We start from the raw sequence: 922746 nt of genomic DNA, 5'->3' as shown, positions 1-922746 counted from the left end.
ATATCATGAAAAATGCGCTGATCATGTCGATCAGGCATCTGCCGTCCACAGCAGTGATCGTGATACTTCACGGGGTGCCGCTTTTGCTTTTGCTGTTTTCCATGGAGGTGTTTGTAAGAGGGGTACTGGCGGTGTTGCTTTTTACCGTATCGATATTGGCATATATTCAGTCGAAGCTATTTGTAAAAATATTTAAAAACTATTATCCAAGAGAAAGAACAGGAGATTTGTGTGCATGATGAAGAAAGCGAAAATGATTATTGACAGAGATTTTAAGGTTGCCGAGGTGGATAAGAGAATCTATGGCTCTTTTATTGAGCACCTTGGGAGAGCGGTGTATGACGGAATCTATCAGCCGGGGAATCCTAAGTCCGATGAAAACGGATTCCGGCGGGATGTGATAGAGATGGTAAAGGAACTGGGGTTACCGATCGTGCGCTATCCGGGCGGGAATTTTGTGTCAAGCTTCGTGTGGGAGGACAGTGTGGGTCCTGTAGAGTTAAGGCCAAGGAGATTGGAACTGGCATGGCAGAGCCTTGAGACAAATGCGGTTGGCGTCAATGAATTCGCCGGATGGGCGAAGAAGGCAGGAGCAGATCTGATGATGGCAGTGAACCTGGGAACCAGGGGAATTGCCGATGCGTGTAATCTGCTTGAATATTGTAACCATCCTGGCGGGACGAAGTACAGTGATATGCGTATCAGCCATGGCGTGAAGGAGCCTCATAATATCAAAGTCTGGTGCCTGGGGAATGAGATGGATGGTCCATGGCAGCAGGGCCATAAGACGATGCATGAATATGGCCGGCTTGCGGAAGAAACCGGGAAGGTGATGAAGATTATCGATCCAACGATCGAACTGGTATCCTGTGGCAGTTCTTATCGTGAGATGCCGACATTTCCGGAATGGGAGGCGGCTACTTTAGAGTGTACTTATGATGTGGCAGACTATGTGTCGCTTCACCAGTATTATGGAAATGAAGCAGATGATACGGCGGATTTCCTGGCGAAGTCCGACGATATGGACGAATTTATCAAGACAGTTATTGCAACCTGCGATTACATCAAGGCGAAAAAGCGTGGCAGGAAGAACATCAACTTAAGCTTTGATGAGTGGAATGTATGGTTCCATTCCAAAGAAAAGGAAATGGATATCAGAGAGAATACCCCCTGGCAGATTGCGCCTCCGATGCTGGAGGATATCTATACCTTTGAAGATGCTCTCCTGGTAGGGCTTATGCTGATCACGCTGATGAAGCATGCCGACCGTGTAAAGATTGCGTGCCTGGCGCAGCTTGTCAATGTGATCGCTCCGATCATGACGGAACAGGGCGGCGGTCCGGCCTGGAGACAGACTATATTCTATCCATTTATGCATGCGTCAAGATATGGAAGGGGAATGGTCTTAAGACCGGTCATCCAGACCCCGGTCCATGATACTTCAGAGCATGAGAATGTAACGGATATTGTGAGCGTTGCCGTGTACAGTGAGGAGAAGGAAGAACTGACAATATTTGCGGTTAACCGTAATATTGATGAAGATATTCAGGTTATGATTGATGTCCGCGGGATGGAAGGATATCAGATTAAAGAGCATATTGTATTGGAGAACAGCGATATGAAACTTATCAATGGCGCAGGCGGGGAACTCGTATCTCCCAAGACAACGGATCAGTCAACGCTTGAAGGCGGAATAATCACAAGTATGCTCCATAAAGCTTCCTGGAATGTAATCCGTCTTGGAAAGTAGTTTGAAAAATTAAAATAATTGCAGGAGAAGAGTGGAATGAATATGATGAAAGCATTGAGAATGTATGCCCCTGGGGATTTCCGTTATGAGGATGTTCCGGTACCGGAAGTAGATGAGGATGAAATCCTTGTGAAGATCGAGGGATGCGGGATATGTGCCGGTGATGTGAAGACTTTGCACGGCGGTGTGCGGATATGGGGAACGACACCGGAAAAGCGTTACATAGAGGCGCCGGTTATCGGTGGGCATGAATTCGTGGGACGTGTTGTGAAGTATGGGAAGAATGTGAATGGTGTGAAGGAAGGGGACCGTATGGTCTCGGAACAGATCGTTCCTTGCGGTGAATGTCGTTTTTGTAAAGCGGGTTATTATTCTATGTGCCAGAGACATTATATTTATGGTTTCAAAGAAGAGACGCAGGGTGGATTTGCAGAATATATGAAGTTCAATAAGCAGGGAATACATCACCATGTACCTGATACATTGACGTTGGAACAGGCTGTTTTGATCGAGCCCATGGCATGCGCTATGCATGCGGTAGAGAGAGGGAAGATTCAGCACAATGATGTAGTAGTAATCAGTGGTTTAGGTGCGATTGGCTTGGGAATGGTAAGCGTAGCAAGAAAAATGCAGCCTAAATTAATCATTGGTCTGGATCTTCGTCAGAATCGCATGGACAAAGCGTTAGAATGTGGGGCAGATATGGTCATGAATCCAGCGGCGGTCAACGTTGGAGATAAGATTCGGGAATTGACGCAAGGATATGGCTGTGATGTGTATATTGAAGCCTCCGGCAGTGAAAAGAGAACTGTACGGTTTTGTTGGTGGCGTCCGGGCAGTGGGAGTATTATAATCAGGTATATCATATTTCAGGAGGTAATGCCATGGGGTTAGGGAATCATTTATTTCATGCACGGAAGAAAAAGGGGCTGTCACAGGAAGAGGTTGCTGAAAAGCTGGGGATAAGCAGGCAGACCGTTTCAAAATGGGAAACGGATGAGACGCTCCCTGATATCTGTCAGTCAAAGAGGCTTGCGGTTCTGTATGGACTGTCACTGGATGAACTGGTGGAGTTTGATATTGACATCAAGGAGATACAGGAAGTGATTGACCGGACCAGTGAGGAAGTATCGGATAAGATTGACTGGACGAAGGCATGGAGCAGAAAATATCCGGTTCTGTCCCGGTATCAGGAAGAAGTGGATACGGCCTGTTATGAGGCAGAGCTGGATAAGCTGTTAAGGGAGCTGGAAAAGAAATACGGGTATAGTGAATTGAATTCTATGCTTGTCCTGAAGGATATCCTGGCATCAGTCTGGAAAGGCAGGAAGAAAAGCGGCATTGGCTTATGAAGATGCCAGGACTGCCGCGAGGGTCAAATATCTCGTTGCTCTGCCGCGGGGTATTTGACCTCGCATAATAACATCCAAAAAATCATTGCCGGTGTGAATGTAATTCTCGAATCTGAAATCTGCCGGCTAAACTCTGATACCATCTGCTTGGTCTCCTGGCTGTTCTGTCTCTCCAATATAAGCAGATGGTTTTTCATGTCATGGTACAGAGCACGTACACGCTTCTCATCCTCTGCTTTCTCCCGGTAATAGGAAAACTTCTGAAAAAACTTAATGATACAGCTAAAGCGTCTTTTCCTCTGAAGCGTGACGTTGAAGGGATTTTAGGCCACTTATAAATATTTTTTGACGCAAAATGGCAAAATTTCTGCATAAGAAAAACACTTATGCCAATGCTGGTATAAGCACAAGGTTTCTAACGGTTAATCCTGCCGCAATGACCTCTTTGCCGTAAGCTGTTGTAAAATACTTATAAGTTCCTTGAACCCGTTCAATAATCCCATGGAGACGGAGCCGCTTAAAAATTCTCGACATGGCAGACGGACTGATATCCTCCAGATGGCGGCGGATATCCTTTCCCTGCATTCCAAAAGTCATGTATTCGCCCCGGCTGATCACTTCCAGTACCAACAGATCTTTTGGGGAAAAGAAGTTCAGCCCACGGTAGGAACGGCCTTTCTCCTTAACAGCCTCTGTTGCTTTTGTAAGATTCTTCTTTCCGCCGCTGTGGTCATCAAAGGATGATACGAATTCCAGATACCGGTAGTTGGCGGCTTTCATGATTGTGAATAACTGATACAGGCTATAAATACTTTTTTTCAAAGGCGCTTTTTGTTCTGTGGAACTGCCGTCCCTGTGTTCCACTTTCCGTTTTACACGAAAAGTCCCGATGTCATTGCAAGTACTTTCTATCCGTAAGACACAGCCAAATTTATCATACATTTTAATTGATACATCACCCATATGGTGTTTGATTCTCGTACCGAGAATACGCTGGTTATAGTTTGTACCGACTTCTTTCTTACAGTTATAGGTAATGCGCTGTCCCAGGAATGCAGCGATGTTATCCGGCTTTACCGTAAAGATTGCCGTCCGGATGATCTCATCATAAAGGGGCTCCAGGTCACAGGCCTGTTTGAACATGATATCGGTTGCGCACTCAATCTGTTGGACTGTCCAAGTGTAGCCGAGACCGAGCGATTCCGCAATGGGACAGTAGCGTTTTGCAAATACATCCAGGATTTTATGGAGACCTTCCGGGTTGATTCTGTCAGATAGTTTCTGGGCAGTTTCGACATCTGAGATTTCAAGGAAGGCGTTATCATGCATACGGTAAGTGATCCCTTTCTTTTGCAGCTTATGGGCCAGAAGATTATGACCGTTCATGTAGAACTGTAGTCGGAAGGGAGCCCAGGTGGGGACCCGGAGATAACACAAGCCGAGTTCTTTATCTATAAAATAAAAATAATAATGGAGACATTTGCTTTGGTCAAACTTAAGGAATGTTTTTCCGGTTGTTTTATCATGCCATGGCTTATAAGTATTGCATTGTTCCATGGCAGAAAAGATATGAATCAGCCCCTCAGACTTACCGGTTTTCTGAATGATCTCCTGGATGCGGTCATCTTTTCGGAACGCCCGGAGTTTCCGGATGAACTCAATCTGGATGCCGTTTTCATCTGCAATACGCTGGGCATTGGCACGAACCTGTTCCGTAAGAGGCTGGGAGAAACTAGAAAAATCAAAAATACGGATGTTGTTGGCTTTTAAATAGCTGGTCATACCTTCCGCATAACTCCATCCGGGGATATAGCCCTGGATGATCATACGGTCATAGCAAGTGATGATACCATTCATTTTGTCAGCATATTTATCCGTAAGTAACATGAACACATCCTCCAATAGTTTTCTTGAGCAGTCTCGGAAACTCTTTAAGCCCGAATTTCCGCTCTTTTTTCATGTTCTTCTTTTTTGCTTTCCTCCATATCCCGGAAAACATTTTTGTTAAATTTTCAAAAAAGTATTGACATATAAGTCAAAATGTGCGGCGCGTTTGGTGACCATATACGCCAGTCACCAAACGCGCCCCTTGTAGTTAAGAAGCGTCTGTGCCACACGCACAGCATTAAACTAAACTACTAGGAGGTGCACTTTATGATCAAGTACTGGCAGTCCATGCAAGATTACAAGTACTTTCTCAACGAATCCAAAGTCCATTTCGATTCCTCTGAAAGAGTCCGGCTCCATACGGAGCTTTGGAAACCTTGGCAGAAACTCCGCCTTTTCGATACCGATAAGGCCATGGAGTTCCTTCTGCCCTTTTACTCCAACACTGGCAGGCCCGCTAAGAACCAGCCACAAATCTTAAGGTCTTTTATCCTTTTCTTTCTTCTATTTTCAGAAGGTTTGGCCAAGCTATCCCTTACCCTTTGGGTCGACAGGCTCAAACATGACCGCCTCCTTGCCGCTCTCATCGGCTGCACTACGGATTCCCTGCCGCCCCTCGGTTCTTATTTTGACTTCATGGACAGGCTCTGGACTGCACCGCCAACGGACTTATATGCGCGGGACAAACTGCTTCCGGCTTCCTGGAACACCAAAAAGCCGGATAAGCCCAAAGGCAAAAAACAGAAAGCACAGGAGGCAAAGCCCAAAATCACAGAATCTATCGAAAAACGGCTCATGAGCGGGAAGGATATCCCTTTTAACTTTGAAGGGCGGCTGCAGCGCTTCTTCTATCACGTGGCTGTCCTGCCTTCCATGGAATCCGGTCTCATACCAAGGGAACACCTTACGGTTTCCGGAGACGGCACCGCCGTGCATACCCATGCCTGCCCACGCGGGCACCACAGGGTTGGCGCACCGGAAAACCTGCGGCATTTCCCCGACCCCGATGCTTCCTGGGGCTGGGACAGCGACCTGGAAAAATATTACTTCGGCTACACTTTGTTCCAATTATCCTGCTATAACAGTGAACTCAGGACAGATCTCCCCCTGCTTCTGCGTTTTACCAGTGCAAAGCGTCATGATTCGGTCAATTTCCTTGTCGCTTTCCATGAACTAGAAAAACATATGCCGGCTGTTTCCACCTCGAATATGTGCCTGGATTCTGCAATGGACAATTACCCCACCTACCGGATCCTTAAAAACAGGGGAATACGGGCCTTCATCGACCTGAACGACAAATGCGGCCGGCCAAAAACAATTCCTGATACCATCACCATTGACAAAGATGGAACGCCCTTATGTCAGGAAAAACTGCGCATGAAGCCTAACGGTTATGACAAATCCAGCGGTTACCTCATGTGGCGCTGCCCCTATGGGAAAGATCACTGTTCCAAATGTAAAAACTCCTGCACCGATTCCAAATATGGGAGAGTCGTCAAGACCCGGCCCGAATGGGATATCCGGCTTTACACCGACGTCCCCCGCGGCACAGATGCTTATAAGAAGATTTATAATCAACGCACCGCCACGGAACGTATCAACAACCGCATCCTCAATGATTACGGACTGCACCGTATGTTCATACACACAAAGGAGCATTATTCTTTCATGACGACCATGATTGGAATCTGCATCCATCTGGATGCCCGCTATAAACAGCAGGTGCAGGCAGCGGCATAAACCAAGTTTCCTGCTTCTGGATTCTTTCAGGCCTGTTTTCCGACAGGTTTTAAAGTCATGCACATTTTTATTCTTTACGCTCTCTGGACTGCTCAAGCCCCATAATCATCCATCCCTTATCCCTCTCATTTCTGAAAATCAACCCTTTCCTGCTTATTCTCTATTGAGTTTCCGAGAGTGCTCTTCTTTATTGTACTTGAAATTTGGAGGAAATGCAAAAAACTTTTCCGGTTTATCCGGGTTAGGGAAATAGAGAGTGATTTTTAGCGGGAGACCCTGTATAATGGAAAGCATGGATCAGAATTTGTAGGAGGTACGAAACTATGAGGAATATGATTGCATACTGCGGACTGGATTGTGAGAAATGTGACGCATATCTTGCGACAATCCATGATGATCAGGCATTACGCGAGAAAACTGCAAAACTGTGGGCAGAGTTAAATCATGCGCCTATTTTGCCGGAACATATCAACTGTGAGGGCTGTCGTGTGGATGGAGTTAAAACCGTATATTGTGAGAGCCTTTGCGATATTCGCCAGTGTGCGCTGAAAAAGGACATGACGACATGTGGCTGCTGTCCGAATGTGGAAACATGTCAGACTGTTGGGGAGATTATTTCTAATTATCCGGATGCTCTAAAAAACTTGAAGGGGTGAGGTAGGTAAGGTTCATTCGTAAGTTTATCAGCAATGGCATTTGGAAGATCAGTGAGGAAGGTGATCAGAATGATATTAGAGACAGAACGCCTGATCTTAAGGAAGTTTACAGAAAAGGATATGGAAGCTCTTTTTCTTATTTTGAAAGATGAAGAGGTGAATCGGTTCCTGCCATGGTATCCTGTGAAAAATCTGGAAGAAACAAAGGAATTTTACGAGGAACGGTATGCTTCAAAATATGCACAGTCGCAGGCATATGCCTATGCGATCTGCTTGAAGGAAGATGATTTTCCTATTGGTTACATCAAAGTTGACATGGAAGAGCACCATGATTTTGGATACGGGCTGCGTAAGGAATTCTGGCATAGGGGGATTGTTACAGAAGCAGGAAAGGCAGTGGTAGAACAAGTAAAGAAAGATGGATTGCCCTATATTACAGCGACACATGATAGAAATAATCCAAGAAGCGGTAACGTTATGAAAAAGGTAGGTATGAAATATTGCTATTCATATGAAGAACAATGGCAGCCAAAAGATTTTCCTGTCATATTCAGAATGTATCAGCTTAACTTTGACGGCAACACAGATTTTGTATATAAAAAGTATTGGAATGAGTCTGATAACCATTTTATTGAGGAATTATAAATCGGATTGGCAGCTTCGGATTTGTGGGTGAGGGAATGCCGTATAAATATGGAAAATGCGGTGTATCCCAAAAAACTTGTGATTATAGAGCAGCTCTGACGCTTAAAAAAAAATTAATAAAAAAACCTCCCATTTTATGGGAAGATGCGCGATAATAGAAGTAACCAGACAACTATTTTTTCGCACCACCATAAAAGAGAGGAGGTTTTACTATGAAGCAAGAATAAAAATCAGAAGAAAAGAGGTTAGGGAACACCTGGAACAGTTGAACCTTGCATGTGAATTAGCCAAGCTAATCCGGCATTTTTTCCCAGATCTTTTACCCCTGTTAAAACAGATTCCAGATCCCAGAAACCAGAGCTATATTACCTATCCTGCTGTGTTACTTCTTATGACCCGTATCCTTTCTTCTCTATTTTACATCAGCAGTATGAGGAAAACAAGTGAAGAATTCAATTCCAGTGAAATGATCAAAAACATCTGGCATCTATCCGGGGAGGAACAGACCGTGGAGGAGCTTCCCTACTGGGAAACCATCAACCGGTATCTGGAAAAAGTAGATCCGGAAAAATTGCAGGACATCTTAAACCGCCTTTGCAGCAGGCTTCTTTGCAGCCGGGCTTTTGAAAATATGCGAATCAGGGGCAAGTACTGGCAGGTGATCATAGATGGAACGCAGCTTTGCAGCAGCCGGAGGGAACTGGATGGGAAAAGCCTGCACCGGACCCATAACAAGGGGACGGAAAAAGAGTATCAGGAGAACTATTATTATGTGCTGGAAGCAAAGCTGGTACTGCATCCGAAAATCCTGATCAGTATTCAGACGGAATTTGTGGATAATGAAGAGGGAAAAGAAATGGAGAAACAGGACTGTGAAAGGAAGGCCTGCTGGCGTTTAATGGAAAAGCTGAAAAAAGCGTTTCCAAGGTTGCCGATCTGCCTGTGCGGGGACAGTCTGTATGCCTGTGAAGGTTTCTTTGAGAGATGCAAAGGAAAAAACTGGCGGTATATCCTGCGGTATAAGGAGGGGAGCATCCCGAGCATTGGGGAAGAATACAGAGAACTGAAAGAAATGGAGAAGAATTACCAGGAGCGCGAAACACAGACTGGGAAGGAATGGTATGATTACGTGACAGATATAGATTATAAAGGACATCAGGTAAATCTGGCAGAGTATGGAGAAAGCGGGGAGCATATCTGCAAAAAGGGCAGGAAAAAGGGAAAAGCAGAAACGATCCGGAAAGAATTCTGGTTTCTCACAGATCTGCCAATCACCAGAAAAAATGTGGCAGGACTGGTGGAGCGCGGAAGGATGAGATGGAGAATCGAGAATGATGGGTTCAACGCGCAGAAAAGGCAGGGATACCATCTGGAACACCAGTACAGCAGGAATTATCAGGCACTGAAAAACCATTATTATCTGATCCAGATTGGGCACATGATCAGCCAGATCATGGAGGCTTGGGAAAAAATATGGAAAAAGGTAAAGCAGAGTAGGGAGCAAAAGCACAGGAGGATACTGGAATCCATGAAAGAGACTCCATTGAGAGAATACAAGGAAGAGATCGCTAAAAAGATACAAATACGGTTGATATAGAGGACCATGTGGAAAGGTGGTGAAGGAGCAGATAACAACAAAAGTTAAAAAAGCAGAATACAGGGATTTTATGGCTTAAATAAGATTGCGTTGATAAAGCAAAATGAGAAAATAAAATCCAATGTACTCTGAGAGTGTAAGTATAAATTTAAGCGTCAGAGCTGATTATAGAGTGGGTATTCTTGACAAGGACCGAGCAGAATGTTATTATACTAATGTAATAGTGCTACCGATAGACGGTTAGCCCAGATATTGTTTAGTTAAAAAATAACCGCTCAGTTGTCTAGGCTGGAGGCGGTTATTTTTTATGTGAATTGCTATTTCGACCAATGGTGTAACCAAGGCCAAAACAGCTAATGCATAAGCTTATAACTGCAATGAGACTTTCAATGGTTAGCATTGGTAAAATCCTCCTGAATATAAATCTCCATGAAAATGGGCAATTTATGTAAACGGAGGTCACAGTCCTCCGGAGAAGACTAACCGCCTACCGAGTAGGGTAGCACTAAAGGTATTATATTAAACACTTGCTCATAATGCAAGAGTAATCTGGAATTTGTATGAAGAATAGATGAAAAAATATATTTTGGAAGAATGTTGCGAAATACTTGATTCAAAACGGATTCCGATTACAGAAAAAGATAGTATGCGCATGTATTAAAACCCAAAGAAATGATTAATGTGGATTATTTATGCTATTCTTTAATGTATTATGATGTCGAAGGAATTGTAAATGGAGCAACGAGAAAAAAATTAACTCAGTCAGCTATGAGGCAAATACAAATTCCTAAACGTAGTATGTGTGAGCAATTAGAAATTGTAAAAAAATTGGGGTTATCAAAAATATAATAAAAAAAGAGAAAATTGCAATTAGAAGAGTTTGATAATTTAATCAAATCGTGGTTTGCCGAAGGGTTAATAAACGGAAAATTAATGGCTGCAAGAAGGAGAATGACATGGCGGAATTAACATCTATGATGAATATTGGTAAGGAGATGGCAAGGAAGTTGGATTCCGTGGGGATTGGTTCGGCGGAGGAATTGGTCCGTCTGGGGGCGAAACAGGCTTTCCTGAAAGTGAAAGAAAGGTATCCGAATGTCTGTCTGGTACATTTGTATGCGCTGGAGGGCGCGGTCTGTAATGTGGAGTTCAATAGTCTTTTGGAGAGTAGGAAAAGAGAACTGAAAGAGTTTAGCGATTTTTTAAAGGGATGACGGGAAGGAGAGTTTTACGTTGAGGAAATTATAAGGAAATAGAGAGTGATTTTTAGTGAGATATCCTGTATAATGGGAAGCATGGATCAGAATTTGGCGAGGAAAAATGTATGATTAGAATAAGACCATATAAAGCTTCGGATGCAGATACAATATTATCGTGGTGCCAGGATGAAAAAGCATTTTATCAATGGACAGCAGGTATACTTGGTAATTATCCTATAACACAAAAGGAATTTTGTTTTGCTGAATCTCTAATGCCGTTTACTGCATTTGATGAGACAGGAATTGTTGGCTTTTTTACCCTAAGGAACCCGAATGAATCATTGGATGAATTGCGTTTTGGCTTTGTTATTGTTAATCCTTACAAGAGAGGAAAAGGCTATGGAAAAGCTATGCTCCGGTTAGGTCTAAAATTTGTATTTGAAGTATATGGAGCAAAAAGAGTATCATTGGGCGTTTTTGAGAATAATCTTCCAGCTTATTATTGTTATAAAGCAGTTGGTTTTAGCGATGTAGTTCTTGATACAACAGAAAAATATTGTATTCTGGGTGAAGAATGGAAGTGCAAAGAATTGATTATGGGAAAATAGATTCTTGGGAGAATCAGAATATAAATTTCATCTCCTAAAAGAAGATCAGGTTAATCTCCTTATGGGTTATGATGTCAATACAGGACTTCCGTTGTTTGCAAGAATGTATCGCGGCGCCTGCAATGACAAATCGACAATCGAGGATCTCACTGACCTGATAAAATTTTCAGGGGAGTATTTCGGTGTATATGTCCTTCAAAGTAATAGTGAAATGACTCCCGAAGAAATATTTTCCGGATATAAAAAACGTTGGGGTATCGAAACCTTTTATCAGTATCTTAAGAATCGTGGTGATTACAATGACCAATCAGCACTTGACTAAACTAACTTGAAACATTAATTCCCTGAATGATTGTGTCTAGACAAAGTAAAGACAATACTCGGTCTTAGAAGGCAGCAAGTGGAAAAATTAGATGAATTAATCAAATCAAAGTTGATGGGAGAGACATAAATGAAAAAAGTATTCTCTATTATGTGGAGAAATTATAACCAAGCAACATTTGACACGCTGACAGGAGTGTCGAAAGGACAGTATGATATTAGACTTGGTGCATCGAAGGACTTGCATACTCTTTTTGGCGGGTTAGAAACTAATAATCCTAATGCAAATGGTGGATATGACATTTCTCTTCAGGTTGAAGGATATAGTTTTAGAGGAAATACAGTATCAACTCAAAAATTGCCGCTGAAATATATGGGACCAAATTCGGCAAGAAAGGATTGGATTATTAGTTCTCAGAGACCTGGGACAGCTTATCCAATGTGGATAGATCCTGCTCGTATGCCGGCGGCAGTTGATACAGGCAGTTACGTTATTCTTGTTAGAACTACAGATGATTATTTTTATGCAAGAGTACTCCAAGCAGCGGAATTGGACAATACTCCGATTGAATTTCAAAATGCGGTGTCAGCTTCGCCGGATTGTGGAATATTTTCTCCTGGACTTCACGTTTCAGAACAGTCCGAAAAGATTTATAAAGATTTGATTGATCACACTAATTTATTAATGTATGGGCCTCCAGGAACAGGTAAAACGACTTTAATGCAGGAAGTTGTTCAAATCTTTAATAATGGTGGTGTTACAAGAATGATGTTTGATGAAATGGTTGAGTTTGATTATTTGTCAGAAGCAGGAACAGATGCAAACTCAAAATCATCATGGACAACTTTTCATCAAAGCTATTCTTATGAAGAGTTTGTTATTGGGATGTCAACTAACAGTGCATCAAAAAAACTGATTGATATTAGACCTACACCGGGAAAATTGCTCGAATTAACAGAATTTGCACGTGTAAAGGGAAATAGAGCTTTACTCATAATTGATGAGATGAATAGAGCTAATGTTTCGAAGGTGTTTGGCGAATTTATTACCGTAATTGAACCGGATAAAAGGTTAGATGCTGATGCTAATTCTCAAAGTGGAACTGTGGAGATTCAATTACCATATCTGAAAAATGGAGAAAAACTAGATTTTACAACTTCTGAAGGTAATTTTTCTGTAGAAAATCCATTTTTGATGCCACAGAATGTCTTTACTATCTCGAGTATGAATTCGATTGATAAATCAATTTATCCTCTTGATAGTGCGCTTAGGAGGAGATTTTTTAGGGTGGATATTTATCCGGAAATCAGTGTATTAGATTCACATTTCGATATTAGAGGAAAAAAGTATTCCGAAAATAATTCATCTGATATCTCGTCACATGATCCTAAAATGTTGAGAATTCTGATACGAGATTTTATGGAATATATTAATAAAAAAATACAAATTTTCTTGGGAAAAGATTACACTTTAGGATATTCATATGTGTGGAAACTATCTCAAATCCATGATTCTACGCAGTTAATGAATAGTTTTTCGGCTTCACTATATGATCAGATTTTGCCTCAACTTGAGGAGATTTTTAGAAATCGTGAAGAACAATTGTTTTATGTCATTGGAGCGGAAGCTGGGGAAGTAAGTCCTTATGAGATTATCGAGCCGTCTGATGATGAAATAAATTTGGGCGGTATGCTGTCGTTTGTGGTTAGTGAATTGTCTGAAATCGAATTAGTTAGGTGGATGGAAAGAATATGTGAGCAGGTAAATTAGATGGAACAAGTGTTAGTAAAAGAATTAGTGGAATATAATTTCAATGACCTTTTTCTAAATGCTGGTGATTCGCTTGTTGAGGAGATAGAGGATAAATCCGATGGATTGAAAAGATTATTAGGCCTGAGAATGCAGCCAATTCAAATTTATAGACGTGCGAATAAGCGAAAAGTGAAATTCTTAGGTATTGCTGGTGTTATTTCGTTAAAGAAGATTGAAATAGAAGTGATGCCTAAATTTCTAAAGGAATCTACTACATGGCGCGAAAGTTTATTTAATATGATTTATTGGTCAAAAAGCAGCAGACTGTTTTCGCAAAAATCGTCTCATGTTATTAATGCTTATTTTTCGTTTTATGATCATGTATCATTGATGTTTTATGATGCTATGAGTATGGCTTTGAGTAGTGATAGGATACATATGTATTGTATGATCGAGGATAACTCTAGATATTTAAAAGGCAGGATGCTGTTAAATAAACAATTGCAGAACGTTATAATACATCCGGGTGTTTTGTACTATGAATGTGATTCCTTTGATACGGATAACGAATTTAATTATTTGCTTGATTGGTGCTTAAATTCCCTCTGTGCAAAAACACGGAATGCGCAGATAAAGGTAAAATTGCGTTCTTTATTTGAATTGATGCCAAATGTATCTAAGAAATATCGGATTCCTGTGGAAACAAAACTTCCTCCACAATATTCGATATATCAGGAAGCTGTAGACATAGCAAATAACCTGGCTTTGGGATATTCCTATGTGCATACATCAAAGAATGGATCGGGAATAGGATATGTAGTTAATACGGAGGTAGTATATGAGAAGTTTGTAGAAAAGATTCTGCAAGAACTGAAAGCATCAGCATATACATTGAAATCTGAAGCTCAGAGCAGTAAGTTATTTGCTAAAGGAACATCGGCTGATACTTCATCTTATTATACTGTTCCAGATAATAAAATATTTAAGAATGGCAATCCGCGGTTGTTGATAGATGCAAAATACAAGAATATATATAGTGATGAAAGAAAGAAAAAGCCAGTAAATAGCGATATTTATCAGCTGTTTTGTTCTTTGGTTGCACATAATTGTGATAAAGGAATTCTAATTAGCCCATGTGAAAGCAATGAGCCAATTGTTGAACATTCATGGGAAATATTTGATAATTCGAAGAGATACGAATTATTTAGCATTACGGTAGATATGAGTGACTTATCTACGCCATCAAATATTGAAAGGTTAAAAAGTCGTTTGTTAGCGTATTTAGATTTGAAAATGGTTTGATTAAATGGGTATTGAATATTTGGGAAATAAGAGAAATTTAGAAAACTTTATAATGGAGAATTTGGTTAAACATACTAGTGACAGTTGTCACTCTTGTTTTGATGCATTTTGTGGGACCGGAAGTGTTTCTGCCGCATTGAAAAAGAAAGGGTATTCAGTGACTGCAAATGATTTTTTGGTTGTATCTGCAAATATGACGGCGGCAATATTGTTAAATGATGAGGCGCCATCTTTTTCAGGATTAGTTGAGAATGGTATTATTTCAGAAACAGATGACCCTTATTCAGCGGTACTATGTTATTTGAATAGTTTAAATGGCGTAGAAGGTTTTATTACTATGAATTATTCACCTTTATCAATAAAAAACTGTGATACAGAACGAATGTATTTTTCTGTAGAAAATGCAAAAAAAATCGATGCTATTAGAGAAAAAATTGAAGGATGGACTTGTTTTTTAGCTGAATCTGAGTCGGCTTTGTTATTAGCAGATCTTGTTGATGCTACAGCGGCTGTTAGTAATATTGCAGGTACATATGGCTGTTACATGAAGTATTGGAAGAAGAAAGCTCTTAAACCTATTGAAATGGTAAAAAGAGATTTTGTTGCAGGAAAACCGGGCGCAAGATATGCAATCATGAATGATAATGTCAAGGATATTATTGCAGAGTATGATTTTGACATAATCTATGCAGATCCACCATATACAAAAAGACAATATAGTGCGTATTATCATATACTTGAGACTATTGTTATGAATGATCACCCTAAACTTGTTGGCAGTACTGGGATGAGAAATTGGAAAGAAAAAACATCTGCGTTTTGCTATAAACGTAAAGCCCCTGGTGCATTAAGGTATATGGTTGAGCATGCTAGATGCAAATATTTTCTTTTAAGCTATAATGATGAAGGTCAAATTAAGCATGAGGAGATTATGACAGTACTTTCAGCAAAAGGTGAAGTTGTCGTTGAAGAAATGAAATATAAGAGATACAAGAGTAATAACTCTGATAATCAAAGAAAAGATGTCATTGAGCGATTATATATATTAAGGATGGGGAATAGTGATGCATGATATCAAAGCATTACATAATAAAGTGGTAGATTTTTTGCTGCAAATATACAAAGAGCATGAAGATAGAACATCATTTGAGGAAGTAATATTATTCTTTTTTGAAACTTCTCTGATTCATTATGCTGAAAGTTATGGTGTTATAAATTATAGTGGTGATGTGACAAAAAAACGTTTGAAATTTGTAAAGGAAAACAAGAAGATATTGGTTTCTTCTTTGTTTGAGGATAAGGAACACTGCAATGATGAGTTGTATAAGTGTATTTATGTATTTGTTTGCGGATTAATAGATACACATTTATATTGTATTGACGATATTGGTGAATTGTTTGAGTCATTAATCAATCTTGAATATGGTGCCGATGATGTAAAAGAAAGTATAAAAAGAAGTGATGCTGGAATGTATTTTACTGACCCTGTATTAGTACATAATACATTAAAACTGATGTTAAGGGGTATCAGTAAAAAGGAGATTTTAAATAGGAAATACATTGATCCCGCAATGGGGGCTGGAGCTTTCATATTTGGTTTGCTGGATATTATTCGAGAAAATTCAAGTGATCTGCAATTTAGAGACTTTGTAATTGAAAATGTGTATGGCATTGATAAGAATCCGGTTGTAGTAGATATTTTTAAGTTGTCAATCCGCATCAAATATTGTCTTTCAAAGAAGGAGATTATCTCTTTGAGTAAGCATTTTGTTGCTTGTGATAGTCTGCTGACACCTTTATATGGAAAGAAGAGCTCATGGAACAATATTTTTCCTGATATTTTTGAAAATGGAGGATTTGACTGTGTAATAGGAAATCCACCATGGGGGAAAATTAAGTGCAACGTTCGGGAATTCTATTTAATTAATAGTGGTCTTACTGAGGAGTTCCAGGGTGATGTACTCAAAAAAAGAATAAAAGGTGATGAAAAGAAGTTTCAGGAGTGGGAAGCGTATCAATCTTATATTAAGGGGTATTCAAGAAAGTTGAAAAAGTCCTTAAATTTTGAACATCAACAATATGTTGTAGACGGATCAAAAACTGGAGGAGATTCAGATTTATATAAGTATTTCCTTGAGCTAAGTGTAAAGTTGATAAAACAAAATGGAACATTAGCTTATATCATTCCGGCTTCATTTTATTTGTCAGAAGGCGCTACAGGGCTGCGACACTATTTGCTAGAGAATGGAACTATTGAATATCTATTTAATTTTGAAAATAAAAAGCATATTTTTGCGATTCACCCTTCGTTTAAGTTTATTGTGCTGATATATAGATATAATAAGAAGCCAGGGAAGATTAAGCGAGCATATTTTGATATGATTGATGTTTATAAACTTGATTATTCAAAAATATCAAAAGTTGAGAGCATATCATATAGTAGGAAATTTTTAGAATTGTGCAGCAAAGACTCTTGGGCGGTTCCGGAGTGTAAAACCGCAAATGAGAGAGTCATTCTGGAAAAACTATTTTTGAAATATCCACCATTAGGTAAAAAGGAAAAAAGATTATGGAATATCTCTTTTTGCAGAGAATTTGATATGACAATGGATAGTAATAAATTCCATCGTTCTACTGAATTGAAGAATGCGGATCATTACTTGCCATTATATGAAGGAAGGATGGTTCATCAGTTTAATTCCTCAAAGAAAAAGTATGTTAAGGGAACGGGGAGAACCGCTGTGTGGGAAAGCAATACTTCTTATGACGGAGATATTAAACCCCAGTACTATATCAGTGAAGATGATTGCACTTCGATAAAAAAAAGGTACCGTGCAGCGTATTGTGAAATAACTGGACAGAAGAATGTTAGAACTGTTTTAGCTTCAATGATTGGCCCTGATGCTGTTTGCGGAAATAAGGTCCCGGTAGTTTCGTTTGATGATGATGTTTTGGATTTGCATTTATTCTGGGTCGGTGTAGCGAATAGTTTCATAATAGACTGGATTATTCGAAAAAAAATAAGCATTACTTTAAATTATTATCATTGGATGACCGTACCATTCCCAAGGATTACTTCTAGCGACGATCGTTTTAATAAAATTGCAGCTTTGGCGGCAGTTGCTTTAGCTAGAATAAATCAGTTTTCTTTTGAAAGTCTTGTTACTAATCAAAGCGTTATTGATTACATGAATGTCTATAGGGATTATTCAATTGAGAAAATCAGATTATACATAGATATGATTGTTGCAGATTTGTATGATGTTAGTTCAGATGAGATGATTCATATTCTATATGATTTTAAGTCTCTGGATTTAGGTGTAGCTGGAGTAAAAGGGGATACAAAGTATAATAATGACAGAAATTCTACTTATGTTACTCGTGATAAACTGATTTATGAGATGAGAAAAAAAGAGAACAAATCTGTTGAGATTAGTGTTGATGATATTTTTAGAGAGCAGGGAATAGATATTTTGGACTGCACAGGAGAAATTAAAATTTTAGAGGATAGAATACAATACTATAAAAGGTATAATATCTATGCCTATCAGGATTAAAAGACAAATGACAGATATTTGGAAAGATTCTATCGATCAGTAAAACTTATTAGAATAACCATCAGTCCGGAGCACCAGGCTGGTGGTTATTATAGCTTAGTCGCTGATCTCGCTCAGATAGCGGTATATGGTTGCGGTGGAACAGGAGAACTTCTTTGCAACGAAAGAAATCGCACCCTTCAATTGGAATAATCCCTGCTCCTGGAGCTGCTCAATGATATCCTTACGCTCGTGCTGGTTCAGCCGGTCGATCGGCGTTGTCAGCGATGCGGTGGCGTCATCGAAGATCTTCTGCATCAGTGACGAGATATCCATGGAGAAATTCTCCGTGATCACATCGGGAGAGGCAGGCATTACGGCAGGTGATTCCTGAATCGTATCATGTTCAGCCGGACCGCGTGTCAGGAAAGAGCCGGGATGTACTATATCAAGCATCTTTCCATTCAGTTCCTGAAAGCGGCTGTCATCAAAATTGATACATAAGAAACCGATAGGAGTTCCCTTATCATCCTTAATAAACATAGTAGAAGAACGCAGAACATGTCCGTTTACAGCAATTCCCCTGTAGTTGCATAAAAAATCATTTGACTCATAGGCCTTGGATGTAAGCATTTGAAGTGAGGCATCAGTTAGGGGGCTTCCAACTTGGCGTCCGCTGATGTGACCGTTGGCGATTGCGACAATAGCTTGATGCTCCGGGTTCAGGTCCTGCAGGACAACCTCATAATCCGGGCCGAGAGTCTTTCCAAGAAATTCAACAATAGTAACGTATTGTTGAAGGTTGTTAGATCTCATAACATTACTCCATTTCAATTGTAGCTATATTTGAAAGTTTCTCTAGTCAATTTTATTATCTCACGGTATCTGAGAAAATTCAATACAAAATTTTATATATAAAGCACTATAACTTGACATATTTTCTAAAAAGTGATAAATTATTATTACAATAATAAAATAACCAAATATCAATAAAGAAAGAAGGAAAAACTATAATGAAAACAATTTTAAACACAGACAAGGCACCTGCAGCAATCGGACCATATTCACAGGGGATCAACACAGGAAACCTGATGTTCTTATCCGGACAGCTTCCGATCTGTCCGGCAGAGGGGAAAATCGTGGCAGAAGATATCGAGGGACAGACCAAGCAGTCCTTAGAGAACGTGAAGTCTATCTTGGAGTCTGCAGGATGTACCATGGACAATGTGGTAAAGACGACGGTTCTTCTGAGCGATATCGCGAATTTTGGCAAGATGAACGAGGTGTATAAAGGTTTCTTCAGCGAAGGGAATTATCCGGCAAGATCTGCGTTCCAGGTAGCTGCGCTTCCGCAGGGTGCGTTGGTTGAGATCGAGGTTGTTGCGCTTAAGGCAGAGTAGAGATACTAAAAAGACATAAGATAAAGGAGATGGCTTTGAGATAGAAGAGGCCGTCTCCTTTTTTGATTTGGAAACTATTCCTCTTATATCTTAGATTTATCTTGCACATTCTATAAGAGAATTATAGAATAGTTAAAAAGGTTTTGTAAGGTATGGAGTTAAATAGCGATGATAGAGCATAATATTGAGTGTGGAACCGGCATGACGCCGGAACAAAAACATGCGGTCGACTGTCTGGGTAAGGTAATGGGAGATGTGGATGAGTCTGGAGACATGTTGTGGAATGCGATTATAAAGTTCCAGGGCTATCCTTTCTACACGGCGAAGAATCTGGAATTCTTCTATATTATCAAGGGGAATGAGATGTTCGTGACAAGGAAGGATAAGTCTATCACGAGGGCAAGCGTCATGACGGCGTTCTATAAGGCGTTAGAGCTTGGAGGGGTAGTAACGGGTCCGAAGAAATTAGGAACCTTCGGAGCCAGTTACCTGTACCCGGTTTTTCAGAAGATTGGTGTGATTAAGAATTAAGGAATAGGGAAAGGCAGCATGAGCAGAGGAACAGAATTTTTGGAATATGTGACAGGTCAGTTAGAGCAAAGAATCCGGGAGCTTGACGAGACGATCCAGGAGGTACAGAAGGATATCTCGGAGATGAATGAGTATTACTGGGAGAACTATGCCGAGATGGACCAGTATGGATATGAGGATTTTGATAACCAGCAGGCTCTTCTTACGCAGGTCAACGCAAGCCAGGAGCATCAGAAGCAGCGTCATAGATGGAAGAAGATGTTGGATTCGCCTTTCTTTGGAAGTGTGGATTTTGTATATGACGGTGATGAGGAAGCAGAGAGCTTCTATATCGGAATTGGGAATTTTGCGAGGGAGAGAGGGAGCATGCCGTTGATCTATGACTGGCGCGCCCCGGTCAGCGGCCTGTTCTATGATTATGATAAGGGACTGGCTTCCTACGAGGCCCCGGGAGGGCTGATGGAAGGGGAGATTCTGTCCAAATGGCAGTATAAGATCCGTAATGGTAAGATGATCTATGAATTCGAGAGCGATATCAAGATTGATGATGAGATCCTGAAGCAGGAGTTAAGCGTCAACGGAGACATCCAGCTTAAGAATATCGTCCGGACCATTCAAAAGGAGCAGAATGCGATCATCCGCAATACGAAGGACAAGATCCTGATTATCCAGGGGGCTGCCGGCAGTGGAAAGACCTCTATAGCGCTGCACCGGATCGCATATCTCCTGTATCATGACAGAGGGCATCTGAAATCATCGAATATCCTGATCCTGTCTCCGAACAGTGTGTTTTCGGATTACATTTCACATATTCTGCCGGAGCTTGGAGAAGAGAATATACAGGAGATGAGCTTTGATCTCTTCGCATACAGGGAGCTTAGAGAGACTGCCGCGGATTGTGAGGACCGGTGGGATCAGATTGAGAGACAGATCGCGGCCGGTACGGAAAAGGAAACGGCAAGAGGGGAAGAAGCCAGATACAGATGGAAGCAGTCCGGGGATTATGTATCGGCAGTGGAGGGCTTTCTGGTAGAGCTTGAGGATCGGTTGGTAGATTTTAAGGATATTCAGTATAAAGGTATGGTTAAGAGGGCGGAAGAGGTCCTCCGGATGTTTTATTTTCAATATCAGAATATACCGCTTCTTTCCCGAATGGATGCGGTGATGGAATATTTTGTAGATGAGTATGAGACGCTGCATGGCTGTGAGCTTCCGGATGAGGATATGGAGAGTGTCAGGGAGCAGTTCTACAGCATGTATGTGACCAGAGATCTGTATGAGATCTATAACTGGCTTCTGGAAGAGTATGGATGGCACAGGCTGCCTGGTCTGCCCCGTGAGGAGCGCATGTTGGCTTATGAGGATGTCTATCCGCTCCTTTACCTGAGATACCGTCTGTTCACCGTGACGGGGCACAGGAATATCCGTCATCTGGTCATCGATGAGATGCAGGATTATTCTTATCTGCAGTATGTAATTCTAGAGAAAATGTTTTCCTGTAATATGACCATTCTTGGAGACCGGGCGCAGACGATAGATGCCAAGGTACAGGACGTTATGACATTTCTGCCTAAGCTTCTAGGCAGGAAGGCGCGTAAGATCGAGCTGAACAGGAGTTATCGGAATACCAGTGAGATCACGGAATATGCCGGCCAGATTGCGGGAATAACCGGGATCGAATATATGAAGCGGCATGGGAAGAATGTGGAAGAGATCAAGTGTACAGCCTGTGAGGATGCGGTAGAGTATGTACTCCATAAGATAGCGCTTGGCGAAGGCGGATATGAGACGGCTGCGGTACTGACGCTGACGGAGCGGGAGGCGCGCAGAGTCTATGATGCTGTTAAGGCAGTCAGGAATGATGTGTCTTATATTGACCGGGACAGCAGTAATTTCCGAAAGGGAGTTACGGTCACAACATTCTATATGGCAAAAGGGCTGGAATTCGATCAGGTATTTGTGATGGGCGGGGATAGGGGGAATCCGTTCTTCACACAGTTCCGGTATATCTGCGCGACACGTGCGCTGCACGAATTGTATGTGATGGATTACCAGTAATATTAGAAAAAGTAATGTGGGTATTTTAAAATATAAGGATAGTTATCAAAACAGGATGTCATTTACACTTGTATATTGAAAAAAATTGTGATAAAGTAATACCGTTTGTAAAATTGAGTGGTTAAAGGTCAATTCTGGGAGGGTGTTGCGAATATGGATTACAATAGAATTGTGCAGTCGATTTTAGACGTGGGAGAGGCGATGCTGCAGAGCGGCGCCGAGAATTTCAGGCTGGAGGACAGTCTGTACAGAATGTGCAGGAGTTATGGATTTGTAAGATATGACGTATATGCGATTCCGAGCAATCTCCAGATCACGGTGGAGACGCCGGAGGGAGAGATCATTACACAGATCCGTCATATAGAGTCGACAGACATTGATTTCGACCGTCTGGATTATCTGAACAATCTATCCAGATATGTGTGCGCCAATAAGCCGGATGAGAAGAAGTTCCATGAGGAATATCAGAAGGTGATGAACCGGGAAGGGCAGCACCCGGCAGTGAAATATTTCGCGGGAGTCATGGGAGGAACCGGGTTTGCAGTATTTTTCGGATGTAATCTTATGGATGCGGTCATTGCGGTGCTGGTATCGCTGATGATCGTTGTTGTCGGAGAATGGCTTGGGAAGAGAGAGAGCAACCTGCTGGTTTATAATATGATTCTTTCGTTTCTGTCGGAAATGATCATCCTGTCGGCGGTACGTCTGGGGATCGGGAGTCATCCGGACCGGGTGATGATAGGGATCGTTATGCTGCTGATCAGCGGACTTGGAGTCACGAACGGGATCAGGGATGTGCTGCAGAGAGATTTCATATCCGGCGCGCTGCACATTATGAATTCTATGCTTGGCGCGGCGGGAATCGCCTTTGGGATCGCGCTTGCCATCATGATTCTTGACGGTGCGGCTTCTGATGGGTTTATCCTGAACCACAATATACCGATTCAGTTAATATCCTGTACGGTCGCTTGTATCGGATTTGCGCTGTGGTTTAAGATACGCGGAAGACAGGTTTTATATTCGGGGATCGGCGCGTTCTTTACCTGGGGAATCTACATCGTGGTCTATGCAGCGCGTCCGAGTAATTTCCTGGCAACGCTGGTTGCGGCTGTGTTCGTGGCGTTCTATGCATTTATCATGTCAAGGATCAACAGGGCGCCGTCTACGATCTTCCTCACGGCCTCGGTATTTCCGTTGATTCCGGGACCGAATCTGTACTATATGATGTATGGGTGTGTGAGCAAGGATGTTGAGCTGGCTTTTGGGGAAATGATCGTTCTCTTTGCGACCTGTCTTGCGATCGCATTTGGCTTTATCATTGTGGATGTGGCGTCCAGAAGCATCATGCACATGCTGAAGACAGATTATCATATCGGAAAGAGCGCTGGAAAGAGTTCACATACGGAGACGATTTGACAGATGAGATAAATAATGTATACTTTGTAGTATAAGAAGAAAGGGGAAATGATGATGAAGATTGCAGTTACTTATGAAAACGGTAATATTTTCCAGCATTTTGGCCATACGGAGGCATTCAAGATCTATGACATCGAAGACGGCAGGATTGCAGCTTCCCGGGTTGAGGATACGAATGGCAGCGGCCATGGAGCGTTAGCCGGCGTGTTGAAGGAATGGAAGGTAGACACGCTGATCTGCGGAGGGATCGGCGCCGGAGCACAGATTGCGCTGGCAGAGGCGGGCATTAAGCTGTACGGCGGTGCGTCCGGAAGCGCAGACGCGGCTGTGGAAGCGCTGCTTGCAGGGAATCTTGTCTACAATCCTGATGTACAGTGCGGTCATCATGGAGAGAATCATCATGGCGGCGGATGCGGCAGCCATGGATGCGGCGGAGAACATCACTGCGGATAAAAGAGGGGACGTAGTAAAGGATAATTTTACTACGTCCTAAATTATGTGCTGTCTGATTATTCTTTGATGCGGTCGAGTTCCGAGAGATTAATACCGGAAGAAGTAAGTATAACCTTCAATTCGATGTACCGTATCTTCATGGCCTTATAGATGTCCGACTTTTTGTCTGCTAAAAGCATATAACTTTGTAATCTTGAGAATTCTTCTACGGATAATTTAAGCATTTCTTTTTCAGTCATATTCCACCTGCTTTCTGTAGGAATGTATCATTTGCTTTGCTGATTTCATTATATCAATCGGTAATAGCAGTGTAAAGTCTGAAATCTGTAAAAATAAAAATACCCGCAAGCCTTCTGAAATCGAAGCTTCCGAGCATCCTTGTGTACGTTATAGAACAGGGGATGAGGGAATCGAACCCCCGCCAAAGGTTTTGGAGACCCCTATCATACCACTTGACCAATCCCCTATGTGTCTCAATCACACTAGATATTTATACCACATAATGTCTATATTTGTCAAGTGCCAAATTGCATTATTTATTTGGCACTTGATATTTTTTTGAAATACACAGTCTATTTTGCCGTCTGAGTCATACTTACCATTCCAATGTTTGATTTCTTAAATACACTGATCAGGACCTTTCCAAGCGCCAGCACCAATATCGCCGCGGCAATTGCTTCCGGGATACCGGATGCGGTCACGGTTCCCATTACCAGCCCCCATACGGCGGTCACAGCCACTTCTTTGGCTTCGGCATACTGCTGCGCAAAGAGCAGGTAGATACTTCCCATGACTGTGATGGTGTTGACCATGGAGCCGACGAACCCAACGATTGGAAGGGCGATGATCTGATTCACCTTCAATCTGGCGAAAAGGATCCACAGCCATCCGGCCGCCACCCCGATCAGGATCCTGCAGCCGACAGAAACCCATATGGCCTTGAGCGCTCCCGGAATCCCCGATGTACTCATGAAAGGGGAGAAGGCGAAGGATAGTAGGGTTGGCGCCATGGTATTGCTGATCAGTGAGCAGATACCAAATACCGTGCCGAGAATCGCTCCGGCCGAAGGTCCCAGAAGGACTGCACCGATGATCACGGGAATGTGAACAGTTGTCGCCTTAATGATTGGAAGCTGGATCATACCGAGCGGCGTATTCGCCAGCACGATGACGATTGCCGCCATAAGTGCAACACTGACCATCCAACGAGTGTCATGTCTTTGTTTCTTCATTATTCAATTCCTCCTTGTTATCATTCTCACTCTAGTGAGATACAATACAATTACTGGAATATTATAGCATCCAATCGACGGGAGGACAAGGGACAAAATTCTGTAATTTTTTCACACATTTAACATGATTTTCTGTTATACTGACTAAAATGCTATTTAGATTTCATAACGGAGACAGGGAGGCTTAAATATATGGATAGGATCAAGATATTAGTAGTAGATGATGAGAGCAGGATGCGCAAGCTTTTGAAGGATTTCCTGGAGAGGGAGGGATACCGGGTCATAGAAGCGGCAGATGGATTGGAAGCCATGGAGAGATTCTATGAGGACAAAGAGATCGCGCTTCTGATCCTGGATGTGATGATGCCGAATATGGACGGATGGCAGGTATGCCGCGAGGTGCGACAGTCTTCGAAGGTCCCAATCATCATGCTGACGGCGCGCTCTGAGGAGAGGGACGAGCTGCAGGGATTCGAACTGGGAGTGGACGAGTATATCTCTAAGCCGTTCAGTCCTAAGATTCTTGTCGCCAGGGCAGAGGCGATTCTTAGAAGAGCGCATGCGTTAGACGCGGAGCAGACGCTTAACGCAGGCGGGATCAGTGTTGATAAGTCGGCGCATCAGGTGAAGATAGACGGCGCAGAGACAGAACTAAGTTACAAGGAATTTGAGCTTTTAACTTATTTTATCGAGAATCAGGGAATTGCGTTGTCCAGGGAGAAGATTTTGAACAATGTGTGGAATTATGACTATTTCGGTGATGCAAGAACGATCGACACCCATGTGAAGAAGCTTCGGAATAAGCTCGGAGACAAGGGGAACTATATCAAGACGATCTGGGGCATGGGATATAAGTTCGAGGTGGAATAATTATGAAACATTCAATCAAGCGTCAGATGATGGTTGTTTTTCTCGGTCTGATGATCTGTCTTGTGGCGGCTCTTTTCATTATCAATATTCGATTCCTGGAGCCGTATTATATCGACGATAAGAAGACACAGTTCATCGAGATGTACGAGGCGCTCGATCAAGCTGTGTCCAATGGTGCGCTGAAAAGCGGAAATGCGTCGGGGGAACTGGCTTATCTGGCGGAGAAGAATAACATATCGTTTCTTGTAGAGGATCATTCCGGCAGGTTCTATACGAATGTGCATGATAAGGAGCAGCTTAAGAACCAGCTCTTGGGGTATCTTCTGAATCAGGCACAGAAGAACAGCAGGGTTCTTGAGAGTACGGATAAGTATCAGATCACACAATCCTGGAGTCCATGGAATCAGACGGATTATATCGAGATGTGGGGGAAGTTCGGGGATGGAAGTCAGTTCCTGATCAGAAGCCCGCTTGAGAGTATCAAGGAGAGCGCGGCGATCTCTAACCGTTTCCTTCTGTTGATTGGGAGCGTACTGCTTCTGCTGTCGGTGATTTCTGTCTGGTATTTCTCCAGGAGACTGACAGATCCGATCCTTGAGCTGGCCGAATTATCGGAGAAGATGGCAGATCTGGACTTTGATGCCAAATATACCAGCGGGGGCAGCAATGAGATCGGGGAGCTTGGGGCGAATTTTAACCGGATGTCGGAGAAGCTTGAGAGCACCATATCAGAGCTGAAGAGCGCCAATAACAGGCTGCTTAAGGACATTGAACAGAAAGAGAAGCTTGAAGAGATGCGGAATGATTTCCTTGGCAATGTATCGCATGAACTGAAGACCCCGATCGCGCTGATCCAGGGGTATGCGGAAGGGCTTAAGGAAGGAGTCAATGAGGATGAGCAGAGCCGGGAATTCTACTGTGATGTCATTATGGATGAGGCTGTGAAGATGAACCAGATGGTGAAGAATCTTCTGGCCCTGAACCAGTTGGAATTCGGAGACGAGGACATCGTATTCGAGCGGTTTGATCTTACGGAGCTGGTGAAGGGAGTCCTTAAGAGCATGGAGATCTTAGCGCAGCAGGAAGGGATATCCGTGATCTTCCGGCAGGAAGAGCCGGTCTATGTGTGGGCGGACGAGTTCAAGGCAGAGCAGGTCGTCCGGAATTATGTAAGTAATGCGTTCCATCACGCGAAGCAGGAGAAGGTGGTGGAAGTGAAGATACGAACAGAAGAAGGCAAGGCCAGGGTGACTGTATTCAATACGGGGACGCCGATTGCCGATTCGGATATCAGGCATATATGGGAGAAATTCTATAAGGCAGACAAGGCCCATACAAGAGAGTACGGAGGCAACGGGATCGGTCTGTCGATCGTGAAGGCGATCATGGAGTCTTTTCATCAGAAGTATGGGGTAAATAATTATGACAATGGTGTTGAATTCTGGTTTGAACTTGATGTACAATAGATTCAGTAAATACGAAGGAAGGACGGGTACGAAGGGTGATAGCAATACTTGACTATGATGCCGGTAATATCAAGAGCGTAGAGAAGGCCGTGCAGTTATTGGGGCAGGAAGTAACCATTACTAGAGACAGGAGAGAGGTCCTGAATGCGGATAAGGTCATACTTCCAGGTGTCGGCGCATTCGGAGATGCGATGGGGAAGATCAGACAGTATGGACTCTATGAGGTAATCCATGAGGTGGTGGAGCAGGGAACGCCGTTTCTTGGAATCTGCCTGGGTTTGCAGCTCTTATTCGAACGTAGCGAGGAGTCCCCGGGAGTGGAAGGGCTTGGAATATTGAAGGGTGAGATCTTACGTATACCGGAGACGCCGGGACTTAAGATACCGCATATGGGATGGAATTCACTGGAGTTCAGGAATAACGGGAGATTATTTGAGAATCTTCCAGAAGAGTCTTATGTGTATTTTGTTCATTCTTATTATCTGAGAGCAGCGGACGAGAAGATAGTGACGGCGGTTACGGAATACGGCACACAGATCCATGCATCCGTAGAACAGGGCAATGTATTCGCCTGTCAGTTCCATCCGGAGAAGAGCAGTGATGCAGGGATTCAGATACTTAAGAATTTTGTGGCGATAGAGTGATTGAACGGGGGTTAATATGCATACGAAGAGAATTATTCCATGTCTGGATGTGAACCGCGGACGGGTAGTGAAGGGTGTGAACTTCGTGGACCTTAAGGATGCGGGTGATCCGGTGGAGATTGGACAGGCATACGATAAGGCAGGTGCGGATGAACTGGTATTCTTAGATATTACGGCATCCTCTGACGCGAGGGGAACGGTGGTGGATATGGTCCGCAAGGTGGCAGAGACGGTGTTTATCCCATTTACGGTGGGCGGCGGTATCCGGACGGTTGATGATTTCAAGGCGCTTCTGAGAGAGGGAGCGGATAAGATATCGATTAATTCATCGGCGATCAATACGCCGGAGCTGATCAGCGACGCTGCGGATAAGTTCGGCAGTCAGTGTGTAGTGGTGGCGATCGACGCGAAGAAGAGGGCGGATGGAAGCGGATGGAACATATACAAGAACGGCGGCCGTATTGATGTTGGTATTGACGCGCTTGAGTGGGCGGTGAGGGTCGAGAAGTCAGGCGCGGGAGAGATCCTTCTTACCAGTATGGATTGCGACGGGACCAAAGCGGGCTATGACCTTGAACTTACCAGAGCGGTTGCGGACGCGGTGTCGATACCGGTTATCGCATCAGGAGGCGCGGGAGAGCTTCGGCATTTTCATGAAGCGCTTACGGACGGCAGGGCGGATGCTGCGCTGGCGGCGTCTTTGTTCCATTATAAGGAACTGGAGATCAGGGAAGTGAAGGAGTATCTTCGCGGGAGAGATGTACCGGTGCGTCTATAGAAGGGGGATAAGTGATGGCAGCGATTAATAACGACTGGCTGGAAGCGTTGAAGGATGAATTCCGTAAGCCATATTATAAGCAATTATTTGAAACTGTGAACCAGGAATATAAGACAAAGCTTATATTTCCGCCGTCAGATGATATCTTTAATGCGTTTCATCTGACGCCTCTGCATAATGTGAAGGTCGTGATACTGGGCCAGGACCCGTACCATAATCACGGGCAGGCCCACGGGCTGTGCTTTTCCGTGAAGAAGGGGGTGGAGGTGCCTCCGTCTCTGGTAAATATTTATCAAGAGCTGCATGATGATCTTGGATGCCGGATCCCGGAGCATGGATGCCTTACGAAATGGGCCGAGCAGGGTGTGCTGATGCTCAATACGGTGCTTACGGTACGGGCGCATCAGGCCAATTCCCACCGCGGGATCGGCTGGGAGGAATTCACTGATGCGGCGATCCGGGCGCTTAACGGGCAGGACCGGCCGATCGTATTCATCCTGTGGGGGGCGCCGGCGCAGCGCAAGGAGAAGATGCTGACGAATCCGAACCATCTGATACTGAAGGCGCCTCATCCAAGTCCGCTGTCGGCTTACAGGGGATTCTTCGGGAGCAGGCCGTTCAGTCAGACCAACGCATTTCTTGAGGGGCATGGAGTCGCGCCGGTGGACTGGCAGATTGAGTAAGGAGGCAATAGGATGGGGAAGCAGTATGATCTGGTTATTATCGGCGCCGGGCCGGGAGGTTATGTGGCAGCGAAGAAGGCGGCAAAATTGGGGATGTCCGTCGCAATTATTGATAAAGGGGATGTAGGAGGCACCTGTGTCAACCGCGGATGTATTCCGACAAAGGCGCTGATCTATTCGGCAACGCTGTACCGGGATATGGTTGATTGTGAGAAGTTTGGACTGTATGCCAAGGACGTAGGCTTCGATCTGCAGAAGATCTATGAATACAAGAGCCTGTCCGCGGAAACCATGAGAAAGGATCTTGAACATGAATTTGCCGGGCTTGGTATTATTTCCGTCAGGGGGACGGCGACGGTACAGAATGACAGAAGAGTGAGAGTTGCGCGGGAGGATGGAATGACAGAGTATTTCACAGGGAAATATATCCTGATCGCGACAGGGGCGAAAGCGCGGATGATCGATATCCCGGGGATGGACCTTCCGGGAGTGATGACAAGCGAGGAATTGCTATTGTCAAATGAGAGCAGATATCCAAGGCTCCTGATCCTTGGGGGCGGTGTGATAGGAATCGAGCTGGCTACGGTGTTCAATGCTCTTGGCGGGAAGGTGACGATCGTGGAGGTATCAGACCGTCTTCTGCCGAATATGGATAAGGAATTCTCAGATACGCTGGAAGAGATCTTAACAAAGCGTGGGATACGGATCTATAAGGAAAGCATTCTGGAGGAGGTTGCAAAGAAAGAAGAGGGACTTAAGTGCCGCTACGTGTACCAGGGGAAGAACCGGGAGACGGAAGTGGATGCAGTGCTGGTATCTGTGGGAAGGACGGCGAATACAGAAGGGCTGTTTGACCCGGATGTGCCGATCAGGATGGAGAACGGACGTATCGTGGTGGACGATTTCTTTGCGACGAACATACCGGGGATCTATGCGGTAGGAGATGTTGTTGGAGGAATCCAGCTTGCGCATGTGGCTTCCGCGCAGGCGACTTATGTGGTAGAGCGTATGAATGATGTGCCGCCGTCGGTTATCGTTGAGATGGTGCCAAGCTGCCTGTTTGTCCCCATCTCTATCGTGCCGAGCTGCCTGTATACAGACCCGGAGATTGCGTCTGTGGGGATCACGGAAGAAGAGGCGCAAAGGAAGGGTGTGCCGATTCGCTGCGGAAGATATGTGATGGATGTGAACGGGCAGTCTATCATTTCCAAAGAGGAACAGGGATTTATTAAGATATTATTTGCGGCGGACAGTGATGTAATCTTAGGAGCGCAGCTCATGTGTCCCCGTGCGACGGATATGATCGGGGAGCTTGCCACGGCGATTGCCAACGGCCTGACTTCCTCGCAGCTCATGTATGCGATGCGGGCGCATCCGACTTATAATGAGGCGATATCCTGCGCGGTGGAGAACAGCCGGGACAGCAAGCCGGACAGATCTGCGTACTTGCTGCGCTGATGGAGAGTGTCCGCATGTGATAGCCGAGAACATTGGATAGGGAGGAGAGAAGAAGATGATGGGAAAACCAGAGAGTACAGCGGCAGCAGAAGAGATATTTGCCGGATGGCAGGAAACCCTGATCTGGTCCTGCCTTCAGGGTGTGATGGGTGAGATCTATACAGACCATGCGGTCAATCCGTCATCTGCGATGGCTTTGCTTGGGGACTTCTGTTTTCTGGCGGGAGTCCCAAGCGAGGAGCTTACCCGGTTTCGGCCGGAAGGATGCAGTCAGGAATTTGTCATTATGGTGCCCCGGGATGAAGGATGGGCACAGATGATAGAAGGGTGTTACAAGGATAAGGCAAAGAAGGTTATCCGGTATGCATTTCACAAGGGGCCGGATACATTTTGCAGGAGGAAGCTTGAGGAGATGGTCTCGGCCCTTCCGGCTGAATATACTCTTCGAATGCTTGATGAGGATATATTTCATTGGTGCCGGGAGGATCAGGGAACGAAGGAACGGGAGTGGTGCCGGGACTGGGTATCGCAGTATGCGGATTATGAGATGTACAGGAGATATGGATTAGGTGTTGTTGCAGTGGAAGACGGGGAGCCGGTATCGGGCGCTTCGTCTTATTCCTCTTATCGGGGAGGAATTGAGATTGAGATTGATACCAGACCGGATCATCGGCGGAGAGGGCTTGCCCGTGTCTGCGGGGCGAAACTGATATTGGAGTGTCTTAAGAGGGGCTTATATCCAAGCTGGGATGCGCAGAATCTGTGGTCAAAGGCGCTTGCTGAGAGCCTGGGTTATCGGTTTGACCGTCCGTACACGGCGTATGAGATATGGGGATGGAATCAGCTATGAAGATATTGAGCCGAGATGTAATCAAGTATTTTGCGATGCTTACCATGCTGCTGAACCATATTGCTAATGTATTCCTGACACCGGGAACGCTGTTGTACGAATTCTTTCTGAATATCGGTTATTTTACGGCAGTTACCATGTGTTATTTTCTGGTGGAGGGGTATGGATATACGCATTCCAGGAGGGAATATGCACGCAGGCTGCTGGTATTTGCGGGAGTATCACAGATTCCGTATAGTATGGCGTTTGCCGGGGATAGCTGGATTGAGTTTTCAGGATTCAACATGATATTTACGTTATTCTTGTGTTTTCTGCTTATCTGTATTCTGGAACAGGAGAAGGTGCGGACGATGAGGGTCCTGGGATTCACAGTGATCTTCATGATATGCGTGTTCTGCGACTGGTCCGTGCTTGCGCCGGCATTTACCGTGCTCTTTGTGTGGGCGAAGGATTCCGAGAGGAAGAAGCGGACCGCGTTTCTTACGGCGATGGTATTGTTCGGCGGAATGATATTCTTGGGAGGAATAGGGAGGATCTCGATCGCCATGAATCTGATGTATGCGGTGTTTGGGATGCTTGGAGTCGGATTGTCGGGGATCGTGATCCTGTATTTCTATAACGGCAGGCGGATGGAGAAGGGAAGAAAGTTCTCGAAATGGTTCTTCTATTGGTTCTATCCGGTGCATTTGCTGGTAATTGGGATTGTGAGGACACTGATATGATATATATGAATCATTACGATTCGCCGCTTGGAGGTATTACGGTTTCAAGCAATGGCAGAGAGATTACGGGACTTTGGTTTGACGGACAGAAATACTTTGGAGATACATTGTCAAAGGATTACGAAGAAAAGCCGCTGCCTGTATTTGATGGGGTAAAAGAGTGGCTCGATATTTATTTCGGCGGAAAAGAACCTGATTTTACGCCGCCGATGTCGATGGTTACAACCCCTTTCCGTAAATCTGTATGGGACATCTTGCTTACGATACCATATGGTCAGACGATGACCTATGGTGAGATCGCTGATAAGATCGCGAAGCAGAATGGGACTGCTAAGATGTCTGCGCAGGCGGTGGGCGGAGCGGTAGGGCATAATTCCATATCCCTGGTCATTCCCTGCCACAGGGTTGTGGGGACGAATGGGAGCCTTACCGGGTATGCAGGCGGGATTGAGAAAAAGAAACGGCTGCTTGCTTTGGAAGGGGTAGATATATCGGCATTTTTTGTTCCGAAGAAGGGGACGGCATTGTAAATAGGAGGTAGATGATATGGCTGAAAAGGAGAGAATAGAAAAACAGTTTGATTTTATACGCGAGATTGACAAGGAGAAGTTTATCGGGCGGCAGACGTATCTTTCGGATGCCAGGAGAAAGGAGAATGACGCAGAGCATGCATGGCATATGGCGATCATGACGGTCCTCTTGAGCGAATATTCTAATGAAGAGATCGATGTATTGAAGACGGTGACGATGCTCTTGATCCACGATCTGGTGGAGATCGATGCCGGCGATACCTATGCCTATGACGAAGAGGGCAATAAGACCAAGAGGGCGAGGGAACTGGCGGCGGCGGACAGGATATTCGGCCTTCTGCCGAAGGATCAGGGCAGCAGGTTCCGTGCGCTGTGGGATGAATTTGAAGCAAGGGAGACGGCAGAGGCGAAATTCGCCCATGCCATGGATCATGTTCAGCCCTTGATGCTGAATGCGGCGACAGAGGGGAAGAGCTGGATCGAACACGGAGTGCGGTTAAGCCAGGTACTTAAGAGGAATCAAAGTACGGGGGATGGATCGGAAGAATTGTGGGAGTATGCATATGAGAATTTCATCAGCCCTAACCTTGAGAAGGGGAGAATAGAGAAGGATTAGATATGCTTAAGATTGCAGTCTGTGATGATGAGAAATACTATAGAGAGCAAATACATACTCAGCTTCTTCTGTATCTTAAGACTTGTGGACTGGACGCCTCGGTAGATCTCTTCTCTTCCGGGGAAGAATTCCTTGCAGACAGGGAGAACCTTGTCGGATATGATATTGTCTTCCTGGACATCAACATGGAGGACATAGACGGGATCCAGACGGCGATGGAGATGCGTAAGTTTCAGTCAGAGACTTGTATCGTACTGGTGACCGCATTCCTGAATTATGCGCTGGAAGGATATAAGGTCGGGGCGGTCCGATATATCATGAAGGATGCTCTTGAGATGCAGATGACAGAATGCATGGATGCGGTCTTGAAGAAGATGCAGATCCGTCAGGTTACGTTTCCTTTTGTCGAGGGCGAGAGAACACTGTATACTGATAATATCATCTATATAGAGAGTCAGGGACATAAGTGTATGTTTCTATATATGGAGAAAGAGATTGGGACTTACCAGATCTATGAGAAGTTGGATAAGATTGAAGAGATGCTGTCAGGATATGGGTTTCTAAGGACACATAAAAGTTTCCTTGTAAACATGAAACATGTCAGAACGATCAGTAATTATCTGGTGACCCTGGACTCGGGAGAGGAACTTCCGGTGCCGAGACTTCGGTTTCGCAAGGTGAAGGAAGAGTTTGTAGCGTATAAGGGGGCAATGTAGATGGAGATGATCGTAAGAAGTCTGGCGGGCAGTCTGCTTACAGGGATCGGATGCAGCATCTTTTTCGGGACGGTTTTACCCCGCAGGGGGCGAAGCGAGTGTCTGCCGCCTTTGGCGTTTGCGGCAGGTTTTTTCCTGATTGCCGTGACAGAGGCGCCGGGGCATCTGCTTCAGCCTGTCCGGGTGGTCATACTGCTTGGTATCGTCATACAGATTTTTTATAAGGGGAACCTTGGAAAGACCATACTGCTTGCGGTATTCTGGTGCGCGCTTTACTGGGTAATGAATCTGCTGGCGCTGTCGGTGATCTATGTGATGCCCCGGCCGTATGCGAGTATTCCCGGTCTGTTAGACTGGCTGTGCGATATTCTGCTCATATGCCTGACGCTTATCTTCCACTATAAATGCAGGGATTGGTCGGACAGCTTTGGCAGGACCGGGTGGAGCCGTTTTGGATGGCTTCCGGTGATTAGTATTCTGGTGACAACGCTGTTGTCAATGTATATATGGTATACGGATTCGATCCGTGCGGACAGCGGCGCTCTACTGGCGGCCGCTGTTGGTTATTGCGTGATCAATGTGCTTGCCTTTTATTCTATCGGAAATATCCTGGAGAAGGAGGAGCAGGTGCAAAAGGCCCGTCTTATGCAGGAGAAGCTAGAAAATCAGATGGAAATGTACCGGAATACGCAAGAGAGCGAGACGCGCTGCCGGAGGTATCTGCACGATTACAAAAATCAATTGGGATGTATACACGGAATGCTTAAGGCAGGGAAGGTTGAGGAGGCCCTTGATTACATCGAAGAATTGAACAGCGGCATCCGAAAAGGCGAGGACTGCGTCGACACGAATCATCTGGTGGTCAATACGGTGCTGAACCAGAAGTACCAATACGCCAGAGAGAGAGGCATTACGATGGTGATGTCGGTAAATGATCTGTCCGGGCTTACGATGAGCAAGGAAGATATCGTTGCCCTGCTTGTGAATCTGTTAGACAATGCCGTCGAGGCCTGCGAGAAGCTTGACGGCAATAAGATCATACAGTTTAAGATGATGCTGGAAAAGGAGGAACTGACGGTCTCCGTGCGTAATCCGGTGAAAGAGCCGGTTGTGATAAAAGGAAAGAGAATCCTCACAACGAAGAGGGAAAAGGATGAACACGGGATAGGATTCCTCAATATTAATTCGGTGATCGAGAAGAATCATGGTACAAGCATTCTGAAATGCCAGGACGGCTGGTTTTATTTCTCGGCAGTGCTGCACATTTAGCGCGGCAGCTCAGACGAACTGTTCTGTTTAGCGCCTTTTTATGCTGTCTGACCGTCGGTTCATGCACGGCGGATTGCTATGTCTGAATGGAAGGAATAAGATATACTTGAAGACGGGATTCGGGAATCCGGTTTTTAAGTATATGCAGAAAACGGAGGTTTGGACTTATGAGGACAGTAAAATATGACGGAACGGGAGACTACGGAACAGAAGCAGGCAGGAACAGAAGCACGGAAGGGAAAGCTATGGCGGTTAAAAGGCATGTGAATACACATGTAAATACAGTGGTAATTGCTGTGCTTCTGACAGTTTTTCTTCTTCTTACGGCCTGCGCCGGGAAGATGAAGAATAAGACTGCAGATACCCCAAGGGAGGCGGCGCAGCAGACGATGGAGGCGATAAAGGGGCTGGATCTTAAGACCTTTAATGAATGTACGGATAATTACGAGGGAGCCTGCCTGAATATGATCGGATTTCCGGTTGAGAAGGAGTACAAGGTATTCAGTGAATTATTGCAGACGCATTTTTTTAAAGGCAGGCACTACAGGGAGAACCACAGGTTTGCAGAGAAGGTTGTAGAAGAATTGACCTGGAAAGTCGGCGAGATAGAAGAAGACGGCGATAAGGCCCGGATCAGGATGACGTTTGCCAACAAAGATATGTCGGAAGCGATGGGGCGTTATGCATTAGGGATCGTGGAGGATATGATCGAAGATACAGAGATCGGAGCAGCTTCTCTTATCAGGAATGTGGGAGATATGATCAACTACAGGGATGACGACCTGATCCGCTGTATCGATGAGACGGAGAACACCTGGACAGAAGAGATTGACGTTACGGCGTATAGAGAGGGCGGCGCATGGAAGATTCATCTTAGCGATGAATTGATCAATGCTTTCATGGGGAATATCAATTCGGACGAATACCCGGAAGAGATAGAGGATCGTCTGACGGAATTAGAAGAAGCGTACGAAGAGAAGGCGGCGCGGTGGGCCGAAGAAATGTTTTGGTAGAGAAGGAGCGAAAAGAATATTGGTTGGCTTTGCCTTGTAGAATGGTCCTTGCTGTGATAAACTGAGATACAGAAAATAATTATGAAAGGGCCAGGTAACGAAAGGTGAGTATACAGACATCAGAAGAAAATGCAGGTACTCTGCGGGGGCTGCGGATACAGACGCTTAGCTTATGGATGGTTGCGGTTACGATCATAGTCTCTGTGCTGATCGGAGAAGGGATCGTCCGTGTAATGCACGATTACAAAAAGCTGGCGGACATGACAGAGGAATACATATATATACAGGAGGAGGCGGAGAATTTACTGTTAGGGTCGAATTACCTGACGGATCAGGTACGTCTCTATGCCGTCACGAAAGACTCTGTCTATGTAGAGGAATATTTTACAGAGGTAGAGGAGACAAAGAGAAGAGATACGGCGCTTGAAACGCTTGAAAAACACATGGGCGGGAAGGACGATGAGATTCTGGATGCATCCCGGAGAGCGTTGGAATTATCCAATGAGCTTATGGAGATGGAGATGCACGCCATGAAGCTTGCGGCGTTATCTGCAGATGACGATATAAGTATGTTTCCGCCGGAGGTTAAGGACTATCCGCTGACAGAAGAAGAACTGTCCTTCGCAGATGAAGAGAAGTCAGACGTTGCCGTCGGATTAGTGTTCAGCGGGGAATACAGGGATATGAAGAAGCTGATAGAAGAGAATATATCAGTTGTCACAGAGAGGGTGATCACGATCTGTGAAGAAGGGCAGGCGAAGAGCGAAAATGAGATGAGAAATGCGCTCATCTGCCAGAGTATCTATACGGTCCTGATCGTAGCGCTGGTGATCTTCTCTTATATTATGATCGCGGTCCTGATTCTGAGACCGATCCGTTTATATGTGAACTGTATTAAGAATAATAATTTTCTGCAGATTACAGGGGCTTATGAGTTTAAATATCTTGCGGCCACATATAACAATGTATATGAGATGACTATGGAACAGCAGAATATGCTCCGGCAGAAGGCGGAACGGGATGCGCTGACGGGTCTTTTGAACCGGCAGTCATTCGAGCAATTGAAGGAGCGTCTCCGCAATCCGGTAAAAAAGCTGGCTTTTTTATTGGTAGATGTGGATGTGTTCAAAGCGATCAATGATAATTACGGACATGATGTGGGCGACCAGGCGCTTATTAAGGTTGCGAATCTTCTGGAGGATAATTTCAGAAAAGCAGATTATGTACTCAGGATCGGCGGAGATGAATTCGCGGTGATCATGGAAAAGATGACCGCAGATAAGAAACAGATCATTCGGGATAAGATTGACGCGGTCAACGAGATCCTTCAGAATCCCCAGGGAGATTTCCCCAAGTATTCGCTCAGCGTCGGCATTGCATTTTCCGAGCGGGGCTTCCATGACGACTTGTTCCGTCAGACGGATACTGCGCTGTACCATACCAAAGAGAACGGAAGATGCGGTTATACCTTTTACGATGAGCTGGGGGACGGAGCGTCAGATTAGTGATGCAGGTATTTCGGTTGATGCAGAATACATAGCATGCTAATTGTTTGGATAAACTTTTGTGATTTTATACTATTGTGCAGAAAGCTATAAAATCAAAGGGAAAATATATAGCGTGCTATGCGGTGAAACAAAATTGAAGCAAGGAGTACATCCAGATGGAGCAGATTACATATGAATGGATTCGTTCCCGCCGCAAGACGATTGCGATCCAGATCAAAGAGGGCGGAAAAGTAGTTGTGCGGACTCCATACTCTATATCCAGAAAACAGGTAGAAGATTTCCTGAGAGAGAAGCAAGACTGGATCGTTAAGAATCAAAAACAGCTCCATAGGGCGCAGGAAAATAGGATGGTCATCACGGAAGAGATCCGCCGCGAAGGCGTTGAAAGGGCGCTTTGGGTCCTCCCGGAGCGGACGGAACATTATGCCCGGCTGATGGGAATATCTTATGGCAGGATAACCATCCGGGAGCAGAAGACAAGATGGGGGAGCTGCAGCAGCAAAGGTAATCTTAACTTCAACTGGAAGCTTGTGCTTATGCCGATGGATCTTCTGGATTATGTGGTCGTACATGAACTGGCACACAGAAGAGAGATGAATCATTCTAAAGATTTCTGGAGAATTGTGGAAGAAGTGCTCCCGGACTACCGGGAGCGAAGGAAAAGACTGAACAATTTTTCAAGTATGCTATGATACTAGTACAACGAATATTAAGTAATTGGCAGTTTGACTTGTTTATTTCCCTGATAGCACTACTCCCCAAGCCTCGACGTAGCCACCGCTACGCCTGCATTTGTGAAGCAGCACTCTCAGGAAAATATTCTGCGTCAAACTATCCAAAACTTAATTTTCGTTGTACTAGAAGGCCGTTAAGAAGCAGGAGAGGCAGAGTATAATATGAAAAAGCCGTATTTTCCATTATTTACAGACATATCACAGAAGAAGATCCTTATCGTCGGCGCAGGAAAGATCGCACAGCGGAGGGTAGAGACTCTGCTGGAATTTGCAGATAATATCCGGGTCGCAGCCCCCCAGGCCACCGATCGGATCCGGCAGTTGCATGAAGAGAAACGCATCCTGTGGATACAGGATAGCTACCGCGCAGATCTGATAAAAGGAGCAGACCTGGTCCTTGCAGCCACAGACGACCCCGTATGCAACGAACAGGTTATAGAAGACTGCCGAATGCGCGGGATCCCCGTCAATACATCCCACAAAAAGGAACTATGCGACTTCTATTTTCCGGCGATCGTCCGGCAGGGAGACTTAACCATCGGTATCAGCTCCGGCGGATGCAATCATTCAGAAGTAAAAGAGACCCGTAAGAAGCTTGAAAGAACTCTAAAGTAATATAACACTGTCAGCGAAGCCCTTCAAGTATATCCTTTGCCGCCCGCGACCTCGCATAGATCTGATAATCCGGCTCGCGGATGTCCTCCAGATAGTGTGCGTCCGAACTGCTGAGCATCTTGCATTGCAGAAAATACGGATGTTCCTTCTGTATCTGGTGCAGATGGTCAAATGTACTGATCTCTGCACAGGTAAAACTGCTGTCCGGCGGTACGAACCCTAAGTTAGACAGGAGGCTTGTGGTAGACTTGTCAATGTGGGCGGGATACGCGATACCGCGGTAAGCTTCAACCAGGCCGAATACCTGATCAAAAGAGATATCTGTTGCGCCGATCAGCAGGCGTTCTACATTGCCCGTTACCTGATCGTCCGCGTCCATGATCTGTTGTTTTCCGAAAATATCCTCCCTGTTCTTAATAGGAAGAAGACGCTCATACACATACCCGTCAAATGCCATTGCGTCGTCAAGGGCAGGAAAGAGACAGACAACGTGCACTTCCTCAGCGGTCGTCAATTCCATTCCCGGGATGACGGTGATGCCGTACTCTTCGCCATGCTTCAGGATGGCAGGACAGTTCTTGCAGGAATTGTGGTCGGTCAGCGCGATCACGTCCAGTCCCTTGACGGCTGCCATGCCTGCGATATTGGCAGGGGTCATATCGTCGTCTCCGCAGGGAGAGAGGCAGGAATGGATGTGCAGATCGTAGTACAGAGGTATCATGACAATAGCTCCTGTATCTTAAGCGCGGCGTCAAAGACCGGAAGCTCTGTGGTAAATACGGCGATCCCCTCCTGTTCGGCACAGTCAAGTTCCGTGTCCTGGAATGTTATGCCTTCGGCAAGGACGATGCAGGAGATGTCCGCCAGGGACGCAACTGCCAGGGTATTCCGGTTGCCCATCACGGTAACCCATGCGCTCTTAGAGGGCGCTCTGCCCATGGCAATGCTCAGAAGATCACAGCAGAATACTTTGCCGATATTTTTCGAGGGATCGCCGGCGGTCTTCAGGGTGAACAGGCCGGCGTCGATCAGTGTCTGGGTGGTTATCATAATCATCGCTCCTTCTTGCTTAGTTCAGTGGTAAGCTTCTGGATATAATCTTCCAGAAGGTGTATCGAATCGTCATTATTGCTGCAGCTTAGGTTCAGAGAACGTGTCAGAAATGAGATCTCTTTTGACAAGGAACCGATATATTCATGGAAGATATAGATGCAGTCGTTACGCGTGGCTTCGCCCCGGACGATATCTTCTGCCAGCGCGCGGCAGGTCGGCGCGCCGCAGGAACCGCAGTCCAGTCCCGGAAGCTGTTCCGTCAGTTCTTCAACAAGCCCCATCATCTCCAGACTCTCACGGAAGGATTCTCCAAGCCGGAAGACAGGTTCATATTCGATGCATTCATTCCAGCGGTAGTCGATATCCTTAAGGTCTTCCATATCGTTAGAGTGGGTTCTTGCGACAGGAAGGATCCGGTTCAGCTTCTTGGTCTTGGCAATTGCGATATAAGGATTCTCCACGTTCAGCGGGCCGCCTACACATCCGCCGTCGCATGCGTTCAGCTCTACGAATTTCAATCCGTGGAATTTCTCGTCTTCTATGTCGCTTAATACTCTCAGCGTGCTCATGATCCCGTCGCATGCGAGATAATTGTCAGTAATCAGCCCCGCGGCTTCACCGCCGGCATTATTCCAGCCGATACCGATGCGCCCGGAAGAAGCAAGAGGCTTTAACCGGGATTCATCGTCCGTCATGTGTTCCAGAAGGGCAGGATAGACGTCCTTGATCGCCAGCACCTTGTCGACCGAGCTCTTCCCAATACCCAGCGGAGACTTCACATAGGCGACCTTAGACGGACAGGGCGAGATGAAGAAGATGCCGATCTTCTCAGGAGCATATCCGGTCTTCTTGACAGCTCGTTTCCTTGCGATCTCCGCCGCGATCTCGATGGGCGGCTTGATCGGAAGAAGCCGGGGGATCAGTGTCGGGAATTTCACACGGATCAGCCGGATGACCGCGGGACAGGAGGTGCTTATAAAGGGCGCGTCTTCCATGTGTTCGCGGATATAGGCGCGGGAAGCCTCAGATACCAGTTCTGCGGCGGCGCTGACTTCGAACACGTCGTTGAATCCGATGGAGAGAAGTGCGTTGAGCACGATGTCTATATTCTTCAGATTATTAAACTGTGCATACAGGGAAGGAGCCGGAAGCGCGACCGTATACCGGTAATCGCGGATGTCCCGGATGGAATCATAGGACACGGTCTGCGCGTGGTGCGGGCAGTATCTTAAGCACCGGCCGCAGTCAATGCAGAATTCCGGGGTAATGCTTGCTTTCCCGTTATGTACGCGTATGGCCTGCGTCGGACAGTATTTGATGCAGTTGATACATCCGGTACAGGCTTCCTCATCGAGCTGTACAGAATGGATGAATTTGTTCAAGCTTCTCCCCCCTTGATAAATTGTCAGAGACGGACGTCCATGGTGACGGTGGTGCCGACTCCGACTGTAGAATCTATATTCATATAATCCGTATATTTCTTCATATTGGGCAGTCCCATACCGGCGCCGAAGCCCAGTGACCGGACTTCTTCCGGAGCAGTGGAATAGCCGTTCTCCATCGCCTTGTCAATGTCGGCGATCCCGGGACCGGTATCGGCAAGGATCATGCGGATCTTCTCGGAAGAGATCTCAACCGTGATCGTACCGCCGTCGGCATGGATGACCATATTGATCTCTCCTTCGTACATGGCGATCGAGACCTTGCGGATAGTATTGCTGTCAAGTCCCATCTTCTTTAGTTTGTTCTTCACACTGCTGCTTGCTTCCCCGGCACGGGTAAAATCATCTCCGGGAATCGTATAGTTGAATGTCAGAAGTTCCTCCATGAATTATGCACCTCCAAGTAATCCGTTGCTGTATAGTATGCCGCATGCGGTGAACATTCCGTGGCCTGTGCAGAGGATGACGATCTCTTTCTCTTCTGCCAGGGAGAGGATGTTCTGATCAGGAATCTTATTTCTCACAAATATGATGCAGACGATATCGAGCATCTCGGCGGTCCGAACGACCTGCGGATTGCACAGGCCCGTGATCAGCGCGGAGTGATCGGTGGCAAATGCGAGTACATCGCTCATCATATCTGACGAGAATGCATAGTTGACTTCATGTTCCAGATATTTGCTTCCATACAGAATATCTGCATCCAGTAAGGTTTTGATCGTATCGATTGTCATATATACCTCCATGAAGAGCTGTTTTCCCGCGGGCGCAAACCGGGCGGGAGTGCTTGCATGTACATTTAGCGGCTGCGGGGGAGAACCTGCCCCGGCATATTTTTTAGTATAGCATTGACAAAAGTGAAATTCAACCCAAATTTGTACAAAATATACAAAAATAGAGAAATAAATTTGTATATATTTTAACAAAATAGATAGTGAATTAACAAACAAAATTGTTGGAAAATTAACGCAATTTCAAGAATTTAGTTGTAGATTTTTGAAAATTTGTGTGATAGAATGAAAAACAATGGGATGTAAAAAACGTTACCAAAAAATAACCAAGGGAGGTAAATTACTAATGCTTTCTAACAAATCTACAGTTCAGTTCAATGGAACAGAAGCTCAGGAGAAAGAACTGTTAGAGATGATCCGTGAATTAAAGGATGAAAAGGGCGCACTGATGCCGATCATGCAGAGGGCGCAGGATATCTACGGATATCTGCCTTATGAGGTTCAGAAGATCATTTCTGATGAGACGGGGATTCCGCTGGAGAAGATCTACGGAGTTGCCACATTCTATTCCCAGTTTAATTTGAATCCGAAGGGACGCTACCGCATATCAGTATGTCTTGGAACAGCCTGCTATGTGAAGGGGTCCGGGGATATCTATAATAAGCTGATGGAGAAGCTTGGGATCGTCGGAGGAGAATGTACTCCAGACGGCAAGTTCTCTCTGGATGCCTGCCGCTGTGTAGGCGCCTGTGGCCTTGCTCCGGTTATGATGATCAACGACGAGGTATACGGCCGGCTTACGGTGGATGATATTGACGATATTCTGGCCAAGTATGAATAGGTATGATGACGGAGATCGCATTGAATATTCTGGACGTAACAGAGAATTCTATACGCGCGAAGGCCAGTTACATAGAGATTGACGTGTCGGCGGATACCGCAGAGGACACGCTGAAGATAGAGATCAGAGATAATGGATGCGGGATGAGTAAGGAACAGGCAGAGAAGGTCACAGATCCTTTTTTTACAACAAGGACTACCCGGAAGGTAGGGCTTGGGATTCCGTTTTTCAAGCAGGCGGCCGAAGGGACAGGAGGAAGCTTTGAGATCGTGTCCGAAGAAGGGGAAGGAACGGCCGTAAAAGCGGTTTTCGGTCTGTCGCATATAGACAGGATGCCCTTGGGCGATGTGAATTCTACGATCTATACGTTGGTAGTATTTAATGAAGAAATTGATTTTCACTATAGATATGCATATGATGAGAGGGAATTTGTGTTAGATACGAGAGAGATGAAGCAGATATTGGGCGGTCTGCCGTTTCGCGACGCGGAAGTGTCGGAATTTATCAAAGAATATCTGAACACAAATCAAACAGAAGTAAATGCCGGAAGGATACTGTAATGAAGTCTTCCGACGATCTGCCGCCGCACGAAGGTGAGGGGGCGCTGCAAAAAGGAGGAATTAAGATAGAATGAAATCTCTGGAAGAATTAAAAGCAATTAGAGAAAGAAATCAGGGCAAGGTCGGTGTGCGCTCTGAGAATGAGACGCAGACGAGAGTCGTGGTAGGTATGGCTACCTGCGGGATCGCAAGCGGCGCAAGGCCGGTGCTGACCGCTCTTTCCGACGCGGTGCAGAAGGAGTCTCTGGCAGAGAAGATCAGTGTGACTCCGACCGGATGTATCGGACTGTGTCAGTATGAGCCGATCGTAGAGGTCATAGAACCGGGCAAAGAGAAGGTTACATATATTAAGATGGACCCTGAGAAGGCGATGGAAGTATTCGAGCTCCATCTGAAGCAGGGACAGGCAGTTGCCAAGTATACGCTGGCGGCTCAGCAATTATAGACAAAGGAGGAACAAAGACTTATGTATCGTTCGCACGTCTTGGTATGCGGTGGAACAGGATGTACTTCCTCTGGCAGCCAGAAGATCAGGGAAAGATTAGAAGAAGAGATTAAGAGAAACGGACTGGAGAATGAAGTCGGTGTGGTAAAGACCGGCTGTTTTGGTCTGTGCGCGTTAGGGCCGATCATGATCGTGTATCCGGAAGGCTCTTTCTATGCCATGGTGAAGGAAGAGGATATCCCGGAGATCGTATCCGAACATTTGTTAAAAGGAAGAGTTGTAAAACGTCTGCTGTACGATGAGACAGTGAAGGGCAATGACGAGATATTGCCTCTGCAGGAGACGCAGTTCTATAAGAAACAGCACAGGGTTGCCCTGCGTAACTGCGGCGTGATCAATCCTGAGGATATTGAGGAATATATCGGAACACGCGGCTATGAAGCGCTTGGTACGGTGCTGACGTCGAAGAAGCCGGAAGAGGTGATACAGATCATCTTAGACAGCGGGCTTCGCGGGCGCGGGGGAGCAGGCTTCCCAACAGGGCTTAAGTGGAAGTTCGCGGCGGCGAATCAGGCCGATCAGAAGTATGTCTGCTGTAACGCGGACGAGGGCGATCCGGGCGCGTTCATGGACCGTTCCGTATTGGAAGGCGATCCTCACGTAGTATTGGAAGCAATGGCGATCGCAGGCTATGCTATCGGTGCGTCGCAGGGGTACATCTATGTCCGTGCGGAATATCCGATCGCGGTTGAGAGACTGAATATAGCCATTGATCAGGCGAGAGAGTACGGCCTGCTGGGTAAGAATATATTTGATTCAGGATTTGACTTTGATATTGAGCTTCGTCTGGGTGCGGGCGCATTCGTCTGCGGCGAGGAGACGGCGCTTATGACTTCGATCGAAGGCAACAGAGGCGAGCCGCGTCCGCGTCCGCCGTTCCCGGCTCTTAAGGGTCTGTTCCAGAAGCCGACCATCCTGAATAACGTAGAGACACTGGCGAATATTCCGCAGATCATCTTGAACGGCGCGGACTGGTTCGCATCCATGGGAACAGAGAAGTCTAAGGGGACGAAGGTATTCGCCCTTGGAGGAAAGGTTAAGAATACAGGACTTGTAGAGATCCCGATGGGAACGACGCTCCGCGAGATCGTAGAGGAGATCGGCGGCGGTATCCCGAACGGGAAGAAGTTTAAGGCGGCTCAGACCGGCGGTCCGTCCGGCGGATGTATCCCGGCAGAGCATTTTGACGTGCCGATCGATTATGACAATCTGATCGCCATCGGGTCCATGATGGGCTCCGGCGGATTGATCGTTATGGATGAAGACACCTGTATGGTTGATATTGCGAAGTTCTTCCTGGAATTCACGGTAGATGAATCCTGCGGCAAGTGTACGCCGTGCCGGATCGGAACCAGGCGTATGCTGGAGATCTTAGAGAAGATCACCAACGGCCAGGGAACCATGGAAGACTTGGATAAGCTGGAGGATCTGGCGGCACATCTGAAGTCCAATTCCCTGTGCGCGCTCGGACAGACTGCTCCGAACCCGGTGCTTTCCACCTTACGTTACTTTAAGGACGAATACATAGCGCATATCGTTGACAAGAAGTGTCCCGCAGGCGTATGTAAGGCGCTTCTTTCCTACAAGATCGACGCAGACAAGTGTAAGGGCTGTACCTTATGTGCAAGGACTTGTCCGAATGACGCGATCTCAGGCTCCGTAAGAGAACCGCATGTGATCAATCAGGATAAGTGCGTGAAATGCGGCGCTTGTATGGAAAAATGCCGTTTCGGTGCAATTTACAAAGAGTAATGGAGGATGGAGAATATGGAAAATATTAATCTTAAACTCAACGGTCTTGATGTATCCGCTCCTGCAGGCTCTACGATCCTTGAAGCAGCGCACCTTGCAGGAATCAAGATACCGACCTTGTGTTATCTGAAGGAAATCAATGAGATCGGCGCATGCCGTATGTGCGTGGTCGAGGTAAAGGGAGCAAGAAACCTGGTGGCTGCCTGCGTACACCCGATCAATGAAGGGATGGAGGTATACACCCATACTCCGAAGCTGATCGAATCCAGGAAGAAGACCCTGCAGCTTCTCCTTTCCAATCATGATAAGAAATGTCTGTCATGTGTGAGGAGCGGGAATTGTGAGCTGCAGCAGTTATGCCGTGAGTACGGCGTGGATGATGAGGATTTCTATGAAGGCGCGGTGAATCACTACGAGTTGGATGATTCCGCGGCTCACATGATCCGTGACAATAACAAGTGTATCTTATGCCGCCGCTGCGTGGCTGTCTGCGAGAAGACGCAGGGCATCGGCGTGATCGGCCCGAATAACCGCGGATTTGCGACCATGATCGGCTCGGCATTCGAGATGGGGCTTGGCGAGACAAGCTGTGTATCCTGCGGTCAGTGTATCGCTGTCTGTCCGACAGGCGCGCTGTATGAGAAGGATTATACAAGCCAGATCATCGAGGCGATCGCGGATCCAGAGAAATATGTGGTAGTACAGACCGCTCCGTCTGTCCGTGCGGGACTTGGCGAAGAATTCGGCTATCCTATGGGAACAGATGTGGAAGGCAAGATGGCGGCAGCGCTGAGAAGGCTCGGTTTCGACAAGGTATTCGATACAGACTGGGCGGCAGACCTTACTATTATGGAAGAGGCAACAGAATTGCTCGACCGTGTTAAGAACGGCGGCGTATTGCCGATGATCACTTCCTGTTCACCGGGATGGATCAAATATTGCGAGCATTACTTCCCGGATATGACGGAGAATCTGTCAACCTGCAAGTCTCCGCAGCAGATGTTCGGCGCGATGCTGAAGACCTATTTCGCAGAGAAGGAAGGAATCGATCCGAAGAAGATCGTATCTGTCAGCGTGATGCCTTGTACGGCGAAGAAGTTCGAGATCGGAAGAGACGACCAGAGCGCGGCGGGCGTACCGGATGTGGACATTGCGATCACGACCAGAGAGCTTGCCAGAATGATCAAGCGCTGCGGTATTGAGTTCACAGAGCTTCCAGACGAAGAATTCGATAATCCGATGGGTGAATCTACAGGAGCCGGAGTGATCTTCGGAGCGACCGGCGGCGTTATGGAGGCGGCTCTTCGTACTGCGGTAGAAGTGCTGACAGGCGAAGAACTTGCGAGTCTGGAATTCACGGACGTCCGCGGAACGGAAGGGATCAAGGAAGCATCTTACAATGTAGCGGGCATGGATGTGAAGGCTGCGGTTGCCTCAGGACTTGGCAATGCCAGAGAATTGCTGAATAAGGTGAAGGCAGGCGAGGCAGATTATCACTTCATTGAGATCATGGGATGTCCGGGCGGATGTGTCAACGGCGGCGGCCAGCCTCAGGTATCCGGCGATGTCCGTAACTTTACGGATGTTCGGGGGATCCGTGCGGGCGTATTGTACCGCAACGATGAGGCGAAGGCGATCCGTAAGTCTCATGAGAATCCAGAGATCAAGAAGCTCTATGACGAGTATCTCGGGAAACCGGGCAGTCATAAGGCGCATGAGACGCTTCATACCAGCTATGTGAAGAGAAGTGTGAATTAAGTATCTAAGTATCTTGACGGTACGGCATTGCAGGCGGCGGGAACGCCGCACGGTGCTGTGCCGTCTGTTTGAGATCCTGTACGTCTTGCTGTTTCGGCTGCGCGGTGAAAAGGAAGTTCTCCGTTTGCCGTATAAAAAGATATCTACCGAAAAGCCCGGAACAAGGAGATAGTCACACGCCTCTGCCGGGGAAAGGTGCTGTTTTGCGATCTGACTAATACGCTCTTTTACTTTCCTTAATTCGTTTTCAAGATGATTAACTCTAAGAAGAAGCATTTCCTTTTCATTCTCAACTTTTAACGCCTCATCAAGTTTACGGCTTAAGTCAAGATGTCCTTCTGCAATGCTTCTGATGTTGCGATTAGTTTCATTTTCTAATGTAAGTTCAATACTTTTGATCTCATATCTTATGGGTTCTAATAGTGAATCTATCGCCTGTAAATCCTCATTCGTCAATGCCATTATATCACCCCTTCTGTAACGGCGTTGTCTTGGTGATTTGTATTATATCATGCCAGGGGTATAAAGCATATTTAATTTAGTATGCATAAATGCCTGCAATTCCTGTAATCTTTTTCTTAATGCTGTATGTTCTGTTCCCGTCCTCTGATGATAGTATCTCTGTTTTCACGGCTATTTCTGTTTTTACTAAGTTTTTGGAATCAAGTATAAGAGAGAACATTTATCAATAGAGGCTAGAAGAGTATTGGATATTAAAAAGGTGCAAAGTCTCTGATCATTCATGAAAGACTTTGCACCTTCTAGGTTTCTGATGGTTTAGTTATTAATTACTCTGCATCTGTCAACGGCAGTTTCTGGTAAAGCTTACGCTCTATCAATTTGCGTTCAAATGCAATCTCTTGTAAAATGGGTTCACAATTTTCCCTTTTTGCCACTCTCTCTAATCTGTCTAACAAATTTTTAATTATCGATGTGCCGCAAAGACAGTAAAAACAATGGTTTTGAAATGGAGCATACGGAACTACTCTTTGATTTTATCCAGTTCATTGAGAGCCACGCCTGCGATATTGAGCAATGCTTTCAGAGAGATATATTCCTCTTTCAAATCGGCGTATGTTTCTGGCGCGTTTTCTTTTTTGGCCAATATCATACGTCTTTGTACTTTTGCAAAATCATCAATAGCAGTTTTCACAATTTCAAGGTTGATAGGCATATGCTCACCACCTTTTCATGAGCCATGTTCATTTGGTTCATTCAGTTTCATGAAGCCCCCGCTTAAAACAGACTTCACATGGCTCTGCCTTGCAGAATGGAGCATACGGGACTTGAACCCGTGGCCTCCACACTGCCAGTGTGGCGCGCTCCCAACTGCGCTAATGCCCCATATGGAGATTATAGCACAGATGGGAGCTTGAAGAAAGTAGTATTTTAAAACTTTTAGAATAAATTTTTCAGCACACAACAATAATCTTGCGCGGCGTAGTCTGAGGCGGAATGCTCCTTGTAGTAGTCGTGTAATATACGATCAGAGTCTGCGCCTCAAGTGAACAGTTATAAGGCTGGCCGTTTGATGTGACGATCTCGGTAGAACGTCCGATATTCAACTGCAGTGCGCCGTCGAGAGAGGTAAGGCTCCGGTCGAATTGCCCCGCATAGAGGGTTTCCTGCGGATTTCGCCGCCCAATGAATATGGCCTGGTATCTGGGCGGGAAGATGAGTGGGATCGGAAGGTCGGCATCATAGAACGCCGTGACATTCATCCCGATCCGTAAGCGGACTTCACTGATCACATAGGTGTCGGGACTTACGATGAAGTTCTGGATCCCGTCTGAATTGCGGATCGTGATCTCCTGCATACAGCAATTGTTATCAAATTCGGAGATATTTTGTATCACTCCGTTTACAGGAATCAAATTGTTTGAAGGCATAATAAACACTCCATTTTTCATTAGTATATGCAGGATACGGCTTAGTGTGTGATCAGTGTTCTTCCGGTTTGATAGCGGCGGCTCTTGCGCCTGGCGGCAGGAAATGATATAGCTCCTCATAGGATTCGAGTTCTTCTGCGGAAACCGGTTCGGAAGGGATCAGGCCGGTACAGTCCTGGGAAGAGGCAGCATTAGACAGATAATCATATTCGTCAATGATTTTCTGATTCTCTTTATCTATTTTCTTATCATTCATAGCAATAAATCCTCCGATTTATAAGTTTTAGTTTAGATTGTGTAGAAAAAGAAAAATATATACTGTATAATATTTCCATGTATTGAAGAAAATATGTAATTTAAGGAAAGAAGGATGACAGTTTATGAATATTGAAATTGATACCCATTCCCATACACTGGCCAGCGGACATGCGTACAATACGATCCATGAGATGGCGGCGGCCGCAGCCAATCGGGGGCTTAAGGGCCTTGCGATCACGGAACATGCAGTAAAGATGCCGGGAACCTGCCATATCTATTATTTTCAGAATCTCAGAGTGGTGCCGAGGCACCAGTGCGGGATTGAACTTTTGCTTGGGACGGAGCTTAATATCCTGGACGAAGCCGGAGAGGTGGATCTTGCACAGGAAGTGTTAAGGGAGATGGATATCGCTATTGCCAGCATTCATCTTCCATGTTATAAGGGAGAATATTCAGAGGAACGGATCACGCAGGCATATGTGAATGCCATGCAGAATGAATATGTGGACATCATCGGACATCCGGACGACGGAAGGATACCGGTGGATATGGGAGTTCTGGCGGCAGAGGCGAAGCGGACGGGGACATTGCTGGAGGTGAATAACTCTTCCCTGCGTCCGGAAGGATTCCGGGTGAATACGATGGAAAATTGCCGCAAGATGCTTCTGGAATGTAAGAAACAGGGGGTCATGGTCGTTCTGGGAACGGATTCCCATGTGGACGCGGATATCGCAAATTACGAGTATGCATACCGGATTTTAGAAGAGACGGATTTCCCGGAAGAACTGGTTGCCAACACGACGCTTGCCAAGCTGAAATCGTCATTAAAACGAAATAAAAAGGTATAGACTTTATAAATTCACTGTGCTAAAATGTAACAGTAGTGAAAGTGTTACGGAGGAAATGGTGCTATGAGTAAGAAGATCAGGACGGAGGCGGTAGATTATCTTTTTCGCGCGATATTAAGCCTTGAGAACAAAGAAGAATGTTATACATTTTTCGAGGATATCTGTACGATCAATGAGTTGCTGTCACTGACGCAGCGTTTTGAGGTGGCGAAGATGTTAAGAGAACGCAAGACGTATCTTGAGATCGCGGAGAAGACGGGGGCTTCTACGGCTACGATCAGCAGAGTGAATCGTTCGTTAAACTATGGCAATGACGGGTATGATATGGTATTTGAGAGGATTAACAAGGAAGAATAAGAGATTAAGATCAGGAAGAAATAAGACGGGTAAAGCCTTATTTCTTCTTTTTCTCATGTACCGGTTCAGGAAGCTCGTCTATTAATTTCTCGATCAGCAGCTTCTTCACATATACATCGAAGCTTAGTGAACAGATGAAGGAGAAGATCTGAAGATAATCCCGGTCCTCTTCAGCTGCGTCAGGGAAACTCTCGACAGCCGAATTATAAGATCTGGCAACATCCTTCTGCAGCGTATCAATCCTTGACTTCTCAAGGCGGCAGATCTCTTCGTAGATGGAGGTCATATTGATCTCCTCTCCGGTATCAAAATACTTCTCCGTGACAGGATTCAAAAGCGTCTCAATATCCTTGATCGCCAGGATATTCTTGAAATAATAGATAAATATCATGACCAAGACATGTTCTTTGGAGTATTTCTTCTTGACCGGAGGAGGAAGGAGATTATTCTTGGCATAATTGTTGATCATGGTCTTGGTCAGGATCTTGTCTTCCTCGTGACGCTTGGTGGAACGAAGCTGCTCCTCCATGAAAGTGGTTACCTGATCCATGTACAGGTCTATATTCGGAATATCGCGCGGACGTACATATTCTATACGTGAAATGCTGGACAGAATGCTGTTGAGCATGTCCTTTGTATTAATTGTCATAATATCACCCCAATGCAACTATTATATAGTTTTTAAAACTATATGACAAGGATTTTTTGAATACTATATTAAAATTTAATATTTTATGTTATAACAGATAGGAAGGAGGGAGAATATGAATGCACTGAAGAAATTATTTGCTCCGGTTGATATGACTGTGGGGACACCTTGGGAAGATATTTTGCTTTTTACGGTTCCAATGTTAATTGGGAATATTGCCCAGCAGCTTTACAACACAGTAGACAGTGTTGTGGTGGGGAATTATGTCGGTGATAATGCGCTGGCGGCGGTCGGAAGCGCAGGACCGATCTTGAATCTTCTGATCGTGCTTTTTATCGGGATCAGTGTGGGAGCCAGTATTATGGTGTCCCAGTATTTTGGCGCGAGGAAACGGGAAGATCTATCTATTGCGATCGCGAACAGTATTGTGTTGACAGGAATCTCTTCTGTTATCGTTATGATCCTGGCAACGGTGGCGGCAAGGCCGCTCCTGGTTCTGCTGAAGACGCCGGACAGTATCCTTGACTGGTGCACTTCTTATTTGAGGATCTTGTTCTTGGGCATTTCGGGGCTTGCGTTCTACAACATTCTAAGCGGGATCTTAAGAGGACTTGGAGATTCCATCTCCGCACTGTGGTATCTGATCGTATCAAGTGTGCTGAACATCATCCTGGATCTGGTCTTCGTGATACGGTTCGATATGGGAGTCAGCGGAGTGGCGCTGGCGACAGTGATCGCGCAGGCAATCTCAGCGGTGTTATGTCTGCTCAAGTTAATGCGGATGAAGGATTTGTTTGATTTTAAGGCGCGGTATTTTAAACTGACCAGACAGCATGGATACAATATTATACGTCTGGGGCTCCCGTCCGGCATCACCCAGGCAATCATGTCCATGGCGATGCTGGTGGTACAGTCACTAACCAACAGCTTCGGCGAACAGTTTATCGCATCGAACGTGATCGTCATGCGTGTGGACGGCTTCGCTATGCTGCCGAATTTTTCCTTTGGTACGGCTATGACGACTTATGCCGGACAGAATGTGGGTGCGCGTGCCTATGACCGTGTGACGCAGGGAGCAAGGCAGGGAACATTTATGGCGATCGGATTCTCGGCATCGATCACAGCTTTGATATTGCTTTTCGGCAGGCATCTGATGGCGATTTTTACGAATACGGAGGATCTGGTGATATTGAGTATGAATATGATGCGCATCCTTGCCGTGGGCTATATCGCCATGGCGATCATCCAGAGTTTGTCCGGTGTGATGCGCGGTGCGGGAGATACGATGACGCCTATGTGGATCTCCATTGTGATGACCATATTCCTGAGGGTGCCGATCGCGTATGGACTGGTCTATCTGACGAGAAGCGCAGAATTCCCGGGCGGACGAAGGGAGAGTATCTATGTTTCGCTTTTGATCTCATGGGTACTTGGAGCGGTCATTACCGGGATATTCTATAAACGTGGGAGATGGAGAGAGAAAGCGATTTAGATTTTGTGCGTAAATCACTTGAAATCCCGCTTCCAACGAGTTATAATAATCTACATGAATAGAGAATCTTCAGGGCAGGGTGTAATTCCCTACCGGCGGTACAGCCCGCGAGCCGTAAGGCCGATTCGGTGAGATTCCGAAGCCGACAGTATAGTCTGGATGGAAGAAGATAATGGTATGTATCCGTGTACTTACTTAGTGATTATTGCTCTGGAATGGACTCCCCGTTTCAGAGCATTTCTATATGTAAGGTATTTATTTCATACGATCAGACCCCTGGAGATGATTCTGCCAGGGGTTTTGTGATATTTTCAGATAACAGTTTTTGAATCTATAGAGAGGAGGGCACGTATGACAGACCGGGATTATATGAATCGGGCGATCGAGCTTGCCAGACTGGGAACAGGAGGGACCAATCCCAATCCGCTGGTCGGCGCGGTGATCGTCAAGGACGGCCGTATCATAGGAGAAGGGTACCATCGGCGTTACGGTGAACTGCATGCGGAGCGGAATGCAATCGCTTCCCTCTCCGAGCCGGCAGAGGGTGCTGATATCTATGTAACTTTAGAGCCGTGCTGCCATTATGGAAAGACGCCGCCCTGTACAGAGGCGATTCTTGAAAATGGGATCAAAAGGGTAGTGATCGGTTCCAGGGATCCGAATCCTAAGGTGGCGGGAAAGGGAGCGAAGCTGCTGCGGGAAGCAGGAGTTCTGGTAGAGGAGGACTTCATGAGGGAGGAATGCGACCGGCTGAATCCCATATTCTTTCATTATATTACCCGGCGCACGCCTTATGCGATCATGAAATACGCCATGACGGCGGACGGCAAGATCGCGACGAAGACGGGCGCGTCCAAGTGGATCACCGGGGAGGCGGCGCGGATGGAGGTGCAGAAGCTTCGCAGCCGGTGTATGGGTATTATGGCAGGAATCGGAACGGTCCTGGCAGACGATCCGATGTTGAATGTCAGGATACTGGACAGAAGAAGCCCGGTGCGTATCATCTGTGACAGCAGCTTGAGGATTCCAACCGGCAGCCAGATCTGCCGGACGGCGAGGGAGTACCGCACGATCATTGTCTGCGCGTTTGATCCGTCAAAGGAGCCGGAAGAAGCAGACCGGCAGAAGAGAGAGGAATTAGAGCGGCTTGGAGCGGAGGTGCTGTCGGTTCCGGACGGAAACGGCAGAGTAGATCTTAAGAAGCTGATGGAGATCCTGGGCGGTCAGGGGATAGACAGTATCCTGTTGGAGGGCGGCGGCACACTGAATGACAGCGCCCTGAGAGCCGGGATCGTGCAGGAGATCCAGGCATTTATCGCACCGAAGATCTTCGGAGGGGATAAGGCCCGGACGCCGGTTGCCGGTGTGGGAGCAGAACTCCCGGATGGAGCGGCGAGGCTTAAGCTTCAGAAGGTATCTCAGATCGGAGAAGATCTGTTGGCAGAATATAAGGTGATATAGCGGATGAAGCGGCGGCGGAACAAGAAGACAGGCAGGTGAGAAGATGTTTACAGGAATTATTGAAGAGATGGGGAAAGTACAGAAGATTTCCTTGGCGGGGAGTTCCGGACAGATCGAGGTTCAGGCGCATCGGGTTCTTGCGGGCACCAGGATTGGCGACAGTATCGCGGTGAATGGCGTATGCCTGACGGTGACAGCTATCAGACCGGATGGATTCACGGCGGATATTATGGCTGAGACTTACCGCAGAAGTAATCTGGGACAGGGGAAAGCAGGGGATCTGGTGAACCTGGAGCGTGCGATGGAAGCGGGGAGAAGGTTCGGCGGGCACATTATGTCCGGGCATATAGATGGAACCGGAGTGATCCAATCCTGCCGCAGGGAAGAGAATGCCGTGTGGGTGACGATCCAGACGAAACCGGAGATCTTACGGCTTATTGTGGAGAAGGGGTCTGTCGGTATCGACGGGATCAGCCTGACGGTTGCGGCGGTTGGGGATACGGATTTCCAGGTGTCGGTGATTCCACATACGGGAGAGGAGACAACGCTTCTTAAGAAGCGGCAGGGAGATCTGGTGAATCTGGAGAATGATATTGTCGGGAAATACGTTGAGAAGCTATTGAGACCGGGAAAGTCGGATGAAGCGGCGGAATCCGGGATCACCATGGATTTCTTAAGAGAATACGGGATTTAGGAGGAAGGCAGATGGAACAGCAATATCAATATAATACAATTGAGGAAGCGATCGAGGACTTAAGAGCGGGGAAGATCATTCTGGCAACGGATGATCCGGACCGTGAGAATGAGGGAGATATGATATGCGCGGCACAGTTTGCGACGCAGGCGAATATTAATTTTATGGCGAGTGTGGCAAAAGGGCTGATCTGTACGCCGATGAGCAGAAAGGTGGCGGCGAAGCTTGGATTGCCGCCTATGGTATCGGAGAATACAGACAATCATGAGACGGCATTTACCGTATCGATCGATCATGCGGATACGACGACAGGAATCTCGGCTGCGGAGAGATCCTATACGATGATGAAATGTGTGGATGAGAGCACGAGGCCGGAGGATTTCAGAAGGCCCGGGCATGTATTTCCGCTGATCGCGAAAAGAGGCGGAGTTCTGGTGCGTAACGGACATACGGAGGCGACCGTCGATCTGATGCGTCTGGCCGGGCTTGAGGAATGCGGCGTGTGCTGTGAGATCATGGAAGACGACGGCACGATGATGCGTACTCCCGGCTTATGGAAGCTTGCTAAGGAACATGGACTTAAATTCATCACCATCAAGGAACTGCAGGATTATTGCAGGATCCACGAGAAGCATGTGGTGAAGGAAGCTTGTGCGGATATGCCTACACAGTACGGTCATTTTCAGATACACGGTTATGTGAACGACATCACAGGCGAGCATCACGTAGCCCTGGTGAAGGGAGAGATCGGCGGCGGAGAGAATGTGCTCTGCAGGGTGCATTCCGAGTGTCTGACCGGGGACACCTTCGGTTCTCTGCGCTGTGACTGCGGTAAGCAGCTTCAGGAGGCGATGCGCCAGATCGAAGAGGAAGGCCGCGGGATTGTCCTCTACATGAGGCAGGAGGGCCGGGGGATTGGTCTGATCAATAAGTTAAAGGCGTATCAATTGCAGGAAGAAGGGATGGATACGGTGGAGGCGAACATCAGCCTTGGTTTTGCACCGGATCTCAGGGAATACTGGGTGGGCGCCCAGATTCTGTCGGATCTGGGAGTGAGATCTCTCCGTCTGTTAACGAATAATCCGGAAAAAGTATATGGTTTGAGTGATTTCGGACTGGAGATCAGGGAACGCGTACCCATTGAGATCGAGCCGCAGAAGTATGATATTGTCTATATGAAGACCAAGCAGGAGAAGATGGGACATATTTTCAACAAAATAGAATTATAGGAGGAAATTGAAAGATGAGACAGATTCAGGTATTGGAAGGAAAAGTAGTAGCGCCGGAGGGGCTGAAGGTCGGGATCATAGCGTCCAGATTCAACGAGATCATTGTGAATAAGCTGTTGGGAGGCGCGGTAGACGGGCTGGTTCGCCACGGCGTGGAGGAAGAGAATATCACGGCGGCGTGGGTGCCGGGGGCATTTGAGATCCCGGTGGCGGCTTCTAAGATGGCAAAGTCCGGGAAGTATGACGCGGTCATCTGCGTGGGCGCCGTGATCAGAGGGGATACTTCGCACTATGATTATGTGTGTAATGAGGTGTCTAAGGGAATCGCACAGGTGGGTCTTGCGTCAGGTATTCCAGTATTGTTTGGGGTGGTGACGACGGAGAATATTGAGCAGGCCATCGCCCGCGCGGGAAGCAAGGCAGGCAATAAGGGATATGACTGTGCGCTGTCGGCGATCGAGATGGTTAACTTGATGAGACAGATGTAGAAGGTTAGAGGCAGTCGGAATTACTGGAAAGAGGAGGCGGTACTATCGACGGATTGATATTGGCGGGAGGAAGAAGTACCCGGATGGGAGGGAAACATAAAGGTGATCTCCGATATCAGGATCAGACTTTTCTTGAAAGGATCATTGAAGAGTTTGAGACGTATGCGGACAGGATTCTGATCTCTTACGGAGAAGACATTCGCAAGGAATATCCGAATTGTGTCACGGTCCGTGACGAGTATCCGGGCTGCGGACCTATCGGCGGGATCCATGCAGGGCTTAAGAAGTGTGAGAGCGATTCTGTGATGGTGGCGGCGTGCGATATGCCTTTTGTGAAGATGGAGTTGTATCATTTGCTTGAGCGGGAGCTTGAAAATGCCAGGCAGAAGTCTGGGGAGAGCTATGCAGGCGCGGTTCCGGAGGCGGATGGAAGAATCCATCCTCTCGCTGCGGTCTATCGAAAAGAGATGCTTCCTTGCTTGGAAGAGCAGATTGCCAGGAAGGACTACCGTATCAGAGATGCGCTGGAACGGCAGAACATCTTGTATGTGGATGTCTCCGGGGAACAGCAGATCAGGCAGATGCTTAAGAACGTGAATACGGTGTCGGAATATGAGGAGCTGTCGAAGCAGAGGATCGTCGCTGTCTGCGGTGTGAAGAATTCCGGGAAAACGACGCTGCTTGAGCGGTTGGTCAGGGAATTGTCAGGGCGGGGAATGAAGGTGGCTGTGATCAAGCATGACGGACATGATTTTGACTGCGATATCCCCGGAACAGACAGCTGCCGTCTGGGTGAGGCAGGGGCATACGGAACGGCAGTATTTTCCGGTTCCAGGTGCTTCGTCCATAAGAAAGGAACGGGGGAGCGGGAAGAAGAGCTGATGCGCCTGTTCCCGGAGGCAGATATTATATTCCTGGAAGGGATGAAGGACAGCCGGTATCCGAAGATCGAGGTGATCCGGGAAGGGGTGTCGGTTCACCCGGTGTCGAATCCGGAAGGCAGATTTCTGATCGTGACTGACCGGGATGCGGGGGAATACCAGGAGAAGACGGCGAGATTCGAAGATATCGCCGGGATCGCCGGGGAGATTCTTGGCATCCATGCAAGTAGCCCTTGCACTTTCTGTGCAAAGACACTATAATATATCCAGATTCAGATGTACTGATACGACAAAGAATTTTGGCTGGAGGCCGGAGGAAAAAGAGAGGAAATAAAATATTGGGTATATACGATAAGTTAAATGAACAGCAGAGGGAGGCGGTGCTTCATACGGAAGGACCGCTCTTGATATTGGCAGGGGCGGGTTCCGGGAAGACCAGGGTGCTGACGCACAGGATTGCATATCTGATTGAGGAGAAGCGTGTGAATCCGTGGAATATCCTGGCGATCACATTTACCAACAAGGCGGCGGGAGAGATGCGGGAACGTGTGGACAAGCTGGTAGGCGCCGGCTCAGAGAGTGTCTGGGTGAGCACGTTTCATTCGGCATGCGTAAGGATCCTGCGCAGGCATATCGGACTGCTTGGGTATGATACGAATTTTACGATCTACGACAGTGATGACCAAAAGACGCTGATGAAGGACGTCTGCCGGCTGCTCAAGATCGATACGAAGATGTTCAAGGAGCGGATGTTCCTGGGGGCGGTGTCCCATGCTAAGGAAGAGCTGATTACACCGCAGGAATTCCGGCTTGAGGCGGAAGGGGATTTTACCAAGCGGAAGATCGCCGATGTCTATGAGGAATACGAGAAGCAGTTAAGGGCGAATAATGCCCTGGATTTTGACGACCTGCTGGTGAAGACCGTACAGTTGTTCCAGACGCAGGCGGATGTATTGGATCATTATCAGGAGCGTTTCCGTTATGTCATGGTGGATGAATATCAGGATACGAATACGGTACAGTTTGAACTGGTGCGCATCCTGTCCTCCAAGTACCGGAATCTGTGCGTGGTCGGTGACGACGATCAGTCTATCTACAAATTCCGCGGGGCGAACATCAGGAATATTCTGAATTTCGAACAGTTCTTTGAGGATGCAAGGGTAATCAAGCTTGAGCAGAACTATCGTTCTACCAGCAATATTCTGAATGCGGCGAATGCGGTGATCAGCAATAATATCGGAAGGAAGGACAAGACCCTGTGGACGGCGAACGGCGAGGGCGGCAAGATCGAATTCCGGCAGTTTGATACAGGTTATGACGAGGCAGAGTATATTGTGGATGACATCAGAAAGTGTGTCAAAGAGGAAGAATGTACATATAATGATCATGCGGTCCTGTACCGCACCAATGCCCAGTCCCGCGTGTTTGAAGAGAAGTTCGTGACGGCTAATATCCCATATAAGATCGTCGGCGGTGTGAACTTCTATGCAAGGCGGGAGATTAAGGATCTCTTGAGTTATCTGAAGACGGTAGATAACGGGAAGGACGACCTGGCGGTCCGAAGGATCGTCAATGTACCCAAGCGCGGGATCGGCCTTACGAGTATCAACCGGATCCAGGAATATGCGGCAGCCAAAGAGATCAGTTTCTATGAGGCGCTCATGGGGGCGGACCTGATTCCGGGTATAGGAAGAGGGCTTTCGAAGCTTACTTCTTTTGTGGCGTTGATCGAGCATTTCAAGGCTGACGCGCGGGAGATGAGCGTGTCGGAGCTGATGAAGGAGATTATCGAAGAAACGGGATATATAGAAAGCCTTGAGTCAGAGGATGCAGAGGACACCGAGGCAAGGATAGAGAATATCGATGAGTTGATCAGTAAGATCGTCCTATTTGAGGAAATGTGCGAGGAGACGGGCACGCCGGCGACACTCGGCGGATTCCTTGAGGAAGTCGCACTGGTAGCCGATATTGACAGCCTGGATGAGAACAGTGATTATGTGGTTCTTATGACGCTTCACAGCGCAAAGGGACTGGAATTCCCCCATGTGTATCTGGCGGGCTTAGAGGATGGGATTTTTCCTAGTTATATGACGATCACATCAGAGGATCCGGAGGATGTGGAAGAAGAACGCCGCCTCTGCTATGTGGGGATCACCAGAGCCGAGAAGAAGCTGACGCTGACCTGTGCGAGGCGGCGTATGGTCAGAGGTGAGACACAGTATAACCGGATGTCCCGCTTCCTGAATGAGATTCCGACAGAACTGGTATCGACGGGAGCCGTATTCGAGAAAGAACCGGAAGAAAGCCGAAGGCAGATGCAGAAGAGAAATATTTATACACAGGCAAAGCAGGCATTCCAAACCAAGGTGTATGCCGCCGCGAAACCGGCGAAGCAGTTTGGGGCGCCAAGCAGCCATAACCTGAGCTATGAGGTGGGCGACCGGGTGCGCCATGTGAAGTTCGGAGAGGGAACTGTGACAGGCATTATAGAAGGCGGCAGAGATTATGAAGTGACGGTGGATTTCGACGGGCCGGGTACGAAGAAGATGTTTGCGGCATTTGCGAAGCTTCAGAAGGTATAGCGATATTTTTCAGAAGATTTTTAATAAAATGTAGTAATCTCGGCTTGTAAGTGTTATAATAGGTACAGTATTTGAAGGCGGTCAGGAATCGGCCGTACCGGAAAAAGTATCAGGAAAGGATGTAGAAGCATGAATAAAGTAGAGGAAATTATTGCGGCAACAAGGTTGAATGACCTGATAAACAGGAAGGAAGAAGAAGATAAGAACTGCAAGACTGTTCTCTGGGTTCTTGCAATCATAGGTGCTGTCGCAGCCGTTGCAGCGATCGCTTATGCAGTATATTGTTTCTTTACACCGGATTATCTCGAAGACTTTGAAGAAGATTTCGAGGATGATTTTGATGATGATTTCTTTAACGAGGAAGATCAGGTATAGGAGAGTCATGTCGTTGAAATAGTGCGATAGAGAAAGCAGGTGGAGGCCTATTTGAAGAGAAAAAGGCGTTTTGCCTGCTTTTTTTGTGAGAGTTAAGGGCTTAGCAAAGAACTAATATAGCGAAGCGGTTATGGAAATTGAGAGTTAGAAGTTTGAGAAGATGAGGAGAAGAAGATGGACGAACAATGTTATGCCTTACTGATCGATGCGGATAATGTATCTGCGAAATATATTAAACCGATACTTACAGAGCTGTCGAAGTATGGGGTCATCACATACAAGAGGATCTATGGGGATTGGACAAGCACGCATAATTCCAGTTGGAAGGATGAGCTTCTTACGAACTCGATCATGCCGATCCAGCAGTTCAGCTATACCCAGGGGAAGAATGCTACAGATTCGGCGATGATCATTGACGCAATGGATATCTTGTACACCAATGATGTGGACGGGTTCTGTATCGTGTCCAGTGACAGTGATTTTACACGGTTGGTGACCCGAATCAGGGAGAGTGCGAAGATGGTGATCGGTATGGGGGAGAATAAGACCCCGGAGCCGTTCCGCAAAGCCTGTGACAAATTTACAATATTGGAGAATCTGTTGAATGAGCAGGAGCCGGGAAGCACCAAGGCGGAAGAACCGCATGATAAGCTTAGCCGCGAGCGGATCGAGGATGCGATCATCAAGATGATCATTGAAAATCAGGATGACAATAAGGTGACCGGACTTGGAGAGGTGGGAAGCCGCCTTGTAAGCCTGTATCCAGACTTTGACGTCAGAAGTTACGGTTACAATATGCTGTCGAAGTTTCTGGAAGAATTCTCAAGGATACAGTTGATCAAGCAGGGCAATCTCTTCTCTGTTGCATTGAAGGAAGACTGGGGAATGAAAGAGGATATAGACAGGTACGTCATCTACCTAGTGAAGAAGGCAGGAAAGCATGGTATCGAGCTTAGTACGCTGGGCAATAAGGTGTATGAGAAGTACGGAGAGTTTAAGATCAGTGATTACGGTTATTCTCAGTTTAACCAGTATGTGAAGAGTATAGATAAGATAGAGGTGGAACAGGAAGGGACGATCCTGAAGGCGAAATATCAGAAATTGTTTTAAGGAAACAGTTCAGGCAGGTTTGCGGCATGTTAGAGGAGCGCTTGTCTGAACTGCTGTATTTTGAGAAAATAATCGGATAATTCAAAAGTGAAGTGAAGAAAGGGAGTCAGGATGAAAAAGGGTCAGATATATGAGGGAATAATTGAAACGGTGGATTTTCCTAATAAAGGAAGGATCATGCTGCCGGAAGAGAACAGAACTGTATGTGTAAAAAATGGAATTCCAGGGCAGAAGGTCAAATTCTCCGTCAATAAAGTCCGCAAAGACAAGGCAGAGGGACGTATTCTGGAGGTGTTGGAAGCTTCGCCGCTGGAGGTCCCGTCACCATGTCCGCATTTCGGTCAGTGCGGGGGATGTACCTATCAGAATCTTCCCTACGAAGAGCAGATTAAGCTGAAAGAATCTCAGATTAAGAAGATGATGGACGGGGCGGTAGACGGGGATTATATCTGGGAGGGTATCAAGCCAAGCCCGGTAAAGCAGGGCTACCGTAATAAGATGGAATTCTCATTCGGAGATGAGTATAAGGACGGCCCGCTGGCGCTGGGGATGCACCGCAGGGGGAGCTTCCATGATATTGTCAATGTTCCCGGCTGCCAGATCGTAGATGAGGATTATCGGAGGATTCTATCCTGTACCCTGGAATATGCAAGGGAGACGGGACTTCCATACTATCACCGTATGCGCCATGAGGGCTTCTGGCGGCATCTCCTGGTGAGAAAGGCGGTAAAGACTGGGGAGATCCTGATCGATCTGGTGACGGCCGGGAATGAGAAGTACGGAAGGGATTCTGATGAGAAGCAGTGGGCAGAAAGGCTGCTTGCGTTAAGTCTTGACGGAAAGATTGCCGGAATCCTGCATACGAAAAATGACAGCGTGGCGGATGTGGTCAAGGACGAAGGGACGGATGTTCTCTACGGACAGAATTACTTCTATGAAGAACTGCTGGGGCTTAAGTTTAAGATCACACCCTTCTCATTCTTTCAGACGAATTCACTTGGGGCGGAGGTATTGTATGAAACTGCCAGGGAGTATATCGGGGAGACGAAGGATAAGGTGATCTTTGACTTGTACAGCGGTACAGGGACGATCGCGCAGATAGTTGCGCCTGTGGCGAAGAAGGTTGTGGGCGTGGAGATCGTAGAGGAGGCCGTGGAGGCTGCAAGAGAGAATGCGGCGCTTAACGGGCTTGATAACTGTACGTTCTGGGCCGGGGATGTGCTGAAGGTGATCGATGAGCTCGGCGAGGTGCCGGACCTGATCGTGCTGGATCCGCCAAGGGACGGGGTGAATCCGAAGGCGATTCAGAAGATTACGGATTTTGGGGTGGAGAGGATCGTGTATATTGCCTGCAAGCCGACGAGCCTGGTGCGGGATCTGGAGATGCTGCAGGGACGGGGGTACCGGGTGGAGAAAGCTGGGGGGATTGATTTGTTTCCGGGGACGTATCACGTGGAGACGGTATGTTTATTGTCCAAACTCAATGTCGAGCATCATATTGAGGTTGAACTCACGATGGATGAGCTTGATTTGACTGCTGCGGAGAGCAAAGCCACCTATGAAGAAATCAAGAATTATGTACTGGAACATACGGGATTGAAAGTCAGCAATCTGTATATCGCACAGATAAAACAGAAATGTGGTATTATTGAGAGAGCAAATTACAATCTGCCGAAATCGGAAAATTCCAGACAGCCGAAATGCCCGCCAGAGAAAGAAGTAGCTATAAGGGAGGCATTAGAGTATTTTCGCATGATTTGATAGTCGGATGTTTTTCATGGATTTGTACCTTTGAGTGTCGTCGTCAGTTTCCTGTATAATAGAGCGAAGAAAGGACGGTGACATTTATGAGAGAAAAGAAAAATCATTTGTATGTGGATAGTCAAGAAAGAACATTACTTTTACATAGCCTTGTGGAGTTGAAAAATCAGCTCATACAGCAGGGCAGATATACGGACTGCGTTGACGAACTGATATTCAAAGTCATAAACGCACCGATTAAGAGAATGAAAATTGAATATGTCTAAGGCACATCATTATAAGCCGCTTATTCTTATTTGTTTTTTAGAGTAAGCGGCTTTTTTGCGTTCTCTGGTACTGTTACATAGCCACCTTGACAAAGTGGCTAAATTTATGCGAAAGGAGGACGCACCTATGTCAAATTGCAAAGTAATCGCTCTGACGAATCAGAAAGGCGGTGTCGGCAAGACCACCACAGCGGTCAATCTGGGTGTCAGTCTGGCACAGCAGGGTAAGAAAGTCCTGCTCATTGATGCCGACGCACAGGCAAACTTAACGATGTCCCTCGGTTACGGCAGACCAGACGATTTATCGGATACGCTTTCAAGCATCATGCAGGACGTGATAGACGATAAGCCTGCCAATGTCCAGAAAGCTATCCTGCACCATAACGAGGGCGTTGACCTGCTCCCGTCCAACATTGAACTGTCGGGACTGGAAGTACGGCTTATCAATGCCATAAGCCGTGAAAGCGTGCTGAAAACCTGCATTAATGAAGTAAAAAAGAATTACGATGTGGTTCTGGTGGACTGTATGCCGAGCTTGGGTATGCTGACAATCAACGCACTTGCGGCGGCTGACAGCGTGGTTATCCCGACACAGCCCCATTATCTTTCCGCAAAGGGATTAGAGCTGTTGCTTCGCTCCGTGTCTAAGGTCAAACGGCAAATCAATCCCCATCTGCGGATTGACGGTATTTTAATGACGATGGTAATGCCACGCACGAATATTTCAAAAGAAATCACCGCTACGGTGAAAAGTGCATATGGGCAGAGAATCAAGGTGTTTGATACCCAGATACCTCATTCAATCCGTGCAGTAGAAGCCACCGCAGAGGGAAAGAGCATTTTTGCCTATGACAAAAGCGGCAAGGTAGCCGCAGCTTATGAGCAGTTGGGAAAGGAGGTAGCAGAGATTGGCGAGAAGCAAAAGAACAGAAATCGAGCTGACCGCATACGATGACCTCTTTGAAACAGACGAGAGCCGTGCAGAAGCGAAATTAAGTAAAATAAGGGAGATACCCATTTCCAAAATTGACGAGTTTCCAGACCACCCATTCAAAGTTTTAATGAATGAGGATATGGAACAGCTTGTTGAAAGTGTCAGTCGGAGCGGCGTAATGACCCCTGCCACGGTTCGGCAGAAAGAGGATGGACGGTATGAGCTTATCAGCGGTCACAGGCGGAAAAAGGCTTGCGAGCTTGCAGGGCTTGAAACGCTGAAATGCGAGGTTAAGGAGCTGACCCGTGATGAAGCGATTATTGTCATGGTTGAGAGCAATCTCCAACGCTCTGTTATCCTGCCAAGTGAGAAAGCATTTGCCTATAAGATGCGGCTTGAAGCTATGAAACGTCAAGCAGGCAGACCCCCGAAAGAAAATGCGTCGCCAGTGGCGACTAATTTATCAAAGGGGCGTTCTGATAAAGAATTAGGTGAACTTGTCGGAGAAAGTAAAGACCAGATACGCCGTTTTATCCGTTTGACCGAGCTTGTACCCGAAATTCTGGAAATGGTAGATGAACGCCAGATTGCTTTCCGTCCTGCGGTAGAGATTTCCTATCTCTCCGAGGAACAGCAATACTCGCTCTTAGAAGCGATGGGCTACAATGATGCCACCCCCTCTCTTGCACAGGCTATCAAAATGAAAAAGTTTATGCAGGAGGGAAAGCTCACGGACGAGGTTATCCAGAGCATCATGCAGGAGGATAAGCCGAACCAGAAAGAAAAGCCTGCGTTCAAGGACGAGCGGATAACCAAGCTCATCCCGAAGTCCATCCCCAGAGGGCAGGAAACGGATTTTGTCGTAAAGGCGTTGGAATTTTATAACCGACACCTGCAACGGCAGCGAGGGCAGGAAAGATAACGGCACGCCGAGGGAGAAGTCCGCCTTTTGGGGAGGATAGCAAATTTTTTTCAACTTCCCCCTCTCCACACCTCTCCCCCTTAATACTGCCAGTAACTATCCGAGAAAAGAAATATTAAAGGCTGTCCAGACGGGCAGCTTTTTTCTGTCAGAAAATCAATCAGCAACTATCAACATGAGAACGAACAGGAGGTAACGATGAAGATTCGTAAATTATTGAGGAAGGCTGCGGCGTTAGCGTTGGCTGCGGTCACGGCATTGTCCGTAGTCCCTGCCACGACAGCGTTTGCAGCGGGCGACATCGGCACGATTTCCTTTACCCACACCTATGACGGTGCAGGGAACGCCATGAGGTACAATTCCAGTGCCAATATCGGCGGTCATACCGCAGGAGGAACAGGCGAATATAAATACCGTATGTATGTGGACGGGGAAACGGCGTTCTGCCTTCAGCCGGGCGTACCGTTAAAAACGGGAAATACGCTTGCAAAGGCATCTTCCAACACATGGAACGCCCTCTCCGCAGACCAGAAAAAGGCGGTGGGGCTTGCCCTGCTCTACGGCTATCAGGGCAACAGCGGCAGCTTGTCTGGGAGCGATGACGAGAAATGGCTTGCCACCCAGACCCTTGTGTGGGAGTTTGTGACGGGATGCAGGAATGCCACAAGCCCGTACAGCCAGACAAGCACCACGGTTTACAGCCTGCATTTTGGCTCAAACTATGCCAACAGCGGGGCGAGGGCGGCTTACGACCAGATTGTGTCCCTGCTCACAAGGCACAGCACGATTCCGAGCTTTATGTCGGCAAGAAAGAAAGACATCACAAAGGAGCTTGCCTATAAGGACGGCAAATACTCTCTTACGCTGATCGACAGCAACGGCGTTTTATCCGAGTATTCCTTTACCAGTTCCGACAGCAACGTAAAGGTGTCCAAATCGGGAAATAAGCTGACCATCACATCATCAAAAGCGATTGACGGAACGGCAAGGATTACCGCTACCAGAAATAATACGCCGACCGTCAGCAACGGGGCAAAGATGATTGCCTACGGCGACCCGAACCTGCAGGACGTCATTACAGGCGTGGAGAATGTAGACACCATGATGGCATATATCAACGTGGAAACACCGACAGGGACGGTTGCACTGAAAAAGACTTCTGAGGACGGCGTGGTTGAGGGGATTTCCTTTACCATCAAAGGCGACGGCTTCAACAAGACCGTGAAAACCGACAAGAACGGAGATATAACGGTTGAGGGCTTATTCCCCGGCACTTATACCGTTACGGAGCAGTCCATCGACCGCTATGAGCCGCAGAAAACCCAGACCGTGACGATTATCGGGGGAAAGACCTCTACGGTCACATTCAGCAATACCTTGAAGTGTGGCAGTCTGGAAGTCGTGAAAACATCAGAGGATAATCTGGTGGAGGGTGTAAAATTCCACTTGTACGGAACATCATTAAGCGGCTTGGCTGTTGATGAATATGCTGTTACCAATGCAAAGGGCGTTGCAAAATTTGAGAATGTCCTTATCAGCGGAAAGACCCCGTACACCCTTGAGGAAGTGGACACGGCAATCCGCTATGTTGTCCCTGCATCCCAGACCGCCCCGATTGAGTGGAAGAAAGCCACAAACCGCAGTTTCCACAACATTTTAAAGAAATTCAATGTAACGGTATTAAAGACCGATGTGGAAACAGGAAAGAAGCCGCAGGGCGACGCTTCTCTTGCAGGTGCGGTTTACGGCATTTATAAAGGCGAGGAACTGGTTGACACCTATACTACCGATGAAAACGGTCAGTTCACAACAAAATATTATATCTGCGGCGATGATTGGAGCATCCGTGAAATTACCCCGTCCGAGGGCTATCTGCTTGATGAAACCGTACACCATGTAGGTGCAGAGCCAGAGCTTTATACCATTGAGTACAATTCCGCTAAGAATGATGTGAATGAGCAGGTCATCAAGGGGAATATCGCCATCATCAAGCATACCGACAACGGAGAAACCCAGATTGAAACGCCAGAGGAGGGAGCTGTTTTTGAGGTGTTCTTAAAATCCGCAGGCAGCTTTGACGCAGCGGAGGAAACGGAGCGTGACACGCTCATCTGCGATGAAAACGGCTTTGCCCAGATAAAAGATATGCCGTATGGAATTTATACGGTTCACCAGACTTCGGGATGGGACGGGCGTGAGCTGATGAAAGACTTTGACGTGTTCATCTGCAAGGACAGCCAGACCTACCGCTATCTTATCAACAACGCAAATTTTGAGAGCTATATCAAAATCGTAAAGAAAGACGTGGAAACAGGCAAAGTTATCCCGTATGCGGGTGCAGGATTCCAGATTTACGACCCAGAGGGAAACCTTGTAACGATGACGTTCACTTATCCCGAAGTGACGAAGATTGACACATTCTACACCACGGCGGACGGCGAGCTTATCACGCCGCAGACTTTGGAATACGGCAAGGGCTATTCTCTTGTAGAGGTGCAGGCTCCGTATGGCTATGTTCTGGATTCCGAGCCAGTCTATTTTGACGTGGAGCAGGAAAACTCCGAGGAGGAAAGCGGCATCACTTTAATTAAGGTGGAACGCTCCAACATGGCACAGAAAGGGAAAATCACGGTATCCAAGTCTGGCGAAGTGTTCAGTAGGGTATCGGGAAACAAGGGGCTGTATCAGCCGATTTTTGCAGTGGACAGCCTTGAGGGTGCAGTTTATGAGATTACCGCAGCCGAGGACATTATCACGACAGACGGCACGGTAAGAGCCGAGAAAGGCGAAGTTGTAGACACGCTCACCACAGGAGAGGACGGCACGGCAGAATCCAAAGAGCTTTATCTCGGAACGTATGAGGTAAAGGAAGTGACCGCCCCATATGGCATGGTGCTGAATGGGGAAATCCACGCCGTGGAGCTTGTGTATGCAGGGCAGGAAATTGACGTGACGGAAACAGGCACAGATTTTTACAATGAGCGTCAGCGTGTGGAAATCGACCTTAATAAAACCCTTGAGGTTGACGAAGCCTACGGCGTAGGAAATAACGGAGAAATCAAGGACGTTACGTTTGGTCTGTATGCCGCCGAGGAACTGACCGCCGCAGACGGCACGACAATCCCTGCGGACGGGCTGATTGAAGTTATCTTCCTTGATGAAAACGGTCACGGAAAGGCAATCAGCGATTTACCGATGGGCAGCTACTATGTGCAGGAAATCAGCACAAACTCCGCTTATCTTGTAAGTGACGAGAAATACCCTGTTGATTTTGAGTACGCAGGGCAGGAAACCGCCGTTGTAAACATTACGGCAAATGAGGGAGAAGCCATTGAAAACGAACTGATTTACGGCTCTGTCAGCGGTAAGAAATCCAACGAGGACGGAGAAGATTTAGGCGGTGCTGTTATCGGCATCTTTAAGGTTGGAACAACGGAATATACGAAGGAAAATGCAATCGCAACTGCCACATCCGAAGATGACGGCAGTTTTTCTTTTGAAAACGTACCGTATGGCACATGGATTATCCGTGAAATCGAAAGCCCGAAAGGATATGTACTCTCCGAGGAAGAAATCAGCGTGACAATCAGCGAGGTTGACGAAGTTGTTGAGGTAGAGCTTGTCAACTACTTCATTACGGGCAATATCGCTTTAACAAAAGTAGATAAGGATTACCCAGAAAACAAATTGACGGGTGCGGTATTCGAGGTTTACTCTGACACAAACGAAGATGGAAAACTGGATAAGAAAGACGAGCTGCTCGGCGAGATGGGCGAAGTAGAAAAAGGCGTGTACCAGATGGACGACCTGCGTTACGGCAAGTACCTTGTTCGTGAGAAAACCGCCCCGACAGGCTTCGTGCTTGATGAGAACGTCTATCCCGTATCCATCGAGGAAAACGGCAAGACCTACAACGTGGAGAATGAAGCGGGCAAGGGATTTTTGAATGAAGCACAGAAAGGCAGCCTTAAAATCGTCAAGACTTCCTCTGACGGCAAGGTGGAGGGCTTCTCTTTCCGTGTCATCGGGGACAACGGCTATGACAAGACATTCACGACAGACAAGAAAGGTGAAATCGTAATTGACGGCTTGCGTATCGGTGAATATACCGTGTCCGAGGTCAGCGACAAGGCATCCTCTGGCTATATCCTGCCTGCCGACCAGAAAGTGACAATCAAGACAGATGAAACAGCGACCGTCACCATGCACAATGAACTCCGTGACACGCCGAAAACAGGCGATGATTTCAGTTTGGGCTTGTGGGTGAGCCTTGCGGCTGCATTTACGCTCGGTGCGGGAATCTTCGGGTTTGTCGGTTATAAGAGTGGAAGAAAGAAAAAGGAGGACTAAGCAGAATGAGAATAAAAACAGTGGTAACAGCGGTGCTTGCGGTATTTGTAGTTGGTGCGGTGGCATGGCTGCACATTCGCAGGAAGAAATAAAATAAGACAGGATTGATACGGATTGGGGCGGTTTTAAAGATACCGCCCTCTTTCCATGTATGGAGGTAGCTATGGACAATCTGAAAACCATAGAGGGGAAAGTGAAGTCTGTCCTGCAAAAGAATGTGGATGCAAGAGATGATGACATGGTGCTGTACCTTGCCCTCTGCAATCTTTATCTGAAAGATGCAGGTACGATGCCACTTGCGGAGATAATGACACGGCACAAGGAGCTTGGCTTGCCGAGCTTTGAGAGCGTGGGCAGGACACGGCGGAAATTGCAGGAAAGACACCCAGAGCTTTTAGGAAATGTGCGGCGGCAGAGAATCAGAGCCGCAGGGGAAAAGGCATACCGTAAATATGCCAAAGAATCGTAAGAAAGGAGGAACGCCTATGGACGGTGAAACACGCTCCAATCAGGGCTATGAAATCATAGAGAGCTGCACTATCGGGAACACGGAGCTTGTCATCGGGCATCACCCGAAAGCCCCGAACCCGTATGTATGCTGGTACTGCAAAGGCGGCGACAACTATTACTGGGGCTGTTACTGCAACACCCTTGAAGCCGCAAGGGAGAATCTGAACGAACGCTACCAGTCGGAGTGCCATATGCCGTACAATAAGCCCCCTGCTCCAAAACCGAAAGGCAGGGACGATTATGAGCGGTAGCCAGAAGAAATATGACTGTACGACCTGCCCTTATCCCCGATATAAGGACAGGCACATTATTTTCTGCGATGTCTGTATCCGAAAGATTTTAGATGAAAAGAGAGAAAAAAAGCAGGGAAAGGAGAAGCCAGATGGAGAATGAAGAAAAACGGATGATTAGCTCCTATAAGGTCACGCAGAGCATCCATATCGGTAAAAAGGAAGTAGTGTTCGGCGTGGATTTGAAAGAGGAATATCCCTTTTTAGTATGTTACTGCACTTATGACAACCCTTTCTACGCAGAGTGGGTGACGGATGCGGTCGGCTCTGACGATTATCTCGAAGCCATGCAGATTTTTACAGACAGGGTGCAGGAACAGATAGGGCTTGTGAGAGCCGAGCAGGAACAGTTCAAATTTGACATGACTCCATTTACCATAGACGACTGCATCCCAGATGATAAGGGCGGCAGCATTGTGGGAAAAGTTGTCGTTATCAACGCCGAGGTCAACCGTTACGAGTACCGCCATTCTGCCTATCAGCTCGTGTTGGTGGACGGCGGTCACGGTGCAAGGGGCGGCAGGGGGCAGGCGGTGTTCGGCACGAGCCTTGCGGACGGAAAGCACGCCAGATGGGAAAGGTGCGATGTGCTTGGGGAAATCAAGCCAGAGAAGATGCCCGATTGGGCGAAAGAAGCCGCCGCCAGAATCCAGACGGAGGAAAAGGCGAAGAAATCAAAGAGCAGGGAGGAACGCTGATGGAGATACGAGCTTTGACGCAGCCCGAACAGAAATACACCTACGCCCAGAGTATGCAGCTTGAGGGGCAGACGGGGTGCATCGGGCATCTGCGTGGGGATTTTGACACCTCTGGATATGGATTTTACACTTCTTGGTTTGATACCAGAGAGCAATGGAAAACCGATGAATTTAAGTCGGGGCTTGACGATGTCATCAATGCCCTGCGTGAAGATAAGGGGCTTCTGCACAACCGTTATGACATGGCGGCTTTTGCAAGGGCGAATCCCGAAAGTGCGTTTAAAGATAATTATTATACGGAATACGGTTTCCGTGTAGATACGGAGAAACACGCTTTCCTGTTCCGCTGCAACCCGACAAAGGGCGATTATAACTTTTACTGCTACTGCTATGTGAAAGAATGGCTTGACAAGCACATTTCCAGAGCAGAACAGGGCATCCGTTTTATTGACCCGCATTACAAAGAGCTGTTCCGCATCCCAGACGGCGGCAAAATCATCATCACTTATGATTGGGGCGAAAAGGCGGAAAAGCCCTGCCGCTATATCGACGAATACCATACCGAGATAGGCAGCAACCTCTACCATATCTGCGAATTTGCCGAGCGTATGGGGAAAAACGGACACACCTATGAGCCGAAGCCAGAAGAACCGCCGCAGGTGGCGAAAGCCCCGAAAAAGAAAGCGTATGAACGATAGGAGGATGGAAACATGGCTGTAAACCAGAAAGCGGTCAGAGTGTTAAACAAGGTCTTTGAAGCGGGTTTTACCGATGAAAAGGCGATTGCCGCAATGACGATGGACGACATTCTTTCCATGCAGGGAATCACGGTTGCGGACATCACGCTCATCAATGAGCTGCAAAAAGGCATCAAAGCGAACAAGGTTATTTCTTTTTTAGGCGGAGGTGCGGAATGAGCAGAACAGGGCGGATTTGTTTTACGGACAGTGCAGGCAAAGCACTCTTTTCTATCCCAGACGGCGGTTTTTTACGGCTGTCTTATGGGAATGGGGACGAGAATTTTGCCCTCTGCCACCGTCTGGACGAAACCCATGCGGAGATTGACGGCGTAAGGCAGTCTTTAAAAGGATTTGCACAGAAAATGGAACAGAACAAAATCAGCTTTGCCCCTGCCTAAGCGGGAAACAAAATGATGCAACACAAAAAAAAGGATTTGAATGATAAGGAGGTGTGAGCCTATTGGCTGCAAAGTATCAGCTAATCACGGAGCTGTACCGTCGGACAGGCGTAGCGGTGGCAAAGAACCCGCAGGCGTGGCAGGGCTTTTTATCTTCCGCCTGCCATAATTACAAGTGCCGCTTTGACGAGCAGCTCCTAATCTTTGCCCAACGCCCAGACGCTACCGCTGTTGCCGAAATCGGCACATGGAACAGGCTCTTTAAGCGGTGGGTAAATAAGGACAGCAGGGGCATTGCGGTCTTTGACCCGAAAGGACGCAGGAACACGCTGAAATATTATTTTGACGTTTCCGACACCCATGAGGGCTATTATGGCAGCCGACCCGTACCGATATGGCAGATGGATAAGCGGTACGAGCAGCCTGTCATGGAACGTCTTGCGGGCAGGTTCGGCGAAATGGAGGGCGGCTATTTTTCCACCGCCCTTTTAGAAACAGCGGAGAACGCCGTGGAGGACAACCTGCCCGATTACCTTTCACAGCTCAAAGGCTGTACGAAAGGCAGTTTTTTAGAGGAACTGGATGACTTTAATATAGAAGTGATTTACAAGCGGCTTGCCGTAAACAGCGTGGCGTATATGCTTTTGAGCCGCTGCGGACTGGATGCGGACGGATATTTTGAGCGTGAGGATTTTGCGGACATTACAAATTTCAACACGCCCGCCACCCTTAACGCCATCGGCATCGCAACGAGCGACATTTCCGAGATGGCGTTGCGGGAAATCTCTGCGGCAGTCCGAAATGTGCAAATCGAAGCGAAGCGGCAGAACCGCACATTTGCAAGGGACATCGCAAGCCAGTATGATAAAGGCAGGAAACAACCCGAAAGGAGCGAATACAATGAACGAAATCACTTACACGAAACAGGACGATTACCTTATTCCCGACCTGACATTACCGACAGAGCCAGAACTTCCGCTTGGCAGGTACGCTTTGATGCACAGGGATTATCTGGAACAGTACAAGAGGGTGACGTACCTCAACCTGCTGACAACAGGCGGACTGAACGCACACCTTTACCAGACCGAGCAGACGGCGTTGCAGAGGTTGGAGCTTCTGACGAAGCAGCTCGCAGCGGAGCAGGGCGTGACGGAGGAACTGAAAGAGAAAGCACCGATGCAGTGGGTGCAGGCGATGAACGCCATCCGCAGCCAAGCGGAGGAAGTGATACTGGAAGAACTGATTTACAATTAACAGAACCAGAGAAACAGACAGAAAATGCCGAGGGCAGCGTTGCCAATGAGGAAGAAGTTGCCGCCAATCTCCCGACCGTGGACGAACAGATTGAAATGATTGCTGAAGCAGAGGACGAAAAATCCTCTGCTTTTGCCGTTTCACAGGAGGATATAGATGCCGTCCTTGTAAAAGGGAACAGCGTTGAGCATGGGAAATACCGTATCTACCACCAGTTCCAGAAGCAGGAAGATAAAAAAAGCAACATTGAATTTCTGAAAAAGGAATACGGCACGGGCGGCTTTTTTGTTGACTTTTCGGATGGCACGGAGGGCTATGCGTGGTATGCGGGCAAAGGAATCTCCATTGACCGTGACGGCATTTCCACCGAACATGACCTTGTGCTTAGTTGGGCGAAAATAGAAAAACGCCTGCGTGAACTGATAAAGGGCAACCGCTACCTCAACCCGAAAGAGAAAGACCATTACGCCGATTATCTGGAAAGCATCTCTGCCCCGCAGCATGAAATCGACACCCAGAGGAAGTTAAAAAGACAGCGTTTTATCGAAGAAAAAAAGGAGCTGCCGCCTGCTGATAAAAGGGATACGCTCTCCCTGCGGCTCTCTGATTTTATCCGTGACTTGGACGGTTATGAGAAAGCCCTGCTTGAAAATGTGGGGCGTTCTGACCTTGCCGATGTGACGGACGGGCAGATGGAACAGAATTTGAGCGACCCTGCCACCGTTCAGCAGCTCATGGACTTTTTATCTCTTGTGCAGGGTAAGACAAGCGATGTTTACAGCCGCAGCAACGCTTACCGTTTTTCGCAGGAATTAAAGGAGCTGTACCCGCTCCGCCACCTCTGCCATGAGGGGGATGTGGTGTATATCGGTGCGGATAAATATATCGTGGCAACGCTTGGCGAGGACAGCGTTTACCTGCAAAATGAGCAGTTCCCTATCTTGGGGCAGACTTACAGCAGAGCCGAGTTTGAGGAAAAATTAAAGGAAAACCCTGCGAACGACCATCTGAAAGTAGTCGTGACCGAACGGCAGAAATCGGAAACACCTGCCGAGGAAAAGCCCGACAGCATTACGTTCTCCATTGGATTCTCCGAGCATCCCGCCTTTTATGACAGGGAGCTGAACGACCGATTTACGGAACTTAGCTTTGCACTTGGGAACAGGCTACTTGGCGTTCTGGATGAAAAGCAGCACCGTGAGCGGCAAGACGAGAGCAGACAGGTCGGTTGGTACAAAAAGACTGATTTTGAAATCCATGCAGTTATTGAGGGGAAAGAATTTCATTACGAGGGGCGGTTTGACATCGGGGACGGCGAGGGCGATTTGATTGCCCATATCCGAAACTTTTATGAATACTCCCTCTCTCCCGACTGCCCGTTTGTCCCAGAATGGAAACGGCAGGGGGAAGATTATTACCGTGAGCAGATGGAAACGCTGCATTTCGGGCAGGAGGTGTTTCTACCGTTCTTGGAGCAGCATACGGGGCTGACACCTGAAGATGAAAAGCTCCTTGATGAAATCATGGTTACCGAAGCCGACTGGAACAGGAAAGCGGAGGACAAGACACAGCCCGAAGAAACGAAAAATGCCGAGGAATCCGCTGTTAGTGCAGAGCAGGAAACAGAGCCGACAGAAAGACGGTTTGAGGTCACAATGACTTCCGATGCTTTCCCAGACCCCGAAGATGCGTTTGCCATCTGGGACAACAGCCGAGAGGATTACTGTATTGATGGGGACGGCATGGTGATGACTTACCCCACCGAGGAAGAAGCAAGGAAATTCGCCGACAGTTTGAACAGTGCAGAGCATATCGTTGGGCTGTTTGCGGAGAAAGACGCACAGAGGGCTACACAGGAATCCAATAAGCCTGCAACGCAAGAGCAGACTTCCGAGCCGGCTGCACAGAATAATTCTGATTTAATTGGCAGGGAAATCGTAATCGACAACCGCAGATATATTATTGAAAGCATTGGAGAAATCAGCGGCGATGTTTCCATGCGTGACATCACTTTCCAGAACAGTACGGGATTCCCGATAAACCGTGTGGAGAAAATCGGCTATGTCCGCAGGCTCTTGGAGCAGGCACAGGAGGAATTACCGCCCGAAGAAAAAGTGGAAGTCCCTGCAAAACCGACTGCGGAAAAGCCGTCTGTTTCTGCCGAACGCCACAATTACCGTATTACCGATGATGCGTTAGGCGTTGGCGGTTCAAAAGAGAAATTCCGCAACAACATGGCAGCAATCCGACTTCTCCACGACCTTCAGATAGAAAATCGACTTGCCACGCCCGAAGAACAGGAAATCCTTGCAAAGTATGTCGGTTGGGGCGGTCTGTCTATGGCATTTGATGAAAAAAATGCGTCATGGGCGAATGAGTACAGAGAATTAAAATCCTCACTTTCCGATGAGGAATACCGTGCCGCTATGGAATCCACGCTGACCGCATTTTACACGCCGCCCGTTGTCATCAAGGCGATGTATGAAGCCCTTGACCGTCTGGGATTCTCACAGGGGAACATCTTGGAGCCGTCCTGCGGCACGGGGAATTTCTTGGGGCTTCTGCCCGACAGCATGGGGAAATCAAAGCTGCACGGCATAGAGATTGACCCTTTATCGGGCAGGATTGCAAAGCAGCTCTACCAGAAAGCCAGTATCGCCATCGAGGGATTCGAGGACACGAAGCTCCCAGACAATCACTTTGATGTGGTGCTTGGCAATATCCCGTTCGGGGAGTTCAAAGTCAACGACAGCCGTTACAATGCCCAGAAGTTCTTAATCCACGACTATTTTATTGCAAAGGCTCTGGATAAAGTGCGGGCAGGCGGCGTTGTGATGTTCATTACCTCTAAGGGGACGATGGACAAAACAAGCCCAGACGTGCGGAGGTATATCGCACAGAGGGCGGAGCTTCTGGGTGCTGTCCGTCTGCCAGACAATACGTTTCGGGCAAATGCAGGCACGGAGGTCACGAGCGACATCCTTATTTTACAGAAGCGTGACCGCATGATAGAGATAGAGCCAGAGTGGGTACACCTTGACACCGATGCAAATGGAATCACGATGAACAGCTATTTTGTCCAGAATCCAGAGATGGTGCTTGGCGAGATGAAGATGGAAAGCACAAGGTTCGGCATGGACGCCGCCTGCAAAGCCTATCCCGATATGCCGCTTGCGGGGCTTCTCCATGAAGCCATGCGGCAGATAAGCGGAGAAATCCCAGAGCAGGATTATGAAATTGATGAAATCTCCGATGAGCAGGATGCGGAACTTCCTGCCGACCCGAATGTGCGGAACTTCTCTTTTGCCCTTGTGGACGGAAAAATATACTTCCGAGAGAATAACAGAATGACCCCCGCAAAGGTGTCCATGACCGCAGAGAACCGTATCCGAGGATTGTTGGAAATCCGTGATTGTGTCCGCAGGCTTATCCAGTACCAGACCGACGATTACCCAGAGGAAATGATACAGACCGAGCAGAAAAATCTGAACCGGCTCTATGATGCGTTCACAAAAAAGTACGGTCTGATTAACAGCAGGGGGAATTACCTTGCTTTTGCGGCAGACGAGAGCTATTTCCTTTTATGTTCGTTGGAAGTGCTTGACGATGAGGGGAAATTCAAGAGAAAGGCGGATATGTTCTCAAAGAGGACGATAAAGCCCCACCGTGAAGTGACCTTTGTGGAAACGGCGAGCGAAGCCCTTGCCCTCTCCATCGGGGAGAAAGCCCGTGTCGATTTGGAATATATGGCACGGCTCACATGCAGGACGCAGGAGGAAATCATAAAGGACTTGCAGGGCGTAATCTTTAAAGTGCCATCTTCCGAGCCTGCAAAATATGTGACCGCAGACGAGTATTTATCGGGGAACGTGCGGGCAAAGCTCATTACGGCGAAAGCCGCAGCACACGACAGCCCAGAGTATGAAATCAACGTGTCGGCTCTGGAAAAGGTCATCCCAAAGGATTTGCCCGCAAGCGAAATCTCCGTCCGTCTGGGTGCGACATGGATACCGCAGGAGGATATACAGCAGTTCATGGTGGAGCTTCTAACGCCGTCAAGCTATGCGGCGGACAGGCTGAAAGTACGCTACACGCCGATGAACGGCGACTGGTTCATTGAGAATAAGAGTTCCGATGTGGGGAATGTGAAAGCGGACAGCACCTACGGCACAAAGCGGGCAAGTGCCTACCGCATCATGGAGGATACGTTAAACCTGCGTGACACAAGAATCTTTGACTATGTTTATGATGAACACAATAATAAGAAAGCGGTTTTAAACCATAAAGAAACTACCGCAGCACAGGCAAAACAGGAGGTGATAAAACAGGCGTTTCAGGACTGGATTTGGAAAGACCCAGAGCGGAGGAACCGCCTTGTACGCTATTACAATGACACATTTAACAGCATAAGACCCCGTGAATATGACGGGAGTCATATCACATTCGGCGGCATCAGCCCAGAGATTCAGCTAAGACCGCACCAAGTCAATGCGATTGCCCATATCCTTTACGGCGGCAACACGCTCCTAGCCCACAAGGTAGGGGCGGGCAAGACCTTCGAGATGGTAGCCGCCGCACAGGAAAGCAAGCGGTTAGGGCTATGCCAGAAATCCATGTTTGTCGTGCCGAACCATCTTGTCGGTCAGTGGGCGTCGGAGTACCTGCGGCTCTATCCGAGTGCGAATATCCTTGTGACGACCAAGCGGGACTTTGAAACGGGAAACCGCAAAAAATTCTGCGGCAGGATTGCGACAGGGGCGTATGATGCGGTGATTATCGGACACTCGCAGTTCGAGAAAATCCCCATCAGCGAGGAACGCCAGAGGGAACAGCTCATGCGTCAGCTTGACGATATAGAGCGTGGCATTGACGACGTGCAGGCATCTCACGGGGAGCAGTTCACGGTCAAGCAGCTTATGAAAACGAGGAAAGGAATCAAGGCGAAGCTCGACAAACTGAACGATACCAAGCGGAAAGACAGCGTGATAAACTTTGAGGAATTGGGCGTAGACAGGCTCTTTATAGACGAGAGCCATTTTTACAAGAACCTTTACCTTTACACCAAGATGCGGAACGTGGGCGGCATCGCCCAGACCGAAGCCCAGAAAAGCTCCGACCTCTTTATGAAGTGCCGCTATCTGGACGAAATCACAGGCAACCGTGGCGTGGTCTTTGCCACGGGGACGCCTATCTCAAACTCGATGGTCGAGATGTATTCCGTGCAGAGATATTTGCAGTATGACACCCTCGCAAGGAACGGGTTGCAGCATTTTGACAGTTGGGCGTCCACGTTTGGCGAAACGGTCACGGCTCTGGAATTAGCCCCAGAGGGTACGAATTACAGAGCCAAGACGAGGTTTGCGAAGTTTTATAACCTGCCAGAGCTTATGCAGATGTTCCGTGAGGTTGCGGACATCCAGACCGCCGATATGTTGAAGCTGCCCGTGCCAAAGATCAATTACCATAACATCAAGACAAAGCCGAGCCAGATACAGAGTGAAATGGTGGCAGGGCTTGCCAAGAGGGCTGAGAAAGTAAGGGCAAGACTTGTGAAGCCGCACATTGACAATATGCTCAAAATCACGAATGACGGGCGGAAACTGGCACTCGACCAGCGGTTAGTTGACCCGATGCTGCCAGACGACCCAGAGAGCAAAGTCAACGCCTGCGTGGACAATGTGTACCGTATCTGGGAGGAACACGCCGACACAAAAGCAGCACAACTCGTCTTTTGTGATTTATCGACACCTCTTAACAAAAAGATTATAGAAATGCAGGAAGTCAGAGAAAACGCTTATGAAATGATACCCGACCAGTTTGATAATGTCTATGATGATATGCGGAAGAAACTCATACAGCGTGGAATCCCTGCGGAGCAGGTGCGTTTCATCCACGAAGCGACCACCGATGCACAGAAAAAAGAGCTGTTTGCAAAAGTGCGGAGCGGTGAAGTGAGGGTGCTGTTCGGCTCTACTCCGAAGATGGGTGCAGGTACAAATGTGCAGGACAGGCTTATCGCCATCCATAATTTAGATTGCCCGTGGCGACCGTCGGATTTGGAACAGCGTCAAGGCAGGCTTGAAAGGCAGGGCAATATGTTCCCAGAGGTGGAAGTCTACCGCTATGTGACGGAGCAGACCTTTGACGCTTACCTCTATCAGCTCGTGGAGGGAAAGCAGAAATTCATATCCCAGATAATGACGAGCAAAAGCCCCGTGCGTTCTGCCGAGGACGTGGACGAGGTTGCCCTCTCTTTTGCGGAGGTGAAAATGCTTGCCACAGGTGATGAACGCTTTAAGGAAAAAATGGATTTGGATATGCAGGTGGCGAAGCTGAAAGTCTTGAAGCAGAGCTATCTTTCCGAACATTACGACCTTGAGGACAGGATACTGAAGCACTATCCGAGGGAGATAAAGGACTATGAGGAACGCATTACAGCCTATGGGAATGATGCGGAGATTGCCAGTCGGCATAAGCCGCAGGGTGAGGATAAGTTCTGCCCGATGACATTAAGAGGTGTGACCTACAAAGAAAAAATGGATGCAGGCGAGATGCTCCTTGCCATCTGTAAGGAAAATCCGCTTTCACAGCCGATGGAAATCGGCAGCTATCGTGGCTTTCAGATGGAGGTTTTCTATGATACGGTCAACGCCCACTACTGTTTAAACCTCTGCGGAATGAGGAAACACAAGGTAGATTTAGGCACGGATGCCCTCGGCAATCTAACCCGAATCGAGAATGAGATTGCCAAGCTCCCTGCCAGACTGGAAGCCGCAAAGACCAGAAAGGGGGAAACCGTGGCACAGCTTGAAACCGCAAAGATTGAGGTGGAAAAGCCCTTTGCTTTTGAAGATGAGCTGAAAGAAAAGACGGAGCGGCTGAACAAACTGAATATTGAACTGAATCTGGATGAAAAGGATAATACTGTTATTGATGACGAGCCAGAGCAGAATAACGATGAACCGCCCGAAAGAAAAAATACGGACAGGGAGCGGTAAAATCCTGTTTGCACATTTGTATTGCGTATTTTGGGGAAGTATAATAGGTGACAGTAAGCAAAACGGAGGTGAAAAGGCGTGTTTGATGATTTTAAATTTGAAACCTTTGTAGATGCCCACAGCAGCATCTTCGAGGAATATTTGAGTTCAGTTGTCGCAAAGCTGCCAAAAGAAAACCCAGAATACCGAGCCATACAGGAAAAGATAGAGGATATTTATAAGGAATATCCGAAAGTGTTGGCGGCTCTTGACACGGAGAAAGCAGACGATTTATCGGTGCAGGAGTGCAAGGCTCTGATAGAAGTTGTGGAACTTCGGAATAAGCTCTGCGATATGCAGATGGAATCGGTTTATTTCAGAGGATGTTATGACGGCGTGGGTTATCTGAAAAAGGCAGGGATTTTATAACGGACTGACCGAGAAAAAGGCGGCGTTGGTATGAGTGCTGATGCCGTCTTTTACATAGTTTAGATAGACAAAAAACACTATATCTTGACTTTTTTATTTTGAAATCGCAAAATATTGTTGACAAACTTTGGAAAATAGTTTATTCTGAACCAAAATACAAAAGAACACACATTCTGAAAGATACAATAGATAATGCGATGAAAGTAGCAATCTAATTTTATATTTTTGGAATGTGTTTTTTATTTCTTGATTTATAGTAGAGGAGGTTAAAAGAATATGATAATATGGATTGATGGGACTTATGGTGTTGGAAAGACAGCGGTGGCTATGAAATTAAAAGAAAGTTTTTTTAATGGGAATGCTGAATTATTGGAATCGGATTATTATAGTAACGAAACACTGAAACGTGTAGTAGAAGAAGCAAAATCAAATAATAGTTTTCCGCATATTGGCGGCACTTTGCCCCAAAATAATATGCGATTTATTCGAGAATTCAGAGAGCTTATTGAAGAAAAATCAAAAAATACTGGAAAAAATTTAATTGTAGATATGGCATTAACAATGAAGGAATGTAAAGAGGAACTTTTTGAATATCTGAAAAATAAGGGTATAAATATCATACATATTATTCTTACTGCTGATGAAGATGCCATAAAGTCGAGAATTAAAAATGATGGAAACAGAATGAAAGAAACTGCTTTAGAATGGTTGTCACAGAATGTTACGTTTTTGGATAATAATTTTCCAGATGCCATACGAATAGAAACAAACAACCGTGATATTGATGATGTTGTTTCGGAAATAGTCTTAAAAATATAATGATGAGGTGTAAAGATGCGTGAAGAAAATATGAACGAAAAATATAAACAGATGATAGTAAAAATGCAACAGATAGCAAATGAGTTTGCTAATAATTTTCATATGGATAGTGTATTTCCACAGATGAAAACAGTGCTAGATTCAGTGCCAAGTTTAACAATTTTTCCATTGTCAGAAAAAACAATAGCATTTATTGAAGAAGCAAAAGCCAGTGAAAATCTGTCACATGAGGATTTTTTGGATAAATATGGAGAGGAAATTGATATTTGTAAAGAAGTCGGACAGGCAGGTTGGGTTGTATCAGAACACTCTAATCCAAGAAAAATCAAAGAATGGCATCAGCTTATTGCCCAAGGAAGAGAGAAAGAAATTGTTGATTATTTTGATGCCGATAACGGTCATACGCTAAAGGCTATTAGGAATAACCTATTATTATGTTATGTAGAAGCTCATAGCCGCCGCTATTATAATAAAGGCATTGAAGCATATGATAAAGGAGATTATATGACGGCTGCAATGTATTTAGTCGCATTATTGGAATCAAGGATAAATGATTATATGAATTATCCACGCAAAACACCATATTCAAAAAAATATTCTGATAAAGGTTTTGAGCAGCATTTAAGCCAAGAATTTTTAAAAACAAATTCGTTTTTTACAAAGAGGTTTTTGTTTTTAGATATGTATCCATCGTTAATCGGATATTTGAACAGATTATTTGTAGATGGAGCATATACATTTGAAAGTAAAAAAGAGCCACCCTATATCAACCGTAACTGGCTCTTACACGGAAAATGTACAAGAGATATAGAAAGATTTGAGTGTGTTCAGATTCTTAATGCGTTAAGTGTGATAGAATTTCTATTCAAGTTGGTATAAAATCTTATTCATAAGGCGGCATAGCGTGAGTTTGATTCATTTTTTTGCTATGATGAAACAAAGATTTTTATGTTATTATTTAGCGAAAAAGATAAAATGATTTGAGGTACGATATATGGATTTTATAAAATGGTTCTGGGATAATTGGTATTCTAATTGCTTTACACTCATAACAGTAATATTATCTGGGATAATTTCGTTGGTAATTTCAGCAGTTTATTATCGTAAAGGTAATCGTAATAATTTGAAAATGGCTGTTATCCATCCGTTAATTCGCTTATTGGAAGAAGCTTATACTCGACAGAATTACAAATTGTTATGTGAGATTTCTAAAGAGTATAGTGTTAGGTATATGAGCAAGAATGAAGTAAAAAAACTGACATCTCTTCTGTCTGCCTATAAAGAAGTCAGTTCCTACAATGATACTTATGTAAGTTCTGATATACTGTTTTCATATTTTGAATATACTTTAAAGAAAAATGATATAGAGGTAAAACCCGTCCCATTTGAACATGAGGGAGAAATAATATATTACGATTACCCACCCGATTTGCATTATTTGTCAAATGATTTAGAGAGGTTACTAAATAAAATCGAGCCAGAAATTGAGCCAGATGAATTTAAAGATGCAGTGATTTCACTTTATGAGAACTATTGTAAAAAATATTATTCCTCTAAAAAAATCAAATATTTTGATGATTATACAGTTAAGGAAGTTCTAAAAAAATCAAAAATTCGCCAAGAATGGGATGGAAAATTTGATAACGTAAAAAGAGCAAAAGAACAGTTTATGAATTTAAAGATTGTGAAAGATATTGTATCTGAATAAAGACTGTATTACATAGCCGAGAGGTTTTCATTAACGAAAATCCCTCGGCTTATTTTATTTTTAAGGAGGTGTGAGATTGAATTACCAAGAATACAGACAGTCCCTTAACCGAAAACTGGCTGAAAAAGTACAGTGTGAGCTTGCCGATTTCCGTGAGGATGTTCTAAGCAAAAGCCCGCAGGAGGTTTACGATGCCGCATATCAAATCATCTTAAAGAACGATATTGCAGAGTGCTTTTCCGAAGCGGATTATTCCCCGCAGGCGGCAAAAGCACTTATGAAATCGCCGAATCTTCTGCAAGACATTTACGAAGAATGGCTTGAAAAGGACGATTCCCATATGGAGGATTTACGCCAGACCATCGCTGATTTTAAGTCCTATATGGTTAAGACGGAAAAGATTTTGTCTGGGAAAGAAAGGTGATGTTATTTATTGAGAAGCAGCAGACCCTATGTGCAGATTGACCCAGACGTGCTTGAGCGGGCAAGGCAGATAGACTTGTTATCCTATCTTAGAATCTATGAGCCGAGCAATCTGGTAAAGGTCAAAGGCACGACAAATGTGTACTGTACCGCCGAGCATGACAGCCTAAAGATTTCCAACGGCAAATGGTACTGGTGGTCGAGGGGCTTCGGCGGCTATTCTGCTCTTGACTATCTGATGAAAGTCAAGGAATACGGTTTTGTAGAAGCCGTGGAAATCCTCACAAGGCAGACGATGGCGGACTGGAAACCGCCGCCCCCTGCCGTGAAAAAAGACGAGCCGAAAGTGCTGCTCCTGCCGCCAAAGAATAAGGACTGCGACAGGGTGACGGAGTATCTTTTCGGGCGTGGCATTGACTATTCCCTCATACAAGAGTGTATCTCCGAGGGGATTATCTTCGAGAGTGCCGACTACCACAACGCTGTTTTTATCGGCAAGGACGAAAGCGGAACGCCCAGATACGCCGCCTGCCGTGGCACAGTCAGCAGCTTCAAGCGTGACGCATCGGGCAGCGACAAGCGGTACTCTTTCCGACTTCTGGCAGGAGTGCCGACAGATACCGTGCATCTGTTTGAAGCCGCCATTGATTTATTGTCCTATGCCACCTATTTAAAGTATGAGGGCAGGGATTACAAAGCGGAGAACCTGCTCTCTTTATCGGGCGTGTATCAGCCAAAGAAAGAGATAAAGGACAGCAAAATCCCCATCGCCCTCACGACTTTTTTGAAAGCAAACCCAGAAATAAAGACCATCTATCTGCATCTGGATAAGGACAAAGCAGGTCGGCTATGTACCGCAGCCTTGAAAGAATTATTGCAGAAAGACTACCGAATCGTTGACGAACCGCCGCCAGTCGGCAAGGACTTCAACGATTTTTTAATGTCCTATTTGGGGATTGCAAGGCAGAAAACGAGCCGTGAAAGGGGTGATGCACGTTGATTGTCCGATGATTTTTAGAGCCAGAAATCAAAGAAAATGACGAAGAAAGAGAGGAATCTGCCATTGAAACAGTATGATGTAACGCTCACAGGTCACTTTGAAAAGACCGTTTCCATCTATGCGGAAAGCCCCGAACAGGCGGCGGAAAAGCTAAAGATTATCCTGTTTGACACCGACCTTATCCAGTTTTCCGATAAGGATTTTGTCTGCGGAGAAGCAGATATTAAGGACGAAAATGAGGACGGCGGGGAAGAAAATGCGGCAGAGAATGAGGATATGGAGGACGTATGTTGTCCAGACTGTCCGTGCTTCTGCCCGATGTGCGGAGAATGCTGCTGCGGGGGCGGATGTTAAAGACACGTCTTACCAAGCACTGAATTTGGCTAACCAAATTCGCTTGTTAGGGGACGCCCCTAATACCCCTTAAAAAGAACCGTATCAAAGTATGCCGCCCTGCCGTATTGCGGCACGGCGGTCACAGAAAGGAATCCAAGAATGAGTGAGTTTTTATCGTTTGCCATCGGCACGACGCTCGGCGGCATGGTCGGCGTGGCGTGTATGTGCCTTTTGCAGATTAACAGGCTCTCAAGCAGAGAGGAGGAAGTGGATGAGGAAAAGAAACGTGCAGGTGCTTTTCCGACTGACCGAGGAAGAAGCTGAATACCTCTGCTCCCTTGCAGTAAAGTCGGGACGCTCCAGACAAGCCCTGCTCCAGTCAATGGTCATGGGCTACCGCCTATGCGAGAAGCCAGACCCAGAGTTTTATAAAATCATGCGGGAGCTGTCGGCTATCGGCAACCGCATCAACCAACTTGCGGCAAAGGCGAACGCCTTGAATTTTGTGGACACGCCGATGCTCTATGACGAAGCCAAGCGGTGGCGGGACTTCCGTCTGGACGTGAGCAGGAGCTACCTTGTTCCGAGGAAGATGTCTGGCTGATGGCGGTCTGCGAAATCTGGGACGTGAAAGGCAGGCTCGACCATCCCATCGACTACGCCGAGAATCCAGAAAAGACCGCTAATCCCAAATATACGAAAGCCGACCTGCAGGCGATGGGCGATGTGATGAAGTACGCCACCAACAGCGACAAGACCGAGAAACAGTTTTTTGTCACGGGCGTCAACTGCGACCCGACTACGGCACGGGATGAAATGGTGATAGCCAAAGCCCAATGGAACGACCAGAGTGAAATCGTCTGCTATCACGGATTCCAGAGCTTCAAGGCAGGCGAGGTCACGCCAGAGCAGGCACATGAAGTCGGCGTGAAGTTAGCCGAGAAGATGTGGGGCGGCAGATTCCAAGTCGTTGTTGCGACCCATCTGAATACGGAGTGCCTGCATAACCATTTTGTTGTCAACTCTGTTTCCTATGTGGACGGAAAACACTATCACGATAACAAGAAGAACCTGCGGTTATTGCGTCAGCGTTCAGACGAATTGTGCCGTGAGTATTCCTTGTCGGTCATCGAACACCCAAGCGGCAGGAAGAAGCCCTATGCTTTATACCAAGCCGAGAAGAACGGTCTGCCTACGAGGGACACCGTGGCACGGCAGGCGGTGGATGAAGCAATTTCAAAATCCTTTACGCTTAAAGATTTTGACCGCCAGTTAGGGGAAATGGGATACCGTGTCAACTTTGACCCCAACCGCAAATACTGGACGATTATCGGGAAAGGTTGGGAAAGACCGAAGCGGCTCTATAAGCTCGGAGAAGATTACACCAATGAGAGGATTACGGAACGCATACGGGAAAATTCTTATGCGGTAAAATTCCAGAGCTTTTCCAAGCCACAGCCGCAGGTCAAGGTCTACCGTGTCCGTGGCTCTCTGAAAGACGCAAAGAAAATCGGCGGCTTGCGTGGGCTGTATCTCCATTACTGTTACAGGCTCGGCATCCTGCCAAAAGGGAAGAAACAGAATTATGCACGGCTTCACTATCTTCTGAAAGACGACTTGATGAAGATGGACGCCATCACAAAAGAAACAAGGCTGCTCTGCCATAACCACATCGACACGGCAGAGCAGCTTTTGTCTTATAAAGATTCTCTGGAATCCGAGATGCAGAAGCTGACCGAACAGCGTAAGGGGCTTTACTCCCAGAGCCGCAAAGCAGTCGGCGAAGAAAAAGAAGCGGTCAAGGCTCATATATCGGAAATCACGGGGAGGATGAAAACCATCCGAAAGGAGGTCAGATTGTGTGAGGGAATCGAAGCCCGAAGCGACACCCTCAAGGAAAAGTTACAGACCATACGGGCAGATGAAAAAGAGCTGAAAGGAAAGGAGCTGATGAAGCATGAACACAGGCGGCGAAGCGGCAGAGCAAATCGTGAGGATGAGCTTGGAGGGATTTGAGGTCGCAGCCAGAATCACGGGGGCGGGTGCGAAGAATATCGCCATCCTGCTCTACTCTATTTTAAAAGAAGAACAGAAAACAAAGGGAAAGGCAAGGCTCACAAATATGCTCCGCTCTGGCAAGGAGCTGAAAGTCTTTACCGTCAAGAATGGCGACTTGAAGAAGTTCACGCAGGAGGCGAAGAAATACGGCGTACTCTACTGCGTCCTTGCCGACCGTGGGAATAAAGACCCCAATGCGGAGGTGGACGTGGTTGCCCGTGCGGAGGACGCATCGAAAATCAGCCGTATTGTGGAGAGGTTCAGCCTTGCATCGGTGGACACCGCTTCTATCGTGACAGAAGCGGAGAAATCCAAAGGGGCAAAGGCAAAATCGAAGGACACAAAGACCGCAGAATCAAAGGAGGACGGTCAGCCAGAACCAGACATCGGCGTGCAGGACAAGGCGGAGAAAGACAGGCTTATGGATGCCCTTATGGGCAAGGCAGTCCAGAAAGAGGAAAATGCCCCAAACCCCTCATTGGCAAAGACAGAAAAATCCCCTCTGTCCGAGCCTACCTCAGAGCAGCAAAGGAAGTCCGCAGAGGGGGCTACTATGATTAAGGCGGAAAAGCCGTCGGTCAGAGAAGAACTGCGGAAAATCAAGGAGGGCAGAAAGGAGCAGGAATCGGGTGCTGTCCCTGCAAGAGAGAAATCTCCCGACAGGGCAAAGAAACCGCCCGCAGGAAAGACGGAGCATAAGCAGCCCCAGAAGCGGAAACGGAAACCAAAATCGAAAGGAGCAAGATAAGCATGAGCATTTATGATGTATTCAGCGGCGGCAGCAGAGCCTTTAACAAAGAGGAATGGGCTGCCGCCAAACAGGAGCAGCGGAAAGAAGCCTATGAACTGATTGACAATACCTGTTCTGAAATGATGGCGGACGGCGGTGCGTTTCAGCAGTATCTTGACGTGCAGGGGCATTTTGACCGCTATTCCGTCAACAACGCCATTCTGGTATCGGCACAGATGCCCGAAGCGACGCAGTTAAAAGATTATGGGAGTTGGAAACAGAGCCGTGTCTATGTGGACAAGGACGCACAGAAAGTGACAATCCTTGAGCCGGGGAAAGAATATCAGCGTGACGACGGTTCAAAGGCGGTCGGCTACAACGCCAAAGTGGTATATGATGTTTCCCAGACCTCGGCAAAGGACAGGCAGCAGCCGCAGGAGCAGAAAACCATGCGTGAACTTGTGTCGGCGATGATTGACGCAAGCCCCGTTTCCTTTGTGCCTGTCGATGACCTTGAGCTGCCTGCGTTCTACGACAGCTCACAGCAGACGATATTTATCCGCACAGGCTTAAACGAGGAACAGCTTTTTGTCAGCATGGCAAAGGAAGTGTCGGCAGCGGTCTTTGATTTCAAGCATAAGGAAAGCCGTGATGATTCCGATTTCAAATCGTTCTGCGTCGCCTATATGGTAAGCTCCCGCTACGGCGTGGACACAAAGGGATTTAAGTTTGACAAGCTCCCGAAAGAATTTGAGGGCATGGAAACGCAGGCGTTCAAGGGCGAGCTTGGCTCGATGCGTGACGTCCTCGGAGAAATCCAGTCGGATATGTATAAGAGCCTTGAGAAGAACAAGCCGCCCAAAAGTAAAGAGCAGGAACGCTAATCGGAGGTGCAGCCCATGAAAGAAGAAAGATACCATCTGGCATTGGATAAATATGATAAAAATATTGTCCTAAACGCCCTCAATACCCTGCGGACACAGCAGATACAGGAGGAACGCCCCACCGAACCTGTTGACGAGCTGATAAGCAGGGTGGCATACGCCCCGACCAAGAAAGTAAAGGTCGCCCCATGCAAGTGCCATGAAGAACGGTGACGATTACAAGGCAGGCGTAATCCTCTCTTTATGCGGCATTGTTCCTGTCGTGTGGCTTGCCCTGCTGACAGCACCTTATGTCAGCGGCGGCATCGTGGAGATAATCAGTAACCTGTCCGTGGCAATCGAGAATCCGTTTCAGATAACGGTATGCGGGGACACTCCCAGAGTTGTCCTCATTTTTCTGCTTGCCTACGGCATGGGAATTGGTGTCTACTTTTCCACACGCAGGAACTACCGCAAGGGGGAGGAACACGGCTCTGCGAAATGGGGCAACGCAGGTACGCTCAATAAGAAGTACCGAGATAAGGACGCATCAGAGAACAAGCTGCTGACCCAGAATGTCCGCATCGGGCTTGACGGGAAGAAGCACCGCAGGAATTTGAATATCCTTGTGGTGGGCGGCTCTGGTGCAGGAAAGACCAGATTTTTTTGCAAACCCAATGTCATGCAGTGCAACACGTCAATGGTAATCTTAGACCCGAAAGGCGAGATTGTCCGTGACACGGGCGGACTGCTTGAGAAGAAAGGCTATGAGGTGCGTGTCCTTGATTTAATCAATATGCACCGAAGCCATTGTTACAACCCGTTTGTATATTTAAGGAATGATAATGACGTGCAGAGGTTAGTAACGAATTTATTTAAGGCGACCACGCCGAAAGGCTCACAGTCGCAAGACCCGTTCTGGGACACGGCGGCGAGTATGCTGCTCTTATCCCTCGTGTTCTATCTGAAATACGAAGCCCCGCCAGAGGAGCAGAATTTCCCGATGGTGATGGAGCTACTTCGTGCAGGAGAGGTAAGGGAGGATGACGACAGCTATGTAAGCCCGCTTGACGAACTGTTTGACCGTTTGGAGATGGTAAACCCAGAGCATATCGCTCTGAAATACTACCGTGACTATCACAGCGGAAGTGCCAAGACCTTAAAGAGCATCCAGATAACCCTTGCCGCACGGCTTGAGAAGTTCAATCTGGAAAGCCTTGCTTCTTTGACTGCCACGGACGAGCTTGATTTGCCGTCTTTAGGTGAGAAGAAAGTGGCATTGTTCGCTCTGATACCAGACAACGACACGAGCTTTAATTTTTTAGTGTCATTATTATACACGCAGCTATTCCAACAGCTATTTTACCTTGCCGACCATAAGTACGGCGGGAGCCTGCCTGTCCACTGCCAGTTTATCATGGATGAATTTGCCAATGTTTCGCTGCCCGATGATTTCGATAAGATTTTGAGTGTCATGCGTTCCCGTGGCGTGTCGGTCAGCATCATTTTACAGAACTTGGCACAGTTGAAAGCCCTGTTTGAGAAACAGTGGGAAAGCATTGTCGGCAACGCTGACGAGTTCCTTTATCTGGGCGGCAACGAGCAGAGTACCCATAAGTTTGTGAGCGAGTTGCTCGGCAAATCCACGATAGACACGAACACCTACGGGAAAAGCTCTGGACGGAGCGGCAACTATTCCACCAACTACCAGATTTCGGGGCGTGAGCTTTTAACCCCAGACGAAGTGCGTATGCTCGATAACCGCTACGCACTTCTTTTTGTGCGAGGGGAACGCCCCGTGATGGATTTTAAGTATGATATTTTGAAACACCCGAACGTGAAACTGACAGCGGACGGAGGGAAACCGCCTTATATCCACGGCGAACCTACGCAGGCTGTCGCAACCTTTGTGTTTGACGGCGATATTCCTAAGAACGCTGTTACGCCAGAAGCCGTCAGCACTTCCTATGAGCTTCTGTCCGATGAGGACTTGGAAGAAATATTCAATTTATAAGGAGGATTTACCCTATGAAACTTTTTAAGAAAAACGAGAACAGCCAGAACAAAGCAACCCAGAAGCTGCCGATGGGCAGAAAGACAAAAAAGGCGTTTGCCGTGTATGCCGCTTTGGTATGCTGCATGGTTTTCGGCACGACGACCGCCTTTGCCGCCAATGACCCGATTGCCGTGGTGAACAATCTCTCAAACTTCATCTTCGGACTGATTAAGGCGGTCGGCATGATTATGCTCGGCTTCGGTATCGTGCAGGTGGGCTTGTCGCTGAAATCCCACGACCCGTCCCAGAGGGCGAACGGATTCCTGACCCTTGCGGGCGGCGTTGTGATTACCTTTGCAAAGGAGATTCTGACACTCATCACAGGCTAATGCATGGGAAAAGACAGCAGATAGAAATAACAGGCTGATATAAGACGTGATAACGGGGCTGATCCGCCCTGCGGAACTTCCCCGTTATCCAATTTTAAGAATGGAGGTAGCTAAATTATCGAGAATGTAAAGAAATATGGCATCATTTACGCTGACCCACCGTGGCGTTATAACCAGAAAAATCTTTCTGGGGCTGCGGAACACCATTACAGCACAATGAGTGTTGATGAAATCTGCAAATTAGATGTTGCAGGAGTGGCTGCGGATGACTGCGTGCTGTTCTTATGGGCAACTTTCCCACAAATACAGGAAGCATTGCAGGTAATCAAGGCGTGGGGATTCCAATACAAAACGGTTGCTTTTGTCTGGCTGAAACAGAATAAAAGCGGAAAAGGATGGTTTTTCGGTCTGGGGTTCTGGACAAGGGGCAATGCGGAAATCTGCCTGCTTGCCACAAAAGGAAAACCGCACAGGAAATCCGCCCGTGTGCATCAGTTCATTACCAGTCCTTTGCGGGGGCATAGCCAGAAGCCCGATGAAGCAAGGGAAAAAATCGTTGAGCTTATGGGGGACTTGCCGAGGTTAGAACTGTTTGCCCGTAATGGGACAGACGGATGGGACGTTTGGGGCAATGAGGTTGTATCTGACGTTCAGATAAAAAGTTGCCCAGAAAAGACAGGAGGTGGTTTATGTGTCAGATAACTGGGTAGTTCAGAACTTGGAGAACGCCCTCAATACTTGGAATGAGAAGTTAGCCGAGATATGGCAGCTCATTACCCAATCCCCAGAGAATTTCAAAGGCGGTGCGATATGGAAAGTCATTGTTGACATCCACGGTGCATTACAGGCAATCGGGCTTGCTCTGCTCGTGCTGTTCTTTGTTGTGGGCGTGATGCGTACCTGCGGCGACTTCGCAAGCGTAAAGAAGCCCGAACACGCAGTAAAGCTCTTTATCCGCTTCGCCCTTGCCAAAGGGGCGGTGACTTACGGACTGGAACTGATGATGGCTTTATTCCAGATAGTGCAGGGCGTGATTTCAACCATAATGAAAGCCGCAGGCTTCGGGGCGGCACAAAAGACGGTGCTGCCGACAGAGATTGTGACAGCCGTGGAGGACTGCGGCTTTTTCGAGAGCATCCCCCTATGGGCGGTGACGCTCATCGGCGGGCTGTTCATCACGGTGCTGTCGTTCATTATGATAATGTCGGTGTACGGCAGGTTTTTCAAGCTGTATCTTTATACTGCAATCGCTCCCGTCCCTCTTTCCTCTTTTGCGGGAGAGCCGAGCCAGAATGTGGGCAGGAGCTTTATCAAGAGCTATTGTGCGGTGTGCCTTGAGGGTGCGATTATCGTGCTTGCCTGCATCATCTTTTCGGTGTTTGCGGCATCCCCGCCCGTCGTCAACCCCGATGCGGCTGCGGTCACGATGGTATGGAGCTATATCGGGGAACTGGTATTCAATATGCTTGTCCTTGTTGGGGCGGTGAAGATGGCAGACCGTGTTGTTAGGGAAATGATGGGACTGTAAAGGAGGAACGGATGAAACGTGTTTATATTTTTAAGGACGGAGTACAGCAGGCAAGCACAGCCACAAGGGAAAGTGCGGTTGACCTTATCCGCCAGTATCAGAAACAGGAAACACACCCGATACTTCGGTCAGAGTTCAGCATCATCGTGGGGGAGGAAGAATTTATCCCCTATCCGTCCCAGAAGAAGCCGCCCAAGAGAAAATCTGGAATGGAGCGATAGGAGGTGCTGTTTTGTATGATTTTGAAGCGGAATACCGCAGGATATTTGAAACGCCGATAGAGCAAATCAAGGAGGATGTGTTCTTTCGGGCAGATAATTTTGAAAAGGAATCATGGTATGGGGATTTGCAGATGTATCTGGCAATCGGTGTCTGTAAGCCAGAGAAAGATTGCGTGGCAGATTTGCAGAAAGCCTTAAAGGTGTTAGGCTATCCCACACGCATAAGTGAAAATGACGGGGAGCCGTTCGTACTCCCCCAGAGGGAACGGCAGAAGCAGACCCCGCCCCGCCATAAACAGGAAATGGAACGATAGGAGGTGTGAATGATTGGAAGTAAAGATAAATAAGGAAATCCGTAACTATACGGAGAGTATGTTCTTCGGGCTGTCCATGCGGCAGTTCCTTTTTTCTGTCCTTGCCTGCGGCGTGGCGGTAGGTCTGTTTTTCCTGCTCCGTGGCAGGTTCGGGACGGAAACCGTGAGCTGGATGTGCGTGTTGGGTGCTTCGCCCTTTGCGGTGATGGGATTTGTACGGTACAACGGCATGACCGCAGAGCAGTTCGTGTGGGCATGGATAAAATCAGAGTTTCTAATGCCAAAAAGGGTGCTGTTTCTCCCAGACAACCTCTATTATGAAGCATTGAAACAGAGCATTGAAGCCCATGAAAAGGAAACGCCTGCTGTACAGAAAAAGCGTAGGAAGAAAAAACGCAGGGCGAAAAGGCGGAAGGAAGCAAGAAAGCGGAGAAAGCAGGCTGTAAAAGCAAGAAAGAAGAATGAAAAATCAAGAAAGCGTAAGGAGGCAGACTATGATTAAGACGCTCAGGAACCTGTTCAAGCAGGACAGGGAGAAATTCGCCGTGCCGAAATCGGTGCAGGCGGTCATCCCGTTAAAGACCATGTGGGAGGACGGCATTTTCCTTGTCGGCAGGAACAAATATGCAAAGACCTTTAAGTTTGAGGACATCAATTATGCCGTGGCGAGCCGTGAGGACAAAGAAGCGATGTTCCTCGAATACTCGGAGCTTTTAAATGCCCTTGACAGCGGGGCGACCACGAAAATCACCATCAATAACCGCCGCTTGAATAAAGCGGATTTTGAGCAGACCATCCTTATCCCGATGGCGGAGGACAATCTGGATAAATACCGTAAGGAGTACAACAAGATGCTGCTCGACAAGGCGACAGGGGCTAATTCCATCGTGCAGGACAAGTATGTGACCATCTCCGTCTGCAAGAAGAACATCGAAGAAGCGAGGAATTATTTTGCCCGTGTCGGGGCTGACCTTATCGGGCATTTCAACCGTCTTGGCTCGAAGTGTACGGAACTGGATGCGAATGATAAGCTCCGTATTTTCCATGATTTTTACCGCACAGGAGAGGAAACAGCGTTTTCCTTATGTCTGGCACAGACCATGCGGAAAGGTCACGACTTCAAGGACTATATTTGTCCAGACTCTTTTGAATTTGAAAAAGATTATTTCCGCATCGGAAACCGTTACGGGCGTGTGATTTTCCTGCGTGAGTATGCCGCCTATATCAAGGACAGCATGGTGGCGGAGCTTTGCGAGTTAAACCGTAACATGATGCTCTCGGTTGATGTTGTGCCTGTCCCTACGGACGAAGCCGTGAGGGAGGTGGAGAACCGTCTTTTGGGCGTGGAAACCAACATCACGAACTGGCAGCGGAAACAGAACCAGAACAACAATTTTTCCGCTGTTATCCCCTATGACTTGGAGCAGCAGAGGAAAGAGAGCAAGGAATTTCTTGATGATTTGACGACCCGTGACCAGAGGATGATGTTTGCGGTGCTTACGATGGTGCATACGGCAGACACCAAAGAGCAGCTCGACAATGACACCGAAGCATTACTCACGACAGCAAGAAAGCATCTCTGCCAGTTTGCCGTGCTTAAATTTCAGCAGATGGACGGTCTGAATACCGCCCTGCCGTTCGGCGTGAGGAAGATTGATGCCCTGCGTACCCTCACCACGGAGAGCCTTGCGGTATTTATTCCGTTTCGTGTGCAGGAAATCTACCACAAAGACGGTGTGTACTATGGGCAGAACGTAATCAGTAAAAATATGATTATCGCCAACCGCCGCCATCTCTTGAACGGAAATTCCTTTATTCTCGGCGTGTCTGGTGCAGGCAAGTCATTCACGGCAAAGGAGGAAATGACGAATATTATTCTCACCGACCCTAACGCAGACGTGATTATTATAGACCCCGAACGTGAGTATTCCCCACTTGTGAAAGCGATGCAGGGGGAAGTCATTCACATTTCCGCTACAAGCGAAAACCATATAAACGCTATGGATATGAACTCTGATTACGGCGACGGTGCCAATCCCGTCATTTTGAAATCAGAGTTTATTTTGTCTTTGTGCGAGCAGCTTATCGGCGGTGCAAGTCTGGGGGCAAAGCAGAAGTCCATCATTGACCGCTGCACGGCGGGCGTGTACCGCTACTATCAGCAGGGGAACTATATGGGGACGCCGCCGACCTTGCAGGACTTCCGTGAGGAGCTGTTGAAGCAGGACGAGCCAGAAGCACAGGAAATCGCCCTTGCGATTGAGCTTTTTACGGACGGTTCTCTCAATACTTTTGCCAAGCATACGAATGTGGACACCCACAGCCGCCTTATCTGTTATGACATTCTGGATTTGGGCAAGCAGTTACAGCCTATCGGTATGCTTGTGGTGCTTGACAGCATCTTGAACCGCATCACGATGAACAGGGCAAAAGGCAGGAATACGTTTATCTTCATTGACGAGATTTACCTGCTGTTTCAGCATGAGTATTCTGCGAACTTCCTTTTTACACTCTGGAAACGTGTGCGTAAGTACGGGGCGTACTGTACTGGAATCACGCAGAACGTGGACGACCTGTTGCAGAGCCATACGGCGAGGACGATGCTTGCCAACAGCGAATTTATTATCATGCTGAATCAGGCATCGACAGACCGTATCGAGCTTGCGAAGCTCCTTAACATCTCCGACCTTCAGATGAGCTATATCACGAATGTCGGTGCGGGGCAGGGGCTTTTAAAAGTAGGCAGCTCCCTTGTGCCGTTCGTCAATAAGTTCCCACGCAACACGGAGCTGTATAAGCTGATGACGACCAAATTTGGCGAGGTCTAAAAGGAGGGCGTTTTTGGAGAGGAACCGTATTTATTGTGCCGATTGTGTGGAAGTGCTGCGGGGGCTGCCAGACAGGAGCGTGGATTTGGTGATTGCCGACCCGCCGTACTACCGCATGAAAGGAGGGTTTGACTTTGTGTTCCAGACAGTATCGGAATATCTGGAATGGTGTTTGTTATGGGCAGGGGAATGTTACAGGGTTTTAAAGCCCACGGGTGCGTTTTACTGTTGGGGGAGCTGCCAGATGATAGATAAGCTCTCCGTCCACGTTTTGGATAAGTTTGACTGGATAAAGCGGAATCTGATTGTCTGGAATTACCGAACGGGGCGACCTGCGAAAGCGGCTTATCGGAATGAAGCGGAGTTTTTGTGGTTTTACAGTAACCCCCTGCATGAAATCAATATTGATGCTATCCGCATCCCTTATGATGCGGGCGGCGAAAAAGATAAGAGGAAAAATCCAAAGGGGAAATCCTGCGGGAACGTGTGGGAGTTTCCGAGGATTATGCCCAACTATAAAGAAGCGACAGGGCATCCCACGCAGAAGCCAGAGAAACTGGCGGAACGGATGCTGCTTGCAAGCAGCAGGGCTGGCGATTTGGTAGTGATTCCCTTTGCGGGTTCGGGGAGTGAGATAGTCCAATGTATCAAGAACGGGCGTGATTTTATCGCTTCTGAAATCAATGAATCCTATGTCGGGGATATGATTCTGCCACGTCTGCAAAAAGAAACGGATTGTACTGTATTGGAACAGGAGAAAGGAGGATTTTTATGTCAGAGATAAGGTTCCGCAACGCTGCCCACCGTGATTTCTTTCTGGAAAACATGATGAAATGCAAGGTCAACGACTGTTACCACAGGGCATTTTTTTATGTGATGGGGATTGCGGAGGAAACAAGGAAGAATATCAATTCCATGTTCGACTTTAAGACGGACTGCATCGAGCCAGAGGGGATGCATGCAGGATGGCAGACGAGCGGCACGGTCAAGGTCTGCCACCTTGCCTTTAACCTCTGGAACGGATATGCGGAGGACGGGCGTGAGAAATATTCTACGCCAGAGGAATTGTTCTGCTGCGAGTTTGCCCCGTATTTCATGGAGGGCATCAAGGTAAGGTATCCCGAATATTGCAGGGATTTACCCGCCCCTAAAAAGCAGACGGAGCATACACGGTAGAAATGATATTAAGGAAACACCCTGCGGGCATATCTCTATGCCCAGAAAGCAGGGCAGGGATTAGAGAAAGGAAAAGAAAAGTCTATGAATTTGAAAAACTATAAAACGATTATCTGTACTGCCGCCGCTGTTGCCTTTTTGGGAGCGGCGGTTTTTTGCGGCTTTAAGATTTACAGCCATTATCAGCAGATAGACGAGCAGACCGAAGCTTTTGCGGAGATTGCGGAGGTTGTGGAGAACGCCGAGCCAGAGGAAGAACCGCCCAAAGATAAGGATGAGCCAGTCAGCGAGGGCGAGGATATTCTGGCAAAGTATAAGGAGCTGTATTTGCAGAATGAGGATATGGCGGGTTGGATTGCTATTGACGGCACAACTGTCAATTATCCCGTCATGCAGAGCAAGAACAGCCCGAATTTCTATCTGAAGCACAATTTTGAAAAACAGTACAGCGATTTGGGAGTGCCTTATATCCAAGAAGACTGCAATATTTTGGAAAGCGACAATCTGGTTATCTACGGACACCACATCAAGGGCGGCAGGATATTCGGGGCGTTGGAAGATTACAAGTCCAAGAGCTTTTATGAGAAGCACAAGACCATCCAGTTTGATACCCTCACGGAGCAGGCGGAGTATGAAATCATCGCCGTGTTTAAGACCGTGGCGTACAGCCCACAGGGCTACCGCTATTATGATTTTGTCCATGCGGAAAATGAAAAGGAGTTTGCCGCTTATGTCGCAAAGTGTAAGGAACTTGCCTTGTATGATACGGGCGTGACCGCTGAATACGGCGACAGGCTCATTACTCTTTCCACCTGCGAATATTCCGCACAGAACGGCAGGCTTGTAGTCGTGGCGAAAAAGGTAGATTAGCAAGACCGCAAAATCCTCTGGGAAAGGAGGTCGATTTTTATGGCTGATATAAAGACCAGAGATGCGGTCAAAGGCACGATTAAGACGTTGGACAAAGCCGCCATCGCAGGCGAACGCATGAAATCCGCTTATGCCAAGACAAAGGACAAGGCGGAGCAGGGATATTATGCAGAGGAAAATTCGCCTACGGAATATGCCGCCGATAAGTTTTCCCATACTTCGGGGTGTATCAGGGACGAGGGAATCCACCAATTCAATAAGCAGGGACAGAAGAATGTCCAGACAACAAAAGAGAATATCGGCAGGGCTAAAGATAAAATCGCCGAATTTAAGACCAAACGTGCGGTAAAAGCCGCCGAGCAGAAAAGAGCAAGAGAGTATGCAGAACAGGCAGGCTCGCAGATCCGTCACGGAACTGCGAGCCGTTCTTCTGTCCCCGATGTTTCTGCTAAGAATGAAGCCCCGCAGACAGGGGCAAGCCAGTTGATAAAGACAAGGCAGCAGGGCAAAAAGACAATCAAGACCACTGCCAGAAATGCAGAGAAAACAGTAAAATCCACGGCAAAGGGGACGGTCAAGGCTGCGGAAAAAGGCGTGAAAACCGCAAAGGCGACATCCAAGACAGCGATTAAGACCACAGAGCAGACCGCAAAGACCGCACAGAAAGCGGCAAAGGCATCTGCCAAAGCCACCCAAAAGGCGGCACAGACGGCGAAAGCCACCGCAAAGGCGACAGCCGAAGCAACGAAAGCCACGGTCAGAGCCACCGTTGCGGCGGTCAAGGCGATTATCGCAGGCACAAAGGCTCTGATTTCCGCACTCATCGCAGGCGGGTGGGTTGCCGTTGTGATAATCCTCATTGTCGTTCTGCTTGGATGTGCCGTTTTCTTGTTTGGCGGCGGTAGCGACAGCACTTCCTATACCCCCGTGAGTGCGGAGGTAGAAGCCTACACGCCACTGATACAGAAATATGCGAAGCAGTACGGCATCCCCGAATATGTGGAGCTTATCAAGGCGGTGATGATGCAGGAATCTGGGGGAAAAGGCAGCGACCCGATGCAGGCGGCGGAGGGGAGCTTCAATAAGAAATACCCCCATGAGCCGAACGGCATCAAAGACCCAGAGTATTCCATCGAGTGCGGCGTGCAGGAATTGAAAGCCGCCCTCACGTCAGCCGAGGTGGAAAGCCCGATTGATATGGAGCGTATCAAGCTCGCCTTGCAGGGCTATAACTTCGGCAACGGCTATATCTCATGGGCAAAGACTAACTACGGCGGCTATTCCTATGCAAATGCGGTGGAATTTTCGGCGATGCAGGCGAACCGTCTGGGTTGGGAGAAGTACGGCGACACGCAGTACCCCGCCCATGTGCTACGCTATTACCCATACGGGCGGGCGTTCACAAGCGGCGGCAACCAAGCCATAGTGGAAGTTGCCTTGACACAGCTCGGCAACGAGGGCGGTCAGCCCTATTGGAGTTGGTACGGATTTAACGGGCGTGTGGAATGGTGTGCCTGCTTCGTGTCGTGGTGTGCCGACCAGTGCGGCTATCTGGAGAGCGGCATCATCCCGAAATTCTCCCTCTGCTCGGACGGCGTAAACTGGTTCAAGGGCAAGGGGCAATGGCAGGATAAAAACTATGAGCCGCAGACAGGCGACCTTATCTTCTTTGATTGGGGGCATGACGGCTCAATCGACCATGTGGGAATCGTGGAGAAATGCGAGAATGGAACGGTCTACACCGTGGAGGGCAACTCTGGGGATGCCTGCAAGCAGCAGAGCTATCCTGTCGGGAGCAGCTCAATCTATGGTTACGGCGTGGTTGCCTATTAGAAAAAAGGCGAAAGGGCATACCAGAGGGTTATTCCTCTGGCTCTTTCGCTTTACATATGCCCATAGCTGTTGCTTCAATGATAGTCAACGCTTTCTCATCAAACGTATCTAGCATTTTGTCTATCTGCCTGCGGCGAGAAGATTTTTCAGCTTGTTTGTCAGAAAATATGTATTGGTCAGCCGAAATATCAAACATTGTAATAAGTTCAACAAATAATTGGAATCCTGGATGCTGCCCCTCATTTTCAACAAATTGGAGATGCCTTGGAGTAATGCCGAGTTGTTCAGCTAATTGTTCTCTTGTTAAACCGTTCTTCTCACGAGCATTCTTAATGGCTTCCCCTAAAGGCATAAAGTCAAATGTTTCTGCTTTTTCATTCATAAGTTTACCACCTCGTATTCATAAAATTTCATAATATATTTTACGGAAATCAAAGTTCTCATTAAACGAAATAGATTTTCTACATACAAGAAATACAATTTCCTATATATGGAAATACAGATTCGCATTCGCACAATTGATAAGGAGTGGCTAAATGAGTATAATTTAGAGTAGAAAAATAAGTTTTGAATTGTCGAAAATTTGTCTTTTGGGTTTTATAATAAAACAGACTGCATTCAGAAAGGAGCATTGCATATGAAATATAAGGTACTGATTATAGATGATGAGGAAATGATTCTTACGATGCTGAAAAAATGTTTAGAAGCAGAAAATTTTCTTGTATATACAGCTAATAATGCAAAAAAAGCATTAGAGCTTATGTCAGTTGCACCAGATATTATACTATTGGATATAAACATGCCAGAAATGGATGGGTTGGAATTGTGTCAATTTGTTCGGAAACATATATCGTGTCCTATTATATTTCTAACGGCAAGGGTAACAGAGCAGGATGTAATAAAAGGGCTGTCAGTTGGCGGTGATGATTATATTACAAAGCCTTTCCGTGTGGATGAGCTTTTAGCAAGGATTTTGGCACACCTACGTCGTGAAGAACGAAAAAATAACGCTGATAATTTGAAATTCGACGAGGAACTTATCATTGATTATAATAGCAGACAGGTATTTTTAGGCAGACAGGAATTAGACTTTTCAAATAAAGAGTTTGAGATTATCAGGCTTCTTTCGCAAAATGCAGGAATGGTTTTTGACAGGGAAACTATTTATGAAAGACTTTGGGGCTATGATGGCGAGGGTGACAGTATTGTAGTTAAGGAACATATTCGTAGAATACGAAATAAACTGGCAGATTATACGGATAAAAACTATATAGAAACCGTATGGGGAGTGGGGTACAAATGGATAAAATAAAAAATGTATCAATAAAGCGGTCTATGGCTATAACATTTATCATTACGATTTGTATTATAGGTATGCTTTCTGGAATTACAGTTTTTTTGGCAAATCGGTCACAGCAGGAAATTTTGAGAAATAGATATTTGATGATTAAATCACCCGACTACAAAATAGATAAAAATGCAGACAAGTATACGGTGGATATGGATGGAAGTGTTGTTGAATGGCATGGATTAAGTACAGGAGAAAACATTGCATATTTTATGTGTTATTTTGCGATGATTGGTTTGCCTGTCATTTATATTATTGTTGGTATTGGGAGTGCCGCAGCAATCTATTATCGGATGAAACTTAAAGTTCCAATTTTACAGCTACAAAATGGAATGAAAAGGATACAGGATAACGACCTTGATTTTTGTATTGAGTATTGTGGTGATGATGAATTAGGAGAATTATGCAACTCTATGGAAAAAATGCGTAAGGAACTCTGCTATAATAATAAGGCTTTATGGGAAACACTTAGGCAGAGAAAATTATTGAATGCATCAGTTGCTCATGATTTGCGTACTCCGATTACGGTTTTAAGGGGGTATATTGACTTTCTTGAAAAAAATGTTCCACAAGATAAACTGACAGAAGAAATGCTCATGGATACCATATCTTCCATGCAGGGTGCAGTATTACGTTTGGAGCGTTATGTAGAGTGTGTCCGTGATGTGGAAAAAATTGAGAGCATCGAAATAAAACGGGAACAGCAGGATATGGTTTCATTATTAAAAGAAATGGAAAGCAATATTCATCAGTTGGCAGGGGATAAAAAAATAGATTTTTTGACAGATATTTCTTTTACTTCGGTCAGTATAGATAAAAGTGTACTTTTTCGAGTACTGGAAAATTTATTTCAAAATGCTATGCGGTATATGAATGAGCAAATAATTGTAGAAGTTTCCACAAAAGAAAATCTATTTTTCATGTCTATAAAAGATGATGGAAAAGGATTTTCTGAAGAAGATTTAAGGCAGGCTACAAATATGTTTTATGGGAAAGAAAAAGGAAAGGAACATTTTGGTATAGGACTTGGCGTAAGCAGAGTGCTTTGCGAAAAACATGGCGGATTTCTTAAAATTGGTAATAATAAAATGTCTGGAGCCTATGTAACGGCTGTTTTTGATATTTCTGAATAATGTTGGCGAAAATTTGTCTTTTGGATATTAGAATCTCCTTACAATAAAACGTAAGGAGGTTTTTCATTTATATGGAAATTGTTATTGATAATCTTTCTAAAAAATATGGAAAAAAAGAAGCCATTAAAAATCTTTCTCTGACTATACCGTCGGGAATGTATGGATTGCTTGGAAGAAATGGTGCGGGGAAAACGAGTTTAATGCGGATATTGGCAACTCTTTCCGTTCCGACAAGCGGAGATGTCTGGATGAATGGTGTTTCAATAAAAGAAACAATGAAAATCAGAGAAATGGTGGGGTATCTTCCGCAGGATTTTTCTATGTATAGAAGTATGACAGTTTTTGGGGCAATGGATTATCTTGGTTTGTTATCGAATATTCCTGACAGAATACGGAAAGAAAGGATTGACCATCTTCTTGAAAAAGTGAATCTGGAAGATAATGTAAAAACGAAAGTTAAGGCTCTTTCGGGTGGGATGAAGCGACGATTAGGAATAGCACAGGCACTTCTTCATAATCCGCAAATTCTTATTGTTGATGAACCGACAGCGGGACTTGACCCCGAAGAACGCATACGTTTCCGAAATTTATTAAGTGATTTTGCAGATGATAGGATTGTACTCTTATCGACACATATTGCCTCTGATATTGAATCTACATGCAACGGAGTTGCGGTGTTGAATAATGGCAGGTTAATATTTCATGGAAATACGGAAAAATTGATACAGCAGGCAGATGGAAAGGTTTATATTATCAAAACACCAAAAAAGATAGACAATCGTATAAAAGAAAAATATATTTGTCTGAATATGAGTAACTCTCGTGCAGGCGTACAGTACAGAGTATTATCAGATACTCTGCCAGAAGAAAAAGCGGAGTTGCAATCGCCTACGTTAGAAGATGGTTATATGTATTTGCTGCATCAAATAGAGGGAGGTATCAATTCATGAAATTATATTTAAGAGAATGTCGTAGAATAGCGACCAGTTTGGTATATTTTCTTTTTATTGCTGTATTGGTTTTCAGTTGGTGGGGAAAGTTTCGGGGTGTGACGAAAACAGAGATTGACTGGGCAAATGGCAAGACGCCTGCGAATGTTGGGTTTGACAGACCTTTGCTTACACAGCCAACAGAGGATGACGACTATTTTGGCATGAAAACTTCTGAGGATAATCCAGAAGAGCTTATGACGGGCGTGACCAGAGCTTTATTAATGGAATATAAAAATAATATATATGCTACTTATCCTTTACCTGCCAGAAATTATAAAGCAGTTTCGCTCAGCAATAAAGAACAGGCACGAGTGCTTGAAATATTATGTGAAATAACAGGATTGACAGAAGAACAGCTAAACGATTTGCCGCAGGGGTATTTTCCTGCTGTAACTGGCACGATTATTTCAACCGATGCAGCAGATTTTAATGAGGATGGAAATCTGTATATGTCAGGCAGTGAGGATAAGGTGGCTAATGGCAGTGAAGAAACGGATAAAACTAAAAAATTCATATCACAGGTGACATATGAGCGTTTTAAGGAATTGATGCGAGAAATGGAAACAATGATTGGGGAAGAAGGCTCGCAATATTCAACAGAAATGATGATTACTTATTTTGGCTTATCAGAAATGAGCTATGAGGAAGCATGTGCCGAGTATGACCAGACAATTAAAGGAGATAAGGTGACGGGAAGTTTTGCTCGATTGTTCTGCGATTATATGGGACTGTCTTTAGGATTATACCCAATTTTTATTATTGTGTTTATGTGGTTAAAAGACCGATTAGATAGTGTAACTGAGTTGTTTTATACCCGCAGGGTATCTTCCTTTAAGTTGGTTTTAACAAGATATTTGGCAAGCATTACAATGGTTCTTATTCCAGTTATACTATTAAGTTTTGAATCTTTGATACCACTTGTGTCTTTCGGAAGTAAACAAGGCATTTCTATTGACCCGTTTGCTTATATCAAGTACATCTTATGGTGGTTACTGCCTACTGTAATGATAGTTTCTTCGATAGGTACATTTTTTACATTGTTGACAGATTCGCCAATAGCTGTTCTACTGCAATTTTTATGGTGGATAATTGACAAGGGTGCGACTGGATTGTCTGGAGATACGAAGATTACCACTTTGATGGTAAGGCATAATACATTGCGGGGATATGAGCTGATACAGGATAGCTTTTATGCTATTTGCGTAAATAGATTGCTGATGGCAGGCGTTAGTATTTTGATTCTTATTCTGTCAGCATGGATTTTACAACAGAAAAGGAAAGGAAAAATCAATGTGGCAAATATCTATCAAAGGTTTCTGGGAAATATTAAAAACAAATTTTCATCTATCCATACAAAATAATTTATTACTTGCGATATTGTATTTGTTGATTGTTCCTGTTCTACGGGGAATTGAAAATTTGGATGAAGTCCATTCAGCAGAATGTTTGGAGCAATCGGTAATACTCATTGGAATATTGTTAATTGTACCGCTCTATGCCGCAGAGCAGAAACGGACAATACGGGAAGTGGTGCTTACCAGAAGGATGCCACAATGGATGATTTTATTCATAAGAGTTGTTATGGCTATGATAATGCTTGTCTTATTGACGAGTGTATTTGCAAAAATCATGACAATGAAAAATTGTACTTTCCCTTATGTGAGTTATGTTATAGGAACTGTAATAAGCGAAACGGCTTTGGGAAGTATTGGCTTTCTTGTGGCAGTGCTAAGCAATTCGGTTATAGCAGGTTATTTGGTGTCAATAGGATATTTTTTGTTCAATTATCTTGGAAGTATATCAGACACTAATATTTTATATTTGTTTTCTATGGAAACAGGAAATTTTATAACGAAGATATGGCTTTTAAGTATCAGTGTGTTACTAATAATAGTTGCTTTGTTTTATTCAAAGAAAAAGAAAGTTTGTTAAGCAATTCTTTATTGCCCACCAAATAAAAAAAACGGTGATTTTGGTGGGCGATTTTGCTATGCCCAAATGAATAACGAACTCCCTCCAAACCTGTTTTATATTTTGGAGGGAGTTCTTATGTGTTGCTTTGGAATAGCAGGACAATCGCTTATCCGAAGCGGTTTTTATTTTTGTATATTACATAAAGGATTGGTGGATAGTTTGTTAAAAAAATCCATGTCAATTCGTGGAACACTTATACCCTTAAAGTAGAAGTCATATTTCTACATAATAGAAATAAATATTACCAAAACCGTAAAGGTCTGACATCCTTTGCGGTTTTTATTTTGTCGTTTTTTAGGGAAATACGCCGCAAGGCTGTTTCTGGGACTGGATGCCGTTCACCGCCTGCCAATCTGGATTTTCAAAAAAATTCAGATTGGAGGTACTTACGGTGAAATACGCACCAAGAAAGGTATATATCAAAGAAAATGGCAGCTATACAGAGCTGTCCTATAAAGAATTTTGCAAACGCAGAGAAAAGGATGGGACTTATGCGGACAAGCTCTTTATTCCAGTGCAGGGCTGTCTGATTGAAACGGAACAGACGCACTATGTTGAGTTTTATCGTGATAAGGAGCGTTGGCGTTATCTAAAGAAGCTCGACATAGACAACAGCCTGTTATCCTTAGAAGCTTTTGAAAGCGACGATGACAACAGTATTGATTTCATCGCTGATGAAGCGGTAAATGTTGCGGAAAGCGTTGTCCATAGGATGATGTTGGACAAGTTGCATTCTGCTCTTGCAACATTATCCGAAGATGAACAGAAGTTGGTAAATGCACTCTTTTTTCAAGAAATGTCGGAAAGGGAATGGTCGGGAATTTCGGGTATCCCACAAAAGACAATCAATGACCGAAAAAGGAGAATATTAGCCAAGCTAAAAAAATTTCTGGAAAAATAAAAATTTCTTCCGCTCAAGCCTCTCACTTTTTCCTTTGGAAAAGTGAGGGGCTTTTCAATGGAGTTTCCCAATGTTCATTGACAACCGAATACCCATTCGTCAAACACTTCCTCTTTGTGAATCAGATGGACAAAGCGTGTGCAGCGGTACGCCATGACCTGCCGACAAGCAGAAAGCGATGAAAGGTGGTGAGCGGATAAATGCCGACTCCAAATATCGGGCAGCTCCCGATTTCGCCATGACCCACAAAGAGAACAATGGTACTCCCGTCCAGTCACAGCCCGAACGGTACTCAATCCGTCGCAGGCAATGAGGGCGGCTCTGTCAGACCGACAGTTGGGGTGAAACTCCCGTGGCGTCAGTTCGCTGCTGACCGTTTGGCGACTTCCCTGCGTGAACAACGCTTTTGCATTTTCGGGGTGTCGAGGACAAATAGAAAATGCCTTTTATCATAAAGCCAGATGCAAGGCGGTCTATGGAAACAGAGCTTGTTTATGCTCACCTGACCTTAAATACTTCCTTGTGTCTGGCTGTTACATAGGCAGGACATATCTGCCTAAATTTCAGATAGGAGGTCAGACATTATGGACAGAATTATAAAGCGTGGTGACATTTACTACGCAGAGCTGAATCCCGTTATCGGCTCGGAACAGGGCGGCACACGACCCGTACTTATCATTTCCAATGATACGGGCAATAGGCACAGCCCGACGGTTATTATTGCCGCTATTACGGGCAAGACAAAAGCGAAGTTACCAACACATGCCGAGGCGAAGAATTTTGAGGGGCTTGACAGGGATTCCATTGTTTTGCTTGAGCAAATCCGCACAGTAGATAAGAAAAGGTTAAAACAGTATATGGGCATGATGCCTGCTGAAGCGATGGCAAGGGTTGATAAGGCTCTTGCCATTAGTCTTGCTATAACAGAGTTATAAAGGAGGTGTATCGGGATATGCTCATTGGCGATGAATGGAATGGTTTAGCTGACCTGTTGGCGAATCTGATAGCGAAATATGCTTCGGAGCTGGGCATAGACGATATGCCCGATGGCAGTCATAACAGGGAATATGGCAGTAACTCAGAAATTCCCCTAAATCGCACATTTGTTGTTTCAGGGAATCGCTGATACAATTTTTGGCGTAGGAAGTGAATACCACGGTTTTGGTTTGGAAAAGGAGTTGCTGTTATTATGAAGAAAGAAAAAGTAAAAGTTTACACTTATAAGAGAGTTTCCACAACCATGCAGATTGACGGTTACTCATTGGATGCACAAAGGGCAAGGATGAAAGCATATGCAGATTTCAACGATTACGAAATTGTAGGCGAATATGAGGATGCAGGAAAGTCGGGCAAGTCGATTGAGGGGCGGCTGCAATTCAGACAGATGATGGAAGATGTAAAATCGGGAAAAGATAATATCTCGTATGTGTTGGTGTTTAAGCTCTCACGTTTTGGAAGAAATGCAGCAGATGTCCTTTCTACGTTGCAGGTCATGCAGGATTTTGGAGTAAATTTAATCTGCGTGGAGGATGGAATTGATTCATCCAAAGATGCGGGCAAGCTGATGATTTCCGTATTGTCGGCGGTAGCTGAAATTGAGCGTGAGAATATCCGAGTACAGACAATGGAGGGAAGAATCCAAAAAGCCAGAGAGGGAAAATGGAATGGCGGGTTTGCCCCATATGGATACCAGCTTGTAAATGGTAAATTGGAAATTAACGAAGAAGAAGCGGTTGCAATCCGAACAATCTATGACCAGTATGTGAATACAGACATTGGTGCAAATGGAATTTCAAAGTATTTGGAAAATCACGGAATCCGAAAGATACAGCGTCAGAATGGGAAGAACCCTCTTTTTGATTCCCATTTAGTCCGCTCGATATTGAAAAATCCAGTCTACTGCGGTAAAATTGCTTATGGACGCAGAAAAACAGAAAAAATCCACGGAACACGAAATGAATACCATCTTGTAGAGCAGGATAATTTTCTTCTGGTGGACGGGCTGCATGAAGCTATCATTTCAGAGGAAGTCTGGAACGCTGCACAGGCAAAGTTAATTGTACAGGCGAAAAAGTACGAACACATCAACAAGGGGAAAGATGAGCGGACGCATCTGCTTTCTGGGATTGTGAAGTGTCCATTGTGCGGTGTAGGGATGTATGGGAATAAGAGCATCAAACATAGAAAGGATGGCACTAAGTATAAGGATTTTTTCTATTATGGGTGTAAACATCGTGGTATGCAGCGGGGACACAAATGCGATTATAAAAAGCAGATACGGGAAGAACTTCTCGACGATGCCATAGCCGAGGTAATAGTGAAGTTAGTCAGCAATCCTAATTTTGCGGCGATGATGCAGGAAAAAATCAACATGAAAGTTGATACAACTGCCATAGAGCAGGAAATAACAAATTATGAAAAACAGCTCCGTCAAGATTACTCCATCAAGTCTAAGCTGATAGATGAAATTGATAATCTTGACCCAGACGACAGACATTATATCAGAAGAAAGTCAGACCTTGATGACAGGCTTTATCGGATGTATGACAAGATAGAGGAATTGGAATCACAGTTGATTGATGCCAGAGCGAAAAAGACATCCATTGAAGCAGAGAAAATCACAGGTGATAATATTTATAAGGTATTGATTTGTTTTGACAAGTTATATTTCGCCATGAACGATGTGGAGCGTAGACAGCTTATCGAAGCATTGATAGCAGAAATACAGATTTATGAGGAACGCAAACCCAATGGTCAGTGGCTTAAATCAATTCGGTTTAAGCTGCCGATTATTGAAAAAGATTTCAGAATAGGTTTGGACAATGATACACACGTTGAGACGGTAGTATTGATGTCAAGGGTCGAAGGAAAATAGCCGCGAAAGCCCAGTAATACTGCGGTTTTCGGCTCCCGATGGTTTCGAGCGGGTGGAGACGGTAATCGCTCTGCGGTAACTTATCTATGGCGGCTTGGCTCAAAAAGTGTGAGAGTTGAGTTGCCGGATTAGATGTCACATAGTTGAAGCTGTGGATTAGATGTCAGGGGTGTTGAGTGTTCGAGATAGATGTCAGAGGAGGTTTTGTATTTGTTTAGTACTTATGATATACGATCTTCTGCAAATGCCTGTAAAACATTAGTAGGACTAAGCGGAGTCGACATTTCAACTTGGGAAAAATTTGTAGGGCATGAAAGCGAATACAGATATACAGATGATTTAGTGGAAGATGTAATAAAAAGATTCGGACATCTTCCGAGAACATATCTTGATTTTAATTTTGTGTATTTTCACGTGACGACGAGTGCAAACGAGTGTGAAGCCATAAAGAAATATGGAATCTTAGATTTACAGCAAGCATATCTTTGTGACGAATCAGAACTGAGAGTTTTTTTAGACCGGCACGGGATAATAATAAATATAGAGGACGCATTATTGACATATAAGGGGAAAGCCTTTGATATTTCTTATAACGCTGGCAATTGTCCCAGAACAGGTACACAGGAATATTTATGCTGGTCGATTGGAAGAAAGTTCTATTATGATTTTACGACTTGCGGTTTTTTATCGGTATGGGAAAGAAGTCCTTACGGGGGTCAGGTTCATTGCCGCCCGGAAATACTATGGGATATTGACAACCTATTAAGATTAAATTTATCTGAGGAATGGGAGCAGTCGCATTTCCCATATGAAATAGTAGCTCAAGTAAACGGCTTCGATATTGTTTTTGACGGGGACGATGATCAGAGTGATAAGGACAAAGTATTGATGTATTTAACGATGGCTTACGATACCGCTTTTGGAGAGCCATTTGAACATATCCTTCTGATGAAAAACGGTATTCAGATTTCTCCAGATCGAATAATTGAAATAAAACCTTTAACATGTTGGAGGTAAAGCAAACAAGCATCTCAGATAATAAGTCTGTGATGCTTGCTCTTTTTATGCTTCAGTTTCAATTGTGAGGCCGGACTTGAATTCCACTGTGAAGTGGTCGGCAAAGACGGTGATCTTCTCGATGAGCTTCTTTACCAGAGCCTCGTCGAACTCTGTGATGTCTGTTTTCTGCTTGGCGATAAAGTCCTGCAGCTCCTTGATCCGGTTCATAGCTTCTTCCCGGTGGTGGCTGTCGAGTTCGGATTGTTCCTTCTGGTCGCGGAGCCGGAAAATCTCATCGGCGATGGCGTCATAGTCCTGCTTGTTGTTTGCCTTTTTGATGAGCTCTTTTTGCAGTTCCTCAAGCCTCGCCTGAATGCCGTCCGGTGAGAGTGTGTCAGCATTTACAACGGCCTTGGCGATGTTCTGCTGTAAGGTTTCAAGGAAAAAGTCCCGCTCGGTGAGAATCTGGTTAATGGCCTTGATTGTGATTTCTTGCAGCAGGAGCTCGTTTACCGTCCTGTTGGTGCAGTTCTTTTCAGCGGAGGTGGGCTCCAAGCGACTGATGCAGCGCCAGACGATGGACTTGCAGCCGTGGTTGTTCCAGTGAACGCGCCGGTAAAGCTCGCCGCAGTCTCCGCAGAAAACCATCTGTGCAAAACAGTGATTGCAGGAGAAACTGCGCTTCTTGCCTGTCGGGCTGACGTGGACTACCCGGCGACGGACAAGCTCCGCCTGCACCTGCATGAAGAGCTCCTTCGGAATGATCGCTTCATGGTCGCCCTCGACGTAGTATTGAGGAACGGTGCCGTTGTTCTTGATCCGCTTTTTCGTCAGGAAGTCTGTGGTGTAAGTCTTTTGAAGCAGGGCGTCTCCCATGTACTTTTCATTTCGGAGAATCTTGTTGATGGTGCTGGTGTGCCATTTTGTTTTGCCAGCGCCGGTGAGGATACCGTCAGCCATAAGGCCGTCGGCGATCTTATCCATGCTGGAAGCTTCGAGGTATTCACGGTAAATGCGCTTTACGATTTCTGCCTGCTCCGGATCAATGATCAGGTGCCCATCGTTATCCTTGGTGTATCCGAGGAAGCGATTGTGGTTGACCTGCACCTTGCCTTGCTGGTAGCGGTATTGAAGTCCCAGCTTGATGTTCTGGCTCATTGACTGGCTTTCCTGCTGGGCAAGGCTCGCCATGATCGTGATCAGCACCTCGCCTTTAGCGTCCAGTGTGTTGATGGCTTCTTTCTCAAAATAGACAGGTATGTTCTTGTCCTTTAGCTGCCGGATGTATTGGAGGCAGTCGAGCGTGTTTCGGGCAAATCGGCTGATGGACTTGGTGATGACCATGTCGATGTTACCGGCCATGCACTCGTCGATCATTCGGTTGAATTCGTCACGCTTCTTTGTGTTGGTACCGGAAATACCGTCGTCTGCAAATATGCCCGCCAGCTCCCATTCCGGATTCTTTTGAATGTACTCGGTGTAGTGCGTGACCTGAGCCTCGTAGCTTGTTTCCTGTTCTTCGGAATCTGTGCTGACGCGGCAGTAAGCTGCAACACGGAGCTTTTTCTGATCTGATTGTTTTACTGTATTTCCGACCTGCCGTCTGGCCGGAATCACCATTACATTTCTCATTAGCTTACCTCGCTTTCAATGAGGCTGTAGAGGTATTCTACCTGCAGCCTCGGATCTTCATAATGTTGCTCTGCTGCTGCCATGCGAAAGCCGGTAGGAGACGCTGCAGGTGTTGAGTTCTTTTTCTTGTTCAGCCTGCCAAGTTTTCCGGCGCGTTCAAGTCGGATGGCAGCAGCTTTATCGAAGGTTTCCTGATCGATGATGGCAGGGTAAAAATCGTCTCCGAGGTAGTGCCTGTTTTCCATCAGGCGCTTTGCTGTGCCGTGGTAGGTTTCAATGCCAGCAGCGGCAGCAGCCTTGGTCAGTGCCATCCCGGAGATGTAATTCTCATAGAGCTTTCGTATTTTATTGGCTTCATCCTCTTTAATCGTGGCGCAGCCGTTTTCAATGCTGTAGCCGTATGGTGTATGTCCCATGCATTCACATCCTTTCCCGAAGTGTCAGACCGCATTTCAATTCAAAGCACACTTCATTTCTGGAGCGTACAATGATGCGGTTCACATATTCTTTAAACAGGTCATCATCGAATTCCTGAAGCATTCCGCCTTTTTCTGCAAAGTGCAGAAGCGCTGTGGCTGCGGTGACCTTTGTTACATCTCCGGAAACAGCGCTTTTTAAGGCGTTAATCTCATCCCGGAAACTGTCCGCCTGCGAAAGCAGCTCGTTCGTTTCTTTGTTGAAAAGGATCGGGTCGATGATGCCCTGTGTCATGAGCTTTGTTAGCGTCTCGCGCTTTTCTGTGTTCTGCGCCAACAGGGTCTGTATTTCCTGAATGCGCCGAAGCGAGTCATCAGACGATGTGTTTTTCAATGCGTCCACATATGGCTTTAGGATGATCCTGTGCGCGTAGACCAGCTTGTTCATCATGGTGATGAAAGCCTGTTTCAGATCATCGTCTTTTACAAAAAGCATGTGGCATTTATCCTTATCCTTGATATGGGTATTGCAGCACCACGCAGCGTACTTGTATCTGGTGCAACTGTGTATCCGGCGCTTAAAGGTGTCGCCGCACTCGCCGCAGATGATCTTCCCGGAGAAGGTATAGCGATTCTGGTATTTATCACTTCCTTTGACGACACCTTTTTCCGTTGCCCGCTGGTGAATAAAAGCGTGAGCGGCTTCAAAGTCCTCCCGGCTGATGATTGCCTCGTGATGATTCTTGACCATGTACTGCGTCTGCTCGCCGTGGTTGTTGTGCCGGACAAAGCGTGAATCCGAGTACGTTTTCTGAAAAAGGCAGTCGCCGACATACTTTTCATTGGAAAGCATCCCGCGAATGGTTGTAGCCGCCCAGCGTCCGTTTCGCTTGGTAGGAATGCCGCGCCGGTTCAGGTCGTCCGCGATGGCGTGGGTGCCTTTGCCGGAGAGCAGCGATGCGAAGATTTCCTTAACCACAGCCGCCTGCTCCGGATTGATGACCATCTGCTCGCCATCCCAATCGTAACCGTAAGGTGGGTAGCTGACTTTATAGGTGCCGTTCTCGAAGCGTTTCTGGATTGACCACTTGTTGTTTTCCGATATGGAAACAGACTCGCCTTCGGCCATGCTGGAGAGGATCGTCAGAAAAAGCTCGCTCTCCATTGAACCGGTGTTGATATTTTCCTTCTCAAAATAAATCGGAATGTGCAGGGCGAGCAGTTTTCTTACCAGCTCTAAACAGTCCGTTGTGTTTCGGCTGAAGCGGCTGATGGATTTTGTGATAACAAAGTCCACTTTACCGGCCTTGCAGTCGTCAATGAGCCGTAAGAGCTCCGGACGCTTGTCCTTCTTGGTACCAGTAATGCCTTCGTCGTAATAGAGTCCAGCGAACTCCCAGTCATCACGAGATGTGATGTAATTTTCGTAGTGGGTTTTCTGTGCCTCAAGGCTTTCAAGCTGGGCATCGGAATCCGTAGAGACGCGGCAGTAGGCGGCTACCCTGATCTTCTTGAGTTTAACTTTCGAACTCGCTGTTTCCGCGATTTTCGTGACTTTTTTCAAGGGAAGTCCCTCCTTTCCGTACGTCTATACATCACTCTAAAGCGACTACATATCAAGGGATTTTCGGCATTATTTCCGCGAACAAGGGAGAGAAAGTTTCCCGATTGATGGCGGTTAATTTGTTGAATTCAGCCACAGAAATGAGGCCGTCATCGAGCATCTTCTTTGCGATTGTCTGTGCTGTGCGGTAGTCCAGATCGCCCTGAATTCGCTCCTGCGTGAAATATCCAGATTGAACATTTGTGATTTCGTCTGTCATAACATATCCACCTCCAGTTTCCACTGGAGATGAACCGTCGTTTTGAGCGGAGGAAAATAAAAAAAAGCCTGCGGGCATTCCGAAGAACACTCGCAGGCATACAGATTGGGTATTCAGTTATTTCACTCTGATCTTCCAGCCGGTCAGAATGAGGTTGACGTTTTTGATGAGCGTCGGGTTGAGCTTCTGGATTGCGGAAACCGTGGTGCCGTATTTTTTAGCAATTCCGGAGAGGGTATCGCCGCTTTTCACAGTGTAGTAGACATGAGTAGATTCCTGCTTTTTCACCAGAGCATTGACCTTTGCCTGCACGGCAGAATAATCATACCCGGCAGCGGTGAGGCGCTCTTTGCGGTCGGTTCCGTTTCCCCATTTGCCGTCCAGCACTTCCTGCGCCAGCTCGTCTACGGTCTTTGCCGGAGTGACCGGAGCAGGAGTGGTAGACGTGTTGTCATCATACGCAGCCTTTGTATAGCCGTTGAAGCCGCCGCTCCTGATGATGGTCGGATAATCCACTAAGGCGTAATCCATATCCACGTTTCCATTGATACCGTCAACGGAGCCCTTGGAAGAATACTGCCAGATGCCGTAGTCGCCCTTATAGGAGCATTTGCTGGCATACTGCGCTACCCAGTGAGCGTAGGGCGTGAGCTTCGTGTCATCCATACGTTCTTTGAAGCCGGAAACAGCGGAGCCATAGATCCCGACGAAGTATCCGGCATCCTCCATCGTCTTACAGAAAGCAATGGTGGCCTCAGTGATTCCGGCTTTGGCAGAAGCGGGCTGTGCCTCGTTATCCATATAGACCGGATATTCCAGCTGCTTGCCCTTCAGGATATGCAGGAAGCGCTCGGCATCTGCTTTTCCGGCGGCAGCAGTCACGCAGTCTTTTCCGACAAAGTAATAAGCGCCGATGGGGATACCGGCAGCCTTCGCACCTTTGTAATTTGCTTCCCATTTGCTATCCGTATAAAAACCGGCATCGGAGCCGCCAGCCTTGATGATGGCAAACTCGATACCGGCCTTTTTGACCTTATTCCAGTCAATGGTTCCCTGCCAATGACTGACGTCGATTCCTTTTCTCGTCATGTTATTTTTCCTCCTCATCGTGACGGTCGTGGAGCTGCTCCAAGACCTCCTTTAATTTCTCCGGTACCGGCAGGCCGAGATGTGCTGCGTTCTCCGTCAGTGACAGTCCTTCATTAGACAGGTAAAAGAAGATGATCGCCGTGCGGAGCACTCCCGGATGTCCGAGCACCTGAACATCAATGACGTTCCCGATGCCCACCAGCAGGAAGATCAGCACCTTGCGGCAGATTCCCTTAAAGCCGACCTCGCTTGAGAGCTTTTTGTCGGCAATGGCACACATGATGCCGGTAAGGTAGTCGCAGGTCACAAAGATCACCATCGCAATCAAGAGCCCGTCACAGCCGCCTAAGAAATAGCCAAGCCATCCTCCGACAGCAGCAAATACCAGTTGGATCGTGTTCCAGAATTCTTTCATGAGAAAATCCCTCCTTTGTGCAAAATAAAAGCCGCCTGCATTTTGCAGACAGCCTCGTGAACTGTATCCGTGTATGAAGTTATATCTGTTTTGGTAGCGCCTCCCAGAGCCGCATATCCTCCTGTCCCAGCGACCACATGGCAAAGCCTCTCACTCCCCAGCGGTAGGCCGCTTCATTTGCCCAGTAAACGAGCGAATCCACGTCCTGATAGTAGAGGATGGAAAAGCCGTCAGCATCACCGAGAAAGAGCCTTGCTATCCAGATGTCGATGTCCTTTGGCGTGATGGTCACCGTATAATCGTTGCCACAGGTCAGGGCAAGCTCATGGGAGTGGTAGAACTCATAATCCAGAGAAATGCTCTCGCTGCGTGTCGCATCCTCCTCGATATCCGAGGTCAGCGTAAACACCTGAAATTCCGTATCCCATGTGGCGTTCGACCGGCTGATCCTTCCATACTGTGTAAATGTGCCGTCCGGGAAGGTAACATCAAAGCGCTCGTAGGGCTCGTAAGTCCATGCATCGCCAAGGCGGAGCAGCTCGCAGACCGTCCGGTTATCTGACCGGTATCCGGCATAGCCTCCGGAAAAGCCGCTGACCGTAGCTGTGAAGCGCAGCGTATAGGAAGATCCGGAATAGACACGCACCTTGTTTCCACGGATACGCATCTCGACTGTGTACATGGATGGATTGGTACGAAGGTCGGCATTTGCCGTCCACTCTATGGTCTGGCTATAGCTTCCAAGTAGCGTGCTGCCGTTATATAATTCAACGGCCTGTGTGTTGTAATTCAGGCAGCAGAACAGATCACCGCAGAATACTCCGGCCTTGCCACTTCCTGTCGCAGGGAAGGCCAGCCTTGCCCGCAGGTGAATATCGGAAAAGCCGTCGTATCGCCATGCGAGCTTTCCGGAGCCGTCAAGCTGGGAGTAGACGCGGCTTTCGGAATATTCATCTTCGCGCCATACCGTCCAAGAGCCTGAAAGGGTCGTCCAGTAGTTTGTTTGCAGCACACCGTAGTCCCGGAAATCCTCATACCAGATAAGGGCAGAGTCCGGCTTTCGCCTCAGCATTTCGCAGGTGAGCTTGAAAGCTCTGTCCGGCTGACACTCGTTGCCGTCCACGTCGATAAAGTGGCGTGGAGAGAGCGTAAAGGTCGCAGTGCCCGCAGAGGGAGCCTCCGAAAAGCTGCTGCAAACACGGTAGCCGTAAAACTGTACGCCTTTTACATCTACGGATATCACGATGGTGTGCGTTCCGGCAGATAGTGAAATGTTGCTGGCGAGCGTCGTCCAGAAGGTGCTTCTCCAATATGGCCACCAGAGCCTGCTTTCCGTAAAATGCATCCGATTACCGTCAATCGAAACATAAATTCCGTTTTTATCCCAGAAGGGATAGCAGAGCCGGATGGCAATGTCGTAGGTTCCGGCGCTTGAAACGGAAAAGGTATATGTGGCAGAGCCAGCATCACCGAGAGTGGCCACGCCGTTTTCAAAGGATACAATGCCGGAGTAGGAGCTTGTCGTTCCATCCGCATCCACATAGATGGTGCCGAACTCTGTGTGTTGCTCTTTGCTATAAGCCGTCAGATAATGCCGCCTGTTATAGGTTCCGTTCATCAGAGGATACTCATAGCTTGTGACGTCTCTGCCTTCCATGAAGTCGTAGACCTGCGGAAGCGCCCAAGGTACCATGTCGTAATCGTCCCAGTATGCGAGGATCGGGATGAAGGGCTGCGGTGGAGCATCGTCCGTGAAGTTGTATTGCCCGGTCATCCAGTTCTTTGCCGCATAGTAGGTATTTGATGTGCCGCGATAGGTTTTACCGAGGTTTGCAGGAAGATCATAAATCTGCCAGTTCCAGCCGTATGCAGGAAGGCCGAAGAATATCTTCTCCGGATTCATGACTGTGACCGCGTAGTCGTAAATGCCCTCAAGCCAGTCCCTTGGAGAGACGGCTCCGGGAGCAGAGCCTGCCCACGCCATGCCATAGCTCATGATGGCCGCCGTATCGCAGTAAGCGTTGAGGTCGCCGTAAACGCACCAGTTTTCACCTCCGACCGAGCCGTTGATGGAATTCATACCCGGCAGGCAGATATTCATGAGCTTGCTGCTGTCATAACCTTTTACTGTGTTATAGATATTCCGAAACATCGCCGTAGAGGCAGCGTGCGTGGAATATCCGTCGCCTTTCTCAAGGTCAATGTCGATGCCGTCGCACCACGGGTATTTTTCCATAATGCGGATGATCTCCGAAAGGAAGGTATCCTGAGCGCCGTCGGTGTTATCCCGGAGAGCTGCAAAGATACTGTTCGTGCCATCGTTGGATATCGTCAGCAGCCATTTGATGTGTGGCCATCGGTTGATATAGGTCAGCATATTGGAAATAGCCACGCCGCTTTCCGTGATGATACCGGTGCGCGATACCTTAAAAGAAAAGAGACCCACCTGTGACAGGCGGTCTCCATATGCGGCAAGTGCCTGATACATTCTGGAATTGCCCATGAATGTCCAGACCATGCACTTGCGGCCTTTCAAATAATCATAGCTCACAGGGCATCACCTCCGTCCTGCATTTCCTGAAATTCTACATAGATTCGAGCCGATTTTTTATCCTCGACTGTGATTGGGTGCTTGCTGTCACCGGCAGCAGAGTATTGGAAAAAGCCGTCCTTGGCTGTTGCAGCGCCGTTCTTCAGGCACTCCCTCGTAGAAGCGAAAAGGTCAAATTCATCACCGGCAGCCGCTGCCGCTTTGAAAGTTGCCTTATGAGCACCTTCACCCAGCGCAAGCGATATACTCCCGGCAGCCATCGCCTGAATCGGATAGACCTTGTAGTCAAGACCGGCAGCAGTGGAGCCGAGATTGTAGATAATGCAGGTCGCAGCAGAACGGACGATGCCGTTATAAAATCTCTTGCCTGCTTTCGCATCATCGCCATCATATTTTTCCAGAAGTTTTTCGGTATTGATGACAAAGCCTGTGACTTTATCGCCTTCCTGCAGCATCAGGTCGGTAAACCAGACCGAACCGGTGCAATCTGTGATGGTGGGCTTTACCGTAATGTTTACGACGCGCTTAGCCTGCTTTTTTGTAATTGTCTCTGTAAAGCGTGTAAACTCCGGCATTTATCCATCCTCCGTCCATTGAATTTCTGATACATGTCCTACCCAGCCGGTCGCGATGGAGCCGCCCTGCAGGAGCATATCTGTGATATAGACTGTACCGGTGCAGTCTGTCACGCATACCCGTATGGTGATCTTCGTAACGCGGCCATACTGAGGAGAGATATCCTGTGCCACGTGTGTAAATGAAGCCATAGAAATCCCTCCTTTAGATCAGGTCTATAAATCGTGTTTCCGATGTTCCGTCCTCGTATTCAAAGGTCACCTCAATGCCCACCTGTCCATTCGTACCTTTTGAGAGATTCTCGGAGGCAATCTGCGCCGAAAAGGTATAGCACTGCCGGTTGGCGGGCGTTATGGTCTGTGAAAGACTCTTTGTGGTATTCAGAGCACCTTCGCATTTGAAGGAAGCCATGCCGGATACGCCATTATCTGCATCCACGGCAAATCCGGAGTTTTGCCAGTAGGTAAGGCCGGAATCTGCTCTGGAATTACGCAGGTGATTAAACGGCACCAGATCCTTCATTTCCTGACTGTCTATCAGATCGGTAGACTCCAGAGTATCGGCTGCGCTATCCCAGCGTGAGGAGGAATCGCCCAGCTCCCGGAGCGTGGTGGAAAGCTCCAATACGGTATTCCAAGGCTCCTGCAGGTTGTATTCCCTGCGGACGATTCTGGTCTTTACAGACAGGTTCAGGTCGTCATCCTTCACCATGACCGTATCGCCCAGCTCCCATGTTTCATGTTCATAGCCGGTTAATACCGACAGATCCATCGCCTTTAGCACATAGGAGATACGCGGAGAGGCATAGTCCGCAAGTCGCATGTGGGCATATTCCAGCATCTGATACGGATTGGTGAAGTTCGAGCAATCCAGCGTAGCAATTCGTATTTCGGAAGTATAGGTCGTGTCCTGCACATACTCGTTGCCGCCATTGATCGAAGCAAAAGTCATGCCGTCCTTGCCATAGGCGTAAAGCCTTGTAATCAGGCTGGTTGTATCAATGACGCGCTGGATGGATTTCATATTTTTCTTGTAGCAGAACAGCACGCCGGAATCCTCACCGGAGAAGGTCAGGAGCTTCACGATCCTATTTGCGTTATCGAAAATCAGGTCGCCGCCGTGAATGTTCTGTACTGCCCGCAGGATCGCCAGCGCGTTTTTCTCAGAACAAGTCCAAGTACGCTTTGTGGAGACATTAACCGTGCCCACATCCCAGTCAGTTCCCTGAAGAGCATAAGCTATCGGCACATCTGCAGTGTCCGCGTTAAAGGTAATCTCATCCTTTTTCACAGAGTAAGCAAGATCATAGAATGCCGCCTCCGCATAGACTGTGGTGATGGCCTTGCCACTTTCTTCCTTATCATCCGTAATTGTGCGGATACGATAGGTGTCGCTGACAATACGCACGGTCTTTTCGTTATCGATATAGGCGCGTTTGCTGTCCTGAAACGGTAGCTTAAATTCCAGCTCATCCACGCCGTTGATCTCACTGGTCACGATGATGTCATAGGCGTTATCCAGCACAGCTTCCACATTCCCGTCTGAGTCCAGAATGACTGGTCTTGCATAGCCAAGTTTGGTATAGAGCGGCTTTGGATTATCGTACAGACTGATAGATGTCAGCGTAGGCGTCCTTGCTGTATTTGTGGTAGAAAGCGTGACGCGGTATTTGATGTATTTCTTTGCAGGAGATTCCAGCTCGCCGTTTGCACCGACAGCCTGCCACTCTGTCCAAGTGGAGAGGTCATCTGAGGTGGCTGTTTCCACAAGCGAGATAGAGGTCTCTCCCGGAGAGTAATCTGCCTTCACAGAAACTCTGCCGTTGCCAGTCACACCACAGTCCCTTGCTGCAGTAATGAGCTGTCCGCTTGACGGATAGACAGAGTCCGTGGCTCTTAGCGTGACGACATCTGCTGTTGTCAGGGCGTCCACATCACCGGTAAGATCTGAGCCGTTTGCGGAGAGCGATTCCAGAAAATATTCTGCAAGGTCATCAGCTGTAAGATCAGAATTGCAGTCGAGGAACCAGTCATCAAAGCCGCCTGCATACCAATAGGAGTCCGCATGCATTCCCCAGATGAGGTCTGCCACACAGCTACGATTCAGCTCTCCGGTAAAGGTCAGTACGCCTGACTGCCAAACCGTGCCGGAGCTCTTATCGCCAAGGATATACTGCGCTGTCTTGGCATTTGGCTTAATCACGCAGGCAATAAAGTACCAGTAGCCGTTTAGCAGAGAGAATGATGGCGTTACCGACGTATCGAGGATCAGAGAACCGGAGGAGTTATACAGCATAATCCTCGGTTTTCCTCTGATCAGCGACAGATAGAAAATCGGCTGTCCGGAACCATAGCGGGTATTCAAGATCGGAGTATAGGTGTTGCCGACTGAATATGTCGTAGGCTTCATCCAGCCGCCGACCACGATGGTTTCACCGAGGTTTGAGAAGATGCTGCCGTCGTTTTCCACCTTCAGGTAGGTTTTCTCTGAAGAAGGATTATTGATGTTCATCTGGAAGTAGCGACCGAAATTGCCTGTTTTCATATCAGCGGTGGTGCCGCTCCAGTTATGAATATAAGCCTTGCGATCCTTCCCGGAGGAATCCGCCAGATAATCATCTGCATCCGGTTCTGATTCGTTAAAGCGCCAGAGACCGTCAGGAGCCCATGCAGCCGGGAACTCGCCGGTGAAGGCATCTTGGGTATTCAATATATTTTTAAGAGCCATGCAAAATCACCTCCAGCGGCTTCTGGCTTGAATGTTCAGTTCCGTAAATATTGTATTTGTACCGACCGTAGCAATCACGATGGTGTTATCTCCCGTATTTAAGACCGGGAAGTTCAGCTCCGACAGAAGCGGGAGACCGTTTCGAAGTGTTTCTCCGTTGGAATCAACTACTTTTGCTGTCATAAGGTCGGAGTCAATAATCAATGTTTCTCCGGAGGCAAGCCGTCCAATAATCTGAAGCTCGCTGCCGTTTGTGGTTATGGAGATATACGAGTCCGTCCCGGAAGGAATTACACCCTTCAAGGAGTAGACCGGGTAGGACTCGATATTTCCAAGAGCGCGTGAAGCGGTAAAGGTTCCGGTTTTCGCAAAATCGAAGGTTTCATCTGATATAGCATAGCCATAAGGGTCTGGGCAGAAAAATTCCAGATCGAAGGTGCAGGAATTACGTACTGCCCGGTCAAAGGAGAATCCGGACGTAAGCCTTGCTTCATACACTCGTCCCGGTTCCTTGTCCAGAATGAGCTGGCAGAGGCCGTTGTCCGGATTCAGCCATTCGATAATATCGTCCTTCTTTGAAAGAAACTGTGCGTCTGTACTTCCCGGAGGAATGAAGCAGGAAATCAGTATCTTTCGCTCTGATACCGTTTCTCCGAAATCAAATACGCCGTGCCGTCCGGGCATGGTGATCGTGTTGTTTCTAAGCTCCGGCATCCGGTATTCGTTTGTAATCCTTGTCGCAAGTCCCATAGACTGGGAGGTTGTTCCGTTAAATGAAAATCCCATATTACACCAGTCCTTTCGCCCTGCGTCCGGCAGTCAGCAGTGTGTTGAGCTGCTGAGAAATCTTCCGAATATCGTCGTCGCTTCTGACACTCATTTCCTCGATATTGATGAGAGGCTGGTCGCCTGAAACGCTGAGGGTAGCGCTGCCTACTGCATCCTGAATCATGGAGCGCAGCGAGCTCACACCGACCACAGCTTCATCACCAGCTTCACCGCCGCCAAGAAGTGTGCCGCCGCTCTGGCCGAAGATGGTCGCATCCTTTAAGATCATGCCGCCGGACATCGCCTTCTTATACCAGTCCACAGAAAAGTGCGGTATGGATGGCGGGTTCAGCGAAAAGCTGCCTGTGATGGAGAAGTGCGGCAGCTTGATCTTCGGCAGGCTCCAGCTGAAGTTGAACACGCTCTTTAGCTTGTTTACGATGCCGGATACCGTGCTCCAGATCGTATTGAACACATTGGAGATCGTATTTTTGATCCCGTTTATGATATTGGACACCGTGCTCTTGATCGCATTGAAGCCATTGCTGATGCCGGACTTCATGGTATTAACTACATTCATGACCGCGCTCTTTATGCCATTCCAAACGGAGGTGACCACGCTCTTTACGGCATTGAAAATCGTAGAGGTCGTAGTCTTTATGGCATTCCATGCGGTGGTGATGACCGTTTTTATGGCATTCACGACAGTTTCAACAGCTGTTTTTATCGCATTCCAAACAGTAGTAACCACGGTCTTTATCACATTCAGAACGGTTTCGATGATCGTCTTGTAGATATTGAAATAGGTGGTCACCACAGTTTTGATTACATTGAATATGGTTTCAAAAAAGCTCTTGATGCCATTCCAGATCGTAGAGATAACAGTCTTTATGGCATTCATCACGGTTTCGACCGTGCTCTTTATCGTGTTCCATGCTGTGGTAAGAAAACTGCTGATTGCATTTACCACGGTGGTGAAGGTGTTCTTTATTGCCTCCCAGATACTGACGAAGAAGTCCTTGATCGCCGTCCATACAGTAATGGCGATTTCTTTAACCTTCTCCCAGAGGTTGATCCAGAATTCTCTGAAGCCCTCGCAGTTGTTCCACAGGTAGATAAATGCAGCTACCAGCAGGCCAATGGCTGTAATAATCAGGCCTATCGGATTTGCCGCCATGACGGCATTCAGGCCTGCCATCGCCGTCTTTACTCCAGCCATAGCAGTGGTAACAGTAGGAATAATTGTCATAATCGTACCAACAGCGGATATAACTTTGCCGACGATTACAAGTACCGGCCCGATTGCAGCAGCCACGAGCGCAATTTTTACGATCATCTGCTGCATAGGCTCTCCGAGGTTGTTCCACCATTCGGCGAGGGATTTCAGCTTGTCAGAGAGCTCTTTAAGGACAGGAGCGAGAACTGACATCAGGGAGTTGCCGACCTCCGCACCGGTTTCCTTCAGAGAGTTCATGGTCATCTGAAACTGGTCAATCGGGTCGAGTGTCTCATTGAAGGTATTCTCGACACTGCCTTCAAAATCTCCGAGGAAGCCGGAGAAATCCGACAGGTTGAGCTTTCCGGTCTGCACGGCATTATAAATGGAGGCACCGGCCTTACTTCCGAAGAGGTCATAGGCCGCCTGCAGCTTTTCTGCATCGCTGCCGCTTCCCTGCATAGTAGTAGAGAATTCCGCAAGCACCTGATCCAGCGTTTTGCCGTCTGCCGTTGCATTTTTCATGGCGGTCTTTAAGCCCATCATAGCGGCAGAGGTATCAAGGCCGGACATTTCCACCATGCCCATAAAGCCAGCAGCCTGCTGGGCGGTGAGCCCCATTTCCTTTAGCTGCGCGGCATTGGAGGAGAGGGCGCTTGCCAGTGTATCCATATCAATGCCGGTGGCCTGACCGGTAGCATTTAAGGCATCCAGAAGATTATCTGCCTCGGAAGCGTCCATGCCGAAGGCGTTCATGACGGAGGATACATTGTCGATAGATGTCGAAACATCGGTATCATTGAGCTGGGCAAACTTGATGAATTTTGCCGAGAGGTCATCCAGCGCCTGCCCGGTCAGGCCGAAACGGGTGTTGACCTCGCCGACAGCAGCACCGGCAGTTTCGAAGTCCGTCGGTATCTCTGTGGCGAGGTCTTTTACGATCTGGCACATGTCCTCCAGCTCATCGCCGGTAGCGCCCGTTTTCTGTGCAACGATGTCGAGGCCAGCGTCCACCTCGTTAAAGGCAGCAATGGAGGCAGCGCCGATGGCGACTATGGGAGCCGTGACATGTGTAGAGAGACTTGTACCGACATCAGATATTTTCCCGCCGACCTCTTGCAGCTTGGTGCCGGTTGCCTTGAGTGTCGCGGTGATTGAAGTATCAGTATTTTTACACTGCTGTTCGAGGCTTCTGAGCTCGTTTTCTGTCTCTATGATCTCACGCTGCCATGCATCATATTGCTGCTGGGTGACGGTACCGTTTTTTAGTCCAGCATCCATCTGGTCTTGCACGGACTTCAGCTGTGTGAGCTTTTCCTTCGTTTCGGAGACTGCCTGTTGTAGGAGCTTCTGTTTCTGTTCGAGCAGCGTGGTATTTGTCGGGTCGAGCTTCAGGAGCTTGTTGACATCCTTCAGCTGCGACTGTGTTGATTTGATTTCCTTGTTTACACCGGATAGGGCTTTGGAAAGGCCGGTCGTATCGCCGCCGATTTCCACGGTTATGCCTTTTATTCTGTCAGCCATGCGATGACCTCCTTCCTGTTAAAATCGATCCATCTGCTCCTGTGTCGCGAGCGCAGGATAGTTGTAATCGTCGTTGCTCATTTCTGCGTACATGTCATTGACAGTCCCGATGGTGAGCAGGTCAAGCTCCGAGATGGAAAGCCCGATCTGCACGCACCGGAGTAAAAAGAGCGGGGTTGTCATTTCCCGCTCTGTCGGATGATGTTTTTTTTAGACTCCACCTGCTGTTCCACATTCAGTCCCCACAGCTCGATGATCTGCGGCAGGATTTCATAGATGGAGAAAGTGTTGAACTGGTCGAGCCAGTCCTCCGGAGTATCCGGGACATCAGGATTCTGATGCTTTGCCATCAGCCATGCGATGTTCTCAAAAAGTTCCAGACTGAAAGTGTCCAGATTGGAGCTTTCTGCATCGTTTTCTTCGATGCCTTTCTGTAGCTCGTTTAAATCCTTGTATATGTCCCTGTGGAACTTGTTTCTGTATAGGCGAGGAATGGCGGCAGAGGCGCGGAATTGTACCTCCTTGCCGTCAACCTCGATTGTTTTTGTTACAGCCATATTGCGCCTCCTTACTCACCGTCGTCACCGTTGCTTACCGAAGCACTCGGCTCATATACAGCGTTGTACCATGCGTCGTAAACAGTGCTTGTAGTGTTCGTGCCGGTTTTGACCTTCACAATGCCGGAAGGGAGCGGAGAAGCCGTAATGGAGAGCGTCTCTGTCTGCACCTCAGTAGAGTCCTCCTTGGTGCTGCCGGTGACGGAAGGGCGGGTCGCGCTGCAGTAATACATGCAGTGACGGATCTTTCTCTGATCGCCGGAGAACTCGAAAAGCAGAGCAAAATGCTCCGGCTCCACGTCCTTGTTCTCCACAATGACACCGTTGGCATCTTCGGTCTCGTGCATGACGTCCGTGAGAAAGCTCTCCGGAATCAGCGCCAGCTCAAAGTCGCCGGAATAACCGTTGTTGTTTGAAACCATGTAATATACGGAGTCGTCCGCATAAAACGGATCATTATCTCCCTCAGCATCCAGCGAAAGGGATACGGCACCGGGCATTGCTACAGGCGTGCCAAAGGTAACAGTACCGTCAGCGGCAAGCGTAGCAATTGCGTAGTGGCAGTTTTTAAGGCCGAACTTGACCTTGTTACTCGTGTTAGACATAGTTTTTAACCTCCTATAATCTGTGTTTGATATAAGACCTCGTACAGCTTCTCCGACTCGATCCATACCTCAGATTTCTCATAAGGCAGGTCGTGGGCGATTAAGATGTTCTCGATCTGGGTTTCTGTTTCCGAGTCTTTTACGTCCGTGTATAATTCGATGTTCAGTTCATCAATTTTCTTGAACACCGTGTCATCCGCGAACATATTGTCAGAGCCCGGATATAGAAAAACGAGGAAGGGTGGGTCTGGTGACTCGCCTTCGGCAAAGTGGTCGTAGGCAAGCGGCAGACCGGCTTCCTCTAACATGGTGATTACATCGTCGTATGTCATGATCCACCTCCCAGTTTCTGCTTGATTGTATTGACGAGCTTTTCGTTTCCGCGCTCCTCGGCTGAGGCGATATGAGGCTGCGCCGGAACACGTCCACCGCCACGTTTCACATGCCCGTGCTCCAGAAGGTGTGCCAGCTGATAGCGGTTTCTCGAATGCACCACGAGGCCAATGCTCTGTGAATCCTCATGCATATTCTTGACCGACCAGCTTTTCTTGTATTTGCCGGTATCGACCGGAGCGCCAGTCTGAATATCCTTGCGGACGGAAGCGGCAGTCTCTTTCACGGCAGCCTTCAGGTCATCTGTAGCGAGCTTTGAATATTTTTCGAGTTCCTCCATAATGGCGTCGCCCATCTCGCTTATTGATACATTTCTACTCATGCGTTCTTCTCCAGCTTGCAGTTGAATTTCAGGCTGTTATGCTTATAGCCCATCGGATTCACATAGGTGATGTTGTAGGTGCGGCCTTCCGCGATGATCCGGTATTTTGTCGATTCCACATCCGCAAGCTCAGAGCAGTAGCGGCAGGTGAAGTCCAGCGATTCCTCCGGATTGATGACTACACCGGAAGATTCGGAACCGGAGCTCGTGCCGACAGTCGCCCAGCAGGAAAAATAATCCGCCCAGCCGGTTTTGTGGTTTCCGTATTTGTCGACGATGACCGTATTTTTCTGGAAGGTGACTCGCACCCTCATAGCTGCTATATTCATGAAAACGCTCCTTCCCGTATTGCAAAAAGAAGAGAGCGCAGTGTCATGGTAAGAGCATGGTGGTCGGCTTCCTCCCTGTGCTCAAAGAGATAGGCACAGGTATAGAGGATAGCGACCTTCATGGTTTCACGGATTGCAGACAGCTCCGCCTCGGTATATTCATCAGAAGAAGCGGCATCGGAGTCGATCACTTCCCACTGATCATCCGTAAGTCTTGCAATATCAATACATAAGCGAATTGCGGAGGCCAAGAGGATACCGACCGTGGCATCCTCATCCGACGAATCTACGCGCAGATAGGCCTTCGCATCTTCAGTTGAAATCAAAGCCACGGTCGTTCACCTCCCTGTCTTAAGAACCGGAAGTTGCCTTCATGTCGAGAATCTTGATGCCTTCGGAAAGGATCAGCTTGCCGTCAACACGCTCCGTGCAGGTAAAGCCGACCTGACCGTTGGTAGCGTAAAGCTCGTTGAGACGCTTGATCGTGCGACCGGCTCTATCAGCGATCCAGTAGCAGGAGAAGTCGCCGAATGCGATGGCTCTTGCGCCTGCGGCCATTGTAGGTACCTTCGGAGAGGTGTAGAGCGGATAGCCAAGCAGTCTGTCGGGCTCTCCGGCAGTAAGTGCAGGCTGCCATACATAGACGCCGTTCAGATCCTTGAGCTTTCTGATAGCTGCGACAGTGGCATCGTTCATGAGGAACTTCGCCTTGCTGCGATAAGGAGCCTTGAGAGAGTACACAAGGCTGATCAGCTCATCGGCGGTAATTGCCGTAGCGGAAGCTGCGGTAACGCCGGAAGGAGCACCACCAGCGGCAGAAGGGATGAACAGGCCAGTAGGTCTGTCGATAGCCGTCTGGCCGGTCTGCACAGCACCGTTGATGAAGGCATCCTCTTCAGCTTCACCGAAGGCGCGACCGAATTCCTCAGAGATGTAGCCCTCGATATCAAAGAAGCTGTCGGAAAGCAGCTCGTCGGACACCTTAATGAGGTCAGTCAGCTTGAAAGCGTCAATGCTGGTCTGAGCGAAGGTCGGATTGCTCTCGGTGTAGGCACCGTTCTCGGCAGTCCACGCCGCCTGCGTGTGGCCATTTGCCACAGGGATCTTGCGTTCGTTCTGTGTGGTAATGACCTTGCAGCCGATAGTACGCATGATGTTGTTTTCATTAAGCGCCTGAACAAGGGTGTGCTCGAATTCAATCGGAACAAGGTATCCGCCGTTTGCATCGGTTCCTTCCTCAAGTACATCGCGGATTGCAGGATTGCCGGGATGACGGATGTTGTCCCAGAAGGCCTTCTTGTAGGCTGCAGAAGCTCTGCCGGGCTTATCCTCCGGTTCATCCTTTACACCGGGCTTTCCGGTGAGCGGAGTAGAAGTCGGTGCACTCATCATCTTGTCGATCTGCTCCTGACGCTGCAGGCGCTCGATATCCTTGGTGAGGTCGGTGACTTCCTTTTCCATCTTGTCGTAGGTTGCGGCATCCTCCGCAGAAACCATGCCGCCGTTCTGAGAGTGGCTATTAAGAAACGCCTTAGCGGCCTCCCATGCCTTCGCTCTCTTGTCCATGAGTTCCATAATCTGAGTCATAGTAAAAATCCTCCTTTAATGTGCGAGAAGCGAAAGGCGCTTCTCAAGATCGGTTACTGGTACCATGTGTTTATTTGCTTCCGGCTTCTTCTTAGGAATCAGTCGGGAAAGCAGCGAATCAGTGACAGCCTTGCGGGAGAAAAGCATCTCCGCGTCAGCCGTATCCTCCGGGACAGATTTCTCACCATCCCTGAACAGAATCTCGTCAGCAAAGCCGAGCTTCACGGCCTCCTTGGCGTTCATCCATGTCTCAGTATCCATGAGCTGTGAAATCTTGTGGCGGGAAAGCCCGGACTTGATTTCGTAGGCATTCATAATGGATTCCTTGACTTCGTTTAACATGTCGATGGCTTTCTGCATTTCCTCGGTATCACCGATGGCGATGGTCGCAGGGTTGTGTACCATCATCATGGCCACGGGGCTCATGCAGACCTTTGTTCCGGCCATAGCAATAACAGATGCCGCCGAAGCAGCAAGAGCGTCAATCTTGACCGTCACATCATGCGGGTAATCCATCAGCATGTTGTAGATCTGCGCAGCAGCAAAAACATCACCGCCCGGAGAGTTGATCCAGAGGGTGATGTTTCCATCGCCTGCATGCAGTTCATCACTAAATAGCTTGGGTGTTACTTCGTCGCCGAACCATGTCTCATCGGAAATTTCCCCGTCGAGGTAGAGTGTTCGGTCGGAGCCAAAACTGTCCGGCTCCTCGTTTCGCACCCAGTTCCAAAACTTTCTGGTCATAGTGCCTCCTTCTTACTGAACCGGGTGCGCCCGTCTTCGGGTTCCGGTTCGGTTTGTGTTTCCTTCGTTTCATCAGCTTCCTCCTGCGTCTGTGCCGAGACCGCAAAAATGCCTGCGTCCTTGAGCTTGGTCATATTGCCATTGATCAGGTACAGGTCGCCGCCTTCCTCCTCCGGAATACGGTCGAGGTTTTCAAGCTCCCTGATATCGTTAGCGGACATCCAGCCATTCTGACGTCCGACCGCATAACCGTTCATGCGGCTCTGGTAGTCGCCTCTGAGAAGCCCGTCCACATTGAACTTAAAGAAGTATTCCTTCTTTTCATCCAGAGAGAGCAGGGCTCTCTGCATGGACTGTTCCCAGCGGCATACCCACGGGTCGAGCGTGTATTTTACGAATTCCAGCGACTGTTGCTCGATATTTGAGAAGCTCGATTTCTCAAGGTCGCCGATCATGTGAGGCGGGATACGGAAGATACGTGCGATCTCATTGATCTGGAATTTCCTTGTCTCCAAAAACTGCGCCTGTTCCGGTGAGATGGAGATAGGCGTATATTTCATACCTTCCTCCAGCACAGCTACCTTGTTAGCATTAGAGCTGCCGCCGAAGGCAGAGTTCCAGCTTTCTCTAACACGCTCCGGATCTTTAACCACACCGGGATGCTCCAAGATGCCGCCGGGAGTCGCACCGTTTGCAAAAAACTTAGCTCCGTATTCTTCGCAGGCTATTGCCATGCCGATGGCATTCTTAGCCATTGCAATCGGGCTGTAGCCCACAAGACCGTCAAAGCCAAGGCCGGGAACATGCAGTACGTCGGACGGCTGGAGCCTTACACGACTGCCGTTCATCGTGTGCGCTTCGTCCTGCGATGTTTGGTATTCGTAATAAAGCTCTCCGTTTTCATCACGGTTGACCGTCATACGATTTGGCATCAAAGGATAGAGCGCGACCACTTCACCTTTGCCGTTCCGAATGATCTGCGCGTAGGCGTTTCCCCACAGGAGTAGGTGCGTCATCAATGTTTCCCGGAATACAAAGGATGTCATTTCCGGATTTGGCTCATCGTGAAGCAGGAAGTATAGCGGATGATTTATCGCTTTTTCCTTGCTGCCGCCTTCGCCGTATCGATAGAGGTGTATCGGCAGGCCTGCAATTGCCTCGGACAGAATCCTCACGCAGGAGTAGACCGCCGTCATCTGCATGGCGGAGCGTTCCGTTACCGCCTTGCCGGAGGTAGTCCCGCCGAAGAAGAAGCGGTAGGAGCTTCCGGTTGTTGAATTGGTAGGCTTATCTCTTGAACGAAACAGTCCTGAAAATATGCTCATATTGATCACCTGCCTTTCAGATAAATAAAATGCCTCTGTCGTCATAGACAGAAGCACCGTTGTCATTGCCGCAGCGGATCGCACGGTCAAGCGCCATGATGGTGGCGATGGCTCCGTCGATCTTCTCTGTAGATTTTTCCTTGTCAGCCTTGATATTTCCGGCTGGGTCAGTACGGATGAAGATGTTATCCATATTCCAGCGGAGAACAGGATGACCGCCGTGGGCGAGCTTTTGCTCAAATGTCAGCTTCATGAGCTCCTTTGTGGGCGGGCTCATATCCTTAAAGCCCTGTCCGAAGGGCACGACAGTAAAGCCCATGTTCTCCAAGTTCTGAACCATCTGGACTGCTCCCCAGCGATCGAAAGCTATCTCGCGAATATTGAAGCGCTCGCCGAGGCGTTCGATGAATTTCTCGATATAACCATAATGGATGACGTTGCCTTCGGTAGTCTGCAGCACGCCTTCCTTCTCCCAAGTATCGTAGGGCACATGATCGCGTCTCACGCGAAGATCCAGCGTATCCTCTGGCACCCAGAAGTACGGGAGGATTACATACTTGTCGTCTTCATCCCGTGGCGGGAATACCAGCACAAAAGATGTAATATCCGTAGTGGAGGACAGGTCAAGACCGCCATAGCAGACACGTCCTTCGAGGTCATCCTCATTGACCAGAAAGGCGCAGGCGTCCCATTTATCCATTGGCATCCAGCGTACAGCCTGCTTTACCCATTGATTAAGGCGCAGCTGCCTGAAGGAATTCTCTTCACCGGGGTTTTGCTTTGCCGATTCGCAGGCCGCTTCTACCTTGTCAATGCCGACCGTGATACCGAGAGAGGGATTTGCCTTTTTCCACACCTCCGGATCAGTCCAGTCCTCATCAGGTTCCGCGCCGTAAATGACCGGATAAAAGGTTGGATCGACCTTCCTGCCGTCGAGGATGTCCTGCGCTTTCTGGTGGACTTCATAGCAGATGGTGTTTGTGTCATTCCCTGCAGTGGTAATCAGGAAATACAGCGGCTGCATTCTGGCATCACCGGAGCCCTTTGTCATTACATCAAAGAGTTTCCGGTTTGGCTGGGTGTGCAGCTCATCAAATACCACGCCGTGGATATTAAAGCCGTGCTTACTGTAGGCCTCAGCGGAGAGCACCTGATAGAAGCTGTTGGTAGGCTCATAGATGATCCGTTTCTGGGAGGCCAGTATTTTGACGCGCCGATTAAGCGCCGGGCACATCCTTACCATATCCGCAGCAACATCAAAAACGATGGTGGCCTGCTGTCTATCGGCAGCGCAGCCGTAGACTTCGGCGCGTTCCTCACCGTCACCGCAGCAAAGGAGCAGGGCGACAGCGGCAGCCAGCTCTGACTTTCCCATCTTCTTTGGAATTTCGATGTAGGCCGTATTGAACTGACGGTAACCGTTCGGCTTCAGGACACCGAACAGGTCGCGGATGATTCGTTCCTGCCAGTCGATGAGCTCGAAGGGTTTTCCTGCCCATGTGCCCTTGGCGTGGGTGAGCTGCTCGATGAACATCACAGCGAAGTCCGCCATCTGCTTGCTGTAGTGAGAAGTCTCTGCCATGAAGCGGGTCGGCTTATAGTTTTTCAGTTTTCGCATTGGCACGGTGGCCGCCTCCTTTCAGGGTAAAATAAAAGACCGCTTAAGCGATCCGGTATCAGTACGAGAGAAAGAGCCTTCTGGCTCAGTCTCCCGGAATATTCATATTCAGGGTTTTATGTTTAGTTGTGGTTATCCAGCAGGATGCAAAGCGCCATCTCTGCTTCCTTGCAGGTGGGATGAATGTCCCAGCCTCTGTCGTAGTTGCAAACGGTCTCGCCGTCAATCTTGATCATGAGCTTGCTGATCCTGCCTCCGTTAATGCCGTAGGTCTCGCTTGGCTCGTCGTAGTGTTTTACCCAGTAGTGACACTTGGTGTATTTTTCCTTGTCCTTGGCATCCGGGATGCCGATAACTCCTTCGCTCCACATTTTCCTTACGCCTCCTTTACCGTCATCTTGAAAGCCGGGATGAGGGCGTGCTCGTCGCTTCCGAAGTGGGTGTAGCGCTCCTTGACCTTTACAATTCCGTCCAGTGTGCAGCTGAGCTCCTCAAACTTTGCAATGGTCTCGATAAGGCTTGAGAAGGTGGAGCTGATGGTGAATTCCTTCACTCCGAGCTTCCGGCAATCTGCAAGGATCGCTTCGATGTCGTAATCCCAGATGACTTCGGCGAAGTTCGGCAGGTCGTTTCCAGCTTCCTTACTGTAAAGGTAGGCCTGTCCCAGTGTCCACTGGCATCCGATTTCTTCCCAGCACATTCCGGGCTTCGCGTTTTCTATGGCTTCGATTGTGTACTTCATGGTGGTTCCTCCTTGTGGTTGTTTTCCCTTTTGGTATGTACATATATCACTCTGAACGCCTGTAATAGCAAGCTATTCATCGAAATATATGTGACAATCCTGCGGGAACATTTGAGGCCTAAATTGTGTAGTTTATGCCTCGCCGGACATGATGAATTTCACGTATTCAGACCGGTGATCCTCAAGGTATAAAACCAGCTCGTAGAAGTCCCGTTCATAGGCCAGCCGCTGCACCGTGTTCACATCGAACATATTTGTAAGGCCGGTATCCCGTATGGCGAGGATCTGCTCCTTTACCTTTTCGTCCATATCAGTCCACCACCTTTCGCACACGGTCAATGCCGTAGATGACATTCAGGCCGGAGCCGTTGTCCCAGTTCACCATAAGGCTCCCGGTATCGTCGACTCCCGTAACGGTTCCCTTGGTGCCGATGGGCGGTGCCTGTACATCGTCCATCTGGAGAAGCTCCACGCGGGTGCCTGCCGGGTAGCGGGAGCGGAGCGCTTCAAGCTGCTCTTTCGTGATCATTCGCATGCTGCCACCTCCTTTTCCGGTGCGCCGTTCTTCCAGCTGGAGTTGCCGGAGAGGTTCTTAAGGAGAATCTTGCGCTCTGCCTTATATTCGTTTCCGATGAAGCCAAGCCGCAGGAGGAAGCAGCGGAATGCGTACTTCTCGTTGTCGACTTCCTTTTCGGTGGCACTGATACGCTTCAAATCCCGGCTCATCTTGCCAAGGGCGGCAATGAAGTGGGTGTAGGCCTTGACCTCGTCCGGCTCCGGCAACTCAGGGAACCAAGGGAAGCTGACCGTATCTTCTGAGACCTCAATGCAAAGGTCGTCAATGCCGAGTGCCTTCTTGATGAGGCTTTCCTTGGCTGTGAGTAGGTTGGTGAGATTTCCGACCGCCACCTTGTCGAGCGGGAGGCTGACCGTAAGGCCGGTGGCTTCGTCGGCGCTTTCAACCACCTCGGTATCTTCCGGTGTGAAGCCATCCGAGATCAGGCTGTGGATGATGCGTTCCAGCTTGTCAGCGTCCTCGCAGGTTACGCCGCCTTCTTTGTCGACCGTGACGTCGCCGATCTCGTAAGCACAAGTCGGCATACGCATGTAGACTGCCTTGTCGCCGGTGAGTTTTTCAATGGCCGCGACCAATGCTTTTCTGTCGTTTCCGGTTACGTTGTAATTTGCTTTCATGAGTGTGTTCCTCCTTTGTTAATTAAGGTTTTTAACTGTGCCTTTCGGCATGTATATACATCACTCTGAAAGCCTTATTTATCAAGCGATTTCCGACATTTTCTCAGGTAGAAAATCGCCGAAAAATCCGGGCAGAAATTGTGTATTATACACCCGCTGTCGGAGAGGTCTCGACTTCCTTTGCCAGAGCGGAATAGAAGAGCTTTTCTCCGTTCCTTATTACATACACATTCTCCTCATCGCCGGTATCCTCTACGTAGCGACGAAGGATGACAGAGGCGTATTTCGGATCGAGCTCCATCATGTAGCAGACGCGGTTCAACTGCTCGCAGGCCATCAGTGTGGAACCGGAGCCGCCGAAAGTATCAATAACTACAGAATTCTCCTGAGAGGAGTTCTGGATGGGATAGCCCAGAAGATCCAGCGGCTTGCTGGTCGGGTGATCCTTATTGCGCTTTGGTTTATCGTAGTTCCAGATGGTGGTCTGCTTGCGGTCGGAATACCACGGGTGCTTGCCGTTTTGCAAAAAACCGTAGAGCACAGGTTCATGCTGCCATTGATAATCGGATCGACCGAGCACGAGGCTGTTCTTTACCCAGATACACACACCGGCGAGATGGAAACCTGCGTCAATGAATGCCTTTCGGAAAGTGAGCCCTTCAGTATCCGCGTGGAAGCAGTAAGCGGCTCCGCCTTTTTCGAGGTGGTCAGCCATGTTCTTAAACGCTGCCAGCAGGAACTTGTAAAATTCCTCGCCTTTGAGAGAGTCGTTCTGGATCGTAAGACCATCCGAGGCTTTGAAGGATACGCCGTAGGGCGGATCGGTCAGAACAAGGTTTGCATTCTTGCCGTCCATGAGCTTTTCCACATCTTCCGGCGAGGTGGCATCGCCACACATGACTCTATGTCTGCCGACCGTCCAGATGTCGCCGGGCTCTACGAAGGAAGCTTTCTCAAGGGCAGCGGTGAGGTCAAAATCATCATCGGCGATGTCCTTTTCGCTTCCGGTGCCGAGCAGTTTATCCAGATCACCGGCATCAAAGCCGAGGAGAGATAGGTCAAAGGACTGATCCTGCAGGTCAGATAATTCGACCGACAGCATTTCCTCATCCCAGCCTGCGTTAAGCGCCAGCTGATTGTCTGCAAGAATATACGCACGCTTTTGTGCTTCCGTCAGGTTCTCGGCAAAGACGCAGGGCACGGTTTCATATCCTTCCTTGCGGGCAGCCGTAATGCGACCGTGGCCGACGAGGATGTTGTAGTCCGCGTCAATGACCGCAGGACTCACAAAGCCGAACTCCCTGAGAGAAGCCCGGAGCTGTGCAATCTGTTCTTTACTATGCGTCCGGGCATTCCGGGCATAGGGCACCAGTTTATCAATAGGTACCTGTTCTAATTTCTGTGTGTTCATTTACATATTCCTCCTGCTTCGAAGCAGCTGCTCCATCACGCTGTCCTGCGGGCTTCCCTCAAAGGGCTCGGTGCAGTTCTGCTTCACAATGTCGTAAATCTCATACCAGAGCAGGTTGGCCTGCTTCTGAAAATTCATCAAAAGCTGTGTGAATGGACTCGCAATTGCAGCGCCGGTGGTCGGGTGCTTTCCGAGCATGCCGTATTTGCTGACAGCTTCGGAGCACTGGATATACCGGGCAAAGGCCTCAGAGTAGCTTTCGAGCAGGCGCTTGTTTACCAGCCTCTCGCAGCCGCGCTCCTTGAGCCACAGCCATGTTTCCTTATAGATTTCATCTGCGCCGAGGGGCTTACCGTCCTTCTGAAGAGCAGAGAGGTAATCATCCGGGCTTGGCATATCCATGCCTTCCAGCTCCACGCCGTCACCGATGTCGTCAACATCGAAGTCGGTCATGTCGTCAGTGAAGTCCGGCAGCTCCATACGCTTTGCAGGTGCGCCTTTCATAATTTTGTCGGCGAGGGCGTCCGGCTTGGAGCCAGCTTTGACACGCCGCCCGCCGCGATAGGTTCCGTCTTTCGCCATGTCGATCACTTCCATTTCTGTGGTGCAGGGTTTAATACCCTGTTTGAATTGCAATTTTTGCATAAAAGACCCCGCGCCGTTTTCCGGGGAAAAGGGTCGTAGAGATTTTGACCGCCCTACCGGTCGCCGCGCTCGCGGTGAATCTTCTCGTGACACGAACGACAAAGACTCATAAGGTTGGACTCGTCATTCGATCCTCCGTCAGCAAGCGGCACGATGTGGTGGACTTCCTCGACCGCGACGTAGCGTCCTTCCTTTAAGCACTGCTCACAAAGCGGGTGCTTGTGAACGTAGCGGTCACGGATTCGTTTCCATGCTCTGCCGTAGCGTTTGCCGGTAGAGTAGCCACGCTGGAACTTCTCGTAGTGTTGATCCATGATCTTTGCGTGCTCTTCACAATAAACGCCGTCCGTAAGGTGTGGACATCCGGGATAGCGGCACGGTCGTTGTGGTTTTCTTGGCATAAGCCGTGCCTCCTTTCAGGGCATAAAGAAAGCCCTGCAGGGTGTTCCCGCAAGGCTCGTGTGCTGCGTGTGCAGCTGTTCTTTATTCTGTTTTGCTGATTATATACTATCATAAAGGACGGGTGGACATCTTAGGACAAAGCAGGACATTTCGGGCGCATTTCAAATGATAATCGGATCATCCGGAAGCGTCACATGAAGGAGTGCCTTGCCATGCCAGCGGCGAATGGTACGGGCATCTGCACAGAGCTCCATCCCGATTTGCTCCCATGTATAGTTATGGATGTACCGGTACTTGAGTACCATGCGCTCGTCGGTATCAGGAACTGCCTCAATGACCTCCCGTATCTGTTTCTTGAGGTCTGATAGCATTTCCAGCTCACCGGCGATTTTCTTTTCCAGTGTCCACAGTTTCTCAAGCGTCCGGACAAAGGGAGCTTCCGTATTTCGTGATGTCTGTACGCGGTCTTTATCATATTGGATAGCCGACACGCTGCCTGCCATCTCACGCAGGTTTTGTGCTTCTATCGTGTCGGACTTGATTCTCTGATCAAGGCGGTAGGCCTGATGGAGATATTCTTTTACTGTCATAAGGGCTTCGCCTCCTCTCGTAGTTTTTGTATGAGATACTCGCCGTCTACACTCGTTAAGGTCTTGTACCAGCCGGAGCGGAAGAACCGTTCACATTCCATTGCGTCCGACATGGCAGCTTGATTACCGGGCTTCTTTTTTAGGCGCTTCAGGGCGTCCCGGTAATCCTTTACTGCCTGCAGCACGATGGCGTTGGCGAGATTTTCATAAGGATCGGCCATCACACCACCTCAAGGTCAGCCTTGACCGCGTCAATCAGTGCGGTCTGCGTCATTTCTTTCTTGGATAGCACCTTTACGATCCTTTCGTCGATGGTGCCCTTGGCAATAATGTGTTGGATCACGACAGTGCCGGATTCTTGACCTTGCCGCCAGAGACGGGCGTTGGTCTGCTGATATAATTCCAGAGACCATGTAAGGCCGAACCACACAAGGGTGGAGCCTCCGGCCTGAAGGTTCAAACCGTGACCGGCAGAGGCCGGATGGATGACTGCTACAGGAATCTTTCCCGCATTCCAGTCAGCAATATCGCGGCTGGTCTTGATCTCCCGGACATTGAAGCGGTTCTTGATGCGGCTTAGGTCATGCCGGAACCAGTAGGCCACAAGAAGCGGTTTTTCATTGGCGGCCTCGATAATATCCTCCAAAGCGTCCAGCTTCCTATCGTGGAACTCGATGACCTCACCGGTATCGGCATATATGGCACCGTTTGCGAGCTGTGAGAGCTTGCCCGTAAGCGATGCGGCATTGGCAGCAGTCACTTCACCATCGGGGAGCTGCAATATGAGCTCCTGTTTCAAATCCTCATAACGGCTGCGCTCAGAGTCGGAAAGCTGCACTTCATATTCTGTTGAAACCAGTTCCGGCATCTTCAAATGGTCGGTGGACTTCATGGAAATCGTGATATCTGAGATCCTCTGATAGATGGCATCTTCCGCATAGGGCAGCGGCTTGTAGGAATAGATGATCTCGCCGTTTCGCTTGTCCGGCATGAAGTAATTTGTCCGGTACTGCGTGATAAAGCGTCCGAGGTGCTCGCCCATATCCAGCACTTTAAACTCTGCCCACAGATCCATGAGACCGTTGGAGGAAGGAGTACCAGTCAGGCCGATAATCCGATGAATCCGTGGCCGTACCTTCATCAGCGACTTGAAGCGCTTGGATTTATGATTTTTGAAGGACGACAGCTCATCGATAATCACCATATCGAAGTCAAAGGGAAAGCCGGACTCATCAATCAGCCACTGCAGGTTTTCGCGGTTGATGATCGTGATATCTGCTCCATGCATGAGGGCGGCTTTTCGCTCCTTCGGTGTTCCGACTGCGACCGCATAGGTCAGACCTCTTAGGTGCTCCCATTTCTGGATTTCCGCTGGCCATGTATCGCGGGCGACTCTTAAGGGAGCCACCACTAAAACACGATGCACTTCGAAGCTGTCAAACAACAGGTTATATACTGCTGTCAGGCTGATGATCGTCTTGCCAAGTCCCATATCTAAAAGGACTGCGGCCACAGGGTGCTTTTCAATATAGCGGATGGCATAGTCCTGATAATCATGTGGATTGAAGTTCATCGATCATCCCTCCAATCTGCTTCGGATCGTCAATGACATATACCCGGTAGCCAAGCTCCCGCAGCAGCCTGTGGCGCGAGAGCTGGAGAGGGCGTGGCTTTTTGCCGGGTGCCTTCAGCTCTGCGAAACCGATATGGCCGTCAGGGAGTAAGATCAGGCGGTCGGGCATTCCTGCGAAAGAGGGACACACCAGCTTAAGTGCAATGCCGCCGTTCTTTTTCACCGCCATAGTTAACTTGTTTTCTATCTGTTTTTCTATCATTGCAAACCTCCGTCAGGCGTTAATTTCAGGGGATGTGCAAGGTGTATCAATGGTATTTACCAAACTTTTTCTTAGAGCTATTTTTTAAGGGCTAAGAGAGTTTTTATATAAGACCTTGATACACCTTGTCATAGTCCCGGATTACTGCAGAAAATCTTCCTCTGCACCGCTGTCCTCATGAATCTTTAAACCCTTGAAATAGCGCTTCCGATTCAGCGTCAGCCGCTCGAATCCGGCTTTCTCCAGCGCAAAGTAAAAATCTGCCGTGCTGCGCACATACTCATTGCAGTCCAGCGAGTAGTTGCGGTATGCCTGATAAAGTGCCGATGAGCTTTCCTTAAAGGACTCATCCACATCACACTTCTCGTCCAGAAAATGTCCGAACCAGTCGTTCTGGCTGCGATATTCATCGATGGCCTTTGTTACGCAGTCTGGCACCGGAATCTGGTAGTCCAGCGCGATGACCTTTTTAGCACCTTCGATGATCCATGCCAGAATGCTTTCACCGGCATTTTCATATAGGTACTCACCGTAATTTTTGATGTCGGCCTTGCCCTCGATCTTGGCGTTGAACGGGATCACGATAAGCCTGCGCCAGATACCGTCATCGGAAGCGGAGACGCGAGGCAGGTGGTTCGTATACAGCACCAGCGTATGGCAGGGCTTGAAGGAAAACGGGTCTTTATACTTTTTCTCCGCAAACACATCGTCCGTAGAGCAGAGCTGCTTGACGGTGGAGTCGTTGAGCCTTGCGCCTTCCTGCATTTCCGCAGCGATCAGTAGGCGTTTACCTTTGACCTCAGCCATTTCCGGCTTGATGTTTCTGCGGCAGCCGACGGTCAAGGTATCTGCGGATATATTTCCGCTGTAGAGTCCCAGCACGCGGGAGATCGCATTCCAGAAGGTGGATTTGCCGTTGCGTCCATCGCCGTATGCGATGATGAGCCCCTCCACAAAAACTTTCCCGATAGCAGCAAGGCCGCAGATCATCTGTACATAGTCGATAAGCTGCTGATCCTTCTGAAAAATCAGATTGAGATTATCCTGCCAGAGCTGCGCTCCTTTACTGCCGGGTGACACGGACGTGATTTTCGTAATAAAGTCATCTGCAGAATGTTCGCGGGCATCGGCCATACCTTTGCGAAGGTCGTAGGTCGCCTCCGGTGTGCAGAGCAGGAAGCAGTCTGCGTCCAAGTCTCTCGGCGAGATTTCCAACATCGGGCGCGCCTCTTTGAGGGTAGATGTAATGTTCTTGGAGTCGCGTCTGCGAACGGCAAAGCTCTGGTAGGCCTTGGCGGCAAGGAACTCCTGATAGGCCTCCATCTGCTCGTCGCTCATCAGCTGTTCAGCTTTGGCTTTGGATGTGTTATCAAGGATTTCCTGCGCACCACAGTTTTTGAGCTTCTGCAGAGCCTCCATCATATTTCGATTGGCTTCTGCGAGCTGCCTGCGAGTCAGTTCGTGGGCGACAGCCTGAGCGCCGGGTTCCGTTTCCTGCCAGTAATGGTCGCTGTATCGGATAAAGTGGGTGGCCGGTGAATAGCGCAGCTCGTTTGCGAAATACTTCGAGAGCACCTCGGCCTGCCCGACGTCGGAAAAGTCCTCCGGCTTATAGCTGTTCTCATCGTTGTAAACTTCCGGAGGGACATAACCCTCCTCACGGCTGATCTTGGAATAAAAGCGCTGGGCACTGTGCCAGATTGTATTAAGCTCACTGTTATCCAGAGGCGGCACGCAGATCGCGGCCTTTTCCAGAAAACTTTGGTAGGCTTTTTCCGTATCGCCGTATTTCTTAATGACAATACCGGCAAAGCGGGACATGGTAGCGTTACGGCTTCCTTCAGGGATCACGACATCTTTTTCATGCCCGCCGGGCAGGTCTGCATCGAACTCGTCGTCATTCAAAAATTCCGTGAGGTTCATGCGACCGGGATAGAGCTCCACATTCGGCTCCTGTGTTCCGAAGAAGAAGCGAGCAGCATCCAGAGCCTTCGTATCAAAATACGGAAATATGGAATTGACCAGCTTCTTCATATCGCTATAGAGGGCGGCATCCGTCACTCGGTCGATGGGAAAGAGCACATGGAACTTTGGCCTTGCCGGTCTGCCGTTTTTCTCGCGCTGATTAAAGCGGCTGTAATGGATGGCGAGGCTTACTCCCGGAAATGCCTCCAGCACGTCTGCCGGTGTGATCCAGTCTTTCGGATCTTCTGAATGGTCGTTATCACAGTCCACGGGAAGACAGTCAGCGGAGAGGAAATTGTCGCTGTTGCGGTAGTGATTTTTGTACTCCGCACACACATAGTCGTGACCGACTGCGTCTCTCATGCTGTCCGCGTCCATGACAACGGTCTTATGCGGATAGGAGCAGTTTCCGGGATTGCCGATAAAATCGGCGCTATACAGGGTAAACATCAGTCGTACACCTCCTCCGATTCTTCCTCCAGCACCTTCGTGATAAATTTCAAGGCGCGGATCATGGTTTCCAGTTCGCAGTCGCCGCCAAGGGTAACTTCAAAACCGTTGCAGCCGAATCTGTCCATAAAAGGCCTGACATGGATATCTGTGCTGGCTTCATCGGAAATGCGGAAATAAGTGCGTCCGCCGTGGCCGGTGTCGCCACCTTTGTAGCCGGTCGTCCCAACTTCGACCTGCAGGATATTGGCACTTACCACATCACGGGTGTAGGTAGTGATCTCCGTGCCATCGAAAAGCTCTCTGCGATTTTCTTTAATTTCATACATAGCGTTAAACCTCCTGACATTCTTCTGTGAAATAGCGCAAGTGATAGCCCTTCCACTTGGCGCGTTTGATTTCTGCTTCCATACCGGATGAGATGCGGCTACCGAATACCCAGACCTCAGCACACTTGCTCATGAGGGCATTCCCGAAGAAAAGACCAAGCTCACGTTCTTGCGGATTGTCATCATCAAGGAACTGCGGAAATAGCAGATGCGGTGCGATAGGGATATATCCCTTGTCCACGGCAAAGCGGCTGTAGCGTCTGGCATTGGCCACGTTTGTCTCCACATCTCCGGAAAACGGAGAGCAGATGTAGACGATAGGCCGGAAAGCACGAAGGGACTGCTTTTCATTTGCAGCAATCCGGGAGAGTGCTTCACCTGCAGTTGGGTCAGGATAGCCTTCGCTGTTGCGATAATCGTTGCTCACTCAAAAGTCCTCCTTTCCGGGCAGACTTAAAGGCGTCCACCTCCAATTTCCACTGGAGATGAACGCCTGATTTGAGCGGACGATTTTTAATCTTTTTTGTAAAAGGGCGTGGTGTAACCGTCGGCGCGGAGCTTCAGGCCTTTTGCCCACGGAGGAGTCCTGCCCATCTGTTCACAGAGAACGTCAAGAGACATGCGAGGATCCGCTTCGATAACCAGCTCGTCGTGGATATGCATGACGATGGAGCAGCAGCGCAGCGTCTTCATGGCATAGCAGAGAATGTCGCGGGAGGTTGCCTGCACGATATTTTCCACGAATTTCGGCCCGTATGAATCGAGCCGTTCCCATTTTTTCGTACTGCCTATGCCCTCATAGGTGATACACTCGCCTCCGAATTTATTCGTACCGACCTTTGGCTTTACATAGGCGAGGTTCCGTCCGGAGGGCAGTGTAATAAAGAGCATCCCGGAGCGACAGGAGAAGGTAAGTCCGTAGCTGCTGGTTGCGTGTTTATATTTCACGGCCTCCATAACAGCTCGGTCGACATCCCACCAGAATTTCACGATATTGGGATTTGTCTGCCGCCATGCATCCACCAGCGGAGGAAGCTCATCTTCGGAAAGTCCCATCTCAATAGCGCCCATTGCCTTTAAGGCACCGACCGAGCCGCCGTAGCCGAGCGCAAGTTCCGCGATTTTGCCTTTTTGACGCAAGTGGCCGTTAATGCCATGCTTCTCGACCGGAACATGGAACATCTGACTGGCGCTGGCGCAGTAGATGTCACCTCCGGTTTCAAAGACTTTTTGACGCCACGTCTCACCGGCATACCACGCGATGACTCTTGCTTCGATGGCGCTGAAGTCGGAAACATAAAACTGCGTACCATCCTTCGGGATGAATGCTATCCGGATCAGCTGGGAGAGGGTGTCCGGGACATCCTCATATAAGAGCTTCACGGCATCAAAATCTCCGGATTTTACAAGAGCGCGTGCGTCGGCTAGATCCGGGAGATGATTTTGCGGGAGATTTTGTAATTGTATAAGCCTGCCTGCCCAGCGTCCGGTACGATTGGCTCCGTAAAAAGCGAACATGCCGCGAGCCCTGCCGTCATCACAGACCGCACGCTCCATAGTCTGATATTTCTTGACGGAGGATTTGGCAAGCTGTTGTCGGAGTTCCAGAACGGTCTGAAGTTCTGGCGGAGCGGTTTTGATAAGCTCTGCCACGACCTTCTTTCCAAGGCTGTCAGTTTCGAGCCCGTTATCGGAGAGCCACTGTTTCATTTGCTGGACGGAGTTTGGATTATCAAGTGCTGTCATATCTTTCATGGCAGCAGTCAGTTCTGACCGGGAGCGGGAGTCCATTTCGATGGCTTCCTTTACCAGATCCATATCGAGCCGGACACCTCTGTCGTTGATTTCCTGATCAATGTGGTATTCATCCCAGACCTCATCCGGCACAGGGAATTTGGCAAGACGATCCTTAATGCCGATCTCGGTTTCTACATCGCGGATATTATATTTTTTGAAGGCCTCCCACTTGTCCGGCGCATGGAAAGGGTGATTCCTCGTGCGACCGCCGTTTGCTTTCGTCGGAGCGCAGGGCACGGAGAAGTATTTGATCAGATCTTTTCCCTCAGTGAGTTTCTGCTTTTCAAGACCGAGGACAGAGCCTACGCCTTCCAGAGAAAGCGGCAGTCCCATTGTGGCCGCCCAAACCATAGAGCAGCGCCAACTTTCCGGATTTAAGAAGTGTGCGCATGCGCATTCGCATTCGGTCGAGAGAGGGTGGTTATCATGGAAGGGGTCGAGGCTTACTCCAAGATCACGGAGATATCGGGATAAACACACCCGTTCAAAATTTGCATTGAAAGCCCATTTGATGACAGTATCATCAGTCAGGGCATCTATAATTTCCTGCGGCAGGCGCTCTCCCTGTGCAAGGTCGATGACCGTTACCTCGGAGCCGTCGACGCTGTAGCCAAACAGCAGTATTTCAAAATCCGGTGACTCGGCATATTTATATACGCCGCACTTGGATAGATTCACGTCGCTGTAGGTTTCGATATCAATACTGAGTGTTTGCATAGATTTTCACCTCAATTCAAACAAGCGGCTTAAGATCGCTCCTAAGCCGCCTGCCGGTACTGGATTATTTCAGGGATTCCATACGCTTGATATGGTATTCGTTGTCCTGCGCGGCCTTTTTCTCCTCACGTTTCTCACGCTTGAAGTCGTTGATCACCGTCTGGATGGCGACCACTGCCCAAGACAGGACTACGATGCAGAAGCACCCGATCAGAATGTTGCAGAGAAGGGATGAAATCATAACTGTGCTTTCCATTGTTTTGCGCTCCTTTCCTTAGTTGAGAAAATCTTCATCGTCGTCAGTAGCAAAGTCGGACTCAGCGCTTGCCTTGCCGCCGAGAGGCTCACCATCGCGGATTTTCTGCAGGTTGTTGAGCCCGCAGGCGATTCCCTTGTTGCCGGAAGAGTTGAATGCATAAAACGTGATGCTGGCTCTGCCGTACACGCCGCTGTACACTTCGGAGCGGGTGAGAATCGGATTCAGGTCTGCGTCCACGATACCGGGAGCAGAGGTTGCATTGGCGTTGACGAAGTAGGCGTTCTTGTAGGCCTCGTCGTCCGGACGCTCTGCATCGCCGTCACGCAGAGGAGTCTTCAAAACAGAGAGCGCCGGTACGGACTTGCCGTTGCCCTTGAGCTTGGCCTCGCCCTCCTTGTAGGCAGCCTCGATAGCAGCCTGAATCTTGGCGATGGTCTTGGTGTCGGACTTCGGGATGATGAGACTCACGCTGTACTTGGGAGTGCCGCCGTTGATGGACTTCGGCTCCCAGACGTTTGCGTAGCTCCAGCGGGTGCTGGCACCGGTGATAACCTTCATGGGATTGCTGATTTTTACATTCTTACTCATTGTCGTTTTCCTCCATAAAATCATTTTTTGCTGTATTCATGGCCGGGCGCTTGTCGCTATCCGGCACAAGTGTGGGTTTGCCCTGCGGCTTTTCAATGTAAGCCGTTAGGAGTTCATCAAAGCGGGACTTGCCGAGGAGCTTCTGCATGGCGGTGATGCCGAGCAGCTTTTTCTCATACGGGTCAAAGCCTGCTTTCTCGACCGCGTCAATGACGGCGGCCTCGTTGCTGTATCTGCGGTTGCTGCGTCCTTCAACGAGCTTAAAGCCAGTCCATTCCTTACCGGAGAGAGCTTGCTGCAGGGCGTATTCCTTGATATCGGAAGCCCAGCTAACCAGTTCATCTACCTTGCCGAGAATGACCTCGATCTCGGTATCCGTAAGCAGTGGAGGGAGCTTAAAATCATGCTGCGCGAGCTTCAGATTTGCCTCGGCTCTGGCGCGACATTCATTTTTCGCCTTGCAGAAGCCACACCATTCACCGCATAGGAAGTTCCCGTCACCGGCAAAAGCCAGATCTGCTGTGGGCTTTAAGACTTCATCCGCCCAGCGGTACAAGTCGTCCTTGCTGATTTCGTAGGTGCTGACATTCTGACGCCTCGGTTGGTAAATAGTCATAGAAACCTGTTCGATGTCGTAAATGTCATCGAAAAGCTCCAAAGCGCCGAGAGCGTAACACTGCATCTGCGGATTCTCCTCTGCAGAGACCAAGACACCTAAGCCGTGCTTGTAGTCGATCACTCGGAGCGTACCGTCCGCAATGATGATGCAGTCGGCGGTTCCGAAGCCCTGTTCTACCCAGCGGGAGAAGTCCACACGCTGCTCGATCAGAACTACCGGGTCGGCACAGGTTCCCTTGGCGGCCTCAACCTGTTCCAGCACATATTCGGCATAGCCGCTGGTGCAGTCCTCCATCTCCTCGGAATACCACTTAAGGCCTTCGATCGGATCGTTGGCAGGCATACCGAGTGCGGTCTTGAGCTTGTACTCGCCAAGCGCATGAGCGTCGGTTCCTTCTGCAGCGTAGACCGATCCTTTGTCCTCATAGGTTTCGCAGAGTCTCGCTGACGGCGGGCAGTGCAGCCACCTGTCGGAGCTGGATGCGGACAGGATCGCGTGTGCTTTAGCTGACATTGCCAATCACCTCCGCGTCCTTCATAAGGGCTTCGTAGTTTGCCAGATCGATCTCCGAGAGCTTTGCAGCACCGTACTTCTGGAGCAGGGCGCGTACTTCTGCGGTATGACCGGCACGGGACTTCTCAGCAAGGACGGCTCTTACATCCTCCAGCTTGAGCTCAGGCTTCGGTTTCTTCTTGGTGGGAGCTTCAGTGGCCTGCGCATCATCGTCATCACCGGAAAACTGCTGGTAGAGCCAGTCGGCTGCGGCATTAATAGAAGCAGCAGCGGTGCGGAGCTCTTCGATGGTCTGTGCCATTTCTGCCATCTTTGACATTTTCTTTTCCTCCTTCCTCGGATTGGCTTGCGGCAAGGAGTGAGAGGTTCCTTGCCAGTCTGGCGGATACGTGGCTGATGGAATTCAGGAGTTTGATCTTCTCGTTCAAGTTGCCGCCAGTGTCTGCGTAACTGCGGTACATCATTTGTTCACCTCGCTTTCTAAAGGCTGTGTTCTCTTGCCTTCATCTTCCACTGGAGATGAACTGCCGATTTGAGCGGAGGATTTTATAAAAAAATTCCGACCACCATCCGATTGATGGACAGTGGCCGGAAAGGGTGTGATTCGTGGTGCTTATATTACTTGTCGCCGGTAATTCTGCGCAGGTCGGTGCGGTACTTCTTCATCTGATCCGCAAAAGTCTTCTGCGGGCGACCGAGCTCTCTTGCAATGGCACGGTCGGAGATACCCTCCGGGTGATCCTTCCAAAGCTGAATGATGGTATCGGCCTCCGGGTCGAGCTCACGCAGTCTGGCAAAGAGCTGCTCTAAGAGCATACGGTCGGCGATGACTTCCTCCATCGGCTTACTGCGGTCGGGAATATAGTCACCAAGGGTGCCGTTGCCATCAGGGAGAGGCTGATCCAGAGAAGTAATGTCGCCTGCCGCATGATATTCGCAGCCGATGCAGTCACCGTCGCACTTCCAGATGAAACGGTAGGGACACATGCACCTGCCGTGATCCTGCTCTTTGTGGCGAATACGGTCGGCTTCCTTATAGAAGGAATCGTGCTGCTCTTTGGTGACCAGAACCTTCTCGCCAGTGCTGCGAACGTAGATGAAATAGGTCTTCTGATTGTCGTTGTTTTGCATAATGAAAGCCCTCCTTCGGCTTTTGACGAAATGGAGAGCTCCAGACATGCAAAACCAGACCACAGGCGTGAGGGCATACCGAAGGATTACTCCATTTCGGCTGTACCTCACTTCCGGTGATCGGTACAGTATTTGATTGTCATCGGTAGTCACGTGGAACCGGAAACACCCTGCGCAGATGGCTCCCACGTGCTAAGGCAAGTATGCCATTTTTCGGGATTGGAACCTCAGACACAGGCATGTCCGTTTTTGCGGTGCTGATAGGCAGAAACGAGAAGGCCAAGATGAACTTTATATTGAAAAATGGATAAAAAAAGACCAGACATAGTTGTGTCCGGTGGGGAATTTTAAGAACGCACAAATAAAAAATAATATCAACAAATAACAGCAAACTATTGAAAAATTCACATTTATGGTGTATACTAAAAGAGTTGAGCTGTATTCAGATTCAAATCACGAGGTGAGAGCATGGAAGAAATCATGAATGACAAATGGATAAGCATAGATGAAGCTGCGGAATATTTAGGAATCAAAACAGTTACTCTTCGCAGCTGGATCAGAAATGGTAAGGAAGGTTTGCCTGCTCAAAAAATCGGAAAACAGTGGAAGTTTAAAATTTCCGAACTCGATGAATGGGTTAAGAGCGGTAAGAGCGCTGACTGATTCGCACTGAAAATCAAAGAAAATCATTAGACAAGGAGCAGGCAAAAAAATGGCTGTCAAGAAAACACAATTATATGCATCGCTTTGGGCGAGCTGCGACAAACTTCGCGGAGGCATGGATTCCTCGGAATATAAGGACTATATCCTGACGCTTCTGTTCATGAAGTATGTCACTGATAAATTTAAGAATAAGGGAGCCTACGAGGACATCAAGGTCTTCGATAAGGCACATGACAAAGATCCCGATCCGGAAAAGCGGACGGGCTGCTCCTTTGATGACTTTATCGCGCTTAAGGGAAAGAAGAACATCGGCGAGGGCATGGACAAAATTATCGCCCGTCTTGCTGACGAGAACACCGACCTGAAGGGCGTTATTGATATTGCACATTTTAACGATGAGAAAAAACTCGGAAGCGGTAAGGAAATGGTCGATAAGTTGACCGACCTTATCTCCATCTTTCAGCGCCCGGAATTGGACTTCTCCCGGAACAAGGCCGAAGGTGATGACATCATCGGAGACGCCTACGAATATTTGATGCGCAAATTTGCCACGGAAAGTGGAAAGAGCAAGGGACAATTCTATACACCTGCAGAGGTTTCCAGAATCCTCGCCAATGTGGTAGGAATCAGCCGTTGCACGGATACCAGCGCCACGGTATGCGATCCGGCCTGTGGAAGTGGCAGCCTATTAATTCGAGCTATCGACGCAGCTCCATTCCCAATCATGGGTTATGGTCAGGAGAAGGAAAGCACGACAGCCGGTCTTGCTAAGATGAATGCGGTTCTACATCGCAAGGCTGAAATCACCATCAAGAGCGGTAATACATTCTCGAATCCGCAGTACCTTGATAAATCGGATAACTCTGTACTTGAACGTTTTGATTACATAGTGGCCAATCCGCCCTTTTCCATGAAGAACTGGCGCGACGGTATTGCCGGTAAAGAGTATGGTCGCTTTGAAGGCTATGGGGACACACCTCCTGAGAAGAACGGCGACTATGCTTGGCTCATGCATATCCTTAAGGCATTGAAGTCAGATGGCAAGGCTGCGGTTATTCTCCCTCATGGTGTTCTGTTCCGTGGAAATGCCGAAGCGACTATTAGAGAATCAATTATAAAGAAGCACTGGATCAAGGGCATTATCAGCCTTCCGGCAAACTTGTTTTACGGCACTGGCATAGCCGCCTGCGTGCTCGTGATTGATAAAGAAGGAGCTGCAAACCGACAAGGCATCTTTATGATTGATGCCAGCCGTGGGTGCGTTAAGGACGGCAACAAGAATCGTTTGCGTGAACGTGATATCTATAGAATCATTACGACGTTTAATGAGCAGATAACTACAGATCCAAAGTATGCGCGTTTCGTACCAAACGATGAAATCGAAAAGAAAAACGGGTATAACCTGAACATTACTCGCTATATTGACTCCACAGATCCGGAGGATATTCAGGATATTTATGCGCATATTCATGGCGGTATTCCGGCGGTTGATATTGACAGTCTGTCTAAGTATTGGGAGGTGTTCCCTTCGCTGAAGGCAGAGTTGCTGACGGCGATTAGCGATAAGTATTACAGCCTGAATGTGGAACATGAGAATATCCGTCAAACGATATATAAAAATGCCGAGTTCTCAGAATACGGCGAGAAACTTGATGAGGCTTTCGCAGCTTGGAAGGCCAAGGAATATCCTGCGTTATCTACTCTTGACGAAGATGTATCTGCGAGAGAGTTAATTGTTAGCCTTGCGGAGGATATCCTTGCTGAATTTGAACACCTGACGCTGATTGATAAATACGACGTGTATCAAGTGCTTCTAGCTTATTGGAATGAGGTCATGAACGATGACGTGTCGCTTATCATAAGCGAACCGGATGGCTATGCCAATGCCAGAGCGACAGACAATATCGAGGAAGAGATCACGCAGGGCAAGAATAAAGGCGAGATGAAAGTCACCGGATGGGAAGGCAGATTGATTCCAAAGGCCATAGTTATAGATACCTTTTTCCGTGAAGAGAAGAATGCTATAGAAGAAGCTGAGAATATTGTTGCAGAGACGGAATCCCAGCTTGTTGATTTGATTGAGAGTGCAGACGAAGAATCTGCTCTTGCAGATGTGGCTGAGAACGGAAAAGTTAAAGCGAAGGATATCGAAGCCCAAATAGTCGAGTTGACAAGTACGATTGAAACAGAAGAAACCATAGAGCTGGATGTGATCCGCACGGATCTCCAGCTTGTTAATACGAAGAGGCGGCTGGAAGCATATCTTGTTGGACATCCGCTTTGTAAGAGCGCAGTCAACGAAAATGGAAAAATCACAAAGAGCTCTATTGACTATCGGTTACATATTATTCGTACAGAAGAATGCGTACCTGAGAGTTTGCAGGATGACGTAAACCAGTTGAAGGCAGCTTTAGATCTTTGCAGCAAGGTATCTGATTATAATAAGGTTGTTAAAGATCTAAATAAGGCTCTGGATGAAAAGTGTCGGGCAAGATATGAAGTTTTGACTGACGATGAAATTCTCGACCTGCTTGTGAATAAGAAGTGGTTTGATAGTATTTTCTCAGGTATAAACGATTTGTATACTGCGATTTCTCATTGCCTAACGAGCCGGATTATTGAACTTGCTGAACGATATGAGAATACACTTCCGGAGCTTGATAAAGAAACAATTGAGTATGAGGCGAAGGTAAAGTCTCATCTGGAAAGGATGGGATTCAAATGGGAATGAAAAAGACGGAAATAGGGATGATCCCTGAAGAGTGGGATGTTCAAAGCTTCTCTGACACTTTTCGTGTCCTGAACAACAACACTTATTCCCGTGCTGAGCTTAATTATGATAGTGGTCAATTCAAAAATATACATTATGGCGATGTCCTTATCCTATTTCCGGAGGTGCTGGATTGTACCAGAGAGGATGTTCCGTACATAAATGATGGAGTAAGGATATCAAGTTCAGCGCAGCCTCTCCAAGATGGAGATGTTGTAATGGCAGATACTGCCGAAGATGAAACTGTCGGCAAAGTTACTGAGGTTACAAATACGTCTGACAAACCGGTGATGGCTGGGTTGCATACAATTCCTTTCAGAGTGAAGTCCGGCAAATTTGTGCCTAAATGGCTGGGTTATTACATGAATTCGCATTTGTATCATGATCAGCTCTTGCCATATACCTGAATCCGTGAACTTCGTTTAAAGTAATACTTTGGCATGCTTCTAAAATTCAATATCTTGATATATATCGGCCAAGATATGGTGCTCACCGAATAGGTGGATAATTATTGCCTTTTTTCCGCTGTCGGTGTATAATGATATCATCATCTTATACACACGGAGGCCAACTAAAATGAGCATGAAAGAACATGTTATGTTTGCATATAACACCATAAAGTATACATTCAGCAATTCCAGGATTACACCCTATGGCGGTCTGCTGATTCCAGGACAGATGTTAAAAGCTGTTGATTTTGACACGAAAATTGACAAATATTCTTCGCCATCCAAGGAATATAAGAACAGTGATGTACTAAAGGCCATGCTTATCGGTATACTCTGTGGGAACGCTGACTTCGAATCCATCCATGAAACCGATGATGACCCTGAGTTTTTCTGCAATGCTTTCCATATGCGCCATATCCCATCGGAGCCAACCATGCGGCAGCGTATGGACGAAATCGGCGCCAGTATGCAGGGTGCGCTGCGTCAGATCAATGTGGATCTGTTCAAAAAGTTTGGCGTGGAACCGTCTGCATTGGAAAATGGCTATATACCAATCGACATCGACGTGAGCCCTTTCCTTGATGAGAAATGCAATAAGGAAGGCATTTCGAGAACTTATAAAAAGAAGGATGGCTATGCGCCTATCTTCGCCTACATTGGGACAGAAGGATACCTTATTGCATGCGAACTACGGGAGGGAAAACAGCACTGCCAGAAAGGGACACCAAACTTTCTGGTCGAAGTATTAAAACTTGCCCGTCAGATTACGGACAAACCACTCTTGATTCGTCTCGACTCCGGAAACGATTCTGCGGATAATATCGGCATTTTCATGGAAGAGTGTTTCCGGGGGGACAGGGTGCATTTCATCATTAAGCGCAACATCCGCAAGGAGAATCCGCAGGAGTGGCTGGACAAAGTAGGCGGTGTATGCACAAATGTAAAGTCTTCACGGGAAGGGAAAAAGGAATACATTGGGCAGACATTCCGGGACGTATCTTATAATGTACCTGATGCCAGTTCAAAATCCGGCCATAGCAGGAAGACCGTTGGAATCCGAACCATTTACGATATAACAGAGCGTGCCTGTGACCATGATGGGCAGTACTATATCAGCCCTAAAATTGACTGTGATATGTACTCCGTCAATGTAGATTTTTCGGACGAAGACATCATAGAGCTTTACCATAAACATGGAGAAATGGAACAGTACCACAGTGAAATCAAGACGGACTTATGTGCAGAGCAGTTTCCATCTGGAAAGTTCGAAACAAACGAACTTGTCCTGGAACTGATCCAGCTGGCCTACAATCTCCTGCGGATGATTGGACAGGCATCACTTAGGATCAGCGATATCCCCATGAAAAGACCCGTAAACCGCCGGAGGCTACGCACGGTAGTTGAACGGATCATCATGACCCCCGGGGTTGTGACAAAGCATGCAAGGCAGGTGAGACTTGATCTGGGGCGGAGTAATCCCTGGAGGAACGCAGCTTCACAAATAAGCAGGATATTCCAAGCTGCAAAATAAACGAAAGATATCCTACATTTTCCTTGCCATTGGAATGGTTCGATGAGCCTTAGTTAAGGTATGGCAATTTTAGAGAAATTTTACCTAAGTGGCTGGATAGTAGTTTGATTCAAAGTGTATGATTATCGAAAACAATATTTTATTGGCATGAAATTGGTACAAAGAGTGCCTCATATTTCTTATTTACCGATTTCATTTTATTTTTAGGTTAGGTTCACGGATTCAGGATATATTCATGGGACAAAGGTTTCATCTGTTTCCAAAGGTTCATTAGGAGATACAGTGATACTTCTCCCTAAAACTTCTGAGCAGAAAAAAATTGTAAATGCACTGTCTGATGTAGATGCTTTGATCGAGAATTTGAAAAAAATCATTCGAAAGAAGAAGGATATCCGTAAGGGAACACTGCAGATGCTTATCACTGGTAATAGACGACTGGATGGATTTTCGGGAGGTTGGGTAAAAATCAATCTTTCAAAGAACTCCAAACTTAAAGCGCGTATTGGATGGCAGGGATTGACCACTGCGGAGTATTTGGATGAAGGTTATTCATACCTGATTACTGGTACAGATTTTAAGGATGGTCAGATTAACTGGAATGATTGTCATTATGTGGACTACAACAGGTATGAGCAAGATCCCAATATTCAAGTCTCAAACGGCGATCTCCTGCTTACAAAAGACGGTACCATTGGAAAAGTTGCATATGTGGCTGATCTAACCAAACCGGCGACACTAAATAGTGGCGTATTTCTTGTAAAGCCTATAACGGATGCATATACAGCACATTTTATGTTTTACGTATTAGAGTCGTCAGTATTTAAGGATTTCCTTCAGCAACTGTCAGCGGGGTCGACGATTAATCACTTGTATCAGAAAGATCTTGTGAAGTTCGACTTATATGTACCACCAACGAAGGAAGAACAAGAAGCCATAGCTGGTATCCTTTTTGACATGGATTCAGATATCCATAGACTCGAAAAGAAGCTATCAAAATACCAGAAAATAAAGCAAGGAATGATGGAAGAACTGCTGACCGGCAAGGTTAGATTGATGTAAGGAGGTGTCTGTAAGATGAGTATTGGGGATGCCGAAATCAAAACACAGGAAAGAGTGATCCGCCTCTTTAAAGATCCGGAAATCTTGGGTTATCAGTATATCGGTAACCTGTCGGATTATCAGAATAAGAACATCAAGGAAGATCGCCTGCGCCAGTACCTTCGATTGAAGGGCTATGCAGACAAACTGATTGATGCTGTTGTTATGCAGCTTCAGCAGGAAGCGGGTAATCTTTCACGCGGGTTATATGACGCGAATAAAACTGTATACTCTCGCTTAAAGTACGGTATTCCGGTTAGTGAAAGTCCTGAAAAGCCTCCGGTGACTGTGCAACTTATTGATGAAGAAAATCCGCTGAATAATGACTTTGCAATCGCTGAGGAAGTAACTGTTGTTGAGCAGCAGGAGAAGAGGCCGGATCTTGTCATCTATTTGAATGGTATTGCTGTGGCCGTTATTGAATTAAAACGAAGCAGCATCTCCGTGTCCGAAGGCATCCGCCAGAATCTCACAAACCAGAAGGACTCTTTTATTCGAGGCTTCTTTACTACCATGCAGTTCTGTATGGCCGGAAACGAATCGGAAGGCCTGCGCTACGGCACGCTTCTGACCGGAGAAAAGTTCTATATGGAGTGGAAGGATGACGGCTTCAAAGAACATGAGGAGGAGCGTGATCCAGTAGATGTTCGTATCAGTAAAATCTGCGAAGGCATCGAGAATAAACTCCTGAAGCAGATATATGCCATGTTCGATAAGAAACGTTTTATCGACCTTATCATGAATTTCGTTGTTTTTGATAAAGGTATCAAAAAAGTGTGCCGGTACAATCAATATTTTGGCATCAAGCGCACTCAGCAGAGGCTCAATAATCTGAGGACAGAGCTTCACAATCCGAACAGAGATCCGGATAAACCGATGGGGGGTATTCTTTGGCATACACAGGGTTCCGGCAAAACGCTGACAATGGTATGGCTTGCAAAATGGATTCTGACACATTGGACGGAGCTTAATGCCCGTGTCCTTATCGTGACAGACCGAGATGAGCTTGATGAGCAAATAGAAAAAACATTCACTGGTGTGGATGAGAATATTGCTCGTACCAAGAGCGGTAAAGATTTGCTGAATCGTTTGAATGTATATGATGATTCGCTGATCTGCTCCCTCGTGCATAAGTTTGGCCGTCGTGGCGGAGAAGCAACGGAGAACGATTACGAAAAGTATATTGAAGAACTGAAAGCCTCCCTCCCTGCTGATTTTGAGGCAAAGGGGAATCTTGTAGTATTTGTTGATGAATGTCACAGAACACAGTCCGGTAAGCTCCATACGGCGATGAAGACTATCATGCCGAATGCAGTATTTATTGGCTTTACGGGTACTCCGTTGCTGAAAAAGGATAAAAAGATTAGTATCGAAGTTTTCGGTACATACATCCATGCTTACAAATATAACGAAGGCGTTGCCGATGGCGTCGTGCTGGATTTGCGATATGAATACCGTGATGTTCCGCAAGATTTGTCGTCACAGGATCGTGTTGACCAGTGGTTTGATGTAAAGACCAGAGGCCTCTCTTCTCGCGCTAAGGCAAAGCTCAAAGAGAAGTGGGGCACGATGCAGAAGGTATACAGCTCCCGCTCTCGTCTGGAAAAAGTGGCATGGGACATCATTCAGGATTTTAACATGAAACCTCGTCTGATGGACGGCAATGGAAATGCCATCCTTGTGGCTGATGGTATTCCTACGGCTTGCAAGTACTACGAAATTTTTCAGCAGATGAGCTTTAAGAAGTGCGCCATCATATCTTCCTATACACCGAACAAGGGTGAACTGCGCACTGACACCGTCAGCGATGAGGATGATACCGAAACTTTCCTCAAATACGAGACATATTTGAAGATGCTGGGACTTGATCCGTCTGATCTTCCGAATGCAGGATCGGTTCAGGCGAAGGTGGAGGAATTTGAAAAGGAAGCAAAGCGCAAGTTTGTAGAGGAGCCTGCAAATATGAAGCTCCTTATCGTCGTGGACAAGCTGCTCACTGGATTTGATGCGCCTCCTTGTACCTACCTTTACATCGACAAGAGAATGCAGGATCACGGCCTGTTTCAGGCGATTTGCCGTGTCAACCGTCTTGATGATAGTAAGGACTTCGGTTATATCGTGGATTACAAACAGCTGTTTGGACAGCTCCAGACTGCAATGAAGGACTATACTTCCGGCGCTTTTGAAGGATATGATCCGGAGGATGTAAAAGGACTTGTTAAGGATCGCCATGATGCTACGGTATCCTATTTTGAGGAAGTGTATGATGCCGTCGAAGAACTCTGCGAAGGTGTCGAGGAACCTCGTGGGGAGATCCAGTACATCCATTATTTCTGTGGTGTTTCCGGTCAGTCGGAGGAGAGCGACGAGATTTATGCACGCTTGAGAGAAAAACTCTATCGTCTGGTGAGCAGTCTTGTCAGAGCTTTCGCGGAAGCAAAGCCATATCTGGTTGATGATATCTCATCTGGCAAACTGAATGAATATGACAAGAAGGTCACTTTCTACATTGAGCTGAAGAAAACCATCGGTACGGCCAGTGGTGATTTCCTAGATTTGAAGGCCTATGAGCCTGATATGAGAAAGATGATCGATAACTATATCACGGCAGCGGATGCTGAGAAGATTGGCGATTTTGATGATCTTACCCTATTGGATTTCGTAGCAAAACAGGGCGAAACGCTTACCGGTGAAGGTGATAGCGGCCACAAGGAAGGTGCAGCAGAGGCCATCGAGAATAACATCCGTAAGAAGGTTATCGAAAAGGTTACCGTCAATCCGCGCTATTACGCAAAGATGTCAGAAATCCTTGATAAGCTCATCGAAGAGCGTAAGCAGGGAGTTCTTGACTACGCTGAGATGCTTGAGAAATATATAAAGTTGGCCAAGGATGTTGATTGCCCGGAGGATAACGATAAATATCCGGAAAGCATCCGTAAGAGCAAAGCGCTCATGGCCATTTATGACAACACCGGCGAGGACGAGAAACTTGCTCTTCGCATTCACAAGGCCGTGAAAAAGCAGGCACTGTCTGGTTTCAGGGATAATCAGGTGGTTGTCAGGAGAATAAAAAAGGCTCTCTTTGAGATTCTGGGTGATGACTCCGAGGTGGAACGCATCTATAAGATCATTGAGAAGCAGGAGGAGTATTAATGCGCATTGTCATTTCCGGGATTCCGATTGATGTGCAAAAAAAGAATATAAAGAATATGCACCTTCAGGTGAAGCCGCCGGATGGACATGTGGTAATTTCTGCGCCTTTATCCGTGGACGATAAAGCTATAGAGGCTTATGCCAGAACTCAGCTGGGCTTTATCAAGAGGGCTATTGCGCAGTTTCAGGAACAGCCAAGGGCATCGAGGCGGCAGTATGTTTCCGGTGAGACGATGTATATCTGGGGAAAGCAGTTCTTCCTTGTCTTTAAGCCGGACAATCAGAAGAACAGCTTCGAGATTCAGAACCAGAATATTGTCCTTTCCATGAGTGCAAAAAGCACGGTAAAGCAACGGGATGCCTATGTCAAAGAGGAATATCGAAAGATTCTAAAAGAAGAAATAGAAAAGCGCCTGCCCAAGTGGGAAGCACAGACAGGCCTTAAATGCGATTCTTGGCAAACAAAATATATGGTCACAAAATGGGGCGCCTGCAGCACGGATAAAAAGAAACTATGGTTTAATCTGCAGCTTGCTCAGAAGCCGTATGCTTGCCTCGATTATATTATTTTGCATGAACTGACGCATTTGCTTACAAGAAAACATGACGCCACATTCATCGCGCACATGGACAGGTATATGCCAAACTGGCGGGAGGTTCGTAAAGAACTCAACGACAGCAGACTGGACTACTATGAGGCGCAGGATGAAAGTCCACTGCAGAAACTGATCGACCAATCCCGTTATGATGACATCCGGGATGCGGCCATAGCTTATATTCAAGAGGAGCATTCTGGTGACGCGAAAAGGCTGTCGGTCATTGATATGGAAATTGAGAATGTTATCCATATTGAGCAGCTTGAGGATGGCGTGATTGCTTTCGATGTAATTGCATCATGCGATGTCGAAATGCCGTCCGCATCTCGCAAGGGTTATTTTAATGAGCGCTGGCTGAAGATTCATTGTCAGGTTACTCTTGGCATCGATATGAGTGGGTTCCGAATCATGTCTGTTGGTAATTGTGAGACGCAAGAGGAATCTGATAATGACCGCCTGTCCGGAGAGCTAGTACCTATTATTTCCCGCGAACAGTTTGAAGACGAGGCGGAGAAGTTCCTAACAAGGTATTGTCCTGAAGCGTTGGAAAAACCTATGAGGGTTCCAATCGAGACAATAGCCAGCGATATGAAACTACAGGTTATCGAAGATGTCCCTCTGTCGGATGATCTTACTTACTTTGGGACTATCATATTTGACAACGGGAATGTTCTCGATAAGCACCGGAAGATTACAATTCGCAATGCCAAACGAGGAACCGTATACCTTGATCCGCGCGTTTCCTATGAGAGATCTGTAGGAACAAAGCGTACTACGCTGGCACATGAGTGTTTTCATTGGCATCGTCATCAGCCATACCACGTGCTGATGAAAATGATAGGTGCCGATGACAATTTGGGAAAAGCAATTCAATGTCAGATAGCCGCTAATTCCATGGATTCAGATAAATGGAAGGCTGTAGACTGGATGGAGTGGCAAGCCAAAGGCGTCGCTCCAAGAATCTTGATGCCTGCGAAACCGACGCGCTTGAAGGCAGATCAGCTCCTTGCAGTTTATGGCGGGGCTGATGATGCGAGCATTGCAGCCTACGAGAATGTCATTGATGAACTTGCGGAGCTGTTCGATGTGTCGAGACAGGCCGCAAAGGTTCGCCTGATGGATCTGGGATATTCCAAAGCCGAGGGCGCATATCCATTTGTGGATGGTCAGTATGTTCGCGGATATTCATTTGAAGCAGGTGCCTTGGATAAGAATCAGACGTTCACTATTCCCTATGCCGATTTGTTTAAGGCGTACTGCTTTGATCGTGAGTTTAAGAAGCTGATTGACAGCGGACAGTTTATTTTTGCAGATCGTCATCTCGTTCTCAATAACGAGAAATACATATCGAGAGATCAGTCCGGGAATGCTACGCTGTCAGAATATGCTCTCTCGCACATGGATGAGTGCTGCGTCGTCTTCTCGAAGGGATATAGTTATCAATCGAAATATCAAGGGGCGAGGTATTACACGCAGTTTATGCGTAATTCAGCGCCAGTTGAAAATCAGGTCGAGTATTCCTTCGAGCTTAATGCACACAACAAGGCACTTCTTGATCAGATCAAGAACGCAAAGCGACGTTCTGAAGCATTACGCAGATATCCCGGCTCTTTTGCAGAGACACTAGTCGCGTTGCAAAAAGAGAAAAAGCTCTCAAATAAGCAATTGGCAGACCGCTCGCTTGTTGGCGAAAAGACCATACAGCGGTTGAGAAATGATGAGGAATACCCGACTTCAGTTCAGACAGTTCTTGCATTATGCGTAGGTCTGAAGTTGCCTTTGCCAGAAGCTGAGATGTTTCTCGGTAAAACGGATTTTAAATTGAATTCGATGAAAAACGAAGGTTACGTTTATCAATGTGTTTTAGCGGCCTGCGCTGAGAATACGATTTATGAAATAAATGAAATGCTCAAAGAAAACGGAATTACACCTCTTGGGAGTGATCCAGATCTTCAGTGAGTCAAGGAGGAGGACTAACAATGGCAGTGCCAAAATACGATGAATTGATGAAGCCTTTATTGACAACAGTAAAAGACGGTGAGGTCTATAAAATTAAAGACGTTACTGCCGTGTTAGCTCAACAGCTAAATTTATCAGCGGAAGACCTCGCAGAAATGCTTCCGAGCGGCAGGCAAACCGTGTTTAAAAACAGGGTCGGATGGGCGAAGACTTATCTGAAAAAAGCTGGACTCCTTGATAGTCCTGCCCGCGCTACTATTGTTATTACAGAAGCTGGAAAGAAGGTGGTTGCAGAAAATCCGGAGAAAATAGATTCCAAATATCTGGAACAGTTTCCTTCATTTGTAGATTTTGCATCCGCCTCTGATCCTACAAATGGAGATGATACAGTGCCTGTGATTTCAAAGCAGACGGATCTTACACCCGATGACCAGCTTGAAGACGCATACAAGCAGATTAATGCAAGCCTTGCATCTGATTTGTTGAGTGAAGTTCTGAAAATTTCACCATACACCTTTGAAAAGCTCGTTGTTGATCTTCTTTCGAAGATGGGATATGGAACTGTGGCTTACGGAAGTCATGCAACAGTCGCTTCCGGTGATGATGGAATTGATGGCGTGATCATGGAGGACAAGCTCGGCTTTTCTTTGATCTATATGCAGGCTAAGGAATGGGCACCGGATAGAGTCGTTGGACAGCCGGACATTCAGAGCTTTGTAGGTGCGATTGCCGGGAAGCACGGTGATGGACTTTTTGTTACATCAGCTAAATTCTCGCAGAAGGCTAAGGATTACGCAAATACTCATCACATTATTCTGATTGATGGTGAGAGACTTGCAAATCTGATGATTGAGTATAACTTCTGTGTGTCAACGAGGAAAACGTTTGAAATTAAGGCAATCGATACGGATGCTCTGGCTGAATATCAGGACGAGTAATTCGATTGCGAAAAAGCAGGAAGTTGGAGGGAATACATTATGGCAAATGAGCTGCAGCCATTGTCGCTGCTCTTTCAAAATAGATTATTCCGGATACCGGACTATCAGCGGGGTTATGCATGGCTGCAGCAGCAGTTGGTGGATTTTTGGGATGACCTTGTAAATCTTCAGACTGATCGGTATCACTATACAGGCCTCCTGTCCCTTAAGCCTCTAAAAGGCAAGGAGACCATCAGTTGGGGTGAAGATCTGTGGCTGGTCGAGAACGGATATAAGCCTTGCCATATAGTCGATGGTCAGCAGCGCATTACCACGTTCGTCATTCTCTTGAACGAGATTGTGGGATTCGTGCGCAGCTTGGATGAGAACAAGGGCAAGTCTGATAAGGAAATCACGCTGGGGTATGAAACGGTCGAAGAGATCGTCTCAAAATACATCTGCCGAAAAAGACCACCGAATGGAGTAGTAACAACATACCTTTTTGGTTATGAGGTCGATAATCCCAGCGCGGAATACATGAAATATAAGGTGTTCGATGAGCCGTATTCCGGTGCAGTGAATGAGACCTACTATACAAAAAATCTGAAGTTTGCAAAGAACTTTTTTGCGGAGAACATCAGAAAGCTATATGAGGAGTCCGGAGAAGGCGGACTTGAGGCAGTAAATACTCTGTACAAGAAGCTCACCCAGCGCCTGATGTTTAATCTCCATGAAATCGACGATGATTACGATGTGTTTGTAGCTTTCGAGACCATGAACAATCGTGGTAAGAAGCTGACGAATCTTGAATTGTTGAAAAACAGACTGATCTATTTGACCACGCTTTATGATGATGAGGTGTTTGACGAGAAGGACAAGTCTGCCCTCCGTAAGAAGATAAATGACGCTTGGAAGGAAGTCTACTATCAGCTTGGTAGGAACAAGAGTGTTCCTCTTTCCGATGATGACTTTTTGCGTGCCCATTGGATTATCTACTTCAGGTATTCCCGTAAACGTGGCGATGACTACATCAAATTCCTGCTAAGCAAGTTCTCTTCAAAGGGCATATTTGAAAAGGCACCCGTTCTGGTTGAGACAGAGGCCGAGTCGGTTATCAGCGATGATGTCACTGATGCAGAAGACACGGAAGTTACTGAAACAGAAGAACAGGAAATCATAGAGGTATCCAAACTCCAGCCAAAAGAAATTGAGGACTATGTCAATAGCCTCAAAGATATGGCGAAGTACTGGTATGACACATATTTCCCATTTGAAAGTGTTAATCTTACTCCTGAAGAGCAAAAACGAGTCGATAGGCTTAACCGTATCGGCATCGGACATTTCAGGCCGCTGGTTACTGCGGTCATTAGTCGGCGGGATATTTCTGCGAACAGCAGAGTTAAAATCTTTGAAGCAGTTGAGCGCTTTATCTTTGTTGCATTTCGCTTGGGTAATTTTAATGCATCCTATGGCAGCAGTGATTATTATCGAGCTGCACGTCAGGTGTATGTGAAAGAAACGGATGTGGATGAGCTCTGCAAAGAGATATATGACAGGACAACGAACGATATCGATTTTGCCACGCAGAACTTTGTCACCAGAATTGAGAAATATTTTTCTACAGGGAATGGCTACTACGACTGGAACAGTCTGCGATACTTCTTTTATGAATATGAGGCTAAGTTGGCAGAGAAAAATAATATAGATCGTTTCTGCACGTGGTCAATGTTTACAAAGTCCGAGAAGGATAAAGTGTCTATCGAGCATATTCTCCCTCAGACACCGACGAAGTATTACTGGCGTAATATGTACCGGCAGTTTAAGGATTCAGAAATCAAGATGCTTTCCGGAGCACTTGGGAACCTTCTGCCGTTGTCTCAGAGCGTAAACTCGGCTTTGCAGAATGATAGTTTTGAGGATAAGAAGCATTCCAAAACCACAGGACGTCGCGGGTACGAGAATGGATCTCACTCAGAGATAGAGGTATCCAAGCTGCAGGATTGGACTGCATTTGAGATATACAGCAGAACTGAAAAGCTCCTCGTTTTCATGCAGGAACGATGGAACCTGCAATTCGACGAAGAACAGTTGGAAAAGCTGATCGGCATTTCGTTCGTCAAAGATGGACGAGAAATCCCGGAGGAGTTGGAGGAAGTATCGGCAAACGTACCGGAATCCGAAGAAAGTGCAGAAGGCTCCGGAGATGATCAAAAACTACAATTCTGGATAGAATTCGTAAACTATGCTTATGAGCACGGCAGATCAAGTGATATAGCAAAACAGAAAGCTGCTGGTCGTACATATTACGATGTGCACATAGGCGCGAACGGTTATCACTTATTCTTTTCTATTCCCTATGGTAAACGAATCAAGATGGGCATCTACACCTATAATGTGGATACCTATAACCGTCTGAAGGAATTAAAAGACCAGATTGAGGCCGAATTTGATGAGAACCTAAATTGGGAATACTCAAAATCGACAGGTACAACACGTTCCATCGTTATTGAGGAGAAGGCTGATGTATTCAATCCAGCAGAGCAGCCGAAAATATTTGATTGGATCATCGACCATTTTGACCGGATCACGACAGCGTTATCTATGGCCGGAGAGCATCTCAGTATAAGCGGTGATTCCTCTGAAACGAGGTTTGAGCTCAGAAAACGTTACTGGACGTATGCCCTAACACAAATCCATGAGGCTCATGGTAATCCTGGCTCTTTCAGCAATGTAAATCCGAGTACGGACAATTGGATAAACGGCTTCTTTGGCATTGGAGGTTTCTACCTCTGCTGTGTTGCGAATTTTGACTCTGCACGTTCAGAGGTCGTATTTGCCAGAGCGGAGAGATCAGAGAATAAAGCAGCGTTTGATGCTCTTTACCAGCATAAAAGCGAGATTGAATCGAAGCTGGGAACGGAGCTTCAGTGGAACCGTGGAGATGATATCAAATCCTCAAAGGTATTTATTCAGCTTGATAACGTGAGCATTGAAAACGAGGATGACTGGCCGCAGATGGCAAAGTTCCATGCAGAATGGTCAAAGAAGTTCTACGATTTGATTGTGCCGTATATAACGGTAGATTGGCAATAGTCCACTCAGGACAAGGAGCACTGATGGCAAATTTAAATTCTGAGAATCCGCACGTCGGACGCAAGTTCCAAGAATTTGTGCAAACGATTCTCAAAGAAAAATATAATACATATTTTGAGCAAGAAGCAGCAATCCCTATCGGCAGACCGCCAAAGGAACACAAGTTTGATCTTGCCAATGCTGACAGGTCTATCGTGGCTGAATGCAAATGTTATACGTGGACTGATTCCGGGAATGTTCCGAGCGCAAAGTTGATGGGCTTGGACGAGGCTGTATTTTACTTTGGCTTTCTGCCTTCTGGGACAAAGAAGCTGCTTTGTATGAAAAAAGCAGTGTTTTGTGGCAAGCAGGAAACACTGGCTGAGTATTATGTTCGAGCACATGGGCATTTGCTTGAAGATGTCTCTGTAATAGAAATTTCTGATGATGGAACAATCAAGATTGTCAGAGATGGATCATCGATCCCAGCAGAGGCATATTAGGGCTATGACGGTGAAATCCCATGCACTTGCGGAGCTGTCAAAGGTTGAGGCGATTTAATGCTTGATAATATGAATGGAGAAAATGCATGGTTTTTAATACATTTATAAAATGTCAGGTTTGCGGAAGCATTACCAGAGTCCGATTACAGGTTGGATGGCAAGAAGAACATCCTATTGTTGTGGCTTGCGGTAAATGTGGTACTTCCTTATCTGGCAGCGTTAAGATAGGACAAGACCGACCGGGGCTAAAGTTTTCTTTTGACAATGCGGATGAAATCCCGGATGCTGAAGCTGATTACATGGTTGAATGCTCTGGTGAATTTCCGACCGTGAAACAAGGCAAAGCAGCGGCGTTGGAAGAAGTCGTCATTACTCCGTTTATCCGCTATATGAATCGTATGAAGACGGATGATTCATATGAGCAGTTCGGAAAAGCGGTATCACAGCTTAATGCAACAGAAAAGAAATGGAAGAGCTATAAAAGAATCATTGACCTCTTCAGAAGTAATAGTGAATACCTTGTTCAGGAGATACAAAAGGAATTCTCCGGACAATACTTTCAGTGCAGAGATGAGTCTGAGGTATTGAGAGCTGTTCATATGATTGAGGTTCATGGGTTTTATTCTGCACTCAAAAAAGATATCTTGGATAATCTCTCTTTTAGTGCAGGAATTATGAAACTGGACTCTGTTCAGCTGAAGAGCTTAGTAGACTTCTTAAATTCACATGATGGTTATCATCTTGAGGAGCTACAGGATTTGATATATAAGGTCTATGATGATTTTATAAGAATATACCAGCGCCTCATTCCTGCTCTCGCTTTACAATATTGCAAAGATGATTCTTTTGATTTTGAAGTTGAAGGCTCGACAACAAGTAGCTTTGATAGTGTAAAACAGTTCTATTTGGATGTTTATGAAGCCCTTGGTAATTTGCTTGTTATCCCGGTCGCTCTTAATAACATAAAATACAGGGCTGACGCGAATTCGATGAATCCTTTGGAAAAGAATGTATCTTCTTTAGAGGATTATATAAAGCTCCCAAAGGCATCAAGGTATCATTTTTGCTTGAACACAGAAGTCTATACCGATTTCTTGGATGTTGTAGTAAATGCAAAACTGAGAAATGCGATTGGACACAATGATGTTGAATGTGACGCGGTGAGTCAGGTTATTACTTACATTCCAAATCCAAAAGACAGAACCATAAAGAAAACGGAATACCTTCTCGAATTTGAAAATGAAGCGATGCACATGTTTCAGGCCTTATTGGGTGTTTCAGAATACCTGTATCGACTAAGAGAACTTTCTCTTATGTATGATGGCAAAATACCACTTATGGTTCAGGAAAGAGCAAACTGGCCAAAGAAGATAGGACGTAATGATCTATGTCCATGCGGAAGCGGAAAAAAATACAAATTCTGTCACGGGAAGAATTAAGGTTGAGACGATGGGATTTTAGACCTATTCCGTCAGAGCAAAGTCTTGAAGCGGTTGGCAAATCTGTGTGTTTGCATATTATAAGTAGGAGCAAGGCCTTTGACCTGTTTCCGAGAACGGACAAGGGTAAAAATCGGTGCGTTTTTAGGCAAAACTACGCTTTGATAAATTCCCGCGAACGACCGCAAATATTTGACATCAATCTGGAGCAATCGAGCCATGTGGAGACTGTGGTGTTGATACAAAGGAAAGATACCTAGAAATCCTTGAATTTACGCACTTTGTGACATTTTTCAGTTTCAACAAAATCGGTGAAAATCATAAGGAAAAGATACTTGTGAAGAAAGTAACCGTAGTTGTGGCGTTAGACCTCGGTACGGGGAACACAAAAAATCCTGACAATGAAAGTGAATAGAGAGCTATCAGATATAGTGGTAGATTATAGGGATACTTGAGTGAGAGTGTCCCTATTTTTTATATAGGGCATTCCATAGTGGGATGCTCTTTTCAATTCAATTTTAAAAGGAGGAACAGAAAAATGTCAAACACAGCGTTAAGAGCAAGGAAAGAGAAAGCGATTATTTTTATCAGCGATGCACATGAAAAATTCTACTATGAGAAATTGAAGAAGGTCAGGTATCAGGACGTATACCACAAAGCACTTGTATATTGTCTTGGTATCAGTGATGACACAAGAAGGAACATTTACAGTATTTATGATTTTAAGACAGGCTGCGTGAAAACGGAGTGCCTGCATGAAGGCTGGCAGACCAGCGGGAGCGTGAGAGTGGTCAGGATGGCGTTTAACCTTTACTGCAACGGTACGCCGAGCGTCCTCGACTATGATGATGCGGAGGAACAGGTGGACGAGTGCAAAATGTATACAGTAGAGGAATTATTCTGCTGTGCCTATGCACCTTATTTTTGGCAGGCGGTACAGATACGGTATCCGGAATACGCAACGTATAACCACGATCTGTACGTCATGTTCGGAGGACGGGACTGATGTTAAAGGTTAGGCTTATGGGAACGAAGAACGATATTAAGTGGTTCGGGAAGATTTTACATCGGAACCCGAAAATCGAAGTGACGGAGTTTTCCGATATGTTCCCAAACAAAGGGACAAAGAAATATTACCGGACTTATGTGGAAGTCAGGAAAAGCAACGTAAAAGAAAACCAGTAGAAGAAAAGGAGAACCAATCATGTGTAAAATAATCGCAATCGCAAACCAGAAGGGCGGTGTCGGCAAGACCACCACCACAAGCAATTTAGGAATCGGATTGGCAAAACAGGGAAAGAAAGTGCTTTTGATTGATGCGGACGCACAGGGCAGTCTGACAGCCAGCTTAGGCTTTACAGAGCCGGACAGTCTGGAAGTCACGCTTGCAACCATTATGGGGGATCTGATCAATGACGAGGAAGTAGAGCCGGGGGAAGGTATTCTCCACCATGAGGAAGGGATAGACTTAATGCCGGGGAACATTGAGCTTTCCGGTCTGGAGGTTTCCCTTGTGAATGTGATGAGCCGGGAAACGGTACTCCGGTCGTACATAGAGATTGTCAGGGAGAGCTACGATTATATCCTGATTGACTGTATGCCTTCCCTCGGCATGATTACCATAAACGCCTTTGCCTGCGCCGACAGTATCCTGATACCCGTACAGGCGGCATACCTGCCCGTCAAAGGCTTGCAGCAGCTTATTAAGACGGTGGGAAAGGTAAAGCGGCAGATTAACCAGAAGCTGGAGATTGAAGGGATTCTGCTTACAATGGTGGACAGCCGGACGAACTACGCAAAGGACATCAGCTCCATGCTGAAGGAAGCCTATGGAAGCCGGGTAAGGATATTTGCCAATGTCATTCCTATTTCTGTCCGGGCGGCGGAGATTTCAGCGGAGGGCGTCAGCATCTACAAGCATGATCCGAAGGGGAAAGTGGCGTCAGCTTACGATTCTCTGACAAAGGAGGTGCTTGCAGATGGGCAGTAATACAAAATCAAGAAGCGCATCAAAGGTTGCTCTGGAAAGTTTTGATGATTTGTTCGGCGGGAGTGCCGCACAGGAAAACGGGGTAGAGCAGATTATCAATGCGCCGCTGGCAGAGCTTTACACGTTCAAAGACCACCCGTTCCGGGTGGAGGACGATGAGAAAATGGAGGAAACAGCCGAGAGTATCCGCCAGTACGGGGTGCTTGTGCCGGGGATTGCAAGACCGAGGGCGGGTGGCGGCTATGAGATCATAGCCGGACATCGCCGCAAACGTGGTTCGGAGCTTGCCGGAAAGACGGAGATGCCTGTAGTTGTCCGCAATTATACCGATGATGAAGCTACGATTATCATGGTGGATTCCAATATCCAGAGGGAAGATATTTTACCGAGTGAAAAGGCGAGAGCCTACAAGATGAAATATGAAGCCATGAAACATCAGGGGAAAAAGTCAGGCAGAAACACTCTGGATGAGGTCGGGGAAGCTGCCGGGGAGAACGCTAAGAAGGTTCAGCGGTATATCTGGCTCTCCCGCCTGTCTGATGAACTCCTTGCTATGGTGGACGGTAAGAAGCTCGGCTTTTCACAGGGCGTTGACATTTCCTTTCTGGCAAAGGAAGCGCAGCAGTGGGTACAGGCAGTCATAGAGGAAAAAGGCTGTAACGTCAGCATGGTGCAGTCGGCAAAAATTAAGGAATATGGCAAGACTGGGGAGCTTACCCTTGCAATGGTGCGCCTGATACTGACGGAGGAAAAGCCGAAGGAACGGAAAGTAACACTGAAAGCGGATAAAATCAGTGAATATTTTGCGGAGGATTGCAGCAGTGAGGAAATAGAGGGCATCATCATTCAGCTTCTGGATGAATGGAAGAAAAGACAGTAGAGGGGAGGTGCATCGGCGTGGATGGCACAATAAAATTCGACTATTATTATGGCATCGAAGCGGAACAGTTCTCTTTTTACAGAGTGCCGAGGCTGCTGATAAAAGACGCAAGGTTTAAAGAGTTGTCCAGCGATGCGAAGCTCCTTTATGGTCTGATGCTTGACAGGCTGGCATTGTCAATCAAGAATGGCTGGCTTGACGAAGAAAACCGGGTGTATATCCATTACACCCTTGATAACATAATGGAGGATTTGGGATGCGCAAGGGAGAAATGCGCAAAGGTGATAGCGGAGCTAGACAGCAAAAAGGGCATCGGTCTGATTGAGAAAAAAAGACAGGGACTGGGCAAGCCGGACATTATCTATGTGAAGAATTTTGCGACACTGGATACCGGGAAAGAACCGGAAAAGCCGGATAATGCTGACAGTTCTGCAGAAGTTCGGAAACCGAACTTCAAGAGGTTCGATAATCAAACTTCAAGAAGTTCGGAAATCGAACTTCAAGAGATTCGGAAACCGAACTTGCAGGAGTTCGGAAACCAGACTTCAAGAAATTCGGAAACCGAACTTGCGGAAGTTCGGGAATCGAACCCTAATTATAACAATACTAATTATACCGATCTGAGTTATACCAATCCTATCAATCAATCAGATAGTGGAACAGAAAAACAGAAACCGGGCAAGCCGGATAATGGTATGATGGATGTGATGGATGAATCCAGCGCCTACATGGAAATCATTAAGGAGAATATCGAGTATGAGCATCACATGAAATATGGCGATTGGAGCGAAAAAGGTCTGTATGAGGAACTGTATGAGGTGATCTGCGAGATTGTATGCGTGAAGCGTAGGACGGTAAAGGTCAACGGGGAAGATTACCCGTATGAGCTTGTGAAATCAAAGTTTTTAAAGCTGAACAGCTCCCATTTGGAGTACGTCATCGGGTGCATGAAGGAAACCACAACAAGGATAACCAACATCAGGGCGTACATGGTGACTGCCCTCTACAATGCCCCGAACACCATGAACCATTATTACCAGCAGTTGGTTCAGCATGATATGTATGGCGGCGGATGGGAAGAAAAAGGGATGTTTGAGCGCAAAGCGGAAGGAGATGGATAAATGGAGTCCATGCGGGATATTGACCGGGCAATGGAACGGGAAATCGCAAAGGGGAGCTGCCCATTGAGGTTTGTAAAAATAGAGTTTGGCGATTCCCCTTATCAGGAGATTGCGTCAAGGGAAAAGCTGCTGGAGGTATTGTCCTATCTGTTGCGGACAGGCGATTATGGCAGGTTTGCCGGGAAGGGGACAGGGAATAATGTTTACATGGATATTAAGGGCAGGAAGCCGGCTTTTCAGCGCACCCGTTCTTTTCTTGACCGGAACAGCATATTTTCCGCAATCCGCAGATATGGGAAGAAAATAAAGCCGGATTTTAACGGGCATACTTATCTGGAAACGGTGCGGTGCTGCTTTGAACTGCCGGAAGGGGAACAGGAAAAATACAAAGTAACATATGACGGGCAGGAAACCTTCGCTTTCCCCATGTCAGATAAATATATCCTCGGACTTTACACGCACTGTATCTCGGCAAGGCGGGCGGCATCGGCGGATATGGATATTCCCGGAGCAGGCTTTTCGGGGAAGGAACAGGGCATCGCCAGTCTGGTAGATGTGCGTGACGTATTGTTCCAATGCCTTTTGTTTGACACAATAAAATGCGGGGAAGGCGTGTTATACGCTGACCTCTGCACAATCTACTGTTTAAAAGAAGATAGATAGCTTTTGGACTTTTTGTCCAGAAGTAGGTTAGGAGGTGCGCTATGGCGGAAAAATTTATTACGGAAGAACAGCGGGCAAAATGCCGGAAGGTGGCGGATGCGTTTGCGGAGCTGTATGAGCTGACCGATGTAATGGTGGCGGATGCCGGGAGGTTCGGCTTTGTCCGTCTGCAATGGTTCAGTGAGGGAGAAGGATTTGATTCGGCAATGGCATTTTCGGACAGTGAGGAACTGTTTGAGGAACTCTGGCGGATATGGTATGAACATGAAGTCTTAACGCCAGTGCTTGGTACGCCGCTTGCGGAGCTTGACTATGACGAGATATTCCAGACACTTTCCAAAGACAGGCAGGAGGAAATATTGGAGAAAAAGAGATATTTCATTGCCCTGTGCAAAGACGCTTTCGGTTAAGGCGGCAGATATTTTTTACAATTCCGGGGCGTTTTCTGCTAAAATAGACCGTATCAGGATAAAGGAGTGGTGCGTTTGGGAAACAGGAAGCGGAGGGCGGACAGGACATATAAGGACTTAAAGCAGAAACAGAAAGCCGGAATAGCAGACAGTATGTTCCAAAAGACCTGTGATTATTACAGGGAGCATGGCAGGATGCCGGAAGGAGAGGATGTTGGACGGCGAATTGAGGGAGACATAAACGGCAAATTATTTTTCCAACCTTTTTCGCATTGACTGCGCAGTGCTGTCTACAAATGCATAATACCGCCGAAAATGCAGCACGCTGTTGGTATAGCTTTTCTTTCGAAATCGAAAGGCCATGAATCCCATTATGAGATCCATAGCCACATGATGTATTTGGATTTTTTATTGTTTGTCAGCCAGAGTCGGCAGATAAGCCAAACCGGCAGCAACAGTTACGGCATCTACCTTCCGCATTAGATTGCTGATCCGCCCCTCATTCCAGAAAATATCAGAAAAATCGGATAGTTCACATCCCACATCATGGTTCGGGATGCACAGGTAGTTTCCGTATTTATGCACTCCGGCCAGGATGTGGAAGTATGTCCCCCGTCCATTCATCTCAGCTTCATACCATCCAGGCCGCCATCGCAGCAGGATAATCTCCCCTGTCCAGGTTTCTATGCGGGAACCATCCCTGAAAAAACATCTGTATTCCAAAAACAACACCCCCTATCCAAGATTCTGGCTGCTGACGGAGGCAAGTATGACTTCCGTGTCAATTGCTTTCTTCTCCATCTGTGCGCCAAGGGTAAGGGCATTTGTCATCAGGTTATCCACCAGACGCGGATTCCCCTGGGAATGGCTGTGGACAGCGGAAAGGGCGGCCTGCTCTATGATGGAGGCAGAGCCTCCCGCACAGGAGATCTTGTGGAGTACATACTGCGCCACTTCTGAATCTGTGAGCCCGGTAAAGTTGTAATGCACGGTGATCCTCTGGCGCAGGGCTTCGTGGACAGGCTTGCGCAGGGTATTGTTCAGGTGCGGTTCCCCGCACAGGATGAGCGTAAAGCAGTTCAGGGAGTCATAGCCGTAGTTCATGAGCATCTTAATGTCCTCCAGGATGCCTGTGGAGAGGTACTGGGCCTCGTCAACGGCCAGAAGAAGGGGCTGCTTCTTTTCCCGGTAAAGGTAGAGGATCTGCTCCTGTATGGCCCGGAACATCCCGGGTTTGCCGCCTCTAGGCTCTACTCCCAGTACAGAGCAGAGCTGGCGGTAGAACTCCATGACGCTTACGGTGGAAAGACAGATGTACTCCATATGGTAAAGGTTCGGGTTGAGCCCCTTTGCAAAACAGCGGAGTCCAAAAGACTTCCCCATGCCCGGGCGTGCCGTGAACAGACCAATGCCCCTGGTATCCTTGAGGTAATCCAGCCGGGAGAGCATCTCAGAGATGTCCCTGGAAAGGAAACGGTCTTTTTCCCGGGCCATCTGTTTGTCAAAAGGATTGAAAGACAATCCATAGTAAGAACGGAACATCAACAGCCACCCCCTAACTTTGAGTAGTCGATGCCAGGTGTATTGTTGCGCTTCGTCCTGCAGTTCTCATTCTTATCCGTAGGGCGGATGGGATAATGCACCCCTTCGTAAAGGATGAAGGCGGAGGACATGTCATCCGGGAGGAAGCGGATCTCCACTTTTGATGAGATAAACTGCATAGGGACGTCATAGGATACCTTGTCGATGGAGACGGTAGAATCCTTATTCACTTTCCTTGTAATGCGGTTCAGGAAACATTCCTCCAGCCATTCCCTGGACGCAGGTGTCCGTATGGAAGCGCGGGTCTGCTGGTAACGGGAAAGGGGTGTAGTGCCGATGCCGGAATGGAGGGAAGTATTATAGGAGCGCATGTAATCCTTAAGGAGTCCATTGAACTGTGCCAGGGAGCTTAAGGAATCCAGATCCAGGGTATAGAGCCAGGTTTCCTTGAGTGTCCGGAACTGGCGTTCTATCTTAGCCTTGGATGCGCCATCCCGGATTTTTGTATGTAAAAGGACCGTTCCGATGGAGCCGCAGATGAGGGAAAGCTGCCCGTTCGAGTAGCTGGAACCGTTATCGACATAGAGCTTAGAAGGGATTCCATGTGCAGCCACAGCATCCTTAAGCACTTTCTGGAAGTTATAAGCTGAGTCGTTATAGAAGAGCCCGCCGCCCACCAGGAACCGGGAATGGTCATCGATGATCAGGATGCAGTAGACCCGCCTGCGCAGGCCGTCTTCTGTGATATATGGAAGGTAACAGGTATCAGCCTGCCACATTTTCCCAAAGGCGTCCTCTTCAAAAGCCTTCCTGTCCCGCATGTTCGGGTTACGTGCCGATTTCAGGTCATGTTTCTTTACAAAACGCTGGACAGCACACACGCTGACAGAGGCAGGGATGAACGCCTCTTCCACAAGGTGGCGGTGGATCTGCGTGGAGTTAAGCCTTGGGAAAGCTTCCTTAAGCCGGTAGATCTCCTCGATGGCTGTATCCGTCAGGACCCGTGTGCCGCCCTTGTCGGAGCGTTCCCGGGGCATAAGTGCATCGATGCCGCCGTTCTGGTAGAGAGACACCCACTTGCTGATAGTCTTGGGGCTGTAGCGGAAGGCGGAACCATCAGGCAGGGTGAGCGGGTTCTCGGTGATGCGTTGGTAATAGGCATTTCTGGACGCATCAGGATAAAGGCCATGGATGACCGGTGCGATGAGGGCAAGCCGGAACTGTGCCATGGCGGCAGCGTCCGAAAGGTTCTTTTGTTTGTTGTCCATAAAAATATCCTCCTTAAATGGTTTTCTGCCATTATAAAGGAGTTTCCTCAGGGAGACCATGCCTGGTCGTGTGGTCGTGGAAAAGCAGTTCAGGGACCGAACACTTGTTGGCAGTAAGACGCCGGATTTTTATGGGACTGGAGGAAGGATTTTGCAAAACGGCGGACAAAGGCGGAAGCAAAATCAGAATAGGAGGGCTGGGAGAACAGTGTCTTCAGGAAGGAGAGGGAAGAGACTTCCATAGAGGAAAGTGCCCCGAGCCATTCTTCCTTCTGCACCAGGAAGAGTTCCAGAAAACGGTGCAGTTGGGAAAGGGTGATGGAGAAACGCCTGCAGAGGCCCTCTATAGTAGAGAGGTGCAGGAAATACTCTGCCAGGACACGGAGGATGAAGAACAGGCCGTAGCCGGAATAGGGGATGATGAAATCCGGGAGGATGGCATGGGTATGGCCGCAGGTGCAGATGAGGCGAAGGATGCAGAGGCTGTGTCGGACAGGGGCGCCATCTATGAAATCCACCAGGGAACGGTCATAATAGGCATGGATCTTGCAGCTGCCTGCTGCCCCGCAGAAGGGACAGGTCTGCAGCTGGGGACGGAATCCAACCATGAAAGACTCAAATAGTGCTTTTGATGAAGTTTTTATACGGATCAGCTTGCAAAATAGGGAGTTTTCTCTTATCATAGTATATGTCGGTAGTGCCAAAGCCTCACGAGTGGGACATGATCCCGTATATGGCAGGCACGCTGGTGTGAGAGAAAGAACAAACTGTAGGAGGTTGGTGTTCTTTCTCTTTTTTTTGTTCCAAAAAAAACTATATCGGAACAGGCAGGAATGGTCAAGAGGAAAATGCGCCGTTTCCTACAGCGCGCTCTGATAGACAGTATTAAGAAGATGAGATTTTAATTCGATGTTTTTGTGTGGGAGATAGGAACTTTAGTTTGCTGGGCGACAGAGAGGACTGTGAAAAAATTGCGGGGCAGGTTTACCAGAGGGTAAAGGGGATAGCGGAAAAGGCTTCCTTCGATGAAATATACAGCCTGTATCTTTACCGTCTGCCACGTTATGAAACAAGGATAGCGGAGAACGGGCTTCCCGAAAAGAAGGAAAAGAAGCAGGATGCCGACAAGACGAAAGTAAAGCAGAAGGGCAGGAGCAAAAAGGTATGCCCGAACTGCGGAAGGAAGATGAAACAGCAGTTTATCGGCTTGCAGCATTGTAAATGCGGCATGAGCTGGAAAAAGGATATAGGATATTTTGAGCGTACCGGGGATATGGTTTTCGCTCTGGAACGGAGGAAAGTAGGGAAAAAGACAAAGCAGTGTCCAGTGATCCGGTACAGATAATTACTCATACTTCGCAACCTAAAACTGCTTATCATTACGATTTTATAAGCCTTGCAATAGTAAAAATAAAATAGCTTTATGCCGCAGTGGGCATAGTAAAGCGTTCTCTCCACGGTGTGGGGAGATTGCCGATAAATGTACAGAGCAGTCCGTTGATCTGTTCATCCGAAGCTTTGAAATGCTGTTTCACACTCTGCAGCATGATGTCCAAAATGAGAATGATTGCACAGTCCATCATTTCATTTATGATATCCCGCTGTACCTCATAAAATAGTTCTTCCAGACTTCTGTTATCTGTATTTTGGAAACGCTCAATTGCCAGTATCATGTACCGTATTGCAACGATTACCATATGTGAAGTAATGGCATCATAGCTTGTACTGTGGCATTCCGTACGAAGTTTTAAATAGCTCTTTGACATTTTAAAATAGGTTTCAATTTTCCAGCGCATCGTGTACGCACGGAGGATTTTCTCTTCATCTAAGGTCATGTCAGTGCATACAAAGCATACCCAGTCCTTGCGGTTGCTGTGATTCCGTACGTAGACCAGTTTTGCCTTCATGGCATTCCCGGTACTGTCAGGAATGATAATATCTACAGACAGGAGGTATCTGGAACGCCCCCTGCGCTTTTTGTTCCTGCTGTAGATTTCTTTTACATTCAGTTTTTTCTCCTCGCCTGTTGCGGGATCTCTCCAGATATATTTCGTGCTGTTCTTTTTGATCATCGCTATGACATCTGTTCCTATCCCCTTGAGCGCAGCCAGCTGGGATGGACTGGAAAACCATGTGTCAAACAGGACATAATCGAATGGTATCCCTGCTTTGTGTGCCTGCTTTACCATATGTTGGACAACAAGGGTTCCCTTTGTTTTTGCCATTGCCCGGCGCTTTCCGCGTAGTGTACGGCAATCGATTCGGACATTGGGTCCAACCATTTGTTTCTCATCGCGCGTTGACAAAAGGGACTGTGCAAAAGGAATGAATGTCTCTCCATTTGTCCATCCACCAGTCATCATGCGGTATCCAAGACGGGTCTTATGATCATTATGGTCAAAAACCCTGGCACATAATTCGGTTCCCTTTCCGCCGGTCCGCGCATATAAAGAATCATCAAAAATCAGAGCATTGATATGTTTGTCTGTGGTCTGTGACTCTATATCTAAAATGACATTTTTTGCTGTTTCCAATTGCAGCCTTTCCCAGTTAGCTCCGGGAAGCTTATCAAAACGGTAAAATGTGTCTTGCTTATAATCCCGGAAGAATGTGTCCGTCTTAAACATCAGATACGCACTTGCAGGGGCAAAACACACGAGAAGTTTGTCGATAAGCAGATCCTTGGCACTCACAACTTTCTCAAGGACGGGTGATTGTTTCAGATCACCCAGCAGACGGGAAATCGGGTTATCAAAGTATGTCATCCCGCTGTTGACAAAAATGTCATCGACCATTTTTATGACACCACATTTCCTAAGAAGGGGACGACCAATGTACTTATCAAAAAAATTTTCAATACTATCTAAGAGTTGTTTGCTATTATCAAAGATTTCTGCTATGCTATTCATGGTATAAGCCTCCGTTTTTAAATGGTTTTCGGCTAATTCCATTATAACAAAAACAGAGTGCTTATACCTTTTTATTTTTGATTTTCTCTGTATTTTCAACTAACACAGCACAAATTCAGGTTGCGAAGTATGAGTAATTAAATATTAGAAACAGCGTGAGGGCAGTTATAGACCGTAAACAGCGGTTTGTAGCTGCCCTTTTTGCGTTTCAATAACTTTTGGACTTTTTGTCCAGAAGCAGAATGGAGGATGCAATGAAAAAAAGAGAGTTCCAGAAAAAAGCATCAGCGGAGCTATTGAAAAGGCTGGCGGCGGTCTGTGCGGAGTTGGGGGAGAATCCCAACATTACAGTATCGTCAAAGTTTCACAGCTCCTATTTTAAGATGCGGAATGACTATAACCTGATGCAGATTTCCGTCAAGCAGACCGGGGAGCTTAGTTACCAGCTTACGGATATGCTTGGCAGCACTGGCGGGAAGCGGATTTACTATGAATATCGTGAGAATGATGATTTTACACGCATCATAGAAAAGTTTTGCGGCGATTTCGCAAGGTTTTATAAGGATTTCCTGTTATCCGGCACACTGCATGACTTCTGTGACATAAAGCTGTCATACGGGGAGGACGCAGGCGCAGGACTGGAAGAATACGAATCCTGTATCCGTTCCGGGCGCTTATAGGATAAATACAGCTTTTAGACTTTTTGTCCAGAAGTGGGAAGGAGAGCTTATGAAATATCTGATCCACAGGCTGTACGTCCCACCCTGACGGGCGTACAGCAATAAAAAAAGAAGGAAAACCATGTAGGAGGAAGTGACACAGAAAACCATTGCCCTTGTGTTTAAATCTTCCCGGCTGACTGCCGACGTGCTGAAAAAGGCTATGAAGATGTATCTGGAACACCGGAAACAGGGAAAGCAGATGCCGCATGGGAAAATATCAGTGAAAGAGCTGGTCGGTCAGGGTATGGGCGCTTCGAGCATTGAGGTGACGGATAACAACATCAAATCCTTTGAGAGAGTGGCAAAGAAGTACAACGTGCAGTTCGCTGTGAAAAAGGACAAGACGGAGAAGCCGCCGAAGCACATCGTATTATTCAAGGGCAGGGATGCCGACGTGATAACGCAGGCATTTAAGGAGTTTGTAAAAGTTAATGAGAAAAAGCATAACCGCATCTCCGTAAAGGAGAAACTGGCAGAGTTCCGGGAGCAGTTAGGCAAGGACAAGAACAGGGAGAGGGCAAGGGAACACCAGAAGGACAGGGGGCAGTCATTATGAGTAAAATCGTAGAGGGCATTGCCAAAGACCTAAAGTCAATCCCTGAAAAGCTCAAAGCAAAGACGGGAAATGTTGACAAAAAGAAACTTTTCCTTATGAATCTCCCCTATATGCTTGCCGGGTATTTCTGCGACAAGATTGCGTGGCTGTGGCGGGTATCGCCGGGGCAGGACGTTTCCGAAAAGGCGATGGCGGTCATGTCGGGGATGGAGGACTTATTTTCCAACCCGTTACCAAGTTTCCACCCAAAAGATTTGCTGATAGGGATAGGGTGCGGCATTGCGCTCCGCCTTGTGGTGTATTTCAAAGCCAAGAACGCCAAGAAGTTCCGGCATGGCATGGAGTACGGCTCTGCAAGGTGGGGAACAGCGAAAGATATTGAGCCATATGTCGATCCGGTGTTTGAGAACAACGTGTTACTCACAGAAACGGAAAGACTGATGATGTCCGGCAGACCGAAACAGCCGAAGTATGCGAGGAATAAAAATATCCTTGTTATCGGCGGTTCCGGTTCTGGCAAGACGAGGTTTTTTGTAAAACCAAACCTTATGCAGATGCACAGTTCCTATGTTGTCACTGATCCGAACAGATAAGTATAATAAGGTTATAGGGAAGCGCGCACCCTCAAAGAAAGGAGGTTACACACCATGAAGAAGCAGACAGAGAAAGACAAACTCACCGCCTTATACGAAAGACTCTCCCATGACGATGAGCGAGCCGGGGAATCCGTAAGCATAGAGAACCAGAAGCGGATTTTAGAGGACTATGCAAGAAAAAACGGCTTTACCAATATCCGGCACTTTACAGATGACGGAATCCGGGGAACTACGTTCAAGCGTCCGGGGCTGGACGCTATGCTGGACGAAATCCGGGCGGGGAACGTGGCAACGGTTATCATCAAAGACCAGAGCCGAATCGGGCGTGACGTGGTTGAAGTGGGGCTTTTAAAGCGCACCTTTGATGAATACCATGTGCGTTTTATCGCCGCCAATGACAACCTTGACACCGCCAACGGCTTTGATATTATGTCTATCTTCCGTGACGTGATAAACGAGTGGTATGTTGCCGACACCAGCCGCAAAATCAAAGCTGTTTTCAAGTCAAGAATGGAAAAGGGCTTGCGCTGCTCTGGCAGTGTCTGCTATGGCTACCGCGCTTCCAAAGAAGAAAAAGGCGAGTGGATAATTGACGAGGAAGCCGCCGCCGTTGTGCGCCGCATCTTTCAGAGCGTTCTTGCCGGGGAAACCGTAGCCAGCATAGCAAAGGCACTCCGCGCCGAGAAAATCCCTATCCCGTCCGAGCATTGGAAGCGGACAGGCGAGCCAGTCCGTGCGGCAAAATACACCGACCCTTACGCATGGTCAGCGACCACTATCGGCTACATACTGAAACGCCCGGAATACACAGGGCGCAAGGTACTGGGGAAAACCGTATGCGAGAACTACAAGACCAAGAGCAGCCGCAAGACCGCGCCGGAGGAACAGTATATTTTTGAGGGCGCAATCCCCGCCATTGTGGACGTGGAAACGTGGCAGACCGTACAGAAGATACGGGAAACGGTACGCCGCACACCAAAGCGGCAGAACGCCCCGAACCGTTTGACAGGGCTTCTCTACTGCGCCGACTGCGGCTCTAAACTCACACACCGCTATACCCTTGTGCAAGGGAAATGGATTGAGGACGCTTTCATCTGCTCCGGCTACCGCCATTTAATCCATGACTGCACCATGCACCATATCCCCACGGCAAAGATTGAAGCCGCTATCCTTGCCGTTATCCAGCGTGTAAGCTGGTATGTGCGGCACAACGAAAAAGAATTTACCGAGCGTGTCCGGGAAGCGTCCGACCAGAACCAAGAGAAAACCGTCAAGGAATGTAAGCAGAAAATCAGCAAAGCACAGAAGCGGCACAAAGAGCTGGACGGGCTTGTGAAAAAGCTGTACGAGGGCAACGCCACGGGCAAGATACCCGACAAACATTTTACCCGGCTTCTTGCTGAATATGACGAGGAACAGACCGGGCTTGAAACGTCCATAGCGGAATGGCAAAGGCAGATTGAAAGCTGGAACGCTGATAAGCTGAAAACAGACCAGTTTATCCAGCTTGTGAAACGCTATACCGACTTCTCCGAATTGACAACGCCCATGCTCAACGAGTTTATCGAGAAAGTGATTGTGCATGAGGGCGAGGGGCGGGGGAATGACCGCCGCCAGCGGATAGACATTTATTTAAACTTTATCGGCGCATTTGAAGTACCCGCCCATATCGTCACCCCGGCAGAGGTGGAGGAACAACGCCGCCAGCAGGAGGAACAGGCGGCAAAGGAAGCCCGTTCAAAGGAGCTTCAAAAGGCGCGGTATGAGAAGCGCAAGGCAGAGAAACGGGAATTTACCGCAAGGAAAAAAGCGGGGCTTCTCACGCCGGAGGAACAGGAAGCGGAGGAAAAACGGCTTGCACATAACCGGGAGTGGCAAAAGGAATGGAGGGAGAAACGAAAAGCCACAGAGCCGCCCAAGCCGCCTAAGAAAAAATCCATAAAGGAACTTATGGAACTGGAAAAGACCGGGGCAGAGCTTACGCCGGAGGAAACGGAACGGCTTGCGGAATACCGCCGGAAAAAAGCCGCACAGCATAAGGCATGGCGCGAAAGGCAGAAAGCCGGACAGCCAAAGACAAGGACGCTCAAAGAGCTTGCCGCCGCCCAAAAAGAGGGGGAATCCTTAACGCCGGAGGAATCGGAACGTCTGGAAGCCCACAAGAGCCGGAAAAAGATAGCAAGGGAAAAGCTGGTACGGCAAGCCGAAACCGACCCGGCAGCGGCGGCAGAGCTTGCGAAAAAGCGGGCGTATGCTTCCGAAGCCACCAAGAAATCCCGGCAGAAAATGTATGAGGAAGCCGCCACTGGAAACCCCGAAGCGGTGGAACGCTATGAGAATTATCTTGTCGCAAGGAGGGAAGCATACCACAGGAAAAAACAGGAAGCAGAGAGAACCGCATAGCCTCCCCGTCTGAACATCAAGAGCCGGAAAAGCAAGGGCGCATTGTGGAAATGTGCATAACAGGCTATGGAATCATGGATAACTCTGTTCACAGCACATGGAAAAGCAAAGAGCAGCTTTCCCACGTCCTGCAAACAGAGTTACCCACAATTCCATAAGATAGCCAGTTATACACATTACGGCACAATGCCGACTACTACGGAATCCCTCTTTTTCTTTATCTTTTAAAACATATTTTTATTTTACGGAATATAGGTTAGCCCCCATTTTGTCATAGCGTAAAAGACAGGCAATAATGCTGCGCCTTTATCAGTCAGAGAATATTCTACATGGGGAGGAATTTCGTTAAATTGTATTCGTGACACCAACCCGTCTTTTTCCAGTTCGCGCAAAGAAGAAGTGAGCATTGTATTTGTAATGCCGTCAATGTTTTTTCTCAATTCGCCAAAACGTATAGGGGATTTAATACACATTTCGTAAATAATCTGAAATTTCCATTTGCCTTGTAACATGATAATTAAAGATGTTACCGGGCAATTACCAGCTTCGGTGAGAATACCGATTTTAACTTTTTGTGTCCATTCGTCATAAGTTAAATCCTTATCCATACTGAATCGTCCTTTCTTTAGGATATGAATATATCAAATATGTGTTTAACAGTATGGTCTACCATACTATGTAAGAATATTCTGCGTACTTGAAGAACATTTCAAACTAAGTATAATTATCTTATCAGCAAAAGTCAACAAAGGCTCTGCTGTAATTCAAAAATTTTATCAAAGAAAGGATAGTTTTATCATGAAAGAAATTAACATTGAACAGGCAACAGCAGTTACCTCACCAGACCCGCTTATGCTGCTTTGCACAACAAAGGAAAATGGAAGCCTTAATATGGCTCCGGTATCGTTCTTTATGTACTCATCTTATAACCCGCCTATGCTTGCATTTGCAATGGGAAAAGAATCTAATTCCGGCAGTAACATTCGCCGGACAGGAAAAGCGGTTTTTGCTGCTCCGGGTGTCAGCTTAAACAATGCAGTAATGGCATATGGTTCTTTCAGCGGCAACGAGCAGGACAAGCTGAAAGAAACACCGATTGTGTTACAAAATATTGAGGGAAGCAATATTCAAATTCCAGAGGATACACGAGTTGCCTTTGTGGTATCCCTTGCACAAACTATGGAATCCGGCGACCATTACTTGTATCTTTGCAACATTGAGAAAATCGTTGCAGATGAATCAAAAGACGCATTATTTGCATGGGACGGTTATGCGAAAGTTGCTCCGGCACAGGAAAAATAAATTAGTGTAACAAAAAAGTAGACAAATCAATCAACGGAAAACAAAAGTTATAAGCACCATTGTGGACAGCCTATTCAATTTTAGGCTGATAATTCAGAGGGGCGATAGCTTAAAGTGCTACCGCCCTTTTGAATATAATAGGCAATTAATAAAAATGTATATTTCTGTTTGTTTTATGGAGGTGATTTATCTTGAGCATAATAGAAAAAGAAATTGTTACAAAAGACTTGATTACAAAATCGAATTTACCAGCCAGTGATTATGTAATCAATCCTTATGTTGGCTGCCCTCACGCTTGCAAATACTGCTATGCCCGTTTTATGAAACGATTTACAGGACATACAGAAGAATGGGGAAATTTTATAGATATAAAGCGTTGTGATAAAACAATTAGTGTAAAAAAGCTGTATCAAAAATCTGTATTTATTTCTTCTGTAACGGATTGTTATAATCCTTTTGAAGCAAAATATCAAGTGACAAGAAATGTTTTAAAGCAGCTAAAGAAAGCGGATTGTTTGATTACTATTTCCACAAAGTCTGATTTGATACTAAGAGATATTGATATATTAACAGAGCTGAAAAATTTAGTAGTTGCAATTTCTATTAACACTTTAGATAACGATTTTCAAAGTGATATGGATAACGCCAGCAGCATTACACAGCGGATTACAGCATTAAAGGAATTACATAAACAGGGTATTTATACAGTTTTATTTATGTCACCCATATTTCCGTATATAACAGATTTAAAAAAAATCATTGAAGCAACAGCAGCGTTTGTATGTGAATATTGGTTCGAGAATTTGAATCTTCGTGGGAATTACAAACAGGATATTTTTCAATACGTTTCTGAAAAATACCCACAATATTTAAGTGGTTATAAAGACATATATAACAATAAGAACATGGAATATTGGAAACAATTATCCGCTGATATAGATAGTTATTGCGCTCAAAAAAATATCAAGTATACAAATTATTTTTATCATAGTTTACTTGTTGCAGAAAAAAAGCAGTCAAACGCTAAAGACAATCAGAGGGCGACAATATAAAATTGCCGCCCCTCTGGATTATAAATGCAACCGTAAACCAAGCACCGCCCCATGTGGGAGAAAGGAGGATTTTTCTATGGCTTGTACAGAAGCATACAAAGAACATATCGTGTATTCTTTCAACGCCTTTTGCAAAGTTGTCATACGCTATGCCGCTATCAACGCATGGCGCGATAGGAACAGGCGGCGGCAAAAAGAAATATCCTTTGAATACCTCACAGAAGAAAAGTTCTACCCTCTAAGCACATCAGACGAATTTCTCAAATCACCCTACGAACAATACCCCGTTACGATATGCGGTCAGACAATCATACTCACCAATGGGGAGCTTGCCGCCGCCCTGTTATCATTGCCGGAGAAAAAGAGGGAAATCATTTACCTTTACTTTTTCGGGAATTACACACAGCAGGAAATCGCGGATTTATACGGGCATTGTAAAAGTACGGCATGGCATTACATACACAGTGCGTTACAGATGTTGCAGAGAGCACTCTCGGAAACTCAATAGAGAATAAGCAGGAAAGGGTTGATTTTCAGAAATGAGAGGGATAAGGGATGGATGATTATGGGGCTTGAGCAGTCCAGAGAGCATAAAGAATAAAAATGTGCATGACTTTAAAACCTGTCGGAAAACAGGCCTGAAAGAATCCAGAAGCAGGAAACTTGGTTTATGCCACTGCCTGCACCTGCTGTTTATAGCGGGCATCCAGATGGATGCAGATTCCAATCATGGTTGTCATGAAAGAATAATGCTCCTTTGTGTGTATGAACATACGGTGCAGTCCGTAATCATTGAGGATGCGGTTGTTGATACGTTCCGTGGCGGTGCGTTGATTATAAATCTTCTTATAAGCATCTGTGCCGCGGGGGACGTCGGTGTAAAGCCGGATATCCCATTCGGGCCGGGTTTTGACGACTCTCCCATATTTGGAATCGGTGCAGGAGTTTTTACATTTGGAACAGTGATCTTTCCCATAGGGGCAGCGCCACATGAGGTAACCGCTGGATCTGTCATAACCGTTAGGCTTCATGCGCAGTTTTTCCTGACATAAGGGCGTTCCATCTTTGTCAATGGTGATGGTATCAGGAATTGTTTTTGGCCGGCCGCATTTGTCGTTCAGGTCGATGAAGGCCCGTATTCCCCTGCTTTTAAGGATCCGGTAGGTGGGGTAATTGTCCATTGCAGAATCCAGGCACATATTCGAGGTGGAAACAGCCGGCATATGTTTTTCCAGTTCATGGAAAGCGACAAGGAAATTGACCGAATCATGACGCTTTGCGCTGGTAAAACGCAGAAGCAGGGGGAGATCTGTCCTGAGTTCACTGTTATAGCAGGATAATTGGAACAAAGTGTAGCCGAAGTAATATTTTTCCAGGTCGCTGTCCCAGCCCCAGGAAGCATCGGGGTCGGGGAAATGCCGCAGGTTTTCCGGTGCGCCAACCCTGTGGTGCCCGCGTGGGCAGGCATGGGTATGCACGGCGGTGCCGTCTCCGGAAACCGTAAGGTGTTCCCTTGGTATGAGACCGGATTCCATGGAAGGCAGGACAGCCACGTGATAGAAGAAGCGCTGCAGCCGCCCTTCAAAGTTAAAAGGGATATCCTTCCCGCTCATGAGCCGTTTTTCGATAGATTCTGTGATTTTGGGCTTTGCCTCCTGTGCTTTCTGTTTTTTGCCTTTGGGCTTATCTGGCCTTTTGCTGTTCCAGGAAGCCGGAAGCAGTTTGTCCCGCGTATATAAGTCCGTTGGCGGTGCAGTCCAGAGCCTGTCCATGAAGTCAAAATAAGAACCGAGGGGCGGCAGGGAATCCGTAGTGCAGCCGATGAGAGCGGCAAGGAGGCGGTCATGTTTGAGCCTGTCGACCCAAAGGGTAAGGGATAGCTTGGCCAAACCTTCTGAAAATAGAAGAAAGAAAAGGATAAAAGACCTTAAGATTTGTGGCTGGTTCTTAGCGGGCCTGCCAGTGTTGGAGTAAAAGGGCAGAAGGAACTCCATGGCCTTATCGGTATCGAAAAGGCGGAGTTTCTGCCATGGTTTCCAAAGCTCCGTATGGAGCCGGACTCTTTCAGAGGAATCGAAATGGACTTTGGATTCGTTGAGAAAGTACTTGTAATCTTGCATGGACTGCCAGTACTTGATCATAAAGTGCACCTCCTAGTAGTTTAGTTTAATGCTGTGCGTGTGGCACAGACGCTTCTTAACTACAAGGGGCGCGTTTGGTGACTGGCGTATATGGTCACCAAACGCGCCGCACATTTTGACTTATATGTCAATACTTTTTTGAAAATTTAACAAAAATGTTTTCCGGGATATGGAGGAAAGCAAAAAAGAAGAACATGAAAAAAGAGCGGAAATTCGGGCTCAAAGAGTTTCCGAGACCGCTCGCAGAAAGAAATGGAGGGATTTTCGCATGGGGAATACTAACCTTGTGCCATATGAAACCATTGTCCGGGCGACCAGCGGAGAGCCGGAAGCCGTGGACGAGGTTTTACGGCATTACAGCAAACGAATCCGCTTTGCCGCCCTTGAAAACGGACACGTCAACACAGACACCGAGGACAGCATAAAACAGCGGCTTATCACCGCCCTGTTCCAGTTCCGCTTTGACTGAAAAGGGCTGCATAACGGGAGGTGGTATTTGTCGGGAAAATAGTCATGCTTACATTCAGCGACACCGAAGAAAAAGCGGTTGAGAAAGTCATAGCCGCCCTTGCCGATATGATACCGCTGGAAGCCATACAGCCACCCCATTCCCCGGCGCTTATTTTTCCGGGATTGGAAATCAGATTGGTGTTAGTCAATAAATATGTTGGTCTAATCTCATTACAGTATTACCAGACGATAATTGCGTACATCATAGACACCATGCCAATAGCAACTGTTTCCAATATTGCACAATGAAAGAAACAGAGAAGTTGCTAAACCTCCTGCACACCGGAAAGCTATCGAAAATAGTGCATTGTAACGATTGAGATATTTTGTTGCCACTCCGCGGTAATGGTTGTATGTTTCCTTAATATAGGAATGCATGCTGTTCACTGTATTCAGATTAAACAGCTTCTTATTTTCTTCATGGTTTACATCCATAACCGTACAACCCGTCGCTGCCCTCAGACTGTTATAGCTTCGAAGTCCATCTGTAAGTATTAGAGTCTCCTCGCAGATATGTGTGCCAAATATTTCATACAATTCCTTGCCAGATGGCTTTGCGCGGTTTACGGTCTCTGCTATTGCCTTGCCATCACGCTGGATACCTGTGCAGATTGCGATATATTCATTTGAAATCCCTCGTTTTGCTGCTATAGCTCCATGCTTACGGGCAGTACGGTTCGCTTCCGTTGGAACGGTCTTTCCTTTATAGCAGTCAAGGACAAATGTTTCATCCAGTTCAGCGATACCAGAAAGAAGAACAGGCTCTTTTTCAAGCATGTCCTGAAGTGCCATAAGAACTTTATGCCTCATATTAAATGCTGTTTGATGAGAAAATCCGAACTTTTCAGCAGAGAAGTCCAGAGATGCACCAACCAGTGTGTCATGAATGAAATCGGCCCAAATGGATCGGCTAAAATGCGAATTGGCCGTCAGTGTACCGGTTGAGTATAGGTAGGTCTTTCCGCATTCATGACAATAGAAACGCTGTTTCCCATTTGCATGACCATACTTGATAACTTTTGAACTCTGACAGTACGGGCATTGGGGTCTGTCAGCTAGGCTTTGATTAACGGAAATGATCCCCATTACAAAGTTAATGATGCGTTCCAAGTCCGAGTTACATAGGTTTTTAATGCAATCAAACAGCGTATTGATTTTATCTTTCATATGATTATCACCTCAAAATTCATTAGATAATCATATGATACTACTTTGGGTGTCCCAAAATCTGGACACTCAGCAAGACCAACATATTTTTTGACTAACACCATCAGATTACACCAACGCCGGGTATTAAAAGACGGCACGGACATTTACCTCACCCGTTTAGAATACGGCGCACTCTGTTACCTTGCCGCCAGTCCGGGGAGGGTGTTCACAAAGGCGCAAATCTTTGAAGCCGTGTGGAGCATGGAAAGTGAAAGCTGCCAGTCAAACGTGGCAAATGTGATATGCAATCTACGGAAAAAGATAGAGCCGGACAGCCGCCGCCCCACCTACATAAAGACCGTTTTAGGCATAGGCTACAAGTTTACTTCCGGGGAATAGCAACAGGATAACCGCCGCTATTGGCGAAGATACGAAACAGGAAATCAAGGAAAAAGGTTTCCTGTTTTTTTACGCTTATTTTTCCTGTTTCCGGCTTTACTGCATGGGAAAATACCGCCGCAAAATTGGCAGAATCCACGCCGCGCAAGCCGGGGGGATAACGGCAAAAGCCAGCACAGCGGAATCCGTCAGTTTCTTAGAGCAAGATTCTACCACAGTACCAAATTTCGCCTATCGGCTCATTTTGTCCTGCGGGAATCTTGTTGGGGTTGCCACCCCAAGCCCGCCTTTTGCGGCTTGCGCCGCTTGAAAAAATCCACCCACGAAAGGAGGTTCACAGCCATGAAAAAATACAATACGCCCCACCGCCGCCGGGTAATCAAGACCCGCTTGACCGAGGAAGAATACGCCGAGTTTTCCGAGCGTGTCACCCTCTGCAAAATGAGCCAAGCCGAATTTATCCGGCAAGCACTTATCAAGTCAAGCATACGCCCGGTCATTACCGTTTCCCCGGTCAATGATGAATTACTTTCTGCCGTTGGGAAACTCACAGCCGAATACGGGAAAATCGGCGGCAACTTGAACCAGATTGCCCGATGTCTGAATGAGTATGGCGCACCTTATAACGCCCTCTCCCAAGAGGTACGAGCCGCCACAGTGGAGCTTGCCGCCTTGAAGTTTGAAGTCTTGCAGAAAGTAGGTGAAGCCGTTGGCAACATTCAAACATATCAGCTCTAAAAATGCCGACTATGGGGCGGCTGAACAGTACCTAACTTTTGAGCATGACGAGTTTACCATGAAGCCCACACTGGACGGAAACGGGCGGCTTGTTCTCCGTGACGATTACCGCATATCTTCCCTTAATTGCGGTGATGAAGATTTCGCCATAGCGTGTATGCGCTCCAATCTGAAATACGGAAAGAACCAAAAGCGGGAGGACGTAAAGAGCCACCATTACATTATCAGTTTTGACCCCCGTGACGCACCAGACAACGGCTTGACCGTAGACCGGGCGCAAGCGTTGGGCGAGCAGTTCTGTAAAGAGCATTTCCCCGGACATCAAGCGTTGGTATGCACCCACCCGGACGGGCATAACCACAGCGGAAATATCCATGTGCATATCGTCATAAACAGCTTGCGGATTTCCGAAGTTCCGCTGTTGCCGTACATGGAAAGACCAGCCGACACAAGGGAGGGCTGCAAGCACCGCTGTACAGACGCAGCTATGGAATACTTCAAAGCGGAAGTCATGGAGATGTGCCACCGGGAAAACCTCTATCAGATTGATTTACTCCACGGGAGCAAGAACCGTGTCACCGAGAGGGAGTATTGGGCGAAACGGAAAGGACAAGCCGCACTGGATAAAGGGAACGCTTCCCAAGCCGCCACAGGAGAGCCGCCCAAGCAGACCAAGTTTGAAACCGACAAGGAGAAGCTACGGCGCACAATCCGAGCCGTCCTGTCCTCTGCCGTTTCCTTTGAGGATTTTTCCGGGAAACTGCTACAACAGGGCGTGACCGTCAAGGAGAGCCGGGGGCGGCTATCCTATCTCACGCCGGACAGGACGAAGCCCATCACCGCCCGGAAATTAGGTGATGATTTTGACTGTGCCGCCGTGCTGGAAACACTCACCATAAACGCACAGAACGCCGCCAGAGCCGCCGAAAAGACCCTACCCAGAACAGGAATACCCCCACAGCATAAAAGACCGCTTACAGCGCAAAAAAGCCGCTATAAACGCACCGAAACAAGACGGCGTACAGCGCATGGTAGACATAGCCGCCAAGAAAGCCGAGGGCAAGGGGAAAGGCTACGAGAAATGGGCGACCTTGCACAATCTAAAGCAAATGGCGGCGACCATGAGTATTTACGAGGAATCCGGCTTTTCTTCCCCGGAAGAACTGGAAGCCGCCCTTGCCGCCGCCAGTGCGGAACTGAACAGCGTCCATGCGGAACTGAAAGCCGTGGAAAGCACTTTGCGGGAGAAAAAGGACTTACAGAAACAGCTATTGGCGTACATCAAGACCAAACCCGCCCGTGACGGGCTGAAAGCACAGAAAACAGAAAAAGCCCGCAGGAACTACCGGGAGCAGCACGAAAGCGAGTTTATCATAGCCGAAGCTGCCACCCGGTTTTTTAAGGCACAGGGAATCCAAAAGCTGCCAGCGTCCAAGACCTTACAAGCGGAGATTGAGCAGCTTATGAGGGAGAAGAACAGCCTTTACAACGAGTACCGGGAAAAGAGGGAACGCACAAAGGAATTGCAGACTGTAAAAAGCAATATCGACCAAATCTTACACCGTGAGCCGGAACGGGGAAAGGGGCGGGAAAATGAACGGTAAACGCCCCTACATGGACTACCCACAGCACAGAGCCGCCCGCCGCCTTGTGCATGAGTGCTGTAACTATGATAACGGCAACTGCCTTGTGCTGGATAACGGCGAGCCTTGTGTATGTGTGCAAAGTATCAGCTATTCGCTTCTCTGCCGCTGGTTCACTGCCGCCGTGCTTCCCCTTGACTGGAAACTGGAAGCCGCCCTACTCCACCGGGCAGAACTGAAACGCTGTACCGAGTGCGGCGGTCAGTTTCTCCCAAAATCCAACCGGGGGAAATACTGCCCCGATTGTGCCGGACGCATGAAAAGAACCAGAGCCGCACAGCGCAAGCGGAAACAGAGGGGGAAATGTCACGCTTTAGAAAACACAGAACCCCCGTAAATCAAGACTTCCCGGCTACTGCTCAACGGGTATGCGGTACATTTATCCTTTACCCCCAAAAAAGCCGTTTTAAATGCGTAACAGAAGCCACAGACAGGAGGTGAAAACCATAACCGAATACATTACAGCCAACACCACAATGCCGCCCTTTTTCCCCTATCCCCGATTTCTGCTGAAAATGGACTTGTCACAGACTGCAAAGCTGCTCTATGCGCTGCTCCTTGACCGTTCCACCCTCTCACAGAAGAACGGCTGGCAGGACAATGAGGGCAGGACGTATATTGTCTACCCCATAGCAGAGATAGCGGAAATACTGGATAAAAGCACCATGACAATACAGAACTCCCTAAAAGAACTGGATATTGCCGGGCTTTTAGAGAGGGAACGCCGGGGATTTTCCGCGCCGAACCGCCTTTATGTGAAAGTGCCGGAAGTAGTAAAGGTTTCTTTAGATATGACACAAAGAAATCTTGATGTCAGTCCTAAAGAAAACTGTACATCAGACACAAAGAAAACTTTACCTATGATACAAAGAAAACTTTACCCTAACCAACTAAATATAAACAAACTAAAAGAGAGCCAACGAATGGGAGCGAGTGGAGAGCCGCCCGCGCCCTATGGCAAATACCAGAATGTTTTCCTCACTGAAAGCGAATATGCGGAGCTGAAGCAGGAATACCCGGACTGCCTTGAACGGCTTATCGAGGAAATGAGCCGGTATATTGCTTCCAGCGGGAATGACTATGCGAACCATGCCGCCACGCTTTACAGGTGGGCGGACAGGGAGAAAAAGGAGAACCCGAAAAAGGGAATCCCCGATTATTCTTTCAAAGAGGGCGAGAGCCTTTGACAGCGGAGATAAAACGCCCCGTAAACAGGGCGTGAATAAGACCATGAACAAGGAGGACGATTTTATGTGTGATTATGATAACGCCATTTTCCGGCTTGCCACAGAAACAGAGCCAGAGCCGGAGGACTACACAGGCGAGGACGGGCTTTTATATTGCGGGAGCTGCCGCCAGCCCAAAGAAGCCTATTTCACCGAGGGAAAGGGGCTTTTCGGACATGACCGACACCCGAAAGAATGTGACTGCCAGCGCAAACGCCGGGAAAAACAGGAAGCCGCCGACCGGGAGCGCAAGCACCGCGACACCGTGGAAGAACTGAAACGCCGGGGATTTTCCAACGCCGCCATGCGCCAGTGGACTTTTGAAAATGACAACGGCAAATGCCCCCAAATGGATAAGGCTTTATTCTATGCGGCGAACTGGGAGGAAATGAAAGCGGAAAATATCGGCTATCTGCTATGGGGCAAGGTAGGCACAGGCAAGAGCTATTTTGCCGGGTGTATCGCCAACGCCCTTATGGAGCGTGAGATTTCCGTGTGCATGACGAATTTTGCCTTGATACTCAATGACCTTGCCGCCAGCTACAAGGGCAGGAACGAATACATAGACCGCCTTTGCCGCTTCCCTCTGCTTATCCTTGACGATTTCGGCATGGAGCGCGGCACGGAATACGGGCTTGAACAGGTTTACAACGTGGTTGACAGCCGATACCGAAGCCGGAAGCCGCTAATTGTCACAACGAATTTGACGCTGGAGGAATTACAGCACCCGGAGGACACCGCCCATGCCCGGATTTATGACCGTCTGCTTGAAATGTGCTGCCCTGTCTGCATTACCGGGGAGAACATCAGGAAAGCCACGGCACAGGGGAAAATGGAACGGTTAAAAGGACTGATGAACGGAAAGGAGAGCCTATGAACAATGACACCAGCAAGACCAGCCGCACCGCCGCCCCTCTGAACGTGAAGCCCGACCTTGTGAAGCGGATAGGGAACACCACCTTTGACATTCATATCCATTTCAGCGAAACCAGCCGGGAAACCTTTACGGACAAGGTAGTGCGGCTTATTGAGAATGACAAGGACAGTGTAACCAACTGAAAAGAAGATACACTTTTTCTTGTTCCCTACTTGACATTACCAAAAGGCGAGATTGTCCGTGACACGGGCGGGCTTTTGGAAAAGAAAGGCTATGAGGTGCGGGTGCTTGATTTAATCAACATGCACAAGAGCCACTGCTACAACCCGTTTGTGTATCTAAGAAACGACAACGACGTGCAGCGGCTTGTGACGAATCTCTTTAAAGCGACCACGCCGAAAGGAAGCCAGTCGCAAGACCCGTTCTGGGACACGGCGGCGAGTATGCTTCTCCTGTCCCTCGTGTTTTATCTGAAATACGAAGCCCCGCCAGACGAGCAGAATTTCCCGATGGTGATGGAGCTTTTACGGGCGGGCGAGGTACGGGAGGACGACGACGGCTATGTAAGCCCGCTTGACGAACTGTTTGACCGTTTGGAGATGGTGAACCCAGAGCATATCGCCCTTAAATACTACCGTGATTATCACAGCGGAAGTGCCAAGACATTGAAGAGCATCCAGATAACCCTTGCCGCAAGGCTTGAGAAGTTCAATCTGGAAAGCCTTGCTTCTTTAACCGCCACGGACGAGCTGGATTTGCCGTCTTTGGGCGAGAAGAAGGTCGCACTGTTCGCACTGATACCAGATAACGACACCAGTTTTAATTTTTTGGTGTCACTTTTATACACGCAGCTATTCCAACAGCTATTTTATCTCGCCGACCACAAGTACGGCGGGAGCCTGCCCGTCCACTGCCAGTTTATTATGGATGAATTTGCGGTGCGCTCGTAAGCGGAACCCATTCGTTCCGCGCGGGCTTGTTTGTAATCTATCTTTAGCAAGATAGTAGGTTCAATGTGAGGGCTTCATTTGAAGCCTAATTCCTATCATCAACCGACTTATCCGAAAGGGAAACCCGACGGAGAGTATAGCATGTCGGCAACGGTGCTATTCAGCCAGTTATCAGGCTGTGAACGGGCATCAAGATGAAATGTCATGTATGAGGTTAAACAGCTACACTGCTTAAATGACAGCCAGAGGGGCTTTATCGTCAGCACTGACGGAAGATAGCTATTATACGTCAGGCAGTGCAGGGTGTACGCAGAGTTTGCGAACTGCGTCTACACATCACATTCCGCACTGACCAGCCGCAATAAGCGGAAAACGGCGAACGTCATAGCCGACAGCATGACACGCTTGTACAGACAAGCCTAAACGAGGATAGCCTAAACAGGAACGCTTACCATTTTAAGCTATGGCATACAGTGTCTGAATATCCTGCATGGCTACGGAGTCTCCATAGTAGTCCGAGGCGGTAATACCGTTCACATGGCGAAGGGAGACAGCTATACGACTGAAATAATTTAGGAAAGGTGTGTGAGACATCATGAGAAGTCCAAAGATTATTTTGGAGAATCTACAGAAACACTCGAAAGAGGAAAACTACAGGTATGAGAGACTGTACAGGAATCTTTATAATGAGGATTTCTACTTGCAGGCTCTCCAAAACATCTACGCCAACAAGGGCGCAATGACACCCGGCATAGATGGGCTGACACTCGACGGTTACGGTAAAGAAAGAGTGGAGCGAATCATCCATGCGGTGAAAGACCACAGTTATCAACCGAACCCTGTCCGCAGACAGTATATCAAAAAGAAAAACGGGAAAATGAGACCGCTTGGGATATCGTCGTCAGACGACAAACTGGTGGAGGAAGTCATTAAGATGATTCTTGAAAGTATTTATGACCCGACATTCTCCAACTATTCCCACGGTTTCAGACCCGGCAGGAGCTGCCATACGGCACTCTTACAGTTACAGCAGAACTTCACGGGTGTGAAATGGTTTGTGGAGGGGGATATAAAATCGTACTTTGATACGATAGACCACCACAGCCTTGTAAATATCCTGCGCAGGCGGATTAAAGATGAAGCCTTTATTGAGCTGATTTGGAAATTCCTGGGTGCAGGTTATATGGAGAACTGGGAGTACAATGCCACTTTCAGCGGCATAGCCCAGGGTTCTGGCATCAGCCCAATCCTTGCAAACATCTACCTTAATGAGTTTGACCGATTTATGCAGGACTACAAAAAGGGATTTGATAAAGGCACGGGCAGAAAAAGGAACAATGAGTACTCCAGAAAACAGTCATACCGCCAAAGGTGCAAAGCCAAAATCCGAAAAGAATGGGACGGCTACTCTGATACAGAAAAGCAGGAAGCAGTACGCCGACTGGCAGACTTAAAGAGGGAGTTCCAGAAAATCCCTATGGGCGACCCAATGGACACAGGCTATAAGCGGATACAGTATGTGCGTTACGCCGATGATTTTCTTATCGGCGTAATCGGAAGCAAAGAAGATGCTGAAAAGATTAAGTCCGATATTGGGAGGTTCTTTGAGGAAACGCTGAAACTGGAATTGTCTGCGGAAAAGACGCTCATCACGAACAGTGACGACAAAGCGAGGTTCCTCGGCTATGACGTTACGGTATGCAACGACAGTGCGCTGAAAAAAGCCAAAGGAAAAGGGACTGTTAAAGCCTACACCGGCAAAATCAAGCTGTACCTGCCAAAAGAGAAATGGGTGGGGAAGCTGTTAAATTACGGTGTGCTGAAAATCGTTTCAAGGGCAGGGGAAAAGGAAGTCTGGAAGCCGTTACAGCGGAACGACTATATTTTCCTGCCAGTGCATGAAATGGTGCGGAAGTACAATGCGCAGATTCGGGGGATTTACAATTACTACCGTCTTGCGAGCAATGTTTCCGTATTAAATAAGTTCCATTATGTCATGGAATACAGCCTGTACAAGACCGTTGCGGCAAAATACCGTATCACAATGACAAAAGCAAAGCTAAAATATACCAAAAACAAAGAGTTTAAAGTGCCGTACAAAACACAGAAAGGTACAAAGTATGCAGTCCTCTATAATGAGGGATTCCGCAGGGTGAAATATGCCCTTGGGAGTTATGCAGACATCATACCCGAATATGAGCAGATGAACAAGCCAAAAGAATTGTTTTTCAGATACAAGGCGAACGTCTGCGAAATGTGCGGTGCATACGTGTCAGCGGTCAAAGTGTATCAAGTAAAAAGTATGAGCGACCTTGATGTTAATACAGAATGGGGAGCGATCATGAACAAGAAGAAAAGAAAAACGCTTGTAGTGTGTGGAGACTGCTATGACAGAATCCATAAATAATTGTAGAGGATGTATAGTGGGGAGCCGTATACATCGAGAGGTGTACGTGCGGTTCCGGGGCGAGGGTTCGGAAACCTGCTGTCGTGAGGCAGTAAGGCGCCGGATTCTTAGCCTACAACGTCAGTTTGCCTGATGACTTTGACAAGATACTGTCAGTCATGCGGTCAAGGGGCGTGTCCGTTTCGATTATCCTGCAAAATCTGGCGCAGCTTAAAGCGTTATTCGAGAAACAGTGGGAAAGCATCGTCGGAAATGCCGATGAGTTCCTCTATCTCGGCGGCAACGAGCAGAGTACCCATAAGTTTGTAAGTGAGCTTCTTGGGAAAGCCACGATAGACACGAACACCTACGGGAAAAGCTCTGGGCGGAGCGGCAACTATTCCACCAACTACCAGATTTCGGGGCGTGAGCTTTTAACGCCAGACGAGGTGCGTATGCTAGACAACCGCTATGCACTTCTTTTTGTGCGTGGAGAACGCCCCGTCATGGATTTGAAGTACGACATCCTGAAACACCCGAACGTGAAACTGACTGCCGACGGTGGGAAGCCGCCGTATCTTCACGGTGAGCCGACGCAGGCGGTCGCAACCCTTGTGTTTGACGATGCTTTGCTGATGGATGCAAAGAGCATGGAAACGGTCAGCACATCCTACGAGCTTCTGTCCGATGAGGACTTGGAAGAAATATTCAATTTATAAGGAGGATTTACCCTATGAAACTTTTTCAGAAAAACGAGAAGAAAGCAACCCAGAAACTGCCGATGGGCAGAAAGGCAAGAAAAGCGTTCGCCGTGTATACAGCCCTTGTACTCTGCATGGTTTTCGGAACGACTACCGCCTTTGCCGCCAGTGACCCGATTGCCGTTGTCAACAACCTTTCCAACTTCATCTTCGGTCTGATACGGGCGGTCGGGATGATTATGCTCGGCTTCGGCATCGTGCAGGTCGGCTTGTCGCTGAAATCCCATGACCCATCCCAGAGGGCAAACGGCTTTTTGACATTAGCGGGCGGCGTTGTGATTACCTTTGCAAAGGAGATATTAACCCTCATCACAGGCTAATCCAAAACAGACTGAAATAACAGACTGACACAAGACAAGATAACGGGGCAGATCCGCCATGCGGAACTTGCCCCGCTATCAAATTTTAAGAACGGAGGTGGTCGAATGTCAGACAACTGGGTAGTCCAGAACTTGGAGAACGCCCTTGACACATGGAATGAAAAGTTAGCCGAGATATGGCAGCTCATCACCCAATCCCCCGAAACCTTTAAGGGCGGTGCGATATGGAAAGTCATCGTTGACATCCACGGGGCGTTGCAGGCTATCGGGCTTGCCCTGCTCGTGCTGTTCTTTGTCGTCGGCGTGATGCGTACCTGCGGCGACTTCGCAAGCGTGAAGAAGCCCGAACACGCCCTGAAGCTGTTCATCCGCTTTGCCCTTGCGAAAGGTGCGGTCACTTACGGCTTGGAGCTGATGATGGCTTTGTTCAAAATCGTGCAGGGCGTGATTTCCGCCATTATGAAAGCCGCAGGCTTCGGCTCGGCACAAAAGACCGTCTTGCCGACAGAGATAGTGACAGCCGTGGAGGACTGCGGCTTTTTCGAGAGCATCCCTCTCTGGGCGGTCACGCTGATAGGCGGGCTGTTCATCACGGTGCTGTCGTTCATTATGATAATGTCGGTGTACGGCAGGTTTTTTAAATTGTATCTTTATACCGCCATCGCCCCCGTGCCGCTGTCCTCGTTTGCGGGAGAGCCGAGCCAGAGCGTGGGCAAGAGCTTCATCAAAAGCTACTCCGCCGTATGCCTAGAGGGGGCGATTATCGTGCTTGCCTGCATCATCTTCTCGGTGTTTGCGGCGTCCCCGCCCGCAGTCAACCCCGATGCGGCGGCGGTCACGATGGTGTGGGGCTATATCGGGGAATTGGTGTTCAATATGCTCGTCCTTGTCGGTGCGGTCAAGATGGCAGACCGTGTGGTAAGGGAAATGATGGGGCTTTAAGGGAATGAAATTTAAGTGCGTTTGTAAGGACAGAATCAAGCAGGCTCACCGCAGAAAAAATCGAAAAATCACTTGACATATGATTGTCGGATGATTATGATATAATGATTTAGATTTTAAAGTCTAAATGGCAGGCTTGGGGATGAAAGGAGATTTTATGTTTGACTATGTAGAACCTGAATCCGTGAACCTAACCTAAAAATAAAATGAAATCGGTAAATAAGAAATATGAGGCACTCTTTGTACCAATTTCATGCCAATAAAATATTGTTTTCGATAATCATACACTTTGAATCAAACTACTATCCAGCCACTTAGGTAAAATTTCTCTAAAATTGCCATACCTTAACTAAGGCTCATCGAACCATTCCAATGGCAAGGAAAATGTAGGATATCTTTCGTTTATTTTGCAGCTTGGAATATCCTGCTTATTTGTGAAGCTGCGTTCCTCCAGGGATTACTCCGCCCCAGATCAAGTCTCACCTGCCTTGCATGCTTTGTCACAACCCCGGGGGTCATGATGATCCGTTCAACTACCGTGCGTAGCCTCCGGCGGTTTACGGGTCTTTTCATGGGGATATCGCTGATCCTAAGTGATGCCTGTCCAATCATCCGCAGGAGATTGTAGGCCAGCTGGATCAGTTCCAGGACAAGTTCGTTTGTTTCGAACTTTCCAGATGGAAACTGCTCTGCACATAAGTCCGTCTTGATTTCACTGTGGTACTGTTCCATTTCTCCATGTTTATGGTAAAGCTCTATGATGTCTTCGTCCGAAAAATCTACATTGACGGAGTACATATCACAGTCAATTTTAGGGCTGATATAGTACTGCCCATCATGGTCACAGGCACGCTCTGTTATATCGTAAATGGTTCGGATTCCAACGGTCTTCCTGCTATGGCCGGATTTTGAACTGGCATCAGGTACATTATAAGATACGTCCCGGAATGTCTGCCCAATGTATTCCTTTTTCCCTTCCCGTGAAGACTTTACATTTGTGCATACACCGCCTACTTTGTCCAGCCACTCCTGCGGATTCTCCTTGCGGATGTTGCGCTTAATGATGAAATGCACCCTGTCCCCCCGGAAACACTCTTCCATGAAAATGCCGATATTATCCGCAGAATCGTTTCCGGAGTCGAGACGAATCAAGAGTGGTTTGTCCGTAATCTGACGGGCAAGTTTTAATACTTCGACCAGAAAGTTTGGTGTCCCTTTCTGGCAGTGCTGTTTTCCCTCCCGTAGTTCGCATGCAATAAGGTATCCTTCTGTCCCAATGTAGGCGAAGATAGGCGCATAGCCATCCTTCTTTTTATAAGTTCTCGAAATGCCTTCCTTATTGCATTTCTCATCAAGGAAAGGGCTCACGTCGATGTCGATTGGTATATAGCCATTTTCCAATGCAGACGGTTCCACGCCAAACTTTTTGAACAGATCCACATTGATCTGACGCAGCGCACCCTGCATACTGGCGCCGATTTCGTCCATACGCTGCCGCATGGTTGGCTCCGATGGGATATGGCGCATATGGAAAGCATTGCAGAAAAACTCAGGGTCATCATCGGTTTCATGGATGGATTCGAAGTCAGCGTTCCCACAGAGTATACCGATAAGCATGGCCTTTAGTACATCACTGTTCTTATATTCCTTGGATGGCGAAGAATATTTGTCAATTTTCGTGTCAAAATCAACAGCTTTTAACATCTGTCCTGGAATCAGCAGACCGCCATAGGGTGTAATCCTGGAATTGCTGAATGTATACTTTATGGTGTTATATGCAAACATAACATGTTCTTTCATGCTCATTTTAGTTGGCCTCCGTGTGTATAAGATGATGATATCATTATACACCGACAGCGGAAAAAAGGCAATAATTATCCACCTATTCGGTGAGCACCATATCTTGGCCGATATATATCAAGATATTGAATTTTAGAAGCATGCCAAAGTATTACTTTAAACGAAGTTCACGGATTCAGGTAGAAGATAAGAAATTTCTAAGCCGTATGCGGAGTTTATGTGGTGAGATAATGCAGGATTTCTGCCATTACTTGAAAGAGGACTATGATATTGGCGCAGTATTCTTTCTTGTAGGGAGCGGCGCACGAAACCTCATCGTACAAAACGCTTCGTTGCCGATTGATTTGGATTACAACCTTGAAATTGTAAGATGTGAGGATTTTGAGGATTGTAGGTTTTTAAAAGAATGTGCAAGGAAGTCCTTTAATAAGGCGTTAAAGGAACATGGTTGGGGAGATTGCGATGATTCAACATCTTCTCTGACTACGAAAAAAGTGCATTTTGTTGAAGGCAATCCTACCGAGTTTTCGATGGATGTCTGTATTGTTTGCAGGGATACAAAGGAACATTTTTACAGACTAAAACTTAAAAAGACAGGGTTCACTTATCTGGATGAATACTATTGGAACGAAGCCCCTCATTCTGCGGGAATACAGAAAAAGGCTAAGTATATCAAGAAAAGGGGAAAATGGCAGCTTGTCAGGGCGCAGTATCTGGATATTAAAAACAGATACCTGCGGCAGAACGACCACGACCATCCCTCTTTCATATGCTATATCGAAGCCGTGAACAACGTATATAACGCAAGAATGAATTGGAAGTAAACTGAATAAATTTTAAGAATCGTCATTTTCCCAAAGATGGCGATTTTTTTGTGCCAAAAAGGAGGTGTTTATGGATTGGAAGTAAAGATAAATAAGGAAATCCGCAACTACACGGAATCCATGTTCTTCGGGCTGTCGATGCGGCAGTTCCTGTTTTCCGTGCTTGCCTGCGACGTGGCGGTCGTCTTGTTTTTCCTGCTCCGTGGCAGGTTCGGGACGGAAACAATGAGCTGGATGTGCATCTTGGGGGCTTCCCCTTTTGCGGTCATGGGATTTGTAAGGTACAACGGCATGAACGCCGAGCAGTTTGTGTGGGCATGGATAAAGTCGCAGTTTCTGATGCCGAAGAAGATTTTATTTGTCCCAGAGAATTTATATTACGAAGCGGTGAAGCAGGCACTGGACGCACATGAGAAAGGCTTGCCCGCCGTGCAGGATAAGAAAAAGAAAAAACGCAGGAGGGCAAGGCGCAAGGCGGCGAGGGAACGGAGAAAACAGGCTGAGAAAGCCAGAAAGAAAGATAAAAAATCAAGAAAGCGTAAGGAGGTAGACCATGATTAAGACGCTGAAAACACTGTTCAAGCAGGACAGGGAGAAATTCATTGTGCCGAAGTCGGTGCAGGCGGTCATCCCGTTAAAGACCATGTGGGAGGACGGCATTTTCCTCGTGGGCAGGAACAAATACGCAAAGACATTCAAGTTTGAGGACATCAACTACGCCGTTGCGAGCCGTGATGACAAGGAAGCGATGTTCCTCGAATACTCGGAGCTTCTTAATGCTCTCGACAGCGGGGCGACCACGAAAATCACGATAAACAACCGCAGGCTCAATAAAGCGGATTTTGAGCAGACAATCTTAATCCCGATGGCGGAGGACGATTTGGATAAATACCGCAGAGAGTATAACAAGATGCTGCTTGACAAGGCGACAGGGGCAAACTCCACCGTGCAGGATAAATATGTAACCGTTTCCGTCTGCAAGAAGAACATTGAGGAAGCGAGGAATTACTTTGCCCGTGTCGGGGCTGACCTTATCGGGCATTTCAACCGCTTAGGCTCGAAGTGTACGGAACTGGACGCTAACGACAAGCTGCGTATCTTCCACGACTTCTACCGCACGGGCGAGGAAACGGCGTTTGCCTTTGACATGGCGCAGACTATGCGGAAAGGACACGACTTCAAGGACTATATCTGCCCCGACTCCTTTGAGTTCGAGAAAGATTTTTTTAAGATGGGCAACCGCTACGGGCGTGTGATATTCCTGCGTGAGTACGCCGCCTATATCAAGGACAGCATGGTGGCGGAACTTTGTGAATTGAACCGTAACATGATGCTCTCCGTGGACGTCGTGCCTGTCCCGACGGACGAAGCCGTGCGGGAGGTGGAGAACCGCCTGCTCGGTGTGGAAACCAACATCACGAACTGGCAGAGGAAGCAGAACCAGAACAACAACTTTTCCGCCGTCATCCCCTACGATTTGGAGCAGCAGAGAAAGGAAAGCAAGGAATTCCTTGATGATTTGACGACCCGTGACCAGAGGATGATGTTTGCCGTGCTTACGATGGTGCATACCGCAGACACCAAAGAGCAGCTTGACAATGACACGGAAGCCCTGCTTACGACGGCAAGGAAGCATCTCTGCCAGTTTGCCGTGCTGAAGTACCAGCAGATGGACGGGCTGAACACCGCCCTGCCGTTCGGCGTGAGGAAGATTGATGCGTTGAGGACGCTGACAACGGAGAGCCTTGCGGTATTTATTCCTTTCCGTGTGCAGGAAATCTACCATAAGGACGGCGTGTATTACGGGCAGAATGTCATCAGTAAAAATATGATTATCGCCAACCGCCGCCACCTCTTGAACGGAAATTCCTTTATCCTCGGCGTGTCTGGTGCGGGCAAGTCGTTCACGGCAAAGGAGGAAATGACGAACATTATTCTGACCGACCCTAATGTAGATGTAATCGTTATAGACCCCGAACGAGAATATTCCCCGCTTGTAAAGGCGATGCAGGGCGAGGTCGTCCACATCTCGGCGACGAGCGACAACCACATCAACGCAATGGACATGAACTCTGATTACGGCGACGGGGCGAACCCCGTCATCTTGAAATCAGAGTTTATTTTATCCCTCTGCGAGCAGCTTATCGGCGGTGCAAGTCTGGGTGCAAAGCAGAAGTCCATCATCGACCGCTGCACGGCGGGCGTCTACCGCTACTACCAGCAGGGCAACTATATGGGTACGCCGCCGACCTTGCAGGACTTCCGTGAGGAGCTGTTAAAGCAGGACGAGCCAGAAGCGCAGGAAATCGCCCTTGCGATAGAGCTTTTCACGGACGGCTCTCTCAACACCTTTGCCAAGCATACCAATGTGGACACCCACAGCCGCCTTATCTGTTACGATATTTTGGATTTGGGCAAGCAGTTACAGCCTATCGGTATGCTTGTGGTGCTTGACAGCATTTTAAACCGCATCACCCAGAACAGGGCGAAAGGCAGGAACACATTTATTTTCATTGACGAGATTTATCTGCTGTTCCAACATGAGTACAGTGCGAATTTCCTCTTTACCCTCTGGAAGCGTGTGCGTAAGTATGGGGCGTACTGCACGGGCATCACGCAGAACGTGGATGACCTCTTGCAGAGCCATACGGCGAGGACGATGCTTGCTAACAGCGAGTTCATCATCATGCTGAACCAAGCGTCCACAGACCGTATCGAGCTTGCGAAGCTCCTTAACATCTCCGATTTGCAGATGAGCTATATCACGAATGTCGGTGCGGGGCAGGGATTATTGAAAGTCGGCAGCTCCCTTGTGCCGTTTGTCAACAAGTTTCCACGAAATACGGAGCTGTATAAACTGATGACGACGAAATTTGGGGAGTGCTAAAAGGATGGCATTTTTGGAAAAAAATTGTGTTTATCCTGCCGACTGTCTGGAAGTGCTGCGGGAACTTCCAGACAGAAGCGTGGATTTAGTGATTGCCGACCCACCGTATTACCGTATGAAAGGGGACTTTGACTTTGTGTTCCAGACAGTTGCGGAATATCTGGAATGGTGTCTGGCGTGGGCGGGGGAATGCCACAGGATTTTGAAGCCTACGGGTGCGTTTTACTGTTGGGGGAGCTGCCAGATGATAGACAAGCTCTCTGCCCACGTTTTAGACAAGTTCGGATGGATAAAGCGGAATCTGATTGTCTGGAATTACAGGACGGGGCGACCTGCGAAAGCGACCTATCGGAATGAAGCGGAGTTCTTGTGGTTTTACAGTAACCCCCTGCATGAAATCAATATTGACGCCGTCCGCATCCCGTATGATGAGGGCGGCGAAAAAGACAAGCGGAAAAACCCAAAGGGGAAATCCTGCGGGAACGTGTGGGAGTTTCCGAGGATTATGCCCAACTATAAAGAAGCAACGGGGCATCCCACGCAGAAGCCAGAGAAGCTGGCGGAACGGATGCTGCTTGCAAGCAGCAGGGCGGGCGATTTAGTGGTAATCCCCTTTGCAGGCTCTGGGAGCGAGGTAGTCCAGTGCATCAAAAATGGGCGTGATTTTATTGCTTCTGAAATCAATGAATCCTATGTGGGGAATATCATTCTGCCACGGCTGCAAAGAGAAACGGATTGCAGCGTATCGCCACAGGAGAAAGGAGGATTTTTATGTCGGAGATAAGGTTTCGCAACACAGCTCACCGTGATTTTTTTCTGGAAAGTATGATGAAATGCAGGGTAAACGACTGCTACCACAGGGCGTTTTTCTATGTGATGGGGATTGCGGGGGAAACAAGGCGGAACATCAATGCCATGTTCGATTTTAAGACGGACTGCATCAAGCCAGAGGGGATGCACGGCGGATGGCAGACGAGCGGAACGGTCAAGGTCTGCCACCTTGCCTTTAACCTCTGGAACGGTTACGCCGAGGAGGGGCGTGAGAAACTCTTTACGCCAGAGGAATTGTTCTGCTGCGAGTTCGCCCCGTATTTCATGGAGGGCATCAAGGCACGGTATCCCGAATATTGCAGGGACTTACCCACGCCCAAGAAGCAGACGGAGCATATACGGTAACTGAAAACAAGAAAAAAGGAAACACCCTGCGGGCATCCCTATATGCCCAGAAAGCAGGGCAGGATTAAGGAAAGGAAAAGCCTATGAATTTAAAAAACTATAAACCTATTATCTGCATCGCCGCCGCTGTTACCTTTTTAGGAGCAGCGGTTTTTTGCGGCTTTAAGATTTACAGCCATTACCAGCAGATAGACGAGCAGACGGAAGCCTTTGCGGAGATTGCCGAGGTCGTGGAGAACGCCGAGCCAGAGGAAGAACCGCCCAGAGATAAGGATGCGCCCGTCAGCGAGGGCGAAGATATTCTTGCGAAATACAAAAAGCTCTATTTGCAGAATGAGGATATGGTCGGTTGGATTGCCATTGACGGAACAAGCATCAACTACCCCGTCATGCAGAGCAAAAATAACCCGAATTTTTATCTGAAGCACAGCTTTGAAAAAGAGTATAGCGACTTAGGAGTACCGTATATCCAAGAGGACTGCGACATCTCTACAAGCGACAATCTGGTTATCTACGGACACCACATCAAAGGCGGCAGGATGTTCGGGGCATTGGAAGATTACAAATCCAAGAGCTTTTATGAGAAGCATAAGAGCATCCAGTTTGACACGCTTACGGAGCAAGGGAATTATGAAATCATCGCCGTATTTAAGACCGTGGCATACAGTTCGGAGGGCTACCGCTATTATGATTTTGTCAATGCGGAGAATGAAAAAGAATTTGATGCTTATGTCGGGAAGTGCAAGGAGCTTGCTTTGTATGATACGGGAGTGACAGCCCAATACGGCGACAGGCTCATTACCCTCTCCACCTGCGAATACTCGGCACAGAACGGCAGGCTTGTCATCGTGGCAAAAAAGGTAAATTGACATGACCGCAAATCTTCTGGGAAAGGAGGTCGGATTTTATGGCTGATATAAAGACCAGAGATGCGGTCAAAGGGACGATTAAGACGCTTGATAAGGCGGCTGTTGCAGGGGAACGAATGAAATCCGCTTACGCAAAGACGAAGGACAAGGCGGAGCAGGGATATTATGCAGAGGAAAATTTCCCCACGGAATATGCCGCCGACAAGGTTTCCCATGCTTCGGGGCGTATTAAGGACGAGGGCATCCACCAATTTAATAAGCAGGGGCAGAAAAACGCCCAGATTACAAGGGAGAATATCGGTAAGGCAAAGGATAAAATCGCCGATTTTAAGGCAAAGCGGGCGAAGAAAGCCGCAGAGCAGAAAACAATGCGGAACAAGGCGGGACAGAACGCCATGCGTACAATGGGACAGGACGGCTTGCAGGAAATACAAGGGACTGCAAGCCGTCCCGCTGTTTCCGCTGCTCCTGTCAAGACCGAAACGCCCCAGACGGCGGCAAACTCGCTGATAAAGACCAGACAGCAGGGAAAGCGGACGATAAAGACAACCGCCAGAAATGCGGAAAAAACCGTCAAGACCACAGCCAAAGGCACGGTCAAGGCGACGGAAAAAGGCGTGAAAACCGCAAAGGCGACATCCAAGACAGCGATTAAGACCACCGAGCAGACCGCAAAGGCGGCACAGAAAACGGCGAAAGCATCTGCCAAAGCCGCCCAGAAAGCGGCGCAGACGGCAAAAGTCACTGCAAAAGCGACAGCCGAAGCGACGAAAGCCACGGTCAAGGCGACCATTGCGGCGGTTAGGGCGATTATCGCAGGGACTAAGGCGTTAATTTCTGCCCTTATCGCAGGCGGCTGGATTGCCATTGTGATAATTCTTATCGTCGTCCTGCTTGGAGGCGCCGTTTCCCTGTTCGGGGGCGGCAGCGACAGCACTTCCTATACCCCTGTCAGTGCGGAGGTCGAAGCCTACACGCCGCTGATACAGAAGTATGCGAAGCAGTACGGAATCTCCGAATATGTGGAGCTGATAAAGGCGGTGATGATGCAGGAATCTGGCGGCAAAGGCAGCGACCCGATGCAGGCGGCGGAGGGGAGTTTCAACAAGAAATACCCCCATGAGCCGAATGGTATTAAAGACCCCGAATATTCCATCGAGTGCGGCGTGCAGGAACTGAAAGCTGCACTTGTTTCAGCCGAGGTGGAGAACCCGGTTGACATGGAACGCATCAAGCTCGCCTTGCAGGGTTATAACTTCGGCAACGGGTATATCTCATGGGCAAAGACCAACTGCGGTGGCTATTCCTATGCAAATGCGGTGGAATTTTCCGCTATGCAGGCACAGCGGCTCGGTTGGGAGAAGTACGGCGACACGCAGTACCCCGCCCATGTGTTACGCTACTACCCATACGGGCGGGCGTTTACAAGCGGTGGCAATCAAGCCATCGTAGAAGTGGCTCTGACGCAGCTTGGCAACGAGGGTGGACAGCCTTATTGGAGCTGGTACGGCTTTGGCGGGCGTGTAGAATGGTGCGCCTGCTTCACATCGTGGTGCGCCGACCAGTGCGGCTATCTGGAAAGCGGCATTATCCCGAAATTCTCCCTCTGCTCGGATGGTGTAAACTGGTTTAAGGGCAAAGGACAATGGCAGGACAAGAACTATGAGCCGCAGGCAGGCGACCTTATTTTCTTTGATTGGGGGAGCGACGGCTCAATCGACCATGTGGGAATCGTAGAAAAATGCGAGAATGGGACGGTCTACACCGTGGAGGGCAACTCTGGGGATGCCTGCAAACAGCAGAGCTATCCAGTCGGGAGCGGCTCTATCTACGGTTACGGATGCCCTGCCTATTGATGGCAGAATGGGTAAAAGAAAAACCAGGGGTCAATCCTCTGGCTGCTCTTTTGCCTTACATAGCCCGTTTACAGTTGCTTCTACAATCGACAGTTCTTTGTCGTCCAGTTGGTCGAGCATAGCATCCAAATGTCTGCGGACAGAGCTTTTTTTGGTTTTTTCCCCAGTATGTATATGTTCGTCAACCGATACATCGAACATTGTAATAAGTTGGAGAAACAGCTCTATGCTTGGATATTGCCCCTCGTTTTCGACAGCTTGAAGATGTCTTGGATTATAGTCGATGATATTTGCAAGCTGTTCTCTGGTTACACCTTGAGCTTTACGGGCTTTTTTGATTGCCAGCCCTAGCGGTCTGAAATCAAAGTCAAAATCGTTGTTTCTTTTGTCCATAAGTTCACCACCTGTTCTTTGAATTGTTTACCTTTACATTTTACAGAGATGTAATCTCCTATTAAACGATGTGAAATCTCCTATAATGAGAGATGTAATCTCCTATTACGAGAGATAAAAAAGCTATTTTTGAGCACTCTCGGAAACTCAATAGAGAATAAGCAGGAAAGGGTTGATTTTCAGAAATGAGAGGGATAAGGGATGGATGATTATGGGGCTTGAGCAGTCCAGAGAGCGTAAAGAATAAAAATGTGCATGACTTTAAAACCTGTCGGAAAACAGGCCTGAAAGAATCCAGAAGCAGGAAACTTGGTTTATGCCGCTGCCTGCACCTGCTGTTTATAGCGGGCATCCAGATGGATGCAGATTCCAATCATGGTCGTCATGAAAGAATAATGCTCCTTTGTGTGTATGAACATACGGTGCAGTCCGTAATCATTGAGGATGCGGTTGTTGATACGTTCCGTGGCGGTGCGTTGATTATAAATCTTCTTATAAGCATCTGTGCCGCGGGGGACGTCGGTGTAAAGCCGGATATCCCATTCGGGCCGGGTCTTGACGACTCTCCCATATTTGGAATCGGTGCAGGAGTTTTTACATTTGGAACAGTGATCTTTCCCATAGGGGCAGCGCCACATGAGGTAACCGCTGGATTTGTCATAACCGTTAGGCTTCATGCGCAGTTTTTCCTGACATAAGGGCGTTCCATCTTTGTCAATGGTGATGGTATCAGGAATTGTTTTTGGCCGGCCGCATTTGTCGTTCAGGTCGATGAAGGCCCGTATTCCCCTGTTTTTAAGGATCCGGTAGGTGGGGTAATTGTCCATTGCAGAATCCAGGCACATATTCGAGGTGGAAACAGCCGGCATATGTTTTTCTAGTTCATGGAAAGCGACAAGGAAATTGACCGAATCATGACGCTTTGCACTGGTAAAACGCAGAAGCAGGGGGAGATCTGTCCTGAGTTCACTGTTATAGCAGGATAATTGGAACAAAGTGTAGCCGAAGTAATATTTTTCCAGGTCGCTGTCCCAGCCCCAGGAAGCATCGGGGTCGGGGAAATGCCGCAGGTTTTCCGGTGCGCCAACCCTGTGGTGCCCGCGTGGGCAGGCATGGGTATGCACGGCGGTGCCGTCTCCGGAAACCGTAAGGTGTTCCCTTGGTATGAGACCGGATTCCATGGAAGGCAGGACAGCCACGTGATAGAAGAAGCGCTGCAGCCGCCCTTCAAAGTTAAAAGGGATATCCTTCCCGCTCATGAGCCGTTTTTCGATAGATTCTGTGATTTTGGGCTTTGCCTCCTGTGCTTTCTGTTTTTTGCCTTTGGGCTTATCCGGCTTTTTGGTGTTCCAGGAAGCCGGAAGCAGTTTGTCCCGCGCATATAAGTCCGTTGGCGGTGCAGTCCAGAGCCTGTCCATGAAGTCAAAATAAGAACCGAGGGGCGGCAGGGAATCCGTAGTGCAGCCGATGAGAGCGGCAAGGAGGCGGTCATGTTTGAGCCTGTCGACCCAAAGGGTAAGGGATAGCTTGGCCAAACCTTCTGAAAATAGAAGAAAGAAAAGGATAAAAGACCTTAAGATTTGTGGCTGGTTCTTAGCGGGCCTGCCAGTGTTGGAGTAAAAGGGCAGAAGGAACTCCATGGCCTTATCGGTATCGAAAAGGCGGAGTTTCTGCCAAGGTTTCCAAAGCTCCGTATGGAGCCGGACTCTTTCAGAGGAATCGAAATGGACTTTGGATTCGTTGAGAAAGTACTTGTAATCTTGCATGGACTGCCAGTACTTGATCATAAAGTGCACCTCCTAGTAGTTTAGTTTAATGCTGTGCGTGTGGCACAGACGCTTCTTAACTACAAGGGGCGCGTTTGGTGACTGGCGTATATGGTCACCAAACGCGCCGCACATTTTGACTTATATGTCAATACTTTTTTGAAAATTTAACAAAAATGTTTTCCGGGATATGGAGGAAAGCAAAAAAGAAGAACATGAAAAAAGAGCGGAAATTCGGGCTTAAAGAGTTTCCGAGACTGCTCTTTTTTGAAAATGGAGGAATTAACAAGGAGCGTGTGATTTGTGAATATTTTGTAAATCCGTAAGTAACGACTTGACAAAGAGAGAAAAAATCCGTATAATGAACAAAGGTTCAATAATGGAGTGTGAGAAATGGCTCAAGTTCTGAAAGATGAAATAAGGGAAAACATATTAAAGGCTGCTTTACAGGAGTTTTTTGATAAGGGATATAAATCGGCTGCTATGCGGAATATTGCTCAGCAAGCTAAAATCCCCACAGGACTTATTTATTCCTACTACGAAAATAAAGAAACTCTTTTTGATGCAGTTCTACGACCTGTCCTATATGATTGGGAACGGGTACTAACCGCAGGAGAAGAAGATAAAAGCGGACATACAAATAACGAAATTTATGGACTTAGCAAGGCAGAAGCCGAATGTATATTAAATCTTTTTGACCATCGGAAGGAGTTTATCATTTTGATTGATAAGAGCGATGGCACAAAATATGAGAATGAAAAGGAACGCTTTATTAAGGACATAGAAGAACATTTGAATAAGCATCGGAACGATGACATTGATGATGAAATATTCTCACATATTATTGCAAATAATTTTGTGGATGGATTGATGCAGATTATGTATCATTATAAAAGAAAGGAATGGGCGGTTATGATATTACATAAACTATCAAAAATGTATTTGTCGGGAATTGGTCTTTAGACCAGTTCCTTTTTTTATCGAACAATATTGAATTTTTGTTCAATTTTGAAAGGAGAGATATTATATGATGTCACTATTTATGCGAATGTTTATCAAGAATAATGAGGATGTTTCAAATCCAAGTGTAAAGAAAGCCTATGCTACCTTATCAAGTGTTGTAGGTATCCTGCTGAATCTGTTTTTGTGTACGGCGAAAATAGTGATTGGCTTATTAAGCCGTTCTGTTGCCATTTCAGCAGACGGATTTAACAATTTGTCAGATGCGGGGACAAATCTGGTATCACTTTTGGGATTTAAGATTGCAAGATACGGCGGAGGAAGTACACATCCCTTTGGGCATGGAAGAATTGAGTGGATAATGGGTATTTTTGTATCTATCGCCGTTCTGCTTATGGGGATAAAACTGGCAGGAACTTCGGTGGATGCAATAGCAAATCCACAAGAGCCGATGTTTAATACTGCCGTAGTGATTGTGTTGGTACTTTCTGTTCTGGTTAAGATTTATATGTATTACTACAATCGACAATTTGCGAAAATTACAGACTCGGAAACACTCAAAGCCACTGCCGCAGATTGCATAAGTGACTCGATTGCCACTATTGCGGTTCTGGCGTCTGCTATCGTTTCTCATTTAACAGTTTTTGAGATTGATGGTTATTGTGGCGTACTGGTGTCGGTATTCATTATGTTTGCAGGCGTGAAAAGTTTGTGGGAAGTATTGGGGCGTATCATGGGAAAAGCCGCAGATGCGGACACAAAGGATATTATCTTGAAAATGGTTAAGTCACATTCAGAAATCATTGCAGTCCATAATTTGATGCTGCATGATTACGGATTTGGATATTTTGTAGTTTCTATGCGTGTGGAAGGATGCAGGAAAGACAGCGAACAGCTTTATATAGGGATAAATCAAATATCCTATGAATTGTTTCAAAAGTTCCATTGTGACTGCTTCATACAGATTGATTACCTTTTGGAGGATAAGGAATTAACAAACAATATTACAGAACAAATTTATTCTGTAATGAAAAAGTACAGTGATGCAATAAGAATTGATAATTTTAGACTTATCGAAAACGGCTCTTACATCAATGTAGCTTTCGATATGGTCTATCCTGCCGAACTGCAAAAAAGAGAAGAAGAAATATATAAAGATATTAGAGATAGATTGGAGCTTAAAAATCCAAAGTACCGCATCATTATTAAAGGTATTATACGGCGTGAGCGTTTCAGCCTGCACCGATAATAATGCATATACGTTCTGCGAATATGCGATACTTCTTGATTTGTGGAAACAAATCAAGGAGATACACAAAATATTAAACTTAAGGAGGACATTCAAATGGCAGAAAAATCAAATCGTATCTATTTATTAGAAGAAGCAGGGGTTGCTTCTGCGCTACTTAAATTGGGAATACCAACGATGGTTGGAATGTTGATTTCCGCACTATACAACGCTATTGATGCTTATTTTGTTGGCGGTCTGGGAATGAGCCAGATGGGAGCTGTATCCGTTGTATTTCCAATCGTGCAAATCATTATAGGTCTGGGAATGATGTTTGGGGCGGGAGCTTCCTCATACATATCAAGGCTGCTCGGAAAGGGAGATAACAGACAGGCAGACAAAACAGCCTCTACCGCTCTTTTTTCAGGGCTTTTTGTAGGAACAATTATCATTATAGGCATTATGGTTTTTCTTGACCCCGTGCTTACCTCGTTAGGCTCAACTGAAACAATTTTACCCTATGCAAGAGTCTATGCAAAAATCTATGTGACTGGCTCAGTCATCAATGTCTTTACTGTTATGATGAATAATCTGCTTACTGCTCAAGGAGCTACAAAGTTTACGATGATTGCCATGCTTACGGGAAGCATTGCCAATGTGATTTTAGACCCAATCATGATTTATGGCATGGATTTAGGTATTGAGGGCGCAGCTATCGCAACAGTTATCTCTTTGTGTATCAATATGGCTCTCTACATCTGGTACATCGTAAAAAAGAAAGGCGTTTTAAGATTTTCGGTTAAAAACATAGCACCGTCAAAGACCATTTATGCGGAAGTTTTGAAAATCGGTATCCCTGTACTTTTGTTTCAGCTTCTTGCAAGTGCAGCTATGGGAAGCATCAATACAGCGTCAAAACCTTATGGGGATTATGCAGTAGCGGCTATGGGGGCTGTTACCCGTATCATGACGGTTGTAACTTATGTTGTTTTCGGATTTCTGAAAGGTTTTCAGCCGTTTGCAGGATACAATTATGGCGCAAAGAAATATGACAGATTAAAAAAATCTATAAAGCTCTGCATGATTTGGTCAACGGTGTTTTGTGTGATTGCCGCCATTGTACTCGTTGTATTTGCAAATCCGATTGTTGCCCTATTTGGTACAGATGCAGAAATGGTTGGTTTAGCAGAAAAGGCACTCAGATTAAATGCGGTATTATTCATTACATTTGGCTTTCAAATGGTTTATGCGTCCCTTTATCTTGCTATTGGTAAAAGTTTGGTGGGAAGTGTACTCAGCTTAAGCAGACAGGGTATTTTCTTTTTCCCTCTGGTTTTTGTATTACCTCGCCTGCTCGATTTAACTGGCGTGATATGGGTGCAGCCTATGGCAGACCTTTTGACCACAATTATTACCATAATTTTTGCGGTTAAGATAAGCCGTGTTTTATCGACGGAGGTTACAAAGGAGGTAGATTGATATGGAATTAGGGCAATCAAAAGAAGATTATTTGAAAGCAATTTTTATCTTACAGTTAAAGTTAAGAACTGTCTACTCAGTAAATGTTGCTGAATACTTGGGCTTTTCCAAAGCAAGTGTTTCTGTTGCGATAAAACAGTTACGAAATAAAGATTACATAAGGGTGGATGATGAATGTGGACTGCATCTCAGCCCAAAGGGAGAACTATTAGCGTCGCAGGTCTATGAAAGATATAACTTTTTTACCAATTTATTTTCTCGGATGGGTGTACCCATTGAAATTGCTAAAAAAGATGCCTGCTCAATCGAACATGTAATAAGTACCGTTAGTTATGAGAAACTCAAATGTAATTTTTTATCAAGACATCAAATTTAACAGACTAAAAATCCATTAACGGAATAAATTACTTTTTTGATAAAAGTAGCTTCTAATTGAGCCATATAAACTCTCTTACATAACAAAAAATTTCCTAAATGTAAGGGAAAATGAAAATTTCATAAAAAATAGGATTTGACAAACGGCTGATTTTCATGCTATAATTATTTGCACTAATTTAAAGGAGAACAGTTTCATGAGCTTTTACATTACAAACGAACTTCCGCCTAAAAAGAAAATCAGCTCTGTACAATCAAATCCGATGAAACATTGTACAGAGTATAGCGTAATATAACACGTTAGGATTTCATCGGGAAATATAGCAGTACATGAGAGGGATTTTATATCTTTTTTCATATATTGTTTCTTTTCCCGTACAAATTTGTGTGCAGCAGGCTATGGACAGTGTTTTGTCCGTAGCCTTTTGTTGTATATGGACTGTTTCCTAAAAGCGGTTTGTGATGGAACGGATATAGCAGAAGGCATGATACCAAGAGTATCTGGCTTCTGCTATTTTTTTGCCCATTTTGGAAAATCAGACAGGAAAAAGAGAGGACAATGATTATGAGTTTATTAGAAGTTACGGGATTAACACATTCTTTTGGAGAAAATTATCTGTTTAAAAACGCAGATTTTACATTGAACAAAGGGGAGCATATCGGAATTGTCGGTCAGAACGGGGCGGGAAAAAGCACATTCATAAAGATTTGCACAGAGCAGCTTATCCCCGACTCTGGCAGGATAGTATGGCAGCCGAACACAAAAATAGGGTATCTCGACCAATACGCCCAAATTGAAAAAAGCGTGGCAATGAGGGAGTTCCTACAATCCGCATTTTCTGGGCTGTATGAGATAGAAAACAGGATGAATGAGTTGTACTGCCAGTCTGCGGATGGGGATATGGCGAAGCTAAGCACGGCGGCAAGGTATCAGGAAGAATTGGAGCGTAAGGAGTTTTATTTGATTGACACAAAGATAGAACAGGTGGCAACAGGTCTGGGCTTGACGGCAGTCGGGTTAGATAGACCGATTGAGCAGATGAGCGGCGGGCAGAGGGCAAAGGTCATACTGGCAAAATTACTGCTTGAGAAGCCAGATATTTTGCTTTTGGACGAGCCGACAAACTTCTTGGACAAGGAACATGTTACATGGCTTGCCGAATATCTTTCCAGCCTGCCAAACGCTTTTCTTGTAGTATCGCATGACTATGACTTTTTAGAGAAAATATCCACAAGGATATGCGACATTGACAACGAGAAGATTACAAAATATTTTGGCACTTATTCAGAGTTCACGAGAAAAAAGGCACTGCTCCGTGAGGATTATATCAGACAGTATGCCGCACAGCAGAAAACCATCAAAAAGACGGAAGAATTTATCCGCAGGAATATTGCAGGGAGAAAGTCAAAAATGGCTCGTGGCAGGCAGAAACAGCTTGACCGAATGGATAAGATGGAAGCTCTGGAACAGAAAGAAATCAAGCCACATTTTCGGTTTGAAGCTCTCCCGCTGACTACGACAGAGCATCTAAAAGTAAAACATCTGGATGTTGGCTACCACTATCCTGTTTTGTCGGACATCAGCTTTTCCATAAAAGGGGGAGAGAAAATTGTTATGACGGGATTTAACGGCATCGGCAAATCCACCCTGCTAAAAACGCTTATCAGTCAAATACCCTCATTAAGCGGGAGTTTCCGTTTTTCGGAGCAGGTAAAGATAGGGTATTTTGAGCAGGAGTTGGCATGGGCGGATATAGAAAAAACGCCTATTCAGATTGTTTCTGATGCTTACCCATCGCTTACGATAAAAGATGTGAGAAAGCGTCTTGCAGGCTGCGGCATCTCAAGCAAACACGCCATGCAAGAAATCGGGACTTTGAGCGGAGGGGAACAGGCAAAGGTTAAAATGTGCCTGCTCATAATGAAGCCGTGCAATTTCCTTATCATGGACGAGCCGACAAACCACCTTGATGCACTGGCGAAAGAATCGTTGAAAACAGCACTGGAAGAATTTGAGGGAACAGTGCTGTTGGTGTCGCATGAGGAAGCGTTTTACCGAGAATGGACGCAGAAAGTGATAGACATAGAAAAGAAAATATAGGTGAAAGGCACATCTTTAAATAGTGCCAGTGGTAAGGGGAAGCCCACCAAATAAAAAAAACAGTGTTTGGTGGGATGCTTTGCCATGCCAAAAATAAAAGTCCTTCCAAATCTGTTTTCAGTTTGGAGGGATTTTTATTGCCTGAAAATAGCAATTTCCTTTTACATATATCATATCGGGGATGGGTGGACAGCCTGTTAAAAAAATCCTTGTTAGCGCAAGGGGGCTTTGCACTCTAAAAGTAGAGGTCAAATCTCTACATATTAGATATAAAATCTCTATAAACCGTAAAGGTACGACAGCCTTTGCGGTTTTTCTTTTGTCGTTTTTGTAATATCACGCCGTAAGGCTGTTTCTGGCGTGGGATGTCGTTCTCCGCCTGCCAATCTGGATTATTCAAAAAAATTCAGATTGGAGGTAACGGATGATGGCGTACAACAAAGCCAGAGAAGAAAGAAAATGGCGGATATGGAAAGAAGCCGAGGAAAAGCAGCTTAGGAGCTTAGGTGTCAGCGAGGGCGATATTGAAAAGCTCCGTGTCCATGATTGGGCGATATTCAATTCCGACAGACGGTACTATGAGAAATTACAGGATGTGGGTACATATCTTGAGGAAGTCGCAGAGGACACGGCACAGCCCGAAATAAAAACGGTTGAGGAATTTTTGGACAGCATTGAAAATGCAGTGCTGTACCAAGAGCTGCATCAGTTGGACAAGCTCACGCTCCAAGCGTTGCTGATGAAGACGCAGGGCTTTTCAGTCACTGAAATTTCAGTGAAATTAAGTTTAAACAAGGAAGTCATTTACAAGCGTTTGAACAGGTTTAAGAAAAAAATTAAAAAACTTTTGGGATAGTGTCCAAAATTGCACTTTCCCATCGGCTGCTGGGTGAGAGGGCAAAAACCTCTTGCCCAGTTTTCTTTATATCGGAAACGGGACGGCTCTTTGAAAACCGAATACCCATTCACCAAATACAGTCTCTTTGTGATTGCAATAAGCATAAGCGTGTGCAGCGGTACGCCATGACCCGCCGAAAGGTGGCAAGCGAAAAATACCGACTGAAAATATCGGGCAGCTCCCGATTCCGCCATGACACACAAAGAGGACAATGATACTCCCGTCCAGCCACAGTCCGAGCGGTAACCAGCCCGCCGCAGGCAATGGGGGCGGCTCTGTCAGAACGACAGTTGGGGTGCAACTCCCGTGGCGTCAGTTCGCTGCTGACCGTTTGGTGACTTCCCTTGCGTAATCACGCATCAGCATTTTCGGGGTGTCGGGGACAAATAGAAAATGCCTTTTATCATAAAGCCAGATGTGGGGCGGTCAATGGAAACAGAGCTTGTTTTATGCTCTCCCGACCTTAAATACTCTCTTGCGTCTGGCTGCTACATAGGCAGGGTATTCCTGTCTAAATCCAGATGGAGGTTATAAAGAATATGGAAAGAAAAATTAAGCGTGGCGACATCTACTACGCAGAGCTTAATCCCGTTGTCGGCTCGGAGCAGGGCGGCACACGTCCCGTACTTATCATTTCCAATGATATAGGAAACAGGCACAGCCCGACAGTGATTATTGCTGCCATTACAAGCAGGGTGCAGACAAAAGCGAAATTGCCGACACATACCGCAGTAAAGGATTTTGAGGGGCTTGATAAGGATTCCATTGTACTTCTTGAGCAAATCCGAACAGTAGATAAGAGAAGGCTGAAACAGCATATGGGCATGATGCCCGTTGAAATTATGGCGAGGGTTGATAAGGCTCTTGCCATTAGTTTATCCATGAAACAACAGAAAGCGGGGTGTGGCGATGGAGCAGAATAGGGAGCAGGATTTTGTACATTACAGCATCCAATTCGCATGTTTGCAGAAGCTGAAAAAAAGAAGTTTAATTACAGTAGATGAATACGAAGCCATAAAGAAGCGGCTTATGAGTGATTACAATGTCGTTACGAACCTTGCGGCTTGACATTCATCAATAAATATTTTGGAGGTAAATCATATGAGCGATGTGCAGGTAATCAAAGCGAACCGTAGTGAAAACCGTATCCGTGGCAGAAAGGTCGAAGTATTAAGGGTAGCCGCCTATTGCCGTGTCAGCACGGATAGTGAAGACCAGCTCAACAGCTATAAGTCACAGGTCACATATTACACGGATTTGATTAAGAAGAAACATGAATGGACACTGGCGGACATATACGCTGACGAAGCCATAACAGGCACGCAGGTGGCGAAGCGTGAGGATTTCCAGAGAATGATTAACGACTGTATGAATGGGGATATTGATATGGTAATTACAAAATCCATTTCAAGATTTGCCAGAAACACACTGGACACTCTGAAATATGTCCGTATGCTGAAAGAGAAAGGCATTGCCGTTTTCTTTGAAGATGAAAATATCAATACCTTAACGATGGACGGCGAGCTGCTGTTAGTGGTACTAAGCTCCGTTGCACAGCAGGAAGTTGAGAATATTTCTTCTAATGTAAAAAAAGGATTGAAGATGAAAATGCAACGAGGGGAGCTTGTGGGCTTTCAAGGCTGTCTGGGGTATGACTACCATAAAGATACGAAAAGCATATCCGTAAATGAAAAGGAAGCTAAAATTGTAAGGTATATCTTCAATCGGTATATTGAGGGTGCGGGCTGTACGGTCATCGGAAACGAACTGGAAAACTTAGGGTACAAGACAAAGTATGGCAGTTCAAAATGGGTGCAGTCCACGGTAATCGGCATCATCAAAAATGAAAAATATAAGGGCGACCTGCTTTTGGGCAAGACATTCACGGTTGACCCGATTTCAAAAAGACGGTTGGAGAACTTTGGTGAAGAAGATAAATTTTATATCCGTGACCATCACGAAGCGATAGTCAGTGAGGAAATTTTTGAGGAAGCACAGAAGATACTGGCAAAACGTAATACAAACCGCAACACGCATCAAGAGGGACAGAAAAGAAATAAGTTCAGCAGGAAATATGCTTTTAGCTGCATGATAAAATGCGGATTTTGCGGTGGCACTTTAACACGGAGAAACTGGCACAGCAGTTCCGCATATACCAAGACAATCTGGTAGTGTGTTACCGCTACCAAGCACGGGAAAAGACATTGCCCGCATTGTAAGGGAATCCCCGAAGAAGTGATTGAAAACGCTTTTGTAAAGAGCTATCAGCTTTTATGCACAGACCAACAGGAGGTTGTCGATGAGTTCCTGCAAAAAGTTGAGGGTATTCTTAATGACGATACTTCTCTGAAGCGTCTGCCTAAGATTGGAAAGGAAATGGCTGACCTGCACAGGCGAAAGGAAAAGCTGCTTGATTTAAGGCTTGATAATAATATCGACAGGGACATTTACGAAAAGAAGAACCAAGAACTGTCCGACCAGTTGAAGAAGCTCCAAGAGGAACAGCAGCAGTTGATGGAGCTAAGCGAGAATCAGGAAAACACCAGAACACGGTTAAGGGAGTTCAGAAAAGTCTTAGGCTCTGGAGAGATACTGGAGAGCTTCGACAGGGTTGTTTTTGAGAGTGTGGTTGAAAAAATAATCATCGGAGGTTATAATGATGAGGGAGTGGAGGAGCCTTTGAAGATAATCTTTGTGTATAAAACTGGTATCCACTCTAATTTTAATGGGAAGGATTTTAAGCCAAAGCGTAAAAACGCTGCGGCTGTACATAATGACACAGAATTGTGTTCCTATACGAGTGACGAGGATAAAAAATTGTGTTTACATAGTAGCTCCGACACATGTGGAGACGGTAGTAATGCTTTCCCACAAAAAACCCGACAGCGTAATTAACGTAAAAGTGGAGTTTGGCGAGGGCGAGGGCAAAGTGCCGCTTGATAATATTGCCAAGAGAGCCGAAGCGTACAAGCCGAAAGAGCGAGTTACATATAAGATGATTAAAGAGTACATAGAAGCGAAGTATGGCTTCAAAGTACATACCGCATATATCGCAGAGGTAAAACGAGATTTAGGATTGCCGATGTATGATGCTCCTAATGCGGTAGAGGAACTGAAACAGCCGAGGAAACATCCAACAGCGGAGAAAGTGGAAGCGATAAAGGATGCTTTGGGATATTTTGATTTAATTTGAAATATAAATTTAGTGATTATATGACGAAGGAAGGAAATGCATTATGAGTGGTTTTATGTACGTTTTTCAAAATTATATTTGGGTTCCAATCATAAGCGCAATAATTGGAACAGTATTAGGGTGGGGAGGTCCTAAAGTAATTATATATTTTCAAAGGAAAAGAGAAAAAAGGGTTAATGAGAGTGTTAATGAAATTTCAATAGAAGGTGACTGGAACTCTTTTTTTGGAGAAGAAAAAAATTTACAAATGGAAGACGTGCATTTGAATCAAGTGGGGCGAGAGGTTACTGGAAATATGAAATTGAGTAATAGAATATATGAGTTTAAGGGAGAATTCAAAAATCAAATTTTATTAGGAACATATGAGTCAAAAAATCGTCGAAAAGATGAGAGAGGAACAATTGTATTAAGATATATTAATGAAAAAATGTTGAGCGGTTATTGTACATTTGTATATAAACCTGAAAGTCGAATAATAGTCACTAAATACTGATTCTACCGAATTAAAAAAGCGATAAAAACCTTGAAAATACGGCCCTTTTCCTTTGAAAAAATACTTAGTATCTGTTATAATATAAGAGAAAGATAGATACTAAGTATTTGGAGGGAAATATGGGCCGTATAGCTTCTGGAAAAGAACGTGTGGATCTGATCGAAAAGGATCAGGGGAATGGAACCGTATATGTCTATAGGCGGGTTAGCATCTACAATAAAGAAAAAGGATATTATGTCTCAAAAGAACAAAAACTGTTGGGGAAGAAAGTGAATGGATCCGATGAGATCGTACCCACGCGGGCCAAGGCATCCAATGGATCCCGGAAAAAATGTGCGGCAGAAAGTACAATGAGCGAAGTCGGCGTCACAGCCGCACGTATTCGGATTGGCGCATCAGCAATCATCGGCCATATCGGTGCAGCCAGCGGAATAGATGACGATGTGTATAAAAGCTGTGACACGGCGGTAGCCAAAAAGATTATTGCCTTGGCGAGATATTATCTGCAGAGTGACGGCGAGGCTACTTCGCACATTGAAAAGTGGCAGTTGACACATATTATGGAACCCTATGGTTATCCCATTTCTGAAGACACGGCTCATGACTTGTTTGAACGTGTCGGGGCAGATGAGACGATCTCGCAGAGCATTTTCTTTAACAGGGCCGCCCGTTTGGAAAACGCACGGGTTCTGGCGTATGATTCTTCTACGGTTTCGACCTATGGATTGAACCATGGCAGGGCCAGGCAAGGATATAATAAGGATAGGGACGGGTTGGAAACGGATAAACTCTTTACGTTTTACTCCATATCTACCAGGCAGCCAGTGTGTTACATGTCAGTCCCGGGAAATATACCGGATGTGATTGCAGTGGAGAATGCCACAAAGCAGTTAAAAGCATTGGGGCTTGAACAATCCGAGGTGATTTCCGATTGTGGGTTTTATTCCGAAGATAACCTGTCACTATTGTTACAATCATCCTTTGATTTTATCACTCGTGCACAGTACGATGTGAAATGGATACGGCCTGAAATTGACAAAGTTCTCAGGAAGCTGGAGGATACGGGGAACATGTGCCCGGATGAAGCCGGGACGTATGGTGTCAGCACCTGTATCATGCATGAATTTACCAGGACAAGGAAGTATGCCAGCAAAAAGAAAGGGCTGGAGGCCGGAGATACAGAATTATTCAACCGTAGGGTATATCTGCATATTTATTTCAATGATGTCAACCGCATAAAGAAGAACAGGGCATTTGATGAAACGCTCAATAAACTTAGGAATGCTTATCTGGAGGGAGAAAGAGACTTTAAACCTGCAGCTCGGAGAATGATCGACCAGTTTTTGGATATCAAAGAAAAGCGGAATGGAAAGCCCGTAATTACATTCAAAACGAAAGCGGTAAGAGAGGCAAAAAAGTACAACGGAGTATTTGTACTTGTAGCAAACAAGGAAAAAGATCCGTTCGAGTCGTTAAGGAAGTTTCGCAAGAGGGAATGGATTGAAGATTTTTTTGAAGAATATAAGCAGCGGGTTGGAGGCAGGAAACACCGTGTATGGGATGACCTGACAGTAGATGGTAAGAAATTAGTCCAATTTGTCGCGCTATGTTACTATGAACATTTTTCGGGTGAGATTACCCGGATGAAAAATACTCTGGGGGTACCGAACGGCGAACATGACCATGATTTGAAAGTGAATCTGGATAAAGAAAAGCAGTTAAAAACATGGTTAGAGAATAATTCTATCCAGGAAATATTTGATTGGTTTGATGCTGTGGAGAAGATAGATGTAACCACGCCATATGCAAAACAGATATGGACGACAGAAGCGATAGCAAGAGACCAGTTATTTTTAAATAGGCTTGGAGTGGAGTTATAGGAAATTTTCCGCCTGTATGGTTAAAAATTATTCCAGTGCGTAGGAAGGGTATCCCCGACTTCCGTTTCTCGAACAACAGTTCAACCATACAAGTGGAAAATTTTTAGTGTCTATTGCTCGACTTTCAGGATATAAAAATAAACAGGTTTATAATAGCCCATATGTATTGACATTAAGTTCAGAGCATAAAGTAAATAAGGGAACATATCAATTTTGTAATGGTTGCATTGGTAAATTTAATTGTTGTTGTAATTGCGAAGAGATAGATATGTCAATCTTGCTGCCATTCGAGGCAGAAAATATTTCACGAATTACAAAGAGAAGTATTGATTCATTCGCTATAAAATTAACAAATAATTTATATCAAATGAGACGAGTAAATGGTGACGAAAAGAAGGAATGTGTCTTTTTTCAAAACAGTAAATGTTCTATTTACGCTAATAGACCAATAGATTGTAGGATGTTTCCTTTTGACTTCAAAGAGATAGAAGGAGAGTATTGTGTAATATATTATAATAAAGTTTGTCAAGCTATTCCATCAAATAAGGATGAAATTGAAATGTGTGCTCATAACATGCGTCCTTTGTTAAATATAGTATTGCCATATATGTCTGAATGTTCAGATCCGATTTTTAGTAAACGTTTATTAGAGCAAGAATACATAAAGTTATTCCCAATTAATAAGATAATTGATGATCAAGGAATATAGAGAATATACGGTTATTGTTTCATAAAAATATTTTTATGGTTAGAGCAGTAAGAATCTTATGTTTTGTGGGAAAAGGGATGCATGAGCAGTATTAGTACTGTATAAATATTGCCCATATTTCTGCAATTTTGTGGGGATATGTTCTAATTTTGTACTCATGTGGAAACCATTGTACTTTTGTCCCACAAATCACCAGATAGTGTCATTAGTGTTACGGTGGAATTTGGAGAAGGTGAAGGGAAAGTACCTTTAGATGCAATAGCAGAACGAGCAAAGAAATATCAGCCGAAACCGAAAATTACATATAAAATGATACAAGAATATGTTGAGAAGAAATATGGATTTAAAGTACATACTGCTTATATTGCGGAGGTAAAGAGGTCATTAGGTCTGACAATGTATGATGCGCCAAATGCGGTAGAAGAATTAAAACATCCGAGGAAGCGTCCACCGAAAGAGAAGTTAGAAGCGATAACGGATGCACTTAAATATTTTGAGGTAATTTAATGGATGAAAGGATTTATCAGATTGCAGAGCAGATAGTTGAAATACATCAAAAAGCTTATGAGTTTTATTTGCCGTTGGTTGAAGATGTGTGCAGCAGAATTGTGTCAGAAGATGAATTGTCACATTTGCTTGATTATGTACTGGATTTTGCTTGTGATGAGAAAATACGGGGATTGTATAAAAGAGTGTGTAGAAGGTATTTGTATATATATCCTAGCTGTATTAAGAGTTATATTGAAGCATATCGGGAAATGTGGGAAGGTGAGGACAGTTGTTCAATAGAGTTTTTTGATGAGAAAGAAGATAAGATGTTTTAAGAGGATTATGATGTGATTGTAGGAGGAGAAATGGGGAAAATAATTAAAGATACAATTCATGCTAATGGAATAGATATTGGAATTTATACGCAGGATTTTGAAAATGAATTTATTTCATTGACGGATATTGCCCGGTATAAGAGCGATGACCCAACGGCGGTTATTCAAAACTGGATGAGAAATCGGGATGTGATAGAATTTCTGGGACTTTGGGAAAGACTACATAATTCAGATTTTAAACCCCTCGAATTCGAGGGGTTTAAAAAGCAGGCAGGTGCCAATGCCTTTACAATGTCACCAAAGAAGTGGATAGAAGCTACGAATGCCATTGGCATTGTTTCAAAATCAGGACGTTATGGCGGAACATATGCTCATAGTGATATTGCTATGTCTTTCGCAACTTGGATTTCGCCTGAGTTCCAGCTATATATTATGAAGGATTACAGGAGATTAAAGACAGATGAAAATAGTCGGTTATCTCTAAATTGGAACCTAAATAGAGAGATTTCCAAGTTAAATTATAGGATACATACAGATGCAATTAAGTACAATTTGATTCCACCAGAACTAACTCCTGCACAGGTATCTTATACATACGCCAATGAAGCAGATATGTTGAACGTTGTTTTGTTCGGAAAAACAGCGAAACAGTGGAAGGACGAAAATCCAACCGTAAAAGGAAACATGAGAGATGTGGCAACACTAAACCAATTATTAGTGCTTGCCAATCTGGAAAGCTATAATGCTGTTTTGATTAATCAAGGGAAGAACCAAAGAGAAAGAATGGAATTACTTCGACAGTTGGCAGTGCAACAGTTGCAGACATTGGAAACAGTGAGTTTAAATAACCTACCGGGATTGAGAAGTGAAATTAGTAATTAGGATTTTCAAAAATTATTATGGACACGGTATAGGAAAATATCTTGTTTTGATCTGCTGTAAAAAGGAGAAAAATAATGGATAATTTAAGAGGGTATCAACAGAAAGCTGCTAGGGTAATATATGATTTTTTCAATTCCAATGAAAAGAAAGCAAAAATATATTTATCAACAGGGTTGGGAAGAACTGCGATAATAGTTTCATCCATACAGTTAATACTGCAGAATAGGAATGTATCAGTGGCAATATTGTCCCCTAAGCGCATATTGTGTGAGCAACTACAAGCTGCGTTTACCAATTCGTTTGTTAATAATGGAGTTGCAATGCATTTACATGAATTTAAGGGACAGGAAATATTGATAACCACATATCAAGAGGTTATAAAAACAAAATTTGATTTGGGTGTAGTTGATATAGTAATTTGCAATGATGCACAATTTTTGAAAACAGATAGTTATATTTCGTTATTAGGAGGAAGTCGGACAAAGTTCTTAGGAATTTTGCAGAATAATGAATCTTCTAAAGAATGGTTTAGTGTTGCAAAATGTTTGTTTTCTTATACTGTAGCAGATGCTTTGAGAGATGGATATAGCGGCTACTTTTCAGAAAGAGATTTTATTCAACAATTTTTGATTTTATTGCTAAAAAAATATGGGTTTAATAATATTTTGCAAGAGGTTAAGCTTGGAAATAAAAATAGTAATAGTTATAGGGCAGATATAGTAGCTAAAAAGGGAACAAGTGATGTTGTGATAAGGCAAAGCTATATAGGAATTTATATGTTTCACAAACAATCATTAGTAATGCACTAAGCCAGATTTTAAACTATAAGGAATTAGTATTACAAGACAGAAAAAGGGAGGAATTTGTATTTATATTAGTTTTGCCGTGTGAGGTTGATGATAAATTACAAGAAGAGTATTTTAAGAAAGAAAATATTGTGATATGGGATATCAATAATTTATTATATATGTGTTATGGAGATAAAGAACTTTCAAATTTGTTACCATACCGCCTGCGGCGGCACAAATGATGACGAAAGCCTCGATTCCATATTTCCATATAGACTAAATGGGTGTATTCTTATTTTCAGAGACGCCAGCATACTACAGAGCACGTTGTAACGCCTGGAGATCCAGAGCCCGAAAATTTATCAGTTGCCGCCATCCTTCTTGCACAAATGATAGGCGCTTTTAAAGCCCGTATACTTATGAATAAACCCGTCCTTAAAGGGTTCCCGCAGGGATAGCAGTCACTGCGGCGTCTCTTTTTCAGCCCTTCCATTTCTGAAAGGAGGCCCCTATGGCATCAAAAAAACGCAATACACAAAAGAAACACATCCGGTCTGAGGGAACCTATTCTTCCGAAGAACTCAAATGCCTTACACTTGATGACGGCACCCGCGTCATCACATCTGCTGACGGTGATATCAAACGCCCGGTCTGCGCGGGCATTGATGTCCACAAGGAAATCCTCATGGCCGCCGTCTGCCGGACGGATCCCGAAACCCTGAAAGCAGTCTTTTACGTCAGACAGTTCCAGTCGACAAACAAGGATATCCGCAATATGGCGCAATGGTTCAAAGCCCATGGTGTACGAGATGTCTGCATGGAATCTACCGGCAAATATTGGATTCCTGTTTTCAATATCCTGGAGCAGTGCGGTCTCAAGCCCGTCCTGACACATCCGAAATACGTCAAACAGGCCAAAGGGCGGAAAACGGATTTCCGGGATGCCATCCATATCGCCAGCCTGTTCCGGATGGATCTTGTCGTGGCATCCTTCATCCCACCAGCGGACATCCGGGATTTGAGGGAACTGTGCCGCTACCGTCTGAAGCTTACTTACATGCGGACTTCCGAGAAAAACCGTTTCCAAAATTCCATGACTGTATCCAAGGTGAGGCTGGACTGCGTGTTCTCCGATCCCTTTGGAAAATCTGCATCTGCCATCATGGAATATCTGATCGAGACAGATCCGGACCAGGTCAGCGATGAGGAGATACTGAACCTGGTGGACCGCCGGGTTCAGGCATCCAACGAAGATATCCTTGAAAGCATCCACGGCTATGAATTCATAGGAGTCCAGCGCGACAAACTGAACATCATCCAGCTACATCTCGGGCAGCTGAATGAATGCATCCGGTTGATTGATGAAAAACTGGAATATTACCGTCAAAAATACTTCCGTATCATCCGCCATCTGGTAACGATGGTAGGTATCACGGACATATCCGCCCTGTATATCCTGGGTGAGATTGGGACAGACATGTCCGTTTGGAAGGATGATGCCGCTCTTTCCTGCTGGGCGGGTCTCTCTCCGGCAAATAATGCAAGCGCAGGGAAGAAGAAGTCCACAAGGACGGGGGACGGCGGGCATTATCTGAAGCCCCTGCTCGTCCAATGTGCGCTTGCGGCTGCAAAAAGCACGCGGAAAGATCCCTATTTCCATTGTAAATACGAAACGCTGAAAAAGCGCCGGGGCCACAAAAAAGCGATCATCGCTATCGCAAGAAAAATGCTTGTGGCCATTTACCATATGATCCGGGATGATGCAGATTTCCTCCCGGTGGATTATGAAGATACCATACAAAACACCAAGAAAACTAAAGGGCTGAATTTAAACAATGTCATCGCTTTCTTAAAAGAACAGGGCGCTGATGAAAGCACGATCCACCTGATTGAGACACAGTGCTGTGGCAAGGAGACAGAAACGACAGATACCTGCAGCAAGTCACCTGTTGTCCAGGATGCAAAAGAAAAGCAATCCACTTCAGGAAGTGCAGATATATCCCAGCCAATACAGGAATCTGTAAATGGAAGTCCGGTACTTATCTCCGGCTCCCAACAGGGTCATGCCCTAAATTGTCATCCAAAAGATCCTGCGGTGGCAACTGCTACAGCCTAAACTGGATTGCTGTAGCTTATTGTATCATATCGTATCCCATTTAAAAAGCCCCTTTTCATGGGGAGGGGGATTTTATGCCCTTTTGCACTCTACAAGTCCTACAAAGCTTTCATACTTATTGGTTAAATGTATGCCATATCCCTTGATGGATTTGAAACTTCAATAGCCATTATATTTGAAAGATATTGAGAGAGAAGAGTGTGATATTAGTTCCTCAGTAACAGAATCTTATTTTTATAGATTACAAAAATGTAAACCGGGGAAAGAAAATCAATCCGATAAAGAATATGAACGGATTTGTACAGATATAATAAAATTCTTGTTTGAGACAGAGTTTTATAAGGTATCTGAACAACATAAAACAGAGGACGAAATGTTCCGTATGGATTTACTGTGCTCTTTGAAAGGTACAACGGAATTCTGGCGATTCCTAATTAGTTTTTATCATACAAGATTTGTAGTTTTTGAATATAAAAATTATAGGGAACCTATATCTCAAAATTTAATTTATATTACAGAAAAATATTTATTTCCTGTAGCATTAAGAAATGTAGCATTTATTATTTCCAGAAAAGGATTTGACTTGAATGCCCAAAAGGCAGTATTGGGATGTTTGAGAGAAAGTGGTAAATTAATTATTAGTATTGATGAAGAGGATTTGATAAAAATGGTATCATTAAAAGAAAAGGGGGAAGAACCATCAGATTATCTTTTGGATAAGGTTGAAGATTTGTTAATGTTAGTAAGTAAATGAAATGATATGTGAAGATTGAAATTACTAGTGAATAAACAATATTCAACTCTTTTGATGCTAAGAACACTTATTTTGTGGGAAAGGGGTAATACCGTTGAGACTATTGTGTCGATACAAAAGAAAACCTCGTAGAAATCCTTTATTTTAGGCACTTTGCGAAGCATTTCATGTTCACTTCGGAGGGTGAAAAAATCCGAAATAAGCACCTCAAAAACTACTTTGACGTTTCGGCGGTAGTTGATATCGGGTGTGGGAACACAAACGGAAAATAAAGGGTTTGGGCAATCAACGTGTCTATGTAGTGTCCACCTTGCTGATAAAAGCGGGCAACAGGCTCTGAGTATTGTGAGAAGGATACAGGATTTCATCACGGAGAATCTGTACATCTGTTCTGATAAAATTTTGAGCGGATTGGGTAAGATGTATTCGGGCGGTGGAGACTTTACCAAGAATATTGATGAATATGGTGGTGAAGGAACGGCAGAGTTTGTTGATAAAGCAATTCAGATTTACTGCGAGAAAAATGAAGAAGTAGAATAAACACTACTTCATAGTAAGTAGGAAATAATCCGTATCTGTCAATTCATGTGTATTTCTGATACAATCACTTCAAATTATGGAGGTATTGCCTATGGATAAAAATGAACTTACAAAGACAGAACTCTGGACAAAACGTATCCAGGACTTTCATGAAAGTGGTTTATCCCAGAAAGAATGGTGTCAGGAGCATCAAATTCCACAATCAACTTTTGGCTATTGGATCCGGAAGCAAACAAAAGAACAGCCAGATGAACCTATTTTTGCAAAACTTCCTTCCCAACAGGAAATCTCATCTGATCTTTCAGTCGGCGGTGTGCCTGTAACGATCTATCTTCCCGGAAGCATCCGGATTGAAATTGGTGCCGGGTGTCCTGTCGGACTTATGGCTTCTTTGATCCATACACTGAGTGCTTATGCTTGATCTGGCCGGCGGAACAACTGTGTATCTTGCATGTGGTGTCACGGACTTACGAAAGAGCTACCAGGGATTGGCGGCTATTATAAAACTAAAATTCCATCTGGATCCGTATTCCCGTTGTATGTTTGCCTTCTGTAATCGCAGACGCACATCAATCAAAATCCTCCAATGGGACGGGTCAGGATTTTGGATCTTAATGAAGCGGCTGGACCATCATTCCTTTCACTGGCCGGATACACCAGATGAGTTGAAAAAAGTTACGTTAAAAGAAATACACTGGCTGTGTGACGGATTATCCCTGGATCCCAAGGGCGCTTTCAAGGAGCACCATCCCAAGATTGTCATCTAGCCAAAAACGGAGTCTGTCAATTCGCAAAAAGCTGAAAATCTTAGGATTTTCAGCAATTTTTCCTCTGTTTTTCTAACGCATTTCCCCTCGAAAACAGCACGGTTTTATGGTATTCTTTTCTTAGCTTAAAACAATCAGGAGCACCGGACTATGGAACCACTTTTTTCTAAGAAACAATTACAGGAAATGAGTAAAGAAAATATAATCACACTGCTTACAACCATGCAGGCGCATCAGCAAAAGCAGGAAACTAAGATCCAGCTCCTGACGGAAAAAATGAAGGAGCTGGAGTTCATGAATGCGCTGCTTTCTGACAGGCTGGCGCTTGCCCAGCGGAAACAGTTTGGTGCCTCCAGTGAAAAGTACGCGGATGGATATACGCAGATGGATCTGTTCAATGAAGCAGAGCAGGAAGCGGATCCGAATGCAGCGGAACCGGAAATGGAAGAGATCCATCCGAAATCTTACAAACGCAAAAAACCTGCTGGAAAAAAGGAAGAAGATCTTTCTTCTTTTGAGACGACAGAGGTGATCGAACATAAGCTGGAAGGGCAAGAACGGTTCTGCCCGGAATGCGGGACGAAATACAAAGTAGTGACGACAGAGAAAGTAAAATATCTGAAATTTATACCGGCCCGTTTCGAAGTCGTAGAAGAGATCACATATATTTACAGCTGTCCAAAATGCGGAAAAATGCAGCGGCCAGAGAAGGCCCAGGCACTTATGAAAGGGAGTGTCGCCACACCATCCCTGGTTGCAGGTATCATGAATGCCAAATATGTAAATGGGATGCCGCTTGCACGCCAGGAGCGGGAATTCGCGCGGTATGATCTGAATCTGTCAACCAAAACGATGGCAAACTGGATCATCCTGTGTGCCGGGCGGTATCTCCAGCCGGTCTATGACCTGATGAAGGAGGAATTCCTTTGCAGTAGGTATGTCCATAGCGACGAGACACGGATCCAGGTCATAGGCGAACCGGGGCAGAAAGGTACGACACAGAACTGGATGTGGGTGTATCTTACGGATGAGAATAGTGGATCTCCGAGAATGGTACTCTTCCAGTATGAGAGAACCCGGGGCGGCTACCACCCGGTGGAGTTTCTGGGAGATACATTTGAGGGTTATCTTACCTGTGATGGATACCAGGCGTACCATAGTCTCCCGGAGAAGATCACCGTGACAGGGTGTATGGCCCATGCAAGGCGACGTTTTGATGAAGCCCTTACAACATTGAAAAAGGATTTCACCAAAGAGCAGCTGAAAGAAACAACTGCATATCAGGCAATGGAGCGGATCGGCATGCTCTATAAGATAGAAGAAATGCTCCGAGGCAAATCGCCGGAGGAAAAATATACCGAGCGTCAGAAGCAGTCAAAACCGCTTTTAGATGCCTTCTTTGAGTGGCTGCATTCCCTGGAGGATGCAGTAGACAGATCATCGAAAATAGGAGAAGCGGTATTGTACACGATAAACCAGGAACAATACTTAAGAAGATACTTGGATGACGGACATTTGAGTATCGACAATACGGCCGCTGAGAGAGCCATTAAGAACTTTGCGGTAGGACGCCGCAACTGGCTGTTTTCTAAGAGTATCAAAGGAGCAGAGGCCAGCGCAACCGTATACAGCATAACAGAAACGGCGATCCTGAACGGACTCAAGCCCTATAATTATCTGACCTACATATTGGAAAAGATGAAAGATTTGGCTCCATTTCCGACAAAAGAAGACATTCTTCCACTATTGCCCTGGTCAGAAACAATACCGGAAAACTGTCGTACCAAACGACCAGAGGGGACATCCACTTAGCAGAAACTGTTAGGTGGATTTTTTTGTCAAAGTACGGATGAATCTCTATTCATCTTTAAGGAATATTTTACCAAATGCGTAGATTTATGAACAGGTACGGATTATTTCCTACTTACACTTCATATGGTTTTAGGGAGAGTCGGTTAGATCGGCTCTCCTTTCATGTCTGGAGGGAGGTGATCTGGTGTATCCGGTAAGTGCGGTGTTTCTGGAAGCCGTGAAGGCAAATACAAGAAAATATTATTAGACAGGCAGGATCACTACGACTGCCGGGACGGTTTATGAGCTTGAGCAGGATGATATGGTTAAGGGCAGCGGATATATCACAAGCCAGTGTTGTGGAAGTACAGAAATTGAACTGGGAACTGTTTACGCTGCAGAGATGGGAATTTCGCTTTTCTCTGAGATAGACAGATATATGCTGGAGGATGCTATGGTCACATTGTCCTATCATCTGCAGGTCAAGGGCGGAAGCTATGAAGAGATTCCGATGGGAATCTTCGAGGTGTCAGAGGCGAAATGTAAGGCGAAGTGGCTGGAGATCAAGGCGTATGATTATATGCTTCGATTTGAAAAGAACTTCAATGAGACTGCTGAATACTATGCCTTGGAAACCGATGACGGGCTGACCATGAATCTGGGAGTGAATCCGCTCCTGCAGATTGGGCTGGATGAGACAAGGCGTGATCTGATCACGAATATCCTGAATGACATAGCGGCGGTGAATGATGTGCCCTTTGATTCAGGCACGATAGGAAATCCGGCGCTTGATCTGGGAGATGTGCTTCAATTTACCGGAGGTCAGGCGGATGCGGAAAAGATATCTGCGGTCACTTCCATGAGTTGTAAGATTGGCGTCAAGATGAGCCTGAAGGGTGTTGGTAAGAATCCAAGGCTTGCCAGGGTGAAGAGCAAGAACGATAAGAACATCTCCGGGCTCCTGAATCAGATTGAGGCAGGAAAGATTGGGATCCATACCTTTACTAAGGTATCTGCCTTTACAGTGAATGATAAGGATGTAAAGATTATCAGCATTCAGTTTGCTTTTTCAGAACAGAATCATGCCCAGTTCTTTGGTCAGAACAGGTGTCAGAACGGGTGAGGGGAATGTCTGTGATGTTTTTAAATACCCGGTGTTGGTGCAATTTTATTTCCAATCCCGGAAAAGTAAGTGCAGAGGAGTGGGGAAACAGGGCAGCGGAGAATCAAATCCACGTACAGCTCCAAGGAAAGTCAAACATCATTACAATAACAAGACTACACACTAATACCATTTAAGTAATAGACAGTTATTATTTAACATCCCAAAAGTCGTATAATATGCACTAAAAAACTTAGTGCATAGACATCCCCAATTTCTCAAGATATAGAGCATCCCGCGCGGTAATCTCTGTGTTCCATCGTTTGTTACGCAGTTCGGACGATACCTTTACCTCTTCCACAGTGTCAAACCATTGCAGCTGAAGATAAACCGGCGTATTCTCCATCCATCTTAACAGTTTCTCTTCAAGGTCAACCGTCTCTTTTGTTCTGATACCATCCTTATTCTGTTTGCCCAGAGTAGGCTTAATCTTACGTAGCTGATCACTGAAATACTCGTAATAACACAGCGATACGAATTGTACAAACATTCTGCCCCGCAAAGTATCTGGACTCCAAACACGGATACGGCTTCCATCCGCATGTTGCTTTTCCGCTTCAAAACAAGCTTCGATGGTCTCCCTTTTCCGGTAGATCCTTAAGCATTCAAAACAGTCTTTCTCCCGGTTGGAGACCAGGGTGAAATAGCCATGATATTTGTATGCCTCCTGACATTCCTTGTCCTTAAAACGAACGGTCGTCTTCTTTCCCCAGGTGCTTATCGACATATACTTTTTTACCTTCTCCTGCGCACTCCTGGAAAGCTCATCTACAGGTATGCCGTCTTCTATCATTGACTTTAATTCCATAAGGTCTGTTTCAAATTCAATCCGGTCTTCCGCCTGCCGTGAAGCATTAAAATAAATGTGAAGATACATCCGTCTTTTGAATCTTTCAACAGCGCCCTTTTCAGCGCCGCTTTTGTGGCTGGCATACTTGCGCACCTTGTCAAAATCATGCATTAACATAACTGTAACACCATGGGTTGTGGGGTCAAACGGACATACACTGTATATAGAAGAAAGTTCCTCTATACGTGCTTCTATTTCCGGCCGGATCCATTTGATGTTTGTTTTTGCCAGCGTGACAAACCCGAATCCTTTTTGGAGCATCTCAGAAAGGTTAGACTCTGAGTAGTAACCGTTATCTGTTACGATCTCGGCATGATCCACGCCAAGGACAGAAAGTTGTTTTAATGCGTTTTCGATTGACGACACATCAGGCAGGTTGCCCGGCTGTTTGGTAAATGCGATCGGCTGTCTGCTTTCAATAGAATACAGCGTAAGCAGTTTGACCGTCTTCAGTCCGTCTTTTGCTTTGTTGTATCCGTACCGTGCTTCCGGCTGCTGTCCGGAGTAAGTCGATATGGTGGTGGAATCATAAGCAATCGCTCCATGGTCCCCAAGCAATGCACAGCGCTCGTGAAAGAAATTTTGCTGCAGCGATTCATCCAGCCCGATGTCATGGAACAGGGCATGGTATACATCCTCTGATATGCCGTTCACATAGGGAAGCGGATGGGTATACTGCCAGGTCTGTATTCCCGGGAGTGTTTGTCCATTTGTTGCCAGAAGATATCTTGCGAGGGAAATGATCTTCTGGGCGGTCCCGATATCTGTGGATGCATATATAGCTGCATCAATACCGGAAATAAATCCTATATGTCCTATGATATCCATCATTCCAACACGTTTTCTGGAAGCAGATACTTTCTGTGGTTTTATTGGGAGTTTGCTCCCATTAGGTCTTTTTGGGCGTGTAGGCACCTGAATTTTTTCGCCTTTCGGAATTTTAGCGATGAGCTTACTGCTCACAACTTTGTTATATTTTTTAACCGGGTCATACAAGGTCTGACGCTCCATAACGTAGATATCACCGTTCTTCTGCTTAACATTTACACGTGATGTTTTGATCGTACCTGATGGTTTTGCTGGCATAACAATCTCCTTTATTTGAGTGTATATTTATATCTATCATTATTATAATACACACTCAAATAAAAATCAAGCAAAAATGGCGTAAAATCGGCACTTTTTTAAGGTTCAAAGGGTGTTATGACCAATTGAAAAAGGTTTTTAGTACGTATTATCCTACTTTAGGGTTACTCCAACACTGGCAGGCCCGCTAAGAACCAGCCACAAATCTTAAGGTCTTTTATCCTTTTCTTTCTTCTATTTTCAGAAGGTTTGGCCAAGCTATCCCTTACCCTTTGGGTCGACAGGCTCAAACATGACCGCCTCCTTGCCGCTCTCATCGGCTGCACTACGGATTCCCTGCCGCCCCTCGGTTCTTATTTTGACTTCATGGACAGGCTCTGGACTGCACCGCCAACGGACTTATATACGCGGGACAAACTGCTTCCGGCTTCCTGGAACAGCAAAAGGCCAGATAAGCCCAAAGGCAAAAAACAGAAAGCACAGGAGGCAAAGCCCAAAATCACAGAATCTATCGAAAAACGGCTCATGAGCGGGAAGGATATCCCTTTTAACTTTGAAGGGCGGCTGCAGCGCTTCTTCTATCACGTGGCTGTCCTGCCTTCCATGGAATCCGGTCTCATACCAAGGGAACACCTTACGGTTTCCGGAGACGGCACCGCCGTGCATACCCATGCCTGCCCACGCGGGCACCACAGGGTTGGCGCACCGGAAAACCTGCGGCATTTCCCCGACCCCGATGCTTCCTGGGGCTGGGACAGCGACCTGGAAAAATATTACTTCGGCTACACTTTGTTCCAATTATCCTGCTATAACAGTGAACTCAGGACAGATATCCCCCTGCTTCTGCGTTTTACCAGTGCAAAGCGTCATGATTCGGTCAATTTCCTTGTCGCTTTCCATGAACTGGAAAAACATATGCCGGCTGTTTCCACCTCGAATATGTGCCTGGATTCTGCAATGGACAATTACCCCACCTACCGGATCCTTAAAAACAGGGGAATACGGGCCTTCATCGACCTGAACGACAAATGCGGCCGGCCAAAAACAATTCCTGATACCATCACCATTGACAAAGATGGAACGCCCTTATGTCAGGAAAAACTGCGCATGAAGCCTAACGGTTATGACAAATCCAGCGGTTACCTCATGTGGCGCTGCCCCTATGGGAAAGATCACTGTTCCAAATGTAAAAACTCCTGCACCGATTCCAAATATGGGAGAGTCGTCAAGACCCGGCCCGAATGGGATATCCGGCTTTACACCGACGTCCCCCGCGGCACAGATGCTTATAAGAAGATTTATAATCAACGCACCGCCACGGAACGTATCAACAACCGCATCCTCAATGATTACGGACTGCACCGTATGTTCATACACACAAAGGAGCATTATTCTTTCATGACGACCATGATTGGAATCTGCATCCATCTGGATGCCCGCTATAAACAGCAGGTGCAGGCAGCGGCATAAACCAAGTTTCCTGCTTCTGAATTCTTTCAGGCCTGTTTTCCGACAGGTTTTAAAGTCATGCACATTTTTATTCTTTATGCTCTCTGGACTGCTCAAGCCCCATAATCATCCATTCCTTATCCCTCTCATTTCTGAAAATCAACCCTTTCCTGCTTATTCTCTATTGAGTTTCCGAGAGTGCTCCATGTAGCATTTGCAAGGCACTGTGTATGTGATGCCATGCCGTACTCCGGCAACGTCCGTACATTTCCCTGATTTCCTGTTGTGTATAACGCCCAAAAAAGTAAAGATAAATGATTTCCCTCTATTTCTCCGGCAGAGAGGACAGGGATTCGGCAAGCTCCCCGCTAGTTAGCATAATTGTCTGACCGTATATGGTGACTGGATATTCTTCATAGGGATTTATGAAAAGCCCGTCCAATACGCTTAAAGGATGATATTTTTCTTCGGTTAGATATTCAAAAGATATTTCCCTTTGTCGACGTCTGCTCCGTTCCCGCCATGCGTTGATAGCTGCATAAAGAATGACAATTCTGCAAAAAGCGTTAAATGTGTATTCGATATGTTCCTTGTATGCTTCTGTGCAATCCATGAAAATTTCCTCATCTCTGGATAATGTAAGAGGGCGGCAGCACTCCTTGCTGTCGTCCTCTTGATTACCCCAACAGCAAAGACAGGCGGGGCTGTCAACGGCGGGCGAAGCCCGTTCATTTTATCGGTGACTGGATCGGCTAGTTTTGCTATCTGTGTTGTATTTACCTTGTTCTTACTATCTTTCAACCATACTGTAATGTTCCGCTTTATTTCCATAAGCATTTCTCATTTTATATCTTGCTTTTCAAAAAATATTGTCGTTACCGACATTAAAATCACTGTTAAAACCACTACGACAAATACAGAAGTTAATACAGGTATCGTTGAAGCTGTGCCATTCAGAATAATTTGATTACTCCAATAATTCGGAAATAGCCTTGAAACAAAATTTTCAGCACCAGCCAGATAATTTCCAGCATACATAATTACTATCGTTAAGATAAAAGTAACGAATGGATTGGCAAACAGTCCAACCAAAAAAGTAATACCAATCAAGAGCAGATACATCATCATCTGCAAAGCAATGGAACTCAATATATTTATAGTGGAAAAGCCATCCATTGTAGATGCGAACATTCCCGTTCCCATTGGCAGGCGAGACACAAACAGATAATAAGAGCCAATACAGACCAGAATCGTTCCCACAACAAAAACAACTGTCGCAATAATAACAGCCAAATATTTTCCCCAGACTACGGTTGACCTTTTTCTAATCCGCAAGAGCATCAATTTAATCTGACCACGTTCAATCTCCCCTGAGAATTGAAATGCTGCAAATAGAATGAGCAATATTCCTATGATGCCTAGCCCGGACAATACATTCCAGACAATAAAAACAAAATCCATGCAGGAGTAAATGCCTGTGTCGCCAGTTATTAGATTTAGTTCAATTACCCCATGCGCATATCCAAATGTAACAACGATTGCTAACAGCATAGGGATAAACAACATCAAGCTGCTCTTTCTCCGGCTGTTCTTATATAGTTCTGTTTTGATAACCTGTGCTAAACTCATGTTAGTTTTCCTCCCTATCTCATCAACTCTACAAAAGACTTGCCACTGTTTTTCATATCCATATATGTGTTGGAATACGCAATGATGCCATCATTCAAAATAATGATATCATCGGCAAGGTCGCAGACCTCGGTAAGCTGGTGGCTGGAAAAGATGATAGATGTTTCATTTTCTCGGCAAAGTTTACGCAACAGGTTTTTTACATCTTCAATCCCGATAGGGTCAAGCCCTACGAACGGTTCATCCAAAATCAGCAAAGCAGGTTTGGTAATGATTGCCTGCGCAAGTGCCAGCCGCTGCTTCATTCCAAAGGAAAATGAGCGGACACTTTTTTTGCTGGATGATTCCAGTCCCACAAAAGAAAGAAGTTCATGGATTCGTTTATCCTGCTCTACAGCGTGAACGGCTTTTGTCAACATCATAATAACTTTCAAATTCTGATATGCAGTCATATCATCGTAAAAACTTACATCCACAAGAGAGCCAATTTCCGCTTTCAGCGTTTCATCTGAAAGTTCTATCTTTTTTCCATGAAAGATGATTTCTCCTTGATAATTGGTATTCAATCCAAGAATGGACTTCATCAAAGTTGTTTTCCCTGCGCCATTCTTTCCAATCAAGCCAAGGATATGCCCCTGCTTAATTTGAAAAGATACGTCTCTCAGTACAGGATATTTCTTGTATCCCTTTCGAAGATGCTGGACATCCAGAATAATATTTTCATTCATACAGTGATTCCTCCTATTTCTGTTTGAAATAAACTAGCACGGCAATAACAGCCAGTACAATCAAGATTAAAATTGCAAGAATTAGTTTCGGCATTCGTTTCCCTCCCTTCGTTATATGTATACTTTAACACACAAAAAAGCAGCTACCGCAACTGTCCTCAAAGCAACGGGTAACTGCCCTCGAATTTATTGATAAAAAAGCATAACGCTTACGGTAAACATATTCTTGTTATATTCATACTCCATCGTTCCGTGATATTTTTCTACTGCTAGTCTAACATTTTTCATTCCCCATCCATGATGTCTTTTATCTGTCTTGGATGTTTTAAAATTTCCTTTGCTGATAACTGGTTCTTCTATACAGCTATTCGCAATTTGTATAATAATGAATTGGTTAATACGCCGGATTGTTACGGACAGTATTTTTGCGGATGCTTCTGGCAACTTTCCACATGCTTCCATCGCATTATCCAGCAGATTTGTTAAGATTGTACATAAATCAACCGGGTCTATCTTACAGTCTTTTGGATATTCCGCATGAATACTTGTTTCTACATTCTGTTGTCTTGCAAACGCGGCTTTCTGGCTCAAAATATAATCAACAGCCTCAATGCCAGTAAACCGCTCTACAGAATAAGCAGCTCTGTCTTTGCCAAGCCTGTCAAGATATGTTCTTGCTTCCTCAACCTTACCGTCTGCCAGATAGCTTTGAATCATGGAAAAATGATTTCCCATATCATGATATAGACGGGCATTTGATTCATAAGATTCTTTTGCAACTTGATAATTCTTTGCCAGCAGCTCATTTTGCAGAGCAATATTTTCCTGTTCTTTCCGTATCTGGCACAAACGATAATAGAAATAAGCCGAACAGATAATAAAGACAAACGCCAGTGCTAAAATTGCTTGGAACAAATCCGTCTTAAAATTTGTTACGATATTTGTTGACATCCAATAAGTTGCGCTGACAAATCCTAATACAGCTCCCGCCAATGCAATTCTAACTTTACCCAATTGTACCGTTGCCCTTTTTAATATAAAACGGACAATCCATATAATAAGACTATCTACCAATTTAAATAAGATAATCAAATATAAACGCATATTGCTGAAGCCAGCCTGAAGTTGTGCTGAAACCGCATAACCAGTAATATCCTCAATGAATCCTAAAATGGAACCTTCCACAAAATTCAGTCCTGTAAGATAAACCACCGCCACAAAAAGAAAACTAAAATAATTTCCTTGAAACAGTATACATGCACCAAATGAATATGCAAAAACACCATAAACAATCGTTACGAGACTAAATGAAATATCTATAAAATTCAACAAAATAACTCCAACAGTAATAATGTTTGCTACTGCCAAAAACATAATAATCTGCTTTTCCTTTTTGAACTGTGTTGGTGCTAACACATGGATAATTGAAAAATAAAATAACGATTCAACGAATGTTACCAACCATTCTACACATATTTGAATGCCAATCATATTTGCTTCCTCCAAAAGCGGAGCATTTTTATCTTAAAATCGGAAATGCTCGCTTTACTGATTACAACACATTGATTGTCCGAAAAGAGTATACTAGCATCATCTATACCAATCACATTTACCAGATTTACGATACACCCTCTGTCCGCAAAACAGAAATATTCCCTGCTTATTTCCTCAAAGACCTGCGACAGTGTTTTTCGTACCGATTGCGTTTTTCCTCCCGCCAAATGAAATACGGCATATTTTCCATCTTTTAAAATATACAGTATTTCTCTATATGGTAACTGCTCAACATGATTTTTAATCTCAATCGTGTAAAATTCATTTCTTTCCAGACGGTACAGTTTATAATAATCCTCCAACGCAAACGGTAATTTTTCGTCTATGACCGTTTTGGGAATATACCGAAACACCGAAAATTCATAAGCTGTAATCGCATACTCCAAATGAGATGTGATAAAAATGATTTTCGCAGCGGGCATAGTATCGTAAATCACTTTTGCTAAATCCATCCCGTCCATTCCGGGCATCTCTATATCCAGAAGAAGTAAGTCATAATGGATTCCATCCTGTAAGTCGTACAGCAGATTCTCACTGGATTGGTATGTCTGAATTTTACAGTCCACACAATGCTTCTTAAAAAATTTATCGGTAATGGTTTCAGCGCAGGAAACGCTTTGTTTGTTATCATCACAAATTGCTATATGTATCATTCTGCTTTTCTCCATTTTCCTATATTCCATTCGATATTATACTGTACTTTGACACGGTTCTCAATGGTAATCTTAAAGAAGATAGGAATAGGCGATCCTACTCCCATACTGTATGTTACTGCATAAGCATGGAAACGTTTTATTCTGTAAATGTAATCACATCTTAAATACTTTATAGTTTGGAATAGTGTGGTTCTGGCGGTCTATCTCTTGTTTTCGGTTGCTTGGTTCTTTACCGTACATGAGCATTATGTTACTGGTGGCCGCTTAAAAGCGGCTTCTGTTGTACTTACTTTGAGGGCTCTCCTTCCAGTCGATCCCTCTCATACTGCTCTTTGATATACTTTGTTATCGTTTCTTCATTTACATTACCGACTGTCTCGCAATAATACCCTCTTGCCCAAAAGTGACGGTTATATCGGTCTCTATACTCCGGATGTCTGTCGAAAAGCATAAGGCTACTCTTCCCCTTAATCCTACCAACTACCTTCGCCACGCTCGCCTTAGGCGGAATCGACACGTACATATGCACATGATCCGGCAGTGTTGCTACCTTGATAATTTTGACTTCTTCCATCTTGCATATCTTGCTAATGACTTCTCCTACCTCTTTCCTCAAATCCCCAAACATCACTTTTCTACGATATTTCGGGATAAATACTATGTGATACGTGCAATTATAGCGACTATGTGATAAACTTTGAGTATCCATGAATATACCTCCGTTGTGTTTTGTGCGGTTTGCCAGACCTGCATCTATTATACAACGGGGGATATTCTGGTACTCTGTTTATCGCCACTTGCGTCTGCTAGTACACTGAAAAATAAGTTCCTAGTACAGCATTGCATTAATTTCGAAGTAATAGGTGACTGAATTTTGTGTAAGCGCAAGGCGGAGGTTTTTATGGTTCAAAAAGAATGGGATATGCAATCCCTCAGTGATGTTTTCCTACAAACCGTCAGAAGTTACGGCATTAAGGAAGTAAGCCTGGAACAGTATGAAGCTGTCTGCAAAAAGATCATCCGCTTTTCATCAGAGAAGGGCTTCCGTACCTACTATCAGGGACTCCGGGCGGATTATGATGCATGGATTGATGAAAAGATCCGCAATCAATCCATCTGTTACGAATACGGAAGGTTTCAGCATCGGGTTATTCGAATGATGGAATCTCTTGCTGAAACAGGGCAGACAGATTTTTCCAGCCGCTTTTATTCACCCAGAGAGTATGTGGTTTCCGGCCAGTCTGGGGAACTTATTGAAAAAGCACTTGATTATCACTCATTAAAAGGGGAATCCAGGACAGAAATGTCAACGGTAATGAGGCATTTCTTCAAATACGCTGAAGATAAGGCAGAAACGGATGGCGTGAAAGTAACGGATGACCTTCTGATGGATTTTTTTGTAGAAGTGCTCCCAAAAACTAATAAAGGCAGCATGGGAAGGTCATTACGGACAATCAAATATCTTTCCGTGTATCTCAAAAATAATAGTAATTCTGACCTTGTGCTTGATTTTACACAACTAAATGCAATCAAGTTCTTAATGAACCGAAGTATATAAGAATTATAAGTTCAAAACTGGAAAGGCTCATAGAATCCTGGAGCTATTCATTATTAGAGATGGAGGACTGTGGGAGGTGTCCTTCGCATTGAAAGAATTTAAAAAAAGGTGTTGACTCCTACGTTGCGTAATAGTTTATATTGATATTACCAAGCGAATGGAGGATATGCCAATGATGACAGTACATGAAGTGAGCAAGCTTGCAGGGGTGAGTATACGTACTCTTCAATATTATGACAAGATCGGTCTTTTGCATCCGACGGGATACACCGATGCGGGATACAGATTGTATGACGATACGGATCTGGAACGCCTTCAACACATATTACTGTTTCGTGAGTTGGAGTTTCCGCTGAAGGACATCAAGGCAATTATTAACAGCCCGGATTTTGATAGAGGCAAGGCTTTAGAGCAACAGATAAGACTGTTGAAGTTGAAGAAGGAACATATTGAAAACCTGATGAATTTTGCGCTTGGAATAAAAATGTTAGGAGTAAGACACATGGATTTCAAGGTATTTGATAGAAGTAAACTGGATGAGTATTCCAAACAGGCAAAAGAACTGTATGGAAATACACCGGAATACAAAAAGCTGCAGGAGAAAACAAAGAATCGTACCAAAGAAGAGGATAATCTTCTGGCTGACCGTTTCATGCTACTATTCAGGGAGGCAGGAGAGATAAGGAACACAGATCCGGCATCACCTGAAGCACAGAGTATTGTGAGAAGGATACAGGATTTCATCACGGAGAATCTGTACACCTGTTCTGATAAAATTTTGAGCGGATTGGGTAAGATGTATTCGGGCGGTGGAGACTTTACCAAGAATATTGATGAATATGGTGGTGAAGGAACGGCAGAGTTTGTTGATAAAGCAATTCAGATTTACTGCGAGAAAAATGAAGAAGTAGAATAAACACTACTTCATATGGTTTTAGGGAGAGTCGGTTAGATCGGCTCTCCTTTTATGTCTGGAGGGAGGTGATCTGGTGTATCCGGTAAGTGCGGTGTTTCTGGAAGCCGTGAAGGCAAATACAAGAAAATATTATTAGACAGGCAGGATCACTACGACTGCCGGGACGGTTTATGAGCTTGAGCAGGATGATATGGTTAAGGGCAGCGGATATATCACAAGCCAGTGTTGTGGAAGTACAGAAATCGAACTGGGGACTGTTTACGCTGCAGAGATGGGAATTTCGCTTTTCTCTGAGATAGACAGATATATGCTGGAGGATGCGATGGTTACATTGTCCTATCATCTTCAGGTCAAGGGCGGAAACTATGAAGAGATTCCGATGGGAATCTTCGAGGTGTCAGAGGTGAACCGTAAGGCGAAGTGCCTAGTACAGCATTGCTGAAATAACAATGAATAAATATTGCTTTTTTATTGTAGTCGGTGCATAATAATTCTATCACTAAAGAATGGATGGATTACCTCATACTTCGCAACCTAAAACTGCTTATCATTACGATTTTATAAGCCTTGCAATAGTAAAAATAAAATAGCTTTATGCCGCAGTGGGCATAGTAAAGCGTTCTCTCCACGGTGTGGGGAGATTGCCGATAAATGTACAGAGCAGTCCGTTGATCTGTTCATCCGAAGCTTTGAAATGCTGTTTCACACTCTGCAGCATGATGTCCAAAATGAGAATGATTGCACAGTCCATCATTTCATTTATGATATCCCGCTGTACCTCATAAAATAGTTCTTCCAGACTTCTGTTATCTGTATTTTGGAAACGCTCAATTGCCAGTATCATGTACCGTATTGCAACGATTACCATATGTGAAGTAATGGCATCATAGCTTGTACTGTGGCATTCCGTACGAAGTTTTAAATAGCTCTTTGACATTTTAAAATAGGTTTCAATTTTCCAGCGCATCGTGTACGCACGGAGGATTTTCTCTTCATCTAAGGTCATGTCAGTGCATACAAAGCATACCCAGTCCTTGCGGTTGCTGTGATTCCGTACGTAGACCAGTTTTGCCTTCATGGCATTCCCGGTACTGTCAGGAATGATAATATCTACAGACAGGAGGTATCTGGAACGCCCCCTGCGCTTTTTGTTCCTGCTGTAGATTTCTTTTACATTCAGTTTTTTCTCCTCGCCTGTTGCGGGATCTCTCCAGATATATTTCGTGCTGTTCTTTTTGATCATCGCTATGACATCTGTTCCTATCCCCTTGAGCGCAGCCAGCTGGGATGGACTGGAAAACCATGTGTCAAACAGGACATAATCGAATGGTATCCCTGCTTTGTGTGCCTGCTTTACCATATGTTGGACAACAAGGGTTCCCTTTGTTTTTGCCATTGCCCGGCGCTTTCCGCGTAGTGTACGGCAATCGATTCGGACATTGGGTCCAACCATTTGTTTCTCATCGCGCGTTGACAAAAGGGACTGTGCAAAAGGAATGAATGTCTCTCCATTTGTCCATCCACCAGTCATCATGCGGTATCCAAGACGGGTCTTATGATCATTATGGTCAAAAACCCTGGCACATAATTCGGTTCCCTTTCCGCCGGTCCGCGCATATAAAGAATCATCAAAAATCAGAGCATTGATATGTTTGTCTGTGGTCTGTGACTCTATATCTAAAATGACATTTTTTGCTGTTTCCAATTGCAGCCTTTCCCAGTTAGCTCCGGGAAGCTTATCAAAACGGTAAAATGTGTCTTGCTTATAATCCCGGAAGAATGTGTCCGTCTTAAACATCAGATACGCACTTGCAGGGGCAAAACACACGAGAAGTTTGTCGATAAGCAGATCCTTGGCACTCACAACTTTCTCAAGGACGGGTGATTGTTTCAGATCACCCAGCAGACGGGAAATCGGGTTATCAAAGTATGTCATCCCGCTGTTGACAAAAATGTCATCGACCATTTTTATGACACCACATTTCCTAAGAAGGGGACGACCAATGTACTTATCAAAAAAATTTTCAATACTATCTAAGAGTTGTTTGCTATTATCAAAGATTTCTGCTATGCTATTCATGGTATAAGCCTCCGTTTTTAAATGGTTTTCGGCTAATTCCATTATAACAAAAACAGAGTGCTTATACCTTTTTATTTTTGATTTTCTCTGTATTTTCAACTAACACAGCACAAATTCAGGTTGCGAAGTATGAGGATTACTATGCGAAGGAAAACAATTGATACTATCCCAGTTTTATCTGATGCCATGAAAAGCATCTTATCTGCTTTTTCAAAAAGCCGCTCCCTTCCGTCTGGACTGGTCAAAAGAGCCGGCATTGTCCTGCTTGCGTCACAGGGGGAACTCAACCAGAATATTGCATCACAGGTCGGACTTCATTATAATAATGTTGCCACCTGGCGCAGCCGATTCCTCGCGGCGCTCCCCGCCTTGCGGAAGATTGAAATGGACGATCCGGAAAAGCTCGAAGATGAGATACGGGCAGTCCTGTCCGATAAAAAGCGTCCCGGTGCCCCGTCTGTTTTTACGCCGGATCAGATTATGCGGATCATCGACCTTGCATGCAGTAACCCAAATGATTTTGGGTACGAAGTAAGCCAGTGGAGCCTCCCGCTGTTAGTGGCAGAAATTAAAAAGCAGGGGATCGCTGAACAGATTTCTGAGAAATCTGTCAGCCGTTTTTTAAAAATGAGGTAGATTTACATCCCCACAAAATCCGTTATTGGCTCCATTCTTCTGAAAAGACGGAATCCCCGGAATCTTTTGCGTGTAAAGTAAACGAAATCTGCGGCCTGTACCAGAGCGCCCCGGAACAAAACCGGGAAGGTGCACACGTTGTTTCCACGGATGAAATGACGGGGGTACAGGCGTTGGAACATAAATATCCTAATAAGCTCCCATTACCCGGCCAGTGCGCCAAAATGGAGTTTGAGTATATCCGCCATGGCACGACCAGTCTCATCGGGTTCTTTGATGTTGCAACGGGCCGTATGGAAATGCCATATCTAAACTCCACACGCACAGAAGAGGATTTTGTGGAAGCTGTAAAAGCATTGACAGAAACAGACCCGCAGGCTCCATGGACATTTATATGTGATGGCCTGAACACCCATAAGTCGGAAGCCCTTGTCCGCTTTGTGGCAGAGGCCTGTGTCCCTGGTGTGGAACTGGGCAAAAAAGGAAAGACAGGGATCCTCAAAAGTATGAAAAGCCGGGCAGATTTCCTGCATGACCCTTCCCACCGGATCCGCTTTGTGTATACTCCGAAACACAGTTCCTGGATGAACCAGATTGAGATATGGTTTGGCATCATTAACCGAAAGCTGCTGAAGCGGAAAAGCTATCTGTCAATAGAAGAACTGGAAGCAAGCATCTTGCGCTTTATTGAACAGTACAATCTTACAGCACACCCATTTAAGTGGACATATGCTGGGATACCATTAGCAATTTAATCACTGATATTTAAGCAATGATGTACTAGTACATCATTGCATTAATTATTGAGTAATAAGCACTTGCTATACATGCCATCTGCACGCCTTCGAACCTAGATGTAGCCCGCTACACCGTCGGTTCGTAGACGCACAGCTGACACGAATATCAAGCACTATTACTTCAAGATTAATGCAATAATGTACTAGAGATCAAGGCGTATGATTATATGCTTCGATTTGAAAAGAACTTCAATGAGACTGCTGAATACTATGCCTTGGAAACCGATGACGGGCTGACCATGAATCAGGGAGTGAATCCGCTCCTGCAGATTGGGCTGGATGAGACAAGGCGTGATCTGATCTCGAATGTCCTGAATGACATAGCGGCGGTGAATGATGTGCCCTTTGATTCAGGCACGATAGGAAATCCGGCGCTTGATCTGGGAGATGTGCTTCAATTTACCGGAGGTCAGGCGGATGCGGAAAAGATATCTGCGGTCACTTCCATGAGTTGTAAGATTGGAGTCAAGATGAGCCTGAAGGGTGTTGGTAAGAATCCAAGGCTTGCCAGGGTGAAGAGCAAGAACGATAAGAACATCTCCGGGCTCCTGAATCAGATTGAGGCAGGAAAGATTGGGATCCATACCTTTACTAAGGTATCTGCCTTTACAGTGAATGATAAGGATGTAAAGATTATCAGCATTCAGTTTGCTTTTTCAGAACAGAATCATGCCCAGTTCTTTGGTCAGAACAGGTGTCAGAACGGGTGAGGGGAATGTCTGTGATGTTTTTAAATACCCGGTGTTGGTGCAATTTTATTTCCAATCCCGGAAAAGTAAGTGCAGAGGAGTGGGGAAACAGGGCAGCGGAGAATCAAATCCACGTACAGCTCCAAGGAAAGTCAAACATCATTACAATAACAAGACTACACACTAATACCATTTAAGTAATAGACAGTTATTATTTAACATATTGGCGGTATGTATCCAAGTTGAATGGCTTTTGTTACGGCTTCTACAACAGAGGAAACATCTAACTTTTCAAAAATGTGTTGCAAGTGATTAGAAAGTGTCCTCTCACTCATATATAGCTCATCAGCGACACATTTCCGTTTTTTACCGCTACTAATAAGCTGTAATATCTTCTTTTCCATACTTGTTAAATTTTCAATTATTATCTCGTTACTTTCGGATGGAAAGCAAGTGTTTCCGCGAGAAACATGAATTAACGAAGAAATTAAATCATCTGGGCTGATATTTTTGTTAAGAAAGCCGCTGATACCGGTTTTCTTTGCTTCGTGTCTATATACAGGCAGGTCATATCCTGTAAGAACAATTATCTTCACCATAGGAATTGATTTCAGTAGATTTGATGCTATTTCCAATCCATCTGTATCGCTTAAATTGCCGAGATTAATATCCATTAAAATAATATCTATGTTTTTATCGCGAACCATTTTCTCTATGCCTTGAATGTCCTGTGTTGAATAGAAATGTTCAATTTCATTATACTCATCTAAAGCAACTGAAAGACTTCTGGCGAAAAGTGTATGGTCATCAACTAACAAAATATTGATAAGAAACATCCCCTTTCATTGGTAGTGTAATTTGTATGCAAATGCCGTGTGGCGAGTTATCTGAAATAGTTATTGAGCCGCCCATATTATTTACTTGCTCGGTAATAGAAGCAATGCCTTTATGTTTCGATTTGTCAATTGCAAGTAAGCTGTCTGGGACAGCGTTTCCATCATCGCTGACACATAACTCAATAATGCCATTTTCCTGCGTGAGCATCACCCAAGCTCTATTGCCTGCTGAATGCTTAAAAACATTTGTGAGAAGCTCCTTGAGCAACCGATATATCAGCATATTATATGGATCGACTAAAAACAAGGAGTCGGAACAATCAAAGGATACCACAATATTTCGCTGAGGAAAAGACTGCGAAATAGCTTCAATTAGATTTTGATAGTTTTCTCTAACGGTTAAGTTTTTCAAAATAACAGGATGGTAGTCCTGCATTTGTTCACGGATATGCGTGTTCAAATTATCAAGCGTTTCAATAATAATGTCCTGTATATCTGGACGATGAGCTTTCGTCATCATATTTTTAATTGAGAGAAGGTCTTGAAGTACATCATCATGAAGATAATTTGAAAATTCTGTTTTTAACAATTCCTCTTGCTGCAACTGCCGCAAAGAAAAATTGTATTTACTTTCTTTGATTATTCTGCTTTTACCTTGTTTTAAGCTCACCCCCAATATGATATTGCAGATATAGATAAAAGAGAATAGTGCATTTACCACAACAAACAGTTCTTTATCACTTCCGCCTATTAACGCAGCCATCAGCCAAAGAGCAAGTAGTGACAGACAAAGGATTAGTGCTGTTTGTCTTTTGGTGAATACGGTAGAAAGCGGATAACTGCCATGTTCTTTAACGACTATACCATGAATGCTCATAAGAAACAGAAGCATGGGCAGATATATCCCAAAATTGGCAATGTGATTTTTCACATTGATTGTAGCATTATAATATGCAATGAAAAATGTTGTAATGATTACAACGGAAAATAGAATACACTTCCATTCGCTCTTTAAGACAAATGCAACTCTTTTTCGGTGACAGGTCAGAACCAAGAAAAAGGATAACCATCCCGCCAAAAACTGTATTCCAAACAAACAGGCGAACGCCCTGTCAGATATGGCAATGCCGACAAGAGAGCCAACGCAGGTTATAAAAAGCAAAAGATTAGTTACCTTTCTAAATTTATATCCGCTTCCTTGAAACAAAAACATCAGAATAAATTTAATGGACAAATAACATATGACAGGATGTAGTGCGGTAAGAATGACCTGTGTGGCTTGTCCTTCTTCAAAGGACAACAGCAGATACCAACTGTCTAAAGCCAATAACCCGCAAAACAAATTCATTACTTTGCTTTCTCTGATATTGCAGGAACTGATGTAGGTTACATCAATCAGCATCAAACTGGATATAAGAAGTGGAACACCGCTGCCTATGACAGTCTGTTTCTCATTTATATTCCAACTCATATAAAAGATAAGCAACAGGTAATTCGTTAGGAATAGTGATTTTGATACCAAGCTTTTCATTTTTATCACTCCCTTATGAGTTTTCTGTATTATACAATATTTTCACGATAAAAAAAAGAGTATCAAGCTGCCGACACTCTACCGACAGCTTGGTTATGGTTAATCCTTTAGCGCTGTTTTATAGCAAGTACGAACAGTAAGAAAATAGTATATCAAATATATGAGAGTTGTCAGAGCGACTGCAATCATAGTAGGGAAATAAAGAGTAATCGTATTTCCAAGCAAATCCTGCATGAGCCCCGTTTTATAAACAATCGTTGCGAATATACAATCTATCAGACCAAAAAGGAATGGGATGCCGAAAAAGGTCAAAATCTGCTTTCTGAGAATCCTCATCAGCTTTCTGTTTGAGTATCCCATTTTACTGAGTATTTCATAATCTGCTTTTGAATCCGAAACAGCAGAAATATTATTAAAATATAAGATACTGCCTGTTGCAATGAAAAACAGTACAACCAAAAATCCAATTAAAAGGAAAGTTGAGCTGTTTGCTGACATAATTTCATTCACTCTATGGGAATGTCCCTGCAAATATGGGCTATTATTAAGCAGATTACTCATGTCCTCGAACAATTTTTCGTTATCTTCAATGACCTCACCGTTTATACTTATAATACTGCTTTCTAAAGCTGTACTCAATTTTATCTGCTCATAGACATTATCGTTTACAACCATTGTCCCTACACTGTTCGCAAAAGAAATCGGATTATTGAGTGTTGTTGCCTTTACGGTAAGCGGTATGCTGCCGTTATTGATATTCAAGGAATAGATACTGCCAGTTTCATCGCTCCCGTCAGCATTTGGCTGATACTTTACCAAAATACATTCATCACCCTGCAATACCGATAGCTTACCCGCAATATCATTTCTCCCTTGAGCCTGTAACAGGGAAATATATTGCGAATATGAAATGCACTCAAAGCCCGCTTCCCGAAAGATATTTTCATTTTCAGCGCTACCTTTTGAAGTTCCCACACTATATTCCATAGGGAGTTTTTCGGCAGATGCAGTTACTTTATAAATATCAGTTTGAATATAAGTTACGGAATCATCGGGTGCATATTGGCTGATAAGCAGTTTTGCACTGCTTAGTTGTCCCTCTTCCTCAATTCTAAATTCCAATTCAGAGGGAGCTATCCGTGCAACTGCGGCAATAGGATAGAAAAGCGATAGTGCCATTACACTTGATACAGTTAATGTCGCCGCTGATAAAAGCGTAAGCATTATTAAAGTCTTAGCATTAGAGCGTATGCGATAAATAAAATTGGGAGCGGTCACAATCTTTGTTTCGGTATAAAATGTTTTCTTGTGCTGCTTGCTTTTCTGAACCGCATAAGGAAGAAAGGATGCAATGAACAGAACAGTTCCCGCCGCAATTAACATAGCAGTCAATAGCCCTGTTGGGTAAAATCCAACAGTAAACCATAAGGAATCAGAACCACGGAAAATATCCAATGCCAGTCCATACCCGATAATAATTAGAATAAAGCCGAATATGGCAGGTGTTTTTTTGAATACCATCCTTTTCTCCGCACTTTTTTCAAACCGAACTAAATCCATGAGCGAAGTTTTGAAAAGAAAAAGGGCATTTGATATAGCCATTACAAACATTATCAAAAAAATAAAAACGACAGTGTTTGTAATAGCGTCAAAATTAAAGAAAGGGATTTCCGAATTGTCTATTGATAAATTCAAAAGAGCTGTTGTCCCATATACGATACCCTTATGCATAATGGCTCCCAATACCAAGCCTACAATAAGAGAGCCGCAACCGATTAAAATATTTTCAGATACAAGCAGGGAAAGCATCCTTGATTTTCTGTAACCTAATAATGCATAAATCCCAAGTTCCTTCGTACGGCGTCTCAAAAAGAAGCGATTTGAATATGACATATAAAAAATCACAAAGGCTACCAGAAATACAGAAATGACATTGCACATGGATTCTACCCGACCATCACCTGATATTTTCTCAAGCATTACACTGTTCATTGAAAATGATGTAAATGCAAAGTAGACCGTAATAACAAGGGATACAGATAGCAGATAAAGAGCATAAAACGAAAAATTTTTCCTTAAATTCTTAAATGCCATAGATAAATTGTTCATAGTTTTCCCCCTTATCTTTCGGTATCTAATCTGGTAACTTCCGCCGCAATTGCTTCATAGAAGTCACGCCTGTTACTGCCGCGTTTGGTAAGTTCCCTGATTATGCAGCCGTCCTTAAAAATAAGAATGCGGTTTGCAAAACTCGCTGCATAAGCGTCATGCGTAACCATCAATATGGTAGTATGCAGTTCTTGGTTGGCTTCATACAAAGTATTCAACAGTTCAGTAGCTGAGCTTGAATCTAACGCTCCTGTTGGCTCGTCTGCAAACAATATGCTTGGCTGCTTTACAATTGCCCTTGCTGCGGATGCCCTTTGCCGCTGTCCGCCAGACAATTCAAGGGGATATTTGCCTAACTGCGACGCTATGCCGAATCTCTCCGCCAAACTTCTTACCATATTTTCGATTTTTTGGGGTGGAAGTTTTTGAAGGGTAAGTGGAACGGATATATTTTCACGGATAGTAAGGCTGTCAAGCAGAAAATACTCTTGAAAAATAAATCCTAAATTGTCTTTACGGAAATCGGCAGCACTTGTATGGTTGAGATTTTTCAAGTTCACGCCGTTAATCCAGATATCTCCGCTTGTAGGAGTATCTATCGTGGAAAGAACATTGAGCAAAGTGGTCTTCCCAGAGCCGGATGCTCCCATAATACCAATAAATTCACCCTCGGCAACACGAAAGGATACCTTGTTTAAACTGGGATGTTCCGCTTTACCATAGATTTTTGTTATTTCTTTTGCTTCCAATAATGTACTCATAGTAAATCTCCTTTTCATTTTGATACCCACATTCTACTCTTGTGAATGAAAAAGCGAATGAGTAAATCAAGCAATTGTTTTTCCTTGTGATTTGAGTTTGCGGATCAGCTCGTGAAGTGAAACCCTGCCAAGGGCATCAAGCCCCGCAGCCGGCTCATCGAGAAAAATGATATCTGTATACTTTTTAAAGTTGACGGTCTGTATTTGCAGCACTTATTCTTTTAACTGTTCTATCGCTGTCAAGGAAGCGGTTAGCTGTTCGATCTTTTCCCGTATGCTGTCTGCCTGTTCGGTAAGGGCGGTTGCCACATCCGTCGGTGTTTCCAGAGAAATTAAGCGATGCTTAATATCATCCAAAGAAAAACCCAGTGATTTCAAAGATATAATTTGATGAAGCATTACTAAGTCTTTATCTGTATAAAGCCTGCGTCCGCCTTCGCTTGCTGCTGAAGGGGATAACAAGCCTTCTTTGTCATAGTATTGCAATGTACGGACAGTAACTCCCAGCTTCTTAGCAGCCTCTACTACTGTCATAAACCCAAGCGGTATTGCTCTGTGTTTTGCCATAATGATCTGCCTCCTGTCATGTATTATACATTATTACGCTGCGTCACATACAAGACCTTATTAAAAAAATTTGCGGCAGAGATTTCTCCCTGCCGCCTTTTTACTTATACATATAGGGAAAAATCGAATTGATATACTGCGCTGTCTCTGTTATGATAGGTCTAAGAAAACGAGGCAAAGATAAAAGAAGGTTATAGAAGGAGAAGATGAATGAAAGATTTAGTACAAAAAGCAATCGAAGATATCACGGTCAGATCAAAGAGATTCCCAGAGGAACCGTTCCGGATCATAAGCGAGAATCAGGAGCTTGCCGTACCGTATTTGAACTCTGCAATTGAGAAAGCAATCTTTGAGAAAGATGATCTGGACGAGGATTATCAGCTTCATTTTTATGCATTATATCTACTGGGTCAGTTTCGGGAGAAGAAGAGTTTTCCAAAGATTATGGAATTAATATCGCTTCCAAGTGAAGTGGTAGATTATTTGATCGGAGATGCGGTGACTTCTAATTTGTGCGACATTCTTTATAATACATATAACGGAGATATGGAATTGCTGAAAGAGTCCGTGAAGAATCCGGATATTGACGATTATGCCAGAAGTTCAATGATGAAAACAATGGGGCAGCTGTATCTGGACGGAAGCTTGGAAAAATCGGAATTTCAGGATTTTATCAGACAGATCGTCTATGAGAAAGAAGAGATCGGCGAATATATTTATACCGAACTGATCTATATCATATGTGAATGTTCTTATGTTGAGATGTTTCCAGAGATTCGGCGTCTTTTGGAGGACGGACGGGTTGAACAATATACGATAGGGGAGTATGCGGAATGTGTGGATATGATGTTTGATGACAAGGAGGATATCTGTAAGACTCCGATCAATGCGGCGGATCTGCTGCGGGGATGGGCAATGTTTGAACAGCCGAAGAAGAAAGAATTCAGCAAAAAAGATATGAAAGCTTTGATCTCTGCAGTAAATGCGGAATATGAAAGACCCCAAAAGAAGGTTAAAATAGGGAGAAATGATCCTTGCCCTTGCGGGAGCGGGAAGAAATATAAGCATTGCTGCCTGAACAAGCCCAATGAGCTGACAGATGAGGTACAGGCAGAATCAGAACAGGAGAGGAAGAAATGGCTGAAGTATTATCCTGTCTCGGCCAGTAACCGGGAGGAAGGAAGAATCTATCTGGAGGATTTCTTTGATTCAGAGAGTATTGAGATTGACAAGCTGCTTTATCTGGCTTTGAGGCATCGCCCGATTCCGATGTGGCGGAGGGAAGAAGAAGAATTGGCAGATAACAGGAAACGAATCTATCTGTCGGAGGCTTTCGCGAAGTTTGGAGAGAAGGTAGAGAAGGAAGATATTAAGACATTTCGAGAGTACGATGAAAAGCATTCTATCCATTATCAGTGCAGAGAATGGATGGGGGTTCTTCAGATGTTATTAGAGAAGAACGGAGACTGTGAACTTTTAGAAGCTGTTTCACAGTGCCGTAAAAATATGAACGGCTGCGGTTAAGAAGGAATTGAGGAATGGATAAATGTAAAATACTGATAATAGAAGATGACAGCGACTTAAGAGAAGGGCTATCCTTCTCTTTTTCCGGTGACGGATATGACGTCGCGGAAGCCGGGACGAAAAGGGAAGGATCAAGAGAGATCGCGAAGGGCTGTTATGATATCGTGCTTCTTGACTGCAATCTGCCGGACGGAACAGGCTTTGAATTATGCAGAGAGGTTCGCAGCTACAGCAATATACCGATGATCATGCTGACTGCCCGCGATACGGAGATGGATGAGATTAAGGCGTTGGAGCTGGGAGTCAATGACTATGTATCGAAGCCGTTTTCTCTCGGCGTGCTGAAGGCGAGAATGAAGAGGATCCTTCAAGACAAATCAGAGACGATGAAGATCGTCTCCGGTTCTGTCACTATCGATCAGGATATGTGCAAAGTATACAGGCACGGAGAGGAAGTTAAGCTCAGCAAATTAGAATACCGCCTGCTTCTGTATCTGATCGAGAATAAGAACCATATTCTTTCTAAGGAACAGATCTTAGACAAGATCTGGGACAGCGACGGCAAATACGTGGATAACAATACGGTGTCGGTCAATATCAGCAGGCTTCGGACCAAGATAGAAGATGATGCGTCAAGTCCGGTACGGATCAAAACCGTACACGGGATCGGATATATCTGGAAAGAATAGGATAAAGAATAGGATAAGGAATAGAAGCATGTGGATCACGAAAATTTTGGCGGTACTTTTGTGCCTGTCGGCGGGCTGCTGCATTTACCAAAAGAGAAAGACCTACCGTATGATCGACCGTCTGCTGGACAGTGTGTTAAGCAGGGAGACGGTTGTTCATTCTGATGTGGAGGAGGGGGAATATTCCGCCCTTGTCAGTAAGATCAACCAGATACAAAGGGTGCTTGACAATCACGCCAAGAGTGCCGAGAAGGAAAAAGAACAGGTAAAAAGCCTGGTGTCCGATATGTCCCACCAGCTGAAAACGCCCCTTGCCAATCTTTCGCTTTATGCGGATATATTGGGAAGAGGAAAGATCGAACCGGGGCAGAGGGAAGAATTCGCCGGTAAGATGCACAGACAGGTGGAGAGGCTGAACTGGATCGTGGAATCTCTGTCTAAGATGGTAAAACTGGAACAGAATATTGACGGTTTTGAAGTCAGAGATACGCAGATCAGGCAGACGATCCTGGATGCGGTTGATACGGTCTATGAAAAGATGGAGAGCAAGAAGATCGATTTTATCCTGGAACCGTTTGAGGATATGAAGCTGTATCACAACCGGAAGTGGACGGCGGAAGTATTTGTCAATCTGTTGGAAAATGCGGTCAAATATACGGCAAAAGGCGGATCGGTTTCCATCCGTGTCCGTTCCTATGAATTATATACAGAAGTTATGATCGCAGATAACGGGAGAGGAATCCGCCGGGAAGAGCTGACGGATATATTTAAACGGTTTTACAGGAGTCCGGAAGTACAAGATGCGGAAGGCTCCGGCATTGGCCTCTATCTGGCCAATCTGATCCTGGAAAAGGAGAAGGGATACATGACGGTAGATTCTGAGTATGGGGAAGGGAGCTGTTTTTCTGTGTTCTTACAAAACTGTAAGAACTGACCATCCGTTTGTAAAGAAGTTGCAAGATACGGCAGTTATACTGATAGACAAACGTATCAGGAAAAGGAGCGATGACGGATGAGTATATTAGAGCTGCGGCATGTAGAAAAAATATACGGAGAAAGGGAGAATCAGGTAAATGCGCTGAAGGATATCAGCCTTCAGGTGGAGGAAGGTGAATTTGCCGCCATTGTAGGAACCTCCGGTTCAGGCAAGTCTACGCTGCTCAATCTGATCGGCGGCCTGGACAATCCGACGAAAGGGGAGATCTTCGTTAAAAACAGAGAGATCGGTTCGCTTTCGAGGAAGGAGCTTACCATATTCCGCAGAAGGAATATCGGTTTTGTGTTTCAGAATTACAGTCTGATGCCGGTGCTGAACGTGTATGATAACGTGGCGCTTCCGGTGACATTTGACAGGGGAAAGCATATCAACCGGGAATATATCGAGGAATTGCTGCGGGAGCTTGGTATCTGGGAGAAGCGCGGGAAATATCCCAATGAGTTGTCAGGAGGGCAGCAGCAGCGGGTAGCGATCGCAAGGGCGCTTGTGAACAAGCCTCATATGCTGCTTTGCGACGAACCGACGGGCAATCTTGATTCGGCCACAACCATTGAGGTGATGGGATTGCTGAAGGCAAGCAGCAGAAAGTATAAGCAGACGATTCTTATGGTGACCCACAATGAAGCGATCGCGCAGACCTGCGACAGGGTGATCCGCATTGAGGACGGGCGTATCGTCACGGGGAAGAGAAGATTCCCGGCAAAAGGCGGTGATGACGCATGTTAAAGCTGGCATGGAAATATATGCGGTATTATAAGAGCCAGACTGCGGCGATCTTCGCGGGCATCCTATTGACAGCGTCGCTGCTTGCCGGAATCAGTTCGCTTATCTACAGCAGTCAGAAGAGCGACCTTCTCAACAGTAAGACCATATACGGAGACTGGCATTACTGTGCAGAGACCGATAAGGAGCAGTTTCAGAAGACCCAAAGCGGGGAAAAGGGCGAAGGATATCATCTGAAGCGGTGCGGGAAGATGGAGATCCGGGATGTGGCTGAAGAGGAGTTTTTGATTTATTTTATCAGTACCGATGAGACCTACCGCCGGATGGCGCACAGAGATCTCTTAGAGGGGACGTATCCCAGAAGAGAGGATGAGATCGCGGCGGACGGATTCGTATTAAGCAACCTTGGATTTTCCGGTAATCTTGGGGACTCTGTTCATATCGGAGCACGGGATTATACGGTGACAGGAGTGTTAAAAAGCGAATGGGCGGCAAGTGCGGGCGAGATGGAGGTCTTCGTAAGCGATTCTTTTGCGGGACGGATAAGTCAGACGTTTCTATATCTCGGGTTCGATGAAGATGAGAAGCTGTACAGACAGTTGGACGCTTTCCTAAGAGAGCACCGGATATCTTCTGACGCGGTTGAGGGAAATGATGAAGTGACAAAGTATCTTGCAGGCGAGGAGCCGGGCAGTATCTATGATATCGTGAAGTTTGGCCTGACCGATGAAGAAGGCAACTTCACCTACATTGTCCTGAAGTTACAGAGCGACTATAATCTGGCTTATAACGGAATGCTGGTCCTTCTATGCCTGTTCAGCATATTCGCCGTGTACAGTGTCTTCAATATCTCTGTGGCAAAGAGAACGTCCGAGTACGGGATCTTGCAGACCTTAGGAATCAGCGGGAAGCAGATCGGTATAACATTGCTTCTGGAACTTTGGATGCTGTTTATCGTTGGATATCCGCTGGGGTGTTTATTGGGAAATGGCTTCTTAAGCCTGGTATACCGCAGCTTCGGCGGGGTATTCGGCGGGAAGGGCGCAGGAGTAACGGGAAATGGCCTGTCGGCTGCGGACCAGACGCTGGCAGAAGGAACGAGTACCCTGCAATTCTATCTGGCGTGGGACGCTATGATATTCGGTTTTGTATTCCTGCTGGCCGCGTTGGCTGCTGTCGCGTTTCTTGTTGTCCGTTCGCTTGGGAAGCAGACCTTAAAAGAGGTTATGGGCGGAGACACTTCATTTACGGCAAAGAGAAAAATATATGCCCTGCATCATGTGAATATGGCGGGAGTGGTTGTCCGAAAATTCATGTTTGCGAACAAAAGGAAAGTGATCGGGATCCTGTTATCCCTATCGATGGGCGGCAGCATCTTCTTATGTACGGTTTATATGGTAGAGAATCTGAAGGTCCATGCAGAGCTTTCGTTAAAATCAGACGACGGGCTTGGCAGCGAATACCGCATTTCCTTAAAATCCAATTCGCTTAAAGATACGATCCCGCAAGCGGCGGGGGATAAGATCAAAAATATGCCGGAAACAAAGAATGTCTATCCGACGAAATTTACTCTCGGGGAAGTGACTCGTATCGAATCGTTAGAAGAGTGGGATTCCTTTTTTGATTACCAGAATGCGGATCATTATTTTGTCCGGCGGTACGGGGGGATCTGCCTGCGGCAGGAGGACGGCACGTATAGGATCAAATATGACGTATATGGTTATGAGGACGGATTGATCGGGCAGCTTAATGAATTCATCCTGGAGGGGGATATTGACCCGGCGGCGCTTAAGGAGGGCAATAAGATCATTGCGGTTGCCAACATGGACGGACAGGGGAATTATTATTTTTACGGCAAGAAGTCTGGAGATACGATCAGTCTGCGCGTTCCTAAGATGGACGGTTATGCGGATGAACTGCTGAAGTTCCAAAGCGGCGAAGAGAACTATATAGAGAAAGAATTTGAGATTGCAGCTATTGTAAGCCGTCCGCTGGCGCGGGAGCAGGGATTTCTGCAGGAGGGATTCTATAAGGACAGCGTGATGCCGGGCCTGATCATGACGAATGAGCAGATGGAAGAGAATTTTGGAATCACCGATTATAGCTTTATCAATGCCTCGCCGGCAGAGGATGCAGAAGCCGGGAAGGTGAGCGGCCAGATATTGCAGATCATCCGTGATGTTCCCAAGGCGGTATTGGTGGATTACAGCGCTGCGATCAGGACACAGAAGAACTACTTAAGACAGCAGCAGATATTTTTTTCTGGTATTGCAATCATTCTGCTGGTCATTAGTTTATTCCATATCGTGAACAGCATGAACCATACGATTCTTGCGAGGAGGAGAGAGTACGGGATCATCAGGGCTATGGGTATTACGGACATTGGTTTTTACAAGATGATCTTACAGACCGGTATCTTATACGGACTGCTTGCGGATGCGGTGATCTATTACATTTACAATTGGATTCTCCGAAGGGCGATGGATTACTATATGGCACATATACTGCAGTTTTTACATGTTCAGACAGGGGTTCCCAATCGGGTCTTATTCGGCATCATGATCCTGAATATGGTGATAGCGGTCGCGGCGGTCATGTTCCCCGCAAGGAAACTGGTAAGGGAAAATATCGTCAGTGAGATTACACGGTAGACAGCGGGGAAAACAGCGATTTTAATAATGTCTTGACTTCAAGCTGATAATATGATTTCATAGAGGAAACAACATAATATATTTATGAAAATCAGGAGGGAATAATGGAGAAATCAACGGTATATTTTACAGATTTCAGATGCCCGGTAGGGACTAGCCGGCTTGAAAAGCTGAGAAAGCTGTGTATCGCGGCAGGTATCAAGGATATCGATATGGAAGGGAAGTTCGCAGCGATCAAGATGCATTTCGGAGAACTTGGCAACATGGCATTCTTAAGGCCGAATTATGCGAAGGTTGTGGCTGATCTGTGCAAGGAGCAGAAAGGTCTTCCATTCCTGACAGACTGCAACACCCTTTATCCGGGAAGCAGGAAGAATGCTCTTGAACATCTGGACTGTGCGAATCTCAACGGATTCAACACGGTGACTACGGGGTGTCAGATCATTATCGGAGACGGACTTAGGGGAACCGACGAGGTAGAGGTTCCGGTGGAGAACGGAGAATACTGTAAGACTGCTCTGATCGGAAGAGCGGTCATGGATGCGGATATCTTCATCAGCTTAAGCCATTTCAAAGGGCATGAGGCGACCGGATTCGGCGGTGCGATCAAGAACATCGGAATGGGCTGCGGCAGCCGCGCCGGCAAGATGAAGCAGCATGCCGACGGGAAGCCTGCCGTAAGTGAAGAGCTTTGCCGCGGATGCGGCCGCTGTGCGAAGGAATGCGGAAGCGACGCGATTACATATGTGGATAGGAAGGCTGTGATCGATTATGATAAGTGTAAGGGCTGCGGCCGCTGTATCGGCGCATGCAGCTTTGATGCGATCGATAATCCGAACAGCAGCGCCAATGAATTGCTTGACCGTAAGATGGCGGAGTATGCGCAGGCAGTCTGTCATGGCCGCCCGTGTTTTCACATTTCGCTGGTGCAGGATATAAGCCCGAACTGTGACTGCCACGGAGAGAATGACGCGGCGATCCTGCCGGATATCGGAATGTTCGCAAGCTTCGATCCGGTTGCGCTGGACCAGGCATGTGCAGACGCCTGCCTGCGCGCTAAGCCGATTGAGAACAGTCAGCTTGGCGAGCATCTGGCCGAAGAGGGATGGCATTGTCATCACGACCATTTTAAGGATTCTAATCCAAACATCGAGTGGAAGGCTACCCTTGACCAGGCTGAGAAGATCGGTCTTGGGAGCAGACAGTATGAGTTAAAGGAAATCTAATCAGCGGCGGATGAATTGGGGAAGCTTTCGGGCTTCCCCTTTTGCAGGCTTTGTTCTGATTGATAAGATAGCTTATTTCTGCTATGATGGATAGTAGAAAAAGAGTACAGTTCTTGAAAGGCGGTATGATATATGGCTACATCGAAGGAATTTCATGATTATATTGTAGAAAATCTGCAAAAAGCCGGTAAGGTGACTACAAGAAAGATGAGTCTGCTGTTAAAACCGACAGAGACGGTGCTTCGGCTGATGCCTGATGCTAAGAGGGCTTATCCTTATGAAGGTTCCAGAACGTTGATGGTGGCAGTTGAAGACGTAGAGAATACAGAGCTTATGACAAAGGTGTTGAATGGGATGTATAAGGAGCTGCCGAAGCCAAAAAGGAAATAAGATGATAGGGATTATTGAGGATGACAGATTGCTGAACCAGGCGCTGAAACTGACGCTGGAAAAAGCAGGCTATGAGACTATGACCGCGCACACGAAGAAGGAGGCGTTATCGCTGCTGGGGAAGGGAGAGGAGCTGCTTCTTGTGGATATCGGTCTTCCTGACGGGGACGGGATCAGTCTGTATCAGGAGCTTCGGGGAAGACAGAAGACTCCGGTGATCTTCCTTACTGCCAGGGATGAGGAGCGGGATATGCTGGCGGCATTCGATATCGGCGCAGACGACTACGTGGTAAAACCATTTTCCATGAAGGTGTTGTTGAAGCGGATCGAGGCGGTATTAAAGCGGAACGGTGAAGCCAGCCCGCTTACTTTTCGGGAGCTGAGTCTGTATCCGGCAAAAAAGCAGGTCTTCATGAAGGGGCAGGAGATCAGGCTTACGGCAAAAGAATATCAGTTATTGGAATATCTGATGCTGAACCAGGGACAGGTGCTCACGAAAGAAAATATTCTGGAGCGGATCTGGGGAATTTCCGGTCAGTTTGTGGTGGATAATACGGTCAGTGTCACGGTTGGCCGTCTGCGGAAAAAGATTGAACCGGATGCGAGACAGCCGGACTATATTAAGAATGTGTTCGGGCTTGGATACCGGATAGGGGATTAATAGCATGTATATGGAAGCTGTGGCGGCTCTGGCGGGATTAGCGGCAGGTGCGTCTGCCGTATATGTCCGGCAGAGAAGATGCCGGGAACGGGAATTAGAAGAGATTGCCGGGCTTACGGAGAAGATCTTAAACGGGCAGAGGATCGAGGCGTCATCATCAGGAGAAGAGACGCTGTATGCGAAGATCGAGAATCGGCTGGTGCGGGTGCAGGAATCGATGCAGGGCAGAACAGATGCGGCAGAGAGAAGCCGGGACGAGATCAAGAGGCTGATCTCGGAGATCGCCCATCAGATGCGGACGCCGCTTGCGAATGTAGAGACGTATCTTGGACTTATGTTAGACGGGCTGACAGAAGAAGATCTGACAGAGGAGACGGCGGCAGAATATGCGGATGCGATGAAGAGAAGCGCTGAGAAGCTGCATTTCCTTGCGGAGAACTTCATTAAGATGTCAAGGCTTGAGCATCATATCATACAGATCAGGAAGGAAGACGCGGACATATTAAGGACCGTTCGGAATGCGCTTGGACAGATACACAGCCAGGCGGAGGAGAAGGGGATCGCCTTCGAGGTAACGCTGTCAGGCGCAGCGGCCTGCCTGCACGACCCGAACTGGCTTGGCGAGGCGGTCTATAATCTTCTTGACAATGCGGTGAAGTATTCTTTGCCGGACGGCAGAGTGGAAGTGACGGTGTCAGTCAATGAGATGTTTCTGAAAATCCAGGTAAGAGATTTTGGAATCGGTATTGAACCGGGGGAAGAGAACGCTCTTTTTCAGCGTTTCTATCGGGGAAAACGTGTCACGGACCAGGAAGGGTTCGGAATCGGGCTTTATCTGGCAAGGGAGATCGTGAACCTTCACGGAGGGTTCATAGCGGTGAGAAGGATGCGGGAAGGGATCATGATGGAGATTGATCTGCCGGTTGGGAATCTGTTTTAAGGGAGAGATTGTTAGAAGTTTGTTAGATTTATCCTGTACAATAATTGGTACAAGTATTAGACAGGAGGATAATCTATGGAGATCGTAAAAGCTGTTGGGTTGAAGAAATACTATATCACGGACACCTATGAAGTCCGTGCGTTGGACGGCGTGACATTTTTTGCTGAAGCCGGAGAATTTGTGGCGATCGTTGGAACTTCGGGGAGCGGGAAGACGACGCTTCTGAATATGATCGGAGGGTTGGACGTACCGACAGAGGGAGGTATCTGGATCCGCGGGAACAGCCTGAGGGATATGGAGGCCGAAGAGCGGACGGTGTTCCGCAGGCGGAATATCGGCTTTGTATTCCAGCAGTACAATCTGGTGCCGGTGCTCAGTGTGTATGAGAATATCGTACTTCCCCTTCGTCTGGACGGCGCCGGGATAGATGATGCGTTCTTTGATGAGGTTACGGCGCTTCTTAGTATCAGGGAGCAGTTAGACCGCCTGCCGCAGATGTTATCCGGCGGTCAGCAGCAGAGGGCGGCGATCGCCCGGGCGCTTATGACCAAGCCTGCGATCCTTCTTGCCGATGAACCCACCGGGAGCCTGGATTCGGTTACCAGTATGGAGGTTGTGGGGCTTATGCGTTCTTGCGCAGAGAGATTCCATCAGACGGTGATCGTGGTGACACATCAGGAAGAGGTTGCTCAGATGGCGGACCGTGTGGTGCGGATAGAGGATGGAAGGCTCTGCGGCCATGAGGGAAAAATGGCAGAGGAAGAGAGCATTTCCGGCAACATACCGCTGATACGAGGGAGGGATAGATGATGAATGGAATTCAATTTATCCCGAATAACAATCGGTCTGTGATCCGCATGCTGTCAAGAGAATACGAACGTTATAACAGAGGAAGAAACCGGATTCTCATGGGAGCGGTCTGTCTGTGTATTATCACGCTGACGATGGTGTTTGGGATTGCGGTAGGCAAGGTGCAGGCGGAATATTTGAAAGAGGCAAGGGCGGCGGGAACGACGGCGTCCGCCAGTATCGGCGGTGCAGGGACTTCCGTCTATCAGAAGGTGCGCTCTCTTGGATATGTAAAGCAGGCAGGGAGAAGAGTGTCTGTCGGATGGGCTTCTGCCGCGAAGTCCGCTGAAGGAGACGGAGAGATCACCATTCAACTGTTGGACGGACCCGCATGGGAACGGATCATAAGTCCCGCGTATACGGATATCCACGGACATTACCCGGCAGAAGAGCAGGAGATCATGCTTCCTGTGCGGGCAATGGAAGTATTAGGAATCGACGGGCCCGTAGAAGGAATGAAAGTCGGACTTACGGTCAGTATCGGGTTGTTTCGAAAGGAGCAGGAGGAATTCATCTTAAGCGGATGGTATACGGATTATGCAGACTTATCAGCGGATCGGGGAATCGGATATATCTCGGAAGCAAAATATAAGGCCTGGGGTTATGATATCGGGAATGAATCGGACATTCTGATCTGCCAGTCTGACAGCATGGATTGGCGGGAGACGGAAGAGCGGCTTTATCAGGATGCTGTAGGGAAGGGGTCAGATCTTAGGGTTACCGCCTGTAACACTTTTGCCGGGGATGCGGTGAACCGGATGACTGGAAGCTATGAGATGGCAATACTCGGCGCGCTTATCATCTTAAGCGGTATGTTCTTCCTGATCCATAACGTGATGCAGATCTCTATGGCAAAAGATGTGCGGCAGATGGGGCTTCTCAACACGATCGGCACAACGAAAAGGCAGCTTCACAGGATCTATTTGGGGCAGATCCTAAGGCTTCTGGTTCCGGGCGTGTTATCGGGGGCGGTATTATCGGCGTTCATCCTGCTGGTTTTGATTCCTGAGATGTTAGGGGGACAGTATTTGAGCAATTACGGGGGAGCGGAAGGTCTTCGGATCTTCCGGCCGGGAATCCTGGCGGCGGCAGTTGGATTCGCGGTGCTTCTCACCCTTTTAGCGGCGGCAGGCGTGATCTGCCGTGTGGTAAATGTATCCTGCGTGGAAAGTATGAATTATGTATCTGCCAGAGTAAGCATACAGGGCGGGAAGGGAGGTATAAGAAAGGGGAGATTAAAACGGACGGATTACCGGAGATGGAGTGCAGGCCGGGAGCTGTGGTATATGGCGTGGCAGAATATAAGCAGAAATAAGGGCCGGTTTTTGCTGACCGTTTTTTCCCTGTTCCTTGGTTTGGAAGCTTTTCTTGGGACGATCGTCATTACAAAGGGCAGCGATTACAGCCATGTGATCGAGAGCAGGCCGGATTTCCTGATCGCGGGAGAGTTCAGTGATTGGGGACAGGAAGAAGGCTATGGGAATGAATATGAGACGAGAGACGCGGGAGAAGATCCCTTGGAGACGGAAGGGGATAACTTCGTCTTGCTATATGGGAATCGGTATGATGAGTTCTCCCCCATTTCCCGGGAGGCAAGAGAGAGACTTTTAAGTCTTGACGGAGTAGACCGCAAGAAGTCCTATGTGATGGAAGGGGCCTATATGTTATCAACGATGTCCGGGAAAGGAATAAAACCGCTGACCACTCCTGGTATATTGGGGATTGCGGAGACGAAAAAGGCGCGTGAATCGGAAGCTTCTATGATGGAGGTTTTCTCAGAAAATGTTGTTCAAATCCTGCATGATGAAGAGCTTCTTGAACTGCGTAAATATGTACAGGAGCGGGAGCTTCCGGTAGATATGGACAGCCTGGCAGACGGAACGGGGGTGATGATCCTGCATGATCATCGGCTGACACCGAAGCAGGAGAAGCAGGCAATGGCAAGTGTGGGGGAGCCGGTGTATTTTACGACCTTGCAGTCCAAAGAAGACTGGATCCGCTGGAATCAGGCAACCGGCGAAGAGCGGGATGTTATGGAGGATACGAGAAAGCAGTCGGAGACATTGACCTTAAGCGGCTATCTGGATAACCGTGAGGAAGGATTCCCGCGGATACGGCAGACCTGGCACGGTTCGGAAGGAACCGTCTATTATCTGATCAGCGAGAAGGGATTTGAGAAGCTGCCCACAGAGCGAAAGACACTCTATATGGAACTGAATGCGGACGAGGAGAAGGAAGCGCAAGTAAAAGCAGGGATCCATGACATCATATCCTGGGAGAATCAAAGGCGCAGGAGGAACAAGACAGTTCTTGGAACGGGCAGCGATCAGGAGGAGGTGGAAGAGGCCGGAATCTTCTGCATCAGCAAGTCTGATATTCGCTCTGAGGCGGCAGATACGATCAGGGGCAGCAGGCGGATCCTTGGATGCATCAGCATCGTTTTGCTTCTTGCGGGATTGACGAATTATTTTAATGTGATGGTTACGGGAATATTTGCGAGAAGAAAGGAATTCGAAGTCATGGAGAGTGTCGGAATGACACAAAGGCAGAAACGAAGGCTCCTGATCGCGGAGGGGATGTATTATTGTATGATCGTGGGAGTCCTGCTGCTTACGGCAGGAAGCGGCATATGGAAGCTGATCAGCCTTTATATGAAGGGAAAACTCTCGTATTTTGCATGCGGCTATCCGCTTTGGTGGGTGACCGGAACGATCACGGGACTGGCGGTTATCTGCATTGGTCTGTCAGCCGTTATATCTGAATTTGAATAACTCCATAACAAAAAGTATGTTGAAATTTTATAACTCAGCGTGTATATTGAAGACGAATGGTTGTTTTTGGGAGGCAGGAACTGCTGATAAGAGAGAAAGCTATGAGATGTTGGAGGTATGAAGCGTTATGGAGATGGTTATGGAGTTGGTGGCTTCAAGAAGGAGTTCTTTGCCCTGGGAATGTATTGTAAGAGGAGGGCTGGTGCTGCTGATGATCGGGCTGCTGTGTGTCGGCAGCAGGAGCTATGCGAAGGACTGTACGGCAAAGCCGGCGGGATACATTGTGAATCCTGAGGCCGGCGAGAATATCCTAAGTCCGAAGGCAAGAGAGTGTGAGCAGAATGCCAGAGCAGCAGCTATGAAGCTGGGTGATGAGACTGGAATTTTAGAGTATACCTGGAAGGAGGATATGGTAAATGCGTTAGTCATGCCGGGCAAGACGGCAGATACAGATGGGATCATAGAAGAGACAAATGCAGAGGATAAGGAGCCTGTTGCTAAGATAGAAGCAGAAGAGATGCCGGTGATCACAGAGTTGGAGCCGATCGGCGATGATTTTGACGTACTGGAAATGCTGCATCCAAGTGAGAAGGCCAAAGCAGAGCCGGACGCCGGAATCACACCGGATGCAAAGGAAGTACCGCCTATAGCTCCGCCTGTTATCGCAGGGGATGAAAAGAATACGGATATTCCGTCTATATCTGTGAAGGAGGAAGCGCCGCCGGTTGAGGAAGATAAGGAAACGGATATTCCGTCTGCCGGTGCGGAGGATGATAAAGCAGTTGACGGAAGTGACGAAAGTGAAGAGGAAGGTGGAGGGGATTACGGACTGAGAGAGTTCGCCGGTTTTCTGATAGATGAGGAGGGATATATCGCAGGAGTTACAGAGCGGGTCGATCTGACCGATGGCATCCTGATATTAATCCGGGATGCGGAGTGCATCGGAGTCAGGGAAGGCGCATTGTCAAATCTTGCAGGATGTGTGGCGGAGATCTATATTCCGGCGAATATCCGTGAGATCGAACCAGGCGCTTTTGATGCATTCGCATCCGCGGCATATATAGAGGTGGATGAGGATCATCCTGGTTATTACAGTGAGAGTGGAAGATTGTATCCCAGGGAGTAAAAAGTGGAATATGAGGAGAATCGGATTGGTCGCAAGTCCGGTTGCGGGAGCCGTGAAGGTAGGATAGCCTTTGCGGCTTTTTTCTGATTATTTTTGAAATTTCCTGTGGCTGTGGAGATTTTGGGACACCTGGTTTGATAAACTAAGGAAGAACAAAAGGAAGTAATACAAAATCCAGCAAAAACAGGAGGTGCAGATGATGAAAGGCTATTTTGTAGATAATGGTTATATGGGATATGTGAATGGAAGCTATCTTCTGTTTGCAGACGAGAGTGACTATCGGGAATTTCTGGAGGAAGAATAATGAGAGAAATATTAGGATTTATGTACGATTATAATAATGACGAGGATATGAGGGTATTTGATAAAGTGACCGAGGTCTTGTTCCTGGCAGATCCGGTCGGAGAAGATAAGACAGAATTTGAATTGTCAGGCTTGATCGCGGAAGAACTGGAAGTGATGGGAGGGAAGGAACGGAGGGCGGTTATGATGAAGGCGGGATTGAATCCTGATGAGTATGATTTTTAGATTTGATATGTTATAATCTACCTTGAGAGAAGTATATTGCTCTTGAGGTATTTTTTTGGAGATAGTAAAACTTATAATTGCGGAGGAGTGCAGATGGCAGTTTCACAGGTAAAACTAAGAATATTGTATATTATAAAGATACTTCTCGAGAAAACAGATGAGAAGCACACCATGTCGGCGTCGGATATTGACAAGGAGCTGCGTAGATATGGGATGTCGATCGACCGGAAGACCGTGTACAATGATATTGAGACATTGAAGGCATTTGGGATGGATATCCTGCAGGCGAGGGGGGCTAACAGCGGTTACTATATCGGCAGAAGGGATTTTGAATTGCCGGAGCTTAAGCTTCTGGTAGATGCGGTGCAGGCATCCAAGTTCATCAGCCGGAGGAAATCCGAAGAACTGATCGGGAAGCTGGAGGGTCTTGTGGGCGAGCACGATGCAAGGAAGCTTCAGAGGAATGTCTTCATCTATAATCGTCCAAAGACCGGGAATGAGACGGTCTATTATAATGTGGATCAGATACATACTGCCATTATGGAGAACAGGCAGATTCAGTACCAGTATGCGGAATGGACGATGCAGAAGGAATTAAAGCCAAGGAAGAAAGGGGCCGTCTATACGGTCAGTCCATGGTCGCTTACCTGGGATGACGCGAATTATTATCTGATCGCATATGATGAGGATGCAGACTGTATCAAGCATTACCGGGTGGATAAGATGCAGCAGGCTTGTGTGATCAGGAAGGAACGTATCGGCAAAGAGAGATTCCAGGATTTTGATCTTGTAGAATTCTCTAAAAAGACGTTCTCCATGTACGGCGGTCATGACGAGGAAGTCACCCTGCAATGTGATCAGGATATTATAGGGGTGATTCTGGACAGATTTGGTACGGATGTGATGATCGTTCCCGCAGAAGACAAGCAATTTCGGGTGCGCATATTGGCGGCGGTCAGTCCGCAGTTTTTTGGATGGGTCACGGGGATCGGAAGCAAGCTGTGTATTGCCGGGCCGGAATGTGTAAGGAGAGAATATAAAGAGTATCTGAAGGACATTCTGGAGAAGTATTGAATAGATATTGCAAATCTATTATACTGTTATTAGGAAATATGTCAGTAAATGTAAAGGAGATTGAGATGGATTTTGTACAATATAAGTGTCCCTGCTGCGGGGCGGCGCTGCAGTTTTCTCCGGAAACCCAGAAGCTTTCCTGCAAAAGCTGCGGAAACCATTATGATTTGGAGACGATACAGCAGTATGAGCGGGAAGAGCAGTCTAAGGGAGAGCAGGACTTGACCTGGGAGTACCGGCAAGGAGCGGAAGGTGCGAAGAAGACGGAGGACGGACGGTATATCTGCCCTTCCTGCGGAGCCGAGATCGAGGCGGATGAGCAGACGGTAAGTACGGTCTGTCCTTATTGTGATAATGTGGTAGTGATCCGGGCTGCCGCGGCAGGAGATTTGGAACCGGATGTCATGATCCCGTTCCGGGTGCAGGGGGACCAGGCCAGGCAGATGTTAGAGAAGTTCTGTAAGGGGAAGCATCTGCTGCCGAAGAATTTCCGTGACAGGAGTTATCTGAAGAATCTGAAGGGATGCTATGTTCCGTACTGGCTGTTCGACTGTAAGGCAAGCGCGGATATGAGCTTTAACGCCACGCGCGTGAGGGCGTGGAGTGACAGTGATTATGACTATGTGGAGACCTCATATTATCTGGTACAGAGGGCGGGAACTATGGAGTTTTATCATGTGCCGGTGGATGGAAGCGTAGAGATGGATGATGATACGACGGAGTCTATCGAACCGTTCAACTACAGTGATCTGACTGAGTTTCGTCCGGAATATCTGGCGGGTTATGAGACGGACAGATATGATGTAGACGCGAAGACGGCGGAAGTCAGGGCCAAGGAGCGGCTCTATAACAGTGCGGAGCAGGTGCTTCGGAGCACGGTTCAGGGTTATCAGTCCGTGAGTGTCAAGAGAAGGCATCTTGCGTCCCAGAGAGGGCAGGTTCAATATGCGCTGCTTCCGGTGTGGCTGTTCGAGACGGTTTACCAGGATAAGAAGTACCAGTTTGCGATCAACGGACAGACGGGGAAGATGGTAGGAGAGCTTCCGGTGGATAAGGGAGCCTTTTGGAAATATTTGTGCGGATTCACGGCTATTGGAACGGCGCTGTGTTCCATTCTTGGAATCTTGTTGTTTGGGGGTGTGTTGTAATGGGATACTGGTTTAGAGATGTCTGTGCCGGGAGGAGCGCTGTGATGGGAGCCAGGTTCGGAGACATCTGTGCCGGGAGGTGTGTTGTGATGAAGAGGCCTAGACAGAAAAATGCTGCTGCAGGGATGGTATTCATGATAATGTTTCTTGTTTCAGCCGTTCTTTCTGTCATTTACCCCGGTATGTTTGGCGCAATAGGCGCCGCTGAGGTATCTGCGGCAGGAACAGCGCCGGAATTTACCGGGTGGGTGCAGGACGATGCGAGTTTGCTGTCATCGGAGGAAGAGGATGCGCTTGAGAAGGAGTGCGCCAGAGTGTCTGAGGTGCACGGAATGGGAGTTTACATTGTCACAACGCAGGATTTCGGCGGAGGGGATATCAAGAACTGGCAGCGGCAGATATTTACGGAATACGGACTTGGTGCCGACTGTGCCGACAGCGGCGTAATGCTTGCCATCAGCATGGCGGCGCGTGACTGGGGGCTGGTTGGCTTCGGAGAAGCCCAGGGAGCATTCACTACATATGGAAGAGAGCGGATGGGAGAATTGATTCTCGACGATCTGTCTGACGGCGAATTCTACGATGCATTTGCCCGGTATGTATTTATGGCGGACGACTATCTGACGGCATACGAGGAAGGGAAGCCTTATACAGAAGATCATCATTACGGAGAGGGGTGGAGGATCCCGCTCATTATCGGGGTATCTTTCCTGTTATCGCTGGCGGTTTCGCTGGTTATTGTGCTGACCTGGAAGAAGAGTATGAACACGCGTGTCAGAAGGGACGGAGCGCTGGAGTATATGCGGGAAGGAAGTTTTCAGCTGTCGAATCGGACGGACCGGTTCTTATATCATACGGTGAGCAGGACCAAACGCCAGAAGGAGAGCAGTTCAGGCAGCGGAAGCGGCGGGATGCATTCGGACCATTCCGGAACCAGCGGAAAGTTTTAATATAATGTCAATAATACTATAAGAAGGAGACAGATATTATGGGATTGATCAAAGCAGCATGGAATGCGGCAAGCGGAACGCTTGCAGACCAGTGGAAGGAATATTTTTATTATGACGCGATGGATGCGGACGTATTAGTGGCGAGGGGAGCAAAACACGTGTCAGGCCGTTCCGCCAACAGGAAGGGCGAAGACAATGTGATTACGGACGGCTCTCATATTGCCGTGGCCAACGGGCAGTGTATGATTATTGTAGAGGATGGTAAGGTGATCGACGCGTGTGCGGAGCCGGGGGCATATACTTATGATACCAAGACCAGTCCGTCTGTGTTTGGGGGCTCCTTCGTAGAAGGACTTAAGGGAGTCGCCAGGGAAGCATGGCGACGTTTTGAATTCGGAGGCGGCGCAGGGAGAGATCAGCGGATCTATTATGTGAATATCAAAGAGATTCCTGGGAACAGATACGGTACGCCGAATCCGGTGCCATTTCGGGTAGTGGACCGCAATATCGGCCTGGATGTGGATATTTCTATCCGCTGTAACGGAGAGTATTCTTATCGGATCGTGAACCCGATGGTATTCTATGCCAATGTCTGCGGAAATGTGGGTTATGTCTATACCAGGGATCAGATTGATTCTATGCTGAAGTCAGAGCTTCTGACGGCGCTGCAGCCGGCATTTGCAAGAATCTCGGAGATGGGAATCCGTTACAGTGCGCTGCCTGGACATACGATGGAACTGTCAGATGCATTAAATGAAGTTCTGTCAAAGAAGTGGACGGAGCTTAGGGGAATTATGGTATATTCTCTTGGGGTCAACAGTGTTACGGCGTCGAAGGAAGATGAGGATATGATCAAGCAGCTCCAGAAGTCGGCTGTGATGCGTGATCCTAATATGGCGGCGGCGACACTTGCCGGCGCGCAGGCAGATGCCATGCGCATGGCGGCAGGCAACACAGGCGGAGCGATGTCAGGCTTCATGGGGATGGGTATGGCACAGCAGACAGGCGGAGCGAATCTGCAGAATCTGTATGCCATGGGGCAGCAGCAGGCGGCAGCCCAGGGAGCAGGAGCAATGATGGCAGGCGGCGGATCGGCAGTGTCAGGAACAGGAAATGCGGCGGCACCCTGGAGTTGTGCCTGCGGAGCAGGAGGCAATACCGGTAAGTTCTGCGTGGAATGCGGCGCGCCAAGGCCAGGCCAGGCAGCAGGATGGACCTGCGCTGCCTGCGGGATGGTGAATAAGGGTAAGTTCTGTTCGGAATGCGGCGCTCCAAAGCCGGCGGGAATTCCGCAGTACCGGTGTGACAAATGCGGCTGGGAGCCGGAAGATCCGGCGAAACCGCCGAAGTTCTGTCCGGAGTGCGGGGACCCATTTGACGACGGCGATGTAGTTGGTACATTGAACAGTTAACGGATATACCGTGTGAGAAAGAGGGAGGGCTGTGATGCACTGTGAATGTCTGATCATTGATGATGAGAGAGTGCTTGCCGATAGTACGGCAGAGTATTTTAACCTGTTCGGAGTTAAGACGTCAGCCGTATACAGCGCCTTGGAATGCAGGAAATTCTTCGAAGAGAACGAGACGGAATTGGTGCTGCTTGACATTAATCTCGGTGACGGCAGCGGGTTTGAGTTGTGTAAGGAGCTCCGCAGGAAGACAGAGATCCCGATCATCTTCATCTCTGCGCGGACGAGTGACGACGACAAGATCATTGCGCTGAATATCGGAGGCGACGATTATGTACAGAAGCCCTATTCTCTCGGCGTTCTTCTGGCGAAAGTAAGGGTGGTGCTTAAGCGTTACGGGCAGAGTGCAGGCGGCGGATATTCTGAGCAGGGATATTCGGATGGGAGGCTTGCGGTGGATCCCTATGCGAAGCAGGTGACGGTGGACGGGAAGCCTGTGAAGCTCACGGCGCTTGAATATAAGCTGTTGTCTTACTTGATTCGGAATGCGGACAGGGTGGTCCCGAAGCAGGAGTTATTCGAGAAGGTGTGGGAGGACCGGTTCACGGGAGACGGAACGCTGAATGTACATATCCGTAAGATCAGGGAGGCTATCGAGCGCGAGCCCGGGAACCCGGAATATATCATCACGGTCTGGGGAGATGGATACAGGTTTCACGGAGGAGGACAATGAAGAAGCAGATATTCCTGATCAGTATGTTGGTTATCTTTGCGGCAGAGATTGCTGCGCTTGCCGCCTTCGTGTCAGATGATTCAGACTTTCTGCGGGATGTTGTGAAGATGAATGAAGCGGTGCATTCTGTACAGGAAGACTGGGACAGGATGGAGACACACATCAACAAGACAGAACTTGATTATACAGTCCTTGATAAGAACGGAAAGCTTGTGTTTTGCACGAGGCAGGGTCTGAGCGAGAGTGTGAATTCGGCTGCTGCTCACGGGGATACGATTCTGGATCTTGAAGTGCAGGGAGGAATAGTTGGAAAGATCATCATTTATAATGACAGTGTACGGATACTTAAGGAGCAGAAACAGACGGCAGCCGCTATCATGGCGGCTGCCATCATCTTGCAGTGTGCAGTCTGTGCCGGATACATGGCTTATCTGAACCGCCGGATCATCAGACCTTTTCGGAAGCTTGAGGGATTCGCCGAGCGGGTTGCCGGAGGGAATCTGGATATTCCGCTGGAGATGGATAGAGAGAATCTCTTTGGTGCATTTACGGAGAGCTTCGATCTAATGCGTTCTGAGCTTAAGAAGGCGCGGCTTGCCGAGGCGAAAGCCAACGAGAGCAAGAAGGAGCTTGTGGCGAAGCTTTCTCACGACATTAAGACGCCTGTCGCGAGTATCAAGGCGGTTTCGGAAGTGGGGATCGCGCTTGCGGGAAATGAAAAGGACAAGGGGAACTATGGGCAGATCATCTCCAAAGCAGATCAGATCAATTCGCTTGTCACTAATCTGTTTACGGCGACATTAGAAGAACTTCAGAAGCTTGCGGTAACTCCTGCGGATATGGAGAGCAGAGAGATAGAGAAGATACTTAAGGGAGCGGACTATCTGAATAGAGGAATATTTTCAGATGTTCCAGATTGTCTTCTGTATGCAGACGGGCTTCGCCTGCAGCAGGTGTTCGACAATATTTTTATGAATTCTTACAAATATGCGGATACTGAGATCGAGGTATCCGTGACGAAGGAAGAGGGATATCTCGCTGTCGGTATCGAAGATTATGGAGGCGGCGCCGGCAGTGATGAACTGCCGCTGCTGAAAGAGAAGTTCCGGCGCGGCAGCAATGCTAAGAACAAAGAAGGAGCGGGGCTTGGACTCTACCTGGCGGATTATTTTATGAAGGAGATGCGGGGAGGGCTTTCCGTGAAAAATGGACGGCGGGGGCTGCGGGTAACGGTGAGGATCAGGCTTAGCGGGAGGATTTAAGGAATATTTAAATGAAATAGATTCTCAAATAGCCTTGAAAATACGGTAAAATGTGCGTGAATCCCTCTGTTTTCAAGGCTTTTAAGAGATTTAGACACATATGAAAAAACAGCTAAAAATATGAATAAACATGAACCGTTAGTAACACGTTAGCGACAAACTTTTATTTGTTCGATTTGCTTCCTCAGTTCTTCTAATTCCCGATGTCGGTATACTTTATTTGTAACGTCAGTGAAGGCGTGACCTAGCATTGTCTTTTTATCGTTTTCGTTTACGCCATATTTATCACAAAGCATCGAAAAGGTGTGTCGGCAGTCATGGGGAGTGTGCTTTTTGATTCCTAAAGACTTCAAAATTCCATACATAGCTTTACGGAAGTATGAAAGCTTTGTAGGACTTGTAGAGTGCAAAAGGGCATAAAATCCCCCTCCCCATGAAAAGGGGCTTTTTAAATGGGATACGATATGATACAATAAGCTACAGCAATCCAGTTTAGGCTGTAGCAGTTGCCACCGCAGGATCTTTTGGATGACAATTTAGGGCATGACCCTGTTGGGAGCCGGAGATAAGTACCGGACTTCCATTTACAGATTCCTGTATTGGCTGGGATATATCTGCACTTCCTGAAGTGGATTGCTTTTCTTTTGCATCCTGGACAACAGGTGACTTGCTGCAGGTATCTGTCGTTTCTGTCTCCTTGCCACAGCACTGTGTCTCAATCAGGTGGATCGTGCTTTCATCAGCGCCCTGTTCTTTTAAGAAAGCGATGACATTGTTTAAATTCAGCCCTTTAGTTTTCTTGGTGTTTTGTATGGTATCTTCATAATCCACCGGGAGGAAATCTGCATCATCCCGGATCATATGGTAAATGGCCACAAGCATTTTTCTTGCGATAGCGATGATCGCTTTTTTGTGGCCCCGGCGCTTTTTCAGCGTTTCGTATTTACAATGGAAATAGGGATCTTTCCGCGTGCTTTTTGCAGCCGCAAGCGCACATTGGACGAGCAGGGGCTTCAGATAATGCCCGCCGTCCCCCGTCCTTGTGGACTTCTTCTTCCCTGCGCTTGCATTATTTGCCGGAGAGAGACCCGCCCAGCAGGAAAGAGCGGCATCATCCTTCCAAACGGACATGTCTGTCCCAATCTCACCCAGGATATACAGGGCGGATATGTCCGTGATACCTACCATCGTTACCAGATGGCGGATGATACGGAAGTATTTTTGACGGTAATATTCCAGTTTTTCATCAATCAACCGGATGCATTCATTCAGCTGCCCGAGATGTAGCTGGATGATGTTCAGTTTGTCGCGCTGGACTCCTATGAATTCATAGCCGTGGATGCTTTCAAGGATATCTTCGTTGGATGCCTGAACCCGGCGGTCCACCAGGTTCAGTATCTCCTCATCGCTGACCTGGTCCGGATCTGTCTCGATCAGATATTCCATGATGGCAGATGCAGATTTTCCAAAGGGATCGGAGAACACGCAGTCCAGCCTCACCTTGGATACAGTCATGGAATTTTGGAAACGGTTTTTCTCGGAAGTCCGCATGTAAGTAAGCTTCAGACGGTAGCGGCACAGTTCCCTCAAATCCCGGATGTCCGCTGGTGGGATGAAGGATGCCACGACAAGATCCATCCGGAACAGGCTGGCGATATGGATGGCATCCCGGAAATCCGTTTTCCGCCCTTTGGCCTGTTTGACGTATTTCGGATGTGTCAGGACGGGCTTGAGACCGCACTGCTCCAGGATATTGAAAACAGGAATCCAATATTTGCCGGTAGATTCCATGCAGACATCTCGTACACCATGGGCTTTGAACCATTGCGCCATATTGCGGATATCCTTGTTTGTCGACTGGAACTGTCTGACGTAAAAGACTGCTTTCAGGGTTTCGGGATCCGTCCGGCAGACGGCGGCCATGAGGATTTCCTTGTGGACATCAATGCCCGCGCAGACCGGGCGTTTGATATCACCGTCAGCAGATGTGATGACGCGGGTGCCGTCATCAAGTGTAAGGCATTTGAGTTCTTCGGAAGAATAGGTTCCCTCAGACCGGATGTGTTTCTTTTGTGTATTGCGTTTTTTTGATGCCATAGGGGCCTCCTTTCAGAAATGGAAGGGCTGAAAAAGAGACGCCGCAGTGACTGCTATCCCTGCGGGAACCCTTTAAGGACGGGTTTATTCATAAGTATACGGGCTTTAAAAGCGCCTATCATTTGTGCAAGAAGGATGGCGGCAACTGATAAATTTTCGGGCTCTGGATCTCCAGGCGTTACAACGTGCTCTGTAGTATGCTGGCGTCTCTGAAAATAAGAATACACCCATTTAGTCTATATGGAAATATGGAATCGAGGCTTTCGTCATCATTTGTGCCGCCGCAGGCGGTATGGTAACAAATTTGAAACACCTGTAGGAAGATAGACATCATATCTATCTAGTCTTTTATGTACCAATGGTAAGAGGGCGCTGTGGATCGGAACGATGCGGTCCTTCCCTGCAGCTGTCTTCACACCGCCTTGGAAATATCTTTCTTCCAGATTTGTCTTCATGTTCTCATAAGCTGAGATCCGGAACCCGGAATAGCACATGATCAAGAGCATTTCAACTACTTCATTTTCCTGGTGATTCCATAAAATTCTAAGATCATCTTCGGAGAACGGCTCTCCATGTTCATCATCATCTACTTTATTGATTTTCACGAATTTAGAATAGTCCTTGTCTGCCAGATCATTGGCTTCTGCGTATGCGTACATCTGGTGGAAGAGGATAATAATCAGTTCCAAAGAAGAATGCTTTTTAGGGCAGTTATCTACAACTTCCTGCAGATCGTTGGCCGTAAGGGAGCGGAATGATCTGTCATGGATGGAATTGCAGTTTTTGTAAGCGGCGCGCATACTGTTTTCCATTGAGGATTTCTTTTCTGTATGGTCATGCGGCTTCTGGAACTTCCAGCGGTAGTATTCCTGATAGATTTCTTCAAAAGTCTTCTGATCGGCAATCTCACGTTGTCCTTGGTTGTACTTTGATAGGATCCCGATAATCTGCTTCTTTAGTTTTTCAGAATCAGATGAAAGCTCCTTTTCACGGCCCTCATAATATTCCCCGTTCCGGTACCAGGTGAGCACAGTGAAGCCCTTATACCAGTCATCCACATAGCAGATAGCCTTTTGCGGTACTGGGATGCCGTTTTCGTCGAATTCTTTCACTGGAGGGTAAACTCCATAGGGATTGGTGCGGTTCTTGCCTGAGAGTCGTTTAATGCTGCCGTAGCCGTTGGGGAGCTTGGGGTATTTCTTGCGTTTTGGCATGGTATCATCCTCCTTAAAAATGAGTACAAAAATAACAGCCTGTATCTTGCAGACCGTCAGCGGATTTGTTATACTTTAACTTGCGAGGGAAAAGTATAACTGTCCGCATGGTGGTTATACAGGGACCGTTCGATGTTGATAGCGTCGAGCGGTTCTTGACATTTGAGGTATATTTGCTATAATATACTTAACAAGACAGCCGACACGATAGAGCAAACCTATCCGTTCCCGGCGAAGTTTTCAATGATTAGAGATAGCACCTCAAACTTGGCCAGAGCAGGGGTGCTATTTTCTATGTGTATAATTCAGAATTGCTATTAGTAAACTACAAGCTGTCAAAATAATCATGAATTCTTCATAAGTACTCATATTAACCACTCCTTCCTGCAAGACTCGGAAACGGTGGTATACACCCTGTCGGCTGTCTGGGTAAATATATTGTTGTCAGTGTGCAGAGTGTGTCTGGCGCGATCGGCGCTGGGCTGACGGCCAGACATTATTATAAATTTTTCATTTTTGATTGATTTTTATTCTTGCCTGTGGAATACTATAATTATAAGGAGGGCAAAGGTATGTTCAATCGAAAACAGTTATTATCTCAATATGCTAAAAATGCAGAGACATATGATAAAAGGCATTCTTCTACTCAAAGTAAAATGGAAGAGAGAAGAGTAGAAGCCGCAAATATGAAAAAATTATATATGGAGAAAACGAATTCTCTTACTCGGCTTCGAAATAAAGGGCAATAGGTTTGATGACTTTATCGTTGTCATGTAGCATATCAAAATTTGAGAGCATTATGTCAAACAATATTGATGAAACTTTATCTAAATCGTTGGATTTAAATTGGCTGTATATTCCTTGAGGATGAGTTTCGTTTTTTATAGCAGATACCACCCCGAATACATGAAGTTTTCTATTAGACTCATTCTCAAAAGATATTTGTGCTTTATTTAAACGAAGTTTGTTCCGCTGTTCCTCTCTTTCTTTTGTTCGACCTTACATTGAGAAATTTATATAAACGCCGGAGCGGTTATACTTTTTATCAGGCGTACATTAACCGTCCTTTAGGTTCAGGAACTTCAAGCCCTCTTTCAAGAGTGACTTCTATCCATTCTTTTATAATGATTTCAGCATTGGCAATTGCTTCTTCAATAGTTTTGCCATCTGCCATACATCCGGGAAGTTCAGGTACTTCCACGATAAAGGAATTGTCATCATTAGACCAATAAATAATTCGTTCGTATTTGTACATACGGTACCTCCTAAAATCTGATTTGATATTTTTGTAAGAAGTTTCTAACCTGCTTAACTTGGTAAGGTTTCGCCATATTGCCAGAAGGCTGTATATTTATATTCTCACGAAAATTATCGTAAGAATATATGAAGTGATCGCCTCTTATGCGGCAGTCGAATCCCAAGATATCTAATAATTTTTGCAAATCTTTGAATTTTATGTTTTTGTCTTGTAATCCGTTTATGATTGAAAAATATAATTTTTCGGTTGTAGACATCTATATTATACTCCTTTTCTATGGAATAAACGCCGAAGCGGTTATATAATTTTTATTACAGCGAGATTAGGAATGAAGTATATCATATAATTGTCAACGCTCTTCATTTTCCCGTATTTATCCCGGTAACATTCGATACATTCCAGAAGATACTCTTCTGTTACACTCAGGTAGTCCGCAATTTCATGTTGGTTTTGGCATCCGGATTCATAGGCTCTGACTATACCGATCAGCCCAATCATGCGGTTATATCCGTTTAACCTTGCCCGCCGCTCTTGTTTTCGGTTCCATGGGTTGGACATATCCAGAATATCGCCAACCGTGGTTTCATAGTGGCCAATCTCTTCTGCCAGGACACAGGCTTTTTCCGTGATAGTCATATCTTTGCGGATGGCAATTCGATTTCCCTTTATTCGACCGTTATTTCTTGTTAAGCGTTTCTCTTTCACTATAAGACCTTTTTTATTAGCCGTATCTAATAATTCATCGTATGTCAATGAAATCACTCCCATTCACTATCATCGTTCATAATTGCATCGTCATGAGCCTGATCTTCGTCGGTAGGTTCTATATCCGTACGAGCGTGAGCAGCATTTACTTCCAAATGTGGCTGGATGTCTATGACGGTGGCTTGGGAGGATTCCAGTTCAGTCATACGTTCGGCTTCTTTATTAAGTACCATATTGACCATATCTTTTCCATGAAGGTCGAGGGTGCGGTATTTCTCCACTAAGTCAATTTCATTTATATTGAGTTGAATACTTCCATCATCCTTATATCCGCCATAGCCAAAAGTTGCTAAAACATCAGTTATGCCATATTCTCCACACATGATAAGAAGTGCTCCCGGGGTGGGTTGGCTGTTTCCGTTTTCCCAACTATAAATAGTTGATTCCGATGCTTTAAATCCTTCTTGAGTTAAAATGTCGGATATTTGTTTCACTGACATATTTGCTTTATTTCGACTCTTTTTTAAAATCATTCCAATATCTGACATTATCCAACACCTCCTTATAGTAGAATGATATCACAATATTTTTATGAGGTCAATAAAATATCACAAGATTCTAATAAATACTATTGACACCATAAGAAACTAATGATATTATACAAATATCACAAGATTCTAATGAAATGGAGGGAGAAAATGGATATTCCAACAAAGAACTTATCAAGGTATGTAAAAGATAAGGGAATTAATATTTCTAAAATGTCTAGGGATACGAAAATTCCTTATATTTCGCTATATGACAGCTTGATAAATGAATCGAGAGATAGAGATTTAAGAGTTGGGGAGTTTTTTACAATCTGCAATTTCTTAGACGTTAAATGTGAAGACTTTTCAGAAAAGAAAGGAAAATAGTATGAATGATATTTTTAAAGAAACATTTGGTACGGCAGATACCAGTAAGCAGACACCGATTGAGATCGCATTAGGTGTTGACGGACAAGGGATGACTACAGCAAAGAAGCTGTATGAATTTCTTGAATTGGATGCAAGTAATTATGCAAAATGGTTTAAGAAGAACATTATTGAAAATAATTTTGCGGAAGAAAACACGGATTATTGGGTTTTCGTACCAAAAGACGAAAACCCCCTTGGCGGACGTCCTACACAGGATGCAAAACTCACAGCTAGTTTTGCGAAGAAACTTTCTATGATACAGAAGAACAAGAAAGGTGAAGCGGCAAGGAATTACTTTGTTGGCATTGAGAACGGCGCAAAGAAATTATTTGAACAAATCTCCTCAACAGAAATCCAAGTAGGGGAGATTGCCAGTTATCTGAAAGCAATGGATAGAGTTGCTGTTCGGCAGAACCTTGCACCACACAAGATTGCAGAGAATTTCAAGAGGGTGTCAGAACAATTCGGAATACAGCTTACGAATGATTTTGTAAAGATTCCAGAGTATGAGCAGATGCATCTGACATTAGAGTGAGGGGGGAGGAAACGTATGAAATTTGTTAAAGATTTAGATAAGGAATATGAGAATTATTGTGAAAACTTTGCAAAGGGCTCTAAAGAAATTACGGATGCATACCAGACAATGCGTAGTAGCTTTGAAGAGTACCTTTGTGCCATTGAAGAGCATGCGTGGAAAGAGGGGGTTAATCATGCAATGCGCTTGATGTTGGGAGATGGAGCCAAGTGATAGAAGAAGATTACATAAAATCACTCCAAGTTTGCACAGATCATAACTTGATTTGTTTTGAGTTCCACCGCAGGCACAGGAAGGAAAGGAGGCGATACAGGAGTGTACGAGATTCTGAATGCGGCGCAGACTGCCAGGGTGATCGGCTGCGGTCCGCAGAAGGTCAGGGAACGTATTAAGCGTGGAATCTGGACTTTTGGCAGTGTTGTAACAGCAAAGCAGTCGGGTAATACCGAGAATTCTTATGAGATAAATAAGGGAGCTTTAGCGGAATGGCTGAAGATCCCAGTTGAAGAGGTGGAAAGGAGGGTGACAGGTAAGTGAAACTGAAAACTCACAAGAGAAGGAAAAGATTGTGCCCGGTTTTTCGAAGGAGGGCGAAAGACCTCATCCGGATCGGGATGCTCTGGACGGTATGGATGTCCTTAAGCATCATGGTGGGGATGTCTCCGGACCGGCATGCGGGATGGGTACTGGCAGGCGTAGTCACTGTAACGATAGGCTATGTGCTCGGGCGTACTGTCAGATACCTGGAGAAGCGGGGCATGTTCTTTCGCAGGATAACAAAAAAGAGCGCTTGTAAAAGGCGGCAACCTTAAGCGCTCCAATGAGTAACTACCGCTATTATAGCGGAAAAGGAGGAAAACGTCAAATGAAAAATAAGGCGGTGAATGCACTGATAGAGATGGGAATGCCGGCAGATATAAAAGGTTTCCATTATATTGCCGAAGCTATGGAGCTGATGGAAAACGAGGATATGCCAAGATATTGGGGATGGATGACAGTATTGTATGGGAGGTTGTCTGAAATGCACGATGATACGCCATCAAGAGTAGAAAGGGCGATTCGTCATGCGTTTTCGATCGTATTGACATCCGGGTATTTGGAAGCAGTGGAGAAATATCTGACACTACAGAAAACAACGAATGGGAATCTGCTGGTAACGTTTTTTTTGAGATTGTCACAGGTAGGAAAGTGATGAATAAATTTTAGGAGGAACAGAGCAGTATGGAAAGTATTAAGATCAATAAGCTAGAGATTGAGAATGTCAAGCGGATCAAGGCGGTGAAGATAGAGCCATCAAGAGATGGGCTGACGATTGTCGGTGGTAATAACAATCAGGGAAAGACTTCGGTTCTGGATTCTATTGCATGGGCATTAGGCGGGGAGAAATATCGCCCATCCCAAGCAATGCGTGAGGGGTCTGCGATACCGCCGAACCTGCGTATTGTAATGAGTAATGGACTGGTGGTGGAAAGGAAGGGAAAAAACAGCAGCCTGAAGGTGACAGATCCGAATGGAAACAAGAGTGGACAGCAGCTTTTGAATGAATTCGTAGAGCAGTTGGCGTTGGATTTGCCTAGATTTATGGAGAGTTCTGGAAAGGAAAAGGCACAGACTCTTCTTAGGATCATCGGGGTAGGGGAACAGCTTGCAGATTTGGAGAAGAATGAAAAGGAGCTTTTCAGTCATCGGCATGCGATTGGACAGATTGCAGACCAGAAAAAGAAGTTTGCAGATGAGCAGATTTATTATCCGGATGCACCAAGAGAAGTGGTATCTCCGTCAGAATTAATCCGGAAACAGCAGGAGATTCTTGCCAGAAACGGGGAGAACCAGAGGAAAAGAGACCGATTGAATGAGATTACAGCTGGTAAGCACAGGATTTTTGATGACCTGAACCGCATTGATGACCAGATTGCGGAACTACAGGTGCGTAAGGATAAATTAAAACTGGAGTATGATCAAGCGGTTTCTGATGAAGAGATTGCAATGAAAACAGTTCTTCAGTTGCAAGATGAATCGACTGCCGAATTGGAAGCGAATATTGCAGACATTGAGGAGATCAATCGGAAGGTACGGGCGAATCTGGACAAGGATAAGGCAGAAGATGATGCAAGACAGTATAAGGATCAGTATGCAGCCCTTACCAGGCAGATTGAAGATACACGAAAGGCAAAGACAGATCTGCTGCAGACGGCAGATCTGCCGCTTCCGGAATTGTCAGTGAAGGATGGGGAACTGGTTTACAGAGGGCAGTTGTGGGATAACATGTCCGGATCGGACCGGTTGAAGGTGTCTACAGCAATTGTCCGAAAACTGAACCCGAAGTGCGGTTTCGTCCTTCTGGATAAGCTGGAACAGATGGATATGCAGACTTTGAATGAATTTGGCCAGTGGCTCCATCAGGAAGGGCTGCAGGCGATCGCTACCAGGGTGAGCGTAGGTGATGAATGTAGCATCATCATAGAGGACGGTTATGTGAAGGGACAGGAAATTCTGGAAGAAGATATGCAGGAGATGAAGAAAATGCCTTCATGGAAAGTGGGTGAATTTTAATGGAGATAACAAGAGGGAAGGTCAAGAGCGCTAAGAAGGTTGTGTGCTACGGCCCTGAGGGTATTGGGAAATCAACGTTTGCTTCCAGGTTTCCCAATGCAGTATTTATTGATACGGAAGGAAGCACGAAGGATATGGACGTGGCAAGGCTGCCGCGTCCGAGCAGCTGGGAATATCTATTGCAGGAGATCCAGTATGTAAAAGATAATCCGGGTATATGTGGATCTTTGGTTATTGATACGGTTGACTGGGCAGAGCAGCTTTGTGTGGAGCATATTTGTGATAAACACCATAAGGATGGCATTGAGAGTTTTGGCTATGGAACCGGCTATGTATATACAAAAGAAGAGTTTGGACGGTTTCTGAATAAGCTGGAGGATCTTGTGGAAGCGGGGATCAATGTAGTGCTGACAGCGCATGCCCATATTAAAAAGTTTGAGCAGCCGGATGAGATGGGGGCATATGACCGATGGGAATTGAAGTTAGGTAAAAAAACTTCTTCCCAGACAGCGCCGTTAGTGAAAGAATGGGCGGATATGTTGTTGTTCGTCAATTATAAGACTTATTCGGTTGCAGTGGATGATAAGGGGAAGAAGCATAAGGCCCAGGGTGGAAAGCGGATTATGTATACATCTCATCATCCATGCTGGGACGCAAAGAACCGCTATGGGCTCCCGGATGAATGTGAGTTTGAGTACGAGGTAATCCGCCATATTATAGAATCCTCAGTTACGAGAAAGAAGGAACATACCAGCCGGGAAGAAAAGAAAGCAGAAAATTCCTTACCGGATTTCATGAGCCTTCTGGAAGCAGATGTAGATGAAGAGATAGATTTTAATACTGGAGAAAAGCTCCAGGAAGGGAAGAAGGGACAAAAGGAAGAGAAACCGGAGAAGAAAGGAGCAAAACCGGAAGCTGATATGTCCCGTAGCGAGGTGTTCCGTCTGAATGATTATATACCGAAGGCGCTGCAAGATCTAATGTATGTTAATCTGGTGTCGGAAGAGGAATTGCTGGAAGCTGTGTATCAGCGTGGGTTCTTTCCCCGCAGTACACCGTTCCAAAACCTTCCGGATGAATTTATTGACGGTTGCCTGATCGCGGCATGGCCAAAGGTAATGGCAGTGATCAATGAGATAAGGAGTAAACAGGAGATTCCATTTGATTAGAGAATAGATGTATGAGTGAAGATGATAGAGGAAAAGAGATTGACTGGGATGAAGAAGTAGAAAAAGGAAGTGAGTATACTCTTCTCCCGGCAGGAGATTATGATTTTACCGTGGAAAGCTTTGAAAGAAGCAGATATGAAGGCAGCGACAAAGTACCGCCATGTAACCGGGCATTATTAAAGATCCGTATAGATGCTCAGGAAGGAACAACTGTTATGAATGAAAGTCTTTTGCTCTATGATAAGATGCAGTGGAAACTTGCAGAATTCTTTCTGTCAATTGGTGCAGAAGAAAAGGAAGGCAGGGTAAAAATGAATTGGCAGATGGTGCCGCAGTCTACAGGAAGGGCAACCATTGAGGTGCGACCAGATAAGAATGATCCAAATAAAAAGTATAATCATGTTAAGAAGTTTTTGCCGAAGCCTAAAAAACAGTTTAAGGCAGGTGAGTTCTAATGGAGCTCAGACCATATCAGAGAGAAGCGAAAGAAGCCATTTTTGAAAGCTGGGGGAAGGGAACCAAGAAAACTCTTCTTGTGCTGCCTACCGGATGCGGAAAGACGATTGTATTTGCTAAAGTAACAGAAGAATGTGTCAGGAATGGAGACCGGGTATTGATCCTGGCACACCGGAGCGAACTCCTGGAGCAGGCAGCGGATAAGATCGCACGGTCAACCGGGCTTGGCTGTGCAACGGAGAAGGCAGAAGAAACCTGTCTTGGTAGCTGGTTCCGTGTCGTGGTCGGTTCGGTACAGACCATGATGCGGGAGAAGCGGTTGATACAGTTTCCGGAAGATTATTTTGATACGATTATCATTGATGAAGCACATCACTGTATCTCTGACAGTTATCAGAAGGTGCTGCAGCATTTTTCAGAGGCCAAGGTACTTGGTGTTACGGCAACCCCGGACAGGGGGGATCTGAGAAATTTGGGCAGTGTGTTTGAAAACCTGGCTTATGAGTATGCGCTGCCAAAAGCCATTAAGGAAGGATACCTATCACCGATCAAGGCAGTTACAATCCCGCTTAAAGTGGATCTTACAGGCGTTGGGATGCAGTCGGGTGACTTTAAAGCAGGGGATCTGGGTACAGCCCTGGATCCGTACCTGCACATGATTGCGGAAGAGATGAAGGAGTACTGCAGGGACAGGAAGACGGTCGTGTTCCTTCCGCTTGTAAAGACAAGCCAGAAGTTCAGGGATATCCTGAATGAAAATGGGTTCTGTGCTGCCGAGGTGAACGGGGACAGCCAAGACAGGGCAGAGATCCTGAAAGATTTTGAAGAAGATCGATACAATGTGCTGTGCAACTCTATGCTGCTAACAGAGGGGTGGGACTGCCCATCTGTGGATTGTGTTGTTGTTCTCCGACCGACAAAGGTCAGGAGCCTTTACTGCCAGATGGTAGGACGGGGAACCAGGTTAGCGCCAGGAAAGGATCATTTATTACTGTTAGACTTCCTGTGGCATACGGAGCGCCATGAGCTGTGTCATCCGGCACACCTGATCTGTGAGAGTGAGGATGTTGCCCGGAAGATGACAGAGGATCTGGAAGAGGCTGGATGTCCAATAGATATCGAAGAGGCAGAACAATATGCAGCAGAGGATGTTGTAGCACAGAGGGAAGAGGCGCTAGCGAAACAGCTGGCGGAGATGAAGCGGAGGAAGAAAAAACTGGTGGATCCGCTTCAATTTGAGATGAGCATCCAGGCAGAGGATCTTGCAGGATATGTCCCGGCATTTGGCTGGGAGATGGCACCGCCGTCTGACAAACAGAAAAGTACTCTTGAGAAGTTGGGTATCCTTCCGGATCAGATTGATAATGCCGGTAAGGCATCCAAGCTATTGGATCGTCTGGATAAACGGCGGCAGGAAGGATTGACAACACCAAAACAGATTCGTTTCCTGGAGGGAAAAGGATTCCAACATGTGGGAACGTGGCAGTTTGAGACTGCGAAAAATCTGATAGACCGGATTGCGGGGAATGGATGGTGTGTGCCTCCTGACATCAATCCGCAGGAATATATAGGAGCGTAAATATGGAGCGGCAGACAGACTTAACAGAAATCATTGAGTATATAGATCCTTCCGGATGTGATTACCAGGAATGGGTGAATATTGGAATGGCATTAAAGCATGAAGGATATCCGGTGTCTGTCTGGGATGCCTGGAGCCGCAGGGATATGGGCAGGTACCATGCGCAGGAGTGTGAGAAGAAATGGCGGAGTTTTCAGGGAAATGCATCTCCGGTCACTGCGGGAACGATCGTACAGATGGCACTTGACCGTGGATGGAAGCCTGCCCATGGAGGGCATGAGTTAGATTGGGATGATGAGATCAGCGCAGAGGATTATAGGGTTGTAGACAAGAACTGGGTGGAAGAAAAAGAAGTGCATGAGCCTGATAAATGGGATCCCGCAAAGCAGTTGATCAAGTATCTGGAGATATTGTTTGAAGCATCTGAGAGAGTTGGCTATGTGACCCGGACCTACGAAAGGGACGGCAGATTCCTGCCGTCAAAAGGCTGCTGGGATAGAACTGCAGGGCAGTTGATCCAACAATTGAGTAAGTGTGGGAATGATATTGGTTCAGTGCTTGGAGACTATAATCCGAAAGCAGGGGCATGGATCCGTTTTAATCCATTGGATGGCAAGGACTGTAAAAATGAGAATGTCACGGAGTTTAAATATGCACTTGTGGAATCAGATACGATGGAGATTGAGAAACAGAATGCGATCATCAGAGAACTGGAGTTGCCAGTAGCATGTCTAGTCCATAGTGGAGGCAAGAGCTTGCATGCCGTTGTGCGTGTAGATGCATCGGATTACAAGGAATATCGAAGCCGTGTTGATTATCTGTATAAAGTGTGTGAAAAGAATGGCCTGAAAGTGGATAACCAGAACAGGAATCCTTCCAGGTTGTCCAGGATGCCAGGTGTGACTCGCAATGGGAAAAAGCAGTTTCTGGTTGATATGAATATCGGGAAGCAGTCATGGGAGGAATGGCATGAATGGATTGAGAGCATCAATGATGATCTTCCGGAGCCGGAGCGGCTGGAGGATGTATGGGATCAACTGCCACAGTTGTCTGCGCCACTGATTGGAAATCTTCTGCGACAGGGGCATAAGATGCTGATTTCAGGGCCATCCAAGGCAGGAAAATCGTTTGCATTGATAGAGTTGAGCATCGCGATTGCGGAGGGTGTGAAGTGGTTGGGATGGGAATGTACCCGGGGAAAGGTGTTATATGTGAATCTGGAACTTGACCGTGCGTCTTGTCTCCATCGTTTTCGTGATGTATATGAAGCATTAGGGATAAATCCAGGTCATTTGGACAATATTGATATCTGGAACTTAAGAGGGAAAGCGGTACCGATGGATAAGCTGGCCCCCAAACTGATCCGGAGAGCAGTAAAAAAGAACTACATAGCAGTAATTATCGATCCGATCTATAAAGTTATCACGGGAGATGAGAACAGCGCTGACCAGATGGCAAATTTCTGTAATCAGTTTGATAAAGTTTGTACAGAGCTTAATGCGGCAGTGATCTATTGTCATCATCACAGTAAAGGGAGTCAGGGAGGTAAACGTGCTATGGATCGTGCGTCGGGATCGGGGGTGTTTGCCCGGGATCCTGATGCGATTCTGGATCTGATTGAGTTGGATGTGACGGATGAGTTGTTGAAGCAGGAGACGAATAAATATATCTGTGATGTCTGTGCGGCTTATTTGAATGGTTTGTATGAGGAATGGGAAGATGATGTGTCCCAGGATGATTTGTGCAGCCAAGTGCAGATGATGACGTATTGTAAGAAGAAGCTTTTTAAGAAGCAGTATGAAGAACTGAATGAGCAGGTTCGGCTGGCAGAGCAGCAGGCACGGGCAAGGACAGCTTGGAGAATCGAGGGAACATTAAGAGAATTTCCGAAGTTTGAATCTGTCAATGTTTGGTTTAATTATCCGGTACATTGTATCGATCGTGTAGGTGTACTGAAAGATATCCAGCCTGAAGCGGAGAAGGCGCCGTGGCAGAAAGCAATCGGGAAGAGAAAGACGCCTGCGGATAAGAAGAAGGAGCGGAAGCAGGCGATAGAGACCGCTTATGAGGCTTGTGGGATTAATGAGAATGTGACAGTTGAAGACTTAGCAGAGTATATGGCGGTCACGGAAAAGACCGTCAGAAATCGTCTGAAGGAGCATGGAGGATTCGTGATCGAGGAGGGAAATGTAAGGAAAAATACATAATTTTCCCTTTCCCTCACAGGGAAAATCTGAGGGAAAAAAACATCACGTATTTTCCTTTCCCTCTGGGAAAAAGTGAGGGAAATTTTGAGGGAAAAAAACATCACGTGTTTTCTGTTTCCCTAGGGAAGAAAATGACTATATATACTACGTATATATAAAAGCGTTTCTTTCCCTGACGGTCAAGGGGGAAAGTAGTCGTGCGGTAGCTTACGCACGACGACTCCTTCCCCTGGTCCTTGACTTAAATTGATTTTCTCTTAAACGGAATTTTGCACGTTAAAGGGGTGAAGTAAACATGATTGAGTTCTTTATGCCGATGATACCGCCTACCTGCACACACCAGGAGAAGAAAGTGGCGGTCATTAAGGGGAAGCCGGTGTTCTATGATCCGCCGGAAGTAAACCAGGCAAGGATTAAGTTGTGCGGGCATCTGGCAAAGCATAAGCCAGAGAAAATGTATAATTGTGGAGTCCAGCTGATAACAAAGTGGTGTTTCCCGAGGGAAAAGCATCAACAGGGAGAATACCGGATCACGAAGCCAGATACGGATAATCTCCAGAAACTTTTGAAGGATTGTATGACAACAGTTGGATTCTGGAAGGATGATGCATTGGTGGCATCTGAGATTATAGAGAAATTCTGGGCGGATCCACCAGGAATTTATATCTTGATCAGGGAGCTGGCAGAGTTATGATAATGGGATTCAGGGAAGCATCCCGTATGTTTCGGGATGTATGGAGCCTGTATAAGGGATATGCGGCCAGACAATTGAACGAAAAGGAGTTGGAAGAATTTGTGAATAAAGCCAGTGGCGTATATGAAAAGTATCGGATGCCGCTTGCAAAAGATGTAATTACAGCAGTAGTTGGAGAGATTGAGAGAACAGCGAAGTTTTATGATAATCGGGCAAAAGGGTAGCGGGAGTGATGGATAGGAGAACGGGTAGGAGAGCGTTTGACCCTTATTACCCACGGATCCAGGAGCTTTTATTTTCTGGTATGTCTATAAAAGCAACGTATGATTATGTGGAGAAGTATTTTCGGGTGTACAGCACGTATAGTGCATTCTGGGGATATGTGAAGCGGCGGAAGCTGGATTGGTTTATGCCGGGGAAGGTGTGAAGGAAGGTGAGGGATTATAGTGAGATATACGGAATATCATGCCGGTGTTCCGGTGATCAGGGATAAGGAGCTTTTGCCAGAGGCGATGAAAAGGCTGGCGGTGATGGAGGATCATCTGGAAGAAACAATGGAGAAAATGTGTGATGAGTATTGCCAATATCGGGCATCAGCGTTAACGCAAGGGATGCTGGATCGAATCTGCGGAGAGTGTGAGCTGGCAAAATTGTTTGAGGCGTTGAAGTGAAAATGGAGAAGTGTAAACTGAATTGTGTTTTGAAATATCCGGGGAGTAAGTGGAGGATCGTGGATAAGCTTGTAGAACTGATTCCACCGCATCATACATACTTGGAGCCATACCTTGGAAGTGGTGCAGTATTCTTCAGGAAAGCGCCATCAGACATAGAGACGATCAATGACCTGGACTGGGATGTGGTGAACCTCTTCCAGTGCATCAGGGAGGATTCGGAAAAGCTGGCGCGGTTGATTATGACAACGCCGTACAGCCGGCAGATGTATGATGATGCGTTTAAGAGTGATCCGATTATGGAAGTGTTGTCGGAAGGAAATAGATTTCTCAAGGCTTGTCAGTTCCTTGTCCGGTGCTGGCAGGGGCATGGATTTCGATCGAATGGCTATAAGGTCGGTTGGAAGAATGACGTGCAGGGACGGGAGCGGATGTATGCGCTGTGGAACTGGTACCGTCTGCCGGAATGGGTGATCGAGATCGCGGAGCGGCTGCGAAGGGTGCAGATCGAATGTTCCCCGGCGTTGGAGCTGATCGTAAGATATGATTATGAAAATGTGTTTATGTATCTGGATCCGCCGTATCTTCTGGGGACCAGATGCGGGAAACAGAAGCAGTATAAGCATGAAATGTCGGACGATGAACATGAGGAGATGCTTCAGAAAGCGCTCATCAGCAAAGCAAAGATCATGATCTCGGGGTATGCATCAGAGATGTATGACGATATGCTTGCTGGATGGAGAAGGAAAGAATTCAGGTCCCATGCGGAGATGGGGAGTAAAAGAACAGAGGTTGTTTGGATGAATTATGAATCTGGACAGATGGAGTTGAGGTTGGATTAAACTGAAAGTTAGTGGAGGTAGATTTGATAAAGATTCAAGAATGTAAACGGCACGGTGTCTGTAATGACTGCGGAAAGCAGCAGGAAGCAGATACTCAGATATGGGAGATAAAAGTATCTACAACGGGTCAGGGATGGACAACTCTTATGATGTGCAAAGGGTGTCTGGCGGCACTTAATGCGGCAATAGCAATCACAGTGTTTAACAGTAGAGTACATTAAAACGGGTTCTAAAAGTTAGTGGAGGAAAGTAGATAATGAAAGGATTATGTGATAAATGTGAGTATATGCATAAGTCAACTATATCTGGAGATATGAGCGGGAAAAGATATAAATACTGTGGTTTATACAATAATTTTTGTAAATCTGTAGCAAGAAATTGTCGGTTTAATCCAGATAGACCGCGCAGTTAAATGGAGGGTTAGAGTAGCAGATCCAGAAGACTAGAGACATAGAAAGGAGCCAGCCTCCGGCCGGGGTGACGTGTACACGGGCTTCTTTGGAAAAATGAAAGAAACTTATAAAAGTAAAGTTTATACGGAAAGACCTGATTATGCAGATTTTGATGCACCGGCAAAATTCCAGGCAATTGAAAGTATTATTGCTAAACGTCTGCGGGAACATCCGAAGGCAATATGTTCATATTCCGGTGGATCTGACAGCGATATCTTAATTGATCTCATTGAAAGAGTCAGGATGATATTTAGCCTTCCGTCTGTCGAATATGCGTTTTTCAACACAGGTTTGGAGATGAGGGCTACAAAGAACCATGTAAAAGAGATAGCAAAGAAATACGGGGTAAAAATTGAAGCACATCGGCCAAAGACAGGTATTGTGACAGCATCCAGAAAATACGGGATACCATTTGTTTCAAAGATTATGTCTGCAGGATTAGAGGAGTGGCAGAAGAAAGGGATTCCGTTATCCATTTCAAAGGAGTACGAAGAGGCGAAGGACAAAGCGGCAAAGAGGCAGGAGTTAAAAGAGCGATATCCGAAGTGTGAAAGCGTGATCAATTTCTTATGCTGTTGTAATTCCGAAGGAGAGCCGAGACCCAAGATTCAACTCGTGATCAACAGTTCCAAGTACATGCGTGATTTTATTGATGAGTATCCGCCGGATTTTCAGATCAGTGCGAAATGCTGCGATTATTGCAAAAAGCAGGTCGCGCACGATGTACAAAAAGACTTTGATATGATCATTACTGGAGAACGCAGAGATGAGGGAGGCATGAGGTCTGTGCCGCGTAAGGACAACACAGCGCTATGCTTCACAGAAACAAGCGAAGGACAATACCGCTTGCGCCCACTGTATTATGTATCGGACGCAGACAAGGCTTGGTATAAAGAATACTACGGGATCAGGTATTCTGACGCTTATGAAGTATACGGACTTACAAGGACTGGGTGCTGTGGTTGCCCGATATCATATAAGGCGGTAGAGGATCTGGAAATGATACGTCCGCATGAACCGAACCTTGTAAAAGCTGCATGGAACATATTTGGAAAAAGTTATGAATATCGTGCGAAATATAACAGGTATAAGGCTGATCGTTTTATGGCTGAGCGAGAAAGAAAGAGGAATGTAGAAGGACAAATGTCTTTTGAGGATTTCCCGGAGGTAATGCCATGAGAAAGAGAAGGCTGAGAGGATAGAGAACAGCGGGAAACAATTAAGGTTTGCATAAAGAAAGGAAAACATTATGAAAGTAGAGAAGATGAACATTGAAGTGGAGAAGACAGTAAAGGAGCAGCAGGGGAGCAGGCTGAATGCATATAGGGATAAGCTGAGAGCTGCGCAAAGACACAGCTTCTGAAAGGGAAAAGACGGGTGATTCAGATGGGCAAGGGAGAGAATAAGGAATACTGCACCCAGGTAATCAAGGAGATCCTGGAGACCTGGGACAGGGATGTGTGCAAAACGACGAATCAGGAAGGAGACAGGGAAGATGAGTAATGATCTGATTAGTAGAAGTCTTGTAATGGATTACTTAAGAGAGCAGGAGACGAATATCATCACGGAAAAGAATAAAAAAGGATTTGTTTCGGCAGATGTATGTGACGGTATGATTTCTGCGATAGGTGCTTTCAAGAATTATATTATGCAAGTACCTGCCGCATATGACTCAGATAAGGTCATTAAGGAATTGGAAGAGTATGCCCACAGTGATATCTGTTACCAAAATCACTGCAGATATATTAATGCAGATGATATCGACTGTGAGAATTGCGGTGCACTTGGTGCACTGGAGATTGTAAAGCGGGGAGTGACAGCGTGAGGAAGCAGCATAAGGACCGTCATACTCTCAGCCAGGAACACAGGCACCGTCTGGCGGAAATGGCAGGAACGAAGCCGGACGCTAAAGCGGTGAAGGCCTTCGTCCGGAAAGCTTATGAGCGGTGTGATGTGATTGGCTATATGGCTAAGAACGAGTACGATATAAAAGGGGAGATTGGGATTGGACAAGAAGATTCTGAATGATTACATAGATGCCTGCGAGCTGATTAAGGAGACGGAGAAGGATATCCGGCGTCTGAAGAAGAAACGGAAGACCGTAATCCAGACCAATGTGAAGGGGAGTAACCCGAGGTTTCCTTATCAGGAGCAGCATTTCAAAGTCCAGGGCACAACCTTCACTTATCAGGATGACGGGAATCTCCGCCTGGAAGAGAAGCTTCTGGAGCAGCGGAGGGAGCACGCAGAGGAGATCAAAAGGCAGGTGGAAGAGTGGATGCTGACGATCCCGGTCAGGATGCAGCGGATTATCCGGTATAAAGTCTTTGAAGAGATGACGTGGGAGCAGACGGCGGCGAAGATCGGACGGAAGGCTACAGGGGACAGCGTAAGAATGGAATTTGAACGTTTTATGAGAGATTTATAAAGTTTGCTCGTTTTGTTCACATTGTTCGTTTTCAAAATGTTATAGTATATACTGAGATCAGTGGATGATTGCTATCTGATTCCTCCCACACATAGAAAGGGCGCTTTGCTTCGGCGGGGCGTTCTTTTTTGTCGAAATTTTTAGATTGATAATAAGAACAAATGTTCTTGTTTTGGATTGACATTTTTATGATTGTATGATATTATAAGTAAAACAACAAGGGTGTATATGGGAGGTGAAGCTATGGTATCTGCATTGAATGTTGCTAACAATATTCTAGAGAGGGGTTTTTCAGATGGTATTGATATAACTCCGATGAAATTGCAAAAACTCACCTATCTGGTATACAAAAAATATTATCAAGATACAGATAGAATATTATTTTCAGAAAATTTTGAGGTATGGAAATATGGTCCAGTAATAAGAAGTATCTATGATGAATTTAAAGATTATAAGGGGAATGCAATTAAAACATATTGTGAAGAGGCTGATGGTTCGATTCTTATAGTAAATGAAAAAACGTCATCGTCCTTTAAAAAAGCGTTAGATACAATATGGGGAAAATACAAATCTTACGATGGAATACCATTGTCTGCAATGACACATAGAGAAGGATCAGCTTGGTATAAGGCTGCAAAAAGAAATGATGTATATTTGTCAGATGCAGATATTAAAGCGGAGGAGGCATTTGTCTAATAATGGTTACAGATGAGGATTTTTTGTTTGGGAAACCAGTAGAAGAAGTAGATGAACCATTGGATACAGCGCCTTCTGTTGATATTAATTTAGAAGTAAAAAAATTAGAAGAAAAAGATAAAGATCGAAAAGAAAAGAGATACTTTTCTGCTTTTAAGTTAATTGTTGGATGTTTGGTTTTTCTAGGAATTATTTATATAATAGATACAATAGTTACAATTGCATTTGGAAAAACAAGTGATGCAACAAATTCGATTATAGAAATTATAAAAACATTGCTATTTACTTTGAGTGGGTATTTGTTTGCTCGAAAAGAAAATGGTGATTAGTCAAAGGCATTCTTTATAGAATGTCTTTTTCTATGTGCAAAACCAGTATCCTTAACTCAGCAGGCAGAGCATCCGGCCCATAACCGGAAAGTTACTGGTTCGACCCCAGCAGGATCCATTCATAACTACAGAGAATTGAGAGGTGGTGGTATGCCAAGAGCCAGAAGCCCTAAGCGAGATGAGGCATATAGGATATGGCTTGATTCGGGCGGAAAGAAGAAGTTAAAAGACATCGCTTCTGATCTCGGAGTATCAGAGAACCAGATCAGGAAGTGGAAGAATTTAGATCAATGGAATGGTAACGTTACTAATCAGTCGAAAGGTAACGTTACCAAACGAAAAAGGGGCGGGCAGCCGAGTAATCACAACGAGGCAAAGCAAGCAGTTGAACAGGTGATAAAGAATGAAGATTTAACCGATAAACAGAGGCTTTTCTGCCTGCATTATGTTCGTTGTTTTAATGCTACAAAGGCATATCAGAAAGCGTATGGAGTAGATTATAGTACGGCGGCTGCAATCGGTTACAGGATGTTGGAAAATGATGGTGTAAAAGATGAAATCCTACGCCTAAAACAGAACCGTCTCAATCGTGAGATGCTGGATGAGGCAGACGTATTCCAGTGGTATCTTGACATAGCAAGGGCAGACATTAAGGATTATGTGGAGTTTGGCAATGAAGAGATTGAGGTTGAAGATAAGAATGGGAATGTACGTACCGTAAAAGTCTCTAATGTAAATATCAAGAATGATTCAGATGTAGACGGTATCCTGGTCTCTGAGATATCAAAGGGGAGAGATGGGGTAAAGGTCAAACTTCTGGATAAACTTAAGGCGATGGAATGGATTGCTGAACATATGGATTTGGCTACTGAAAAACAGCAGGCAGAGATCGATGCGTTAAGGGCCAAGGTAAAGGATAATGGTCAGGTGTCTGCAGAAGATAAGGTGAAGAAGCTGTTTGAAATGATTGGAGGAGTATTGGATGATGAAGCCGGATCTGAGTAAAGCGTATTCTTCAAAGCAGATAGAAGTGCTGAAAGCTTGCAGAGCTTCAGATTGGTTTATGCTAATTAATCATGGTGCGAAGAGAAGTGGTAAGACCCAGGTGGATAATGACCTGTTTCTTCAGGAACTGATCCGGGTAAGGGGGATCGCAAATAAACTGGGGATCGATACGCCGCAGTATATCCTTGCAGGGTACTCTCTGGGGAATATACAGGACAATATCCTTACGGAGCTGTCGAATAAATATGGTTTTGAATTCCGGTTCGACAAGTATAATAACTTTACCCTGTTTGGCGTTAAAGTGGTACAGACCAGTCATGGCTCCATCAGTGGACTGGGGCGGATCCGTGGTATGACGTCTTTTGGAGCATACATTAATGAGGCTTCGTTGGCGAATCAGGAAGTATTTGATGAGATCAAGGCAAGGTGCAGCGGTCCGGGTGCACGGATTATCGCGGATACGAATCCGGATCATCCGGAACACTGGCTGTTGAAGGATTATATTGAGTCTGAGGCGGGCGGGCTCTTGAGCTTCCATTTCCAGTTGGAGGATAATACATTTCTGGATGAACGTTATATCAGAGATATTAAGGAGACAACACCGAAGGGAATGTTCTATGACCGGGGCATCAGGGGATTGTGGGTGTCTGGTGCCGGGGTGGTGTATCCGGATTTTGATAAGAGTGTGCATGTGATCTCACCGGAACAGGCGAAGGGAATGATCTTTGACCGGTATCTGGCTGGTGTCGATTGGGGCTGGGAGCATTTTGGAGGCGTTGTGGTCATTGGCGTGAAGGGGGATGCTTATTATGTCATAGAGGAGCATGCGGCACAGCATAAGTATATTGGAGAGTGGATATGTATAGCGAAGGATATTATCAGGCGGTATGGTAATATCCCTTTTTATTGTGATCCGGCGCGGACGGAACATATTGCCGCATTTCAGAAGGCGGGGATCCGGGCGTATCTGGCAAATAACAGGGTGCTGTCAGGGATTGAAGAGGTAGCGACTCTGATGACCAAGAAAAAGTTTTTCATTGTGTATGAGAGGTGTCCGCGGTTTCGTGAGGAGATCTATAAATATGTCTGGAAGAAGAATACGGGTGAACCGTTGAAGGAGAATGATGATGTGCTCTGTGCAATCAGGTATGGTATTCATTCTGATATGACGGTTGGATCGATTGAGACGCAGGAGAACCGGATGAAGAAGGCGAAGAAGATGAAGGGGATGTTGTAGGATGGCTGAGGATTTAAAGGTAAGTGAATTTGAGAGCGGTACAGACAGAAGGATGTATCATACGCACAGGAATCTGCAGCAGGCTCATGGGCCGGAAGCGAATTTCCATTACCGTGCGGAGAGTGCGGATGAGATTCTGGGGGATCTGAATAAGCTGAGGAATATGATCCTGGATCATTATCGGATACAGTGTCCCCGGCTTGCCGCCCTGGATAATTATATGAAGGCAAGGAATGACGGGATCTATAATGATGAATGCCGACGGACGGAAGAGGGGAAAGCGGATCATAGGGCAGCTCATAATTTTGCCAAGATCATCAATGTTTTTGATGTGGGGTATAATACTGGGATTCCGATCAAGAAAGCCAGTGACAATGAGCGGATCAATGAGCTTGTCAGGGAGTATGACCGGCGGAATGATATTGAAGCTTTGGACAGTGAGTTATGGCGGGATTTCCGGAAATATGGACGGGCGTATGAGCTGCAGTACCGGAACCAGGATGACGAAGATTGCTCTGTTGTCAGTAACGTGTTTGAGACGTTTGTCTGTTATGGACTGGATGTGGAGAGGACGCCGCTTTTTGCGGTCAGGTATCCGAAGTATTGGACGGGTATGGAGGAGCGGACAAGGGTGATCGTTTATACCGATACGGAGATCATTACTTACAGACCGTGTTCTCTGAGTGTGATGGTACAGGAAGAAGAGGGACGGGAAGGGCATTACTGGGGAGAGGTCCCGGTAACGGAGTATTCTCCGGACAGATACCGGCAGGGGGGATATGAGGATGTGGCGTCTTTGATCGATCTGTATGATGCTGCCCAGTCGGATACGGCGAATTATATGACGGATTTTAATGAGGCGACGCTTGTGATATCCGGGGATCTGGATATGGGGAGGTATTCGGTCAGGGATGTGATCGAGATGAAGAAGGCGAACCTGCTTCTTTTGGAGAATGGGATTAACCCGGACGGCAGTAAGACTCAGACGGATGCGAAGTATGTGTATAAGCAGTATGACGTGGCTGGAACGGAGGCGTATAAAGAGAGGCTGCAGAAGGATATCCACAAGATCTCGTTTGTGCCGGATCTGACGGATGAGGCTTTTGGCGGTACGCAGTCCGGGGAGGCCATGAAGTATAAGCTGTTTGGATTTCAGCAATTGGCTAAGACCAGTCAGAGAGGATTTAAGAAGGGATTGATGCGAAGGTATCGTCTTCTTCTGAATATCAAGAATTATGTCAATGAAGCGGATAATGTGGATCTGGGAGACTTTACGATCACATTTACGCCGAATCTGCCGAAGGCTGTTCTGGAGGAGTTGAAGGCGCTGGCGGATGCCGGTGCGCAGTTCAGCCAGGAAACGTTATTGGAACTGGCTTCTTTTGTGGAGGATGCGCAGACGGAGATTGACAGGGTGAAGGAGGAGCAGGAGAGTTCGGATGATGACGCTGTTATGCGTCGTGCATTTGGCTTGATAAAGAAAAGGGATGGAGCTGATGTGAATGGACAGCAGGGAATATTGGAAGCACAGGGAGCGGGAGCAGCTGAAGCATAATATTACCGAGGAGACGGAATACCGAAAGAGTATCGGGGAGATCTATGATTATATGATGGACCAGATCCAGAGGGAGATCAATGGATTCTATGTGAAGTATGCGAAGAAGGAAGGGATCACGCTGTCGGAGGCTAGGAAGCGTGTTTCCAAGCTGGATATTGAAGAGTATGGGCGCAAGGCTGCCAAGTATGTGAAGGAAAAGGATTTTTCTGATGTGGCGAATGAGGAGATGCGCCTTTATAATGCTACGATGAAGATCAACCGTCTGGAGATGCTGAAAGCGAACATCGGGTTGGAACTGGTTGACGGGTTTAATGAGTTGTTACTATTCACAGTCGGTTTGATGGATCGACAAATAAAGCGGAGCTGCAACACCGCTTTCAATGTTCTGATGTGTTTTTAGGAAGATTAGACCGAGAAGATTTCGGCAACCGTATAAGGATTCCCTTCGCATAATCGTTGCAACGCTTCGATTTCATTGATGCCATTACGACGGCAGGTTTCGATGTATGTTCGGTTGAGCGCATGGTTATCGGCCGCTGTCTCTGATTCAAACTGTCCCGATATTTTCATGTGGGATTTTACACCTCGAAGCCCGCGTTCACTGAGATTATTGGTGGTCGGCAGACTGAAATCCTCAACCCACAGGAAATAGTTTCTGCGGTATTGGGCAATTCTGGTAAGCAGAGTCCGCTCAAAGGATGCCCCGTAGTTGTTTGGATCAGACTCATTTTCACTCCATCCGTTTTTAAGGTATTCATCTATTTTATGATGAAACTCGTTTATGCAGGCTTCGCTGAAAGAACCCTCGCCCCGGGCTATGGCATCATTGCGATCCTTGATGGTTGCGCTGATATGCTTTTTCAGATCATCAGACCATTGATGGCAGGTATCATCCGTATTCTTCTGGCAGTCACGCTGAAGATGCTGATTACACTCGATATTCTCAAAGCTGTACTTTTCATTGTAGTTTACGGTGTTATGGTCGTGCATGGTTTTGGTATCCGATGTCAGGAGATTCAGTACATTGTCGTCATCAAGGCTTTCCATGTCTTTGTGTGCATGCGCTGTATAGTAGGCAATAGACTCGTCTCCATAAAATCGGAAACATGCTCTTTGCGCAAGAATGAAGATGACCGTGTCGTCCCAGTAAACGATCTTTCTTGTGATCAGGACAAGCTTCAGATCCTGGCGAAACTGGCGGAGCCCATTTGCGGCACGGGCCTGGAGTTTCGCAATGTATCCCTCACAGGGCATTAATTCACCGCCGGTGATTCCGGCAAGAAACATGGATGCTTTGTTCATAGCGGCATTGACGGTATTTGTGAGTGATAAAGCAAAAGCCTGCAATCCGCTGCCATACTGAACCTTCTCCTTGAGGTTTGGGGGTATCTGTGACCGGAATACAGTGCCGCAGTTGCTGCATTCGTAATAAAAGAATTCGTGTTTGATCTTAACGACTTTAATGCGTACATCGTATTCAAATTTAACTTCGGACTCGCCGGTTGGGGCGCAGTCTGTAAGCCCGCATTTTGGACAGCATTCATCGTCCTGTAATGGGTGCCCAACGGTATCTGTGATCTCAGATTCCTCCGGCGCTTCAAGGGCTGCTTTGGGATGTCCAGGCTGTCCGCCTTTCTTCCTGCCTGAACTGCGGCGGGAGTTTGGGATAACCTTGTTTTTATTTATCGGTGTCTGCGATGTTGGGGTACCGGTATTGCTGCCATCATGGTTAAGGAGAGCCTCCGCATGGGCAAGACGGTTCTGCAGTTCCTTGATAATGGCATCTTTTTCAGCGAGGGATTCCTGATAATTCTTTTTATGGAAATCGTTGGACTGCTTAAGGCTCTTAACTGAAGCCCGTAGTGAAGCTATCTGCTCCTGGTATCCCACGATGCGGTCTTTGAGTTTCGTGATTTCTGCCGTTGCTTTTTCAAAGTCACAGCGCAGATCGCCGGTATATTTAATCATAGATCACAGGGGCCTTTCTTAAAGTATTGGAGATGGAAGTGCATACTTTTTCATATGCCCTGATAGTAGCTTTTAGGGTTTTCACCTCAGACTGTAAAGAGGCGATTTCTGTTTCTTTCTCGGAAATGATTTTTTGAAAATCTCTGTTCCTTGCAGAAGCAGTATCTTCTTCCGTGGTGGTAACATTTTTCGAAGATGCTGTTCTGCCCCTGCGACCGGAAGATGGGATCAATTCCTTTGTTTCGGGATCGAGGGTACCAAGATATTTCCTCTTCGGTCTTGATTGCTTGGTAACAGGGTCATAGTGGGGAGTAGATTCGTAAACCCGGGTCTTTCCTGATTTTTTATCGAAGTGTTTAACAATAGTAGGCATAACGGTTTCTCCTTTCAATAGTGGCTATATATATTATATTACAACCACTACAAAAAGTCAATATGTAGTGGCTATATTTATTAATAAATAAAACCACCAAAAACAGTGCATTATGCCAATAAAAAAGCCACAATGGGAATTCATGAAACATCAGAAATTAAAATGGCTGTGAATGGTAACAATGAGTTGCAGAAGTATTTCGACCGGATATTGACAAAGCGGACGCTGGATGAGTTTGAGAGGCAGGCGGGGATCCTGGGGAATACGGTAGGGAATAATGAGAAGGCGGCACATGCGATCGTGAATGCGTCTTTTCACAATGCTAGTTTTTCTGACCGAATCTGGATGTACCAAGATATGATGAAGGCGGAATTGTCTAAGCTTCTGCAGGTAGGATTGATTCAGGGGAAGCATCCCAGGGTGTTGGCCAGGCATCTCGTGAAGCTGTTTGGAGTACGGAGGTCTGACGCGGAGCGGCTGATGCAGACGGAGCTTGCAAGGGTTCAGACGGAAGCTCAGAAGAGGTCGTTTGAACGGAATGGATATGACAGGTATGAGTTTATTGCGCTGGAGACTGCATGCAAGATCTGCAAGGCGATTGATGGGAAGCATTTTAGAACAGAGGATATGATGCCCGGGGAGAATGCGCCGCCGATGCATCCGCGTTGCCGGTGCAGTACGGCAGCGTATGTGGACAGGGAAGAGGTTGAAAAATGGTTGGAAAGTCATGGCGAAAGTGATATAATAGAACCAGAAGACAGAGGTGACGTATTTACTGACTTGAACAATTTATCTGATAATCTTCTGGAACAGTCATTGCAAGTAAATAACTTTCTGAACACACTTGGGGTGCGAGATAGTAAATGGAGCGGTATTACGACAGTAGTAGATGACAGAAAATTGCCAACAGCACTCGGGCGAACGAAAGCAAATGGAGATATTTGGCTGAGAAATGATGCTGGTATTAAAACAATACTTCATGAGCATTTGCATACACGTTCCAGTAGTTGGATGTCAAAGAAGTCAAAAAAAGATTTAGGATTTGAGGAGGGAGCGTGCGAATTACTTGCTGAAGAAATTTGCAAAAAGGAAGGTGTTGCATATCGAGCAACGTATGCAAAGTATGTGGATCCATTAAGAAAGTATAACGAATTGCTGGGGAAGTATGATTCAGACTATGACTTTGCAGTAGATTTATTTAATGTAGATATGGATAAGAGGGAACAATGGCTTTTGGATTTGGCTGATGAATATGGTTCTCTGAAAGCTTTGGCATTAAAGAAATTGGTAAGAAAGATGAGGAGAGGCAGTGAAAAGTGAGTTAAAAGAACTTGAAGATCTCATTCTATTTGGAGAACATTCAGATGATGAGTGGTTATTGCTGAACAAAAGATTAGAGGAAGAGTTCAAAAAGGCATCAGACAAAGAAAAACAGGATTTTATAGATAGTGGTGCAGGGGATTTGTTAGGGCAAATAATTGAATTTATGGATTAACCACCAGTCATTACGGCAGGTGGTTTTCTTATGCCCATTTTAGGAGGAATGCTGATTGATTGAGGTAAGTGTCCGTAAGGACAGGATTACTGTAACCGGCCATTCTGGCTATGACCAACCTGGCCGGGATGTAGTGTGCGCCGGTGTGACGGCGTTGTGTCAGACTATGATCCGATCGGTCGAGGGGCTGACGGAGGATGTAATTGAATATGGGATATCGCCCGGAAGGGCTGATATACAGTATGGGAATCTGTCGGAGAAGTCAAGAACTCTGGTGGATTCCTTTTTCATTGGCATCTGTATGATCGCCGATGAGTTCCCGGACTATGTCCGGATAGTATGAAAGAAAGTGAGGTAACAGAGATGTGCAGTAGGAAAATGAGGATACTGATGTCGAGAGCGCAGAAGAGATGCGGCATTCCGTATAGCGGTCTGCAGTTGTTTGCTGAAGATGGAGACGGCGGTGGCGCTGATGGAGACGGCTCTGGCGGTGATGATGACGACGATGACGATGACGACGATGGCGGCGGAGGCGGTTCTGGAAATGGCGGAGAAGGAGGGGCGGTATCGTTTGATGACTTCCTTGGCCAGGAAGGAAACCAGACAGAGTTTGATAAGCGTGTGCAGGCGGCTGTGGATGCAGCAGTGAAGCGCGAGCGGGAAGCATGGGAGGCCGCGGCGGATGATAAGGTGTCTGAGGCGGAGAAGCTGGCGAAGATGACCAAAGAGGAGCGAGAGAAATACCTGCAGCAGAAGGAGCGAAGGGCGTTTGAGGCGGAGAAGGCGGCTTTTGAACGGGAGAAGCTTCTGGTTGAGGTCAGGAAGGAATTGCAGGAGCAGACGCTGCCTCTTGTGTTTGCGGAGTCCCTTGTGACTATTGCGGATGCGAAGAAGATCAAGGATGCAATTGTGGATATCAAGAAAGCGTGGGACGCTAAGATCTCGGAGGCGGTGAAGGCGAAAGCCAGACAGTCTACCCCGCAGGAGGGCGGCCATGTGGTGGATAGCAGGAGAGGGTTGTCTTCTATTAGAAAGATGGCTAATGAAAACAGGATTATTAAGAATTAGGAGGGTGTAGAAGATGAATAAGAACAGGAAATTAGGTTGGAAGTTGCAGTTGTTTGCCCAGACCTGGAGCCCGGACAAGGTGACTGTGTTTGAGCATAAGGACGGGACTATCCCGGAGAAGTATCAGAACATGATCTTGAAGGAGGTCATGGAGAACAGCAAGGTGATGCAGCTTGCGAAGTATGAGGAGATGGATTCCAAGGAGAAGAAGTTTGAGTATTTTGCAAAGGGGCCGGGCGCTTACTGGGTAGGTGAGGGGGAGAAGATCAAGACTTCTAAGGCCCAGTGGCTTCAGGTGAAGATGGTGGCGAAGAAGCTGGGTGTCATTATTCCGTGTTCCAGGGAGTTCCTGCATTATAAGATGTCGGATTTCTTTGAGGTGATGAAGCCGAAGATTGCGGAGGCGTTCTATAAGAAGTTTGATGCGGCGGCGATCCTTGATGTGGAGAATCCGTTCCTTCATGCGGTTGAGAAGTCGGTCAAGGCTTCGGGGAATGTGATTGATGGGGTTTTGAATTATGATAACATTCTGGAGATGGAAGACTTGCTGACGGATGAGGATTATGATGTGAATGCGTTTATCTCTACGAAGAAGAACCGGAGCACGCTGAGGAATACGCACAGGATTGAGAACGGTGTAATCGTGGAGAGCCTGTATGACAGGTCTGCCAATACTTTGGACGGTCAGCCTGTGGCGGATCTGAAGGCGTTGGATAAGGGGACTATCTACGCGGGGGATTTTGACTATATGTACTATGGGATCCCTTATGGGATGTCTTATAAGATCTCGGAGGAGGCGCAGTTGTCTACGCTTACCAATGAGGATGGTACTCCGGTGAACCTGTATGAGCAGGAATTAGTAGCGCTTCGGGTCACGATGGATGTGGGCTTTATGATCGTGAAGGATGAGGCTTTTGCGAAGCTGACTTCTGGAGGGTTAGGAAAACTGACGGTAACGAGTACGGCGGGAACGAAGGCAGGAGATACGAAGATCGCGGTTACCCCGGCGCTTACGAGTGGGAATTCCTACAAATACAAAGTAGGGGATGAAATGGATGTACCGGTAAAGGGCCAGAATGTGAAGGGTTGGAAAACCTGGGATGGCGCGGCGGATATCACGCCGGGTGAGGGAAGTGAGATTGTAGTTGCTGAGTGTGATGCTTCTTATCGCGTGGTGAATGCAGGAAAGACCGATGTGACGGTGAAAGAGTAGGAGATAGATCATGAACAGGGAAAACCAGATAGCAGAAAGAGATGGGATGCTGAAGGATTTGAAGCTGCTGTTGGGAATGGATCCGAAGGATGATTCCCAGGACGATAAGCTTCTGTGGATCCTGTCTTCCGCCAGGGCAAGACTTAAGGTTTTGCTTGGCGGTGTAGACCCGCCTGCGGAGATGGAGCATATCATTACGGAAGCGGCGGTGATCCGGTTTAACCGTATTGGATCTGAGGGAATGACAATCAATACTGTTGAGGGGGAGAACCTGCATTTTAACAGTAATGATTTTGCCGGGTTTATGGATGAGATCAATGCATGGCTGGATGCCAGAAATCAGAATTCCAAAAGAGGAGGGTTTCGGTTTCTATGAGGTTTGATGTGCCGATATATTTTCAGAGGATACAGCCCGGGGAGTATGATGAGTCTTCCGGCGACTATGGACCGGACAGTGTCAGTGAGGATATGCGCTATGCGAATGTAACGGATGCCGGAACAGAGACTCTGAAGCTGGTCTACGGGGAAATCCGGCAGGGATGTAAGGTGATCCGGCTGCAGACGTATTATGACAAGGTATTTGACCGGATCCGTATTGGGGAGAGGGTCTACCGGGTAGATTTCTCTAGGAGGCTTAGGGTCAAGCAGGTGTTTATTGTCAGTGAGGTGCAGGGATGTCGGTAAAGTTTAAAGGTGTGAAGGAACTTAAGGTTGCTCTTGAGAAGAAGGCGGATATGGGGGCGGTCAGGCAGATCGTCAGGCAGAATGGGGCGCAGCTTCAAGCGAAGGCGCAGAGGAATGCCCCGGTGGATACGGGAACTTTGAAACGGAGTATTGGTCTTGATATCTCTGACGGGGGACTGACTGCCGAGTCTAAGGCCGGGGCGGAGTATGCACCTTATGTGGAATGGGGGACTAGGTTCATGGAGGCGCAGCCGTACATGAAACCGGCTTTTCATGAACAGAGGGAGCAGTTTAAGCGGGATATGGACCGGCTTGCGAAGTGAGGTGATGGCGGATGGATCCGCAGCAGGAGTTGTTTACCTGCCTGTTATCAGAGATCAGGAAACGGGGATATGACGTGTATGACGGCGGACTTCCGCCGGAGGGTGCGCCGTATCCTTTTGTGTATCTGGCGGATTGCAGGCAGACGGACCGTTCCAATAAGAATGCTGTGTTTGGAACGGTGTACCAGACCATCCATGTGTGGGACGGTACGGTGAGGAGGCGGGGCAGGGTCTCTGCCATGCTGGCGGATCTGAAGCAGATCTGCCGGAGATTGGAGCATACGCCGGGTTTTTCCTGGATGGTGGTGAACATCGACCAGAGGATCCTGGCGGACACAACGACGAAACAGCCGCTTCTCCACGGGTTTCTGGAAGTGGAGTTTCGGTTCTGTTAGAAGAAAGAGAGGGTTAATGATGTATCAGTTACAGTTATTTGCGGAAGCAGTACAGGGGAAGAAGATGGTGTATCTGTACCGGATCCAGAAGGATGCGGCAACGGCCGACGGAACGATACTTGCATTTACGACGGAGAACGGGCGTTCCAAAAGTAAGGATGCGGATTCAACTGCCACGAAAGACGGTTCGATCCGGACTCCGGGAACGGCGGAGGTTGAGATCACGGCTACGAGTATTCTTGCCAAGGGGGACAGGATGATCGATAAGCTGGAGGATGCGATGGATCATGATGATCTGATTGAGGTCTGGGAGGCGAATCTGTCAGAACCGGCGGATTCGGGTGAGAATAAGTTTAAGGGAATGTATTTCCAGGGGTATCTGACGGAGTTTGAGAAGACTTCTTCGGCGGAGGATTATGTGGAGTGTTCTCTGACGTTTGGGATCAACGGAAGTGGGAAGCGCGGAGATGTGACGGTTACGGTGGAGCAGCAGGAAATTGCAGATTATGTATTTGCAGATACGAAGAAAACAGGGGCTTAGGAGGAATAGAAATGATGGAACTTACAATTAATGGGCAGGTGTATCAGTTTCACTTTGGGATGGGTTTTCTGAGGGAGGTAAATAAGATAGTGAATGCCCCGGTTGAGGGAATTCCTGGAATGAAAAAAGATATCGGCGCCAGATATATGTTCGCAAGGGTCATTGACGGTGAGGCGGATGCCCTGGTTGAGGTTTTGAATCTGGCGAATATGGGGCAGGATCCAAGAGTGACCCGGGCGTTGCTAGACGCTTATGTTGACGATCCGGAAACAGATATCGACCAGTTGTTTGAGGATACTCTGGATTTTTTAGAGAAAGCAAATGCTACAAGGAAGACCGTGCAGAAGCTGATGGAGGCAATCAGGAAATCCGAGGAGGAGAATCAGTAGCATTTGAAGAACAATATCGTGAGGCAGCGGTAAACTGCTTCCGGTATTTTGGTTTTACGTCATTTGAGCAGGTTGACCGATTGACAATCGCGCAATATGAGATCCTGATGGAGGCGCTGTCACTTAAGTCTGTTGACCAGGATTTCCATGAACACCGACAAGCGTTTCTGAATTTTGCTGTTCAGGCAGAACGCCAGGTCGGTAAAGGGAAAACGAAGCCCGTATACCGGAAGTTCAGCCAGTTCTATGATTATGAGCGGGAATTGCAAAAGGTTAGGGCCAGAAAGAAAAAGTCACGTTTTTCTGGAATAGGGAAGCTGCTGAAGAAAGGGGAGTGATGGCATGGGGGAATCTTATAGTGTAAAAGCGGTCTTGTCGGCGGCAGATAAGAATTTTTCGTCAACTTTGAAGGCTGCAGCTGGTTATGCGGATAATCTGAAGAATGTCATCACGAGCGGTTTTGGTTTTGGAGCTATGATGGCGGTCGGGCAGAAGGCTGTGTCTGTTGTGAGTAATGGAGTTTCTGGTCTTGTGGGAGAGATGAACGCTGCAAGTGCAGCATGGAAAACCTTCCAGGGTAACATGGAAATGAATGGGAAAGCCGTAGAAGAGATCCAGGCGACTAAGAAGGAATTACAGAGTTTTGCAGAGCAGACTATTTACAGTTCCAGTGATATGGCGAGCACCTTTGCGCAGCTTGAGGCTGTCGGGACTAAGAATACGACGAAACTGGTCAAGGGCTTTGGCGGTCTGGCTTCTGCGGCAGAAAATCCGACACAGGCAATGAAGACGCTGAGCCAGCAGGCAACGCAGATGGCCGCGAAACCAAAAGTTGCATGGGAAGACTTCAAGCTGGTTCTTGAGCAGACACCCGCGGGAATTGCGGCAGTGGCCAAAGAGATGGGGATGTCTACACAGGACATGATCAAGAATGTCCAGGATGGCAAAGTTGCAACAGAGGACTTCTTTGATGCTATCGCAAAAGTAGGCAATAATGAAAATTTTACAAAGCTTGCTACGCAGTATAAAACTGTAGACCAGGCAATGGATGGGCTGACAGAGACGCTTTCTAACAAGCTTTCCCCTGCATTTGACGCGGTTTCGGCGATAGGAATCAGTTCTATTGATAAACTGATCAATAAAATGGGGAGTCTGGATGGTGAGGCGATTGCAGGCAAGGTCGTTGAATTTGTAGGAAATGCAAAAAAGTACTGGGATATATTCAAGGAAGATGTATCAGAGGTTGCGTTGGCATTCGGCAGTGCTGTAGGGGCGATTGTGGGAGATCTGACGGAGATCACGGGAGCTTTTGGCAGTACGAAGAATGTGGAGAATTTTGCAGATGTTATGGATGTAGCTAAGAATGCATTGGTGAAATTTGCGGGATTTCTGGAAGAACATTCAGAAGTGATTGCTAAGGTGTTGTCTGAATTGCCGAAATTATTGCTTGCATATCAAGGGTTTCGGATTGTGGGAGCGATAGCGCCGGGTGTTAAAATATTTACGGGCGCTATTCTCGGTCTTGCGGGGAAAGGCATATCCGCACTTGCGGGAAAACTGTTTGGAATTGCGGCAGGGCAGAAGGCGGTGGGTTCGGCCAGCGCTGAGTCCGGCGCAGGTATGTTAAAGTCTGCAGCCGCTTTTATGGCAATGGGTGTGGGAATCGCATTAGCAGCAGCTGGTCTTGGGATTCTGGCCTATTCTGCGGTACAGATTGCGGAGTCAGGGCCGGCAGCGGCGGGCGTCTTATTGGGGATGGTTGTTGCGTTGGGAGCACTGATGGTTGTTGCGAAGTCTGTCGCACCGGCTCTGACCGCCGGAGCAGCGGGGCTTCTTGCGTTTGGCGGGGCTGTGGTTTTGGCTGGAGCCGGAATGCTCTTATTGACAACTGCAGCTGTCAGCCTGGCAAACGCGGGACCGCTGGCTATTGGCGTAATGGTTGGATTAGTTGCTGTAGTTGCGCTGCTTGCGGCCGGAGCGGCAGCCCTTGGCCCGGCGTTAACTGTCGGAGCAGTAGGTTTTATTGCTTTTGGAGTCGCAATTGTATTGGTTGCCACGGGAGCATTGATTGCAGGTGCTGCGCTTGCAATCGTGGCGGCAGTGCTTCCGACGATAGTGCAGTATGGTCTGCAGGGTGCTGTTGCTATTGCGGCTCTTGGCGCCGGTATGCTTGTTTTTGCTGCGGGAGCAGCATTAGCGGGGGTTGGATGCGTGGCACTTGGTGCAGGGCTTATGATTGTGGCTGTTGGCCTGGGCCTGGTTGGGGCTGCGGTAATGGTCGCGGCGGCCGGTGTTCTGCTTTTGTCAGCCGGGGCCGTAACCCTGGGAGCGGCTTTGCTTTTAACGGGAGCGGCGCTCCTGATGATGGCGGCAGTCTTGCCCACTGTCGCGGCTGGCGCTGTGCTTAGTACAGCAGCACTTGCAGCGCTTTTGGCCGTATCAGCAGGGCTTGCGGCGGGGCTTGTGGCAATGGGGCTTTCGTTGGCTGCGGTTGGGCTTGCATCCGCTGCGTCTGCTATAGGGATTGCTGCGTTTGCTCTGGCTATGACAACGGGAGCTGTAGGAGTGGGTGTGATGGCATTGGCTTTAAAGGCTGTGAATTCCAGTATGAAGTCGATTGCTAGTAATGCAAAGAATGCACAGAAATCTCTTAGTAGTATGAAAGCATCCGTCAGCTTTGTGAATGAAGGGTTGGATGCGCTGGGAAACAAGGCGAAATCTGCGATCAATGCATTGGTGAGTCAGTTTTCCAGAGCGGAAGAGAAGGCAAAAAGCTCGGGGAAGGCTGTGGGTAATCATTTTAATACCGGAGTTTCCAATGGAATGCAGCGTGCAGTGGTTACTGCGGATGCGATGTCGGTGTCCGTGGTAGCAACCATGAGATCAGCATCTGGCGGAGCATTCAGCAGCGGCGTCTATATTGGACAGGGACTGGCCAATGGTATGCGTTCGCAGCTTGGTTATGTAAGGAGCGTGGCAGCACAGCTTGCGTCGGCAGCGGAAGCGGCGATCCGCGCAAAGGCAAAGATACACAGTCCGTCAAAAGTCTCCACGAAGCTTGGGGGGTTTTGGGGAATCGGATATGCTGAAGGTATTCTGGATCAACTAAAAAGGGTGTGGCAAGCTTCTATGGAATTGGTAAATATTCCTAGGCTAGCAGTCTCTTCTGGCGATACGATAAGAGTTTCAAGTGGGACTAGGGAACTGAATGATAATTATCAGTATACTCCAAATGCCAAATATACGATTATTGTGCCATTGGAGGTGGAAGGCCGGGAGATTGCCAGAGCCACTGCTGTTTACACGAAGGAAGAGCTGGATGATATGAAGTTTTTTGAGAATTACAGGAAGGGGTATCGGTGATGGGAATGTATGATTTTATTGATGTTACAGAATCACAGGGTGAGGATACCCTTCCTGCAGAAGCTGTCAAGTTCAATGGAAAATGGCTTGACCATGAGGTGGAAGGGTTCCGGACCCTTCGTGTTAGCGGAAGGGAGTTGATGGACTGTGAGATCGAAGATGTACAGATGGGCAGCATGGATGGTACGCAGTATCAGTATAAGAGGTATCCGGCTAGACAGATAACGGTTACTTATCGATTGATGTCAGAATCTGATACTGCATTCAGGGAAGCGTTTAACAGATTGAATGGCCTTCTGGATGCGGAAGAGGCAGAATTAATCTTTAACGATGAACCGGATAAATATTTTATCTCGACGAAGGCGGGAAATAGTGAAGTGGCTGCCGGAAGGAACAGTGTGACGGGAGAGATTGTATTTTACTGTACAGACCCATCTAAATATTCTACAGTTGAGAAGACGTTTCCTGCTTCGCTTAATGCGGAGGGAATCCTGGAGGCGACGATCGTCAACCGGGGTACGGAAGCCGTCCCGGTCAGTTATGAGTTTGTGCATAAGCATGAGAACGGGTATCTTGGTATTGTGTCGCAGTATGGCGTGATGCAGTATGGACGGGTGGAGGAGACGGACTGGGAGAATTATAAGCAGAATGAGAAGCTTGTGAGGCTGTCGGATCTGTCTGCCCTGCCGGATGATCCTGGAACGAACTATATGCATCCGAATCATGTGATGGGCGGTTCCCTGGTGAAGGAGACCATCGGCGGGAAACCCTGCCTGCGGCTTCGGTCGACAGGGGCGGTCAGTGCGGGGAAGTGGATCGGGGCCATGAAGACGCTGACGGTCCCGGCGGACTCGGAGGGGCATGCGGGGGCGAAGAACTTCTATTGTTATCTGAATCATTGGTTTGAGACGGGCCTGATGGGGCAGACGGCGGAGCAGTCCATTGCGTTCCTGACGGGAGATAATAAGGTGATCTGCGGGTACAGCCTGTTTAAGTCGGATATGACGGGGAATACAGCGTGTCTGGAGTTCTGGCTGAATGGGAAGATCGTGCGGTCGATCTCGTTTGCTCCGTCCAGTTCAGACGGTGCGAATCCTTTTAATCATGGAAGGGGGCACAATGACATCCGTAAGGAGGGGGATAAGGTGACCTTCTATTGGTTCGGGAATTATCCGAGTTACCGGTCTTCTGCCATCCGGAACATGGAGTGTAAGAAGATCCAGGTTGCGTTTACCCAGTTTGATTCCCGGGGGCTTGGGAATAAGTATGTGACCCGGAATTATCTGCGGTCTCTGGAGTTCCAGAAGATGGGCGTGGAGAAGTGGAGGGATGTGCCGAACCGTTACCAGGAGGGGGATGTGGTGAGTATCGACGGGGAGGCGGCGCGGGTCTATGTGAATGGGATGGCGAATACGGGGGATGAGATGATAGGGACCAAGTATTTTCATGTGCCGCCTGGGGAGACGAAGGTGCAGTTTTATTATTCGAGTTTCTGTAACCCGGCTCCGGTGGTGACGGCGAGGATTAAGGAGGCGTTTTTGTAATGGAGAATGTAAGGATCGCGGTGTTGAGCGCGTATGATAAGGTGTGTGCGTTTCTGGATAACGGGGCGCCGTCTGCGCTGCATTATTATGGGGATGAGCTGCATTCCTATAGGGAGGGCTCTGCCTGTACTTATGGTTTTAAGGCTTCGGCCAGGCATGGGGATGCCCAGTATCTTGTAGAGGGGAATAAGCTGGCGTTCCGGTATGGGGGCAGGGATTATTATTTTAATATCATGAAGGTGGTGAAGACGGAGTATGTGGTGGAGGTTGTTGCGTATTCTATGATGTTTGAGCTGCTGAATGAGGATGCGGGGGAATATAAGTCGCCGAAGGCTATGAGTTTTCAGGAGTATCTGGATGTGTTTGATCCGGAGCATACGTTGGAACTTGGGGTGAATGAGGTGGAGGATAAGACGGTCAGCCATGAGTGGACGGGATCGTCGACGATCCTTGCGAGGATCTTTTCTCTTGCGAATGTGTTTGGCGCGGAGGCGGAGTTTGTGCCGGTGCTTGCGGATGATTACTCTTTGGAACGGCTTGTGATGAATGTGTACCGGGAGCATGACGGGGAGAATCAGGGGATCGGTAAGGACAGGCGGGATATGACGCTCCGGTATGGGGTGAATGTGAAGGGGATCCGGAAGTCTTCGGACATCACGGGGCTGTATACGGCGATCCTGCCGGTGGGGACGGATAATCTGATGATCTCGGCGCTTGATAAGACGGAGCTTGACGCGGACGGAAGGGTGGAATACCGGTCTGCGCCTGGGGATGGATGTATCCGTGCGGTGCAGGCGATGGAGCGTTTTCCGTCGAATCTTAAGACGGATGACCGGTATATATTGAAGCGGTGGTCTTATGATACGGCCAATGTGAATGTGCTGTATGGGCAGGCTCTTGCTGAGCTTAAGAAGGTGTGTGTGCCGCAGGTGAGTTATGAGGTGGACGGCTTTTTTGATACGGAGATGGGGGACACGGTGGTGGTGACGGATGAGGAGTTTGTACCGGCGCTGTACCTGGAGGCGCGGGTGACGGAGCAGGTCAGGAGTCTTACGGATCCGGCGCAGAATAAGACGACGTTTGATAATTTTCATGAGTTGAAATCTCAGGTGGATACGTCGCTTCTGGATAAGATGAATCAGCTGATCCGGGAGTATAAGGTCTATGCCTGTACGATCTCTACGGATAACGGGATCGTGTTTAAGAACGGGGAAGGGTCTACGACGCTGACGGCGAATGTGAGGGATGCGGGAGCGGATGTGACGAATCTGTTCACGATCGTTTGGATAAAGGATGGCGTAGAGCTTGCAGTAGGGAAAAATGTTATCGTAAATGCGGGGGATATCTCTGGAAAAGCGGTCTATGGCTTTGAGGCTAGGGATGCTAATGGAGCGGTGCGCGGATCGAATGAGGTTACAGTAAGCAATGTGACAGATGGAGCGAATGGAAAAGATGGTGTAAACGGTAAGGATGGAGCGACAGGGCCACAGGGTCCGACTGGTGCAACAGGTCCGCAGGGACCAACGGGTGCAACGGGTCCCAAGGGGCCGGCTGGATCAAACGGGGCGGATGGCCAGATGTTGTATGCGACCTGCGGCACGGCTGCAGGTACGGCTGCGAAGGCGGCGACGCTGAAAGCGGGGACTCTGGTGCTGAAAGCGGGCGCTACGGTTTCGGTGCAATTTACTTATGCGAATACGGCGGCGTCTCCGACGCTGAATATCAACGGTACGGGGGCGAAGGCGGTCTATACGCAGGGTGTGAGGTATGCGTATTGGGCTGCGGGTGCTACGGTGGTGTTTACTTATGACGGGGCGAACTGGAGGGTTGCTTCGGAGCCGGTGTATGCCAGTACGGCTACGATTGGCAATCCGGCTGGTAAGAATGTGTATATTGATGGTGATGGGGTAAATATTAGAAATATATCTGAGATATTGGCTTCGTTTAAAGCGAATCTGATTAATATTGGCAGATCAATAAAAAGTGCCGGCGCTGGGACGAATGCATCCATTAGTTTATTTGGCGGTGCAGGAACCATAAAGACGACAATAGGCAGTACGAGGGATACTATGGAGCTACGTGCAGGAGAGCTTTTATTGCAAGGGTATAATTCTAATATTCTATTAAGTAATATAGTGAATATGACTGCATCGGATTTGGTTCTTTCGGCGGGAGGCAGAAATGTCAGTCTGGCGAAGCTTAACAGTGGTTTTGTCTCAAAAACCTTCTCTAACGTATCACTTGCTTCTGGAAGTTACCGATATGAGACTGTGACTACGGTTAGTCAGAGCGGAGTTTATCTGATCTGCTGCAGCTCGGTTACGCAATCGACGTCTACGAAGGGTACTGCAAAAGTTGGCGTCCGGATCAATGGCTCGGCTTCCCATACGGTTGGGGCAAGCCCGATCAGGGGAGATTACCCGGAGATTTATGGGGTGAAGATTCTTTCTCTAAGTGCGGGAAGTTCAGTGCAGTATTGGAATTACCAGAACGGAGGGTACGGGGAGACGATATCTTCCAGGGCGATCCAGATGATTATGCTGTGTCAAGCGTAGAACGGAGGGCGAGATGATAGAAATCAGGGCGAGACCGTAGAGCGGTCTTATTTTGTTTGTGAAAACGATATAGTGAGGTGTTATGTTATGCAGGATACGATTGTGGTTGCTATCCTGTCCCTGATCGGGACGCTGGCGGGGAGCTTCGGCGGTACGCAGTTGATCAAGTACAGGATAGAGCAGTTGGAAAAGAAGGTTGAGAAGCATAATTCGGTGGTGGAAAGGACCTTTCTTTTGGAAGAGAAGATGAAGGTGGCGAACCATCGGATTGAGGATCTGGAAGGGAAGGTGGAATAATATGGATCTTACATACTTATTTGAATATGTGAACCTGTTGACCTTGGGAATCTGCCTGTGCGTAGGCTACGCCCTTAAGACGGCGTTTGTCTGGTTCCCGAACAAGTATATCCCGTTGGCGGCGTTAACGATGGGACTCATTGTCAATGTCCTGATCAATTTGGAGACCGGGATCAATGCAATGGTCGTACTTGGCGGTATGATCTCTGGTCTGGCCAGTACGGGATTGTATGAGATGCTGCGGAATCTGTTGGATAAGGATGGGAGTTTACCGGGAAAGAAATGATGTTGAGGACGTGTAACGGCGTCCTCTTTTTGCGCCGGCGCAAGAGCCCGGCAGGAAGGAGAAGAATATGAACATTCAGAAACCAAGTTTACAATTTAGAAATTCGTTGTCAGTAAGGAAGAGTACCAGATGTATTGTTCTGCATCATGCAGATGCGGAGAAATTCAGTGTATATCAATGTCATGCATGCCACTTAAATAATGGTTGGGCCGGTATCGGATACCACTATTACATCACAAAGGACGGTACGATCTGGGAAGGCCGGCCGGATAACACTGTCGGCGCACATGCGTCCGGAGGAAATTCGGATTCTATAGGGATCTGTTTTGAGGGTGATTATGATGTGGAGCGGACGATGCCGGATGCCCAGAAGAAAGCAGGTAAGGAACTGGTCGCGCATCTGAAAGCAAAGTACGGCATATCGACCGTAAAGAAACACAAGGACGTCACGCCGACCACCTGTCCCGGCAGTTTCTTCCCATTTGATGAGATAGCCGGTGCTAAGGCGAACGGTGTAATACATGTGACGGCGGTCAGTGATAAAGTACCAGTCCAGGCTCCTGGATCTATCGCAGAGCTTCAGGCGGAATGCAACCGACAGGGCTTTAGTGCTCAGAAGGTCGATAACATAGCAGGGCCGATTACGCTGGCAGGATGCCCGATGATCAAGAAGGGAGCTTCTGGAAATATCACCAGATGGCTGCAGCGCAAATTGAACTCTCTTGGTTTTGACTGCGGGAATGTTGACGGTGATTTTGGAGTTAAGACCAAGGCCGCAGTTATGGCATACCAGAAGGCAAAAGGTCTTGTTGCAGACGGTATTGTGGGTCCGAAGACGTGGAGTAAGCTGCTCGGGTTGTCATAGAAAGAGAGAAGCGGCCGTTATGCCGGTCCGGGAGAGCATAACGGCCGTTTCTTCTGTTCAGAACCCCACTTACATAGTATAGGGGTTGTCCTGTGAAGATGCCAGGAATATCGAACATCAAATTTCGACATCAATAAATATCCTACTTGATTTTATGATAGATAAGTAAAGTATTCTGTGGTAAAATCATCTAAACTGTCACACATTAAAATGAACGGTTAGTGACACGTTAGCGACAAATATAGCGGAAATACGCAGTTTTCGCATATAATATTTAAGGAATATTTAAGGATTACCTAAAGTCATTTAAGAATTAGAAGGGTAAGATAGGAGGTGTTAGAAGGGAGGTTTTACGGTATGAAGGATATATTATTGAAGACTGACAGCCTGAGCAAATCATTTTCCAGCGGCGGGGCGCTGCAGCATGTTCTTCGGAACATTGATCTTGAACTTTACAGGGGGGATTTCACCGTGATCATGGGGGCGAGCGGCGCGGGGAAATCAACGCTTTTATATGCACTCTCAGGAATGGATACGCCGACGCTTGGCACGATCACATTCGGAGACGAGGATATATCGGATCTGAGTCAGGATGGACTTGCGGTGTTCAGGCGCAGGCATTGCGGATTTGTGTTCCAGCAGATCTATCTGATCGACGGGATGAGTATTATGGACAATGTACTGGCGGCGGGGCTGCTTGTGAGCAAGGATAAGAAGGCGCTGGCCGGGCGTGCGAAAGAGTTATTCGAGGCGGTAGGCATCTCCCCGGAGACTCAGAGGAAATTCCCCACGCAGATCTCCGGCGGGGAAGCGCAGCGGGTCGGAATTGTCCGGGCGCTGATTAATTCTCCCCAGATCTTATTTGCCGACGAGCCTACGGGCGCGCTTAATTCTAAGACGGGGCTTGACGTCCTTGATATGCTTACCGGGTTTAACGAACAGGGACAGAGTGTGGTCATGGTGACTCACGATATGCGTTCGGCGCGCCGCGGCAACCGTATCTTGTATCTGAAGGACGGAGTGATCTTAGGAGAATGCAATCTGGGCAGATATGTGCACGGGGACGGGAAGAGGCATGAAGAGCTGTCGGCGTTCCTTGCAGAAATGGGGTGGTAGCATGAGAAGAAGTCTGTTGATCGCGCGTGCCAATCTTCGCAGGTCGAAGGCGCAGACGGCGGCGATCCTTGTGCTGCTATTGGCGGCGTCTGCTATGCTGAACCTGTGGCTGATATTGGCCATGGATTATAAGAGTAATTTCGACCGCTGTCACGACAGGCTCAACGCCGAGCATGTAACTCTTGTGTTGAACGGTGAGGCAAACGAGCTTAGAGATTATGTCAGGGAAACGATCGAAGAAGACGAAGATACAACCGAATATTATATGGACGACGCGTTATGCATGGTGGGTTCATTTCCTTATAATGAAGGGGAAGTCAATACGGAATTTGTGATCCTTGAAAAAGAGGCCGCTCTGAAACGTCCGATCGGGAAGATCGAGATCGTGGAGGAGGGCGCATACACAAGCGGAGTCTATCTTCCCATGATCTACGGCATGGAAGGCGGATATTCGGTGGGAGACAGGATCCATATTACAATTGGGAGCAGCGAGGTAAGCTATACGGTATGCGGATTCCTTAACAGTGTTATGGCGGGTTCACACAATTGCAGTATGAGCGCTCTGTTACTCACAGAGGACCTGTATCAGGAGCTTGAAGAGAAGGGATATGCGCTCGGTTCTATGCTGGCGTCGGTAAGGATCCGCGACAGAGCACAAAGCGAAGATTATGAAGCTGCTCTTAAGAATGCGGTATCTTCGCGCTACCCGGATATCCGTATGCTGAGCAATTCTTATACGCTGGTGTCGTCTACCAGATATATTTCACAGATGATCTGTGCAGGAATCGTCAGTGCAATGGCATTCTTGGTCCTATTGATCGCGCTGGTGGTGATATCTTCCAATGTGATCCACTATATCCAGGAGAATATGAAGAATCTGGGCGCGCTGAAGGCCATCGGTTATAAGAGCAGGCAGATCGTCCTGGCTTTGCTGATGCAGTTTGTGGGAATTACATTGATTACGGCTTTTGCCGGGATTGGATTGTCCTATGCCTTGTTCCCGGCGGTCAACGATATGATGATATCTCAGACCGGCATTCCGTACGAGGTCAGGTTCCTGATTCTCCCCTTTGTGATCACAGCCGTAACGGCGGGCGGAGTTGTTGCTCTTGCGGTGTGGCTTGCGGCGCGCAGGATCAAGAAGATCGAACCGATCACCGCGCTGCGTCAGGGAGTTCAAACACATAATTTCAGGCGCAATCATGTTCCGCTTGCGGATACCCGGGCGCCCCTTTCTATGGCTCTCGCCCTTAAGACGGCTCTCTCCGGGATCAAACAGAATGTCACGGTGTGCATTACGATGCTGGTACTCTCTCTAATAGTGGTCTTTACGGGAGTTATGGCAGAGAATATGATCGTTGATATGGAGCCTTTTATCCAATTGATCGTAGGAGAGACGGCGGATTCCTGTATCAGTGTCAGAATCGAGGCTGAGGATGACATCCTGCAGTGGATGCGGGAACAGGAATGCGTTGAGAAGGTCTATCTGTATCACTCGGAGGAAGTGCGCCATAAGGGAGGGATCGCGCTGATGGCAACCATGTCGGACGATTTCTCGGATGTAAACAACCAGAATGTCTGTATTGAAGGAAGATTTCCCAGGTATGAGAACGAGACGGCTATTGCCGTAAAGTATGCGGGAGAGAAAGGGCTTAAGGTAGGAGATGAGATTACGCTTACTGCGGAAGGGAAAGAGGCAGAATATATCATCTCTGGGTTTACGCAGATCAGCAATAATCTGGGGAAGGACTGCCTGCTGACCCGTGCAGGTTATGCGCAGATGGGCGAATTCCAGAATGCAGATTACTATATCAATCTCACAGAAGGGACGGACATAGATGCATTCAATGAGAAGGTGAGCAGCCGTTTTGGAGAGCAGATCAATACGTCTGTAAATGTTCTGGCGGTGGTGGAAGGATCGTCGGCTGTCTATGTTTCTTTGATGACGATCATAGATGCCGCGATCCTGGTATTAAGCGGAATCGTCGTTGCGTTCGTGCTCTATCTCCTTGTCCGGACGATGCTGACGAGCCGGAAACGGGATTACGGCGTCTTGAAGGCTCTCGGATTCACGACAGGGCAGTTGATCTTGCAGACGGCGCTTTGCTTTATGCCTGCGGTCATCATATCTACGCTTATAGGGATCATGGTCAGCGCCGTTGTGATCAATCCGCTGATGGCACTGTTTTTAAAGGAAATCGGCATTGTAAAATGTACCTTTGCCGTTCCGGCCGGATTCATCACTGCGGCAGGGTTTGGACTGATCTTATTCATTTTCGGGATAGCGTGCCTGCTGTCGCTTGGTATCAAAAAGATTACTCCGAGAGCGCTGCTTGCCGGAGAGTAGAGGCTGCCGCCGTTGCAGCGGCGGCCGGCGCGGCACTCACGGCAGATTTTATCGGCTGTGAGTATATCTTTGATAGAATTGTTCCAGATATTCCATCCGGGATGACAGATTCGCGATCAGCAGGTCTGCAATTGTGACTGCCGCCATGGATTCGACGACGACGACGGCTCTTGGTACGATCACCGGGTCATGGCGTCCGGTAATGATAAGGCTTGTGTTTTTGCCTTTCTGGTCCACTGTTTCCTGTTCCTGCGAGATGGAAGGGGTGGGCTTGACCGCGGCCCGAAGGATGATCCGGCTTCCGTCGCTTATACCGCCGAGAGTTCCGCCGGCATGATTGGTCTTCTTTGAGATATGACCTTCATCGGCGCAGAAGGCGTCATTATTCGAACTGCCTGCTGCACAGGTAACCGCGAAACCATCGCCGATCTCCACGCCTTTTACTGCGCCGATAGACATCACGGCCCTGGCAAGGTTCGCATCCAGCTTGTTGAATACGGGCTCGCCGACTCCGGCGGGCATACCGTCGATCACACATTCGATCATACCGCCGGAGGAGTCCTGTTTATGGATACAGTTGTCCAGATAATCAGCGGCAGCTTCGGCGTAGCTGTTATTAGGCATGTACAGCGGGTTGGTGAGGATGCATCCGTAGTCGTAATCAGATTCCGGTACTTCAATATTGCCGATCGCCTTGGTGTAGGCGGTGATACGGATCCCAAGCTGCTGCAGGAGCCTGGATGCCACGGCTCCGGCGGCAACGCGTCCGATGGTCTCCCGCCCGGAAGACCGGCCGCCTCCCCGGTAGTCCCGGAATCCGTACTTGGCGTCAAAGGTGTAGTCGGCATGCCCCGGACGGTAACATTCCCTGATCCTGCCGTAATCCCTGGAGCGCTGGTCCTGATTGCGGACCAGCAGGGAGATGGGCGTTCCGGTAGTCTTCCCTTCAAAGATGCCGGAGAGTATCTCTATCTTATCGGATTCATTTCTTGCGGTAGTATATTTGTTCTGACCGGGTTTCCTGCGGTCTAAGAATCTCTGTATATCTTCTTCGGACAGGGTTAGTCCGGCGGGGCATCCGTCGATGACTGCGCCGATTGCCGGTCCGTGGGATTCTCCCCAGGTTGTGATTGAAAATGCGGTTCCATAAGTTGATCCAGCCATAGATGAAAGTCTCCTTCTTAAGTTTTAGTTTGGAATATTTTAGCATATACTCTTGTTACATGGAAGAGAAAAGAGAAAAGTAGTTGTAATATATTTGTAATAAAGATGCAATAACTTCAGGAAATCTTCATTATTTTTTTCGTTGATTTTCCTGTACTTTTGAATATATGCATATTATAATGTATAAGTGTGAAAATTTTTCAGAGGAGTAAGGTTAATGAGTAACAGGGATGAAGATTATGAAATTCCACGTAAAAAGAAGGCTCGTAAAGTGCGCCCTGACGGCGCTGATATATCTTCTCATGACCATATTTCTGGAGCAGACGGAACAGCTAAGACTCTGAAGAGGAGGGAGGGAGATTCTTCGAAGGCTGTCAGAAGGAAGCCGCAGACGGGTGATCCGAAGAAGCGAAAGACAGGAGAATCTTTATCTGGTGATTCTATAGAACGTAAGAAGAGCGGGAAGAGGGCCAATGGTGACGGCAGCCCCCGCAAGAAGAAGGTACAGGAAGAGAAGAACTCTTTGGAAGAGGGACAGAAGAAGCGAAGGAAGAGCGAGGTCCAGAATGAAGGAACAACAAAGAGCAGTAAGAAGAGATCTTTAGAGGAAGAACCCGGCAGAAGTGTGAAGAGCGAGTCTCTGGAGGCTGATGCGCCAGAGATTACTTTTGATACAGACCAGACTGGCAGCAGGAGGAGACGCAGGGAGAAGAGGATGGAAGATTTCGACGATTACAAAGAGGATGAGATGGGAAAGAAGAGTAAGAAGAATAAGGGAGCAAAGATAGCGTTGATCGCGCTTGGAAGCGTGGTCGGTTTGTTGGTGCTGGTATATGCGGGATTTGCGGTGTATTTTAGCAGCCATTTTCTGTTCTTTACAGAGATTAACGGGATGGATTTTGCTTTTAAGGATGTGGAGCAGGTAGAAGCCTATATGAAGAAGCAGGTGTCAGATTATACACTGACTCTTGAAGAGTCTGACGGCAGTAAAGAGCAGATCAACGGCGATGATATTGCGATCGAATATATTGCCGGGGAACAGCTTGAGAAGCTTATGGAGGATCAGGATAATCTTCTGTGGCCGAAGTCTATCTGGGAGCATCCGAAGATCGATTCCAAGATCGGTGTGAAGTATGACGAAGCGGCGCTCGCGGCGGTGACGGCGGGCCTTAACTGTATGAATCCGGAGAATCAGACGCCTCCTGTGGATGCCCGGCCGGAATTCCAGGAAGGACAGTTCGGGGTGGTGCCGGAGGTGATCGGGACACAGATCAATCCGGAAGTATTCAACGCGAAGATTGCGGAGGCGATCAATGGATTCCAGCCGACGCTGAACCTGTCGGATACGGGATGCTATGTGATGCCAAGGTTTAAGTCGGATTCACCGGAGGTACTGGCAGCGAAGGATGCGATGAACAGCTATCTCCGCGCGAACATTACTTATGATTTCAATCCGAATACGGAAGTCGTAGACGCGTCGGTGATCTCTCAGTGGGTCAGGGTAGACGGCGATATGAACGTGACATTCGATGAAGCGCAGGTCAGGGCATATGTTCAGTCCTTGGCTGATAAATATAATACCAAGGGGCGGCCCAGGAGCTTTACGACGGCTACAGGGAATGTCGTGACGGTAGAGGGCGGCAGTTACGGATGGCTGATCGACCAGGAAGCGGAGTATAATGCGTTGATCGCTAATATTCAGAACGGTGAGACTGTGACGAGGGAAGCGAATTATGCCAGCCGCGCGGCCAGCCATGCGGGCAATGACGTGGGAGGTACTTATGCGGAGGTCGATCTGTCGGCGCAGCATATTTATTTTATCCAGAACGGACAGGTGGTGCTGCAGTCCCCTTGCGTTACGGGTAATCCTAACAAAGGGAACGCTACGCCCCAGGGAGTGTATACGCTGGCATATAAGGCGCTGGATCAGACACTTAGGGGCACGAAGAGGCCGGACGGCACGTATGAGTATGAGACGCCGGTGAAGTATTGGATGCCGTTTAACGGGGGGATTGGGTTCCATGATGCGACATGGCAGTCAGCATTTGGAGGAAGCCGTTACCAGACCCATGGTTCTCATGGGTGTGTAAACCTGCCGTATGACGTCGCGGCGCAGTTGTATAATCTGATATCCGCAGGAATCCCGGTTGTGTGTCACTATTAAGCAGAGATAAAGAGGAGAAGGCCATGTATGAATTATTAAAAAGAGACGGCCTTGCCAAAAGAGGAAGATTGCATACTGTACATGGGGTCGTTGAGACCCCTGTATTTATGAATGTGGGAACTGCGGCGGCCATCAAGGGCGCCGTGTCTACAACGGATCTTCGGGAGATAAAGACTCAGGTGGAGCTTTCCAACACTTATCATCTTCATGTCCGTCCGGGCGACGAGGTGGTGAAGAAGCTAGGAGGGCTTCATAAGTTTATGGTTTGGGACAAGCCGATCCTGACGGATTCGGGAGGGTTCCAGGTCTTTTCTCTGGCAGGCTTAAGAAGAATCAAGGAAGAGGGAGTGTATTTTCATTCCCATATCGACGGGCGTAAGATATTCATGGGTCCGGAGGAGAGTATGCGGATTCAGTCGAATCTGGCGTCCACGATTGCTATGGCATTTGACGAGTGTCCGTCCAGCGTGGCGGACAGGGATTATATTGAGAATTCCGTGGAGAGGACGGCAAGGTGGCTTGTCCGCTGCAAGGCTGAGATGGAGCGCCTGAACCAGCTTCCGGACACCATCAACCCCAAGCAGATGTTATTTGGGATCAACCAGGGCGGCATCTATGAGGATATCCGTATCCGCCATGCGCAGCAGATTAGGGAGCTTGACCTTGACGGGTATGCAATCGGTGGTTTGGCGGTTGGGGAATCACATGAGGATATGTATCGTATCCTGGATGCGGTGGTGCCGCATCTCCCGGTGAATAAGCCGGTCTATCTGATGGGAGTGGGAACTCCCGCCAATATCCTGGAGGCTGTGGAGCGGGGAGTGGACTTCTTCGACTGTGTATATCCGAGCCGCAACGGACGGCACGGGCATGTGTATACCAACCAGGGGAAGCTCAATCTGTTCAATGCGAAGTATGAGCTGGATGAGGGTCCGATCGAGGAGGGCTGTCAGTGTCCGGCGTGCAGAACCTATTCCAGGGCCTATATCAGACATCTGCTGAAGGCGAAGGAGATGCTGGGCATGAGGCTGTGTGTGCTCCATAATCTATATTTCTACAATACGATGATGGAGGAGATCCGTCAGGCGATCGACGAAGGGAACTATCAGGAATATAAGGCAGGGAAGCTTGCAGGTATGCAGGGGATGTGAAGTATATGACAGAGCGGCTTGCCAAAGCTGTTGCGCCGAGATTCGAAAAAGAATATAAAATAAACCGAAATTGCTTGATGAATGACGGATTATTGTGTATGATAGGAACAGTGTTTTATTACAGATATTTATAGGAGGAAGGATTATGTACGCATTAGCTACGCAGAGCGCAGGAGGAAGCTGGGCATTACTGATCGTTGTATATGCAGTTATTTTCGGCGGTTTTTACTTTATTTTCCTGAGACCGCAGAAGAAGGAGCAGAAGAGGGTTCAGGCCATGATCGCCGACATAGAAGTGGGGGATACCGTGCTTACTACAAGCGGTTTTTACGGAGTGATCATCGACATCAGCGACAGCGATGTGATCGTTGAATTTGGAAGCAACCGGAATTGCCGTATTCCGATGCAGAAGGCGGCGATTGCCCAGGTGGAGAAGGCGGCAGCAGAATAAGAGAGAACGGACGTGTTGTGCGGAGGATTCCGGCGGCACGTTTTTCTTTTAGGACAGAAATGTGAAAAAATTGCCAATCCTGTTAGACATTGGGAGTAAGTTGTGATAAAGTAAGAGGTGGACAAATTTATATAAGATGAATGGAGGAAGAGTATGATAGAAAATGAGTTAACTGCTCTGATTCAGACAAAATTTGGAAAAAGTTTACAGGATGCAAGCGATCAGGAACTATACTATGCCCTGCTTGCGTACACCAAGGAAAAATTAAAAGAAACGCCGGATATTACGGGAGATAAGAAGTTATATTATATTTCCGCAGAGTTTTTGATAGGAAAGCTGCTGTCTAATAATCTGATTAATCTTGGGATCTACGATGAGGTTGCTGAGCTGCTTCAGAAGAACGGGAAAGAGTTATCAAGGATTGAGGAGGCAGAGCCGGAGCCGTCATTAGGGAACGGCGGACTTGGAAGGCTTGCGGCATGTTTCCTGGATTCTATCGCAACTCTGGGACTTAACGGAGACGGAATCGGGCTGAATTATCATATGGGACTGTTCCGTCAGGTATTCGAGGCGAATAAGCAGAAGGAGGTTCCGAACCCATGGATCGAATCGGAATCCTGGCTTGAAGATACCGGTATCCGTTTCCAGGTGCCGTTCAAGGATTTCACCCTGACATCGAAGCTCTATGATATTGATGTGGCAGGTTATGAGAACGGCAAGAATAAACTGCATCTGTTTGATGTGGAGGGTGTGGATGAGAGTATCATCGGAGACGGGATATCGTTTGACAAGAGAGATATCGGCAGGAATCTGACGCTCTTCTTATACCCGGACGACAGTGACTGGGCGGGGAACCTGCTACGCATCTACCAACAGTATTTTATGGTTTCGAACGGCGCGCAGTTAATTCTCAAGGAATGTGAGGACAAGGGTTATGATCTTCGCAAGCTTCATGAGCATGTGGCGATCCAGATCAATGACACCCATCCGTCTATGGTGATCCCTGAACTGATCCGCCTGCTGGTTCAGAGGCAGGTTGACTTCAACGAGGCGATCGAGATCGTCCAGAAGACCTGTGCTTATACGAATCATACCATCCTCGCAGAAGCGTTGGAGAAATGGCCGCTCGATTACCTGGAGCAGGTTGCGCCTCAGATCGTGCCGATCATCAAGGATCTGGATGCACGTATGAAGGGAAGGCACAGAGATCCGAGAGTTGCCATTATAGACGGACAGAACAGGGTGCATATGGCCAATATGGATATCCATTTCGGATACAGTGTCAACGGTGTGGCGGCGCTACATACGGAGATTTTGAAGAATTCAGAACTGAAGCCGTTCTATGACATTTATCCGGAGAAATTCAACAACAAGACCAACGGTATTACCTTCCGCAGATGGCTTCTGCACTGTAATAAGGAGTTGGTTCAGTGGATCAGCGGATATGTGGAAGAGGACTTTAAGAAGGATGCGAATAAGCTTGAAAAGCTTATGCGTCATATAGACAGTGACATTGCGCTTGAGAAGCTTCTGGATGTGAAGCATACGAAGAAGGTACAGCTTGCAGAATACTTGAAGGAGACGCAAGGGTTAGAGCTGAATCCGGATTCTATCTTCGATATCCAGGTGAAGCGTCTGCATGAGTACAAGCGTCAGCAGATGAACGCACTGTATGTGATCTACAAATATCTGGAGATCAAGGCCGGGAAGAAACCGGCAACGCCGATTACCATGATCTTCGGGGCGAAGGCGGCGCCAGCGTATGCCATTGCGAAGGATATCATCCACCTGATCCTGTGCCTGCAGGAATTGATCGACAAGGATCCGGATGTTTCTCCGTATCTGAAGGTCGTAATGGTGGAGAACTACAATGTAACTATGGCGGAGCACCTGATTCCGGCATGCGATATCTCCGAGCAGATCTCTCTGGCGTCCAAGGAGGCGTCGGGAACCGGCAATATGAAGTTCATGCTGAACGGCGCTGTGACTCTTGGTACGGAAGACGGGGCCAATGTTGAGATCCATGAGCTGGTAGGGGATGAGAATATCTATATCTTCGGTGAATCCAGCGAACAGGTGATTGAACATTACGCGAAGAGTGATTACCGTGCGGCGGATTATTATATTGAGGATGAGCAGATCCGTGCGTTGGTGAACTTTATCATCAGCCCGGAGATGATGAAGATCGGCGATCCTTATCACCTGCTGCAGATCCATGCAGAGTTGATCTATAAAGACTGGTTTATGACGCTTCTGGATCTGAAAGAATATATTGCGGTGAAGAACCGTGCTTATGAGGATTATGCAGACCGGAAGGCATGGAGCAGGAAGATGCTGGTGAATATCGCGAAGGCGGGATATTTCTCATCTGACAGGACGATCGCAGACTACAATAAGGATATCTGGCATCTGAAATAAATATATGATCGATTGGGGACATAGTAAAATTGATTTTTACTATGTCCCCAATATTGCCTTAGGAATGGAATGCAGGCAAACCGCATAAGGTGAATGTAAAGGGATGTAAAGTGAGGATTTGCGCCTATGAAGAGACATACGGCTGTATTGCTCCTATGCATGGCAATCGTCGCGGCAGGCATGCGATGGGCGCCAAAGGACGAGGGGACGCTCTCGTATATGAGCGGCAAGGCGGCGATGCGGGGACCGGGCACAGGCAGTGAAAATGAGGACGAACCGGAGGCGGAAGGCGAAAAGGATTATATAAAATGGGTGGAATTCAATGTGACCTGCGAGGCCATGAAGCGGGCATATCAGTATGATCTGGATACATATGAGAAGGAAGTGCACCTGAACTGGGTGGATCTGCTGGCCTATCTGGGAGCGAGATACGGCGGGGATTTTAGCGGATATCGGGAACAGGATCTGGAAGATATGGCGAAGATGCTGATAAATGGGGAGAAGACGATAGCGGAGCTAGCTTCGGATATGCAGTATTATGCCTATTATCGGGAAGCGTATGGCGCGGTACTGGACGGGATGGTGGGCGAGTATGAGACGGAGGAAGCTGCCAGGCCTGTGTCCAAAGAAGCAGGGGCAGATAAAAGGATGAAAAGAGTGTATGGCTTAAAGGCGTTTCATCCGATCGCGAAGAGCTTTCCCTATTCGGATTATGATGATTTCGGAGTGTCCAGGACGTACGGTTATCGGAGGAATCATCTGGGGCATGATATGATGGGGCAGGTAGGCACGCCTGTGATCGCGGTGGAATCAGGATATGTGGCGGAGCTTGGATGGAATCAGTACGGCGGATGGCGCGTCGGGATCAACAGTTTTGACGGGAAACGATACTATTATTACGCACATCTCAGGCAGGACCGCCCTTACGCAGAAGGGTTGAAGAAAGGGGCTGTCGTGCAGGCGGGAGATGTGATCGGGTATATCGGCAGGACCGGGTACAGCAAGGAAGAGAACGTTAATAATATTGATGAATACCATCTCCATTTCGGATTGCAGCTGATATTCGATGAGTCGCAGCGTGACGGGAACAATGAGATCTGGGTAAGCTGCTATGAATTGGTCAGATTCTTATATCAGCATCAGTCGGAGGTGACAAGGAACGATGAGACCAAGGAATGGGTCCGGAGTTACCGGATTAAGGACCCTGCGGCTGCCAGATGATTTGATTAAATATAACATAAATTTCATTAGGACTTGATAATAGAAGCTTTAAAGTTTATATTATTAAGGAGCTGTCATGAGATTCATGTAAAAGGAGAGGATGATTGTGGGAAAATTTAAGAAGGTCGAGATTATCATTCTGGCAGTATTGGTCGTAGTTTTAGCGGGGGCCATAGGCGGCAAAGTATTCTTGAAGAAGGAAGAGCCGGTACAGACGAAGAAGGTGGAGAAGCCTAAGGAACCTGAGCCGGCGGAAGAGCCTGAGCCCGAGCCAGAACCTGAGCCGCAGCCGGAGCCGGTCGATATCCCGGTGGATTTCGCTGCATTGAAGGCGCAGAATCCGGATGTATACGCATACATAGAGATCCCGGGGACGCAAGTCTCTTATCCGATTCTCCAGAGTGCGGACGGAAGCGTGGATTATCTGAATACGACGCTTCAGAGAACGGCGGGGCTTCCGGGCTCGATCTATACGGAGAATATCAACAGCCAGGAATTTACGGATTTTAATACGGTGATCTACGGGCATAACATGAAGGACGGATCCATGTTCGGAAGCCTTCACAGTTTCGACAACGAACAGTTTTTCAGGGAACACTCGGAGATCAATGTCTACATGCCGGATAAGGCGATCAAATACCATATCTATGCGGCGCGGTGGTTTGACGACCGGTATATTCCGGCGAGTTACCCGCTGGAGACACCGGAGGGCAGGAATCAGTTTTTAAGCGACGTCAGGAATATAGGGCTTTCACCGGCGTATTTCAACGATCAATATACGCCTACAGAGCAGGATTGCCTGATTACCTTGTCAACATGTACGTCCAATCCTACGAACCGGCTGTTTATCATTGGAGTTCGGGGAGAGACGCATCCTGCGGCGGGAACGGCCGAACCAGAAGGGGAGAATGTGGCCGGGGCGGAAGCCGCAGAGAGGAAGAGTCCGTCCTGATCTGTGCAGTCTGAAGCCGCAGGGACAGAAGGTGCGGCCGAGCCGGAAGCTGAAGGGGCAGAATGCAATTTAGCCAATTAAAGTCTTGAAACATGCTCTGAAATGCGATATTATAGATGTTAAAGTTTTTAACGGATGAGAAAATGGAACATAAGAAGAGGAAGGAAGAGGAATATGAATCTGAAAATCGGAGTGATCAAAGGTGACGGAATCGGACCGGAGATTGTAACAGAAGCCATGAAGGTGCTTGATAAGATATCAGAAGTCTATGGACATACCTGTGATTATACGCAGCTCTTGATGGGCGGCGCTTCTATCGATGTGCACGGCGTGCCGCTGACCGATGATACGGTGGCAGAGGCGAAGAACTGTGACGCAGTATTGATGGGATCCATAGGAGGGGACGCGAAGACATCGCCGTGGTATCAGTTAGAACCGTCAAAGAGACCGGAGGCGGGGCTCTTGAGAATCCGCAAGGAGCTGAATCTTTTTGCCAACTTAAGACCGGCGGTGCTCTATGATGAACTGAAAGGAGCATGCCCTTTGAAGGAAGAGATCACAGCGGGCGGATTTGATATGATGATCATGAGGGAGCTGACCGGAGGCCTGTATTTCGGAGAACGCAAGACCGTCAGCGAGGACGGAGTTATGACGGCGTATGATTCTCTTACATATAATGAGAATGAGATCCGCAGGATCGCGAGACGCGGATTTGATATTGCCATGAAGCGCAGGAAGAAGGTAACCAGCGTGGACAAGGCGAATGTCCTGGATTCTTCCAGGCTGTGGAGGAAGGTCGTGGAGGAAGTGGCGGCAGATTATCCGGAGGTGACATTAGAGCATATGCTGGTGGATAACTGTGCCATGCAGTTGGTCAAAGATCCGAAGCAGTTCGACGTAATCCTGACGGAGAATATGTTCGGAGACATATTATCGGACGAGGCGAGTATGGTGACCGGTTCTATCGGAATGCTTGCCAGCGCAAGCCTGAATGAGACGAAGTTCGGTCTGTATGAGCCAAGCGGCGGCTCGGCGCCCGATATTGCAGGCAAAGGCATTGCTAATCCGATCGCGACGATATTGTCTGCGGCGATGATGCTTAAGTTCAGTTTCGATCTGGATAAGGAAGCAGACGCTATCGAGCGGGCAGTTGCGAAGGTGTTGGAGGAAGGATACCGGACGATTGACATTATGTCTGACGGGAAAGAACAGGTCGGTACAGAGAAGATGGGCGATCTGATCGCAGGATATATCGAGCAGAAAGGGGATTATTATGAGAAGTGATACAGTTACAAAGGGAAAACAGCAGGCGCCCCACCGTTCTTTATTCAACGCGTTAGGGCTTACACCGGAGGAGATGGAGCGTCCTTTGGTTGGGATCGTAAGCTCCTATAATGAGATAGTTCCGGGACACATGAACCTGGACAAGATCGTCAATGCAGTAAAGCAGGGAGTAGCCATGGCGGGCGGTACGCCGATCGTATTCCCGGCCATTGCCGTATGCGACGGGATTGCCATGGGACATCTCGGTATGAAGTATTCGCTGGTAACGAGGGATCTGATCGCGGATTCTACAGAGGCGATGGCAATCGCGCACCAGTTTGACGCGTTGGTGATGGTGCCGAACTGTGATAAGAATGTGCCGGGGCTTCTGATGGCGGCGGCAAGGATCAATGTGCCGACCATCTTCGTAAGCGGCGGTCCGATGCTCGCAGGCCATGTGAAGGGAAAGAAGACGAGCCTTTCCAGTATGTTCGAGGCAGTAGGAGCGAACGCGGCGGGCCTGATCTCTGATGAGGATCTGTGTGAATTCGAGAATAAGACCTGCCCAACCTGCGGTTCTTGTTCCGGTATGTATACGGCGAACAGTATGAACTGTCTGACGGAGGTCCTTGGAATGGGCCTTGGCGGCAACGGAACGATTCCGGCTGTCCATTCCGCAAGGATCCGTCTTGCCAAGCAGGCAGGCATGAAGGTGATGGAGCTGTGGGAGAAGAACATCTGCCCAAGGGATATCATGACTGAGAAGGCGGTCCTGAATGCCCTCACCGTAGATATGGCGCTTGGATGCTCTACCAACAGTATGCTGCATCTGCCGGCGATCGCTCATGAAATAGGTATGGATTTTGAGATTGATTTCGCGAACGGCATCAGTGAGAAGACACCGAACCTCTGCCATCTTGCACCGGCAGGTCCCACATATATGGAGGATCTGAATGAAGCGGGCGGCGTCTATGCGGTTATGGCAGAGCTGAATAAGAAGAACCTGCTCTATACGGATTGTATGACCGTTACGGGCAAGACTGTAGGGGAGAATATCAAGGATGCGGTCAACAAGGATCCGGAAGTGATCCGGCCTGTCGAGAATCCTTATACGCCGACCGGAGGGCTTGCCGTATTGAAGGGTAATCTTGCGCCGGACGGCAGTGTTGTGAAGCGTTCTGCAGTGGTAGAAGAGATGCTGGTGCATGAAGGTCCGGCGAGAGTATTCGACTGTGAGGAGGACGCGATCGACGCCATCAAGGGCGGCAAGATCGTGGCGGGAGACGTGGTCGTAATCCGCTATGAGGGGCCGAAGGGAGGCCCTGGTATGAGAGAGATGCTTAATCCTACCTCGGCGATCGCGGGTATGGGGCTTGGCTCCAGCGTGGCGCTGATCACGGACGGACGCTTCAGCGGCGCATCCAGAGGGGCGTCTATCGGACACGTATCTCCGGAGGCGGCAGTGGGCGGACCCATTGCGTTAGTGGAAGAGGGAGATATCATCAAGATCGATATCCCGAATCTCTCTCTTACGCTTGCAGTATCCGACGAAGAGCTTGAGAAAAGAAGACAGGCATGGCAGCCGAGAGAGCCGAAGGTTACGACCGGTTATCTGGCGAGATATGCGTCTATGGTAACATCCGGCAACAGAGGAGCGATCCTCACTGTTCCGGGAAAGTAAGGACCAAGATATACAATATAGAGAACAGGAGAATGACAGATATGCAGTTGACTGGATCAGAGATATTGATCGAATGCCTGAAGGAGCAGGGCGTGGATACCGTGTTCGGTTACCCGGGCGGCGCGATTCTGAATGTCTACGATGAATTATATAAACACAGAGATGAGATCACGCATATCCTGACCTCCCATGAGCAGGGAGCCGCCCATGCAGCCGACGGGTATGCAAGGGCGACAGGGAAGACCGGCGTGTGCTTTGCCACCAGCGGACCGGGGGCGACCAACCTTGTTACGGGGATTGCCACCGCGTATATGGACTCCATACCGATCGTGGCGATCACCTGTAATGTAGGGGTAAATCTTCTGGGAAAAGACAGTTTCCAGGAAATCGACATTGCAGGAGTGACAATGCCGATCACGAAGCATAACTATATAGTGAAGGATGTGAACGACCTCGCCGACACCATCCGCAAATCTTTCGCTATTGCGAAGAAGGGAAGGCCGGGGCCGGTCCTTATCGACATTCCGAAGGATGTGACGGCGAATAAGGCAGAATATGAGAAGAAGACGCCAAAGCCTGTGCTTCCGTCCAGGGAGATCAGCGAGACAGAGATCGAGGCGGCGCTTAAGCTGATCCGCGAGTCTAAGAAGCCTTATGTATTCGTAGGCGGCGGTGCGATCCTCTCGGATGCCAGCGAGGAGCTTCGTACCTTCGTCGGGAAGGTGGATGCACCGGTGACCGATTCCCTGATGGGGAAGGGCGCATTTCCGGGAACGGACCCGCTTTACACAGGGATGCTTGGGATGCATGGCACGAAGACGTCGAATTACGGGGTCAGCGAGTGCGATCTGCTGATCGTTGTCGGCGCCAGATTCAGTGACCGTGTGACGGGCAATGCGAAGAAGTTCGCGAGCAACGCGAAGATCCTTCAGTTTGATATCGATCCTGCGGAGATGGATAAGAATGTCCTGATCACCCAGGGAGTGACCGGGGATATCCGCGTGGTGCTTGAGATCCTGAATGAACGGCTGGAACAGCAGGAACACAGGGAATGGATCGAGAAGATCATGGAATATAAAGGGCGGTATCCGTTAGTCTATCATCCGGATATCCTTACAGGCCCGTTCGTGGTGGAAGAGATCTACCGTCAGACCGGGGGAGATGCCATCGTGGTAACCGAGGTCGGCCAGCATCAGATGTGGGCGGCGCAGTTCTATAAGTACACCAAGCCAAGGACGCTGCTTACGTCCGGCGGTCTGGGAACCATGGGATACGGCCTTGGTGCTTCGCTTGGAGCGAAGATGGGGATGCCGGATAAGGTGGTTGTCAATATCGCGGGAGACGGCTGTTTCCGCATGAATATGAATGAGATCGCAACGGCTGTGCGCCATAATATACCGGTGATCCAGGTGGTTATCAACAACCATGTGCTTGGTATGGTGCGCCAGTGGCAGAACCTGTTCTACGGACAGCGTTATTCGGCAACGGTGCTGAACGACGCCGTGGATTTTGTGAAGCTTGCCGGGGCGATGGGAGCCGAGGGAATCCGTGCGGCGACGCAGGAAGAATTCAGGGAGGCGTTTGCAAGGGCGCTGACGCTTGGCAGGCCGGTAGTCATTGACTGCCAGATCGACGCGGATGACAAGGTGTGGCCGATGGTGGCGCCCGGCAAAGCGATCAGCGAGGTATTCGACGAGAAAGATCTCGAAGAAGGCAGATAGAACTAGGTCAGAAAATGGAGGAATGAATATGAGCAGAGTGTACAATTTTTCAGCAGGACCTGCGGTATTGCCGGAGGAAGTGCTAAGGGAAGCGGCAGAAGAGATGTTAGACTATCAGGGAACCGGGATGTCCGTGATGGAAATGAGTCACCGCTCGAAGGCATACAAGGATATCATCGAAGAGGCAGAGGCGGATCTTCGTGATCTGATGGGGATTCCAGATGATTATGAGGTATTATTCCTGCAGGGCGGCGCGTCCCAGCAGTTTGCCATGATCCCGATGAACCTGATGAAGAATAAGACGGCAGACTATATTGTGACCGGACAGTGGGCGAAGAAGGCGAGCGAGGAGGCGAGGAAGTACGGAAGAGTCAATATCATAGCTTCTTCCGCAGACAAGACATTCTCCTATATTCCGGACTGCAGTGATCTTCCGGTTTCAGAAGATGCGGATTATGTATATATATGCGAGAATAATACCATTTACGGGACGAAATACAAAGAACTGCCCAATACGAAGGGTAAGATATTGGTAGCCGATGTCTCCTCCTGTTTCCTTTCAGAGCCGGTCGATGTTACGAAGTACGGAGTCATATACGGCGGCGTGCAGAAGAATATCGGCCCTGCGGGTACAGTGATCGTGATCATCCGCAGGGACCTGATCACGGAAGACGTGCTTCCCGGCACGCCGACCATGCTTAAGTATAAGACTCACGCGGATGCAGGTTCTCTCTACAATACGCCGCCGACATACGGTATATACATCTGCGGCAAGGTGTTCAAGTGGCTTAAGAAGCAGGGCGGTCTTGCAGCCATGAAGGAGAGGAACGAGAAGAAGGCGAAGATCCTGTACGATTATCTGGATCAGAGCAGGATGTTCCGGGGAACAGTAGAAGCGAAAGACCGTTCTCTGATGAATGTTCCTTTTGTGGCGGTGGATGAGGAGTTGGACGCTAAGTTCGTCAAAGAAGCGAAGGCGGCAGGATTTGAGAACCTTAAGGGGCACCGCACGGTGGGCGGAATGCGTGCAAGTATCTATAACGCGATGCCTGTGGAAGGTGTGGAGGCTCTGGTGGCATTTATGAAGAAGTTTGAAGAGGAGAATCTGTAATCATGTATAAATATCATTGCTTGAATCCGGTCTCTGACGTAGGGCTGGAACAATTTACGGAAGAGTATGTCCCGGTAAGTACGATGGAGAATGCGGATGCCGTGCTGGTTAGAAGCGCTGTCATGCATGACATGGAATTTACGCCGGATCTCAAGGTGATCGCGCGCGCCGGCGCCGGAGTCAATAATATACCGCTGGAGAGATGCGCTGAGGAAGGGATCGTGGTATTCAATACGCCGGGCGCCAATGCCAACGGTGTAAAGGAGCTTGTGATCGCTGGGATGCTTCTTGCATCCAGAGACATCATCGGCGGCATTAATTGGGTTCAGGAGAATGAAGAGGACGGCAATATCGCCAAAGACGCAGAGAAAGCGAAAAAGGCGTTCGCAGGCTGTGAACTAGAGGGTAAGAAGCTTGGAGTCATAGGGCTTGGAGCGATCGGTGTGCTGGTGGCTAATGCGGCTACGGCTCTTGGGATGGATGTGTACGGCTATGACCCGTATGTGTCGGTAGATTCTGCGTGGAGGCTGTCGCGAAGCATCCATCACGCGAAGACGGTAGATGAGCTGTACGGAGATTGTGACTATATTACGATCCATGTGCCGGCGATAGAGAGCACCAAGGGGATGATCGACAAGGATGCCATCGGTCTGATGAAGAAGGGTGTCGTCGTATTGAATTTTGCAAGAAATGTTCTTGTGGATGAAGAAGCCATGGTGGACGCGTTGGTGTCCGGTCATGTGAAGCACTATGTATCGGATTTCCCAACGCCCGTTACCGCCGGAGTCAAGGGGGCGATCGTGATACCGCATCTCGGCGCGTCTACGGAGGAGTCTGAGGATAACTGCGCGAAGATGGCGGTCAAGGAGCTGAGGAATTACCTGGAGAACGGTAATATCAAGAATTCCGTGAACTATCCGGACTGTGATATGGGAATGAGAGGGGATAATACCAGAATCCTCCTTCTGCACCGCAACGTTCCGAATATGATCGGCCAGTTCACGAAGATCCTGGCGAATGACAATATGAATATTGCCGATCTGACCAATAAGAGCAAGGGGAAGTATGCCTATACGATGATCGATGTTGACAGTCCCGTTTCTGACAAGGTTGCAGAAGAACTCAGTGCGGTGAAGGAAGTTCTCCGCGTTCGAATTATTAAGTGATTTTTAAGAATAATTAAAAAATCTTAACATAAGATGCATTGTAATATATTTGGAATTCCTGTATACTCAATATAACAAGTTTAGTTTTTAGCGGGTTGTGAGACCATAGGGGAGATATACAGATGACAAGTCAGCGAATTAAGGAAAGGGAATTATTAAAAGAGAGAAGAATCAGAAAAGTAAGGAGAGCAAGGATGTGTCTTCGTATTCTTGCTCTTTTTCTGATTGCCGGGATACCGCTGTTTTGTATGACGACCGCTTCAGCGTCCAGACAGGAAGCGTCGGTCTACCTGAAGCTTAAGGATACAGCGATTTTGCAGGGCGAGGAAGTTCCGGAGTTTGAGACGGAAGTGGAAGTGGTAGGGAATTCAGAGATCATTCTGGATGAGAAGAGCGGCTTCACGGTGAAGAATCTGGAAGAGGAATTCAAGGAAGGGCATGGCTATACGGTGGCGTGTGATGCAGATACGGGCGTGGAAGGCGAGTATTCTATGCATTTAGAACTCAGCGACCGCATTAAGAAGTGCCTCAGGAAGGAATGGTTCGGAGTACTGACCATAGATACTCTTGACGCTTCATTTCTGGTCAAGAATCCGTTGGGCGAGTGGGACAAGGACCGGTTCAGGCGTTATGACGGCACATATGTGAAGAATGAGTTCGTGGTATCGAAGGGGAAGACCTATTATTTCGGGGAAGATGAGAAGATGGCGACCGGCTGGCAGAATGCAGGCGGAGCTGATTATTTTCTGGATTCCGAGGGAGTCCTTCAGACCGGCTGGCTCGATCAGGAAGATTCCAGATATTATCTGGAGGCAGACGGCCGTATGGTGACCGGCTGGAAGGATATTGACGGGAAGACTTATTATTTCGGGCAGGACGGTAAGATGGTGACCGGAGAGACTTACCTTGGGATGACCAAATGCGACTTCGGGAAGGATGGGGTATTAGTGTCCATGGAAGAGAGTGAAGTGGATCCGAACAAACCGATGGTGGCGCTGACCTTCGATGACGGTCCGGGGCAGAGGACCGGGGAGCTTCTGGATGCGCTCAGCAAATACGGCGCTCATGCGACCTTCTTCATGCAGGGTAAGAATGTCAGTGTCTATCCGGATGCGGTAAGGCGTATGAAAGAGGTGGGATGTGAGATTGGAAGCCATACCTTTGATCATCCGGATCTTACGAAGATGGATGCGTCAGGCATTAAGGATCAGGTTGACCGTACGGATCAAAGCCTTCATGATATTATCGGACAGGGAGCGACAGTGCTGCGCCCTCCGTATGGAGCGATCAACGATACAGTGAAAGCAACGATCCGCAAGCCTCTGATCTTATGGAACATAGATACGCTGGACTGGAAGACAAGGAACGTTCAGATGACGGTTAATGAAGTCATGACCAAGGCTCAGGACGGCGACATCATATTGATGCACGATATCCATTCGGAGAGTGTGGATGCGGCGATCGAGATGATTCCCAAGCTGATCGCACAGAATTATCAGCTTGTGACGGTGTCGGAGATGGCGGCGGCTAAGGGGATCAAGATGGAGAACGGCGAACGGTATACGGATTTTTAATACAGCAGTCAGCAAAGAGGCTGCCGGGAAGTGATAGAAGTTTATCACATTTCCCGGCAGCCTTCTTAACGGTCGGCGGTCAATCTGCGGTATGCGCCTTGAGAAGGGCATGGATCTTATCGGTAGGATTCAGGACCTTGCCGATGGAGACATCGTGATTCATGGAATCAATGATCAGCGCCATGAATTTGCACATATCTGCCACTACAAAATAAGGCTTCTCATAGGCTGCAGGCGGCAGATAGGTCAGGTTCGTAGTGATTACTCGGTCAATATATCCCTTGCTGTAGTAATCGTCGAAGATCCCAAAGCCTTCGGTAAACAGACCGAAGGTAGTGCAGACAAATACCCGGTTGGCGCCGCGCTCCTTAATCTGTTTCGCCACATCCAGCATACTTTCTCCGGAAGAGATCATATCATCCACGATGATCACATCCTTACCGTGGATGTCGTCACCCAGGAATTCGTGTTCAACGATGGGGTTCTTGCCGTTTATGACGGTAGAATAATCCCGGCGCTTATAGAACATACCCATGTTGACTCCCGTTACGTTGGAGAAATAGATGGCACGGTGCATGGCTCCCTCATCGGGGCTTATGATCATCAGGTGCTCCTTATCAACGATCAGATTCGGTTCTGCGCGGAGCAGTGCCTTGATGAACTGGTACGGCGGGTTGAAGCTGTCGAACCCGTGGAGCGGGATGGAATTCTGTACCCTGGGGTCGTGGGCGTCGAAGGTGATGATATTGTCCACGCCCATATCCGCAAGCTCCTGCAGCGCCAGGGCACAGTCCAGGGACTCTCTCTTGGTGCGCTTATGCTGGCGGCTCTCGTATAGGAAGGGCATGATTACATTCAGCCGGTGCGCCTTGCCGTTGGCGGCGGATATGATGCGTTTCAGGTCTTGGTAGTGATCGTCCGGGGACATATGGTTCGGATGTCCGTTGACGGTGTAAGACAGGCTGTAATTACATACATCAACCATGAGATACAGATCCTTGCCGCGGATCGATTCGTCGATCAGTCCCTTGGCTTCCCCGGTGCCAAAACGCGGACAATGACAGCTTACCAGATAAGAGTCCTGCCGGTAACTCTGATAAAGCGGAGAATCCAGAGATTCCTCCAGGGTAGCCTGGCGGAAGCCTACGATATAATCATCCACTCTCTTCCCGAATTCCTTACAGGATTCCAGGGCTGCGATTTTAAGAGGTGCTGCCGGAAGCAGCTTTTCCATTAATTTGATATTCTGCATATCTCTCTCCTATGTGACGGTTTGTGTAGAAGTTCCTAAGATATTTATAGCACTTTTGGCAGGGTAAGGTCAACTACAGATTGCGATAATGAAAAAATGTGTTATACTTGTTATAAAGATATTGGGGTCAAGAGGTGGAATATGGGGCGAAAGCATATCATAAAGGAAGTAATGCAGGACAGTATCGCATGGGAGCTTGGGATCGAGGCGGGGGACCGTCTGATCACCGTCAACGGGCAGGAGATCGAGGATGTATTTGATTATCATTTCTATGTGAATGACGAGGAACTGGTGATTCTGATCGAGAAACCGGACGGAGAGGAATGGGAGCTTGAGATCGAGAAGGATTACGACGAAGATCTGGGGATCGAATTCGAGCAGGGATTGATGGACGAGTACCGTTCCTGCAGGAACCGGTGTATCTTTTGTTTTATCGACCAGATGCCGCGGGGAATGCGGGAGACGCTGTATTTTAAAGACGACGACTCCAGGCTGTCGTTCCTACAGGGCAATTACGTGACATTGACCAATATGAGCGACCATGATATCGACAGAATTATCCGCTACCATCTGGAGCCGATCAATATATCCTTCCATACGACGAATCCGGAATTGAGATGCAGGATGCTTCACAACCGGTTCGCGGGAGATGCGCTTGCGAAGGCGGACAGGCTCTATGAGGCCGGTATCCATATGAACGGCCAGATCGTGCTCTGCAAAGGGATCAACGACGGGGAGGAACTGGAACGAAGCATCCGGGATATGGCGAAGTATCTGCCGTACCTGCAGAGTGTATCTGTGGTGCCGGTGGGGCTTACGAAGCACAGGGAGGGCTTAGAGCCGCTAGAGCCTTTTGGGAAGGCAGATGCAGAAGAGGTGCTGTCGGCGGTCCATAGATGGCAGGAGAAGCTCTATGAGGAATATGGAACACATTTTATCCATGCGGGCGACGAGTGGTACATCCTTGCAGAGAAGGAACTGCCGGGAGAAGAACGGTACGACGGGTATCTCCAGCTTGAGAACGGCGTGGGGATGCTCCGCCTCTTGATGAATGAATTTGAAGAGGCATACGAAGAGGTTCAGGACGACGGCATACAGAGGGAATTATCTGTGGCGACGGGGTTGCTTGCCCATCCCTATATTCAGAAGATGGCAGACAGGCTTATGATGAGATGCCCGGGGACAGATATCCGTGTCTATCCCATCCGCAATGATTTCTTTGGAGAGCTTATTACGGTGTCGGGGCTTATTACGGGCCGGGATCTGATCGCACAGCTTCGCGGGCAGGAATTAGGAGACAGGCTCCTGCTTCCCTGCAATATGTTCCGAAGCGGCGAGGAGGTATTTCTGGATGATGTTAGCCTTGCAGAAGTGGAGGAGGCTTTACAAGTGCGCGCAGATATTGTAAAATCAAGCGGGCAAGACTTTATAGATGCAGTATTGACTTCAATAGATGAGGAGATAGAAGATGAGTAAACCAGTAGTAGCAATAGTGGGAAGGCCCAATGTGGGCAAGTCGACCCTTTTTAATGCGCTGGCCGGTGAGATGATTTCGATCGTGAAGGATACGCCTGGTGTGACCAGGGACCGGATCTATGCGGACGTCTCATGGCTTGACAAGGAATTTACCCTGGTGGATACCGGGGGGATCGAACCGGAGAGCAAGGATATTATCCTGTCACAGATGCGGGAGCAGGCACAGATCGCCATAGATACGGCAGACGTGATCATATTTCTGACGGATGTGCGCCAGGGCCTTGTAGACGCCGACTCCAAGGTGGCGGATATGCTGAGGCGTTCGGCGAAACCGGTGGTATTAGTGGTGAACAAGGTAGATCATTTCGAGAAGTTCATGCCGGATGTGTATGAGTTCTACAATCTGGGAATCGGGGACCCTATGCCGGTGTCGTCCGCATCACGTCTTGGGATCGGCGATATGCTGGATGAGGTGGTGAAGTATTTCCCGCAGGGAGCGGGGGAAGAAGAGGAAGACGACCGTCCGCGGGTGGCGATCGTGGGTAAGCCCAATGTAGGCAAGTCATCCATTGTCAACAAGCTGCTTGGCGAACAGAGGGTGATCGTGTCGGATATCGCCGGGACGACCAGAGATGCCATAGATACGGAGATCAAGTACAACGGCAGGGAGTATGTGTTCATAGATACGGCGGGGCTTCGCAGGAAGAACAAGATTAAGGAAGAGCTGGAGAGGTACAGTATTATCCGTGCGGTGTCTGCCGTAGAGCGTGCAGATGTGGTGCTGATGGTGATCGACGCGTCGGAAGGTGTGACCGAACAGGATGCGAAGATTGCCGGGATCGCCCATGAGCGCGGGAAGGGCATCGTCATCGTAGTCAATAAGTGGGACGCCATCGAGAAGAATGATAAGACCATGAAGGAGTATGAGAATGAGATCCGCCGTGTCCTGTCGTTCATGCCTTACGCGGAGATCATGTATGTGTCCGCCGTGACCGGCCAGAGGTTGGTGAAGCTCTATGATATGATTGATATGGTGATCGAGAACCAGTCCATGCGGGTGGCGACCGGCGTGCTCAACGAGATCATGATGGAAGCAGTTGCCATGCAGCAGCCGCCGTCAGATAAGGGCAAGCGGCTGAAGCTTTATTATATCACGCAGGTAGCGGTGAAGCCGCCGACATTCGTGATCTTTGTAAATGATAAGGAGCTGATGCATTTCTCCTACACCAGGTATCTGGAGAACAGGATCCGGGATGCATTTGGATTCAGAGGAACTTCGCTTAAGTTCTTCATCAGAGAAAGAAAAGAAAAGGGGCGTTAATAATGGAACGAGTCATAAGCATATTGATCGGATATGTGTTCGGGCTGCTGCAGACGGGATATCTGTACGGGAAGCTGCATCATATAGACATCCGCCAGCAGGGCAGCGGCAATGCAGGCACAACCAATGCACTGCGTACTATGGGCTGGAAAGCCGGGGCGGTGACCTTCCTTGGTGATTGTTTCAAATGTGTGTTCGCGGTGGTTGCAGTGCATCTGATCTACAAGGGATCCCATGGGGATATGTTGCCGCTTCTGTCCCTCTATGCAGGTATGGGAGCGATCCTTGGACATAACTTCCCGTTTTACATGAATTTCAAGGGAGGGAAGGGAATCGCGGCGACGGCAGGGCTGATCGTAAGTACTACCAGCGTATGGGCGGTAGTGCTGTTCATCGTCGTATTTGTAGGAATCGTGGCGCTGACGAGGTATGTGTCTCTGGGATCGCTGGTGGTGGTGGTCCTTTATCTTGCGGTGGTCATTTTCCTTGGACAGACGGGAGTCTATGGTATTGCGCAGAATTATCTCTATGAGATGTACGGTATCGCCGTATTTCTAATGGCGCTGGCGTTCTTCAAGCATCGGGCGAATATCAAGCGGCTTATGACCGGGACAGAGAATAAGCTGAGCGTGGGGAAGAGTAAATAAGAAATCTATTATTAAATATATGAAACAGGGAGGAAGTTGGATTATGGCGAATGTAGGTATTATGGGAGCTGGAAGCTGGGGGACGGCGCTGGCGCTTCTGCTTCACAGGAACGGACACCAGGTTACGGTGTGGTCGGTCAGTGAAGAAGAGGTTGATATGTTGTCCAGGAAACGGGAGCATGTGAGTAAGCTGCCGGGAGTGAAGATTCCGGAGGATATGCAGTTTACTACGGATGTGGAGAGTACGGTCAGGGACAAGGATTTTATCGTCCTGGCGGTGCCGTCTCCATTCACCAGGAGCACCGCGCGCAGTATGAGCCCGTATGTGGCGGATGGACAGATCATCGTTGACGTGGCGAAGGGAATTGAAGAAGACACTCTGATGACGCTTTCTCAGCAGATCGAGCAGGAGATTCCCCAGGCGGATGTGGCGGTACTGTCAGGACCAAGCCATGCCGAGGAAGTGGGAAGAGGTCTTCCGACGATCGTGGTGATCGGAGCGAAGAAGGAAGAGACGGCCGAATATCTGCAGGAGATGTTCATGAATGAGGTGTTCCGTGTGTACACAAGTCCGGATATGTTGGGAATGGAGCTTGGGGGCTCTCTTAAGAATGTGATCGCGCTGGCCGCCGGTATCGCGGACGGTTTGGGATATGGCGACAATACGAAGGCAGCGCTGATCACCAGAGGGATTGCGGAGATCGCAAGGCTGGGTGTGAAGATGGGCGGAGCAATCGAGAGCTTCACCGGGCTTACCGGCATCGGCGACCTGATCGTTACCTGCGCAAGCGTCCACAGCCGTAACCGCAAGGCGGGCTATCTCATGGGACAGGGCAGGAGTATGCAGGAGGCCATGGACGAGGTCCAGATGGTGGTAGAGGGTGTGTATTCCGCAAAGGCCGCGGTAAAGCTTGGAAAGAAGTATGATGTATCTCTGCCGATCATTGATAAGGTAAGCGAAGTATTATTTGAAGGGAAGGATCCGAGAGAAGCGGTGAATGAACTGATGCTTAGGGACAGCAAGGCAGAACATCATGCGCTGCCGTGGAAGAATGATCAGGAATGACAAAAGAGAGGGGTTTCCCTCTCTTTTATTCTTTTGAGTGGTCGATCTTATTGCGGATCTGCTGCATCTGCTGATCCAGCTTCTCAATGGAGTCGGCACATTCCTTGAGCTGATGCACGATCTCATCGGTATCGTTCACATTTTTTTTGTATTTTAATTTGTGTTCCAGGCTTGCCCAGAAATCCATGGCTATGGTGCGGAACTGGATCTCTACCTTCATATATTTCTTCCCGTGGGACAGGAAGATAGGCACGTCAAGGATCAGATGGAGACTCCGGTAACCGTTGGATTTGGGGTTCTTTATGTAGTCCTTCCTCTTGATGACCACGATATCGTCCTGTTTGGCGAAAAGCTCTGCGAGGCGGTAGATGTCGTCGGGGAAAGAGCAGATCACACGCACCCCCGCTACATCGGTCAGATTCTCCCGGATGCTCTCCAGAGTGACAGGGAAGCCTTTCCGCTCTAACTTCTCATAAATACTCTCCGGTGATTTCAGCCGGCTCTTGATGGACTCAAAAGGATTCCGGTTATATTGATGGGAGAATTCCGCGTTTAATACCTTAAGCTTCGTCTCCACCTCGATAATTGCAGAATTGAATTCCATCATCAGGATGTTGAAAGGCTTGGCTTCTCTCAGCTTCTCGGCCTGTAACTGAATGATCTGATATTGCTTCTGTATCGCCGCAGCCTGTTCCTCTACCTTTTGTTCTAACTGATTCTTATAAGAGAAGAGCTTGATCGCGTTCTTCACCCGGTTCTTGACCAGAGAGCTCTCGAAAGGCTTGTGGATAAAATCAGAGATCCCCAACTGGAAGCAGAGATTCTCAATCTCTATGGCATGCTCGCTGCTTATGATGAGAGTGGGGATCTGCTGTATAAGCCCCTTCTGCTGCATCTCTTTGATCACGGCGAAGCCGTCTATCTTCGGCATTCGAAGGTCCAGAAGGAGGGCGGATATCTCATGATGGGATTTCCTGAGATGTTCAAGCGCTTCTTCCCCGTTGGCAGCCATCTCAATCATATAGTCGTCTTTCAAGATGTCATATAATAATTCGCGGTTTAGTTCTGCATCATCTACGACCAGTATTTTTTTCATGATTAGTACCTCTTTTTCCTGGTGTATTCATTATCACTGACTATAGTATACTCGATTCCCGGAGAAATGAAAAGGTTTATGATCATTCTTGTCGAAAAGAAAGGAAAATGAAAAGAAAAGATAGGATTCATTATATTGACATTAATTTCACTAAGTGTTATAGTAGAACATAACAAAATATAATGGATATATAATAAAAATTTATGGACATTATGTTTTCAGTTACAGAGAATAAGTAAAGGAAATGAGGTGTGATTTATGAGTGGTATTAGTATTATTATTCTGTGTACGATTTTTGCATATATGTGCCTGCTGGTCGGCATCGGTGTCTATAATGCAAGAAAGAACAGCAGCAGTGAAGATTTCTACCTTGGCGGCAGGAAGATGGGTGCATTGGTCGTTGCCATGAGCGCGGAGGCGAGCGATATGTCAAGCTGGCTTCTGATGGGGCTTCCGGGTGTTGCATACCTAACCGGCCTTGCGGATGCTTTCTGGACTGCAGCGGGTCTGGCGATCGGTACATATCTGAACTGGCTCTTTACATCAAGGAGACTGAGACGTTATTCAGAGCAGATTGGCGCGATCACAGTGCCTACGTTCTTCGCGAAGAGATTCCATGATGAGAAGAATATCATTACGGCGATCTCAGCAGTGATTATCGTAGTATTCTTCGTTCCGTATGTAGCGTCTGGTTTTGCGGCGTGCGGTAAGCTCTTTAACTCATTGTTTGGATTAGATTATATGGTTGGCGTGGTTGTATTTGCGGTTATCATTGTTGTCTATACGATTGCGGGAGGATTTACAACGGTTGCAACGAATGACCTGATTCAGAGTATTGTAATGTCAATCGCACTGATTTCTATCGTAACCTTTGGTGTGGGCAGCGCCGGCGGTATGGGGGCTGTAATGGATAACGCCAAGTCCCTGTCGGGTTATATCTCACTTTCCGCGATCCATGATGCGGTTGCAGGTTCGGCGATCCCGTATTCACCGCTGACTGCCGTATCTCTTCTGGCATGGGGAATCGGATATTTTGGTATGCCGCATATCCTGGTAAGATTCATGTCTATTGAAGACGAGAATAAGCTGGTGCTCTCCAGACGAGTTGCTTCTATCTGGGTAACCTTCGCTATGGGTGTTGCGATCTTCATCGGTATCGTAGGCCTTGCAGTTGTCAATGCAGGCGGTATGCCGGCATTGGAGGACAGTGAGCGCGTGATCATAGCTCTCACCAATGAGCTTAGCAAGAACGGCTTCCTCGCAGCGGTGCTTGGCGGTGTGATCCTTGCGGGTATCCTTGCGGCGACGATGTCTACCGCGGACAGCCAGATGTTGGTAGCGGCTTCCGGTGTATCTGAGAACATTGTACAGGATTTCCTTGGTAAGAAGCTCACCGAGAAGCAGGGACTTAATATTGCCCGTGCAACGATCCTTGGAATCGCAGTGATCGGTGTATTCCTGGCAAGAGATCCGAATTCCAGCGTATTTGGTATCGTATCCTTCGCATGGGCCGGTATGGGAGCTGCGTTCGCAGGTGTTATGATCTGTGCGTTGTTCTGGAAACGTACCACTTTGCAGGGTGCGCTGGCCGGAATGATCGCCGGCGGTGTAATGGTATTCGTATGGAAATATGCGATCCGTCCTATGGGCGGTATCCTTGATATCTATGAATTGCTTCCGGCATTCCTGATCTCTCTGGCGATGATCATTATTGTGAGTCTGGCGACCAAAGCGCCGTCAAAGGAGATCGTGGATGAGTTCGAGCAGGTGAATGTTAAGAGATAATGTGCGGATCCTGCGAGATTAATAGAATAGTATAGCGTATAGAGAAACAGTCTGTGCAGATGAATGGCACAGACTGTTTCTTTTCTGCGTTAGATATGCTGATATCTTTTCTTCCAGATGGGGAATCTCCTTCTTGCCTCTGGTTTCAGCATTCCCTTCAGCTTATACTCATGCATGATCCGGAAATACATTCCCAACAGAAGTATGGATGCCAGGACCCAAGCCACCGGACTTGCCATACAGATTCCAAGGAAGCTCTTATAATGGGATGCTGCAAGCGCCGCCCCGCATCTTCCGATCAGTTCAGCGATTCCGGCGGTCATGGGAAGGATGCCGTAGCCCATCCCCTGTATCCCGTTCCGATAGATATTGACGACTGCCAGGAATACGAAGGAAACAGCCGCACACCGTAGGCTTACATCGACGAGAGACATAAGTTGCCGGACATTTTCAGAGACGAACAGTACGGTCATATATTTGCCGGCGAAGAAGATCAGGATACCGGTAAATACGGCGTAAATAAGGCCCATCCAGGTCGCGCTCCGGAATCCCTGCCGGATCCGGCTGATCTTGCCCGCACCCGCATTCTGTGCGCAGTAGGTCGACATGGTCGTTCCCAGTGCGACATAGGCCTGGGTAACGATCTGTTCGATCTTGACAGCTGCGGAGTAGCCGGCGACTGCTACAGAACCCAGCGCATTCAGCGCGGACTGTACCACGATTGTTCCGATCGCAGTGATAGAATACTGGAATGCCATGGGGAATCCGATCTTCATCTGCCATAGGGCAAGGTTCCAGTCCATCTTCCAGTCGTCCTTATGAAGATGGAGCAAGGGAACGCTCTTTATAATATAGAAGAGACAGGCGAGACCGGAGATCCCCTGGGAGATCACGGTCGCGTAAGCGGCTCCTGCCGCACCCATATGGAATACGATGATGAATACCAGGTCGAGCAGGATATTCAGGAGCGCCGCCAGGATCAGGAAATACAGCGGCCGTTTGCTGTCCCCGACCGCACGTAGGATACTTGCCAGCAGGTTATACATTACCTGAGCCACGATTCCGGCACAGATGATCATTATGTAGGAATACGCCTGATCGAACATATCAGCCGGTGTATTCATCCAATGCAGGACACTTCGCATCAAGACCATGCTTGTCACAGTGAGCACAATGGACACGATACCGGACAGGATCGCGGCAGATGCAACAGACTTACGCATTGCCCGGTGATTGCCCGCCCCGTAATGCTGCGCGGTAACGACTGTGAATCCGGCTGTCATCCCCATTAAGAATCCCAGGATCAGAAATGTCAGCGTGCCGCAGGCTCCCACGGCGGCCAGCGCCGAGTTGCCGACGAATTTGCCGACGATGACCGTATCCGCCATGCTGTAGAACTGCTGGAATACATTTCCGATAAAAATAGGGATCGTAAAATTCAGAATAATCTTTGAAGGTTTTCCTATTATCATATCTCTTTCCATGCCTGTACCTCCTAGTATTCGTACTGATTCAATAGAAAACTTTGTATATTATATAAAATATAGATTGTGGATGCAAGACATATTTTGACGAAAAAATATGAAAATATCGGGCATTTCCCGGCAGTTTTCCGGCATTTCCCGCGGGCAGTGTTGACTTAAGGGGCTATGTAGACCATAATAAACTGGAAAGAAAATGAAGGGAAGGAAGAACGGTGAGACAGCTATGAGAATTTTATTGGTTGAGGATGATATAGAGATCAGCAGGATGCTGAGAGATTATCTTAGCGTTGAGAATTATGAGGTGGTATGTGCAGGAGACGGGGAAGCGGCCAGGGTTCGATTTGACAGCGGCAGCTATGATATCGTCCTGTTGGATCTGATGCTGCCGAAAGTCGGCGGAATGGACGTTATGAAATACATCCGTCAGGCCAGTACCGTGCCGATCATCATCATATCCGCGAAGGATACGGACTCGGATAAGACTCTGGGATTAGGTCTTGGGGCGGATGATTATATTACAAAGCCCTTCTCTGTCACCGAGGTACTGGCAAGGATCAAGGCGAATATCCGGCGGAGCACAGAGTATGCCGGGACCCGTAAGGAGCCGGAACAGCTTGCGGCAGGTTCCCTGGTTATGGATCTGACCACACATACGGTCAGGAAAGCAGGGACCGGTATTGAGCTGACAGCCAAAGAATTTGACATACTAAAGCTCCTGCTTCAGAACCCGAAGAAAGTATATACCAAAGCGCAGATTTATTCCCTGATCTGGAACGATGCTTATATGGGGGATGAGAATGCAGTCAATGTACATATTAGCCGTCTTCGCAACAAGATCGAGGATAATCCAAGAGAACCTAGATATGTTATTACGGTGTGGGGGATCGGCTATAAGTTAGGAGACGTGCTATGAGGGCGGATACGGTCATATTCCTTTTGTCCCTGTGTATTGTTCTGCTAGTTCTGATTGTGATCTACCAGAGGTTCTGCTTCCGGACGGGAATACAGGCGAAGCTTAAGGAGATCAGTAAGAAATTAGAATGTATATTAGATACCAACAGTGATGAAGAAATCATGGTTTTCACCGATGACCGGGTCCTGCAGGGATTGGCGGCGCAGATCAACAGGCTGTTAGAGAGCCGCCGGAAGGCGAAGGCAGATTACAGACGCTCCCAGATTGCTTCTAAGAAGATGCTGTCCAATGTCTCGCATGATATCAAGACGCCCATGACAGTCATACTGGGTTATCTTGAGATCATCCGGCTGAACGGAGATCCGGCACAGGAGATGCTGCTCAAGGTGGAAGCGAAGGCGCAGCGGGTTATGGAGCTGATCGGCCAATTCTTCACACTTGCCAAATTAGAAGCCGGAGATATGAATATGGAACTGTCCCGCGTTAATATCAACGAAGCCTGCCGTGAAAATATCCTGGACTTCTACGAGTTGCTTTCACAGAGAGAATTTACGGTGGATATTGACATTCCGGAGCAGACGATCTACGCCGGCGCCGACAGGGAAGCATTGCAGAGGATTATGTTCAACCTGATCTCCAATGCAGTCCGATACGGCGCTGACGGGAAGTATCTGGGGGTAAGCCTGAGAACCGACAGAACGAAGGTATATATTGATATTACAGACAGAGGACACGGGATCAGCCCTGAATATGCGGATACGGTGTTTGAACGGCTGTTCACAATGGAAGACTCGCGCAACAGCCAGATGCAGGGAAATGGCCTTGGGCTTACGATCGCCAAGAATCTTGCGATGCAGATGGGCGGGGATATTACACTGGAAAGCCAGCCGCATATCAGGACCGTATTTACCGTCATATTGAAAAAATATTCTATTAAGTTGTAAACGAAAGAAAATCGTAAGATTTATTCAAGAGTTTTGAAAATCTGTCTCCCTATAATGGTAAGTAGAAAGGAGGCAAGAATATGCCATACATTTTACAAACCAGCCAACTTACAAAGAAAATCAGAAATAAAGAACTTGTGTCGGATGTTGATATCCATATTTCCAAAGGTGAGATCTACGGATTCCTTGGCCCAAACGGCGCAGGGAAGACGACAGTAATGAAGATGATTACCAATCTATGGAAGCCTGACAGGGGGAGCATTGAGATCTTTGGCGAGATGCTTACGCCTCATTCCTATGAGATCTTAAAACGTATGGGCAGCATCATTGAATTCCCGGTCTTCTATGACCACATGACAGGGCGTGAGAATCTTACGCTTCATTGTGAGTATATGGGCTACTACAATGTGAGCAGTGTGAAGGATGCCCTGCAGATGTTGGGGCTTGACGCTGCCGCGGACCAACCTGTGAAAAGCTATTCGCTGGGAATGAAGGAACGGCTGGGAATTGCGCGGGCTGTGATATGCAAGCCAGAGATTCTTATCTTAGACGAACCCACCAACGGCCTTGACCCTGCCGGAATGAAGCAGATCCGGGAATTGCTTAAGACCCTGTGTTCGGAATACGGAATTACGATCATGATCTCAAGTCATATACTCTCGGAGATCGAGAGCATCGCAGACATGGTAGGTATCATTGACCATGGCCGGATGATGAGAGAAGTGCGGATGAGAGATATCGAAGAAATCAACCTGAACTATATGGAACTTGCTGTCTTAGATGAGAGGAAGGCCGCTTATGTGCTGACGGAGAAGTTAGGGATTGCGAACTTCAAGATCATCGACAGCGGCAGATTCCGCATATACGATCGGTCCGTTTCCAGCGGTCAGCTATCGAAGGCGCTCGCCTTGAACGATGTGGAGGTTGTAGCAATCGGTAAAAAAACAGAGACATTGGAAGATTATTTCCTGAAAATGACTGGGGAGGCGAAATAAATGATGCTGAAATTGATTAAACTTGAATGGAAGAAAAATAGTATTGCGAAATATATCAGAAATGTTGTCATTCTGGCGGCGGTTCTCTGTCTGTTCTTATTTGCCCTCTGTTATCTGGGTATCGCCGATAGTCCAGACAGCGGTATTCCGGACGCTGCGCCGGGGAATGATATGATCTCGTCCTCGATCGAATTATTTACGAGTATGGCATTTCTGGTGTTCACCGGCGTGATGCTCTCAGGCTTCATCGTCAGCTCTTATAATAACAAGACTATGAACCTGATGTTCCTGTATCCGATCAAACGGCATAAGATACTGGTTTCCCAGATGTTGGCCGTATGGATATTTAATTTCACAGCGCTGGTCGCTACAAAGCTTCTGATCTATGGATGCGTGCTGCTTGGATCGCAGTTCATGGTATCTTCCTTTCCGCTGGATTATAATATGGCAGAACCGGGGTTCTATGTTCAGCTTCTTGTCAGATCCATTGTTACCGTTACCATGGGCTTTATCGCACTGTTTATCGGCATGGCGATGAAATCGTCAAAGGCGACGATCGTCGCATCCTTCCTGCTGATCCTGCTTACGCAGGCCAATATGGGAGATCTGACCTTCAGAGACAACGCTGTGATTCCGGTTATATTGACGGTTGTCTCTCTGGTGTTTGCGTTCCTGTCCGTGCGGGAGGCGGAGACGAAGGATTTGAATTAATGCAATACTGTACTAGACCCCCTGCAGACCTGTGGGAATCGGAAGATTTCTATGGAAAAGCTGCTGCTTAGTTGTTATAATGTATAGGAATAGAATCTGAGGCAGAAAACAGCTTGAAAATGACGGAAGGAGTGTGTGAAGAGATGGAGATGAGGAAGAAGAAACTTCCGATAGGAATTGAAAATTTTGAAAAACTTCGTTCCGATAATTTTTACTATATTGATAAAACTGGGCTGATCAGGGAACTTCTTAACAACTGGGGAGAGGTAAATCTGTTTACCCGCCCCAGAAGATTTGGAAAAACGCTGAATATGAGTATGCTGGAACACTTTTTCTCGCTGAATGGGGATAAGCATATTTTTGACGGGCTGGATATTTCAAAGGAAACGGCGCTCCGTGAGGAGTATATGGGGAAATATCCGGTTATTTCCGTTTCCCTGAAAGGGATTGACGCAAGATCCTATGAGATCGCTTATCAAATGGCAGTCCAGATTATCATTGAAGCGGCGGCAAAGTTCTATTTCCTTTTAGAAAGTGGAAAGCTGAATGAGCATGATAAAGCAGCGTACAGAGATCTTTTGGATAAAAATATGAATGAAGGTATGTTTGGCAGCAGTTTAAGGAAGTTATCGGGGATGTTGGAAAAACATTATGGTACAAAAGTGATTGTGCTGATAGACGAATATGATGTCCCGCTGGCAAAAGCTCATGCGAACGGATACTACGACCAGATGATCTCTTTGATCCGAAGCTTGCTTGGTGAAGTATTGAAGACGAATAGCAGTCTGAAATTAGCGGTATTGACCGGGTGTCTCAGAATTTCAAAGGAGAGTATCTTTACCGGGCTTAACAACCTGAAGGTATTGACGATTGCGGATGAGCGTTTTGATGAATACTTCGGTTTTACTGACAAGGAAGTGAAAGGCCTTCTGGAGTATTATGATGTATTGGATCATTATGAGGCAGTAAAAAGATGGTATGACGGTTATCAGTTTGGGAATGTAGAAGTGTATTGCCCGTGGGATGTGCTGAACCATTGTGACAGGATCAGAAGCGAGCCTCATGTGCAGCCGGAAAATTATTGGCTCAATACCAGCAGCAATGACGCGGTGAAACGGTTCATTCAAGAATCGGCAAATATTACGACGAAACGGGAGATTGAGCGTCTGGTGGCAGGGGAAGTCATTACAAAGGAAATCCACCAGGAACTTACGTATGCGGAAGTTTATCAGTCCATTGACAATATCTGGAGCCTTCTTTTTACCACCGGGTATCTGACCCAGCGCGGGAAGGCTGAGGGGAGACGGATGAAACTGGCGATTCCTAATCTGGCGATCCGGGATATTTTTGAGACGCAGATCATGGAATTCTTTAAGGAGAATGTCCGGGAAGACGGGGACATGCTGAACCGCTTCTGTGACGCTTTGCGGAATAAAGACGCGGAAAATGTAGAAAAGATATTTACGGAATATTTAAGGAAGACCATCAGTATCCGGGATACGGCCGCAAGAACAGAGATGAAAGAGAACTTCTATCATGGTGTTCTGCTTGGAATCTTAGGCGTGAAAACCCGGTGGGGGATTTCTTCCAACCGGGAGATGGGAGAGGGATATGCGGATATCCTTGCAGAACCGGATACCGGGGATATGGGGATCATCATAGAAGTAAAATATGCTCATGACGGAGATCTGGATGAGGCATGCAAGGCGGCATTAAGACAGATCGAATATACAAAGTATGAAGATGACCTTGAAGATGATGGGGTAGAGAATATCCTGAAATATGGAATTGCATGTTATAAAAAGCGCTGTAAGGTCATGCTGGCAGAAAAATAAAAGATGATAAAGGTGCGTTTCATAATGTAAATGGGGGAAATATTATATTCTTGCGGAATGAAAGTGCGGATTTAGAATTTTTCACAGTCAAAAATGAGTTTTTAAGGACAATAGGATGAAAAAAATTAATTTATGGTATTTTTATAAGTGTAAGGTGGATGGAATCGACGGGTTCTGATGGATAATTAGTTTGTACAGGGGGAATCTGTAATGGGTATTAAGGCTAGATTGGATAATTCTATATGCAAGTATTGTCGGGAATGGTATAAATTTAGGGGAAATCGTAGTCTGATATTTTTTCGCAGATTGCATTTATTGTATAAGGGAAGGCCAATATCTGTGAAAAAGGATAAAATGAGACATGGATACGGATTAAAAAATGTGGAACGAATTTTGAATAAATATGATGGTACGATTGCATATTTAAGTAGAGACAAAGCTTTTCAAATTGAGCTTCTGTTCTTATAGAACAAATGAAATATTAAGGAGGAACACCGCATAAAGATGTTGCAACGATAAAGTCGGGTGTTTCTTTTAATAACAGTTCGATGCCATGGAGGTGGCAGTACCACATCTTCTTAAGGTGTGAAATGGGAAGGAGAACTTAAAGAGAATTATGAACACCTTAAGAAAGTGTCGGAATTGCCAATACTCCAGATAATCTAAAGACAGAGCTTTCATATGTATACAAATCAGGATTGGGGTTATCGGAAGATCAAATAAAGGTTTTGAGAGATGCAGTGGAAAAGAAGATAGATAAGAAGTTGGAGAATACAAGGCTGGCGCTGGAGGATGCAGCAGCAGACAGATTCCAGGAGTTAATGTGGCCGTGGGAGACGACTTTCGCGAGTTATGTGGCAAAGCAGGCGCCAGGTTACGCGAGTTCTTATGTACAGGGGAAAGAGTATAATTCCAGGGCAGATTATCAGGCTATTTGGAATGGGACATATTAGGAAAAGATGTTGTAATGGTGTTTCTTTCCATTTAGGGAGGTCGTGTAATGCAAATTAATAACAGTTCTGGAAACATTGATAAATTATCTGTCCTTTGGGGAAAGGTATTGCGTTGGTGGCATGGTGATATCTGGGAATTCAATGAGAAGGAGGGGAGTATCCGGGGATAAGTAGTGAGTGGTCAGAGCTTTTCTGTGTTGAAAGGTGTAGAAATTTATAAAAAGTTCATGTAAATATACGTTAAAAATAGATAAAAATTTATTGATATTTACGGGAATATCCGCTATACTAAAACCAATATCTTTAAGGGGGACAGGTTTATGTATAGAAAAGTTATGAGTTTTCTGGAAGAATGGAAGGACAGCAGACACCGGAAACCTCTGATTCTGCAGGGGGCAAGACAGGTCGGTAAGACATATTCCATCTTAGAATTCGGACGCATCCATTATGAAAATGTAGCGTATTTTAACTTTGAAACAAATCCCAGATTAAATGAAACCTTCGAGGAAAATATCAGCCCTGATTATCTGATCCCGATTTTGTCCCATATTGCGGGTCAGACTATTGTCAGAGACAAGACACTGATTGTATTTGACGAGGTGCAGCTCTGTGAGAGAGCTCTGACTTCTCTGAAATACTTCTGTGAGGATGCTCCGGGTTATCATATTATTGTGGCGGGCAGTCTGCTGGGGGTGGCAGTAAACAGGGCGAAGTTCTCCTTTCCAGTGGGCAAGGTGGATATGAAAACTCTGTATCCCATGGATATGGAGGAGTTTATGCTTGCCATGGGAGAGCGGGAGCTTGTGGAGCAGATCAAAAAAAGCTTTGCTGCAGATACACCGCTGCCCGGGGCTCTCCATGACGCGGCTATGCGGCTCTACCGTCAGTATTTGATAGTAGGCGGTATGCCGGAGTGTGTGAAGCTGTTTGCAGAGACAAAAGATTATATCCTGATCCGCCATGCCCAGGATACAATTCTTGCGAGTTATCTCAATGACATGAGCAAATACAATAACCTGAATGAAATTAAAAAGACGCGTCTTGCCTATGACAATATTACCGTCCAGCTATCCAAAAAGAATACCCGTTTCCAGTATAAGCTGATAAAAAAAGGGGGGCGCGCTTCAGAATTTGAAAATGCTATTGAATGGCTCTGTCTGTCCGGGATTGCATCCCAGGTCTATAAGGTGGAACAAATTAAAAAACCGCTTGAAAATTACCGCGATATCGATACATTCAAGATCTATGTGTCGGACATGGGACTGCTTCTTGCCAAGAAGGATCTGGTAGCAAATGACATTCTCTATATGGTGGAGGATATCAATGATTTTAAGGGCGGAATGACAGAGAATTATGTGAATGTGCAGCTTGTAATAAACGGGTACAGTACCTATTACTGGATGTCTGAACGAGGGGCTGAGATAGACTTTGTGATTCAGCGAGGCGGAAAACTGATACCTATTGAGGTTAAGTCAGCAGATAACACCAGAGCCAAGAGCCTGAAGGTTTATATGGATACCTACAGGCCTGACTATGCCATCAAGCTTTCCGGGAAAAATTTTGGTTTTGAGGACGGAAAAAAGACAGTTCCTCTTTACGCTGCATTTTGTATTTAACTTACAGATCTTGAATCAATTCCTCGTTTGATCCGGAACAGCAGGATCACATAGATGGTCTCTATGACGGCTGTATAGAATAAAGATAATGTAATCTGCGCAAGGCCGGGTCCGATCGAAGTAAGGTCTTTAGATAGTTTAGCAGAGAGAATAATCCGATCAATGCGAAGAGGGCCCCAATGGTCAGTGATAACGCACCGGCGTATTTGACGGCTTGCAGGGATGCTTGTATTTCCTTTGCTGATAATTTCGTTCCTGGCAGACATAATTTCCATGCATTGATATAATCATGGAATCGATTGGAGAACGATATGATCAGAAATTTTGAACCGAACAGATAGAACATAGTAGGCATATCGAAGATATCAATGATCCTGCCCACGGGAAGGCTGGAGACAATGAGTCCGGCAAAAGCCAGAGCAATACACAGAATGCCTGGCGGTACTGGATGGGCAGTGCAAGGAATACGCTCGAAGAATTAAGGAAGAACATAGGAATTATGTTCTTAAATCATATGGTCAATACAAAGTTCCTTTTCTTTTTGCGACGAACGGCAGAGGATATATCAAGCAATATGAAGAAATGTCGGGGATATGGTTTCTTGATGTCAGAGAGCAGTTTCATTCAGCAAAAGCATTGTCGGGATGGCCAAGTCCCGAAGGATTGGAACAGGATTTGGAAAAGGATATCACCGAAGCGGATAAGCAGCTCGCAGCAACCGGATATGAGATCTTACAGGATCCGAATGGATTGGGATTACGTGATTATCAGATAGAGGCGATTAAAGCAGCAGAAGAAGCAATTGCAGAACATAAAGACAGAATACTTCTGGCAATGGCAACGGGAACAGGAAAGACACGAACAGTATTGGGGATGATATATCGTTTTTTGACTGCAAAAAGGTTTAAGAGGATATTATATCTGGTGGATCGGAATACTCTTGGCAATCAAACTATGGATACGTTCAAAGACGTTCGTTTGGAAGGTTTGATGTCACTTGACAAGCTATATGATATAAAAGACCTGAAAGAAAAGAATTTTGAGAAAGATACGAGGGTTCATATAGCTACGGTGCAAAGTCTGGTTAAGAGAATTATGTATAATGATTCAGACAGTAGATTGGGAGTCTCAGATTATGATTTGATCATCGTGGACGAGGCTCATAGGGGATATATACTGGATAAGGACATGGGAGAGGATGAGGTTCTTTATCGTAATCAAGATGAATTTCGAAGCAAATACAGAGCAGTTATTGATTATTTTGATGCGGTAAAGATTGCGCTCACAGCAACACCGGCGTTGCATACGACGGAGATTTTTGGAAAACCGGTCTATACTTATGATTATACGACTGCTGTTATAGAAGGTTATTTGGTAGATCATGACGCACCGCATTTTATCAGGACACAATTGAGTGAAGAAGGGATTATTTTTGAGGCTGGAAGTACGGCGTTTATGTACGATCCTGAAACGGATCCGGATACAGTAATCGAAAGTGGAGAATTAGAAGATGATTTGAAGTTTGAAATAGAAGATTTTAACAGGCGTGTTGTGAATAAAAGTTTTAATGAAACTGTGCTTCAGGAAATAGCGAAAGATATTGATCCGAATGAGAAGGGGAAAACACTTATTTTTGCGGTTGATGACGCACATGCTGATATGATTGCCAGGATTTTAAAAGATTATTATACAGAACAGGGAATCAGTGAAGAAGCGGTAATGAAGATTACAGGTTCTATTGAAAATGGGAATTCTGAAAAGATCAAAGAAGCAATCCGTAGGTTTAAGAATGAAGATTTTCCAAGTATTGTTGTGACGGTAGATTTGCTCACGACAGGGATTGATGTGGAAAGAATTGTAAATCTGGTGTTCATGCGTAGAATCCGTTCCCGGATTTTGTTTGAACAGATGTTGGGAAGGGCAACGAGACTGTGTCCGGAGATTGAGAAAACACATTTTGAGATTTACGATGCGGTGGGTATATATAATGCGATAGAGCCATTGTCTTCTATGAAGCCGATTGTAGCAGATCCTAAAACAACGTTTGAGGATCTGATTAATGGTATAGACAGTTTGGAAAGTGATAAGAAACGTAAGAGACAGATTGATAGGATTGTTGTTAAAATTCTTAGGAATAAGAATAAAATGACAGACGAATTTAGGGAACATTTTCAAATGTTGGCAGACGGACAATCACCGGAAGTATTTGTTGAAAATCTTCGTAAGATGCCGGTCGATCAGGCGGTGGAGACAGTTAAAAGATGTAAAGAGGCCTTTTCATATGTACATGGCGTGTCCAAAGGAAGAATGAAATATATCAGTGATGCAGAGGATAAAATTATCAGTCATGAGCGGGGATATGGAAATTCTGTGAAGCCTGAGGATTATCTGAAGGAATTTCGAGATTTTATAGATACGCATTTGAATGAAATTGCAGCGCTGAATATTGTGGCTACGAGACCGAAAGATCTGACGCGCCAGTCCTTAAAAGAATTGAAACAGATATTAGGAAATCAATGTTAACAACCTAACTCAAGCAACTACAACATATAGTGTTTCTTTTAATTGGCACGGGATTCCCTGTGCCTTTCTTTATTTATAACCACTAATACGATTAAAATATTGCACAAAATTCGCCCATAAAAACCAGCATATTTACTATTGACATAAGCTCCAAAAAATGCGGCGCAGCCCTTGTTTATATTACTTTTTTAAGGGGGCTGCATCGTATGAATTTAATTCAAATCTTAGTCGATATTATCTGTAACACATTACTTGATCCACATGTCCTTGAACGGGCCAGAAACAGAAAAGGGGCTTTTACACGCAATTGCGGGAAACTTCCCTATTGGACATTGATCAAACTGTTATTAAGAAATTCCAAGAAAACTATTTCTTCATCACTGGATGAATTCTTTACCGAATTGCGGCATATATCAGGAATTCCAATCTCTGATACTGTGAAATGTTCCCAACAGGCTTTCAGCAAGGCCCGTTCCGGCATTGATCACTCTATTTTCAAAGAATGCTTCGAACGTGTACTTGACTTCCTTTGCAGCAGGGATTCCCTGGATTTCCATTCACGTTTCATGGGTGTATGGGGACGGCAGATCATTGCTGTTGACGGCTCTAAAATACCTCTTCCTAACCGTAAGACTCTTCTTGATAAATACGGCAGCATAGGGAGAGGCCAAAACTCTCCCACTGCCATTGCCAGTGTTGCTTTTGATGTACTGAATCACCGCATCCTTGATGCACAGCTCGAACCCATGAGCGTCGGTGAACGTACCCTTGCCATAAGGCATATGCAAAATATAAAAAGCAAAGCACGGACGAATCTATTATACACCATATTTGTCTTCGATAGGGGATATGCTTCAAAAAATTTATTTTCTTTTATCGAAGACACCTTACATGCCGGATATCTCTTCCGGTTAAGGACTAAATTTAACACGGATATTGATGCACTCCCTGTACCGGCGGATCGAAATGGAATCAGTGACTATATCTTTTTCCTTGATGGCAGGAAAGTACGCATCCTTAAATTTTACCTCCCAAGTGGGACGGTGGAAACGCTGATCACAAATGATTTTGACCTTGCCAAAGAACTGTTCCGCCAGTGTTACTTCCTTAGATGGCCGGTGGAGGAGAATTATAAGCTTGTCAAAGAAAAGATCGGGCTCACTAATTTCCGGGGCTATTCCGAGAACTCCGTTCTCCAGGAATTCTGGATATCGGTATTGCTTGCAAACCTGGCTCTTGCCATAAAGCGGGAGACGGACGGCATTGTTGACAGCACCATAAACCAGAAAGGGAATCAGAACAAATATATGACAAACATGAATGAGCTTGTCGGATACCTGAGCCGTCATATAGGAGAATATATGGATACTGATACAGACACAGAAAAGTATGGCATCATCCGCTGTATATTTGATTTTGCCGTATCTCACCGGGTGCGTGACAAAAAGGGCAGCGGGGAATCAAATCTACGTACAACTCCAAGAAAAGTCAAACATCATTACAATAACAAGACTACACACTAATACCATTTAAGAAAGGTGGTGGTGCCAGTTTCTTTATATTCTACAATACAAACGCCATATCTAAAAAAACAGCTGATAGCAACCAAGGGGAAAGTCTGCCCTTTTTTCAGTGTATTTTAATCATTTCTATCATCTGCTATTATTGGTTTAATAGCTTAATCCTATTGTGATATCATGCCACTACTAAGTTGTTAACATTGATTAGGAAATAATAATTTTAGAGAAACAATGCTTCAAACTGCCTGGAAAGAGATGACAAATGAAGATATTGCGGCTGACATTATCAGCTTTATCAGACAGAGAAGTGCAGGAGATGTTCTAATTAGTAAAGATGACAGAATACATGGTGCGATTGAGAGATTAAAAGAGTCTCACCCTGAACTGGGTAAGCTGCAATTGAACTGGCTTGAAAGAATAGAGTCATATCTAAAGAAAGAAACGGTGCTTAGCAGAGAATCATTCGATGCGGAGGCATTCAGGAATAAAGGTGGATATAATGCTGTCAATAAGGCATTTGGGAACAAGTTAGACAGCATTATTGATGAAATTAACACCTATATGTATACAGCATGATAATAGGGAGGATTTGAGATACAATGACAAACAATGAAATTGTAGCTAAACTTTGGAATATGTGTAATGTACTCAGGGATGATGGGATTACCTATCATCAATATGTAACAGAGCTTACGTATATTTTATTCTTGAAAATGGCAAAGGAGACGGAATCAGAGAAGAATATTCCTGAAAAATATCGTTGGGATGAATTAAAGAAAAAAGAAGGAATGGAACTAAAGAGGTTCTATGAAGAACTCCTGCGCGAATTAGGGGATAACTGTACAGGGCGTATTCAGGAAATATACAGCGGGGCTAAAAGTAATATTGAAGAACCAGCTAATTTGAAGAAAATAATAACAAATATTGACAGTCTCGACTGGTATAGCGCAAAAGAAGAAGGGCTTGGCAATCTCTATGAAGGGCTTTTGGAGAAGAACGCCAGCGAAAAGAAATCTGGAGCAGGCCAGTATTTTACTCCGCGTGTTTTGATTGATGTTATGACAAAGTTGATTGCACCGCAGCCAGGAGAACGATGTAATGATCCGGCCTGTGGAACATTTGGTTTCATGATTGCGGCAGATAACTATATTAAAAAGAATACCGATGAGTTGTTTTCTTTGGATGAAGAGACGGCGAGATTTCAGAAATATGAAGCATTTACTGGCGGTGAACTGGTTCATGAAACGCATAGACTGGCGCTTATGAATGCAATGTTGCACGATATTGAAGGGAAAATTCATTTGTGCGATACCCTGTCAAACCAAGGAACGGTAATGAAAGATTTTGATGTGGTTCTTACTAATCCGCCGTTTGGTACAAAAAAAGGCGGAGAACGAGCAACGCGTAGTGATTTTACATATCAGACAAGTAATAAGCAGTTGAATTTTTTACAGCATATCTACCGAAGTTTAAAGAGAAATGGGAAATCCAGGGCGGCAGTGGTATTGCCGGATAATGTTCTTTTTGCAGATGGAGACGGGGAGAGAATCCGCCGTGACCTCATGGAAAAATGTAATCTTCATACAATTCTGCGACTGCCTACGGGGATATTTTACGCACAGGGTGTGAAGACAAATGTATTGTTTTTTACTCGTGGAGAAACAGATCAGGGGAATACAAGGGAAGTGTGGATCTATGATCTTCGTTCAGAGATGCCTTCCTTTGGAAAAACAAATCCATTGAAAATCAGCCATTTTGATGAATTTGTGGAGTGTTATAAGGGCGCAGATCTATCAGCGCGTAAAGAGACTTACAGTGAAGAAAATCCTAACGGCAGATGGCGTAGATTCACATATGAGGAGATCCTTGCCCGCGATAAGACAAGCCTGGATATTACGTGGATTAAGAGCGATGCAGAGGGAGAAGATTTTACATTGGCTGAATTACTGGAACAAATTAAGGAAAAATCAGCTAATATAGCGAATGCAGTTGCCGAGTTAGAAAAATTAATTGGTGAGGTAGATGAATAATGGATACAAAAGCATTGCGGCAGAAGATATTGGATCTTGCTATTCGCGGGAAATTGGTACCTCAAGATCCGAATGATGAACCGGCTTCTGTCTTGTTGGAGAGAATCAGGGAAGAAAAACAGCAGATGTTGAAAGAAGGGAAGTTAAAGCCGAAGGATGTGAAGAATGATACGATTATCTTTCGGGGAGAAGATAATTTGCATTATGAGAAGTTCCGGGATGGGACGATGAAATGTATTGAAGATGAGATACCGTTTGAGGTGCCGGAGGGGTGGGAGTGGTGTAGGTTAGGAGTTTTGTTTAATCATAATACAGGTAAAGCTCTAAATAAAAACAATTCTACTGGCACTTTATTATCATACATCACAACATCAAATCTTTATTGGAATCATTTTGAGTTAGATTCAATTAAAGGAATGTATTTCTCCGACACAGAAATTGAAAAATGTACTGTTAATAAAGGTGATTTATTGGTATGTGAAGGTGGTGATATAGGTCGAGCAGCAATTTGGAACTATGATTATGATATTAGAATTCAAAATCATATTCACAAATTGAGACCATTCACTAATATCAGTGTAGAATTATATTATCATATTTTTTGGTGTTAGTCAAAAAATATGTTGGTCTTGCTGAGTGTCCAGATTTTGGGACACCCAAAGTAGTATCATATGATTATCTAATGAATTTTGAGGTGATAATCATATGAAAGATAAAATCAATACGCTGTTTGATTGCATTAAAAACCTATGTAACTCGGACTTGGAACGCATCATTAACTTTGTAATGGGGATCGTTTCCGTTAATCAAAGCCTAGCTGACAGACCCCAATGCCCGTACTGTCAGAGTTCAAAAGTTATCAAGTATGGTCATGCAAATGGGAAACAGCGTTTCTATTGTCATGAATGCGGAAAGACCTACCTATACTCAACCGGTACACTGACGGCCAATTCGCATTTTAGCCGATCCATTTGGGCCGATTTCATTCATGACACACTGGTTGGTGCATCTCTGGACTTCTCTGCTGAAAAGTTCGGATTTTCTCATCAAACAGCATTTAATATGAGGCATAAAGTTCTTATGGCACTTCAGGACATGCTTGAAAAAGAGCCTGTTCTTCTTTCTGGTATCGCTGAACTGGATGAAACATTTGTCCTTGACTGCTATAAAGGAAAGACCGTTCCAACGGAAGCGAACCGTACTGCCCGTAAGCATGGAGCTACAGCAGCAAAACGAGGAATTTCAAATGAATATATCGCAATCTGCACAGGTATCCAGCGTGATGGCAAGGCAATAGCAGAGACCGTAAACCGCGCAAAGCCATCTGGCAAGGAATTGTATGAAATATTTGGCACACATATCTGCGAGGAGACTCTAATACTTACAGATGGACTTCGAAGCTATAACAGTCTGGGGGCAGCGACGGGTTGTACGGTTATGGATGTAAACCATGAAGAAAATAAGAAGCTGTTTAATCTGAATACAGTGAACAGCATGCATTCCTATATTAAGGAAACATACAACCATTACCGCGGAGTGGCAACAAAATATCTCAATCGTTACAATGCACTATTTTCGATAGCTTTCCGGTGTGCAGGAGGTTTAGCAACTTCTCTGTTTCTTTCATTGTGCAATATTGGAAACAGTTGCTATTGGCATGGTGTCTATGATGTACGCAATTATCGTCTGGTAATACTGTAATGAGATTAGACCAACATATTTATTGACTAACACCTATTTTTTATTATTATAAGCTATGTGGAATGATTAATGGAAAAGGTATCGGTATTCAAGGATTATCTTCTAATCAACTTCATTCAATCCCCATGCCTTTACCTTCATTATCCGAACAATACCGCATAGTAGAAAAACTCAACGAACTTTTATCTTTCGTTGATACTATCGAATCTAACAAAACCACCTTGCAAGACCTCATCAAACAGACCAAATCAAAAATCCTCGACCTTGCAATCAGAGGTAAACTTGTTCCTCAGAACCTAAATGACGAGCCAACTTCTGTTCTCCTTGAACGCATAAGAGTCGAGAAAGAAGAACTTATTAAGCAAGGCAAAATCAAGCGTGATAAGAAGGAATCCATTATCTTCCGAGGTGATGATAACTCTTATTATGAGAAGATAAAAAATGAAGTGCATTGTATTGACAGTGAACTTCCTTTTAAATTGCCTGTCGGTTGGGCATATGAACGACTTGGTAATATTTGTTCCGTGGCTAGGGGTGGTTCTCCAAGACCGATAGAAGACTATTTGACAGATGATGAGAATGGCTTGAATTGGATAAAAATCAGCGATACAAAACAGGGTGGCAAATATATATTCTCAACGAAAGAGAAAATACGCCGGGAAGGCCTTAGTAAAACAAGACTTGTAAAATGTGGAGATTTTCTTCTTACAAATTCAATGAGCTTCGGTCGTCCTTATATTCTACAAACAAATGGTTGTATACATGACGGTTGGCTTGTCATTGGTGATACGGAAAGTGTTTTTCAGCAAGAGTTTCTCTACTATTTGCTGAGCTCAACTACTATGTTCAATACTCTAAATTCACTTGCTGTAGGATCAACTGTTAAAAATTTAAAATCTGAAAGTGTTAAATCTCTTATTGTACCCATTCCGCCACTTCAGGAACAAGCAGCTATTGCACAATACATAGAAACAATTTTTGATGCTATACTTCCAATAGAAAAGAGCCTCAAATAAGGCTCTTTTCTATTACTGATATAATTGCGAATATTTCGGTTACTGTTACGACAATTCGTCTTTGTTCGGGGTAGGGCGGTATTGGGATAAGCATTTCTCTTAGTGTGATAGATTTTAGCTCTTTTTGATTTGTGGATCCCTCACCCTTTTTCTCAAATTCACCTTGATTTGCTTTCATGAACACGTACATGTAAAATTTTTTAATGCCAAGGTAAGTTCGGATAACTGTAACATGGGAATCGGGAACTATTGGAAGATTTTTACAGTTATCTGTCGAGCGGTAAAATCCAACACGGCCAAGGGTTCCTATGCCGGTTGAATTAATTACGACATCGCCATCCTGCAAATATTCATCATCTGAATATTTGCTCAAAGTGCTTTCATCGAGGTACAATGCTAGACTTGTATCAATACCACTCTGTTTTGTATTACACTTTTGAGCAAAAACGAGTGTATAACTATGATTAGCATACTTAGGCGATTTCCCTCTACGGATTTCTTTAATACAACAGTTTTCAAGCCGCATCCATTCCCATGTGTTAGGTATTTCAAATGGTATCTCCTTATTTATACAAAAAATACTATCACTTGTCTTCTCATAATAAGAGATATGAATATTTAAGGCTGTCAAAATAACTTTTTTCAAAAAACTTTTGAGTAGAAAATGAAATGACTATATTTTAACATATTTCTGGTTTCTACTATTGGGCTTATCAGGAATAGTAGGTCTAATCATTTTATTTTTAATCATTGGATTTATAATATTTTTTCTAAAGTATTCTGCGGTTTTTATTCCACAAAATGTTTGTAGTTCCTTTCGACTCTTTGGAGTGGAACAATATACCAGTAATTCTGCCAATTTTTCGGAGGATAATTTGATCTGTGCAGTGATTTCTGGATTAACTTGCGTAGTGACTTCCGTACTAACTTGCGTAGTGACTTCCGTACTAACTTGCGTAGTGACTTCCGTACTAGCTTGTATATTCGAATTTTCTATTGGTCCAACAGTAGAGGTCGCCGCTTCACTTAATGGTACAATAATGCGGAAAATATCCCCTTCTTTGAATTCTGGTTCAGCATTCGAATATAGTTGGGTATACTTATAGGTGTTTCTCATTCCAGAACCAAGTTCATCAGCAAGCCCTATTTCTCGGAAAACTTTTGAAATAGAAGGATTTTTCGGAAATGGTTCAAAGGTAGCGAGATCCAAATTTCCATATCCATGTGAGCGATTGCTGTTTTCCGTGAAAATACGCTCTTTTTCTATAACCAATTTGGCTACATAAGCATTCGAAAAGTCTCTGTGAGCTAATAAATTTGAAATAATTTCACGCAGAATCTTATCTCTTGCACTCACACTTATGATTCCATCCATAGCAAATAAGTCATTTAAATGACGTTTCCCAAAACCCATCAAACGATCATAGCTATCTAACAAATTCGTGATAATAACATCACGATCATCATAACGGTCTGTATTATATACACGGAATATTGCATCAGTTTTGTGATGTGATAAAACTGATAATATCATATTATCAGTACCAAACAAGAGAATAGAAGCTAATGTAATACCTTCCTTACCACTTGTAATATCTGTAAGGATTAGTCCGGCACTTCGTAACATTTCTTCGTCAGTCATATTGAGCCAAGGATGCATGTCTATCCGTACTTTTGTCATTTCACGCGCACGTTCTATCAAATCATGACGAAGATCCATGACTGAAAACACAGGAAATACTTTATTGACGTAATAAGTATCCTGCTTTCTGGCATAAAGTTGATAGACTAAGCCTTCATTGTTAGTAATATCAATATCAGCTTCGTGATTCCTGTCATAAATGCGTCCACTGCAACGACATACATTTGAGCTTACCGGAACGCGGATATAAAGAATAGTCTTAGCCTCCCATTCGTACTCTATAGGTATAAGATATAGGGGCGGATACATTTTATTCCCATTGTTGATAGTAGTTACAAAATCTTTTTTCATTTGATCAACACAATCTGGTTGTATTCCGATAATTGTTCCATTATCTTTTACTCCAAGAAAGATATGTCCACCATCACGGTTAGAAAATGAACAAACAGTCTCATAAGTATCTTTGGTAATATCCGCAGTCGACTTTTTAAATTCCACAGTATGTGTCTCGCCCTGTTCAATCAATGCTAAAAGTTCAGATGGTAAAATCATAAATCATACTCCTTCCGTGTTGATGTAATGATAAAATTATAATAGGAAACTTACATTTTGACAAGGAATTTCGCATATTTTTGGAGGTAAAAGATGACATTTGCAGAATATTTAAAAAAAGAAAACTTGTCCAATCGGACTATTTCAGCTTATTTATGGACAGTAGAATATTATACTCAAAATTATGATTCATTGACAAAAGAGAACCTTCTGGCATATAAGGGGTATTTATTAGAATATTTTAAGCCTAAAACGGTAAATTTAAGAATCCAGGCAATGAATAAATATTTAGATTTTCAAGGGTTAAAGAATTTAAGATTATCATCTGTCAAAATTCAACAAAAGAGCTTTTTAGAAAATGTAGTTAGTAATGCCGATTATAATTTTCTTAAAAAGCAATTAAAGAAAGACGAAAATATGCAATGGTACTTTGTTGTATGGTATCTGGGAGCTACTGGCGCCAGGGTAAGTGAATTAATCAAAATAAAAGTGGAACATGTAAATATAGGATATTTTGATCTTTATAGCAAAGGCGGTAAGTTACGAAGATTATATATTCCTAAAAAACTACGCGAAGAAACGTGTAAATGGTTGGAAAACGAAGAACGAACATCTGGATATTTGTTCCTAAATAAATTCGGAGAGAGAATTACAACTCGGGGAATCTCCCAGCAGTTGAAGAATTATGCGGATAAATATGGGTTGGACAAAAAAGTTATATATCCACATTCATTCAGACATCTGTATGCAAAGAATTTTTTGGAAAAATATAATGATATCGCTTTATTAGCAGATTTGATGGGACATGAAAGTATTGAAACCACAAGAATCTATCTTAGAAGGACAGCTACAGAGCAGCAAGCTTTGATTGACGAGATTGTTACTTGGTAGAAAAATTAATATTGTTTTATTGAGTGGCATAGTTTCCGAAACAGAGACTATGCCGCTTATTTCAATTGTATTTATTATGATATTTTATTGTATAAAATTAAAAACTCAGGGAAGAAAAGATCTTGCAGTTAAGTGAACTACAGCTCCATTATACAGACAATAAAGCATCTGCCATTGTATTTAAGTAACTGAATAAATCTTCAAGCTGTTTGATGATACGATGTTGTTCCTTTATAGGTGGAATAGGGAAATAGGTATTTTCAATATATGCTTTTCCAATTCGTTGTTGACCTACAGCACCCGATAAAGTTTGCTTTCCATTTTCTATAAATTGATTAGTTTTTACATACGCTAATAAATATTCTGGTAGAATAGTATCCTTATATGGACGTAATACGTGGAGTTCTGTTGTTCCTGCTCCATATCCATTACAAAGATTTTTGAAAATAGTTGATTTTTTGTTTTCAAAACATGGAGTGATTTTAGCGAAGCCAATGTCTCCTTCCTTAAAATGAGTAAAACCCATTTTAACTTCTTCCCATTTTCGTGTTTCTGAAGTATGCCTACCGCTATACCCATCTTCAATTAATGGCATTGGAATGAAAGAAACTTCTGTATCATCAGCTAATTTATTGCGTGGATTAATGATTACAATATCTTTAAGTATTCCCCAACACCAAGAATTAGGAATGGTAAAAGGAAGTTCATCACTGATATCTATTGTCGCATTTTTGTCATCTCGATAATAAGAGTTATCATCATCTCTAAAGATAATAGATTCTTTCTTATCACGCTTAATTTTACCTTGTTTGATAAGTTTTTCTTTTTCTGATCGGATACGTTCCAAAAGAATGGAAGCCGGTTCATCATCAGGATTTTGTGGCACAAGTTGTCCGCGGATAGCAAGATCGAGAATTTTAGATTTAGTTTTGTTAACCAGTTCATTGACAGCTTGTTTATTCATTTGAATCGTTAATATCGCAGGTAGTAATTGGGTAATTCTTGTAGCAATTTTCTCTTGTTCAAACTTACTGGGAATAGGAACTAAAAAATTTCCTAATTTTTGGGCATTGATATTTGATTGGTTTACGCCGTCTGTTCTGATTGAGTTACAATAATCTTTTGCATATCCACTATTCATTACTGCATTCAAATATTCTGCATTGATGAAGCTTCGTATTCGGATCAGATAACTCGCATAGATTGCAGGAATATTTCCACGATAAATTGCTGTTTTTCCAACCAACTCGGCACTATTGGTTCGGTTGAAAAGAAGGTCATCCTTATTTAGCCAATATTTTCGAATGTTCTCTTCATCTGAAGAATAAACCAGATCAGTATAGTCTATTTCACCTGCCTGAATATTTCCCATACGAATTACTGCCACATTTCCAAAACCGGTTGATTTCCTTGCTGTTCCATATGGTAAGTCATTAGAAATCGAAATCATTCTTGCCCACGCCCACCCCTCTGGCACCTCAAACGGTATCTCATCTTCAATACATTTCATCGTCCCATCCCGGAACTTCTCATAATGCAAATTAGACAAGGTACAAATTCTTGTCGAAAACGGAAAAAATTCGATTGGTAGCAAATGTATGATATTATCGTTGTTGCAAAAATATAAGTATGATAGAATAGAAAAAACAAAAAGAATTGATGATTATGCTGAATATTATTTTTAACAGGGGAACTAAGGATATAGAGAACGAGAATTATGTATTTAGCCCGGATACTTATTTTAAATATAATTAAGAAGATGAATGGTTTGAGGATGAGTTGGTGAAAGAGATGGTCTTGGATGTAGACAGTTCAGTGGTAGAATCAGCCCATGCCATTAACAGTCCCGTACTTGGTATCATTGCTCTGGAGAGGCTATCGGGCAGTGTAAAAGCTCTCATTATCATGTACAAAGAACCTGATCTCATTGTAAATGCATCTGCTTGTGGGAATAATTGTGCGAAATGGATCTTAGAGATAGGGAAAAGACAAGATCTTACAGTCAGGCTTGGATATGAGATGGAATTTGAGGAGCCCTTTGACATATGTATTAAAAATAGTGGTCGTGTGATTCATGAATATATAGATTTTTAATGGAGTTCCAGGAGGTGGAAATAGTTTAGGGAACAGTGCCAGAGGTAAGACAACTTTAGTTCAGATAATTGGCGATTATTTATCTGGCAGGACTGGACTGGGAACGGAAATTATACGTGATAAGAGATGGGGTGTTCTGTCAGGGGAGGAGGCAGCAATTCTTCGGCTTCAAATGTTAATGGCTTCAGTTGTGTTTGTGGATGAACAAGAAAGGTTTTTATATTCGAAGGTTTTTGTAGAGGCAGTGTTAAGTTCGGGGTGTTATTTTGTATTTGTTACGAGAGATGGGCTGGTTATTATCAAAATACCAAACAGGTGTATAATTCTATGCATCAGGTATATCCGGAAGCTGGTATGAAAGAGAAGATCGTGCCGTTAGCAGCATTGGAATCAAGTCAGGGATTGTACAAGCAGAAGGATTGGGGGATATTCTGAATGCCCCGGAAGATTTTATTGAGAGCGGAGAAGAAAAGACTTAATCCCAATTATCTTACAAAAGGAAACAGAGATAAAATAAGAATATTGGTGGATGAAGCGAGGAATTTATAGTTAATGTGACAGCTATATGTCATATTGGATATGTTATAGTCTATAGCAAGAGGCGAAGAGATGCAGATAGAGCGCTTGGTCCAGATGGTTTTCTATATAATCAATCATGGACATGTTACCGCCAGGGAACTGTCTGATTATTTTAATGTATCGACGAGAACGATCTATCGGGATATCAACATCCTGACGATTGCAGGGATTCCGGTATTATCGGCAAAGGGAACCGGAGGAGGGATATCCCTGATAGAAGGGTATACGATTGACAGGTCTCTATTGTCCAAAGAAGAACAGCAGAGTGTTTTTCAGGGCTTGCAGATATTACAGGCTGCGAAATATCCGAATGCGGAGATGGCATTGAGTAAGATCAGCGCTGTTTTCAGAAATGCACGGGATTCCCAATGGCTTGATATTGATTTTTCTTATTGGGGAAGTGATGAAAAAGAAAAAATAAAAATATCCGACTTGCAATACGCGATACTCGATAAGCATGTTATCAGGTTTCAATATTTTAACACGGAATTGAAGAGATCGGAGAGAGTCATAGAACCTCTGCGGCTGCTCTTCAAATCGCACGCCTGGTATATTGTTGGGTATTGCAGATCTAAAGAAGAGATCAGAACATTCCGTCTCACCAGAATAAAAAAGCTTCAGATTATGCCAGAGATATTTGAGCGTGAATTGCCTTTGGATTATTCCATGGTATCTGAAGGCAGAGAAAGATGCAAGCTTCCTGTGCTGAAGCTTAAATTTTCTCCTGAAATTGCACATAGGGTATTCGATGAATTTCAAGAAGATCAGGTTAACATAGGTGAGGATGGGAATTATTATGTTGCCGTTCAATATGAATTGAATAACTGGACTGTTCATTATCTTCTGTCTTTTGGGAAGTATGTCGAGGTCGTAGAGCCGGAATCAGCGCGGATCATGCTCAGAGAAAGAGCGGAAGAATGTAATGATGATAAAGAAGGGAAAGACATATAACAAGGTTACGAAAGCGGTGATCACAAGGCATGTAGAGAATCTGAAGAGTCTGGATGCCGATGGGAAGATAGAATTATGCGGGCCGTTCAAAGGTTATCCGGGGGTTGCAGGTATGGTGGTCTTTAAGACGCAGAGCTACGAAGAAGCGGACGCCCTGTGTAAGCAGGAACCGCTTGTAGCTGAGGGATTTGCAACATATACACTTGCGGCGTTGCAGGTGGCAGATAAGGAGAATAATTATTTGCTATAATTGACTGTATCTTGCGTACTTGATTTTCAGGTGATAAAACGACTATAATAGGATTATAGAAACAAGGCGGAACAGGTTTCACAGGATGAGAAAGGAGTTTGTTATTATGTCAAAAAGAATCATCGCCATAAACCGAATGTACGGAAGTAACGGAAGAAGGATTGGGAAGGCTCTGTCGGAAGAACTGGGAATTCACTGCTATGACAAGGATCTGATCAGGATCGCCAGCGAGAAGGAAGGACTGCCTTATGAGGAGCTTGTCAAGGTTGATGAGAAGCGTGCCAGCGGGTGGCGCTATCCGCTGGATGAACCTGCACAGATGGCGCCGCAGTACAGGCTCTATCCGATGAACGATGTACTCTTTCAAGCAGAGAGTGAGATCATCCGGACGATCGCAGATCAGGAGGACTGCATCATCATCGGGCGCTGTGCCGGTCATATTCTGGGAGAGCAGTGTCTGAAGGTATTTATCCATGCGCCGTTTGAATACCGGGTCAAGGTGGCGGCCGAACGCATCGAGATTCCGGAGAGTGATGCCCGCGCATTTGTGAAGAAGACGGATAAGGAACGCCGCAGCTATTATGAGTATTTTACAGACGAGAAATGGCTGGATATGGGTGCTTATGATCTCTGTATCGACAGCAGCCGGTTTACTGAGGCGCAGATTGTCAGGATGCTGAGAGAAGCCTATGAAGGTATGGAGTAACAGTTTAGACAGGTCTACGCATTCACTGCGCTGACCGTGCCATTGAGTAGCGCATGAAAGCATCCGGCCCATCGCGAAGCGATTGTTAATGGCCGGATGTCTGTAACAGTGAAGGTATCTGAACTGTTGAGCACTCTCGGAAACTCAATAGAGAATAAGCAGGAAAGGGTTGATTTTCAGAAATGAGAGGGATAAGGGATGGATGATTATGGGGCTTGAGCAGTCCAGAGAGCATAAAGAATAAAAATGTGCATGACTTTAAAACCTGTCGGAAAACAGGCCTGAAAGAATCCAGAAGCAGGAAACTTGGTTTATGCCACTGCCTGCACCTGCTGTTTATAGCGGGCATCCAGATGGATGCAGATTCCAATCATGGTTGTCATGAAAGAATAATGCTCCTTTGTGTGTATGAACATACGGTGCAGTCCGTAATCATTGAGGATGCGGTTGTTGATACGTTCCGTGGCGGTGCGTTGATTATAAATCTTCTTATAAGCATCTGTGCCGCGGGGGACGTCGGTGTAAAGCCGGATATCCCATTCGGGCCGGGTTTTGACGACTCTCCCATATTTGGAATCGGTGCAGGAGTTTTTACATTTGGAACAGTGATCTTTCCCATAGGGGCAGCGCCACATGAGGTAACCGCTGGATTTGTCATAACCGTTAGGCTTCATGCGCAGTTTTTCCTGACATAAGGGCGTTCCATCTTTGTCAATGGTGATGGTATCAGGAATTGTTTTTGGCCGGCCGCATTTGTCGTTCAGGTCGATGAAGGCCCGTATTCCCCTGTTTTTAAGGATCCGGTAGGTGGGGTAATTGTCCATTGCAGAATCCAGGCACATATTCGAGGTGGAAACAGCCGGCATATGTTTTTCTAGTTCATGGAAAGCGACAAGGAAATTGACCGAATCATGACGCTTTGCACTGGTAAAACGCAGAAGCAGGGGGAGATCTGTCCTGAGTTCACTGTTATAGCAGGATAATTGGAACAAAGTGTAGCCGAAGTAATATTTTTCCAGGTCGCTGTCCCAGCCCCAGGAAGCATCGGGGTCGGGGAAATGCCGCAGGTTTTCCGGTGCGCCAACCCTGTGGTGCCCGCGTGGGCAGGCATGGGTATGCACGGCGGTGCCGTCTCCGGAAACCGTAAGGTGTTCCCTTGGTATGAGACCGGATTCCATGGAAGGCAGGACAGCCACGTGATAGAAGAAGTGCTGCAGCCGCCCTTCAAAGTTAAAAGGGATATCCATCCCGCTCATGAGCCGTTTTTCGATAGATTCTGTGATTTTGGGCTTTGCCTCCTGTGCTTTCTGTTTTTTACCTTTGGGCTTATCCGGCTTTTTGGTGTTCCAGGAAGCCGGAAGCAGTTTGTCCCGCGTATATAAGTCCGTTGGCGGTGCAGTCCAGAGCCTGTCCATGAAGTCAAAATAAGAACCGAGGGGCGGCAGGGAATCCGTAGTGCAGCCGATGAGAGCGGCAAGGAGGCGGTCATGTTTGAGCCTGTCGACCCAAAGGGTAAGGGATAGCTTGGCCAAACCTTCTGAAAATAGAAGAAAGAAAAGGATAAAAGACCTTAAGATTTGCGGCTGGTTCTTAGCGGGCCTGCCAGTGTTGGAGTAAAAGGGCAGAAGGAACTCCATGGCCTTATCGGTATCGAAAAGGCGGAGTTTCTGCCATGGTTTCCAAAGCTCCGTATGGAGCCGGACTCTTTCAGAGGAATCGAAATGGACTTTGGATTCGTTGAGAAAGTACTTGTAATCTTGCATGGACTGCCAGTACTTGATCATAAAGTGCACCTCCTAGTAGTTTAGTTTAATGCTGTGCGTGTGGCACAGACGCTTCTTAACTACAAGGGGCGCGTTTGGTGACTGGCGTATATGGTCACCAAACGCGCCGCACATTTTGACTTATATGTCAATACTTTTTTGAAAATTTAACAAAAATGTTTTCCGGGATATGGAGGAAAGCAAAAAAGAAGAACATGAAAAAAGAGCGGAAATTCGGGCTTAAAGAGTTTCCGAGACCGCTCCTGTTACGGTATGGAGGTAAAGGGAAGATTGCTTTTTTCTAAGGATCATTGGAAGAATGAATGGACGGCGATTGAGAGGAAGGAACAGCGTTTCTTAGACAGAATGAGTAAGGAGAAGCCTTCTGCATGGAAGGAGAAGATCGCAGATAAGATACCGGAGAAGCTGGAGGGCACATTGAAGGCAGCCTTTCGCAAGGCATTTGAGCTTGTCTTTGAGAAGGGCACGGGATTGATCGAGAAGACTTATGACAAAGAGAAGCAGGTGCAGACGTTTCAGATCAATGAATATGCAGCCTGTGTCCGTAAGGATCGGAAGAGTGTCAGGGCATTTGCCAGACAGGCAGGGAGCGGGCGCGCCAGGAATCTGCTTCTGTCGGGGATCGAAGGGGCTGGACTTGGTATCCTGGGCATCGGGATTCCGGATATCCCGCTTTTTACTGCCATGTTATTGAAGAGTATCTATGAGATAGCGATTAGTTATGGTTGTTCGTATGAGACGGAAGAGGAGCAGTGTTTCATTCTGAGCGTGATTGAGACGGCGCTGACTAGAGGAGAAGAACTGGTACAGGCTAACCGGGAACTGAATGAATGGATTGATTCAGGAATTGTGCGCGGGCCGGATAGGCAAGAACAGATAATCAGGACTTCGGATGCATTGGCAGAAGCGCTGTTATATATGAAGTTTGTACAGGGGATTCCGATTGTGGGTCTGGCAGGAGGAATGGCGGACGCTGTATATTTGAAACGGATCACGGATTATGCGGATCTGAAGTACAGGAGGAGATGCAGTCGGAGATATTTAGTATAAGCAGCGAAATATTTTACGATCAATAAAGCGAGACAATACGGGAAGACTACGACGCTGCTGGCATTAGAGCAATATCTGCAAAAGGATTACTATGTTGTGTCTTTGGATTTTCAGATGCTTGGAGCCGGAGAATTTGATAATGAAAATACGTTTGCACTTTCGTTTGCCAGATTGTATCTGCGAGCCCTGAAAAGGTATATTCGAATATTTCCCGATGAATGTAGAGAGGTTTTAGAGGAGCTTTCTCAGATTGTAAAAAATGAACCTGTCAATTTCAGGCTTCAGAGACTTTTTGAATATCTAAGCGATATCTGTGATGCCGCAGACAGACCTATGGTTCTGATGATCGACGAGGTGGACAGTGCAAAAAATAATCGGGTTTTTCTTGATTTTCTATCTCAGATACGTGCATATTATATCAGACGAACATCTCTGCCGGCATTTCAATCTGTTATATTGGCTGGAGTATATGATGTGAAGAATCTGAAAAGGAAATTTCGTCATAGTCCGTGGAATATGCGCGAAGGCAGTCGTCAAACGAATGCTTGCATTCATTTGACGACTGCCCGTGTGATCATAGAATGCTTGCATTCTAAGAATACCCGGATATTGAATATCTGGGAGAAGTGATCGAGCATAGTTGGGGCCATCGGGTGATTCGGTTTTACGATTTGGACGGACACATCATTGAGGTTGGCGAGGAAATGAAAATGGTGATAAAGCGTTTTCTTGCTTCCGGCATGACTATGGAAGAAGTTTTTGTGAAAATGGACGCTTCTATTGAGGATTTGACAAAACTTCTAAACAGATAATACATGGGACGAATAAACAAATCAGTATTTGCAATATTGTAGTAGGGAGGTAAAAATGCGTCGTTCAGATAGGGAAGTAAAAGAGTTTGAAGATATTGTAGCTATCATGGAAAAATGTGATGTATGCCGAATTGCCTTAAATAGTAATGGCTACCCATATATATTACCACTTAATTTTGGAATATGTATAAAAAAAGGTAAAATCGAGTTGTATTTTCATGGAGCTATGGAGGGTACAAAATATGATTTAATTTCCAAGCGCAAGGTTAAATCCACCGCCTTTTAGGCGGTCAAGCTTTAGCGGCATTTCCTTTCAGTAGCAATTGTGATAAAATACAGCAGTAGGAGGTGCTGTAGAAATGGCAGAATATAGGAGCAGTAGTCATACCGTATATGATATTAAGTATCATTTTGTGTGGATAACGAAGTATAGATATAAGATACTAAGAAAAAATGTAGCCTTTAGGCTACGGGAACTGCTGCAGCAAGGATGTGATGCACGGAACATAAAGATACTGAAAGGCAGTATAGGAGTGGATCATGTGCATATGCTGCTTTCGTGTCCAACCAATCTGGCGCCAAGTCAGATCATGCAATATCTGAAAGGAAGGTCGTCAAAGTTGTTACAGGATGAGTTCCCGGAGTTGAGAAAGAGATATTGGGGACAGCATATGTGGGGAAGAGGATATTTCTGTGGGACAGTAGGAGAAGTAGATGAAGAGATGATAAGAAACTATATCGAAAATCAGGGAAAAGAAGAAGATAATTTCAAAATCGAGGAACAATAGCTACTTAGAGTAGAGCTTTTAGGCGACTTTAGTCGCAAATGAAACAGGCTTTAGCCTGCAAGCGACTTTCAGTCGCAAAAAGTGGTCTTTAGACCACAACAACCCACCGTCTTCAGACGGTGGTAGTTGAGTTGAAAAGGACAATAGAGCCAGTTTTGAAATGGATTGTGAACATAAATTAGTGACAGAGGTTGAACACGGAAGTTGCACAATGGAATATGAGAGTGTTATTGGACAAGGGCGTGTTGAAATGCTTTCTGATGATGAAAAGTGCAATGCATTATATATTTTGATGAAGCATTATGGTCAAGAAGAATTTTCGTTCAATAAGGCAGTAATGCCCCGTACAAAAGTTTTTAAACTGGTAGTAGAAAAAGTAACAGGCAAAATAAGACTGAAGAAAAATGACAAACATTAAAATTACAGTTGATTGGGCTAAAACAAAAACTGCGAATCGATATCATTAGGCCACTTATCAATGACTTTTGTCGCAAAATGGCAAAATTTCTGCGTAAGAAAAATGCCTATGCCAATGCTGGTATAAGCACAAGGTTTCTAATAGTAAGTCCTGCGGCAATGATTTCTTTGCCATAGGCTGTGGCGAAATATTTGTAAGTGCCCTGTACCCTTTCAATAATCCCATGAAGACGGAGCTGTTTAAAAATCCTGGACAGGGCTGACGGACTGATATTTTCAAGATGCTGGCGGATATCCTTTCCCTGCATTCCAAAAGCCATGTATTGGCCACGGCTAATAGCTTCCAGCACCTGCAGGTCACGCTCTGCGAAGAAATTCAGTCCGCGGTAAGAGCGCCCCTTGTCCGCAACGGAATCTGTAACCTTTGTAAGGTTTTCCTTCCCGCCGCTGTGGTCATCAAAGGATGAGATAAATTCCAGGTATCGGTAGTTTGCTGCTTTCATAATCGTGAATAGCTGATAAAGGCTATAAATGCTTTTTTTCAATGGAGCCTTTTGTTCCGATAAACTGCCGTCCCTGTGCTCCACTTTTCGTTTTACCCGGAAAGCCCCAATGTCATTGCAGGTGCTTTCTATCCGTAAGACATGGTAAAACTTATCATACATTTTGCAGGTTACCACCCATATGGTGTTTGATCCTCGTTCCGAGAATACGCTGGTTATAGTTGGTGCCCACTTCTTTCTTACAGTTATAGCCTAATCTCCCGAAAAAATTATACACAGATTGACTGTATGATAGTATGAATCCATTGAAAATACGGGGTTTTTAGGCGCTCCCTCTTTACAAATATGTGTATAAGTTTTATAATATAAGTAGAAATATTATACACATATTTAAAGGAGCAACGGCATGTCATCACTTGTTTACGTCAAAAATCCAAATGGTAAAACCTATGTTTACAGCAACACTTCAATTTATGATAAGGAAACTAAAAAAGTCAAACACATCCGCAAGAGCATTGGGCATCTGGATCCAGTAACAGGTGAAGTGGTTCCCAACCGCAGGAAAGGCGATGCTGCCCGTAAAAGGGCTCAAACGGAAGAACCTGCTGGCCGCTGTGTTGTGAAAAATACCGGCATACAGTCCCTTTTGGATAAAGCTGTTTCAGACATAGGGCTGATGGAACCGCTCAGTACAGTCTTTCCGGATGACTGGAGATGCATACTGACATGTGCGTATTACCTTGTCAGCGAAGGCGGGGCATTGCGCCACGTTGACCAGTGGCAGCGGATGTATCCATCACCGTGCCGTTCCCTGCTTGCAAGCCAGCGGGTGAGCGAACTCCTTGTAAGGATTACGCCCACACTGCAACAGGACTTTTTCAGCAGGTGGATTGATGTAAACAGCCAGAAGGATGTCTATGCAATGGATATCACCAGTGTATCTTCCTATAGCGAACTGATCGACTTTGTCCGCTGGGGATACAACCGTGACGGGGAAAAACTGCCACAGATCAACCTCCTTATGCTCACTGGTGTCACTTCCCATATGCCGCTGTATTACAGGATCATTCCCGGCAGCATTAAAGATGTGAACGCTCTGGAAGACAGCATAGCTAATATATCCGTTCTGGAGAGCCCAACATGCCATTTTGTCATGGACAAAGGCTTTTATAGTGAACCGAACCTTGACGCAATGTATGCCAGCCATAAAAAGTTCCTGATTGGAGTACCTTTTACTGTCGGTTTTGCCTGCAAGGCAGTGGAACACCACAGAGACAGCATCCGTTCCCATCATAATTACTGTACAGTCTTTGGGGATGGACTGTATGCGGTCACGGAATCTTCCAATTGGAAAGGGCATCGGTTCTATATCCACATCTACCACGATATTTTCAAGGCGGCGTCAGACGAACGGAATTTTGACCATACCCTGCACTGCTGTTATGAAGAACTTATGGCCGGCAGGCATGTAAAGGAGCATGCCTCTTATTATGATAAGTTCTTCTTGATCCATAAAACTCCTATAAGAGGCATCAGGGTGGATTACAATGAGGAAGCCATTAGCAAGCATAAAAGGAACCATATCGGCTGGTTCGTGCTTGTAAGTAATCACATTAAGGATACGACAAAAGCTCTTGAGGTGTACCGGAGCAAGGATGCTGTTGAGAAATGTTTCGATGATCTCAAAAATGATCTTGATATGAAACGTTTGCGTATCCATTCAGCGGCAGCTATGGAAGGCAGAATCTTCATACAGTTTATTGCACTTCTGATCACAACTCGTCTAAAGCAGGTGATGAATGAAGCCGGATGGTATAAAAATCATGATCTTCAAAAAGTAATAAGTGAAATGAAAACTGTCCGTAGTGTCAGTATAAATGGAACACGAAAAAAATACACAACGGAACTTACGCCATTTCAAAAAGACATATATGAGTTATATGGGCTGACACCTTAAACATGTGTATAATTTGAACGGGATTTTAGGTTATAGGTAATACGCTGCCCCAGAAATGTGGCGATATTGTCCGGCTTTACCGTAAAGATTGCCGTCCGGATAATCTCGTCATAAAGGGGTTCCAGGTCACCGGGCTGTTTGAACATGACATCGGTTGCGCACTCAATCTGCTGGACAGTCCATGTGTAGCCCAGACCGAGTGTTTCAGGGACTGGACAGTAACGTTTTGCAAAAACATCCAGAACCTTATGGAGGTCTTCCGGGTTGATCCTGTCAGAGAGCTTTTCGGCGGCTTCCACATCCAGGATTTCCAGGAAAGCATTATCGTGCATGCGGTAAGTGATTTCTTTCTTCTGCAGTTTACTGGCAAGGAGTTTGTGTCCATTCATATAGAACTGTAGACGGAAAGGCGCCCAGGTAGGGACACGGAGGTCATAACAAGTGATCGTACCATAAATCTTATCAGCGTATTTATCCGTGAGTAACATGAACACATCCTCCAACATTTTTGTTGAGCGGTCTCGGAAACTCTTTGAGCCCGAATTTCCGCTCTTTTTTCATGTTCTTCTTTTTTGCTTTCCTCCATATCCCGGAAAACATTTTTGTTAAATTTTCAAAAAAGTATTGACATATAAGTCAAAATGTGCGGCGCGTTTGGTGACCATATACGCCAGTCACCAAACGCGCCCCTTGTAGTTAAGAAGCGTCTGTGCCACACGCACAGCATTAAACTAAACTACTAGGAGGTGCACTTTATGATCAAGTACTGGCAGTCCATGCAAGATTACAAGTACTTTCTCAACGAATCCAAAGTCCATTTCGATTCCTCTGAAAGAGTCCGGCTCCATACGGAGCTTTGGAAACCTTGGCAGAAACTCCGCCTTTTCGATACCGATAAGGCCATGGAGTTCCTTCTGCCCTTTTACTCCAACACTGGCAGGCCCGCTAAGAACCAGCCACAAATCTTAAGGTCTTTTATCCTTTTCTTTCTTCTATTTTCAGAAGGTTTGGCCAAGCTATCCCTTACCCTTTGGGTCGACAGGCTCAAACATGACCGCCTCCTTGCCGCTCTCATCGGCTGCACTACGGATTCCCTGCCGCCCCTCGGTTCTTATTTTGACTTCATGGACAGGCTCTGGACTGCACCGCCAACGGACTTATATGCGCGGGACAAACTGCTTCCGGCTTCCTGGAACACCAAAAAGCCGGATAAGCCCAAAGGCAAAAAACAGAAAGCACAGGAGGCAAAGCCCAAAATCACAGAATCTATCGAAAAACGGCTCATGAGCGGGAAGGATATCCCTTTTAACTTTGAAGGGCGGCTGCAGCGCTTCTTCTATCACGTGGCTGTCCTGCCTTCCATGGAATCCGGTCTCATACCAAGGGAACACCTTACGGTTTCCGGAGACGGCACCGCCGTGCATACCCATGCCTGCCCACGCGGGCACCACAGGGTTGGCGCACCGGAAAACCTGCGGCATTTCCCCGACCCCGATGCTTCCTGGGGCTGGGACAGCGACCTGGAAAAATATTACTTCGGCTACACTTTGTTCCAATTATCCTGCTATAACAGTGAACTCAGGACAGATCTCCCCCTGCTTCTGCGTTTTACCAGCGCAAAGCGTCATGATTCGGTCAATTTCCTTGTCGCTTTCCATGAACTGGAAAAACATATGCCGGCTGTTTCCACCTCGAATATGTGCCTGGATTCTGCAATGGACAATTACCCCACCTACCGGATCCTTAAAAGCAGGGGAATACGGGCCTTCATCGACCTGAACGACAAATGCGGCCGGCCAAAAACAATTCCTGATACCATCACCATTGACAAAGATGGAACGCCCTTATGTCAGGAAAAACTGCGCATGAAGCCTAACGGTTATGACAGATCCAGCGGTTACCTCATGTGGCGCTGCCCCTATGGGAAAGATCACTGTTCCAAATGTAAAAACTCCTGCACCGATTCCAAATATGGGAGAGTCGTCAAAACCCGGCCCGAATGGGATATCCGGCTTTACACCGACGTCCCCCGCGGCACAGATGCTTATAAGAAGATTTATAATCAACGCACCGCCACGGAACGTATCAACAACCGCATCCTCAATGATTACGGACTGCACCGTATGTTCATACACACAAAGGAGCATTATTCTTTCATGACAACCATGATTGGAATCTGCATCCATCTGGATGCCCGCTATAAACAGCAGGTGCAGGCAGTGGCATAAACCAAGTTTCCTGCTTCTGGATTCTTTCAGGCCTGTTTTCCGACAGGTTTTAAAGTCATGCACATTTTTATTCTTTATGCTCTCTGGACTGCTCAAGCCCCATAATCATCCATCCCTTATCCCTCTCATTTCTGAAACTCAACCCTTTCCTGCTTATTCTCTATTGAGTTTCCGAGAGTGCTCTTGTTTATTGTACTTGAAACTTGGAGGAATTGCAAAAAAACTTTTCCGGTTTATCCGGGTTAGGGAGAGCTGTTCAAATGAAAATAGACAGACTGTTGAAAATTGTCATTTATCTTTTGAATCATGAGAATGTATCCGCCAGAGACCTGGCAGAACGGCTCCATGTTTCTGTTCGCACCATACAGAGAGACATGGTCAGTATTGCAGAAGCAGGGATTCCTGTATATTCCAATCAGGGAAAGGGTGGAGGATACTCCATTTTGCCGTCGTATAAGGTTAGAAACTGCAATATCCACCAGGAAGAACAGCAGTTGATTCAGCAGGCGCTGGAAAGCCTGGCAACCTCATATGCAAATGAAACGCTGGCAGGTTTAATTGAAAAGTATCATGCACTTTTGGACAGGGATCAGGAACAGAGTATCTTTTTTGATTTTGGAATCGCCATGGAGAATCAACAGGTGCAAAAAGTGAATCAGATGCTGAAACGGGCAATTGAGACAAAGGCACTGGTTGAATTTTTTTACAGGGATGCGCAGGGAAAAGAAACACAGCGGTTGGTTGAACCTCTTGCTATCCAGTATAAATGGTATTCATGGTATTTATTTGCATGGTCTGTTCCACAGGAGGCATATCGTACCTTTAAAGTTGCACGAATCCGCAAGCCTCAAATTACATCGGAAAAGTCTGACAGAAAGCATCCGGCGGTAAAGGAGCTTATGGAGCAGTCAGACAGGGCATATGGTGAAACTTGTATTACACTGGAGGTAGCGTTTGATAAGAAAGATACGTGCCTGATGGAAGAGTACTTTCCGGACAGCCAAATAGAAGAATGGTCGGAGGAAAAATCAAGAATATGGATTTAGGTTCCGCCTGGAGAACGCTCGTGGAAAGCCCTGCTTTTGAGTATGGGAAACCGTGTGGAAGTCATTTCTCCGGAAGCCTGTCGAAATGAACTGATCGAGGCTGCTCAAAAATTTTTATCTAATTACGACATATAGCTGTCGCAGAAGTATGGTAGGATGGAGATGTTCTATGGCACATGGAGTATTCTGCGCGTATGGCGGAAGGTAAAAAAGAGAGGAGCATAAGATGAGTGAATTTGTGAAAGTGTTACTTGGAGATCAGGGAACTTTTGAGGACGTGTATCAGGAGTGCCCGGTTTTTGACGATGGAAAATACTGCTTACGTCTGGTCGCAGAAAGTGATGCGGAGGATTTACTGAAGGTTTATTCGGACGGGAAGGCGGTTCCTTTTTTCAATAGTGATAATTGCGGTGGGGATGACTTCCATTATACATCCCTGGAAAGAATGAGGAAGGCTGTCAGCTATTGGCTTTGGGAGTATGAAAGAAGAGGATTTGTGAGATGGGGTATTTTCAGCCATAAAGAGGAAGAAGTTATAGGAACGGTTGAATTATTCCACAGGGATTCTGAGGATTATTTCAAAGACTGCGGGCTGCTGCGTCTGGATCTGCGAAGTGATTACGAAAAAGCAGATGTGATAAAGGAAATTTTACAACAGATAGAAACTCTAGCGTTTGACATGTTTTCCTGCCGGATGCTGGCAACAAAAGCGGTGCCAACCGCAAAAGAACGTATTCAGGCATTGTCGGTACTGGGGTATGAAGAATCAGATCATGCGCTGACCGGACATGATGGCACTCAGTATAAATACTATTGGGTTCTTAATAAGAAATAGGAAACATTATGGATTAATTCTGTTGCTACAGTATGATGACGGGTTCTGCCGTTTTTTGTATTAGCGGTGGGAGGGCAAACGGACAGAATTTATTTTACGAAAAAACAGGCGCGGCAGTTTTTGTTATTAAAGCATGGCTTGCTGGGAGATTACAAATTTGTTGGAAAAGAAGGCGTCCTTTCTTTTGTCCGACAGACAGGATGCATTCAGTTTGATCCGGTGGATGTCTGTGGCAGAAATGCGGATCTGGTTTTGCAGTCCAGAATCAAAGACTATCAAAAGACGATGCTTTATGAGCTTTTATATATCGATCGGAAACTCGTGGATTATTTTGATAAAAATCTCGCGATTCTTCCAATAGAGAACTGGAAATATTTTGCCCGGGAGCGGCAGGCTCACCGAAGCTGGGAGAGAAGCCATACAGAAATTGTGGAAGTACAGGAACGGGTGCGTGAGGAAATTGCACGGCGGGGACCACTGTGCAGCGCAGATTTGGACATAGTGGAAAAGGTATCCTGGTATTGGAGTGATACCAGGTTGTCGAGAGCGGTGTTGGAACATATGTATTTTGTCGGAGAACTGGGAATCCATCATAAGAGCGGAACACTGAAATATTATGATCTGATTGAAAATTGCATTCCGGCAGAGTTTTTGAATCAACCAGAGCCCTATCCTTTGGATTTTAATTATAGAAAATGGCTGGTGTCAGAGCGCATTGGTTCGGTGGGACTTTTGTGGAACCGTGCTTCTGACGCATGGCTGGGTATACAGGGACTTAAGGCTGCACAGAGAAATGCTATATTCGAGATGCTGTTAAAAGAAGAGAAGATTATTGAAGTAAAAGTGGAAGAGATTGGGGAGCAGACGGACTTAGAAGATGCAGCCGGAGATATCAGGACGGAAGATCAGGAATGTAGAATAGCTGCCGGGGTACAATAGGTACTTCCCGGCAGTTTTTATCTTGAATGATCTATCATCAGACATACCAAGGCTGATAGACTCTTAAGATCAGTGTTTCGCGTAGGCTACATCCTGTTTCAGCCCAGGTGCGGCGGAGGTCTGACCGTCGTTTGGGACATCTTCCCGTTCGCGGTTGCTTAGAGTTCCTACTTCCATTGCATCTGCGAAATTGATCGGGTGGTTGCGCATATGCACCTTCAATATCTCGAAGAGCCTGAGTGTCGGCCGTTTGGCTTCCAGTACGCCGGAGACGTCTACATACTTGCAGCCGGTCTGGGAAGCCAGGCTTTTAAGCCGCTGGTTGATCTTGAAGGCGGCGGGGCTGCCGGAGACGATGGGGACGATATAGATCGAGGCCTGTGTCTTCGTGTGGATCATGTAGAGAAGCCACTCGTATTTGGAAATGAAGTTGTCTATGTTGACATTCTCGTCGAGAACGTCGATATCTCCCATGTTCACGAAGATCTTGCGCGGATTCAGATCGTACAGGCATATCTTAAGATAGCTTTCAATCTGGTCGATGCGCACGTCACGGATGCTCCGGTTATAGATTGGTTCTGTGATCCGGAAGGCCTGTGTCAGTTCTCCGATCGGAAGAGAGGCGAACGTGTTGGAGCCAAATAAGACAACACCGCCTGCTTCTGTAATGCTGTTCAGCTCGCGATAAGTTTCCATTTCATCTTCTCCTTGTTTCTGAATTGATGGTTTGAAGGATGCATTAAATGATGTGTTTTCGGAAGGATTCTCTGTATTTCCGGCCGAAAATTCCTTCGCATGTCCGGATATCTGTCTGCTAAGTTCGGCGTTTGCCGTCTGCATCTGTCTGTCATAGCGCCGGTTGATGAAGTAGACCACCACGTTGGCGGATACGACGACCAGATTCAGGAGATATACTACCAGTACATAATTGAATCTGTGGTTATAGATTTTAGCCGAGATTCCAGCCACATATCCGGTGATGATAAGAAGTATGAACTGGAGACTCATGTTGCGCGCTGATCTTGCCTTGATGTTCTTGGCAAGATTCATTGGCCAGGATAATCCAAAGCAGATCAGCATAGTAGATTCAAGAAGTTCAGCCATTGTTGTTTTCCTCGCTTTCATTTTGAACTGTAACTTTATCTTACATATTTAGTTTATCATTGACGTATGATTATGTCTAATATATAATATTTATCAAAATCATAATGTTGACATTATAGATAGGAGAAATGATAAATGGAACTTATGCAGATCCGTTATTTCCTGGAGACGGCGAAGACGAAGCATATGACCAACAGTGCGAAGAATCTGCACATCACACAGCCGGCGCTGACCCAGGCGATCCGGAGGCTTGAGAAGGACCTGGGGGTGCCGCTTTTCGTGGCGAAGGGGCGCAATATCGTACTGACAGAGTACGGGAGATATCTCCAGAAGAGATTAGAGCCACTGATGGAGCAGATGGATGCGATTCCGGAGCAGCTTAAGATGATGGTCGCCCTGGAGGGGGAGACGATACATATGAATGTGCTGGCGGCATCGGGGCTTGTGATGGAGGCAATCATTGAGTATAAGAAGGAGCATGAGGATATTAATTTCCAGTTACAGCAGAATTCGGAGAGTGAACTCTATGACATAGCAGTGACGACGAAATTATTCTACCTGGGGGAGGATGAGAAGAACCGCTTCGCGTGCGCGGAGGAGATCTATCTGGCGGTGCCCAGGAACCCAAGATACCGGGACAGGACGTCGATCCGTCTTGCCGAGGTGGAGGAGGAGGGATTCATAAGCCTCCTTGGTTCCAGGGAGTTCCGCTATATCTGCGACCGGTTCTGCCAGCATGCCGGCTTCACGCCCAAGATCATCTTCGAGAGTGACAATCCTTCTGCCGTTAAGAATATGATCGCGGCCAATATGGGGATTGGCTTCTGGCCGGAATTCACCTGGGGCAGTATCGAGAATGAGCATGTCAAGATGCTGAAGATCGAGGAACCGATCTGCCAGAGGGATATCATCATTCATTATAATAGGAATAAGACAGACAGCCGTAATGTAGTAGACTTCTATTCGTTTCTGACGGAATTTTTTGAGAACAGGAAGAGGAATATACGGCACAGCGATAAGGGATAAGGAGGAGCATATGAGATTCAGACCATGTATAGACATTCACAACGGAGCGGTGAAGCAGATCGTCGGCGGCAGCCTCAAGGATAAGAACGACCAGGCGGTTGAGAATTATAAGGCAGAGCAGGGAGCGGATTACTTTGCACATTTATATAGAAGAGACGGGTTGAAGGGCGGGCACATCATCCTTCTTAATCCGCCGTCTTCCGAATATTATGAGAAGACTAGGGAGCAGGCGATGAAAGCGCTTGCGGCGTACCCCGGCGGACTGCAGATCGGCGGCGGGATCACGGATGAGAATGCAGAAGTCTACCTGGAAGCCGGGGCAAGCCATGTGATCGTTACTTCTTATGTATTCCGGGACGGGGAGATCCGTTGGGAGAACATGGATAAGCTATGCCGGGCCGTAGGCAGGGAGCATGTGGTGATCGACCTAAGCTGCCGCAGGAAGGACGGCGGCTATTATATCGTGACGAACCGCTGGCAGACATTTACCCAGGTGAGGCTGACCCGCAAGATCTTAGAGGAGATCGCAGGATACTGTGATGAATTCCTGGTGCACGGTGTTGACGTAGAGGGGAAGGCGTCAGGGATTGAGGAAGAACTGGTGAAGCTTCTCGGCAGCTATGCTAAGATACCGACGACCTATGCGGGGGGGATCGGAAGCCTTGATGATCTGAAGCATTTCCGCAAGATTTCAGGCGGGAAGCTTGACTATACGATCGGGAGTGCGTTAGATCTTTTTGGGGGAAATATTCCCTATCAGGCGGTCAAACATCCTATTACGGAAAATTAAACAGTTTGTTAACAGTTCATAAATTAGTTGAATTGGCCTATGGATAGTGCTAGAATGGAGGATAAAGTGGTCATTCTAGGGCGTTTTGGAGCGTGTCCTGGTATCAAATTAATGATAAGGAGTAATTATCATATGGGTTTAATGCAGAAAATATTCGGAACACATAGTGAGAATGAATTGAAGAGGATCTATCCGATCGTGGATGAGGTTGAGTCGCTTGAGCCGGTGATGCAGAAGTTGTCGGACAGTGAATTGAAGGATAAGACGAGAGAATTTAAGGCAAGGCTCGCCGACGGCGAGACGTTGGACGACGTGCTGCCGGAGGCATTTGCGGTAGTGCGGGAGGCATCGGTGAGGGTACTTGGGCTTCGGCACTTCCGGGTCCAGATCATCGGCGGCATCATCCTCCATCAGGGGCGTATCTCCGAGATGCGTACCGGTGAAGGTAAGACGTTGGTGTCCACGCTCCCGGCATATCTGAATGCCCTGACCGGCGAAGGCGTACATGTTGTAACGGTCAATGATTACCTGGCGAAGCGTGACGCGGAGTGGATGGGACAGGTACATGAATTCCTGGGACTTACGGTCGGCGTCGTGCTGAACAGTATGGATAACGACGAGAGACGCGCGGCCTATAACTGTGATATTACTTATGTGACGAATAACGAGCTGGGCTTCGATTACCTGAGGGATAACATGGTGATCTACAAGGAGCAGTTAGTGCAGAGAGGGCTTAAGTATGCCATCATCGACGAGGTGGACTCTGTGCTGATCGACGAGGCGAGGACTCCTCTGATCATATCCGGACAGAGCGGGAAGTCCACGAAGCTCTATGAAGCCTGCGATATCCTGGCGCGCCAGTTAGAGCGCGGAGAAGCCAGCGGGGAGTTCAGCAAGATGAATGCCATCATGGGCGAGGATATCGAGGAGACCGGAGACTTTATCGTCAATGAGAAGGAGAAGAACATCAACCTGACCGAGGACGGTGTCAAGAAGGTAGAGCAGTTCTTCCATATTGAGAATCTGGCGGACCCGGAGAACTTAGAGATCCAGCATAATATTATCCTGGCGCTCCGCGCCCACAATCTGATGTTCAGGGATAAGGACTATGTGGTGAAGGAAGACGAGGTCTTAATCGTCGATGAATTTACGGGACGTATCATGCCGGGGCGCCGTTATTCCGACGGTCTGCATCAGGCCATTGAGGCGAAGGAGCACGTGAAGGTGAAGCGGGAGAGCAAGACCCTTGCGACGATCACCTTCCAAAATCTGTTCAACAAGTTTGCGAAGAAGGCGGGTATGACCGGTACGGCGCTGACAGAAGAGAAGGAGTTCCGTGAGATCTACGGGATGGACGTTATCGAGATCCCGACCAATAAGCCGGTTGCACGTAAGGATCTGGATGATGCGGTATATAAGACCCAGAAGGAGAAGTTCCGGGCGGTGTGCGACGCCATCGAGGAAGCGCACGCAAGACATCAGCCGGTGCTTGTGGGTACCATTACGATCGAGAATTCCGAGCTTCTAAGCGGTATGCTTAAGAGGCGGGGGATCAAGCACAATGTATTGAATGCCAAGTTCCATGAGATGGAGGCGGAGATCGTTGCCCAGGCGGGTGTACATGATGCGGTGACGATCGCGACGAACATGGCGGGCCGTGGTACGGATATCAAGCTGGACGACGAGGCCAAAGAGGCCGGAGGCCTTAAGATCATCGGTACAGAGCGGCACGAGTCCAGGCGTATCGACAATCAGCTCCGCGGACGTTCCGGACGTCAGGGAGACCCGGGAGAGTCCAGGTTCTACATTTCCCTGGAGGACGACCTGATGCGTCTGTTTGGTTCCGAGCGTCTGATGAGTGTATTCACAGCGCTGGGCGTGGAAGACGGGGAACAGATCGAACATAAGATGCTCTCCAGCGCCATCGAGAAGGCGCAGCAGAAGATTGAGGCCAATAACTTTGGTATCCGTAAGAACCTGTTGGATTATGACCAGGTAATGAATGAGCAGAGAGAGATCATCTACGAGGAGAGACGCCGTGTGTTAGACGGCGAGAATATGAGGGATTCCATTTTCCATATGATGAATGAATATGTGGAGAATGTGGTGGATATGGTGACGGGCAAGGATCAGGATTATGACGAATGGAACCTGTCGGAGCTGAATCTTACCATCCATAATACGATCCCGATCGCGGCAGTTACAGAGGAAGACGTGCGCGGGATGGGCCAGAAGGAATTGAAGCATCTGCTGAAAGAACGGGCCGCGAAGGCATATGAGGCGAAGGAGTCTGAGTTCCCGGAGGCAGAGCATGTCCGTGAGGTTGAGCGTGTGATCCTTCTGAAGGTGATTGATGCGAAGTGGATGGCCCACATTGATGATATGGACCAGCTTCGGCAGGGGATCGGCCTGCAGGCGTACGGCAACAGGGATCCGAAGGTCGAGTACAAGATGTTAGGCTACGATATGTTCGACGAGATGACGAAGAGTATCGCGGAAGATACGATCCGCGCGCTGTTCCATGTAAGGATCGAACAGAAGGTAGAGAGGGAACAGGTGGCGAAGGTGACCGGAACGAACCGGGATGATACCGCTGTGCGCGGACCTAAGAAGCGTGCGGAGAAGAAGGTATATCCGAACGATCCGTGTCCGTGCGGAAGCGGCAAGAAGTATAAGCAGTGCTGCGGCCGGAAGTGATAGCTACAAGCGTCCAAAAGGCCGGGCCATTATAATATAGACAGAAAGAGGTGATGAGATGGTTGAATTAGATCAGTTTAAGACTTTGATGAATGCGTACGAAGAACCTCTTGCCGGAATGAGGGATTCACTTTGACCTTGCAGGCAAGGAGAGACGTATTGAGGAGCTGCAGAAGAAGATAGAGGAGCCGGGCTTCTGGGATAACCCGGAGGAATCGCAGAGTTTGATGAAAGAGCTTAAGAGTCTCCAGGAGCTTACAGATACGATTAAGAAGCTGTATACTTCCTATGACGATATCAATCTCCTGATCGAGATGGGCTATGAGGAGAACGACGCTTCCATGGTGAAAGAACTGGAGTCGGAGATCAGGGAGTTCGAAGAGGAGTTTGAGGCTCTCAGGATCCGGACGCTTCTGTCCGGAGAATATGATTCCTGCAATGCGATCGTGACGATCCATGCGGGGGCGGGAGGAACCGAATCCTGCGACTGGGCAAGCATGCTCTATCGGATGTACAGCCGATGGTCGGAGAGGAAGGGATTCTCGATCCAGGTGCTCGATTATCTGGACGGGGATATTGCAGGGACGAAGGCGGTCACTTTTGAGGTGAGCGGTGAGAATGCTTACGGCTATCTTAAGTCCGAGAAGGGTGTACACCGCCTGGTGAGGATCTCTCCGTTCAATGCGGCGGGGAAGAGGCAGACGTCCTTTGCTTCCTGTGACGTGGTTCCGGATATCGAGGATGAGATCGATATTGAGATCGCGGACGATGAGCTGAAGATCGACACATACCGCGCAAGCGGGGCAGGAGGCCAGCATGTCAATAAGACATCTTCGGCGATCCGTATCACCCACCTTCCTACGGGAATCGTAGTGCAGTGTCAGAATGAGCGTTCTCAGCATTTTAATAAGGAGAAGGCCATGCAAATGCTGAAGGTGAAGCTTAAGCTTCTTAAGGAACAGGAGCAGGCGGAGAAGGTATCGGATATACGAGGGGAAGTCAAGGAGATCGGATTTGGGAATCAGATCCGTTCGTATGTGATGCAGCCTTATACGATGGTGAAGGATCACAGGACCAATGAGGAGAACAGTAATGTGACGGCGGTGCTGGACGGCAGTATCGATATGTTTATGAATGCGTACCTTGCGAAGCGGTGCGACATACAGTAGATGCGGGACGGTTATGAGAAGGAGGAACAATAGATGGTAAATATAGCAGTTATGGGATACGGAACAGTAGGCTCCGGAGTTGTGGAGGTCGTGAATACCAACGGCGCCCGCATCAACCAGAGGATCGGTGATGAACTGAATATTAAGTACGTGCTGGACTTAAGGGACTTCCCGGATGATCCGATCCAGGAGAAGATCGTCCATGATTTTGAGAAGATCGTGTCGGATGACGAGATCAAGGTCGTGGTGGAGGTGATGGGCGGGATCGAGCCGGCATATACCTTCGTCAAGAGATGCCTTCAGGCGGGGAAGAGCGTGGCTACATCGAATAAGGCGCTGGTGGCCAAACACGGTGCGGAGCTTCTGTCTATTGCCAAAGAGCAGAATATTAATTTCCTGTTCGAGGCGAGCGTGGGCGGCGGGATTCCGATCATCCGTCCGCTGAACTCTTCTCTTACGGCGGATGAGATCGAGGAGATCACCGGTATCCTGAACGGAACTACGAACTATATGCTGACGAAGATGTTCTATGAAGGGGCAGATTACGATACGGTCCTTAAGGAGGCGCAGGCCAACGGGTACGCAGAGCGCAATCCGGAGGCAGATGTGGAAGGATATGATGCCTGCAGGAAGATCGCGATCCTTTCATCCCTGATCTCGGGGCAGCAGGTTGATTTTGAAGATATTTACTGTGAAGGAATCACGGAGATCTCGGTGGAAGATATGAAGTATGCGAAGGCTATGGGGACGACGATCAAGCTTCTGGCGTCCAGTAAGCGCCATGCGGGGAACCGTCTTCATGCCATTGTAGCGCCGTGTATGCTGTATCCGGAGCACCCTCTTTACAATGTCAATGGTGTGTTTAATTCTATTTTCGTACACGGCAATGTCCTGGGCGACGCAATGTTCTACGGGAGCGGGGCAGGAAAGCTTCCCACAGCGAGTGCGGTTGTGGCGGATGTGGTGGATGCGGCGAAGCATCTGAACAGGAATATCATGACCATGTGGAAGCAGGAGAAGCTGCAGCTGGAGGACAAGGCGGACGCGAAGCGCCGGTTCTTTGTCAGGATCAGAGGGAATGAAGAAGAACTGCTTCCCAGGCTTCGCGACTCCTTCGGAGAGGTTGAAGTCGTGAGGGCAGAAGGATTGGAAGGAGAATTTGGTTTCGTGACTCCTGTGATGATGGAAGGCGATTATGTGACAAGGGCGAATATCTATAGGGATCAGATCCTTCACATGATCCGTGTAGAGGGTTAGGAGTGAAGAATCAATGAAATATGTAATCATTTTAAGTGACGGCATGGCAGGCAGGCCGCTTGAAGAGCTGGGAGGGCGGACGACACTTCAGGCTGCAAGGACGCCTGTGATGGACAGTCTTGCGCCGGTGTCGGAGCTTGGCATGGCGTCCATGGTTCCGGAGGGTATGGCGCCGGGAAGTGATACGGCCAATCTCTCGGTCATGGGCTATGACCCGAAGATCTATTATACAGGCAGATCTCCGTTGGAGGCGCTTAGTATCGGGGTACAGATGGAGGATACAGACGTATCGTTCCGGTGCAACCTTGTCTCTGTGACGGAGGAGGAAGGGGAGTATGAAGACCAGGTCATCCTCGACCACAGCTCCGACGAGATTGATACGGAGGATGCGGCGGTTCTTATTGAAGCTCTGAAGGATGGGCTTGGAAGAGAAGGTTATGAATTCTACGCGGGCACCAGTTACCGCCACCTGTTGATCTGGAAAGAAGGGAAGGTGATAGAATTGACGCCTCCTCACGATATCCTGACACGCCGGATCGGGGAATATCTTCCCAAGGATGAGGTGCTGCGGGATATGATGAAGAAGAGTTATGACATCCTGAGAAACCACCCTCTGAATGTAAAACGTAAGGAGCAGGGATTAAAACCGGCGAACTCGGCATGGTTCTGGGGAGCGGGGAAGAAGCCGGCCCTTACATCCTTCGGGGAACGTACCGGGAAGAAGGGCGTGATGATCTCTGCGGTAGATCTGCTCAAGGGGATTGCAGTCGGTGCAGATATGGACCGGATCCTGGTAGAAGGAGCCAACGGCGGACTCCATACGAATTATGAGGGCAAGGCCGGCGCGGCTGTGGAGGCTCTCACCAAAGGCGGGTATGATTTTGCTTATATCCATGTAGAGGCTCCGGACGAGATGGGGCATCAAGGAAGGATAGAAGACAAGATCACTGCGATAGAATATGTGGATGAGAAGATATTGGGAGGCGTACTGAATGGACTTCGGAAGGCAGGAGAGGATTTCCGCATCTTACTGCTTCCGGATCATCCGACACCGATAGAGGCGCGCACCCATACAGGCGAGCCGGTTCCATATCTTCTGTATGACAGTACCAGAGATTCCCAGGGAGCGGCAGTCTATTCAGAGGAGACGGCAGCGCTGACGGGGAGAAAATGGCAGGACGGATACCTCCTGATCGGACATTTGTTAGAAGAGGTGAATCCGGAGGAGGAACTATGCTGATAGTTAAGAAATTTGGCGGCAGCTCCGTGGCGAATAAGGAGAGGATCTTTAATGTTGCCAGGAGATGTATAGAAGATTATAAAGCGGGAAATGATGTGGTCGTTGTGCTGTCCGCGATGGGGGATACGACAGACGAGCTGCTGGCGCTTGCGGATACGATCAATCCCAGGGCCAAGAAGCGGGAGATCGATATGCTCCTTACCACGGGCGAGCAGGTATCCGTATCCCTGATGGCTATGGCCATGCAGTCCCTTGATGTGCCGGCGGTGTCCCTGAACGCGTTCCAGGTGCGGATGCATTCTACTTCCAGGTACGGCAATGCACGGTTTAAGCGTGTGGAGACAGAGCGGATCCTTCATGAACTGGATTCCCGGAAGATCGTGATCGTGACCGGATTCCAGGGTGTGAACAAATACGAGGATATCACGACTCTTGGCCGCGGAGGGTCGGATACTACGGCGGTGGCCCTGGCTGCGGCCCTGCATGCGGACAGATGTGAGATCTATACGGACGTGGACGGCGTATATACGGCAGATCCAAGGGTGGTTAAGAATGCCCGGAAGATCGACATGATTACCTATGATGAGATGCTGGAGCTTGCAAGCCTGGGAGCAAGAGTTCTCCACAACCGTTCAGTGGAGATGGCGAAGAAATACAATGTCGAACTGGTTGTTCGGTCCAGCCTGAACCGTTCAGAAGGAACCGTAGTCAAGGAGGCAAAGGGGATGGAGAAATTATTAGTGACCGGTGTGGCTGCCGACAAGAATACAGCCAGGATCTCTGTGATCGGAGTGGAGGATAAGCCGGGAATCGCGTTCCGTATCTTCGATACGTTGGCGAAGAATAACATCAATGTAGATATTATCCTGCAGTCTGTGGGAAGAGAGGGGACGAAGGATATCTCCTTTACGGTGGCATCCGATGATCTGGAGGCTGCGATCAGGAACTTAAGGGAGAACCAGGAGAGACTTACGATACAGGATATCACCTGGAATGAAGACGTGGCGAAACTATCCGTCGTGGGAGCGGGGATGATGAGCAATCCCGGCGTGGCGGCGAAGATGTTCGAAGCCTTGTATAATTCCAGGATCAATATCAATATGATCTCGACCTCTGAGATCCGTATCACGGTGCTGGTACCGGAGAAGGATATCGACAAGGCGATGAACGCCGTCCACGACGGCTTCGCATTGGCGGACTGACGCCGGTAAGGGATCACGGACAGGATGCCATACCGGCGAGACGGCTGTTGTGGTATTCCCCGGAGAAGGTTACATCTTCCCCAAACCAGGAAGGCGGGACGAAGGACAGGGCGTCTTCTTCGCTTTGGAATTCAACCTCCACAAGCAGAAGAGGGGCAAGCTGCTCCTCGAAGACGTCAAGTTCCGCGGTCAGACCGCACTTAAGGGGGATCATGTAACGTTTCTTGCGGATCAGGTATCCGTCGATCTTGGAGAGAAGATGTTCGTAGGCTTCCTGGGTCAGAGGAAGGTTATATTCCTGTCTTGCCATAAGGCCCTTGGACTTATAGGTGAGTTCGTACTTATCATTGTCCCGGCGGATCCGTATCACAGGGGAAGTGTTCAGATACCCTTGCGTGATCGTCCGGCAGGGATAATCCGTAAGATGTTCGGGCAGCCGATGTACGAGATATTTGCGTTCGATTTCCAATATTTTGTACCTCCTGTCTGGAATCATTATAATACAGTTTAGGATGAAAGTAAATTATAGAATAAATTAAGAGGAGGGATTGCCATGAAAAAGGTAAGTGTGCTTCTGGCAGACGGATTTGAAGAGGTTGAGGCTCTGACGGTGGTGGACCTGCTGCGCAGGGCGACGATATATGTAGATACGGTTTCGATCACGGAAGAGTATACGGTGCATGGCTCTCACGGGATCAATGTACAGACGGAGGATCTGTTTGAGGAAGTGAACTTTGTGGAGTCAGACATGATCGTACTTCCGGGAGGGATGCCGGGAACGAAGCATCTGGACGAGCATGCGGGAGTCCGCAGGGTTGTGAAGGACTTCTTCGAGGACGGGAAGAAGATCGGGGCGATCTGTGCGGCGCCGACGGTTCTAAGTAATCTGGGAATTCTGAAGGGGAAGCGTGTCACCTGTTATCCGGCCATGGAGAAGGAGATCCAGGGAGCCGCGCTCACCGGAGCGCCGGTGACGGTGGACGGGAATATCATTACCAGCCAGGGAGTCGGAACGGCGATTGATTTCGCGTTGAAGCTGATCGAGGTCCTATCAGGAAAAGAGAAGGCAGAGGAAATTGCAGAGTCAATTGTATATGAGAAGAAGAAAAAATAACAGAATAAAAAGGATCAGAAGATTGCTTGGGAGCTGTATCCTGTGCGCGGTCCTTCTGGCCAATGTGACCGGATGCGGCAGAGATTTTGACGCGGCGGGCTATTCACAGGCATTGCTTGACCTTACCTTTCAGGCAGATATCACGAAAGCGGCAGCCTTCATGGAGGATGCTTCCGCGGAGGCTCTGATGCAGGCGTACAGGGATTCCATTGACCGGTTTGTAGAAGCCAATGTCACCAGCGGTCTTGAGATCGGTGAGCTTAAGACCACCCGGTTCGCGGAGCTGGTATCCAGGATATTCATGGTCATGCGTTATCAGGTGGGAGAGGCCAGGAAGACCGGGAAGAAGGAATACGAGGTGCCGGTTGAGATCTGGCCGGCGGATGTGTTCGTGAACTTCCAGGAGATGCTGGTTGAGGATTCGCTTAAGATGGCGGAGAAGATCGAGAAAGGGGAATACGAGGGCGCCGAGAAGGAAGAGGCGGACCAGCAGATCTTGCTCGATATCATCAATCATGCCTATGAGTTGTTGGATACGGCTTATATGGATATTGAATACGGCGAAGAGGAGACGGTGATCTTTCATGTGAGGGCAGAGACGGGATCCGAGTATTCTGTGGACGAGGATGATATGGACAGCCTGATCCGAAAAATACTTCGTTTAGATGAAATTCAATCAATGTAGGACTGGATATTTAAAGAGGTTTGTGTTATACTTCTTTGGTGAATGTAAAGTAGAATAGTATGCCCATCTTTTTGACTACCGAAGGGTGGGATAGAAACAGGAGGAAATAGCAAATGAGCTTACAGGTAGAGAAGTTAGAGAAAAACATGGCGAAGCTTACTATTGAGGTTTCTGCCGATGATTTAGAGAAAGCACTTCAGAATGCATATAAGAAGCAGAAGAACAGAATCGCGATCCCCGGTTTCCGCAAGGGGAAGGTTCCGCGCCAGATGATTGAGAAGATGTACGGGGCGGAGATCTTCTATGATGATGCGGCGAACGAACTGATCCCCAAGGCATATTCAGAAGCCTATGACGAGAGTGAGATTGAGATCGTATCCAGACCGGAGATTGATGTGGTCCAGATTGAGAAGGGGAAGCCGTTCATCTTTACAGCGACGGTAGCTACGAAGCCGGAGGTAACGCTTGGGCAATATAAGGGACTGGAAGTCGAGAAGATATCCACAGACGTGACGCCGGAAGAGGTTGAGGAGAAGATACAGGAAGAGGCTGAGAAGAATGCCAGGACCATCACGGTAGAGGACCGTCCGGTACAGGATGGAGATGAGATCATCCTCGATTATGAAGGCTTCGTGGACGGAGTTCCGTTCGAGGGCGGCAAGGCTGAGAATTATCCGCTGATCATCGGTTCAGGATCATTTATTCCCGGATTCGAGGAGCAGCTGATCGGTGTGGAAGCCGGAACAGATGTAGAGGTTAACGTTACATTTCCGGAGGAGTACCATGCAGAAGATCTTAAGGGCAAGGCAGCGGTATTCCAGTGTAAAGTACATGAGATTAAGGCGAAGGAGCTTCCTGAGATCGACGACGAATTCGCTGCAGAAGTATCAGAATTTGATACATTAGAGGAATACAAAGAGGATGTTAAGGCAAAACTTGAGGAGCAGAAGGCTTCTGAAGGCAAGGAGAAGCAGGAGGATTCTGCTGTTGAACAGGCTGTTCAGAATGCACAGTACGAGCTTCCGGATGCTATGATCGAGACTCAGGTAATGCAGATGGCTGATGATTTCGCTCAGAGAATGCGGGGGCAAGGCCTGACTATGGAGCAGTATTTCCAGTTTACAGGCATGACCTCAGAGAAGCTGTTAGCGGATATCAGGCCGCAGGCCGTTAAGAGCATCGAGACTCGTCTTGTATTAGAGGCGATCGTTGAGGCAGAGAATATCGAGGTCAGCGATGAGAAGTTCGACGAAGAGATTGCGAAGATGGCGGACATGTACAAGATGGAAGCTGATAAGTTCAAAGAGTACATGGGCGACAAGGAAAAAGAACGTATGAAGAAAGACATAGCAGTCCAGGAGGCGATCACATTCCTGGTAGAGAATGCTGTTGAAAAATAAGGGTTGAATCGCAAGGAGGCATATGCATGAGTTTGGTACCTTATGTCATTGAACAGACGAGCCGCGGGGAACGTTCCTACGATATTTATTCGAGGCTTTTGAAGGACAGGATCATATTTCTCGGCGAAGAAGTATCGGATGTGTCGGCGAGCGTTGTAGTCGCACAGCTCCTGTTTCTTGAGGCAGAGGATCCGGAGAAGGATATCCATCTGTATATCAACAGTCCGGGCGGCTCTGTTACGGCAGGTCTGGCGATCTATGATACCATGCAGTATATCAAGTGTGATATAGAGACGATCTGCATCGGTATGGCGGCAAGTATGGGATCATTCCTTCTGGCAGGAGGCACGAAGGGCAAGAGACTTGCGCTCCCGAATGCCGAGATCATGATCCATCAGCCGTCAGGCGGAGCGCGGGGTCAGGCAACGGAGATCCAGATTGCCGCGGAACATATATTGAAGACCCGTCAGAGATTGAATCAAATATTATCAGAAAACACAGGACAGCCGATAGAGGTGATCAGTGCTGATACGGATCGGGATAATTTCATGTCGGCAGAGGAAGCGAAGGAATACGGCTTGATCGACGAGGTCATCAAGAACCGTTAAGGAACTGAAGCTTTTGAAGATGTCCTTGGACGAGGTGAGAGAATGGTAGGAAGGAACGACAATCAGGTGAGGTGTTCGTTCTGTAACAAGACGCAGAATCAGGTGAGAAAGCTGATCGCAGGTCCTAACGGGGCATATATCTGTGATGAGTGTATTGATGTGTGCACCGAGATTCTGGAGGAAGAATTCGAGTACGGCGATGACAGGCAGTGGAATCCATTCGCGGATATCAATCTGCTTAAGCCGCAGGAGATCAAAGAATTCCTGGATGAATATGTAATCGGGCAGGATGAAGCGAAGAAGGTTCTGTCAGTCGCGGTGTATAATCATTATAAGCGCATCATGGCGGGAAGAGACTTGGGAGTGGAGCTAGGCAAGAGTAATATCCTGATGCTCGGCCCTACTGGCTGCGGCAAGACGCTGCTTGCACAGACGCTTGCACGGATCTTGGGCGTTCCGTTTGCGATCGCTGATGCGACGGCGCTCACGGAGGCAGGATATGTGGGTGAGGATGTGGAGAATATCCTTCTTAAGATCATCCAGGCTGCCGACGGCGATATTGAGCGCGCGGAATACGGTATCATCTATATTGACGAGATTGATAAGATCACAAGGAAGTCGGAGAACCCGTCGATCACGAGGGATGTATCCGGAGAGGGTGTACAGCAGGCGCTGCTTAAGATCATAGAAGGAACGGTTGCCAATGTGCCGCCTCAGGGCGGAAGGAAGCATCCGCATCAGGAATTGATCCAGATTGATACGACGAATATCTTATTTATATGCGGCGGTGCATTCGAAGGGATCGATAAGATCATAGAGAAGAGGATCGACCGCAAGTCCATCGGATTTAACGTGGAGATCGGAGAGAAGCATGTGGATGATGTTGACAGGCTTCTGAAACAGGTGCTCCCGCAGGATCTTGTGAAATTCGGGCTGATCCCGGAGCTGGTAGGCCGTGTGCCGGTTACCGTTCCGTTGGAGATGCTGGATAAGGATGCTCTGATCCAGATATTGACGGAACCGAAGAATGCTATTGTGAAGCAGTATCAGAAGATGCTGGAGCTTGACGGTGTGCAGTTGGAGTTCGACGGGGATGCGCTGGAAGCGATCGCAGAGACTTCTCTGAAGAGGAAGACCGGAGCCAGAGGCCTGCGTGCGATCATGGAGAGTATCATGATGGATATCATGTACAGGGCTCCGTCAGACGATTCGCTGAAGGCCTGCAGGATCACGGAGAATACCGTGAAGGGAATCGGAGAGCCGCTATGCGAACGCATCTCTGTCAGATCAGAGAGCGCATAGTATGCGGAATGTGTGATTGCAATTAGAAAGAATAACAGGCAGACGGGTACGGTGGGAAGTTTATCGTACCCGTTGCAAAGCGGAGAATCTCGAAAGCGAGATTCTTTTTCGTAAGGAGAATTGCTTATGAGTAGAGAGATAATGAGCCTGCCTATGGTGACTCTAAGAGGGATCACCATATTACCGGAGATGGTCCGCCACTTTGATATCAGCAGACCCAAGTCTGTCAAGGCAATAGAAGAGGTTGTGGAAGGGAACCAGAAGATATTCCTGACCGCCCAGAAGGATCTTGAGGTGGAGGAGCCGGGAATGGCAGATGTATACCGGACAGGCTGTATTGCGACTGTCCGGCAGATCATTAAGCTTCCAAGGAAGGTGAGCCGGGTTCTGATCACAGGAGAAGAGAGAGCCTGTATCAATGCCATAGAATTTGAGGAACCCTATCTTCGCGCCAATGTAACGGTCGTACCGGATACAGATACATCCAGGGAAGATACGGGTGCGGATGAGCATCCGCTGAACCTGGAGGGGATGCTTCGCGGGATGAAAGACATCTTCAAGGAATATATGGGGAAGAACCCGAAGCTTTCGAAGGAGCTGGCAGCGCAGATCGAGAGTATCAATGAGTTAAAGAAGCTGGTCGACGTAGTCGCGGCGAATGCACCGTTCTCTTACACGGACGCGCAGCAGCTTCTTGAGGAAGCAGATCTGATGCGCCGCTATGAGCTGCTGGCATTCAAGCTGATGAATGAGATCCAGATCATGAATGTCAAGGATGAGATCCATGCGAAGGTCAAGGAGAGAGTGGACAAGAACCAGCGGGAATACATCTTACGGGAAGAGGCGAAGCTGATCCGTGAGGAGCTGGGATACGACAGCACACTGACGGATGCGGAAGAATTCGAACAGAAAACAGAGGCGCTTCAGGCTTCGGATGAAGTAAAGGAGAAATTAAAAAAAGAGATCCGAAGATTCCAGAATTCCATGGGAAGCCAGGCAGAGAACGGAGTGATCCGTACCTATATTGAGACGATGCTTGAGATGCCGTGGGATAAGATGTGTTCGGAGCATGAAGATATCGAATATGCGAAGCAGATTCTTGAAGAAGACCACTATGGTCTTGAGAAGGTCAAAGAGAGGGTGCTCGAGTTCCTTGCGGTAAGAGCGCTTACGAAGAAGGGCAATGCGCCGATCCTTTGTCTGGTGGGACCTCCGGGAACCGGTAAGACTTCGATAGCCAGGTCTCTGGCCAGAGCGCTCAAGAAGCCGTATGTGCGCATTTCGCTTGGCGGCGTGCGTGACGAAGCGGAGATCCGGGGACACAGGAAGACTTATGTGGGGGCGATGCCGGGAAGGATCGCCAACGGTCTGAAGCAGGCAGAGGTGAAGAACCCGCTGATGCTCCTGGACGAGATCGATAAGGTCAGCAATGATTATAAGGGAGATACCTTCTCAGCGCTCCTCGAAGTATTGGACAGCGAGCAGAACCGCAAGTTCCGCGACCATTATCTGGAGGTTCCGGTGGACTTGTCCGAGGTATTGTTCGTCACGACGGCGAATACGCTGCAGACGATCCCCAGGCCGCTCCTGGACCGTATGGAGGTGATCGAGGTCAGCAGCTATACGGAGAATGAGAAGCTTCATATTGCGATGGAGCATCTGATTCCCAAGCAGCTTAAGAAGCACGGGCTTAAGGATGATCAGCTTACTATCAGCAAGAAGGCGCTGTGGAAGATGGCGCGCAATTATACCAAGGAAGCGGGTGTCCGTCAGTTAGAGCGCAAGATCGGTGATATCTGCCGCAAGACGGCACGGGAGATCCTGGAGACGAAGAAGGAGTCTGTGCGTGTGACAGAGCGTAATATCGCCCATTATCTCGGCAAGGAGCTGTATATTTACCAGATGGCAAATGAGGCGGACGAGGTCGGGATCGTGCGGGGGCTGGCGTGGACCAGCGTCGGCGGGGATACGCTGCAGATTGAGGTTAACATCATGCCGGGTGAAGGCGAGGTACTTCTGACCGGGCAGATGGGCGATGTGATGAAGGAATCGGCGAGGACGGGAATCAGCTATATCCGTTCCGTGAGCAAGGAGCACAAGGTTGACGAACATTTCTTCAAGGAGCATGATGTGCACATCCATATTCCGGAAGGGGCGGTTCCAAAGGACGGCCCGTCGGCGGGAATCACCATGGCGACGGCCATGATGTCGGCGATTACCGGAAGGAAAGCAAGGGCGGATCTGGCTATGACCGGAGAGATTACACTGCGGGGGCGGGTGCTTCCCATCGGAGGGCTTAAGGAGAAGCTTCTGGCTGCTAAGAACGCGGGGATCAAGATGGTACTCGTGCCTAAGGAGAATGAGTCTGATGTGGAGGAACTGTCCCATGAGATCACCAGGGGACTTAAGATCATTCCAGTATCTCATATGGACGAGGTGCTGAAGCTTGCGCTTGCGCCGAAGAAGAAAGTAAAATAGTGTAACAGTGAAGGTATCTGAACTGTTACAAAATAGTAACAGAGAAGGATGAAGAATGGTTATTAAGAATGTTAATTTGGAGACGGTATGCGGAATCACAAGCAAGCTGCCGGAGAATACGCTGCCGGAGATCGCATTTGCCGGCAAATCAAACGTAGGAAAGTCATCGCTCATCAATGCTTTGATGAACCGCAAATCCTACGCGCGCATCTCTGCTACGCCCGGGAAGACGCAGACGATCAATTTCTATAATATTAATCAGGAATTCTATCTGGTAGACCTTCCGGGGTATGGATATGCGAAGGTGTCAGAGCAGGAGAAGCAGAAGTGGGGACAGATGGTGGAGCGTTATCTGCACGGCTCGAAACAGCTTCGCGCCGTGTTCCTGCTGATCGATATCCGGCATGATCCTTCTGCCAATGATAAGCTGATGTATGACTGGATCGTGTCGCAGGGATATCATCCTATTATTATCGCGACGAAGCTTGATAAGATTAAGAGAAGCCAGAGGGATAAGCAGGTCAGGACAATAAGGCAGGGGCTGGGGCTTCTGCCGGGATCGATCGTGATCCCATTCTCTTCTGTTACCAAGCAGGGGAGGGACGAGATCTGGGAGCTTGCAGAGCGTGAGTATCTGGTGTAGGGCAAGAAGGTGAAATAAACGCATGGAGATGAATTGTAAAGAAAAGCTGCGGGATGAGCGGTCTTACTGGAAGGTAGCGGTGAGCCTGGGATTCAGCCTGGTTGGGACCTGCCTGTTCCTGTATTTTGGATATAAGCTGCTTGGCTTTTTCATGCCATTTGTGATCGGATGGTGTATCGCGTCTATTGCAAGCCCTGTGGTGAACTGGCTTGAGAAACGGTTGAAGATCATCAAGAAATGGGGGTCTGCGTTGATCATTATCGGTGTGCTTGGCGCGGTAGGATTACTCATCTATCTCCTTGTCAGTACGCTGTCGCGTGAGATCGCGGGTCTGATCCAGAATATGCCGGATATGTATGAGGATCTGGAGGCTGGTATGGCGACGGTCGGAGACAGTTTGAACGGCATCTTCAAGCTTCTGCCCGAAGGAGTCAGGGAAGGATGGCATACGATGATGGAGAGCCTGGAGAATACGGCGGGTGATCTGATTGGGAAGCTCAGCGAGCCGACGGTATCGGCGGCGGGAAGATTCGCAAAACGGATCCCCTCGGCGCTGGTGGCGGTTATCGTGACGTTTATTTCGGCGTACTTCTTTATCGCGGAGCGGGAGGATGTGATCCGTTGGTCGAAACGGATCGCCCCGGACGCTCTTGTGAGCCGGATGACCATGGTGGTAGATAACTTCAAGTACGCGGTCGGGGGATACTTCAAAGCCCAGTTTAAGATCATGGGAGTGGTCTATGTGCTGTTATTGGCAGGTTTCCTGATCCTGAGGGTTCATTTTGCCGTGCTGCTTGCGCTGTTGATCGCTTTCCTGGATTTCCTGCCTTTCTTTGGTACGGGTACGGCGCTGCTTCCCTGGGCAGCTTATAAATTCATGGTAGGGAATTATCGGATGGTAGTGGGCCTTCTTATATTATATGGGGTTACACAGCTTGTGCGTCAGTTGATCCAGCCCAAATTAGTCGGGGACAGCATGGGATTGAAGCCGTTGGTCACACTGGTATTGCTGTATATCGGCTACAAAACGGGAGGTGTGTTCGGCATGATCTTCGCGGTTCCGATCGGAATGATCGCGATCAACCTGTATAAGGCGGGCGCTTTCGACTATATCCTGGATGATGTGAAGATTCTGGCGGAAGGGGTTATGAGCCTGCGTAATTGATGCCTGTACGGCCAGAGTACTGACCTTTATAATAAGAATAGTTGATAGTATAGAAATGATAATAGGAGTGAAGCAATATGGAACAGATGTTGAAGGAGTTCAAGGAAGATCTCACAGAATTTCGTGAGGTAACCGACAGGTTTTATGCAAAAGAAGTCAGTACGAAAGAGTACAAGGGATTCTCCGGCGGATTCGGAAGCTATGCCCAGAAGGGCGGTAATGCGAGCATGCTGAGGCTTCGGATACCGGGAGGGAGACTGACGAAGGAGAAGTTAAGATTTGTTGCCGGCGCAGTCGCCGAGTATGGGGTAGAGAAGGCGCATTTCACGACGTGCCAGACCATACAGTTCCATAACCTGAATGCAGAGGCGGTCTGCGGTATCATGGAGAAGGCCCTTGACGCCGGGATCGTTACCAGGGGCGGCGGCGGAGATTTCCCCAGGAATGTCATGGTATCCCCGTTGTCCGGTGTGGAAGAAGGCGAGTATTTTGACGTACTGCCGTACGCTGAAGCCGTATCGGACTATCTGCTTGGCTTCATTAAGACGGTGAAGATGCCGAGGAAGCTTAAGGTGGGCTTCTCCAATTCTCCTGCCAATGAGACTCATGCTACGTTCCGTGATCTGGGATTTGTTGCCGGGAAGGATGGAAGCTTCGACGTGTACAGCGCGGGCGGCTTGGGGAATAATCCCCGCATGGGCGTGAAGGTAGCGGAGCAGGTGCCGGGAACAGAGGTGCTGTATTATGTGAAGGCCATGGTAGAGACCTTCATTGCCTACGGTAATTATGAGAACCGCGGGAAGGCAAGGACACGCTATATGCAGGAGACTTTAGGCGCGGACGGATATAAGATGGCTTATCTTGAGAAGCTTGAGGCCGTGAAAACGGGTGAAGATCTTAAGCTTGAGGTTATTGAACAGCCGGTCAATAAGAGGGGGAACGGCACGGAAGCTTCCGGCAGACGTGTGATCCCGCAGAAGCAGGAAGGCCTGTATGCCGTGACATATCATCCGATCGGAGGGGTTCCGAAGGTCGATTGGTTTGCCGCTATCTATGAGACCGTGAAAGATATGGAAGAGGTTGAGCTTCGGATTGCGCCGGATGAGACCATCTATATCATCAATCTGAACGGAGATGAGGCGAAGAAGGTCTTAGAGGCTACGGCTGACGGTGCGAGGGATCTGTTCGAGACTTCGGTCGCCTGTATCGGGGCAACGATCTGTCAGGTAGGTCTGCGGGATTCCCAGGGAGTTCTGGCGCAGATCATAGAAGAAGTAAGGAAGCATGATTTCGCGGACGGCGTGCTGCCAAGGATCCATATCTCGGGATGTACTTCTTCCTGCGGAACGCATCAGATCGGAACGCTTGGTTTTCACGGCGGAGTAAAGAGGGTGAATGATGTCGTGGAACCGGCATTTACCTTCCATGTGAACGGATGCGATCTGGCAGGCGAGGAGCGTTTCGGCGAGCAGTGGGGCATGATGCTGCAGAAGGATATGCCGGCATTCTTCGTGGAGCTTGGACAGGCAGTGGAGTCGGCGCATACGACCTTTGACGCGTGGTATACCGAAGATCCAAAGAGACTTAAGACGCTGGCAGAGAAATATTTGTATTAAAATGACGAGAGGACAGAGACTTGCGGGGGAAGAACTTTCCCTGGCAGGTCTTTTTCGTGTTGTTTTTCATATTTGAATTCGTTAAATTTGCGCTTGACTTTATTGTGGTAAATTGGTAATATAGTAGCGTACTGTGTTGACCTGATTATTTTCAGCGGATGAGAATTCAGGCAAGTCATTTAGCAATCAGAATATGAATATTGAGGTGGAAGATTATGAAAAAATTAGTTGTTTTTATGCTTACGATGGTGATGGTATTCTCACTGACCGCATGCGGCGGTTCGGATGATAAGTCTGATTCCGGTTCAGACGGCGGTGCAAGCTCCGGTACTGAATCCGGCGCAGATTCCGGCTCCGGTGCTTCTGACGGAAGCGATCTGGAGTATGTGAAGGACAAGGGAACCTTGGTAGTCGGTATCACAGATTTTGAGCCGATGGATTACAAGGGAGACGGTGACGAATGGATCGGCTTTGATGCGGATATGGCGAAGGCATTTGCCGAGAGTATCGGTGTCGAGGCGGAATTCGTAGAGATTGACTGGGATAACAAGATCATGGAGCTGGACGGCAAGACCATCGACTGCGTATGGAACGGTATGACCCTCACAGACGAGGTGACCAGCGCTATGGAGTGTTCCAATGCTTATTGCAACAACGCGCAGGTAGTGATCGTTCCGGCCAGTGAAGCGGACAAGTATCAGGATACGGACAGCCTGTCTGACCTTTCATTCGCGGTGGAGGCAGGCAGCGCGGGGGAAGCCGCGGTGGCCGCTCTGGAGCTTGAATATACGCCGGTGAAGGCACAGTCGGACGCTTTGATGGAAGTAGCGGCAGGGACGTCGAGCGCGGCAGTGATCGATTCACTGATGGCAGCCGCTATGGTAGGGGAAGGTACAGGATACGCGGATCTGACCTATACCTGCGGACTGAATGACGAGGAGTACGGCGTCGGCTTCCGCAAAGGCTCCGATCTTGCAAAAGCGCTGAATGATTACTTCGCGGCTGCTTACGCGGACGGAAGCATGATGGAGTGCGCAGAGACTTATGGGGTACAGGCTGCGATCATTGAGCAGTAACAGAATCAGTGGGCGAATGTTTTCGCTCACTGTTTTTGCCGAGTATGAGGCATTCTATGATAGAATCGAGAGAGAAAGCAGGATACAGATATGGGACAGATTATGGAACAGATGCCGATCGTTGTGGACGCGTTGAATATCGGCTTTTTACAGACGTTAAAACTTTTCTTTGTAACATTGATCGGTGCATTTCCGCTGGGACTGGTGATCGCATTTGGTTCGATGTCCCGATTTGGACCGCTTAAGTATTTTTCGAAATTCGTTGTATGGATCATAAGGGGAACGCCGTTGATGATCCAGCTTCTGATCATCTATTATTTCCCGGGGCTGGTATTACATACTCCGATCTGGGGCGGCGGTGAGTCCGGGCGTTTTCTGGCGGCAGCCTTTTCATTTGTACTGAATTACGCCTGTTACTTCTCCGAGATATACCGCGGAGGGATCCAGGGAGTGCCGATCGGTCAGGAAGAGGCGGGGCTGGTGCTTGGTATGACAAGGAGACAGATATTCTTCAAGATCACCCTGCTGCAGATGATCAAGCGGATCGTTCCGCCCATGTCCAACGAGATCATCACTCTGGTCAAGGATACCTCTCTTGCGCGCATCATCGCGCTGCAGGAGATCATCTGGGCAGGACAGGCGTTCATGAAGGGATCTCACGGTATCTCAGGCGCTATCTGGCCGTTGTTTTTTACTGCGGTCTATTATCTTATATTCAATGGTATCCTGACGCTTCTGCTTGGACGGCTGGAGCGCAGGCTGGATTATTTCAGATAGAGGAGGGCGGATGTGATGTCAATATTAGAAGCAGAGCATATATGCAAATCTTTCAATCGGACGAAGGTGCTGAAGGATATCAGTTTTTCACTGGAGAAAGGACAGGCGCTTTCCATCATAGGTTCCTCCGGGAGCGGGAAGACGACCTTACTTCGATGCCTCAACTTCCTGGAAACTCCTGATAAGGGAATTATCCGGGTAAATGATGAGATTCTCTTCGACGCAGAGGATCCGTCTACCAGGTTAGAAGCGTCGATCCGTAAGAAGCGGCTTCATTTCGGGCTCGTGTTTCAGTCGTTCAATCTGTTCCCGCAGTATACGGCGCTTCGGAACGTGATGCTGGCAAGGGAGCTTTTGGCTTCAGAGCAGCCGGACTATAAGGCGAGGAAGAAGGAGATCTTAGAGGAGATCCGTGTGCAGGCGGAAACTTTGCTTGATCAGATGGGACTTGCGAACCGCAAGGATAATTATCCGCATCAGCTATCCGGCGGACAATGCCAGAGAGTTGCTATCGCCAGGGCGTTGGCGCTGCAGCCGGATATCCTGTGTTTTGATGAGCCGACGTCCGCTCTGGACCCGGAATTGACCGGAGAGGTCTTAAGAGTGATCAAGGAGCTGGCAGACGAGAATACGACGATGGTGATCGTTACTCATGAGATGGCATTCGCCAGAGATGTGGCGGATCATGTGATCTTCATGGACGACGGGAGTATCGTGGAACAGGGAGAACCGATGCAGGTGTTCGAACATCCCAAAGAAGAGAGGACCAGACAGTTTTTGCAGAGATTCACACAGGGGTAATGAAACTGCCGCATTAAGAATGATCGGGTATCGTTCTTAATGCGGCAGTTGTGATAATTATTTTAAATAGCCTAAGACTTCATTTGCTCGTTTCCCCTGTATCCGTTCGGAATCTCCTACCGTACTGTTGACTGTCCAGGAGAATTTTGTGCCGTTCAGATACTTGGATGCGTCTACGCTCTGTCTTCCTTCGCCGCCGAAGCTTGCCCACCACTGAGGATAGTTCTGCTGCATGAAGGAACTGGCAAGCCTTGAGGCTTCCGACGACCCGCCGCCGGTTACGGTGCCGCTCACTTGTACGCCGCCGTTCGGTGTGCTGTGCAGGATGAGGACGCTGCCGTCGCTGCACTGTCCGAGACTCAGGTAACAATGGCCGGATATGCTGATGATGTCGCCCGGTTTAAACACGCTGTTCGGTGTACATGACGATACAGAGCCATAACCGTATCCTGCCAGGGAGGAAGCGAAACGGGAGGCATCCACCACATAACCGGCTCCGTTCCTTCCGCTCTGGACGGAATTATAGACGACCCATCCCAGATAACCGGAACAGTCCAGTCCGTAGAACCGCCACTGCCGTTCTCCTCGTTCCCACGCTCTTTTTCCCGGCAGATAAGAATACCCCTGCCGGTTGCTGCTGAAGTACCGCTCCCATTCTGGGTACACACCTATGGTACGAGCGGTCTCGCCTGCCGCTGTATCTGCTTCATTCCATCCGCCGCCCCAGACATACAGGGTCTTTCCTGCAGGTTTTCCTGCATTCCTGATTACATCCGCGATCTCAATCCCATTCTTTTTTAATTGGTAAGACGCCGATCCTGCAAAGGCCCCGTCTGTATATATGTGTGTGATATATTCTCCCGAATGCCGGTGGTTCGCGCTGTTCACGATCACGCTCCATTCTCCGTTCCCTTTGCTGCGCCCTTCATACCAAACGATATCATCCTGTCCGTCCGTCTTGCTCCAGGTCGGAAACTGGACTCTCCTTGCGGATATACCGATGATCCCGATCTCCTGCTGTGACCCGTTTAACGAACGGCTGTACACATAATTGCGGGGAGAAATATTCGCGGACGCCGATCCTGCAAAGGTCTGTACACCGTTGCCGGCAGTAATATATACATGGATCTTATACGTTCCGAAATGGTTGCCGTGCTGGGATACCCGGACATTGGCAGTGTAGATTCCCTCGGAAACTCTTGCTGCATTGTACCATACGATGTCACTCTGATCATCCGCGCACCATACAGGGATCTGGACCTTCTTTATTCCTGAGGAAGACGCGGCGCCCTTGACCGTCACCTTGAAGGTTCCCGCGGTCTGATTGATATCAGAGACCTGTACCTGGGCTGCAAGCGCCTTCTTTGTTACTTCGAATCCTGACGCGCCGATAAACTGAATCGTATTCCCGCGTGTATTACAGTAGGCATGGACAATATATTTGCCGGATTCTCCGTGGTCGGCTGTCCTTATGTCGCAGATATACTTTCCGCCGGACTGGCGGGCGTTGTACCATCGGAGGTCGTTCTGCCCGTTCGCAGCTCCCCATACGGCGAATTGCACATTCCGCTCCCCTGCGGGAACCTCCAGGCCGTTCAATGTGATCCGGTATGTAGATTCCGTACCGCTGATATCACCTGCCGAAAACGACTGATACCGGAGATTCATCTCACAGGCGGCGGCACCTGCGAATTGCTGCGCGCCCGATACGTCTGTAAGATAAGTGTGCACATGATAGGTGCCGCAGTTGAATCCGTGGCGGGAGATATCGACATTGACGATGTAATCGCCCTTGCTGTCTCTTGACGCCGTATACCATACGATATCGCTCTGGTCCCCCTTGGACCACACCGGGACCTGGAGCTGACGGATGAGTCCGCCGTTCTTCACACCGGATATCCGCACTGTAAATCTGCCTCTTGTCCGGTCCGCAGCAGAAGCCTGGACCTGTCCGACCGACGGAGCCGCTGTTGTGAAACCGGCTGCGCCGAGAAATATATTAGAATTGTCCGGCATCTGGGCATATGCATGTACGATGAATTGTCCGAGTCCTCTGTGGTTCGCAACGGATATCCGGCAGCGGTATACCTGGCTGCTCACCCGCGCTGCCGAATACCAAACGATATCATCCTGACCGTTTACATTGGACCATACGGGGAACTGGATCTGCCTGATCCCGCCCGGTACGTTCACGCCTATAAGTTCAAGGGTGTATTCCTTCTCATTATTCTTCGTTACGGTAAGTGTTCCCGGCGCCATATCGATCTCCTGCTCTGCGGAGCACGCAAAGAACTGACGGCCGGTGGCGTCTGTGATATAAACGTGGATATAGTAGGTGCCCGTGGAGTAATGATGGTTCCTGATATCCACATCTATGTAATAATCTCCGCCGCTGCTCTTATGGGCAGTGTACCATATGATGTCATCCTGGCCGTTCGCCTTGCTCCACACAGGAATCAGTACCTCCCTGATCCTGTCAGAGGCAGTGATACCCGACACCGCAGCACGGAAAATGCCCTGACTGGCATTGTATCCGCTTATCTTCACGTTATATCCCGCTGTGCTTCGGGCCATGGCCGCTGTATCCTGTGCGGATGACGGTTCTTCTGCCGTCTCTGGCTGTGTCTCAGAAGAGCCGGAAATGATAGTCCCTTGCTCTGCTTCTGGTTCAGCCGCTTCTGGTTCAGCCACACCTTGTTCAGCCGCTTCTGGTTCAGCCGCAGTTTGGTTCTTTTCGGAGGGAGGATATCCGGCGAGACCGTCTGACAAGCCGTCTAAAGAGATGACTGCTTCACCCGGCAGCTCCGCCGCGGTGCCGTCTTCTCTGCCTGTATCTTCGCCTTCAGCCCTGGCATTGGCACAAAACATCATGGATAGTATCATGATCAGAAGAGTTTTTCTGCCAAAATTCCATATCTTTTTCGACATATTATTCAGATTGCTCCTTTCATTCGCTGTATAATCCCTATTATACCATCTTCATTTCCTGTTTCAAGAGAAACTATTCGACAAATATCCATATTACATCTTTAAAAAATCCGATATCTATTGTATAGTAGGAAGGTAATATTTTTTTGGAATACACAGTAAGCAAAATATCAGAAAGAGGGATACCACATGAAGCCAATCAAAGAAGGAAAAGTACGTGAGATCTATGATAACGGCGACAGCCTGATCATGGTTGCGACTGATCGTATCAGTTGCTTTGATGTCATTCTGAAGAATGATGTGACCAAGAAGGGGACGGTTCTGACTCAGATGTCTAAGTTTTGGTTCGATATGACAAAGGACATTCTCCCAAACCACATGATCTCAACGGATGCAGGGGATATGCCGGAGTTCTTCCAGTCTCCGCAGTTTGACGGGAACAGTATGATGTGCAGGAAGCTTAACATGCTCCCGATCGAGTGTATCGTCCGCGGTTATATTACCGGCAGCGGATGGGCCAGCTATCAGAAGGACGGCACTGTATGCGGGATCAGGCTGCCGGAAGGCCTGAGAGAGTCCGATAAGCTGCCGGAGCCTATCTATACGCCGTCAACGAAGGCGGAGATCGGAGATCATGACGAGAATATTTCATATGAGCAGAGTATCGCCCATCTGGAGAAATATTTCCCGGGCAAGGGAGAGGAATATGCTGCGAAGCTTCGCGACTGCACCCTTGCGCTCTATAAGAAATGTGCGGATTACGCGCTTACACGCGGCATCATTATCGCAGATACCAAGTTCGAGTTTGGTCTGGATGAGAAGGGCAATATCGTCATCGGCGACGAGATGCTGACGCCGGACAGCTCACGGTTCTGGCCTGCAGACGGATATGAGCCGGGGCACGCCCAGCCGTCCTTTGACAAGCAGTTTGCCCGGGACTGGCTGAAGGCCAACCCGGACAATGACTGGACATTGCCTGAGGAGATCGTGCAGAAGACGATCGACAAGTATCTGCAGGGGTATGAGATGCTGACAGGCGAGAAGCTTATGTAATCGTTCGGACAGATCTGCGCCGTTATTAAGGTTATAGTTATGTCTACCGGAGGGTGAAACCAAGCCTGATCACGAAGGTTTCATCCTCCTGTTTTACATCCATCTGACCATCCAGCAGTTCGATCATCTTCCCGACATTCTTCATACCGATATTGTTGCTGTCAGAGTGGGAGCGCCCGGCTTTGACAGAATTCGATATTATTATATAGAACATCTCTTTTTTCAATTCTGCAGTTACAATCACATTATCACACTTATCCCCGTATTTTAAGATATTGGAGAACAGGTTATTGAAGATCCGCTTAAGCATAGTCTTATCACTTAGCAGTACGCCGGAGGTCTCAGGCAGGCGCAGGTCGTAAGCAAAGCCTGCAAGCCGGATATAATCGCAGTTCTCCGACAGGCATTGCTGAATAAAATCCGTAGAGATCCAGGTGATATCGGGGGTCTCCGTTTCCTCTGCCACCAATGCGTACTCAAACATCCGGTCGGTCAGTTCCTTGATGTCCTCCGTCTTCTTCAGGCAGCGGTCCAGGTACTCTTCCTGCGACTTGGGATTCCGTTTTAACTTCAGCACTTCCAGATAGCCGTGCAGGACGGTGAGGGGAGTCCGAAGGTCGTGGGAGAGGGCGGTGATCAGATCCTGGTTTGCCTTGCGGCTCTCCTGCTCCTTCTGAATGTTGTCGCTGAGAGATTCTCTTAAGAGGTTCAATTCGCTGGCAAGAATGCCGATCTCATTCTCACCGAAATCAGGTACCGCATGAGACAGATCCCCGGAGGACATAGTAAGGATCTCGTCTTTCAGGATCAATATCTGCCTCATCTTGCGGTTTAAGAAGAAGAGAACGATAACAAGGAAGAGGGAAACGGACAGGAGAAAGCAGACAACCAGAAAGGGATAGATAAATAAGGTCCGCTCGTAGTTGTATATCATGACCTGTGCGCTTCCGTTAGCAAATTCCAGCATGAAGTCCATCACATATTCTCCCTGGCCGCCGGTAAGCTGGTAGCCGATATTGAAAAAGAAGAGGAAGCTTCTGGTATCCATAATGGATGCGAACTTGCCTGTGCGGTACAGGCTGTCTTCTTCGCCGTAGATATAGATGGAGGTATATTCGTTGGCAAGATCAAGGAATGGCTGCAGGGCTTCGACTGCTTCTTCGTCGTCTTCTGATTCAGGGATATTATAGTTAAGAGCCTCTTCGGCAAGGGTCTCCTTAAAACTATCGTCACTGATCTGGGTGTAGAACAGATCCAGATCTTCGGCAGCTTCGCAGAACTTCCATTTGTTCAGCCACAGCAGTTCGAAGAACGCGAAGGCGGCGATAATGGCACACAGGATTACGATTGCGGACTGTGTGCGGATCTTCATATTACGGAATCGTCTAATCACAGCGGTACCCCTTTCCCCATATGGTCTTAATAAGCGTCGGATTCTTCGGGTCCTTCTCGACCTTAAGCCTGAGATTGCGGATGTGGACCATGACCGTGTTGTTGGCTCCGTAGTAATAAGGTTCATTCCACACGGATTCATAGAGATGCTGGGCGGAGAAGATCTGCCGGCGGTGCTTCACTAAGAGGAGCAGCATGGCGTATTCGGTGTCCGTCAGTACAAGGAGCGTGCCGTTAGAGGTTACCTCTTCCTTAGCCTCATCAATGATAAGGTGATGAAAGACCAGGGGCTCTCCTGGAGGATTCTGCTGTGCTGCTGCATCTGATGCCGTAACGCCGGAATCGTCTTTCCCGCGATAGATCTGGTAACGCCGGATCAGCGCTTTGGCGCGGCTGATCAGCTCATTATAGGAAAATGGTTTCGCCAGGTAATCGTCGCCTCCGCTTGAAAATCCCAGAGTCTTATCGCTGTCCTTGGTGCGCGCGCTTAAGAATAAGATGGGGGCGTTGCTGCATTTGCGGATCTCAAGGCAGGTCTGATAGCCGTTGAGCCCCGGCATCATAATATCCAGGATGATCAGGTCGAAGGTAAGTTCCTCTGTCAGGGCAAGGGCGGTCTGTCCGTCGCCGGCCTCTTGGATCTCAAAGCCTTCTCCTTCTAATAAGATATGGATGATCTCCCGGATCTCCGGGTTGTCGTCTACGATCAAGATGCGTGATTTTTCCATGGGTGTAAATACTCCTGTATCTGAATTGTCAGCGTAACACTCGGTAGCTGCTGCGGACTCTACACTTGTGCTGCGGGTCCGTTTTCTAAAATTAAGTATAACATTTTTTTGAAAATTCTTAGAAGTTCTTAAGAATTTTTAAGATTTATTTTTGGGGTTTCTTAAGAGAAGCCGTGTAAAGTATCTGAATGAAGGGAAAAATAGTAACATGTGGAAGATTCTTCCAGGGGAATTATAGGAGAGACAAAGGAGAGATGTAAGATGAGCAGAATAAGCGTTGTAATTCCGTGCTTTAACGAGGAGGAGGCTTTGCCCTTATATTATCGGGAAATGTGCCGGGTGATGGGTGAGATGTCAGGCGAAGAGTTCGAACTGATCTTTGTGGACGACGGTTCGTCGGATCGGACCCTTTCTATATTAAAAGAAATGAATGAGGCGGACAGGCGGTGCCGGTATCTGTCGTTCTCCAGGAATTTCGGAAAAGAGGCGGCGATCTACGCCGGGCTTAAGAATGCGGCGGGAGACTATGTGGCGACAATGGACGTGGATATGCAGGATCCGCCGGGACTGCTGCCGGAGATGTACAGGATCTTACAGGAAGAGAATTACGACAGCGTGGCGACCAGACGGTCTACACGGGCAGGAGAGCCCAAGATTCGTTCTTTCCTGTCAGAGAGCTTTTATAAATTTATCAACCGCATTTCCAAGACGGAGATCGTGAACGGCGCCAGGGATTACCGTCTGATGAAGCGCAAGATGGTGGATGCGGTGCTTGGGATGAGCGAATATAACCGCTTCTCGAAGGGAATCTTCGAGTGGGTGGGATTCCGGACCAAATGGCTTGAATTCCAGAATGTGGGACGCTGCGCCGGGCAGACGAAGTGGTCGGTTGGGAAGCTGTTCGCTTACTCACTGGAAGGGATCACAGGCTTCTCTGTAGCGCCGCTGTCTCTGGCGTCGGTGGTGGGAGTATGCTTCTGTATACTGTCATTCCTCATGATACTGGTCATCATCGTAAGGACTCTGATCTGGGGCGATCCGGTGTCAGGCTGGCCGTCGCTGGTGTGCATCATCTTCATGGTAAGCGGGATCCAGCTCTTCTGTACGGGGATCGTGGGTGAATATCTGTCCAAGACATATCTGGAGACGAAGCACAGACCGATATTCATTCTGAAGGATTCCAGTGAGGAGAAGAAGGGAGACAGGCATGAGGCGGCTTCAGTGTAAAAGATATCTTTTCCTTGGAATCCTGACCGCGGTGTTCTGCTATCTGTTCTGCTTCCGTTACGGGGTATTCGGTTCGAAGGTAGACTGGATCAGCCAGCACAGCGTACTGCCGGATTATTTCCGGCAGCAGTTCTATGAGACGGGAGAGCTGTTCCCGGAATTCGCGGCCAATATCGGGGGCGGTCAGAATATCTATAACTTTGCCTATTATGGACTGTACAATCCCATTCTGATGCTGTCCTATCTGCTTCCGTCTGTGAAAATGTCCGATTATATGATGGCGGTTCAGTTCTTAAGTCTTCTGTCTTCCGTGCTTCTGATGTATGCGTGGCTTGGAAGGAGAGGATTCCCGCAGAGGATCCGTGCGGGGGTGACGGTGATGTTCCTGCTGTCCGGGCCGATGATCTATCATTCCTACAGCCAGGTTATGTTTGTGAATTATATGCCGTTTCTGATCACGGGATTGTGGGGAGCGGACCGGTATTTTGAGTGTGAAGAAGCTTGTACAGGCGGTCTGGTATTGATGCATGGCAGCAGGATACATGGCGGCAGGCATGCAGGAAATGTCAGGCGAAGATCGGGCATTTGGATCGCGGCCAGTGTCTGTCTTATGATCATGACCAGCTTTTATTTCAGCATCGGCGGGATGCTGGTACTGGTGCTGTATGGAATTCACAGGTTTTTGGCGGTATGTGAGGAAGAAGGGAAGAAGGTTACTCCTGGAATATTCCTGACGGCGGGGATCAGATTCGCAGTTCCGTTTATATTGGCGGTGCTGATGAGTTCTGTCTTGCTGGTGCCGACGGCGCTTACACTGACCGGACGGGGCGGGGAGAGTGCAGGGCTCAGTATTGCAGAGCTGTTGATACCGGGGGTGTCTGCGTCCAGATTTTGTTATTCAACGCACGGGATCGGACTTACCACCCTTGCCCTTACGGCCCTGCTTGCCATACCTTGCCGGACGATAGTCCGCCTGCCCCGGAAGCGCCATGTATCGCAGGGGATCCGAAAGGATGTGTTTTTCGGAAGGAATCTGAGTGATAAGGTGCTGGCGTGGGGGTGCATAACAGTGCTTACGGTTCCGGTATTCGCGTACCTGCTAAACGGAGGACTGTATGTGCGGGATAAGGCGATGATCCCGTTTCTGCCGCTTCTGTGCTATGTGATGGCGTGTTATCTGAATGATCTGGGATCTCGGGGACCGGTTGCGGAACTGCTGCCTTATGCGCTGACGGCCGTGCTGATCTATGTGTTCCGGCGGCAGGGGGAGGCCGGGAAATACTGGAAGCTGCTGCTTCTGGACGGCGCAGTGATGTTCGTATGCTATGCGGTCATCCTATGCTGCCGGAAATGGCTGTTTCCGGCTATGTCTCATGGGCTGTCAGGCCTTAAGATCAGGCAATGGAGCACTACTGTCTTAATGGCAGTGGGGATCGCTTTTCTTATCGTGTTTGGCAATGGGTGTCATGCGCAGGGAGCCCATGCGGTGAGCAGAGAATTTTACCAGAGTGCGACGGATGCCCGGATCGGAGAGCTGATCGGAGAGGCAACGGAAGAAGAGAAGGGATTCTACCGAACGGAGCAGTTAGGCGGCGAAGAGGAGAATGCGGCGAATCTGAACCGGATCTGGAATATGGATCAGTATATTTCCTCTATCTATTCATCCTCTTATCATAAGAAGTATAGAGAATTCCGGGAGGATACGTTTCAGATCGAAGAGCCTTTCAGGAACTTCCTGATGCAGTCTGCGGTACATAATCCGGTGTATCAGAGATTCATGGGAGTGAAATATATAGTTTCGGATGAAGAGGTGCCGGGGTATGAAGAAGCGTCAGGATATAAAGAGGTAGCAGGATATGAGGATACAGAGGATAAGACAGGTCTGAGAGTATATCAAAATGACCGGGTGTCGCCGGCTGCCTATGCAACGGACCGGGTGATCACAGAGGAACGATACAGAGGACTGGAATTTCCCTGCAATCAATTGGCGCTGCTTCGTTATGCGGCGGTGAAGGACATTTCCCCGGACGGAACCATTGTAAATGACGCGAAGGAGAATGCCGCGGCTGAAAATACTGCTGTGAAGGAGATAGAGATACATTTGCCAAAGGAGACGGACTCGGAAGAGAAGGAGACGATATATCTTGATCTGCCGGATCCGCAGGCAAAGGAGCGGGAAGCGGAGGTCTTATTCTTAAAGTTCCGGGTAAAGAACTTAAGACCGTCGAAGGATGTTGCGGTCTGGGTGGAAGGGATACGGAATAAGCTGACGTCGATAGATCATTTCTATTATAACGGCAATACGGAATTTGCCTATGCCGTTCCTCTAAGAGACGGGCAGAAGTCCGTGGAAGTGATCCTGGGAGAGGGACGGTATCAGATATCGGATGCAAAGGCATATCTGGGAATACTTCCCGATAAAGAGGAAAGCATTGAGCTGTATCAGTCGGAACTTCGGGTAGATAAGGAGAGAACGAAGGGAAATTGTATTGCAGGGACTATAGATGTGAAGCGGCGGGGGTATCTTATCACAACGATCCCGTATGATGAGCATTTTGAGATTCTGATAGACGGTCAGTCGGCGGAAGAAGAAGAGGTGAACACGGCTTTTCTTGGGTGCCGGATCGAGCCAGGCGAGCACGATGTTGAGATACTTTATCATGCGCCGGGGGTGAGATTAGGGAAGATGATCTCTTTGGCAGGGTGTTTATTATTTATAGTTTACATTCTGAAGATCTACGAGAAGTTCTTAAAAAAGATTAGAGATTCAATGCTGTTGTTTTTGAAGAATTGTCCGTCTTAATTGAGGAATTACAAAAACTCGTTAATTGAAGCATAAATGTATGCAGAAGTAAGAAATAGCATCTGCAGCCCTGAGCGGGTATGTACGATGCTATTTCTTATTATAGAATTAGAGAAATGAATAGCGTTAATATCCTTTATCTATATCTTCCGGGGTCAATGTGACCAGTGCGTGTTCATCAGGATCTTTCTTGCGGTACTGTCCCATTATCGCATACATCAGCATACCCAGGATGCAGTAGATTACAAGGGATACATAACCGCCGATTGCAAGCTCCAGACAGGAGCCGATGATCACCCATAGAGAGATGATCATGCCGAGTACAAAGACCACATTCCCGCACGGAACCTTGTACGGACGCTTCCACTCGGGATGCTTCTTTCTAAGCGCCATGGCATCCAGACAGCACATGAAATACACCAGGCCCGCCGCGATACAGGAAACGGCATAAATATACTGGACCCAGTTATCCCCGCTGAATATGCAGAAGAAGATAGTAAACACGAGAACCAGCGTATTAGCGACTACCGGCTGTCCCTTCTGATTCAGTTTGCCGATTACCTTGGGGAGCTGGTTTAACTGCGCCGCTCCGTAGAGGACGCGTGCGGAGGAAGTCCAAAAACCCATCAGTGTAGTCAGCGCATGAAGGATTCCCGCGGTGATTGCCAGCATTGCCACAATCTTAGGGAGCGAGAACTGTGCGATAAATTCCGGTTCCGGCATCCCCATGCCTGCGACAATGTCCCAGGAACCCATACCGCCGATCGCTATTACTACGATGAGGTAGAGGACTGCCGGTACAAACAACGCAGACAGAATAATCTTCCACATTTTTGCCGGCGGGAAATTCGTCTCTTCGATCATGGTAGGCGTCATCTCGAATCCGATAAATTTTAAGGAAAATACAGCCATTGCGATGAAGATACCCTTGAAACCCTGCGGAAACATTCCGCCGTTTGCAGTCAGGTTCGACGCCTCCCAATGACCGCTGAAGAACAACGTTGCGCTTACGATCAGAGACATAATGATCATAGCGAAGAAAAATATATTCGCCAGCATTCCGGTAAGTCCTACATTAAAGTTCGACATAATATACCATAGCACTACGATCCCGATCGCGATCGGAAGATTCATGCTTGACGGTATCGGAACGAAATAACCGATTGCGGTAATGAAGATAAACGCCATCATAGGAGGTTCCACCACCTGTACCAGGAACATCATCCACTGTACGGCGAACCCTGTCTTATGGCCGAATGCGCTCGTGGTCCAGATATCTACGGAGGAAGCGAACGGCAGCATCGCCGTCAGTTCGGAGAATGTCAGTCCGATCGGTATCAGCAGAATAGCCAGAATCGGGAAGATAACCGCCGCGCCCGCACCTGTTACCGAAAACCAGTAGGGCGCTTCTGCAAGCCAGCCTCCAATTACGGCGCCTGATGCCAGCGCTATCATTGATATAAAACTAAGATTTCTTTTTAATTTCTGTTCACCCATCGCAAATCCTCCTTCTGTTATTTATCAAGCGCTTCCAGTAATTCTTCAGTATTGATCACATGACAGTAGATATTATTCAGGATTTCCAGTTCATTATCCTGTATCTTCTGTGTGGACGCTCTGCAGGCGTCCTCGATCAGCCATACCTTGAAGCTCTCATCGGCCAAGCTTCTTACCGTGCCTGACACGCATTGGTCCGTGAGTACGCCGGTACACACTACGGTGTCGATACCCATATTGTGAAGCCACAGCCTGAGTGAAGTACCTGTAAGGGTGCTGTCAGTCGTCTTCGTGACCACGATTTCGTCATCCATAGGCGTAAGCTCCGGAACGATCTCGGCTGACGGTGTTCCCGGCGGCAGGCAGAGTTCGTTATAGCCGGTGGCTTTCTGGTCCAAAGAGCGGTCCGCGCCGTTTTTCTTCTGGCACTGGATTTTTGCGAAGCATACTTCCATTCCCTTCTTGCGGAACGCCGCGAGTATTTTCTGATTATTAGGCAGGACCACCTCGTCGATAGCTTTGTAAAATTGTTCCCATCTTGCGGCTTCTCTTTTTTCTTCTTCGGTAGGATCTTCATATGCGGGACGCGTGATAAACACATGCTGCATATCGATGATCAGCAGCGCGGTCTTCTCCCTGTCAATTAAGATTTCCCCCATGTCATGATCATTTTCATAATAGAATGATACATGCCTGTCGTTTACTCTCATACTTCTTAGTCCTCCTTTTTTGAATTTTTTTGGATATTCTTTTATGATATCGATATTTTATATTTCTTTAGCGTTAATGTCTATTCTGTTGGTCATACAGCGGATAATATGCAAAATACTTTGCGTTTTTTGATTATCAATTTGCATTTTTTGTCTATTTTTTCTCTATTTTATAATCAAAATGAATTTTCAGAGGTATTATGATATACTAATAAAAGATTCAGAAGGGAGGCGGTATCTATGATAAAAATATTGTTGGCGGATGATGAAGCTGTTGAACGCAGGTATTTTAGAAATCTTTTTCACCGTCATATGGAATATCAGGTCGTCGGAGAGGCGCAGAACGGTGTGGAGATTGCGGAATTGGCAGAAAAAGCACAGCCGGACGTTATCATCATGGATATCCATATGCCCTTGATGAACGGCTTAGAGTCTGCGCATAAAATCAAAGAAAGATTCCCAGGTATGATAATTATCCTGAATACGGCATATGCGGATTTTGAATTCGCAAAAAAGGCGCTGGACTATCGGCTGGACGCTTATCTGCTGAAGCCTGCCTCAGAAGAACAGATTATCGAAACCATTCAGTCTTGTATGGCACATTCTGCCGGCCGTGATTTGGCGGCTGCCTCCCAGCTAAATGCCTGCCGTTCTATCAAGAACAGTCCCGAACAGCCGGAAAATATCGTTGATATTTTGATGAAATATATAGATGAGAATTGTTACAGGAATATTACATTGAATGAGCTTGCCGAACTGGCTCATTTTACGCCTTCCTATGTCTCCAAACAATTTCACAGGGAGACCGGGCAGACCATAAAATCCTACATTAATCAGAAAAAGATTGAAAATGCAAAATATCTGCTTGCAAATACAAGACGGACCATACAGGAGGTTGCACAGGATTCTGGTTTTAATAATACTTCGCATTTTAACAGGACCTTCAGGCAGATTACCGATATGACGCCCCTTCAGTACCGGCAGTTTATACAAAGCGAGAAAAGGAGAAGCAATGGATTATGAAGAAATTGAAGTTAAATGATGTGATTACAGAAAAATCCCAGAATGAGATCCAGGATTCCTTTTCTGTGGCAACAGGATTCGGTGTTATTTTCACGGATGCACAGGGCAATCATGTCAGTTCAAAGAGCAATTTCTGCCGCTTCTGTACGAAGATAAACGAGACGGAAAAAGGCGCTTTTTATTGTTCGTGCACGAATAAAAATGCCATTGCTATCGCGTTGAAAACGAAAAAGCCCTGTATCTATATCTGTCACGCAGGACTTATCAATATTGAGATACCGCTGATATATGAAGATGAGTGTATCGGAGCGATTACCGCCGGCAATGTGCTGTGTTCAGAGGACAACCTTTATCCCCACGATCCGGCTCCGAAAGATATTAACTGGCTGGACGATCCGGAGCTTGCTGCCTACTACAGAGAGATTCCGGTCGTAACGCCTGAGCAGATCGACGGAACAACAGCGGCCTTGTCTAATATTACCAATTATATTATACAGACGGCCGCCTATGCCCAGGTTCAAAAGCAGTTGGCCAAGAGATCTGAAGAACTGCTTGATATGGAGATTCGCCGCAGCCGTCTGGAAAAGCAGTTGAAATTAGCGCAGCTCGACGCGCTGCAGAAGCAGGTGACGCCGCATTTTATTTTTAATGTCATCAATTCTATCTCGCGTCTTATGTCGCTGGAGGAATATGATACTGCGAAGGAAATGCTCGATTCCTTTGCGCGTATGATGCGCTACAGCCTGGCAAATATCAAAAGCTATGTGACGGTTCGCCAGGAGTTGGATTATATTGAAAGCTATCTGGCTATCCAGAAAATAAGATTTGGCAGCAGGATAGACTATACTATTCACTGTGCGAAAGAGCTTGAAGGTATGTTTATTCCCTTTTTCTCAATACAGCCGTTGGTGGAAAACGCGATCGAGCACGGCATTCTCGGCAGGCCGTGCGGAGGGAAGCTGATACTGCAGTGTTTGTCGTTGGAAGAGTATGTCTATATCAGGATCAAGGATAACGGAATTGGGATTCCGTCCAAACGCCTTGCGAAGCTTTGTGCGGATATGAAAGGCTCTGAGCCTCCGGAAGCACAGCACGTGGGACTCTATAACTGCTATCACAGATTCCATATGTCTTTTAAGAAAAGAGTTTCTTTCAATATAAAAAGCCAGCCTGGCAAGGGGACGGTTATTACAATTAAAATACAGAAAGAATGAAGTCAGTTTCTCATCCGATCAAAATGGTCTTCCCTTCGAATGCAAACCCATATTTTCGAATATGATCTGATGTAAACCCCTTCGCCTCCAGTATAGCAGAGTATTTCTTCCGTTCGATCTGCTCCAGTGCTTTCTGCAGAGTATCTGCAAGTGTATCCTCATCTGTAGGATCGTGAACCTTAAATTCCATAATGATTGCGTCATCTGCATCCGAAAGAGGTTCCAGTAATACGTCGTACCGCCCGAAACCGCTTTCCCTGTTCGAAGTGATGGAATATCGTTCTGCGAGATCTACCATCAGTCCAAGGATGAATCCGTGGTAAAAGCGTTCCGGCTCCGATTCTTTGGATGGGTGTTTCCCTGTATCAAAATAGCTGAAAGTTGTAAAGGCGACACGGTTCATATATGTGTTCATGGCTTTTTTGTCATCAGCTAAGAGAGCCTTGATAAAATCATTGTATGCCGGAGTAAATTTAGAGAACCATCCGGTGATCAGTTGTCTGAATGTAAGACGGACTTCTTTGTTGGTGATGGCCAGTTCATATTTCTCGATCCCCCATTCTTCATCCATACAACAATTTATCAGCCGCAGGTAACCACAGGCAAGGAGAAGGCTCCAGACTGCGTTTTCATCGTAATCTAATTGATTGAATGCGATCTGTTCATCAATCTCAGTATGGAATGTTTTCCCGGACAGAAGATCTTCCATGATTACCTTGGTATTTGCGCTACCTTCGCGGATTAGTTTTCCGACCAGACTGTTGCTGCTGGTATTGGCCCAGTAAGCGGAGAACTTTTTCTTATTCAGATAATTGATGATTGACCAAGGATTGTATATGTCAGTTTTTGTGCCAAAAGTAAAGCCGTCATACCAGGTCCGTACCTGTTCTCTATTTTCGTATAATCCATATTCTTTCAATGCATCCCAGACCTCTTCCTGGGTAAATCCAAAAGAAGCTTCATATTTTTCTGAGGTTGTGGTCACTACTTCCAGATTATTGAGGTCTGAGAAAATAGATTCTTTGCTGACTCTGGTGATGCCGGTCATAATAGCTCTTTCAAGAAAGGAGGTAGTCTTAAAGGCGGCATTGAACAGGCTGCGGATAAAAGAAGACAGATCATCCCAATAGCCGTGTACATATGCTTCCTGCAAAGGAGTATCATATTCATCCAATAAGATAATGACCTTTTTCCCATAATAGCGCATCAGATAATCAGATAAGGCATTCAGGGAATCCGTGGCCAGATAGTCCTCCATATCGGCGGATATTTTTTGATACGTTTCCTTTTCTTTTTCGTTTAAACAATCACATTCCAGAAGAAAGTCATATTTATTATACAGTTTTTCTATAATCTGGCAGATCCTTTTCTTCGTACTCTGGAAAGAGGTTTCCTTTACATTGGCGAAACTTAAGGATATTACGGGATAGGTTCCCTGTAGTTTCCTATATTTTTCCTCCTGCCAGATAGACAGATTGTGGAACAGGTTACTTCTCCCGGAATAGTTGACAGAGAAAAAATGTTCCACCATGTCCAGGTTCAGAGTCTTGCCGAAACGTCTGGGGCGGGTAATCAGGGTTACAACGTCGTTGTATTCCCACCATTCTTTTATGAATGAGGTCTTATCAATATAAAAATTATTTGTAGTAATCATTTGTTCAAAGTCCTGAAAACCGATACCGACAGATCTTGCCATAATTGCACCTCACAATCTTTTCTTGTATCTTAGCATTATTTTGAAGGAACTTCAAAGGACCAACGGCCATTCTGAAGGCGAAGTAACTCTGCCTCAGTCAGTCCAGTAACTTTCATAATTTTAATAAGGTCGTCACCTTCATCCATCAAAGATTTAGCCATTTCTATGGCTTTTTCTTTTGCTTTCTGATTTCCATATTCAATCTTTTCTTTTTCATACATCTGCCCTAACTGTGTCATATTGATTCTCCTCCTTATCTGCTCTAAATATTCTCTGTTGATGAATTTGTCACTTGCTACGATCACGCCGGACAGGGTAAAAATCCGCTGTTCTTCGTTTGGTATCTGTTCAGCCAGGATAACAATCCTCTCCAGCATACTCTGTTTCCCCTCTGTACCAGGAATCGTAAGCGGCAGGATCACCAGCCGCATCAGGTCATTATCTGTCAAAGGGATGCCGGAGTAGATTTTGCCCTGAATTTCACGGAAAGCTGCTTCGCCGTCTATATGGGACAGGAAAGCCTGCTCGGTACGCAGGGTAAAGCAGTCTGTTTCAAACGTTGATTCCGCGCTTTGTACATCGCTGGTGTAGATGACGATTAGGCGTAGGTTGAATGTTTCATTTTCTTTAAAGTATTTTTCCATTACCCGTGCGATATAATTCAGATATTTTATCTTATTCGCTTTTTTGTATACCGATTCATAATCTACAATCGCATAAGTGCCGTCTTCCAACAGAAACAGGTTGTCAATGCTTTTTTCATTTGCAGCAATCTTCGGCAGGTCTGTGGGAAGTAGCGCCCTGATCGGCGGAAGGTCAATGCCATACGCCGCAAAACTTTTTTCTTTATATGTCTTACCAAGGATCTTAAATAAAATATCCTTATTCTGATAAACGATTCCTTCTGACATTATATTCCTCCCTGCATCTGTAATAAATTCATATACTGGAGTTCCATATTCTTGTCCAGCTTTATTCAGTTACTCTTTTATGGATTGTTTTGACAAGCTGGCTGGAGGTCTGCTGCGCACAGGCATCAGTGCTGTTTTCGATATAAGCCAGAAAATCCTTTATCTCATCATCCTTTTTACCCTTGGTGTTTAGGAATATTTCAGTGTTCAGAGTCTTGCCGAAACGTCTGGGGCGGGTAATCAGGGTTACAACGTTATTGTATTCCCACCATTCTTTTATGAATGAGGTCATATAAAAATTATTTGTAATTGCACCTCACAATCTTTTCTTGTATCTTATCATTATTTTGAAGGAACTTCAACGTAAGTTTCTAATATGGAATTGTCTAAATTCATCTGGGTACTATTTTCAAGGTTGCAAATTCGAGGCTTGGATAGTATAGAAGGTGTGGGATAAACGTAATAGATTTTATTATCAGTAAAGATTTATTTGAAAATAGGATAAAAGATGGAGCCGGTCTGCCCAATTCCTTATCCTAATATTTAGTCAAAGTTGGAATATAAATTTTCTGCCCTATTTACTTAACATAAAAATCTGTAATGAAGTACCATACTTCATTACATTTTTTAGGCAAAAAATATGTCAAAAATGTGTTTTGTTTACGTTATATTACCATGCAAAAATGGTTTTGTCAACATTTTGGAGGACTGCAAGGTGTGTTTCTGTTGGCATTTCTGTAATTTTCTCCCAAAAAGTCATGGAAAATCAGAAAAATGAATATCCTTTCATTTTCTATTTAACAAAAAATCAAGGAAATCAAAGAGATTTTTGTTTTATTGCCGTCAAAATTCTAGTCAAATTCAGTAAATCTTCAATTATTACTAAAAAATGAATGAAATATAGACGCTAATCTAAGGTTTTTCGAAAGAGATTCCGGATTATCCGCCGTCAAAATTCTGGTCAAGCCAATAGAACGCAACGGAAAACAGGGGATTATCGGCATAATGTAATGAAGTATGGTACTTCATTACATTTTTGACGAGGATACGGCAATGAGAAATTGCTGATTCTGCTTGGGAAAAAGCTTTTCATACAGTATGCAGAAAATAGTTGGCAGCAGGAGAAATGGTAACAGAAAGGAGCCGAGGATATGAAAATCAAATTATTTGAACATAATCAAATCGCATACCAGGCGGCTCTTACCATGATGAAATCAGCGGGGAAAGCGGCAGTCGTGCATCCTACGGGCACGGGGAAGTCTTTCATTGGATTTAAGTTATGTGAGGACTTCCCGGATCGAGTGATCTGCTGGCTATCGCCGTCGGAATATATTTTCCGGACACAGGTGGAGAATCTTGCGGCGGGCGGAGCGTTTGAGGAGGAGCATAAGGACTCTTTGGTAAACACGGTTGCAAAGGAATATAGCAACTCCTTTGCGGAGAATGGCCTGCCAAATATCAGATTCTATACGTATGCGAAGCTGACTACTATGTCTGAGGCAGAATTAAGAGAGATTCAGCCTGACTATATTATATTGGATGAATTCCACCGTTGCGGTGCGAAAGTCTGGGGGCAGGGGGTAGAAAACCTGCTTGCGATGTACCCGGATGCACCGGTGCTGGGACTTTCGGCAACGGCGATCCGCTATCTGGATAATCAGAGAGATATGTCCGATGAGTTATTTGATGGAAATGTCGCCTCGGAGATGACCTTGGGTGAGGCGATTGTGCGGGGAATCTTGAATCCGCCCAAGTATGTATTGTCTGTTTTCTCTTATGAAAAGGATCTGGAGAAATTTCAGAGGCGGGTGCGGGCCGTGAAGAATCAGGCGGTTCGGGAGGAAGGCGAGAAGAGGCTGGAGGCTCTTAGGCGTGCATTGGCGCAGGCAGATGGGCTTGAGGAAATCTTCCGTAAACATATGGAGAATCCCGAGGGGAAATATATTGTCTTCTGTGCGAATTATGAGCATATGACGGAGATGATCGGGAAAGCGCCGGAATGGTTTGCAAAGGTGGATGGGGAACCGCACATTTATTCTCTATATTCTGATGATCCGTCAACAAGTCGGGCATTTGCAGATTTTAAAGAGGATGAGAGCGGGCATCTGAAGCTGCTGTATTGTATCGATATGCTGAACGAGGGAGTACATGTGGAGGATGTGGACGGCGTAATTCTGCTCCGGCCTACGGTGTCGCCGATCATTTATAAACAACAGATCGGACGTGCATTGTCGGCAGGTAAGAAGCGGGATGCAGTCATCTTCGATATCGTGCTGAACATAGAGAACTTGTACAGCATTGGAGCGATTGAGGAAGAGATGCAGATTGCCGCGTCCTATTATCATTTCATGGGACGGAAGGAAGAGATTGTCCATGAACACTTCAAAGTAATCGATGAGGTGAGGGACTGCCGCGTATTGTTTGAGAGATTGAATGAGACACTGACTGCTTCCTGGGATCGGATGTATGAGTACGCGAACCGGTATTATCAGGAGCATGGGAATCTGGAGGTGCCGATACGGTATCAGACGGAGGAAGGGTATGGGCTTGGCAGGTGGCTTTTGACGCAGCGGAAAGTTCGTGCCGGAGAGAAATACGGTGTGCTTGGTGCGGAGCGGATACAGAAGCTTGACCGGATCGGGATGGTCTGGGGAAACTACCGGGACCTTTCCTGGGAGAAGTATTACAAAGAAGCAAGGAGATACTACGAAGAGCATGGAAATTTGAATACCAGTGTAAATGATGTGACGGATTCAGGAATCCGGCTTGGCGCATGGATCTGCCAGCTTCGGACTTACCGGAAAAGCGGAATCCAAAAAAAATATCTGACAGAAGAGCGGATTCGGGCGCTAAGCGGGATAGGGATGATCTGGGATGTGCCGGATTATCTGTGGGAAGAGAATTTCATGGAATGCCTGCAGTATTACCGGGAACATGGGAATCTGGATATCCCCAATGCATATATTTCCCCGAAGGGACTTAAGATCGGCGGGTGGATCCGAAGGCAGCGATTGCTTCGCAGAGGGAAGACCAGCGGGGCTAAGCTGACGCAGGAACAGATCGCGCGGCTTGATGGGATCGGCATGGTCTGGAAGACGAAGCCGGAACAGCAGTGGGATAAGGGCTATGCGGAGGCAAAGGCTTATTATGATGCGTATGGGAATCTGAATGTGCCGGTATCTTATGTAAGTCCGTCCGGGTATAAATTGGGACACTGGATCGTGGACAGACGGGAAAAAGGGAAAGCAAAACATTCGATAGAACGGCAGGAGCAGCTTAACGCACTTGGAATGGTGTGGGTAAAACCGGATTCCTGGGAAGTGCGGTATGGGCTTGCGAAAGCTTATTACGAAGCGCATGGAAACTTAAATATTCCTTCGAAGTACCGGGCGAATGGTATATGGCTCGCAAAATGGGTCAATGAACAGAAGCAGATCTATGCCGGGAAGCGCAGAGGAAAAACGCTGCGGGAAGATCAGGTGAGAAGACTTGAAGCGATTGGGCTGAAGTTAGTACAACATGGATGTGATAAGGATTCAGATCACGGCAGTCAGGAGAACCCATCGCAAAAGAAGGAAAGTCAGAGTCAGAAGAATCAGGATGCAGGAGCTTCTTTGGGCGTTTTGACCGTTAATAAGAAAAACAACGGAAATCAGGGTGATGTAAGAAGGATCGGCTGCGAAGGGTATCAGGAAGCAGTATAGATCGGCATTGCTCATAAAGAAGATGTAATAGATAAATGAATGACCAGGATTACGATTTGGATATCCTTGCAGCAGGGGCACTTGGATATTCAGGAGTATGATATATTCGGTGTCTGGAAGTATCTGCGGATAGATGATTTGTGATCCGCAGTGCGGCAGACAGATGACTGTGGCGGCAGAAGAATATCTGCAGGCATGGATGGCGAAGCCTGCCTTATCGGATGAAGTCCAGTGTACTGTTATGACCGGATGCCGGATAAGGGGAGGATTATTTTGTATTATGTGATGCAGGTAGTTACAGGGACAGAAGATAAAGTAGAAGAACAGGTCAAAGTAATGGTAGGAAAAGAATTATATGATTCCTGTTTCCATCCAATGCGGCGGATGAAGAAGAAATTCCGGGGAGAATGGAGAGAAGTCCGTGAGAAATTACTTCCGGGATATGTGTTCATAGAAAGCGACCACGTTCAGGAGTTATATCAGGAACTTAAGCATATGCCCGCATTTACAAGAATGCTGGGGAAAGATGGGGAACAATTTGTCCCGCTTTCAGAACATGAAGCCGAGTGGCTGAATCGGCTGGCAGCAGTCCCGTTGCAGGATTCGGGGCTAAGTTCGGATCAGAATATGGAAGTACAGCTTTCTAAGGTGTCGGTATCCGAAGACGATGCAGTTACAATCCTGTCGGGACCGCTGAAAAATATGGAAGGGTACATCAGGAAAATTGACCTGCACCGTAGAATTGCGAAGGTGGAGGTCGATTTTATGAACCGGAAGACGTTGATACATCTTGGGATAGAGATGGTAGAGAAAAGGATGGATTCCCGGAAGTGTTAAACATATTTATGGGGAAGATACGAGGGTGGAACAGGGTCGTATCACAGGAAGGAGAACTTGGCTGATGGAAGGAAATCAGGAAGTCTATGAAATTAATCTGATAGATCTGATGTTCTATTGTCTGAAAAAGTGGAGATGGATTGTGATATGCATGGTATTCTTTGCAATTGCCGCAGGAGTATATAAATATCAGGCGGCAATTACGGATAATCAGGCAAAGAAAGAAGAATTATTACAACGGTCAAAGCAGCCTGTTACGGAACATGCTGAAGGAGAAACTGCGGGAAAGGCTGAGAGTGAACCGATCGTATTGGAGGATCCGGTGCCTTCGGCTGTTTCCTTTGCTGTGGTCGGAATGATCGGCGGAGCATGCTTGGCCTGTTTGATCTTCTGTATGCGCTATGTAATGAGCGGGAAACTGCAAAGTGAAAGGGATTTTCAGGGGAAATTCGGCATGCCGCTATTAGGAATTGTCCGTAAAAAAGATACAAAGAAAAAGATATTCGGATTCGTTGACCGGTGGATTCGCCGGTTGGAAGAAGGGCCGTATGCGAAGATTCCAAGAAAGGAACAGATAAAGATTGCGGCGGTGAATATTCAGTCCGCAATTCATAGATATCAGGATGAGAAAATACGGAGAGTAATGCTGGCGGGGACTATTGCGGGGGACGACGTGTCGGAGATCTGTGAGCAGTTGGCGGAGGAGATCGAGGATGTTACATTTTCGCCTTACAGACAGATTGTGTTCCATGCGGCAGCGCTTAAGAAGCTGGAATATTATGAAGGAATTCTCTTTATCGAGAAGAAGGGGGAATCCTATGAGAAGTTAATCAGGCAGGAGAAAGAGCTGGCAGACCATAGGGATGTGAAGGTATTGGGAATGGTTATATGCGGATAGCAATGGTAAATGAGGTATGGGAGTGTTACGAGATTTTAATTACTACGAGGTCAAGGAATATATGTCGCGTGACAAGAATAAAGCCTCTGAGGCTCTGAATGATTTTATTAACCCAATGGAAGGGAAAAAGGTAGTATTTGTTGAAGATAAAGATGATAAGAAGAATGCAGATGGTGTATGCGGTCATTTAGTGGCCGTAGGTAATAGTGATTATAAGCCAAGGATTTATGAGAAGTTTATTAAGAGAATAGCTGATTTGGTTCTTTCTGGTATGGGTCTTGTTCTGTTATCACCAATTTATCTGGTTATTATCTTGGCGATAAAAGCTGATGATCCCGGGCCGGTGTTTTTTACGCAGAAAAGGGTTGGAAAAAACAAACGTTTTTTTAGGCTTCATAAATTCAGATCAATGAAGATGTCTACACCGCACGATGTTCCAACACATATGCTTGATAATCCGGATCAATATATTACTAAAGTAGGTCGCTTCATGCGACGGACCAGCATCGACGAATTGCCGCAGATTTGGGATATTTTCATGGGAAATATGTCCGTTATAGGACCAAGACCGGCACTATGGAATCAGGATGTTTTGGTGGCTGAAAGAGATAAATACAATGCAAATGATGTTAAGCCAGGACTTACCGGCTGGGCTCAGATCAATGGCAGAGATGAATTGGAAATCTCAGATAAAGCAAAGCTGGATGGAGAGTATGTGAAAAAAATCAGTTTTCTGTTTGATGTGAAATGTTTTATAGGAACGATTTTTTCTGTTGTTAAAAGCGATGGCGTTGTTGAGGGTGGAACAGGAGAGATGAAGAAGAAAATAGTACACGAGGAACAGAAATGAAACGAGTTCTGATTACTGGAGCTAAATCATATATAGGCGAGTCTGTTAGAGATTATCTCATGAACACATCGGACTTATATGAAGTTGAAATCAAGGACACCACGGGCTGGGAGCCGGTTATATCTGATTTCGATGGTTTTGATGTTGTTTTCAATGTTGCCGGTATTGCCCATATTAGGGAAACATTTGAGAACCGGTATTTGTACTATGAGGTCAACCGTGATTTGGTTATTAAGATAGCGAAGAAAGCGAAAGAAGCAGGTGTTAAGCAGTTTATATTGCTTTCTACAATGTCTGTGTATGGAATGACCACCGGTAGGATCACTAAAGACACGCCTGTGAATCCTGTGAATGCTTATGGCAAATCGAAGGTTGAAGCAGACGAGGCTATTGAAAAGATGGCAGATGATAGCTTTAAATTCGCTTGTCTGAGGCCGCCGATGGTCTATGGTAAGGGATGCAAGGGTAACTATCAGAGTCTTAGGAAGTTCGCTCTGAAGTCTCCTGTGTTTCCGAACTATCAAAATGAACGCTCTATGATCTACATCGGAAACCTGTGCGAGTTTGTAAAGGGATGTATCGACTTCGAGAGGTCTGGGCTATTCTTCCCACAGAATAGGGAATACACTAGAACATTGACCATGGTGAAGGAGATAGCGAATATTCACGGGAAGGAGATTAGGCTGACTAAAGCATTTAACTGGGCAGTAAAGATTTGCGGAGTAAATGTTGTTAAGAAGGTATTTGGTGATTTAGTTTACGAAAAGGTAGACACAGTTGGTAAATACGGGCTTAGCGAGAGTATAAGATTGACGGAGGATTAACTTGTGGCAATGGTAGAGAATAAGGGCAGTTCAAATCATTTAAAGCTTGAACATGTAATAAAACACAATCCGGTTATCCAAGGTTTATATAGATATGGCATGAGTGGTGTGTTTCAGTTATTTGGAAAGTTTATAAGAATAGATGACAATCTAGTTCTTATGAATGGTCATAGTTATAAGTACAATGATAGTCCACGAGCAATTTATCGCAAAATGTGTGAGCTTGGATTAGATAAGAAATATCATATCATATGGGCACTTAACGAACCAGATGGTGAGGATATTCCAGGCAATGCAGAGAAAATCAAAATGGACACATTTCAGTACTTTAAAACTGCACTTAAATCGAAATATTGGATTTCATGTGTTGGAATTGAGAGAGGGCTACATTTCAAGAAGAAAAAGCAGATTTATCTGAACACATGGCATGGAGCGGCAATTAATATTAGTGGCAATGGTGTTCCGGGTAGAAATGACTTTCATTGGGGACACATTGACTACTTCTGTATGTGTGGAAAGTTTGATGAACTCAATTTTGGTCGAGATATGGAATTGAACCCCAAATCATATCTTCGATGTGGATATCCAAGAAATGATGTATTGAGCAATGTTACTCCTATATTACAAAAAGAGGTTAGAAAGAAATTAGGGCTTTCAGAGGGAAAGAAGTATATCTTATACGCTCCTACATGGAGAGACAGTCAGGATGGTGGCGGTTCTTTTCAAATTGTTCCTCCAATAGACTGGAATAAATGGAGGGAAAAACTCGAAGATGAGTACATTGTCTTGCTGAGAACTCATCCCTATACTACAAAGCTTATGAATATGAAGTTTAATGATTTCGTATTAGACTTCACTTCATATCCAGAAGTGAATGACTTATTAATTGTTGCAGATATTCTTATATCTGATTATTCAAGTATTTTGCTCGATTACTGCATTACGGAGAAACCTATGATCTGCTTCGGATATGATATTGAGGAATATAAACGAGTTCGTGGTGGCTTTTACTATGATCTGGACAAGGAAATGCCGAATGGAGTAATGAAGAATGAAGACCAGATAATTGAGCATCTCCTGAATTTAGATTATGAGACAGAATGCGAAAAAACAAAATTCTTCAAAAAGAATCATTGTGAATACGAAAAGGGACATGCAACTATAGATTGTATTAATACAGTATTTGGAACAAACTATTAACGGAGGCGTACATGTTTAATTTTACAGTAGGACCGGTAATGTCAGATCCTGACATCATAGAAGTAGCTAATCATTCAACACCGTACTTCAGAACACCTGAGTTTTCGGAAATTATGAAAGAGAACGAGGCACTTGTTCTTAAGTTTTTTAATGCACCAGAAAATTCCAGATGCATCTTTCTAACAGCATCTGGGACAGGAGCGATGGAATCTTGTGTTATGAACGTTCTAAATGATCAAGACAAGGTTATTGTTATAAATGGTGGCAGCTTTGGTTATCGTTTTGTTGAACTGTGTCAGCTCCATAATCGTAATTATACAGAGGTAAGATGTGAATTTGGAAAACAACTGAAACGAGAACAGTTAAAGGGTCTTGAAGATCACACAGCATTTCTTGTCAATATGCATGAAACTTCTTCTGGCGTTCTCTACGATATGAAAATGATATCAGAATTCTGTAAAGAGAATGGAATACTATTGATTATTGATGCCATCTCAGCATTTTTATCTGATGAACTCGATATGGATGAACTTGGTGCGAGTGCTGTAATCACTGGTTCTCAGAAAGCTCTGGCAGTTCAGCCGGGTATTTCATTAGTTGTTCTTGCACCGAAGGCGCTTGAGCGAATATATAACAATGAGGAAGTTTGTATGTACCTTAGTATGAAAGAGGCTTTGAAAAACGGGGAGAGAGGGCAGACTCCGTTTACTCCTGCAGTAACAATTCTTCTCCAGATTAATAGAAGATTGCGCACAATTAATCAGGGGAGGGTACAGCAGGAGAGGACAAATATCGCTTCAGTGGCTGAGGACTTCAGAAACAACATAAAAGATTTACCATTTGAATTTGTTTCAGAGTCCCCATCCAATGCAGTTACCTGTCTTAGGCCAATTCATGGTGGGGCAAAAGAAATAGTCAGAATTCTTAAAGACGAATATCAGATTTGGGTATGTCCAAATGGTGGAGAGTTGGCAGATGAAGTTTTCCGTATTGGGCATATAGGATATATAACCAAAGAAGTTAATAAGAAACTGATTGATGCGCTGCATGATTTGAATCGTAGAGGGCTGCTATAGAGAAGTATCACTTTTCTCTCGGTTCTGGTAGCTGTAGCGATAGGGTGCTCCGAAAAGAGGTTAGAAACCTTGGAAGGAGACCACATGTACTACTTAGACCCAAAGGTTAAAAATATATACCGTATTTTTGATCAGAATGAGAGAAAAGATTACCTCAGGTTTGATTTGAACGAGAACCCAGGAGGAGTATCCGGAGACTTTACATTTTACAGAAGTTTTAGCTGAGTTCTCCGGAACTGATATCAGCCATCTCCATCTGTGTTTAGTCAATGGCTCAGCGGAAGGTATCCGTTATATCATTCAAGCATTCACAAGTCCTAATGAACGCATTGTTGGTGTAGTGCCATCTTACTTCATGCTTCAGGTTTATTCTGAAATGTATGGACGCAACTTTGTGAAGGTTCCGTACAATGAAGATTTGAGCATGGATGTGAATAATATCATCGAAGAAATGATGGATGATACGGAATTACTTATTTTGCTTAATTCCAATAATCCTATGGGCAATGTTTATTCGAATGAAGAGTTTGAGAGGATTTTGAGAGTAGCACAGGAAAAACAAATTATCGCGTGAGTATTGGTGAAGAAAAGTATATGAAGCAGTTTACGGCAGCATTAGAGGATATTGATTGCTGAAAGGAGAAAAAAGTCTGATATGACTAAAGTTATTACTTATGGAACATACGATTTATTGCACTACGGTCATATTAGACTGCTAGAAAGAGCGAAAGCACTTGGGGATTATCTCATTGTCGGAGTTACATCTGATGATTATGATAAGACAAGAGGAAAGATTAACAACAAGCAGTCTTTAATGGAAAGAGTCGCAGCAATAAGAGCTACGGGAATAGCTGATGAAGTAATCGCAGAAGAATATGATGGTCAGAAAATAGATGATATAAGAAAATATGGAGTCGATATCTTTGCTATTGGATCTGATTGGATCGGGAAATTCGACTATTTAGGTGAGTATTGTAAAGTTATTTATTTACCAAGAACAGAAGGAATATCAAGCTCCGAAATCCGTGCTAAGCAAAGTCATATTCGACTTGGATTAATCGGTGAAGCGGGGAGTGAATTAACTAGCATAGATAAGTTTGTGCGCGAATTGAAATATGTAAATGGTGCTGAAGCGATATGCGCTAATGTTAAAAATGAAGGGATAGCTTTTGAAGAGGATTTTGATGCAGTTATGGATTCGTCTGATGCTTTATATATAGCGTCACATCCAACAAAGCATTATGACCAAATAAAGAAAGCCCTGATAAACGGTACACATGTTCTTTGCGAAACTCCAATATCACTGTCAAAGGAGGAGTGTTCAGAACTATTCGAGCTTGCTGAAGCACACAACTGTATATTGATGGAAGGTGCAAAAACGGCGTACACCACAGCATTTGAGAGATTGGTTTTGCTGGCTAAAACAGGAAAGATTGGTGAAATAGTGTCCGTAGATGCGACTTGCACAAGTCAGAAAAACCTGAAGAGTTATAAGGAAAATGAAATTAACAATAATTGGAATACTATTACCGAATGGGGGCCATTAACACTTCTTGCCGTTTTTCAGGTTCTTGGTTGCGACTATAAAGATATACGAATTGAGACAAAACTCCTTCCAGAAACTAAAGACTTTGACATATTTACACGAGTGTCATTTATTTATGACAAAGCTGTAGCGAGTATTAAAGTTGCTAAAGGAGCAAAATCAGAAGGGGAATTAGTCATCACTGGAACTGAAGGATATATATATGTTCCTGCCCCCTGGTGGAAAACCGATTATTTTGAGATTAGGTATGAAAACCAATCTGATAATAAAAGGTATTTTTATCAGCTAGAAGGTGAAGGTATTCGTTATGAGATAGTTGCTTTTGTTAAAGCAATAGAGAATGGCAACGGATCATTTTATATAGGTCAGGATGTATCCAAAGCTATAGCTGGTGTAATGGAAGAGTATTACAAAGGGAAAAAAGTCCTACTTATATAGGACTCTTGAGGTTGGAGATTAGAAATGAGATTATTGTTTGGCTTTGATATAGGCTTTGATAGAGGTGGACCATCAGTTCATCTATTACAGGATGTGCTGAGAGCGGCATTGAACAAGGGGCATGATGTCAATGTTATTCTTAAAAGCACAGGTGGACCAGATAAGGAAATGCCGGAGGAGTTTTCTGCGAATCAAGATTTCCATTACACAATTATCAAAGACAATGCAAAAAAAGGCGGATTCTTTTCTCGATATTTAAATGAAGTTAAGTATGCAAAGCAATGCGGTGATATAGCTGGTAAGCAAGGAAAATATGATGTTGTGTTTCTTCAATCAAATGTGGTCGCATATTTCTATATGAGAAAGCTGAGGAAACTTGATTGCAGAATTGTATTCAATGTTCAGGACATCTTTCCTTACAATCTTAAGTTTTCCGGGCAGTTGCCGATGGCTGGTATTACTTTCCCAATATTTAGAAAGCTCCAGAACATGGCTTATAAAAAGGCCGATACGATTATTACCATTTCAGACGATATGAAGCAGACATTAGTCGAGGATGGTGTAGATGCCGATAAGATTGAGGTTGTTTATAACTGGAGCTATGCAGATACACCGATAACATTAGAAAGCATTGATCCGAAGAATGTATTTGATCTGCATCTTGATCACAGTAAGTTTAATGTGGTCTATGCCGGAAACATAGGCAAAATGCAGAATGTCGAGTTGGTGGCAGAAACTGCCATAAAGATGAAAGAAAACCCGAATGTTCATTTCTATATTATAGGTGATGGAGCAAACAAGGCACACATTGAGGAAATGACAAAAGGGATTGATAACATAACGCTTCTGCCTATGCAACCATCAAGGTATGCGGAGAGTATATATGCACAGGCTGATGTGAACATTATTCCTTTAATGCCCGGTGGAATAAAGACAGCTTTGCCGAGTAAGACAGCGACGGTCTTAAGAACAAACAGGCCGGTTGTGTTTTGTATTGATAGAAATTCTCTTTTTTCAAAAAAGTTTAGTCAGGCTGAGGGAGTTTATTTTTCCGATTGTAGATTGCCGGATACACTTGAGATGGAGATTTACAGTGTGATGGAAAAAAACAATAGAGTTTGTAGTAGAGAGCAGAATTCCTTTATTTTTCAGAAAAATGCATCTGAGTACATTGATATAATGATAAAGATTGTGTAGTTACGGAGAGATAGATAGCCAATGAAAGTATTGCAAATCAACACAATTGCTGGAACAGGAAGTACTGGCAGAATTACAGAAGATATATTAGAAATGTTATTGTCTCATGGTAAAGATGGATGCATTGCGGTATCGATTGACAATTCGAGTGAAAATTATGCCAATAAAGTATATCAGATTGGCCAAAAAACATACTCTAGATATTTTCATGCACTTGCAGCAAGGTTTACAGATCGGTGTGGTTTTTTCTCATCTACGGCTACACAAGAATTAATAACATATGTTCAGGAAGAAAAATTTGATATTATTCATTTACATAATCTCCATGGCTATTACATTAATCTTCCGATTTTAATTAACGAACTAAATAGAATGTCTGTAAAGATTGTCTGGACATTTCATGATTGCTGGCCTATCACGGGACATTGCACATATTTTGACTATGTCGGATGTATGAAATGGAAAACGCAGTGCAATCAGTGTCAACAAAAGAGCAAGTACCCTAAATCGATAATTATAGACAGATCTAAGAAAAACTACTTAGATAAAAAGAGACTATTTAATAAGTTAGATTGTGTAATTGTAACACCGTCTAAGTGGTTAAAAACAGTATGCAAGCAATCCTTTCTTGCAAAAAAAACCATAGAAGTGATTCCGAATGGCGTGGACTTAAAAACATTTTACCCTAGGGAAACATCGCATTTAAGGGAACGGTATGGTCTTGAAAATAAGTTCGTAGTAATGGCGGTTAGTGCGCGTTGGATGATGTATGATCCAGATGATAGAAAGGGATTAAAAGATATTATAAAGTTGTCAAAGATTCTTGATGATACATATCAAATAGTTATTGTCGGATTTTTGAATGATAAGGCAATGAAAGGTTTGCCAAAAAACATAATGGGTGTAAAAAGGACAAACTCTCTCGAAGAACTTGCAGAATGGTATTCTTTAGGTGATGTTTTTATCAATCCAACAAAAGAAGAAGTCCTTGGAATGGTAAATATTGAATCCTTAGCTTGTGGAACACCTGTATTGACTTATGACTCAGGTGGAAGTCCGGAGACAATAACTAATGAAACTGGTATGGTTATCAAAAAAGGTGACATCAGAGAATTGGCGAAAGCAATTAAAAAGTGTAAACATAATAATTTTACAAGGGATGACTGCATACAGAGAGCGCAAAACTATGAAAAATTAGCGTGTTATGAAAGATACTATGATCTGTATCAACGCATATTAAATTCTTAGTAAGAATGGCGTTCATTAAGTGGAGGACAATGTATGAAAATTGTACATGTTGAGGATGTTTTTCACCCAGATACGGGTTATCAGCTGAATCTTCTTTCCAAATACATGGTTGCTGCTGGAAATGATGTAACAATTATTACGGCAGAGACAGATAAATTACCAAAGGAATTTATGTTTTTTTTTGGAGCGGAAAAAATAAAAGAGCGCGACAATGAGTTTACGGAGAGATATGGAGTTAAAATTATAAGAATCCCAACAAAGGGATACTATAGTGGGCGAGTTTTTTTATCTAACAAACTATATAAGACAGTTAGAGAAGAACAGCCCGATGTCGTTTATGTACATGGAAATGATACTGTGACGGCAATGAGATATTTACTACATAGAAAAAGTATGAATTATCCACTTGTATTGGACAGTCACATGTTGGAAATGGCAGCCAAAAACAGATTTAGGAAAGTTTTTAGAAAGTTTTATCGGATGTTCTTTACGCCTATAATTGTAAAAAATAATATCCCAGTCATTCGCACACAGGATAGTAATTTTATTGAAAAAGCATATAGAATACCACTAACAAATGCTCCTTGGATTTCTACAGGTTCAGATACTATGCTTTTCAAGCCAGATGAAGTAATTAACAACCAAATGCGCATTGCAAATTCAATTGCAGACGATACATATGTAGTTACATACGCGGGGAAACTGGATGAAGCTAAGGGTGGGATGTTATTAGCGGACGCATTATTAGATCGATTTGAGTGTGATCGCGACATTGTTTTCGTCATTATTGGGAGTGCAACTGGGAATTATGGAAAGATGGTGGAACAAAGATTTTCCGAGTCGCAAAATAGGATACTCCGTTTTCCAACACAGAAATACGTGGATTTAGCAAAATATTTCCAAATGTCCGATTTGATTGTGTTCCCGAAGCAATGTAGCTTGAGCTTTTATGACGCTCAGGCTTGTGGAGTGCCTGTTGTTTTTGAGGAAAATGAAATCAATTCAAAACGAGCGATGTATAAGAGCGCAGTAACGTTTACCAGCGATAGTAGCGAGGACATGAGAAATAAAATAGCAGATATGGCGAATCTGCCAGAGGATGAATATATTAAGATGAGTGAAGTGGCTTTTAATATGATAAAGGAATCGTATGATTACAAAGATATATGTGATATTTATATGAAAGTAATTGATCAAGAAATTGAGAAGTATGAACATTTAAGCTGAATTGAGTCTTGTGTATTTATTGCTGTGACTAGATGGTGTATGCGCTAAAGAGCTTAAAATGTTTAGGTGTTAGTCAAAAACTATGTTGGTCTTGTTGGGTGAAGAGATTGTTGAACCCTCAAAGTAGTGTCATATGATTATTTAATGAAGTATGAGGTGATAATCATATGAAAAATAAAATGAATAGTTGGTTTGTTGGCGTATAGGAGGTAGTTATTACAATGTTAATAATTAAAATACGAAACAATAAAATATGGCCATGGCTATTATTATATACAGGAACGACAATTTTTATATATTTGTTCTCAGTGTCACCTTTGTTTAGCTACTCATACTTAACAACACATATTAATATGCAAAAATGTATTATTTGTTTTCTTCTTTACATAATAACGCTATTATGCCTTCCAAAGGATGTGAAAAGAGCATCTACTTACTTATTTTATTTAATATATCTTATAACATATGTTCCAACATTAATGTACACATGGATGAATAATGAGGACATAAGATATATCGTGTACCTCACAATCAGCATTCTAACAATAGAAGTTTTGATTAGAAAATTCAAAGGAATATCATTGTCGGTACCGCATGTGGATCATTTATTTCTTTTAATATTTGGAGTATATATTATATCCTCCCTTTTTCTTGTTATCAGAAATGGGGGCATAAATCCAAATACTCTTCTGATTTCTCGAGTATCATCAACAAGAGAAGGTATTGAAGGAGGAGTTTGGGGGTATTTGCTGAATTGGTGTGCAAAATCATTTAGTCCTATGCTTTTTGCGTATTTTGCATACAAAAAAAAATGGCTTTGGGTTTCTGTCGTCTGTGTTATACAAGCGTTATTATATTTTTCGTTTGGGTTTAAGGCGTTTCTATTTTCAATTGCTCTCTTAATTCTTATTTCGTATGTATTAAGAAAAGGAACTGATTATTTTAGGTTGATGCCAGGATTTTTCGCATTAATAAATATTATTTCTTATTTTTTTTATAAATTCGATATCTCAAAATTGCCTTTATTTACTTTCGCCTATAGGACATTATTTATACCAGCTCAAACTCAATTTCAATACTTTAATTTCTTCTCAACTAATAAGCATCTGCTTTTTTCTGAAGGAATTATTGGAAGGTTGTTTGGAATAAAATATCCATATTCAATGCCAATAGGTTACATCGTAAATCAATCAGTGTATGGAGCGAATCATTATAGTAACGGAAATACAGGCATATTTGCTTATGGATATGCTGATTGTGGATTGTTTGGTATGATTCTTGCGTCGTTTGTGCTTGTAAGCATTTTTTTAATCGTTGATGGATTAACAAAAAAATTACCACTTCATATTGTTGTTGCTGCAATGTCTTATCAAATGTTTATTTTGAATGATACAAATATTTTAATCTCACTTAACACAGGAGGGATACTATGGACTGTGCTTTTGCTTATTATCATTGATCCAGTTATTTCTCGGAATAATAACGATAGCATATCAAACAATAAACTACTTAAATCAATATTGACATAGGTAATAAAGGAGAATGAATCAAATGATTAATGTAATTGGTCTCGGGTATATTGGACTTCCTACGGCCCTCATGATGGCATCTCATGGTGTAGAGGTTATCGGTACGGACTCTAACAAAGAACTTGTCGCAACTCTGAATGTCGGTCATGCGACTTTCAAAGAGGGCGGCCTTGACGAACTGTTCCAGGATGCTCTAAAAGCTGGGATTAAGTTTACTACGGAGTATCAGGTAACGGATACTTATATTGTTTCTGTTCCGACTCCCTACGACAAATTTAGCAAAAAAGTTGACGCTTGTTATGTTGTGGCTGCTGTTATAGACGTTTTAAAGGTAGCTCCTAAAGGTGCAACACTGGTTGTAGAATCGACCGTGTCACCTGGAACTATCGAAAAGAGCGTAAGACCAGTGTTAGTGGAGGAGAACAGAGAGGACATTAACCTTGTCCATGCTCCAGAGCGCATTATCCCCGGTAATATGGTGTATGAGCTATTGCATAACAACCGTACCATCGGCGTAGATGATAAAGCCATCGGTGCAAAGGTGAAGGACTTGTACGCCTCGTTCTGCCAGGGCGAGATCGTTGTGACCGACATCAAAACGGCTGAGATGACCAAGGTTGTGGAGAATACATTTCGTGCAGTCAATATCGCTTTTGCCAATGAGCTAGCGAAGATCTGTCGCCACGATAACATGGATGTCTACGAGATCATCAAAATATGCAACATGCATCCTCGTGTTAACATTCTGCAGCCGGGCCCTGGTGTTGGTGGTCACTGCATTTCAGTCGATCCATGGTTCCTTGTAGGTGATTATCCGTCTCTGGCAAAAGTCATCGATGAATCTATGAAGACTAACGACGGTATGCCTGATTTTGTCCTTAACCGGATTTATGAAATCATGAAGGAAAAGGGCATGACTGACATTACGAGAGTTGGATTGTACGGTCTTACCTATAAAGAGAATGTGGATGATATGCGCGCGTCTCCTACGTTGCAGTTGTTGGAAAGCCAGGAACGTCACCTTGCGACAGGGCTGAAGGTCTACGATCCCTTCATTACGAAGGATGTAGTAGCTAACCAGTATCATGACTTGGACACCTTTCTTTCTGCTGTCGATTTCGTGGTCATCATGGTTAAGCACAACGAGATTAAGGAAAACATAGATAAGTTGGCGGGGAAGATCGTTCTGGACTGCTACAATATTTGCAAACAAGAAGGTACTTATCGTATTTAAAATTCAAAGGAGAAAAAGCGACATGAAAAAGGTGATGCTAGTCTTTGGGACCAGACCAGAGGCAATCAAGATTTGCCCACTTGTCAATGAATTGAAAACGAGAAAGGGTATTCAGACTGTGGTTTGTGTCACAGCCCAGCATCGTCAAATGCTCGATCAGGTGTTGGAGACATTCAACGTTGTTCCAGATTACGATCTAAATATAATGAAAGACCGTCAGACGCTGTTCGATATAACCACAGCCGTTTTGAACAGTATCAAAGAGGTGCTGGAAAAAGAGAAGCCGGACGTAGTTCTCGTCCACGGTGATACCTCCACAACATTTGTCACAGCTCTTGCTTGTTTCTACCTCCAACTCCCGGTTGGACATGTCGAGGCAGGACTACGGACTTATAATATATACTCACCATACCCGGAGGAATTTAATCGAGAAGCCGTGAGCATTGTATCACAATACAATTTTGCTCCAACACCTTTATCTCGCCAGAATCTTCTGAATGAAGGACGCAAGGCTGAGAATGTATATGTGACCGGAAACACCGTTATTGATGCCATGCAGCACACGGTTCGAGAGGATTACACACATCCTGAACTTGACTGGGTAGGCGATGGTAAGCTTATTTTTATAACGGCACATAGAAGAGAGAATCTTGGAGAACCAATGCATTGCATGTTTAGAGCTATCCGTCGTGTTCTTGATGAGCATCCTGAGTGTAAAGCGGTTTATCCGATCCATATGAATCCGCTTGTTCGTCAAGCCGCTGAGGAGGAATTGGGCGGATGTGATCAGATTCATATTATAGAGCCGATTGAAGTGTTCGATTGTCACAATTTTGAAGCCCGGAGCTTCCTGTGTTTAACAGACTCTGGCGGAATTCAGGAAGAGTGCCCTTCATACGGAGTTCCTGTTCTCGTTATGAGAGATACTACTGAAAGGCCTGAAGGTGTTGATGCTGGCACTCTGAAGTTGGTTGGTACAGATGAGGAGACGATATATAGGACATTCAAGCTTTTACTTGAGTGCGAGGAAGAATATAACAAGATGAGTCACGCTTGTAATCCTTATGGCGATGGATATGCTTGTGAAAGAATTGCTGACATTCTGGAAGGTAAGGAGTACAGTCCTTGGATACCTGGCTAAAGAGGAGCAGTTAATGAAAGAAAAGACTATGCCATATCTGTTGTAAGATTGATTGCCTTCAGTATGGTTATTATTTGCCACATATTTAATTTTTATGATAATGAATTAGTGTACTGGTTCAACTGTGGTGTCAAAGTGTTTCTGGTAATATCAGGATTCCTATATGGACAGCATGGAATAATCCAATGGAAATCTTTTTATAAACGCAATCTGCTTAAGATACTGATAGATTATTACCTATACCTTGCTATTATGATTTCGATTTATCTGTTAATAGTTCGCCAGAGCATTAGTAGTGGAGATTATATAAGGCTGTTGTTTGGAATTGGTACGGATATTCCTAAAACAAAATGATTCAGTCTTGTATCTCTCTTTGCCATAACGGAAGTATTGTTTGTTCTGAGTCCCGGATTTACAGGGATCTGGATCAACTGTTATGTAATCGGACTTCTTGTGGGAAGAGGCTGTAAAGAATCTGACAATAAAGATCGATTCCTGTCAAGGACGATGTTTGTTTCATTACCTTTACCAAGTAATTAGTTGTGGAATAGAAATATTTTTAGAGTATATTTTGCAATATCCTATGATCGGCATAATTAGTAGAGGGGCAAACATTGTATTCCATTATGGACACATCGCTCTGGCGTTTGTCTTATTTGCTGGACTGATCATGCTTATACACCGAAGTTTGAATAGTTTGAAAAATCATTCGATTTTGGATGTAACAGATAAATACTCTTACGATGCGTATCTAGTACATTTTTTGTGTTGGGACTTTATTCGTCCTTCAAAGGCCGAGTTGATACACTGGATACAGTGTGCGCGAGTATGAAAATACTATATATAGTGATGGATGTATGTTTGATTAGATTATTGGCCAGATTAATTGAGAATTTGTCTTACAAAAAGAAAGCAGCGGACTAATCATAGGGAGGTACTTTCCTGCGGAATGAGTAATATAAAGAAGAATTTGGGGCTTCAAACGGCATATCAGGTCCTATCAGTTTGTATGCCGCTAATTACAGCACCATATTTAGCGAGAAAACTCGGAGCAAGTCAGCTTGGAATTTTCTCTTACACATCGTCCATAGTAGCATATTTTACTATGTTCGCAATGCTTGGAACAATAAACTATGGAACAAGATGTATTGCCTCTGTAAAAAATGACAGAGATAAAAGGAATGAAGTTTTTTCAAGTATATTCGTCTTACAGATAGCAGTTACAGTCATTGTCATTCTTGCTTATGGAATATACTTACTGTTTTTCTGTAAAGATAACGAGTTAATAGCTGTACTACAGGGAATAGCGCTTATAAGTTGTCTGGCTGATATTAATTGGTTGTTTTTCGGAGTTGAAGATTTTCAAATAACAGTCACAAGAAGCATTGCTATAAAGCTTGCAACGGTTGCCCTGATCTTACTTTTGGTGAAAGCACAGAGTGATCTATGGATATATACCTTAATAATGTTGGGAGGAACACTATTAAGTAATCTGATCCTTTTCCTATATCTACCAAGGTATGCATCCTTTGTTAAGGTTTCGGCAAGTCTAATTAAGAAACATATAATTCCCAATTTGGTGTTGTTTGTTCCACTGCTTGCAATGTCAATTTACCACACGATGGACAAAACAATGCTTGGTGCATTAAGTACATACGAACAAAGTGGATTTTATTATAACTCGGATAAGATAGTTCAGATTCCGCTATTAGTTATAAACGGAATAGGTACGGTGATGCTTCCACGGATGTCGGCTTTGTTGAGCGAGAAAAAACAAAAAGAAGCTGACGAATTATTCATGACTACACTTGAAGGCGTGGCTATAGTAAGTATTGCTATCGCTTATGGTATTGCTGCTATTTCGAATGAATTTGTTCCATTTTTCTTTGGCCCCGGCTATGATGCATGTATTGCTATTACGATTATATTTACCCCAGTGCTTTTGATAAAGGGATTTTCAGTAATAGTAAGAACTCAATATCTTATCCCTATGGAGATGGAAAAGAATTTTACTAAGTCAGTTGTAGGGGGAGCGATTGTTAACCTAATTATGAATTTCATCTTGATTCCACAATGTGGTGCTATGGGTGCGGCAATTGCCACGGTGATTGCAGAATTAGTTGCTTGCATATTACAGTTCTTTTCTATTCGAGGCAGAGGGCTTGGAATCAAGAAAATGCTTGTTAAAACAAGCCTATATCTTGTTATTGGATTGCTGATGATAGGAATTGTACGAGCTGTTGCATTGATAGATATAAACATTGTACTAAAGATAATAGTTGAGGTAATTACCGGAGCTTCTTTCTTTAGTATTATCTGTATTACTTTTTGGAAGAAAACAAACAATCAATTTTTTGCTATTATTTGTAAACCTATAATTCAGAAGTTTAAGAGATAAGTATGTGATAATTCATAACCACAGTCCTATAGCTAGAGAAGAATAAAATAGATTGAGAATAGCGACAGAAAAGATTTATAAGTTGCATTATCGCTATAAAATTTTAGGTTGAGCAATGTTCTTCCCTGGGCAAGGCAGAGAATAGATGAAGTCGGGATTAGCAGGGATGCGAGGAAAAACTGGAGATTTCAACCGTTATATCTGGGCCCTAGTTCATTCGTTCACAATGAAAGCAACAATAGATGGCCAGGTGGTCAATTACACACATTTTACAAACCGGCCAAACTGAATCGGATATGCAACTATTATAGCGTACATTATGGGACTGGCTGAGAAGACGAAAGAGCCGTCCAAAGAATAAAGAGAGATACGCATGAAAATATTTGAGGAATTTACTAAAGAATCGAAGAGGAGTACTCGCACTGTTCGATTATGGATAAAGAACGGTCTTGTAAACGGAGCGGCGTTCATTGATGACAACTATAGAATCTTTGGGTTAGCTCGTCTACCATACACACGAGCCAGTTCTAGAAATGCAGCTTCGATTCGCAAAGGGATTGTTGTTAGTTGTAAACGACAGCTGAGTGTAAATGCTAAAATTTTCAAAGGTGTGTCGGAATATGAGTTTAATGTCTATTTGGATCAAGTTATTGCTCTGGAGTTTGTAGAGAAACGGGTTGTGGACGAGGTTACATACTATTATGCTACTCCGAAGGCAGAAGACCTTACAGAGACACAGGTTTATCAAGTTGCAAAAGGTTTGGCAGAAGCATCCGCGGGAGCAGTCACCGAGAAGATGTTTGCTGTTCCAGGTTAATCGTAGCTTGTCCTACCGGAGAAAGAGAAATACAGGAATATCTGAAAAAGCAAACACCACAGCCCAAAGAGACTGTAAAAAACCAGCCAATGGCCGTGGAAAGAGAGGAACAATTTAATATGAAAAAAATAACAGAAGCCTTCAAAGGGAAAACTTTAGTCATAACCGGCGGAACAGGTTCATTTGGTTCAACCGTCCTCAAGCACTTTCTGACCACAGATATCGGTGAGATTCGTATAATATCTCGAGATGAGAAAAAGCAGGATTGGATGCGGCACACATTACAGGCGCAATATCCAGAGCACTGCTCTAAGGTACAGTTCAATGTTGGTGATGTCCGCAACCTGGATTCCGTAAAGGATGTAATGTACGGAGCAAACTATGTGTTCCATGCAGCTGCGCTTAAGGAAGTACCTAGCTGTGAGTTTTTTCCCATGGAGGCTGTAAGAACTAATATCATCGGAACGGATAATGTGATTACAGCTGCTGTCGAAGCTGGTATACAGAAGGTTGTGTTCCTCTCTACCGATAAAGCTGCCTACCCAATCAATACAATGGGAATGACAAAGGCTGTCGGTGAAAAGGTTGTTCAGGCAAGAGCGCAGAAGGCATTTGAACGTGGGGGAACGGTGCTGGCATGTACGAGGTATGGCAATGTAATGTGCTCTCGTGGTTCTGTTATTCCGTTCTTCATCGACCAGATTAAGAGGAAAGTTCCTATCACTATCACTGACCCGAACATGACTCGTTTTCTGATGAATCTGGACGAGGCTGTGGATCTGGTTGCCTTTGCATTTGAACACGCAGAGCCGGGGGATTTGTTTGTGCAGAAAGCGGATGCTTCCTCTATTGGTGACTTAGCTGATGGCGTGATGAAAGTTTTCGGAGTAACCGAGAAGAAGATCATCGGCTCCCGTCACGGCGAAAAACTTTTTGAGACCCTAGTCACCCATGAAGAGATGCTTCGGTCTGTAGATATGGGACATTATTATCGTATAGCTCCTGATGCAAGAGGCCTGAATTACGATAAATTCTATGTTCAGGGCACTGTGCAGACACAAGACGACGAGGCGTACACAAGTCATAACACAAACCGACTTGATGTAGACGGAGTAGTTGCTAAGATTATGACAACAGATTACGTGAAGGAAGAGCTGGAAGGCAGACCACATGCTGTAGAAGCATAGATTATAGAAATAATAGGAGCACATAGTCAAATGACATATCCCACATGGAAAGAAAACGGAAAAATCAAGTTGATGATTATTGTTGGCACAAGGCCTGAGATCATTCGCTTGGCTGCTGTGATAAATAAGTGTAGAAAATACTTTGATACAATTTTGGCTCACACCGGGCAAAACTACGATTACAACTTAAACGGTGTGTTCTTCAAAGACTTTGGACTCGCTGATCCAGAGTTATACTTGGATGCTATCGGGGCGGATCTGGGAGAGACAATGGGAAATATCATCGCAGCGAGTTACAAGGCGATGATAGAGCTTAATCCGGATGCCGTATTGGTTCTGGGAGATACAAACAGTTGCTTGTCTGTTATAGGAGCAAAGAGATTACACATCCCGATATTCCATATGGAAGCTGGGAATAGATGCAAGGATGAGTGTCTGCCGGAAGAAACAAATCGTCGTATTGTAGATATTATTTCTGACGTGAACCTGACATATTCAGAACATGCACGCCGATATTTGGCAGATTGCGGATTACCGAAGGAGAGAACCTATGTTACCGGATCGCCGATGGCTGAAGTATTGACGGAGAATCTGGAAGCAATAAAGGCTTCGAATGTACATAAAAAGCTAGGATTAGAAAAGGACAAATATATTCTTCTATCTGCACATAGGGAGGAGAATATTGATACAGAGAAGAACTTTGCAAGCTTGTTTACTGCCATTAATAAGATGGCTGAGAAGTATGATATGCCGATTCTCTATTCCTGTCATCCAAGATCAAAGAAGAGATTGGAGGCATCAGGATTTAAACTTGATCCTAGAGTGATACAGCATGAGCCGCTTGGATTTCATGATTATAATTGTCTGCAATTGAATGCATTCTGCGTTGTGTCTGACAGCGGCACGCTTCCGGAAGAGAGCAGTTTCTTTACATCTATCGGGGATCCGATTCCTGCGGTATGTATCAGAACATCTACAGAAAGACCAGAGGCACTTGATAAGGCGTGTTTTATTCTTTCAGGCATTGACACTAAGGGATTAATTCAGGCTGTTGATATGGCGGTGGAGATGGTGAAGGAAGAGAAGAACGGTGGAGCAATACCGGTTCCGGATTATACGGATATCAATGTATCGGATAAAGTTGTGAAGATTATTCAATCCTATGTTGGTGTTGTGAATAAGATGGTATGGAGAAAAGAAATATAGGATGGTGAGCTATGAATATACTGGTTACGGGAGCAGCAGGATTCGTTGGCCGCAATCTTGTGGAGAACCTTAAGAATATTAGAAATGGTAAGAACAGAACCAGACCGGGTATAAAGATAAATGAGATATATGAGTATGATCTGTCATCTACTCTGGAAGAGTTGGATGAGTATTGCAGAATAGCAGATTTTGTATTCAATCTCGCAGGTGTGAACAGACCAAAAGATTCAGAAGAGTTTAAGAAGGGTAATTTTGGATTTGCTTCAACACTTCTGGATACACTGAAGAAGTATAACAATAGAGCACCTGTGATGCTGTCAAGCAGCATTCAGGCAACTTTGTCTGGACGGTTTGGAACATCGGAGTATGGTCTTAGTAAAAAGGCAGGGGAAGATCTTTTCTTTCAGTATGGAGAAGAGACCGGAGCAAAGGTGCTAGTATATCGTTTTCCCAATCTTGTAGGGAAATGGGTACGCCCGAACTATAACAGTGCCGTAGGTACTTTCTGTAATAATATTGCAAATAATCTTCCGATTATAGTGAATGATCCTACTGTAGAACTGGAAATGCTGTTCATTGATGACCTACTTGAAGAAATGTATGATGCTCTGGAGGGAAAAGAACATCATTGTGAGTTTGAAGGAGTGGAGACTATTCAGAGAGAAGACGGACGGTACTGCTGTGCACCGGTAACTCATAAAGCCACTCTGGGTTATATTGTAGAATGCTTAAATAAATTCCATGATCAGCCTAAGACTCTGCTCATGCCGGCAATACCGGAAGGATCTTTCGTGAAAAAGTTGTATTCAATGTATCTGAGCTACCTTCCGAAAGAAAAGGTTGCTTTCGACCTGAATATGAGCAAGGATGACAGGGGTTCCTTCACAGAACTTATTAAGACTCTCGATCATGGTCAGATTTCCGTCAATATCAATAAGCCGGGCATGACAAAAGGTCAGCATTGGCATAACGGAAAGTGGGAGATATTCATTGTTGTTTCAGGACATGGTCTCATCCAGGAGCGGAAGATCGGTACAGATGAAGTAATTGAGTTTGAGGTCAGCGGAGACAAGATCCAGGCAGTGCAGATGCTGCCTGGGTATACACATAATATAATCAATTTATCAGAAACAGAAGATCTTGTAACAGTGCTGTGGGCAAATGAGATATTTGATCCTGAACATCCTGATACATATCACGAAACGGTGTGAGCTGTTTTGTTCTTTTTATAAATTGGAGTGAAACGAAAATAGGTATGTGATAATATGCTTTTAAGTTGGATTGAAATAGAAACTTAGAAGCGAGTATTTGATAATGGATAGCCCAAAAAGAAACCGGCATATGATGCAGAAAAGATTCTAAAGGAGTTGATGGCAGCGATTGCGGAGTCCTATGAAGAAACCGGGGAAATAAAACCTAAAATCCCGACAAATTATACACAAGTCATATTGTAATCGGGTATAATTTTATAACCTCTTATCATTCCAAAGTATTAGAGTATTTAACTCAAACTTCCCACATTTAAAATAGGATTTGCACTTGGTGAGTAGGCACTTATTAAAGTGCGAAGTTTGAGATTCTAAGGGAAAATCCACGAGGAAATCATCCGTGCTGTTAAGAACAGCGGGCGCACGTTCCACCTCTTCGTGATCTTTGATGGGATAGTAGTGGCTGTCACTTTTTAGCAACAACGGGATCTGGTCTGTCTCTATAAGCATCCGGTTTGGATTAAATCCACATTTTTCACAGGCATTCATGATTTCTCATCTCAGGATGCCCGCAATAGAGCAAGCCGCAAAGCTTATGTAACGTATAAACCTCATAGCCCGAATAATGGAAATTGAGATTGCCCCATTGTCTGTATTGATATTTTTTGTTATAGTAGAACTATATTTTGCAGGACGGCAGTCTGACCGCCCTGCACAGGGCATGCATTACGGGATGCCCCTTGGGTATACCATACAAGTATAACTCAATTTAATTATCCTTATGTTTCACTGGCCTGCTTTCCCGATAGCACGTGTGTAAAAGCCTTGACGTAGCCCGCTACGCCTGCGTTTTTACACACGCACTCTGGAAAAAGCATGCTCACCGAAACAGTAAGGTAATTAAATTGGGTTATACTAACTATAGGAAGGAGGCGCACGAATGGGGATTTACCTTAATCCCGGGAACAGCGGGTTTGCACAGATATGTAGAGGTGAATATGTCGATAAGACAGGACTTGTCGAGTTGATCAATCAGAGAATTAACGGGCCGGAGAACCTGCTTTGTATCAGCAGGCCTCGCCGCTTTGGGAAATCTTACGCTGCGAAAATGCTTGTTGCATATTATGACCGTTCCTGTAATTCTCATGTATTGTTCGACGATAAGAAAATTGCAGAGACAACGGACTATAGGAAGCATTTGAACAAATACAGCGTGATCTATCTGGATATCACAACCTTTATATCGGAAGCTCTGACGCAGAACCGTCTGTTGCAGGATGTTCCAGGTATGATCCAGGAGGCGCTTCTAAAGGATCTGGCAGAGTGTGGATTCCAGGTCAGGGAGGGAGACAGCCTGAACGATAATCTGGTACGTATTGCGGGGCAGCCGGATGGAGGGAAATTTGTATTTGTGATCGATGAGTGGGATGCAGTGATCCGGGAGGCGAAAGACGATCCTGAAGCACAGAATAAATTTCTGACTTTTCTCAGGGGATGGTTTAAAAATGGTCAATTTACCCCAAAAGTTGTGGCGGCTGCCTATATGACCGGGATTCTTCCGATTAAGAAGGATGGTTCTCAGTCGTCGATCTCTGAATTTGATGAATATTCCATGGTCAAACCATTGTTTTTTGACAAATATGTTGGTTTCACTGAGGATGAGGTGCGTTGTCTATGTGAAAAAAATAATGTTGACTTTAAGACCATGAAGCAATGGTATGACGGATATGTTTTCAGGAATGTTGGATCTGTGTACAATCCCAATTCCGTAATGAAATCAATCCGCTTTGATGAGTTTGATTCTTACTGGACAGAAACCTCTGCAGCAGAAGGATTGATGGATTATATCAGTAAAGGATACAAGGCTCTTACGAGAACCATTGCCGAGTTGATCGGAGGCGTTGCGGTAAAGGTCAGTATCACCGGGTTTGCTAATGATCTTACAACATTTAGAGGAAGAGACGATGTTTTAACCTTAATGATTCATCTTGGTTATCTGGCTTACGACGCCGAGAATCAGACAGTCAGAATTCCGAATGAGGAGATTAAACTGGAATTCCAAAAGGCTGTCAGAGACGTAAAGCATGAGGCTACGATGAAACGTTTAGAAGAAAGCGATCAGTTGTTCTTTGATACCATACATGAGAAAGCAGACGCAGTTGCCGCACAGATCGAGAAGATTCATATGGAAGAAAACGTACCGCTGCACTATAACAAGGAAGACAGCCTAAGGAGTGTGATCAAGCTGGCATATTACACATATCGGGATCATTATGTGCAGTTTGAAGAACTTCCCGGCGGTGAGGGATTTGCAGATGTGGTTTACTTTCCGCGTCACGATTCGGACTGGCCAACCCTGGTCATAGAGTTAAAGTGGAATAAAACTGCCAGAGGAGCTATTGACCAGATCCTGAATAAGAAGTATGCGAATGTTGCGGAGAATTTTGGAACAGATATCTTGCTGGTTGGGGTTAATTATGAGAAAGATGCTCCCCCTGGTAAGAGAAAGCACACGTGCAGCATCGTCAGATACGAGGTAAAATAGATAAATTGTGCAGATCGCAATGATAAAATGTTATCCTGTAGTTAAAATCAGTTTGTGTGGGGGAGTCACTTTGTGGCTCCCTTTTATGTTGCTCATCTCTAGTACACCGAATAATAAGTAACCAGCCATATAACTTGCCTGATTTTCCATCTGCGTCGTTGTTGTCAATCGGCGTAGCGCCGAATTCATTTCAAAGACCGCTTCATATGTTCTTTCAGATCATGGATAAATTTCTTCTCGCGGATACTGATCTGGTACGACTGCGATTTCATCAGATATACCCCTATATATTGGTCGAATTCCAACGGCAGGGCGATTACGCCGGCTCCCTTGTTGATAGATATGGAACTTTTCACGATAACAGAGATATATTGTCCGGTTTTGATCGTGTCGAACAGGCCTCCACGGTCAAAGATATAGGTAATGTTCTCCTCATCGTTCAGACCCAGAACATCCAGCCAGTCGGCGGCGTCAAAATTCTCATAAGTAACAATGTGTTGGTTTTGAAGATGCAGATAGGATATGGAATCCAGTTTCGCAAGTGGGTGGGATGTACTCATGATCACTTCCAACGGAATGTGGAGCCTAAGCGGTATCAGATCCATATTGTATCTGTTGGCGGTAAGCCTGTGGAAAGGCTCGCGGCTCTCGAAGCAGTAGAAGATAGCCATCCGGTATCTCTGTTCCACCACATCCTGCAGCACTTGGATCAATCCGGTCTCCTTGAAGATATCCCGGCAGCCCTGCGCCGGATTCTGATTCAGGAATTGAATAAAGGTCTGCATAAATAGGGCGGAATAGGTACAGGAGACGGAGAGATTCTCATGGTGGTTGAACTGAGTGGGAATCTTCTGGATCTTCTTGTATTCGGATAAAATAATTTGCGCGGACTGTACAAAGCATTCACCTTCCTGTGTCAGTTCGATTCCCTTATTGCTGCGCGCGAAAAGAGAGAAGCCTAATTCTGTTTCCAGGGCACGGATCGAATGGCTGAGGCTAGACTGTGAGGTGAACAGATTTTTGGCGGCTTTGTTGATGGAGCCGCATTTCCAGATTTCCAGTACGCATTTCAGATTGTGAAAATTCATTAGATCATCTCCTATATGGAGGTTAGTATTGATCGATTCTGCAAATATTAATATATAATTCCATATTATATAGTTTTTCTATAAGTATATCAATAGAATCGGGGTATGCGAATTCATTCATACTCTGATTGATTCCTGTATAACCGTGTTTTAACTCTCCATGTTACAATTATAACAATAAAAGAGTCGACTCCAAGAATAAATATTATGGAGGTAATTGAATATGGCAGAAGTAAAACAACCGGCAAGTGCTTTATCATCACCGAGGTTTTGTAACATGGGGACATTTATGCGTATGACGAAGGTGGATTCCGCGAAGGGACTGGATTTTGCGATCGCGGGCGCGCCCTTTGACACGGCTAGTTCTTTCCGTTCAGGGTCACGATTCGGGCCGAATGCGATCCGTAACATTTCTGCTATGATGAAACCGAACAATGTAATTCTTCAGGTAAACATCATGGAGAACTTAAAAGGCGGAGATATTGGGGATTTTAATGTAACTCCGGGATATATCCATCCGACGTACGATGCGATCGAGGCGGGGGTTGCCGGGATCTTAGAAGAGAATGCGGTGCCGATCGTCCTGGGCGGGGATCATTCGATTACGCTGGCGGAACTGCGTGCGGTCGCGAAGAAATACGGTCCGGTTGCTCTGGTGCATTTTGATTCTCATTCCGATCTGTGCGACGAGGTATTCGGCCAGAAATATAACCACGGCACTCCGTTCAGACGTGCGATCGAGGAAGGCCTGATCAATCCGGCGCACTCGATCCAGATCGGTATGCGAGGTTCCTTATATGACCCGAATGAGCATAAGATGGCGGCGGATCTGGGGATGCTGCTGATCCCGGCCCATAAGGTGCGTGAGATGGGATTTGAGGCATTGATCAGGACGGCTATGGAGCGGGTAGGTGATAAACCGGTATTTCTGACTTTTGATATTGATTTTGTAGATCCTGCGTATGCACCGGGAACAGGAACGCCGGAAGTGGCGGGTTTCACTTCTTATGAGTCACTGTCGCTGGTGCGAGCCATCAAGGATATGAATTTTGTGGGATTTGATATCGTTGAGGTTCTGCCGGCATATGATTCCGGGGAGGTAACGGCATATCTTGCCGCAAATATCGTATTTGAATATCTGTCCATCCTTGCTGCAAAGAAAAAAGATTAACAGCACAGACGGAGGGCAGAATGGAAGAAAAGAAAAAAGTTATTCGTGTAGAAGAAGTCACAGATCCGGATATGATGTCCAAAGAGCTGGACAGCGTGGTTCTTGAAGGCGGCAATAAGACCAAAGGGATTATCCTGTTTCTTATATGTTCGATTATAGGAATTGCAGTATTCTTCGGACAGATAGAGGGAAGCACTATTTTCGGAATCATTTATAATGGATTCGTTGATCTGTTTGGGCAGGCGATATACTGGATTCTGTCGATTGTGATTACGGCAAATTTTATCTGTCACATATATTTTAAATATATAGATAAAGGAAAGACAAAAAACGCATTTGCGGATGTTTACGGAAATGATAAGATTATTCATACAGTCTTATATGGATTGGGCGCCGTCTATGTAATTATTTACACATTGTGGATCGTTCACGGCATGAATATGCCGGAGATCGTTATCAGTGATGCAACGGGCGGCAATGTTATTCCGCCGATCGTAAAGGGTGTGTTTGGTATCGTACTGGCAGGAGCAGTATTTATGCCGTTCTTGCTGAATTACGGTATTCTGGAGATCATTGGCGTGCTTCTGGAGCCTTTGATGCGGCCGCTTTTCAAGGTCCCGGGTAAGTCCGCGCTGGATGCTACGGCATCTTTTGTAAGCTCATCGTCTCTCGGCGTTCTGATCACAAACCGCTTGTGGAAGAACTGTGTCTATACAGAGAAGGAAATGGTTGCGATCATGACCGGCTTCTCAGCGGTATCCATAGGGTTCGCCCAGTTGGTTATTGATACAGCGGGATGCGGAGCCCAGTTTTTCGAGATCTATGCGGTAAGCTTTGTGATGGTATTTCTGATAGAGATGATTACGGTGCGTATTCCGCCGGTCTCTAAGAAAAAGGATGTCTATTACAACGGAAAGGTTCAGACGGAAGAGGAGCGTAAGGAAGGCGCGCGTTATTCGGTTCAGACCATTCCGACGGGAATCTGGCGTTCAGTGAAGCGTGCTGCGATTGCTCACAGTGTTCCGAAGAATGTGAGTCTCAGTCTGAAGGACAGTATACTGGTGCTGCCGCAGGTATTGACGATGCTGTCCGCGATCGGTGTGTCCGCTATGATTCTTGCGGAGTATACGCCGGTGTTTAAGTGGTTGGGTTATATATTCCAGCCGGTTCTGATGCTGTGCCAGGTGCCTGACGCGGCAGCCATCGCGCCGTCTATGCCGGTGGGGATCGCGGAGATGTTTCTCCCGGTTCTCGTCATGAACAGTACGGCGGCTGCGGTATCGATCAGTATGCAGGCGAGAGTGTTCGTCTGCCTGGTGTCCATGTGCCAGATCATCTTCTTCTCGGAGACGGCTACGGTTATGATGGCGACAAAATCACCGATCAAGTTCTGGGAGATCATTGTATGCTTCATTGAGAGAACGCTGATAGCGATCCCGCTGGCATCATTGGCGGTACACCTTATATTTTAGACAAACGGATATTGAATATAGACTGTTCATCAAATAGAACCTGCAGGATGCATCGGCTTATGAGAATTGCATCCTGCAGGTTCTATTGTTTGCAATTATTCTGCATTTCTTTCCATTCCCCCGGCTTCAGATTCTCATCCAGTACAATATCATCAATGGCAATGCGCTTCAAGGCGACCACACAGCAGCGGACAGCCTTCATCATCCGGCGGATCTGCCGCTTCCGTCCTTCCGTGATGATGATGGTTCCGCTGGTGACCGGATGGTCCGGGCGGTTCCTTCCTATGGCAGCCTGTACCTCTGAAGGGAGTGAGGGCATGATCTCCGATAACACCGAGCGAGCTGTGACTGTGATCTTACAGGGCAGTGTCGGTATGTCGGAGCCGTTTAACAGGATACCATTCTCAAGCTTCTGAAGATTCATAGGATCTAAGTCACCTAAGACGGTGAATTCATAGATTTTCTTCTTCTGATAATCCGGGTGTGTCATCATCTGATTCCATTTTCCGTCGTCCGTAATGATCAGCAGTCCTTCCGTCTCGCGGTCTAAGCGTCCAACAGGGGAGAGACGGTCGTTTTGAAGGTCTTTAAAATAATCCATTACGGTAGGGAAGCGTCCGTCACGGCGGGCGGTGACGCAGCCGAAGGGTTTGTTGAACATATAATAGTGATACATCAGCTTACTTTATCCTCGTTCAAATTTGAATTATTATATGTAAAAAGTAGTTATTTGTCAAGTGATTGACGGTATTGAATCGAAGTGCGGATATGCTTATAATAGACATAAGAGAACATTTTAACATATTAGCAGGAATACAGGGAGCGGGATAGGAATGATGTGTGAGAAGAAGTGTATATTAATAGCAGATGATGAGCCGGGAATCATCCAGTTATTAAGGGATTATTTTGAGATACAGAACTATCAGGTAATAGAGGCGAGAAATGGACTGGAAGTATTAGGACAACTGAATCGCGGGCCGGATATCATACTCCTGGATGTCAATATGCCGATGCTGGATGGATTTGAAGTGTGCGAGCGGATCCGCGCCCATGTCTCGTGTCCGATCGTGTTCCTGTCTGCGAAGGTCGAGGAGGCGGACAGGATCAGGGGTCTGATGCTGGGCGGGGACGACTATATCCTGAAGCCGTTCAGCATCGAAGAGCTGGGTGCGAGGGTAGAGGCCCATCTTCGGAGAGAAGAGCGCAGGAGGACGGACCGGGCGGTGAAGGTATTCGACCGGCTGGCGATCCATTATGGCGACCATTGCGTATATTATGAAGAACAGCCGCTGAATCTGACGAAGACAGAGTATGGGATCGTGGAGACACTTTCATTAAATGCCGGGCAGGTATTTAGTAAAGACCAACTGTATGAGAAGGTCCGCGGATTTGACGGGAGCGCCGACAGCAGTATTGTTATGGAGCATATACGGAGGATTCGGAGTAAGATCGGCAAGTATACGAGTCATGCTTATATAGAGACTGTGTGGGGAGTGGGATATAGATGGATTGGTTAGAAGAGCGAGTAGTAAGACTGCAGAGATATATCCGCGATCTTTCCTTCCGTAAGGCGATGATCGCGTATATCCTGGTGCTGTCTGTGGTTGTGTTTGGCCTGTCATATTTGACCATCATTGTCTGCTGGCAGTGGGAGATGGAAGAATGGGTGCGGTATGAGAGGGCAGATCTGGCAGATCTGGTCTACAGGAAAGGTCCTTTGTGGGGATTTCATTTTCATTTCGCAGAAGGAACGGATTATTGGAAGATATTATTTTTGGATTTGATCAGGGTATGGTGTCCGTTTTTTTATGCATTTGCAGGGATGATATTGACAGTCTGCATCTTCTACAAGAAAAGGCTGGCAAGGCCTTTGTCCATCCTTGAGGACAGTGTAGGGCGGATCTGGAGAAATGATCTCGAATTCAGGGTCTGCTATGAGAGCAGGGACGAGCTTGGAAGCCTCTGTGATTCGGTGGAGGATATGCGTACGGAGCTGGTCAGGGGAAAGGAAGAGATGTGGCGGCTCGTGGAGAGGCAGAAGGAATTGAATGCCGCGTTCGCCCATGATCTCCGCACTCCGCTCACGGTGCTTCGGGGTTATACGGATTTCCTTTTGCGTTATATTCCGGAGGGGAAGATCAGCGAGGAGAAGATGCAGGATACACTGGCATTGATGTCCGATCACATAAGGAGGCTTGAGAATTACAGCCGCACCATGAAGGGGATCCGGAGCATTGAGGAGGTTCCGTTCTTGCCGGAGAGGACAGAGCTTGGAAGCCTCCAGAAGAAGATCGGGGAGGTGGTATTTGCATTAGATCAGGCGGGAGATGTCAGGGTCATTTATCAGAGACGAGATGCGGCGGGCGCCGTCAGAGTAGAAGCGGATGATAATATTATCGTAGAAGTCCTGGGAAATGTACTCTCCAATGCGATCCGCTATGCAAAAGAAGAGATCGAGGTCGTGTCGGATTATGACGAAGCGAAGGAGGAATTCCTGCTGACAGTCCGGGATGATGGGAAGGGATTCTCGGAAGAACAGCTTCAGAAGGCATTGCAGCCGTACCATAAGGAGTATGAAGAGAAACCGGACGAACACTTTGGGATCGGGCTTCATATCTGCAGGGAATTCTGCAGGAAGCATGGCGGGACTTTGAATGTTGCGAACAGTATAAGGGGAGGGGCGGCTGTCACAGCGTCGTTTATCTGCAGGGTATATTCGGAGAATATTTCAGATATCCTTAGTGATTCTTAATTTTTTGTAGAGAAATTATAGGGATTTGCGTTTTATTATATTTATATCAGGAAGGCAGATGCAGAGTATTTATCAAGATGTCTTCTGAAATAAGGAGGATGAAGGCGTATGTCCACTACAATCGAAATCAGGAATCTGAATCAATATTATGGCAAGAAGCAGGCGTTAAGAGATATTAATCTTACGATCGAGACAGGCATGTTCGGTCTCTTGGGGAGAAACGGTGCGGGAAAGACCACACTGATGAAGGTGATCGCGACACTTTTGCCCCGGTCGGAAGGAGAAGTGACCGTGTGCGGCAGAAGTACGTTAAGAGCACAGGAGGTCCGGCGGATCGTTGGGTATCTCCCGCAGGATTTCTCTATGTATCCGAACATGACAGTGTACGAGGCGATGGATTACTTAGGCGTGCTGTCCGGATTGAGTAAGGCGAAGCGCAGGCAGCGGATCCCAAGACTTCTTGAGAGAGTGAATCTTCAGGATGACCGGAGGAAGAAGGTGAAGGCGCTGTCCGGCGGGATGAAACGGCGCCTCGGTATCGCGCAGGCAATTCTTCATAACCCTAAGGTACTGATCGTGGATGAACCAACGGCAGGACTAGACCCGGAAGAACGGGTGCGTTTCCGTAATCTTCTGTGCGAGATCGCAGAGGATCGGATTGTGATATTATCCACCCACATCGTGGGGGATATCGAGGCGACTTGTGAGGATATTGCGGTTCTGGACGAGGGGAACGTCATTTATCAGGGGACGGTGTCAGATCTGATCGCTATGGCAGAAGGGAAGGTATATTCAGCAGAGATCAGCAAGCGCGAATTAGAAATCTTGAAGAAGGACTATCTTGTGACCAGTATGCTCACCCTGGGAAATAATGTGATGGCACGTTTCCTGGCAGAAGAGAGACCCTTTGCGTCAGCGAAGCTCTGTGAAGCAGGTGTGGAAGATGCTTATATGTATCTGATGCATGCAGAGAGGGGGGAGTACGGATGTTAGGACAGTTATTTGTCAGGGAGTGCAGGCAGACGGCAAGGAGTCTTATATTCTGGCTGACAGTTTTGATACTGATCTTCGATTTTACCACGCAGCTTGGTGAGATGGAGATTGATGAAGAACCGCAGCCAGGGCAGGAGAGCTATGGTCACCGGCAGAGCAAGGATCCGGATATCATTATGAGAAGTACGCTTGGACAGCTGACAGAGGAGTATGTCCGGGAGAACTATACGACTTATCCCATTGGTTTCTATAAGAGTGTGACGCTGAATGAGAAGGATGATGCGAGGATCGGGGAGATACTGGAAGAGACGGCGGGTATTGCAGGCCGTGAATCGGCGGAACAGATAATCGAAGAGTGGTATGCCGCCCGGAATGAGCCGGGATTGGCAGGCGAGCCTTTGAAGGTGGAACCGGCAGATGGTATGACCTATGAACATTTTACCGAACTTATGGATGAAGCAGATAAGATTCTTGGCGGAGGCTCGAACTATGGTAAGGAGTACAGGGAGAAGAATGCCCAAGTTCCTATGACTTACGAGGATGCGGTGAAGGAGTACGATGCGCTGATAGAAGAGGATCGGCTGACCGGCGGATACGCCAGGCTGTTCTGCGATTATATGGTGATCTTCCTGGGGATTTTGCCGGTCTTCCTGGCGGTGACGAGGGGGCTCAGGGACCGGCGTTCCATGATGCAGGAATTGATCTATACGAGGAAATGTTCTTCGCTGACGGTCATAGTGAGCCGCTATCTGGCCATGCTCGTGATGCTGACGCTGCCCGTGCTTATATTGTCTCTGAATCCGCTGCTGAAATGTATGAGCTATGCCGGTAAGGCAGGGATTGCGGCGGATACGCTGGCATTTGTGAAATACACTTTCGGATGGCTGTTTCCGACGATCATGATCGTATCGGCGCTTGGAATGTTCCTCACAGAGCTTACCGATACGGCGGCTGCGGTGCTGGTGCAGGGGGCATGGTGGTTTATTGCCGTATTTGGCGGCGTGGACAGATTGTCGGGAGGAATGTATGGCTGGAATCCGATGCCAAGACACAATACAGAGCTTAACTGGCAGGGCTTCCATGATGGATTCGCACAGCTTGCCGCGAACAGGCTGCTCTATACGGCCGCTGCATTGCTGCTGGTCCTGCTGACTGTTCTCATATATTCTCAAAAAAGAAAAGGGAGGCTTCATATCCGTGGAAAGATACTGGCAAATCGAAAAAGTAAATCTTAAATATCATATACCGCTGCATATCCTGGTCTCTGCCCTGCTGCTTCTGATGTCGCCGTTTCTGATAGGAGTGGCGAATCTTGGGGCACAGGATACGGCAAAAGCCCTGGAGATGTATGTCGCCCTTATTGGGATCGTGCTTCTGCCTCCGGTATTCCTGCCGGAGCAGAACCATGATATCCGTGATCTTGTTTACACCAAATATCTGAACGGTCCGGCGATATACTTGGTGAGGATTCTTGGAAATATTCTGCTTATGGCAGTATTACTCGGATTGTATATCGGGATGCTCGTATATAACGAATGTGAATTCCCGGTCGGCAAATATTTCTGCGGAACATTGACGGAGATGCTGTTTTTGGGAGGCCTGGGGGTATTCTTTTATGGCTTGTGCGATAATCTGGTCATCGGATATATGGCTCCCATTGTCTACTATATAGCTGCAATCGGGGGCGGAGAGAAATATATGAAGATGCTCTATCCATTTTCCATGGTCAGGGGAAGCTATGGGGAGAAGGTATGGCTGGCCTTTGGGGCAGTGATTCTTGTGATCGGAGGAGTGTGGCTTCGATGCAGAAGGAAGCGGCGGCTTGTGCGGTAACCGTTAATATTTCGTATACATATAGAAGACCGTCTTGAAAATGCCCATGAATCGTGATACTATTGAAAGCAGTGATATGGCCTGTCATCAGCAGTTGGCAGGCGGCGAGAGAAATGGAGATTAGTAGTATGAGTAAAGTTACATTAGTGATCATGGCGGCCGGGATCGGGAGCAGATTTGGAGGCGGGATCAAGCAGTTAGAGCCAGTGGGGCCGAATGGCGAGATTATTATGGATTATTCCATCTATGATGCCATGGAGGCAGGGTTTAATAAGGTGGTATTTGTGATCCGTAAGGATCTTGAGAAGGATTTTAAAGAAGTGATCGGCAACCGGATCGAAAGGGTCGTGGATGTGGATTATGCATATCAGGAGTTGGAGAATATACCGGAGCGGTTTCGGGGCAAATTAGAAGGAAGGACGAAGCCCTGGGGAACCGGGCAGGCGATCCTCTGCTGTAAGGATGCGGTGGACGGGCCGTTCCTTGTGATCAATGCGGATGATTACTATGGGAAAGAGGCGTACAGGGAAGCTTACCGGGAGTTGGTAAAGCCCCATACAGGATCGGAGGTCAGCATGGTCGGATTCCGGCTTAGGAATACTCTGAGTAAGAACGGAACCGTGACCAGGGGCGTATGTAAGATTGACGGGGCATCTATGCTTGAGGAGATCGAAGAGACTTATGAGATTGAGGCGAAGGGAGATCATGCGGTGGCGCAGAAGGCCGGAACAGAGATCCGGCTGGATCTTGAGTCTCCGGTATCTATGAATATGTGGGGACTTCAGCCGGAGTTCTTCGAGATACTTAAGAGCGGCTTCGCGGAGTTCTTAGACAAGGTAGAAGAAGGGGATGTCAAGGCGGAGTACCTTCTTCCAAGGATCATCGGACAGCTTCTTGCGGATAAGAAGGTGCAGGTGAAGGTCTTGAAGTCCCATGATCAGTGGTTCGGCGTTACTTACAAGGAAGATAAAGGAGCGGTGGTAGAAGCAGTCCGGGAGCTGATCGCGAAGGGGGTGTATCCGGAGAGATTATTTCCTTAAGGAGAGTGTAAGATGGAACTTGTGACCCGTGAAGAGCTTCGGCTCTGATATGATGGTTACGAGATGCGGCCGGGTAAGAGGCTGTATAATCCCTGCTCGATCGTCGGGGCGCTGAGAGGAAGGATATATGAATGCGATATATCAGCGGGGTAGGGGTACTCCGCTGATTTTATGGAGAGGATAATATTGTGAAGGAATGGTTGACGAATAGAGTAGATCTTGCGGAAAAATTAATCTGGAATCTCCTGCTGTCATCAAGCTGGGCATTGATCATAGCAGTATTTTTTACAGGGCATTTATGGCAGTTGAATAATATCAGGCAGAATATGGCGTCCTTACGCATATGGGTAAGTCTGAACAGAGCGTTTCTGCTCTTTTTTGTTTTGTTCTTTATCGGTCTGCATTTTATCTTACCGGTTAAGAAGATGTATGACCGGATCTTTGAGAAGAGATGGCTTGTCGGTATATTGCTGTTATTGTTCCTAACGGTGAATCGATATCATGGAGATTCTATTACTTATTATAATGAGACGATTCAGCCGGAAGCGTGGGAAGACGATGCCTCTGTACCGATCTTTGGGAAGACGAGGGCGATACGGTCGGATGAATATATCGTAGATACGCCGTCTGCTCTGGCAGCAGGATACGGCGAACATCCGTATGGAGCCCGTAATGAGGTCATGCGGGGAGCGGAGACGTCGAATATCGCGGCGGGAGTATATGTGGGATATATGACACTGGCAAAAGCGCCGTGGGAACTGTCCTATAAGCTCCTTCCCCGGGAATATGCGTTCAGCTTTTGTTGGTATGCTAAGATTATTCTCGGGTTTTTGATGTCCATAGAATTGTTCTATCTGATCACGAAGAAGAACCGCTTGTTATCGGTGACCGGCGCTTTTTTGATTGTGTTTTCTTCCTTTTATATGTGGTGGAGATTTTCGATCCATTTTATCTCGGCGCCGGGGACGATCGTCTGTGTACATTATTTTTTGAACAGTGATAAGTTCTGGAAGAGGATATTGCTTGGACTGGGGACGGCATTATGCTTCGGTAATTTTATTCTTAATCTGTATCCGGCATGGCAGGTTCCTCTGGGATATATGTTCTTAGCCATAGGGATCTGGTGTCTGCATGAGAATTGGGAGAAGGTGAAGAAGCTTAAGCTGCGGGACTGGATGGTAATCGCTGGTGCGCTCGCATTGGTGGCAAGCTTTGTACTTTCTTATTTTCTTGTAGCTTCGGAGTATGTGGAAGTTATCAATGCGACTGTATATCCGGGGAAACGGATCAACGCGGGCGGATTCAAGCTGCACAAATTATTCTACTATGCGCAGGCTCCGTTTTATGCGTATCAGGACGTGGGAAATGCAAGTGAGGCGGGAGTCTATTTTAACCTGTTTCCAATCCCAACGCTAATGGCGGTCTATTGTTTCCTCAGAGAGAAGAAAAAGGACTGGCTTACCGGCGGGTTATTGTTGGTCCAGATTCCCATGTTGATCTACGTGACGGTCGGGTTTCCGGAGATGATAGCGAAGCTTTTGCTCTTCTCACATTCTACTCCTAAGAGACTGGTAGATGTGGTTGGGTTGATGCAGGTGTATTTGATTGTGATCTTACTGTCGCATTATAGAGATGCGGCGAAGCTTCCAAAGACGGCGGCAGGATTCATAGGAGCGGTCACGGCGGGCTTTGCCATCTGGGTATCTTCTTATAATTATCCGGATTATATGAGTCTCATCCAGAAGGTTGTGATGTTTGTCATCATCGCAGTGTCGGCGGCCTGTCTGATGATTAGTCTAAGGAGAAGGACGCAGATACTTTTTATGGCGGGCCTGATTGCCGTATCTCTGTTTACAGGGAGTTATGTCCGTCCGGTGATCAAAGGCTTTGATGCAATCTATGCGAAGCCGGTTGCCAGGGAGATCCAGAAGATTGCTGCAGATGATAAAGAGGGGAAATGGATCACGCAGGGAGTGGTCGGACTCTCGGCCTATACTGTGGCATGCGGAGCGCCCACGGTCAATTCCTGTAATGTATATCCGAATCTGGAATTGTGGGAAAGCTTAGATCCGGAGCATAAGTATTCGAATATATATAACAGGTATGCGCATGTAGATGTAGAATTTACGAACCAAAAGACTAGCTTTGAACTGGTTTGGGGGGATCATATCAAGGTAAATCTCTCATATAAGGATATAGAGAAAACAGGAGCGGCGTATCTATTGTGTCAGGGAGAATTAAAGCCGGCGGCAAATAAATACGTACAATTTGACAAAATATACGAAGAGAATGGAATGACTATTTACCATATCTTGTGTGAATGAGGTGAAAAAGGGGACGTAGTAGAATGGAATTCTACTACGTCCCCTTTTGGGCATTTTCTGATTTTAAAGTTTCTAATTCTTTCTGATACAATGCTAGTTCCTGAGCGATCTTCTTCATTCGGACCGACATCCGTGATATTGCTATTGTCAGAACAAATGTAAGTCCTAGGGAAAAGCAGAAGCCTAAAAAGAACAGCATATTTGCCGGAGTGTCGATTCCCATGATATCTGCGATTGTCTTGATCAGATCAGGGAAGAGATCCAGAATCAGGATCCCGATTCCCGCAGTAAGCCATGACAGGGCATAGCGCAGTTCCAAGGATTTCCTGCGGATCATATTGATGATGATACAGAGCGCGGAGATGATTGTGATCGCAACTATGATCTGTAGTTTTAAGGTTAACATAGATTCTCCTTTCTACTGTTGTCCCGGATCCGGGCGATCAGCATCGCCAGAGTCACCTTTATCATATAATAGGCGGACTTGTTCATAGAGATAGAAGAGTTTCCTCCGTTTCTTGCCCGCATTACTACGGGAATCTCTATGATCTTTTTGCCGTTTCGAAGGACTGTCACGACGCTCTCAGGCTCGGGGTAATCTTTGGGATAATCTTCGGCAAACTGCTTCATGACGCTCTGGCTGACCATGCGTAAACCGGAAGTGGGATCCGTGATCGTCTGACCGGTCAATAATCTGATCAGTATGGTAAAATACCGGATGCCGATACGCCGGATACCGGATGACTGGAATCCCTTCTTGTCGATAAAGCGGGAACCGATCACCATGTCTGCCTGGCTGCGTTCCATATAGTCTGCCATCTTACTTAAGAATGCCGGGTCGTGCTGCCCGTCTCCGTCTACCTGTACCGCCAGATCGTATCCGTTTCTGTAGCCGTAGATATATCCGGTCTGAACGGCGCCTCCGATCCCCAGGTTGATGGGGAGATGGATTACATTATAGTTATTCTGAGTACAGATTGTACGGGTCTTGTCCGTAGAACAGTCGTTGATGATGATATAATCGAATTCCGGTGCGTTCTCTTCTATATCTTTCACGGTTTTTTCTATATTTGCTTCTTCGTTGAACGCGGGAATAATAATAAGTTTTCTGGGATAGTCTTTCTGCATCCTGACCTCCTTGGCTGTTGTTTTCTTATTTTTTGAAAATAAAACATTTACTTAGAATATAATTTACTAACACAGCTAAAAATGCAAGAGAAATCTTGGCAAGAAGTATGCCGTTTAGAAAAAGGAACCGGCAGCTGCCGGCGTTGAGGAATTCTACTGCGATCCAGAGACCTGCTTCTTCGATGATCAGAAAGGTTCCGACTCTTGCTGCGGTGAAGGATAGAAGCTCTGTTATCAATGTATTCCAAGCCCAAGTCTTGCTCTGAAAAACAAATTGCTTATTTGTGACAAAAGCAAATAGTGTTGCTATGATAAATGTAAATATATTAGAGAGTAAATAATATCGCTCTCCGAATATTTGATTAAAGACAATAAATGTGCCGAAATTCACAATTGTAGTCATGATTCCGAAGATTAAGTAAGAGAGAGTCTCTCTGTTGGCTATCTGTTTAAATATTTTTTTCATTTTTTCCTTTCTGTATGCAGGCTATAGCGGTATTGATGCCGGCAATTTATTGTACTATATTTTAAGGGATTTGTCCATGCGTCGCAGCAATCATAAACTTTTAAGAAAATCTTAATTTTGTAATTGCAAACTGAGAAACCTTCTTATATAATAAAAAATGTCGAAAAATGCAGAAGATTAGGAGAATACGTTGAATCATGAAAAGATTTGTATATTTTCTGAAAAAGATATTATTTGTATTAGGTACGGTGCTGTCAGTGCTCCTGATGGTAGCGGCAGTAGTGATCTGCACCAGTATCCGGTGGATGTTTGATACCTGGAGTAATCTGACGATGGATGAGCTGGTGTTCCATCTGACGGCGCCCTTGGAAGGAACCAACGGGGAGATGATCGCGGAGTATTTAAGCGTGTGCGTTGCACCGGCCATATTGATCATGCTTCTGGCAGTCGTCTTGTTTGTTGCGTGGCATGATAAGAAGAGAAGATATCTGGTGCTGATGGGGGGCGGGATGGTCGTCTCGCTGACGGTGTCGGCGGTGTCTGTCCATGGCGCATGGAATAAGCTGGATGTAGGGAATTATGTAGCCGATCAGGGTACATATTCTACGTTTATAGATGATAATTACGTGGATCCGGCAGAGGTGCAGCTTAAGTTTCCGGATCAGAAGAGGAATCTGATCTATATCTTTCTGGAATCTATGGAGACCACCTATACGGATAAAGAGTCCGGAGGGGCATTTGAGGAGAATGTGATCCCGGAGCTTACCAGGCTTGCTCAGGAGAACGAGGATTTCTCCGGGTCAGACCCGCTTATTAACGGCGGTTATGCAATGCCGGGGGCAACCTGGACGATTGCGGCGATGTTCTCCCAGACTTCGGGAATTCCGCTTAGCATCTCTATCGAGGATAACAGCATGGATACCCAGGATTCCTTCTTTGCCAGTGCGATCACGCTGGGAGATATCCTTGAGCAGGCTGGATATTCGCAGTCGCTGCTGGTTGGCTCTGACGCAACCTTCGGAGGAAGGAGACTGTATTTTACAGAGCATGGGAATTTTGATGTCATAGATTATATGTATGCCAAGGATAACCAGAAGATCCCGGAAGATTACCGGGTATGGTGGGGATATGAGGACCAGAAGCTGTTTGAGTTCGCCAAGGAGAGGCTGACGGAGCTTGCCGCCGGGGAGCAGCCGTTTAATCTGACCATGCTGACGGTTGATACGCATTTTGAGGATGGATATCCCTGTCAGATCTGCAGGAGTACATATGGGGACGACCAGTATTCTAATGTAATGGCATGCTCCAGCCGTCAGGTGGACCGCTTTGTCAGATGGATCCAGCAGCAGGATTTCTATGCGAATACGACCATTGTTCTGGTTGGGGATCATCCGACGATGGATTCGGATTATTGCGAAGATGTAGACAGCGATTATGTACGCAAGGTCTACACTTCCTATATTAATCCGGCGGCGGGTGTCGCGACGGATACCAGAAGGAATTATACCACTTTTGATCATTTCCCGACTACATTGGCGTCTCTTGGCGTGCAGATCGAGGGAGAACGGCTGGGGCTTGGAACCAATCTGTTCTCCGGCAAGCAGACCTTAACGGAGCGTTTTGGGCTTGACTATCAGAAGCGGGAGATCGGAAGGAAATCCGAATTGATGGAGAGACTGGCGAATCTGGACGAGAATAAGCGGGAGCTGTTGATGCGGGAAGGAGAATTGGCGGATATCACAGTTGGAGAGTATGATATCATGGCGGGAGTGATACCGATAGAAGTGAGGGATATCGCCAATGTGCCGGAAGGAGTCGAGAGTGTCCAGATGGCGGTGTGGACGGCAGGCGACCAGACGGATATGCAGTGGATCCAGATGGGGATGCAGGAAGACGGGAGTTATCTTGCACAGATCAATGTGCCGAGCTTTGGTTATAAATCGGGTGAATATCGTGTGCATGTGTATGTAGTGGACAGAACAGGAGCACAATACTTACTGGGCGCAGTTGAGGCGTATGTGCGGTAAATGAGAGGAGTATCGGGTCACCTCTTTCTTGGGCAGACATTCGGGAGCATTGCCTGGTCTGTGTGAGAAGGGGTGGCCCGAACCCTTGTCTGAACTATTACAAGGAATATTAGGGAGTGGCAGATATTATGAAGAAATTAATAGAACAGATCATGAAGTTTGGAGTGGTAGGAGTTCTTTGTTTCCTGATCGATTATGGGTTGATGATACTTTTGACGGAGCGGTTTGGAGTGGCATACCTGATATCTTCGGGAATCTCTTTCTCTGTGTCAGTGATCGTAAACTATATACTGAGCCTGACGTTCGTGTTTGACACGGGCAAGGATAAGAATAAGATCGCAGAGTTCGTGATCTTCGTGGTATTAAGCGTCATTGGACTGGGGATCAACCAGGTTCTGATGTGGGTGTGTGTGGAGAAGCTTCATATATATTATATGATCTCCAAGATCGGAGTGACCGGTGTGGTGATGGTTTACAATTTTATCACGAGGAAACTGATCTTAGAGAAAAGGGAATCGTGAATAATGACGAATTGTTACAAACTTGTTACGAATTTCGGTTCAAATCTTGAAATGTAGGTAATTCTGATATATAATATAGAAGTTAACGTAAGAGTCGTAGGATTCCCCTGCGACGGGCATAACAAGGAGGAAGTGACATGATGAAACGAATAAGGGGAAAGATTGCAGGAGTTCTGACTGCTGTATTGTTAGGTATGGCGATATTTCCTAACACTGTAGCGGCGACGGGGGAGCTTCCCGGGGAGACGGTTGCCGAGGGCGGTACAGAGAATCTTCCTGCAGATCCTTCAGGTACGGATGAAGGAACTGCGCCGGTTGATGAAGCGGGCGAACCGATCGCCGCACCGGATGCAGAGCCGGACACACAGAGTCCGGATGCGCAGGAACCGCAGAATCCAGAGGAGTCTGGTGAGCCGGAGGCGCAGAGTCTGGAAGACGGGACGGAGGGAGAGCCGGAAGCGGAGGCTCCGGGACTGATCAATTACATAGGAGTCGATCTTCCGTATGTTCAGGCGCCGGCAGAGCAGAAGCTTGCGGTATCCTACGGAGACGGTACGGAGAATGTGACGGATGCGAAGCTTGTCTGCGCAAGGCCTGACGGCAGCGAGATGGAGCTTGGCCTGACGAACAGGGAAGAGAGCCTCTATCTGTTCGGACGCACATTCGAGGAGAGCGAAGCCGGAGTGTACAAGCTGTTACGCTTCGTGTATGTACAGGACGGCGAAGAGCAGGTAATCAATCTGCCGGATATCGGAATCGACGCGATGTTCGGTGTTAATGAATATTATCCGGGATATGAGAATTCGGAGGCGGTCGATATCGCAGAAGAGGCCGGAGTGGCGGTGCCCGCAGAGGAAGCAGCGGCAGAGCCGGCGGCATTGGCAGCGATGGAGGAAGCCGGGGTTACGCCGGAAGAGGTTGAGGTATCGGTAGTCAGTGTTGATGTGAATGATGTGGGAAGCGCTGAGACGGATGTTGAGGAGACTCTCGAGACAGTTGCCGAGGAGGTTGACGCTGATCAGAAGGTGTCGAAGAATTCCGGCGTTGGTTTTGCTGATACGGCGGCAGCTGTGTTATCATCAGTGGCGGATATCATTATGCCGGCATCGACGGCTAAGGCCGCGGGGAATAAGGTGGTAGTGCTCGATCCGGGCCACGGCGGATCGGACGGCGGAGCAAGCGCTAACGGACTGACAGAGAAGAATCTGACGCTTAAGATCGCTCAGTATTGTAAGGCGGAGCTAGAAGGTTACGGCGGTGTGACCGTCTATATGACGAGAACCGGTGATAAGGCCGTTGGCCTGACAGAACGTGTCAATATGGCGAAGAGCTGGGGAGCGGATGTATTCGTCAGCTTGCATATTAATTCGGCTACAGCGTCGGCAAAGGGTGTTGAGGTATGGTATCCGAATAAGAATTACAAACCTGAAATACACGAAGACGGCAAAGAGCTGGCAAAGTATATCCTGGACCAGCTGACAGATCTGGGATTATATGACCGCGGAATCAAGATAAAGGACTACCAGAGCAGTGACGGAAGTGATCCGGTCAAGTATCCGGACGGATCATTGGCAGATTATTATTCTGTGATCAGAGACAGTAAGAGAGCAGGTTTTCCAGGTATCATCGTGGAACATGCGTTTATAACGAATACACAAGACGCTCAGCTTCTCGCACAGGACAGCAAGCTTAAGCAGATGGGTATTGCCGATGCAACAGGTATTGCCAATTACTTAGGATTATCCAAGGGTACCAGCGTCAGGGTCACGAACCAGAACGATTTCGCCGGAACGGCTGATATCAAGGCGAACGGCCTTGGAAGCAACGGGAAGGTCAAGGTGACGCATCAGTCGACCGGTACGACTAAGAGATATTCCCTTTCCAGCGGAACCGGTACGATTCAGTTCAAGGTCAGTGATTTTGGCAATGGGCGCGGATCCTATCTGGTAGAGGGACAGAATTCGTCAGGAAGGGTGCTTCATACGACTTCCTTCAACATGGCGGATACAAGCTGTAATGTATATGTGGATCCGGTCGGCAACGACAGAGAATATAAGATCGTAGCCAAGTTCAACGGGAAGACTCCTTCCGGGATATCGGCGGTTCAGATACCGGTATGGAGCGAGGAGAACGGGCAGGACGATATCATATGGTATTCGGCAAAAGAGGTTTCAAGCGGGAACTGGCAGATAACGGTTGATGTCAGCAATCACAGATCCGCCGGCAATTATGTCGTACATAGCTATGCACTGATGTCGGACGGACGGACGCAGAATTTCCTTGGAGCAACCTCTTTCAATGTATCTACGCCGGCAGTAGCGCCGACGCTTACGGCTATGACAGAGAATTATGACGAGAAGGCAGGAACCTTCGACGTTATCATCAAGAATGTCAGCTCATCAGCGGGTGTTAAAGAGGTTCATGTGCCGGTGTGGTGTGCTGCCGATCAGAGCGATATCCATTGGTACACGGCGAAGAAGCAGAGCAACGGCGACTACAAGGTGACGGTAGATGCGGCGAACCATGGGTATGCAGCAGGTAATTATACGATCCATGTCTACGTGACAAGCGGAAATGGTGTCATGACCTTCGGAGGAACGGCGCCGGGTGTGAATGTGAAAGCAGTGGAGCGGGATATGAAGATCACTGCCGTAGATACTGACGGCAAGGAGATGAAATATCAGCTTACCGCAGCGAATGCAAGCAGTCTTGGTTCCGTGAAGGCAGTACAGTTTGCGACCTGGAGCGAGGAAGGCGGACAGGATGATATCCGCTGGTATAACGGAAGCAAGGGGGCATCCGGCAAATGGACTGCGACGGCGGATATTAAGAACCATAAGACAGCAGGAAGATATAATGTACATGTATATGTAACCCTGTCCAACGGTTCCATGAAGTTTCTGGGATCAACGACATTTACGGTATCTAAGCCGACACTGTCTGTTGTCTCAGGCGGATATGACAAGGGCAAAGGAATCTTTGATGTTACGATCACTAACGTGGCGTCCGTGTCGGGAGTGGAGAAGATCCAGATACCGGTATGGTGTGCGAAGAACCAGAGTGATATCAAATGGTACGACGCAGAGAGGCAGAAGAACGGAAGCTATAAGGCGACGGTAAGAATGTCGAATCACGGCTATTCCGTAGGGAAGTATCAGGTACATACCTATATTACAGCAGGAAACGGAGTTATGGCGTTCGGCGGTGCGGCGGCGGCTGTTGATGTGACGCTGCCGAAGGTGGATATTACGGCGTCCGATCTGGATGGAAACGGAACCAATTATGCGCTGAGAGCATCCAATACCGATATCTTCGGTGCGATCCGAGGCGTACAGTTTGCAACCTGGAGCGTTGAGAATGGCCAGGATGATATAAGATGGTACAGCGGTACCAAGAATGCGTCCGGACAGTGGGCGGCAACGGCGAACGTGAAGAATCATGGATCTGCCGGAAGATATAACGTGCATGTATATGCGACACTGGCTGATGGACGGCTGAGTTTCTTAGGTTCTACCGTATTCGATGTGCCGAAGGCATCTGTATCAGACATTAAGGTGGAAGGATATAATACAAGCTCCGGGGCGTTCAAGGTTGTAGTATCCGGCGCAAAAGCACCGGGTGGAGTTTCAGAGGTTCAAGTGCCGGTATGGTGTGCGGCGAACCAGAATGATATCAAGTGGTATAAAGCAGAAAAACAAAGCAACGGTACCTATGTAGCGAATGTGAATCCAACAAACCATAAGAACAATTCAGGACTTTATAAGATTCATGTATATATTACAGCGGGGAATGGGGCATTATCTTTTGTAGGTAATACTTCACAGATTGTAGAAGCTACCGGGTATTCGATTATGGGGCAGACCTCTGTGAACAAGAGTCAAATGGTAGCATATTACAAGCAAAGTGGTTATACTTATCCAGGCGTAGAGTTAGGTAAAGGTGGAGCGCTTACTATTGAAGATTTCTGTCAGATTGTTCTGGATGAAGCAGCTGCAGAGGGGGTTCGTGCAGAAGTAGCTTTTGCACAGACTATGAAAGAGACTAAGTGGTTGCAGTATCCTCAAAGTGGTATTGCTTATGTCCATCAGTTCAATTTCGCGGGACTTGGAGCATTAGATGGAAATAAAAAAGGAGATTGTTCAAGTTTTAAGGATGTCAGGGAAGGTGTAAGAGCACAAATTCAACATCTGAAAGCTTATGCCAGTACTGAACCGTTGAATCAAGCGTGTGTTGATACAAGATTTAAATATGTGAAAAGAGGGTGTGCCCCATACGTTGAATGGCTTGGTATTAAAGAGAATCCTAATGGGGTGGGTTGGGCGTCAGATCCGACCTACGGCAGCTCACTTGCTGGTATGATCAAGAAACTAATCACCATGTAAAAGTTGCAATCAATGGGTAGAAGTGATATAATAGTCGGGAATTGCAGAGAATGTATGCTTAGGAACATAGGTGTTGAACAATGAATAGGAATAGATACACATCTGTAAGTACAGATTATTGAACAGAATTATAAATCGTAAACCGGCAGTATCAACTGATACTGCTAGTTTGCGTTTTGATAAGCATCAATAGATCATTATATTCATCTGGGAATAATCAGGGCAGGAGACAGCTTGTTTCCAGATGAATGCAATGATTTGGCGCAGTTCATTATTATACTAGGAGGAAGAGTTTTGTCTGCATATATACAGAATTTTATAAAGTTTCAGCCATTATTAGGAGAATTGATAGCAAGAGATATTAAGATCAAGTACCGCCGTTCGGTCCTGGGGGTTTTGTGGACGCTGCTGAACCCTCTGTGTATGATGATCGTGCTGTCGGTCGTCTTCTCGAATATCTTCAAGTTCGATATTGAGAATTTTCCGCTCTATATCTTAAGCGGGCAGTTGATCTTCAACTTTTTCTCCGATGCGACGACCAGTTCCATGTCATCCATCGTATCGAGCGCGTCATTGATCAAGAAGGTATATGTTCCGAAGTATCTTTTTGTACTTTCGCACATTTTTTCGAGTTTTATTAACCTGATGGCGTCCTTTACGGCGCTTTTGCTGGTCATGATGGCCACCAGGACAGAGCTGCACTGGACGACGCTGCTTGCACCGGTGCCGTTGCTTTTGCTGGTTTTATTCTCACTGGGAGTGGGATTGGTCCTTGCGGCTGTTACCGTCAAGTTCCGGGATATCATGCATCTGTATTCGGTATTTATCACGGCGCTCATGTATCTGACGCCGGTGATCTATCCGATGGCGATGCTGCCGGAATGGCTGACAGGCTTCGTGATGCTCAATCCGATCACGAATATCGTACTTATGTTCCGTAACGTGATGCTTTACAATACTTTCTTTGGGTGGAGGTCATTGTTCGTGGCGGTGGTAGAGACAGGAATTATGCTTATGATAGGTTTCTGGGTATTCTATAAGAATCAGGATAATTTTATATTGAATCTATAGGAGAGAATATTAGGAGAGAATATATGAGTGACAAAGTGATGGTCAAGGTGGAGCATGTATCCATGAAGTTTAATCTGTCTTCCGAGAAGTTTGACAGTTTTAAGGAATACGTGATCAAGAGCCTTAAGAACCAGGTGTCTTTTGAGGAATTCTGGGCGTTGAGGGACGTGTCCTTCGAGGTGATGCAGGGAGATGCCCTGGGGTTGATCGGACTGAACGGGAGCGGTAAGAGTACTATGCTCAAGACGATCGCAGGTGTCTTGAAGCCCACGGAAGGCTCCGTGCATGTGAACGGAAGCGTCGCCCCGCTGATCGAGCTTGGAGCCGGTTTTGATATGGATCTGACGGCGCGGGAGAATGTCTTCCTGAACGGGGCGCTTCTGGGGCATTCGAGGCGAGAGATGGAAGCTTTCTATGATGATATCGTGAGTTTCTCGGAGCTTGAGAATTTCATGAATGTTCCGGTTAAGAACTTTTCGTCAGGGATGGTGTCAAGACTCGCATTTTCCATTGCCACTATCGGCGTACCGGATATTTTGATTGTGGATGAGGTACTCTCTGTGGGAGATTTCCGGTTCCAGGAGAAGTGTGAACGGCGCATTCAGGCTATGGCGGATCAAGGAACTACGATTCTGTTCGTATCACACAGCATCGCACAGGTGAAGAAGATCTGTGATAAGATCGCATGGCTTGAGAGCGGGCAGTTGAAACGGTTTGGCGCGGCAAGTGATATCTGTAAGGAATATGAACAATCATAGATGATGAGGTTGACAATGAAGAAAAGGGTAAGTTGGATCGTGATGATCATCCTTGTGCTGGTGTTTGCATACTGGTATGCGCATATCGCAAAGATGAACATGATATATGACAAGGGTGTGGATAACAGCGAATATATAAGCATGGGTATCCTGGAGGATCAGCGGGTAGAGCAGAAGTTTGTATGCCGTGAGGATACGATGGATGGGATCTATGTGAAGTGTCAGGTCACCGGGGATGTGACGGATGTGAATGTCTGTTACAGGATCACAAGCGGATCGCCCAATACGCCTGTTGCAAGCGGAAGCTATCCGGCCAGTGAGCTTAAGGCATCCAAGTTCAATAAGCTTACGTTTGACACGATAGAAGACAGCAGGGACAAGGAATATACTCTATCTATATGGTCTGATCCGGTTTCAGCCAGGAAGGGAGTTTCGTTCTATTATCAGCCTGAGACGGAGGAAGGGACGGAGCTTACCATCGGCGGCAGTGCGGTGAATGGAACCATGATCATGCGGACGGTCACGAATCGGTTTGATATGGAGACGTTCTGTGTAGTCATTATATTTATTGCATTTATTACTGCATTTATGAAGATTTTGTATAAATTATTTGAATAGGTGAGATTATGAATAGTGAGAAGAATGAGTTTAGAATTATCAAATACCGGCTGAAGGTGGGCAATCCCAATATATTGCTGGTTCAGTGCTGGTTTTCCAACAATGAGATGGGGGATAATAAGCTCTTATTCCTGTTGGATGATAAGAGGCTGGTGCCAAAGATATCGATCAAAGAAGGAATCGAGATCAGGAAGCGGCATTTGACGGATTCTTACGGGATCGACAGGGAGTATTATTTCTGGCTTCCGCTGCCGGAAGCTATGAACAGCCGGAAGTACATCCGTATCTTTGAGGAGGCGGAGGGGAAGAAGCGGCTGGTCTATGCGATCCCCTGCCGTAAGATCATGAAGCTTCGGGGAAGAGTGGAGAGCTTTATCGAGGAATCCCAGGCCAAAGACGGTAAGGTGGAGATCAAGGGATGGTATATCGCAAAGGATCGCCCGGTTCGGATCACGGCCGCAGATGAGGGCGGGAAACCGATTGAATTCGACACAGAGGAGATGTTCAGGCAGGATGTAGTGGCGGAATTCCCGGAGACAGCGGCAGAGGATGCACATGGGTTCAAACTGATCCTTGACGATGCCGGCAGCAAGAGAGTGAAGATCGTCTTAAGCGACGGGAAGAACCGGACAGAGTATGACCATGAGATCTATCCGTCGGTGGTGAAGAAGGGAGTAACAGAAGCCAGGAAGATTAAGGCGAAGACGGTAAGTTATCTTAAGACGGAAGGTGTAAGGCGGACTGCAAGACGCGCTGTTGTCAAGCTTTTCAGGCTGAATGAGAATAACTATATGTCCTGGTGCAAGGCGAACGGGCCGACGAAGGACGAACTGGATGCCCAGAGGGAGGCGCGGTTTGACCGTATGCCTAAGATCAGTATAGCGGTTCCGCTGTATAAGACGCCGCTTAGTTATCTGGAGGAGCTGATCTGTTCTGTTAGGGAGCAGACCTATGGTAATTGGGAATTATGTCTGTCGGATGGAAGCGGTGAAGAGAACAGCGCTCTTACAGAAGCGCTTAAGAGATATCAGGAGTCTGATAGAAGGATCAAGACGGTGATAAGCCCTGTTCCGCTTAAGATCTCTGAAAATACGAATGAAGCGCTCCGTGTGTCAACAGGGGATTACATTGCGTTTGCCGACCATGACGATTTGTTGACTCCAGACGCATTGTATGAGTGTGTGAAGGCGCTCAATGAAGATCCGAAGATCGATGCGCTGTATTCGGATGAAGATAAGATCTCTATGAACGGGAAGGAATATTTTGAACCGCATTTTAAGACGGATTTTAATATTGATCTTCTGTGTTCTATGAATTATATCTGCCATCTGTTCGTGGTGAGCAGGAAGATCATGGATCAGGTGGGAATGCTTCGAAGCGAATTCGACGGGGCGCAGGATTATGATTTTGTCCTGAGAAGCGTGGAGGCGGCCGGATCTGTGCATCATATTCCGAAGGTATTGTATCACTGGCGGGCGCATAAGGATTCCACGTCAGAGAATCCGCAGAGCAAGATGTATGCATTTGAGGCGGGTAAGAGAGCGGTGCAGGCGCATTACGACAGGATCGGAATTGCGGCGAAGGTACATCAGGGAGAATATCTGGGACTTTATAAGACCGAGCATATCTTGAAGGAGCATCCGCTGATCTCTCTGATCATACCGAACAAGGACCATATCGAGGATCTGGACAAATGCATCAGTTCTATCGAGCAGAAGAGCACATACGACAATTACGAGTATATTATCGTAGAGAATAACAGTGAGAATGAAGAGACCTTCCGCTACTATAAGGATCTTGAGAAGGAGAACCCAAGAGTTCATGTGGTATGCTGGGAAGGAGAGTTCAACTATTCTGCCATTAATAATTACGGCGCCAAGTTCGCAAAGGGCGAGTACCTGCTGCTTTTGAACAACGACACGGAGATCATTAACGGAAGCTGCTTGGAGGAGATGATTGGGTATTGTATGCATGACAATGTAGGCGCTGTGGGAGCAAGGCTTTACTACAGCGACGAGACCATACAGCATGCCGGGGTGATCGTCGGCTTCGGCGGAATCGCGGGCCATGCATTTATCGGGCTGCCGCGCAGCGCCAACGGTTATTTCTCAAGGATCATCTGTGCACAGGATATGAGCGCTGTCACGGCGGCGTGTATGATGGTGAAGAAGAGTGTCTTTGAGGAAGTGGGCGGCTTAAGTACGGAATTACAGGTAGCGTTCAACGATATTGACCTGTGTATGAAGATCCGTGAAGCAGGATACTTGATCGTATATAATCCATATGCGGAATTATATCATTATGAATCAAAATCAAGAGGCCTTGAGAATACGAAAGAGAAGGTAGACAGATTCAACGGAGAGATCGCTACGTTTGCTCAGAAATGGCCTGAGATATTGAAGAATGGAGATCCATATTACAATCCGAACCTGTCTTTGGAAAGATGTGATTTTAGTTTAAAATAGATGAGGATTGGAGATAGGAAATATGCGTGATAGAAGAACGAAAGTTTGTAGGTGGGGGATGTATGCAGCTGGTGCGTTGCTGCTGGCTCTGGTGGCGGGAATATATGCATTTTGGCTAGAAGGTGTCGCGGATGCGTCCAGAGCAGGGAATATGCTGTTCTACGTCAGGAGGGCATGCGTCTCCAAAAAGGTCTGCCTTCTTGCCGTTCTTCTGTTTGCGATATTTCTGTTATATGATCATTACGGTGCAAGGTTCGTGTCGTTCCTGTATGCCTGGAGATTTGCCATAGCGGCGGCCTTGTTCGTATTGTGTGTGGTCTGTGAGCTGAACGGTTCATCCATCGGTGTGTGGCAGGCGTATATGGGAGGAACAGATACGGGAACGCTCCTTGGGGCTGCAAGGCCGATCCGTTCGGATGAATGGGCGGTCTCAACGCCTATGATGCTGTCCCAGTACCGCAACGCAGCCGGTGCATTTCCCTATTACAGTGATACGGTCCGGGGGGCTGCGACCGATATGTTCATGGTCTATGGGCAGCCTGTCAGGGATATTGCAATGATCTTCAAACCCTTCTATTGGGGGTATCTTTTTCTGCCGGCCGGAATGGGTCTGGCTTTTTTCTGGTATGGCAGATGGATTGCGCTGTTTCTGGTATCCTTTGAGATGGGTATGCTTCTGTCCGGAGGGGATAAGCGGCTGGCTGTGTCCGGTGCTTTCCTTGTTGCTTTTGCCCCTGTGGTCCAGTGGTGGTTCGCGATCAACGGACTTGTAGAGATGCTGGTCTTCGGGCAGTTGTCGGTACTGCTTCTGCAGAAATACATGACAGATACAAGGACATGGGTTCGGGGGATTTGTGCGTCGGTGATTGCAGTCTGCGCGGGCGGATTTATCTTGATACTGTATCCGGCGTGGCAGTTCCCCATGGCATATGTGATCCTGGGTCTGGGAATCTGGGTGATCCTTGAGAATTACCGGGGATTTAAGATGAACATGGGAGATGTCTTATGCCTTGCGGCGGTTCTTGCAGTTTTTGCCGGAATCATGCTCCACGTTTGGAACAACTCTAAGGAGACCATTGAACTGGTCCTGAATACGGCTTATCCGGGGAAACGGCTGGATACGGGCGGAGGGATCGGTCTTGAGTTCTTCAATTATGCTTCCAATATCTGGTATGCGCTTTTGGGAGAGGGAACAGGCGCGAATGCATGTGAGAGCGCACAGTTTATAGATTTCTTCCCGCTGTGCTATATCATTCCGCTGTATGTTGCGGTAAAGAAAAGGGATAAGCTGATAGGGATCCTGCTTTGTGTGGATGTATTCCTCCTGATCTGGTGTATCGCCGGATTCCCGGCGATGCTTGCGAAGGTGACGCTCATGAGTTATTCGACCGCGCCAAGAGCTTTCGTGATACTGGGATTCGTCAATATACTGATGCTGATCCGCGGCGTATCCCTGTTGGAATGGAGCTGTCCGGCGGCAGTCGGCGGAGCGTTAGCCGTGATCGGCGGATACGCTGTCGTTAAGATCGGCAGCCTTATTAACGAGGACTTCTATCCGGAAGCGGGATATTATATCTTTACTGTTGTGTTGTGGATTTTGATGTTCTACCTGCTGATTCGGTATCATGACAATAGATGCAGGAAGTTTTTCGGAGTTCTCTGTATGGGTGTGATGATATTGGCGGGGGCGCTGGTTAATCCGGTAAGACGCGGAGTGGACAATATCTATGATACCGAGCTGGTTCAGACCATAGAAGAAGTACACGGGCAGGAACCAGAGGCGCTGTGGGCTGTGGAAGGGTTAGGTTTTCCCTGCATCAATATAGGGATCATGGCGGGGGCGCCAACGGTCAATTCGACGAATGTGTACCCGAACCTTAAGAGGTGGGAAGCATTGGATCCGGACGGTGTCAATGCAAAGATATATAACCGGTATGCGCATATTGCAGTTTCTTTGAAGGAGAGCGGGAAACCCGAATTTCTTCTGAACCAGCCGGATGTATTTACCGTATCATTGACGGCGGAGGATTTGAAGAAGTTGGGGGTTTCATATTTAATATCAGGCAGGGACAAATTAAATCTTATAAAAGTAAAAAATGTTGGCAATTATTATATATATAGGATAGAATAGGAGTAGAGGAAGAAGAGCTTTGAGATTATCGGAGAGAAAGAAACAGAGAAGGCAGAGACAGTTGATCATGCGATTCCTGCTTTTCGCGACGCTTTTTCGTCTGTTTTTGTTCTGGCAGACGCCGTTATCTTATTGGACAGAACAGGTATATGACGACCAATTGATGTATCATTATGCAGATAGCCTGGCGGATTTTCAGTGGTTGGGGGATTATTCCCATCTGACGTTGGTGAAGAGTGTATCTTATCCTCTGTTTACAGCGTTCTGGCATATTATCAGGGTACCGTATTCCGTTGCTATAGGTCTCTTATGTATTGTGTCTTCTGCGGTGTTTGTCAAGTCTGTCTACAGACTGATTCCTCATATAGAGTGGAAAGCGGCGATCTATTTGCTGCTTCTCTATTCACCGATCGGATTTAAGGAATTGGTGGTGCAGAGGACCTATCAGATGGCGCTGGTTCCATATGCGGTAATATTGGTTTTTTCCTGTATGATCGCGCTCTTTCTTGGAAGAGATGATGAGAGCCGACTTCGCAGATGGGGGATCGGCGGTGCAGTTTGTCTGCCGTTCTTCTATTATATAAGGGACGATTCCATATGGATTATGCCTTTTGTGTCTGTGGTGACAGCAGTGACTCTTGCCTGCCTGATCTGGGAGAACAGGCAGATTACAAGGCAGATAATAAGAAAGGCCGTATGGATTCTGCTGCCGGTCGTCTCGCTTGGTATCGTTACCCTGGGAATCTGTACCATGAATTTTATTTATTATGATGAATTTGCTGCAAGTGAGAGAACAGGATCAGAATTCGCGGAATTGATGGACTGTCTGTATAAGATAGAAGACAAAGACGCCTCCCCGGATGTATGGTGTTCCAATGACGCTATCGCAGATGCGATCCGTGTTAGCCCTTCGCTTCGTTCCATCAAGGAAGAGATCCTTGGTCAGGAAGCCAATTGGAGCCAGGGGAAGAATAAGGATATGAAGGGCGATATGCCTATGTGGGTTATGCGCTGTGCCCTCAGCGATGCGGGATATTTTAAGAGCAGCGCGAAGATGAGAACTTTCTGCGGCAAGGCTGTGGAGGAATTGGATGAAGCTTTTGAGAGCGGCGCTTTGAAAGAAGATGGATTAATCCACTTAAGCAGTGTAGAGGTACAGGAGGAATATATAGAGAACGGCAAATACTGGAAGGATTTCTGGAAATATTTTACAGGCGTTATGAACTATAAGGGACCGGCGGTCAAACTCTGCAAAATGGGTATCAGTACGGGAAAGGCTGATGTGATCAGGGAGTGGGAAGATTTCTTCTACAGCGATACTACTTATCCTGCGAAGTATGCAAGGACAGATAAGGCTATGGATACTTCTTTTGGACTGACGGACCGTTTGGTCCAGGTATCTGTGACAGTTATCCATGCGCTCTACAGGATATTGAGTGTGATCGTCAATATCGCGGCCATAGCAGGGCTTGTATATATAACGGCGGCCCTTTTCCGTGACAGAAGGCATATAGAGATGTGGCTGTGTATTATGGGGATGCTGTTGTCTGCTGTTTTGTTGGTGACAGCCGTTGTGCTGTTCAGCAGTTGGTTTGGTACGGAGATGGAGCCCTCCGTCTATATGTATCTGGCCGGTGTATATCCTCTGCTTCAGATCGCGAAGTATCTGGTCATATACCAGAGCTTCAGACTGATGGCGCACCAGAGGATTTCAGAAATGACCTTGAATGACAGAGTAAGGAGAATATAGTATAATGGATAAAGTTGCAGTGTTAATACCCTGCTATAATGAGAGTATTACAATAGAGAAGGTTGTAAGAGATTACAGGCGTGTGCTGCCGGAAGCGGTCATCTATGTGTATGACAATAATTCCACCGACGGAACAGACCGGATCGCAAGGGATGCCGGTGCGATTGTCAGATATGAATATCGGCAGGGCAAGGGAAATGTGATCAGGAGTATGTTTCGGGATATTGAGGCACAGTGCTATCTGATGATCGACGGAGACGATACTTATCCGGCGGAGGATGCCCCTCAGATGATCGACCTGGTTCTTAACAAGGGAGTGGATATGGTGATCGGCGACCGATTGTCTTCCACATATTTTACAGAGAATAAGCGGCCTTTTCACAATTCGGGGAATCTTGTTGTGAGAGGCCTGATCAATAGACTGTTCAGGAGCAATGTCAAGGACATTATGACAGGTTACCGTGCGTTCAGCCGGCTCTTTGTCAAGAGTTTTCCGGTTCTGTCCAAGGGCTTCGAGATTGAGACGGAGATGACTATCCATGCGCTGGATAAGAATTTCCTGCTTGAGGAGGTTCCGGTTTCTTACAGGGACAGGCCTACGGGAAGTGAATCTAAGCTCAACACGGTAAGCGACGGCGTCAAGGTGTTGAAGACGATCATGAATCTGTTCCGGGATTACAAGCCGTTGTTGTTTTTTACGACTTTGTCCGTGATCTGTGTCATTAGCGCGCTGGCATTATTCATTCCGGTGCTTCTGGAGTATTTTGCCACCGGCCTGGTTCTTCGCTTCCCGACTCTTATTGTGTCGGGTGTGCTTGCAACGATCGGGATTCTTCTGTGGATCTGCGGTCTGATCCTGCATGTTACGGTGAAGAAGCACCGGCAGTTGTATGAGATATTGCTGAATCAGATTAGTATAGGAAGATAGACGAAAGGAGGAGTTTTTCAAGGGGATTAGAAGGGGAAGACAAGAAAGGAGATTGAGTTATGCGGGGAAGAATGACAAGATTATTAAAAGGAGCGGGCGTGTATGTACTATTGCTTGCATTGCTTGGTACGAATGTCTGGGCGGTTGAGGAGCCCGGGAACGCTACGGTACAGTTGACGGAAAATGGGATATCCTTTGGAACAGGCAGCACCTCCGATCCTGAACAACAAGAGCCGCAGGAGACGCCTGTGGTTTTGGACGGGCAGGAAGGTCCGGCAGGAGATGCGGCGGATGATCAGGCAGAACCGGATGCCGTGAACCAGACGGAACCAGAGACCGAAGAACCGGATGCCGGAATCATGACATTGGATGAAGCACGTCTGATCGATGACGGTCAGATCAGAGTAACGGATTATAACAGCGGGAAGGGCACCTTCCGGGTTGTGATCTCAGGTGTGGATACAGAGCAGGTGAAAGAGATCCTTGTGCCGGTCTGGAGTGTGGTGAACGGCCAGGACGATATCGTATGGTATCCGGCGCAAAGGAGCAGTAACGGCGTCTATTACACGGATGTAGATCTTAAGAATCATAAGTATTCTACGGGAACCTATAATATCCATGTGTACGTTACGGATAAGGCCGGCAAGCAGTATTATCTGGGTTCTGCGGCCCAGGACGTGCAGCTTAACAAGGGGAAGCTTACCGTAACCAAGAACAATGAGAGAGACTTTACCGTTGAGCTTACAGGAATCGAGATTCCGGGAGCGAAGAATATCCAGTTTCCAACCTGGAGTGCGGTGAACGGTCAGGACGATATCAAGTGGTATACACTTCCGAACAATGGGGGCAATACATACAGATATAAGATCTCCGTTATGGATCACACAGGGCTTGGAAAGTATAATGTGCATGCATATGCACAGATGCCGGATGGATCCATGATCTTCCTTGGCTCATCAGGATTCGAGACAGAAGCGCCGTCAGGCGGAAGCGTTGAGGCTTCCGTGGGCAGTAATTCCGGCGGACAGTTTCAGGTGAAGGTATCGGGTATCAAGAATGTCGGATTGATCAGACAGGTTCAGGTTCCGATCTGGTCAGATCCGGGACAGAAGGATATCGTATGGTATACCGCGAACCGTAACTCCAACGGCGATTATATCGTGAATGCCAACATCGCGAACCATCAGTATAACTGTGGGAAATATACGATCCATGCTTACATGACGGATGTGACGGGCGCGCTGAATTTTGTAGGCGCTACAAGCTGTGAACTGAAGCCGGGATATCAGTCTCTTAGCGCGGCGGATATCAGCGGTACAGAATCCACTTACCGGATCTCGCTGTCGGGACTGGTAGTTCCGGGCGGAGAGAAGGGTGTCAGGTTCGCCGTATGGGGCGCAGCAAATGGCCAGAATGATATCAGATGGTACAGTGCATCCGGTAAGAACGGCAGCTATACCTGTGATGTGCAGGTTGCGAATCATGGAGAATTTGGGAAATATATTGTACATGGATATTATGAGACGGCAGACGGCAGCCTTCATTTCATAGGGGCGACCGGATTCGATGTGACGAAGAGACCAATGGCGGCACGTGTACAGATCGGTAATATTAACCGTACGGCAGGTACCTTCCAGGTGACGGTCAGCGGTGTGACCGCAGTGTCAGGAGTTAATAAGGTGCAGATCCCGGTTTGGTGTGCAAGCAACCAGAGCGATATCGCATGGTATACGGCAGGAAGGATTTCAGAAGGCGTATACGCTGTGAATGTAAGGGTTGCAGATCATGCGCATCATTTTGGAAACTATACGGCGCATGTGTATGTGACGGCGAACAATGGGGCGCAGACCTGTGTAGGCGGTGCGACAGCCAATATATCACCGCTTAACTATGTCTATAATATGCCGATCAATTCTACACAGTATGAGGTCGGTATCATGGGTGCATCGGGTAACAGGGTGCAGTTCCCGACATGGAGCAATACCAACGGCCAGGATGATCTCGTGTGGTACGAGGGTGTGAACAGAGGAAACGGTAAGTGGAATGCAGTTGTGGACAGTGCAAGGCACAACAGCGGCGGCGCATACACGACTCATGCATATGTCTATTCCGGGAATTCTATGAATGGATTCGGCAAGACTTCTTACTCTCTGTACAAGGTACCGACCCAGCAGGGTCAGATGTTGAATCGGGCTAATCTGTACAGCAGTCCGACGCCCTATTTGTTGATGGTGAACCGGAGCACTCATAAGGTGGGTGTCTTCCAGAGAGGCGCAGGCGGCTGGGAGTTCGTCCATTACTGGGACTGCGGCGACGGTGCACCGGGTACGCCTACGGTAGAGGGAGTCTTCTCCGTGGGAAGCAAGGGGTATTATTTTGATTCCGGAGCGGCGAGATGCTACTGGTATACACAGTTCAGAGGGAATTATCTGTTCCACTCCGTACTGTATAACAAGAACGGAACCTTGCAGGACGGAAGGGTCGGCATGGCGTTGTCACATGGCTGTGTCAGACTGCTGATCGAGAATGCGAAGTGGATCTATGATACGATTCCGACCGGAACGACGGTTGTTGTATACCATTAAGACCCAGATGAGGTAATATATGAAGAGAGTGATTACGTATGGCACGTTTGATTTGATTCATTACGGACATATTAATCTGTTAGAAAGAGCCAGGCGATTAGGGGATTACCTGATCGTCGGGCTCTCTACAAATGAATTCAATGCCATCAAGAATAAGAAATGTTACTTTTCTTATGAGGAGAGAAAGCGGCTTTTAGAGGCGATCCGGTATGTTGATCTGGTCATTCCGGAGGAAGCGTGGGAGCAGAAGGCAAGTGATATCAAGTTATATCAGATCGATACATTTGTTATAGGGGATGACTGGGAGGGCAAGTTTGATGAATTAAAGAGCCTGTGTGAAGTCGTCTATCTGAATCGGACACCTGAGGTTTCGACAACAAAGATCAAGAGTGAACTAAAGATATTTTGAGAGGAAGAAACAGAATGGGGCAATTTGTTGATAAGAAGTTGATGGTGTTTGGGTCGACACCGGATTTTGCGGATAATTCAAGAGCATTATGGGAATATGTCACGAAGAATACCGATTATGATACATTTTGGGTCATACAGGACAGGAAGATGCTGGAGGCATTAAGAGAGAAGGGCGTCGCCTGCGGCTTGGAGGGCGAAGAGACGACGGAGCTGATGATCGACAGGGCACGTTTTCTGATCACGTCCTCTTTTCAATTTGCGGACCGGAAGAGACCGGATCAGATTCATGTTGCGGCATGGCATGGCTTCCCGCTCAAATTGATCGGATTCTTTGACAGTGCGGCTGCGGATTCCGATGATTTCCGGCTGCTGAAGACCATCACGACACAGACCGATCTTATTACGGCTCCTTCGAGGCTGTCGCAGCTTACGCTAAGCGGCATGTTTGCAGTAGATCCTCGTAAGGTTAAGGAGACCGGTTATCCGAGAAATGATATGATGTTCTGGTCTGACGGCAAAGAAGAGCTTAAGAAGCTTACAGACATAGATGTAGAGACGGATAAACTGATCTTCTATCTGCCAACCATGCGCAAGGGCTTGAAGGATGAAGGAGAGCAGTTTGAGAATAATATTTTCAATTATCCGGATTATGATGCGGATCAGATCGATCAGTTTCTGGAGGCGAATCACGCGTACATTTTCGCGAAGGTGCATTTTGCTGATAATGAATTCTTTAAGGGAGAGAATGTGAAGCTTCCGAAGCGAATGATTTTCCTGGATACGGACATACTGAATAAGAATTTCCTGACGATCTATCATGTTATGAATGGATTTGATGCTCTGATCACCGATTATTCGTCGGTGTATGTTGATTTCCTTCTGCTTGATAAGCCGATCATATTCTCCTGCCCTGATCTGGCAAAGTATCAGGCGGACAGAGGATTTATCGTGGATGACCCGAAGCTTCTCATGCCGGGACCTGTGGTCGGCACGCAGGATAAGCTTTTTGAGATATTGGGAGATATCTTGGCGGGTCGGGATGGATTCCGGGAGGTGCGAAAGGAGAAGATGGCATTCTTCCACAGGTATCAGGATGCGGACTCTTCCAGGAGACTGCTTGAGGAGATGGAAAAGGCGGATGAATGCGGGATTGCAGATTCTGGGAAGGATATAGGATATTCATTCATGGATGTGCTGTCGCCGCTGCACCAGTATGTGGACAAGACCAGGGCGGAGTTCTTCTTCGATACAGGCGATGGATTCTGTGAAGAATCGAAGACGGTTGTGGAATACAAGGCCAGAGAAGGAGGACAGCCGGTTGCATTTGTGTTAGATATTCCGGATTCCTGCAGAGCGGTCCGTTTCGATCCGGACGATGACGGAAGATATGGACTTAGGAATCTGATAGTATTGCTTGACGGTGCACCGGCGGAGTATGAAATCATTCATGGGTTTAAGGCGGAGGAAGATACCTTCTTCAATGAGAAGGATCCGCAGATTGTGATAGCTCTGGGTGATAAGGCGTATTGTAAAGTCCGGATCGAATATGAAAGTATTGATCTGCATTCGGAAGCGGGTAAGATCATATGGCAGATGTACAGGAAGGCAGCCGCGGCAGGCAGAGAAACGGCAAAAGCCGTTAAGAGATTATCAGAGATCAGCACGTCGCGTTCATGGAAGCTTACGAGACCGCTCAGGGATGCAGGACAGGCGGTGAAGAAGATACGAACGAAGCGGTAACAGATGAAGTATTGTGAAGCAAGAGAAGGGAGTATATGGAGTATGAAGAAGAGACTGTTATTATCAATGTTATTTTTAGCCGGGATGCTCTGTCTGACAGGCTGTGAACAGGGGCAGACCAAGGAAGTGAATGCATCGGAACAGGAAGAGAGTGAGACGCCGGGTCAGGGGGATCAGGAGGAAGAAGAGGACCAGGATCAGGATGACCAGGAGAAAGACAGCCAGGAGGAAGAGGGGCAGGATCAGGAGAATCAGGAATCCGATCAGTCAGAGGTTGACAACAGTGTGCAGCATTCGCCGGATATCACGGTTTATTACAGCAATGAGGATGCGACGGCATTTGATTCTGAGGAGATTCAGATGGGATCGTTCTCAGCAGAGAATATCTTGACCGCTCTGGTTGATAAGGGCGTAGTGACGGCAGATGTCAAGATTCTGTCTCTTGAGGTCAAGGAGGTAGACGGAAAGGATACGATTGAGATTGATTTTAATAATGCATTTGCTTCCTATATCTCCAGTATGGGAACCTCAGGGGAATACTATATCATGGGCGGTGTGTGCAACACATTCCTGGATGCATATGAATGCGATCAGATCAAGATCACAGTCGAAGGCGGGACGCTAGAGACCGGGCACGCCGAATATCCGGGTTATATGACCCAATTTTCATAATGAACAAACCGGGTTACTATTCATCCGGTAAATTTGCCCGGATGGCGAATGTTACTTTGCGGACAATACGCTACTATGACAAACAGGATATCTTAAAGCCCTCCTTTGTCAGTGAATCGGGAGCGCGGTTTTATACAGACGAAGACTTTGCAAGGCTTCAGCAGATCTTGCTGCTGAAATACCTGGGATTCTCGCTGGATGACATCAGAGAGATGACCATTGATGATGCGGATTATCACTTCATGCTGGATTCCCTGAACATTCAGCTCAAGCTGGTGCGGGATCGTATCGAGCAGATGCAGCTTGTGGAGACCGCGATCATGGAGACCTCGGACGCGATACAGAAAGAGCGGACCATCGACTGGAACAAGATGCTGAACCTGATCCATCTGACTGGGATGGAGAAGAGCCTGAAAAACCAGTATCAGAACGCATCCAATATCTCGGCGCGCATCCACCTGCACAGCCTGTATTCACAGAATCAGCAAGGGTGGTTCCCCTGGATCTATGAACAGTTGGAAGTATGTCCGGGTATTCGGATCTTGGAGTTAGGCTGCGGGGACGGAACGCTCTGGGTCGAGAATCTAAAGCATCTGCCGAAAGAGGCGGATATCATACTGTCGGACATCTCGGAAGGGATGTTAAGAGACGCCCGCCGTGCGATCGGTGCGAAGGACGGACGGTTTTCCTACGAGGTGTTCGACTGTCAGCATATTCCCTTTGCGGACGGAAGCTTCGACCTGGTGATCGCCAATCATGTTCTGTTCTATTGTGAGGATATCCGCCGGGTGTGCGGTGAGGTGCGGCGGGTGCTTCGGCCGGACGGAAGGTTCTTGTGCAGTGCTTATGGGCAGGAACATATGAAAGAGGTGAGTCTCCTGGTGCAGGGATTCGACGATCGGATCGTGCTGTCGGCGGATAAGCTGTATGATCGGTTCGGGAAGGAGAATGGTGCCGGGATTTTAGAGGAATATTTTCCGGTCTGCCAGTGGAAGACGTACGAAGATCAACTGATCGTTCCGGAGCCGGAGCCTCTGATCTCCTATGTGCTCTCCTGCCATGGCAATCAGGGGCAGTATATTACGGAGCGGTATAAGGAATTCCGATCTTACGTGAAGCGTAAGACAGATAAGGGGTTCCGGATCACGAAGGAGGCGGGAGCGTTCCTGTGCCGGATATGATTATAATTAGTTGAGGTTAGACAAAGGAGACGCGAACCTTGTAAGGTGCCGCGTCTCCTTTGTTTAAACCTGCTCCTTTCCCTGTAAGGAGGGATTCTGATATAATTTGCGTTCGATCTGCCGCCGTTCAATGGCTATCTGTTTTAATGCCTTTTCATCATCTGTAACAGCTTCGATTCGTTCCAGGATAGATAACTGATCAAATAAATAGCCATTATATTCTTTTTCATTTGTTGGCATTTTTGTTCACCTCCTATAAAAAAGTAATCTTGTTATGTCTTATTATAGCATACCTTACCGGACGAAATACAAATATTTACTTAAATATGGAAAAAATGCTTGAAGGTGACCTAAGGTCACCATTTATAATGTCTAAAGACGGAATGAAAATGCATGAATATATGAACACTATGAGTAAATGGGTAACAGGAGGTTTCAAATGAAAGGAATTATATTAGCAGGAGGATCCGGCACGCGTCTGTATCCCCTCACCATGGTGACATCCAAGCAGTTGTTGCCGATCTATGATAAACCGATGATTTATTATCCCATGTCGGTGCTGATGAATGCCGGGATCCGGGAGATCCTTATCATCTCCACACCGCAGGATACGCCCAGGTTCAAGGAGCTCTTAGGAGACGGGCATCAGTTCGGTGTTCAGTTGTCCTATGCGGTACAGCCAAGCCCCGACGGACTTGCGCAGGCATTCATTATCGGGGCGGATTTTATCGGAGACGACACGGTTGCCATGGTCTTGGGCGACAATATCTTCGCGGGCCACGGATTGAAGAAGCGGCTGAAAGCGGCGGTCAAGAATGCGGAATCCGGAAAAGGCGCAACCGTATTCGGTTATTATGTGGACGATCCGGAGCGTTTCGGAATCGTGGAATTCAACCATGAGGGCAAGGCGATCTCGATCGAGGAGAAGCCGGAGTGCCCTAAGAGTAATTACTGCGTGACAGGGCTGTATTTCTATGATAATCAGGTGGTAGAGTATGCCAGGGATTTAAAGCCAAGCGCCCGGGGCGAGCTTGAGATCACGGATCTGAACCGGGTGTATCTGGAGTCGGAGAAGCTGAATGTGGAGCTTCTGGGACAGGGCTTCACCTGGCTTGACACGGGAACCCATGAGAGTCTCGTGGACGCGACGAATTTCGTCAAGACTATGGAGTCCCATCAGCACCGCAAGATCGGCTGCCTGGAGGAGATCGCTTACCTGAACGGATGGATTTCCAAAGAAGAGGTGCTCAAGGTGTACGAGATCCTGAAGAAGAACCAGTATGGCCAATATCTGAAAGACGTCCTGGACGGGAAATATCAGGACGGACTATATTAACAAAGCAGAATGGAGAATGATTATGAATATTATAGTGACCGGCGGAGCCGGATTTATCGGAAGCAACTTTGTATTTCACATGCTTGGCAAGTACCCGGATTACAGGATCATCTGCCTGGACTGCCTGACTTATGCGGGGAATCTGTCTACGCTTGAACCGGTGATGGATAATCCGAATTTCAGATTCGTGAAGGAGAGCATCACAGACCGGGAGGCAGTGTATCGGCTGTTTGAAGAAGAACATCCGGATATGGTGGTGAATTTTGCGGCGGAGAGTCATGTAGACCGTTCCATCGAGGACCCGGAGGTGTTCCTGGATACCAATATCAAGGGAACGGCTGTGCTGATGGATGCCTGCAGGAAGTACGGCATCACCCGCTATCATCAGGTATCTACCGACGAGGTGTACGGAGATCTGCCTCTTGACAGGCCGGACCTGTTTTTCACGGAGGAGACGCCGATCCATACCAGCAGCCCATACAGCTCATCCAAGGCGGCGGCGGACTTGTTGGTTCTGGCGTATCACAGGACCTATGGCCTGCCGGTGACCATCAGCAGATGTTCTAACAACTATGGGCCGTACCATTTCCCGGAGAAGCTGATCCCGCTGATGATCGCCAATGCGCTCAACGATAAGCCGCTGCCGGTATACGGGAAGGGTGAGAATGTCCGTGACTGGCTCTATGTGGAGGATCACTGCAAGGCGATCGATCTGATCATCCATAAGGGACGCGTGGGAGAAGTCTATAACATCGGCGGCCACAATGAGATGAAGAATATTGATATCGTCAAGATCATCTGCAAGGAGCTGGGGAAACCGGAGAGCCTGATCACCTATGTAACCGACCGCAAGGGACACGATATGCGCTATGCGATCGATCCGGCGAAGATCCACAGTGAGCTTGGATGGCTTCCGGAGACGAAGTTCGCGGACGGGATCAAGAAGACGATAGAGTGGTATCTGAATAATAAAGAGTGGTGGGAGACGATCATCTCCGGCGAGTATCAGAATTATTATGAGAAGATGTATGCAAACCGGTAAACAGGAGGGACCAGCATGAAGATATTAGTGACAGGAGTGGCGGGACAGTTAGGCCATGATGTGATGAATGAGTTGGCAGGACGGGGCTATGAAGGAATCGGCAGTGATATAGCTCCCGGGTACAGCGGGATACAGGACGGGACGGCAGTTACTTCTATGCCCTATGTTCAGATGGATATTACGGACGCAGACGCGGTGAGGACGAAGATTGAGGATGTGAAGCCGGATGTGGTAGTTCACTGTGCGGCGTGGACGGCGGTAGACCTGGCGGAGGATGAAGATAAGGTAGATAAGGTGCGCGCCATCAATGCCGACGGTACCAGGTATATAGCCGAGAGCTGTAAAAAGCTTGACTGCAAGATGGTATATCTCAGCACGGATTATGTCTTTGACGGACAGGGAAGCACCCCCTGGGATCCGGACTGCAAGGATTATAAGCCGCTGAACGTCTATGGCAAGACCAAATTAGAAGGAGAGCTTGCGGTGGCGGAGAATTTGTCTAAGTATTTTATCGTGCGGATCGCCTGGGTGTTCGGCAAGAACGGGAAGAACTTTATTAAGACTATGCTGAATGTAGGCAAGACCCATGACAGGCTTACGGTTGTCAACGATCAGATCGGGACTCCGACCTATACCTATGATCTGGCAAGGCTTCTGGTGGATATGCTTGAGACGGAACGGTACGGCTATTATCATGCCACCAACGAGGGAGGTTACATCAGTTGGTATGATTTCACGAAGGAGATCTTCCGGCAGGCGGTAGAGCTTGGTCATCCGGAATATGCAGAAGACCGGCTCAAGGTTGTTCCGGTCACGACGGCAGAGTATGGTATATCCAAGGCGGCAAGGCCATTTAACAGCCGTTTGGACAGAAGCAAGCTTGCAGGCAGCGGATTCACACCGCTTCCGACCTGGCAGGATGCGCTTGGAAGGTATTTGAAAGAGATAGAATTCTAAGAGAGGATAAGTATTATGGGACAGATCAAAGTAGAGAAGAACGCAGGCGGGATCCAGGGCTTATGTGTGATCGAGCCGGCAGTCCATGGAGATGCCAGGGGATATTTTATGGAGACTTACAACCAGCGTGATATGGAAGAAGAGGGGCTTACCATGAAGTTCGTGCAGGACAACCAGTCCTGCTCCGCCAAGGGAGTCCTGCGGGGGCTGCATTTCCAGAAGGAATACCCCCAGGGGAAGCTGGTCAGAGTGATCAAAGGCTCTGTATTCGATGTGGCGGTAGACCTGCGCAGCAGCAGTGATACTTACGGCAAATGGTTCGGCATTGAGCTTACTGAAGAGAACAAGAAGCAATTCTATATCCCGGAAGGCTTCGCCCACGGCTTCCTGGTGTTGAGCGACATCGCAGAATTCTGTTATAAATGTACGGATTTCTACCGCCCGGGCGATGAAGGGGGAATGGCGTGGAACGATCCCGAGATCGGAATCACCTGGCCGAAGGTTCAGGGCGCATATCCAGGCAGCGCAGAAGCCCAGGGCTATCACTTAGAAGACGGCACACCGCTGAACTTAAGCGACAAAGACCAGAAATGGGAAGGCTTACGGGATACATTCCATTTCTGATAAAATCATGCTTGTCTGACTTATTGTTCAAGGTGATACAATTACGCCAATAAAAAGGCAGTACAGGGAGTAGTATATTCTTCCCCGTACTGCCTTTTTCTTAAATTGATATAATTTCCTTACTTCTTATAGAGCTTCCGCAGCCCCCAATCCTTCACATATGCGAAGGTATGTCTTATAAGCTCCAGTTCAATGCGCACGTAATTCGGCAGATGCCGCATCCGGAAGCGCACCTTCTTCTGCACCTTCCTCTTGCGAAGACCCTCTAAGATCCCTTCTTTATAGTCTATTCCGAATCCGATCTTCATGAAGAAAGCATACTTGACCAGGTATCCCATAAGCAGAGGAATGAAATTAAGCGCAAGCTGTCCTGCCGGCATATTCTTATAGTTCAGATAGACACTGTTCCTTGCGGACAGGCGGACCTTGAAAGAATTATACTTAGAACCGCTTGTCCCGCTCCCCACATGGAAGACCAGAGCAGTGGGGCAGTACAGATTCTTGTAGCCATAGATCTTGGCGCGGTAAGCCACGTCTATATCTTCCAGATAGGCAAAATGATTCTCGTCAAAAAGCCCGATCTTTTTAAAAGCGGACCGGCGGTAGATTGCCGCGCCGGCACAGGCGGAGAAGACCTCGTCCGCTTCGGTGTAATTAGATGCCGGCCTGCCGCATCCCCGGGCGACGCCCCAGCCCACCAGGGTGTAGAGATCCCCGGCTCCGTCGATCAGCTCCGGGTGATACATCTGCAGCATCTTGCTGGCGACAGAGAAGATACGGGGCGACTGTTCTATAGCATGTACCATCTTTTCCAGAAAATGAGGATCCACGGTGGTGTCGTTATTCAGCAGCAGGACATAAGGCGTCCTGGCATGCCGGATCCCGATATTGACGGCCTTGCTGAAACCATAGTTCTTATCAAGGGCAAGAACCTCGATATCCGGATAGTTCCCGCGCAGATATTCGAGGCTTCCGTCCGTGGAAGCATTGTCTACGATAAGGATACGGCAGTCCTTGAAGGTCTGTTCTTTCAGGGAAGCCAGACACGGCTCCATGAAGCGGCAGCCGTTATAATTAGGGATTATGATTGTAACTTTCATATGTTAAACTCCTGTTTAATTCCGATTCTTTGTCTTAGATTATTGGTTTATTATAGCAAATATTTATATTATGTGCTATATTAATTTTCATAATCGTTTCCAAATATTACAATAGAGTTAATATATTAATAAATTGTTAAGAAAAAGTACCCGGTGACGGGTTGTCGACTTTGATGTTTTGTTGTATGATAAAGTGTAATGCAAAAAAGGAATTTATAGGTAAATATATATGATCAAAGATAATCAGAAATTATTGAATACACTTCATGTATTAATAGATGCGGTTGTGATCGCGTTTTCCTATGTGGCATCGTGGTATATCAGATTCCGGAGCGGGATATTCGCGCCGGCGGCGTGGTACCTGACCCTGCAGGAGTATACGAAGGCGCTTACCTTCCTTGTTCCGGGATATCTGATCCTTTATTATGTGTTCCAGCTTTATACACCGAAGCGGGTGCAGGGCAGGAGGCTTGAGGCATGGCGGATCATCCAGGCGAATACGATCGGGCTTATGGCATTTATCCTGATCCTGTATCTGGCGCATCAGCCGAACTTTTCCAGAACGATGATGTTTATCTTCTTCTGTGTCAATGTATTTACAGAGGTAGTGGGCCGTAACATCTTAAGAGAAGGGCTCCGTGACATCCGCAGGAAGGGTTATAACCAGAAGCATATCCTGCTGATCGGCTACAGCCGTGCGGCGGAGCAGTATGTAGACAGGATCAAGGCGAATCCGGGCTGGGGATATATCGTGAGGGGTATCCTTGCGGATAATGTGCCCAGGGGGACGGAATACAGGGGCGTGAAGGTTCTTGGAAGAACGGAGAATCTGACCATCATTCTCCCTGAGAACCGGCTGGATGAGATCATCATTACCCTGGGACTGGCAGAGTATCATAAATTAGAGCATATCGTGAGCATGTGCGAGAAGTCCGGCGTGCATACGAAGTTTGTTCCGGATTATAATAATATTATTCCGACGAAGCCTTATACGGAGGATCTTCTGGGGCTTCCGGTGGTGAATATCAGGCATGTCCCGCTGAGCAATATATTGAACGCGGTTGTCAAGAGGGGAGTCGACCTGTTTGGCGCTGTCTTCGCTCTGGTTTTATTTTCACCGGTCATGCTGGTTATCTCTGTTGTGATCAAGACTACTTCTCCGGGACCGCTTATATTCAGGCAGGAGCGGATCGGATTCCAGAATAAGCCGTTTCTGATGTACAAGTTTCGTTCTATGGTGGTGCAGGATGAGAAGAAGGAGAGGGGCGGATGGACGACGCAGAATGACCCGAGAGTCACAACCGTCGGCAGGTTCATCCGCAGGACAAGTATTGATGAGCTGCCTCAGTTATTTAACGTGTTAAAGGGCGATATGAGCCTGGTCGGGCCAAGACCGGAGCGCCCGCAGTTTGTTGAGAAATTCAGCGAAGAGATCCCGCGGTACCGGGTGAAGCACCAGGTGCGTCCAGGTCTGACCGGATGGGCGCAGGTGAATGGATTCCGGGGGGATACTTCTATATACAGGCGTATTGAGTGCGATTTGTACTATATTGAGAATTGGACATTGGGGTTTGATTTTAAGATCATTTTCCTGACATTTTTTAAGGGCTTTGTAAATAAGAATGCATATTAGCCCGCTTAGGAGAGGTAATATGAGCAAGAAGAGAAGCATGAATAAAAAGATGTCGCCAAAGGAGAAGCAGCGGATCAGGCGTAAGAAGCGCAGAAGAAAGAGACTGATCATCCTGATCGTGGAGCTGATCATATTAGCGGCTCTGTGTGCGGTTGCATACGGGATGCTGAAGCTTGATATGCTGGATATCAAGATGCTGGATCAGGAGAAGCTTGAGGTCTACAGAGATACGGGGCCGTATACGAATATCGCGCTGTTCGGCCTTGATTCGAGAGAAGGAGAGCTGGAAGGCGGAGTACAGAGCGACTGTATCATGATCGCGAGCATCAACAATGAGACGGATGACGTGAGACTGGTGTCCGTATACCGTGATACGCTGCTGCAGTTATCGGACGGCGCCTACGGCAAAGCGAATTCGGCGTATAATATCGGAGGGCCGGAGGAGGCGATCAGTCTGTTGAACCGGAATTTCGATCTGGATATCCGTAATTATGTCAGCGTGAATTTCAGCGCTTTGGTGGATGTTATTGATGCGCTTGGCGGGATCGAGGTGGATATGACGGCGGAGGAAGCGGTCTACTGTAACGGTTATGCGTTCGAGACTGCCCAGGTCGTGGGCAAGGATATGCAGCCTATCGAGATATATCCGGGAGTCCATCTGTTAGACGGCGTCCATGCCGTAGGCTATGCAAGGATCCGTTATACGGAAGGAATGGATTTCAAGAGAACGGAGCGGCAGAGGGAGGTGTTCCAACTGACGGCGGACAAGGCGAAGAAGGCGAATATCTTCACGTTGAACCAGATCGTCAATGAAGTATTTCCGCAGATCTCTACGAGCCTGTCAGTAAGTGATATGCTTGGATTTGCTGCTAACATTTTGAATTATAACATTGTGGGTACAACGGGCTTCCCATACGCCGTGACGACGTCGGAGGATATCAGGAACCATGAAGGATCGTTTGTAGTACCTATTGATTTTAACAGCAATGTGACACAGCTTCACCAGGAGATCTTCAGTGAAGATTATTATGAGCCGTCAAGCAAGGTCAAACAGATCCATGACGATATCATCTATCTGTCAGGGATTACGGAAGGCACGGCGGCGATGCAGACCACATTTGAAGGGGATACACAATGAGGCGAAGAAGACGCGACGATATTATAATGGAATATGGTACTTATATGCTGATGTTTCTTGCGAGCTATATAGCAAGTCTTGCAAGGCTTTACTATGTTTCAGGGATCCTGCTGATCGTAGAGGCGTTGTATCTGTATGTGCATCTGGCGAGAGAGGCTGAGAATCTTGTGGAATTAAGGGCGCTGTTTACTCTTGCGTGGGTCGGCGGGCAGGGATTGGCCTGTCTGCGGCTGAGCAGGCTCCAGGGAGACTGGAGTTATGTTACCTGGATGTGCTTTTTCCTGGCCTATATCGGCTTTGGAATCGGATATGAATGGGGGCGTCAGTATCGGGACGAAGAGAAACGCGAGATCGAAAGGGATGCGGTGTTGGCAGGAAGGCTCTATTTGTGTATCGTGGGGCTTTTTGCGGTCTCTGTATTGTGTTTTGTGTTCGAGGCGGTGAAGGTCGGATTTATTCCGCTGTTCTCAGACAAGCCTCACGCTTATTCTTATTTTCATGTATCGGGCGTACATTATTTTACGGTGAGCTGTATCCTGATCCCGGCGATCACGGTGCTGTACCTTAAGGCCGGAGGAGGGAAAGGCATGGGGAAGAAGGCGGTGCTTGTGCTTGCCAACCTTACGGCGGCGGCGGTGCCGATCCTGTGCGTGTCCAGATTCCAGCTCCTGTTCGCCGCAGGTTTTGCGGTGGTTACATATATTATGGTCAATAAGACGGTGCGGCTAAGGACGATCGCGGCGGTGGTCCTGGCTTTGATCCCGGTCTATGTCATACTGACAGTATTCCGGCACCATGATGTGGCCTATCTGAACAGTATCTTTGAGATGAAGTATGGGAAGATGCCGATCTTCGTTACGCAGCCTTATATGTACGTGGCGAATAACTTCGAGAATTTTAACTGTATGGTAGAGCAGCTTACCGCTCATACCTGGGGGATCAGGATGCTGTTCCCGGTATTTGCGCTTACAGGGCTTAAGTTCGTCTTCCCGGAGCTTACAGGTCAGGCTCTGTATCTGACCAAGCCGGAGCTTACGACGCTTACCATGTTCTATGACGCGTATTATGATTTTGGAATTGGCGGGGTGTTCCTGCTTGCAGTGCTTATAGGCGTTGCGGCCAAGCAGTGTATCCGTCTGGTCAAAAGAAGCAGCAATCCAGTGTCCTATCTGTTCTATGGGCAGATGGCGATCTATCTGGGGCTTGCCTTTTTTACCACTTGGTTCAGTAATCCGACCACTTGGTTCTGGCTGGCTCTGACAGGGTTGATGTACTGGTTTACAGGATATGATAAGAAAAAGAAAAGGGATGATAAGATTGAGGAATGCTTGGATACAAGTGGATGTGGCGATTCCGACATTCAGGCCTGACGGGAGACTTGATCAGATCATACGGAGATTAGGGAAACAGAGCTGTCCGGTGCGGCATATCTGGCTGCTTAATACGAGGTCAGGGGATTTCCCGGAGAAGTATGAGAAGATGGAGAAGGTTACAATGAAGCAGATCGAGCCGGAGGAGTTCGACCACGGCGCGACACGGGATATGGCATTCTCGCTGTCCGATGCGGAATATATGGTATTCATGACCCAGGATGCGGTGCCGGCAGACAGGAGGATGATCGAAGAATTATTGAAGCCTCTGCTTTCGTCGGATGAGGTGGGTATCTCTTACGCCCGTCAGCTTCCGGCGAAAGACTGCGGCGTGATCGAACGCTATACCAGAAGCTTTAATTATCCGAAGGAGAGCCGTATCAAAGGGCAGGAGGATATGGAGGAGCTTGGGATCAAGACCTTCTTCTGTTCGGATGTGTGCGCGGCATACCGAAGAGATATTTACCGGGAGATGGGCGGATTTACCCGGAAGACAATATTCAACGAGGATATGGTCATGGCTGCGAAGATGGTGAAGTCCGGTTACAAGATCGCCTATGCGGCAGACGCCCGGGTGATACATTCCCATAATTATTCGGGAATACGGCAGTTTAAGAGGAATTTTGACCTGGCCGTATCCCAGGCCGACCATCCGGAGGTATTTGCCGGGATTCGCTCGGAGAGCGAAGGGATCCGCCTGGTCGGTAAGACGATGGAGTATCTGCTGAAGAGTAAGAGAGGGTATCTGATTCCGTCTCTGATTTACAAAAGCGCCTGTAAATATGCGGGTTACCGGATGGGAAAAAGCTACCGCATCTTACCGTCTTTTATTGTCGAAAGATGTTCGGCGAGTCCGGGGTATTGGATAAAAAGGTGAAAAAACCATATTTTCGTTGCAGTTTTATGAAAAATAGGGTAGTATTATGTATGGTATTATCAGAAGCGGACTGTAATAGTTTGGCAGTGAACGAAGCAGAAAGGACATTGGATAATGGCGAGGGATAGGAAACACTATAGACGAGGACGCAGATCTAAGAAAGGCAGATCACTTGGAAAGACGATAGGTATTATCCTTGGCGGTACAGTAGCATTTGTAGCATTGGCAGGAGTCGGGATCCTGGCGAGCAAATTATCTAAGATAGACCGGGTCAAGCTGAACCCGGAAGAACTGAATGTATCTGTGGAGGCGAAGGAGACGAAGAAATCCAGAGCAAGGGGAACGGGTTATCTGAACGTCGCGTTATTCGGGCTGGATTCCCGCGACGACGGACTGGCAGAAGGGAACCGGAGCGATACAATTATGATTGCCAGCCTGAACCGGGAGACACTGGAGGTGAAGATCTCGTCCGTCTACAGAGACACGCTCTTAGAGCAGAAGGACGGAACGCTTGACAAGGCGAATGCGGCGTATTCCTACGGGGGGCCGGAGGATGCGATCGCGCTTCTGAACAGGAATCTGGATCTGGATATCGAGCATTATGTGGCGGTGAATTTTAACGCGCTGATCGACGTGATCGATGCGGTGGGAGGAATCGAGATCGACGTCCAGAAGGAGGAGCTGTCTTATATCTGCGGGTATGCGACGGAGATCATGAAGGTTACCGGGAAGCTGTCGCCCGGTGTGACGGAGCCGGGCCTGCAGCTTCTGAACGGAGTCCAGGCGACTGCTTACGCGAGGATCCGGGGAACTCTTGGAGATGATTTCCGAAGGACGGAGAGACAGAGAGACGTACTTACCAAGATCGTGGAGAAGTTGCAGAGCGCTTCGCTCATGCAGCTGAACGCGGTTATCGACCAGATATTCCCGGAGGTGTCTACGAATTTCACTCTGGCAGAGATACTGGATTATGCCCAGGATGCATTTGAGTATAAGCTGGGAGAGAATATAGGATTCCCGTTTGACAAGACGACGGATACATTGTCGAATATCGGAAGCGTTGTAATACCGGTGACCCTTGAGGACAATGTGAAGAAGCTTCATGAGTTCCTGTTTGGGAGCAGTGAAGGATACACGGTCTCTTCTGACGTATCGATCATCAGCAATAACATAATAGATAAGGCGGGCGACCGGGATGCGGACACGAACGAGAGCAGCCAGGGCTACCTGGAACAGCCGGATGAATATTATAATTCCGATGGTTCATATTCCGGAGGCAATTCATATAATGATAACAGCGGTAATGATTATTCCGGCACGGGAAGCGGAACAGGAAACGGAGACGGAACAGGCATGGGAAGCGGCGGTGGAACGGGAAGCGGAACAGGAAACGGAACAGGTAATGATCCGGGCGGCGACGATGATCCGGATGGTACCGGTGATCCGGACGGCGATAATGGTTCGTTGGGAGGCGGAGATTCTTCCGGCGGTGATACCGGCGATGGTGACGGCGAAGGCGTATAGTAGCCGGTAAAGTGAAGAACGAGAAAGAATATGAGGTAATGTGCATGAGAAGGCTGAGGAAAGCAATATTTTTAATCCTTTTAGTGGGTATGTTATGTCCGTGTATTTCTATAGTCGCTGATGCGGCATATGCAGACCTGCATTTTACAGATCCGTCTACGACCGTAGGGGCAGAGGTGGAGGTGGTAGCGAATTTTTCTTCAACGTCTACCAGTCTCCAGTCGCTGAATGCCGTCCTGACTTATGATACAAGTATGCTCAGGTTCGTGAGCGGCGACAGCGCGTCGGGAGGAGAGGGTACGATTACCATAGCAGGAAGCGGAGGCGGGTCTTCGATGGATTTCTCGCTGAAGTTCCAGGCGCTTCAGGAGGGAACTACAACGATTGAGGTTTCCCAGGCATCCGGAACCGACGCCACCGGAGCGGAATTAGACGATATCACACAGGGCAGTTCAACAGTCAGCATAGGACCTGGTGATCCGTCGCTGATCGCGCCAGAAGGAGCAGAAGGCGGCGGTGGGATGGCGATCAGCGCTGACGGACCGCAGGTGGAAGTGGACGGGGTTCAGTATCAGATTACGAACGGCTTCCCGGATACCGTGATTCCGGGTGGATTCGTGAGAGCCGAGATGACCTATGAAGGAACGCCCTGCCAGGTGGTCACGCAGGAGACGCCCAACGGCTTATCGGCGCTGTTTTTAACCCCGGCAGCAGGGGGAGATCCCAAGTTCTTCCTGTACAGCACGGACGACGGGTCATTTACGCCTTTTGAACAGGTAGAGATTGCCACGGACCGTTATATCGTATTGCTCAGGAACGATGGTTCGGTCAAGCTTCCGGAGAGCTTTCAGGAGACGAGGCTTACCTTGAATGACCAGGAGTTCCCGGCATGGCAGGATTCGGATAATCCGGATTATTATGTGGTGTACGCGTTGGGTTCAGATGGGCAGAAGACCCTGTACCAGTACGATACGGTGGACGGAACCTACCAGAGATATGTGCAGCAGGCGGGAGCGGCGGAGCCTGAGAAGAAGGCCGCGAAGGGAGTCTGGGGTAAGATTCTTCGGTTTATCGAGAATATGCTGGATATTGTCGTGATCGTGGTCGGCCTGTTGATCGTGGTCCTGGTCATCATTATGATCGTGATCGGGGTGAAGCTTTATCACCGCAATCTGGAGTTGGATGACCTCTACGACGAGTATGGGATAGATATGGATGACGACGACGAGATACCTGGAACACCCAAGTCTCAGAAGCCGCAGAAGTCTCAGAAACCGCAGAAGACACAGAGTTCTTCCGGCGGCAAAAAAAAAATCTCAGCCAAAAAAGGAGAGAGTAAGCCGGCTGTAAGAGTACCTGTGAAGACGATGAATCTTCGGGAAGAAGGCGTGTTTGAAGACTTCGATGATGAAGACGATTATGACGACAGCGATGATGATTACTATGACGATGATGATTATGGCTACGACAGCGAGGATGCCTCTGAGATGATTGATGATCTGGATGAACTGTTAAGTAAGCAGCCTAAGAAGAAACGGGGGCATATGGAGAAGGATGACGCGTTCCAGGTCGATTTCATAGATTTGGATTAAGAATTATGGAGTGAGAGATATGTGCGGAATAGTTGGCTATATTGGCAATCAACAGGCGGCGCCGATCCTGCTGGACGGTTTGGCAAAGCTGGAATACAGAGGTTATGATTCGGCGGGCATTGCCGTCTGCAATAACGGCGAGATCGATATGATCAAATCAAAGGGCAGGCTTAAGGTGTTAAGCGAGTTGACCCATGACGGCGCGACGCTGCCTGGGATGATGGGGATCGGACATACACGGTGGGCAACCCATGGTTCTCCGTCGGATGTGAACGCTCATCCTCATTTTAATCAGGATCAAAGCATCGTTGTCGTTCACAACGGTATCATCGAGAATTATCTGAAATTAAAGAAAAAGCTTGAGAAGCACGGGTATCAGTTTGTGTCCGAGACGGATACGGAGATCATTGCCCATCTTCTGGATTATTATTATCAGGGGAATCCGCTGCAGGCGATCACCAAGATCATGCACCGTATGGAGGGGTCTTATGCCCTGGGAATCATCTTCAAGGATCATCCGGAGGAACTCTATGCGGTGCGCAAGGACAGTCCGCTGATTGTAGGGCATACGGACGGGGGCAGCATCATTGCCTCCGATGTGCCGGCGGTGCTTCGGTATACCAGAGAGGTATATTTTATTGAGAATGAAGAGATCGTCCGCATGACAGAAGAGTCGATGGAGTTCTTCAGTGTGGATGAGGAACCGATCAGCAAGGAGTCTGTCAGGATCGAGTGGGATGTGAACGCTGCCGAGAAGGGCGGCTATGAACATTTTATGCTCAAGGAGATGTATGAACAGCCGAAAGCGGTTATGGATACATTCTCACCAAGGATGAAGGATAATAAGATCGTGATCGAGGAGCTGGGGATGACGGATGAGGAGATCAGGAAGATCCAGAAGATTATGATCGTGGCCTGCGGATCGGCTTCCCACGTGGGTTATACCAGCAAGTATATCCTGGAAGGGCTGGCCAGGATTCCGGTTGAGGTGGATATGGCATCGGAGTTCCGTTACCGCAATCCGATCCTCAATGAGAATACCATGGTGGTAGTGATCAGCCAGTCAGGGGAGACGGCGGATACTCTCGCTGCTCTCAGGGAAGCGAAGGAGCAGGGGGCGAGAGTCCTTGGAGTTGTGAATGTGGTGGGCAGTTCCATCGCAAGAGAGGCGGACAATGTCATGTACACCTGGGCGGGACCGGAGATTGCGGTTGCAACTACCAAGGCATACTCTGCACAGCTTATCGCCATGTATCTTCTTGCCATGAAGTTTGCCTGTGTCAGGGGAGAACTGGGCGATGTGGAATTAAGTGAGATGTTGGGAGAGATGAAGGCTCTTCCTGCCCAGATCGAGATGATCCTGAATAACCGGGAGAAGATCCAGAGATTCGCCAACCGGTATCTGGCGGCGAGGGATATCTTCTTCATCGGACGCGGGATTGACCATGCCATTTCAATGGAAGGGTCATTGAAGCTGAAGGAGATCTCCTATATCCATTCGGAAGCCTATGCCGCAGGCGAGCTGAAGCACGGCACGATCTCTCTTGTGGAGGAGGGGACGCTGGTTGCGGCGGTGCTGACTCAGAAAGACCTGTATAAGAAGATGATCAGCAATATGGAAGAGGTGCGTACCAGAGGTGCGTTCGTGATGGCGGTCACTGTCGAGGGCAATACGGAGGTTGAGAAGGCGGCGGATTATGTCATCTATATACCAGAGACGAACAGGTATTTCACCAATTCGCTGGCGATTATTCCGCTGCAGCTGTTCGCATACTATATCGCGGTGGGACGCGGGTGTGATGTGGATAAGCCAAGGAATCTGGCGAAGTCCGTGACGGTAGAGTAATGCAGTTGGGGACATAGTAAAATTCAATTTTACTATGTCCCCAACTGTGTTTTTCCCTGTACCTGTTTGCATGTTAGTTCATTTTATCAATCAGGTGATCAAGACTCTGGAAGGTATAGCCCATCTCTTCCCATTTGCCCAGCAGTTCGTCTAATATCTCGCCGTTGGTGCTGGAGGTGCTGTGCAGCAGTACGATCGCGCCCGGATGGATGCGCCCTAAGAGCTTGTCGAAGGCTTCCTCACGGGAAGGCTGCTTATCCTGATACCAGTCCACATAGGCGAGGCTCCAGAAGAATGTGTGATAGCCCATATCCTTTGCCATCTGAAGATTCTCAGTGCTGTATTTGCCCTGGGGAGGGCGGTAGTACCGGGTCATCTCTTCTCCGGTGATCTCTTTGTAAGCGTCTTCCACATCCTTTAATTCCTTTTCGAATGCTTCTTTTGTGGAGATCTTCGACATATCCGGATGGTTATAGGTATGGTTGCCTACAGTATGGCCCTCCTCATGCATACGCTTGATCAGGTCAGGGCTTGTGGAGATAAAATTGCCGACGACGAAGAAGGCGGCGTTGGCGTTGTGTTTTTTCAGGGCGTCCAGGATCGGCGCGGTATTTCCGTTCTCATAGCCGCAGTCGAAGGTCAGGTAGATCACCTTTTCATCGGTATCTTCCGCATAGTATGTATCATATTTTTCCAGTTCGCCGAAGGTGGCGTTGGCGACCGGCGGCTGCCCTTCTTCCTGGAAGCTTAGTCCCCAGTTGTCGGCGGCGGGTGCGATGGCGGAGGATACGGCGGCTGAATCTGATTCGTCAGAGCCTAGGACGCCTGGGTCGATCTCCTGGGGAGCGAACTGCATGGCGGCAAAATGGCCGGCAAAGTAGGATGCGATCAATAGAAGGGCAATGCCGGCGATCTTGAGCTGTTTTTTGTGAAATGGCATAGGTACTCCATTCGTTTTTAGTAATATATGTCTGTTATCCGGAAACTATTCGTCTCACAGTTGCTCTGCATTGCCTTGCAAAGTTGTCCGAAAGAGTGTAGAATGAGTAACAGTTTAGTACGTCTGAATAATTGGCATTAGGAGGAAGAAGGATGTTATTGGTACATTACAAGAAATGCAGCACCTGCCAGAAGGCAAAGAAATGGTTGGAGGAACATGGTTTTGAATTTACGGAGAGGGATATCAAGGAGCAGAATCCGACCAAAGAAGAATTGAAGGAATGGCATGTTAAGAGCGGGATGCCTCTTAAGAAGTTCTTTAACACCAGCGGGATGCTCTACCGTGAGATGCAGCTTAAAGATAAGCTACCCGATATGACAGAGGAAGAGCAGTATGAGCTGCTGGCTTCGGACGGGATGCTGGTGAAGCGTCCGGTTCTGGTGACGGATACAACTGTTTTGACCGGTTTTCGTGAGAAGGAATGGGAGAAGCTGTAAGAATGAGTGATTTTATGGAGAAATATGGACGGATAGACCTGCATCTGCATCTGGACGGATCCTTGCCTGCGGGAACGATCCTGAAGCTTGCGGATAAGGATAATATTGCGCTTCCGGCGCAGACGGAGGAAGGATTGAGACCATATATTACAGCGCAGACGGAGTGTCAGAATCTCAATGAATATCTCCGGTGTTTCGAGATCCCGCTGATGATACTGCAGACGGCGGAGAATATTGAGACGGCGTCTTATGAACTTGGGAGAGAGCTTGATAAGAAGGGTCTTAGTTATGCGGAAGTCCGTTTCGCGCCGCAGCTCCACGGGCAGCTTGGACTTACGCAGGATGAGGCGGTACAGGCGGCGCTTGCGGGATTTGGAAAGGTCATGGAAGAGAGCCGGGGACGGATCTTGCTGAAAGCGGTCCTCTGCTGTATGAGAGGGGATGCAACTCATGAGGCGAATCTTGAGACGGTGCGTACCGCGGCAAAGTATCTTAAGAAGGGTGCGGCAGCGGTAGATCTGGCTGGGGCGGAAGGATTGTATCCCACAGGGGATTTTAAAGAAGAATTTAGCTTGGCAAGAGAACTGGGCGTGCCGTTCACCATTCACGCGGGAGAGGCGGATGGGCCGGAGAGTATCTGGAAGGCGTTGGAATTCGGCGCTGTAAGGATCGGGCATGGAGTGCGCGCCGCAGAAGATGAGAAGCTGATGGAAGAGCTTGCGAGACGAGGGATCGTCCTTGAGATGTGCCCGTCCAGCAATCTGCAGACCAAGGCGGTAACGAGTCTTTCGGATTACCCGCTTCGGGAATATCTGCGAAGGGGAATCAAGGCGACGGTGAACAGTGACAATATGACTGTGTCGGATACTTGGGTAGGCAGGGAATTCGCATTGCTTGCACAGGAATACGGCCTGACCCGGGCGGAAGCGGAGGTTCTTCTTAAGAATGCCCGGGACGCGGCGTTTTGACAGCCATAGAGGGAGTTTACAAAAGAAGGGAGCAGTAATATGGGAGTCGCGGAGTTATTTCTGATCGCGGTGGGGCTTTCGATGGATGCGTTCGCCGTATCCGTCTGTAAGGGGCTTGCAATGAAGAGATGTACGTGGAGCAAGGCGTGTCTTGTAGGAGCGTATTTTGGAATATTCCAGGCGGGTATGCCTCTGGCGGGGTATTTCCTGGGGGTGCAGTTTCGTGATATCATCACCTCCATTGATCACTGGATCGCATTTATCCTGCTTGGCTTTATAGGCGGCAATATGGTCCGGGAGGTTTTTAAGAGCGGGGATGAGGAATGCTGCCAGGATACGGATGCGTCCCTGGATGTGCGGACGATGCTGGGGCTTGCGGTGGCCACAAGTATCGACGCGCTTGCGGTGGGAGTGACATTCGCCTTTCTGAAGGTGGATATCGTACCTGCAGTCAGTTTTATCGGGATGATCACATTTACTTTATCCGTTGCAGGTGTTAGAATAGGCAATATATTCGGGACAAGATATCAGGCGAAGGCGCAGCTTTTAGGCGGGATCATCCTGATCCTTATGGGGGTGAAGATTCTGCTTGAGCATTTGGGCGTATAAGTCTGCGATAGAACAGGTGTAAGTGAAGGAGAAGAATCATGAGATGGAATCAGTTTCGGTTGACGACGACCGCAGAGGCAGAGGATATTGTAAGCAGTATGCTGATGGACCTGGGGATCCAGGGAGTCCAGATCGAGGATAAGGTGCCCCTGACGAAGGAGGATAAGGAGCAGATGTTCGTGGACATCCTTCCTGACATCCCGGAGGATGACGGGAAGGCTTATTTGACCTTTTATCTGGACGAGGGGGAGGACCAGGGAACCATATTGATGAAGGTCAGGAAAGAACTGGAGGAGATGCGGGACTTCCTTGATGTGGGGGAATGTACCATCGAGGAGTCACAGACGGAGGATGTAGACTGGGTAAATAACTGGAAGCAGTATTTCCACCAGTTCTATATCGACGATATCCTGGTGATCCCGTCCTGGGAGAAGGTGGAGGCAAAGGATGAAGACAAGCTGGTCATCCACATTGATCCGGGAACGGCGTTTGGGACGGGAACGCATGAGACGACCCAGCTATGCATCCGCCAGCTGAAGAAATACGTTACAGAGGGAGCGCGGATTCTGGATGTGGGATGCGGCAGCGGTATCCTTGGCATGCTTGCGCTTAAGTTCGGGGCAGCTTATTCGGTGGGAACGGACTTAGACCCTAACGCCATTGACGCGGCCCATGAGAATATGGAGGTCAACGGCATCTCAAGTGAGCAGTACGAGGTCATGATCGGGAATATCATAGACGATCAGGCGGTGCAGGATGCCGTTGGATATGAGAGATATGATGTGGTCGCCGCCAATATCCTGGCGGAAGTACTGGTACCGCTGACGCCGGTCATCGTCCGTCAGATGAAGACGGGAGGGATCTATATCACCAGCGGGATCATAGACGGTAAGGAGACGGCCGTTGCAGAGGCAGTGAAGGCAGCGGGGTTAGAGGTTCTGGAAGTGAACCGTCAGGGAGAATGGGTATCTGTGACGGCGAGAAAGAATTAGGAGAAGAGATGCAGCACTTTTTTGTGACGCCCGCCCAGGTTCGGGAAGGGCAGATCTATATAGAAGGTTCGGATGTGAACCATATGAAGAATGTTCTTCGCATGAGAATCGGCGAGGAACTGATGGTAAGCGACGGGGATAATCTGAAGTACCGGTGCGCGGTAGAAGCATATAGGGAGGATACGGTCTTCCTTCGGATCCTTGAGAAGATGCAGGCGGATACAGAGCTTGCTTCCAGGATCTGTCTGTTTCAGGGGCTTCCTAAGCAGGACAAGATGGAGCTGATCGTACAGAAGGCGGTAGAGCTTGGGGCAGCCCAGGTAATTCCGGTCAGCACCAGACGTTCCGTAGTGAAGCTGGATGCGAAGAAGGCGGCGAAGAAGACAGAGCGGTGGCAGGAGATTGCAAGGAGTGCGGCGAAGCAGGCAGGGCGGGGGTATATCCCCAAGGTGACGCCGGTGATGTCTTACCGGGATGCGCTTGAGTACGCGAAGGAACTGGATGTGCTGTTGATCCCTTATGAGCTGGAACGGGGCATGAACGAGACGAAGAGTGTCATCAAGTCGATCCGGCCCGGGCAGTCCGTCGCAGTATTCATCGGCCCTGAGGGCGGATTCGAGAGGGAAGAGGTGGAGCAGGCCTTAGAACACGGGGCGAAGGCGATCACACTTGGAAGGCGTATCCTGCGGACGGAGACCGCCGGTTTGGCGGCGCTGTCGATCCTTATGTTCCATTTGGAGGATTAATGCATATTCTGGTAGTAAGAAAATAATAATCAGGAGTGAAATGAATGGAAGAAGTATATTTAGATAACTCTGCGACGACGATGGCTTATGAGTGCGTAGGCGATATTGTCAGGAAGGTCATGTGCAAGGATTACGGCAATCCGTCCTCCATGCATGCCAAGGGAGTCGAGGCAGAGCAATATATAAAAGAAGCAAAAGAAACATTTGCGAAGCTTTTGAAGGTGAAGGATAAGGAGATCTTCTTTACTTCCGGAGGTACGGAGAGCGATAACCTGGCGCTTCGCGGCGCTGCACATGCAAACCAGCGGGCAGGGAAGCATCTGATCACCTCAGCCATCGAGCATCCTGCCATCATCAATACCATGCGCCACCTGGAGGAAGAGGGGTTCCGTGTGACCTATCTCCCGGTGGACCGTTACGGAAGGATCAAGCTGGAGGCGCTTAAGGAGGCGCTGTGCGAGGATACGATCCTGGTGTCCGTCATGTACGTGAACAACGAAGTCGGCTCCGTACAGCCAATCCAGGAAGCGGCGAGTATCGTGAAAGCATACAATAAGAACATCCTGTTTCATGTGGACGCCGTACAGGGCTTTGGCAAATACCGGATCTATCCCGGGAAGCTTAAGGTAGACCTGTGCTCTGTAAGCGGCCATAAGATCCATGGACCAAAGGGAACGGGAGTCTTATATATCGGGGAGAATGTGAAGATCAAGCCCATCGTGTACGGCGGGGAGCAGCAGAAGAATGTCCGCTCCGGTACGGAGAACGTTCCGGGGATCGCGGGGCTTTCGCTTGCCGCGAAGACGATCTATCAAGATCTGGATGTGAAGGTTGCGAAGATGAGAAGCCTTAAGAAGCATTTTATCGAGGGAGTCGGCGGAATCGAGGACACGACGATCCACGGCCTGTATGACGAGACGTCGGCCCCGCATATCATCAGCGTCGGCTTTGCGGGTATCCGAAGCGAAGTGCTCCTGCATGCTCTGGAGGAAAAAGGAATCTATGTATCCTCCGGTTCGGCATGCGCGTCCAATCACCCTCAGGTCAGCGGCGTCCTCAGAGGCATCGGGGCAAGACAGGAATTCCTGGATGCCACATTAAGATTCAGTATGTCAGAATTTACAACACTGCAGGAGATTGACTATACTTTAGATACCCTATATAATATAGTACCAAGGCTTCGGAAATATACCAGGCGTTGAAGAGAATTTGAGATCAGAGGAGAAAGGATATGAGATATCATACTTTTTTAATAAAATACGGTGAGATCGGGATCAAAGGCAAGAACCGCTATCTGTTTGAGGACGCGCTCGTCAGGCAGGTGCGGTTCGCACTGAAGGACGTAGACGGCGAGTTTGAGGTTCATAAGTCCCAGGCCAGGATCTATGTGGACTGCGGGGAAGATTATGATTATGAGGATGCGGTGGAGCATCTGAAGAGGGTGTTCGGGATCGTGGGGATCTGTCCGGTAGTCCGTATGGAGGATCAGGGTTTTGAACAGCTTAAGAAGGATGTGGTTGCTTACATGGACGAGGCTTATCCGGACAAGCGCCTGACCTTCAAGGTGGAAGCCAGGCGCGCAAGGAAGTCTTACCCAAGGACTTCTATGGAGATCAACTGTGATTTGGGCGAAGTAATTCTCGAGGCGTTCCCGGAGACGAAGGTGGATGTGCATCATCCTGACGTGATGCTGAATGTGGAGATCCGTAACGAGATCTATGTCTATTCTCAGATCATTCCCGGAGCGGGCGGGATGCCTGTCGGAACCAATGGGAAGGCAATGCTTCTGCTCTCCGGCGGGATCGACAGTCCGGTGGCGGGCTATATGATCTCCAAGCGGGGAGTCGGGATCGAGGCGACCTATTTCCATGCGCCTCCATATACAAGTGAGCGCGCGAAGCAGAAGGTGGTGGATCTGGCGAGGATCGTGTCGAGATACGCAGGTCCGGTGAAGCTCCATGTGGTGAATTTTACAGACATCCAGTTATATATTTATGACCAGTGCCCTCATGACGAGCTGACCATTATTATGCGCCGGTACATGATGCGGATCGCGGAGCATTTTGCGAAGACGGACGGGTGTCTCGGGCTGATCACAGGCGAGAGCATCGGACAGGTGGCGAGCCAGACGATGCAGAGCCTTGCCGCGACCAATGATGTGTGTACGATCCCGGTGTACAGGCCGGTGATCGGTTATGACAAGCAGGAGATCGTGAATATCGCGGAGAAGATCGGGACCTATGAGACTTCCATCCTGCCGTTTGAGGACTGCTGTACCATATTTGTGGCGAAGCATCCGGTGACGAAGCCCAATGTAGAGGTTATCCGCCGGTCGGAGGAGAAGCTTGAGGAGAAGATAGACGAGCTGTTCCGGCAGGCGATAGACACTGCGGAGATTATTGAGGTAAAATAGATACAAATGAAAAGGACCGGGTCTGCAAAGCAGACCGGCCCTTACTGCCAAAGCTTATATGCGTGCCATGCACGGCGGTTATTCACAGATATAAGCCTTCAACGCTTCGAGGATCGTGTCGATCACTGCGGTGTCGGCGTGGATGTTAAGGTCGATCGGCTTGGAGAGATCCAGGCTGAAGATACCCATGATGGATTTGGCGTCAATTACGTATCTGCCGGATACCAGATCGAAGTCATAATCGAATTTGGTGATATCATTTACAAAAGATTTTACCTTGTCAATAGAGTTTAATGATATCTGAACTGTTTTCATTGGAAAATACCTCCCTGTCAATGATTCTATATTGTGTTTGTTATTTACAGCAGACTTGCGAGCAAGTAACTGTTGTATATCCATCTTAAGAGGAAGAGGTGGAAAAGTCAAGAAACAATTTGCAAAAGTTGGAAAAAAGGAGAAATTATGAAAAAGGCGGCATTACATAATCTGGGGTGTAAGGTGAACGGGTATGAGACGGAGGCAATGCAGGAGCTGTTGGTGAAGAACGGATATGAGATCGTACCGTTTCAGGATACGGCGGATGTCTATATCGTGAATACCTGCACGGTCACCAATGTGGCGGACCGCAAGTCAAGGCAGATGCTGCATCGGGCGAGAAAGAAGAATCCGGATGCGGTTGTGGTGGCATGCGGCTGTTATGTGCAGGCGAAGCAGGGGGAGTTAGACGAGAGCGTGGATATTGTGATCGGGAATAACCGGAAGAAGGATCTGATCGAGATACTTAAGGCTTTTGAGGAAAACAGGCAGGGACAGATCAGGTCAGAAGCAGGAAGGTTCTGTGACAGGCGTGTGGAACTGGCGGATATTAACCGTGTCAGGGAGTATGAGGAGCTTAAGCTTGAGAGCACGGCAGAGCATACCCGTGTCTATGTGAAGGTCCAGGACGGGTGCAACCAGTTCTGCTCCTACTGTATCATCCCCTATGCCAGAGGGCGTGTCAGAAGCCGTAGCAGGGACAGTGTGACAGGAGAAGTACGGCGATTGGCAGACAACGGCTATAAAGAAGTGGTGTTGACGGGAATTCACCTAAGCTCTTATGGCGTTGATACGGGAGACAGCCTGTTAGGGCTGATCCTCGCGATACATGAGATCCCTGGGATCAGGCGGATCCGCCTGGGATCCTTGGAACCTGGGATCATCACGGAGGAATTCACGGCTGCGATCGCGAAGCTTCCCAAGATCTGCCCGCATTTCCATCTGTCTCTGCAGAGCGGCTGCGATGCAACCCTTAAGAGGATGAACCGCCGGTATACATCCGGAGAATATTATGAGAAATGTACCCTCCTGCGGAAATATTTCGCCCGTCCGGCCTTGACGACGGATGTGATCGTTGGATTCCCCGGCGAGACGGAAGAAGAATATGCGAAGTCCAGGGCGTTTATAGACAAGGTGGATTTCTATGAGACCCATGTGTTCAAATATTCGAAGCGGACCGGAACAAGGGCGGCTATGATGGAGAACCAGGTACCGGAGGAGATCAAGAACAGAAGGAGCAGCGACCTGCTTGCCCTTGGAAGAAGAAAACGCGGGGAATATGAAGAAGAGCTGATCGGGACGGTGCAGGAGGTTCTGATGGAAGAAGATATCCTTGTAGAGGGAGAGCGGTATCAGGTCGGTCATACCAGAGAATATGTGAAGGTTGGACAGAAAACGGACGAAAACAGGGTGAATCAGATAGTAAATGTAGAAATTAAGAATCGTTTGCAAATAATGCATTGAATTTTTCCGGTCAATGGGTTAGAATAACAGTGAAGTATTTTTGGAGGACGTGAGTATATGAGAGATTTAAGCAGCACACAGTTTTTTCAGGTAGAAAGCGGTCCGCAGATTCAGGCAAAAGATATACTTGAGATTGTGTACAGGGCATTAAGCGAAAAAGGATATAATCCGGTGAACCAGATTGTGGGATATATTATGTCAGGGGATCCGACATATATTACAAGTTACGACGGCGCGAGAAGTCTGATCATGAAGATGGAGCGGGATGAACTGGTAGAAGAGATGCTCAGGACGTATATCGAGCATAATAAGTGGGTATAATCTATGAGAATCATGGGACTGGACTACGGTTCTAAGACGGTGGGCGTAGCGATCAGTGACCCTTTGGGGATCACTGCCCAGGGAATAGAGACGATTTGCCGTAAGGATGAGAACAAGCTGCGCAGAACCTGTGCGCGTATTGAGGAACTGATCAGCGAGTATGAGGTGGGGCAGATTGTACTTGGACTTCCGAAGCACATGAACAATGATATCGGAGATCGGGCCAGACGGTCCATGGAATTCGGGGAGATGCTTAGACGGCGGACCGGCCTTGAGGTCGTGATGTGGGACGAGCGTCTGACTACTGTAGAAGCAGAGCGGACTTTAATTGAGAATAAGGTTAGGAGAGAGGACCGCAAGAAATATATCGATAAGATTGCGGCTGTTTTTATATTGCAGGGATATCTGGATTATAAAGCAGGAGTTCAGATCCAGGATCATTTTTGAGGTGTATATATGGAGAAGATAAGATTCAGGTCGGAAGAGATGCAGGAAGAAGTGGACCTTTTTGTACTTGAACAGACGAAGGTGAACGGAGTATCCTATATTCTGGTGACAGATTCAGACGAGGGCGACGCGGAGTGCCTGATCCTGAAGGAGATGACGAAGGAGACGGCGGCAGACAGTATCTATGAGATCGTGGAGGATGATGTGGAGCTTACGGCTGTTTCTAAGGTATTCGAAGAGCTGCTTGAGGATATTGAGATCGAAAGGTAATATACTATGTCCATCAGTAAAGAGAATTTCAAAAAAATGCTCAAAGATAAGGGTCTTAAGGTAACCAATCAGAGGTTGCTTGTATTAGAGGTACTTGCAGATCATCGCGACAAGCATATGACTGCAGAAGACATTTATGAGCTGGTGAAGGAAGACTATCCGGAGATCGGACTGGCTACCATTTACCGGACAGTGCAGTTGTTACGGGAAATGCAATTGGTGGATCGGATCAATCTTGATGACGGATGCCTGCGCTATGAGATCAGCGATTTGTTTGACGGGGAAACAAAGCATCATCATCACCATTTGATATGTAAGACATGTGGGAAAGTGGTTCCGTTTGAAGAAGACCTCCTGGATGAACTGGAGCGTCTGGTTGAGCAGGAGACGGGCTTCCAGGTGTCAGACCACGAATTAAAGTTCTACGGACAATGCGAAGAGTGCTTGACAAAGCAGAGATAGTAAGAACGGAGACGCACGTGGAGGTGTAAACTTGAAGAAAGAAAACAATGGAAAATTGCGAATCATTCCGCTTGGAGGCTTGGAGAAGATAGGAATGAACATCACTGCCTTCGAATATGAAGACAGTATTATTGTCGTGGATTGCGGTCTGGCATTCCCGGAGGACGATATGCTGGGGATCGACCTTGTGATCCCGGACGTTACCTACCTGAAGGATAATATCCAGAAGGTGAAAGGGTTTGTGATCACCCACGGACACGAAGATCATATCGGGGCGCTGTGTTATGTGTTAAGGGAGATGAATCTTCCTATCTATGCGACGAAGCTTACAATGGGAATCATCGAGAGGAAGCTTACGGAGCATAACCTGCTCAGGACAACACGCAGGAAAGTGGTGAAGCATGGGCAGTCGATCAACTTGGGACAGTTCAGGATTGAATTCATCAAGACAAACCACAGTATCCAGGACGCGGCGGCGCTGGCGCTTTATTCCCCGGCTGGTATCGTCGTGCATACGGGAGATTTCAAGGTAGATTATACTCCGGTATTCGGAGATGCGATAGATCTGCAGCGGTTTGCGGAGATCGGGAAGAAGGGCGTGCTTGCCCTGATGTCGGACAGCACCAATGCGGAGCGTAAGGGTTTCACACAGTCGGAGCGGACGGTCGGGATCACTTTTGACCATATTTTCGCGGAACATCAGAACACGAGGATCATTATTGCGACCTTTGCGTCCAATGTGGACCGTGTGCAGCAGATCATCAATTCTGCCTGCAAATATGACCGCAAGGTAGTGGTTGAGGGGCGCAGCATGGTGAATATCATTCAGGTGGCCCAGGAATTGGGGTATCTGAATGTACCGGACAAGACACTGATCGAGATCGATCAGCTTAAGAATTATCCGCCGGAGAAGACTGTTCTGATCACGACAGGCAGCCAGGGAGAATCTATGGCGGCGCTGTCCCGCATGGCGGCGGATGTGCATAAGAAGGTATCGATCATGCCGGGCGATACGGTGATTTTCAGTTCGAACCCGATCCCGGGCAACGAGAAGTCGGTGTCCAGAGTGATCAACGAGCTGTCGGCGAAAGGGGCGAATGTTATCTTCTCGGACGCTCATGTATCAGGCCATGCATGTCAGGAAGAATTGAAGCTCATCTATTCTCTGGTTAAGCCTAAGTACGCGATTCCGGTACATGGAGAGTACCGGCATCTGAAGGCGAATGCGGGCGTTGCGACGACTCTGGGAATCCCTAAGGAGAATGTATTCATTCTTCATTCAGGCGATGTACTGGAGCTGAATGCTCAGGAAGCGAAGGTGGTGGACAAGGTACACACAGGGGAGATCCTTGTGGACGGCCTTGGCGTAGGCGATGTAGGCAATATCGTGCTGCGCGACAGACAGCATCTTGCAGAGGACGGTATCCTGATCGTGGTACTCACCCTGGAGAAGGGAAGCAATCAGCTTCTTGCAGGGCCGGATATCGTATCCCGCGGTTTTGTGTATGTCAGAGAGTCCGAAGGCTTGATGGAAGAAGCCAGGAAGGTTGTGTCGGATGCGGTGGAGGATTGCCTTCTGCACCAGCGCAATGCGGATTGGAGTAAGATCAAGATGGTGATCCGGGATACCATGAATGAATTTATCTGGAAGAGGACCAAGAGGAAGCCGATGGTGCTCCCGATCATTATGGATGTGTAAAAATATATAAAAGTCAGGGGGCTGCCGAAGAGGATGTGATCTTTAGGCAGCCTTCGGTTTTTAATGCCAACTATAGTTTTGACATTATGATACAATGGTGATATATTAATAGAGTAGTAGTTTGGTTTTATATACGGGGAATGATTGGCGATTCCTAAGGTGAACTTGCAGTATGAGAGAGATAAAGAGAAGAAAAAGAGCGCGCAAAAGTATTATCTTGCTTATTATTTTTATTATGGTTTTTGCTGTCCTGGGGACGGTGGTATTTTCTGTTACGTCCAGGATATCCAGGGAGATGTCTGCCTCGGCGATTGATAATCTGAGCGAGAGTCTGAAGCTGATCAAGAACACCATAGAGACGATCCTGCATAAAGAAGCGGAATTTCAGAAGCTTCTTGCGAAGGAGATCGTGAATTCAGGAGATTTGGATGAATTTCTTCTTTCATGCGAAGACAATGATACGATGGTGAAGATATCGCTGATACGGTCGGGAGAGACGGAAGGGATAACTAGCAGGGGAGAAGAGTTTTCAGAAGAAGGGCTTGATTTTTCCGCGGGGAAGACGGTCGACGGCCTGCCGATATCCAAGTCGTATGTGAACAGCATGGGAACCTGGGCCTACACGATGAAGTGCCCGATCACAGAAGACGGTGAAGAGATCGCGACGCTTTATATAGAATATATCTATGATTCACTGGATGAAGCGCTGCCGGACAAATTTTACAATAAGAGCGCGAAGCTGTACATTATGGATGCATACAGTGAGCGGCTGGTGCTTAAGCCTAAGGGGATCGGTGAACGTGACGCAGGGCATCTGAATCTGGAGGATTTCTACCACGCTAACAAGATCCTTGAAGAGGACGTCCAGAATCACATCAACGAGAGCGTGCGGACCGGACAGAACGTAATGTTCTACCATGAGATACAGAACAAGGATTCGCTGATCTATATGTGGGGGGTGAACCAGGGGACGCTCTATCTGATCGGATATGTGCCGATCGAGGCGATACAGAGGGAAGGCGACGCGGTCAACCAGAACATGTTTATCGTGGTGGCCGTTATGCTGTGCGCGTTCCTGGGATGCTGCGTAGGATATTTCTTGTATGAGAAGCAGCAGAGGAAGATCAGGGCGGAGAGAGAGGCAGAGAGGGAAGTCCATAACAAGCAGCTTACGGAAGCGCTGCAGACTGCGCAGATTGCGAATAATTCCAAGACCATGTTTCTGTCGAATATGTCGCATGATATCCGAACCCCGATGAATGCGATCTTAGGATTTGCAACATTGCTTGCGAAGGATGCACAGGATCCGGATAAGGTAAAGGAATATACGAAGAAGATCACGGCGTCAGGGCAGCATTTGCTCAGCCTGATCAATGACGTACTGGATATATCTAAGATAGAGAGCGGTAAGGTCGTGCTCACGATCGGAGAGTTTGCGCTGAATGACATGATTTCTTCCGTGGACGCGATCATACGTCCGGCCGCCAAGGCAAAGGGACAGAAGTTCAGTATCTCGGTGACGGGGATCAAGCATGAGCGTCTGATAGGAGATGAGACCAGGATCAACCAAATTCTGATCAATCTTCTGTCGAATGCTGTAAAGTACACACAGGAGGGCGGAAGTATCTGGCTTCGTTTTATCGGGATGAATCAGCATTCCAATCAGTATGAGCATATCAGGATCGAGGTTGAGGATAACGGGTACGGTATGACCGCGGAATATCTGGAGACGATCTTTGACGCGTTTACCAGGGCGGAGAACAGTACGACGAATAAGGTCCAGGGCACCGGTCTTGGCATGGCGATCACGAAGAATATCGTCGAGCTTATGGGAGGTACCATTGCGGTTGTAAGCGAGATGGATCAGGGAAGCCTGTTCACGGTAGATCTGGAGCTTCGGATACCGGATGTAGAGGCGGATGAGCAGTTCTGGGAGCAGAACGGCGTCGCGAGGATCCTCGTAGTGGATGCCGAGGAGGATGTCTGCACAGGCATTCAGATGTTGATGGAGAAGACCGGCGTACAGGTAGAGATCGCCCAAAACGGAGAGGCTGCGCTTGGTATGCTTGAGCAGGCTTCTGATCAGGGAGAAGAATATCAGGTGATCTTGGTAGACTGGAATATATCGGGGATGAAAGGAATCGAGACGGCAAGACGGATGCGGAAGGTACTGCCGGAGCATACGCCGATCCTGCTTCTGTCAGCCTTTGACTGGGAAGAGATAAGAGAAGAAGCACTTGAAGCCGGAATCAGCGGTTTCCTCGCCAAACCGTTTTTCGTATCAGCCTTCAAGGAAAAGCTTATGGAGCTCCTTGCGGAACAGAGTGACAAGGGAGAGTACGAGAAGCTGTGCGAGGAAGGAGGTCTTGAAGGAAGACGGTTCCTTGTGGCAGAGGATAATGAGATCAATGCGGAGATCTTATCGGAGCTGCTGGATATAGAAGAAGCGGTCTGTGAGATCGTAGAAAACGGCAAGCTGGCAGTTGAACGGTTTAATGAGACAGAACCGGGAAGCTATGACGCGATCCTGATGGACGTCCAGATGCCGGTAATGAACGGATATGAAGCAGCCAGGGCGATCAGGGCGCTGGAACGCGATGACGCGAAGCTGATACCGATCATCGCGATGACGGCGAATGCTTTTGCAGAGGATGTAAAGGACGCCATGGATGCAGGGATGGACGCACATATCGCGAAGCCGATAGATATGCTGGTATTGAAGAGGACGTTAAGTCTCTATCTTGCCAGGGATGATGCTTGAATCGGGGATTGCAAAAAGCGTCAATTTTATAGATATAACGGGAAAGGGAATAATATATGAGAAGGAGAGTCAAAGAATCAGCCGTTGCATTTATAGCTACGATTATGGTTTTTGCCGTAGTTTCCTGTGCGCAGAGGGATTTACCGGGGACGAACCTGATCGACAATGAAGAGGAAGAGAAGACGACGATTCTGCTGTTTGTGCCGATGGAGAGATCGAAGCCGGATGCCAAGAATGCGGCGAGAACGGCTTTTGATAAGACCGTTATTATGGCGGAGGAACAGCTGAATCTTACGGTGGAATACAGAACCTATACTTCCGCCGATTATCAGGAGAAGACTTATGATGATGTATCGATCGACAGGATACGGCATGATATGGATGATTTTTATTTGCTTAACCCGGACGTTCTTCAGAAAACAGGGGAAGAAGGGAGACTTGCCGACTTGTCTGATCTTGAATGCGCCAAGAATCTAAGGGAGGTCGTCAAATTGGCGAATACAGTGGACGGAAAGCTTATGGGTATACCTCAGGAAGTGGTGGTCTACGGACTCTTTGTGAATAAAGATATGTTCGATCAATATGATCTTGAGATGCCGAATACGCCGGAAGAATTCCTGGAGTGCTGCCGGGTATTCAAGAAGAATGGGATTGAGACGCCGATAGGGGCGAACCGTTGGTGGCTTGAAACGTTCGTTTTTGCACAGGCATACGCTGATCTGTATAATGGAGACGATCCTGCGGCAGAGATCGAGGCTCTCAACAATGGAGAGCGCAAGTACAGTGATTATATGCGCAAGGGGTTCGAGTATCTGAAGGAGTTGATCGATCTGGGATATATTGATGCCGAGACGGCCTTGACATATGAAGCGATCGAAGGAGAAGGGGCTGATTTTCTTGCTCAGAAGATGCCGATCGTGATGGCGTACTGGGGAGCCGCGAATGCCGAGACGGCTTACGGGAAGCCCGATTTTAATATGGAGGTGATCGGATTCCCAAGCGACCGGGGGCAGATGCCGGTGGTATCGATGACAGGAATCTCGGTTTTGGAAAATTCAGAGCGCCGGCAGGAGACGTTGGATGTCCTGGAGGTAATGCTTTCGGATGAGGCGCTTCGGGTATATGCCGAGACTAACAAGGTGATCTCCCCTTCTGAGAATGTCGAGGTGGAGTGTATTCCGGCGCTGAAGCCTTTGAACGACTTGGTTGATGAAGGGAAATATGTTCTTGCAAGCAATGCCGGGATGAGGGTTGAGCAGTGGGGGAATACATGCCTGATCGTGCGCAAGCTGATGGAGGGTGCGTCTGTGGACGAATGCATGGCTGAGTTTGACAGACTCCAGGAGGAATCGAATGATAGTCAATAACAGGATGACAACATATATACATTCTTTGGAAAGCCCTGAGAGCCCGCTTCTTGAGCAGATCGAGCAGGAAGCGCTTGCGGGGTATGTACCTATCATCCGTAAGGAGACCCAGAGCTTTCTGAAGGTGCTTGTGATGATGAAACAGCCGTCCCGGATTCTTGAGATAGGGACGGCGGTTGGTTTTTCTGCGCTTCTGCTGAGCGAGTACATGCCGAAGGGCGGACAGATCACCACGATTGAGAAGTATGAGAAGAGGATCCCGGTTGCGAGGGAGAACTTCCGGCGTGCGGGAAAGGAAGATCAGATCACGCTGATAGAAGGAGATGCATTGGAAGTCATGCGGACTCTTGAAGGGCCGTATGATTTTATTTTTATGGATGCTGCCAAGGGGCAGTATATCCATTATCTGCCGGAGACAGTCCGGCTGCTTGCGGACGGCGGAGTGCTTGTGTCAGATAACGTGCTGCAGGACGGAGATGTGATCGAGTCCAGATTCGCCGTGGAACGGCGCAACCGCACGATCCACAGCCGTATGCGGGAGTATCTGTATGAATTGAAACATCACGGGCAGCTAACGACCTCTATCATTCCTTTGGGGGACGGAGTGGCAATTAGTGTGAAGAAGGAGAGAATGGTATGAATAAGAGACGACCTGAGCTGTTGATTCCGGCGAGCAGCCTGGAGGTATTAAAGACGGCGGTTATATTCGGCGCTGATGCGGTCTATATCGGAGGGGAAGCCTTTGGACTGCGGGCGAAGGCGAAGAATTTTTCGAAGGAAGATATGCGGGCCGGAATTGAGTTCGCCCATGAGCACGGCGCAAGAGTCCATGTGACGGTGAATATCCTTGCCCATAATGATGATCTTGAAGGCGTAAGTGAATATCTTCATGAATTAAAGGAGATGGGACCGGATGCGCTGATCATTGCGGATCCGGCGATCTTCGATCTGGCAGGGGAGATCTGTCCCTCAATTGACAGGCACATCAGTACCCAGGCCAATAATACCAATTACGGAACCTATCGTTTCTGGCGGAGGCTGGGAGCGAAGAGGGTGGTATCCGCCAGGGAATTGTCTCTTGATGAGATCAGGGAGATCCGGCGGCAGATTCCTGACGAGATGGAGATCGAGAGCTTCATCCATGGGGCAATGTGTATCTCTTACTCGGGCAGATGCCTTTTGAGCAATTATTTTACCGGACGGGACGCCAATCAGGGCGCGTGTACCCATCCGTGCCGGTGGAAATATTCGATCGTGGAGGAGACGAGACCGGGGGAATATATGCCGGTCTATGAGAACGAACGCGGGACATTTATCTTCAATTCCAAGGATCTGTGTATGATCGAGCATATCCCGGAGATGATCGGCGCGGGGATCGACAGCTTTAAGATCGAGGGGCGTATGAAGACGGCGCTCTATGTGGCGACGGTGGCGAGGACCTACCGCAAGGCGATCGACGATTACCTGGAGGATGAAGCGAAGTATCGGGCGAATATGCCCTGGTATCTGGACCAGATCTCGAACTGCACGTACCGTCAGTTTACGACGGGGTTTTATTTCGGCAAGCCGGATGAGACAAGCCAGATCTACGACAATAACACCTATGTGAAGGAGTACACCTATCTTGGGATCATCGGAGATGAGAAGGATGGGATGTACAGGATCGAGCAGAGGAATAAGTTCTCCGTGGGTGAGAAGATCGAGATCATGAAGCCGGATGGCAGGAATATCATAGTAACAGTCCAGAGGATTATGGATGAGGAGGGGAATGAGCAGGAAAGCGCCCCTCATCCGAAGCAGGTGCTGTATGTGGACCTGGGAGGTAAGGCGGACAGGTATGATATTCTGAGAAGGGCGGAAGAGTAGTTCAAATACTTTTAGATGGAAAAGCACAAATAACGTGGATTTCACATAGACTATATCAAATATGCCCAGAGGTGCTTCTCTTGAAATCATTTCCCCAACCCCTCACAGCCGCGGAAGAAAGATATTATATGCAAAAATATACGGAGGGTGACCTTGAAGCAAAGCATATCCTGATAGAGCGGAATCTGCGACTTGTCGCGCATATCGTGAAGAAATACCAGTCCTCCCCGGAAGATACGGAAGATCTGCTGTCCATAGGTACGATAGGGCTTATCAAGGCGGTTGTGACCTTTAACCCGGACAAATGTGTCAGGCTTGGGACTTATGCCGCGCGCTGTATCGAGAACGAGATCCTGATGTATATGCGGGCAAAGAAGAAATCATCGAAAGAGATATCCCTGTATGAGCCTATCGGAACCGATCGGGAGGGTAATGAGATCCAGCTCTTTGATATTATCGAGACGGAAGAGGATGACGCACACAGGAAAGTAGAGTTAAACGACGATATCCAGATGTTGTACCATAAGGTGGAATCAGAACTGTCGCCGCGTGAGCGGCTGGTGCTGAAGATGCGGTACGGTCTGTATAATGAAGAAGAATATACCCAGCGGGAGATTGCAAAGCAATTGGGCATCTCCCGATCTTACGTTTCACGGATAGAAAAGAGTGCGATCGAGAAATTGCGGGGGTATTTCTAGTACATCATTGCATTAATTATCGAGTAATAAGCACTTGCTATCCATGCCATCTGCACGCCTTCGAACCTAGATGTAGCCCGCTACACCGTCGGTTCGTAGACGCACAGCTGACACGAATATCAAGCACTATTACTTCAAGATTAATGCAATGATGTACTAGTTGAATAGGATAACAGGGATCAGGCGAGCTGTTTGCCGGGTCTCTTTTTTTGGTTTCCTTATTAAAACAATCTTTGCTTTCTTAAGAGAATCTTTAGAAATAGAAGAAAGGGGTTCGGATATCTTCAGAATATGTTTAGAAATACATAGTGGGGTTCTTTAGATTTTCAGAGTAGAATAATACTCACAAGGACAGCCAGAGAGTTTTACAGCTATGAAAGTGAAGGGGGATCCGTATGAAGGTATTGATATTAAGCGGAAGATTTGGATTTGGACATAAGATGGCAGCTAATGCAGTCAGGGAAGAGCTTGAGCGGCAGGATAAGAGTATTGAGATCGTACAGAAGGATCTGCCGGAATATTTTTATCCTCATATCAGCAAATTGATCTATAAGGTGTTCGGGCTTGTGGCAGAGCGCTGCCACGGAATCTACAATCTGATATACAAGATATCAGGGAGGATGAATTCCGGGACCAGGCCGGGAGGACCGCTGATCTATCGCAAATTCCAGAAAATGATGGAAGAATATATGCCGGATGTGATCGTGTGTACACATCCATTCTGTATGAAAGCGGCGGCAACCTATAAGGCGAAATCGGACAGCCGGATACCGCTTGTCACCTGTATCACCGATATCAGCATGCACAAGGAATGGTATGCGAAGCAGACCGATCTCTATCTGGCGCCGACGAAGGAGGTTAAGGATAATCTGGTAAGCCTTGGAGCGGCGCCGGAGAATGTGATGGTAACAGGAGTGCCGGTACGGCAGCAGTTTTTGAAGGACGCGGACAGTGATAACCATGCATACAGGGCAGACCTGTATGAAAGAGACATCGACCATGGATATGAGAAGCATGTGTTGATCATGGGAGGCGGTTTAGGTATTATGCCGGGGCTTGAGAAGCTTCTGTACACGCTTCATGAGATGACGGGAGTCCACACGACGGTGATCACCGGAAAGAACCAGAGACTATATGAGATGTGGGAAGGCCGGTTTGATGATGTGGAAATGAAAGGATATGTTGAAAATATCGGGAAATATATGCGGAATGCAGATCTTGTCATAACGAAAGCCGGAGGGATCACGCTCTTTGAGCTATTACACAGTAAGGTCCCTATGTTCATCATTCGTCCGTTCCTGGAGCAGGAGACCGTGAATGCGAGATACGCCGAGAAGAAAGGATTCGCCAGGGTGGTATGGGATAGTAAGGAAGATTTTATCGGAGGACTGCGGGCGCTTCTTAATGACCCGGGGCAGTTAGAAGAGATGAAGGCGTGTATGCATAAGGCCAAATGCGAGATGATAGATTGTGAACTGTCCCAGGCAGTCTGGGCAATCATAGAGCGCGGGTTTGAATATCTGTCTGCATTCGAGTTCGTATCTTCCGAACGGAGTCTCTTTGGCAAGGAATTGCCGCAGTTGCCGGTCTGTTCCGGCTGGTGCGAAACAGGTATTTCCAAAGCTGCTGTATAGTCTGAGATGACAGAGGAGGGAATCGGAATGGGAACATATATTACAGTGGGTATCATATTACTCGGTGCTTCAGCGCTATGCTACAGTCTGCTGCCGTCAGCCGGTCTCAAATACCTATGGAAACAGAAGAGCAGGCAGAGAGCAAGAGGCGGCAGTGCGGACCGCAGGCTGTATCTCACATTCGACGACGGGCCAAGCAGGGCGTATACCGGAGAGCTATTATGCCTGTTGAAGCAGTATCAGATCAAGGCTAGCTTCTTCGTAGTTGCAGAATTTGCCGGGAAGAATCCGGATCTGATCGAATGGATGGAAGAAGAAGGGCATCTTGTGGGAATCCACTCCGTACAGCATAAGAATGCACTGTTCCGCGGAAGACGTTTCATCTGTGAGGATCTGAGGGAATCTGTTGAGACATTGGAGAAAATGGGTCTGAATATCCGATACTATCGGCCGCCATGGGGGCATCTGAATCTGTGGACCCTGTTCTATATCAGGAATCAGAAGCTTAAGCTGATCCTGTGGGATGTGATGGCAAACGACTGGTCGGCCAGGGAGACGGCCAAGTCTATCAAGGAGAAGCTGTTGAGGCGGGTGTTCCCGGGAGCGGTTGTGTGTCTTCACGACGGAAGAGGGGCGGCCGGGGCGCCGGAAAGAACCATAGAAGCGCTGAAAGAATCGATTCCGCTCCTTCTGGAGCAGGGATATTCCTTTGAAAGGATGGACGCCTATGAATGCTAATATTTCCATGCAGAAAATGGTCAGGTGCGGCGCGGGCTTTCTTGTGTTTGCAGCGGCTGTATTATTCCTACTGCTTCGCGGGACAGATATCGGGACGGTCGCGGATGCTCTGGCCGAAACTTCATTGCCGTATCTCATTGCGGGAATTCTGATGGCAGAGGTATTCCATCTGTCAGAAGGGATCAATTTACGGATCCTGCTCCGTTCCTTTGGGTATCCGGTTACATTCTGGCAGGGAATGAAATATGCATATATAGGCTTCTTCTTCAGCTCCATTACCCCGTCTTCCACAGGAGGTCAGCCGGCGCAGTTATATGCGATGAAAAAGGACGGAATCGAGATCGCGCACGGAACACTGGCGCTCATTGCGGAGCTGACGAGCTTCCAGATTGCGGTATTCTTCATGGAGATCATGGCTGTCAGGGCAGTTCTTATGGGCTGGATCCGTCCAAGCGGAGAACTTATGGTACTTGCAGGACTAGGATTCCTTCTGAACATTCTGTTTATTGCAGGTCTTTTGTCGGTCATGTTCTCCCGCAAGCTGAAAGACAGGCTTCTTAAGTGGCTCTATAGAGTAATCGACCGGGTTCCGGTAAAGGATAAGAAGAGATGGAAGAAGAAAATGGACGGGGCGTTCTGTGATTTTCAAGAATGTGCAGAACTGATCCGAAGAGACCCCAAAGCCATGTGCAAGGTCATTTTGGTCAGTCTGTGTCAGGTAGTCAGTTGGTTCAGTGTTCCCTTCATGGTATCTCTTGCCATGGGCGAGCGCGGGACCGGATATCCGCAGATCTTCCTGCTTCAGACCGTACTCTTCATGACAACGGCGCTGCTGCCATTCCCGGGAGCGGCAGGAATCAGCGAATACGCGTTCGTCAGACTGTTCTCCGGCGTATTTACGAAGCATCCCATGGCAGTGGCGACTCTGGTGAACAGAGGGATCAGTTTCTATTGCCTGCTTGGGGTCAGTGCAGTGATGACAGCCGTCTTATGGAAATACAAAGGCACAACTTGTCGAAATATGTCTAACAGTAATTCTTGCAATTCTTCTTCCTATCTATTAAGATAAAATATACACAGCGGATGGATCGATTCTCCTATATCCGGGAGAATCCATTCCGCGTTTTCCAGACGGTAGATTTTCTATCGTTATCAGGCCGGATCGGCCAAGTATCAGCAATCAGAGCCAATATTTCAAGGAGTAAATGATGTCATTCAGTACAATTTTATCTGCGGCCATTCAAGGGCTGCATGTGGATATGATCCATGTGGAGGCAGATGTAAGCAACGGCCTGCCCGTGTTCCATATGGTAGGCTATCTCTCCTCGGAGGTCAGGGAGGCTTCCGAACGCGTAAGAACCGCGATCCATAATTCCGGTTTCCAGATCCCGGCGAAGAAGATGGTCGTTAATCTGGCTCCGGCAACCGTCAGGAAGAAGGGATCATCCTTCGATCTTCCGATCGCGCTGGCAATCCTGTCTTCCATGGGGGTATTTCCGGGGGAGCAGCTTAAGGAGACGCTGGTGATCGGGGAATTGAGCCTTGACGGAAGCATCAAAGAGGTGCCGGGAATCCTTCCGATCGTGATGCAGGCCAAGGAAGAAGGGTGCAGAAGATGTATCATCCCCAGGCAGAATGTACGGGAGGGCGCATTGATCAGGGGAATGGAGATCATAGGCGCGGCGCATCTTAAGGAGATTTGCCGGTATCTGAATCAGGAAGAAGAACTGGAAGCCATAACGGGAGGAATGCAGGAAGGAATGCAGGATGTACAGGAGAAGGAAGCCCTGGATTACAGCGATATCAAGGGACAGGAGGCAGTGAAGCGCGCCATGGAGGTTGCGGTGGCAGGAGGCCATAATCTGCTTCTTATAGGGCCGCCCGGAAGCGGGAAGTCCATGATGGCAAGGCGGGTACCGACGATACTTCCGCCGCCGGCACTGGAAGAGAGCATTGAGATCACGAAGATCTACAGCATCCTTGGTATGGTAGACAAGGAGCGCCCGCTGATAACGGGCAGACCGTTTCGCAGCGTCCATCATACGGTGACGAAGACGGCGCTTGCCGGGGGAGGGATGATCCCGGTGCCGGGGGAGATCAGCCTGGCGCACGGAGGAGTATTATTTCTGGATGAACTGACAGAGTTCCAGAAGCCGGTGCTGGAGGTGTTAAGACAGCCGCTTGAGGAACGGCAGATCAGGATCACAAGAGCCCTGGGGAACTTCGTATTTCCGGCGGATTTCATTCTGATCTGCGCTATGAATCCCTGTCCGTGCGGTAATTATCCGGATTATAACAGGTGTACCTGCACGCCGGTGAAGATCCAGCAATATCTAAGCAGGATCAGCCAGCCGTTCCTGGATCGGATCGATATCTGTGTGGAAGCGCCAAGACTCCAATATGAGGCGCTTACAGACGGGGGAGGGCAGGAGAGCTCTGCGAAGATCCGGGGCAGGGTATGCGCGGCGCGGAAGGTACAGCAGAAGAGGTATGAGGGCAGGAGGATTCTTACGAATTCCGTGCTGGGGGTAAATGAACTGAAGGAATTCTGTCATCTGGGAAAGGATGAAGAATCATTGATGCGTCAGGCATTTGGAGCTCTCGGACTCACGGCGAGGACCTATCATAAGATATTGAAGGTGGCAAGGACGATCGCCGATCTGGACGGGAGTGAGAGAATCCGGGAGCAGCATTTGAAAGAAGCGATCGGATATCGGACGATAGACAAGAAGTACTGGAGGTGACAGGAAGTGAGATATGAATACTGGCTTGCGGCAATTCCCATATTGACAGACCGGAAAAAAAGATTGCTCAGAGAAGAATACGGAGACGCCAAAGCCGTATATTATATAGAAGAAATACAGCTCAGGTTTCTGGATTATATCGAAGAAAGGGAAGTTGAGGCGATTCTTCGGGCCAAAAAGACCAAAGATGTCGAGAAGGAATGGGAGCTGCTGGCAGATCAGAATATCCGGTTTGTTCCGTATTATGACGGAGAATATCCAGAACGGCTCTTGCAGACGGCAGATCCGCCCTACGCGCTGTATGTGAAAGGCAGTCTTCCCAGACAGGAGAGCGCGTCCGTTGCAATCGTGGGCGCAAGGAAATGCACGTCCTACGGGGAGCAGATGGCGCTTGAGTATGGGGAATATCTGGCATCGAAAGGTGTACAGATCATAAGCGGCATGGCAAAAGGGATCGACGGGGCAGGACAGAGAGGCGCGTTAAACGGAAGAGGGAGGACTTACGGAATACTGGGGTGCGGCGTGGATATCTGCTATCCAAGGGAACATATCGGCCTGTATATGGATATTCAGGCGTCCGGTGGGGTGATCTCTGAGAAGCCGCCCGGATGCCCGCCGCTTCCCATGTATTTTCCTGCAAGGAACAGGATTATCAGCGGTTTATCGGATGTGTTGTTAGTGATCGAGGCAAGACAGAGGAGCGGTTCGCTTATTACGGCGGATCTGGCGCTGGAACAGGGAAGGGACGTATATGCGCTGCCGGGTCCTGTGACCAGCCAGTTAAGCATAGGGTGTCATCAGTTGATCCGGCAGGGTGCGGGAATCCTGATTTCGCCGGAAGAATTGCTTGCGGATCTGGGGATCGGAGACATGAGCGCAGAGCATAAAGCAGAACAAAAATCTGACAAAATTAAAAAAACGCTTGAAAATCACGAAAATGTGGTGTATAGTTGTCTCGATTTGTTCCCGAAGGGGTTGGATCAGTTGACGGCAGAGACGGGCCTTGGCGCCCGTGAATTGTTAGACGGACTGATCTCGCTGGAATTGAAAGGATATATACGGGAAATATCGAAGAATTACTATATCAGAGTCCGATATGAGGACAAATGCTAGTTATATGGAGGAAGCAAGGTTATGGCACGCTATCTTGTAATCGTGGAGTCACCAGCTAAGGTGAAGACAATTAAGAAATTTTTAGGAAGTAATTATGTGGTTACCGCATCCAACGGACATGTAAGAGACTTGCCTAAGAGTCAGCTTGGGGTCGATGTGGAGCATGATTATGAGCCGAAGTACATCACGATCCGTGGGAAGGGAGATATCCTTGCCGGACTCCGCAAGGAAGTGAAGAAAGCGGATAAAGTCTATCTTGCAACTGACCCGGACCGCGAGGGAGAGGCGATATCGTGGCATTTAAGCCAGGCGCTTAAGTTAGAGGGGAAGAAGACTTACCGCATCAGTTTCAACGAAATTACGAAGAATGCGGTAAAGGCATCCCTGAAGAACGCAAGAGAGATCGATATGGATCTTGTAGACGCCCAGCAGGCGCGCAGGATCTTAGACAGAGTTGTGGGATACAGGATCAGCCCGCTTCTGTGGGCGAAGGTAAAGAGGGGCTTAAGCGCGGGCCGGGTACAGTCGGTGGCGCTTCGGATCATTGCGGACAGGGAAGAAGAGATCAATACGTTCATACCGGAGGAATACTGGTCGCTGGATGCGAAGCTTAAGGTAGATGGCGAGAGGAAGCTTCTGACCGCCAAATTCTACGGCACAGATAAGAAGATGACGATCCATTCCAAAGAGGAGTTGGATGAGATCCTGAAAGAAGTGGAGTCGGCAGAATATACGGTGGAGGAGATCAAGAAGAGCGAGAGGACGAAGAAGGCCCCGGTGCCTTTTACAACCAGTACACTGCAGCAGGAGGCGTCCAAGGCGCTGAATTTCGCTACCGCGAAGACGATGCGGATCGCACAGCAGCTCTATGAAGGAATTGATATCAAGGGAAATGGGACCGTGGGGCTTATAACCTATCTGCGTACCGATTCCACCAGAGTTTCCGAGGAAGCAGACGCGAATGTGCGGGGATATATCGCAGCCAGTTACGGAGAGGAATATGTGGCGGTAAGCGAGGGTAAGGGCAAGGATAACAATAAGAATATCCAGGATGCCCATGAAGCGATCCGTCCCACGGATGTGAGCCGTAGCCCGGCAGCAGTGAAGGATTCCTTAAGCAGAGACCAGTTCCGCCTGTATCAGTTGGTGTGGAAGCGTTTTGTCGCCAGCAGGATGCAGCCTGCCAGGTACGAGACGACCTCCGTCAGAATCGCGGCAGGAAAGTATCGGTTCACGGTAGCGGCATCCAAGATCGTGTTCGATGGTTTCCGGACCGTATACACCGAGGCAGGAGAAGAGAAGGAAGAGAACAATGTGCTGATGAAGGGGCTTGATAAGAGTTCCAGGCTTACGAAGGCAGACTTCGATACCAAGCAGCATTTTACACAGCCGCCGGCACATTATACGGAAGCAGCCCTGGTCAAGACATTGGAGGAATTGGGGATCGGGCGTCCAAGTACCTACGCGCCTACCATCTCCACCATCATTGCCAGGCGTTACGTGGCGAAGGAGAATAAGAACCTGTATCTGACAGAGATCGGAGAGGTGGTTAATCACATTATGCTTCAGTCCTTCCCCAGCATTGTGGATGTGAATTTTACGGCCAATATGGAGAGCCTGCTGGACGGCGTCGCCGAAGGGAAGGTCCACTGGAAGACGATCATAGAGAACTTTTATCCGGATCTTGAGGCAGCGGTAGAGAAGGCGGAAGAAGAGCAGGAGCAGGTGAAGATCGAGGATGAGGTCACAGATGTGATCTGCGACCAGTGCGGACGGAATATGGTCATCAAATACGGGCCCCACGGGCGTTTCCTTGCCTGTCCGGGATTCCCTGAGTGCAGGAACACGAAGCCGTATCTCGAGAAGATCGGGGTCGCCTGTCCGGTGTGCGGCAAGGACGTGGTGATACGCAAGACGAAGAAAGGAAGAAAGTATTACGGATGCGAGGATAATCCGGAATGTGAATTTATGTCCTGGCAGAAGCCTTCAACGAAGAAGTGTCCGCGGTGCGGCAGCTATATGGTGGAGAAGGGCAGTAAGCTTCTCTGCGGCGATGAGAAATGTGGTTATGTAGAGAATATGGAGAAAAAAGAGAAATAGGAATAAAATATTTACGAAATTAATTGAAAAAAAAGAAATTGTATGATAATATTACTTCCAAAGGACGGAGGATTGCCAATGAGTGTACAATTATTAGATAAAACCAGAAAAATCAATAAATTACTGCACAATAACAATTCAAGTAAGGTAGTATTTACTGATATCTGCGAGGTACTTACTGAGATCTTGGATTCCAATGTGCTTGTTGTCAGTAAGAAGGGGAAGGTGCTGGGCGGAAGCAAGTGTGATGCGGTACCTTATATCCGGGAGCTGATCGAACAGGAGGTTGGCCGGCATATTGACGGTATGCTGAATGAACGGCTGTTAAGTATCCTGTCCACGAAGGAGAATGTGAATCTGCAGACATTAGGCTTCTCAGAGGAGGCTGTTGCGGGATATCAGGCGATCATTACGCCGATTGATATCGCAGGCGAGCGTCTCGGCACATTATTTATCTACAAGAAGGAACAGATGTATGAGATTGATGATATCATACTGAGCGAATATGGGACGACGGTTGTGGGCTTAGAGATGCTCCGGTCCGTGAATGAGGAGAACGCGGAGGAGACCAGGAAGGAGCATATCGTGCAGTCGGCGATCAGTACCCTGTCCTATTCAGAGCTAGAGGCGATCATCCATATTTTTGAAGAATTAGACGGGACGGAAGGGATCCTTGTTGCCAGCAAGATTGCCGACAGAGTAGGGATCACCAGGTCGGTCATTGTCAACGCCCTCAGGAAGTTTGAGAGTGCGGGCGTTATTGAGTCGCGTTCTTCCGGTATGAAGGGAACCTATATTAAGGTTGTGAATGATTATGTATTCACTGAATTGGAGCATATCAAGGCAGAGCGTATGAAATGATCTGTAACAATAAGGGTATCGGGGAACTGATACCCTTATCTGTGATTGGAGAGCAGAAGGGAATGTGACAGCATGTATGAGGGATGCCGGGCGGATATCAGAATGAACCGTATGGTACTCAAAGAAGGCAGGTTTGATGAGAAAGTCCATCGCTGCAGTATTATCACGTATAAGCCGGAAGAAGAAAGCATATACTTGATAGCGGAGGATACGGATATTACGGAATTTTCACTGGACGGGAACTATGAGTGCAGGATCGACACACCGGAAGGTGAGATGGCGTGTATGGGCGCCGTTGTGGAGAGGTATTGGAATAAGTCTGGGAAGGTACTTAAGTTTAAGATCAAGAATGGATTTTATAAAAATCTTGTAAACTAAATATAAAGTGTGTTGACAAAGTCGGAAGAGAGTGCTATTTTATATCTAGAGTCTTTTAGCACTCTCTTTTTATGAGTGCTAACAAAATTGTAATTATTAAAGGAGGCATAAATTTATGAAGTTAGTACCATTAGGAGACAGAGTTGTATTAAAGCAGTTGGTTGCAGAGGAAACCACGAAGTCAGGGATCGTGATTCCCGGACAGTCCAAGGAAAAGCCGCAGCAGGCAGAGGTTATCGCTGTTGGGCCGGGCGGAACCGTAGACGGCAAGGAAGTGAAGATGAATGTAGCAGTCGGACAGCAGGTGATCTATTCCAAATATTCTGGAACAACCGTAGAGATCGATGATGAAGAATATATCATCGTAAAGCAGGATGACATTCTTGCAATCTGCGAGTAGACGTCTGACCATCATGATTTAGAATATTACAGATAGAAGATACAGTTAGATCATTCAATAATTTAGATTATAGGAGGCATAATAATTATGGCAAAGGAGATCAAATACGGCGCAGAGGCAAGAAGCGCACTTGAATCAGGAGTAAATCAACTGGCAGATACAGTCAGGGTAACACTTGGACCTAAGGGACGCAACGTTGTCCTGGACAAATCTTTCGGCGCACCGCTTATCACGAATGACGGTGTGACGATCGCGAAAGAGATCGAGCTTGAGGATGCATTTGAGAACATGGGTGCACAGCTTATCAAGGAAGTTGCATCTAAGACCAATGATGTTGCCGGTGACGGAACAACGACAGCGACAGTTCTTGCACAGGCTATGGTGCATGAGGGTATGAAGAATCTGGCGGCAGGCGCGAACCCGATCATCCTGCGCAAGGGTATGAAGAAGGCTACAGATACGGCTGTAGATGCGATCGCGAAGATGTCAAGCAAGTTGAAAGATAAGGATCAGATTGCAAGAGTTGCTGCGATCTCTGCAGGTGATGACGAAGTGGGCGAGATGGTTGCAGACGCGATGGAGAAGGTTTCTAATGACGGAGTTATCACGATCGAAGAATCCAAGACCATGAAGACAGAGCTTGACCTGGTAGAAGGTATGCAGTTTGACCGCGGATATGTATCTGCGTATATGGCTACGGATATGGATAAGATGGAAGCAATCTTAGAGGATCCGTATATCCTGATCACAGACAAGAAAATCTCCAATATCCAGGACATTCTTCCGCTGTTAGAGCAGATCGTACAGTCCGGTGCAAGACTGCTGATCATCGCTGAGGACGTAGAGGGCGAGGCGCTCACCACATTGATCGTGAACAAGCTGCGCGGCACATTTAACGTAGCGGCAGTTAAAGCGCCTGGATACGGTGACAGAAGGAAAGAGATGCTTAAGGATATCGCGATCCTGACAGGCGGCCAGGTAGTATCAGACGAACTTGGAATGGATCTTAAGGAGACGACCATGGATCAGCTTGGACGTGCGAAGTCTGTGAAGATCCAGAAGGAGAACACCGTGATCGTTGACGGTCTGGGAGATAAGAAAGAGATCTCTGACCGTGTAGCGCAGATTAAGATGCAGATCGAAGAGACTACTTCTGATTTCGATAGAGAGAAGCTTCAGGAGAGGCTTGCGAAGCTGGCAGGCGGCGTAGCCGTGATTCGTGTAGGCGCGGCAACCGAGACAGAGATGAAGGAAGCGAAGCTTCGTATGGAAGATGCTCTTGCAGCTACAAGAGCGGCAGTAGAAGAGGGTATCATCGCCGGAGGCGGTTCTGCGTATATCCATGCTGCGAAGGAAGTTGCTAAACTTGCAGAAGAGCTTAACGGAGATGAGAAGACCGGCGCCAACGTAGTATTGAAGGCTCTGGAATCCCCGCTGTTCCACATTGCAGCCAACGCAGGCCTGGAAGGCTCCGTTATCATCAACAAGGTGAAAGAGTCTGCTCCTGGTTCAGGATTCGATGTGCTGACAGAGAATTATGTAGATATGGTTGAGAGCGGAATCCTTGATCCTGCTAAGGTTACAAGAAGCGCTCTGCAGAACGCGACAAGCGTTGCTTCTACATTGCTGACGACAGAATCTGTTGTTGCCAATATCAAGGAAGAGACTCCTGCAATGCCGGCAGGCGCAGGCGGCGGAATGGGTATGATGTAAGAATCATTAATTTTTTGAAAACTCCTCATATGAGGAGTTTTCTTTTACCCCTAAAGTATGATACAATACATATAAATCATCATACAGGGTACCGGGATGAATAATCCGGCCTAATAAAGAGTACGGAGGAGTAGAAGATGAATGATTACTATACAGAACAGATGGTGAAGAAGCAGACGGATATGAAGGACATTGTGATCAAGGCGGTACTGGTGGCGGCGACGATCGTTTCGTTTCTGGCTATTATGATGTTTCCGGGGATCATTATCCTGCCGGTTATTATGATCGCGCTTGACGTGTTCATATTTGGGCGGCTTAAGGTGGAGTATGAATATCTGTTCGTGAACGGTGACCTGGATATTGATAAGATCATGAACAAGGCGAAGAGGAAGAAGCAGTTCTCCATGAATGTAGCGGATATGGATCTGCTCGCGCCGGCAGATGCCGCAGAACTTCATCAGTATCAGAACGCGAGGACTTATGACTTCAGCTCCAGGACAGGACAGGCTAAGCTGTATGCGCTGATCGTGTCGGGACAGGGGGAGAAGAAGAAGATCATATTCGAGCCGAATGATACGATTATTGAAGGATTCTATATGCTTGCGCCAAGGAAGGTAATCCGCCGTGACAGTTCAGACAGGTCTGCGCATTCACTGCGCTGACCGTGTCATAGAGTAGAGCCTGAAAGCATACGGCCCATCGCGAAGCGATTTTTAATGGCCGGATGCCTGTAACAGTGAAGGTATCTGAACTGTTACAATCCGCTGTTAAAGATATGAGAAAAGCCTAAGAAAATAGTTGACAAGTGGTATCATAATTGGTTATTATAGCAGTTAAATATATTGTCGGCAGGTTGCCGAACCAATTCAAACAGAGAAAGAGAGGAATGATGATCATGGGAAAGATAATCGGAGAAGGAATTACATTTGATGATGTTCTTTTGGTGCCGGCTTATTCAGAGGTGGTGCCGAACCAGGTAGATTTGTCAACGAATTTAACGAGAAGCATCAGACTGAATATACCGATGATGAGTGCCGGGATGGATACGGTTACGGAACACCGGATGGCGATCGCCATGGCACGTCAGGGGGGTATCGGTATTATTCATAAGAATATGTCTATCGAGGCTCAGGCAGAAGAGGTAGATAAGGTGAAGCGTTCTGAGAATGGCGTCATTACGGATCCATTCTATCTGTCGCCGGAGAATACTCTGGAGGATGCCAACAATCTGATGGGGAAGTTCAGGATTTCAGGCGTTCCGGTTACAGAGAACGGGAAGCTGGTAGGTATTATTACGAACCGTGATTTAAAATTCGAAGAAGATTTCTCTAAGAAGATCAAGGAGTCGATGACTTCCGAAGGTCTGATCACTGCCCGTGAGGGTATTACTCTGGAGGAGGCGAAGACGATCCTTGCGAAGGCAAGGAAGGAGAAGCTTCCGATCGTAGATAAGGATTTCAACTTAAAAGGCCTGATTACTATCAAGGATATTGAGAAGCAGATCAAGTATCCGCTGTCAGCCAAGGATTCGCAGGGGAGGCTGCTCTGCGGTGCGGCGATCGGTATCACTGCCAATTGTCTGGACAGGGCGAAGGAGCTTGTGGATGCGAAGGTGGATGTAGTTGTGATGGATTCTGCACACGGACATTCTGCCAATGTGATCCGAACCGTGGATATGATAAAGTCCAAGTTCCCCGAACTCCAGGTGATTGCCGGCAATGTGGCAACGGGCGAAGCTGCAGAGGCGCTGATCAAGGCAGGCGTAGATGCCGTGAAGGTAGGGATCGGACCAGGTTCTATCTGTACGACACGTATCGTGGCGGGTATCGGTGTCCCGCAGATCACCGCAGTCATGGATTGTTATGAGGTGGCAGATAAGTATGGAATACCGATTATTGCAGACGGCGGGATTAAGTATTCCGGTGATATGACCAAGGCAATTGCAGCCGGAGCGAATGTCTGCATGATGGGAAGTATCTTCGCAGGATGTGATGAGAGTCCTGGAACATTCGAACTGTTCCAGGGAAGGAAATACAAGGTATATCGCGGCATGGGTTCTATCGCGGCGATGGAGAACGGAAGCAAGGACCGCTATTTCCAGACTGATGCGAAGAAGCTGGTTCCGGAAGGCGTAGAAGGACGCGTTGCCTATAAGGGTACGGTTGAGGATACCGTATTCCAGTTGATGGGAGGACTCAGATCCGGTATGGGTTACTGCGGCGCACATACGGTGGAAGAGCTTAAGGAGAACGGAAGATTCGTGAAGATCTCTGCTGCTTCTCTTAAGGAGAGCCATCCTCATGATATACATATCACCAAAGAGGCGCCGAACTACAGTGTTGACGAATAAGAACGGCAGATTTATGAGAGAGGTTTAAGAGATGAGAAGTGATTTCGGAACGACGTCTAAGGGCGAGAAGGCAGCATTATATACCCTGAAGAACAGTAACGGTATGGAAGCGGCAGTGTCAGACTACGGCGCTGTGCTGGTGAAGGTACTGGTCCCGGACCGGGAGGGGAAGCTTAGGGATGTGGTGCTTGGATATGATGATGTGAGCGGTTATGAAGCCGGAACCCTGTATTTCGGTGAGACAGTGGGGAGAGTGGCGAATCGTATCGGCGGCGGCAGCTTTGAATTGAACGGCAGGACTTATGGGCTTACACAGAATGACGGTTCCAATACCCTGCACGGCGGCAGGGATTATTATGGGAAGAGGATGTGGACGGCAGAAGAAGCGGATGACAGTCATGTAACTTTTATGCTGCGCAGTACTGACGGCGATCAGGGGTTCCCGGGGGCGTCGGACATCCGCGTGACCTATACGCTGACGCAGGAGAATGAGGTGAAGATACATTATCATGCGGTGCCGGAAGCAGATACGCTTTTGAATCTCACGAACCACAGTTATTTTAACCTGTCCGGGCATGCGTCAGGTCTGGCGTTAGATCAGGAGGTTATGATCAATGCCGATGCCTATACAGAAGCGGATGCACAGTCTATACCGACTGGAAATGTGATTCCTGTAGAAGGGACGCCTATGGATTTCCGGAAGGCGAAGACGGTAGGACAGGAGATTGAGTCGGATTACGAGGCACTGATCTTCGGCCAGGGCTATGACCATAACTGGGTACTGAACGGGAGCGGATACCGTCAGGCCGCGTCCATGTATTCGAAGAAGACAGGGATTGAGATGAAGGTATATACAGATCTTCCCGGCATGCAGTTCTATACGGGCAACTTTATCGTAGAGGAAGCAGGTAAGGAAGGAGCCGTCTATAAGAAACGTCAGGCCGTATGCTTTGAGTCTCAGTATTTTCCAGATGCGGTGCATAAGGAACGGTTTGCCGGTCCTGTGGTGCGGGCCGGTGAGGTCTATGATACTACTACGGTCTATCAGTTTGGACGGAGATAAGATATGTGCATAATACCCTCAGTGTACAGGGAATCCGGGCAGTCTGCCGGGGTTCCGGTATGCTGGGGGTATCTCGATATGATAAAGAGGTCATCAAACAGACGTCTGATGGCATATTATGTTACTGTCAGAATACAAAACGGAGAAAGTCATGAAGAAAAAGAAGAAAAAGAGCCAGAAAAAGAAAAGAATCCAATTATATCTGCGTGCAGGGCTGGCCCTATTGATCGTTGCGTTGGTGATATTGATACTGATCAAGATATTCAAACCTTCCTGGCTTACCAACAAATATTTTGAGAAGACAGGAGAGAAGATCGAAGCGGTAGAACCGGAAATCGATGTGGAGCTTCTGACGGTGAACCCTTATTCAAGACCGGGTACGCCTACGGAGAAGATTACCGGTATTGTCGTTCATTATACGGCGAATCCGGGGTCGGATGCCATAGATAACCGGAATTATTTTGAGAGCTTAAAGGATGGCCATGACACCCAGGTGAGCAGTAATTTCGTTGTCGGCCTGAACGGCGAGATCGTGCAGTGTGTTCCGACCTGGGAGGTAGCTTATGCCTCGAACAGCCGTAATATAGATACGGTATCCATAGAATGCTGCCACCCGGATGAGACGGGGAAATTCAACGACGCGACCTACACATCCATGGTTCAGTTATGTGCGTGGCTGTGTATGAAATTTGACCTGAATGAAGACAATGTGATCCGGCACTATGATGTGACGGGGAAGATATGCCCCAAATATTTTGTCGAGGACGAAGAGGCGTGGAAGAAATTCCGGGAAGACGTGGGAAAGACGCTGGCAGATTTTAAGGACAATAAATAAAAGACGAAACGGACAGGAGAGAACAAGATGGGCGGATTTGACTATAACATTGTGTTGATCGGTTTCATGGGAACCGGCAAATCCACGGTTTCAGAATACTTGAGCGCCAGGTTTGCGATGAGGACCGTAGAGATGGATCAGGTGATCGCAGAGCGCGAGAAGATGAGCATCCCGGAGATCTTTGCTGTACATGGGGAAGAGTATTTCCGGGATCTGGAGACGGGACTGCTGGTTGAGATGCAATCCCACAAGAATACGGTAATCTCCTGCGGAGGAGGAGCGGCCCTGCGGGAGAAGAATGTTGTACAGATGAAGAAGAACGGGAAGGTGGTGCTCCTTACCGCAAGCCCGGAGACGGTCTATGAGCGTGTGAAGAACAGTGAAGGCAGACCGGTATTGGACGGAAGGAAGAATGTAAAGGGAATCTTGGAGTTGATGGAGCAGCGGCGGGACAGATATGAGGCTGCTGCGGACATCGTGGTCAATACGGATAATAAGACGGTGCCCCAGGTTTGTGAGGAGCTTGTGCAGCGTCTGATGGAGATAGAAGAGTAATGTTTGATATGTTTTTTCCAGACAGATATGTGGCGTCCACATATGTGATTGATTTTGAACAATTATACGAGGAAGGATACAGGGGGCTGATCTTTGATATCGATAATACGTTAGTGCCCCACGGAGCGCCGGCGGACAAGAGGGCGACAGCTCTATTTGACCGGCTTAAGAGTATCGGTTTTCGATGCTGCCTGATCTCGAACAATCAGGAGCCAAGGGTGAAGATGTTCAACCAGGATATCGGGGTGGATTATGTCTATAACGCCCACAAGCCGTCCACGAAGAATTATGTGAAGGCCATGGAGATTATGGGGACAGACAAGGAGAATTCCCTGTTTATCGGCGATCAGCTTTTTACGGATGTGTGGGGGGCGAAGCGGGCAGGGATCCGCAATATCCTTGTGAAGCCGATCCATCCCAAAGAAGAGATCCAGATCGTGTTGAAGCGTTATCTGGAGAGGGTTGTGCTGCATTTCTATAAAAAGAACCTGAAAAAGGGTAATCGCCGTTAGTCGATTACCCGAATGGTCTTGATCACAGGCTGGTCACCGGCGTCTACCGTTCCGTTGTCATCCTGTACCGGTGTGTTCTCGCAGATCTGGTCTACGATCTCTATACCGGAGGTTACATGCCCAAAGGCAGCATAGTCCCCGTCAAGATGAGGGCTGTCCTGATGCATGATGAAGAACTGGGATGATGCGCTGTCGGGATTCTGGGATCTGGCCATGGAGATGACGCCCCGTTCGTGGGCGATGTTATTCTCTACGCCGTTGCTTGAGAATTCACCCTTGATCTCTGTGTCAGATCCGCCGGTCCCATTGCCCAGAGGGTCGCCGCCCTGGATCATAAATCCGCTGATGATACGGTGGAAAGTAAGCCCGTCATAGAATCCTTCTTTGGCAAGGGTTACAAAGTTGGTGACCGAGACGGGAGCGGTATCGGCATCAAGCTCAAGGGAGATGGTGCCATAATCGTTGATCTCGATCTCAGCGTGGTGCAGGCCGCTTAGAAGGTCTTCCTTGTGATCGGCCGTCTCATCGCCGGAATGATCGGAAGCTTCGTCCGATACCTGACCGGATGTGTTCTCTTCGGCCGCGTCCTCGGATTTCTTGCCCGAACCGCATCCGGTGATGACAGCGGCAAGAAGGGCTGTACATAGAAGAAATAAGGTTGCTTTTTTCATAATCATGCCTCCAGAAAATATAATTTTTGTTAGATTACATACTCATTTATTGTAGAATGTATCATGCAGAAATGTCAAATGAATTTTTGTGAAGAAAAAAAGGTTGAAAAAAGGCGTAATCTATTATAGAATGAAAAAAGGAAAAATGAATGTATGAATGCGCGTTTGGCGCGGCTAAGGAGGATTTATAGAATGGCAGATGCTTATATTGAGAAGGGTACTACTTACGAGATTGACGGGAAGGTGTATGAATGTCTGGAATTCTTACACGTAAAACCAGGAAAGGGTTCCGCGTTTGTCCGTACGAAGTTAAAAGACGTGATCAACGGCGGTGTAGTTGAGAGGACATTTAATCCGTCGAAGGATGTGCTGAAGAAGGCGTTTATCGAGAGGAAGGAAGTACAATACCTGTATAATGACGGTGACTTGTATTATTTTATGGATATGGAGACTTATGAGCAGACACCGGTGGGCAAAGACGATGTCGGCGACGCTTTGAAGTTTGTGAAGGAGAATGAAGTGGTTTCCATGAAGTCTTATCAGGGGAAGGTATTTGCGATTGAGCCTCCGTTCACAGTTGAGCTTGTGATCACAGAGTCTGAACCGGGAGTGAAGGGGAATACGGCGACAGGCGCGACGAAGCCGGCGATCGTTGAGACAGGCGCTCAGGTTATGGTTCCGCTGTTTGTGGAGCAGGGGGAGAAGATCAAGATTGACACCCGTACCGGACAGTATTTATCCAGAGCATAGTATAACAGATACGAAATATGTCGAAATATGGCATACGAAAAGCCTTGCAATTTCTGCAGGGCTTTTTTATAATGGTTATACCATAATATTTCAATTATATTCTAAATGATTCTAAGGCAGGATTCATGCCGATTTCCATGAGAAAAGACATGCAGCTATTTAAGAAAGGAGAGGAATGACATATTTTCAGTTTATCCATGAGGTAGAAGTTAAGGTGAAGGAAGAAGTAAGGGATGATGTAACGGTATACATACATTCGGCGGTGAAGAACAACGGGACAAAGAGACATGGATTGACGATCGCACAGAAAGGGATCAATATCTTTCCGACGATCTATCTGGAGGAATACTATCAGCAGTTTCAGGGCGGAAGTTCGGTGGAGCATATTGCCGGGGAGATCTTAAGGCTGTACAAGGAAGTACGGTTCCGGCGTTCATTTGAGGGAGAATTTATCAAGGATTATCAGAATGTAAGAAGGAAGATCATCTATCGTCTGGTGAACCGCGAGGCGAATAAGGAACTGTTGAAGGAAGTTCCCTATGAGGAATATCTGGATCTTGCAGTGATCTTCTATGTGCTGATCGAAGTGAATTCACACGGAATGGCGTCTTTGATGATCAGAGATGAGCATCTGGAGATGTGGAATGTAACGAAGAGCGAGATTGCAAGGAAGGCTAAGGAGAATACACCCAGGCTTCTTCCCTATGAATTTGGGACCATGTATGCTCTGATCGAAGAGCTGACAGGTGAGGATGGGGGAAGCTTTGAAGATGTTATGTATGTGATGAGCAACCGGCTCCGCAGTTATGGCGCTGCGGCGATCCTGTACGAGGACAGGCTTGAAGGAATCGGAGATTATCTTAAGGAGAATTACTATGTGCTGCCAAGTAGTGTGCATGAGGTGATCATTGTGCCGGAGAGTGCTGCCCCGGGGTGGGAAGCGCTGAATGCACTTGTGGCGGAAGTGAACGAGACACAGATCGAAGCAGAGGATATTTTGTCAGATCGTGCATATTATTACGACAGAGGGAAGGGAAAATTACTCTTATAAAGGATAAAATAAAAAAAGTGAAGGAAATGTGAGAAAAGTCGATATCATTTCCTTTACTTTTTCGGATAAATGTGGTAATATAACATTTGCAATTTCATATTACATTATTTGTCGGACATGCATCATGAGAAAGGTCATGCCTGGCAGAGACAGATTATGCACCCGTAGCTCAGGGGATAGAGCACCGCCCTCCGGAGGCGGGAGCGGCGGTTCGAATCCGCCCGGGTGTGTATTTTTATACGAATAGGCAGACAGATCTGCCGTGAGTATCATGTTTTTAAGTGCATATGGAGGTAGTCTTTATGGAAGGAACGAAGAGAGACTGCCCTTCCGTCCGCAGGAGAAGCAAGGGAGGATATCTGCTGGTATTCTTGGTTGCGTTGGCAGCGGCGTTGGTGGCAGCCGGATCGAGTCTAACCGAAGCGAAAGTCCAGAAAGCACAAAAGACAACTTCTGACCGTTTGTATGTGGAGAACAGAGGATGCGAGGTCATGGAACTGAATCCGCTCAGAACGGAAGAATATCCGGAGATTACCGAGGCTGTCAGGGAGTATTACCGGCAGCAGGGAGAGGAAGCCAGTTTTGCGGAGTCGTATGATGATATCCATATCTATACCAAAGAGGGCAGATACCGGGGTACATATGTGGTGTTTGTGGCGTATGATATGAAGATCAAGGATATTTATACGAAGGTTCCCGGGCTTGGTACGGTGTATGTGGAAGACGATGAGGAAGGCGGATGCCGGATCATTGCCGATGTTAAGGACCAGGAGATCAAGGAATATATTCAGATGGTCGCACAGCATGAAGATGTACAGAAGCTTATGACGAAGACGCAGAAGGCATATCAGGAAGCGGTCAGGTCAGACGCGCTGCTTCAAGAAGCGTTGCTGGATCTGAAGAATGCATATGAGAATTCTACCGGGAGTTAGAAGATTGCAATGAGTTTCAAGGGGTCAGATCCCTGTAGATTACAGAGGTCTGGCTTTTTTTTGTACATATTGAGATAGAGGAGGAGAACGAAGATGAAGAAGATCATGGAGCTTATCACAGAAGAGCTGGCCGAGGCATTTCAGGCAGCCGGCTACGATAAGGAATATGCGAAAGTAACCTTATCTAATCGGCCGGATCTGTGTGAATACCAGTGCAACGGGGCGATGGCGGGAGCGAAAGCATATAGGAAGGCTCCGGTCATGATTGCAAATGATGTGGCGGCAGGATTAGAGGGCAGCCGGTGTCTGGAAGAAGTGAATGTGGTGAATCCGGGGTTCATTAATCTGAAGCTTAACAGGGAATATGTGGCAGAGTATCTGAATCAGATGTGTGCGGATGAGAATATGGGTCTTAAGACGGCAGAAGAGCCCAGGACGATCGTTGTTGACTACGGCGGACCTAACGTGGCGAAGCCGCTCCATGTGGGACATCTGCGCTCTGCGATCATCGGCGAAGGGATCAAAAGGCTTGCAAGGAAGATGGGACATAAGGTATTGGGAGATATCCATCTGGGCGACTGGGGCTACCAGATGGGACTGATCATCACTGAACTTAAGGAGCGTAAGCCTGACCTGCCGTATTTTGATGAAGGATTTGGCGGGGAGTATCCGGCGGAGGCGCCGTTTACCATAGGCGAGCTGGAGGAGATCTATCCTACGGCAAGCGGCAAGGCGAAGGATGACGAGGAATACAGGAGAGAAGCGCTTAAGGCGACGTATCTCCTGCAGAATGGACACAAGGGATATATGGCGGTGTGGCGGCATATTATGAATATTTCCGTGGAAGACCTTAAGAAGAATTATGCGAGCCTGAACGTGCACTTTGATCTTTGGAAGGGCGAGGCGGATGCCCAGGCCTATATTCCGGATATGATCGACAGATTGAAGAAGGAAGGATATGCCCATATTGACGAGGGCGCGCTGGTGATCGATGTGCAGGAGGAGACGGATACCAAGGAGATTCCGCCGTGCATGATCCAGAAATCAGACGGGGCGTCGCTCTACGGGACGACAGATCTTGCGACGCTGATCCAGAGGGAGCAGGATTATCAGCCGGATCAGATCATCTATGTTGCGGACAAGCGTCAGGAGCTGCATTTTCTCCAGGTGTTCAGGGCAGCGAGGAAGACCGGTATTGTGCCGGAGGGAACGGATCTTGCATTCCTGGGGTTCGGTACGATGAACGGTAAGGACGGCAAGCCTTTTAAGACCAGGGAAGGCGGAGTGATGCGTCTGGAGAATCTGATCGCGGAGATTGAAGATGAGATGCGCAGGAAGATTGCCGAGAATCGGACGGTTGCAGAAGATGAAGCAGATGAGACGGCGAAGATCGTCGGAATGTCCGCGATCAAGTACGGAGATCTGTCGAACCAGGCGTCCAAGGATTATGTGTTCGACGTAGACCGCTTTACCTCCTTTGAGGGGAATACTGGTCCCTATATCCTGTATACCATCGTGCGGATCAAGTCGATCCTGAGCAAATATCAGGCGGACGGCAATGGACTGGAAGGCCTTGCGATCAGATGTGCGCAGAACGATAGTGAGAAGGCGCTGATGCTGGAGATCTTAAAATACAATGACGTGATGGAGACGGCATTTGAAGAGCTGGCGCTTCATAAGATCTGTGCCTATATCTATGATCTGGCGAATGTGTTCAACCGTTTCTACCATGAGACGAAGATCCTCGCAGAGGAGGATGAGACAAAGCAGAAGGGATATATCGCTTTGCTGATACTGACGAGAAGGGTGCTGGAAGCCTGTATAGATGTGCTGGGCTTTACGGCGCCGGAGAGGATGTAGGAGATGACGGAGAAGTTATTCTACCAGGACAGTTACGTCAGAGAATTTGATGCAGAGGTCCTGGAGTGTGAGAAGACGGCCCAAGGGTATAAGACGGTGCTTGACAGGACCGCATTTTTCCCGGAGGGCGGAGGTCAGTACGGGGATATTGGCTGGATAGACGGGATCCGTGTCACGGATGCCCATGAGAAGGACGGGATCATATACCATACCATGGAAGGCCCCCTGCCGGTGGGCGGACATGTACATGGGAAGCTTGACTGGGAGGAACGGTTTGAGCGGATGCAGCAGCACACAGGAGAGCATATCATCTCAGGGATCGTTCATGCCAGATTTGGCTATGAGAATGTAGGATTTCATCTGGGGAGTGATTACTGTACGATGGATTTCAACGGTCCGATCACCAGGGAACAGTTACGAGAGATCGAGATGGAAGCGAACCGTGCCGTATTCCGGAATCTGGCGGTTGAGGTGACATATCCGTCTAAGGAAGAGCTTGTGCACATGGAATACAGGAGCAAGATTGAGATCGAAGGGCAGGTCCGTATCATAACAGTACCGGGATATGACGTATGTGCGTGCTGCGCGCCCCATATGAAGAGTACCGGGGAGATCGGCCTCATCAAGCTGGTGGATATGATGAACTATAAAGGCGGGGAACGTATCACGATGCTGGCGGGTTTCCGCGCGCTCAGGGATTACAGTATCAAGGATGAGAATACGAAGACAGTTTCCGCACTTCTCTGTGTGAAGGAGTATGAGACGGCGGAAGCGGTATCGCACCTCAAGGAAGAGATGGCAAGTCTCAAGGGGAAGAATGCGTCGCTGCAGCAGAAGCTTCTGGGATACCGGGCGGCAGAGATACCTCTTGGGGAGGGCGTGACGGCCGTATTCGATCCGGAGCTTTCGGGAAATGAGCCGAGAGAATTGATGAACCTTCTGCTGGAGAGGGGCGCCGCATGCTGCGCCGTATTCGCGGGGACGGATCAGAGCGGGTACCGCTATGTGATCGGTAGCCGTAAGAAGGATGTAAGACCGTACAGCAAGCTGCTGAATGAAGCATTTAACGGCAGAGGCGGCGGGAAGCCGGAGATGGTGCAGGGATCTCTTGCGGGGACAGAAGAAGCGATCCGGACGAAATTATTATAAGTCAATATTTTATCACGGTTCTGTCACAGTTTGAACACAATTTGGCGGTAGAATAGTCATCAGAAGCAGAGAAAAGTAATTTCGAAAGGAGATATCAATATGGATCACCAATATACTCATTATACGCCAGGACAGGAACCGAATATGCAGGATGACAGGAATCAGGGACACCCGCATAGGAAGGGAGGAGTTCCCAAGTGGATGAAGACGGTATGCTTCGGGCTGATATTCGGAGTGACCGCAAGCGCCGCGTTTCAGACCAGCAACATCGTAGCAGACAGAGTGTTCGGTACGGCGGAACACGGAGAGGATACGAAGAAGACGGAGAGTGTAGGCAATACGAAGCTTACGACAGCTTCCAGCGGTACGGTAGATTCCAATGTAGCGGATATTACGAAGAATACCATGCCGTCTGTAGTCTCGATCACGAATATGAGTGTCCAACAGGTACAGAGCTTCTTCGGAGGCGTACAGGAGCGGGAGAGTGAGAGCGCCGGTTCCGGTATCATTATCGGTCAGAATGATACAGAGCTTCTGATCGTGACGAACAATCATGTCGTTGAAGGCAGCGATACGCTTACGGTGTCTTTCATAGACCAGGAGAGCGTGGAGGCGAATATAAAGGGAACGGATGCGAACCGGGATCTGGCAGTGGTAGCGGTAGAACTCAGTAAGGTGAAGGACAGTACCAGAGAGAAGATCGCTGTAGCGACGCTGGGGGATTCCGAGCAGATTCAGGTAGGAGAAGAGGCTATTGCCATTGGGAATGCGCTTGGATACGGACAGTCTGTAACCAGAGGGATCATCTCTGCTACAGACAGAACGATCGACGGAATAGACAGCAGCCTGATCCAGACAGACGCAGCGATCAATCCTGGAAACAGCGGCGGCGCCCTGCTGAATGCGAACGGCGAGGTGATCGGGATCAATACTGCGAAAGCAGCGATGGATGCGGTAGAGGGCATGGGCTATGCCATTCCGATCTCTGAAGCGAGAGAGACCATTGAAGGACTGATGAACCAGGAGACAAAGACGAAGGTTGCAGAGAGTGAGAGAGGCTTCATCGGCATTGAGGGAGTGGATGTGTCCCAGGATACTTCTCAGATGTATAATATGCCGATGGGTGTATATATATCCAATGTCACCAGAGGCGGCGGTGCGGCGAAAGCAGGTATCACCAAGGGTTCTGTGATCACGGCGCTGAACGGGTCTTCGGTGAACAGCATGGCGGCACTTCAGGAACAGCTTCAGTATTACAGAGCCGGAGAGACGGTGACGCTTACTATAGAGACGCCGGGTAATAACGGTGAATATACGAGTCAGGATGTGGAAGTAACACTTGGAAACAGTACGAAATAAAAGATAATAAAAGGCTGGGCAGGGTGTCCGGCCTTTTTGATATAATTAGGATATAATTAAGAAAATATTTTTTGAAATTTTAGAAGGGATGTAGTATAATGACCATATACGTGAAAATAAGAGGAGGAACACATACTGATGAAATGTCCAATATGCGGTCAGGAATTAAAGCAGGGAAAAAAAGACCCGAACTATCTCTTATGCTATAATTGCAAGAAAAAGTTCAAGGTTCCCCAGAAGACAATAGAGAAGAATGATGATGAAGATGAGGAGGAACAGAGATACTCCAATATACCTCCGAAGCAGGTTCGGAAGAAACGGGAAGAAGAGATGCGCAGGGCATACGACGAGATGCTCGCGGTAGGGGACGGCAAGAAAAAGAAGAAAAAGACGAGACGTCAGGAAGAGATCGAAGACGACTATGATGACGACTATGATGATGATTATGACTATGACGATGATGAGAAGATGTCTAAGCTTCCAATCATCATCCTTGCAGTTGCAATTGTGATCGTGGCCGCGTTGATCGTGTTTGTCCTGTTAAAATAGTGCTTCCATACTTAAATGATTGGGGCTGCCTGGGATTCCTTTCCCAGGTAGCCCCCTTTTAGTTTTAGCGAAGCTGGAACTTCTGAACAGACTGTTTCAGCTCCTCTGCCTGTTTATGAAGTTCGCTTGCGGAGGCGGCTGATTTCTCTGCGGTTGCAGTGTTGGTCTGGACGACATCGGAGATCTGCTCTACGCCGTCTGTAAGCTGCTGAAGAGACAATGCCTGCTGCTGTGCGGAATCGGCGATCTTCTGGATCAGATCGGCGGTACTCTGGGAACCGGATACGCCGACTGCGAGAGCTTCGGTTGTATCACCGGACAGAGCGGTTCCGTGCTGTACGAGTTCCAGAGAATTCTCGATCAACTTCGTGATATCCTTAGCGGCAATGGAGCTCTTGTTGGCAAGGCTCTGTACCTCGTCGGCGACAACGGCGAAACCTCTGCCGTATGTGCCTGCACGGGCAGCCTCCACGGATGCATTGATCGCCAGAATATTAGTCTGGAAGGAAATGTCTTCAATCGTCTTAATGATCCCATTGATCTTCTGGGAAGACTCGGAGATATCTGCCATGGCTGACGTCAGTTCTTCCATCTTCTTACTGCATGCAGTAAGCTGTGCTGCCGAATCCATGGAAGTCTTCCGTGCATTGTCGGCATCCTGTGAGGTCGAGGATACCTGACTGGATAAGGACTGGATATTGGCAGAGAGCTCCTGGATGGCAGATGCCTGTTCGGCGGCGCCGGAGGAGAGAACCTGGGCGTCAGACGCCATCTGTTCTGACTCGTCAGACACCTGGCGGGCCGTATGGTTGATCTGGGATAGCGCAAGATTCAGAGAATCCAGAATCTGTCTAAGAGCGTTCTGGATCGGCAGGAATTCTCCGCGGTAATCTGTGTCGATGGACAGGTTCATCTTGCCTTGCGCCATCTGGGCTAGCTTGGAGTCAATGTCATGTATGTAATTCTTCAGCTCTTTCTTCGTCTCATGGATGGAGGCGACAAGCATACCGATCTCAGAGGTATCAGACTCAAGCGGGAATTCTGCCGAGAGATTCCCCATAGATATCTCACCCATCTGATCCCGGACAGCGATGATCGGGTGAAGGATCTTGCGGCGTGTGACGGACATCACAACGAGCTGAATGACACCTACCAGAACCAGAGCCGTATATATGAGGATACGGATGATCGTCAGGCGCAGGTTCAATGTCCTGATCTCTTCGGCAGTCCGTGTATCCAGCGCCGAGAGGAACTGTTCCTTGAGGGAATTGATCTGCGCGATAGAAGTACTGTATTCTTCGCCGTAGACATAATCCAGCGCTTTCTGAAGTTTCTTCTCCTGCACATTGTTCATGGCGTCCTCCTCAAGAGGAACCAGCTTATTGGAGAGCGCGGACATCTCGTCGATCATGCTCTGCTCCCCGGAGGTAATTCCGATCTCCTGCATGGCGGCGACACCCTGGTCGCGGTTCTTGAGGTTGTTGATCTCGTTCCAGTAGTTGTCATAGTGTACCTGATCTCCGGTTGCCGCGTAAGCGCGGACCTCATTGGTCAGATAGGCAGAACCGTTCATGAACCGGTTGGCGTTGTAGGTCAGGTTAAACCGGTCTTCGTTGTTCTGTGAAAGCTTCTTATCTACGTTGGCGTAGAAGAGAAGAAGCAATGCCATTAAGATCAGCGCAAAGATGGATATGCCATTCAAAACGGCAATAAGTTTGGATTGTTTCATTGCTTTTTTCATTTGAAAATCTCCTTTGACATTAAATAATACCTATTCTTAGTGTATAGAAAAAAGAGGGAAATTTCAATGATATATTTTATAATCAAAAGTATTTCTGCAGTATTGTTATGAAGGACTCCCAGATTGCCGATTATATTAATAGCAGCGTAATAGTCGAGACACCGTTAAGGAGGAAGGATATGCGGATCAGCACACAGAATCTATTTTGGATGAATACTGCACGCGGTCAGAAGAGCCTGAATCAGTTATTACCCGGAGCTGTAAGGACGGCGGACGCACGGAGGGCCTTGGAGCAGAAGGAGATCACTGAGAAGGCGTCGGCCCTTACAAGGAACGGAGAAGAGAAGAGGATAGATATCGGGCTTGAGAATACGGGTACGGCGGCGCCTCTGTCAGCATTCATCGTGGCGAAGGGGGATGTGCCGGTAAAGGCGGCTCAGAAGATAGAAGAGTTTTATCAGGTGGCAGGTTCTTTGACGGACAGCGTTACCTACAAGGAAGCAAGGCTTCGCTATCTGCAGTCAGAATATGAGAAGATTGCAGACAGCGGTTCGAAGAAGCGTGCAGATAAGCTGAAGGAATTGATGGAAGAAGAGTACAGGGATATGGCGGAGATCTTAGAATGGAGAGCAGATCTGATGGATGAAGGCTTCCGTAATTCCGACGCCGTATACGGGAAGTTATTCGGCGAAGAATTCCGGACGGTGCTTGGGGAGATCCCGGACAGGATCAGAAGTATCGCAGACAGCTTGAAGGGTACAGACAATATGGAGGAAGCGTTGGAGTATCTTGCATCAGCCAAGGAACAGCTTCTAAAGCTTGCGGACGGGCTTAAGACCAAGTATCAGGGGTATACGGGGCAAGAACTGGCAGGATATGAATATTCATCGGAGGATGATTTCGCAGGAGTGGTGAAGTCGTACGGGCTTCTCTGGAACTTCGATGAAGTGACTGTGGATACTGCTAATATGCAGAATTTGGCAGATTACGGCGTGGATATCAACAATCTGAGCGCGATCCCAGAGGCGGTCAATCTAATTGATACGAAGGCGTAAGTTTTATCAAGTTACCGGGAAAGGTTAAGGTATTCCCGGTGTTTTTCTTGTGACGGTATGTCCGTTTGGCAGCAAAAGGTCTCTGACATCGCAGGAAGCCTACTTTATGGGGAATTTCGAGAGTGGGAGCACAGGGTGGAGAAAGGATTGGAGAAGGTGTTCAGTAAGTGACAAGAATGTCACGGACGGATTCACCGTACTGTCATCAATCTCGTGTATGATAGAATATATCGAATATACAGGAGGTGTCTTATGGAGATTCTAAGATGTGAACATCTTTCAAAGATCTACGGTTCAGGAGATACAAGTGTAAATGCACTAGACGACGTATCATTTAGTGTAGAAGCAGGAGAATTCGTATCCATCGTAGGCCCGTCCGGAAGCGGCAAGTCCACACTGCTGCATATATTGGGCGGGGTAGATAAGCCGACGAAGGGAAGGGTGATGATCGGAGGCACGGACATTCATGCCTTGGGTGAGAGTAAGCTTGCGGTATTCAGAAGGAGGCAGATCGGGCTGATCTATCAGTTCTATAACCTGCTTCCGGTGTTGAATGTGGATGAGAATATCGTATTGCCGCATCTTCTCGACGGGAGGAAGTTCGACCAGGAGCGGCTTGATCTGGTGGTGGAGCGGATGGGGCTTACGGACCGGAGAAATAATCTGCCAAGCCAGCTCTCCGGCGGGCAGCAGCAGAGAGTGTCTATTGGGCGGGCATTATACAACCATCCGGCGATCATTCTGGCGGATGAGCCAACCGGCAACCTGGACCGGAGGAACGGGGAAGAGATCGTGCGTCTGCTAAAGGAGTCCAACCGGAGCCAGAAGCAGACCCTTCTGATCATTACTCATGACGAGAGTATCGCGCTGCAGGCAGACCGGATGCTCAGCCTCGAGGACGGATGCATCACGAGAGACGAGCGGATTCGGATGACTGGAGGTGGCATGTGATGAGACAGAATATTGTATTCTATGTCACCAGACAGCATATGAAGCAGAACAAAGGCCGCACATTCGTGACATTTATCGGGATCGTATTCATGGTGATCCTGATGACAGGAGTATTCATCGGCAAAGAGACTGGGATTGGATATCTGGAAGAGATCGCAGCACTAAAAGACGGCAAATGGCATGTGAGCATGTATGATGTCACAGAGGAAATGTGCGAGGAGGCAGAAGCGCTCCCTTATGTCCGTGAAACAGGAAGATCCCAGGCTTTGGGAGTCACCGGATTCGCACAGTCGGCGAATAAGGAACGTCCCTATCTCAATATCAAGGCATATTCGCCGGTCTGCTTTGACTGGATGAATATACATCTTACAGAAGGAAGACTTCCAGAGAATGGAGAAGAGCTGGTACTGAGCAAAAGTGCGGTTGACGACGGCGCCAAAGTCCAGGTAGGGGACTGGATCGACGCAAGATTTTTCAAACGATCTGTCACTAAGATCGATGAAGGGGCCAAGGAGATAATCTTTCCATTTTTCGGGATTACTTTAAAGGATGGGGAGACGAAGGCTGTGCCGGAATCTTTCCCCTATTATGGCGAGAATGACAGCTTTCGGGAGAACATAGAGTATACGGGCAAGACCGGGAGGTACCAGATCGTCGGCGTGATAGAGACACCGTCCTATGAAGACCCCGGTGCGGCGGGCTATACTGCGATTACAGGGCTTGGCGGCCAGGCAGAGACAACAGGCGGGACAGGCTTAACGGAGCAGTCAGAAGAGCGCAGCAATCTGAATCTGTTATTCGATCTTGAGCTTCTGCCGCCAGATTATGGTATAGAGATTTATGATATCGCTGACGGCTGCGAGGTAGATTACAATGATTATGTGCTCGGTTTTTCGGCCAATTCTTCGGAGTCTTCATTGAATATGGTGATCCGGTATCTGACGGTCATATTCGTGGTTCTGATCATGGGAGCGTCGGTGCTTCTGATCTACAATGTGTTCAATCTGTCGTTTCAGGAACGGAGCAGATACCTGGGAATGCTATGTTCAGTCGGCGCTACGGGGAGACAGAAGAGAAGCAGTATCTATTACGAATCCTTCTGCCTGCTGATCTTCGCTCTTCCAACAGGAATCCTTGCAGGTATCGGGATCATTAAGCTTGCCATGCTGGTATTTCGCCCCATGCTGGGTATGATGGTCGGGATACAGGAAGCCGCAGAATTAAGTCCGGTATCCGTCCGGATATCGGGTGAGAATATGGCTGCGGTGATTCTGGTGAGCGTCTTTACGGTTATGATCTCTGCATGGCTTCCGGCAAGGAAGATCGGGAAGATCGGTCCTATCGAATGTATCCGCGGAAATACAGAGAAGAAGAGCCGGCAATATGCCATGAGGTCTTCGGTGATCCGAGCATTCGGTGCAGAAGGGATGTTGGCCAGGAATATGCTGACGCGTCAGAAGAGGCGGCCAAGGGCGGCGGCGGTATCTGCGGCAGTATTCATGGTGATCCTGATCGTCACGGTGTACGGGACGAGTACGATCCATGAGATCCTGGATGTGAAGATCAACAGATCTGTGCTCGATATCCAGACTGACGATTATGATTATGCGCTTTATTCATACGGATACAGTGCGGAATATGAAGCGCTGAAAGAAGAGATAGCCAACAGCCCGGACGTAGTAAGTACGGCAGAGTGGGGAGAGGGTATGTTCACGGGACAGGTGCCGTCTGACACCTACAGTGCAGAATACTGGGAGGCATTAAGAGAGATCTTCAGTCTGTATTATCACAGAGACATTACGGAAGAAGAGTTCCGGAAGGAGCATCTGCAGGATAAGTCTGTGGTAAATATCCTTGCCGTAGATGACAAGAGCCTGCAGGAGATAGCAGAGCGGGCCGGAATATCCGCCGAGCGGCTGATGGATGCGGAGCGCCCGGCGGCGCTTATGGTGAAGGAGGGCGTGATCTCTACGGATACCTACCGGGTCTCCGAGATGGAGCCAAAACGCTACCGGATCTTCCATATAGAAAATATGTCGGATCTTGAACCAGGGGATGAGGTAGCCTTAGAATTGTATGATTCGGACCGTGAGGAGAATGTTACCGTGCCGATTGAGAACGCCGGGATCGTCTCGGAGGAAATGCTGACAGATTATATGATCTTTGGAAATGATAACCAATATGTCTGGCTGCTTGTGAGCACTGGCGTAGCAAAAGAGATTGACGGTATTGCGGGCGGCAGAAAAGAATCGGCAGGCATCAGCCCTACGCTCTATATGAAGATGGACGGGAAAGACGGGGAACTGATTGACAAGCTTGAGAGGCTGAACGACATAGAGGACTCGGATTATATATTTGCGAAGCTGGGATCTCAGGAGAATCTGATGAATACACTGGTTCAGATCGCGGACGTGTTGTTGGGATGTTTTGTAGTGCTTACGTCGGTCATCTGTCTGCTGAATCTGTTCAACTCTATACGGGGATGGAGAGATGAGAGCAGGCAGGAGTGGGCGGTGCTGTATTCTGTGGGCATGACGAAAGGACAGCTGCGCAAAATGCTGCTCTATGAATGTCTGGGGATCTTCCTGCGGGCGGTTTTGTGGGCAGGGATCTGTTCCGGTCTCTTATATACGCTGATTCAGGCGGGAGTGACGAAGATCTTCGGGAATCTTAGATTACCGTTTCCGATAGCAGGGGCGGCATTCTCCGTAGTCCTTGCGGGAGGTGTGCTGGCAGTATTCACGCTTCTGGTGCATGGCTGGAAGAGCGGTATAGATTCGATGCAGAATTAAGGAAGAGAGGCAGATAAGAAATGACGGTTTTGGTTGTGGAGGATGACAGTGTGATCCTGGAAGGGCTGAGATTTGCTCTGACACAGGAGGGCTATCAGGTGATGACGGCAGCTTCGGCGGCAGAGGCGATGGAGGTGATAGAGGGCGGAGATTCCATCGGTTTCTATCTGTTGGACGTTATGCTGCCGGACGGCGACGGCTATCAGATCTGCCGGGCAGTCCGGCAGATAAGCCAGGCGCCGATCCTGTTCCTGACAGCGTGTGATGACGAGGTCAATACGGTGATGGCGTTAGAGCAGGGGGCGGATGATTATATTGCCAAGCCCTTCCGCATCAGGGAATTGACGGCACGGATGAAGGCCATCTTGCGGAGAACCTCAAGGAACCCGGAGGCTGCCGCGAACATTCTGACGGTGGGGCGTAATCAGGTGAACCTGCAGACCGGGAGAGTGTATCTTGATCAGGAGGAGATCGTGCTGACAGCCATGGAATATAAGCTTCTGCTGATCTTTTTGAACCATCGGGGGCAAATACTGACCAGACGGCAGATCTTGGAGCATATCTGGGATGAGGCAGGAGATTTTGTCAATGATAATACTTTGAGCGTCTATGTCAAGCGTCTGCGGAAGAAGCTTGGGGATACGGCAGAAGGAGAACTGATCCAGACGGTGCGGGGAACAGGGTACCGGCTTGTGTGATCGCATATATGCGGTATTACATTGAAGAGATGAGAAGGAGAAGAGATGGATAGTATCGTATATTTCCTTATGATCATCATATCGGCTGCGGCCTGTGCCGTATTAAGACAGCCAGAGCCGGTCTGCATCGTTCTCGGCGTCTGTATAGCCGGGATGTTCCTTGCGTCTGTATTCTTCCATTACCGGAGAGAAAAGCAGTTGGCAGAGCTTACCGCATACCTGACGCGCCTTCAGGATCAGCTTACGCTGCCGGATCTCGCCAGGTGCCGGAGCGGCCAGTTTGGTATTCTGGAGAGTGAGATCTATAAGCTTGTGGTCCTGATCAGCGAGCAGCGGTCAGCGTCAGACCGCAAGAAGAGACAACTGGCAGATCTGCTGTCAGACATCTCCCATCAGATTAAGACGCCGCTTGCGTCTGTCACGATCATGACAGATCTGTTGAAGAAGCCGGATCTTCCGGAAGAGAAGAGAGAGGAATTCACAGACAAGATTGAGTCTCAGGTGAACCGGATCACGTGGTTGATCCGGAATCTTCTGACGCTGTCGCAGTTGGACGCGGATATGCTCAGGCTTAAGAAGGAAGAGGTGATGGTGAGGGATCTTCTTTTCAGGTCCTGCCAGCCCTTTGAGATTCTGGCGGAGCTTAAGGGGGTGGAGCTTCACATCGCTGCAGAAGGTGCTATGAGGATCATTTGTGACGAGCGTTGGACGGAAGAAGCCATTTCCAATATCGTGAAGAACTGTATCGAGCATACGCCCCCGGGCGGATGGGTGAAGCTTACGGCTGATCAGAATAATTTCTCGACTAACATAAAGATCAGAGATAATGGGGAAGGGATCTCGAAAGAACATCTTCCCCATATATTCGAGAGATTTTATAAGGGCGGAAGCCGCTCACAGGATAGTGTGGGGATCGGGCTTGCCATGTCAAAGCAGATCATCATGAAGCAGAACGGAACGGTCAATGTGAAGAGCGAGACAGGGAGGGGAACAGAATTCCATATCAAGCTGTACTCGGAAGTGGTGATCTAAAAGTCAGCAAATACTTCCATCTGCTTCTTTAATTCATCTACAATCTCCCGGTTCGTATCCATACGGCCTGTGATATCTGCCATGTCTGCAACCAGGCTCTTTGTGCTGCCTGCGACTCCATTGATCCCGTCTGCACCCTCGTCGATCGCCTTAGAAATACTGTCGATAGAATCGGCGATCTCAACCATAGAGTTCCTGAGCCGGTCGGTCCTGCTGTTAAATGCATCGATCATTTCCTTAACATAGTCGGCGTCTTCTTTGTATTGTCTTCCGGAACGAATGAATTCCTGGAATTCCGTAAGAATCGTTCCGCTCAGATAATCCGCCATATCCTGTGAGTGCCTGGACAAATTGTGCACGGCATTCGTAACGATCTGATTGACCTCCTGGATACGGCCGGCAGTCTCACTGCAGGAATTGGCAAGAGTCTTGATCTCACTGGCAACGACGGCAAAGCCTTTGCCGGCTTCGCCCGCCCGCATAGCTTCTACGGAAGCGTTAAGGGCGATCAGGTTTGTTGTGGATGAGATTGCTACGATATCTTTGGTCAGGCTGTTCACCTGATTGACGCTTTTGCTGTTCTCGATTGCTTCCTCTAATACGTCTAAGATATCAGATGCTTTCTGTTGGATTGCTTTTGTATTCGTCTGTGCCGACGCTTCCATCTCATTCGCACGGACCTTCATAGCAGAGGAATAATCCATGATCGTACTGCATTCATTGGCCATATCATGGACATCCCCTTTCATGTCGGACGCGCTGTTGTTGATGATCGCCGCGTTGTTTGCTACCTTCTGGATCGCCGTGGACAGGGAGTCGGCAAGAGAGGAGAGCCCCCGGGCGCTTCTGCCCGATGTACGGGTGTGTTTCAGCACTTCGCCGGTTACTTCGTCAAGCTTCTGTGAGCTTTCCTGGAGAGTATCTACCGTGTCCTTGATCGGTGCTATCACATATTTTTTGATGATCCGGATGGCGGCAAGCACTAATATCAGACATGTTATGATAGAAGCAGCCGCGATCACCAGTGAGATGATATAGACCATCAGCAGTTTGTGCCTTGCGCTGTCAGTTCTTTCGCTGACGGCGGCATATAATTCATTGGTATTATCCGCTATGGCGGAACCAAAATGAGCTACGTCGCCGTTGGCATAAGCGTAGGCATCCGCGGTATGACTGTCTGCGCTTGCGCATACAAGATAGACCAGGGCGTGCTTGAAGGAATCGTAATTCTGCAGAAGCTGTGCATAGACTGCTTCTTCATCCTCTGTCACGTAGTTTTTATATTCTTTTAGATATTCTTCCAGAATCGCTTCTTCTTCCTTGATCTGTGCCACGACAGTGATCATGGTATTATAATCCGTTGCGACAATGTGTGACAACGCCATCTTATGGATATCAGTGGTAGAATGACGGATGTTCTGCAATGTCTCTGAGCCGACCATATAGTTGTCTACAATCTTAGAGGCATTGGAATTGACGTTATTGATGCTGAAAACCGACAGGACATTCGAGAACAATGCCACAACACCCAGAAGGATGATCGGAAGTATCAGACGCTGTTGTATGGTGAGTTTCTTTTTCATCTTATGTTAACAGATCCTTTCGACATATTATTATCATTAACGTGCGGAAACACTTTCCGCCATCTCGTCCAATTGCTCTTGCAAATCCTGGCCGGAAGGGTTGCCGGCGGCCATATTTTCGGCAAATTTTGTAACCGGGTCCCAGAATTTGCCTCCGATCCGCTGAAGCTGAGAATACTCAGACTGTTCTAAGAGAGCGGAGATTGCAAAAGATTGCTGGATCTCCTTAGACTCTGCTACGGTGATGTTAGAGGGGCCCTGTCCGCGCATTTCAAATCTAAGCTGCTGGTTCTCTTCGTTGGTGATCCACTCTGCCAGTCTGGCCGCCCATTTCGGATGTTCGGAATAAGCATTTACCCCGATCAGCTTACAGCCAGAGAAAGAAGCCATCTGTATCTGTTCCCCGTTACAGGTGTAGGTCGGCAGCTTGGCGGCTGCGGCATCCGCGCCCCAGGCTTCTTCCACTGCAACAGAATTCCATACGCCGCTGACACCTGCGATCACAGATCCATTCTTGACCCCGTCAAGGAATTCTGTATCTGTCCGATTGGCGAAGCCTGGATTCCCTGCGATCCGAAGCATCGCCCGGGCTACGTCGATGCCTAGGATATCGCCTTCCGTCTGGTTCCAGGTGCAGTAGTTGGTGATTCCGTCGTCGTTAAGCCCGACCTTAAGCCCGGTATTCCCATAGAAAGAATATACATACCACGCTGAGGACCAGTCCATGGTGAATTCTCTGCCATTCGACGCCGCGGCTTCTAATATGCCGTCTAAGGTCTTCACCTGTTCTTCTGTGATATAATGCTTGTTATAATATAAGAAATATCCGTTATCCGCAGTCAGCGGATAAGCGTAGAGCTGATTGTTTACTGTGGCGGCTTCTACCGCGCTCGTAAGATTCTTGCTGATGATCTCATCTGCGTTCTCGATCGGGTCCAAGGCTCCGGCCGCCGCCAGTGCATTCAACTGATCGTCGGCAAAGGTAAATATATCTGCGCCTTCTTCCAGTCCGCCAAGCAATTCGTCCTTGCACTGGGATTCTCCTTGTACCTCAAATGTTATCTGAAAATTGGCCTGTCCCTGATAGTTAGCCTGAAAGCTTTGGATGAGCTGGTTCATCAGTTCGGCATCTTCTTCGGCGCCCCAGACTACCAGTTCGACCTTCTGCTTTTCCGCAGCCGGAGAGTCTGTCTTATCGGCTGTATCACATCCTGTAAGCGCTGCGGTACAGAGCATACCCAAAAACAGCCTGTATACTCGTCTTCTCATATGTAATCCATCCTTTTCTGTTCGTTAACAGTTCATTCCCGCGTTATTCGTAAAACGCCGTATCAGAGTATAAACTGCAATAATATTATATCATTGAAAGAGCGGTGAGGCAACTTTTACTTGGCAGAGAGCGAAAACAGTGAAGAATAGTTGTAACAGTTCAGACAGGTCTGCGCATTCACTGCGCTGACCGTGTCATAGAGTAGAGCCTGAAAGCATACGGCCCATCGTGAAGCGATTTTTAATGGCCGGATGCCTGTAACAGTGAAGGTATCTGAACTGTTACGAATAGTTTTGTGACAGAATCACAGAAAAGCTTTCTATACTCAATTATAATGATTTTATCAAGAGAAGATGGAGGTATGGAGGATAATATGAAGGTTGTAATTGTAGGCGGGGTGGCAGGCGGAGCGACTGCCGCCGCCAGAATCCGGAGATTAGATGAACAGGCAGAGATCATAGTATTTGAACGGTCAGGATATGTTTCTTACGCAAACTGCGGTCTGCCGTATTACATAGGGGACGTCATTACAGATCAGGAGGAGCTGACGCTTCAGACTCCAGGGAGTTTCTTCTTACGTTTCCGCGTGACGATGAAGGTACGCCACGAGGTGATTGCACTGCATCCTGAGGAGAAGACGGTATCTGTTAAGAATCTGGAAACAGGAGAAGTGTTTGAGGAGAGCTATGATAAGCTGCTTCTTTCTCCCGGAGCAAAGCCGACTCAGCCAAGGATACCGGGTACGGGGATTGGAAAGCTTTTTACCTTGCGCACGGTAGAAGATACCTTCCGCATCAAAGAGTATATCCGGCGGAATCATCCGAGATCCGCGGTGCTGTCAGGCGGAGGATTTATCGGGCTTGAGCTTGCCGAGAACTTGAAAAACCTTGGCATGGAGGTTACGATCGTCCAACGTCCGAAGCAGTTGATGAATCCATTTGATCCGGATATGGCATCCTTTATTCACGGAGCGATGCGCAGACACGGTGTCAGGCTGGCTCTGGGCCAAACTGTGGAGGGCTTCGAGGAGAAGGAGGGCGGCGTAGATGTTCTTCTCAAGGAGGGGGAGCCTCTCCATGCGGATATGGTAGTGCTCGCCATCGGTGTTACGCCAGATACGCAGCTTGCAAAAGACGCAGGCCTTGAACTTGGGATCAAGGGCAGCATTATCGTCAATGACCGGATGGAGACATCTGTTCCCGATATCTATGCCGTTGGAGACGCGGTGCAGGTGAAGCATTTTGTTACGGGGCAGGAGGCTCTGATCTCGCTTGCCGGTCCTGCGAATAAGCAGGGACGTATCGCAGCGGATAATATTTGCGGCGGCGACAGCAGATATCAGGGGGCTCTTGGAAGCTCTGTGATCCAGGTGTTTGATATGACTGCCGCGGCTACAGGGATCAATGAGAAGACTGCGGTAAAAGCAGGGCTTAAGGTAGATAAGGTAATCTTGTCTCCTATGAGTCATGCGGGCTATTATCCGGGCGGAAAAGTCATGACGATGAAGGTAGTATTTGAGAAGGAGAGCGGACGCCTGCTGGGGGCTCAGATCGTGGGATATGATGGAGTGGATAAGCGTATCGATGTTCTGGCCACAGCAATCCATGCGGGCATGAAAGCAGCCGGCTTAAAGGAATTGGATCTTGCCTATGCGCCGCCTTATTCTTCCGCGAAGGATCCGGTCAATATGGCTGGTTTTATGATCGATAATATTTCCAGGGGAATTCTAAAGCAATTCCATGCAGAGGACGTCGGCAGTCTGCCACGTGACGGGAGTGTGATCCTGCTGGATGTCCGGACGGAAGGGGAATATGGACGCGGGCATGCCGAAGGTTTTGTCAATATTCCGGTAGATGAGCTGAGAGAGCGGGTCGGCGAGCTTGAGAATGGGAAGACAGTCTATGTGATGTGTCAGAGCGGCCTGCGCAGTTATATCGGGGCGCGGATCCTGGCGGGGTATGGATATGATGTATACAATTTCTCAGGCGGTTACCGTTTCTATGACGGGGTGATGAATGACAGATGCCTGATTGAATCGGCAACGGCATGCGGCATGTGAGATTGTAGTTTGTGTGGGCACAACGTCTGATTTACAGACGAGTGCCCGGAGGAGCAATATGAAAACAAACAAAATAAAAATATGGATTTTAAACATTATGTATTTCACGCAAAGGATCTGCCGATGATTATTTCGGTTTCTTTCACATGCGTTTACATAGTTTCTCTGTTTGTCATGCTTTTTATCTATGCAGGTAAAAAGCAGAGACAAGCGGAAGATTTTCTCTGAATATTTACTGTACCGATATGACCATGACAATCAGGCAGATGAAGAAGTTGCAGCCCTGGTAATCTGTTCTAATGGCAGAGCCATTTGTTGATACAAGGTATCAGATAAATATTTGTTCAATTCTTCCTCTAAGACGTTTAATTACTCTGGATTTTTGCAATAAACAGCAACTTTGGCGTAACCGTCCGTTTCAAATAAATCCGAGTAGGAAATGTTATCTATGAATATCTGGTTTTCAATACGGTTTACAGAATCCATTCCTTCTGGCTGCTTGCTTTCATTTCCAGATAAAAAGATACCGACAATTTCCAAGGGAACCCGCTTTCCATTGGTATTTTCTAATTCTATCAAGTCTCCTAATTTTAATTGATTGGCATCCGCAAGATAAGAGTTGATAACAATCCCTTTTATGTCCTCCGCAATATAACTGCCAGATACAAGACGGTACACTCCTTCTGAAAACCCGCTGTCATTTTCCAGATTATCGTAGGATAGAAGGGATGCTTTCTGATTGGATGCTTCTGTAGAATCGCTGCCCGTAACCAATTGGAAATTTACAGGGAACACATCGTTTTTTGCCAGACAATTTACAGTGGAAACTTCCTCCAAATCCTTTATCCCTTCCACGTCATCAGGCGTAATTCTGTCATCCTCTTTCAAAATCTCCATGACAACTTTTGCTTTTGTTTTTTCTCCAATTGCTGTTTTTGAATCAGCCGTTGCACGGAGAATCATGTTTGTGCTTATGTCTATGCCTTCCTCCTAGTTATATTGGGTGATGATTACTTTTGCAGCTGTAAAATTTTCTGTATCGTCAAAATTCCCATAAAGCAGCAATAATGTTTTTTTCTTGATATCCTCTTTGGCAGCTTCACTGACCGTGGCTTCTCCAGTCGCTATGCTTATCACTGCTTTTTGGAATATGCAGTTATCTCCATATACAGGAACTGCTTGCCCGTGTGAGGGCTTTAACAAGGCGTCCAAGCGAAATAAAAGCAGAAGATAAACTCTGCTATGCAGACTTGTGTTTGAATAAATCAAATCGTGAACTGACTTGCAGCCTAAAGACTATTTTTTTAACAGCAAAAGAGTCTGAATTGTTATATGTCCTTATGAAAAGCCCGGAAACACTTTTTCAAAGAGAACAATTGATATTGAAAATATGGGGTACATCATCGGAAGTTGAACGGGGGAATGTTGATAATTACATTTCTTTTTTACGGAAACGGTTAAGGGAATTAAAGAGTATCTGTGAAATAAAAACGGTATATGGGGCCGGATATTCTCTAACCCAGAAACGGAAATAAGATTGGAGACCACAAATGCTGAGACCTTTGTCAAAAAATTAAACGCCTTTTTTATAACGACTATTATGTATTCTGCTATATTCAAGATACCTCTGGAAAGATGATATACCAGACTTCTTTGTCAAACTTCCTTTGAAATAGCCGGATTGCAACTTGTGATTGCTTTTTAGAACTTTCCGACCAGGAAGTGCCGGACTATATCTGTCATAAGCTGGAACTGGCATGGTAGAGGCCGCCTTCTCCTTGAGAATCAGGATCTGGTAGTGGAGCAGGCTGGGAGCTTCGGGAACCGGAAGATTTCTATGGAAAAGCTGCTGCTTAGTTGCTATAATGTATTTAATAATCTAAAGCAGCCAATGGCTTAAGGAGGATGGAAGGAGCGTGGAAAGAGATGGGGATGCGAAAGAAGAAACTTCCGATTGGGATTGAAAATTTTGAAGAACTTAGGAAAGAAGATTTTTACTATATCGATAAAACAGGGCTTATTGTGGAATTACTCCATAACTGGGGAGCGGTAAATTTATTTACCCGCCCCAGAAGATTTGGAAAAACACTGAATATGAGTATGCTGGAACACTTTTTCAGGGTGGATGGGGATAAGCGTATTTTTGACGGGCTGGATATTTCAAGAGAAACCGTGCTTTGTGAGGGACATATGGGGAAATATCCGGTTATTTCAGTTTCCCTGAAAGGGATTGACGCGCGGGTATATGAGACAGCATATCAAATGGCAGCCCAGGTTATTATTGACACGGCGGCGAGATATTATTTCCTTCTGGAAAGTGAAAAGCTGAATGAGCATGATAAAGCAGCATATCGAAAACTTTTGGATGATAATATGAATGAAGGCACGCTTGGCAGCAGCTTAAGACGGCTATCAGGAATGCTGGAAAAACATTATGGTACAAAAGTGATCGTGCTGATAGATGAATATGACGTCCCATTGGCAAAAGCCCATGCGAACGGATATTATGATCAGATGATCTCCCTGATCCGAAGCCTGCTGGGAGAGGTACTCAAAACAAACAACAGCCTGAAATTAGCGGTGCTGACCGGATGCCTTCGGATTTCAAAGGAGAGTATCTTTACCGGGCTAAATAATCTGAAGGTGTTGACGATTGCAGATGAGCGTTTTGATGAATACTTTGGCTTTACAGACAAAGAGGTGAGGGAACTTCTGGAGTATTATGAGGTGGCCGATCATTACGAGGAAGTAAAAAGGTGGTATGACGGATACCAATTTGGAAATGAGGAAGTGTACTGTCCGTGGGATGTGCTGAACCATTGTGACAGGATCAGGAGCGAGCCTCATGTGCAGCCAGAAAACTACTGGATCAATACCAGCAGCAATGATGCAGTGAAGAGATTTATTCAGGAATCAGCAAATGCTACGACCAAACGGGAGATTGAACGTTTGGTGGCAGGGGAAGTCATTATGAAAGAAATTCATCAGGAGCTCACTTATTCGGAGATTTACCAGACGATTGATAATATCTGGAGCCTGCTTTTTACCACTGGTTATCTGACCCAGCGTGGGAAGGCAGAGGGAAGGCAGATGAAGCTGGCAATCCCCAATCTGGAGATCCGGGATATTTATGTGACGCAGATCATGGAATTCTTTAAAGATAATGTCCGGGAAGACGGAGATACGCTGAACCGCTTCTGTGATGCTCTGCAGAATGAGAATGCAGAAAACGTAGAAAAGATTTTCACTGATTATTTAAGGAAGACCATCAGTATCCGGGATACGGCTGTAAGAACTGACATGAAAGAGAGCTTTTACCATGGCGTTCTGCTTGGAATTTTAGGTGTGAAGAACCGATGGGGAATTTCTTCCAACCGGGAAATGGGAGAGGGATATGCGGATATCCTTGCGGAACCGGATACCGGGGATATGGGGATTATCATAGAGGTGAAATATGCACACGACGGAGATCTGGATGCTGCTTGCAAAGAAGCATTAAAACAGATCGAGTATACCAGATATGAAGATGACCTTGAAGACGACGGGGTAGAGAATATCCTCAAATACGGGATTGCATGTTATAAAAAGCGGTGCAAGGTCATGCTGGCAGAAAAGCAGATAAAATAAATACAGATACAGGAAAGCTCTGGGGAAAATATTTTCCAACAGCCTATGGCAAAGAAGTCATTGCTGCAGGACTTGCTATCAAAAATCTTGTGCTTATACCTGCCTTGGCATAAGCCTTTTTTCCATGCAGAAATTTTGCCATTTTGCGCTAAAAATAATTTATAAGTGCCTAATAGAAGAATTTTTCTGAGCGGTACTTCGTCATAAAAGTGTTAAGAAAATTCAACAAAGATACGCTGGAGAATAAAGCAGCATGGTGGAATCCGGAAGTGCCGGAAGGCCCTGGGAAAGAACCAAAGAAAGGGAAAAAGGAGAAGCAGCATAAAAATTGTGTATTTTATTCAGTTTTCAAGGTCAGGTAAAAGATTCGTGAGAGGATCTGGGAATACCTGATTTTTTAGTGCAAAAATTCAAATTTGATTGTTAGATTAATGCAATTTTTGGACAATCTGGGGGGGATCTGTTTCAGGTATGGAAGGCTTACCATGAGGCAGCTGTTGGATATCAAAAACTTCAAGAATTTATCATTGAGAAGCCGGATACAGAAATAGAAATCAAAATAAAAATATAACTGGAATCCGAAAAGAATCGATTCTGTCCAGGTTACCCTTGTGGAAAGCTCTCAGATATCTGCCTCCGGGCGACATATGCAGGCCCTTCTGGTATGTGAGCAGGGGTATCTCTATGAACAGTTTGGAATAATCATCGAAATTACCGTTAAGAAGGCTGGAAACAGAAATCATAGAGCCATAGGCAGCGTTCTCTTTTTTCTATTACGCTGATCTCAGAAAGATCCATTGTCAGCAGGGCGGCCATATTCTGGCGGTGTGTGCAGAGGGTTTCCCGGACGGCCTGCAGATGGGTGATTTTGAGGTCAAGGTCAGCTATCTTTTCATCCAGAAGGTCTTTCAGGTTTTCGGCGGAGCGGTTCTTTATATAATCCTGTATGGCTTGGATAGGGACTTCCAGTTCCCGGAGCAGGAGAATGGTTTCTAGCAAGGGACTCTGGTGGTAATTATAGCAGCGGTATCCATTTTCAGGGTTGACGGCGGCAGGTCTGAACAGACCGATTTCATCATACCACATCAATGTTTTTTTTCAAAATGTCCTTGACCGTACTGTTACTGTACGGTCTATGATACCGTATACAGGAAGAAAATACAAGGTGACTGGAGGAAAAATTTATGGAGAACTCAAATGCTTACGAGAAGCCCGTAACTCTGAAAAATATTGTAAAATTTGCTGTGCCGACGATTGCCATGACGGTGTTTATGTCCTTCTATACAATGGTTGACGGCCTGTTTGTGTCAAACCTGATCGGTACAGACGCGCTTTCAGCGATCAATCTCACGGCGCCTGTGATCCAGCTTGTCACGGCAGTCTCGACTATGCTCGCCACCGGAGGCAGCGCGGTCATTATGAAAAAAATGGGAGAGCAGAAAACGGATGAAGCAAAAGAAGATTTTACTTTCCTGATTATCGTAAATGTTATTGTGGGACTTGTCATGTGCGCGGCAGGGTATCTGGCAATGGATTTTATTTTTGCCGGGATGAACCTTTCTCCGGCTGTAGAAGGATACTGTGTGGAATATCTGAGCCGTTATCTGATATTCACTGTGCCGATCCTTTTGATGAACAACTTTACGCTTTATATGATTGCCAGCGAAAAGGCGGTCCTTTCCCTAGTCTGTTCTGTGACGGGCGGCATTTTGAATATGGCGCTTGATTATGTGTTTATTGCCGGATTGGATATGGGGATCGGCGGCGCGGCTGTTGCAACGGGGCTTGGATATTCTGTAACTGCGGTTGCCGGTCTGTTTGTCTTCAGCCGGAAAAAGAGCCTGCTGCATTTTAAGAAACCGGTATTCCGAATCAGGGTTCTTGGGAGTGCGGCTTCAAATGGATGTTCTGAGATGGCGACGGCACTTGTTACAGGTATTGTTACAATGATGTTCAACTGGACGATGCTGCATTACGTGGGGGAAGACGGAGTTGCGGCCGTTACCATCATCATGTATGTGCTGATGTTTGCAAGCTCCCTGTATACGGGATATTCTTACGGGGTTGCCCCTATGCTGAGCTTCTATTACGGAGAACAGAACAGAGAAAAACTGAAAAAGCTGGTTGGGTTGAGTATGAAAGTGATCGCGGTGATTTCTGTGATCACGGCTGCGGCTTCCTTTGTGATGACAAGGCCGCTGGTATCCGTATTTGCCAGAACGGATAATCCGGTGTATGATCTGGCGGTAACAGGAAACCGGATATGTACGGCTGCGTTGTTCTTTATTGGATTTAATATTTTTGCCAGCGGGATGTTTACCGCATTATCCAACGGAATTGTTTCGGCTGTCCTCGCATTTTCCAGATCGTTCGTATTTATGCTGATTACGATGATCGTGCTTCCTTTGCTCCTTGGCGTGAACGGGATCTGGCTGGCAACGCCGGCGGCGGAACTGATGGCGCTTGGTTTGTCATTTTTCATGCTCCTGAAATATAGAAAGAGGTATGGATACATGTCGGGCAATGGATTAGATGATAAGCGGAAATGAAGAGTGCTTCGTCATAATGCATTTCACGTCAGCAGATAAACATTTCACGGCAATCAAATTGTTTTTTTGTTTTGGATAGGATATAATAAAATGTCTGTTTTGATGATAATTAGGAGGTGGTACATTGATCCATATTGCAATCTGTGATGATGAAAAACAGATGTCCGATCATATAAGGTTACTGGTCTCCGATTTTTTTCGTAAAAAGAACAGGGAAATCAGCCTTCGGACATTTCTAAGCGGCGAAGAGCTGCTGAACTACGACGGGCAGATCGACATCCTGTTTCTGGATATCCAGATGAAGGATATCGACGGTATGGAAACAGCAAGGAGACTGAGGGCGGATAAGTTTCAGGGATTTCTGATCTTCATCACGGTATTAAAAGAGATGGTATTCCAGTCTTTTGAGGTGCAGGCTTACGATTATCTGGTCAAGCCGGTGGAAGAAAAACAGTTTGAGAGAACCATGGAGCGCCTGTTAGCTTCCATGCACAGCGTCGGTGAAGACAGCCTGCTCGTACAAAAGGGGCATGAAGGGCGTATTATCCGAAGGGATGAGATTGTCTTCTGTGAGATCATAGACCGGAAAATATATCTGAACCTGGTATCAGGCGAAGTTCTTGATTATTATGAGCGGATTGAGAATCTGGAAACGAAACTGGGAGGCCGTTTTTTCCGATGCCACAGGAGCTATCTCATCAATCTGAAGCACTTAAAAGGCTATAAAAACGGGACTGCCTATATGGATAACGGCAAAGAGGTTCCCGTATCACGGCTGCGTAGTAAGGAGTTTTCTAATGTTGTTCTGCAGTATATGAAGAACATCTGAGATTCGAATGGGAGGTAGAATGGCTGAGTATTTAGACTTTTTTAACAGATATATTATGGGTGTTACCGAGATATCTATCCAGCTTTATTTTCTGGCAAAAATCTTGAAAAAGAAAATATGGATTCCATTTTATTTCCTGTTTGCAGTATGTGCGGTGGTTGTCAATGATTTTGTTTCAGTCGGCACGATAACGGGCTTCGTGGTGTTTGTATTCCTTCTTACGGTATACGGGAGGTTGGTCTGTCGCGCGGATTTTAAGTTTTCTATTTTGTATGCGGCATTGATGAATGAAATCATGCTGCTCTGCTTTGGGATTGTGAACTCCCTGACGGGTCTTTTATATTCATGGAGGCCAGATTTTTTCCATGGTACGGCAGGCATCGCGGTCATGCTGGGCAGCGAGGCGGCGTCACTTTTGCTGGCAGGGTTTTGTTATTATATGGTATACCGCTATTTTTCCTATTATACAGCAGCGGAAATGCAGCAGATGTTTCTGGTTTTCATCCCGATCCTGATGATCTTTATTATGAGTGAGTACATTAATACGATCGCATTTGAGTACGGGTATGAGCTTATAGGGGAGGAAGAACCTTACATGTATCTGTTCAACCACTGGCAGCTGCTCGTCATGCAGTTTTTTGGACTTTTAAGTGTGTTCTGCATCCTGTTCTCTTATAAGAAATTGCAGCAGAATTTCCGCCTTAGCACAGAATTATCATTACTGGAGCAGGAAGAACATTTCCTGAATCAGTATGTAGAGGAGGCGAAGACCCGTTACGATGAAACAAAGTCATTCCGCCATGACATCAGGAACCACATCACAGTGGTAAAAAATCTCTTGCAGAGCGGGAACGTGGAGGAAGCTGTAACCTATATGGAAGATATGGATGATATGGCAGAAAAAATGTCATTCCCCTGCAGCACCAATAACCCGGTAGCGGATATTTTGATGGGAAACAAGCTGGGGATTGCCCAAAGTATGGGGATAGATGTGGACTGCTCCCTTCTTCTGCCTTACCCCTGTGACCTTAAGGACATTGATATCTGCATTGTCCTGTCAAATGCACTGGATAATGCGATTCAGGCAGTGAAAAGTCCGGATGCGGGTATAGAAAGATTTATCCATGTGTCCGGGCGTATCCAGGGGGATTTCCTTATGATAGAAGTGGAGAACAGCTTCCATGGGAAAGGCGCGTTCAAAAAAGGGACAGGTCTGTCAAATGTAAAAAAGGTAGCCGAAAAATATGGCGGCGCCATGAGTATAGAGACACAGGGGAATGTATTTATCCTGCAGGTGCTGCTGATCATCCCACAGCATCCAGAAAGCATCTCACAGCAAGTGGATTAACCTGCCGTTTCTCGCTGTCGAAAACCAAAAAAGGGAGCTGTTTGCAAATGTAAAACAGTTACCCGGCAATATCAAATGAAAGGAGAAACATACTTATGGCAATGCAGATCAATGGAAATTACGCGCAGTCTAAAACCGACTACGCAGAGAGGGTGAGGGAGAAGCAGGCAGCCCTGAAAGCGGAAAAAGCAAAAGAAGCAAAGGAAACAAAAGAAGCTGCAGAAGAAAAAGGATCAGGTAAGCTGTCTGAACCACAGGATGTATACATCAGAAGTGAAAAGTCGGGGAAGGAGCCCGTCGGACTGTACCGGATAGGACAAGACGAGAACGGCGGCCGGAAAATCTTTTTTGAAGATCCGGATAAAGCAGACCGTGCGGATGGAAAGGAAGAACCGAAAGCAGAGAAAGCAGATGGTAAAAAGCCTAAGGTAGACGGGGACAGCCAGGGAAAGCCGGCAGAAGTTTGTATCGGCAATACAGATAAGGTAGACCGGGAGATCGAAAAACTGAAAGAGAAGAAAAGGGAGCTGGAGCAGCAGATCCGGTCGGCCTCCGGGGATGAAAGAAAGATCCAGGAGCTGGAGAAAAAACTGGCGCAGGTAGAGCAGGAATTAAGCCAGAAGGACAATGATACGTACCGGAAGCAGCATTCTGAATTTTCCCGGCTGGCATAAATCAAGGGAGGGATCATTATGCATGCGAAAACGATGGAAGGCCTTGCAGGGGCAAGCATGAATATGAAAATGATGAATACGCCTTTCCGCGTCTACCAGGAAGCAGAAAGGAGAGGCGATACATCTGTCATGGAGCAGGCAATGGGGTATGTTGGTGAGACCGCAGATAAAGCAGAGGACTATCAGAAGAAAATTGAAAAGGGAATGAAGGAAGAAGCAAAGGAGGCGCGGGAAAAAGCGAAATCAGAGCAGGAAAACGCTGTCCGGAAGCGAAAAGAAGAACGCGGGGAACAGGAAAAGAGAATAGCGGAAAGCAGGAATGGGAACACAGATACAGTCAGCATCAGTGAAAACGGGAAGGCAATACTGGGTGATAGATCTGATCTGGCTCAGGCTGGTATGGTCAGCAATATGCCTGTAGAAACAGCAGATGCTGTTAAGACAGAGCCGGTAATCTACACGAAAACCGGAGAAGCCGCCAAGTCGGAATCCGGTACGAATATTTCTGTTTCTGCATAGAAGGAATTGATCCCTGGCAGCAAAGCTGCCGGGGAAAATATGTTTTTTTCAGCTGTTCGAAAGATTTAAATAGGAGAAGAAAAATGAATAAGAAAAAATGGATACGTATTGTGTCGGTTTATTCGATGATATACACGGCAATCACATTGGTGAACAGTGTTTTGTATCTTTGCAATGGTACTTATGAAGATCCAAGCGGGAACTGGCACGAATTAGACAGGGCTATGATTCTTTTGATTGGGATAGCAGCATTTGAGCTGTGTACGAATCTGCCTGTTAAGCCTTTGGTTCTTAGATATGTGTCTGCGTATATCCCCTCCTTGTTGTTAGCGTTCGCATATGTCTGGTTTACCGGACTGCGGGAACCACTGGCAAAAACAGCATACAGGGATATTTGGATTAACTTTACAAGCCTTTTTGTGCTGCTGTCTATCATCAATACTGCCGTTCATGCTTATAAGAAAAAAGAGAGGGCAGTTTTGACTCTGTAATGCTTTGGTGGAGCGATAAATTTGGCAGGGGAATAGGTTATCAAAGGGAAGTTTCATTTGCCAGAAATGCCGGAAGAATTAGAGGAATTAAAAACACGCTTGCGGATAGAATTAGACAGATTACAGTGCGGGAAGGATCCATTATTATAAAACGGATTCGGAAATAGAGAGGAAATATTTTGCAGGCAGACGGACAGGAAGGAATCTGTATTGCGGAACTTGACTTAAAGCAGCTGCGCAATTATCGTGAAAAAGAGGTGCACGGAAATGCATATCGGCATCCGAAGAAGTATGGAATGCTGGTTGATGCAAAAATTGATAAACCGTTCGTCAGAAATGATTATAGAGAGAAAGAGAGGGCAACCCAGAATTTATGGAGGAGAATATGAAAGAGTATAAATATGTCACTTTAAGGCAGCAGCCAGAATTAAAGGACAGGGCGGCCGAATGGTTTCATTGCAAATGGGGAGTACCACAGGAAGCGTACCTTGAATGTATGGAATTATATCTTGACAATGAAACCGAGTATGGCTGGTATCTCTGTTTCGATGAGGACAGAATCATCGGAGGTCTTGGAGTAATTGAAAATGATTTTCATGACAGAAAAGACCTCGCAGCGAATGTCTGCGCCGTGTATACAGAGGAAGAATATCGCTGCAAAGGAGTTGCAGGACATTTGCTTGATATGGTTGTAGATGATTTAAAATCGAAAGCGATAACCCCGATTTATTTGCTTACTGACCATACAGGCTTTTATGAGAGATATGGTTGGGAATTTTTGTGTCTGGTCCAGGGAAATGATGAACCCGAAATGTCAAGAATGTATATCCACAGATAACTTCCAGTTGTCGTTTCACTGAAGGGATATTACAAGAATAGGAAGGAGCTGCGGATGATGAAAAAGATGTTGATTCTGATTGGTCTTTTGGCGACACTGCTTACAGGGTGTGGGAAAACGGATATTGTCAAAACGTATGAGAAGTCAGAGGATGCCGGGATTACAGTCACATATTATGAAATAGATAACGGAACATGGAAATGTGATGGTGTAACATATCAATTTAGATTGGAGTTAAGCGGCAGAATGCCCAACGCTGAATCAGATAGTTATTATACTATTCTTACGGACAATAAGAATTTAACTTTCGAGGATGTCTCAAAAAGTCTGTATGGCAGTTTACTTGAGGATAGTAAGATTATGGAAGGCTCTATTATTGTAGAAATGAGATAAAAATCCAGTTGATCGAGGTAACTATATTATGGAGAGAAATACAAAATACAAACCAGATCATTAGTGCATTGTAATATTCACGCTTTGTTTATCCGTGAGGTTTGTAGAATATTTTCTGATCGAAACAGATCAAACGGCTATTGGAGAAAATGTGCTTCATAAAGTAGTTGGTATTATCATATTAGCTTTGGTATTAAAATGGGTAAATCTTTCATGGAGCGATATTGGATTTCAAAGAAACGGTTTTGCAGGCGGCATTTTGAAAGGATTGTTATTGGGAAGCGCCTGTTTTACCATTTCATATGGGTTGGAATTGGCGGTTTTTATTCTGCAAGGCAATCCTGCACATTTAGAAATATATATCAGCAGTTTTTCTTTAACCGGTTCTCAAATAAAAAATACGGATTTCGTATTTTTTCTGTTATGTGTGCTATTCAATATTATCAATGTATGGATGGAGGAAGGTGTTTTTCGCGGACTGTTCATCAGGACACTTTCCGAGACAAAGCCATTTGTGCAGGCGAATTTTATTGCCGCATTTTTATTTGGTATTTGGCATATTGTAATGCCGATCAGAAGTTATATCCATGGCGAAATGTCATTTGCGGCAATGGTTTTTATGGGTATCGGTTATATGATCCTTGCCGGGATTATGGGAATCAAATGGGGACTTCTTTACCGCATAACTGGAAATATATGGGCAGGGCTTGGAGATCATTTATTCAATAATACCGTTGCTGCAAATATGCTGCATGTCATTTCTGCAAAGGGTACAGACGAATTACAGATTGTCCGGATTATGGCTGCACAGATTATTTCCTTTGTTTTTGTGTTGATAATTCATTATTACAAGAACAGGAAGGGAAGAAAGAAACCCAAAAATCAGAGTTAGATTTTCTTATTGTCATCAAAGATGAGGGGATTAACCGCCGACAGAACCATTCTGTCTGGTAGGAGATAGTAAATAAGTAGGAGGACAAAAATGATTCAATTAGTCAGACCAACAGAAGAATTGAAAGAGCAGGCGTTCGAATTCAAACAGGAATTTTTTGATCATGGGGAATTCGTTATTAACGGAAGTGAATTATTTGATAAAACGGATGATTATACAGAATGGTGCAGATCCATAGACGCAAACACAAAAGAGGAAACGGTTAATCCCGCGTTGCCTACGGGGGAAATCCGATATATCAGAAGTGATGTTCCGGAGAATTTATCGGATAAGGAAATTCGGTGGCTGTTGGAGAATCATATCATCACAATTGTAGATTTGCGGTCAGATGAAGAAGCAGCCGAAAAACCATGTATTCTTAAGAAACAGAAAGGATTCAGATACTTTCATCTCCCGGTTACAGGAGGCGGCGATACTCCAAAGTCGCTTGAGCATCTGCATACTATATATCAACAGATGGTGGATGAACAGATGGAATTATTCTGAAACGGCTTGGATTCAGTGATGAAGTAATCATTGATGATTATATGCAATCAAAGGATAATTTAATGGATATGCTTACAGCATATGTTTGTGTTCATCCAGAGATAGATATAGAAATTATTATTCCGCATAGAGAAAATATGGAGCAATTACTGAAGCAGTTATCAGGAGGAGACAATCGATTATGGAACTTGTAAAACTGACACACGAAAATATTGATAAGGAACACATTTGCTGTGCCATATCCAATAACAAGGATATTCAGGTCATATCCAAAAAGAACTGGCTGAAGGAGCGTCTGGAGGAAGGACTTGTATTCTTAAAAGGCAATGTCCGGGGAAAATGCTTCATTGAGTATATTCCAGCGGAATACGCATGGGCGCCTGTCGAGGCGGAAGGTTATATGTACATTGACTGCCTGTGGGTATCCGGACAGTTCAAGGGGCACGGATACTCGAACCTTCTGCTGGATGCATGTATCCGCGACAGTAAAGCGCAGGGGAAAAAGGGGCTTGTGATCCTGTCCTCCAAAAAGAAAATGGGATTCCTCTCTGACCCAAAGTATATGGGCTATAAAGGATTTCAGACAGCAGATACGGCAGAGCCTTATTTCGAGCTGATGTACCTGCCCTTTGAGGAGGGCGCCCCGCTTCCCCGTTTCCGGGATAGCGTGCGCGGGCATGAAGATTTGCCGGAAGGGTTTGTGCTGTATTACACAAACCAATGCCCCTTTACGGCAAAGTATGTACCGCTGCTAGAGGAGATGGCAAAATCCAGGAACGCAGTGTTTCAATCGGTACAGCTCCAGACCAGAGAGGAAGCGCAGAATGCGCCCTCTCCCTTTACAACCTTCTCTCTTTTTTATGACGGGCAGCTTGTGACCCATGAAATCCTGTCGGAGAAGAAATTTGATAAAATTTTAGTGAGCAAAGGACTGTGAACCGGAATTACGCAAGTCAATAAATTTAAGGAGTGCTGCTATGAAAAAGAAACTGTTCATAATTATAACGGGTGTCGTATTGGTTGGGATTATATGTATCTGGCTTTTGGTAAAGAACAAGTCTGCGGAGCAAATGATTGTTGACCGTTTAAACGAAGCAGTATCTCACTATATGGATATGAATATAAAAGAGGATAAAGCATATTCGCTGAAAGTTTCTGACATGGAAATGCTTGTGACGACATATGTGCCTGAATATACGGTTTTTGGAGTTTCTGCCGATGCGTATACGGTCCGGCCAGGCAAAATAGATGAGACTTTAACGACAGAAAAAGAGCAGGATCTGCCAATCTGCAATTTTAATTATGTATTGATTTACGATGAAAAAACAGATAAGTTTTATAATGTAAAATTCCAGGGAAAAGGAAAACCAGTCATTCCAAAGGTTACAGACGCAAAAGAATTGGCTTATGAACTTGAATTACCAAACGTGGAGGAAGTAGAAAATATCTCTCTCAAAAAGAATTCTGACAGTCCAATCTTGATAAGCAGCAAAGATGATATGGAAGACATATTGGGCATTTTAGAAGGTACGAAACCGACCACAAAGAGCGGTGAAATAGGTACGCCCGTCCGTGTCGAGAATATTATCAATGCTGACTTTATCAGAAATGAGAATGTGATATGCAGATTATTCGTATATGAAGATGAAGGAAAATATTTTATCGAACAGACGGACAATGGAGTATATACGATTTCCAAAGAGGATTATGATTTGATAGAAAATTATATGAAAGGCAATTGATTATTGAGAAGGGTATCTTTGCGGCGGTATTTAGACGCACTCATTAACTGGCCGGTTTGGCTGCCACACACTTTGGGTTAAAATAATTGCATACATAGATGAAGACAAGCAGGAATTCATAGAACGCCTGCTGAAAGAAGCGTATGTATGGAGACAGCGGCAGGATACATAGAGAAAGCAGAGATAAGATGAAGGAGGTAAGAAAATGCGTCATATTTATATCCGCGGAATCATTGGACTGATCTGGCTGATTGCTGCTATTATATGCGGGGGATCGGGGAACTTCCAGATGACGGGACTTTACATCATTTTAGCAGGTGTGTTCCTGTATTCTGCATACACAGCATGGAAAAGAGAAAAAGACGGCAAAGGGGGAAGGTAAGATGGGACAAGCGCTTCTGACGATTCAAAACTTAAGCGCGTGGTACAGTAACGAGAAAATGATACTTTCAGATTTTTCTTTTGTGCTGGCCGAGCATGAAGCAGTGGGACTGATCGGGCTGAACGGAGCCGGAAAGACCACATTTCTGAAGGTGCTTTCCGGACTGCTCCCTACCTTCCGTTCAGAGGGTATCTGCTTTTGCGGATCCCCTGTGGATTTCCGGAAGCAGGATTTTAAGCTCTGCCGCTATACGGTGTTTGCCGAGGACAATTCGTTTTCGTATTTTACCTTCCGGGAATACCTGGCCTATGTATGCGCCGCCTATGGGAAAGAGATTCCGGATGTGTCGGAACTGATACAGGGCTTCCATTTTGAAGAGTATGCGGATACCCTGCTGCGGGAACTGTCAACCGGAAACAGGAAAAAAGCATTCCTGATCACGGCTTTTGCCCTGCAACCAAGGCTGCTTCTTCTGGATGAGCCGGTCAATGGGTTGGACTTCCAGAGTACGGAATACCTGTACCAGCAGATTTCAGAGTATAAGATTCATGGAACCGTACTGTTTTCCTCCCACATTCTGGAGAGCATCACGCTGACCTCTGACCGGGTATTTGTCCTTGAGAACGGCAGGATCCGGCAGACCTTTGAACGCGGGCAGATCAATGCCGAAGAGATCCGGGAGGCTCTGCATGATGAAAATGACAGGTAAAGCCTTTGCCAAAAAGCTGTTCGGGGCAAAATATGAACGGCTGCCCCGGACTCTTTTTATGGATGTGATTGTATTTTGGGGACTATATATTGCCGGATTTCAGGTGCAGATTGCGTCGTTTGTCCGGGTTCTGATGATCAGTGCCTTTACTGCAGGCGTGATGTGGCAGGCTCTTTCTTCCAAAGATAATGCCGCCGAACTTCAACATATGCTGATGCTGCCGCATAGATGCCGGGAGTTTGTTTTCTCTTATGTGGGGGTGCTGGGCGCCTATACGGTTCTCACAAAGACAGGACTGCTTCTGGCGGCCTTGCTGGCCGTTTCTGTCTGGAAGCCGGTAGAGATCATGGGAATGGTCATCTGCATGATCCATGCGGTTCTTATGGCTGCCGCGGTTTATGACCTGAGAAAATACTGGTATGCGGGCGGTCTCTGGATTGTTGTCATTGTAGCTGCCATTCTGTTTTTGGGAGGCAGGTTATGGTTTTGCCTGTTGCTGCTTGTGAATAGTCTGTTTGCTGTCTTAATTTTATGGAGAGCAGACGGATACGTTTTTTATCAGAAGGAGAGTAAGAAACACCCTTCGGGCATCCCTTTATGCCAGAGGCTGCCCCAGCGAAAGCGAGCGTATTCAGCAATGAGCAGGAAAAGTCATGCGGTCCGGCAGAGAAAGAGGGCAACACTTTGGCGGTACTTTTTCCGGTACCTGATCTGCCATAAGAATTATCTTCTCAATACCGCTGTGATGTGGTGCGTCGCCTTGGTACTGCCTTATTTCTTAAGAGAAATGGCAGGGCTGTCCGTGGTTCCGGTGGGGTTTGCGATTCTGTCCTTAAATACGCCAATCTGTATCCTGCTGTCTTGTGACCCTGATCTGGAGCAGGCAGTCCGTTTCCTGCCTGGGCAGAAAGGTTGCTTTTGCATTCCATACTGCCTGTTTATCTTCCTTTGTAATATGGCTGCAGATATAATATTCCTCTTAAGCTGGAAGATTCAGAACGGCAGCGTCACTGCCCAAATGATTGCAGGGGCTGTTTTCTTTGCCCTGCAGAGCGCGGTGTTGTCGGTGTTGCTGGAATGGTTTTATTCTATCCGGGGCTTTAAGATTGAAAGCGACCTGTGGCATCATCCGCGGAAATATGTGGTTCCGGTGGCAATGCTGCTGCTCGCGGGGGCAGTATCTTCCTGTCCGGTGTTGCTGCCTGTGCTGTTGGCTTTACTGGCTGTAGAAGTCACAGTTTTACTTTTAATATTTTAAGGGTATCCTAGTACACCGAATAATAAGTAACCAGCCATATAACTTGCCTGATTTTCCATCTGCTTCGTTGTTGTCAATCGGCGTAGCGCCCACTACGCCTCATTCCTCCGCCTTGCATATGAAAAGTCATTCTGCGTTATATGGCTAGGAACTTATTTTTCGGTGTACTAGCCAGTAATGTGGTGGTTTTCAGCATCCAGCCCTTCGCTGAAAGCGACCGTTCAATGGGTTGGATTGTTTCATAAGAGAGAATGGCAGTTTCTTGGTAGGTTGGAGGATAGCATTATGAAAATCTTATTGGTGGAAGATGATATGGAGATCGGCGCCATGTTAAAAAGCTTTTTGACGACAGAAAATTATGAGTGATTACTGCGTCAGACGGGGAGATCGCCTGCGAGAAGTTCTTTTCCGATGATTTTAATCTGGTTTTGCTGGATCTGATGGACGAAAATGCTGTGAACGTCCATATCAGCAGGCTGAGGACGAAAATCGAGGACGATCCCCGTAACCCCAGATACATTATTACCGTATGGGGGATTGGGTATAAGGCAGGAGATTTATAACATGAGTGATCAGATAATTCTTTTTCTCCTTTTGATCGTGATCGCTGTCCTGGCTTTTGTCGTCCTGTACCAGCGGTTTGCTTTCAGGAGAGGAATTCGGATCCAATTAATACAGATCAGCCGGAAGTTAGAAGACATTGCGGAATCTGACAGCGACGAAAAAGTAATGGTTTTATATCCCATGATATAAAAACGCCCCTGACCGTGATATTGGGGTATCTGGAGATCATGCGTCTTGCCGATACTGACGATGAAATGTTAAAGAAGGTGGAATCAAAAGCAAAACAGGTGGTGGATCTGATCAATCAGTTCTTCACTTTGGCAAAGCTTGAGGCAGGCGATGCCAATATCACCCTATACCGGGTACAAAAACAACATTTACGGTCAGACTGAAAAAAATATATTCCTTTATGCCCCCAAATCGTGGGCAAACTCTTGATGTGGAAAACAAAGATTTATTGTAATTGTTCAGAATCGGAGGGATAGTATGAGCAGAGTATTGGTGATTGAAGATGATGAGATCCTAAATGGAGGATTGTGTTATAACCTGCAGAAAAGGGGGATCACCCCTTTTTCTGCTTACACCTTAGAAGAGGCAAAGGAACTTCTTTCAAAGGAAGCGTATGATCTGATCGTGCTGGATGTGAATCTGCCGGACGGCAGCGGATTTGAGTTTGCGCAGGATATCGCCGCTCTTTATGAGATACCGTTTATTTTCCTGACGGCTCACAATCTGGAGGATGAGATTATCGGCGGTTATCACATGGGCGCGGAGGATTATATTACGAAGCCCTTCCGGATTCAGATCGCTATGGAGAAGATACAGGCGGTTCTTAGAAGGTGTGGGGGAAGGCATGAGGAACCCTGTTATTCGTGTGGTAATCTTGATATTGATTTCGAAAAAAGAATTGTCAGGAAGAGCGGGGAGCTGTTAGAGCTTACGCCGACAGAATTTGACCTTCTTCAGTTTTTCTGTAAGAACCGGAGAAAGATACTGACGAAGGATATCCTTCTGGAAAATATATGGGACAACAGAAGGCGCTTTGTCAGCGAACATACGCTGTCTTTGAATATCAGCCGTCTGCGGAACAAAATAGCCGACGATCAGTTCGATTATATCAAGACCATTTATGGAATGGGATACCGGTGGATCGGAGCAGGGGAGGCGGGAGTATGAAAGCGTTGATGATCCTGTTTCTTTTTTGTGTTTTGAATCTTGGATATTATCTGCATTTCCGAAGAAAATATGTGAGGTATTCCGAAGAAATACTTCGGAATACCAGACGTATCATGGGGAATGAAAAGGACTGGTCTTTATACCGGGAATATAACAGGGAGACTCTTACTTCCAAGGTGGTTATGGAGCTAGAAAAGACAGAAGAGATACTCAGAAACCGGATGCTTAAGAGCGAACAGGAGAAGGAGAAGCTGCAAAAGACGATTTCTGAAATTGCCCATCAGGTAAAGACGCCTCTGTCGAATATCTGCATGTATCATGATATGCTTTCGGATCCGGATATTTCTTTTGATGAGGCAGAGAAGTTTAAGGAAATTATAGGGCGGCAGCTTGAGAAGCTGGAATTTCTGATTGATTCGCTGATCAAGTCTTCACGTCTGGAGAGTGATATGATTAAGCTGAATATGGGAAAGGTCAATATTTTCCATGTTTTGGAACTGGCGGTAAATGATGTTGTCCATAAGGCGGACAGAAAAGAGATGGAACTGTCGATCCAGTGCGGGCAGGATATGACTGCAGTCTGTGATGTGAAGTGGACGGCGGAGGCGATCGGCAACATTCTGGATAATGCGGTGAAATATACGCCGGAGGGAGGGAATATTTCTATCGACGTCAGTCCGGGAGAGATGTACACGAAGATTCAGATTCGGGATACGGGAAAGGGAATTGCTTCTGGACATTATAACGATATATTCAAACGGTTTTACAGGGAAAGCTCGGTTTCTGAAGAGGAAGGGCTTGGTCTTGGCCTGTATATTGCCAGAAATATTATTACGCTTCAGAGGGGATATATTATGGTACATTCTGCGCCGGGGCAGGGCTCCTGTTTTTCCGTATTTCTTCCAAGGCAGGGTTAAAATTGTTTCAGCTGGAAATTGTTTCAGTTTTGATAATATTTTTTCAGCATTTGAAACAGGATTGATAGAATCTCCTTTTAGAATAGAACTATGATCAGGAAGGAGAGATGACGCATGGATATCTTACAGACAGAGAATCTTACGAAGTATTATGGGGAAGAGCCATTGGTTGTGAAGGCTCTGGATGGGATTACCCTTCAGATTGAACAGGGAAGCTTTACGGCAATCGTGGGAACGTCCGGTTCCGGGAAAAGCACCTTGCTTCATATGCTGGGGGGCTTAGATACGCCGACCGGGGGAAGCGTTGTGGTAGACGGGCAGAGCCTTGGCAACATGAGCCGGAGCGAGCTGACGATTTTCCGCAGAAGAAAGATCGGATTTATTTTCCAGAACTATAATCTGATTCCGAATCTGAACATTTATGATAACATTGTTCTTCCGGTGGAGCTGGACGGGAGGAGTGCGGACCGGCAGTATTTGAGTAATATCGTATCTGTACTCGGACTGGAAGGGAAATTGGATAGAAAACCCAATAAGCTTTCCGGCGGCCAGCAGCAGAGGGCGGCCATTGCCCGGGCGCTGATTACCAAGCCGGCCCTGATACTGGCGGACGAGCCTACAGGCAACCTGGACAGCCGCACAAGCCAGGAGGTTGTGGGACTTTTGCAGGCGACGGGAAGGCAGTTCCATCAGACCATTGTGATGATTACGCATAATGATGAGATTGCTCAGATTGCGGACCGCACAATCCGGATTGAAGACGGGCGGATAGCGGAAGGAAGGTGGCAGGGATGAAACTAGATGCAAATAATAACGGCAGAATCATCTACCGTATTGCAAGAAGCAATCTGACGGATAGTAAAGTATATACCCTGTTTTCAGGCCTGACCATTATTCTTTCGATTACATTTATTATGGTGATGTCGTTATTTCTCCAAGGGACACAGACAGCGGAGGAACGGATGCTTCAAAATATGCAGCATGTGCTCTATATGAACGTACCGAGAGAGCGGATGGAAGAGCTTGCTGCAGATGAGAGGACAGAGCTTGTCATTCCATATAAAGATAGCGGCGCTGAGTTTGAAACCAGCGGCGTAAACTATAAGCTTATTTATATGAAAAGCCAGAAGGACAAGATACAGACGTATGTGCCGGCAGAGGGAAAAGAGCCGGAAAAATATAATGAGATCGTTGTAGACAAAAGCTTCCTGAACAGTATTGGAAAGGAGTGCAGGATCGGCGAAAGGCTCTCTCTGAATACGGAAAATGGAGCGGAGGAATTTGTAGTCTGCGGATATACCGGCAGAGAGCAGGAGTTATCGTCCTATACGGTTTATGTATCCGAAGAATTTGCAGAGAAAAATCCTTCCATGAGGGCAATAGAATATACGGCTCTTGCCCGGATTACGGGCGCCCAGGATATGGAATCTTCCGGGTTTGAGTCGGCGGTTTATCAGATCGCAGATGATTATGGCGTAAAACGCCAGAATGTGAATATCAACGGCAAGTTTGAGGAGTCTCTGCGGGGAGATCATACGGCCGGATATGCAATCGCCTTTGTATCCTTATTTATCATGGCGGCCAGCGGGATTGTCATTTACAGTATCTTTTATCTGTCGGTTTCATCACGCACACGGCAGATCGGGCAGCTTCAGACGATCGGAATGACAGAGAAGCAGCTTCGGAAAATGGTACGGCGGGAAGGGGGATATCTATGCGCCGCAGCAATCCCTGTGTCTTTCATTCTAGGCGGAATCCTTGCGTACATTCTGCAGCCGGAAGGATGGAGTACGCCCGGTTATCTGACGACGGCGGCAGTCACCGGTGTATTTGGTTTTTTTGCCGTGCAGATCTCTGTCAGCAAGCCGGCCGCTCTTGCAGCTAAGGTTTCTCCTATTGAAGCGTCAAGGGATTTGTGGGACGGCAGAGATGATAAGGAGGGGAATGCAAAGCATAAAAAGCTGACGGCATTTGTAATGGCGCAGCTGGGACAGAGCCGAAGCTATAAGAAACGGCGGCTTATGACGGCGTCTATTGCTTTTGGAGGAATCGTTTTTATGATCGCGGCCTCGTATCTGTACGCCTGGGACGAAATATCCTTCTCAAGAGAAGGGGTTTTTTCCGATGCAGAATATATGGTTTCTTATCAGTATAATGCGCACGATCCGTCAGCATACGGACCGACGGATATGCAGCTTAAGGGGCATCTAAGCGAAGAATTGAAGAAACGGCTGTCCGGGCTTCCCCATGTGCGCTCTGTCCGGACAGAAAACAGTGTATTCGGAAGTATTGAGTATCAAGGGGCGGTCTGGAGCGATGGATTTTACCGGCTGACAAGAGATTCTGACGCATATTTTCAGTTGAATGCAGAAGGCAATAACAGCTATGATTATCTGTGTGAATCAGACGGTATCATGATTACAGACAGCGAATTTGTTTCCGGAATCAACGGCATATCCCCGCAGGTTGGAGACTTCATCACACTGCACTGGTCTGACGGGGCGGAACATACTGCAAAGCTTAAGATTGCGGCAGTCAGTCCGGATCCTGCGCCGGTAAAAGGCGGCTATAATTTTGCAATGACGGACCAGACGATGGAAAAGCTGTGGGGTGATATGAATACGATAAGCGCCTTCTACATTTCTGTGGAGGATTATGAAACATATGGAGAACAGACAGAAGAAGCAATTCGTTCGCTGACAGATGATGATCCCGATCTATCCCTGGCGACACTGAGGGAGCAGATATTGGATGATTCAGCAAATGTGAAGAGGATCAAAATGCAGATTTACGGAATCGCAGCCTTTGTTACCTTATTTGGGATCCTGAATCTGATTAATATGATGATCGGAAATATTGCCACGCGTAAAAGGGAATTATCCGTGCTGGAATCCATCGGTATGGAAGTGAAACAGATAAGAAATATGCTGTTCTGGGAAAGTGTTATGTATGTGTTCCCGGCAATCCTGGTCACGCTTTTTGCAGGCGGCGCAGCCGGGTACGGATTTGTTGCCGCTTATAAGCGGATCGCGGGATATATGAACTACAGATTTCCTCTGATGCCCTGTCTTCTGTATGCGGCAGTGATGCTTCTGATTCCGCAGTTGATTTCCTGCGTCAGTCTGGGCAGGCAGAAAAAGCAGTCTCTTGTGGAGCGGATAAGGTTATAAAAGCTTTGATACCCCGCGGCAAACCTAAGCATTCCGAATCAGAACTGTCACTGTAAAGGAAGCTTCAGTATAAGATATATCCAGAGTACCGTTATATTTTTCTACCATTTCCCGAACATTTGACAGACCAAGACCATGGGCGGCTATATCTTCCTTATCGGATCTCAGCCGTCCATCCTGTTCTGTGATACGATTTCTTTTCGTATTCGTAATCTCATAGGTGAAATAGCTATTATCGGTTATCCGTGCCTTCACGGAAATATGCCGCTCCTGAATATCAGGGATTTTCAGAGAGGCTTCAATGGCATTGTCTAAAGTATTTGAAAAAAGGCAGCAAAGGCTGATAGCATCAATACCGATTAATTTATCCATCTCGATATGGAAAAAGCAGTCGATCTGATGCTCCGCCGCCAGATTATATTTGGAATTGAGGACGGCATTGATAATGCTGTTTTTACAGAAAACCCGGCTGTGTACCTGAAGCTGCGTTGCTATCCCTTTCATGTATTGTTCTGCTTCGTCATGATTGCCCGAGCAAAGCAGAGATTGGATGACAGTCAGATGATTGTTCATATCGTGACGGATCTTCCGAATCGCCGTTTGGTTCTGTTCCAGCTCTTCATAATAGCTTTTCTGCAGCATCAGATTTTTTCTCTCCATATTTTGCCGGACACTGATAATAAAATATTCTGCAAGGGCGACACATCCAAGGTTGGTGGTAAAGCATGCGAATGCGGCAGGCCACATCTTGTAGGTCTTGCGAGGCGTAAAATAGATACAGGTGGTGATACTCACCAGGGAAGCCAGACAGATAGCAGTCAGCAGTATCCAGATCTTGTCATCGAACAGTTGTCTTGTCTGAGCAAGGTGCTTTATAAAAAATCTATAAATAGCGTACCAGATTATAAGATGGAGACAGGGATCGGCTATGGTACAGAAGATATCCATAGCCAATGGCCATCCAAACCAGGATCCCAGTGTACCCATCATATTCATAACGAAAAAATTCTGGCTTATTATCAGCGGATAGAGAACTGCAACGGCAGCCAGTCTCTGCCAGATACTTCCCTGAAAAGCGATCAACATTAAAAAAATCAACCAGATCAGGTCTAACGTTATATTAAAAAAATCATTCGGAAAGATGACCATGCCGGAGCACACCGTGCAGGAAATATAGACGAGGACCTGCCAGAATCTTCCGGTCCGCCGTTTGGCAAAGTGGGAAAGGATCCGGTAGATCAAAAAACCATATATAAAGTTGACTATATTACTGATATAAGATATAGCAGATATGATATCCATAGCGTTCTCCTATCATATACTCACAGCCGAAGAAATCTGAGCTTAGTATAATTCAACCGCAAGTTTACTGTAACAAAAGGCGGGCAAAAGCAATCTCCACAGACTGCCGGTAAGCGCGGCTTACAGGAAAGCTCTGTGACCTTAAGGTGCAGCCGTCTTTTTCCAGTGCGGTGACGTAGTTCAGGTTCACCAGATGACGGTTATGGCAGCGGATGAAGTAATCCGGCAGGTCAGTCTCCACAGCGTCCAGTTTCCCATAAAATTCAAGTTTATTTCCATCTTCTAAAGAAATGATGATTTTTCTCCTGTCACTGGAAAAGGCAAGTATTTTTTTTGCAGGGATCTTCGTGGTTCCCGATTTTTGTTCCAGGGTAAAGTAGTGCTCCCGGTTTTGTCCAAGCTCTTTTATCGCCTGTTCTAATACTTTCATGATCTTCTGATTCTCATATGGTTTCAGGATATAATGAAAGGCATGGACTTCGTATCCTTGGAATACAAAGTCAGGATATGCCGTCACGAAGATCAGGAGCGTATGGGAATCTCTTTTGCGCAAATTTTTGGCGGTCTCCATGCCGCTTAATTGTTTCATCTCTATATCCAGAAATAAGATATCCAGCCATTCCGTTTCCGGGCGTGTGAGAAGCGTTTCGCCGCAGTCATATTCAAAGATCCGGTAATCCGCCCCCAGAAGCTGCAGCTTTTGCTCTAAAGGAGCGCGTAACAGTCTGCGCATGGAGGCTTCATCATCACAGATTCCAATATTGATCATAGGTATTCCCTCTTTACAGATTACATTTCAGTTCCCGTAGGATATTGTACAGAAGAATTCCGCTTTTGTAAATAGGCCGGAGGGCGAACAGAATTTTACATCATCTATGTCAGATATGACATTTGGCAGAATGCAGCCAGGAGGATCTTTTTCTATAATGAATGACACAAAGGCAATTAAGGGAGGTATGATCCTATGCTGCAGGTAAAGCATTTATCAAAAAGCTATACATCGGGAAATCAGATATATCCGGTGTTAAATGATGTATCACTTAAGGTTGAAAAAGGAGAATTCGTAGCTGTTATGGGGCCTTCCGGGTCGGGAAAGACCACGCTTCTTAACTGTATTTCCTGTTTTATTCCCCATGAGCAGGGGGAGGTTCGTTTGGCGGATCAGGATATTTCTAATCTGGATGAAAAAGAGCTTGCCAGAGTACGCAACCGTCAGATGGGATTTGTTTTCCAGGATTTTATGCTGTTAGACGGACTGAGCGTGTTTGAAAATATCTGTCTGCCGCAGATCATAGCGCACGGCCCGGTGGTACAGATGGAGGAAAAAGCGAAGAATATCTGCCGGCTGTTTGGCATTGAAAAGATCATGGAGAAATATCCTGCCGAGATCTCCGGCGGGGAGAAGCAGCGTACAGCGGTGGCAAGAGCGCTGATGAACCAGCCCTATGTGATTCTTGCCGACGAACCGACAGGTAATCTGGACAGCAAGTCCTGCAAAGCGGTTATTGATGCATTTTTACAGGCGAAAAGAGAAATGGGCGCAACTATTTTTATGGTGACCCATGACAGCTTTGCGGCTTCTTTCTGCGACAGGGTCATAGTCTTAAAGGACGGGCAGGTGTATGGAGAGCTGAAAAGAAAAGGAACCAGACGGGAATTTATGGATGGGCTTCTGGATACGATCCGGACGTTGGGAGGTGACGGGGATGACAATGAGTAAGATTACGGCAAAGCTTCGGAAAAAGAACAGGGATCAATACCTTTTGCTGGGGATATGTATCTTCCTGTCGGTCATTCTGGTCACGTCCTTTACAATGATGTATTTTTCGCCGTCAATTCAGGAGCTTCTGCCTCCGGGCGGGGATACGAGAAAGCTGATGAAGCTGATGATGGGGGTGGTGATGATCGGCTGTCTGATCTTTACCCTTTATGGGAGCAGCCTGTTTTTCCGCAAGAAGAGCAGAGAATTCGGAGTCATGCTGGCTTTAGGAGAGGAAAGAGGAGCGCTTGCCGGACAGCTTGCAAAAGAGCTGGCGGCAGTAGTGGTAAAGTATGTTTTATCAGGTATATTACTGGCAGTACCGGTGTCTTATCTGATCTGGAAATTATTCCAGGCGATTGCGCTCAATACGGCGCGGCTTAAGTACCGTCCCGGGAATGCGGGAATATTTGCAGGGATTCTCTTTGCGGCGATACTGTCTCTTTGTATTCTGGTTCTGGGTATTCGTTTTATCCGGCAGGCGGATATTATGAACATTTTGAATGCCAGCCGTAAGACGGAGATGGTTCGGGAGATCAAGCCATGGTTCGGCAGACTTGGAGCAGCGCTTGTAGCTGCGGGGCTGTTTCTGGCAATGGCCGTCCCCCAGCTGACCGTCAGACTGTTCCGGCAGGGGATGCCTGCAATCTGGAACGTAACGTATCTGCTGGGGATAGCAGGTCTGTATCTGATTGTCCTAAGTGCGGTCGGTTATTCTAAAAAAGGAAAGCATCCGGAGAAATATTATAAAAATATTATTTCCACCAATCTGATGCGCTTTACGGCAAGACAGACGACAAGGAATATGCTGTGTATTGCGCTGCTTGTATTTGTGATGGTAGGGTCGGCTTTTTGGGGAGTTATGTACTATTTCAGCGCTATGGACGGAGGCGGCGAAGCGCCTTACGATTATTCCTGGCACTATCCGGCGAAAGAAGCTCAGATTGGAAAGGAAGAGACAGAGAAAATAGCCAGAGAGCATAAAGTGACGCTTACTGCTTATGAGGATCTGGATTCCCTGCAGCTGGTGATCCGTTATACCGGAAGAGATATGGATGAGCAGAAAAGATATTTTGATGCGGAATATGAAAAGCTTGCGACGTTTATAGCAGCTTCGGATTTTGAGAGAATCTCCGGCAGATCGATTTCGCTAAAAGCAGGGGAGTATCAGACGGTCACCACGACGGATTTTCAGGAGAATGTCTGGGTAAGCGTAGATTGCCTGAATGAGATCGAAAATCCGGCAACAGGAGAACGGATGGTTCCTGAATTCCGGGGCACAGCGGAATTTGACAATCTTGCCATTGGAAGCGACCCTTTTGCTTTTCTGTTGTCGGATGAGGATTATAACAGGTTTGCGAAAGACCTGCCGGATGACTGGAAAGAGAAACATGCTTTTTTTAATGCAGAGTATATGACAGATGCGGGGGATAAGAAATTTTATGAGTATGAGTTTGCGGATGCTGTAATACGGGAATATATTGCACGGGCGACAGAGCTGTCCAATCATTACGGCCTGTATGATCCCCGTGAAGAAGAACTGGCTTTGGCAGCAGGCAAAGAGTATGGCTATGCCGGGAAGATTGACCTGTCGCCGGATAACCCCCAGATTATGGACGACTGGAAGTACGCTCCGTTTTCCAAGGTTTTTTTACAGGCGAATGCCATGGAAATGGTTGCCGTGTTCGTACTGCTCAGTATCTATATTTCCGTGATATCTCTGACCGCGGCGGGAATTATGAGTTATATAAGAAGCATTACCATTGCCATGGATAACCGGCAGCTCTTCGAAGATCTGAGGAGGCTTGGAACGGATGATGCCTATGAAGAGAAAGTGATCAAAGTACAGCTTCGCAAGATCTTTGCATACCCTGTGGCTGCAGGCTGTACGGTGGTAGGGTTATTCTCCTTGTTTCTGACTTATTTTAATGATATGAGGCTGCAGGCTTTCGAGGTAAATATGCTGTTGCTGGAAGTGCTGCTTATGATCTTCATTGCAGGGGTTCTGTATGTCGTGTACAGAATTGCGTATGGGAAAATGAGGAGGATTGTGGGGAGCGGCATTAAAAAATGTTCCTGCAGGATATGAGAAAGAATTTCCGGATTATGAAGTCTTTTAACGACTATTTGAACAGGGCTCTGTGTCTGGCTCTTTTATCAACGTATGAACAAAATTGCTGCACCGCAGCCTTGGCAGGTCATTTGCAGCGATTTTGTTCAATAGGGAATTTACTTAAATGCCCTTAATCAAAAACATTTCCATTGGTTGTTCATATTCTGGAACATCTATGATAAAACCGCCGCAATCTTTATATCCCAATTTCCTGTAGAAATGTTGTGCCTCTTCGTCAACCTGAGTTGATGTTAACAGCATACCATATCCTTGTAATTTCATATCATTTTCCCAATGTTCCATAAGTTTCTTCCCATAACCTTTTCTTTGATAATTGCGATCAATAAATAACATTGTACAAAACGGCGTATTGTCCCAGAAAAGATTATATCTTAACAATCCGATTGGTTTATTGTCATCTAATAAAATATAGCCTCTTTTATTGCCGACCTTATTAATAAATTCTCGTTCCGGCAAGTGTTTATCAAGACCATACCAAAATTCTTTATCTTCTGATTTTACATATCTGATTTCTGTCATTACCTTTACCTCGCAAAAATCCTGTTTAATTCCGCTTTCTGCTTAAAATTATCACGGCAGGTTCCACTGTCACTCATGTGACCCGATTCAAAGAGCGATTATAGGCTAATATAGCTGTTATTGTCAAGCCGAAGTTTTTGATAAATTTTTCATTTTGTTGAAAATCACAATTCTCCCGGAAATATCATAAAATATAATATATTTATATAATAATGTGATTTTTGTTAAATCATAATATATGTTGGATACATCGTCTCATTTACAGGCGAATATCCTTTCATTATAATTTTAATCAGCTTGAGTGGTTGTGCAAGAAAAGACAGGCCCGGGCTGATTTTTCTTGCTTCAGCTATGTATTCAAACTATTAAATGAAATATTATGAAAAGGAGTGGAGTTATGAGAAAATTATCCCGTATGACAGCAGTAATTTTGGTATTGATCCTGTTGCTGTCGCTTATAGGGTGCAGCAGTTCAGCAGATAAAAAGACTCATCTCACTTTCCAAATATGGGACGTCTATCAGCGTCCCGGGATGCAGGCTATTTGTGATGCGTATACTGCCAAACATCCTGATGTAGTGATTGATGTACAGGCTACAAGCTGGAGTGAGTATTGGACGAAGCTGGAGGCTTCTGCCGAGAGTAATACCATGCCGGACATTTTCTGGATGCACACGAATCAGTTGCTTTATTATGCCGATTTCGGCATGTTAGCCGATGTGACAGACCTTTATGATGATGTGGATCCGAATTATTATGAGGAACATTTTTCCGAGATTTCCCGCAGCAACGCCAGCGGCAGCGATGGCCGGCTCTACGGCGTACCCAAGGACAAAGATAACGGTCTTCTGGTGTATAACAAGGAAATGTTTGACGCCGCTGATGTTCCTTATCCAACAGATGACTGGACCTGGGAGGATTTGACGGATGCTTCCAGAAAAATTCACGATAAAACCGGTAAATACGGTTTCATGGCTTATAATGACGACCAGTTGGGTTACTGGTGTTTTGCCTATCAGGCTGGCGGGCACATTCTTACCGCCGACCGTACCAAGGCTGGCTACACCAATCCCGGTACTGTTAAGGGCATAGAGTTTTATGTGAATATGCAAAAGGAGGACTGGTGTCCTGACCAGACATATTTTGCCGAAACTGCGCCCGGAACTGCTTTCTTTTCTGAAGAGGGAGCCATGTATCTGGAGGGTAACTGGAATTTGCCGCAGTTGATGGAGAATTATCCCGAGATGCGGGGCAAGTGGGATCTGGCAAAGCTTCCCAAGTGTGCGGATCCTGTCGAGGACAGTGAAAGCCTGGATCAGGATGGGCGAGCCACCATGTCCAATGGTTTGTGCTATTCGACTGCCGCTCACGGCAAAAAGCGCGATATTGCACTGGATGTAATTAAATTTTTCGGCACGGAAGAGGCTCAGCGTATCCAGGGAGAAAACGGCGCTGCAATTCCTGCTTATATCGGTTGTGAGGAATCCTGGCGCGCCGCGTTTGACTCTTATGATGAAAAGCTGAATCTGGATGTCATCTTTGAACAGTTTGATTATGCGGTGCAGGCAATCTATAACTCTGCCAGTCCTAAGTGGAAGAGCCTGGTACTGGATGAATTGACGGATGTCTATGCCGGCAAGCAGGAGCTTATGACAGGGTTAGAGAACATGGAAAACATCGTCAACACGGAAACCGCCAAGAAATTGGCGAAAGACTGAGAGAGGAGGGAGTTTCGTGAATAAGAAATTATCTGTCGCTGCAAGACGGGAGGAGAGATGGGGCTGGTTTATGGTGGCGCCTACGATCATTGGTCTGGTCGTTTTGAATCTCTGGCCCTTCGTGCAAACTCTGTATTCCAGCTTTTGCGAGCATCTGGGCTTTGGACATTATAGTTTTATCGGTGTGCAGAACTATAAAGACATGTTTGGGAATACGGAATTTTGGAAAGCCACTTGGAATACGGTTTACTTTTGTATTTTGACTGTACCTGTGGGTATAGCGCTGGCTTTGTTGGTTGCTTTACTACTCAATGCGCGTGTGAGATTCAAAGGCGGTTTCCGAACCATTTTTTTCCTGCCGTTGGTCTGTGCTCCGGCGGCTATAGCCATGGTATGGCGGTGGATCTTCAATACGGAGTATGGTATTTTAAACCAGATGATTGGCGGCAAAATCCAATGGATCACCGATCCGAAGACGGCTGTACTGGCTGTCGCCATAGTATCTGTCTGGAGCAGTATAGGTTATGATGCAGTTCTTTTGCTGGCCGGATTGCAGAATATTCCAGGTACGCTTTATGAAGCCAGCGGTCTGGACGGTGCGGGTAAGATTCGTCAGTTTTTCACAATCACCCTGCCTATGGTGTCGCCAACCCTGTTCTCTGTTCTGATCATGCGTTTGATGGCATCCATGAAAATCTATGACCTCATTTACATGATGGCAGATGAGACGAATCCGGCGCTGACAGATATGCAGAGCCTGATGTATCTGTTTTATCGGTCCTCTTTCGTGGCAGGAGACCGTGGTTATGGTTCCGCCATTGTTATCTGGACGGTTAGTCTGATCCTTCTTGTGACTCTTGTTCTATTCCAGGGGCAGAAGAAGTGGGTTACATATGACGTTTAAGGAGGTATTATAATGAAAAATTCTTTGAGACGCTCCTATATGATCACCAAACTGCTTACCTATTTTTACCTGATTTTAGGCGCGGTCATTATGATCTTTCCGTTTGTGTGGATGATCCTTACCAGTTTCAAGACGGTTCCTGAGAGTATGCAGATTCCGCCGGATATTTTGCCGAAACAGGTTAATCTGGATAATTTTAAAGAGGCTATTGCCAGTCTGCCTTTTGGCAATCTGTACCTGAATACGATACTGATGGTATTCTTCCGTGTGGTCTGCGCCGTTTTATTCAGTTCCATGGCGGGGTATGCATTTGCCAAGCTGAAATTTAGAGGCAAGAAGCTGCTTTTTGGCATTGTACTGGTTCAGATGTCTTTGCCAAGCCAGATTTTTATTATCCCCCAGTATCAGATGGTTGCCAAGATGGGGATGGCCAATACGGTTTTTGCCCTGGTTTTCCCAGGATTAGTCAGCGCCTTTGGTGTATTTTTCCTGCGCCAGACATACATGAGTATCCCGGACGAGGTGGGAGAGGCTGCTTATCTTGATGGTTGTAATCAGTGGCAGACTTTCTACAAGATCATGTTTCCTTTGACAGGAACTTCCGTGGCGGCGCTCACTATATTTACCGCTGTTTTCGCTTACGGCGATCTGATGTGGCCGTTGGTTGTTAATTCAGATCTGAAGATGATGACGCTGTCATCCGGTCTTTCGACTCTGCGCGGTCAGTTTACTACCAACTTCCCGGTGCTGATGGTAGGTTCTCTGTTGGCTATGCTGCCGATGGTAGTGCTGTACCTGATCTTCCAGCGTCAGTTTGTGGAAGGAATCGCCGGTACCGGCGGAAAATAGGCTTAAAGACAGTCCCGGCATAAGCTGTCGGGACTTTTTATCTAAATCACTTACAAGGGGGTATCTCTATGATTGTACTTGACCGTGAAAACAGAATTTTTACGCTGCATACTCTAAATACTACATACCAGATGAAGGCAGACCAATACAATGTACTTCTGCATACTTACTATGGCTCAAGGATTGATGGCTGTGACTTGTCTGTTTTGATTCAGTGCAATGATCGCAGCTTTACACCCAATCCCAACGAGGCGGGGAGTAACCGGAACTATTCATTGGATGTCATGCCGCAGGAATATTCCACCTGCGGCGTAGGCGATTTCCGATTGCCCTCTGTTGAACTGGAACTAAAAAACGGCAGCCATACGGTAGATCTGCGCTATAAAGGCTTTCGTTTGGAAAAGGGGAAATGCCCTTCGGAGGGTTTGCCTGGTTTTTATGGGTCGGAAGATGAGGTGGAAACACTGGTCATTGTATTGAAGGATGCTGCTGCTCAGGTGGAGACAGAATTGTATTACAGTATTTTTGAGAATTATGACCTTATTACCCGTGCCGTCCGGGTAGTCAATCAGGGAACAGATGAGATTCGTCTATATCAATGCGCTTCTCTCTGCCTGGATTTTCTCCGGGATGATATGGATCTGCTTACCTTCAACGCACGCCATCTGATGGAGCGGTGTCCGGACCGGGGACCATTGCGTCCCGGGATACTCAGTGTGGGCAGTGTGCGCGGGATATCCAGCCATCAGCACAATCCCTTCGTAATTCTCTGCGATCATGATGCTGATGAAGACAAGGGGATGTGTTACGGCGCTATGCTTCTGTACAGCGGCAACTTTGAAGCGGCTGTGGAGTGCAGTCAATTTGAGAACAGCCGTCTGGTCATGGGGATTCATCCTTATCATTTCTGCTGGACGCTGGAACCGGGGCAGGCATTTACTGCTCCGGAGGCGGCAATGGTCTGTTCGCCTGATGGCTTTGGACAAATGAGCCGTCAGTATCATAGGGCTGTCCGGGAACATCTCCTGCGGGATCCTTATCATGGCAGGCAAAAGCCGGTTTTGGTGAACAACTGGGAGGCTACTTATTTTGATTTCAATGCCGACAGGCTGATCGATATTGCCAGGGAGGCCGCTGCTCTTGGGATAGGGCTGTTTGTCATGGACGACGGTTGGTTTGGCTCCAGGAATGATGACAACAGTGGTCTGGGCGACTGGCAGGTGAATTTGGAAAAGCTGCCCGGAGGGTTGGAGGATTTGGCTTTGCACATTAAGGATCTGGGAATGAAGTTCGGTATCTGGATGGAACCGGAGATGGTCAATGAAGACAGTCACCTCTATCGAGCTCATCCGGACTGGGTGCTGCACGTTCCGGGACGCGCCCCTTCCAGGGGCAGAGGGCAGCTGGTGCTGGACTTTTCCCGCAAGGATGTCCGGGATTATATCTATGAGCAGATGAAAGCGATACTATCCGGCGCCGACATCTCTTATCTTAAGTGGGACATGAACCGCAGTCTTACGGATGTGTGGTCTGCAGGTCTGTCTGCCCGGCGTCAGGGGGAAGTTTATCACCGGTATGTCCTGGGAGTTTATGATCTGTTAGAGCGCCTGCGCCATGATTATCCGCATATCCTTATTGAAGGCTGCTGCGGAGGTGGAGGACGGTTCGACGGCGGTATGCTCTATTATACGCCTCAAATCTGGTGCAGTGATGATACCGATGCGATTGACCGTCTTCGTATTCAGTATGGAACATCATTCTGCTATCCGGCCTGTACCGTGGGGGCTCACGTCTCTGCTGTTCCCAACGAGCAGAATGGGCGCGTCACTCCGCTGAATACCCGGGGAATTACGGCAATGAGCGGGGCTTTTGGTTATGAGATGGATCTGGGCAGGTGCACTATGGAAGAAAAAAACGAGATTCGCCGACAAGTGAAGAATTATAAAATACATTATGATTTGCTGCATTATGGAGATTACTACCGGCTTAGCAGCCCATATCAGGACAGCGTTTACACAGCCTGGGAGCAGGTATCCCCTGATCAGCGCGAGGCTCTGGTCAATGTGGTGTTTGGCTGCGCCGGCACTGCGCCGCTTTTTTGCACTCTGCGGCTGAAAGGACTGGATCCTGCGCTGCAATACCAGGTTGACGGAACAGATTCTTTTTACAGCGGCAAGGCTCTGATGAACGCCGGTTATCCGCTTCCTTCGGTACAGGGGGATTACCCGGCGCTTCAGATTTATTTGAGAGCGGCCGGATAATCAAAAGGAGTACAATTTTGTTTTCTCCATTCCTGAGGCGACAGACCATAGCATTTCTTGAAAGCCTGAGAAAAATAGAGTTGATTAGGGTAACCACACTGAGCTGCTATCGTCTTAATGGGCAGATCGGTGAGACGCATTAACTCTGTTGCGTTCGTCAGGCGCTGACGGATCAAGAATTCCTGGGGAGAACAGCCCATTACTTTTTTGAATTTTCGGCTGAAATAGTTACGGTTTAGTTTGCAGAAGCCGGCAACCTCGTCAATTGTCAGTTCACGTCCGCAGTTTTGCTGAATATAGGCTACGGCCTCATTGATGTAAAAATCCTTTTGAGCTTTTTCTGCAATATTCTGCCGGGTAGATGAAAATTCAATCAGTTCATCCAGAAACAGATATAACTGTCCTACCAGATGGATGGGTGATTTGGCAGAATTCTCATAAAAGTATAACATCCGATCCCGAAGAAGCTCCCCCTTTTCTATACTTTGCGGAAGATAGATGGGATGATCCCACTCCAGACCTGCCTAGAGCAGACATTCTTCCGCACGGATTCCGTCAAATTCAATCCATACATATTTCCAGGGATTCTTTTCATCGGCGGTATACATATTAACCTGTCCGGGACAGATCAGAAATGCCTGGTCTGCCTCCAGGTTATATTCATGTATTTCACCGGTGGTGGTGTGTGAGAACAACATTCCCTGTCCGCTGATGATGTAGTGGAGCAAATAGTGGTTGCGCACAAAGGGACCAAAAGAATGGAGAGGCTGACATTCTTCCCACCCATATTGATAGGGGCGGATATCCAGAAAATGCTCGTTTGGGAAAAGTGAGATGTGATTTGTTTTCATAATACGCAGCTCCTTCTAAACATCAAGATTAATTTTCCTAATAATAGTAATATTATACGATATCGCCGGGAAAACAACAACATTATTTCGCAGGGCAATATCTTCGGCATTGCCAAAACTTACAGAGAAATGAAAAAATGGAATTTTTGATGAGACGATGCTGGCGCTGCGGGAATGCGCCGGAACAGAACTTTCCTTCGGAGAATGTGCATATTCTTTTGCTATGCAATTTATGCACAGTACATTGCTTTTTTAATATACTTTCAGCGAAGCGAATGGTATGATATATGAAAACCCTTTAGCAAAGAAAGGAAAGGTATAACACAATGAAAAAGTTCAGTTATGTGGTGAAGGATGAAGCGGGAATTCACGCAAGGCCGGCGGGAATACTGGTCAAAGAAGTATTTAAGCAAGATTATGATCTCGAAGGACGGCGAATCAGCGGAAGCAGCAAAGCTTATGGCTGTTATGGGATTAGGAGTAAAATGCGGACAGACGGTAGAAGCTGAGATTACCAGAGAAGATGAGGTCATTGCATATGATGCAATGAGAGAATTCTTTGAGAATAACTTTTAACCGTATACTCTATACATACTAGGAGGCGCGAAAGAATATGATGCAGTTTTCAGGGAAATCTGTATATAAGGGGATCGTACTGGGAAAGACAGCCGTATTAGGCAATCAGGACACTCCTGTAAAACACAGGAAAATTGATGATGTGAAAGCTGAGGTTGAGAGAGTACGTCTTGCAGGGATCAAGGCAAAGGAGCAATTGCAGATCTTGTATGACAAGGCGTTAAAGGAAGTGGGAGAAACCAATGCCGCGATCTTTGAAGTTCATCAGATGATGCTGGAGGACGAAGATTTCCTGGACTCTATTCATAATATGATACAGACAGAGATGGTGAATGCAGAATATGCCATAGCCATGACAGGAGACAATTTTTCAGAGATGTTTGCGGCCATGGATGATGATTATATTAAGGCGAGGGCGGCTGACATTAAGGATATCTCCAACCGCCTGATTCGGATTCTGGAAGGGCGAAAGGAGACAGGCCCATACTCCGAAGAGCCGGTAATCATTATAGCAGATGATTTGAGCCCCAGCGAGACGGTCCAGATGGATAAAGAGAAGATCCTTGCATTTGTAACAGTGCACGGCTCCGCTAATTCACACACGGCAATCCTTGCGCGTATGATGAATATTCCGGCGTTGATCGGCGTACCGATGGATCTTGACAGGATCCGTACAGGAATGACGGCGGTAGTGGATGGATTTGCAGGAACCGTCACCTTTGAACCGGACGAAGCGTTGTGTGAAGAAGCTAAGAGGCAGATGGAAGAGGAGCGGGAGAAGCTTCGGCTTCTGGAAGAATTAAAGGGAAAAGAGAACATCACCCTTGGCGGCAGGAAGATTAATTTATATGCGAATATTGGAAGTGTAAGTGATATTGGTTATGTACTTGAGAATGATGCCGGCGGGATCGGATTGTTCCGCAGCGAATTCCTTTACCTTGGCAGGGAGAAGCTTCCTACGGAGGAAGAACAGTTTCAGGCATATAAGCAGGCAGCGCAGATGATGGCGGGGAAGAAGGTAATTATCCGTACATTAGATATCGGGGCCGATAAGCAGGCGGATTATCTGAATCTGGAGAAAGAAGATAATCCTGCCATGGGTTACCGTGCAATCCGTATCTGCCTGAAGCAGCCGGACATATTCAAGACGCAGCTTCGGGCCTTGCTGCGAGCGGCGATGTTTGGAAATATATCAATCATGTATCCGATGATTACCGCAACCGAAGAGGTAGAGCAGATCTTTAAGATTATAAAAGGAGTGCAGGATGAACTGGATACGGCAAAGGTTCCATATAGGTACCCGGAGCAAGGAATCATGATCGAGACTCCGGCAGCAGTGATGATCAGTGATGAGCTGGCAGAGATGGTGGATTTCTTCAGTATCGGCACCAATGATCTGACACAGTATACGTTGGCTGTCGACAGACAGAATGAAAAGTTGGACGGTTTCTATAACCCACATCATAAGGCGATCCTGAGGATGATCAAGATGGTTGTAGACAATGCGCATAAGCACGGCAAATGGGCTGGAATCTGCGGCGAACTAGGAGCAGATCCGGAGCTCACGGAAGAGTTCGTCCGGATGGGATTAGACGAACTCTCTGTCGCGCCTTCCATGATCCTGAAGATCCGTAAAATTATCCGGGAATTGGAATAGTTCTCTAGGCGGGTATGCTTATCCGGGTCAGGGGCAGAAAAAGAGATATAACCGCTGGGTATAAGATGGCAAACAAAATGAGAACAATGAGTAATTTTATTTTGGAAAAGGATGTGTGAAAGAGTACCTTTCCTGCTTGTCAGGGAAATATGGCGGAAAGGTACTGCTGGCATATGGCGGCGGTTTCGTTAAGAAAAACGGAGTTTATGATATCGATTACCGTTTTCTATGTTAATTACTTTTTGCGTCCACTCCCGGTAATAATTTTCTTCATGCGAAACAAGTAACACTGTACCGGGAAATTCTTCTAGTGCTGTTTTTAAGGAGTTTTTCGCCTGCACATCTAAATGGTTTGTTGGCTCGTCCAGTATTAGAAAATTACATGGCTTTAGCGTCAGCAAACACATTTTTACTTTTGCTTGTTCGCCGCCGCTTAATGTTCCGATCAGCTGCATGGCGTGTTTGTTGGAAATGCCACATCTGGTCGTGAGATATCGACATAAAAGCATTTTCAAGATTCGATAAGTAATCAGAAATCTGGCATACATGGATGATCCGTTAATGTCCTATATGGGCTTTGAACTGATTGATGGAAACCTACCGCAAAGCAACACGGAGGTACTTCCTTTGAATATGTAGACACCTTGACAAACGAATTGAAAGAAAACACATTTACTGTTTGCGGTATTATCCAAAACAAAACGCAGGAAAACAGTTTTATATTCTGACATCTGATTGTTTCCGCACAGAATACGCACAACAGTACAGCGGACTTTCTTTAACTTACAGCACACAAACTGCCTCGACTGTTGATGTTTCCATGTAGCAGCGGTTTTGTGCTGGTAGTATTTAGTCGGGAGCGTAGCTCGATAAACCGGAATCTATGCTTATATTTTTTTCTTTTGTATAAATATAAAAAATGCAATCAAAATCACGTTGACAATTAAAACAATAATGCTTCCTTCAATTTTGCAAATTCCGCCGGACAAAATATCGCTTCCGGTGAAAGTCGTAACAAACAGATTTGGATAGTCATCAGCAAGTGACACGCCGCCTAAAACTAATGCACCAATTCCATTCCATAAAAAGTGCATAATAATTGGTGCTATAATAGAGCCACTATATTCAAGGACTACTATCATAAGCAAACTCATAGTAAGTACATTTAAAACGGGAATAATACCTGCTTCAAATGCCCCTCCATGCAATGCTGTAAAAAGTATTGTTGTCACAATCGCAGCAACAATTATATTGTGCTTTTGCTTAAGCATTTGATACAAATAACCACGAACAAGAAGTTCCTGCATAATGGTATTTAGAAATACTGCCAGCACCCAAACAGGGAATAGGTTAATTAAGTTAGTTCCGTCAACATGGATAATTTTTGCTACATACATTACCCAAACAGGGATAGCTAACCATACAATCCCTGCGATTACTCCCAATACCATTCCCTTTACTGGATTATCGAATAAATGTAACTTTACATTTTTCTTTTCAGCAAGCCAAAAGATGAGAGTAAAAGCTGCTACTGCCAATAGAGGTGTAATTTCTGCCCATAATCTCCATATAGCTTGTTCCTTTGAAGATGATAACGGCAATATAGAAACCAATATCGCCCATCCCAGAAAAAAGCCTATGGATTTTAAAATTGTAGTACCGATTTTTTTCAAAATGAATACCTCCCAAACTCCAATTTGTCAATGGTTCCATTATACTGCAATAACTTTCCTGATGGAATAGACTTTACAAAAAATTCATTTAATTATCCTTATGTTTCGGTGAGCATGACATTCAGGAGTTGGCCAATGCGACGACCAAACGGGAGATTGAGCGTCTGGTGGCAGGGGAAGTCATTACAAAGGAGATCCATCAGGAATACAATAGCTGGAGCCTTCTTTTTACCACCGGGTATCTGACCCAGCGTGGGAAGGCAGAAGGCAGGCAGATGAAACTGGCGATCCCCAATCTGGAAATACTGGATATTTTTGAAACGCAGATCATGGAATTTTTTAAGGAGAATGTCCGGGAAGACGGGGAGATGCTGAACCGTTTCTGTGACGCTTTGCAGAATGAGGACGTAGAAAATGTGGAGAAGATTTTCACAGAATATTTAAGGAAGACCATCAGTATCCGGGATACGGCCGTAAGGACAGAGATGAAAGAAAACTTTTACCATGGAGTGTTGCTTGGAATCTTAGGAGTGAAGACACGATGGGGACTTTCTTCCAACCGGGAAATGGGAGAGGGCTATGCGGATATCCTTGCAGAGCCAGATACCGGAGATATGGGGATCATCATAGAAGTGAAATATGCCCATGACGGAGATCTGGAGGGAGCTTGTAAGGAGGCATTAAAGCAGATCGAATATACCAAATATGAGGATGATCTTGAAGACGATGGGGTAGAGAAGATCCTGAAGTACGGGATTGCCTGCTATAAAAAGCGGTGCAGGGTCATGCTGGCAGAAAACAGATAAAATAAATATAAGTATCCCAAAAGTCGTATAATATGCACTAAAAAACTTAGTGCATAGACATCCCCAATTTCTCAAGATATAGAGCATCCCGCGCGGTAATCTCTGTGTTCCATCGTTTGTTACGCAGTTCGGACGATACCTTTACCTCTTCCACAGTGTCAAACCATTGCAGCTGAAGATAAACCGGCGTATTCTCCATCCATCTTAACAGTTTCTCTTCAAGGTCAACCGTCTCTTTTGTTCTGATACCATCCTTATTCTGTTTGCCCAGAGTAGGCTTAATCTTACGTAGCTGATCACTGAAATACTCGTAATAACACAGCGATACGAATTGTACAAACATTCTGCCCCGCAAAGTATCTGGACTCCAAACACGGATACGGCTTCCATCCGCATGTTGCTTTTCCGCTTCAAAACAAGCTTCGATGGTCTCCCTTTTCCGGTAGATCCTTAAGCATTCAAAACAGTCTTTCTCCCGGTTGGAGACCAGGGTGAAATAGCCATGATATTTGTATGCCTCCTGACATTCCTTGTCCTTAAAACGAACGGTCGTCTTCTTTCCCCAGGTGCTTATCGACATATACTTTTTTACCTTCTCCTGCGCACTCCTGGAAAGCTCATCTACAGGTATGCCGTCTTCTATCATTGACTTTAATTCCATAAGGTCTGTTTCAAATTCAATCCGGTCTTCCGCCTGCCGTGAAGCATTAAAATAAATGTGAAGATACATCCGTCTTTTGAATCTTTCAACAGCGCCCTTTTCAGCGCCGCTTTTGTGGCTGGCATACTTGCGCACCTTGTCAAAATCATGCATTAACATAACTGTAACACCATGGGTTGTGGGGTCAAACGGACATACACTGTATATAGAAGAAAGTTCCTCTATACGTGCTTCTATTTCCGGCCGGATCCATTTGATGTTTGTTTTTGCCAGCGTGACAAACCCGAATCCTTTTTGGAGCATCTCAGAAAGGTTAGACTCTGAGTAGTAACCGTTATCTGTTACGATCTCGGCATGATCCACGCCAAGGACAGAAAGTTGTTTTAATGCGTTTTCGATTGACGACACATCAGGCAGGTTGCCCGGCTGTTTGGTAAATGCGATCGGCTGTCTGCTTTCAATAGAATACAGCGTAAGCAGTTTGACCGTCTTCAGTCCGTCTTTTGCTTTGTTGTATCCGTACCGTGCTTCCGGCTGCTGTCCGGAGTAAGTCGATATGGTGGTGGAATCATAAGCAATCGCTCCATGGTCCCCAAGCAATGCACAGCGCTCGTGAAAGAAATTTTGCTGCAGCGATTCATCCAGCCCGATGTCATGGAACAGGGCATGGTATACATCCTCTGATATGCCGTTCACATAGGGAAGCGGATGGGTATACTGCCAGGTCTGTATTCCCGGGAGTGTTTGTCCATTTGTTGCCAGAAGATATCTTGCGAGGGAAATGATCTTCTGGGCGGTCCCGATATCTGTGGATGCATATATAGCTGCATCAATACCGGAAATAAATCCTATATGTCCTATGATATCCATCATTCCAACACGTTTTCTGGAAGCAGATACTTTCTGTGGTTTTATCCCTAAAGTAGGATAATACGTACTAAAAACCTTTTTCAATTGGTCATAACACCCTTTGAACCTTAAAAAAGTGCCGATTTTACGCCATTTTTGCTTGATTTTTATTTGAGTGTGTATTATAATAATGATAGATATAAATATACACTCAAATAAAGGAGATTGTTATGCCAGCAAAACCATCAGGTACGATCAAAACATCACGTGTAAATGTTAAGCAGAAGAACGGTGATATCTACGTTATGGAGCGTCAGACCTTGTATGACCCGGTTAAAAAATATAACAAAGTTGTGAGCAGTAAGCTCATCGCTAAAATTCCGAAAGGCGAAAAAATTCAGGTGCCTACACGCCCAAAAAGACCTAATGGGAGCAAACTCCCAATAAAACCCCAAAAGTCGTATAATATGCACTAAAAAACTTAGTGCATAGACATCCCCAATTTCTCAAGATATAGAGCATCCCGCGCGGTAATCTCTGTGTTCCATCGTTTGTTACGCAGTTCGGACGATACCTTTACCTCTTCCACAGTGTCAAACCATTGCAGCTGAAGATAAACCGGCGTATTCTCCATCCATCTTAACAGTTTCTCTTCAAGGTCAACCGTCTCTTTTGTTCTGATACCATCCTTATTCTGTTTGCCCAGAGTAGGCTTAATCTTACGTAGCTGATCACTGAAATACTCGTAATAACACAGCGATACGAATTGTACAAACATTCTGCCCCGCAAAGTATCTGGACTCCAAACACGGATACGGCTTCCATCCGCATGTTGCTTTTCCGCTTCAAAACAAGCTTCGATGGTCTCCCTTTTCCGGTAGATCCTTAAGCATTCAAAACAGTCTTTCTCCCGGTTGGAGACCAGGGTGAAATAGCCATGATATTTGTATGCCTCCTGACATTCCTTGTCCTTAAAACGAACGGTCGTCTTCTTTCCCCAGGTGCTTATCGACATATACTTTTTTACCTTCTCCTGCGCACTCCTGGAAAGCTCATCTACAGGTATGCCGTCTTCTATCATTGACTTTAATTCCATAAGGTCTGTTTCAAATTCAATCCGGTCTTCCGCCTGCCGTGAAGCATTAAAATAAATGTGAAGATACACCCGTCTTTTGAATCTTTCAACAGCGCCCTTTTCAGCGCCGCTTTTGTGGCTGGCATACTTGCGCACCTTGTCAAAATCATGCATTAACATAACTGTAACACCATGGGTTGTGGGGTCAAACGGACATACACTGTATATAGAAGAAAGTTCCTCTATACGTGCTTCTATTTCCGGCCGGATCCATTTGATGTTTGTTTTTGCCAGCGTGACAAACCCGAATCCTTTTTGGAGCATCTCAGAAAGGTTAGACTCTGAGTAGTAACCGTTATCTGTTACGATCTCGGCATGATCCACGCCAAGGACAGAAAGTTGTTTTAATGCGTTTTCGATTGACGACACATCAGGCAGGTTGCCCGGCTGTTTGGTAAATGCGATCGGCTGTCTGCTTTCAATAGAATACAGCGTAAGCAGTTTGACCGTCTTCAGTCCGTCTTTTGCTTTGTTGTATCCGTACCGTGCTTCCGGCTGCTGTCCGGAGTAAGTCGATATGGTGGTGGAATCATAAGCAATCGCTCCATGGTCCCCAAGCAATGCACAGCGCTCGTGAAAGAAATTTTGCTGCAGCGATTCATCCAGCCCGATGTCATGGAACAGGGCATGGTATACATCCTCTGATATGCCGTTCACATAGGGAAGCGGATGGGTATACTGCCAGGTCTGTATTCCCGGGAGTGTTTGTCCATTTGTTGCCAGAAGATATCTTGCGAGGGAAATGATCTTCTGGGCGGTCCCGATATCTGTGGATGCATATATAGCTGCATCAATACCGGAAATAAATCCTATATGTCCTATGATATCCATCATTCCAACACGTTTTCTGGAAGCAGATACTTTCTGTGGTTTTATTGGGAGTTTGCTCCCATTAGGTCTTTTTGGGCGTGTAGGCACCTGAATTTTTTCGCCTTTCGGAATTTTAGCGATGAGCTTACTGCTCACAACTTTGTTATATTTTTTAACCGGGTCATACAAGGTCTGACGCTCCATAACGTAGATATCACCGTTCTTCTGCTTAACATTTACACGTGATGTTTTGATCGTACCTGATGGTTTTGCTGGCATAACAATCTCCTTTATTTGAGTGTATATTTATATCTATCATTATTATAATACACACTCAAATAAAAATCAAGCAAAAATGGCGTAAAATCGGCACTTTTTTAAGGTTCAAAGGGTGTTATGACCAATTGAAAGAGGTTTTTAGTACATATTATCCTACTTTAGGGTTAGACACGGAAGGTTCATCATCATAGTTGATCAGAGGGAAAATAGCCTTTATAAAGCGAACCAAAAGGGATGCTTTAAAAACTATACCCATTTATCAGCTGTTCGGTACATGATACAACGATATCCATCACTCCCGGCTCTGTTTTTGAGGTAAATAAAATCGTCAAAGCCTATAAAATCAATAAATTTAGGCTTGACACAGCTCTGACGCTTAAATTTATACTTACACTCTCAGAGTACATTGGATTTTATTTTCTCATTTTGCTTTATCAACGCAATCTTATTTAAGCCATAAAATCCCTGTATTCTGCTTTTTTAACTTTTGTTGTTATCTGCTCCTTCACCACCTTTCCACATGGTCCTCTATATCAACCGTATTTGTATCTTTTTAGCGATCTCTTCCTTGTATTCTCTCAATGGAGTCTCTTTCATGGATTCCAGTATCCTCCTGTGCTTTTGCTCCCTACTCTGCTTTACCTTTTTCCATATTTTTTCCCAAGCCTCCATGATCTGGCTGATCATGTGCCCAATCTGGATCAGATAATAATGGTTTTTCAGTGCCTGATAATTCCTGCTGTACTGGTGTTCCAGATGGTATCCCTGCCTTTTCTGCGCGTTAAACCCATCATTCTCGATTCTCCATCTCATCCTTCCGCGCTCCACCAGTCCTGCCACATTTTTTCTGGTGATTGGCAGATCTGTGAGAAACCAGAATTCTTTCCGGATCGTTTCTGCTTTTCCCTTTTTCCTGCCCTTTTTGCAGATATGCTCCCCGCTTTCTCCATACTCTGCCAGATTTACCTGATGTCCTTTATAATCTATATCTGTCACGTAATCATACCATTCCTTCCCAGTCTGTGTTTCGCGCTCCTGGTAATTCTTCTCCATTTCTTTCAGTTCTCTGTATTCTTCCCCAATGCTCGGGATGCTCCCCTCCTTATACCGCAGGATATACCGCCAGTTTTTTCCTTTGCATCTCTCAAAGAAACCTTCACAGGCATACAGACTGTCCCCGCACAGGCAGATCGGCAACCTTGGAAACGCTTTTTTCAGCTTTTCCATTAAACGCCAGCAGGCCTTCCTTTCACAGTCCTGTTTCTCCATTTCTTTTCCCTCTTCATTATCCACAAATTCCGTCTGAATACTGATCAGGATTTTCGGATGCAGTACCAGCTTTGCTTCCAGCACATAATAATAGTTCTCCTGATACTCTTTTTCCGTCCCCTTGTTATGGGTCCGGTGCAGGCTTTTCCCATCCAGTTCCCTCCGGCTGCTGCAAAGCTGCGTTCCATCTATGATCACCTGCCAGTACTTGCCCCTGATTCGCATATTTTCAAAAGCCCGGCTGCAAAGAAGCCTGCTGCAAAGGCGGTTTAAGATGTCCTGCAATTTTTCCGGATCTACTTTTTCCAGATACCGGTTGATGGTTTCCCAGTAGGGAAGCTCCTCCACGGTCTGTTCCTCCCCGGATAGATGCCAGATGTTTTTGATCATTTCACTGGAATTGAATTCTTCACTTGTTTTCCTCATACTGCTGATGTAAAATAGAGAAGAAAGGATACGGGTCATAAGAAGTAACACAGCAGGATAGGTAATATAGCTCTGGTTTCTGGGATCTGGAATCTGTTTTAACAGGGGTAAAAGATCTGGGAAAAAATGCCGGATTAGCTTGGCTAATTCACATGCAAGGTTCAACTGTTCCAGGTGTTCCCTAACCTCTTTTCTTCTGATTTTTATTCTTGCTTCATAGTAAAACCTCCTCTCTTTTATGGTGGTGCGAAAAAATAGTTGTTTGGTTACTTCTATTATCGCGCATCTTCCCATAAAATGGGAGGTTTTTTTATTAATTTTTTTTAAGCGTCAGAGCTGGGCTTGACAGAATAGGAAGGAATGAGGAGAAACCATTAATTCTGCATACAGACCGGGGATCCAGTATGTGTGTAGGGAGTATGTAGAAGCAACGGTTGGAATGAAGAGAAGTTATTCGAAAAAAACGTATCCATGGGATAATGCCTGTATTGAATCATTTCATGTATTGATCAAAAGAGAATGGCTGAATCGATTTAAAATAAAAAATTATGAACATGCCTATAAATTGGTATTTGAATCCATAGAGACATTTTATAATACGGTAAGAATCCATAGTCATTGTGGATATCTATCACCAAACGAATATGAGAATGTGTATGAACAGAAATTGAATAAGATGGAAAAATTGGCTGGATGAAAAAAACGGAATGTTGTAAGAAAAGTTCACTTTTAACTTGTACTTTTTCTTGACATAGTACCATCATGGAAGACGGCAAATATCTGGACAGTGAGAAAGGTACTCCGCAGGGGAACGGCACCAGTCCAATACTGGCAAATATATACCTGCATTATGTACTGGATAACTGGTTTGATGTGATTGTAAATAGGCAGTGTAATGGAGAGAGTTATCTGATACGTTATGCTGATGATTTTGTATGCTGTTTTCAGAGAAAGTATGAGGCAGAGGTGTTCCGCCAGAGATTGGAGGAAAGGTTTGCCAAATACGGGCTGGAACTGGCGGAAGAAAAGACCAGAATATTGGAATTTGGAAGATTTGCGGAGCAAGACAGGAAAAGAAGAGGAGAGGGAAAATGCAGAGCAGGCTATGTCGGCTATAAAGATATCTGAAAATGATAAGGAAGTCTTACTGAAAAGATTGTAAAGGCATTTTTGTAAGATAAAAAAGAATGGTGTTAGTCAACAAGTGTGTTGGTAACATTTATAGCACTATATATAGATGTTGGTAAACCCAAAATATTCATAAATATAGAGGTTCAAGTGATTGCATAAACCGCCAAACAGAGTTACCAACACAGTTATTGACTAACACCAAAAGAATTTTAGAAAAATAGGTGTCGGAATCCGCAGGATAGGTATAAAATCTATTCTGCGGATTTTTTTGGACATGCCTGCCGGAAAAAGTTTTTTATTTTCCCTCTTGTATTTATAGTTGTCTTTTGGTACAATTGGAAAAGAACAAATGTTCTGAAGAAAAAATGAATATTCAGGCGTTCCATACAGGCTTCTCTGTGCTATTCTTTGCAATACCCTGAGACGTGAATTTTAATGAAAATCAGGGAGATTTTCGGGCTGATAGTGAACATAGTAAGGAGGTTCGGCCATGAAAAATGAGCAGAATATATTCAAACTGCATGCCCCATACCAGCCTACGGGAGACCAGCCGCAGGCGATAGAAGCACTGGTCAAAGGCTTCAGGGAAGGCAACCAATGCCAGACTTTACTAGGGGTTACGGGTTCTGGGAAGACCTTTACGATGGCGAATGTGATTGCCCAATTGAATAAACCAACGCTTGTGATTGCTCATAATAAAACACTTGCGGCACAGTTATATGGAGAATTTAAGGAGGTATTCCCGGAAAACGCAGTGGAGTATTTTGTGTCCTAGCATATTGATATTTGTGAGAATACAATATATTGTGGTTATAAAGCTTGAAAATACTACATATAGTATATAAAAAGACGGTAGAAAACGAAATGGACTATACGGATTCAGCATATCAGTGAACAGAATTCGTCGAAAAGACTGCAACAGAAAATTAGAATGTGGTTATGAAAGAAGTATATTGTAGAAAACATTAGTGTAATTTAGACAGTTCTCTGCTATAATACTTAGTAAGGAAAATGTATACAGAAAAGTCTCCGGATTATGATAATGTATTTAAGAGAATGAAGATGAAGATAAGAGATTGTTTGTTCCTGTTATCATTGACGTTTTTAACAGGAATTATAAAGATGTAAAAGTGGAAATTTTACTTTCAGAGGGGTATCTGACTGAAAACGAAACTGCAGATGGAAGCAAGAAGATAGAGGAACAGATTTCAGATTTTCTAATCAGAATAGGAAGAGAAATATATCTTTTAGAATGCCAGAGCTATGACGAAAGTTGTAATAGAGATAAGAGATTAAATTAAGAAAGAAGGAATTATATGATAACGGCAGAACTTACTCAAAAAATAGATACCTTATCGAATGATGAGTATCGTATGGTTGAGGTTTATGTTGACAATGTGTTAGAATATTCAAAGCGGAGAAAAAAAGAAGTAGCGTGGGACAGAATAAAATCTGATTTGATAGAATCAGAGAAACGAATGCAGCTTGAAGGAGGTATTAGTTCCAGGCGGCTCAGAGAAAATCTGGGGGTATAATATGTATGATATTGTTTATTCTCCAATAGTCCAAGAAAAGTTAGCTGTATTAAAAGTAAAATTGACAGAATTATGTGGAGAAAAGAAAGGTAAAAAGCAGTTTTTGGAAGTTATAAATGGGTTTGAAATAAGGCTTGCTTTTTCAAACACTGGAATACCTGTAAAGACGATGTATGACGTTGAGAAGGAATTTGAAAAATATTATATCATTTATTCACACAAAAATTATTTCTTATATTACATTGAGGGAAATCAGGTAAATGTTATGGAAATTTACGATGAACGTGAGGATTTTGCAAGGACGCTGTTTGGAATCATTACAACTACACAGGAAAGTTTAGATTATTGGGATGAATGAAAAAATGTATTATATGAACTTCTGTTAAGGAAGCAAACAGGCAATGGAGATAATAGTGAAAATATCCAAGGGGTAGAAGATATTCTGCCCCTTGGAATTTTTAAATTATAATATGTAGTTTCAATTATGAAAAGTGAGGATTAATAAAAGTGTGATTACAGATGGCTCTTGGAAGCCACATAATTGATAAGAGCCTGTTTTGGAATCTTCCAGTCTTTCCCTTCTTTGTACCCTTTTAATTTCCAAGCGCAAGGTTAAATCCACCGCCTTTTAGGCGGTCAAGCTTTAGCGGCATTTCCTTTCAGTAGCAATTGTGATAAAATACAGCAGTAGGAGGTGCTGTAGAAATGGCAGAATATAGGAGCAGTAGTCATACCGTATATGATATTAAGTATCATTTTGTGTGGATAACGAAGTATAGATATAAGATACTAAGAAAAAATGTAGCCTTTAGGCTACGGGAACTGCTGCAGCAAGGATGTGATGCACGGAACATAAAGATACTGAAAGGCAGTATAGGAGTGGATCATGTGCATATGCTGCTTTCGTGTCCAACCAATCTGGCGCCAAGTCAGATCATGCAATATCTGAAAGGAAGGTCGTCAAAGTTGTTACAGGATGAGTTCCCGGAGTTGAGAAAGAGATATTGGGGACAGCATATGTGGGGAAGAGGATATTTCTGTGGGACAGTAGGAGAAGTAGATGAAGAGATGATAAGAAACTATATCGAAAATCAGGGAAAAGAAGAAGATAATTTCAAAATCGAGGAACAATAGCTACTTAGAGTAGAGCTTTTAGGCGACTTTAGTCGCAAATGAAACAGGCTTTAGCCTGCAAGCGACTTTCAGTCGCAAAAAGTGGTCTTTAGACCACAACAACCCACCGTCTTCAGACGGTGGTAGTTGAGTCAATAGTTATAACATAAAAATGATGAAAAGAAGATATATCATATATACAATATTTTCTTAAACTATCCAACAAAAACATTGATTTTAAGGCATATTCAAGGATTTTGAACTATTGAAATACTTCTAATTTACTACTACGGATTGAGCTTTGATATATGAGATTAACCCCAATATGCCGACTTATGACAAAAACACATCAGTATTGAAACATAAAAAAATTGAATATTTCATAGACTATGGAACGCCTAAAATGACGTTCCTTTTCTATTTCCATCCGTTCTTATTGGATGTTGGACGGCGAATTGAGGGAGACATAAACGGCAAATTATTTTTCCAACCTTTTTCGCATTGACTGCGCAGTGCTGTCTACAAATGCATAATACCGCCGAAAATGCAGCACGCTGTTGGTATAGCTTTTCTTTCGAAATCGAAAGGCCATGAATCCCATTATGAGATCCATAGCCACATGATGTATTTGGATTTTTTATTGTTTGTCAGCCAGAGTCGGCAGATAAGCCAAACCGGCAGCAACAGTTACGGCATCTACCTTCCGCATTAGATTGCTGATCCGCCCCTCATTCCAGAAAATATCAGAAAAATCGGATAGTTCACATCCCACATCATGGTTCGGGATGCACAGGTAGTTTCCGTATTTATGCACTCCGGCCAGGATGTGGAAGTATGTCCCCCGTCCATTCATCTCAGCTTCATACCATCCAGGCCGCCATCGCAGCAGGATAATCTCCCCTGTCCAGGTTTCTATGCGGGAACCATCCCTGAAAAAACATCTGTATTCCAAAAACAACACCCCCTATCCAAGATTCTGGCTGCTGACGGAGGCAAGTATGACTTCCGTGTCAATTGCTTTCTTCTCCATCTGTGCGCCAAGGGTAAGGGCATTTGTCATCAGGTTATCCACCAGACGCGGATTCCCCTGGGAATGGCTGTGGACAGCGGAAAGGGCGGCCTGCTCTATGATGGAGGCAGAGCCTCCCGCACAGGAGATCTTGTGGAGTACATACTGCGCCACTTCTGAATCTGTGAGCCCGGTAAAGTTGTAATGCACGGTGATCCTCTGGCGCAGGGCTTCGTGGACAGGCTTGCGCAGGGTATTGTTCAGGTGCGGTTCCCCGCACAGGATGAGCGTAAAGCAGTTCAGGGAGTCATAGCCGTAGTTCATGAGCATCTTAATGTCCTCCAGGATGCCTGTGGAGAGGTACTGGGCCTCGTCAACGGCCAGAAGAAGGGGCTGCTTCTTTTCCCGGTAAAGGTAGAGGATCTGCTCCTGTATGGCCCGGAACATCCCGGGTTTGCCGCCTCTAGGCTCTACTCCCAGTACAGAGCAGAGCTGGCGGTAGAACTCCATGACGCTTACGGTGGAAAGACAGATGTACTCCATATGGTAAAGGTTCGGGTTGAGCCCCTTTGCAAAACAGCGGAGTCCAAAAGACTTCCCCATGCCCGGGCGTGCCGTGAACAGACCAATGCCCCTGGTATCCTTGAGGTAATCCAGCCGGGAGAGCATCTCAGAGATGTCCCTGGAAAGGAAACGGTCTTTTTCCCGGGCCATCTGTTTGTCAAAAGGATTGAAAGACAATCCATAGTAAGAACGGAACATCAACAGCCACCCCCTAACTTTGAGTAGTCGATGCCAGGTGTATTGTTGCGCTTCGTCCTGCAGTTCTCATTCTTATCCGTAGGGCGGATGGGATAATGCACCCCTTCGTAAAGGATGAAGGCGGAGGACATGTCATCCGGGAGGAAGCGGATCTCCACTTTTGATGAGATAAACTGCATAGGGACGTCATAGGATACCTTGTCGATGGAGACGGTAGAATCCTTATTCACTTTCCTTGTAATGCGGTTCAGGAAACATTCCTCCAGCCATTCCCTGGACGCAGGTGTCCGTATGGAAGCGCGGGTCTGCTGGTAACGGGAAAGGGGTGTAGTGCCGATGCCGGAATGGAGGGAAGTATTATAGGAGCGCATGTAATCCTTAAGGAGTCCATTGAACTGTGCCAGGGAGCTTAAGGAATCCAGATCCAGGGTATAGAGCCAGGTTTCCTTGAGTGTCCGGAACTGGCGTTCTATCTTAGCCTTGGATGCGCCATCCCGGATTTTTGTATGTAAAAGGACCGTTCCGATGGAGCCGCAGATGAGGGAAAGCTGCCCGTTCGAGTAGCTGGAACCGTTATCGACACTATGCCGATAACGGCATAGTGTCGACTATTCCGACAAATGAACTATGCCGATATTTTTGAATAAGACCAGATACATCGGCTTTTTCTTGTGAAATATCGGCATAGTTTTTCTATAGACTATAGAGCTTTTTAATTACATTTGGATCTTTCCATTTCTTTTCCGGTAAATCATCACAACCTTCCGTTTTAGCCATAGACTTTGCCAAAGTATCTAATGTTGCAAAAGCATAAAAACCAGATGTTGTTGATATCTCTTCATGCCCGAGTAATTGTTGGATATGTGCTAAAGGCAGACCAGATTGATAAAGATCCATTGCCCTTGTTTTTCTAATCATATGACAATGACACGAATCAGGCATTTTGATTCCTTTGCTTCCTGCCGCCAAACAGCAGTTTTTGATTAGCTTCTCTGCTGTATCAGAAGATAAATGGTGTTTCTGACCATAGGTCGTTGCATAAAAGAGAGGTACCTTACTGTTCGTTTCTTCGTGGAATTCTTCCAGATACCGATTCAAATGCCGGCATGTTTTTTGCATTAGTGGGACATTCCGGTATTTATCCCCTTTCCCATGGACTGTAATGTATGGAATCTCTGCTTTAAGATGGAGATCTCCCAATTTTAACTCCAACAATTCTGAAATCCTTACCGCACTGTCGTACATCAAAACCAGCATCATCTGGTTTCTTCTCCCTGTCCTCGTTCCGATGTCCGGAGCTGCCAGTATAGCTTTCATCTGGCTTTTCTCAAAGAATTCTATTGGTTTTGCAGGAATCTTTGAATTTTTAATATCACGGATACTGATATAGAAGGCAATCAACTCATGATGTTCATTTGCCGCATATTCAAGAAATGACCGCAGCGAAGTCAGACGAAGGTTGCATGTTTTTGGTGTCCGCATTTTTATGTTTAAGATCCAATCCTGATATTCTTTTACATAAGTTTCGGTTAAATGGCTAAAGCATATATTTTTTCTTTTGATCCCTTTCTCTTCTTCCAGGTAAGAGATATATGAATTCAGCCCGTCTTTATAGGAAGAAACTGTGTGTCTGCTTACTTTGCGGATACCAGGAAGATAATGATGGATAAATGTTTGCGCAGTATTCCAGAATACCTTGCTGTTTGTAAACACGTTTTTCTTCATTGCGGCACCTCGGGAAGTATATCGTCAGATGATTCCGCCAATGCCCTGTATGAGGGATAGAAATCCGGAACAAAGTGGAAGTAGTACAGGGTCTGTTTTACTGTTTGATGCCCCATATACCGCATTAAATAAGGCAGCATTACATTTACATCTAATCTTTCCGAAGCCCACTTGTTAATGTTTGCCCATGCAAAATGATGCCGGAGGTCAATAGCCCTGGGATACTGTACACCCGAAAAATCAGGATATGACTGTTCCCAGCATCTGCGAAAGTTATTGGCAATAAAGCACTTGCTAACATATGACCTGCCACGATAACCAGGAAAGAAGTATTCCCTGCCAGGATAAAGGCCGGAAATTTTCCGGTCATACAGGATGAGGTAATCAACAAGTTCCTGGCTTATATATAGCCGCCTGTTTTTCGGTCCTTTTGACCACATGATATCAAGAAAGCCTTTTTCAAGAAAAACGTTTTTGCACCGGAGCATCCGGGCTTCCTTGCATCGGATCCCACAGCAATACATGAGTCGGAAAATAGCCGGAATAATATATTCCCTCCCCCTAAAACCGGAAAAGGGCCGGACAGAATCTGCAGCAGCAAAAAAATGTCCGATCTCTTCCGCTGTAAAAAAATACGGTGGATCTGGTGTGAGTTGATGGACAGTCTTAGGCGCAAGTATATAAGCATCTATCCCCTGTTTACGCAGATATCTGCCGAATTCACGCATTGCACACACAGTTCCGTAGAGTGTGCCGGGTGCGTCTTTTAGCGTACCCAGATACTGGTCTACACTTTCTTTGTCCATCATGTTTTCAGGCTCATTGTTTTTCCTAAAAGAAACATATTTTTTCAGATAATGAGCGTGTGTAACATAACTATACCCGAGGCTGTGTTTATATAACAAAAACTCTTCTAGGTATTTGTCCATACTTTTATAACTGTCATTCATGGCCGGCCTCCTTTCGGAAGAGGAAGGGTGCACATTGCCATGGTCTTACTGTCTGTTGACAGATATCTCATGGTACTGTCTGGGCTGCTGTGCCCCAAAGCTTCTGAAATAACTGGTAAGGGTACTCCGTTCCGGAGCATTCTGGAAGCATAGCTGTGTCTTGTCATTCTTGTGCCGCTGATCCGCCCATCTGGTTCTATACCTGCTTCAGATAAAATTTTCCGTAAGATGTTATAAATCCCGGAATGTTCTGTAAGCGGCCGAAATGGCGCCACAGCACGTAAAAAGACGTAGGACGAGGAAGATGCGGGGCGCTCCTCCAGCAGATATGCCATCAATGCATTCCCCAGGGCAGGGCGCATTGGTATCGTTAAAGGCTTCCCTGTTTTTTCCTGATCTATACTGATGCTGTCATGTTTCCAGTCTATATCCCCTAACTCCAGTCTGCAGATATCAACCGCACGCAGTCCGGTTTGGAAAGCGATCAGTGCAATTGCCCTGTCTCTGGCAGAAATTTTGCCTTCAACAAGATATCTGACAATCTTTTTGTGTTCTTCTTCTGTGTAGGAAGGCGTGATATCCCTTTTCCGTGGAATTCTGTCCGGGATTTCGACTGCATATCCATCCAGCGCTGGATAAGCCTGCACAAATCTCCGTAATCCAGTTATATGCGAACCGACGCTTGTCGGCGTATAATGTTCCTGGCATACCAGTACCATAAATAGAGTGATACCGCCAGTCTTAATGACCGGAACTCTTTGCTCTTAAGTTCTTTTGGGGGAAGTGGCTGTGTGATACTGAAGTCTACAATCCCGTTATTAATAAATGATTCTATAAAACGGATACAACGGACATGATAAAGATATCGGGAGTGGCAGTAACCGCCATCCTTTTTATAAGCAGTATCGCTTAGATCTGTCAATCAATCGCTTACCTCCTCTTTTGCAATAAAGTTTGATATACGATAAGCGTGACATAAATCTCAAGAAAATCCAAGAAAAACTATGCCGATATTTCACAAGAAAAAGCCGATGTATCTGGTCTTATTCAAAAATATCGGCATAGTTCATTTGTCGGAATAGTCGACATAGAGCTTAGAAGGGATTCCATGTGCAGCCACAGCATCCTTAAGCACTTTCTGGAAGTTATAAGCTGAGTCGTTATAGAAGAGCCCGCCGCCCACCAGGAACCGGGAATGGTCATCGATGATCATGATGCAGTAGACCCGCCTGCGCAGGCCGTCTTCTGTGATATATGGAAGGTAACAGGTATCAGCCTGCCACATTTTCCCAAAGGCGTCCTCTTCAAAAGCCTTCCTGTCCCGCATGTTCGGGTTACGTGCCGATTTCAGGTCATGTTTCTTTACAAAACGCTGGACAGCACACACGCTGACAGAGGCAGGGATGAACGCCTCTTCCACAAGGTGGCGGTGGATCTGCGTGGAGTTAAGCCTTGGGAAAGCTTCCTTAAGCCGGTAGATCTCCTCGATGGCTGTATCCGTCAGGACCCGTGTGCCGCCCTTGTCGGAGCGTTCCCGGGGCATAAGTGCATCGATGCCGCCGTTCTGGTAGAGAGACACCCACTTGCTGATAGTCTTGGGGCTGTAGCGGAAGGCGGAACCATCAGGCAGGGTGAGCGGGTTCTCGGTGATGCGTTGGTAATAGGCATTTCTGGACGCATCAGGATAAAGGCCATGGATGACCGGTGCGATGAGGGCAAGCCGGAACTGTGCCATGGCGGCAGCGTCCGAAAGGTTCTTTTGTTTGTTGTCCATAAAAATATCCTCCTTAAATGGTTTTCTGCCATTATAAAGGAGTTCCCTCAGGGAGACCATGCCTGGTCGTGTGGTCGTGGAAAAGCGGTTCAGGGACCGAACACCTGTTGGCAGTAAGACGCCGGATTTTTATGGGACTGGAGGAAGGATTTTGCAAAACGGCGGACAAAGGCGGAAGCAAAATCAGAATAGGAGGGCTGGGAGAACAGTGTCTTCAGGAAGGAGAGGGAAGAGACTTCCATAGAGGAAAGTGCCCCGAGCCATTCTTCCTTCTGCACCAGGAAGAGTTCCAGAAAACGGTGCAGTTGGGAAAGGGTGATGGAGAAACGCCGGCAGAGTCCCTCTATAGAAGAAAGGTGCAGGAAATACTCTGCCAGGACACGGAGGATGAAGAACAGGCCGTAGCCGGAATAGGGGATGATGAAATCCGGGAGGATGGCATGGGTATGGCCGCAGGTACAGATGAGGCGAAGGATGCAGAGGCTGTGTCGGACAGGGGCGCCATCTATGAAATCCACCAGGGAACGGTCATAATAGGCATGGATCTTGCAGCTGCCCGCTGCCCCGCAGAAGGGACAGGTCTGCAGCTGGGGGCGGAATCCAACCATGAAAGACTCAAATAGTGCTTTTGATGAAGTTTTTATATGGATCAGCTTGCAAAATAGGGAGTTTTCTCTTATCATAGTATATGTCGGTAGTGCCAAAGCCTCACGAGTGGGACATGATCCCGTATATGGCAGGCACGCTGGTGTGAGAGAAAGAACAAACTGTAGGAGGTTGGTGTTCTTTCTCTTTTTTTTGTTCCAAAAAAACTATATCGGAACAGGCAGGAATGGTCAAGAGGAAAATGCGCCGTTTCCTACAGCGCGCTCTGATAGACAGTATTAAGAAGATGAGATTTTAATTCGATGTTTTTGTGCGGGAGATAGGAACTTTAGTTTGCTGGGCGACATAATGGGACGCAAAAGGCATATCAGTATATTATCGAGAATCCTTTTTCAAAAACAACAATTGCAGAACTGTCTGATATGTTTCATGTTGCAGAGTCCAGCATGAAGCGATGTTTTACCTCCATTGCAGGGAGTTCTATCGGCACTTTTATGAAAGTGAAGCGTATGGAAGCTGCTGCCGATTTGCTGGTTTCAGAGCCACAGCTCAGTATCTGTGAGGTTGCCGAGGCGGCAGGATACGAAAACCAGAGCAAGTTTTCCGCTGCCTTTAAATCGGTATTTGGTGGACCCCTTTTGCCTACCGCTGCAAATCATGGTGAGCTGATTGGGCTAAAAATTTGCCTGAATGGTCGTAGATATTACCCTTTTCGTTCTGCTACAATAAATAATATCGGTGGTAACATGACTTTAAAAATAGGCCGCAGCAGTGCGGCTTATTTTTAAGGATATAGGTTAGTTTATGCTAACTTACGTTATTCTTATCTATAAAAGAAAGCGAGTGAATTAAATGTGTTGACGAAAGGGAATCTTGGACGGAGGCTTTTGAAACGGTTGCTGAATTTTTTCATTGTGGTGTGGGGAGTTGTGACCTTGAGCTTCTGCCTGCAGGTTTTTACAGGAACAGATCCGGCGGAAATGATCGTGAGGAAAAACTACCTTTTTGCAACCGAGGAGCAGATACAGGCGGTGCGGACGGAACTTGGGCTGGATGCACCATTCCATGAACGCTATTTTGACTATATAAAAGGCGTGTTCAGTGGTGATTTGGGGACTGCAATCACAAACAGGAGGCCGGTCATCCAGAATATTATGGAAGCGCTGCCGGTTACCTGCACCATGATCATTATGGCAATGGCGTGGATTGTATTGTTCACGGTTCTTGTGGCAGTGTTTTCTGTTATCCGGAAAAATGGGGATTTTTGACAACGCTGCAAGGCTGTTCTGCATCATAGGGATATGCGTTCCAAGCTTCTGGCTGGCGCTGATACTGCTATCTGTATTTGCAGTTAAAATCCCTGTTTTCAACGTGATTGCAGACGGGAGCTTAAAGTCGCTGATATTACCATCTGTTTCAATGGCTGTGCCTATTATATGTACCGCAACAAGGGTTCTCAGGGCATCGATACTGAATGAATTGAAGAGCGATTATGTCGTATATGCAAAGGCCAGAGGTTTTTCAAATACACAGATTATATATGGGGAGGTATTAAGGAATGCCCTGCCTGCAGCGATCACGCTCTTTGCCCAATACTGTGCGGCCCTGTTTGGAACGTCTGTCCTTGTAGAAAGCGTTTTTTCTCTTGAAGGGCTGGGAAGCTATCTGATGAAATCCTGTGAAGGAATGGATATATACGGGATATCAGGAGCAATCCTGGTGTGCGCTGTTTTATTTGTAGTTTTTAATACAGTGGCAGACATCCTTTCAGCAATCATATGCCCGGCATATAGGAGGGAGCGGATATGAAGATAAAAGTGCAGATAACAGCGGGCATTATACTTATTACATTTTTTGTGCTTGTGGCAGCATGCGCTCCCATGTTTGCCCCACATGATCCGAACACAACAAACCTTGCTATGAAAAATGCGGCACCGTGTATGGAATATCCATTCGGATGTGACCAGTTGGGACGATGTGAATTATCAAGGCTGATGTATGGTGCGAGATATTCGCTTGGGCTGTCCATTCCGGTTCTGTTTGCGTTAGCGGCTGCCGCCTTGTTTTTGGGCTGTTACTCCTGTTATAAAGGGGGCATTTTCAGTGAGATAATACGGCTGCTGTGTGATATTTTGATGGCTTTTCCTGTATTAGTGATCGCAATGGCGCTGGTCACATCATTTGATAGCCCAACGGCTTGTATCATTACAGCAATCAGCATATCTATGCTGGCGTGGTTTTTAAGGATGGTCCGTTCCTATGCAAAAATAGAATGCGGAAAGGAGTATATTGAAGCGGCACGGATTTCCGGTGCATCGGGGATGCGGATTGTGTTCAGGCACCTTGTCCCAAATGTACTGCCACAGTTCGTTGTATATTTTACAACAGGGATTGCCTCGGTCATTATCTCCATATCCAGCTTTGCTTTTCTTGGTGTCGGACTGGTTCAGGGAACTGCGGAGTGGGGTGCTATGTTAAATGATGCCAGAGGCAGCATTTATACGAATCCAAACCTGATCATTTATCCGGGCATCTGTCTGGTTATATGCTGTGCCGGCTTTAATCTGCTGGGGGAAGGACTGCGTGACGCCATTGGGAAGGAGGATGGAATCAATGCTTCTTGAAGTAAAAGAACTTACAGTTTCCCTTGCTCCGGCAGAAAGCGAAGCCTGGTACCGCATCCGGAAGTTATGGGCGGAGGCTTCCTTGCAGAAAGGGGCGTTCAAGTCGCTGGGGAATCTGCAAATGATTTGCTATCCTATTGACAAAGGCAAAGGTTAAGATATATACTTGAAATTGAGTTAGTGGCTGCTAACACAAAGCGGCCGCATTTTTTAAGGATGTGAGTTAGCTTTTGCTAACTAAATTGGGAAAGCGAGGAGGGCGTTTTATGGTGAAAACAATAGTGGGCATCGAAGGGATGGCTTGCGGTATGTGTGAGGCACATGTCAACGAGGCTGTAAGGAATGCCTTTCAGGTAAAGAAAGTGACAAGCTCACATGCAAAGAAGCAGACAGTCATAATTGCGGAAAAAGAGATTCCAGAACAGGAACTGAAAAATGTGGTTGCAAAAACAGGATATAATGTTGTTTCTGTAATCAGTGAGCCTTATGAGAAGAATGGGCTGTTCGGGATGTTCCGGCAGTGATGGCGGTTTTCAGTGCGGCGTGTGATTATTTGCTTCCGGGCTTGTCAGTTTTCAAGAGGGACAGGATACATTTTTTCATGGCTTTGTAGCTTTCCAGTGTAATGTCATGTTCCATTTTGCAGGCATCGCTGGCGGCAATTTGTGGATCGACCCCCAGATGGATCAGCCAGTCCGTCAGCAGGGTATGGCGTTCATAGATGTTCTCAGCCAGTTCCCGCCCCTCATTTGTCAGGAGAATATATCCTTCCTCCGACATGGTAATGTACCTGTGTGTTTTCAGGTTTTTCATGGCAACGCTTACGCTGGGTTTTGAGAAATTCATCTCATTTGCCACGTCAATGGAACGGACGGCGGGAAGACGCCTGCTCAGGATGAGGATTGTTTCGAGATAATCTTCAATGGATTCTTCAGATTTGTGACGGATGTAATTCATCGGATATCCGGCCTCCTTTCAGGGTGTGCTGATTTAGTTTGGTAAGGTTATCTTAACACTTTGGATGGAATTTTTCAAGCGATTGGCCGGATTAGCAGCAGATTGTTAGATGCGCCTGTAAACAATGGAAAAGGCACAGACGGTCGGAATGGAGAAAGCGCTGTCTGTAAAATGACGATTGCGGAGGTAAATTTATGATGATCAATAAAAGGCTGATCGGGACAGTCAGCGAAAGCAAAAAATACATAGCGGGCAACGTGGCGGCCCAGTGGTGTTCCCTTGCGGCGAATATTGCAATGATGACGGCAGTGACAGGCCTGCTTGCTTCTCTTTTCTATAAAACGGCAGATAAAAACAGCGGGTTCCTTACGGCGGCTATAGCAGCGGCGGCAGTTATGTTCCGTTTTACCTGCACACTTCTTTCAAGCCATATGGGGTATCTCTCATCAAAAACGGTAAAAAAAACACTACGTGAAAAAATATATCCTGAATCCGTGAACCTAACCTAAAAATAAAATGAAATCGGTAAATTAAGAAATATGAGGCACTCTTTGTACCAATTTCATGCCAATAAAATATTGTTTTCGATAATCATACACTTTGAATCAAACTACTATCCAGCCACTTAGGTAAAATTTCTCTAAAATTGCCATACCTTAACTAAGGCTCATTGAACCATTCCAATGGCAAGGAAAATGTAGGATATCTTTCGTTTATTTTGCAGCTTGGAATATCCTGCTTATTTGTGAAGCTGCGTTCCTCCAGGGATTACTCCGCCCCAGATCAAGTCTCACCTGCCTTGCATGCTTTGTCACAACCCCGGGGGTCATGATGATCCGTTCAACTACCGTGCGTAGCCTCCGGCGGTTTACGGGTCTTTTCATGGGGATATCGCTGATCCTAAGTGATGCCTGTCCAATCATCCGCAGGAGATTGTAGGCCAGCTGGATCAGTTCCAGGACAAGTTCGTTTGTTTCGAACTTTCCAGATGGAAACTGCTCTGCACATAAGTCCGTCTTGATTTCACTGTGGTACTGTTCCATTTCTCCATGTTTATGGTAAAGCTCTATGATGTCTTCGTCCGAAAAATCTACATTGACGGAGTACATATCACAGTCAATTTTAGGGCTGATATAGTACTGCCCATCATGGTCACAGGCACGCTCTGTTATATCGTAAATGGTTCGGATTCCAACGGTCTTCCTGCTATGGCCGGATTTTGAACTGGCATCAGGTACATTATAAGATACGTCCCGGAATGTCTGCCCAATGTATTCCTTTTTCCCTTCCCGTGAAGACTTTACATTTGTGCATACACCGCCTACTTTGTCCAGCCACTCCTGCGGATTCTCCTTGCGGATGTTGCGCTTAATGATGAAATGCACCCTGTCCCCCCGGAAACACTCTTCCATGAAAATGCCGATATTATCCGCAGAATCGTTTCCGGAGTCGAGACGAATCAAGAGTGGTTTGTCCGTAATCTGACGGGCAAGTTTTAATACTTCGACCAGAAAGTTTGGTGTCCCTTTCTGGCAGTGCTGTTTTCCCTCCCGTAGTTCGCATGCAATAAGGTATCCTTCTGTCCCAATGTAGGCGAAGATAGGCGCATAGCCATCCTTCTTTTTATAAGTTCTCGAAATGCCTTCCTTATTGCATTTCTCATCAAGGAAAGGGCTCACGTCGATGTCGATTGGTATATAGCCATTTTCCAATGCAGACGGTTCCACGCCAAACTTTTTGAACAGATCCACATTGATCTGACGCAGCGCACCCTGCATACTGGCGCCGATTTCGTCCATACGCTGCCGCATGGTTGGCTCCGATGGGATATGGCGCATATGGAAAGCATTGCAGAAAAACTCAGGGTCATCATCGGTTTCATGGATGGATTCGAAGTCAGCGTTCCCACAGAGTATACCGATAAGCATGGCCTTTAGTACATCACTGTTCTTATATTCCTTGGATGGCGAAGAATATTTGTCAATTTTCGTGTCAAAATCAACAGCTTTTAACATCTGTCCTGGAATCAGCAGACCGCCATAGGGTGTAATCCTGGAATTGCTGAATGTATACTTTATGGTGTTATATGCAAACATAACATGTTCTTTCATGCTCATTTTAGTTGGCCTCCGTGTGTATAAGATGATGATATCATTATACACCGACAGCGGAAAAAAGGCAATAATTATCCACCTATTCGGTGAGCACCATATCTTAGCCGATATATATCAAGATATTGAATTTTAGAAGCATGCCAAAGTATTACTTTAAACGAAGTTCACGGATTCAGGTGATAGTCAACATGCCCTGAATACAAAAACCGGGAAATGGGGAGATGCTTCTCCAGTTAAAGAGATTATCGCACAGATTTCGGGACTTGTAAAAACGCTAGATTATTCATCGCTTACAAATCAACGACACATGTGGCGCGCCGCGCGTAAATCTGATTACGGTACGGGTGCTGCAGGTGTTGTTTTTTTGCGCAAAAAAGGAGAAAAGGAGAATCCATTATGGAAAACAGTAATTATCTTGGCACGGAAAGAGTGGGGAAGCTGCTGCGGCAGTTTGCAATCCCCTGCATCTGTTCCCTTATCATTTCATGCCTCTACAACATTGTAGACCAGATATTTGTGGGCAATGGCGTGGGCTATCTGGGCAATGCCGCTACCGGCGTGATCTTCCCGATCACGGTAGTGGGGTGGGGCTTAAGCCTGTTTTTTGGTGACGGCGCAGCTGCCGCACTGAGTGTTTCTTTGGGGCGTGGGGAAACAAAGGACATCCACAGGAGCGTCGGCGGTGCAGTCATTGGATCGTTCCTCTCAGGTGTAGTTGTGGTTGTCATTGCTTATCTTTGGGGTGAAGGCCTGCTGCGCCTGATTGGCGCGACGGATGCAAATATACAGATGGCTCACGACTATGGCGTGATTATCTTTGCCATGATGCCCCTCGCTATGACGCAGAATACGCTTGCCTCCATCATCAGGGCGGACGGCAGCCCAAAATACGCCATGGCTGCCATGCTTACCGGAGCAGTCATCAATATCATCGGCGATCCGGTTGCCATCTTTGCTCTTGACATGGGGATTAAGGGTGCGGCTTGGGCTACCATCCTTGGGCAGTTTGTCAGCTTCCTGATCTGTACGGCTTATTTAAGGCATCCAAAGACTTTCTGGGTGGTCGCCGGCAGTTTCAGGCCGAGCCTGGCGCTCCTGAAGCCGGTGATGGCTCTGGGGACTTCAAGCCTCCTGACACAGCTTTCCATCGTGGTCATTACGGTTGTCAACAATATACTGCTGGTGAAGTATGGAGCAGGCTCCGTTTATGGCGCGGATATCCCGCTGGCGGCATTCGTGGTCATTATGAAGCTCTTCCAGATCGTGCTGAATGTCGCCATAGGCATTGCTGCCGGTGCACAGCCAATCGTGGGCTATAACTATGGGGCAAAAAATTACGGCTGGGTACGGGAACTGCTGAAGCTGATGGTTAAGTGGACGGCAGTTGTCGGACTGGTCTGCATCGTATTGTTTGAGGCTGTCCCCAGCGTGTTCATCCGGATGTTCGGCTCGGCAGACGACCCCGTGTATTTTGATTTTGCGGTACTCTGCCTTCGGATTTATCTTTCTCTTATCCTCGTGACCTGCGTCCAGAAGGTCTGCGCCATTTTCCTGCAGTCCATCGGCAGGGCAAAGGCAGCCGCACCGTTGTCCGTCCTGCGGGATGCGCTGCTGATTGTTTTTTCCCTTCTGATTCCTGTTTTCATGGGCGTTACTGGCATTTTCTGGGCAGCCCCGGCTGCGGATGTGCTTGCCATTTTCGTTACGGCGGCAGTCATGGTACGGGTGTGGAAGGAATTAGGCAGGGAGAAGGAAACGCAGGAGCCTGCTGCGGCAGCAATCCGGCCGTCCCGCAAGGGAGCGGTCATCACGATTGCCAGGGAGCATGGCTCCGCCGGAAAACGGATCGGGCAGATGGTGGCGGAAAAACTGGATATCCCCTGCTATTATAAAGAACTGGTGGCGGTCGCCGCCCAGGAAAGCGGGCTGGCGCAGGAATTTATTTCCGGCATCAATTCCGATGAAAATGCCGTTATGAGGGAACTGTACCTCACAGCCGATCCGGTGAAACGCGCCATAGCGGCGCAGGAAAAGGCAATCCGGCATATTGGGGACGCAGGCTCCTGCGTCATCATAGGGCGTTCGGCCGACTATGTACTGCGTAATTACCCGGATGTGGTGCGTATCTTTATCTATGCCCCGGAAAGCTACCGTGAGAAAAAGGTAATGGAGATGTATGGGGACAGCCCGGAGGATGCGAAAAAGAGCATTGCAAGGTCGGATGCCGCAAGGGGTGCATATTATAAAAGCGTTTCCGGGCAGGAGTGGGGCAATCCACACGGCTATGAACTGTGCATTGACGCATCGGTGGGCGAAGAGGCGGCAGCAGACCTGATCTGCAGCTATATCAGACGGATGAATAGGAAGTAAGGAAAAATGGGATGATAGCGTTTTGGGGAAAATGCAGAATAGATGATCCACACGGCGGTCTGGGAAACCAGGCCGCTTTTTCCGTGTGCACCTTGCGGGATGGTGAAAACCATATCCGTGAGTCTTATTTTTTGTGTTCTGACAGGGACTTGCTTTCACTATTTTTTTACTGATACCCTCTTGACAACTGTGTTTTTCTGAATTATAATTGAAACATCGTTATGAAACACTGTTATTAAAGAGAGAAGGTGAACAGGTGGCAAAGCAGATCGAGGGCGTGTATGAGAGGATACTGGAATGCGCAAAAAAGGAATTCCTCGAAAAAGGCTATATGGATGCCTCCCTGCGGACGATTGCTGCGGAAGCGAAAACAAGCACCAATTCTATTTATGTCCGCTTTAAAGATAAGGAGGGACTGTTTGCCGCCATTGTGGAGCCGGTTTCAGAAGAATTCATGTCCCGATGCCTGGATGTACAGGAGACATTCCATTCTTTTGACAGCAACGTACAGCGCAGGGAGGTTGGGAAGTATTCTTCTGATGCGATGCTTGGTATGGTTGACTACATTTATGACCACTTTGACGAGTTCCGTCTTCTGCTGGATTCTTCCCATGGCACAAAGTTTCATGATTTTGTGGATCGCCTGGTATCCATGGAAGAGGAGTACACATGGAAGTGGCTGGAGGCAACGGGCTCCCGTATGGAACCTGCGGGCGGGCTGACTGCGGAATTTTACCACATGATGGTCACAGCCTATTTTGAAGGAATCTTCGAAGTGGTCCGCCATGGGATGGACAGGGAAGATGCGAAGAAATATGTCGCCATGATGGGGAAATACCATCATGGGGGATTTTTGGCAATCGTCGGGGAAGAAACGGCGGAAACAAAATAAGTTCTTAAGGCTGCCAGAACTGGCAACAGTCAGGCAGCCTTAAAATAAACCAATAAGTTAGCGAAAACTAACTAAAATAAGGAGGAACTGATATGCAGAAACAAAATCCGCTGCTCCGTATACGGGGCTGGGGAAAAGGCGAACACGGCCGCCTGATCGGAGCGGTCATAAGCGCACTCATTGCTGTAGTGCTGGGGATGCTGCCATATTTTGCGGCGGCACAGGTCATTATCAAAATACTGGCGGGGGAAAAGATCCTTTCTCTGTACCTGCCATGGCTCGGAATCGGGCTTGTGGGATACGTTGCCCGCACACTTTTGTACAACATGGCATTGTCTATGTCCCATAAGGCGACCTTTTCCATTCTGAAGAACATCCGGAAGAAGATATTGGAAAAACTGCCGAAGCTGCCCCTTGGGACGGTCATGGATATGTCCAGCGGGAAGATGAAGCAGATCATCGTGGACCAGGTGGACGGCATGGAGACCACGCTTGCCCATCTGTTCCCGGAGCTGACTGCCAATATTGCGGGGCCGCTTTTTATCGTGGTCTGCCTGTTTGTTCTGGACGCTCGCTGTGCGCTTTTGTCCATCGTGACGCTCCCGGTTGGTATGGCATTCATGATGTCGGTTATGGGGAGTTATGCGAAGAATTATGAAGGCGCAGTGAAGACTACACAGGAGATGAACGGGACTATCGTGGAATACATAGGCGGCATCGAGGTCATCAAGGCGTTTAACCAGGGAAAGTCATCTTATGCGAAATTCGCAGACAGGGTAAAGGCAAATGCCTCCTATTACTACAATTGGATGAAAAAAAGCCAGTTCGGAGTGTCTATGGGTTATTCCATCGTGCCTGCCTCGCTGGTTACAATCCTGCCGGCGGGCTGGCTCTGGTACAGGAATGGAAGCCTGCCGGTGGAAACCTTTATCATGGTCATCATCCTGTCCCTTGGCATTGCAGGACCGCTCATTGCCGCAATGAACTTTGTAGACACGCTTGCTACGGTCGGTACAACGGTGGCGTCTGTGGATGAACTTCTTTCCGCAGAGGAACAGCATCATGGTGACAAGGAGGTCCGTATCAAGGGTAAGGATATTGAATTATCCCATGTTTCTTTCGGCTACCATGAAGATAAGAATATCCTGCGTGATGTGAGTCTTTCCATCCCCGCAGGGAGAATGACAGCGCTGGTGGGGCCTTCCGGTTCCGGCAAATCCACCATTGCAAAACTCATCGCCGGTTTTTGGGATGTAAAGGACGGTATGGTGTCCATGGGCGGCGTGGATGAAAAGAAGATTCCGCTGGAACAGCTCTATGACCATGTGGCATTTGTATCCCAGGATAATTATCTGTTTGACGAGAGCGTCCGGGAAAATATCCGCATGGGCAGGCTGTCCGCCACGGATAAAGAAGTGGAAGAGGCGGCAAAGGCCGCAGGATGTGATGCCTTTATCCGTTCCTTGGAAAAAGGATATGAAACAAACGTGGGCGGAGGCGGCGCGCACCTTTCGGGCGGTGAACGTCAGAGGATTGCCATAGCGAGGGCAATGCTAAAGGATGCGCCCATCGTGATACTGGATGAGGCCACCGCGTATATCGACCCTGAAAATGAGGCAGTCATCCAGAAAGCGATTGCACAGTTGGTACGGGGTAAGGGGAGCCCGCAAGGGCGGGAAGATGCCCTGGGGCACAAAACGGTGATCGTGATTGCCCACAGGCTTTCCACCATCAAGGATGCAGATAAAATTGTTGTAGTAAAGGACGGCAAGATAGAAGCGGCCGGAAAACATGAGGAATTAAGGAAGACCTGCCCTCTCTATGAATCCATGTGGCAGGCGCATATCGGTGCAAAGGACGGTGATGTGGCATGATAGAAGCATTCAGAAAAATATGGCGGTTTGCCGGCGTGGAGCGGGCAAATATCAATAAATCCGTGGCGGTAAAATTTTTAAACGCAGTGTTCCATATGCTGGAGGTCAGCGCCATCTATTTTATAATCGTGGCTCTGACGCAGGGAAACACAGGAAATGATGCGGCCTGGACGGCATTGGCATTTATGGCAGTCAGCATTATCGGCAATGCGGTGACGACTGCTTTTTCCAAGAATCAGCAGACACACGCAGGGTATTTCATGGCGGCAAATGAGAGGATTAAAATCGGCAATCTCTTAAAAGGCGTGCCGATGGGATTCTTCAATGAGAACAGCCTTGGCGAAGTGACCGGCGTATGCACCACGGTGCTTGGGAATATTGAGATGCTGGTCCCTATGGTGCTGGTGGATATCATGGGCGGCCTGATCGGGACGGTTGTCTTTACAGCGATGATCCTGATATTTGAGTGGCGCGTGGGGCTGGTCGCCTGTGCAGGCATTTTCGTATATTTCTTAATGAAACATTCTAAATCCCCCAGCAGAGCTGGGGAGACTAGCAGACGCAAGTGGCGATAAACAGAGTACCAGAATATCCCCCGTTGTATAATAGGTGCAGGTCTGGCAAACCGCACAAAACACAACGGAGGTATATTCATGGACACTCAAAGTTTATCACATAGTCGCTATAATTGCACGTATCACATAGTATTTATCCCGAAATATCGTAGGAAAGTGATGTTTGGGGATTTGAGAAAAGAGGTAGGCGAAGCCATTAGCAAGGTATGCAAGATGGAAGGAGTCACAATTATCAAGGCAGCAACGCTGCCGGATCATGTGCATATGTACGTGTCGATTCCGCCCAAGGAGAGTGTGTCGAAGGTAGTGGGTAGGATTAAGGGGAAGAGTAGCCTTATGCTTTTCGACAGACATCCGGAGTATAGAGACCGGTATAACCGTCACTTCTGGGCAAGAGGGTATTATTGCGAGACAGTCGGTAATGTAAATGAAGAAACGATAACAAAGTATATCAAAGAGCAGTATGAGAGGGATCGACTGGAAGGAGAGCCCTCAAAGTAAGTACAACAGAGCCGCTTTTAAGCGGCCACCAGTAACATAATGAACAGGGTTTGTCAGACCGCCTTTAGGCGGAAACACAACAGGCCCCGGAGGGGCTTATCCAGGCCACCAGCAGAGCTGGTGGTTGAGCCGATGGCCGTGATTTGTCTCGTCCATGGAGAAAAAGTCCGCGGCTATCGCGCCGAATGCACAGAAGTCGCAGACGGCACTCACCTCTGCGGTCCTGGAATATGTGCAGGGTATGGGCATTGTCAAGTCCTTTAATTTAAGCGGCAGGGGAGATAATAGGGCGCAGGATGCTTTGGAATTTAACAGGAAGAGCAACCTTGACATGGAAAAGCTGATGACGCCTTATACAATCTTCCAGGAGCTGGTGCTTCAGATTGCGGGGATTGCCATGATGTTCGTATCAATTTTCTGCTGGGCAAACGGTACGATGCCTGTTGCCAATGCGCTGATGTGCATTGTGATGTCCTTCCTTGTGTTCGGGCAGATTAAATTGTTTGGCATGGGAATGTCCATGCTGCGTCTTGCCTCGGCAAGCATTGACCGCACTTTGCAGACGGAGGAAATGGAGCAGATGGATGAGAAAGGGAAGGTGTTTTCTCCAAAGAGCCATGGGATAGAATTTGATAATGTGCATTTTTCCTATGAAAACAAGGAAATCCTGCATGGTATTGATGTGATGCTCCCTGACAGGACTACCACGGCAGTCATCGGACCTTCCGGCTCCGGCAAGACTACCCTCTGCAACCTGATTGCCCGCTTTTGGGATGTGGACAGCGGCAGCGTTAAGATCGGCGGGAAGGATGTGCGGGAATACACGCTGGAGTCTTTGATGGAGCAGATCAGCATGGTGTTCCAGAACGTATATCTATTTGCGGATACGATTGAAAACAACATCAAGTTCGGCCGTCCGCAGGCGACCCATGCGGAAGTAGTGGAGGCGGCAAGGAAAGCCTGCTGTGCGGATTTCATTGAAGCCCTCCCTGACGGGTACGATACGGTCATCGGAGAAGGCGGCGCATCCCTTTCCGGCGGGGAGAAACAGCGGATTTCTATCGCAAGGGCGATGCTGAAGGACGCCCCCATTGTTATTCTTGACGAGGCGACCGCCAATGTGGACCCGGAGAACGAGGACCGGTTGCAGAAGGCAATCGAGGAACTGATCAGGGATAAGACTATTATCATGATAGCCCATAGGCTGAAGACGGTGCGGAACGCAGACCAGATACTTGTGGTGGATGAGGGCCGCATTGTCCAGAAAGGAAAACATGAGGAACTGATCGGGCAGAAAGGCATCTATGCGGATTTTGTGCTTGGAAGGAGAGAGGCTATCGGCTGGAAGCTGCAGACATAGGATTTGAGCATTCAGATGAAATTTATTTTATCCTCTTGACAAAAACTCCTGCTTGAACTATACTGTGTAACAGTGATATATAACAGTGTTACAAAGAAAGGGGCGTGCGGCAGGAATGAGTGAGCCGGAAAGAAACACACTGGAGCTGATCCATACGGCGGCCAAAGCAGAATTTATGGAAAAGGGGTTCCGGGCCGCATCCCTGCGGAATATTGTCAAAACGGCAGGCGTGACCACCGGGGCATTTTATGGGTATTATGACAGCAAGGAAGAACTGTTCGTAGCCCTGGTGGAACCGTCCTATGAATATATGATGGAACGGTACCGGCAGGCACATGAATATTTTGAAAGCCTGCCTATGGAAAAGCAGCCGGAACAGATAGGAAAGATGTCATCAGAGTGTATGAATGAGCTGCTGGCATATTCCTGTGAACATATGGATGAATTTTACCTGATCCTGAAATGCTCCGAGGGTACGAAATATGTATCCATGATTGATGACATGGTAGAACTTGAAGTGGAGTCTACCCATAAATATTATAAGGTTCTGGAACAGCTCGGTACTCCTGCTCCTAAGATTGATGAAAGGCTGGAGCATATCATGGCAACGGGGATGATAGGAGCCTTTTTTGAAATGGTCCTCCATAGGATGCCCTTTGAAGACGCAAAAGTGTTTTTGCAGCAGTTAAATGATTTCTACACCGCAGGGTGGATGAAAATCATGGGACAATAACGAGGAAAGTGCCAATCGAGCTTGCTCAGATTGGCATTTGACGAGAAACTCCATCGAGACGCCAGTCGAGATGGGGCAGTAATCCGGCCGACAGCCGATAATAGAAAGTTTGCATTGCGGGCTTTCTATTATATTTTCCTTATAGGTTAGTGAAAACTAACTTATATTTCATAAGGATAACAGGGAATGACTGCAGCGTTCCCTTTATCATAGATGTCGCAGACATCATAGAAAAAATATAAGTCCAGCTAAGAAATGTCAATAGGTAAAATGAAAAATGTTAAAAAAGTTTTTTTCAAGCAGTTGATGTAAAAAAGGGTAACTTTAATAAGCCCACCCATGTGGAAATCTTTAAAATTCATGATAAACCTGTTAGGCTGCGTTCTGTATCTTGTCGGGATGCGCTGCCAGATACCGCTCACAGTGTTCCTGAGGAGTGATGATCTCAAATAGTTTATTATCCCGGAGCATGGCAAAAATGATATTGCAGATTTTATGCATGACAGCCCCGACAGCCACGTTTTTCTTCTTGCTTTTGCATTTGTCGGTATAATAGCCGTGGATAACTGGATTTACTGGTGTTTTTGTCCCTTTATCCACCTTAAGATTATTGATAGCCACCATATGCAGGATACGCCTGGCAAGGCTAGAACCCCTCTTGGACATGTGGACTTTATCCCCATTGAACTTGCCGGATTGCTTCACGGCAGGATCCAAGCCGAAGTAAGCATAAAGCTTCTTTGGGGAAGAAAACAGGTCAAAGGAGCCCATTTCAGCGATCAGGACGGCTGCACTGAGAAAACCGACACCACGTAGGGACTGGAGAAGGAAGATACGGTCATAAACCGGCGTCCCTTCCAGCTTATCAACAGCCTTATGCAGGTCCTCAAGTATATTGTCCAGATGCTCCTGGTATTCCCGGTAGGTTTTGATATACAGTCGGATCCGGAGTGCACTGCTTTGAAGCGCACGTCCGAAAACAGCGGCGTCCTTTGCGGCAGCACGTATGGCATCATATTTGGAAACGGCATATTTTTCACCGAAACGTGCGGTTTTGCGTATGGTTTCCACAAGTATGTCTTTTGGGGCGGCAAGCATGTCTGCGGCAAGGGGGTAAGCTTCCAGAAGCTTTAAGGAAGTTTGGGTAGTGACCTTGCTAAACACCTTCCGGTATGCGGGAAAGGACACTTTCAGTTCCGCCGTGAGCTTCAGGACGACAGCGGACTGCAGGTCTTTGAAGTAATAGTAGTCCCGTACCAGGTTGCGCAGGTCAATGACCTCATCATCTGGTATGATGGAAGTCTTAAGGGAAGCATCCAGGCCGACTTTGGCAGCTTTTTTTGAATCAAATTTATCATTATGCAGTTTCCTTACGTTCATATTTGTGCTATTCTTAGTGATGATAGGATTAATGACTGAGCAGTCAAACCCCTTATCACGAAGGAAGTACAGGAGCGGGATGTGGTAGATCCCGGTGGACTCAAGGAAGCAGCGGCTTTCGAGGGAATACATCTCTTGTGCTTCCTTTATTTTTGCGACAGCAAGCTCACGGGACTGCGGATCAGAATGAATGATCTTAAAAGGTTTCCCGGTGAGAATGCCATTGGGCAGCATGATGGACATCCAGGTGAAGTCTGCACCGACATCAAGCCCGACTGAGAGATAAGGGATGCTTTCAAGCATCATAAGTACTTTTGGGTATTTCATGGTTTTATCCTTTCTGGCAGGCATCCATTTCCAGAGGGCGGATACACAACCTAGCGGTTTATACAGGTATTAGCCTGGGGCTTCCCAACCAGCCAAAACATAAATCACCACCGAATGGACTGACAGACTTTCTAAGAGGTTTCACCAGCCGGAAGGCCGGTTCCCAAGGAGGTGTCGTCAATGATCCTGCCTCCAGTGATTATACCTCTATCTTTTGTCTGGTGCATTAAGGAAACCTCAGACATGGTAAATAATGTTACTTTATAACTTCTGATGGAGGGGGAACTCCTCCTTCCGTTATATCTATATAGATTTATTAGATTGGACTTTGTAACTATTAACCAGTAGTCATTCTTGACTACACCATTATTATACTAGGAGGTCTTACTTTTGAAAAAAGAATCCAATTTAAAGCGGCTCCTTCGGTATGCCGAGGGCTATAAGTACCTGACCATAGCGTCATGGATTTTAAGCGCACTGAGCGCACTGGTGGCATTGCTCCCGTTTGTGTACATCTGGAAAGTCATCAAAGAAGTTTTGGATGCGGCTCCGAATTACGGGGATGTGCAGGAGTTGTCCCATAACGGATGGATGGCGGTTGTTTTCGCAGTGGCGGCGATCCTGATTTATATCGTTTCCCTGATTTGTTCCCACTTAGCGGCGTTCCGGGTGCAGGCAAATATACGGATGAGAGCAATGCACCATATCGTGACCCTGCCCATGGGGTTCATGGACGGTATCGGCAGCGGCAAAGTCAGGAAGATTGTTTATGAGTCCAGCGCGGCAACAGAAACCTACCTTGCCCACCAGCTCCCCGACAAGGCAAATGCTCTTGCGACACCGGTGGGGCTTATCGTCCTTCTGCTTGTCTTTGACTGGCGGCTGGGGCTTTTAAGCCTCCTGCCGGTTGCGGCGGCGTTTGTCATCATGAGCGTCATGACGGGAAAGCGCATGGCAAAGAAGATGGAAGAATACAACAACGCCCTGGGGCAGATGGCGGGTGAGGCGGTGGAATATGTAAGGGGAATTTCGGTGGTCAAAACCTTCGGCCAGTCGGTGTTCTCTTTCAGGCGGTTCAAAGAAGCTATTGACAATTATGAGAAATGGGTGATTGCCTATACAAAAGACCTGCGCTTCCCGATGATGTGCTATACCACGTTGGTAAACGGGATTTTTGCGGTACTGGTCGCGGCGGCGCTGGTGATGACATCGGGCGGGGTGACAAATGGGTTTTTACTGAATTTGATGTATTACATCATCATCACGCCAATTATTACGCTGACGCTGACAAAGATTATGTATGCCAGCGAGAATAAGCTGATCGTGGCGGACGCCATGTCCCGTATCGACAGTATCCTGGAAATGGAGCCGCTGCCGGAAACAGATTATCCGAAACATCCGAAAGACAATTCCGTGGAGCTTTCCGGGGTTTCCTTCCGGTATAAGGATGCTGAGAGGAATGCGCTGGAAAATATCTCCCTCACGATCAGACCGGGTGAACACGTTGCTTTCGTAGGACCGTCAGGCGGGGGAAAGACCACCCTCGCCAGCATCGTGGCAAGGTTCTGGGACACAGACAGCGGCAGTGTGAAGATTGGCGGCGTCAATGTAAAGGATATCCCAAAAGAAGAGCTGATGGATACAGTCTCCTTTGTCTTTCAGGATTCCAAACTTTTGAAGATGTCTATCCTGGAAAATGTGCGGATGGCGAAACCGGACGCCTCCCGCGAAGAAATACTGAAAGCCCTCCACGACGCACAGTGTGATGATATCCTTGAAAAACTGCCGCAAGGCGTGGACACGGTAGTAGGTGCAAAGGGCGTGTATCTGTCGGGCGGGGAGCAGCAGCGCATTTCCATTGCGAGAGTGATGCTGAAAAATGCGCCAATCCTGATACTGGACGAGGCAACCGCTTTTGCCGACCCGGACAACGAGGCAAAGGTGCAGGCGGCGTTTTCTGTGCTTGCAAAGGGAAAGACCGTGCTGATGATCGCCCACAGGCTTTCCACGGTTACTGGTGCAGACAGGATTGTGGTAATCAAAGACGGGAAGATAGAAGATACAGGCACACACGGTCAGCTTAAGGACAAAGACGGTTTGTACGCCGAAATGTGGAGACAGTACAACAAAGCCGCAAAATGGAAGGTAGGTGTTTCAAATGCATGAAAAGTTAAAGCACACGTTTGCCCTGTCTGACAAGGGTGCAAAGGATATGGTAAAGGCATTTTTCGCCTGCATTCTGCATAACCTTTCCCTGATGGTTCCGGTGGTGCTGTTATATAACCTCATCAGCGACCTACTGGATGGGGGCATCCCGGAGGGGAAGAGTACATTTTATATTGCGGGGCTTGCCATCGCCCTTGGATTGATTATGCTGACATACTATATCCAGTACAATGCCACCTTTTTTGCCACCTATGTGGAGAGCGGCGTGAGAAGGCTTTCCCTTGCGGAGAAGCTGCGGAAGATTCCACTGTCCTTTTTCGGGAAAAAGGATCTGTCCGATCTGACAACGGTTCTAATGTCGGACTGTGCGACATTAGAGGGCGGATTATCCCACTGGGTGCCTGAATTTATAGGCGCAGCTTTCTCCACCCTTTTGATTGCGGTAGGGCTCTTTATCTTCGACTGGCGGATGGCGCTTGCCTCCCTGTGGGTGCTGCCTGTCTCCTTCGGAATTATACTGGCATCGGCGGGTATTATGCGGGTTCGGCAGGAAAAGGTGACGGAGGTGTCCATTGCGTGTTCAGACGGCATCCAGGAATGCCTGGAAACGCTGCGCGACCTGAAAGCGAACAATGCGGAGGAGGGGTACCTGAAAGGGCTGGACAGAAAAATAAAGGATGTGGAGAAGTATACAGTGATCGGCGAGCTTACCAATGCGGTATTCCATACCTGTGGGCGCATGGTGCTTAAAGCAGGTATCGCTACGACTGTGTTGGCGGGAGGAGTGCTGTTAGCAGATGGAAAGATTACCCTGCTCACGTTTTTTGCTTTTATAATTCTGGTTTCCCGCGTATATGACCCATTGATTGCTGCATTGGATAATTTAAGCGCAGTCATTATGATTATGAATATCCAGTGCAGGAGGATGGACGAAATCTTAGGCCACCCGGAACAGGAAGGCGCAGAGAAGCTGACAAACAGAGGATATGACATCGCCTTTGACCATGTGGGATTTTCCTATAACAGCGGGGAAACAGTATTGAAGGATGTGTCCTTTACCGCAAAGCAGGGGCAGGTCACTGCTCTGGTCGGGCCTTCCGGCGGCGGAAAGACGACAGTTTCCCGCCTTGCCTCAAGGTTCTGGGATATCCAGAAGGGAAAGATTACGGTAGGCGGCATGGACATCTCGAAAATCGACCCGGAATCGCTCATGTCCCTGTATTCCATCGTGTTCCAGGATGTGACGCTGTTTAACAACACGGTCATGGAGAATATCCGCCTGGGGCGTAAAGACGCAACTGACGCAGAGGTACTGGAGGCTGCCAGGCTTGCCAACGTGGATGAATTTGCGGAGAAGCTGCCCGATAAGTGGAATACCTTAATTGGGGAGAACGGCTGCGAGCTGTCCGGTGGGGAACGCCAGCGTATTTCGATTGCCAGGGCATTCTTAAAGGACGCCCCGATCATCCTGCTGGACGAGGCGACGGCAAGCCTTGATGTGGAAAACGAAACGCTGATTCAAGAGTCGTTGTCAAGGCTGATTGAGAATAAGACAGTCATGATCATTGCCCACCGTATGCGCACCGTTGCGGGGGCGGATAAGATTGTCGTCCTTTCGGAAGGCACAGTGGCGGAGCAGGGCAGTTCCGATATGCTTTTGAAAAAGAACAGTATCTATGCCCACATGGTTAGGCTACAGACGCAGAGCCAGAATTGGGCGATGGAATAGTAAGGTTGATGTGCGAAATATTTTTCAAAAAGAAAAGGCGGCTCTGACTTTTAGAAGCTGCCTTTTGTGATTTTTCGGCATAATAACAGATTTTTAGCAGGCCCGGATTTTTGGAAATGATGAAATATGTGGAGGATTATTTCGTTTCCGCGCTGATTGTCAAAGACCTGTTCAAGCTGGGACGCGAGTATTCCTACATGGGTCACCAGCAGGATTTCATCTTTCCTGCTTATGACGTCCGCTTTATCGCTGTCAATGATGATGTGGACAGTGCCAAAGGTGAGAATGATTTTGCCGTTTACAAAAATGTTTTTAACGATTATTACGCAAAGGACACCAGCAAGAAAATCCGCGTGGTTGTGAAAATGCGCGGCAAGGCCGGGGAACACTTGACGAGCAATCCGCCTTACAGATATGTCAATAAGAATTAATATTTCTCAAACAAATTCCAAATATATTTCAAATAATGAGTTGCTATTCTTATACCATCAGCTGAAACAAATTAAAAAGGAGAATAGAATTATGGCAAAATCAAAACTGGTTAAGGCGAATGAAAAAATAGCTGAAAACGTAGTTGGTGGCTAAAAAAAATCGAGGAAGGAGTGGGCCACGGTTACAAAAAAATTGAGGAAGGAGCAGTTGGCGGGTTTCATAAAATCGCTGATAAATTAGTAGATGTTTAAAGGAAAGTAAAGGGTAAAAAGAATGGATAAAGATTAGATACAAGTGCAAACGGGAAATACTATAACGGGAAATACTATATAGATGTGGAGCAATCTCAAATAACCGTAATTCATGAGCCAGCCGCTAAGCCGCAGAGCCGATGAATTTGCAGATGATGCAGATTCTCAGCCCTGCGGCTTTTCCTTATACAGCATATAACCGAGAGGAGGTGGTGGAACTTTTGAAATGAAAGAATACCGTTTGGAATGGGGGGATGCATATAGGAAAAAAATAGAAATGTTCTTCTCCTTATTGTGTTCTGAACATAAAAATTGAATATCTGGCAGCCTGTTCAGAAAGCATGAATAATCAAAACCGACGCCTGCACTATGCTGAGCGTCGGTTCTTTTGTTATGGTTCAGTTTCAGAATGGAATGCCAGCCATTTGGAACCATAAGTATCCAGGTAAAACCGATTGCCATACTCATTTTCAACAAATCGGCCTTTTACATGGTAGTATCCCTGCAGTTCTTTCCTCAAACTTGAGTCTGGTGAAATTGGTTCCAGCCAGATTTCTTCTTGTCTTTTAACTTCAGACCGGGACAGTGGCGTCTCATGTGGCGGCTCTGCTTCAGAAAATGGCGGAGCCAGGATAAATAATTCTCCGATTATATCTGTAAACGGCATAGTATGTCCGTCCGGAAAAGTCAACAGCCCGTCAGCAGCATTCACCAGCAGCCATCCATAAGCGGCAGACCATACTGGTCTGCCATGAAAAGCCGGCAATGACTGGAGTGGAATCGGCTGTTTGTAATCCTGTGTTTGGGCATCAGATCGGCCAAGCAGGAAATCGGTTGTAACTCCATAAAGGTCCGCCATATTTTCAAGGCTGTCCATGGAGGGGGATTTCCGCTCGCCCTCCCAGGCACTGAGCGTCGGCTGGGAGACGCCAAGCTTTTCGGCGGCCTCAATTACCTTTAATTTATTGATTTGTCTTGCTGTTTTGAATCAATGTCATTTACTTAACTTCTAATAATAATAATGTGATCTGTTGTTTTCGACCAGATTTTCTATCAACTTAAGAAAAAGAGGGGGGATTTCTATTCCCAAATGCAGATGGAATGCTGTAAAATGGGGAGTACTCCCGATTTTGTGGTGCAATGTATGGATTTATGGCAATAGAAAGACATAACAACAAGACGAATTTATGAAATTAAAAAAATCATTTTCATTCGTCTCATTTTGAGGTATATTTAGTATGTTTAGCTCTGTTTTTGTTAGTTTCGATAACAGAAGCTGATTGGAAGTTTGAACCTTGCTTGGCGTGCGAAGGTTCGCCCGGGCCTGACCGGTAGGATATTCTGAGCGATCAGGCCCTCCACGTCTAATGTTGTTGTCCCATCATGTATTCTCAAAAAGTCCCGGCATGTTTTGATTGCTTCCGAATAGTTAACCTGATATACATGTTTCGTCTTTTTTTCAGGGAGCTCTACTGCCATAGCTATTTCCGAGCAAAAATTATACAGGATTGCCCTTGCCCATACTTCCTGTACAATGTATTCATATTTTTTGGAATGAAATGCTTTGAGACACAATGGGTATTTCAGGTCACGGAAAGAAGTTTCCTCATTCCATCTTAGGTGGTACAAGTCCTTGAAATCATCGATATCGAAATCAAGATCCGGAAGATTTGTGATCAGATTTTCGTAACAGCCCTCCGATAATTCAATCCTGATGATGCGCAGGGACAGTCTGTATTCGGGATGGTCCTGTGTAATATAATCCATAGGGACATCCTGGCACACAAACCGGTATTGTTCTTCCAGTTCAGGATGAAGCCGTTTTTTCTTAGAATGTGATCTGGATAAAATACGGTCCACATGATAATCAAGCTGCCTGACGCCATTTAAAGGAACCCCCAGAATTTTTTCCGTCTTGGCATCGGTACAGCGTATGAGAAAGAACTGCCCATTTTCAATTACATGTGCAAAAGCGTTATAAGAGGCATAGCCTCTGTCACACAAATAAATGACAGGGGTATCTGCTTCGGAACGGTCAACCATCTGGCAGAATGCGCTGTATTCATTGCGTTTCCGGGAAGGCTGGATGAAGAGATCCGTAAACTTTTTGTCCAGAACAGAAAAGAAAGCATTGATATGGATTTGGTTAAATCCTCTGGTGGACTTTCCATTTGGTTCAAAGAAAGTATCCGGATCATCCGGATTCCTGAAAATATCGGCCGCAGAACCATCACAAGCGACTAAGGAATATTTGCCTTTAAACAACTTCTTTTTACACTTTTGAGTAAAAGAAACGAGAAGGCTTCTAAAGGCATCATTTTTAATCTTTTTGCGTTGTTTATAAAAGGCAGCTTTTGAAGGAGCATCCGTAGAACGTCCAAAAAAGCGGTAAAGTTCTTCCTTAATACAGTCAGCTTCCATAGTCAGGAGCATAAGGAGAAGATGTTTGAATCCCAGTTTTCGATTACGCGAAAAGTCTTTACCGGGATGAAGAGCATAATTTTGGGGATTGGCAGCAAGCTCATGGATGGAAGCGAGCAGCATTGCTTTGACAACATCAGCGTATTTCATAAAAGTACCTCCTTAATCAGGTGAAAGTAAATAATGAATAAACAGTTCCTGATTAATTGGCCTTTTTCTGAGTAATCAGAAAAAGGCCGCACATTTTGAGGTACTTGTCAAGTAATAATTAAAAAATTTGGGTTACTGGTAGAAAAAAAGAATTCGGACATAATATCCGAATTCTCGTTAAGTAAATGACATTGGTTTTGAATTGCTTTGGCATTTTCAACATCCTTTACTTTAATATAATCCATTTGCCGCGAGTAGAGCCTTCTCTGCGGATTCGCCCTTTATCCTTTAAGGATCGGAGAACCCGTTCCACAGATGGTTTTGAGATACCGATTTGAGACCCGATCTTGGCGGCAGACAGGCCAGGGTTTTGGGTTATAACCTGTAATACAAGCATTTCATTCTGTGTGAGATAGCCATCATTACCATCAAGATAGCCATCATTACCATCAGGATTGCCATCAGTTTCTATCTGTAGAGTCAGGACAACACGGTCAGGGTCAACCGTTTCAACGAAAGAAGGTTTCTTAAACCCATTCTCGTCCCAGACATGGTATACATCGCAAATACCTGTTCCAGAACGTTCGCCCACATTAATAAGGGCAAACATATTAAAAATCCTCCCGTTCCGCGCATCGCTGATACCGCCTGCGATAGCTTCGTCAATGCTGATACGGAATGTGCCTGGGTTGGCAATCGTGATTTTACGGAATTCTTTGTCAATCACAATGCCGCGTCGGCCATAAAAATCGGCGTGGATCAGGGCATTTGCGAGACATTCCCTCAGGGATTTATGGATAGGCGTATCATCTATCCGCAGTAAATTGGAATCCAGTTTGAACGGTTTTTTTACATCTGCAGTCAGGCGGTCTATTACTTTGTAATAAAAGTCGAAGATATTGCCGCTCCAGGTGCCATCACCGGAGCTTACACGGTCAGACCAGCGTGTATCACCTGAAAGGCGCTCCCTGTAATCAAGAAAATAGTTCGGAAGCTCATCGGTGATAGTGATAAAATCTCCGAAAAAAATCAGGCCGCCGAGGGTGGGATGGATTCTGCCGTCATTCTGGCTTTTCCTTGCGGCGCCGATTTTCAGGAGGAATTCCTCATCGCCCAGCTTTGACCAAATGTGGTCAGGTTTCAAGTTGTTAAAAAGAATCCGGTATCGGTGGACAGATTCCTGGTTCAGGTCGCCAATCAGCAGATTTTCAAGCACAAGGGCATCTTGAGTGGTATCCGCCTGGTCGCGGAGCATGGATTTTACCTCTTCTGCAGAGCAGTGGTAGTCTCCTTCATGGTTCCTGCGGAAAGTCCCTTTGAACATATCCTGCCCGACATAAACAGGTTTGTCCCGGCGGTCGGCACGGGGCACTTCAATTACGATAAATGTCATTTCTTTATAACCAGTATGGTAAACATGATGATCAAGAAGAATGTTTGTGTTGACTTTCTGCCGGTTGTTCAGTGTGTTCCAGATATCTGAGAGCATTTGCTGCGGATACGGAATGCCTCTGGGGATAAATTCTTTTGTTGCTTTATCCTCCTCTATACCAAGGATGATTGTGCCGCCAAATGTATTGGCAAAGGACGAATAGGTTTCCCAGATGCTGTTTGGAATTCCTTTGCCTGCTGCCTTTACTTCCATGTTAACATGTTCTTTTGAATTTAAAATAGAAGCCATATCAATCATTCTGCCTGTTCCTCCGTTTCAATCTTGGATTTTATATATTTGCCACTCTTAATGCGTGCATCGGCAGGTTTTTCTGCATTCTCCGGGATGAGCCAGGTGTTTCCGGTTTTCTGCACATCGGGAATCCGCCCTTCACTGCAAAGGACCCCAACGCGGCGGGCAGACAGGTTCCACTTTTTACCGGTTTCAGTTGTTGTCATAAATTTCATTTTCCGGTTCCTTTCTTGTTTTTACCATAACAGATTTTTGATGATAGGGTTCACGAAACAGCTCTTATAATATATTATATTCAGTTTGCGGAATAATATCAAGTAGATTACGGGAAATATGAGCCATGAAAGAAATAGTATGGGGTAAGAATACAAAAGCAACAAACCTGTTTAAATGGTTTGCTGCTTTGGTATGTTATCATCAAGATGCAGGTATTTCGTTTTATGGTTGTGTTTTCTAAATCTGCCGGTTATATGAAGTAAAGTCTTGCCGCTCAGTCGATTGTGGCTATAATCCGGTTTTTAAGATGCTGCGGAATATCAGATTCGGTATCCCACATAATCGTATTTTTCTGTGCGGCATCAAAATGCAAATTCACACCAGTCCTGCAGAGCTGAATCACAGGTTTACCAAGTCCCATTGCATAGCCTTCTTCAAAATAAGCCCCGTTATTTTGATGTGTAAGATCCACAACTACAAATTTACTGTTTTTTATGTGTTTTAATAATTCGGGCGTAATAAAATCATTATGTTGCACTTCATCTATAAAAATTGCAATATATCCAGCATTGCAGATGCCTGTTCGAATGGCTTCCCGGAGCGGTTTTGTATCTTCTCCAAATTTCATGGCAACTAATACGTTTTTACCATTCGCTGTACTCTTTTGTAACTCGTCGATTCTTGCATAACCTTCTGGCAATAGAGACATTATGGTTGTATTGTTATCGCTCCACCAATTGCCTCCTATAACAGAGCGTGCCTGTGACCATGATGGGCAGTACTATATCAGCCCTAAAATTGACTGTGATATGTACTCCGTCAATGTAGACTTTTCGGACGAAGACATCATAGAGCTTTACCATAAACATGGAGAAATGGAACAGTACCACAGCGAAATCAAGACGGACTTATGTGCAGAGCAGTTTCCATCTGGAAAGTTCGAAACAAACGAACTTGTCCTGGAACTGATCCAGCTGGCCTACAATCTCCTGCGGATGATTGGACAGGCATCACTTAGGATCAGCGATATCCCCATGAAAAGACCCGTAAACCGCCGGAGGCTACGCACGGTAGTTGAACGGATCATCATGACCCCCGGGGTTGTGACAAAGCATGCAAGGCAGGTGAGACTTGATCTGGGGCGGAGTAATCCCTGGAGGAACGCAGCTTCACAAATAAGCAGGATATTCCAAGCTGCAAAATAAACGAAAGATATCCTACATTTTCCTTGCCATTGGAATGGTTCGATGAGCCTTAGTTAAGGTATGGCAATTTTAGAGAAATTTTACCTAAGCGGCTGGATAGTAGTTTGATTCAAAGTGTATGATTATCGAAAACAATATTTTATTGGCATGAAATTGGTACAAAGAGTGCCTCATATTTCTTATTTACCGATTTCATTTTATTGTCTGTATAATGGGGTTAAAACCCTCGCCTTAAGGCGAAACCTTTAGGTCAACCCTATATCTTCAAGTTTAGAAAAGGGAAAAAATAGAGATACTAAACTTGAGGTGAAGAATATGCAGCATTATAGAAAATCGTCACATTGTACGTATGACATTAAGTATCATTTGGTGTGGATTACAAAGTACAGGAAACCTGTGATTACAGGGAAGATAGCAATACGGACAAGAGAACTGATCCGAATCATCTGTCAAAGTAATGATGTGGAAATTTTGGCAGGGCATGTAGGAGCAGACCATATCCATATGCTGGTATCTGCTCCACCGCACTTGTCTGCAAGCAAATTGGTACAATATATCAAAGGGAATACATCCAGAAAGTTGCAAATGGAATATAAGGATTTGAATAAGCAATTCTGGGGACAGCATTTGTGGGCAAGAGGATATTTTGTGGCAAGTAGTGGAAATGTGACGGATGAAATCATCAGAGAGTATATCAAAAACCAGGATTTGCAGGAGAAAAACAAATCAGATAACTTCGAGATTGGATAAAATTAAAGTACAAAAGCATAAAGAAGAGCACGGACAACTTCAGGCTGCTTTAGCAGCAAATCGAACCTACCGGCTTTAGCCGGTAGTGGTTCAGTTTTTAGGTTAGGTTCACGGATTCAGGTAAAAGAATATCAGGATTGGATCTTAAACATAAAAATGCGGACACCAAAAACATGCAACCTTCGTCTGACTTCGCTGCGGTCATTTCTTGAATATGCGGCAAATGAACACCATGAGTTGATTGCCTTCTATATCAGTATCCGTGATATTAAAAATTCAAAGATTCCTGCAAAACCAATAGAATTCTTTGAGAAAAGCCAGATGAAAGCTATACTGGCAGCTCCGGACATCGGAACGAGGACAGGGAGAAGAAACCAGATGATGCTGGTTTTGATGTACGACAGTGCGGTAAGGATTTCAGAATTGTTGGAGTTAAAATTGGGAGACCTCCATCTTAAAGCAGAGATTCCATACATTACAGTCCATGGGAAAGGGGATAAATACCGGAATGTCCCACTAATGCAAAAAACATGCCGGCATTTGAATCGGTATCTGGAAGAATTCCACGAAGGAACGAACAGTAAGCTACCTCTCTTTTATGCAACGACTTATGGTCAGAAACACCATTTATCTTCTGATACAGCAGAGAAGCTAATCAAAAACTGCTGTTTGGCGGCAGGAAGCAAAGGAATCAAAATGCCTGATTCGTGTCATTGTCATATGGTTAGAAAAACAAGGGCAATGGATCTTTATCAATCTGGTCTGCCTTTAGCACATATCCAACAATTACTCGGGCATGAAGAGATATCAACAACATCTGGTTTTTATGCTTTTGCAACATTAGATACTTTGGCACAATAGGGGGATGCTGCTTTTGCGGCGTCCCTTTTGTCGTTCTCTGGCAGGAATTTGTATTTTTTTAATAAACCATTTCGGGCGAACCACAAATTTGAAATGAACATGAAGTAAAGATTGCCTTTTTGATAATATTCTGATAAAATTAGGATAGAATAATGATGAGAAAGGAGCGATTAAGTATGATACAGATTCGGCCCGTTTCTGACCTTAGGAATAAATTCCCGGAGATTGAGACCATCGTAAACAATGGGGAGCCGGTCTACCTGACAAAGAACGGTTATGGTGCGATGGTAGTTTTAAGCCTGGAGGAGTATGCAAGCCTGACAGACAGTATTGAAATGAAACTTGATGAAGCTGACCGGCAGGCATCTATATCGGAAGAGAGGCTTTCCCATGAAACAGTCTTCCGTAATGCAAGGGGTGAGGTGCATGGAACATAAACCTTACCAGCTCCGGTATTTGCCGATATTTGAGAAGGATTTGATCAGTACGGCGAATTATATTACAAATGTTTTGAAAAATGAGGATGCAGCGCTTCGGCTGATTGATGATGTGGAGTCCGCTATCCTGGAAAGGCTGGATAATCCTGTTGCCTTTGAGCCATACCGTTCTGTAAAAAAGCGTGACCATCCTTATTATCGAATTTATGTGAGGAATTATGTTGTCTATTATGTGGTGATTGGTGACGTGATGGAGGTCCGGCGCCTGATATATGGTGCAAGGGATACCGACAGGCACTTATAACGAATACAGGGTTCAGGGCAGTTAGTCATTGATGATTAACTGCTTTTTCCATTTTTGAAATGAGAATTTTTAGAATTTGGAAGATATCCTGGAGTTATTCCCGTGGTGGATGTGTTCCGTAAAATTACAGAGGATATTTGATTATCATAGTTTAAGGGCTTTTATGATCTCGGTATTACGGAAACGCAGTCTCCGCAGGGAGTGGTAATCCGGCTGTATGACAAAGAGCGCTGCCTGTGCGATCTGATCAAAGACAGAAACCAGATTGAAAGGCAGCTGTATATCCAGGCAATCAAGGAATATTTCAAAAACCGGCCGGATGTCCATAAATTGCTGAAGTATGGAAAAACCTTCGGGATAGAAGAAAAAATAAGGACTTACATGGAGGTATTGTAATGAAAACACCGGAACAGCTAAAAAAATCCATGTGCTTTTGGATACGGTTGAGGAAATCTCAGAGCTGATTGATATAAATTGGAATTAGGAATAATAAGGAAATGCAAATCGCAAGTTAAGGAGATAAAAAAGCGTGAGAAAAATAAGTTTATTTATTGCAATGAGTCTTGACGGATATATTGCAGATAGTAAGGGCGGTGTTGGCTGGTTGAACGGACAAGGCATTGATGATGAGAATATAGATACCTATTCTGAGTTTGTAAAAACCATTGATACGATTTTAATGGGTTGGAATACTTATCATCAGGTTGCTACTGAACTTTCTCCCAAAGAGTGGATATATAACGAATTTACAACTTATGTTATCACACATAATGAGCATACTTCCTCTGAAAAAATCCGATTTGTAAACATAAATCCTGTTGATTTAGTAAAAAGGCTAAAAGAGGAAGACGGAAAAGATGTTTGGATATGTGGTGGAGCGAATCTTGTCGGACAGTTAGTAGATGAAGACTTAATTGATTATTACTCATACTTCGCAACCTGAATTTGTGCTGTGTTAGTTGAAAATACAGAGAAAATCAAAAATAAAAAGGTATAAGCACTCTGTTTTTGTTATAATGGAATTAGCCGAAAACCATTTAAAAACGGAGGCTTATACCATGAATAGCATAGCCGAAATCTTTGATAATAGCAAACAACTCTTAGATAGTATTGAAAATTTTTTTGATAAGTACATTGGTCGTCCCCTTCTTAGGAAATGTGGTGTCATAAAAATGGTCGATGACATTTTTGTCAACAGCGGGATGACATACTTTGATAACCCGATTTCCCGTCTGCTGGGTGATCTGAAACAATCACCCGTCCTTGAGAAAGTTGTGAGTGCCAAGGATCTGCTTATCGACAAACTTCTCGTGTGTTTTGCCCCTGCAAGTGCGTATCTGATGTTTAAGACGGACACATTCTTCCGGGATTATAAGCAAGACACATTTTACCGTTTTGATAAGCTTCCCGGAGCTAACTGGGAAAGGCTGCAATTGGAAACAGCAAAAAATGTCATTTTAGATATAGAGTCACAGACCACAGACAAACATATCAATGCTCTGATTTTTGATGATTCTTTATATGCGCGGACCGGCGGAAAGGGAACCGAATTATGTGCCAGGGTTTTTGACCATAATGATCATAAGACCCGTCTTGGATACCGCATGATGACTGGTGGATGGACAAATGGAGAGACATTCATTCCTTTTGCACAGTCCCTTTTGTCAACGCGCGATGAGAAACAAATGGTTGGACCCAATGTCCGAATCGATTGCCGTACACTACGCGGAAAGCGCCGGGCAATGGCAAAAACAAAGGGAACCCTTGTTGTCCAACATATGGTAAAGCAGGCACACAAAGCAGGGGAAACCATTCGATTATGTCCTGTTTGACACATGGTTTTCCAGTCCATCCCAGCTGGCTGCGCTCAAGGGGATAGGAACAGATGTCATAGCGATGATCAAAAAGAACAGCACGAAATATATCTGGAGAGATCCCGCAACAGGCGAGGAGAAAAAACTGAATGTAAAAGAAATCTACAGCAGGAACAAAAAGCGCAGGGGGCGTTCCAGATACCTCCTGTCTGTAGATATTATCATTCCTGACAGTACCGGGAATGCCATGAAGGCAAAACTGGTCTACGTACGGAATCACAGCAACCGCAAGGACTGGGTATGCTTTGTATGCACTGACATGACCTTAGATGAAGAGAAAATCCTCCGTGCGTACACGATGCGCTGGAAAATTGAAACCTATTTTAAAATGTCAAAGAGCTATTTAAAACTTCGTACGGAATGCCACAGTACAAGCTATGATGCCATTACTTCACATATGGTAATCGTTGCAATACGGTACATGATACTGGCAATTGAGCGTTTCCAAAATACAGATAACAGAAGTCTGGAAGAACTATTTTATGAGGTACAGCGGGATATCATAAATGAAATGATGGACTGTGCAATCATTCTCATTTTGGACATCATGCTGCAGAGTGTGAAACAGCATTTCAAAGCTTCGGATGAACAGATCAACGGACTGCTCTGTACATTTATCGGCAATCTCCCCACACCGTGGAGAGAACGCTTTACTATGCCCAATGCGGCATAAAGCTATTTTATTTTTACTATTGCAAGGCTTATAAAATCGTAATGATAAGCAGCTTTAGGTTGCGAAGTATGAGTAATATTTTTCCAGGTCGCTGTCCCAGCCCCAGGAAGCATCGGGGTCGGGGAAATGCCGCAGGTTTTCCGGTGCGCCAACCCTGTGGTGCCCGCGTGGGCAGGCATGGGTATGCACGGCGGTGCCGTCTCCGGAAACCGTAAGGTGTTCCCTTGGTATGAGACCGGATTCCATGGAAGGCAGGACAGCCACGTGATAGAAGAAGCGCTGCAGTCCAGAGCCTGTCCATGAAGTCAAAATAAGAACCGAGGGGCGGCAGGGAATCCGTAGTGCAGCCGATGAGAGCGGCAAGAGGCGGTCATGTTTGAGCCTGTCGACCCAAAGGGTAAGGGATAGCTTGGCCAAACCTTCTGAAAATAGAAGAAAGAAAAGGATAAAAGACCTTAAGATTTGTGGCTGGTTCTTAGCGGGCCTGCCAGTGTTGGAGTAAAAGGGCAGAAGGAACTCCATGGCCTTATCGGTATCGAAAAGGCGGAGTTTCTGCCATGGTTTCCAAAGCTCCGTATGGAGCCGGACTCTTTCAGAGGAATCGAAATGGACTTTGGATTCGTTGAGAAAGTACTTGTAATCTTGCATGGACTGCCAGTACTTGATCATAAAGTGCACCTCTAGTAGTTTAGTTTAATGCTGTGCGTGTGGCACAGGCGCTTCTTAACTACAAGGGGCGCGTTTGGTGACTGGCGTATATGGTCACCAAACGCGCCGCACATTTTGACTTATATGTCAATACTTTTTTGAAAATTTAACAAAAATGTTTTCTGGGATATGGAGGAAAGCAAAAAAGAAGAACATGAAAAAAGAGCGGAAATTCGGGCTTAAAGAGTTTCCGAGACTGCTCAGGTTAAGGAAAGGAGGACGTATGGAGATATTTCACATGTGAGATATTATTTCGCTGCTTGGATTGCCTATGCCGACAGCAGGCAGAAGCTCGTATTACATACAATGCCCGTGCTGTGACGAAAATCCGAGAGAAAAGCATCTAAATATCAATCTGAAAAAGAAGTGTTTCGCTGTCCGAGATGTGGGATATCCGGAGGTATTTTTGATTTATATGCACTTTACACAGGAGCGCCGCGGGATAAGGTCAGAAGAGAACTGGTCGAACGGATTGGATCTCCAGAGCTTATGGTCCGTCCGAAGAAGAACATTGTGGAAAAGCAGAAAGAGGAATGCCCGCTTGCTGACATTGAATCGCGGAACAGCGTCTATACGGCGCTGCTTGATAAGCTGTCATTGGCGGCAGACCACAAAGAAAACCTTATGAACCGCGGACTGACAGAACAGGATGTTGAACTTCTGGAATATAAAACGACGCCAGTTGTAGGCATGTCAGCGATTGCAAAACAGCTGCAGTCGGATGGCCTGCACCTTGCCGGTGTTCCAGGTTTTTACAGGGACAAAAGCGGAGCGTGGACATTTATCCATGAGAAAAGGGGTATTCTGATTCCAGTCAGAGACCGGATAGGAAGGATTCAGGGCTTGCAGATACGAAGGATAATGTCAGCAGACGGAAATTCCGCTGGGTATCCAGTAGTGGAGATTCACCTCCAGCGACGGAAGGTTCGAGATGGATTTTGTTCCGGTACTTGACCGGGCGGCGAGGACCGCGGCGGTAATCATAGAGACGGACCAGCATCAGGTATTCGGACGGATGAGCGGTAAGGCTGTGCTGGACGACGGGAAAGTGATCGAGCTTAAGGACTTGATGTGTTTTGCGGAGGATGTGCATAATCGGTATTAGGAACATGTTAGAATTTTAATTAGGAAGTGTTCATATGTTATGTGAGTGGTGGAAGAAGAGAAGGAACGGATTATATATATTGATCTGTGCGATTCTTGTAATGAGCTGTCTGCCTGTTCTGCAAGGTCAGGCAGAAGAGAAGAAGGAGGAGAAGATATACTGCGCTGCATTTGGTGACAGTATTGCCAAGGGCTATGCAGGAAAGAAGCAAGAAGATCTGCAGAGTTATCCGCAGTTGATTGCGGACGCAGTGTCGGAGGAGACCAGAATTCCAACGGAATATGTGAATTATGCGAAGAACGGGCTGACTTCGGCAAGGCTGAATTCAGATGTCCTGAGTACGGAAGAAACGGCTGCCTCTCTTGAGAGGGCAGACATCATTACGCTGACGATCGGCGCCAATGATCTGATGCAGGAATTCAAGCTTACGGTACGGGAGATTCTGGAGACGGATCAGAGATTCACCAGTGCATATGATGCATTTGATGCGCTGCAGGAAGGGATAGAGGGGAATCCGCTGTTGGTAATGAGAGTATTGGGAATGCTGGAAGACTGGGATTATGCGGCGTTTGATGAGCAATGGGTTGCGGTGATGAAGACGATCTCGCAGTATAGAAAAGACGGCTCTCAGCTTGTGGTGACGGATATCTATAATCCAGTCAACCAGTTTGAACTTCCCGGGACGATGAACATGGTAGTAGATGAGGTGATCCAGAATATGAACCAGGTTATGTATGATCACGCGGAGGAATACGATTATCATGTGGTGGATCTGTTTGAATCTGAGATCTGTGAGCATACCCAGAGGGACGGACTGCACCCGGATCAGGAGGGACAGAGATTGATCGCCGGGCTTGCGATGGAGAAGATTGATACCGGGCGTTTTATGGGGGAGCCGGAAAAAGAAATAGAGAAGACGGAGCCGGCCAGGAAGAGTATTGGGCGTACGATCCTTGGCAATATCAGAAAGGTGATTATATTGACGGCGGCAGCCGTGATATTGATTGCGGGAGGAATCTTTGTCTGGAGGAAGAGGCGGCGGAAGGCTGATACACCGGATGATAAGTAACAGACAGTGCAAGCCAGGAACGGGCGGTTGTCTGGATGATGTAATATTAAATTAAATAATTCCGAATGAAATATTCCCATATTTCGGTATAAAATTCCTTCGCTTACAGATAATAGTATCATCGTAACGAGTGATATGAAATCTACAGATGGAGGAATTGATATATGAAAGCCACGGGTATTGTAAGGAGAATCGATGACTTGGGAAGGGTAGTGATCCCAAAGGAAATCCGAAGGACATTAAGGATCCGGGAGGGCGACCCCCTAGAGATCTTCACTGATCGGGAGGGCGAGATCATCCTGAAGAAATATTCGCCCATCGGCGAGCTGTCAACCTTTGCCAGACAGTATGCAGAGAGCCTGTCGCAGACGGTGGGATGTCTGGTATGTGTCTGCGATATGGACCAGGTCATTGCGGCGGCAGGAAACGGGAAGAAGGAACTCCAAGACAAATATATCAGCAGGCAGTTGGAGCGGCACTTAGGCGCCAGAACGCAGCTTGCGGCATCAGCGGGGGAGAAGGCATATATTCCGATCGTGGATACACAGGATGAGGATTATGAACACGAGGTGATCAGTCCGATCCTCTGCGAGGGAGATGTGATCGGAGGAGTAATCCTGTTGTCCCGCGACGCTAAGAAGAAACTCGGCGAGTTGGAGCAGAAGATGGCCGCCTGTGCGGCGGCATTCCTGGGAAGCCAGATGGAGCAATAGAAGAATAAATAGAATAAACATGAAGGTTCCGTCATATCTTGTGGTAGAGGACTCGTATATCATTATACTGCGGGTGCAGGGATATACGAAGTCTATATGCAAGGGAGGGACGGAAATGGAAAGGAAGCTTAAGAGAGATTCATGGGTCATGTGGATATTGAAATCACTTCTGGCTTCTTATGTCATCACAGGGATTCTTCTGCTGCTTCTGGCAGTGGCGCTGTATAAGTTTGAATTGAACGAGAAGGCAGTGTCCGCTGCCATCATCGCAATCTATATTATGGCGACTCTGATCGGCGGCATTATCATCGGTAAGTTCGCCAGGGTGAGAAGATACCTGTGGGGGCTGGGCCTTGGAATCGGGTACTTTGGACTGCTTCTTCTGATTACGCTGGGAGTATACCGCACCCTGAACGGGGATGCAGCGAACCTGATCACCACAATGGTCTTATGCGCAGGCGGGGGGATGGCAGGCGGAATGCTATCGTAAATCAAAGACATAAAGTTATTGCGAAAATGCAGATGTGATGCTATAATAACAGAAGTTAAGCAAAGATAAGGAGGAACATGACCATGAAGCATGTAAAGACATTAAATACACAGACCATGAATAACAGCCTGAAGAAGGGCGGATGCGGTGAGTGTCAGACGTCATGCCAGTCAGCATGCAAGACATCCTGCACGGTAGGGAATCAGACCTGCGAACAGAAGAAATAATCAGATTTATAGAGAAGCTTGAGACAGCGGTCTTTTGGTCGCTGTTTCTTGTCGTTTGACATTCCAATGAAAGGGGTACATAACCTTGATTCATCAGTATCAGAATAATGGATACAATATCGTTCTGGATGTGGTGAGCGGCGCGGTCCATGTGGTGGACGAGTTGTGTTACGATGTGATCGCCGCGCTGTCCGGGGGTGTGAAGGAACCAGCGGCGGCGGAGCTTCGGGATCCGGAAGTCTTAGAAGAACTGGTGCAGAAGCTTGGCGTAAGCTACGGCGAGGACGATATTAAGGATGCCCTGGCAGACGTGACAGAGCTTACAGAGGCAGGGCAATTGTTTGTAGAAGATACATATGAGAGCATGATCGGCGAGGTGAAGAAGCGCAAGACGGTGGTGAAAGCGCTTTGTCTCCATATTGCCCATGACTGTAACCTTGCCTGCAGATATTGCTTTGCAGAAGAAGGGGAGTATCATGGCAGGCGTGCAATGATGAGCTTTGAAGTGGGAAAGAAGGCGCTTGATTTCCTGATTGCCAATTCCGGAAGCCGACGGAACTTGGAGGTGGATTTCTTCGGCGGGGAACCGCTCATGAACTGGCAGGTGGTGAAAGACCTTGTGGCTTACGGAAGGCAGCAGGAGAAGCTCCATGACAAGCATTTCCGGTTCACGGTGACGACCAACGGCGTATTGCTGAATGATGAGATACAGGAATTCATCAACCAGGAGATGGATAATGTTGTCTTAAGCCTGGACGGGCGCCGCGAGGTTAACGACAGGATGCGTCCGTTCCGTAACGGGAAGGGAAGCTATGATCTGATCGTTCCGAAGTTTCAGAAGCTTGCCGATAGCCGTAATCAGGAGAAATATTACATCCGGGGGACATTTACCAGAGAGAATCTGGATTTCTCAGAAGATATTCTGCATTTTGCCGATCTGGGCTTTACACAGATGTCTATAGAACCGGTGGTGGGGGATGCAAGCGACCCTTATGCCATCCGCGAAGAAGACCTTCCTAAGATTATGGAAGAGTACGATAAGCTTGCCCGTGTTATGATTCAGCGGGAAAAAGAAGGAAAAGGTTTTCAATTCTTTCATTTTATGATAGACTTAGACGGTGGACCTTGTGTGGCGAAGAGATTGTCGGGGTGCGGTTCGGGAACGGAGTATCTGGCAGTGACGCCATGGGGGGATTTGTATCCGTGTCATCAGTTTGTAGGACAGGAAGAATTCCTGATGGGAAATGTGGAAGACGGTATCATAAAGCCGGAGATTGCAGATGATTTCCGAAGCTGCAATGTATATTCGAAGGAGAAATGCAGGGATTGTTTCGCGAAATTCTACTGCAGCGGAGGCTGTATGGCGAATGCGTATCATTTCCACGGCACGATCCATGACACCTATGATATAGGATGCAAGATGCAAAGAAAGCGCGTGGAATGCGCGATCATGATCAAAGCAGCGCTTGCAGAATAGCTGCAGACAAAAGAAGCGCTTCGGGGAAATCGGCATGGCAGGATTTTCCGGGAATACTTAAGGATGTAGAAAGGAAGTTAACCAATCATGAAGAAGAACAAAGGTATCATCAGCCTGGTGCTGACAGTGGTGCTGATCGCATTGATGGGCTTCACGGTGATCGTCGGGTTTGGCAAGACCGGGACCGGCGCGATGAAGAATATCAAGCTTGGCCTTGATCTTGCAGGCGGTGTCAGTATCACGTACCAGGTAAAGGATAAGAATCCGTCGGATGAGGAGATGAGCGACACTATCTATAAGCTTCAGAGACGTGTGGAGCAGTACAGTACAGAGTCCAGTGTCTACCAGGAAGGAGACGACAGGATCAATATTGAGATCCCGGGTGTTACGGATGCCAACGAGATCTTGGATGAACTTGGTAAGCCAGGTTCTCTGGAATTCAAGACCGAGGACGGCGAGACGGTGATCACCGGTGCGGATGTGCAGACTGCAACCGCGAAAGCCGGCGAGGATAAGATGGGGAATCGTGAGTACAGTATTGAACTGAGCCTGAATGAGGATGGAAAAGAGAAGTTTGCCAAGGCTACCAGGGAGAATATCAATAAGCCGATCAGCATTATCTATGACGGGGCAGAGATCAGCAGCCCGATCGTACAGTCTGAGATTCCGGACGGACTGGCATATATCTCAGGGAATTTTACCTATGAATCGGCAGATAATCTGGCTTCCACCATCCGAATCGGCGGATTGAAGCTGGAACTTGAAGAACTGCGCTCCAATGTAGTGGGCGCCCAGCTTGGAGAGCAGGCCATCAGCACCAGTTTGAAGGCAGGTGCGATTGGTCTGGTATTGATCATTATCTTTATGATCTTCGTATATTATCTTCCGGGACTTGCATCAGGCCTGGCGCTTCTGATCTATACAGAGTTGGTACTGGTGATCCTGAATGCATTCAACATTACACTGACGCTGCCCGGAATCGCCGGTATTATCCTTGGCATTGGTATGGCGGTGGATGCGAATGTTATTATATTTGCCCGTGTGCGCGAGGAGATGACACGCGGGAAGAGTGTGAAGAATTCTCTGAAGACAGGTTTCCAGAAGGCTATGTCGGCAATCGTGGACGGTAATGTGACGACTCTGATCGCGGCGGCGGTATTGTGGTTCAGAGGGTCAGGACCGGTTAAGGGATTCGCCCAGACATTGGCGATCGGTATTATCGTGTCTATGTTTACAGCCCTTGTGGTTACAAGATTGATTGTATTCGCCTTCTATGCGGTAGGCTTACGCAAGGAAAGTCTTTATTACCGCCCAAGGAAGGAGAGAGAGCCGATTGCCTTCGTCGAGAAGAGGAAGGTGTTCTTCATTATCTCAGCAGTATTGATCGTTGCGGGATTGGCCGCAATGGGAATCAATTCCTCAGGAGGAAAGGGGGCATTCGCGTACAGTCTGGAGTTTGAGGGCGGTACATCTACGAATGTAACCTTCAAGGAGGATTATTCTATAGAAGAAATCGACGAGAAGATCGTTCCTGTAGTTGAAGAAGTGACAGGTGACAATAACGTACAGACTCAGAAAGTTGCGGGAACCAACCAGATCATTATCAAGACGATAACGTTGGATCTTAAGCAGCGTGAAGCTCTGAACCAGGCGATGGTGGATGAGTTTAAGGTAGATGACTCTCTGATCACGGCCGAGAATATCAGTTCTACCGTAAGTAACGAGATGCGTCAGGATGCGGTTGTTGCGGTGATTATCTCAACTATCTGTATGCTGCTGTATATCTGGTTCAGGTTCAAGGATATCCGTTTCGCGGCCAGTGCGATCCTCGCGCTGCTGCATGACGTGTTGGTAGTTATCGGCTTCTACGCGATCGCGCGCATCTCAGTGGGCAATACATTCATTGCATGTATGCTAACGATCGTCGGATATTCGATCAATGCGACTATTGTAATATTTGACCGTATCCGTGAAGAACTGCACTATCAGACGAAGAAGACGGATCTTATGAATGTGGTGAACAAGAGTATCACACAGACGCTCACCAGAAGTATCTATACTTCTCTGACGACGTTTGTGATGGTAACGATCCTCTTTATCATGGGGGTAAGCTCTATCCGTGAGTTCGCAGCGCCTCTGATGATGGGAGTTGTCTGCGGAGCATATTCTTCCGTATGTATCACGGGTGCTCTGTGGTATGTGATGCGGACGAAGATCGTAAAGAAGAAATAATAATAGAGCAGCCATTGTTGTAGGGGTATGACATGGCTGCTTTTTGATATAGGAGAATATAACATGGAACGGTGGGTATTATTAAGGAAGGGTGCAGACTTTGAAGCGATCGGCAGACGGTTTGGGATTAGTCCCAGGCTTGCCTGTCTGATCAGGAATCGGGAGGTAATTGGGGAGAATGCGGTTGACAGGTATCTGAATGGAACGCTTGCAGATCTCTATGACGGTAAGCTGTTGAAAGGGATGGATCAGGCAATCGGGATCTTGAAGGAGAAGATAGAGGGACGGCAGAAGATACGTGTAATCGGAGATTATGACATCGATGGGGTGAATGCGACCTACATATTAATGGAGGGCCTGGAGATGCTTGGCGGGGATGTGGATATGGATATTCCGGATAGGATCACGGATGGTTATGGGTTGAATGTGAACCTGATCGAGCGGGCGTACCGGGAGGGGATCGATACGATCATTACCTGCGATAACGGGATTGCGGCGGCCAAAGAGATTGCCTATGGGAAGAGCCTGGGGATGACGGTGGTTGTGACGGATCATCACGAGGTCCCCTATGATGAGGAGGAAGAGGAGAGGCATTATCTTCTTCCGGCGGCGGACGCGGTGATCGACCCTAAGCAGCCGGGCTGTGCGTATCCCTTCAAGGGGCTGTGCGGGGCGGCGGTTGCGTATAAGCTTGTGGAGGCGCTCTGTAAGGCAATGGGGAGAGACATTGAAGCGCTGAAGCATCTGGTTGAAAATGTTGCGATCGCTACTGTGGGAGATGTGATGGATCTGGAGGATGAGAACCGTATCTTCGTAAAGGAAGGCTTAAGAATGCTTGAATCGACACAGAATCAGGGACTTAAGGCCCTGATAGAATGTACGAAGCTTGATAAGGCCCAGATCCGGGCATATCATATCGGGTTTATCCTGGGGCCGTGCCTGAACGCCAGCGGAAGGCTGGATACGGCAAAAAGAGCGCTTGAACTTCTTCGGGCGAAGGATCTTAAGGATGCGGATCGGCTTGCGGGAGATTTGAAAGCTCTGAATGACAGCAGGAAAGACCTGACGGAAGAGGCGGTCGCCCAGGCAAAGGAGCAGGTGGAGAACGGCGGGCTTAAGAACGAAAAGGTGCTGGTGATCTATCTGCCCTCATGCCATGAAAGTCTGGCGGGGATCGTCGCCGGAAGGATCCGGGAAAGCTTCTACAAGCCGGTATTCGTGCTGACGGATGCGGAAGAAGGGATCAAGGGTTCCGGACGGTCTATCGACGCATATCATATGTACGAGGAACTCAGTAAGTGCAAGGAGCTGTTTACGAAATTCGGCGGTCACAGACTTGCGGCGGGACTGTCCTTAGAGAAAGAGAATCTGGAAGAATTCCGCCGCAGGATCAATGAGAACTGCAGCTTGAGCGAGGAGGAACTGACTGAGAAGGTGTCGATCGATATGGAGCTTCCCTTCTCATGTGTGACGGAGAGGTTTATCCAGGAACTTTCGTTGATAGAGCCGTTCGGTAAAGGGAATACCAAGCCGGTGTTCGCGGTTCGAAGTGCAGAAGTCTTAAGCGGCAGAGTTCTTGGAAAGAACCGAGATACGCTGAAGCTTAGGCTTAAGGATGCATCCCAGACGGCGATAGACGCCCTATATTTTAAGTACGCAGATGAATTGCTTGGGACGCTTGCGAAGCGGTACGGGAAACAAGCGGTGGAAAGGATGCTTATGGGGCGGAGTACGCGGATGACGCTGTCTGTCACATATTATCCGGGGCTTAACGAATATATGGGGCGGGTCACCCCTCAGATTACCATTACGCACTATAAGTAACAGGGTCAGATTGCAGCTGTACCATTAGAAAATGTTGAAAAACCGGGAAACTAATGCTATACTAATGAAAGTATTGAAAAAGAATGAAAAATAGGAGTGAGGAACGTTATGAAGCCAATAGAAGAGTACGTCGTAAGTATACCAGATTTTCCGGAACCGGGAATTATATTCAGGGATGTGACCAGTGTACTGCAGGATGCCGAAGGACTGGCGCTTGCGATAGATCTGATGCAGGAGAAGCTTAAAGGTGTGGAGTTTGACCTGATTGCAGGGCCGGAGTCCAGGGGGTTTATCTTCGGCGTTCCGATTGCCTACAATCTGCACAAGCCATTTATACCGATCCGTAAGAAGGGAAAGCTGCCAAGAGAGACGGCTTCCATTCAGTATGAACTGGAATATGGCACGGCAGAGCTGGAGATCCACAAGGATGCTATCAGACCGGGACAGCGGGTGGTCATTATCGACGATCTGATTGCGACAGGCGGAACGAACGAAGCGATTGTCAAGCTGATCGAAGGTCTTGGGGGAAAGGTCGTGAAAACGGTCTTCCTGATGGAGCTTGCAGGGCTTAAGGGAAGAGAGAAGCTTGCGGGATACAATGTGGAATCTGTGATTGTGTATCCTGGGAAGTAAGACAGAAGCAGGCATTGCACATTTCAGGAAAGAGCTGATTGTGATGTTCGCAAGAGAGAAAGAATGATAGAGGGAGGGGGGCATGAGCATGTCAGGAACAACAACTTATGAAGCAATTGATGACAGGATCGCGGCTGATTCGATCATGGTCGATCATGCGAAAGGGCTGGAGATCGTAGACGGTCATGCGGTCAAGGCACCGGGGGATTATGAAGAACCGGACCGCCTGTATGGTATGCTGATCGCCCGTATACGCAAGTACCACCCATCTACGGATGTGTCATTGATAGAGAAGGCATACCGTCTGGCTGCCGAAGCTCACGGGAACCAGTGCCGGAAGTCAGGGGAGCCGTATATCATCCACCCCCTTTGGGTTGCCATCATACTGGCGGATCTGGAGATGGATAAGGAGACGATCGCGGCAGGGATGCTTCACGATGTGGTAGAGGATACGGAGATCAGTGAGGAGGATATCAGAGAGCAGTTTGGGGATGAGGTGGCTCTTCTGGTGGACGGTGTCACGAAGTTAGGGAGGCTTTCTTACTCTTCGGACAAATTAGATGTCCAGGCGGAGAATCTAAGGAAGATGTTCCTTGCCATGGCGAAGGATATCCGTGTTATCATTATCAAACTTGCCGACCGGCTTCATAACTTAAGGACGCTGCAGTTCATGAAGCCGGTGAAGCAGAAGGAGAAGGCGAAAGAGACGATGGATATCTATGCACCCATCGCTCAGCGTCTTGGCATCTCCAAGATCAAGACAGAGCTTGACGACCTGGCGCTTAAGTATTCTCAGCCGGAGGTGTTCTTTGATCTCGTAGATCAGATCAATACCAGGAAGACAGAGCGGGAAGAATTCGTAGAGCAGATCGTGAATGAAGTGTCTGACCATATGAAGAATTCTAATATCAAGGCTGAGGTCAGCGGCCGGGTGAAGCATTTCTTCAGTATCTATAAGAAGATGGTGAACCAGGATAAGACGGTAGACCAGATCTACGATCTGTTCGCGGTGCGGATCATTGTGGAATCTGTGCGGGACTGCTATGCCGCCCTTGGAGTGATCCATGAGTTGTATACTCCTATTCCGGGACGTTTCAAGGATTATATTGCCATGCCCAAACCGAATATGTATCAGTCTCTTCATACGACGTTGATGAGTTCCGTGGGGCAGCCTTTTGAGATCCAGATTCGCACGGAGGAGATGCATAAGACAGCTGAGTATGGAATCGCCGCCCATTGGAAATACAAAGAATCCAACGACGGCAAGAAGAATGTGAAGGCACAGGAAGAAGAGAAGCTAAGCTGGCTTCGGCAGATCCTGGAATGGCAGAGAGACATGTCGGATAACCGGGAGTTCATGAACCTGATCAAGGGTGATCTGGATCTGTTCGCTGAGGATGTATATTGTTTTACGCCCCAGGGAGATGTGAAGAATCTGCCCAACGGTTCTACGCCGATTGATTTCGCCTACATCATCCACAGTGCGGTGGGCAACAAGATGGTCGGGGCAAGGGTGAACGGCAAGCTTGTCAACATAGATTATAAGATACAGAACGGGGACAGGATCGAGATATTGACGTCTCAGAATTCCAAGGGACCAAGTCGTGACTGGCTTGGCATTGTCAAGAGCACTCAGGCGAAGAACAAGATCAACCAGTGGTTCAAGCGTGAATTCAAAGAGGAGAATATCGTCAAAGGAAAGGAACTGATCGCGTCCTACTGCAAAGCCAAATCCATTGTTCCAAGTAATATCATGGTCTCCAAATATCAGGAGATCGTACAGAAGAAATACGGCTTCAAGGACTGGGAATCTGTTCTTGCGGCGATCGGGCACGGAGGCCTGAAGGAAGGTCAGGTGGTCAACCGGCTGGTAGAGGAGTACAGCAAGGAGCACAAGCAGGAGCTTACGGACGAAGGAGTCCTTGAGAAGGTTGCGGAGGCGGCGAAGAACAAGGTCCATATAGCCAAGTCAAAGAGCGGAATCTTAGTGAAGGGGATCGACGATGTGGCAGTGAGATTCTCAAGATGTTGTAATCCGGTGCCGGGAGATGAGATTGTCGGTTTCGTGACGCGAGGAAGAGGCCTGTCTATTCACCGTACTGATTGTGTCAATATGATTCATCTGACGGAGGCTGAGCGAGCGCGCCTGATCGATGCAGAGTGGGAGAGCGACGTGGCGGAGAAAGCCGGAGGACAGTATTTGGCTGAGATCAAGATGTATGCCTACGACAGAAGGGGACTTCTGATGGATATGTCCAGAATCTTCACAGAAGCGAATGTGGATGTGAAGTCTATGAATGTGCGTACCAGCAAGAAGCAGGGAACAGCCACTATAGACACAGGGTTTATCGTACATGGAAGAGATGAGCTTGACTGGATCGTGAATAAGCTTCTTCAGCTTGAGGATGTAATTGATATAGAAAGGACGACAGGTTAATTATAGGATGAAAGTAGAAAGATTTGTAACGGGGATCATCAGTACGAATTGTTATCTGGCGATCAATGAAGAGACGAAACAGACGGTGGTGATCGATCCGGCTGCCAGTCCGTCTTCTCTTATGGGACATTTGAAGGCAGAGGGGCTTAAGGTTGAGGCGATCCTTTTGACCCACGGACATTTTGACCATATTATGGGAATCGACGGATTCCTGAAGGAATACGATGTTCCGGTGTATGTACATGAGGACGATAAGGAGCTGATGGTGGATCCGAAGCTCAATCAGTCCTCCACCTATACGAAGGGATATACATTTGCGGACGCTAGATTCATTCGGGACGGACAGGTGCTTACCTATGCCGGTTATGATTTTGAAGTGTTCCATACGCCGGGGCATACGCCGGGAGGATGCTGTTATTATGTGAGGTCTGAAGGCGTGCTGTTCAGCGGGGATACTCTGTTCGCGAACTCGGTTGGACGGACGGATTTCCCGGGGAGCAGCACTTCGGCGCTGATACGTTCCATACAGGAGAAGCTTATGACGCTTCCGGATGAGACCCGCGTATATCCGGGACATATGGGGGAGACTGCGATCGGACATGAGAGGGTGAATAATCCATTTCTTTAGAATTTTGGAGTGAGAAATGATTCGGGTAATATGTAAGAGCGAGGCATATACGTATAATGTGTATCATATTGTGAAGGCCTTTTTCCCATCTGAGGAAATCATCAGTAGGATGGAGGAGGAGGCCTCTTGTTATATAGAAGTAGAGACAGCCAAAGGAGAGAGGATCCTGATTGGCAGGGAACAGATGGAAAGTATTCTTAGAGAACGGGCGGAGGGAATCTCGCAGCAGAATGCGGGAGGAGACCCGGCTAAGGTAAAAGAACTAAAATACGGGATAGACATCTGCCTGTATCACGAACTTGAAAAGCTTACGGGGCGTTCTCTTGACTGGGGGATACTGACTGGCGTTAGGCCAACGAAGATCGCTATGCAAAAGGCCGAGGAAGGCTGGGAGGAGGAGCGTTTCGTCCCCTGGTTCCAGGCCGAGTGTAAGGTGAGCGAGAGGAAAGCCAGGCTTTCCTGGGAGATCGCCAAGCGGGAAAAGGCCTTGCTTGGGAAGCTTGATTATGAGGAAGGATACAGTCTCTATGTGGGGATCCCATTCTGTCCGTCGGTGTGTACCTATTGTTCTTTCAGCTCAGGTGCGCTTGATGACTGCGCGGACAGGGTAGAGGATTATCTGGGGGCGTTAAAGAAAGAGCTTGTATTCATTGCCAGGCAGTCGAAGGACAGAAAACTGAATACGATCTATATCGGCGGCGGTACGCCGACCACATTGACAGCCGGGCAGCTAGAGGGTCTTTTGTCCTGTATAGACGAACATTTTCCAAGAGAACATCTGTTAGAGTATACGGTAGAAGCAGGACGGCCGGACAGCATCACGGAAGAGAAGCTTCGGGTGCTGAAGAATCATAAGGTGACGCGGATCTCTATTAACCCGCAGAGCATGCAGCAGAAGACGCTTGATGCGATCGGGCGGCGGCACAGGGCAGAAGAGATCGTGGATGCATATAGGCTGGCCCGTGAGATTGGTTTCGATAATATCAATATGGATCTGATCGCCGGACTTCCCGGAGAGAGTATCGCCGATATGGAAGATACTTTAAGGCAGATTAGATCGCTTGCGCCGGACAGCCTTACCGTGCATTCCCTGGCAATCAAGAGGGCGGCGAAGATGGAGCTTGCGGATCTTGCTTCAGATCCGGCAGAGGTGCCGCAGACTCTGGAGGGGATGATACAGGCCGCGGCAGGCGCAGCGGGGCAGATGGATATGTATCCCTATTATCTGTACCGCCAGAAGAATATTGCGGGGAATTTCGAGAATGTCGGCTATGCGAAGGTTGACAAAGCGGGAATATACAATATACTGATTATGGAGGAAAAGCAGTCGATCATAGCTTGCGGAGCCGGCGCGACTACTAAGATCGTATTGAAAGAACCGGTTCCCATGCCGGGCAGTAAAAAGAAGAAGATGACATACCTGATGAGGATAGAGAATGTGAAAGCAATCGATGCGTATATCGCCCGTATCGATGAGATGACAGCAAGAAAAGGAGAATGGCTATGGCGTTAAAGAAGAAACCGGTCACCGGTATGAAGGATATGATGCCCCGGGAGATGGAGATCCGGGATTATGTGATCCAGTTGATCAAGGATACCTATAAGACTTACGGGTTCCTGTCTATGGAGACACCGTGTGTGGAGCATATTGAGAATCTGTGCAGTAAGCAGGGCGGAGATAATGAGAAGCTGATCTTCAAGATCTTGAAGCGCGGAGAGAAGCTTAAGATCGAGGCTGCGAAGGGGGAGGAGGATCTGGTGGACGGAGGACTTCGGTATGATCTGACGGTTCCTCTTGCCAGATATTATTCCAATCATGCCAATGAACTGCCGTCCCCGTTCAAGGCGCTGCAGATTGGGAATGTGTGGCGTGCTGACCGCCCGCAGAAAGGGCGCTTCCGCCAGTTCATGCAGTGTGATATAGATATCCTGGGAGAACCGTCCAATCTGGCGGAGATCGAGCTGATACTGGCGACGACGGCAATGCTTGGCAGGCTGGATTTTCAGAATTTTACAGTGTGTATCAATGACCGCAACATCTTGAAGGCGATGGCGGCGTTCTGTGGTTTCAAAGAGGAAGACTATGATGAGGTGTTCATTATCCTGGATAAGATGGACAAGATCGGCGCCGAAGGCGTGGCTTCTGAGCTTGAGGAAATGGGATATGACAAGGAGAATGTAGACGCTTATCTGAAGCTTTTTGAAGAGACGGCTCCTGATATAGAGGGGATCCGTTATCTGAAGGAGAAGCTTGGAGATTGTCTGCGTACAGAGACGGCAGACGGTATGGAGACGATCATTTCAAGCGTGGAAGAGGCGAAGGACTGTGAGTTCAAGATCTGCTTCGACCCGACGCTGGTGAGGGGGCAGTCTTATTATACCGGAACGATATTTGAAGTGCGGATGGATGATTTCGGCGGATCTGTCGCTGGAGGCGGCCGTTATGATAAGATGATCGGGAAATTTACCGGACAGGATACTCCGGCATGCGGGTTCTCTATCGGATTCGAGAGAATTGTCATGCTTTTGATGGAAAATGGATACCAGGTTCCGAAGCAAGGCGGCAGGAAGGCCTACCTGCTGGATAAGAAGATACCCAGAGAGGGGATTCTTAAGGTATTGGCACTTGCAAAGGCAGACCGCAAAGCGGGCCGTCAGGTGTTGATCGTAAATATGAAGAAGAATAAGAAGTTCCAGAAGGAGCAGTTGACGGAAGAAGGGTATGAGGAGATCATCGACTGTTATGCGGATTCTTGGGAAAGCATCTAATAAGTTGATTGTGTTGGGATAAGATTATTGGAGATAAAATATATTTGCAAAAGGAGAGGAACGATATGGCAGAGTCAATGCAGGGATTAAAGAGAACCCACAGATGTGCAGAACTGTCCGCGGCTAATGTAGGCGAGACAGTGACCATTATGGGCTGGGTACAGAAGAACAGGAATAAGGGCGGATTAGTATTCGTAGATGTGAGGGACCGTTCCGGAATTATCCAGGTAGTGTTCGAGGAGGGTAAGTCGGAAGCAGAGCTGATCGAGAAGGCAGCCAGGCTCCGCGCGGAATTCGTAGTTGCAGTCGTGGGTAAGGTGGAGAAGCGTTCCGGCGCGGTGAACGAGAACCTGGCGACGGGTGAAATCGAGATCATCCCGGAGCAGCTTCGGATTCTCTCGGAATCGGAGACGCCTCCCTTCCCGATTGAGGAGAATTCCAGGACGAAGGAAGAGGTGCGTTTAAAATACCGGTATCTGGATCTTCGAAGGCCGGATCTTCAGAGGAATCTGATGATGCGAAGCAAGGTGGCGACCCTGACCCGTCAATTTCTGGCGGACGAGGGATTCTTCGAGATCGAGACCCCGATCCTGATCGGGAGCACGCCGGAAGGGGCAAGGGATTATCTGGTGCCAAGCCGTATCCACCAGGGGCATTTCTATGCGCTGCCGCAGTCGCCGCAGTTGTTCAAGCAGCTCTTGATGTGCTCCGGCTATGACCGGTATTTCCAGATTGCAAAATGTTTCCGCGACGAGGACTTAAGGGCTGACCGTCAGGCTGAATTTACCCAGATCGATATGGAATTGTCCTTCGTGGATGTGGACGACGTGATCGAGGTGAATGAACGGCTTTTGGCAAAGCTCTTTGAAGAGGTACTGGGCCTTGATGTTGAACTTCCGATCCCGCGGATGACTTGGCAGGAGGCGATGGACCGCTATGGTTCCGATAAGCCGGATATCCGTTTTGGTATGGAGCTTCATGACGTGACGGATACGGTGAGGGATTGCGAGTTCGCTGTATTTAAAGGCGCGGTAGAAAACGGCGGTTCTGTCAGGGGAATCAATGCCAAAGGCCAGGGCGGCATGCCGCGTAAGAAGATTGATAAGCTGGTGTCCTTCGCCAAGGATTACGGCGCGAAAGGCCTTGCATATATCGCGGTTCAGGAGGACGGTTCGCTTAAGTCTTCCTTTGCGAAGTTCATGAAGGATGAGGAGATGTCTGCGCTGGTTGCTGCGATGGAAGGGGAGAAGGGCGATCTTCTGCTCTTTGCGGCGGATAAGAACAAGGTCGTGTGGGATGTCTTAGGTGCGCTTCGTCTGGAGCTTGCCCGTCAGATGGATCTGCTTGATAAGAACGAGTATAAGTTTTTGTGGGTGACAGAGTTCCCGCTGTTTGAGTGGAGTGAAGAACAGAACCGCTATACGGCGATGCATCATCCGTTTACCATGCCGATGGAGGAAGATCTGGAATATATCGACAGCGATCCGGGCAGAGTGCGTGCGAAGGCTTATGATATCGTGCTGAATGGAAATGAGATCGGAGGGGGAAGCGTCAGAATCTTCAACCCTGAGATTCAGAATAAGATGTTCGAGGTGCTTGGGTTCACGCAGGAGCAGGCTAACGAGCAGTTTGGATTCCTCCTGACGGCATTCAAGTATGGGGTGCCGCCGCATGCAGGGCTTGCATATGGATTGGACAGACTGGTGATGCTGATGGCGAAGGAGGAGAGTATCCGTGACGTGATCGCCTTCCCGAAGGTGAAGGACGCCTCCGATCTGATGACAGAGGCGCCGACGGCTGTAGATCCGAAGCAATTGGAAGAACTGGGGCTTGCGGTCGTGAGCGGGGAAGAGTAGAGGCCAGCGAAACATACGGTTAATTAAGTTAGGTTATACTAGTGCATCATTGCATTAATCTTGAAGTAATAGTGCTTATTACTCGAGAATTAATGCAATGATGTGCTAGCAGTTGTCATTGCATTAATTATGAATGGAAGGGCACAGTTACGGAGAATCGATGCCGAGAATTCCGCGGTTAATGCAATGACAAAATGGATTGAAAATATTAAAAAAAAAATTAAAAAAAACTGTTGACATATTAAGGAAGTTGTAGTAATATAATTATTGTTCCAAGGAACACATAAGAGATGCGACAGTGGCTCAGTTGGTAGAGTACGACCTTGCCAAGGTCGGGGTCGCGGGTTCGAACCCCGTCTGTCGCTTCAGAAACACTCTATGGAAGAGTGGCATAGCCAAGAGTGTAATTAAATTAAAAAAGTATTTAGATAAATATTATTTGTGTATTTATCTAAATACTTTTTTTATTTCCGCGAGCAACGAGCCAAGCGGGCATGCTTGCATGCACAGTTGGCGGCTACAGCGGGGGCTTTGACTTAAACATAATGATAATTGCTAAAAAATAAAATTCGTAAGAAAATCTAAAAATAGGGTAGAAGAGAATAAATCTCAACTACCCTATCATCCGCGTATGTATGTGTCGATTTACCCAAAGAGAGGGGCAATCTCAGACCACCAGCCGAACTGGTGGTTGAGCAGGCGGCTGTGATTAGAAAAATATAGTGTGTCAGAATTCAACATCTTTGTTCTTTGCGTGTGTCAGATTAAAATAATCTTGAAAGCGATATATGTACGATATCGCCATAGATTTATTTTCCAGCAGGAAATAGATACTGCACACCAAAGAGGAGGTCGAAACGAATGATATACGGATATGTGCGTGTAAGTACCAGGGAGCAGAATGAGGCACGGCAGATGAAGGCAATGAGTGAGAATGAGGTGCCGGAAAAGAACATCTATATGGATAAACAGTCTGGTAAGGATTTTAAACGTCCGATGTATAATCGGATGGTCAAAAGACTAAGAGAAGACGATGTGATCTTTGTGAAGAGCATCGACCGGTTGGGGCGAAATTATGAGGAGATACTGGAACAATGGAGATTTCTGACTAAAGAGAAGAAAGTCGACATTGTAGTCCTTGATATGGAGCTTCTGGATACCAGGAGAGGGAAGGATCTGATGGGAACATTTCTAAGCGATGTCGTTTTACAAGTCTTATCGTTTGTAGCAGAAAATGAGCGGAAGAATATCAGGGAGAGACAGAAGGAAGGAATCGAGGCGGCGAAGATGCGAGGAGTGCAGTTCGGAAGGCCGAAACGTGATCTGCCGGATAATTTTGAACAGGTTTGTTATCAGTGGAAAAGCGGCGAGATTCTGGGGAAAGAGGCGGCGAGACTCTGCAGTATGCCGTTATCGACGTTTTATGGGAGGGCGAGGGAAGTTAATATAGGGTGAAATATTTTGGTCTGTTTTTTTGGGACTCCCAATAAGCTTAAATAAGAAGAATTAGGCGCAGGTTCGATCAAAGGCTTGAGGGATGCGTCCAGAACGGCTGTCTTTTAATTACATATTTGAGTCTGATATAATTAATCATAAAATTTACGGTTGTTTTCCTCTTTGAAAAGTGATATTCTTAATTTATGTTTATTTTTCACAAATAATAGATAGGAGGAGAATGCTGGAATGGGATTTTTGACAGGAAAGACAGCGATTATTACAGGAGGCGGACGTTCTGTTTTAAGTGACGGCAGGTGCGGTTCTATCGGTTACGGAATTGCTACCGCATATGCGAAGGAAGGCGCGAACCTTGTGATTACAGGACGTAATGTGAAGAAGCTTGAAGACGCTAAGGAAGAGCTGGAGAGGCTGTACGGGATCAAGGTACTGGCTGTACAGGCTGACGTGTCGGCAGGAGCGGATAATGAAGCCGTAGTGAACAATGTTGTGGAGCAGGCGATGGATACATTCGGACGGATCGATGTGCTGATCAACAATGCACAGGCTTCCGCTTCCGGCGTAACGCTGGCAGATCATACTACGGAGCAGTTTGACCTGGCGCTTTACTCAGGGCTGTATGCAACGTTCTACTATATGAAGGCTTGCTATCCGCATCTTGCAGAGACCAAAGGAACTGTGATTAACTTCGCTTCCGGGGCTGGGCTCTTCGGGAACTTTGGGCAGTGTGCGTATGCGGCGGCCAAGGAAGGCGTCCGCGGACTGACACGCGTGGCCGCAACAGAATGGGGGAAAGACGGTGTTAATGTGAATATCATCTGTCCTCTGGCGTGGACCGCACAGTTGGAGAACTTCGAGAAGGCTTATCCAGAGGCATTCAAGCAGAATGTGAAGATGCCGCCGGCAGGGCATTATGGGGATGCGGAGCTTGAGATCGGACGTGTCTGCGTACAGCTTGCTTCACCGGATTTCAAGTATATGAGCGGTGAGACGATCACTTTAGAAGGCGGTATGGGACAGAGGCCGTAAGGAGGAAGAACCGAAGCGGCATATTTATCCAGGGGTATAGGGAAAGGGCTTCCTATACCCCTGCATTTTAATTAAGAGATGAGAGAAGATTATGAGTGAGAGAGTAAATGAGATAAGAAAGACGGATGAAGCGGGGAAAGCAGAGAATCCGTTGGCCGCTGAACGGGTTGGGAAGCTGATTGCAAAGTTTGCCATACCGGCGATCATAAGCATGCTGGTAAGCTCCCTGTATAATATCGTAGATCAGATCTTTATTGGACAGGGAGTCGGGATGCTGGGCAATGCGGCTACTAATATTGCATTTCCGATATCGATCATCTGTACGGCCACAGCGCTGATGCTGGGGATCGGAGGCGCGTCGAATTATAATCTGGAGTCAGGAGCTGGGAATAAGGAGAAGGCAAGCAGGATCGCGGGTGCGGGATTATCTATGCTCGTGATCTGCGGGACCGTGATCGCGGCGGCGGTACTGCTGTTCCTGGATCCGCTGCTTAAGATATTCGGAGTGACCCCGGAGGTACTGCCATATGCCCAGGATTATACGGGGATCACGGCGTATGGGATCCCGTTCCTGATCCTGACTACGGGAGGGAACCACCTGATACGGGCGGACCGAAGCCCCACATATTCTATGACTTGTATGCTGACCGGGGCGATCCTTAATACGATACTGGATCCGCTGTTTATCTTCGGATTCCATCTTGGGATCAAGGGAGCGGCATGGGCGACGGTGATCGGGCAGGCGGTCTCAGGCGCGTTGGTTATCCTGTATTTCTTAAGGTTTCGCAAGATGGAGCTGTCCTGGGATATGTTAAGGCCGAAGCGAAGCTGCCTAAGAGCAATCGCGTCCCTCGGCATGGCGTCCTGTATCAACCAGATCGCCATGGCGGCGGTCCAGATCACTATGAATAATACGCTGAGGCATTATGGAGCGGCGTCCATGTACGGAACAGATATACCGTTGGCCTGTGTTGGAGTTATTTCCAAGGTAAATATGGTATTCATGGCGATCTGTATCGGAATCTCCCAGGGGTGTCAGCCGATCTGGGGATTCAATTACGGCGCAGGCAGATATGCCAGGGTAAGAGAGACCTACGGCAAGGCGTTTCGGCTTGTTCTTGCTGTCGGTATCACATTCTGTCTCTGTTTTCAGTTCTTTCCGCGGCAGTTGGTCGGGATATTCGGGACGGGAAGCGAGGAATATTTTCATTTTGCTGAGAGATACTTCCGCATCTTCATGCTGATGACGTTTACGAATGGGATTCAGCCTATGTCGTCAGGGTTTTTCACTTCGATCGGGAAGGCGAGACTTGGAATCCTGGTGTCGCTGACAAGGCAGGTAATCTTTCTGCTGCCGCTGATCCTGATCTTTCCTGTGTTCATGGGAATCGACGGCGTGATGTACGCGGGACCAATCGCAGACGGAGCGGCCTTATTGGCGGCGGTCATTTGTGCGGTCAGGGAGCTGCAAAAGATGAAAGCGTTAGAAAGGGAATCAACAGATGAAGGAACGAATGCCGATAGGGTTCATGATTAAACAGATCAATACCATCTATGAGAAGGAGCTTAACAATCTGCTGAAATCGGTAGGGATCACTGCTTCACAGTGCGCGGTGTTGGATTATCTGTTCCGCAGTGATGAAGAAGCGGTCAACCAGCGTGATATTGAGAAAGCATTAAGCCTTAGGAATCCGACTGTGACGGGACTTATAAAGAGACTGGAGGAGAAGGGGTATCTTCTGTCTGTGCCGAGCGCCCGGGATAAGAGGTGCAAGAATATCTACCTGACGGAGAAAGCTTATGATATCCAGCGGAGGATGGAAGCAAACAGGAGGAAGATTGATAAGAAATTTACATTAGGGATGAATAAGAAGGAAAGGGCAGCATTGGAGAGGATGCTGGAGAAAGTGCTGTATAATATCGCCGAGCCGTAGGGGTTCGGCTTTTTTAGGTATAATTAATCGCAATTAAGAAAATGCTATCAGTAAGATTTTACCGCAAAGTGAGGAGGAATTATGCCTGTAGAAGTTATATCATTTCTGCTTGACAGTGAAGATGATAGGAAGCGGCTGGAATTTCAGATGGTGCTTCAATGTGCCCCGCTGCTGAAGGGGATCAAGGTGGCTTGTATCATCAATATTGACAGGCGGCATGTGGGAGAACTGAACGATATCCTGAAAGGCACAGATATCGAATATATGATCTTGATGGTGCGGGAAGGAAAATGTCTGTCAGTCTTCTACCGCAGGAGGGAATTGTCAAGCTATCTTAAGAGGGAGGATGTCAGGGAATTCCTGGAAAGCTTCGGATATGTCTGTCAAGATCTGGAGAAGGTGCTGCAAAGGCTCTCAGTCAGAGTATGCCGGTACTGCAGCCGTAAGGGGCGCTTCCCGCACGAGATCGGAGCATTCTTAGACTATCCGATCGATGATGTGAGAGGCTTCATTGAGCGGGACGGCAGGGGAGAGATTCTGAGCGGTTACTGGAAGGTTTATCATGATCCGGGAAAAGCCCGGATGATATTCCTGGCATATGATAAGGCAAGGATCAGCGCGGTCAACGAATTCCTTACGGGGAAGCCGATGCAGGATATTGCGGAGCGTTTGACAGAGGGGTGATCTCCTCTTTTTTTTATAGGCAAATTATGATACAATAAGAAAACGTTTGAATGACTGTTCCGGCAAAAGGGGGAGAAGAGATGAAGTTAATTGTAGCGGTGGATAAGAATTGGGCGATCGGTAAGAATAACAGGTTGATGTGGAGCATCCCGGCAGATCTGAAGTTCTTCCGGGATACCACGAAGGGAAGCGTTGTGATCATGGGCAGGAAGACTCTTGAGAGCCTTCCTCAGGGACAGCCGCTTACGGGGAGAGTGAATATCGTGCTTACAAGGAACCCGGATTACAAAGTAAGAGGCGCTGTGGTCGTCCACAGTGCAAGGGAGGCTGTTAAAGAGGCAGAGAAGTATGACAGGGAGATCTATGTGATCGGGGGAGAGAGCATCTACCGGAAGATGCTTCCATTGTGTAATCTGGCATATGTCACGAAGATTGACCATGCCTATGATGCGGACACGTATTTCCCGGATCTGGATCAGGACGGGGAGTGGCAGATGACGAAGATCAGCGAAGAGCAGACTTGTTTTGATCTGGAGTATTATTTTACAGTATATGAGAGAGCCGTGCATTGAGGGATGTGTGCTTTTCCGGCAGTACATGTGTAAAAGTCTGTCTCGAAAAAGTATTCTCAGCGAAGCAGAATGGTATTCAAAAATAGAAGCAAAGGGTAGGATAAGGTTATGAAGATACTAAGTATTACGGCGCAGAAGCCAAGCAGTACGGGGAGTGGGATCTATCTGACGGAATTGGTGAAGGAATATGCCCGGCAGGGCTTTTGCCAGGCGGTTGTGGCAGGAGTATATAAGGACGATCCGATAGAATTGCCGGATGGAGTGGATTTCTATCCGGTTTATTTTGAAAGCGAGAGACTGCCTTACCCGATCGTCGGGATGTCGGACGAGATGCCTTACAGAAGTACGCGGTACTGCGATATGACGGAAGAGATGACGGTACAGTTTGAGAGCGCGTTCTTAGAAATGATCGCCCGGGCGGTGGAGGATGCGGCGCCGGATGTGATTTTATGCCATCATCTCTATCTGCTGACTGCCGTTGTGAGGGAGCATTTCCCGCAGTATCCGGTCTATGGCTTCTGCCATAACACGGATCTGCGGCAGATGGCGAAGACGGAGCTTAAGAGGGAATATATAGCAGGACAGATCCGTAAGCTCGACAGGATCTTTGTGCCGCAGGAAGCCCAGAGGGAAGGCGTGCTTGCAATCTATCATGCGGATCCAGAGAAGATCGAGTCGGTGGGGATGGGATATAACAGCAAGATATTCTACAGGACAGAAGCGAAGCAGGAGTACGGTATAACAAGGATCGTATTTGCAGGGAAGATCGCAGAGAAGAAGGGTGTTATGAGTCTGATAAGGTGCCTTTCCATTCTGCACGCAAGAGAGGATCGCTGTAAGAAGGAAGAGCTTCTGGTGCTGCTTGCGGGAAGCGCGGGAAATCAGGAGGAATACAGGAGCATACAGGATATGGTCAAGGAGTGCCCTTATGAGGTCCGATTCCTGGGAAGGCTTGCGCAGCCGGATCTGGCGGAGGTGTACCGCAAGAGTGATATCTTCGTGCTCCCGTCGTTCTTTGACGGGCTGCCGCTTACGGTCATTGAAGCGCTGGCGTGCGGGGACCGGGTGGTGATGACGGACCTGCCGGGAATCAGGGAATGGATTGAAGAGTACGCGCCGGGGGGAGATATCCGGTTCGTTTCAATGCCGCAGATGAGAAATACCGACGAGCCGGTGCCGGAATCACTGCCTGAGTTCGAGGAACGTCTGGCGGATGCGCTTCTTGCGGGTATTCGGACGAAAGATAGGAAGTTCGCCGATGTCAGCGGGATATCATGGGAGAAGATCGCGGGAAAGGTAATTGGTTAAAAATATCAGGTTGACAAGCACAGGTCTTCTCAACTATAATAGTAATAATTATTCGAGATTTATTCAAGAATGAAATATTTACAGAAATGCTATGACAAGGAGGAGTACGCAGATACCCAAAGCCCAGAGAGAAGATGGCAGGTGAGAATCTTCGTGACGGATTTGCGGAAGTAGCCTTTGAGCAGTGAACCGAAAGGACCGGATGTACGGTATGCGCCGCCGGTTTGAGTAGACTTCAACGCAGTCCCGGCGTTAGAGGGGAGCGGTATCGGAGAGGAGAACGGGTCGCGTTCGTTTTTCCCGTATCGGCAGAGTGCAGAGAGTTCGCTCTTTGAAGTTAGGTGGTAACACGGATGTATATTCGCCCTAAGCAATATAAGCTTAGGGTGTTTTTTATCTTATAGGAAAGACCGTGCTGCTGTAAAGTGTTAAAGCCTATGGCTTTCCTATAAGATAAAATCTTGATGCGCACTCGTGCGAATAGAAGATGTCACTGCGTGACCGCACTCGGCGCAGCAAATCGTCCAAGTCCCTCATGAATGAGGGAGTTAGGGAGTTAGGGAGCTGAAGCGGACTTGTCCGCTTTGTTCTATCAAAAGCGGGAGGTATGTATATGAAGAAGATCAGCGGCAATAAGTTATTGGTGAAGGCACTGAAGGAGGAAGGGGTAGACACGATATTCGGCTATCCGGGCGCCTGCACCATCGATATCAGCGACGAGCTGTATAAGCAGGATTATACGAAGGTGATCCTGCCAAGGCAGGAAGTAGCCCTGGTGCATGAAGCAGATGCTTATGCCAGGTCAACAGGAAGGGTCGGAGTTTGTCTGGTTACCAGCGGACCGGGGGCGACGAATCTGGTCACAGGACTTGCGACGGCGTATTATGACAGTGTTCCCCTGGTGTGTTTTACAGGACAGGTGGCAAGACATCTGATCGGGAATGACGCGTTCCAGGAAGTAGATATCGTCGGTATCACCAGGAGCATTACCAAGTATGGGGTGACGGTCCGCAACAGGGAGGATCTGGGGCGTATCGTGAAGGAAGCGTTCTATATTGCAAGATCCGGCCGGCCGGGTCCGGTACTGATCGATCTTCCCAAGGATGTGATGGGAGAGCTTGGAAGCGCGGAGTACCCGGCAGAGGTCAATATCCGCGGATACCGGCCGAATACACAGGTACACGTCGGACAGCTTAAGAAGGCGATCAAGATGCTTAATAAGGCGAAGAGGCCGCTTTTTCTTGCGGGAGGAGGGGTGAATATCGCCCGTGCGAACGCAGAGTTTACCCAACTGGCGGAGCGGACGAATATTCCGGTTGTTACAACGGTCATGGGGAGGGGAGCGATCGCGACAGACCACCCCCTATATATAGGGAATCTCGGTATGCATGGCGCATATGCCTGCAACATGGCGGTCGGTGAATGTGATCTTCTGTTCTCGATAGGGACAAGGTTCAACGACCGTATTACAGGGAAGCTTCACTCTTTCGCGCCTCATGCCAAGATTGTCCATATTGACATAGATACGGCGGCGATCTCCAAGAATGTACAGGTGGATGTGCCGATAGTGGCAGACGCGAAGGAAGCTATCACCAGGATGTTAGAGTATGTGACGGAGTGTGACACGAAGAAATGGCTTGACGAGGTGAGAGAGTGGCAATGTGAGCATCCCATGCAGATGAAGAAGAAGCCGATCATGACCCCGCAGGATATCATTGATACGATCAACCGGGTCTTTAAGGAGGCATTTATCATCTCGGATGTGGGACAGCATCAGATGTTTACTGCACAGTTTATCGAACTGAATGAGAAGAAGCGTCTTCTGATGTCGGGAGGGCTTGGAACTATGGGATACGGGCTGCCGGGAGCCATAGGTGCGAAGATCGGGAATCCCGATGTGCCGGTCATCTCCATATCCGGCGACGGCGGAATGCAGATGAACAGTCAGGAGCTTGCGACGGCGGTCTTAGAAGAGCTTCCGATCATCTGCTGTATCTTCAATAATAATAATCTCGGAATGGTGCGTCAGTGGCAGAAGCTATTCTACGGCAAGCGTTATTCCATGACCTGCTTACGTTCAGGGGCGGCATGCAGGGGGAAATGCGGAGAAGTAGAATGTCCGACGTACACGCCTGATTTCATTAAGCTGGCAGAGAGCTATGGGGCGCAGGGGATACGGGTGACGAAGACAGAAGAGATCGAACCGGCATTTTGCGAGGCAATGAAGAGTACGAAGATACCTACAGTTATAGAATTCGAGATCGATCCTGAGGACCTGGTCTATCCGATGATTCAACCGGGCGGGACTCTGGAAGATATGATACTGGATTGTTAACGTTTGCTAAGAATGAAAGAAAAGGAGATAGAAGATATATGAACGGGAATGGTATGAAGAAGCGCTGGATCTCCCTGTATGTGGAAAATCAGGTGGGTGTCCTGTCGAAGATCTCCGGGCTTTTCTCCGGGAAGTCTTACAATTTGGACAGCCTTACGGTGGGGACTACAGAGGATCCGACGATTTCCAGGATGACGATTGCTACCGTCAGTGACGACGAGACCTTTGAGCAGATCAAGAAGCAGCTGAACCGCTTGGTCGAGGTCATCAAGGTCATTGATTTCACAGATGTATTCGTGCGTATGAAGGAGATCTTGTATGTGAAGGTGCGCAAGTGTACGCCGGAAGATAAGGTGGAGCTGTTCCAGATCGCGGAGACCTTCAAGGCGAAGGTGATCGATTACGGCAAGGACAGCCTGCTGCTTGAATTCGTGCAGACTGCGACGAAGAACGACGCCGTCATTAAGCTGATGAAGGAAGAGTTCAAGAGTATTGAGGTCGTGAGGGGCGGAAGTGTTGGGATCGAGTCCATAAGTATGATGGAACGGTAGAAAAACAGAGCGCACTCTTGAATTTTGAAACGGGTAGGATTATAATAGGTTCATACAAGAATTAGAGAGAAGAACGGAGGACTAAAAAGATGGAGAAGAAGAATATTGATTGGTCTAACCTTGGGTTTGGTTACATACAGACAGATAAGAGATACGTTTCCAACTATAAGGACGGAGCGTGGGACGAAGGCGAGATGACCTCCGATGCGAATGTGGTGATCAATGAGTGTGCGTGCGTGCTTCAGTATGCACAGACCTGTTTTGAGGGATTGAAGGCATATACGACGGAGGACGGGCGTATCGTTATGTTCCGGCCGGACCTGAATGCGGAGAGAATGGCGGATACGGCTAAGAGATTGGAGATGGCGGTATTTCCCACGGAGAGATTCGTCGATGCCGTTCATAAGACGGTTGAGGCCAATGCAGCTTATGTTCCGCCCTACGGCTGTGGTGCGACATTGTATGTCCGTCCGTATCTGTTCGGTTCCAATGCTGTAATAGGGGTAAAGCCGGCGGACGAGTACCAGTTCCGCGTATTTACCACACCGGTGGGACCGTATTTTAAGGGCGGTGCGAAGCCGATCACCATCCGCGTGTGTGATTTTGACCGTGCGGCTCCTCACGGAACCGGACATGTGAAGGCCGGCCTTAACTATGCCATGAGCCTTCATGCCATCGTAGATGCGCATAACCAGGGATATGACGAGAATATGTATCTGGACGCGGCTACCAGAAGCAAGGTAGAAGAGACGGGCGGCGCGAACTTTATCTTTGTTACGAAGGATAATAAGATCGTAACGCCGAAGTCTCCGACGATCCTGCCGTCTATCACAAGGCGTTCCCTGATGTATGTGGCGGAGAAGTATCTGGGGCTTGAAGTGGAAGAAAGAGAAGTGCCGTTCGAGGAGGTACAGGAATTCGCAGAATGCGGACTCTGCGGAACGGCGGCGGTCATCTCCCCGGTGGGCAAGGTGGTCGACCACGGGAAGGAGATCTGTTTCCCGAGCGGAATGGATGCTATGGGGCCGGTGACGAAGAAGCTGTATGATACGTTGACCGGGATCCAGATGGGACAGATCGAGGCGCCGGAAGGGTGGATTCATGTAGTGTGCTAGAGTGCGGGTATATGGGGAAAGTATTTAATGTCAGTGCTGATTGCAAGCCAAAGCAGCACTATATGGTGAATATTGATGAGAGGCTTGCGCAGATAAAAGATATGGTGGAGTGCGGGCTGTATTTTACAATAAACCGGGCCCGCCAGTACGGAAAGACAACGACTTTACATGCGTTAGAAGGCCTTTTGAAAAGCGAATATATGGTGATCAGCCTTGATTTTCAAATGCTGAGCGCGGAGACATTTAAAACAGAGAGAGATTTTATCGAAGGGTTCTCAGCGGAGATTCTGGACAGAACTGCCGATATTACGGATATCCCGGAAGAAATATTGACAGAGCTTGAAGGAATAGCGGACGGAAGCCGTCATTATGACAAACTGTCTGCTTTGTTCCGCTGTCTGAGCAAGTGGTGTCGCCTCTCTCCCAAAAAAGCGGTACTGATCATCGATGAGGTAGACAGCGCATCGAATTACCCGATATTTCTTGATTTTCTAGCACAGCTTAGGGGGTATTATATTGCACGAGATCAGAAGTCTACATTTCATTCGGTCATTCTTGCAGGTGTGTATGATATCAAAAATCTGAAGAATAAGTTTGTAGATGAACATAGGATGAACAGCCCGTGGAATATTGCCGCTGATTTTGATATTGATATGAGCCTTTCAGAAACAGGGATCGCCGGAATGTTAGAAGATTATGAGCGGGATCATCATACCGGAATGAGGATAGAGGAACTCGCAGGATTGCTGCATGCATATACTGGCGGTTATCCGTTTCTTGTGTCCAGAATTTGTAAGCTGATAGACGAAAAGATTGCAAGGAGCATAGAATTCCCTAACAGAAAAGCAGCATGGACAAAAGAAGGGTTTCTTGCGGCTGTCAGGCTTCTGTTAACAGAGGAAAATACTTTGTTTGAGTCGCTGGATAATAAGCTGATCGATTATCCTGAGCTGAAGCAGTTATTGGAAGAATTGCTGCTAGACGGCAGGAGTGTAGAATATGTACCGGGAGATATGGGAGTACGCGTGGCATCAATGTTTGGTTTTGTGACAATAGAGAATCAGACAGTGCGCGTGGCTAACCGGATCTTTGAGACAAGGCTTTATAATGGATTTCTGGCCGAACGGTCCCGTCATAATAAGCTTGCGCAGAATGCCGTGATGGAGAAGAATCAATTTATTGTCAGCGGTCAGTTGGATATGGAGTTAGTAATCCGCAAATTTGTTGAGTATTACAGTGACATTTTTGGAACACATAATGAGAGATTTTTGGAAGATCATGGACGGAGTCTTTTCCTATTATATTTGAAACCGATTATTAATGGAAAAGGTAATTATTATGTCGAGTCCAGAACCCGGACAAACCGGCGGACAGATGTCGTGGTTGATTACTGCGGGCGGCAGTATATTATAGAGTTGAAGATTTGGCGGGGGAATGAATACAATAAAAGCGGAGAAAATCAGCTTGCAGATTATCTGGAATCATACCATGCAAAACAAGGGTATCTTATCAGTTTTAATTTTAATGTAAAGAAAGAAATTGGGGTAAAATGGATTCAGGTAGATGATAAAGAGATCCTGGAAGCGGTAGTATGAATTGAACATGCAGTAGAGAGGCATATCGGCAGTTCGAGTTGTCGGTGTGCCTTTTTTGGATTGCCGGATAGTTACGATGAAATCTGAAATGGAAGGGTTAATGGGTGATTGATATGAACAAAGGCAGAAGATGGATCCTGAGATATTTTTCTACATTCCGCTCCAAACTGACATGGGCGTTTATTTTCACGGCTATGATTCCGCTGTTGTCAGCCATTATCATTGCGTTGGTCATTATTAATGATTATCTGCAAAATGATTATATGAATAATCTGAACTCTAACTCTAAGCTAAAGACTCAGCAGATAGAAGCCAAGCTGGAACAGATCATCAGTATGCAGGATTCTCTTTCATCTACCTTTTCGAGGGCGCTGTCCTATGATTCACAGAAGAAGGATATCTCTTCTTCCTCTCTTTCTCAGTTTGAGGTGCTTCGTGCAACGGTCACCAGCCTGGAATATGTCTATGATGTGAAGAAGATACGGATTTATTCAGACATGCTGCCTTTCACGACCGGGGATAGCTTCCATTTCTTCCCGTTGGAGGATATTGATTCCCTGCTCCGGGATATTGCGCTGAAAACATCAGGAGTGAACAGGTTGGATTATCTGTATACGCCTGCGGATACCGTATTGTCAGCCGATGAAGCATATATTGACGAATCGGCGTCGATACTGAGCTTTTACAAGGTGATAAAGAATATAAAGGGAGAGATCATAGCAGTCTATTTTATTGATATTGATGTGGAGAATATGATGGATCAGATCCTTTTCTCATCTGAAAATACGGTTTCATTATCCGTCAAAGATGGAGAGAAGATCCTATATAGCAGTGTTCCCGCAGAAAAAGATGTTTCCGCATTAGACGACGCTTTGTTCCATATGGCGTATTCGGCTTCCGATTCCAGGTATCAGGCGAGAACGAAGAGCTCATTTACAGATTGGGTCTATGTATTTGAGCTGTCGGGAAAAGAGCTGGTTAATGTGAATAAAGCATTGCTTTTGGGGGAGTTTCTGGTATTCGTATTCACTGTGGCTTTGTGTGTGACTGCGGTTATCATTTTTCCGAATGCTTTCTCTAAAAGGATCAATTATTTTTCACATGCGATCAATAATATTCGTGAGGAAGAGCTGACATCATCCATGGATACAGGTGAGATACTGGATGATCTGATACAGGATATGAATTACAGAGATGAAATTGATGATATTATCATCTCTTTCAGTAATCTTCTGAAAAAGAATGCGCAGTTGAACCACAGGATTCAGGCACATGAACTGGAGATTGAGAAGTCGAAGCTGACGATCCTGCAAGAGCAGATCAGTCCGCATTTCCTCTATAATTCCCTTGATACGATTCGGATCTGTATGCTGATGGACAAGAAAGAAACTGCTGGCAGACTGATTCAATCTCTGTCGCAGTTCTATCGGATATCACTGAGCAAGGGGCAGGATATTATCTGTATCAGGGATGAGTTGGAGATGATCTCATCTTATCTTCAGATAGAGTATGAAGGATATGACGAACGTATAAAGTGGGATATTTGCTGTGAGCCTCATATTGCAGAATGCGGAATTCCCAAGTTCACACTCCAGCCGATCGTGGAGAACTCCATTGTTCATGGAGATTTTTCGGAGCCGGATTTCGATTTGTCGATTCAGATTCGGGTTACCTGCGGTGACAGGATCTATATTCGGATTTCTGACAATGGACCGGGAATTCCATTGCAGAAAATGAAGCAGATTAATGAGACTTTAGCGTTGGATAACCTGGTCCCGACTGGAAGCTATGGACTGCAGAATTGTTGTCAGAGGATTCGTCTGCATTATGGCGAAGATTATGGAATAGAGCTTTTAGAGGCATCTTTGGGAGCGTGTGTGCAGATTACATTGCCGGAGATTATATACGAATAAAAAGGGCTGCTATAGCAAGAATGTTTTCTTGAGATAGCAGCCCTATTCGCTGCAGGCGGAAAATTTTGTGAGAGTAAAATGTACAAAATGGATATAAAAATATAAAAATTAGATAAATATTTGTATGTTTTAGATGAAACGATATGATATTGTAACAATAGATCTTGTACGTAGAAGATAAACAAATAGGAAAGGAGACAACACTATGAAATGGGGAAAAGTAAGAAAAGGAACAGCATTGTTATTGTCAGGAATCTGTATGAGTTCTATGATATTATCCGGGTGTTCAACGGCTGAGGAAGATGCAGGAGCGGGGCAGGAAACCGAGCAGGAAGAAGTGTCTGCGGATACGGAGATCACGGTTTATACTCCGGCGATCAATGAAGATGAATACGGGAAAGAATTCAAGAAATATGTAGAAGAAAATCTGGATTTTAAGGTTAATTTTGAAGCAGAGCCGCTTCTGTATGCCGATACAGTGAATAAGGCAACGACGATGCTTGCATCAGGTGATGATTCTGTAGACGTGTATTTTATTGATGAGATCATGCAGCTTTCTTTCATGAGCGCTGATTTTTTGGAGCCGATCGAGGACGTAGTTACGGAAGAGGATATGAGCGAATTTCTTGAAGGATATGAGGACAAATTTTTAAAGAAAGACGGACATATCTATGGAGTTCCGGCAGATTTTGCGGGTATTCTCTTCTTTGTGAACAAGAAAATGTTTGATGATGCTGATATTGCGATACCGACTGATCAGGAAGAATTTATTGATGCTGCGAAGAAGCTTACGAAGGATGGCAAATATGGGCTTCTGGAAGCATGGGATAAGGCTTCGCACCTTCAGGATAACTTGAACAGATGGTGTCTGATGTTCGGAGGAAATTTCTATGACTGGACATTGGATGGTACAAAAGAGGCGATCAAGTTCATGTATGATCTGGTCCATACTTATAAGGTTACCAGTATCGATAATCTTAGTGTAGATTATGAGACCGGAAACCAAAAGTTCGTAGATGGGAATGCGGCAATGTATTTCCAGTGGGCTGGCTCAGTACCTTCATATGAAAATGCCGGAAAGTATGGTTCGGAGATCATCTGCGCACCGATGCCTGAATTCAAGACAAATAAGACGCCTATGAGTTCCTGGATGTGGGTAGTGAATAAAAAGTCTTCTAAAAAAGAAGCTGCCAAAGAATATGCAAAATTAATGGCGTCGCCGGAAGCACAGGCGTTGTATATGAAAGCATGCGGACGGCTTTCACCTACGGCAAATCTGGATGTATGGAATGATGCTGAGCTGACCGATGGTCTGCTTACCGTAGAAGAGCATAAGCAGTATGTAGAAGACGATGCTTTTGAGGCCAGGACACTGAGTGAGAGACACAGTGAATATATGGACACTGTGACCGGGACCTTGCAGGAATATCTGATGGATGAGATCAGCTATGAAGAGTGTCTGGAAAAAGGGCAGCAGCAGATCGACGAGCTGTTAGGGAAAAATTAATTAGCGAGATAATTTTGTCAAATAGGGTGTCAATGATACGGTGTCATTGGCACCGAACTAATTTTTACTTTTGTATGCATAAGGAGAAATATGAAGAGAAAAATAACTTTGAGCAGGAGAAAGACCATCTTCGCGTGGATCTGTGTCCTGCCGGTTCTGGTGATCCGATTATGGACGACGGCATATCCGGTTGTAGCGATGTCCTACTATAGTTTGTTGGATTATGACCTGATACGCAGAAAGAAAGAATTCGCCGGTCTGCAGAATTTTAAGAACCTTGCGAAGAATAAGCAGTTCTTGGAGTCTCTGTCATTTACGGTTAAGTTTACGGTGATATCCATCTGTTTTATTATTGTCTTAGGGGTTGCACTGGCATTACTGATGAAGCAGAACTTCGGAGGAAGGAAGCTGATCCGTACGGTAGCCTTGATCCCATGGGGACTTTCGATGATCGTTGTTTCTATCGCGGCATTATGGGCATTCGATGATACCTATGGAATTGTGAATGACCTGATCAGAAGAATTGGATTTGAGGGGTATCATTTTACATGGCTGGCGGATAAATCAGGCGCTCAGGTGGCGGTTATCATTGTAAATATTTGGAAAAATGTCTCATTTTTTGCAATTATCATGCTTGCCGCGTTCCAGGGGATTCCGGGAGAATTATTCGAGTCGGCAAGGATAGACGGTGCGAGTAACTGGAAGATTCTTTTCCATGTATCACTTCCGTATGTTATGCGTACCTTTATCATTATGATTATTTTCGTGGGCGTCTCACAGATCAACAGTTTTGAGATCGTATATGCGATGACGAAAGGCGGTCCCGGAACGACGACTTCGCTGCTTGCTTACAGATTGTATATGGAAGCGACGAAAAGTATGAATTATGGAATGGCGTCAGCAATTACAATGGTAATGTTCCTGGTTACAGCGGTTTATGGAATCATTGGATTGAGGATCTATAGAAAGGTTGACTATTAAGAGGAGGAGCAAAGATATGAAAATGCCGAAAAGAAAAAGTGCTGTATTATGGATATTTACCATAATCGTAGGTTTTATCATCATGTGGCCGGTGTACTGGATCGTCAAATCTTCCTTTACCAAACAGATTGATCTGTTTAAATCACCGATTGAGTACATGCCGGTCAATCTGACTCTTGATAATTACAGGCAATTGATGGATGCGGCGGGATTGACAGATTACCTGAAAGGAACCATACTTATAACAGCAGCTTCGCTATTTTTGTCCGTATTTCTCTGCGCGCTGGCAGGTTATGGATTCGCCAGATGCCAGAATAAGGCAATTAATATCGCGTTTGCTTTTATCATGTTTTCGACCATGATCCCGGGCACGGTAACGGTTATTCCGTTGATGACGATGTGGAGAAGGATGGGGCTTAGCGATACATTTTCAGGATTGACAATCTTGTACTTTTCGCTGCTGATTCCATTTTCAACGGTGATGTATGCCGGATTCATCAGCCAGATTCCGCCGTCTTTGGAGGAGGCGGCGAGGATAGACGGAGCAACAATGTTTGGGGCTTTTACGAAGGTGATACTCCCGCTTTTAAAACCTATTATGGCGACACTTAGTATCATTAATTTTATTACCTGTCTGAATGAATTTTTTATTCCATTGATGTTTACAACGAAGAATGTCAAGGTAATGAGTCTTCTGATGTCGTCTATTCCGAAGCTGAATCAATATCAGATGCCCTGGGGGGCGATCAGTGCGGCGGGCTGTCTGATGCTGCTTCCGGCAATATTATTTATTGTCATATTCGAGAAAAATATTATGGGTGGTCTGATGATGGGCAGTATCAAGCAATAGGGAATGAAAAATGATGAATGTGATGGTTATCGAGGATCGTATTTTGACACTGAACGCGCTGAAAACGCAGATTCCGTGGAAAGAAAAAGGTTTGAATCCGGTGGGATTCTATACAAATTGCAAGGATGCAATGGAACATATAGAGGATACGGATCCAGATGTGATCATTTCAGATATCGTCATGCCTGGAATGGATGGATTGAGCTTTTGTAAATATATTAACAGCCTGGATAGAAATATAAAGATCATAATCATCAGTGCGTACAGCAAATTTGAATACGCCCAGAAGGGAATACAGCTTGGTGTATTTGATTTCTTAGAAAAGCCTGTGGACTATGGGGAACTGTGTGAGAGGATACTGCAGGCGGGGGAACTCAGAGAACGAGAGGAAAGACTTAGAAAAATCCACACGGAGCAGGCTGCGGATGATTATACGGTTATGACGTTGGATGATTATGCGCAGTTCGACCATTTTGAGAAAAAATTGAAACAGAATCTAGAATGTGCAGATTTCGAAGGTATCCGGGCTATATGCGGCAAGATGAAGAATTACATTGAAAAGCATAATATCAACAGATCGTATCTGGTGTTTTTTGTTACAAATTTTCTCAGTGTTCGGATTAAGCTTGGGGATCTGTCAGAATTGAATCGTATGACCTGTGTTGCGGATATTATGAGGTATCTGGAGGATATTCTGTTATCGATATGTTCGGAAAAGAGGAAGAACGCCGCAAATGATACCGATAATGTTGTGGGGGAGATGAAGCAGTATTTAGAAGAACAATACAAAAAAGTAGCATTAAGTCTGGGTGGAATGGCGCAGGTTTTTAATATGAGCCCGAATTATGTGAGCAGGATATTTAAAGAGAAGACGGGGTATACGGTGACGGCCTATATCAGTAATCTGAGGATATTGGAGGCGAAAAGGCTGTTGTCGCAGACGAATAAGAAGATCTGGGAGATCAGCCAGGAATTGGGATATTCGAGTCAGTATCATTTCAGTATGGGATTCAAAAAAGCAACGGGTTATTCGCCGAAGGACTATAGAAAAATTAAGAGAGATGAGGAATAAAAATGCAGAGAAAATTAAAAGTAGGAGTTGTAGGGTTAGTTTTCGGAGGAGCTTTTCCGACTATTTACAGGGATCACCCGGATGTGTCGGAGGTGGCTATCTGTGATAAAAACGAGAAATTATTAGAAGATTTCAGCGGGAAATTTGGATTTCGCCGGTGCTGTACGGATTATGAGGAGTTGCTGGAAAGCGATGTGGATGCGATCCATATCCTGACCAATATCCATACGCATGCGGATATGGCGATAGCGGCTCTGCGCGCAGGAAAGCATTGCGCCGTAACGGTTCCCATGGCTACGACTCTGGATGAGATACGGGACATCATAAAGACCAAAAAAGAAAGCCGCAAAAATTATATGATGATGGAGACAAGTGTATATACATATCAATGTCTGTATGTAAAGGAGTTGATAGAGACCGGCAGATTGGGCAGGATTCAATATTTAAGGGGGACGCATTTTCAGGACATGGAAGGCTGGCCTAAGTATTGGGAAGGCTTGCCGCCATTGCATTATGCGACCCATGCTGTTTCGCCGTTATTGTTCTTAAGCGGCCAGAGGGCGGCGAAGGTCCATTGCTTCGGCAGCGGCTTTATGAGACAGGAATTGACGGAAAGATACGGGAATCCATATCCGGTAGAGACGGCGATCTATGAACTGGAGGATGGGAAGACGGCGGCGGATGTTACGCGTTCTCTTTTTCAGACGGCACATGAGTATGTGGAAGGATTCAGCGTATTTGGCGATCAGATGTCTTTTGAGTGGAATTTTGAAAATGAAGATCCTTATGTCTATGAATTTACCGATCGGCTGGCAGAGACGAATATTGGAAGCAGGGGAAAAGAAATCAAGAAATATGCATTTCATTGTCCGAACAGGGAGGAGCTGCTCCCGGAAGAAATTCGGAAATATACGACGGAATTCACGATCCTGGATCCTGAGCATCCAGATATGTATATGAAACAGGGCGGCGGACATCATGGTTCCCATCCTCATATGGTACATGAATTCGTCAGGAGCATCATAGAAGAGAGAGAGCCGATGATCGACGTATATCGTGCGGCGGACTGGACGGCCGCCGGGATCTGCGGGCATGAATCTGCGATGAATGGGGGAAAAGAAGTGATCATTCCGGATTTCAGGAAAGAAATATAAGGATTTTATCCGTAGTAATATAGGGTACCGTGTGCTATAATAAGGAAATAAACTGGCAGCATGTAGCAAAGCAGATAACAAGAGAGACAAGAGAGGAACGTAAGATGGGAAAAGAGACAATGAAAGCATTAAGAATGTATGCGCCCGGTGATTTCCGGTATGAGGATGTACCGGTACCCGAGATAGACGACGATGAGATCCTTGTGAAGATCGAGGGCTGCGGAATCTGCGCCGGAGATGTGAAGACCCTGCACGGCGGTGTGAGGATATGGGGAACAACGCCGGAAAAGCGTTATATTGAGGCGCCGGTGATCGGCGGACACGAATTCGTGGGACGTGTCGTGAAGTATGGAAAGAATGTGGTCGGAGTGAAGGAAGGAGACCGGATGGTTTCTGAACAGATCGTGCCGTGCAAAGAGTGCCGTTTCTGCAAGGCAGGCTATTATTCCATGTGCCAGAGGCATTACATCTATGGTTTTAAACAAGATACGCAGGGCGGATTTGCCGAGTATATGAAGTTCAATAAGCAGGGCATCCATCATCATGTGCCGGATGGATTATCCCTGGAGCAGGCAGTGCTGATCGAACCGCTGGCATGTGCCATGCATGCGGTGGAACGGGCGAAGATCCAGCACAATGACGTGGTGGTCATCAGCGGCCTGGGTGCGATCGGACTTGGTATGGTCAGTGTGGCTAGGAAGATGCAGCCCAAACTGATCATCGGACTGGATCTGCGGCAGAAGCGCATGGATATGGCGATGAAATGCGGGGCTGATATGGTTCTGAATCCGCTGGAGGTGAACGTCGCAGATAAGATCCGGGAATTGACGGACGGGTATGGCTGTGACGTATATATTGAAGCTTCCGGCAGTGAGAAGAGTGTCCTCCAGGGCATGGATGCGATACGGTTCTGCGGCAGATATGTGCAGTTCGGGGTGTTCCCGAAGGCGATTACGGTAGACTGGAACGATATCGGCGACGGCAAAGAGATTGAGATCTACGGAGCGCATCTGGCACCATATTGCTATGAACCCGTAATGAAGGGGATGATCGACGGTTCCATCTATACGGATGGGCTGATTTCCCATTCTTTTAAGATGGAAGACTGGGAAGAGGCCTTTGAGGTTGCGGAGAAGGATCAGGATGCGTTTAAGGTGATGCTGGTTCCGTAATGATGCCGCTGATAGATCCGATAACGGGTTGATAGATTTGGCAGAAAAAGGTAAAATCTGAGAGGCTGTGTGGTAAGAATCCGCCAAACAGCCTCTTTTTAAGTGAACAGGATTTTATTGGTTTTCTTTTGCGCTGAGGTAGAACAATCCGTTATATACCAGCAGGAAATTCGAGCTGTCTTTCCTTTCATAAGTGTGTCATCATGCGGGGCTGAGGAACTCTGGCTTGGTACATTTGCGTGTAAGCGATGATGGAAAAGTAAATAAGTATAACTTCTTTGTACTATATGAAATTAGATTCTATTTGTTTAGTGATGAAGCGCGTTACTTCATTAACGTCTGAATCCATGATAAAATGCCCACATAACACGGTTTCTTATGGCTTAAAGTACAAAGGAGGAGAATGAATGCCACGAAAAGGTGAAAACATTTACAGAAGAAAAGACGGACGCTGGGAAGCGCGCTATATTCATCACTATGAAAACGGAAAGGCGAAATACCGCTATGTTTACGGCGCCACATACAAGGAAGCGAAGCAAAAGAGGATTGAGGTGCAGACAACGCCGCAGTGGGAGATGATTTCCGCAGATAAGAGGCATGCAAAATTTGAGGAACTGACAGAGCATTGGCTTAAGGATATCAAGGTGGCGGTGAAGGAATCGACCTATACCAGATATTATAGTATCGTGCAGAATTATCTGATCCCCAGGTTAGAGAAACAGTCTCTTGCAAAGATAGACCTGGAATTCTTGAAAGGATTGACAGAGGAGCTTCTCTTGGAAGGCAGTACGCAGAGAGAGCCCCTGGCTCCCAAAACGGTATCTGATATAGTATGTGTATTAAAATCAATTCTTCAATATGGGAAGAATAACGGTTACCCATGTCCGGATTTTACGGTCCTGCGTCATCCGCAGAAATTACTTAAACCAGCCAGGATTCTGACAGAAGATACCAGGATCAAGCTTGAGAAGATCTTATTGAATGCCGAAGATACAACCAGTCTGGGGATTCTGTTCGCCTTATTTACCGGGGTGCGGATCGGGGAATTGTGCGGGCTGCGTTGGGAGGACGTGGATTTCCAGTCATTGACGGTCAGTATCAAGAGGACGGTCGAGCGGATCGCGGACCTGGACCCGAACACCGCTAAGAAGACGAAGGTGGTCTTAAGCGAGCCTAAGACGGAGAATTCTATCCGTATCATTCCGCTTCCGGGATTTCTCGCGGAATATCTGGAAATGCGGAAACGTGATCCCAAGTTCTATCTGCTGACCGGGAAGCGGAAATACACCGAACCGCATCAGTTCTATGTCCGGTATCAGAATTATCTGGAGAAGCATGGGATAGAGAATTATACGTTTCACTCTCTGCGGCATACGTTCGCTACACGGTGTGTGGAGATGGAGTTTGATACCAAGTCCCTGGCTGAGATCCTGGGGCATTCCCATATCAGCACGACGCTTTCCATATATGTGCATCCATCCCTGCAGCAGAAGAAGCTGCAGATGAACAGGTTGGCGCCGTATGAGACAAAAGATAGGACAGAGAATGTTATCAATGGATAAAACGGTCTGTAAATATAGGGTGGCAAACATGATTATTTTTTGTTATAGTAAGACTGATTTATTCTAAAATTAAGACAGGAGTGTGATATTATGCCAGTATTACGGCCATTCAGGGGTGTGCGCCCGGCAGAAGAGAAAGCGCCGGCTATCGCGGCACTTCCGTATGATGTATATAATAGAGAGGAAGCGAAGAGGGTTGTAGAGCGTAATCCGCTCTCATTTTTGAAAATAGACCGTGCGGAGACACAGTTCCCTGATGAGACGGATCTGTATTCGCAGGAGGTCTATGAGCGTGCCGGCCAGACGCTTAAGGAGATGATCTGCGACGGTTCTTTTGTGAGGGATGAAGAGCCTTGCTTCTATCTGTATGCGCTGACCTTTCACGGACGGACACAGACCGGGATCGTGGGATGCGCCGCGGTAGATGATTATCTAAGCGGTGCAGTCCGGAAGCATGAGAATACCAAGGAGGATAAGGAGAAGGACCGGATCCGCCATGTGGATACGCTGAATGCCCAGACAGGCCCTATTTTCCTGGCGTACCGGCAGCAGGCCGGACTTAAGGGAATTGTCGATACGGTCAAATGTTCGGATTCAATCTATGATTTTATATCGGAAGACGGGATCCGGCATCAGGTATGGAAGATCGGAACGGATACAGAAGAAGATCGGGCGAGGCAGAGGAAGATTGCAGATATATTTTCCAATATGGAATGCGTCTATATCGCGGACGGGCATCACCGTGCGGCGTCGGCGGTGAAGGTAGGGCTTAAGCGCCGCAGGGAGTATCCGGATTACGACGGGACGGAGGAGTTCAATTATTTCCTGTCGGTGCTGTTCCCGGCAGAGGAATTGAGGATTTTTGATTATAACAGGGTTGTAACCGGAACGGCTGAGCAGACATTGGAAGAGCTGCTAGAAAGGATCCGCGAGAATTTCCAAATTACGGAAAGTGCATCCGAGATTCATCCAAGGCATAAGGGTGAGATCGTCATGTACAGCAGCAGAAGATGGTACAGACTGACGGTTCATGAGGAATTGTATAAGAATGATCCGGTGGATGACCTGGATGTGTCTATCCTGCAGAATTACATATTGGATCCGCTTTTTGATATTAAGGACCCTAAGACAGACCCAAGGGTTCAATTCGTCGGCGGAATCCGCGGAATAGGGGAGTTGGTAAGGCTGACGGACAGTGCGACGGACGGGGAATCGAAGGCGGCGGGAGATCCGGCGCTTCGGGTTGCCTTTGCCATGTATCCGACTTCTATGGACGAGCTGCTTGCCGTCGCGGATTCCGGCAGGCTGATGCCGCCTAAATCCACCTGGTTTGAGCCGAAGCTGCGGAGTGGATTATTTATTCATATGATGTAAGAGCAGGCTTGCGGGCTGCCCCTGCATGAGGGGATATTAACAGCAATCCGTTTACGGGTGGAAAAATCGGACAATTCTGAGAGTTATATCCATCATTGATTTTTTGTTGACATACCCGGTAAGCTATGATAACATAACCTTCGTTGTACAATACATGTAATAATTTTGTAATAATTGTAATAAAAATGAAAATATTGAATATACTTTATTAAAACAATATTCATGTATTGTAACAATAGGAGGGTAGTATTATATGATAAAAAACAAAAAAATCAATTCGGTGGTAGCGGTTGTCTCGGCATGTTCGCTGATGGCGGGATTCACCAGTGAGGCGGCAGGCTCACAGCCGGAGGGAAGAGTGCTGGCAGTTTCGAATGAAAATAACATAATAGAAGTACAGAGAGATACATTTTACGTGATGCCGGACACGCCTGTGGTATCAGCCAAATCTAAGATCGAAGAAGAGCAGAAGAAGATCATCGAAGAGATCAAACGAAAAGAACGCGAGGCCAAGGAGAAAGCTGAGAGGGAGGCAGCGGCATTGCGTAATCAATATCAGGAGCTTATGGCGTCCATTATCTTCTGCGAGGCGGGCAATCAGCCTTACGAAGGACAGGTGGCAGTAGGAGCAGTCATCATGAACCGGGTAAGAAGCGGTTCTTATCCGAACAGTATCGAGGCAGTCATCTATCAGTCCGGGCAGTTTACTCCGGCATCTACGGGATGGCTTGACAGAGTAAGGAATTCCCGCGGTTATACGGCGACGTCTATGCAGGCGGCGGCAGATGCGCTCGCGGGGGCGAATCCGATCGGAAACTGTCTGTATTTTGACCAGGGCGGATATGGGATGAAGATAGGGGCTCATTACTTCCATTAGAAAATTATTTGGATACAGGATATTTTTCAATTTGGGACGTAGTAAATTATAATTTTACTACGTCCCAAGTTGAATTTTGCTATATACCTATTTGATAATAAACCGCTGTATAAGCCCCTAATGTCAATCGGGTTTGGTGCTTTTTTAATTGGATTTCTTTCTCATCGGCCGTGTACTTTTTCGGTCCCGCGTAGATCTCATCATCACTTGCGAGCAGCAGAGTGAGCGTGTCTGCTCCTTCAACAGTCAGCTCATAATCTTCCTGTATCTGGCCGGAGAGGTTGAAGACAGCCAATATCCTTTCTTTATCGGCGATCCTCTCGAAGGTATAGATACACCGCTCTTCCTGGTGGCAGTCGATCCAGGTGAATCCATCCGTATCATAATCCTTCTGATAAAGGGCAGGATGCTTGAGATAGAGCAGGTTCAGGTCCTTGATGAAACGGTGGAAAGCGTCATGGATCGGATAGGTCAGGATGTCCCAGTCCTGTTCCCGCTTCTCGTCCCATTCCCTGAGCTGTCCCAGTTCATTTCCCATGAAATTCAGCTTCTTCCCCGGATGGGCGTACATGTACATATAGAGGGCGCGTGCCTGAGGGAATTTCTCATCATAATCGCCGTTCATCTTCTGCATGATGGTGGCTTTGCCGTGCACCACTTCATCGTGAGAAAAGGGCAGTAAAAATGCGTCATTATAATAATACATCATGGAGAAGGTCAGTTTGTGGTAGTTTGCCGGCCGGTATTCGGGGGCCGTGCGGAAATAATCCAGCGTGTCGTTCATCCATCCCATATCCCATTTGTAGTCGAAGCCCAGTCCGCCCTCCGAAACCGGCTTGGTAACGCCGGGATAAGAAGTGGAGTCTTCGGCAGAGAGTATGGCGGAGGGATGCCGTTCTTTAAGGCCGCGGTTCATCTCGCGGATGAAGTCGACGGCAGTGTTATTGACGCCTCTTGCCGGGTCGCCCTGCCAGTAAATGATCCTGCTGATGGCATCCATGCGGATCCCGTCAATGTGGTATTCCGTCAGCCAGTAATTGGCGGCAGACTGGAGGAAGCTTCGGACTTCCCCGCGGGAATGCATGAAATTACAGCTTCCCCATTCGCTGACGCCCACATCCTGGTGGGGATATTCGTAGAGGGCGGTGCCGTCATAATTCGCCAGGGCGTAGCCGTCCACGGCGAAATGAACCGGCACAAAATCCAGTATGATCCCGATATCGTGCCTGTGGCATCTGTCGATGAATTCCATCAGCTCTCCGGCCGTACCATAGCGGGAGGTCGGACTGTAGAAGCCGGTATTCTGATAGCCCCAGGATTCATCGCAGGGATGTTCGCTTAAGGGCATGATCTCCACGTAATTGTAGCCGTATTCCTCCAGATAAGGAATCAGGATGTCTGCCATCTCCGTGTAAGTATACCAGTCGTCTGCCTGATCGGAAGGCTTCTTAAAGGAGCCGAAATGCAGTTCGTAGATGTTCAGCGGTCTGTTCTTGCAGTCCGTTCGTCTATTCATCCAGGCAGAATCCTGATATGTATAAGAGCTAAGATCACGTATATAAGAAGCGGTGTTCGGGCGAAGCTCCATGCCGAAGCCGTAAGGGTCGCAGTGATCGATATAAGAATGATCCTGCTTGTAAATGCGGTACTTGTACATCATTCCGGGAGCGGCGTTTGCAGCATAGCACTCCCAGAAGTTCCCGTCATAGATCTTATTCATATCCCATTCCTGCCAGCCGGTGAACTCGCCGATCAGGGAGATTCTTGCGGCGCCGGGCGCAAATGTACGGAAAGTGACGCCGGTTTCTTCCGGGTGCGCCCCGAGAAATTGATAGGCGTCGAATATTTTCCCGGTATAAAATCCATAAAAATCCATCGTTGTTCCTCCTAAAATCATATCCCAAATGGACAGTAGTCGTTTTTTGTTTTATAATGATTATACTGATAAGAAATAAGGATATCCACCGACAATATGGATGGATGGGCGGATAACCGACATTTTAGAAAATGTGTCGGAAAGTGAGATGTCAGGACGAAGGAGAACGGGATATGGATCTGCGCATAGAGAAAACAGAGCGGGGAATCAAGAATGCATTTATTGAATTACGGTCAAGGAAACCGTTGGAGAAGATAACGATCAGGGAGCTGTGCGAGCTGGCATGTATCAACAAGTCTACATTTTATTCTCATTACAAGGATATTTATGATCTGTCAGACCATATGGAGGCCGAGGTGGTGCGTTCCATTACCAACAGCATTTCCCATCCGGAGTATATTATGGAGAAGCCGGCGGAATTCACACGGGAATTATTCCTGGCGTATCTGTCGCAGAATTCGCTGACCATGATCCTGTTCTCGGGCAGCCAGCGGAATCATCTGGTTGACAGGATCGAGACGAGCATCAAAGAGCTGGTATTTCAGAAATTCCCGGAATACAGGAACGACGAAGTGTGGAATATCATACTGAGTTATTGTATTCAGGGCGGATATCATACGTTTCAGAGGAATCGGGAAGGAGATATGAATACGCTGATCCGTATGATCGGTGAGATCACGGAGGCGGTGCAGGAGTTGTATGGGAGGAAGAAGATAACAAAAATAGAATAAAGGTATTGACGGATAGAACGTTTGTTTGTATAATAAATAAAAAGGAACAAGCGTTCTATTTTTGCGAGGGTGAATTATGAGAATCCAGGAAGCGTTATCCATGTATGATAAATTGAATATCCTGACGGATGCAGCCAAGTATGACGTGGCATGTACCTCCAGCGGGACGTCGCGTAAGAGTGACGGGACAGGGATCGGAAGCTGCGAGCAGTCGGGGATCTGTCACAGCTTCTCTGCCGACGGAAGATGTATCTCGCTTTTGAAGATACTTTTTACGAATGAGTGTATTTATGATTGTAAGTATTGTGTCAACAGGAGGAGCAATGATGTGGCGAGAGCGTCCTTTACTCCGGACGAGGTGTGTACACTGACGATGGAATTCTACCGGAGGAACTATATCGAAGGATTGTTCTTAAGCTCCGGGATCTTAAGGAGCCCGGATTATACGATGGAGCTTCTGTATGCGACGCTCTATCGGCTGCGGCGGGAGTGTAATTTCCAGGGCTATATCCATGTGAAGGCGATTCCGGGGGCAAGTCCGGAGCTGGTGCAGCGTCTAGGATTCCTTGCGGACAGGATGAGTGTGAACCTGGAGCTTGCGACAGCAGAGAGCCTTAGGGCGCTGGCGCCCCACAAGACGCGGAAGAATATCCTGTCGCCCATGCGTCTGGTACAGAACCGGATGACGGAGAATAAGCAGGAGCTTACCTTATACCGGAACGCACCGCGGTTTGTGCCGGCCGGCCAGAGTACCCAGATGATCATAGGGGCGACGCCGGAGACGGATTACCAGATCATCCAGGTGGCGGAGTCTCTGTATCAGAAGTTTGAGCTTAAGCGGGTATTCTACTCGGCTTTCGTGCATGTCAATGACGATGCCGCGCTTCCGGCAAAGACCGGGGAAGGACCGCCGCTTCTCAGGGAGCACCGGCTGTATCAGGCGGACTGGCTGTTGAGGTATTATCATTTCAGGGCTGAGGAACTTCTGACGGAGGAGAATCCGAATTTTAACATCTTGTTTGATCCGAAGTGTAATTGGGCTTTGAAGCATCTTGAGCAATTCCCGGTAGAGGTGAACCGGGCAGATTATAAGATGCTGCTTCGTGTGCCTGGTATCGGATATAAGTCGGCGGTGCGGATCGTGAAGGCGAGAAGGCTTGGGACTCTGGATTTCGCAGATCTTAAGAAGATCGGAGTGGTGCTTAAGAGGGCGCTGTATTTTATCACCTGCGGCGGCAGGATGATGTATCCCACGAAGATGGACGAGGATTATATCACACGGAACCTGCTTGCCGCAGGCGAGAAGCTTCCCAGAGAAGTCAGGGAGATGGGATATCAGCAATTGTCGTTGTTTGGAGGAGGATGGAATGAAGACGGTATATGTGTGCAGTGATACGGTTACGGGGATATTTTCGGGGATCTATGATGCCTGGAAGTCGAGGAAGGCAGAAGAAGAATGCGAGATCGCGCTGCGGGGGATGTTAGACCAGCAATTATTCTGTGATTATGTGGAAGTGGAGGAGACAGAGCACAAGGCGGCCGCGGTGGAGGCGCTGATCCGCAGGCATCTGGGAATGCGTGCCTACCATGACATCTACCATGCGGTACTGTCGGCAGACCCTAAGAAAGGGGACGCTGTGCTGGGGACCATGCTTACGGCAAGAGAGATCCCGGACAGTACGAAGATCATGGATCATCTGAGCCATCCCAAGGTGGAGAAGGTCTTCGAACTGTACAGGAATGTGTTTGGAGAGACCCACAGTTATAAGGGATTCTTACGTTTCAGGGAGCTTAAGAACGGTGTCCTGTACGCCGGGATCAAACCGAAGAATCAGATCTTGACGTGCCTTGCCCCTCATTTTGCGGACCGTCTTCCGACAGAGAACTGGATGATCCACGATAAGACGCATAAGATGTTTGCGGTTCATGAGGCGGGAAAGCAGTGGGTGATCCTCTGGGGAGATACCTTCGATGAAGAAGTGTTTGAACAGGTGTCTGACAGAGAGGAAGAGTATACAAGGCTGTGGAAGGGGTTCTGTCAGACGATTGCCATTGAATCCCGCAGGAATCCGCGATGTCAGCTTCAGCATCTTCCGCTTCGTTATCGGAGTGAGATGGTGGAGTTCGGTTACAGTTCGGTTAGTATTTACAGATAGAAGCCGCTTGTGGTATGATGGTAACGGAATTCGATGGGAGTGATCAGGCAACATGGAACAGCCGTATATTCGTATATCCGTGCGCAATCTGGTAGAATTTATCCTGCGGGGCGGAGACATAGACAACAGGACAGCGGGAGCAGATAAGGATGCCATGCTGATGGGCGGGAAGATTCACCGCAAGATCCAGAAGCAGATGAAGGCCGGATATCATGCGGAGGTGCCATTGAAGTATGAAGTGGCATGTAAGGGCTTCGTGCTGTCTGTGGAGGGTCGTGCCGATGGTGTGATCGAATGCCCGGAAGGGATTGTGATCGACGAGATCAAAGGTATCTTCAGAGATCTGGAGTTCTTATTGGAGCCGGTACCGGTCCATCTGGCGCAGGCCAAATGTTATGCGTTTATCTATGCGGATGTCCATAAGCTTGAAGAGATCGGTGTGCAGATGACATACTGCAACATGGATACGGAGGAGATCAGACGTTTTCAGAGCGTCTATCCCTATGAGGTACTCAAGGAATGGTTCTTTGGTATTATAGGACAGTATGAGAAGTGGGCCAGATATCAGATCGAGTGGAAGAAGAAGAGGAATGATTCGATCCGGCAGATTGTATTTCCCTTCGAATACAGGGAAGGGCAGAAGCGGCTGGCGGAATCCGTGTATCGGACGATCCTGCGCAAGAAGAAGCTGTTTATACAGGCGCCTACCGGAGTTGGGAAGACGATTTCGACGGTGTTTCCGGCTGTGAAGGCAGTGGGGGAAGGACTTGGGGAGAAGATCTTCTATCTGACGGCGAAAACCATCACGCGGACGGTTGCATGGCAGGCGTTTGACACATTAAGGGATCAGTGCCTACGTATGAAAGTGATTGTACTCACAGCGAAGGAGAAGATCTGTTTCTGTGAAGAGACGGAATGCAATCCGGATGCCTGCCCCTATGCCAAGGGGCATTATGACCGGGTGAATGATGCGGTATACGAGCTGATTACTGGCTCGGATGAGATGAGCCGGGAGATACTTATTGAACAGGCGAGGAAGTGGAAGGTATGCCCCCATGAGATGAGTCTGGATGTTTCCCTCTGGGTGGATGCAATTATCTGTGACTATAACTATGTGTTTGATCCCAATGCACATCTGCGGCGGTTCTTTGGCGAGGGTAACAAAGGAGAATATCTCTTCCTGATCGATGAGGCGCACAATCTGGTGGAACGCGGGAGGAAGATGTACAGTGCCGAGATCTATAAAGAAGATCTCCTGAAGCTTAAGAGGATATTGGGACACAGGGATGCGAAGCTTGTAAGGAAGATCAGTGCGTGTAATAAGCAGCTCCTTGCTCTGAAGAGGGAGTGCGGGGATTATCAGGTCTTGAACAGCGTATCCCATATCTATCTGAGATTAGTGTCGCTGATGGCGGAGATGGAACGGTATCTGGAAGAATGCCGGGAGGAGGAGATACGCAGGGAAGTGCTGGACCTGTATTTTTCTGTAAGGATGTTTGTAAGTATTCATGATAAGCTGGATGAGAATTATATGATCTATTCAGAGCTTGAAGATACGGGAAGGTTTAAACTGCAGCTTTTCTGCGTCAATCCTGCCAAGCGCCTGCAGGAGTTTCTGGATAAGGGGAACAGTACGGTGTTCTTTTCTGCGACCCTGCTTCCGATCCATTATTATAAGAAGCTTCTCAGTACGGTCAAAGATGATTACGCGATCTATGCAGAATCTCCGTTTGATGCGAAGAAGCGTAAGCTTCTGATCGGCGCGGACGTCAGTACCAAATATACCAGACGCGGGAAAGAGATGTATGGGCGGTATGCCAGGTATCTGATAGAGACGGCATGTGCGAAGGCAGGGAATTATCTTGCATTTTTCCCTTCTTATCGTTTCATGGAGGAAGTCTATGAGGAATTTCTTGAGATGCTTAAGGAGGATGCCAAAGAAGAGATCGAATATGTGATGCAGTCCCAGTATATGTCAGAGGAGGCAAGGGAGATCTTTCTTGAGAATTTTGAAGAGGCGAAGGAGCACAGCCTGATCGGATTCTGCGTAATGGGCGGGATTTTCTCAGAAGGGATTGATCTGGCAGAGGATAAGCTGATCGGAGCGATGGTTGTAGGTACGGGGCTCCCCCAGGTCTGTACGGAGAGAGAACTGCTGAAGGCATATTTCGATTCTCAGGGGTTGCAGGGCTTTGATTATGCCTATCTCTATCCGGGGATGAACAAGGTGCTGCAGTCGGCCGGGAGGGTGATCCGTACGGATGTGGACAGAGGGGTAGTTCTTCTGCTGGATGAGAGATTTCTTGACGTAAGATACCGGGAGACATTCCCCCGGGAGTGGAAGGCATATGAACTCTGCACGGCAAGAAATGTATCTCAGAAAGTGCAGGAATTCTGGAATGGAGGAATATAGATGAGGAAGAGAAGCAGGATCTTTGACGGCAGGACTGTGCTGCCTATGACGGCAGCGTCCTTTGCCATGGTTCTTCTCATTATGTCCATGCTGCTCACCAGCTTCCAGGCGGTGATCTATGGCGATCCGGATTATCGGTTCTATGAGAAGGAGTATGAGAAGTATAAGGTGACGGAACCGCTTGCGATGGAGCTTGAGGATGTGATGGAAGTGACAGGCTATATGATGGATTATCTGATCGGGAGGGAGGAAGAGTTGTCTATCGTGACGGATGTGGACGGACAGACACAGGATTTCTTCAACGAGCAGGACCGGTTTCATATGGCGGACGTGAGGAATCTGTTCCTTGGAGGGCTTAAGCTTCGGAATCTGTGCGCTGCGGCAGCGTTCTTATTGGTCATGGGCCTTATCATCGCGAAGACGGACTGGAAGCGTCTGCTTCCCAGGGCGTATCTCTGGGCCCTGGGGATTCTGCTTGTGGTGATCCTATTGCTTGCGGCAGCGTTTTCTATAGATTTTACCAGATGCTTTACGATCTTTCATGAGATCTTCTTCACCAACGACCTGTGGATGTTCAATCCAAGTGAGGATTATATGATCCGCATGCTGCCGGAGGGGTTCTTCTTTGATATGGTGGTCCGTATTGGGATGACGTTTGTGGGGATGCTGCTTGCGGCGGGGGGACTTATGTTTGCAGTTATCCGGATGTCCCGGCGCTGATGAAGGAGTAACAGTTCAGCCTTGCGGTTTCACTGTTACATGAAGGATACCCATTCGGGTATATATTGTTGGAATAGTTGACAGATTTGTGGTACAATGTTACCAGTGAACAGAAGATACCAGGTATGGAGGATGAATTATGAGTGGTGTTAGACGAGTATACGTGGAGAAGAAAGAAGGATTTGGGGTACAGGCTCAGGACTTGAAGCAGGAGATCGGAAGTTATCTCGGGATCAAGGATGTGGCGGATGTAAGGGTGCTGATCCGGTATGATGTGGAGAATATATCCGATGAGACATTTGAGAAGGCGTGTAACGGTGTATTTGCGGAACCTCCGGTGGATATGCTGTATCATGAAGAGTTCCCGGCCGCACAGGGGAGCAGGGTATTCTCTGTAGAATTTCTGCCGGGGCAGTTTGATCAGAGGGCGGATTCTGCCGTTCAGTGTGTACAGTTTATTAAGGAAGACGAGCAGCCGGTGATCCAGACGGCGACTACTTATGTGATCCAGGGAACGGACGGAGAGATCTCTGACGAGGAGTTTGGCGTAATCAAAGCACATTGCATTAATCCGGTGGATTCCAGGGAGACCGGGATGGAGAAGCCGGATACTCTGGCGGCGAGATTCGATGAGCCGGAGGATGTGATCATTTTTGACGGTTTCAAGGATATGGAAGAAGAGAAGCTTAAGGCGTTGTATGATTCTCTGGGACTTGCCATGACATTTAAGGATTTTCAGCATATCCAGAAGTATTTTGAAGGGGAAGAGAAGAGGGATCCGTCCATGACAGAGATCCGTGTGCTGGATACATACTGGTCTGACCACTGCCGCCATACAACGTTTTCCACAGAGCTTACGAAGGTATCCTTTGGGGAAGGAGACTATAGGAAGCCGATCGAAGATACTTACAGGCAGTATCTTGAGGATCACAGCGAGATCTTTAAGGGAAGGGAAGACAAGTTCGTGTGTCTGATGGATCTGGCGCTTATGGCGATGCGTAAGCTTAAGAGAGAAGGGAAGCTTACAGACCAGGAGGAGTCGGATGAGATCAATGCCTGCAGCATCGTTGTGCCGGTTGAGGTAGACGGTGTAGAGGAAGAGTGGCTTGTGAATTTCAAGAATGAGACGCATAACCACCCAACGGAGATCGAGCCTTTCGGCGGTGCAGCTACCTGTCTTGGCGGTGCAATCCGTGATCCGCTGTCAGGACGTACCTATGTATATCAGGCCATGCGTGTAACAGGGGCGGCAGATCCGACCGTATCAGTCAGAGATACCATGAAGGGGAAGCTTCCGCAGAAGAAGCTGGTCCGCGAGGCGGCCCACGGCTATAGTTCGTACGGTAACCAGATCGGCCTTGCGACGGGGATGGTGAAGGAGATCTATCACCCGAATTATGTGGCGAAGCGTATGGAGATCGGCGCGGTACTGGGCGCTGCTCCAAGGCGGGCGGTGATCCGTGAGACGTCGGATCCGGGGGATATCATCATCCTGCTTGGCGGACGTACCGGGAGAGACGGCTGCGGCGGTGCGACAGGCTCTTCCAAGGTGCATACGGAGGAATCCACGAAGACCTGCGGCGCAGAGGTGCAGAAGGGCAATCCGCCGACAGAACGCAAGATACAACGTCTGTTCCGCAGGGAGGAAGTCAGCAGCCTGATCAAGAAATGTAATGATTTCGGTGCAGGCGGAGTCTCGGTTGCGATCGGAGAACTGGCGGACGGCCTGAAGGTGGATCTGGACAAGGTGCCTAAGAAGTATGCCGGTCTCGACGGGACGGAGATTGCGATCTCCGAATCTCAGGAGCGTATGGCAGTCGTGGTAGATCCTAAGGATGTAGATACCTTCATGGGATATGCCAGAGAGGAGAACTTAGAGGCGACCTGCGTTGCGGTTGTGACGGAGGAGCCAAGGCTTGTATTGTCCTGGAGGGGCAAAGAGATCGTGAATCTCTCACGTGCTTTCCTGGATACCAACGGGGCGCATCAGGAGACGGAGGTTGCGGTAGATATTCCGGACAGGAAAGACAGTATCCTTGTAAGAGAGGAGATCCCGGATGTGAGAGCGAGATGGATGAGCACATTGAGCGATCTGAACGTATGCTCCCAGAAGGGGCTTGTAGAGATGTTCGACGGTTCCATCGGGGCGGCGTCCGTATTCATGCCTCACGGCGGCAGATATCAGACGACAGAGACACAGACGATGGTTGCGAAGCTTCCGGTGCTTACCGGCGACTGTGACACGGTGACTATGATGAGCTACGGATTTGATCCTTATCTGTCTGACTGGAGCCCTTATCATGGTGCGGTCTACGCGGTGACAGAGTCGGTGGCGAAGATCGCGGCAGCCGGCGGCGACTGCAGTAAGATCCGTTTTACCTTCCAGGAATACTTCCGGCGCATGACGGAGGATCCGCACAGATGGAGCCAGCCCTTTGCGGCTCTCTTAGGCGCTTACAATGCCCAGCTTGGCTTTGGGCTGCCGTCGATCGGCGGCAAGGACAGCATGTCCGGGACTTTCGAGGATATTGATGTTCCGCCGACACTGGTGTCATTCGCGGTAGATGTGGCCAGAGAGAAGGAGATTATTACGCCGGAGCTTAAGAAGGCGGGAAGTAAGCTGATCTGGCTGCGCACGATGACGGATGAGTACGATATCCCGGTCTATGATAAGGTGATGGAGCAGTACGGGAAGTTCACACAGGATATCCGCGAGGGCAGGATCTTGTCGGCCTATGCGCTGGATCGGCACGGTATTGCTGCGGCTGTCAGCAAGATGGCTTTTGGTAACCGGATGGGTGTTAAGATCGAGCATAATGTGGACGAGAGGGATCTGTTTGCGCCTGCATTTGGTGATATTATCGCGGAGGTGCCGTCAGAGAAGGTTGGACAGCTTCAGATTACTTATACGGTGATCGGCGAGGTATTGGAGGAACCGGTGATTTCCTACAGAGATATTTCGATAGCAATGGTAGAGGCAGAGGCAGCGTGGAAGGAACCGCTTGAGAAGGTGTTCCCAACGAACTCCAAAGCCCAAGGGCAGGAGGAGAGGATCGAGAAAGGCCTGTATGAGACGAAGGATATCCATATCTGTGCCCATAAGATCGGACAGCCGACCGTATTTATCCCGGTATTCCCGGGAACCAACTGTGAGTATGACAGCGCCAGGGCATTTGAGAGAGCCGGGGCGAAGACGATTGTCAAGGTATTCAGGAACCTGAATGCAGAGGATATTCTCGATTCAGTGAGCGTGTTCGAGCAGGCCATCGATCAGTCGCAGATCATCATGTTCCCGGGCGGTTTCAGTGCAGGTGATGAGCCGGACGGTTCGGCCAAGTTCTTTGCGACCGCGTTCCAGAATGCGAAGATGAAGGAAGCGGTGGAACGGCTGTTAAGTGAACGGGACGGGCTTGTGCTGGGTATCTGTAACGGATTCCAGACTTTGGTGAAGCTTGGTCTGGTTCCGAACGGCAGGATCACTGGCCAGGATGAGGCGTCTCCGACGCTGACCTATAATACGATCGGACGCCATATCTCGAAGATGGTATATACGAAAGTGGTCACCAATAAGTCGCCGTGGCTTCAGAAGGCGAAGCTTGGCGGAGTCTATACGAATCCGGCTTCTCACGGTGAGGGAAGATTCGTTGCGAACGGCGAGTGGATCGACAAGCTATTTGCGAACGGACAGGTAGCGACCCAGTATTGCGATCCGGCAGGGAATATCACGATGGACGAAGAGTGGAATGTGAATGGTTCTTACTGTGCGATCGAGGGTATCACGAGCCCGGACGGAAGGGTATTCGGCAAGATGGCTCATTCCGAGAGGCGTGCAAGGTCTGTTGCAGTGAATATATACGGGGAACAGGATCTTCAGATCTTCGAATCTGGTGTTGAATATTTTAAATAAGATATATTATACTGAGTGTCAGATTTGACGCTCAGTATATACGGGGCTGCCGGTGAATGTCCCCGGCAGCCCCGTATATAGAAATGTATATGTAATATGTATCATGATCTGTCATGATCAAGTGACTACCAGGCCTTATTCAACTGCTGCCTGTAGACGTACTGGCGGATATCCCGTTCGGCGCCCTTGGACTGGTCAATGAACTGGCAGCCGTAACCATAGTGGTTCTCGCGGATGATGGTCTCGCGCAGGATCTTGGCCCGTACTTCCTGGTTCTTCTTCATAAAGCAGTATTCGAATTCAAATTCTTCATCCAGGTCAAGACGGGTATTGGTAGTCATATAGAGACCGCCCACGCTGATATTCTGGATGACTCCACTGAACCGGCCGTGCTTCAGGGAGATGAAATTCACCTCCTTGACCATCCTTACGCGCAGCTCTTTCTGGCGCTGTAGAACCTGGATCATCTCTAAGATCTTACAGTCGGCTGTCCACGGCTCTAATACATAGGGATCTTCGTTCTTGCGGATCTCAAGTTCACAGAAGGTCTTGATATAACCTACCTGGCTGTCGCAGAAATCTACCTGAAGCCGGTCTGTCTTGGTTCCAAGTTCATTATTATCATCAAAATGCAGGGTAATCTTATCGTCTACCGTTCTCACCCGTGCCCTCACTACAACGTCTGAATCCGACCCATAAATAATACATGTGTTGCAACTCTTTAATATCATAACTGTAAAAATTCCTCCTTATAGAAGTACCGTCTAACTGAGTTAATTTTATCACGCGGTTGTATGATTTGCAATCACTATTTGGGGAAACGCAGGAAATGGTATTTGACGTTATAGAGAAATTTCAGAAATGAATTGATTTCACAGGTGAGATTGTTTATAATAAATGCAAGGCAACGTAGGCAATATTGATGTTGGCTTTATTTTTGCTATAGACTATTGTGGAGATAGATATTGTGGAGATAGAAAGCGTATGTTTGCTGAGGTAGCGTATTAATCAAACACAGGGGGATAAAAGATGTTTAATAATACAAAGAAGTTTTTGCTTACCAGCGTCAGTTGTCTGGTGGTGTTGTGTATCGTCATTTTCGTCTGGCTTGGATCGGTGATGGGGGGAAAGAGCCATGATGCGATCAATGAGGTAGGTACACTCTATATGTCCGAGATGAGCACGCAGCTACAGCAGAAGTTTGATGCGATCATCAACCTGCAGGTTTCGCGTGTGGAGGCGCTGATCAGGCGTACACCTCCGGAATCGGTCAGCTATGGTACAGAGATGATAGAGGAACTGGCCCTCAGTGCGGATATCAGGGAGTTTAAGCATCTTGGTCTTTACCGGAAGGACGGCGGATGTGAGACGGTCTATGGAGAATCGGTGAGATTCTTAAGTGAGGAAGAATTCCAGGATGTCATTTCAGATGATGATAAGTTTATCACAAGCGGATATAATGAGAGCGATGAGAAGCTGCTTTTGATGGTGGTCGACGCAGCTTATCCGATGAAGGACGGCAAGACCAGCGACGTGATCGTGGCGGGGATGCCCATGTCTTATCTGGAGGATGCGCTTGTCCTTGAGGGAGACAGCTCTATGGTCTATTCCCATATTATCCGTAAGGACGGAGAATTCGTCGTTCGGTCAGGGGATGCATTCCGTGATAATTATTTTTCGCGTATCGAAGAGACGATTTCGACAGAGAATCCCAAGGCGCCGGACCAGTATGTGAATGAATTGAAGACGGCGATAGATAATAAGGAGAATTATTCTGCACTGTTGGAGGATACGAACGGAATCCATCAGCATCTTTATTGTGCGCCGCTTGCTGCCACAGACTGGTATCTGGTATCTGTCATGCCTTATGGGATACTGGATGATGCGATCATGACTCTGAACAGCCAGCAGCAGATATTGATATTGGCGGCCTGCGGCGTGATCCTGCTTGCGGTGGGAGTGATCTTCATCCTGTATTACAGGCTGACGCAGCAGCAGTTAAGAGAGCTTGAGCGGGCAAAGAAGCGGGCGTTCAGGGCGAATCAGGCTAAGAGCGAATTCTTGTCCAGTATGAGCCACGATATCCGAACGCCGATGAACGGTATCGTGGGGATGACGGCGATCGCGATGGCGAATGTGGATGATTCGATGCGCGTACAGGACTGTCTGAAGAAGATCTCTCTCTCCAGCCGTCATTTGCTTGGACTGATCAATGACGTGCTGGATATGTCGAAGATCGAGAGCGGGAAGCTGACGCTGAATATGGACATCCTCTCCCTGCGGGAAGTGATGGAGGCTCTTGTCAATATTGTTCAGCCTCAGATCAAGGAGAAGAATCAGCATTTTGACATATTTATCCAGAATATCCAGACAGAGACGGTCTGCTGTGACGGCGTGCGCCTGAACCAGATATTGATTAATCTCCTGTCCAATGCTGTCAAATTCACCCCTGCGGAGGGAAGGATCAATGTCTATCTGACCCAGGAGGATTCACCGGCGGGAGATACGCATGTGAGATGCCATTTCCGGGTGAAGGATAACGGAATCGGTATGTCCGAAGAGTTCCAGAAGAGGATATTCGATACCTTCTCAAGGGAAGATATGAAGGTACAGAAGATAGAGGGTACCGGGCTTGGGATGTCGATCACGAAGGTGATCGTGGATATGATGGGCGGTACCATCGAAGTGAACAGCAGACAGGGTGAGGGAAGTGAATTCCATGTGATCCTGGATCTGGAGAAGGCGACGATCGAGGAAGAAGAGATGGTTCTCCCGCCTTGGCGGCTCCTGGTGGTGGATAATAATGAGGATCTGTGTTTCAGTGCGGCGTCTGCCTTAAAGGAGATAGGCGTACAGGCAGATTGGGCGCTGAGCGGCCGGGAGGCGCTGCAGATGATAGAAGAGCACCACAGGAAGCACATGGAGTATGAGATCGTGCTGCTGGATTGGAAGATGCCGGATATGAACGGTCTTGATACGGCCCGGGAGATCAGGAAGATCGTAGGGGATGATCTTCCAATATTGATTATCTCTGCCTATGATTGGAGCGATATTGAGGATGAGGCGCGTGCCGCCGGAGCGCAAGGGTTTATCTCCAAACCATTGTTCAAATCTAACCTTTATCTGGGCTTAAGCCGATATATGGAGGGAGGCTTTGTGGAAGAGAAGAGAGAGGAGGAGATACAGAAGTTTGAGGACCTTCGTATTCTGCTGGCAGAAGATAATGAACTGAACTGGGAGATTGCGGAGGATATCCTTACAGATGCCGGTTTTGAAGTGGAGTGGGCGGAGAATGGACAGATATGTGTGGATATGTTCAGTCAGTCCGAGCCTGGCTACTATGACGCGGTCCTTATGGATATCAGGATGCCGGTAATGAACGGCTATGAGGCGGCGAAAGCGCTGAGAGCCCTTGACCGGCCGGATGCGGATCTTCCGATCATTGCTATGACGGCAGACGCCTTCTCAGAGGATATCCAGAGATGTCTTGAGTGCGGCATGAATGAGCATGTGGCGAAGCCGATCGATATCCAGAAGCTTATGAAGCTTTTGAGAAGGTATTTGGCATAATTGTGATAACAGGTGTTAGAAAGAGGTATAAATGAACAGAAATAAAAATGTTTTCGAGAAAAAGAAGATTTTGATTGTAGACGATTCGGAGATCAATCGTGCCCTGCTGTCAGATATGCTCTCTAATGAATATGAGATCATTGAGGCAGAGAACGGACTGGAAGCTTCTGCGATCCTGCACGAGCAGGAGCAGGAGATCTCTCTGATGCTTCTGGATATCATGATGCCGGTGATGGATGGCTTTGAGACTCTGGAGGTTATGAATAAGAATGACTGGATCAAGGATATCCCGGTGATCATGATATCGGCGGAGACCGTTCCGGCATATATAGACAGGGCATATGAGCTTGGTGTTCAGGATTACATCAACAGGCCTTTTGATGAACAGACCGTCCGGCGCAGGGTGGTGAATACGATCCTTCTTTTTTCCAAACAGAAGGAACTTACCCATATGGTCACGAACCAGATCATGGAGAAGGAAAATGACAATAAGCTGATGATCGAGATCTTGTCCAATATTGTTGAGTTCCGTAACGGGGAGAGCGGTCTCCATGTACTCCATATCAGAACTTTGACAGAGTTTTTCCTCAAATGGTTGATCGAGCAGGGAGAATACGGGCTTTCCCAGGAGGATATCTATCTGATCTGCAATGCGTCCGCGCTCCATGATATCGGTAAGATCTCCATTCCCACGGAGGTTCTGAACAAGCCGGGACGTTTTACGGATGAAGAATATGAGATCATGAAGGGACACGCGTTAGAAGGCGCCAGATTGCTGCAGGATATTCCGTTGCGGGAGAATGAACCGCTGATTCAGATGGGATATCAGATCTGCCGCTGGCATCATGAGCGCTACGACGGAAGAGGGTATCCGGACAGACTTAAGGGGGATGAGATCCCAATCGCGGCGCAGGTAGTGGCGCTGGCGGACGTCTATGACGCGCTGACCAGCAAGCGTGTGTATAAGGCTGCGTATTCCCATGAGAAGGCAGTTGAGATGATCCTGAACGGAGAATGCGGAGTGTTCAACCCGGTTCTTATGAATTGCCTCAGAGAGACTTCGGCAGACCTTAAGGAAGAGCTTGCACGGTCAGAAGGGCAGAATTTCCAGGAGGAAGCGCTGGACGCCGTGGAGCAGATGATCGAGAGCGGCGAGGTGGAAGTTTCCGACAGGACGTTCAAGCTTCTGGAGCACGAGAGAGTGAAGTATAAGTTCTTCGCGGAGCTGTCCCAGGAGATCCAGTTCGAATACACGGTGACCCCGGAGATGCTGATCCTCTCCGAGTGGGGAGCAAAATACCTGAATATGCCGGAGACATTTTTGAACCCGAAGACGGAGGCCTTCGCTACTTCAGTATTTGCGGAGGGCGACTTCCTGCATCTGCTTGAGAAGCTTGAGAACTCGACTCCGGATGATCCTGTGATCGAGGAGAAATATCTTCTGAATATTAATGGGCACGAGAGATGGAGCAAGGTTATCGCCAGGTCTATGTGGTCGTCCTGGGAGCCGCCGGAATTCTCCGGAGCCATCGGCAAGATTGTGGATATCCATGACGAACTGGAGAAGATGAATCATCTGCAGGTTATGGCGGCCCATGATTCCCTGACGGGCCTTCTGAACCATAAGACGGCGAAGACACAGATTGAAGCGATCCTGTCCAGAGATACCGAGAAGAAGTATGTTCTGATCGTGTTTGACCTGGATCATTTCAAGCAGGCCAATGATACATACGGTCATCTGTTTGGCGATGAAGTGCTTAAGTATGTGGCGGATATTATGAAGCGCAATACCAGAAGCTTTGATATCATCTGCCGGATGGGCGGAGATGAGTTCCTTCTCTTTATGCCGTATAAGGATGAGATAGAGCCTCTGGTGAAGCGAATCTTTCATCTGCTGTGCGATCAGTATAAGGAATTCCCAATCAGCGTGAGCATGGGTGTCGCTGACGCGAAAGAGTGCGGCGGAGATTATGACGCTCTGTTCCATATGGCGGATAAAGCCCTGTATAAGGTGAAACGAGGCGGAAGGAATAACTATTGTTTTTATAAAAACGAATTAACAGGAGGAGATGTACAATGACGGTAAAGGAATGTTATGAGGCGATCGGAGCAGATTATGAGGATGTGATGGGACGTCTCAGGAAGGATGAGAGGGTTCAGAAGTTTGTATTGAAGCTTCTGGATGACAAGAGCTATGAGCTGCTTGAGAATTCGGTTGCGTCGAAGGATATGAGCGAGGCGTTCAGGGCGGCGCATACGTTAAAGGGAGTGTGCCAGAATCTATCTCTGACACCGTTATTCCAGTCTGCATCCGAGCTTGCGGAGAGACTGAGGAATGCACAGGATTACAGCGAGGATATGGAACCGCTCTTAGAGCAGGTGAAGAAGGACTATACACATATGATTGACTGTATCAGACAGTTGGCATAGCATGGAAATGAATTTTAGAGGGCACTCTATTGCAGGATATTCGAAAGAATCTCCTGCATTTTCTATAAATTTTGAATAAAAATGAAGGAAAAGAGAAGCAAAATTGCAAAAAAATCAAAAAACCTTGAAAAAAACCTTGTGTTCTGCACAAAAATCCTTTAAAATATGAGAGAAATAATTTTAGGAGGTAGCAAGCTATGTCATATGTTGATGAAGTCCTGGAAAGAGTAGTGGCGAAGAATCCTGCTGAACCGGAATTCCACCAGGCAGTAAAAGAAGTATTAGAATCGTTAAGGGTAGTAGTTGAGGCCAATGAAGAGAAGTTCAGAAAAGACGCCCTGCTGGAGAGACTGGTAGAGCCTGAGAGACAGTTGAAGTTCCGTGTACCGTGGGTGGATGACAACGGTCAGGTTCAGGTGAATACTGGTTACCGTGTACAGTTTAACAGTGCGATCGGTCCATACAAAGGAGGATTGCGCCTTCATCCGTCTGTGAATCTTGGAATCATCAAGTTCCTTGGTTTTGAACAGATATTCAAGAACTCTCTGACCGGCCTTCCGATCGGCGGAGGAAAGGGCGGATCTGACTTCGATCCGAAGGGCAAATCAGACAGAGAAGTTATGGCGTTCTGCCAGAGCTTCATGACAGAGCTCTGCAAATATATCGGTGCGGATACAGACGTTCCGGCAGGTGATATCGGAACGGGCGCCAGAGAGATCGGCTATATGTTCGGCCAGTATAAGAGGATCCGCGGTGTATACGAGGGTGTACTTACAGGCAAGGGCTTAAGCTACGGCGGTTCCCTTGCAAGAACAGAGGCAACCGGATATGGTCTGTTATATCTGACAGAAGAGCTTCTGAAGATCAACGGCAAGGAGCTTGCCGGCAAGACGGTCGCGATCTCTGGTTCCGGTAATGTTGCGATCTACGCGACACAGAAGGCGCAGCAGTTAGGCGCGAAGGTAGTGACGGCCAGTGATTCTACCGGATGGGTCTATGATCCGGAAGGAATCGACGTGGCGGCGCTTAAGGAGATCAAAGAAGTGAACCGTGCAAGGCTTACCGAGTATAAGAAATATCGTCCGAATTCCGAGTATCATGAGGGACGCGGAGTATGGTCTGTGAAAGTAGACGTAGCGCTTCCATGTGCGACGCAGAATGAGCTCCATATTGAAGACGCGAAGATGCTTGTAGAGAATGGCTGCACGATCGTAGCGGAGGGCGCGAATATGCCTACTACGCTGGAGGCAACCGAGTACCTGCAGCAGCACGGCGTTATCTTTGCACCTGGTAAAGCGGCGAATGCAGGCGGTGTTGCTACATCTGCGCTTGAGATGTCACAGAACAGCGAGCGTTTGAGCTGGACCTTCGAGGAAGTGGACGCGAAGCTTAAGGGAATCATGGTCAATATCTGCCATAATATGGTGGATGCAGCAGAGCGTTACGGTGCGAAGGGCAATTATGTTGTCGGGGCTAATATTGCCGGATTTGAGAAGGTTGTAGACGCTATGACGGCACAGGGGATCGTATAGAAAAATAAGCCTGCCTTGAGCTTATACGTCTCATGGCAGGCTATATTATATGATTACTAATTTGCCAAAAATTCTTCGATCTCTTCTAAGCTTTTTCCGGAAGCAACGAGCAGCTCGGCGGCCTTCTGGATCTCGGCTTGTTTCTGTTGCTTTTCAACCATTGCTTCGTAACGGATCTGGTCTTTTTTCAGTTGCTTCAGGTTCGCTTTTTCTTGTTTTAATTCGGCAGATAATGATGTGATTCTCTCCTCTGCTGCTTCAATTAATTCAGGATAATTCTTTTCTTCTACCTTTCTTCTTGCCATAATAAACAACCTCCATAATATAATGTAGTTTTAATTTTTTGCTTATAATAAAGATATCATTCCTTGGCGCAAGAGTAAAGAGTTTCGAGGCAATTTTTATTAAAAATTACATTATTTTTCGGTCAAAATAAGGCATCAATTGCCGGTTTTTTTATTCAATAAAATGTGATAAAAAAAGATTGAAAAAATTGTAAAAAGGTGTTGACAAAATATGTATTCTAATAGTATAATAGCAAAGCAGGTTCGAGATAAGAGCTTCGCAAACATGGGATCTTAGCTCAGCTGGGAGAGCATCTGCCTTACAAGCAGAGGGTCATAGGTTCGAGCCCTATAGGTCCCATTAACAACAATAATTGTTGTTTAATTGAATATGGCGGGATAGCTCAGTTGGCTAGAGCACACGGTTCATACCCGTGGTGTCGCTGGTTCAAATCCAGTTCCCGCTACTTTCAAAAGAGTCTGTTTATACAGGCTTTTTCTTTTGCTTTTTTTCAGATGCGCGGATGTACTATATACAAAAAATATGAAATCCTTTATAATGGAGATCATGGAATGATTGACTCGCATAGACAGCGAAAAGTCGGTCAACAATAAGCGTAAATGAGAACGGAAAGGAGAGAATGTTTCATGAGAATTGGAATGGGATATGACGTTCACCGGTTGGTGGAAGACAGGGACCTGATTCTTGGAGGCGTGAAGATCCCCTATGAGAGAGGGCTTCTGGGACATTCGGATGCGGATGTGCTTCTGCATGCCATTATGGATGCGCTGCTTGGGGCGGCGGCGCTTGGAGATATCGGAAAGCATTTCCCGGATACGGATCCTGCGTATAAGGGCATTTCCAGTATCAGATTGTTGGAGCATGTAGGAGAATTGATCGAAAAGGAGCTCTATGTCATCGGGAATATTGACGCCACGATCATTGCCCAGAGACCGAAGATGGCGCCGCATATTGAGCTGATGCGTGCCAATATAGCCGAGACTCTGCATCTGGAGATCGGTCAGGTGAATATTAAGGCGACGACCGAGGAAGGACTTGGATTCACCGGAACCGGGGAAGGGATCTCGGCACAGGCGGTCGCTTGCCTGCATACGATCGCGAATTACAGCTATGCGGCGGGGCCGGAGGAAGGCAGATGTGAGGGATGCGGCGGATGCCCGCATAGAATAGCCGGAGAGGAAGAGACGAGAGGATAAGAAGAGGGGATAAGAGGCATTGGATGTAAGAAAACTTGAGCAGAAAGAGCATAGAGATACCAGATCCCTGTATGAGGAAGTCTTCAGCGAGGACAGTGTGTCTTTTGTGGAGTATTATTATAGTGAGAAGACGAAGGATAACCAGATCTATGCCGTAGAGGAGGACGAAGGAATCCGCGCCATGCTCCATCTGAATCCGTATAGGATTTGGGTCAATGGAAGCGTGAAGGATGTGAATTATATCGTTGCTGTCGCGACACAGGAAGAATACCGCAAGCGGGGGTATATGGCAGCGCTTTTGAAGAGATCACTTAAGGATATGTATGAGGCGGGAGAGGCATTCACGTTCCTGATGCCGGCGTCCGAGCGTATCTATCAGCCCTTTGACTTCCGGACGGTCTATGAACAGGATCGGAAGTTCTATCGGAAGGAGGACGAGGCGATACCGGGGATCAGCATTACGGATGCAGCCGCGGCAGACTGCAAAGGATTGGCTGAGGCTGCTAACCGGGAGCTGTCTGGAAGCTGCCAGGTATTCGCTGTTCGGGACGAGGCGTATTATATGAGGCTGATCCGGGAATATGACAGTGACGGAGGGAAGCTTAAGGTATACCGAAGAGATGATGAGATCATAGACTGCCGGGGATATTACCCGGGGGAGGAAGAGGACGGGATACCGAAGATCATGGTGAGGATCGTGGATGTCAGAAGGATGCTGATGTCCCTGTCCCTTCGTTCCCTTGCGGGGGCCTGCTTCTGTGTGACGGATCCGCTGATCGAAGAGAATAACCGCTGTATCGTGATCACAGGGACGGAATATTCTGGAGTGATGCTGATGGACGGGAAAGAAGAGAACTCGGAAGGGACGATCAGCATAGCAGCGTTGGCAAGCCTTGTATTTGGCGCGAAGACGGTGGAGGAGGTATGCCTGGAAGAAGGCGTCCTGATGACAGACAGGCTGAGAGAAGAGCTTGGGAAGATCATTCCGCTGTCGAAGATCTGCCTGAATGAGACCGTGTGATGAGAGTACGTTTGGGTACACTATATTTTGCAGTTTGGGACGTAGTAAATGGGTAGTTTGCTACGTCCCAAACTTATCTTAAACGTATCTTTAGAATATCTTTAGATTTTCATGGCAACTCTCTTAAGATTTTTTGGGTATGATGATTACATCAAGAAACAAAGGAGGAGATGCAGCTATGTCAGTTCAGGTACTTACCCAATATTTCACACAATACGGAGCGATATTCGTATTTGTGATCGTCCTGCTGGAGTATATGAATCTTCCGGGTTTCCCGGCGGGTGTGATCATGCCGCTGGCGGGAATCTGGGCGGCAAAGGGCGCGATCAGTTTCCCGATGGTGATGCTGCTTTCCGTAGCGGCGGGACTTCTTGGAAGCTGGATCTTGTATTTCCTTGGAAGGCTTGGAGGCGACGCGTTCTTCCGGTTCTATGTCAGGAAATTTCCTAGACAGAAGGAGTTGATCGAGAAGAACTTAGAGGCGCTTAGAAGACGGGGTGCTGTGGGAGTATTCTTAGGAAAGCTGGTTCCGATGATACGGACGCTGATCTCGATTCCGGCGGGAATGATCTCTATGGAGTTTGGGAGATATACTTTAAGCTCTGCCTTAGGGGTACTGGTCTGGAACACGGTATTTATCGGGGCAGGATATATGATGGGGGACACGGTGTGGAGGATATTCGCATGATGCGGCAGATTCCATCGGCCGTGAATATAATACGAATCAGTCAGAGAAAGGAAATGGAGCAGCGATGGAGACGAATCAGATCAATCATGTATTAATCGTAGAGGACGACAAGGAGATACGCGAAGGTGTGGAGATCTATCTGAGGAGCCAGGGGTACGAGGTATTCCAGGCGGCAGACGGGATCGAGGGACTTGCGGTCATTGAGAAGGAGGAGATCCACCTGGCAATCGTGGATGTGATGATGCCTAAGATGGACGGGATACAGATGACCATCAAGCTTAGGGAGAAGCATGATTTCCCTGTGATCTTCCTGTCGGCAAAATCAGAAGAGGTGGATAAGATCCTGGGGCTTAACATGGGCGCTGATGATTATGTGACGAAGCCATTTACCCCGATGGAACTTCTGGCAAGGGTGAACTCTCAGATGAGGAGATACCGCAAGTTCCTGGAGAAATTAGGCGGCAGGGACAAGGGTGAGAATGTTCATACCATCGGCGGATTGGAGATCAATGAGGACTCTGTGGAGGCATTCGTCGACGGGGAGCCGGTGAAGCTTACACCGATCGAGTATAAGATCCTGCTGCTTCTGATGAAGAACCCTGGAAGAGTCTTCTCGGCGGAAGAGATCTATGAGCGGGTGTGGAACGAGCGGGCGGTGAATACGGATACGATCATGGTACATGTGAGAAATATCCGGGAGAAGATAGAGATCAATCCAAAGGATCCAAAATATTTAAAGGTGGTGTGGGGTGTTGGTTACAAAATTGAAAAGCAACCGTAAACTGACAATCGTATTGATCGTTCTGACGATCGTGATTCCGGTATTCATAATCATGGGGCAGTATTGGAACTGGTATGTGAATGCGGAGGCGGTCGCGGAGAATTCCGATCATTCAGCCGTTGTATCGGAGGAGTTCCTGGAGACGTTCCTGGATGCGGGATACATTCTCTACAATACGGAGAACGGAAGGGACCGCGACCCGGAAGCGGTGAAGGAGATCCTGCAGCAGAATAGCGGTAGAATGTCGGCCTATGAGAGGATCTATCCGTTTCTTGATTACCGTGTCAAGGATGAGGATGGGAATGACGTGGCCAAGAGTACGGCGGATTCCGAGCGGACGGTGGGGGAGAACAATCTGTCTTCCTTTGCGCTTGGGATGGTGATCTCCTATGACAAATATGGTGAAATCGATGTTCGGATCAGGGAAGGAGAATACAAGACAGAACAAAGTGTTGCATTCCGGGAAGTGATCAGCAGATATGATGATTCGAACTGGGAAATGGAAAGATACGATGAAGAGACAGAGGAGTGGGAGACGATCCGTCTGGAGCAGCCGAAGAACCGGACCTATATCTACGGAATGACGGGAGAAAATCTGCAGGCTTATATTGATAATAACTGGTATACGGGATATGATGCGGCGGATTCTATGATAAATCTTGTGATCATCCTGGTATTGATGACGGCGGTTCTTGCATGGGTACTCCCGATGCTTCCTGTCTGGCAGTTGGAAGAGAGAACATTTCTTAAGGTACCGTTTGAAGTGGTGGTGATCGTATTTCTTGCCATGGCAGGAATCCTTGGAGAGAATCTGTGGTGGATCGCAGAACGGGCAGGGGGAACACCGGATATCATTGATTTCCTGATATGGGTGGTTGTATTTGCCGTGACGTTCTGGGCGGCGACATGTCTAAGGCAGGTGTATACGATGGGAGCCAGAGCTTATATGAAGGAACGGCTGCTGTGCGTCCGGTATTGGAAGTATATCCGGCGGGCGTGGCAGTATGCGGTCGGGAAGACGAAGAAGTGGGCCGGTAAATGTTATCATTTCATAGACCGGATTGATTTAAGCGAGAGGAATAATCAGACGATCTTCAAGATCGTAGCGGTGAATTTTATTGTTCTTGCGCTGATCTGTACCATGTGGATCGGCGGGATCTTTGCATTGGCGGTCTATTCAGGGGTACTGTTCTGGCTGCTTCGGAAGTATTTTACCGATCTGCAAGAGAAATATGCGGTGCTTCTTAAAGCGACCGGCGAGATCGCGAAGGGGAATCTGGATATAGAGATCACTGAGGATCTGGGGATATTCAGCCCGTTTAAGCAGGAGATCCAGAAGATCCAGACGGGATTCAAGAAGGCGGTGGACGAAGAGGTGAAGAGCCAGCGGATGAAGACGGAGCTGATCACGAATGTATCCCATGACCTGAAGACCCCTCTTACGGCGATCATCACGTATGTGAACCTTCTGAAGGATGAGAAGGACGAGGAGAAGCAGAGAGACTATATCGAGGTTCTTGAGAGGAAATCGCTGCGGCTTAAGGTGCTGATTGAGGATCTCTTCGAGGTCAGCAAGGCAAGCAGCAAGAACGTGACTCTGAACATTGTGGATGTGGATGTGGTGAATCTGTTCAAGCAGGTGAAGCTTGAACTGGAGGATAAGATTGCGGGAGCGGACCTGGATTTCCGCTGTACCTATCCCGAGGATAAGATCGTGGCGAGGCTTGACAGCCAGAAGACCTACCGGGTGTTCGAGAATCTGCTCGTCAATGTGATCAAGTATGCGATGCCTCATACGCGGGTATATATAGAGATCCTGGAAGAAGACGGGGAGGCTGTGGTCAGGATGAAGAATGTGTCGGCGTCGGAGCTTGATTTCAACCCGGAGGAGCTCACGGAGCGGTTTGTACGGGGAGACGCATCCAGGAATACCGAAGGGTCCGGGCTTGGTCTTGCGATCGTGAAGAGCTTCGTGGAGCTGCAGCGCGGGAAATTCAAGATTGAGACAGAGGCAGATCTGTTCAAAGCAGAGGTAAGGTTTTAGTACACCCTGCGGTCTGACAGGAAAGTATATTGGTTCATAAAAAATAACAGGGGTGTAAAAACCCCTGTTGTGTTCTAAATATGTTCTGTCACAAATGTCTTAAAATTCTGGACCACGGGCGCCTGATACACATTCTTCAGGGTCGCCATATAGAAGATCCTCTCCCAGCCTGGTTTTGCGATCTCAATCGTCTTGACGGGCATATAGTCAAGGATCGGCATCCGCGGGACTACTGCGATCCCAAATCCTTCGCTGACAAGGCCGGCAATGGCCTGGTCTTCTTCCAGGGCATATTCGCTCTGAGGGTATCCGCCGCACATTTCGAATAATCTGTCTATCACGGGTCTTAAGCTGCTCTGCTTAGAGAAAATGACCTGCGGGTAGGACAGCGTTTCATGAAGGTCGATGGAATCCCGGTATTCCAAAGGATGTCCCTTTGGGACGATCAGCACTAATTCCTGGCGGGAAATCGGGGTAAACTCAATAAGAGGTTCATTATCCATCATGGAACAGAAGGCGATATCATACTGCCGTTCTTTCAAACCTTTGACAATGTCCGGGGTTAAGCCGGTAGAGGTGTGAAAGTGAAAATGAACGTCCTTATTGGGGTTAGAATCCAGAAAATCCTTTACAAACTTAGGGACGGTGGAGCTTAAATTGCGGAGCATGGCGATATCAATGCGTCCTTCTCCCAGTCCGGTCAACTTAAGCTTATTTACGCTGGAATCCAGCATCTCAAGAGACTGTTCTACGTCTGTCAGGAATGCCTGGCCGCATTTGGTCAGAGCTACATTGCGTCCATCCTTTTCGAATAATTTGACTCCCAGTTCTTTTTCAAGAGAGGAGATTGCATGGCTTAGGCTAGGTTGAGTAATGGCCAGAATCTCGGCTGCCTTCGTGTAATGCTCTAGGTGCGCCAGTGTCACAAAATACCTGAGATGATAAAGATTCATAGGAGCTCTCCTTTCTTCATTTGTCTGACCATATATTATCATGAACCTTGAAGAAAATCTATTGATTATTTGTTTTTAATTAGTGAAAATCTATGATATAATAGTTCCAAAGTTAAGGAGATGCGGGAAGATATGAAAGCGTGGCAACATTTCAAGACAATCAATCATCACAGGAGACTGGTCAGGGAGGGATGTTTTAAGGTAGGTCTGTATCGGCAGGGGATCTGTCATGATCTGTCAAAATATATGCCTTCTGAGTTCCTGATTGGATGTAAGTATTACCAGGGAACCAGAAGCCCTAATAATGCGGAGCGGGAGATCAAGGGATATTCTGCCGCCTGGCTGCATCACAAGGGGAGGAACAGGCATCATTACGAATATTGGCTTGATTACAGCGTGGATTCCAAGCAGGGGATCATCGGTATGAAGATGCCGGTGAAGTATGTGGTTGAGATGTTCATGGACCGTATTGCCGCGTGTAAGACTTACCAGGGAAGCAGCTATAATGACGGCAGTCCTCTTGAATATTACGAGAAGGGAGCGGCAAGGCTTGGACCGATGGTGCACCCAGACACGGCGAAGCTTCTGCATCATCTGCTTAAAATGTTGGCAAGAGAAGGTGAGGAGAAGACGTTTTCTTATATCCGGCATAAGATCTTGAAAAAGCTGAAAAAATATTGAATAAATATGAATATTTTTGTTGACATGTAAGGCGTTCTGTAGTATTATAATCTTCGGACGGTTGATACGTCACTTGCGGAAGTGTCGGAACTGGCAGACGAGCAAGACTAAGGATCTTGTAGCTTTCGAGCTGTGTGGGTTCAAGTCCCATCTTCCGCAGTGGTTAAAAGTGTGGGAAACCTCAATTTTATTGAGGTTTCCCCATTTTTGTTACTGAAATAATTGGTTACAGCCGGTTACACTTTTCAATAAATCCATCCGAGAGTGCAGTCAGAGGGCTTGTGACGGGTACAGTAGATGTGCAAATTCTCAAACCATTACTGCCGCTATGTTCCAGACTATGCAGGAAGCCATGAAAGACCACCAGCAGGAGCCGCTTTCGATGGATGATGCAGCTGCTATGATTGCCGGACAGGTCGGGCAGCTTGTTCCGATGGACGAGGCAAAGATCGAGGACAGCGATAAGATTATGGGACTTACGATCGATGCAGACGATTATATAACGAAACCGTTTAATCCTTTAGAGGTTGCGGCAAGAGTAAAAACACAGTTAAGGCGTTATCAGAATTATAACAATCCGAATTTGAGCCAGCCTGAAGAAAAAGACGAGTATGACATCAGAGGATTGCTGATAAACAGAACCAGCCATAAGTGCTATGCGGACATCAGGGCAAAGTTGTTGATTCAGAGGAATTATTTGAAGCCGTGTGGAAAGAAAAATATTTCCGCAACAGCAACAATACAGTCATGGCGCATATTGGGCGGATTCGCGAAAAATTAAATGAGCCTCCAAAGAATCCGAAGTTCATTAAAACTGTTTGGGGAGTAGGATATGAAATTGAATAAAAAAGATAAAAATTATCTGCTCTCCACCTTGTTTAGGGGATATGTGATTCAATGTGCGGCCTGCTCCGTGCTTACTTTTGGCAGTACCTTTCTTCTGGGGATTATGGCAGAGGAATTCCTCCGCAGGTATGTTTTGCACTATTACCTGTATTACCGGACAGTGTACCTTTATATAGTGGCTGTAATTATGTGGGGAGTCTGCATTATAGTTCTGACATACCGGCTTTTGAAAAAAGTAGTTGCCTATGTATATGAATTACAGGCTGCAACCGGAAAACTGTTCGATCAGACTGTCAGTTATATTGAACTGTCCCCGGAGCTGGGCGAAATAGCTGCCAACATCAATCAGTTAAAACAGGAGGCAGAAGGCAATGCACGACTTGCAAAAGAAAATGAGCAGCGGAAAAACGACTTGATCATGTATCTGGCGCATGATCTGAAAACACCTCTTTCTTCTGTGATCGGGTATCTGACTTTACTGCGTGACGAATCGCAAATTTCAGAGGAACTCCGGAAAAAGTATCTTTCCATCTCTCTTGATAAGGCGGAACGGTTAGAAGATTTAATCAATGAGTTTTTCGAGATTACACGCTTTAATATATCCAATATTACATTGCAATACACAAAAATCAATCTGACCCGCCTGCTTGAGCAGCTTCTATATGAATTTAAACCTATGCTTAATGAAAAAAATCTGCAATGCAATCTTTGTGCCGCTGATGATATAATGCTTCGGTGTGACGCAGACAAGATCCAGCGTGTTCTTGATAACCTTTTGAGAAATGCCGTTATCTACAGTTTTGAAAATACGGAAATTACGATCAGCGCACAATGTCAGGAAGATACGGTCAGCATTATTTTTTGTAACCACAGCGATACCCTGCCGGAAGAAAAATTAAACAGGATTTTCGAGCAGTTTTATCGGCTTGACGCAGCGAGAAGCACAGGCAGCGGCGGAGCTGGATTAGGCCTGGCGATTGCAAAGCAGATCGTTGAACTTCATAATGGTACGATCGTTGCAGAGAGTCAAGAGGAACAGATCAAGTTTTCAATCATTTTGCCGCTGTCGTAGGAAAATTGTAAGATCAGGTGGGATATGGCGACACGAGAGCGTCTAATCTCTGGGAATATACCTGGATGAAAGAATGGCTCGATACTTACAATACAGACTCCGAGAGGGCGGCAAAAGCTTTAGAAGAACTGGCAAAAGCATTTGATATGCCTTATATGGGAACAGATCGCTGTGATGACGCCACACGCAGCTATCTTCGCAACAATATTGATAAAGCCAAATTGGGCGATCCGTCTGGATTTGTGGAATGTATCCAGGCAAATTACGCAGATTAAGATATTACAACCGGAAAATTTCAGAGAGGTCAACTGTTCTGATGACGAAATATTTGTTTCAAAAAGTGAGAACGAGTCAAAAGTGCCTGCGAGCTTAGCCAAACTATTTGTCATAGAATATGCAGCAACTTTTTTGGTCGGCCGCATGCCATGGAAGGCAGGACGGCGGCAAATCATTCATGGGATTTTTCACGGAACAATTTAATTTCGGCAGCTTTGTGTCCGATAGGCCTTCGGCGTCATTCCTGTGATACGCTTAAACATCCGGGTGAAATACTGGATATCTGGAATCCCGGAGTATATGGCGATTGTCTTTATCGCAAGGTCAGTGTCTGAAAGCAGCGTTTTTGAATATTCGATTCGGTTACGATTTACATATTCTGTAAGCGGAACGCCAACTTCTTTCTTAAAAAGAGTGGAGAGATAGCTTGCATTAACATTTACCTGATTTGCTAATGATTTCAGGCTTAGATCAGCAGTCAGGTCTGTGCTGATGTAAGTGATAGCTTTCTGGATCGGCAGCGAATAATCTTTTAAGTTATATTTTGCCACAAGCCGACAATATCCTTTGACCATTTTAATCAGGAAGAGAAGAAGCTGTTCCGCGCTTGCAAGTCTCTCGATCTGTTGAATATTGCCATTAGAGAAGCTGTCAATATGGATAGGGTGGACGCCGGCATGTTCGGCAGATTTTCGTAAAATAGTATTCAAAGTGATGCATAAGTCCCGGTCATCCCGAAGATGATTAGAAAGCCTCTGGGGAATACGGTAAGAGAAAAAATGGTTGGCGCATTCAACCGCCAGGGCTTCATTGCCGGAACTGACTGCCTTCATTAGGGCGTTTTCTGTTTCGTATCGGTCTTCAATGTGACGGATATTCATATAGGGTTCATCCGGAACCCGAAGATAGTTTTGGTAAATCCAAGACCAGTCAGGAAATTCTTTTTCATCTTTGTGATTATGCAGGGGCGCGTCCCGGCTTTTCTTCTTGTTTTTCTTTGGTATGCGCCCCGGCACAAACGATGATGAATGTCGGTCACGCAAATATATTCTTTTTGAGGGCTTCTGTTTCTCCTTTTATTGTTTTATACTGGTTCTGGTATCGGTATACTACAGAGCACGTCATAACATCTGGAGTCCCAGAAGCCGAATCTTTATAAGTTGCAGCCTTCCCTTTTGCACAAACGATTGGCGCTTTCAAGCCCGGATACTTATGAATATAACCAGTGTATATGCATGGTTTCCCGCAGGGATGGCAGTCAATGCCGTTACCACCTTCAGCTCTGCTCCCAAACATGAATGGAGGTTTGTATTATGGCATCTTCTAATAAACACTCAAAACTCCGGGCCTGTGATGAGGGGCGTTACACCTCCGATGGCCTGAAGAACGTAACCCTTGATGATGGAACGCGCGTCATCACATCACCATCGAATGACATCAAACGCCCAGTCTGCGGGGCTGTCGATGTGCACAAATCTGTCCTGATGGCGGCTGCCTGTGTCACGGACGGGGAATCCCTAAGCGCTGTCTTTTATGTCAGGCAGTTCACCGCTTCGAACAGCGACATCCGCCTGATGGCGGAATGGTTCGCTTCCTATGGCGTCCAGGATGTCTGCATGGAATCAACCGGGAAATACTGGATCCCTGTCTACGACATCCTGGAGCACAATGGGTTAAAGCCTATCCTAACCCATCCAAAGTATGTGAAGCAGGCCAAGGGCAAAAAGACGGATTTCCGTGACGCAATCCACATCGCCAATCTCTTCCGCATGGATCTGGTCGTTGCTTCTTTTATCCCGCCGGCAGACATCCGGGATCTGCGTGAATTATGCCGTTACCGGTTAAAACTCACATATATCCGGACTTCTGAAAAAAACCGGTTCCAGAATTCCATGACAATCTCGAAAGTGCGCCTTGACTCTGTCTTTACGGACCCATTCGGTAAATCGGCCAGCGACATTATGTCATACCTGATCCATACAGACCCGGATGAAGTGAGCGATGAAAAAATCCTCAGTTTTGTGCGGCACGGCGTCAAGGCTTCCACGGAAGAGATCCTTGACAGCATCCATGGTTATGAATTCATTGGTGCCCAGCGAGACAAACTTGAGGTCATCCAAACACATATGGATGATCTGAACAAATGTATCGACATGATTGACGAGAAGCTTTCCTATTACCGTTTGAAATACAGCAAGGTCATCCGCCACCTGGTCACCATGATCGGGATATCCGAGGAGTCTGCCCTCTATATCCTTGGCGAGATTGGGGCTGACATGTCCGTATGGCGGAACAGCGATTCCCTTGCTTCCTGGGCGGGGCTTTCCCCCGCAAATAATTCAAGTGCGGGGAAGAAGAAAACCACCAAAATTGGAAAGGGCGGCCATTATCTAAAGCCACTCATGGTGCAATGTGCCCTCGCCGCCATCAAAAGCACTAAAAAGCATCCCTATTTCTATTATAAATATTTGACGCTCAAAAAACGCCGGGGCCATAAAAAGGCCATCATTGCCATCGCAAGGAAAATGCTTGTGGCAATCTACCACATGATAAGGGATGATAAAGACTTTGCACCTATTGACTATGAACAGGTTGTAACACGCAAACAATCTCAAAAAGAGCTGAATCTTACAAACATCATCGAATTCCTTGGGGAGCATGGAGTCGATCCGGAAACAATCCGCACGGTTGAGACGCAGTGTTCACAGGCGAGTCAGGCTGGGGAGGGAGCTAAAACCGACAAACCGAAAAAAAGCCCACAGAAAAAGCAACCTAAATCCAAGACCGCGGCAACACCCACAGAACAGAAACCTGCAAAAAGGCGAGGGAGACCTCCAAAGTCCCCACAGACGAAAAGTCAGTCTTCCACTCAACCTGCGCCAGCTACAGCTTGAAAATAGATTGCTGTAACTGATTATACTATATTTTCTGTAATCTTCCAAGTCTGTCTACAAAAACAGAATTTCGGAAGGTTTGCTTCTTATACCCTTTTCTACGTCACAAACCGCTAGAAGCATTCATACTTATGACGGATCGTATAGTTTCCTTTGCCGAAGATACGATTGGCGCATAAAGAAGTGAAATCATCTAACATTCCCAGATAAGGAATATATTTTACATTCGAATAGTGGCTGCGTATCGGTTCCCACAGTTCTTTTGGAATATGCAGGGAATCAAAGAGTTCGTCATAAAAAGAAGCGCCGGTTCGTTCATAGATCACCGGTCCGATACAATAAATATGATCCGAATCGGGATTCCGCATGAAGATATAATGAAACTGAAAGATATCCGTACAGTAAAGAATGGTATGGGAAGGTAATTCCATGAACCGCCGGTTTAGCAGTGGGTTTAGACGGGAATTACTGATTCCCAGAATCTTTGTGCGAAACCCAAAATCTAACCATTCATAGTTACTGCAGGGAGCCGCAAACTCATGGTGCGGGATTTTTGATATGGCAAACATTTCTTTTACAAAATCTTTGATAATCTGTTCCATAAAAGGAATCTCCTTTTTCATGAATTGTACTATTTTTATAAATTATTGCATAAATTTCAGGTTACTTCAATGATATATAAAAATAATCCAAAAACTACTGGAAATTGTCTCTGTTTAGAAAACTTTGTATTGTATAAAATACAATCCTGAATCCGTGAACCTAACCTAAAAATAAAATGAAATCGGTAAATAAGAAATATGAGGCACTCTTTGTACCAATTTCATGCCAATAAAATATTGTTTTCGATAATCATACACTTTGAATCAAACTACTATCCAGCCACTTAGGTAAAATTTCTCTAAAATTGCCATACCTTAACTAAGGCTCATTGAACCATTCCAATGGCAAGGAAAATGTAGGATATCTTTCGTTTATTTTGCAGCTTGGAATATCCTGCTTATTTGTGAAGCTGCGTTCCTCCAGGGATTACTCCGCCCCAGATCAAGTCTCACCTGCCTTGCATGCTTTGTCACAACCCCGGGGGTCATGATGATCCGTTCAACTACCGTGCGTAGCCTCCGGCGGTTTACGGGTCTTTTCATGGGGATATCGCTGATCCTAAGTGATGCCTGTCCAATCATCCGCAGGAGATTGTAGGCCAGCTGGATCAGTTCCAGGACAAGTTCGTTTGTTTCGAACTTTCCAGATGGAAACTGCTCTGCACATAAGTCCGTCTTGATTTCACTGTGGTACTGTTCCATTTCTCCATGTTTATGGTAAAGCTCTATGATGTCTTCGTCCGAAAAATCTACATTGACGGAGTACATATCACAGTCAATTTTAGGGCTGATATAGTACTGCCCATCATGGTCACAGGCACGCTCTGTTATATCGTAAATGGTTCGGATTCCAACGGTCTTCCTGCTATGGCCGGATTTTGAACTGGCATCAGGTACATTATAAGATACGTCCCGGAATGTCTGCCCAATGTATTCCTTTTTCCCTTCCCGTGAAGACTTTACATTTGTGCATACACCGCCTACTTTGTCCAGCCACTCCTGCGGATTCTCCTTGCGGATGTTGCGCTTAATGATGAAATGCACCCTGTCCCCCCGGAAACACTCTTCCATGAAAATGCCGATATTATCCGCAGAATCGTTTCCGGAGTCGAGACGAATCAAGAGTGGTTTGTCCGTAATCTGACGGGCAAGTTTTAATACTTCGACCAGAAAGTTTGGTGTCCCTTTCTGGCAGTGCTGTTTTCCCTCCCGTAGTTCGCATGCAATAAGGTATCCTTCTGTCCCAATGTAGGCGAAGATAGGCGCATAGCCATCCTTCTTTTTATAAGTTCTCGAAATGCCTTCCTTATTGCATTTCTCATCAAGGAAAGGGCTCACGTCGATGTCGATTGGTATATAGCCATTTTCCAATGCAGACGGTTCCACGCCAAACTTTTTGAACAGATCCACATTGATCTGACGCAGCGCACCCTGCATACTGGCGCCGATTTCGTCCATACGCTGCCGCATGGTTGGCTCCGATGGGATATGGCGCATATGGAAAGCATTGCAGAAAAACTCAGGGTCATCATCGGTTTCATGGATGGATTCGAAGTCAGCGTTCCCACAGAGTATACCGATAAGCATGGCCTTTAGTACATCACTGTTCTTATATTCCTTGGATGGCGAAGAATATTTGTCAATTTTCGTGTCAAAATCAACAGCTTTTAACATCTGTCCTGGAATCAGCAGACCGCCATAGGGTGTAATCCTGGAATTGCTGAATGTATACTTTATGGTGTTATATGCAAACATAACATGTTCTTTCATGCTCATTTTAGTTGGCCTCCGTGTGTATAAGATGATGATATCATTATACACCGACAGCGGAAAAAAGGCAATAATTATCCACCTATTCGGTGAGCACCATATCTTAGCCGATATATATCAAGATATTGAATTTTAGAAGCATGCCAAAGTATTACTTTAAACGAAGTTCACGGATTCAGGTACAATGTTAACAACCTAACTCAAGCAACTACAACATATAGTGTTTCTTTTAATTGGCACGGGATTCCCTGTGCCTTTCTTTATTTATAACCACTAATACGATTAAAATATTGCACAAAATTCGCCCATAAAAACCAGCATATTTACTATTGACATAAGCTCCAAAAAATGCGGCGCAGCCCTTGTTTATATTACTTTTTTAAGGGGGCTGCATCGTATGAATTTAATTCAAATCTTAGTCGATATTATCTGTAACACATTACTTGATCCACATGTCCTTGAACGGGCCAGAAACAGAAAAGGGGCTTTTACACGCAATTGCGGGAAACTTCCCTATTGGACATTGATCAAACTGTTATTAAGAAATTCCAAGAAAACTATTTCTTCATCACTGGATGAATTCTTTACCGAATTGCGGCATATATCAGGAATTCCAATCTCTGATACTGTGAAATGTTCCCAACAGGCTTTCAGCAAGGCCCGTTCCGGCATTGATCACTCTATTTTCAAAGAATGCTTCGAACGTGTACTTGACTTCCTTTGCAGCAGGGATTCCCTGGATTTCCATTCACGTTTCATGGGTGTATGGGGACGGCAGATCATTGCTGTTGACGGCTCTAAAATACCTCTTCCTAACCGTAAGACTCTTCTTGATAAATACGGCAGCATAGGGAGAGGCCAAAACTCTCCCACTGCCATTGCCAGTGTTGCTTTTGATGTACTGAATCACCGCATCCTTGATGCACAGCTCGAACCCATGAGCGTCGGTGAACGTACCCTTGCCATAAGGCATATGCAAAATATAAAAAGCAAAGCACGGACGAATCTATTATACACCATATTTGTCTTCGATAGGGGATATGCTTCAAAAAATTTATTTTCTTTTATCGAAGACACCTTACATGCCGGATATCTCTTCCGGTTAAGGACTAAATTTAACACGGATATTGATGCACTCCCTGTACCGGCGGATCGAAATGGAATCAGTGACTATATCTTTTTCCTTGATGGCAGGAAAGTACGCATCCTTAAATTTTACCTCCCAAGTGGGACGGTGGAAACGCTGATCACAAATGATTTTGACCTTGCCAAAGAACTGTTCCGCCAGTGTTACTTCCTTAGATGGCCGGTGGAGGAGAATTATAAGCTTGTCAAAGAAAAGATCGGGCTCACTAATTTCCGGGGCTATTCCGAGAACTCCGTTCTCCAGGAATTCTGGATATCGGTATTGCTTGCAAACCTGGCTCTTGCCATAAAGCGGGAGACGGACGGCATTGTTGACAGCACCATAAACCAGAAAGGGAATCAGAACAAATATATGACAAACATGAATGAGCTTGTCGGATACCTGAGCCGTCATATAGGAGAATATATGGATGCTGATACAGACACAGAAAAGTATGGCATCATCCGCTGTATATTTGATTTTGCCGTATCTCACCGGGTGTGTGACAAAAAGGGCAGCGGGGAATCAAATCTACGTACAACTCCAAGAAAAGTCAAACATCATTACAATAACAAGACTACACACTAATACCATTTAAGAAAGGTGGTGGTGCCAGTTTCTTTATATTCTACAATACAAACGCCATATCTAAAAAAACAGCTGATAGCAACCAAGGGGAAAGTCTGCCCTTTTTTCAGTGTATTTTAATCATTTCTATCATCTGCTATTATTGGTTTAATAGCTTAATCCTATTGTGATATCATGCCACTACTAAGTTGTTAACATTGGTTTAAGAAAGAGACGTGGACTATGGATGGAAAACAGTGTGCCGGTTCTGTTTTGGGGCTGGCCAATCAGATAAAAAGGGTTTTTGATACAACAACAGGACGCTGCGGCACACAGATAAGAATCTTGAACTTTGTCCTGGTGTCATATCCGGACAGGGAGATATATCAGAAAGATATAGAAGAGGAATTAAACATACGGAGCGCATCTGTTTCTATGCTTTTAAAGAAAATGGAGGCACAAGATTTTATTCGGAGGGAAAAGGTCTCCAGTGATGACCGCCTGAAGAAAGTACTGCCAACTAGCCACACAGTGGAAATGAAGGAGCAGGTTGAGCGGCATATCGCCCTGCTGGAAAAGCGGCTGACGGCAGGTATCGGGGCAGAGGAGCTAGAGATTTTTTCAGATGTGTTAAAGAAAATGCAGGAGAATATGGAACTAACCGAAAAGGGAGCCGGGTATGGATAAGATGCCGGATACCCGCTCAGCAGATTTATAAAACCAGGAGGTAGAAAATGGAAGCAACAATAACGAAAACCAACACTCTCGGCACAGAAAGGGTTGGAAAACTGATGATGCGTTATGCAGTGCCAAGTATTATTTCCATTGTGGTGAATTCACTGTATAACATGGTAGACCAGGTCTTTATCGGCCAGGGTGTAGGATATCTTGGAAATGCGGCAACGAATGTAATTATGCCGATCTCAACGATTATGCTGGCTCTTGGCTTTATGTTTGGAGACGGGGCGGCAGCTTTTATGAGCCTGCACCTTGGGAAAAAGGAACCGGAAAAGGCTGCAAAAGGCATAGGGAATATGGTAGTGATAGTCATTGGAACTGGAATTGTCCTGATGATCTTGTTTGAATTGATTTTGACACCGCTTTGCCGGCTGTTTGGGGCTACGGATAACGTACTGCCTTATGCGCTGGACTATGGACGGATCATTGTACTTGGATTTCCCTTTTCAATCATCTGTTCTGCTTTCGGAAGCCCGATCCGTGCTGACGGCAGACCAAAGATAAGCATGGTTGGTCTTCTGATCGGATGTGCTACAAACATGATTCTTGATCCGATTTTTATTTTTGTATGCGGGTGGGGCGTAAAAGGAGCCGCATGGGCGACGATACTGGGGCAGGTATTGAACGCGTTTTACTTTATTATCTGTTTGTTTCAATTTAAGACAATTAAAATAAAAAAAGAATATTTTATCCCGGATGTAAAGGTTGTGGGGAACATCGCTTCTCTTGGGACATCCAGCCTTATTTCACAGGTTGCTTCGGTGTTCGTTATTGCAATTATGAATAATATGCTGGTAAAGTACGGGGCGGTTTCTAAATATGGAGCTGATATTCCGTTGGCAGCTTTGGGTGTCACGATGAAGGTCAGCCAGCTGATTACCGGAGTTACATTAGGGATTGCAAGCGGCGTGCAGCCAATTCTTGGATACAATTACGGAAGCAGACAGCATGACCGTGTGAAAAGTACATTAAAATGGTCGCTTATTTGGGGCACCGCAATCATGTTTGCGGCATTGTTTATCTTCCAGGTTTTCCCGGAGCAGATCATCGGTATTTTTGGACAGGAATCAGACCTTTATGTAGAATTCGCGGTAAAATGTTTCCGCATTTATCTGCTTGCCTGTTTTCTGATCCCGTCGGGCGCAGTTGTAGGTATTTTTTTCCAGGCAATCGGAAAGCCAGTTCCGGCCGCGGCGCTTACCCTTTCAAGGCAGATTATCCTGTTGATCCCGGCTATGCTGGTTTTAGGCTATACAATGGGAGTGGAAGGAATTTTATGGGCAGGGCCGTTTTCTGACGCATTGTCTGGAATTATTGCGTTGATTACAGTGAAAGTATTCTGGAAACGTATTTTTGAGGATAAGGGACAAAAAGAAACAGCAGGGAGGTAATGGATTATGGCAGTTCAGGTTATTACAATCGGACGGCAGTGCGGAAGCGGCGGACATACCATAGGGGAGCAGGCTGCTAAAATACTTGGCGTTCCCTTTTATGACAGAGAACTGATAGAGATGACGGCGCAGGAAAGCGGTTTTGGAAAAGAGTTCGTGGAGGAACAGGGGGAACACCGTAACAGCAGTATGCTGTATAATCTGGTGAAAAATTTATCGTATTCCCGTACCATGCCCTCCGGAAATTCGGAATACCTGCAGGATGAAATTTTCTTTGCCCAGAGAAAGATCATCACGGAACTTGCAGAAAAAGAACCCTGTGTGATCGTGGGACGCTGCGCGGATTCTATTCTGAAAGAAACAGGAAACAGTCTGAATATCTATATTCATGCGGAAAAAGCATTTAAGGCAAAGCATCTCATGGAAAGAAACCATGTGTCTTATGACGAGGCGGTCAGGGAAATGGAACGGTTGGATAAGCGCAGGGCTTCCCACTATAAATATTATGCGGATCAGGTATGGGGCCTTGCGGAGAATTACCATTTGTGCCTGGACAGCAGCCTGATTGGGGTTGAAAAATGTGTTTCTGTCATCTGCGATATTTATCGGTCCATAAATGCAGGGCAATAGTGAAAAAAGAAGTTGGCAGTGGTCGCGATCCGGCTACTGGCGTGATGGTGTCAGGAGCAGTTGAGACGGGACTGCCAGGAGGGATTTTATGTTTAAGACATTGGTGAAATACATTGGAGAATTTAAACGGGATGCCATTCTCACTCCTGTTCTTGTGGTTATGGAAGTGATCATGGAGGTGATCATCCCCATTATCATGGCGGCCATTATTGACTATGGACTGGAAAGCCGGAGCCTTGGGAAAGTTGTGCTGATCGGGCTTGGCATGATCGTGGCGGCATTGCTGGCGTTGTGGTTTGGGGTGGAATCAGGCAGGACGGCTTCCAGTGCCAGTTCTGGGTTTGCCATGAATCTGAGGAAGGCAATGTACGAGAAGATACAGGCCTTTTCTTTCTCCAATATCGATAAATTTTCTACAGCAGGACTTGTGACCAGAATGACGACAGACGTGATGAACGTACAGCAGGCGTTCCAGATGTCCATCCGCATCTGCGTGAGGGCACCGATCATGCTGGTCAGCGCGATGGTGATGACATTTATGATACACCCCCGTTTTGCCCGTATTTTTTTGGTGGTGATCGTCTGTCTGGCAGCCGTGCTTGCCCTGATCTCATCGAAGGCAAATCCGACTTTAAGGAAAGTTTTTCATCAATACGATGAATTGAATGCAAAGGTGCAGGAAAATGTAAACGGAATACGGGTGGTAAAATCTTTTGTACGTGAGGATCATGAGATTGGACGGTTTGAAACGGAAAGTGAAAAAATCCGCAGCCTGTTTGTAAGCGCGGAAAAGCTGCTTGCGCTGAATTCCCCTGTCATGCAGTTTTCCATGTATTCATGTATTTTACTGATTTCATGGATGGGCGCGAAAATGATTATTGCGGGAAGCCTGACAGAAGGGCAGCTTATGAGTATGTTTACATACGTGATCAATATTCTGATCAGTCTGATGATGGTATCCATGACGTTTGTGATGCTCATCATGTCGAGGGCATCGGGGGAAAGGATTTCTGAGGTGCTGACGGAGGAGCCGGATTTATTTAACGTTCCCCATGCAATCAGGGAGGTCGCGGATGGTTCTATTGATTTTGAACAGGTAGGTTTTGCGTATCCGTCCAATCCTGGCAAGGAAGTGATCAGTGATCTAAACCTTCATATCAGACCAGGAGAGACCATTGGCGTTCTTGGAGGAACCGGGAGCGCAAAGTCCTCTTTTGCCGCATTGATACCAAGGCTTTATGATGTCACAAGGGGCGAGGTACGGGTTGGGGGCATTCCGGTAAAGGATTATGACATGGCCAGTCTGCGGGACAGTGTGGCTGTGGTCCTTCAGAAAAATGTCCTCTTTTCCGGGAAGATCAAAGAGAACCTGCGGTGGGGAAAAGAAGACGCAACGGATGATGAGATCATAAATGCGTGCCGTCTTGCCCAGGCGGATGAATTTATCCGGGATTTCCCGGCAGGGTATGACACCCACATTGAGCGGGGTGGGGCAAATGTATCGGGCGGGCAGAAGCAAAGGCTCTGTATTGCCAGAGCGCTTTTAAAGAAACCGAAAATCCTGATCCTCGATGATTCCACAAGTGCAGTTGACACAAAGACGGATGTACTGATCCGCAGGGCATTCCGGGAGAAGATACCGGATACCACAAAGATTATCATAGCCCAGAAAATCTCGTCGATCCAGGATGCGGACAGGATTCTGGTATTTGACAACGGCAGGATGAAATCAGCCGGCACCCATGAAGAACTGTTGGAAAACAGCCCGATTTACAGAGAAATTTATGAGTCACAGACGAAGGAGGGCGGCGATGATGATCGTAGGGAATAAAAAGAATATGGGGGCGACGTTAAAGCGGCTGATTGCTTATATCCTGAAAGAATATAAATGGCAGTGCCTGTTGGTGGCGTTATGTATTCTGATCAGCACCGCCGCGAATATTGGCGGCACTCTGTTCATGCGGAACCTGATTGATGACTACATCCTGCCATTTGTGAATCAGACACAGCCCGATCTGTCCCCTCTTTTCAAAGCATTGCTTGTGATGGCGGCAGTTTATTATATCGGAGTGTTCTGCACGTGGGCTTATAACTACATTATGATTTATGTGTCGCAGGGAATGTTAAAAAAAGTAAGGGATGACCTGTTCCGTCACATGGAACATCTGCCCATCCGCTATTTTGACACAAAATCCCATGGGGACATCATGAGCATTTACACCAATGACACGGATACCCTGCGGCAGGTGATCAGCCAGAGTATGCCGCAGATGCTGTCCGCGGTGATCACGATTGTGGGTGTTTTTGTATCTATGCTGGTTTTAAGCCGTCCATTGACACTGATTACGGTTGTGATGGTAGTCTGCATGGTATTCGCAACGAGGACAATATCCTCAAAGAGCGGGCACTATTTTGTGAAGCAGCAGACGGACGTGGGAAGTCTGAACGGATACATAGAGGAAATGATGGAAGGCCAGAAGGTAGTGAAGGTGTTCTGCCACGAGAAAGCCTGTATACAGGATTTTAAGGATCTGAATGTAAAGCTGCGGGACAGCACGAACAATGCGAACCGTTATGCCAGCATCCTGATGCCTGTGCTTGGCAACCTTGGGTATGTCAGCTATGCGGTAATCGCGATGGTCGGGGCCTGCCTGTCTATCTTTGGCGGGCAGATGACTCTTGGAACGCTGGCGTCTTTCCTGCAGTTTTCCCGTTCCTTCAATCAGCCGATCTCGCAGCTTTCACAGCAGTTGAATTCTATCATTATGGCAATCGCAGGAGCAGAGAGGATTTTTGGGCTGTTGGATGAGGAGCCGGAAAAGGACGGCGGATATGTAAAGCTGGTAAATGCACGCTATGATGAAAAGGGAAATCTGACGGAAGTTCCTGACAGGACGGGGATGTGGGCGTGGAAGCATTATCATAAGGCAGACAATACGACAACCTATCAGCCCATGCAGGGGGATGTGGTCTTTGATCATGTGGATTTTGGCTATACAGAAGGAAAGACTGTTCTGCATGACATTGAGATTTTTGCAAAGCCGGGGCAGAAAGTAGCCTTCGTAGGGGCGACGGGAGCCGGGAAAACGACCATTACCAACCTGCTGAACCGTTTTTATGATATTCAGGATGGAAAAATACGGTATGACGGGATTAACATCAACAAGATCAGGAAAGAAGATCTGCGACATTCCCTTGGGATTGTTTTGCAGGATACGCATTTGTTTACGGGAACAGTCATGGATAATATCCGTTATGGAAAGCTGGATGCTGCGGAGGAAGAAGTAATAAGGGCTGCAAAACTGGCAAATGCCCATGAGTTTATCATGAGACTTCCAGAGGGGTATCAGACTGGTCTGAAAGGCAGCGGCAGTAGTCTTTCCCAGGGACAGCGGCAGCTCCTGGCGATTGCGAGAGTCGCGGTGGCTGATCCTCCGGTTCTGATTCTGGATGAAGCTACTTCAAGCATTGACACCCGGACAGAAAAAATCGTGCAGGAAGGTATGGATCAGCTTATGAAAGGCAGGACAGTATTCGTGATTGCTCACAGGCTTTCCACGATCAAAAACTCGGATGTAATTATGGTGTTGGATCATGGGCGGATTGTGGAACGGGGAAGCCATGACAGCCTGCTGGCAAAAAAGGGGATGTATTATCAGCTTTATACTGGAAAATTGAGCTGAATACGCTGGAAAATATAGCGGAGTTTCGCCAGATATAATTCGGCCAGTAGGGTGGTGATGGAGCTGCTGCAGAAGTTGAATCGGAACGGCATGACGGTGCTGATGATGACCCATGATACGGCAGCTGCGGAATATGGGACGAGGATGATTCATGTGGAGGATGGGAAAAATTGTGGAGAAAGGGGCGGACTATCGTTCGATAATGTATGAATAGAGAAGCTTATAATTTCATATACTGCAATAACATGGTGGTATATGGGTGTGGCGGATGATGAAGAAAATATTATTATATGGTCTTGTGTGTTGTCTATTGCTTTCTGCGTTTGGCGGGGTCCGTGCCTGTGCAGAAGAAAGCGGGGATGCACCGGAGCAGTTGTACGCCCGGTCAGCGGTGCTTCTGGATGCTGACAGTGGGCGTGTTTTATTTGGCAAAGAAGAGAAAGAGATTCGGCCGATGGCGAGCACGACCAAGATCATGACCTGTATCCTTGCACTGGAGAACAGGCAGGAGGACCAGATCGTTACTGCGTCTGCCAATGCGGCCGGCCAGCCCAAGGTAAGGCTTGGGGTTAAGGATCAGGAGCAGTTCTATCTGCGCGACCTCTTGTATTCGCTGATGCTGGAATCCCATAACGACAGCGCGGTGGTGATCGCGGAAGGGATTGCCGGCACGGTGGAGGAATTTGCCGGACTTATGAACCAGAAAGCAAAGGAGCTTGGCTGCAATGATACGCATTTTGTGACGCCTAATGGCCTTGACGCCAGTGATGAGGGCGGAGTACATTCTACGACGGCCAGGGACCTGGCTGTGATCATGCGTTACTGTATCGCCCAGTCGCCCTGCAGGGAAGAATTTCTTGAGATCACGAGGACGAAGAGTTATCAGTTTGCAAATGTGGACGGAAGCAGGAATTTCTCCTGCAATAACCACAATGCGTTTCTGGATATGATGGAAGGGGCGTTAAGCGGCAAGACAGGGTTTACGGCAGACGCGGGATACTGCTATGTGGGCGCGCTGACGCGGGATAACAGAACATTTATCGTGGCGCTCTTAGCCTGCGGCTGGCCGAATAATAAAGGGTATAAATGGACGGATACCCGGAAGCTGATGGAGTATGGGATTGCCAACTATGAGTACCGCGACGTGTGGGAGGATGTTGAACTTCCCAAGGTTAAGGTGGACGGCGGAATAGAAGAGGCAGCTCCTTATGAGAGCCGGATCAGGATACCGGTCTGTGTGAAAGAAAAGGAGGAGATCCCTGTACTCCTGCGGGGAGATGAAGCCTGCGAGGTGCAGACAGAGGTGGAGGAGACGCTTTCGGCTCCTGTGAAGGAGGGCGAGGTGGCCGGCAGGATCAGGTATTTACTTGACGGGGAGGAGATCGCTTCTTATGATGTGGTGACGGAGAAAGGAGTGGAAGAAAGGGATCTGGGCTGGGCAATCCTGTGGATCCTTAAGCTTGCGTCTCTGTAAAAGCTTCATCCGATATGGAGAGTACATTACCGGGGCAGGAATCCGGCTCTTGCTGTAAGGCGGCTTAAGATAGGCCGGATTCATTGCTGCGGGCACCGTAAGTGTGAACATCAATGTGAACTGTGAAAAGATGGGATTCTTTTCGCCTGACGGTTGACGAAAGAGATGAAGTGTGGTATTTTAATGACAGTCAGAATAGTCCTTGAGGGGTTGGACAGTTCTATTTATCTAAAGCGATATATCTTGATTGATTCTAAGTTTTCCTGTTTTTTCCTGAATTAAGTGTTGACATTTTGAGATAAGTATAATAGTATATTAACCATGGAACAAACGTTTGTTCGATGTGCGGGAAGGAGATTTTATTATGGCGAATGAAGATAAGAAGAAGGCATTGGATGCTGCGATAGCGAAGCTTGAGAAAGATTTCGGCAAAGGGACGGTCATGAAGCTTGGAGATCCCAAGGCGCAGGTTGTGGTGGAGACGATTCCGACAGGGTCTTTGAGTCTGGACCTTGCGTTGGGTCTTGGCGGTGTTCCGAGAGGACGTATCGTGGAGGTGTATGGACCCGAATCCAGCGGTAAGACGACGGTTGCGCTACATATGATCGCGGAAGTACAGAAGCGTGGAGGGATCGCGGGCTTTATTGATGCGGAGCATGCGTTGGACCCTGTCTACGCGAAGAATATCGGAGTGGATATAGATGAACTGTATATTTCTCAGCCGGACAGCGGGGATCAGGCGCTTGAGATCACCGAGACGATGGTGCGATCCGGTGCGATGGACATCATCGTTGTAGACTCTGTGGCTGCGTTGGTGCCGAAGCAGGAGATCGAAGGGGATATGGGCGACAGCCATGTAGGCCTGCAGGCCAGGCTGATGTCACAGGCGCTCAGGAAGCTGACGCCGGTGATCAGCAAGTCTAACTGTGTGGTCATCTTCATCAATCAGCTTCGTGAGAAGGTCGGGGTTATGTTCGGGAATCCGGAGACGACTACAGGAGGACGGGCGCTTAAGTTTTATGCGTCTATCCGCATGGATGTCAGAAGAGTGGAGACGCTCAAGCAGAGCGGAGATATGGTGGGGAACAGGACTCGTGTGAAGGTTGTGAAGAATAAGATCGCGCCGCCGTTCAAGGAAGCAGAATTCGACATTATGTTCGGTCAGGGGATTTCACGGGAAGGCGATATCCTGGATCTTGCGGTGGATTGTAAGCTGGTGAGCAAGAGCGGATCATGGTTTGCATATAACGGAGATAAGATCGGCCAGGGACGTGAGAATGCCAAGACGTATCTCAAGGAGCATCCGGAGGTCATGAAGGAATTGGAGGCTAAGATCCGCAGTCATTATAATATAGCTGAGGATGCGCCGTTAGACGACAAGAATTCGAAGCCGCTGCCAAAGGACGGCAAGAAGGGCGGGGGCAGGAAGTCCCAGGCCTCCAAAGAAACGGTGAAGGAAGAACCGGAGCAGGCGGAAGCTGCAGACGGGACGGATGCGGATGATACGCAAGGGACAGAGGAAGCATAAGATATGACGGTTACGAAGATTGAGCCGGTCACGAAGACCAGATTCCGCGTGTACATAGACGAACAGTTTGCGTTTGTCCTGTATAATGGAGAGTTATCACGGTATCATATAGCGGTGGACAGTGAACTTGACGAGGAAGATTATAATGAGATCTTCCGGGATATCATTGTGAAGCGGGTTAAGGCGAGGGCGCTGCATCTGTTAAGCGACATGGGGCGTACGGAAGCACAGCTTCGCAGTAAGCTTGAGCAGGGCGGTTATACGGAGGAGGCGGTGGAAGAAGCGGTTCGGTATGTGAAGTCATTTGGTTACCTCAACGACCGGGAGTATGCAAGGAGTTTTATCGAAGGCAGGAAGAACCGGAAGAGCAGGAGAGAATTATATGCGGCGCTGTGCCGGAAGGGGATTGGCCGTGATGAAGCGGAGGAAGCCCTGGAGGAGTATTATGACGGGGATGCATCCAGGACGGCGATAGAGGCGCTTATCAGGAAGAAGCGGTTCGATGCAGAGACGGCCGATTATGTTCAGACGCAGAAGATGGCGGGATATCTGCTGCGCAAGGGATTCGGCTATGACGAGATTCGGCGGGCCCTTAAGATGAGTGAACAATAACAATTAGGAGAACGAAAGTCAAATGTTGTGGGCGGAAAGCTTGACATCTTTGTGAAAACAGTATAAAATCTAAGTGTTGTATTTGTACAATGAAAACTGAATAAGGAGGTGCTCCTGTGCCGAATGGAATATTAATTGCTGTAGGAGTTGTGCTGATCGTAGCGGCAGCAGTCATCAGTCATTTCCTGACAGTTTCCAATCTGAAGCAGAATGCAGAGTCCAAGATTGGGAATGCGGAGACAAAAGCAAGGGAAATCATTGATGACGCAGTGAAGACGGCTGAGGCGAAGAAGAAGGAGTCTCTCTTGGAAATTAAAGAAGAGTCTATTAAGAACAAGAATGAACTTGAGAAAGAGACCAAGGAACGCAGAAACGAGTTACAACGTTATGAGAAGCGTGTACTTTCCAAAGAAGAGGCTTTAGATAAGAAAGCGGATGCGATCGAGAAGCGTGAGGCAGGACATGCGGCAAAAGAAGAACAACTGCGTCAGCGTGAAGCGAAAGTGGAAGAGTTGGGCAGACAGAGAGTGCAGGAACTGGAAAGAATCTCAGGACTTACCTCCGAACAAGCAAAAGAGTATTTATTAAAAACTGTTGAGGATGATGTCAAGCATGACACCGCCAGAATGATCAAGGAATTAGAGACGCAGGCGAAGGAAGAGGCGGACAAGAAGGCGAAGGAATTCGTTGTCACCGCGATCCAGAGATGTGCGGCAGATCATGTTGCAGAGACCACGATTTCGGTCGTACAGCTTCCAAGTGACGAGATGAAGGGAAGGATCATAGGACGTGAGGGGCGCAATATCCGTACGTTGGAGACGATGACGGGTGTTGAGCTGATCATTGATGATACACCGGAAGCGGTTGTATTATCGGGATTTGATCCCATCAGAAGAGAAGTCGCAAGGATTGCCTTAGAGAAGCTGATCGTTGACGGACGTATTCATCCGGCAAGGATTGAGGAGATGGTGGAGAAGGCCCAGAAGGAAGTAGATGCCATGATCCGGGAAGAAGGAGAGGCGGCTGCTCTGGAAGTGGGTGTTCACGGTATCCATCCGGAACTGATCCGGCTTCTTGGACGTATGAAATTCCGGACAAGCTACGGACAGAATGCACTCAAGCATTCTGTTGAGGTTTCACAGCTTGCGGGGCTTCTTGCGGGCGAGATCGGGTTGGATGTCAGGATCGCTAAGCGGGCAGGACTTCTTCATGATGTGGGCAAATCGATCGATCATGATGTAGAAGGTTCACATATCCAGATTGGTGTGGATCTCTGCAGGAAGTACAAGGAATCGGCGACGGTCATCAATGCGGTTGAGGCGCATCACGGCGATGTAGAACCGGAGAGTCTGATTGCCTGTGTCGTTCAGGCGGCGGATACCATTTCGGCTGCACGGCCGGGCGCCAGAAGAGAGACATTAGAAACATATACCAACAGGTTAAAACAGTTAGAAGATATCACCAACCAGTTTAAGGGCGTTGACAAATCTTTTGCTATTCAAGCGGGTAGAGAGATTCGAGTTATGGTAGTTCCAGAGCAGGTATCTGATGCGGATATGGTATTGATGGCCAGGGATATAGCAAAGCAGATAGAGTATGAGTTAGAATACCCTGGACAGATCAAGGTCAATGTAATCCGCGAATCACGTGTCACGGACTATGCGAAATAAAAGATAATGATAAGGAAAAAACCAGGGAAAGCCTTGAAATAGCAGTATTTTGAGACTTTCCCTGTTTTTTTTATGAACTTATATCGTCCTGTGTTATGCTGCCATATACTGTACAAATGGTGACAAATGGGTGCAGAAATTTAAAAAGTGGTGCAAAGCTATGGGTGTACTCTGGAGAAGATATTAAAGATTATCCTAAAGAGATAATAGTCAATGCGCTTGGTGTAACAAAGACAGGTAGAGACATATATTATCTTAGTAGTATATCGGTCAAGAATCCGGAAACCAACATAATAGCCGATGTATTGTAAAATGGAAAAAAGGTGCCAGGGCATACCGGTCAACGATTGCTTCCTCCTGTACGCCATTCCCAAGCCGCTTGATCCAATCGTCCTTCCTGTACTGGGTACAAAAGATGGTTGATGTGGTATCAGAGCGGCGCTCCATACTCATATATCCAGCAAGCTATATACATACATCCTATCTATGTTATCTCGCCTATACCATGCCATCCATGCCATACTTTACACACTGTCTTGCATACCTTTACAACGCCCTTTTAAAGCTCTTTAAACGCCCATACAAGCCCATATAGCCATCAAAGCACACAATACCAGAATCTAACATCACAAACCCTTATTGTCTTATACGTCCTTATATGAGTCTTATATACGTCTTACAGGCAGGTTTTCCCTGATCAGCATCCACGGCACTATATTTTACTGCAAAACTGACATAAGAGATAGCTTACATTGTTGTAGAGTTGATACCAGTCGAATAACCTACAAAAAGTACTTTGACAATTGAATAAAGGCTTTACACTACAATTACCGATTGATATAATAAAAGTACCAAGTAAACGGCACTTATAAAGGTGGTGAGGATATGACAGGTAAAGAAGTAGTTAATCTTATCCGTAAATTGAAAGAAAAGGGTATGAGTAGTGATGAAATACTAGCGATTATAGAGTACGTCGAGACTCACGATCCGAAAGAGCAAGAGTAATCATAAATGGTGTAAAGTCTTTATTCAGTTGTTAAGGGCTTTACACCTTTTTAATATAAAGAAGGTCCGGACACGATGATATTTACAAGCAACAAAGGATCCGATAAATGGGGCGAGTTCTTCAATGAAGATTCCGTACTGCTGTGTGTCCGACGCTAACATCTTGAAATAATGATATTTTGAGACTTTTTCTTTTTTTAAATTTAAACTCCCGGAGACCTCCAATACAGAGGGTTCCGGGAGTTCTCTAGGATCAATAGTCTTGTCCGCTAGTCTTGTCTGATATGTTCGGTATGCAGGAGCATGTGAGCCTTATGTGAATTCGGTTTCTCGAAGAATTCTTCATACATTTTAAGAATGTCCGGATTCTCGTGGGAGAAGCGCAGTTCCATATTCTCATCCAGCTCATACAGATTCTTGCCTCTTTCAAACGCCAGCTCCTCGCCGTCGTGGATCGGCTGGCCGCCGCCTCCTACGCAGCCACCGGGACAGGCCATGACCTCTACGAAGTCATAGTGCACTTCCCCAGACTCGATCTTGTTAAGAAGGGCCCTCGTGTTGCCAAGTCCGCTGACTACTGCAGTCCTGACTTTAATGTCGTCGATGGCGAATTCCGCCTCCTGAACGCCGTTATTTTCATTGAATCCGCTGCTTCGTACCGCCTTGAATGCATCAGCCGGAGGATTCTCCTTCTTGATGATATAGTAGGCGCTTCGGAGGGCCGCCTCCATAACGCCGCCCGTAGCGCCGAAGATCACGCCGGCTCCGGTACCGTCATGCATCGGACGGTCGCTCTCGATATCCTCAAGCGTCTCAGGACGGATGTGTGCGGAGCGGATCATCTTAACCAATTCTCTGGTGGTGATGACCACATCGATATCGTGTCCGGCATATTCTTCATAGAACAGTTCCATCTCGCGCTCGGCTTTTTTTGCTACGCAAGGCATTACGGATATGGTAAATATCTTGTCGGGGCTTACTCCAAGCTTCTGTGCAAAATATGTCTTCATCGCCGCTCCGAACATCTGCTGCGGAGATTTGGCTGTGGACAGATATTTCACAAGGTGAGGGAACTGGCTCTTGATGAAACGGATCCATCCAGGACAGCAGGATGTGAACATAGGCCGGTCTTTAAGCTCTCCGTCTGTGAAGCGGGAAACGAATTCGTGCCCTTCCTCCATGATGGTGAGGTCTGCTGAAAATACGGTATCGAATACATAATCGACACCCATCCTCTTGAGTGCGTCCATGATCTTGCCGATGGTAGCTTTTTCCGGTGCAAGGCCGATCTGCTCACCCCATGCGGCGCGGACGGCCGGGGCAACCTGTGCGACAACGATCTTATCCTTATCGGCAAGAGCTTTCCATACTTTGCCGGTGTCGCTTCGCTCATGGAGTGCGCCTACCGGGCAATGGGTGATACACTGTCCGCATAAGGAACAGTCAGACTCTTCGATGGTCTTATGGCCGGCTACATTGACTGTAGTGCGGGAGCCGGTTCCCTCCAGATCCCAGATATTCAACCCCTGTACCTTGTCGCAGACCTGAATACAGCGCATACATTTGATACATTTGGCTGAGTCGCGGATAAGCGGGAAATGTTTGTCCCAAGGCTGATGCTCCAGCTCTCGTTTGAACGGGATCTCCAGAATATCCAGGTCATTGGCAATCTTCTGGAGACTGCAGTTGCCGCTTCTTGGGCAGGTGACGCACAGGCAGTCATGCTGCGACAGGATAAGCTCTACCGTGTTCCGTCGGTGGTTTCTTACCTTCGGACTGTTCGTATAGACGACCATGCCTTCTTCGGCTACATTGTTACATGCGGTGATCAGCCGTTCTTTTCCTTCTAGTTCTACGACACACACACGGCAGGCTGCGATCTCATTGATTCCTTTCAGATAGCAAAGGCTTGGAATCGTGATTCCGTTCTGATCGGCAGCTTCCATGATTGTGGTATTTTCTTTTACTGAAATCTGTTTTCCGTCTATTGTAAGATTTACCATAATTTCTCTCTGCCTCCTTTGAATATTCCATATCCGAAATGATCGCACCGTAAGCAGCGGTTTGCTTCCTGTATTGCTTCTTTCTCTGTCATGCAGTTTTCCACACCTTCAAAGTCGCAGACTCTGATTCCGGCTTCGCGTTCCGTAAGATTGACGCGGCCGCACGGAGTTCTGTCGTCGATATTCGGGATCGGTACTTCAACATCACTGGTGATAATATGATGATAACCAAGATATTCATCAATATTTGCCGCGACCACCTTCGCTCCGGCGATCGCTTTGATCACGGTGGCAGGGCCGCTTGCACTGTCTCCTCCGGCAAATACACCCGGCATGTCCTTAAAGGCTCCGGTGCTGGTGGTGACAATCTTGCCGCGGGCTACCGGAACTCCGGCGTCCTCGAAATGTTTCGTCTCAATATTCTGGCCGATCGCAATGATCAGAACGTCGCATGGGATATAGATATTCTCTTCTCCGGTAGGCCGGATGCTTGCGCGTCCATCTCGGATCGCGCTTACCATCTGCGGAGTCACATAGATGCCTTTTACATGATTATTCTCGTCTACGTCAATGGAAGCAGGGGCTTTTAGTGTCTGCATCTCGATACCTTCAGCGATCGCTCCTTCGATCTCATCGTAGAGGGCCGTCATATCTGCAATCCTTCTGCGGTAAACGATGCTGACCTTCTTAGCGCCCAGACGCTTGGCGGTACGCACGGCATCCATGGATACGTTGCCGCCTCCGATCACGGCGACTTCCTTGCCGGTCAGGTCCATAATCTTGTTCATTCCCACATCTCTTAAGAATTCTACTGCGGGAAGTACGCCAGCGGCATCTTCACCTTCTATTCCCAATTTCTTGTCGGTGCTCGCGCCGACGGCGATGAGTACCGCGTCATACTCCTTCTGGATCTCCTGGATCGTAATGTCTGTTCCGACCTTCACCCCGTATCTGACTTCTACGCCGGTCTTTAAGATGCTGTTGATATCGTCATCCAGCCGGTCTTTCGGCAGCCGGTAATTAGGGATACCGTAGCGCAGCATTCCCCCAAGCTTCGGAAGCATCTCGTATACGGTGGTCTGATGTCCCATAAGCTGCAGATAATAAGCTGCGCTTAAGCCGCACGGGCCGCCGCCCAGAACCGCCACCTTCTTGCCGGTGCTCGCGGCACATGCCGGAGGTTCGACCTCTCCTGCGAAATCTGCCGCCACGCGCTTAAGGCCGCGGATGTTGATGGCATCGTCTACCATATTTCTGCGGCATCTTGCCTCGCAGGGGTGCTCGCAGATGAAGCCGCAGGTTGTAGGGAACGGATTGTCCTTGCGGATCAGGCGTATAGCATCCGCGTACCTTCCGTCCCTGACCAGCGCGATATAACCCGGGATATCCACACGGGCGGGGCACAAGGATACACAGGGTACCGGCTGGCTGTATGTACAGATACATCGTCCTCTCTCAATATGTTCAATGTAGTCGTCCCGGTATCCGATCAGTCCCTTATACACCATATTGGCAGCCTCATAACCGATCGCGCAGTCTGCGGACTCCATAACGGACACGGCTGTCTTCTCCATAATATCCAGGGTTTCCATGGTTGCTTTCCCGTCAAGGACATCCTTGATCAAGTGGTTAAGCTGGCCAAGCCCGATTCGGCACGGCACACATTTGCCGCAGGTCTGTGCATGACATAACTCCAAAAATGCCCTCGCCATATCTACCGGGCATAATCCCGGCGGACTGGATTCGATCCGACGTTCCAAATCTTTGTAAAGACCTTCTATCACGATGTCAGCCCGGCTTGGAGAGTCAATCTCTAATCTACTCATTTTACGTTCATTCCTCCTTTTTGTATAAAATATTATGAATAATTACAATTATTATAACATTTGTTTGAGGATTTGTAAGTAGTTTTATATTAAAAAGCATTCTCAAAATCAAGAAATATTGGTATAATGTTACATAATTAAAAAGATTCTATTATTACGGAGTTTATAAGCATGGATATGATTTTGGGAGCTTAATGGGACGCATCCGAAGAGAAGGAAGAAAAATGCTGGAGCTGCAGCGCGCAGTAAGGCGCATACTCCGCAGGAGCAAAAGCCGCCTGCCGCCAGGAAAATCTCTGGGGCAGGTTCAGACTAAGATATTGGTATATAGTCAGGTGCAGTTAAATTCATAACTGCACCTGATACTTATCAGCCATTAAAAATATTAATTCAACCGCCCGTATCTCTTCGTGACCGTGCGTATCTCTTCCTTCAATTCTTCCGTCAGATCTTCCTTCTTAAGCCGCCATCTCCAGTTATTTCCAACCGTGGAAGGCTTATTCATCCGGCAGCTGTTGTCAAGCCCCATGTAATCCTGGATAGGAATGATACAGGTCTTGGCGTTGCTCCGCATTACCAGGGAGATGAAGGACTTGTATAACTGGTCCTTGGGAGTATAGTGGTCGCACATGTAATCCCTTGCTGCCTTCTGTTCCTCCGGCGTAATGGTATCAAACCATCCAACGATCGTCTCATTGTCATGGGTTCCGGTATATGCGACACTGTTCTCCGGATAATTATGGGGCAGATAGTCGTTGGCAGAGCCGGTATCTCTTGAGTCAAAAGCGAATTCCAGGACTTTCATCCCCGGGAAGCCGGTCTCGCGGACCAGCCAGCGGACGGAATCCGTCACGTAGCCAAGATCCTCGGCGATCACCTCATGACGGCCCAGATGCTGCTCCATGCACTGGAACAGTTCGATGCCGGGACCCTTCTCCCAGTGTCCGTTGGCTGCCGTCTTCTCTCCGTATGGAATAGAGTAATATTCATCGAATCCCCGGAAATGATCGATCCTAAGTACATCATACATCTGGAAGCAGTATGCCAGACGGGAGATCCACCATTCATAATTGGTATCACGGTGATATTCCCAGCGGTAGAGCGGATTGCCCCAGAGCTGACCGTCGGCAGAGAATCCGTCCGGCGGGCAGCCTGCCACTGCGAGAGGTACATTCTGTTCATCTAACTGGAACAGCTCTGGGTGGGCCCAGGTGTCCGCGCTGTCCATCGCCACATAGATGGGGATATCTCCGATCAGGCGGATCCCCTTCTGGTTGGCGTAAGCCTTGAGCGCGCTCCATTGCTCATGGAACTTGAACTGCATATATTGATGGAATTCAACATATGGAAACAATTCGTTATAATACTCTGTCATGGCGTGAGCCTTACGCAGCCGGATATCTTCGGGCCACTGGTCCCAGGAAACGTTATTGTACTGTTCCTTGATCGCCATGAACAGGGCATAATCGGTAAGCCACCATTTGTTCTTCCTCACAAAATGCTGGTAGTCATGGTTCTCGGTGATCCAGCTTCTCTGGTAAGCCTTGTAGAGAAGGGTGTAGCGTGCTTTGTAGAGCTTCTCGTAATCTACGGCGCCGGGTTCGCTGCCAAAATCTGCCGCTTCGCATTCCTCCTTATGCAGTACGCCTTCATCAACCAGCGCTTCCAGGTTGATGAAATAAGGATTGCCAGCGAAGGTAGAAAAAGACTGGTAAGGGGAATCGCCGTAACTGGTAGGGCCAAGGGGAAGGATCTGCCAGTAGGACTGTCCGGCTTCCTTGAGCCAGTCGATGAAGTCATATGCGCTCTGAGTAAAACCGCCGATACCGTATTGGGACGGCAGACTGGTGATGGGGAGTAGGATCCCTGCTGTTCGTTTCATATATGTTACCTCCTATATCCTGCAGCGGACGAAATCTGTCTTCTGCATCGAATCTCTCTAGTAATAATTTACCTCTTTTTGGGGAAAAGTGCAATCGGATTTTGATGTTGTTGCAGTAAATGTTTTATGATATAATTTTAATGGATTTGAACACGAAGAATCGTTACGGAGGTGTTATATGATAACGATCAAGGATATGGCTGATATGTTGGGGATCAGTACGACGACAGTGTCGAATGTTATTCATGGGAAGACGAGCGAGGTCTCCCAGAAGACGGTGGAAAAGGTGGAGAAATTACTTAAAGAGTACGACTATGTACCGAACAACAGCGCAAGAAGTCTGACGCAGAAGTGTTCGAAGATCATAGGTGTCTCTCTGAAGGGCAGGAAGGACCAGTATGACAACATCATAGCAGATCCTTTCTTCAGTGTCCTGCTTGGGGCAATCGAATCAGAGATTCGCCGCAGGGGATATTTCATGATGATCTATACTTCAGACGATATCTCAGAGCTGATCAGGAACATTCTGACATGGAATGCAGACGGGTTGATTCTGCTTGGGATCCTGCATGACGATTTTGTCAAGATCAAGAGCAGGTATAAGAACCCGATCGTTCTGATAGACAGCTATGCGCCAAGAGACATTATGAATTATGTGAATGTGGGGCTTGAAGACGAGAAGGGGGCTTATGAGATGACCGTCCACCTTCTCGAACGCGGACACAGAAGGATCGCATTTCTGGCGGATAATATGGAAGGCGTAGATTATATCCGTTATATCGGACACCAGAAGGCTCTGGCCAGGTATGGACTCAAGGCAGATTCCAAAGATCTGCTGATCATCCGTGCCGAGATGATGGAGAGAGAGGCCAGTATGGAGGAGTTGTTCTATCTGTCCAGGAATTATACAGCCTTCATGTGCTGTTCGGATTACTGGGCGGTCTTGCTGATGAGTTATTTCAGCGACCGGGGAGTGAGGATCCCAGAGGATCTGTCATTTACAGGGTTTGACGACGTGCTGCTCTCAAGGATCATTCGGCCTGCGCTCACAACGGTCCGCCAGGATCCTGCGAAGCGGGGACGCCTTGCGGTAGATACTTTGATCAAGATGATACAGGAGGAAGAGATTCCAGAGTGGGATGTGAAGCTGCCTGTTGAGCTTGTAGTGAGGGACAGCGTGAAGACCATCTCGGCGTATGGGAATCCGGAACACAGCATGGAGCCTGAACGCGGCATAGACGACGGTGTAGACGAATAGAAGAGAAAGAACTTACAGGTAGGGACCTGCAGGCGGAGAGGATATAGATCATTTCCGTCTGCAGGTTTTTTTGGTTAAGTATACTTTTGCGCATAAGCGAAAGTGTTGTGATTTTGCATAATAAACTTAGAAAAAACTGTATAATATAAATAAAAATATGTCTTTAGACATATTTTTTTAAAACTTATGCGCAAAAGATATTGCAATATTATAAAATAAATGCTAATATATATAATAAGATACCTTATGCGCAAAAGGTTAAAAAATTATAACTGTGGAGGACGAAATGAAAAGGAAAGTTATTGCAGCATTAATGGCAGCAACAATGGTATTAGGTTTGGCGGCATGTGGTTCATCAGGCGGAGATTCCGGTGACGGCGGCTCAGGCGGTTCTTCATCTGGTTCAGACGGGAATACGATCCGTCTGGTTAATGGTAAGATCGAGATAGACGGCACTTTGAAGAAGCTGGCTGAGATGTACAAGGAAGAGACGGGTGTGACGGTAGAGATCGAGTCTATGGGCGGCGGCGTTGATATCCAGGGAACCATCAAGGGTTATTATCAGGCTGGCAATATGCCGGATATTTTTGTCAATGCACTTGGACCTGAGTTCAAGAACTGGTCCGGAATGCTGGTAGATATGAGCGATGAGAAATGGGCTTCTGACACAGATAACGCGTACGTGGACGAAGAAGAAGGAACCATCGGATATCCTTACACTGTAGAGGGAATTGGACTGGCTTATAATAAGGACATCATTGAGAAGGCCGAGATCGACCCTGCAACGCTTACAGATACGGCGAAGCTTGAAGAAGCATTCAAGACTCTTGATTCTAAGAAAGACGAGCTTGGACTTGAGGCAGTGGTAGGATACTGTGCAGAACCTACGAATCTCTATTGGTCAACAGGGCAGCATGTGTTTGCTAATTATCTGGATGCAGGCCTGGAGCGTGATGACACGACTTATATTGATCTTCTGAATGACGGCGGGAAGTTCGATGAAGAGCGTCTTACTGATTTTGCAGAGTATGTAGGCGTCCTGAATGAGTATTCAGATCCGGCGTTACTGGTTTCCGGTACATACGATCAGCAGATCCTGAATTTCGCATCCGGTAAATATGCTTTCGTTACACAGGGTTCCTGGATCGGAGCTACCATGACTACAGATGACAAGGATGCATATGATGCGGCAGGTAATTTCGAGGTTGGAATGATTCCTTATGCGTTCCAGGACGGTATCGATACGATCCTCACAAATTCACCTTCCTGGTGGTCCATCTATTCCGAGGGTAATGTAGATGCGGCAAAGGCATTCTTACAGTGGATGTCGGAGGATACGGCTCAGAAGGTACTGGTTGAGGAAGCCGGTTTCATCAGTCCGTTTAAATCCTGCACCTACGTTGCGTCAGATCCGTTTGCGCAGGCAATGGTAGATTATATTTCAGCAGAGAAGACTTCATCCTGGCATTGGCTTGATATGAAGGAAGGCTATGCAATGAACTACACAGGTCAGGTATTTGCAGACTATGCTTCAGGGGCTCTGGACACAGAAGGCTTTATAAAGACAATCCAGCAGGTTAGTGAGGCTTGCTACGCGAACTAATTTTACGAGGGTGAACCTTGGAATTAGACCACTATTTAAGAGGTGGACGGCAGCGGCGGCTGCCGTCCTTTTTGATAAAAAATGAGAGAGAGGAGCTGTAACAATGGCTGAAAACTCAAATAAAACGAAACTGTTGTCCTATGTTCTTCTTGCTGCCGGAATTGCCGGCCTGGCGTTCGCGCTGGTTTTAGATTTCAGCGGCAGCAGCGCCGGCTTCAGAGGGCCTCTTCTGGTAGCCGGAGCAATCGTATTCCTAGTCGGTCTGTATTTCTTCCCGACCGTAGAACATCACCGCAGTATTATTAATTTTATATTCCTGTTTCCGCTGTTATTTACATTTGCCGTGACGGTATTGATTCCGCTGGCGCTTGGTATTGTATATTCATTCACAGACTGGAATGGAATCCGGCTGACAGGATTTGTGGGATTCAGCAATTACGCGACCATGTTCAAGGATCCTTCTTTTGTATGGTCCGTGCTGCTTACATTTTTATTTGTTATATTTAACATGGTATTGATCAATGTGATTGGTTTCATGCTTGCCCTGCTCTGTACGTCGAAGATGAGAGGGATCAACTTCTTCCGGGCATCTTATTTCCTCCCGAACCTGATCGGCGGTATCGTACTTGGTTATATCTGGCAGTTCGTGTTCAACAATGTGCTGATCCAGATCACATCCAAGTGGGGAATGATGAACTCGATTCTGGCAAATACGAAGACAGCGTTCGCTGCTATCGTAGTCGTATATATCTGGCAGTATGCCGGCTATATCATGCTGATCTATGTGACGGGACTTACGACCGTTCCTAAGGACGTGCTGGAAGCATCACAGATCGACGGGGCAAATGCGCTGACGACGCTGTTCAAGATCAAGATTCCGATGATCGCTTCTACAGTTACGATCTGTACATTCCTGACACTGACATCAGCGTTCAAGCAGTTTGACGTGAATATGGCGCTGACCAACGGTACCGGATCTGTGGCAGATTTCATGGGAAGTTATCTGACCAACGGTACACAGATGCTCGCCCTTAATATCTATAATACGGCGATCACGAAGAACAGTTATGCACTCGGACAGGCGAAAGCCGTTCTGTTCTTCATCATTCTGGCAAGTGTATCGATCATTCAGGTTCGTATATCCAACAGCAAGGAGGTGGAATTGTAATGAAAATGAAGAAATCCAGCAAAATAATCTTTACAATTCTTGGCACGATAGTTGCAGTTTACACACTGTTCCCGTTCTATCTGGTTGTGCTGAATACCTTTAAGAATGCCAACGGCATCGTATCCAATCCGGTAGGCTTTGGCGGGGTAAGCTTTTCACAGTTGATGGCGAATATTTCTGCCGTAGTGAACAACTCCAACTTTAACTTCTGGTATGCATTCGGAACATCAGTGATCATTACGGTGCTGTCTCTGGTATTACTGGCGCTTTTCGGCGGCATGGCAGCGTGGGTGATCTGCCGGAATAAGACCAAATGGTCCACGGCTATCTATATGGTATTCATTGCATCCATGATCATTCCGTTCCAGGTTGTTATGCTTCCTCTGATCTCTACATTCCGTGATGTGAGCCAGTTCATAGGGATCTCTATGCTGCAGTCCATCCCGGGTATTGTGTTCGCATACTGCGGATTCGGAGGAGCTATGACGGTATTCATCCTGACAGGTTTTATCAAGGGTATCCCTTATGAGCTTGAAGAGGCGGCGGCTATCGACGGCTGCTCCCCGGAAGGAACATTTTTCCGAATCATCTTCCCGCTTCTGACACCGGTCATCACGACGGTCACCATATTGAATGGTATGTGGATCTGGAACGACTACCTGCTGCCTTCACTGATGCTTGGACAGAACGGCAAGGTCAAGACTCTTCCGGTTGCAGTGCAGGCTTTTGTGGGTTCCTATGTAAAACAGTGGGATCTGATCCTGACGGCGGCGCTTCTGGCTATTGTTCCGATGATCGTGATCTTCCTGGTTGCACAGAAGCAGATCATGAATGGAATGGTAGAAGGTGCGATCAAGTAAATATTTCATATGGAAGGAGTCTGCGATGAGTTTGTTTGATATGAATGGCCCTTTGATGTACAATTTGGGGAAATTAGCGAATATATTCCTGTGTAATGTGTTGTTCTGCCTGTTTTCCCTGCCGCTTTTTACGATCGGGGCGGCGTTGTCGGCATTATTTGCCTGTATGCAGGCGATTTGGGACGAAGACGAGGACGACATTATCGCGAAGCAGTATTGGAATGCGTTTAAGCAGAATTTCAGACAGGGGACGGCGATCTGGATGATCTGTCTGTTGGCGGCCGCTTTCCTTGGAATCTATTACTTTATTGTAACCAGCATGACGGGAACGATGGGAAGAGTATACCGAATCAGCTTCTTCATGATGTGCGTGATCTTCCTGTTCGGATTCCAGTATCTTTTCCCGCTGCAGGCAAGATATAGAAACAGTGTGAGAAATACCTTGAAAAATGCATGGCTTCTAAGTATCGCGGCGCTGCCGTGGACTGTGCTCAGTATCCTGCTTACGGCGGGTGCTGTGTATCTGTCCTTCTTCATGAATCCAAACGGCGTAAGCCTTGCAGTGTTCCTGTGGGGGACATTGGGATTCGGGATCGTAGCATATCTGAACAGTATCTTCTTTAATAAGGCATTTCAGATGATCGATCCGGAGAAGTTAGAGGCGGCCCATGAAGCTCCCCGTGAGGCGCTGTTCATTGACGAGGAGCATGCAGGCTTCTTCTGAATAGAAGACTAAAATAACTTGGAGGAGAATGATTATGGCTTCGATCAGTTTTAAAAATGTAACAAAGACTTATGATGGAGCGGCATCTCCGGTTGTCCCGAATCTGAACCTGGAGATCAAGGATAAGGAATTCATTATCCTGGTAGGCCCGTCGGGATGCGGGAAGTCCACCACTCTGCGTATGATCGCGGGGCTTGAGACCATCACGGAAGGTGAAGTATATATCGGCGACCGGCTTGTGAACAAGGTACCGCCAAAGGACCGCGACATTGCGATGGTGTTCCAGAATTATGCGCTCTATCCGCATATGAATGTGTATAAGAATATTTCTTTCGGTCTGAATCTGCGCAAAGAAGATAAGGCTGAGATTGACCGCCGCGTACACGAGGCGGCGAAGATCCTGGACCTTGAGCATCTTCTGACCCGCAAACCAAAGGAGCTCTCAGGCGGTCAGCGCCAGAGGGTGGCGCTTGGACGTGCAATGGTCCGCAACCCGGCTGTGTTCCTTCTGGATGAGCCGCTGTCCAATCTGGACGCCAAGCTTCGTGCTTCCATGAGAACGGAGATCGCCAAGCTTCATCAGAAGTTAGATATTACCTTCGTGTATGTTACCCATGACCAGACGGAGGCTATGACGATGGGCGACCGGATTGTGGTTATGAAGGAAGGGATCGTCCAGCAGTTTGATACGCCGCAGGTTCTCTATGATACGCCGGACAATCTGTTTGTTGCCGGATTTATCGGAAGCCCGCAGATGAATTTCATGGATGCGCAGATCGTACAGGAGGGAAGTAACCTCTATGCGGTCGTTAAGAATAATAAGCTTCTGGTACCGGATTTCAAGAAGAAGGCTCTTGCGCCTTATGCCGGGAAATCTGTGATCATGGGACTTCGTCTGGAGGATTTTCTTCCGAAGGAGAAGATGACGAAGGATAATACGCTGAATGCGGAGATGAATTTCAGCGAATTGATGGGGGCGGATTACCATCTGCATCTGACGGTAGAGAATATTCCGGTGACCGTGAAGATCCCGTCATCGGAGAAACCGCTTGAGAAAGGGGCTGCTAAGATCGCTGCCAATATGGAGAAAGCACATTTCTTCGATAAGGAGACAGAGAAGGCGATCTGTCATTAGCGAAAGATAGCTGGTAAGCTGTTACACGAATGTAAGTAAAGAGGTAGATAAAATGGTTGAATGGTTAAAAAATGCAGTATTCTATGAGATCTATCCGCAGTCTTTCGCGGATACGAATGCGGACGGAATCGGGGATATCCAGGGGATCATCGATCATCTGGGTTATATTGCTGAGCTTGGATGTAATGCGATCTGGCTGAACCCCTGCTTTGAGTCGCCGTTTTTGGACGCGGGATATGATGTATCTGATTATATGAAGGTGGCTCCCCGCTATGGAACCAATGCAGATCTTAAGAGGTTATTTGATGAGATCCATAAGAGGGATATGCATGTGTTGTTGGATCTGGTTCCGGGGCATACGTCCTGGGAGCATGAGTGGTTCAAGGAATCTTTAAAACCGGAGAAGAACTCCTGCTCAGGCCGGTACGTGTGGACGGACGATGCATGGACGGAATTCGAAGGAGATGAGAACATCCGGGGATTCCTTCGGGGAATGAGCCAGAGGAACGGCTGTGTGGCGGTGAATTTCTATGCGCATCAGCCATGTTTGAATTACGGATGCTATAAGGTAGAGAATCCGCACTGGCAGCAGCCTATGGATTCGGAGGATGCGCTGGCAACCCGCGAGGCAATCAAGGATGTGATGCGGTTCTGGCTTAAGATGGGCTGTGACGGATTCCGTGTGGATATGGCGGGCTCTCTTGTGAAGAACGATCCCGAGCAGGAAGGTACGATTGCACTGTGGAGCGATTTCCGTGATTTTCTGGATAAGGAATTTCCGGAGGCGGCCATGATCTCCGAGTGGGGACAGCCGGACAGGTCCTTAAGGTCCGGATATCACATGGATTTCATGCTCCACTTCGGACCGAGCCACTATACGGATCTGTACCATGCGGATAATCCGTATTTCTCCCGTGAGGGGAAGGGTAATGCGAAGGCATTCATCGATTATTATAAGAAATGCTATGAGCCGACCAACGGCAGAGGTATGATCTGTATGCCGTCCGGCAATCATGATATGGAGCGTCTCACCAACTGGCTGGACGATGGAGAGGTGAAGATCGTATTCGCGTTCATCCTGTCGCTGCCGGGTGCGCCGTTCATCTATTATGGAGACGAACTTGGCATGAAGTATCTCAAGGATGTGGTGTCTGTGGAAGGCGGCTATATCCGTACAGGATCCCGTTCGCCGATGCAGTGGAACGGCGGACTGAATGCCGGATTCTCTGAGGCGAAGGCAGATGAGCTGTATATTCCGATCGATCCGGATGAGAACCGTCCGACGGCCGAGAATCAGATGGCAGACCCCGATTCTGTGTACCATGAGGTGAAGAAGCTGATCGGCATCCGCCAGGCAACGAAGGTATTGCAGAGCGAGGCGAAGGTGGAATTCGTCTACTGCGAGGAGAATGCATATCCTCTGGCGTACAGGAGGTATAATGACGAGGAATCAGTGCTGATCGTTGTCAATCCGTCCGGGAAGGACGCAAGCTTCGCTTACGATGGGAAATTAGGCGAGGTGATCTATCAGAACGGCGGGGATGTTATGCTTGAAGACGGAGTGTTAAGGATTCCGGGGGCGACGGCTGTATTTGTAAGAGAAGAGAAATAGGTTTGTGGGAATAAGGGCTTCCGGACACGTGCGGTGTGTTCAGGAGCCCTTGCTTTATGATTCCATAGCATATGATATTTAGCAGTTTTTCTTATAACATGCAATTGCGTATTTGTGAATTGTCTGCATTCCATCTTGTTGTAGCACTTCAATGACTGTATTGAATTATACACGTGAAACAGGTATAATAAAATCATGATAGAAAACAGGGGGTGCAGAGTTTGGCAAGGATAGTAGGAATCGGGCATCAGGATTTCGGGCAGATGATTTCCAGCGACAATTTTTATATCGATAAAACCTTATTTATCAAAGAATGGTGGGAAAATAACGATGCAGTGACTCTGATTACTCGTCCAAGACGTTTCGGAAAAACATTAAATATGAGTATGCTGGAATATTTCTTTTCCATAGAATATGCAGGACGGAAGGATTTATTTGAGGATTTGTTCATATGGGAAGAAGAAAAGTACCGGAAGCTGCAGGGGTCTTATCCGGTAATATTCATAAGCTTTGCGGATATAAAAGAAAGTACTTTTGCGGATGCAAAAGAAAAAATCTGTTATATTATAGAAAAAACGTTTAATCGATACGATTTTTTAATGAAGAGTGACATTTTAAATGAGAAAGAAAAGAACTTTTTTCAAAAGGTTTCGTCAGAAATGAAAAATTATGTTGCCACATCTTCTCTTGGAACTCTGTCAGAATACCTTTACAGATATTATGGAAAGAAAGTGATCATCCTGCTGGATGAATACGATACTCCCATGCAGGAGGCTTATGTAAATGATTACTGGGACGAGTTAGTCTTATTTATGAAAGGGTTGTTCAATGCTACATTTAAGACTAATTCTTATCTGGAAAGAGCCATTATGACGGGTATTACCAGAGTAAGCAAAGAATCAATTTTTTCAGATCTCAATAACCTGGAGGTAGTAACCACAACTTCAGGAAAATACGCAGAGGCTTTTGGCTTTACGCAGGAGGAGGTATGGCATGCCCTGCAAGAATATGGCTTGTATACAGAGAGAGAGACAGTAAAGGAATGGTATGATGGGTTTATTTTTGGCAATGTAAAAGATATTTATAATCCATGGTCCATTATTAATTATCTGGATAAAAAGATCTTCTCATCATATTGGGTCAATACAAGCAGCAACAGGCTTGCTGAAAAGTTAATTCGTCTTGGTTCCGCAGATGTTAAAATAATTATGGAGGATTTGTTGAAAGGCAATGCTTTCACTGCGCGGATAGATGAACAGATTGTCTTTGATCAGCTAAATAATAATCGGAACGCTATTTGGAGTTTGTTTTTGGCAAGTGGGTATTTAAAGGTAGAACACTTTATCATGGACGAGGATGGCAGGGGGGATTACAGTCTTTCATTAACAAACAAAGAGATCTGCATTTTGTTCAAGCGGATGATTGATGGATGGTTTACAGAATTTACCCCTGCATATAATAAATTTTTACAGGCGTTATTGTCAGGAGATCTAGAGGCAATGAACGGATATATGAATCGGGTTGCCCTTGCTTCTTTCAGTTATTTCGATGTAGGAAGTTCACTGTCCGAAGAATCTGAACCAGAACGTTTTTATCATGGATTTGTTTTGGGGTTGATCGTGGACCTCTCCGGGCGGTATCTGGTCACATTTAACCGGGAAAGTGGTTTCGGGAGATATGACGTCATGCTGGAACCTCTTAGAGAGACGGACGACGCAGTGATTCTAGAATTCAAGGTTCATAATCCGCACAAAGAAAAAAGCTTGTCGGATACCGTGCAGTCTGCACTTCGTCAGATTGAGGAAAAGGAATATTCTGCTTTATTGGAGGCAAAAGGTATTTCAACGGACCGAATTCGAAAATATGGATTTGCATTCGAGGGAAAGAAAGTTCTTATCGGATAAATAAGAAACAAAAACTTATAAAAATGTAATGAATTACGTTACTTCATTACATTTTTTTTGACATAAAAATTGTCAATTTTTCATTCATCTTCGTTATATTACCATGCAAAATGGATTTTGTCAATATTTTGGGAGGCAGTGAGCATGGTTTCTGATGGCATTTCTGTAAAAATTACCTAAAAAATATGTTTTTTCATTCTTGCTCTCGGCGAAAAAGTGAAAATACAAGAGAAATACAATCTATCGCCGTCAAAATTCTAGTCAAAATCTATTCAATCGGGCAATCCCCTGAAAAAGAATCAAAATCGAGGTAAGACGTAATTTTTTGACAATAGATCCTTGATTGATCGCCGTCAAAATTCTAGTCAAACGAATTTTGGACAGCGAAAAATAGGGAAGAATCAGCAAAATGTAATGAAGTAACGTACTTCATTACATTTTTGGCGGAAATGTGATGAATGATTCTTATTCCTGCAAGCAACGAGCCAAGCGGGCATGCTTGTATGCACATTTGGCGACTGCCGCGAGGGTCAATGCGATGTTGACGGGAAGGAGTTACAGATATGAAAATTGAATTATTTGAACATAATCAGACAGCGTATCAGGCAGCTCTGGATATGCTTAAGACAACGGGCAAAGCGGCAATTGTGCATCCTACGGGTACGGGGAAATCCTTTATTGGGTTCAAGCTGTGTGAGGAGTACCCGGATCAGACCATATGCTGGCTGTCGCCGTCAGAATACATCTTCCGGACTCAGGTAGAGAATCTGACGGCAAGCATGGAGAAGAATGGGACATTATCTGGCGGCACAGGGAGAAGTGAAACCCGTAATGCCCATAATGCGCGGATGGCGGCAGAAACGAATAACGGGAATGGTTTCGAGGATGTGCTTGAAAATGTCAGATTTTATACCTATGCAAAGCTGATGTCGATGTCTGAGTCGGAATTAGGGAAGATTCATCCCGACTACATTATATTAGACGAATTCCACCGTTGCGGTGCGGCCATGTGGGGGCAGGGAGTACAGAAATTGTTATCCATGTACCCGAAGGCCAGGGTGCTGGGACTTTCAGCAACGGCGATCCGCTACCTGGACAATCAGCGGGACATGTCAGACGAGCTATTTGATGGGAATGTGGCTTCGGAGATGACCCTTGGAGAGGCGATCGTGCGGGGGATCTTGAGTCCGCCCAAGTATGTGCTGTCCGTATTCTCTTATCAGAAGGATCTGGCAAAATATGAGAGACGGGTGCGGATGGCAAAGAGCAGGGTCATCCAGGATGAGGGAGAGAAACAGTTAGAAGCTCTTCGGCATGCGTTGGAGCAGGCAGACGGGCTGGATGAGATCTTCCGCAAACATATGAAGAACCGTTCAGGGAAATATATCGTCTTCTGTGTGAATTATGAGCATATGACGGAAATGATCGGGAAGGCGCCGGAATGGTTTGGGAAGGTGGATCAAAGCCCTCATATTTATAAGGCCTATTCTGACGATCCGGCAACGAGTCAGGCGTTCGCGGATTTTAAAGCGGATGAGAGCGGGCATCTGAAACTATTGTACTGCATTGATATGTTAAATGAAGGAGTCCATGTGGAAGATATTGATGGAGTGGTTCTGCTTCGTCCCACGGTGTCGCCGATCATTTACAAACAGCAGATCGGGCGGGCGCTGTCGGCGGGCAGGAAGAAGGATGCAGTCATCTTCGATATTGTGCTGAATATAGAGAATCTGTACAGTATCGGGACGATTGAGGAAGAGATGCAGGTTGCTGCGTCGTATTATCATTTCCTCAATCGGGAGGATGAGATCGTTAATGAGCATTTCAAGGTAATAGATGAGGTGCAGGATTGTATTGCACTTTTTGAAAAGTTGGAGGAGACACTGACAGCTTCCTGGGACTTGATGTATGCGTATGCGAAGCAGTATTACCAGGAGCATGGGAATCTGGAGGTGCCGGTGCGGTATCAGACGGAGGAAGGATATGGGCTTGGACAGTGGATCTTGACACAGCGCAGAGTCCATGCCGGTGAGAAATACGGCGTGCTCGGCGAAGACCGGATCCAGAAGCTTGACCGGATCGGGATGGTCTGGGGAAGCTACCGGGATCTTTCATGGGAGCGGTATTATAGAGAAGCGAAGAGTTATTATGAAGAACATGGCGATCTGAATACTAATGTTCATACTGTGACGGATTCTGGACTGCGGCTTGGTGCGTGGATTTGTCAGATTCGGACCTACCGGAAGAGCGGGATACAGCAGGGCTATCTGACAGAGGAAAGAGTGAAAGCGTTGGATGAGATTGGAATGATCTGGGACGTGCCGGATTATCTGTGGGAAGAAAACTTCATGGAATGCCTGCAGTATTACCGGGAGCATGGGAATCTGGATATTCCTAATGCTTATTGCTCGCCGAAGGGATTGAAGATTGGTGGGTGGATCAGAAGGCAACGTATACTTCGAAGAGAAAATCGCAGTGATGAAAAGAGCAGCGGTAACAGTACAGGACTTACCGGGGAACAGATTGCTCGGTTGGATTCTATCGGAATGGTCTGGAAGACAAAGCCAGAGCAGCAGTGGGACAAAGGTTATGCGGAGGCAGCGATCTATTATGAGAAGTATGGAAACTTAAATGTACCGGCAGGTTATATAAGTCCGTCGGGGTATAAGCTTGGAAGCTGGATTGCGGATAGGCGGGAGAAAGGGAAAGAGAAGCATTCGCCAAAGTGTCAGAGACAGTTGGATGAGCTTGGGATGGTCTGGGTGAAACCAAATTCTTGGGAAGTTCGGTATGAACTTGCAAAAGCATATTATGAAGAATATGGGAACTTGAATATTCCGTCAAAGTATCGGGCAGAGGGCATCTGGCTTGCAAAATGGGTCAATGAACAGAAGCAGGTATATGCCGGGAAGCGTAAGGGTAAGACACTTCGGGAAGATCAAGTACGGAGGCTTGAGGCGATTGGGATGGAGTGGAAAAAATTCATGGTATGTTGCGAGAAGTCGGAGAGGAGCCGGGGAAAATGCCAGAATCCGGTGCCAGGAATAGATTTTTTCGAAAATCATAACAAAGACATGAAACAGGACTACTTATCGGATATCCTTGCAGCAGGGGCACTTGAATATTCGAGGGTATGATATATCTGGTGTCTGCAAATATCTGCAAATATATTTGGAAGTATTTGCAGAACGGTGGACAGATTACTGTGGCGATAGAAGAATTCTATGGGTATAGATGGCGAAGCATGCTTCGTTATCATAATGTCAGGGTATTTTTAGCCATATATATCCCAATATTTACAATGCGATATAACTGCGAATGAAATCGCAGTAATTTCAGGCCAATTCTTGCAGAATAAATGGAGGATCGTTTTGTATTATGTAATGCAGGTGGCAGCAGGTACAGAGGATAAAGTTGAAGAACAGATTAAAGTAATGATAGGAAATGAATTATATGATTCTTGTTTCCATCCAATGCGCCGAATGAAAAAGAAATACAGGGGAGAATGGAAAGATGTACATGATAAATTACTCCCAGGCTATGTGTTTATAACAAGTGAATGTATTCAGGAGTTGTATCGAGAGCTTAGATGTATGCCGGCTTTTACAAAGATACTGGGGAAAGATATCGAAAGTTTTACCTCTCTTCCAAAACATGAAGTAGAGTGGCTTGAGCGGATTATGGATTCTTCAGACCAGAATATAGAAATACAGCTTTCTAAAGTGTCTGTTTCAGAAGATGATGTAATCGAAATTCTGTCGGGACCTTTAAAACATATGGAAGGATATATTAAGAAGATTGATCTCCATAGAAGAATTGCAAAGGTCGAAGTCGATTTTATGAACCAGAAGACATTAATACATCTCGGAATAGAGATGGTGGAAAAAAGATAAGTAGTTTGGATGAGATTCCATATATTTTTAATATATCTAAAGGTAAAACAAGCGGAGATATATTCTGTATAGTTGATTCGAAGATGAAAATGGATTTCAGGAGGAATTTCGTTAATGGATGAATACCAGGAGGTTAATGAGATCAGCTTGATTGATTTAATGTATTATTGTTTAAAGAGATGGAGATGGCTGATTGTTTGCATGATTTTTTTTGCAATTATAGCAGGAGTCTACAGGTATCAGGCGGCAATTACAGAGAATCAATTAAAGAAAGAACAACAGTCTCAACAGTCTGCTGCAAAGCTGGGTGAAGGGGAAGTTCAGAGTGAACAGATTATATTTGAAGATCCGATATCTTCGGCAGTATCATTTGCCGTAATAGGAATGTTTGGAGGAATGTGTTTTATATGTTTATTTTTTTGTATGACTTATATTACGGGCGGGAAATTACAAAGTGAGAATAATTTTTATGAAAAATTTGACATGCACTTATTAGGAGTGATTCGCAAAGCCGAATCAAAAAGGCGTTGGTTTGGATTCATCGACCGTTGGATTTGCCGATTAGAGGAGGGACCGTATTCGAGGATTCCGCGAAGAGAACAGATTAAAATTGCAGCAGTCAATGTCCAGGCAGCGGTACATAGATACCCTGAGAAAAAAATAAAGAGGATTATGCTTGCGGGAACTACAACGGGCAGTGATACGGCGGAAATATGCGAGCAATTAATAGAGGAGATAAGTGATGTTACGTTCTCACCTTACAGACAGATCGTGTTTCATGCGGCGTCGCTTAGGAAGTTAGAGTACTACGAAGGAATTGTGTTTATTGAGAAGAAAGGTGAGTCTTATGAGAAGCTAATCAGGCAGGAGAAGGAACTGGCAGTTAGTAGGGATGTGAGGGTATTGGGGACTATCATTTTTTAATACAGTTTGTAATGTTCTTATGCAAAGAGATTATTATAAATTTTTAAAATTAGATATTTCTTAGACGGCGAATAGTTCAAAACTAAGATTTAATGATGGAGGATTATCTATAGGTATGATAATTGTTTGGTTTGCAGCTAGCATCGTACTGGGCACATTAATTATTACTGCTATTAATAAAAAAAAGGATTCTGTATATATCAATGATATAAGCCAACAGAATCCGTTAGAAAATAAAAAAGTAGTATTTGTTGAAGATGTAAAGGATGAAGAGAATGCAGATGGTGAAAGAGGACATCTAGAAACTGTGGGAAATGTATCTTATAGACCTAGAATTTATGACAGGTATGTGAAGCGTCTTATAGATATTGTTCTTTCATTTATTGGACTTATTGTATTATCTCCGGTATATTTTTGTTTTGCAATTGCAATCAGGATAGATGATCCGGGTCCTGTCTTATTTACACAGAAGAGGATTGGTAGGAATAAACAATATTTTAAACTACATAAGTTCAGAACAATGAAGATGTCCACACCGCATGATACGCCGACCCATATGTTGAATAATCCGAATCAATATATTACTAATGTAGGTAGCTTCGCACGTCGGCATAGTATTGATGAATTGCCTCAGATTTGGGATATATTTATTGGTAATATGTCTATAATAGGTCCAAGACCGGCATTATGGAATCAGGATGTATTGACTGCCGAAAGAGAAAAGTGGGGAGCTAATGACATTAAACCGGGACTTACCGGTTGGGCGCAAATTAATGGCAGAGATGAATTGGAAATTCCAGTGAAAGCAAAGCTTGATGGTGAGTATAGTGAAAAGTTAAAAGCAGGTGGATTTATGGCGTTTGCTTTTGATTGTAAATGTTTCATAGGTACAATATTTTCTGTGATGAAAGGCGAAGGGGTAGTAGAAGGCGGAACCGGAAAAAAATAATCAAGAGGAAAAGAAAAATGAAAAAAGTACTTATCACAGGCGCTAATTCATATATAGGTGTGAGTTTTGAGAAGTACGCTAAAAAATATTATCCGCAAGAGATTTCAATTGATACTATTGATATGGTAGATGGCAGTTGGAAGAGTGAAGACTTTTCTGCATATGATGTGGTTTATCATGTGGCAGGTATTGCCCATACCGATGTAGGAAATGTATCGGAAAAAATTAAGTCTAAGTATTATGCAGTGAACACTGAACTTGCTATAAACACAGCGAAAAAGGCAAAAAAAGAGGGAGTAAGACAATTAATTTTTATGTCTTCAGCAATTGTGTATGGCGAATCTGCTCCCTATAGAAAGAAAAAGAGGATTACAAAGGATACAGAAGCATCACCGGCAAACTTCTATGGAGATTCTAAGTGGCAGGCTGATAAAGGTATTAGAGAACTCGCGGATGATAGTTATATTGTCACGGTTCTCAGACCACCTATAATATATGGAAAGGGAAGCAAGGGTAATTATCTCACATTGGTTAAGGTAGCAAAGAAGTTTCTTTTTTTTCCAGATATAAAAAATGAAAAATCAATGCTGTACATTGAGAACCTCTGTGAATTTTTATGCCAGGTGATAGTTCGTACAGAAGGTGGAATATTTTGGCCTCAGAATGCGGAATACAGTAGGACAAGTGAAATTGTTAAGCTTATCGCTGAAGTAAACGGTCATAAGATTACTATATCTAAAGCCTGGAATTGGATAGTGTGGCTTGCAAGCAAGTTACCGGGTAAGATAAGCTGCCTTGCCAATAAAGCTTTTGGGAATATGAGTTATGACCAATCGATGTCTACATATGATTTTAATTATCAAATTGTGAATCTGAAAGAAAGTATAAGAAGGACAGAAATGGAATGAAAAAAGCATTGCAGCTCGCATCAGTTGCATCCATGATTGATCAATTTAATATACCTAATATCAAATTACTCCGGTCTATTGGATATAAAGTTGATGTAGTTGCAGACTTTACGAATCCAGGAAATATATCTATAGAACGAGCTCGTGAGTTAATTAAACAATTGGAGTCAATGGATGTCCGCGTGATTGATATTGCGGTTCCAAGGTCATTGGATCCGAAGACAGTGATATCAGCATATAGGAGGGTTAGAGAACTAGTAACTACTGAGCATTATAATTTGATTCATTGCCATAGCCCGATTGGAGGGGCAATAGTAAGGTTAGCGGCAAAGAATGAACGTAAGAAAGGGACGAAAGTAATTTATACTGCACATGGATTTCATTTTTACAATGGTGCTCCTCTTAAGAATTGGATTTTGTTTTATCCTGTTGAGAAATGGCTAAGCAGGTATACAGATATACTTATAACTATAAATCAAGAAGATTATAAAAGGGCAAGTGGAAAATTTTATGCTAAAAAAATAATATATGTGCCAGGGATAGGCGTAGATACTGAAAAGTTTGGGTTACATGCTAACGGAAGTAATATTCGGAAAGAGTTGGGGATTAAATGTGATGATATAATGTTTCTTTCCGTTGGTGAATTCAATACTAATAAAAATCATGAAGTTGTGATTAGAGCAATGACTCAGTTAGAGCAGAAACTTTATTATATCATTGTGGGAAAAGGTAATAAAGAAAATGAATTGAAACAATTGATTATACAACTAAAGTTACAGGATAGGGTAAAGCTTGTAGGATTTCGAAACGACATTGCGGATATTTATAATGCGGCGGATGTTTTTATATTTCCATCATTCAGAGAAGGATTATCTGTCTCCCTTATGGAGGCCATGGCGAGTGGTTTGCCAGTAGTATGTAGTAGGATTCGTGGTAATATTGATTTAATTGATGAAAAAGGAGGGATTTTTTTCAACCCTAGTAATGTTGAGAGCGTGGCAGATAGTATACATAAAATACTGAAATCTAATCTATTGGAACTCGGTAAACACAATTTTGAAAAGATTAAATCTTTTGACTTGAAAATTGTAGAAAAGTCTATTTCTGAGGCATATGGAGTAAGAGTATCTAAAAACTGAGAGTCAGATTTAAAGAATCTTTGATAGAAAAGGAAGGCGAAGTTGTGACTGATATAAAAGATATATGTTATATCCGTGCAAAATTAAAAAATGATTATGTGGTAAATGGGAGAGAAAAAAAGGGGTATAAAAATTTTATCCCTTATAAAGATTACAATCTTTTCATGCGTGTGCTTCGTGAAATTTGGTTTAAATTAGGATTTACCCAAACTATTTGGTTCAATCCAGAAATTAAAAAAATTGCAAACAAAAATATCATTATTAATGATCCGCTCGTAACGGGGAATTTTATTAATTATGTTGTAAATTGTCATTCAGATAAAAATGTGTTCTTAGTATATGAAAACAGAGTTTCTGCAACTATAAATCCTGATAGTGTAATTGATCCATCAGTAATAAAAGTGACTTATGATAAAACTGATAGTGAGATATATAATATGCACTATATACCAGGAGGATACCAGGATATATATAAGATTTCGGAAATTAAAGAAGACAAATACGATATCGTGTTTGTGGGAAGAGACAAGGGGCGTGGAGACAAGATATTAGAGATAGAAAAGCAATTTAATGAATTGGGATTAAGAACATATTTCCACATATGCGGGGATCGTTGGTTAATAAATAGACATAAATGTTATTATAAGCCTGTTTTAGAATATTCGACATATTTGAAACTGATTTCTGGCACCAAAGCAATTCTGAATATAATGCCGGAAGGACAGCAAGCCCTTACAATGAGAGATTTTGAAGTTGTATTTAATGGAATTAAGGGAATTACTAATAATAAGTGGATTAAGGATTTTAATTTATATGATCCCACAAGATTTTTTATATTGGGAGAAGATAACATTGAAGATTTGCCTCAGTTTATTTTTTCTCCATTTAAGTGTATTGAAGAAGAAGAGTTGGAACCTTATACTGAGGATTTTTATTTGAATCAGTTATTAAATCTGTCGATTTAGTAGAGAGAATTGACAAATGATTTGTAGAATACCTAAAAGTTGAATGGAATACCGAAGACTTTTTGATTTATCAGGGCTGGGGAGATTTATATAATGATTAAGGTGGTAATGTTCTTGCTTTGTGAACTTTTTCTTTGTACATTAGGAATATTCACAAAAAAATCTAAGGTAGTATTCAGTGTGATAGCTGTTTTTATGTGGTTTTATATTGCTTTTACATTTGATTCAGCAGATATTTCAAATTATAGATATGCATACGATAATAATATATATTTGGGAAAAGATCCTTTGTTCTATTCCATACAAGGTATATTTATAAATCTTGGATTTAGTTTTAATGCATTTAAACTAGTTATAGGAACATTAATTACGCTAATTTTCTTTGTTACAATAGGTAAATACAAAGAGTGTATATCTGCATTAGCAGCAATTTGTATGTTTATTCCGTGTGGTAGTTTTGCATCTCAGATAAGATCAGGAATAGCAGGTATTATTGTGCTGTTTGCTATTTCAATTCTTGCAAGTGATAAGAAATTAAAAGTCTTCAAATATTTGTTTTGGATTGGAGTAGCATCTTTTATCCATCAGATTGCATTAGTTTATATTGTATTGTTAGTACCATATATCTTTAAGAGAAAAAAAACATATATTCAACTTGTAAGGAAAGTTGCAATTATATTATGTGGGATTCTTATTGTTGAACCGACATTGATAAGTGTTGTTAGCAATTTCTTAAGTAAATTTAGTAATGTTAATATTCAAATTTTGGCATATAGACTAAGTCAGATGTTTTCGGGAGAATATAAAGCTACAGCAATTGGGTTTACATTTAATGCTATACATCATTTTGTTGTGTTCTTTGGAGCAGAATATTCTCAAAGAAAAGAAATTCAACTGTTGAATGCATACTTAACAGACAAAGAGAAAAACAAAATAATGATTGAAAGGGTATTCAACAACACATTACTATTGCTAATCCCATTTTACTTTGTATCTTTTCATTTTGTACGGGCATTTTACTATGTTGCTCCTTTTATTTATGCAATCATGTTAAAATCGGTTTTTAGAGTCAGAAATTGTACTGGCAGAGAAGCGTACGGAAGGATTAGAATGATTATTGTACTTGCGGTAACTCTGTTTGTATCTGTTTGGGGTATTATTCAAGAACCGAAGGATTTTCTAAGATTGATAGACGGGATGTTTGTTTTTTAAAATAAATAAGGGTGTACATAGACAATATGAATTCAGTATCAAAAAAACAATTTTCTAATGGTGTAAAATGGAAAACAATTAACCTTGTACTATCAAAAGGTCTTAGTTTTATTGCATCAATTATAATAGCACGTTTAATCGAACCTGAGCATTATGGATATATGGCTATTTGGTCTGTAATCTTGTCATTTTGTGATATGATTGTTATAGGTGGTTTAGATACTGTACTTGTTCAAAAAGAAAAGTTACAAGATGAAGAATGGAAAACAGGATTTACGTTCTCGTTATATAAAGCAATTGTCATTTCATTGATTATAATAGGTATAGCTCCTTATATAGCTGAATTTTACAATATTCCGGAGTTGAATTTGCTGATTAAAATCTCATGCATTGATTTGATAGCTCAGCCATTTATTTTTACGGGAGTTGCTAAATGCTCTAGAAAATTAGATTTTAAAAAAATCTTTTTTTCAGATTTTGTTGCAACATGTTTCGGCGCGATCGTCTCTCTCATATGTATATATGGTAAAAAGAATGTTCTAGTGTTGATTTTAAATAATATGGTTCATCAAGCTATATACGGGTTGTTACTGATTATCCTACAACGCGATAAAATAGGAATAGGGATTAAAAAGTCGTCTCTCAAATCAATTTATTTTGATGGTGTAAAGGCTATGAGTAATGGTGTGCTAGATTTATTTACTTCTTCTATTAATAACCTATATATGGGAAAAAAATGGACACCGATTGAGGTGGGATATAATAATAGAGCACAGAGTTTAGTTCAAATATTGGGCGTAGAGACCTATAATGTAATCAGCAATATCCTTTTGCCTACATTCTCATCATATCAATCACAGAAAGACAAGCTTAAGGGTATTACAAGGATAATGGTTTCGTTATCCACGTATATTATGTTTCCATTAATGTTTGGGACAGCTGTTTGTGCGAAAAATATCATATTATTTCTGTTTACAGAAAAATGGATACAAGCGGTTCCGTTTTTACAGATTGCATGTATTTATTATGCGTTCAATCCTTTAAGGCAGCTTTGTATGAATTTGAATTATTCATATGGCGGATATAAAAATAATAATATTATTGAAATCATAAGATTTATCCTTACAGTTACAGTTATTGTTGTATTTCAAGTATTCGATTTTAAAAGTTTCAATATTTTAGTTTTGTGTGGAGCTATAACAACTGTTATAATTGCTATTATATATATTTATTCTGTTGTAAAAATCATCAACTACAGCTTATTAGAAATTATTGAGGATATTATTCCCAATCTAATTATGACTGTGATAACATTATTACCGTTATACTATATAAGTTACAGGTTTGGTTATGGAATTGTAGTAACTTTTGCTCAGGTTTTGTTAGCTGTGGTAATATATATATTCCTTTCATTTATAAGTAAGAACAAGATATTTGTATATTTAATAATCAGTTTCGAGGAGATCATTAAGAAGAAATGGACAAAATAAAAATTTTAATTGAATGTGAAACATATGTCCAAACTGCAATAGAAACATATGATGCATTCAAAGCATTTGAAAAATTTGGAGAAATAGAAATAAAAATAAAACTAACATCTAAAGTCAACAAATCTGATATCATGTGGTGTGATATTCTATATTCTATTAGAAGCGAAAATCTTCTATCAACATATTTTGCAAAAATGTGTAAAAAAAACGGGAGATTACATATAGTACTGCTCGATGATTATTTGTTTAAACAAGAGCGAAAAGATTTTTTTATGAGGCAACGTCAAAAGGAATTGGGAAAAATTTTAAATATTACAGATGTTCTTTTTTCTCCAAGTCAAATTCTTATAGATAGAATAAAGAAAGATTATAAAGTTACAAAAACGGTACAAGCTGATACTGCTGTTGAGAGTGTCAATATTAAAAAGACGCAAATATTATTTAATAAAGATGTCAAGAGAATCGTTTATTACTCGAACGATGGATCAAATAACTATTTTAAAATGGTAATGATGCCGATTCTGGATAAAATTGTCAATCAACAGGATTTTAAACTTGAAATTCATTGTATTGGTATGCAGAAAATAGATAGTATTGATGAAGAACGGTTGAATATCAAATATGTTCCTCATTTAAGCTTAAAAGATTTTAGAACTTATTTGGAAACGAGTGGATTTTGTATTGGATTAGCTCCTCTTGTGAGAAATGATGGGTTTTCGGAGTATAAGTATTTTAACAAATTTATTGAATTTTCCATGGCGGGTATACCAGGAATATACTCAAATGCTTATCCATACATAAGTATAATTGAAGATGGGGAAAACGGTATCCTATGTGATAATGAGAAAGATTGGATTGAAAATATATTACTGTTGTTAGAGAAACCTAATTTGGCTGTAAAGATTGCGAATAAAGCACAAGAACAATTAAAAACAGAGTTTTCTATTGAAGAGATTTACAAGAGTATAAAAAAACAACTGCCAGAATTTGTTTCGTATCGAGCACCTCAAAAAGTTATACGAAACTTTAAAGTATGTAAATTTAAGTATTATGTGTTTTGCTTTTTTGAAAAAATCAATTCTGTATATCGTGTAATTAAAAAAAAGGGAATTAAAGGTTTGGTTTCGAGGACACGCCAGTATTTTATATTAAAGAACCAAACTCAACGTAAAAATTGGGTATAAAAAATAGAACCAATTTTAGAGTCGACATATTGAAAGGAATAATGCTCGCATAAAAAGGATAAGTTGACCATGGATGAAAACAAGATAGGAAAAGCAATTTCCTACCTACGAAAGCGGGCAGGCTATACTCAGAAGGATTTAGCAGATCGTATTGGTATCAGTGACAAGGCGGTCTCAAAATGGGAGAGGGGGATAGGCTTGCCGGATGTAGGATATTTAAGAAAACTTTCTATATTACTTGATACCGATACCGACAGTCTACTCGCCGGGGACGTGGTGCATCATGATGGTTCCTGGTCAGGTATAATCATTTTGGATGAAAATAGCTATGATATCGGTGCTGGGACGGTGATTTACGACAAGCCTCTGATCTATTATCTGATTAGTTATTTTTTGCTTGTTGGTATAAGGGATATCGTTGTCTCATGTACAAAAAAGGATGCTGAGTATATTGATCGGACGTTGGGTAAGGGCGGTGATTATGGAATAAGAATAGATACGGTTACCGGAGGATTGAGGGATATAACTGCCAATAAGGCGTTTAATCATATATGCTTAAAAGAATCCAGTACAGACGGAAGAAATATCATGATGGTTTATGGGCGATGCCTATTGTATGGAGTCGATCAGACAAGGTTTTTTCAGAAGGCAATGATGAATCGTGATAGGTTCACTATGTTGGTTTTGCCGAAGAAGATGAGTCATCAATCTTCCCGGATTGTAATGGATCAGAATAAAAAGGTAATCAATTCAAATGCGGATGAGCCATTGAAAACTCAGTATGATTTTTCAGATATTCCGATACTTTTCTTTCCAGAAAGTCTTCTGCCGACCATTGCAGGAGAAAAGGATATATCAACATTCATAGCCCGGTATGCAAATGATCATGAGCTATATGTACATATGCTTGATCGCGGGTTTGTGGAGATAGAAGTGGATGACTGGAATAATGTCCAAGAGGCTTCTGTCTTTATGAAGATCGTTCAAGATAAATGCGGGATGAACGTATATTGTATAGAAGAGGTGGCTTGGCGGCGGGGAATGATCGGTTTAGAGCAATTAAAAGTGTTAGGTCTTAAGTATGCCGGAACAGAATATGGTGATTACATACTTAGCCTACACGATAATTTGAGTGAGAAGTCTATTACGGAATTAGGACTGAAGTAAACGGAGAGTAGAGTTTGAAAAACGGATTATTCATTTAACAGGTAAAACGAATTAGATAGATGGTGCAGAACTCTTTATTTTAGGATTTGATGTAGCATTTTAGGTAAACGGATAGTCGGTTGGTTATTGTTTAATATAGATTTAGAATATAAGCGGTATGGTGAATCCATACCGTTTTTAGAAGATTAAAACGTAGTCATTATCAGACCATGGGTCTAGAAAAGGAGAAAAGATTATGGGAATTCAGTTGTTCAAGGCAAAGTACGAGGTAGATGAGTGCTTGTCAGAAATCAGGGAGTGTCTTGAGGTTGGTTGGACCGGCATGGGATTCAAGACCGTAAAATTTGAGGAAGCATGGAAGGAATATACAGGACTTCCATTTGCACATTATTTGAATTCATCTACTATCGGTCTTTATATGGCTGTGGATATTTTAAAGGAGCAGTATGGATGGGAAGACGGCGATGAGATCATTACTACGCCGATCACTTTCGTTTCCTCAAACCATGCTATCTTAAAATCGCATATGAAAGCGGTTTTTGCTGATATTGATGAAACAATGTGTATGACTTCAGAATCAGTGAAGGAGCGTGTTACAGATAAGACCCGTGCAGTTATGTATGTCGGTCTTGGTGGAAATATGGGACATTACTACGAAATCGTAAAGATCTGTGAAGAGAATAACCTAAAACTTATCTTGGATGCTGCCCATATGGCGGGAACCAGATACAAGGGAGAAATTCCAGGTAAAGAGGCAGAAGTTGTGGTTTATTCTTTCCAAGCTGTTAAGAATCTTCCTACTGCTGACAGCGGAATGATCTGCTTCAAACGCGGTGAATTTGATGAGATTGTCCGTAAGAAATGTTGGCTTGGTATCAATAAGGATACATATGCAAGAAGTTCTGATTCAGGAAATTATAAGTGGCGCTATGATGTTGAATATGTTGGTGATAAGGGACATGGTAACTCCATTATGGCATCGATTGGCCTTGTGCAGTTAAAATATCTTGACCGAGATAATGCGTATCGTCGTCAGCTGGTAGCATGGTATCGTGACAGACTGAGCAAGTATCCAGATAAGATCAGGATCGTAAAGATGGAAGAAGGCTGTGAGAGCGCTTGCCACCTTTTCCAGATCTGTGTTGATAAGCGTGATGAACTGATGGTGACGCTTAATGCTGCAGAGGTATATCCGGGTGTTCATTATGCAAACAACATCAATTATCGTATGTACGGTTATGCAAAAGGAACCTGTCCATATGCGGACTATGTAAGTGAACATACAATTTCTCTCCCGATGAATCTGTACCTGACATATGAAGACGTGCAGAGAATTTGCGATATAGTGGAAAAGTTTGTGAATAGATAACAAGTCTAAGTGGAGTACTGATAACGTATCCAAATACTCCGTTTTTATATGAGGAAAAACAAATGGTATATGAAGGTGTATTAGAAGGACGGTATGTGGATCTTAAAGCGTGTACGGAAGCGGATGCAGAATTTACACTTGCCATTCGGAGAGATCCTGAGTTTACAAAATTTTTGCCTGTCATCAATAATACGATAGAACAGCAAAAGGCATGGATTAGGAAACAGAGAGAAAAAATCGGAGATTACTTTTTTGTCGTTTGGGATAAGGCGGGCAATCGAATAGGCACTATTAGCACTTATGATGTAAATGGAGATCATGCAGAAAGCGGCAGATTGACAATCAAAGGAAGTAATCCATTTCAGGCATTAGAAGCACAGATACTATCTTTTAGATTTGCATATGGAGTGTTAGGGCTTGAGCGTATTGACGGGTTCATTTTTGCTGATAATGACCGTGCAATACGTTTTAATAAGCAGTTTGGCGGTAAACATTATCCACCGGATATGGATGAAAACGGCAGAATGGTTATCAAGATAGAGAACTGGCGTGAAGATTTTGAAAAAGTAGATAAAAAGTTGAGTTCAATATTATATCGAGAGAAGAAGAAAAAAGGAGAATGAGATCATGAGTAATTTAGAAAAATACAATAATGCATTTATGGAGTGTTTTGAAATCTCTGACAACCAGCTTTCAGAGCTTAAATATCAGGATATTCAGGCATGGGATTCTGTTGGACACATGGGGTTGGTAGCAGCTTTAGAGGATGCTTTTGATATTATGATGGACACAGATGATATCATTGATTTTAGTTCATATGAAAAAGGAAAAGAAATTTTGACGAAGGCTGAATATGGGGTGGTGTTTTGATGAGAAAAATATGGAATCTAGAAGAACATAGAGGCAAGACAGCTCTTATAGATGAATTTGGCGGCCGGATGACATATGATGCTTTGAATTCTGAATCTAATATATTGGCTAACAGAGTAGGACATCGCTGTTTGGTATTCGCACTTTGTCGGAATGAGATTGGATCCGTCTTAGGTTATACAGCATTTATCAATAATGGAATCGTACCGGTCATGGTAAACAGTCACTTGGAAGAAAATCTGCTTTCGAATCTTCTCAGCATATATCAGCCGGAGTTTTTATGGATTCCCCAAGATCAGAGAGATCAATTCCCAGAGATGGCATGTGAGCATGAGGTATATGATTATGCCTTATTGAAGACCGAATATGACAAGAAATATCCGCTTTACGAAGAACTTGGGCTTCTTATTACAACATCAGGTTCGACAGGATCACCTAAGCTAGTCAGACAGTCTTATACAAATGTATTTGATAATGCGAGATCTATAGTTAAATATCTGAAGTTGGATGAAACTGAACGGCCGATCACAACGCTTCCCATGAATTATGTGTATGGTCTGTCTATTATCAACTCTCATTTTCTGGTCGGTGCGACTCTTTTGCTTACAGATAAAGGGCTTACGCAGAAAGAATTTTGGAACTTTTTCAAAGAACAGGAAGCTACCTCCTTTGGTGGTGTGCCTTATACCTATGAAATGCTCGACAGACTTCGATTTTATCGTATGAAACTTCCGTCATTGAGGACCATGACACAAGCGGGTGGCAAGATCGTGCCTGAATTGCATGAAAAATTTGCAAGATATGCACAGGAACAGTGCAAGAATTTTGTGGTCATGTATGGCGCGGCTGAAGCAACTGCGCGTATGGGGTATCTTCCTCCTGAAAAGGCTGTGGAAAAGAGGGGCTCTATGGGTATCCCAATTCCCGGCGGAGTGTTTCACCTTATAGGGGCAGAAGGACAAGAGATTATTGAACCGCTGACTACTGGTGAACTTGTCTACGAGGGGAAGAACGTTACGCTTGGATATGCTGAGTACGGCGAAGATCTTGCCAGAGGTGATGAGCGTTACGGCAGACTTGAAACAGGTGATATGGCACAATTTGATGAGGACGGTTATTATTACATTGTCGGAAGAAAGAAGAGATTTCTTAAAATCTACGGTAATCGTGTGAATTTGGATGAAGTAGACCGCCTAATCAAAGGAGAATATGGAATTGAAGTGGCGAGTTCCGGCGTAGACGATCATATGTATATTTTTGTAACAGATGAGAAATATGCCGAGTCTGTTCGCAAATTTGTAATCGGTAAGACAAAACTTAATCCCTCAGCCTTTAAGATGATTGTGATCGATGAAATCCCTAAAAATGACTCAGGCAAAACTCTCTATAAGGAATTAAGGAAGTACTATGTCGAATAAAAGAATACAGCTGTTTATACTCCCATATGCGGGTGGAAGCATAGCAGCTTTTAGGAGATTGACTGATCTGATAGACTCCAGAGTTGACATAGTCACGGTTGAATACAGCGGCAGAGGGATCAGAGCTAAGGAGCCGCTGGCAGGAAGTATTTGGAATCTGTTGGAAGATGCGTCTGCATACTGTAGAAGCCGTAGAAAGCAAGACTTACCGTATGCAGTTATGGGATATAGTATGGGAAGTGTATTGGCCTATGAAATTCTAAAGAGAGAAGCAATTACTGGAGATTTGAAGCACTTATTTATCTCTGCGGAAGTGTCGCCGAAGGAACGTTCACTGGAACTTTGTAAGGTAGAAAATCTAACGGATGAATGCATTTTAGACAGGGCCCGCCGGTTGGGCGGATTGGATGACCGAATGATGCAAAATAAGCGTTTTGCTGATATTTACATAAAGCCCATGCTCTCGGATTACAGATTATTTTTTGAGTATAGATTTGGAGAGTATGAGGATAAAATAGGGATTGATACTACATTTTTTTATTGTGAGAAGGATACGGCGTTTGCGGATATGCAGCAGTGGAAAGAGCTGATTGATGGTGAATTCGATTTTCATCAGCTTGGAGATAACCATTTCTTTATCAATCAGCATTATATGGAGATGGCCGATGTGATCAATCATCATCTTAATCAATATATGTGAGGATATATTTATGACTTTTGAAGAGATATTGAATATTTCTCCGTATTCTATGAACGGGGAGAAAAAAGAGAAACTTCTGACGGATAGGCTTATAGAATTAACGAAACTTCATCAGGAAAGGTGTCCTGAGTATGCACGGATTTTGGAAGCGATTTCTTTTGATATTGATAAAGTCAAAAGCTATAAGGAACTTCCGTATCTGCCAGTTCGCTTGTTTAAAGAATTGGATTTAAAATCCATTCTCAAGGAAGATGTTGTTAAGACAATGACTTCTTCAGGTACAACAGGGCAGGCCGTCAGTAAAATATATCTGGACCGTGCGACGTCATCTAATCAACAGAAAACGCTGGTAAAGATAGTCTCTGAGTTCACGGGTTCCAATCGTATGCCGATGATTATCATTGACTGTCCAAGTGTTGTGAAGAATCGGGCAATGTTTTCTGCGCGTGGTGCTGGTATCTTAGGTTTTTCTATTTTTGGAGCAAAGAAAATATATGCTCTTGATGATGATATGAAATTAGATACAGAGGGGCTAAAAGAATTCCTTGATAAATTTCAGGGGCAGAAAATTCTGCTTTTTGGATTTACTTTCATGATCTGGCAGCATTTTTATAAAGAATTGATGAGATTGAAAAAAGAAGGAATTACTTTTGATTTTTCAAATGGCATCCTTATTCATGGAGGCGGATGGAAGAAGCTTGTTTCCGAAGCGGTCAGTTCTGAGGAATTCCATAAGAAATTAAATCAGGCTTGCGGATTAGAGAATATACATGACTATTATGGAATGGTTGAACAAACCGGGTGCATTTACATGGAATGTGAGTGCGGACATTTACATGCAAGCATCTTTTCAGATGTGATCATACGGCGTCCGGTTAACTTCTCAGAGTGTGATATTGGCGAGGCAGGCATTGTTCAGGTAGTTTCGGCGATTCCGGAATCTTATCCAGGACACAGTCTTTTGACGGAGGATGAGGGTGTTATTCTTGGGATTGATGATTGTCCATGTGGAAGAAAAGGTAAATACTTCAAGATTAACGGCAGATTAAAGAATGCCGAAATAAGGGGGTGCAGTGATACTTATGCAGATAAGTTTAAATCCTGATATTTTAAATAAAATCACCTATCTGACTGGATCGCCTGAGATTACTGTCAGTCTGCAGAATACGCCTGCTAAGGAGCCTTTTGATGATAGGATAGTAGATTTCTTAAATGATGTATCCAGAGAAGTGATGAAAGATTCAAGATCCAAAGCGTATTCCGATGTTATCACGTTTGCCTTTTGGATTCGCAAAGGATCTGTATTGAGATTAAAAGAGCGATTTGGAAAACAGGATGATGCTCTCCATATGGGGAAGGGTATTGCCTTTCACATAGCACCTTCCAATGTTCCATGTAATTTCGCGTATAGTCTGGTAAGCGGCTTGTTGACTGGTAACGCGAATGTAGTCAGAGTTCCATCTAAAGATTTTCCTCAGGTAAAGATTCTTTCGGATGCCTTTAATAAGGTGCTCGACCGATATGAAGATATAAAACCTTATGTAATTTTGACTCGATATGGACGAGACAAAGAGATAAATGATCTATTTTCATCTATTGCAGAAATTCGTATTGTTTGGGGCGGTAATCAGACAATTGCTGAATTGAGAAATTCGGAATTGCACCCTCGTTCAGGAGAGATTACATTTGCCGACCGTTATTCGTTAGCGTTGATCGATGCAGACAGTTATTTAGATATTGAAGACAAAACAAGGGTTGCGGAAGACTTTTATAATGATACTTTCTATTCTGATCAGAATGCCTGTACAAGTCCAAGGATTATCATTTGGACCGGCAGGAAAATAGAAGAAGCAAAGAAGGTTTTTTGGGAAGAAGAGCATAAGCTTGTAAAGAAGAAATATACTTTTCAGGCAATTCAAGGGGTTAATAAACTGACAAGTAATTGTCTGATTGCAGTTGCACAGCCAGGTATAAAGATTGTAGACCATGAAGATAATCTGATCGTTCGAGTAAGTGTTCCTGAAATAAAGGAAGATCTTATGAATTATCGGGATAATAGCGGTTATTTTTTCGAATATGACTGTGAAGAAATTTCTGATATCAGGAGTCTTTGTAATAATAAAAGCTGCCAGACGATAGCATATATCGGTGACAAAAACACAGTTACATCACTTATCCAGACGGGGGTGAGAGGAATTGACCGTGTAGTTCCTATTGGAAAAACAATGGATTTTGATTTGATCTGGGATGGATATAACCTCCCGGCGTTAATGACGAGAACTATAGTGATGGTATGAATATGAAAAGAAATTATACACTTGGAAATCGAAAGGTAGCCATAATTGGCTCAGGATATGTTGGTTCTTCAATTGCCTATGCTTTAGCAATAAGGGACGTTGCAAGAGAGATTGTTTTGATCGACGTAAATCAGGATAAAACGGATGGTGAAGCAAAAGATATACGGCATGGTATTCCGGCTATGGGAACAGCTGATCTCTATGCGGGTGACTATTTTGATTGTGCGGATTGTGATTTGATCATAGTGACGGCTGGCCGAGGGAGAAAGCCGGGCGAATCTCGGTTAGATCTTACGAATGAAAACGTAAAGATAATGAGATCAGTAATTGACTCTATACAAAAATACTATACGCGCGGAGTGGTCCTGATTATATCCAATCCGGTTGATATTTTAACATACAAAGCGACAGAGTGGATGAGCCTTCCTGATGGGATGGTTTTTGGATCGGGAAATATCTTGGATTCTTCTCGTTTTGTCAGAACGGTTGCAGATTATATTGGACTGAATACAGGTGTGATCAACGGATATGTTGTTGGAGAACACGGAGATGGACAGGTTCCTGTCTGGAGTCACGTGACAGTTGGCGGAATACCGATTGCTGAGTATTGTTCTGATGCAGGACTAGATTGGAATGATGAAGTAAAGAACGAGATTGCTGAAAAAACCAAGATAATGGGTGCCGAGATAATTGCCTCAAAAGGACGTACACACTATGGTATTGCAACCTGTGTGTGTCAGCTTGCGGATGCTATTATTAATCAACGTCCTATGATTTCTTCTGTCAGTTCAGTATTAATGGGAGAACATGGATGCCGAGGAGTTGCTCTTTCGGTTCCTTCGGTTGTCGGACCGTCCGGTGTACAGCAGAGAATTCGAGAAAAATGGGCGCCAGAAGAGTATCGGGCGTTCTTTGATGCGGTAGAGAATGTAAGGGATACATTTGTTAAAATTACCTTATAAGATGGGAAAAGAAAATGATCTTAGAAAACAAAAACGCAATTATCACAGGTGCAAGACGTGGGATCGGCAGAGCGGCAGTTGAAGTCTTTGCATCCCAGGGAGCTAATATATGGGCTTGTGCAAGAAGACAGGATGATATTTTTGAGGAAGATGTGAAATTTCTGTCAAAGAAGTATCGGGTCCAGATTTTCCCGCTTTATTTCGACGTGACAAACGAAGCGGAGATGAAGGCAGCGATTCAGGATATTCGCAAACAAAAAGTCAATATAGATATCCTGGTTAATGCAGCAGGTATTGCAGATAACAGTACCAGATTCCAGATGACTTCTATCGACAAAATGAAACATGTGATGAATGTAAATTTATTTTCGGTAACGCTGATTACTCAGTATGTTTCGCGCCTTATGATAAGACAGAATTCCGGATGCATTGTGAATATTGCATCTATTGCGGGGATCGATGGTGCTCCGGCGCAGTATGAATATGCTGTAAGTAAGGCTGCGATTATAGGAGCAACCAGGAATCTTGCAAGAGAATTGGCACCCAATAATATACGTGTCAATGCTATAGCTCCGGGGATGACAGAAACTGATATGGGAGCACAGATCGAAGATACTTTGAAACAGGAAATCTTGGGCAAAGTTATCATGAAAAGAATGGGAAAACCGGAAGAAATCGCAAATGTTATTGCCTTTGCGGCCAGTGACATGTCGAGCTATATGACAGGCCAGGTTCTTCGGGTTGATGGAGGTATGTAATGGCAGATCAAATGATGATCAAAAGATGCAATGAGATGGCTAGGATAATCCGTCGGCATATCATTGATATGACCTACAACACAGGAAAAACAGGAGCACATCTTGGAGGAAGTCTGTCTATTGTTGAATTGTTAGCAGGACTTTATGCAGGCAGCATCAGATTTAATCGAGATGATCCTGAATGGGATGGAAGAGATAGAGTTATTCTTAGTAAGGGACATGCTGCAATGGCGTTGTATGCTGCAATAGCGGAAGCTGGGATCATTGATAAAAATGATTTGTATACATTCAAGCAGGATGGAAGCATGCTTGGCGGTCATCCTTCATTAAACGGATTGCATGGAATTGAGTACGCAAGTGGTAGTTTAGGACAGGGTTTATCCCTTGGTGTTGGAGCGGCTCTTGCACTGAAGAGGAAGAAAAATCATGATCCGCGTGTGTTTGTGTTTTTAGGCGATGGAGAATGTGATGAAGGCTCTGTATGGGAAGCTGCCGCAAGTGCCGGTCATTTTGAATTAAATAATCTGATTGCGGTCATAGATATGAATGCAATACAATATGACGGTTTTACATCAGAAATTTTAAATATGTCCCCGTTTGAAAAAAAATGGCAGGATTTTGGATGGGATACAATATCAATTGAAGGACATAATTTGCAAGAGATTCTGGATGCTTATAAACATCACGGAGAAAGACCTTTGGCTGTCTTGGCACATACCGTGAAGGGTAAAGGAATATCCTTTATGGAAGGGAACTGGAGATTCCATAATGCTGCGTTATCTAAAGAACAGTATGACCAAGCAATAGAAGAATTGGAGAAGACTGTATGATAGAATATAACAAAAGAAATATGAGAACATGGTCTCTCTTGGGACCTAGCGGGGCACATGGGACAGCGGCGATGAAACTTGCTGAAACGAATCCCAATGTGCTGATGTTGACGGCGGATCTGTGCTTTTTTTCTGGCCTTGAAAGATTTAAGACGACATATCCTGACAGGTTATATAATCTTGGAATAGCGGAACAGAACATGATTGGTGTTGCGGCTGGATTTGCAAGGGAAGGATTTATCCCATTTGTTAATACTTATGCTAGTTTTTGTGCTTCACGATGTGCTGATCAGGTCCGTGTAAATATGTCTTATATGAAACTTCCAATCAAACTAATTGGTCTGACAGCCGGGTATGGAGCAGGAATGTTGGGAGCGACCCATATGAGTATTGAAGATGTGTCTGTTATGAGAGCATTGCCGAATATTACAGTGATTTCTCCAGCTGATTGTACGGAGATTATTAAGGCGATAATAGCTTCGGCGGAGACACCAGATCCAACGTATATCAGACTTACAGGTCCGATGAATACTCCGATCGTTTATAAAGAGGATTATGATTTTTACATAGGAAAGGCGGTCAAGCTTCAAAAAGGCAGAGATGTATGTATTATCGCCACTGGTTCAATGGTAGCAGAATCCCTGAAAACGGCAAAGACATTATTGGCGGAAGGAATATCCTGCTCTGTGATAAACATGCATACGATCAAGCCCTTGGATACAGAGGCAGTAATGGAAGCAAATGAACAACATAAATTGATTGTTACAGCGGAGGAGCATAGTGTGATAGGCGGTCTTTATAGTGCCGTTGCAGAATGTCTCTGCAAGGAGAATGCACATAAACCGATTCTTTCATTTGGTATCAATGATATATTTGTGCGTGCTGGAAGCTATAGATATCAGATGACAGAGAGTGGATTAACAGAAGATATAATGAAGGAGGAAATTATGAACAAGCTTCAAAATCGGGGGGGGGTATTGCAGAGTAAGTAAAAGCAATACCTGCAGAGATATTCTGAAGCAGGAGGTGAAGTGTCTTGCTGCGTAGAGGATTATTATCTGGAAAAATTGCAATTGTTACCGGAGCAGGTAAGGGTATTGGAAATAAAACTGTAGAACGTTTTGCTGAGGAAGGTGCGGTCGTTTATGCGACTGATATCACCACCAATAGTTTAGACGAATTTGCAAAAGAAATCGGAGAACGGTGTGACACTGAAATCATTCCGATGTATTTTGATGTGACAGATGAAAGTGAAGCCAAAAAAGCAATTAGTCAGATCAAGAAAGAGTATGGGAGAATAGATATCCTAGTTAATAATGCAGGTATCATGTGCGACAATGTAATAGGAATGATAGGCCGAAAACTGGTTTATGATGTTTTTAACATTAATGTGTTTTCGGTCATCAATATGATACAGCTTGTAAATAAACTTATGAGCAGGCAGAAATCAGGTACGATTATTAATATATCCAGTATCGTTGGTATTGAAGGGGCAGCAGGCCAGCTTGTTTATTCGGCTTCCAAAGGTGCCGTTGCATCATTGACCAAAGCGGCTGCGAAAGAACTGGCTCCTAACGGCATCCGGGTGAATGCAGTTGCTCCAGGTCTGATTAATACAGGTCTGTTACAGACAATTGGAGACGTAAAGATTAAAGAGAATTTAAAAAATATTAAAATGGGACGATTAGGAGAACCGTTAGATGTGGCAAATGTAATTTTATTCCTAGCTTCTGATTTGTCAGCCTATGTAACGGGCGAGGTAATAGGAATTGATGGTGAGGCGCATGTATAAGAGTTATCAAGATGGGATTCTTGGTTCCTGCGAAGCAAGTAGCCAAGTAGCCATGCATGGATATTTGATTTGGAGAGGAGAAGAAGTTATATGAGGATTTATTTAAGACCTATCACGTTGGAGGATGGACTGAATATTGTAAAATGGAGAAATACTCCATCAGTTTCGGCTCATTGCCTGAATCAGAAGCCAATTACTGTTGAGTCTAATGAAACATTCTTTCATGAACATGTTGAGACGGGACATTATCTACAATTTATCGTAGAGAGAATTGATGAAGACTTTGGAGTATCCTCTTATCCGATTGCTACAGCCTATCTAAAGGATATTGATAAGACTAATAAAAGATGTGAGCTTTGCATTTTTACAAGTGATGATCAGGAGTGGAATACAGAGAGTCAAAGCATAGCTGTTAAGTTACTGCTAGAAAAAGCTTTCAGTGAAATAGGAATGCATAAGGTATATTCCTATATATTCTATCAATTTATTGATGAAGCAGAATTATTGAAGAGCGCGGGATTTGCATCGGAAGCAATTCTTAAAGAGGAAGCTTTGGATGCTGATGGACATTATCAGGATATTGTAAGATTTGTGATTTTTAAAGATCAATGAGCGCTGGGAAGAATTAAAAGAAAAATCTCATGTTAACATTCAAAACGAGAAAGGAAAGCATATCATGCCGGGAGACACGTTCTAAAAGAGGGGATACAGGGAGATCACTATAGGAATCGGAAACCACATACATGTAGTGGTGGTAACCGAAGAAATAACAATCGCTGTTGATAAAGCCGGAAAACGAGAAAAAAAGGATTTTCCGGTTTAGTGCTAGCGCTCTAGCAAAGGAAGAAGCCAGGAAGCCATGCTGGAAGAATCACAGGGAGTTTTTTCGCCTTTCTTTTCCTCTTGGGAGATTTCATTTTAGGAAACCGGTCTTTAGGGGAGAGATTGTTAGAATCATTCATCCAAATACGGGAGGGGATGAAAACGATATGGCAGTCGGGATTCCGTTCGAGCTGTTTGAGACAGTTACAGAGGGAGTCGCGGCGACGAAGCCGAGTTATTAGCAGTTTGATACAATAAGGTTACTATTCACAGTCGGTTTGATGGATCGACAAATAAAGCGGAGCTGCAACACCGCTTTCAATGTTCTGATGTGTTTTTAGGAAGATTAGACCGAGAAGATTTCGGCAACCGTATAAGGATTCCCTTCGCATAATCGTTGCAACGCTTCGATTTCATTGATGCCATTACGACGGCAGGTTTCGATGTATGTTCGGTTGAGCGCATGGTTATCGGCCGCTGTCTCTGATTCAAACTGTCCCGATATTTTCATGTGGGATTTTACACCTCGAAGCCCGCGTTCACTGAGATTATTGGTGGTCGGCAGACTGAAATCCTCAACCCACAGGAAATAGTTTCTGCGGTATTGGGCAATTCTGGTAAGCAGAGTCCGCTCAAAGGATGCCCCGTAGTTGTTTGGATCAGACTCATTTTCACTCCATCCGTTTTTAAGGTATTCATCTATTTTATGATGAAACTCGTTTATGCAGGCTTCGCTGAAAGAACCCTCGCCCCGGGCTATGGCATCATTGCGATCCTTGATGGTTGCGCTGATATGCTTTTTCAGATCATCAGACCATTGATGGCAGGTATCATCCGTATTCTTCTGGCAGTCACGCTGAAGATGCTGATTACACTCGATATTCTCAAAGCTGTACTTTTCATTGTAGTTTACGGTGTTATGGTCGTGCATGGTTTTGGTATCCGATGTCAGGAGATTCAGTACATTGTCGTCATCAAGGCTTTCCATGTCTTTGTGTGCATGCGCTGTATAGTAGGCAATAGACTCGTCTCCATAAAATCGGAAACATGCTCTTTGCGCAAGAATGAAGATGACCGTGTCGTCCCAGTAAACGATCTTTCTTGTGATCAGGACAAGCTTCAGATCCTGGCGAAACTGGCGGAGCCCATTTGCGGCACGGGCCTGGAGTTTCGCAATGTATCCCTCACAGGGCATTAATTCACCGCCGGTGATTCCGGCAAGAAACATGGATGCTTTGTTCATAGCGGCATTGACGGTATTTGTGAGTGATAAAGCAAAAGCCTGCAATCCGCTGCCATACTGAACCTTCTCCTTGAGGTTTGGGGGTATCTGTGACCGGAATACAGTGCCGCAGTTGCTGCATTCGTAATAAAAGAATTCGTGTTTGATCTTAACGACTTTAATGCGTACATCGTATTCAAATTTAACTTCGGACTCGCCGGTTGGGGCGCAGTCTGTAAGCCCGCATTTTGGACAGCATTCATCGTCCTGTAATGGGTGCCCAACGGTATCTGTGATCTCAGATTCCTCCGGCGCTTCAAGGGCTGCTTTGGGATGTCCAGGCTGTCCGCCTTTCTTCCTGCCTGAACTGCGGCGGGAGTTCCGGTATATTTAATCATAGATCACAGGGGCCTTTCTTAAAGTATTGGAGATGGAAGTGCATACTTTTTCATATGCCCTGATAGTAGCTTTTAGGGTTTTCACCTCAGACTGTAAAGAGGCGATTTCTGTTTCTTTCTCGGAAATGATTTTTTGAAAATCTCTGTTCCTTGCAGAAGCAGTATCTTCTTCCGTGGTGGTAACATTTTTCGAAGATGCTGTTCTGCCCCTGCGACCGGAAGATGGGATCAATTCCTTTGTTTCGGGATCGAGGGTACCAAGATATTTCCTCTTCGGTCTTGATTGCTTGGTAACAGGGTCATAGTGGGGAGTAGATTCGTAAACCCGGGTCTTTCCTGATTTTTTATCGAAGTGTTTAACAATAGTAGGCATAACGGTTTCTCCTTTCAATAGTGGCTATATATATTATATTACAACCACTACAAAAAGTCAATATGTAGTGGCTATATTTATTAATAAATAAAACCACCAAAAACAGTGCATTATGCCAATAAAAAAGCCACAATGGGAATTCATTAAACATCAGAAATTAAAATGGCTGTGAATGGTAACACAATAAGAGGGGGGATCCGGAAAATATTCTTGACATATAAGGGGGAGCCGGGGAATTCTTATATGTTTCCGGCAACCTCTTGTTTTACGCGAAGCAACGAGTTAGTACATAATTGTTCTTCAGTTCCCGTGGATGGAACGATAAAATAATCAAAAAATTGGCGAATTCTTTTTTCCTCATCAGTAGTTTCGGTGATTCTGGACAGAACATCCAGACAAGCGTTTCTGCAATCAGCATGGGGCTTAAGATTGTGTTTTGTCCCCGTTCTCCGCTGTAGACGGTCCAATCTGATCCGCTTTTTTCAAGGCAGATCGCTTCTTCCGCATACTCTCCGACAGAACAGAGATATTCCGGGATATGGAATTCTTGCAGAGATTTATACAATATATCTATACAGTACAGTAAAAAGGAATGGAATTCCTTATATTTTAGGTATTTTTTGAAAATTGTGAATAATAAGGTTGAAGGAATTAGGGTTCTGTAGATAAATCGTTACTTTTCACACCCACGCCATCTGCAAAATAAAGAAAAGGTTGCTGCTTTGGCGTTAAGCTTTAGCAACAACCTTTTCCTGTTTTATTTTGGGCGGGCGTTTCCGTTCATATATTTCTGATATCTTCTGATATACATCTACATTTTGTGAGCGTAACAAATAGACTATGCTTAAGCCATTACAAATATCGTTTAAACTTTCTTGGCTCCGCAGAGTAATTGCCTGCTTCTGTTTTCGTTTGTAGACTCTTGCCAATCTTTCACATAGGGAATTATTGGCTGGAACCCGTTTGTCATGCAGGAACAATAATTCACTTTCTTTATATTCCCTTAACCGGAGAAATAGATTATACCCTTCCCTATAATACTCAGTTGGCGGCTCATCCTGATATTCTTTCTCCGCCTTGTTCAGGATTTCATCATACCTTTTCTCGAATCCCTCAACAATTATCGGATCAAGTTCTTTCTCCCCCAACCCATTTCGGTAATGCAGCATCTCCTGGAACAATCCGTGCATCTCCTTGTTCCATTCCAGCTGCGGCTCATTCTGCTCGCTGCCGATCAGATAGCGGCAGTCATGCTGGGTACACTCCTGATGTTTTGTTCCATAACGGTAAAATGTCTTGTCATGGTCATGCAAGACAATCCCAACATAATTCTCAAGCGGCGTTCCTTCTATTCCTTTATGCCCTTTTTTCTCCCTGCCTATATAAAGTGCCACATCTGCGATCGGGGATGCAAGTATAAGGACCTGCGCACTGTGCCCATTTACAGATGCGTTTGTAAAATCTGCATTCATGACCGGAGACTGCATTAGTTTCTTTATAATCTCTTTTTTCTCTTCCGCTGTTTTCTCTGAAAATTCCCTGGTAAGACCATTGATCATGCCGTCGGACAGTTCGATCTCGCCTTTTGTCAATTCTGAGATTAGCTTTCTTATTTTTCCATGGGATACGTTGCATTCATTGCTCAGGAGAAAGGCAAGTGCCTTCACCGTCCCGTCATAGTTCACTTCATTGATATATCCTTCTGGAAATGGAGCATGTACACGGGCTCCGGTTCTTTTGTCACGGTATTCCTTTGTCGTATATTCCATGACCGCTACAGACATCTGGATGACCACTTTCTGTTTCCGAATGATTTTTCCTGTCTCATAATAATTCTCTTTATCCAGGTATTTTGCAGGCGCAGGGATTTCATGTGTCTCTGTTACGGCATGGAGCTTCCTGCGGTGTCCGGCATGGCCTGGCTGTCCGCCTGGTTTCCGGTCAGTTTTTACCCGGCTGTTCGGGATTTTTTTCCTGCCGGGTTTCTGCTGGGAAGAGGGGATGGATGAATTCTCAAAATCCATATTGACCTGCGCAGTCAGTTTTTGGTTCAGGCCTTTTTCTTCCTCCAGTTCAGCCCCTACCCTGTAGAATTCCTGTCTTATATCACGGCATTTATCTAATGCTTCATCTCTCTGGCGAACAACTTCCAGATTCTCTTTTTTGAGCTTTGCAATGAGACGGTCCTTCCTGTCAAGTTCTTTCTGACATTCGTGGTAAAGAGCATCATTTGCTTCCATCCATTGATTCCGGACAGACCGGATCTCCTTACGTGCCTGTGCTAATTCTTGTTTTAATTCCCGGATATTTTTTTCAAGTTTCCGAATAATGCTCTTATATTCTTCTTCTAATTTCCGGTATCTCTCGCCGGATTTAAATTCGGCGATCTGCTGTGCCAGTGATTTCACTTTGTACTGTAATGCACTTGTATATTCAAATGGATTCATCTGTACTCTCCTTTGATGAATTAGGGGCGGGAATCTAATACCTGTGCCATCGTTCTGCTTAATTCTATTGTCTCTTCCAGTTGTAATGTCAGCATGGAAATATATTCTTCTTTCTGTTCAAGAAGCTCTTCCGAAGTCCGAATGCATTTTTCCTGGATTCGGATTACATTTTCTGCTTCTTTAAGAGCATTCTCCAATTTAGAGATCTGTAATTCATATTTTTTTATAAGTGATGTTTCTTTACTCATTGCTGCCTCCGCACTTGTAATAAAAAAAGTATAGCAGAAATCTGGAAAAAAAGCGAATGAAGGAAATCTGGTATTCGTCATTTTGCCAGGGATAAATCGTTGATTTTTCAAGACAAATGGATATCAAACCACGCAGAAAAAGATGTGAGAAGGGGATTTTAAGACGAAAAACAGCCTGCAAATAAAAAGTCAATAGAAAATTGAATATTTTTTGAAAAAATTTTATGTAGGAAAAATGCGTACAACAACCAGACCACCGTAGAACGCTGGTTTTGTGAATTGCTAGAGTTATGTAATTTCTGCTATTGTGGAAGGGAAGCCAAATATTCTTTGACTCTTCCGTAATAACCCAAAAGTCGTATAATACACACTAAAAAAATTTAGTGCGTAGACATCCCCAATTTCTCAAGATATAGAGCATCCCGCGCGGTAATCTCCGTGTTCCATCGTTTGTTACGCAGTTCGGACGATACCTTTACCTCTTCCACAGTGTCAAACCATTGCAGCTGAAGATAAACCGGCGTATTCTCCATCCATCTTAACAGTTTCTCTTCAAGGTCAACCGTCTCTTTTGTTCTGATACCATCCTTATTCTGTTTGCCCAGAGTAGGCTTAATCTTACGTAGCTGATCACTGAAATACTCGTAATAACACAGCGATACGAATTGTACAAACATTCTGCCCCGCAAAGTATCTGGACTCCAAACACGGATACGGCTTCCATCCGCATGTTGCTTTTCCGCTTCAAAACAAGCTTCGATGGTCTCCCTTTTCCGGTAGATCCTTAAGCATTCAAAACAGTCTTTCTCCCGGTTGGAGACCAGGGTGAAATAGCCATGATATTTGTATGCCTCCTGACATTCCTTGTCCTTAAAACGAACGGTTGTCTTCTTTCCCCAGGTGCTTATCGACATATACTTTTTTACCTTCTCCTGCGCACTCCTGGAAAGCTCATCTACAGGTATGCCGTCTTCTATCATTGACTTTAATTCCATAAGGTCTGTTTCAAATTCAATCCGGTCTTCCGCCTGCCGTGAAGCATTAAAATAAATGTGAAGATACACCCGTCTTTTGAATCTTTCAACAGCGCCCTTTTCAGCGCCGCTTTTGTGGCTGGCATACTTGCGCACCTTGTCAAAATCATGCATTAACATAACTGTAACACCATGGGTTGTGGGGTCAAACGGACATACACTGTATATAGAAGAAAGTTCCTCTATACGTGCTTCTATTTCCGGCCGGATCCATTTGATGTTTGTTTTTGCCAGCGTGACAAACCCGAATCCTTTTTGGAGCATCTCAGAAAGGTTAGACTCTGAGTAGTAACCGTTATCTGTTACGATCTCGGCATGATCCACGCCAAGGACAGAAAGTTGTTTTAATGCGTTTTCGATTGACGACACATCAGGCAGGTTGCCCGGCTGTTTGGTAAATGCGACCGGCTGTCTGCTTTCAATAGAATACAGCGTAAGCAGTTTGACCGTCTTCAGTCCGTCTTTTGCTTTGTTGTATCCGTACCGTGCTTCCGGCTGCTGTCCGGAGTAAGTCGATATGGTGGTGGAATCATAAGCAATCGCTCCATGGTCCCCAAGCAATGCACAGCGCTCGTGAAAGAAATTTTGCTGCAGCGATTCATCCAGCCCGATGTCATGGAACAGGGCATGGTATACATCCTCTGATATGCCGTTCACATAGGGAAGCGGATGGGTATACTGCCAGGTCTGTATTCCCGGGAGTGTTTGTCCATTTGTTGCCAGAAGATATCTTGCGAGGGAAATGATCTTCTGGGCGGTCCCGATATCTGTGGATGCATATATAGCTGCATCAATACCGGAAATAAATCCTATATGTCCTATGATATCCATCATTCCAACACGTTTTCTGGAAGCAGATACTTTCTGTGGTTTTATTGGGAGTTTGCTTCCATTAGGTCTTTTTGGGCGTGTAGGCACCTGAATTTTTTCGCCTTTCGGAATTTTAGCGATGAGCTTACTGCTCACAACTTTGTTATATTTTTTAACCGGGTCATACAAGGTCTGACGCTCCATAACGTAGATATCACCGTTCTTCTGCTTAACATTTACACGTGATGTTTTGATCGTACCTGATGGTTTTGCTGGCATAACAATCTCCTTTATTTGAGTGTATATTTATATCTATCATCATTATAATGCACACTCAAATAAAATCAAGCAAAAATGGCGTAAAATCGGCACTTTTTTAAGGTTCAAAGGGTGTTATGACCAATTGAAAAAGGTTTTTAGTACGTATTATCCTACTTTAGGGGTAATAAATCCGGAGAAATTTATTTGCCCCGGCTATCATGTAGACATAGTAAGCTTTGCCTTGCGCACGTTTCTTATCCATGAACAAATACACGGGGTCATCTTGTGGCTTGGTCTTAATTAGAACGTCCATGACCTGAAATAGGGTCTTACGGAGCGCGGGAGAACCATGTTTTGATGCATGGACACTTTTTTGAGAGTAATCCCCGGATTCATTTACACCTGGGTCAACACCGGCAAATGCGGTAATAGCGTTCCGATGGGTAAAGCGTGACACATCTCCGATTTCCGCTATTAGCTGTGGACCCAAGGAGGGGCCTACGCCTTTCATCGCCATAACGACAGAGTATTCTGGAAGTTGGGCTGCGGTTTCGTTCATTAGGGAACGGAGCTGTTCAACAGTTCGGGATGCAGTATTTAACTGCTCAACCGCCTGTTTGATGATACGTTTGGTAAAGACATCTTTTGGAAGTACAGAAACCAGTTCCTGGGCTGTTTCATAGATTTCTTCAGCTTTTGTTTTGCTGAAGTTGTACTTCTTGCGGTGACACCACTTCTGATAGTGGTCAACAAAAGCGTCCACAGATATCTTACGGACACAGTCTGCATGCCAGTAGCAGTCCGCAAAGTCAACCCATTTCTGGCTTCCGTCTTCGCGGGCGGGGCTGTTAAAATAGGTGTTTACACCGGGATAAGTTTGGTCAAGAAGGCCGATCAGATTGTTTTTCATGGCAGTCTTGTGCTTCATGTAGAAGCCAAACTGGCGGTTCATGGTCTTTAATGAAACATTCTAAATCCCCCAGCAGAGCTGGGGAGACTAGCAGACGCAAGTGGCGATAAACAGAGTACCAGAATATCCCCCGTTGTATAATAGGTGCAGGTCTGGCAAACCGCACAAAACACAACGGAGGTATATTCATGGACACTCAAAGTTTATCACATAGTCGCTATAATTGCACGTATCACATAGTATTTATCCCGAAATATCGTAGGAAAGTGATGTTTGGGGATTTGAGAAAAGAGGTAGGCGAAGCCATTAGCAAGGTATGCAAGATGGAAGGAGTCACAATTATCAAGGCAGCAACGCTGCCGGATCATGTGCATATGTACGTGTCGATTCCGCCCAAGGAGAGCGTGTCGAAGGTAGTGGGTAGGATTAAGGGGAAGAGTAGCCTTATGCTTTTCGACAGACATCCGGAGTATAGAGACCGGTATAACCGTCACTTCTGGGCAAGAGGGTATTATTGCGAGACAGTCGGTAATGTAAATGAAGAAACGATAACAAAGTATATCAAAGAGCAGTATGAGAGGGATCGACTGGAAGGAGAGCCCTCAAAGTAAGTACAACAGAGCCGCTTTTAAGCGGCCACCAGTAACATAATGAACAGGGTTTGTCAGACCGCCTTTAGGCGGAAACACAACAGGCCCCGGAGGGGCTTATCCAGGCCACCAGCAGAGCTGGTGGTTGAGCCGATGGCCGTGATTTGATTGCGTAATTCATCCATAAGACCATATTGTTTCAATTTTGACCATCTGTCAAGTGTATAGCGTGCGATTTTAAGGGAATCTGCTTTGTCGGACTTTACTTTCCGCAGGGAGTTGTCTTCGTCCTGATAATGACGTATAAGCTGTGGATTTACAGCGCTAACAAACAGACCGGCAGAGACAAGCTCATGGGCAATGGTCTTATAGTAATGTCCGGTACACTCCATGACGATACGTGATTCTCCATCAAGGGATCTGATCCGATGAATCAATGATCGGAGATCCTTGGATAAATGAGATACTTCAAAAGGTTTGGCCACGACTTCACCGCCTGGGCGGAGGATGGCAACCATGCTTTTACGTTTGGAAACATCAATACCGATAGCGTTCATATTCATATGTTATGTCACTCCTTCTTTTGTAAGCAATGGTAAGGACCAGTTTTACTCATTGCCTATTCAATCTACTGTGGTGTGACGCGGACGCACCTTTGTGGGTGGTTCAACCTGCATAAAACGAATGCTGCGAATGAGGAGCTGGTTATCAGACTGTTTTACGGACGCGAAGTCCAAGAAAGGATCCGATATACCGATTGCTCTCTACATTCTAACAGCTTAAGCAACAAGATGGGTAATTCCTTACTGGCTGTAAGGGAGATTAACCATAAATATATTGTAGTAGAAAGGAGAAAATGTTATCCACAAGAAATACCTGAGGACAAAATATTATTAACATTTTGTCCTCAAACGTATCATTTACTGTAGATAAAAATTTTTTCAATTTCAGCACATTTACCAATACTTTCTAAAAAGCCTATTACTGGCGTGGGTGTGAAAAGTAACAAAGGAGAGATAGAAATGATGCGTTATTTGGGAGGGGATGATAATCACATAATTGTTAAGTGTGGCAAGTGTAAAAAAATTCATGTCTACAGCAGAGATGACTATAAAAATCATTTTGATAAAAAATGTGCTGAATGTGGAAGTAAATGTCGGTTTGTATGGATGAATCCGATAAATATATCGAAAGCTAAGCCATATATACCGCTACTTATAATGACAATGCTGTTGTTTTTTAGCTTGGTGATTATTAATGTTTCGTTTTTTACGAAGTTTTATTTTTTTAATAAAGCAGTAACTGCTTTGAATCCAATGGTGGTATCTATATTGGTGCCGATTCTGTGCGCTCTTATAACAATTATTCCGATAAAATGGACTAATAAATCTAACAATACAATTGTAGAAAAAGTAAAAGGAAATGCTTTACAGATTATATGTATTTTAATTGAATTTCTAATTTTTGTTTTTTCCTTAAATATTGTAATAGGAATAAAATACTGTTCATTGCAGATTAATAATCCAGAAACAGGTGAAACAATGCAATATTTTGGTAGTGCTATTGAGAAACAAGCGTCAGGAATTTGGAGATTGCTTGTGACCGTGCGTTTTTCATAATGAACTTGGGGAGCAGTTGGTGGAAAAGAAGATCATTATGGAGGAAGAAGGCGAGTTGTCATATGAACTGTTGGATGAGTGGTATGATGATCGGCCTTTGTAAAGAGTGAATTGTAATAAAATGTCATCAAAACAGTCGGGGATGTCAAGAAAAGTTTTTCTTGACATCCCCGACCTTATGCTTTAGACTATATTTCACAGAAATTGTCATAATTCCAGATTTAATCTATCATTTTAAGTCGATTTATATTTCTTAAATTTCTAAACAGTCATACCCGATTTCCGGGAGATTTCCATGGCTAAGCAAGTATTGTGAAAATAATCGAAAAATAACCTGAATTAAGTTTATACTATTGTTTGCATTACTATTTTTTGTTATAGTAGAACTATAACGAGATTGTTACGATTAGGTGAATTTCAGCAAGTATTCTTACGGATGTTTCTCTGCCGGGTGATCTCGGATCTTCGGCAGAAAGTAGATAGGGGGGAGTCGTTAACCAGAGAGGATTTGCTTCCGTTGTCTTTGTGTCTGTTGATGGACGGGGCAATGTCCCAGAAGGACCGTGTAAAATCGGCATTTGACATTACCAGGAAAGTGGAAGGAATGAATACGGAAGATAAAGCGAAGATTGAGGCGATGGTGTTTGTTATGGCAGATAAGTTTTTAAGCCGGGTGGAGATGGAAGAGATCAAGGAGGAAATCCGAATGACGAAATTAGGGCAGATGTTAGTGGATTTAGGGAAAGAGGAAGGAAGAGAAGAAGGAAGAGGAGAAGAAGCGCAGCGGTACAGCCGACTGATTATTTCTCTTACAGATGAGGGGAAAGAGGATATGATCATCAAGGTGGCCAATGATACGAAATTACGTGAGGAAATGTACAGGGAGTATCAGTTGTGATAACATACTTTACCGGACGACAGTCCGCCCGCCCCGGCAGGGGCATGCATCACGGGATGCCCGAATGGGTATACAATCCGATATTGCATCGCATCAACTAATACTAGGAAGGAGGTCTGCTAATGGGGATTTACCTTAACCCGGGGAACAGTGGGTTTGAACAGATATGCAGAGGTGAATACGTTGATAAGACAGGTCTTATCAAGTTGGTCAACCAGAGAATAGACGGGTCTGACAACCTGCTCTGTATCAGCAGGCCCCGCCGCTTTGGCAAATCCTATGCGGCGAAGATGTTGGCAGCTTATTATGATCGTTCCTGTGATTCTCATGAACTATTTGATAATAAGATGATCTCGCATTCGAAGTCGTATTCTGCATATCTGAATCAATATAACGTAATCTATCTGGAAATAACAAGCTTTGTGTCATCAGCACGCAGACAAGGGATTTCTCTGCAGGAAGTTCCCAATATGATTGTCAATGCTCTGCAGGATGAACTTCTGTCTATAAATCCGGGGCTGCCGGAGGGGAAGAACCTGACTGATCTGCTGATTTGTTTAGTTGAAAAGAGTGGTGGGAAGCCTTTTATTTTTATTGTCTGTATAATGGGGTTAAAACCCTCGCCTTAAGGCGAAACCTTTAGGTCAACCCTATATCTTCAAGTTTAGAAAAGGGAAAAAATAGAGATACTAAACTTGAGGTGAAGAATATGCAGCATTATAGAAAATCGTCACATTGTACGTATGACATTAAGTATCATTTGGTGTGGATTACAAAGTACAGGAAACCTGTGATTACAGGGAAGATAGCAATACGGACAAGAGAACTGATCCGAATCATCTGTCAAAGTAATGATGTGGAAATTTTGGCAGGGCATGTAGGAGCAGACCATATCCATATGCTGGTATCTGCTCCACCGCACTTGTCTGCAAGCAAATTGGTACAATATATCAAAGGGAATACATCCAGAAAGTTGCAAATGGAATATAAGGATTTGAATAAGCAATTCTGGGGACAGCATTTGTGGGCAAGAGGATATTTTGTGGCAAGTAGTGGAAATGTGACGGATGAAATCATCAGAGAGTATATCAAAAACCAGGATTTGCAGGAGAAAAACAAATCAGATAACTTCGAGATTGGATAAAATTAAAGTACAAAAGCATAAAGAAGAGCACGGACAACTTCAGGCTGCTTTAGCAGCAAATCGAACCTACCGGCTTTAGCCGGTAGTGGTTCAGTATTGATGAATGGGATGTAGTGATCCGTGAAGTGAAAGATGATGAGACCGCACAGAAAAGATACATGGATTTGCTGCGAGAGTGGTTCAAGAACGGGAATTTTACACCGAAGGTCGTTGCGGCAGCTTACATGACAGGAATCCTGCCGATTAAAAAGGACGGGAAGCAATCGGCTATTTCTGAATTTGATGAGTTCACTATGCTCGCCCCATTTAATTTTGCGGAATATGTGGGATTTACGGAAGAAGTTGTAGATCGATGTGCGGAAAAAGGCATGGACTATGAGGAGATCAAGGCATGGTATAACGGGTATGACTTTCCTGAAGTTGGGGCTGTGTACAATCCATATTCTGTTATGAATGCTTTAAAATTGAGAAAATGCCGATTTTATTGGAGAAAAACATCAGCAGCGGAATCATTGAAGAACTATATTAACATGGATTTTGAAGGTTTGCAGGCTACGGTTGCCCGTTTGATTGCCGGAGAAAAGATTCAAGTTAGTGCTGATGGGTTTCAGAATGACTTTGAGACATTTGAAAGTGCAGATGATGTACTCACATTACTGATCCACTTGGGGTATCTGACTTATCATGAGGAGGAACAGCTTGTTCAGATACCGAACGAAGAGGTTCGAATGGAGTTCAGACAATTTCTCTCTCAGAAGAAGGTAAATACAGGATGGATAACACTTATCAGACGTTCGCAAAGGTTGCTGGACGATACGATTGCAGGGAATAGTGACGATGTAGCGGCTGCTCTGGAGGAAATCAGAGGAGAGCAGTATGCACCGCAGTATTATAACAATGAACAGGCATTAAGGGCTGTTGTAAAGTATGCATATATTGCTGCGTTCGGACGGTATGTAAGGATAGAAGAGATGCCGTCGGGCAAGGGAATAGTGGATGTTGTTTTTATCCCGGTTTTGTCATCCGGGCTTCCGGCAATGGTCATTGAACTGCAATGGAATAAGACGTCAGGTGGCGCCATTGCGCAGATTAAGAATAAGAAATATACTGCCGCATTGAAACCATTTGTCAGTAATATACTACTTGTTGGAATTAATTATGATGAGAAGACAAAGGTGCATACCTGTAAGATAGAGAGGATTTAGAGGAAGAGTAATTGAAGGGAGACAGGAAATGGGTATATATGTGAATCCTGGAAATAGCGGTTTTGCCGAAATCAATGATCAGGATTATGTGGATAAGACGATGTTGATCGAACAGATCAATCGGACGGTCGGGAAAAAGGACAAGCTCACTTGTGTCAGCAGACCGCGGCGTTTTGGCAAATCGTATGCCGCGAAAATGCTCGCAGCATATTACGATTGTTCTTGTAATTCTCATGAGTTGTTTGCTGATAAGAAGATTGCAGGGACATCGGATTATAGGAATCACTTGAACAAGTACAGCGTAATCTATCTGGACATCACAGCTTTTACAGCTGATGCCCAGATGCAGAATCGTTCAATTCGGGATGTTCCCGGCATGATTCAGGAGGCGATTCTAAAGGATCTGGCAGAGTGTGGATTCCAGGTTCAGAATGGAGATAGTCTGAACAATAATCTTCTGCGTATCGTCGGGCAGCCGGATGGAAAGCGGTTTGTGTTCATAATCGATGAATGGGATGCGGTGATCCGGGAGGCGAAAGACGATCCTGAGGCGCAGAAAAAATTCCTGACCTTCCTCAGGGGGTGGTTTAAGAATGGCCAATTCACCCCAAAGGTTGTGGCGGCTGCCTATATGACGGGGATTCTTCCAATCAAGAAGGACGGTTCCCAGTCGGCAATCTCTGAATTCGAAGAATATTCCATGGTCAAACCATTGTTTTTCGGCAAATATGTTGGTTTCACTGAGGATGAGGTTCACTGTCTATGCGAAGAAAACGGAGTTGATTTTAAGACCATGAAGCATTGGTATGACGGATATGCGTTCAAGAATGTCGGATCTGTGTACAATCCAAACTCTGTAATGAAGTCAATCCGCTATGATGATTTTGATTCTTACTGGACGGAAACCTCAGCGGCAGAAGGATTGATGGATTATATCAGCCGGGGATATAAGGATCTTACAAGGACTATCGCCGAGTTGATTGGCGGTGTTGCGGTAAAAGTCAGCATTACCGGGTTTGCCAATGATCTTACAACTTTTAGAGGAAGAGATGATGTTTTGACCTTGATGATTCATCTTGGTTATCTGGCATATGACTCCGAGAATCAGACGGTCAGGATTCCGAATGAGGAGATCAAGCTGGAATTCCAGAAGGCTGTCCGGGAAGTAAAGCATGAAGCTACGATGAAACGTTTAGAAGAAAGCGATCAACTGTTTCTGGATACCATACATGAGAAAGCGGACGCAGTTGCCGCACAGATTGAGAAGATCCATTTGGAAGAAACCGCACCTTTACACTACAACAAGGAAGATAGCCTGCGGAGTGTAATCAAGCTGGCGTATTACACATATCGGGATCATTATGTGCAGTTTGAGGAACTTCCCGGCGGTGAGGGCTTTGCGGATGTGGTTTATTTTCCGCATCACGATTCGGACTGGCCAACCTTGGTCATAGAATTAAAATGGAATAAATCTGCTCAAGGGGCCATTGATCAGATTTTGAATAAGAAGTATGCGAATGTTGCGGAGCGTTTTGGAACAGATATTTTACTAGTTGGGATTAATTACGAGAAAAATGCTCCTTCCGGCAAGAGAAGGCATACATGCAGTATTGTCAAATATGAGGCAAAATAGCAGCAAGTGTGATTATATAATTCGAAAAGTTTACACGGAGGACATACATCATGAGAAAAGTAAAGGTAGGTATTGCAGGTCTTGGGAGATTAGGAAGGTACATGCGCGCAATCTTGCGTTCAAGATCCCTAATGCAGAATTGACGGCGGCATGTTCCATCGTACCGGCTGAACTGGAATATGCCAGGGAGGAATTGGGCGTTACGGATGTTTACGAGGATTACAGGGAGATGCTGGCACGGGCGGATATTGACGCGGTCGCGATCGTTACCACGAGCGGCGAGCACTGCTGGCAGATCGCCGCGGCGTTGGATGCGGGAAAGCATGTATTTACCGACAAGCCGCTGGGAGTTACGGTAGAGGAGTGCAGGCTTGCCGAAGCTGCGGTTGAGCGGCATCCGGAGTCCGTCTTTTTCTTAGGCTTCATGCGCCGTTACGATCCGTCTTATGCTTATGCGAAGAAGAAGATCGAGGAAGGAGTGATCGGGACTCCTTACATGGTGAAGGCTGCGGGGATAGATCCGGAGGCTTTGGTGGAAGGTGCGATCCGGTTTGCGGCGACAAGCGGCGGTATCTTCATAGATATGGCGATCCATGATATAGATCTGATGCGCTGGTTCTTAGGCTCCGATCCGGTAGAAGTGTACGCGGCGGGAGCTACTTTTAAGCATCCTGAATTCGTGGAAGCGGGAGACGACGAGACGGGAGCAGCTATGTACAAATGTGCCAACGGCGCGCTTGGAATCATCCATGTAGGGCGAACGGCGGCCCATGGCTACCATATAGAGACGGAGATCATCGGGACGGAAGGGTCGCTTCGGATCAGTCCGGTACCGGAAAAGAATCTGTGTATGATCTATGATAAGAATGGTGCGGTGACAGAGTGTGTCAGCGGTTTCCCGGAGAGATTCGCAGAAGCCTATTTGCTGGAGATGCAGGAATTTGTCGATTGTGTCGCTGACGGGAAGAAACCGGAAGTCACGGTATATGATGGGACGAAGTCTACACAGATTGGATTTGCCACGACACAGGCCTGGAAGACCGGCAGTATCGTGAAGATTGAGTATAATTAGGTAGCCCGATATGGTCATCAGGTACACCGCATTTCGCAGTTGGGGACGTAGTAAAGTTGCATTTTACTACGTCCCCAACTGATTATTACGTTTCTAGTTGATCAGTTCTGCGGCAGTACGACTACCTTCACGGAATCGTTCGCCATCTGCTTCTTGATAGCTTCTTCCAACTGTTCTGTCGGATACCGGTGTGTGATCAGCGGCTTTAAGTTCAGGCGTTTCTCGCTGATTAGGCTGGCTGCGCGGTACTGTGTATCCGGATTAACGAAGGATCCCTTGATAGTAAGTTCCTTCTGGAATACATCGATCAACGGCAGTTCGAAGGTATCATTAGGATTCGGTACGCTAAAGAGCAGGATCTTGCCGCCCTTTCCGGCGATATGGACAGCCTGCCCGACGGCGACCGGCCTGCCGACACATTCGATAACGACGTCGGCATAGTCTTTCCCGATGGTTGACTGAAGCTGTTCCTTAAGGTCGCCTGCCACAGGGTCGACGGCCGCGTCGGCGCCTAAGGAGATGGCAAGATCTCTTCTCATCTCTACAGGCTCGCTGACAACGACCTTGGAGGCGCCGCTGATCCTTGCAAGCTGTGCCATGATCTGTCCGATGGCTCCTCCGCCGACGATGCAGACCGTATCACCCTGGGTAATGCCGATATTGTCGATGCCGCGCAGGCAGCAGGCAACCGGCTCTGCCATGGCTGCTTCTTCATAATCTACATCCGGTGACAGCAGGATCGCCTGTTTCTCCGGTACGGCACAGTAGGCTTCGAAACCTCCGTTCTGATTAACACCGACGGCGCTCATGGACGGACAGTAATTCTTCTTGCCGTTCAGGCAGTAGTCACAGTTCCCGCAGTACATGTTGGGGTCGACGGTTACCTTGTCCCCGACCTTGATCCGGGAGGTTCCGGGTGCGCATTCAACGACTTCCCCGGAGAATTCGTGTCCGAGAACTACGGGTATGGTAGCTTCTGTGGCGCCGGGAGATCCGTGGAAGATGTGGACATCTGTGCCGCAGATGCCGCATGCCATTACCTTGATGAGGATCTCTCCGTCTTTGAGAGAAGGAATCTCCAGTTCACGGGTTTCGATAGTTTCTTTTCCTAAATATACGGCTGCTTTCATGTTGTTTCTCCTTGTGTGTTCTTAGACGTGCAATAAGCCCAATGTCCGTATCTGTTTGGAACATTTGGCGTTGATTGCCTGATTGATATGTTGTCATCTGATAATTAGCATAACAACTCAGAGAAGCTGTTCGGTTTCTAATTAGCTGCTTATCAGACAGATCTATCATATCATATATTTATCTTATTAGCACAAAAGCTTCATAAGGTTTTATTATAATATTGCTCTCGCCGTAATCATTTTCCATATTAGAGATCAGGCAGGGAGCGCCTGTGAATTCTTCCGGTATGGTAAATGCGGTATCCTGGTCGGTGAAGTTTGTGACTACTAAGAGTTTCTGTTCATCCAATGTCCTGGTGTAGACGAATAATTCTTCGCTGTCTTCCATCAGAGGCTCGTATTTGCCATATACCATGATCGGATTCTCTTTCCTCAGAGCGATCAGCTTCTTATAATAATGGAACACAGAGTCCGGGTCTTTGGTCTCGGCCTTGGCGTTGATCTCTTTGTAATTCGGATTGACTGCGATCCACGGGGTACCGGTGGTGAAACCGGCCTGTTCGCTGTCATCCCACTGTACCGGTGTCCTGGCATTGTCACGGCTTCTGAAAATGATACATGGCCAGAAGTCTTCATGAGAAACCTGTCCGCTTAAGCACCATTCTTTGTAGGCGTTGATGCTCTCGATGTCACGGAAATCATCCGGGCTCTGGAACGGATAGTTTGTCATGCCAAGCTCTTCGCCCTGATAGATATAAGGGGAGCCCTGCATCATATGGAGGCAGGTGGCAAGCATCTTGGCGGAAGCTTCCCGGTACTCGGGCCTGTCATCGCCAAAGCGGGATACAGCTCTTGGCTGATCGTGGTTATCCCAGAATAAGCTGTTCCATGCTTTGCCGTACAGATCCATCTGCCAGCGGCTTAAGATGGCTTTTAATTTGGTAAGCTGCCATTTCTTATTATCCCATTTGCCATATTTGCCGTGGTTATCTACGTGTTCGAATTGGAATACCATATTAAGCTCGTTCGTGTCTTCTCCCGCATACTGCTTAGCTAGTTCGGTGGTAACGCCGGGAGTCTCGCCTACGGTCATAATGTCATATTTGGATAATACTCTTTCGTTCATTTCTTTTAAATATCTGTGAATGTTGGGACCATGTACGCAGTATGGAGAGTAATCGCCGTAAAAATCCGTTACTTCTCCGTCCGGCATCTCTTCCGTCTTGGAGATCATACTGATCACATCCATGCGGAAACCGTCGATTCCCTTGTCGCACCACCAGGTCATCATGTTGAAGACCTGGTCGCGGACCTTTGGATTATCCCAGTTCAGGTCCGGCTGCTTCTTAGAGAATAAGTGCAGATAGTACATGGCCGTCTCTTCATCGTACTGCCACGCGGAGCCGCCGAAACAGGAACCCCAGTTGTTCGGTGGTGTCTGGTTGTCTTTGCCTTCCCTCCAGATATAGTAGTCCCGGTAATCATTGTCCTTAGACTTACGGCTCTCCATAAACCATGGATGTTCGTCGGAGGTGTGGTTTACCACCAGGTCCATGACTACGCGAAGCCCTCTCTTATGAGCTTCTGTAAGCATCTCGTCAAAGTCCTCCATGGTTCCGAATTCGTCCATGATCGCCTGATAATCGCTGATATCGTAACCGTTGTCGTCGTTTGGTGATTTATAAATAGGGGAGAGCCAGATGACGTCGATCCCCAGGTATTTCAGATAATCCAGACGGCTTGAGATTCCCTTGATATCTCCGATGCCGTCTCCGTTGCTGTCCATAAAACTGCGAGGGTAGATCTGATAGATCACAGCCTCTTTCCACCATGTTCTTTTCATAAATGTAAGTCCTTTCTGCTATATTCTATTCTACGTGTCTCAAAAGCGATGCTTTTCTGCAGGCGAACTACACGGCTTCGAGCCGCCTGTATCATGATTGTATCACATTTCTAAGATAATAACCTGATATCCGTGCAATTTCAGAATATTATATTCTTCTGTAAGGTCAGGAAAGTTGTTCAATAATACTTGCCTGTAAGTTCCGGGAAGCTTCACTTCCTGTGCTTCCTTCTGGTAATTCCCGATCACCAGAAGAGTTTTATCAGCCTTGCGGTAGTAGGCCATCAGATTATGCTGTTCTTCAAGGTATGGCTCCAATGTACCGTACACGACCGTCTCTTTGAATTCCGGCGCTTTGCGCAGTGCGATCAATTTCTTGTAGAAGCTTCGCACAGAATCAGGATCATCTAGCTGATCCTTTACATTGATGGAAGTGTAATTCGGATTCACCTTAAGCCATGGCGTACCGGTGGTAAAGCCTGCGTGATCTGCATCTGACCACTGCATGGGCGTCCTGGCGTTGTCGCGGCTGAATTTGGCTACGGCTCTCAGCGCGTCTTCTGGTGTCAGGCCTGCATCTAAGGCAACCTGGTATTCGTCCAGGGTGGAGATGTCGTCGATCTCGTCGATCGAAGAGAAGGGAACATTCTCCATTCCCAATTCCTGTCCCTGGTAGATGAACGGCAGCCCGCGCAGCATGAAATTCAGTGCGGCAAGCATCTTCTTACTCTGTACGCTGCACTCGCCTTCCGGGATATAACGGCTGACACCACGGGGTTCATCATGGTTCTCGATGATATTGGAGAGGAAACCGGTCTCTCCAATCTTAGCCTGTGATTCGAAACAGCATCTCTTGTAGTCATCCGGCGTGATGGGACGTGCGTCGTACCATCCCTTGGCGCTGTTTCCGAAGATCGTCTCGTTGAAATCAAACATGCTGGAGAAATATCCGTTCTCTCCGATAAAATCAGGAATCTCTTCCGGTTTTTCATTGAATACTTCCCCGACAGAGAACGCGTCGTATTTCTTGAAGGTACGGTCCCGCATCTCGCCTAAGAATTTGCCGATCCCGCTGGCTTCTTTTAACATGGAATGGATGCTGCAAAGACCGTCCTCGCGGTCGGACTCATAGTTCTTGAAAGGCAGTGCCTTCTTGATATTGATGATCGCGTCGATACGGAATCCTCCCAGGCCCTTGTCAAGCCACCAGTTGATATTCTTATAGACCTCTTCCCGTACCTCCGGGTTCTCCCAGTTCAGGTCCGGCTGTTTCTTGTGAAATACGTGTAGATACTGCTTGTCTGTTCCCGGTAAGTCTTCCCAGACTGGACCGCCGAAATAAGAGCGCCAGTTGGTGGGCAGCTCTCCGTCCTTCTTATCGCGCAGATAGAAGAAATTGCCGTATTTGCCGTCCGGATCTTCGCAGGCCTTCTTGAACCATTCGTGTTCGTCGGAACAATGGTTTACCACCAGGTCCATCAGGATGTACATATTCCGCTTTTTTGCCTCGGCAATCAACTGCTCCATATCGTCCATCGTGCCGAAGCGCGGGTCGATATTATAATAATCGGAGATGTCATAGCCTTCGTCAGCCAGTGGGGAAGAGTAACAGGGGGAGAGCCAGATAATGTCGATCCCTAAGTCCTTAAGGTAATCCAGTTTGCTGATGATACCCGGGATGTCGCCGATTCCGTCCCCGTTGGAATCATAGAAGCTCTTCGGATAGATCTGATAAGCCACTTTGTCTTGCCACCATTTTTTCGTCATAGTCATAACCTCCGCTGAAAAATAATCTTTGTGATTCTATTATAGCGGCGAAGAGGCGTGATGTCTTATATTTCTCTGATTAAAAATTACGAAATATTGACTTTTTGGATCCGATACTTCAGCGGGGTAGTCTCCGTGTATTTCTTGAATGCACGGAGGAAATTCCCAAGATTGTTATAACCGCATTCCAAACAGACCTCCGTGACGGGCAGGTCTGTCTCTTCGAGCAGACGCATGGCCTGCTTGATACGGTATTCGTTGATATATTCCATAGGTGTCCGTCCGATGGATTTCTTGAAGAAGCGGCAGAAATACTGCTCATTCATATGGACCTGATCGGCCAGGTCTTGAATATATATTTTCTCTTTATAATTCTCCCTTATATAAGTAAGTACCTTTTTGAGGCTTTCTACACGTTTGTCCAGATTCCTCTCGGTAGGTGTAAAGAGCTGATAATGCGAGAGGATGGCAAGGATGCGCAGAAGGTAGGATTTGATGAACAGTTGGTTCGTCAGATCGTCTGTGACGGCGCCGTATTCCAGAGGATTCTTCTCATCTAACGGATGCCCGAAGGAACGCATGGTCTCTGAGAATGCCTCACGGATGGGGGCGAATCCGGGATGGTCAGGCAGAAGGCAGCGAGGGAACAGAAGCTTCCCGTTCTGGATGGGCTGGATCAGCTGCATCTGCGCGGCGTCATAGGAGTCGAAGCTTAAGGCTCCAAGTGAAAATACAATGGCATCTTCACCGGGGCTTCCGGCTTCTTCTGTATAAATACTGTGCAGTTCTCCGGGATTGATGAAATACAGAGCCTCCGAATGGACAAAAAACTGCTCCATATTGATCTCCAGACGGAAATCCCCGCCGAAAAAGTATAAGATCTCCACCTCGTCGTGCCAGTGATGCTTGATTAGGGGACCTTTCCCTAAGGAGCGGGTCTGATAGATGGCGCAGGGGAAGGATTTGGTGCCGTGAAGGCTGAGTTCTTTTAATGTTGGCGACAATAGCTGCATGGAATCCTCCTTCTAATATTTTACCCGGTGGCTGTCGATGATCAGCCGGACAGAGCGGTACAGGAAGGGCTTGTACTGTCCGATGGGAAGCGGTTCCTGATACAGGATGGAGTTGTAGCCTGCGGAACCGGCAAGTTCTACGATGGTAAATAGCATCACATCCACATCCTGATATTCATAGCTGTCCTGGCGGACCATCTCAAGAAATGTCTCATAGAAATCATTGTCTGTGCGTTCACCGGTCAGGAGTACGGAGCGCAAGGCCCCCATGACCAGATTCTTGGAAATGAAGTTAAGCAGGGGAATATTGAGTACCAGTGTATCTATAATATGATTCATAACGAAGATCAGTTGTTCGTCGAGCCCGGTTACCGGATCCGGCGCCTGGTCAAGGGCAAGTTTCGCCGCATGGAACAGTTCATGAGTCTTGTGGGCGATGAGCTTATTGCGGATATCGTATTTGTCTTTAAAATACAGATAGAAAGTGCCTTTTGCGACCCCGGCCTTCTCTACGATATCAGAGATGGCGGTAGAATTGATTCCCTTCGTAATAAATAGTTCGTAGGCGCTGTTAAATAGTGTCTCTTTTTTCTTTTTCTTATTTTCATCGACTTTCCCCATAATAATCCTCTCATTCTCTTTGGAATATAGCGAGTCCCTGACCTCGGTATCATACATATTATACCCATAAAATGTCTGCATTTTCAAGTGATTTTGACAAAAATGACCAAAAGTCAAAATTATTAGAAAAAGTATTGACTGATAGTCATTTTTGTAGTATAGTGCATATTGTAAGAAATGACCAATAGTCATAAAAGTAGTTGAAGAGAAAAGGAGCAGGTGATTATGGTTCAGTTTGGGAAGAAAGTGGTAAAGTACAGGATAGTGATATTGATCATCAGTGTATTGCTGCTGATACCTTCTGTACTGGGATATGTGAATACCAGAGTGAATTATGATGTTCTGACATATCTTCCGAAGGATATCGAGACCATGAAGGGGCAGGATATTATGGTGGAGGATTTCGGAACGGGAGCCTTCTCCATGTTCATCGTGGATGGCATGGAGAGCAAGGATGTTGTGAAGCTTAAGGAAGACATTGAGAAGATCGAGCATGTGGAGAATGTCTTGTGGTATGATTCCGTGATGGATATCTCGGTTCCGGAGAGTATGCTCCCGGATGAACTCTATGAGGTATTCAATTCCGATACGGGTACGATGATGGCGATCTTCTTCGATGAAGGAACTTCGGCGGACGGTACGATGGATGCCATCGAAGCGATCAGGAAGACGGCAGGGAAGCAGTGCTTCTTAAGCGGTATGTCTGCGATCGTGACAGATACGAAGAATCTCGCCGAGAAGGAGACACCGCTCTATGTACTGATCGCGGTAGCGCTGGCGGTGCTGGTGCTTGGCATCACGATGGAATCCTTCTTCGTGCCGGTCCTGTTCCTCTTAAGTATCGGGATGGCGATACTATATAACCTGGGAAGCAATTATTTCCTGGGAGAGATCTCCTATATTACGAAGGCTCTGGCGGCGGTGCTGCAGCTTGGAGTGACGCTGGATTATTCCATATTCCTGATGCACAGCTATGAAGAGCAGCAGATACGGTATCACGGAGATAAGAAGCGGGCGATGGCACATGCGATCTCCCACACATTTTCATCGGTAGTAGGAAGCTCAGTCACGACGATCGCAGGATTTATCGCACTGTGCTTCATGAGCTTCACCCTGGGGCTCGACATCGGAGTGGTCATGGCGAAGGGTGTGGTGTTCGGCGTGATCGCCTGTGTGACGGTTCTGCCGTCCATGATTCTGTGCTGTGACAAAGTGATCGAGAAGACGAAGCACAAACCGCTGCTCCCGGATATCGGGAAGCTGTCTCAGAAGGTGACGAAGCGTTATCTCTGGTATGTGGCGGCATTTCTGATACTGTTATTTCCTGCGGTTTATGGAAATAACCACACAGGGGTCTACTACAATCTGGATGAGACGCTTCCTAAGGAGCTTCCTAGCATTATTGCAAATGAGAAGCTGAAGGAAGATTATGAGATGAATACGACGCACATCCTCCTTCTCGACAGCTCTGTGCCGTCATCGGATGTGGGAAAGATGCTGAAGAAGATTGAGAAGGTGGACGGTGTCAAATGGGCGCTTGGACTGGATAAACTGGTCGGTCCGGGGATCCCTTCGGATATGCTTCCGGAGTCGGTCACCGGTATGCTGAAGACGGATAAATACCAGATGGTAATGGTGAACTCTCTATATAAGGTAGCGTCGGATGAGGTGAATCAGCAGATCGCCGAGATCAATGAGATCATGGATCAGTACGACGAGAAAGCCATGCTGGTAGGAGAAGGCCCGCTTACGGCAGATCTTATCACCATCACGGATAAGGATTTCAGGACGGTAAGCGTGGTATCCATCGGAATTATATTTATCATTATATTGATATTGTTCCAGTCCATATCGCTGCCGTTTATCCTGGTGGGCGTGATAGAATTCGCGATCTTCGTCAATATGGGAATTCCGTTCTATACGGGGACGACGCTGCCATTCGTGGCATCTATCGTGATCGGGACGATTCAGTTAGGTTCGACGGTGGATTACGCGATCCTTATGACGACCAGATATAAGCGGGAGCGGAGCCAGGGCAGGAGCAAATACGACGCGGTCACGATTGCGCACCAGGCGTCTGCACAGTCTATTATGGTGAGCGCGCTGAGCTTCTTCGCGGCGACCGTCGGCGTGGGGCTGTATTCGAACATTGATATGATCAGTTCCTTATGTATCTTAATGGCGCGAGGAGCGATCATCAGTATGGTGGTTGTCGTGCTGATCCTTCCGTCCATGTTCATGGTATTTGACCGGGTGATCGTGAAGACCAGCAGAGGCTTCCTGCCAAAGCGTTCGCAGGATAAGAAGAAAGAGAAGCATACGGGTTCTGATTCTATGACAGAGTGTATGCAGTAGGATCATGCGGATGGCCGGTATATGGTTCTGGCGGATACAGGTAGATATTATATGAAGTGTATGAGATAGACAGTTAAGGTATTGTGTGAGATCAGGAGGTATATATATGAACAGAAATAGAAAAGTGGTAGCAAGGGCAATGGCAGTTGCAGTGGCGACAAGTGTGGTTGGAGCATACAGTTATCAGACTTCCGGTACGGTGGTGATGGCAGAGGAAGAGACCACGGAGATGCTGACGCAGGCAGCGAGTGCGGTATTGGAAGGGAATCAGGCATCTGAAAGTGAAGAAGGAACCGTGACGGCAGCAGGTCAGGAGAGTGCGGACGGTCAGGCTACGGATCAGGAGAATGCAGGCGGTCAGGTTGCCGGGGATGCAGATACAGAAGACGGCAAAGACGAGGGCGGCATCTTCAAGGAAGAATCTGTCTATGTGAAGGCGGATGCCGCAGGCAATGTAAACAGCACGACGGTTACGGAGTGGCTTAAGAATCCGGAAAACGGAGAATTAGAGGATACTTCAGACTTAAAGGATATTAAGAATATCAAGGGCGAAGAAGCATTCACCAAAGGGAGCGGCAAGGACCTGAAATGGCAGTCCGAGGGCAATGACATTTACTACCAGGGGACGTCGAATGGGAAGCTGCCGGTGGATGTGAATATTTCCTACAAATTGAATGGAAAGGCAATTAATGCAGAAGACCTTGAGGGGAAAGACGGCAAGGTTGAGATCCACATTGATTATACGAATCATGCGAAGGAGACAGTGGAAGTTAACGGGGAAAAGGTCGAGATGTACACACCGTTTACCACGGTCACTGCTATGATGCTCCCGACAGACGAGTACAGGAATGTGACGATTGATCACGGCAAGATCATGTCGGATGCGGATAAGAATATTGTGATAGGGCTTGGATTCCCGGGGCTTACCGAGAACTTGAAGCTTGAGGAACTGGATATGGATATCCCGGAGAGCGTGACGATCACCGCGGATGTAAAGGATGCCTCTGTAGGGCCGACGGTTACCATGGTATCCGCGGAATTAATGAATGATTTCAACCTGAATGACGTCAATGATTTCGAGAGTCTTGAGGATTCCTTAAGCGAGCTTGAGGATGCGTCCGCACAGCTTGAGGATGGTTCCAAAGACGCGTCAGACGGGGCGAAGAAACTTGCAGACGGTTCGAAGGATGCGGCAAGCGGAGCAAGGGAACTGGCTGATGGCTCCAGAGAAGCGGTCAGCGGCGTGAAGAAGCTGGTGGACGGTGCGAGCCAGGCGGCAAGCGGAGCAAGAGAACTGGCGGCAGGGTCTAAGGACGCTGCGAATGGAGCGAAGGAACTGGCGGACGGGACGAATGACGCGGCGGCAGGAGCGAAAGAACTGGCGAGCGGAGCGAACGACGCAGCGAGCGGAGCGAAAGAGCTGGCAAGCGGGGCGAAGGATGCGGCAAATGGCTCTAAGGAGCTTGCAGTTGGTTCGAAAGCTGTGACAGACGGAGTCAATGAACTGAATAACAAGAGCGGAGAACTGATTGACGGGATGAATGCTTTGGCAGATGGAGTAACTAGCTATACGCAGGGAGTGGGACAGTTAGAAGGCGGAGCAGCACAGGTAAGCAGCGGAGCAGCCAGTCTGGAAGAAGGAGCAAAGAAGCTTCAGGGAGCCGTACAGCAGGCTAAGGGCGGAGCCGATCAGTTGGTTCAGGGATACGCGCCTGTGTATGAAAGCTTGGCAGGTACGACTGCATCAGACGCAGGCACACAGAATGAACTTGGAATCGCATCAGAACGTCTATATGAGGCAGAGTGTATTCTGGAGAATATAGGAGTATCACCGGCGTCAGCAGAACAGCCTGCTATTATCGGCCAGGAAAGTGCAGTGCAGGCGATTATGGCGGCATACGGAGACGTTGTAGATGAAAACGTAGTACGTGCGGCAATTTACAGTATCTATGCAGAACCGGCAGCACCCGTTGATAATTCGGCAGAGGCCAATGCGGCGATCGCCAGTGCGGCCAGTGCGATATCCGAAGCAAGCAGTCATGTAGCAGGCGCCAGCGGCGCGGCGGATCAGGCGGCACAGCAGACAGCTACATTATCACAAGATTTCTGCGGATTGTATAAAGGAACGGTAGGTCTTAAGGGAGGGCTTGATCAGATCAGTGCCGGAGCTGATTCTGTGGCTTCCGGAGCTTCCGGTTTATCAGAGGGCGCTGCAGGTCTGGCATCTGGCGTTACAGCTTTGAACCAATCCAGCGGACAGTTAACGGCAGGGGCAACGAAGCTTATGCAGAGCGGTCCGACTTTATCCAAGGGAATCAGCCAGTTGGCGGATGGAGCAAAGCAAGTATCAGACGGAGCCAGCGCTTTGGCGGCAGGCAACCAGAAGTTGGCCGACGGAGCCGGTACTCTTGCATCCGGCAATCAGAAATTAGCCGACGGGGCAGGCGTCCTTGCGGATGGCAATCAGCAGTTAGCGAACGGGGCCGGCGCATTACTGGCAGGCAATCAAAAGTTGGCCGACGGAGCCGGTGCTCTTGCATCCGGCAATCAGCAGTTAGCGGACGGAACCGTGACCTTAGAGGCAGGGAGCCTGAAACTTGCGGACGGAGCCGGAGCTCTTGCGGATGGCAATCAACAGTTGGCAGACGGGGCAAGTGCATTGGCCGACGGCAATCAGCAGCTTGCTGACGGTATGTCAGAATTCAAGACTTCCGGTATCGATAAACTGACAGATGTATTCCATAACGATATCCAGTCTGTGAAATCCAGGATCGATACTATGTCAGAGCTTGGCAAGAAATACAAATCCTTCGCCGGGATCAAGGAAGGAATGAACGGAAGCACCAAATTTATCATAGAAACAGAAGGTGTCAAATAGATATAAATGAAAAGCCGCTTGTCGTTATGAAGGCGGCTTTTATTATGATCGAAAAAGTCTTTACATCACAATCAATGATTGATATTATGAAAATATCAAGGGAAACGGTACAGTGTAGAAAGTAGGTGAGAAATGTGACGGGAAAAGAAATTGTAAATCTTATACGGCAATTGAGACAAGTCGGCATGAGTGATACAAAAATACTTGGCTTGATAGAATATATTGTAACTCATGATCCCAAAGAAAAAGAAGCAGCAACGGAATAGCTTTTCGTTCCCTCAAACCCCTTCTTTCGTTCCATTTTTCATGGGAATAACGGATTTTTGCCGATATAATAGATGTCAGACGAAAATGAAAGGAGAGATAAGAATGGATCTTGGAGTAACAGATCAATTGAGCTGGCGTGAATTGGCAGGATTGTATCGGAGCAAAGGAATATCCGATGTGATCAGGGGCATGAGCTTCGCAGAGCTTGCGGCTGCAAGAGCATCTGAGGGCAAGGGAAAGCAGCCGGATGGAACAGAAGGGAAAACCGGAAGCTACATGGGCGAGTCATATCAGGAGCGCCTAAGCAAGATTACGGATCAGAATGCTGCGAACGCGTTCCGGCAGGCCTATGCGATGAAGATGGCAGGAGGTACAGATTATATATCGGCGGTCAGCAAGGCATATGCTTCCGGAATCACAGGCGCGGCGAATTTTGCAGATGCCTTTTCGCAGTATCAGGTCATTACCCATGTGGGAAATGCCAATATATCCTCTGCCAACTGGCAGAGAAATGATTTCCCCTTCTGGAAATATTTCCGGGCGGACACCAGCGCGGATGCGTTGAATGACTGGCGTCCCACTGGCCCGAACCCGCCTCAGACCAGAGGAGATCTGCAGAGGAATTACGGCAGTATCGGCCCCGGACGGATTGCGGTTCTTGTGCCGGAGAGCCTGCAGAAGAAGATGGACGAAGATCCTGCCTACGCCCGGCAGATCATGGCAAAGCTGCAGGAATGGAAGGCGGATTACGACCGCTGGGACAACACGGTGGCAGCTTCTTATGGAATGGATGTGGCAGAACATCAGGCCAGTAAAAGCTATGTATTTGACCTAGATGAGAACGGAGACGTAAGAAACTGTACGGTTACCAGCAGCGGCGGCGAAGTTACAGGTCCTACAAAGGAGGAGCGGGAATTAATCGAGGCTGAGCAGGAAAGGAAGTATCGATTGCGCGTGAAATATATCCGTATTATGGAAGAGAGCGCAGAGAGGCATAGAATGCAGGAGCATGAGAATCAGCGCTATTTACAGAATCAGCTTGTGATACAGGGCTGAAAGAGACAGGAGGGAGGGGATTGTCTGTGGGTATTTTAGGGATTCAGGATATGCTGACAGGGATGTATCTGCATGCTGGAAGAACGCAGAAATCAGAGGTTAGTTCGACTGACTTTACGGAACTGCTACAACAAGCCGGAGATGTCAGGAATATTTCCCCAAAGGAGATATATCAGGAATATCTAAAGATAAGATATGGCAATGTGATGATTCAGGATGTTGGGAAAGACCAGAGAAGTATAGACAGCATCGGGGCGGGAACATCCGGAACAGGGAATGTTGTGATCGCGCCCAATATCCTAGAGCAGATGGTGAATGATCCGCAGAAGGCAGCTTACTACGAAGGGAAAATACAGCATTATTATGATACGCTGCCGGCGTGTCAGGCGCAATTATCACTCATGGGACACGAGATCCATTCGTCCGGTATTGTGATCCATCCGGACGGTACGGTCACGCATTATGTAAGCGGTGATCTGAAGCCGGAGGTGAGGGCAAGGATCGAGGCACAGATGAGAGCCGAGGCGGAAGCGAAGGCAGAGAGGAAGAGAGCATATCTCAGACAAAGTGAAGAGGCGGCGTATCTTCGGAGACTGGAGATGGAGACGGCGTATCATCGGTTGGATATAGGAGCGCCCGGACTTATCAGCGGATTGTCTGGAATGAATTTTTAGACAGTCTGTCAAGAGGGCGAAAGCGGCTTGGAATGACAGATGAGCCGCGTATATACCTGCAATGCAACAAATAATCTGTCCTTTTGCAGAAGGACAGATTATTTGGCATGTAATGAAATGTTCAACAGCACATTCAAAGAAAATCGCTGTCCCACTTTTTCTGCCAGTGTCGCGCCATGATATTTTTCTGCCACCGATTTGATGTTGGAAAGCCCTGTTCCCGCTGGGGGCAGCGGTTCATCTGAACAGGTGTTTTCAAACGCCAGCATATAAAAATCACCCTGCCGTTCCCCACTGATACGGATGAACTTCGTCCCCGTAGCGGATTGACACGCGTTGATTGCGTTATCCAACGCATTTGCAAAAATTACACACAAATCGAAATCATCCATCCCGCAGGGCCTTGGCAGGAGCAGTGAAACCTCTGCTGTAATTTCTTTTGCCAGTCCCAGCTTTTCACTTAGCAAAATATCTACCACTGGATTACCTGTTTGATATGGAAAGGACAGGGAAGTCGAAACTGTTTTCAGCTTGTTCAAGTATGCTTTGCTTTCATCCAGTTCTCCATTATTTAACAGCCCATTCAGTACAGACAAGTGATTAGCAATATCATGGCGAAATGCTTTCGTTTGCTCGTAGCGTCTTTGGGCCTCGGCAATATAGTTTTTTTGTGTTCGGGTTGCTTGCTCCAGAGATTGTAACGCCGCCTGTGTTTGAAAGCTGTGACAGATGTGTTGGTAGGCATACAGTGTGCAAAGTAACGCGGCCAGCCCCAGGATTTGCAAGACTAATAACGCACTGTGTTTTCCGGTCTCCCTTAACGAAATGTACGAAGGTAAGACGCTGTATGAAGTTTGCAGAATATACAGTTCAGCAGCAAAGAAAAACAGTCCGGGAAATAGTAACAAACCGACATACGGCATTTGACGATCTTCTGTCAGAGATAGAAATTTCAATACCGCACCACAACAACAGGCGCAGACTGCAAAAACGGTCAGCGTTGCTAAAAGAATTAACAGATACAGCAGTGTTTTCCCGATCATACGGGGGAATAGTATTACCTCTACTGAGTTGATGATACCGAAAGAAAGCTGAGAAATATAAACTGCCAAAATTGCAGCGGTCCAAGATACAGATTGCCGGTTCCGCAAAGCCAGACGGCTCACACTGTATAATAGAAGCAGCTCCGCACCGATGGGCAACACATCGGAAAAGTCGAATGTAGTGAAAAACCATTGTATGGTACAGAGCAGAAAAAAGTAGATAGCGAAGTGCCGTATTTTCTGTTTCTTCCCGGTCAGACGGCTGACAAAAGCAATGTGCATTACACTTTGCCCAAGCAGGCAAAGAACGTCAAGGCATAGGCTGAAATAGTCCATATCAAAAATCCCTCTCTTTCATATAACGCAAAAGAGCCTGCGTTAAATCTCGCTCACGCAGTCTGGAAACAGGGATTTTATCGCCCTGTGACAGCATGATCTGTCCGGCATTACATCCACGAACATATTCAATATTGACAAGATAACTTCTGTGGCATCTGAAAAAACGTCCATCAATACGCTGCTCTAAATCATCCAGCTTATCATAATAGTCGGTGATTTTTCCGTCGCTTTGGTGGATATAGATTTTTCTGCCCTGCACCTCGCAATACACGATTTCGGCTAACAGAATAACATCACAGGAAGTTCCTCTCTGGACAACAATACTTTTTATCTCTCTCTGCTGTATAGATTTGATTATCCTGTTCATTGTTCTTTTGAAATGACCACTATCTAATGGTTTGACCAAATAATCAAATGCCTCCACTTCAAAAGCGTCAAATACACACTCTTTCAGAACGGTCACAAAAATCAATAGGCTGTGATTTTTCCTTTGGCGGAGTATTTTAGCGGTTTCCATCCCGTTTAGATGTTCCATTTGAATATCAAGGAAAATCACATCGAAGTCACGACCGCTTTCTAAAAGGGAACGTCCGTCTGAAAAGCTATTGATACAGTACGATGTAATATGCTCCCCATTCATGTATTGTGAAAGCTGGTTTGAAATTTCCTGTACCATCATCGGCTCGTCATCGCAAATTGCAAATTTAATCATTTGCTCACCTACTTTCTTCTGCGTGTTTTATAATATCAGTTTCGCAGTAAAAGGACAACCTCTCTGGCACAGAATGTTTAAATTATGTAATGAAATGATTACTAGTCTTGAGCGGCATCCTCTGTTTCCGTCCGCGAATAGTAACTGCTTGTTTTCAGATGGTTTGTATAGTATAATCAAGAAAGCATATTGGATTTGGCAGGAAAGGGGTGTGTAACAGATGGGGATTTATCTCAATCCGCCGTCAGATGGATTCCGGGCAATCCTGAAAAGGGGGATGTACGTGGATAAGTCAGAATTGATCGCTTACACGAATAGTGTACTGGAAAGTGATCGGATGCTGACTTGTTTCAGTCGTCCAAGACGTTTTGGCAAATCATTTTCCGCCAGGATGCTCTCGGCCTATTATTCCAGCGAGGCGGAATCCGAAACGTTATTTGAAGATCTTAAGATTGCACACGGCAAAAATGGAAGATTTCGAGAATATCTGAATCAATGTGATGTGTTGTTTCTGGATATTACGTCTTTTATATCAACGGCAGAGGATATTGAAGAAACAGTAAATGATATACAGAGAGAAGTGATCGAAGAACTTAGGGAAGCATTTCCAGGTTGTATCAGAGAAGGAGTGAAGGCGTTGTCCAAGGCGCTTTTACAGATTCATTCGAAAACGGGGAAGAAATTTTTTGTCATTATTGATGAGTGGGATGCGCTTTTTCGGGAAGCGAAAGATAATGAGAAAGTACAGCATGCGTATATACAACTTCTGCGAAGTCTGTTTAAAAGTAGTCAGACCTCACAGATGATTATTGGGGCATATATGACAGGGATTTTACCTGTTAAAAAGTACGGAACGCAGTCTGCATTGACAGATTTCTGTGAATTTACCATGCTGGAGCCAGGGCCGTTAGCAGAATTTGCAGGTTTCACGGAAGATGAGGTCAGAGATTTGTGTAAAGAGTATGGACTTGATTTTGATGAGGCCCGCAGATGGTATGACGGGTATTATTTTGATAAGACCAGACATATCTATAATCCAAAGTCTATCATAGAAGCTGTGATTAATCAGAAGTTCAATAATTATTGGACGCAGACAGAGACCTATGAGTCACTTAGAACATATATTGATTTGAATTTTGACGGATTAAAAGACGCCCTTGTGGATATGCTCGGCGGCAGACATTTTAGAATTGATACGGGAACATTCCAAAATGATATGACTTCGCTGAACAGTAAGGATGATGTGTTTACATTGCTGGTTCATCTGGGTTATCTTGCATATGACAGTGACAAGGAAGAAGTTTTTATTCCCAATGAGGAGGTGCGTGAGGAGTTTATCCGGGCATTGAAGAACGGAAGGAGACAGGAGCTTGTGAGAGTCATTCAGCGTTCGGACCGACTGCTTCAAGCAACGCTTAAGATGGAAGCGGATACAGTTGCGGATATATTAGAAGAAGTACATGGGGAAAATACGGCTCCTCAGAACTATAATAATGAACAGGCGCTTCGTTCGGTGGTTATCATGGCGTATCTAAGCTGCCTGGATCATTATATGAGGTTTGAAGAATTGGCAAGCGGGAAAGGATATTCGGATCTTTTATTCGTGCCGGAGAAAACCTCGGCAAAACCGGCATTACTCATCGAATTGAAGTGGAATAAGAGTGCGAAAGGCGCTGTTATGCAGATTAAGGATCGGAATTATATAGAATTTGCCAGACGATTTGATTATGAGGGGGAAATATTGCTGATCGGCATCAATTATGACGCCAAAACAAAGAAACACACCTGCAAGATCGAGAGATATTGAAAAACATATCATCCCATGCTATAATAAGAAAGTGTATCCTTGGTGACAGGGATGCACTTTTATGAAGTAAACCGCCGGTGGAGGATCTGTTGCCGGCAGTAATCGGATAGATTGATAATGATATTTGAGAATAAAGGAGAGCAAAATGCAGGCGTATACGAGTTTTGCGGAGGTATATGATATTTTTATGGATAATATACCTTATGAAGAATGGGCGGATTATCTTGATGAGATGCTTAAGGAATACCATATTCCCAATAACATGGTGTTGGAGCTTGGATGCGGGACAGGCAATATGACGGAGCTGCTGGCGTCGAAGGGCTATGATATGATCGGTGTGGACAATTCGGAGGTCATGCTGGAGATCGCCATGGAGAAGAGACAAAAGAGCGGCCATGATATCCTGTATCTTCTGCAGGATATGCAGGCGTTTGAATTATATGGTACGGTCGGCGGGATCGTGAGTGTCTGCGATTCCATCAATTATGTCACGGATGAGAAAGAATTGAAGGAAGTATTCAGCCTTGTGAATAATTATCTGGATCCCCGTGGCATCTTTGTGTTTGATTTTAATACGGAATACAAGTACCGGGAGCTTCTTGGCGACCGGGTGATTGCGGAGGAGCGGGAAGAGTGCAGCTTTATCTGGGACAATTATTATAACCCGGAGGATAAGATGAATGAATACCAACTGACTCTGTTCGTGCAGAGTAATGAAGATAAGGATCTGTATCGGAGATATCAGGAGGTACATTATCAGAGGGCCTATACGCTTGAGAAGATCAAGACGCTGATTGAGAAGGCAGGGCTTCGTTATGTCGCGGCCTATGACGCCTATACGAAGAAGGCGCCCATGTATACCAGCGGGCGTATCTGCGTGATCGCGCAGGAGTATGGGAAGTAGGCAGCTTGTCTGAACTATATATGAAGTAAGAAGAGAGGTAAGAGGGGATGGAAGATTATATTGTAAGGGCTACGGCGGCGGACAGCCAGATCCGCGCGTTTGCCGCGACTACAAGGCAGGTGGTGGAGACGGCGAGAGTACGTCACAATACCAGCCCGGTGGCTACGGCGGCGCTTGGGAGGCTTCTGACTGCAGGCGCGATGATGGGCAGTATGATGAAGAATGACACAGATATACTGACCCTGCAGATTCGGGGGAATGGGCCGATCGAAGGCATCACGGTTACGGCGGACAGCCATGCCAATGTGAAAGGATATGTGGGGAATCCGGACGTAATGCTGCCGCCTAGGAACGGGAAGCTGGATGTGGGCGGAGCAGTCGGAGTAGGACTTCTCACCGTTATCAAAGATATGGGGCTTAAAGAGCCGTATTCGGGGCAGACTATCCTGGTATCCAGTGAGATTGCGGAGGATCTGACCTATTATTTTGCGAATTCGGAGCAGGTACCGTCTTCCGTAGGGCTTGGCGTACTGATGGAGAAGGATAATACGGTTCGCTGTGCGGGAGGATTTATCATACAGATGATGCCGTTCGCAAAGGAGCAGACTATCTGCCGGTTGGAGGAGAATCTGAAGAAGGTTTCTTCTGTGACGTCGCTTTTGAATCAGGGATATACGCCGGAGCAGTTATTGGAGGTGCTGTTTGAGGGCCTGGGGCTTGAGGTCACGGACACGGTGCCGGCACAGTTCTGCTGTAATTGCTCAAAGGAGCGCGTAGAGCATGCGGTGGCGAGTATTGGCAGGAAGGAGATCCAGGAGATGATCCAAGACGGAGAGGATATCGAGGTCAAATGTCATTTCTGCAATACGGCGTACCGGTATACGGTGGAAGAACTAAGAGAGATCATAAAACGCAGTAAGTAGATCATATTGGAAGAAAGGGAGCGGGCATGCAAAATGAGAGATGGATTTATTAAGGTAGCGGCTGCAACACCGGATATCCGGGTTGCGGACGTCGCCTATAACACAGAGAAGATATGTGATCTGATCGACGAGACGGCAGAAGAAGGGGCGAAGGTGGCTGCATTCCCGGAGCTCTGTGTGACAGGGTATACCTGCGGAGATCTCTTTACACAGGATATCCTGCTGAAGGATGCCAGGGCTGCGCTTCTTAAGATCGCGGAGCATACCAGGGAGAAGGACGCATTATTCTTCGTAGGTGTTCCGCTTTTTATTGACGGGGAATTGTATAATGTGGCGGCGGCGCTGAACCGGGGGAGGATCCTTGGGCTTACGACCAAGACATTTCTGCCGAATTACGGGGAATTCTATGAGATGCGGCAGTTCTGTCCGGGGCCAAAGAGGACAAGGGAGATCCTCTTTGAAGGGGAGAAGGTTCCGTTTGGACCTAAGCTTTTATTTACAGCCGCATCCATGGAATCTCTGATCGTGTCCGCTGAGATCTGTGAGGACGTATGGTCGCCGGTTCCGCCAAGCATAGAGGCGGCAAGGGAAGGGGCGACTCTGATCGTCAACTGTTCGGCAAGTGATGAGACCATCGGGAAGGATCTGTACCGGAGAAGCCTGATCGAGGGACAGTCTGCGCGTCTGATCTGCGGTTATATCTACGCCAACGCGGGAGAGGGTGAGTCTACGACGGATCTGGTATTCGGAGGACATAACCTGATCGCGGAGAACGGTACGGTACTGAAGGCAAGCAGGCGTTTCGTGAACGGGGCGATCTATTCGGAGATCGACCTTGACCGCCTGTTAAGTGAGAGAAGGAAGAATACGACATTTAAGGCTATGGAGGATCCTGTGCTATGGAGGATCCCCTTTGAGGTCCGGATAGAGGAGACGAAACTTACCAGAGAGATCTCTTCTAGGCCGTTCGTACCGGAGCATGCCAAAGACAGGGCCGTGCGCTGTGAGGAGATCCTGATGATCCAGGCCATGGGGCTTAAGAAGAGGCTTGCCCATGCCCATGCGAAGAATGCAGTGGTGGGGATTTCAGGAGGCTTGGATTCCACACTGGCGCTTCTGGTGTCCGCGAAGGCGTTTGATATGCTTGGATTAGACAGGAAGGGGATCACGGCGGTGACGATGCCGTGTTTCGGCACGACGGACAGAACTTATCGGAATGCATGTAAGATGTCGGTGAAGCTTGGAGCTTCGTTAAGAGAGATCCCGATCGCCGAGTCGGTGAAGCGGCATTTTGAAGATATCGGGCATGATATGGAGGATCACAGCGTGACATATGAGAATGCCCAGGCGAGAGAACGTACCCAGGTTCTTATGGATGTGGCGAACCAGAACGGCGGCCTTGTGATCGGGACAGGGGATATGTCGGAGCTTGCCCTTGGGTGGGCGACTTATAACGGGGATCATATGTCCATGTACGGGGTCAATGGTTCGGTTCCCAAGACGCTGGTGCGCCATCTGGTGCATTATTATGCGGATACCTGCGGGGATGAGGAACTTAAGGCGGTGCTTTATGATGTGCTCGATACGCCGGTGAGTCCGGAGCTTCTGCCTCCTAAGGACGGGGAGATCGCACAGAAGACGGAAGATCTGGTGGGGCCGTATGAGCTGCATGATTTCTTCTTGTATTATCTGCTGCGGTTCGGATATGAGCCGGACAAGATCTATCGGCTTGCGAAGTATGCGTTTGCCGGGGAGTATGAGGATGATATCATATACCGGTGGCTTGAGACTTTCATAAGAAGATTCTTCACCCAGCAGTTCAAGCGTTCCTGTTTGCCGGACGGGCCGAAGGTCGGGACGGTGGCGCTGTCTCCAAGGGGAGACTTAAGGATGCCGAGCGACGCGTGTGCGGCAAGCTGGCTTAAGGCTCTGGAGCGTATGCGCTGATATTAGAATAGAACACCCTGGCAGGAAATGTCTGAGACGGCATTCCTGCCAGGGTGTTTTTATGCCTGCAGGCGGCGGGAGGGATTAATCTACGGGAATTTTAAGCACCTGTCCGATATCAATGATATCGCTGGTCAATCCGTTGAGTCTCTTGATGGCGTCCACGGTGGTATGATATTTCCTCGAGAGAAGCCAGAGAGTATCGCCGGACTTTACAGTATATTCGATGTAAGGTTCTGACTGCGGGGCGGGGATCTTAAGCACCTGCCCGACGTACAGCATATCGCCGGTCAATCCGTTTAACTGCTTGATGGCTTCTACGGTAGTGCCGTACTTCCTGGAGAGGAGCCAGAGGGTGTCCCCGGGCTGTACGGTATACTGGAAGCTTCCGGTTCCGGGACCGGGAGACGGAACATTCTGGGTGATCCCCTGGTAGGTGTCATACAGGGCGCGCCACGTGCGGGAGCCTACGATCCCGTCTGCATCAAGCTGCATGGCCTTCTGGAACGCGATGACCGACTGCTTCGTCCCGCTGCCGAATATCCCGTCCTGGACCGGAGCGGGGATCTCGGGATAGTATTCGGAGATGAGATCCAACAGATATTGCAGGGTGATCACATCGGGGCCTGTGGACCCGGTGCGAAGGGTGCTGCCCGGCGGTACGGTGCCGATCCCCAGGGTCTCTCCTTCGCTGTCTAATTCCGCCAGCCTGGCAATGGCTGTGTAGAGGCTTGAGATCTTATACCAGGTAGACCTCCCTACGATCCCGTCCGGCGCCAGGCCAAAGACATTCTGGAATTTGACGACTGCCGCCTTTGTGCTGTCTCCAAAGACACCGGCTTCGTCGGTGATGGAGGGGATCGCCGGATAGTTTCGGCGGATCCTGGCAAGATAGGTCTGGATGGTCTGCACGTCAAGTCCGGTGCTTCCTACCCGGAGAGGAGCGCCGGGATAGGAGTTCACGATCCCGGTGATGATATTGGTCTCGACGATCTCAATGTCATCGGGATAATAGGAGCGCAGGATTTGTATGGGCGTTAGGCCCTGGTCTGCCAGGGTTACGGTCCCCCACTGGGATAAGCCCTGGCAGGTGGCGGTGGTGCCGTTGCAAAATGAGGTGAAGTACGGCGCGTTCTGCCCCTGCCGTCTGACATACTGGTTGAAGATCTGATCCACGATCCTGCTGATAGATTCGTAGATGGGGCGGCCGTATACAAAATATTGGTCATAGGCGGTGCTGTTTGTGATGTCAAATGAATATCCGCGCGCCTTATACCACTCCGTGTATACGCGGTTCAGCGCGAAGGTGATGATGGCGTAGATATTTGCGGTGAGCGCGGCGGCGGGCCAGGTAGGGTAGATCTCACTGCTTGCCACATTCTTCACATAATCAGGAAAGGACACCCGTACATTGGAAGCGGATGAACCCGGAGTACCCAGATGGACCGTGATGGGATCCGGGATCACCACCTGCCGCAGCACGTAGGGCTCCGTGTGCGGATCGATCATGGTGCCTTTCTGTTCAACGGCATCATTCATCGCGACTGCAGGCTTGCCAATGAAGATCTCTTTGGTGACGGGGGTTCTCTGTATCTGCTGCATCGGGGTCAGCGTCACAGGAAGAACGGCCGTCTCTCCGTCGAACACCGGAATATCTGTGACGAACAGGGAGTCGAAGCCGGAGGCTTCGGCCAGTACATGATAGCTGATAAACGGCGTTCCGTTGTAATAAGGATTCTGTGAGAAGCTCTTATCCTTGGTTTCCAGGGATACGACGGGGGTATCCCCATTCTCATCTGTCCATAGGTTGTAGAGTGTATTTCCGGCCGCAGCCTGTATCTGTATCTGTACGTTATTCAGAGGGACGGCTTCGTGTGCGGTCCGCACCTGTATCTGTAAATAACCAATCGCCATGGAGGTCTCCTGTTTATTTTCTGATATCCATATATCATATGTGGGGCAGAAGGTTATCATGACAGGGAAAATTAGGTCTGAAAATGATAGAATTTGTCGAATGAAAGCGGGAAAAAGGGGATGGAGACAGGGATAAAAAGAATAGATAATAATCACATTGATAATTGACAAAAAGTTTAATAAGAGTATAATAGATTCAGCGTGAAAGTTTAGCAAAAATTTATTTTTAGTTTAGAAATATTGTAAAAGGAGCAGGGATAGTATGGAACTGGAATATGTGAACGAACATATCGGGAATAAGATCAAGGATCTGCGCAACCGGAACGGGCTGACGCAGCAGGAGCTTGCGGACCGGACAGAGCTTACCAAGGGATTCATATCCCAGTTGGAGAGAGGGCAGGTGTCGCCGTCCATCGTGACGCTTCTGGATCTGATCGAGTGTCTGGGGACCACTGCTTCTGAGTTCTTCAAGGAAGCGGAGGAAGAGCATGTGGTATTCTCGGAAGAGGGTTTCTTTGAGAAGGTGGACGAGGCGGGCAACAGTATCCAGTGGATTGTGCCCACGGCCCAGAAGTATCAGATGGAACCGCTTCTGGTGGTGCTTAAGCCTTACCAGGGGCTTGAGGAGGATAAGCCGCATGACGGGGAAGAATTCGGTTATCTGATCTCCGGGCGGCTTAAGCTCTATCTGGGGGACGAGGTCTATACGGTGAAGGCCGGGGAGAGCTTCTACTATCCGGCCAAACGGCGGCATCGTATTGAGAATCCGGGCGGCAGGCCGGCCAGGTTTATCTGGGTCAGCACACCGCCTACATTTTAAATGAATAGTTGGGGGATGAAGATGGAACAGACGACGAATATCATCGAATTAAAGCATATTACGAAGACCTATGAGGACGGTTACAGTGCGGTGTCAGATTTCAACCTGGAGGTGAAGCAGGGGGAATTCATCACTTTTCTGGGACCTTCCGGCTGTGGGAAGACGACGACTCTTCGGATGATCGCCGGGTTTGATCTCCCAACGGAGGGAGAGATCCTGCTGAACGGCAGACCGATCACCAGCCTTCCGCCCAATAAGCGGCCGATCAACACGGTATTTCAGAGATATGCATTGTTTCCGCATATGAATATCTACGAGAATATCGCCTTTGGCCTGCGGCAGAAGAAGACGCCGGAGAAGGTGATTGCCAAGAAGGTGAAGAAGGTGTTGGAGCTGGTGGATCTGGAAGGGTTCGAGAACCGGAGCATTGATACCCTATCCGGCGGGCAGCAGCAGAGGGTCGCTATCGCGCGGGCGGTGGTCAATGAGCCGCAGATCCTTCTGCTTGACGAGCCCTTAGGCGCCTTGGACTTAAAGATGCGCAAGGAGATGCAGCTTGAGCTTAAGGAGATGCACCGGGAGCTTGGCATCACATTCATCTATGTGACCCATGACCAGGAGGAGGCTCTTACCATGTCGGATAAGATTGTGGTCATGTCGGAGGGGAAGATGCAGCAGATCGGCACGCCGGAGGATATCTATAATGAGCCGATCAATGCCTTTGTGGCGGACTTTATCGGAGACAGCAATATATTTAACGGGATTATGACCGGGAAGCTTAAGGCCCGCTTCTGCGGCGGGGAATTCGCCTGTGTGGACGACGTGGAAGAGGGAACCCATATCACGGCGGTCGTGCGCCCGGAGGATGTGACGCTTACAAGTCCGGAACGTGGGAATATCCGCGGTATCGTGACTTCCGTGATCTTCAAGGGGATACATTATGAGATCACGGTGGAATCCGGGAAGAATGAGATCGTTGCCCAGTCCGTGCATTCTGCCAGGGTGGGAGACCGTGTCGGAGTGGAAGTGGAGCCGGACAATATCCATATTATGATTGCCGAGGATCATACCAATATCTTTGCGACAGAGATCAATAAGAACTATGAACTAGAATATAACGGGACGGTTCTTCCGGTCGCCCTTACGGATGTGATCAAGGGAAGCTCGATGCTGGAGGACGGGACGCTTGTGGATTCCAGAGGCCTGGAGATCGATCCGAAGAAGATCCGGGTCAAGATCTCCATCAAGCCTCAGGATATCGAACTGACTGACGATCAGGAGGAGGGGCTTGTGCAGGGCTGTATCAGCAACATGATCTATAAGGGAGATCATTACAGCTATGTGATACACACGGATCTGGAACAGGATTTCGTGGTAAATGACGAGTACCTGTGGAATATGGAAGATCAGGTCGGCCTTGTTATGCCGGTGGAGAAGATGATCTTCACAGTGAAGAAGTAGGAGGCGGATACATGCACAGACATACATTTTCCAGAAAATATCTGGGAATCCCGTATGCAGTTTTTTTGCTGCTTTTTGTTGTGGCTCCCTTAGTTGTACTGATTTATTATGCATTTACGAACGGGCAGGGAGAGTTTACGTTCCAGAATCTGACGGGATTCTTCTCTGACCCGAATACATTGGGGACTCTCTGCTACAGTTTTGGTATAGCGATGGTTACCACGGCGGTGTGCCTGCTTCTTGCATATCCCCTGGCATTCATCCTTGCCACCAGTAAGCTCAAAGGAAAATCCGTCATCGTGCTGATCTTCATTATGCCGATGTGGATCAATTTCTCTCTGCGGATCACGGCGCTTAAAGAGATCCTTACCTGGCTTGAGGGGAACCTTGCCTATCATCCGTTCCTGAATACGGTGCTTGGCATGAGCTATGATTTCCTGCCGTTTATGATCCTGCCGATCTATACCACCATCTCCAAGCTTGACGGGGCGCTTCTGGAGGCGGCGAGAGACTTGGGTGCGGGAGAGCTGCAGGCGTTCCTGCGGGTGACCCTGCCCTTATCCCTGCCGGGGATCATGAGCGGTGTATCCATGGTATTTCTGCCGGCGATGACGAACTATGTGGTGCTGGATATGCTGTACAACAGTACCTATATTATGGGAAGTCTGATCGGGAGCTATTTTGCGGCGTACAACTGGAACGGCGGATCCATGATCGCACTGATCCTTCTTGGGATCATCTGCCTGTTCACGCTTCTTACCGGCGGGGCAGAAGAAGAGAATACGAGGGGAGGGGCGCTGTTATGATAAGAAAAGTATGGAGATGGATGGTTATTATCTTCGTTCTCTTATTCCTGTATCTGCCGATTCTTGTCCTGGCGGTGTACAGCTTCACGGACGCCACGAATATCGGGGCGATCCGGGGCTTCTCTGTGCATAATTATGTGACGCTGTTTACGACGCCGGAGCTTCGCAGCATGATTGCGGGGACGGTAGCCCTGGCGCTTGGGTCGGCACTGATCGCGACGGTGCTTGGAACGATGGGCGCCATTGGTTCCTTCTATTCCAGGAAGGGGATGGCTTCGGCGATCACTACGATGAACCAGGTGCCGGTGGTGAATGCGGATGTGGTGACTGGATTCTCCATCTGTATTCTGCTGGTGGTAGTATTAGGGATCAGCAAGGACACGTATATCCCGCTTGTGGCGGGACATGTGACGCTGTGTGCGCCTTTCGTGTTCCTTGCCGTGATCCCTAAATTAAAACAGATGGATCCAAGCATCTATGAGGCGGCGCTGGATCTTGGGGCGACGCCTTTTACCGCGCTTATCCGGATCGTGATTCCGCAGATCTTTCCGGGGATTCTCTCGGGTTTTGCGATGGCAGTAACCCTGTCGCTGGACGATTATTTTGTGGCGACCTACACGAAGCCTGCGACCTTTGATACGATCAGTACCTATGTGGTGAATGCGACCAAGGGGGCGCAGACGACCATCAAGACGGCGCTGTGGGCGTTGTCCACAGTGATCTTCCTTCTGGTCGTGCTGTTCTCTGCGGTGATGAATATCAGGGCGAATAAGGAAGAGAGGAAGACTGTATGAGAATCGAGATATTTAACAGATATAGAAGCATTGCGGTCCTGTGTATTTGCAGCTTCCTGGTTTTAACATGCCCGGTGACGGCGGATGCAGCCAAGAGCGGCGGCAGGGAAGTAGAGAAGGAGGTTACCCTTAGGGTCTGCAACTGGGAAGAGTACATCGATCTGGGAGACTGGGATGAAGAGGAGACCATAGAACTTGACAGCGGTGATATCATCGGGGAGAATACCATGATAGAGGATTTTACGCAGTGGTATTATGAGACGTATGGGATTCGCGTCAGGGTGGAATATTCGACCTTTGGAACCAATGAAGACTTGTATAACATGCTGACTTTGGGGGATACCTATGATCTGGTCTGTCCGTCGGAATACATGATCATGAAGCTCATGACGGAGGATCAGCTTGTACCGTTATCGGAAGGATTCTTTGATGGTTCTGATCAGAATAATTATTACAGTAACGGCGTGTCGCCGTATATCAGAGAGATATTCGAGAAGAATGAGATCGGGGGCAGGCCGTGGGGGGATTACGCGGCAGGCTATATGTGGGGAATCACCGGGATCGTGTATAACCCCGGGCTTGTAAGCGAGGAGGATGCTTCCAGTTGGAAGATCCTCAACGATCCAGACTATAAGAGACAGGTCACGATTAAGGACAATGTAAGGGATTCGTATTTCGCGGCGGTGGGCGCCATCAAGTCGGAGCTTTTGAATTCCGAAGAATTCAAGAATGATCCGGATTATCAGAAGAGGCTGGAAGAAGAGATGAACGATACGTCGAGGGAGACGATCGCCGACGCGCAGGAGTATCTGCAGGATGTGAAGAACAATGCGTATTCTTTTGAGACGGATTCAGGGAAGGCGGATATGGTTACGGGGAAGGTGGCAGCGAATCTTCAATGGTCCGGGGATGCGGTCTATACCATGGACCAGGCGGATGAGGATGATTTCCCGCTGGCGTTTGCCGTGCCGTCGGAGTCGACCAATATCTATTTTGACGGATGGGTGATGTTAAAGAACGGAATCGGAGAGGATGCGGCGAAGCAGCATGCGGCGGAGGCATTCATTAATTTTAACTCCCGGCCTGACAATGTGATCCGGAACATGTACTATGTGGGGTATACTTCCGTGATCTCCGGCGGGGAGGATATGAGGATCTTCGAATATGCCGACTGGTGTTACGGCGCCGAAGAAGATGAGGAAGAGGTGTCAGAATATGACCTGGGATATTTCTTTTCCGAAGGAGGCGAAGAAGAGTATGTGATCACTGCGCCTTCGGATCAGGTCTACAGGCAGCTATTTGCCCAGTATCCCACACAGGAAGCGATCTCAAGGTCTTCGATCATGGTGTGCTTCGATGAAGATCAGACGAGGGAGATCAATCAGATGTGGATCAATGTCCGGTGCTGCAATATCTACGATATACCGGTATGGGTGTGGGTATTCGCAGGAGCTTCGGTCTGTGTGCTGGCTGTATTTGGCATAAGGAAGCTGAGACGGTAAGAAGGGTATAAAAAGAGGAGGTATTCGTGTATGTACAGAATGCCTCCTGTTTTTATGCCGGATTGTAACTAATTTTACTAATCCAGCTTGATTCCTTTAAACAGATCGCCCAGACTGGTTCCGATGCTCTCGGACTTGGGAATGTGTACCTTCTCAACAGGCTCTTCCTTCACTTCTTCCAGGGCTTTCATGCTGAGGCTGATCTTGCCGTCCTTAAGCCCGATGATCTTGACCTTGACCTCATCGCCTTCCTTCAGAACATCTTTGGGAGACTTCACACGCTTCTGACTGATCTGGGAAACATGAACCAGACCTGACAGTCCGTCTTCTAAACGAACGAATGCGCCGTAGTTCTGGAGACTCTCAACGGTTCCGTTCACAACGCTTCCAATCTTAACATTGGCGATTCTTTCTTCCATCGCCTTCTTCTCCTGCTCCTTAAGGATCTCGCGGGCGGACAGGATCAGACGCTCATTGGCCTGATCTACTTCGATGACCTTCACTTCGATATCCTTGAGCAGATATGTCTCCAGATCTTCAATGTAAGACAGGGATAACCTTGATGCCGGGATGAAGCCGCGCAATCCCTCTACCATGGCGATTGCTCCTCCGTTGACGATCCCTTCGACCTTGACGGGAAGGACGGTACCCTTTTCCTTGTAGGAGGCTACAAGATTCCATGGATTGGCATCATCAAAATGTTCTTCCAGATCTGCCATGGTCTCCGTTGTGCCGCCTTCGGCAGCTTCATTTGCTGCTGTTCCTTGTAATAATTCTTCACTCATAGTATATTCCCTTTCGTTTTCGAGACTCGTACGCTTCCACATACTTTTTTAATTATAACATAAAACAGGGGAAATGTTCAATTTATAGTTGACGAAAGTCGAAAAAAATGGCACTCTTATTAGTAAAGTATTCCGGCAGGTAGTTAAAACCAGTAATAATGGCCGGGAAATCTGGTTTGAGGATGTGATGATAATGGGAAAGAAGACGGGGAAAGTGTATGTGGTGGGGCACAAGAATCCGGATACGGACTCGATCTGTTCTGCGATCGCATATGCGAATCTGAAGAAACAACTGACCGGCAGCGAGTATGTTGCCAGGAGGGCGGGACAGATCAATGAGGAGACACATTATGTGCTGAACAGGTTCAAGGTAGACCCGCCGGATCTGCTGTCCAATGTGAAGCTGCAGGTGAAGGATATTGATATACATAAGATAGAGGGCGTGGAGCCGAATGTCTCTATCAAGGATACATGGGAGAAGATGAAGGAGCAGCATGTGAAGACGCTCCCGATCCTGAAGGAGGAAGAGCTGGTGGGAGTGATCTCCACGGGGGATATCGCGACTTCCTATATGGATGTCTATGACAACTGTATCCTTTCCACTGCCAAGACGCAGTACCGGAACATTGCCAAGACCCTGGACGGGACACTGATCTGCGGGAACGAGCATGGATATTTTACCAAAGGGAAGGTGACGATCGCGGCATCGAGCCCGGAGATGATGGAAGAATTCATTGAGAAGGATGATCTGGTAATCTTAGGGAATCGTTATGAGTCTCAGGCGTGCGCGGTGGATATCGACGCGGGCTGTCTGGTAGTGTGCCAGGGGGCAGAGGTGTCAAAAAGGCTGATCAAGAGAGCAGAGGAGCAGAGTATTGTGATCATCAGTACGCCTCACGATACCTATACGGTGGCGAGACTGATCAATCAGAGTATTCCGGTGAAGCATTTTATGACTCAGGCGCCGCTTACCGCGTTCCGCATGACGGATTATGTGGAGGACATCAAGGAGGAGATGACGAAGAAGAAGTTCAGGGATTTCCCGATTCTTGACAGGCATGGGCGGTTCAAAGGATTTATCTCCAGAAGGCGTTTCCTGGATGTCAGCAAGAAGAAGGTGATCCTGGTGGATCACAATGAGAAGTCTCAGGCGGTGGATGGGATAGATGAGGCAGAGATTGTTGAGATCATCGACCATCACAGGCTTGGCAATATCGAGACCATGGGACCGGTGTTCTTCCGCAATCAGCCGGTGGGCTGTACGGCGACAATCGTTTACCAGATGTATGAGGAGTCAGGGGTGAAGATTACCTCCACGATCGCCGGGTTATTATGCTCTGCGATCATCTCCGATACGCTGCTGTTCCGCTCTCCTACGTGTACGGCGGTGGATGAGAAGATCGCGAAGAAGCTGGCGAAGATTGCCGGGATCGACTTAGAGCAGATGGCAGGCGAGATGTTCAAAGCGGGAAGCAGCCTTGCGGGAAAGAGCGCGCAGGAGATCTGTTTCCAGGATTTCAAGCAGTTCACGGTCAATGATATCGTCTTTGGCGTGGGGCAGATCAATTCCATGAACAAGGAAGAGCTTAAGGAGATCAAGGAAGTGCTGCGCCCGCACCTTTCAGAGGTGCTTAAGGAGAACAGCCTCCAGATGATCTATTTCATGCTGACGGATATCCTGGATGAGTCCACGGAACTTCTGTGCGTGGGGAACAACGCGAAGGAATATATCGTAGATGCGTTTGACCTGAATGAGGATACCGATAAGATCGTGCTCAAGGGCGTAGTATCCAGGAAGAAGCAGCTGATTCCGACACTGGTGGGAGTGCTGCAGCAGGAGTAAAATGGACGCTGTTTTAACGTCGGCAGGCGGAATCTTGTAGATAGGAATCCTGTAGATAGAACGCGGCCCAGCAGAAAGAGAGGCAGGAGTTATGGAGAAGAGAAAAGAGAAAAGGAAAGTGGATATGGCGGCGGGAAGGCAGGTATGGCGGCCGGGGAATATGCTCTATCCGCTTCCGGCGGTGATGGTGAGCGCCGCGGATAAGGCAGGGAATGCGAATATCCTGACGGTGGCGTGGACGGGAACGGTCTGTTCGGACCCGGCGATGCTCTACATCTCTGTGAGGCCGGAGCGTTATACTTATCATATGATCCGGGAAACCGGGGAATTCGTGGTCAATCTTACGACGGAAAGACTTGCTTATGCTACGGATTGGTGCGGGGTGAGATCCGGCAGGGATGTGGATAAGTGGAAGGAGATGGCGCTTACGAAGGGGGCGGCAGATCAGCTTGTCTATGCGCCTGTGATCCTGGAGAGTCCGGTCAATATCGAGTGCAGGGTGACGGAGGTTAAGGAGCTTGGCTCTCACCATATGTTCCTCGCCGAAGTGGCGGCGGTTCAGGTGGATGAGAGGTATATGAAGAAGGGCGGGAAGTTCGAATTGAATTCTACCGGGCTTCTGGCGTATTCCCATGGAGAATATCTTGGACTTGGGAAAGAGCTTGGGAAGTTTGGGTGGAGTGTGAAGAAGAGAAAATAAATAAATAAAGATAGATAGATACGATAGGGACATAGTAAAGTGGTAGTTTACTATGCAATGTTAACAACCTAACTCAAGCAACTACAACATATAGTGTTTCTTTTAATTGGCACGGGATTCCCTGTGCCTTTCTTTATTTATAACCACTAATACGATTAAAATATTGCACAAAATTCGCCCATAAAAATCAGCATATTTACTATTGACATAAGCTCCAAAAAATGCGGCGCAGCCCTTGTTTATATTACTTTTTTAAGGGGGCTGCATCGTATGAATTTAATTCAAATCTTAGTCGATATTATCTGTAACACATTACTTGATCCACATGTCCTTGAACGGGCCAGAAACAGAAAAGGGGCTTTTACACGCAATTGCGGGAAACTTCCCTATTGGACATTGATCAAACTGTTATTAAGAAATTCCAAGAAAACTATTTCTTCATCACTGGATGAATTCTTTACCGAATTGCGGCATATATCAGGAATTCCAATCTCTGATACTGTGAAATGTTCCCAACAGGCTTTCAGCAAGGCCCGTTCCGGCATTGATCACTCTATTTTCAAAGAATGCTTCGAACGTGTACTTGACTTCCTTTGCAGCAGGGATTCCCTGGATTTCCATTCACGTTTCATGGGTGTATGGGGACGGCAGATCATTGCTGTTGACGGCTCTAAAATACCTCTTCCTAACCGTAAGACTCTTCTTGATAAATACGGCAGCATAGGGAGAGGCCAAAACTCTCCCACTGCCATTGCCAGTGTTGCTTTTGATGTACTGAATCACCGCATCCTTGATGCACAGCTCGAACCCATGAGCGTCGGTGAACGTACCCTTGCCATAAGGCATATGCAAAATATAAAAAGCAAAGCACGGACGAATCTATTATACACCATATTTGTCTTCGATAGGGGATATGCTTCAAAAAATTTATTTTCTTTTATCGAAGACACCTTACATGCCGGATATCTCTTCCGGTTAAGGACTAAATTTAACACGGATATTGATGCACTCCCTGTACCGGCGGATCGAAATGGAATCAGTGACTATATCTTTTTCCTTGATGGCAGGAAAGTACGCATCCTTAAATTTTACCTCCCAAGTGGGACGGTGGAAACGCTGATCACAAATGATTTTGACCTTGCCAAAGAACTGTTCCGCCAGTGTTACTTCCTTAGATGGCCGGTGGAGGAGAATTATAAGCTTGTCAAAGAAAAGATCGGGCTCACTAATTTCCGGGGCTATTCCGAGAACTCCGTTCTCCAGGAATTCTGGATATCGGTATTGCTTGCAAACCTGGCTCTTGCCATAAAGCGGGAGACGGACGGCATTGTTGACAGCACCATAAACCAGAAAGGGAATCAGAACAAATATATGACAAACATGAATGAGCTTGTCGGATACCTGAGCCGTCATATAGGAGAATATATGGATGCTGATACAGACACAGAAAAGTATGGCATCATCCGCTGTATATTTGATTTTGCCGTATCTCACCGGGTGTGTGACAAAAAGGGCAGCGGGGAATCAAATCTACGTACAACTCCAAGAAAAGTCAAACATCATTACAATAACAAGACTACACACTAATACCATTTAAGAAAGGTGGTGGTGCCAGTTTCTTTATATTCTACAATACAAACGCCATATCTAAAAAAACAGCTGATAGCAACCAAGGGGAAAGTCTGCCCTTTTTTCAGTGTATTTTAATCATTTCTATCATCTGCTATTATTGGTTTAATAGCTTAATCCTATTGTGATATCATGCCACTACTAAGTTGTTAACATTGGTTTACTATGTCCCTATCTGTTTGAAGTTTATCCCAATAGAAGCAAATAGAAGATTTAGATTTTATATTGTAAATGTCACTTAACTATGTTATCCTTATCTGAAGCATAAAGATTCTAAAATTCTATTCAAGCAGATATACTTGTCATCATCATTTCAGAACATCTATGCTTATTCCAATTATTTATAACAGCATAGGGGCTGAAAGTTGAAAGTATGGCAGGCATGTTATGTTTTACTTTTCAAGCCCCTTAAAAGGAGGTTTGTTTATGGAAGAGAAACGGGTACATGTCAATGAGAAATATAAGGATAGTATATTCTGTATTTTATATCAGGATGATAAAGAACGGCAGTTAGAGCTCTATAATTCAGTCAGTGGAAAGAACTATACGAATGCAGATGATTTGCAAGTGGTCACATTGAAGCATGCGATATATATGGGAATGAAGAATGATCTTGCATTTCTTATAGCGGATGATCTGCATCTGTATGAGCATCAATCTACAGTCAATCCAAATATGTCGCTGCGGTTACTGCATTATATTTCGAAAGAGTATGAGGGACTTGTGGAGAGCCGTAAGTTGTATGGAAAAGAGGCAGTCGAGCTTCCAACGCCATATTTTGTAGTATTCTATAATGGAACTACGAAATACCCTGAGCGAAAGATTCTGAGACTGTCGGATTTGTACAAGGCTTCATATGAGGGTAAGGCGGAGTCTGACGGTAACGGGGTCAAAGTTGAAGATCAGAGCAGTGACAGTGAGAAGATTGGTGATATTTTAGAGAAAGAATCTCCGTTTTTGGAGTTAAAGGTTCTGGTAGTGAATATTAATCCTGGTCAGAATAAAGAATTTTTAAAAGAATGCACCACTTTGCAGGAATATATGGAATATGTTGTCCGTGTGCGGAGATACCGGGCAAAGATGGAACTTGAACAGGCAGTAAACCGTGCAGTGGATGAGTGTATTAAGGAAGGAATCTTAGAGGATTTCTTAAGGAAGAATAAGGCGGAGGTAGTGGCGATGAGTATCTTTGAATATAATGAAAAAGAAGTAATGGATTACATTCGTGAAGAAGAGAGAGAAATTATGAGGGATCAAGTAAACCACTTGTGTCGTTTATTGCTTAACGAGAAAAGATATGATGATCTGGAGCGTTCTACAAGGGACAGGGATTACCAGGAGCAGCTCTTTAAGGAATATGGTATAGATATTGTGTGTGAAGGAGAGGAAACATTCTAAAGTATGTTTCTTTGAACTGCTCGAATGGGGCTTGAATGGGGACGTAGTAAAATGGTAGTTTACTACGTCCCTAATTGTTTGATTTTAGTCTTATAGATGTGTCGAAGCAGCACGGTCGACATCACGACCGACGCGATCTCTGCAATCGGTATGGACCACCACACCATATGTAACCCGAATATCCTGGCGAACACATAGGCCACCGGAAGGATTACGAAGAGCTGTCTTGCAGCAGATACGATCAGGCTGTAGACGGCGTTCCCAAGGGCCTGGAATACGGAGCCGACGATAATACAGTAGCCGGCGAACAGGAAGCTTAAGCTGATGATCCGAAGCGCCGGGACTCCGATCTTAAGCATATTCTCCGAGGCGTCGAACAGGTTCTTAAGAAGGAAGCCTGGAAGCGTCTGGAAGATGGCAAGTCCGAACATCATGATAGATACGGCAATAGCGACGCTCAGCTTGATAGTCTGAATGATGCGGTCTTTGTTCCTGGCGCCGTAGTTGAATGCGATGATCGGGATCATCCCGTTATTCAGCCCGAAGACCGGCATGAAGATGAAGCTCTGGAGCTTGAAGTACACGCCGAATACGGCGGCTGCGGTGGAAGAGAAGATCAGAAGGATCTTGTTCATTCCGAAGGTCATGACCGAGCCGATGGCCTGCATGATAATGGACGGGATTCCGACCTCGTAGATGACGGCGATCGTCCGCATATGCGGACGGAAGCCCCTAAGGCTGATATTGATCTCCTTGTTCCTGGTAAGATTGAAGTAGAATGACATCAGCACCGCGATCACCTGTCCGATGATGGTGGCTAAGGCCGCCCCCGCAACCTCCAGCTTTGGAAGGCCGAATAACCCGAAGATCAGGATCGGGTCCAGTATGATGTTGATGATCGCGCCGGTTCCCTGGGTGATCATGTTATAGATCGTCTTGCCTGTGGACTGCATCAATCGTTCTAATGTGATCTGCAGGAAGATACCGGCAGAGCACACGGTGATGATAGTCAGGTATTGTGTTCCGTATGTGACGATGGTCTGATTGTCTGTCTGTGCCGCGAAGAAAAAATGCGATCCCAGTCCGCCGATCACGGCAAAGATGATACAGCTTGCGATACCGAGGAACAGGCCGTTCTTGGCGGCCGAATCGGCTGCTTCATAATTCTTCTCTCCTAAGTTCCTTGAGAGCAGGGCGTTGATGCCGACTCCGGTACCGGAAGCGATCGCGATCATAAGCGTCTGGATAGGAAATGCAAGCGATACGGCTGTCAGCGCGTCTTCGTTCAACTGTGCAACGAACATGCTGTCTACGATATTGTAGAGAGCCTGTACCAACATAGAGATCATCATAGGCAGGGACATGCTGATCAGAAGCTTTGGGATCGGCATGGTTCCCATCTTGTTACCGCCTGCGGCGGCTTCTTTTGTATGTGGTTCTGACATAAGTATACCTCCGTTTTATAATGATTCTGCTAAAAGGCAGCAAGAATTATTATAGCATTATAATAATTATATTGCAATGGATTGATTTATGGATCTATATATTAAATAAATTCACAGTTCCTTACATATAAATGAAGGAGGGATATGTGAAAGTGAGGTAACATCGGTATGGAGAAAAGAGAATTTCGCAGAGTCAAAGTCCTGTGCGGACTATTCTATATGTTTTGTCTGTTTAATTTCCTGGGGATTTCGCTGAATCTGGCAGGCGGACGAACCCAGGATGAGAAGGTCCAAAGGGAACAGTCCGTAAGAGAGCAGGGAATAAAAGAGACCGTGGATGAGAACGTTTTCTCCGTGACAGAAGAGGCGCCGAAGATCGCCATCACTTTCGACGACGGACCAAGCAGCCATTGCACCGGACGGCTTCTGGACGGCTTGAAGGAGAGAGGGGTGCGGGCGTCGTTCTTCCTGATCGGTAAGAATGTGAAGGAAAATCCTGACCTAGTCAAGCGGCTTTATGAGGAAGGGCATCTGATCGGCAACCACACATACAATCATGTAGAGATCACCCGAATATCGGACGAAGAGGCGAAAAAAGAGATCATGGATACAGACGAAGCCATCTACGCGATCACCGGGAAGCATGTGGAATATATGCGCCCGCCCTTTGGACTGTGGCAGGAGGAACTTGAGCAGGAGCTGAACGTGATGCCGGTCATGTGGAGTATCGACCCTCTGGACTGGACGACGAAGAATGTGGATGAAATTGTAAATAAGGTAGTGACGGAAGCCGGGGAAAATGATATTATTCTATTACACGACTGTTATGATTCTAGCGTGGATGCCGCCTTAAGGATCATTGATATCTTGAAGAAGAAGGGATTTGAATTCGTGACGGCGGATGAACTTCTTATGGATTAAGAATCTAAGATTGGAGAAAAAGTTGGAAAAACAATTGGAAAAACAGTTGCCAGAACAGAACCTGCCGGCAGAAGATCCGGAAGAGAGCGAATTTGCCAGGACAGAGCTGTTGCTAGGAGAAGCCGGACTTCGAAGACTTATGCAGTCGACCGTCATGGTGCTTGGTGTGGGCGGAGTAGGTTCGCACTGTATTGAAGCCCTGGCAAGAAGCGGGGTAGGACGGCTGATCCTGGTGGATAATGACCGGGTATCCATATCGAATATCAACCGGCAGTCGATTGCGCTGCACAGTACGATCGGCAGGTATAAGACGGAGGTCATGAAGGAGAAGATCGCGGATATCTGTCCGCAGACAGAGGTGATCACTTATGAATGTTTCATACTGCCTGAGAATATAGAGAGTATATTTGATCCGATGCCGGATTACGTCATCGACGCCGTCGATACAGTGACGGCGAAGCTTGCCGCGATCGAGAAGTCGATAGAATACGGAATCCCGATCATCAGCAGCATGGGGACAGGCAATAAGCTTCACGCCGAACTGTTCGAGATCACAGATATCAGCAAGACAAGTGTCTGCCCCTTAAGCAGAGTCATGCGAAGAGAACTCAGAAGCCGCGGGATCGAACACCTGAAAGTCCTGTATTCTGCAGAAAAGCCCATCGCGGCATCTAAGGACGATAAACCCCAGCACAGACAGCCAGAAGACAGCAGAAGACGGGCAGTTCCCGGCAGCATCTCCTTCGTTCCCCCCGCAGCCGGACTCCTCATAGCCGGAGAAGTAATAAGAGATCTGCTGCACAGTGAACAGAAGATTTAATAAAAAGGAGGCAATTCCCCATATGAACCTATTTGAATATGCACGTGAAAAGAACATGGACAAGGAAGCGCCCTTAGCTTCAAGACTCCGCCCCGTAACTCTGGACGAGGTGGTGGGCCAGCAGCACATCATCGGCAAGGACAAGCTTCTATACCGCGCCATCAAGGCGGACAAGCTCGGTTCGATCATATTCTACGGGCCGCCGGGAACGGGGAAGACGACGCTTGCCAAGGTGATCGCCAACACGACCAGTGCAGAATTCACCCAGATCAACGCCACGGTGGCGGGGAAGAAGGATATGGAGGCGGTGGTGCAGCAGGCGAAGGAGACGCTTGGCATGTATCAGAAGAAGACCATCCTGTTCGTGGATGAGATCCACAGATTCAATAAGGGGCAGCAGGATTATCTTCTGCCCTTCGTAGAAGACGGTACGGTCACCCTGATTGGAGCAACGACGGAGAACCCGTATTTTGAGGTGAACGGCGCGCTGATCTCCAGATCCAGTATCTTCGAGCTGCAGCCGCTTCACAAGGAGGATATCAAGAACTTGCTCAGGCGTGCGGTCTATGATACGGAGAAGGGGATGGGAAGCTATCAGGCGGTCATTGACGAGGAAGCGCTTGAGTTCTTAGCGGACATCTCGGGCGGAGATGCAAGGAATGCGCTGAATGCGGTGGAGCTTGGGATCCTGACCACGGAGCGGAGCGCGGACGGACAGATCCATATCACTCTCGATGTGGCGTCCGAGTGTATCCAGAAGAGGGTTGTGCGCTATGACAAGACGGGAGATAACCATTATGATACCATATCCGCATTTATCAAGAGCATGCGCGGGTCGGATGCGGACGCCGCAGTCTTCTATCTGGCGAAGATGCTGTATGCGGGCGAGGATATCAAGTTTATCGCGCGGCGGATCATGATCTGTGCGGCAGAGGATGTAGGCAACGCGGACCCGATGGCGCTTACCGTAGCGGTATCGGCGGCCCAGGCCGCAGAGCGGATCGGGATGCCGGAGGCGCAGATCATCTTATCGCAGGCTGTGCTTTATGTGGCGACTGCGCCCAAGAGCAATTCGGCGTGCAATGCCATTTTTAATGCTATGGAGTATGTGAAGAAGTATAAGACGACGGTTCCGGTTCATCTTCAGGACGCCCATTATAAGGGAGCGCAGAAGCTTGGACACGGAATCGGGTACAAATATGCCCATGATTATCCGAACCACTATGTGAAGCAGCAATATCTGCCGGAAGAGATCAGAGACGCCAGGTTCTATGAGCCGGGAGATAACGGGCATGAGAGGAAGATCCGGGAGTGGATGGAGTATATCCGCAAGGGTCTGCCGGACGAAAGAAAGAAGGAATAGATATGAGTTTTCGTGTGAGAGATATGTTGAAGATGGATATCTTCAGCGGGGCAAAGTTTCTGGGCGGAGATGCAGGATTAGACAATGAGATCCAGGGCGCTACGATCATAGAGGCCCCCGATATTGTGAAATTCATCAACGGCGGGGAGGTCCTGCTTACAAGATTTTATGCGTTCCAGGCCTGTACGATGGAGGAATTTGACGGTTATTTCCGGGAGCTGGCGGTAAAGAAGGTCAGTGCCATCGTCATAAAGCGCGACCGGGGTGTGGAGGATATAGATGAGAAGGTCAGATATATCCTGGAATTTGCGGAAGAATTCGCGGTACCGATTCTGGAGGTTGTCTTTGAGTTGTCCTTCCGTGAGATCTTGAAGCCGATCCTGGAGCAGTTATTCAGCGAAGAGGTAAAGCAGCTTAAGTATTTTAAGACGACCCATGATAATTTCACGGCGTTGTCCTTCGCCTATGGGTCGGCGGAGGATAACATACAGAAGATCCTGGACGCCCTTGAGAAGCTGGTGGGCAATCCGGCGGCGCTCTTCAATCAGAATATGGAATATCTTGCGGGAACGCAGGGCAGTATGCCAGGGCTTGTATTGTCGGATCAGGCCAGGGAGTACCATCCGCAGTTCTATTCCAACTATACATATCTGAGACAGAGGGCAGTCCTTGCTGACGGCGGCAGGGCACACGACCAGTATATTGTAAAATGGCGTGTCATGTATAACAGGAGCGCTTATCTGGCGATCACGGAATCCAACAGACCCTTTGGCGATATGGACGATATTGCGGTTGAAAATGCGGTGACGGCATTGAAGCAGGAGATGTTCCGCCAACATCTGGTGGAAGAGCTGGAAGAAAAGTTCCAGAATGACATCATCACCCAGATTTTGAACGGGAAGGTATTCTCCGGGCAGGAATTGGAAAGAGAAGTCAAGCATCTGGGGATTCCGCTCAATGCCGATTACCGTGTGCTGATATTCAAGCTATGGAACGAGAGTACGGGAGAGTACGAGAAGCTCAACGAGCAGTTCCATTATGACAGCATTCTGCGGGACGCGGTCATCAATGAGTTCGAGGATGTCAGGGTGAGGAATGACCTGGATCAGGTGATCGTGATACAGCAGATCATAGAGGGGCAGAAGCAGGAGGATTACAGGAAGGAGCTAAAAGCTACGGCCTTGCAGATCCAGAAGAGAATAGCGCAGAAGAACAGGAATTTTAAGGTGCACGCAGGCGTGGGGAAGGAAGTAGAAGGAGTGGTGAGGCTCTCGGACAGCTTCAAAGAAGCAAGAGATTCTCTGGAGTTCATCGGCATCTTCAAAGGCCAGAATGAGAATCAGGGACCTGATATTGCCTTTTTCTCGGATATGGGGATCTTCAAGCTCCTCTGCAAGGTGGACGATCCAAAGGAGCTTGGGGAATATATTCCGGAGAGCCTTCAGAAGCTTCTCTGCTATAAGAAGCAGCAGAGACAGGAGTTGCTTCTGACCTTGCGCACTTATCTCGACCGGAATCAGAATCTCACGAAGACGGCCCAGGAGCTCTTCGTCCATTATAAGACGGCGGCATACCGCATCGACCGGATCGCCGCGATCACAGGGATTGATTTTGACAATCCCAGCGAAGTGCTGGCGGTCAAGATCGGGCTGATCGTACATAAGATGATAGAAAATATGACAAAATAGACGCGAAAGAGAGGTTCTTTGTCTAATATAGATAAAGAACCTCTCTTTTTTTATCTTATTTCTCCAATGTATATCGTTATTTATTTATCTATAATGTGAACTATAGATAATTTCTATGTGTTAAAACGCGAGTGTTTGTACAAATTGACTATGGATGTATACACGAGATTGTGTAAATTGCCCAATGGTCGATTGGAAAGGAGGAGATGGCAGAAGCATGAAAGTGAGTGGAAAAAGAGTTGTTTCCCGGTTAGAGGAGATCTATCAGTGCGGAAAGAAGGAAGACGGAACATTTACAAGAATGGCATTTTCCGCGGAGGATGTGAAGGGAAGGAAGCTCTTTGCCTCCTGGGCAGAGAAACTGGGTATGGTATGCAGGATGGACGAGGCAGGGAATCTGATTGCCCGTATGGACGGGCAGGATAACAGCCTTCCGGCGATCCTCATGGGTTCACATCTGGATACGGTGCCGGACGGAGGCAGGTATGACGGTGTTCTTGGATGTGTGGGCGCGCTTGAGGTCTGTGAGACGTTCAGGGAAGAAGGGTATACTCCGAAGCATCCGGTAGAAGTGATCGTGTTCACCGATGAAGAGGGCTTCCGCTTCGGCAAGGGTCTTACCGGAAGCAGCGCAATCTGCGGACAGGACCCGGATGTCAGTGATTCGGAATTAGATATTTACGGAGAAGAGAGAGGGAAAGTCATGCAGTCTTACGGCATCACCTGCGGGGATATGCTTAAGGCGGCGAGGGATCCTTCATCTGTTCATTGCTTTATAGAGCTTCATGTAGAACAGGGAGCAAGATTATATAAGACCAATACTTCGGTGGGAGTCGTGTCTTCGATCGCGGGCGTGAACCGTTATGACGTTACTGTGACCGGCGAGGCGAACCATGCCGGAAGCACGGCCATGGCAGACCGCAGGGACGCGCTTGTGGCTGCGGCGGGATTCATCAACAAGATACCGGAGATCACGGCGGCGCATGGCAATGAATTTACAGTTGCGACTGTAGGCACCATCAAGGTAACTCCTCATTCTGTGAATGTGATCCCGGGAACCTGTACGTTCAGCCTGGAGATCAGGGACCAGGATGCCGCCCTGATGACGCTGATCGAAGAGAAGCTTCGGGAAGAGCTTAAGAGCGTCTGCGGCAGGTATGGAGTTACTTATACATTTGAGCCGACCTCATACCATGATCCGGCGCCGATGACTGAGTGGGTGAAGGACAGTGTGGAGCAGGCGGTAAAGGAGCTTGGTATCGACTATACCACGATCCCAAGCGGCGCGTTCCACGATTCGCTGATCATGACAAGCGTATTCCCTACAGGGATGATCTTCGTGCCCAGCGAGAAGGGAATCAGCCATTCCAGATATGAGTTTACAGAGGACGCCGATATTGAAAACGGCTGCAATGTATTGCTTGGAACTGTGTTGAATGTAGATAACATGACAGGTTCATGTTCAAAATAAAAGGAAGGAAGGTAAACACTATGGCAAAGAAAAAAATTGGTATCATCGGCGGAGGTATCTCCGGGGCGGCGCTGGCTTATCATTTGAGCCTCTATGACGGAGAAGCAGAGGTAGTCGTATTCGAGAAGGATACCATCGGAGGGGCCTCCACGGCGAAATCAGCAGGTACGGTGTGTCTGTTTGACGATTCCCTCAAGAACAGATATTGGGACGTCAGGCTCTATGGATTCGAATCCTATCTGAAGATGGAAGCGGAAGAGAAGGGAAGCGCGGGATTTGATAAGACCGGTACGCTGGTTGTAGCTACCAATGAAGAGGTTGAGAAGGTGATCAAGACCGGTATCGCTCTTGCCAAGGCGGCAGGCTATACAGGCGAGTATATCACAGACAAAGACCGCATCAAAGAGATCCTGCCTGACATTTCTACCGATAATATCCTTGGCGCAGGTTATACCGCGGACGACGGATATTTTGACGGAACGATGATTTCTAATACATATGCCAAGAAGGCTCAGAAGAATGGCGTCGTTGTGAAGACCGGCGTTAAGGTGACCGAGGTTGTCGTAGAGGACAAGAAGGTCAAGGGGCTTAAGACAGACGACGGACAGGATTATGAATTCGACGTGGTTGTCGACTGCACAGGGCCATGGAGCAAATTCACCGGCGAGATGGTAGGCCTTGACGTACCGATCTGGCACACGAAGGCAGAAGCATTCTTCTTATGTCCTCCGGGAAAGAAGCTTGATTATACATTCCCGGTGCTGAAGTATCCAGAGTTCTACGGACTGCGTGCCGGAGACAATATCTTCATCTGTAAGTCTCACCTGTCTATGGATCTTAGCAATCCGATGCATGCGGGGCAGTGGGATCCGGACAAGTTACCTGCAACAGGCGGAACAGACGATTACTTCATCGACTTCCTGCTTGACCAGTTGGAGGCGAAGGTTCCTGGAATCGTAGACAGCGGACTGGTATCCTCTTGGTTATCCTACCGTGCAGAGCCGAAGGATTTTTGGCCGATCCTGGGCGAGACGCCGGTTGAGGGTTATATGCTGTCCACAGGTTACGGCGGCAACGGCGTGATCGAAGCGCCTGCGGCAACCCGTGACTTAGCGAAGCTGATCATGCGCGGCGAGAGCACACCGTTACTGGAAAACTGGGCATTTAAGCGTCTTCTGTAGGAGGAAATCATGAATATAGCAGTTCTTATTAAACAGGTTCCGGTCTCCAACGACGTATCCGTGGACCCGGAGACTCACGCACTTGTGCGGGCAAGTTCAGAAGGTATGGTAAATCCGGCGGACTTAAACGCCATCGAGGAGGCTATGCTTCTTAAGGAGCAGACCGGCGGAAAGGTTGTGGTATTTACCATGGGGCCGCCGGACGCGGAGAAGGCTTTAAGAGATGCGATGGCGCTTGGATGCGACGAGTCCTGCCTGGTAACAGACAGGGCCGTGGCAGGAGGAGATACGGTTGCGACCGCGAAGGTACTGGCGGCGGCAATTAAGAAGTACGGAGAATTCGACCTGATCTTAGGAGGAGCATTATCGGCAGACGGCGCGACCGGACAGGTAGGCGCTATGGTGGCAGAGCGTCTTGATATCCCGCATGTGGTGGAGGCACAGGGGATCAAGTATGATACGGACAAGGCGGATCGGATTGTGGCGGTAAAGAAGTTCCATGACAAGAAGCTGAGTATCCGGTGTGCGCTTCCTGCTATGATATCATTTAACTTTGGCTGCAATGAGCCGCGTCTTGCTACGCTTCGCACCAAACGTGCGGCAAAGTCGAAGCCGCTTGTGACTTACACCAATGCAGATCTCGGCCTTCCGCTTGACGAGGTTGGTATCGCAGGTTCCCCTACAGCAGTTGTAGATTCCTTCTCACCAAAGGCGGGAAGAAGGGCGGCTATGCTCGAAGGAACAGCCGCGGAGCTTGCGAAGAAGTTATATGACCTGATTGAAGAGGAGAAAGGAAAATAGACCTATGGCTAATGGAATTTGTGTTTATGCAGAAAGTTATAAGGGTAAATTAGAGCCGGTAGCTGCAGAACTGGTTTCAGCGGCAAAGGAGATACAGAAGACGACCGGTGAGAAGGTTCAGGCGATCGTGTTGGCAGAAGATCCGGACGGTATCGCGGCAGAGCTTGACAGGCTTGGTGTGGAGGAGATCTACGCCGTTAAGGCGGGGCGTGACTGTTCTCAGCAGGACGATGCCGTAAGCGAGGCGATCTCAGAGATGCTTAAGAAGATCGGCCCTTCAAGCGTTCTGATTCCGGCAACTCCCGAGGGGCGTTCCATCTTCTCCAGGGTGGCAATGAAGCTTGGATGCGGGCTGACGGCAGACTGTACAGAAGTCCTGGTAGGAACGAAGGAAGACGGTTCTTATTACATTAAGCAGAATAAGCCGTCCTTTGGTGAAAATGTATTCGTGACCATCATTACCAGAGATGGATATTATCCGCAGATGATGACCGTAAGGCCGGGTGTGTATGTTCCGCAGGAAGAAGCGGCAGGCGGCCAGGCAAAGATTGAATATTTTGAGGACATCAAGGTTGGTGATTCTAAAATCGAAGTGATCGAGGAAGCAGAGGCGGAGAATGAGACGGGAAGCATCCTTGGAGCAGAGGTCGTAGTAGTCGGCGGAAGGGGTGTTCTTGAGGATGATAACTTTGCATTGCTTGAGAAATTCGCCGAGAAGGTCGGCGGAGCTATCGGAGGAACAAGGCCGATGGTAGATTCTGAGATGATTCCGTTCAATCATCAGATTGGCCAGACCGGGCTTACGATCCGTCCGAAGATCTGTATATCCTTCGGCGTATCCGGTGCGATCCAGCATACGGAAGGTATCAAAGATACGAAGTTATTCGTGGCGGTGAACACGGATGAGGATGCGGCGATCTTCGGCGTTGCCGATTACGGAATCACGGCTGACCTTAAGGATATCCTGGAGAATTATCTGGCGATCTAAGGGGTTGTGTTTTGATGTGCGGAGGGGGAATTGTCGGGATTCCCCTTCTCGCTATTTTGGGAAATGTGTAAGGCTAAAGAGGATGCCGCAGAGAGTGTCGGTGCCGGAGGAATGGCCGATCTCCTCGAAGGATGCGAGGATCTCGCAGGCGTCAGGAAGCCGGTACAGGCGGTTGACTGCCAGACTGAACTGCAGGTCTAAGGCGCAGGATAAGAAAGCGGCGCTTAAGTCGATGGTGTCGGACAGCCGGTTTGCCAGTTCTGATCTGAGCCGCTGCGTGAAGGGGTGTCTGTCATTCCCGGTCATATGAAGCCCGGCCAGCACGCCGCACAGGAAATCATCTCCGCTGGGAGTCAGGCCGATGCCAAGACCAAGAAGACGGGAGAGCCGGAGGGCGGCTTCCGGATAATCCCCAAGGCGGCATAGTTCATCCGCGAGGAGGAGATGTTTCTTTGCCGCAAGGAGCATCAGGGACAGGTCGTCTTCCAGGGCTTCTGCGCTGCCGAATAACAGGGCGAACCCGTTGGTATCGGTTAAGGCTAACGCGTTTCGGATACCGGAGATAAGAAGCGTGAGGGAGCGGGAATCAAGAGGCGCCGGAAGCTTAAGGTCATACCGCCTGGCATCTGCATAGGTGAAATGATAAGAGGCTTCGCCCCGAAGTTCAAGACTGCCTTCTTTGAACCGTACATCGTCGCCGGGCGCGATGCCAAGTCCGCCCATCTCTTCGGCAGTGAGGGCGAGGATCAGGCTGATCGGGGAGAGGGGAGAATGCTCTGCCTGCAGGGATAGGATCTGCTTCCCGTCTGTCAGGTTAATGGTTCGGCGGTATACGGAATGGACGGTTCCGGATGTAAGGTTCCTTAGGATCTGTTCGGTATAGTGGGATAGCTGTGTGATCTGGTATTTCATGGGTTGGCACTCCTTTTCTGCATTTTATTCGTTTTAATATATGGTATCAGAGAATGCAGAAAAATACAATGGCAGTTGATTAAAATCTGGTTTGAAATTTTAGTGCATAATGATAATAAATTAACGTTTAAAATGGAAAAATTTGTAAAAATCGCACAAAAACCAGGAAGAATATTCTATGTTTTGCGCTATTGTGATTTGTCTCATTTTGGATTAAAATAGTATACAGGAAGTTAAAATGTGGTTGACCGGTAAATTTTATTATTAGGAGGTATGTTATGTATGATTTAGTGATTCGAAACGGCAGACTTGTGACTCCGGACCGTATCTATGAGGCGGATATCGCGATCCAGGACGGTAAGTATGCTGCGTTTCTGGCAGCGGGAACGCCGGCGGAGGCGAAGGAGACGATCGATGCGGAGGGGAATTATGTATTCCCGGGTATCATCGACTGTCATGCGCATCTGAATGAGCCGGGGTTCGAGTACAGGGAAGATTTCGAGACAGGTTCCCGCGCAGCGGCGGTTGCGGGGTGTACGACATTGATCGATATGCCGCTCAACAACGATCCGTCTCTGATGAATAAAGAGATCTTCGATCTTAAGATGGGCAGGATCAGCAAGCATTCTGTAGTCGATTATGCACTGTGGGGCGGACTTGTGGGCGACTATGACGATAAGCCGGGTTCTGTTAAGAACAATATGAATGACCTTGTTGATCTGCACAACTGCGGTGTTGCGGCGTTCAAGGGATTCACCTGTCCCAACGGCAACCTGTTCCCGACTGTGAACATGGGTAATGTCCGTAAGGCGTTAGAGATCTTGAAGCCATACGGCGCTCTGTGCGGATTCCACTGTGAAGAGTTCGGCCAGGTATTGGAGAGGGAGAAGGAAGCGAAGGCAAAAGAAGGCCAGACCAACGAGCAGAAGATCCGGGATTTCCTGGATTCCCATGACGTATGGACCGAGTATGTTGCGACGAAGAATGTCATCGATATGGCAAGGGCAACGGGCGGACGCGTGCATATCTGCCATGTAAGCCATCCGATGGTGGCTCAGGTAGTGAAGGACGCTATCCATGAGGGTCTGCCGATCACGGCGGAGACATGCCCGCATTATCTTGGATTTACAGAGGACTTCGTGTTCGAGAAAGGCGCTCCGGCGAAGTGTACGCCTCCGATGCGCAGGGCGGAGGATATGGAGAAGCTGTGGGACTATGTGCTTGACGGGACCTTGTCATGCGTGGGAAGCGATCATTCTCCGGCTGCAGACGAGGAGAAGGATAATGCGACCAAGGATATCTGGCATGCATGGGGCGGACTTAACGCGATTCAGTTCTTCCTCCCGATGATGTTCGATATGATCGTGAATAAGAAGGGGTTGAGTCCGACTCTGATCGCGAAGGTAATGGATTACAATCCGGCTAAGATCTTCGGGCTGTACGGACGCAAGGGCGCGTTCGAGGTTGGGTTTGACGGCGATATCGTAATCGTGGATCCTGACAAAGTATGGAAGGTTGACCAGACGAAGCTTCTGACCAAGGGGCATGTATCCTGTTTCGACGGACAGGAAGGCAAGGGCGCTCCGACCTGCACGATCATAAGGGGCAGGGTTGTAGCTTCTGACGGCATGTATAAGGAAGAAGCGGTAGGATACGGCGAGTATATCACACCGATTAAGTAGAGTAAAGGAGAAATACTATGGGTGACGTAAATAACGAGAAAAAAGAAGCGAGTTCATTAGCGCCGATCAAATCGAAGGACCGTATCATGAGCTGGGGTTCTAACACCATGCTCTGGCTTGGCGGATGTATATCCATCGGAACTCTGACCATGGGAAGCGCGCAGCTTGAGAAGGGATTGAACCTGGTACAGTTGTTCCTGGCAGTATTTATCGGATCTCTGATCCTGATCATCGGCATTGCGGCCAATGACCAGTTCAGTTATAAGACGGGCGCTCCTTATGCGATACAGCTGAAGAGTGCGTTTGGTACAAAGGGAAGCTCTATTCCGGTATTGATCCGAGGACTTCCTGCGATCGTATGGTATGGTTTCCAGACCTGGCTTGGAGGAGCCGCGCTTAACAATATTTCTATCGTGTTCTTTGGGTTTGACAATATCTGGGTATTCTTTATTGCGTTCCAGCTGATCCAGGTCCTCCTGTCCATCAAGGGCTTCCAGGGAGCGAAATGGGTAGGGAATATCGGCGGTGTTGTTATCTCCATCGCTATGATCTATCTGCTGTATATCTGTATCTCCCAGTACGGCGACGTGATCGGTGATAAGCTGATGAGTCACGGCGGAACATGGGGTATGCCGTTCATCGGTGCGGTGATCGCATTCTTCGGAAACAGCACGACGGTTATGCTGAACGCGGGCGACTATTCCCGTGAGGTGAAGGCAGGCTATTCTTCCGTAGCCCGCGGGGCATCTTACTTCTGCGCGATGGTTCCGGCAACGGTATTGCTTGGCCTGATCGGTGCCATGGCTTCCACGGCGACAGGTATCGCCAACCCGATCAATGCATTTGCCCAGATGGTAGATAATAAGATCGTCCTTCTGGTAACGCTTGGCTTCATTATCTTCGCACAGTTGTCCACCAACCTTGCAAGCAATGTGATTCCGCCGGCATATGCGTTCATGGATGTATTCAAGATCAAGCACAGGACGGCCGTTATCATCGTTGGTATCCTTGCGGTAGCTACCTGTCCGTGGATTCTGACCAACGACAGCTCGGCGGCGGGGCTTGACTTATTCGTTAAGATCTATTCCGCGTTCTTCGCACCGATCTTCGCGGTATTGATCACAGACTTCTTCGTTCTCCATAAGAGAAATGTAACCGAAGAGGTATTGAACGATCTGTATAATGACAATGGTAACCATGCAGGTATTAACTGGGCGGCGATCATCGCTATCGCTGTGGGAGCTGTGATCGGTCTGATCAATGTCAATGTGTCATTCTTTACGGCAACCATCCCGACAGGGCTTGTATTCTACTTCCTGATGAAGAAGATGCCGTCCTGCGAGCGTTTCAGAAGAGGAACAACGTTAGAGTAAGAGACAATAGGAGGTGTTGTCAATGTATGAGGTATTAATCAAGAATGGTAAGATCGTTACGGCAGATGCCGTAACGGAAGGTAATGTAGCGATCAAAGACGGCAAGATCGCCGCGGTGTTGGCTGCAGGTGTGGAACCAGAGGCGAAGGAAGTGATCGACGCTGCTGCAAAATATATATTCCCGGGAGCGATTGATACGCATGCGCATCTGAATGATCCGGGATTTGAATGGCGCGAGGATTACGAGCACGGAACGGCGGCAGCCGCCCTTGGCGGATATACTACCGTGATCGATATGCCGCTTCAGAATGATCCGTGTATGACCAATGCGGAGGCGTTTGATTTCAAAGAGAATAAGGTCTCCCCCAATGCATATGTTGACTTCTGCTTCTGGGGCGGACTTACGAGCTATAATTTTAATGATCTGAAGGAATTGGATGCTAAGGGCTGTGTGTCTTTTAAGTCCTTCATCGGACCGGTTTCCCCGGATTATGAGTCGCTGAACTACGGTCAGGCCATGGAGGCTATGGATATCATCAAGGAATTTGACGGACGCGCGGGCTTCCACTGTGAAGACTATGCGATCATCAAGAACCAGGAGAAGAGGATGAAGGAAGCCGGACGCAACGACTGGAAGGCATTCCTTGAGTCACGCCCGGTGGTTGCCGAGATCGTTGCCACCGACGCCATCATCGAGATCGCGAAAGCGACGGGCTGTAAGGCGCATATCTGCCATGTGTCCCATCCGGCAGTTGCGAAGAAGATCAAAGCGGCGCAGGATGAGGGATATGATATTACCGCAGAGACCTGTACCCATTATCTTACCTTCAGCAATGAAGATGTGATCGAGAAGGGGCCGTTATACAAATGTGCGCCGATCCTTCAGCCTAAGGAGGCGGTAGAGGAGATGTGGGAGTACGTGAAGGCGGGCGTATTCAGCGGGATCGCTTCGGATCATTCTCCGTGCTCCTACGATGAGAAATACAATGAGATCCTTGGCAATAAGATCGAGACGGTGTTCGATGTGTGGGGCGGCTGTTCCGGTATCCAGAGCGGATTCCAGGCGGCGTTCAGCGAAGGCGTAGTAAAGCGCGGCATCTGCCCGACGGTGCTTGCTAATGCCATGTCCGTGCTTCCGGCGAAGGCGTTCGGCATCTATGGGAAGAAGGGCGATATCAAGCCGGGATTCGACGCGGACCTTCTGATCGTTGACCCGGAAAAGGAATGGGAGATCACGGAAGATTCCCTCCTGTATGTGAACAAGATCTCCGCGTTCGTAGGACTTAAGGGCAAGGGGCTTCCGGTTGCGACGCTTGTCCGCGGCAATGTGATCGCAAGGGACGGCCAGATTGTTGCCGAAAAAGGCGTAGGCGAACTGGTGAGGAAGCTCAGATAATGTACGGCTATTAATGAAAAGGAGAAAATTATAATATGAGTATTGTTGATAACAAAAACCTGAATCCGGAGCTGGTCAAGGATGTAGATCCGGATCTTCAGCCGACACAGAAGCGTATCATGGGTCCCCTGTCCTATGCGGCGAGTTTCATGGGAGGATGCGTTTCGATCGGTACATTTTCCATGGGTGCAGGCCTGATCGGCGCCCTGACGGTAACACAGGCGATCCTTGCAATGACGATCGGATGTCTGGTCATTGCGATCGCGCTGGCGATCATCGGCGAGTGCGGCCATACCTACGGCATTCCGTTTACCGTGCAGCTTAGAAGCAGCTTTGGTACGACGGGCGTTAAGATTCCGGGTGTCTTAAGAGGACTTCCTGCGATCGTATGGTTTGGCTTCCAGAGCTGGGTAGGGGCAGGAGCCATCAATAGCTGTATGAACATCCTGTTTGGCGTAAGCAATCTTCCGGTGGTATATGCGTTGTTCACCCTCCTGCAGGTAGCCCTTGCGATCAAGGGATTCGAGGGGATCAAGTGGCTTGAGAATATCTCCTGCGTATTCATCATTGCTATCCTGATCTACATGCTGTATGTGGTAAACACACAGTTCTCATCAGAGATCGGCGATGTATTCTCAGGGATCAAGGGAACATGGGGCATGCCGTTTTGGGCTGCGACAACATCCTTCCTTGGGATCTATTCTACCATGATCATCAATGCGTCCGATTACTCACGTAACGCGACGGACAACGTTAAGCCTGTGAAGGCTGCAAGCATCTATACAGTGGCGATCCTTCCTGTCACCCTGTTCATGGGGCTGATCGGACTCCTTGTAACGGCTGCAACAGGAAACAGCGACCCGGTAGTTGTATTCTCAACGACCATGGGAAGCAAGTTCCTTACTATCGTGACACTGCTCTTCATCGCGTTTGCGCAGGTTACGACGAATGTACTGAATAATATCGTGCCTCCGGCATATGTACTTATGGAGTCCTTCAAGATGAAATGGACTCACGCTACCGTACTCGTAGGTATTCTTTCCGCATGTGTTATGCCGTGGAAGCTGGTTACAGATGAGTCTGCGGCGGGCCTGAACCTGTTTACACAGTTCTACTCCGCATTCCTTGGACCGATCTTCGCGGTTATGGCGGTGGATTATTTCATCCTCCGCAAGAAGAAACTGGATATCAACGATATGTACGACAAGCAGGGATGCTTCAAGGGCATCAACTGGGCGGCAGTCATCGCGATCATCTTCGGGTCACTGTGCTCATTGTTGGTTATGAAACTGTCCTGGTATGTAAGCCTGATTCCGACGGGCGCTGCGTACTACCTGTTAATGAAGATGATGCCGTCATCCAAGTCATTCTGTAAAGGAACGATTTTTGAAAGATAAAGGTTATTAAGGGGACGGCAAATGCCGTCCCCTTTTGATAACAAGATCAGATCTTTGTGTTGGCCTGTATACGTTCAAGCTTTAAGTCCAGGAATTTTAAGGTCGATTCTAAGAGCCGCCGGGTGACAGGATTCTTCTCGTCCCGGTCAAAATCATGCATGCTGTGGGATGCGACGAACCGCTGGGCGTGGTATTTGTTGCACAGCTCCAGGAATTCAGAGTAGGGGACATCGGTGTCGCCGGTGCTGTGGGCGCAGAAGATCGGACAGGGCAGCTCGCTGCAGGTGCGTAAGGTATAGTCAAGATAGAAGAATTTCTGCCGTCCGTCGTAGATCAGATCCGCCCATTTCCCGGTCTGTCTTGCATAGACATAAACGCTGTAATGGGTGCCGAGATCCCCGTCTGCGCAGAACCCGCCGGGAATAGCGTCAAGAGCTGATTCGCCTACGGCAGGAAGGGAGCAGTAATAATTACTGGGAGTCATAAACCAGCCGTCGCATAGGAATCCGTATCCATAATAGGAGAGGATTCCAGCAGGTTTCCTGTCAAATGCCCCGCGGGCGCCGGCAAGCAGGCAGAGGTATGCGCCGGCAGAACGTCCCCATAGAAAGTAAGGCAGTTCGGCGCCGTCTTCCAGATAAATGGCGGGATTCCCGATGTAATGGCTGACAGAGGAGCACACGTCCGCGAGGATCATCTCAAGCTTTGCGGCGGGCGCAAGGGGGTAGTCATAGGCGGCAATGCAGTATCCGGATGCCGTCAGGGATTCGAGGTGGAGCATGGGCAGGTCTGTCCTTGTCCCGAATAATAATCCTCCGCCGTGGAAATATAGAATATAGGCTTTTGGTTTTTGATCTGTATCGAAGTACAGGGTGGCGTGCTTGTCATAGTGATCATTGGGGATTGATATCTCTCTGGTCTGCAGCATGACTGGTCTCCTTTCGTTGTCCTATAATGAATTAAAAAGTGGTTGATAGCAATGCTTCCAATCCTAAGTGTTTGTTTAGTTTTTAACAATTGCCGGAAGGCTTTGCAGGCTTACCGGCAAATACCAGTATACCACAAAAACGACGGGGTTCAAGAGTAAAATGTGCTGAATATTACTGCTAAAATAGACAAAATAGAAGACCTAGATTTGTCTAAAATGTCAATTGAAATTTCTGGACAAAATTGCCATAATTAGATTATAAAAACCGGTTGACCACAAAGACCAAAGTAATTAAAATTTTATTAAACAAAGAAAGTGAGGAACTTAAAAATGAGTTATTTAAACAATCAGCTTGGATACCGTGACGATCTGTTGCAGACACGTTCTGTCATCAAGAAAGAGAACTGGGTGCTTCTTGAACCAGACGGACTTGTGAAGAATGCAATTCCGGGTTATGTGAACTGCGACGTGACGATCCTTGGCTCTCCTGCTATGGGAGCTTCTTTCGCAGATTATCTGGTAACCGCACATGCCGGCGGCAAGAAGGACGGGATCGGCGGAGACGGGATCGAGACTTTCCTCTATGTAGTAGAGGGTGAGATCGCCGTTAAGAATGCGGACAAAGATGAGGTTCTTGTTCAGGGCGGATACATCTATTCTCCGGAGGATAAGCCGGTATCTTTCGAGAATAAGGGTGAAGCGGACGCGAAGCTCTATCTGTACAGACGCAGATATGAGAAGGTTGAAGGCTATCATGCTTACACCGTAGTCGGCAATGCGAACGAGTTAGAGTGGATCGCTTATGAAGGGATGGAGAACTGTTACATCCAGAATTTCCTTCCTACAGATGATTTCGGCTTCGATATGAATATGCATATCCTGAAGTTTCACATCGGCGCTTCCCATGGTTATATAGAGACACATGTACAGGAGCACGGTATGTTATTCCTTACCGGTAAGGCGATGTACAGATTAGGAGAAGACTGGGTGCCGCTCAAGAAGGGCGACTATGTATTCATGGATGCATATACTCCGCAGGCATGTTATGCAGTCGGTGATGAAGGACGCGAAGAGGTCCTGACATATATCTATTCCAAAGACTGTAACAGAGACGTTGCATTATAAGAAGGAATGCGCCCGTCGGCAGGACGGTAAATATAATAAGGATGGTGGAATATTATGAAGCTTTCAAGAGATGAATTAAAGGGTTTGATGAAGAATAAGATGGTGCAGGCAGGCTTGAGAGAGGACCATGCAGAACAGACAGCAGAGATCCTCACATGGTCGCATGAGAGAGGATATGCGTCACACGGTGCGGTGCGTGTAGAGTATTACAGTGAGAGGATCGCCAAGGGCGGTATCACACACGAGCCGAACATCACATGGACACAGACAGGCCCGTGCTCAGGTATCATGGACGGAGACAACGGCATCGGTTACTGGGTAGCTACCAAGGCAACGGAGAAGGCTATCGAGATCGCGAAAGAGAACGGTGTTGCTATCGTTGGTATGGCGAACATCTCACATACAGGGTCCATCGGATACTATACGGAGATGTGTGCGAAGGAAGGTCTTGCTGCGATCACATTCTGCCAGTCCGACCCGATGGCGGTGCCGTACGGCGGAACGGAACCTTATTACGGAACCAACCCGATCTCTTTTGCGGCTCCAACGGCAGATGACCGTACAGTAGTATTCGATATGGCTACGACCGTTCAGGCTTGGGGCAAGATTCTTGACAAGCGTTCTCAGGGTGCAGAGATTCCGTCCGACTGGGCAGTGGATGTGAACGGGGAGCCTGTCACAGACCCGCATAAGGTGAATGCTCTGACTCCGATCGCCGGCGCGAAGGGATATGGACTTATGATGATGGTAGACGTATTCTCCGGCGTGCTCTTAGGAGTTCCGTTCGGCAAGCATGTAAGTTCTATGTATCATGACTGCTCGAAGGGCCGCGAGCTTGGACAGATGATCATCGTTATGGATCCTGAGAGATTCTGCGGCGCTGAACAGTTCAAGAAGAATATGTCCCAGACCTGTGATGAATTAGGCGAGATGAAGGCTGCTCCGGGATACGGCAAGGTATACTATCCGGGCGAGAGAGCCGTGATGAGAAGAGATAAGGCTTACGCGTCAGGCGGAATCGAGGTAGTGGATGAGCTGGTTGAATATCTCAGAGGAGATGCAGTTCATTTTGACAGGTATGACCATAAGAACAGATTTGCAGATTAAATCATTCGTATAGATTTGGAGAGGATAAAAACATGTTAAAGACAGTTGTTAAGAAGGGAAGTTATCAGGATTCAGTTGTACTGATGCTTTTGACAAATGAGATTTCTTCATTAGAGGGAGTGAACAAGATCCAGGTTATGATGGCTACTCCTGCGAATAAAGATATCTTCAAGACAAGCGGGCTTGATACGGAAGAATTGATGGCAGCCACCGCCAACGATATGGTAGTGGTAGCGGATGTACAGGAAGAGGCAGTTCTTGACGTGGTTCTTGAGAAGGTAGAGGAGTTCTTGAAGAAGCAGTCCACAGCAGCGGAAGGCAAGAAGGGCGCGGAGAGCGTGAAGTCATGGGATAAAGCGCTTAAGAAGGCTCCGGAGGCGAACCTTGCCGTGATCTCTATTCCGGGCGCGTATGCGGCTCTTGAGGCTGACCGTGCACTCGATGAGGGCTTGAATGTATTCATGTTCTCTGACAATGTAACGGTTGAAGACGAGAAGGCATTAAAAGAGAAGGCTCATGCGAAGGGACTGGCCGTTATGGGTCCTGACTGTGGTACAGGTATCATCCAGGGCGTTCCGATCGCATTTACGAACAAGGTGACAAAGGGTTCGATCGGTATCATCGGCGCATCGGGAACAGGTATCCAGGAGCTTACGACCATCATTGACAGATTGGGTGAAGGCGTTACGAATGCTATCGGTATCGGCGGACGTGACCTGAACGCTAAGATCGGCGGAATCACGATGATGGATATGATTGACGCCATGGAAGACGACGCTTCCGTGAAGGTGCTTGTGATCGTTTCCAAGCCGCCGGCAAAGGAAGTACGTGATATGATCTCCGCGAGACTTTCTAATTTCAGCAAACCGGTTGTTACACTGTTTGTAGGTGAGAAGCCAGAGTATCACGAGGAGAACTTCTATCACTGCTATACGCTGGATGAGGCTGCACGTAAGGCGGTAAGCCTTGTAAGAGGTACGGAAGTGGCAGAGGCGACCATCGATCTTGACGAGTCCACATTCTACAAGGCAGAAGACGGCAAGACCATCAAGGCTTATTACTCAGGCGGAACCCTTGCGAATGAAGCGGCTATGCTCATCAAGGACGCCATGAACTGTAAAGTACCGCCGGAGGATATCGAAGGCTATATGCTTCAGTTAGACGGCAACGTGGTAGTGGATCTTGGAGACGACGCTTATACACAGGGCAAACCGCATCCGATGATCGATCCTGCCAAGCGTATCGAGTGTATGCAGGAAGCAGTAGACGATCCGACGACAGGAGCAGTTCTCCTTGACATCATGCTCGGCTATGGTTCACACGCCGACATGGCAGGAGCTCTTCTTCCGTCCATCGTTGCACTGAAGGAGAAGGCAGAGTCACAGGGAAGGAAAGTATTCTTTATCGCTACGGTATGCGGTACGAGAAGCGACTTCCAAGGATATGACGAGGCAGTGAATAAATTAAAAGAAGCCGGTGTTATTGTATGCGAGAACAATAAGCTTGCATGCCGTACAGCGATCCGCGCTATCGGAAGAGACTTTGAGGAGCCGGTTAAGGAGATCCGTGCGAAGGAAGTGGCGCAGGTTGAGAAGAACGCACCTTCAGACAAGCTCCGTGCGCTGCTCTCCGACAAGCCGAATATCATCAATATCGGCCTTAAGAGCTTCGCAGAGGTAGTAGAGCAGTTCGGATGCGAAGTGGTGCAGTACGACTGGCAGCCGCCGGCAGGAGGCAATGTAGAGCTTATCAAGACACTGAACTTCCTGAGGAATTATGAAGGTATCGACGATCTGAACCGTGCCGTGATCGCGAAGGTGGTTGCAAGCCAGCCGATACTTAAGGACAATGTGCGCGCCAAAGAAGTGATCCCGCAGTTTGCAGAGAACGGCGGCAAGGTGATCCTTCACGCAGGCCCGCCGGTAGCATACGAGAATATGCCGGATCCGATGCAGGGTTCATGCGTCGGCGCGGTCATGTTCGAAGAATGGGCGTCCACTGAGGAAGAAGCAAGGAAGATGTTAGAGGGCGGCGAGATCAAGTTCATCCCATGCCACCACTGCAATGCGGTAGGACCGATGGGCGGCATCACATCTCCGAATATGGCAGTATTTGTAGTAGAGAATGAGACGGGCGGCAACAAAGCATATTGTACCATGAATGAAGGTATCGGCAAGGTTCTCCGTTTCGGCGCATATGACGAAGAGGTTGTAAACAGGCTTCGCTGGATGAGAGACGTTCTCGGTCCGACGCTTGGCAAGGCGCTCCGCTCTATGGAGAACGGACTTGCGATCAATCCGTTGATCGCGAAAGCGGTTGCCATGGGCGATGAATTCCATCAGAGAAATATCGCCGCGTCTCTTGCATTCCTGAAAGAGGTTGCGCCGATCATCACAGCTATGGATATGGACGAGAAGGATCGTTACGATGTGATCAAGTTCCTGGCCGACACGGATCAGTTCTTCCTGAATATCATGATGGCGACAGGCAAGGCTGTTATGGACGATGCGAGAAAGGATACGGATGGAACCATCGTTACCGCTATGTGCAGGAACGGATATGAATTCGGTATCCGTATCGCAGGTATGGGCGACGAGTGGTTTACCGGTCCGGTCAATACACCGCAGGGACTTTATTTCACAGGTTACGACGCAGAAGACGCATGTCCGGATATGGGCGACAGCGCGATCACAGAGACCTTCGGCGTGGGCGGTATGGCTATGATCGCTGCCCCGGCGGTTACAAGGTTCGTAGGCGCGGGCGGTTATGAGGATGCGCTCCGCACCAGCAACGAGATGACAGAGATCTGTATCGACAGGAACCCGAACTTCACAGTTCCTACATGGAACTTCCAGGGAATCTGCCTTGGTATTGACGCAAGACTGGTTGTAGAGAAGGGGATCACCCCGGTGATCAATACCGGTATCGCCAACAAGGTGGCAGGAAGAGGGCAGATCGGTGCGGGTACGGTACATCCGCCGATCGAGTGCTTCGAGAAGGCCGTGAAGGCTTACGCTAAGAAGCTTGGTTTCGAGGCATAAGCAGAATAGGAGATATCTTATGGATAAGAAGAAAGTTGTCATTGCCCTGGGCGGAAACGCCCTTGGCAAAGATATAGAAGAGCAGAAAGAAGCAGTTGCCAAGACTGCAAAAGTGATCGTAGACCTTGCGCAGCAGGGGCTGGATATCATCGTTACACACGGGAACGGCCCTCAGGTCGGTATGATCCAGAATGCGATGGATAATCTGATCGTGATGCAGCAGAATTATAAGCAGGTACCGCTTCCGACCAGCGTGGCTATGAGTCAGGGCTATATCGGTATCGACCTGCAGAATGCGATCAAGTATGAATTGCTGAGCCGCAATATTGACGGCAAGGTGTCAACGATCCTGTCACAGGTGGAAGTAGATCCTAAAGATCCGGCATTTGACAATCCAACGAAACCTATCGGCAGGTTCCTTACGAAAGAGGAAGCCGAGGAGAATGAAGCGAACGGCATCCGGTGTATGGAGGATGCGGGCAGAGGCTACCGTATTGTAGTGGCTTCCCCGATGCCCAAGCGTATCCGTGAGCTTGAGACTATCAAGACGCTGGTTGGCGCAGGGCATATCGTGATTACCTGCGGAGGCGGAGGAATCCCGGTCATAAGCGATGAAGACGGCCGTTTGGTCGGCGTCAATGCAGTCATCGATAAGGATAATGCAAGCAGCCTTCTGGCAGCACAGCTCGGCGCAGACCATCTGGTCATCCTGACTGCAGTCGAGAAGGTTGCCGTCAACTGGGGCAAAGAGAACCAGGAGTGGCTGTCGGATCTCACGGTAGAACAGGCGAAAGAATATATTGCCCAGGAACAGTTCGCAAAAGGTTCTATGCTTCCAAAGGTAGAGGCGGCGATCCGTTTCGCAGAATCCGGAGAGGGCAGACATGCACTGATCACGCTGCTTGACAAAGCGGCGGCCGGAATCGCCGGCGAGACTGGAACCGTAATACACTCATAGTCAGGTAACAGGTTTGGCAAGAATGTGCCTGCAGGGAACAAAATCATGCAGGCACATTCTTTCATTAATATGAGTAGTTGAGGAGAGGGAACATGAATATACCAATTAATCTGTTTATGTGGATAATGGCATTTCTGCCTATTATCGTACTGTTGATTTTGATGATAAAATTTAACTGGGGTGCAACGGAGGCTGCACCGGTGGGACTCATAATTACGATCGTTACGGGCCTTGTATTCTTCAAAGCAAATATCAGGCTGATCGCGGCGGAGAGCGCCAAAGGGGTATGGAATGCACTGATCATACTGATCATAGTCTGGACGGCGATTCTGATGTATCAGGTGGGCGATGAGGCGAAGGCGTTCCTTGTGATCCGCAACGGTATGAGGAAACTGCTGCCCAACGAGCTGCTTCTGGTGCTTGCGATGGGATGGATATTTGAAAGCTTTCTTCAGGGGATTACGGGGTTTGGAGTTCCGGTTGCCGTAGGCGCGCCGCTTCTTATTGGTATCGGCGTGAAACCGCTGTGGGCGGTCATCATACCGCTTCTTGGCCAGGCGTGGGGGAATACTTATGGAACACTTGGCGCAGCCTGGGATTCACTTGCGATGTCGGCAGGGCTTTCTGCCGGAAGCGAGGAGTATCTGGCGACGGCGTTGTGGACGGCGGCATTTCTCTGGTTCTGGGTTGCGATCGGCGGATTCGCGACCTGCTGGTTCTACGGCAAGGGGAAGGCGATCAAGAAGGGATTCCCGGCGGTGGTGCTCATGGCGGTCATCCAAGGCGGAGGAGAGCTTCTCTTAAGCCAGGTCAACACGACCATCTGCTGTTTCGTGCCGGCATGTATTTCTCTGATCGTGATCCTGCTTCTCGGAAGGGTGAAGATGTACAGCGAGGAATGGAGCATCGAGGACAGCCCGATCATGAACCGTGAGTTCGAGGGGAAGGCAAGCGGCATCGAGGCGCCGGATATGAGTCTGATACAGGCATTCGTGCCGTACTTCCTTCTGTCGGCCCTTACATTGATCGTGCTTCTGGTTAAACCAGTCAATGCAGTATTGGGACAGATATCGTTTGGTTTGTCGTTCCCGGAGACTTCGACGGGATACGGGCATGTGAACGCGGCGGTAGAGAGTTTCTCACCGTTTACACCGTTTACACATGCGAGCATGTTCTTGTTTATATCGGCGATCGTCGGACTCTTCTATTATAAGAGGCATGGCTGGATCGGGGACGGCGGAGTGAAGAGGATCTTCGTGAAATCAGTTTCCATGACGATGCCGTCGGGCATCGCAGTCATCGGGCTGGTCATCATGTCGAAGATCATGGACGGAACCGGGCAGACGGTAGTGCTGGCTAATGGTATTGCCAATGTCCTTGGCAAGATCTATGTCATCCTGGCGCCGTTCGTAGGGCTTCTCGGAACATTTATGACAGGAAGCAATATGAGTTCTAATATCCTGTTCGGCGGATTCCAGGTAACAACGGCCAATCTTCTGAACGTAGATCCGTCGGCGATCTTAGGCGCGCAGTCGGCAGGCGGAGCCATCGGCAGCGCGGTAAGCCCAAGCAAGATCATCCTTGGGACGACGACGGCAAGCATCCTTGGAAGAGAAGGAGAGGTTCTTAAGAGAATTCTTGCGCTTACGGTACCTACCACCATTGTGATCGGCGCGATCCTGTTCGTGCTGGTGGCGTTCTAGGAAGGAGAGTCTTTAGTAGATTATGGAGAAGAAAAACTTTTTTCAGACAAAAGAAGGCGGGCTTACGATTGCATTTGTTGTAATCATGGCGGCGTTTTTTATCATACTGGCGGGCCTTGGCAGCGGGAATGACACGATCTGCTTGGTCGGATTTCTGATTATGGTAGCCGCCATGTTGTATTCGCCGGTCAGAACGTTTATAATTAAGCCAAAGAAATGAGACGAAAGGAGAAGTCATTATGGCAATTGAGGAGATTACAGGCAGAATAGCGAAGGATCTGGAGAGCTTGAAGCAGTTTACGGCAACGCCGGGAGACGGCTGCACCAGGCTGCCGTTTACACCGGAGGCAAGAGGGGCAGTGAATTATTTAAAGCAGATCATGGGAGAGGCAGGACTTGAAGTGAGAGAGGATGCCGCCGGCAACGTGATCGGAGTGATGAAGGGTACGGATCCGGACGCTCCATGTGTCATGATGGGATCACATTTTGACTCTGTAGTGAACGGAGGAGACTTCGACGGTATCGCGGGAGCGGTATGTGCCATCGAGGTTGCAAGGCAGTTAAAAGAAGAAGGAATCACTCCAAAGAGGGATTTCGTTGCGGTTGGATTCTGTGACGAAGAAGGAATGCGTTTCGGAACAGGGTATTTTGGGTCAGGTGCGATGCTTGGCAACAGGAATGTTGAATACTGCAAGAATTTCGCAGATACCAACGGCGTTACCATCTATGATGCCATGAAAGAATACGGGCTTGATCCGGAGAAGATCGAAGAAGCGAAATGGGACACATCCAAGATCGGACAGTTCCTTGAGCTGCATATTGAACAGGGTCCGGTTCTTGATGCGGAGAATATTGAGCTTGGTCTTGTGGACTGTATCGTCGGGATCCAGCGTTATATGGTAACCGTTCACGGCAGGGCCGACCATGCGGGAACGACTCCTATGGATATGCGTATGGATGCTGTTGACGCGGCGACGAAGGTGATCTCCAAGATTCCGGACTGGGCGCGTGAGAAGGCCGACGGAACCGTTGCGACCACAGGCTTCATCCGCACGACACCGGGCGGAATGAATATTGTTGCGGAGAAGGTAGAATTCACCGTTGATATCCGTTCCAAGAATAACGACAACATCAATGATATCGCCAACAGGATCCGCGCCGCCCTCGACAGAGAAGTGAGTGAGATGGGCGGAAGCTATGAGATCGACACCAAGCTTGTGATCACGCCGGTATGGCTCTCTGAGGAGATGCTTGGCACGATGGAAGAGAGCTGCAAGGCAAGAGGCTACAGCTATAAGAAGCTTCCAAGCGGTGCGGGACACGACGCCCTTGAGATCGGTCAGGTGATCCCGACTGTGATGCTGTTCGTTCCAAGTAAGGAAGGAAGAAGCCATTGTCCGGTAGAATTCACGAAATACAGTGACTTTGCGAAAGCATCTGTGGTTATGACTGAGCTAGCCAAGGAACTTCTTGTAAAGTAGAATTGGAAAACGGAGAGTTATATGACAGGATTGAACCCGGTAAATAAAAAGGAGAATCTACGATTACTCAGGAGTGCGCTCAGGCTTACGCAGAAGGAATTTATAGATCGTTTTCTGTCCTCGGCGGACGGTAAGCCGATGATGAGTATTGCAACATTTTCTAATCTGGAATCCAGGGACGGAGTAAGAATGAATGAAGTGATCCTTGCGGTGTCGGAGAAGCTTGGTATTGATTCTATGCTGTTTTCAATACCTCCGGAGGAATTCTCAGAGAGGATCCAGGTGCTTCTGCCAAGTGATACGGCCGGAGATGCGGCCGGAAAAGGCCGTGCGAAGAAGGGCAATATCAATCATCTGGTGAACCGTCTTACCATGTATTTTGCAGAACAGATCTTTGAAAAGCGGCTGAAGAAGGGTGATAAGATTGAGTCGGACAGAGTGCTGTCCCAGAAGATGAATGTGGGGAGGTCCGCGATCCGGGAGGCGCTTAAGGTCCTGGAGGTTCTGGGGATGATCGATATCCGGCCCGGACAGGGCACTTATATCAGCAACCATGAAGCCAGCTTCTTTATCGTTCCCCTGTCATGGTCTCTGTTCCTCAATGGGGGTCAGATCGACAGTATTGTGGAGGTCCGGAATCTCCTGGAGGTGAAGGCGGCTTATCTGGCGGCAAAGTGTACGGATAAGGAGTGCCTGGACAGATTGTATGATATCTCGCACAAGCTCCATAAGGCTTATGTGGAGAAGGATTTTAAGGAGTTTCTGGACGGTGACCTGGAGTTCCATATCTGTATCGCGGAGTGTTCCGGCAACCAGGTGATCTACAGCATGATCCAGACCATCAGCAATCTGATGCGGCATGTCAGCGGCAGCGGTATGGTCGATGAGGAGCAGCTTAAGGATATCTATGAGGAGCATCAGAGGGTATATGGACTGATCCTGGCGAAGGATGCTGAAGGAGCGTCTGAAGCGATGAAAGAACATCTTGAGAAATCACTTGGGCGTTACGATTACAGATAATGAGCATTATAGAGAAAGAGGTGTAAAGAGATGGATTTATTAGAGGTTATGACAAATCGCAGAAGTGTTAGGAGCTATACGGAAGAGGAGATCCCTGCCGAGAAGCTTGAGAAGATCCTGCAGGCAGGACTTCTGGCTGAGTCCGGGAAGAACTTAAAGCCCTGGGAATTTATCGTGGTGGAAGACAGAGAGGTGCTTGCGAAGATGGCGAAGAGCCGGGCGGCCGGCGGAGCCATGCTTGAGCATGCCAAATGTGCCGTTGTTGTCGTGGGAGATACGGAGAAGACGGACGTATGGGCTGAGGACTGTTCGGTTGCTATGGCGCATATGCATCTGATGGCAGACTGCCTTGGTGTTGGGAGCTGCTGGGTGCAGGGAAGGCTTCGGAAGGCTGCGGATGAGAGGACGACGGAAGAGCATATCAGGGAGCTGCTTGCGATTCCGGAGAAATATGCATTAGAAGCGATCCTGGCGCTGGGAATGACGAAGGAACATCCGGAGGCGCATTCTCTTGAGGAGCTACCGATGGAGAAGGTGCATAGAGGGAAATTCTAAAAAAGCTTTACACCTTATGTCCTATCTATTATAATAAAGATAGAAACCATGTTTTGATACACGCAGCATGTAGATGTGCAGATAGCGGATAGGTGGTGAGTATATGCCAAGTAATGGAGAGATTGTTAAAGATGTAGTTGATCAATTCCAAAAGATTCAGGCTCATATGAAGAATGCCAAAAAGGAAAATGCGGTTGAAACATATGAGGGATTGAAGGACGATTATTTATCATTAAAGGCAGTTTTGACTTCATTGGGCGTTAATCTGACAGATATCGATAAGATTAAAGAATAGCTTATTTATCTTGACATTGAAAGTTGCCAGGACAGGAAGGGAATAATTATGAAAGTGTATGATTCAGTGAAGAAGGAAGAGGTAGAGGTCAATGGAACCAAGGGCTTGATCGATATTATGCGGGATGGTCGTCAGGTGGATCTCTATCTGAAGGAAAAGAAGTCGGATGCGGACGGCTATATGAGCTGGGATGTGGAGCACTGGTCTAGCATTGACGTGAAGAGGTTCATCCGTTGTTATTCTCTGGAAGGACGAGTATTAGGAGAGTCTACGGGACATAATATCTATGACCTGGAGAACGAGTTCAAGCCGGAGGAAGCAGCGAAGATCGAGTTAAGTTAATAGGCAGGAATGAAGATGCCCCGAACCGGTAGAAGGTATGGGGCATTTTTCAATGCTGATTTATACACTTTATAAAATTTACAAAACATGCATTTTTCTAAAATGGTTATTGAAAAGCTATAAAAAAAATATAAAGAGTGTTGACAAAAGAAATAGGTAGTGATACATTAATAGTCGAAGATGTTAGCACTCAAAATTATAGAGTGCTAACAGATGAATCCGAAAGGAGGAGGATAGATGGTAACAGAACACGGGCTTAGCGACCGTAAGATGAAGATTCTGCATGCAGTCATCAAGAATTATCTTGAAACCGGCGAACCGGTCGGTTCCAGGACGATCTCTAAGTACACAGATCTGAATCTTAGTTCTGCAACAATCCGCAATGAGATGGCCGACTTAGAAGAGCTGGGATATATCCTGCAGCCTCATACGTCAGCCGGACGTATTCCTTCGGATAAAGGCTACAGACTATATGTAGATATGCTGATGGAGGAGAAGGAGCAGGAGCTATCCGAGATGCAGGAGCAGATGCTTGATAAGGCAGACAAGATGGAACAGCTTCTTAAGCAGGCGGCGAGGGTTCTGGCAAGCAATACGAATTACGCGACCATGGTTTCCACTCCGATGAACAATTCGAACAAGATCAAGTTCATTCAGTTATCTATGGTAGACGAAGAACAGGTGATCGCGGTGATTGTGCTTGGCGGCAATGTGATCAAGAACAAGATCATCGATGTAGAGGAGCCGCTCAGCAATGAGAACCTGCTGAAGCTTAACATGTTGCTCAACACGACGCTGAACGGTATGTCGATCGAGGAGATCAATCTGGGATTGATCGCGCGGCTTAAGGAACAGGCGGGGATACACAGCAGTGTGATCAGCAACGTTCTGGATGCGGTGGCGGATGCGATTCAGGTCGAGGAAGATATGCAGATCTATACAAGCGGCGCGACGAATATTTTCAAATACCCGGAGCTAAGCGATAATCAGAGTGCGCAGGAGATCATCAATGCATTCGAAGAAAAGCAGCAATTGACAGAGCTGGTGACACAGACGTTGGCGAAGGAGGACAATACCGGGATTCAGGTGTACATCGGGGATGAGACTCCGGTCCAGACCATGAAAGACTGCAGTGTCGTTACCGCAACGTATGAATTAGGCGACGGCATGAAGGGAACGATAGGTATTATCGGACCAAAGAGAATGGATTATGAACATGTGTTAAAATCAATGAAACGGCTCCAGAACGAGCTGGATCAGATGTTTCATAAAAAAGAATAAAGAAAGGTGGAATTACCCTTGGAGAATCATAAGGAGAAAAGCCAGGAAGAGATGGTAAAAGAGGCTGTGGAGGAAGCGAAGAAGGCGGCAGAGGAGCAGGAGTCCCAGACAGAAGAGACGGACTCCCAGGTAGAGACAGCCGTTGACGAAGCAGAGACGGCAGAAGATGCCGAAGCACAGGAAGATACGGATACCGGGGAAGAGGCAGAGGAAGGCGATGCAGACGGCAAGGATGATAAGAAGTCCGGCAAGAAGCTGTTTGGCAAGAAGAATAAGAAGGATAAGAAGGATGAGAAGATCGAGGAGCTTACCGACAGGCTTACCCGGCAGATGGCAGAGTTTGATAACTTCCGCAAGCGTACAGAGAAGGAGAAGTCCCAGATGTACGAGATAGGTGCGAAAGATATCATAGATAAGATCCTTCCGGTAGTTGACAATTTCGAGCGAGGGCTTGGAGCGGTCAAGGAAGGGGAGAAGGAGGATCCCTTCATCCAGGGAATGGAGAAGGTGTATAAGCAGTTGATGACTACGCTGGAGAGTGTGGAGGTCAAACCGATCGAAGCGGTCGGCAAGGAGTTCAATCCGGATTTCCACAACGCAGTGATGCATGTAGAGGATGAGAACTTCGGCGAGAATATCATAGCCGAAGAATTCCAGAAGGGTTACATGTACCGCGATTCAGTAGTCAGACACAGTATGGTGAAAGTAGCAAATTAGGAGGAAATAACAATGGGCAAGATTATAGGAATTGATTTGGGTACGACAAACAGTTGTGTAGCAGTTATGGAAGGCGGCCAGCCAACAGTCATCGCCAATACAGAGGGCGCAAGGACCACACCGTCTGTAGTAGCATTTTCTAAGACGGGCGAGCGTCTGGTAGGCGAGCCTGCGAAGCGTCAGGCAGTAACCAACGCAGAGAGAACCATCTCATCTATCAAGAGAGAGATGGGAAGCGATTACAGAGTAACCATCGACGAGAAGAAGTATTCTCCGCAGGAGATCTCAGCTATGATCCTTCAGAAGTTAAAAGCAGACGCAGAAGGATACCTGGGTGAGAAGGTGACGGAAGCAGTCATCACCGTACCGGCTTATTTCAATGACGCACAGCGTCAGGCAACCAAGGACGCGGGTAAGATCGCCGGACTTGATGTGAAGCGTATCATCAACGAGCCTACGGCTGCAGCCCTTGCATACGGCCTTGACAATGAGAAAGAACAGAAGATCATGGTATATGACCTTGGCGGCGGTACCTTCGACGTATCCATCATCGAGATCGGCGACGGCGTGATCGAAGTATTATCTACAGCAGGTAACAACCGTCTTGGAGGAGATGATTTCGACCAGAAGATCACAGACTATATGATCGCGGAATTCAAGAAGCAGGAGGGCGTAGACTTATCCACAGATAAGATGGCGCTCCAGAGATTAAAAGAAGCGGCAGAGAAGGCGAAGAAGGAACTGTCTTCCGCAACGACGACCAATATCAACCTGCCGTTCATTACCGCAACGGCTGAAGGTCCGAAGCATTTCGATATGAACCTGACAAGAGCGAAATTCGACGAGCTGACACACGACCTGGTAGAGAAGACCTCCGAGCCGGTGAAGAGAGCATTATCCGATGCAGGGATCAACGCATCCGAGCTTGGCCAGGTACTTCTGGTCGGCGGTTCCACACGTATCCCGGCCGTGCAGGAAGAAGTGAAGCGTCTGACAGGCAAGGAGCCAAGCAAGTCTCTGAATCCGGATGAGTGTGTAGCGCTTGGCGCATCCGTCCAGGGCGGCAAGCTTGCTGGAGACGCGGGTGCAGGAGATATCCTTCTTCTTGACGTAACGCCATTGTCATTGTCCATCGAGACTATGGGCGGTGTTGCTACAAGGCTGATCGAGAGGAATACCACCATCCCGACCAAGAAGAGCCAGATCTTCTCAACGGCGGCAGATAACCAGACAGCGGTTGATATCAATGTTGTACAGGGTGAGAGACAGTTCGCGAGAGATAACAAGTCCCTTGGACAGTTCAGACTGGACGGAATCGCACCGGCTCCGCGCGGAGTACCGCAGATTGAGGTTACCTTCGATATCGATGCCAACGGTATCGTGAATGTATCTGCAAAAGACCTTGGAACAGGTAAGGAACAGCATATCACCATCACGGCAGGCTCCAATATGTCTGATGAGGATATTGATAAGGCAGTCAAGGAAGCGGCGGCTTTCGAGGCTCAGGATAAGAAGCGTAAGGAAGGAATCGACGCCAAGAACGAGGCCGATTCACTGCTCTTCCAGACAGAGAAGGCTCTTTCAGAGGTCGGAGATAAGATCGACGCGGCAGATAAGTCTGCGGTAGAGGCAGACTGCAAGGCACTCAGAGAGATCCTTGACAAGGTGAACATGGATGATATCTCCGACGCACAGGTTGCCGAGATGAAGGCAGCCAAGGAGAAGCTGATGGAGAGCGCCCAGAAGGTATTCACCAAGATGTATGAGCAGGCAGGAGCGGCAGCTCAGGGAGCAGGTCCGGATATGGGAGCAGGCCCAAATCCTGGAGCAGGCCCGGCGCCGGAAGGATTCCAGGGCGATGATGTCGTAGACGGAGACTATAAGGAAGTATAATTGATTTCGGCACAGAAGGAAGCATGAATTGAGGTAACAGTGAAGGTATCTGAACTGTTACGAATTGAGAGAACGCAGCGCTGTGCCGGTTACACACAGACAATTATGGGGAGTACAAAAGGCGGATAGGATCTGCATATGTTTCCTCATAATTGTCTGTATATGGCGTTATATAAGGAAGGGAAATACTATGGCAGAATCAAAGAGAGATTATTATGAAGTGCTGGGTGTCAGCAAGGATGCTGACGATTCCACTTTAAAGAAGGCATACAGACAGGTCGCCAAGAAGTACCACCCTGATATGAATCCTGGTGATGCGGAGGCCGAGAAGAAATTCAAAGAAGCTTCCGAGGCTTACGCGGTATTGAGTGATCCGGAGAAACGCCGCCAGTATGACCAGTTCGGCCATGCGGCATTTGAAGGCGGTGCAGGCGGAGGCGGCTTCGGCGGATTTGATTTCAGTGGGGCGGATTTCAGTGATATCTTTGGTGATATCTTCGGCGATCTGTTCGGCGGAGGCAGGAGAGGCCGTGCGAGTCAGGGGCCTATGAAGGGCATGAATATCAGGAAGAGCGTCAGGATCACTTTCGAGGAAGCGGTATTTGGATGCGAGAAGGAGCTGGATATGGTGCTTAAGGATCCATGTCCGAAGTGTGGAGGAACCGGGGCGAAACCGGGGACGTCACCGGAGACCTGCCCGAAATGTCAGGGCAAGGGTCAGGTTGTCTATACACAGCAGTCCTTCTTTGGAATGGTCCAGAATGTCCAGACCTGTCCGGACTGTAACGGAACCGGCAAGATTATCCGTGAGAAATGTTCGGACTGCGGCGGTACAGGATATGCCTCCAACCGTAAGAAGATCGCTGTGACGATCCCGGCAGGAATCGACAACGGTCAGAGCGTGCGGATCCGGGAGAAGGGAGAACCGGGTGTAAACGGAGGCCCAAGAGGCGACCTTCTGGTAGAGGTGGTCGTATCCAGGCATCCGATCTTCCAGAGGCAGGATATGCATATATTTTCTACGGTTCCGATCTCATTCGCGCAGGCGGCGCTCGGCGCGGACGTCCGGGTGAAGACGGTTGACGGAGAGGTACTCTATACGGTGAAGCCTGGAACCAAGACGGATACCAAGGTACGCTTAAAAGGCAAGGGTGTTCCGTCCGTGCGTAATTCACAGGTGCGCGGGGATCATTATGTGACACTGGTGATCCAGACGCCGGAACATTTGAGCCAGGAAGCGAAAGAAGCGCTCAGACGGTTCGACGAGCTGTCGGGCAATACGCTGAATCAGGCGGCGAGCGAGAAAGAAGGGAAGACCGGAAAGAAGAAAAAAGGATTTATGGATAAGATGAAAGAAGCCTTTGATGATTAAACTCATCAAGGGCTTTTTGCCTGTTGGCCGGTATTGACTTTTAATCTCAAAATGATATAATTTTATATGTGACATAAAGTTAATAAAAAGCGGTGAGGATATGGTTGTATTATTGATAGGCGGCGGCAGCGTGCTGATGAATGCGATGATCGATAAACTGAATAAGAATGGTCATCGGGTATATTTACTGACAGGCCAGAGGGACAGCCGCTATTCTTATAAGCGGGTATTTGAAAAGTATCAGTTCCCATATGAGAGTGAGAGTATCAAGGACATTTTCGAGAGCATCCGGCCGGATGTGACGGTATTTATGGGGGCATATGATACGAATTTTGACTGGGAGGATAAAGGCAGGCAGGAGTCGGTGCGCTATGCGGCAGGCGTCATGAATATTCTGTCGGCATTCAGCATGGTCAAGACGGGGCGGCTTATTTATTTCTCCTCTGAGGAGGTGTTCGGCGACGCGTATATCGACAATATCGCGGAGGACGAACCGGTATCGCCTAAGGGCTTTAAGGCGCTGGCGCTGGCTCAGGGCGAGGAGATCTGTATGAATTATTACAGAACTCAGAATATGGATACGAGGATCTTAAGATTCGACCATCTCTACTGGACGCCGGAGAAGGGAGAGCTGGAGAATGCGCCCTGTTTCCGTATGATCCTTGAAGGGCTTAAGACAGGGCGGATCTCAGCCAATGACCGGAGGATATTCTCCATGATCTATCTGAATGATGCGGTGGAGCTTTCCTATCGGGTGATCTGTAAGGAGGAGCTTAAGTTCCCGATTTATCATATCTCCTCTATGGAAGAGGTGGGAGAGCTTACGCTTGCGGAGAAGATCTGCGAAGAGATGGGTTCCGGCGTGGAGGTCGTCGACAATACGGTAGGGATGAGTAATCGTCTGGTGTTGGACTGCGGCAGATATAAAGAAGAATTCTCTTATGAGATCTTCAATGGATATGAGAAGGGGATCAAACCTGTTGTCCGTTTTATGAAGCGGCACAGCGCTTCTTTTATCACGGATGAGGATGACGGCGGCGGACTGGCTGTGAAGACGTGGAATCATACCCGGAGGATCGTGAAGGCGCTGATTCCGTTTGCCGAAGCGCTGATCTGTTTTATCCCGGTATATCTGTTAAGCGCTCAGGCGGCGGACAGCGCATTTCTGGCAAGGCTTGATCTGTTCTTGCTGTATGTATTGCTTTTTGCGGTGGTCTATGGACAGCAGCAGGCTGTCTTTAGTGCGTTTCTGTCGATCGTGGGGTATTGTCTTTCCAGGATGCATGTGGAGAGCGGGTTTGAGGTGCTGTTGGATTATAATACATATGTGTGGATGGCGCAGCTCTTCATTGTCGGTCTGGTCGTTGGATATATGAGGGATCAGCTTCGGTTCGTGAAGGGCGAGAATGCATCCAGGGTCCAGTATTTGAACGGGCAGATCAGGGATATTGAGGATATTAATGACAGTAATGTCAGGATGAAGCATAATTTCGAGGCGCAGATCGTAAATCACAAGGAAAGTCTCGGCAAGATCTATGACGTATCGTCAAGCCTTGAACAGTATGGACAAGAGGAGGTTTTGTTCTATGCTGCGCAGGTGCTTGCAAGGTTGATGGATTGCGTGGATGTGGCGGTGTACACGGTGGCGAACGGGGATTATGCCAGGCTTTTTTCTGCGACTTCGCCGGAAGCGCGTAAGCTTGGGAATTCTATCAAATACACGGATATGGAGGCGATGTACGGTGACCTCAGGGAACGCCGTGTCTACATCAACCGGGATATGGCCGATAAGATGCCGATGATGGCGAGCGCCGTCTATTCGGAGGATGATATGCAGCTCATCCTGATGCTTTGGGGAATACCGTGGGAGCGCATGACGTTGGGCGAGGCGAACCGCCTCACGATTGTAGGTTACCTGATCCAGAATGCGGTGGTGCGTGCGAACCGGTACCTGGAAGCGCTGCACAACCAGCGCTATGTGGAGGGTACGAATGTACTGGATGAGGAAGCGTTTACACATCTTGCGAGGGCCTACTCTGATGCGAAGAGCAAGGGATTAACAGAGTATATACTGCTCGAGATTCTTGCCGGGACAGAGGATTATGAGAGCGTGGGAAGGTCGCTTGGACAGGCAATACGGCAGTCTGATTATCTGGGTATCTTAAGGGGAGGCAGGCTGTATGTGCTTCTTGCCAATACGGATAAGGAGAGCGCGGGCGGAGTGATCGAGCGTTTCGAGAACCTGGGATATGAGTGCCGGATTGATGAGGAGGCAGTATTATGACGAGGGATGAATATATTTTCCTGATCATCCTGATCGTGAATCTGGTTGTATCTGTCATCTATCTGCTGGCGGGCATATTTCTGATAGTGCCTGCACGTTCAGTTACTGCCGAGAAGGACAGCGAGATTCTCTATGATAACAGGAGGACATACTTGATCCGTTTTATCGTGATGCTGCTGTGTCCGGTTATCGTGCCGCTGTTCTTTGGAATCAGCCATCTGATATATCTGATCGTGTTCTTTAGAGGGGCGAATCTTACGGACGTCATCTTCAGTAAGGAGCGTGTGAAGACTAATATCCGGGCAGATGAAGAGGTGGAACGAGATATTATCCCGCTGGAGGAAGCGATCCTGGTCAACGAGAAGAAGAACCTGCGTATGGTAATGATGAATATCATGCGCAAGGATATCAAGGATTCTCTGTCTTCTATCACGCTGGCGCTGGATAGTGAGGATTCGGAGACTGCCCACTATGCGGCGGCTGTTCTGTCGGATGAGCTGAACAAGTTCCGGCTCTATGTGCAGAAGATGCGGCGTCAGATCAGGGAGGAGGAGACGGACCAGACGGAGTGCGAGGAGCTCCTCCTTGAATATATGGACCATATCTTGAAGCAGCATGTGTTCTCACAGCATGAGCAGCGCAAGTTCGTGGAGACCATGGATGAGACGGCAGAGTCTCTCTATGGTAAGGATCCTGCGCGGTTTGGTCTTGATGGGTATGAGGCCGTCTTCCTGCGCATCCTGGAGATGAAGGATTATGAGACGGCAGAGAAATGGTGCCGGCGGATAGAGGAACAGTACCCGGATGAGATGAAGGCATATGTGTGCAAACTGAAGCTTTATTTTGCCAGACAGGACCGGGAAGCTTTCTTTGAGACGATGGAGGCATTGAAAAAATCCGATGTGGTGATCAATAACGAGACGTTAGAGTTGATCCGAATCTTTAGCACAAGGAGGCAATAACCATGTCAATGACTATGCTTACTGTATTGCAGGCCACAGGGGTATCGGCAGCTTATCTGGCCGTGACATTGCTGCTGCCTTTTTTGTTCCTGCACAAGAAGCTTCATGGCTTTGCGAATGTCCCCATAAGGTTTATGATTTATTTTATGGCGGGTAATTTCTATGTGATGAATCTGGTGTTCCTGCTGGAGCTTCTGCATCTGTCTTTTCGTCTGACGCTGATACTTGGAACCCTTGCGCCCTTTATCGCGGAGTTTGTAAGGAAGCATAAGGGGTCGTTCCGTCTGTATCTGGAGAGAGGGATTGAGAAGCTAAGCCTTCTTGCCGGAAAAGAGATGGGGAGGAAGACATTTCTTATGAAGCTTGGCGTGAAGCTTAAGAAGATGTCTTCCGGCAGGATGGGTATGAAGATGAGCGGACATTGGATGGATGTGCTTCTTACCGGTACAGTCATTGTACTGGTATTATATATGTATGGGCTCAACACTGTTCATGTCTACGGCTATTGTGCGTCTGACCTTGTGCTGCATAACTACTGGATCAATGAGATGAACAGCAATCATATATTCGCGGACGGCGTCTATCCTTTCGGATTTCACTGTGTGGTCTATTATCTGCACGCAGTATTTGCGATTCCGGTCTATGTGGTGCTGCGCGTCTTCAGCTTGGTGCAGACGGTGATGATCCATCTAATGCTGCTGGCGTTCTTAAAGACGGTGTGCAGAGCCAGGTATACGCCTTATATCGGAACCGTGGTCTATATACTGTCTGATGTGTTCTATCAGTATGCCTATTACAGATATTATGCATCGCTGCCGCAGGAATTCGGGATGCTCTTTATCCTGCCTGCCGCCTGTTTTGCCGTTGCATTCTTAAGGGAGCGGGACTTTACGGCGGCAGCGGGCCGGGAAGAGAAGGGACTTAAGGCGGTGAACCTGTATCTTATCATGTTTGCTGCCAGCATCTCCATGACTCTGGCGGCGCATTTCTATGATACGATTATTGCAGGGCTGCTCTGCGTAGGGATCGGTGCAGGCTTCTGTTTCCGATGCTTCCGCTGGCGTTATCTGAAGCGGATCGTGACCGCGGGGATCGCGGGGCTTATGATTGCCGTCCTTCCAATGGCGGCCGCCTATGTGACGGGGACACCTCTTCAGGGGTCGCTGAACTGGGGGATGGCGATGCTGTCTTCCGGGAGTCAGGATTCGGGCGGTGCCGACAGCAAGGATGCAGACGATGGCGGGAAGAAAGCTGAGAAGGCGGACAAGGCGGACTCTTCGAAGAACTTTTTAGCCAGGGCGGCGGGAATGTTTACGCCCAAGAAGACAGCGCGTATCCTTGAAAGGATCGACTATTATGTGATGAATGACAATATCATGGCGGTTAAGATCCTGCTTGGAAGCATTGCCGCGGCATTTCTTCTGGGGCTTTTGTGGATGCTGTTCCGGAAGGCGGAGTATGGGGCGGTGCTGATATCCTTAAGTATATTTACAGGGCTGCTTGCCATGCTGCAGGTGTCGGAAGTGCTTGGGCTTCCCCAGCTTATGGAGGTCACGAGATACCCGGTCTATCTGGTGTACGGGATCGTGGCGGTGTGGAGTCTCTGTCTGGACGCGGTGATATTAAGCTTATGCAGATGGCCGAAGGCTATGAATGTGCTCTCTATGGCCGGGCTTATAGCGGCGTGCGTTGTCGTGGCGGAGACTGGTATCCGCTCGCCCCGCTATATTACCGCGTATGAGACTAATGAAGCGATCACTTGTCTGACAGATATCCTCCACGATAACCGGGACAATGTCTCATGGACGATCTGTTCTGCCAATGATGAACGGCAGATGATCGGGGATAAGGGATATCACTATGAGATGATCACATTCTTAAGGAAGATGCAGTCCGTCAACAAGAATACGGAGGTCACCATACCGACAGATACGGTGTATTTCTTCATAGAGAAGGTGCCGCTCTACTATCGGGATTATATTAACTCCGAGATACCAAAGCGGAAGGTCTCTTTGGCAGGAGCGAGGAAGCCGCTGTCTAACAAGGGCGGAATCCTGCCGTATATCGAAGATGCCAGATGGGTGACCATGTCCCATATGTATTACTGGGCGCAGGCATTTAAGGAGCTGTATCCCAATGAGATGGAAGTATATATGGAGACGGATCGTTTCGTATGCTACCGTCTGCGGCAGAACGGCTATAGTCTGTATAATTTTGCGATTGATTATGGATACAACGGAAATGATTAGGAGATGATGATATGGTGTCACGCCGGAATTATTTCACAATTATGATATTGATGGTTGTCGTATTCTTCTTATGTATGACGTTTAACACGCTTAAGGACACCTGGAATGATTATGAGGTGAATCCCTATTCAGAGACGGCAGAGAACTATCCTTCCAAGGTGAATATATATATACCGGAGAGTATCCGGCTTGGTAAAGCGGCTGGAAGGAAGGCGGAGGTGAAGGCGGCAGAGGACGGCGAGGTAAGGATCGGAGCAGTCACACGCAGGAGGGTGATCGGCATCGGCGATACGAAAGGAACGCTTATGCAGACGGCCGCGCAGTGGGTCATCTACAGTAAGCGGGATATCGGTATCTATGAATCTCTGGCGGCGTATCAGAAGAAGGAGAAGGGCGGGGAGCAGCCGGAGCTGCTTCTGATCGATTCGGAGAGTGTGAACTGGAAGAAGGCGGGGGAGGTTAAGTTCCTTAGGGACTGTGTGGATCAGGGAACGCATCTGATCTTCTGCAATCTTCCCGATGTATCTGTTATCAGGAAGAACCGGGAGGTAAGGGAGCTCTTAGGCATCCGGGAGGTAAGGGAAGATGAATATACCGTGGACGGCATTCATCTCTACGCCGGATTCCTGCTGGGCGGAGAGACATATTATCAGGCGGTGGAGGAAGAGGATAAAGGCTATCAGGATATGGAGCTTCGATTTCCCTGGTATCAGCTTGCTTCCGGGACCAAGGTGTATATGAAGGGAATTCCGGAGGATGAATCCATAGACACGGAGGATTATCCGGTGGTGATCTGGCGCAAGAGCTTCGGTTCTGCCTATGTATTTGCCGTAAACGGCGGATACATGGAAGGGGTAACGGGTCTTGGGCTTCTGTCGGCTATGTCGGCTGAGATATACTCTTATGAGATCTATCCCGCCGTGAATGCGCAGAGTATGGTGTTCGAGGGATTCCCGGGGCTTGCGGATGAGAACCGTAAGAAGATGGATGAACTCTACAGCCGTTCTGTAAAGCAGGTATTCCAAGAGATCGTATGGCCTTACGTGGGAATGTCGCTGCAGGATTATCCGCATGGGATCACCTGTATGATGGCGCCTCAGTATGATTATCGGGATAAGAATGAACCGGATGAAGAACAGCTCCGGTATTATCTGAAGATGTTCCATGAGCAGGCGGTGGAGACAGGGCTTTCAGCTGCGAATGTATCGGAGCTTGCCATGAGTGAGAAGCTTGCGTTGGACCAGGCGTTCATGCAGGAGGCCGCGGGCGCTTATGATTTTACATCCTTTTATGCGGGCGGGATGACGGAAAAGGAGATGGAAGAGGCCTTAAGGATGAGGATTCTTGGCTCTGTCATGACGGTGGTCGCGGATTATGAGGAAGAAGACGCAGAGGTCATAAAGTTCCTGACGGAGGATGTGACGAAGCAGAGCACGTTGGGGGAGGGCCTTGCCTATACCTATAAGGGGGATCTCCTGATGAAGAGCGCGGCAACGGCGCTTGGGTATTCGAACATATCCTTTGATATGACAAGAGTCGCATATCCTGACAGTCTTGAGGATTCCTGGGAGAATCTGTCCAGGGATTATGCGAAGACGGTGGATTCTTTCGGCCCGGCTTTTGACGGATTCGACGGAACGACCGCGGCGGAATGTGATGTGCGTATCCGCCGTTTTCTGGCGCTGGATTATACAGACAGCCGGACCGGCAGCGTGATCCGGCTTGAGACAGAAGGCGGCGGCGGGCCCGTATGGTTTATACTGAGGACTCACAACGAATCGGTAGAATCAGTTGAGGGCGGAAGCTTCAAGAAGCTGGAGGACGGCGCGTATCTGATCGAGGTGGAGGACCGGGAGGCTGTCATCCGGATGGAGCCGGCCGACGAGAGGTATTATGTTATGCCGCCGGGAGCCGCGAGATAGTATCGTATCAGAGTCTATAGAGAGGAGAAGTCAAGTGAGAGTCTGTATTGTGGTGGAAGGCTGTTATCCTTATATGGCGGGCGGTGTATCAAGCTGGGTGCACGGTCTCATCAAGTCATTTCCCAACCTGGAATTCGTGATCCTGGCGGTCATCAGCAACCGCTCCATGAGCGGGAGATTCACCTACGAGCTGCCTGAGAATGTGACAGAGGTTCACGAGCTGTATCTGGAGGACGTGGATTGGAACCGCAAAGGCCGCCGTAAGCATACGCTGAACAAGGATGAGTACAGGGCGCTCCGAAGCCTGGTGATGAATCAGCGGGTGGAGTGGGAAGTGCTGTTCCGTATGTTCCAGGAGAAGGGCATTTCCCTGGATAGATTGCTGATGGGACCGGATTTCATGAAGATCGTGAGAGAATACTATGATCTGAATTACAGTCAGCTTGTGTTCGCGGATTTCCTGTGGACCATGCGTTCGGTGTATCTTCCTATGTTCTTTGCGCTTAAGATGAAGCTTCCCAGGGCGGACCTGTATCACTGTGTCGCTACCGGATATGCCGGGCTCTTAGGGAGTATGGCGAAGACTCTCTATGGCTGCAGGATGATGATCTCGGAGCATGGGATCTACACCAGAGAGCGGGAAGAAGAGCTGCTGCGGGCGGAATGGGTCAAGGGAGTCTACAAGAATGTGTGGATCGAGCAGTTCCGGAAGATGTCGAAGCTTGCGTATGACAGGGCAGATCTGGTTACGAGTCTGTATGAATATGCCAGGGAGCTTCAGATCGAGCTTGGGTGCTTGCCGGAGAAGACCATGGTGACGCCGAACGGCGTATCTGTGGAACGTCTCTTGAATCTTCCGGGGAAGACAGAAGAGGATGAGGGGAAGATCAATATCGGAGCGGTCTTACGTGTCACGCCGATCAAGGATGTGAAGACTATGATCCAGGCGTTTAGTTTCGCGAAGGAGAGGGAGCCAAGGCTTAAGCTGTGGATCATGGGGCCTTGCGATGAGGATGCGCAGTATGCCGGGGAATGCCGGGAGCAGGTGGAGGCTATGGGGCTTACGGATGTGGTGTTTACCGGGAGGATTGATATCAGAGATTACCTGGGCCGGATGGATATGACGATCCTGACCAGTATCAGCGAGGGACAGCCGCTTACGATCCTTGAAGGCTATGCGGCTCATAAGCCTGTGATCGCCACGGATGTGGGAAACTGCAGCGGGCTGATCTTCGGAGAGAATGACGATTACGGTGCGGCAGGAATCCTTACCCATATCATGAATGTGGATGAGATCGCCCAGGCTATGATAGACATGGCGAGGAACGAGCCGATGCGTCTTCAGATGGGAGAGAGCGGTTACCAAAGGGTGATGTCCGGCTACCGGATCGAGCATATGAGGGAGACATATCATAAGATATATCAGGATTTTGCGGGCAGTATGGGATTGTCCCTGGAAGAGGAGAGGACGGAGTAATGGCTGGCATAGGAGAGAAATTAAATCATATATTTGAGAAGAATACCCTGGCAACCTTCGTGGTAGGCTTTGGGTACAGTGCGGTATCGACGGTGACGCCCATGTGCGTGGTGATCCTGAATGTGGTTTTGATGCAGTATTTCCTGAAGTTCAGCGAACTTGGCTTCGTGGAGAGGGAGCTGTTCTCCTGTACGATGCTCTATATATTCATCTTTGCCCTGCTGACGGCGGCTCCTTTTAACTCCGTGCTGTCCAAATATGTGTCGGACGTGATCTTCGAGGAACGTTATGAGGATATCCGTGCCTGTTATAACGTGGGACTTTTGATGAACATTACCCTTAGCTGCCTGGTGGGGATCCCGTTCTGCTTGTGGGAGCATTTCGTGGGGAAGGTGGATGTATTCTATGTGTTCACCGGGTATTGCGGTTACATTGCCCTGGTGCTGGTGTTTTATTCCATGATCTATCTGTCCATCGCGAAGGCGTATGAGAAGATTGCATTGTTCTTCTCGGCGGGGATGGTGACGGCATTTCTGTTCTCTCTCTTCCTTAGATATGTCCTGCATTGGGGGATCAGGGAGAGTATGCTGTTTGCTCTGATGACGGGCTTCTTCCTGACGGCTGTCCTGGAGATGGCCACCGTGAAGCGGTATTTTGTGAAGAACAGCAACCGCTACAAATCGGTGCTTCGGTATTTTCGGAAATACTGGAAGCTGGTGATCGCGAATTTCTTCTATATCCTGGGGCTGTATGTCCATAATTTCGTGTTCTGGACAGGGAAAGAGCGGATGGTGCTGGTGAAGACCTTTGTCTGTAATCAGCCTTATGATATGGCAACCTGCCTTGCCATGTTTACTAATATTTCCGCCACGGTGATCTTTATCGCAAGGGTGGAGATGCATTTCCATGACAAATACAAGAATTACTCGGAGGCGGTCATCGGCGGGAAAGGGTCTGATATCGACCTTGCCAAGAAAGAGATGTTCCGGCAGCTTGCCAATGAGCTGATGAGTCTGGTGAGAATCCAGTTCATCATCACGACCATCCTGTATCTGCTGTGTATGGTATTTCTGCCAAGGTTCGGTTTCTCCAGGCTTACAATCAGGATCTATCCTTGTCTGGTTGTGGGGTATTTCATTTTGTTCCTGATGTATTCCGCGATCATCTTCCTGTATTACTATGATGATCTGACCGGGGCTGCGCTGACCTCTCTCAGCTTCTGCCTGGTGACGTTCGCAGGCAGTATGATAGCGAAGAATCTGCCGGAGCTTTGGTACGGGATCGGCGTAGTGGCCGGAGCATTCACTGGCTGGACTGTGGCGTATCTGCGGCTGCGTTATATGGAGCGGAATCTGGATATCCACATATTCTGCAAGGGTTCTATATTGAAGCCTGGAATGGGTACACAGCCTCCTGGAGAAGTATTCAATAGAAAAAATACAAAGGAGGAGACGCAGGGATGATAAGTACATTTATCAGGATCGGGATCGTTCTGGTCGGAATTACGGTGATAATAGCCGTTTTCTGGATGACCTCTCATAAGAAGATTACCGTGAATTTTGCCGTGGTATGGGAGATTCTTGGAATCGTACTGGTCTGTATCGGAGCGATCCCGAAATTCTCTCAGTGGACGAAACTGGTCGGGTCCGGTACGAGCATGGCTCTTTTCGGTGTGGGCGTGCTCTTTCTGTTCGAGGAGGTGCGCACCAGTGCGATCCTCTCGCAGCTTATGCTGAAAAACAGGGAGCTGGCTATGCAGGTGTCCTTGCTGAACCAGGAAAATGAGTTTCTTGTGAAGGAGATTGAGAAGGTTACCAAGATTCTGGAGGAAAACGGCGATGAAGAAGATACTGTTTGTCGTTAATACCTTGGGACGCGCCGGTGTAGAGACGGCGCTTCTGGAGCTTCTGAGGAGATTAGACAGTTCGGAGTATGAGGTGTCGCTTTATGTGATTCTGGCACAAGGTGAGATGATCGGAGAACTGCCTTCTCATGTGAAGCTTAAGAACAGGCGCTTTAACAGCCAGTCGGTGATGACGGGAAAGGGCAAGCGTGCCATAGCCGTAACCATCTGTTCGTCATTTTTCCGAAACGGCGGGTACCCGGGCAAGATTCACAGCATCGTCAGCAATTTTGCGGATATGGAGAGGACGGGCAAGATCCAGACGGAGAAGCTGTTGTGGCGGATGCTCTCTGACGGTGCGGAACGATTGAACGAAGTGTTTGACCTGGCGGTAGCGTATCTGGAAGGCGCTTCGGCCTACTATGTGGCGGACCATGTGAAAGCCAGGCATAAGGTCGGATTTATCCATATTGATTACAGGAGCGCCGGATATACCAGGCGGATGGACCGGGATTGCTTTAGAAGTTTTGACCGGATCTTCGGTGTGTCCGATGAGGTGAGGGAACATTTTTTGTTGGTCTATCCGGAGTATGCGACGAAGACGAAGGTTTTCTACAATATGATCGACCAGGAGCGGATCCGAAGACGTGCGCAGGAAAGAGGCGGATTCGCGGATGGATATAGAGGGGCGCGCATTTTGACGGTTGGAAGGCTTACCTATCAGAAGGCTTACGATATCGCTATAGAGGCAATGAAGCTCGTGAAGGACGCCGGATTTGATGCGCGGTGGTATGTGCTGGGGGAAGGCGATCAGAGACGTCAGCTTATGAAGAAGATCGCGTCACTTAGTCTGCAGGAAGAGTTCGTGCTGTTAGGAGCCGTAACGAACCCGTATCCCTATTACATGCAGGCGGATCTGTATGTTCATGCCACCAGATATGAGGGGAAGAGCATTGCTATCCAGGAGGCACAGACGCTGGGGTGCGCGGTGATCGCCTCGGATCGCAACGGCAACCGGGAGCAGATTACAGACGGGCAGGACGGCATCCTCTGTGAGCTTACGCCCCGGGCGATTGCAAAGAGTATTATGGAACTATTACAAGATAAAGAGAAAAGAAAGGCTCTTAGGAGGGCGGCAGCAAAGAAAGATATGACGCAGCCGCAGGGGCTTAGAATGCTGTTGGAGCTTGTGTAAGAGGTGATTATGTGAAGAGAAAAGAATTGCTGATTATTATACCGGTCTACAATGAAGGAAAGAATATCCGCAAAGTGCTGACGGATCTTGAGCAGTTCAGTGATTGGGCGGATATTCTGATCATCAATGACGCTTCTACGGATTCGACGAACTGGATCGTGAAACAGATGCAGTATCCAATGATCTCACAGCCATTTAACATGGGATACGGGTGTGCGCTCCAGACAGGGTATAAGTGGGCGATCCGCAGGAATTATCAGTATGTGATTCAGATGGACGGAGACGGGCAGCATGATGTAAGCAATATCCCCCGCCTTTTTGCGAAGCTTAAGGAGAAGGATGAGAACGGGAACTGCCCGGATATTGTGCTTGGTGCAAGGTTCATGAAAGACAGCGGTGAGTTCCCGGTTTCCTTGCCTAAGAAGATCGTATATTCTATGTTCCGGTTTGTGATATACAAGATCACGGGTAATCGGATCTCAGATCCGACCACCGGTCTGCAGGGCCTTAATCGAAAAGCATTTCTCTATTATTCGAAATACAATCATTTTGATGACAAGTATCCGGATGCCAATATGCTTGCGCTGATGATGCTGATCAAGTTCCAGGTGGTGGAGATCCCGGCGGTGATGCATATGCGTAAAGAGGGCAAGAGTATGCATTCCGGGCTTAGCCCCTTCTGGTATATGTTCCGGGTGTGCTACAGCATCCTGATCGTATTGTTCCAGGTCAAGGTGCTGAAGATGGATACGGGGGTTGGACTTAAGAGTGCGGATAAGATATAGAGACGGCAGAAGGTTCGTCAGGGCAGAATTGAAGGAGAGCAGCGAGTCGTTGGGGAATCCTGGATGCGGATGGTATCATGTCTATACATTTGCGGCGAAGCCGCCGGCAGATGGGCGACCGGTAGAGGAAGAAACATGGCTTGACGGAGAATGCCGGAAGGAACAGCTTGCGTTGGCGCTGATTGATATTGGTTCTTATCGAACCGGGGCAATTTCCCAAGAGGCGCTTACCCATATTGAAGAGATCTTCCGGTTCTTCCGGCGGGAAGGGAAGCAGATGATCCTGCGTTTTGCCTATGATATCCGAGGGGAGGCGCGGGTCACGGAGCCTTCGGATATTGCGTTGGTGAGACGGCACATGGAGCAGCTTGGCGGTATCATCGGCGGATATGAGAGAGATATCCTGGTGATACAGGGAATCCTGGTCGGAAACTGGGGCGAGATGCACGGTTCCCGGTTTCTTGATGAAGCGTCGATATGCGGTCTTGCCCGTACTTGGTATCAGGTTACGAAAGGGCGATGTTATCTTGCGGTGCGCACACCGGCCCAGTGGCGTAAAATTGTGGAGAATAAAGAGATGGAATGCGGGATAGAAGAGCGGCTTGCTCTCTTTAACGATGGAATCTTCGGTTCTTCCTCAGATCTGGGAACCTATGGCGGGGCGGAACTTGACGGTGCGGATGTGGCCGGCAGATGGGCGCCTTCGGAGGAGCTTCGCTGGCAGGAACAGCGAATGGACGGTCTTCCTAACGGCGGGGAAGCGCTTCCGGGTTCTGAGAAGATCGGTTACCGTGAGGCATCGGAGAGGATGGAGAGAATGCACTTATCCTATCTGAACAGTATTTATCATCAAGAGCGGTTAAATGAATGGAAGAGGGAGACAGTTACTGCCGGCTGTTTTGCAGGAGTCAGCGGTTATGATTATATCGGCCGCCGTCTTGGATATCGATTTGTCGTCCGGGATGCGGAAAAGAAGAGCGGCAGGCTTAAGATTACTGTGGAGAATTGCGGGTTCGCCAGTCTATGTGAAGAAGCAGACTGTTGTCTGGTAACGGAAGAGGATGGAAGAGAGACCGACTGTATGCGGATACCTACGGATGCCAGACATTGGAGAAGCGGGCAGAAAGTCAGCCTATATGTCAGCCTGCCTCAAAGGAAGAACCAAGGAGGATGCCTTAGAGTCTTCCTTTGTCTGAAGAGAAGTTCTGACGGCAGGAGCATACGATTCGCCAATGCGGGCGCCGGGACGCGGATTCTGCTCGGAGAGATCAAAGAGTGTCCGGAGATTTAAGGCGGCGATTGGACAGCCGTATTCTTCTTGAGATGCTGCTTCATTGGCAAGGGATACTGTGAAGCCGGTGACGGGGTCGGAGACCTTCAGATATAGTTCGTAGCTTCCAGCAGGGTAGCTGTGAAGATCCAGCGGGATCTCAAGCTGGTTCGTGATCCCGGGAATCCAAGCGCGTGTATCAGTCTGTATTGGTTCTTGGTATATCTCCTGTGTGTCGGTATGTCTCAATAGCAGAGAGACGTCAAAGGGGCGGTAGCAGGGGGAGAATCCTACATTCTCCAGAGTAACAGTCAGCACAGCGTTCTTCTTCATGGGATGCTCGTGTGAGAAATCAGAGTCACGGATCACATAACGATATCCCAGATGCGCGGAGATGTAATGAAGACCGTTCATTCCGTTATAAGGAGAATCTTCGGTGCAGGTGCTGGCCTGCCATTTGTCCAGTACATTCTTATCATAGCTGCGGTTCAGATAGGACACATGGGAGGAGCGTAAGTCCGCGGAGGCGGCCTCAAAGTCGTTGTAGGGATTGTCGATGACTACCTCGCCGCCGTTGGGAACATAGTTACACAACTGATTCTGGAAGGCAATCTCTTCTGTACGGGTGAGCTTCCCGGTGAGCGGGATGGAGTCAGGATCATTCGGATCCCAGTAGGTGTCAAGATCTGTGCTGGATCCAAGCATCCCGTCGTTGAAAAGACCGAGACGCGACGGCAGGGAAGCGGCAAAGGCCTGGCCGGATGTAAGCGGTTCGGGAGAGCCGGAAAGGGTGCGCCATTGCTTCGGCGTCCGGACGGACAGAAAGATATCTTCTGAAACAACGGAGTCAAGGTGACGGATGAGGGTGAGCATTTGCTCATAGCCTTCATAGTTGGAGCCGTGCATCTCTCCCCAGGAGCCAATGAAAAGTCCCTGGAGGATATAGACGCAGTCGGTGTACTGGTTCACAACCTCGGCAGTCTGTGTCATATGTGTAAGGATCTGATCGAGACTTCCAGGTTCCCGTTCGCGGGCATTGCCGTCCCAGTCGTAGAGGAAGCGCACGATCAGCTGTCTCCCGGTGGATCGCCATGCGGCAAGCAGTTCATCTAAGGCTTGAAGGGCGGAGTCGCTAAGCGGAGAAGCCGCATAATTCTGCAGGTTGATTTCCAGAAGCTCAAGCCCCGGCTTATATACCATGCTTCGGATCGTGGACAGATCCGCGGACGCGGTATCAGAAAGAGTATAGCGATGGATCTCATACCATCCGATATAAGGATTGGAGATCTCGGCGGCGGATTCCGCATAGGTATCAGCCTGATAGTCAGTAAAACGTAAATTTGTGTATAGAAACCATGTTCCTGCGGCCAGGACGGCGCATAACACAAGGAGGATGGCTGTAAGCAGTTTTTTTGTTCTCATATATTGTGATTCCCTGTCTTTGTAAGATTGATCCGGGCAGATAGCCGTATAATGGAGTATACCATATAGAAGAGGATTTTGCCAGGGGGATCAGGAAGGAAGTGTTCTATGAAAAAGATATCGGTAATTACTCCTATGTATAATGGAGAGGCTTACATCAGGCAGTGCATCCGGTCTGTACAGGATCAGAGCGAACAGAATTGGGAGATGATCATTATTGACGACGGTTCAACGGACCGGGGGCCGTTAATCTGCGAGGAATTGAGCCGGGAGGATGACAGGATCCGGCTGTACAGACAGAAGAACGGGGGCGTCTCAAGTGCGCGCAACAAAGGGCTGGATCTGGCGGAAGGAGAATACGTCTTCTTCCTGGACAGTGATGATATGATCCATCCCCGGCTGCTTAAGGAGATGGTAAAGCAGGCGCAAGGGTATGGCTGCGAGTTGGTATTCTGCGGGTATACATGCATCACGGGATGCCCGGATGGGGAGACATGCAATGAGAATGTTCTGCGCTGGCAGACAGCAGGGGAGAAAGAAGTCAAGGAGTGGTTTCATAAGAAATATACCAATGAGATGTCAGGAATCGGCGGGAAGCTGATTGAAAGAGACGCCGTTAAAACGCTTCGGTTTGACGAGAGACTGTCAAACGGTGAGGATACATATTTTCTGTATCAGTTAGTTTGTAAGGGGATCTGCTCGGCCTATACTTCCAGCGGATGGTATTATTACCGGATGCATCAGGAGAGCGTGACGCATTCTGCGGATATAAGAAAGGCTGACAGATATTATGAGTGCAGCAGACGGATCCGGGACAGTGAGTACAGAAGGGGGAATCTTGACTATGCCCTGACCTGGGAGGTCCTCCTTACCGGACAGATCGAGAAGAATCATGCCGCGCAGAGAGGGAATCGCGGGATTGCTGCTGCGGAGAGAAAGCATCCTATGTTCAGAAGGATGTATCTGAGTAATCAAGTCTTGTTTTACAGTTGTTTCTATTGTTATCCGTTGTATGTGATCCTGAAGCGGGTCATGGTAATCCTGCAGGATGACCTTCATATCTATTCTATGAAGGATGTGAGAGAAGCCTTCTGCCGGATATCGGGAAGGAAAGGAGATTCAAGGATGAAGAGGGAAATTGCGGATGTAGGGATCCTGACATTCCACTGCTCGAATAACTATGGAGCCATGCTGCAGGCTTATGGGCTTAAGCGCTATCTGCAAAGCAGGCGGATCCGGACGGATATTGTCCGCTATGAACCGGTGTATATGACAGGGCGGCACTGGTGGATCCCCTACTCGCCTATCAAGGGGGTTAAGGGAAGGATCTGGGGAGTGCTGAATATGTGGAACGGATTCCTTGCCCATATGCGTATGAGAGAGGATTTCTCAAGGCAGCGCAGGAATATGAACCGTTTCCGTTTCCGGCATCTGGTCGATAAGAGGAAGCATCGGGTACTGTTTGAGAGAGGGCTTACAAGACTGCCTTACCGATACTATGTGGTGGGAAGCGATCAGATCTGGAACCCGCATATTACCTGCGGACTCCGCAGAGCGTATTTCGGTGCATTCGGGAATAAGCAGAAGAAAAGAGTGATCGCCTATGCTGCAAGCTTCGGCAGTTCAGAGCTGGATTCTAAATACGACAGGGAATTCTCGGAACTGATCGGGCATGTGGACGCGGTCTCGGTTCGGGAAGAGGCGGCTGTCCCCTATGTGGAGAGACTTAGCGGCAGGGAGGTTACCGCAGTCTTAGATCCGGTGTTCTTCCTTGAGAAGGAAGACTGGCGGAAGGTGGAGACGGAGCCGGAGAGGGAAGGATTCATCTTCCTGTATATTACGGAGAAGAATGAGGCGATGGCGGAATACGCCAGACGGCTGTCCCATGAGACCGGACTTCCGGTGGTAGAGGTGCGGGCGACGATGATCGGAGCGGATGCGGACTTTGAGGTGGATCACAGGGCAGGACCTTCGGAATTCTTAGGGTATATAGATAAAGCGGACTATGTGGTGTCGAATTCCTTCCACGCGGTAGCGTTCTGTATCATTTACCGGAAACGGTTCCTGGCGTTTGCGCACAGTAATCTGGGCGCGAGGGTCAGAAATATCCTTAAGATCCACGGGCTTTTGGAGAAGTTATATGAACTTAACGGTAACAGCGCGGTCGATTGGCAGAGGGCAAGGGAGCAGATGGAAACGCCGGTGGACTGGGACGAGGTGAGAAGGAAGACGAAGGAGCAGACGAAGCTTGCGGGAGACTTCCTGATGAAGAATATCGTTGGACAGAACCGCTGTATATAGGCAGCGGCGGACTAGGAGGAGAGGGATGGAATTATACACGAGCAAAGAAGGGTGCTGCGGGTGCGGAGCCTGTATGGCCGTCTGCCCCGCAGCCGCTATCCATATGGTATGGGATCGGGAGGGATTCTTATATCCCCGTGTAGATCAGGAGAAATGTATTGACTGCAAGCGGTGCGAGAAGGTCTGCCCGCTGAAACAGGAAGAACAGACGGAGCAGGAGCGCTTATATCTGGGCGTGCAGGCAAGGGATGACGCCATCCGGCATACAAGCTCGTCCGGAGGAATGTTCCAGATTCTGGCGGAGTATGTATTCAGGCGGCAGGGCGTAGTCTTCGGTGCGGCGTATACGGAGGATATGAGGGTGGTACACCGGGAAGCCCGTGATCGGGAGGGACTTGCGAGACTTAAGCGGACGAAGTATGTCCAGAGTAACTTAAGAGGCGTATACCAGAGGATTGAGGCATATCTTAAGAAGGATCGGTGGGTGTTGTTCTGCGGAACGCCCTGCCAGGCACACGCCCTTAGGCTGTATCTGAATCAATCTTACGACAAGCTCCTAACGGCAGATCTGGTCTGCTATGGAGTACCCTCCCCCGGCATCTGGAAGTCTTATATAAGATATCTGGAGCACAAGAAGCGGGGGAAGATGACGGATTTCTCATTCCGGGATAAGCGCAACAGGGACAACGGGCATGTCTGCTCCTATGTGATAGACGGAAGCGAATATGCGGAGGAACTGAACCGCAATTTTTACTGCAGGATGTATTTTGCTGATGACACAGTGCGTCCTTCTTGTTATAATTGTAAGTATTGTGTGCCGGAGAGGGGCAGTGACTTTACGATCGGTGATTTCTGGGGCATTGAGAAGGTGAAGCCGGAGATGGATGACGGGATGGGTACTTCCATGGTGATCGTCCACACAGAGAAGGGAAAAAAAGTCTGGAACGCTGTAAAAGGAGAGACGGCCTGGTTTGCCTGCAAGAAGGAGGAGGTGCTTCAGCCGAGGCTTCTTACTCCTACGGCTGTTGCGAAGAATCGAGGTTATTTTATGATGTTGTATAGGATGTTGCCATTTCCCGTGTTTGCAAAACTGTTTTTATTGAGTTCAGCGGTCGAAGGGATTTTAAGGAGGGTTAGGAGATGCAACGGATAGTTAGAGGACTGCAATTGTATGAAAGGAAATTATATTGCAGAAGAAAGAAAAACAGATTAAAAAACAAAGATTTTTCAATTATAGCTTCTAATTGCAATGGTACTTTTATGTATTATGATATGAGAATTCGTTATTTGACACCGACGGTGAATCTTGTGATTGAGATGAATGATTTTGTTAAACTGGCAGAGAATCTGGAAGCGTATATGGAGAAGGAGATTGTAAAATTAGAAAGTGATGTGCCGTATCCAACCGGAATGCTGGATGATATTAAAATTATGTTTATGCATTATCCTACATTTGAAGAGGGAGTAGAAAAGTGGAATGAGAGAAAAAAACGAATCAATTGGGAGAATTTATTTATCGTAGGAACAGAAAAGGATGGCTGTACTTATGAAACGATTCAGAGATTTGACCGGTTGCCTTATGAAAATAAGGTCATCTTTACCCACATTGAATATCCGGAATTTTCATCAGCATATTATATAGAAGGTTTTGAAGAAAGGGATGAGATTGGCGTGCTGACCAATTACAAGGAACAATTCTGGAAGAGACGGTATTTGGATGATTTCGATTATGTCAATTTCCTAAATAGCGGCAGACAGTTGAAATCGAAGGGGCAGCAGAGATGTTAGAGATGTTCAGGTATTTGACGGGAGTGTTGGAGAAGAAGGAGCAGCGGACGTGGAAAATGCTTCTGTTCGCCGGACTGTTAAGTCCTGTGGTGGATGTATTCAGCTTCTCAGTGATCATCTATGTGATCAATATCGTGGTACGGGCGAATCAGGCTTCCCCCCGGCTGATCTCATTTACACTCTTTATGGTGATCCTGTCGCTTCTGAAAGCCTTCTTTGAATTGTATAAATGTAAGATATCTAACCGGTTCATTTACAACGGCGCGCAGAAATTGTCGCTTAAGATCTACGAGCAGCTTATCAAGGAGGACTTAAGCGAGCATAACAAGAAGAGTGCGATGCAGGCGCTTACAATGGTGCGCAACGATACCACGAGCTGTATCCAGATCATCGTGGACTGTATCGGAATCTGGGTCAATGGCATCACCATGGCAGGCTATGGGGTGGTACTGATCTATGTGTCCAAATGGATCGGTGTTGTAAGCAGTCTGATTTTGGCGGCGGTTATGGCGCTTGTGTTCCTGCGGACGCGGGCTCAGATGATCGCCTATGGAGAGAAGAGCAGAGCCTATGCCATCAAGGCGAATTCACAGATCACGATCGCATTTGGGTCATTTAAGGAGATGAAGATGGATGACCGTTCGGCATTTGTCCTGTCCAAATATCAGGATGCCAGCAGCGGTTATGCAAAGGTGCAGGGAGAGTATAGGTATAAGATCGACAGTATCAGCGTCATCATGCAGAATTCTATTATGGCGGCGATGTTCACCGTGCTTGCCATCATTCTATTGGTGGGATCTAATCTGGCAGCGATCCTGGCACCTATGGTCGTGTATATCACGGCGCTGGTTCGGATGCTTCCCATGGCATACAGTGTGTTAAGCGGACTGAATAATGTGGAATTCGCCAAGAAGCCCTATGCGTCTTTGAGAGAAAGTATTGCCGGATATGAGAGGATCAAGGAAGAAGAGCGGAGATCCGAAGGGATCCGCAAGAAGAAGCTGACCTTCAAGGAAGGTTTATCGGTGAGGGATCTGACTTTCGGTTACGTGGAGGGAAGGAAGATCTTCGATGATGCTTCCATAGATATCCCGGTTGGGTGTTCCATTGCCGTTATCGGAGCTTCGGGTGCGGGGAAGACCACATTCCTGGATCTGATCCTGGGGTTATTGAAGCCTCAGGGAGGGCATGTATTCTATGATGATTATGATATTGTGGCTCATAGGGATTCCCAAGGACCCTGCAGGGCCAGTATGGGAGAACTGGTATGTTATATCCCCCAGACAGTCTATTTGAACGGCGAGACGGTTCGGAACAATGTGGCGTTCTTCGAGGATGAGAACCAGATAGATGATGCGAGAGTGGAAGAATGCTTAAGATGCGCCCAGATCTGGGAGGATGTTGCCCGAATGCCGGATGGAGTCCACACGCTGATCGGGGAGAACGGGACGGCGATCTCAGGGGGACAGCGGCAGAGGGTTGCCCTTGCAAGGGCGCTATACAAGGACTTTGAGCTTCTGGTCATGGATGAGGCGACGGCGGCTCTTGATATGGAGACGGAGAGGGCTGTGATCGACTCGATTCGCCAGGTGAAGGGGAATAAGACGCTTCTGATGGTGACGCATCATATGAGCCTTGCAAATGAGTGTGATGTGGTCTATAAGATCGAGAACCAGAAGATCGTGCAGGTGAAATAATCGGCGGCGAAAAGAATGAATGGAAAGGATGCTCACAGATGAAAAGTTCATGGATTGTTAAGATTGCCTGTTCTGCACTGGTAATCTGTATGGTATGTCTGTTGTACATACAGGCGGGAAAGGTTGTGATAGAAGAGAAGGTATTAACGAAGAGAGACATAGACCAGGAACTCAGGGGAGTATGGGTGTCTACAGTGGTGAACTTAGATTATCCTGTCACTCCGACTACCGTTTCGGAACAGTTGAAGTACCAAGCGGATACGATACTTGAGGATGTGGATGAGAGCGGTTTTAACGCGGTGTTCCTGCAGGTGCGTCCTTGTTCGGATGCGTTTTACAAGTCGGCTTTCTATCCATGGAGCAGTTTCCTGACCGGACAGCAGGGGACGGCGCCAGATTCTGAATTCGATCCGCTGGCTTACTGGGTGGAGAAGGCGCATGAAAGGAATATAGAGCTGCATGCATGGCTCAATCCCTACCGGATCGCCAGGAATCAGAACGAGTGGGACGGTCTGGCTGAAGCATCTCCTGCCAGACAGCATCCTGACTGGGTGATCCAGTACGGGGCCGGATATTATTTTGACCCGGCGCTTCCGGAGGTGCGCCAGCTTGTAATCGACGGTGCGCTGGAGATCGTTCAGAATTATGAGGTTGACGGGATCCATCTGGATGATTATTTTTATCCGGGGTCGAATTTTAACGATATCGATTCTTATAATAAGTATGGGAAGGATTTTCCGGATATCGGCGACTGGCGGAGAGACAACGTGAATACTCTGGTGAAGAGCCTGGATGAAAAGCTTCATGAAGCTGATCCGGAGATTGAATTCGGTATCAGTCCGACGGGAGTGTGGGCCAGCGATTACATGAATCCGGAGGGAAGCGCTACAATCAGTGATTATTCCTCTTATTATGTGTTATTTGCAGATTCCAGAGAATGGGTGAGAGAAGGCTGGGTAGATTATCTTGTGCCGCAGCTCTACTGGGCGAGCGGAGATGAGTGGGCGGATTTCACGGTGCTGCTTGAGTGGTGGACGGAAGTGTTCAAGGAAGCGGACCGGGACGATGTGGAGTTATTTATCGGACTTGCGGATTATAAGACGGTAGAGGAAGGAAGCGAGGCCGGCAGTCCGTGGTACGGCGGCAGGGAGCTTGCGGCTCAGATGGAGGCTTGCAAGGAGAATGCGAAGGTTGGCGGGACGATACATTTCCGTTATCGGTTTACTGCTGACAGCCCGGATATTCAGCGGGTGCTGAAGGATGCGTATCCGGACAGAGAGCAGGAGGAGAGTGCGGAATAATGCAGAAGGACTTCTTGAGAAAGTAAAAGGAGACGGATAATGAGTCAGAAAAACTTTGGATTAGAGGGTGGCAGGGTATCAATAGTTACACCTGTATATAACGGAGAAACGCATCTTGCGAAGATGTTGGATTCGGTGTTGGCACAGGATTATCCCCAGATCGAGATGATCCTGGTAGATGATGGCTCTGAGGACAGAACCATCCAGATTGCCAGGGACTATCGGGAGAAATTCGTCGGCAGGGGATACGAATACCGGATCGTACAGGCGGAGCATAAGAATGCTTCTGCGGCTATCAACCAGGGATTACCATATGTGACCGGAGAATACCTGATCTGGCCGGACAGTGATGATGTGCTGAAGCCGGAGTCGGTGAGCAGACGGGCAGCATATCTGTGTGCGCATCCGGATATTCAGTGTGTACGGTCCTTGTCCTATTATTATGATGCCGTTACCGGCGAGCGCAGCGAGAAAGCAGATGAGCAGAGAGGGGATCTTGCGAATACGGATCTCTTCTGGGATATCTTGGAATCGAAGACCTTCGTCTGCTGCGGGTGCTATATGCTGCGGACGGCAGAGTTCTTCGATATTTATCCGGACCGCCGGATTCCGGAGTATGGCGTGGGACAGAATTTCCAGATGCTTCTGCCCTTCATGTACCGGTATGCCTGCCCGACGATCCGGGAGGAGTTATACGGAGTTTCTATCCGAAGCGGCAGCCACTCAAGGACTGCGCTTACCCGGGCGCAGGAGGAGAAGAAGTACAGTGATTATGAGAAGCTGGTGGATGAGATCGCGAAGATCTGTGGGATCAGGGACCAGCAGTCCCTTAAACGGATCGCCTGCTGGAAGGCAGGACGCAGATATAAAATCGCGCTGAAATACGGGCGTAAGAAGCAGGCGCTCCGTGCACTGTGCCTGCTGCGTAAGTACGGGGGATTCCATCTTACGGAAGCCTTGAAGGAGATTATCTGGCTGTATTTTGTAAATGAGTGGGTGGAGGAGAAGGTCTATCCGGTCTATCAGCGGCTCGTCTCCTTATTTTCAAGATAGATATAACTGATCCGGCTGATCATATGTACGGCCGGATAACACCGAAACCGGAAGAAGCATACAAGAATCTTCCTTGGCAGGATCCCGTTTCTCAGATTGTATTTCATAGCCTCTCGATAGATCTTGTTCTTCTGCATCCTGACGCATAATCTGCAGTTCTCACGGTATGATCTGGTACTGTGAGGGCTGAAGATTCCATGGATCAGGACATAGGTCAGGTTCTCCAGTGAATAGGAGTAATAGGCATTCTCAAAGCATGAAAAAGCAGAACATTTCTCAAGGAGTTCTTTTATCTGTCTTTGTAATCGTATATGGTTTTCCCAAAGCTTGGGGTTGAAGCTTCGTGATGAGGAGCCCTGACGCATGTCATAATGATAGACGGGCTTTGGGATATAGGCACAGGAATCGGCTCTCAACTGGTATGCCAGATTAAAGAGCAGATCTTCCCCGATGGTGATATCCCGGGAGAATCGGATTGAATATTGTTCTATGACGGATTTTCTGTATGCTCTTGCACAGGGGGTGCGGAAATCTGTGTTACCGTCTTTTATCAGTTTCTCTGGTACGAGAATCCTTCGGATCAGTTCGTGCATATCTTCCTTCCCATAATATATAACGGAAAAGTCTGAATCTTCTGTAACAGCATCTTCTGCAGCATTTTCCCCAGAACCTTCAAAATCAAACAGCAGCAGATCCTTGTCCTGGTACTTGGCGCAGGCAGTCATCTCCAGGAAATCACTGGAAATATAGTCGTCGGAATCAATAAAGATGATCCAGTCGCCCCGGCATACACGAAGCCCAAGGTTCCGCGCGGCACAGACGCCCTGGTTCTCCTGGCTGATCAGTGTGATGCGGCTGTCCTGTTCCTTATACTTGCGGCAGATATCGAGACTTTGGTCGGTGGAACCGTCATTGACCAACAAGAGTTCGAAATCTGTGTATGTGGAACTTAAAACAGAATTAATACAGCGACTTAAATATTTTTCAGTATTGTATACGGGAACGATAACAGAAATCATGAGGTTTATCCTTTCTATCATTTGCAGTGATAAGCGTTTTCTATCATAATAGTATAAATAAAGGAAATGTGCAACAATTTCAGATGTGTATGCTTGAATGAGGGGGAATCCTTATGATATACTTGGGATATAGTTGATAAGGGGGCCATGAATATGTTTACATTCATAGTGACATGTTATAATCAGGCGGATGTGATCTTATATGCGTTGGAGAGCATCCGATATCAGATCGAGAGCTTTGGAGGGGATCAGAAGTTCCAACTGATCGTAACGGACGATGCCTCGACGGACGGAAGCCAGGAAGTGATCAGGCAGTGGATCAGCAGGAACCGGGGATTATTTGCGAAGACAGGCAAGATCTTCCGGGAGAAGAATCTGGGTATATGCCAGAACTATGTGGACGCGTTAAAGCATGCGGCGGGGAAACGGTTCATGGTATTGAATGGAGATGATCTGCTGGCGCCAGATAACATGTTCGAGATTACGGACAAACTAAAGGATCACGATATCGTATGTACGGCTTTTATCAAATTCACTGGTTCCGGGGAGATGATATCATCCCATAATACATATCTGGAGGTGGTATTGCAGGAAATCATCGCAAGGAGCTGCTTGCACCGGTCAATCAAGCTTGGATGTCCCATTATGGGAACGGCAGTATTATATAGGAAATCCTTGTTGACAGAAGGGGTCTATGATTTTATCCTGAGATATCGGACGGTCAATGACCGGGCATGTTTACAGAAGATTATGGAGGAACATGCAGATATCCGTGTCTGCTATGTGAACCGCCCCATAGTCCTATACCGGATCTCGGAGCATTCCATCTCGAATTTCCACAGTCCGACCAGGCTGCTGCACAACAGGGAGATCGCCAAGCTGTGCAGGGCCGCGAAGGCATCGGAATCCTCGGCCTGGCATCGGATGATGCTTTCCTGGCAGGAGAAGTCGGCGTATGTGCGGACGAGTTCGAATTATATCGTAAGGCTCTTAAGATTCCTGTCGCCTTATTATTTCATCATGCTGTGGCTGTATGTGCGCAACTACGGCGAGATCAAGAAGCTGGAGCGGCAGTTGATCGATCCAAACTGGGTCAACTGCCGGGACCATTATAAGAAGATCAAGACGAATGTGAAGAAGTATCTGAACTGGCAAGACTAAGTTATTTGCCGAATTAAGCTGTCTGCCGGTTCTGTGAGATTACCAGGGCCACCCCAAGGATCACGGCGGCGAACAATAACTGCATACCATAGTCAGTGAGGAGTGAGACGGTCTGTGCGAGGCTTAAGCTCTGATTGTCCGCCAGAAGTTTATTCGCCAGTTCATACCAGTATACGGGGAGGAACTGTGCGAAGGTTCGGACTCCTTTGCCAAGAATGTCAAGGTCGACGAATACGCCGCATAAGAAGGACATTCCAAGGGAGATGACATTGACAACGGCGCTGATCAGTTCGTTGCGGCTGATCAGAGTGCTCACCAGGAAGGCAAGGGACAGGGCTACCAGCGTCATCAGGAAACTGTTCACCAGGTAATACGGCATATTCGGATCATTTACAAAGTCCTCCCTATATAACAGGAACGGCATGAGGGTGCAGATGAGCCAGACGATGATGCCCACCAGAACGTATCCAAGCACCAACTGGTGATTCTGTCTGCGGACGGGGATTGCCGAGCACATCATCCGCCTCTTCACATCCGGGTTGTGGAACGCGATCATGATCGAGCCTAAGGAGTAGCAGAGGATGGAGATCAGGATGTAGGGGATGAACTGGAACATGACTGCATGCAGAGGTTGTTCCCCGCCGAATCCATTCTTGTCAAGCATCGTCACCTGTGCGGTATCCTTACTGTTGTCGATCACCTCTGCGATGGCGTCTGCAAGGGAGAATCCGCTGGCTGCCATGACCCGAACGTCATTTAGAAATGTATTGATCTGCTGGTCCACGTAGAATCCGCTGTTGCTGCCCGGAATCTTGGTGACCGGCAGCAGTTCTTCTCCGTACAGGCATCTGTCTTCAAAATCCTCCGGAATGGTTACGATATAATAAACCTCCCGATAGAACATGCGGTCCTGGATCACGGAAGGATCGTCGGGAAGGTCTACCAGCGTGTGGTACTGTGCGAGGTAGTCGGCAAGTCCTCTGGCAAGCTTACCGCCGTCCCGGTCGATCACGGCGATATTAAGGCTCTCCTGCGCAAATCCGCTCTGATTGCCTCCCGTCATCTTCTGCACTGAGATGGCAATGGTCAGAAAGATCGCGATATACAGGAACATCATATGGATATTCCGTTTGGTGATGAGTAGAAATCCTTTAAATACTGTCATAGCGTTCCCTCCTTATACCTAAGAATGCGACTGTCAGCAGGCATACACACATCAGTGCAAGAATCAGCAGGCATCTGGTAAAACGTTCGGTGTCGTTGTAGATACCCAGGCAGTAGAATGCGTCGCTTAAGACGGCGGCCGGGTTGATGCGGTTGATGATGGGGCAGCGCAGTTCGATGATATTCTTCATATTTCCAAACATCAGACCGGCGAGGAATCCGGGAAACAGGGTGAATAAGACGGATATGCCCATCTTCATCCCAAGAGACATCCGGGTCAGGCAGCCGATGGCGATACCCATGCAGACTCCGATCATGCTTCCCATGAAATCCACCAACAGAAGGGCGCCGAGGTCGTCCCCCAGGCTGATTTCAAGTACCCTGGTAACATATAGGCACAGGATCAGGATGTTGAAGAAATGAATCACAAAGAGCACACCCATATCTACGAGGACCAGTGTAAGCTTGTGGGTCGGCGTGATACTGCGTCTTGCGCCAAGTGCGGTCAAGTTCGCCTGACCGTCAAGGCTTGACTTGACGCCCAGGAAAATGCCGGAGAGACAGGCATAGGCCACCAGCGCGAAGAAATACTGGACGTCCGGATTCAGATCTTTGCCTGCAAGCGACACCGCTTCGGTAGTCTGACGATAATCTTCTAAAGCGGCAACGGCATTCGGAAGATTCTCCGGGTGTGTCATGGCAATCTTCCTGAACATGGCGGCATTCTGATTATAGCTCTCAAGCAGAGAGGTCAGGATGCTTTCATTGAGCCCGTTCTTGGCAACGGTAAGGGAAGGTTCTTCTCTGATATAGTAGATTCCTGCAATCTCTTCTTCATTCAGGGCGTCTAAGGCCTCTGTCTCTTTGGAAATGTCCTGGATATCAAGCATCTCTTCTTCCATCATTGCGAGGTAGGATTCAAAGGCACGGGCGTTTTCCGAGGAAGTATCTTCCCGGAGCACGGCAACCTTGATCACATCCCACGCAGAATCACCGGTGGCCTCAAGCCCGACGTGGCCGAACGACAGGTAGAAGAGAGTACCAAGTATGATGGGAAAAGCCAGCGCCCAGAACATAGCGGAGTAATCTCGTATGATCTGCAGGAAACGATATTTGAACAAATGTAACATCTTATCTTCCCTCCTTAATCTCTTAATTCCTTGCCGGTGATCTCAAGGAAGACATCATTGAGTGTCGGCAGTTCTGAGAAGACGCGGCCGAAGCTTATGTCATGCTCCTTGAGGAAATTCAAGATGCGCACCAGATTGTGTCTGGCGGTGCTAAGCCGGATCTTCAATATTCTGTCTTCATAAGTTAAGTCAAAGACGTGGGGGAGGCCGCGGACCGCGGCAAGCAGCGTGTCGTCCAATTCTATGGCTTCAATGGTAATGGTCTCTCCGGTCTTGATCATCTGTTTCAGTTCCTCGGTGGTTCCTGTCGCCAGCACGCGGCCATGGTCGATGATAGCGATCCTGGAACAGATCTGCTCCACCTCATCCATATAGTGGGAAGTGTAGATAATGGTAGAACCCTGCCGGTTAAGCTCGACGATCCCTTCTAAGATCTTGTTGCGGCTCTGGGGGTCGACGGCAACGGTAGGCTCATCCATGATGATCAGCCTTGGTTTGTGGACGATGCCGCAGGCAATGTTAAGCCGCCGAAGCAGACCGCCTGAGAGCTTCTTGGGGCGCATCTTCCGGTAATCCGTAAGTCCGGTAAATGCGATGGCCTCTTCCACAAGGCTCTGGCGCTTCGCCTTGTCCCTGATGTAGAGTCCGCAGAAGTAGTCGATATTTTCCTGGACGGACATCTGTTCAAATACGGCGACATTCTGCATGACTACGCCGATCTGTTTCTTGATATCATAGCTGTCAGGCTGCATGTTCCTGCCAAAAACGGTGATGCTGCCTTTGTCGTATTTTAACAGGGCAAGCATGCAGTTGATCGCCGTCGTCTTGCCGGAGCCGTTAGGCCCTAAGAGCCCGAAGATCTCGCCCTCCTGTATGGAAAGTGTCAGATGGTCAAGTGCCACTAAATCCTGGTATCTCTTCACCAGATTCTCTATTCGTATCATATCAGATGAACTCATAAAATTGCCTCCTTTCAGGTTCATACTTGTAGTATAAAGAATTGAAGTATATAATGGTAGTGCCAAGTGTCAGAAGATGATGTGACATTTGTAATAGATGTGAGAATGCGATAGTAATATCGTGAAGGAAATGGTGCGTATATGAAAACGGAGGAGGAAAGAGGCATGAAACGCGTGGTGGATCAGGCCGTGTTATGGATCTACTGTCTGATGGCGGCAATCCTTGTGACGGTGGATATTCCCTTTGTGGCCGCGGCGCTTGGGGCGCTTCTGTATGCCTGCGCCGATTGTCTCATGAAACCGGCGCTTCATCCGGTCAGGATCCGCAGATGCCTGGCCTGGTTTCTGCTTGGGTCTGCGTTGGTGTGTCCGAAGCTGTTTCTTTTTACCCCGCTGGTATTATATGGCATACTGGAAGAACGCCGTTATCTGATGGCAGTGCTCTTGGGAGCGGGGAGTCTCTTTTCCTTTGCTTCGAATCCGGAAGCCGTCTGCTTTGCCGGAGTGGGCTGCCTGATCGCGGGACTTATGCAGTACCAGACGAGAGAGTATATTCTGATGGAGGAGAGATACAGGAGGACCAGAGATGACGGTGTGGAGAAGAATCTGCTGCTCCGGGAGAAGAATCAGAGTATCCTTAAGAACCAGGATTATGAGATCTATACGGCGACGCTTCGGGAACGGAACCGGATCGCCCGTGAGATCCACGACAATGTGGGCCATATGCTGTCCCGTGCGATCCTGATGGTGGGCGCAATGAAGACGGTACACGGGGAAGGAAACCTTAAGGAGCCGCTGGGGCAGCTTAATGAGACCTTGAATGCGGCGATGACCAGTGTGCGGGAGAGTGTTCATGACCTTCACGACGAATCGATCAATCTTCGGGAGGTCTTAGAGAGTCTGGTGAAGGATTTCACCTTCTGCCGGGCGCAGCTTGCGTATGATATGGGCTATGATGTGCCCAGGGAGATCCGGTATGGATTCATCGCCATAGTGAAGGAAGCCCTGCACAATGTGGCAAAACACAGCGATGCCACATGGGTGCGGGTTACGGCAAGGGAGCATCCGGGGCTGTATCAGCTGATCGTGGAGGATAACGGATCGGCGGCACCGGACAGACTTCGTTCAACCAATCAAGGGATGGCGGATCTGGAAGCGGATAGGGGCTGGAAGGCAGAGTCGGACAGAGGGATCGGGCTTTGTAACATGCAGGACCGGGTGGATGCCTTCGGCGGGCATCTTGAGATCCGTTCGGACCGGGGATGGAGGATCTATATTACGGTACCCAAAGAAGAAAGGAGAATTCAGTGAAGATAGTAGTTGTGGATGATGATGTGCTGGTTGCCAGTGCTTTGAAGACGATCTTGGAAGCCGGGGAGGATGTCAAGGTTGCCGCGACGGGTCAGGATGGCAGCGAGGCATTGGAGCTGTATCGGCAATATAAGCCGGATGTGCTGCTGATGGACATTCGGATGCAGGAGGTAAGCGGGCTTGATGCTGCGAAGGAGATCCTCTCGGAATATCCAGAGGCGAGGATTCTGCTTCTGACCACATTTTCCGATGATGAATATATCGTGAAGGCATTAAAATACGGTGTAAAGGGCTATCTGCTTAAACAGGATTATACCAGTATCCTCCCGGCGCTTAAGGCAGTCTGCACTGGTCAGACGGTATTCGGTACAGAGATCATATCCCGGATTCCGGGGCTTTTTAAGGAGGAGAAGGGAGTCGACTGGAAGGAATATGAGATCAGCGAGAAAGAACTTAAGGTCATATCTCTGGTGGCGGAGGGGCTAAGCAATAAGGAGATTGCAGGAGAGCTGTTCTTAAGCGAGGGGACGGTGCGCAATTATATCAGTAATATCCTGGATAAGACGGGGCTTCGGGACCGTACCCAGTTAGCGGTCCATTACCTGAATGCGGCAAGGTGACATTGCCTGTTACGGCCGATTACAGATTTGGAAAAAGGTATTGATTATACTATGGTTCAGGTAGTACAATAATAATAGAAAATAATAAAGAAGGAGATAAGTTTATGAAAGTAGTTGCAACAGAAAAAGCGCCTAAGGCGTTGGGACCATATTCACAGGGGTATGTACACAATGGGATCTTTTATTCGGCAGGACAGATTCCGATCAATCCGGCAACGGATGCGATCGAGGCAGAGACCATCGAGGAACAGGCAGACCAGGTGTGCAGGAACTTGGGCGCAGTGTTAGAGGCAGCAGGCACTTCCTATGAGAATGTGCTTAAGACCACCTGTTTCCTGGCGGATATGGGGGATTTTGCGGCGTTCAATGAAGTGTATGCGAAGTATTTCACATCCAAGCCGGCGAGAAGCTGCGTGGCGGTAAAGACTCTGCCGAAGAATGTGAAGTGTGAGATTGAATTGATTGCGGCGGTGAACGAGTAAGATCAAAGGAGGCAGGAATTATGTCAGAAGAACAGCAGCAGAACGGCTGCACATCATCGGACTGCGCCGGATGTGCCCATGCAGGGACATGCAGCAGCAAGCCGGCGGATATGAGGCAGCCGGCGAATGCATTTTCACATATTAAGAAGGTGATCGCCGTTGTCAGCGGCAAGGGCGGAGTAGGCAAGTCTATGGTGACGGCGTCACTTGCACGTATGATGCGGGAGCAGGGATTCGCGGTCGGTATTCTGGATGCGGATGTGACAGGGCCGTCCGTTCCGAAGATGTACGGGATCCACGATAAGGCTAAGGGAGACGAGGCCGGGATCTTCCCATGTGAGGCGAAGGACGGCACGAAGATCATGTCGGTGAACCTCCTTCTTGAGAATGAGTCCGACCCGGTAATCTGGAGAGGCCCGGTGATCGCAGGGGTGGTTACTCAGTTCTGGACAGACGTTATGTGGGGAGACCTGGATTATCTATTTGTGGACATGCCGCCCGGAACCGGGGATGTGCCGCTTACGGTGTTCCAGTCTCTTCCGGTGGACGGTGTAGTGATCGTGACATCTCCGCAGGATCTGGTTCAGATGATCGTGAAGAAGGCTTATAATATGGCGAAGGCCATGAATATTCCGGTGCTTGGGATCGTTGAGAATTATAGTTATCTGGTATGTCCGGACTGCGGTAAGAAGATCTCTGTGTTCGGGGAGAGTCATATCGACCAGGCTGCAGAGGAACTTGGGATTCCGGTGTTAGGCAAGATGCCGATCGATGCGGGGCTTGCCAGGGCTGTGGAAGAAGAGCGGTTCCATGAGATCAGCAACGAGTATCTGAGTGCGGCGGTGAATAAGATATAAGTATAGCACCAATCCGGACAATATCGAGCGCTGTGAGGATATGGCAAAAGTTCTGCCGCAGATGCATTTCCATACAGCGGCGCTGACAGAGGTGTCTTCGAAGCTTATGGAGATGGGCAGATATGACAATGTGAGCCTGTATCCGGGGTGAGGGCAGTGATTCTTGATGAATTATACTACAAAAGAAAGCTTCGGCAGATCTGCCGAAGTTTTCTTTTGCAGGAGAAGATAGTTATTCTTTTATTTCATCTACTTCAGTCAGATTTACGCCTAAAGAATTTAACAATGCTTTTAAAAGTATATAATCTTTTTTTAAGTCAGCGTATGTTTCAGGGGCATTTTCTTTTCTTGCCAGAAACATACGTCGCTGCACTTTTGCAAAATCTTCAAGACTGCTTTTAATGATTTCACCGTTATTCACAGCAATTGCCTCCCTTCTGTCCAATGTGCAAGTATTGTCTTGTGGTGTCCAAACTCATGTCCTCATCGCTTTTTTATAAGTGCCGTTCATTTGGTATTTTCATTATATCAATCAGTGATTGTGGTGTAAAGCTTTTATTTCATTGTCAAGGTACTTTGTAGGAGAAGAAGGGGAGAAAAGGTGATGAAACAAAAGCTTTACACTATAGCTGCGGATTGATATAATGAAAGTACCAAAGTAAACGGCGCTTTAAAAATGAGGTGAAAATATGCCAGGTGAAAAAGAATTAAACGTTAATCTTTTTGAAAGGTTGGATTTATTAGATCGATTAGAGAGGGTGGCGAAAAAGGCAAATTGTGAACCGGTTTTACAGGAAATCGAATTTGAACGTAAGCTAATAGAGCGCAAGCTTTATCAGACACCGCCATTAACAGGCAATGAATGACAACCACAGAGAGAACAGAGAAAGCTTCGGCAGAGGAGAATCCGCTGAAGCTTTCTTTACAGGAAGCTTTCTTTACAGGAAGATATCGAGGATGTGTTAGAAGATTGGATAGAAAGCAGGAATATGCAGAGAAAATCAGAAGGAAGAGAATGTAAGCTGCGGTGGACAGAGCAGATGATATTGATCATAATTGCGGTGATTATCCTGCCGCTGATGATAGTGATCGGTGTTTTGTGGAATTCTATGTCACAGACATTTGAAGAACAGGCTGAGACACTGGTCGAATATAAATTGAAGGAAAGTACAGAGTTTTTAGAGCATCGTATAGACTCTATCTATAGCATAATGTACCAGATGATCACGGACCAGAGTATCCGGAGCAGTTGTTGGGCTATGGCCAGGCAGAGCAATGTAGCACAGGAAAAAAGCAGGATGCATCAACGGTTTATTGAATTTGTTTCACAGAGTGATTATTTGTAGCTGTCGGAACGGTTCATTTTGCGAAGAATCTGACACGTTGGATGGAGATACATCACAAGTTATTGATTATTGGATCACAGTAGGAGATACACCGGCAAAATTGATTGAGAAATATACGGCGGTCACAGGAAGACCGTGCAAATTCCCGCATTTTGCATCGGGTTTTTGGCAATCCAAGCTGCGTTATCGTACGCAGAAGGAGGTAATTTCGGTTGCGCGGGAGTATAAAAGGAGAAAAGAAGACGGCTTGCGGACATGCAGTTCGTGCCTTATATCTTTATTCGGCGATGGCCGATGTGGGATATGAATGCCAGGATGAAACACTGATAGGGGTCTGCCGGGAACTGTTTGACAACATTGCCGAAAGGCAGATGTTCATAACCGGTTCTGTAGGAGCGGCGGCAGATGGAGAATGCTTTACCTGCGATTATGACCTTCCGAATAACTATAATTATTCGGAGACGTGTGCGTCTGTTGCGCTGGCGCTTTTCTCACTGCGTATGATGCAGATCGACCGGAAGGGCAAATATGCAGACGTCTTTGAAAGAGCTCTTTATAATACGATATTAGGAGGTATGGCGTTATCAGGAACAGGATTCTTTTATGTGAATCCGCTGGAGGTGGTGCCGGAACATTTAAAGGCGAACCGGACCTTACATCATGTACTCCCCAAACGCCGTCCGTGGCTTGGAGTAGCGTGTTGTCCGCCGAATATCGCGAGAACATTAACGTCGTTGGCGCAATATATCTATGCAATAGATGACAGTGCAGTGTATGTTAATTTGTTTGTGTCGAATAAGGCTGAGTTAAAGCTGGGGAAGAAATCGGTCGGTATAACAATGCAGACCAGGTATCCTTATGAGGATGAAGTCGTAATTGAGATCGTGAATACGCAGAATGCGGTATTTACCCTTGCAATTCGTGAGCCGGGATGGGGAAAGATCCGTTTACTTACAATGAATGGCAACAGTTTGGAACCAATGTCATTTACTTAACGAGAATTCGGATATTATGTCCGAATTCTTTTTTTCTACCAGTAACCCAAATTTTTTAATTATTACTTGACAAGTACCTCAAAATGTGCGGCCTTTTTCTGATTACTCAGAAAAAGGCCAATTAATCAGGAACTGTTTATTCATTATTTACTTTCACCTGATTAAGGAGGTACTTTTATGAAATACGCTGATGTTGTCAAAGCAATGCTGCTCGCTTCCATCCATGAGCTTGCTGCCAATCCCCAAAATTATGCTCTTCATCCCGGTAAAGACTTTTCGCGTAATCGAAAACTGGGATTCAAACATCTTCTCCTTATGCTCCTGACTATGGAAGCTGACTGTATTAAGGAAGAACTTTACCGCTTTTTTGGACGTTCTACGGATGCTCCTTCAAAAGCTGCCTTTTATAAACAACGCAAAAAGATTAAAAATGATGCCTTTAGAAGCCTTCTCGTTTCTTTTACTCAAAAGTGTAAAAAGAAGTTGTTTAAAGGCAAATATTCCTTAGTCGCTTGTGATGGTTCTGCGGCCGATATTTTCAGGAATCCGGATGATCCGGATACTTTCTTTGAACCAAATGGAAAGTCCACCAGAGGATTTAACCAAATCCATATCAATGCTTTCTTTTCTGTTCTGGACAAAAAGTTTACGGATCTCTTCATCCAGCCTTCCCGGAAACGCAATGAATACAGCGCATTCTGCCAGATGGTTGACCGTTCCGAAGCAGATACCCCTGTCATTTATTTGTGTGACAGAGGCTATGCCTCTTATAACGCTTTTGCACATGTAATTGAAAATGGGCAGTTCTTTCTCATACGCTGTACCGATGCCAAGACGGAAAAAATTCTGGGGGTTCCTTTAAATGGCGTCAGGCAGCTTGATTATCATGTGGACCGTATTTTATCCAGATCACATTCTAAGAAAAAACGGCTTCATCCTGAACTGGAAGAACAATACCGGTTTGTGTGCCAGGATGTCCCTATGGATTATATTACACAGGACCATCCCGAATACAGACTGTCCCTGCGCATCATCAGGATTGAATTATCGGAGGGCTGTTACGAAAATCTGATCACAAATCTTCCGGATCTTGATTTCGATATCGATGATTTCAAGGACTTGTACCACCTAAGATGGAATGAGGAAACTTCTTTCCGTGACCTGAAATACCCATTGTGTCTCAAAGCATTTCATTCCAAAAAATATGAATACATTGTACAGGAAGTATGGGCAAGGGCAATCCTGTATAATTTTTGCTCGGAAATAGCTATGGCAGTAGAGCTCCCTGAAAAAAAGACGAAACATGTATATCAGGTTAACTATTCGGAAGCAATCAAAACATGCCGGGACTTTTTGAGAATACATGATGGGACAACAACATTAGACGTGGAGGGCCTGATCGCTCAGAATATCCTACCGGTCAGGCCCGGGCGAACCTTCGCACGCCAAGCAAGGTTCAAACTTCCAATCAGCTTCTGTTATCGAAACTAACAAAAACAGAGCTAAACATACTAAATATACCTCAAAATGAGACGAATGAAAATGATTTTTTTAATTTCATAAATTCGTCTTGTTGTTATGTCTTTCTATTGCCATAAATCCATACATTGCACCACAAAATCGGGAGTACTCCCCATTTTACAGCATTCCATCTGCATTTGGGAATAGAAATCCCCCCTCTTTTTCTTAAGTTGATAGAAAATCTGGTCGAAAACAACAGATCACATTATTATTAGAAGTTAAGTAAATGACATTGGTTTGGAACTGAAACGAAAAGATAGTTACATCATGATTGATATATTGCTGTCTTCTGACAGTACAATTCGTGTATTGTTTGAAATGGAAGCGGCATTGGTCTGCGCGCATCCAAGAGTGCGTGCGGATGTGAGAAAGCTTGCCATTGTCAAGGGTCCCCTGGTATACTGTCTTGAAGAAGCAGATAATGGGAAGAATCTGGGGGCATTGATGATATCCGCAAAGACTGCGTTAAAAGCGGAGTATGACCCGACGTTATTGAATGGGACGATGACTATTACTGCGGGACTTGGACTGGGAATCTATTGGTCCAGAGGGCAGGCAGAGAAGACGGCAGTAGCGGCAGATTGCCCGGGAATGCGCCGGAATCCCGGTGATCTGCGTGACTGCAAGGGACGAGGTGCCTGACCGTGTGAAGGGGCTAAGGGGCGGCGCAGAGGATTATATCGTGAAGCCTTTTGCCATGGAAGAGCTGCTGGCCAGAGTGCAGGTGGTGCTGAGAAGATTTAATAAGAAGCAGAATGCCTTCCGTATCCGGGATGTGGAGGTGGATCTGGCGGGCGGAACCGCAAAGAGGGGCGGGATGTCCGTGGAACTGACCAAACGGGAGTATGAACTTCTGAAGGTGCTGTTGCTCAATAAGAATATCGCGCTTTCCTCCGCCTTGTCCTGACAAAAATATCAGGCACATTATTCACCATTATATACGCAATCTAGATGTTTATTCGGCAGCTCTTACGGTGACGAGTACGGTATCTCCCGGCTGCTTACCAATCTTATTGCGAATATCCTTGCGGATTCCGATAATATAGCAGACGGAACTGTCACTGTTCTTTACGCCCATATTCACAATGCTTCCAGAATAAGGCTCGCCGTCGAAGGTGATCTGTGCCTTGATCCTGCCTTTGCCGAATTCTTTGCGGATGTCATATGGGAAACGTACATATGCGCCGCCTTTGTCTGGAACCGGCTCTATGACGGCGTGGAATTCATATATTTTCTGGTTCATTGGAAATTCTCTCTTTCTGTTTTTCATTAAAAAATCTTTGTTTTTTATAGATATAGTAACCCATTATGTAGTATTAATCAATGTTGTTTTATCTCCCCCAAATTCCATTCATCTTATATAGCAAGAGAAGCTTTAGAGAAATAAAGCACAAAAAATCATTACGAAATATTAAACCTTTCCGGGATCAAATAGTTATTATGTGGCTTATCTGGTTAATGACAAGGGAAACAAGGTTCATCGGGTAGAGATGGTTTCGAACGGATGCCTGATCCGAAAAGATTACTATACATATTGCAGAATCTATTCAGATGTGTAATTTCATTTGAGAATATAAGAATAAATTAATTTTTAATTAGAGCGTAAGTTGGGGTGGCTTTAGCCTCACCAATATCACGTTCAGTTGCCAACTTAGTACTTGTTTTCCAAAACAAAAGACTGCCTGTTGGATAATTGTTTGAGATGCTATCTAATAATTTAATCGCTTGTTGTTCTTTCCAAACAAATTTTCTTTGAAATTGCGGAATCTCTATTTCTCCTTTTTTAATAACGGAGTTTCTGTACTTAGATGGCTCGATATATTTGCTCTCATAAATATTCTAAAATCACGCTCCCTTATCGGCTATTGGGTGAGAGGTCAAATACTCCCGCCCTATTTTATTGCCACGAAACGATTCCATAGAGTGCCGCCCCTTGAAAACTTCACAGCAGCCGCCAGAGGGATACCCGTTGCAGGAGATAGCAGAGCCACGACATAAGCCTGCTCACTGTTCAATCCGTGCAAAGCACAGACGAAGATAACATCGTTTTAGAAAAGCGTGGAACGGTATGGGCTGGCTGCGTTACATCCCCTTGCTCACTGACAGGGGTAAATAAATCCAAGGAGGACACGACTATGTGCTACAAACAAAATTCAACACGGAGGGAGGGATATCATGCAGCAGTTACAGACGGTGGATGCTGACACGCTCCTTTATGAACCGATTGAAAAACCGTCCTTTGTGGTGGATGGTCTTATCCCCACGGGCTTGTCGCTGTTCTGCGGCTCACAGAAAATCGGCAAGAGCTGGCGCATGCTGAAGCTCTGCCTTTGCGTGTCGCAGGGAATCCCCTTATGGGATATGCAGACATTGGAGGGCGATGTGCTTTACTTGTGTCTGGAAGATACGTTCTGCCGCATACAGGACAGGCTGTTCCGTCTGACGGACGAAGCGAGCGGGCGGCTCCACTTTGCCGTGGCAAGCTGCAAGTTACCAGTTACCAGACGGTCTTATCGTGCAGCTTGAGGACTACCTTAAAGCATATCCAGACAGCAGGCTCATTGTCATTGACACGCTGCAAAAAATCCGTACCGCATCCAAAGACAATGCCTATGCCAACGATTACGGGGATATATCGCTGCTAAAGGATTTTGCCGACAGGCATTCCCTATCTGTGGTGGTCGTACATCATATCCGCAAGCAGAACGACAGCGATGTGTTCAACAAGGTGCCTGGCACGACAGGCTTGACCGTGAGCGCGGACGCTACCTTTGTGATGGAAAATGAGGCAACGGTTTTTGAAGGAGAATTATGGAGGCATTTATTCGTATATGATTTTGTCAGAAACCTTATGGAAACATCTTGCGGAAATTGATGAAAAATGTAATGAGATGATGGACAGGCTTGTAAGGCAGATGGCAAAGAAAGAGGGGGTGACGGAGCAGCTTAAATCCGATGACTGGCTCTGTTGGCTCCAAAAAATGAGCAGTATTAGGAGCAGGGCGGAGGAGGTAGTGCTGCATGATCTAATATATTCCCTTTAGAGTTGCTTCGATTTTAAGTTTTGTAGCATGAGGCGCAGATGATGTCAAGACACCGGCTCCGCCTCGCCTGCGGCGGTCTTGACATCATCTGCGCCTCATGCTATGGAGTGGTTAAGGGGGAACAAAGTTCCCCCATTGCATTAAAAATGCCAATGGCGGTATTCTGAAAAATAAAAATTGGGGATTGACAGGAATTAAAAAATAGCTTATTATTGACAATAAGAAATGGGTTTTTACCGTACAGTGTTTTCACTCAAACGGGCTGCTCGTTTCTTTTTTTATTGCAAGAATATCATACAGATACTTCCTGCCATCATTCGCATGGCGGACAAGCATACTTGCCGAATAAATATTATGCCTTGCTAATTTTCCCGTTTTGTCATCATATACAGGCAGTGCAAATCTAATGTTGTAACGATACCACCCATATACTGCATCTGTTTTGTGCTTTTCTTTTCTGTTTGCCTCATGTTTGGGATTGGCAGCTATTCTTATAAGTTCAGGAATAGCCTGCGCAGCGTTCGCCTTAGCTTTTGCCGCTGCGCCTTTTAAAGCAATGCGGCTTTCTGAACTTGCATATTCATCGGGAAAATCAGCCGAAATAAATATTTTTTCAGAAGTTTCCTCAATTTCATAAAAATCCCCGATATACTCTTTCAGGTATTCCTCGACAACAGACCAGTCATCCCGCACTTTTGCCTTGAAACGGATATCATTGATTAAGACCAGCTTTTTATCGTCCGCATCGGTTATGATATTTACATTCCTGTTTTCAATCATTGCTTTTGTTCCCTTTCTTCTTCTCTCTTGATTTGTAGACATTAAACTGGTTCTTGCACTTCTGGCTGCAAAATTCATTTCCCTTTCTGCTTGCAACAAAGGCTTTATTACAATGCTTGTACAGGCGCATATCACTGTCTTTATCCGTGAGCATGAAGGAAAAGCACATTTGTACTATGATAAGCAGCGAATGGAAATCCCATACGATAACGGGCGCATCCTTTTACAGTGCGATCCGGTAAGTCGGGGATATGCCGCCGAAAGCGGAAATGCCCTGACGGTACAGGCTGCGTGTCTGCCCATCAATCTTATCATAATCTGTGTAATAAATGAAACTCGCCACAAAGGTAAAGGCGAGATCGATAAATTCTTTCACGACCCAGTCGTATCTTTCCGCATATTCCTTCTGTAATTCCATCGACACAGCCTGCGGTGCGTTCCCCATAGCCATTGTAATCGCAATGCCCTCACGGTCAGTCACAGACCATCCCGATTCCATGCCGCTTTTTCTGAAATCAGGCTTGTCAAACGGATAGAAATAGGAAAGATAGTTTTCTGTAGTGAGGGATTCTTCCTTTATGAAATGGTTTTTTGGAAGATACACCGATTCATATGTTATAAAGTCTGCTGTTGTCGGCAGGGCGGTCATAAAGCCGAGGAAACCATATTTTTTTACAAAGCCAAGTACGGCTTCTTTCAGTTCTTCTTCCGGTGTGAAAATCTGCTTCAATCCCGCCACATCATCGGATGTAATATTTCCTATATTATAGACAATTACTTATTATCGGTCAAGCTGTTTGCGTCTGTTGACCGTAATGCTTTTACGCATATCTTGTTACTTTTGTCTTACGCCGTTTTCTAAAAAATACTTCTCGTCAAGCGTCATAGGCAGGTTGTTTTCTTTCCTGTATGCGAGTATGCCGCCATAGAGTCTGTGTATCTTTTTTTGCGCTGTTTCATGGATACCCCGTATATTCCGGTCAGAATGCCCGATGCTCTCCGCATATTCTGCTGCGGAATAATCACGCAGGAACAGATAATAGAGCATATTTTTGAGATGCAATTTTAGTTCCTTTAATATTTTCGATAAATCCGCATCCGAGATAAGTTCGTGTATTGTTTCCGGGCTGTCAAATATGAAATCAAGGAAATCGCTCGCAAGCATGAGCCTTCTTAAAATCATATCATAAGACGGTCTGTCGGATTGGTACAATTCATCGGCACCCCATTCCAAAGGTTATGTAAAGACTTTCGTTATGTAAAGAAATGGCGGCTCAACCCAGTAAATATAATGAATTGAGCCGGGATTTCTTTACATAATATTGAAGCCTTATTGAAGCCTTTAAGCCAATCGCGAAGATCCTGGGAGACAGCGCCAGACCGAAGTATTTTAATGAGATTCAGGTGCCGGAATATTGGGAGATCAGCGGGACGAACAGCAATGGGAAGGTGCAGGATCTCTATAAGGAAAGAGGAAGAATTTTTTACGCAAAACCGGAGCATAAGGACTTGTAAGAATTGTGGATTGGTATGATGAACGCGGTGTGGTGCGATCCAGTGACCATTACAATCGCTATGGGGCGATTTACGGCCGGACGGTATTTAATGCAAAGGGACAGAAGGTGAATAAGACGTATTTCTCGGCAGATGGACGGGAGATTATTGTAGAGAATTTTGTTACGGGAGATATCATCCTGAATGAAGGAAATGAGATATTTATCTTTCATAATAAGACAGAGCTTGTACTTCACTTTTTTGTACGGGCGAATCTCAAACAGAGCAGGATCTTTTTCAATTCTCTGTCTACGCCGTTTTTCGTGTCTAACCGCTTAAAGGCTCAGGTGAAGCGGCAGCGCCTTTGTAAGATCTTCACAATGTTCGATATTGTCCGAATTCGTATAGATGGCGGATCAGAAGATGATGAAGAAGATGCTGCAACAACAGAAGAAGGCAGCTATGGCAGAGCCGGCGGACAGTTACCAGAGATTGTTGTCAGAATATCAAAAATAAAGGCTTTACACCGCAATCAACGATTGATATAATAAAAGCAGCAAAGCAAATAGCACTTTAAAAGTGAGGTGAAAATATGCCGAATAATGAAAAAGAATATAATGGTTATCTTATTGATCAGCTAAGATTACTGAAACGTATCGAGGCAGTAACCAAAGATAAAGAGGCATTAGAAGTCATTGCGTTTGAAAGAGAATTTATCGAACAAAAATTATATCAGAATCCGTCTTTAACCAAAGATACAAAGTAATGAAAAGGTGTAAAGTCTTTGTTCCGTTTTCAAGGGCTTTACATCTTTATATTTATAGGACGGATTTTTATGAATTCTTTAAGCCGAATAATATTTCATGTAACAACTTTGCAACAACTGCGCTGTATAATGAGCCTGTAATAAAAAAGGTTTCGACAGAGAAGGGAGCGAAGATTATGAACAAAACATGGAAGAAATTCAGAGTGATATTGACGGCAGCAGGGATGGCTGTCTGTATGACGGCAGGACTGGGACTGGGAATCTACTGGTCCAGGGGACAGGCGGAGAAGACGATAGTAGCGGCGGCAGAGAAGGAGATGGGATTTGAAGCCGGGGAGATGGAGGAGGACACACAGAGCTACCAAAGGTATGCAGATGAGGAATGCCTTTATAAGGATAAAGTCTTAGATGAAGAGATTGCAAAAGAGGTTTGTGACAAGTATAATCTTGATTATGACACGGTGAAGAGTGAGGATGTCACCCGTGAAATGCGCAACTACGAGGAGGCTCTGTGGCTTTTGAAGGATATGGGAAACCGTCCGCTCCTGGGAAAGGAATGGGGAAAAGGCGCGTTCGCGTCGCTTCAGATGTATATCCAGGAGATCTATGCCTTCGGCGACGGTGAAGAAGTCATAAGAGAGATGTGCAAGGGATATGAGATCGATCCAGACAAAGCAGTGATCTCAGACCTGACGACAGAGCAGTTGATTGAGATTGGAGAGAAGGCATTTGAGACTTCCGATCATCCGAAGGGGTAAGGAATAGTGGCAGACATATTGATCGTAGAGGATGACAGAAGAATCAACGAACTCATCCGAAGAACATTGACTATGACTGGACATATTGGGCTTCCGGCTTATTCAGGCCGGGAAGCCCTGGCTGTGCTGGAGGAGAAACGGATCGATCTGATCCTTTTAGATATTGGCCTGCCGGATATGGACGGATTCGCGCTGATGCGGCAGATTGCCCGGGAATACGCCGGAATCCCGGTAATCTGCGTGACTGCAAGGGACGAGGTGCCAGACCGTGTGAAGGGGTTAAAAGGCGGCGCAGAGGATTATATCGTGAAGCCTTTTGCCATGGAAGAACTGCTTGCCAGAGTGCAGGTGGTGCTGAGGAGATTCAATAAGGAGCAGAATCTCTTCCGCATCAGGGATGTGGAGGTGGATCTGGCGGGCGGGTTCGTGAAGAAGGAGGGTGCTTCAGTTGAGCTTACCAATCGGGAGTACGAGCTTCTGAAGGTCCTGCTGCTCAATAAGAATATCGCGCTTTCCAGGGAACGGCTTCTTGAGCTTGCCTGGGGGATGGACTTTGGCGGGGACGACCGTACCGTGGATGTGCATATCCGAAGGCTTCGGCAGAAGCTTGGCTTGGAAGAGGAGATCAAGACTATCTTTAAATATGGATATCGGTTGGAGATTTAGGATGCAGTTATGGAAGAAGAATTTTCTGGTGATATATGGAGTATTTCTGGTGGTGGTCTGTGCCGGACTATTGCTTCTGGACGCTTATATCTCTCTGAATGAGATGAAGCAGTGGGTCGATCAGGCAAGAAACAATGAGAGAAGTATCTACTATCTGGCTGCCGGGCTTAAGGATGAGGAGATTAGCCGGATGAACATGAATTTAAATGATGCGGGCAGGAGATACGAGGAGGCAGGGATTCTTATCAGGGTATGCGTGAACGGGTATACTGCGGCAGATTATATTCAGGAGGGGCAGACGACGGATACGGGGGCAGAAGGCTCACAGATCGGGATTAGAAGGGTCAGGGGAGAGCGCTGCCTGGTTATTCGGGAGATTGGTCGGGAGGGAGAAGACGAGATCACGGTGGAGTATGTGCATCAGCTTAAGAGCCTGTTCCAGATTCAGATGAGGAGGATGTGGATATTCTGCGGGGCAGGGTTGGTATTTGCAGGGATCATGGGATTGTTCCTATATTATACTATGCGCCGGATCAACCGCCCGGTGAACCAGATCGCTCATGAGCTTCGGACGCCGCTCACTGGGATTAGGGGATATGCGGAGTATCTTATGATGGGGAAGCTTACAGAAGAGGAGCGTTTCTTCGCCGCAAGGCAGATCGTAGACAGCGCGAAGCATCTGGAGAACATCACGGAGAAGCTGTTGATTATGGGAAATGTGCGGGAAGGTGCTATTCAGATCGAGAGAATAGACGTCAGGAAGATGCTTCTTGAACTGGAAGAAAAATATCCGAATGTTGAGGTTGACTGTCGGCTGGAATTCATGAACGGTGACAGGACGTTGCTGCTCTGCCTGCTTGATAACCTGACGGTCAATGCGTCAAGGGCCGGAAGCCTGGTCAGGATTACGGCAGATGAAAAGGGGATTCGTATCTGGAATAACGGGGAACCTATGGATGAAGAGTTATTAAGGGACTTCAACAAGGGGCAGGAGCTGCCTGCAAGTCGTATGGGAACGCATGGATATGGGATTCAGGTATGCCGGGAGATCGCCAAGGTGCATGGCTTTAAGCTTCGGTTTCGTTCCTCTGAGGAGGAGGGGACGGAGGTGTTCTGCCAGATAAGCAATGAAAAATAGCAAAATAAAAACAGCCACTGACGGTATGGCTGTTTTTATGATTCTATCTATACAGTCGATTAAGCGATTCCGTTCACAGCTTTTGCCAGACGGGAAATCTTCCTGGAGCAAGTATTCTTATGATAAACGCCCTTGCTTCCTGCCTTGTTGATCTCAACGGTCGCAACCTTGAGAGCAGCAGCAGCGGCCTCTGCATCCTTGTTAGCAACGGCTGTCTCAACCTTCTTTACACAGGTCTTAACCTTAGACTTGATTGATTTATTCCTCGCAGCCTTTGTTTCATTCACCAGGATTCTCTTCTTTGCAGATTTGATATTAGCCAATTTGTCCACCTCCAATATCTTATATTTCGATTCTTTTATATCGATTCTGACTTCGTTAGAGCCGGACACGGACGTTCTAACGAAACATACCCATTCGGGCATACCGCAATACATATCTCCGTTGGAGACAGGCGGACTCTGTCCGACAAAGTATACGAATTTATTTTAGGGCAAGGAATGGTTTCTGTCAATACATATTTCTCAAATAATTGTAAAAAATAGGATAGTGATAAAAAAGATTAAAGCGAGGATGTAAGGGATGATTGAAAAGTATAGCATCAGGACGGATCTTGCTCTGGAGGATAAGGAGCGGTTTGAATCGGACAATGTGGAGGTGCAGGGCGTGTCTCTGTCTGAGGATTATGATGAAGAGCGGGAGATCAAGGTGACGACTGTCAAGATCGAGACGGAGAACGGTGCGAAGGTGATGCGCAAGCCGGTGGGAACCTATATTACCATGGAGGCGCCGAATATGGCGGTGCCGGACGAGGATTACCACGCTGAGATCTCCAAAGAGCTTGCGAAGTTTCTTTCGCGTTTTATCAGGAAGGATAAGGAGGATTATTCGATCCTGGTGGCGGGGCTTGGCAACCGGAAGGTGACCCCGGACGCGCTTGGCCCCTATGTGGTGGATAATCTGAATATTACCAGACATATCGTGAAGGAGTACGGGAAATATGCCATGGGGGAGGAGAATGTGCGTTTGGTGAGCGCGATCGTGCCGGGCGTCATGGCGCAGACCGGGATGGAGACGGTGGAGATCATCAAGGGGATCGTCCGTGAGACGAAGCCGGATATGATGATCGCAGTGGATGCTCTGGCGGCAAGAAGCTCTAAGAGGCTTAACCGGACCATCCAGATCTCGGATACAGGGATCAATCCCGGCTCCGGCGTGGGGAACCACCGCAATGCCATCACGAAGGACACGGTAGGTATCCCGGTTCTGGCGATCGGCGTGCCGACGGTGGTGGACGCGGCGACCATCGTCAACGATACCATGGAGAATCTGATCCTTGCTCTTGAGAGTTCGGAGACGCTTCGGGGCGTGGGCGTTGTCATGCAGGGATATAATGCGGCGGAGAAGTATGAGCTGGTGAAGGAACTGATATCTCCGCATCTGAACGGACTATTTGTGACGCCTAAGGACATTGACGAGACGGTCAAACGGATCAGCTATACCATATCGGAGGCGCTGAACATGCTATTTTCAAAGGGACATGCACATAATCAGGAAATGGGTGTCATATAGTGTTAAAAAGCGATGTGCATTGCGGGAATACACTGTGAAAATGGAGTGATGGTGTGGAACGGAAACCTTGGATCAGCCGGATCCTGATCGTGCTTATATCAGGAATCCTGATGGTATATGCCTGTATGAATATTTCCCTGCCGAAGGGGCCCAGGCCGAGGATGGTGACGAAGATAAACCGGATCCTTCTTACCAAGGGAGCGGAGACATTTCTGACAGGCTTCTCCTATGTGGAGAACGGAGGAGGGGAATCCCTTAAGGACTGGGTGGCGGCGACGGCTATGGAGCTGATACCCCTGGGTACTTATATAGAAGGAAAGGCAGGCTCCCATACAGATGTGGAGGATCGGGAGACATACCAGATGATCCTTGCCAGCCAGGCAAATGATGAGAATATGGTGGACGAGAACGGGAAGCTTGTGACGAAGGACGGGCAGGAGGAAGAGGTGGCGCAGACCATGGGGCCTCAGATTGATACGTCCATGGAAAAGCTGATGAATTATGAATATCTGCTGGGGAATTTCTATACCGTTGATTCTAATACGATGGCCGATCCGGAATTGCTGAATGCAGAGAAGCTTCTCGGCAAGAATATGAAGCTTGACGGGTCAAAGGGCCCCAAGGTGCTGATCTATCACACGCATTCCCAGGAAGGCTTTATCGACTCGGTGCCGGGAGATCCCGGCACGACGATCCTGGGGATGGGAACCTATCTTACAGAGCTTCTGAATGATACATACGGGATTGAGACGATTCACCATGAAGGAGTCTACGACCTGGTGGACGGCAAGCTTGACCGGAGTATGGCATATGAGCTGGCAGAGCCGCAGATCCAGAAGATCCTTGCGGAGAACCCAAGCATCGAAGTGGTGATCGACCTTCACAGGGACGGAGTGGCGGAAGGAACCCATCTGGCGGCAGAGATCAAGGGGAAGCCTACGGCTCAGATCATGTTCTTCAACGGGCTTAGCAGGACGAAGGCGAACGGTAATATTGCATATCTCCCCAATCCCTATATAGAAGACAATCTGGCGTTTTCCCTGCAGCTTCAGATTGCCGCTGCGAACAAATATCCGGGATTTACCAGGCACATTTACCTGAGAGGCTACCGATATAACATGCATTTCAAGCCAAAGACGCTGCTGATAGAAGCCGGAGCGCAGACGAACACGGTGGAAGAGATGCGGAATGCCATGGAAATACTGGCAGAAACACTAAATACGGTACTTGTCGAATAAAATGTGTTTGAACTGAGCCACATTTTGTGCTAAGATATGGTATGCTGCATGGCTTCGCCGGCAGAAATACAGAGAAAGGATCTATTTGGAATGGCGAACAAGAATACATATGATGCGGACAGCATTGCCATACTGGAAGGATTGGAAGCGGTACGCAAACGGCCGGGAATGTACATCGGGAGTGTATCAACGAAGGGATTGAACCATCTGATCTATGAGATCGTGGACAATGCGGTGGATGAGCATCTGGCAGGATTTTGTTCAGAGATCCATGTTACACTTGAGGATGATGGATCGGCTACGGTAACGGACAATGGAAGAGGTGTTCCGGTGGGCCTTCATGCGACAGGTGTTTCAGCGGCGAGAGTCGTCTATACGACGCTTCACGCCGGCGGCAAGTTTGACGATACTGCGTATAAGACGAGCGGAGGACTTCACGGAGTGGGTTCCTCTGTTGTGAATGCGCTTTCCGTTTATATGGATGTGGAGATCAGCAGGGAAGGATACGTCCATCATGACCGATATGAGAGAGGGAAGCCGGTGATCGAGCTTGAGGACGGGCTTCTTCCGAAGATCGGGAAGACGAGGAAGACCGGTACGAAGGTGAATTTTCTGCCGGATGATACGATATTTGAGAAGACAAGGTTCCGCGCGGACGAGGTGAAGAGCCGGATGCATGAGACGGCTTATCTGAATCCGGAGCTTACCATTATATTTGATGACAAGAGGGGCGGTGTGCCGGAGCATATCGTCTACCATGAACCGGACGGGATCTTAGGGTTTATCAAGGATCTGAATTCCAAGAAGGAAGCGGTCCATGAGCCGGTTTATTTCAAAGGAGAGGCAGAAGGGATCGAGGTGGAGGCGGCGTTCCAGTATGTGAATGAGTTCCATGAGAATGTCCTTGGCTTCTGCAACAATATCTATAACGCAGAAGGGGGAACCCATCTGACCGGATTTAAGACAACCTTTACCACGGTGATCAACCAGTATGCCAGGGAGCTTGGGATCTTGAAGGAGAAGGATTCGAACTTTACCGGGGCGGATGTAAGGAACGGGATGACAGCCATCGTGTCCATCAAGCATCCGGACCCGAGATTCGAGGGGCAGACCAAGACCAAGCTTGACAATCCGGATGCATCCAAGGCCTGCAGTAAGGTGGCCAATGATGAGATCATCCGGTATTTTGACAGGAATCTTGAGAATCTTAAGAAGGTGATCGGGTGCGCGGAGAAGGCGGCGAAGATCCGCAAGACGGAGGAGCGGGCGAAGACGAATCTTCTGACGAAGCAGAAGTATTCTTTTGACAGCAATGGAAAGCTTGCCAACTGTGAGAGCCGGGATGCCAGTAAGTGCGAGATCTTCATCGTGGAGGGAGATTCTGCCGGCGGGTCCGCCAAGACGGCAAGGGATCGGATGTATCAGGCGATCCTTCCGATCCGCGGGAAGATCCTGAACGTGGAGAAGGCGAGTATTGATAAGGTTCTCGCCAATGCCGAGATCAAGACCATGATCAATGCGTTCGGATGCGGATTCTCGGAAGGCTACGGCAATGATTTTGATATCAGCAGGCTTCGGTATGACAAGATCATCATCATGGCGGATGCGGATGTGGACGGGGCGCACATTTCAACCCTTCTTTTGACGCTTTTTTACCGGTTTATGCCGGAGCTGATCTTCGAGGGGCATGTCTATATCGCCATGCCGCCGCTCTATAAGGCCATGCCTAAGAAGGGGGAGGAGGAATACCTCTACGACGATAAGGCGCTGGAGCGGTACCGCAGGACCCACGACGGCCCGTTTACTCTGCAGAGATATAAGGGGTTGGGCGAGATGGACGCGGACCAGCTATGGGAGACGACGCTTAACCCGGAGACCCGGATATTGAAGCTTGTGGAGATTGAGGATGCCAGGATGGCGTCCGGCGTGACGGAGATGTTGATGGGGACGGAGGTGCCGCCAAGACGGACATTCATCTATGAGAATGCGACGGAGGCGGAGTTGGATATATAAGGTGAGGAGAAAAGGATGCAGGATTCACAAATTATCAGAACAGAATATTCGGATGTCATGAAGAAATCATACATCGACTACGCCATGAGTGTGATCGTAGCTCGTGCGCTGCCGGACGTTCGGGACGGTCTTAAGCCGGTACAGAGGCGTACCTTGTACGACATGCATGAGCTGGGAATACGTTATGACAGGCCTTATCGTAAGTGCGCCCGTATCGTGGGCGATACCATGGGTAAGTATCACCCTCACGGGGACAGCTCGATCTATGAGTCTTTGGTGGTCATGGCGCAGGAATTTAAGAAGGGGATGATCCTGGTTGACGGACACGGCAACTTCGGTTCTATTGAAGGGGACGGCGCGGCAGCCATGCGTTACACGGAGGCGCGCCTTGCGAAGGTGACTCAGGAGGCATATCTGGCGGATCTTGACAAGGATATCGTGGATTTTGTCCCGAACTTCGATGAGACAGAGAAGGAGCCGGAGGTTCTGCCGGTGCGTCTTCCCAATCTCCTGGTCAACGGCGCGGAAGGGATCGCCGTTGGTATGGCGACCAGCATCCCCACCCACAATCTGGGCGAAGTGATCGATGCGGTCAAGGCTTATATGAAGAATGACGAGATCAGCACACGGCAGCTGATGCGCCATATCAAGGGACCGGATTTCCCGACGGGGGGGATCGTGGTCAATAAGGACGACCTTCTTGAGATCTACGAGACGGGGAACGGGAAGATCAAGCTTCGCGGGAAGGTAGAAGTCGAGGAGATGAAGGGGGGCAAGAGCCGTCTTGTCATCACCGAGATCCCCTATACCATGATCGGCGCAGGGATCGGGAAGTTCCTGAATGATGTCTGCGCGCTGGTGGAATCCAAGAAGACCAACGATATCGTGGACATCTCCAACCAGTCGTCCAAGGAAGGGATACGGATCGTCATCGAACTTAAGAAGGGCGCCGATATTGAGAACCTGACGAACATGCTCTATAAGAAGACCCGGCTTGAGGATACCTTCGGGGTAAATATGCTTGCAGTCGCGAACGGCAGGCCGGAGACTATGGGGCTTAAGAAGATCATAGAGCATCATGTGGATTTCCAGTTCGAGATGGCGACCAGGAAGTACCAGAACCTTCTTAATAAAGAGAAGGACAAGAAGGAGATCCAGGAAGGCCTTATCAAGGCGTGCGACGTGATCGACCTGATCATTGAGATCCTTCGGGGAAGCCAGTCTGTGAAGGATGCCAAGGCATGTCTGGTAAACGGGGTGACGGAGAATATCAAGTTTAAGTCCAAGATATCCAAGAAGATGGCGTCTATGCTCCGGTTTACCGAGCGGCAGGCGACGGCGATCCTGGAGATGCGCCTCTATAAGCTCATCGGTCTGGAGATCGAGGCGCTGATGAAGGAGCATGACGAGACGATCCGTAAGATAGCAAGATACGAAGATATTTTGAACAACTATGATTCTATGACAGAGGTGATCATAGAAGATTTGGACAGGCTTAAGGCGGAATTCGCCCGGAAGCGCCGGACGGTGGTTGAGAATGCCGAGGAGGCAGTCTATGAGGAGAAGAAGGTGGAGGAGCAGGAGGTCGTATTCCTGATGGATCGGTTTGGCTACGCCAAGACCGTG

850 protein-coding genes, 8 tRNA genes, 39 pseudogenes, 1 riboswitch and 1 other annotated feature (2 of these 899 cut by a window edge) are annotated in these 922746 nt (G+C 46.8%); of the genes and pseudogenes, 699 read left to right on the top strand and 198 right to left on the bottom strand.

What is annotated here, in order from left to right:
• The 4 genes in view from VSQ62_RS21330 to VSQ62_RS21315 are tightly spaced (at most 36 nt apart) and all read left to right on the top strand, a layout consistent with a single transcriptional unit that may run on beyond the window.
• Nucleotides 1-239, top strand: the final stretch of a protein-coding gene (locus VSQ62_RS21330) for a YesL family protein (protein ID WP_334636786.1). The gene continues 394 nt to the left of window position 1, outside the view; the window shows 239 of its 633 coding nt (coding positions 395-633); its start codon lies beyond the left edge, outside the window; it ends in the stop codon at nt 237-239.
• Nucleotides 236-1750, top strand: coding sequence for an arabinosylfuranosidase ArfA (arfA, locus tag VSQ62_RS21325; protein WP_334636785.1), 1515 nt, complete (start codon nt 236-238; stop codon nt 1748-1750). The genes VSQ62_RS21330 and arfA overlap by 4 nt, the downstream gene beginning before the upstream one ends.
• Before the next feature lie 36 nt (nt 1751-1786).
• On the top strand, nt 1787-2644 hold the full coding sequence (locus VSQ62_RS21320) for an alcohol dehydrogenase catalytic domain-containing protein (RefSeq protein ID WP_334636784.1): 858 nt from the start codon (nt 1787-1789) through the stop codon (nt 2642-2644).
• A complete protein-coding gene (locus tag VSQ62_RS21315; protein WP_334636782.1) occupies nt 2635-3102 on the top strand; it encodes a helix-turn-helix domain-containing protein in 468 nt (155 codons plus the stop codon). Before VSQ62_RS21320 ends, VSQ62_RS21315 begins: the two co-directional genes overlap by 10 nt.
• A gap of 384 nt (nt 3103-3486) precedes the next feature.
• On the opposite strand, the gene VSQ62_RS21310 is transcribed toward VSQ62_RS21315, so the two are convergent.
• Nucleotides 3487-4989, bottom strand: a complete 1503-nt coding sequence (locus tag VSQ62_RS21310; protein WP_334636781.1) for a MarR family transcriptional regulator — start codon at nt 4987-4989, stop codon at nt 3487-3489.
• Nucleotides 4990-5256: 267 nt separating this feature from the next.
• Here VSQ62_RS21310 and VSQ62_RS21305 point away from each other — a divergent pair, with 267 nt between their 5' ends.
• The 12 genes and pseudogenes from VSQ62_RS21305 (at nt 5257) to VSQ62_RS21255 (ending at nt 18367) form a co-directional block, all read left to right on the top strand.
• Nucleotides 5257-6729: a transposase gene (locus VSQ62_RS21305; protein ID WP_334636582.1), complete on the top strand. Its 1473-nt coding sequence runs from the start codon at nt 5257-5259 to the stop codon at nt 6727-6729.
• A 323-nt stretch (nt 6730-7052) separates the two neighbouring features.
• Nucleotides 7053-7385 (top strand): DUF3795 domain-containing protein, encoded by a 333-nt coding sequence (locus VSQ62_RS21300; protein WP_334636780.1) that lies wholly within the window; start codon nt 7053-7055, stop codon nt 7383-7385.
• Nucleotides 7386-7454: 69 nt separating this feature from the next.
• Complete coding sequence (locus VSQ62_RS21295) at nt 7455-8030, top strand: GNAT family N-acetyltransferase (protein ID WP_334636778.1); 576 nt, start codon at nt 7455-7457, stop codon at nt 8028-8030.
• A gap of 136 nt (nt 8031-8166) precedes the next feature.
• Nucleotides 8167-9627 carry a transposase gene (locus tag VSQ62_RS21290; protein ID WP_334636776.1) on the top strand — a complete coding sequence of 487 codons (1461 nt, stop codon included), beginning with the start codon at nt 8167-8169 and terminating at the stop codon, nt 9625-9627.
• A gap of 663 nt (nt 9628-10290) precedes the next feature.
• A pseudogene (locus tag VSQ62_RS32525) lies at nt 10291-10476 on the top strand (restriction endonuclease subunit S); the annotation flags it as partial.
• A gap of 107 nt (nt 10477-10583) precedes the next feature.
• Nucleotides 10584-10841: a TfoX/Sxy family DNA transformation protein gene (locus VSQ62_RS21285; protein WP_334636775.1), complete on the top strand. Its 258-nt coding sequence runs from the start codon at nt 10584-10586 to the stop codon at nt 10839-10841.
• 110 nt (nt 10842-10951) lie between these two features.
• Nucleotides 10952-11434 carry a GNAT family N-acetyltransferase gene (locus VSQ62_RS21280; RefSeq protein ID WP_334636774.1) on the top strand — a complete coding sequence of 161 codons (483 nt, stop codon included), beginning with the start codon at nt 10952-10954 and terminating at the stop codon, nt 11432-11434.
• A 4-nt stretch (nt 11435-11438) separates the two neighbouring features.
• The gene (locus tag VSQ62_RS21275) at nt 11439-11756 is read left to right on the top strand and encodes a hypothetical protein (protein WP_334636773.1); all 318 of its coding nucleotides are present in this window, start codon (nt 11439-11441) and stop codon (nt 11754-11756) included.
• A 129-nt stretch (nt 11757-11885) separates the two neighbouring features.
• Nucleotides 11886-13526, top strand: coding sequence for an AAA family ATPase (locus VSQ62_RS21270; protein WP_334636772.1), 1641 nt, complete (start codon nt 11886-11888; stop codon nt 13524-13526).
• Nucleotides 13527-14810, top strand: a complete 1284-nt coding sequence (locus tag VSQ62_RS21265) for an McrC family protein (RefSeq protein WP_334636771.1) — start codon at nt 13527-13529, stop codon at nt 14808-14810.
• A 4-nt stretch (nt 14811-14814) separates the two neighbouring features.
• Nucleotides 14815-15882 (top strand): DNA adenine methylase, encoded by a 1068-nt coding sequence (locus VSQ62_RS21260; RefSeq protein WP_334636770.1) that lies wholly within the window; start codon nt 14815-14817, stop codon nt 15880-15882.
• Nucleotides 15875-18367, top strand: a complete 2493-nt coding sequence (locus VSQ62_RS21255; RefSeq protein WP_334636769.1) for an Eco57I restriction-modification methylase domain-containing protein — start codon at nt 15875-15877, stop codon at nt 18365-18367. The genes VSQ62_RS21260 and VSQ62_RS21255 overlap by 8 nt, the downstream gene beginning before the upstream one ends.
• A 96-nt stretch (nt 18368-18463) precedes the next feature.
• On the opposite strand, the gene VSQ62_RS21250 is transcribed toward VSQ62_RS21255, so the two are convergent.
• The gene (locus VSQ62_RS21250; protein ID WP_334636767.1) at nt 18464-19162 is read right to left on the bottom strand and encodes a helix-turn-helix transcriptional regulator; all 699 of its coding nucleotides are present in this window, start codon (nt 19160-19162) and stop codon (nt 18464-18466) included.
• A gap of 197 nt (nt 19163-19359) precedes the next feature.
• On the opposite strand from VSQ62_RS21250, the gene VSQ62_RS21245 reads away from it, so the two are divergent.
• From VSQ62_RS21245 to VSQ62_RS21225, 5 genes and pseudogenes are all read left to right on the top strand, one after another.
• A complete protein-coding gene (locus tag VSQ62_RS21245; protein ID WP_334636766.1) occupies nt 19360-19746 on the top strand; it encodes a RidA family protein in 387 nt (128 codons plus the stop codon).
• 168 nt (nt 19747-19914) lie between these two features.
• Nucleotides 19915-20277: a hypothetical protein gene (locus VSQ62_RS21240; RefSeq protein ID WP_334636765.1), complete on the top strand. Its 363-nt coding sequence runs from the start codon at nt 19915-19917 to the stop codon at nt 20275-20277.
• An 18-nt stretch (nt 20278-20295) separates the two neighbouring features.
• Nucleotides 20296-22335 carry a HelD family protein gene (locus tag VSQ62_RS21235; protein WP_334636764.1) on the top strand — a complete coding sequence of 680 codons (2040 nt, stop codon included), beginning with the start codon at nt 20296-20298 and terminating at the stop codon, nt 22333-22335.
• 153 nt (nt 22336-22488) lie between these two features.
• Nucleotides 22489-23751, top strand: a complete 1263-nt coding sequence (locus tag VSQ62_RS21230; RefSeq protein ID WP_334636762.1) for a threonine/serine exporter family protein — start codon at nt 22489-22491, stop codon at nt 23749-23751.
• Between the two features lie 33 nt (nt 23752-23784).
• Nucleotides 23785-24204, top strand: a pseudogene (locus VSQ62_RS21225) (NifB/NifX family molybdenum-iron cluster-binding protein); the annotation flags it as partial.
• Nucleotides 24205-24260: 56 nt separating this feature from the next.
• Here the strand turns inward: VSQ62_RS21225 and VSQ62_RS21220 are convergent.
• The 3 genes from VSQ62_RS21220 to VSQ62_RS21210 all read right to left on the bottom strand — a co-directional run bounded on the left by VSQ62_RS21220 (nt 24261) and on the right by VSQ62_RS21210 (nt 25436).
• Nucleotides 24261-24443: a hypothetical protein gene (locus VSQ62_RS21220; protein WP_334636761.1), complete on the bottom strand. Its 183-nt coding sequence runs from the start codon at nt 24441-24443 to the stop codon at nt 24261-24263.
• A 156-nt stretch (nt 24444-24599) separates the two neighbouring features.
• A tRNA-Trp gene (locus VSQ62_RS21215) sits at nt 24600-24670 on the bottom strand.
• A 106-nt stretch (nt 24671-24776) separates the two neighbouring features.
• Nucleotides 24777-25436 carry an ECF transporter S component gene (locus VSQ62_RS21210; RefSeq protein ID WP_334636760.1) on the bottom strand — a complete coding sequence of 220 codons (660 nt, stop codon included), beginning with the start codon at nt 25434-25436 and terminating at the stop codon, nt 24777-24779.
• Between the two features lie 192 nt (nt 25437-25628).
• On the opposite strand from VSQ62_RS21210, the gene VSQ62_RS21205 reads away from it, so the two are divergent.
• The 16 genes from VSQ62_RS21205 to VSQ62_RS21130 all read left to right on the top strand — a co-directional run bounded on the left by VSQ62_RS21205 (nt 25629) and on the right by VSQ62_RS21130 (nt 39908).
• Nucleotides 25629-26306 carry a response regulator transcription factor gene (locus VSQ62_RS21205; RefSeq protein WP_334636759.1) on the top strand — a complete coding sequence of 226 codons (678 nt, stop codon included), beginning with the start codon at nt 25629-25631 and terminating at the stop codon, nt 26304-26306.
• Between the two features lie 2 nt (nt 26307-26308).
• Nucleotides 26309-27772: a sensor histidine kinase gene (locus tag VSQ62_RS21200; protein WP_334636758.1), complete on the top strand. Its 1464-nt coding sequence runs from the start codon at nt 26309-26311 to the stop codon at nt 27770-27772.
• Nucleotides 27773-27807: 35 nt separating this feature from the next.
• The gene (hisH, locus tag VSQ62_RS21195) at nt 27808-28416 is read left to right on the top strand and encodes an imidazole glycerol phosphate synthase subunit HisH (RefSeq protein ID WP_334636757.1); all 609 of its coding nucleotides are present in this window, start codon (nt 27808-27810) and stop codon (nt 28414-28416) included.
• 16 nt (nt 28417-28432) lie between these two features.
• Nucleotides 28433-29194 (top strand): imidazole glycerol phosphate synthase subunit HisF, encoded by a 762-nt coding sequence (gene hisF / locus VSQ62_RS21190; protein WP_334636755.1) that lies wholly within the window; start codon nt 28433-28435, stop codon nt 29192-29194.
• 14 nt (nt 29195-29208) lie between these two features.
• Nucleotides 29209-29877 carry a uracil-DNA glycosylase gene (locus VSQ62_RS21185; protein WP_334636753.1) on the top strand — a complete coding sequence of 223 codons (669 nt, stop codon included), beginning with the start codon at nt 29209-29211 and terminating at the stop codon, nt 29875-29877.
• Nucleotides 29878-29889: 12 nt separating this feature from the next.
• On the top strand, nt 29890-31335 hold the full coding sequence (lpdA, locus tag VSQ62_RS21180) for a dihydrolipoyl dehydrogenase (RefSeq protein ID WP_334636752.1): 1446 nt from the start codon (nt 29890-29892) through the stop codon (nt 31333-31335).
• 55 nt (nt 31336-31390) lie between these two features.
• Nucleotides 31391-32185, top strand: coding sequence for a GNAT family N-acetyltransferase (locus tag VSQ62_RS21175; RefSeq protein WP_334636751.1), 795 nt, complete (start codon nt 31391-31393; stop codon nt 32183-32185).
• Nucleotides 32182-32907, top strand: a complete 726-nt coding sequence (locus VSQ62_RS21170) for a TraX family protein (protein WP_334636750.1) — start codon at nt 32182-32184, stop codon at nt 32905-32907. Before VSQ62_RS21175 ends, VSQ62_RS21170 begins: the two co-directional genes overlap by 4 nt.
• The gene (locus VSQ62_RS21165) at nt 32904-33437 is read left to right on the top strand and encodes a methylated-DNA--[protein]-cysteine S-methyltransferase (RefSeq protein WP_334636749.1); all 534 of its coding nucleotides are present in this window, start codon (nt 32904-32906) and stop codon (nt 33435-33437) included. Before VSQ62_RS21170 ends, VSQ62_RS21165 begins: the two co-directional genes overlap by 4 nt.
• A gap of 16 nt (nt 33438-33453) precedes the next feature.
• Nucleotides 33454-34053, top strand: a complete 600-nt coding sequence (locus tag VSQ62_RS21160) for an HD domain-containing protein (RefSeq protein ID WP_334636747.1) — start codon at nt 33454-33456, stop codon at nt 34051-34053.
• Nucleotides 34054-34055: 2 nt separating this feature from the next.
• Nucleotides 34056-34769, top strand: coding sequence for a LytR/AlgR family response regulator transcription factor (locus tag VSQ62_RS21155; RefSeq protein ID WP_334636746.1), 714 nt, complete (start codon nt 34056-34058; stop codon nt 34767-34769).
• A complete protein-coding gene (locus VSQ62_RS21150; protein WP_334636745.1) occupies nt 34770-36038 on the top strand; it encodes a sensor histidine kinase in 1269 nt (422 codons plus the stop codon).
• Nucleotides 36039-36205: 167 nt separating this feature from the next.
• Complete coding sequence (locus VSQ62_RS21145) at nt 36206-37051, top strand: hypothetical protein (protein ID WP_334636744.1); 846 nt, start codon at nt 36206-36208, stop codon at nt 37049-37051.
• Between the two features lie 104 nt (nt 37052-37155).
• Nucleotides 37156-38556: a GGDEF domain-containing protein gene (locus VSQ62_RS21140; RefSeq protein ID WP_334636742.1), complete on the top strand. Its 1401-nt coding sequence runs from the start codon at nt 37156-37158 to the stop codon at nt 38554-38556.
• 158 nt (nt 38557-38714) lie between these two features.
• Nucleotides 38715-39251: a M48 family metallopeptidase gene (locus VSQ62_RS21135; RefSeq protein ID WP_334636741.1), complete on the top strand. Its 537-nt coding sequence runs from the start codon at nt 38715-38717 to the stop codon at nt 39249-39251.
• A 204-nt stretch (nt 39252-39455) separates the two neighbouring features.
• Nucleotides 39456-39908, top strand: coding sequence for a precorrin-2 dehydrogenase/sirohydrochlorin ferrochelatase family protein (locus VSQ62_RS21130; protein WP_334636740.1), 453 nt, complete (start codon nt 39456-39458; stop codon nt 39906-39908).
• Nucleotides 39909-39918: 10 nt separating this feature from the next.
• On the opposite strand, the gene VSQ62_RS21125 is transcribed toward VSQ62_RS21130, so the two are convergent.
• Genes VSQ62_RS21125 through VSQ62_RS21105 form a run of 5 tightly spaced genes read right to left on the bottom strand, consistent with a single transcriptional unit; the run spans nt 39919 to nt 43137 of the window.
• The gene (locus tag VSQ62_RS21125) at nt 39919-40629 is read right to left on the bottom strand and encodes a PHP domain-containing protein (protein WP_334636738.1); all 711 of its coding nucleotides are present in this window, start codon (nt 40627-40629) and stop codon (nt 39919-39921) included.
• Nucleotides 40626-40955, bottom strand: coding sequence for a hypothetical protein (locus VSQ62_RS21120; protein ID WP_334637738.1), 330 nt, complete (start codon nt 40953-40955; stop codon nt 40626-40628). The genes VSQ62_RS21125 and VSQ62_RS21120 overlap by 4 nt, the downstream gene beginning before the upstream one ends.
• Before the next feature lie 5 nt (nt 40956-40960).
• Nucleotides 40961-42343, bottom strand: coding sequence for a [Fe-Fe] hydrogenase large subunit C-terminal domain-containing protein (locus VSQ62_RS21115; protein WP_334636737.1), 1383 nt, complete (start codon nt 42341-42343; stop codon nt 40961-40963).
• A 23-nt stretch (nt 42344-42366) separates the two neighbouring features.
• Nucleotides 42367-42789, bottom strand: coding sequence for an ATP-binding protein (locus tag VSQ62_RS21110; RefSeq protein ID WP_334636736.1), 423 nt, complete (start codon nt 42787-42789; stop codon nt 42367-42369).
• Between the two features lie 3 nt (nt 42790-42792).
• On the bottom strand, nt 42793-43137 hold the full coding sequence (locus tag VSQ62_RS21105; RefSeq protein WP_334636735.1) for a DRTGG domain-containing protein: 345 nt from the start codon (nt 43135-43137) through the stop codon (nt 42793-42795).
• Nucleotides 43138-43480: 343 nt separating this feature from the next.
• Between VSQ62_RS21105 and VSQ62_RS21100 the strand changes: the two genes are divergently transcribed.
• From VSQ62_RS21100 to VSQ62_RS21080, 5 genes are all read left to right on the top strand, one after another.
• Complete coding sequence (locus VSQ62_RS21100) at nt 43481-43975, top strand: NADH-quinone oxidoreductase subunit NuoE family protein (protein ID WP_334636734.1); 495 nt, start codon at nt 43481-43483, stop codon at nt 43973-43975.
• A 2-nt stretch (nt 43976-43977) separates the two neighbouring features.
• The gene (locus VSQ62_RS21095; protein WP_334636732.1) at nt 43978-44535 is read left to right on the top strand and encodes an ATP-binding protein; all 558 of its coding nucleotides are present in this window, start codon (nt 43978-43980) and stop codon (nt 44533-44535) included.
• Between the two features lie 70 nt (nt 44536-44605).
• Nucleotides 44606-44980, top strand: a complete 375-nt coding sequence (locus VSQ62_RS21090) for a (2Fe-2S) ferredoxin domain-containing protein (protein WP_334636731.1) — start codon at nt 44606-44608, stop codon at nt 44978-44980.
• A gap of 21 nt (nt 44981-45001) precedes the next feature.
• Nucleotides 45002-46792 (top strand): NADH-quinone oxidoreductase subunit NuoF, encoded by a 1791-nt coding sequence (nuoF, locus tag VSQ62_RS21085; RefSeq protein WP_334636730.1) that lies wholly within the window; start codon nt 45002-45004, stop codon nt 46790-46792.
• Nucleotides 46793-46807: 15 nt separating this feature from the next.
• Nucleotides 46808-48550, top strand: a complete 1743-nt coding sequence (locus tag VSQ62_RS21080; RefSeq protein ID WP_334636729.1) for an NADH-dependent [FeFe] hydrogenase, group A6 — start codon at nt 46808-46810, stop codon at nt 48548-48550.
• A 982-nt stretch (nt 48551-49532) separates the two neighbouring features.
• On the opposite strand, the gene VSQ62_RS21075 is transcribed toward VSQ62_RS21080, so the two are convergent.
• The 4 genes from VSQ62_RS21075 to VSQ62_RS21060 all read right to left on the bottom strand — a co-directional run bounded on the left by VSQ62_RS21075 (nt 49533) and on the right by VSQ62_RS21060 (nt 50695).
• Nucleotides 49533-49724 (bottom strand): hypothetical protein, encoded by a 192-nt coding sequence (locus VSQ62_RS21075; protein ID WP_334636728.1) that lies wholly within the window; start codon nt 49722-49724, stop codon nt 49533-49535.
• A gap of 97 nt (nt 49725-49821) precedes the next feature.
• Nucleotides 49822-49894 (bottom strand) — tRNA-Ala (locus VSQ62_RS21070).
• A 68-nt stretch (nt 49895-49962) separates the two neighbouring features.
• Nucleotides 49963-50439, bottom strand: coding sequence for a hypothetical protein (locus VSQ62_RS21065; RefSeq protein WP_334636727.1), 477 nt, complete (start codon nt 50437-50439; stop codon nt 49963-49965).
• A 52-nt stretch (nt 50440-50491) separates the two neighbouring features.
• On the bottom strand, nt 50492-50695 hold the full coding sequence (locus tag VSQ62_RS21060) for a hypothetical protein (protein ID WP_334636726.1): 204 nt from the start codon (nt 50693-50695) through the stop codon (nt 50492-50494).
• 124 nt (nt 50696-50819) lie between these two features.
• Between VSQ62_RS21060 and VSQ62_RS21055 the strand changes: the two genes are divergently transcribed.
• The gene (locus VSQ62_RS21055) at nt 50820-51545 is read left to right on the top strand and encodes a phosphatase (RefSeq protein ID WP_334636724.1); all 726 of its coding nucleotides are present in this window, start codon (nt 50820-50822) and stop codon (nt 51543-51545) included.
• Nucleotides 51546-51608: 63 nt separating this feature from the next.
• Complete coding sequence (locus tag VSQ62_RS21050; protein ID WP_334636723.1) at nt 51609-51902, top strand: YerC/YecD family TrpR-related protein; 294 nt, start codon at nt 51609-51611, stop codon at nt 51900-51902.
• A gap of 37 nt (nt 51903-51939) precedes the next feature.
• On the opposite strand, the gene VSQ62_RS21045 is transcribed toward VSQ62_RS21050, so the two are convergent.
• On the bottom strand, nt 51940-52551 hold the full coding sequence (locus VSQ62_RS21045) for a DUF1836 domain-containing protein (protein WP_334636722.1): 612 nt from the start codon (nt 52549-52551) through the stop codon (nt 51940-51942).
• 115 nt (nt 52552-52666) lie between these two features.
• Here VSQ62_RS21045 and VSQ62_RS21040 point away from each other — a divergent pair, with 115 nt between their 5' ends.
• The 48 genes from VSQ62_RS21040 to VSQ62_RS20810 all read left to right on the top strand — a co-directional run bounded on the left by VSQ62_RS21040 (nt 52667) and on the right by VSQ62_RS20810 (nt 101484).
• Nucleotides 52667-54043 carry an MATE family efflux transporter gene (locus VSQ62_RS21040; RefSeq protein WP_334636721.1) on the top strand — a complete coding sequence of 459 codons (1377 nt, stop codon included), beginning with the start codon at nt 52667-52669 and terminating at the stop codon, nt 54041-54043.
• Between the two features lie 61 nt (nt 54044-54104).
• A riboswitch (FMN riboswitch) is annotated at nt 54105-54218 on the top strand.
• Nucleotides 54219-54394: 176 nt separating this feature from the next.
• A complete protein-coding gene (gene ribD, locus VSQ62_RS21035; RefSeq protein WP_334636719.1) occupies nt 54395-55504 on the top strand; it encodes a bifunctional diaminohydroxyphosphoribosylaminopyrimidine deaminase/5-amino-6-(5-phosphoribosylamino)uracil reductase RibD in 1110 nt (369 codons plus the stop codon).
• Nucleotides 55505-55547: 43 nt separating this feature from the next.
• On the top strand, nt 55548-56198 hold the full coding sequence (locus VSQ62_RS21030; protein ID WP_334636718.1) for a riboflavin synthase: 651 nt from the start codon (nt 55548-55550) through the stop codon (nt 56196-56198).
• Between the two features lie 11 nt (nt 56199-56209).
• Nucleotides 56210-57427: a bifunctional 3,4-dihydroxy-2-butanone-4-phosphate synthase/GTP cyclohydrolase II gene (locus VSQ62_RS21025; protein WP_334636717.1), complete on the top strand. Its 1218-nt coding sequence runs from the start codon at nt 56210-56212 to the stop codon at nt 57425-57427.
• Nucleotides 57428-57450: 23 nt separating this feature from the next.
• Nucleotides 57451-57915: a 6,7-dimethyl-8-ribityllumazine synthase gene (gene ribH, locus VSQ62_RS21020; RefSeq protein WP_502957826.1), complete on the top strand. Its 465-nt coding sequence runs from the start codon at nt 57451-57453 to the stop codon at nt 57913-57915.
• Between the two features lie 53 nt (nt 57916-57968).
• The gene (mobB, locus tag VSQ62_RS21015; protein WP_334636715.1) at nt 57969-59057 is read left to right on the top strand and encodes a molybdopterin-guanine dinucleotide biosynthesis protein B; all 1089 of its coding nucleotides are present in this window, start codon (nt 57969-57971) and stop codon (nt 59055-59057) included.
• Between the two features lie 77 nt (nt 59058-59134).
• A complete protein-coding gene (gene pcrA, locus VSQ62_RS21010; RefSeq protein ID WP_334636714.1) occupies nt 59135-61378 on the top strand; it encodes a DNA helicase PcrA in 2244 nt (747 codons plus the stop codon).
• Nucleotides 61379-61507: 129 nt separating this feature from the next.
• Nucleotides 61508-61753, top strand: a complete 246-nt coding sequence (locus VSQ62_RS21005; RefSeq protein WP_334636713.1) for a DUF4366 domain-containing protein — start codon at nt 61508-61510, stop codon at nt 61751-61753.
• A 174-nt stretch (nt 61754-61927) separates the two neighbouring features.
• Nucleotides 61928-62863, top strand: coding sequence for an NYN domain-containing protein (locus VSQ62_RS21000; protein ID WP_334636711.1), 936 nt, complete (start codon nt 61928-61930; stop codon nt 62861-62863).
• Nucleotides 62864-62974: 111 nt separating this feature from the next.
• Nucleotides 62975-64624 carry a 23S rRNA (uracil(1939)-C(5))-methyltransferase RlmD gene (rlmD, locus tag VSQ62_RS20995; RefSeq protein ID WP_334636709.1) on the top strand — a complete coding sequence of 550 codons (1650 nt, stop codon included), beginning with the start codon at nt 62975-62977 and terminating at the stop codon, nt 64622-64624.
• 86 nt (nt 64625-64710) lie between these two features.
• Entirely contained in the window at nt 64711-64890 is a 180-nt protein-coding gene (locus VSQ62_RS20990; protein ID WP_334636708.1) for a hypothetical protein, read from the top strand.
• A gap of 127 nt (nt 64891-65017) precedes the next feature.
• A complete protein-coding gene (locus VSQ62_RS20985; RefSeq protein WP_334636707.1) occupies nt 65018-65845 on the top strand; it encodes a ParA family protein in 828 nt (275 codons plus the stop codon).
• Complete coding sequence (locus VSQ62_RS20980; RefSeq protein ID WP_334636705.1) at nt 65799-66746, top strand: ParB/RepB/Spo0J family partition protein; 948 nt, start codon at nt 65799-65801, stop codon at nt 66744-66746. The genes VSQ62_RS20985 and VSQ62_RS20980 overlap by 47 nt, the downstream gene beginning before the upstream one ends.
• A 198-nt stretch (nt 66747-66944) precedes the next feature.
• Nucleotides 66945-71096 (top strand): SpaA isopeptide-forming pilin-related protein, encoded by a 4152-nt coding sequence (locus tag VSQ62_RS20975; RefSeq protein ID WP_334636704.1) that lies wholly within the window; start codon nt 66945-66947, stop codon nt 71094-71096.
• Nucleotides 71097-71259: 163 nt separating this feature from the next.
• Entirely contained in the window at nt 71260-71565 is a 306-nt protein-coding gene (locus VSQ62_RS20970) for a hypothetical protein (RefSeq protein WP_334636702.1), read from the top strand.
• A gap of 16 nt (nt 71566-71581) precedes the next feature.
• Nucleotides 71582-71857: a hypothetical protein gene (locus tag VSQ62_RS20965; protein ID WP_334636701.1), complete on the top strand. Its 276-nt coding sequence runs from the start codon at nt 71582-71584 to the stop codon at nt 71855-71857.
• Nucleotides 71847-71999, top strand: coding sequence for a hypothetical protein (locus tag VSQ62_RS20960; protein ID WP_334636700.1), 153 nt, complete (start codon nt 71847-71849; stop codon nt 71997-71999). Before VSQ62_RS20965 ends, VSQ62_RS20960 begins: the two co-directional genes overlap by 11 nt.
• Nucleotides 71989-72594 (top strand): hypothetical protein, encoded by a 606-nt coding sequence (locus tag VSQ62_RS20955; protein ID WP_334636699.1) that lies wholly within the window; start codon nt 71989-71991, stop codon nt 72592-72594. Before VSQ62_RS20960 ends, VSQ62_RS20955 begins: the two co-directional genes overlap by 11 nt.
• Nucleotides 72594-73292, top strand: a complete 699-nt coding sequence (locus tag VSQ62_RS20950; RefSeq protein ID WP_334637737.1) for a hypothetical protein — start codon at nt 72594-72596, stop codon at nt 73290-73292. Before VSQ62_RS20955 ends, VSQ62_RS20950 begins: the two co-directional genes overlap by 1 nt.
• Before the next feature lie 12 nt (nt 73293-73304).
• On the top strand, nt 73305-73511 hold the full coding sequence (locus VSQ62_RS20945) for a hypothetical protein (RefSeq protein ID WP_334636698.1): 207 nt from the start codon (nt 73305-73307) through the stop codon (nt 73509-73511).
• The gene (locus VSQ62_RS20940) at nt 73508-73732 is read left to right on the top strand and encodes a hypothetical protein (RefSeq protein ID WP_334636696.1); all 225 of its coding nucleotides are present in this window, start codon (nt 73508-73510) and stop codon (nt 73730-73732) included. Before VSQ62_RS20945 ends, VSQ62_RS20940 begins: the two co-directional genes overlap by 4 nt.
• Nucleotides 73733-74395: 663 nt before the next feature.
• Nucleotides 74396-74986, top strand: a complete 591-nt coding sequence (locus tag VSQ62_RS32520) for a TnpV protein (protein WP_350339920.1) — start codon at nt 74396-74398, stop codon at nt 74984-74986.
• A gap of 95 nt (nt 74987-75081) precedes the next feature.
• A complete protein-coding gene (locus VSQ62_RS20935; protein ID WP_350339934.1) occupies nt 75082-81984 on the top strand; it encodes a helicase-like domain-containing protein in 6903 nt (2300 codons plus the stop codon).
• A 78-nt stretch (nt 81985-82062) separates the two neighbouring features.
• Complete coding sequence (locus VSQ62_RS20930) at nt 82063-82392, top strand: DUF6664 family protein (RefSeq protein ID WP_334636693.1); 330 nt, start codon at nt 82063-82065, stop codon at nt 82390-82392.
• Between the two features lie 276 nt (nt 82393-82668).
• Nucleotides 82669-83211: an AAA family ATPase gene (locus VSQ62_RS20925; RefSeq protein ID WP_334636692.1), complete on the top strand. Its 543-nt coding sequence runs from the start codon at nt 82669-82671 to the stop codon at nt 83209-83211.
• A 15-nt stretch (nt 83212-83226) separates the two neighbouring features.
• Nucleotides 83227-84090 (top strand): hypothetical protein, encoded by an 864-nt coding sequence (locus VSQ62_RS20920; protein ID WP_334636691.1) that lies wholly within the window; start codon nt 83227-83229, stop codon nt 84088-84090.
• 115 nt (nt 84091-84205) lie between these two features.
• The gene (locus tag VSQ62_RS20915) at nt 84206-84919 is read left to right on the top strand and encodes a hypothetical protein (RefSeq protein WP_334636689.1); all 714 of its coding nucleotides are present in this window, start codon (nt 84206-84208) and stop codon (nt 84917-84919) included.
• Between the two features lie 76 nt (nt 84920-84995).
• Nucleotides 84996-85343, top strand: a complete 348-nt coding sequence (locus tag VSQ62_RS20910) for a DUF3848 domain-containing protein (protein ID WP_334636688.1) — start codon at nt 84996-84998, stop codon at nt 85341-85343.
• A 9-nt stretch (nt 85344-85352) separates the two neighbouring features.
• A complete protein-coding gene (locus VSQ62_RS20905) occupies nt 85353-86342 on the top strand; it encodes a DUF3991 domain-containing protein (RefSeq protein WP_334636687.1) in 990 nt (329 codons plus the stop codon).
• A gap of 36 nt (nt 86343-86378) precedes the next feature.
• Nucleotides 86379-86696, top strand: a complete 318-nt coding sequence (locus VSQ62_RS20900) for a hypothetical protein (RefSeq protein ID WP_334636686.1) — start codon at nt 86379-86381, stop codon at nt 86694-86696.
• A gap of 141 nt (nt 86697-86837) precedes the next feature.
• The gene (locus tag VSQ62_RS20895; RefSeq protein WP_334636684.1) at nt 86838-87002 is read left to right on the top strand and encodes a DUF3789 domain-containing protein; all 165 of its coding nucleotides are present in this window, start codon (nt 86838-86840) and stop codon (nt 87000-87002) included.
• Nucleotides 86950-87282, top strand: coding sequence for a plasmid mobilization protein (locus VSQ62_RS20890; RefSeq protein ID WP_334636683.1), 333 nt, complete (start codon nt 86950-86952; stop codon nt 87280-87282). The genes VSQ62_RS20895 and VSQ62_RS20890 overlap by 53 nt, the downstream gene beginning before the upstream one ends.
• On the top strand, nt 87282-88694 hold the full coding sequence (locus tag VSQ62_RS20885; protein ID WP_334636681.1) for a relaxase/mobilization nuclease domain-containing protein: 1413 nt from the start codon (nt 87282-87284) through the stop codon (nt 88692-88694). Before VSQ62_RS20890 ends, VSQ62_RS20885 begins: the two co-directional genes overlap by 1 nt.
• The gene (locus VSQ62_RS20880) at nt 88636-89484 is read left to right on the top strand and encodes a PcfB family protein (protein ID WP_334636680.1); all 849 of its coding nucleotides are present in this window, start codon (nt 88636-88638) and stop codon (nt 89482-89484) included. The genes VSQ62_RS20885 and VSQ62_RS20880 overlap by 59 nt, the downstream gene beginning before the upstream one ends.
• Nucleotides 89485-89486: 2 nt before the next feature.
• Nucleotides 89487-90350 carry a hypothetical protein gene (locus VSQ62_RS20875; RefSeq protein WP_334636677.1) on the top strand — a complete coding sequence of 288 codons (864 nt, stop codon included), beginning with the start codon at nt 89487-89489 and terminating at the stop codon, nt 90348-90350.
• Between the two features lie 15 nt (nt 90351-90365).
• A complete protein-coding gene (locus VSQ62_RS20870; RefSeq protein ID WP_016217817.1) occupies nt 90366-90563 on the top strand; it encodes a hypothetical protein in 198 nt (65 codons plus the stop codon).
• Nucleotides 90550-92343: a VirD4-like conjugal transfer protein, CD1115 family gene (locus VSQ62_RS20865; protein WP_334636676.1), complete on the top strand. Its 1794-nt coding sequence runs from the start codon at nt 90550-90552 to the stop codon at nt 92341-92343. Before VSQ62_RS20870 ends, VSQ62_RS20865 begins: the two co-directional genes overlap by 14 nt.
• A gap of 14 nt (nt 92344-92357) precedes the next feature.
• A complete protein-coding gene (locus VSQ62_RS20860) occupies nt 92358-92714 on the top strand; it encodes a glutamyl-tRNA amidotransferase (protein WP_334636675.1) in 357 nt (118 codons plus the stop codon).
• Nucleotides 92715-92831: 117 nt separating this feature from the next.
• Nucleotides 92832-93416 (top strand): MT-A70 family methyltransferase, encoded by a 585-nt coding sequence (locus tag VSQ62_RS20855; RefSeq protein WP_334637736.1) that lies wholly within the window; start codon nt 92832-92834, stop codon nt 93414-93416.
• Complete coding sequence (locus VSQ62_RS20850; protein ID WP_334636674.1) at nt 93406-94242, top strand: VirB6/TrbL-like conjugal transfer protein, CD1112 family; 837 nt, start codon at nt 93406-93408, stop codon at nt 94240-94242. Before VSQ62_RS20855 ends, VSQ62_RS20850 begins: the two co-directional genes overlap by 11 nt.
• An 11-nt stretch (nt 94243-94253) precedes the next feature.
• The gene (locus tag VSQ62_RS20845; RefSeq protein WP_161907754.1) at nt 94254-94463 is read left to right on the top strand and encodes a hypothetical protein; all 210 of its coding nucleotides are present in this window, start codon (nt 94254-94256) and stop codon (nt 94461-94463) included.
• A gap of 11 nt (nt 94464-94474) precedes the next feature.
• Nucleotides 94475-94777: a hypothetical protein gene (locus VSQ62_RS20840; protein WP_334636673.1), complete on the top strand. Its 303-nt coding sequence runs from the start codon at nt 94475-94477 to the stop codon at nt 94775-94777.
• A 13-nt stretch (nt 94778-94790) separates the two neighbouring features.
• Nucleotides 94791-95279, top strand: a complete 489-nt coding sequence (locus VSQ62_RS20835) for a PrgI family protein (RefSeq protein WP_334636672.1) — start codon at nt 94791-94793, stop codon at nt 95277-95279.
• Nucleotides 95272-97605 (top strand): VirB4-like conjugal transfer ATPase, CD1110 family, encoded by a 2334-nt coding sequence (locus VSQ62_RS20830; protein WP_334636671.1) that lies wholly within the window; start codon nt 95272-95274, stop codon nt 97603-97605. The genes VSQ62_RS20835 and VSQ62_RS20830 overlap by 8 nt, the downstream gene beginning before the upstream one ends.
• A 13-nt stretch (nt 97606-97618) precedes the next feature.
• On the top strand, nt 97619-98389 hold the full coding sequence (locus VSQ62_RS20825) for a DNA-methyltransferase (RefSeq protein ID WP_334636670.1): 771 nt from the start codon (nt 97619-97621) through the stop codon (nt 98387-98389).
• On the top strand, nt 98377-98781 hold the full coding sequence (locus tag VSQ62_RS20820; protein WP_334636669.1) for a DUF6075 family protein: 405 nt from the start codon (nt 98377-98379) through the stop codon (nt 98779-98781). The genes VSQ62_RS20825 and VSQ62_RS20820 overlap by 13 nt, the downstream gene beginning before the upstream one ends.
• Before the next feature lie 84 nt (nt 98782-98865).
• Nucleotides 98866-99651, top strand: a complete 786-nt coding sequence (locus VSQ62_RS20815; protein ID WP_502957775.1) for a class B sortase — start codon at nt 98866-98868, stop codon at nt 99649-99651.
• A 39-nt stretch (nt 99652-99690) separates the two neighbouring features.
• Complete coding sequence (locus VSQ62_RS20810; protein ID WP_334636668.1) at nt 99691-101484, top strand: lysozyme family protein; 1794 nt, start codon at nt 99691-99693, stop codon at nt 101482-101484.
• Nucleotides 101485-101512: 28 nt separating this feature from the next.
• On the opposite strand, the gene VSQ62_RS20805 is transcribed toward VSQ62_RS20810, so the two are convergent.
• Nucleotides 101513-101866, bottom strand: coding sequence for a helix-turn-helix domain-containing protein (locus VSQ62_RS20805; protein WP_334636666.1), 354 nt, complete (start codon nt 101864-101866; stop codon nt 101513-101515).
• Between the two features lie 255 nt (nt 101867-102121).
• Between VSQ62_RS20805 and VSQ62_RS20800 the strand changes: the two genes are divergently transcribed.
• The 10 genes from VSQ62_RS20800 (at nt 102122) to VSQ62_RS20755 (ending at nt 111724) form a co-directional block, all read left to right on the top strand.
• Complete coding sequence (locus tag VSQ62_RS20800; RefSeq protein ID WP_334636665.1) at nt 102122-102796, top strand: response regulator transcription factor; 675 nt, start codon at nt 102122-102124, stop codon at nt 102794-102796.
• Nucleotides 102784-103965 (top strand): HAMP domain-containing sensor histidine kinase, encoded by a 1182-nt coding sequence (locus VSQ62_RS20795; RefSeq protein WP_334636664.1) that lies wholly within the window; start codon nt 102784-102786, stop codon nt 103963-103965. The genes VSQ62_RS20800 and VSQ62_RS20795 overlap by 13 nt, the downstream gene beginning before the upstream one ends.
• Nucleotides 103966-104036: 71 nt before the next feature.
• Entirely contained in the window at nt 104037-104915 is an 879-nt protein-coding gene (locus VSQ62_RS20790; RefSeq protein WP_334636663.1) for an ABC transporter ATP-binding protein, read from the top strand.
• Nucleotides 104912-106318, top strand: coding sequence for an ABC transporter permease (locus VSQ62_RS20785; protein ID WP_334636662.1), 1407 nt, complete (start codon nt 104912-104914; stop codon nt 106316-106318). The genes VSQ62_RS20790 and VSQ62_RS20785 overlap by 4 nt, the downstream gene beginning before the upstream one ends.
• Nucleotides 106248-106889, top strand: coding sequence for a hypothetical protein (locus VSQ62_RS20780; RefSeq protein ID WP_334636660.1), 642 nt, complete (start codon nt 106248-106250; stop codon nt 106887-106889). The genes VSQ62_RS20785 and VSQ62_RS20780 overlap by 71 nt, the downstream gene beginning before the upstream one ends.
• Nucleotides 106890-107322: 433 nt before the next feature.
• A complete protein-coding gene (locus tag VSQ62_RS20775) occupies nt 107323-107832 on the top strand; it encodes an RNA polymerase sigma factor (protein WP_334636659.1) in 510 nt (169 codons plus the stop codon).
• Between the two features lie 584 nt (nt 107833-108416).
• Complete coding sequence (locus VSQ62_RS20770; protein WP_334636658.1) at nt 108417-108767, top strand: type II toxin-antitoxin system PemK/MazF family toxin; 351 nt, start codon at nt 108417-108419, stop codon at nt 108765-108767.
• A gap of 17 nt (nt 108768-108784) precedes the next feature.
• Nucleotides 108785-108958 (top strand): hypothetical protein, encoded by a 174-nt coding sequence (locus tag VSQ62_RS20765; protein ID WP_334637793.1) that lies wholly within the window; start codon nt 108785-108787, stop codon nt 108956-108958.
• A 63-nt stretch (nt 108959-109021) separates the two neighbouring features.
• The gene (locus VSQ62_RS20760) at nt 109022-110707 is read left to right on the top strand and encodes a recombinase family protein (protein ID WP_334636656.1); all 1686 of its coding nucleotides are present in this window, start codon (nt 109022-109024) and stop codon (nt 110705-110707) included.
• Nucleotides 110708-110917: 210 nt separating this feature from the next.
• Nucleotides 110918-111724 (top strand): hypothetical protein, encoded by an 807-nt coding sequence (locus VSQ62_RS20755; protein ID WP_334636655.1) that lies wholly within the window; start codon nt 110918-110920, stop codon nt 111722-111724.
• Nucleotides 111725-111769: 45 nt separating this feature from the next.
• Here the strand turns inward: VSQ62_RS20755 and VSQ62_RS20750 are convergent, their stop codons facing one another.
• The 44 genes from VSQ62_RS20750 to VSQ62_RS20535 all read right to left on the bottom strand — a co-directional run bounded on the left by VSQ62_RS20750 (nt 111770) and on the right by VSQ62_RS20535 (nt 149110).
• On the bottom strand, nt 111770-113338 hold the full coding sequence (locus tag VSQ62_RS20750; RefSeq protein ID WP_334636654.1) for a recombinase family protein: 1569 nt from the start codon (nt 113336-113338) through the stop codon (nt 111770-111772).
• Nucleotides 113338-113754: an integrase gene (locus VSQ62_RS20745; RefSeq protein WP_334636653.1), complete on the bottom strand. Its 417-nt coding sequence runs from the start codon at nt 113752-113754 to the stop codon at nt 113338-113340. Before VSQ62_RS20745 ends, VSQ62_RS20750 begins: the two co-directional genes overlap by 1 nt.
• A gap of 4 nt (nt 113755-113758) precedes the next feature.
• Nucleotides 113759-115318, bottom strand: a complete 1560-nt coding sequence (locus VSQ62_RS20740; protein WP_334636652.1) for a recombinase family protein — start codon at nt 115316-115318, stop codon at nt 113759-113761.
• A gap of 52 nt (nt 115319-115370) precedes the next feature.
• Nucleotides 115371-115577 (bottom strand): SHOCT domain-containing protein, encoded by a 207-nt coding sequence (locus tag VSQ62_RS20735; RefSeq protein WP_334636651.1) that lies wholly within the window; start codon nt 115575-115577, stop codon nt 115371-115373.
• Between the two features lie 117 nt (nt 115578-115694).
• Nucleotides 115695-116666, bottom strand: a complete 972-nt coding sequence (locus VSQ62_RS20730; protein ID WP_334636650.1) for a GH25 family lysozyme — start codon at nt 116664-116666, stop codon at nt 115695-115697.
• Between the two features lies 1 nt (nt 116667).
• Nucleotides 116668-117081, bottom strand: a complete 414-nt coding sequence (locus tag VSQ62_RS20725; RefSeq protein ID WP_334636649.1) for a phage holin family protein — start codon at nt 117079-117081, stop codon at nt 116668-116670.
• Between the two features lie 79 nt (nt 117082-117160).
• On the bottom strand, nt 117161-119599 hold the full coding sequence (locus VSQ62_RS20720; RefSeq protein ID WP_334637734.1) for a glycosyl hydrolase family 18 protein: 2439 nt from the start codon (nt 119597-119599) through the stop codon (nt 117161-117163).
• A gap of 29 nt (nt 119600-119628) precedes the next feature.
• On the bottom strand, nt 119629-120207 hold the full coding sequence (locus VSQ62_RS20715) for a hypothetical protein (protein WP_334636648.1): 579 nt from the start codon (nt 120205-120207) through the stop codon (nt 119629-119631).
• On the bottom strand, nt 120208-120399 hold the full coding sequence (locus VSQ62_RS20710; RefSeq protein ID WP_118475241.1) for a hypothetical protein: 192 nt from the start codon (nt 120397-120399) through the stop codon (nt 120208-120210).
• Nucleotides 120400-120412: 13 nt separating this feature from the next.
• Nucleotides 120413-122935, bottom strand: coding sequence for a phage tail spike protein (locus tag VSQ62_RS20705; RefSeq protein WP_334636647.1), 2523 nt, complete (start codon nt 122933-122935; stop codon nt 120413-120415).
• 6 nt (nt 122936-122941) lie between these two features.
• The gene (locus VSQ62_RS20700; RefSeq protein ID WP_334636646.1) at nt 122942-123721 is read right to left on the bottom strand and encodes a distal tail protein Dit; all 780 of its coding nucleotides are present in this window, start codon (nt 123719-123721) and stop codon (nt 122942-122944) included.
• A 1-nt stretch (nt 123722) separates the two neighbouring features.
• Complete coding sequence (locus tag VSQ62_RS20695) at nt 123723-126443, bottom strand: phage tail tape measure protein (protein WP_334636645.1); 2721 nt, start codon at nt 126441-126443, stop codon at nt 123723-123725.
• 18 nt (nt 126444-126461) lie between these two features.
• On the bottom strand, nt 126462-126626 hold the full coding sequence (locus VSQ62_RS20690) for a hypothetical protein (RefSeq protein ID WP_009242878.1): 165 nt from the start codon (nt 126624-126626) through the stop codon (nt 126462-126464).
• Nucleotides 126623-127000 carry a hypothetical protein gene (locus VSQ62_RS20685; RefSeq protein WP_334636644.1) on the bottom strand — a complete coding sequence of 126 codons (378 nt, stop codon included), beginning with the start codon at nt 126998-127000 and terminating at the stop codon, nt 126623-126625. The genes VSQ62_RS20690 and VSQ62_RS20685 overlap by 4 nt, the downstream gene beginning before the upstream one ends.
• Nucleotides 127001-127011: 11 nt before the next feature.
• The gene (locus VSQ62_RS20680; RefSeq protein WP_334636643.1) at nt 127012-127605 is read right to left on the bottom strand and encodes a major tail protein; all 594 of its coding nucleotides are present in this window, start codon (nt 127603-127605) and stop codon (nt 127012-127014) included.
• 5 nt (nt 127606-127610) lie between these two features.
• Nucleotides 127611-127937, bottom strand: coding sequence for a hypothetical protein (locus tag VSQ62_RS20675; protein WP_334636642.1), 327 nt, complete (start codon nt 127935-127937; stop codon nt 127611-127613).
• Nucleotides 127934-128320 carry an HK97 gp10 family phage protein gene (locus VSQ62_RS20670; RefSeq protein ID WP_334636641.1) on the bottom strand — a complete coding sequence of 129 codons (387 nt, stop codon included), beginning with the start codon at nt 128318-128320 and terminating at the stop codon, nt 127934-127936. The genes VSQ62_RS20675 and VSQ62_RS20670 overlap by 4 nt, the downstream gene beginning before the upstream one ends.
• Nucleotides 128317-128649, bottom strand: a complete 333-nt coding sequence (locus VSQ62_RS20665) for a phage head closure protein (RefSeq protein WP_009242873.1) — start codon at nt 128647-128649, stop codon at nt 128317-128319. The genes VSQ62_RS20670 and VSQ62_RS20665 overlap by 4 nt, the downstream gene beginning before the upstream one ends.
• Complete coding sequence (locus VSQ62_RS20660; protein ID WP_009242872.1) at nt 128646-128981, bottom strand: head-tail connector protein; 336 nt, start codon at nt 128979-128981, stop codon at nt 128646-128648. The genes VSQ62_RS20665 and VSQ62_RS20660 overlap by 4 nt, the downstream gene beginning before the upstream one ends.
• A 19-nt stretch (nt 128982-129000) precedes the next feature.
• On the bottom strand, nt 129001-130236 hold the full coding sequence (locus VSQ62_RS20655; RefSeq protein WP_009242871.1) for a phage major capsid protein: 1236 nt from the start codon (nt 130234-130236) through the stop codon (nt 129001-129003).
• A 15-nt stretch (nt 130237-130251) separates the two neighbouring features.
• Entirely contained in the window at nt 130252-130980 is a 729-nt protein-coding gene (locus tag VSQ62_RS20650; RefSeq protein ID WP_334636640.1) for a head maturation protease, ClpP-related, read from the bottom strand.
• The gene (locus VSQ62_RS20645) at nt 130977-132305 is read right to left on the bottom strand and encodes a phage portal protein (RefSeq protein ID WP_334636639.1); all 1329 of its coding nucleotides are present in this window, start codon (nt 132303-132305) and stop codon (nt 130977-130979) included. Before VSQ62_RS20645 ends, VSQ62_RS20650 begins: the two co-directional genes overlap by 4 nt.
• Before the next feature lie 16 nt (nt 132306-132321).
• Nucleotides 132322-133923 carry a terminase large subunit gene (locus VSQ62_RS20640; protein ID WP_334636637.1) on the bottom strand — a complete coding sequence of 534 codons (1602 nt, stop codon included), beginning with the start codon at nt 133921-133923 and terminating at the stop codon, nt 132322-132324.
• A 122-nt stretch (nt 133924-134045) separates the two neighbouring features.
• Nucleotides 134046-134294, bottom strand: a complete 249-nt coding sequence (locus tag VSQ62_RS20635; protein ID WP_270470858.1) for a DUF7678 domain-containing protein — start codon at nt 134292-134294, stop codon at nt 134046-134048.
• Between the two features lie 5 nt (nt 134295-134299).
• Nucleotides 134300-134665 carry a DUF7698 family protein gene (locus tag VSQ62_RS20630; protein ID WP_334636636.1) on the bottom strand — a complete coding sequence of 122 codons (366 nt, stop codon included), beginning with the start codon at nt 134663-134665 and terminating at the stop codon, nt 134300-134302.
• A gap of 132 nt (nt 134666-134797) precedes the next feature.
• Nucleotides 134798-134974, bottom strand: a complete 177-nt coding sequence (locus VSQ62_RS20625; RefSeq protein ID WP_118475223.1) for a DUF5049 domain-containing protein — start codon at nt 134972-134974, stop codon at nt 134798-134800.
• A gap of 1 nt (nt 134975) precedes the next feature.
• Nucleotides 134976-135200, bottom strand: a complete 225-nt coding sequence (locus tag VSQ62_RS20620; protein WP_009242864.1) for a DUF4314 domain-containing protein — start codon at nt 135198-135200, stop codon at nt 134976-134978.
• A complete protein-coding gene (locus VSQ62_RS20615; RefSeq protein WP_334636635.1) occupies nt 135191-135859 on the bottom strand; it encodes a virulence protein in 669 nt (222 codons plus the stop codon). Before VSQ62_RS20615 ends, VSQ62_RS20620 begins: the two co-directional genes overlap by 10 nt.
• Nucleotides 135860-136004: 145 nt before the next feature.
• Nucleotides 136005-137270: a site-specific DNA-methyltransferase gene (locus tag VSQ62_RS20610; protein ID WP_334636634.1), complete on the bottom strand. Its 1266-nt coding sequence runs from the start codon at nt 137268-137270 to the stop codon at nt 136005-136007.
• Complete coding sequence (locus tag VSQ62_RS20605) at nt 137271-137852, bottom strand: P27 family phage terminase small subunit (RefSeq protein WP_118475215.1); 582 nt, start codon at nt 137850-137852, stop codon at nt 137271-137273.
• 116 nt (nt 137853-137968) lie between these two features.
• Nucleotides 137969-138316 (bottom strand): HNH endonuclease, encoded by a 348-nt coding sequence (locus VSQ62_RS20600; RefSeq protein ID WP_118475213.1) that lies wholly within the window; start codon nt 138314-138316, stop codon nt 137969-137971.
• A gap of 162 nt (nt 138317-138478) precedes the next feature.
• On the bottom strand, nt 138479-138907 hold the full coding sequence (locus tag VSQ62_RS20595) for a DUF722 domain-containing protein (RefSeq protein WP_154544805.1): 429 nt from the start codon (nt 138905-138907) through the stop codon (nt 138479-138481).
• A complete protein-coding gene (locus tag VSQ62_RS20590; RefSeq protein ID WP_334637733.1) occupies nt 138904-139128 on the bottom strand; it encodes a hypothetical protein in 225 nt (74 codons plus the stop codon). The genes VSQ62_RS20595 and VSQ62_RS20590 overlap by 4 nt, the downstream gene beginning before the upstream one ends.
• Nucleotides 139128-140480 carry an SNF2-related protein gene (locus VSQ62_RS20585; protein WP_334636633.1) on the bottom strand — a complete coding sequence of 451 codons (1353 nt, stop codon included), beginning with the start codon at nt 140478-140480 and terminating at the stop codon, nt 139128-139130. The genes VSQ62_RS20590 and VSQ62_RS20585 overlap by 1 nt, the downstream gene beginning before the upstream one ends.
• Entirely contained in the window at nt 140461-140742 is a 282-nt protein-coding gene (locus VSQ62_RS20580; protein WP_031475226.1) for a VRR-NUC domain-containing protein, read from the bottom strand. The genes VSQ62_RS20585 and VSQ62_RS20580 overlap by 20 nt, the downstream gene beginning before the upstream one ends.
• 141 nt (nt 140743-140883) lie before the next feature.
• Complete coding sequence (locus VSQ62_RS20575; RefSeq protein WP_334636632.1) at nt 140884-143157, bottom strand: phage/plasmid primase, P4 family; 2274 nt, start codon at nt 143155-143157, stop codon at nt 140884-140886.
• Nucleotides 143157-143486: a hypothetical protein gene (locus VSQ62_RS20570; protein ID WP_334636631.1), complete on the bottom strand. Its 330-nt coding sequence runs from the start codon at nt 143484-143486 to the stop codon at nt 143157-143159. The genes VSQ62_RS20575 and VSQ62_RS20570 overlap by 1 nt, the downstream gene beginning before the upstream one ends.
• A 4-nt stretch (nt 143487-143490) precedes the next feature.
• Nucleotides 143491-143913, bottom strand: coding sequence for a DUF7768 domain-containing protein (locus tag VSQ62_RS20565; RefSeq protein WP_334636630.1), 423 nt, complete (start codon nt 143911-143913; stop codon nt 143491-143493).
• 86 nt (nt 143914-143999) lie between these two features.
• Complete coding sequence (locus VSQ62_RS20560) at nt 144000-146000, bottom strand: DNA polymerase (protein ID WP_334636629.1); 2001 nt, start codon at nt 145998-146000, stop codon at nt 144000-144002.
• A 64-nt stretch (nt 146001-146064) separates the two neighbouring features.
• Nucleotides 146065-146256, bottom strand: a complete 192-nt coding sequence (locus VSQ62_RS20555) for a hypothetical protein (protein ID WP_334636628.1) — start codon at nt 146254-146256, stop codon at nt 146065-146067.
• 18 nt (nt 146257-146274) lie between these two features.
• Nucleotides 146275-146847, bottom strand: a complete 573-nt coding sequence (locus VSQ62_RS20550; protein ID WP_334636627.1) for a DUF2815 family protein — start codon at nt 146845-146847, stop codon at nt 146275-146277.
• On the bottom strand, nt 146840-147979 hold the full coding sequence (locus VSQ62_RS20545; protein WP_334636626.1) for a DUF2800 domain-containing protein: 1140 nt from the start codon (nt 147977-147979) through the stop codon (nt 146840-146842). Before VSQ62_RS20545 ends, VSQ62_RS20550 begins: the two co-directional genes overlap by 8 nt.
• A complete protein-coding gene (locus VSQ62_RS20540; protein WP_334636625.1) occupies nt 147969-148298 on the bottom strand; it encodes a DNA ligase in 330 nt (109 codons plus the stop codon). Before VSQ62_RS20540 ends, VSQ62_RS20545 begins: the two co-directional genes overlap by 11 nt.
• Before the next feature lie 299 nt (nt 148299-148597).
• On the bottom strand, nt 148598-149110 hold the full coding sequence (locus tag VSQ62_RS20535) for a sigma-70 family RNA polymerase sigma factor (protein WP_334636623.1): 513 nt from the start codon (nt 149108-149110) through the stop codon (nt 148598-148600).
• A gap of 468 nt (nt 149111-149578) precedes the next feature.
• Between VSQ62_RS20535 and VSQ62_RS20530 the strand changes: the two genes are divergently transcribed.
• The 19 genes and pseudogenes from VSQ62_RS20530 to VSQ62_RS20440 all read left to right on the top strand — a co-directional run bounded on the left by VSQ62_RS20530 (nt 149579) and on the right by VSQ62_RS20440 (nt 172600).
• On the top strand, nt 149579-149773 hold the full coding sequence (locus VSQ62_RS20530) for a helix-turn-helix domain-containing protein (protein ID WP_031475217.1): 195 nt from the start codon (nt 149579-149581) through the stop codon (nt 149771-149773).
• 49 nt (nt 149774-149822) lie between these two features.
• On the top strand, nt 149823-152504 hold the full coding sequence (locus tag VSQ62_RS20525) for a type I restriction-modification system subunit M (protein ID WP_334636622.1): 2682 nt from the start codon (nt 149823-149825) through the stop codon (nt 152502-152504).
• On the top strand, nt 152495-152950 hold the full coding sequence (locus tag VSQ62_RS20520; protein WP_334636621.1) for a restriction endonuclease subunit S domain-containing protein: 456 nt from the start codon (nt 152495-152497) through the stop codon (nt 152948-152950). The genes VSQ62_RS20525 and VSQ62_RS20520 overlap by 10 nt, the downstream gene beginning before the upstream one ends.
• A gap of 190 nt (nt 152951-153140) precedes the next feature.
• Nucleotides 153141-154523 carry an IS1380 family transposase gene (locus tag VSQ62_RS20515; protein WP_120397169.1) on the top strand — a complete coding sequence of 461 codons (1383 nt, stop codon included), beginning with the start codon at nt 153141-153143 and terminating at the stop codon, nt 154521-154523.
• A gap of 282 nt (nt 154524-154805) precedes the next feature.
• A complete protein-coding gene (locus VSQ62_RS20510) occupies nt 154806-155582 on the top strand; it encodes a restriction endonuclease subunit S (protein WP_334636620.1) in 777 nt (258 codons plus the stop codon).
• Nucleotides 155583-155597: 15 nt separating this feature from the next.
• Complete coding sequence (locus VSQ62_RS20505) at nt 155598-158774, top strand: type I restriction endonuclease subunit R (RefSeq protein ID WP_334636619.1); 3177 nt, start codon at nt 155598-155600, stop codon at nt 158772-158774.
• Nucleotides 158774-161329: a YgjP-like metallopeptidase domain-containing protein gene (locus tag VSQ62_RS20500; protein ID WP_334636618.1), complete on the top strand. Its 2556-nt coding sequence runs from the start codon at nt 158774-158776 to the stop codon at nt 161327-161329. Before VSQ62_RS20505 ends, VSQ62_RS20500 begins: the two co-directional genes overlap by 1 nt.
• A gap of 20 nt (nt 161330-161349) precedes the next feature.
• Nucleotides 161350-162267 (top strand): restriction endonuclease, encoded by a 918-nt coding sequence (locus VSQ62_RS20495; RefSeq protein WP_334636617.1) that lies wholly within the window; start codon nt 161350-161352, stop codon nt 162265-162267.
• Between the two features lie 39 nt (nt 162268-162306).
• Nucleotides 162307-165339 carry a DUF4268 domain-containing protein gene (locus tag VSQ62_RS20490; protein WP_334636616.1) on the top strand — a complete coding sequence of 1011 codons (3033 nt, stop codon included), beginning with the start codon at nt 162307-162309 and terminating at the stop codon, nt 165337-165339.
• 23 nt (nt 165340-165362) lie between these two features.
• Nucleotides 165363-165821 carry a hypothetical protein gene (locus tag VSQ62_RS20485; protein ID WP_334636615.1) on the top strand — a complete coding sequence of 153 codons (459 nt, stop codon included), beginning with the start codon at nt 165363-165365 and terminating at the stop codon, nt 165819-165821.
• Nucleotides 165822-167185: 1364 nt separating this feature from the next.
• Nucleotides 167186-167260, top strand: a pseudogene (locus tag VSQ62_RS32705) (SEC-C metal-binding domain-containing protein); the annotation flags it as partial.
• A 538-nt stretch (nt 167261-167798) separates the two neighbouring features.
• The gene (locus VSQ62_RS20475) at nt 167799-168266 is read left to right on the top strand and encodes a DUF6075 family protein (RefSeq protein ID WP_334636612.1); all 468 of its coding nucleotides are present in this window, start codon (nt 167799-167801) and stop codon (nt 168264-168266) included.
• Entirely contained in the window at nt 168266-168445 is a 180-nt protein-coding gene (locus tag VSQ62_RS20470) for a hypothetical protein (RefSeq protein WP_334636611.1), read from the top strand. The genes VSQ62_RS20475 and VSQ62_RS20470 overlap by 1 nt, the downstream gene beginning before the upstream one ends.
• 19 nt (nt 168446-168464) lie before the next feature.
• Complete coding sequence (locus VSQ62_RS20465) at nt 168465-169250, top strand: ParA family protein (protein WP_334636610.1); 786 nt, start codon at nt 168465-168467, stop codon at nt 169248-169250.
• On the top strand, nt 169240-170130 hold the full coding sequence (locus tag VSQ62_RS20460; protein ID WP_334636609.1) for a ParB/RepB/Spo0J family partition protein: 891 nt from the start codon (nt 169240-169242) through the stop codon (nt 170128-170130). The genes VSQ62_RS20465 and VSQ62_RS20460 overlap by 11 nt, the downstream gene beginning before the upstream one ends.
• 17 nt (nt 170131-170147) lie before the next feature.
• Nucleotides 170148-171251: a DUF6017 domain-containing protein gene (locus VSQ62_RS20455; protein ID WP_334636608.1), complete on the top strand. Its 1104-nt coding sequence runs from the start codon at nt 170148-170150 to the stop codon at nt 171249-171251.
• Complete coding sequence (locus tag VSQ62_RS20450) at nt 171252-171914, top strand: hypothetical protein (protein WP_334636607.1); 663 nt, start codon at nt 171252-171254, stop codon at nt 171912-171914.
• Nucleotides 171915-171955: 41 nt separating this feature from the next.
• Nucleotides 171956-172324 (top strand): hypothetical protein, encoded by a 369-nt coding sequence (locus VSQ62_RS20445; RefSeq protein WP_334636606.1) that lies wholly within the window; start codon nt 171956-171958, stop codon nt 172322-172324.
• 75 nt (nt 172325-172399) lie between these two features.
• Complete coding sequence (locus tag VSQ62_RS20440) at nt 172400-172600, top strand: hypothetical protein (RefSeq protein WP_334636605.1); 201 nt, start codon at nt 172400-172402, stop codon at nt 172598-172600.
• A 132-nt stretch (nt 172601-172732) separates the two neighbouring features.
• On the opposite strand, the gene VSQ62_RS20435 is transcribed toward VSQ62_RS20440, so the two are convergent.
• The 4 genes from VSQ62_RS20435 to VSQ62_RS32515 form a co-directional block, all read right to left on the bottom strand.
• Nucleotides 172733-173047: a DUF6618 family protein gene (locus tag VSQ62_RS20435; RefSeq protein WP_016217795.1), complete on the bottom strand. Its 315-nt coding sequence runs from the start codon at nt 173045-173047 to the stop codon at nt 172733-172735.
• A gap of 12 nt (nt 173048-173059) precedes the next feature.
• Nucleotides 173060-173866, bottom strand: a complete 807-nt coding sequence (locus VSQ62_RS20430; RefSeq protein WP_120397164.1) for an ExeA family protein — start codon at nt 173864-173866, stop codon at nt 173060-173062.
• Nucleotides 173866-175134: a DDE-type integrase/transposase/recombinase gene (locus tag VSQ62_RS20425; protein ID WP_300870027.1), complete on the bottom strand. Its 1269-nt coding sequence runs from the start codon at nt 175132-175134 to the stop codon at nt 173866-173868. Before VSQ62_RS20425 ends, VSQ62_RS20430 begins: the two co-directional genes overlap by 1 nt.
• 89 nt (nt 175135-175223) lie before the next feature.
• Complete coding sequence (locus VSQ62_RS32515; RefSeq protein WP_350339905.1) at nt 175224-175742, bottom strand: DUF6431 domain-containing protein; 519 nt, start codon at nt 175740-175742, stop codon at nt 175224-175226.
• A 332-nt stretch (nt 175743-176074) separates the two neighbouring features.
• On the opposite strand from VSQ62_RS32515, the gene VSQ62_RS20415 reads away from it, so the two are divergent.
• The gene (locus tag VSQ62_RS20415; protein WP_334636604.1) at nt 176075-176479 is read left to right on the top strand and encodes a hypothetical protein; all 405 of its coding nucleotides are present in this window, start codon (nt 176075-176077) and stop codon (nt 176477-176479) included.
• A gap of 76 nt (nt 176480-176555) precedes the next feature.
• On the opposite strand, the gene VSQ62_RS20410 is transcribed toward VSQ62_RS20415, so the two are convergent.
• Nucleotides 176556-178043 carry an IS4 family transposase gene (locus tag VSQ62_RS20410; RefSeq protein ID WP_334633004.1) on the bottom strand — a complete coding sequence of 496 codons (1488 nt, stop codon included), beginning with the start codon at nt 178041-178043 and terminating at the stop codon, nt 176556-176558.
• Nucleotides 178044-178297: 254 nt separating this feature from the next.
• Between VSQ62_RS20410 and VSQ62_RS20405 the strand changes: the two genes are divergently transcribed.
• The 4 genes and pseudogenes from VSQ62_RS20405 to VSQ62_RS20390 all read left to right on the top strand — a co-directional run bounded on the left by VSQ62_RS20405 (nt 178298) and on the right by VSQ62_RS20390 (nt 182320).
• Nucleotides 178298-178723 (top strand): hypothetical protein, encoded by a 426-nt coding sequence (locus VSQ62_RS20405; RefSeq protein ID WP_334636603.1) that lies wholly within the window; start codon nt 178298-178300, stop codon nt 178721-178723.
• Nucleotides 178724-178856: 133 nt separating this feature from the next.
• Entirely contained in the window at nt 178857-179321 is a 465-nt protein-coding gene (locus tag VSQ62_RS20400) for a PcfB family protein (RefSeq protein WP_334636602.1), read from the top strand.
• Nucleotides 179318-179905: pseudogene (locus VSQ62_RS20395) on the top strand (type IV secretory system conjugative DNA transfer family protein); the annotation flags it as partial. The gene VSQ62_RS20400 and the pseudogene VSQ62_RS20395, both read left to right, overlap by 4 nt.
• Nucleotides 179906-179968: 63 nt before the next feature.
• Nucleotides 179969-182320 (top strand): DUF4368 domain-containing protein, encoded by a 2352-nt coding sequence (locus tag VSQ62_RS20390; protein ID WP_334636601.1) that lies wholly within the window; start codon nt 179969-179971, stop codon nt 182318-182320.
• Between the two features lie 242 nt (nt 182321-182562).
• Here the strand turns inward: VSQ62_RS20390 and VSQ62_RS20385 are convergent, their stop codons facing one another.
• Nucleotides 182563-182928, bottom strand: coding sequence for a winged helix-turn-helix transcriptional regulator (locus VSQ62_RS20385; protein ID WP_120408113.1), 366 nt, complete (start codon nt 182926-182928; stop codon nt 182563-182565).
• Between the two features lie 190 nt (nt 182929-183118).
• On the opposite strand from VSQ62_RS20385, the gene VSQ62_RS20380 reads away from it, so the two are divergent.
• The 3 genes from VSQ62_RS20380 (at nt 183119) to VSQ62_RS20370 (ending at nt 185182) form a co-directional block, all read left to right on the top strand.
• Nucleotides 183119-183622 carry a flavin reductase family protein gene (locus VSQ62_RS20380; protein ID WP_120412433.1) on the top strand — a complete coding sequence of 168 codons (504 nt, stop codon included), beginning with the start codon at nt 183119-183121 and terminating at the stop codon, nt 183620-183622.
• Nucleotides 183623-183813: 191 nt separating this feature from the next.
• Nucleotides 183814-184674, top strand: a complete 861-nt coding sequence (locus VSQ62_RS20375) for a radical SAM protein (RefSeq protein WP_334636600.1) — start codon at nt 183814-183816, stop codon at nt 184672-184674.
• Between the two features lie 76 nt (nt 184675-184750).
• Nucleotides 184751-185182, top strand: coding sequence for an RNA polymerase sigma factor (locus tag VSQ62_RS20370; protein WP_334636599.1), 432 nt, complete (start codon nt 184751-184753; stop codon nt 185180-185182).
• Nucleotides 185183-185342: 160 nt separating this feature from the next.
• On the opposite strand, the gene VSQ62_RS20365 is transcribed toward VSQ62_RS20370, so the two are convergent.
• A complete protein-coding gene (locus VSQ62_RS20365; RefSeq protein WP_334635354.1) occupies nt 185343-186815 on the bottom strand; it encodes a transposase in 1473 nt (490 codons plus the stop codon).
• A gap of 268 nt (nt 186816-187083) precedes the next feature.
• Here VSQ62_RS20365 and VSQ62_RS20360 point away from each other — a divergent pair, with 268 nt between their 5' ends.
• Entirely contained in the window at nt 187084-187284 is a 201-nt protein-coding gene (locus VSQ62_RS20360; protein ID WP_322203798.1) for a helix-turn-helix domain-containing protein, read from the top strand.
• A gap of 44 nt (nt 187285-187328) precedes the next feature.
• Nucleotides 187329-187463: pseudogene (locus VSQ62_RS20355) on the top strand (winged helix-turn-helix domain-containing protein); the annotation flags it as partial.
• 33 nt (nt 187464-187496) lie between these two features.
• Here VSQ62_RS20355 and VSQ62_RS20350 read toward each other — a convergent pair.
• The gene (locus tag VSQ62_RS20350) at nt 187497-188492 is read right to left on the bottom strand and encodes an IS1595 family transposase (protein WP_334636598.1); all 996 of its coding nucleotides are present in this window, start codon (nt 188490-188492) and stop codon (nt 187497-187499) included.
• A gap of 102 nt (nt 188493-188594) precedes the next feature.
• Between VSQ62_RS20350 and VSQ62_RS20345 the strand changes: the two are divergent.
• The 12 genes and pseudogenes from VSQ62_RS20345 to VSQ62_RS20290 all read left to right on the top strand — a co-directional run.
• Nucleotides 188595-188873, top strand: a pseudogene (locus VSQ62_RS20345) (winged helix-turn-helix domain-containing protein); the annotation flags it as partial.
• A 342-nt stretch (nt 188874-189215) separates the two neighbouring features.
• A complete protein-coding gene (locus VSQ62_RS20340; protein ID WP_334636597.1) occupies nt 189216-189611 on the top strand; it encodes a plasmid mobilization protein in 396 nt (131 codons plus the stop codon).
• Nucleotides 189583-191215 (top strand): annotated as a pseudogene (locus VSQ62_RS20335) (relaxase/mobilization nuclease domain-containing protein). Before VSQ62_RS20340 ends, VSQ62_RS20335 begins: the two are co-directional and overlap by 29 nt.
• A complete protein-coding gene (locus tag VSQ62_RS20330) occupies nt 191205-191591 on the top strand; it encodes a cysteine-rich VLP domain-containing protein (protein WP_057572169.1) in 387 nt (128 codons plus the stop codon). The pseudogene VSQ62_RS20335 and the gene VSQ62_RS20330 overlap by 11 nt, the downstream one beginning before the upstream one ends.
• A 73-nt stretch (nt 191592-191664) precedes the next feature.
• Nucleotides 191665-192441: a replication initiator protein A gene (locus VSQ62_RS20325; protein WP_057572170.1), complete on the top strand. Its 777-nt coding sequence runs from the start codon at nt 191665-191667 to the stop codon at nt 192439-192441.
• 64 nt (nt 192442-192505) lie between these two features.
• Nucleotides 192506-193357: an ATP-binding protein gene (locus tag VSQ62_RS20320; RefSeq protein ID WP_334636596.1), complete on the top strand. Its 852-nt coding sequence runs from the start codon at nt 192506-192508 to the stop codon at nt 193355-193357.
• On the top strand, nt 193354-193539 hold the full coding sequence (locus VSQ62_RS20315) for a transposon-encoded TnpW family protein (protein WP_334636595.1): 186 nt from the start codon (nt 193354-193356) through the stop codon (nt 193537-193539). The genes VSQ62_RS20320 and VSQ62_RS20315 overlap by 4 nt, the downstream gene beginning before the upstream one ends.
• A gap of 39 nt (nt 193540-193578) precedes the next feature.
• Nucleotides 193579-194295: pseudogene (locus tag VSQ62_RS20310) on the top strand (VirD4-like conjugal transfer protein, CD1115 family); the annotation flags it as partial.
• A gap of 607 nt (nt 194296-194902) precedes the next feature.
• On the top strand, nt 194903-196714 hold the full coding sequence (locus VSQ62_RS20305) for a reverse transcriptase domain-containing protein (protein ID WP_334636593.1): 1812 nt from the start codon (nt 194903-194905) through the stop codon (nt 196712-196714).
• A 116-nt stretch (nt 196715-196830) separates the two neighbouring features.
• A pseudogene (locus VSQ62_RS20300) lies at nt 196831-197412 on the top strand (type IV secretory system conjugative DNA transfer family protein); the annotation flags it as partial.
• Nucleotides 197413-197426: 14 nt separating this feature from the next.
• Complete coding sequence (locus VSQ62_RS20295) at nt 197427-197774, top strand: glutamyl-tRNA amidotransferase (RefSeq protein WP_334636591.1); 348 nt, start codon at nt 197427-197429, stop codon at nt 197772-197774.
• Nucleotides 197775-197879: 105 nt separating this feature from the next.
• Nucleotides 197880-198716, top strand: a complete 837-nt coding sequence (locus VSQ62_RS20290) for a VirB6/TrbL-like conjugal transfer protein, CD1112 family (RefSeq protein ID WP_120391756.1) — start codon at nt 197880-197882, stop codon at nt 198714-198716.
• Nucleotides 198717-199118: 402 nt separating this feature from the next.
• Here VSQ62_RS20290 and VSQ62_RS20285 read toward each other — a convergent pair whose 3' ends face one another.
• Entirely contained in the window at nt 199119-200501 is a 1383-nt protein-coding gene (locus tag VSQ62_RS20285; RefSeq protein WP_120397169.1) for an IS1380 family transposase, read from the bottom strand.
• Between the two features lie 245 nt (nt 200502-200746).
• Here VSQ62_RS20285 and VSQ62_RS20280 point away from each other — a divergent pair, with 245 nt between their 5' ends.
• The 7 genes from VSQ62_RS20280 to VSQ62_RS20250 all read left to right on the top strand — a co-directional run bounded on the left by VSQ62_RS20280 (nt 200747) and on the right by VSQ62_RS20250 (nt 208128).
• The gene (locus VSQ62_RS20280) at nt 200747-201340 is read left to right on the top strand and encodes a hypothetical protein (RefSeq protein WP_334636590.1); all 594 of its coding nucleotides are present in this window, start codon (nt 200747-200749) and stop codon (nt 201338-201340) included.
• A 75-nt stretch (nt 201341-201415) separates the two neighbouring features.
• On the top strand, nt 201416-201901 hold the full coding sequence (locus VSQ62_RS20275) for a PrgI family protein (protein WP_334636589.1): 486 nt from the start codon (nt 201416-201418) through the stop codon (nt 201899-201901).
• Nucleotides 201894-204227: a VirB4-like conjugal transfer ATPase, CD1110 family gene (locus tag VSQ62_RS20270; RefSeq protein ID WP_334636588.1), complete on the top strand. Its 2334-nt coding sequence runs from the start codon at nt 201894-201896 to the stop codon at nt 204225-204227. The genes VSQ62_RS20275 and VSQ62_RS20270 overlap by 8 nt, the downstream gene beginning before the upstream one ends.
• 4 nt (nt 204228-204231) lie before the next feature.
• Entirely contained in the window at nt 204232-205011 is a 780-nt protein-coding gene (locus VSQ62_RS20265; RefSeq protein ID WP_334636587.1) for a DNA-methyltransferase, read from the top strand.
• The gene (locus tag VSQ62_RS20260; protein WP_334636586.1) at nt 204999-205403 is read left to right on the top strand and encodes a DUF6075 family protein; all 405 of its coding nucleotides are present in this window, start codon (nt 204999-205001) and stop codon (nt 205401-205403) included. The genes VSQ62_RS20265 and VSQ62_RS20260 overlap by 13 nt, the downstream gene beginning before the upstream one ends.
• Before the next feature lie 83 nt (nt 205404-205486).
• The gene (gene srtB / locus VSQ62_RS20255; protein WP_334636585.1) at nt 205487-206272 is read left to right on the top strand and encodes a class B sortase; all 786 of its coding nucleotides are present in this window, start codon (nt 205487-205489) and stop codon (nt 206270-206272) included.
• A 38-nt stretch (nt 206273-206310) separates the two neighbouring features.
• On the top strand, nt 206311-208128 hold the full coding sequence (locus VSQ62_RS20250) for a lysozyme family protein (protein ID WP_334636584.1): 1818 nt from the start codon (nt 206311-206313) through the stop codon (nt 208126-208128).
• Between the two features lie 30 nt (nt 208129-208158).
• Here the strand turns inward: VSQ62_RS20250 and VSQ62_RS20245 are convergent, their stop codons facing one another.
• Nucleotides 208159-208521: a helix-turn-helix domain-containing protein gene (locus VSQ62_RS20245; protein WP_334636583.1), complete on the bottom strand. Its 363-nt coding sequence runs from the start codon at nt 208519-208521 to the stop codon at nt 208159-208161.
• A gap of 314 nt (nt 208522-208835) precedes the next feature.
• The gene (locus VSQ62_RS20240) at nt 208836-210308 is read right to left on the bottom strand and encodes a transposase (protein ID WP_334636582.1); all 1473 of its coding nucleotides are present in this window, start codon (nt 210306-210308) and stop codon (nt 208836-208838) included.
• A gap of 372 nt (nt 210309-210680) precedes the next feature.
• On the opposite strand from VSQ62_RS20240, the gene VSQ62_RS20235 reads away from it, so the two are divergent.
• The 25 genes and pseudogenes from VSQ62_RS20235 to VSQ62_RS20120 form a co-directional block, all read left to right on the top strand.
• Nucleotides 210681-211250 carry a TetR/AcrR family transcriptional regulator gene (locus VSQ62_RS20235; protein ID WP_334636580.1) on the top strand — a complete coding sequence of 190 codons (570 nt, stop codon included), beginning with the start codon at nt 210681-210683 and terminating at the stop codon, nt 211248-211250.
• A gap of 64 nt (nt 211251-211314) precedes the next feature.
• Complete coding sequence (locus tag VSQ62_RS20230; RefSeq protein ID WP_257277546.1) at nt 211315-212496, top strand: cation diffusion facilitator family transporter; 1182 nt, start codon at nt 211315-211317, stop codon at nt 212494-212496.
• 96 nt (nt 212497-212592) lie between these two features.
• The gene (locus VSQ62_RS20225) at nt 212593-213954 is read left to right on the top strand and encodes an MATE family efflux transporter (protein WP_257277547.1); all 1362 of its coding nucleotides are present in this window, start codon (nt 212593-212595) and stop codon (nt 213952-213954) included.
• Nucleotide 213955: 1 nt separating this feature from the next.
• A complete protein-coding gene (locus VSQ62_RS20220; RefSeq protein WP_257277548.1) occupies nt 213956-214330 on the top strand; it encodes a metal-dependent transcriptional regulator in 375 nt (124 codons plus the stop codon).
• A gap of 564 nt (nt 214331-214894) precedes the next feature.
• Nucleotides 214895-216430 (top strand): ABC-F family ATP-binding cassette domain-containing protein, encoded by a 1536-nt coding sequence (locus VSQ62_RS20215; protein ID WP_334636579.1) that lies wholly within the window; start codon nt 214895-214897, stop codon nt 216428-216430.
• Between the two features lie 427 nt (nt 216431-216857).
• Nucleotides 216858-217286: an RNA polymerase sigma factor gene (locus VSQ62_RS20210; RefSeq protein ID WP_334637731.1), complete on the top strand. Its 429-nt coding sequence runs from the start codon at nt 216858-216860 to the stop codon at nt 217284-217286.
• A 581-nt stretch (nt 217287-217867) separates the two neighbouring features.
• Complete coding sequence (locus VSQ62_RS20205; protein ID WP_334636578.1) at nt 217868-218251, top strand: type II toxin-antitoxin system PemK/MazF family toxin; 384 nt, start codon at nt 217868-217870, stop codon at nt 218249-218251.
• Nucleotides 218238-218396 carry a conjugal transfer protein gene (locus VSQ62_RS20200; protein ID WP_334636577.1) on the top strand — a complete coding sequence of 53 codons (159 nt, stop codon included), beginning with the start codon at nt 218238-218240 and terminating at the stop codon, nt 218394-218396. The genes VSQ62_RS20205 and VSQ62_RS20200 overlap by 14 nt, the downstream gene beginning before the upstream one ends.
• A 33-nt stretch (nt 218397-218429) precedes the next feature.
• Nucleotides 218430-219500, top strand: coding sequence for a recombinase family protein (locus VSQ62_RS32700; RefSeq protein WP_502957774.1), 1071 nt, complete (start codon nt 218430-218432; stop codon nt 219498-219500).
• Nucleotides 219501-219563: 63 nt separating this feature from the next.
• Nucleotides 219564-220223 carry a hypothetical protein gene (locus VSQ62_RS32695; protein WP_502957773.1) on the top strand — a complete coding sequence of 220 codons (660 nt, stop codon included), beginning with the start codon at nt 219564-219566 and terminating at the stop codon, nt 220221-220223.
• Nucleotides 220171-220521, top strand: a pseudogene (locus VSQ62_RS20190) (23S rRNA (uracil-5-)-methyltransferase RumA); the annotation flags it as partial. The gene VSQ62_RS32695 and the pseudogene VSQ62_RS20190, both read left to right, overlap by 53 nt.
• A 43-nt stretch (nt 220522-220564) precedes the next feature.
• Nucleotides 220565-221014 (top strand): hypothetical protein, encoded by a 450-nt coding sequence (locus VSQ62_RS20185; protein WP_334636576.1) that lies wholly within the window; start codon nt 220565-220567, stop codon nt 221012-221014.
• Between the two features lie 119 nt (nt 221015-221133).
• Nucleotides 221134-222894 (top strand): IS1634 family transposase, encoded by a 1761-nt coding sequence (locus VSQ62_RS20180; protein ID WP_293741083.1) that lies wholly within the window; start codon nt 221134-221136, stop codon nt 222892-222894.
• A 106-nt stretch (nt 222895-223000) separates the two neighbouring features.
• Nucleotides 223001-223603 carry a YkgJ family cysteine cluster protein gene (locus VSQ62_RS20175; RefSeq protein ID WP_334636574.1) on the top strand — a complete coding sequence of 201 codons (603 nt, stop codon included), beginning with the start codon at nt 223001-223003 and terminating at the stop codon, nt 223601-223603.
• Nucleotides 223604-223819: 216 nt separating this feature from the next.
• Nucleotides 223820-224110 (top strand): hypothetical protein, encoded by a 291-nt coding sequence (locus VSQ62_RS20170; protein ID WP_334636573.1) that lies wholly within the window; start codon nt 223820-223822, stop codon nt 224108-224110.
• Entirely contained in the window at nt 224110-224427 is a 318-nt protein-coding gene (locus VSQ62_RS20165) for a hypothetical protein (RefSeq protein WP_334636571.1), read from the top strand. Before VSQ62_RS20170 ends, VSQ62_RS20165 begins: the two co-directional genes overlap by 1 nt.
• Nucleotides 224428-224457: 30 nt before the next feature.
• The gene (locus VSQ62_RS20160) at nt 224458-225309 is read left to right on the top strand and encodes a KilA-N domain-containing protein (RefSeq protein WP_334637729.1); all 852 of its coding nucleotides are present in this window, start codon (nt 224458-224460) and stop codon (nt 225307-225309) included.
• 74 nt (nt 225310-225383) lie between these two features.
• Nucleotides 225384-226118, top strand: coding sequence for a DEAD/DEAH box helicase family protein (locus VSQ62_RS20155; RefSeq protein ID WP_334636570.1), 735 nt, complete (start codon nt 225384-225386; stop codon nt 226116-226118).
• Between the two features lie 490 nt (nt 226119-226608).
• Complete coding sequence (locus VSQ62_RS20150) at nt 226609-228213, top strand: IS110 family RNA-guided transposase (RefSeq protein WP_304429581.1); 1605 nt, start codon at nt 226609-226611, stop codon at nt 228211-228213.
• A gap of 175 nt (nt 228214-228388) precedes the next feature.
• Complete coding sequence (locus VSQ62_RS20145; protein ID WP_334636569.1) at nt 228389-228967, top strand: hypothetical protein; 579 nt, start codon at nt 228389-228391, stop codon at nt 228965-228967.
• A 249-nt stretch (nt 228968-229216) separates the two neighbouring features.
• Complete coding sequence (locus VSQ62_RS20140; RefSeq protein ID WP_334636568.1) at nt 229217-229507, top strand: TipAS antibiotic-recognition domain-containing protein; 291 nt, start codon at nt 229217-229219, stop codon at nt 229505-229507.
• A gap of 91 nt (nt 229508-229598) precedes the next feature.
• Nucleotides 229599-229928 (top strand): IS66 family insertion sequence element accessory protein TnpA, encoded by a 330-nt coding sequence (gene tnpA / locus VSQ62_RS20135; protein WP_304472369.1) that lies wholly within the window; start codon nt 229599-229601, stop codon nt 229926-229928.
• A 19-nt stretch (nt 229929-229947) separates the two neighbouring features.
• Nucleotides 229948-230274 (top strand): IS66 family insertion sequence element accessory protein TnpB, encoded by a 327-nt coding sequence (tnpB, locus tag VSQ62_RS20130; RefSeq protein ID WP_334633104.1) that lies wholly within the window; start codon nt 229948-229950, stop codon nt 230272-230274.
• A gap of 150 nt (nt 230275-230424) precedes the next feature.
• Nucleotides 230425-232086, top strand: a complete 1662-nt coding sequence (gene tnpC / locus VSQ62_RS20125) for an IS66 family transposase (protein ID WP_334633103.1) — start codon at nt 230425-230427, stop codon at nt 232084-232086.
• Nucleotides 232087-232270: 184 nt separating this feature from the next.
• Nucleotides 232271-233167 (top strand): annotated as a pseudogene (locus tag VSQ62_RS20120) (hypothetical protein); the annotation flags it as partial.
• 13 nt (nt 233168-233180) lie between these two features.
• Here the strand turns inward: VSQ62_RS20120 and VSQ62_RS32690 are convergent.
• Together VSQ62_RS32690 and VSQ62_RS20115 are read right to left on the bottom strand one after the other, a co-directional pair.
• Nucleotides 233181-233273: pseudogene (locus VSQ62_RS32690) on the bottom strand (winged helix-turn-helix domain-containing protein); the annotation flags it as partial.
• A 147-nt stretch (nt 233274-233420) separates the two neighbouring features.
• Nucleotides 233421-235163, bottom strand: a complete 1743-nt coding sequence (locus tag VSQ62_RS20115; RefSeq protein ID WP_334636567.1) for an IS1634 family transposase — start codon at nt 235161-235163, stop codon at nt 233421-233423.
• A gap of 249 nt (nt 235164-235412) precedes the next feature.
• Here VSQ62_RS20115 and VSQ62_RS20110 point away from each other — a divergent pair, with 249 nt between their 5' ends.
• Nucleotides 235413-236633, top strand: a complete 1221-nt coding sequence (locus tag VSQ62_RS20110) for a transposase (RefSeq protein WP_334636566.1) — start codon at nt 235413-235415, stop codon at nt 236631-236633.
• A 160-nt stretch (nt 236634-236793) separates the two neighbouring features.
• Here the strand turns inward: VSQ62_RS20110 and VSQ62_RS20105 are convergent.
• The 7 genes and pseudogenes from VSQ62_RS20105 to tnpA (VSQ62_RS20075) form a co-directional block, all read right to left on the bottom strand.
• Nucleotides 236794-237165, bottom strand: a pseudogene (locus VSQ62_RS20105) (RNA polymerase sigma factor).
• Nucleotides 237084-237443, bottom strand: a complete 360-nt coding sequence (locus VSQ62_RS20100) for a hypothetical protein (RefSeq protein ID WP_334637791.1) — start codon at nt 237441-237443, stop codon at nt 237084-237086. The pseudogene VSQ62_RS20105 and the gene VSQ62_RS20100 overlap by 82 nt, the downstream one beginning before the upstream one ends.
• Before the next feature lie 9 nt (nt 237444-237452).
• Nucleotides 237453-238241 carry a DUF2705 family protein gene (locus VSQ62_RS20095; RefSeq protein WP_334636565.1) on the bottom strand — a complete coding sequence of 263 codons (789 nt, stop codon included), beginning with the start codon at nt 238239-238241 and terminating at the stop codon, nt 237453-237455.
• Between the two features lie 14 nt (nt 238242-238255).
• Nucleotides 238256-238969 (bottom strand): ABC transporter ATP-binding protein, encoded by a 714-nt coding sequence (locus tag VSQ62_RS20090; protein WP_334636564.1) that lies wholly within the window; start codon nt 238967-238969, stop codon nt 238256-238258.
• 186 nt (nt 238970-239155) lie between these two features.
• Nucleotides 239156-240460: a sensor histidine kinase gene (locus VSQ62_RS20085; protein WP_334636563.1), complete on the bottom strand. Its 1305-nt coding sequence runs from the start codon at nt 240458-240460 to the stop codon at nt 239156-239158.
• Nucleotides 240457-241176, bottom strand: a complete 720-nt coding sequence (locus VSQ62_RS20080; RefSeq protein WP_334636562.1) for a LytR/AlgR family response regulator transcription factor — start codon at nt 241174-241176, stop codon at nt 240457-240459. The genes VSQ62_RS20085 and VSQ62_RS20080 overlap by 4 nt, the downstream gene beginning before the upstream one ends.
• A gap of 289 nt (nt 241177-241465) precedes the next feature.
• Entirely contained in the window at nt 241466-241888 is a 423-nt protein-coding gene (tnpA, locus tag VSQ62_RS20075; RefSeq protein WP_334636560.1) for an IS200/IS605 family transposase, read from the bottom strand.
• Nucleotides 241889-242080: 192 nt separating this feature from the next.
• Between tnpA (VSQ62_RS20075) and VSQ62_RS20070 the strand changes: the two genes are divergently transcribed.
• The 3 genes and pseudogenes from VSQ62_RS20070 to VSQ62_RS20060 form a co-directional block, all read left to right on the top strand.
• On the top strand, nt 242081-242737 hold the full coding sequence (locus VSQ62_RS20070) for a hypothetical protein (RefSeq protein ID WP_334636559.1): 657 nt from the start codon (nt 242081-242083) through the stop codon (nt 242735-242737).
• A 172-nt stretch (nt 242738-242909) separates the two neighbouring features.
• Complete coding sequence (locus VSQ62_RS20065; RefSeq protein ID WP_334636558.1) at nt 242910-243653, top strand: MerR family transcriptional regulator; 744 nt, start codon at nt 242910-242912, stop codon at nt 243651-243653.
• A gap of 73 nt (nt 243654-243726) precedes the next feature.
• A pseudogene (locus VSQ62_RS20060) lies at nt 243727-244080 on the top strand (hypothetical protein); the annotation flags it as partial.
• Between the two features lie 165 nt (nt 244081-244245).
• Here the strand turns inward: VSQ62_RS20060 and VSQ62_RS20055 are convergent.
• Nucleotides 244246-245733 (bottom strand): IS4 family transposase, encoded by a 1488-nt coding sequence (locus VSQ62_RS20055; RefSeq protein ID WP_334633004.1) that lies wholly within the window; start codon nt 245731-245733, stop codon nt 244246-244248.
• Nucleotides 245734-245874: 141 nt separating this feature from the next.
• Here VSQ62_RS20055 and VSQ62_RS20050 point away from each other — a divergent pair, with 141 nt between their 5' ends.
• The 3 genes and pseudogenes from VSQ62_RS20050 to VSQ62_RS20040 form a co-directional block, all read left to right on the top strand.
• A complete protein-coding gene (locus VSQ62_RS20050) occupies nt 245875-246369 on the top strand; it encodes a helix-turn-helix domain-containing protein (protein ID WP_120397171.1) in 495 nt (164 codons plus the stop codon).
• On the top strand, nt 246339-247124 hold the full coding sequence (locus VSQ62_RS20045) for a transposase (RefSeq protein ID WP_120397172.1): 786 nt from the start codon (nt 246339-246341) through the stop codon (nt 247122-247124). The genes VSQ62_RS20050 and VSQ62_RS20045 overlap by 31 nt, the downstream gene beginning before the upstream one ends.
• 236 nt (nt 247125-247360) lie before the next feature.
• Nucleotides 247361-247855: pseudogene (locus VSQ62_RS20040) on the top strand (hypothetical protein); the annotation flags it as partial.
• Between the two features lie 13 nt (nt 247856-247868).
• Here VSQ62_RS20040 and VSQ62_RS32685 read toward each other — a convergent pair.
• The 6 genes and pseudogenes from VSQ62_RS32685 to VSQ62_RS20010 form a co-directional block, all read right to left on the bottom strand.
• A pseudogene (locus VSQ62_RS32685) lies at nt 247869-247961 on the bottom strand (winged helix-turn-helix domain-containing protein); the annotation flags it as partial.
• Between the two features lie 109 nt (nt 247962-248070).
• Nucleotides 248071-248691, bottom strand: coding sequence for a response regulator transcription factor (locus VSQ62_RS20035; protein WP_334636556.1), 621 nt, complete (start codon nt 248689-248691; stop codon nt 248071-248073).
• Nucleotides 248663-250222, bottom strand: a complete 1560-nt coding sequence (locus VSQ62_RS20030) for a sensor histidine kinase (protein WP_334636555.1) — start codon at nt 250220-250222, stop codon at nt 248663-248665. Before VSQ62_RS20030 ends, VSQ62_RS20035 begins: the two co-directional genes overlap by 29 nt.
• 99 nt (nt 250223-250321) lie before the next feature.
• Nucleotides 250322-252331 carry an ABC transporter permease gene (locus VSQ62_RS20025; protein ID WP_334636554.1) on the bottom strand — a complete coding sequence of 670 codons (2010 nt, stop codon included), beginning with the start codon at nt 252329-252331 and terminating at the stop codon, nt 250322-250324.
• An 11-nt stretch (nt 252332-252342) separates the two neighbouring features.
• On the bottom strand, nt 252343-253092 hold the full coding sequence (locus VSQ62_RS20020) for an ABC transporter ATP-binding protein (protein WP_334636553.1): 750 nt from the start codon (nt 253090-253092) through the stop codon (nt 252343-252345).
• A 216-nt stretch (nt 253093-253308) separates the two neighbouring features.
• A pseudogene (locus VSQ62_RS20010) lies at nt 253309-253659 on the bottom strand (MerR family transcriptional regulator); the annotation flags it as partial.
• Between the two features lie 210 nt (nt 253660-253869).
• Between VSQ62_RS20010 and VSQ62_RS20005 the strand changes: the two are divergent.
• The 19 genes from VSQ62_RS20005 (at nt 253870) to VSQ62_RS19915 (ending at nt 275310) form a co-directional block, all read left to right on the top strand.
• On the top strand, nt 253870-255183 hold the full coding sequence (locus tag VSQ62_RS20005) for a DUF1186 domain-containing protein (RefSeq protein WP_334636552.1): 1314 nt from the start codon (nt 253870-253872) through the stop codon (nt 255181-255183).
• A gap of 14 nt (nt 255184-255197) precedes the next feature.
• Complete coding sequence (locus VSQ62_RS20000) at nt 255198-255872, top strand: response regulator transcription factor (protein WP_334636551.1); 675 nt, start codon at nt 255198-255200, stop codon at nt 255870-255872.
• A gap of 28 nt (nt 255873-255900) precedes the next feature.
• Nucleotides 255901-256806, top strand: coding sequence for a sensor histidine kinase (locus VSQ62_RS19995; RefSeq protein ID WP_334636550.1), 906 nt, complete (start codon nt 255901-255903; stop codon nt 256804-256806).
• 78 nt (nt 256807-256884) lie between these two features.
• A complete protein-coding gene (locus tag VSQ62_RS19990; RefSeq protein ID WP_334636549.1) occupies nt 256885-257595 on the top strand; it encodes an ABC transporter ATP-binding protein in 711 nt (236 codons plus the stop codon).
• Nucleotides 257589-260243, top strand: coding sequence for an ABC transporter permease (locus VSQ62_RS19985; RefSeq protein ID WP_334636548.1), 2655 nt, complete (start codon nt 257589-257591; stop codon nt 260241-260243). Before VSQ62_RS19990 ends, VSQ62_RS19985 begins: the two co-directional genes overlap by 7 nt.
• Nucleotides 260244-260347: 104 nt before the next feature.
• Entirely contained in the window at nt 260348-261469 is a 1122-nt protein-coding gene (locus tag VSQ62_RS19980) for a DUF362 domain-containing protein (protein ID WP_334636547.1), read from the top strand.
• Nucleotides 261470-261601: 132 nt separating this feature from the next.
• A complete protein-coding gene (locus tag VSQ62_RS19975; protein WP_334636546.1) occupies nt 261602-261859 on the top strand; it encodes a competence protein TfoX in 258 nt (85 codons plus the stop codon).
• 1 nt (nt 261860) lies between these two features.
• Nucleotides 261861-262520 (top strand): response regulator transcription factor, encoded by a 660-nt coding sequence (locus VSQ62_RS19970; RefSeq protein WP_334636545.1) that lies wholly within the window; start codon nt 261861-261863, stop codon nt 262518-262520.
• A 4-nt stretch (nt 262521-262524) separates the two neighbouring features.
• Complete coding sequence (locus VSQ62_RS19965) at nt 262525-263460, top strand: sensor histidine kinase (protein ID WP_334636543.1); 936 nt, start codon at nt 262525-262527, stop codon at nt 263458-263460.
• 75 nt (nt 263461-263535) lie between these two features.
• Nucleotides 263536-264270, top strand: coding sequence for an ABC transporter ATP-binding protein (locus VSQ62_RS19960; protein ID WP_334636541.1), 735 nt, complete (start codon nt 263536-263538; stop codon nt 264268-264270).
• On the top strand, nt 264267-267080 hold the full coding sequence (locus VSQ62_RS19955) for an ABC transporter permease (RefSeq protein ID WP_334636540.1): 2814 nt from the start codon (nt 264267-264269) through the stop codon (nt 267078-267080). The genes VSQ62_RS19960 and VSQ62_RS19955 overlap by 4 nt, the downstream gene beginning before the upstream one ends.
• 127 nt (nt 267081-267207) lie before the next feature.
• Nucleotides 267208-268206, top strand: coding sequence for a hypothetical protein (locus VSQ62_RS19950; protein WP_334636539.1), 999 nt, complete (start codon nt 267208-267210; stop codon nt 268204-268206).
• Between the two features lie 303 nt (nt 268207-268509).
• Nucleotides 268510-268734, top strand: coding sequence for a hypothetical protein (locus VSQ62_RS19945; RefSeq protein ID WP_334636538.1), 225 nt, complete (start codon nt 268510-268512; stop codon nt 268732-268734).
• Between the two features lie 93 nt (nt 268735-268827).
• Complete coding sequence (locus tag VSQ62_RS19940) at nt 268828-269808, top strand: helix-turn-helix transcriptional regulator (RefSeq protein ID WP_334636537.1); 981 nt, start codon at nt 268828-268830, stop codon at nt 269806-269808.
• A gap of 65 nt (nt 269809-269873) precedes the next feature.
• The gene (locus tag VSQ62_RS19935) at nt 269874-270956 is read left to right on the top strand and encodes a TFIIB-type zinc ribbon-containing protein (RefSeq protein WP_334636536.1); all 1083 of its coding nucleotides are present in this window, start codon (nt 269874-269876) and stop codon (nt 270954-270956) included.
• A gap of 89 nt (nt 270957-271045) precedes the next feature.
• Nucleotides 271046-271906 (top strand): TPM domain-containing protein, encoded by an 861-nt coding sequence (locus VSQ62_RS19930; protein WP_334636535.1) that lies wholly within the window; start codon nt 271046-271048, stop codon nt 271904-271906.
• Between the two features lie 38 nt (nt 271907-271944).
• Nucleotides 271945-273318, top strand: coding sequence for an SPFH domain-containing protein (locus VSQ62_RS19925; RefSeq protein ID WP_334636534.1), 1374 nt, complete (start codon nt 271945-271947; stop codon nt 273316-273318).
• 34 nt (nt 273319-273352) lie between these two features.
• Entirely contained in the window at nt 273353-274048 is a 696-nt protein-coding gene (locus tag VSQ62_RS19920) for a response regulator transcription factor (protein WP_334636532.1), read from the top strand.
• On the top strand, nt 274045-275310 hold the full coding sequence (locus VSQ62_RS19915) for a HAMP domain-containing sensor histidine kinase (RefSeq protein ID WP_334636530.1): 1266 nt from the start codon (nt 274045-274047) through the stop codon (nt 275308-275310). The genes VSQ62_RS19920 and VSQ62_RS19915 overlap by 4 nt, the downstream gene beginning before the upstream one ends.
• A gap of 492 nt (nt 275311-275802) precedes the next feature.
• Here VSQ62_RS19915 and VSQ62_RS19910 read toward each other — a convergent pair whose 3' ends face one another.
• Nucleotides 275803-277407, bottom strand: coding sequence for an IS110 family RNA-guided transposase (locus VSQ62_RS19910; RefSeq protein ID WP_304429581.1), 1605 nt, complete (start codon nt 277405-277407; stop codon nt 275803-275805).
• Between the two features lie 269 nt (nt 277408-277676).
• Nucleotides 277677-278621 carry a site-specific integrase gene (locus VSQ62_RS19905; RefSeq protein ID WP_334636529.1) on the bottom strand — a complete coding sequence of 315 codons (945 nt, stop codon included), beginning with the start codon at nt 278619-278621 and terminating at the stop codon, nt 277677-277679.
• A gap of 572 nt (nt 278622-279193) precedes the next feature.
• Here VSQ62_RS19905 and VSQ62_RS19900 point away from each other — a divergent pair.
• Nucleotides 279194-279370 carry a hypothetical protein gene (locus VSQ62_RS19900; protein WP_334636528.1) on the top strand — a complete coding sequence of 59 codons (177 nt, stop codon included), beginning with the start codon at nt 279194-279196 and terminating at the stop codon, nt 279368-279370.
• A gap of 296 nt (nt 279371-279666) precedes the next feature.
• Here the strand turns inward: VSQ62_RS19900 and VSQ62_RS19895 are convergent, their stop codons facing one another.
• The 4 genes from VSQ62_RS19895 to VSQ62_RS19880 are packed head-to-tail and all read right to left on the bottom strand — an operon-like array spanning nt 279667 to nt 281132.
• Nucleotides 279667-279876, bottom strand: coding sequence for a type II toxin-antitoxin system HicB family antitoxin (locus tag VSQ62_RS19895; protein ID WP_334636526.1), 210 nt, complete (start codon nt 279874-279876; stop codon nt 279667-279669).
• A gap of 10 nt (nt 279877-279886) precedes the next feature.
• Complete coding sequence (locus VSQ62_RS19890; RefSeq protein ID WP_334636525.1) at nt 279887-280135, bottom strand: type II toxin-antitoxin system HicA family toxin; 249 nt, start codon at nt 280133-280135, stop codon at nt 279887-279889.
• 41 nt (nt 280136-280176) lie between these two features.
• On the bottom strand, nt 280177-280641 hold the full coding sequence (locus VSQ62_RS19885; protein ID WP_334637727.1) for an ImmA/IrrE family metallo-endopeptidase: 465 nt from the start codon (nt 280639-280641) through the stop codon (nt 280177-280179).
• Entirely contained in the window at nt 280638-281132 is a 495-nt protein-coding gene (locus VSQ62_RS19880; RefSeq protein WP_334636524.1) for a helix-turn-helix domain-containing protein, read from the bottom strand. The genes VSQ62_RS19885 and VSQ62_RS19880 overlap by 4 nt, the downstream gene beginning before the upstream one ends.
• A 150-nt stretch (nt 281133-281282) precedes the next feature.
• Between VSQ62_RS19880 and VSQ62_RS19875 the strand changes: the two genes are divergently transcribed.
• The 28 genes from VSQ62_RS19875 (at nt 281283) to VSQ62_RS19740 (ending at nt 300351) form a co-directional block, all read left to right on the top strand.
• The gene (locus VSQ62_RS19875) at nt 281283-281498 is read left to right on the top strand and encodes a hypothetical protein (protein ID WP_334636522.1); all 216 of its coding nucleotides are present in this window, start codon (nt 281283-281285) and stop codon (nt 281496-281498) included.
• A gap of 1 nt (nt 281499) precedes the next feature.
• Nucleotides 281500-282075 carry an antA/AntB antirepressor family protein gene (locus VSQ62_RS19870; protein ID WP_334636520.1) on the top strand — a complete coding sequence of 192 codons (576 nt, stop codon included), beginning with the start codon at nt 281500-281502 and terminating at the stop codon, nt 282073-282075.
• Between the two features lie 15 nt (nt 282076-282090).
• Complete coding sequence (locus VSQ62_RS19865) at nt 282091-282288, top strand: hypothetical protein (protein ID WP_334636519.1); 198 nt, start codon at nt 282091-282093, stop codon at nt 282286-282288.
• A 102-nt stretch (nt 282289-282390) separates the two neighbouring features.
• Nucleotides 282391-282612, top strand: a complete 222-nt coding sequence (locus VSQ62_RS19860) for a hypothetical protein (protein WP_334636517.1) — start codon at nt 282391-282393, stop codon at nt 282610-282612.
• Entirely contained in the window at nt 282609-282887 is a 279-nt protein-coding gene (locus VSQ62_RS19855) for a hypothetical protein (protein ID WP_334636516.1), read from the top strand. The genes VSQ62_RS19860 and VSQ62_RS19855 overlap by 4 nt, the downstream gene beginning before the upstream one ends.
• A gap of 53 nt (nt 282888-282940) precedes the next feature.
• Nucleotides 282941-283267: a sporulation initiation factor Spo0A C-terminal domain-containing protein gene (locus tag VSQ62_RS19850; protein WP_334636514.1), complete on the top strand. Its 327-nt coding sequence runs from the start codon at nt 282941-282943 to the stop codon at nt 283265-283267.
• 29 nt (nt 283268-283296) lie between these two features.
• The gene (locus tag VSQ62_RS19845) at nt 283297-284628 is read left to right on the top strand and encodes an AAA family ATPase (RefSeq protein WP_334636513.1); all 1332 of its coding nucleotides are present in this window, start codon (nt 283297-283299) and stop codon (nt 284626-284628) included.
• Entirely contained in the window at nt 284628-285797 is a 1170-nt protein-coding gene (locus VSQ62_RS19840; protein ID WP_334636512.1) for an ATP-binding protein, read from the top strand. Before VSQ62_RS19845 ends, VSQ62_RS19840 begins: the two co-directional genes overlap by 1 nt.
• An 11-nt stretch (nt 285798-285808) precedes the next feature.
• Nucleotides 285809-286252 (top strand): hypothetical protein, encoded by a 444-nt coding sequence (locus VSQ62_RS19835; protein WP_334636510.1) that lies wholly within the window; start codon nt 285809-285811, stop codon nt 286250-286252.
• On the top strand, nt 286252-287832 hold the full coding sequence (locus VSQ62_RS19830) for a DEAD/DEAH box helicase (RefSeq protein ID WP_334636508.1): 1581 nt from the start codon (nt 286252-286254) through the stop codon (nt 287830-287832). The genes VSQ62_RS19835 and VSQ62_RS19830 overlap by 1 nt, the downstream gene beginning before the upstream one ends.
• 2 nt (nt 287833-287834) lie before the next feature.
• A complete protein-coding gene (locus VSQ62_RS19825) occupies nt 287835-290039 on the top strand; it encodes an AAA family ATPase (RefSeq protein WP_334636507.1) in 2205 nt (734 codons plus the stop codon).
• A 295-nt stretch (nt 290040-290334) separates the two neighbouring features.
• Entirely contained in the window at nt 290335-290733 is a 399-nt protein-coding gene (locus VSQ62_RS19820) for a RusA family crossover junction endodeoxyribonuclease (RefSeq protein WP_334636505.1), read from the top strand.
• Nucleotides 290730-290957, top strand: coding sequence for a hypothetical protein (locus tag VSQ62_RS19815; protein WP_334636504.1), 228 nt, complete (start codon nt 290730-290732; stop codon nt 290955-290957). Before VSQ62_RS19820 ends, VSQ62_RS19815 begins: the two co-directional genes overlap by 4 nt.
• 8 nt (nt 290958-290965) lie before the next feature.
• A complete protein-coding gene (locus tag VSQ62_RS19810) occupies nt 290966-291160 on the top strand; it encodes a hypothetical protein (protein WP_334636503.1) in 195 nt (64 codons plus the stop codon).
• A gap of 19 nt (nt 291161-291179) precedes the next feature.
• Nucleotides 291180-291404, top strand: coding sequence for a hypothetical protein (locus tag VSQ62_RS19805; RefSeq protein ID WP_334634655.1), 225 nt, complete (start codon nt 291180-291182; stop codon nt 291402-291404).
• Nucleotides 291405-291406: 2 nt separating this feature from the next.
• Nucleotides 291407-292246 (top strand): DNA adenine methylase, encoded by an 840-nt coding sequence (locus tag VSQ62_RS19800; RefSeq protein WP_334636502.1) that lies wholly within the window; start codon nt 291407-291409, stop codon nt 292244-292246.
• Between the two features lie 23 nt (nt 292247-292269).
• Nucleotides 292270-292467: a hypothetical protein gene (locus VSQ62_RS19795; RefSeq protein WP_334636501.1), complete on the top strand. Its 198-nt coding sequence runs from the start codon at nt 292270-292272 to the stop codon at nt 292465-292467.
• 285 nt (nt 292468-292752) lie between these two features.
• Nucleotides 292753-293877 (top strand): phosphoadenosine phosphosulfate reductase domain-containing protein, encoded by a 1125-nt coding sequence (locus VSQ62_RS19790; RefSeq protein ID WP_334636500.1) that lies wholly within the window; start codon nt 292753-292755, stop codon nt 293875-293877.
• A gap of 316 nt (nt 293878-294193) precedes the next feature.
• A complete protein-coding gene (locus VSQ62_RS19785; RefSeq protein ID WP_334636499.1) occupies nt 294194-294523 on the top strand; it encodes a hypothetical protein in 330 nt (109 codons plus the stop codon).
• Nucleotides 294520-294726: a hypothetical protein gene (locus VSQ62_RS19780; RefSeq protein ID WP_334636498.1), complete on the top strand. Its 207-nt coding sequence runs from the start codon at nt 294520-294522 to the stop codon at nt 294724-294726. Before VSQ62_RS19785 ends, VSQ62_RS19780 begins: the two co-directional genes overlap by 4 nt.
• Nucleotides 294704-295126 (top strand): RNA polymerase subunit sigma-70, encoded by a 423-nt coding sequence (locus VSQ62_RS19775; protein WP_334636497.1) that lies wholly within the window; start codon nt 294704-294706, stop codon nt 295124-295126. The genes VSQ62_RS19780 and VSQ62_RS19775 overlap by 23 nt, the downstream gene beginning before the upstream one ends.
• Nucleotides 295127-295369: 243 nt before the next feature.
• The gene (locus VSQ62_RS19770; protein WP_334636496.1) at nt 295370-295822 is read left to right on the top strand and encodes a Panacea domain-containing protein; all 453 of its coding nucleotides are present in this window, start codon (nt 295370-295372) and stop codon (nt 295820-295822) included.
• A gap of 2 nt (nt 295823-295824) precedes the next feature.
• Nucleotides 295825-296151, top strand: coding sequence for a hypothetical protein (locus VSQ62_RS19765; RefSeq protein WP_334636494.1), 327 nt, complete (start codon nt 295825-295827; stop codon nt 296149-296151).
• Between the two features lie 45 nt (nt 296152-296196).
• Nucleotides 296197-296269 (top strand) — tRNA-Met (locus VSQ62_RS19760).
• Nucleotides 296270-296301: 32 nt separating this feature from the next.
• Nucleotides 296302-297156, top strand: a complete 855-nt coding sequence (locus tag VSQ62_RS19755) for a terminase small subunit (protein WP_334636493.1) — start codon at nt 296302-296304, stop codon at nt 297154-297156.
• Nucleotides 297134-298393, top strand: a complete 1260-nt coding sequence (locus tag VSQ62_RS19750) for a PBSX family phage terminase large subunit (RefSeq protein WP_334636492.1) — start codon at nt 297134-297136, stop codon at nt 298391-298393. The genes VSQ62_RS19755 and VSQ62_RS19750 overlap by 23 nt, the downstream gene beginning before the upstream one ends.
• 1 nt (nt 298394) lies before the next feature.
• Entirely contained in the window at nt 298395-299948 is a 1554-nt protein-coding gene (locus VSQ62_RS19745) for a phage portal protein (RefSeq protein WP_334636491.1), read from the top strand.
• Nucleotides 299896-300351 (top strand): hypothetical protein, encoded by a 456-nt coding sequence (locus tag VSQ62_RS19740; RefSeq protein WP_334636490.1) that lies wholly within the window; start codon nt 299896-299898, stop codon nt 300349-300351. Before VSQ62_RS19745 ends, VSQ62_RS19740 begins: the two co-directional genes overlap by 53 nt.
• Before the next feature lie 5 nt (nt 300352-300356).
• Here the strand turns inward: VSQ62_RS19740 and VSQ62_RS19735 are convergent, their stop codons facing one another.
• Both VSQ62_RS19735 and VSQ62_RS19730 read right to left on the bottom strand, forming a co-directional pair.
• On the bottom strand, nt 300357-301919 hold the full coding sequence (locus VSQ62_RS19735) for an IS66 family transposase (RefSeq protein WP_120397167.1): 1563 nt from the start codon (nt 301917-301919) through the stop codon (nt 300357-300359).
• Nucleotides 301912-302292: a hypothetical protein gene (locus tag VSQ62_RS19730; protein WP_120397166.1), complete on the bottom strand. Its 381-nt coding sequence runs from the start codon at nt 302290-302292 to the stop codon at nt 301912-301914. Before VSQ62_RS19730 ends, VSQ62_RS19735 begins: the two co-directional genes overlap by 8 nt.
• 162 nt (nt 302293-302454) lie before the next feature.
• On the opposite strand from VSQ62_RS19730, the gene VSQ62_RS19725 reads away from it, so the two are divergent.
• The 20 genes from VSQ62_RS19725 to VSQ62_RS19630 all read left to right on the top strand — a co-directional run bounded on the left by VSQ62_RS19725 (nt 302455) and on the right by VSQ62_RS19630 (nt 320773).
• On the top strand, nt 302455-303612 hold the full coding sequence (locus tag VSQ62_RS19725; RefSeq protein WP_334636489.1) for a minor capsid protein: 1158 nt from the start codon (nt 302455-302457) through the stop codon (nt 303610-303612).
• Nucleotides 303602-303787 carry a hypothetical protein gene (locus VSQ62_RS19720; RefSeq protein WP_334636488.1) on the top strand — a complete coding sequence of 62 codons (186 nt, stop codon included), beginning with the start codon at nt 303602-303604 and terminating at the stop codon, nt 303785-303787. The genes VSQ62_RS19725 and VSQ62_RS19720 overlap by 11 nt, the downstream gene beginning before the upstream one ends.
• Before the next feature lie 55 nt (nt 303788-303842).
• Complete coding sequence (locus tag VSQ62_RS19715; protein ID WP_334636487.1) at nt 303843-304130, top strand: ribosomal-processing cysteine protease Prp; 288 nt, start codon at nt 303843-303845, stop codon at nt 304128-304130.
• 20 nt (nt 304131-304150) lie between these two features.
• The gene (locus VSQ62_RS19710; protein ID WP_334636486.1) at nt 304151-304855 is read left to right on the top strand and encodes a DUF4355 domain-containing protein; all 705 of its coding nucleotides are present in this window, start codon (nt 304151-304153) and stop codon (nt 304853-304855) included.
• 13 nt (nt 304856-304868) lie between these two features.
• A complete protein-coding gene (locus VSQ62_RS19705; RefSeq protein WP_334636485.1) occupies nt 304869-306068 on the top strand; it encodes a phage major capsid protein in 1200 nt (399 codons plus the stop codon).
• 10 nt (nt 306069-306078) lie between these two features.
• Entirely contained in the window at nt 306079-306444 is a 366-nt protein-coding gene (locus tag VSQ62_RS19700; protein ID WP_334636484.1) for a phage head-tail connector protein, read from the top strand.
• Nucleotides 306441-306752, top strand: a complete 312-nt coding sequence (locus VSQ62_RS19695; RefSeq protein ID WP_334636483.1) for a hypothetical protein — start codon at nt 306441-306443, stop codon at nt 306750-306752. The genes VSQ62_RS19700 and VSQ62_RS19695 overlap by 4 nt, the downstream gene beginning before the upstream one ends.
• Nucleotides 306743-307075, top strand: a complete 333-nt coding sequence (locus tag VSQ62_RS19690; RefSeq protein ID WP_334636482.1) for an HK97-gp10 family putative phage morphogenesis protein — start codon at nt 306743-306745, stop codon at nt 307073-307075. Before VSQ62_RS19695 ends, VSQ62_RS19690 begins: the two co-directional genes overlap by 10 nt.
• A gap of 11 nt (nt 307076-307086) precedes the next feature.
• Nucleotides 307087-307470 carry a hypothetical protein gene (locus VSQ62_RS19685; RefSeq protein ID WP_334636480.1) on the top strand — a complete coding sequence of 128 codons (384 nt, stop codon included), beginning with the start codon at nt 307087-307089 and terminating at the stop codon, nt 307468-307470.
• Between the two features lie 16 nt (nt 307471-307486).
• A complete protein-coding gene (locus VSQ62_RS19680) occupies nt 307487-308011 on the top strand; it encodes a phage major tail protein, TP901-1 family (protein ID WP_334636479.1) in 525 nt (174 codons plus the stop codon).
• Nucleotides 308012-308022: 11 nt separating this feature from the next.
• Complete coding sequence (locus VSQ62_RS19675; protein WP_334636478.1) at nt 308023-308400, top strand: tail assembly chaperone; 378 nt, start codon at nt 308023-308025, stop codon at nt 308398-308400.
• Nucleotides 308401-308480: 80 nt separating this feature from the next.
• On the top strand, nt 308481-308738 hold the full coding sequence (locus VSQ62_RS19670; protein ID WP_334636477.1) for a hypothetical protein: 258 nt from the start codon (nt 308481-308483) through the stop codon (nt 308736-308738).
• 4 nt (nt 308739-308742) lie between these two features.
• The gene (locus VSQ62_RS19665; RefSeq protein ID WP_334636476.1) at nt 308743-311763 is read left to right on the top strand and encodes a tape measure protein; all 3021 of its coding nucleotides are present in this window, start codon (nt 308743-308745) and stop codon (nt 311761-311763) included.
• The gene (locus VSQ62_RS19660; RefSeq protein ID WP_334636475.1) at nt 311763-313307 is read left to right on the top strand and encodes a distal tail protein Dit; all 1545 of its coding nucleotides are present in this window, start codon (nt 311763-311765) and stop codon (nt 313305-313307) included. The genes VSQ62_RS19665 and VSQ62_RS19660 overlap by 1 nt, the downstream gene beginning before the upstream one ends.
• A complete protein-coding gene (locus VSQ62_RS19655; RefSeq protein ID WP_334636474.1) occupies nt 313307-315862 on the top strand; it encodes a phage tail spike protein in 2556 nt (851 codons plus the stop codon). The genes VSQ62_RS19660 and VSQ62_RS19655 overlap by 1 nt, the downstream gene beginning before the upstream one ends.
• 87 nt (nt 315863-315949) lie before the next feature.
• Nucleotides 315950-316159, top strand: a complete 210-nt coding sequence (locus VSQ62_RS19650) for a hypothetical protein (RefSeq protein ID WP_334636473.1) — start codon at nt 315950-315952, stop codon at nt 316157-316159.
• 1 nt (nt 316160) lies between these two features.
• Nucleotides 316161-316445 (top strand): phage holin family protein, encoded by a 285-nt coding sequence (locus VSQ62_RS19645; protein WP_334636472.1) that lies wholly within the window; start codon nt 316161-316163, stop codon nt 316443-316445.
• Between the two features lie 67 nt (nt 316446-316512).
• The gene (locus VSQ62_RS19640) at nt 316513-317310 is read left to right on the top strand and encodes a peptidoglycan recognition protein family protein (protein WP_334636471.1); all 798 of its coding nucleotides are present in this window, start codon (nt 316513-316515) and stop codon (nt 317308-317310) included.
• Between the two features lie 357 nt (nt 317311-317667).
• The gene (locus VSQ62_RS19635; RefSeq protein ID WP_334636470.1) at nt 317668-318426 is read left to right on the top strand and encodes an ABC transporter ATP-binding protein; all 759 of its coding nucleotides are present in this window, start codon (nt 317668-317670) and stop codon (nt 318424-318426) included.
• A gap of 1 nt (nt 318427) precedes the next feature.
• Nucleotides 318428-320773 (top strand): ABC transporter permease, encoded by a 2346-nt coding sequence (locus VSQ62_RS19630; RefSeq protein ID WP_334636468.1) that lies wholly within the window; start codon nt 318428-318430, stop codon nt 320771-320773.
• 48 nt (nt 320774-320821) lie between these two features.
• Here VSQ62_RS19630 and aroC read toward each other — a convergent pair whose 3' ends face one another.
• Nucleotides 320822-321937, bottom strand: a complete 1116-nt coding sequence (gene aroC, locus VSQ62_RS19625; RefSeq protein WP_334636467.1) for a chorismate synthase — start codon at nt 321935-321937, stop codon at nt 320822-320824.
• A 217-nt stretch (nt 321938-322154) separates the two neighbouring features.
• Here aroC and VSQ62_RS19620 point away from each other — a divergent pair, with 217 nt between their 5' ends.
• The 12 genes from VSQ62_RS19620 to VSQ62_RS19565 all read left to right on the top strand — a co-directional run bounded on the left by VSQ62_RS19620 (nt 322155) and on the right by VSQ62_RS19565 (nt 338810).
• Nucleotides 322155-324101, top strand: coding sequence for a L,D-transpeptidase family protein (locus tag VSQ62_RS19620; protein ID WP_334636466.1), 1947 nt, complete (start codon nt 322155-322157; stop codon nt 324099-324101).
• 23 nt (nt 324102-324124) lie between these two features.
• Complete coding sequence (gene tgt / locus VSQ62_RS19615) at nt 324125-325252, top strand: tRNA guanosine(34) transglycosylase Tgt (protein WP_334636465.1); 1128 nt, start codon at nt 324125-324127, stop codon at nt 325250-325252.
• A gap of 145 nt (nt 325253-325397) precedes the next feature.
• Complete coding sequence (gene yajC / locus VSQ62_RS19610; protein ID WP_334636464.1) at nt 325398-325703, top strand: preprotein translocase subunit YajC; 306 nt, start codon at nt 325398-325400, stop codon at nt 325701-325703.
• A gap of 153 nt (nt 325704-325856) precedes the next feature.
• Complete coding sequence (locus VSQ62_RS19605; RefSeq protein ID WP_334636463.1) at nt 325857-328121, top strand: glycogen/starch/alpha-glucan phosphorylase; 2265 nt, start codon at nt 325857-325859, stop codon at nt 328119-328121.
• A 126-nt stretch (nt 328122-328247) separates the two neighbouring features.
• Nucleotides 328248-329342, top strand: a complete 1095-nt coding sequence (locus tag VSQ62_RS19600; RefSeq protein ID WP_502957772.1) for a M23 family metallopeptidase — start codon at nt 328248-328250, stop codon at nt 329340-329342.
• Between the two features lie 106 nt (nt 329343-329448).
• Nucleotides 329449-330294, top strand: coding sequence for a class B sortase (locus VSQ62_RS19595; protein WP_334636462.1), 846 nt, complete (start codon nt 329449-329451; stop codon nt 330292-330294).
• Between the two features lie 174 nt (nt 330295-330468).
• Entirely contained in the window at nt 330469-331578 is a 1110-nt protein-coding gene (gene leuB, locus VSQ62_RS19590; RefSeq protein WP_334636461.1) for a 3-isopropylmalate dehydrogenase, read from the top strand.
• A complete protein-coding gene (ilvD, locus tag VSQ62_RS19585; protein ID WP_334636460.1) occupies nt 331568-333238 on the top strand; it encodes a dihydroxy-acid dehydratase in 1671 nt (556 codons plus the stop codon). The genes leuB and ilvD overlap by 11 nt, the downstream gene beginning before the upstream one ends.
• A 41-nt stretch (nt 333239-333279) precedes the next feature.
• Complete coding sequence (ilvB, locus tag VSQ62_RS19580; RefSeq protein ID WP_334636459.1) at nt 333280-334959, top strand: biosynthetic-type acetolactate synthase large subunit; 1680 nt, start codon at nt 333280-333282, stop codon at nt 334957-334959.
• Nucleotides 334960-334987: 28 nt separating this feature from the next.
• Nucleotides 334988-336070 (top strand): 3-phosphoserine/phosphohydroxythreonine transaminase, encoded by a 1083-nt coding sequence (gene serC, locus VSQ62_RS19575; protein ID WP_334636458.1) that lies wholly within the window; start codon nt 334988-334990, stop codon nt 336068-336070.
• Nucleotides 336071-336072: 2 nt separating this feature from the next.
• Nucleotides 336073-337236, top strand: a complete 1164-nt coding sequence (locus tag VSQ62_RS19570; RefSeq protein WP_334636457.1) for a phosphoglycerate dehydrogenase — start codon at nt 336073-336075, stop codon at nt 337234-337236.
• Between the two features lie 122 nt (nt 337237-337358).
• Entirely contained in the window at nt 337359-338810 is a 1452-nt protein-coding gene (locus tag VSQ62_RS19565) for a polysaccharide deacetylase family protein (RefSeq protein ID WP_334636456.1), read from the top strand.
• Between the two features lie 79 nt (nt 338811-338889).
• Here VSQ62_RS19565 and VSQ62_RS19560 read toward each other — a convergent pair whose 3' ends face one another.
• A complete protein-coding gene (locus VSQ62_RS19560; protein WP_334636454.1) occupies nt 338890-340062 on the bottom strand; it encodes a ribose-phosphate pyrophosphokinase in 1173 nt (390 codons plus the stop codon).
• 141 nt (nt 340063-340203) lie between these two features.
• Between VSQ62_RS19560 and VSQ62_RS19555 the strand changes: the two genes are divergently transcribed.
• The 4 genes from VSQ62_RS19555 to VSQ62_RS19540 are packed head-to-tail and all read left to right on the top strand — an operon-like array spanning nt 340204 to nt 344572.
• Nucleotides 340204-341538: a DUF512 domain-containing protein gene (locus VSQ62_RS19555; protein WP_334636453.1), complete on the top strand. Its 1335-nt coding sequence runs from the start codon at nt 340204-340206 to the stop codon at nt 341536-341538.
• The gene (gene der, locus VSQ62_RS19550; RefSeq protein WP_334636452.1) at nt 341531-342859 is read left to right on the top strand and encodes a ribosome biogenesis GTPase Der; all 1329 of its coding nucleotides are present in this window, start codon (nt 341531-341533) and stop codon (nt 342857-342859) included. Before VSQ62_RS19555 ends, der begins: the two co-directional genes overlap by 8 nt.
• Before the next feature lie 2 nt (nt 342860-342861).
• Nucleotides 342862-343506: a glycerol-3-phosphate 1-O-acyltransferase PlsY gene (gene plsY, locus VSQ62_RS19545; protein ID WP_334636451.1), complete on the top strand. Its 645-nt coding sequence runs from the start codon at nt 342862-342864 to the stop codon at nt 343504-343506.
• A gap of 43 nt (nt 343507-343549) precedes the next feature.
• A complete protein-coding gene (locus VSQ62_RS19540; protein WP_334636449.1) occupies nt 343550-344572 on the top strand; it encodes an NAD(P)H-dependent glycerol-3-phosphate dehydrogenase in 1023 nt (340 codons plus the stop codon).
• A 25-nt stretch (nt 344573-344597) separates the two neighbouring features.
• Here the strand turns inward: VSQ62_RS19540 and VSQ62_RS19535 are convergent, their stop codons facing one another.
• Nucleotides 344598-345668, bottom strand: a complete 1071-nt coding sequence (locus VSQ62_RS19535; protein WP_334636448.1) for a RelA/SpoT-related domain-containing protein — start codon at nt 345666-345668, stop codon at nt 344598-344600.
• A gap of 258 nt (nt 345669-345926) precedes the next feature.
• Here VSQ62_RS19535 and VSQ62_RS19530 point away from each other — a divergent pair, with 258 nt between their 5' ends.
• Nucleotides 345927-347453 carry a sodium/proline symporter gene (locus VSQ62_RS19530; RefSeq protein WP_334636447.1) on the top strand — a complete coding sequence of 509 codons (1527 nt, stop codon included), beginning with the start codon at nt 345927-345929 and terminating at the stop codon, nt 347451-347453.
• Nucleotides 347454-347542: 89 nt separating this feature from the next.
• Here the strand turns inward: VSQ62_RS19530 and VSQ62_RS19525 are convergent, their stop codons facing one another.
• On the bottom strand, nt 347543-348937 hold the full coding sequence (locus VSQ62_RS19525) for an MATE family efflux transporter (RefSeq protein WP_334636446.1): 1395 nt from the start codon (nt 348935-348937) through the stop codon (nt 347543-347545).
• Nucleotides 348938-349160: 223 nt separating this feature from the next.
• Here VSQ62_RS19525 and VSQ62_RS19520 point away from each other — a divergent pair, with 223 nt between their 5' ends.
• From VSQ62_RS19520 to VSQ62_RS19450, 16 genes and pseudogenes are all read left to right on the top strand, one after another.
• A complete protein-coding gene (locus VSQ62_RS19520; RefSeq protein ID WP_334636445.1) occupies nt 349161-349850 on the top strand; it encodes a response regulator transcription factor in 690 nt (229 codons plus the stop codon).
• Nucleotides 349847-350794 (top strand): sensor histidine kinase, encoded by a 948-nt coding sequence (locus VSQ62_RS19515; RefSeq protein WP_334636443.1) that lies wholly within the window; start codon nt 349847-349849, stop codon nt 350792-350794. The genes VSQ62_RS19520 and VSQ62_RS19515 overlap by 4 nt, the downstream gene beginning before the upstream one ends.
• Before the next feature lie 80 nt (nt 350795-350874).
• Nucleotides 350875-351789, top strand: a complete 915-nt coding sequence (locus VSQ62_RS19510; RefSeq protein WP_334636442.1) for an ABC transporter ATP-binding protein — start codon at nt 350875-350877, stop codon at nt 351787-351789.
• A 3-nt stretch (nt 351790-351792) separates the two neighbouring features.
• Nucleotides 351793-352500: an ABC transporter permease gene (locus VSQ62_RS19505; RefSeq protein ID WP_334637724.1), complete on the top strand. Its 708-nt coding sequence runs from the start codon at nt 351793-351795 to the stop codon at nt 352498-352500.
• A 143-nt stretch (nt 352501-352643) separates the two neighbouring features.
• Nucleotides 352644-354335: an AAA family ATPase gene (locus VSQ62_RS19500; protein ID WP_334637723.1), complete on the top strand. Its 1692-nt coding sequence runs from the start codon at nt 352644-352646 to the stop codon at nt 354333-354335.
• 210 nt (nt 354336-354545) lie between these two features.
• Nucleotides 354546-354803: a GHKL domain-containing protein gene (locus VSQ62_RS32510; RefSeq protein WP_350339919.1), complete on the top strand. Its 258-nt coding sequence runs from the start codon at nt 354546-354548 to the stop codon at nt 354801-354803.
• Between the two features lie 272 nt (nt 354804-355075).
• Entirely contained in the window at nt 355076-355288 is a 213-nt protein-coding gene (locus VSQ62_RS19495) for a hypothetical protein (RefSeq protein ID WP_334636441.1), read from the top strand.
• Between the two features lie 47 nt (nt 355289-355335).
• Complete coding sequence (locus VSQ62_RS19490) at nt 355336-355458, top strand: hypothetical protein (RefSeq protein ID WP_334636440.1); 123 nt, start codon at nt 355336-355338, stop codon at nt 355456-355458.
• A gap of 150 nt (nt 355459-355608) precedes the next feature.
• On the top strand, nt 355609-356904 hold the full coding sequence (locus tag VSQ62_RS19485) for an ATP-binding protein (RefSeq protein ID WP_334636438.1): 1296 nt from the start codon (nt 355609-355611) through the stop codon (nt 356902-356904).
• Between the two features lie 435 nt (nt 356905-357339).
• Nucleotides 357340-359427, top strand: a complete 2088-nt coding sequence (gene hsdR, locus VSQ62_RS19480; protein WP_334637722.1) for a type I restriction-modification system endonuclease — start codon at nt 357340-357342, stop codon at nt 359425-359427.
• 206 nt (nt 359428-359633) lie between these two features.
• On the top strand, nt 359634-360950 hold the full coding sequence (locus VSQ62_RS19475; RefSeq protein ID WP_334636437.1) for an IS4 family transposase: 1317 nt from the start codon (nt 359634-359636) through the stop codon (nt 360948-360950).
• A gap of 225 nt (nt 360951-361175) precedes the next feature.
• Nucleotides 361176-361523 (top strand): annotated as a pseudogene (locus VSQ62_RS19470) (type I restriction-modification enzyme R subunit C-terminal domain-containing protein); the annotation flags it as partial.
• A gap of 23 nt (nt 361524-361546) precedes the next feature.
• Nucleotides 361547-362977 (top strand): class I SAM-dependent DNA methyltransferase, encoded by a 1431-nt coding sequence (locus VSQ62_RS19465; protein ID WP_334636436.1) that lies wholly within the window; start codon nt 361547-361549, stop codon nt 362975-362977.
• The gene (locus tag VSQ62_RS19460; RefSeq protein ID WP_334636435.1) at nt 362977-363588 is read left to right on the top strand and encodes a restriction endonuclease subunit S; all 612 of its coding nucleotides are present in this window, start codon (nt 362977-362979) and stop codon (nt 363586-363588) included. Before VSQ62_RS19465 ends, VSQ62_RS19460 begins: the two co-directional genes overlap by 1 nt.
• Before the next feature lie 94 nt (nt 363589-363682).
• Nucleotides 363683-364678, top strand: coding sequence for an IS1595 family transposase (locus VSQ62_RS19455; protein ID WP_004074349.1), 996 nt, complete (start codon nt 363683-363685; stop codon nt 364676-364678).
• A 35-nt stretch (nt 364679-364713) separates the two neighbouring features.
• Nucleotides 364714-365694: a restriction endonuclease subunit S gene (locus VSQ62_RS19450; RefSeq protein WP_334637720.1), complete on the top strand. Its 981-nt coding sequence runs from the start codon at nt 364714-364716 to the stop codon at nt 365692-365694.
• On the opposite strand, the gene VSQ62_RS19445 is transcribed toward VSQ62_RS19450, so the two are convergent.
• Nucleotides 365687-366067, bottom strand: coding sequence for a restriction endonuclease subunit S (locus tag VSQ62_RS19445; RefSeq protein WP_334636434.1), 381 nt, complete (start codon nt 366065-366067; stop codon nt 365687-365689). The two genes, VSQ62_RS19450 and VSQ62_RS19445, sit on opposite strands and share 8 nt — an antisense overlap.
• Nucleotides 366068-366367: 300 nt before the next feature.
• Nucleotides 366368-367888 (bottom strand): RNA/DNA-binding domain-containing protein, encoded by a 1521-nt coding sequence (locus VSQ62_RS19440; RefSeq protein ID WP_502957771.1) that lies wholly within the window; start codon nt 367886-367888, stop codon nt 366368-366370.
• Between the two features lie 93 nt (nt 367889-367981).
• Here VSQ62_RS19440 and VSQ62_RS19435 point away from each other — a divergent pair, with 93 nt between their 5' ends.
• A complete protein-coding gene (locus tag VSQ62_RS19435) occupies nt 367982-368779 on the top strand; it encodes a tyrosine-type recombinase/integrase (protein WP_334636433.1) in 798 nt (265 codons plus the stop codon).
• A 148-nt stretch (nt 368780-368927) separates the two neighbouring features.
• Here the strand turns inward: VSQ62_RS19435 and VSQ62_RS19430 are convergent, their stop codons facing one another.
• Entirely contained in the window at nt 368928-370289 is a 1362-nt protein-coding gene (locus tag VSQ62_RS19430) for a restriction endonuclease subunit S (RefSeq protein WP_334636431.1), read from the bottom strand.
• A 281-nt stretch (nt 370290-370570) separates the two neighbouring features.
• On the opposite strand from VSQ62_RS19430, the gene VSQ62_RS19425 reads away from it, so the two are divergent.
• The 4 genes from VSQ62_RS19425 (at nt 370571) to VSQ62_RS19410 (ending at nt 373359) form a co-directional block, all read left to right on the top strand.
• Complete coding sequence (locus VSQ62_RS19425) at nt 370571-370873, top strand: DUF4869 domain-containing protein (protein ID WP_334637717.1); 303 nt, start codon at nt 370571-370573, stop codon at nt 370871-370873.
• 609 nt (nt 370874-371482) lie between these two features.
• Complete coding sequence (locus VSQ62_RS19420) at nt 371483-372403, top strand: helix-turn-helix transcriptional regulator (RefSeq protein WP_334636430.1); 921 nt, start codon at nt 371483-371485, stop codon at nt 372401-372403.
• Entirely contained in the window at nt 372375-372653 is a 279-nt protein-coding gene (locus VSQ62_RS19415; protein ID WP_334636429.1) for a YciI family protein, read from the top strand. The genes VSQ62_RS19420 and VSQ62_RS19415 overlap by 29 nt, the downstream gene beginning before the upstream one ends.
• 106 nt (nt 372654-372759) lie before the next feature.
• A complete protein-coding gene (locus VSQ62_RS19410) occupies nt 372760-373359 on the top strand; it encodes a cytidylate kinase-like family protein (protein WP_334636428.1) in 600 nt (199 codons plus the stop codon).
• Nucleotides 373360-373670: 311 nt separating this feature from the next.
• On the opposite strand, the gene VSQ62_RS19405 is transcribed toward VSQ62_RS19410, so the two are convergent.
• The gene (locus VSQ62_RS19405; RefSeq protein ID WP_334636427.1) at nt 373671-375143 is read right to left on the bottom strand and encodes a transposase; all 1473 of its coding nucleotides are present in this window, start codon (nt 375141-375143) and stop codon (nt 373671-373673) included.
• A 270-nt stretch (nt 375144-375413) separates the two neighbouring features.
• Here VSQ62_RS19405 and VSQ62_RS19400 point away from each other — a divergent pair, with 270 nt between their 5' ends.
• The 6 genes and pseudogenes from VSQ62_RS19400 to VSQ62_RS19375 all read left to right on the top strand — a co-directional run bounded on the left by VSQ62_RS19400 (nt 375414) and on the right by VSQ62_RS19375 (nt 378211).
• A complete protein-coding gene (locus VSQ62_RS19400; protein WP_334636426.1) occupies nt 375414-376193 on the top strand; it encodes an EcsC family protein in 780 nt (259 codons plus the stop codon).
• A gap of 18 nt (nt 376194-376211) precedes the next feature.
• Nucleotides 376212-376823, top strand: a complete 612-nt coding sequence (locus tag VSQ62_RS19395) for an AAA-like domain-containing protein (protein WP_334637716.1) — start codon at nt 376212-376214, stop codon at nt 376821-376823.
• A pseudogene (locus VSQ62_RS19390) lies at nt 376790-377005 on the top strand (VOC family protein); the annotation flags it as partial. The gene VSQ62_RS19395 and the pseudogene VSQ62_RS19390, both read left to right, overlap by 34 nt.
• 55 nt (nt 377006-377060) lie before the next feature.
• Nucleotides 377061-377291: a pyridoxamine 5'-phosphate oxidase family protein gene (locus VSQ62_RS19385; protein WP_334636425.1), complete on the top strand. Its 231-nt coding sequence runs from the start codon at nt 377061-377063 to the stop codon at nt 377289-377291.
• Nucleotides 377292-377364: 73 nt separating this feature from the next.
• Nucleotides 377365-377793: an IS200/IS605 family transposase gene (gene tnpA / locus VSQ62_RS19380; protein WP_334636202.1), complete on the top strand. Its 429-nt coding sequence runs from the start codon at nt 377365-377367 to the stop codon at nt 377791-377793.
• Between the two features lie 211 nt (nt 377794-378004).
• Nucleotides 378005-378211, top strand: coding sequence for a pyridoxamine 5'-phosphate oxidase family protein (locus tag VSQ62_RS19375; protein WP_334636424.1), 207 nt, complete (start codon nt 378005-378007; stop codon nt 378209-378211).
• A 106-nt stretch (nt 378212-378317) separates the two neighbouring features.
• Here the strand turns inward: VSQ62_RS19375 and VSQ62_RS19370 are convergent, their stop codons facing one another.
• Nucleotides 378318-378875 carry a MarR family transcriptional regulator gene (locus tag VSQ62_RS19370; RefSeq protein WP_334636423.1) on the bottom strand — a complete coding sequence of 186 codons (558 nt, stop codon included), beginning with the start codon at nt 378873-378875 and terminating at the stop codon, nt 378318-378320.
• A 244-nt stretch (nt 378876-379119) separates the two neighbouring features.
• Here VSQ62_RS19370 and VSQ62_RS19365 point away from each other — a divergent pair, with 244 nt between their 5' ends.
• Complete coding sequence (locus tag VSQ62_RS19365; RefSeq protein WP_334634052.1) at nt 379120-380670, top strand: IS1634 family transposase; 1551 nt, start codon at nt 379120-379122, stop codon at nt 380668-380670.
• Here the strand turns inward: VSQ62_RS19365 and VSQ62_RS19360 are convergent.
• Nucleotides 380667-381158, bottom strand: coding sequence for a hypothetical protein (locus tag VSQ62_RS19360; protein ID WP_334636422.1), 492 nt, complete (start codon nt 381156-381158; stop codon nt 380667-380669). The two genes, VSQ62_RS19365 and VSQ62_RS19360, sit on opposite strands and share 4 nt — an antisense overlap.
• Before the next feature lie 267 nt (nt 381159-381425).
• Here VSQ62_RS19360 and VSQ62_RS19355 point away from each other — a divergent pair, with 267 nt between their 5' ends.
• The 5 genes from VSQ62_RS19355 (at nt 381426) to VSQ62_RS19340 (ending at nt 385718) form a co-directional block, all read left to right on the top strand.
• On the top strand, nt 381426-382898 hold the full coding sequence (locus VSQ62_RS19355; RefSeq protein ID WP_334635529.1) for a transposase: 1473 nt from the start codon (nt 381426-381428) through the stop codon (nt 382896-382898).
• 260 nt (nt 382899-383158) lie between these two features.
• Nucleotides 383159-383944 carry a helix-turn-helix transcriptional regulator gene (locus tag VSQ62_RS19350; RefSeq protein ID WP_334636421.1) on the top strand — a complete coding sequence of 262 codons (786 nt, stop codon included), beginning with the start codon at nt 383159-383161 and terminating at the stop codon, nt 383942-383944.
• Nucleotides 383945-383980: 36 nt separating this feature from the next.
• The gene (locus tag VSQ62_RS32680; RefSeq protein ID WP_502957770.1) at nt 383981-384079 is read left to right on the top strand and encodes a hypothetical protein; all 99 of its coding nucleotides are present in this window, start codon (nt 383981-383983) and stop codon (nt 384077-384079) included.
• Nucleotides 384080-384170: 91 nt separating this feature from the next.
• Nucleotides 384171-384779, top strand: a complete 609-nt coding sequence (locus VSQ62_RS19345) for a GNAT family N-acetyltransferase (RefSeq protein WP_334636420.1) — start codon at nt 384171-384173, stop codon at nt 384777-384779.
• A 120-nt stretch (nt 384780-384899) separates the two neighbouring features.
• The gene (locus VSQ62_RS19340) at nt 384900-385718 is read left to right on the top strand and encodes a DNA glycosylase AlkZ-like family protein (RefSeq protein WP_334636419.1); all 819 of its coding nucleotides are present in this window, start codon (nt 384900-384902) and stop codon (nt 385716-385718) included.
• A 69-nt stretch (nt 385719-385787) separates the two neighbouring features.
• On the opposite strand, the gene VSQ62_RS19335 is transcribed toward VSQ62_RS19340, so the two are convergent.
• Nucleotides 385788-386822, bottom strand: a complete 1035-nt coding sequence (locus VSQ62_RS19335; protein WP_334636418.1) for an SGNH/GDSL hydrolase family protein — start codon at nt 386820-386822, stop codon at nt 385788-385790.
• A gap of 135 nt (nt 386823-386957) precedes the next feature.
• Here VSQ62_RS19335 and VSQ62_RS19330 point away from each other — a divergent pair, with 135 nt between their 5' ends.
• The 7 genes from VSQ62_RS19330 (at nt 386958) to VSQ62_RS19300 (ending at nt 396203) form a co-directional block, all read left to right on the top strand.
• On the top strand, nt 386958-387848 hold the full coding sequence (locus VSQ62_RS19330) for a LysR family transcriptional regulator (protein ID WP_334636417.1): 891 nt from the start codon (nt 386958-386960) through the stop codon (nt 387846-387848).
• A 10-nt stretch (nt 387849-387858) separates the two neighbouring features.
• The gene (hisA, locus tag VSQ62_RS19325) at nt 387859-388638 is read left to right on the top strand and encodes a phosphoribosylformimino-5-aminoimidazole carboxamide ribotide isomerase (protein WP_334636416.1); all 780 of its coding nucleotides are present in this window, start codon (nt 387859-387861) and stop codon (nt 388636-388638) included.
• Between the two features lie 132 nt (nt 388639-388770).
• Nucleotides 388771-391335, top strand: a complete 2565-nt coding sequence (secA, locus tag VSQ62_RS19320) for a preprotein translocase subunit SecA (protein WP_334636415.1) — start codon at nt 388771-388773, stop codon at nt 391333-391335.
• Nucleotides 391336-391393: 58 nt separating this feature from the next.
• Nucleotides 391394-392504 (top strand): peptide chain release factor 2 gene (gene prfB, locus VSQ62_RS19315; protein ID WP_334636414.1). Its coding sequence is split into 2 segments (ribosomal slippage): nt 391394-391468 and nt 391470-392504, totalling 1110 coding nucleotides; the frame shifts between segments, so codons are not numbered across the junction.
• Between the two features lie 33 nt (nt 392505-392537).
• Nucleotides 392538-393761 carry a homoserine dehydrogenase gene (locus VSQ62_RS19310; RefSeq protein WP_334636413.1) on the top strand — a complete coding sequence of 408 codons (1224 nt, stop codon included), beginning with the start codon at nt 392538-392540 and terminating at the stop codon, nt 393759-393761.
• Nucleotides 393762-393774: 13 nt separating this feature from the next.
• Nucleotides 393775-395001, top strand: a complete 1227-nt coding sequence (locus tag VSQ62_RS19305) for a cofactor-independent phosphoglycerate mutase (protein ID WP_334636412.1) — start codon at nt 393775-393777, stop codon at nt 394999-395001.
• Nucleotides 394995-396203, top strand: coding sequence for an aspartate kinase (locus tag VSQ62_RS19300; protein WP_334636411.1), 1209 nt, complete (start codon nt 394995-394997; stop codon nt 396201-396203). Before VSQ62_RS19305 ends, VSQ62_RS19300 begins: the two co-directional genes overlap by 7 nt.
• Before the next feature lie 13 nt (nt 396204-396216).
• Here the strand turns inward: VSQ62_RS19300 and VSQ62_RS19295 are convergent, their stop codons facing one another.
• Nucleotides 396217-396672, bottom strand: a complete 456-nt coding sequence (locus tag VSQ62_RS19295; RefSeq protein ID WP_334636409.1) for a CYTH domain-containing protein — start codon at nt 396670-396672, stop codon at nt 396217-396219.
• An 84-nt stretch (nt 396673-396756) separates the two neighbouring features.
• On the opposite strand from VSQ62_RS19295, the gene VSQ62_RS19290 reads away from it, so the two are divergent.
• The 12 genes from VSQ62_RS19290 to VSQ62_RS19235 all read left to right on the top strand — a co-directional run bounded on the left by VSQ62_RS19290 (nt 396757) and on the right by VSQ62_RS19235 (nt 409868).
• On the top strand, nt 396757-397317 hold the full coding sequence (locus VSQ62_RS19290; RefSeq protein ID WP_334636407.1) for a DJ-1 family glyoxalase III: 561 nt from the start codon (nt 396757-396759) through the stop codon (nt 397315-397317).
• On the top strand, nt 397298-398002 hold the full coding sequence (locus VSQ62_RS19285; RefSeq protein ID WP_334636406.1) for a hypothetical protein: 705 nt from the start codon (nt 397298-397300) through the stop codon (nt 398000-398002). The genes VSQ62_RS19290 and VSQ62_RS19285 overlap by 20 nt, the downstream gene beginning before the upstream one ends.
• A gap of 113 nt (nt 398003-398115) precedes the next feature.
• Complete coding sequence (gene tig / locus VSQ62_RS19280) at nt 398116-399402, top strand: trigger factor (RefSeq protein WP_334636404.1); 1287 nt, start codon at nt 398116-398118, stop codon at nt 399400-399402.
• Between the two features lie 26 nt (nt 399403-399428).
• Complete coding sequence (gene clpP / locus VSQ62_RS19275; RefSeq protein WP_334636403.1) at nt 399429-400010, top strand: ATP-dependent Clp endopeptidase proteolytic subunit ClpP; 582 nt, start codon at nt 399429-399431, stop codon at nt 400008-400010.
• A gap of 42 nt (nt 400011-400052) precedes the next feature.
• The gene (gene clpX / locus VSQ62_RS19270; protein ID WP_334636402.1) at nt 400053-401312 is read left to right on the top strand and encodes an ATP-dependent Clp protease ATP-binding subunit ClpX; all 1260 of its coding nucleotides are present in this window, start codon (nt 400053-400055) and stop codon (nt 401310-401312) included.
• Between the two features lie 126 nt (nt 401313-401438).
• Nucleotides 401439-403790: an endopeptidase La gene (lon, locus tag VSQ62_RS19265; RefSeq protein ID WP_334636400.1), complete on the top strand. Its 2352-nt coding sequence runs from the start codon at nt 401439-401441 to the stop codon at nt 403788-403790.
• Between the two features lie 55 nt (nt 403791-403845).
• A complete protein-coding gene (gene yihA, locus VSQ62_RS19260) occupies nt 403846-404433 on the top strand; it encodes a ribosome biogenesis GTP-binding protein YihA/YsxC (protein WP_334636399.1) in 588 nt (195 codons plus the stop codon).
• Nucleotides 404434-404455: 22 nt separating this feature from the next.
• Entirely contained in the window at nt 404456-405598 is a 1143-nt protein-coding gene (gene ytvI / locus VSQ62_RS19255; RefSeq protein WP_334636398.1) for a sporulation integral membrane protein YtvI, read from the top strand.
• Nucleotides 405599-405675: 77 nt separating this feature from the next.
• Nucleotides 405676-407214 (top strand): nitrite/sulfite reductase, encoded by a 1539-nt coding sequence (locus tag VSQ62_RS19250; RefSeq protein WP_334636397.1) that lies wholly within the window; start codon nt 405676-405678, stop codon nt 407212-407214.
• A 215-nt stretch (nt 407215-407429) separates the two neighbouring features.
• Nucleotides 407430-408290 (top strand): transporter substrate-binding domain-containing protein, encoded by an 861-nt coding sequence (locus tag VSQ62_RS19245; protein WP_334636396.1) that lies wholly within the window; start codon nt 407430-407432, stop codon nt 408288-408290.
• Between the two features lie 90 nt (nt 408291-408380).
• Complete coding sequence (locus VSQ62_RS19240; protein WP_334636395.1) at nt 408381-409067, top strand: amino acid ABC transporter permease; 687 nt, start codon at nt 408381-408383, stop codon at nt 409065-409067.
• A gap of 15 nt (nt 409068-409082) precedes the next feature.
• Entirely contained in the window at nt 409083-409868 is a 786-nt protein-coding gene (locus tag VSQ62_RS19235) for an amino acid ABC transporter ATP-binding protein (RefSeq protein WP_334636394.1), read from the top strand.
• Nucleotides 409869-409925: 57 nt separating this feature from the next.
• On the opposite strand, the gene VSQ62_RS19230 is transcribed toward VSQ62_RS19235, so the two are convergent.
• Complete coding sequence (locus tag VSQ62_RS19230) at nt 409926-412796, bottom strand: GBS Bsp-like repeat-containing protein (RefSeq protein WP_334636393.1); 2871 nt, start codon at nt 412794-412796, stop codon at nt 409926-409928.
• 186 nt (nt 412797-412982) lie between these two features.
• On the opposite strand from VSQ62_RS19230, the pseudogene VSQ62_RS19225 reads away from it, so the two are divergent.
• Nucleotides 412983-413849: pseudogene (locus tag VSQ62_RS19225) on the top strand (phosphoribosylaminoimidazolesuccinocarboxamide synthase); the annotation flags it as partial.
• Between the two features lie 43 nt (nt 413850-413892).
• Here the strand turns inward: VSQ62_RS19225 and VSQ62_RS19220 are convergent.
• Nucleotides 413893-415242 carry a sensor histidine kinase gene (locus VSQ62_RS19220; RefSeq protein ID WP_334636392.1) on the bottom strand — a complete coding sequence of 450 codons (1350 nt, stop codon included), beginning with the start codon at nt 415240-415242 and terminating at the stop codon, nt 413893-413895.
• Nucleotides 415235-415969, bottom strand: a complete 735-nt coding sequence (locus VSQ62_RS19215; protein WP_334636391.1) for a response regulator transcription factor — start codon at nt 415967-415969, stop codon at nt 415235-415237. Before VSQ62_RS19215 ends, VSQ62_RS19220 begins: the two co-directional genes overlap by 8 nt.
• A 261-nt stretch (nt 415970-416230) precedes the next feature.
• Between VSQ62_RS19215 and VSQ62_RS19210 the strand changes: the two genes are divergently transcribed.
• Complete coding sequence (locus VSQ62_RS19210) at nt 416231-417196, top strand: glycosyltransferase family 2 protein (RefSeq protein ID WP_334636390.1); 966 nt, start codon at nt 416231-416233, stop codon at nt 417194-417196.
• Nucleotides 417177-419999 carry a YfhO family protein gene (locus VSQ62_RS19205; RefSeq protein WP_334636388.1) on the top strand — a complete coding sequence of 941 codons (2823 nt, stop codon included), beginning with the start codon at nt 417177-417179 and terminating at the stop codon, nt 419997-419999. Before VSQ62_RS19210 ends, VSQ62_RS19205 begins: the two co-directional genes overlap by 20 nt.
• A gap of 126 nt (nt 420000-420125) precedes the next feature.
• Here VSQ62_RS19205 and VSQ62_RS19200 read toward each other — a convergent pair whose 3' ends face one another.
• Complete coding sequence (locus VSQ62_RS19200) at nt 420126-421496, bottom strand: APC family permease (RefSeq protein ID WP_334636386.1); 1371 nt, start codon at nt 421494-421496, stop codon at nt 420126-420128.
• Between the two features lie 17 nt (nt 421497-421513).
• Entirely contained in the window at nt 421514-422206 is a 693-nt protein-coding gene (locus VSQ62_RS19195) for a cysteine hydrolase family protein (RefSeq protein WP_334636384.1), read from the bottom strand.
• Between the two features lie 240 nt (nt 422207-422446).
• Here VSQ62_RS19195 and VSQ62_RS19190 point away from each other — a divergent pair, with 240 nt between their 5' ends.
• Nucleotides 422447-423229, top strand: a complete 783-nt coding sequence (locus VSQ62_RS19190; protein WP_334636383.1) for a response regulator transcription factor — start codon at nt 422447-422449, stop codon at nt 423227-423229.
• Nucleotides 423226-424443 carry a PocR ligand-binding domain-containing protein gene (locus tag VSQ62_RS19185; protein ID WP_334636381.1) on the top strand — a complete coding sequence of 406 codons (1218 nt, stop codon included), beginning with the start codon at nt 423226-423228 and terminating at the stop codon, nt 424441-424443. Before VSQ62_RS19190 ends, VSQ62_RS19185 begins: the two co-directional genes overlap by 4 nt.
• 10 nt (nt 424444-424453) lie before the next feature.
• On the opposite strand, the gene VSQ62_RS19180 is transcribed toward VSQ62_RS19185, so the two are convergent.
• The 3 genes and pseudogenes from VSQ62_RS19180 to VSQ62_RS32675 all read right to left on the bottom strand — a co-directional run.
• Nucleotides 424454-426139: an AAA family ATPase gene (locus VSQ62_RS19180; RefSeq protein WP_334636379.1), complete on the bottom strand. Its 1686-nt coding sequence runs from the start codon at nt 426137-426139 to the stop codon at nt 424454-424456.
• Nucleotides 426140-426174: 35 nt separating this feature from the next.
• Nucleotides 426175-427050, bottom strand: coding sequence for an RpnC/YadD family protein (locus VSQ62_RS19175; protein ID WP_334636378.1), 876 nt, complete (start codon nt 427048-427050; stop codon nt 426175-426177).
• 204 nt (nt 427051-427254) lie between these two features.
• A pseudogene (locus VSQ62_RS32675) lies at nt 427255-427342 on the bottom strand (AAA family ATPase); the annotation flags it as partial.
• An 859-nt stretch (nt 427343-428201) separates the two neighbouring features.
• On the opposite strand from VSQ62_RS32675, the gene VSQ62_RS19170 reads away from it, so the two are divergent.
• The 24 genes from VSQ62_RS19170 to VSQ62_RS19060 all read left to right on the top strand — a co-directional run bounded on the left by VSQ62_RS19170 (nt 428202) and on the right by VSQ62_RS19060 (nt 455360).
• Nucleotides 428202-430754, top strand: coding sequence for a Helicase associated domain protein (locus tag VSQ62_RS19170; RefSeq protein WP_334636377.1), 2553 nt, complete (start codon nt 428202-428204; stop codon nt 430752-430754).
• A gap of 133 nt (nt 430755-430887) precedes the next feature.
• A complete protein-coding gene (locus tag VSQ62_RS19165) occupies nt 430888-431040 on the top strand; it encodes a hypothetical protein (RefSeq protein ID WP_334636375.1) in 153 nt (50 codons plus the stop codon).
• Nucleotides 431037-431591, top strand: a complete 555-nt coding sequence (gene loaP, locus VSQ62_RS19160) for an antiterminator LoaP (RefSeq protein WP_334637715.1) — start codon at nt 431037-431039, stop codon at nt 431589-431591. The genes VSQ62_RS19165 and loaP (VSQ62_RS19160) overlap by 4 nt, the downstream gene beginning before the upstream one ends.
• Before the next feature lie 64 nt (nt 431592-431655).
• Nucleotides 431656-432489 carry a hypothetical protein gene (locus VSQ62_RS19155; RefSeq protein ID WP_334636373.1) on the top strand — a complete coding sequence of 278 codons (834 nt, stop codon included), beginning with the start codon at nt 431656-431658 and terminating at the stop codon, nt 432487-432489.
• 22 nt (nt 432490-432511) lie between these two features.
• The gene (locus tag VSQ62_RS19150; protein WP_334636371.1) at nt 432512-433339 is read left to right on the top strand and encodes a sugar transferase; all 828 of its coding nucleotides are present in this window, start codon (nt 432512-432514) and stop codon (nt 433337-433339) included.
• Nucleotides 433336-434163 carry an NAD-dependent epimerase/dehydratase family protein gene (locus tag VSQ62_RS19145; RefSeq protein ID WP_334636369.1) on the top strand — a complete coding sequence of 276 codons (828 nt, stop codon included), beginning with the start codon at nt 433336-433338 and terminating at the stop codon, nt 434161-434163. Before VSQ62_RS19150 ends, VSQ62_RS19145 begins: the two co-directional genes overlap by 4 nt.
• A gap of 9 nt (nt 434164-434172) precedes the next feature.
• A complete protein-coding gene (locus VSQ62_RS19140) occupies nt 434173-435363 on the top strand; it encodes a CDP-glycerol glycerophosphotransferase family protein (RefSeq protein ID WP_334637714.1) in 1191 nt (396 codons plus the stop codon).
• Between the two features lie 11 nt (nt 435364-435374).
• Nucleotides 435375-436439: a pyridoxal-phosphate-dependent aminotransferase family protein gene (locus VSQ62_RS19135; RefSeq protein ID WP_334636367.1), complete on the top strand. Its 1065-nt coding sequence runs from the start codon at nt 435375-435377 to the stop codon at nt 436437-436439.
• A gap of 69 nt (nt 436440-436508) precedes the next feature.
• Nucleotides 436509-436664, top strand: coding sequence for a hypothetical protein (locus tag VSQ62_RS19130; protein WP_334636366.1), 156 nt, complete (start codon nt 436509-436511; stop codon nt 436662-436664).
• Nucleotides 436665-436680: 16 nt separating this feature from the next.
• Nucleotides 436681-437013, top strand: coding sequence for an aminotransferase class I/II-fold pyridoxal phosphate-dependent enzyme (locus VSQ62_RS19125; protein ID WP_334637712.1), 333 nt, complete (start codon nt 436681-436683; stop codon nt 437011-437013).
• Between the two features lie 81 nt (nt 437014-437094).
• Nucleotides 437095-438423 carry an adenylyltransferase/cytidyltransferase family protein gene (locus VSQ62_RS19120; protein WP_334636365.1) on the top strand — a complete coding sequence of 443 codons (1329 nt, stop codon included), beginning with the start codon at nt 437095-437097 and terminating at the stop codon, nt 438421-438423.
• A 24-nt stretch (nt 438424-438447) separates the two neighbouring features.
• A complete protein-coding gene (locus VSQ62_RS19115) occupies nt 438448-439620 on the top strand; it encodes a glycosyltransferase family 4 protein (protein WP_334636364.1) in 1173 nt (390 codons plus the stop codon).
• 21 nt (nt 439621-439641) lie between these two features.
• Nucleotides 439642-440868 carry a glycosyltransferase gene (locus VSQ62_RS19110; RefSeq protein WP_334636363.1) on the top strand — a complete coding sequence of 409 codons (1227 nt, stop codon included), beginning with the start codon at nt 439642-439644 and terminating at the stop codon, nt 440866-440868.
• A 33-nt stretch (nt 440869-440901) separates the two neighbouring features.
• Nucleotides 440902-442095: a glycosyltransferase gene (locus tag VSQ62_RS19105; RefSeq protein WP_334636362.1), complete on the top strand. Its 1194-nt coding sequence runs from the start codon at nt 440902-440904 to the stop codon at nt 442093-442095.
• Between the two features lie 221 nt (nt 442096-442316).
• Nucleotides 442317-443624 carry a hypothetical protein gene (locus VSQ62_RS19100; RefSeq protein ID WP_334636361.1) on the top strand — a complete coding sequence of 436 codons (1308 nt, stop codon included), beginning with the start codon at nt 442317-442319 and terminating at the stop codon, nt 443622-443624.
• A gap of 22 nt (nt 443625-443646) precedes the next feature.
• On the top strand, nt 443647-444858 hold the full coding sequence (locus VSQ62_RS19095; RefSeq protein ID WP_334636360.1) for a nucleotide sugar dehydrogenase: 1212 nt from the start codon (nt 443647-443649) through the stop codon (nt 444856-444858).
• A 22-nt stretch (nt 444859-444880) separates the two neighbouring features.
• Nucleotides 444881-445999: a non-hydrolyzing UDP-N-acetylglucosamine 2-epimerase gene (gene wecB, locus VSQ62_RS19090; RefSeq protein WP_334636359.1), complete on the top strand. Its 1119-nt coding sequence runs from the start codon at nt 444881-444883 to the stop codon at nt 445997-445999.
• A gap of 33 nt (nt 446000-446032) precedes the next feature.
• Complete coding sequence (locus tag VSQ62_RS32505) at nt 446033-446353, top strand: acyltransferase family protein (RefSeq protein WP_350339931.1); 321 nt, start codon at nt 446033-446035, stop codon at nt 446351-446353.
• Between the two features lie 595 nt (nt 446354-446948).
• Complete coding sequence (locus VSQ62_RS19085; RefSeq protein ID WP_334636358.1) at nt 446949-448397, top strand: flippase; 1449 nt, start codon at nt 446949-446951, stop codon at nt 448395-448397.
• A 373-nt stretch (nt 448398-448770) separates the two neighbouring features.
• Entirely contained in the window at nt 448771-449214 is a 444-nt protein-coding gene (locus VSQ62_RS19080) for a hypothetical protein (protein WP_334636356.1), read from the top strand.
• 119 nt (nt 449215-449333) lie between these two features.
• On the top strand, nt 449334-450401 hold the full coding sequence (locus tag VSQ62_RS19075; RefSeq protein WP_334636355.1) for a polysaccharide biosynthesis protein: 1068 nt from the start codon (nt 449334-449336) through the stop codon (nt 450399-450401).
• Nucleotides 450402-450431: 30 nt separating this feature from the next.
• Nucleotides 450432-451607, top strand: coding sequence for a non-hydrolyzing UDP-N-acetylglucosamine 2-epimerase (gene wecB, locus VSQ62_RS19070; RefSeq protein WP_334636354.1), 1176 nt, complete (start codon nt 450432-450434; stop codon nt 451605-451607).
• 11 nt (nt 451608-451618) lie between these two features.
• A complete protein-coding gene (locus VSQ62_RS19065; protein ID WP_334636353.1) occupies nt 451619-452818 on the top strand; it encodes a polysaccharide biosynthesis C-terminal domain-containing protein in 1200 nt (399 codons plus the stop codon).
• Between the two features lie 937 nt (nt 452819-453755).
• Entirely contained in the window at nt 453756-455360 is a 1605-nt protein-coding gene (locus tag VSQ62_RS19060) for an AAA family ATPase (RefSeq protein ID WP_334636352.1), read from the top strand.
• A 185-nt stretch (nt 455361-455545) separates the two neighbouring features.
• Here the strand turns inward: VSQ62_RS19060 and VSQ62_RS19055 are convergent, their stop codons facing one another.
• A complete protein-coding gene (locus VSQ62_RS19055; RefSeq protein ID WP_334636350.1) occupies nt 455546-456448 on the bottom strand; it encodes a LysR family transcriptional regulator in 903 nt (300 codons plus the stop codon).
• 223 nt (nt 456449-456671) lie between these two features.
• Here VSQ62_RS19055 and speB point away from each other — a divergent pair, with 223 nt between their 5' ends.
• A complete protein-coding gene (gene speB, locus VSQ62_RS19050) occupies nt 456672-457619 on the top strand; it encodes an agmatinase (RefSeq protein ID WP_334636349.1) in 948 nt (315 codons plus the stop codon).
• 20 nt (nt 457620-457639) lie between these two features.
• A complete protein-coding gene (locus VSQ62_RS19045; RefSeq protein ID WP_334636347.1) occupies nt 457640-459091 on the top strand; it encodes a YjiH family protein in 1452 nt (483 codons plus the stop codon).
• Nucleotides 459092-459173: 82 nt separating this feature from the next.
• Here VSQ62_RS19045 and VSQ62_RS19040 read toward each other — a convergent pair whose 3' ends face one another.
• The gene (locus VSQ62_RS19040) at nt 459174-459767 is read right to left on the bottom strand and encodes a pseudouridine synthase (protein WP_334636346.1); all 594 of its coding nucleotides are present in this window, start codon (nt 459765-459767) and stop codon (nt 459174-459176) included.
• Between the two features lie 160 nt (nt 459768-459927).
• On the opposite strand from VSQ62_RS19040, the gene VSQ62_RS19035 reads away from it, so the two are divergent.
• From VSQ62_RS19035 to VSQ62_RS19005, 7 genes are all read left to right on the top strand, one after another.
• Nucleotides 459928-460608: a response regulator transcription factor gene (locus tag VSQ62_RS19035; RefSeq protein ID WP_334637711.1), complete on the top strand. Its 681-nt coding sequence runs from the start codon at nt 459928-459930 to the stop codon at nt 460606-460608.
• Nucleotides 460596-461843: a sensor histidine kinase gene (locus tag VSQ62_RS19030; RefSeq protein ID WP_334636344.1), complete on the top strand. Its 1248-nt coding sequence runs from the start codon at nt 460596-460598 to the stop codon at nt 461841-461843. The genes VSQ62_RS19035 and VSQ62_RS19030 overlap by 13 nt, the downstream gene beginning before the upstream one ends.
• Nucleotides 461844-461951: 108 nt before the next feature.
• Nucleotides 461952-462836, top strand: a complete 885-nt coding sequence (locus VSQ62_RS19025; protein ID WP_334636343.1) for an ABC transporter ATP-binding protein — start codon at nt 461952-461954, stop codon at nt 462834-462836.
• Complete coding sequence (locus VSQ62_RS19020) at nt 462830-464071, top strand: ABC transporter permease (RefSeq protein ID WP_334636342.1); 1242 nt, start codon at nt 462830-462832, stop codon at nt 464069-464071. Before VSQ62_RS19025 ends, VSQ62_RS19020 begins: the two co-directional genes overlap by 7 nt.
• Nucleotides 464034-464669, top strand: coding sequence for a hypothetical protein (locus VSQ62_RS19015; protein ID WP_334636341.1), 636 nt, complete (start codon nt 464034-464036; stop codon nt 464667-464669). The genes VSQ62_RS19020 and VSQ62_RS19015 overlap by 38 nt, the downstream gene beginning before the upstream one ends.
• A 128-nt stretch (nt 464670-464797) precedes the next feature.
• Nucleotides 464798-465709, top strand: coding sequence for a nucleotidyltransferase family protein (locus tag VSQ62_RS19010; protein WP_334636340.1), 912 nt, complete (start codon nt 464798-464800; stop codon nt 465707-465709).
• Between the two features lie 188 nt (nt 465710-465897).
• The gene (locus tag VSQ62_RS19005; RefSeq protein ID WP_334636339.1) at nt 465898-468033 is read left to right on the top strand and encodes a DUF7657 domain-containing protein; all 2136 of its coding nucleotides are present in this window, start codon (nt 465898-465900) and stop codon (nt 468031-468033) included.
• A gap of 34 nt (nt 468034-468067) precedes the next feature.
• Here VSQ62_RS19005 and VSQ62_RS19000 read toward each other — a convergent pair whose 3' ends face one another.
• Genes VSQ62_RS19000 through VSQ62_RS18990 form a run of 3 tightly spaced genes read right to left on the bottom strand, consistent with a single transcriptional unit; the run spans nt 468068 to nt 469627 of the window.
• Complete coding sequence (locus VSQ62_RS19000) at nt 468068-468439, bottom strand: DUF2304 domain-containing protein (protein ID WP_334636338.1); 372 nt, start codon at nt 468437-468439, stop codon at nt 468068-468070.
• A complete protein-coding gene (locus VSQ62_RS18995; RefSeq protein ID WP_334636337.1) occupies nt 468433-469161 on the bottom strand; it encodes a glycosyltransferase family 2 protein in 729 nt (242 codons plus the stop codon). Before VSQ62_RS18995 ends, VSQ62_RS19000 begins: the two co-directional genes overlap by 7 nt.
• Before the next feature lie 25 nt (nt 469162-469186).
• Entirely contained in the window at nt 469187-469627 is a 441-nt protein-coding gene (locus tag VSQ62_RS18990; protein WP_334636336.1) for a GtrA family protein, read from the bottom strand.
• 197 nt (nt 469628-469824) lie between these two features.
• On the opposite strand from VSQ62_RS18990, the gene VSQ62_RS18985 reads away from it, so the two are divergent.
• From VSQ62_RS18985 to VSQ62_RS18915, 16 genes are all read left to right on the top strand, one after another.
• The gene (locus tag VSQ62_RS18985) at nt 469825-471654 is read left to right on the top strand and encodes a GBS Bsp-like repeat-containing protein (protein ID WP_334636335.1); all 1830 of its coding nucleotides are present in this window, start codon (nt 469825-469827) and stop codon (nt 471652-471654) included.
• Nucleotides 471655-471782: 128 nt separating this feature from the next.
• Entirely contained in the window at nt 471783-472175 is a 393-nt protein-coding gene (locus VSQ62_RS18980; protein WP_334636334.1) for a GtrA family protein, read from the top strand.
• Nucleotides 472176-472312: 137 nt separating this feature from the next.
• Nucleotides 472313-476557 (top strand): GBS Bsp-like repeat-containing protein, encoded by a 4245-nt coding sequence (locus VSQ62_RS18975; protein WP_334636333.1) that lies wholly within the window; start codon nt 472313-472315, stop codon nt 476555-476557.
• Between the two features lie 302 nt (nt 476558-476859).
• Nucleotides 476860-476922, top strand: coding sequence for a hypothetical protein (locus tag VSQ62_RS32500; RefSeq protein ID WP_350339930.1), 63 nt, complete (start codon nt 476860-476862; stop codon nt 476920-476922).
• Nucleotides 476903-477628 carry an ABC transporter permease gene (locus VSQ62_RS18970; RefSeq protein ID WP_350339929.1) on the top strand — a complete coding sequence of 242 codons (726 nt, stop codon included), beginning with the start codon at nt 476903-476905 and terminating at the stop codon, nt 477626-477628. Before VSQ62_RS32500 ends, VSQ62_RS18970 begins: the two co-directional genes overlap by 20 nt.
• Nucleotides 477629-477651: 23 nt before the next feature.
• The gene (locus tag VSQ62_RS18965) at nt 477652-478386 is read left to right on the top strand and encodes an ABC transporter ATP-binding protein (RefSeq protein ID WP_334636331.1); all 735 of its coding nucleotides are present in this window, start codon (nt 477652-477654) and stop codon (nt 478384-478386) included.
• Nucleotides 478387-478401: 15 nt separating this feature from the next.
• Nucleotides 478402-479004, top strand: a complete 603-nt coding sequence (locus tag VSQ62_RS18960) for a hypothetical protein (protein WP_334636330.1) — start codon at nt 478402-478404, stop codon at nt 479002-479004.
• A gap of 8 nt (nt 479005-479012) precedes the next feature.
• Nucleotides 479013-481469 carry a glycosyltransferase family 2 protein gene (locus tag VSQ62_RS18955; protein ID WP_334636329.1) on the top strand — a complete coding sequence of 819 codons (2457 nt, stop codon included), beginning with the start codon at nt 479013-479015 and terminating at the stop codon, nt 481467-481469.
• A gap of 22 nt (nt 481470-481491) precedes the next feature.
• A complete protein-coding gene (locus tag VSQ62_RS18950; RefSeq protein ID WP_334636327.1) occupies nt 481492-483600 on the top strand; it encodes a DUF7657 domain-containing protein in 2109 nt (702 codons plus the stop codon).
• A gap of 19 nt (nt 483601-483619) precedes the next feature.
• Nucleotides 483620-485350, top strand: a complete 1731-nt coding sequence (locus VSQ62_RS18945) for a hypothetical protein (RefSeq protein WP_334636324.1) — start codon at nt 483620-483622, stop codon at nt 485348-485350.
• Between the two features lie 4 nt (nt 485351-485354).
• The gene (locus VSQ62_RS18940) at nt 485355-486278 is read left to right on the top strand and encodes a glycosyltransferase family 2 protein (protein WP_334636323.1); all 924 of its coding nucleotides are present in this window, start codon (nt 485355-485357) and stop codon (nt 486276-486278) included.
• 59 nt (nt 486279-486337) lie between these two features.
• Nucleotides 486338-488863, top strand: coding sequence for a GBS Bsp-like repeat-containing protein (locus VSQ62_RS18935; protein WP_334636322.1), 2526 nt, complete (start codon nt 486338-486340; stop codon nt 488861-488863).
• A 19-nt stretch (nt 488864-488882) separates the two neighbouring features.
• Nucleotides 488883-489272, top strand: coding sequence for a glycerol-3-phosphate cytidylyltransferase (gene tagD / locus VSQ62_RS18930; RefSeq protein ID WP_334636321.1), 390 nt, complete (start codon nt 488883-488885; stop codon nt 489270-489272).
• A gap of 14 nt (nt 489273-489286) precedes the next feature.
• Complete coding sequence (locus tag VSQ62_RS18925; RefSeq protein ID WP_334636320.1) at nt 489287-491014, top strand: CDP-glycerol glycerophosphotransferase family protein; 1728 nt, start codon at nt 489287-489289, stop codon at nt 491012-491014.
• A gap of 42 nt (nt 491015-491056) precedes the next feature.
• Nucleotides 491057-491686 carry a GerMN domain-containing protein gene (locus tag VSQ62_RS18920; RefSeq protein WP_334636319.1) on the top strand — a complete coding sequence of 210 codons (630 nt, stop codon included), beginning with the start codon at nt 491057-491059 and terminating at the stop codon, nt 491684-491686.
• A complete protein-coding gene (locus tag VSQ62_RS18915) occupies nt 491686-492867 on the top strand; it encodes a MerR family transcriptional regulator (RefSeq protein ID WP_334636318.1) in 1182 nt (393 codons plus the stop codon). Before VSQ62_RS18920 ends, VSQ62_RS18915 begins: the two co-directional genes overlap by 1 nt.
• Nucleotides 492868-492930: 63 nt before the next feature.
• On the opposite strand, the gene VSQ62_RS18910 is transcribed toward VSQ62_RS18915, so the two are convergent.
• Nucleotides 492931-493107, bottom strand: coding sequence for a hypothetical protein (locus VSQ62_RS18910; RefSeq protein WP_334636317.1), 177 nt, complete (start codon nt 493105-493107; stop codon nt 492931-492933).
• 199 nt (nt 493108-493306) lie between these two features.
• Between VSQ62_RS18910 and rfbA the strand changes: the two genes are divergently transcribed.
• From rfbA to rfbC, 4 genes are read left to right on the top strand one after another with little or no spacing between them, the layout of a single operon-like run.
• Nucleotides 493307-494203 (top strand): glucose-1-phosphate thymidylyltransferase RfbA, encoded by an 897-nt coding sequence (gene rfbA / locus VSQ62_RS18905; RefSeq protein ID WP_334636316.1) that lies wholly within the window; start codon nt 493307-493309, stop codon nt 494201-494203.
• A 22-nt stretch (nt 494204-494225) separates the two neighbouring features.
• On the top strand, nt 494226-495245 hold the full coding sequence (gene rfbB, locus VSQ62_RS18900; RefSeq protein WP_334636315.1) for a dTDP-glucose 4,6-dehydratase: 1020 nt from the start codon (nt 494226-494228) through the stop codon (nt 495243-495245).
• A gap of 15 nt (nt 495246-495260) precedes the next feature.
• Nucleotides 495261-496202 (top strand): dTDP-4-dehydrorhamnose reductase, encoded by a 942-nt coding sequence (gene rfbD / locus VSQ62_RS18895; RefSeq protein ID WP_334636314.1) that lies wholly within the window; start codon nt 495261-495263, stop codon nt 496200-496202.
• A gap of 15 nt (nt 496203-496217) precedes the next feature.
• Nucleotides 496218-496826, top strand: coding sequence for a dTDP-4-dehydrorhamnose 3,5-epimerase (gene rfbC, locus VSQ62_RS18890; RefSeq protein ID WP_334636313.1), 609 nt, complete (start codon nt 496218-496220; stop codon nt 496824-496826).
• Nucleotides 496827-496945: 119 nt separating this feature from the next.
• On the opposite strand, the gene VSQ62_RS18885 is transcribed toward rfbC, so the two are convergent.
• Complete coding sequence (locus VSQ62_RS18885) at nt 496946-497926, bottom strand: glycosyltransferase family 2 protein (protein ID WP_334636312.1); 981 nt, start codon at nt 497924-497926, stop codon at nt 496946-496948.
• 229 nt (nt 497927-498155) lie between these two features.
• On the opposite strand from VSQ62_RS18885, the gene VSQ62_RS18880 reads away from it, so the two are divergent.
• From VSQ62_RS18880 to glmS, 7 genes are all read left to right on the top strand, one after another.
• Entirely contained in the window at nt 498156-499559 is a 1404-nt protein-coding gene (locus VSQ62_RS18880; protein WP_334636311.1) for an undecaprenyl-phosphate glucose phosphotransferase, read from the top strand.
• A 19-nt stretch (nt 499560-499578) separates the two neighbouring features.
• Nucleotides 499579-500697, top strand: coding sequence for an LCP family protein (locus VSQ62_RS18875; protein WP_334636310.1), 1119 nt, complete (start codon nt 499579-499581; stop codon nt 500695-500697).
• The gene (locus VSQ62_RS18870; protein ID WP_334636309.1) at nt 500694-502067 is read left to right on the top strand and encodes an O-antigen polymerase; all 1374 of its coding nucleotides are present in this window, start codon (nt 500694-500696) and stop codon (nt 502065-502067) included. The genes VSQ62_RS18875 and VSQ62_RS18870 overlap by 4 nt, the downstream gene beginning before the upstream one ends.
• Entirely contained in the window at nt 502006-502944 is a 939-nt protein-coding gene (locus VSQ62_RS18865; protein ID WP_334636308.1) for a glycosyltransferase family 2 protein, read from the top strand. The genes VSQ62_RS18870 and VSQ62_RS18865 overlap by 62 nt, the downstream gene beginning before the upstream one ends.
• 114 nt (nt 502945-503058) lie before the next feature.
• Nucleotides 503059-504468, top strand: a complete 1410-nt coding sequence (locus VSQ62_RS18860; RefSeq protein ID WP_334636307.1) for an LCP family protein — start codon at nt 503059-503061, stop codon at nt 504466-504468.
• A 44-nt stretch (nt 504469-504512) separates the two neighbouring features.
• Nucleotides 504513-506060: a cohesin domain-containing protein gene (locus tag VSQ62_RS18855; RefSeq protein WP_334636306.1), complete on the top strand. Its 1548-nt coding sequence runs from the start codon at nt 504513-504515 to the stop codon at nt 506058-506060.
• A 19-nt stretch (nt 506061-506079) separates the two neighbouring features.
• Nucleotides 506080-507906, top strand: coding sequence for a glutamine--fructose-6-phosphate transaminase (isomerizing) (gene glmS, locus VSQ62_RS18850; protein WP_334636305.1), 1827 nt, complete (start codon nt 506080-506082; stop codon nt 507904-507906).
• A gap of 73 nt (nt 507907-507979) precedes the next feature.
• Here glmS and pdaA read toward each other — a convergent pair whose 3' ends face one another.
• A complete protein-coding gene (gene pdaA / locus VSQ62_RS18845) occupies nt 507980-508846 on the bottom strand; it encodes a delta-lactam-biosynthetic de-N-acetylase (RefSeq protein WP_334636304.1) in 867 nt (288 codons plus the stop codon).
• A gap of 152 nt (nt 508847-508998) precedes the next feature.
• On the opposite strand from pdaA, the gene VSQ62_RS18840 reads away from it, so the two are divergent.
• The 7 genes from VSQ62_RS18840 to thiI are packed head-to-tail and all read left to right on the top strand — an operon-like array spanning nt 508999 to nt 515071.
• Nucleotides 508999-509343, top strand: coding sequence for an arsenate reductase family protein (locus tag VSQ62_RS18840; RefSeq protein ID WP_334636303.1), 345 nt, complete (start codon nt 508999-509001; stop codon nt 509341-509343).
• A 2-nt stretch (nt 509344-509345) separates the two neighbouring features.
• Nucleotides 509346-510311: an adenosine deaminase gene (add, locus tag VSQ62_RS18835; RefSeq protein WP_334636302.1), complete on the top strand. Its 966-nt coding sequence runs from the start codon at nt 509346-509348 to the stop codon at nt 510309-510311.
• Nucleotides 510312-510350: 39 nt separating this feature from the next.
• Nucleotides 510351-510920 carry a manganese efflux pump MntP gene (locus VSQ62_RS18830; protein WP_334636301.1) on the top strand — a complete coding sequence of 190 codons (570 nt, stop codon included), beginning with the start codon at nt 510351-510353 and terminating at the stop codon, nt 510918-510920.
• Between the two features lie 38 nt (nt 510921-510958).
• Nucleotides 510959-511912, top strand: a complete 954-nt coding sequence (gene prmA, locus VSQ62_RS18825; protein ID WP_334636300.1) for a 50S ribosomal protein L11 methyltransferase — start codon at nt 510959-510961, stop codon at nt 511910-511912.
• Between the two features lie 8 nt (nt 511913-511920).
• Nucleotides 511921-512658, top strand: coding sequence for a 16S rRNA (uracil(1498)-N(3))-methyltransferase (locus VSQ62_RS18820; RefSeq protein WP_334637710.1), 738 nt, complete (start codon nt 511921-511923; stop codon nt 512656-512658).
• Between the two features lie 44 nt (nt 512659-512702).
• On the top strand, nt 512703-513860 hold the full coding sequence (locus tag VSQ62_RS18815; protein WP_334636299.1) for a cysteine desulfurase family protein: 1158 nt from the start codon (nt 512703-512705) through the stop codon (nt 513858-513860).
• A gap of 29 nt (nt 513861-513889) precedes the next feature.
• Complete coding sequence (thiI, locus tag VSQ62_RS18810; RefSeq protein WP_334636298.1) at nt 513890-515071, top strand: tRNA uracil 4-sulfurtransferase ThiI; 1182 nt, start codon at nt 513890-513892, stop codon at nt 515069-515071.
• Between the two features lie 78 nt (nt 515072-515149).
• On the opposite strand, the gene VSQ62_RS18805 is transcribed toward thiI, so the two are convergent.
• Nucleotides 515150-515386 (bottom strand): HPr family phosphocarrier protein, encoded by a 237-nt coding sequence (locus tag VSQ62_RS18805; protein WP_334636297.1) that lies wholly within the window; start codon nt 515384-515386, stop codon nt 515150-515152.
• A 147-nt stretch (nt 515387-515533) separates the two neighbouring features.
• Between VSQ62_RS18805 and mtaB the strand changes: the two genes are divergently transcribed.
• From mtaB to VSQ62_RS18670, 27 genes and pseudogenes are all read left to right on the top strand, one after another.
• Nucleotides 515534-516850: a tRNA (N(6)-L-threonylcarbamoyladenosine(37)-C(2))-methylthiotransferase MtaB gene (gene mtaB / locus VSQ62_RS18800; protein ID WP_334636296.1), complete on the top strand. Its 1317-nt coding sequence runs from the start codon at nt 515534-515536 to the stop codon at nt 516848-516850.
• A 57-nt stretch (nt 516851-516907) separates the two neighbouring features.
• Nucleotides 516908-517171, top strand: coding sequence for an IreB family regulatory phosphoprotein (locus VSQ62_RS18795; RefSeq protein WP_334636295.1), 264 nt, complete (start codon nt 516908-516910; stop codon nt 517169-517171).
• 3 nt (nt 517172-517174) lie between these two features.
• On the top strand, nt 517175-517618 hold the full coding sequence (ruvX, locus tag VSQ62_RS18790; protein WP_334636294.1) for a Holliday junction resolvase RuvX: 444 nt from the start codon (nt 517175-517177) through the stop codon (nt 517616-517618).
• A gap of 9 nt (nt 517619-517627) precedes the next feature.
• The gene (locus VSQ62_RS18785; protein WP_334636293.1) at nt 517628-517888 is read left to right on the top strand and encodes a DUF1292 domain-containing protein; all 261 of its coding nucleotides are present in this window, start codon (nt 517628-517630) and stop codon (nt 517886-517888) included.
• 6 nt (nt 517889-517894) lie between these two features.
• Nucleotides 517895-518350, top strand: a complete 456-nt coding sequence (locus tag VSQ62_RS18780) for a Fur family transcriptional regulator (RefSeq protein WP_334636291.1) — start codon at nt 517895-517897, stop codon at nt 518348-518350.
• A 31-nt stretch (nt 518351-518381) separates the two neighbouring features.
• Nucleotides 518382-520049 carry a ribonuclease J gene (locus tag VSQ62_RS18775; RefSeq protein WP_334636290.1) on the top strand — a complete coding sequence of 556 codons (1668 nt, stop codon included), beginning with the start codon at nt 518382-518384 and terminating at the stop codon, nt 520047-520049.
• 172 nt (nt 520050-520221) lie between these two features.
• A complete protein-coding gene (locus tag VSQ62_RS18770; RefSeq protein ID WP_334636289.1) occupies nt 520222-522810 on the top strand; it encodes a response regulator in 2589 nt (862 codons plus the stop codon).
• A 56-nt stretch (nt 522811-522866) separates the two neighbouring features.
• Entirely contained in the window at nt 522867-524177 is a 1311-nt protein-coding gene (locus tag VSQ62_RS18765) for an ABC transporter substrate-binding protein (protein ID WP_334636287.1), read from the top strand.
• Nucleotides 524164-524817, top strand: a complete 654-nt coding sequence (locus VSQ62_RS18760; RefSeq protein ID WP_334636286.1) for an O-methyltransferase — start codon at nt 524164-524166, stop codon at nt 524815-524817. Before VSQ62_RS18765 ends, VSQ62_RS18760 begins: the two co-directional genes overlap by 14 nt.
• Nucleotides 524814-526043 (top strand): peptidase U32 family protein, encoded by a 1230-nt coding sequence (locus VSQ62_RS18755; protein ID WP_334636284.1) that lies wholly within the window; start codon nt 524814-524816, stop codon nt 526041-526043. The genes VSQ62_RS18760 and VSQ62_RS18755 overlap by 4 nt, the downstream gene beginning before the upstream one ends.
• Before the next feature lie 80 nt (nt 526044-526123).
• A complete protein-coding gene (sigK, locus tag VSQ62_RS18750; RefSeq protein ID WP_502957769.1) occupies nt 526124-526741 on the top strand; it encodes an RNA polymerase sporulation sigma factor SigK in 618 nt (205 codons plus the stop codon).
• 395 nt (nt 526742-527136) lie between these two features.
• Nucleotides 527137-528375 (top strand): MGDG synthase family glycosyltransferase, encoded by a 1239-nt coding sequence (locus VSQ62_RS18745; protein WP_334636282.1) that lies wholly within the window; start codon nt 527137-527139, stop codon nt 528373-528375.
• A 27-nt stretch (nt 528376-528402) separates the two neighbouring features.
• Nucleotides 528403-529113 (top strand): polysaccharide deacetylase family protein, encoded by a 711-nt coding sequence (locus VSQ62_RS18740; RefSeq protein WP_334636281.1) that lies wholly within the window; start codon nt 528403-528405, stop codon nt 529111-529113.
• Nucleotides 529103-530182 (top strand): lysylphosphatidylglycerol synthase transmembrane domain-containing protein, encoded by a 1080-nt coding sequence (locus VSQ62_RS18735; protein ID WP_334636280.1) that lies wholly within the window; start codon nt 529103-529105, stop codon nt 530180-530182. The genes VSQ62_RS18740 and VSQ62_RS18735 overlap by 11 nt, the downstream gene beginning before the upstream one ends.
• A gap of 139 nt (nt 530183-530321) precedes the next feature.
• Nucleotides 530322-531857 carry a YifB family Mg chelatase-like AAA ATPase gene (locus tag VSQ62_RS18730; protein ID WP_334636279.1) on the top strand — a complete coding sequence of 512 codons (1536 nt, stop codon included), beginning with the start codon at nt 530322-530324 and terminating at the stop codon, nt 531855-531857.
• 6 nt (nt 531858-531863) lie between these two features.
• Complete coding sequence (gene dprA / locus VSQ62_RS18725; protein WP_334636278.1) at nt 531864-532970, top strand: DNA-processing protein DprA; 1107 nt, start codon at nt 531864-531866, stop codon at nt 532968-532970.
• Between the two features lie 21 nt (nt 532971-532991).
• On the top strand, nt 532992-535070 hold the full coding sequence (topA, locus tag VSQ62_RS18720) for a type I DNA topoisomerase (protein WP_334636277.1): 2079 nt from the start codon (nt 532992-532994) through the stop codon (nt 535068-535070).
• Between the two features lie 78 nt (nt 535071-535148).
• Nucleotides 535149-535931: a GTP-sensing pleiotropic transcriptional regulator CodY gene (gene codY, locus VSQ62_RS18715; RefSeq protein ID WP_334636276.1), complete on the top strand. Its 783-nt coding sequence runs from the start codon at nt 535149-535151 to the stop codon at nt 535929-535931.
• A gap of 102 nt (nt 535932-536033) precedes the next feature.
• The gene (locus VSQ62_RS18710; protein WP_334636274.1) at nt 536034-536309 is read left to right on the top strand and encodes a hypothetical protein; all 276 of its coding nucleotides are present in this window, start codon (nt 536034-536036) and stop codon (nt 536307-536309) included.
• 115 nt (nt 536310-536424) lie between these two features.
• A complete protein-coding gene (locus tag VSQ62_RS18705) occupies nt 536425-536709 on the top strand; it encodes a co-chaperone GroES (RefSeq protein ID WP_172497559.1) in 285 nt (94 codons plus the stop codon).
• An 87-nt stretch (nt 536710-536796) separates the two neighbouring features.
• Nucleotides 536797-538422: a chaperonin GroEL gene (groL, locus tag VSQ62_RS18700; RefSeq protein ID WP_334636273.1), complete on the top strand. Its 1626-nt coding sequence runs from the start codon at nt 536797-536799 to the stop codon at nt 538420-538422.
• Between the two features lie 137 nt (nt 538423-538559).
• Nucleotides 538560-539084: a DUF6106 family protein gene (locus tag VSQ62_RS18695; RefSeq protein WP_334636272.1), complete on the top strand. Its 525-nt coding sequence runs from the start codon at nt 538560-538562 to the stop codon at nt 539082-539084.
• Nucleotides 539085-539317: 233 nt separating this feature from the next.
• Nucleotides 539318-540772 (top strand): IMP dehydrogenase, encoded by a 1455-nt coding sequence (guaB, locus tag VSQ62_RS18690; RefSeq protein WP_334636271.1) that lies wholly within the window; start codon nt 539318-539320, stop codon nt 540770-540772.
• Nucleotides 540773-540803: 31 nt separating this feature from the next.
• Nucleotides 540804-541835, top strand: a complete 1032-nt coding sequence (locus VSQ62_RS18685) for an aldose epimerase family protein (protein WP_334636270.1) — start codon at nt 540804-540806, stop codon at nt 541833-541835.
• 151 nt (nt 541836-541986) lie between these two features.
• Nucleotides 541987-542670 (top strand): peptidoglycan recognition protein family protein, encoded by a 684-nt coding sequence (locus VSQ62_RS18680; RefSeq protein WP_334636269.1) that lies wholly within the window; start codon nt 541987-541989, stop codon nt 542668-542670.
• 36 nt (nt 542671-542706) lie between these two features.
• Nucleotides 542707-543225: pseudogene (locus VSQ62_RS18675) on the top strand (shikimate kinase); the annotation flags it as partial.
• Nucleotides 543225-543737: a YqeG family HAD IIIA-type phosphatase gene (locus VSQ62_RS18670; RefSeq protein ID WP_334636268.1), complete on the top strand. Its 513-nt coding sequence runs from the start codon at nt 543225-543227 to the stop codon at nt 543735-543737. The pseudogene VSQ62_RS18675 and the gene VSQ62_RS18670, both read left to right, overlap by 1 nt.
• On the opposite strand, the gene VSQ62_RS18665 is transcribed toward VSQ62_RS18670, so the two are convergent.
• Nucleotides 543734-544408: a peptidylprolyl isomerase gene (locus VSQ62_RS18665; protein ID WP_334636266.1), complete on the bottom strand. Its 675-nt coding sequence runs from the start codon at nt 544406-544408 to the stop codon at nt 543734-543736. The two genes, VSQ62_RS18670 and VSQ62_RS18665, sit on opposite strands and share 4 nt — an antisense overlap.
• Before the next feature lie 192 nt (nt 544409-544600).
• On the opposite strand from VSQ62_RS18665, the gene efp reads away from it, so the two are divergent.
• The 8 genes from efp (at nt 544601) to VSQ62_RS18625 (ending at nt 552058) form a co-directional block, all read left to right on the top strand.
• Nucleotides 544601-545158, top strand: a complete 558-nt coding sequence (efp, locus tag VSQ62_RS18660; protein WP_334636265.1) for an elongation factor P — start codon at nt 544601-544603, stop codon at nt 545156-545158.
• Between the two features lie 175 nt (nt 545159-545333).
• Nucleotides 545334-546209 carry a DUF5688 family protein gene (locus VSQ62_RS18655; RefSeq protein ID WP_334636264.1) on the top strand — a complete coding sequence of 292 codons (876 nt, stop codon included), beginning with the start codon at nt 545334-545336 and terminating at the stop codon, nt 546207-546209.
• Nucleotides 546210-546367: 158 nt separating this feature from the next.
• Nucleotides 546368-546439 (top strand) — tRNA-Arg (locus VSQ62_RS18650).
• Between the two features lie 72 nt (nt 546440-546511).
• Nucleotides 546512-547141, top strand: a complete 630-nt coding sequence (locus VSQ62_RS18645; RefSeq protein ID WP_334636263.1) for a hypothetical protein — start codon at nt 546512-546514, stop codon at nt 547139-547141.
• A gap of 93 nt (nt 547142-547234) precedes the next feature.
• The gene (gene argS / locus VSQ62_RS18640) at nt 547235-549001 is read left to right on the top strand and encodes an arginine--tRNA ligase (protein ID WP_334636262.1); all 1767 of its coding nucleotides are present in this window, start codon (nt 547235-547237) and stop codon (nt 548999-549001) included.
• Between the two features lie 3 nt (nt 549002-549004).
• A complete protein-coding gene (locus VSQ62_RS18635) occupies nt 549005-550150 on the top strand; it encodes an alanyl-tRNA editing protein (protein ID WP_334636261.1) in 1146 nt (381 codons plus the stop codon).
• Between the two features lie 99 nt (nt 550151-550249).
• On the top strand, nt 550250-551509 hold the full coding sequence (locus VSQ62_RS18630) for a S1C family serine protease (RefSeq protein WP_334636260.1): 1260 nt from the start codon (nt 550250-550252) through the stop codon (nt 551507-551509).
• Nucleotides 551510-551647: 138 nt separating this feature from the next.
• Entirely contained in the window at nt 551648-552058 is a 411-nt protein-coding gene (locus VSQ62_RS18625) for a hypothetical protein (RefSeq protein ID WP_334636259.1), read from the top strand.
• 64 nt (nt 552059-552122) lie between these two features.
• Here the strand turns inward: VSQ62_RS18625 and VSQ62_RS18620 are convergent, their stop codons facing one another.
• On the bottom strand, nt 552123-553799 hold the full coding sequence (locus VSQ62_RS18620; RefSeq protein ID WP_334636258.1) for a methyl-accepting chemotaxis protein: 1677 nt from the start codon (nt 553797-553799) through the stop codon (nt 552123-552125).
• Nucleotides 553800-553978: 179 nt separating this feature from the next.
• Here VSQ62_RS18620 and VSQ62_RS18615 point away from each other — a divergent pair, with 179 nt between their 5' ends.
• The 5 genes from VSQ62_RS18615 (at nt 553979) to VSQ62_RS18595 (ending at nt 560327) form a co-directional block, all read left to right on the top strand.
• Nucleotides 553979-554854: a hypothetical protein gene (locus VSQ62_RS18615; RefSeq protein WP_334636256.1), complete on the top strand. Its 876-nt coding sequence runs from the start codon at nt 553979-553981 to the stop codon at nt 554852-554854.
• A 252-nt stretch (nt 554855-555106) separates the two neighbouring features.
• Nucleotides 555107-555805: an ABC transporter ATP-binding protein gene (locus tag VSQ62_RS18610; protein ID WP_334636254.1), complete on the top strand. Its 699-nt coding sequence runs from the start codon at nt 555107-555109 to the stop codon at nt 555803-555805.
• Complete coding sequence (locus VSQ62_RS18605; RefSeq protein WP_334636253.1) at nt 555805-558597, top strand: ABC transporter permease; 2793 nt, start codon at nt 555805-555807, stop codon at nt 558595-558597. Before VSQ62_RS18610 ends, VSQ62_RS18605 begins: the two co-directional genes overlap by 1 nt.
• A 20-nt stretch (nt 558598-558617) precedes the next feature.
• On the top strand, nt 558618-559295 hold the full coding sequence (locus tag VSQ62_RS18600) for a response regulator transcription factor (protein ID WP_334636252.1): 678 nt from the start codon (nt 558618-558620) through the stop codon (nt 559293-559295).
• Between the two features lie 45 nt (nt 559296-559340).
• Nucleotides 559341-560327 (top strand): sensor histidine kinase, encoded by a 987-nt coding sequence (locus VSQ62_RS18595; RefSeq protein ID WP_334636251.1) that lies wholly within the window; start codon nt 559341-559343, stop codon nt 560325-560327.
• Here the strand turns inward: VSQ62_RS18595 and VSQ62_RS18590 are convergent.
• Complete coding sequence (locus tag VSQ62_RS18590) at nt 560324-561910, bottom strand: methyl-accepting chemotaxis protein (RefSeq protein ID WP_334636250.1); 1587 nt, start codon at nt 561908-561910, stop codon at nt 560324-560326. The two genes, VSQ62_RS18595 and VSQ62_RS18590, sit on opposite strands and share 4 nt — an antisense overlap.
• Nucleotides 561911-561946: 36 nt before the next feature.
• The gene (locus VSQ62_RS18585) at nt 561947-563179 is read right to left on the bottom strand and encodes an extracellular solute-binding protein (RefSeq protein ID WP_334636249.1); all 1233 of its coding nucleotides are present in this window, start codon (nt 563177-563179) and stop codon (nt 561947-561949) included.
• Between the two features lie 374 nt (nt 563180-563553).
• On the opposite strand from VSQ62_RS18585, the gene VSQ62_RS18580 reads away from it, so the two are divergent.
• The gene (locus tag VSQ62_RS18580) at nt 563554-565239 is read left to right on the top strand and encodes an FAD-dependent oxidoreductase (RefSeq protein WP_334636248.1); all 1686 of its coding nucleotides are present in this window, start codon (nt 563554-563556) and stop codon (nt 565237-565239) included.
• A 369-nt stretch (nt 565240-565608) separates the two neighbouring features.
• Here VSQ62_RS18580 and VSQ62_RS18575 read toward each other — a convergent pair whose 3' ends face one another.
• Nucleotides 565609-566136 carry an ABC transporter permease family protein gene (locus VSQ62_RS18575; protein ID WP_334636246.1) on the bottom strand — a complete coding sequence of 176 codons (528 nt, stop codon included), beginning with the start codon at nt 566134-566136 and terminating at the stop codon, nt 565609-565611.
• Between the two features lie 290 nt (nt 566137-566426).
• On the opposite strand from VSQ62_RS18575, the gene VSQ62_RS18570 reads away from it, so the two are divergent.
• Both VSQ62_RS18570 and VSQ62_RS18565 read left to right on the top strand, forming a co-directional pair.
• Nucleotides 566427-566774, top strand: a complete 348-nt coding sequence (locus tag VSQ62_RS18570) for a winged helix-turn-helix domain-containing protein (protein ID WP_502957768.1) — start codon at nt 566427-566429, stop codon at nt 566772-566774.
• 391 nt (nt 566775-567165) lie between these two features.
• Nucleotides 567166-568866, top strand: coding sequence for an AAA family ATPase (locus VSQ62_RS18565; RefSeq protein WP_334637709.1), 1701 nt, complete (start codon nt 567166-567168; stop codon nt 568864-568866).
• A 717-nt stretch (nt 568867-569583) separates the two neighbouring features.
• Here VSQ62_RS18565 and VSQ62_RS18560 read toward each other — a convergent pair.
• A complete protein-coding gene (locus VSQ62_RS18560) occupies nt 569584-569952 on the bottom strand; it encodes a MerR family DNA-binding protein (RefSeq protein WP_334636245.1) in 369 nt (122 codons plus the stop codon).
• A 98-nt stretch (nt 569953-570050) separates the two neighbouring features.
• On the opposite strand from VSQ62_RS18560, the gene VSQ62_RS18555 reads away from it, so the two are divergent.
• The 24 genes and pseudogenes from VSQ62_RS18555 (at nt 570051) to VSQ62_RS18445 (ending at nt 587863) form a co-directional block, all read left to right on the top strand.
• Nucleotides 570051-571415, top strand: coding sequence for an MATE family efflux transporter (locus tag VSQ62_RS18555; protein ID WP_334636243.1), 1365 nt, complete (start codon nt 570051-570053; stop codon nt 571413-571415).
• Between the two features lie 124 nt (nt 571416-571539).
• Nucleotides 571540-572244, top strand: a complete 705-nt coding sequence (locus VSQ62_RS18550; RefSeq protein WP_334636241.1) for a LytR/AlgR family response regulator transcription factor — start codon at nt 571540-571542, stop codon at nt 572242-572244.
• Nucleotides 572245-572263: 19 nt separating this feature from the next.
• Nucleotides 572264-573592 (top strand): sensor histidine kinase, encoded by a 1329-nt coding sequence (locus VSQ62_RS18545; protein ID WP_334636240.1) that lies wholly within the window; start codon nt 572264-572266, stop codon nt 573590-573592.
• 95 nt (nt 573593-573687) lie between these two features.
• Nucleotides 573688-574266 (top strand): hypothetical protein, encoded by a 579-nt coding sequence (locus tag VSQ62_RS18540; protein ID WP_334636239.1) that lies wholly within the window; start codon nt 573688-573690, stop codon nt 574264-574266.
• Between the two features lie 18 nt (nt 574267-574284).
• The gene (locus tag VSQ62_RS18535) at nt 574285-574785 is read left to right on the top strand and encodes a hypothetical protein (protein ID WP_334636238.1); all 501 of its coding nucleotides are present in this window, start codon (nt 574285-574287) and stop codon (nt 574783-574785) included.
• Between the two features lie 83 nt (nt 574786-574868).
• The gene (locus tag VSQ62_RS18530) at nt 574869-575276 is read left to right on the top strand and encodes a DUF6608 family protein (RefSeq protein WP_334636237.1); all 408 of its coding nucleotides are present in this window, start codon (nt 574869-574871) and stop codon (nt 575274-575276) included.
• 179 nt (nt 575277-575455) lie between these two features.
• A complete protein-coding gene (locus tag VSQ62_RS18525; RefSeq protein ID WP_286082782.1) occupies nt 575456-575665 on the top strand; it encodes a hypothetical protein in 210 nt (69 codons plus the stop codon).
• Nucleotides 575662-576114: a GNAT family N-acetyltransferase gene (locus VSQ62_RS18520; RefSeq protein ID WP_334636236.1), complete on the top strand. Its 453-nt coding sequence runs from the start codon at nt 575662-575664 to the stop codon at nt 576112-576114. The genes VSQ62_RS18525 and VSQ62_RS18520 overlap by 4 nt, the downstream gene beginning before the upstream one ends.
• A 54-nt stretch (nt 576115-576168) precedes the next feature.
• Nucleotides 576169-576507: a hypothetical protein gene (locus tag VSQ62_RS18515; RefSeq protein WP_334636235.1), complete on the top strand. Its 339-nt coding sequence runs from the start codon at nt 576169-576171 to the stop codon at nt 576505-576507.
• A gap of 94 nt (nt 576508-576601) precedes the next feature.
• Nucleotides 576602-577399 (top strand): CPBP family intramembrane glutamic endopeptidase, encoded by a 798-nt coding sequence (locus tag VSQ62_RS18510; RefSeq protein ID WP_334636234.1) that lies wholly within the window; start codon nt 576602-576604, stop codon nt 577397-577399.
• 90 nt (nt 577400-577489) lie between these two features.
• Nucleotides 577490-577945, top strand: a complete 456-nt coding sequence (locus VSQ62_RS18505) for a tyrosine-protein phosphatase (RefSeq protein ID WP_334636232.1) — start codon at nt 577490-577492, stop codon at nt 577943-577945.
• Nucleotides 577946-578126: 181 nt separating this feature from the next.
• Nucleotides 578127-578882, top strand: a complete 756-nt coding sequence (locus VSQ62_RS18500) for an N-acetyltransferase (RefSeq protein ID WP_334636230.1) — start codon at nt 578127-578129, stop codon at nt 578880-578882.
• A 40-nt stretch (nt 578883-578922) separates the two neighbouring features.
• A complete protein-coding gene (locus tag VSQ62_RS18495; protein WP_334636229.1) occupies nt 578923-579687 on the top strand; it encodes a DUF5301 domain-containing protein in 765 nt (254 codons plus the stop codon).
• Between the two features lie 205 nt (nt 579688-579892).
• Complete coding sequence (locus VSQ62_RS18490) at nt 579893-580069, top strand: hypothetical protein (protein WP_172498136.1); 177 nt, start codon at nt 579893-579895, stop codon at nt 580067-580069.
• A gap of 1 nt (nt 580070) precedes the next feature.
• The gene (locus VSQ62_RS18485; protein WP_172498135.1) at nt 580071-580778 is read left to right on the top strand and encodes an ATP-binding cassette domain-containing protein; all 708 of its coding nucleotides are present in this window, start codon (nt 580071-580073) and stop codon (nt 580776-580778) included.
• Complete coding sequence (locus tag VSQ62_RS18480; RefSeq protein WP_334636228.1) at nt 580759-582036, top strand: hypothetical protein; 1278 nt, start codon at nt 580759-580761, stop codon at nt 582034-582036. Before VSQ62_RS18485 ends, VSQ62_RS18480 begins: the two co-directional genes overlap by 20 nt.
• Nucleotides 582037-582213: 177 nt before the next feature.
• Entirely contained in the window at nt 582214-582402 is a 189-nt protein-coding gene (locus tag VSQ62_RS32670) for a response regulator (protein ID WP_502957767.1), read from the top strand.
• A gap of 71 nt (nt 582403-582473) precedes the next feature.
• Nucleotides 582474-582599 (top strand): annotated as a pseudogene (locus VSQ62_RS32665) (winged helix-turn-helix domain-containing protein); the annotation flags it as partial.
• A gap of 1 nt (nt 582600) precedes the next feature.
• Nucleotides 582601-582789: a hypothetical protein gene (locus VSQ62_RS18470; protein WP_334636227.1), complete on the top strand. Its 189-nt coding sequence runs from the start codon at nt 582601-582603 to the stop codon at nt 582787-582789.
• 14 nt (nt 582790-582803) lie between these two features.
• On the top strand, nt 582804-582992 hold the full coding sequence (locus tag VSQ62_RS18465) for a histidine kinase (RefSeq protein ID WP_334636226.1): 189 nt from the start codon (nt 582804-582806) through the stop codon (nt 582990-582992).
• A 94-nt stretch (nt 582993-583086) separates the two neighbouring features.
• Nucleotides 583087-583776 (top strand): response regulator transcription factor, encoded by a 690-nt coding sequence (locus tag VSQ62_RS18460; RefSeq protein ID WP_334636225.1) that lies wholly within the window; start codon nt 583087-583089, stop codon nt 583774-583776.
• The gene (locus tag VSQ62_RS18455) at nt 583773-584693 is read left to right on the top strand and encodes a sensor histidine kinase (protein WP_334636224.1); all 921 of its coding nucleotides are present in this window, start codon (nt 583773-583775) and stop codon (nt 584691-584693) included. The genes VSQ62_RS18460 and VSQ62_RS18455 overlap by 4 nt, the downstream gene beginning before the upstream one ends.
• 114 nt (nt 584694-584807) lie before the next feature.
• Nucleotides 584808-585488, top strand: a complete 681-nt coding sequence (locus VSQ62_RS18450) for an ABC transporter ATP-binding protein (RefSeq protein WP_334636223.1) — start codon at nt 584808-584810, stop codon at nt 585486-585488.
• Complete coding sequence (locus VSQ62_RS18445) at nt 585485-587863, top strand: ABC transporter permease (protein WP_334636222.1); 2379 nt, start codon at nt 585485-585487, stop codon at nt 587861-587863. The genes VSQ62_RS18450 and VSQ62_RS18445 overlap by 4 nt, the downstream gene beginning before the upstream one ends.
• Before the next feature lie 24 nt (nt 587864-587887).
• Here the strand turns inward: VSQ62_RS18445 and VSQ62_RS18440 are convergent, their stop codons facing one another.
• The gene (locus VSQ62_RS18440) at nt 587888-589165 is read right to left on the bottom strand and encodes a sensor histidine kinase (protein ID WP_334636221.1); all 1278 of its coding nucleotides are present in this window, start codon (nt 589163-589165) and stop codon (nt 587888-587890) included.
• Nucleotides 589166-589229: 64 nt separating this feature from the next.
• The gene (locus tag VSQ62_RS18435) at nt 589230-589934 is read right to left on the bottom strand and encodes a LytR/AlgR family response regulator transcription factor (protein ID WP_334636220.1); all 705 of its coding nucleotides are present in this window, start codon (nt 589932-589934) and stop codon (nt 589230-589232) included.
• Between the two features lie 195 nt (nt 589935-590129).
• On the opposite strand from VSQ62_RS18435, the gene VSQ62_RS18430 reads away from it, so the two are divergent.
• Together VSQ62_RS18430 and VSQ62_RS18425 are read left to right on the top strand one after the other, a co-directional pair.
• Nucleotides 590130-590885 carry an ABC transporter ATP-binding protein gene (locus VSQ62_RS18430; RefSeq protein WP_334636219.1) on the top strand — a complete coding sequence of 252 codons (756 nt, stop codon included), beginning with the start codon at nt 590130-590132 and terminating at the stop codon, nt 590883-590885.
• Nucleotides 590872-593013 carry an ABC transporter permease gene (locus VSQ62_RS18425; RefSeq protein ID WP_334636218.1) on the top strand — a complete coding sequence of 714 codons (2142 nt, stop codon included), beginning with the start codon at nt 590872-590874 and terminating at the stop codon, nt 593011-593013. The genes VSQ62_RS18430 and VSQ62_RS18425 overlap by 14 nt, the downstream gene beginning before the upstream one ends.
• A gap of 144 nt (nt 593014-593157) precedes the next feature.
• Here VSQ62_RS18425 and VSQ62_RS18420 read toward each other — a convergent pair whose 3' ends face one another.
• Nucleotides 593158-593577: a GNAT family N-acetyltransferase gene (locus VSQ62_RS18420; RefSeq protein WP_334636217.1), complete on the bottom strand. Its 420-nt coding sequence runs from the start codon at nt 593575-593577 to the stop codon at nt 593158-593160.
• A gap of 397 nt (nt 593578-593974) precedes the next feature.
• On the opposite strand from VSQ62_RS18420, the gene VSQ62_RS18415 reads away from it, so the two are divergent.
• The 4 genes from VSQ62_RS18415 to VSQ62_RS18400 all read left to right on the top strand — a co-directional run bounded on the left by VSQ62_RS18415 (nt 593975) and on the right by VSQ62_RS18400 (nt 599308).
• Nucleotides 593975-595294 (top strand): ABC transporter substrate-binding protein, encoded by a 1320-nt coding sequence (locus tag VSQ62_RS18415; protein WP_334636216.1) that lies wholly within the window; start codon nt 593975-593977, stop codon nt 595292-595294.
• A 70-nt stretch (nt 595295-595364) separates the two neighbouring features.
• Nucleotides 595365-596198 carry a carbohydrate ABC transporter permease gene (locus VSQ62_RS18410; RefSeq protein WP_334637707.1) on the top strand — a complete coding sequence of 278 codons (834 nt, stop codon included), beginning with the start codon at nt 595365-595367 and terminating at the stop codon, nt 596196-596198.
• 12 nt (nt 596199-596210) lie between these two features.
• Nucleotides 596211-597047, top strand: coding sequence for a carbohydrate ABC transporter permease (locus VSQ62_RS18405; protein ID WP_502957766.1), 837 nt, complete (start codon nt 596211-596213; stop codon nt 597045-597047).
• A gap of 68 nt (nt 597048-597115) precedes the next feature.
• Nucleotides 597116-599308, top strand: coding sequence for an alpha-galactosidase (locus VSQ62_RS18400; protein ID WP_334636215.1), 2193 nt, complete (start codon nt 597116-597118; stop codon nt 599306-599308).
• On the opposite strand, the gene VSQ62_RS18395 is transcribed toward VSQ62_RS18400, so the two are convergent.
• Together VSQ62_RS18395 and VSQ62_RS18390 are read right to left on the bottom strand one after the other, a co-directional pair.
• The gene (locus tag VSQ62_RS18395; RefSeq protein WP_334636214.1) at nt 599287-599760 is read right to left on the bottom strand and encodes a helix-turn-helix domain-containing protein; all 474 of its coding nucleotides are present in this window, start codon (nt 599758-599760) and stop codon (nt 599287-599289) included. The genes VSQ62_RS18400 and VSQ62_RS18395 overlap by 22 nt on opposite strands.
• A gap of 72 nt (nt 599761-599832) precedes the next feature.
• Entirely contained in the window at nt 599833-600159 is a 327-nt protein-coding gene (locus VSQ62_RS18390; RefSeq protein WP_334636213.1) for an AraC family ligand binding domain-containing protein, read from the bottom strand.
• Between the two features lie 326 nt (nt 600160-600485).
• Here VSQ62_RS18390 and VSQ62_RS18385 point away from each other — a divergent pair.
• Nucleotides 600486-600735 (top strand): annotated as a pseudogene (locus tag VSQ62_RS18385) (HPr family phosphocarrier protein).
• Nucleotides 600736-600772: 37 nt separating this feature from the next.
• Complete coding sequence (ptsP, locus tag VSQ62_RS18380; protein WP_334636212.1) at nt 600773-602392, top strand: phosphoenolpyruvate--protein phosphotransferase; 1620 nt, start codon at nt 600773-600775, stop codon at nt 602390-602392.
• A gap of 188 nt (nt 602393-602580) precedes the next feature.
• Here ptsP and VSQ62_RS18375 read toward each other — a convergent pair.
• Nucleotides 602581-602874, bottom strand: a pseudogene (locus VSQ62_RS18375) (ATP-binding cassette domain-containing protein); the annotation flags it as partial.
• 405 nt (nt 602875-603279) lie between these two features.
• Nucleotides 603280-604065, bottom strand: coding sequence for a CPBP family intramembrane glutamic endopeptidase (locus tag VSQ62_RS18370; protein ID WP_334636211.1), 786 nt, complete (start codon nt 604063-604065; stop codon nt 603280-603282).
• A 119-nt stretch (nt 604066-604184) separates the two neighbouring features.
• Here VSQ62_RS18370 and VSQ62_RS18365 point away from each other — a divergent pair.
• Nucleotides 604185-604871, top strand: a pseudogene (locus VSQ62_RS18365) (PD-(D/E)XK nuclease domain-containing protein); the annotation flags it as partial.
• 46 nt (nt 604872-604917) lie between these two features.
• Here the strand turns inward: VSQ62_RS18365 and VSQ62_RS18360 are convergent.
• Nucleotides 604918-606453: pseudogene (locus VSQ62_RS18360) on the bottom strand (IS1634 family transposase); the annotation flags it as partial.
• A 158-nt stretch (nt 606454-606611) separates the two neighbouring features.
• Here VSQ62_RS18360 and VSQ62_RS18355 point away from each other — a divergent pair.
• Nucleotides 606612-606839, top strand: a pseudogene (locus tag VSQ62_RS18355) (IS1634 family transposase); the annotation flags it as partial.
• 23 nt (nt 606840-606862) lie between these two features.
• On the opposite strand, the gene VSQ62_RS18350 reads toward VSQ62_RS18355, so the two are convergent.
• Nucleotides 606863-608605: an IS1634 family transposase gene (locus VSQ62_RS18350; protein WP_120397168.1), complete on the bottom strand. Its 1743-nt coding sequence runs from the start codon at nt 608603-608605 to the stop codon at nt 606863-606865.
• Between the two features lie 528 nt (nt 608606-609133).
• A complete protein-coding gene (locus VSQ62_RS18345) occupies nt 609134-610594 on the bottom strand; it encodes a transposase (protein WP_334633611.1) in 1461 nt (486 codons plus the stop codon).
• A 145-nt stretch (nt 610595-610739) separates the two neighbouring features.
• Here VSQ62_RS18345 and VSQ62_RS18340 point away from each other — a divergent pair, with 145 nt between their 5' ends.
• The 7 genes and pseudogenes from VSQ62_RS18340 to tnpA (VSQ62_RS18310) all read left to right on the top strand — a co-directional run bounded on the left by VSQ62_RS18340 (nt 610740) and on the right by tnpA (VSQ62_RS18310) (nt 614100).
• Nucleotides 610740-610997: an integrase core domain-containing protein gene (locus VSQ62_RS18340; protein ID WP_334636208.1), complete on the top strand. Its 258-nt coding sequence runs from the start codon at nt 610740-610742 to the stop codon at nt 610995-610997.
• A gap of 65 nt (nt 610998-611062) precedes the next feature.
• Nucleotides 611063-611428, top strand: coding sequence for a reverse transcriptase domain-containing protein (locus tag VSQ62_RS18335; protein ID WP_334636206.1), 366 nt, complete (start codon nt 611063-611065; stop codon nt 611426-611428).
• 493 nt (nt 611429-611921) lie between these two features.
• Nucleotides 611922-612203, top strand: a pseudogene (locus tag VSQ62_RS18330) (DEAD/DEAH box helicase family protein); the annotation flags it as partial.
• Nucleotides 612204-612507: 304 nt separating this feature from the next.
• On the top strand, nt 612508-612732 hold the full coding sequence (locus tag VSQ62_RS18325) for a hypothetical protein (protein WP_334636205.1): 225 nt from the start codon (nt 612508-612510) through the stop codon (nt 612730-612732).
• Between the two features lie 15 nt (nt 612733-612747).
• Nucleotides 612748-612966, top strand: a complete 219-nt coding sequence (locus VSQ62_RS18320; RefSeq protein ID WP_334636204.1) for a hypothetical protein — start codon at nt 612748-612750, stop codon at nt 612964-612966.
• Between the two features lies 1 nt (nt 612967).
• Entirely contained in the window at nt 612968-613324 is a 357-nt protein-coding gene (locus VSQ62_RS18315; RefSeq protein ID WP_334636203.1) for a hypothetical protein, read from the top strand.
• A gap of 347 nt (nt 613325-613671) precedes the next feature.
• A complete protein-coding gene (tnpA, locus tag VSQ62_RS18310) occupies nt 613672-614100 on the top strand; it encodes an IS200/IS605 family transposase (RefSeq protein WP_334636202.1) in 429 nt (142 codons plus the stop codon).
• A 616-nt stretch (nt 614101-614716) separates the two neighbouring features.
• On the opposite strand, the gene VSQ62_RS18305 is transcribed toward tnpA (VSQ62_RS18310), so the two are convergent.
• The 8 genes and pseudogenes from VSQ62_RS18305 to VSQ62_RS32495 form a co-directional block, all read right to left on the bottom strand.
• Nucleotides 614717-615031, bottom strand: a complete 315-nt coding sequence (locus tag VSQ62_RS18305) for a DUF6618 family protein (protein WP_016217795.1) — start codon at nt 615029-615031, stop codon at nt 614717-614719.
• 12 nt (nt 615032-615043) lie between these two features.
• On the bottom strand, nt 615044-615850 hold the full coding sequence (locus VSQ62_RS18300) for an ExeA family protein (protein ID WP_120397164.1): 807 nt from the start codon (nt 615848-615850) through the stop codon (nt 615044-615046).
• Nucleotides 615850-616431: pseudogene (locus VSQ62_RS32660) on the bottom strand (Mu transposase C-terminal domain-containing protein); the annotation flags it as partial. The gene VSQ62_RS18300 and the pseudogene VSQ62_RS32660, both read right to left, overlap by 1 nt.
• 112 nt (nt 616432-616543) lie before the next feature.
• The gene (locus tag VSQ62_RS18290) at nt 616544-617575 is read right to left on the bottom strand and encodes a tyrosine-type recombinase/integrase (protein ID WP_334634770.1); all 1032 of its coding nucleotides are present in this window, start codon (nt 617573-617575) and stop codon (nt 616544-616546) included.
• Nucleotides 617572-618303 carry a tyrosine-type recombinase/integrase gene (locus VSQ62_RS18285; RefSeq protein WP_334637705.1) on the bottom strand — a complete coding sequence of 244 codons (732 nt, stop codon included), beginning with the start codon at nt 618301-618303 and terminating at the stop codon, nt 617572-617574. The genes VSQ62_RS18290 and VSQ62_RS18285 overlap by 4 nt, the downstream gene beginning before the upstream one ends.
• A 218-nt stretch (nt 618304-618521) precedes the next feature.
• Nucleotides 618522-619244, bottom strand: a complete 723-nt coding sequence (locus VSQ62_RS18280) for a tyrosine-type recombinase/integrase (RefSeq protein ID WP_334636200.1) — start codon at nt 619242-619244, stop codon at nt 618522-618524.
• Nucleotides 619245-619606: 362 nt separating this feature from the next.
• A pseudogene (locus VSQ62_RS18275) lies at nt 619607-620299 on the bottom strand (helix-turn-helix domain-containing protein); the annotation flags it as partial.
• A gap of 89 nt (nt 620300-620388) precedes the next feature.
• Nucleotides 620389-620907 (bottom strand): DUF6431 domain-containing protein, encoded by a 519-nt coding sequence (locus tag VSQ62_RS32495; protein WP_350339918.1) that lies wholly within the window; start codon nt 620905-620907, stop codon nt 620389-620391.
• Nucleotides 620908-621351: 444 nt separating this feature from the next.
• Between VSQ62_RS32495 and VSQ62_RS18265 the strand changes: the two genes are divergently transcribed.
• The 6 genes from VSQ62_RS18265 to VSQ62_RS18240 all read left to right on the top strand — a co-directional run bounded on the left by VSQ62_RS18265 (nt 621352) and on the right by VSQ62_RS18240 (nt 624053).
• Complete coding sequence (locus tag VSQ62_RS18265) at nt 621352-621693, top strand: helix-turn-helix domain-containing protein (protein ID WP_286082975.1); 342 nt, start codon at nt 621352-621354, stop codon at nt 621691-621693.
• A gap of 99 nt (nt 621694-621792) precedes the next feature.
• On the top strand, nt 621793-622173 hold the full coding sequence (locus tag VSQ62_RS18260; protein WP_334636198.1) for an ABC transporter permease family protein: 381 nt from the start codon (nt 621793-621795) through the stop codon (nt 622171-622173).
• Nucleotides 622160-622714 carry an ABC transporter permease gene (locus tag VSQ62_RS18255; RefSeq protein WP_331489118.1) on the top strand — a complete coding sequence of 185 codons (555 nt, stop codon included), beginning with the start codon at nt 622160-622162 and terminating at the stop codon, nt 622712-622714. The genes VSQ62_RS18260 and VSQ62_RS18255 overlap by 14 nt, the downstream gene beginning before the upstream one ends.
• Nucleotides 622711-623529: an ABC transporter permease gene (locus VSQ62_RS18250; RefSeq protein WP_286082976.1), complete on the top strand. Its 819-nt coding sequence runs from the start codon at nt 622711-622713 to the stop codon at nt 623527-623529. Before VSQ62_RS18255 ends, VSQ62_RS18250 begins: the two co-directional genes overlap by 4 nt.
• Nucleotides 623519-623686 carry a hypothetical protein gene (locus VSQ62_RS18245; protein ID WP_286082977.1) on the top strand — a complete coding sequence of 56 codons (168 nt, stop codon included), beginning with the start codon at nt 623519-623521 and terminating at the stop codon, nt 623684-623686. The genes VSQ62_RS18250 and VSQ62_RS18245 overlap by 11 nt, the downstream gene beginning before the upstream one ends.
• Nucleotides 623687-623795: 109 nt before the next feature.
• The gene (locus tag VSQ62_RS18240) at nt 623796-624053 is read left to right on the top strand and encodes a heavy-metal-associated domain-containing protein (protein ID WP_286082979.1); all 258 of its coding nucleotides are present in this window, start codon (nt 623796-623798) and stop codon (nt 624051-624053) included.
• 25 nt (nt 624054-624078) lie between these two features.
• On the opposite strand, the gene VSQ62_RS18235 is transcribed toward VSQ62_RS18240, so the two are convergent.
• A complete protein-coding gene (locus tag VSQ62_RS18235) occupies nt 624079-624486 on the bottom strand; it encodes a metal-dependent transcriptional regulator (RefSeq protein WP_286082980.1) in 408 nt (135 codons plus the stop codon).
• A 194-nt stretch (nt 624487-624680) separates the two neighbouring features.
• Between VSQ62_RS18235 and VSQ62_RS18230 the strand changes: the two genes are divergently transcribed.
• Nucleotides 624681-624995 (top strand): 6TM ABC transporter family protein, encoded by a 315-nt coding sequence (locus VSQ62_RS18230; RefSeq protein ID WP_334636197.1) that lies wholly within the window; start codon nt 624681-624683, stop codon nt 624993-624995.
• A gap of 204 nt (nt 624996-625199) precedes the next feature.
• Here VSQ62_RS18230 and VSQ62_RS18225 read toward each other — a convergent pair whose 3' ends face one another.
• The gene (locus VSQ62_RS18225) at nt 625200-626582 is read right to left on the bottom strand and encodes an IS1380 family transposase (RefSeq protein WP_120397169.1); all 1383 of its coding nucleotides are present in this window, start codon (nt 626580-626582) and stop codon (nt 625200-625202) included.
• 414 nt (nt 626583-626996) lie between these two features.
• On the opposite strand from VSQ62_RS18225, the gene VSQ62_RS18220 reads away from it, so the two are divergent.
• The 7 genes from VSQ62_RS18220 to VSQ62_RS18190 all read left to right on the top strand — a co-directional run bounded on the left by VSQ62_RS18220 (nt 626997) and on the right by VSQ62_RS18190 (nt 634905).
• Nucleotides 626997-628970, top strand: coding sequence for an MATE family efflux transporter (locus VSQ62_RS18220; protein ID WP_334636196.1), 1974 nt, complete (start codon nt 626997-626999; stop codon nt 628968-628970).
• A gap of 256 nt (nt 628971-629226) precedes the next feature.
• Entirely contained in the window at nt 629227-629862 is a 636-nt protein-coding gene (locus VSQ62_RS18215; RefSeq protein ID WP_334636195.1) for a TetR/AcrR family transcriptional regulator, read from the top strand.
• A 92-nt stretch (nt 629863-629954) separates the two neighbouring features.
• Nucleotides 629955-631736, top strand: a complete 1782-nt coding sequence (locus tag VSQ62_RS18210; protein WP_334636194.1) for an ABC transporter ATP-binding protein — start codon at nt 629955-629957, stop codon at nt 631734-631736.
• The gene (locus tag VSQ62_RS18205) at nt 631733-632311 is read left to right on the top strand and encodes an ABC transporter ATP-binding protein (RefSeq protein WP_334636193.1); all 579 of its coding nucleotides are present in this window, start codon (nt 631733-631735) and stop codon (nt 632309-632311) included. Before VSQ62_RS18210 ends, VSQ62_RS18205 begins: the two co-directional genes overlap by 4 nt.
• A 72-nt stretch (nt 632312-632383) precedes the next feature.
• Nucleotides 632384-632812, top strand: a complete 429-nt coding sequence (tnpA, locus tag VSQ62_RS18200) for an IS200/IS605 family transposase (protein ID WP_196813919.1) — start codon at nt 632384-632386, stop codon at nt 632810-632812.
• 154 nt (nt 632813-632966) lie between these two features.
• Nucleotides 632967-634172, top strand: a complete 1206-nt coding sequence (locus VSQ62_RS18195; RefSeq protein ID WP_334636192.1) for an ABC transporter ATP-binding protein — start codon at nt 632967-632969, stop codon at nt 634170-634172.
• 115 nt (nt 634173-634287) lie between these two features.
• Nucleotides 634288-634905: a TetR/AcrR family transcriptional regulator gene (locus VSQ62_RS18190; protein WP_334636190.1), complete on the top strand. Its 618-nt coding sequence runs from the start codon at nt 634288-634290 to the stop codon at nt 634903-634905.
• A gap of 372 nt (nt 634906-635277) precedes the next feature.
• Here VSQ62_RS18190 and VSQ62_RS18185 read toward each other — a convergent pair whose 3' ends face one another.
• Nucleotides 635278-636612: an IS110 family RNA-guided transposase gene (locus VSQ62_RS18185; protein ID WP_334633440.1), complete on the bottom strand. Its 1335-nt coding sequence runs from the start codon at nt 636610-636612 to the stop codon at nt 635278-635280.
• Between the two features lie 390 nt (nt 636613-637002).
• Between VSQ62_RS18185 and VSQ62_RS18180 the strand changes: the two genes are divergently transcribed.
• The 3 genes from VSQ62_RS18180 (at nt 637003) to VSQ62_RS18170 (ending at nt 640938) form a co-directional block, all read left to right on the top strand.
• On the top strand, nt 637003-638778 hold the full coding sequence (locus VSQ62_RS18180; RefSeq protein WP_334636189.1) for an ABC transporter ATP-binding protein: 1776 nt from the start codon (nt 637003-637005) through the stop codon (nt 638776-638778).
• Complete coding sequence (locus VSQ62_RS18175) at nt 638771-640507, top strand: ABC transporter ATP-binding protein (RefSeq protein WP_334636188.1); 1737 nt, start codon at nt 638771-638773, stop codon at nt 640505-640507. Before VSQ62_RS18180 ends, VSQ62_RS18175 begins: the two co-directional genes overlap by 8 nt.
• A gap of 110 nt (nt 640508-640617) precedes the next feature.
• The gene (locus VSQ62_RS18170; protein ID WP_334636186.1) at nt 640618-640938 is read left to right on the top strand and encodes a recombinase family protein; all 321 of its coding nucleotides are present in this window, start codon (nt 640618-640620) and stop codon (nt 640936-640938) included.
• 643 nt (nt 640939-641581) lie between these two features.
• Here VSQ62_RS18170 and VSQ62_RS18165 read toward each other — a convergent pair.
• The 5 genes and pseudogenes from VSQ62_RS18165 to VSQ62_RS18145 form a co-directional block, all read right to left on the bottom strand.
• Nucleotides 641582-642163, bottom strand: a pseudogene (locus VSQ62_RS18165) (helix-turn-helix domain-containing protein); the annotation flags it as partial.
• Between the two features lie 284 nt (nt 642164-642447).
• A complete protein-coding gene (locus VSQ62_RS18160; protein WP_334635976.1) occupies nt 642448-643761 on the bottom strand; it encodes an IS4 family transposase in 1314 nt (437 codons plus the stop codon).
• Between the two features lie 226 nt (nt 643762-643987).
• On the bottom strand, nt 643988-645451 hold the full coding sequence (locus VSQ62_RS18155) for a DUF8451 domain-containing protein (RefSeq protein WP_286083112.1): 1464 nt from the start codon (nt 645449-645451) through the stop codon (nt 643988-643990).
• The gene (locus VSQ62_RS18150; protein WP_502957765.1) at nt 645448-645651 is read right to left on the bottom strand and encodes a DNA-binding protein; all 204 of its coding nucleotides are present in this window, start codon (nt 645649-645651) and stop codon (nt 645448-645450) included. Before VSQ62_RS18150 ends, VSQ62_RS18155 begins: the two co-directional genes overlap by 4 nt.
• Nucleotides 645652-645935: 284 nt before the next feature.
• Entirely contained in the window at nt 645936-646361 is a 426-nt protein-coding gene (locus VSQ62_RS18145; protein ID WP_286083110.1) for a hypothetical protein, read from the bottom strand.
• Nucleotides 646362-646371: 10 nt separating this feature from the next.
• Here VSQ62_RS18145 and VSQ62_RS18140 point away from each other — a divergent pair, with 10 nt between their 5' ends.
• The 9 genes from VSQ62_RS18140 to VSQ62_RS18100 all read left to right on the top strand — a co-directional run bounded on the left by VSQ62_RS18140 (nt 646372) and on the right by VSQ62_RS18100 (nt 651765).
• Nucleotides 646372-646866: a transposase gene (locus tag VSQ62_RS18140; protein WP_334636184.1), complete on the top strand. Its 495-nt coding sequence runs from the start codon at nt 646372-646374 to the stop codon at nt 646864-646866.
• Between the two features lie 315 nt (nt 646867-647181).
• Nucleotides 647182-647616 (top strand): IS200/IS605 family transposase, encoded by a 435-nt coding sequence (gene tnpA / locus VSQ62_RS18135; RefSeq protein ID WP_334632532.1) that lies wholly within the window; start codon nt 647182-647184, stop codon nt 647614-647616.
• Nucleotides 647617-647772: 156 nt separating this feature from the next.
• Nucleotides 647773-648477 carry a tyrosine-type recombinase/integrase gene (locus tag VSQ62_RS18130; protein ID WP_334636183.1) on the top strand — a complete coding sequence of 235 codons (705 nt, stop codon included), beginning with the start codon at nt 647773-647775 and terminating at the stop codon, nt 648475-648477.
• 176 nt (nt 648478-648653) lie between these two features.
• Nucleotides 648654-648914: a type II toxin-antitoxin system Phd/YefM family antitoxin gene (locus VSQ62_RS18125; protein WP_300887479.1), complete on the top strand. Its 261-nt coding sequence runs from the start codon at nt 648654-648656 to the stop codon at nt 648912-648914.
• Nucleotides 648904-649218 (top strand): type II toxin-antitoxin system RelE/ParE family toxin, encoded by a 315-nt coding sequence (locus VSQ62_RS18120; protein ID WP_300887477.1) that lies wholly within the window; start codon nt 648904-648906, stop codon nt 649216-649218. Before VSQ62_RS18125 ends, VSQ62_RS18120 begins: the two co-directional genes overlap by 11 nt.
• A gap of 201 nt (nt 649219-649419) precedes the next feature.
• Entirely contained in the window at nt 649420-649614 is a 195-nt protein-coding gene (locus VSQ62_RS18115) for a hypothetical protein (RefSeq protein ID WP_334636182.1), read from the top strand.
• 133 nt (nt 649615-649747) lie between these two features.
• A complete protein-coding gene (locus VSQ62_RS18110) occupies nt 649748-650161 on the top strand; it encodes a dihydrofolate reductase family protein (RefSeq protein WP_502957764.1) in 414 nt (137 codons plus the stop codon).
• A gap of 115 nt (nt 650162-650276) precedes the next feature.
• Nucleotides 650277-651050, top strand: a complete 774-nt coding sequence (locus tag VSQ62_RS18105; protein WP_334636181.1) for a hypothetical protein — start codon at nt 650277-650279, stop codon at nt 651048-651050.
• Nucleotides 651043-651765: a transposase gene (locus VSQ62_RS18100; RefSeq protein ID WP_334637704.1), complete on the top strand. Its 723-nt coding sequence runs from the start codon at nt 651043-651045 to the stop codon at nt 651763-651765. The genes VSQ62_RS18105 and VSQ62_RS18100 overlap by 8 nt, the downstream gene beginning before the upstream one ends.
• A 54-nt stretch (nt 651766-651819) precedes the next feature.
• On the opposite strand, the gene VSQ62_RS18095 is transcribed toward VSQ62_RS18100, so the two are convergent.
• Nucleotides 651820-652434, bottom strand: coding sequence for a hypothetical protein (locus VSQ62_RS18095; RefSeq protein WP_334636180.1), 615 nt, complete (start codon nt 652432-652434; stop codon nt 651820-651822).
• Nucleotides 652435-652986: 552 nt separating this feature from the next.
• Here VSQ62_RS18095 and VSQ62_RS18090 point away from each other — a divergent pair.
• The 37 genes and pseudogenes from VSQ62_RS18090 (at nt 652987) to VSQ62_RS17910 (ending at nt 694973) form a co-directional block, all read left to right on the top strand.
• Nucleotides 652987-653427 carry a hypothetical protein gene (locus tag VSQ62_RS18090; RefSeq protein ID WP_334636179.1) on the top strand — a complete coding sequence of 147 codons (441 nt, stop codon included), beginning with the start codon at nt 652987-652989 and terminating at the stop codon, nt 653425-653427.
• Nucleotides 653405-653578, top strand: a complete 174-nt coding sequence (locus tag VSQ62_RS18085; protein WP_334636178.1) for a DUF2804 family protein — start codon at nt 653405-653407, stop codon at nt 653576-653578. The genes VSQ62_RS18090 and VSQ62_RS18085 overlap by 23 nt, the downstream gene beginning before the upstream one ends.
• A 34-nt stretch (nt 653579-653612) precedes the next feature.
• Nucleotides 653613-654647, top strand: coding sequence for an SGNH/GDSL hydrolase family protein (locus VSQ62_RS18080; protein ID WP_334636176.1), 1035 nt, complete (start codon nt 653613-653615; stop codon nt 654645-654647).
• Nucleotides 654648-654811: 164 nt separating this feature from the next.
• Nucleotides 654812-655360 carry a stage V sporulation protein T gene (gene spoVT / locus VSQ62_RS18075; RefSeq protein WP_334636175.1) on the top strand — a complete coding sequence of 183 codons (549 nt, stop codon included), beginning with the start codon at nt 654812-654814 and terminating at the stop codon, nt 655358-655360.
• Between the two features lie 115 nt (nt 655361-655475).
• Nucleotides 655476-655850: a TIGR04086 family membrane protein gene (locus tag VSQ62_RS18070; protein ID WP_334636174.1), complete on the top strand. Its 375-nt coding sequence runs from the start codon at nt 655476-655478 to the stop codon at nt 655848-655850.
• A gap of 83 nt (nt 655851-655933) precedes the next feature.
• Nucleotides 655934-656077, top strand: coding sequence for a six-cysteine ranthipeptide SCIFF (gene scfA / locus VSQ62_RS18065; protein ID WP_016221654.1), 144 nt, complete (start codon nt 655934-655936; stop codon nt 656075-656077).
• An 85-nt stretch (nt 656078-656162) separates the two neighbouring features.
• Nucleotides 656163-657554, top strand: coding sequence for a thioether cross-link-forming SCIFF peptide maturase (gene scfB / locus VSQ62_RS18060; RefSeq protein WP_334636173.1), 1392 nt, complete (start codon nt 656163-656165; stop codon nt 657552-657554).
• Between the two features lie 87 nt (nt 657555-657641).
• Nucleotides 657642-659786 (top strand): protein translocase subunit SecD, encoded by a 2145-nt coding sequence (secD, locus tag VSQ62_RS18055; RefSeq protein WP_334636172.1) that lies wholly within the window; start codon nt 657642-657644, stop codon nt 659784-659786.
• A 63-nt stretch (nt 659787-659849) separates the two neighbouring features.
• Nucleotides 659850-661610, top strand: coding sequence for a single-stranded-DNA-specific exonuclease RecJ (gene recJ / locus VSQ62_RS18050; RefSeq protein ID WP_334636171.1), 1761 nt, complete (start codon nt 659850-659852; stop codon nt 661608-661610).
• Nucleotides 661611-661718: 108 nt separating this feature from the next.
• A complete protein-coding gene (locus VSQ62_RS18045; RefSeq protein ID WP_334636170.1) occupies nt 661719-662243 on the top strand; it encodes an adenine phosphoribosyltransferase in 525 nt (174 codons plus the stop codon).
• Between the two features lie 88 nt (nt 662244-662331).
• The gene (locus VSQ62_RS18040) at nt 662332-664680 is read left to right on the top strand and encodes a RelA/SpoT family protein (protein WP_334636169.1); all 2349 of its coding nucleotides are present in this window, start codon (nt 662332-662334) and stop codon (nt 664678-664680) included.
• A gap of 7 nt (nt 664681-664687) precedes the next feature.
• Nucleotides 664688-665308: an MBL fold metallo-hydrolase gene (locus VSQ62_RS18035; RefSeq protein WP_334636168.1), complete on the top strand. Its 621-nt coding sequence runs from the start codon at nt 664688-664690 to the stop codon at nt 665306-665308.
• A gap of 16 nt (nt 665309-665324) precedes the next feature.
• Entirely contained in the window at nt 665325-666821 is a 1497-nt protein-coding gene (gene hemZ / locus VSQ62_RS18030) for a coproporphyrinogen dehydrogenase HemZ (protein ID WP_334636166.1), read from the top strand.
• On the top strand, nt 666806-668077 hold the full coding sequence (gene hisS / locus VSQ62_RS18025; RefSeq protein WP_334636165.1) for a histidine--tRNA ligase: 1272 nt from the start codon (nt 666806-666808) through the stop codon (nt 668075-668077). Before hemZ ends, hisS begins: the two co-directional genes overlap by 16 nt.
• Nucleotides 668078-668142: 65 nt before the next feature.
• Nucleotides 668143-669933 (top strand): aspartate--tRNA ligase, encoded by a 1791-nt coding sequence (gene aspS, locus VSQ62_RS18020; protein ID WP_334636164.1) that lies wholly within the window; start codon nt 668143-668145, stop codon nt 669931-669933.
• Nucleotides 669934-670225: 292 nt separating this feature from the next.
• A tRNA-Gly gene (locus VSQ62_RS18015) sits at nt 670226-670298 on the top strand.
• A 496-nt stretch (nt 670299-670794) separates the two neighbouring features.
• Nucleotides 670795-671388, top strand: coding sequence for a recombinase family protein (locus tag VSQ62_RS18010; protein ID WP_334636162.1), 594 nt, complete (start codon nt 670795-670797; stop codon nt 671386-671388).
• Between the two features lie 228 nt (nt 671389-671616).
• The gene (locus VSQ62_RS18005) at nt 671617-672417 is read left to right on the top strand and encodes an SDR family NAD(P)-dependent oxidoreductase (RefSeq protein ID WP_334636161.1); all 801 of its coding nucleotides are present in this window, start codon (nt 671617-671619) and stop codon (nt 672415-672417) included.
• 91 nt (nt 672418-672508) lie between these two features.
• Complete coding sequence (locus VSQ62_RS18000; protein ID WP_334636160.1) at nt 672509-673954, top strand: MATE family efflux transporter; 1446 nt, start codon at nt 672509-672511, stop codon at nt 673952-673954.
• A complete protein-coding gene (locus tag VSQ62_RS17995; RefSeq protein WP_334636159.1) occupies nt 673920-674351 on the top strand; it encodes a MarR family winged helix-turn-helix transcriptional regulator in 432 nt (143 codons plus the stop codon). The genes VSQ62_RS18000 and VSQ62_RS17995 overlap by 35 nt, the downstream gene beginning before the upstream one ends.
• A gap of 81 nt (nt 674352-674432) precedes the next feature.
• Nucleotides 674433-675035 carry a DUF3793 family protein gene (locus VSQ62_RS17990; protein WP_334636158.1) on the top strand — a complete coding sequence of 201 codons (603 nt, stop codon included), beginning with the start codon at nt 674433-674435 and terminating at the stop codon, nt 675033-675035.
• Nucleotides 675036-675115: 80 nt separating this feature from the next.
• On the top strand, nt 675116-675607 hold the full coding sequence (locus VSQ62_RS17985; protein WP_334636157.1) for a dihydrofolate reductase: 492 nt from the start codon (nt 675116-675118) through the stop codon (nt 675605-675607).
• A 108-nt stretch (nt 675608-675715) separates the two neighbouring features.
• On the top strand, nt 675716-676915 hold the full coding sequence (locus VSQ62_RS17980; RefSeq protein WP_334636156.1) for a glycosyltransferase family 4 protein: 1200 nt from the start codon (nt 675716-675718) through the stop codon (nt 676913-676915).
• 82 nt (nt 676916-676997) lie between these two features.
• Nucleotides 676998-677287 (top strand) — a binding site (T-box leader).
• A gap of 241 nt (nt 677288-677528) precedes the next feature.
• Nucleotides 677529-679250: a biosynthetic-type acetolactate synthase large subunit gene (ilvB, locus tag VSQ62_RS17975; protein ID WP_334636155.1), complete on the top strand. Its 1722-nt coding sequence runs from the start codon at nt 677529-677531 to the stop codon at nt 679248-679250.
• 38 nt (nt 679251-679288) lie between these two features.
• Nucleotides 679289-679801 carry an acetolactate synthase small subunit gene (gene ilvN, locus VSQ62_RS17970; protein ID WP_334636153.1) on the top strand — a complete coding sequence of 171 codons (513 nt, stop codon included), beginning with the start codon at nt 679289-679291 and terminating at the stop codon, nt 679799-679801.
• A gap of 68 nt (nt 679802-679869) precedes the next feature.
• Nucleotides 679870-680916 (top strand): annotated as a pseudogene (locus VSQ62_RS17965) (branched-chain amino acid aminotransferase); the annotation flags it as partial.
• A gap of 11 nt (nt 680917-680927) precedes the next feature.
• Nucleotides 680928-682511: an AAA-like domain-containing protein gene (locus VSQ62_RS17960; RefSeq protein WP_334636151.1), complete on the top strand. Its 1584-nt coding sequence runs from the start codon at nt 680928-680930 to the stop codon at nt 682509-682511.
• A 113-nt stretch (nt 682512-682624) separates the two neighbouring features.
• Entirely contained in the window at nt 682625-684424 is a 1800-nt protein-coding gene (locus VSQ62_RS17955; RefSeq protein WP_334637702.1) for a sensor histidine kinase, read from the top strand.
• Between the two features lie 205 nt (nt 684425-684629).
• Nucleotides 684630-685931: an ABC transporter substrate-binding protein gene (locus tag VSQ62_RS17950; protein ID WP_334636150.1), complete on the top strand. Its 1302-nt coding sequence runs from the start codon at nt 684630-684632 to the stop codon at nt 685929-685931.
• Between the two features lie 90 nt (nt 685932-686021).
• On the top strand, nt 686022-686912 hold the full coding sequence (locus tag VSQ62_RS17945; protein WP_334636149.1) for a carbohydrate ABC transporter permease: 891 nt from the start codon (nt 686022-686024) through the stop codon (nt 686910-686912).
• 16 nt (nt 686913-686928) lie between these two features.
• Nucleotides 686929-687762, top strand: coding sequence for a carbohydrate ABC transporter permease (locus VSQ62_RS17940; RefSeq protein ID WP_334636148.1), 834 nt, complete (start codon nt 686929-686931; stop codon nt 687760-687762).
• Between the two features lie 10 nt (nt 687763-687772).
• Nucleotides 687773-688834, top strand: coding sequence for a response regulator transcription factor (locus tag VSQ62_RS17935; protein WP_334636147.1), 1062 nt, complete (start codon nt 687773-687775; stop codon nt 688832-688834).
• 2 nt (nt 688835-688836) lie between these two features.
• Nucleotides 688837-689988 (top strand): Gfo/Idh/MocA family protein, encoded by a 1152-nt coding sequence (locus VSQ62_RS17930; RefSeq protein ID WP_334636146.1) that lies wholly within the window; start codon nt 688837-688839, stop codon nt 689986-689988.
• 104 nt (nt 689989-690092) lie between these two features.
• Nucleotides 690093-691160, top strand: coding sequence for an alcohol dehydrogenase catalytic domain-containing protein (locus VSQ62_RS17925; RefSeq protein ID WP_334636145.1), 1068 nt, complete (start codon nt 690093-690095; stop codon nt 691158-691160).
• Nucleotides 691161-691567: 407 nt separating this feature from the next.
• Entirely contained in the window at nt 691568-692722 is a 1155-nt protein-coding gene (locus VSQ62_RS17920; protein WP_334636144.1) for a tyrosine-type recombinase/integrase, read from the top strand.
• Nucleotides 692723-692812: 90 nt separating this feature from the next.
• Complete coding sequence (locus VSQ62_RS17915; RefSeq protein ID WP_334636143.1) at nt 692813-694096, top strand: DUF1015 domain-containing protein; 1284 nt, start codon at nt 692813-692815, stop codon at nt 694094-694096.
• A 253-nt stretch (nt 694097-694349) separates the two neighbouring features.
• Entirely contained in the window at nt 694350-694973 is a 624-nt protein-coding gene (locus VSQ62_RS17910) for a cell wall hydrolase (RefSeq protein ID WP_334636142.1), read from the top strand.
• Nucleotides 694974-695052: 79 nt separating this feature from the next.
• Here VSQ62_RS17910 and glgB read toward each other — a convergent pair whose 3' ends face one another.
• A complete protein-coding gene (gene glgB / locus VSQ62_RS17905; protein ID WP_334636141.1) occupies nt 695053-696849 on the bottom strand; it encodes a 1,4-alpha-glucan branching protein GlgB in 1797 nt (598 codons plus the stop codon).
• 173 nt (nt 696850-697022) lie between these two features.
• On the opposite strand from glgB, the gene VSQ62_RS17900 reads away from it, so the two are divergent.
• The 6 genes from VSQ62_RS17900 to VSQ62_RS17875 all read left to right on the top strand — a co-directional run bounded on the left by VSQ62_RS17900 (nt 697023) and on the right by VSQ62_RS17875 (nt 706776).
• A complete protein-coding gene (locus tag VSQ62_RS17900; protein ID WP_334636140.1) occupies nt 697023-697580 on the top strand; it encodes a TetR/AcrR family transcriptional regulator in 558 nt (185 codons plus the stop codon).
• A 76-nt stretch (nt 697581-697656) separates the two neighbouring features.
• Nucleotides 697657-698973, top strand: coding sequence for a putative DNA modification/repair radical SAM protein (locus VSQ62_RS17895; protein WP_334636139.1), 1317 nt, complete (start codon nt 697657-697659; stop codon nt 698971-698973).
• Complete coding sequence (locus VSQ62_RS17890; RefSeq protein ID WP_334636138.1) at nt 698948-699736, top strand: TIGR03915 family putative DNA repair protein; 789 nt, start codon at nt 698948-698950, stop codon at nt 699734-699736. The genes VSQ62_RS17895 and VSQ62_RS17890 overlap by 26 nt, the downstream gene beginning before the upstream one ends.
• Nucleotides 699737-699788: 52 nt before the next feature.
• A complete protein-coding gene (locus VSQ62_RS17885; protein ID WP_334636136.1) occupies nt 699789-702149 on the top strand; it encodes an ATP-dependent DNA helicase in 2361 nt (786 codons plus the stop codon).
• The gene (locus VSQ62_RS17880) at nt 702150-702869 is read left to right on the top strand and encodes a TIGR01906 family membrane protein (RefSeq protein WP_334636134.1); all 720 of its coding nucleotides are present in this window, start codon (nt 702150-702152) and stop codon (nt 702867-702869) included.
• 139 nt (nt 702870-703008) lie between these two features.
• Complete coding sequence (locus VSQ62_RS17875; protein ID WP_334636133.1) at nt 703009-706776, top strand: phosphoribosylformylglycinamidine synthase; 3768 nt, start codon at nt 703009-703011, stop codon at nt 706774-706776.
• A gap of 125 nt (nt 706777-706901) precedes the next feature.
• Here the strand turns inward: VSQ62_RS17875 and VSQ62_RS17870 are convergent, their stop codons facing one another.
• Complete coding sequence (locus VSQ62_RS17870) at nt 706902-707507, bottom strand: PilZ domain-containing protein (protein ID WP_334636132.1); 606 nt, start codon at nt 707505-707507, stop codon at nt 706902-706904.
• A gap of 298 nt (nt 707508-707805) precedes the next feature.
• Between VSQ62_RS17870 and VSQ62_RS17865 the strand changes: the two genes are divergently transcribed.
• The 4 genes from VSQ62_RS17865 (at nt 707806) to gdhA (ending at nt 714308) form a co-directional block, all read left to right on the top strand.
• Nucleotides 707806-710346, top strand: a complete 2541-nt coding sequence (locus tag VSQ62_RS17865; protein WP_334636131.1) for a hybrid sensor histidine kinase/response regulator — start codon at nt 707806-707808, stop codon at nt 710344-710346.
• 31 nt (nt 710347-710377) lie between these two features.
• On the top strand, nt 710378-712426 hold the full coding sequence (locus VSQ62_RS17860) for a bifunctional diguanylate cyclase/phosphohydrolase (RefSeq protein ID WP_334636130.1): 2049 nt from the start codon (nt 710378-710380) through the stop codon (nt 712424-712426).
• Entirely contained in the window at nt 712423-712776 is a 354-nt protein-coding gene (locus VSQ62_RS17855; protein ID WP_334636129.1) for an Hpt domain-containing protein, read from the top strand. Before VSQ62_RS17860 ends, VSQ62_RS17855 begins: the two co-directional genes overlap by 4 nt.
• 197 nt (nt 712777-712973) lie before the next feature.
• Nucleotides 712974-714308, top strand: a complete 1335-nt coding sequence (gene gdhA / locus VSQ62_RS17850; RefSeq protein ID WP_334636128.1) for an NADP-specific glutamate dehydrogenase — start codon at nt 712974-712976, stop codon at nt 714306-714308.
• 56 nt (nt 714309-714364) lie between these two features.
• Here the strand turns inward: gdhA and VSQ62_RS17845 are convergent, their stop codons facing one another.
• The gene (locus tag VSQ62_RS17845) at nt 714365-714613 is read right to left on the bottom strand and encodes a hypothetical protein (protein ID WP_334636127.1); all 249 of its coding nucleotides are present in this window, start codon (nt 714611-714613) and stop codon (nt 714365-714367) included.
• Nucleotides 714614-714880: 267 nt separating this feature from the next.
• Here VSQ62_RS17845 and VSQ62_RS17840 point away from each other — a divergent pair.
• The 7 genes from VSQ62_RS17840 to VSQ62_RS17810 all read left to right on the top strand — a co-directional run bounded on the left by VSQ62_RS17840 (nt 714881) and on the right by VSQ62_RS17810 (nt 720344).
• Nucleotides 714881-714953: transfer RNA gene (locus tag VSQ62_RS17840), tRNA-Val, on the top strand.
• A 32-nt stretch (nt 714954-714985) separates the two neighbouring features.
• A tRNA-Met gene (locus VSQ62_RS17835) sits at nt 714986-715059 on the top strand.
• Between the two features lie 181 nt (nt 715060-715240).
• Nucleotides 715241-715810: a 2-C-methyl-D-erythritol 2,4-cyclodiphosphate synthase gene (ispF, locus tag VSQ62_RS17830; protein WP_334636126.1), complete on the top strand. Its 570-nt coding sequence runs from the start codon at nt 715241-715243 to the stop codon at nt 715808-715810.
• A 19-nt stretch (nt 715811-715829) separates the two neighbouring features.
• Nucleotides 715830-716831 (top strand): GNAT family N-acetyltransferase, encoded by a 1002-nt coding sequence (locus tag VSQ62_RS17825; RefSeq protein WP_334636125.1) that lies wholly within the window; start codon nt 715830-715832, stop codon nt 716829-716831.
• Nucleotides 716832-717009: 178 nt separating this feature from the next.
• Complete coding sequence (locus VSQ62_RS17820) at nt 717010-717519, top strand: DedA family protein (RefSeq protein WP_334636124.1); 510 nt, start codon at nt 717010-717012, stop codon at nt 717517-717519.
• 64 nt (nt 717520-717583) lie between these two features.
• A complete protein-coding gene (locus VSQ62_RS17815) occupies nt 717584-718300 on the top strand; it encodes a response regulator transcription factor (RefSeq protein ID WP_334636123.1) in 717 nt (238 codons plus the stop codon).
• Nucleotides 718272-720344: a sensor histidine kinase gene (locus VSQ62_RS17810; RefSeq protein ID WP_502957763.1), complete on the top strand. Its 2073-nt coding sequence runs from the start codon at nt 718272-718274 to the stop codon at nt 720342-720344. Before VSQ62_RS17815 ends, VSQ62_RS17810 begins: the two co-directional genes overlap by 29 nt.
• A 74-nt stretch (nt 720345-720418) precedes the next feature.
• Here VSQ62_RS17810 and VSQ62_RS17805 read toward each other — a convergent pair whose 3' ends face one another.
• On the bottom strand, nt 720419-721297 hold the full coding sequence (locus tag VSQ62_RS17805; RefSeq protein WP_334636120.1) for a LysR family transcriptional regulator: 879 nt from the start codon (nt 721295-721297) through the stop codon (nt 720419-720421).
• Nucleotides 721298-721429: 132 nt separating this feature from the next.
• On the opposite strand from VSQ62_RS17805, the gene VSQ62_RS17800 reads away from it, so the two are divergent.
• From VSQ62_RS17800 to VSQ62_RS17780, 5 genes and pseudogenes are all read left to right on the top strand, one after another.
• Nucleotides 721430-721978 (top strand): DUF5662 family protein, encoded by a 549-nt coding sequence (locus VSQ62_RS17800; protein WP_334636119.1) that lies wholly within the window; start codon nt 721430-721432, stop codon nt 721976-721978.
• A 75-nt stretch (nt 721979-722053) separates the two neighbouring features.
• A tRNA-Leu gene (locus VSQ62_RS17795) sits at nt 722054-722137 on the top strand.
• Nucleotides 722138-722405: 268 nt separating this feature from the next.
• Nucleotides 722406-722824, top strand: a pseudogene (locus VSQ62_RS17790) (winged helix-turn-helix domain-containing protein); the annotation flags it as partial.
• Entirely contained in the window at nt 722811-723896 is a 1086-nt protein-coding gene (locus VSQ62_RS17785; protein WP_334636118.1) for a sensor histidine kinase, read from the top strand. The pseudogene VSQ62_RS17790 and the gene VSQ62_RS17785, both read left to right, overlap by 14 nt.
• Nucleotides 723897-723913: 17 nt before the next feature.
• Nucleotides 723914-724171: a hypothetical protein gene (locus VSQ62_RS17780; protein WP_286082762.1), complete on the top strand. Its 258-nt coding sequence runs from the start codon at nt 723914-723916 to the stop codon at nt 724169-724171.
• Between the two features lie 201 nt (nt 724172-724372).
• On the opposite strand, the gene VSQ62_RS17775 is transcribed toward VSQ62_RS17780, so the two are convergent.
• Complete coding sequence (locus VSQ62_RS17775; RefSeq protein WP_334636117.1) at nt 724373-725053, bottom strand: helix-turn-helix transcriptional regulator; 681 nt, start codon at nt 725051-725053, stop codon at nt 724373-724375.
• Between the two features lie 432 nt (nt 725054-725485).
• Between VSQ62_RS17775 and VSQ62_RS17770 the strand changes: the two genes are divergently transcribed.
• Complete coding sequence (locus VSQ62_RS17770) at nt 725486-727066, top strand: IS110 family RNA-guided transposase (RefSeq protein WP_004070214.1); 1581 nt, start codon at nt 725486-725488, stop codon at nt 727064-727066.
• 113 nt (nt 727067-727179) lie between these two features.
• Here VSQ62_RS17770 and VSQ62_RS17765 read toward each other — a convergent pair whose 3' ends face one another.
• Together VSQ62_RS17765 and VSQ62_RS17760 are read right to left on the bottom strand one after the other, a co-directional pair.
• Nucleotides 727180-727668 (bottom strand): hypothetical protein, encoded by a 489-nt coding sequence (locus VSQ62_RS17765; protein WP_334636116.1) that lies wholly within the window; start codon nt 727666-727668, stop codon nt 727180-727182.
• 372 nt (nt 727669-728040) lie between these two features.
• Nucleotides 728041-729423: an IS1380 family transposase gene (locus tag VSQ62_RS17760; protein WP_120397169.1), complete on the bottom strand. Its 1383-nt coding sequence runs from the start codon at nt 729421-729423 to the stop codon at nt 728041-728043.
• Nucleotides 729424-729835: 412 nt separating this feature from the next.
• Here VSQ62_RS17760 and VSQ62_RS17755 point away from each other — a divergent pair, with 412 nt between their 5' ends.
• The 11 genes from VSQ62_RS17755 to rny all read left to right on the top strand — a co-directional run bounded on the left by VSQ62_RS17755 (nt 729836) and on the right by rny (nt 742857).
• A complete protein-coding gene (locus tag VSQ62_RS17755; RefSeq protein ID WP_288091876.1) occupies nt 729836-731152 on the top strand; it encodes an IS4 family transposase in 1317 nt (438 codons plus the stop codon).
• 222 nt (nt 731153-731374) lie between these two features.
• Entirely contained in the window at nt 731375-731818 is a 444-nt protein-coding gene (locus VSQ62_RS17750) for a MarR family winged helix-turn-helix transcriptional regulator (protein ID WP_334636115.1), read from the top strand.
• Between the two features lie 47 nt (nt 731819-731865).
• A complete protein-coding gene (locus VSQ62_RS17745) occupies nt 731866-733260 on the top strand; it encodes an MATE family efflux transporter (RefSeq protein WP_334636114.1) in 1395 nt (464 codons plus the stop codon).
• A 6-nt stretch (nt 733261-733266) separates the two neighbouring features.
• Nucleotides 733267-733890 (top strand): cytidylate kinase-like family protein, encoded by a 624-nt coding sequence (locus VSQ62_RS17740; RefSeq protein WP_286083177.1) that lies wholly within the window; start codon nt 733267-733269, stop codon nt 733888-733890.
• 88 nt (nt 733891-733978) lie between these two features.
• On the top strand, nt 733979-735721 hold the full coding sequence (locus VSQ62_RS17735; protein WP_334636113.1) for an ABC transporter ATP-binding protein: 1743 nt from the start codon (nt 733979-733981) through the stop codon (nt 735719-735721).
• Nucleotides 735705-737573, top strand: coding sequence for an ABC transporter ATP-binding protein (locus VSQ62_RS17730; protein ID WP_334637701.1), 1869 nt, complete (start codon nt 735705-735707; stop codon nt 737571-737573). The genes VSQ62_RS17735 and VSQ62_RS17730 overlap by 17 nt, the downstream gene beginning before the upstream one ends.
• A gap of 57 nt (nt 737574-737630) precedes the next feature.
• Complete coding sequence (locus VSQ62_RS17725; RefSeq protein WP_334636112.1) at nt 737631-737783, top strand: hypothetical protein; 153 nt, start codon at nt 737631-737633, stop codon at nt 737781-737783.
• Nucleotides 737784-737844: 61 nt separating this feature from the next.
• Nucleotides 737845-739047: a D-alanyl-D-alanine carboxypeptidase family protein gene (locus VSQ62_RS17720; protein ID WP_502957822.1), complete on the top strand. Its 1203-nt coding sequence runs from the start codon at nt 737845-737847 to the stop codon at nt 739045-739047.
• 364 nt (nt 739048-739411) lie between these two features.
• Nucleotides 739412-740575, top strand: coding sequence for a recombinase RecA (recA, locus tag VSQ62_RS17715; protein WP_334636108.1), 1164 nt, complete (start codon nt 739412-739414; stop codon nt 740573-740575).
• A gap of 3 nt (nt 740576-740578) precedes the next feature.
• The gene (locus VSQ62_RS17710) at nt 740579-741187 is read left to right on the top strand and encodes a regulatory protein RecX (RefSeq protein WP_334636107.1); all 609 of its coding nucleotides are present in this window, start codon (nt 740579-740581) and stop codon (nt 741185-741187) included.
• A 116-nt stretch (nt 741188-741303) separates the two neighbouring features.
• A complete protein-coding gene (rny, locus tag VSQ62_RS17705; RefSeq protein ID WP_334636106.1) occupies nt 741304-742857 on the top strand; it encodes a ribonuclease Y in 1554 nt (517 codons plus the stop codon).
• A 1274-nt stretch (nt 742858-744131) separates the two neighbouring features.
• On the opposite strand, the gene VSQ62_RS17700 is transcribed toward rny, so the two are convergent.
• The 3 genes from VSQ62_RS17700 to malQ form a co-directional block, all read right to left on the bottom strand.
• A complete protein-coding gene (locus tag VSQ62_RS17700; protein ID WP_334636105.1) occupies nt 744132-745865 on the bottom strand; it encodes a [FeFe] hydrogenase, group A in 1734 nt (577 codons plus the stop codon).
• Nucleotides 745859-747691 (bottom strand): NAD(P)-binding protein, encoded by a 1833-nt coding sequence (locus VSQ62_RS17695; protein ID WP_334636104.1) that lies wholly within the window; start codon nt 747689-747691, stop codon nt 745859-745861. The genes VSQ62_RS17700 and VSQ62_RS17695 overlap by 7 nt, the downstream gene beginning before the upstream one ends.
• Nucleotides 747692-748076: 385 nt before the next feature.
• Nucleotides 748077-749573, bottom strand: a complete 1497-nt coding sequence (gene malQ / locus VSQ62_RS17690) for a 4-alpha-glucanotransferase (protein WP_334636103.1) — start codon at nt 749571-749573, stop codon at nt 748077-748079.
• 178 nt (nt 749574-749751) lie between these two features.
• On the opposite strand from malQ, the gene VSQ62_RS17685 reads away from it, so the two are divergent.
• The 32 genes from VSQ62_RS17685 to VSQ62_RS17530 all read left to right on the top strand — a co-directional run bounded on the left by VSQ62_RS17685 (nt 749752) and on the right by VSQ62_RS17530 (nt 785276).
• Entirely contained in the window at nt 749752-750831 is a 1080-nt protein-coding gene (locus VSQ62_RS17685) for a LacI family DNA-binding transcriptional regulator (RefSeq protein ID WP_334636102.1), read from the top strand.
• 286 nt (nt 750832-751117) lie between these two features.
• Nucleotides 751118-752434, top strand: coding sequence for an ABC transporter substrate-binding protein (locus VSQ62_RS17680; RefSeq protein WP_334636101.1), 1317 nt, complete (start codon nt 751118-751120; stop codon nt 752432-752434).
• Between the two features lie 103 nt (nt 752435-752537).
• A complete protein-coding gene (locus VSQ62_RS17675; protein ID WP_334636100.1) occupies nt 752538-753602 on the top strand; it encodes a carbohydrate ABC transporter permease in 1065 nt (354 codons plus the stop codon).
• Nucleotides 753602-754462 (top strand): carbohydrate ABC transporter permease, encoded by an 861-nt coding sequence (locus tag VSQ62_RS17670; protein ID WP_334636099.1) that lies wholly within the window; start codon nt 753602-753604, stop codon nt 754460-754462. Before VSQ62_RS17675 ends, VSQ62_RS17670 begins: the two co-directional genes overlap by 1 nt.
• Before the next feature lie 25 nt (nt 754463-754487).
• Nucleotides 754488-755186, top strand: coding sequence for a YesL family protein (locus VSQ62_RS17665; RefSeq protein WP_334636097.1), 699 nt, complete (start codon nt 754488-754490; stop codon nt 755184-755186).
• A gap of 34 nt (nt 755187-755220) precedes the next feature.
• Nucleotides 755221-756321: an ABC transporter ATP-binding protein gene (locus tag VSQ62_RS17660; RefSeq protein ID WP_334636096.1), complete on the top strand. Its 1101-nt coding sequence runs from the start codon at nt 755221-755223 to the stop codon at nt 756319-756321.
• Nucleotides 756322-756373: 52 nt separating this feature from the next.
• A complete protein-coding gene (locus VSQ62_RS17655) occupies nt 756374-757933 on the top strand; it encodes an alpha-amylase family glycosyl hydrolase (protein WP_334636095.1) in 1560 nt (519 codons plus the stop codon).
• A gap of 221 nt (nt 757934-758154) precedes the next feature.
• The gene (locus VSQ62_RS17650) at nt 758155-759837 is read left to right on the top strand and encodes an AAA family ATPase (RefSeq protein ID WP_334636094.1); all 1683 of its coding nucleotides are present in this window, start codon (nt 758155-758157) and stop codon (nt 759835-759837) included.
• A gap of 563 nt (nt 759838-760400) precedes the next feature.
• Nucleotides 760401-762974, top strand: a complete 2574-nt coding sequence (locus VSQ62_RS17645) for a Helicase associated domain protein (RefSeq protein ID WP_334636093.1) — start codon at nt 760401-760403, stop codon at nt 762972-762974.
• A 234-nt stretch (nt 762975-763208) separates the two neighbouring features.
• Entirely contained in the window at nt 763209-763730 is a 522-nt protein-coding gene (gene loaP, locus VSQ62_RS17640; RefSeq protein WP_334636092.1) for an antiterminator LoaP, read from the top strand.
• 114 nt (nt 763731-763844) lie between these two features.
• Nucleotides 763845-764654 (top strand): hypothetical protein, encoded by an 810-nt coding sequence (locus VSQ62_RS17635; protein WP_334636091.1) that lies wholly within the window; start codon nt 763845-763847, stop codon nt 764652-764654.
• A 115-nt stretch (nt 764655-764769) separates the two neighbouring features.
• Nucleotides 764770-765603 carry a sugar transferase gene (locus VSQ62_RS17630; protein ID WP_334636090.1) on the top strand — a complete coding sequence of 278 codons (834 nt, stop codon included), beginning with the start codon at nt 764770-764772 and terminating at the stop codon, nt 765601-765603.
• 17 nt (nt 765604-765620) lie between these two features.
• The gene (locus VSQ62_RS17625) at nt 765621-766511 is read left to right on the top strand and encodes an NAD-dependent epimerase/dehydratase family protein (RefSeq protein ID WP_334636089.1); all 891 of its coding nucleotides are present in this window, start codon (nt 765621-765623) and stop codon (nt 766509-766511) included.
• Nucleotides 766508-767650, top strand: coding sequence for a glycosyltransferase family 4 protein (locus VSQ62_RS17620; protein WP_334636088.1), 1143 nt, complete (start codon nt 766508-766510; stop codon nt 767648-767650). Before VSQ62_RS17625 ends, VSQ62_RS17620 begins: the two co-directional genes overlap by 4 nt.
• A gap of 44 nt (nt 767651-767694) precedes the next feature.
• Complete coding sequence (locus VSQ62_RS17615) at nt 767695-768615, top strand: WaaS/CpsH family glycosyltransferase (protein ID WP_334636087.1); 921 nt, start codon at nt 767695-767697, stop codon at nt 768613-768615.
• A gap of 93 nt (nt 768616-768708) precedes the next feature.
• The gene (locus tag VSQ62_RS17610) at nt 768709-769827 is read left to right on the top strand and encodes an EpsG family protein (RefSeq protein WP_334636086.1); all 1119 of its coding nucleotides are present in this window, start codon (nt 768709-768711) and stop codon (nt 769825-769827) included.
• Between the two features lie 26 nt (nt 769828-769853).
• On the top strand, nt 769854-771317 hold the full coding sequence (locus VSQ62_RS17605; RefSeq protein WP_334636085.1) for an oligosaccharide flippase family protein: 1464 nt from the start codon (nt 769854-769856) through the stop codon (nt 771315-771317).
• The gene (locus VSQ62_RS17600; RefSeq protein WP_334636084.1) at nt 771305-772501 is read left to right on the top strand and encodes a glycosyltransferase; all 1197 of its coding nucleotides are present in this window, start codon (nt 771305-771307) and stop codon (nt 772499-772501) included. Before VSQ62_RS17605 ends, VSQ62_RS17600 begins: the two co-directional genes overlap by 13 nt.
• 69 nt (nt 772502-772570) lie before the next feature.
• Nucleotides 772571-773668, top strand: a complete 1098-nt coding sequence (locus VSQ62_RS17595) for a helix-turn-helix domain-containing protein (protein ID WP_334636083.1) — start codon at nt 772571-772573, stop codon at nt 773666-773668.
• 235 nt (nt 773669-773903) lie between these two features.
• On the top strand, nt 773904-775037 hold the full coding sequence (locus tag VSQ62_RS17590; RefSeq protein WP_334636082.1) for a DegT/DnrJ/EryC1/StrS family aminotransferase: 1134 nt from the start codon (nt 773904-773906) through the stop codon (nt 775035-775037).
• 62 nt (nt 775038-775099) lie between these two features.
• Nucleotides 775100-775660, top strand: coding sequence for a GNAT family N-acetyltransferase (locus tag VSQ62_RS17585; RefSeq protein ID WP_334636081.1), 561 nt, complete (start codon nt 775100-775102; stop codon nt 775658-775660).
• 4 nt (nt 775661-775664) lie between these two features.
• Nucleotides 775665-775907 (top strand): acyl carrier protein, encoded by a 243-nt coding sequence (locus tag VSQ62_RS17580; protein ID WP_334636080.1) that lies wholly within the window; start codon nt 775665-775667, stop codon nt 775905-775907.
• Nucleotides 775907-777325, top strand: coding sequence for an AMP-binding protein (locus tag VSQ62_RS17575; protein ID WP_334636079.1), 1419 nt, complete (start codon nt 775907-775909; stop codon nt 777323-777325). The genes VSQ62_RS17580 and VSQ62_RS17575 overlap by 1 nt, the downstream gene beginning before the upstream one ends.
• Nucleotides 777315-778025 (top strand): thioesterase II family protein, encoded by a 711-nt coding sequence (locus VSQ62_RS17570; RefSeq protein WP_334636078.1) that lies wholly within the window; start codon nt 777315-777317, stop codon nt 778023-778025. Before VSQ62_RS17575 ends, VSQ62_RS17570 begins: the two co-directional genes overlap by 11 nt.
• Before the next feature lie 10 nt (nt 778026-778035).
• Nucleotides 778036-779130: a LuxE/PaaK family acyltransferase gene (locus VSQ62_RS17565; protein ID WP_334636077.1), complete on the top strand. Its 1095-nt coding sequence runs from the start codon at nt 778036-778038 to the stop codon at nt 779128-779130.
• Nucleotides 779108-780322, top strand: coding sequence for an acyl-CoA reductase (locus VSQ62_RS17560; RefSeq protein WP_334636076.1), 1215 nt, complete (start codon nt 779108-779110; stop codon nt 780320-780322). Before VSQ62_RS17565 ends, VSQ62_RS17560 begins: the two co-directional genes overlap by 23 nt.
• On the top strand, nt 780319-781284 hold the full coding sequence (locus tag VSQ62_RS17555) for an L-lactate dehydrogenase (protein WP_334636075.1): 966 nt from the start codon (nt 780319-780321) through the stop codon (nt 781282-781284). The genes VSQ62_RS17560 and VSQ62_RS17555 overlap by 4 nt, the downstream gene beginning before the upstream one ends.
• A gap of 14 nt (nt 781285-781298) precedes the next feature.
• The gene (locus tag VSQ62_RS17550) at nt 781299-782042 is read left to right on the top strand and encodes an SDR family NAD(P)-dependent oxidoreductase (RefSeq protein ID WP_334636074.1); all 744 of its coding nucleotides are present in this window, start codon (nt 781299-781301) and stop codon (nt 782040-782042) included.
• Entirely contained in the window at nt 782042-782872 is an 831-nt protein-coding gene (locus tag VSQ62_RS17545) for a transketolase (RefSeq protein ID WP_334636072.1), read from the top strand. Before VSQ62_RS17550 ends, VSQ62_RS17545 begins: the two co-directional genes overlap by 1 nt.
• Nucleotides 782869-783864, top strand: a complete 996-nt coding sequence (locus VSQ62_RS17540) for a transketolase family protein (protein WP_334636071.1) — start codon at nt 782869-782871, stop codon at nt 783862-783864. Before VSQ62_RS17545 ends, VSQ62_RS17540 begins: the two co-directional genes overlap by 4 nt.
• A gap of 44 nt (nt 783865-783908) precedes the next feature.
• Nucleotides 783909-784664, top strand: coding sequence for an SDR family NAD(P)-dependent oxidoreductase (locus VSQ62_RS17535; protein ID WP_334636070.1), 756 nt, complete (start codon nt 783909-783911; stop codon nt 784662-784664).
• Nucleotides 784665-784754: 90 nt separating this feature from the next.
• Nucleotides 784755-785276: a GNAT family N-acetyltransferase gene (locus tag VSQ62_RS17530; protein ID WP_334636069.1), complete on the top strand. Its 522-nt coding sequence runs from the start codon at nt 784755-784757 to the stop codon at nt 785274-785276.
• A gap of 556 nt (nt 785277-785832) precedes the next feature.
• Here the strand turns inward: VSQ62_RS17530 and VSQ62_RS17525 are convergent.
• From VSQ62_RS17525 to VSQ62_RS17500, 6 genes and pseudogenes are all read right to left on the bottom strand, one after another.
• Nucleotides 785833-786816, bottom strand: a complete 984-nt coding sequence (locus VSQ62_RS17525) for an IS66 family transposase (RefSeq protein WP_334637700.1) — start codon at nt 786814-786816, stop codon at nt 785833-785835.
• A 282-nt stretch (nt 786817-787098) separates the two neighbouring features.
• Nucleotides 787099-787479, bottom strand: coding sequence for a hypothetical protein (locus VSQ62_RS17520; protein WP_120397166.1), 381 nt, complete (start codon nt 787477-787479; stop codon nt 787099-787101).
• Nucleotides 787480-788207: 728 nt separating this feature from the next.
• Nucleotides 788208-789926, bottom strand: a complete 1719-nt coding sequence (locus tag VSQ62_RS17515) for an IS66 family transposase (protein ID WP_334636068.1) — start codon at nt 789924-789926, stop codon at nt 788208-788210.
• 20 nt (nt 789927-789946) lie between these two features.
• Complete coding sequence (locus tag VSQ62_RS17510; RefSeq protein ID WP_120397181.1) at nt 789947-790174, bottom strand: hypothetical protein; 228 nt, start codon at nt 790172-790174, stop codon at nt 789947-789949.
• 380 nt (nt 790175-790554) lie between these two features.
• Entirely contained in the window at nt 790555-792297 is a 1743-nt protein-coding gene (locus VSQ62_RS17505; protein ID WP_334635766.1) for an IS1634 family transposase, read from the bottom strand.
• Nucleotides 792298-792454: 157 nt separating this feature from the next.
• Nucleotides 792455-793240 (bottom strand): annotated as a pseudogene (locus tag VSQ62_RS17500) (transposase); the annotation flags it as partial.
• A gap of 131 nt (nt 793241-793371) precedes the next feature.
• Between VSQ62_RS17500 and tnpA (VSQ62_RS17495) the strand changes: the two are divergent.
• Nucleotides 793372-793800 (top strand): IS200/IS605 family transposase, encoded by a 429-nt coding sequence (gene tnpA, locus VSQ62_RS17495; protein ID WP_196813919.1) that lies wholly within the window; start codon nt 793372-793374, stop codon nt 793798-793800.
• Nucleotides 793801-793940: 140 nt separating this feature from the next.
• Here tnpA (VSQ62_RS17495) and VSQ62_RS17490 read toward each other — a convergent pair.
• A pseudogene (locus VSQ62_RS17490) lies at nt 793941-794342 on the bottom strand (IS110 family transposase); the annotation flags it as partial.
• Nucleotides 794343-794801: 459 nt separating this feature from the next.
• Between VSQ62_RS17490 and VSQ62_RS17485 the strand changes: the two are divergent.
• From VSQ62_RS17485 to VSQ62_RS17455, 7 genes are all read left to right on the top strand, one after another.
• Nucleotides 794802-795398 (top strand): hypothetical protein, encoded by a 597-nt coding sequence (locus VSQ62_RS17485; RefSeq protein ID WP_334636067.1) that lies wholly within the window; start codon nt 794802-794804, stop codon nt 795396-795398.
• 397 nt (nt 795399-795795) lie between these two features.
• Nucleotides 795796-796296, top strand: coding sequence for a hypothetical protein (locus VSQ62_RS17480; protein ID WP_334636065.1), 501 nt, complete (start codon nt 795796-795798; stop codon nt 796294-796296).
• Nucleotides 796297-796418: 122 nt separating this feature from the next.
• Nucleotides 796419-796925 (top strand): AAA family ATPase, encoded by a 507-nt coding sequence (locus tag VSQ62_RS17475; protein ID WP_334636064.1) that lies wholly within the window; start codon nt 796419-796421, stop codon nt 796923-796925.
• Nucleotides 796926-797005: 80 nt separating this feature from the next.
• A complete protein-coding gene (gene tnpA, locus VSQ62_RS17470; protein ID WP_334632532.1) occupies nt 797006-797440 on the top strand; it encodes an IS200/IS605 family transposase in 435 nt (144 codons plus the stop codon).
• A 125-nt stretch (nt 797441-797565) separates the two neighbouring features.
• Entirely contained in the window at nt 797566-798645 is a 1080-nt protein-coding gene (locus VSQ62_RS17465; protein WP_502957762.1) for a P-loop NTPase family protein, read from the top strand.
• Between the two features lie 28 nt (nt 798646-798673).
• Nucleotides 798674-800278 (top strand): AAA family ATPase, encoded by a 1605-nt coding sequence (locus VSQ62_RS17460; protein WP_334636063.1) that lies wholly within the window; start codon nt 798674-798676, stop codon nt 800276-800278.
• Entirely contained in the window at nt 800265-801350 is a 1086-nt protein-coding gene (locus VSQ62_RS17455; protein WP_334636062.1) for a Gfo/Idh/MocA family protein, read from the top strand. Before VSQ62_RS17460 ends, VSQ62_RS17455 begins: the two co-directional genes overlap by 14 nt.
• A gap of 101 nt (nt 801351-801451) precedes the next feature.
• Here the strand turns inward: VSQ62_RS17455 and VSQ62_RS17450 are convergent, their stop codons facing one another.
• From VSQ62_RS17450 to VSQ62_RS17430, 5 genes are all read right to left on the bottom strand, one after another.
• Nucleotides 801452-802480, bottom strand: a complete 1029-nt coding sequence (locus VSQ62_RS17450; protein WP_334636061.1) for a zinc-dependent alcohol dehydrogenase family protein — start codon at nt 802478-802480, stop codon at nt 801452-801454.
• Nucleotides 802481-802658: 178 nt separating this feature from the next.
• The gene (locus VSQ62_RS17445) at nt 802659-804323 is read right to left on the bottom strand and encodes a glycoside hydrolase family 13 protein (protein WP_334636060.1); all 1665 of its coding nucleotides are present in this window, start codon (nt 804321-804323) and stop codon (nt 802659-802661) included.
• Nucleotides 804324-804425: 102 nt separating this feature from the next.
• Nucleotides 804426-806090, bottom strand: coding sequence for an alpha-glucosidase (locus VSQ62_RS17440; RefSeq protein ID WP_334636059.1), 1665 nt, complete (start codon nt 806088-806090; stop codon nt 804426-804428).
• A gap of 86 nt (nt 806091-806176) precedes the next feature.
• The gene (locus VSQ62_RS17435; RefSeq protein ID WP_334636058.1) at nt 806177-807103 is read right to left on the bottom strand and encodes a helix-turn-helix transcriptional regulator; all 927 of its coding nucleotides are present in this window, start codon (nt 807101-807103) and stop codon (nt 806177-806179) included.
• A gap of 12 nt (nt 807104-807115) precedes the next feature.
• The gene (locus VSQ62_RS17430) at nt 807116-807724 is read right to left on the bottom strand and encodes a TetR/AcrR family transcriptional regulator (RefSeq protein WP_334636057.1); all 609 of its coding nucleotides are present in this window, start codon (nt 807722-807724) and stop codon (nt 807116-807118) included.
• A gap of 225 nt (nt 807725-807949) precedes the next feature.
• Between VSQ62_RS17430 and VSQ62_RS17425 the strand changes: the two genes are divergently transcribed.
• The 5 genes from VSQ62_RS17425 to VSQ62_RS17405 all read left to right on the top strand — a co-directional run bounded on the left by VSQ62_RS17425 (nt 807950) and on the right by VSQ62_RS17405 (nt 814954).
• The gene (locus tag VSQ62_RS17425; protein WP_334636056.1) at nt 807950-810079 is read left to right on the top strand and encodes an efflux RND transporter permease subunit; all 2130 of its coding nucleotides are present in this window, start codon (nt 807950-807952) and stop codon (nt 810077-810079) included.
• A 106-nt stretch (nt 810080-810185) separates the two neighbouring features.
• Nucleotides 810186-812957: a hypothetical protein gene (locus VSQ62_RS17420; protein ID WP_334636055.1), complete on the top strand. Its 2772-nt coding sequence runs from the start codon at nt 810186-810188 to the stop codon at nt 812955-812957.
• Between the two features lie 134 nt (nt 812958-813091).
• The gene (locus VSQ62_RS17415; protein ID WP_334636054.1) at nt 813092-813223 is read left to right on the top strand and encodes a hypothetical protein; all 132 of its coding nucleotides are present in this window, start codon (nt 813092-813094) and stop codon (nt 813221-813223) included.
• A 103-nt stretch (nt 813224-813326) separates the two neighbouring features.
• Entirely contained in the window at nt 813327-814280 is a 954-nt protein-coding gene (locus tag VSQ62_RS17410; protein ID WP_334636053.1) for a hypothetical protein, read from the top strand.
• Between the two features lie 26 nt (nt 814281-814306).
• The gene (locus VSQ62_RS17405) at nt 814307-814954 is read left to right on the top strand and encodes a DUF6033 family protein (RefSeq protein WP_334636052.1); all 648 of its coding nucleotides are present in this window, start codon (nt 814307-814309) and stop codon (nt 814952-814954) included.
• Nucleotides 814955-815052: 98 nt separating this feature from the next.
• On the opposite strand, the gene VSQ62_RS17400 is transcribed toward VSQ62_RS17405, so the two are convergent.
• Both VSQ62_RS17400 and VSQ62_RS17395 read right to left on the bottom strand, forming a co-directional pair.
• Entirely contained in the window at nt 815053-816333 is a 1281-nt protein-coding gene (locus VSQ62_RS17400) for a sensor histidine kinase (RefSeq protein ID WP_334636051.1), read from the bottom strand.
• Between the two features lies 1 nt (nt 816334).
• Nucleotides 816335-817048, bottom strand: coding sequence for a LytR/AlgR family response regulator transcription factor (locus tag VSQ62_RS17395; RefSeq protein ID WP_334636050.1), 714 nt, complete (start codon nt 817046-817048; stop codon nt 816335-816337).
• Nucleotides 817049-817268: 220 nt separating this feature from the next.
• Between VSQ62_RS17395 and VSQ62_RS17390 the strand changes: the two genes are divergently transcribed.
• From VSQ62_RS17390 to VSQ62_RS17375, 4 genes are all read left to right on the top strand, one after another.
• Nucleotides 817269-818855 (top strand): AAA family ATPase, encoded by a 1587-nt coding sequence (locus tag VSQ62_RS17390; RefSeq protein ID WP_334636048.1) that lies wholly within the window; start codon nt 817269-817271, stop codon nt 818853-818855.
• 145 nt (nt 818856-819000) lie between these two features.
• On the top strand, nt 819001-819759 hold the full coding sequence (locus VSQ62_RS17385) for a class I SAM-dependent DNA methyltransferase (protein ID WP_334636047.1): 759 nt from the start codon (nt 819001-819003) through the stop codon (nt 819757-819759).
• Nucleotides 819760-819806: 47 nt separating this feature from the next.
• On the top strand, nt 819807-820682 hold the full coding sequence (gene hslO, locus VSQ62_RS17380) for an Hsp33 family molecular chaperone HslO (protein ID WP_334636046.1): 876 nt from the start codon (nt 819807-819809) through the stop codon (nt 820680-820682).
• A gap of 33 nt (nt 820683-820715) precedes the next feature.
• On the top strand, nt 820716-822629 hold the full coding sequence (locus VSQ62_RS17375) for an NAD(+) synthase (RefSeq protein ID WP_334636045.1): 1914 nt from the start codon (nt 820716-820718) through the stop codon (nt 822627-822629).
• An 84-nt stretch (nt 822630-822713) separates the two neighbouring features.
• Here VSQ62_RS17375 and VSQ62_RS17370 read toward each other — a convergent pair whose 3' ends face one another.
• A complete protein-coding gene (locus VSQ62_RS17370; RefSeq protein WP_334636044.1) occupies nt 822714-824543 on the bottom strand; it encodes a LysM peptidoglycan-binding domain-containing protein in 1830 nt (609 codons plus the stop codon).
• Nucleotides 824544-824805: 262 nt separating this feature from the next.
• Here VSQ62_RS17370 and VSQ62_RS17365 point away from each other — a divergent pair, with 262 nt between their 5' ends.
• From VSQ62_RS17365 to VSQ62_RS17345, 5 genes are read left to right on the top strand one after another with little or no spacing between them, the layout of a single operon-like run.
• A complete protein-coding gene (locus VSQ62_RS17365) occupies nt 824806-825363 on the top strand; it encodes a helix-turn-helix domain-containing protein (RefSeq protein WP_334636043.1) in 558 nt (185 codons plus the stop codon).
• A gap of 21 nt (nt 825364-825384) precedes the next feature.
• On the top strand, nt 825385-826824 hold the full coding sequence (locus VSQ62_RS17360) for an ABC transporter ATP-binding protein (RefSeq protein ID WP_334636042.1): 1440 nt from the start codon (nt 825385-825387) through the stop codon (nt 826822-826824).
• Nucleotides 826825-826835: 11 nt separating this feature from the next.
• A complete protein-coding gene (locus VSQ62_RS17355) occupies nt 826836-827630 on the top strand; it encodes an ABC transporter permease (protein ID WP_334636041.1) in 795 nt (264 codons plus the stop codon).
• On the top strand, nt 827627-828424 hold the full coding sequence (locus VSQ62_RS17350) for an ABC transporter permease (protein WP_334636040.1): 798 nt from the start codon (nt 827627-827629) through the stop codon (nt 828422-828424). The genes VSQ62_RS17355 and VSQ62_RS17350 overlap by 4 nt, the downstream gene beginning before the upstream one ends.
• Entirely contained in the window at nt 828421-829926 is a 1506-nt protein-coding gene (locus VSQ62_RS17345; RefSeq protein ID WP_334636039.1) for an extracellular solute-binding protein, read from the top strand. The genes VSQ62_RS17350 and VSQ62_RS17345 overlap by 4 nt, the downstream gene beginning before the upstream one ends.
• Before the next feature lie 77 nt (nt 829927-830003).
• Here the strand turns inward: VSQ62_RS17345 and VSQ62_RS17340 are convergent, their stop codons facing one another.
• Nucleotides 830004-830711, bottom strand: a complete 708-nt coding sequence (locus VSQ62_RS17340; protein WP_334636038.1) for a S1 RNA-binding domain-containing protein — start codon at nt 830709-830711, stop codon at nt 830004-830006.
• A gap of 193 nt (nt 830712-830904) precedes the next feature.
• Between VSQ62_RS17340 and VSQ62_RS17335 the strand changes: the two genes are divergently transcribed.
• The 4 genes from VSQ62_RS17335 (at nt 830905) to VSQ62_RS17320 (ending at nt 836281) form a co-directional block, all read left to right on the top strand.
• On the top strand, nt 830905-832554 hold the full coding sequence (locus VSQ62_RS17335; RefSeq protein ID WP_334636037.1) for a putative manganese-dependent inorganic diphosphatase: 1650 nt from the start codon (nt 830905-830907) through the stop codon (nt 832552-832554).
• 91 nt (nt 832555-832645) lie between these two features.
• Entirely contained in the window at nt 832646-833254 is a 609-nt protein-coding gene (locus VSQ62_RS17330) for a flavin reductase family protein (protein WP_334636036.1), read from the top strand.
• Between the two features lie 270 nt (nt 833255-833524).
• Nucleotides 833525-834841 (top strand): IS4 family transposase, encoded by a 1317-nt coding sequence (locus VSQ62_RS17325; protein ID WP_288091876.1) that lies wholly within the window; start codon nt 833525-833527, stop codon nt 834839-834841.
• A 468-nt stretch (nt 834842-835309) separates the two neighbouring features.
• Nucleotides 835310-836281 carry a hypothetical protein gene (locus VSQ62_RS17320; protein WP_334636035.1) on the top strand — a complete coding sequence of 324 codons (972 nt, stop codon included), beginning with the start codon at nt 835310-835312 and terminating at the stop codon, nt 836279-836281.
• A 62-nt stretch (nt 836282-836343) separates the two neighbouring features.
• Here VSQ62_RS17320 and VSQ62_RS17315 read toward each other — a convergent pair whose 3' ends face one another.
• On the bottom strand, nt 836344-837726 hold the full coding sequence (locus tag VSQ62_RS17315) for an MATE family efflux transporter (RefSeq protein ID WP_334636034.1): 1383 nt from the start codon (nt 837724-837726) through the stop codon (nt 836344-836346).
• 168 nt (nt 837727-837894) lie between these two features.
• Here VSQ62_RS17315 and VSQ62_RS17310 point away from each other — a divergent pair, with 168 nt between their 5' ends.
• The 8 genes from VSQ62_RS17310 (at nt 837895) to VSQ62_RS17275 (ending at nt 846959) form a co-directional block, all read left to right on the top strand.
• Nucleotides 837895-838647 carry a polysaccharide deacetylase family protein gene (locus tag VSQ62_RS17310; protein WP_334636033.1) on the top strand — a complete coding sequence of 251 codons (753 nt, stop codon included), beginning with the start codon at nt 837895-837897 and terminating at the stop codon, nt 838645-838647.
• Nucleotides 838648-838708: 61 nt separating this feature from the next.
• Nucleotides 838709-839467: a tRNA threonylcarbamoyladenosine dehydratase gene (locus VSQ62_RS17305; protein WP_334637698.1), complete on the top strand. Its 759-nt coding sequence runs from the start codon at nt 838709-838711 to the stop codon at nt 839465-839467.
• Nucleotides 839468-839489: 22 nt separating this feature from the next.
• Nucleotides 839490-840830, top strand: a complete 1341-nt coding sequence (locus VSQ62_RS17300) for a replication-associated recombination protein A (RefSeq protein ID WP_334636032.1) — start codon at nt 839490-839492, stop codon at nt 840828-840830.
• Nucleotides 840779-842518: a PucR family transcriptional regulator gene (locus VSQ62_RS17295; RefSeq protein ID WP_334636031.1), complete on the top strand. Its 1740-nt coding sequence runs from the start codon at nt 840779-840781 to the stop codon at nt 842516-842518. The genes VSQ62_RS17300 and VSQ62_RS17295 overlap by 52 nt, the downstream gene beginning before the upstream one ends.
• Before the next feature lie 217 nt (nt 842519-842735).
• Nucleotides 842736-843989 carry a Zn-dependent hydrolase gene (locus VSQ62_RS17290; protein ID WP_334636030.1) on the top strand — a complete coding sequence of 418 codons (1254 nt, stop codon included), beginning with the start codon at nt 842736-842738 and terminating at the stop codon, nt 843987-843989.
• Nucleotides 843990-844009: 20 nt separating this feature from the next.
• Nucleotides 844010-845170: an NAD(P)/FAD-dependent oxidoreductase gene (locus VSQ62_RS17285; RefSeq protein WP_334636029.1), complete on the top strand. Its 1161-nt coding sequence runs from the start codon at nt 844010-844012 to the stop codon at nt 845168-845170.
• Between the two features lie 9 nt (nt 845171-845179).
• Nucleotides 845180-845971 carry an electron transfer flavoprotein subunit beta/FixA family protein gene (locus tag VSQ62_RS17280; RefSeq protein ID WP_334636028.1) on the top strand — a complete coding sequence of 264 codons (792 nt, stop codon included), beginning with the start codon at nt 845180-845182 and terminating at the stop codon, nt 845969-845971.
• 4 nt (nt 845972-845975) lie between these two features.
• Entirely contained in the window at nt 845976-846959 is a 984-nt protein-coding gene (locus tag VSQ62_RS17275; RefSeq protein WP_334636027.1) for an electron transfer flavoprotein subunit alpha/FixB family protein, read from the top strand.
• A 51-nt stretch (nt 846960-847010) separates the two neighbouring features.
• On the opposite strand, the gene VSQ62_RS17270 is transcribed toward VSQ62_RS17275, so the two are convergent.
• On the bottom strand, nt 847011-847871 hold the full coding sequence (locus tag VSQ62_RS17270) for an oxamate carbamoyltransferase subunit AllH family protein (protein WP_334636026.1): 861 nt from the start codon (nt 847869-847871) through the stop codon (nt 847011-847013).
• A gap of 278 nt (nt 847872-848149) precedes the next feature.
• On the opposite strand from VSQ62_RS17270, the gene allB (VSQ62_RS17265) reads away from it, so the two are divergent.
• The 4 genes from allB (VSQ62_RS17265) to VSQ62_RS17250 are packed head-to-tail and all read left to right on the top strand — an operon-like array spanning nt 848150 to nt 853719.
• Nucleotides 848150-849553: an allantoinase AllB gene (gene allB / locus VSQ62_RS17265; RefSeq protein ID WP_334636025.1), complete on the top strand. Its 1404-nt coding sequence runs from the start codon at nt 848150-848152 to the stop codon at nt 849551-849553.
• Nucleotides 849554-849570: 17 nt separating this feature from the next.
• Nucleotides 849571-850926, top strand: coding sequence for an NCS1 family transporter (locus tag VSQ62_RS17260; protein WP_334636023.1), 1356 nt, complete (start codon nt 849571-849573; stop codon nt 850924-850926).
• Between the two features lie 22 nt (nt 850927-850948).
• Nucleotides 850949-852322, top strand: a complete 1374-nt coding sequence (gene allB / locus VSQ62_RS17255) for an allantoinase AllB (protein WP_334636022.1) — start codon at nt 850949-850951, stop codon at nt 852320-852322.
• 35 nt (nt 852323-852357) lie between these two features.
• Entirely contained in the window at nt 852358-853719 is a 1362-nt protein-coding gene (locus VSQ62_RS17250; RefSeq protein WP_334636021.1) for an NCS1 family transporter, read from the top strand.
• A 46-nt stretch (nt 853720-853765) separates the two neighbouring features.
• Here the strand turns inward: VSQ62_RS17250 and VSQ62_RS17245 are convergent, their stop codons facing one another.
• Nucleotides 853766-854647, bottom strand: a complete 882-nt coding sequence (locus VSQ62_RS17245; protein ID WP_334636020.1) for an alpha/beta hydrolase fold domain-containing protein — start codon at nt 854645-854647, stop codon at nt 853766-853768.
• 330 nt (nt 854648-854977) lie between these two features.
• Here VSQ62_RS17245 and allE point away from each other — a divergent pair, with 330 nt between their 5' ends.
• From allE to VSQ62_RS17120, 25 genes and pseudogenes are all read left to right on the top strand, one after another.
• Nucleotides 854978-855772 (top strand): (S)-ureidoglycine aminohydrolase, encoded by a 795-nt coding sequence (allE, locus tag VSQ62_RS17240; protein WP_334636019.1) that lies wholly within the window; start codon nt 854978-854980, stop codon nt 855770-855772.
• Nucleotides 855773-855826: 54 nt separating this feature from the next.
• Complete coding sequence (gene allD, locus VSQ62_RS17235; RefSeq protein WP_334636018.1) at nt 855827-856879, top strand: ureidoglycolate dehydrogenase; 1053 nt, start codon at nt 855827-855829, stop codon at nt 856877-856879.
• A gap of 32 nt (nt 856880-856911) precedes the next feature.
• Nucleotides 856912-859920: a bifunctional FdrA/YlbE family protein gene (locus tag VSQ62_RS17230; RefSeq protein ID WP_334636017.1), complete on the top strand. Its 3009-nt coding sequence runs from the start codon at nt 856912-856914 to the stop codon at nt 859918-859920.
• Between the two features lie 19 nt (nt 859921-859939).
• A complete protein-coding gene (arcC, locus tag VSQ62_RS17225; protein ID WP_334636016.1) occupies nt 859940-860878 on the top strand; it encodes a carbamate kinase in 939 nt (312 codons plus the stop codon).
• A 92-nt stretch (nt 860879-860970) separates the two neighbouring features.
• Entirely contained in the window at nt 860971-862581 is a 1611-nt protein-coding gene (locus VSQ62_RS17220) for an L-lactate permease (RefSeq protein WP_334636015.1), read from the top strand.
• Between the two features lie 22 nt (nt 862582-862603).
• On the top strand, nt 862604-862801 hold the full coding sequence (locus tag VSQ62_RS17215; RefSeq protein ID WP_334636014.1) for a hypothetical protein: 198 nt from the start codon (nt 862604-862606) through the stop codon (nt 862799-862801).
• A gap of 19 nt (nt 862802-862820) precedes the next feature.
• Complete coding sequence (locus VSQ62_RS17210) at nt 862821-864062, top strand: M20 family metallo-hydrolase (protein WP_334636013.1); 1242 nt, start codon at nt 862821-862823, stop codon at nt 864060-864062.
• A 21-nt stretch (nt 864063-864083) separates the two neighbouring features.
• Nucleotides 864084-865082 (top strand): FadR/GntR family transcriptional regulator, encoded by a 999-nt coding sequence (locus VSQ62_RS17205; protein WP_334636012.1) that lies wholly within the window; start codon nt 864084-864086, stop codon nt 865080-865082.
• A gap of 30 nt (nt 865083-865112) precedes the next feature.
• A complete protein-coding gene (locus tag VSQ62_RS17200; RefSeq protein WP_334636011.1) occupies nt 865113-865637 on the top strand; it encodes a nitroreductase family protein in 525 nt (174 codons plus the stop codon).
• A gap of 103 nt (nt 865638-865740) precedes the next feature.
• Complete coding sequence (locus tag VSQ62_RS17195; RefSeq protein WP_334636010.1) at nt 865741-865932, top strand: hypothetical protein; 192 nt, start codon at nt 865741-865743, stop codon at nt 865930-865932.
• Between the two features lie 48 nt (nt 865933-865980).
• Nucleotides 865981-866274, top strand: a complete 294-nt coding sequence (locus VSQ62_RS17190; RefSeq protein ID WP_334636009.1) for a hypothetical protein — start codon at nt 865981-865983, stop codon at nt 866272-866274.
• A 237-nt stretch (nt 866275-866511) separates the two neighbouring features.
• Complete coding sequence (gene hrcA / locus VSQ62_RS17185) at nt 866512-867555, top strand: heat-inducible transcriptional repressor HrcA (protein WP_334636008.1); 1044 nt, start codon at nt 866512-866514, stop codon at nt 867553-867555.
• 18 nt (nt 867556-867573) lie between these two features.
• The gene (grpE, locus tag VSQ62_RS17180) at nt 867574-868272 is read left to right on the top strand and encodes a nucleotide exchange factor GrpE (protein ID WP_502957761.1); all 699 of its coding nucleotides are present in this window, start codon (nt 867574-867576) and stop codon (nt 868270-868272) included.
• Between the two features lie 12 nt (nt 868273-868284).
• Nucleotides 868285-870165, top strand: a complete 1881-nt coding sequence (gene dnaK / locus VSQ62_RS17175) for a molecular chaperone DnaK (RefSeq protein ID WP_334636007.1) — start codon at nt 868285-868287, stop codon at nt 870163-870165.
• Nucleotides 870166-870355: 190 nt separating this feature from the next.
• Complete coding sequence (gene dnaJ / locus VSQ62_RS17170; protein ID WP_334636006.1) at nt 870356-871537, top strand: molecular chaperone DnaJ; 1182 nt, start codon at nt 870356-870358, stop codon at nt 871535-871537.
• A gap of 100 nt (nt 871538-871637) precedes the next feature.
• The gene (locus VSQ62_RS17165) at nt 871638-873821 is read left to right on the top strand and encodes an NAD-dependent epimerase/dehydratase family protein (RefSeq protein ID WP_334636005.1); all 2184 of its coding nucleotides are present in this window, start codon (nt 871638-871640) and stop codon (nt 873819-873821) included.
• Nucleotides 873818-874783 (top strand): hypothetical protein, encoded by a 966-nt coding sequence (locus VSQ62_RS17160; protein WP_334636004.1) that lies wholly within the window; start codon nt 873818-873820, stop codon nt 874781-874783. The genes VSQ62_RS17165 and VSQ62_RS17160 overlap by 4 nt, the downstream gene beginning before the upstream one ends.
• A gap of 2 nt (nt 874784-874785) precedes the next feature.
• Complete coding sequence (locus tag VSQ62_RS17155) at nt 874786-877032, top strand: hypothetical protein (RefSeq protein ID WP_334636003.1); 2247 nt, start codon at nt 874786-874788, stop codon at nt 877030-877032.
• Nucleotides 877033-877043: 11 nt separating this feature from the next.
• Nucleotides 877044-878954, top strand: a complete 1911-nt coding sequence (locus tag VSQ62_RS17150; RefSeq protein WP_334636002.1) for a DUF2194 domain-containing protein — start codon at nt 877044-877046, stop codon at nt 878952-878954.
• 34 nt (nt 878955-878988) lie between these two features.
• Nucleotides 878989-880431 (top strand): GT4 family glycosyltransferase PelF, encoded by a 1443-nt coding sequence (gene pelF, locus VSQ62_RS17145; protein ID WP_334636001.1) that lies wholly within the window; start codon nt 878989-878991, stop codon nt 880429-880431.
• Nucleotides 880431-881894, top strand: coding sequence for an exopolysaccharide Pel transporter PelG (gene pelG, locus VSQ62_RS17140; protein WP_334636000.1), 1464 nt, complete (start codon nt 880431-880433; stop codon nt 881892-881894). The genes pelF and pelG overlap by 1 nt, the downstream gene beginning before the upstream one ends.
• Entirely contained in the window at nt 881891-882295 is a 405-nt protein-coding gene (locus VSQ62_RS17135; protein ID WP_334635999.1) for a DUF2304 domain-containing protein, read from the top strand. Before pelG ends, VSQ62_RS17135 begins: the two co-directional genes overlap by 4 nt.
• Nucleotides 882270-883469, top strand: a complete 1200-nt coding sequence (locus VSQ62_RS17130) for a glycosyltransferase (protein ID WP_334635998.1) — start codon at nt 882270-882272, stop codon at nt 883467-883469. Before VSQ62_RS17135 ends, VSQ62_RS17130 begins: the two co-directional genes overlap by 26 nt.
• Nucleotides 883470-883480: 11 nt before the next feature.
• The gene (locus VSQ62_RS17125; protein ID WP_334635997.1) at nt 883481-884254 is read left to right on the top strand and encodes a glycosyltransferase family 2 protein; all 774 of its coding nucleotides are present in this window, start codon (nt 883481-883483) and stop codon (nt 884252-884254) included.
• A pseudogene (locus tag VSQ62_RS17120) lies at nt 884238-885428 on the top strand (DUF4832 domain-containing protein); the annotation flags it as partial. The gene VSQ62_RS17125 and the pseudogene VSQ62_RS17120, both read left to right, overlap by 17 nt.
• Here VSQ62_RS17120 and VSQ62_RS17115 read toward each other — a convergent pair.
• Nucleotides 885387-886946 (bottom strand): DUF4832 domain-containing protein, encoded by a 1560-nt coding sequence (locus VSQ62_RS17115; protein WP_334635996.1) that lies wholly within the window; start codon nt 886944-886946, stop codon nt 885387-885389. The pseudogene VSQ62_RS17120 and the gene VSQ62_RS17115 sit on opposite strands and share 42 nt — an antisense overlap.
• A 108-nt stretch (nt 886947-887054) precedes the next feature.
• Here VSQ62_RS17115 and VSQ62_RS17110 point away from each other — a divergent pair, with 108 nt between their 5' ends.
• The 6 genes from VSQ62_RS17110 to VSQ62_RS17085 are packed head-to-tail and all read left to right on the top strand — an operon-like array spanning nt 887055 to nt 895086.
• Nucleotides 887055-889247, top strand: coding sequence for a glycosyltransferase (locus VSQ62_RS17110; protein ID WP_334635995.1), 2193 nt, complete (start codon nt 887055-887057; stop codon nt 889245-889247).
• Between the two features lie 25 nt (nt 889248-889272).
• The gene (locus tag VSQ62_RS17105; RefSeq protein WP_334635994.1) at nt 889273-890400 is read left to right on the top strand and encodes a Coenzyme F420 hydrogenase/dehydrogenase, beta subunit C-terminal domain; all 1128 of its coding nucleotides are present in this window, start codon (nt 889273-889275) and stop codon (nt 890398-890400) included.
• Nucleotides 890388-891035 (top strand): DUF1919 domain-containing protein, encoded by a 648-nt coding sequence (locus tag VSQ62_RS17100; protein WP_334635993.1) that lies wholly within the window; start codon nt 890388-890390, stop codon nt 891033-891035. Before VSQ62_RS17105 ends, VSQ62_RS17100 begins: the two co-directional genes overlap by 13 nt.
• Nucleotides 891029-892732: an ABC transporter ATP-binding protein gene (locus VSQ62_RS17095; RefSeq protein ID WP_334635992.1), complete on the top strand. Its 1704-nt coding sequence runs from the start codon at nt 891029-891031 to the stop codon at nt 892730-892732. Before VSQ62_RS17100 ends, VSQ62_RS17095 begins: the two co-directional genes overlap by 7 nt.
• Nucleotides 892733-892770: 38 nt before the next feature.
• The gene (locus tag VSQ62_RS17090) at nt 892771-894033 is read left to right on the top strand and encodes a glycoside hydrolase family 10-like protein (RefSeq protein ID WP_334635991.1); all 1263 of its coding nucleotides are present in this window, start codon (nt 892771-892773) and stop codon (nt 894031-894033) included.
• Nucleotides 894034-894072: 39 nt separating this feature from the next.
• The gene (locus VSQ62_RS17085; RefSeq protein WP_334635990.1) at nt 894073-895086 is read left to right on the top strand and encodes a glycosyltransferase family A protein; all 1014 of its coding nucleotides are present in this window, start codon (nt 894073-894075) and stop codon (nt 895084-895086) included.
• Here VSQ62_RS17085 and VSQ62_RS17080 read toward each other — a convergent pair.
• Nucleotides 895056-896183: a glycosyltransferase family 2 protein gene (locus VSQ62_RS17080; protein WP_502957821.1), complete on the bottom strand. Its 1128-nt coding sequence runs from the start codon at nt 896181-896183 to the stop codon at nt 895056-895058. The genes VSQ62_RS17085 and VSQ62_RS17080 overlap by 31 nt on opposite strands.
• A 75-nt stretch (nt 896184-896258) precedes the next feature.
• On the opposite strand from VSQ62_RS17080, the gene VSQ62_RS17075 reads away from it, so the two are divergent.
• The gene (locus tag VSQ62_RS17075; protein WP_334635988.1) at nt 896259-897266 is read left to right on the top strand and encodes a glycosyltransferase; all 1008 of its coding nucleotides are present in this window, start codon (nt 896259-896261) and stop codon (nt 897264-897266) included.
• Nucleotides 897267-897279: 13 nt separating this feature from the next.
• Here VSQ62_RS17075 and VSQ62_RS17070 read toward each other — a convergent pair whose 3' ends face one another.
• Genes VSQ62_RS17070 through VSQ62_RS17060 form a run of 3 tightly spaced genes read right to left on the bottom strand, consistent with a single transcriptional unit; the run spans nt 897280 to nt 900504 of the window.
• Nucleotides 897280-898431 carry an ABC transporter permease gene (locus VSQ62_RS17070; protein WP_334635987.1) on the bottom strand — a complete coding sequence of 384 codons (1152 nt, stop codon included), beginning with the start codon at nt 898429-898431 and terminating at the stop codon, nt 897280-897282.
• Nucleotides 898418-899560: an ABC transporter permease gene (locus VSQ62_RS17065; protein ID WP_334635985.1), complete on the bottom strand. Its 1143-nt coding sequence runs from the start codon at nt 899558-899560 to the stop codon at nt 898418-898420. Before VSQ62_RS17065 ends, VSQ62_RS17070 begins: the two co-directional genes overlap by 14 nt.
• Nucleotides 899561-899574: 14 nt before the next feature.
• On the bottom strand, nt 899575-900504 hold the full coding sequence (locus VSQ62_RS17060) for an ABC transporter ATP-binding protein (RefSeq protein ID WP_334637696.1): 930 nt from the start codon (nt 900502-900504) through the stop codon (nt 899575-899577).
• Between the two features lie 180 nt (nt 900505-900684).
• Here VSQ62_RS17060 and VSQ62_RS17055 point away from each other — a divergent pair, with 180 nt between their 5' ends.
• The 5 genes from VSQ62_RS17055 to VSQ62_RS32655 all read left to right on the top strand — a co-directional run bounded on the left by VSQ62_RS17055 (nt 900685) and on the right by VSQ62_RS32655 (nt 903940).
• Nucleotides 900685-901830 (top strand): sensor histidine kinase, encoded by a 1146-nt coding sequence (locus tag VSQ62_RS17055; protein ID WP_334635984.1) that lies wholly within the window; start codon nt 900685-900687, stop codon nt 901828-901830.
• Nucleotides 901827-902450: a response regulator gene (locus tag VSQ62_RS17050; protein WP_334635983.1), complete on the top strand. Its 624-nt coding sequence runs from the start codon at nt 901827-901829 to the stop codon at nt 902448-902450. Before VSQ62_RS17055 ends, VSQ62_RS17050 begins: the two co-directional genes overlap by 4 nt.
• Nucleotides 902451-902554: 104 nt before the next feature.
• Complete coding sequence (locus VSQ62_RS17045; protein ID WP_334635982.1) at nt 902555-902932, top strand: RidA family protein; 378 nt, start codon at nt 902555-902557, stop codon at nt 902930-902932.
• A 20-nt stretch (nt 902933-902952) separates the two neighbouring features.
• Complete coding sequence (locus VSQ62_RS17040) at nt 902953-903789, top strand: P-loop NTPase (protein ID WP_334635981.1); 837 nt, start codon at nt 902953-902955, stop codon at nt 903787-903789.
• Nucleotides 903790-903829: 40 nt separating this feature from the next.
• Nucleotides 903830-903940 carry a hypothetical protein gene (locus tag VSQ62_RS32655; RefSeq protein ID WP_502957760.1) on the top strand — a complete coding sequence of 37 codons (111 nt, stop codon included), beginning with the start codon at nt 903830-903832 and terminating at the stop codon, nt 903938-903940.
• Nucleotides 903941-904021: 81 nt separating this feature from the next.
• Here VSQ62_RS32655 and VSQ62_RS17035 read toward each other — a convergent pair whose 3' ends face one another.
• Nucleotides 904022-904210 carry a hypothetical protein gene (locus tag VSQ62_RS17035; protein ID WP_334635980.1) on the bottom strand — a complete coding sequence of 63 codons (189 nt, stop codon included), beginning with the start codon at nt 904208-904210 and terminating at the stop codon, nt 904022-904024.
• A gap of 268 nt (nt 904211-904478) precedes the next feature.
• On the opposite strand from VSQ62_RS17035, the gene VSQ62_RS17030 reads away from it, so the two are divergent.
• The 6 genes from VSQ62_RS17030 to VSQ62_RS17005 all read left to right on the top strand — a co-directional run bounded on the left by VSQ62_RS17030 (nt 904479) and on the right by VSQ62_RS17005 (nt 908558).
• The gene (locus VSQ62_RS17030; RefSeq protein WP_334635979.1) at nt 904479-904655 is read left to right on the top strand and encodes a hypothetical protein; all 177 of its coding nucleotides are present in this window, start codon (nt 904479-904481) and stop codon (nt 904653-904655) included.
• Between the two features lie 93 nt (nt 904656-904748).
• Complete coding sequence (locus tag VSQ62_RS17025; protein WP_334635978.1) at nt 904749-905135, top strand: hypothetical protein; 387 nt, start codon at nt 904749-904751, stop codon at nt 905133-905135.
• 212 nt (nt 905136-905347) lie between these two features.
• On the top strand, nt 905348-906130 hold the full coding sequence (locus tag VSQ62_RS17020; protein ID WP_334635977.1) for a beta-L-arabinofuranosidase domain-containing protein: 783 nt from the start codon (nt 905348-905350) through the stop codon (nt 906128-906130).
• 177 nt (nt 906131-906307) lie between these two features.
• Nucleotides 906308-907621, top strand: coding sequence for an IS4 family transposase (locus VSQ62_RS17015; protein ID WP_334635976.1), 1314 nt, complete (start codon nt 906308-906310; stop codon nt 907619-907621).
• A 297-nt stretch (nt 907622-907918) separates the two neighbouring features.
• The gene (locus VSQ62_RS17010; protein ID WP_334635975.1) at nt 907919-908293 is read left to right on the top strand and encodes a hypothetical protein; all 375 of its coding nucleotides are present in this window, start codon (nt 907919-907921) and stop codon (nt 908291-908293) included.
• Entirely contained in the window at nt 908268-908558 is a 291-nt protein-coding gene (locus VSQ62_RS17005) for a response regulator transcription factor (protein ID WP_334635974.1), read from the top strand. Before VSQ62_RS17010 ends, VSQ62_RS17005 begins: the two co-directional genes overlap by 26 nt.
• 48 nt (nt 908559-908606) lie before the next feature.
• Here VSQ62_RS17005 and VSQ62_RS17000 read toward each other — a convergent pair whose 3' ends face one another.
• A complete protein-coding gene (locus VSQ62_RS17000; RefSeq protein ID WP_334635973.1) occupies nt 908607-908894 on the bottom strand; it encodes a DUF1905 domain-containing protein in 288 nt (95 codons plus the stop codon).
• Between the two features lie 172 nt (nt 908895-909066).
• Between VSQ62_RS17000 and VSQ62_RS32650 the strand changes: the two are divergent.
• Nucleotides 909067-909204: pseudogene (locus VSQ62_RS32650) on the top strand (hypothetical protein); the annotation flags it as partial.
• A gap of 31 nt (nt 909205-909235) precedes the next feature.
• Here VSQ62_RS32650 and VSQ62_RS32490 read toward each other — a convergent pair.
• Complete coding sequence (locus VSQ62_RS32490) at nt 909236-909424, bottom strand: DUF262 domain-containing protein (protein ID WP_350339928.1); 189 nt, start codon at nt 909422-909424, stop codon at nt 909236-909238.
• 402 nt (nt 909425-909826) lie between these two features.
• On the opposite strand from VSQ62_RS32490, the pseudogene VSQ62_RS16995 reads away from it, so the two are divergent.
• The 3 genes and pseudogenes from VSQ62_RS16995 to VSQ62_RS16985 all read left to right on the top strand — a co-directional run.
• Nucleotides 909827-910439, top strand: a pseudogene (locus tag VSQ62_RS16995) (AAA family ATPase); the annotation flags it as partial.
• 43 nt (nt 910440-910482) lie between these two features.
• On the top strand, nt 910483-910695 hold the full coding sequence (locus VSQ62_RS16990; protein ID WP_334635971.1) for a TnpV protein: 213 nt from the start codon (nt 910483-910485) through the stop codon (nt 910693-910695).
• Between the two features lie 38 nt (nt 910696-910733).
• Nucleotides 910734-910862, top strand: coding sequence for a hypothetical protein (locus VSQ62_RS16985; RefSeq protein ID WP_334635969.1), 129 nt, complete (start codon nt 910734-910736; stop codon nt 910860-910862).
• 82 nt (nt 910863-910944) lie between these two features.
• On the opposite strand, the gene VSQ62_RS16980 is transcribed toward VSQ62_RS16985, so the two are convergent.
• The 3 genes from VSQ62_RS16980 to VSQ62_RS16970 form a co-directional block, all read right to left on the bottom strand.
• Nucleotides 910945-911475: a hypothetical protein gene (locus tag VSQ62_RS16980; RefSeq protein ID WP_334637695.1), complete on the bottom strand. Its 531-nt coding sequence runs from the start codon at nt 911473-911475 to the stop codon at nt 910945-910947.
• Between the two features lie 223 nt (nt 911476-911698).
• Nucleotides 911699-912205: a hypothetical protein gene (locus VSQ62_RS16975; RefSeq protein ID WP_334635968.1), complete on the bottom strand. Its 507-nt coding sequence runs from the start codon at nt 912203-912205 to the stop codon at nt 911699-911701.
• Nucleotides 912206-912310: 105 nt separating this feature from the next.
• The gene (locus VSQ62_RS16970) at nt 912311-912658 is read right to left on the bottom strand and encodes a hypothetical protein (protein ID WP_334635967.1); all 348 of its coding nucleotides are present in this window, start codon (nt 912656-912658) and stop codon (nt 912311-912313) included.
• Between the two features lie 221 nt (nt 912659-912879).
• On the opposite strand from VSQ62_RS16970, the gene VSQ62_RS32645 reads away from it, so the two are divergent.
• The 6 genes from VSQ62_RS32645 to VSQ62_RS16945 all read left to right on the top strand — a co-directional run bounded on the left by VSQ62_RS32645 (nt 912880) and on the right by VSQ62_RS16945 (nt 916297).
• Nucleotides 912880-912990 carry a hypothetical protein gene (locus VSQ62_RS32645; protein WP_502957759.1) on the top strand — a complete coding sequence of 37 codons (111 nt, stop codon included), beginning with the start codon at nt 912880-912882 and terminating at the stop codon, nt 912988-912990.
• A 5-nt stretch (nt 912991-912995) separates the two neighbouring features.
• The gene (locus VSQ62_RS16965) at nt 912996-913517 is read left to right on the top strand and encodes a hypothetical protein (protein ID WP_334635966.1); all 522 of its coding nucleotides are present in this window, start codon (nt 912996-912998) and stop codon (nt 913515-913517) included.
• A gap of 44 nt (nt 913518-913561) precedes the next feature.
• Nucleotides 913562-913735 (top strand): hypothetical protein, encoded by a 174-nt coding sequence (locus VSQ62_RS16960; protein ID WP_334635965.1) that lies wholly within the window; start codon nt 913562-913564, stop codon nt 913733-913735.
• A 176-nt stretch (nt 913736-913911) separates the two neighbouring features.
• Nucleotides 913912-914493, top strand: coding sequence for a hypothetical protein (locus VSQ62_RS16955; protein WP_334635964.1), 582 nt, complete (start codon nt 913912-913914; stop codon nt 914491-914493).
• Nucleotides 914494-914499: 6 nt separating this feature from the next.
• Complete coding sequence (locus tag VSQ62_RS16950; protein ID WP_334635963.1) at nt 914500-915159, top strand: response regulator transcription factor; 660 nt, start codon at nt 914500-914502, stop codon at nt 915157-915159.
• 1 nt (nt 915160) lies between these two features.
• On the top strand, nt 915161-916297 hold the full coding sequence (locus tag VSQ62_RS16945; protein ID WP_334635962.1) for a sensor histidine kinase: 1137 nt from the start codon (nt 915161-915163) through the stop codon (nt 916295-916297).
• Nucleotides 916298-916356: 59 nt separating this feature from the next.
• Here VSQ62_RS16945 and rpsT read toward each other — a convergent pair whose 3' ends face one another.
• Entirely contained in the window at nt 916357-916620 is a 264-nt protein-coding gene (gene rpsT, locus VSQ62_RS16940) for a 30S ribosomal protein S20 (RefSeq protein WP_334635961.1), read from the bottom strand.
• A 259-nt stretch (nt 916621-916879) separates the two neighbouring features.
• On the opposite strand from rpsT, the gene gpr reads away from it, so the two are divergent.
• The 4 genes from gpr to VSQ62_RS16920 all read left to right on the top strand — a co-directional run.
• The gene (gpr, locus tag VSQ62_RS16935; protein ID WP_334635960.1) at nt 916880-917869 is read left to right on the top strand and encodes a GPR endopeptidase; all 990 of its coding nucleotides are present in this window, start codon (nt 916880-916882) and stop codon (nt 917867-917869) included.
• A 53-nt stretch (nt 917870-917922) separates the two neighbouring features.
• On the top strand, nt 917923-919107 hold the full coding sequence (locus tag VSQ62_RS16930; protein ID WP_334635959.1) for a stage II sporulation protein P: 1185 nt from the start codon (nt 917923-917925) through the stop codon (nt 919105-919107).
• 90 nt (nt 919108-919197) lie between these two features.
• Nucleotides 919198-921120 carry a DNA gyrase/topoisomerase IV subunit B gene (locus VSQ62_RS16925; RefSeq protein ID WP_334635958.1) on the top strand — a complete coding sequence of 641 codons (1923 nt, stop codon included), beginning with the start codon at nt 919198-919200 and terminating at the stop codon, nt 921118-921120.
• A gap of 15 nt (nt 921121-921135) precedes the next feature.
• Nucleotides 921136-922746: the 5' portion of a DNA gyrase/topoisomerase IV subunit A gene (locus VSQ62_RS16920; RefSeq protein WP_334635957.1), read on the top strand. 630 nt of this gene lie beyond the right edge of the window; 1611 of the gene's 2241 nt are visible here — the first part of the coding sequence; its start codon is at nt 921136-921138; its stop codon lies beyond the right edge, outside the window.

It is taken from the genome of Sporofaciens sp. JLR.KK001 (assembly GCF_036941055.1).
GTDB lineage: Bacteria > Bacillota > Clostridia > Lachnospirales > Lachnospiraceae > Sporofaciens.
This window is presented reverse-complemented; position numbering and strand designations above follow the sequence as displayed.

Coding starts and splice junctions, on each gene's coding strand:
- VSQ62_RS19695 (WP_334636483.1), top strand. CDS start 306,441: ATGAGGTTTGATGTGCCGATATATTTTCAGAGGATACAGCCCGGGGAG.
- VSQ62_RS19250 (WP_334636397.1), top strand. CDS start 405,676: ATGGAACAGATGTTGAAGGAGTTCAAGGAAGATCTCACAGAATTTCGT.
- VSQ62_RS17410 (WP_334636053.1), top strand. CDS start 813,327: ATGGATCTTGGAGTAACAGATCAATTGAGCTGGCGTGAATTGGCAGGA.
- VSQ62_RS19765 (WP_334636494.1), top strand. CDS start 295,825: ATGGTTACAGATGAGGATTTTTTGTTTGGGAAACCAGTAGAAGAAGTA.
- VSQ62_RS20890 (WP_334636683.1), top strand. CDS start 86,950: ATGAGGAAAAGAAACGTGCAGGTGCTTTTCCGACTGACCGAGGAAGAA.
- VSQ62_RS18965 (WP_334636331.1), top strand. CDS start 477,652: ATGAGTGACAAAGTGATGGTCAAGGTGGAGCATGTATCCATGAAGTTT.
- VSQ62_RS20215 (WP_334636579.1), top strand. CDS start 214,895: ATGAGTTTATTAGAAGTTACGGGATTAACACATTCTTTTGGAGAAAAT.
- VSQ62_RS21310 (WP_334636781.1), bottom strand. CDS start 4,989: ATGTTACTTACGGATAAATATGCTGACAAAATGAATGGTATCATCACT.
- VSQ62_RS18250 (WP_286082976.1), top strand. CDS start 622,711: ATGAAGATAAAAGTGCAGATAACAGCGGGCATTATACTTATTACATTT.
- VSQ62_RS17865 (WP_334636131.1), top strand. CDS start 707,806: ATGTTTAATAATACAAAGAAGTTTTTGCTTACCAGCGTCAGTTGTCTG.
- VSQ62_RS19945 (WP_334636538.1), top strand. CDS start 268,510: ATGAGAGAAATATTAGGATTTATGTACGATTATAATAATGACGAGGAT.
- VSQ62_RS20970 (WP_334636702.1), top strand. CDS start 71,260: ATGGACAATCTGAAAACCATAGAGGGGAAAGTGAAGTCTGTCCTGCAA.
- VSQ62_RS20990 (WP_334636708.1), top strand. CDS start 64,711: ATGAGAGAAAAGAAAAATCATTTGTATGTGGATAGTCAAGAAAGAACA.
- VSQ62_RS17655 (WP_334636095.1), top strand. CDS start 756,374: ATGGTTGAATGGTTAAAAAATGCAGTATTCTATGAGATCTATCCGCAG.
- VSQ62_RS18080 (WP_334636176.1), top strand. CDS start 653,613: ATGTTATGTGAGTGGTGGAAGAAGAGAAGGAACGGATTATATATATTG.
- VSQ62_RS17250 (WP_334636021.1), top strand. CDS start 852,358: ATGAGTATTGTTGATAACAAAAACCTGAATCCGGAGCTGGTCAAGGAT.
- VSQ62_RS19140 (WP_334637714.1), top strand. CDS start 434,173: ATGGTAGAGAATAAGGGCAGTTCAAATCATTTAAAGCTTGAACATGTA.
- VSQ62_RS18530 (WP_334636237.1), top strand. CDS start 574,869: ATGAATAAGAAAAAATGGATACGTATTGTGTCGGTTTATTCGATGATA.
- allB (WP_334636022.1), top strand. CDS start 850,949: ATGTATGAGGTATTAATCAAGAATGGTAAGATCGTTACGGCAGATGCC.
- VSQ62_RS20465 (WP_334636610.1), top strand. CDS start 168,465: ATGTGTAAAATAATCGCAATCGCAAACCAGAAGGGCGGTGTCGGCAAG.
- VSQ62_RS19965 (WP_334636543.1), top strand. CDS start 262,525: ATGTATATGGAAGCTGTGGCGGCTCTGGCGGGATTAGCGGCAGGTGCG.
- VSQ62_RS17015 (WP_334635976.1), top strand. CDS start 906,308: ATGAAATACGCTGATGTTGTCAAAGCAATGCTGCTCGCTTCCATCCAT.
- VSQ62_RS19675 (WP_334636478.1), top strand. CDS start 308,023: ATGATGGAACTTACAATTAATGGGCAGGTGTATCAGTTTCACTTTGGG.
- VSQ62_RS20620 (WP_009242864.1), bottom strand. CDS start 135,200: ATGCGAATGATCACGAAAGAGCAGCTTGAAGCGCTCCGCTCCCGCTAC.
- VSQ62_RS17325 (WP_288091876.1), top strand. CDS start 833,525: ATGAATTTAATTCAAATCTTAGTCGATATTATCTGTAACACATTACTT.
- VSQ62_RS20095 (WP_334636565.1), bottom strand. CDS start 238,241: ATGAGTTTAGCACAGGTTATCAAAACAGAACTATATAAGAACAGCCGG.
- VSQ62_RS19790 (WP_334636500.1), top strand. CDS start 292,753: ATGAAAGAAACTTATAAAAGTAAAGTTTATACGGAAAGACCTGATTAT.
- VSQ62_RS19210 (WP_334636390.1), top strand. CDS start 416,231: ATGAGCAGAATAAGCGTTGTAATTCCGTGCTTTAACGAGGAGGAGGCT.
- VSQ62_RS19195 (WP_334636384.1), bottom strand. CDS start 422,206: ATGAGAGTAAACGACAGGCATGTATCATTCTATTATGAAAATGATCAT.
- VSQ62_RS21130 (WP_334636740.1), top strand. CDS start 39,456: ATGAAAAAGCCGTATTTTCCATTATTTACAGACATATCACAGAAGAAG.
- VSQ62_RS17385 (WP_334636047.1), top strand. CDS start 819,001: ATGCAGGCGTATACGAGTTTTGCGGAGGTATATGATATTTTTATGGAT.
- VSQ62_RS20985 (WP_334636707.1), top strand. CDS start 65,018: ATGTCAAATTGCAAAGTAATCGCTCTGACGAATCAGAAAGGCGGTGTC.
- VSQ62_RS19370 (WP_334636423.1), bottom strand. CDS start 378,875: ATGTATGATAAGTTTTACCATGTCTTACGGATAGAAAGCACCTGCAAT.
- VSQ62_RS19165 (WP_334636375.1), top strand. CDS start 430,888: ATGATTTGTGATCCGCAGTGCGGCAGACAGATGACTGTGGCGGCAGAA.
- VSQ62_RS18920 (WP_334636319.1), top strand. CDS start 491,057: ATGAAGAAGAGACTGTTATTATCAATGTTATTTTTAGCCGGGATGCTC.
- VSQ62_RS21200 (WP_334636758.1), top strand. CDS start 26,309: ATGAAACATTCAATCAAGCGTCAGATGATGGTTGTTTTTCTCGGTCTG.
- VSQ62_RS19560 (WP_334636454.1), bottom strand. CDS start 340,062: ATGCAGAATATCAAATTAATGGAAAAGCTGCTTCCGGCAGCACCTCTT.
- tnpC (WP_334633103.1), top strand. CDS start 230,425: ATGGAACCACTTTTTTCTAAGAAACAATTACAGGAAATGAGTAAAGAA.
- VSQ62_RS20090 (WP_334636564.1), bottom strand. CDS start 238,969: ATGAATGAAAATATTATTCTGGATGTCCAGCATCTTCGAAAGGGATAC.
- VSQ62_RS20915 (WP_334636689.1), top strand. CDS start 84,206: ATGGATTTTATAAAATGGTTCTGGGATAATTGGTATTCTAATTGCTTT.
- VSQ62_RS18300 (WP_120397164.1), bottom strand. CDS start 615,850: ATGTTCCGTTCTTACTATGGATTGTCTTTCAATCCTTTTGACAAACAG.
- VSQ62_RS21285 (WP_334636775.1), top strand. CDS start 10,584: ATGGCGGAATTAACATCTATGATGAATATTGGTAAGGAGATGGCAAGG.
- VSQ62_RS20675 (WP_334636642.1), bottom strand. CDS start 127,937: ATGACATACGACGATGTAATCACCATGTTAGAGGAAGCCGGTCTGCCG.
- VSQ62_RS18705 (WP_172497559.1), top strand. CDS start 536,425: ATGAAGTTAGTACCATTAGGAGACAGAGTTGTATTAAAGCAGTTGGTT.
- VSQ62_RS17245 (WP_334636020.1), bottom strand. CDS start 854,647: ATGCTGCAGACCAGAGAGATATCAATCCCCAATGATCACTATGACAAG.
- VSQ62_RS21315 (WP_334636782.1), top strand. CDS start 2,635: ATGGGGTTAGGGAATCATTTATTTCATGCACGGAAGAAAAAGGGGCTG.
- VSQ62_RS17115 (WP_334635996.1), bottom strand. CDS start 886,946: ATGAGAACAAAAAAACTGCTTACAGCCATCCTCCTTGTGTTATGCGCC.
- VSQ62_RS20810 (WP_334636668.1), top strand. CDS start 99,691: ATGGCTGATATAAAGACCAGAGATGCGGTCAAAGGCACGATTAAGACG.
- VSQ62_RS17320 (WP_334636035.1), top strand. CDS start 835,310: ATGGAAGAGAAACGGGTACATGTCAATGAGAAATATAAGGATAGTATA.
- VSQ62_RS18185 (WP_334633440.1), bottom strand. CDS start 636,612: ATGAAATACCCAAAAGTACTTATGATGCTTGAAAGCATCCCTTATCTC.
- VSQ62_RS17660 (WP_334636096.1), top strand. CDS start 755,221: ATGGCTTCGATCAGTTTTAAAAATGTAACAAAGACTTATGATGGAGCG.
- VSQ62_RS19360 (WP_334636422.1), bottom strand. CDS start 381,158: ATGTTACTCACGGATAAATACGCTGATAAGATTTATGGTACGATCACT.
- codY (WP_334636276.1), top strand. CDS start 535,149: ATGAGTGTACAATTATTAGATAAAACCAGAAAAATCAATAAATTACTG.
- VSQ62_RS18560 (WP_334636245.1), bottom strand. CDS start 569,952: ATGTGGTATGATGAAATCGGTCTGTTCAGACCTGCCGCCGTCAACCCT.
- VSQ62_RS19355 (WP_334635529.1), top strand. CDS start 381,426: ATGATCAAGTACTGGCAGTCCATGCAAGATTACAAGTACTTTCTCAAC.
- VSQ62_RS20270 (WP_334636588.1), top strand. CDS start 201,894: ATGATTAAGACGCTGAAAACACTGTTCAAGCAGGACAGGGAGAAATTC.
- VSQ62_RS19655 (WP_334636474.1), top strand. CDS start 313,307: ATGGAGAATGTAAGGATCGCGGTGTTGAGCGCGTATGATAAGGTGTGT.
- secD (WP_334636172.1), top strand. CDS start 657,642: ATGAAGAAGAACAAAGGTATCATCAGCCTGGTGCTGACAGTGGTGCTG.
- VSQ62_RS21245 (WP_334636766.1), top strand. CDS start 19,360: ATGAAAACAATTTTAAACACAGACAAGGCACCTGCAGCAATCGGACCA.
- VSQ62_RS18805 (WP_334636297.1), bottom strand. CDS start 515,386: ATGAAAACAGTTCAGATATCATTAAACTCTATTGACAAGGTAAAATCT.
- VSQ62_RS17055 (WP_334635984.1), top strand. CDS start 900,685: ATGAAACGCGTGGTGGATCAGGCCGTGTTATGGATCTACTGTCTGATG.
- VSQ62_RS20650 (WP_334636640.1), bottom strand. CDS start 130,980: ATGACCAGAAAGTTTTGGAACTGGGTGCGAAACGAGGAGCCGGACAGT.
- VSQ62_RS17875 (WP_334636133.1), top strand. CDS start 703,009: ATGAGTGGTGTTAGACGAGTATACGTGGAGAAGAAAGAAGGATTTGGG.
- VSQ62_RS32700 (WP_502957774.1), top strand. CDS start 218,430: ATGAGCGATGTGCAGGTAATCAAAGCGAACCGTAGTGAAAACCGTATC.
- VSQ62_RS18130 (WP_334636183.1), top strand. CDS start 647,773: ATGCGGACACCAAAAACATGCAACCTTCGTCTGACTTCGCTGCGGTCA.
- VSQ62_RS19040 (WP_334636346.1), bottom strand. CDS start 459,767: ATGTATCACTATTATATGTTCAACAAACCCTTCGGCTGCGTCACCGCC.
- VSQ62_RS19800 (WP_334636502.1), top strand. CDS start 291,407: ATGGAGAAGTGTAAACTGAATTGTGTTTTGAAATATCCGGGGAGTAAG.
- VSQ62_RS19605 (WP_334636463.1), top strand. CDS start 325,857: ATGATAGAAAATGAGTTAACTGCTCTGATTCAGACAAAATTTGGAAAA.
- VSQ62_RS20320 (WP_334636596.1), top strand. CDS start 192,506: ATGTGTGATTATGATAACGCCATTTTCCGGCTTGCCACAGAAACAGAG.
- VSQ62_RS20715 (WP_334636648.1), bottom strand. CDS start 120,207: ATGCCGGAGTTTACACGCTTTACAGAGACAATTACAAAAAAGCAGGCT.
- VSQ62_RS20780 (WP_334636660.1), top strand. CDS start 106,248: ATGTGGCAAATATCTATCAAAGGTTTCTGGGAAATATTAAAAACAAAT.
- VSQ62_RS17740 (WP_286083177.1), top strand. CDS start 733,267: ATGGCAGTTCAGGTTATTACAATCGGACGGCAGTGCGGAAGCGGCGGA.
- VSQ62_RS18975 (WP_334636333.1), top strand. CDS start 472,313: ATGATGAAACGAATAAGGGGAAAGATTGCAGGAGTTCTGACTGCTGTA.
- VSQ62_RS17955 (WP_334637702.1), top strand. CDS start 682,625: ATGAACAAAGGCAGAAGATGGATCCTGAGATATTTTTCTACATTCCGC.
- VSQ62_RS21045 (WP_334636722.1), bottom strand. CDS start 52,551: ATGACAATTAATACAAAGGACATGCTCAACAGCATTCTGTCCAGCATT.
- VSQ62_RS20360 (WP_322203798.1), top strand. CDS start 187,084: ATGGGGAATACTAACCTTGTGCCATATGAAACCATTGTCCGGGCGACC.
- VSQ62_RS18195 (WP_334636192.1), top strand. CDS start 632,967: ATGGAGAAAAAGTCCGCGGCTATCGCGCCGAATGCACAGAAGTCGCAG.
- VSQ62_RS17940 (WP_334636148.1), top strand. CDS start 686,929: ATGAAAATGCCGAAAAGAAAAAGTGCTGTATTATGGATATTTACCATA.
- VSQ62_RS19430 (WP_334636431.1), bottom strand. CDS start 370,289: ATGAAATGTATTGAAGATGAGATACCGTTTGAGGTGCCAGAGGGGTGG.
- VSQ62_RS20390 (WP_334636601.1), top strand. CDS start 179,969: ATGAAGAAGCAGACAGAGAAAGACAAACTCACCGCCTTATACGAAAGA.
- VSQ62_RS18430 (WP_334636219.1), top strand. CDS start 590,130: ATGCTGCAGGTAAAGCATTTATCAAAAAGCTATACATCGGGAAATCAG.
- VSQ62_RS32495 (WP_350339918.1), bottom strand. CDS start 620,907: ATGGTTGGATTCCGCCCCCAGCTGCAGACCTGTCCCTTCTGCGGGGCA.
- VSQ62_RS20160 (WP_334637729.1), top strand. CDS start 224,458: ATGGGGAAAATAATTAAAGATACAATTCATGCTAATGGAATAGATATT.
- VSQ62_RS21025 (WP_334636717.1), top strand. CDS start 56,210: ATGGAACAGCAATATCAATATAATACAATTGAGGAAGCGATCGAGGAC.
- VSQ62_RS17855 (WP_334636129.1), top strand. CDS start 712,423: ATGACGGTAAAGGAATGTTATGAGGCGATCGGAGCAGATTATGAGGAT.
- VSQ62_RS18435 (WP_334636220.1), bottom strand. CDS start 589,934: ATGATCAATATTGGAATCTGTGATGATGAAGCCTCCATGCGCAGACTG.
- VSQ62_RS17675 (WP_334636100.1), top strand. CDS start 752,538: ATGGCTGAAAACTCAAATAAAACGAAACTGTTGTCCTATGTTCTTCTT.
- VSQ62_RS18925 (WP_334636320.1), top strand. CDS start 489,287: ATGGGGCAATTTGTTGATAAGAAGTTGATGGTGTTTGGGTCGACACCG.
- VSQ62_RS17565 (WP_334636077.1), top strand. CDS start 778,036: ATGACTTTTGAAGAGATATTGAATATTTCTCCGTATTCTATGAACGGG.
- VSQ62_RS20690 (WP_009242878.1), bottom strand. CDS start 126,626: ATGACAACCCCGCTCTTTTTACTCCGGTGCGTGCAGATCGGGCTTTCC.
- VSQ62_RS17505 (WP_334635766.1), bottom strand. CDS start 792,297: ATGCCAGCAAAACCATCAGGTACGATCAAAACATCACGTGTAAATGTT.
- VSQ62_RS20365 (WP_334635354.1), bottom strand. CDS start 186,815: ATGATCAAGTACTGGCAGTCCATGCAAGATTACAAGTACTTTCTCAAC.
- VSQ62_RS18610 (WP_334636254.1), top strand. CDS start 555,107: ATGGAGATTCTAAGATGTGAACATCTTTCAAAGATCTACGGTTCAGGA.
- VSQ62_RS17440 (WP_334636059.1), bottom strand. CDS start 806,090: ATGACGAAAAAATGGTGGCAAGACAAAGTGGCTTATCAGATCTATCCG.
- VSQ62_RS18140 (WP_334636184.1), top strand. CDS start 646,372: ATGGTTGTATTGTTATCGCTCCACCAATTGCCTCCTATAACAGAGCGT.
- VSQ62_RS18840 (WP_334636303.1), top strand. CDS start 508,999: ATGTTATTGGTACATTACAAGAAATGCAGCACCTGCCAGAAGGCAAAG.
- VSQ62_RS20385 (WP_120408113.1), bottom strand. CDS start 182,928: ATGGATAAGGATTTAACTTATGACGAATGGACACAAAAAGTTAAAATC.
- VSQ62_RS21065 (WP_334636727.1), bottom strand. CDS start 50,439: ATGCCTTCAAACAATTTGATTCCTGTAAACGGAGTGATACAAAATATC.
- VSQ62_RS17460 (WP_334636063.1), top strand. CDS start 798,674: ATGGGTATATATGTGAATCCTGGAAATAGCGGTTTTGCCGAAATCAAT.
- VSQ62_RS18045 (WP_334636170.1), top strand. CDS start 661,719: ATGAAGCCAATAGAAGAGTACGTCGTAAGTATACCAGATTTTCCGGAA.
- VSQ62_RS19975 (WP_334636546.1), top strand. CDS start 261,602: ATGGCTACATCGAAGGAATTTCATGATTATATTGTAGAAAATCTGCAA.
- VSQ62_RS18105 (WP_334636181.1), top strand. CDS start 650,277: ATGAATAGCATAGCCGAAATCTTTGATAATAGCAAACAACTCTTAGAT.
- VSQ62_RS17400 (WP_334636051.1), bottom strand. CDS start 816,333: ATGGACTATTTCAGCCTATGCCTTGACGTTCTTTGCCTGCTTGGGCAA.
- VSQ62_RS18280 (WP_334636200.1), bottom strand. CDS start 619,244: ATGGTACTGGTATGCCAGGAACATTATACGCCGACAAGCGTCGGTTCG.
- VSQ62_RS17190 (WP_334636009.1), top strand. CDS start 865,981: ATGAAAGTGTATGATTCAGTGAAGAAGGAAGAGGTAGAGGTCAATGGA.
- VSQ62_RS19305 (WP_334636412.1), top strand. CDS start 393,775: ATGAAATATGTAATCATTTTAAGTGACGGCATGGCAGGCAGGCCGCTT.
- VSQ62_RS19285 (WP_334636406.1), top strand. CDS start 397,298: ATGAGAAGAAGAAAAAATAACAGAATAAAAAGGATCAGAAGATTGCTT.
- hisA (WP_334636416.1), top strand. CDS start 387,859: ATGAGATTCAGACCATGTATAGACATTCACAACGGAGCGGTGAAGCAG.
- VSQ62_RS17630 (WP_334636090.1), top strand. CDS start 764,770: ATGATAATTGTTTGGTTTGCAGCTAGCATCGTACTGGGCACATTAATT.
- VSQ62_RS20975 (WP_334636704.1), top strand. CDS start 66,945: ATGAAGATTCGTAAATTATTGAGGAAGGCTGCGGCGTTAGCGTTGGCT.
- VSQ62_RS17485 (WP_334636067.1), top strand. CDS start 794,802: ATGATGCGTTATTTGGGAGGGGATGATAATCACATAATTGTTAAGTGT.
- VSQ62_RS20785 (WP_334636662.1), top strand. CDS start 104,912: ATGAAATTATATTTAAGAGAATGTCGTAGAATAGCGACCAGTTTGGTA.
- VSQ62_RS18285 (WP_334637705.1), bottom strand. CDS start 618,303: ATGCGTGAATTCGGCAGATATCTGCGTAAACAGGGGATAGATGCTTAT.
- VSQ62_RS18765 (WP_334636287.1), top strand. CDS start 522,867: ATGAGAAGGAGAGTCAAAGAATCAGCCGTTGCATTTATAGCTACGATT.
- VSQ62_RS16945 (WP_334635962.1), top strand. CDS start 915,161: ATGCAGTTATGGAAGAAGAATTTTCTGGTGATATATGGAGTATTTCTG.
- VSQ62_RS19180 (WP_334636379.1), bottom strand. CDS start 426,139: ATGGCAAGATCTGTCGGTATCGGTTTTCAGGACTTTGAACAAATGATT.
- VSQ62_RS21205 (WP_334636759.1), top strand. CDS start 25,629: ATGGATAGGATCAAGATATTAGTAGTAGATGATGAGAGCAGGATGCGC.
- VSQ62_RS18730 (WP_334636279.1), top strand. CDS start 530,322: ATGTCATTCAGTACAATTTTATCTGCGGCCATTCAAGGGCTGCATGTG.
- VSQ62_RS19725 (WP_334636489.1), top strand. CDS start 302,455: ATGGCTGTGAATGGTAACAATGAGTTGCAGAAGTATTTCGACCGGATA.
- VSQ62_RS16990 (WP_334635971.1), top strand. CDS start 910,483: ATGATTTTGTCAGAAACCTTATGGAAACATCTTGCGGAAATTGATGAA.
- VSQ62_RS19365 (WP_334634052.1), top strand. CDS start 379,120: ATGTCATCACTTGTTTACGTCAAAAATCCAAATGGTAAAACCTATGTT.
- VSQ62_RS20710 (WP_118475241.1), bottom strand. CDS start 120,399: ATGGCTTCATTTACACACGTGGCACAGGATATCTCTCCTCAGTATGGC.
- VSQ62_RS19335 (WP_334636418.1), bottom strand. CDS start 386,822: ATGGCTGAACTTCTTGAATCTACTATGCTGATCTGCTTTGGATTATCC.
- VSQ62_RS20350 (WP_334636598.1), bottom strand. CDS start 188,492: ATGAAAGATAAAATCAATACGCTGTTTGATTGCATTAAAAACCTATGT.
- VSQ62_RS17310 (WP_334636033.1), top strand. CDS start 837,895: ATGGAGAAAAGAGAATTTCGCAGAGTCAAAGTCCTGTGCGGACTATTC.
- VSQ62_RS20940 (WP_334636696.1), top strand. CDS start 73,508: ATGAGCAGAACAGGGCGGATTTGTTTTACGGACAGTGCAGGCAAAGCA.
- VSQ62_RS17360 (WP_334636042.1), top strand. CDS start 825,385: ATGGAACAGACGACGAATATCATCGAATTAAAGCATATTACGAAGACC.
- VSQ62_RS17995 (WP_334636159.1), top strand. CDS start 673,920: ATGAAGGAACGAATGCCGATAGGGTTCATGATTAAACAGATCAATACC.
- VSQ62_RS17285 (WP_334636029.1), top strand. CDS start 844,010: ATGGCAAAGAAAAAAATTGGTATCATCGGCGGAGGTATCTCCGGGGCG.
- VSQ62_RS17930 (WP_334636146.1), top strand. CDS start 688,837: ATGCAGAGAAAATTAAAAGTAGGAGTTGTAGGGTTAGTTTTCGGAGGA.
- VSQ62_RS19515 (WP_334636443.1), top strand. CDS start 349,847: ATGAGGGCGGATACGGTCATATTCCTTTTGTCCCTGTGTATTGTTCTG.
- VSQ62_RS19970 (WP_334636545.1), top strand. CDS start 261,861: ATGATAGGGATTATTGAGGATGACAGATTGCTGAACCAGGCGCTGAAA.
- ytvI (WP_334636398.1), top strand. CDS start 404,456: ATGGAGATGAATTGTAAAGAAAAGCTGCGGGATGAGCGGTCTTACTGG.
- VSQ62_RS21240 (WP_334636765.1), top strand. CDS start 19,915: ATGATAGAGCATAATATTGAGTGTGGAACCGGCATGACGCCGGAACAA.
- VSQ62_RS19460 (WP_334636435.1), top strand. CDS start 362,977: ATGGATACAAAAGCATTGCGGCAGAAGATATTGGATCTTGCTATTCGC.
- guaB (WP_334636271.1), top strand. CDS start 539,318: ATGGGAAAGATAATCGGAGAAGGAATTACATTTGATGATGTTCTTTTG.
- ribD (WP_334636719.1), top strand. CDS start 54,395: ATGACAGACCGGGATTATATGAATCGGGCGATCGAGCTTGCCAGACTG.
- VSQ62_RS18150 (WP_502957765.1), bottom strand. CDS start 645,651: ATGACAACAACTGAAACCGGTAAAAAGTGGAACCTGTCTGCCCGCCGC.
- VSQ62_RS17430 (WP_334636057.1), bottom strand. CDS start 807,724: ATGGGGAAAGTCGATGAAAATAAGAAAAAGAAAAAAGAGACACTATTT.
- VSQ62_RS19940 (WP_334636537.1), top strand. CDS start 268,828: ATGGCAGTTTCACAGGTAAAACTAAGAATATTGTATATTATAAAGATA.
- VSQ62_RS20235 (WP_334636580.1), top strand. CDS start 210,681: ATGGCTCAAGTTCTGAAAGATGAAATAAGGGAAAACATATTAAAGGCT.
- ruvX (WP_334636294.1), top strand. CDS start 517,175: ATGAGAATCATGGGACTGGACTACGGTTCTAAGACGGTGGGCGTAGCG.
- VSQ62_RS17290 (WP_334636030.1), top strand. CDS start 842,736: ATGAAAGTGAGTGGAAAAAGAGTTGTTTCCCGGTTAGAGGAGATCTAT.
- VSQ62_RS19660 (WP_334636475.1), top strand. CDS start 311,763: ATGGGAATGTATGATTTTATTGATGTTACAGAATCACAGGGTGAGGAT.
- VSQ62_RS18000 (WP_334636160.1), top strand. CDS start 672,509: ATGAGTGAGAGAGTAAATGAGATAAGAAAGACGGATGAAGCGGGGAAA.
- VSQ62_RS17300 (WP_334636032.1), top strand. CDS start 839,490: ATGAACCTATTTGAATATGCACGTGAAAAGAACATGGACAAGGAAGCG.
- VSQ62_RS17065 (WP_334635985.1), bottom strand. CDS start 899,560: ATGTTACATTTGTTCAAATATCGTTTCCTGCAGATCATACGAGATTAC.
- hisF (WP_334636755.1), top strand. CDS start 28,433: ATGCATACGAAGAGAATTATTCCATGTCTGGATGTGAACCGCGGACGG.
- VSQ62_RS18515 (WP_334636235.1), top strand. CDS start 576,169: ATGATGAAAAAGATGTTGATTCTGATTGGTCTTTTGGCGACACTGCTT.
- VSQ62_RS19145 (WP_334636369.1), top strand. CDS start 433,336: ATGAAACGAGTTCTGATTACTGGAGCTAAATCATATATAGGCGAGTCT.
- wecB (WP_334636359.1), top strand. CDS start 444,881: ATGAAAAAGGTGATGCTAGTCTTTGGGACCAGACCAGAGGCAATCAAG.
- VSQ62_RS21260 (WP_334636770.1), top strand. CDS start 14,815: ATGGGTATTGAATATTTGGGAAATAAGAGAAATTTAGAAAACTTTATA.
- VSQ62_RS17980 (WP_334636156.1), top strand. CDS start 675,716: ATGAAGATACTAAGTATTACGGCGCAGAAGCCAAGCAGTACGGGGAGT.
- VSQ62_RS20965 (WP_334636701.1), top strand. CDS start 71,582: ATGGACGGTGAAACACGCTCCAATCAGGGCTATGAAATCATAGAGAGC.
- VSQ62_RS18455 (WP_334636224.1), top strand. CDS start 583,773: ATGAAAGCGTTGATGATCCTGTTTCTTTTTTGTGTTTTGAATCTTGGA.
- plsY (WP_334636451.1), top strand. CDS start 342,862: ATGGAACGAGTCATAAGCATATTGATCGGATATGTGTTCGGGCTGCTG.
- VSQ62_RS19645 (WP_334636472.1), top strand. CDS start 316,161: ATGGATCTTACATACTTATTTGAATATGTGAACCTGTTGACCTTGGGA.
- dnaK (WP_334636007.1), top strand. CDS start 868,285: ATGGGCAAGATTATAGGAATTGATTTGGGTACGACAAACAGTTGTGTA.
- VSQ62_RS17645 (WP_334636093.1), top strand. CDS start 760,401: ATGAAAATTGAATTATTTGAACATAATCAGACAGCGTATCAGGCAGCT.
- VSQ62_RS19730 (WP_120397166.1), bottom strand. CDS start 302,292: ATGCCTACTATTGTTAAACACTTCGATAAAAAATCAGGAAAGACCCGG.
- glmS (WP_334636305.1), top strand. CDS start 506,080: ATGTGCGGAATAGTTGGCTATATTGGCAATCAACAGGCGGCGCCGATC.
- VSQ62_RS19045 (WP_334636347.1), top strand. CDS start 457,640: ATGGAAGAAAAGAAAAAAGTTATTCGTGTAGAAGAAGTCACAGATCCG.
- VSQ62_RS17060 (WP_334637696.1), bottom strand. CDS start 900,504: ATGATACGAATAGAGAATCTGGTGAAGAGATACCAGGATTTAGTGGCA.
- VSQ62_RS17555 (WP_334636075.1), top strand. CDS start 780,319: ATGAATATGAAAAGAAATTATACACTTGGAAATCGAAAGGTAGCCATA.
- VSQ62_RS18400 (WP_334636215.1), top strand. CDS start 597,116: ATGATTGTACTTGACCGTGAAAACAGAATTTTTACGCTGCATACTCTA.
- VSQ62_RS20405 (WP_334636603.1), top strand. CDS start 178,298: ATGAAAAAAAGAGAGTTCCAGAAAAAAGCATCAGCGGAGCTATTGAAA.
- VSQ62_RS17350 (WP_334636040.1), top strand. CDS start 827,627: ATGATAAGAAAAGTATGGAGATGGATGGTTATTATCTTCGTTCTCTTA.
- VSQ62_RS18220 (WP_334636196.1), top strand. CDS start 626,997: ATGGAAAACAGTAATTATCTTGGCACGGAAAGAGTGGGGAAGCTGCTG.
- VSQ62_RS17695 (WP_334636104.1), bottom strand. CDS start 747,691: ATGAGTAGATTAGAGATTGACTCTCCAAGCCGGGCTGACATCGTGATA.
- VSQ62_RS19535 (WP_334636448.1), bottom strand. CDS start 345,668: ATGAAAAAAATACTGGTCGTAGATGATGCAGAACTAAACCGCGAATTA.
- VSQ62_RS20535 (WP_334636623.1), bottom strand. CDS start 149,110: ATGCAAAACAACGACAATCAGAAGACCTATTTCATCTACGTTCGCAGC.
- VSQ62_RS19690 (WP_334636482.1), top strand. CDS start 306,743: ATGTCGGTAAAGTTTAAAGGTGTGAAGGAACTTAAGGTTGCTCTTGAG.
- VSQ62_RS20600 (WP_118475213.1), bottom strand. CDS start 138,316: ATGCCAAGAAAACCACAACGACCGTGCCGCTATCCCGGATGTCCACAC.
- VSQ62_RS19825 (WP_334636507.1), top strand. CDS start 287,835: ATGGAGCGGCAGACAGACTTAACAGAAATCATTGAGTATATAGATCCT.
- VSQ62_RS18940 (WP_334636323.1), top strand. CDS start 485,355: ATGGATAAAGTTGCAGTGTTAATACCCTGCTATAATGAGAGTATTACA.
- thiI (WP_334636298.1), top strand. CDS start 513,890: ATGAGATATCATACTTTTTTAATAAAATACGGTGAGATCGGGATCAAA.
- VSQ62_RS18500 (WP_334636230.1), top strand. CDS start 578,127: ATGGAACTTGTAAAACTGACACACGAAAATATTGATAAGGAACACATT.
- VSQ62_RS17990 (WP_334636158.1), top strand. CDS start 674,433: ATGCCTGTAGAAGTTATATCATTTCTGCTTGACAGTGAAGATGATAGG.
- VSQ62_RS17960 (WP_334636151.1), top strand. CDS start 680,928: ATGGGGAAAGTATTTAATGTCAGTGCTGATTGCAAGCCAAAGCAGCAC.
- VSQ62_RS18855 (WP_334636306.1), top strand. CDS start 504,513: ATGAGAAGGCTGAGGAAAGCAATATTTTTAATCCTTTTAGTGGGTATG.
- VSQ62_RS19025 (WP_334636343.1), top strand. CDS start 461,952: ATGTCCACTACAATCGAAATCAGGAATCTGAATCAATATTATGGCAAG.
- VSQ62_RS17365 (WP_334636043.1), top strand. CDS start 824,806: ATGGAACTGGAATATGTGAACGAACATATCGGGAATAAGATCAAGGAT.
- VSQ62_RS17070 (WP_334635987.1), bottom strand. CDS start 898,431: ATGACAGTATTTAAAGGATTTCTACTCATCACCAAACGGAATATCCAT.
- VSQ62_RS17885 (WP_334636136.1), top strand. CDS start 699,789: ATGGAACAGCCGTATATTCGTATATCCGTGCGCAATCTGGTAGAATTT.
- VSQ62_RS18040 (WP_334636169.1), top strand. CDS start 662,332: ATGTCAGGAACAACAACTTATGAAGCAATTGATGACAGGATCGCGGCT.
- tnpA (WP_334636560.1), bottom strand. CDS start 241,888: ATGGATACTCAAAGTTTATCACATAGTCGCTATAATTGCACGTATCAC.
- VSQ62_RS20900 (WP_334636686.1), top strand. CDS start 86,379: ATGACGAAGAAAGAGAGGAATCTGCCATTGAAACAGTATGATGTAACG.
- VSQ62_RS19910 (WP_304429581.1), bottom strand. CDS start 277,407: ATGGCATCAAAAAAACGCAATACACAAAAGAAACACATCCGGTCTGAG.
- VSQ62_RS19925 (WP_334636534.1), top strand. CDS start 271,945: ATGGGATTGATCAAAGCAGCATGGAATGCGGCAAGCGGAACGCTTGCA.
- tgt (WP_334636465.1), top strand. CDS start 324,125: ATGTATGAATTATTAAAAAGAGACGGCCTTGCCAAAAGAGGAAGATTG.
- VSQ62_RS17580 (WP_334636080.1), top strand. CDS start 775,665: ATGAGTAATTTAGAAAAATACAATAATGCATTTATGGAGTGTTTTGAA.
- VSQ62_RS20805 (WP_334636666.1), bottom strand. CDS start 101,866: ATGAATGAAAAAGCAGAAACATTTGACTTTATGCCTTTAGGGGAAGCC.
- VSQ62_RS20025 (WP_334636554.1), bottom strand. CDS start 252,331: ATGAACAATTTATCTATGGCATTTAAGAATTTAAGGAAAAATTTTTCG.
- VSQ62_RS18255 (WP_331489118.1), top strand. CDS start 622,160: ATGGGGATTTTTGACAACGCTGCAAGGCTGTTCTGCATCATAGGGATA.
- VSQ62_RS21230 (WP_334636762.1), top strand. CDS start 22,489: ATGGATTACAATAGAATTGTGCAGTCGATTTTAGACGTGGGAGAGGCG.
- VSQ62_RS17900 (WP_334636140.1), top strand. CDS start 697,023: ATGGATCTGCGCATAGAGAAAACAGAGCGGGGAATCAAGAATGCATTT.
- VSQ62_RS20475 (WP_334636612.1), top strand. CDS start 167,799: ATGTCAAACACAGCGTTAAGAGCAAGGAAAGAGAAAGCGATTATTTTT.
- VSQ62_RS19475 (WP_334636437.1), top strand. CDS start 359,634: ATGAATTTAATTCAAATCTTAGTCGATATTATCTGTAACACATTACTT.
- VSQ62_RS19465 (WP_334636436.1), top strand. CDS start 361,547: ATGACAAACAATGAAATTGTAGCTAAACTTTGGAATATGTGTAATGTA.
- VSQ62_RS17610 (WP_334636086.1), top strand. CDS start 768,709: ATGATTAAGGTGGTAATGTTCTTGCTTTGTGAACTTTTTCTTTGTACA.
- VSQ62_RS21170 (WP_334636750.1), top strand. CDS start 32,182: ATGAAGATATTGAGCCGAGATGTAATCAAGTATTTTGCGATGCTTACC.
- VSQ62_RS21210 (WP_334636760.1), bottom strand. CDS start 25,436: ATGAAGAAACAAAGACATGACACTCGTTGGATGGTCAGTGTTGCACTT.
- VSQ62_RS19990 (WP_334636549.1), top strand. CDS start 256,885: ATGAGTATATTAGAGCTGCGGCATGTAGAAAAAATATACGGAGAAAGG.
- VSQ62_RS18210 (WP_334636194.1), top strand. CDS start 629,955: ATGCAGAAACAAAATCCGCTGCTCCGTATACGGGGCTGGGGAAAAGGC.
- VSQ62_RS17515 (WP_334636068.1), bottom strand. CDS start 789,926: ATGAATCCATTTGAATATACAAGTGCATTACAGTACAAAGTGAAATCA.
- VSQ62_RS19405 (WP_334636427.1), bottom strand. CDS start 375,143: ATGATCAAGTACTGGCAGTCCATGCAAGATTACAAGTACTTTCTCAAC.
- VSQ62_RS20370 (WP_334636599.1), top strand. CDS start 184,751: ATGGCTTGTACAGAAGCATACAAAGAACATATCGTGTATTCTTTCAAC.
- VSQ62_RS20520 (WP_334636621.1), top strand. CDS start 152,495: ATGGGAATGAAAAAGACGGAAATAGGGATGATCCCTGAAGAGTGGGAT.
- VSQ62_RS16955 (WP_334635964.1), top strand. CDS start 913,912: ATGAACAAAACATGGAAGAAATTCAGAGTGATATTGACGGCAGCAGGG.
- VSQ62_RS20595 (WP_154544805.1), bottom strand. CDS start 138,907: ATGACAGTAAAAGAATATCTCCATCAGGCCTACCGCCTTGATCAGAGA.
- VSQ62_RS21160 (WP_334636747.1), top strand. CDS start 33,454: ATGGCTGAAAAGGAGAGAATAGAAAAACAGTTTGATTTTATACGCGAG.
- VSQ62_RS20875 (WP_334636677.1), top strand. CDS start 89,487: ATGAGCATTTATGATGTATTCAGCGGCGGCAGCAGAGCCTTTAACAAA.
- allB (WP_334636025.1), top strand. CDS start 848,150: ATGTATGATTTAGTGATTCGAAACGGCAGACTTGTGACTCCGGACCGT.
- VSQ62_RS19300 (WP_334636411.1), top strand. CDS start 394,995: ATGCTGATAGTTAAGAAATTTGGCGGCAGCTCCGTGGCGAATAAGGAG.
- ilvN (WP_334636153.1), top strand. CDS start 679,289: ATGAACGGGAATGGTATGAAGAAGCGCTGGATCTCCCTGTATGTGGAA.
- VSQ62_RS19345 (WP_334636420.1), top strand. CDS start 384,171: ATGAGTGAATTTGTGAAAGTGTTACTTGGAGATCAGGGAACTTTTGAG.
- VSQ62_RS18580 (WP_334636248.1), top strand. CDS start 563,554: ATGAAGGTTGTAATTGTAGGCGGGGTGGCAGGCGGAGCGACTGCCGCC.
- VSQ62_RS17935 (WP_334636147.1), top strand. CDS start 687,773: ATGATGAATGTGATGGTTATCGAGGATCGTATTTTGACACTGAACGCG.
- VSQ62_RS20610 (WP_334636634.1), bottom strand. CDS start 137,270: ATGAACACACAGAAATTAGAACAGGTACCTATTGATAAACTGGTGCCC.
- VSQ62_RS18980 (WP_334636334.1), top strand. CDS start 471,783: ATGAAGAAATTAATAGAACAGATCATGAAGTTTGGAGTGGTAGGAGTT.
- VSQ62_RS20945 (WP_334636698.1), top strand. CDS start 73,305: ATGGCTGTAAACCAGAAAGCGGTCAGAGTGTTAAACAAGGTCTTTGAA.
- VSQ62_RS21050 (WP_334636723.1), top strand. CDS start 51,609: ATGAGTAAGAAGATCAGGACGGAGGCGGTAGATTATCTTTTTCGCGCG.
- VSQ62_RS18960 (WP_334636330.1), top strand. CDS start 478,402: ATGAAGAAAAGGGTAAGTTGGATCGTGATGATCATCCTTGTGCTGGTG.
- VSQ62_RS18485 (WP_172498135.1), top strand. CDS start 580,071: ATGGGACAAGCGCTTCTGACGATTCAAAACTTAAGCGCGTGGTACAGT.
- VSQ62_RS20950 (WP_334637737.1), top strand. CDS start 72,594: ATGGAGATACGAGCTTTGACGCAGCCCGAACAGAAATACACCTACGCC.
- recA (WP_334636108.1), top strand. CDS start 739,412: ATGGCGAATGAAGATAAGAAGAAGGCATTGGATGCTGCGATAGCGAAG.
- hrcA (WP_334636008.1), top strand. CDS start 866,512: ATGGTAACAGAACACGGGCTTAGCGACCGTAAGATGAAGATTCTGCAT.
- VSQ62_RS17160 (WP_334636004.1), top strand. CDS start 873,818: ATGACGAGGGATGAATATATTTTCCTGATCATCCTGATCGTGAATCTG.
- VSQ62_RS17085 (WP_334635990.1), top strand. CDS start 894,073: ATGAGTCAGAAAAACTTTGGATTAGAGGGTGGCAGGGTATCAATAGTT.
- VSQ62_RS17860 (WP_334636130.1), top strand. CDS start 710,378: ATGAACAGAAATAAAAATGTTTTCGAGAAAAAGAAGATTTTGATTGTA.
- VSQ62_RS18815 (WP_334636299.1), top strand. CDS start 512,703: ATGGAAGAAGTATATTTAGATAACTCTGCGACGACGATGGCTTATGAG.
- VSQ62_RS17075 (WP_334635988.1), top strand. CDS start 896,259: ATGTTTACATTCATAGTGACATGTTATAATCAGGCGGATGTGATCTTA.
- VSQ62_RS32510 (WP_350339919.1), top strand. CDS start 354,546: ATGGGTATTAAGGCTAGATTGGATAATTCTATATGCAAGTATTGTCGG.
- VSQ62_RS20445 (WP_334636606.1), top strand. CDS start 171,956: ATGGCGGAAAAATTTATTACGGAAGAACAGCGGGCAAAATGCCGGAAG.
- VSQ62_RS18955 (WP_334636329.1), top strand. CDS start 479,013: ATGAATAGTGAGAAGAATGAGTTTAGAATTATCAAATACCGGCTGAAG.
- VSQ62_RS17595 (WP_334636083.1), top strand. CDS start 772,571: ATGGATGAAAACAAGATAGGAAAAGCAATTTCCTACCTACGAAAGCGG.
- VSQ62_RS17530 (WP_334636069.1), top strand. CDS start 784,755: ATGAGGATTTATTTAAGACCTATCACGTTGGAGGATGGACTGAATATT.
- VSQ62_RS17520 (WP_120397166.1), bottom strand. CDS start 787,479: ATGCCTACTATTGTTAAACACTTCGATAAAAAATCAGGAAAGACCCGG.
- VSQ62_RS18495 (WP_334636229.1), top strand. CDS start 578,923: ATGAAAAAGAAACTGTTCATAATTATAACGGGTGTCGTATTGGTTGGG.
- VSQ62_RS19490 (WP_334636440.1), top strand. CDS start 355,336: ATGCAAATTAATAACAGTTCTGGAAACATTGATAAATTATCTGTCCTT.
- VSQ62_RS19075 (WP_334636355.1), top strand. CDS start 449,334: ATGAAAAAAATAACAGAAGCCTTCAAAGGGAAAACTTTAGTCATAACC.
- VSQ62_RS20065 (WP_334636558.1), top strand. CDS start 242,910: ATGATGACAGTACATGAAGTGAGCAAGCTTGCAGGGGTGAGTATACGT.
- VSQ62_RS19410 (WP_334636428.1), top strand. CDS start 372,760: ATGTCAAAAAGAATCATCGCCATAAACCGAATGTACGGAAGTAACGGA.
- rlmD (WP_334636709.1), top strand. CDS start 62,975: ATGAAAAAGGGTCAGATATATGAGGGAATAATTGAAACGGTGGATTTT.
- VSQ62_RS18595 (WP_334636251.1), top strand. CDS start 559,341: ATGGATAGTATCGTATATTTCCTTATGATCATCATATCGGCTGCGGCC.
- VSQ62_RS21055 (WP_334636724.1), top strand. CDS start 50,820: ATGAATATTGAAATTGATACCCATTCCCATACACTGGCCAGCGGACAT.
- VSQ62_RS17845 (WP_334636127.1), bottom strand. CDS start 714,613: ATGGCAAGAAGAAAGGTAGAAGAAAAGAATTATCCTGAATTAATTGAA.
- VSQ62_RS20055 (WP_334633004.1), bottom strand. CDS start 245,733: ATGAATAGCATAGCAGAAATCTTTGATAATAGCAAACAACTCTTAGAT.
- VSQ62_RS18350 (WP_120397168.1), bottom strand. CDS start 608,605: ATGCCAGCAAAACCATCAGGTACGATCAAAACATCACGTGTAAATGTT.
- VSQ62_RS21005 (WP_334636713.1), top strand. CDS start 61,508: ATGAATAAAGTAGAGGAAATTATTGCGGCAACAAGGTTGAATGACCTG.
- VSQ62_RS17735 (WP_334636113.1), top strand. CDS start 733,979: ATGTTTAAGACATTGGTGAAATACATTGGAGAATTTAAACGGGATGCC.
- VSQ62_RS19485 (WP_334636438.1), top strand. CDS start 355,609: ATGTATAGAAAAGTTATGAGTTTTCTGGAAGAATGGAAGGACAGCAGA.
- VSQ62_RS20695 (WP_334636645.1), bottom strand. CDS start 126,443: ATGGCTGACAGAATAAAAGGCATAACCGTGGAAATCGGCGGCGATACG.
- VSQ62_RS18010 (WP_334636162.1), top strand. CDS start 670,795: ATGATATACGGATATGTGCGTGTAAGTACCAGGGAGCAGAATGAGGCA.
- VSQ62_RS19155 (WP_334636373.1), top strand. CDS start 431,656: ATGGAAGGAAATCAGGAAGTCTATGAAATTAATCTGATAGATCTGATG.
- VSQ62_RS18415 (WP_334636216.1), top strand. CDS start 593,975: ATGAGAAAATTATCCCGTATGACAGCAGTAATTTTGGTATTGATCCTG.
- VSQ62_RS17395 (WP_334636050.1), bottom strand. CDS start 817,048: ATGATTAAATTTGCAATTTGCGATGACGAGCCGATGATGGTACAGGAA.
- VSQ62_RS18160 (WP_334635976.1), bottom strand. CDS start 643,761: ATGAAATACGCTGATGTTGTCAAAGCAATGCTGCTCGCTTCCATCCAT.
- VSQ62_RS19205 (WP_334636388.1), top strand. CDS start 417,177: ATGAGGCGGCTTCAGTGTAAAAGATATCTTTTCCTTGGAATCCTGACC.
- VSQ62_RS17950 (WP_334636150.1), top strand. CDS start 684,630: ATGAAATGGGGAAAAGTAAGAAAAGGAACAGCATTGTTATTGTCAGGA.
- VSQ62_RS18985 (WP_334636335.1), top strand. CDS start 469,825: ATGAAAAGATTTGTATATTTTCTGAAAAAGATATTATTTGTATTAGGT.
- VSQ62_RS20625 (WP_118475223.1), bottom strand. CDS start 134,974: ATGGACGAAAAGGTAAAGGAGCAGATCCTCGCCATACGGGATACCGGC.
- VSQ62_RS18950 (WP_334636327.1), top strand. CDS start 481,492: ATGCGTGATAGAAGAACGAAAGTTTGTAGGTGGGGGATGTATGCAGCT.
- VSQ62_RS21235 (WP_334636764.1), top strand. CDS start 20,296: ATGAGCAGAGGAACAGAATTTTTGGAATATGTGACAGGTCAGTTAGAG.
- VSQ62_RS20285 (WP_120397169.1), bottom strand. CDS start 200,501: ATGTTTGCATATAACACCATAAAGTATACATTCAGCAATTCCAGGATT.
- VSQ62_RS19135 (WP_334636367.1), top strand. CDS start 435,375: ATGTTTAATTTTACAGTAGGACCGGTAATGTCAGATCCTGACATCATA.
- VSQ62_RS18625 (WP_334636259.1), top strand. CDS start 551,648: ATGAAATGTCCAATATGCGGTCAGGAATTAAAGCAGGGAAAAAAAGAC.
- VSQ62_RS21300 (WP_334636780.1), top strand. CDS start 7,053: ATGAGGAATATGATTGCATACTGCGGACTGGATTGTGAGAAATGTGAC.
- VSQ62_RS18395 (WP_334636214.1), bottom strand. CDS start 599,760: ATGTTATACTTTTATGAGAATTCTGCCAAATCACCCATCCATCTGGTA.
- topA (WP_334636277.1), top strand. CDS start 532,992: ATGGCACGCTATCTTGTAATCGTGGAGTCACCAGCTAAGGTGAAGACA.
- VSQ62_RS17270 (WP_334636026.1), bottom strand. CDS start 847,871: ATGAAATACCAGATCACACAGCTATCCCACTATACCGAACAGATCCTA.
- VSQ62_RS20540 (WP_334636625.1), bottom strand. CDS start 148,298: ATGTCAAAGATGGCAGAAATGGCACAGACCATCGAAGAGCTCCGCACC.
- VSQ62_RS20410 (WP_334633004.1), bottom strand. CDS start 178,043: ATGAATAGCATAGCAGAAATCTTTGATAATAGCAAACAACTCTTAGAT.
- VSQ62_RS17475 (WP_334636064.1), top strand. CDS start 796,419: ATGGGGATTTACCTTAACCCGGGGAACAGTGGGTTTGAACAGATATGC.
- VSQ62_RS17590 (WP_334636082.1), top strand. CDS start 773,904: ATGGGAATTCAGTTGTTCAAGGCAAAGTACGAGGTAGATGAGTGCTTG.
- VSQ62_RS20870 (WP_016217817.1), top strand. CDS start 90,366: ATGAAAGAAGAAAGATACCATCTGGCATTGGATAAATATGATAAAAAT.
- VSQ62_RS19310 (WP_334636413.1), top strand. CDS start 392,538: ATGGTAAATATAGCAGTTATGGGATACGGAACAGTAGGCTCCGGAGTT.
- wecB (WP_334636354.1), top strand. CDS start 450,432: ATGACATATCCCACATGGAAAGAAAACGGAAAAATCAAGTTGATGATT.
- VSQ62_RS19740 (WP_334636490.1), top strand. CDS start 299,896: ATGGACAGCAGGGAATATTGGAAGCACAGGGAGCGGGAGCAGCTGAAG.
- VSQ62_RS17445 (WP_334636060.1), bottom strand. CDS start 804,323: ATGAAAAGAACATGGTGGAAAGAGGCTGTGATCTATCAGATCTACCCT.
- VSQ62_RS18390 (WP_334636213.1), bottom strand. CDS start 600,159: ATGAAAACAAATCACATCTCACTTTTCCCAAACGAGCATTTTCTGGAT.
- VSQ62_RS17725 (WP_334636112.1), top strand. CDS start 737,631: ATGGAGCTGCTGCAGAAGTTGAATCGGAACGGCATGACGGTGCTGATG.
- VSQ62_RS19185 (WP_334636381.1), top strand. CDS start 423,226: ATGAAGAAATTGAAGTTAAATGATGTGATTACAGAAAAATCCCAGAAT.
- tagD (WP_334636321.1), top strand. CDS start 488,883: ATGAAGAGAGTGATTACGTATGGCACGTTTGATTTGATTCATTACGGA.
- rfbD (WP_334636314.1), top strand. CDS start 495,261: ATGAAGATATTAGTGACAGGAGTGGCGGGACAGTTAGGCCATGATGTG.
- VSQ62_RS17030 (WP_334635979.1), top strand. CDS start 904,479: ATGCCAGGTGAAAAAGAATTAAACGTTAATCTTTTTGAAAGGTTGGAT.
- VSQ62_RS17635 (WP_334636091.1), top strand. CDS start 763,845: ATGGATGAATACCAGGAGGTTAATGAGATCAGCTTGATTGATTTAATG.
- VSQ62_RS19810 (WP_334636503.1), top strand. CDS start 290,966: ATGGATAGGAGAACGGGTAGGAGAGCGTTTGACCCTTATTACCCACGG.
- VSQ62_RS20470 (WP_334636611.1), top strand. CDS start 168,266: ATGTTAAAGGTTAGGCTTATGGGAACGAAGAACGATATTAAGTGGTTC.
- VSQ62_RS17895 (WP_334636139.1), top strand. CDS start 697,657: ATGAGAATCCAGGAAGCGTTATCCATGTATGATAAATTGAATATCCTG.
- VSQ62_RS21270 (WP_334636772.1), top strand. CDS start 11,886: ATGAAAAAAGTATTCTCTATTATGTGGAGAAATTATAACCAAGCAACA.
- VSQ62_RS20265 (WP_334636587.1), top strand. CDS start 204,232: ATGGCATTTTTGGAAAAAAATTGTGTTTATCCTGCCGACTGTCTGGAA.
- VSQ62_RS18685 (WP_334636270.1), top strand. CDS start 540,804: ATGAGAAGTGATTTCGGAACGACGTCTAAGGGCGAGAAGGCAGCATTA.
- VSQ62_RS19705 (WP_334636485.1), top strand. CDS start 304,869: ATGAATAAGAACAGGAAATTAGGTTGGAAGTTGCAGTTGTTTGCCCAG.
- VSQ62_RS20820 (WP_334636669.1), top strand. CDS start 98,377: ATGTCAGAGATAAGGTTCCGCAACGCTGCCCACCGTGATTTCTTTCTG.
- VSQ62_RS17155 (WP_334636003.1), top strand. CDS start 874,786: ATGTCAATGACTATGCTTACTGTATTGCAGGCCACAGGGGTATCGGCA.
- VSQ62_RS18565 (WP_334637709.1), top strand. CDS start 567,166: ATGGGGATGCGAAAGAAGAAACTTCCGATTGGGATTGAAAATTTTGAA.
- VSQ62_RS19995 (WP_334636550.1), top strand. CDS start 255,901: ATGTGGATCACGAAAATTTTGGCGGTACTTTTGTGCCTGTCGGCGGGC.
- VSQ62_RS19115 (WP_334636364.1), top strand. CDS start 438,448: ATGAGATTATTGTTTGGCTTTGATATAGGCTTTGATAGAGGTGGACCA.
- VSQ62_RS19980 (WP_334636547.1), top strand. CDS start 260,348: ATGGAGAAATCAACGGTATATTTTACAGATTTCAGATGCCCGGTAGGG.
- VSQ62_RS20425 (WP_300870027.1), bottom strand. CDS start 175,134: ATGGACAACAAACAAAAGAACCTTTCGGACGCTGCCGCCATGGCACAG.
- VSQ62_RS19030 (WP_334636344.1), top strand. CDS start 460,596: ATGGATTGGTTAGAAGAGCGAGTAGTAAGACTGCAGAGATATATCCGC.
- VSQ62_RS17330 (WP_334636036.1), top strand. CDS start 832,646: ATGGAGAAGAGAAAAGAGAAAAGGAAAGTGGATATGGCGGCGGGAAGG.
- VSQ62_RS18860 (WP_334636307.1), top strand. CDS start 503,059: ATGGCGAGGGATAGGAAACACTATAGACGAGGACGCAGATCTAAGAAA.
- ispF (WP_334636126.1), top strand. CDS start 715,241: ATGAGAATTGGAATGGGATATGACGTTCACCGGTTGGTGGAAGACAGG.
- yihA (WP_334636399.1), top strand. CDS start 403,846: ATGGTTATTAAGAATGTTAATTTGGAGACGGTATGCGGAATCACAAGC.
- VSQ62_RS19640 (WP_334636471.1), top strand. CDS start 316,513: ATGAACATTCAGAAACCAAGTTTACAATTTAGAAATTCGTTGTCAGTA.
- tnpA (WP_334632532.1), top strand. CDS start 647,182: ATGCAGCATTATAGAAAATCGTCACATTGTACGTATGACATTAAGTAT.
- VSQ62_RS20630 (WP_334636636.1), bottom strand. CDS start 134,665: ATGAAGTACACAATCGAAGCCATAGAAAACGCGAAGCCCGGAATGTGC.
- VSQ62_RS19915 (WP_334636530.1), top strand. CDS start 274,045: ATGAAGAAGCAGATATTCCTGATCAGTATGTTGGTTATCTTTGCGGCA.
- VSQ62_RS18875 (WP_334636310.1), top strand. CDS start 499,579: ATGAGCAAGAAGAGAAGCATGAATAAAAAGATGTCGCCAAAGGAGAAG.
- VSQ62_RS19710 (WP_334636486.1), top strand. CDS start 304,151: ATGTGCAGTAGGAAAATGAGGATACTGATGTCGAGAGCGCAGAAGAGA.
- VSQ62_RS19955 (WP_334636540.1), top strand. CDS start 264,267: ATGATGAATGGAATTCAATTTATCCCGAATAACAATCGGTCTGTGATC.
- VSQ62_RS18405 (WP_502957766.1), top strand. CDS start 596,211: ATGAAAAATTCTTTGAGACGCTCCTATATGATCACCAAACTGCTTACC.
- VSQ62_RS18265 (WP_286082975.1), top strand. CDS start 621,352: ATGAAGCGATGTTTTACCTCCATTGCAGGGAGTTCTATCGGCACTTTT.
- VSQ62_RS17785 (WP_334636118.1), top strand. CDS start 722,811: ATGAAATTGAATAAAAAAGATAAAAATTATCTGCTCTCCACCTTGTTT.
- VSQ62_RS18120 (WP_300887477.1), top strand. CDS start 648,904: ATGGAACATAAACCTTACCAGCTCCGGTATTTGCCGATATTTGAGAAG.
- VSQ62_RS20640 (WP_334636637.1), bottom strand. CDS start 133,923: ATGCGAAAACTGAAAAACTATAAGCCGACCCGCTTCATGGCAGAGACT.
- VSQ62_RS17375 (WP_334636045.1), top strand. CDS start 820,716: ATGAGAGATGGATTTATTAAGGTAGCGGCTGCAACACCGGATATCCGG.
- VSQ62_RS16925 (WP_334635958.1), top strand. CDS start 919,198: ATGGCGAACAAGAATACATATGATGCGGACAGCATTGCCATACTGGAA.
- VSQ62_RS19385 (WP_334636425.1), top strand. CDS start 377,061: ATGCGTCGTTCAGATAGGGAAGTAAAAGAGTTTGAAGATATTGTAGCT.
- secA (WP_334636415.1), top strand. CDS start 388,771: ATGGGTTTAATGCAGAAAATATTCGGAACACATAGTGAGAATGAATTG.
- VSQ62_RS20530 (WP_031475217.1), top strand. CDS start 149,579: ATGGAAGAAATCATGAATGACAAATGGATAAGCATAGATGAAGCTGCG.
- VSQ62_RS17620 (WP_334636088.1), top strand. CDS start 766,508: ATGAAAAAAGCATTGCAGCTCGCATCAGTTGCATCCATGATTGATCAA.
- VSQ62_RS16960 (WP_334635965.1), top strand. CDS start 913,562: ATGCCGAATAATGAAAAAGAATATAATGGTTATCTTATTGATCAGCTA.
- VSQ62_RS17275 (WP_334636027.1), top strand. CDS start 845,976: ATGGCTAATGGAATTTGTGTTTATGCAGAAAGTTATAAGGGTAAATTA.
- VSQ62_RS18915 (WP_334636318.1), top strand. CDS start 491,686: ATGAACAAACCGGGTTACTATTCATCCGGTAAATTTGCCCGGATGGCG.
- VSQ62_RS18345 (WP_334633611.1), bottom strand. CDS start 610,594: ATGGGAAGATGCGCGATAATAGAAGTAACCAAACAACTATTTTTTCGC.
- VSQ62_RS19020 (WP_334636342.1), top strand. CDS start 462,830: ATGTTAGGACAGTTATTTGTCAGGGAGTGCAGGCAGACGGCAAGGAGT.
- VSQ62_RS19620 (WP_334636466.1), top strand. CDS start 322,155: ATGAGTAACAGGGATGAAGATTATGAAATTCCACGTAAAAAGAAGGCT.
- VSQ62_RS18680 (WP_334636269.1), top strand. CDS start 541,987: ATGAAGAAAAAGAAGAAAAAGAGCCAGAAAAAGAAAAGAATCCAATTA.
- VSQ62_RS21105 (WP_334636735.1), bottom strand. CDS start 43,137: ATGACAATCGATACGATCAAAACCTTACTGGATGCAGATATTCTGTAT.
- VSQ62_RS20030 (WP_334636555.1), bottom strand. CDS start 250,222: ATGAAAAGCTTGGTATCAAAATCACTATTCCTAACGAATTACCTGTTG.
- VSQ62_RS17315 (WP_334636034.1), bottom strand. CDS start 837,726: ATGTCAGAACCACATACAAAAGAAGCCGCCGCAGGCGGTAACAAGATG.
- VSQ62_RS19540 (WP_334636449.1), top strand. CDS start 343,550: ATGGCGAATGTAGGTATTATGGGAGCTGGAAGCTGGGGGACGGCGCTG.
- VSQ62_RS19865 (WP_334636519.1), top strand. CDS start 282,091: ATGAAATTTGTTAAAGATTTAGATAAGGAATATGAGAATTATTGTGAA.
- VSQ62_RS18695 (WP_334636272.1), top strand. CDS start 538,560: ATGAATGATTACTATACAGAACAGATGGTGAAGAAGCAGACGGATATG.
- VSQ62_RS20725 (WP_334636649.1), bottom strand. CDS start 117,081: ATGAAAGAATTCTGGAACACGATCCAACTGGTATTTGCTGCTGTCGGA.
- add (WP_334636302.1), top strand. CDS start 509,346: ATGAGTGATTTTATGGAGAAATATGGACGGATAGACCTGCATCTGCAT.
- VSQ62_RS19230 (WP_334636393.1), bottom strand. CDS start 412,796: ATGTCGAAAAAGATATGGAATTTTGGCAGAAAAACTCTTCTGATCATG.
- VSQ62_RS32655 (WP_502957760.1), top strand. CDS start 903,830: ATGGCAAAAGTTCTGCCGCAGATGCATTTCCATACAGCGGCGCTGACA.
- VSQ62_RS17880 (WP_334636134.1), top strand. CDS start 702,150: ATGAGGAAGAGAAGCAGGATCTTTGACGGCAGGACTGTGCTGCCTATG.
- VSQ62_RS21175 (WP_334636751.1), top strand. CDS start 31,391: ATGATGGGAAAACCAGAGAGTACAGCGGCAGCAGAAGAGATATTTGCC.
- VSQ62_RS20720 (WP_334637734.1), bottom strand. CDS start 119,599: ATGGTCTGGACATTCATGGGCAATTCCAGAATGTATCAGGCACTTGCC.
- VSQ62_RS19770 (WP_334636496.1), top strand. CDS start 295,370: ATGGTATCTGCATTGAATGTTGCTAACAATATTCTAGAGAGGGGTTTT.
- VSQ62_RS18780 (WP_334636291.1), top strand. CDS start 517,895: ATGTCCATCAGTAAAGAGAATTTCAAAAAAATGCTCAAAGATAAGGGT.
- VSQ62_RS17605 (WP_334636085.1), top strand. CDS start 769,854: ATGAATTCAGTATCAAAAAAACAATTTTCTAATGGTGTAAAATGGAAA.
- VSQ62_RS20770 (WP_334636658.1), top strand. CDS start 108,417: ATGGACAGAATTATAAAGCGTGGTGACATTTACTACGCAGAGCTGAAT.
- VSQ62_RS18615 (WP_334636256.1), top strand. CDS start 553,979: ATGCGGATCAGCACACAGAATCTATTTTGGATGAATACTGCACGCGGT.
- VSQ62_RS17815 (WP_334636123.1), top strand. CDS start 717,584: ATGGAGACGAATCAGATCAATCATGTATTAATCGTAGAGGACGACAAG.
- ilvD (WP_334636460.1), top strand. CDS start 331,568: ATGAGAAGTGATACAGTTACAAAGGGAAAACAGCAGGCGCCCCACCGT.
- prmA (WP_334636300.1), top strand. CDS start 510,959: ATGAGATGGAATCAGTTTCGGTTGACGACGACCGCAGAGGCAGAGGAT.
- VSQ62_RS18590 (WP_334636250.1), bottom strand. CDS start 561,910: ATGAAAAAGAAACTCACCATACAACAGCGTCTGATACTTCCGATCATC.
- VSQ62_RS20700 (WP_334636646.1), bottom strand. CDS start 123,721: ATGGGATTTTCATTTAACGGAACAACCTCCCAGTCTATGGGACTTGCG.
- VSQ62_RS21290 (WP_334636776.1), top strand. CDS start 8,167: ATGGGAAGATGCGCGATAATAGAAGTAACCAGACAACTATTTTTTCGC.
- VSQ62_RS17135 (WP_334635999.1), top strand. CDS start 881,891: ATGATAAGTACATTTATCAGGATCGGGATCGTTCTGGTCGGAATTACG.
- VSQ62_RS20115 (WP_334636567.1), bottom strand. CDS start 235,163: ATGCCAGCAAAACCATCAGGTACGATCAAAACATCACGTGTAAATGTT.
- VSQ62_RS18480 (WP_334636228.1), top strand. CDS start 580,759: ATGATGAAAATGACAGGTAAAGCCTTTGCCAAAAAGCTGTTCGGGGCA.
- VSQ62_RS21150 (WP_334636745.1), top strand. CDS start 34,770: ATGGAGATGATCGTAAGAAGTCTGGCGGGCAGTCTGCTTACAGGGATC.
- arfA (WP_334636785.1), top strand. CDS start 236: ATGATGAAGAAAGCGAAAATGATTATTGACAGAGATTTTAAGGTTGCC.
- VSQ62_RS18630 (WP_334636260.1), top strand. CDS start 550,250: ATGGATCACCAATATACTCATTATACGCCAGGACAGGAACCGAATATG.
- VSQ62_RS19510 (WP_334636442.1), top strand. CDS start 350,875: ATGCCATACATTTTACAAACCAGCCAACTTACAAAGAAAATCAGAAAT.
- VSQ62_RS19080 (WP_334636356.1), top strand. CDS start 448,771: ATGAAAATATTTGAGGAATTTACTAAAGAATCGAAGAGGAGTACTCGC.
- VSQ62_RS19105 (WP_334636362.1), top strand. CDS start 440,902: ATGAAAATTGTACATGTTGAGGATGTTTTTCACCCAGATACGGGTTAT.
- VSQ62_RS21100 (WP_334636734.1), top strand. CDS start 43,481: ATGCTTTCTAACAAATCTACAGTTCAGTTCAATGGAACAGAAGCTCAG.
- VSQ62_RS18125 (WP_300887479.1), top strand. CDS start 648,654: ATGATACAGATTCGGCCCGTTTCTGACCTTAGGAATAAATTCCCGGAG.
- tig (WP_334636404.1), top strand. CDS start 398,116: ATGAGCTTACAGGTAGAGAAGTTAGAGAAAAACATGGCGAAGCTTACT.
- VSQ62_RS18605 (WP_334636253.1), top strand. CDS start 555,805: ATGAGACAGAATATTGTATTCTATGTCACCAGACAGCATATGAAGCAG.
- VSQ62_RS17340 (WP_334636038.1), bottom strand. CDS start 830,711: ATGAGTGAAGAATTATTACAAGGAACAGCAGCAAATGAAGCTGCCGAA.
- VSQ62_RS20240 (WP_334636582.1), bottom strand. CDS start 210,308: ATGATCAAGTACTGGCAGTCCATGCAAGATTACAAGTACTTTCTCAAC.
- VSQ62_RS19870 (WP_334636520.1), top strand. CDS start 281,500: ATGAATGATATTTTTAAAGAAACATTTGGTACGGCAGATACCAGTAAG.
- VSQ62_RS19500 (WP_334637723.1), top strand. CDS start 352,644: ATGGAGATGAGGAAGAAGAAACTTCCGATAGGAATTGAAAATTTTGAA.
- VSQ62_RS17510 (WP_120397181.1), bottom strand. CDS start 790,174: ATGAGTAAAGAAACATCACTTATAAAAAAATATGAATTACAGATCTCT.
- VSQ62_RS19200 (WP_334636386.1), bottom strand. CDS start 421,496: ATGGGTGAACAGAAATTAAAAAGAAATCTTAGTTTTATATCAATGATA.
- VSQ62_RS21185 (WP_334636753.1), top strand. CDS start 29,209: ATGGCAGCGATTAATAACGACTGGCTGGAAGCGTTGAAGGATGAATTC.
- VSQ62_RS20515 (WP_120397169.1), top strand. CDS start 153,141: ATGTTTGCATATAACACCATAAAGTATACATTCAGCAATTCCAGGATT.
- VSQ62_RS18830 (WP_334636301.1), top strand. CDS start 510,351: ATGGGAGTCGCGGAGTTATTTCTGATCGCGGTGGGGCTTTCGATGGAT.
- scfA (WP_016221654.1), top strand. CDS start 655,934: ATGAAGCATGTAAAGACATTAAATACACAGACCATGAATAACAGCCTG.
- VSQ62_RS18740 (WP_334636281.1), top strand. CDS start 528,403: ATGGGAACATATATTACAGTGGGTATCATATTACTCGGTGCTTCAGCG.
- VSQ62_RS19085 (WP_334636358.1), top strand. CDS start 446,949: ATGAGTAATATAAAGAAGAATTTGGGGCTTCAAACGGCATATCAGGTC.
- aroC (WP_334636467.1), bottom strand. CDS start 321,937: ATGGCTGGATCAACTTATGGAACCGCATTTTCAATCACAACCTGGGGA.
- VSQ62_RS32670 (WP_502957767.1), top strand. CDS start 582,214: ATGTGGTGGTTTTCAGCATCCAGCCCTTCGCTGAAAGCGACCGTTCAA.
- VSQ62_RS18230 (WP_334636197.1), top strand. CDS start 624,681: ATGATGATCAATAAAAGGCTGATCGGGACAGTCAGCGAAAGCAAAAAA.
- VSQ62_RS17455 (WP_334636062.1), top strand. CDS start 800,265: ATGAGGCAAAATAGCAGCAAGTGTGATTATATAATTCGAAAAGTTTAC.
- yajC (WP_334636464.1), top strand. CDS start 325,398: ATGTACGCATTAGCTACGCAGAGCGCAGGAGGAAGCTGGGCATTACTG.
- VSQ62_RS17775 (WP_334636117.1), bottom strand. CDS start 725,053: ATGAATATCCGTCACATTGAAGACCGATACGAAACAGAAAACGCCCTA.
- aspS (WP_334636164.1), top strand. CDS start 668,143: ATGGCAGAGTCAATGCAGGGATTAAAGAGAACCCACAGATGTGCAGAA.
- VSQ62_RS18085 (WP_334636178.1), top strand. CDS start 653,405: ATGGATTTTGTTCCGGTACTTGACCGGGCGGCGAGGACCGCGGCGGTA.
- VSQ62_RS19950 (WP_334636539.1), top strand. CDS start 267,208: ATGGAGATGGTTATGGAGTTGGTGGCTTCAAGAAGGAGTTCTTTGCCC.
- VSQ62_RS18880 (WP_334636311.1), top strand. CDS start 498,156: ATGATCAAAGATAATCAGAAATTATTGAATACACTTCATGTATTAATA.
- VSQ62_RS17335 (WP_334636037.1), top strand. CDS start 830,905: ATGGGAAAGAAGACGGGGAAAGTGTATGTGGTGGGGCACAAGAATCCG.
- VSQ62_RS20585 (WP_334636633.1), bottom strand. CDS start 140,480: ATGAACTTCAATCCACATGATTATCAGGACTATGCCATCCGCTATATT.
- VSQ62_RS20955 (WP_334636699.1), top strand. CDS start 71,989: ATGGAGAATGAAGAAAAACGGATGATTAGCTCCTATAAGGTCACGCAG.
- VSQ62_RS19565 (WP_334636456.1), top strand. CDS start 337,359: ATGACAAGTCAGCGAATTAAGGAAAGGGAATTATTAAAAGAGAGAAGA.
- VSQ62_RS21265 (WP_334636771.1), top strand. CDS start 13,527: ATGGAACAAGTGTTAGTAAAAGAATTAGTGGAATATAATTTCAATGAC.
- VSQ62_RS20490 (WP_334636616.1), top strand. CDS start 162,307: ATGGCAAATGAGCTGCAGCCATTGTCGCTGCTCTTTCAAAATAGATTA.
- VSQ62_RS18420 (WP_334636217.1), bottom strand. CDS start 593,577: ATGACAGAAATCAGATATGTAAAATCAGAAGATAAAGAATTTTGGTAT.
- VSQ62_RS20165 (WP_334636571.1), top strand. CDS start 224,110: ATGGATGAAAGGATTTATCAGATTGCAGAGCAGATAGTTGAAATACAT.
- VSQ62_RS17540 (WP_334636071.1), top strand. CDS start 782,869: ATGATAGAATATAACAAAAGAAATATGAGAACATGGTCTCTCTTGGGA.
- VSQ62_RS17600 (WP_334636084.1), top strand. CDS start 771,305: ATGGACAAAATAAAAATTTTAATTGAATGTGAAACATATGTCCAAACT.
- VSQ62_RS20380 (WP_120412433.1), top strand. CDS start 183,119: ATGAAAGAAATTAACATTGAACAGGCAACAGCAGTTACCTCACCAGAC.
- VSQ62_RS17920 (WP_334636144.1), top strand. CDS start 691,568: ATGCCACGAAAAGGTGAAAACATTTACAGAAGAAAAGACGGACGCTGG.
- VSQ62_RS20315 (WP_334636595.1), top strand. CDS start 193,354: ATGAACAATGACACCAGCAAGACCAGCCGCACCGCCGCCCCTCTGAAC.
- VSQ62_RS18320 (WP_334636204.1), top strand. CDS start 612,748: ATGATAACGGCAGAACTTACTCAAAAAATAGATACCTTATCGAATGAT.
- mtaB (WP_334636296.1), top strand. CDS start 515,534: ATGAAAAAGGCGGCATTACATAATCTGGGGTGTAAGGTGAACGGGTAT.
- VSQ62_RS18440 (WP_334636221.1), bottom strand. CDS start 589,165: ATGGATATCATATCTGCTATATCTTATATCAGTAATATAGTCAACTTT.
- VSQ62_RS16980 (WP_334637695.1), bottom strand. CDS start 911,475: ATGATTGAAAACAGGAATGTAAATATCATAACCGATGCGGACGATAAA.
- VSQ62_RS17205 (WP_334636012.1), top strand. CDS start 864,084: ATGACAGGATTGAACCCGGTAAATAAAAAGGAGAATCTACGATTACTC.
- VSQ62_RS17220 (WP_334636015.1), top strand. CDS start 860,971: ATGAATATACCAATTAATCTGTTTATGTGGATAATGGCATTTCTGCCT.
- VSQ62_RS17260 (WP_334636023.1), top strand. CDS start 849,571: ATGGGTGACGTAAATAACGAGAAAAAAGAAGCGAGTTCATTAGCGCCG.
- spoVT (WP_334636175.1), top strand. CDS start 654,812: ATGAAAGCCACGGGTATTGTAAGGAGAATCGATGACTTGGGAAGGGTA.
- VSQ62_RS18240 (WP_286082979.1), top strand. CDS start 623,796: ATGGTGAAAACAATAGTGGGCATCGAAGGGATGGCTTGCGGTATGTGT.
- VSQ62_RS17765 (WP_334636116.1), bottom strand. CDS start 727,668: ATGGAACAGATTATCAAAGATTTTGTAAAAGAAATGTTTGCCATATCA.
- VSQ62_RS19895 (WP_334636526.1), bottom strand. CDS start 279,876: ATGTACAAATACGAACGAATTATTTATTGGTCTAATGATGACAATTCC.
- VSQ62_RS19840 (WP_334636512.1), top strand. CDS start 284,628: ATGGAGATAACAAGAGGGAAGGTCAAGAGCGCTAAGAAGGTTGTGTGC.
- VSQ62_RS19245 (WP_334636396.1), top strand. CDS start 407,430: ATGAAAAAATTAGTTGTTTTTATGCTTACGATGGTGATGGTATTCTCA.
- VSQ62_RS20590 (WP_334637733.1), bottom strand. CDS start 139,128: ATGGCCGATCCTTATGAAAATCTCGCCAACGCCATCGTGCTGCAGGCA.
- VSQ62_RS20450 (WP_334636607.1), top strand. CDS start 171,252: ATGGAGTCCATGCGGGATATTGACCGGGCAATGGAACGGGAAATCGCA.
- VSQ62_RS19665 (WP_334636476.1), top strand. CDS start 308,743: ATGGGGGAATCTTATAGTGTAAAAGCGGTCTTGTCGGCGGCAGATAAG.
- VSQ62_RS20495 (WP_334636617.1), top strand. CDS start 161,350: ATGGCAGTGCCAAAATACGATGAATTGATGAAGCCTTTATTGACAACA.
- VSQ62_RS20290 (WP_120391756.1), top strand. CDS start 197,880: ATGTCAGACAACTGGGTAGTCCAGAACTTGGAGAACGCCCTTGACACA.
- tnpA (WP_334636202.1), top strand. CDS start 377,365: ATGGCAGAATATAGGAGCAGTAGTCATACCGTATATGATATTAAGTAT.
- efp (WP_334636265.1), top strand. CDS start 544,601: ATGGCAGATGCTTATATTGAGAAGGGTACTACTTACGAGATTGACGGG.
- VSQ62_RS19750 (WP_334636492.1), top strand. CDS start 297,134: ATGATGAAGCCGGATCTGAGTAAAGCGTATTCTTCAAAGCAGATAGAA.
- VSQ62_RS20665 (WP_009242873.1), bottom strand. CDS start 128,649: ATGAATATAGCAGCTATGAGGGTGCGAGTCACCTTCCAGAAAAATACG.
- VSQ62_RS17805 (WP_334636120.1), bottom strand. CDS start 721,297: ATGAATCTTTATCATCTCAGGTATTTTGTGACACTGGCGCACCTAGAG.
- VSQ62_RS18655 (WP_334636264.1), top strand. CDS start 545,334: ATGACATATTTTCAGTTTATCCATGAGGTAGAAGTTAAGGTGAAGGAA.
- lon (WP_334636400.1), top strand. CDS start 401,439: ATGAGTAGAGAGATAATGAGCCTGCCTATGGTGACTCTAAGAGGGATC.
- VSQ62_RS18820 (WP_334637710.1), top strand. CDS start 511,921: ATGCAGCACTTTTTTGTGACGCCCGCCCAGGTTCGGGAAGGGCAGATC.
- VSQ62_RS19635 (WP_334636470.1), top strand. CDS start 317,668: ATGAAGGATATATTATTGAAGACTGACAGCCTGAGCAAATCATTTTCC.
- VSQ62_RS20860 (WP_334636675.1), top strand. CDS start 92,358: ATGAAACTTTTTAAGAAAAACGAGAACAGCCAGAACAAAGCAACCCAG.
- VSQ62_RS19815 (WP_334636504.1), top strand. CDS start 290,730: ATGATAATGGGATTCAGGGAAGCATCCCGTATGTTTCGGGATGTATGG.
- VSQ62_RS18155 (WP_286083112.1), bottom strand. CDS start 645,451: ATGATTGATATGGCTTCTATTTTAAATTCAAAAGAACATGTTAACATG.
- VSQ62_RS20880 (WP_334636680.1), top strand. CDS start 88,636: ATGAACACAGGCGGCGAAGCGGCAGAGCAAATCGTGAGGATGAGCTTG.
- ptsP (WP_334636212.1), top strand. CDS start 600,773: ATGATGCAGTTTTCAGGGAAATCTGTATATAAGGGGATCGTACTGGGA.
- VSQ62_RS17770 (WP_004070214.1), top strand. CDS start 725,486: ATGGCATCTTCTAATAAACACTCAAAACTCCGGGCCTGTGATGAGGGG.
- VSQ62_RS19530 (WP_334636447.1), top strand. CDS start 345,927: ATGAGTGGTATTAGTATTATTATTCTGTGTACGATTTTTGCATATATG.
- VSQ62_RS20305 (WP_334636593.1), top strand. CDS start 194,903: ATGAGAAGTCCAAAGATTATTTTGGAGAATCTACAGAAACACTCGAAA.
- VSQ62_RS17450 (WP_334636061.1), bottom strand. CDS start 802,480: ATGAAAGCAGCCGTATATTTAGGAAAAGAAACTATCGAAACCCGTGAA.
- VSQ62_RS18235 (WP_286082980.1), bottom strand. CDS start 624,486: ATGAATTACATCCGTCACAAATCTGAAGAATCCATTGAAGATTATCTC.
- VSQ62_RS21125 (WP_334636738.1), bottom strand. CDS start 40,629: ATGATACCTCTGTACTACGATCTGCACATCCATTCCTGCCTCTCTCCC.
- VSQ62_RS17945 (WP_334636149.1), top strand. CDS start 686,022: ATGAAGAGAAAAATAACTTTGAGCAGGAGAAAGACCATCTTCGCGTGG.
- VSQ62_RS20245 (WP_334636583.1), bottom strand. CDS start 208,521: ATGGACAAAAGAAACAACGATTTTGACTTTGATTTCAGACCGCTAGGG.
- VSQ62_RS18540 (WP_334636239.1), top strand. CDS start 573,688: ATGGCAATGCAGATCAATGGAAATTACGCGCAGTCTAAAACCGACTAC.
- VSQ62_RS20230 (WP_257277546.1), top strand. CDS start 211,315: ATGATGTCACTATTTATGCGAATGTTTATCAAGAATAATGAGGATGTT.
- VSQ62_RS18760 (WP_334636286.1), top strand. CDS start 524,164: ATGATAGTCAATAACAGGATGACAACATATATACATTCTTTGGAAAGC.
- VSQ62_RS17000 (WP_334635973.1), bottom strand. CDS start 908,894: ATGAACCAGAAAATATATGAATTCCACGCCGTCATAGAGCCGGTTCCA.
- VSQ62_RS20760 (WP_334636656.1), top strand. CDS start 109,022: ATGAAGAAAGAAAAAGTAAAAGTTTACACTTATAAGAGAGTTTCCACA.
- tnpA (WP_334636202.1), top strand. CDS start 613,672: ATGGCAGAATATAGGAGCAGTAGTCATACCGTATATGATATTAAGTAT.
- VSQ62_RS19600 (WP_502957772.1), top strand. CDS start 328,248: ATGAAGAGACATACGGCTGTATTGCTCCTATGCATGGCAATCGTCGCG.
- VSQ62_RS20180 (WP_293741083.1), top strand. CDS start 221,134: ATGGGCCGTATAGCTTCTGGAAAAGAACGTGTGGATCTGATCGAAAAG.
- VSQ62_RS17130 (WP_334635998.1), top strand. CDS start 882,270: ATGAAGAAGATACTGTTTGTCGTTAATACCTTGGGACGCGCCGGTGTA.
- dnaJ (WP_334636006.1), top strand. CDS start 870,356: ATGGCAGAATCAAAGAGAGATTATTATGAAGTGCTGGGTGTCAGCAAG.
- VSQ62_RS21255 (WP_334636769.1), top strand. CDS start 15,875: ATGCATGATATCAAAGCATTACATAATAAAGTGGTAGATTTTTTGCTG.
- VSQ62_RS19835 (WP_334636510.1), top strand. CDS start 285,809: ATGAGTGAAGATGATAGAGGAAAAGAGATTGACTGGGATGAAGAAGTA.
- VSQ62_RS20735 (WP_334636651.1), bottom strand. CDS start 115,577: ATGACAGACGAAATCACAAATGTTCAATCTGGATATTTCACGCAGGAG.
- VSQ62_RS17670 (WP_334636099.1), top strand. CDS start 753,602: ATGAAAATGAAGAAATCCAGCAAAATAATCTTTACAATTCTTGGCACG.
- VSQ62_RS21040 (WP_334636721.1), top strand. CDS start 52,667: ATGAATGCACTGAAGAAATTATTTGCTCCGGTTGATATGACTGTGGGG.
- hisS (WP_334636165.1), top strand. CDS start 666,806: ATGGCTATGGCGTTAAAGAAGAAACCGGTCACCGGTATGAAGGATATG.
- VSQ62_RS19875 (WP_334636522.1), top strand. CDS start 281,283: ATGGATATTCCAACAAAGAACTTATCAAGGTATGTAAAAGATAAGGGA.
- VSQ62_RS21135 (WP_334636741.1), top strand. CDS start 38,715: ATGGAGCAGATTACATATGAATGGATTCGTTCCCGCCGCAAGACGATT.
- VSQ62_RS18335 (WP_334636206.1), top strand. CDS start 611,063: ATGGAAGACGGCAAATATCTGGACAGTGAGAAAGGTACTCCGCAGGGG.
- VSQ62_RS20790 (WP_334636663.1), top strand. CDS start 104,037: ATGGAAATTGTTATTGATAATCTTTCTAAAAAATATGGAAAAAAAGAA.
- VSQ62_RS18175 (WP_334636188.1), top strand. CDS start 638,771: ATGCATGAAAAGTTAAAGCACACGTTTGCCCTGTCTGACAAGGGTGCA.
- VSQ62_RS21145 (WP_334636744.1), top strand. CDS start 36,206: ATGAGGACAGTAAAATATGACGGAACGGGAGACTACGGAACAGAAGCA.
- VSQ62_RS19175 (WP_334636378.1), bottom strand. CDS start 427,050: ATGTCAGAAGGAATCGTTTATCAGAATAAGGATATTTTATTTAAGATC.
- hemZ (WP_334636166.1), top strand. CDS start 665,325: ATGATTCGGGTAATATGTAAGAGCGAGGCATATACGTATAATGTGTAT.
- VSQ62_RS17570 (WP_334636078.1), top strand. CDS start 777,315: ATGTCGAATAAAAGAATACAGCTGTTTATACTCCCATATGCGGGTGGA.
- VSQ62_RS19630 (WP_334636468.1), top strand. CDS start 318,428: ATGAGAAGAAGTCTGTTGATCGCGCGTGCCAATCTTCGCAGGTCGAAG.
- VSQ62_RS19190 (WP_334636383.1), top strand. CDS start 422,447: ATGATAAAAATATTGTTGGCGGATGATGAAGCTGTTGAACGCAGGTAT.
- VSQ62_RS17665 (WP_334636097.1), top strand. CDS start 754,488: ATGAGTTTGTTTGATATGAATGGCCCTTTGATGTACAATTTGGGGAAA.
- VSQ62_RS18470 (WP_334636227.1), top strand. CDS start 582,601: ATGAGTGATCAGATAATTCTTTTTCTCCTTTTGATCGTGATCGCTGTC.
- ilvB (WP_334636155.1), top strand. CDS start 677,529: ATGAAGAAGATCAGCGGCAATAAGTTATTGGTGAAGGCACTGAAGGAG.
- VSQ62_RS20795 (WP_334636664.1), top strand. CDS start 102,784: ATGGATAAAATAAAAAATGTATCAATAAAGCGGTCTATGGCTATAACA.
- VSQ62_RS17355 (WP_334636041.1), top strand. CDS start 826,836: ATGCACAGACATACATTTTCCAGAAAATATCTGGGAATCCCGTATGCA.
- VSQ62_RS20020 (WP_334636553.1), bottom strand. CDS start 253,092: ATGAGTACATTATTGGAAGCAAAAGAAATAACAAAAATCTATGGTAAA.
- VSQ62_RS21075 (WP_334636728.1), bottom strand. CDS start 49,724: ATGCCTATCAACCTTGAAATTGTGAAAACTGCTATTGATGATTTTGCA.
- VSQ62_RS20750 (WP_334636654.1), bottom strand. CDS start 113,338: ATGAGAAATGTAATGGTGATTCCGGCCAGACGGCAGGTCGGAAATACA.
- gpr (WP_334635960.1), top strand. CDS start 916,880: ATGATTGAAAAGTATAGCATCAGGACGGATCTTGCTCTGGAGGATAAG.
- VSQ62_RS20150 (WP_304429581.1), top strand. CDS start 226,609: ATGGCATCAAAAAAACGCAATACACAAAAGAAACACATCCGGTCTGAG.
- VSQ62_RS20730 (WP_334636650.1), bottom strand. CDS start 116,666: ATGACGAGAAAAGGAATCGACGTCAGTCATTGGCAGGGAACCATTGAC.
- VSQ62_RS19900 (WP_334636528.1), top strand. CDS start 279,194: ATGTTCAATCGAAAACAGTTATTATCTCAATATGCTAAAAATGCAGAG.
- VSQ62_RS17110 (WP_334635995.1), top strand. CDS start 887,055: ATGAAAAAGATATCGGTAATTACTCCTATGTATAATGGAGAGGCTTAC.
- VSQ62_RS18620 (WP_334636258.1), bottom strand. CDS start 553,799: ATGAAAAAAGCAATGAAACAATCCAAACTTATTGCCGTTTTGAATGGC.
- VSQ62_RS19440 (WP_502957771.1), bottom strand. CDS start 367,888: ATGATTTTACCATCTGAACTTTTAGCATTGATTGAACAGGGCGAGACA.
- VSQ62_RS19820 (WP_334636505.1), top strand. CDS start 290,335: ATGATTGAGTTCTTTATGCCGATGATACCGCCTACCTGCACACACCAG.
- VSQ62_RS17910 (WP_334636142.1), top strand. CDS start 694,350: ATGATAAAAAACAAAAAAATCAATTCGGTGGTAGCGGTTGTCTCGGCA.
- VSQ62_RS21110 (WP_334636736.1), bottom strand. CDS start 42,789: ATGGAGGAACTTCTGACATTCAACTATACGATTCCCGGAGATGATTTT.
- VSQ62_RS20280 (WP_334636590.1), top strand. CDS start 200,747: ATGCAGGATTTCTGCCATTACTTGAAAGAGGACTATGATATTGGCGCA.
- VSQ62_RS19960 (WP_334636541.1), top strand. CDS start 263,536: ATGGAGATCGTAAAAGCTGTTGGGTTGAAGAAATACTATATCACGGAC.
- hslO (WP_334636046.1), top strand. CDS start 819,807: ATGGAAGATTATATTGTAAGGGCTACGGCGGCGGACAGCCAGATCCGC.
- VSQ62_RS17425 (WP_334636056.1), top strand. CDS start 807,950: ATGGTTCAGTTTGGGAAGAAAGTGGTAAAGTACAGGATAGTGATATTG.
- VSQ62_RS18205 (WP_334636193.1), top strand. CDS start 631,733: ATGATAGAAGCATTCAGAAAAATATGGCGGTTTGCCGGCGTGGAGCGG.
- VSQ62_RS17680 (WP_334636101.1), top strand. CDS start 751,118: ATGAAAAGGAAAGTTATTGCAGCATTAATGGCAGCAACAATGGTATTA.
- VSQ62_RS20225 (WP_257277547.1), top strand. CDS start 212,593: ATGGCAGAAAAATCAAATCGTATCTATTTATTAGAAGAAGCAGGGGTT.
- VSQ62_RS19830 (WP_334636508.1), top strand. CDS start 286,252: ATGGAGCTCAGACCATATCAGAGAGAAGCGAAAGAAGCCATTTTTGAA.
- VSQ62_RS18070 (WP_334636174.1), top strand. CDS start 655,476: ATGGAAAGGAAGCTTAAGAGAGATTCATGGGTCATGTGGATATTGAAA.
- VSQ62_RS19520 (WP_334636445.1), top strand. CDS start 349,161: ATGAGAATTTTATTGGTTGAGGATGATATAGAGATCAGCAGGATGCTG.
- VSQ62_RS19785 (WP_334636499.1), top strand. CDS start 294,194: ATGAGTAATGATCTGATTAGTAGAAGTCTTGTAATGGATTACTTAAGA.
- VSQ62_RS20545 (WP_334636626.1), bottom strand. CDS start 147,979: ATGTCAGCTAAAGCACACGCGATCCTGTCCGCATCCAGCTCCGACAGG.
- VSQ62_RS20250 (WP_334636584.1), top strand. CDS start 206,311: ATGGCTGATATAAAGACCAGAGATGCGGTCAAAGGGACGATTAAGACG.
- VSQ62_RS17215 (WP_334636014.1), top strand. CDS start 862,604: ATGGAGAAGAAAAACTTTTTTCAGACAAAAGAAGGCGGGCTTACGATT.
- VSQ62_RS20865 (WP_334636676.1), top strand. CDS start 90,550: ATGAAGAACGGTGACGATTACAAGGCAGGCGTAATCCTCTCTTTATGC.
- VSQ62_RS20895 (WP_334636684.1), top strand. CDS start 86,838: ATGAGTGAGTTTTTATCGTTTGCCATCGGCACGACGCTCGGCGGCATG.
- VSQ62_RS19000 (WP_334636338.1), bottom strand. CDS start 468,439: ATGTTAACCTTAAAACTACAGATCATAGTTGCGATCACAATCATCTCC.
- argS (WP_334636262.1), top strand. CDS start 547,235: ATGAAGAAGATCATGGAGCTTATCACAGAAGAGCTGGCCGAGGCATTT.
- rfbA (WP_334636316.1), top strand. CDS start 493,307: ATGAAAGGAATTATATTAGCAGGAGGATCCGGCACGCGTCTGTATCCC.
- VSQ62_RS16985 (WP_334635969.1), top strand. CDS start 910,734: ATGATGTCAAGACACCGGCTCCGCCTCGCCTGCGGCGGTCTTGACATC.
- VSQ62_RS17370 (WP_334636044.1), bottom strand. CDS start 824,543: ATGGCGATTGGTTATTTACAGATACAGGTGCGGACCGCACACGAAGCC.
- VSQ62_RS18035 (WP_334636168.1), top strand. CDS start 664,688: ATGAAAGTAGAAAGATTTGTAACGGGGATCATCAGTACGAATTGTTAT.
- VSQ62_RS18710 (WP_334636274.1), top strand. CDS start 536,034: ATGAACCGTATGGTACTCAAAGAAGGCAGGTTTGATGAGAAAGTCCAT.
- VSQ62_RS19525 (WP_334636446.1), bottom strand. CDS start 348,937: ATGGAAAGAGATATGATAATAGGAAAACCTTCAAAGATTATTCTGAAT.
- VSQ62_RS17720 (WP_502957822.1), top strand. CDS start 737,845: ATGAAGAAAATATTATTATATGGTCTTGTGTGTTGTCTATTGCTTTCT.
- VSQ62_RS20185 (WP_334636576.1), top strand. CDS start 220,565: ATGAGTGGTTTTATGTACGTTTTTCAAAATTATATTTGGGTTCCAATC.
- VSQ62_RS17150 (WP_334636002.1), top strand. CDS start 877,044: ATGGTGTCACGCCGGAATTATTTCACAATTATGATATTGATGGTTGTC.
- VSQ62_RS19425 (WP_334637717.1), top strand. CDS start 370,571: ATGGTCTTGGATGTAGACAGTTCAGTGGTAGAATCAGCCCATGCCATT.
- serC (WP_334636458.1), top strand. CDS start 334,988: ATGAGCAGAGTGTACAATTTTTCAGCAGGACCTGCGGTATTGCCGGAG.
- VSQ62_RS18670 (WP_334636268.1), top strand. CDS start 543,225: ATGTTTGATATGTTTTTTCCAGACAGATATGTGGCGTCCACATATGTG.
- VSQ62_RS18995 (WP_334636337.1), bottom strand. CDS start 469,161: ATGCAGAAAGACTATCCCAGAAAACTTATTATTATTCCCGCGTTCAAC.
- VSQ62_RS20830 (WP_334636671.1), top strand. CDS start 95,272: ATGATTAAGACGCTCAGGAACCTGTTCAAGCAGGACAGGGAGAAATTC.
- VSQ62_RS17100 (WP_334635993.1), top strand. CDS start 890,388: ATGCAACGGATAGTTAGAGGACTGCAATTGTATGAAAGGAAATTATAT.
- VSQ62_RS19120 (WP_334636365.1), top strand. CDS start 437,095: ATGACTAAAGTTATTACTTATGGAACATACGATTTATTGCACTACGGT.
- VSQ62_RS20085 (WP_334636563.1), bottom strand. CDS start 240,460: ATGATTGGCATTCAAATATGTGTAGAATGGTTGGTAACATTCGTTGAA.
- VSQ62_RS19330 (WP_334636417.1), top strand. CDS start 386,958: ATGGAACTTATGCAGATCCGTTATTTCCTGGAGACGGCGAAGACGAAG.
- VSQ62_RS17105 (WP_334635994.1), top strand. CDS start 889,273: ATGGAATTATACACGAGCAAAGAAGGGTGCTGCGGGTGCGGAGCCTGT.
- VSQ62_RS19755 (WP_334636493.1), top strand. CDS start 296,302: ATGCCAAGAGCCAGAAGCCCTAAGCGAGATGAGGCATATAGGATATGG.
- VSQ62_RS20525 (WP_334636622.1), top strand. CDS start 149,823: ATGGCTGTCAAGAAAACACAATTATATGCATCGCTTTGGGCGAGCTGC.
- VSQ62_RS21165 (WP_334636749.1), top strand. CDS start 32,904: ATGATATATATGAATCATTACGATTCGCCGCTTGGAGGTATTACGGTT.
- VSQ62_RS20460 (WP_334636609.1), top strand. CDS start 169,240: ATGGGCAGTAATACAAAATCAAGAAGCGCATCAAAGGTTGCTCTGGAA.
- VSQ62_RS19415 (WP_334636429.1), top strand. CDS start 372,375: ATGATGATAAAGAAGGGAAAGACATATAACAAGGTTACGAAAGCGGTG.
- VSQ62_RS17390 (WP_334636048.1), top strand. CDS start 817,269: ATGGGGATTTATCTCAATCCGCCGTCAGATGGATTCCGGGCAATCCTG.
- der (WP_334636452.1), top strand. CDS start 341,531: ATGAGTAAACCAGTAGTAGCAATAGTGGGAAGGCCCAATGTGGGCAAG.
- VSQ62_RS19290 (WP_334636407.1), top strand. CDS start 396,757: ATGAAAAAGGTAAGTGTGCTTCTGGCAGACGGATTTGAAGAGGTTGAG.
- VSQ62_RS18315 (WP_334636203.1), top strand. CDS start 612,968: ATGTATGATATTGTTTATTCTCCAATAGTCCAAGAAAAGTTAGCTGTA.
- VSQ62_RS19215 (WP_334636391.1), bottom strand. CDS start 415,969: ATGGAAAAATCACGCATCTTGATCGTAGACGACAACCCGGAGATCCGG.
- VSQ62_RS20925 (WP_334636692.1), top strand. CDS start 82,669: ATGATAATATGGATTGATGGGACTTATGGTGTTGGAAAGACAGCGGTG.
- VSQ62_RS20155 (WP_334636570.1), top strand. CDS start 225,384: ATGGATAATTTAAGAGGGTATCAACAGAAAGCTGCTAGGGTAATATAT.
- VSQ62_RS18865 (WP_334636308.1), top strand. CDS start 502,006: ATGATAAGATTGAGGAATGCTTGGATACAAGTGGATGTGGCGATTCCG.
- VSQ62_RS17800 (WP_334636119.1), top strand. CDS start 721,430: ATGAAAGCGTGGCAACATTTCAAGACAATCAATCATCACAGGAGACTG.
- VSQ62_RS16970 (WP_334635967.1), bottom strand. CDS start 912,658: ATGATTTTAAGAAGGCTCATGCTTGCGAGCGATTTCCTTGATTTCATA.
- VSQ62_RS17985 (WP_334636157.1), top strand. CDS start 675,116: ATGAAGTTAATTGTAGCGGTGGATAAGAATTGGGCGATCGGTAAGAAT.
- VSQ62_RS18600 (WP_334636252.1), top strand. CDS start 558,618: ATGACGGTTTTGGTTGTGGAGGATGACAGTGTGATCCTGGAAGGGCTG.
- ilvB (WP_334636459.1), top strand. CDS start 333,280: ATGCAGTTGACTGGATCAGAGATATTGATCGAATGCCTGAAGGAGCAG.
- recJ (WP_334636171.1), top strand. CDS start 659,850: ATGGAACGGTGGGTATTATTAAGGAAGGGTGCAGACTTTGAAGCGATC.
- VSQ62_RS32515 (WP_350339905.1), bottom strand. CDS start 175,742: ATGGTTGGATTCCGTCCCCAGCTGCAGACCTGTCCCTTCTGCGGGGCA.
- VSQ62_RS18585 (WP_334636249.1), bottom strand. CDS start 563,179: ATGAGAAGACGAGTATACAGGCTGTTTTTGGGTATGCTCTGTACCGCA.
- VSQ62_RS19435 (WP_334636433.1), top strand. CDS start 367,982: ATGACATTTGCAGAATATTTAAAAAAAGAAAACTTGTCCAATCGGACT.
- VSQ62_RS18575 (WP_334636246.1), bottom strand. CDS start 566,136: ATGGAGATTTTGAAAGAGGATGACAGAATTACGCCTGATGACGTGGAA.
- VSQ62_RS21295 (WP_334636778.1), top strand. CDS start 7,455: ATGATATTAGAGACAGAACGCCTGATCTTAAGGAAGTTTACAGAAAAG.
- clpP (WP_334636403.1), top strand. CDS start 399,429: ATGAGTTTGGTACCTTATGTCATTGAACAGACGAGCCGCGGGGAACGT.
- gdhA (WP_334636128.1), top strand. CDS start 712,974: ATGTCATATGTTGATGAAGTCCTGGAAAGAGTAGTGGCGAAGAATCCT.
- VSQ62_RS21250 (WP_334636767.1), bottom strand. CDS start 19,162: ATGAGATCTAACAACCTTCAACAATACGTTACTATTGTTGAATTTCTT.
- VSQ62_RS17045 (WP_334635982.1), top strand. CDS start 902,555: ATGAAAGTAGTTGCAACAGAAAAAGCGCCTAAGGCGTTGGGACCATAT.
- arcC (WP_334636016.1), top strand. CDS start 859,940: ATGGATAAGAAGAAAGTTGTCATTGCCCTGGGCGGAAACGCCCTTGGC.
- VSQ62_RS18745 (WP_334636282.1), top strand. CDS start 527,137: ATGAAGGTATTGATATTAAGCGGAAGATTTGGATTTGGACATAAGATG.
- VSQ62_RS20260 (WP_334636586.1), top strand. CDS start 204,999: ATGTCGGAGATAAGGTTTCGCAACACAGCTCACCGTGATTTTTTTCTG.
- VSQ62_RS18225 (WP_120397169.1), bottom strand. CDS start 626,582: ATGTTTGCATATAACACCATAAAGTATACATTCAGCAATTCCAGGATT.
- VSQ62_RS17925 (WP_334636145.1), top strand. CDS start 690,093: ATGGGAAAAGAGACAATGAAAGCATTAAGAATGTATGCGCCCGGTGAT.
- pdaA (WP_334636304.1), bottom strand. CDS start 508,846: ATGCCATTTCACAAAAAACAGCTCAAGATCGCCGGCATTGCCCTTCTA.
- VSQ62_RS19700 (WP_334636484.1), top strand. CDS start 306,079: ATGAACAGGGAAAACCAGATAGCAGAAAGAGATGGGATGCTGAAGGAT.
- VSQ62_RS21080 (WP_334636729.1), top strand. CDS start 46,808: ATGGAAAATATTAATCTTAAACTCAACGGTCTTGATGTATCCGCTCCT.
- VSQ62_RS17820 (WP_334636124.1), top strand. CDS start 717,010: ATGTCAGTTCAGGTACTTACCCAATATTTCACACAATACGGAGCGATA.
- VSQ62_RS18990 (WP_334636336.1), bottom strand. CDS start 469,627: ATGAAAAAAATATTTAAACAGATAGCCAACAGAGAGACTCTCTCTTAC.
- VSQ62_RS18795 (WP_334636295.1), top strand. CDS start 516,908: ATGAGAGATTTAAGCAGCACACAGTTTTTTCAGGTAGAAAGCGGTCCG.
- VSQ62_RS18755 (WP_334636284.1), top strand. CDS start 524,814: ATGAATAAGAGACGACCTGAGCTGTTGATTCCGGCGAGCAGCCTGGAG.
- VSQ62_RS20430 (WP_120397164.1), bottom strand. CDS start 173,866: ATGTTCCGTTCTTACTATGGATTGTCTTTCAATCCTTTTGACAAACAG.
- VSQ62_RS17195 (WP_334636010.1), top strand. CDS start 865,741: ATGCCAAGTAATGGAGAGATTGTTAAAGATGTAGTTGATCAATTCCAA.
- VSQ62_RS19060 (WP_334636352.1), top strand. CDS start 453,756: ATGGGGATTTACCTTAATCCCGGGAACAGCGGGTTTGCACAGATATGT.
- VSQ62_RS20555 (WP_334636628.1), bottom strand. CDS start 146,256: ATGGAAAGCACAGTTATGATTTCATCCCTTCTCTGCAACATTCTGATC.
- VSQ62_RS18245 (WP_286082977.1), top strand. CDS start 623,519: ATGCTTCTTGAAGTAAAAGAACTTACAGTTTCCCTTGCTCCGGCAGAA.
- VSQ62_RS17685 (WP_334636102.1), top strand. CDS start 749,752: ATGATAACGATCAAGGATATGGCTGATATGTTGGGGATCAGTACGACG.
- VSQ62_RS19055 (WP_334636350.1), bottom strand. CDS start 456,448: ATGAATTTTCACAATCTGAAATGCGTACTGGAAATCTGGAAATGCGGC.
- VSQ62_RS19845 (WP_334636513.1), top strand. CDS start 283,297: ATGGAAAGTATTAAGATCAATAAGCTAGAGATTGAGAATGTCAAGCGG.
- VSQ62_RS19570 (WP_334636457.1), top strand. CDS start 336,073: ATGTATAAATATCATTGCTTGAATCCGGTCTCTGACGTAGGGCTGGAA.
- VSQ62_RS20485 (WP_334636615.1), top strand. CDS start 165,363: ATGGCAAATTTAAATTCTGAGAATCCGCACGTCGGACGCAAGTTCCAA.
- VSQ62_RS19555 (WP_334636453.1), top strand. CDS start 340,204: ATGGGGCGAAAGCATATCATAAAGGAAGTAATGCAGGACAGTATCGCA.
- VSQ62_RS21095 (WP_334636732.1), top strand. CDS start 43,978: ATGATGACGGAGATCGCATTGAATATTCTGGACGTAACAGAGAATTCT.
- VSQ62_RS19680 (WP_334636479.1), top strand. CDS start 307,487: ATGATGTATCAGTTACAGTTATTTGCGGAAGCAGTACAGGGGAAGAAG.
- VSQ62_RS19650 (WP_334636473.1), top strand. CDS start 315,950: ATGCAGGATACGATTGTGGTTGCTATCCTGTCCCTGATCGGGACGCTG.
- VSQ62_RS18520 (WP_334636236.1), top strand. CDS start 575,662: ATGAAAGAGTATAAATATGTCACTTTAAGGCAGCAGCCAGAATTAAAG.
- VSQ62_RS17095 (WP_334635992.1), top strand. CDS start 891,029: ATGTTAGAGATGTTCAGGTATTTGACGGGAGTGTTGGAGAAGAAGGAG.
- VSQ62_RS17870 (WP_334636132.1), bottom strand. CDS start 707,507: ATGATATTAAAGAGTTGCAACACATGTATTATTTATGGGTCGGATTCA.
- VSQ62_RS20605 (WP_118475215.1), bottom strand. CDS start 137,852: ATGGCGAAAGACGGAACCTATCGCGGCGGGCGGCGTGTCAAAGCTGGC.
- VSQ62_RS18535 (WP_334636238.1), top strand. CDS start 574,285: ATGCATGCGAAAACGATGGAAGGCCTTGCAGGGGCAAGCATGAATATG.
- VSQ62_RS18445 (WP_334636222.1), top strand. CDS start 585,485: ATGAAACTAGATGCAAATAATAACGGCAGAATCATCTACCGTATTGCA.
- VSQ62_RS20765 (WP_334637793.1), top strand. CDS start 108,785: ATGCTCATTGGCGATGAATGGAATGGTTTAGCTGACCTGTTGGCGAAT.
- VSQ62_RS17760 (WP_120397169.1), bottom strand. CDS start 729,423: ATGTTTGCATATAACACCATAAAGTATACATTCAGCAATTCCAGGATT.
- VSQ62_RS17585 (WP_334636081.1), top strand. CDS start 775,100: ATGGTATATGAAGGTGTATTAGAAGGACGGTATGTGGATCTTAAAGCG.
- VSQ62_RS19095 (WP_334636360.1), top strand. CDS start 443,647: ATGATTAATGTAATTGGTCTCGGGTATATTGGACTTCCTACGGCCCTC.
- VSQ62_RS17090 (WP_334635991.1), top strand. CDS start 892,771: ATGAAAAGTTCATGGATTGTTAAGATTGCCTGTTCTGCACTGGTAATC.
- VSQ62_RS32520 (WP_350339920.1), top strand. CDS start 74,396: ATGCGGACGGATATTTTGAGCGTGAGGATTTTGCGGACATTACAAATT.
- VSQ62_RS18410 (WP_334637707.1), top strand. CDS start 595,365: ATGGTGGCGCCTACGATCATTGGTCTGGTCGTTTTGAATCTCTGGCCC.
- VSQ62_RS17625 (WP_334636089.1), top strand. CDS start 765,621: ATGAAAAAAGTACTTATCACAGGCGCTAATTCATATATAGGTGTGAGT.
- VSQ62_RS19235 (WP_334636394.1), top strand. CDS start 409,083: ATGTCAATATTAGAAGCAGAGCATATATGCAAATCTTTCAATCGGACG.
- VSQ62_RS20325 (WP_057572170.1), top strand. CDS start 191,665: ATGCGTAACAGAAGCCACAGACAGGAGGTGAAAACCATAACCGAATAC.
- VSQ62_RS21220 (WP_334636761.1), bottom strand. CDS start 24,443: ATGACTGAAAAAGAAATGCTTAAATTATCCGTAGAAGAATTCTCAAGA.
- VSQ62_RS20035 (WP_334636556.1), bottom strand. CDS start 248,691: ATGTTTCTTATCAATATTTTGTTAGTTGATGACCATACACTTTTCGCC.
- tnpA (WP_334632532.1), top strand. CDS start 797,006: ATGCAGCATTATAGAAAATCGTCACATTGTACGTATGACATTAAGTAT.
- VSQ62_RS19010 (WP_334636340.1), top strand. CDS start 464,798: ATGAGTAAAGTTACATTAGTGATCATGGCGGCCGGGATCGGGAGCAGA.
- VSQ62_RS20935 (WP_350339934.1), top strand. CDS start 75,082: ATGATTGCTGAAGCAGAGGACGAAAAATCCTCTGCTTTTGCCGTTTCA.
- VSQ62_RS20670 (WP_334636641.1), bottom strand. CDS start 128,320: ATGAGTAGAAATGTATCAATAAGCGAGATGGGCGACGCCATTATGGAG.
- VSQ62_RS20005 (WP_334636552.1), top strand. CDS start 253,870: ATGAAAGATTTAGTACAAAAAGCAATCGAAGATATCACGGTCAGATCA.
- VSQ62_RS17700 (WP_334636105.1), bottom strand. CDS start 745,865: ATGGTAAATCTTACAATAGACGGAAAACAGATTTCAGTAAAAGAAAAT.
- VSQ62_RS20615 (WP_334636635.1), bottom strand. CDS start 135,859: ATGAAAGCAAATTACAACGTAACCGGAAACGACAGAAAAGCATTGGTC.
- clpX (WP_334636402.1), top strand. CDS start 400,053: ATGGTAGGAAGGAACGACAATCAGGTGAGGTGTTCGTTCTGTAACAAG.
- VSQ62_RS20070 (WP_334636559.1), top strand. CDS start 242,081: ATGGTTCAAAAAGAATGGGATATGCAATCCCTCAGTGATGTTTTCCTA.
- VSQ62_RS18340 (WP_334636208.1), top strand. CDS start 610,740: ATGAAGAGAAGTTATTCGAAAAAAACGTATCCATGGGATAATGCCTGT.
- VSQ62_RS17745 (WP_334636114.1), top strand. CDS start 731,866: ATGGAAGCAACAATAACGAAAACCAACACTCTCGGCACAGAAAGGGTT.
- speB (WP_334636349.1), top strand. CDS start 456,672: ATGGCAGAAGTAAAACAACCGGCAAGTGCTTTATCATCACCGAGGTTT.
- allE (WP_334636019.1), top strand. CDS start 854,978: ATGAGTTATTTAAACAATCAGCTTGGATACCGTGACGATCTGTTGCAG.
- VSQ62_RS17755 (WP_288091876.1), top strand. CDS start 729,836: ATGAATTTAATTCAAATCTTAGTCGATATTATCTGTAACACATTACTT.
- VSQ62_RS20800 (WP_334636665.1), top strand. CDS start 102,122: ATGAAATATAAGGTACTGATTATAGATGATGAGGAAATGATTCTTACG.
- VSQ62_RS18785 (WP_334636293.1), top strand. CDS start 517,628: ATGGAGAAGATAAGATTCAGGTCGGAAGAGATGCAGGAAGAAGTGGAC.
- VSQ62_RS21030 (WP_334636718.1), top strand. CDS start 55,548: ATGTTTACAGGAATTATTGAAGAGATGGGGAAAGTACAGAAGATTTCC.
- VSQ62_RS20685 (WP_334636644.1), bottom strand. CDS start 127,000: ATGGCTGTAACAAAAACAATCGAGGTTGACGGCAAGGAGGTACAATTC.
- VSQ62_RS18555 (WP_334636243.1), top strand. CDS start 570,051: ATGGAGAACTCAAATGCTTACGAGAAGCCCGTAACTCTGAAAAATATT.
- VSQ62_RS19935 (WP_334636536.1), top strand. CDS start 269,874: ATGGATTTTGTACAATATAAGTGTCCCTGCTGCGGGGCGGCGCTGCAG.
- VSQ62_RS20220 (WP_257277548.1), top strand. CDS start 213,956: ATGGAATTAGGGCAATCAAAAGAAGATTATTTGAAAGCAATTTTTATC.
- VSQ62_RS18460 (WP_334636225.1), top strand. CDS start 583,087: ATGAGCAGAGTATTGGTGATTGAAGATGATGAGATCCTAAATGGAGGA.
- VSQ62_RS17915 (WP_334636143.1), top strand. CDS start 692,813: ATGCCAGTATTACGGCCATTCAGGGGTGTGCGCCCGGCAGAAGAGAAA.
- VSQ62_RS20960 (WP_334636700.1), top strand. CDS start 71,847: ATGAGCGGTAGCCAGAAGAAATATGACTGTACGACCTGCCCTTATCCC.
- VSQ62_RS17165 (WP_334636005.1), top strand. CDS start 871,638: ATGGTTGTATTATTGATAGGCGGCGGCAGCGTGCTGATGAATGCGATG.
- VSQ62_RS17890 (WP_334636138.1), top strand. CDS start 698,948: ATGAAGACGGTATATGTGTGCAGTGATACGGTTACGGGGATATTTTCG.
- pelG (WP_334636000.1), top strand. CDS start 880,431: ATGGCTGGCATAGGAGAGAAATTAAATCATATATTTGAGAAGAATACC.
- VSQ62_RS17545 (WP_334636072.1), top strand. CDS start 782,042: ATGGCAGATCAAATGATGATCAAAAGATGCAATGAGATGGCTAGGATA.
- VSQ62_RS21060 (WP_334636726.1), bottom strand. CDS start 50,695: ATGAATGATAAGAAAATAGATAAAGAGAATCAGAAAATCATTGACGAA.
- VSQ62_RS18450 (WP_334636223.1), top strand. CDS start 584,808: ATGGATATCTTACAGACAGAGAATCTTACGAAGTATTATGGGGAAGAG.
- VSQ62_RS19100 (WP_334636361.1), top strand. CDS start 442,317: ATGTTAATAATTAAAATACGAAACAATAAAATATGGCCATGGCTATTA.
- VSQ62_RS18425 (WP_334636218.1), top strand. CDS start 590,872: ATGACAATGAGTAAGATTACGGCAAAGCTTCGGAAAAAGAACAGGGAT.
- VSQ62_RS20050 (WP_120397171.1), top strand. CDS start 245,875: ATGCGAAGGAAAACAATTGATACTATCCCAGTTTTATCTGATGCCATG.
- VSQ62_RS17210 (WP_334636013.1), top strand. CDS start 862,821: ATGGCAATTGAGGAGATTACAGGCAGAATAGCGAAGGATCTGGAGAGC.
- VSQ62_RS21155 (WP_334636746.1), top strand. CDS start 34,056: ATGCTTAAGATTGCAGTCTGTGATGATGAGAAATACTATAGAGAGCAA.
- VSQ62_RS19930 (WP_334636535.1), top strand. CDS start 271,046: ATGAAGAGGCCTAGACAGAAAAATGCTGCTGCAGGGATGGTATTCATG.
- VSQ62_RS19505 (WP_334637724.1), top strand. CDS start 351,793: ATGCTGAAATTGATTAAACTTGAATGGAAGAAAAATAGTATTGCGAAA.
- VSQ62_RS18870 (WP_334636309.1), top strand. CDS start 500,694: ATGAGGCGAAGAAGACGCGACGATATTATAATGGAATATGGTACTTAT.
- VSQ62_RS18290 (WP_334634770.1), bottom strand. CDS start 617,575: ATGAAGAAAAACGTGTTTACAAACAGCAAGGTATTCTGGAATACTGCG.
- allD (WP_334636018.1), top strand. CDS start 855,827: ATGAAGCTTTCAAGAGATGAATTAAAGGGTTTGATGAAGAATAAGATG.
- VSQ62_RS20000 (WP_334636551.1), top strand. CDS start 255,198: ATGGATAAATGTAAAATACTGATAATAGAAGATGACAGCGACTTAAGA.
- VSQ62_RS20200 (WP_334636577.1), top strand. CDS start 218,238: ATGGAGCAGAATAGGGAGCAGGATTTTGTACATTACAGCATCCAATTC.
- VSQ62_RS18190 (WP_334636190.1), top strand. CDS start 634,288: ATGAGTGAGCCGGAAAGAAACACACTGGAGCTGATCCATACGGCGGCC.
- leuB (WP_334636461.1), top strand. CDS start 330,469: ATGAATCTGAAAATCGGAGTGATCAAAGGTGACGGAATCGGACCGGAG.
- VSQ62_RS20340 (WP_334636597.1), top strand. CDS start 189,216: ATGAAAAAATACAATACGCCCCACCGCCGCCGGGTAATCAAGACCCGC.
- lpdA (WP_334636752.1), top strand. CDS start 29,890: ATGGGGAAGCAGTATGATCTGGTTATTATCGGCGCCGGGCCGGGAGGT.
- VSQ62_RS20205 (WP_334636578.1), top strand. CDS start 217,868: ATGGAAAGAAAAATTAAGCGTGGCGACATCTACTACGCAGAGCTTAAT.
- VSQ62_RS17575 (WP_334636079.1), top strand. CDS start 775,907: ATGAGAAAAATATGGAATCTAGAAGAACATAGAGGCAAGACAGCTCTT.
- VSQ62_RS19735 (WP_120397167.1), bottom strand. CDS start 301,919: ATGATTAAATATACCGGCGATCTGCGCTGTGACTTTGAAAAAGCAACG.
- VSQ62_RS18095 (WP_334636180.1), bottom strand. CDS start 652,434: ATGATCAAGTACTGGCAGTCCATGCAAGATTACAAGTACTTTCTCAAC.
- VSQ62_RS19920 (WP_334636532.1), top strand. CDS start 273,353: ATGCACTGTGAATGTCTGATCATTGATGATGAGAGAGTGCTTGCCGAT.
- VSQ62_RS17040 (WP_334635981.1), top strand. CDS start 902,953: ATGTCAGAAGAACAGCAGCAGAACGGCTGCACATCATCGGACTGCGCC.
- VSQ62_RS19350 (WP_334636421.1), top strand. CDS start 383,159: ATGAAAATAGACAGACTGTTGAAAATTGTCATTTATCTTTTGAATCAT.
- VSQ62_RS17280 (WP_334636028.1), top strand. CDS start 845,180: ATGAATATAGCAGTTCTTATTAAACAGGTTCCGGTCTCCAACGACGTA.
- VSQ62_RS18770 (WP_334636289.1), top strand. CDS start 520,222: ATGAGAGAGATAAAGAGAAGAAAAAGAGCGCGCAAAAGTATTATCTTG.
- VSQ62_RS20655 (WP_009242871.1), bottom strand. CDS start 130,236: ATGACTCAGATTATGGAACTCATGGACAAGAGAGCGAAGGCATGGGAG.
- VSQ62_RS20575 (WP_334636632.1), bottom strand. CDS start 143,157: ATGTTTACCCTGTATAGCGCCGATTTTATCGGCAATCCCGGAAACTGC.
- VSQ62_RS19375 (WP_334636424.1), top strand. CDS start 378,005: ATGGAATATGAGAGTGTTATTGGACAAGGGCGTGTTGAAATGCTTTCT.
- VSQ62_RS19035 (WP_334637711.1), top strand. CDS start 459,928: ATGTGTGAGAAGAAGTGTATATTAATAGCAGATGATGAGCCGGGAATC.
- VSQ62_RS20330 (WP_057572169.1), top strand. CDS start 191,205: ATGAACGGTAAACGCCCCTACATGGACTACCCACAGCACAGAGCCGCC.
- VSQ62_RS18635 (WP_334636261.1), top strand. CDS start 549,005: ATGACGGAGAAGTTATTCTACCAGGACAGTTACGTCAGAGAATTTGAT.
- VSQ62_RS19110 (WP_334636363.1), top strand. CDS start 439,642: ATGAAAGTATTGCAAATCAACACAATTGCTGGAACAGGAAGTACTGGC.
- VSQ62_RS19905 (WP_334636529.1), bottom strand. CDS start 278,621: ATGCCAAAACGCAAGAAATACCCCAAGCTCCCCAACGGCTACGGCAGC.
- VSQ62_RS20100 (WP_334637791.1), bottom strand. CDS start 237,443: ATGGAAATAAAGCGGAACATTACAGTATGGTTGAAAGATAGTAAGAAC.
- VSQ62_RS21090 (WP_334636731.1), top strand. CDS start 44,606: ATGAAATCTCTGGAAGAATTAAAAGCAATTAGAGAAAGAAATCAGGGC.
- VSQ62_RS18885 (WP_334636312.1), bottom strand. CDS start 497,926: ATGAAAGTTACAATCATAATCCCTAATTATAACGGCTGCCGCTTCATG.
- VSQ62_RS20635 (WP_270470858.1), bottom strand. CDS start 134,294: ATGTGGAGCGAAGGAGTTATCGGCATCCCGGATGCCAAGGACAAGGAA.
- VSQ62_RS19455 (WP_004074349.1), top strand. CDS start 363,683: ATGAAAGATAAAATCAATACGCTGTTTGATTGCATTAAAAACCTATGT.
- malQ (WP_334636103.1), bottom strand. CDS start 749,573: ATGAAACGAACAGCAGGGATCCTACTCCCCATCACCAGTCTGCCGTCC.
- VSQ62_RS19065 (WP_334636353.1), top strand. CDS start 451,619: ATGAATATACTGGTTACGGGAGCAGCAGGATTCGTTGGCCGCAATCTT.
- VSQ62_RS21000 (WP_334636711.1), top strand. CDS start 61,928: ATGGACGAACAATGTTATGCCTTACTGATCGATGCGGATAATGTATCT.
- groL (WP_334636273.1), top strand. CDS start 536,797: ATGGCAAAGGAGATCAAATACGGCGCAGAGGCAAGAAGCGCACTTGAA.
- VSQ62_RS18490 (WP_172498136.1), top strand. CDS start 579,893: ATGCGTCATATTTATATCCGCGGAATCATTGGACTGATCTGGCTGATT.
- nuoF (WP_334636730.1), top strand. CDS start 45,002: ATGTATCGTTCGCACGTCTTGGTATGCGGTGGAACAGGATGTACTTCC.
- VSQ62_RS20500 (WP_334636618.1), top strand. CDS start 158,774: ATGCGCATTGTCATTTCCGGGATTCCGATTGATGTGCAAAAAAAGAAT.
- tnpA (WP_304472369.1), top strand. CDS start 229,599: ATGGATAAAAATGAACTTACAAAGACAGAACTCTGGACAAAACGTATC.
- VSQ62_RS19420 (WP_334636430.1), top strand. CDS start 371,483: ATGCAGATAGAGCGCTTGGTCCAGATGGTTTTCTATATAATCAATCAT.
- VSQ62_RS17730 (WP_334637701.1), top strand. CDS start 735,705: ATGATCGTAGGGAATAAAAAGAATATGGGGGCGACGTTAAAGCGGCTG.
- VSQ62_RS20815 (WP_502957775.1), top strand. CDS start 98,866: ATGAATTTGAAAAACTATAAAACGATTATCTGTACTGCCGCCGCTGTT.
- VSQ62_RS20885 (WP_334636681.1), top strand. CDS start 87,282: ATGGCGGTCTGCGAAATCTGGGACGTGAAAGGCAGGCTCGACCATCCC.
- VSQ62_RS18910 (WP_334636317.1), bottom strand. CDS start 493,107: ATGCCAACAAATGAAAAAGAATATAATGGCTATTTATTTGATCAGTTA.
- VSQ62_RS19850 (WP_334636514.1), top strand. CDS start 282,941: ATGAAAAATAAGGCGGTGAATGCACTGATAGAGATGGGAATGCCGGCA.
- VSQ62_RS17200 (WP_334636011.1), top strand. CDS start 865,113: ATGGATTTATTAGAGGTTATGACAAATCGCAGAAGTGTTAGGAGCTAT.
- VSQ62_RS18545 (WP_334636240.1), top strand. CDS start 572,264: ATGGCTGAGTATTTAGACTTTTTTAACAGATATATTATGGGTGTTACC.
- VSQ62_RS17420 (WP_334636055.1), top strand. CDS start 810,186: ATGAACAGAAATAGAAAAGTGGTAGCAAGGGCAATGGCAGTTGCAGTG.
- VSQ62_RS17750 (WP_334636115.1), top strand. CDS start 731,375: ATGGATGGAAAACAGTGTGCCGGTTCTGTTTTGGGGCTGGCCAATCAG.
- VSQ62_RS20680 (WP_334636643.1), bottom strand. CDS start 127,605: ATGTCTAACACGAGTAACAAGGTCAAGTTCGGCCTTAAAAACTGCCAC.
- srtB (WP_334636585.1), top strand. CDS start 205,487: ATGAATTTAAAAAACTATAAACCTATTATCTGCATCGCCGCCGCTGTT.
- VSQ62_RS20080 (WP_334636562.1), bottom strand. CDS start 241,176: ATGATACATATAGCAATTTGTGATGATAACAAACAAAGCGTTTCCTGC.
- VSQ62_RS20570 (WP_334636631.1), bottom strand. CDS start 143,486: ATGTATGAAATTAAAGAAAATCGCAGAGAGCTTTTCGATGGCACGGAG.
- VSQ62_RS20645 (WP_334636639.1), bottom strand. CDS start 132,305: ATGAGCATATTTTCAGGACTGTTTCGTTCAAGAGATAAGCCTACCAAT.
- glgB (WP_334636141.1), bottom strand. CDS start 696,849: ATGGATTTTTATGGATTTTATACCGGGAAAATATTCGACGCCTATCAA.
- VSQ62_RS18005 (WP_334636161.1), top strand. CDS start 671,617: ATGGGATTTTTGACAGGAAAGACAGCGATTATTACAGGAGGCGGACGT.
- rfbB (WP_334636315.1), top strand. CDS start 494,226: ATGAATATTATAGTGACCGGCGGAGCCGGATTTATCGGAAGCAACTTT.
- VSQ62_RS19890 (WP_334636525.1), bottom strand. CDS start 280,135: ATGTCTACAACCGAAAAATTATATTTTTCAATCATAAACGGATTACAA.
- VSQ62_RS17435 (WP_334636058.1), bottom strand. CDS start 807,103: ATGCAGCTATTGTCGCCAACATTAAAAGAACTCAGCCTTCACGGCACC.
- VSQ62_RS20210 (WP_334637731.1), top strand. CDS start 216,858: ATGGCGTACAACAAAGCCAGAGAAGAAAGAAAATGGCGGATATGGAAA.
- VSQ62_RS20705 (WP_334636647.1), bottom strand. CDS start 122,935: ATGGCTCTTAAAAATATATTGAATACCCAAGATGCCTTCACCGGCGAG.
- VSQ62_RS20920 (WP_334636691.1), top strand. CDS start 83,227: ATGCGTGAAGAAAATATGAACGAAAAATATAAACAGATGATAGTAAAA.
- VSQ62_RS19170 (WP_334636377.1), top strand. CDS start 428,202: ATGAAAATCAAATTATTTGAACATAATCAAATCGCATACCAGGCGGCT.
- VSQ62_RS21305 (WP_334636582.1), top strand. CDS start 5,257: ATGATCAAGTACTGGCAGTCCATGCAAGATTACAAGTACTTTCTCAAC.
- VSQ62_RS17230 (WP_334636017.1), top strand. CDS start 856,912: ATGTTAAAGACAGTTGTTAAGAAGGGAAGTTATCAGGATTCAGTTGTA.
- VSQ62_RS17345 (WP_334636039.1), top strand. CDS start 828,421: ATGAGAATCGAGATATTTAACAGATATAGAAGCATTGCGGTCCTGTGT.
- VSQ62_RS20745 (WP_334636653.1), bottom strand. CDS start 113,754: ATGGGACATACACCATACGGCTACAGCATTGAAAACGGCTGCGCCACG.
- VSQ62_RS17560 (WP_334636076.1), top strand. CDS start 779,108: ATGCAGATAAGTTTAAATCCTGATATTTTAAATAAAATCACCTATCTG.
- VSQ62_RS18935 (WP_334636322.1), top strand. CDS start 486,338: ATGCGGGGAAGAATGACAAGATTATTAAAAGGAGCGGGCGTGTATGTA.
- VSQ62_RS19685 (WP_334636480.1), top strand. CDS start 307,087: ATGGATCCGCAGCAGGAGTTGTTTACCTGCCTGTTATCAGAGATCAGG.
- VSQ62_RS19240 (WP_334636395.1), top strand. CDS start 408,381: ATGGGACAGATTATGGAACAGATGCCGATCGTTGTGGACGCGTTGAAT.
- VSQ62_RS17010 (WP_334635975.1), top strand. CDS start 907,919: ATGATTGATATATTGCTGTCTTCTGACAGTACAATTCGTGTATTGTTT.
- VSQ62_RS17710 (WP_334636107.1), top strand. CDS start 740,579: ATGACGGTTACGAAGATTGAGCCGGTCACGAAGACCAGATTCCGCGTG.
- VSQ62_RS20845 (WP_161907754.1), top strand. CDS start 94,254: ATGAAACGTGTTTATATTTTTAAGGACGGAGTACAGCAGGCAAGCACA.
- VSQ62_RS20580 (WP_031475226.1), bottom strand. CDS start 140,742: ATGATAGAAAAACAGATAGAAAACAAGTTAACTATGGCGGTGAAAAAG.
- VSQ62_RS18735 (WP_334636280.1), top strand. CDS start 529,103: ATGAATGCTAATATTTCCATGCAGAAAATGGTCAGGTGCGGCGCGGGC.
- VSQ62_RS21320 (WP_334636784.1), top strand. CDS start 1,787: ATGAATATGATGAAAGCATTGAGAATGTATGCCCCTGGGGATTTCCGT.
- VSQ62_RS20295 (WP_334636591.1), top strand. CDS start 197,427: ATGAAACTTTTTCAGAAAAACGAGAAGAAAGCAACCCAGAAACTGCCG.
- VSQ62_RS21280 (WP_334636774.1), top strand. CDS start 10,952: ATGATTAGAATAAGACCATATAAAGCTTCGGATGCAGATACAATATTA.
- VSQ62_RS18505 (WP_334636232.1), top strand. CDS start 577,490: ATGATTCAATTAGTCAGACCAACAGAAGAATTGAAAGAGCAGGCGTTC.
- rfbC (WP_334636313.1), top strand. CDS start 496,218: ATGGGACAGATCAAAGTAGAGAAGAACGCAGGCGGGATCCAGGGCTTA.
- VSQ62_RS20560 (WP_334636629.1), bottom strand. CDS start 146,000: ATGCAAACACTCAGTATTGATATCGAAACCTACAGCGACGTGAATCTA.
- VSQ62_RS17550 (WP_334636074.1), top strand. CDS start 781,299: ATGATCTTAGAAAACAAAAACGCAATTATCACAGGTGCAAGACGTGGG.
- VSQ62_RS20550 (WP_334636627.1), bottom strand. CDS start 146,847: ATGAGTAAGAATGTAAAAATCAGCAATCCCATGAAGGTTATCACCGGT.
- VSQ62_RS19880 (WP_334636524.1), bottom strand. CDS start 281,132: ATGTCAGATATTGGAATGATTTTAAAAAAGAGTCGAAATAAAGCAAAT.
- VSQ62_RS19985 (WP_334636548.1), top strand. CDS start 257,589: ATGTTAAAGCTGGCATGGAAATATATGCGGTATTATAAGAGCCAGACT.
- VSQ62_RS18665 (WP_334636266.1), bottom strand. CDS start 544,408: ATGAAAAAAGCAACCTTATTTCTTCTATGTACAGCCCTTCTTGCCGCT.
- VSQ62_RS19745 (WP_334636491.1), top strand. CDS start 298,395: ATGGCTGAGGATTTAAAGGTAAGTGAATTTGAGAGCGGTACAGACAGA.
- VSQ62_RS20505 (WP_334636619.1), top strand. CDS start 155,598: ATGAGTATTGGGGATGCCGAAATCAAAACACAGGAAAGAGTGATCCGC.
- VSQ62_RS18645 (WP_334636263.1), top strand. CDS start 546,512: ATGGAAGGAACGAAGAGAGACTGCCCTTCCGTCCGCAGGAGAAGCAAG.